Source organism: Zeimonas sediminis, from assembly GCF_023721795.1.
Classification (GTDB): Bacteria; Pseudomonadota; Gammaproteobacteria; order Burkholderiales; family Burkholderiaceae_E; genus Zeimonas; species Zeimonas sediminis.
The window spans coordinates 2,455,745-3,251,603 of record NZ_JAMQYE010000001.1; the positions used below are offsets into that span (position 1 = coordinate 2,455,745).

Below are 795,859 nucleotides of genomic sequence, written 5' to 3' on the forward strand. Positions count from 1 at the left end.
GACAGTCCGGGTGCGCCGCTTGCGTCGCGCGGTTGTCCGGAATGTAGGGTGAAAGGTGATGCACACATAGCTAGTTTTTTTTATTGGGCGATGCCAATATCTGATCGCCATGAAGACGCCCCTGCCGGCTTCCGACCCCGCTCCCGACGCCACCGGCGCCAGCGTTCTGGTGCGGCGGCTTCGCATGCGCCACCTGGAGCTGCTGGAAATTCTTGCGGACGCCGGCACCGTCCGGGCGGCCGCGGGACGAATGCGGCTGACTCAACCGGCCGTGACGCGCATGCTGAAGGAAATAGAGGAGCTGTTCTGCGGCCAGATGTTCGAGCGCAGCGCGCGCGGCGTCTCGCCGAATGCACTGGGCATGCTGCTGGTGGAACGGGCGCAGGTGCTGATGCAGGAGGTCAGGGCCACGGAACGGGAGGTCGTTCTTGCACGGCAGGGCCAGGTCGGCCTGTTGCGCATAGGAACCTATTCCGGTTCCCGCGCCGTCCTGGAGGCGGTGGCCAGGCTGACGCGCGAGGATCCGAGACTCACCGTCGAGCTTCGAGAAGCGCAGATCAACGCGCTGCTCGACGCGCTGCTGCGCGGCGATCTCGATTGCGTGGTGGGTGCGGTGCCGCCCGACGAACTTCGCAGTGCACGCATCGACCAACTGCGGATGGAGCGCCTCAGGGACGATCAGATCTCGGTCGTGACGCCGAGGGACAGCCCTTGGGCGCGCAGGCGGCGAGTGGGCTGGCTGGATCTGGCCGGTGAGCGCTGGGTGCTGCCGCCGAGGGATTCCCTTCTCAGGCGGGCCTTCGTACAGGTCTATCTGGAGTTGGGCACCGTGCCACCGGCTGCGGCGGTCGAGTCAATGTCGCCGCTGAACGTGCGCACTCTGGTGGCGCTGCACGCGGGCAATCTGGGCCTGATGCGTTCCGAACACGCGAAGGAAGAACAAGACCTGGGCGCGCTTCGCATCGTACCGGTGACGCCGCCACTGACGCTGCCCCCGCTCGTGGTCTTCACGCGTCACCGGCCCCGCGTGCGGCAGGCCCTGGTGGACCGGTTCGTCGCTGCCGTGCGAGCGGCCCAGGTAGGCGGAAGGATCCGGACGCATCCGAAATAGGGGCAGCGCGAGGGGCGGCCAGGGTGTCCGTCGCGGGTCGGACCGCGCTGACTCCTAGCGCCTCGCCCCGTCCGCGGCGGAAGCAGCCACCTCAGCGTTCGCCGAGGAGATTTCAGGGTACTGCTCCAGCTTCAGGTACAGCGTGGCCCTTGCAATGCCCAGCCGCCTGGCCGCCTGCAGCCGGTTGCCGCCGGTGGCGCGCAGCGCGTCGCGGATCGCGGCGCGCTCGAGCTGCGCGATGCGCTCGGCCAGCGACGCGTGGGGCGCGGCGGGTTCGGGCGGAGGGTCGTCGGCCCCCGCGTGGACCGCGACGGGGGACGGCGCGGCATTCGCCGGCCGATCGCGTGGATCCCCGGCGACCGGCCCACCCCTCGCGACAGCGTGCGCGATGCCCGCCCGCTCGGTCGTGGCGGCCGGTGCCGCGATGCCCGGCTCCGCGCCCGCCGGCTCCGCGCCGATCTCCGGCAGGACATCCCGGAACGCATCCAGCGTGAGCCGGATCCCGTCCCACAGCGAGCAGGCCCGCTCGAGCACGTTGCGCAGCTCTCGCACGTTGCCCTTCCAGGGCAGCCGGGCGAGCGCGTCGATCGCGTCGCGGTCGATCTCCTTGGGCTGCATCTCGTTGTCGAGCGCGATCTGCTCGAGCAGGTGCTCGCACAAGGGCTCGAGGTCCTCGACGCGCTCGCGCAGCGGCGGCAGGCGGATAGGCAGCACGTTGAGCCGGTAGTACAGGTCGGCGCGAAAGCGCCCCTGCTCGACCAGCTGGCCCAGGTCGATGCTGCTGGCGGCGATCACCCGGGCGTCGAAGCGCACGACCGCGTTCGAGCCCAGCGGCTCGAACTCGCGCTCCTGCAGCGCGCGCAGCAGCTTGGCCTGCAGGCCCAGCGGCATGTCGCCGATCTCGTCGAGGAACAGCGTGCCGCCGTCGGCCAGCCTGAACTTGCCGTCGCGGCCGCGCTTGTCGGCGCCGGTGTAGGCGCCGGGCGCCACGCCGAAGAACTCGGCCTCGAGCAGCGTGTCGGGGATCGCGGCCACGTTGACCGCGATGAACGGATGGCGCGCGCGCGACGAGGCCGAGTGGATCGCCTGCGCGAGCAGCTCCTTGCCGGTGCCGGTCTCGCCGAGCAGCAGCACGGTGGTGTTGAGCACCGCGGCCCGGCGCGCGCGGCTCTTCACGTCGAGCGCGCGCTCGCTGTTGCCGACGAAGTTGGAGAAGGTGTAGCGGGTGCGGCGCTGGCGGGCCAGCTCGCTCTGCGCCTGTGCGAGCTCGGCCTGCAGGCGGGAAAGCTTGCCCATCAGCGGCTTGAGCGACTCGACCCGGTCGTACAGGATCAGACCCACGGCGCCGATCACCTCGCCGGCCTCGTCGTGCACCGGAAAACGCGAAACGATGTAGGTTCCGGCCTTGTTCTCGAGGATGTCGAGCAGGATCGGCTTGCCGGTCTCGACCACGTGCCGCATCAGCGTATTCGGCACGATCTCCTCGACCGGCCGGCCGATGACGTCGCCCGGGTCGTTGAAGCCCAGGCTCTGGATGTTGCGCTGCCAGCGCTCGTCGATCCAGACGATGCGCGCGGCCTTGTCGACGACCAGGATGCCCTCGCACATCTCCGACAGCTGGTCGAAGAAGGTCTGCGCCGCCAGCCTCAGCAGGCGGTCGGAGTCGTGCCAGGCTTCGAGCGTTCGGGGCATCGAACGATCATAGCGGAACGGGCGCGGCCGCCGACGCCCGCATCGGCGCCGGGCCGCGCGGCGCGCGCCCGCGCCACGGCTATCATGCCGGGCAACGAGTCGGGAGGCGGCAAGGTGAAGGACATCGCGAACTGGATAGACGGCGCGCCGGCCCCCGGCATCGCCTGGTTCGACAAGCGCACGCCGGTCGACGGCAGCGTAGTGGCCCGGGTGGCCGAGGCCGGCCAGGCCGAGCTCGACCGGGCGGTGGCGGCGGCGCGCAGGGCGCTCGCCGGGCCCTGGGGCAGGCTGCCGCTGGCCGAGCGCTGCGCAGTGCTGCACAAGGTGGCGGCAGGTATCGAGGCGCGCTTCGACGAGTTCCTCGCCGCCGAGATCCAGGACACCGGCAAGCCGCGCAGCCTGGCCAGCCACATCGACATTCCGCGCGGCGCGGCCAACTTCCGCGTGTTCGCCGACACGGTGCGCAACGTGGCCACCGAGTGCTTCGAGACCGACACGCCCGACGGCCGCGGCGCGCTGAACTACGCGCTGCGCCGGCCGGTCGGCGTGGTCGGCGTGATCTCGCCGTGGAACCTGCCGCTGCTGCTGCTGACCTGGAAAGTGGCGCCGGCGCTGGCCTGCGGCAACACGGTGGTCTGCAAGCCGTCCGAGGAGACGCCGCAGACCGCCACGCTGCTCGGCGAGGTGATGAAGGAGGCCGGCGTGCCCGACGGCGTGTACAACGTGGTGCACGGCTACGGACCGGGCTCGGCCGGCGAGATGCTGACCCGCCACCGCGACGTGGACGCGATCACCTTCACCGGCGAGACCCGCACCGGCACCGCGATCATGAAGGCGGCGGCGGAGGGGGTGCGCGCGGTGTCCTTCGAGCTGGGCGGCAAGAACCCGGCGATCGTGTTCGCCGACTGCGACTTCGACGCCGCGATCGAGGGCACGATGCGCTCGGTGTTCGCGAACTGCGGCCAGGTCTGCCTGGGCACCGAGCGCGTCTACGTGGAGCGGCCGATCTTCGAGCGCTTCGTCGGCGCGCTGGCCCGCGCGGCGCGCGGCCTGAAGCTGGGCCCGCCGGAAGACGCCGCCACCGGCATGGGGCCGCTGATCTCCGAGGAGCACCGGCGCAAGGTGCTCGCCTACTACGAGCGGGCCCGGCTCGAGGGCGCGACCGTGGTCACCGGCGGCGGCGTGCCGTCAATGCCCGGCGCGCTGGCCGGCGGCGCCTGGGTCGAGCCGACGATCTGGACCGGGCTGGCCGACGACTCGCCGGTGAACCGCGAGGAGATCTTCGGCCCCTGCTGCCACGTGGCGCCCTTCGACACCGAGGACGAAGCGATCGCGCGCGCCAACGACACCGAGTACGGGCTGGCCGCGGCGGTGTGGACGACGAACCTGTCGCGCGCGCACCGCGTGTCGGCGCGGCTCGAGGCCGGCATCGTCTGGGTGAACTCGTGGTTCCTGCGCGACCTGCGCACGCCCTTCGGCGGCTCGAAGCACTCGGGCATCGGCCGCGAGGGCGGCGTGCACTCGCTAGAGTTCTACACCGAACTGAAGAACGTCTGCATCAAGCTCTAAAGGAGCGCCCCCTTCCATGGACAGCCTTCGAATCCCGGGCCAGCGGCTGCTGCACTCGCCCGGCCCTACGCCTATCCCCGACGAGGTGCTGTCGGCGATGCACCGGCAGTCGATGGACCTGGCCGACGCGCGGCTGGACCGGATCATCGAGGCCTGCGAGCAGGGGCTGCTGGCGCTGCTCGACGCGCCAGGCTGCGATCTGTACATGTACGCGGCCAACGGCCACGGCGCCTGGGAGGCCGCGATCGCGAACCTGGTCGCGCCGGACAAGGCGGTGCTGGTGCCGGGCACCGGGCACTTCTCCGAGTCGTGGGCGATCCAGACCGAGGCGCTGGGCCGCAAGGTGGTGCGCGTGCCCTGGCGGCCGGGCTACCCGATCGATCCGCAGGCGGTCGAGGACGCGCTGCGTGCGGACGCGGCCGGCGAGATCGCGGCGGTGTTCGTGGTGCACACCGACACGGCCAGCGGCGTGAGCAACGACCTGGCGGCGATCCGCGCCGCGATCGACGCGAGCGGCCACCCGGCGCTGATGGTGGTCGACGTGGTCGCCTCGCTGGCGGCCGCGCCGTACTCGATGTCGAAGCTGCCGGCCGACGTGACGATCGGCGCCTCGCAGAAGGGGCTGATGCTGCCGGCCGGACTGGGCTTCGTCGCGGCGAACGCGAAGGCTGACGCGCTCGCGCGGGCCAATCCCACGCCGCGCTTCTACTGGGACTGGCGGCGCCGCAAGGACGCACTCGGCTACCGGAAATTCTGCGGCACGCCGCCGCAGCAGTTGCTGATGGGGCTCGAGGCCTCGCTCGCGCTGCTGTCGCGCGAGGGCATGGACCGGGTCTTCGCGCGGCACGCGCGACTGGCCGGCGCGGTGCACGCGGCCGTGTCGGCCTGGCGGGAGGGCGGCGCGATCGACTTCTTCTGCAGGGTGCCCGCGGCGCGATCGGTGTCGGTGACCACGATCGCGGTGGCCGAGGGGGTGGACCCCGATGCGATCCGGAGCCTGGCGCGCGAGCGCTTCCAGGTGGCCGCCGCCGGCGGCCTGGGGCCGCTCGCAGGCAAGGCCTTCCGCATCGGGCACCTGGGCGACCAGAACGAGGCGACGATCCTCGGCGCGATCGGCGGCATCGAGGCCGCGCTCAGGACGCTCGGGATCCCGGTGGGCGACGGCGCGGCCGCGGCGGTCGCCGCCCTCAGCGAGCCGGATCAGCGCACGTAGAGAACCCGCATGCCGAGCTGCCGGCCGCCCACGCGGTCGAGCACGCGCACGGTGACCTGCCGGCCCTCGAAGCCCTCGGGCAGCGGCAGCTTGCCGCGCATGTGCCGGTAGCTGGCGAAGGACGCCGGCACCGGGTCCAGCGCCACCGTGTCGTTGCGGCCGCCGCGGCTGCCGGCCACGATCAGCTCCATCACGCCCTCGAAGGGCTTGCCCTCCTTCTGGTCGCGGGTCAGCAGCACGTGGTAGTCGAGCTGGCCGGCGACGTTGGAGAAGTTGGCCGCGCGAATCGCGATCGCGCCGCCGCGCGGATCGGGCGGCAGCACCTCGGCGAACATCTCGATGTCCGCCTTCAGCGGCGCCACCGACTCGCGGGCCGCGGCGAGCTCGGTCTTCAGCTTCTCGTTCTCGGTGCGGGTCGACTCGATCTGGCGCGCGGCCGCTGTCGCCGCCGACTTCGCCTCGGCAGTCGTGCGGTCGAGCTCGCCCTGCAGGCGCTGGCGCTCGGACTCGAGCTCCGCGAGCCGGTTCTGCAGCCGCTGCGACTCGGCCGGGGTGAGCCGTGGCGGCAGGTAGTTCTCCTCGGCATAGAACAGGCCGCCCGCGCCCAGCACGATGCCCAGCATCAGGATGATCAGCCAGCGCGGGATCGGGAAGCCCGAGCGGCGGCTGGAGCCGTAGGGGTCGAAGACGACCGGTTTGTTTCTGCCGAACAATGCCATCGTGCGTGGTTTCCTTCTTGTCGGGGCGCGCCAAGCCTTTGCAGAGGGCGAGCGCGTCCCCGAGGCGAGCCCTTGTCGGGCTCCGATCGTGGCGGAAGGCCGAGTTTAGACGCGCGGGCGGCGAAAGGCCAACGCCCCGGCGGCGAGGGGGCTCAGCCCGCCACCGCGCCCCGCGACTGCCCGAGCATCGCCCGCAGCCCCGCCAGCTTCGCCTTCGCGGCGTCGGCGCTGACCGTGGCGCCGGCCTTCGGCCGCGCGTCGAGCTCCATCTCGGCCAGGAAGCGCGACGGCACCTGCGGGTACTTCTCGCGGCCGCGCTTGCGCTCGCGGCACCACGTGAGCGTGAGGCTGCGCTGCGCGCGGGTCACGGCCACGTACATCAGCCTGCGCTCTTCCTCGATGCGGGCGGCCTCGCGGACGGCGGCCGGGCGCGCCGCCCCCATGGCGCCTTCCGCGCCCGACGACGCTGCGCGCGTTCCGGCCCGTCCCTTCGCACCGTCGCCCGCCGCATCGGAACCCTCGGCCTCGTCCGCCTCGTCGCGCGCGAGCCCGCCGTGGTGCGGCAGCAGCCCCTCCTCGCAACCGACGATGAACACGTGCGGGTACTCCAGGCCCTTGGACGCGTGGATCGTGGTGAGCCGCACCGCATCCGCGTCGGCGTCCTTGCGGTCGAGCTGCGACAGCAGCGACACGGTCTGCGCCAGCTGCAGCAGCGTGGAACCGTCTTCCTCGGCCCGCTTCTTCAGCCAGTCGACGAAGTCGCTGACGTTCTGCCAGCGCGCGGCGGCGACCTTGTCGTCGGCGGTGGCGAACAGGTGGCCGCGGTAGTCGATCGCGGCCAGCAGGTCGTCGAGCACCTCGGCCGCCGGCTCGCGCTGCGCGCGCCAGGCGATGCGGTTGACGAACTGGCCGAACTCGCGAAGCGGCTCGAGCTGGCGCGGCGCGATGCGGTGCTCGCAGCCGGTCTCGAACAGCGCGGCGAACATCGACACGTGGCGCTCGCCGGCGTAGGTGCCGAGCGCCTCGAGCGTGCCGGTGCCCACGCCGCGCTTGGGCGTGGTGACCGCTCGGATGAAGGCCGGGTCGTCGTCGTCGTTGGCGAGCAGCCGCAGGTAGGCGAGCAGGTCGCGGATCTCGGCCCGCTCGAAGAAGGACTGTCCGCCCGACAGCACGTAGGGGATCTTCTCCTTGCGCAGCGCCTGCTCGAAGATCCGCGCCTGGTGGTTGCCGCGATACAGGATCGCGTAGTCGGAGAACTTGCCGCGCCGCTCGAAGCGGTGGGCCTGCAGCCGCGAGACCACCGACTCGGCCTCGGCCTCGTCGCTGTCGCAGGGCACCACGATCACCGGGTCGCCGGGGCCGTGCTCGGACCACAGCTTCTTGTCGTGCAGCTTCGGGTTGTTCGCGATCAGCCGGTTGGCCGCGGTCAGGATGTTCACGCTGGAGCGGTAGTTCTGCTCGAGCTTGATCACCTTCAGGTTCGGGAAATCGGTGGACAGCCGGTTCAGGTTCTCCAGCGTGGCGCCGCGCCAGCCGTAGATCGACTGGTCGTCGTCGCCGACCGCGGTGAAGGCCGCGCGCGGGCCCACCAGCAGCTTGAGCAGCTCGTACTGGCAGGCGTTGGTGTCCTGGTACTCGTCGACCAGCAGGTAGCGCAGCTTCTCGCGCCAGGCCTTCGCCACTTGGTCGTGCTCGCGCAGCAGCTTCACCGGCAGGCCGATCAGGTCGTCGAAGTCGACCGCCTGGTAGGCGACAAGCGTGGCCGCGTAGTCGCGGTAGGCGCGCGCCACCTGGTGCTCGAGCTCGTCGGCGGCGTTGGCCGCCGCGGTGTCCGGGTCGACCAGCGCGTTCTTCCAAAGCGAGATCCGGTGCTGGGCGTTGCGCGCGACCTTGCGGTCGGTGGTGCCGAGCGCGGTCTGCAGGATGCCGGCCGCGTCGTCCGAGTCGAGGATCGAGAAATTGCGCTTGAGCCCGAGCGCGGCACCGTCGCGCCGCAGCATCTGCACGCCGAGCGAGTGGAAGGTGCTGACCAGCGGCCGCTCGGCCTCGGGCAGCCTCACCATCTTGCCCAGGCGCTCGGCCATCTCCTGCGCGGCCTTGTTCGTGAAGGTGATCGCGCCGATCGCACGCGACGGGAAGCCCGCCTCGATCAGCCGCACGATCTTCTGCGTGATCACGCGCGTCTTGCCGCTGCCCGCGCCCGCGATCACCAGGCAGGGACCGTCGAGGTAGCGGATCGCTTCGCGCTGGGCTGGGTTGAGCTGGGCGGACATCGAGACTGCGGCACGCCGGGACTGCTGGCAGGGGCCCGGATTCTAACCCGCCGGTTTCGCCGCAGCCCGGCCGGATTCGCCGACCCCGTCGCTACGGTGATGCCCCGGGCGACGCGCGACCGCGGTTAATGTAGCGGCAGCCGAAAGGATCCGACCAACGCCCCGGACGCACGGACCATGAATCGACAGGAGACCCGACCCTCGGGCCGCTCGGCGCGGCAGACGCTCGCGGCGGCCTTGCTGCTGGCCGCCTACGTGGCGATCACCGCCCTGCCGGTGCTGCTCGCCTGGGGGCAGGGATTCCCGGCCCGCCCCTGGCCCGACGAGCTGTCGTCGGCGCTCGCGATGACCAGCCTGATGGTGCTGGCCGTGGAGTTCGCGCTGTCGGGGCGCTTCCGCGGCGCCTCGTCGCCGGTGGGCATCGACGCGGTGATGCGGATGCACCAGCTCATCGCCCGGCCGGCGCTCGTCTACCTGCTGGTCCATCCGATGATGTACACGCTGCCGCTCGCCGTGCAGCCCTGGGACGACACCCGCGCCGCGACGCTCGCGCTGACGCCGGCGGCCACGGTCACCGGCATGGCCGCGTGGGTGCTGATGGCGCTGCTGGTGCCGGCGGCGATCTTCCGCGACCGCATCCCGTACCGCTACGAGACCTGGCGGCTCGCGCACGCGCTGGGCGCGGCCGCGCTGATGGCGCTCGCGATCCACCACGCGCTCGATGCCGGCCGCTACTCGGGCGCGGCGCCGCTCGGCTGGATGTGGTGGCTGGCCGCGGCGCTTTGCGCGCTGGCGCTCGTCCACGTGTGGGTGCTGCGACCCTGGGCGATGTCGCGAAAGCCCTACCTGGTGACCCGGTTGGAGCGGATCGCGCCGCGAACCTGGACGCTGGCGCTGCGGGCCGAGGGCCACCCGGGTTGCGCGTTCCGCGCCGGGCAGTTCGCGTGGATCAAGGCGGGCAGCGCCTGGCGCTTCGGCGACCATCCGTTCTCGATCGCGTCGGCGCCGGCGCAGCGGCCCGAGATCGAGTTCCTGATCAAGGAGGCCGGCGACTTCACCGGCTCGCTGCCCGACTCGGTGCCGCCCGGCTCGCGTGTCTTCCTCGACGCGCCCTACGGCCACTTCACGCTCGAGGGCCGCGACGGCGAGGGCATCATGCTGATCGCCGGCGGCGTGGGTTTCGCGCCGGTGCTTTCGCTGCTGCGCGAGCTCGCCGCGCGCGGCGAGCGGCGGCCGGTGATCCTTGTGTTCGGCAACCGGATCGCCGAGCAGATCGTGTTCGAGCGGGAGCTTCGCGACATCGCCGCGAAGATCGACCTGCGCACCCACTTCGTGCTCGGCGAGCCGCCGGCCGGCTGGACCGGCATCAGCGGCCAGCTCGACCCCGACACGCTGCGCCCGCTGCTGCCCGCCCGTCCCGAGGGCTGGCTGTACTTCGTGTGCGGGCCCACGCCGATGATCGACGCGGTCGAGCACGCGCTCGATCGCGCCGGCGTGCCGCTCGCGCAGATCGTGGCCGAGCGCTTCCGCTACGACAGCGGCAGCCCGGGGCGGCGCGAGCGCCGGATGCTCGCGGCCTTCGCCGCGGTGGCGGCGGCCAACCTGGCGGTGGCACTCGCCTTCGCGCTCAGGAGTTGACGATGACCGAACTCGAAGCGCTGCAGAAGCGGCTGGAACCGCTCTTCCCCGGCCTGATGGGCGTGAAGCTGGTGGAGGTTTCTCCCGATCGGGTCGTCGCCACGATGGAGGTCCGCCCCGACCTGTGCACCTCCGGCGGCATCCTGCACGGCGGCGCGTACATGGCCTTCGCCGACACGCTGGGCGCGGTCGGCACGGTGATCAACCTGCCGCCCGGCGCGCGGACCACGACCACCGACTCGAGCACCAAGTTCATCGCCGGCGCGCCGGTGGGCAGCAAGGTGACCGGCGAATCGACCGCTTTCCACAAGGGCCGCAGCACGATGGTCTGGCAGACGCTGGTCCGCAACGAGGCGGGCAAGGTCTGCGCGGTGGTCACGCAGACGCAGCTGGTGATGGTGGACCGCTGACCGGCCCCGCAACCGCGGCTGGGCGGCGGGAGCCCGGCCGCGCAGGGCCGGCGCGTCAGCGCCCGGTGAAGCGCGGCGCCCGCTTCTCCAGGTAGTGCGCGACGCCCTCCTTGAAGTCGTCGCTCGCGAAGCTCTTCTGCATCTCGTCGTTGCCGACCTCGATCGCCTCGCCCAGAGTCTGGAACATGGCTTCCCAGATCTGGCGCTTCATGACCGCCACCGAGCGCGGCGACACGCCGTCGACGATGCCGCGCAGGTACTCGCGGGTGGCGGGGATCAGCTCCGCGTCGGGCACGACCCGCTGCACCAGGCCCAGCTTCAGCGCCTCGTCAGCGCCGACCTTGCGCGCCGAGTACAGCAGGTCCGCGGCCTCGGGCAGGCCGATCAGCCGCGGCAGCAGCCAGCTGATGCCGTGCTCGGCGATCAGGCCGCGCTGCGCGAAGGCGGTGGTGAACATCGCGCCCTGCGCGGCGAAGCGCATGTCGCAGTACAGCGCGATCACCAGGCCGAGTCCGGCGCACGGCCCGTTGATCGCGCCGACGATCGGCTTTGGGATCGTCGGGAACCAGCTGTAGGTCTTGCGGAAGTCGGCGAGCGCGCTGCCCATCGGCGGCACCGGGCTCGTGGTCGGGTCGGCCGAGACGCGCGCTTCGCCTTCGCGAACCGCCGACAGCAGGCCCATGTCGGCGCCGGCGCAGAAGCCGCGGCCGGCCCCGGTGAGCACGATCGCGCGCACCGCGTCGTCGGCGGCCGCCCGGTGCATCGCGTCGTGCACCTCGGCCTGCATGCCGCGGGTCCAGGCGTTGAGCTTGTCGGGGCGGTTCAGCGTGACCGTGGCGATGCCGTCGGCGACGTCGTACAGGATGGCTTCGTAGCTCATGGCGCGGGCTCTCGTTGGCAGGGCTACTATATTGCACGACCGCCGGCGCGCCGCGACGCCCGCGCGGATCGACCGAGAACCGGAACGACCCGAAGCATCCCGAGGAGACACGATCCCATGAACGCCCCCGCCCCCAGGCGCCTGCACGACAAGGTCTGGCCGCATCGCGTACCGCGCGAGATCCCGCGGCTCGAGACGACGCTCTGGGAGAACCTCGAGATCTCGGCACGCCGCTACCCGGACAAGCCGGCGGTGATCTTCTTCGGGCGCAGGATCTCCTACGCCGAGCTGAAGGCGCTGGTCGACCGGCTCGCCGGCTGGCTGCAGCGCGACGCCGGCGTGAAGCACGGCGACCGCGTCGTGCTGATGATGCAGAACTCGCCGCAGTTCGTGATCGCGTTCTACGCGGCGATGCGCGCCGGCGCCGCGGTGGTGCCGGCCAACCCGATGAGCCGGGCAGACGAGCTTTCGCACTACATCGCCGACTCGGGCGCGAAGGTGGCGATATGCGCCGGCGACCTGGCTCCGCAAGTGATCCGCGGCAGCGAACAGCTCGAGGAGACGCAGCGGCTGCGCCACCTGCTCGTGGCGCGCTACACCGACCTGATGCCGGACGATCCCGAGCCCGAGGACCGGCCGCCCGAGGCCTGGAACGAGTGGCTGGCCGCCGACCCGCAGCCGCCCGCCGGCGGCGCGCGCTGGCGCGACGCGATCGCGCTGGGCCGCGAGCCGCTGCCCTACGCCGGCAAGCCCGACGACCTGGTCGCGCTCGGCTACACCTCGGGCACCACCGGGCGGCCCAAGGGCTGCATGCACACGCATCGCACGATCGGCCACAACACGGTGTCCGGCGCGCTGTGGGGCCACGCGAGCTCGGCCGACGTGGGCTTCGGCGTGGTGCCGATGTTCCACATCACCGGCATGCAGTACGCAATGCACGTGCCGATCTGGCTCGGCTCGACCAACGTGGTGCTGCCGCGCTGGGACCGCGAGCTCGCCGGCCGCATCATCTCGCGCTACCGGGTCACGACCTGGACCAACATCCCGACGATGATCATCGACCTGCTGGGCAGCCCGAACATCGCGAGCTTCGACCTGAGCAGCCTGGAGCAGATCGGCGGCGGCGGCGCGGCGATGCCGCAGGCGGTGGCCGAGAAGCTCGAGAAGCAGTTCGGCCTGCGCTACATGGAGGGCTACGGCCTGACCGAGACCGCGGCGCCCACCCACTCGAACCCGTCGCACGCGCCCAAGCTCCAGTGCCTGGGCATTCCCTTCGTGGGCGTGGACTCGCGCATCGTGGATCCCACGACCCTGGAGGAGCTGCCACAGGGCGAGACCGGCGAGATCGTCGTGAACGGCCCGCAGGTGTTCGTCGGCTACTGGGAAAGGCCGGCCGAGACCGAGGCCGCGTTCTTCGAGCTCGACGGCAAGCGGTTCTTCCGCACCGGCGACCTGGGCCGGGTCGACGAGGACGGCTACTTCTTCATCACCGACCGGCTCAAGCGGATGATCAACGCGAGCGGCTTCAAGGTCTGGCCGGCCGAGGTCGAGACCATGCTGTTCAGGCACCCGGCGGTGCAGGAGGCCTGCGTGATCTCGGCCCGCGACCCGTATCGCGGCGAGACGGTCAAGGCGGTGATCGTGCTGCGCCACGAGGCGCGCGACCGCACGAGCGCCGACGACATCCGCAGCTGGGCGCGCGAGCACATGGCCGCCTACAAGGTGCCGCAGATCGTCGAGTTCGTCGACGCGCTGCCCAAGTCGGGCTCGGGCAAGGTGATGTGGCGGCTGCTGCAGGAGAAGGAGCAGGCATGACGCAGCGCGCGGGAAGACCATGACGAAACGCACGGAGAGACCATGACGAAGCGCAGCGCCCCGCGCGGCCAGGTTGCCGAGGCAGGCCCCTCGGCGGAAGGCGAGCAGGACCGGCTCGCGGTGTTGATCGACGCCGACAACGCGCACGCCGCGGTGATCGACGGCCTGCTCGCCGAGATCGCCCGCTACGGCATCGCCAGCGTCAAGCGGATCTACGGCGACTGGACGCAGCCGCAGCTTGGCAGCTGGAAGAAGGTGCTGCTCGAGCACTCGATCGTGCCGGTCCAGCAGTTCGCGTACACCAAGGGCAAGAACGCGACCGACAGCGCGCTGATCATCGACGCGATGGACCTGATGTACACGCGGCGCTTCGACGGCTTCTGCCTGGTGTCGAGCGACAGCGACTTCACGCGGCTCGCCTCGCGGCTGCGCGAGGAAGGCCTGCTGGTCTACGGCTTCGGCGAGCGCAAGACGCCGTCGCCCTTCGTGTCGGCCTGCGACCGCTTCGTGTACACCGAGGTGCTGCGCCCGACCGGCGCTGCGGGCAAACCGGGCGCAAGCGAAAAGCGTCCCGCGAAGGCCGGCACGTCCGAGGTCGCCGCCGCGCCGCCTGCCGCGGTCGCGGTTCCGGCCCCCGGCGAGCAGCCGGCCGCCGAACCGGCGCCGATCGCCGGCGAGGATCCCGGCGCACTGCTCGACACGATCGCCAACGCGATCGACGCGGTGTCCGACGAGACCGGCTGGGCCGGGCTGGGCGCGGTCGGCCGCACGATCACCAAGCTGCGCCCCGACTTCGACTCGCGGCTCTACGGCCACCGGAAGTTCAGCGACCTGGTCCGCGCGATGCCCGAACGCTTCGAGCTCGAGGAGCGCGGCACCGGCGCCGGCAAGTCGCTGTTCGTGCGGCTCGCGCCGCGGCCGGCCAAGGGCGGGCGCGGCCGGGCAGGCGGCCGCAAGCGCAAGGCGGCCGCCTGAAGCGAAGGCCTGCCGCCCGAAGCGCAAGCCCGCCGCCTCGACCGCCCCCTTTCGCCGGATCGCGCCGCGGTTCGGCACGAGGCATACCGCGTTCATCGCATCGCAACGCCACAACCAGAAGGAGCACACCATGTCCAGCTACGGATTCAGCGCCATCGTCGACCTCGGCTTCGACGAGGCCGTGCAGAAAGTGACCGAGCTGCTGAAGACCGAGGGCTTCGGCGTGCTGTCCGACATCGACGTCAGCGCCACGCTGAAGGCGAAGATCGGCGTCGACACGCCGGCCTACCGGATCCTCGGCGCCTGCAACCCGCAATTCGCGCACCGCGCGCTGTCGGCCGAGCCTGACATCGGCCTGCTGCTGCCCTGCAACGTGATCGTGCGCGCCGAGGCCGACGGCCGGGTCACGATCGGCTTCATGGACCCCGAGGCGGTGCTCGGCATGGTCGACAAGCCCGAGGTGCACGCGCTCGGCAAGGAGGTGCGCGAGCGGCTGATGCGGGTCTGCAAGGCGCTCGGCTGAGGCGACGATGAAGACCGAGCTCTGGCGCCTCGACGCCACCGAAATCGCTCACGGCGTGCGCACCCGCCGCTTCTCCAGCCGCGAGGCGACCGCCGCCTGCCTGGCGCGGCTCGACGCGGTGAACCCGAAGATCAACGCGGTCGTCGACGTGCTCGCCGAGCAGGCGCTCGTCGCGGCCGACGCGGCCGACCGCGCGGTCGCCGAGGGCCGCGCGCTCGGCCCGCTGCACGGCGTGCCGGTCACGATCAAGATCAACGTGGACATGGCCGGCCGGCCGACCAGCAACGGCATCGTCGCGCTGCGCGACGCGATCGCCGCCGACAACGCGCCGGTGGTCGACAACTTCCTGCGGGCCGGCGCGGTGGTGATCGGCCGCACCAACACGCCGGCCTTCTCGATGCGCTGGTTCACCGACAATGCGCTGCACGGCCGCACGCTGAACCCCTGGAACCCGACGGTCACGCCCGGCGGCTCCAGCGGCGGCGCGTCGGCCGCGGTGGCCGCCGGCATCGGCCCGATCGCGCACGGCAACGACTTCGGCGGCTCGGTCCGCTACCCGGCCTATTGCACCGGCGTGTACGGCCTGCGGCCCTCGTTCGGCCGGGTGCCGGCCTTCCTGCCCAGCGCGAAGGAAGAGCGGGCGCTCAGCGCGCAGCTGATGTCGGTGCAGGGTCCGCTCACTCGCAGCGTGCGCGACCTGCGGCTCGCGCTCGCCGCGATGGCCGAGGGCGACGCGCGCGACCCCTGGTGGGTGCCGGCGCCGCTCGAAGGCCCCGCGCCGCAGCGCCCGATCCGGGTCGCGTTCACGGTTTCGTCGGCGGGCGTGCCGGCCGATCCTGCGGTGGTCGACGCGGTGCGCCGCGCGGCCGGCTGGCTGGCCGACGCCGGCTACGCGGTCGAGGAGGTCGACCCGCCCGACATGGCCGAGGCCGCGCAGCTGTGGGACACGATCGCCCAGGGCGAGGCGCTGCACTTCCTGTCCGACGCGATGGAGAAGATGGCCGACGAGGGCATGCTGACCGCCTGGCGCTACATGTGCGCGAACACGCCGCGCAACGACGCCTTCGGCCACATGAAGGCGCTCGCGCGCCGCAGCACGCTGTTGCGCCGCTGGCAGCTGTTCATGCAGCAGTACCCGCTGGTGCTGACGCCGGTCTCGGCCGAGGCGCCCTTCCCGCAGGGACTCGACGTGTCCAGCCAGGCCGGCATGGACCGGGTGCTGCGCGCGCAGGGCCCGCAGTTCTTCGTGCCACTGCTCGGGCTTCCTGCCGCCGCGGCGCCGACCGGCATCGTCGACGGCCTGCCGATGGGCGTTCAGCTGATCGGCCGGCGCTTCCGCGAGGACATGGTGCTCGATGCGCTCGAGGTGCTCGAGGGCCGGTTCGCGTCGCCGACGCCGATCGATCCGGCCTGAGGTCGCGCAGTGAGCCTCGACCTGTGGCTGGTCTACTGCGCCGCCGCGGTGGGCCTGTCGCTGACGCCCGGCCCCAACGGCCTGCTGTCCCTGACCCACGGCGTGCGCTTCGGCTTGCGCCGTACCGTGTTCACCGCGCTGGGCGGCGTGACCGGGTTCACCGTGCTGATCGCCGCGTCGCTCGCCGGGCTCGGGGCGCTGCTCGCGGCCTCCGAGCAGGCCTTCACTGTCGCGAAGTGGGCGGGGGCCGGGTACCTGGTCTACCTGGGCATCCGCACCTGGCGCTCGCCCGCGGCCGCCTTCACACCGGGCGACGGGCGCGGCGCGCCGGGCGACTTCGGCCCCGCCCGGCTGTTCAACGAGGGCTTCCTGGTCGCGGTGTCGAATCCGAAGGCGCTGATCTTCTTCGCGGCCTTCCTGCCGCAGTTCATGCAGCCCGGCGCCTCGTACCTGGCGCAACTGGCGGTGCTGGGCGGCACCTTCGCGGTGGTCGAGTTCGTCTACGAGCTGATGCTGGCGGGCCTTGCGCAGCGGATCGCCCCCTGGCTCGCGCGCAACGGCCGCTGGTTCAACCGGATCACCGGCGCGACCTTCGTCGGCATCGGCGGCATGCTCGCGGCGACCCAGCGAAGCTGAAAGCCCGGTTCAGATCTCGGCCGGGTCCACGTCGAGCGCCCAGCGGGCGTTGCCGGGCAGTTCGCGCAGCCTGGGCAGCCAGGCCGCGAGGAAGCGGTGCAGGGCCGGGCGGCTGTCGCTCTCGACCAGCAGCTGCGCGCGCTCCCGGCCGGCGAGCCGGCTCATCGCCATCGGCACCGGGTCGAGCAGGGTCACCGCCGGGGAAGCCTGGCCGGCGCCTCGCTCGCCCGCCTCGTCCAGCACCGCCTGGCCGGCCGCGCGCGCGTCCGCCAGGAAGGCCAGCGCCTGCGCCTGCCCGGCGGCCTCGGCGCGCAGCAGCGCCTGGAAGCGCCAGGGTGGCAGTCCCACCTCGCGCCGCTCGGCCAGCTGCGCGTCGGCGAAGCCCTCGTAGTCGTGACGCTCCAGGTAGCCGAACAGCGGGTGCTCGGGGAAGCGCGTCTGCAGCAGCACCCGGCTGGCGCGGGCGTCGCGCCCGGCCCGCCCCGACACCTGCATCAGCGTCGCGAACAGGCGCTCGGGCGCGCGGTAGTCGGCCGCGTAGAGGCCGCCGTCGCAATCGACCGCCACGACGAGCGACAGGCGCCGGAAGTCGTGCCCCTTGGCCAGCATCTGGGTGCCGACCAGGATGTCGACCTCGCCGGCGTGCGCCGCGTCGAGCACCTGCCTGGCGGCCCCGCGCCGGCTGGCGACGTCGCGGTCCAGCCGCGCGATCCGGGCCCCCGGGAACAGCTCGGCCAGCCCCTCTTCCAGGCGCTGGGTGCCCTGGCCAAGGCCCTTCAGGTCGATGTTGCCGCATTCCGGGCAGGCGCGCGGCACCGGCTGCTCGGCACCGCAGTGATGACAGACGAGGCGATAGCGGCTCGCGCCGCGTGCCGGCGGCCCGTCGTTCGGCGCGCCGGTGGAGCCGCGGGCCGCGGCGGTTTGCCGGCCCGCGGCCGCGGACGCCGACAGCCGGTGCATCACCCGGTAGGCGGAGCAGTCCGCGCAGCGGCTCAGCCAGCCGCACTGGTCGCAGCTCAGCACCGGCGCGTAGCCGCGCCGGTTGATGAAGACCAGCGCCTGCTCGCCGCGGCCGATCGCCTCGCCGATCGCCTCCACCGCCGCCGGGGCGAGATCGTGGCGCAAGGTCTTGCCGCGCAGGTCCAGGACCTGCAGCCGCGGCAGCGCGGCGCCGCCGATGCGCTCCGGCAGGGCCAGGCGCCGGTAGCGCCCGCGTCGCACCGCCAGCCAGGTCTCGAGCGACGGCGTGGCCGAGCCGAGCACGATCGGCAGGCCTCGCTGCGAGGCGGCCACGATCGCCAGGTCGCGCGCCGAATAGCGGACCCCCTCCTGCTGCTTGTACGACGGGTCGTGCTCCTCGTCGACCACGATCGCGGCCAGGCCCGGCATCGGGGCCAGCACCGCGAGGCGGGTGCCGATCACGACGCGGGCCCTGCCCTCGGCCGCGGCCAGCCAGTCGGCCGCGCGGTCTCCGTCGGGCAGGTCGCTGTGCAGCACCGCCATCGGCTCGCCGGGGAACCGGGCCGCGACCTGGGCGGCGAGCTGCGGCGTCAGCGCGATCTCGGGGACCAACAGCAGCACCTGCGCGGCGGGATCGCGGGCGAGCACGGTCGCGAGCCAGCGCAGGTAGACCTCGGTCTTGCCGCTGCCGGTGACGCCGTGCACCAGCGCGACCGCGAAGCCCTCGAGCGACTCGAGTTCGGCCAGTGCCGCGCGCTGGGCTTCGTTCGGCTCGGGCGACGCCGGCAGCGCGCCGGCGTCCGGCGCCGATCCGGGGCGCGAGCCCGCGCGATCGCCGAAGCGGATCCGGGCGCGGTCGAACACCGAGCCGCGCGCCTTCGGCGCGGGCGGGGTCCTCAGCAGCTTGGGAACCGCCGGCAAGGCCACCTCGCCGAGCCCGCGGTGGTAGTAGTCGGCCGCGAAGCGCACCAGCCTGAGCCAGGACTCCGGTGCGCGCGGGGCGCCCGGCAGCAAGCCGATCAGCGGGCGGATCTTGGCCGGGTCGACCTCGCTGTCGTGCGCGAGCCCGACCACCAGCCCTACCCGACGGCCATTGCCCCAGGGCACGAGCACCCAGCAGCCGGGCTCGATGCCGGGCGTGCTCGCCGCGTCGAGCGCGTAGTCGAACCAGGACGCGCCGAGTTGCGCGGCCGGGAGATCCAGCGCGACGCGGGCGTAACGGATCGGGCGGTCCGCGGTCATCGAGCTAGGCGCGCTCGCCGACCCGTCGGCCAGCTTTCGGAACGTGCTTCGACCGACCCATTTGGCCTATTACATGAGACAGTACTTTAAGTTCGGACATCAAATGCACGCGCCCAAAACGGTTTTCCGGGTCATGCACAAAAGCTGTGGATAAAACTGTGGGAAATCCCCGGGGATCGGCCGCAAATCCTTGATCGGCCGTGGCCTGCGGTGGTTTGCCTTTTTTTTGGTCAAGTCGAAGGCCTTATGAATCAATGGCTTAGAAAAGACTTGACGACTTGCGCCAGATTCGGGCGGCATTCCACGCATGTGCGCCGCGACTGTGCATAAGTCGGCCGCCAGCCGCGCCGATCGTCGGCGTCGATCGGCGTCCGGAGGCCGCGAGACTAGGCCGAAAGGCTCAAAGTGAGGGCGCGCTAACGCCACGGCGACGCTGCTCGCGGCTGTAGGCGTGGACGGTCTCGACGAGCACCGAAACGTTGTCCGGCGGCGTGAACTGGGAGATGCCGTGGCCCAGGTTGAAGACGTGCCCGGCGCCGGGCGCCGGCGCGCCGAAGCTGTCGAGCACCGCCCGCGCCTCGGCGGCCACCTGCTCGGGCCCGGCCATCAGCACCATCGGGTCGAGGTTGCCCTGGATCGCGCAGCGCGCGCCGACCCGGGCCCGGGCCTGGCCCATGTTCACGGTCCAGTCGACGCCGACCGCGTCGCAGCCGATGTCGGCGATCTGCTCGAGCCACAGCCCGCCGCCCTTCGTGAAGACGATCGCCGGCACCGGCACCTTGCGGATGCCGGTCGCGCGGCCGTCGGCATCGACGACCGGCTCGTCGCGCTCGCGCACCAGCGCCTCGACGACCTTGCGCGTCCAGGCCAGCGAGAAGCGCTGGAAGGCGCCGTCGGCCAGCGCGCCGCCCCAGGAATCGAAGATCATGACCGCCTGCGCGCCGGCCTCGATCTGGGCGTTCAGGTAGGCGGCCACCGCCGCCGCGTTCACCGCCAGGATCCGCTCCAGCAGGTCCGGCCGCTTGTACAGCAGCGTCTTGATCTGGCGAAAGTCGGAGCTGCCGCCCCCCTCGACCATGTAGCAGGCCAGCGTCCAGGGGCTGCCCGAGAAGCCGATCAGCGGCACCCGGCCGTCGAGCGCCTTGCGGATCGTTCGCACCGCATCGGTCACGTAGCGCAGCTCGGCGTTCGGGTCGGGCACCGCCAGCCGCGCGACCGCGTCTTCGTCGCGCACGGTGCGCTCGAACTTCGGTCCCTCGCCTTCGGCGAAGTACAGGCCGAGCCCCATCGCGTCGGGCACGGTCAGGATGTCGGAGAACAGGATCGCGGCGTCGAGCGGATAGCGCTCGAGCGGCTGCAGCGTGACCTCGCAGGCCATTTCGGGCGACTTGCAGAGGTTCAGGAAGCTGCCGGCCCGCTTGCGGGTGGCGTTGTACTCGGGCAGGTAGCGACCGGCCTGGCGCATCAGCCAGACGGGGGTGTAGTCGGTCGCTTCGCGCCGGAGCGCGCGCAGGAAGGTGTCGTTGGCGAGCGGTTTCACGCGCGGATTCTACTCCGGTCGGCAGCCAGCGCCCTGACCGTGGCCGAGCGGAATTCCATGTAGTAGAGCACCAGGGTGGTGACCGCGGTGCCGGCCACCAGCGGCACCGGGCCGATAAGCCACAGCAGCAGCGGCATCGCGTAGTAGTAGGCGCGCAGGCCCTGGGTGAAGTTCAGCCCGGCCAGCTCGTTCAGGCGCCCGGCGGTCAGGATCAGCGGATCCTCCGGCAGCTGGTCCTCGCGGCGGGCCGGGAAGGCGCCCACCATGATGTTGACCAGGTTGAACTGGCGCAGCGACCAGGTGAAACGGAAGAACGCGTAGACGAAGACGAAGATCAGCACGAGCAGCTTCGACTCGAGCATCTCCTGCGTGAGGCGCTGTGCGAACGGGAGATTGCGCATCACCTCGACCACCTCGGCGCCGCGCTCGACGGTGCCGAGCACGGCCAGCGTGGCGCCGAGCACCAGAAGCGTGGTCGACGAGAAGAAGGTCGCGCTCTGCATCAGGTTGCCGATCAGCCCCACGTCGGTGATGCGCGGGTCGCGGTAGTAGGCCTCGCGCATCCAGGTGCGCCTGAACCCGGCGACCGAGGCCATCAGGTTGGGCCGCCGGTCGCCGACCCGTTCCGCGTAGAAGCCGTAGCCGAGCCAGGCGCAGAGCCAGAGCCCGAGCGCCGCCCAGTCGAAGGCGGTGAACGCGTACAAGGCGCCTTCAGTGGTCGTGGTGCGTGTCGTCGAGGAAGCTCTTCGTGGTGAAGAGGTAGTCCCTGAGCTCCTTGTCCATGACCTTGTCCCGGCGGCGGATCCACTCGAGCACCATGGCCGCGTGCTCCTTCTCCTCGTCGCGGTTGTGCTCGAGGATCTTCTTGAGTTCCGGGTCCTTGCAGGCGTCGACCCGCTGGTTGTACCAGTCGACCGCCTCGAGCTCTTCCATCAGCGAGGTGATCGCCCGATGCATGTCGCGGGTCTCGTCGCTGAGCTCGTTCACCGGCTCGTGGTAGCCCTCGTTGGCCATCGCGTGTGCTCCTTGTCGTTGAGTGAAACTCGGGAGGGGTCGATCCGGCGGCGCGCTTTCAGCGGTGCAGCTCGCCGGCGCGTTCCGGCTGGTAGACGATGTCGAAGATCCGCACCGTGAGCGGCTTGCCGCCGGGGCCCGGCCAGTCGATCCGGTCGCCGGCCTTCAGGCCGAGCAGCGCGCTGCCGACCGGGGCCAGGATCGAGATGCGCCCCGGGCTGCCGTCGGCGTCCTTCGGGTAGACCAGCGTCTGGTCGAAGCTCTCCCCGCTGTCCTGCAACGCGAAGCGGACGGTGGAGTTCATCGTGACGACGTCCGGCGGCATCTCTCCGGGCTCGAGCACGTCGGCGCGGTCCAGCTCGGCCTGCAGCGCGGCCTTCCCCGGGAAGTCGCGCTCCGGGAGGGTGGCGAGAAGGTCCTCGAGCCGGTCGAGGTCGAGCGAGGAGACGACGATGTTCGGTTTGCTGTTCATGACGACGATGATACCGGCGATGAGCCGGCGAGGAAGACGGGGGCGGGCGGCGCGCGGGCGCCGGCGCACGGCGAGCCCGCGCGGGGCCGCTGGCCGCGTCGGAAAAAAAGAAGCCCGCGCTGTGGCGGGCTTCGCTGAGCGGCGTCGCCGGGCGGGGGCCCGGCCCGCTCGGTCACTTCTTGCTGCGGAACTTGCGCAGCGCGGCGATCTGGGCGATGGCAGCGGCCAGTTCGGCCTGGGCCTTCGCGTAGTCGATGTCGCCGGTCTTGTTGGCCAGCGCCTCTTCGGCGGCCTTGCGGGCCTCGACGGCCTTGGCCTCGTCGAGGTCGTGACCGCGAATCGCGGTGTCGGCCAGGACGGTGACCCGGTTCGGTTGCACCTCGAGGATGCCGCCAGCCACGAAGACGAACTCCTCTTCGGCCTGGTTGGGCACCTTGATGCGCACCGCGCCCGGGCGAATGCGGGTGATCAGCGGCGTGTGCTGGGGATAGATGCCCAGCTCGCCCGCCTCGCCCGGCAGGACGACGAACTCGGCCTTGCCCTCGAAGATCGAGGCCTCGGCACTGACGACGTCAACGTGAATCGTGCTCATGCTTTCCCCTGGGAGAGATCGGTGTCAGAACGAAGGAGGGAGAAACCGGTGCGGCCTGCCCTTCCCCCTTCTCCCTTCTCCCTTCCCTTACTGGAGGGTCTTCGCCTTCTCGAAGGCCTCTTCGATCGTGCCGACCATGTAGAAGGCCTGCTCGGGCAGCGCGTCGCACTCGCCGTTGACGATCATCTGGAAGCCGCGGATCGTGTCCTTCAGCGCGACGATCTTGCCGGGCGAGCCGGTGAAGACTTCCGCCACGTTGAACGGCTGCGACAGGAAGCGCTGGATCTTCCGCGCGCGGGCCACCGCCAGCTTGTCCTCGGGCGACAGCTCGTCCATGCCGAGAATCGCGATGATGTCGCGCAGCTCCTTGTAGCGCTGCAGCGTGGCCTGGACCTTGCGGGTCGTGTTGTAGTGCTCTTCGCCGATGATGTGCGGGTCGAGCTGGCGCGACGTGGAGTCGAGCGGGTCGACCGCCGGGTAGATGCCCAGCGCGGCGATGTCACGCGACAGAACGACCGTGGCGTCGAGGTGGCCGAAGGTGGTGGCCGGCGACGGGTCGGTCAGGTCGTCCGCGGGAACGTACACGGCCTGGATCGAGGTGATCGAGCCGGTCTTCGTGGAGGTGATCCGCTCCTGCAGGCGGCCCATCTCCTCGGCCAGCGTCGGCTGGTAACCCACCGCCGACGGCATCCGGCCGAGCAGCGCCGAGACCTCGGTACCGGCCAGCGTGTAGCGGTAGATGTTGTCGATGAAGAACAGGATGTCGCGGCCCTCGTCGCGGAACTTCTCGGCCATCGACAGGCCGGTCAGCGCGACGCGCAGGCGGTTGCCCGGGGGCTCGTTCATCTGGCCGAAGACCATCGCGACCTTGTCGAGAACCTTCGACTCTTCCATCTCGTGGTAGAAGTCGTTGCCCTCGCGGGTGCGCTCGCCGACGCCGGCGAACACCGAGTAGCCGCCGTAGCTCTTCGCGATGTTGTTGATCAGCTCCATCATGTTGACGGTCTTGCCGACGCCGGCGCCGCCGAACAGGCCGATCTTGCCGCCCTTGGCGAACGGGCAGATCAGGTCGATGACCTTGATGCCGGTGGGCAGCAGCTCGACTGAGGGCTTCAGCTCCTCGAAGCTCGGGGCGGGCTGGTGGATCGCGCGACGCTCGTCGGTGGCGATCGGGCCGGCCTCGTCGATCGGGCGGCCCAGCACGTCCATGATGCGGCCCAGCGTGGCCGAGCCGACCGGCACGGAGATCGGGGCGCCGGTGCTGGCGACCTTCATGCCGCGACGCAGGCCGTCGGAGGAACCCATCGCGATCGTGCGCACGACGCCGTCGCCGATCTGCTGCTGAACCTCGAAGGTCAGGCCCTTCTCGGCCAGGCTGTTTTCAGCGCTGTCTTCCAGCACCAGTGCGTCGTAGACCTTGGGCATCGCCTCGCGCGGAAACTGAATGTCCACCACGGCGCCGATGCACTGAACGATTTGACCCTGTGCCATCTTTTGCTCGCCTTGAAAATGTCTGTAATGCGTTCGTGTTCGCGAAAATTAGGTCGGGATGCCGGGAGCGGCCAGCGGATCAGACCGCCGCCGCGCCGCCGACGATCTCGGACAGCTCCTTGGTGATCGCCGCCTGCCGTGCCTTGTTGTAGGACAGCTGGAGATCGTCGATCACCTTCTTGGCGTTGTCCGAGGCGGCCTTCATCGCGACCATCCGGGCGCTCTGCTCGGAGGCCATGTTCTCGGCCACCGCCTGGTAGACCAGCGACTCGACGTAGCGCAGCAGCAGCTCGTCGAGCACGGTCTGCGCGTCGGGCTCGTAGATGTAGTCCCACGCGTACTCGGGCGACTCTTCCTGCAGGCGGTCGGCCGACAGCGGCAGCAGCTGCTCGAGCACCGGCTCCTGCTTCATCGTGTTGATGAAGCGGGTGTAGCCGATGTAGACCACGTCGATCTCGCCGGCCGCGTACGCGTCGAGCAGGACCTTGACCGGGCCGATCAGCTTGTCGAGGTGCGGCGTGTCGCCGAGCTGCACCACGTGCGAGACGATCTTCGCGCCGATCCGCGACAGGAAGCCGAAACCCTTGTTGCCGATCGCCGAGGCGTCGACCTTGACGCCCTGGCGCTCGAAATCGCGCAGCTGGTTGGTGACCAGCCGGAGCACGTTGGTGTTCAGGCCGCCGCACAGGCCCTTGTCGGTGGTCACGACGATGATGCCGGCCTTCTTCACCGTGTCGCGGCGCGCGAGGAAGGGGTGCTGGTAGTCCGGGTTGGCGCCGGCCAGGTGCGCAGCGATGTTGCGCACCTTGTCGGCATACGGCCGCGACTGCCGCATCCGCTCCTGCGCCTTGCGCATCTTGGATGCGGCGACCATTTCCATCGCCTTCGTGATCTTGCGCGTGTTCTGGACGCTCTTGATCTTCGTCCGGATCTCTTTACTGCCGGCCATCTCGATTCCTCGGAAGGACGCTGCGGTTCAACGTGTCCTGGGCGCCAGGCGCTCAGTACGCGCCGTTCTTCTTGAAGTCCTTGACGACTTCGTGAAGCTGCGCCTCGACTTCCTTCGTGAGCTTGGGCGTGTCCTCGATGGTCTTGACCAGCGACGCGAACTTCGAGCGCATGTGCTCGCGCAGCGCGCGCTCGGCGTCCAGCGCCTTGGCCACGTCGATGTCGTCGAAGTAGCCGTTGTTCACCGCGAACAGCGTCAGCGCCATCTCCCAGACCTGGAGCGGCTGGTACTGCGGCTGCTTCATCAGCTCGGTGACCAGGCGGCCGCGCTCGAGCTGCCGGCGAGTCGCGTCGTCGAGGTCGGAGGCGAACTGCGCGAAGGCCGCCAGCTCGCGGAACTGCGCCAGCGCCAGACGCACGCCGCCGCCGAGCTTCTTGATGATGTCGGTCTGCGCGGCGCCGCCGACTCGCGACACCGAGATACCGGCGTTGATCGCGGGACGGATGCCCGCGTTGAACAGGTCGGTCTCCAGGAAGATCTGGCCGTCGGTGATCGAGATGACGTTCGTCGGGACGAAGGCGGACACGTCGCCGGCCTGCGTCTCGATGATCGGCAGCGCGGTCAGCGAGCCGGTCTTGCCCTTGACTTCACCGTTCGTGAACTTCTCGACGTACTCCTCGTTCACGCGCGCGGCGCGCTCGAGCAGGCGGCTGTGGAGATAGAACACGTCGCCGGGGAAGGCTTCGCGGCCCGGCGGGCGGCGCAGCAGCAGCGAGACCTGGCGGTAGGCCACGGCCTGCTTGGAGAGGTCGTCGTAGACGATCAGAGCGTCCTCGCCGCGGTCGCGGAAGTACTCGCCCATCGTGCAGCCCGAGTAGGCGGCGATGTACTGCATCGCGGCCGATTCGGAGGCGGTGGACGCGACCACGATGGTGTACTCCATCGCGCCGGTTTCCTCGAGCTTGCGCACGACGTTGGCGACGGTGGAGGCCTTCTGGCCGATCGCGACGTAGACGCAGTAGACGCCCTTGCCCTTCTGGTTGATGATCGTGTCGACGGCCACCGCGGTCTTGCCGGTCTGGCGGTCGCCGATGATCAGCTCGCGCTGGCCGCGGCCGATCGGCACCATCGAGTCGATCGCCTTCAGGCCGGTCTGCACCGGCTGCGACACCGATTTACGCGCGATGACGCCGGGCGCCACCTTCTCGATGACGTCGGTCATCTTCGCGTTGACCGGGCCCTTGCCGTCGATCGGCTGGCCCAGCGAGTTCACCACGCGGCCGAGCAGCTCGGGGCCGACCGGCACCTCGAGGATGCGGCCGGTGGCCTTGACGGTCATGCCCTCGGAGATGTGCTCGTAGGAGCCGAGCACCACCGCGCCGACCGAGTCGCGCTCGAGGTTCAGCGCCAGGCCGTAGCTGGCCACGCCGCCCGGGCCCGCCGGGAACTCGATCATCTCGCCCTGCATCACGTCGGAAAGGCCGTGGATGCGGCAGATGCCGTCGGTGACGGACACGACCGACCCCTGGTTGCGGGTATCGGCACCGACTTCCAGGTTCTGGATCTTGCTCTTCAGCAGTTCGCTGATCTCGGCCGGATTCAGTTGCATGAGGTTCCCCTGTATTCCTTAAAGCTTCATCGCGCTGGCCATCTGGGCCAGCTTGCCCCTGACCGAGGCGTCGATCACTTCGTCGCCGATGCGGATCGAGACGCCGCCGATCAGGTCGGGCTCGACGTGCACCGTGGCCTTCACCTTGCTGGCGTACTTCTGCTCGAGCGTCGCGACGATCTCGGCGAGCTGGTCGTCGGCGAGCGGGTAGGCCGACGACACCTGCGCGTCGACGACACCTTCGTGCGCGTTGCGCAGCGCCTCGAACGCGTTGGCGATCTCGGGGAGGACCGTGAGCCGCTCGTTCTCGGCCAGCACGCGCACGAAGTTGACCTGCTCGGCGGACAGCCTGCCCGCGGAGTCGGCGATCAGGCCGGCCACCTGGTCGGTGGTTAGCCTGGGATTGCCGACCAGGTCACGGGCGACCTCGGTGCCCGCCACGACGGCCAGGCGACCGAGCGCTTCGGACCACGACGGCAGCGCGTTCAGCTCGCGCGCCAGCTTGAAGGCTGCCTCGGCGTAGGGCCGGGCGATCGTCAGCGACTCGGCCATGTCAGCGCAGCTCGTTCTTCAGGTTGTTCAGAAGCTCGGCATGCCGGGCGGCGTCGATTTCCTTGCGCAGGATGCGCTCGGCACCGGCAACCGCCAGTTGCGCGACCTGTTCGCGCAACTGCTCGCGGGCCTTCTGGGCAGCCAGGGCGGCTTCTTCCTCGGCCGACTTGCGGGCGGCCGCGATGATCGCGTTGGCTTCCTCGCGGGCCTTCTCGACGATGCCGGCGGCCTGCTTCTCGGCCGTGCCCCGCACCTCGGCGGCGCCCGCCCGGGCCTGCTTGAGCTCCTGCTCGACCCGCTTCTCGGCGGCGGCCAGGTCGGCACGCGCCTTGTCCGCAGCCGCAAGACCCTCGGCGATCCGCTTGGAGCGCTCGTCGAGCGTCTTGGTGATCGGCGGCCACACGAACTTGGCAGTGAACCACCAGAGCGCGAGGAAGACGACGATCTGGACGATGAGCGTCGCGTTCAGATTCACGACGGTCCTCCTTCAGTCGGTTGACGGGATCTGTGCGTGCTTCAGCCGACGAACGGGTTGGCGAAGGCGAACAGCATCGCGATACCGACACCGATCAGGAAGGCGGCGTCGATCAGGCCGGCCAGCAGGAACATCTTGGTCTGCAGCTTGTCCATCAGTTCGGGCTGGCGGGCAGCCGCTTCGATGTACTTGCCACCCATCATGCCGATGCCGAGGCAGGCGCCGAGCGCGCCGAGGCTGATGATCAAACCGCAAGCGAGGGCGACGAGAGCAACGTTGGTCATGATTACTCCTGAGTAGGTAAGTGCGTGGTTTGTTGATGAAACTGGATCAGTGGCCTTCGTGAGCCTGCCCGATGTAGACGAGCGTGAGCATCATGAAGATGAAGCCCTGAAGCGTGATGATCAGGATGTGGAAGATCGCCCAGCCGAGGCCGGTCAGGAAATGCAGCCCGAAGGTCCACCAGGTGGCGGCGCCGCCGAGCAGTGCGATCAGCATGAACACCAGCTCGCCGGCGAACATGTTCCCGAACAGTCGCATCCCCAGCGAGACCGTCTTGGCCGCGTACTCGATCAGGTTGAGGATGAAGTTGAACGGCGCCACGAACACGTTCGCGCCGAAGGGTGCCGAGAACAGCTCCTTGACGAAGCCGCCCGGGTGCTTGACCTTGATGCCGTAGTAGATCGACGCGCCGAGCACGACGATGGACATCGACAGCGTGCCGTTCAGGTCGGCGGTGGGCACGACCCGCATGTAGTGCAGGCCGACCAGCTCGCCGAGGCGCGGCAGCAGGTCGACCGGCAGCAGGTCCATCGCGTTCATCAGGACGATCCAGACGAAGGCGGTGAGCGCCAGCGGCGCGATCATCCGGATGTCGCCGTGCACGATGCTGCGGGCCTGCTCGTGGACGAACTCGACCAGCGACTCGACCGCGCCGACGAAGCGGCCCGGCGCGCCGACCTGCACCATGCGCGCGGCGCGATACATGAAGAAACACATCAGCGCACCGAGGACCACCGAATAGAAGACGGTGTCGATGTTGATGATCGAGAAGTCGACGATGTTCTTCTGGGCCGAACCGGAAGTGTTCAGGTGCGCCAGGTGATGGACGATGTATTCGGACGCGGTCGGTGCGTTGGAGCCTGCAGCCATGTCGGTTACCGGATCTCTGTTGTTGGCGGTTGAGGCCTGGTTGCGTCGGGTGCCTGTCCGTGCCGGGAACCATCGCCAGTGCCTTCGGCTGGTTTCCGGCGCGCCAGCAAGGGCAGCAGGAAAGGCGCCTTCAGCGCCGCGATCAGCCCGGCGATCAGCGGCGGCCAGCGCAGCTGCGGCAGGGATGTCGCGGCCCAGACGAGCAGCGCGACGGTCAGGCCGATCTTGACGATCTCGCCGAGGAAGAACACCACCGGATAGGATTCCGATGAGCGCCCCCGGTTCATGGCCAGACGCATCGCGAACAGCGCGTTCGGGACGATGGCCGCGGCACCGCCGAACGCCAGGGACAGGGCGACTTCCATCCCCCAGACCCCGCCGGCGAATACGGCCAGCGCGGCGACGACAGCGACTTGCAGACCGACCGCGGTGAACATGATGAGCAGTTGCAGCGGTTTGCAGCGGACAAAGACTGTCGATTCTAGCCTGCGGCGAGAAATCGGGTCAAGCCGGAATGCCGCGGCGCAACAACACCGGCGGCGTGAAAGAATGGGGCGCGAGCCCCGACGAGGTTCGAAACCGGGATTTTCGACATGCTCCGCTTCGTGCTCTCCTGCCGCGCCACGCTGCCCCGGCCCACTCTACGGCGCCGCGCCGGGTCCACACCCGCCCTGCGGTCCGGGCCGGCCGGCGCGCTTGCGTCGGCCGGGCGCCGCTTCGCGGTCGCGCTCGCGGCCGGCATGGCCACGGCATGGCTCGCGGGTGCCGGGCTCGCGCCGCTCGCCGTCGCCGGCGAGCTCGGGGCGGATCCGCTGGCGCTGCCCGACGCCTTTCGCGACTCGCCCGATGCGCAGCGATCGCCGGACCTGCCGGCGGATCCGGTCGCCCCGGCGGATCCGGTTTCGCCCGCGGCGCCCTCGGGCCCGTCGGCGCCTCGGTCAGCCCCGCCCTCGGCGCTTCCCTCCGCACCTTCCGGCGCGGCCGGCGGCTCCGGCTCCGCCCAGACGGCCGAGGCCGCGGTGGATCCGCGCCGGTTCGTCGGCAGCGTCGTCCAGATCCGTACCCGGGCGGTCGCAGACGGCCAGACGGTGGCCACGCTCGGCGCGCGCCGCAGCGGCTCGGGTGTGATCATCGGGCCCTCGACCGTACTGACCATCGGCTATCTGCTGCTCGAGGCCGACCAGGTCGAAGTGATCACCGACTCCGGACGGCGGATTCCCGCCAGCGTGGCCGGCCAAGACCCGGACAGCGGCCTGGGCCTGGTGCGCACCGCGATCCCGCTCGACGGCCGGCCGATCGAGCTCGGCGACTCGGAGAAGGTCGCGGTGGGCGACCGGGTGCTCACGCTCGGGCACGGCGAGCCGGAAGCCACCGAGCTGGCCGTGCTGTCGCGCAAGCCCTTCTCCGGCAGCTGGGAGTACCTGCTGGAGCGGCCGCTGTTCACCTTTCCGCCGGTCAACAACTGGAGCGGCGCGGCCCTGTTCTCCGGCGACGGCAAGCTGGTCGGGATCGGCTCGCTGATCGTGAACGACGCGGCGCCGCCGGGGCGGCCCGCGGTGCCCGGCAACCTGTTCGTGCCGGTCGGGCTGTTGCGGCCTGTCCTCGACGAGCTGCTCGCCAGCGGCAGGCGCGCGGGTCCAGCCCGGCCCTGGCTGGGCGTCTCGACCGAGTCGGTGCGCGGCAACCTGATGGTGGCGAGGGTCACCCGGGGCGGTCCGGCCGAGAAGGCGGGGCTCGCGCCCGGCGACATCATCCTGGGGGTCGGCGAGGCCTCGATCGACGACCAGGCCGACTTCTACCGGCAGGTCTGGAAGCTGGGCCCGGCGGGGGCGGAAATTCCGCTCCGGGTGCTCAAGGACGGCGAGATCCGCCTGCTGAAGGTGCCGTCGGTCGAGCGCGAGGCCTTCCTGCGCAAGCCGCAGGGCATCTGATCTCGGGCCGTCAGTCCTCTTCCGCCACGCCCAGCCGCTCGAGCAGCCCCTGGAACTGCTCGAGGCTCCCGAAGCCGATCGTGAGGCTGCCGCGGCCGCGCGCGTTGGCCCGGATCGTGACCGGCGCGGCCAGCGCATCGGCCAGGCGCTCCTGCAGCCGCGCGAGGTCGCGCCCGCCCTCGGCCTGCGCGCGCCGGCCCGGCCGCTCGGTCTCGCCCGACAGCTTCTTCTGGACAAGGCGCTCGGTGTCGCGCACCGACAGGCGGCGCTCGGCGACCTCGTGCGCGACCATGATCTGCTGCGCGCGGTCCAGGGCCAGCAGCGCGCGTGCGTGACCCATGTCCACGTCGCCGGCCAGCAGCATCGTCTGCACCGGCTCGGCCAGGTTCAGCAGCCGAAGCAGGTTCGAGGTGGCGCTGCGCGAGCGGCCGATCGCGTCGGCCGCCTGCTCGTGCGAGAAGCCGAACTCGTCGATCAGCCTGCGGATCGCCTGCGCCTCCTCGAGCGGATTCAGGTCCTCGCGCTGGATGTTCTCGATCAGCGCGAGCTGCAGCGCATGCTCGTCGGACACCTCGCGCACGACGACCGGCACCTCGGCGAGGCCGGCCAGGCCGGCCGCTCTGAAGCGCCGCTCGCCGGCGATGATCTCCCAGCGGCCCCCGGCGATCGGGCGCACGACGATCGGCTGCATCAGGCCGTGAGTGCGGATCGACGCGGCGAGCTCCTGCAGCGCCGATTCGTCCATCCGGGTGCGCGGCTGATAGCGGCCCGCCTGCAGCTGCTCGAGCCGCAGGGTCGTGATCGCCTCGCCTTCGGTCCGGGCGCGCTCGGGCGTGGTGTCGGCGCCGAGCAGCGCCTCGAGGCCACGGCCGAGGCCTTTCTGTTTCCTGATCATTGCGAAGCTCCGGGAGCGCGGGGTTGGCTGGATGGGTCGGGCGACTCGGGGGAGCCGGCCGGGCCCGGCGGACTGGCGTTCCGGTCGGCGGGGCCGGGCCCGCGGTCGGTCGAGGTCGGCAGCGCGGCCATCCGCTCGATCAGCTCCGCCCCGAAGGCCAGGTAGGCCTTCGCGCCCTTGGACTGCGGATCGAAGACGACCCCCGGCAGGCCGTAGCTCGGCGCCTCGGCGAGCCGCACGTTGCGCGGGATGATCGTCCGGAAGACCTTGTCGCCGAAGTGCTGCTCGAGCTGCGCCGAGACCTGCTGCGACAGCGTGACCCGCGGGTCGAACATGACCCGCAGCAGGCCGATGATCTGCAGCCGCGTATTGAAGTTCGCGTGGACCTTGCGGATCGTGTTGACCAGGTCGGACAGGCCCTCGAGCGCGAAGTACTCGCACTGCATCGGGATGATCACGCCGTGGGCCGCGCAGAAGCCGTTCAGCGTCAGCAGGGACAGCGACGGCGGGCAGTCGATCAGCACGAAGTCGTACAGGTCGTCGACCGCGGCCAGCGCGTCCTTGAGCCGGGTTTCGCGCTCGTCGAAGTCGACAAGCTCGACCTCGGCGCCGGCCAGCTCGCGGTTGGCGGGCAGCAGCGAGTAGCCGGCGTCGGCGGCCTGGCAGGTGGCCTCGACGACGTCGGACAGTCCGATCAGCACCTGGTAGACCGAGCGCTTCAGGCTGCGCTTGTCGACGCCGCTGCCCATCGTGGCGTTGCCCTGCGGATCGAGGTCGACGAGCAGCGTGCGCTGGCCGTGCCGGGCCAGCGCCGCGGCGAGGTTCACCGAGGTGGTGGTCTTGCCGACGCCGCCTTTCTGGTTGGCGATCACGAATATCTTGGCCATGGGCGCGGTGCTCGGTCGAATCGGGGTCGGTGCGGGCGGAGGATCGGGGCGGTGCGGAATTTCAGGGCGGTTCGAAGGCTAGGCGTAGGGGTCGCGGTCGGGGCGCGGAATCCTGGCTGGGCTTGGCGGGAGAGATGTCGGACGACGTTGCGTCAGGCCCCGGCCGGCCCGCAAGCGGTCGCCCCGCGCCGGTCCAGCAACAACAGGTGGCGCTCGGCGTCGAGCCGTGGCACGTCCAGCGGCACGACCTCGGCCACCGACCAGCCCTCGGGAAGCGCCGCGATCTCGTCGTGCGGCACCACCCCCTTCATTGCGGCGACGATTGTAGTCGGGCCCGCAAGCCGCTCGATGCCGGCGGCGAAGTCGGCCAGCGACGCGAAGGCGCGGCACACGATCAGGTCGGGGTCGAGCGATGGGCCGGGCTCCAGCGACTCCACATGCGTGGCGTGCACTTCCACGTGTGCAAGCGCTAACTCCACAGCGCACTGACGCAGGAAGGCGGCCTTCTTGCCGACCGGCTCGACCAGGTGAATCCTGGTATCCGGCCACACGATCGCCAGCACGATTCCCGGGAGACCTCCGCCGCTGCCGACGTCGACGACACAGCGGAAGGGGCCCTTCCGGGACAGCGGCCCGACAATCGCGAGGCTGTCGAGAAGGTGCTGGACCAGCATCGACCGAGGGTCGCGAACCGCGGTCAGGTTGTAGACCGCGTTCCACTTGGCCAGCAGCGCCAGGTAGTCCAGCAGCGCGCCGATCGCCGGCTGGGGCAGCACGAGGCCCAGGCTGGCGACGCCCGCCTTCAGCTCGGCTTCGAGCGCGTCGCGATCGCAAACCGAAGGCGCTTGCCGGCGGGCGCGCCCGGGGCGGTGCGACGACAACTCAGGCCGCCTTCTCGCCGTGCGCCGCCTGGCGACGCTTCTTCAGGTGAACCAGCAGCAGCGAGATCGCCGCCGGCGTGACTCCGGATACGCGGGCGGCCTGGCCCACGGTCTCGGGCCGGTGCTGGCTCAGCTTCTGGCGCACCTCGACCGAGAGGCCCCGCACCTGCGAGTAGTCGAAATCGGCCGGCAGGGGCAACTGCTCGTTGTGCGCGTGTCGGGCGATCTCCGCCTGCTGCCGCTGGATGTAGCCCGCATACTTGAGCTGGATCTCGACCTGCTCGGCGACCTGCGGGTCGGCAGCGCCGGGCCCGCCCAGCGCGACGATCGCCTCATAGGACACGTCGGGGCGACGCAGCAGGTCGGCGAGCGAGTGCTCGCGCTCGATCGGCTGGCCGATGGTCTCGACCGCGCGCTCCGGCGGCAGGCTGCGCGGGTTCACCCAGGTGCCGCGCAGGCGTTGCAGCTCGGCCTCGATCGCGTCGCGCTTGCGGGCGAAGGCCTCCCATCGCCTGTCGTCGACGCAGCCGAGATCGCGGCCCACCGGCGTCAGCCGCAGGTCGGCATTGTCCTCGCGCAGGCTCAGCCGGTACTCGGCGCGACTCGTGAACATCCGGTACGGCTCGGAAACGCCCCGGGTGACCAGGTCGTCGACCAGCACGCCGAGATAGGCCTCGTCGCGGCGCGGCGCCCAGGCCTCCCTGCCCTGCACCTTCAGGCTGGCGTTGATGCCGGCCAGCAGGCCCTGGGCTGCCGCCTCCTCGTAGCCGGTCGTGCCGTTGATCTGGCCCGCGAAGAAGAGTCCCTCGATCGCCCTCGTTTCCAGCGAGCGCTTCAGCCCGCGCGGATCGAAATAGTCGTACTCGATCGCGTAGCCCGGCCGAAGGATGTGGGCTCGCTCGAGGCCCGGAATCGAGTGGACCAGCTCGAGCTGCACGTCGAAGGGCAGGCTGGTCGAGATGCCGTTCGGGTAGAACTCGTTGGTCGTCAGCCCCTCGGGCTCGAGGAAGATCTGGTGCGACGACTTGGACGCGAAGCGATGGATCTTGTCCTCGATCGACGGGCAGTAACGGGGGCCGACTCCCTCGATCACGCCGGTGTACATCGGGCTGCGATCCAGCCCGCCGCGAATGATCTCGTGCGTGGCCTCGGTCGTGTGGGTGATCCAGCAGGGCAGCTGCTCGGGGTGGCTCGCCGGATCGCCGAGGAAGGAGAAGACCGGCACCGGATCGAGATCGCCGGGCTGCTCCTCGCAACGGGCGAAGTCGATGCTGCGGCCGTCGATCCGCGGCGGCGTGCCTGTCTTCAGCCGTCCCTGCGGCAGCTTCAGCTCCTTCAAGCGCTCGGCAAGCGAGATCGACGGCGGATCCCCTGCCCTGCCCGCCGAGTGATGGGCAAGGCCTACATGGATCAGGCCGTTGAGGAAGGTGCCGGTCGTCAGCACGACGGTCGGCGCACGAAAGCGCAAGCCGAGTTGGGTAACCGCGCCGGCGACCCGGTCGCCGTCGACGATCAGGTCGTCGACCGCCTGCTGGAAGAGCCAGAGGTTCGGCTGGTTCTCGAGACGGCGGCGGATCGCCTGCCGGTACAGGACCCGGTCTGCCTGGGCGCGGGTGGCCCGCACCGCAGGCCCCTTGCTCGAATTCAGGATCCGGAACTGGATCCCGGCCTCGTCGGTGGCCTCGGCCATCGCGCCGCCGAGCGCATCGATCTCCTTGACAAGGTGCCCCTTCCCGATGCCGCCGATCGACGGATTGCAGGACATCTGGCCGAGCGTTTCGATGCTGTGCGTCAGCAGCAGGGTGCGGCTGCCCATGCGGGCAGCCGCGAGCGCGGCCTCGGTGCCGGCGTGGCCACCGCCAACGACGATGACGTCGAAATGCTCAGGAAAGTCCATGATCAAGGGTTGTTGCACGGGATCCAGAAGGGAACCGCGAGGGCGCGATTATAGGCCGCCGCTGCTGGTAACAGAAGCGCTGCGAAGGGATCGGCCGTTTGGCCGAGGAGAAAGCTCTGCATCGATTCTCGCGCTGCGCGAGGGTTTCACGTGGAACCGCGGGGCCGTGGCGCCGGGGGACGCCCCCTGTTTCACGTGAAACCACCGGCTCGAGCCCATCAAGGGGGTGAACTCCGACCCGAAGCGGCCAGATCGGCGCTCGATCGAGTTACAGCCTCCGAGCCAAAGCTTTGGCCGGAACGCACGATCGAACCAGCGCCTCGGAGCCAAAGCGTTTGCTGGACGCCCCGATCGAGCGAGCGCCGCCGCGCCAGGCTTTGGCCGGCCCCCGATCGAGCACTTGCCTCTGAGCCAAGGCTTTGGCTCTGCACTCCGATCGAGATATAGCTCTCAGGTGAGGCGGCGGGTGGATGCCGATGTCGGGCGCTCCGGGCGGATGCCGACATCCGGCGCTCCGGCCAGGCCCCCTGCCCGGCACGCCGGCTCGGCACCCCGCCCGCCACTCCGAGGGCATCGACGAGCGCAGCACCGGAGATGAGCCGATGCGCCTCCGGCGCACCGGCTTGCCTCGAGCGCCACCCGGCGCCCTTGCCCCAAGGTCGAGAAGACTGCAAGCTACAGGCGAGTTTCGTCGATCGACCCACCGAATGGACTTCACGCTACCAGTGGCCTCCGACCCCGGATCCGTCTCCCCCAAGCACCTCGCGATCGCCGAGCATCTCGTCAAGAGCTACCCTGCCCTCGACCGGGTCGGCACTGCTGCGCTCGCCGCCGATATGGCCGCCCTGCCCTGCCTGGATGCGCCAGAAGATGCGACGCTTTTCTCGGAGGGCGATGCCTGCAAGGGCTTGCCGCTGCTGCTACTGGGAGAGGTCAGGGTCGCCCGCGCGACCGCCAGCGGTCGCGAGATCGAGCTGTACCGTGTGCGGCCCGGCGAATTCTGCATCGCGTCCGCTGCATGCCTGTTCGGGGGCCAGCGGCTTTCCGCGCACGGAGCCACGACTTGCCCGAGCCGCCTGCTGATCGTTCCACGTGAAACATTCCTGCGCTGGACCGACCATCGTGACGTTCGCGCGCAGTTCGTCGCCGCCGTCGCCACGCGCGTCGGCGAACTGATGAGCTTGATCGATGCGGTGATTTCCCAACGCCTGGATAGCCGTCTCGCGCACACCCTGCTCGGCCACGGCGCGGTCCTGCACACGACCCACCAGCGCCTCGCAGACGACCTCGGCACATCCCGGGAGATGGTGTCGCGCCTGCTGGGGCGCTTCGAGTCGGAAGGTCTCGTTGCCCTCGGGCGCGAGCGAATAGAGATCCTTGCCCCGGAAGCGCTTCGCGCGATCGTCGACGGAACGTATCCGCGGTCACAGACAGAGAGTGTCACTCCGTCCTAGATTTCCCATGTCGGGCCGCAGGCCCACTTTCAAGGAGAGAGGCGAATGAAAATCAATGTCGGCGGAATCGACCGGATCCTGAGGATCGTGGTCGGCATCGTGCTGATCGCGCTCGCGCTGATGGGAACGATCGGAGCCTGGGGCTGGATCGGGATCGTCCCGCTTGCCACGGGGCTGCTGAAGACCTGCCCGCTCTACTCGATCCTCGGGATCAATACCTGCCCGAGCAAGGGCAGCGCGGCCTGACCGGTTGGCGCCGAGCGCAGGCGCGCCGGGCAGCCCGGCCGCCGCTCGGCGGGAGCAGCAAACGCAACCTACCTACGGGCCTGCAAGCGTCAGCTCGCCGAAAGGGCTCCGTCAGCGCGCCGTGTCGAGCGCCCGCAGCACGCGCTCGGCTATCGCCATCGAGGCGGTCAGCCCCGGCGACTCGATGCCGAACAGATTGACCAGGCCGTCTACTCGATGGGCCTCGGGTCCGTCGATCCGGAAGTCGGCGGCGGCCTTGCCGGCGGGCACAAGCTTCGGGCGGATGCCGGCGTACGAGGCGTGCAGCGCGCCGTCGGGCACGCCCGGCCAGTAAGTCCGGATCTCTTCGTAGAAGCCGGCGCAACGCGCGGGATCGACGTCGTAGTCGATCTGCTCGATCCATTCCACGTCGGGACCGAAGCGCCCCTGTCCGCCCAGGTCTATCGTCAGGTGCACCCCCAGCCCGGCCTCGTTTGGGATGGGGTAAATCAGGCGGCTGAATGGACACTTCGCGGCCAGCGCGAAGTAGTTGCCTTTCGCGAGGTAGAGCGGCGGAACCCATGACGGATCCAGACCCTCCAGGACCGAGGCGACCGCGTTCGCGCCCAGGCCGGCCGCATTGACCAGCTCCCGGCAGCCGAGCTGCATCAGCTCCCCGCCCGCGTCGACCTCCAGCTCGAAACCACCGGGCACGACGCGCCCCCTGCGCACCCTGCTGCAGCGGGCCAGCATCGCGCCGTGGTCCTCGGCCTCTCCCTGTAGCGCGAGCATGAAGCCGTGGCTGTCGACGATACCGGTGCTCGGCGACAACAGCGCATGTGCGCACTGGAGCGACGGCTCCATCGCGATCGCCTCGGCCCCGCTCAGCCATTGCAGGTTCTCGACCCCCGCAGCCCTTGCGCGCTTGTCGATACGCTCGAGCCCGTCGCGCTGGGCATCGGTCGCCGCGACGATCAGCTTCCCGCAGTTCCGGTAGGCAACGCCACGCTCCTCGCAGTAGGCATAGAGTCGCTCCCGCCCTTCCACGCAGAGTTGCGCCTTCAGCGAACCCGGCTCGTAGTAGATGCCGGCGTGAATGACTTCGCTGTTGCGGGAACTGGTCTCGGTGCCGATCGCGTCGGCCGCCTCGAGGATCACCACTTCCCTGCCGCTGCGCGCGAGCGCGCGGGCGATCGCGAGGCCGACCACCCCGGCGCCCACCACTACCGTTTGTACCGTGTCCATCGAGTCGTCCGGGCACCGACGATCATCGTCGGCGCTTCATGCATGTTTCACGTGGAACTTCGGCCGTCATCATAGCGGCTGCGGATCGATTCCGACCGGATAGACTCGGTCGGGCGGACGACGGCGCGGACCGAGGGTTCCGCTTATTCGCGAGCGCTTGGCCAGTGCCGCCCCTTTCGCCCCGACTGCTGCGCGCCGATCCTCGAGGCGACCGGACCTCGCCCGGTCCTTCGCTCAGCCCCGGCGGTCCTCGAGCATCATCGCCGCCGCCTTCTCGGCGATCATCAGCGTCGGGGAGTTCGTGTTGCCCGACGTGATCGTCGGCATCACCGACGCATCGGCAATGCGCAGTCCAGGCACCTTGTGGCAGCGCAGGCGATGGTCGACGACCGCGCTCGGGTCGCTCGCCGGGCCCATCTTGCAGGTACCCACCGGGTGGAAGATCGTCGTGCCCACCTTCCCTGCCGCCTCGGCGAGTTCCTCGTCGGTCCGGTAGTCCGGCCCAGGCAGGTACTCGACCGGCGCGTAAGGCTTCAGCGCGTCGGCTGCGACGATCCGGCGGGTGAGCCGGATCGAGTCGGCCGCGACCTTCCGGTCCTCCTCGGTCGCCAGATAGTTCGGCATGATCCGCGGCGCGGCGAAGGGGTCGGCCGACGCCAGTCGCACCTGGCCCCGCGAGCTCGGACGCAGGTTGCAGACCGACGCGGTGAACGCCGGGAAGCGGTGCAAGGGCTCGCCGAACTTGTCGAGCGACAGCGGCTGCACGTGATACTCGACGTTCGCGCTCGCCTGCGCCGGATCCGACTTCGCGAAGGCTCCGAGCTGGCTCGGCGACATCGTCATTGGCCCGCGCCGGAACAGAAGGTACTGCAGGCCCATCTGCGCCTTGCCGATCAGGCTGTTCGCCTGACGGTTCAGCGTGTGCGCATTGCTGACCCGGTAGATCAGGCGCAGCTGCAGGTGATCCTGCAGGTTCTCTCCCACGCCGGGCAGCTCGACGACCGGTTCGATCCCGGCCTGGGCCAGCACCTCGGCCGGGCCGATGCCCGACAGCTGGAGGATCTGCGCCGTGCCGATCGCGCCGGCCGCCATCACGACCTCGTTCGAACAAAGGAAGGACTTACTTTCTCCGGAGGCGCCGCCAACGCGGCACTCCACCCCTTCGACCCGACCCGAGCCATCGGTCCTGCGCAACAGCCGCATTACCTGGGCGCCGGTCACCACCTTCAGGTTGGGGCGGGCGCTGACCGGGTGCAGGAAGGCCTTGGCCGCGTTCCAGCGGACCCCCTTGCGCTGGTTCACCTCGAAGTAGCCGCAGCCGAAGTTGTCGCCCCGGTTGAAGTCCTCGGTGGACGGGATGCCCGACTCGGCCGCGGCCTGCTGGAAGGCGTCCAGCAGCTCCCAGGCGAGCCGCTGACGCTCGACCCGCCACTCGCCGCCGTGGCCGTGCAGCGGGTCGTTGCCGCCGCCGTCGAGACCGTGCCAGTTCTCGTGCTTCAGGAAGTAGGGCAGCACCTCGTCCCAGGACCAGCCGGGATTGCCGGCGGCGGCCCACCCGTCGTAGTCGCCGCGCTGCCCGCGCATGTAGATCATCCCATTGATCGACGAGCAGCCCCCGAGCACCTTGCCGCGCGGATAGCCGATGCTGCGGCCACCCAGGCCCGCCTCGGGCTCGGTCTTGAACAGCCAGTCGGTGCGCGGATTGCCGATGCAGTACAGGTAGCCGACCGGGATGTGGATCCACAGGTAGTCGTCGCGCCCCCCCGCCTCGAGCAGCAGGACCCGCACCGAAGGATCGGCCGAGAGCCGGTTGGCCAGCAGGCAGCCAGCGGTGCCGGCGCCGACGATGATGTAGTCGAACTGTTCGCTCATTCTGCCGAGTTCCTTCGAGACGGCTTCGCCGGGATGACCGCCGGCGCGCGGCGTGCGCGCCGGGCATCCGCTGCGCCGGCGCCGGCAAGGGTATCGGCGCGCCGCCCGCCGAGTCGCCCGGCCCGACGCACCAATGACGCAAGCCGCGTCAATCCATCATGATCACCTGCCGGATCGACTCGCCGCGCGCCAGCCTGTCGAGCGCCGCGTTGATGTCGTCGAGGCGGATCCGCTCGGAAAGCAGCTTGTCGACCGGCAGCAGCCCGGCCTTGTACATCGCGATGAAGCGCGGGATGTCGCGCGAGGGCACGCAGGACCCAACGTAGCTGCCCTTCATCGTGCGCTCCTCGGCGATCAGCGTCACCGCCTGCATCTCCCACTTGTGCGCGGGATTCGGCAAGCCGGCGGTCACCGTGGTGCCGCCGCGCGCGGTGATCCGGTAGGCCAGTTCGAGCGCCTTCACGCTGCCGGCCATCTCGAACGCGTAATCGACACCGCCGCCGGTGGCGGCCTTGATCTTGTCGATCACCGCCGGGTCGGCCGCGTTGAAGCACTGCGTCGCGCCCAGCTCCCGCGCCTTCTCCAGCTTGGCGTCGAGCATGTCGACCGCGATCACCTCGACCGCGCCCACCGCCTTGGCCGCCAGCAGCGACGAAAAGCCCACGCCGCCCAGCCCCACGACCGCGACCTTGGTGCCTGCCTCGACCCTGGCGGTGTTGACCACCGCCCCGGCGCCGGTGATCACCGCGCAGCCGAACAGCGCGGCCTCGTCCCAGGGCAGCGTGGGATCGATCTTCACCGCGGAGCGCCGCGACACCACCGCGTACTCGGCGAACGCGGCGCAGCCGAGATGGTGGTTCAGCGCGCTGCCGGGCGTGCCGTCCACGCCCGGGCCGGCCACCGAGCGAAGCCGCTTGTAGCCGCCGAGCAACGACCCGGTGGCGTTCGACTCGCCGCCCGGCACGCACAGCGCGGGCCGGCCGCTCGCGCAGCTCGGGCAGGTGCCGCAGTTCGGCCTGAAGATCAGCGCCACGTGGTCGCCGACCGCCAGGTCGGTGACACCGTCGCCGAGCTCGAGCACCTCGGCCGCCGCCTCGTGGCCGACCACGATCGGCATCGGCCAGGGCCGGTCGCCGTTGATCGCCGACAGGTCCGAGTGGCAGAGGCCCGCCGCGCGGATCTTCACCAGGATCTCGCCGCGGCCGGGCGGCGCCGCCTCGACCTCCTCGATCGACAGCGGACGACTGTCCGCGTAGGGCGTCGGCAGGCACATCTCACGCAGCACGGCGGCGCGGAACTTCATCGTCTTCTCCCCCAAACTCGTTTTCGGAAATCGCCCTTTCGAGACCGGACCGCGCGGTAGATCTACCCGCGCGTTCTCAGATTCCCGCCAGGCACAGGTACTTGATCTCGAGATACTCGTCCAGACCGTACTTCGAGCCCTCGCGACCCAGCCCCGACTGCTTCACCCCGCCGAAGGGCGACACCTCGTTCGACAGGATGCCGCTGTTCACGCAGACCATGCCGGACTCGAGCGCCTCGGCCACGCGGAACACGCGGCCCACGTCGCGCGAGTAGAAGTACGAGGCCAGGCCGAACTCGGTGTCGTTGGCCATCGCGATCGCCTCGTCCTCGGTCTTGAACCGGAACAGCGGCGCCACCGGGCCGAAGGTCTCCTCGCGCGCCACGCGCATCTCGGGGGTCACGCCGGCCAGCACGGTGGGCTCGAAGAACAGCCCCCCCAGCGCGTGCCGCTTGCCGCCGGTGACCACCTTCGCGCCCTTCGAGACCGCGTCGGCGATGTGCGCCTCGACCTTGTCGATCGCGGCCGCCTCGATCAGCGGCCCCACGGTCACGCCCGGCTCGGTGCCGGCGCCGACCTTGAACTGAGCGACCTTCTCGGCGAGCTTCGCCGCGAACGCGTCGTAGACGCCGTCCTGCACGATCAGCCGGTTCGCGCACACGCAGGTCTGGCCGGCGTTGCGGTACTTGGACGCGATCGCGCCGTCGACCGCCGCGTCGAGATCGGCGTCGTCGAACACGATGAAGGGCGCGTTGCCGCCCAGCTCGAGCGACAGCTTCTTGATCGTGTCGGCCGACTGGCGCAGCAGGATGCGGCCCACTTCGGTGGAGCCGGTGAACGAGACCTTGCGCACGATCGGGCTGGTGCACAGCTCCACGCCGATCTCGGGCGCCTTGCCGGCGTCCCCGATCACGACGTTGAACACGCCGGGCGGAAAGCCCGCCTGCTCGGCCAGCTCGACCAGCGCCAGCGCCGACAGCGGCGTGGCCTCGGCCGGCTTGGCGACCACGGTGCAGCCCGCCGCGAAGGCCGGCGCGCACTTGCGGGTGATCATCGCGATCGGGAAGTTCCACGGCGTGATCGCCGCGCACACGCCGATGCCCTGCTTCAGCGCGAACAGCCGGCGATCTGCCTGCGTGGTCGGGATCACGTCGCCGTAGGCGCGCTTGCCCTCCTCGGCGAACCACTCGATGAACGAGGCGCCGTAGGCGACCTCGCCGCGCGACTCGGCGAGCGGCTTGCCCTGCTCGGCGGTCATCAGCATCGCCAGGTCCTCGGTGTGCGCGAGGATCAGGTCGAACCAGCGGCGCATGATCGCCGCCCGCTCCTTCGCGGTCTTCGCCCGCCAGGCGGGCAGCGCGCGGGCGGCCGCGTCGATCGCGCGGCGGGTCTCGGCCGCGCCCATGTCGGCCACTTCGACGATCGTCGCGCCGGTGGCCGGGTTGGTGACCGCGAAGCGGCCGCCGGCGTCGGCGTCGACCCACTTGCCGTCGATGTAGCCCTTCGCCTTGAGCAGCGACATCTCTTTCAACTGCAGCGTCATCTGTGCATCTCCCTCGTTGCCCGCGGGCACCGCCGCGCCGTCGGCGCCAGCCGCGGCCCGCGCGGCATCATGAAAAACGGCGGCCACCGGCCGCCGTCGCGATCACTTCATCGTCGGCATCACGAACTCGGCGCCGGCACGAATGCCGGCCGGCCAGCGCTGCGTGACCGCCTTGTAGCGGGTGTAGAAGCGCACGCCCTCGGGCCCGTGCATGTGGTGGTCGCCAAACAGCGAGGCCTTCCAGCCGCCGAACGAGTGGAAGGCCATCGGCACCGGGATCGGCACGTTCACGCCGACCATGCCGATCTGCACGCGGGTCGCGAACTCGCGGGCGGCGTCGCCGTCGCGGGTGAAGATCGCGCAACCGTTGCCGAACTCGTGGTCGTTGATCAGCTTCAGCGCCTCCTCGAAACTGGCCGCGCGCACGATGCCGAGCACCGGCCCGAAGATCTCCTCGTTGTAGATCTTCATGCCGGGCTTCACGTGGTCGAACAGGCAGCCGCCCAGGAAGAAGCCCTTCTCGTGGCCGGCCACCTTCAGGTCGCGGCCGTCCACGACCAGCTTCGCGCCCTCCGCCACGCCCGCATCGACGTAGCCGCGAACCTTGGCCAGGTGCGCGCCGGTGACCAGCGGGCCCATCTCGGCCGTCTGGTCCATGCCGGGCGCGACCTTGATCTGCGGCACCCGCTCGGCGAGCCGGGCCACCAGCTTGTCGGCCACGTCGCCGACCGCCACCGCGATCGACACCGCCATGCAGCGCTCGCCGGCCGAACCATAGGCCGCGCCGATCAGCGCATCGACCGCCTGGTCGAGGTCGGCATCGGGCATCACCACCATGTGGTTCTTGGCGCCGCCGAGCGCCTGCACCCGCTTGCCGTTGGCGCTGGCGGTGTCGTGGATGTACTTCGCGATCGGAGTGGAGCCCACGAAGCTGACCGCCGCCACCTGCGGATGGCCGAGCAGCGCGTCGACCGCTTCCTTGTCGCCGTTGACCACGTTGAACACGCCGTCGGGCAGGCCCGCTTCCTTGAGCAGCCGCGCCATGACGTGCGAGGCCGACGGGTCGCGCTCCGACGGCTTCAGCACGAAGGTGTTGCCGCAGGCGATCGCCACCGGGAACATCCACATCGGGACCATCGTCGGGAAGTTGAACGGCGTGATGCCGGCGCACACGCCCAGCGGCTGGCGGATCGAGTACATGTCGACGCCGGTGCCGACCTGCTCGCTGTATTCGCCCTTGAGCAGCTGCGGAATGCCGCATGCGAACTCGACGACCTCGAGGCCGCGGGTGATCTCGCCGAGCGCGTCGCTGTACACCTTGCCGTGCTCGGCCACGATGCAGCGGGCCAGCTCGTCGACGTTGCGCTCGACCAGCTCCTTGAACTTGAACATCACGCGGGCCCGGCGCAGCGGCGGCGTGGCGGCCCAGCCCGGGAAGGCGGCGGCGGCGGATTTCACCGCGGCGTCGACCTGGGCGGCCGAGGCCAGCGCGACCTCGCGCGCGACCTGGCCGGTGGCCGGGTCGTAGACCGGCGCGCTGCGCGAGCCCGCTTCGGGGGGAACGGCCTGGCCGTCGATCCAGTGCCCCACCATGGTGGCGCTGGTCAAGGTGCTGTCGGAGCTGCCCATTTTCTCTGGTCCTCTGGGTTCGGTTCGTGGCTTGGCGGGCGAATCGTCGCTTCGCGCGGCATTCGGGGCCGGAAAGGCCGGAACGAGGGCCGGAAAGCCGGAAGGCCGGTTGACAGGCCCCGTCTGCAGTCGCTATCGTTCAACATATTGAACGCGCGTTCAGTTTCAGGAACACCGCGAGTTTAGCGCTCGCCGACACGATGTCAACCCGAATCCTCGCCAGACCCGATCGCGATCAAGCCGGCGAAGCCTCGCTGGTGCCCGCGGTCGAGCGCGCCACCCGCCTGCTCGATCACCTGGCCACCGTGAGCCGCCCGCAGGCGCTGGCCGAGCTCGCGAAAGCGCTCGCGCTGCCCAAGAGCAGCCTGCACGGCCTGTTGCACACGCTGACCGCGCTCGGGCTGGCTATGCGCGACGCCCGCGGCGAGTACGCGCTCGGCCCCAAGGCGCTGCACTGGGCGCAGGCCTTCGAGCGGCAGTCCAGCGTGATCGCCGCCTTCAACCAGGCCTCGCAGGCCTTCGATGCGCTGCGCGAGGAAACGATCATGCTGGCGGTGCTCGACGGCGGCGACGTGCTGTACCTGGCCTGCCGGCCCGGCAACCGCGCGCTGGGCGTCAACTTCCGGGTAGGCGGCCGCTTCCCGGCCTGCTTCACCTCGTCGGGCAAGGCGATGCTGGCCACGCTGCCGGCCGAGCGGGTCGATGCGCTGGTCGAGCCCGAGTTGCCCGGGCGGCTGACCCGCCACAGCGTGGCAAGCCGCGACCAGCTCGAGGGCCAGCTGCAGGCGGTGCGCGCCAGCGGCTACGCGATCGACGACGAGGAGACCGCCGAGGGCATGCACTGCTTCGGCGCGCCGGTCTTCGCCGCCGGGCGCACCGAGGCGGTCGCCGCGGTCGCGGTCAGCCTGATCAAGGCGTCCACCACCCCCGAGCGCGAGGCCGAGGTGGTCGCCGCGATCACCGCGCTGGCTGCCGACGTGTCGCGCCGGCTGGGCGCCTCCCAGCGGACCCGTCCCCGCCCCCCACTTTCCCCGGTCGCCGCTTCGGCGGCATGATCACCCTTCGCCCCGCTCACCCAACCCCGACAGGTCAGACCATGGATCTCGGCACTTCCCCCGCGCAAACCCCGGCTTCGCTCGCGATCGACGGCGACCGGCTCTGGAACAGCCTGATGGAGCTCGCGAAGATCGGCGCCACGCCCAAGGGCGGCGTCGCGCGCCTCGCGCTGACCGACCTCGACCGCCAGGGCCGCGACCTGGTCTGCGGCTGGCTGCGCGAGGCCGGCTGCACGCTGCGGGTCGACGGCATCGGCAACGTCTTCGCGATCCGCCCCGACCGCAACGGCAGCGTCGACGCGCCGGCGGTTGCCGTGGGCAGCCACATCGACACCCAGCCCAACGGCGGCAAGTTCGACGGCAACTACGGCGTGCTGGCCGGTCTCGAGGTGCTGCGCACGCTGAACGACCACGGCGTGAAGACCGACAGGCCCTTCGCGGTCGCGATCTGGACCAACGAGGAGGGCAGCCGCTTCACCCCGGTGATGATGGGCTCGGGCGTGTTCGCCGAGGCCTTCACGCTCGACTCCTGCCTGGCCCAGCGCGACCGCGACGGCGCCAGCGTCGCCGAGGCCCTGGCCGCGATCGGCTACGCCGGCAAGGACCAGCCGCCCGCGCTCGCCGCCTACCTCGAGCCGCACATCGAGCAGGGCCCGGTGCTCGAGCGCGAGGGCATCACGATCGGTGCGGTCGAGACCGCGCTCGGCCAGCGCTGGTTCGACGTCACCGTCACCGGCCAGGACGCGCACGCCGGCCCGACCCCGATCGAGATGCGCCGCGACGCGCTGCTGGCCGCCTCGAAGCTGGTCATCGAGGTGCGCCGGATCGCCTCGCAGTACCCGGACTACGCGCGCGGCACCGTCGGCCAGATGCAGGTGATCCCGAACTCGCGCAACGTGATCCCGGGCAAGGTCGTGTTCAGCGTCGACTTCCGCAACGCGAGCGAGGACACGCTGGCCGCGATGGCCGAGGACCTGCGCGCCTGCGCGGCGCGGGTCGCGGCCGAGGACGGCGTCGAGGTCGACGTGCAGCAGGTCGTGCACTTCCCGCCCTGCGCCTTCGACCCGGCGCTGGTCGCGTCGATCGAGCAGGGCGCCCGGCGCGCCGGCCTGAGCGTTCGCCGGATCGCAAGCGGCGCCGGCCACGACGCGGTCTACGTGGCGCGCAAGTGCCCGACCGCGATGATCTTCGTGCCCTGCGAGGGCGGCATCAGCCACAACGAGATCGAGAACGCCGTGCCCTCGGACCTGGCCGCCGGCTGCCAGGTGCTGCTCGGCGCGGTGCTCGAGCAGGCGGGCGCCGCCTGAGGCCTTTCGGGAATCGCGGCTCGCGAGCGGCAGCCGCTGCCGCGAACGGCCGCGAGCCTCGCAAGCACCGAACGAGCGCAGCGCAACCGATGTCGATCGCAAACGAGCGCCGCCTGCCGATCGCGCTCACCTTGGGCGACCCCTGCGGCATCGGCCCGGAGGTCGTGCTGAAGGCCTGCGCCGACCCCGGCCTGGAGCCCGCCCTGCGCGAGCGCCTGCTGGTGGTAGGCGACCCGGCCCTGATCGAGCGCGAGGCCGCCCGGCTCGGCCTGCCGGTGCCGGCACGGATCGAGCCGGTCGACCGGCTGCCGGCCGACCTGGTTCCAGGCCGCATCGACCCGCGCGCAGGCCACGCCGCCTGGCGCTTCGTCGTGCACGCGGCCCGGCTGGCACTCGCCGGCCGGGTGGCGGCCGTCGTGACCGCGCCGCTGTCCAAGGAAGCGATGCACTTGGCCGGGCACGACTATCCGGGCCACACCGAGTTGCTGGCGGAGTTGGCCGGCGGCACCGAGGTCCGGATGATGCTGGCCAACGCCGATCTGCGGACAGTGCTGGTCTCGATCCATGTTTCGCTGCGCGATGCGATCGAGCGCGTAACCCGTGAAAACGTGCTGTCCACGATAGTCATCACTCACACCGCATTGGTGCGCGCCGGCATCGCCGAGCCGAGGATCGCGGTCGCGGGCCTGAACCCCCATGCCGGAGAATCCGGCGCCTTCGGCCACGAGGAGATCGCCGAGATCGCGCCGGCGATCGCCGATGCCCGCGCCCGAGGCATCGCGGCGAGCGGCCCGTGGCCGCCCGATACCGTCTTCATGCGGGCGCGCGGCTTTCGCGAGTTCGACGCGGTGGTCGCGATGTACCACGACCAGGGCCTGATCCCGGTGAAGTACCTGGGGCTGGAGGACGGCGTCAACATCACGATCGGCCTGCCCTTCGTGCGCACCAGCCCGGACCACGGCACCGCCTTCGACATCGCCGGCAAGCCCGGCCCCGACGGGCGCGGGCTCGCCGATCCGCGCAGCATGGTCGCCGCGATCCGCCGGGCGGCCGAGCTGGCAGGCGCGGCGCCCGTGGCAGGCGCGGCACTCCCGACCGGTGGGCCGGCCCCCGCCACGCCCGCGCGCCCCCCGGAGCCGGACGCCGGACGGGCCTGAGACCATGCCCTTCCCCGAATGGCCGGGCCAGGCGCTGGCCGCCGCCGCCCTGCTGGCCGGACTGCTGCTGCTCGACGCGATCCGCCGCGCCGACTGGCAGGCGCCGATGGGCCAGCACCTGTACTGGGCCAGCGCCACAGCGCTGCTCTGGGCCGCCCGCCACATGACGGTCACGCTGCCCGGCGGCCTCACGCTGCAGTACATGGGCGCCGCCTGGCTGACCCTGCTGCTCGGCTATCCGCGCGCGGTCGTGTCGATGGCGCTGGTCTTCGGCGCCGAAGCGCTGGCCGGCGACGACCCGATGCTCGCCGCGGCGCCGTCGCTGCTGCTGCTGGGCATCCTGCCCGCCTGGCTGATCTGGCAGGTCGCGACGCAATGCCGGCGAAGGCTGCCCGCCAACCTGTTCGTGTTCCTGCTCGGGGTCGGCTTCCTGGGCCTGTTCGCGACCTACGCGCTGTCCCTGCTGCTCGCCGCAGGCCTCACCGCGCTGATCGGCGGGCCGAGCGCGCCGGCCTACTGGGAAACGATGCTGCCCTACGCGCTGCTGCTGGCCACCGGCGAGACCTGGCTCGAAGGCATGATGACGACGCTGCTGGTCGTGTTCGCGCCGGGCGCGGTCAGGCTGTTCGACGAGCGCTTCTACCTGTCGCGCCCGCCGCAGGGATGACCGCGCCGGCCGCGGCCCCTTCCGGGGCCGGGCCGCGTGCAACGCTCAGGCGAGACCGCTGGCCTTCGCCCACTGCCAGGTGTCGTCGAGCGCAGCCGTTGCGTGGGCGAGCAGCTCGCGCAGCTCGTGCTCCTCGATGACCAGCGGCGGCGAGAACGCGATGATGTCGCCCGGCAGCACGCGCACGATCGCGCCGCGGCGCTGCGCGTTCTTCACGAGCTGCGCGCCCACCGCGGCCTTCGGGTCGAAGCCGGCCTTGGTCGCCTTGTCGCGCACCAGTTCCCAGGCGCCGATCAGGCCCACCCCGCGCGCCTCGCCCACCATCGGGTGGTCGGCCATCGCGCGCAAGCCGTCCTGCAGCACCGGCGCCACCCGGCGCACGTGCGCGAGCAGGTCGCGCTCCTCGTAGATCGCCAGCGTCTCGAGCGCAACCGCCGCGGGCACAGGATGGCCTGAGTAGGTGAAGCCGTGGCCGAACACGCCGAGCTTGCGCGACTGGTCCTCCAGCACCGAGTAGATGCGCTGCGAGACCATCATCGCGGACATCGGCTGGTAGCCGCTGGTCATCATCTTCGCGCAGGTCAGCACGTCGGGCCGGATGCCGAAGGTCTGCGAGCCGAACATGTTGCCGGTGCGCCCGAAGCCGCAGATCACCTCGTCGGCGATCATCAGCACGTCGTACTTCGCGAGCACCTGCTGCACCCGCTCGAAGTAGGTGGCCGGCGGCACGAGTACGCCGCCGGCGCCCATCACCGGCTCGGCGAAGAAGGCCGCGACCGTGTCCGGGCCTTCGGCGAGGATCAGCCGCTCGAGCTCGTCGGCCAGGCGCTGCGCGTACGCCTCCTCGCTCTCGCCGGGCAGCGCGGCCCGCCAGTGGTGCGGCGTCTCGGTGTGCAGGAAGCGCGGCGCGGGCAGGTCCCAGTCGCTGTGCGCGAAGGCCAGCCCGGTGAGGCTCGCCGACGCCACGGTCACGCCGTGGTAGGCCTTGCGACGCGAGATCAGCTTCTTCTTTTCCGGGCGCCCCAGCGCGTTGTTGTAGTACCAGGCGAGCTTCACCGCCGAGTCGTTCGCCTCCGAGCCCGAGTTCGCGAAGAACACGCGCGCCATGCCCTCGGGCGCCACGCCGATCAGCTTCTCGGCGAGCTCGGTGGCGATCGCCGGCACCTTGCCGGAGAACGAGTGGTAGAAGGGCAGACTGAGCATCTGCCGGTAGGCGGCCTCGGCCAGGCGCTTCTCCGAGAAGCCCAGGCCCGCGCACCACAGGCCCGCCATGCCCTCGATGTAGCGCCGGCCCGCCTCGTCGTAGACGTACACGCCCTCGCCGCGCGAGATCACGAGCGGCCCTTCGGCCTGCACCAGCGCCAGGTTGGTCGACGGGTGAAGGTGGAACGCGAGGTCGCGGCGCGCGGCCGCGCTGTCTGACAGGTCCATCGGGCGTATCCTCAGAGATTCGCCATCATCAGGCGGCGAGCCGCGCCTCGAGCTTCGCCTTGACCTCGAGCAGGTCCTCGGGCAGCCGCTGCGCGAGCTTCTCGAACAGCTCCGCGTGCAGCGCGAACTCCTGCTCCCAGGCGGCCTTGTCGATCGAGGTGATCTTCGCGAAGGACTCGGCCGGGAAGCCCAGGCCGTCCCAGTGCAGGTCCTCGTAGCGCGGCGTGAAGCCGAACACGTGCTCGACGCCGCCGGCACGCGCCTCGATCCGGTCGATCATCCACTTCAGCACGCGCATGTTCTCGCCGAAGCCCGGCCACACGAACTTGCCGTTCTCGTCGGTGCGGAACCAGTTCACGCAGAAGATCGCCGGCAGCTTCGCGCCGCCCGCCTGCATCCGGTTGCCCAGGTCGAGCCAGTGCGAGAAGTAGTCGGCCATGTTGTAGCCGCAGAAGGGCAGCATCGCGAACGGGTCGCGGCGCACGACGCCGGTGGCCCCGGCCTGCGCGGCGGTCGTTTCCGAGCCCATCGTGGCGGCCATGTACACGCCCTCGACCCAGTCCCGGGCCTGCGTGACCAGCGGCACCGTGGTCGAGCGGCGGCCGCCGAAGATGAAGGCGTCGATCGCCACGCCGTCGACGCTGTCCCAGTCAGCGTCGATCGCAGGGTTCTGGGTGGCGGCCACGGTGAAGCGCGCGTTCGGGTGCGCGGCCTTGCGGCCGGCCTTGCCGTCCTCGGGCGTCCAGTCGCGGCCCTGCCAGTCGATCAGGTGCGCCGGCGGCTCGGACATGCCCTCCCACCAGACGTCGCCGTCGTCGGTCAGCGCCACGTTCGTGAAGATCGTGTTCGCATGCAGCGAGGCCATGCAGTTGCGGTTCGTCTTCTCGTTCGTGCCCGGCGCCACCCCGAAGTAGCCGGCCTCGGGGTTGATCGCGTAGAGCCGGCCGTCGGAGTGCGGCTTGATCCAGGCGATGTCGTCGCCGATCGTGGTGACCTTCCAGCCCTCGAAGCCCTTGGGCGGGATCAGCATCGCGAAGTTGGTCTTGCCGCAGGCCGACGGGAAGGCGGCGGCCACGTGGTATTTCCTGCCCTCGGGCGAGGTCACGCCGAGGATCAGCATGTGCTCGGCAAGCCAGCCGATGCCGCCGGCCTGCACGTCCTGCCGGCCCATGTTCGACGCGATGCGCAGCGCGAAGCACTTCTTGCCGAGCAGCGCGTTGCCGCCGTAGCCGGAGCCGAAGGACCAGATCTCGCGGGTCTCGGGATAGTGGACGATGTACTTGGTCGGATTGCAGGGCCAGGGGACGTCCTTCTCGCCGGCGGCCAGCGGCTTGCCGACCGAGTGCACGCAGGGCACGAAGCCGCCGTCGTGGCCGAGCACGTCGTAGACGGCCTTGCCCATCCGGGTCATCAGCTTCATGCTGACCGCCACGTAGGGGCTGTCGGACAGCTCCACGCCGACGTGCGAGATGTGGCTGCCGATCGGGCCCATCGAGAACGGGATCACGTACAACGTGCGGCCGGCCATGCAGCCGTCGAACAGCCCGTCCAGCGTCGCGCGCATCTCGGCCGGGTCGACCCAGTTGTTGGTCGGGCCGGCGTCGTCGCGGTTCTCCGAGCAGATGTAGGTGCGGTCCTCGACCCGGGCCACGTCGCCCGGATCGGACCAGGCCAGGTAGGAATTCGGGCGCTTCTCCGGGTTCAGCCGGCGCAGCGTGCCGGCGGCGACCATCTGCTCGCAGAGCCGGTCGTACTCGGCCTCGGAACCGTCGCACCAGTGGATGCGCGCCGGACGGGTCAGGCTGGCGATCGAGTCGACCCACTCGAGCAGCCGGCGGTGGCGCACCCAGGCCGGGGCCCCCAGGCGCGACACCAGCGCATTGATCTCTTCGGCTCGCGCCTGCAGCGCGCCGGAAGCGGGATGGTTCATCGGTGAATCTCCGTGATGTGAAAGCTTTCGGCGCGGCGCGCGCGGCGAACCCTGCACTGGGCGCGCGCGGCAGGCGGCAGCGGAGCGGGCGAAGGGCGGCAAGCCGGGCTCTGCTGCAGCAACCCGGTTCGGCGGCCGCCGCGCCCGCACTCGGGGGGCGCGCACGGCCGCGATCGACGGGCCATCGGGTTCGTGTCTCTGGGTCGCGTCGTCATGCCTCTTCGGCAGGTTCGGGCGAGCGGCCGTAAAGCCTTCGATATTACACCGGGCACCTGTCGGCTCCGTGATAATTGCCCGCATGACGCCCGAAACCTCGCCCGCCCCTGCCGACAGCGCCCGTTCGGCGCCGGGCAGCGCCGCCGCCGCCCCGATCGACCGCAGCCGGATCCGCCACGCCTGGCGGCGGATCGCCGGCCGCATCCGCCAGACGCCCACGATCGACGTCGAGGTCGACGGCCGCAGCGTGAACCTGAAGCTCGAGTGCCTGCAGCGCGCCGGCTCGTTCAAGGCGCGCGGGGCCTTCAACCGCCTGCTCGCCGCGCTCGAAGGCCCCGAGTCGGCCGAGGCGCTGCGCGGCGCCGGCGTGGTCGCGGCCTCGGGCGGCAACCACGGCATCGCGGTCGCGCTCGCGGCGGCCGACCTCGGCGTGCCGGCCCACATCTTCCTTCCGGCGAACGCGCCGGCCGCGAAGAAGGCGCGGCTGCGCGCGCTGGGCGCCGCGCTGCACCTGCACGGCGAGCGATACGCCGACGCCTTCGCGGCCAGCCAGGCCTTCGCCGCCGAGACCGGCGCGATCGTCGCCCATGCCTACGACCAGGACGAGATCCTGGCCGGCCAGGGCACGGTCGCGCTCGAATGGGCGCTGCAGCGCCCCGACCTCGACACCCTGCTGATCGCGGTGGGCGGCGGCGGCCTGATCGGCGGCATCGCCGCGTGGCACGGCGATGCCGGCCACGGCTCGCCCGGCGGGGACCCGGTCCCGGGCGGCACGGCGCCGGCCGCCCGGATCGTCGCGGTCGAGCCGCGCGCCTGCCCGACGCTGCACGAAGCGCTGGCGGCCGGCCGCATCGTCGACGTGTCGCCCGGCGGGCTCGCCGCCGACTCGCTTGGCGCCTCGCGCGTCGGCGAGCGGATGTTCCCGATCGCGCAGCGCCACGTCGCGGCGTCGGTGCTGGTCGAGGACGATGCGATCCGCGATGCCCAGCGCTGGCTCTGGCAACACCTGCGGCTCGCCGTCGAGCCGGGCGGCGCCGCCGCCTTCGCCGCCCTGCGCAGCGGCGCCTGGCAGCCGCCGCCGGGCGCGCGGATCGGCGTGCTGGCCTGCGGCGCGAACGTCGACCCGGCCACGCTGGCCGATTCCCAACCAGGAGAAGCCGAGTGAGTTCGATGCCCCGCCCGCCGGCCGACCCGGCCGACAACTTCCAGCCCTCGTACCGGGTCTCGCGCGAGCGACTGCTCGAGAAGCTGCACGGCATTTCGCGGCGACTGCCGGTGCTGGTCGACTCGCGCTCGATCGCACCGCGCGGCCCCGAAGGGGAGACCCTGGCGCTCGACTTCGCGATCGTCGGCGCGCGCAGGCCGAAGCACGTGCTCGTGCTCTCGAGCGGCACCCACGGCGTCGAGGGCTACACCGGCAGCGCGATCCAGCACTGGGCGCTCGACGCGCTGCTGCCCCGGCTCTCGCTCGGGCGCGACACCGCGGTCGTGCTGCAGCACGCGAACAATCCCTACGGCTTCGCCTGGCACCGCCGGGTCAACGAAGACAACGTCGACCCGAACCGAAACTTCCGCGACGCCTTCGACCCGAACCAGTGCTCGCCCGACTACGAGGCGCTCTACGAGTGCCTGAACCCGGCCGACCTCGACCCGGCCAACGAGCAACGGCGCTGGGCCGAGATCCAGGCCTACGTGGACCGCGAGGGCCTGCGCCGCTTCCAGCAGGTGGCGGTCGAGGGGCAGTACAAGTTCCCGCAGGGGATGCAGTTCGGCGGCCACCGGCGCAGCGCCGGCACGCAGCACCTGATCGACCTCGCCCGCGAGCACCTGTGCGCCGCGCAGACGGTGATCTGGATCGACTTCCACACCGGGCTCGGCGAGTCCGGCGCCTGCGAGCTGATCTGCGGCGCGGCGCTCGACAGCCCCGCCTACGCCTTCGCGCAGCAGGTCTGGGCCGGCGAGGTGCGCTCGTCGCAGGCGGGCGAATCGATCTCCACGCCGCTCAACGGCCTGCTCGACCTGGGCATCCAGGCGGTGCTGCCTGCCGACGCCCGCTTCGCCTTCGCCTTTCCCGAGTACGGCACCTGGCCGCCCGAACGGGTGATCCGGGCGATGCGCGCCGACAACTGGCTGCACCACCACGGCGACCTGACCGACGCGACCGGGCTCGCGATCAAGGCCGAAATGCTCGAGGCCTTCCGCCCGGCCAGCCGCGACTGGATGCGGACCATCGTCGCGCACGGCAGCGCGCTGGTCGAGCGCACCGTGGGCCATCTGCCCGGCGCCGGGCTCGCGGCCGCCTGAGGGCCGGGCCCGGACAGGACTGGGGCCGCGAAGACCGAGGGCCTGGACGCGAAGAAAATCACCGCCCGCGACGCGGTATCCGTGCATCGCCGCGCGCGCGGGACTAAGATGCGCCAGGAAGGGAGCGTCGGGTCGCTCCCGATTCGGGAATTCGAAGTCATGCCACAGCTCAGCCCCGCCCAGCGCACCGCCGGCACCGCCCGCATCGTGATGGCGGCCGGCTTCCTGTTCGCGGTCGAGGCGGTCTGGCGCGGGTCGGTCGCGCGCACGATGGTCGCCGCCGCGGTGCTCGCGCTCGGGGCAGGGCTGCTGGTCTTCGCCAAGCGCGCCGACTGATCCGGCGCCTCGTCCTGCTGTCGCGCGCTTGACCGTCCACGAATCCCTGCACGTCGACGCCTACCCGATCGACGACGAACTGCGCGACGACGGCACCGCCGGCCCCGAGCTCGCGTGGCTGGCCCGCAGCTACTGCGACAGCCCGCGCGCGCTGGTCTTCCGCAACCCTTCGCCCGACTGGCGGCTGTTCGTGGTCACGCTGCCGCTGGCTTCCCGGTTGTCGCTGATGGCGAACCCGGTCTTCGCCCAGCTGACCCGGGCCTGGGGCATGAACGTGCGCTTCGTCGGCGTGGACCGCGACGGGCTGGTCCACGACTTCCGCGCGCTGCTCACCGACCGCACGCTGGCGCTGCTGGTCGAGCTGCTCGCCCGGCGCGAGTCGGGCGAGGCCGCGGGCGGCCCGGGCGCCGATCCCGGATCGCGGGGCGATCGCGCGCTCGACCTGCTGTTCGACGCGCTGGCCCGCGAGATGCTCACCGTGCTCGAGCGCCGGCACGACGACTGGCCGAAGCACCTGGCCCGCGACCTGCGCCTGGAGTCCGGGCTGGCCGGCAACCTGTTCGACCACGCGGGCCGCCATCCGGACTTCCTCGCCGGCCTTCGCGGCGCGCTGCGCAAGGGGCTGGTCGACGTCGAGTTCTACGGCCGGGCGCTGCGCTCGATCGACCTGCGCGAGGCCGCGGTCGACGCCCGGATCGCGGCAATGATCGAGTCGGCGCTGGACCCGGCCACGCTGGCCAAGCTGGCCCGCACCGGCGCCGGCAGGCACCTGGGCTGCTACAACTGGCTGCGGATCGAACCGGCCCGGGCTGCCTCGCGCGCCTACATCCTGGCGCGCCTGCCGTCGTTCGCGAACTTCTTCGCCGAGGCGCTGCTGGCGCCGGAAGCCCCCGGCGCCGACTTCGACCTGCGGCCGCTTGCCGCGCGCAGCCTCAGCGCGCACAGCCTGCACTGGGCGGGCATGCTGCGGCGGGCGGTCGACGCCGGCCAGGACCGCGCCGCGATCGAGGCGATCGCCCAGCGCTTCGCGGTCGGCGACAACGTGATCCGCCGGATCTGGCGCGAGCAGCCCGCCGCGCTCGGCCAGCCGCCGACCTGGCACCTGGCGCAGATCCTGCGCAGGCTGCACGCGCTGGGCGAGCGCGACTGGCCGGCCACCGACGCCGCCTGGCGCGCGCTGATCTCGCACGCGGTGCCGGCGGAAGCGCTGTAGCCGCGCGCGCCGGCGCCGGCCTCGAGAACCCGCCAGCCGGCCGCCGAACGGGCCGGCCGCTGCGCCGGCCCCGGCTCAGCGCCGCCTCAGGTCCTCGGCCCCGCGGTAGATCCGGTTCCAGGTCGGGCCGATCACGATCTCGTTCAGGCAGACGTGCGCCGGCGCGTTGACCGCGTAGGCGATCGCGTCGCCCACGTCCTCGGGCTTGAGCATCCGCGCGATGTCCTCCTCGGGCGGGGGCACCGGCCGCGAGCGCAGGATCGGCGTGGCGACCTCGCCGGGGCAGACGTGGGTGGCGCGAATGCCGTTGCCGCCCTCCTGGTCGTTGATGCTCTCGACCAGCGGCGACAGGCCCTGCTTGGTCGCGCCGTAGGCCGCACCGGTGAACGGCAGGTAGCGCCAGCCGGCCCACGAGGACACGACGACGATCGTGCCGCCGCCGGCCGCGCGCATCGTCGGCAGCACCGAGCCCACGCAGAAGGCCACGCCGTTCAGGTTGATCGCGCTGACCTTCGCGAAGGCCTCGGGCGTGAGGTCCTTCCAGTAGCGGTTCGGCACGTTGGTGCCGGCCGAGCAGACCAGCGCGTCGATCCGGCCGTTGCGGGCCAGGATGCCCTCCGCCGCCTTCGACACGGCGGCCGCATCGGACACGTCGAGCGGCACCGCCTCGGCCGTGCCGCCGGCGGCGGCGATCGCGTCGCAGGCGGCCTTCAGCTCGGCCTCGCGCCGGCCGCTGACCGCCACGTGCCAACCCTGCCCGGCGAGCCGCTGCGCGGTCGCCAGGCCGATGCCGGTGCCGCCGCCGGTGATCCAGGCGACCTTCTTCGAATTCGTTGCCATCGTCTCCTCCTCCGTCTTCAGAGCATCGCGTAAGTGGTCGTCACCTGCGCGGCCAGCTTGCCGTCGGCCGCCGAGAACATCGAAACCTCGCCGAAAGTGAGCGTTCGGCCCGGCTTGAGCACCCTGGCCACGATTCGCACGTCGGAGTCGGCGATCGCGCGCAGGAAGCCGGTAGTCTGGTTGACCGTCGTCATCGGCCGGAACCCGCCGAGCCCCGATGCGATCGCGAACACCATCGCGGTGTCGGCCGCCGCCATCAGCGACTGGCCGCACACGGTGCCGCCGACCCGGCACAACTGAGGCGAGAACGGCATCAGCAGCTCCGCCTCGCCCGGCTCGATGCGGGTCACCCGCAGGCCGAGCGCCTGCACCCACGGGGCGAACAGCTCGCCCAGCCACTGCTGCGCCTGCTCGATCGTCACGCGCGGCGCATCGCCGCGCCCCTGCTCGCCCATGTCGTCCTCCTTCCCGGCCCCGAAGACCGCCAACCGGCGCGCCGGCCCCGCTTCGTCGACGCCCGTCCCGCCCGCTGCCGGCCCGGCCGGGCGATGTCGCTCAGCCCCGGTCCAGCAACTCGCGGGCCCGCTGCGCGATCGCCTGCGGCGTCAGCCGCGCCTGCGCCTCGAGCCCGGGCGAGTAGCCGACCGGGATCCGCAGGCCGCCGCAGCGCGCGACTCGCGCCCCGCTCTCCTCGGCCAGCGTGGCGGCGATCTCGGCACCGAAACCCGCCACCTGGATCGCCTCGTGCGCGATCAGGACCCGCCCGGTGCGCGCCGCCGACTCGAGCACCGCGTCGCGGTCCCAGGGCCAGATCGTGCGCAGGTCGATCAGGTCGACGCCGATGCCCTCCGCGGCCAGCAGCTCGGCCGCCTCGGCGCTCCAGTGCACCGCCTTGCTCCAGCTGACGATGGTCAGGTCGCCGCCCTCGCGCACCCGGCGCGCCTTGCCGATCGGCACGTCGAGCGACCCGTCGACCTCGCCCTCGAGCGGCCAGAGTTCCTTGTGCTCGAAGTAGGCCACCGGGTCGCCGCAGGCCAGCGCAGCGCGCAGCAGCGAGTGGTTGTCCTGTGGCGTGGCAGGCGCCAGCACGACCAGCCCGGGCACGTGCGCGAACCAGGCCTCGAGCGACTGCGAGTGCTGCGCCGCCGACGAGCTCCAGATGCCGTTGGGCATCCGGATCACCGCCGGCACCCGGCCCTGGCCGCCGAACATGAAGCGGTTCTTCGCGGCCTGGTTCACGATCTCGTCCATCGCGCACATCGCGAAGTCGATCACCCGCATCTCGACCACCGGCTTCAGGCCGGTCAGCGCCATGCCGACCGCCGCGCCCACGATCGTGGCCTCCGAGATCGGCGTGTCGATCACCCGGCGCTCGCCGAAGCGCTCGAGCAGCCCGCGGTACTGGCCGAAGATGCCGCCTCGGCCGATGTCCTCGCCGAGCGCCACCACCGACGCGTCCTCGTCCATCGCCTTCGCGAGCCCGGCCACCGCCGCGCCCGCGTACGTCATCAGCTGCGCCACCGGCCGCTCCCCGTGTCCTGGATGTCCTCGAAGGCCGCCGAAGCGTCGGGCCAGGGCGCGGCATCGGCCGTGGCCACCGCGGCGGCCACCTCCTGGCGCGCCTCGCGCATCACCGCGTCGATGTCGGCGTCGGGCACGCCGGCCGCCCGCAGCGGCTCGCGGGCCCGGGCGATCGGGTCGCCCTGCATCGCGGCTGCCAGCTCGGCCGGATCGCGGTAGGCGGCCGGGTCGACCGACACGTGCCCCTTGAACCGGTAGGTCTTCGCGTGCAGAAGCCGCGGGCCGTGGCCGGCGCGGATTTCCTGCACCAGCTCGCCGGCCGCCTGCCAGACCGCGACCACGTCCATGCCGTCGACCGCCACCGCCGGCACGCCGTAGCCGACGGCGCGCGCGGCCGCGCCCTCGCCGGCGGACATGGCCGCGGTCTTGGTCGTGGCCGACCACTGGTTGTCCTCGCAGACGAACAGCACCGGGAGCCTGAACGCGGCGGCCCAGTTCAGCGCCTCGGCCAGCGGGCCGCGGTTCAGCGCGCCGTCGCCGAAGAAGGTGACCGCGATCGCGTCGCGGCCCTGGATCGCCATCGAGTGCGCGGCGCCCACGGCGATCGGGATGCCGGCCGCCACGACGCCGTTGGCGCCCAGCATGCCCACCGAGAAGTCGGCAATGTGCATCGAGCCGCCCTTGCCGCCGCAGAAGCCGGTGGCCTTGCCGAACAGCTCGTGCATCATCCCCTCGAGGCTCGCGCCCTTGGCCAGCGTGTGACCGTGGCCGCGATGGGTCGAGGTGAGCCAGTCGGCCGGCGTCAGGTGCGCGCAGACGCCGGCGGGAACCGCTTCCTGCCCGGTGGACAGGTGCAGCGGGCCGCGCACCTGAGCGCTGCCGCCTGCCGCCTGGCCGAATGCGGCGACGCCGCCCCGGCTGGCTTCCTCGGCCGCGTCCTCGAAGGCGCGGATCCGGCACATCGTGCGGTACAGGGCCAGCAGCTGGCCGGCGTCGGGCTCGGGCACGCCGGGCCGGTGGCCGTCGTGCAGTTGCCCGGAGGCGATGATCTCCATCGTGGTTCCAGTCTCCAGTCGATCGGCAACGCACGGTCGCTCGAGGGCCGGTCCGCGCTCGTGGCGGCGGGCCGCGCGGAGGCGGGCGTCGATCGGAAAGCGACGATGCTAGCAGCTTCGCGAAGCCGCGCCCCCGCGAGCGTTCCGGGGATCGCCGCCCGGGAGCTGCCGGCGCGCCGAGCCCGTCGCCGGGGGCGTTAACATTCGTCGATGACCCGCCCTGCCGCGCCCTCTCACGCGCCCACCGATGCGCACGCTCGTGCGCCCTCTCCCGCTCCCTCCCGGCGCAGCGTGCTGATCGTCGCCGACGACCTCAGCGGCGCGGCCGACTGCGCGGCGGCCTTCGCCAGCGCCGGCGCGCGGGCCTTCGTTTCGCTGGAGGCGCTGGCATCCGGCACGCTACCCGCCGGCTCCGTCGTCGCGGTCGATACCGATTCGCGGGCGCTGCCCCGCGACGAGGCGGTCGATCGCGTGCGCTCGGCGCTCGAGCGCCGACCGGCCGGCGCCCTGGTCTACAAGAAGATCGACTCGACGCTGCGCGGCCACCTGGCGGCCGAGCTGGCCGCCGCGCTGGCCGCGATGCCCGAGGCCCCCGGCGCGGTGCTCGCGCCCGCCTTCCCGCAGCAGGGTCGCACGGTGGCCGGTGGCCGCTGCTTCGTGAACGGCGAGCCGCTCGAGCGCACCGCCCTGTGGCGCAACGCAGGCATCGACGAGCCCGCCGACCCGGTCGCCCGGCTCGCGGCCGCGGGCCTGCCGGCGATCGCGCTGGCGCCCGCCGCGCCCGGCGGCGAGGCCGGGCTGGCGGAGCGGATCGCCGGCGCCTTCGCGCAGGGCGCGCGCGTGGCCGTCTGCGACGCGGCGAGCCCCGAGGACCTGCTGCGGCTCGCCCGCTCGATCGCGCTGCTCGACGCCGCGCCGCTGCTGGCCGGCTCGGCCGGCTTCGCCCGGGGGCTCGCGCAATCGGGGCTTGCCGAGGCGCGAGGCGAACGCGCGCCCGCCGCCGCGAACCGGACGACCGGACCCGCAGCGCCGGCCGCCGCGGACTCGCCGGGCGAAGCCGCGGCGCACCGGGGCCCGGTGCTGACGGTCATCGGCAGCCGCGCACCGATCGCGCGCGCGCAGGCGGCGGCGATCGTCGCGGCCACCGCCGCGCTGCAACTCGACACGCCGGTCGAGCGATTGCGCGCCGAGTCGCCCGCGACCGACGCCGACGACGCCGAGCGCGCCGCGGCGATCGCGGCCGCGCTGGCCGCCGGCCGCGACGTCGTGCTCGGCGTCGGCGAAGGCCAGGTCGACCTTCGCCACAGCCTGGCGATCGCCCGCGGCCTCGCGCGGCTCGCGGCGCCCGCGGCGCGCCGGGCCGCCGGCCTGGTGCTCACCGGCGGCGACACCGCCCGCGCCGTGCTCGACGCGCTCGGCGTCACCGCGATCGAGGTGTTCGGCGAAGTCGAGCCGGGCGTGCCGATCGCACGGGCGGCGAACGAGGCCGGCTTGCCGCTGCTGTGCCTGAAGGCGGGCGGCTTCGGTAGCGAGAACACCCTGCTCGACGCGGTCCGCGCGTTGGCCGCGCGTCCCTTCCGAACATAGAGTCACCCAGCCCGACGACCAGACATGAAGCTCCCAATCATTGCGATCACCATGGGCGACGCCGCCGGCGTCGGCCCCGAAATCATCATGAAGGCCCTCGCGCGGCCCGAGGTGCACGCCAGGCTGCGGCCGGTCGTCGTCGGCGACGCGCGCCGGCTCGAGGCCGCCGGCAGGCTGGTCGGCAGCACGCTGCGCGTGCGCCGGATCGACGACTCGAACGGCATCGCGGTGCCCCCCGAGCCGGACACGGTCGACTGCATCGACCTCGGCCTGATCCCCGAGGACCTGCCCTTCGGCAAGCTGTCGGCGATCGCCGGCGAGGGCGCGTTCCGCTTCATCGAGCGCGCGGTCAAGCTGGCCTCGGCCGGCCAGGTGTCGGCGATCTGCACCGCGCCGCTGAACAAGGAGGCGCTGCACGCGGCCGGCCGCAAGTACCCCGGCCACACCGAGCTGCTCGCCGAGCTCACCGGCACGAAGGAAGTGTCGATGCTGCTGATGGCGCCGAAGCTGCGCGTGATCCACGTGACCACCCACATCGGCCTGCTCGACGCGGTGGAGCGGATCGAGCCGGGCCTGGTCGAGCGCACGATCGCGCGCGGGCGCGAGCTGCTGGTGCGCGCCGGCATCGCCGACCCGCGCATCGCGGTTTGCGGCATCAACCCGCACGCCGGCGAGCACGGCCTGTTCGGCCGCGGCGAGGAGGAGGCGAAGATCGAACCGGCGGTCGCGGCCTGCCAGGCCCGCGGCTGGGCTGTCGAGGGCCCGCTGCCGGCCGACACGCTGTTCTACCGCGCCACCCGCGGCGACTTCGACCTGGTGGTCGCGATGTACCACGACCAGGGCCACGGGCCGGTCAAGGTGCTCGGGCTCGAGGCCGGCGTCAACGTGACCGTGGGCCTGCCCTTCGTGCGCACCTCGGTCGACCACGGCACCGCCTTCGACATCGCCGGCACCGGCCGGGCGGACGACCAGAGCCTGGTCGAGGCGCTGATGCAGGCGGTGGAGCTGGCGCCGCGCCAATCCTGAACAAACCCCGGAGACGCCGATGCAGACCGCAGGTCCCCAGAAACAGTACTTCGACGCGCTGGCCGCCGGCGCGCTGAAGATCCAGCGCTGCGAGGCCTGCTCGCGGCACGTGTTCTACCCGCGGGTGCAGTGCCCGCACTGCGGAGCCGATCGTCTCGCCTGGGTCCAGCCGACGGGCCTGGGCACGGTCTACTCGACGACGGTGTTCCGCCGCAAGCCGGCCGACGGCGGCGACCAGCAGATCGCGCTGATCGACCTCGACGAAGGCGTGCGGATGATGAGCCGCGTCGAGAACGTCGACCCGGCCGCGGTGCGGATCGGCATGCGGGTCAAGGCCCGCGTCGCGCAGCAGGACGGTGCCCCGGTGCTGGTCTTCGACCCGGTGGAGGGCTGAGCCATGGCGCACCCCCTGCGCGGAAAGACCGCGATCGTCGGCGTGGGCCACGCCGGCTTCGGCGACGCCTCGGGCTTCACCGAGATGGAGATCCTCACCCAGGCCGCGCTGGCCGCCTGCGCCGACGCGGGCATCAGCCTGCGAGACATCGACGGCCTGGCCACCTGCAGCGTCACCTCGGGCATGTGGGCGATGAACGCAGCCGAAAGCCTGGGCATCAGGCCGAAGTTCATCGACAGCACGATGATCGGCGGCTCGAGCTTCGTCGAGCACCTGCTGCCCGCGATGCTCGCGCTCGACGCCGGCATCTGCAACGCGGTGCTGGTCTGCTACGGCAGCACGCAGCGCAGCGGCACCGTGAACCGCGCGGCGATCGCGTCGGCGCGCCGGCTGCTCGACGCGCAGCCCTACGAGCACCCGTACGGCCCGGCCGCGCCGGCGCCCTCTTACGCGCTGGCCGCCGCCCGCCACATGCACCAGTACGGCACCACCCGCGAGCAGCTCGCCGAGGTGGCGGTGGCCGCGCGCAAGTGGGCGCAGCTCAACCCCGAGGCGCAGATGCGCGACCCGCTCACGATCGAGGACGTGATCGGCGCGCGAATGGTGGCCGATCCGCTCACCGTGCGCGACTGCTGCCTGGTCACCGACGGCGCCGGCGCCTTCGTGCTCACGCGCGCCGACCGCGCGCGCGACCTGGCGAAGCCGCCGGTCCACGTGCTCGGCAACGCCACCGCGGTCTGGCACCGGCAGATCTCGTCGCTGCCCGACCTCACGGTGACCGCCGCCAGCGAGTCGGGCGCGCGCGCCTTCGAGATGGCCGGCATCACCGCGAAGGACGCCGACGTGGTCGAGCTCTACGACGCGTTCACGATCAACACGATCCTGTTCCTCGAGGACCTCGGCTTCTGCCCGAAGGGCGAGGGGGGGCGCTTCGTGGCCGACGGCGCGATCGCGCCGGGCGGCCGGCTGCCGGTCAACACCAACGGCGGCGGGCTGTCGTGCGTGCACCCGGGCATGTACGGCATCTTCATCATGATCGAGGCGGTGCGGCAGCTGCGCGGCGAGTGCGGAGAGCGCCAGGTGAACGGGGCGCGGATCGCGGTGGTCAACGGCAACGGCGGCGTGCTGTCCAGCCAGTCGACCGCGGTGCTCGGCACGGCGGACACGCTCTGAAGAACGAAAGGCCCGCGGCGGGCGGGGCGCACGCGAGGCGCGAACGCGGGCCGGAACACGGAGGAAGACAATGGGCATGATGGAAGGCAAGGTCGTCGTCGTCACCGGCGCGGGCGGCGGCATCGGGCGCGGCATCGCGCTGGCCATGGCGGCGGCCGGCGCGCGGGTCGTCGCCAACGATCTCGGCGTGAGCCTGTCGGGCGAAGGCGCCGACGCCGGCCCCGCGCAGCGCGTGGCGAACGAGATCGTCGCGGCCGGCGGCCAGGCGGTGGCGAACACCGACAGCGTGTCCACCTGGGCCGGCGCGCACAAGATCGTGCAGTGCGCGCTCGACCAGTTCGGCCGCATCGACGCGGTGGTCAACAACGCCGGCAACCTGCGCGACCGGATGTTCCACAAGATGAACGAGGAGGAGTGGCGCAGCGTCATCGACGTGCACCTGAACGGCTCCTTCTTCGTGAGCCGCGCCGCGGCCAACCACTTCCGCGACCAGGAAGGCGGCGCCTACGTGCACATGACCTCCACCTCGGGGCTGATCGGCAACTTCGGCCAGGCCAACTACTCGGCGGCCAAGCTCGGCATCGTCGGCCTGTCCAAGTCGATCGCGCTCGACATGGGCCGCTACAAGGTCCGCTCGAACTGCATCGCGCCCTTCGCCTGGAGCCGCATGACCGACTCTATCCCGGCCACCACGCCCGACGAGGTCGCGCGCGTCGAGCGCATGAAGAAGATGGAAGCCGGCAAGATCGCGCCGATGGCGGTGTTCCTCGCCAGCGACGCGGCAGCCGACGTGACCGCGCAGATCTTCGCGGTGCGCGCCAACGAGATCATGCTGATGGGCCAGTCGCGGCCGGTCCGCTCGGTGCACATGAGCGAAGGCTGGACGCCCGAGACCATCGCCGCCACCGCGATCCCGGCGATGCGCGGCAGCTTCTACGCGCTCGAGCGCTCGCCCGACGTGATCAACTGGGACCCGATCTGAGGCCCGCCCCCGCGACCACCCTGGCGGCCCGGGCCGCCGCGAACCCCCGCAACGGAACCGACCGATGACGACTCCGCCCGTTTCGCCGACCGCCCTCGAAGGCGTGCGCGTGCTCGACTTCTCCCGCGTGCTCGCCGGCCCCTGGTGCGCGCAGAACCTGGCCGACCTGGGCGCCGACGTGATCAAGGTCGAGCGCGCCGGGGTGGGCGACGACACCCGCGGCTGGGGCCCGCCCTTCCTGCGCGACGGCGAGGGGCACGACTCGCGCGACTCCACCTACTACGCGTCGACCAACCGCGGCAAGCGCTCGATCACGCTGGACATCTCGAAGCCCGAGGGCCGCGAGATCGCGATCGAGCTGGCCAGGCACTCGCAGATCTTCCTGGAGAACTACAAGGTCGGCGACCTGGCCCGCTACGGCCTCGACTACGAGAGCCTGCGCAAGGTGAACCCGGCGCTCGTCTACTGCTCGATCACCGGCTACGGCCAGGACGGCCCCGACGCGCACAAGCCCGGCTACGACTTCGTGTTCCAGGGCATGGGCGGGCTGATGAGCATCACCGGCGAGCGCGACGACAAGCCGGGCGGCGGCCCGCAGAAGGTCGGCGTGGCGCTGGTGGACATCCTCACCGGCATGTACGCGACCGTGGCGGTGCTCGGCGCGCTGCGCCACGCCGAGCGCACCGGCGAAGGCCAGTACATCGACCTGGCCCTGCTCGACACGATCGTGGCCTTCGGCTCGAACCAGATCATTTCCTACCTGACGAGCGGCCGCGTGCCGAAGCGCTACGGCAACGCGCACGCCAACGTGGTGCCCTACAACGTGTTCGAGACCGCCGACGGCCACATGATCCTCGCGGTCGGCAACGATTCGCAGTGGCTCGGCACCTGCCGCGCGATCGGCCGTCCCGACCTGGAAGCCGACGCGCGCTTCCGCAAGATGAGCGGCCGCATCACGAACCGCGACGAGCTGCTCGCCGACCTGGAGGCCCACCTGCGCACGCAGCCCTCGGACCACTGGATCGCCGCGCTCGAGCGCGAGGGCGTGCCATGCGGGCGGATCAACGACTATGCGCAGGTGCTCGAGGAGCCGCAGGTGAAGCACCGCGGCCTGAAGATCGAGCTGCCGCGCGCCGACGGCGGCAAGAGCCCCGGCATCCGCAGCCCGCTGCGCATGTCCGGCACGCCGGTCCGGCACGAGAACGCGCCGCCGCTGCTCGGGCAGCACACCGACGCGGTGCTCGGCGAGATGCTCGGAATGGACGCGGCTCGCATCGCGGAACTGCGGGCCAAGAGCGTGCTGTAGGAAGCGCCATGACCGCAAGCAGCTCCGTCGAACGTGTCCGGCAGTGGATCGACGCCGCCGAGCGCGTCGTCGCGCTGACCGGCGCCGGCATCTCCACCGACTCGGGCATCCCCGACTTCCGGGGCCCGCAGGGGGTGTGGACCCGCAACCCGGCCGCCGAGAAGCTGTCCACGATCCAGAACTACCTGGCCGACGCCGAAGTGCGCAAGGCCGCCTGGCGAAGCCGGCTCGACAACCCCGCCTGGACCGCGCAGCCCAACCGCGGCCACCGGGCGCTGGTCGAGCTCGAGCGCCGCGGCAAGCTGCACGCGCTGGTCACGCAGAACATCGACGAGCTGCACCAGCGCGCCGGCAACTCGCCCGAGCGGGTGATCGAGGTGCACGGCACGATCCGCCGCACGATGTGCTGGCGCTGCGGCGAGCGCCGGCCGATGGAAGAGACGCTCGCCCGGCTGCGCGCCGGCGAGGAGGACCCGGCCTGCCTGGCCTGCGGCGGCATCCTGAAGAGCGACACGATCTCCTTCGGCCAGCAGCTGGTGCCCGAGGTGATCGACCGCGCGATGCGCGCGGCCGCCGAGGCCGACCTGCTGCTCGCGATCGGCTCCACTCTGCAGGTCTACCCGGTGGCCGGCGCGGTGCCGCTCGCGAAGCAGGCCGGCGCGAAGGTGGTCATCGTGAACGCCGAGCCGACCGCGATGGACGAGCTGGCCGATGAACTGCTGACCGGCGCGATCGGGGAGCTGCTGCCGGCGGTGTGCGTGGGCTGACGAACCCGCTGCGCCGGCCAGCGAGCCGCGGCGCAGCTCGCGCGCGGCCGGCGGGCCTCACGGCATCCGGCCGTGCTCGGAAAGGACGTCCTCGGCGATGCGCAAGGCATCGATCGCCGCCGGAAACCCGCAGTAGGCCACCGAGTGGGTGAATACCTCGCGGATCTCCTCGGGGCTGCACCCGTTGTTCAGCGCGCCCACCAGGTGGATGCGCAACTCGTGGGGCCGGTTCAGCGCGCACAGCATGCCGAGGGTCACCAGGCTGCGCACGCGCCGGTCGAGGTCCGGGCGCGTCCACAGCGTCGCGTACGCGAACTCTTCGCTCAGCCCCCGGACAGCGGCGTTGAGCGCCGTGGTGCTCCCATCGCGGCGCTCAACGTAGTCCGCCCCCAGCACTTCGCGCATCACCGCCCGGCCCGTCTCGCGCAGCACCTCGTGTGCAGCCTGCTCGCGCTCGCCCATTCCCTGTACCTCCCGATCGCTGCGTCGAAAGAGAAACGGGCAGGCGACCGCCTGCCCGCCGCCCCTCCCGGGGCTCCCCGGCCCCGCTGCTACTTCCGCGCCGAGAACGGCGGCACCGGATACACCGGCTTGGCGGTCGCCACCGCCGGCGGATACACGACCTCCAGCCCGTTCGGCAGCGTCTGCATGATCGAGAACTCGTTCTTGTACTGCTTGCCGGTCTCGTCGATCTCGTACTCGCCGCACGCGGTGACGATCTTGCCGCTCAGCGACAGCGCCGCCGCCTTCAGCTTCGCCGCGTCGAGCGACTGCGCGGTACGGATCATCTCTTCGGTGACCACGCCAGCGCCGTAGGCGAGGATGGTCTGGAAGTCGGCCGGGTACTGTGCGTTGGGGAAGAGCTTCGCGTAGCGCTCCACCATCTGCGCCCGGTTCAGGCCGTGGGTCACCTTCCAGTTGATCTTCTCGTGCAGCAGCGTCTGGCTGAACACGTAGTGCCCGTCCTTGCCGGCCTGCTGGAGGAACTGGGGCTGCGAGGCGTAGACCAAGTACACCGCCTTGAAGTCGGCGTTGACCTCTCGGATCTGCCGGGCGATCGTCATCTGGTCGCCTTCGTACGCGGTCGGGTAGAACGCCTCGGCGCCGCTCGCCCTGGCCTTCTGGATCAGGATGTTGAAGTCCTTGGTGCCCTTGGCGAACTTCTCCTCCATCGTGACCTGCATGCCGAGCTTCTTGGCGAGCTCGATCGCACCCTGCGTGAGCGCAGCCGGGAACGGTTCGTCCAGGTACGCGAACGCGATCTTCTTCACGCCCATCGCGTGCAGCGCGCGCACCGCCGGCTGGCCAAGCAGCGTGCCGGCGATCTGGGTGGCCGACACGATGTACTTGTAGCCCTGCTTGTAGATCGAGTCGGCCGACGCGGACCAGATGACCATGAACTTTTCGTTGGTCTCGGTCGCGTTGGCCGCCGCCGCGGTCAGCGTGCTGCCGAACGGCCCGAACACCAGGTCCACCTTCTCGTCCTTGATCAGCGTCTCGTAGACCCGCGGCACCAGCGTCTTGTCGCTGCGGTCGTCGAGCTTGACCAGCTCCACCTTGCGCTTCTTGCCGCCGATGTCGATGCCGCCGCGGCTGTTGACGTCGTCCAGCCAGATCCGGACACCGCGCTCCCCGGACTGCGCCGCGAGCGCGAAGGTTCCTGCCGAGGAAACGGTCATGCCGATCCGGATCGGCGGCTCGGACTGCGCGATCGCCCTTCCGGGCATGGCGGCCGCGAGCGCGGGTGCGCCGACGGCAATCAGGAAAGGTCTGCGTTGCATGGCGTTCTCCTCCAGGGCCGTTTCTGGGTCCGCGGACGCCGGCCCCCTAGGCGTCGATGCGGTAGTCGATCCACTCCGCGATCATCTCGCGCAGGCTGTCGTCCTCGGCGAAGTCCCGCGCCGAGCCGTCGACCTTGTTGCGACCGAGCTCCAGCACGTAGACGTGATCGGAAATCCGGACGCACTGGCGCACGTTCTGGTCGACCAGAAGAACCGTGATGCCGCGCTCCGGAAGCCCGCGCACGAACTCGTAGATCTCCGAGGCGGCCTTCGGCGCGATCATCGCGGTCGGTTCGTCGAGCAGCACCGCGCGCGGCTGCAGCGCCAGCGCGCGGCCCAGTTCGAGAAAGCGTTGCTGGCCGCCGCTCATCGCGCCGGCGGGCTGCTTGCGCCGCTCCTTGAGCATCGGGAACTGCTCGTAGGTCCGATCGAGAACCTCGGCCACCCGGGCCTTGTCCCTTCGGAAGGTCCAGCAGGCGAGCCGCAGGTTGTCCTCGACGCTCAGCTCGTTGAACAGGCTGCGGCCCTGCGGCACCAGCGCGATGCCGCGCTCGATGAAGCGCCACGGCGGCATGCCCGTGACCACCTCGCCGTCCACCACGACGTCGCCGGCAACCGGCCGGAGCAGCCCGTAGAAGGTCCGCAGCGCGGTGGACTTGCCCGCGCCGTTGGGCCCGATCACGCCCGTGATGCAGCCGGGGCGCACCGCCATCGACAGCCCCTGGAGAATCCGGATGTCCCCGTGATAGGCGACGTCGACCTCGCGCAGCTCGAGCACCGGGCGCTCGTCGGGCGTCGTCGCGTCGGTCGTGCCCTGTCGCTGGCCATCCATCCGTTCAGGCTCCGAGATAGGCCTCGACCACGGCCGGGTTGCCGCGGATCTCGTCGACACTGCCCTCCGCGATCACCCGCCCCTCGTTGAGCGCCGCGACCCGGTGGGACAGCCGGTAGATCGAGGTCAGGTCGTGGCTGATCAGCAGCACGGTCTTGCCGGCGGCTGCGATCGCCTCGATCTGCTCGATCATGAACTTGCACAACGTAGGATGCACGCCGGCGAACGGCTCGTCGAGCATCACCACCCGGGGCTCCGGCATCAGCATCCGCGCCATCTCGAGCAGCTTCTGCTGCCCGCCCGACAGCTCCTCGGAGAAATTGTGGCGCAGGTCGATCAGCCGCATCCGCTCGAGCATCGCCTCGGCCCGCTCGATCAGCGCCTTGTCGGGCTCGTGGCGGTCGAGGACGGGGACCAGCAGGTTGTCGACCAGCGACATTCGCCGGAACACGCGCGGGATCTGGAAGGTCCTGCCCACGCCGAGCCTCGCGATCTCGTGCGGCGTCAGCCCGGTGGCCTTGCGACCGCCGATCAGGACCTCGCCGCCATCGGGCCTGTAGATGCCGCAGATGCAGTTCATCAGCGTGGTCTTGCCGGCGCCGTTCACGCCGATGATGCCCAGCACCTCGCCCTCGCGAGCCTCGAGCTGGACGCCGTCCAGGGCGGTCAGGCCGCCGAAGCGCTTGACCAGGCCGCGAACCTCGATCGCCGCCGTCATCGCTGCGCCCGCCATCCGAGGATGCCGGTCGGCCGGATCAGGATCACCGCGACCAGGATCGCGAAACCGACGATCTGGGCCATGGCCTGGGGCAGGAAGACGGTCGACATCTGCTCGGCCAGCCCGTACAGGATGCCTGCCAGCAGCGCGCCCACCGGGTTGCCGAGCCCGCCCATCACCACCACGATGAAGCCGATGATCGCGTACTCGGCCCCGGAGAAGGGATTGAAGGCCGGGAACACCAGCGCCACCAGGACGCCGGTCACGCCGGCGATCGCGGTCGCCAGCGCGAAGGCGAACGCCGACAGCTTCACCACGTCGACCCCGATGATCTGGATCGCCTCGCGGTTCATGATCGCCGCCCGCAGCGCCTTGCCCGGCAAGGTGCCGAACAGGAACCAGGTCAGCGCGGCCGCGATCGCGACCGCGATGCCGAATGCCACGAGCCGCGCCGTCGACACGTAGACCAGGCCGACCTGCATCGAGATCGGTTCGAAGGCATAGTCGATCGACCGGGAGTCCGCCTCGAAGACCAGCAGCATCACGGCTGCGAGCGCGATCGACATGCCGTACATCATCAGGAACGACATGATCTCGGGATCGTCGCTGCGCGACAGCCGCGGCATCAGCAGGTAATACCCGATCCAGCCGAGCGCGAAGAACACCGCGGCGGCCACCGGCAAGGCGAGCAGCGGCGGAACGCCCAGGGCGTTGAAGAGCACGTAGGCGACGAAGGCGCCGCCGATCACGAACTCGCCGTGCGCGAAGTTGACGATGCGCAGCACGCCGTAGAGCAGCGTGAGGCTCAGCCCGATCAGCGCGTAGACGCCGCCCACGATCAGGCCGTTGATCAGGCCGTTGAGGATCAGGATCTCCATGCGGCCCTCATGGAATGTACCGGCGCCACTGCGGCCTGCGCCGCAGCAGCGTGCCGACCAGGCCGCGGGGCAGGAACAGCACCAGCAGGACGGTGGCCACGCCGAGGATCAGCAGGTTCAGCAGCGGGAACTGGCGCCAGATCAGCTCGTCGAGCCAGACCATCACCACCGAGCCCACGATCGGCCCCGTGACCGTGCCGAGCCCGCCCGCCACCGCGTAGATCACCGTCTTGGCCGTGATCAGCGTGTTGAAGGCGGTCTCGGTGTCGACGACGTTCGTGTACCAGGCCTCGACCCCGCCGCACAGCGCCGGGAAGACCGCGGCGATCAGCCAGCCATAGAGCCGGACCCGGGTCACGTTGACGCCCATCATGTCGGCGGCCTCGGCGTCGTCGCGCACCGCTCGCAAGGCCTTGCCCAGCCGGGAGCGCGACAGCCACAGGATGCTGCCCAGCGCGACCAGCATCACGCCCATCATCACGTAGAACGAGAGCACCGGCTCCGCCCGGCTACCCAGCTGCAGGCCGAAGGAACCGCCGGTGATTTCCTCGGGCATGTTCGTGATGACCAGCCGGCAGATGCTCGCAAGCGCCAGGCTCACGATCGCGAAATAGATGCCCGACAGCCTCAGCGTCGGCGCGAAGAGCAGGCCCAGCACGACGCCGGCAGCCCCGGAGAACGGCAACGCGACCAGCACCGGAAACCCGAGGTTCTTCACCAGGATCGCGGTCGTGAACGCGCCCACGCCGTAGAACGCGACGAAACCGAAGGGCATGTAGCCGGAGAAGCCGGCGGCCACGTTGAACGCCGATGCCATGGTGATCCACAGCATCAGGTAGAAGTGGAAGGCCAGGTTCAGGTCGAGGACCGGAACCAGCAGGAAATAGACGCTCACCACCCCGCCGATCAGCGCGGCGAGCGTGAAGTACACGCGATCCGCGGCCTCGCGTTCGGCCGCGCGCGGGGCCGTCGTCCTTGCGTCAGCCTGCATGCCTTGCCGCTCCAGGGCGTCGGTTCTCGGGATGGGTCATGGTCCGGCCCCTCAGCCCGACTCGTGGGAGGGCGGCCGGAGCCGGTGAAAACCGGTCGCGTCCTGGTAGGCCTTCCCGATCTCCAGGATCGTCCGTTCCGCGAAGGGCTTGCCCACGATCTGCACGCCGAGCGGCAGCCCGTCGTGCAGGCCGGCGGGCATCGACAGGCCGCACAGGCCCAGGTAGTTCGCGGGCCGGGTCAGGTAGCCCGGCAGCGGTGAGAACTCGTCGATCTCGTCGACCGGGGGCGCCGGCACCGCCATCGTGGGAAGCAGGACCGCGTCGTAGCGACGGAACCACTCGGCGAACTCCGCCCGCTTCTGCCCCATCATCCTGAGGGTTTCCGCATACTCGCCGGGCTTCTGCTGGCGCGCCCCCAGCACGCGGGCGCGCACCGCGTCGCCGATCGCCTGCGACGGATCCTCCACCCGGTCGCGCACCATCGAATAGCATTCCGCCGCGATGATCGTGCCCGCCGCCTTCGACAGCTCGAAGTACCACTCGGGAAGGCGCGCCGGCACCACGTCGGCGCCCAGCTTCTCGAGCTGCCGCGCGGCATCGGTCCACGCGGCGACGGCCGCCGGATGCATGAAGTCGGGAAGCTGTCCGGCGTCGGGCAGGGCGATCCGCACGCCCGCCAGCGAATCGACCCGCAAGGCGTCCGGGAGCTCGAGCGGCGGCTGCGACAGGGTCGCCGGATCGCGAGGATCCGGCCCGGCCAGCACGCGCAACAACTGTGCGCAGTCCTCGACGCTGCGGCACAGGGGCCCGATCGAGTCCAGCGTCCAGCTCAACAGGCCGGTGCCGTGCAGGCTGATGCGGCCGTAGGTGACCTTCAAGCCGACGAGCCCGTTGAAGCCCGAGGGAATCCGCACCGAGCCGCCGGTGTCGCTGCCTATGCCCGCCGGCGCCAATCCCGCCGCGACGGCGACGGCCGTGCCGCTCGACGATCCGCCGGGCACACGATGGCGCTTCGGATCCCAGGGATTCCAGGGCGTGCCCATCAGGGGATTCGTTCCCCAGCCGCCGAAGGCGAACTCGACCATGTGGAGCTTGCCCAACGGGATCATGCCGGCCGCGAGCAGTCGCTCGACGGTTGCCGAGGTCGTGTCGGCCCGCCGCCCGGACCACATCTTCGAGCCGATCGTGCCGACCCGGCCGGCGATGTCGCAGAGGTCCTTGATCCCGATCGGAAGCCCGTGCAGCGGGCCGAGCGGCATGCCGGCGGCACGCGCGCGATCGGCGGCATCGGCGAGCTGGCGCGCCTCGTCGCGATAGACCTCGACGTAGGCGCTCAGCTTGCCGTTCAGGCGATCGATGCGATCGAGATGGGCTTCGACGATCTCGCGACTCGAGCAGCGGGCGCTGCGCAGCGCCTCGCCCTGCTCGGCGAGCGTCATGTCGGCGATGTCGATGGTCGTCCTCCGGCGAATGGCTCTGTCGGCCACGGCGGGTCGGCGAATCGCCGCCCTCCTCGTTCCGGCCGATCATCGGGAACCCGGACGGGACTGTCAACCTCTGGCGGACCATTCCGGAACGAGGTCGGCATGGGCCCCTCGAGCGCGGTCGGCCCTGACGCTCGGTCGTTCGGCTGATGGACACTCGATCCCGGATCGGGGACTCTCGGTCGTCGAAAAACCCGGAAGTCGCGAGTCATGGTATATACCGTATACACAAGCCACGGTCTTCTGGAGCTAACCATGCTGAGCCGGGTCTTCAGGAGCGGCAACTCGCAGGCCGTTCGCATCCCGAAGGATCTCGCCTTCGATCCCGGAGTGCATGAAGTCGAGATCGAACGGCATGGCGATGGGTTGCTCATCCGCCCGGCCAAGCGCGAATCCTTCGAGGGCCTCGCTGCAGCGCTTGCCGCCTTCCCGTCCGGATTCATGACCGACGGCCGCGCCCCCCAGGACCAGGCCGAACGCGAATGGCCGGACATTCCGAGCGACAGCCGCTGATGCCTCGCGCCTTCATGTCCCCGCAACCATGCGCTACCTGCTCGACACCAACATCTGCATCTACCTGATCCGGCGCCATCCGCCGGCCGTGCTCGAGCGGTTCGAGGCCCTGGCACGCGGCGAAGTCGGCATGTCGGTCGTCACCCTGGCCGAACTCCGGCACGGCGTCGAGGCAATGGGTGCCGAACGCGACCGGGCCGCTCGAGCCCTGACCGGGCTGCTCGCCTACATCCCCGCCCAGGCCTTCGATGTCGAAGCCGCCGGGTGCTATGGTGTTCTCGCTGCGGCAGTTCGCGAGCGCCGCCGCGACGCGCTCGACCGGCTCATCGCTGCCCATGCGATACGTCTGGACGCCACGCTGGTCACGAACAACGAAGCGGACTTCGCCGGCTACCCCCGGCTGCGCATCGAGAACTGGGTCCGGGGACCTGTCTGAAAGCGAGTCAGCCCCGCCTGGCCACGATCCGCCGCCCGTCCGCCGCGACCAGCACCAACGCCCCGTCCGCGCCGATCTCGAAGCGCCGCACCTGCGCCAGCAGCCCAAGGAAGCGCTGCTCCTGCTGCATCAGCGCCGGCGCGCAGGCCATCTTCGTGACGGCCATCTTGCTGCCCACGACCAGCCCCTCGCCGCTCAGCTCGTAGCCGCCCGTGTAGCGGTTGCACGAGGCCCGGCCGGCGACCCGCCCGTCGTCGCCGAAGCGCAGCGTGACCCGCGAGCCGTCGACGACGCCGCCGCCGCCGATGTCCTCGACCACCCACTCGGCGCCCTGCAGCAGCGAGGCAGGCTCGCCGCCGCAGCCCACGAAGACCTTGCCCCGGTACTCGATCCGCACCGACTTCGGGTAGGGCATGCCGGTCATCGTGTCGGCGCAGCGAAGGTCAGCGGCAGTCGCGGTCAGCGGCCCGTCGGCGGCCTGCACGGTCCAGGTGGTCTTGCCGGCCGCGAGCACCGGCTCGCCGGCCCGGCGAAAGACACGGACGTCGCCGTCGGCGGTCTCGAAGCGAAGGCCCGGCCCATAGATCTCGAGCCGCCAGCCGGGCTCGTTGCCCGAGGCCCGGAAGGCCTGCGAGCCGTGCGCGACCACGCGGCACTCCGGCCAGGCCTCGCCGCGCAGCGTGACCATGGCTCGCTGGCCGCGGCTCCAGAACACGGTCGTCGCATCGCCCTGCGCCTCGAACTTCGCGCCCGACGCGGCCGGCACCGGGCGCAGCGCGAAGCGCTCGCCGCCCACGCGCATCTCCATCTGCTCGCCGGCGTAGCCGATCGTGAGCTCGCGGTTGGCGCAACGCAGCTTCACCGCGAAGGCCTCCGCGCGCGCGCTTCGTTCGCCCGCCGGCGCGGGCCTCGTCGAAGGCGCATCCGGCGCCACCGCACAGGCCGACAGCGCGAGGCCGAGCGGCAGCACCACGGAGCGGGACACGGAGGCGGAAGGGCGGCGGGTCACTTGCTGTCTCCTCTCGTGAATCGGCCCTCGGCGAAGACTGGATCGGCCCTCGGCGAGGACGACGGCGAAATCCCCCGCCCCTGCCGATGCAGGATGTAGAGAACGGCCGGAAAACCGCATGAATGCCGGTGCGGCGCTCTGACCAGCGCGTGGTCGCCGTCGCCACCGTGCCCGCTCACCGCGTACGCGACTCTGCGACCCGAGCTGGTCGGCGCGAAGCGGATCTCCTGGCGCAGCGTGCTCATGCGGCAAGTCTCGGCGACGAGGGTTCCGCTGTCCATTCACTCACATCCGGCCTGGGCCGCACTTTCGACGCATGCCTCGCAGGCGAACCACCGATGTGGTCGACAACTGCGCCATCGTCAGCACGCTGGGGCGCCCGTGAACTCACGCGGCGGGCCATGAAGGAGCGCTCAATGGGCCGAGCGCGGCCCCCGCGGCCGAGCAGCGGCACGCGGGGCCGGAGCACCCCACGCCATCGGCGGCGTTCCCGCGCGGCATGACTGACGTCGGCGCCACGCGGCCGGTGGCATGCCGAACTCGCGCCGGAACGCCCGGCTGAACGCGGTATCGGTCATGTAGCCGACCTCCTCGGCGATACGCGCAAGTGGCGCATTGCTGCGCACGAGCAGGTTGGACGCCAGCAGCATGCGCCACTGCGACAAGTACTGAATCGGTGCCTGGCCGACAAGCAGCGAGAAGCGTTCGGCGAGCACCGATCGCGAGGTGCCTGCGATGCGTGCAAGTTCCTCCAGCGTCCAGGGGCGCGCAGGCTCGGCGTGCAGTGCGCGCAGCGCCGCGCCGACGATGCGGTCGTTCACACCGGCCAGCCAGCCCGTGCGCCCCTCGGCCTGCTCGTTCATGTAGATGCGCAGCACTTCGATGAACAGGACCTCGGCCAGCTTGGCCAGCACACCCTGGCCGCCGGGCCGAGGCGAGCGTGCCTCGGCAAGCGCATACCGCAGCGAGGTCTCCAGCCACTCGCCTGCGTTCGAGCCTCGCACACCGACCTTGACGACTGGGGGCAGCCCGGCCAGCAGCATGCGCGCCAGGCGTGCGTCGCAGGCCAGGTAGCCGCAGACCAGCTTCGTCGTGGCACCGCCACCACCATACGCTAGCAGCCGGGGGCGGCGAGCCAGCACCTCGTGCAGCCGCGCACCGGACGCTGGAGGCAGCCCCGGCTGCGAACCCATGCGGTGGGCATCGCCGTGCGGGAAGACGACCGCGTCGCCTGCCGCCAGCCGCAGCGGCGGCGCGTCGCCGAGTTCGAGCCAGCATTCACCCTCGGTGATCAGATGGAAGATGACCACTCGCTCTGCGGTTGGCTCCAAGTACGGCGCGGCCTCGTCGGCCGCCGGTGACTGGTAGCACCACGGCGCCGTGAACCGGCCGTGCAGGAAGATCGCGCCGACCAGACGCACCACATGCAGCGTCTGCGACAGGGCATCCATCAGGCCGCTACGTCGACCGGCCGCGCGGCTGACCCCGGTCCTGTATATGCGATCTGCTCGATCCTCACGGGTGTTGCTCCGATCGAAGGTGTGTGTCGATTCTGACGGAGTGACGCCCGGCTGGGAAGCGCCAGAGCCCGCAGACCGGCGCGCATCGGATGTTCGGCCAGGCAAGGCGGACGCCCGGGCAGTCCGGCCGGACGTCGCGGACGTGTGGACAGGACGCACCGACGCGCGAGCAGGATCTCAGGCCTCGTTGCGGCGACACTGCCCCGACGCATCGAGGCCTCAGTGACCACCACGAGAGTCATCCATGTACGCCCCCGCCGACCTCGCCGCCCCCAAAGCACGACAGCAGCCCGTCACGGCCACCGGGGAACACGCGGTCAACACCTCCACGCTGCAATCCATCGGAGCGCTGGCCGCACTGCGCGATGGCGTGAGCCGCTCCGGCCCAAGATCCCGGGTCGTGCCGAACGAGTACCTCGAGTCGGCCATCGACCGGGCATAGGAGGACACCTCATGGAAGCCCGACTGCAGAGACGCGTCCAGCGCTACGGCTGGGACCGAGCCGCAGCCCACTACGACGCGCACTGGCGGCACCAACTGCGCCCCTGCCACGATCGAACACTGGCGATGGCTGCGCTGCGACCAAGGGAGTCGGTCATCGAACTGGCCTGTGGAACGGGGCAGGTCACCTTCGCGGCAGCCGCCGCCGTGGGTCCGACGGGGCGCGTGTGCGCGACCGACATCTCGGAGGCGATGATCGCGACCGCGAGGGAGCAGGCGGCTGCCAGGGGAATCGCAAACGTCGAGTTCGAGCGGATCGATGCGGAGCAGGTGGCGGCCACGGCGCGTCGGTTCGACGCCGGCCTGTGCGCGCTCGGTCTGATGTACTTCCCTGACCCCGAGGGCGCGCTGGCACGATTGGGCCGCGTGTTGCGCCCCGGGGGACGGGTGACGGTGTCCGTGTGGGGGCGCCGCGAATGTTGCGGCTGGGCCGATCTGTTCCCGATCGTCGATGCCCGTGTCGAGTCCGAGGTCTGCCCGCTGTTCTTCCGCCTGGGCACGGAAGGCGCCCTTGACAGGGCATTCGAGGCGGCCGGGTTCACTGGCTTTCGGGCCGAGCGCATCGGTGCCGAGCTCCGCTACCGCGACGACCACGATGCCTGCGCGGCGGCGTTCCTGGGCGGACCGGTGGCGCTCGCCTATGGTCGCTTCGACGCGGCGACGCGTGCCGACGTCGATGCGGAGTACCTTGCTTCCATCGCCCGATATCGTGGTGGGTGCGGGTATGCGATACCGGGCGAGTTCGTCATCGCGACCGCCCGCGTGCCGGATTGAGCGGCCCGGATGTTCACCCAAGCTTCAGACAAAGGAGCACGACCATGTCCATTCAGGACTTGAAGGCATTGATCGAACGCGCCGAGCGCGTGTTCGTCGCGAAGCCCGAGGCAGCCGTGAAGCAGAATCCGCACGCCGTTGCGCGCATCGTCGATGGGGTGCGATGCGAGATCACCGGCCCCGAGGGCGAGCGCGCGACCAGCGACATGCCGCAAGCCCTGGGCGGCACCGGAAGTGCGCCAGTGCCAGGCTGGTACCTGCGCGCCGCGATGGCCGCGTGCAATGCGACTGCCATCCAGATGCGCGCCGCGCGCATGGGCGTCGCGCTGGAGCGGCTCGAGGTGAGCGTGCACAGCCGCTCCGATGCCCGTGGGCTGCTCGGGATGAACGACGTCTCAGCCGCCCTCTCGGACCTGCAGATGACCGTGACGATGGCCGCGCGCGAAGCGAGCCCCGAGCAGTTGCGCGAGTTGGCGCGCTGGGGTGACGACCACTCTCCTGTCGGCTCCACCCTGCGCGCCGGGCCAGCCTACGAGGTCGTGGTCGAGATCGCCCCGCCGTCGGGACAGCCGAACTGGGAGGCCTGAACGAGACCTTGGCAACACCACCGCGGCGGCGCCAAGTTCGATGGCGCCCCCAGCTCTTCGTCATCCTGATGTGGCTGCATGTGCGAGGGGGAGCGGCACTCTGCACAGCGTGGTGTCGAGCCAGTCGAATGCCGCATTCCATTAGACGATGGGCGCCCTGCCCCCCGCAGTGGCCTTCGGCGCCTTCGGCGCGGGTGAACCTGCGGAAGGTGTTCAGGTTCTGCGAAACGATGTACCGGCACCCCTCGAAGGTCGCCGATGGTTCTCGCCATTCCATTTCACCTTGCGCCAAAGCGGTCGGTCATTGACGAGCGGCCGGCGCACATCGCCCAGTACCCGGCGGTCTTGAAGGTGAAGCGGTCGTAAGCGGGGTCAATCGTCAAGTGGCCGGCGACGGCGGCGGCCGCCGCCGTCGCCAGTTGTTTCTGCTCGGAAGGGGGCGTGCCCATCGCCGCCGCCTGCGCGGCTTCGTCGCGCTTGATGCGGGCGTTCTTCAGCGCAAGGGCCGGGTACTCTTGCCGAAGGTCAGCTTCTCGGCCTTGCCGTTCAGCCGGCAGCGGTAGCGCCAGGCGACGACGCCGGTCGAAAACCCCTCCACCTACAGCCCCCGGTCGTCGGCCACTGTGTAGGGCCGATCTCTACACTTCAACGCCTTCAACGCGGTGTCAATCAATGCCATGTCCGCCCTCCGTGTGTCCAAGTGGACCCTGTCCTATGTGTCCAAGTGACTGCTTGGACAGATACTCGGACACACCGGCTCTCGGCTTTCCGTGTCCCAGCTTGGACATTGCAGGAATGAAACCTTCATCTGCGACAATGGCCTGGAGGTGTTCTCTAGATTCCGTCGGACGGTCTGGGAACCCAGGTCATTTCCCGATGCAGAACCTGCTGAAGATCACCCCCAGCAGGTCGTCGGCGGTGAACTCGCCGGTGATCTCGTTCAGGCGCTCCTGGGCGAGTCGCAGCTCCTCGGCGAACAGGTCGAGCCGCCGGTTGCCGTGCTCGGCGTGGCCCGCAGCGTTGGCCGCGTGCGCGGCCGCCGCGCGCAGCGCCACCAGGTGACGCTCGCGCGCGATGAAGGCCGACTCGCCGGCGCCCTGCCAGCCGGCGAGCGCCAGCAGCTCGCGGCGCAGCAGGTCGACACCCTCGCCGGTACGCGCCGACAGCCAGAGCCGCTCGGGCAGCCCGCCCTCGGCGGCCTCGACCCGCGCGGCGTCGCCGGACAGGTCGATCTTGTTGAACACCCGCAGCACCGGCACGCCGGGCCGCAGGCGCCGCGCCAGCTCTTCCTCGATCGTGGCCGCCGAACGGGCCACCGGAAGCGCCGAGGGCTCGGGCGCGATCGCTGCCGCCGCGGCGGCGGCCGCATCGCCCTCGCCGGCGGCGTCCCGGTCGGCCATCGCGTCGAGAAGGTGCAGCACCACGTCGGCCTTCTCGGCCTCGGCCCAGGTGCGGGCGATGCCGATCCGCTCGACCTCGTCCTGCGTGTCGCGCAGCCCCGCGGTGTCGATCACGTTGACCGGCACGCCCTCGATCTGGATCGCCTGCGCGACCCGGTCGCGGGTGGTGCCGGCGATCGGCGTGACGATCGCCACCTCGGCCCCGGCCAGCGCGTTCAGCAGCGAGCTCTTGCCCACGTTGGGCTCGCCGACCAGCACCACGTTCAGGCCCTCGCGCAGCAGCGCGCCCTGCCTGGCTTCGGCCAGCACTTCGGCGAGCCGCTCGCGCACGCGCGCGAGCCGGCCCAGCGCATCGGCCGCCTCGAGGAAGTCGATCTCCTCCTCGGGAAAGTCGAGCGTGGCCTCGACCAGCATCCGCAGCTCGACCAGCTCGTCGACCAGCGCGTGGATCCGCTTCGAGAACTCGCCCGACAGCGAGCGGGTCGCCGAGCGCGCCGCCTGCTCGGTGCTCGCGTCGATCAGGTCGGCCACCGCCTCGGCCTGCCCCAGGTCGAGCTTGTCGTTCAGGTAGGCGCGCTGCGTGAACTCGCCGGGCTGCGCGAGCCGCAAGCCGATCGGCTCGCCGGCCTCCAGCACCCGGCGCAGCAAAAGCTGCATCACCACCGGTCCGCCGTGGCCCTGCAGTTCGAGCACGTCCTCGCCGGTGTAGGAATGCGGCGCGGGAAAGTGGATCGCGATCCCCTGGTCGATCGCGCTGCCGTCGGCCGCGAGAAAGGGCCCGTAGGTCGCGTGCCGCGGGGAAAGCGGGCGCCCGAGCACCGCGTCGATCACGCAGCGCAGGTCCGCCCCCGACACGCGCACGACGCCGATCCCGCCGCGCCCCGGCGCGGTCGCGATCGCAGCGATCGGTGCGTTGTCGGTCATCTTGAACCTTTGCGACGAGACCTCGATGCGGACAGTATCGCGCGCAAACCCGACTCCCCGAAAGAAGAGCGGCGCCCGAAGGCGCCGCCAGGATCAGGATCCTTCCTTCCCTAACCCTTGATCTTCGCCGCCACCGTGGCCTTCTCGATCTGCTTGGTGATGTACCACTGCTGGACGATCGAGTACACGTTGTTGACCAGCCAGTACAGCACCAGGCCCGCCGGGAAGAAGAAGAACATCACCGAGAACACCAGCGGCATGATCATCATGATCTTCGCCTGCATCGGGTCCGGCGGCGTCGGGTTCAGCTTGACCTGGATGAACATCGTGCCGGCCATGATCAGCGGCAGGATGAAGAACGGATCGGGGTTCGACAGGTCCTTGATCCAGCCGATCCAGGGCGCGTCGCGCATCTCCACCGAGGCGAGCAGCACCCAGTACAGCGCGATGAACACCGGGATCTGCACCACGATCGGCAGGCAGCCGCCGAGCGGGTTGATCTTCTCGGTCTTGTAAAGCTCCATCATCGCCTGGTTCATCTTCACGCGATCGTTGGCGTAGCGCTCGCGGATCTGCACGAGCCTCGGCGTGACCGCCTTCATCCGGGCCATCGAACGATAGCTGGCCGCCTGCAGCGGGAAGAAGAGCGTCTTGATGACGATGGTCAGCAGCACGATCGCCCAGCCCCAGTTGCCGACGAAGCCGTGCAGGAACTCGAGCAGCCAGTGGATCGGCTTGGCGATCGCGGTGAGCCATCCGTAGTCGACGGCCAGGTCCAGCCCGGGCGCGGTTTCCTTCAGCATCTGCTGGTCCTGCGGTCCGACCAGCAGGCGCGTCTCGACGCTCGCGGAGGCGCCGGGCGCGATCTCGGCCAGCGGCTGCTTGGCGCCCACCGAGAAAAGGTTGTCGCCGACCTTGCGGGTGTAGAACTCGCGCGCCGCCTTGTCGGCCGGGATCCAGGCCGACACGAAATAGTGCTCGATGATGCCGGCCCAGCCGTCGGTGGCCGTGGTCGAATGCTTGGGCTTGTCCTTCGCGATGTCGTCGAAGGCGACCTTCTGGAACTTGTCGGCGTCGGTGTAGATCACCGGGCCGGTGTAGGTGCTGTAGAACTTGGAGCCGCCCGCCGGCGCGTTGCCGTCGCGGGTCAGCTGCATGTACAGCGTGGGCCGCAGCGGCACGCCCGACAGGTTGGCCACCTCGTCCTTCACCTGGATCACGTAGGCGCCGCGCTTCAGCGTGTAGGTGCGGGTCAGCCTCAGGCCGCCGCTCTCGCCGACGAGCGTCAGCGAAACCGCGTCGCCGCTGCCGATCTCGCGCGCGCCGGCATTGCCGTCGGCCGGCTGCATCGGCGTGCGGTGCGTCGGGAAGGACTCTCCGTTCGGCGCGCCGATCAGGCCGCTCTGCGCGACGTAGACGCCGCTTCCGTCGTCCTTCAGCAGCACGAAATGGCTGCCGTCACGGGCGATCAGGTCGCGGTGCTTCAGCAGCTCGGCGCGGCGGACCACGCCGCCCACCGGATCGATCTCGAGCGACAGCACGTCGTTGACCAGCCGGATGCGCTGGCCGGACGACGCCGCCTGGCCGGCGGGCGCGTCACCGGAGGCCGGCGCCACGCTTGCGCTCGCGGCGGCCGAAGTCGGGGCTGGCGGAATCGTCGCGTCGACCGGCTTGCCGCCGTCTCCAGACCCGGCCGCCTGCTGCTGCGCGGTCGGCGCGCCGCCGAACAGCGACGGCTGGCCGTTGTGCTTCTGCCAGGCATCCCAGAGGAAGAGCAGGGACATCGAGAACACGATCCACAGGATCATTCGCTGGGTCTGCATGGTTCGGCGATCGGTGGACTAGCGGTTTTCGGAGGATGCGGAAGGGGATTCGACCGGCTCGCCGCCGCGCAGCGAGAGCGGGCGATGACACAGGCAACCGAGGCGGCCTTCCAGCCGCTCGGGAACCTCGTCGATCCCTCCGGGATTGAACGGATGGCAACGGACGAAGCGCCGCAACGCGAGCCAGCCGCCGGCCAGCGCGTCGTGCCGTTCGAGGGCCTGCATCGCGTAGTCGGAGCAACTCGGCAGGAACCTGCACCGCGGCGGAAACAGCGGGCTGATCGCGAGCCGATAGGCCCGCACCAGCAACAGCAACACCGCCTTCACGATGCCGGATCCTGACGTGCGACGCCGGCCGCGAGAACCCCGTCGGGCCCGCCTTCGCGGCCAGGACCTTCGTGGCGCCGCAGCGTATCAGAGATTCGCTGCACGGCCCGGTCGGAAAAAAGCGAATCGAGCTCCTGCCGCAGGCCCTGGCGGCGGCGCCTCACCCCTGCCTCGGCGAACCAGTCGGGCCGGCGGCGCAACCTTACCAGCACAGCCAGCGGCAACGCCGAAAGCCCGGCCGCCCGCCACGCTTCGCGAGCGATGCGACGCACCAGGTTGCGGTCGACCGCGCGGGCAAGCTGGCGCTTGGGAACCGCGAGGAAAAGCACACCGGCGCAAGCGGCGCCGGCGTGTGACGCTGGCAACGGCTTCCAGTGCATGACGAAGTGCTCGCCGACGGCCCCGGGGCGGCTGCGGAGCAGCCGCGCGACGAAGTCCGGCGAAGGCGCTGGAGAGGGAGCGGTCAGTGGCTCAGGCGACGCCGAGACGCTTGCGGCCCTTGGCGCGGCGCGAGTTCAGGACTTTGCGCCCGCCGCGGGTTTTCATGCGGACGAGGAAACCGTGGGTGCGCTTGCGGCGCGTGACCGAAGGCTGGAAAGTACGTTTCATGTTCGGGTCCCGAATGGGAAAAGCCTTTCATTACAGCCTATAGGGGGCCGGCCTGTCAATCCGGGCTCGGCAAGATATCCACAGGCAGGGTAAAATGTCGTGTTTCGGTGACCGCCCTTGCGACCACCCTTTCCCCTTTCCCAGGACCCCGTCCCCCAGATGCTCGACCGCTGGCTCGCCTGCGTGGCGCAACTCGAAAGCGAGATCCCCGCGCAGCAGTTCAAACCATGGATCAAGCCACTGGTTTACCTGGGCTACGACGAAAGTGAGCGCGTGCTCAGGCTTGGCGTGCCGAATCACTTCAAGCTGAACTGGGTCAAGTCGCAGTTCGAGTCCCGGATCGAGGCGATCGCCCGCAACGCGATCGACGAGCAGCTCAGCGTTCGCTTCGAGATCCACCGCCCCGATCAGGAACCGGTTCCGGCGCGCCACCCTGCCGCCAACGGCACCGAGATCGAGCCGACGCCCGACGAGACCGACGAATTCGGCCTGGAGAGCCTCCCGGCCGGTTCGCAGAACCCGGCGACGCCAAGGTTCCCGCAGCCGTCTTCGGCGCCCGACAACGATCCCTTCGTGGCCGATCCGTTCACGCCCGACTTCGCCGCCCCCGACACCCAGACCCGGCTGCGCCCCGAGCTCACCTTCGACTCCTTCGTGCACGGCAAGGCCAACCAGATGGCCTGGTCGGCGGCGTTGCAGGTCGTCGAGCGGCCCGGCACCTCGTACAACCCGCTGTTCCTGTACGGCGGCGTGGGTCTCGGCAAGACCCACCTGCTGCACGCGGTCGGCAATTCCATCCTCGAGCGGTCGAAGCGCGCGCGGGTGCGCTACATCCACGCGCAGGACTACTTCGACGAGATGGTCCGCGCGATCCAGCGCAAGTCGATCCAGGACTTCAAGCGCAAGTACCAGCAGCTCGACCTTCTGCTGGTCGACGACATCCAGTTCCTGGGCGGCAAGGAGCGCACGCAGGAGGAGTTCTTCTACACCTTCGAAGCGCTGCTGTCGGCCCGCAAGCAGCTGATCATCACCAGCGACACCTACCCGAAGGAGCTGTCGGCCTTCGAGGACCGGCTGGTGTCGCGCTTCGGTTCGGGCCTGATCGTCGAGATCGAGCCGCCCGAGCTGGAGATGCGGGTGGCCATCCTGCTGAAGAAGGCCGAGCAGTCCGGCGAGAAGCTGCCTGAAGAAGTCGCCTACTTCATCGCCAAGAACCTGCGCTCGAACGTGCGCGAGCTCGAAGGCGCGCTGCTGCGGGTGATCGCCTTCGCCCGCTTCCGCGGCCGGCAACTGTCGGTCGACCTCGCCCGCGAGGCGCTGAAGGACCTGCTCGAGCTGTCGCGCCCGCCCATCTCGATCGAGTCGATCCAGAAGACCGTGGCCGACTTTTTCAAGATCAAGACGGCCGACATGTACAGCAAGCGCCGGCCCGCGCACATCGCCCGCGCGCGGCAGGTTGCCATGTACTTCGCCAAGGAGCTCACCCAGAAGAGCTTCCCCGAGATCGGCGAGGCCTTCGGCGGCCGCGACCACACCACGGTGATGCACGCGGTCAAGCGGATCGCCGAGCTGCGCCAGCACGACCAGGAGTGGAACCGCCAGCTCCACGTGCTCGAACAGACGCTCAGGGGATGACCGGTGAACAAGTTCGCGAACATCGGTCGGACAACTGCGGGAGCCAATGTGGACAAGCTGCCTGTTTTCCGGGCAGCGCCCACTTGTTCGAATCGCTCCCCAGCATCGGGCACGCGTTCTCCCGACGCCGAAACCCGCCGCAAACCCAGCACTGGCGCGGCCCGGCCCGCCTTGTCCACAGACTAGTTCTTCGTACAGCAAACAACAGCAACAGGAATCAAGAGCAATGCTTTTCATCAAAGCCGACCGCGACGCGATCCTGAAACCGCTGCAGACGGTGGCCGGCATCGTCGAGCGACGCCACACGCTGCCGATCCTGGCCAACGTGCTGTTGCGCAAGCACGGACCCGTCGTGTCCTTCCTCGCGAGCGACGTCGAGATCCAGGTTCAGACCACGGCCGAGCTCGGCGCCGGCCCCGAAGAGGCCGCGACCACCGTGTCGGCCAAGAAGCTGATCGACATCCTTCGCGCGCTGCCCGAAGGCGTCGAGGTCTCGATCCGGCTGGCCGACAAGCGCGCCACGATCCAGGCCGGCAAGAGCCGCTTCGCGCTGCAGACGCTGGGCGCCGAGGACTTTCCCACTGTGGCGGTCAACGAGCAGTTCAGCGCATCGTTCTCGCTGCCGCAGAAGCAGCTCAAGCACCTGTTCCAGATGGTGCACTTCGCGATGGCCCAGGCGGACATCCGCTACTACCTGAACGGCCTGCTGCTGGTCACCGACGGCGAGTTCGTGCGCGTGGTGGCCACCGACGGCCACCGCCTCGCCTACTGCCAGGCGCGCATCGAGGGCGCGGCGCTCGCCAAGCAGGAAGTGATCATTCCCCGCAAGACCGTGCTGGAGCTGCAGCGCCTGCTCGCCGACAGCGACGAGCCGGTCGCGATCGACGTGTCGGGCAACCAGGTGCGGCTGCGCTTCGGCGAGGTCGAGATGGTCTCCAAGCTGGTCGAAGGGAAGTTCCCCGACTACCAGCGGGTGATCCCCAGCGGCTACAGCAAGCACATGATCTGCAGCCGCGACGTGATCGCCAGCTCGCTCGCGCGCGCGTCCATCCTGACCTCCGACAAGTTCAAGGGCGTGCGGCTGAGCCTCGCCCCCGGCCTGCTCAAGGTGCAGACCAGCAATGCCGAGCAGGAAGAGGCGGTCGACGAGATCGAGGTCGACTACACCGCCGACCCGATCGAGATCGGCTTCAACGTGAGCTACCTGCAGGACGTGCTCGGCAACCTGAAGACCGAGCAGGTCCAGATCGATTTCGGCGACGCCAACACCAGCGCGCTGCTCACCGTTCCCGACGACGGGGACTTCAAGTACGTCGTGATGCCGATGCGCATCTGAGCCCAGGCATCCGAGGCAAGCAATGACCGAAGCACAGAACAGTTACGACTCCTCCGCGATCCAGATCCTCGAAGGCCTCGAGGCGGTCCGCAAGCGGCCGGGCATGTACATCGGGGACACCTCCGACGGCACCGGCCTGCACCACCTGGTCTTCGAGGTGGTCGACAACTCGATCGACGAGGCGCTGGCCGGCTACTGCGACGAGATCGTCGTCACGATCCACACCGACAACTCGATCTCGGTGCTCGACAACGGCCGCGGCATCCCCACCGGCATCAAGTGGGACGACAAGCACGAGCCCAGGCGCAGCGCCGCCGAGATCGCGATGACCGAGCTGCACGCCGGCGGCAAGTTCAACCAGAACAGCTACAAGGTGTCGGGCGGCCTGCACGGGGTGGGCGTGTCCTGCGTGAACGCGCTGTCGAAGTGGCTGCGGCTCACGGTGCGGCGCGACGGCAAGGTGCACTTCATCGAGTTCGAGCGCGGCTTCGTGAAGAACCGCATCGTCGAGGAGCAGGACGGCGTCCAGGTCTCCCCGATGGCGGTCACCGGCGACACCAGCCTGCGCGGCACCGAGGTGCACTTCCTGGCCGACGACGAGATCTTCACCAACGTCGACTACCACTACGAGATCCTGTCCAAGCGGCTGCGCGAGCTCTCGTTCCTGAACAACGGCGTGCGCATCAAGCTGGTCGACCAGCGCAACGGCAAGGAAGAGGACTTCGCCTTCGCCGGCGGAGTGCGCGGCTTCGTCGAGTTCATCAACAAGAACAAGACCGCGCTGCACCCCACGGTCTTCCACGCCACCGGCAGCAAGGACCTCGACAACGGCCTGGCCATCTCGGTCGAAGTGGCCATGCAGTGGAACGACAGCTACAGCGAGCAGGTGCTCTGCTTCACGAACAACATCCCGCAGCGCGACGGCGGCACGCACCTGACCGGCCTGCGCGCGGCGATGACCCGCGTGATCAACAAGTACATCGAAGAGAACGAGTTCGCGAAGAAGGCCAAGGTCGAGACCAGCGGCGACGACATGCGCGAGGGCCTGACCTGCGTGCTGTCGGTCAAGGTGCCCGAGCCGAAGTTCAGCTCTCAGACCAAGGACAAGCTGGTGTCCTCCGAGGTGCGTGGCCCGGTCGAGGAGATCGTGGCCAAGGCGCTGGAAGACTTCCTGCTGGAAAAGCCGATCGACGCGAAGACCATCTGCGGCAAGATCGTCGACGCGGCGCGCGCCCGCGAGGCCGCCCGCAAGGCCCGCGACATGACCCGCCGAAAGGGGCTTCTCGACGGCGTGGGCCTGCCCGGCAAGCTGGCGGACTGCCAGGAGAAGGACCCGGCCAAGTCCGAGCTCTTCATCGTGGAGGGCGACTCGGCCGGCGGCTCGGCCAAGCAGGGCCGCGACCGCAAGTTCCAGGCGATCCTGCCGCTGCGCGGCAAGGTGCTCAACGTCGAGAAGGCGCGCTTCGACAAGCTGATCTCGTCGGAGCAGATCGCCACGCTGATCACCGCGCTGGGCACCGGCATCGGTCCCGAGTACGACGTGGCCAAGCTGCGCTACCACCGCATCATCATCATGACCGACGCGGACGTGGACGGCAGCCACATCCGCACCCTGCTGCTCACCTTCTTCTACCGGCAGATGCCGGACCTGGTCGAGCGCGGCCACATCTACATCGCGCAGCCGCCGCTGTACAAGGTCAAGCACGGCCGCGACGAGCGCTACCTGAAGGACGACCACGAGCTCAACCAGTACATGCTGCGCCACGCGCTAGACGGCGCCAGCCTGGTGCCTGGCGCCGGCGCCGAGCCGATCAGCGGCGACGCGCTGGGCGAGCTGGCCCGCAAGTACCTGGTGGCCGAGGCGGTCATCGACCGGCTGGCCCGGATCATCGACGCCGACGCGCTGCGCGCGATCCTGGACGGCTGCGAAATCGACCTGTCGGGCGAGACCGCCGCGCGCACCTCGGCCGAGAAGCTGGCCAAGGGCATGCTGCGCTACATGCCGCCCACCTCGTCGGACGCGCCCACGGTGCGCGCCAGCTACGACGACCGCCACGAGAAGTGGATGCTGGTCATCGAGCGCAAGCACCACGGCAACATCAAGGCCAGCGTCATCGACGCCGACTTCCTGGTGTCCGCCGACTACCGGGCGCTGACCGACTGCGCGATCACGCTCGCCGGGCTGATCGGCCAGGGCGCCGAGATCCGCCGCGGCGAGGGCGACAAGCAGAAGGTGCAGCCGGTCGCGGACTTCCGCGCCGCGATGCGCTGGCTGCTCGCCGAGGCCGAGCGCGGCGTGAGCCGCCAGCGCTACAAGGGCCTGGGCGAGATGAACGCCGAGCAGCTCTGGGAGACCACGATGGACGCCAGCGCCCGCCGCCTGCTGAAGGTGCAGATCGAGGACGCGATCGCCGCGGACCAGATCTTCACCACGCTGATGGGCGACGAGGTCGAGCCGAGAAGGGCGTTCATCGAGCAGAACGCGCTGGTGGCTAGGAACATCGACGTCTGACGGGCGTGCCGGTTCGCCAGCCTCCCCCGATGCGCGTTAGCGAGCCGGCCACCCTGCACTTCACCTGCGGCAAGATGGCCGCCGGCAAGACAACGCTCGCCCGCCGCCTTGCCGCGGAGCTCGGCGCAGTCCTCGTCTCCTGGGACATCTGGCTGCAGCGCCTGTATCCGGACGAGATCGCGGGCTTCGACGACTTCCTCAAGTACTCGGCCCGGCTTCGCGCTGCGATGGGTCCGCACATCTCGGACCTGCTCGCTCGCGGGCAAGACGTGGTGCTCGACTACCCGGCCAACGTGCCGGCGAGCCGTGCGTGGGTGCGCTCGGTGTTCGAGTCCGCCGGGGCGCGCCATGTTCTCCATCTCGTCGACACGCCCGACGAACAGTGCCTCGCGCAGCTGGCGCAGCGCAACCGCGAGTTGCCCGAAGGCTCGGTGCACATGAGCGCCGACCAGTTCGCGGCGATCACCGCACTGTTCGTGCCGCCGGATCCCTCCGAGGGCTTCACGATGCAGGTGCACGGCGTTCCCGGCGCCTGATCCAACCTCTACTGGAGCCGCCATGCTCATCGACTTCTCCCCCCGAGTCCAGGACCTGCAGCGCCGTCTCGGCGAGTTCATGCAGGAGCACGTCTACCCGAACGAGCAGCGCTACTACCGCGAGGCCGAGGAGCTCGGGCCCTGGTCGGTCTACCCGGTGGTCGAGGAGCTCAAGCCCAAGGCCCGCGCGGCCGGGCTGTGGAACCTGTTCCTGCCCGCCAGCGAGCACGGCGCGGGGCTGTCCAACTTCGACTACGCGCCGCTGTGCGAGATCATGGGACGCTCGCACCTGGCGCCCGAGGTGTTCAACTGCTCGGCGCCCGACACCGGCAACATGGAGGTGCTGGCGCGCTACGGCACGCCCGAGCAGCAGGAAAAGTGGCTCAAGCCCCTGCTGGCCGGCGAGATCCGCTCCTGCTTCGCGATGACCGAGCCGAAGGTGGCCTCGAGCGACGCCACGAACATCGAGTCGTCGATCGTGCGCGACGGCGACGAGTACGTGATCAACGGCCACAAGTGGTACACGACCAACGCCACCGACCCGCGCTGCCGGATCGCGATCTTCATGGGCAAGTCGGACCCCGACAACCCGGACCGCTACAGGCAGCAATCGATGATCCTGGTGCCGATGGACACGCCCGGGGTCAGGGTCGTCCGCCCGATCGGCGTGTTCGGCTTCTATGGCGTCCCGGACCGCGCCTCCGAGGTCGTCTTCGAGAACGTCCGCGTGCCGGCCAGCAACATGCTGCTGGGCGAGGGCCGCGGCTTCGAGATCGCGCAGGGGCGCCTGGGCCCCGGGCGTATCCACCACTGCATGCGGCTGATCGGCCTGGCCGAGCGCATGCTCGAGATCATGTGCCGGCGCACGCTGTCGCGCACCGCCTTCGGCAAGAAGATCGCCGAGCAGGGCGTCACGGTGGAGCGGATCGCCGAGTCGCGCATCCTGATCGACCAGGCGCGGCTGCTCACGCTGAACGCGGCGCGCAAGATGGACCTGGTCGGCAACAAGGCCGCGAAGGCCGAGATCGCGATGATCAAGGTGGCGGCGCCGAACATGGCCTGCAAGGTGATCGACTGGGCGATCCAGGCCTACGGCGGCGGCGGCACGAACAACGACGTGGGGCTGGCCTCGGCCTACGCAACCGCGCGCCTGCTGCGCCTGGCCGACGGCCCCGACGAGGTTCACCGCCAGCAGATCGGCAGGCTGGAGCTGGCGAAGTACAGGTGAGGGGCCGGATCGGGCAAACTCTCGCTCCATGAGCGAACCGATCCTGCCGATCCGCCGCGTCGGCATCGACACCTGGCGCGAGAGCGTCGTCTTCCTGCACCGCGACTGCCCGGTCGTTCGCGCGGCCGGCTTTCAGGCGCTGGCCAAGGTGCGGGTGCAGGCCAACGGCAAGTCGCTGATCGGCGTGCTGAACGTGGTCGACGACGAGTGCATCTGCGCGCCGCGCGAGCTGGGCCTCAGCGAGGACGCCTTCCGGCGACTGGGCGTCGAGCCCGGCCACCCGGCCCGCATCGAGCAGGCCGAGCCGGCGCCGTCGATCGCCGCGCTGCACCGCAAGATCACCGGCGAGCGCCTCGAGTCGCACGACCTGCGCGCGATCGTGCAGGACATCGCGGCCGCCCGCTACTCGAAGATCGAGCTTGCCGCCTTCGTGGTGGCCACGAACCAGTTCGAGCTGGACCGCGACGAGGTCTTCCACCTGACCGAGGCGATGATCGCCACCGGCCAGCGAATCGACTGGCAGCGCGAGGTCGGCAGCGGGCCGATCGTGGACAAGCACTGCATCGGGGGCATTCCGGGCAACCGCACCTCGATGCTGATCGTGCCGATCGTGGCCGCGCATGGCATGCTGTGCCCGAAGACCTCGTCGCGCGCGATCACCTCGCCGGCGGGCACCGCCGACACGATGGAGGTGCTCGCCGACGTGGAGCTGCCGCTCGAGCGCCTGAAGGAGATCGTCCGCGCCACGCACGGCTGCCTCGCCTGGGGCGGCACCGCCGACCTGAGCCCGGCCGACGACATCCTGATCTCGGTCGAGCGGCCGCTGGCGATCGACTCGCCCGGGCAGATGGTGGCCTCGATCCTGTCGAAGAAGGTGGCGGCCGGTGCGACCCACCTGGTGCTCGACATTCCGGTGGGCCCGACTGCCAAGGTGCGCAGCATGCCCGCCGCGCAGCGCCTGAAGCGGCTGTTCGAGTACGTGGCCGGCCGGTTGCGGCTGGAGCTCGACGCGGTGATCACCGACGGCCGGCAGCCGATCGGCCGCGGCATCGGCCCGGTGCTCGAGGCGCGCGACGTGATGCAGGTGCTGTCCAACGATCCGGAGGCGCCGCAGGACCTGCGCCAGAAGGCGCTGCGGCTGGCCGGCCGGGTGATCGAGTTCGATCCCGACGTGCGCGGCGGCGACGGCTACCGGATCGCGCGCGACATCCTCGACTCGGGCCGCGCGCTGGCGAAGATGAACGCGATCATCGACGCGCAGGGGCGCCGGCCCGAGCCGCTCGAGCCGGGCACGCTCGGCTTCGAGGTGACCGCGCCGACCGACGGCACGGTGATCGGTGTCGACAACCTTCGTCTCGCGCGCATCGCGCGGCTGAGCGGCGCGCCGCAGGTGCGCGGCGCCGGCGTCGACCTGTTCGTGAAGCTCGGCGACACGGTCCGGGCCGGGCAGCCGCTGTACCGGGTGCACGCGCAGTTCGACGCCGACCTCGCGTTCGCGCGGCGAATGGTTTCGGAGGGCAGCGGCTTCCGGATCGGCGCGGCGGACCTGGTGCCGCGCGAGTTCGCAACGGCTCCCGGCGACGTGCAGTGAGCCTGCTGCTGGCCTTCGACGACGAGGCGGCGCTCGCGCAGCGGCTGGCCCGGGAGAGCGGCTGGCGGCTCGCCTTCGTCGACCGGCATCGCTTTCCCGACGGCGAGACCCGGCTGCGGCTCCCGCCTTCCCTGCCCGAGCGCGTGGCGCTGCTGCGCGGCCTGCAGCAGCCGAACGAGAAGCTCGCCGAGCTGATGCTGGCCGCGGGCGGCGCGCGCGAGCTCGGCGCGCGGCATCTCGTTCTGGCGAGCCCCTATCTCGCCTACATGCGGCAGGACATCGCCTTCGTGCCGGGCGAGGTGGTCAGCCAGCGCCACCTGGGCCGCGCGCTGGCCGCCTGGTTCGACGCGGTCGTCACGGTCGATCCTCACCTGCACCGCGTGTCGTCGATGGACCAGGTGGTGCCCGGCAGCCGGGGCATCGCGCTGTCGGCCGCGCCGCTGCTCGGCGAATGGGTGGCCGGGCAGGTGCCCGGCGCGCTGCTGCTCGGGCCGGACGAGGAGTCGCTGCAGTGGGTGCGCGCGGCGGCCGAGGCGCACGGTCTGGCGTTCGCGGTGTGCCGAAAGCGGCGCCATGCCGATCGCGAGGTCGAGGTCGAACTGCCAGGGGTCGATCTGCGCGGCCGCGCGGTCGTGCTTCTGGACGACGTGGCCAGCACCGGTCGAACGCTGGTCGAGGCGGCGCGCGGCGCGCTGGCGCGCGGCGCGGCCAGCGTGGACGTGGCGGTGACCCACGCGTTGATGGTCGGCGATGCGATGGCCGAACTGAAAGCGGCCGGCGTGCGACACGTGTGGAGCACCGACAGCGTGCCGCACGAAAGCAACGCGGTGTCGATCGCGCCGATGCTGGCGCGGGCGCTGTCGGCGCCGGGCTAGTCGCCTTCGCTGGGCGCGGCGGGGGCTTGGCCCCGGACTGCCTGCCTCACTCCTCTTCGAACCGGCTTGCCCGCCAGGCGAGCGCCGCCTGCAGGCTCTCGGCGCGCGCGATGTCCATGAAGCGCGCCTTGTCGGGCGAGCCGTGCGACTCGATCGCGTGGTCGATGTCGAGCGCGGCGGCCAGCGCGGCTTCGATGCCCTGCACGTCGTAGGTTCGCTGGATCGCCTTCTTGGTCTGCACGACCAGGTCGGGGTCCATCTTCGCCAGGTTGCGCGCGATCCGCATCGCGGTCTCCAGGTGCCGGCCTGGCGGCACCACCTCGCTGACCAGGCCCATCTGCATCGCGAGGCTCGCGCCGACCCGGTCCTGGCCGCTCAGGATGATCCGCTTGGCATGCTTGGGCGAGGCCATCCAGGGCAGCAGCATCGTCACGATGCCGGCGCCGAACTTCAGCTCGGGCTCGCCGAACACCGCGTCCTCGGCGGCGATCGTGATGTCGCAGGCCAGCGCCATCTCGAAGGCGCCGGCCACGCAGGGGCCGTGCACCGCGGCGATCGTGGGCTTGGGCGAGCGCCAGAAGCGCATCGTGGTCGAGAAGTCGAGGTCGAGGATCTCGCGCCACACCTGCGCGCCTTTCGGCGCGCGCTGCATCTGCTCCTTCAGGTCGAAGCCCGACGAGAAGCCCTTGCCGGCGCCGCTCAGCACGATCGCGCGCACGTCGGCGTCCGACTCGGCCGCGTCCATCGCCCGGTTGATCTCGAGCAGCATCGCCTTGTTCAGCGCGTTGAGCCGCTCGGGGCGCGACAGCTCGATGTGCGCGACGCCGTCGGCGACGCTGCAGTTCAGGGTTTCGTAGGACGCTGCGTCGGGCATGTCGGGCTCCCCGGTGCTTGGGTGGGCGGGCAAGGTGGGTGTCTCGGGCATGGCGGGCTCAGGCCTGGCGCGTCCAGGACGGCAGCGGCGCGAGCTCGCCCGCCTCGATCATCGCGCGCAGCCGGCCCCGGTCGATCTTGCCGGTGCGGCCGGTGGGCAGGTCGGCGGCGACCCAGCAGGCGTCGGGCTGCTTGAACCTCTCGAGGCGGTCGGCAAGCGCGGCCCGGATCGCGGCGGCGTCGAGCGCTTCGCCTTGCGCCGGCACCAGCAGCGCGTGGATGCGCTGGCCGAGCACCGGGTCGGGCAGGCCCGCGACCAGCGCCGCCGCCACGCCCGGGCAGGCGCACAGCGCGCGCTCGATCTCGGGCGGCGTGACCTTGTTGCCGCCGCGCACGACCACGTCCTTGAGCCGGCCAACGATCGACACGAAGCCGCCGCCGTCGTGCGAGGCGAGGTCGCCGGTGCGGAACCATTCGCCGGCGAAGGCCTCGCGCGTGATCGCCTCGTCGTCGAGGTAGCCGTTCATGACGAAGGGCGTGGCCAGCTGCAGCTCGCCGGGGGCGCCCGGCGCGCACTCGGCCCCTTGCTCGTCCACGATGCGGTGGCGCACGCCGGCAGCGGGGCGGCCGATCGAGCCCGGGTGGGCCGCGTAGTCCTCGGGGCGCAGCACGAAGTCGCTGGTGGAGGTCTCGGTCAGGCCGTACACGTCCCACAGACGCGCTGGCGCGATCAGCGCGCGCAGGCGCGCCGACAGCTCCTCGCCCAGCGGCTCGCCGCCGATCACCATGTCGCGCAGCGCGCCCACGGCCAGCAGTCGCGCACGAGCGTCCGCGAGCGCGCCGGCGTCGAGCGCGGCGAAGGTCGCACGGATCATCGTCGGCACCACGCCGACCCGCGTGATGCGCTCTTCGGCCAGCGTGGCGAGAAAGCCGGCCGCGTCGAAGCGCGAGCGGGTGACGAGCCCGGCGCCGTGGTTCAGCGCCACCAGCGCGAACCAGATGCCGAAGCTGAAGGTGTCGTTCAGCACCAGCAGCGCGGTGTCGTCGGGCGTGAAGCCGAACAGCCGCTGGTTCTCGGCGAGCTTGCCCGCGAACGCCCGGTGCGACAGCACGACGCCCTTGGGCAGGCCGGTGGAGCCCGAAGTGAAGATCACAAGCGCGGCGTCGCGCAGCATGTCGCGGCGGGCCGGCGCGCCGTCGGCGGGCGCGTGCGGTGCCGCTGCCGCTGGGGTGTGCTGGCCGGGCGTCGCGGCCAGCGCGTCGAGCGCGAGGCGCGCCCGCGCCTTCTGCTGGATCGCCGCGATGCTGCCGTCGGGCGCCGTGCGGTGCACCGGCACCGCGACCGCGCCGGCGGCCCACACGGCGGCGAAGGCGGCGAAATCGAGCGGATGGTTCGACACGCGGACCAGCACGGTCTCGTCGGGCTCGCAGCCCGCCGCGCGCAGCGCGGCGGCGAGCGCGTCGATGCGCTCGAGCAACTGCGCGTAGCTCAGCCGGGTGCCGTCGTCGCCGCGCACCGCCGGGCGGGCGGCGTGCGCGCGCGCGGATTCGCGCAGCGCGGCAAGCAGTGGAAGGTCGCTCACTTCGCGCGCGTCTGCAGCGCGTGGTAGCCGAGCTGCGCGCGCGCTTCCTTCAGCGACAGCCCCTTCTCGACCAGCTTCATGATCTTCTGCTCGACCGCCTCGATGTCGGTGGCGATCGCCAGGATCTCCTCGGCGCGAGAGGCCGGGATCACGATCACGCCCGAGTCGTCGGCCAGGATGATGTCGCCGGGGCGCACCTGCCGGCCCGATATCGACACCGGCACGTTGATGCCGTCGACCTCGACCCGGTCCTTGCCGGTCATCATGTAGCGGCCGCGCGAGAACAGCGGGTAGCCGAGCTCGCGGATCTTCGGCACGTCGCGGCACACGCCGTCGATCACGGTGCCGGCGATCCCGCGGCGATCGGCGATCACGGTCATGATGTCGCCCCACACGGTGCAGTCCATGCGCCCCGCGTTGTCGAGCACCACCACCTGGCCCGGCTCGACGTCGTCCAGGAAGTCGCCCACCGTGCCGCGCTCGACCTCGCCGGTGACCCGGTACTTGACCGTGAACGCCCTGCCCGCGGTCTTCGCGCCGGGCACGACGGCGGACAGGCCGAGGCAGCCTGCGGCGATGCCCAGGCGGTCCATCGCGTCGGACACGCTGCAGGTGTCGAGCTTGCGGAACTTCTCGACGATCGGGTCGGCGGCCGGTGCGCCGGACTTCCTCGTGGCGGCCTTCTTCGCGCCCTCGGCCTTCTTCGTTGCCATGTGCTCCATTCTCCTCGGTGACTGGTCGCCGGGGCTTGCCCGGGTCGGCTCACCCGGCAGCGGCTCGATCAGCGCTCGAGCATCCGCTCGTAGTTGAATTCGCGGTCGACTTCGACGATCGGCCGACCCGCGCGCAGCGCCTCGACCATCCGCATCTCCTTGTCGAAGATCGCCTCGGCGGCCTCGAGCACCCGGTCGAGCTGCTCGATCGCGATCGCGACGACGCCGTTGACGTCGGCCACGACGACGTCACCCGGCCGCACCGCCACGTCGCCCAGGCGCACCGGCACGTTCCAGGCCTCCTGCACGATGCGGCCGCGCGCGGTGATCGGCACCGTGCCGCGGGCGTGCACCGGGAAGCCGAACGCCTCGCAGGCGTCGACGTCGCGCACCGCGCCGTCGACGACCACGCCCGCCACCCCCTGCTTCAGCGCGCCCATCGACAGGATCTCGCCCCAGCAGTTGTTGTGCAGGTCGCCGCGGTTGTCGATCACGATCACGTCGCCCGGCGCGCTGGCGGCGATCGCGTCCACGCCCAGGTGGGCCTTGCTCTGGACCGCGCCGGCCGCGGTCATCCGGATCGTGACCGCGCGGCCGATCACCTTGGTGCGGCCCCACTGCGGCACGATGCCGATCACCGCGCCGCGCAGGCCCAGCTTGTCGAGCGCGTCGCTCAGGTTCGAGGTGGCGAGCTTCTCCAGGCGGCCCCGGTAGCGGGCGTCGAAGTCGGCGGCTCCTTGCTCGTTCGACGACATTGCTGTCTCCTGAGGCGGGCTCACACGCCCTTCTGCTTCAGCGCCGCGTCGACCCAGGCCGACGAATAGGCGCCGCTCTCGATCTCGGCGATCGTCTTCGCCTCGGCGGCGGCCTTCTCGCGCGCCAGACCGGCGATCCGCAGCGCGTCGGCCGGGGCGATCGCCACCAGCCCGTCGGAATCGCCGACGATCACGTCGCCCGGGTTGACGACCATGCCGCCCACGCAGATCGGCGCGTTGACGATGCCGGGCCCGTCCTTCATCGGGCCGCGCAGGTTCACGCCGCGCGCCCAGCACGGGAAGCCTTGCTCCTCGAAGGCGTCGACGTCGCGCACCGCGCCGTCGATCACGAAACCCACGGCGCCCTTGGCGCGGCCGTGGCGCATCATGATCTCGCCGACCAGCGCGCGCGAGACGTCGCCCTCGCCGTCGACCACCAGCACGTCGCCCGGCCGCAGCATGTCCAGCGCCTTGTGGATCAGCAGGTTGTCGCCGGCCCGGACCTTCACCGTGAAGGCGTTGCCGCAGACGGCGACCGGCGACCGGTTGACCGGCAGCAGGCCGACCGTGCCGAGCAGCCGGCCGGTGACGTCGCTGATCACCGAGGTGGCGAGGCCCTGCAGGGCCCGGATGCCGTCGGCGTGGGGTTCGACTCGGGGGTGGATCGCGATTCCGTGGGTCATGTTCTTCCGGCGGGTGCGGCGCGGTTGCAGGGGTGGCTCGGCGCCCGTGCGCCGCTCGAAGGGAGCAATCTAAAGCAAGTCGGCCGGCCCCGGGACCTCCGGCGGGTTCCGCTTTCGATGCGAGTGCCGAGGCGGCCCGGCAGGCGCGCGCTGTACGATCTCTGGCAACGGGGCAAGGCCCGCAACCCCGAGGCCGCCCGCCGAAGCGAGGAGAACCATGAGCACCCCGATGAAAGCCGCCATCCGAGACGACCACGGCCTCGCCTTCGTCGAGCGCCCCCGCCCAGCCCCGGGCCCCGACGACGTGCTGGTCCGCGTGCGCGCGATCGCGCTGAACCGCGCGGACCTGGGCGTGCTCGCCGGGCACATGCACGGCAGCATCGGCGGCAGCGGCACCGTGCTGTGCATGGAGTGGGCCGGCGAGGCGGTCGAGGTCGGCGCCAACGTGAGGAACGTGAAGGCCGGCGACCGGATCATGGGCTCCAGCGCGGCGGCGGCCGCCGAGTACACGACCGCCGACCACGGGCGCGTCTACCCGATCCCGGAGGGCATGGATTTCGAGCGGGCCGTCACGCTGCCGGTCGCGCTGCAGACGATGCACGACGCGGTGGTGGTCAACGGCCGGCTGAAACCGGGCGAGTCGGTGCTGGTGATGGGCGCGTCGTCGGGCGTGGGCCTGATGGCGATGCTGATCGCGAAGAAGATGGGCGCCGGCTTCGTCGTCGGCACCTCGACTCACGCCGGGCGGCGCGCGCGGCTGGGCGAGTTCGGCGCCGACCTGGCGGTCGACACCTCGGACCCGGCCTGGCCCGAGCAGGTGCTGAAGGCCACCGGCGGCAAGGGCGTGGACCTGGTGATCGACCAGCTGTCGGGCGACACGGTGAACGCCAGCATGAAGGCCGCTGCGGTGCTCGGCAGGATCGTCAACGTGGGCCGGCTGGCCGGCTCTCGCGCCGAGTTCGACTTCGACCTGCACGCGCTCAAGCGGATCGACTACATCGGCGTGACCCACCGCACCCGCAGCGTGCAGGAGATCCGCGAGGAGTGCCGCAAGACCTGGGCCGACCTGGCGCAGGGCGCGGCCGACGGTTCGCTCGCGCTGCCGATCTCGGCGAGCTTCCCGTTCGAGCGGCTCGGCGACGCGTTCGCGATGATGCGGGCGAACGAGCACTTCGGGAAGATCGTGGTCACGATGCCCTGATCTCCGCGGGTGCGCAGGCCACCCCGCGGTTCACTCCGCGGGCAGCGTCTGCAGGAAGCGCAGCAGGTCGAACTGCTGGTCGACGGAGAGCACCATTCGCATCGGCGGCATCGGCTGCCCGGCGATCATGTGGTGATGCATGCGGATGCGCGCCTCGCGCATCCGCTCCCGGTCCATGACCGCGCCGGGGTGGCCGTTGCGCAACTTGTGCAGCGCCTCCCACGGGTTCTCCGAGGCCACCGTCCCGAGGTACTCGGGCTCGCTCGCGCTGCCGAAGTTCATCGCCTGGCCGTCGGCCCCGTGGCAGGCGATGCAGTTGTGCCCGTAGAGCCACCTGCCGCCGACCGGGTCGCCGAGCACCTGCTTCGTGGCCGGGTCGATCCGCCCGCGGCTGTCGATCATGCCGCCGCTGACGAACCAGGCGAGCCGCAGGAGCGCCTCGTCGGGCAGTCGCTCGCCGTAGCGGTGGGTCGGGTCCTTCAGGATCGACACGATCCCGGCCGGATCGGTGCCGGCACGTCGCTCCAGGCCCGCGATGCCGGTGTAGTGCGAGCCCTTGCGGTAGGCGCCGTCCTTGCCGAGGTAATCCCAGCCATGGCACTCCTTGCAGCGCCAGGTGACTGCGCCCTTCTGCTTGCCCGCCGCGGGGTAGGACGGGTGGGTATCGGCGGGCTCGTCGAGCCCGCAGACCGTCCACCACTTGTCGTAGAGCCGGCCTCCCTGCGCGACCGGGTCGACTTGCCGGCCCTGCCAGCCGGCTTCGCTGCAGGCCTGTGCGTGAACGCCCGCGGGTGCGGCCGCGGCGAGCGCCGCGCACAGCGCGAGAACCATCTTCATGCTGCTCATGATGGTCGCCTCCTTGCCGTCGATTGCTCACCTTAGACCTGCGGGCGCCCCCTGTCCACGCCGCGGGGGGGGGCGCACGGCGACGCGCGGGGCGCGCCGATGCCGCCCGCCGGTCGCGCTTCCAGGTTGATGGGCCGCCGTCCGTCCCTTACGATCTCCTGGCCATGATTCCCCTTCCTCTTCCCCCCGGCATCCGCTCCCGCCATCTCCCCGGCATCAACGGGCTCGACATGCACGTGCTCGAGGCCGGCCACGAGACGCCCGGCCGCCCGCTGCTGTTGCTGCTGCACGGCTTCCCCGAGCTCGCGTACAGCTGGCGCAAGGTGATGCCGGCGCTCGCCCAGGCGGGCTATCACGTTGTGGCGCCCGACCAGCGCGGTTACGGTCGCACCACCGGCTGGGATCCGGACTACGACGGCGACCTGGCGCCGTTCTCGATGCCTTCGCTGGTGCGCGACGCGCTGGCGCTGGTCTTCGCGCTCGGGTATCGCTCGGTGGCCGCGGTGATCGGCCACGACTTCGGCTCGCCGGTGGCGGCCTGGTGCGCGCTGATCCGGCCCGACGTCTTTCCCGCGGTCGCGATGATGAGCGCGCCCTTCTCCGGCCCGCCCGCCCTGCCCTTCGTGCCGGCCGGCAACGCGATCCACGAGGCGCTCGCCGCGCTCGACCCGCCGCGCCGGCACTACCAGTGGTACTACTCCACGCGCGAGGCCAACGACGACATGTGGCGCTGCCCGCAGGGGGTGCACGACTTCCTGCGCGCCTACTACCACTTCAAGAGCGCCGACTGGCCCGGCAACCGGCCCCATCCGCTCGCGGCCTGGACCGCCGAGGAGCTCGCGAAGCTGCCCGACTACTACGTGATGCCGCTCGACCGGGGCATGGCCGAGACCGTGGCCCCGGAGATGCCGTCGCCCGCGGCGATCGCCGCCTGCCGCTGGCTGCCCGACGACGAGCTTCGCGTCTACAGCGGCGAGTACGCGCGCACCGGCTTCCAGGGCGGGCTGCAGTGGTACCGCTGCGGCACGTCGGACCGCTTCAACGCCGAGCTCTCGCTGTTCGCCGGCCGCACGATCGACGTGCCTTCGTGTTTCATCGCCGGGGCGGCCGACTGGGGCATCCACCAGCGGCCCGGCGCGCTCGAGGCGATGCAGCGCAAGGCTTGCACCCGGATGCTCGGCTGCCATCTGGTCGACGGCGCCGGCCACTGGGTGCAGCAGGAGCAGCCGGAGGAGACGGCGCGGCTGCTGCTCGGGTTCCTGGCCTCTGCCACGGCGGGCTGAGCGCCCGGGACGCAGCGCTCGACCGCGAGAAACCATGTCCCGACAGCCGATCGCCAACCTGCTGTTCGTTCTCGCGCTGTCGGCCGGCCTGGCCGGCTGCGCCCACCGGCTTCCCGCCGCGGAGCGGGTGCCGAGCTTCGCGGTCGCAGCCACGGACGACACGCCGCTGGCGAGGATAGCCTCGCGCGAGCTGGCGGGAAGCCCGGCCGATCACTCGGCCCTGCACCTGCTGCGGGGCGGCAAGGAGGCGCTGGCGGCGCGCCTGGCCCTGATCGAGCGCGCGCAGCGCAGCGTCGACGTCCAGTACTACATCTGGCGTGCCGATGCCAGCGGCCAGCTGATGGCGACTGCGCTGAGGCGGGCGGCGGAGCGGGGCGTGCGTGTTCGCCTCCTGCTCGACGACTGGGGCTCGCGTCCCACCGAGGCGGAACTCGGCCTGCTGGCCGCGCACCCGAACGTCGAGGTTCGCCTGTTCAATCCGTTGCCGCTGCGCTGGGCGCTCACGCTCGGGATGCTGCTCGACTTCGAGCGCGGCAACCGCCGCATGCACAACAAGGCGCTGGTCGCCGACAACCAGGCGGCGATCGTCGGCGGCCGCAACGTCGGCGACGAGTACTTCGAGTCGCGCCGCGAGTTCGTGTTCAGCGACGTGGACGCGCTTGCGCTCGGGCCGGTCGTGCGCCAGGTCTCGAAGGGCTTCGACGCCTACTGGAACAGCGTCGATGCGGTCCCGGTCGCTCCCGGCGACGCGACGGCCCCCGCGCCGGAACGGCAGATCGACGAAGCGCTGCACGAGTCCGTCGCGAGCACCGGCTTCGCGCAGCGCCTGGACGGCGGAACCCTTCCCTTCCAGGCCGGTCGCGCGCTCGCGCTGTACGACTTCCCCGAGAAGGTGGATCCGACGGCCAGCCGCGACGCCCGACCGGGCCTGGGCCGGCAGATCGCGGCGGTGGTCGCCGAGCCCGGGTCGGAGCTCCTGCTTGTGTCGGCCTATTTCGTGCCGGGAGCGGGTGGGGTGGAGCAGCTCCGTGGCTTCCGCTCGCGCGGTGTACGGGTCGTGGCCGTGACCAACTCCCTGGCGGCAACCGACGTGCCGGCGGTGCATGGCGGCTACGCCCGCTACCGGAAGCCGCTGCTCGAGGGCGGCGTCGAACTGTACGAGATCCGTGCGGATGCGCAGGAGACCGCGGCCCGCAACCCGCGGCGACCTGGCTCTTCGAGGGTCAGCCTCCACGCAAAGTTGATGGTCATCGATCGCCGCGTCACGTTCATCGGCTCCATGAACATCGATCCGCGCTCGGTGGCGCTCAATACCGAGAACGGCATCGTGTTCGAGAGCGCGGAGATGGGCGAGGCCATCGCGTCCGGGATCCGGCGCGCGCTGGGCGAGTCGGCCTATCGGCTGGAGATCGACGGTGGCGCGCTGCGCTGGCGCGGCGGCGCCGACGGCAGGGAAGTGCTCGAATCCGAGCCCGGCGCCAGCCTGTGGCTTCGGCTGAAGACCCGTTTCATGTCCTGGCTGGCGATCGAGGAGCTTCTATGAGGCCTGGTACCCGGCAAATCGCATTCTCGAGGCTGGTGATCGCGATGTCCTGCGCGGGCTTGATGTCGGGGGCGGCGGCGGCGGGCTACTGGGGCGGCGAGCCCGGTGGCGAGCCGGGCGGGGCCTGGCAGCACGTTCCGCTGAACGCGCGCAAGACCCCAACCCGCTACGAGGTCGCCCGCCACGAGGGCGAGATCGTGCTGGCGGCAGACGCGCGGGGCGCGGTGAGCCTGGTCATGCGCGCGGCCGATGTCGATCTCGAACGGGCTCCCGTCGTGACCTGGCGGTGGCGGCTCGACGAGCACCCGACCGGCGCGGACAATTCGATCGCCGCCAGGGAGGACGCCGCCGCGCGGGTCGTCTTCGTGTTCGACGGCGACAGGTCGCGGCTGCCGTTCCAGGATCGCGCCGTCATGCGGGTGGCGCGATCGCTATCGGGTCGCGACCTGCCCTACGCGACGCTGATGTACGTGTCCTCGCCACAGGCGGCCGTTGGAACCATCGTGCCCAATCCCCACACCCGTCGCGTTCAGATGATCGTCGCCTCGACCGACCCCGGCGGCCCGGGCGGCTGGCATTCGCTGCGGCGGGACCTGGTGCGCGACTTCGAGCGAGCCTTCGGCGAGTTGCCCGGCCGGTTGATCGCCTACGGGGTCATGACCGACAGCGACAACACGGCCAGCCGGGCCCGCGCGCGCTACGGGCCGATCCGTTTCGTCCCGCGCTGACCGGGGTCGAGCGCGGACGCGAGGTCAGCGGGGCGTGCCCATCAGGTGCCTGGCCAGCGCGTGGAAGGCGGGCAGCGAGGTCGGGTCGTTGGCCGCATTGCCCGCGACCGGGTGCGAGGCGTAGCGCGCGATCACCATCTCGGCCGTCGGGTCGATGTAGAGGGCCTGCCCGTGCACGCCGCGCGCCGCGAAGGCGCCGTGCTCGTTGTGCGTGATCCACCACATGTTGCGGTAGGTCCAGCCGGGAAGCAGCCGGTAGCCGGCCTTGGCGAAGTCCTCCTCCCGGCCACCGCGCCGGATGTCACCGACGGCCGAGGCGGGGATGATCTGCTGGCCGTTGAAGCGCCCGTTGTTCCGGATCATCTCGCCGAAGCGGGCCAGGTCGCGCAAGCCGGTATTGAGCCCGCCGCCGGCGAAGGGCGTGCCTATCGAGTCCACCGTCATGTAGGCGTCCTGCTCGGCGCCCAGCTTGCTCCAGATTCGCTCGGAGAGCAGGTGCGCCACCGAGCGCCCGCTGGCGCGCGCGACGATCCAGCCCAGCGCATCGGTGTTGGCCGTTCGATAGGCGAAGGCCTCGCCGTGCGCGCCTTGCGGCTGCACGGTCTGCAGGAACTCGTAGTAGCTGCGTGGCCCGGTGTAGCCCTTGGGCTTCGGGAGCGGGCTGCCGGCCGCCGCATGGGCCCAGACCTCGGCCTTCGGATCGGCGTAGTCCTCGCTGAACCGGATCCCTGTGGTCATGTCCATCACCTGCCTGACCGTCGCGCTGCCGAACGCCGATCTGGCGAGCTCGGGCACGTAGTCGGCCACCCGACGCTCCGGGTCGAGCTTGCCCTCGGCGACGAGCATCGCCGCGAGCGTGCCGACGAAGGACTTGGTCACCGACATCGCGCCGTGCTGGCCGTCGGGCTTCAGCACGCCGAAGTAGCGCTCGTAGACGATGCGCCCGCGGTGCAGCACGACGACGCCGTCGGTGTAGTTGGCCAGCAGCGATTCCGCCCAGCTCATCGTGCGGTCCGACCCGAGCGGCGTGAAGCGCAGGCCGTCGATCTCGTCGCGCAGCGCTCGGGGCAGTGGCGCCGCGGGTCCGAGCCCGCGCGACACGTTCACCGTGGGCATCAGCTGCCGGAAGTTCGACACGCTCCAGCGCATCGCCGGAAAGTGGAAATAGGAGCCGTCCTCGAATCGCACCGTGCGGTCCGGCGGCGGCGGCGAGCCGACCATCCAGCCCATTTCGGCCGGGTCGCTGGCCCGGGCGTCCGGAAACTGCGACGCGCTGGCGCCGCCCGCAAGGCCGCCAAGGCTCGCGCAGGACGCGAACGCGATCGAGCTCGCGACCGACCGCCAGGTTCTCGGCATTCCAATCATCAGCATTTCGGCCTCCGTCCAATCGATTCCCGGATCCGTCGCCGGCCGGGGTCAGTGCCTGACGCCGAGCCTGCCAGCGTCGACCAGCTTCGCCAGGTCGGCGCCGGCGAGCATCCGGATGCCGTTGCCGCGCGCGAACTGCGCCGCCCGCTCGGTGACCTCGCCGATCGTCACGAACACCGCATCGTGCGTATCGCGCTTCTGGCGCGCGGCCTCGAGCTCGCGCAGCGGCTCGAGCCCCAGCTTGGCGCCCTTCCAGCGGCGCGCCGCCACCACCGCGGTGCGGCCGGCCTTCACGGTCAGGAAGTCGGCGCCGCCGTCGATCTTCTCGACCGTGTAGCCGTCGCTTCGCAGGCCGGCCTCGAGCACCGACGAGAACTCGGCCCAGGACATCGCGCCGGCCGCCTCGAGCGCCTGCGCCACCTTCTTCGGGCTGGGCGCCTTGAACTGCCGCCAGCCGGCGATGCCGGCGATCAAGAAGAAGGGCAGGGCGCCGAATGCGCCGACGATGAAGTACTTCGCCGGCAGGATCGCCTGGGCCGCCAGCACGAAGGCAACGCCGACCGCCGCGCTGATCCACCACGACGAGCGCAGCAGGATCGCGAACAGCGAGTTCTCGGCCATCTTCCACTTCATCGCGCCGGTCCTTCGATGTTTCCGGGTTTCATTGTCGCGGTCCGTCAGTCGTTCGGGCCGTCGCGTCGCAGCACCGTCTCGATGTCGCGGATGCGCAGGTAGTACGCGCGACCGAGGCGGCCGACCGGGCGCAGCGACTCGATCTTCATCGGGTCGACCCGGTGGTTCATTCCCTTGTACTCGCCCAGGTAGAGGCGCTCGTCGACGTGTGTGCGCACCACGCGGCCCATCACCCAGTGGTGGTTGCCCACCTCGACGATCTGGTGCAGCACGCACTCGAAGGCCACCGGCGAGCCGAGCACCCGGGGCGGGCGCACCGATTCGCCGGCGACGGCCTGGAGGCCCGCGTGGGCGAACTCGTCCTCGCCCGGCGGCAGGTTGTCCGAGGTCTTGACCATTTCGTGCAGCAGCGCCTCGGGAACCATGTTGACCACCAGCTCGCCGGTGTCCCGGATGTTCTGCAGCGTGTCCTTGTACTCGGCGCCCGCGGTCTTCGGCCGCGGGCCGACCGCGAAGCCGATCACCGGCGGCTGGGCGCTGCACACGTTGAAGAAGCTGTAGGGCGCGAGGTTGGCGCGGCCCTGCGTGTCGACCGTGGACACCCAGGCGATCGGCCGCGGCGTGATGGAGTCGCGCAGCAGCAGGTACATCTCGTCGTGCTTGAGGTCGTCGGTGGCGAGGCTGATCGTCTTCGGGGTGTCGGTCATGGTCGGGTGGGTGTGTTGTGGGATCCGCGAAGTTACCAAGAAATCTCGGGCCTTCGTCCCGCGACCATGTCGGCAACCACCCGCCCCGATCCGCAGGCCAGCGTCCAGCCAAGCGTGCCGTGGCCGGTGTTCAGGTGCAGGTTCGGATAGCGGGTCGGGCCGAGATACGGCAGGTTCGACGGCGTGGCCGGCCGCAGTCCGCTCCAGAACTCGGCCCGGCCGGCCTCGCCGGCGCGCGGGAACAGCTGCCGGACGCGGGCGAGGATCGCCTCGCAGCGCCGGCGGTTCAGCGATCGGTCCCAGCCCGACAGCTCGGCGGTGCCGGCGATGCGCAGCCGTTCGCCCAGCCGCGAGAACACCAGCTTGTGCGAGTCGTCGGTCAGCGAGGCCTGCCAGGCCGCTTCGGGGTCGGCGACCGGCATCGTGACCGAGTAGCCCTTGGCCGGGTACAGGTTGAGCCGGATGCCGAGCGGCGCGGCGAGCAGGGCGCTCCAGCTGCCGGCGGCAAGCAGCCAGCGGTCCGAATCCAGCCGCACGAAGCCGCCGCCGGCGTCGATCGCCTCGGCATGGTCGATGCCGCCGGCCGCGGCGCGCAGTGCGGTGACGTGGTGGCCGTACAGGAAGCGCACGCCTAGCGCCTCGCAGCGACGCGCGAGCTCGCGGGTGAACACCCGCGCGTCGCCGGACTCGTCCCCCGGCGAGAACGTCGCGCCGACCAGCGAGGGCCCGATCGAGGCGAGCGCCGGCTCGATCGTCACGGCCTCGGCGGCCGACACGACGCGCCGCTCGCAGCCCAGCTCGGTCATCAGCCGGGCCGGCTCGCGGGCGGCCTCGAACTCGGCCGGGTCGGTGTAGAAGTGCACGATGCCGCGGACCTGCGCGTGGTAGTCGATGCCGGTCTCTTCGCGCAGCGCCCGCAGCGCCTCGCGGCTGTAGAGGCCCAGCGCGACCAGCCGCCGGATGTTCTCGCGCGTGCGCGCCGCGGTGCACTCGCGCAGGAAGCCGGCCAGCCACCACCACTGGCGCCAGTCGGCGCGCGGGCGGAAAAGCAGCGGGGCGTCCGACCGGGCGAGCCACTTCAGCACCTTCAGCGGCGCCTGCGGATTGGCCCAGGGCTCGGCGTGGCTGACCGAGATCTGGCCGCCGTTGGCGAAGCTCGTCTCGGCCGCCGGCTGCGACTGCCGGTCGACGACGGTCACCTCGAAACCGGCGCGCGCCAGGTACCAGGCCGAGGCCACGCCGACCACGCCGGCGCCCAGGACGGTCACCCGCATCGCGGCTCCAGGCGGACGGGCAAGGCCGGCAGCGAGCGACGCCGCTTCATTCGAGCGCCCTGAGCGCCGCCTCGTAGGTCTCGTCGGCCTCGCGGGGCGAGGCGGCAGTCACCCCGAGGTCGCGAAGCAGGCCGTCCTTCAGGCCGTACACCCATCCGTGCACGGTGAGCGACTGGCCGCGCTCCCAGGCATCGCGCACGATCGTGGTCCGGCACACGTTGCGCACCTGCTCGATCACGTTCAGCTCGCAGAGCCGGTCGACCTGGTGCGACTCGTGGTACAGCGGACGGATCCGCCCCGGATGCCGCTCGCGCACGTCCTGCACGTGGCGCAGCCAGTTGTCGGACAGGCCGACGCGATCCTGGCGGATCACGGCCCGCACGCCGCCGCAGCCGTAGTGGCCCACGACCATGATGTGCTCGACCTTCAGCACCTCGATCGCGAATTGCATCACCGACAGGCAGTTCAGGTCGGTGTGCGCGACCACGTTGGCGATGTTGCGGTGGACGAAGACCTCGCCCGGCGGCAGGCCGACGATCTCGTTGGCCGGCACCCGGCTGTCGGAGCAGCCAATCCACAGGTAGCGGGGCGACTGCTGGCGCGACAGCTTCGCGAAGAACTCGGGGTCCTGCTCGGTGATCCGCGCGGCCCAGGACCGGTTCTTTCGGAAGAGTTCTTGCAGGACGCGCACGGCAGGCTCGGATGGGTCGTTCGGGATTTTGTATCACAATCCCGGCCGATGAACTTCGCGCACGAAATCCTGGTAGAGACCACCCGCGGCGGCCTGCCCGGGCAGGGCGAGCACGTCGAGAACCGGCACGCCGGATCGGTGGCCGTCGTCGACGCGTCGGGGCGGCTGGTGGCCAGCGCCGGCGACCCCGACTTCCTGTCCTTCACCCGCTCCACGATCAAGCCCTTCCAGGCGCTGCCCTTCGTGCTGGACGGCGGGCCCGGACGCTTCGGCTTCGGCGCGCGCGAGCTGGCGCTGATGTGCTCGAGCCACTCGGCCGAGCCGATGCACGTGGAAACGGTGCGGCGCATCCTGGATCGCGCCGGCGTCGAGCCCGGCCGCCTTCGCTGCGGCTGCCACGTGCCGCTGCGTTTCGCGGCGAGCGGCGCCACGCCGGCGCCGGACGAACGCTTCACCGAGATCGACAACAACTGCTCGGGCAAGCACGCCGGCTTCCTGGCCTGGTGCGCGATGCACGGCGCGCCGATGGAGGACTACCTCGATTTCGACCACCCGCTGCAACGCGCGATCCGGCAGCGGCTCGCCGAGGCCTGCGACGTGCCGGCGGGCGCGATGCGTTCGGGCATCGACGGTTGCTCGGCGCCCAACCACGCGATCCCGCTGCGCTCGCTGGCGCTGGGCTACGCGCGCCTGGGGCAGGGCGCGCGGGGCGAGGGCGAGCTGGCGCCGGCGCTCGGCCAGCTGGCCGACGCGATGCTCGCGCACCCGGAGCTCGTGTCCGGCACCGGGCGGCAGGACCTCGCGATCATGCGCGCCGCGCCGGGCGACTGGATCGCAAAGGCCGGCGCCGACGGCGTGCAGGCGATCGCGGTGCGATCGGCGGGCATCGGCATCGCGGTCAAGATCATGGACGGCAACGGGCGCGCCGCGGTGGCCGCGGCGATCGCCGTGCTCGACCGGCTGGGCCTGATGGACGACGCCCGGCGCGCGGCGCTCGCCGCGATCGCGCGGCCGGAGATCCGCAACGCGCGCGGGCTGCTGGTGGGCGAGGTGCGGCCGGTGGTGGCCCTGCGCCGTCCGTAGCGCGACGGCGCGCCATCTCGAATCGGCATCGCGGCTGCTTGACTCGGCAGCTGGCCGGGGAATACGATCTCCGACAGTTTCCTGGGAAACTTTATAGGGGCTCTACCGCCGCCCCGATGCAAGGAGAGTCCGACAATGCCGCTCGACGACCTGCCCTTCGCCAACATCACCGAGCTCGCGAGCGCGTATCGTGCCCGCAAGCTGTCGCCGGTCGAGGTCACGCGGGCCATGCTGGAGCGCATCGAACGCCTCGAGCCGACGCTTCACAGCTACGTCAGGGTCACTGCGGACATCGCGCTCGAGCAGGCGCGCAAGGCGGAGGCCGAGTTCGGACGCGGCGAGTTCAAGGGCCCTATGCACGGCGTGCCGGTCGGCCTGAAGGACCTCTGCGAAACGAAGGGCGTGCCGACGACCTGGGGAACCAGGATCCTGAAGGACTACGTTCCGAAGGAAGACGGCACGGTCGTGCGCAAGCTGTTCGATGCTGGCGCGATCATGCTCGGCAAGCTCCAGATGACCGAGGGCGCGTTCTCGGTGCACCATCCGGAGGTCGTCGCGCCGGTCAACCCCTGGCACCCCGACCACTGGCCCGGCGTGTCCTCGAGCGGCTCGGGCGTTTCGGTCGCGGCGGGCCTCTGCTATGGCGCGATCGGCACCGATACGGGCGGCTCGATCCGCTTTCCATCCGGGGCCAACGGGCTCACTGGCCTCAAGCCCACATGGGGCCGGGTAAGCCGCCACGGCGTGCAGGCGCTGGCCGACAGCCTCGATCACCTCGGCCCGATGACTCGCTCGGCCGCCGACGCGGGCGCGATGTTCGCCGCGATGGCTGGCTCGGATCCGAATGATCCGACTTCTCTCGACGAGCCGGTGCCGGACTGCCTCGCCGGCATCGAACAGGGAATCCGGGGGCTGCGCGTCGGCCTCGATTCGCGCTACGTCTACGACGTCTGCGAGCGGGACACGGCAAAGGTCATCGACGACGCGCGAAAGGTCCTCGCCGATCTCGGTGCGAAGCTCGTCGAGATCTCGATGCCCGACAAGACGGTTCCGATGTACAAGGACTGGGCGAAGTTCTGTGCCGTCGAAACGGCGGTCGCTCACGAGAAGTACTACCCGGCCCGAAAGGCCGAGTACGGGCCGGTGCTTGCCGACCTCATCGAGCAGGGGCGTGCGCTCGGCGTGCTCGACCTGATGCACGTCTATCACGATCGCCTGGTGTTCAAGGGCCAGTTGCGAAAGCTGTTCGCCCAGGTCGACGTGCTGCTGGTGCCGGTCCATCCGTTCGGCAACCCGTCTGCCGATCAACTCGACGCCGTGTTCAAGCGGCCGAACGGCATCGACGACGTGCTGCGCTTCACGGCGCCCTTCGACATGTCGGGAAGCCCCACGATCACGATCCCGGGCGGCTTCGACCCGAAGGGGCTCCCGATCGGCTTCCAGCTCGTGGGCCGGCATCTCGACGAAGCCTTGCTCGTGCGGGCCGCGCACGCCTATCAGGGCGCGACCGACTGGCACCGTCGCCACCCGTCGCTCTGAACGGCTCGCGCGGTCAGGGCGACAGGTATCGGATCAGCTCCGGGTCGTCGCGGACCTGCGCGACCGGCCCCTGCAGCGCGATGCGGCCGCGGTCCATCACATAGGCGGTGCGGGCGACCCGCAGCGCGAGCTCGACATGCTGCTCGACCAGGATGACCGACATGGTCTTCGCCAGCCTTTCGAGCTGCTCGGCGATCTCCTCGATCACGCCGATCCAGACGCCCTCCGTGGGTTCGTCGAGCATCAGCAACCGCGGGCGACCGAGCATCGCGCGGCCGATCGCGAGCATCTTGCGCTCGCCGCCGGACAGCGTGCCGGCAGGCTGGTGCAGCCGCTTGCCGAGCTTGGGAAACACGGCGAGGACCTCGTCGATGCCGGACTTGTCCTTCTGCCGGATCGCGCCCAGCTGCAGGTTCTCCTTCACCGTAAGGCCCGAGAAGGCCGCGTTCTCCTGGGGCACGTAGCCGACGCCCGCTCGCGCGCGGGACTCCATCGCGGTGCCGTCGATTCGCCGGCCATCGAACTCGATCGAGCCGGACATCGTCGGCAGGTCGCCCGCTAGCGTCTTCAGCAGCGTGGTCTTGCCGGCGCCGTTTCGGCCCAGCACGCAGATCGCGCCCTGAGCGGGAACGTCGATCGAGACCCCGAACAGTACCTGGCTGCGGCCGTAGCCGGAGCACAGGGCGTCGGTCTTCAGGATTGGGGCTTCGGGCATCGTGATCAGACGCGAGTCGTGTAGACCTGCTGGACCTTCTGCGAATGCTGGATCTCGTCGACCGTTCCGGTGTCGAGGACCCGTCCCTGGTCGAGGACAGTGAGCACGTCGCAGATGTCGCGTATGAAGTCGAGGTCGTGCTCGACGATGACGAGCGCGCACTCGGACTTGATCGGCGCGAGCAGCTCGCCGGTGACGCGGCGCTCCTCGGGGCTCATGCCCCCGGTCGGCTCGTCCAGCAGCAGCAGCCTTGGGCGCGGCGCGAGCGCCATCGCGATCTCGAGCCACTGCTGCTCGCCGTGGCTGAGCGACCCGGCGAGCTCGTCGGCGCGGTCGGCGAGCCGGAACCGCTCGAGGGAGTGCATCACCTCGTCGCGCATGGCGCGGCGGGTGCGCGAGCGGATCAGCGACCAGATGCTCTCGCCGGCCTGCAGCGCGAGCAGCACGTTGTCGTACACCGAGAGCTCGCCGAGCACGGCGGTGATCTGGAACTTCAGGCTCATGCCCAGCCGCGAGCGCTCGTAAGGCGTCGCGGCGGTGATGTCGTGGCCCGCGAAGGTGATGGAACCCGAGGTCGGGAAATGCGCGCCGGCGATCGCCTTCAGCAGCGTGCTCTTGCCCGAGCCGTTGGGTCCGATCAGTCCGTGGAAGGTGCCTGCGCGCACTGTCACGTCGACGCCGTCCAGGGCCTGCAGCGTGCCGAACCTCTTGCGAACGTCGCTGACGACCAGAAGCTCGCTCACCTCGGACCCCCCTTCGCGGAGCGACCGCCATAAGAGCCGATCCGTTCGCGGCGCGATACGAAGAAGCCGAGGATGCCACTCGGCTTGAAGACCACCACCACCAGCAGCACGACACCGAGGATCACCGGCCAGTACTGCTTGATCGCGTCCTGGTCGGCGAGCACGTAACTGATCGTCTCGATCAGGAATGTCCCGACGACGGGCCCTATCAGTGTCCCGCTGCCGCCGAACAGGGCGTACAGGACGGCGGTCGTCGACAGCCCCGGGCCCATGTTCCCCGGGCCGATGAAGCCTTGGTGGTACGAGAACAGCGCGCCGGCGAGGCCCGCCAGCAGGCCGGCCAGCGAAAAGATCAGTGCCTTGAAAACCTGGACGCGGTAGCCGAAGAACGCGAGCCTCTCCTCGTTCTGCCGCATCCCGGCCAGCACCAGCCCGAACTGCGAGCGAACGATGTAGCGCGCCGCGAGGTAGCAGACGAGCAACAGCGCCAGGGCCAGGTAATAGAAGGCGGGCCCTTCGACCAGCTCGATCTCGCCGAATTGCAGCAGCTTGATCGACGACAGGCCGTTGCCGGCCCCGACGTACTGCCAGCCGGAAACCAGGCGCTCGGCCGCGTAGGCGCCTGTCAGGGTGCCGAGCGCGACGAAGATGACCGTTGGCGTGCGCCGGCCCAGCAGCAGGAACGCGGCGAACAGGAAGGAAAGGAGGAGCCCGACGGCCATTGCGAGCGGCAGCGTGCCCCAGGCGTGGCTGAACTCGAGGTCGCGGCCCACCAGCGCGATCACGTAGCCCGCGACGCCGAAGAACAATGCCTGCCCGAAGCTCATGATTCCAGAGTAGCCCCAGCAGAGATCGAAGCTGATCGCGAGCAGGGACAGGATCAGGATGTTGGTGGCGAGCGTGATCAGCTCAGGGCTCTCGCCGAGCAGCAAGGGCGCTACCAGCGCGGCCAGCAGCGCCAGTGTCTCGATTGTCGGCAGGGCGCGGCCGATGCGGGCGGGGGATGATGAGGCGGGCGTCGTCATGGGGCGTGGCCTGGCCGGGTCTGCGCGGGCAGGCGGGCGGCCGCTGGCCGACCGCCTGCCTCGCCGGTCAGGAGTGCGTCAGCATTCCTTGGGGTCGACCATGTTGAACTTGGAGATCACGTCCCAGCGCAGCTTGTCGCCGTCGATCTTCTTGCACTGCGCGATGTACATGTTCATCTTCGCGTGCATCTTGCCGGGCACCATCTCCGCGCCCCCGCCCGGGCCCTTGTCGATCTTCGCCTTGTCCAGAGCCGCCGAGACCGCGTCGCGAGCGGTGTCGCCCTTGGTAGCGATGACCGCTGCCTCGTACAGGCGGATGCCGCGGTACATGCCGGTCGAGGCGCTGCCCGCCGTGAACTGGTACTTCGTGTCGGGAAACTTCTTCGCGTAGGCGGCGAGGAGCTCCTTGCTGTAGGCGTCGTCCACCGTGTGGAAGAAGTCGAGGCACGAGTACAGCCCCTCGAGCTCGCGCGCCGGGACGTAGTTCAGCGAGTTCTCGTCGAAGTACACGCAGGCCTGGACGCCGCCGTTCTGCGGGAAGCCGGACTCGTACAGCTGCTTCATGAACGGCTGCAGGCCGGGCGGAATGACCGTGTTGAACACGCAGTCGACCTTGCCGTCGCGGATCTTGTTGATCGTCGCCGAGTACTCGGGCTGGTCGAGGGGGTAGTACTCCTCGAAGATCACTTCGCCGCCGTTCGCCTCGATGACCCTGCGCGCGTACTTGTTGAGAAGCTGTGGCCAGACGTAGTTGGCCGACGGCATCGCGAAGCGCTTCTTGCCGAGGGTCTTGATGATGTAGGGGATCAGCTCGTCGATCTGCTGCGCGGGCGTCGGACCGGTGTTGAACAGGTGCCGCGTGCATTCCTGTCCTTCGTAGAGCTGCGGGTAGATGTACAGCGTCTTGCCGCGGTTGACGATCGGATCCTTGATCGCCTGCCGCATGGCCGAGGTGATCCCGCCCAGAACGACGTCGACCTTGTCTCGCTGGATCAACTTGCGGACATTGGCCACGGCGGCCTTCGGGTCGGAAGCGGTGTCTTCGAGAAACAGCTCTACCGGCCGGCCGGCGATGCCGCCCGCAGCGTTGATCTGCTCGACCGCCAGTTGCGCCACCTGCCAGTTCGAGTTGCCGGACGGCGCGATCGGGCCCGTGATGTCCGTCGCGATGCCCATCTTGATCGCCTTCTTGCCTTGGCCCCAGGCTGCGGGCAGGAACCAGCTGCCGGTGCCGCCGGCGGTCCAGCCTGCCGCGGCCAGAGCCGAGGCGCCGACCAGGAATCCGCGGCGGCTGCGGGGAGTCGGGCCGGCGGCGTCGCCGACCACCTTTTCGTGCGTCATTTTCTTGCTCCTGCGATGAAGCCCTGTGGGCGTAGCTTGACGATCACCAGTGCGATCACGAACACGAGCGGGTCGGCCAGCACCGGCAGCACCGCCCAGGGAAGCCCTGCCGCGAGCGCGCCGATCGCTGCCGCGCCGAGAACAGGTCCTTCGAAGGTGCCGACACCGCCCAGCATCACCGACAGGAAGCCCTGTACGAGGAAGCGCAGGCCCATGTCGGCCGACAACTGGTAGAGCGGCACGATCAACGCGCCCGCGAGCCCCGCCAGGGCTGCACCGAACGCGAAGGTCGCCGTGTAGAGCCGGTCGGTGGAGATGCCGCAGGCCCGCGCGAGCATTGCGTTCTCCAGGGACCCCCGGATGCGAAGACCGAACGAGGTGCGTGTCAGGAACAGCCAGCTGCCGACGATGACGGCGATCGTCGTTCCGATGATGAAAGTCCGCCAGATCGAGAACGAGAGCCCCATCGCGGTCCAGGCGCCGGGCCACGGTTCGGACACCGAGCGGTAGTGGCCGCCCAGCAGGCCACGGATGACCTCACGGATGATCAGCCCGATCGCATAGGTGCCGAGCATCGCGATGACCGGCGACTCATAGAAGTGGCGAATGATCGTTCGCTCGAGGAGCACGCCGAACAGGCCGACGACGAGCGGCGCGGCCAGGATGCCCAGCCAGATGTTCGCGCCGCTCTGCTCGACGACGAAGACCGTATACGCGCCGAGCAACACCAGTTCGCCGTGCGCGAAGTTGAAGATGCCCATCATGCTCGCGATGACCCCGAGCCCGAGCACGATCAGCACCATCACCGACGTGAACGCCAGGATGTCGAAGGAGAAGCGGACGATGAACTCGATCATGGCGCCTGGGATCAGCAAGTTCCGTGCCGCACCAACGGAGGGCGCTCGGGATGGGGCATGCGCATTCGGCTAGCGGGTCGGCAGCGGTCGCAGCGGCGTTTCAGAACCAGCCGGGTTGGACGCCCGAGCCGAGCATCGCGTCGTAGCAGTCGGTGCGGCGGTCCCGCAGGATCTGGTTGAAGTCGTTCCAGTTGCGTTTGCGACGGGCTTCCGACAGGTTCAGGTCGGCGACGATCGTTTCCGGCGCCGTGTCGCTGGCGGGGCCCGCGACCGGCCATCCGGTGTAGGAGACGATCAGCGAACGGCCGAGGAACGGCTGGTTCCGCTCGGTGCCGACCCTGTCCGCCGCCGCGATGAAGATCGAGTTGCTGTGCGCGGCCGCCATTGCCAGCACGTTGGCCATCGCGGGCTGGTCGGGGGCCTGGCCCGGAATCGGCACCCAGTTGGTCGGCACGCAGACGATGTCGGCGCCCTGCAGCGCGCACAGCCGGTAGGCTTCGGGGAACCAGCCGTCGTAGCAGATCAGCATGCCGATGCGGCCGATCGGCGTCGCGAACACGGGGAAGCCGAGGTCGCCCGGCTCGAAGAACAGGTTCTCGGCGGCCCACAGGTGCATCTTGCGGAAAGTGCCCACATGGCCGTCAGGCCCGATCAGCACTGCCGAGTTGAAGAGCTTCTGGTCGACCCGCTCCGCGATGCCCGCGACGATCCAGCAGCCGTGCCGCTTGGCGGCGTCGATCCACGCCCGGCTGGCGGGTCCGTTCGGGATCTCCTCGGCCAGCGAGAACGCCTCCGCGCGCGTTTCGAACACGTAGCCCGAATTGCACAGTTCCGGCAGGACCATCAGTCGGGCGCCTTGCGCGGCCGCTGCGTCTATCCGCGCGATGCTGTCGGCGATGTTCGACTGAAGGTCGCCGACCTTCGGCTCCATCTGGATGCAGGCGACGCGTACGGCGCTTTCGGCGGGCGTGTGGGTCATGTCGATCATCTCAGAGTGAGGGCTCGCGTCGAGCCCAGTCTGCGGTGCGCTCGTAGGCGCGGGCGATCCGGAGGATTCGCGCTTCCTGGAAGGGGCGACCGATGACCTGGAAGGCTGTGGGCAGGCCGTTCCCGCTGAAGCCGCAAGGCACGGCCACCGAGGGCAGGCCGACCACGTTGGCCGGGGCCGACAACCGGATGAACACCGGTGCAACGGGCTCCTCGGTGCCGTCCGGCCACCGAACGGTCAGCTGGTCGCGTCGAGTGGCTGGGGACGGCACGGCCGGACCGATGATCGCGTCGAGGCCCTCGAACATCCGCCGCCAGGCCGCCTGCATCTGCGTGCGCATGCGAAGGGCGGCGATGTAGTCGGTGGCGGGGATCATCTCGCCGGTCTCGAGGAAGGTGCGAACGTCCTCCTCGTAAAGGTCGCGCCGCTCTCGCAGCATCTTGTGGTGGTAGGCCGACGCCTCGGGCATGCACAGCCCGAACTCGACGGACATGATGAGGTCGGCCATCGGGATGTCGACCTCGACGATCTCCGCGCCTTCGGCCTTCAACCGGGCAATCGCGTCGCGCACGTTGCGCTCGACGTCGGCGTCGACGTGGTCGAAGAAATAGTTGCGCGGCACGCCGATCCGCAACCCCCGGACTCCGAGCTCGAGTTCAGCGAGGTAGTCGCTGACCGGCACGTCGGCGCTGCCCGGGTCGCGCGGGTCGAAGCCGGCCAGGGCGGCGAGGGTGACCGCCGCGTCGCCGACGGTTCGGGTCAGTGGCCCGGCGTGGTCCAGAGACCAGCTCAGCGACGCGATGCCGAAGCGGCTGACGCGGCCGTACGTGGGCTTGAGCCCGACGGTGCCGCATACGGCAGCCGGGATCCGGATCGAGCCGCCGGTGTCGGTGCCCATCGCCATGAAGCAGCCGCGTGCCGCGACGGTGGCGCCGGAGCCGCCGCTGGAACCGCCCGGGATGTGGGCCGGGTTCCAGGGATTGCCGGTGGTGGGCGTGACGATGCCGTACGCGAACTCGTGCGTGTGCGTCTTGCCGACGATGACGGCGCCTGCGCGCTCGAGGCGCTCGACGCAGGCGGAGTCGGCGTCGGCGACATGGTCGTGCCGCACCTTCGAACTGCAGGTGGTGGGCAGGCCGGCCATGTCGTAAAGGTCCTTGACTGCGACCGGTACGCCATGCAACTCGCCGCGCCAGTTCCCGGCCTGGATCTCGCGTTCGGCCTGGCGGGCGGCAGCCATCGCGCGATCCTCGGTCAGGCGAACGTAGGCGTTCAGCTTCGGTTCGTCGATGGCGATTCGATCGAGAGCCATCCGGGTCAATTCGACCGGCGACAGCCGGCGCTCGCGCAGGGCCGACGCGGCCTCGCGCAGCGACAGGCGGAGTGCGTCGCTCATCTCAGCCCTCCCACTTCGCCCGGTAGGCGAAGGCCGGAGCCGTCTCGCCCAGCGCGCCCTGATCCAGGGCGTCGAGCATCCGGAACACGCCGTCCATGGCTGGCACGAGTTGTGCTGCGCGTTCCGGGGTCAAAGGCAGGTTCGCGAGGCGAGCGGCGTCTTCGAGCAATTCGGCGTCGGGAGGGACTCGGGTCTTCATGGCTTCATGTTTCCCAGGAAACTAATGAGATCATCGTACGTCACCGGATCGAAGAGCGTCAACTGCAACGGGCCCCGGTTTCGCGCTTTCGTTCTTTGGCGCTATGCTGATTTCATCAGGGCACAAAGCGGGGTCGGGGAGCACCGATCCGGTGCGGGCGCACCGAACGCGTCGTATCGATGCGCCGCGCGAGGAGACATCGAGTTGAAGACTGCTTGCGGGCGGGGTCCGAAATGAAGCCGAGCGAAGCATTCGGCCGCCGGGCCTTGCGGAGCGCGCTCGCACGACGCGGCAGGGAATTCAACGTCGGCGTGGCCATCCCGATGTCGGGGACGATGGGCCTGCTCGGCCCGGCGGCCTACGCGTGCGCGCGACTCGCCCGCGATCTATGGAATGCGCAGGGCGGGCTCGAGGGTCGCGAGATCCGGCTGTCGATCCTGAATTCGAGTGAATCGTCCGCATCCCTCTACGAGGACCTGCAGGCGCTTCTCGACGAGCAGCAACTCGATGCGCTGGTCGCGCTCAGCAATACGGAAGTGTGCCGGCGAATGGCCGGGATCGTCGACGAGCGGGTCCCGCTGATCTACACGCCTCTCTACGAGGGCGACGGCCTGCCGGAGTGGGTCCACGCGATCGGTGAAACGCCGGGGCGGCAATTGCTCCCGGCCATCGACTGGATCGCCGAACGGCATCGGGTCCGCCGCTGGTACCTGCTCGGCAACGACTACAGCTGGCCGCGTCGCACGCACCAGATCGCGATCCCTCGGATCCGCTCGAACCGCGGAGAGGTGGTACGTGAGCGCTACGTGCCGCTGGGCGAGCGCGACTACGGGCCTCTCGTCGAGGACATCGCGGCGAGTCGCGCCGAAGTGGTGCTCGTGTCCCTGCTCGCCGGCGATGCCGTCCACATGTGTCGCCAGTTCGAACAGGCAGGGCTGGGGGACAGGATCCTGCGGCTGTCCACCTGCGTCGAGGAGAATGCCGTGCTCGGCATCGGCTCCGGCAGTTCCGCCGGCATGTACGTGGCTGCCGGCTATTTCGCTGCGCTCGACTCCGACCCGAATGGCGCGTTCAAGGAGCGCTACCGGGCGATGTTCGGCGAGCGGGCGCCGGCCCTGAACTCGGCGTCGCAGTCGGTCTACGAGGGATTCGTGCACCTGCAACGGCAGGCGAGCGCCGCCGCCCCGCGGAGGGCGGCAGCGGCGCTTGCGGGAGTCAGGGACGACCGTCGCGGAGCTTACGAGGCCGACCGCAATCCGATCTTCCTGGGGATGGTGGAGGGGCTCGGGATCAGGCCGATCTGCAGTCTCAGCGGTGCGCCTCGATGAATTCGCGCAACAGCGTCCGCAGGAGCGCTTCCTGGTCGGGGCTGAACGAGCGCTCGAGGCGGACCCGATGCTCGCGCACGTCGTCGCGCAGAGCCTGAACCTTCTGAAGCCCGAAGTCCGAAATGTGCAGGATGACCCGACGCTGGTCGGAGGGATCCGCCGAGCGCTGGATCAGTGCTGCGTCGGTCATCCGGTCGACCAGCTTGCTCATCGCCGGCATCTGCATGCCGGCCGCCTGCGCAAGGTCGGACATCGAACGCCCGCGCTCGTCGGCAAGCACCTCGAGCACGCGCCAGAACTCGACGGGCAGGCCCTCGGCGCTCACCACTCGGCGCAGCTCGGAGGTGGCCTGCCTGGCAGCCTGGCTCAGCAGGCTGTGCAGCGAGGGGCCGTCCTGGGCTTTCGTTTTCCGTCGTCGGGACATGATAGGGTCGTACAGGGTCGCAGCCGCGCTATTGCGGTGCAATAGTTGAAAGTATAACTAGTTGCCCGTCCGTTCTGGTGCAATTCCCGAGGTCCTTGCACCTCCCCGAGGGCGTCCGTTGCGATCGCGCGGCGAATCCCCAGCCGCCACGGCCCTTTTCGAGGCCCGGCTCTCGCATTGGGCATCATTGCGGTCGCGTTTCACTTCATCAGGCGGCACTCATGGCTCTGCTCGTCCTCGGCCTCATCCTCTTCCTCGTCCCCCACTCGGTGCGAATCGTCGCCGACGACTGGCGCACCGCGCAGGTTGCGCGGCTGGGGCTGCCCGCCTGGAAGGGGCTCTACTCGCTGGTGTCGATCGCCGGCCTCGCGCTGATCGTCTGGGGCTACGGCCTCGCGCGCACCGCGCCGATCGAGATCTGGAGCCCGCCGGTGTTCACCCGGCACCTGGCCTCGCTGTTCACGCTGGCGGCCTTCGTGCTGCTGGTCGCTGCCTACGTGCCGGGCAACCGGATCAAGGCGGCGATCGGGCATCCGATGGTCGCCGGGGTCAAGCTCTGGGCTTTCGCCCACCTGCTGGCCAACGGCACGGTGGCCGACGTGCTGCTGTTCGGCTCTTTCCTGCTCTGGGCGATCTTCGACTTCCGTGCCGCCAGGCGGCGCGACCGGGCCGGCGGCGGCAAGCCCGCGGGTCCGGGGGCGGCGAGCTTCGCGTCCGACGTGATCGTGGTGCTCGCAGGCTTCGGCGCGTGGGCGCTGTTCGCCTTCCAGCTGCACGGCTGGCTGTTCGGGGTGCGGCCCTTCGGCTGAGCGAGCGCCGGGGCGCCCGGCTACGTCGCGCTGTACCGCGCGCAGCCGGCCGGCAGGGTCGAGGTGCTGGCGGCGCACCACCAGAAGGAAGCCGGCTTCGGATGAGACCTGCGATGAGCGAATCCCTGATCGAGCGCCCGGCCCGCCCCGCGACCACGCTGGCGCGGCTGCGCGCCGACTTCGGCGCCACCTACGCGGCCAACGGCCTGATCGGCTTCATCTTCGCGGCCACCGGGCCGGTCGCGGTGATCCTGTCGGTCGGCACACGCGGGGGCCTGTCGCAGGCCGAGCTCGCGTCGTGGATCTTCGGCGCCTTCTTCGTCAACGGCTTCCTCACGCTGGCCGCCTGCTGGCTGTACCGCCAGCCGCTGGCCTTCTTCTGGACGATCCCGGGAACGGTGCTGGTCGGCCCGGCGCTGCAGCACCTGAGCTTCCAGCAGGTGGTCGGCGCCTTCCTGGCCACCGGCCTGCTGATGGTGCTGCTGGGCCTTTCCGGCTGGGTGCGGCGCGCGATGGCACTGGTGCCGATGCCGATCGTGATGGGCATGGTCGCGGGCGTGTTCCTTCGCTTCGGCATCGACCTGGTCCATGCCTTGCGGGACGACCCGTGGGTCGCGCTGCCGATGGTTGCGCTGTTCCTGGCGCTCAGCGCGCGGCCGGCGCTCGGCAGGCGGCTGCCGCCGATGATCGGGGCGCTGCTGGTCGGCGCGCTGGCGGTCGCGCTGTCGGGCCGCTTCGATCCGGGTTCGACCGGCGCGCAGTGGATCGCGGCGCCGGTGCTGCAGATGCCGCAGTGGTCCTGGCGGGCGATGGTCGAGCTGGTCGTGCCGCTCGCGATCACGGTGCTGGTCGTGCAGAACGGGCAGGGCGTGGCGGTGCTGAAATCGGCCGGCCACGCGGCGCCGGTCAACGCGATCACCGTGGCCTGCGGCGCCTGGTCGATGCTGACCGCCTTCGCCGGCACCGTGTCGACCTGCCTCACCGGCCCGACCAACGCGATCCTGTCTTCTTCGGGCGAGCGCGAGCGGCACTACGTGGCCGGCATCGTGGTGGCGCTGCTCGCTATCCTGTTCGGCCTCTTCGCACCCTTGTTCGCAAAGCTGATGCTGGCCTCGCCGCCGGCCTTCATCGCCACGCTCGCGGGCCTGGCGATGCTGCGCGTGCTGCAGGCTTCGTTCGTGACCGCCTTCGGCAGCCGCTTCACGCTCGGCGCGCTCGTCACCTTCGTGGTCACGGTGGCCGACTTCTCGATGCTGAACATCGGCGCCGCCTTCTGGGGGCTGGTCGCGGGCTTCGCGGTGTCCTGGTGGCTCGAGCGGGCGGACTTCGAGGCGATTCGCGCCGCCGCGCGGCAGGCCTGATCGCAAGGCAGCCGTCGCGACGCGCCGGTCGGGCCCCCCGGTTCCGGCCGGCCCCGCGGACCTCGCACCTTCGCCGGCCTTCGGCCGCGCCTTGATCCGGGACAAGGCGGGTCCCGCCGCTTCCGGACTAGTCTGCCCGGATGCTGGAGACACGGATGGATGCGATTCGCAAGGACGTCGCGGCGTTCGCCGTGCGCCCGAACCTGACCGACTACGAGGCCGAGCGCAAGCGCTTCTCCTGGGACGCCGCGCGCGCTGTGCTGGATGGCCTGCCGGGCGGCCAGGGGCTCAACATCGCGCACGAGGCGGTCGATCGTCACGCGAGCGGGCCGCGGGCCGGCAAGCTCGCGCTTCGCTGGCTTGGCCGCAATGGCGAGACCCGCGACGTCAGCTACGCGCAACTGGGCGAACTGACGAGCCGCTTCGCGAATGCGCTGGCCGGGCTCGGCCTCGGCCAGGGCGACCGCGTCTACCTGCTCGCCGGGCGCATCCCGGAGCTCTACGTGGCGCTGCTCGGCGCGCTGAAGCACCGCTGCGTGGTCACGCCGATGTTCTCGGCCTTCGGACCCGAGCCGATCGCGACCCGGATGAACCTCGGCGGCGCGAAGCTGCTGGTCACCACCGCCAGCCTGTACCGCCGCAAGGTCGAGGCGATCCGCGCCGAGATCCCCACGCTCGAGCACGTGCTGCTGGTGCGCGACGAGCCGTCCGAGCTGCCCGCGGGCACCCTCGACCTGGCCGCGCTGCTCGCCGCGGCCGACCCGGGCTACACGATCGGGCCCACCGATCCGCAGGCGCCGGCGCTGCTGCACTTCACCAGCGGCACCACCGGCAAGCCGAAGGGCGCGCTGCACGTGCACGAGGCGGTGGTGGCCCACCACGCCACCGGGCGGCTCGCGCTCGACTTCCACGACGACGACGTCTTCTGGTGCACCGCCGACCCGGGCTGGGTCACCGGCACCTCGTACGGCATCATCGCGCCGCTGTCGAACGGCATCACCCAGATCGTCGACGAGGCCGACTTCGACGCCGAGCGCTGGTACGGCATCCTGGCGAACGAAAGGATCAGCGTCTGGTACACCGCGCCGACCGCGGTGCGGATGATGATGCGCGCCGGGGCCGAAGCCGCGCGCCGCCACGATTTCCCGGCCTTGCGATTCATCGCCAGCGTGGGCGAGCCGCTGAACCCGCAGGCGGTCACCTGGGGCGTCGAGGCCTTCGGCCTGCCGATCCACGACAACTGGTGGCAGACCGAGACCGGCGGCATCATGATCGCCAACTTCGCGGCGCTGGACATCCGGCCGGGCTCGATGGGCAAGCCGCTCCCGGGCATCGACGCGGCGATCGTGCGGCGCCTGCCGGCGGGCGAGGGCGAGGCAGGCGCCGGGGAGGCGGCAGGCGCCGTGGCCCGGGCGGGGGGCGCGTCCCAGCCCGGTCCGCGCGTCGAAGTGCTGACCGAGCCCGGCGTCGAGGGAGAGCTGGCCCTGCGGCGCGGCTGGCCGTCGATGTTCCGCGCCTACCTGAACCAGGACGAGCGCTACGCCCGCTGCTTCGCCGGCGACTGGTACCTGACCGGCGACCTGGCCCGGCGCGACGAGGACGGCTACTTCTGGTTCGTCGGCCGGGCCGACGACATGATCAAGTCCTCCGGCCACCTGATCGGCCCCTTCGAGGTGGAATCGGCGCTGATGGAGCACCCGGCGGTGCACGAGGCCGGCGTGATCGGCAAGCCCGAGCCCACGGTCGGCGAGATCGTCAAGGCCTTCGTCGCGCTGAAGGCGGGCTTCGAGGCCGGCGAGCCGCTGCGTCGCGAGCTGCTCGGCTTCGCGCGCAAGCGGCTCGGCTCGGCAGTGGCGCCCAAGGAGATCGACTTCGTCGCCTCGCTGCCCAAGACCCGCAGCGGGAAGATCATGCGCCGGCTGCTGAAGGCGCGCGAGCTGGGACTGCCCGAAGGCGACACCTCGACGCTGGAGTCGACATGAGCATCGACCGCGACGAGGCCCGCCTGCTGCTGCGGCAGATGATCCGGATCCGGCGCTTCGAGGAGAAGTGCGCCGAGCTCTACAGCGCCGGCAGCATCCGCGGCTTCCTGCACCTGTACATCGGCGAGGAGGCGATCGCGTCGGCGGCGATGCCCGAGCTGCGCGACGACGACAGCGTGCTGGCCACCTATCGCGAGCACGGCCATGCGCTCGCGCGCGGTGTCCCTGCCGGCGCGATCATGGCCGAGATGTTCGGCAAGCAGGAGGGCTGCAGCCGGGGCCGCGGCGGCTCGATGCACCTGTTCGACGCGTCGCGGCGCTTCTTCGGCGGCAGCGCGATCGTCGGCGGCGCGCTGCCGATGACCGTGGGCTTCGCCCTGGCCGAGAAGATGCGCGGCACTGACCGGATCGCCGCCTGCTTCTTCGGCGAGGGCGCCATGGCCGAGGGCGAGTTCCACGAGTCGATGAACCTCGCGGCGCTGTGGAAGCTGCCCGCGCTGTTCCTGTGCGAGAACAACCTGTACGCGATGGGCACCGCGCTGGCGCGCTCCGAGTCGAACACCGACCTGTGCGCCAAGGCGCGCAGCTACGGCCTCGAGGCGGTGTCGGTCGACGGCATGGATCCGCTCGCGGTCCGCGACGCGATGCGCTCGGTCGTGGCGCGCATGCGCGCCGATCGCCTGCCCGCCTTCGTCGAGTTCCGCACCTACCGCTTCCGCGCGCACTCGATGTTCGACGCGGAGCTCTATCGCGACAAGGCCGAGGTCGAGCAGTGGAAGGAGCGCGGCCCGATAGTGAGCTTCACGCGCCAGATGCTCGAGCACGGCGTGCTGGAGCAGGCCGACGTCGACGCGATCGAGCGCGCGGTCGCCGACGAAGTCGCCGACGCGGTCGCGTTCGCCGAGGCCGGAACCTGGGAGCCGATCGAGGACCTGGCGAAGGACGTCTACGCGCGGCCGCCCGGTTCCGCTCCGGTGGTCGCACGCGTCGATGCGGCCAGGGACGAGGCGGCGCCGGCTGCGCCGGCGACCGACGAAGCGCCGCCGCCAGGGCAGCCGAGGAGCGCGCCGAAGACCGTCCGCACCACCTACCGCGATGCGCTGCGCGCCGGCCTGCGCGAGGCGCTCGCGCGCGACCCTCGCGTGTTCCTGATGGGCGAGGACGTCGGCCGCTACGGCGGCAGCTACGCGGTCAGCAAGGGCCTGCTCGAGGAGTTCGGCGAGGACCGGATCCGCGACACGCCGCTGTCCGAGTCGGGCTTCGTCGGCGCCGGCATCGGCGCGGCGCTGAACGGCATGCGCCCGATCGTCGAGGTCATGACGGTGAACTTCAGCCTGCTGGCCGCCGACCAGATCGTGAACAACGCGGCCACGCTGCGCCACATGTCGGGCGGCCAGCTGAACGTGCCGGTCGTGATCCGGATGAGCACCGGCGGCGGGCGGCAACTCGCGGCCCAGCACTCGCACAGCTTCGAGGGCCAGTACGCGCACGTGCCGGGCCTGCGGGTGATCGCGCCGGCCACGCTGGAGGACGCGCGCGGCATGCTGCTGGCCGCGCTGCAGGAGCCGGATCCGGTGCTGGTGTTCGAGCACGCGATGCTGCTCGGCATGGAGGGCGAGCTGGCCGAGGACGCGGGCGCGGTCGACATCGACCATGCGGCGGTGCGGCGCGAGGGCCGCGACCTGAGCCTGATCACCTACGGCGGGTCGCTGCACAAGTGCATGGCCGCTGCCGAGCAGCTCGCGGGCGAGGGCATCGAGGCCGAGGTGCTCGACCTTCGCACGCTGCGCCCGCTCGACGCCGACGCGATCGTGGCCACGGTGAGCAAGACCCGTCGCGCGGTGATCGTCGACGAGGGCTGGAAGACCGGCAGCCTGGCGGGCGAGATCGTGGCGCTGCTGGTCGAGCGCGCCTTCTACGAGCTCGACGCGCCTATCGCCCGGGTGTGTACCGCGGAAGTGCCGATCCCGTATCCGAAGCATCTCGAGGACGCGGCGCTGCCGCAGGTCGAGCGCATCGTGGCGGCCGCGCGCGAGGCGGTGGGACGATGAGCGAGGCGCCCATGCCGTTGAACGAGGCGATGCCCCGATGATCGAGTTCCGCATGCCCTCGCTGGGCGCCGACATGGAGGACGGCACGCTGGTCGAGTGGCGCGTGTCGCCGGGCGACGCGGTCGAGCGCGGCCAGGTCGTTTGCGTGGTCGACACGCAGAAGGGCGCGATCGACGTCGAGACCTGGGAGGCCGGCACGGTGGCCCGGCTGGTGGCCGCGCCCGGCGAAAAGCTGCCCGTCGGCGCGCCGCTGGCCCTGCTCGCCGAGGGCGGCGAGGACTGGCAGGCGGTGGCCGCGGCCACGAGCGGTCAGGCCGCCGCGAAGGCGGCGCAGGCCGAGGTGCAGCGAATGCCGGCGGCAGGCGCCCCGCCCGCCGACGCCGGGCGGCCGCAGGCCCGGCCGGACCTTGGCGCCTCCCCGCCGCCCGGGCTGCCGCCGCGCGCCTCGCCCGCCGCGCGCCGGCGCGCGGCCGAACTCGGCGTGGACCTCGCTGCGCTGGCCGCGAACCTGGCCGGCGCGCCGATAAGGATCGAGGACGTCGAGCGCGCGGCCGGCGAGGCGGCCGGCCCGACCTCGGCGAGCGCTCCGACCGGGGGGCCGGTCGAGGGGCCGCCCGAAGCGCCGTCCGCGCCTTCGCCGGCCCGCGCGCCGCAGCAGGCGATGCGCGACGCGATCGCCGCCGCGATGGCGCGCTCCAATCGGGAGATCCCGCACTACTACCTCGGCGCCGAGATCGACGTCGAGGCCTCGCTCGCCTGGCTCGAGGCCTTCAACGCCGGCCGTCCGCCCGCGGAGCGGGTGCTGTTCGTGGCGCTGGTGCTGCGCGCGATCGCGCAGGCGCTGCGCGAGGTGCCGGACCTGAACGGCAGCTACGTCGACGGGCACTTCCGGCGCTCCGAGGCGATCCACATCGGCGTGGTGACCGCGCTGCGAGGCGGCGGGCTCGTGGTGCCGGCGGTCCACGACGTCGACCGGCTCGAGCCGCCGGCGCTGATGGCGGTGCTGCGCGACGTGCTGTCGCGCGCGCGAAGCGGTCAGCTGCGCAGCTCCGACCTGGCCGACTCCACGATCACCGTGTCGAACATGGGCGACCTGGGCGTCGAGACCGTGTACGGCGTGATCTATCCGCCGCAGGTCGCGCTGGTCGGGCTCGGCCGCGTCGCGGCGCGGCCGGTGGTGCGCGACGGCGCGGTCGTCGCTGCCCGCACGATGCACGTCACGCTGTCGGGCGACCACCGGGTGACCGACGGCCTGGTCGGCGCGCGATTCCTGTCGGCGCTGCGCGAGCGCCTGGAAAGGCCGGAGGCCGCATGAACACCCGCGACGAGATCCGGCAGGTCGTCGTCGACAGCATCCTCGCGTTCGCGCCCGAGGCCGACTTCGACGCGCTCGATCCGGGCCGCCCCTTCCGCGACGAGCTCGACATCGACTCCTTCGACTTCCTGAACCTGATCGTCGCGTTGCACGAGAAGCTGGGCGTCGACATTCCCGAGGCCGACTACGGCAAGGTGCTCACGCTCGATGCGATGCTCGACTACCTCGAGGCGCGGCTCGGCGCGCGCTGAGCGCGCGCCCTCGCCCAGTTTCACGCCGACACCGCTGCGCTCCAACGACCGGCCACCCGACGCATGCCCGCCCTGCTGACCGACCTCTACCAGCTCACCATGATGCAGGCCTACCTCGAGGAGGGGATGGCCGACACCGCGGTCTTCGAGCTGTTCGTCCGGAAGCTGCCGCCCGAGCGCAACTTCCTGGTCGCGGCGGGCCTCGAGCAGGCTCTGGACTTCCTCGAGACGCTGTCCTTCTCGGAGCAGGACCTCGAATGGCTTGCCGGGCAGGGCTTCCCGAAGCGCTTCGTCGACAGCCTTCGCGAATTCCGCTTCACCGGCGACGTCGACGCGATGCCCGAGGGCACGGTGTTCTTCCCCGACGAGCCGGTGCTGCGGGTGACCGCGCCGCTGCCGCAGGCGCAGTACGTGGAGAGCCGGCTGCTGAACATCGTCCACTTCCAGACGCTGATCGCGTCGAAGGCCGCGCGCGTGGTGCTCGCTGCGCGGGGCCGGCAGCTGGTCGACTTCGGCATGCGCCGCGCGCACGGCGCCGAGGCCGCCTTGTTCGCGGCGCGCGCCGCCTGGCTGGCAGGCTTCGACGCGACCGCCACCGCCGAGGCCGGCCGTCTGTGGGGCATTCCGGTGCGCGGCACGATGGCCCACTCCTTCGTGCAGGCGCACCCGAGCGAGGCCGGCGCCTTCGAGGCCTTCGCGCGGGCGCGGCCCCAGCGGCCGGTGCTGCTGGTCGACACCTGGGACACCGAGGCGGCGGTCGCGAAGGCGATCGCGCTGGCGCCGAAGCTGGCCGCCGACGGCATCGCGATCGGCGGCGTGCGGCTCGACAGCGGCGACCTGGCCGCGCACGCGCGGGCGGTGCGGGCGATGCTCGACGATGCCGGCCTGCGCGAAACGATCGTGTTCGCCAGCGGCAACCTCGACGAGTACCGGATCGCGCGGCTGCTCGCCGACGCGGCGCCGATCGACGGCTTCGGCGTCGGCACCGCACTCGACGTGTCGGCCGACGCGCCGGCACTCGACGCGGTCTACAAGCTGCAGGCCTACGCCGGCGTCGCGCGCCGCAAGCGCTCCGAGGGCAAGGCGACCTGGCCGGGCGCGAAGCAGGTGTGGCGAAGCTTCGACGCGAACGGCACGGCGGTCGGCGACACGGTCAGGTTGATCCACGAGACGGCGGGCCAGGCGGCCGAGGCGAGGCCGGCGGCCGGCCCGGGAGCCGGAGAACCGGACGCGGGAGCGGCCGGCGGAAGCGCTGCCGACTGGCCGCTGTTGCAGCCGGCAATGCGCGGCGGCAGGCGGGTCGGGTCCGCGCCCACGCTGCAGGCGGCGCGCGAGCGCTGCGCCAGCCAGCTGGCCAGCTTGCCGGCCGCGACCCGTTCCCTGGAGAAGGCCGAGGTCCCCTATCCGGTCGAGATCTCCGAGGCACTTCGCGCGCTCGCGCGCGAGATCGACGCCAGCCCCCACTGAGGCGATGCGATCGTGACGGCCCGCTGGGAGCACTACGAGCATGGCGCCGACATCGGCGTGCGCGGCTACGGCGAGACGCTGGCCGCCGCGTTCGAGCAGGCCGCGCTCGCGATGACCGCGGTGATCGCCGACCCTGCGGGCATCGACCCGCGCGAGGCGGTCGACATCGAATGCGAGGCGCCCGACCCCGAGCTGCTGCTGGCCGAATGGCTGAACGCGATCGTCTACGAGATGGCGGTGCGCAGGATGCTGTTCGGTCGGTTCGAGGTGAGCATCGACGGCCCGCGGCTGAAGGCCCGCGCCTTCGGCGAGCCCACTTCGGTTGCCCGCCATGGCCCGGCGGTCGAGGTCAAGGGCGCCACCTACACGAGCCTGCGCGTGACGCGCACCGACGACGGCGGATGGCTCGCGCAGACCGTCGTGGACGTATGACATGAACGCAAAGGACCTGATCCAGCGCGGCCCCTGCGAATGGGAGCTGCCGATGAGCGGAAAGATGCGGGTGCCCGGGCTGATCTACGGCAGCCGGGCGCTCGTCGAGGCGATGGACGACAAGGTGTTCGAGCAGACGGCCAACGTGGCCACGCTGCCCGGCATCGTCAAGGCCGCCTTCGCGATGCCCGACGCCCACTGGGGCTACGGCTTCCCGATCGGCGGCGTGGCCGCCTTCGACCCGGCGCAGGGCGGCGTGGTGTCGGCCGGCGGCGTGGGCTTCGATGTTTCCTGCGGCGTGCGATGCCTGCTGACCGGCCTGCGCCGCGAGGACGTGATGGCGGTGCAGAAGCCGCTGGCCGACGCGCTGTTCGAGCGGATTCCGGCCGGCGTGGGCAGCACCGGCGCGATCCGGCTCAGCGCCGAGCGTATGGACGCGATGCTGGCCGGCGGCGCGAAGTGGGCGGTGGCGCAGGGCTGGGGCAGCGAGGCCGACCTCGACCGGATCGAGGAGCACGGCCAGATGCTGCACGCGAAGCCCGGCAACGTTTCCGATTTCGCCAAGCGCCGCCAGCGCGACGAGATGGGCACGCTGGGCAGCGGCAACCACTACCTGGAGGTGCAGGAGGTCGCCGAGATCCACGACGCGGCGATCGCCGACGCCTACGGCCTGAAGGCCGGCGAGGTCGTCGTGATGATCCACTGCGGCTCGCGCGGGCTGGGCCACCAGATCGGCACCGAGTTCCTGAAGAAGATGGCGATCGCAGCCCCAGGCTTCGGCCTGACGCTGCCCGATCGCGAACTGGCCTGCGCGCCGATCGAGTCCGACCTCGGGCAGGAGTACCTGGGCGCGATGCGCGCCGCGATCAACTGCGCGCTGGCCAATCGGCAGATCCTGACGCACCTGGTGCGCGAGGTGTTCGCGGAGATCCTGCCGGCCGCCCGGATGCCGCTGCTGTACGACGTTTCGCACAACACCTGCAAGACCGAGACCCACCGGATCGACGGCAAGGAGAAGACCCTCCACGTGCACCGCAAGGGCGCGACGCGCGCCTTCGGGCCCGGCCATCCGGAACTGCCCGAGCCGCTGCGCAAGGTCGGCCAGCCGGTGCTGATCGGCGGCTCGATGGGCACCGGCTCCTGGGTGCTGGCCGGCACCACGGCGTCCGAGTCGCTGGCCTTCTCGTCGGCCTGCCACGGCGCTGGCCGGGCGATGAGCCGCAACAAGGCCGCCTCGCAGTGGCGCGGCCGACAGGTGGTCGACGAGCTCGCGGGGCGCGGCATCCTGATCCGCAGCCCGTCGCAGCGCGGCATCGCCGAGGAGGCGCCGGGGGCCTACAAGGACGTGGTCGAGGTGGTCGACGCGGCCGACGAGGCCGGCCTCGCGCGCAAGGTGGCGCGGATGCTGCCGCTGGTCTGCGTCAAGGGCTGAGCCTGCGCCGCTTCTGCAAATGGATCGCTCGGCGACAGTGAGCGCTCACGACGAACTCCTCGTCGTGCTGGCCGGCGACGTGATGACCGGCCGGGGCATCGACCAGGCCTTCGCCCGGCACGACTCGCCGGAGCTCTACGAGCCCTGGGTGCGCGACGCGCGCGAGTACCTGCGGCTGGCCGAGGAGGCCAACGGCCCGTTGCCCAGGCCGATCGATCACGACTGGGTCTGGGGCGACGCGCTGGCCGAGCTCGCGCGCGTGCGCCCCGACGTCCGGATCGTGAACCTGGAGACCGCGATCACCACGGCCGACCGGCCCTGGCCGGGCAAGGGCATCCATTACCGGATGCACCCGGCCAACGTGGGTCTGCTGGCACGGGCCGGCATCGACGCGTGCGTGCTCGCGAACAATCACGTGATGGACTGGGGGCGCGAAGGGCTCTCGGAAACGCTGGCCGTGCTGGCCGGGGCCGGCGTGCGCACGGCCGGGGCCGGGGCCGACGCGGATGCGGCGAACGCGCCGGCGGTCCATCCGCTGCCCGGCGGCGGGCGGCTGCTGGTCTTCGCGGCGGCCACCCGCAGCAGCGGTGTTCCGGCGGACTGGGCGGCGACAGCCGCCGGCCCAGGCGTGGCGCTGGTGACGCTCGACGACCGATCGGCCGACGCGCTCGCCGCCCGGATCGCGGGGCACCGCCGCGCGGGCGATCGGGTCGTCGTGTCGCTGCACTGGGGCGAGAACTGGGTGGCCAGGGTTCCCGACGCGCATCGCGCCTTCGCGCGGCGGCTGGTCGACGCCGGCGCCGCCGACGTCGTTCACGGCCACTCCTCCCATCACCCGCTGCCGATCGAGGTGCATCGCGGCAAGCCGATCCTGTACGGCTGCGGCGACCTGATCAACGACTACGAGGGCATCGGGCCGCGTGGCGAGCTGCGCTCGGATGTCGGCTGCCTCTATTTCGCCAGGCTCGCGCGGCAGGACGGCATGCTGCTGGACCTGCGGATCGTTCCGTACCGGCTGCGCCGCTTCCGGCTGTCGACGCCCGATGCGGACGCGACCGGCTGGCTCGAGCGCCTGCTGACCGATGGCGGTCGCGAGTTGGGTACCTCGCTGCTACGCGATCCCGACGGAGGCTGGCGGCTGGCCTGGCAGTCGTGAACCGGCCGCGCCTCCGGGCCGGCCTGCCGGCGCGCAGCCGGTGGCCTCGAAGCGAGGCCCGTTTCCGCGCTCAGCCCGGCGAGTGCTTGCCGACCGACACCCGCTTGGCCTGCACACCCTCGGCGTCGTAGTCCTCGATGAACTGGACCTCCATGCCGGGCTCGAGCGCCTCGAAGGCGGGCGTGACGACGTTGAACGACGAGAAGTACAGCTCGCTGCCGTCGGCCTTCTCGATGAAGCCGAAGCCCTCTGCCGCCACCAGGCGCGCGATCCGGCCGAGTTGCGGCTGGTCGTGCTGCTTCACGTCTCCGCGGACCTGCCGGGTCTGTTCCTCGAGCCAGCGCTGCGCCGCGTCGAAGGCGTCGCGCAGCGCCACGTAGACATCCTCGTGGTGCTCGCGGGTGGTGGCGAATTCGTGCCCCGGCACGTGAAGGTCGATGCGCACGTTGAAGTGCCTGCCCTGCTGGTGGTGCAGCCGCTCCTCCTCGAGCACGACCCGGCAGCTGATCAGTGCCTGGTAGAAGGCCTCGAGCTTGTCGACCCGGTCGCGGATCGCGGCTTCGACCGCGTCGGACGAGGCCATGTGTCGGAAGGTGATCTGAAGCGGAACCTGTGGCATGCGAATGCTCCTGTGCGATGAGTCGGGGCGCTCAGCGGTCCCGGCGCCAGCGCGCGCGGAACAGGTCCTGGGCCTTGTTGTAGTGGAGGTCCAGCGTGCCCTTCCAGGCGTCGTGCAGCGCGTCGGCGATGCGCCGGGCGACGTGCGCCGAGGTCGTCGTCACGGTCGTGGTGCCGCCCTCGTCCTCGATCGCCATGATCCGCTCGAGCGGGTGCTCGGCCTTCTCGGCGGCTTCGCGGTTCTTCACCAGGTTCAGGATCTCTTCGCGGTGCTTCGCGTAGAAGTCGCCTTCGATCGTGAGGTAGCCGGCCGGGAAGCGATCGTGGATGCGCTGGCAGGCCGGGCAGCGCGTCTTGTGCGCGGACGCGTCGGCCGCGCCCCAGGTCCAGCGGCCGCCGTGCCAGACTGCGCCGCAGTCGGAACAGACGGTGGGCTCGGGAAGCTTGCCCTTCGTGCGGTAGGCGTCGTGGACGCGCTCCGGGCGGAGCTGGTCGTGGCGCTGCGAGGCGGGAGGATTGGTCGATTCGTTCATGGTCGTCTTCCGGTGCTCGGCCCCGCGTCAGGGCCAGATCGAGTAATGGTGCGCGCCCGGCGCGAGCCGGTCGAGCCGGCGGGCCGCGTCGAGCATGACCCGCGCGGCGAAGGTCGCCGGGTCGAAGCGCGCCTCGAGGAGAAGCGCCTGGTGGCCGCCGCTGCGCGCGCTGCCGATCCGCTCGAGCACGACGCCGTGAGAGGCCTTGTCCACCTCGGCCAGGTCGTCGACCTCGAAGACCTCGGTTTCTTCCCCGGCGAACAGCGGGTCGGCTGCGAAGGCCTCGCGCACCGCGTCGATCGAGGCGCCCTTGCGCAGCTGCACGTACACGTAGCGCTTGAGGTTGCCGGCGGCGTCGCGCTGTTCGGTGCCCAGCGCGTCGGCCACCCCGGGCACCAGCCGCGCGGCCTCGGTGTGGTGAAGGCTCGTTGCGGGCCGGTCGCGCGACTCCGTGTTGCCGTCGGGGATCAGGGTCTCGAAGGCGCCGCGCAGCAGCGGCAGCACGCCCGGGTCCCAGCCGGCGCCGACCACCGCTGGCACCCGGTGGCGGTGGGCGGCCTCGCCGACCGTCTCGTAGTGGTCCTGCAGCGCGCGGCCTTCGAGCCCCGCGCATTCGACGATCGGCAGGCCCTGCTGCAGCAGGTCGCGCGCCACGTCGGTGGCGACGCCCGGGGGCACGCAGAGCAACGCGGCATCGGGCCGCTGCGGCAGGTCGCGCGGATGGGCGACGACGGGGTGACGCCGCGACTCGGCGGGCGGGCGGCCGGCCTCGACGACGATCCCGACGACCCGCAGGTCCTCGGCCCCCTCCGCCTGCGCGACGCAGGCGCGACCGAGGCGGCCGTATCCGACGATGGCGATGCCGATCTTCTTCATGCCTGCGAATCTGCTCGCGAGCGGTCAGGCTCGCGTTGACGGGCATCAACGCTCGCGTTGACAGGCATCAACGCTTGCGCCGAAAGGCATCGACAGCAGGTTCAGGCATCCTGGTTCCGGGCTCTCGCGGGTCGCGCGATCCCCCTGCGGCGGCTAAGATGGGCCTGCGATCTGGAGGAAGCACGACATGACGCAAAACAACCCGACCACGCCAGCCGAGTACGACGAGACCCGGATCATCAAGCGCCCGGACGGCTTCTGGTGGCAGGCGCGCGACGGCGGCCGCGATTACGGCCCCTTCCCCAGCCTGATGGAGGCGGTCGCCGACATGCAGGCGGCCGATGACCTGGAGGGCGGCGACGACGTCGCCGACGTTGCCGACGCGGTCCACGAGGCCGAGGACGTGCTGGGCGTGCCCGACTGGATCGACCCCGAGACCGGCCAGCTGGCCGACGACGAGCGCACGCGCACCGAGGACCACTGAACGTGCAGGGGCCGATCCCGTACATGCAGCGCACGCGCGACTGGTACCTCGCGCTCGGCTACGGCAATCCCTACGAGTGGGCGCATCACGACGACGCGCCCTACCGGCCGCTGCGAAAGCCGCTGGCCGAATGCCGGGTCGCTCTGGTGACCACCGCGGCGCCCTACCAGCCGGACAAGGGGCCGCAGGGCCCCGGCGCGCCCTACAACGCCGCCGCCAAGTTCTACCAGGTCTATTCGGGCGACACCTCGCGCGATCACGACCTGCGGATCGCGCACGTGGGCATCGACCGCAAGAACGCGAACATGGAGGACGCCGGCTGCTGGTTCCCGCTGAAGGCGCTGCGCGACGCCGCGCGCGCCGGGCGGATCGGCGGGCTCGCGCCGCGCTTCCACGGCGCGCCGACCAACCGCAGCCAGCGGCACACGATCGAGGTCGACGCGCCCGAGATCGTCGCGCGCTGCCTGGAAGACGGCGCCGACGCGGCGATCCTGGTGCCGAACTGCCCGGTCTGCCACCAGACGGTATCGCTCGTGGCGCGGCAACTCGAGGCCGCCGGCATCGCCACCGTCGTGATGGGGACCGCGAAGGACATCGTCGAGCACTGCGGCGTGCCGCGCCTGTTGTTCAGCGACTTCCCGCTCGGGAACGCGGCGGGGCGGCCGAACGACCCCGCTTCGCAGGCGCTCACGCTGGAGTTGGCGCTCGGGCTGCTGGAGTCGGCACCGGGGCCCCGCACGACCCTGCAGTCGCCGCTGCGCTGGAGCGACGATGCCGACTGGAAGCTCGACTACTGCAACGTCGACCGGGTGCCGGCCGACGAGATCGCCCGCCTGCGGGCCGAGAACGAGCGCGCCAGGGAGATCGCGCGCTCCATCCGGGAGACGCCGCAGGCGGCCGAAAGCTGACGAACGGCAGGAACCGGGGTGTCGGTCGGCGACCTCCGCGGCTCCCGAGGGGCTGACGCCGGCCGTTCTCCGGCAGTACACTCCGGGCTGTCGAGGGGTCCGCCGCACACAGGGTCCCGGAGGAGTCGACCATGCGTCCCATCAGTTTCGCGATTCTCGCCGCCGGCCTCGCACTCGCCGCCGTCCAGGCGCCGGCGTTCGCCGCCGACGAGGAGCCGGTCCAGATCGCCAGCTTCAACCCGCACAACTTCAAGTTCCCGGCGGGCACGTATCGCTGCGATTTGAACCGCCAGGTTCTCGTCCGCGAGGTTTCGCCCGACATGCAGTCGGCGGTGGTCAACTGGAACAAGCGCGACTACACGCTGCGCGCGGTGAACGCCCGCAGCGGCGCATTGCGCTACGAAGATACCGTGTCGGGCCTGACCTGGCTGGTGATCGTCGGCAAGTCGATGCTGCTCGACACCAAGCAGGGCAAGCAGCTGGCCAACGACTGCAAGGTCTGATCGGCCGCGGCGGGCTTCGTTCGCGAGGCCCTGCCGCTCACTTCCCGCTGCTGCCCGGCGGCAGCAGCGTCCGGGTTTCACGGTAGATCCCGCCGGACTCCACGCTGCCTTCCACCGTTCCCTCGCCTCGCACCCGCGCCTCGCAGTCGGCGCGGTCGGCCTCGGGCAGCGCCGCGCAGCGCCGCAGCGCATTCTCCAGGTACTCCGATGGCGGCGTCGGGTCGGCGAGCAGCCCCCGGCGGGCCTCGGCGCGGGCGGCCGCCGCCTCGCGCAGGCAGTCGGCCCGGTCCTGGTGGGTCAGGCCGGCCAGGCAGAAGGTGCGCTCGCGCTGGTAGCGGGCCTCGATCTCGGCGGCCCGCGCGTCGGGGGCAGCGGCGGACGGCCCGGCGGCGGCGAGGTTCGCCGCCAGGCCGGCGGCGAGCGCGAACGAGGCCACCGCGAGCCCGTTCTGCCGGTTTCGGAACGCAATCATCTTCCATCGCTCCCGTCGGTCTCGTTGGCCGCGCGCGTTGCGGGCCCCACGGGTTAGTCTCGCTGATCGGCGCGCACGCGCAAAGCCCGGCGCGGACATTCCCCCGACGACGACCCCGATGATTCGCCAGCTACGCGATCTGTTCCCGGCCGCGGCCGTTCCCGGCGTGCTGACCGCCGTCACCATCGCGCTGGCCGCGAGCTTCCTGGCCGAGCGTTACGACGGCCCTCAGTTGTTGTTCGCCCTGCTCTTCGGGATGGCGTTCAACTTCGCCGCCGAAGGCCCGCGCGTGAAGGCGGGCATCGATTTCGCCTCGAAGAAGATCCTGCGCTTCGGCGTGGCCCTGCTCGGCGCGCGCATCGGCCTCGAGCAGATCGCCGCGCTCGGCGCCGCGCCGGCGGCCATCGTCGTCGTCGCGGTCGTCGGCACGATCCTGTTCGGCTGGCTGCTGGCGCGGCTGCTGCGCCGGCAGGCCGCCGACGGCCTGCTGACCGGCGGCGCGGTCGCGATCTGCGGGGCCTCGGCCGCGCTGGCCATCTCGGCGGTGCTGCCGCAGGGCAAGGACCAGCAGCGGTTCACGCTGCTCACGGTGGTCGGGGTGACCACGCTGTCCACCGTGGCGATGGTGCTGTACCCGCTGATCGCCGAGTCGCTCGGGCTCGATGCGCGCGGGGCGGCGGTGTTCCTCGGCGGCTCGATCCACGACGTCGCGCAGGTCGTGGGCGCCGGCTTCATGATCTCGCCGGAGGTCGGCGACGGTGCCACGCTGGTCAAGCTGCTGCGGGTCGCGATGCTGGTGCCGGTCGTGGTGATCTTCGCGCAGCTCTATCGTGGCGCGGGCGGCGCCGAAGGCGCGGCGCGGCCGCCGCTGCTGCCCGGCTTCCTTTTGGCCTTCATCGCGCTGGTGGTGCTGAACAGCCTGGGCGTGGTGCCGAAGCCGGCGGCTGCATGGCTGGGCGACCTGTCCCGCTGGTGCCTGGTGGTGGCGATCGCCGCCCTCGGCGTGAAGACCTCGTTCCGGCAGCTCGCCGAGCTGGGCTGGCAGCCGGTCGTGATGATCGTCGGCGAGACGCTGTTCATCGCGGCGGTCGTGCTGGGCGGCGTGCTGCTGATCCGCTGAGTCGTCGCGTCCTTGCGCGCCGGACCCGTCGAAGGCGGCCCGCGGCTCGCGGGCTGTTTAGACTTGCGATTCCACCCCGGCCACCCGTCGGGGCACGCAGAACGAAGGCACAGGAGAGCGAGATGAACGACAAGACTGCCCCGGCGACCGCCCCCGCCGTCGCCGCGGCCCCGGATACCATCGCGCCGCTGCGAGAGTTCGTGATCGCGATGACCCGGCTCGTCGAGCGCACCCGAGACGAGCCCGCGCTGCTGGCCCAGGGGCGCGCGCTCCTGGAGAAACTGATCGCGCGCGACGACTGGCTGCCGGAGTTCTGTGCGCAGCCCGATCCGCAGTTCTACCGGCAGTACCTGCTGCACGCCGATCCGCTGGAGCGCTTCTCGGTGGTCAGCTTCGTGTGGGGGCCCGGCCAGCGCACGCCGGTGCACGACCACACGGTCTGGGGCCTGGTCGGCATGCTGCGCGGCGCCGAGCTGTGCCAGCGCTGGAAGCGCGAGCCCGACGGCCGACTGGTGCCGGACGGCCCCGAGCTCACACTGAGCCCGGGCGAGGTCGACGCGGTGTCGCCGACGGTCGGCGATGTCCATGTGGTGGCCAACGCGCTGGCCGACCGGCCGTCGATCAGCATCCATGTGTATGGCGCGAACATCGGCGCGGTGCGCCGCCACGTCTTCGACCCGGCCACCGGGAGCCCGAAGGACTTCGTGTCGGGCTACTCCTCGGACCGGGTGCCGAACCTGTGGGATCGGTCGGCGGCCGTGCGCGCCGCTGCGGCTGGCCGATGAGCGCGGGCGCGTCCGGCGGCGCGACGGCCGTGGTGGCCGGCGCGCCGTCCTCCGTCCAGGACCGCGTCGCGCCGGGACCGGTCTCGGTGGATGCCGCCGGTCCGGGCATCGCGGCGCTCACCCTCGAGCGCGCGGACAAGGGCAACGCGCTCTCGGCCGAGCTCGTCGAGGGACTGATCGACGCGTTCGATCGCGTGGCCGCCGACGAGTCGGTTCACACGGCCGTCTTGCGCGCGCGCGGGCGCCACTTCTGCACCGGCTTCGACCTGACCGGGCTTGAGGGCGAGACCGACGCTTCGCTGCTGGCCCGCTTCGTGCGGATCGAGATCCTTCTCGACCAGCTGTGGCGCGCGCCGGTGCGCACCGTGGCGATCGGCCAGGGCCGGATCATGGGCGCGGGCGCCGACCTGTTCGCGGCCTGCGACCTTCGGCTGCTGGCTCCCGGCGCCAGCCTGCGCTTTCCTGGCGCAGGCTTCGGGATCGTGCTCGGCACGCGCCGGCTCGCGCAGCGGGTCGGGGAGCCCACTGCGTTGCGGTGGGTGAGCGAGGGCACGACCATCGGCGCCGACGAAGCCCTTTCGTCGGGGCTCGCCACCTCGGTGCTTGGCGAAGATGCGGGATCGGGCGATCTCGCTCCGGATGCCGCGCCGCCCGATGCCGGAGCGGCCCTGTCGGGCATGTTCGAACCGCTGTCGGTGGATCGCGCCACCTGGGCCGCGCTGCGCGCCGCGGTGCGCGACGGCGCAGCGGACGCGGACCTCGCTGCCCTGGTCAGGTCGGCGGCCCGGCCGGGCCTGAAGGCGCGGATCGAGGCCTATCGCGCGCGGCAGCTCGGCGCGCGGGCGCGCTGAAGGCCGCTCACCCCGCGCGCCCGGTCTGCAACGAATAGATCGACGAGTACCCCGCACTGAAATCGGGCGGCAGCTCGATCACGCCCGCTTCCACGCGGGCGTGGCGCGCGGGCTCGCCGCGCACCATCCGGTTGCGGTGCCGGCTGTCGATCACCGGCGCGGTGTAGGCGAAAGCGTCGGCCGCCGCGTACTGGATGATCCAGGTGGTGCGGATGTCGGGCGAGGGATTCGGCGCCGATCCGTGCACGACCAGGCCATGGTGGGCGACCACGTCGCCCGGGTCCACTTCGCTGTCCTCGGCGGCGGCGAGCTCCTCGTCGGTCATGCTTTCGTTGCAGTTCAGGACGTAGCGCCCGCCGGCCCAGTGGCTGCGGGCGCCGCCCAGGTGGCTGCCCGGGATCGTGCGCAGGCAGCCGTTGGCCCTGCGCGAGGGCGTGAGCGGCACGCTGAGCGCGACGAGATTCGCGTTGGTGTGCGGGAACACCGGCCAGTCCTGGTGCCAGCCGATCTCCTCGCCGCCGCCGGGCAGCTTGAAGTTGATCTTCGAGTGGTAGAACTTGACCGGCCCGCCGATCAGGTCGGCCGCGATGTCGCCGAGCACCGAGTCGAACGCGGCCTGCTCGAAGACCGGGTCGAGCTCGGTCGGGCTCGACACGCGGCGGATCCGGGGATTGCCCGCATGGTGCCCCGCCGACAGGTCGTAGTGGCGGGTCTTCTCGGCCAGGCCGCGGCCCGCTTCCCACAGGCGATCGGTCGCCTGCTTCAGAGCCGAGACCAGCGCCGGCTCGAGGATGCCGGGAACCGTGACGAAGCCGCGCGCGCGGTACTCGTCGAGCAGTGCGGGCGCGACCACCGGCCGGTGCGCGGGGCGACCTTGGGGCAGCGTGTCAGGCATGCGAGGCTTCCCCCATGGTAGCGAGCAGGTCGTCGCTGCCGATACGCAGCGGGGCCCAGTTCGTCGAACGCACGTAGTCGGGACGCGGGCTCGGCACGTCGATCGGCCGGTTGCTCACCCGGTTGTAGACGAAGTAGACCTGCCAGCGATCGAAGCGCGACAGGTTGTGTCCCGACGCGTGCAGGATCAACGGGTGGAAGAAGACCACCGTGCCCGGCCGGCCGACGATCGGCACCGGCTCGGGGCTCTTCTCCATGATCTCGACCAGTCGCTGCTTCGGCACCACCCACAGCTTGTACGAGGTGGTGCGGTCGTCGAACTCGGGCTCGACCAGGCCGACCTTGTGGCTGCCGGGGATGAAGTACAGGCAGCCGTTGGCCTCGGTCGGCTCGTCGAGCATCAGCAGCGCGGTGCTCATCGGGTCGGCCTCGGGCACGCCGTCGTTTCGCCAGGTGCCGTAGTCCTGGTGCCATTGCCAGACCGAACCGTCGATCGCGGTCTTCAGGTTGCACTTCGTGTGATAGACGTACAGCGCCTCGTCGCCGAGGAGCTGCCTGGCAGGCGGCAGCAGGCGCGGGCTGCGTGCCGCCGCGTGGAAGATCGGCGATGCGGTCGGCCCGTCGGCCTCGTGCACGCGGTAGATCGTCTTGGCGACACCGCCGCTGCGCTCGCGGACCAGGTGGTCGGTGTCGATCGCCTGGATGCGCGCCAGCTCGCCCTTCATCGATGCGACTTCGTCGGGCGTGAACAGGTCGGGAAGCACGACGAAACCGTCGCGTTCGTATTGCGCGAGTTGCTCGGCGGTGAGTCGCATGGCGGGCCTCCGGTGACTTTGCCTGGCGTCATGGTATAGCACTGGCATGCCAGATGCAACACGCGCCGGCGGTCGGAGCGGGTCGGGGCGACGGCTCAGGCTGCCGGCAGCGTGCCGCGCGCAAACTCGAACAAGTGGTCGATCAGTGCGTCGGAGGCCGCGGCCGCGCGGTCGTCGTCGCCGCTGCCGATCGCCTCGGCCACGCCCGCGTGCAGCGCGACCGTCTCGGCCGACAGCGGGCTGTCGGACTGGTGATGGAACCAGAAGCGGCGCGAGACCGCATGCAGCGCAGCGACCGCGTTCGCGGCGACGTCGTTGCGAGCGGCGCGCGCGGCCAGGTGATTCAGCTCGTCGTCGAGCCGCAGGAAGCCGTGCAGGTCGCCCCTTCTCCCGGCGCGCAGCATCCGCCCCGCGAGCCCGGCGATCGCCTTGCGCTCGCGCTCGCCGGCGCGCCGCGCCGCCGAGCGCGCGATCAGCCGGTCCAGCTCGCGCCGCGTCTCGAGCACCTGCAGCTGCAGGCGAACGTCGATGCCGGTGACGACAACCCCCCGCCGAGGAAGGATCTGCACCAGGTACTCGCGCGCGAGGCGCTGCAGCGCCTCGCGGATCGGCGTCGTGCCGATCCCGATCCGCTCGCTCAGCACCGCCTCGGACACGACGCAGCCGGGCTCGAGCTCGAGCGTGACGATCATCTCCTCCAGCCGTCTGTACGCCTCTTCGTTGAGCGTCGGACCGGGAGCGGCGGGCCTGCGGGACTTGGCGGTGGGGCTCATGGGGGCGCAGATTACCAGCGCCGCAAACCGGTGCGGCGCGCCCGGGCGGCAAGGCGCCGGGCGGACCGCGGGCGCAATCGCTCAGGCGTCCGGATCCCGCGGCGCCCGGCTCAGCGCGTTGTTCGCCTCGACGAGCGTGCGAAGCGCGGCCACGAAACGTTCGCGTTCGGCGGCGGGCAGCGGCGCCAGGATCCGGCGCTGCGCCGCCCTGACCCTGGGCAGCACTTCGGCGAGCAGCCGCTCGCCGTCGGAGGTGAGCGTCACCAGCCGGACGCGCCGGTCGGTCGGCGAGGCACGACGCGCGACCAGGCCGCGCTTCTCCAGCCGCCCGATCACGCCGCCGATCGTGGACGGGTCGAAGCCGATGACGCCGGCCAGCGTGCGCTGGTCGATGCCGGGCCGCTCGCGCGCCGCGGTCAGCGCCGCGTACTGCACCGGGGTGATGCCGAAGTCGGCAGCTTCCTCGAGGAAGATCGCCACGGCGATCTGCTGCAGCCGGCGTATGTGGTAGCCGGGCATCGCGTCCAGCGGCGGCGCCGCCGCGGGGCGGTTCGTGCGGCGGCTCGTGTCTCGGCTCATCGATCGACCGTCGATTGACATATCCGGGTGGGGCGCCCAGAATGGGCACATATCGTGAGTATACTCACGATCTCCCCGGAACGGAGCCCGCAGGCATGGCAACGACGAACGGCGAATCGGACCGCGTCCTGATCGTGGGCGGCGGCATCGGTGGCCTGGCCGCGGCGCTGGCGCTGTCGCGCCAGGGGCGCCGCGCAACCGTCCTCGAGCAGGCCGAGCACATCGGCGAGATCGGCGCGGGCATCCAGCTCGGACCGAACGCCTTCGCGGCCTTCGACGCGCTCGGCGTGGGCGAGCGCGCCAGGGCGCGCGCGGTGTTCACCGACCGCATGGTCATGATGGACGCGGTCGACGGCAGCGAGGTCGCATCGGTGCCGGTCGGCGAGGCCTTTCGCAAGCGCTTCGGCAACCCGTACGCGGTGATCCATCGCGCCGACGTGCACCAGTCCCTGCTCGAGGGCGTACAGGAATCCGACCTGATCGACTTCCGCACCTCGACCCGGATCGAGTCGATCGCCCACGATGCGCACGGCGTGACGGTGCGCGACCAGCGCGGCAACGAGTTCCGCGGCGCCGCGCTGATCGGCTGCGACGGGGTGCGCTCGGTGGTGCGCCAGCACCTGGTCGGCGACGACGTGCGGGTGTCCGGCCACGTGGTCTACCGCGCGGTGGTCGACGCCGACGACTTCCCCGAGGACCTGCGCTGGAACGCGCCGGCGATCTGGGTCGGGCCGAACTGCCACCTGGTCCACTATCCGCTGCGTGGCGGCGAGCAGTACAACCTGGTGGTGACCTTCCACAGCCGCCAGCCGGAGACCTGGGGCGTGACCGACGGCAGCCCCGAGGAGGTCAACTCCTACTTCGACGGCATCTGCGAGCGGCCGCGCCGCCTGCTCAAGCTGCCGAAGAGCTGGAAGCGCTGGGCGACCGCCGATCGCGAGCCGATCGCGCGATGGTCCTACGGCCGCGCCACGCTGCTGGGCGACGCGGCCCATCCGCTGCTGCAGTACCTCGCTCAGGGCGCCTGCATGGCGCTGGAGGACGCGGTCACGCTGGGCGAGGCGCTGCGCGCGCAGGGCGGCGACTTCGTCACCGCCTTCGGCCGCTACGAGCGCTCGCGCGTCACCCGCACCGCGCGCGTCGTGTTGTCCACTCGCGAGATGGGCCGGATCTACCACGCGAAGGGGGTCGAGCGCCTGGTTCGCAACGACCTGTGGAAGGGCCGCACGCCCGAGCGCTTCTACGACGCGCTGGAGTGGCTGTACGGCTGGCGGGTCGAGACCTGCCTGGCCGATTGAGCGACCGGGAGACGACGATGAACGAAGCATCCGCGAGCGGGCGCGAGGCCTTCTACGAGCGGCTCGACGCGCGCAGCATGGCGCCGCTGTGGACCCGCCTGAAGGCGCTGGTGCCGAAGGATCCCACTCCGGTCGGCGTGCCCTGCCTGTGGCGCTACGACGAGGTGCGGCCCTACGTGATGGAGTCGGCCGAGCACATCTCGGCCCGCGAGGCCGAGCGCCGCGTGCTGATCCTCGAGAACCCGGCGCTCCGCGGCAGCTCGCAGGTCACCGGCACGCTGTACGCCGGCCTGCAGCTGATCATGCCGGGCGAGATCGCGCCGGCGCACCGGCACACGCAGTCGGCGCTGCGCTTCGTGATTGAGGGCAGCGGCGCCTACACCGCGGTCGACGGCGAGAAGACGCTGATGCAGCCCGGCGACTTCGTGATCACCCCCGGCTGGACCTGGCACCACCACGGCAACGACGGCAACGGACCGATGGTCTGGCTCGACGGCCTCGACATTCCGATGGTCGCGCACTACAACGCGACCTTCCGCGAGGACCACCACGAGGAGGCCGCCGAGATCACCCGGCCCACCGGCGACGCGCTGGCCCGCTACGGCGCCGGCCTGCTGCCGGTCGGCTATCGGGCGGCTTCGCAGAACTCGCCGATCTTCAACTATCCGTACGCGCGCACCCGCGAGGCGTTGCACGCGCTGACCCGCGCCGGCGATCCCGACCCGCACGTCGGCCACCTGATGCGCTACGTGAACCCGGTCGACGGCGGCTGGGCGATGCCTACGATGGCGCCGATGATCCGGCTGCTGCCGAAGGGCTTCGACGGGCTGCCCTTCCGCTCCACCGACGGCATGGTCTTCGTGTGCGTCGAAGGCGGGGGTTCGGTCGAGGTCGGCGGCGAGCGGCTCACCTTCGGGCCCCGCGACGTGTTCGTGGTGCCGGGCTGGATGGCCTACCGGCTGCGCGCCGGCGCGGACACGGTGCTGTTCTCGTTCTCCGACCGGGTGGCGCAGGAGAAGCTCGGGTTCTACCGCGAGGAAAGACTGGAGGCCTGAACCCGCCGGCGTCCCGCCGCGTCGACGCCCCACAGCAGCAGCGCGCCGACCACCAGCACGCCCACGCCGACCAGCGCGCCGACCTGCACATAGGCCAGCGACGACCACAGCATGTAGGCGCAGACCGCCGCGAAGGCCAGCGGCAGCACCGGGTACAGCGGCACTCTGAACGGGCGCTCGGCATGCGGCTCTCGCACTCGCAGCACGATCAGCGCCACCGTGCAAAGCAGGAAGAAGGTCCAGAACACCGGCGCGGTGTAGTCGACCATCGTCTGGAAGCCGCCGCGGGTGCCGCTGCCGAGCAGCACCAGCGCCAGCGCGAACGCCGACTGCGCGAGCAGCGCGTTGAGCGGCACGCCGCGCCCGGCGTCCCAGCGACCGAGCGCGGACAGCGCCGGCCAGTCGCGGCCCACCGCGAAGTTGGTGCGCGCGCCGACGATCATCGTGGCGTTGATCGACGTGAGCGCGGCCACCGCGACCATCACCGCGATCAGCGTCTCGCCTGCCCGCCCGAATGCGACGCCGAGCAGGTCGGCCGCGACCGCCTTGCTCCTGGCCATGCCCTCGATGCCCAGCCCGTGCAGGTAGGCCCAGTTCACCAGCAGGTAGAGCACCGCGATGATCGCGATGCTGCCGACCAGCGCGCGTAGCATGTTGCGGCGCGAGTCCTTCAGCTCGGCGCTCAGGTAGGCGGCCTCGTTCCAGCCGCCGTAGGTGAGCAGCACGAACACCATCGCAAGGCCGAATGCCGACCAGCCCGGCGCGCCGCCGGATCCGCCCTGCCCGCCGGCGCCGGCCTGCGCCGACGCGGCCGCCGCCCCGCCGGTCGATGCGTCGCCGCCGACCAGCAGCCACAGGCCGGCCACGACGACCAGCACCAGCCCGACGATCTCGGCCAGCGTCAGCCAGGCCTGCGTGCCCGCGCCGGCGCGGATGCCGCGCAGGTTGATCCAGGTGAGCGCGACGATCGCGAGCGCCGCCCAGATTGCAGCGCTGTGCGGGCCCAGGCGCAGGATCTCGCTCATGTAGTCGCCGAACACGAAGGCGAGCAGCGCGATCGAGCCGGTGGTGATCACCGAGAAGCGCGCCCACGCGAACAGGAAGGCGACGCGCCGGCCGTAGGCGCGGAACAGGAAGTGGTAGTCGCCGCCGGCGTGCGGCCAGGTGGCGGCCAGCTCGGCGTAGCACAGCGCGCCGACCAGCGAGATCAGCGCGCCGGCCGCCCAGGCCGCGAACATCCATTCCGGCGAGCCGGTGAACTGCGCGACCAGCGAGGGCGCCTTGAAGATGCCGGCGCCGATGACGATGCCGACGATGATCGCGATCGCGTGCCGCAGCGACAGTGTCTGCTGCGGGGCAGGGTTGTCGGGCGCCATCAGTTCTCGAAGATCTCGGTGTCGAGCACCGGCGCCGAACCGGCGATCGCGGGCGCCCTGCCGATCCGGGTGGCGACGAAGGTCGACGAGGCGTCGCCGTCGTAGGCCGTGCCGGTGACGCTGCTGTCGCCGTCGAACCTGCCCTCGAAGCGGCGCAGCCGGCCCTCCTCGTCGGTGAAGGCGAAGCTCACCCGGTCGCCGTGCACCTTGGGCTCGCGGAACGAGGTCTCGAAGTCCTCGAAGACGACGCGCCCCCGGAAGTTCTGGAAGGTCTGCTCGACCGCCAGCGTGGCCACGGCCGGGCCCTTGCGCTGCATGAAGCGCAGCTGCCAGTCTCCGCCGAAGTTTCCGGGCACCAGCCAAAGGTGGACCGAGGCGCTCCCGATCCGCGAGGTCTCGTCGGGCGTCCAGTTGCCGAGGCGGAACTCGTGCGACACGACACGGGTGCCCGGCTTCAGCGCCATCAGCCGGTGGCGCAGCCGCATGTTCAGGTGCGGCAGCAGGTACATCGTGACCACCGTGGCCGGCGAGAAGTCGGACTCGAAGATGTCGGCCTTCTCGAAGCGCGCCCGCTCGGCCACCCCGGCCGCCTGCGCATTTCGCCGGGCGTGCTCGACCATGTCGGGGTTGTATTCGATACCCAGCCCCCGGGCGCCGAATTCGCGCGCCGCTGCGATGACGATCTTGCCGTCGCCCGCGCCCAGGTCTATGACGAAATCGGACGGCCCGAGCTGTGCCAGCGACAGCATCCGGGTGACCAGCTTGTCGGGCGTCGGGATCCAGATGACGTCCTTGCCGGACTGGCCGCGCTGCGGCTGGTAGTCCCGGGTCGCCTGGGCCAGCAGGGTACTCGCGAGCGCGGCAGGCGGCGCGGCCAGTCCGCCCAGCAGCAGCGAGGCGCCCGACAGGGCGAGGAAGTCGCGTCGGCGTTTCATGCGTTCCAGTCTAGGAAGCGCCGGGGCGGGCGACCCGAATGTCCCACTTCCATGGGAGGGAAATCAGCCCCGCGCGAAGCCCGGCATCGGCACCCCGCCGGAGCACCGGCGCCGACACCGGCGGGCTGTTTCAGCCCTTCGCCAGCTTGTGCTCGACCGCCCGCACGAAGAAGCCCACGCCGAGCGGGATCGCCTCGTCGTTGAAGTCGTAGGCCGGGTTGTGCACCTCGCAGGAGCCTTCGATATCGCCGTTGCCGATGTTCAGGTAGCAGCCGGGCACCCGCTCGAGCATGAAGGAGAAGTCCTCGCTGGCCATGATCAGCGGCGGGTCGCGCTCCACGTTGTGGGCGCCCACCAGCTCGGCGCACACGGCCGCGGCGAACTCGGCCTGCGCCGGGTCGTTGATCGTGGGCGCGAAGTTGACCCGGAAGTCGACCTTCGCGGTCGCGCCCATCGCCTGGGCGATGCCTTCGGCGGTGCGCGTCATGTGCTCGCCGATCATGTTCATCGTGGCGTTCGAGAAGGCCCGCACCGTGCCCGACAGCCGGGCGGTCTGGGGAATGACGTTGTACGCGTCGCCGGCGTGGAACTGGGTGATCGACAGCACCGCGGTGTCCACCGGCGCGACGTTGCGCGACACGATCGTCTGCAGCGCCGACGCGATCTGCGTGCCGATCACGATCGGGTCGACCCCGGACTCGGGCCGCGCGCCGTGCGCGCCCACGCCGGTGATGTCGATGTCGAAGAAGGCGCCGCCGGCCATCATCGGCCCGGCGCGCACCGCGAAGCGGCCGACCGCCAGCTTCGGGCGGTTGTGCATGCCGAAGATCGACTCGCAGGGAAAGCGCTCGAACAGTCCGTCGTCGATCATCGCCTTCGCGCCGCCCAGGCCTTCCTCGGCCGGCTGGAAGATGAAGTGCACGGTGCCGTCGAAGTTGCGGGTCGCCGCGAGCACCTTGGCCGCGCCGAGCAGCATCGCGGTGTGGCCGTCGTGGCCGCAGGCGTGCATGCGCCCCTCGTGGCGCGAACGGTGCTCGAAGGTGTTGGCTTCCTGGATCGGCAGGGCGTCCATGTCGGCGCGCAGCCCGATCGTGCGTGGCGACGAGCCGCTGCGCAGCACGCCGACCACGCCGGTGCGGCCGACGCCGCGGTGCACCTCGATGCCGAAGGACTCGAGCCGCGTGGCGACCAGCTCGGCGGTGCGGCTCTCGGCGAAGCCGAGCTCCGGATGCGCGTGGATGTCGCGCCGCCAGGCGGTGACCTCGGCGTGGCTTTCCTCTATCAGGGGGGGCAGGGTCGTCATTTCCTCTCCTCGACGCCGCACCAGTCGGCGATGAACAGCGCGGTGGCCTGGGTGACGCGGCGCACCGACTCGAGCTCGACGCGCTCGTCGAAGCCGTGGATGAATTCGGCGCGCGGGCCGTAGACCAGCGCGGGGGTGTCGGCGTACAGGCCGAAGAAGCGCGCATCGGTGGTGCCGGTGCTCGCGAAGGGCTGCAGCGGCTGGCCGGTGACCGCCTGGTGCGCGGCGGCCAGCGTGCGCTGCGCGTCGGTGTCCTCGGGCAGCACCCAGCCCTCGGCCATGAAGCCGTGGTAGACGACCTCGGGCGGGTGCTTGGCCAGGAAGGGGTCCTTCGCCGCGGCCTTCGCGATCGTGGCCTCGACCTCGGCGCGGGCCGCCGTCAGGTCCTGGCCCGGGAACAGTCCGATCCGCATGTCGAAGGTGCACCAGGCCGGCACGCTGGAGGTCCAGTCGCCGCCCTCGATCTTCGCGAGCACGAAGTTGATCGGGTGCGCGTGTCCGGCGAAGGCCGGGTGGCCGCGCTCGTTCCACGCGTGCTCGAGCTCGTGCAGCGCCGACACCAGCGGGAAGCAGGCCTCGATCGCATTGGCGCCCGAGCCCGCGGTCATCACGTGCACCGGCCGGCCGCGCACCTTGACCTGGAACCAGATCACGCCGACCTGCGCGCTCATCAGCGTCTCGCCGAAGGGCTCGGGGATCAGCGCCGCGTCGCCGCGGTAGCCGCGCTGCAGGCAGGCCAGCGCGCCGTTGCCGGTGCATTCCTCCTCGACCACCGACTGCAGGTAGACCTCGCCCGCCGGGGCCAGGCCGACGCGGGCCAGCGCGTCGAGCGCGAACATGTTGCCGACGAGGCCGGCCTTCATGTCGCCGCCGCCGCGGCCGTACAGCCAGCCGTCCTTCACCTTCGGGGCGAAGGGCGGGTCGGTCCACATGTCGAGCGGGCCGGTGGGCACCACGTCGATGTGGCCGTTCAGGATCAGCGAGCGGCCGCCGCCGCGTGCCGGCCGGTGCGTGCCGACGACGTTGATCGCGTTGTCGTAGGACACCGCGACCGGCGAGAAGCCGGGCAGGTGGCGGATGTCGTCGACCTCGATCCTCCAGCGGTCCACGGCCAGGCCGCGCTCGCGCATCGCGCGGGCCATCATGTCCTGGGCCGGGGCCTCCTGGCCGCGCAGCGAGGGGCTGGCGACCAGCTCGGTCGTGAAGCGGATCTGCTCGTCGAAGCCGGCGTCCACGGCGTCGAGGATCTTGCGGGTGAGTGCTGGATCGGGCATGGGTCTCGGGCTGGGTGCTGGCTGCTGGAAGGCGCCCGGCGCCGGACCGAATGCGTGCGGCGCGCGGGCTCAGGGCACGCCGAGCACCTTCTGCACGAGTGCCGCGGCGTTCGGCGCATGGTACTTCGCCATCAGTCGGGCGCGGTACTTCTCCACCGTGCGGGGGCTGATTCCGAGACGCCGGGCGCTCTCCTTGCTGGTTTCGCCGCGCACCAGGCCGGCCAGCGCCTCGCGCTCGCGCGGGGTCAGCGCGCCCGGATCGGCGTGGCCGGGCAGCGGCTCGAAGGTCCAGGCCGCGAGCGCGAACGGCTCGGCGGGGGCGGGGCTGCGGCCGTGGACCCGGCACCAGATCAGGCGCCCGCTGCGGTGGCGCATCAGGCGCTCGTCGCCGTACTGGCCGCCGGCCTGCATGACCCGCAGGCCGCGCTCGCCGATCCGGGCGAACTCCTCGCTGCTCGGGTAGAGGCGCTCCAGGCTCGTGCCCTCGAGCTCGCCGCGCTCGTAGCCGAACATGCGCGCGAAGGCATCGTTGCACCAGGCGATCGCGCGCTCGCGGGACAGGCACATGCCGAGCGGCGCGAGCGCGGCGCACAGGGCGGCGTCGGCGCCCGATGGCGTAGTTTCACGACTTTTCGATGCGGCCACGGAAGGCTACCGTTCGGATCCTGGTCCCCGGATCCCGATGGTATGACAGCGGGCCGGGACGCGATCCCGGGCGCACCGCCCCGGGGCGCAACCAACGACAGGAGGAAGGCCGATGCCGGCAGTGGATCTGATCGGGTTCGCCCACACCCGCTTCGGGAAGTTCCCCGAGCGCGACGTGGAATCGCTGATGCGCGAGGTCGCGCAACAGGCGCTCGACGACGCCGGGCTCGATGCCTCGGAGATCGACGCGGTCTTCGTCGGCCACTTCAATCACGGGCTGTCTCGCCAGGGCTTCACCGCCGGCCTGGCCGGCGGGCTGTTGCCGGGGCTGCGCTTCAGGCCGGCCACTCGGGTCGAGAACGCCTGCGCGACCGGCACCGCCGCGGTCCACCAGGGCGCGCAGGCGATCCGCGCCGGCGACGCGCGGCGGGTGCTGGCGATCGGCGTGGAGAGCATGTCCCGGCTGCCGACCCGCGAGGTGGGCCAGGCGCTGCTCGCAGCCGGTTACGTGGCCGAGGAGGCCGACACGCCGGCGGGCTTCGCCGGCATGTTCGCCAGGATCGCCGATGCCTACGCCGCGCGCTTCGGCGCGCCCGAGCCGGCAATGGCGAAGATCGCCGCGAAGAACCATGCCAACGGCGCCGAGAATCCCTACGCGCAGTTGCGCCAGGCGCTCGACGAATCCTTCTGCGCGACCGAATCGCCCGGCAACCCGCGGGTGGCGGGCCGGCTGCTGCGCACCGACTGCTCGCCGATCTCGGACGGCGCGGCGGCGGTGGTGCTCGCGGCATCGGACGCGCGGCCGACCGGCGCGCCCGCGGTCAGGCTTCGCGCAAGCGCGCAGGTCACCGACCTGATGCCGATGTCGGCGCGCGACATGAGCGAGCTGGCCGGCTGCCGCGAGGCCTGGCGCCTGGCGCTCGACCGCGCCGGCGTGTCGCTCGGCGACCTGGACTGCGTCGAGACGCACGACTGCTTCACGATCGCCGAGCTGATGCAGTACGAAGCGATGGGGCTGGCCGGCCCGGGCCAGGGCGCCCGGGTGCTCGCCGAGGGCATCGTGCATCCGGGCGGCCGGCTGCCGGTGAACCTGTCGGGCGGCCTGAAGGCCAAGGGCCATCCGATCGGGGCCACCGGCGTGTCGATGCACGTGCTGGCCTCGTGGCTGCTGCTCGGGCGCTTCGGCGCCGACCGCCTGCCGCCGGCCCGGCTCGCCGGCGTCTTCAACATGGGCGGTGCCGGTGTTTCCAATTGCGTGAGCATCCTGGAGCGAGTCGAATGAACCTCGCCCACTGGCTGGCGCGCAGCGCGGCCGTTTTCGGAGACCGGCCGGCGCTCGCGCACGGCGAGACGGTGGTGTGCGGCTACCGCGAGTTCGCCGGCCGTGCCGCACGCGGCGCGCGCTGGCTGCTCGATGCGGGCCTGGCGCCCGGCGACCGCGTCGGCATCTTCCGCGGCAACGATCCGGACTACCTGGTCTGGCTCTGGAGCATCTGGTGGGCGGGTCTCGCGGCCGTGCCGATCAACGCGAAGCTGCACGGCCGAGAGGCCGCCTACATCCTGTCGCACAGCGGCGCGAAGCTGTGCCTGGTCGACGCCGAGCGCGGCGCTGCGCTGTCCGGGCACGCGCCCGAGGGCTGCGAGCTGGTGGGCGGTGGCGCCCTGTCCGGCACGGGGGGTTCCGGGGTCGGTGTGCCGGCCGCCGGCGGGCTCCCCGACGTTTCCTCGCTCGAGCCGGCGCCGATCGCCGATCGCGGCGAGGAAGACGAGGCCTGGCTGTTCTACACCAGCGGCACCACCGGACGTCCGAAGGGCGTGCAGCTGACCGCGCGCAACCTGCGCTGGTGCACGATGGCCTACCTGGCCGAGGTCCAGTCGGTGTCGCCGGGCGACACGATGCTGCACCCCGCGCCGCTGTCGCACGGCGGCGGCCTGTATCACCTGCCCTACGTGGTCAACGGCGGGCTGAACGTGGTGCCGGCCTCGGGCGGCTTCGACGGCGCCGAGATCGCCGCGCTGGCGGGGCACTGGCGCAACGCCTCGTTCTTCGCGGCGCCGACGATGGTGCACCGGCTGGTCGAGTGGGCGGCGGCGCGACTGCGCGAGGGCGCGGGCACGGGCACGGGCACCGGAGAGCAGGGCGCCGAGGGCCGTCGGCCGATCGAGGGGCTCGCCACGATCTGCTACGGCGGCGGCCCGATGTACCTGGCCGACATCGAGCGCGCGCTGGAGGTGATCGGCCCGCACTTCGCGCAGATCTACGGCCAGGGCGAGAGCCCGATGACGATCACGGTGCTGCCGAAGCACGTGATCCTGGACCGCGAGCACCCTCGCCATCGCGAGCGGCTCGCCTCGGTCGGCTATCCGCAGCCGATGGTCGAGGTGTCGGTGCGCGGCGAGGACGGCCGCGAATTGCCCCCGGGCGAGCCCGGCGAGGTCTGCGTGCGCGGCGAGGTCGTGATGAAGGGCTACCTCGACGACCCGAAGGCGACCGCCGCCGCGATCCGCGACGGCTGGTTGCACACCGGCGACGTCGGCGCGCTGGATGCCGACGGCTTCCTCACGCTGCTCGACCGCAGCAAGGACCTGATCATCAGCGGCGGCACCAACATCTATCCGCGCGAGGTCGAGGAGGCGCTGCTCACGCACCCGGCGGTGGCCGAGGTCAGCGTGGTCGGCGCGCCCGATCCGGACTGGGGCGAGATCGTCGTGGCCTGGGTCGTGCTGCGCGAGCCGGCCACCGAGGCCGAGCTCGACGCACACTGCCTGGACCGGATCGCGCGCTTCAAGCGCCCCAAGCGCTGGCGCTTCGCGGAGTCGCTGCCGAAGAACAACTACGGCAAGGTGCTGAAGACCGAGCTGCGCGAGCGCGAGCGCGCGCAGGCCGCGGGCGACGGGACGGGCGGGGACCGGACGAAGGAGGGGGCCTGAACATGGCGGGGAAGATGCTGGAGGGACGGACCGCGCTGGTCACCGGCGCGACGCAAGGGATCGGCGAGGCCATCGCGCAGGCGCTGGCCGCGGCCGGCGCGGACGTGGCGGTGCACGGCATCGAGCCGCAGGCGCGCGGCGACGGGATCGCCGCGGCGCTGGCGCGGGCGCACGGGGTTCGCGCGGCCTACGTTCAGGCCGACCTGGCGAGCGCCGACCAGGCCGCGGCGCTGGTGGCGAGCGCCGCGCGGGCGCTGGCCTCGCCCGACATCCTGGTCAACAACGCCGGCATCCAGCACACCAGTCCGATCGAGTCGTTCCCGGCCGATCGCTGGGACGCGATCATCGCGATCAACCTGAGCGCGGCCTTCCACGCGATGCGCGCGGCGGTGCCGGCGATGCGCGAGCGGCGCTGGGGCCGCATCGTGAACATCGCGTCGGTGCACGGGCTGGTGGCCTCGGTGAACAAGACCGCTTACCTGGCGTCGAAGCACGGGCTGGTGGGCATGTCCAAGGGCGTCGCGCTGGAAACCGCGACCGACGGCATCACGGTCAACTGCATCTGCCCGGGCTGGACCGAGACGCCGATCCTGGGCCCGCAGATCGCGGCGCGCGCCGCGCAGTTCGGCGGCGACCGCGATGCGGCGATCCGCGATCTGCTGAAGGAGAAGCAGCCGAACCTGACGCTGCTGCCGCCGTCGCGGATCGGCGAGGTCGCCGCCTTCCTGTGCAGCGACGCCGCCGAGGGGATCACCGGCGTGGCGCTGCCGGTGGACGGGGGGTGGACGGCGCAGTAGCGCCGCTCAGCCCACGTGCTTGCCCAGGAACTCGAGCGTGCGGCTGCGCGCCAGCTTCGACGACGCGGCATCGTAGGAGCCGCGCTGGTCGCAGTTGAAGCCGTGGCCCGCTTCGTAGAAGTGCGCGATCGCCGACGGATTGGCGGCGGCCACCTTGCGGGCCTGCTCGGGGGTCGGGGACTGGTCCTTCTCGCCGAAGTGGAACATCACCGGGCACTTCGGCTGCTCGCTCGCGAAGCTGGGGATGCCGCCGCCGTAGTACGGAATCGCGCAGGCCAGGCCGTCGACCCGCGCCGCCGCGACCCAGGCCACCGTGCCGCCCCAGCAGTAGCCGACGATCGCGACCTTGCCGGCCGCCTTCGCGTGGGCCACGCAGGCGGCGACGTCCTTCATCGCGTCGGCCATGTCGACCTTCTGCATCACCGCGATGCCGGCCTGGATCTCGTCGGGCGAGTAGCCGGTTTCGTAGCCGCGCTGGGCGCGGTCGAACAGCGCCGGCGCGATCGCCAGGTAGCCGTCGGCCGCGTAGCCGTCGGCCACCGAGCGGATGTGCGAGTTGATGCCGAAGATCTCGGGCGCGATCACGATCGCGCCGCGGGCCTTGCCCTCGGGCTCGGCCACGTAGGCCGCGAAGCGATGGCCGTCGGCGGCGGTCAGTTCGATGGTGCTGCTGCGCGTCATGTCGGTCTCCTCCGTGGATTGTCCCTGCCGGTTCTCAGATCGTGCCGACCAGGCCGAGCCGCTCGATCGTCTTCTTCTCGGCTTCGTAGGTCCTCTTCGCCCAGGCCGTGTAGTCGGCCGAGTTCATGTAGACCACCGGCTGGTCGAAGCGGTCGACGATCTGGCGCACCTTCGGGTCGTCGAGCGCGGCCTTGAAGGCGGCGTCGAGCTTCTGCACGACGGCAGGATCCATGCCCTTCGGGCCGATCAGGCCGAAGGGCGAGTCCGAAACCGTGTCGTAGCCGAGCTCGGTCAGCGTGGGGATGTCCGGCCAGCGCTTGGTCCGCTTGCTGCCGTAGGTCGCCAGGAGCCTCACCTTGCCCGACTCGACGTGCGGCGCCCAGCCGGTGGAGTCGCTGACCGACATGATGTGCCCGCCCAGCAGCGCGACCATCGCCTCGGCGTTGCCCTTGAAGGGCACGTGGTTCAGCTTGATGCCGGCGCGCTCGGAGAACTCCTCCATCGCCAGGTGCGGCGAGGTGTTCGCGCCCGGGCTGCCGTAGGTGAACTGGCCCGGGTTGGCCTTCGCGTAGGCGATCAGGTCCTTGATCGACTTGATCGGCGAATCGGCCGGCACGACCAGGCCGAAGGTGTAGCCGGTCAGGCAGCTGATGTAGGTGAAGTCGGCGATCGGGTCGAAGGACTGCTTCTTCTGCATGTGCGGGATCCGGAACAGGCCCATCGGCGCCTGCGCCAGCGTGTAGCCGTCGGGGCGCGCGTTGCGCAGCGACAGCGCCGCCAGCGTGCCGCCGGCGCCCGGCTTGTTCTCGACCACGACCTGTCCGCCCAGCGTCGCGGTCGCCGCTTCGGCGAACACGCGGAAGACCTGGTCGGTCGGGCCGCCGGCCGAGAAGGCGCAGTACAGCGTGACGGGTCGGCTGGGGAAGCCCTGGGCGAGGGCGGGCATCGCGCCGGCAGCGGCGAGCGCGCCGGTGCCGATCAGGAAATCGCGGCGTTGCATGGTGCTTCTTCTTTCTCCGGGGGTGGCGCGGTTTCGCGCGGTTCGGGCCGTGGGGCCCGGGTGAATGCGTCGATGGGGCGTGCGCTGGGTTCCGGGGCGCTTGCTCAGAAAAGCACCGAGCTGAGCCGCCGGCGCCATTCCGACACCAGCTGCGGCTGGGCCGAGGCCTTGCCGAAGACATCGATCATCGTCCTGCGGCCGACGTCGTCGCCAAAGGCGCGGTCGCGCCGGACGATCTCGAGCAGCTGCTCGAGCGCCGGCGCCCAGGCCTTCTGCTCGATGTAGTGGTGCGCGAGGTCGAGCCGCGCCTGCAGGTCGCCGTCGTTCTCGGCGATCCGGGTGACCAGCTCGAGCGGGGGCGGCACGTGCGCTTCCTCGGCGAGCTGGCGGGCGCGGGCGATCAGCGCCGCGACCTGCGGGTCGGCCTTCGCCTCGTCGCCCAGCGCGTCGAGCATTGCCAGCGCGGCGGCCGGGTCGCCCTCGAGCAGCAACTGGGCGTACAGCAGGCGCGCGGTCTCGTGCTCGGGCACCGCGGCGAGCACCTTCTTCAGCAGCTCGGTGGCGCCGTCGCGGTCGCCGCGCTCGAGCGCCTGCATCGCCTGCTCGATCTCGGCCTCGGTCGGGTCCGGCAGCAGCCTGTCGATGAACTCGCGCAGCTGGCCTTCGGGCAGGGCGCCCTGGAACTGGTCGACCGGCTGGCCGCCGACGATCGCGAACACGGTCGGGATCGAGCGGATCCGGAAGTGCTGCGCGAGCTGCTGCTGCTCGTCGGTGTTGACCTTGACCAGCAGGAAGCGGCCGCCGTACTGCGACTCGAGCTTCTCGAGCAACGGGCCGAGCGACTTGCAGGGGCCGCACCAGGGTGCCCAGAAATCGAGCAGCACCGGCTTTTCCATCGACGCGTCGATGACGTCGGCCTGGAAGCGTTCGAGAGTGGTTTCGATCATGGCAGTTCGAGTCGTGAGAGGCGCGACGGGTTCGCGAGAGGCGCGCCGGGCCAGCCGGCGATGTTAGCGCAGCGAAGTCGGGCGGATCGCATTCGCCCGGCGCCGGTCCGCCGCAATCGGGGCGGGATCAATACGAGACGCGCGTCGTGCCGCGGGAGTCGGTCAGGATGCGCACGCGCTGGCCGGGCGCGAACTGTTCGCCGCCCGCCTCCTGCACGACGGCGAACACCCGACCGGAGTCGGTGCGCACCGTGATCTCGAGCGCGGGCCGGTCGGTCGCGGACTTCTCGATGTAGCTGCCGGCGACGCCGCCGGCCACCGCGCCGAGCACCGAGCCGACGATCCGGCCGCTCCCGCCGCCGATGTTGGAGCCGGCCACGCCGCCGACCACGGCGCCGGCCGCGGTGCCGACGCCGTCGGGCCGGCTGCGCTCGAGACGGACCTCGCGGATCGCCTCGATCACCGCCATCTCGACCTGCATCGGCCGGCGCGCCTCGCGTTCGGTGTAGGTGTAGCCGCTCTTGGACGGGGCGGCGCAGCCGGCCGCCAGCAGGAGGGTGCCGGCGACGAGCGCCAGCTTTCGGAGGAGGGTCGGAATCATCTTGTGGCTCCTGTGCAGCCGGGCCTGCCACCCGCCGGACGGGCCGGTTCCCGGGCGGCCGGCGCGGGATTCGATCGACACTTCGATTATCGCAGGCCGCCCGCCCGGGGCGCGGAATATCGCCCAGCCGGCGTCCGCTCGGAATATCGCCCAGCTGGCCCCTGCTGGTGCAGAATGGCGGGAACGGTTCTTGCTGTCCGGCGGCCGGCTTGCGGCTGGCGGCGCCACCGGAGGGTTTCGTGACGGCTCTCGCTTCATCGGTCAGCATTCTCGTGCTCGACGCCGGAGGCACCCCGCGCCGCTGGATCGGGGTCGAGGAAGCCGTTGCCTACTACTGCAAGGACCAGGTCGCCTGGGACTACGGCGAGCACTCGTTCACGCTGAGGGGCGGCGTCAACCGTGCGTCGGGCCTGCGCTCCTCGCTGACCTTGCGGTCGATCGTGGCCGTGCGCGGCGACCGTGCCGGCCGGGCACCGCTGGCGATCGTGCCGGCGCTGACCCGGGAAATGCTCTTCGCCCGGGATTGCCATGTGTGCGCTTACTGCGGTCGCAGGTTGCGGCCGAACGAGCTCACGACCGAGCACGTCCAGCCTCGCAGCCGCGGCGGGAAGACCTCCTGGACCAACCTGGTCAGCGCCTGCAAGCCCTGCAACCTGAGGAAGGGCGACCGCACGCCGGAGCAGGCCCGGATGCCCCTGCTCTACGTCCCGTACGTGCCCAGCCTGTGCGAGGCGTTCATCCTGCGAAACCGGCGCATCCTCGCCGACCAGATGGCCTTCCTGATGGCCGGCGTGCCCTCGGGGTCCCGCCTGCGGGACCCGTTTCAGGCCTGAGCGAGCGGGGTCCGTTCCGGGCCGTTCTCGTCGTCGATCGATGGCCGAGGCTGCGGTGCGTCGGCGTTGTCGATCGAGGGTGAACGGTTCGATGCCTCGGCATCGTCGAGCAATTGACGGACGTATCGCAGCAACCGGGCGTCGTGCACGCCCCGCTGGCGCAGCGCATGCCAGGTGTTGATCGCGTATTCGCGGTTCGGCCCACGCTGGCCGTGGCAGGCGTGCAGGCGTTCGAGGATCTCGGAGTCGCTCAGGCGCTGGTATGAACCCCTGCTGCGGTCAGCTATGAAAGTAAGCGCCTGCACACGTTCGCCGTCGGGAAGTTCGACCACGATCTGGCGCGCCAGGTAGATGCTGGCGGCCGGATCGGGGATCTCTCGGTCGAACAAGCGTTCGATCGCCGCCGAGCGGCTGCGCGACTCGAGTCGATAGGCCACGCCGATGCAGCTGCCGCCCCGGTCGAGCCCGAGCACCAGTCCGGGACGCTCCGGGGTGCCCCGGTAGCGGGTCGAGCGAACGCAGAAGGCGCGGTGGTATCCCCAGGCCCGCGCCAGGTGGGCCTGCTCGAAATCGAAGTCGGGATTCCAGATCAGCGAGCCGTAGCCGAATACCCAGTCGGCATCGACCTCGCCGGGATGACTGCACTTCATGACATCCGGAGGCTGTGGACCACCCCGGGATATTAGGGCATGCGGCGCTCGCGCGGCGCGACGGCCCCAGGGTCGCACGCGGGGCCCCGCCGCGGCAGGGCTCAGGCCGTCTTGCGCGCGGTCGTCCGGGCCTTGGCGGCAGGCGACTTTGCGCCGGCCTTGGCCGCGCCCGCCTTCGAGCCGGCCTTCGAGCCGGTCTTCGAGCCGGCCTTGGTCGCGGTCGACCTGGCGCCGCCCCGGGTCGCGCCCGGCTTGGCCGTCTCCGCCTTGGCCGAAGCCTTCGCTGAGGGCGATTTCCCGGCCGGCTTCGCCGCGCTCGGCTTCACGCCCGCGCCGGCCTCCGCGCCTTCCGCTTCGGCCCCGGCCGCTCCGGTCCGCGCTGCGCCGCCCTTGGCCGGCCGGGGCTCGAACTCGAACCCGACCTTGCCGTTCGCGCCGCGCACCAGGTAGGCCTTGAACTTGCGCCGGGTGCGCTGCGACACGAAGCCGGTCAGCAGGTCGGTGCGGCCCTCGGCGAGCAGCTTGGACATCTGGGCCGGCTCGACCTCTTGCTGCAGGATGATCTTGCCGCTGCGGAAATCGCAACTGCGCTCGGGGCCGACCGACTTCTCGCAGACGTAGGCCATGCCGTGCTCGTAGACGCCGGCGCCGCACTTGGGGCAGTCGCCGAGCCGCGGCTGGCCGCCGAAGTCGACCGGCTCGGAGGCCTCGGCGTCGGCATCGGACTGGCCGAAGTCGAACTCGAGCTTGTTGTCGGCGGTGAGCTTCAGGATGGCCGCGAAGGGGCGGCCCATCTTGCTGCGGAAACCCTGCAGCGGGCCGATCGTGCGATCGCTCAGCAGCGCGTCGGCCTCGGACGGCGCGAGCAGGCGTCCGCCCGGAATCTTGGTGATCGAGAACTCGCACTTCGTGCACGCGAAGCGCTTGTAATTCTCCTTGACCACGCCCCCGCAGGCCGGGCAAGGCGTCTCGAGGGTCGCGTAGTCGCCGGGGACCGTGTCGGAGCCGAAGTTCTTGGCCCGCTCGACGATGCGCTCGGTCATCTCGGCGATCTCGCGCATGAAGACCTCGCGCGACAGCCGGCCCCGCTCCATCTGGGCGAGCTTGTACTCCCACTCGCCGGTCAGCTCGGGCGCGGTCAGCTCGCTGACCTGCAGGCCGCGCAGCAGGGTCAGCAGCTGGAAGGCCTTGGGCGTGGGGATCAGGTCCTTGCCGTCGCGCACAAGGTAGTTCTCGGCGATCAGGCCCTCGATGATCGCGGCGCGGGTGGCCGGCGTGCCCAGCCCCTTCTCGGCCATCGCCTCGCGCAGCTCGTCGTCCTCGACCAGCTTGCCGGCGCCTTCCATCGCCGACAGCAGCGTGCCCTCGTTGTAGCGCGCCGGCGGGCGGGTGGCCAGCCCGACCACGTCGACCGACTCGGCCTGCACCCGCTCGTCGGGACCGACAGGCACCAGCGTGTCGTCGCGGCCCCCCTCGCGGCCGTAGATCGCCAGCCAGCCGGGGTTGACCAGCACCCGGCCGTCGGTCCGGAAGCTGTGCTCGCCGACCGTGGTGATCCGGGTGGTCACCAGGAACTCGGCAGGCGGGAAGAAGACGGCCAGGAAGCGCCTGACCACCAGGTCGTAGATCTTCTGCTCGGCGTCGGACAGGCCGCCCGGCTTGGGCGCCTGCAGCGTCGGGATGATCGCGAAGTGGTCGGAAACCTTCGTGTTGTCGAAGATCCGCTTGTTCGGCCGGATCCAGCCGCGCTCGAGCGCCTGCCGGGCGAAGGGCGCGTACTGGCTCGCCGCGCCCGTCGACTCGCCGCCCCGCAGCATCTCCATCGTGGACACGACGGTGCCGAGGTAGTCCTCGGGCAGCGCGCGCGAGTCGGTACGCGGGTAGGTCAGCACCTTGTGCCGCTCGTAGAGCGCCTGCGCCAGCGCAAGCGTGGTGCGGGCCGAGAAGCCGAAGCGGCCGTTGGCCTCGCGCTGCAGGCTGGTCAGGTCGAACAGCGCCGGCGACTGCTGGGTCGTCGGCTTCGACTCCTCGGTGACCGTGCCCTGCTTGCCCTGGCAGGCCGCGGCGATCGCGTCCGCCCCGGCGCGGTCCCAGATCCGCTCGGCGCGGGCCTCGGGATCGTCGGACTTTCGGAAGCCGGGGTCGAACCAGCGGCCGGCGTAGGCGCCGGCCTGCGCCGCGAACTGGGCGTGGACCTCGAAGTAGTCGCGCGGCACGAAACGCCGGATCTTCTCCTCGCGCTCGACGACGATCGCGAGCGACGGCGTCTGGACGCGCCCGACCGTGGTCAGGAAGAAGCCGCCCTCGCGCGAGTTGAATGCGGTCATCGCGCGGGTGCCGTTGATGCCGACCAGCCAGTCGGCCTCGGAACGGCAGCGGGCGGCGTCGGCCAGCGGCAGCATCTGCTCGTCTTCGCGCAGGTGGGCGAACGCGTCGCGGATCGCCGCCGGCGTCATCGACTGCAGCCACAGCCGCTTGACCGGCTGCTTCGCCTTCGCGTACTGCGCGATCAGCCGGAAGATCAGCTCGCCCTCGCGCCCGGCGTCGCAGGCGTTGATCAGCAGGTCGACGTCCTTGCGGCGGATCAGCCTCGCGAGCAGCTTCAGCCGTTCCTCGTTCTTGGCGATCGGCTGGATGTCGAAATGCGGCGGGATCACCGGCAGGTGCGCGAATGACCACTTGCCCCGCTTGACCTCGTACTGCTCGGGGGCGGCGATCTCGACCAGGTGGCCGACCGCCGACGAGATCAGGTAGTCGTCGCTCTCGAAGTAGTCGCCCTGCCGCGAGAAGCCGCCCAGCGCCCGCGCGATGTCGGCGGCCACCGAGGGCTTTTCGGCAATGATCAGGGCTTTGCTCATTCGGAGTCCGTGGGTGGATTGCTGTTCGCCGGCAGCGCCGGCGGGCTGCCCGGATCCCGGGCCGGGGGGCCCGGCGCCGGCGAGGCGGCAAGGGGCGCCAATCATAAGTGGCCGGCGCAACCCGGTGCAAGCCGGCCGCCCGGCCGGTCGGACGACCGGACGATGCGGGCCGGACCCGGGCCGCGCCAGGGCGCCGCCCCGCGGCCTTCGGCCGAATTCCCTAGTTCAGCCGGACGAAGCGGCCGTCGACCAGACGCTCGACCCTGTTCGCGAGCTCGAGCTCGAGCAGCCGCGCGCCGATCTCGCCGGCCGGCCGCCCGGTGCGCTCGACCAGGGTGTCCAGGTCTGCCGGATCGAAGCCGAGGGCGCCCAGCAGGAGCCCGTCGCCGTCCGGATCGGCCGCGCGGGGTGCTTCGCCAGCCCCGGCGGCCCGGTCACGGCCGGGTTCGCTACCCTGGCCCAGCACGCCCCGCAGCTCCACGAGAACGTCCTCGGCCGATTCGACCAGCTTCGCGCCCTCGCGGATCAGCTGGTGGCAGCCCTTGGACAGCGGCGAGTGGATCGAGCCGGGGATCGCCATGACCTCGCGCCCGGACTCGGCGGCCTGACGCGCGGTGATCAGGGAGCCGGACTGGCGCGCCGCCTCGACCACCAGCGTGGCGAGCGCGAGCCCCGCGATCAGCCGGTTGCGCCGCGGAAAGTTCGAGCGCTGCACCTCGGTGCCCAGCGGCAGCTCGGTCAGCACGGCGCCGTTGGCAGCGATCGCGTCGGCCAGCGGGCCGTGCCGCGGCGGGTAGACCCGGTCGATGCCGGTGCCGGTGACGGCCAGCGTGCCGGCGCGGGTCGCCAGCGCGCCCTGGTGCGCGGCGGCGTCGATGCCCTGCGCCAGTCCGCTGACCACGGTGAGCCCGGCCTCGCCGAGCGTCCGGGCGAAGTCCCGGGCGTGGCCCAGCCCGGCCTGGGTGGCGTGGCGGCTGCCCACGATCGCGATCGACGGCCGGCCGAGCGACTCGGGGTCGCCGCGCACGAACAGCACCGGCGGCGGGTCGGCGATCTGGAGCAGCCTGGGCGGGTAGCGGGGGTCGTCGAGGCAAACGAGATGGTGGTCGTCGGCCTGCGCCCAGCGGAGCGCGGCCTCGATCGCCGCGTCGCGCGCCGTGTCGCCGGCGAGCAGCGCCTGGGCGCGCGGGGCGCCGATCGCGGCGGAGAGCTTGGCGTGACCGGCCGCGAGCACGTCCTCGGGCAGCCCGAAGGCCTCGAGCAGGCGGCGCACCGCCGCCGGCCCGATGCCGGGAGTGAGGATCAGCCGCAGCCACGGCGCGCTGGCATCGCGCGCCCCGGCGGGAAGTGGCATTCGAACCTACGGATTGGTGACCACGTCGCCGACCGAGATCGACTGCGACGCTTCCATGACCAGACCGTAGGAGATGTTATCGAATACGCGGAATACGAGAAGATGACCGACGGCCTCGTCCGGAAGTCTGATCTTCTCCTTCGTTTCCCGATCGACGACCGTGCGGCCGCGCTGGTGGATCGCCAGCACGTGGCCTTCCTCGAGGCCCTTGTCGGTGCCGGCGCTCAAGGCCACGACGTTGTTGCGGCCGACCTGGGTGACCCCGCGATGCACCGACAGGATCCGGCCCGCGACCTGCGCCGACGGCGGGCGCGGGACGTAGCTGAACACCTTGGGCGGCACCGACGGCATCAGCCTGTCGCCGACCCCGATTTCCTCGGCGGTCGCCGTCACGCGCAGCGAGGCCGGGTCGCCCACCTTCTCGAGGCGCGCCGAGCCGACGAACTGCGCTTCCCAGGCGAGCGGCTTGCGGGTGTCCGGGTCGAGCAGCGGCTTGGCCTGGCGATAGACATGCCACTCCTTTACGGAATCGTCAGAAATTCCCCGCACGTAGGCGATGTCGCCGCGGCCGAGGTAGACCCTTCCGTCCTGAGTGGCGACGACCCGCGGGTTGGTCGCGAGTTCCTTCTCGCCGACGATCAGCGGGCGGGTCAGGAAAGGTTCGATCGCGGTGGAGTCGATCGTCCAGACCGGGTCGCGGTCGAGCGCCTCGACGCGCACCCGCGGCTGCCTCTTCTCTATCGGCAGGCCGGACGGGTCGACGCCCGAACCGCCCGATCCCACCAGGCGGGCGAGCCTGAGCCTGGGCGTGGCGCCCGAGCGGTCGAGGATGACGATGTCGCCCGGATAGATCAGGTGCGGATTGCGGATCTGCTCCCGGTTGAGGTCCCAGATCTCCGGCCAGCGCCACGGCTTGCTCAGGAAGCGGCCCGAGATGTCCCAGAGCGTGTCGCCCTTGACCACCGTGTAGCGCTCGGGCGCATCCGGTGCAAGCTCGATCGGCTGGGCCCGTAAGGCCACGCAGGCCGTGAGAGCAAAGGCGAGCGCGAAACCGCGCGTGATAAGATTTTTCATTGAATCTGGGCCCCCGTGCGGCGGATTCTGCCGACATCGTGGGGGTGTCGCAAGCCAACCCGTCAGGCGCATCCTACCGACGGCGGTTATTTCCCGATGGCCGTACTTCCGATCCTCAAATATCCGGATTCCCGCCTGCATCGCGTCGCCAAACCGGTGCGCGAGGTCGACGACCGGATCCGCCAGCTCGTTCGCGACATGGCCGAGACCATGTACGCGGCGCCCGGCATCGGCCTGGCCGCCACCCAGGTCGACGTCCACGAGCGGGTGATCGTCATCGACGTGTCCGAGGCCCACGATCAGCTGCAGGTCTTCATCAACCCCGAGATCGTCGGCGAGAGCCTCGAGCGCAAGGTCTACGAGGAGGGCTGCCTGTCGGTGCCGGGGGTCTACGACGAGGTCGAGCGGCCCGACCGGGTCACGGTCCGCGCGCTGAACGAGCGCGGCGAGCCCTTCGAGCTTCGCTGCGAGGGGCTGCTTGCCGTCTGCATCCAGCACGAGATCGACCACCTGAACGGCCGGGTCTTCGTGCAGCACCTGTCCAGGCTCAAGCAGAACCGCATCCGCATCCGCATGCTGAAGGCCGAGCGGGTCGTCGCCTGACGGCGCACGGATGAATCTGCTGCGCGGGCCGATCTCGCGCCTGCGATGCTCGCCGTACTCCTCTTACGGCTGCGCTTCTCGGCGCGACCTCGGCCCGCTCGCCACGATTTCTCCGCGCGCCGTCCTTGTATCTACTGGACTCTCACTGACCCGATGCTTCGAATCGCCTTTGCCGGAACGCCGGAGTTCGCCGCGACCGCGCTCGACGCGCTCGCCCGCGCCGGCCACCAGATCGCGCTGGTGCTGACCCAGCCCGACCGGCCGGCCGGCCGCGGCAAGGCGCTGCAGCAGAGCCCGGTCAAGCGGCTCGCGCTGTCGCTCGGCCTGCAGGTCTGGCAGCCGGCCACCTTGCGCGACCCCGATGCCTGGCAGCGGCTGGCCGACGCCCGGCTCGACGCGATGGTCGTGGCCGCCTACGGGCTGATCCTGCCCGCGCAGGTGCTCGCGATCCCGAGGCTCGGCTGCCTGAACATCCACGCGTCGCTGCTGCCGAGATGGCGCGGGGCGGCGCCGATCCAGCGGGCGATCGAGGCCGGGGACACCGAAACCGGCATCACGATCATGCAGATGGACGAGGGGCTGGACACCGGTCCGATGCTGTCGATGGTGAGCACGCCGATCCTGCCAGGGGACAGCGGCGGCAGCCTGCACGACCGGCTCGCGGCGCTGGGCGCGGCGGCGATCGTCGACGCGCTGGCCGGCCTCGAGGCCGGCCGCCTGCAGGCGGTGCCGCAACCGGCCGAGGGCGCCACCTACGCCCGCAAGCTGGGCAAGGCCGACGGCGCGCTCGACTTCGCACTCGACGCCGCGGCGCTGGTCGACCGGATTCGCGCCTTCGACCCGGTGCCCGGGTCGGTCGCGATGCTGGCGCGCGACGAGCCGGTGCCGGTCAAGTTCTGGCGCGCGCGGGTCGCGGCGCCGGATGCGGCCGCGGCGGCACCGCACCCGGCTGCGCCTGGCACGGTCCTGGCGGCCGACGCGAACGGCCTGGTCGTGGCCTGCGGCCGCGGAGCGATCGCGGCCACCGAGCTGCAGAAGCCGGGCGGCAAGCGGCTCGGCTGCGCCGATTTCCTGCGGGGCTTTCCGATCAGCCCCGGCGAAAGGTTCGTGCCCCCTGCAACGACCTGAGCGTGTCGATGCTTGCAGGATCGCGCCCCGGCCCCGATATTCGGGATTGACGAGGTCGGTCGGCCACGAGCGGCGACGTCGACCTGACATCCTGAAAGGAGATTCGATCACCATGTTCAACTGGGTCAAGACTGCGGTCCTGATGGCCGGCATCATGGCGCTGTTCGGCGCCGTCGGTTCAGCGATCGGCGGGCAGCAGGGCATGCTGCTGGCGCTCGGTTTCGGCCTGCTCAGCAACTTCTTCGCGTACTGGTTCTCGGACAAGATGGTCCTGAAGATGTACCGCGCGAAGGAAGTCGACGAGACGACCGCGCCTCAGTTCTACCGGATGGTCGCCGAGCTCGCCCAGCGCGCCGAGCTGCCCATGCCGCGCGTGTACCTGATCGACGAGGCAGCGCCGAATGCCTTCGCCACCGGCCGCAACCCGCAGAACGCGGCGGTGGCCGCCACCACCGGCATCCTGCGCGTGCTGAGCGAGCGCGAGCTGCGCGGCGTCATGGCCCACGAGCTGGCGCACGTCAAGCATCGCGACATCCTGATCTCGACGATCTCCGCCACGATGGCCGGGGCGATCTCGGCGCTCGCCAACTTCGCGATGTTCTTCGGCGGCCGCGACAGCGAGGGCAGGCCGGCCAACCCGATCGCATCGATCGCGGTCATGCTGCTCGCGCCGCTGGCGGCGATGATGATCCAGATGGCGATCTCGCGGGCCCGCGAGTTCGAGGCCGACCGCGGCGGCGCCGAGATCTCGGGCGATCCGGCCGCGCTGGCCTCGGCGCTGGAGAAGATCCACCGCTACGCGCAGGGCATCCCGCTCGAGGCGGCGGAGCGGCATCCCGAGACGGCGCAGATGATGATCATGAACCCGCTCGCGGGCGGCGGACTGCGCGGGCTGTTCTCGACCCACCCCGACACCGCCGAGCGGATCGCCCGCCTGATGGCGATGGCCGGCCGCGGCGGCTACTGACCGGCCGGCGCGGTCCGGTCCGCGCCCGCCGTCGGTTCTCGCTTCCCGCGACTTTCCCGATCCGATGTCAGACCGCGCGCCGCTGTCTCGCGAGATCGCCCTGGCGGCCGCGGCGGTCGAGGCGCTCAAGGCGGGCCGCGCCCTGCCCGCAGCGCTCGACGCCGCGCTGGCGGCGGCCGAGCGCAGCGGCCGCCTGCCGGAGGCCTCGCGCGCGGCGGTGCGCGACATGGCCCACGAGGCGGCGCGCCGCCTCGGTCTGGTCGATGCGCTCGCCGCGGCGCTGAACCGGCGCCCGCCGGCGCCCAGGCTGGCCGCGCTGCAGGCGGTCGCGCTCTCCCAGCTGGTCGAGCCGATCCGCGCCGAGGCGGTGATCGTCGACCAGGCGGTCGAGGCTGCCCGGGCGGCGCCCGACACCGCGCCGGCGGCGGGCTTCCTGAACGCCACGCTGCGCCGCTTCCTGCGCGAGCGCGAGGGCCTGCTCGCGGCGGCGCGCGAGGATCCGGTCGCTCGCTGGAACCATCCCCGATGGTGGATCGAGCAGCTGCGCCGCGACCACCCTGCCGACTGGCAGGCGGTGCTGGCCGCCGCCGACCGGCCGCCGCCGATGGTGCTGCGGGTCAACCTTCGGCACGGCAGCGTGCCGGCCTACCTCGACCGCCTCGAGCGGGCCGGTCTCGCCGCGGCTCGCGTCGGCGAGCAGGCGCTCAGGCTCGAGCGGGCGGTGCCGGTCGACGCGCTTCCCGGCTGGTCCGACGGCGACGTGTCGGTCCAGGACGCCGGCGCGCAGCTCGCGGCGCCGTTGCTCGCCCCGCGCGACGGCGAGCGCGTGCTCGACGCCTGCGCCGGGCCCGGCGGCAAGACCACGCACCTTCTCGAGCTGGCCGATTGCGAGCTGACCGCGCTCGACGTCGACGAGTCGCGGCTCGCGCCGGTCCGGGAGAACCTCGCCCGGCTGGGCCAGCGCGCGCGGGTCGTCGAGGGCGACGCCCGCCGCCCGGAAGGCTGGTGGGACGGCCGCCCCTTCGACCGGATCCTGGTGGACGCGCCATGCACGGCCTCGGGCATCGTTCGCCGGCATCCCGACATCCGCTGGCTGCGGCGGCGTCGCGATCTCGCGACACTTTCGGCGCGCCAGTCGGAGATCCTGGCGGCCCTTTGGCCGCTGCTGAGGCCGGGTGGTAAATTGCTCTACGCGACCTGCTCCGTGTTTGCGGTCGAGAACGAGTCGGTCGTGGCCAGCTTCCTCGCGTCGCACGCCGACGCCGGGCGCTTGCCGCTCGCGGCCCGGATCGGCGATGCCGACGAGGCGATCGCACAGCTGCTGCCCGTTTCCACGTCGCTTCGCGATCACGACGGTTTCTTCTACGCCTTGCTGGAAAAGCGCTCGTGACCCTCCGATCCGCCCTCGCGCTAGCCCTGGTGGCAGCGCTGCTGGGCGCCTCCGGCGCGCCGGCCGTGCAGGCCCGGCCCGATGCCGCCGATCCGACGGTCGAGGCGGCCGATGCGCGTCCCGATGCGATCGACGCGCCGCGGCTCGAGCGGGGCGCCGGGGGCGGCTACGTCCTGTCGGCCGATTTCGAGGTCCCGCTCACGCCCTCGCTTCGCGACGCCCTAGAGCGGGGCGTGCCGCTCTATTTCTCCGCCGATTTCGAGCTGACGCGCCCGCGCTGGTGGTGGCTCGACGCGGTCGTGGTCGAGCGCTCGCTGAGCTGGCGGCTGGCCTACCACGCGCTGACCCGGCAGTACCGGCTCTCGCAGGACGGCATCATCCAGCCCTTCGACTCGGTCGACGAGGCGCTGCGCACGATGGCGCGGCTGCGCGGCTGGCGCGTCGCCGACGACGGCGAGCTCGATCCCGACGTGACCTACGACGCCCGGGTCCGGCTGAAGCTGGACACGACGCGACTCCCCAAGCCCTTCCAGATCGGCGGCCTGGCCAGCCGCGACTGGACCCCGCAGGCCGAATGGAAGCAATTCAAGTTCAAGCCGACGCCGAGAAGCGCGCAGTAGGGCGGATCCTGCGCTTCGCGCTGATCGGGGCGGTCGCGCTGGCGCTGGTGCTGCTCGTGCTGCTGGCCGGCGCGACCGCGAACACGCGGATGTTCGAGCGCTACTACGCGGGGCTGCTCTGGCTCACCGTGGGCGTGGCGGCGGGCCTGTTCCTGCTGGTGCTCGAACTGGTGCGCCGGCTGGTGCTGCGCTATCGGCGGCGCCTGTTCGGCACGAGGCTGATGGCGCGAATGGCGGTGTCGTTCACGCTGATGACGATCGTGCCGGTCGCCCTGATCTACCTGGTCGCGGTGCAGTTCGTCGGCAGGTCGGTCGAGTCCTGGTTCGCGGTGCCGGTCGAGCGGGCGCTCGACTCGGGCCTCGCGCTGGGCCGGTCCACGCTCGACGCGATGCTGACCGACCTCTCGCAGCGGGCGCGATCGATCAGTGCCGAACTCGTCGAGGCGCCCGAGCGCGACTGGGCCAATGCGCTGAACCGGCTGCGCGAGCAGAGCGGCGTGCAGGACGCGCTGATCGTGTCGGGCACCGGCCGCATCGTCGCCGCCAGCGGCAACCGGCTGGCGAGCCTGGTGCCCGACCTGCCGCCGGCCAATGCGCTGAGGCAGGCCCGTCTGACCCGCCAGTACGCCGCGGTCGAGCCGGGCGAGGAGGGCAAGCCGGAATCGCTGAAGCTCCGGGTGATCCTGGTCATCGGTGCCGACCGGCAGCTGCTCGACGACAGCCGCTACCTGCAGCTGGTGCAGGCCGTCCCGCCGGCGCTGGCCGAGAACGCCGAGGCGGTCGATCGCGGCCGCCGCGACTTCCAGGCCCTGCAGCTGTCGCGCGACGCGCTGCTGCGGCTGTACCGGGTCACGCTGACGCTGATCTTCCTGCTGACCGCCTTCGCCGCGATCGCCGCGTCCTTCCTGCTGGCGGGCTGGCTGACCGGCCCGCTGTCGATGCTGGCCGCCGGCACCCGGGCCGTGGCCGAGGGCGACTTCCGGCCGGTCAAGGACTACTCGGGCCGCGACGAGCTCGGGATGCTGACCCAGTCGTTCAACGTGATGACCCGGCAGCTCGAGGAAGCGAGGCTCCAGGTCGATCGCAACCAGCGCGAGCTCGAACGGGCCAACGCCCGCCTCGAGAGCGTGCTGGCCAACCTGACCGCCGGCGTGCTGGTGCTCGACTCCGACTTCCGGCTGGTGCTGGCCAACGCCGGCGCCGAGCGCATCCTCGGGTTGTCGATGCTCGAGTACCTCGACCTGCCGCTGGCCGAGGTGCCGCGGCTCGGCGCCCTGGCCGGCCAGGTTCGCGCCGCCTTCGACGAGCAGGTCGCGGCCGGCGACCCCAGCTGGCAGCGACAGTTCGTGCTGCCGCTGGCGGCGACCGTCGCGCGCGAGGCGGGCGGCGAGCCGGCGCCGGACGCGGCGGGCGGGCAGGCTCCCGCGCCGGCACCCGACGAGCAGACGATCCTGGCGCGCGGCTCGATCCTGCCGGAGCGGCGAGTCGGCTACGTGATCGTCTTCGACGACATCAGCGGCGTGATCTCGGCCCAGCGCGCGGTGGCCTGGGCCGAGGTCGCGCGGCGCCTGGCCCACGAGATCAAGAACCCGCTGACGCCGATCCAGCTCGCGGCAGAGCGGCTGCAGCGCAAGCTGGCCGACCGGTTGCCGCCGGCCGACGCGGAATTGCTCGCCAAGAATTCGCAGACGATCGTCAACCAGGTGGCGGCGCTCAAGCACATGGTCGACGAGTTCCGCGACTACGCGCGGCTGCCGGCCGCGCGCCTCGCGCCGCTCGACCTGAATGCGCTGATCGAGGACGTGCTCCGCCTCTACCCCGGCGGCGAGGGGCGGGCGATCGTCGAGGCGCGGCTCGCCGAAGGGCTGCCCAGGGTCATGGGCGACACGACCCAGCTGCGCCAGGTGATCCACAACCTGTTGAAGAATGCGCAGGAGGCGACCGAGCGCGTCGACGGTGCGCGTATCCTGGTCGAGACGGGAATGCTCGCACGCGCCGACGGCGGCACGATCGTGCGCGTCTGCGTCAGCGACAACGGCAGCGGCTTCCCGGCCGCGGTGCTCGCGCGGGTGTTCGAACCCTACGTGACCAGCAAGGCGCGCGGCACCGGCCTGGGCCTGGCGATCGTCCGCAAGATCGCAGACGAGCACGGCGCGCGGGTCGAGGTCGGCAACCTGAAGAACGAGGCCGGCGAGACCGCCGGCGCGCGCATTGCCGTGCTATTTACGAAACTGGCCAAAAACGGGGAGAATCCCGGGCTGTCCGAGAAGCAACACGACTAGCGAACGCAGGGCTCATGGCGGAAATCCTCGTAGTGGATGACGAAATCGGCATCCGCGAACTGCTCTCCGAGATCCTCGGCGACGAAGGCCATTCGGTGCACTCTGCCGAGAACGCCGGCCAGGCCCGGCAGTTGCGCGAGGAGAACCGCCTCGACCTGGTGCTGCTCGACATCTGGATGCCCGACACCGACGGCATCACGCTGCTCAAGGAGTGGGCCGCCGCCGGCAAGCTGACCATGCCGGTCATCATGATGTCCGGTCACGCGACGATCGACACCGCGGTCGAGGCCACGCGGATCGGCGCGCTCGATTTCCTCGAGAAACCGATCACCATGCAGAAGCTGCTGCGGGCGGTGGAAACCGGCCTGCAGCGCGGCCGCGCCGCGGCGCAGCCGTCCGTGCCTCCGGCGGCCGCCGGCGAGCCCTCGCGGCAACCGGCAGTCACCGCCTTCGTGCCGGCGGCGCCGGTCGGCGAAGCCGTCGTGGCCGAGGCGCCGCAGCAGGCGGGCGCCGAGCGCCCGGCCGGTTTCGTGCCGGCGGCCGGCGCGCAGGCCGAGGCCGGCCGGACGCAGGCGGCCGGGGCCTCGATCCTGCTGCGCGAGCTGCCGCTGGACCTGCCGCTGCGCGAGGCCCGCGACGCCTTCGAGCGCGCCTATTTCGAATACCACCTCGGCCGCGAGCAGGGCAGCATGACCCGGGTCGCCGAGCGCACCGGCCTCGAGCGGACCCACCTGTACCGCAAGCTCAAGCAGCTGGGCATCGACCTGTCGCGCGGGCTCTGGCGCCGGCAGGGCGGCTGAGCGAGCGCCGCCCGCAGCGGGATTCCCCAGGCAACCGATCCGGGCAGCCCCTTGAAGATCGTCATCCTCGGCGCCGGCAGGGTCGGCGCCTCAGTCGCCGAGAGCCTCGTCTCCGAGCGCAACGACATCACCGTCGTCGACACCGACGTCGCGCAGCTTCGCCAGCTCCAGGATCGCCTCGACCTTCGCACGGTGGCCGGCAACGGCACGCATCCGCCGGTGCTCGAGCAGGCCGGCATCGAGGACGCCGACATGCTGATCGCCACCGCGGCGCGCGACGAGACCAACCTCGTGGCCTGCCAGATCGCGGCCCGGCTGTTCAACGTGCCGACCCGCATCGCGCGCATTCGCGCGCCCGAATTCCAGGCCCACTCCGAGATCACCGGCGAGGGCGGCTTCTACGTCGACCACCTGATCTGCCCGGAGCAGACGGTCACCGACTACGTGCGCAAGCTGATCGAGTTCCCGGAGGCGCTCCAGGTGCTCGAGTTCGCCGACGGCCGGGCCAGCCTGATCGCGGTGCGCGCCTACGCCGGCGGCCCGCTGGTCTCGCATCCGATCAGCGACCTGCGCGCGCACCACCCCGACATCGACATGCGGGTCGTGGCGATGTTCCGTAACGACCGCTCGATCCGGCCCGAGGGCAACACGATGATCGAGCCGGGCGACGAGGTCTTCCTGCTCGCGCCTTCCGAGCACATCCGCACCGCGCTGTCCGACCTGCGCCGGATGGACAAGCCGGTGCGGCGGGTCATGATCGCCGGCGGCGGCAACATCGGCCTGCGACTCGCGCGCAGCCTGGGCAGCGACTACCAGGTCAAGATCGTCGAGACCAACCGCAATCGCTGCAACTACCTGGTCACCCAGCTGCCGGCCTCGACGCTGGTGCTGAACGGCGACTCCACCGACGAGGACCTGCTCTCCGACGAGGGCGTGTCGGACAGCGACCTGTTCATCGCGGTCACCTCCGACGACGAGAACAACATCATGTCGTGCATGCTCGCCAAGCGGATGGGCGCGCGGCGCACGATCGCGCTGATCAACCGGCAGGCCTACGCCGACCTGGTCGAGGGCAACCGGATCGACATCGCGATCGTTCCCTCGCAGACGACCATAGGCCAGCTGCTCGCGCACGTGCGGCGCGGCGACGTGGTCGCGGTGCATTCGCTGCGCCGCGGCGCGGCCGAGGCGCTCGAGGCGGTCGCCCACGGCGACGCGAAGTCCTCGAAGGTCGTCGGCCGCCGGATCGAGGAGATCGACCTGCCGCGCGGCGCCACGATAGGCGCCATCGTGCGGCCGGTGGCCGATGCCGGCGTCGCCGGCCGGCGCGGCGAGCGCCGCGAGGCGGCCGAGGTGATCATGGCGCATCACGACACGGTCATCGAGTCCGGCGACCACGTGATCGTGTTCGTCGAGAACCGGCGCATGATTCCGAAGGTCGAGCGCCTGTTCCAGGTGAGCGTCGGGTTCTTCTAGGGGGCGGGCAACGCAGCGGGGGTAATTGCTGGCGTGCCCGTCAGTTCTATTCCTAATTCGCACCGATCTTGCGCCAACTTGTCCCGATCCCGTGAGATAGTTACACTGCGCGCCTGGATTGAAAACGCGCCTGGCTTCGCCTGGCCGGCGTCAGCCGTCGTCGGATGGCGCGACCGAGTTCAACGATAGCCCACAGGGTATTCCCGAGAGGAGACACGACATGACCGAAAAATCCGTACGGCCTTCGAACGAAGCAGCAACGGAAAGCAAGCCCGCGCGCCGCCGCTTCCTCGGCACTGCCGCCACTGGTGCTGCCGGTGCCGCCGCGCTCGCCACGCCGATGATCTCGGTCGCGCAGTCGCCGGTCGTCATGAAGATGCAGGGCGCCTGGGGCGCCAACGACATCTTCACCGAGATGGCGCAGCAGTACGTGACCCGGGTCAACGAGATGGCGGGCGGCCGCCTGCGCCTCGAGTACCTGCCGGCCGGCGCCGTCGTGAAGCCCTTCGAGCTGATGGACGCGGTCAGCAAGGGCGTTCTCGATGCCGGCCACCACGTGTCCGGCTACTGGTACGGCAAGTCGAAGGTCGCTTCGCTGTTCGGCACGGGTCCGGTCAGCGGCGCCACCCCCGAGATCGGCCTGACCTGGATCTACCAGGGCGGCGGCCAGCAGCTCTGGGACAAGCTCGTCGCCAAGCTGAACCTGAACGTCGTGGGCTTCTTCGCCTTCCCGATGCCCTCGCAGCCGCTGGGCTGGTTCAAGAACCCCCCGCCCAAGACCGCTGCCGCGCTCAAGGGCTTCAAGTACCGCACGATCGGCCTGGCGGCCGACATGCTGCAGGAGATGGGCATGGCCGTCGCCCAGCTGCCGGGCGGCGAGATCGTTCCCGCCATGCAGCGCGGCGTCATCGACGCGTTCGAGTTCAACAACCCGACCTCCGACATGCGCTTCGGCGCCCAGGACGTCGCCAAGTACTACTCGATGGGCTCCTACCACCAGGCGCAGGAGTTCTTCGAGATCATCTTCAACAAGGACAAGTACAACGCGCTTGCTCCCGAGCTGAAGGCGATCCTGAAGTACGCGGCCGAGGCCACGTCGCTGGCGAACACCTCGCTGGCGCACGACAGCTACTCGAAGGACCTCCAGGAGCTGATCGTCAAGCACAAGGTGCAGGTCTCGCGCACCCCGCAAGACGTCTACAAGGGCCAGCTCGCGGCCTGGGACAAGGTCACGGCGAAGCTCGAGAAGGAAGTCGACATGTTCAAGGAAGTGAACGACTCCTTCAAGGCGTGGTCGCGCCGCGTGGGCTTCTATCACTTCACGAACGAGGCCGACTACAAGATGGCCTTCGAGCACGTGCAGAAGATCAAGCTGCCCACCTGATCTTCATGCAGTAGGCAAAGCTGCCGAGGATCCTCGGCAGCTTTTTTGTTTTCGCAGACGGCATGGGTTTCGACGAATGGAAAACCTGATCCGGATCATCGACATCTTCAGCAAGGCCATCGGCCACGCGTTCGCATGGTGCGTGCTCGTCCTCACGGCCAGCACCTGCTTCGAAGTGTTCATGCGCTACGTGCTCCACGCCCCCACCGCGTGGGCGTTCGACATGAGCTACATGCTGTACGGGGCGCTGTTCATGATGTCGGGTGCGTACGCGCTGTCGCGCGGCTCGCACGTGCGGGGCGACTTCCTCTACCGGAAGTGGGCGCCGCGCACGCAGGCGAAGGTGGACCTCGTCCTCTATTTCGTCTTCTATTTCCCGGCCATCTTCGCGATGGTGTACACGGGCGCCAGCTACTCGTTCGAGTCGACGCGCATCCTCGAGGCCAGCGTCAACAGCCCGGCCGGCGTGCCGGTCTGGCCGCTGAAGCTGATCATCTTCGTCGGGGGCATCACGCTGCTGCTGGCGGGCATCGCCGAGGTCATGCGATGCCTGGTCTGCATCCGCCAGGGCAGCTGGCTGCCGCGCGGCGGCGACGTCGAGGAACTTGAAGTGATCCTGCAGCAGCAGCACGGCGGAGCGTCCAAGCAATGAGTGATCCGATCATCGCCCTGCTGATGCTGGGCGTCTTCATCGTCTTCATCTTCCTGGGTTTCCCTATCGCCTTCACGCTGATGGCGATGGGCATCAGCTTCGGCTACTACGCGTACTACGTGCCGGGGCAGGAGTTCTGGGACAACCGGATCTTCTACCTGTTCACGCAGAACACCTTCAGCGTGATGAACAACGACACGCTGATCTCGATACCCCTGTTCCTGTTCATGGGGTACATCATCGAGCGCGCCAACATCCTCGACCGGCTGTTCCACAGCCTGCAGGTCGGGCTGCGCTTCCTGCCGGGCTCGATGGCGGTGGCCGCGCTGGTCACCTGCGCGCTGTTCGCGACCGCAACCGGCATCGTCGGCGCGGTGGTCACGCTGATGGGCCTGATCGCGCTGCCGCCGATGCTGAAGGCGGGCTACGACCAGAAGATCTCCAGCGGCGTCATCACGGCCGGCGGCACGCTCGGGATCCTGATTCCGCCGTCGATCCTGCTGATCGTGTACGCCGCCACGGCGAGCGTCTCGGTGGTCAAGCTGTATGCGGCGGCGCTGATCCCCGGCTTCGTGCTGGCCGGCCTCTACGTGATCTACGTGATCACCCGCGCGACCCTCAACCCCGCCCTGTGTCCCAGGCCAAAGGAGCTCGACCAGTACAGCTTCGCGGAGAGCGCGATGCTGGTGCTGACCGCCTTCGTGCCGCTGGCGGCGCTGATCGTGGCCGTGCTCGGCTCGATCCTGTTCGGCCTGGCCACGCCCAGCGAGGCCGCCGCGATGGGCGCGCTGGGCGGCATCATCCTGGCCGTCGTCTACCGGGCCTTCACCTGGGAGCGGCTGCGCGAGGCGGTCTACCTGACGGCCCGCACCTCGGCGATGGTGTGCTTCCTGTTCGTCGGCGCGGCGACCTTCTCGTCGGTGTTCTCGTACCTCGGCGGCGAGCACGTGGTGAAGGACTTCATGCTCGCGCTCGACCTGAGCACGGTGCAGTTCCTGCTGCTCACCCAGCTGATCATCTTCATCCTGGGCTGGCCGCTGGAGTGGAGCGAGATCATCATCATCTTCGTGCCGATCTTCCTGCCGCTGCTGCCGGTGTTCGGCGTCGACCCGATCCTTTTCGGCATCCTGATCGCGATCAACCTCCAGACCTCCTTCCTCACCCCGCCGATGGCGATGTCCGCCTACTACCTGAAGGGCGTGGCGCCAAAGGGCGTGGAGCTGTGGACGATCTTCAGGGGCTGCTTCCCGTTCGTGGGGATGGTGATCCTGACCCTGGCGCTGACCTACATCTACCCGTCGATGGTCACCTACCTGCCCGACCATTTCTTCAGCCAGCCGACCGAGGTTCCCTTCGACCCGAACGACCCGTCGGTGGTGAACCCGGACATCTTCAAGGTGCAGTGACGGGCATGTCGGCAGAGAGATCCGTTCAGTCGTTCGGCGCCGGGGATTACCGGGAGCTGCTGGCTTCGGGGCAGGCCGACGTCGTCGAGTTCTACGATCGGCACCTGGCGAGCGCGAAGGCGGCGGACGAGCAGGTCCGCGCCTTCGCCAGCCTCGACGACCGGGTGATCAGGCTGCAGGCCGAGCACCTGAAGGCCCAGCGGGCCCGCGGAGATTCCCTGCCCGCGCTGTACGGCGTGCCGATTGCGGTCAAGGACATCATCGACACGATCGATTTCCCGACCGCCTACGGCAGCCCGATCCACGAGGGCCGCTACGCGGTGGCCGATGCGACGGTGGTCCGCCGGCTGCGCGACGCCGGCGCGGTGATCTACGGCAAGACCGTGACCACCGAGTTCGCCACCTTCCATCCCGGGCCCACGCGCAATCCGCACGACCTGGCGCACACCCCGGGCGGTTCGTCCAGCGGCTCCGCGGCCGCCGTGGCTGCCGGCATCGTGCCGGTGGCGCTCGGCAGCCAGACCAACGGCTCGGTCGTCCGGCCGGCCTCGTTCTGCGGCGTCTACGGCTTCAAGCCGTCGGCCGGCGTCCTGCCGCGCACCGGTTCCTTCGAGCAATCGCCGTCGCTCGACCAGCTCGGCGTGTTCGCCCGCTCGATCGAGGGCCTGGCGCTGGTCGCCGAGATCATGGCCGGCGACGACGGCCACGATGCCGCGACTCGCGGCATCCCGCCCAGGCGGATGCACGACATCGCGCGCTCCGAGCCGCCGCTCGACCCGAAGTTCTGCTTCGTCCGGACACCCTGGTGGGACCGGATCGACGAGGAAGCGCGGCTCGCCTGCGAGGAGTTCCTCGAGGCGATGGACGGCTCCGTGAGCGTCGTCGAGCTGCCGTCGATCGTCGAACAGGCGGTGCAGTGGCACCGGCAGGTCCACGAGCCGGAGCTGGCCTTCGCCTTGCAGCGCGAGTACCGGCACCACCCCGACAAGCTCAGCGACAAGCTGCGTGAGCAGATCGAGCGGGGCATCGCGGTGCCGGTCGTCGACTACCTGGCGGCCAGGGAGCGGATGCCGCACGTGTCCTGCGCCTTCGACGAGTTCTTCGAGCATTTCGACGCCATCCTGACGCCTGCCACCCTGGGCGCGGCGCCGAAGGGCCTGGCTTCGACCGGCAACCCGATCATGCAGACGGTCTGGACCTTCGCCGGGCTGCCCAGCCTGAACCTGCCGCTGTTCAGGCTGTCCGGCGGCCTGCCTTTCGGCATCCAGGCGGTGGGCCGCCTGCACGACGACGCGCGCATGCTGCGGGCGTGCAGGTGGCTCGTCAACGAGGTGAACAAACGGAGTGCTTCATGAAGAGGTTCGAGAGACTGTCCGCGCTGGTGGGCCTGCTGTTGCTCGCGGCCTTCTTCGCGCCCTACGTGTTCAAGCTTCCCCAGCTGGACATCACGATCATCCTGCTCGGCGGGCTGGCGCTCGCCGCCTACGACTACTGGACCTCGAGCTGACGCGACGGGCCCCGGCTCGCGGCGGTATGATCGCGCCGCCATGCCCCGAAACCTGTCCTGAGCGGCGGGAGCGCGCTTGATCCGGCTCCTGGTCATCGCCCACGTGCTGGGCGGCCTGCTGACGGTGTTCGCCGCCACCTTCCTGCTGCCGCTCGCGTGGTCGCTCGCGGTCGACGACGGCGCCCACGTCAGCTTCTTCACGTCGGCCACCGCCTGCCTGGCGGCCGGCGCCCTGCTCTGGGCCTTCACGCGCCGCTATCGCCGCGAGCTCGAGCCGCGCGACGGGCCGCTGCTGGTCGTGCTCGGCTGGGTCACGATGGCGGTCGCGGCCTCGGTCCCGTTGAAGCTCGAGATTCCCGGTCTTTCGCTCACTCACGCCTTCTTCGAGGCAGTCGCCGGGCTCACGACCACCGGCGCCACCGTGCTGACCGGCCTCGAGCACCTGCCGCAGTCGGTCAACATCTGGCGCCACGCGATGCAGTGGTACGGCGGCATGGGCATCATCGTGATGGCGGTCGCGATCCTGCCGATGCTGGGCGTGGGCGGCATGCAGCTGTTCAAGGCCGAGATGGCCGGGCCGATGAAGGAGAGCAAGCTGACGCCGCGGATCACCGAGACCGCGAAGGCGCTCTGGCTGATCTACATCTCGCTCACCGCCGCGTGCGCGCTGAGCCTGCGCTACATCGCCGAGGAGTCGTGGTTCGACGCGGTCTGCCACGCCTTCTCGGCGCTGGCGCTGGGCGGGTTCTCGAACCGCGACGCCAGCGTCGGCGGCTTCGAGTCGCCGGCGGTCGAGGCGATCCTGCTCGTCTTCATGCTGATCGCGGTGCTGAACTTCGCGACCCACTTCAGGGCGGTTCGCGCCCGCTCGATCGGCCCCTACCTGCGGGACCCCGAGGCCCGGGCGGTGCTCGTGCTGCTGCTGGGCAGCGGCCTGGCGCTCGGGCTCTACCTGCACTGGCAGGGGCAATACGACTCGCTGGCCGAGTCCCTGCGCCATGCGCTGTTCAACACCGTGTCGCTGGGCACCTCCACCGGCTACATGAGCCAGGACTACGCCGGCTGGCCGGTCTTCGCGCCGATGTGGATGCTGTTCCTGGCCTGCGTAGGCTCGTCGGCGGGCTCGACCGGCGGCGGCATCAAGATGATCCGCTCGCTGATCCTGGTCCGCCAGACGGCCCGCGAGCTCGGCCGGATCGTGCACCCCAGGGCGATCTCGCCGCTCACGATCAACGGCCAGATCGTCGAGAACCGGATCATCTTCGCGGTGCTCGGCTTCATGCTGCTGTGGGGCGCCACCCAGGTCGTGGTGACCTTCCTGCTGCTGGCCACCGGGCTCGACTTCCTGACCGCCTTTTCCGCTGCGGTCGCGATGGTGAACAACCTCGGCCCCGCGCTGGGCGAGTTCGGGCCGACCGCGAACTACGCGAGCCTGAGCGCGGTCCAGGCCTGGCTGCTCACGCTGGCCATGCTGGCCGGGCGGCTCGAGCTGCTGACCTTCTTCGTGGTGCTCACCGGCGCCTTCTGGCGGCGCTAGGCGGGACTGGTCGGGCGCGACGATGACCGCCGGCAGCGCGACAGGGAACGATGGAGGGGCCGTCGACGGCCGTTCAGATCCGCGCCTGCCTGTCACCGTGGTCGTCGGCCTGCCCGGAGCCGGCAAGTCGGCCCTGATTTCGCGCTGGATCGAGGCGGCCCCGGCCGGCGCCCGCTGGGCGCTGATGGCCGGCGAGGCCGCCGGCCGCGGCCTGTTGCGCGCCCCGGCCGGCGCCTTCGTTTCGGTCGGGGGCTGCCCATGCTGCAGCGGGCGTGCGGCCTTCGAGGCCGCGCTCGTCAGGCTGTTGCGCCAGGGGCCGTGGGACAGGTTGCTCGTCGAACTCGACGGCAGCGGCGAGCCGGCGAGCTTCCTCGACCAGCTGAGATCGGGCGCCGGCGCCCGCCACCTGCGGGTCGACGAGGTGGTGGCGGTCGTCGACGCGGGGTGTGCCGAAACCACGGCGCTCGTGGACGGGCGGCGCGCCGGGGCCGGCTCGAGCGGAAGGGCCGCATGGCTGCTGGCCGCCCAGCTGGAAGCCGCGAACCGCGTGGTGCTGACCGGTTGCGGCCCGGTCGGAGAGGGGCGGCCCAGCGGGGAGACGCCGACCGGTTCCGCCGCGGCAGGCGTCGGTGCCGCGCGCGGCCGCGTCGATTGCGCCGCGCTGGCCGCCCGCCTGCGCGGCCGCCCGCCCTTTCGCCGGAGCGTCCAGGTCTGGGCCGACGCAGGCCCGCCGGCCGCGGGTGGCGAGTCGGACGGTTCCACCGCAGCTCCGGAAGATGCGCCCGAACATGGTGAGTGGGTGCCTGCTCACCGCGAAGGTCAGGTGCAGCAATGCATCGCCATCGGCAAGGCCGGGTCGCCGACGGTGATCGCCTGGCGCTGGCCGGCCGATGCGGTCTTCGATCGCGCCAGCCTCGTGCGACTGAGCGAGGGCTGGATGCACCTTCCCGGCCTGCTCGGCGCCGAGGCGGCGTTCAGGACGGCCCGCGACTGGTACCTGTGGCGATTCGACGGCCGGGAAGCCGCCTGGGCGCCGACCGGCTGGCGGCGCGACAGCCGGATCGAGCTGCGGCTCGATGTCGCCGCCGAAACCGTCGAGCCGCTGGCCGCCCGTCTGCAGGCCGAGCTGGCCGGCTTGAAATCTCCCGACCCGCCGTCATCTTCATGACAGTCGTCGAGAGGTGCCGAGATGAACACGATCTACAACAGTGCCAGCTATTGCGTCGTGGAGTTCCGCGACCCCGCCGGTGAGATCGGCGGCTACGAGATCATGGACAAGCTGGGCCGCCGCGAGATCTACCTGGGCGGCGACCTGGCGATCCGGTTCCGCGAGGGCGTCCAGCGGCTGATCGAGGCCGAGCCCTCGACCGAGGACGTCGACGAATTCCTCAGCGGTTTCCAGGGCCTGATGCAGACCCCGGTCGCCCTGCACTGACGCGCGCCTCGCCGGCGCGGCCGGCGCTCCCGGGCGCCGCTCGACCGGCGCACGCGGGCCTCGCTAGAACTGCTCCCAGGGCAGGCCGTCGTGCCGCCAGCCGTTCAGCTTGCCGCGCTGCCGCTCGGCGTTCAGGTCGCCTTCGAAGCCGTGCAGCACGTTGCTCACGTTGTTGAAGCCGGCCTGCTCGAGCGCCTCGGCGGCCTCCACCGAGCGCTTGCCGCTGCGGCAGATCAGCACGATCGGCCGGTCCATCGAGTGTCCGGCCAGCTTCTTCACGTCGGTGACGAATTCGGGGTTCAGGTCCCAGTCCGGCGCGTCGTACCAGGCCACGTGCATCGCGCCGAGCGCGTGGCCGACGAAGAAGTACTCGGCGTCGCTGCGGCAGTCGATGAACAGCGCGTCGGGCGTGCTCTGCACGAAATCGTAGGCCTCGCGGGGAAGAAGGTGCTTCATCTCAATCCATGAATCCGACCAGGAACAGCGACAAGGATGGCACGAACAGCAGCAGCAGGGTCCGCAGCAGGTCGCTGACCAGGAAGGGCACGACGCCGCGGTAGCTCTCGCCGATCGGCACGCCCTTCGCCAGGCCGTTGACGATGTACACGTTCAGGCCGACCGGCGGCGCGATCAGTCCGATGCCGACGACCATCAGGATCAGCACGCCGAACCAGATCGCCTTGCCGGTCGGGTCCAGCCCCCACAGCTCGAGCCCCATGACCATCGGGAAGAAGATCGGCACGGTCAGCAGGATCATCGACAGCTCGTCCATCACGCAGCCGAGCACGATGTAGAAGACCAGGATCGCGCCGACGATCGCCAGCGGGGGCAGGCCCGACTCGCCGACCGCCTGCGCCAGCTGCGTCGGCACCTGCGTGAGCGCCAGCGCCGAGTTCATCAGGTCGGCGCCGATGAAGATCAGGAAGATCATCGCCGAGCTCTCGGCGGCCTGGTAGAAGCTCGCCGCGAGCTTGTGCCGGGTCAGCTCGCCGCGCGCGAAGGCGAGCAGCAGCGTGGAGACCGCGCCGACCGCCGCGCCCTCGGTCGGCGTGAACACGCCGCCGTAGATGCCGCCGAACACCAGCAGGAAGATCACGCCGATCGGCAGCAGCCCGGCCACCGCGTCGCGCATGTCGACCTTCTCGATCTCGTCGCGCTCGGGCGCCTGGCCGGGCACCAGCCTGACGTAGATCGCGATCGCGACCAGGTAGCCGAGCATCGCGATCAGCCCCGGGATCATCGCCGCGGCGAACAGCTTGGCGATGTTCTGCTCGGTGAGGATCGCGTAGATCACCAGGATCACCGACGGCGGGATCATGATGCCCAGCGTGCCGCCGGCGGCCAGCGTGGCGGTGGTGAGCCGGCCCGAGTAGCCGTGGCGCGTCATCTCGGGCAGCGCCACCGTGCCGACGGTCGCCGCGGTGGCGACCGACGAGCCGCAGACCGCGCCGAACGCGGCGCACGCGATCACGGCCGCCATTGCCATGCCGCCGCGCACCCGCGACATCAGGCTGTTGGTGAACGCGAACAGCGCGCGCGACAGGCCGCCGTGGGTCGCGAACTGCCCCATCAGCAGGAACAGCGGAATCACCGACAGGTCGTAGTTCGAGAAGCGCGAGTAGGTCTGCGTCTTGAGGAAGTTCGCATAGGGCAGCCAGCCCGCCTGCATCAGGTAGCCGGTGGTGCCGGCGACGAACATCGCGACCGCGATCGGCACCCGCACGACCATCAGCGCGATCATGATCCCGAAGATCAGCAGCGAAAGGGTGATCGGTTCCATCGGCTGTTCCGGTCCTGGGGCCGCGCGTCAGCGGGCCGGCTGCGCGAGCTCGTCCTCGTCGCCGGACGGCATCGGCCCGACCGCCTGCGCCAGCGCGATGATCGCGGTCAGGGCCAGCGGCGGGACCATCGCGAGGAAGGCGATCCACTCCGGGAACTGCAGCAGCATCGTCACCGAGCCCGACTCCTTCGCGCTGATGCCGCCCAGCAGCGTGCGCCAGGCCAGCAGCCCGCACATCGCCGCCAGCAGCAGGCAGCCGATCCGGTCGAGCAGCGTACGGGTGCGGGCGCTGGCGCGGGTGGTGAAGAAGTCGACGATGATGTTGCCGCGGCGAAGCTGGCACAGCGGCATGAAGGCCGCTACCGAGAAGGCCATGCCGACCTGAACCAGCTCGAAGTCGCCGAGCAGGGCCGAGCCGAAGAACTGCCGGGACACGATGCTGCCGCAGGTCACCACGGCCACGCCCATCATCACGATGCCGGCGAACAACGCGCACAGGCGCGCCGGCCACTCGAAGATGCGAAGGCCGGTCATCGGGCCGGCCTCAGCCGCGCACCGGGCGGGTGTTGCGCAGCACCGCCTGCGCGCGATGGAAGGCGGTGTTGGCCGCCGGCACGCCGCAGTAGATCGCGCATTGCAGCAGCAACTCCTCGAGCTCCATGGTCTCGAGCTCGTTCTGCAGTCCCGCGCGCAGGTGCAGGTCGAACTCCTCCCAGCGGCCCATCGCGATCGTCGCGGCCAGCACGATGATGCGGCGCGTGCGATCGTCGAACACCGGACGGGTCCAGATCTCGCCCCACGCGTAGCGGGTGATCATCTTCTGGAAGCCGGCGTTCAGCGGATTGAGCGCCTTCAGCCGCGCGTCGACGTAGTCGTGGCCCAGCGCCTCGCGGCGGCGCTCCAGGCCCAGCTCGAAGCGCGCGGCCTCGTCCATCGGCGCCGCGGCCGGTGGCCACTGCGGCCCCGGGCCGGGCTCGGCGAGCGGCGCGTCGCCGCAGAATCGCGCGACCAGGTCCACGAAGCGCGCCGGTGCCTCGACGTGCGGAATGTGCGCGAGCGGCAGCTGGACATGGCGCGCGCCGGGCACCGCGGCCACGATCGCCTCGCCCATCGCCGGCGGCGTGGACTGGTCGTCGGGGCAGGTGACCACCAGCACCGGCGCCGCGATGCGCGGCAGCTCGGGGCGCAGGTCCATGTCGCGGATCGCCGCGCAGCAGCCGGCGTAGCCGGTCGGGTCGACCTGCAGCAGCGTGCGGCGAACCGAGTGGAAGCGCTCGTCGGCGCGCGCCACGAAATGCGGCGTGAAGAAGCGCCCGAGCGCCATGTCGGCGATCGCGGCCATGCCGCCCTCGCGGACCTTCGCGATGCGCTCGGCGAAGCCTTCGGGCGCGGTCTTCGCGGAGGTGTTCGACAGCACGAAGCGCTCGAAGCGCTGCGGCGCGTTGGCAGCCAGCCACATGCCGATCATGCCGCCGATCGACACGCCGCAGTAGTGCGCGCGCTCGATGCCGGCCGCGTCCATCGCGGCCAGCACGTCGCCGGCCAGCATCGCGATCGTGTAGTCGCCGGCGCTCGCCTCGGAAGCCCCGTGGCCGCGCTTGTCGATCCGCAGCACCTTGAAGCGGCGCAGCAGGCCGGGCATCACCGGCTCCCACAGCGTGAGGTCGGTGCCCAGCGAGTTCCCCAGGACCAGCGCCGGCCGGTCGGGATGGCCGTCGAGCCGCCAGTGGATGCGCGCGCCGTCGCGTTCGATGAAGGGCATCTTGTCTCCGTCCTGCTCTCTCGTTGCGCCCGCGAGTATGCCTGCGCTCGCCCGTGAACGAAAATCCCGTTCGCCGGGAAGCGCTCAGTCGCCCGCGCGCTGCGCGCGCCAGTCGGCGAGCACCGCCTCGAGCATCGCGGTGGCGCCGGTCAGCTGCGCGGCCGGGTCGAAGAGCGCGTCGAGCGTGCCGGGCGCCAGCGCGGCAGCCGCCTCGGGGTCGGCCTCCAGCGCTTCGCGAAGCGGCGTGCCGGTGTCGATCGCCCGGTTGCATATCCGCTCGACCAGTGCCGCCGCGGCCGGCCTGCCGAGCGCGCCGGCCAGCTCGATCGTGACCGCTTCGGCGAACACGAAGCCGCCGGTGCGGTCGAGGTTCTCGCGCATCCGGGCCGGATCGACCCTCAGGCCGGCGGCCACTTCGATCATCGCCTCGACCGCGCTGCCGGCCGCTTCGAACAAGTCGGCCAGCACGAAGCTCGCGTTCTGCCAGCTCCCCAGCCCGCGCTCGTGCTCGGAAACCAGCTCCGCGAGCAGGGTGCCGGCCAGCGCCGGCGCGCGGAACGCGGCTTCGAGGGCCAGCATCGCGCCGACCGGGTTGCGCTTGTGCGGCATCGCCGACGAGCCGCCGCGTCCCTCGCCGGCCGGCTCGAAGGCCTCGCCGACCTCGGGCTGCATCAGCAGCGACACGTCGCGTCCGATCCGGGCGGCGGCGCCGCAGACCATCGCGAGCTCGGCGCCGATGCGCGCCACGCGATCGCGCGCGCCGTGCCAGCTCGTGGCCGGCCCGGGCAGCCCGAGCGCCTCGGCCAGCGCCCGCGCGAGCTGCGGCGCCGCGTCGCCCAGCGAGGCCAGCGTGCCGGCGGCGCCGCCGAACTGCAGCACCGCCTGCTCGTTCACGGCGCGGGCGAGAAGCGTCCTGGCGCGGGCGACCTGGTCCAGCCAGCCGGCCGCCTTCCAGCCGAAGCTGACCGGCAGCGCCGCCTGCAGCAGGGTGCGGCCGGTGATCACGGTGTCGCGATGTTCCTGCGCGAGCGCGGCCAGCGAGTCGCCCAGCTCGACCAGCATCGCGTCGAGCTCGCGCGCGGCGTCGCGGGCCAGCAGCATCGTCGCGGTCTCGATCACGTCCTGGCTGGTGGAGCCCAGGTGGACGTAGCGCGCGGCCTGCGGCGAGCTCGCCGCGACCTCGGCGGTCAGCCGCTTCACGAAGGGGATCGCCAGCGTGCTCGCGCGCCGCGCCTGGGGAGCGAGCGTGGCCGGGTCGAAGACGGACTGCAGCAACGCGGGGTCGGCCGCCAGCCGCGCGCAGGCGTGGCCGATGGCGTCGGCCGCCTCGCGCGGCACCAGCCCGCAGTCGGCCTGGGCGCGGGCCAGCGCGGCCTCGAAGCGCAGCATCGCGGCGAGCAGCGCCGCGTCGGAGAGCAGCGGCCCCAGGCGGGCGCCGGCCAGCATCGCGCGCAGGCCGGCCATCGATCTCACGGCGGTCATCGGGGTGTCGTCGCGGAACAGGGTCCGGTCGAGTCTACACGAGGGTTTCGCGCCGGATGCCGTGCTAGAGTCGCCGCATCGATCGTGGAACAGGAGGCAGCGCCATGGTGTCGCGCAGGCAGCCCCATGACGTCGCGGCAGGCAAGGCCATGACGTCGCGGAGGGCCGCGCCATGATGTCGCGCGAGCAGAACGACCGGATCTCGCGGGTCGGCCCCGGCACGCCGGGCGGGCGGCTGTTGCGCCACTACTGGCAGCCGGTGGCGCTGCTCGACGAGTTCGACACCGCGCGCGTCGGCCCGCGCCCGGTGAAGGCGGTCCGGGTGCTAGGCCAGGACTTCGTCCTGTTCCGCGACGAGCAGGACCGCTGGGGCCTGCTCGATCGCGACTGCCCGCACCGCGGCGCCGACCTTGCCTACGGCCGGCGCGAGGACGGCGGCCTGCGCTGTCCCTTCCACGGCTGGCTGTTCGACGTCGACGGCCGCTGTCTCGAGACGCCGGCCGAGCCCGAGGGCAGCAGGCTGTGCGACCGGATCCGCCAGCGCGCCTATCCGGTCCGGGTGATGGCGGGGGCGGTCTGGGCCTGGCTCGGCGAAGGCGAGCCGCCGGCCTTCCCGGCGCTCGACTGCTTCGTGGCGCCCGACTCGCACGTGTTCGCGTTCAAGGGGCTGTGGGACTGCAACTGGCTGCAGTCTCTCGAGGTCGGCATCGACCCGGCCCACGCCTCGTTCCTGCACCGCTTCTTCGAGGACGAGCAGCCCGGCGAGCAGAGTTACGGCCGGCAGTTCCGCAGCGCGTCGAGCGACTCCGACCTGCCGATGACCAAGGTGATGCGCGAGCACTATCGGCCCGAGATCTTCGTGGAGCCGGCGCCGCACGGGCTGCAGCTCACCGCGCTGCGGCGGATCAGCGACACCGCGACCCACGTGCGGATCACCAACCAGGTCTTTCCGCAGGCCTTCGCGATCCCGCTGTCCGACGAGATGACGATCACCCAGTTCCACGTGCCGGTCGACGACTACAGCAACTACTGGTTCGCGTTCTTCACCAGCTTCGGGGCGCCGGTCGACAAGGCGCTGATGCGCGAGCAGCGGCTGAAGATGCACGAGCTTCCCGAGTACCGGCCGCGCGCCGGCCGCGACAACCAGTACGGCTTCGACCCGCGCGAGCAGCTGACCCAGACCTACACCGGCATGGGCGCCGACATCAACGTGCACGACCAGTGGGCCTGCGAGTCGCAGGGCCCGATCCAGGACCGCACCCGCGAGCACCTCGGCACCACCGACAAGGCGATCATGGCCTACCGGCGGATGCTGCTGAAGGCGATCGAGACGGTCGAGCAGGGCGGCATGCCGCCGGCGTGCGGCGACGCGGCGCAGGCGGAGGGCCTGCGCGGCCCGGTCACGATGGACGCGATCGGGCCCGGCGGCAGCGTCGAGGCGCTGCGCGAGTTCGGGCGGGGCATCGATTCGCGCCGCCGCGCGCGGGCCAGCTGGGGCGCTCGCCTATGAGCTTCGTCGAACGCCACGGCCTGCGCGACCAGGCCGGGCAGGCCGCGGCGGCGCAGGTCGCCGAGCGGATCCGCGCCGAGGGGCTGGAAGTCGTGCGCGTCGTCTTCGCCGACCAGCACGGGCTGCTGCGCGGCAAGACGCTGGTGGCCGCCGAGGCGATCGGCGCGCTGCAGGCCGGCGTCGGCCTGGTCGGCACCAACCTGCTGAAGGACAGTTCCGACCGGACCGCCTGGCCGGTGTTCACGCCGGGCGCCGGCATGGGCAGTCCGGAGTTCGAGGGCGCTTCGGACGTCGTCATCGTTCCCGACCCGCTCACCTTCCGGGTGCTGCCGTGGAGCCCGCGCAGCGGCTGGATCCAGTGCGACGCCTGGTTCACCGACGGCCGGCCGGTGCCCTTCGACACGCGCCGGGTCTACCGCGACGCGCTCGCCCGGCTGGCGCAGGCCGGTTACGACTACAAGGTCGGCCTCGAGGTCGAGTTCCACGTCTACCGGATCGACGATGCGCGCATCGCGCCCGAGCGCAGCGGCTGGCCCGGCGAGCCGCCGCAGGTCAGCCTGCTCAACACCGGGTATCGCCTGCTCGCCGAGCAGCGCTACGACCAGCTCGAGCCGGTCGTCGAGCTGCTGCGCGGCCCGCTGCTGGAGCTCGGCCTGCCGCTTCGATCGATGGAAGTCGAGCTCGGCCCCAGCCAGATCGAGTTCGTGTTCGGCGCGATGACCGGCATGGACCCGGCCGACGCGATGGTGCTGTTTCGCAGCGCGACCAAGCAGGTCCTGCGCAGGCACGGCTATCACGCGACCTTCATGTGCCGGCCCAGGCTGCCGAACGTGATGTCCTCGGGCTGGCATCTTCACCAGTCGCTGGTCTCGCGCACCGACGGCGGCAACGCCTTCGCCGGGGCCGGCCGCACCCCCGACGATTGCCTGACGCCGACCGGCCGCCATTTCCTCGGCGGCCTGCTCGCCCACGCGCGCGGGGCCTCGGTGTTCGCGACCCCCACGATCAACGGCTACCGGCGCTTTCGCGCGAATTCGCTGGCGCCGGACCGCGCCACCTGGGGCTGCGACAACCGCGGCGCGATGGTCCGGGTGATCGGCGGCGGCGGCGATGCGGGCACCCGGCTCGAGAACCGGGCCGGCGAGCCGGCCGCCAATCCCTACCTGTTCATGGCCGCGCAGGTCCACGCCGGCCTCGACGGCATCGCGCGCCGGCTCGACCCCGGGCCGTCGGCCGACACGCCCTACGAGGCGAACGCGCCCCTGCTGCCGCGCAGCCTCGAGGAGGCGCTCGCCGCGCTGCGCGAGGACCGGGTCATGGTCGAGGCCTTCGGCCAGCCGGTCGTCGACTGGTACACCCGCATCAAGCGCGCCGAGATCGCACGCTTCGAGGCGGAAGTCACCGACTGGGAACACCGCGAATACTTCGAGATGTTCTGATGCCCGACGTTCACTTCATCGCCGACGACGGGACCGAGACCGTGCTCGACGTCTACCCCGGCAACAACCTGATGATGGCCGCGGTCTTCGACGGCATCCGCCAGATCGAGGGGATCTGCGGCGGCTGCCTGTCCTGCGCGACCTGCCACGTGTACGTCGACGAGGCCTGGCTCGGCCGCCTGCCGCCGCCGTCGTCCGACGAGCTGCGGATGCTCGACGAGGTCGCTGCCGAGCGCAGGCCGAACAGCCGTCTTTCCTGCCAGATCGAAATGCGCGAAGATCTCGCGGGGATTGTCGTCCGGATGCCAGACCGGCAGTCCTAGCCGACTAGAATCGACCGTGCCCGGCACCGAACGGGCTCGCGCGGCATCGCCGCCACGACGACCCGGGGCAGCAAGCCCGCGGGCAAACACCGAAGGAGACAGATCGATGAAGCTTCGCCGCACCCTGTTCCGGACTGCCCTGGCCGCCGGACTGGCCGCCGCCGTGGCCATGCCTGCCATGGCCCAGCAGGTCACGCTGAAGTTCCACACCTTCATGCCGCCGCAGTCGAACGTCTGGCTCGACATGCACGTGCCGTGGATGGACAAGATCGAGAAGGAGTCGGGCGGCAAGATCAAGTTCGAGCGCTATCCGGCGATGCAGCTCGGCGGCACGCCGCGCGACCTCTACGACCAGGCCAAGGACGGCGTCGTCGACATCGTCTGGACCCTGCCCGGCAACACGCCGGGCCGCTTCCCGCGCATCGAGGTGTTCGAGCTGCCCTTCATGATGACGAACGCCGAGGCCACGTCCAAGGCCTACTGGGAGTACGTGCAGACCTACGCGAAGGACGAGTTCAAGGATGTCCAGCTGCTCGCGGTCAACGTGCACGGCCCGGGCGTGATCCACACGAAGAGCAAGCAGGTGAAGACGGTCGAAGACCTGAAGGGCCTTAAGGTCCGCGGCCCGACGCGCTTCATCACCAAGATGCTCGGCGAGCTCGGCGCGACGCCGGTCGGCATGCCGCTGCCGCAGATCCCCGACGCGATGTCCAAGGGCGTGATCGACGGCGCGGTCATCCCCTGGGAGGTCGTGCCGGCGGTCAAGGTCAACGAGCTGGCGAAGTTCCACGCCGAGTTCGACCCGGCCGGCGGGGCGCTCTACACGACGACCTTCGTCGTGGCGATGAACAAGAAGAAGTACGACTCGCTGCCGCCCGACCTGAAGAAGGTCATCGACGACAACTCCGGCATCGAGGCCTCGGGCTGGCTCGGCAAGGTCCAGCAGGGCAACGACCCGAAGGGCCGCAAGACCGCCGAGACGCCGCGCAACACGATCTACACGCTGTCGCCCGAGGCCGCCAAGGCCTTCCAGACGGCCGCCGCCGACGTGGCCGACGCCTGGGTCAAGGAGATGGACAGCAAGGGCTTCAAGGGCAAGGAGCTGCTCGAAGGCGCCAAGACGCTGATCAAGAAGCACACGAAGTAAGCCGGCTCGCCCGGCCCGGTTCGCGGGGCGCCCTGGGGCGCCCCGTTTTCGCTCCAGGGCCGGATCCGGGCGGCCGCCGCCTCGCCGGCGCTCCATCGGCTAAGCTAGGCGCACATTCTCGGCCCGGCAGACTCGAACGTGAAAGTCCTGATCGTCGGAGGCGGCATCGGCGGCCTCACCCTTGCGCTGATGCTGCACGCCCGCGGCATCCGGCCGCGCATCGTCGAGGCGGCCGTCGAGGTCAAGCCGCTCGGCGTCGGCATCAACGTGCAGCCGAGCGCAGTGGCCGAGCTCGCGATGCTCGACCTGCTCGATCGGCTCGACGCGACCGGCGTGCGCACCGCCGAGGTCGGCTACTACAACAAGTTCGGCCAGCACATCTGGACCGAGCCGCGCGGCGTGGACGCCGGCTACGCGGTGCCGCAGTTCTCGATCCACCGCGGCCGGCTGCAGATGCTGCTGTTCGATGCGGTGCGCGAGCGGCTCGGCGAAGCCGCCGTCGCGGCCGGCGTCGAGGCGGTCTCGGTCGAGCCCGATGCGGGCAGGGTGGTGCTGCGCGACCGGCGCGACGGCGGCACGCGCATCGAGCAGGCCGATGCGATCGTCGCGGCCGACGGCATCCACTCGGCGGTGCGCCGCCAGTTCTATCCCGACGAGGGCCTGCCCCGGTACTCGGGACGCATCCTCTGGCGCGCCACCAGCTACGACAGGCCCTGGCTGACCGGTCGCACGATGGTCATGGTCGGCCACGCCGACCAGAAGCTGGTCGCCTATCCGATCACGATGCCCGACGCCGAGGGCCGCTCGCTGCTGAACTGGATCGCCGAGCTGCGTGTGCCCGGCGACACGCCGCCCAAGGACGACTGGAATCGCGAGGTGCCCAAGAGCGTGTTCGCGCCGGCCTTCGCCGAGTGGAAGTTTCCCTGGCTCGACGTGCCGAAGCTCTTCGACGGCGCGGAGCGGGTGTTCGAGTTCCCGATGGTCGACCGCGACCCGCTGCCCCGCTGGAGCTTCGGGCGCGTCACGCTGCTCGGCGACGCCGCGCACCCGATGTACCCGATCGGCTCGAACGGCGCCTCGCAGGCGATCCTCGATGCGCGGGTGCTGGCCGACGAGCTCGAGAAGGCGGCCGCCGACCTGGCGGCCGGCGCTGCGGGCGGGGCGGCGGCCGGCGAGGCGCAAGGGCAGGCGCCGGCGGCACCGATCGAGCGGGCGCTGAAGGCCTACGAGGCCGACCGCCTGCCGAAGACCGCCCGGATCGTTCTGGCCAACCGGGGCCATGGGCCCGACCACGTGATGCAGATCGTCGAGGAGCGGGCGCCGAACGGCTTTCGCCACGTGCACGACGTCGCCTCGCACGATGAGCTGGTCGCGATCGCCGCGCAGTACAAGGCGATCGTCGGCCTCGAGATCGAGACGGTCAACGCCAGGATGAAGGCCTGGCAGCAGGCGCGCGAGCGCGGCTGAGCCGCCGCGCCAGACCGCCTCCTTCGCCCGGGACCCTTCGCGATGCCCGCCACCGCGCTCGCGCTGGTCGTGGCGGCCGCGTTCCTGCACGCCGGCTGGAACCTGTGGATGAAGCGCTCGGGCACCGGCGGCGGCATGGCCTTCGTCTGGGGCACAACGGTCGTCGCCACGATCGCCTTCGCGCCATTCGTCTGGCTGGCGGGGGCCTTCGGCGCGGGGCCGGCCGGGGCTGGCACGGGCGCCGCGGCCGCGTCGATGGCGCCGGCGAACGGGGCCGCCGTCGCGCGGCTCGCCGACTGGGGGGGCGGCGTGTGGTTCGCGGTGGCCGCGAGCGTCGTCGTCCACACGCTGTACATGCGGGTGCTGCAGCGGGCGTATGCCGCCGGCGACCTGTCGATCGTCTACCCGGTGGCCCGCGGCACCGGCCCGCTGCTCGCCTCGGTGGCCGCGATCCTGCTGCTCGACGAGCCGGCGCGGCTCGCCTCGTTCGCCGGCCTGGCGCTGGTGGTGGCGGGCACCTTCACGATCGCCGGGGGCGGTGCGATCCTGCGCGCGGGCGCCTCGCCGGCGGTCGGACACGGCCTGCGCTGGGGCCTGGCCACCGGCGTGCTGATCGCGACCTACACGGTCAACGACGGCCGCGCGGTGGCGGCGCTGGGCGCCGATCCGCTCGTCTACTACTGGGCCGTCTGCGTGGGGCAGGCCGTGCTGCTCGCGCCCTGGATCGTGTGGTCCGTTCCCGGCTGGCGGGCGCTGCTCGCCCGGTCGTGGCGGGTGGTGCTGGGCGTCGGCGTGCTGTCGCCGCTCAGCTACCTGCTGGTGCTCGAGGCGATGCGGCTGGCGCCGGTCAGCGTGGTGGCGCCGGCGCGCGAGCTGTCGATGCTGGTGGCGGCGCTTGCTGGCGCGATCCTGTTGCGCGAGGGGCAGCTCGCCCGCCGGCTCTCGGGATCGGCGCTGATCGCATCGGGGGTGGCGCTGCTCGCCGCCGGCGCCTGAGAACGTGTGAATGAATCTACTGCGCCGTTCGCTAGCGCCGGGCGAGCTCGCGCTCGATCGCGGCGACCAGCGCCGGGTCGTTCGGCTCGACCGCGCTGCGGAAGCTGGCCACCGGCCGGCCCTGGCGGTCGACCAGGTACTTGTGGAAGTTCCAGCGAGGCGCCTCGCCGGTGGCCTTCGCCAGCGCGGCGTGCAAGGGGTTCGCCTGCGGGCCGGTGACCTGCGACTTCACGAACATCGGGAAGCGCACGCCGTAGGTGTCGAAGCACAGCTGGGCGATCTGCTCGCGGCTGCCGGCTTCCTGGCGGAAGTCGTTCGACGGGAAGCCCATGATCACGAGCCCTCGCGACGCGTACTTCGCGTGCAGCGCCTCGAGCCCCTCGTACTGCGGGGTGTAGCCGCACCGGCTGGCGGTGTTCACGACCAGCAGCACCTTGCCGGCGTACTGGCACAGCGACTGCGGCTTCTCGTCCTGCAGCCGGTCGAAGCTGTGGCGCAGCAGGGGCGGACAGGCGGCGTCGGCGGGTGCGGTGGGCGCGGTGGCTGGCGCGACACCCGCTCCCGCGCCGGCAGCCTGGGCCGATGCGGCAGCCGGGACGGCCAGCGCGACGAGCAGGCCGGCGAACACGCGGGCTAGCGGGTGTGCGAGGGGGCGGGCAAGCGGGTGAGCGAGCGCGCGCAGCAGGGACGGGGTCGGCGTCATTGGGGGCGGGCTCCGTTCTTCGGGCGGTCGTTTCCATATTGTCGCCCGGCGAAGCGGTCCCTTTCGGCACGGGCCTCAGCCGGCCTGTCCGCTGCGGTAGCATCGCGCGCACGATGAGCGACTTCGCATGAACCCCGCCTTGCCGGACGAACGTTCGCTGCGCGCCGCGATCCGGGCGCTCACCTTCGGCAACTTCGCGATCGGCACCGGCGTGATGGTCGTCGTCGGCATGCTCGACCTGATCGCCGAGGGCCTGCGGACCTCGGTGCCCACGGCCGGCCAGCTGGTCACGATCGGCGCGCTGGTCACCTGCATCGGCGCGCCGCTGACCGCGGCGCTGACCTCCCGGATCGACCGGCGCAGCCTGCTGGTCGGCAGCCTCGCGCTGAGCGGCCTCGGGCACCTGCTGTCGGCGCTCGCGCCGGGTTTCGGGCTGCTCGCCGCGGTGCGGGCGGCGACGATGGTGCAGGCGGCGATCTTCACGCCGCAGGCCGCCGCCACGATCGGCTCGATGGTGCCGCCCGAGGGCCGGGCGCGCGCGGTGACCGGCATCTTCATCGGCTGGTCGATCGCATCGGTGATCGGCATGCCACTGGGGAACCTTGTGGGCACCCACTTCGGCTGGCGGGCCGGATTCGGCGTGGCGGCGCTGCTGAACCTGGCTGCTTGCGCCTGGGTCTTCGCGACGATCCCTCGCGGCCTCAGGACGCCGGCGCTGTCGCTGTCTTCGTGGGGCGACGTGGTGCGCAATCCGCTGCTGACCGGGGCGCTGGCGGTCACCCTGCTCGGCGGCGCCGGCCAGTTCACGCTGTCGGCCTACATCGCGCCGGCGCTGAAGCTCGCGACGCAGGCTTCGGCCGAGGCCGTGGCTGCGGTGATGGGGCTGTTCGGCCTCTTCGGTGTCGCCGGCAACCTGTGGATGATCCGGCAGATCGGCCGCCGTGGCCCGGATCGCAGCGTCGACACCGCGATTCTCGCGATCGTCGTCGGCCTCGGCCTGGCGGCGCTGCTCACGCTGGCCGTGGCCTGGCTGCCTGCCGCGACCTGGCCGCTGCTGCTGGCCAGCGGCGTGTTCTGGGGGCTGGGCTGCTTCGCGATGAACTCCGCGCAGCAGGCGCGGCTGGCCGCCTTCGCGCCGGCGCTCGCGTCGGCGTCGATCGCGCTGAACACCTCGATGATCTACGGGGGGCAGGCGATCGGCGCTGCCGCCGGCGGCGCGGTGATCGCGGTCGCGGGCATCGGCCCGCTGCCCTGGGCGGCGGTCGCGCTGATGCTGGCCACGCTGTGGCTGTCCAGGCGGGTCGGCGCGCGGGCGGCCGTCGCGCGGATGCAGCCCCGCGCATAGGGCGGGCCAACCGCGGCGCGCTTGCGCGGTGGCCTACCGCGCCGCCGGCGCCTGCGCGTCGTCGCCGGCCAGGTCCGCGTCGGGCGCCACGCCGAGCAGGGCCACGGCCTCGCGCACGCTCATCCCGATCGACAGCCCCGCCGCTTGCGCCCGCGGGTTCAGGTGGCTGAGCACGCCGCGCTCGTAGCCGTCGCGGGCCTCGCCGATCCGGGCCGACTCGTGCGCGTAGCAGCCGCAGGCCACGCCGATCTCCTCGAGCAGGTCGAGCGCCACGATGCCGGCCTTGTCGCGACCCACGCCGGCGTCGTTCAGGAAGACCGCGCGCGGCCGGACCGGCGCGCGCAACACGAAGCCGGTCGAGGACAGCCCGCCATGGGAGCCGGACACGATGATGCCGTCCCGGCAGCTCTCGTCGATCGACGTGATCGTGTCCAGCAAGTGAAGGCGCCTCTCGCCTCCGGCCGGCTCGCGCGACGCGCTTGCGTCCGCCGAGCCCGGTGCGGGGGGGGCGGCGGCCGACATGGCAGCGTCCGCCGACTGGGGGGCGTCGTCGTCGAACAGCGCCCGGAACCAGCCGGGGATGGCCAGCGCGCGCAGCCGCCGCGGGTCGTCCGGATGCGGCACCCCGATGAATCGGACCTCCCAGCCCTCGGCGAGCAGCGTGCCGTCGCGCATCGCCCGGTGGGAGATCCGGAAGGTCTTCGCGCTCCATCGCTCGATCGCCGAGTGGATCTCGATCCGCTCGTTGTAGCGGGCCGGCGCCCGGAACGCGGCGCCGGCGTCGACCAGGGGCCCGAGCACCCAGCCGTGCTCGCGCTGCATCGCGTCGTGGCTCTGGCCTGCCGCGTTCAGCAGCGCGTGCGTGGACGCGTCGAACCAGCGGAAGAAGTTCGGGTAGAACACGATGCCGGCCGGGTCGCAGTCGCCGAACCCGACCAGCACCGGGAACACCAGGGTCTTCATCGGCGGTGCCTCGCGCAGCCCGTCCGGATCCGGGCTCAGGCCCCGCCTGCCTCGAGGTCCAGCGCCGACAGCGGCCCGGGCGAGCGGCCCTTCGCCGCCTCGACCAGCCGGGCGGATTCGTCGAGCTGGGCCATCGTGCCGGCGTCGATCGGCACCGCCGCGGCGCGCTCGCGCCTGGCGATGCGCTCCGGGTCGCCGGGCATCAGGATCGCCTCGCTGCCGTCGGCCAGCGGCGCCGACTCGACCCACTCGACGAAGTCGCGCACCTCGCGCTCGAAGTGCGCGCCGGTGCCCATGCGGGCCGGGTCGAACACGATCGCGAGCATGTTGTTCCAGATCGCGTGGCGGGGCGGGAAGTTGGCCGGCACCGCGGTCTCGCCGCCGGTCAGCGCGCCGCCCAGCACCTCGCAGACCATCGCCAGCGCGTAGCCCTTGTGGGCGGCGAAGGTGCGCAGCGCGCCGAGCCGGCCTTCCTCGCCTTCCTGCGGCTCGAACATCACCGCCGGATCGTTGGTCGGACGGCCCTGGGCGTCGATCAGGCAGCCGTCGGGAACCGGGACCCGCTTGTTGTAGGCCACCCGCACCTTGCCGTGCGCGATCGCGCTGGTCGCGAAGTCGAGCACCAGCGGCTCGCCGCTCGCGCGCGGGATGCCGACCGTGAACGGGTTGGTCAGGAAGCGTGCCTGCGCGCCGCCGTGCGGCGCGACCATCGCGCCGTTGGACACCGCGTTGGTGAAGTGCACCGACACCAGCCCGGCGGCCACCGCCTGCTCGGCCCAGTGGCCGACCCGGCCCAGGTGGTGGGAGTTCTTCAGGCCGAGCACGCAGGTGCCGTGCTGCCGCGCCCGCTCGATCGCCAGCGCCATCGCCTGGTGGGTCACCGACTGGCCCATGCCGCGCCGGCCGTCGACCGTGACGATGCCGCCGCCGTCGGTGACGACGGCGATCTCGCGGTTCAGCTGCAGCTCGTCGTTCAGGAACGAGTTCACGTAGCGCGGCACCATGCCCACGCCGTGCGAGTCGTGCCCGCTCAGGTTGGCCGCGACCAGGTGGTCGGCGGTCAGCCGGGCCTCGCGTTCGGACGACCCGGCCGCCAGCCACAGGTCGACGACCCACCGATGCAGCGCATCGGGAGCGATCCGGTGCTCGGCCATCGTCAGACCAGCCGGATCTTCAGCCCGCCGACGCCCTGGACCTCGCCCTCGAGCAGGTCGCCGGCCACGACCGCGGCGACGCCCTCGGGCGTGCCGGTGAAGATCAGGTCGCCGGGCTTCAGCTCCCAGTACTTGGACAGGTGCTCGATCGTCTCGGCGATGTTCCAGATCAGCTTCGACACGTCGCTGGACTGGCGGGTGGCGCCGTTGACCTTCAGCGAGATGCCCGCCTGCGACAGCGGCTGCCCGCCGGCCGCGACCTCGGCCGCCTTGCGGATCGGGCCGATCGGCGCCGAGTGGTCGAAGGCCTTGCCGATCTCCCACGGCCGGCCCAGCTTCTTGGCCTCGCCCTGCAGGTCGCGGCGGGTCAGGTCGAGCCCGACCGCGTAGCCGTAGATGTGCTTGCCCGCGTCGGCCGCGGCGATGTTCCGGCCGCCGGTGCCGATCGCGACGACCAGCTCGATCTCGTGGTGCAGGTCGCTGGTGCCCGGCGGGTAGGGAACGTCGGCGGTGCTGCCTTCGGCGACGACGACCAGCGCGTCGGCCGGCTTCATGAAGAAGAAGGGCGGCTCGCGGCCGGTGAAGCCCATCTCCTTGGCGTGCTCGACGTAGTTGCGGCCGACGCAGTAGACGCGATTGACCGGGAAGAGGTTGCTGGTGCCGGCGACCGGCACTGCCGCCTGCTCGGGCGGCGTGATGACGTAGGACATCGGGGCTCCGCTGCTTGTCCGGGGGTTGCGGGAAGAAGCCGATAGGTTATCAGCCGCAGGGGGCGCCCCGGGAGCGCGAAAAGACCGGATCGGGCGCCGGAAGGGGGCGCAGACCCGGGGTCGGACGGTAAAATGGAAGGTTCCCTCGAAGGAACCCGCGATGAACCCGACCGAAGCCCGCCTGCGCGAACTGCTCGAGCGCCGCATCCTGATCCTCGACGGCGCGATGGGCACCATGATCCAGCGCTACCGGCTCGACGAGGCGGCCTACCGGGGCGAGCGCTTCGCCGACCTCGCGCAGGACGTGAAGGGCAACAACGAGCTGCTGTCGCTGACCCAGCCGCAGGTCATCCGCGAGATCCACGAGCAGTACCTGGCCGCCGGCGCCGACATCGTCGAGACGAATACCTTCGGCGCGACCTCGATCGCCCAGTCCGACTACCGGCTGGCCCACCTGGCGGCCGAGATGAACCTCGCTTCGGCCCGGTTGGCCCGCGAGGCCTGCGACCGCTACTCGACCCCCGACAAGCCCCGCTTCGTGGCCGGCGCGATCGGCCCGCAGCCCAAGACCGCGTCGATCTCGCCCGACGTCAACGACCCGGGCGCGCGCAACGTGAGCTTCGACGAGCTGCGCGAGGCCTACGCCGAGCAGGTGCGGGCGCTGATCGACGGCGGCGTCGACATCCTGCTGGTCGAGACGATCTTCGACACGCTGAACGCGAAGGCCGCGGTGTTCGCGATCGACGAGATCCTGTCCGAGCGCGAGGCCCGGGGCCTGCCGCGCCTGCCGATCATGATCTCGGGCACGGTCACCGACGCCTCGGGCCGCATCCTGTCGGGCCAGACGGTCGAGGCCTTCTGGAACTCGCTGCGCCACGCCCGGCCGCTGACCATCGGCCTGAACTGCGCGCTCGGCGCGGCGCTGATGCGCCCCTACGTGCAGGAAATCTCGGAGAAGTGCGACACCTTCGTCTGCGTGTACCCGAACGCCGGCCTGCCCAACCCGATGTCCGAGACCGGCTTCGACGAGACGCCCGAGATCACCGCCGGGCTGCTGCGCGAGTTCGCGCAGGCCGGCTTCGTCAACGTGGCGGGCGGCTGCTGCGGCACCACGCCCGAGCACATCGCCGCGATCGCGAAGGCGATCGACGGCCTGCCGCCGCGCCGCGTGCCGGCGCGCCCGCCGGCGCTGCGGCTGTCGGGGCTCGAGGCCTTCAACGTCGACGAGTCCTCGCTGTTCGTGAACGTGGGCGAGCGCACCAACGTCACCGGCTCGAAGGCCTTCGCGCGGATGATCCTGGCCGGCCAGTTCGACGAGGCGCTGGCGGTCGCGCGCCAGCAGGTCGAGAACGGCGCCCAGGTCATCGACGTGAACATGGACGAGGCGATGCTCGACTCGGCCGCCGCGATGACCCGCTTCCTGAACCTGATCGCTTCCGAGCCCGACATCGCGCGCGTACCGATCATGATCGACAGCTCGAAGTGGAGCGTGATCGAGGCCGGCCTGAAGTGCGTGCAGGGCAAGGCGATCGTGAACTCCATCTCGCTGAAGGAAGGCGAGGAGGAGTTCGTTCGCCAGGCCACGCTGTGCCGCCGCTACGGCGCCGCGGTGATCGTGATGGCCTTCGACGAGCAGGGGCAGGCCGACAGCTTCGCGCGCAAGACCGAGATCTGCGCGCGCGCCTACCGGGTGCTCACCGAGAAGGTCGGCTTCCCGGCCGAGGACATCGTCTTCGACCCGAACATCTTCGCGATCGCGACCGGCATCGAGGAGCACGACCACTACGCGGTCGACTTCATCGAGGCCACCCGCTGGATCCGCGAGAACCTGCCGCACGCCAAGGTGTCGGGCGGCGTGTCGAACGTGTCGTTCAGCTTCCGCGGCAACGACCCGGCGCGCGAGGCGATCCACACCGTGTTCCTGTACCACGCGATCCGCAACGGGCTCACGATGGGCATCGTCAACGCCGGCATGGTCGGCGTGTACGACGACATCGAGCCGGAGCTGCGCGAGCGGGTCGAGGACATCGTGCTCGACCGCATGCCGGCGCTCACCGCCGAGCGCGCGCGCTTGCAGGCCGCCGTCGACTCCGGCGACGCGGCGGCGCGCGAGGCCGCGCAGGCGGCGCTCGACGCCGAGGCCGCCAAGAGCGCCACCGAGCGGATGATCGAGTTCGCCGCCACGCTGAAGGCCGGCGGCGCCAGGAAGGAAGAGGACCTCGCCTGGCGCGCCGAGCCGGTCGAGAAGCGGCTGGCGCACGCGCTGGTCCACGGCATCACGACCTTCATCGTCGAGGACACCGAGGAGGCGCGCGCCGCGATCGCAGCGCGCGGCGGCCGGCCGATCGAGGTGATCGAGGGCCCGCTGATGGACGGCATGAACGTCGTCGGCGACCTGTTCGGCGCCGGCAAGATGTTCCTGCCCCAGGTGGTGAAGTCGGCGCGCGTGATGAAGCAGGCGGTCGCCCACCTGATCCCTTTCATCGAGGAAGAGAAGCAGCGGCTGGCCGAGGCCGGCGCGGACATCTCGTCGAAGGGCCGCATCGTGGTCGCCACCGTGAAGGGCGACGTGCACGACATCGGCAAGAACATCGTGTCGGTCGTGCTCCAGTGCAACAACTTCGACGTGGTCAACATGGGCGTGATGGTCCCGTGCTCGGAGATCCTCGCGAAGGCCAAGGAGGAGAACGCCGACATCGTCGGGCTGTCCGGGCTGATCACGCCCTCGCTCGAGGAGATGGCGCACGTCGCGAAGGAGATGGAGCGCGACCCCTGGTTCCGCGACCGCAAGATCCCGTTGCTGATCGGCGGCGCGACCACCTCGCGGGTGCACACCGCGGTGAAGATCGCGCCGCACTACTCGGGGCCGGTCGTCTACGTGCCCGACGCCTCGCGCTCGGTGCCGGTCGCGCAGAACCTGATGTCGCCCGAGCACCGCGAGGGCTGGCTCGCGAGCCTGCTGGCCGAGTACGAGCGGGTGCGCGAGCAGCACGCGGCGAAGAAGGGGCCGGCGCTGGTCACGATCGAGCAGGCGCGCGCCAACCGCGAGCCGATCGACTGGCTGCACGGCGGCGCCGGCGGCGGCCGGTACGCGCCGCCGAAGCCGAAGTTCGTCGGCCGGCGCGAGTTCCGCAACTTCGACCTGGGCGAGCTCGCGCAGTACATCGACTGGGGCCCCTTCTTCCAGACCTGGGACCTGCACGGCGCCTTCCCGGGCATCCTGAACGACGACACGGTCGGCGAGTCGGCGCGGCGCGTGTTCTCCGACGGCAAGACGATGCTCGAGCGCATCGTGGCCGGGCGCTGGCTGACCGCCAACGGCGTGGTCATGTTCCTGCCGGCCAACTCGGTGGGCGACGACATCGAGCTCTACACCGACGAGCGCCGCACTCAGGTCGCCCTCACCTGGCACAACCTGCGCCAGCAGACCGCCAAGCGCGAGGGCGTGGCCAACAAGTGCCTGGCCGACTACGTGGCGCCGAAGGAGATCGACGGCAGGCCCTCGGGCATCGCCGACTGGGTCGGCATGTTCGCGGTGACCGCCGGCATCGGCGCGCAGAAGAAGGAGAAGGAGTTCCTCGCGCTGCTCGACGACTATTCGGCGATCATGTTCAAGGCGATCGCCGACCGGCTGGCCGAGGCCTTCGCCGAGTGCCTGCACGCCCGGGTGCGCCGCGACCTGTGGGGCTACGCGGCCGACGAGCAGCTGTCCAGCGAGGACCTGATCCGCGAGCGCTACCAGGGCATCCGGCCGGCGCCCGGCTACCCGGCCTGCCCCGAGCACACGGTCAAGCGCGCGATGTTCGACGCGATGCGCTGCGAGGAGATCGGCATCACGCTGACCGAGAGCCTGGCGATGGATCCGGCCGCCAGCGTCAGCGGCTTCTACCTGTCGCACCCGCGCGCCGAGTACTTCAACGTGGGTCCGATCGGGGAGGACCAGCTCAGGGACTACGCGGCGCGCTCTGGTCGGCGCGAGGACGAGCTGCGCGGCGCGCTGGCCAGCTTGCTCTGAGCATCACCGCGCCCGACACCAGCGGCAGCGCGGCCAGCGCCAGGTAGGCGCCGCCGTAGGAGCCGCCCAGGCGGATGATCTCGGCGAATGCGACCGGGCCGCTCATGCTGCCCGCGAAGGTGATGAACTGCGAGGCGCCGGCCAGCGTGGCCATGTCCTTGCCCCCGGCCTGGCGCGCGAGCTCGGCGAAGAACACGCCGTTCCAGCCCATGATCGTGGCGGCGCAGGCGACCGCCGCCAGGATCGCCAGGCCGGTGCCGGCCGATTCGCCCAGCAGCGCCAGGCCGGCGCAGGCCAGGCCCATGGCCACGCCCAGCACCCCGAGCAGCAGGCCGGAGCCGACCCAGCGATCGGCCACGTGGCCCCAGCCGATGCGCGACAGGGTGCTAACCACCTGCGAGCCGGCGAGGATCGCGGCAGCGGTGGCGAGCGACTGCCCGAGCTCGAGCTTCAGGTAGGACACCAGGAAGGTGGTGAAGCAAAGCTGCGTGAACGCGAACGAGAACGAGGCCAGGCTCAGCCGGCGCAGCGCCGGGTCGCGCAGCACCGTTGCCAGGCCGGCGAGCCAGGAGCCGGTCGCGGCGGCCCCGCCGGCGCGCGGCGCCACGGCCCCGGCCGGCGGCTCGAGCTTCGCCACCAGCGGCCGCAGCGCGAGCGCCAGCGCTACGCAGGCGGCGGCGGCCAGCGCCATGGCCGGGCGCCAGCCGAGGGCCGCGAAGCCCAGCGGCATCAGCAGCCCGGCGCCCGCCACGCCCAGCGGCACGCCGGTCTGCTTGATCGAGAAGAACAGGCCCCTCCTGTTCGCGGGCGCGTGCCGCGCGAGCAGGCTCGAGGTGGCCGGGTTGATCATGCCGTAGCCGATGCCGACGGTGACGGCGGCCAGCAGCAGCGCCGCCGGCTGCCCGAGCGTGACGGCCAGCGCGCCGAGCGCGCACGACGCCATCGCGACCTGCGACAGGCGCACCGCGCCGATCCGCGCGGCCCAGCCGCCGCTGCCCAGGCCGGACAGCATGGCCGCCAGGTACGCCACGCCGACGAAGACGCCGACCCGGTCGGCGCCGTAGCCCAGCGTGGGTGCCACCGCGGGCGCCAGCACCGACGGCGCGGTCAGCACCAGCGTGGCGAGGGTCTGGACCGCGAGCGTGCCGGCCAGCGTGGCGAGCGCAGGGCTCATGCCCTGGTCCGGCGCCAATGCCGGCCGGCCGGCGCTGCGCAGGCGCGCCGCTCGCCGATCGCCGGCTGGCGCGGCATCAGTAGAGGATCCGGCAGCGGATCGTGCCCTCGATCGCGCTCAGCTCGTCGAGCGCGACCTGGCTCGCGTGGCCGTCGATGTCGATGACCACGTAGCCGACCAGCGCGTTCGTCTGCAGGTACTGCGCCGACACGTTGATGCCGGCGCGCGAGAAGCGCTCGTTGATGTTCGCGATGATGCCGGGCACGTTTCGGTGGATGTGCAGCAAGCGGCACTTGCCGGTGTGCTCGGGCAGCGACACCTCGGGGAAGTTCACCGCCGACACGGTGGAACCGTTGTTGCTGTAGCGGATCAGCTTCTCGGCGACCTCGCCGCCTATGTTGGCCTGCGCCTCGGCGGTCGAGCCGCCGATGTGCGGCGTGAGGATCACGTTGTCGAAGCGGGCGAGCGGGGACTCGAAGCGCGAGTCGTTCCCCTTGGGCTCCACCGGGAACACGTCGATCGCCGCGCCGGCGAGGTGGCCGCTCTCCAGCGCCGCGGCCAGCGCGTCGATGTCCACGACGGTGCCGCGCGAGGCGTTGATCAGCAGGCCGCCGCGCTTCATGCGCGCGAGCTGCGGCGCGGCGATCATGTTCATCGTGGCCGGCGTCTCGGGCACGTGCAGCGTGACCGCGTCGGCCTCGGCGAGCAGCGCGTCGAGCCCCGGCGCCTGCCGCGCGTTGCCCAGCGGCAGCTTCTTCTCGACGTCGTGGAAGAGGATCCGCATGCCGAGCTGCTCGGCGAGGATGCCGATCTGCGTGCCGATGTGCCCGTAGCCGACGATGCCCAGCGTCTTGCCGCGCACCTCGAAGGAGCCGGCCGCGCTCTTGTCCCAGCCGCCGCGGTGCAGCGTGGCGTTCTTCGCCGGGATGCCGCGCATCAGCATGATGATCTCGCCGAGCACCAGTTCGGCCACGCTGCGGGTGTTCGAGAACGGCGCGTTGAACACCGGGATGCCGCGCCGGGCGGCGGCGTCGAGGTCGACCTGGTTGGTGCCGATGCAGAAGCAGCCGATCGCGCTCAGTTTCGGCGCCTGCGCGAGCACCTCGGCGGTCAGCTGCGTGCGCGAGCGGATGCCCAGGAAGTGCGCGCCCTCGATCGCCGCGGCCAGCTCGGCGCCCGACAGCGCCTTTGCGTGGGTCTCGACGCTCGTGTAGCCGTCGGAGCGCAGCGCCTCGACGGCCGACGGATGGATGCCTTCCAGCAGCACGAACTTGAGCCGGTCCTTGGGGACGGACAGGCGGGGCGGCGCAGCGTTCATCTCGCGGGCTCGCGGTCGAGGGGAAACCCATGATGATACCCAGCCGGGGGCGCCCCTCCGGGCGTCGTGGAATGCGCGGGGCCGCGGACCAGCCTGTCTCCTTGCGCGCAGCCGACCGCACTGCAGCATGCATGCCTTGCCCCAAATTCATTAGAATGGCCTCGCGCCGGGAAACCCCAGGAATAGGGAAAGCCACGGCGCCCCCATCAACTGGAGGAGGAGACATTCCCATGAAGCTCGTCGCAGCAATCCTGTCCGGCGCATTCGCGCTCGGCCTGTCGGCATCGGCCCTCGCGCAGCCGATGGTGATCAAGTTCAGCCACGTGGTGGCCGAGTCCACGCCCAAGGGGCAGGGCGCTCTGAAGTTCAAGGAAGTGGCCGAGAAGCTGCTCCCCGGCAAGGTCGAGGTGCAGGTCTTCCCGAGCTCGCAGCTGTTCGGCGACGGCAAGGAGATGGAGGCGCTGCTGCTCGGCGACGTGCAGTTCATCGCGCCCTCGCTGTCGAAGTTCGACCGCTACACGAAGAAGATCCAGGTCTTCGACCTGCCCTTCCTGTTCCAGGACCTCGCAGCCGTCGACAGCTTCCAGCAGAGCGCCGAGGGCAAGGCGCTGCTCGACGTGATGCGCAACCGCGGGCTGCAGGGCCTGGCCTACTGGCACAACGGCATGAAGCAGCTGTCCACGAACAAGGACAAGCTGCAGCGCCCCGAAGACGTGAAGGGCCTGAAGTTCCGCATCCAGGCCTCGGACGTGCTCGAGGCGCAGTTCCGGGCGCTGGGCGCCAATCCGCAGAAGATGGCCTTCGCCGAGGTCTACCAGGCGCTGCAGACCGGCGTGGTCGACGGCCAGGAGAACACCTGGTCGAACATCTACTCGCAGAAGTTCCACGAGGTCCAGAAGACGATCGCCAACACCAACCACGGCATCATCGACTACATGGTGGTCACCAACGCCAAGTGGTGGGACGGCCTGCCGGCCGACGTGCGCGACGGCCTCAAGAAGGCGATGGCCGAGGCCACCGCCCACGCCAACAAGCTGGCCAACGAGCTGAACGAGCGCGACCTCAAGCGCATCCAGGAGGCCGGCAAGGCGAAGATCCAGACGCTGTCGAAGGAAGACCTCGCGGCCTGGCAGAAGGCGATGGAGCCGGTCTGGAAGAAGTTCGAAGGCGGCATCGGCGCCGACCTGATCCAGGCCGCGCTCAAGCACAACAAGTAAGCCGCGCATCGTGGCTCGCGAGGAGGGCGCCGGGTCCCCGATCCGGCGCTGGGTGGATCGCTGCGAGAGCTTCCTGCTCGCGGCGCTGCTGTCGCTGATGACACTGATCACCTTCGCCCAGGTGGTCGCGCGCTACGTCTTCAACTACAGCTTCGTCTGGGCCCTGGAGCTCACGACCTTCCTGTTCGGGGGGCTGATCTTCTTCGGCATCTCCTACGGGGTGCGGGTGGGCGCGCACATCGGCGTCGACGCGCTGGTCCGGCTGCTCTCCGAGCGGGCGGCCCGGCGCGTGGCGCTGGTGGCCGCGGCCCTCTGCGTGGTCTACGCAGGCATCGTCTTCGTCGGCGGCTGGATCTACGTCGGCAAGATGTACGACATCGGCATCCTCGCGCAGGACCTGCCGATCCCGCAGTGGGTGCCCAAGCTGGTGCTGCCGGTCGGCTTCGCGATGCTGTTGCTGCGCTTCGGCGAGGTGCTCTGGCGCATCGCGACCGGCCGCTCGAGCAGCCTGCTGGGCAACGAGGCCGAGGACGCGCTTCGGCTTCGCGCGGACGCCGACGGCGAGCCCGAGCCCGAGGCCGGGGCCGAAGGTGCGCGGCAAGACGCCGGATCGGGAGACCGCGCATGACGACCGCCGCCCTGTTCGCGATGCTGTTCGTGTTCATGCTGATCGGCATGCCGGTCGCGGTCGCGCTCGGCCTGTCGTCGCTGCTCACGATCCTGCTGTTCGGGCAGGACTCGCTCGCCTCGCTCGCGCTGAAGCTCTACGAGACCTCCGAGCACTTCACGCTGCTGGCGATCCCGTTCTTCATCCTGTCGGGCGCCTTCATGACCACCGGCGGCGTCGCGCGCCGGATGATCCGCTTCGCGATCGCCTGCGTGGGCCACCTGCGCGGCGGCCTGGCGATCGCGGCGGTGCTCGCCTGCATGCTGTTCGCCGCGGTGTCGGGCTCGTCGCCGGCCACCGTGGTGGCGGTCGGCTCGATCGTGATCGCCGGCATGGTGCGGGCCGGCTACCCGCAGCCCTTCGCGGCCGGCGTGGTCTGCAACGCCGGCACGCTGGGCATCCTGATTCCGCCGTCGATCGTGATGGTGGTCTACGGCGCGGCCACCGAGACCTCGGTCGGCAAGCTGTTCATGGCCGGGGTGGTGCCGGGCATCCTGCTGGGCCTGCTGCTGGCCGGCGCGATCTATTTCCGGGCGCGCATGCTCGGCCTGCCGCGCCAGCCGAAGGCCAGCCTGGGCGAGATCCTCGAATCGGCGCGCGACTCGATCTGGGGGCTTCTGCTGATCGTGATCATCCTGGGCGGGATCTACGGCGGCCTGTTCACGCCGACCGAGGCGGCCGCGGTCGCGGCGGTCTACGCCTTCCTGATCGCGGTGTTCGTGTACCGCGACCTGCGCTGGCCGCAGGTGCCGGCCGTGCTGGTCGACGCGTCGAAGGTCACGGTGATGCTGATGTTCATCATCGCCAACGCGCTGCTGTTCGCGCACGTGCTGACCACCGAGCGCATCCCGCAGGCGATCGCCGAGCAGATCCTCGCCTGGGGCATGCCGCCCTGGGCCTTCCTGATCGTCGTGAACATCCTGCTGCTGGTGGCCGGCGCCTTCATGGAGCCGACCGGCATCATCCTGATCCTGGCGCCGATCCTGTTCCCGATCGCCACGCAGCTGGGCATCGACCCGGTCCACCTCGGCATCATCATGGTGGTGAACCTGGAGATCGGCATGGTCACGCCGCCGGTAGGGCTGAACCTGTTCGTGACCGCCGGCATCACGAAGATGCCGATCGGCGCGGTGATCCGCGCCGCGCTGCCCTGGCTGATGGTGCTGTTCGCCTTCCTGGCGCTGGTCACCTACGTGCCGCAGATCTCGCTGGCGCTGCCGAACATGTTGTTCTGAACCCCACGGCGGCCGTTGCCGGGCCGCCGTCGACGCGCGCCGCGCGCCGATTCGGCAGGCGGCGCCGCCTCGCGCTCCGGACGGTCAGATCGCGCCGTCCGCGCGCAGGCGCTCCATCGCCGCCGCGTCGAGGCCCAGCTCCGAGAGGATCGCGCCGGTGTGCGCGCCCAGCGCCGGCACCTCGTCGATCCGCGGCGGGTCGGACGCGCTGGTGCCGGGCGGCAGCAGCGCCGCGACCGGGCCGGCCGGCGTGCCGACCTGGGTCCAGCGGTCGCGGGCCGCGAGCTGCGGGTGCGCCCAGACGTCGGCCATCGTGTTGACCCGCGCGTTGGCGATGCCGGCGGCCTCGAGCCTGGCCACCAGCGCCTCGGCGTCCAGCCCGGCGAAGGCCGCCACGATGATCGCGCGCAGCTCGGCCCGTGCCGCGTTGCGCCGGGCGTTCGTGTCGAAGCGGGGGTCCGAGGCCAGCGCCGGCTGGCCGAGCACCTTGTCGCAGAACACCTGCCACTCGCGCTCGTTCTGCAGCCCCAGCATCACCGAGCGGCCGTCCCCGGTCGGGAAGGGGCCGTACGGATAGATCGTGGCGTGCGCTGCGCCGGCGCGCGGCGGCGGCTCGGCGCTGTCGAAGGCGTAGTAGAGCGGAAAGCCCATCCATTCGACCATCGCCTCGAGCATCGAGATGTCGATGCGCTTGCCCAGGCCGGTGCGGCCGCGCTCGATCAGCGCGGCGAGGATGCTGCTGTACGCGTACATGCCGGCGGCGATGTCGGCCACCGAGCAGCCGGCCTTCGCCGGCTCGTCGGCCGTGCCGGTCACCGACAGGAAGCCGGACTCGCTCTGGATCAGCAGGTCGTAGGCCTTCTTGTCGCGGTAGGGCCCGTCGGCGCCGTAGCCCGAGATGTCGCAGACGATCAGCCGCGGGTGCTTCGGGTGCAGCGCCTCGAAGGACAGGCCCATGCGCGCGGCAGCGCCCGGCGCGAGGTTCTGCACCAGCACGTCGGCGCGCTCGAGCAGCCTCGCGAGGACCGACGCCGCTTCCGGGTGCTTCAGGTCGAGCGCGAGGCTCTCCTTCGAGCGGTTCGTCCAGACGAAGTGCGAGGACAGGCCGCGCACCCGCTGGTCGTAGGCCCGCGCGAAGTCGCCGGTGCCCGGTCTCTCGACCTTGACGACCCGGGCGCCGAGCTCGGCGAGCTGGCGGGTGCAGAACGGCGCCGCGATCGCGTGCTCGAGCGCGACGACGGTGATGCCTTCGAGCGGGCGCGCCATGTCAGAACGAGCGCGGCATGCCCAGCACGTGCTCGGCCACGTAGCTGAGGATCAGGTTCGTGGAGATCGGCGCGACCTGGTAGAGCCGGGTCTCGCGGAACTTGCGCTCGACGTCGTACTCGCAGGCGAAGCCGAAGCCGCCGTGGAACTGGATGCAGGCGTTGGCCGCTTCCCACGAGGCCTTGGCCGCCAGGTACTTGGCCATGTTGGCCTCGGCGCCGCAGGGCTGGTGCGCGTCGAACAGCTGGCAGGCCTTCCAGCGCATCAGGTTGGCGGCCTCGACCTCGATGTAGGCCTCGGCGATCGGGAACTGCACGCCCTGGTTCTGCCCGATCGGCCGCCCGAACACCACCCGCTCGCTCGCGTACTTCGACACCTTGTCGATGAACCAGTAGCCGTCGCCGATGCACTCGGCGGCGATCAGCGTGCGCTCGGCGTTCAGGCCGTCGAGGATGTACTTGAAGCCCTTGCCCTCCTCGCCGATCAGGTTCTCGGCCGGGATCTCGAGGTTGTCGAAGAACAGCTCGTTGGTCTCGTGGTTGACCATGTTCAGGATGGGCCTGACCTCGAGCCCCTTGCCGATCGCCTCGCGCAGGTCGACGATGAAGATCGACATGCCCTCGGACTTCTTCTTCACCTCGGCGATCGGCGTGGTGCGCGCGAGCAGGATCATCAGGTCGGAGTGCTGGATGCGCGAGATCCAGACCTTCTGGCCGTTGACCAGGTAGCGGTCGCCCTTGCGCACCGCGGTGGTCTTGATCTTGGTCGTGTCGGTGCCGGTGGTCGGCTCGGTCACGCCCATCGACTGCAGGCGCAGCTCGCCGCTGGCGATCTTCGGCAGGTACTCGCGCTTCTGCGCCTCGGAGCCGTGGCGCAGCAGCGTGCCCATGTTGTACATCTGGCCGTGGCAGGCGCCGGAGTTGCCGCCGGCGCGGTTGATCTCCTCCATGATCACCGAGGCCTCGGTCAGGCCCAGGCCCGAGCCGCCGTATTCCTGCGGGATCAGCGCGGCCATCCAGCCGGCCTTGGTCAGCGCGTCGACGAACGCCTCGGGGTAGCCGCGCTTCTCGTCGACCTTGCGGTGGTACTCGGGCGGGAACTCGGCGCACAGCGCGCGGACCGCGTCGCGGATGTCCTGGTAGGGGTCTGCGTGGGTGTGGGTCATGACGGTCTCGTATTGCTGAAGACGGATGGCGGGCTCGGCGGCCTCAGAGCTCGGCGCTGGCCTGCATCGCGACGAAGCCCTCGTGGTCGCGCGCCCACAGGGCGACGCGCCGGTCGGACTCGAAGCGGCCGCAGACCTGGAAGCGATGGATGTCGAACAGCGGCCGCTTCGCACGGAACTCGAAGCGGCGCACCCGGGCATCGGGCGCCTCGCGGCGCAGCAGGTCGAGCAGCAGCGTGGCGATCAGCGGGCCGTGCACCACCAGGCCCGGATAGCCCTCGACGCCGGTGGCGTAGGGCCGATCGTAGTGGATCCGGTGGCCGTTGAAGGTGAGCGCCGAGTAGCGGAACAGCAGCACCGGGTCGGGCGCGATCTCGCGCGAGAAGCCGGCATCGGCCGGCGCCGGCTCGGGGACCGGCTGCGGCGCGCCGGGCGACGGATGGTCCCGGTAGACGACGTCGTGCTCCTCGCGGATCGCCACACCCTGCGAATCGGCGATCTCGTGGCTGAGCGTGACGAACACCAGCGTGCCGCTGCGCCCCTGCTTGCCGGTCACGTCGACGATGCGCGAGGTGCGGTCGATCGCCTCGCCGACCCGCAAGGGGCGCTCGAACTCGAAGCGGCCGCCGGCGAACATGCGGCGCGGCAGCTCCACTGGCGGCAGGAAGCCGCCGCGGCGCTCGTGGCCGTCGGGGCCGATGTCGCGGGCCAGCGCGCGCGGCGTGAAGTAGAGCCACTGCCACAGCGGCGGCACCTCGGTTCCGGCGGCCGGTTCCGGGTCGTCCCGGTCGAGCGTGGCCGACATCGCGGCCAGCGGCGCGGCGGCGACGAAATCGGTGCGGCGCTCGACGCGACCGATCCACTGCCGGTAGGTGTCCAGGTCCATGGCCTTCGCCTCAGATCGTGCGGCCGCCGTCGACCGGGAACTCGACCCCGGTCACGAAATCCGCGTCGTCGCTCGCGAGGAACACCGCCGCCCGGGCGATGTCGCGAGGCTCGGACAGCCGCCCCATCGGGATCGTGGCGATGAACCGCTTCCGGTTCTCCGGCGTGTCGGGCATGCCCATGAAGGCCTCGAGCATGCCGGTGGCGCCCATCACCGGGCAGATCGCGTTGACCCGGATGTTGTCCGGCGCGAGCTCGACGGCCAGCGACTTCGACATCAGGTTCACCGCGCCCTTCGACGCGTTGTACCAGGTCAGGCCGGGCCTCGGCCGGATGCCGGCGGTGGAGCCCACGTTCAGGATCACGCCGCCCTTGCGCCTGCGCATCACCGGAACGACGGCGTGGACCATGTGGAAGATCGCCTTCACGTTGACGTCGAAGACGCGGTCGAAGGTCGCTTCGTCGACGTCGAGCAGCGGCTGGTTGCGGTGCGTGAAGCCGGCGTTGTTCACCACGATGTCGATCCTGCCGCCGAAGCGCTCCAGCGCGGCGGCGACGGCCGCGTCGATGTCGGTGCGCTTCGAGACGTCGCAGGCGACTGCGATCGCGCTGTCGCCCAGCGGCCCGGCGACCGCCTTCGCGCCCTCGGCGTCGATGTCGGCGATCGCGACCTTCGCGCCCTCGGCCACGTACTGGCGCGCGATCTCGGCGCCGAAGCCGCTGGCCGCGCCGGTGACGATGGCGACCCTGTCCTTCAGTTTCATTCGCTCCCCCTTGCGCTGGCGTCGGTCACGAAGTCTATGTCACCGTAGCACCTGAGCGGGCGCCCGGCGGCCGGCTGCCGTTCAGCTTATCGGGTTCCCGGCCCGCTGCCGGGCCCCTTGCGGAGTCGAGAGCATGGATTTCCACGGCGTCCATCCCTACCTGGTTTCGCCGGTCGCGGCCGACGGCAGCATCGACGCGCCGGTTCTGGCGCGCCTGGTCGACGACCTGGTCGTCGCGGGCGTGCACGGCCTGGCGCCGCTGGGCTCGACCGGCGAGTTCGCCTACCTGGACTGGCCGCAGCGGCGGCGGGTGGTCGAGGTGGTGGTCGAGGCGGCGCGGGGCCGCGTGCCGGTGGTGGCCGGCGTGGCCGCGACCACGATCGCGGAAGCGGTCCGGCAGGCACGCGAGATGCAGGCGCTGGGCGCCGACGCCATCCTGGCGATCCTGGAGGCCTACTTCCCGGTGCCCGACGACGGCGTGTACGCCTACTTCAGCTCGATCGCGCAGGCTACGCCGCTGCCGGTCGTGCTGTACACGAACCCGAACTTCCAGCGCTCCGACCTGTCGTTGCCGGTGATCGACCGGCTGAGCCGGATCGACAACGTCCGCGCGATCAAGGACGCGTCGAACAACACCGGCCGGCTGCTGTCGATCATCGAGCGGGTCGAGGGACGCATGCAGGTCTGCGCGGCCTCGGCGCACATCCCGGCCTGCGTGATGCTGATCGGCGGTGTCGGCTGGATGGCCGGTCCCGCCTGCCTGGTGCCGCGGCAGAGCGTGGAGCTCTACGAGCTTTGTCGCGCGGGCCGCTGGCCCGAGGCGATGGCGCTGCAGGCGCGGCTGTGGAAGCTGAACGAGGCCTTCGCGCGGCACAACCTGGCTGCCTGCATCAAGGGCGGGCTGGTCATGCAGGGCTACCCGGTCGGGGAGCCGCTGCCGCCGCAGTCGCCGCTGTCCGCCGAGGGCCGGGCCGAGGTGCGCGCCGCGCTCGAGGCGGTCGGGGCGCTGTAGCGCGCCCGGCCACCTCGGCCCTCGCGCGGGCCCGGCCCGCGCCCACCGGCGGCAGCACCCCGCTCCGCGCCGTGGGTACTCGGGCGCCGGTCTTCCGTCGGCGTTTCAATCGTCCTGCGGCCCCTGACGGGCCGAAGGAGGACCTGATGAAGAAGACGCTGGCGGCACTTCTGTTCGCCGCATCGGGCCTGGCGATGGCCAGCAGCTGTCCGAAGGAGATGGCCGCGATCGACGCGGCAGTCGCGAAGGGAACGAGCCTCTCGGCCTCGCAGATGGAAGAGGTCAGGAAGCTGCGCGCCGAGGGCGAGCGCCTGCACAAGGAAGGCAAGCACGCCGAGTCGGTGGCGGCGCTCGGGCAGGCGAAGCGCTTGCTCGGGATCTGAACGGAGCCGTTCCTCGGGGCATCGCCCGAGCGGCTATCATCGCCGGTTCCCATGGCGGGGCCCGCGCGCCTGACCGGCGCCCGGGCCCCCGCCCGTTCCTGTCCCGAACCGCCCGAGCGATGACCCCTCTGGAAGCCTTCATCGAGCAGCCTTTCGGCGTCATGACCGACGCCCTGAGGCTGCACGCCGCCGACGCGCCGGAGCGCACGGCCCTGATCCTCGACGACCGCCGGGTCGGCTACCGCGAGCTCGACGCGCTGGTCGACCGGGTCGCGGCCGCGCTGCAGCGCGACGGCTGCCGCAAGCGCGACGCGATCGCGATCTGCGCGGCGACCTCGATCGAGTACCTGCTCGTCTATCTCGGCGCGGTGCGCGCCGGCGTGGCGGTGGCGCCGATGTCGCCGTCGCTGAAGCCCGAGACGCTCGCGGCGATGCTGAGGGACGCCGAGGCGCGGATCCTGTTCCTGGACGACTCGACCGCGGCCCTGGTGGCGGGCGGCACGGAGGCCCCTCGGGTGGCCCTGGACGGCTCGGCCGTCGGTCGGGCCCTGGCGGACTGGCTCGAACCCGAGGGCGCGAAGCCGGCGCCGGTCGACATCGAGCCGGAAGACCCGTTCAACATCATCTATTCGTCGGGCACCACCGGCACGCCGAAGGGCATCGTGCAGCCGCACTCGATGCGCTGGATGCACTCGAAGCGCGGCCCGTTCTACGGCTACACCAAGGACTCGGTCGGCATCCTGACCACGCCGCTGTACTCGAACACCACGCTGGTCCACGTGTTCCCGGCGCTGACCATGGGCGGCGCGCTGGTGCTGCAGAAGAAGTTCGACGTGCGCGGTTTCTTCGAGCTGGTGCAGAGGCACCGCGTGACCCATGCGATCCTGGTGCCGGTGCAGTACCAGCGGATCATGGACCACCCGGACTTCGACCGCTACGACCTGTCCTCGCTGGTGAACCGCTTCGCGACCAGCTCGCCCTTCCCGCCCGAGCTGAAGGCCGAGGTGCTGCGCCGCTGGCCCGGCAAGCTGGTCGACACCTACGGGATGACCGAGGGCGGTGGCGCCTGCATGCTGCACGCGCACGAATTCCCGGACAAGCTGCACACGGTGGGCCGGCCGGCCAACGGCCACACGATCCTGCTGATCGACGACGAGGGCCGCGAGGTCGGGCCCGGAGAGACCGGCGAGATCGTCGGCCACTCGCCCGGCATCATGACCGGCTACCGCAACCAGCCGGCGCTGACCGCCGAGGCCGAGTGGATCGCCCCCGACGGCCGGCGCTTCATCCGCACCGGCGACGTCGGCCGCTTCGACGAGGACGGCTTCCTGGTGCTGATGGGCCGCAAGAAGGACATGATCATCTCCGGCGGCTTCAACATCTACCCGGTCGACCTCGAGGCCGAGCTGCGCCAGCACCCCGACGTGGCCGACTGCGCGGTGGTCGGCGTGCCCTCGCGCGAGTGGGGCGAGACGCCGGTCGCCTTCGTCGTGTCGCGCTCGGGCGGCCAGGCGATCGCCGCCGACGCGCTGCGCGCCTGGGTCAACGAACGGCTCGGCCGCATGCAGCGGATCGCCGACCTGCGCTTCGTGGACCTGCTGCCGCGCAGCTCGATCGGGAAGGTGCTGAAGCGGGAACTGCGGGAGGCCTACGCGGCGGGCTGATGATGGATCGCCTCAAGTGCCTCCAGGTCTTTGCCGAGGTCGCCCGGGGCGGCAGCTTCGTGGGCGCTTCGGTGAGGCTGGGCATGTCGCGCGCCAGCGTGACCAAGCACATCGCCTGGCTCGAGCAGTCGCTGCAGGCCCGGCTCTTCAACCGCTCGACCAAGCGGGTCGGGCTCACCGAGGCCGGCCTGCGGCTGCTCGACAATGCCGGTCCGCTGCTTCGGCAGTTCGAGGAGGTCGAGGCTTCGGTTCGGGATGCGGTCAATCTTCCGCGCGGCGTGATCCGGGTCGGCACACCGCCCTCGTTCGGCTCTCATCACCTGACGCCGATCGTGGCACGCTTCGCCGAGTCGCACCCGGACATCCAGATCGCGCTGACGCTCGACGACGGCCGCGCCGACCTGATTGCCGAGGGCCTCGACCTGTCGATCCGGATCGCTCCGGGCATGCAGGATGCAAGCCACGTCGCGCAGCCGCTGACCAAGGCGCCGCAGGTGCTGGTGGCCGCCCCGGCCTATCTCGCGGCGCGAGGCAGCCCGGCCGCGCCGCAGGAGCTCGCCCGCCACAACTGCCTAGTGCACACGCTGAAATCGCCGACCCACATCTGGCGCTTCGGGGGGCCGGGCGGCCCGTATGCCGTCAGGGTCCGGGGGTCGATCAGCGCCAACTTCGGCGAGGCGCTGAGGCAGGCCGCGCTGGAGGGCCACGGCATCGCGATGCATCCGCACTACATGGTGTCCGACGATCTCGACGCGGGCCGCCTGGTCGTGGTCCTGCCGGAGCACGAGCCGATCGCGCTGGACATCTACGTGATCTACTCGACCCGGCACAACGTGCCTGCCCGGGTTCGGGCCTTCCTCGAATTCCTCAAGCGGTGGTTCCAGACGCCGCCGGTCTGGGCCTCGACCGTCTACCCGGTGAAGGACGATTCGCGCTGAGCGCCCAGGGGGCCGCGGAAGATCAGGTCGGGCCCGATCTCGGCGGTCGACCTGATGCCGCACAGGCGCATGGTGCGCAGCAGCTCGTCGGACAGGATCTCGAGCGCCCTGACCGCCCCTGCCTCGCCCGCCGCGCAAGCGCCGTACAGGGTGGCGCGCCCGACCAGCACGCCGGCCGCGCCCATCGCCAGCGCCTTCACGACGTCGGATCCGCGCCGGACGCCGCCGTCGACGAGCACGCTCGCGCGGGAGCCGACGGCGTCGATGACCTCGGGCATGGCATCCAGCGTCGCAACGCCGCCGTCGAGCTGCCGTCCGCCATGGTTCGAGACCACGATCGCGTCGCACCCGAGGCGCGCCGCCCGCTCGGCGTCGTCGCCGCGCACGATTCCCTTGACGATGAACTTGCCTGCCCAGGCGTCGCGAAGACGCCGCAGCGCGTCCCAGTCGAACGAGGGGTCGTAGTTGCGCCCGACGCTGGAGGCGATCGCCTGCGTGGAGGTCGATGCCGCCGACAGCCCGATCAGGTTCTCCATGACCGGCAGCCCGCTCGCGAACTGCCTGGCGACCCAGGCCGGGCGCAGCGCGAAGTCGCGCAGGTTGCGAGGCGTCCAGCGGAACGGTATCGAGAAGTCGTTGCGGAAGTCGCGCTCGCGCTTGCCGCCGACCGGCAGGTCGACCGTGATCATCAAGCCTTCGAAGCCGGCGGCGCGCGCCCGTTCGACGAGCTTCATCGTGAAGTCGCGGTCCTTCAGGATGTAGGCCTGGAACCAGAGGCGATGGCCGGGGACCGCCGCTGCGATGCGCTCGATCGAGGAGGTGGCCGAGGTCGACAGGGCGAACGGGATGCCGAAGGCCTGCGCGGCGCGGGCCAGCGCCACCTCGCCGTGCGGCCAGCCGAAGCCCACCGCGCCGGTCGGCGCGATCGCCATCGGAAGCGCCGAAGGGCCGCCGAGCAGCTGCGTCGACGCGTCCGCCCTGCTGACGTCGACCAGCACCTTCGGCCGAAGGCGAACCCGCTGGAAGGCGGCCCGGTTGTCGGCAAGCGTCAGCTCATCCTCGGCGCCCCCGTCGAAAAGGTCGAACACCCCGCGCGGCAGCCTGCGGCGCGCGAGGGCGCGGAGATCCTCGATACGAAAGGCGCGGCGAAGCGCTCGATTTCCGGACATCGCTGGCCTCGCCGTTGCCGGACGGGTCCTCGCGTCACTCGACCTTCACGTTCGCCGCGCGGATGACCCGGTCCCAGCGCTCGGCGTCCTTCGCCAGCCAGTTGCGGAAATCCTCGGGCGCGCCGCCGACGACGATCGCGCCGAGCTGGCGAAGTTTCTCGGCGGTGGCCGGACGCTTCAGCGACTCGTTGAGCGCCTTGTTCAGCTTGGCCACGACGTCGGCCGGCGTGCCGGCGGGAGCCAGGACACCGATCCCCTGCGTGTACTCCTCGAATCCCTTCAGGCCCTGCTCGGCGGTCGTCGGCGTGTCGGGATAGTCGGGGTGGCGCGCGGCGGTCGTCACGGCCAGCGGCTTGATCTTCTTCTGCTCGATGTGCTGCTTGATGCCGACCATCGGGTAGAACATGAAGTCCACGCGACCGGCCATGACCTCGATCAGGGCGGGGCCGTTGCCCTTGAAGGGCACGTGGTTCATCTTGGTCTCCGACAGCGTCTCGAGCAGCGCGGCGGCGAGGTGCGCGGACCCGCCGTTGCCCGACGAGCCGTAGGTCACCGCGCCCGGGTTGGCGCGGGCGCGCTTGACGATGTCTTCCAGCGAGTTGGCCGGAGACTCGTAGGCGGTGACCGCCACCATCGGCAGCAGCGAGGTCAGGACGACCGGCGAGAAGTCCTTCAGCGGGTGGTACTTGACCGACTTCGGAAAGAGCAGCGGATTGACGTTGTGGGCCAGCGTGCTCACGGTCAGCGTGTAACCGTCCGGAGCCGACTGGGCGACGTACTCGGTGCCGATCCGCCCGGCCGCGCCCGGCTTGTTCTCGACGATCACGCTCTGGCCCAGGATCTCGGTCAGGTCGGCTGCGAGCAGCCGCGCGAGCACGTCGGTGGGGCCGCCGGCGGAATAGCCGACGACGAGCTTCACCGGCTTGCTGGGGAAGTCCTGGGCCGCGGCGGGCGCGACCGCGAACGGCACTGCGCAGGCCAGGGCCGCCGCGAGCATTCCTTTCAGGCTTTTCATCGTGAGTCTCCTCGTTGCTGTCGTGGTTCTCGATCGTCTCGCCCGCCTCGCCGGAGCGCGGGCGCCTGGGTCAGGCAATCGTGTGCTCGAGCACGCCGATGCCGGAAACCTCCAGCCGGAGCCGGTCGCCGGGCTTCAGCCAGACGGGCGGCTTGCGAAATGCGCCCACGCCGGACGGCGTGCCGGTCGCGATGACGTCGCCGGGCAGCAGCGTCACGAATCCGGTGATGTACTCGATCAGGCGCGCGACCGGGAAGATCATCTGCGCCGTGGACGCGTGCTGCATCTCCTGGCCGTTGACCGCGCAGCGCAGCTCCAGTGCCTGCGGGTCCGCCACCTCGTCCGCCGTGACCAGCCACGGGCCCATCGGGCAGAAGCCGTCCATGCTCTTGGCGAAGGTGGTCTGCGGCGGCGAGACGTCGAACTGGAACTCTCTCGCGCTGAGGTCGTTCAGCACCGTGTAGCCGGCGACGTGGGCCAGGGCCTCGTCCGCGCGAACCTTGTGTGCCGGGCGCCCGATGACCACGCCGAGTTCGACCTCGAAATCGAGCTTCTCGACGCCGGCGGGAATCGCCACCTGCGCGCCGGGACCGACCACCGAGTTCGGGAGCTTGGCGATGATCCGGGGCTTCTCGAACGCTGCGACGCCGGTCTCGGCCGCGTGGTCTGCGTAGTTGCGGCCGATCGCGACGATCTTCCGGGGATTCGGGATCGGGGCGAGCAACTCGACCGCCGCAAGGGGCACGAGCCGCGGCTCCGTCGATCCGGGTTGCCGCACCCGCTCCGCGAGCGCGCGGAGCGCCTCCGGCCCACTCTCGAGCAGCCGCAGCATCCCGGACGAGGGCGAGCCGGTCGAGCCCGGAACTCGCGGATTGCGCGGGGCGCACGGCAGCGCGTCGACCCAGTCGGTCACGTCGAGCAGGCCGTCCGCGAGCAGGACGCCCACTCGCGGGGCGCCGGGCGCGCCGTCGCGGGGGAGGTAGCTGGCAAGTCTCATCGAAGTTCGGTCTCGCGGATGCCGATCGACGCGCTCAGTGCGCGAAGTAGCGGGTTGCCATGACCTGGCAGCGCTTGATCAGGCGAGGCTCGTCGGCAGTGTAGTCGGCGATCGCGCGATGGATCGTTCGCAGGTTGTCCCACATCAGCACGTCGCCCTCGGTCCACTCGTGCAGGTACAGGAAGCGTTCCTGCAGCTGGTGCTCGAACAGGAATGCCAGCAGCGCATCGCTCTCGTCGACGGACATGCCGTCGATCCGGATCGTGTAGCCGGGATTCGCGTACAGGACCCTGCGCCCGGAGATCGGGTGGACCAGCACCAGCGGATGCGAGACAGGGGGCTTGGCCTTGCGCTGCGCCTCGGTGAGCGGAGGGCGCGTGCTGCCGGGCGCCGCGCGCATCATGTCCCAGAATTTCGCGAAGTCGTGCGTGGCGGTGCGGCCCTCGATCCTGCCCTTGACGTCGTCGGGCAGCGCATCGTAGGCCGCCGCCATGTCGGCGAACTGCGTGCCGCCCAGCGGGCGGCCGTCGCGCCGCGGTATCGTGATGCCGTACAGCACGTTGGCGAAGGCGACCATGCTGCTGTAGGACATGTCGGTGTGCCAGCCCTGGCCCGCGTCGCCCAGCCCGATCGGCTTGCCGTCGACCTTGATGTTCGACAGCGTCATGACCTCCGGCGCGTCGGCTTCCTGGTGCACGTTGGCGACGTTGATTTCCAGCTCGCCGAAGTTGGCGCTGAACGTCTTCAGCTGCAGCGGGGTAAGCCGCTGGCCGACGAAGCGGATCACGCCGTGGTCGCCGAGCGCCCGCTCGATCGCCTGCAGCGTGCCCTCGTCGAGCGGGACCGAGAGGTCCACGCCCTCGATAGACGCCCCGAGCGGGCCCTTCGTCGGAACGATTCGCATCCTTGCCTCCTGAGTGCCCGGCCCGAGCCGGGTCGCATCCGTGTTCGTGACCTCGCCTCTCACCAGGCGGCCTCCAGCAATTCCAGGATCCGCCCGGCATCCGCGACCGGCTTCGGGTTGAAGTACAGGCCGCGCTCGCCCATCACCTTTTCGGCGATCCGCGCGAGCAGCCCGCGATCGACGCCGATGTCGCGCAGGCGCCTGGGTACGCCGATCTCGGCCTGCAGGGACTCGATCGCCTCGATCAGCGCCGCGGGACTCGCAGCCGGAGCGCCCAGGGCGCGGGCGCCCTCTGCCAGTTCCGCCTGCGCCGCATCGGCGTTGAAGCGAAGCGCGTGCGGCAGGATCACCGAGTTGGCGTCGCCGTGCGCGGCGCCGGATGCCGCGCCGATCGCGTGGCAGATCGCGTGGTGCAGGCAGGTTCGCGCATTGAGCAGCACGAGCCCGGACAAGTGGGCCGCGGCCATCAGCGCGGAGCGCGCAGCCAGCGAACCCGGCTGGCGGGCCACCGCGGGCAGCGCGTCGCTGAACAGGCTCGTGCCGTGCAGCGCGAGCGCGGTCGTGACCGGCGTGCGAGTCTTCGAGTAGAGGCCTTCCAGGCAGTGGGCGAGGCCGTTCATGCCGGTCGACAGCAGGATCGCGCCGGGCACGCAGAGCGCGGCCTCCGGGTCGACCACGATCAGCCGGCTCGCCAGGCGCGGGTCCGAGAACAGCAGCTTTCGGCCGTCCTCGGCCCGGATGCCGAGGCTCGGGGTCACCTCGGCGGCCGAGGCGGTCGAGGGGACCGATGCGATCGGCAGCTTCGGGCGCGAAAGGACGGGAATGTGGAGGCGGTCCGGCGGCGTGAAGCGGCTCGCATGATCTTCCAGCTCCCCGCCCTCGGCGAGCCACAGCGAGGCCGCCTTGGCCGTGTCGGAAGCGCTGCCGCCACCGACCGCGACGAAGCCGTCGGCCGAGTGGGACCGCCCGAGCGCGCAGACTTCCCGCACGGTCGCGACCGATGAGTGGGCCGGTACCTCGGCGTATATCGCCGCCGGTAGATTTCCGAGTCCGCGCAGGACCTTCTCGAAGAGCGGCGAGGCGGCAGTGCGCCGGCCGCCGATAACGACCGGCCGCGACACCCCGATCGCAGCGAGTTCCGCCTGAAGCGTCGCCGCCGACCCGTTGCCGAAGACCAGCTTCGACTCGGGACTGCGGTGAACGAAGGTCGTAGTGTCGGGCAGCTTCATTGACGAATGGCAAACAGTCGGAAGATTTTTCCGGCCTCGAAGCATAGTCGTCTGCCGTATCGTGGTGAGCATGACTGGCGAAACCCATTGTTTCCGGCTTGGAAACTTTCCCGCGGAGGCTGCTCGTCTGGCGGGATCGAGCGCGGTCCCGCCGTGCTAGCGTTCCGTCGGTATCGCTACTCGCGTTTGCCCCCATTCCCTGAATCGAGAATTCGAATGTCCCAGTCCACGGATTCCCTGGCTGCGGCGCTCGCCGCCGCCCGCCGAGAGCATCGGCCCCTGTCGCCGGCCGACTGGCTTGCGGCAGTCCCCGACGCCGACGCCGCCTACGCGGTCCAGGCCGCGGTCGCCGAGGCCCTCGGCTGGTTTCCCGGCGGCGTCGCCAGCGCCTGGAAGTCGGGCGGCCCCTCTCGCGAGCAGGCGCTCACCCACGCGCCGCTGCCGCCGGAGGGCGTGAAGGCGAGCCCGGCCGACTTCTCGACCTGGCGCTTCTTCGCGCCGCTGATCGAGATCGAGGTCGCGTTGCGGCTCGGTCGCGAGGTCACGCCCGATGCCGCGGCCCGGATGTCCGAGGCCGCGACCGCGGCTGCGCGCGAGTCGGCCGCCGCGCGGGTGGCCGAGGCCGACCGGATCGCCGACGAGCTCGTCGACGCGATGTGCGTGTCGATCGAGATCGTCGACAGCCGCTGGACCGATGCGGCGCAGGCCAGCGCGCCGCAGAAGCTCGCCGACCTGCAGTCGCACGGCGCGCTCGCGCTGGCCGACTGGGTACCGTACGCGCGGCGCGATTGGTCCGCGCAGCGCTGCTCGGTCACGATCGGCGAGGCCGCGCCGGTCGAGCGCACCGGCACGCATCCGCTCGGCTCGCCGACCTGGCTGCTGCCGGTCTGGCTGCGCCACGCGGCGCGCGAAGGCCGCGCGCTGCCTGCCGGCACGGTGGTCACCACCGGCGCCTGGGCGGGCATGCTGCCGGCGCGAGCGGGCGACCGGGTCGAGGCGGCGTTCGACGGGATCGGGCGCGCGGTCGTGCAGCTGTAGTCGCCAGCCGATGATCGAGGCGCTGACCGCGCTCCTGCTGTTCCAGCTCGTCGGCGAGCTCGCGGCGCGCGCCGCGCAGCTGCCGGTGCCGGGGCCGGTCGTCGGGCTCGCGCTGCTGTTCCTCTACCTGCGCTGGCGCGGTGAGGCTTCCGAAGGCCTGCGCCAGGCTGCGGCGATGCTGCACGGGCACATGTCCCTGCTGTTCGTGCCGGCCGGCGTGGGCGTGATGCTGTACTACCCGCAGCTGGCCCGCGAGTGGCTGGTGATCCTCGCGTCGGTGCTGGTCAGCACGCTGGTCGGCATCGGCGTCACCGCCTGGGTGCTCGGCCGGCTGGTCGATCGCCGGCCGCCGGCGGGCGACCGGCAGGGATCCGAGGGGCCGGCGCCATGAAGCCCGAGTTCTTCCAGCTCTGGGTCTACCTGTCGGCCACTCCCTTGTTCGGGCTGGCCGCCACGTTGGCCGCCTACTGCGTCGGGCTCTGGGTGGCGCGGCGCGCCGGCCTGCATCCGCTGGCCAATCCGGTGGCGATCGCGGTGCTGGTCCTGGTCGCGGTGTTCGCGCTCACTGGCGTGCCCTATCCGCAGTACTTCGAGGGCGCGCAGTTCGTGCACTTCCTGCTGGGGCCCGCAACGGTCGCGCTGGCCGTGCCGCTGTTCGCGCAGTTGCCCGCCCTGCGCCGTCACCGCTGGCCGCTGTTGCTGGCGCTGGTCTGCGGCGGCGTGGCCAGCGCGCTGACCGCGGTCGGCGTCGCATGGCTGCTCGGCGCGAGCGAGGAGACGATGCTGTCGCTGCTGCCGAAGTCGGTGACCGCGCCGATCGCGATGGGCATCGCCGAGCAGATCGGGGGCAACCCGGCGCTGACCGCGGTGTACTGCGTGACGACCGGGATCCTGGGCGCGGTGCTGAGCCGATACGTGTTCTCGGCCTGCGGCGTTCGCAGCCCGATCGCGCGCGGCTTCTCGCTGGGCACGGCCGCGCACGGCATCGGCACCGCTCGGGCCTTCCAGGAGAGCGACGAGGCCGGCGCCTTCGCCGGGCTCGCGCTGGGCCTGCACGGCCTGATCGCCGCGCTGGTGGTGCCGGCGGCGGTGGCGCTGTTCAGGGGCCTGTAGCGGCCGCCCTTACGCCCAGGGGCTCAGACGCCCCAGGTGATCTCCCGGCCGCCCTTGTGTGCCTCGACCAGCATCTCGATGAACGGCCAGGCGCGCTGGGCGTGGGTCACCACCGCCGCCGCGGCTTCCTCTTCCTCGGCGCCTTCCGCCTCGGCTTCGCGGTGGGCGCTCTCTCGGCGGGCTTCGCGTACCGCCCGCTTGTCTTCCTCGACCGCCTTGCGCAGCGCCTCGATCGCGGCCGGCATCTGCTCGACCGTGATGATGCCTTGCGGGCCCGGCTGCTTGCCGATCACGCCGAGGATCCATTCGGCGGCGCCCTTGTTCATGACGACCGTTCCGGTTACCCGCGACTTGAACTCGTAGATCATTCCCACCTCCCTGGATCGTTGACGGCTGGTTGCTAACATTAGCCGATGCAAGCCCCTGTCGCACGGTCGCCGCGCCTGCCGATCCCCTTTACGCTGATCGCGATCATCCTCGCGGCATTCGTCGCCCTCTCCGGCTGTTCGCCCCGCTACGACTGGCGGGAGATCCGCGCCGACGAGGACGGCTACCTGGCGATGATGCCCGATCGCCCCGACCGCTTGACCCTCCCGATCGACCTCGACGGCATGGCGGTGCAGATGGCGATGCAGGGCGCGCGGATCGACGGCGTGGCCTTCGTCGTCGGTGCGGTGAGGCTCCCGGACGCGTCGGTGGCGGTGAGGGAGCGCGCGCTGGCCGCGATGCGCTCCGCGATGGTGCGCAACATCGGCGGACGCGAGGCCGGCGCCGAGGCGATCGCGGTGCCGGTCGTCGACCCGTCGGGCCGGGCCACCGGCTCGGCGCCGGGGTGGCGGATCCGGGCTTCCGGCCGTGCCGGCGATCGCGAGGTGGCGATGCACGCGGTGTTCGCTTCGCGCGAGGGCCGCGCCTGGCAGGCCGTCGTGCTGGGCCCCGATCCGGATCCCGAGCAGGCGCGCACCTTCCTCGACGGCTTCCGGATCCTCGAATGAGCACTGCGAGCACCCCGACGAGCGGGCGGGCGGCCGGCACGGGCCCGGCTGCCGCCGCCGCCCTGCTGCCGGCCGGCGCGGCGATCCGGGTCTTCCTGGCCTTCGCCGGCGGCTACTTCATGTCGTACGCGTTGCGATCGGTCAACGCGATGATCTCGCCCGGCCTGACCGAGGAGTTCGGGCTCACCAATGCCCAGCTCGGCTCGCTGTCGGCAGCCTATTTCTTCGCCTTCGCCGCGCTACAGCTGCCGCTCGGCATCTGGCTCGACCGGTTCGGCTCGCGCCGTGTCGACGCGTCGCTGCTGCTGGTCGCGGCGGCGGGCTGCGCGGTGTTCGCGCTGGCCACCGGGCCGGCGATGCTGTGGGCGGGCCGCGCGCTGATCGGCGCGGGCGTCTCGGGCGCGCTGATGTGCTCGCTGCGCGCCTTCCGCTTCTGGTACGCCGCCGAGCGGCAGCAGCAGCTCGCGGCCTGGATGCTGGTCGCGGGCACGCTCGGGGCGCTGGTCACCACCGTACCGGTCCAGATGGCGCTGCCGCTGCTGGGCTGGCGTGGCGTGTTCTGGGTCGCGGCGCTGCTGCTCGCGGTGGCCAGCGCCGCGATCTTCTTCCTGCTGCCGCACGAGCCGATGCAGTCGCCGAAGAAGGGCGAGTCGCCGTGGGCCGGCTACCTGACCGTGTTCTCGACGCCCTATTTCTGGCGCTTCGTGATCCCGGCGATGATGATCCAGTCGAGCTTCATCGCCTTCCAGAGCCTGTGGATCGGCCCCTGGTTCAGGCAGGTGCTGGGCATGGGGCTCGACGAATCGGCTCGCGCGCTGTTCGCCTTCAACATGGTGCTGATGTTCGGCTACCTGGCGCTGGGCTGGGCCGCGCCGCGGCTGGCCCGGCGCGGCTGGTCGACGCTCAGCCTGGTGGTGATGGGTTCGGTGCTGTTGCTCGCCACCCAGCTGGCGATCGCCTTCGCCGGCGGGCCGCTCGCCTGGCTGCTGTGGCTCGGCGTGGCGATCCTGGTGACCGTGCACACGCTGACCCAGACGCACGTGAGCCTGGTGTTCCCGGAGCAGCTGACCGGCCGCGCGTTCACCGCCTTCAACCTGCTGATCTTCTCGGGGATGTTCCTCGCGCAGTGGCTGTTCGGCGTGCTGGTCGACGCGCTGGGCGGCTCGGCCGGCGGCGGCGAGGGCTTTCGCGGCGCGATGATGGTGTGGGTGGCACTGCAGGGGCTTTCGCTGCTCGTGCTGGTGCTCTGGCGCGTCAGCCCGCCCCGGCACGAGGGCTGAAGGCCCGCACGCCGAGCACCACGCCGGCGACCAGCAGCGCGATGCCCAGCCAGGTGCCCGGGGCCGGCCACTGGCCGCGCCAAGCGAAGCCCATCGCGAGCGCGGACAGCGTCTCGAACACGATCAGCTGACCGGCCAGCGAGGTCGGCAGCAGCTGGCTCGCCCGGTTCCAGCACAGCGTGCCCAGCCACGAGGCCAACAGCGCGATCGCGAGCATCAGGCCCAGGAAGGTCGCCGGCTGAGGACCGAGCGGCCAGTCGAAGCCGGCCGCCAGCGCTCCGGTCGCCCCGCTCGCCACGGGGCTCGCCTCGCCCGGGGAGGCCGATCGACCCAGGGCCTCCACCGCGCCCAGCGCCAGCCAGCCGGCCAGCGCCAGCGGCAAGGTCGTGAGCCCCTGGGCGGTCGCCCAGGTGTCCGAGCGCAGGCCGGGCCGCGCCCGCAGCCAGCGGGCGTTGCGGATCGGGTACCAGGTCCAGCAGGCGACCGCGGCCAGCGCGAGCGCGGCGCCGGGCAGCAGCGCGGCAGACCCTGAGGGCCCCGACGAGACCCGCGCGAGCTCGTCGCGGTTGACCAGCAGGATGCCTGCGGCGATCACCAGCAGCGAACCCGCCAGCTTGCGCCAGGGCAGCGTGCGCTCGCCGAGGTTCGAGGCGATCGCGATCACGACCGGCAGGCTGCCGATGATCATCGTGGGCAGCGGCGGGCCGGCCAGCTGGATCGCGGCCGCCAGGAAGCCGTAGTAGAGCAGGTTGCCGACCAGCGACAGCTTCGCGGCCTCGACCCAGTCGGCTCGCTCGAGCGCGCCGATCCGGCGCCGGCTCGCCAGCGCCAGCGGCAGCGCGATCAGGCCGAAGGCCAGGTAGCGGCTGACCGACAGGATCGCCGGCGGGTAGTCGTGCAGGATCGCCGGGGCCACGAACACCAGCCCCCACATCAGCCCGGCGGCGAAGGCCCAGGCGATGCCCAGCGGCAGGTTCACGATCGCCGCGCCGGGCCACGCCCGCCCTTGCCCGGCCGGCGACACTGACGCGCGCCGGGCCGGCTCCTGCCGGATCGGCGCTGCCGACGGGGGCTCACTGCGGGAAGCGCAGCACCGACCCGGGCTGCGGGAAGGGATCGTCCAGGTAGAGCCCGTTGGCGAGGTTGTGCGGATGCCGGGCCGCCTCGAGGAAGTCGAGCACCGGCGACAGGCAGGCGTCGGCGGTTTCGGCGAGCGCGGCCCAGTGGTCGCGGTCGTGCTCGGCGAAGCGGCGGGCGAGCCGCTCGGCGGTAGCCGGCCAGGACCCGGGCCGGTACTGGTCGGCCGGATCGATCTCGCCGTCCAGATCGAGCAACTGGAGCAGCTGCCGCCAGAACTTCGGCTCCAGCGCGCCGACCGCCACGAACCGCAGGTCGGCGCAGCGGTAGGCGCGGTAGAAGGGTGCGGCGCCGTCGAGCAGGTTCGCCTCGCGCGCCAGGCCCCAGCCGCCGCCGGCCAGCAGGCCGTAGAACATGCCGGTGAGGCCCACGGTGCCGGCCAGGATGCTGGTCTCGGCCACGCCGCCGCGCCCGGAGATTCCCCGCCGGACCAGCTTCGCCAGCACGCCGACCAGCAGGTGCATCGCGCCGCCGCCGAAGTCGGCGACCAGGTTCAGCGGCGGCACCGGCTGCGCGGCCGCACCGATCGCGTGCAGCACGCCCGCGAGCGCCAGGTAGTTGATGTCGTGCCCGGCGCGCGGCGCCAGCGATCCGCTGCTGCCCCAGCCGGACAGGCGCCCGACGACCAGCCGGGGGTGCCGCGCGAGCAGCGCGTCGGGCGCCAGCCCGAGGCGCTCCAGTACGCCAGGCCTGAAGCCCTCGAGCAGAACGTCGGCGCCCGCCAGCTGGGCGTGCAGCGCCTCGAGCGCCTCGGGTCGCTTCAGGTCGAGGCGCAGGGCGGTCTTGCCGATATTGAGCACGTCGTGCTCGGGAAGCATGTCGACCCCGAGCCCCGGATCGCTGGGCGGCGAAACGCGGACCACCTCGGCGCCGAGCCCTCGCAGCAGCTGGCCGGCGAAGGGCACCGGGCCGATCGCGTGCAGCTCGACGACCTTCAGGCCTGCGAGCGGCAACTCTCCGCCGGCGGCGATCCCGGGGGCCGCCTCGGCTGGGCCGGATCCGGCGGCGCCGGAAGACGACGGCCCGGGCTTCGGGGGAGGGGCGGACGATGTCATGGCGGACCGGCGGCTGGGATCGAAGGGTGCCCCGATGATAGCCCCCGGCCGGGCTGTCGGCCCGGATCCGGCGTCGGCCCGGCGCCCGCGATCGGGCCGACGCCCGCTGTCGGCTCGGGGCCGGTCAGCAGGCCGCGCCGGTAGCCGATGGCCTCGCCGACGTCGGTCGCGCCTATCCGGTCTCGACCGGCCAGGTCGGCGATCGTGCGCGCGAGCCGGATCGCCCGGTGCAGCGCGCGCGAGGACCAGCGCAGCCGGCGGGCGGCGGCGTGCAGCAGCGACAGGGCGTCGGGATCGAGCGGGCAGTGGCGATCGATGCCGGCCGGCCCCAGCGCGGCGTTGGCGATGCCCTGCCGCGCGAGCTGCCTGGCCTGCGCCGCCGTCACCCGCGCGAGAATGGTTTCGGTGGCCTCGCCGTTGGCGGGGGAAGTGAGCACCTGCTCGTCGACCGGGCGCACGCGGATCTGGATGTCGATCCTGTCGAGAAGCGGGCCGGAGAGGCGGCCCTGGTAGCGCAGCACCTGCTCGGGCGTGCAGCGACAGCGATCTTCGCCGAGATAGCCGCAGGGGCAGGGATTCATCGCCCCGACCAGCTGGAAGTCGGCCGGCAGCTCCACTTGGCGCGCGGCGCGCGACAGCGCGATGCGGCCGGTTTCGAGGGGCTCGCGAAGCGCCTCCAGCGCCCCGCGCCCGAATTCGGGCAGTTCGTCGAGGAACAGCACGCCGTGGTGGGCGAGGCTGATCTCGCCGGGGCGGGGATTAGGCCCGCCGCCCACCAGCGCCGCGGTCGACGCGCTGTGGTGCGGCGCGCGGAAGGGGCGCCGCCCCCAGTCCTCGGGGCGAAAGCGCCCGGCCAGGCTGGCGACCGACGCGGCCTGCAGCGCATCGTCGTCGTCCATCGGCGGGAGGATTGCCGGCAGGCAGGCGGCGAGCAGCGACTTGCCCGCCCCGGGCGGGCCGAGCATCAGCACGCTGTGCCGGCCCGCGGCGGCGATCTCGAGCGCGCGTTTGGCCGCGCGGTGACCCTTGACCGCGCCGAATTCGGCGGCCGGCGCGCCATCGGCGCCGAGGCCGGCGCGGCGGCGCTCGGGCTCGACCCGTTCGAACGGAAGCTCGCCGCGCAGCTGCGCCACCAGCCGGGGCAGCGTGTCGGCCGCGACGATGCGCAGGCCATCGACCAGCGCGGCCTCGCCGGCGTTCGCGGCGGGCAGGGCCAGCCCGCGGGTGCCTGCGGTCCGCGCCACGGCGGCCGCCAGCGCGATCGCGCCGCGGATCGGCCGGACCTGCCCGGTGAGCGACAGCTCGCCGACGAACTCGACGCCGTCCAGCGACGCGGCCGGCAACTGGCCGCTGGCGGCCAGGATGCCGAGCGCGATCGGCAGGTCGAAGCGGCCGGAGTCCTTCGGCAGGTCGGCCGGCGCCAGGTTGACCGTGAGCCGGCGGTTGGGGAAGTCGAAGCCGGCGTGCAACAGGGCCGCGCGAACCCGCTCGCGGCTCTCGCGCACCTCGGTTTCGGGCAATCCGACGACGTGAAAGGCGGGCAGGCCGAGCCCGAGATGGACTTCGACGCTGACCGGCGGGGCGGCCACGCCCACCAGCGCCCTGCTCTGCACCACTGCCAGCGACATCCGGACCTCCGGCCGGCGCGCCGGCCGGCGAATCAGGCTTGCCGGCGCTCCTGCTCGTCGAGCGCCTGCTCGAGGCGCGCGATGCGTTCCTGCAGCCGGGCCATGCGCTCGAGCTGCGCGTCGAACTCGTCGCGCGTGACCAGGTCGAGGCGCTGGAAGGTCTGGCCGAGGACGGCCCGCAGATTGCGCTCGAGGTCGCCGGCGGGGCTGTTGCGCAGCAAGCCGGCGAGGCGCTCCTGGAGATCGGCGATCAACGCCTGCGGAGTGGGCTTCGACATGGTGAAACGAGTCTAGCACGCGGTCCCGGCCCGGTTCCCCGCGGGCGCTCGACCCGATGGCCTAGGCCCGGCGGCGGGCCGGCTCGCCGCGCCGGCGTCCGGCCATTTCGCATCGATCGGGTGCGCGAGCCCTTTGCGCACGACAATGGTGCAACTTCGGAATCCCGGGGCATCATGGTGATGCACCAATATCGTGCACAACAGCCCGTCGATCGCGCGGCAAGGGGCGGCGGCGGCCACGTCGCCGGTCTCCAACGGAGCTGGCACGGGAAATGCATGAGGGCTCCCGAGTCGTCTCGATACGACCCGAAACCCTTACGGAGCGTCCAATCATGAAGAAAACCCTCATCGCCGTCGCGCTGGCCGCTTCCGCGGTCGGCATCCCTGCCGTCGCCACCGCCCAGTCGGCCGCGGCCGCCTCGCCGCACACGGTGACCGCGAACATGACCGTCGCCAGCGACTACCGCTTCCGCGGCATCAGCCAGACCAACGGCAAGCCCGCGATCCAGGGCGGCATCGACTACGGCCACGCCAGCGGCATCTATCTCGGCTTGTGGGCCTCGAACGTGAGCTGGCTGTCCGACGCCGGCGCAGGCTCGATCAGCAACAGCATCGAGATGGACTTCTACGGCGGCTACAAGGGCAGCTTCGGCGACATCGGCTACGACGTCGGCATCCTGCGTTACTACTACCCGGGCACCTATCCGACCGGCTTCACCTCGCCGAACACGACCGAGCTGTACGTGGCCGGCAGCTGGAAGAACTACACGCTGAAGTACTCGCACGCGGTCACCAACCTGTTCGGCTTCGACGACAGCAAGGGCGCAGGCTACCTGGACCTGACCGGCACCTTCGAGCTGCCGGCCGGCTTCGGCCTGGTCGCGCACGTCGGCTACCAGCGGATCCCGGCGGGCAGCGTGGGCGGCGTGCAGGTGCGCGCCAAGGACGACTGCTCGTACACCGACTGGAAGCTGGGCGTGACGAAGGAGTACGCGGGCCTCGGCTTCGGGCTGGCCTACGTCGACACGAACGCCAAGGGCGACACCGGCGAGTGCTACCGCAACGCCTTCAACCGCGACCTGGGCAAGGGCACGGTGGTGCTCTCGGTCAGCAAGTCGTTCTGAACCGGACAGCGGCGGCCGGCGAGCGCCGGCCGCCCGGGAGATACAGATGAAACTCATCACGGCCATCATCAAGCCTTTCAAGCTCGACGAAGTGCGCGAGGCGCTGTCGGCGATCGGCGTGCAGGGCATCACCGTCACCGAGGTCAAGGGCTTCGGCCGGCAGAAGGGCCACACCGAGCTGTACCGGGGCGCCGAGTACGTCGTCGACTTCCTGCCGAAAGTGAAGATCGAGGCGGCGGTCGCCGACAACCTGGTCGAGCAGGCGATCGAGGCGATCGAAAGCTCGGCCCGCACCGGAAAGATCGGTGACGGAAAGATCTTCGTCTACGACGTCGAGCAGGTCGTCCGGATCCGCACCGGCGAGACCGGCAACGAGGCGCTCTGAGCGCCCTTCGAGACCCTGGAGAACATGATGAAATCGCTGACTCGAGTGCCGGCAGCCCTGCTGGCGACGATAGGGGGCCTGATGCTGTCCCCGGCGGCCCTTGCGGCCGAAGCCACGGTGAACAAGGGCGACGTGGCCTGGATGATGACCGCGACCGTGCTGGTCATCGCGATGACGATCCCCGGCCTGGCGCTGTTCTACGGCGGCCTGGTCCGCGCGAAGAACATGCTGTCGGTGCTGATGCAGGTCTTCGTCGTCTTCTCGATGATCGTCGTGCTGTGGGCGATCTACGGCTACAGCATCGCCTTCACCGGCACCGGCCAGTTCTTCGGCTCGTTCGAGAAGATCTTCCTGAAGGGCGTGGGCGTGGACTCGCTCGCCGACACGTTCAGTGAAGGGATCAAGATCCCCGAGTACGTGTTCATCGCCTTCCAGGCCACCTTCGCGGCCATCACCTGCGGCCTGATCGTCGGCTCCTTCGCCGAGCGGATCAAGTTCTCCGCGGTGCTGTTGTTCGCGGCGATCTGGTTCACCTTCAGCTACCTGCCGGTCGCGCACATGGTGTGGTACGGCGAGGGCCTGCTGTTCAAGGACGGCGCGCTCGACTTCGCCGGCGGCACGGTCGTGCACATCAACGCCGGCATCGCCGGCCTGGTGGGCGCCTACCTGGTCGGCAAGCGCATCGGCTACGGCAAGGAGGCGATGCCCCCGCACTCGCTGACGCTCACGATGGTCGGCGCCTCGATGCTGTGGGTGGGCTGGTTCGGCTTCAACGCCGGCTCGGCGCTGGAGTCGAACGCCACCGCCGCGCTCGCGCTGATCAACACGCTGCTGGCCACCGGCGCCGCCACGCTGTCCTGGATCGCCGGCGAGGCGATGTCCAAGGGCAAGGCCTCGATGCTGGGCGCGGCCTCGGGCGCGGTCGGCGGTCTCGTCGCGATCACCCCGGCCGCCGGCTCCGTCGGCCCGATGGGCGCGATCCTGATCGGCCTGATCGCCGGCCTGGTCTGCCTGTGGGGCGTGGGCGGCCTGAAGCGGATGCTGGGCGCCGACGACGCGCTGGACGTGTTCGGCGTGCACGGCGTGGGCGGCATCGTGGGGGCGCTGCTGACCGGCGTGTTCACCGCGCCCTGGCTGGGCGGCACCGGCGCCGAGGACTTCTCGATCGCCAGCCAGGTCGTCATCCAGGCCAAGGGCGTGATCATCACGATCGTCTGGTCCGGCGTGGTGTCGCTGATCGCCTACAAGCTGGTCGACATGATGATCGGGCTGCGCGTGACCGAAGAGGAAGAGCGCGAGGGCCTGGACATCGTCTCGCACGGCGAGTCGGCCTACACCCGGTGACCGGTGCGGCCGGACGGGCGGCAGGCGCCGCCCGGCCCGCCGCGCGACCGGCCGGAAACCTCCCCGGGCGCGCAGCCCGGGGGCAGGACGAGAAAGGGGCCTTCGGGCCCCTTTTTCCGTGGCGCGGCGCCCGGCCCTCGCAAGGCGCGGCGCGTCGCCCCCGAGGCGCCGCGCCTCGCTTCGAAGGGCCCGGCGCTACAATCGGGCGCGAACCCCGCCGGATCCTCGATCCTTCACCGACGCCATGGCCGACCCGGGCCGGGAATCCCATCGATGCGCATCCTGATCATCCTCGACCCGCTCGAGAAAATCACCACGTACAAGGACTCGACCTTCGCGATGATGGTCGAGGCCGACCGGCGCGGCCACGCGGTCTTCGTCTGCGAGCAGCACGAGCTTTCGCTGGCTGGCGGGCGCACCGTCGCCCACGCGCGGCTGCTGCGCCTGCTCGACCCGACCGGCAAGGACAAGGCCTGGTACGCGCTCGGCGAGCCCTCCGAGGAGCCGGTGGCCGCCTTCGACGCCACGCTGATGCGCAAGGACCCGCCCTTCGACATGGAGTACGTGTACTCCACCTACCTGCTCGAGCACGCGGTGCGCGAGGGCGCGCGCGTCTACAACGACCCCACCGCGATCCGCGGCCACAACGAGAAGCTGGCGATCGCCGAGTTCCCGGAGTTCTCCGCGCCGATGCTGGTGACCCGCAGCGCGGCGGCGCTGCGCGCCTTCGTCGACGAGCACGGCATCGCGGTCTTCAAGCTGCTCGACGGCATGGGCGGCACCTCGATCTTCCGCGCCGAGCGCGGCGACCCCAACCTGTCGGTGATCATCGAGACGCTGAACCAGTTCGGCAACCGATCGGTGATGGCGCAGCGCTTCCTGCCCGAGATCGCCGACGGCGACAAGCGGGTGCTGCTGATCGGCGGCAAGGTGGTGCCCTTCTGCCTGGCACGCATTCCCAAGACCGGCGAGTTCCGCGGCAACCTTGCCGCCGGCGGGCGCGGCGTGGCGCGCGAACTTTCGGCGAAGGACCGGGAGATCGGCGAGGCGGTCGCGAAGGTGCTCGCGCCGCGCGGCCTGCTGCTGGTTGGCCTGGACCTGATCGGCGAGTGCATCACCGAGATCAACGTGACCAGCCCGACCTGCTTCCAGGAGATCCGCGACCAGACCGGCTTCGACGTGGCCGCGATGTTCGTCGACGCGCTCGAGGAGGCGGCGGGCCCGCGATGATCGGCATCATGGTGGTTTCGCACGAACCGCTCGGCACCGCGCTGATCCGCTGCACGCGCCACGTGTTCGGCAGGCTGCCGCCGCAGCTGGCGGCGCTCGACGTGATTCCCGACGAGGATCCCGAGGCGGCGATCGGCGCGGCGCGCGAGCTGCTCGCGCGGATCAACGACGGCAGCGGCGTGATCGTGTTCACCGACTGCTTCGGCGCCACGCCGTCGCGGATCGCGATGGAGCTGGCCGAGCCGCTGCGCGTGTACGTGGTGGCCGGCGTCAACCTGCCGATGCTGCTGAAGGCGATCACGCAGCGCCGGCGTCCGGTCGAGGAAGTCGTCGACGAGCTGGTCGCGGCCGGGCAGGGCGCGATCCGCCCGATGCGCCCCGAGGACAGGGAGGCCGCGCGATGACCGGGGCCGACGTCGTCGTCGTCAACCGGCTGGGCCTGCACGCGCGGCCCTCGGCGAAGCTCAGCGCGCTGGCCGGGAAGTTCGCGGCCGAGGTCTGGCTCACCAAGAACGGCCGGCGGGTCAACGCCAAGAGCATCATGGGGGTGATGATGCTGGCGGCCGCGCGCGGCAGCACGCTGAAGATCGAGGCCGAGGGCCCCGACGAAGGCGAGGCGGTGGCCGCGCTGCGCGAACTGATCGAAGCCGGCTTCGACGAGGAGTGACGCGGCCATGTTCAGCCTGCACGGCACCGGGATAGGCGGCGGCATCGTCATCGGCCGCGCGCGCGTCGTCGAGTCGCGCCAGCGCGACGTGGTGCGCTACCGGGTCCAGCCGGCGCAGGCCTGGAGCGAGGTCGAGCGGCTCGAGGTCGCGATCGCGGTCGTGAAGTCCGAGCTCAGGGAGCTCGCCGAGCACCTGCCCGAGGACGCGCCGGCCGAGGCCCGCGCGCTGCTCGACGTGCACGCGATGATCCTCGACGACCCGGCGCTGTCCGAGGCCGCGCGCGCCGCGATCCGCGAGCACCTGTGGAACGCCGAGTGGGCGATCTCGGCGCAGGCCGGCCACCTTGCCGCCCAGTTCGCCGAGCTCGAGGACGAGTACCTGAGCGAGCGCGGCCGCGACGTCGAGCAGGTCGCCGACCGGGTGATCCGCGCGCTGTCCGGCTCGCGGGCCCGCGGCATGCAGGCCTCGGAGCCGGCGATCTTCGTCGCCGAGGACATCGCGCCGGCCGACATGCTGTCGCTGCGCTCGGCGCTGGGCTTCGCGATCGACCTGGGCGGCGCGACCTCGCACATGGCGATCCTGGCGCGCAGCATGAACGTGCCGGCGGTGCTCGGGCTGGGCAGCGCCGGCCAGCTGATCCGGGACGACGACTGGCTGATCCTCGACGGCGACGCAGGCATCGTCGTCGTGGCGCCCGACGAGGCGGTGCTGGCCGAGTACCGCCACCGGCAGGCCGAGGGCCAGCTCGAGCGCGAGAGGCTGCGCCGGCTGATCCGGGTGCCCGCGGCCACGCTCGACGGCCAGCCGATACAGCTGCACGCGAACATCGAGCTGCCCGGCGAGGCCGCGCAGGCGCTGGAGGCGGGCGCCGAGGGCGTCGGCCTGTTCCGCTCCGAGTTCCTGTTCCTGAACCGGCGCGAGCTGCCCGGCGAGGACGAGCAGTACGAGGCCTACCGCGAGGCGGTGCTCGGCATGAAGGGCCGCCCGGTCACGATCCGCACGATCGACGTGGGCGCCGACAAGGAGCTGCCGAGCGAGCATCCGGGCGCCGCGCCGAACCCGGCGCTGGGGCGCCGCGCGATCCGCTATTGCCTGGCGGCGCCGGCGGTGTTCCTCACGCAGCTGCGCGCGATCCTGCGCGCCTCGGTCCACGGGCCGGTGCGCCTGCTGATCCCGATGCTCGCGCACGGCCACGAGATCGAGCAGGCGCTGCAGCTGATCGACCAGGCGCGCGCGCAGCTCGCCGAGCGCGGCATTCCGTTCGACCGCGGCATGCAGGTCGGCGGCATGGTGGAGGTGCCGGCCGCCGCGCTGACCGCGGGCCTGTTCGTGCGCCGGCTCGACTTCCTGTCGATCGGCACCAACGACCTGATCCAGTACACGCTGGCGATCGACCGCGCCGACCACGAGGTGGCGGCGCTGTACGACCCGTTCCACCCGGCGGTGCTCAGGCTGGTCGCGATGACGATCCGCGCCGGCCGCAAGGCGGGCAAGCCGGTGGCGGTCTGCGGCGAAATGGCCGGCGACTGGGCGGCCACGCGGCTGCTGCTAGGCATGGGGCTCACGCAGTTCTCGATGCACCAGGCGAGCCTGCTTCGCGTCAAGCAGGAGATCCTGCGGGCCGACGCGTCGAAGCTCGCGCCGAAGGTGTCGCGGCTGCTCGCCTCCGACGAGCCGGTGCGGGTGCGCTCGATGCTGGCCAAGCTGCGGTCCGACGCGCCCGCCGCAACGATTTGACATCGGCGCGCCCCGTCGGTAACTTCCCTTCCCCTGTCGCGCCGATTTGAGGACCAGCTTGCGGGCGCGTTAAAAATGCGGCTAAAGCGGCGGGGTCCGTTGCCCCGAAGCCCGATCCGCCTCGCAAGCCGGTCGGGCTTTTTCGTTTCTGGCTCGAGAAGGATTCCTTTCCCAATGTCGGCACCCGGTTCGGTCGGTCAGGTCGCGCCCCGGCGCATGCGCTTCGACGCGCCGCTGGCGCTTCGAAGCGGCGCGGCCATCGCCGGCTACGAGCTCGTCTACGAGACCTACGGCGAGCTGAACGCCGATCGCTCCAACGCGGTGCTGATCTGCCACGCGCTGAACGCCTCGCACCACGTGGCCGGCACCTACGGCGACGATCCCAGGACGGCCGGCTGGTGGGACAACATGGTCGGTCCGGGCAAACCGGTGGACACGAACCGCTTCTTCGTCGTCGGCGTGAACAACCTGGGCAGCTGCTTCGGCTCCACCGGACCGATGAGCACGAACCCGGCCACCGGCGAGCCCTACGGCCCGGACTTCCCAGTGGTCACCGTCGAGGACTGGGTGCACGCGCAGGCGCGGCTGGCCGACGAGCTGGGCATCGCGCGCTTTGCCGCGGTGATGGGCGGCAGCCTGGGCGGCATGCAGGCGCTGGCCTGGGCGATCCTGTACCCGGAGCGGATCGCGCACTGCGTGGCGATCGCCACCGCGCCCAAGCTGTCGGCGCAGAACATCGCCTTCAACGAAGTGGCGCGACGGGCGATCATCACCGACCCCGACTTCCACGGCGGGCGCTTCTACGCGCACGGCGTGGTGCCGGCGCGCGGGCTGCAGGTCGCGCGGATGATCGGCCACATCACCTACCTGTCCGACGACTCGATGGCCGAGAAGTTCGGCCGCGCGCTGCGCCCCTCGCCCGAGGCGCTGGCCGCGCAGCTGGCGGCCGACGGCGCGGCCGAGACCGAGGCGCTGCCGCGCAGCGACTACCGCTTCACCTTCGACGTCGAGTTCGAGATCGAGTCCTACCTTCGCTACCAGGGCGAGAAGTTCTCGAAGTACTTCGACGCGAACACCTACCTGCTGATCACCCGCGCGCTCGACTACTTCGATCCGGCGCTGGCGCACGGCGGCGATCTGGCGGCCGCGCTGGCGCCGGCCACCGCCGACTTCCTGGTGGCCTCGTTCACCACCGACTGGCGCTTCGCGCCCGAGCGCAGCCGCGAGATCGTGCAGGCGCTGCTGGCCGCCCGCAAGCGCGTCACCTACGCCGAGATCGACGCGCCGCACGGCCACGACGCCTTCCTGCTGGAAGACCCGCAGTACATGGCGGTGGTGGCGGCCTACTTCGACCGGATCCACGCGCGCAGCGCGGCGGGCGCCGGGGTCGCAGCTCCCGCGCCGCCGCAACAGGAGGCCGCGGCATGAAGCCGGCATCGAGGATTCCGGGCGCGGCGCCGATCGCGCCGGCGCTTTCGGCCGCCTCGGCCGGACTCATTCCGTCGGGCGCCGGCCCGGTCGACCGTGCGCTGCGGCCCGACCTCGCGGTGATCGGCCGCTGGATCGCGCCCGGCTCGCGGGTGCTCGACCTGGGCTGCGGCGACGGCTCGCTGATGGCCTGGCTGCAGGCCTCGCGCGGCTGCACCGGCTACGGCGTGGAGATCGACCACGAGGCGGTGCTGTCCTGCGTGCGCCGGGGCGTGGACGTGGTCCAGCGCGACATCGAGGCCGGGCTCGGCATGTTCGGCCACGACCAGTTCGACGTGGTGGTGCTGTCGATGGCGATCCAGGCCACGCACCAGACCGAGAAGGTGCTGCGCGAGATGAGCCAGGTCGGCAGCGAGGGCATCGTGTCCTTCCCCAACTTCGGCCACTGGTACCACGCGTGGTCGATCCTGCGCGGCCGCATGCCGGTGTCTCGAGAGATGCCCTATGAGTGGTTCAACACGCCGAACCTGCACCTGGCCACGGTGCGCGACTTCGAGGACTTCCTGCGCCGGCTCGGGCTGGTGATCACCGGCCGCGCCTTCCTGGCCGACGGCCAGCCGGTGGGCTGGCTGCCGGCGCTGCGGGCCACGCAGGCGATCTACCGGTTCAGGCGCTCGCGCTGAGGGGCGCCTTGGCAGGGTCGACGCCAGGCGCGTACCGGGCGAGCCACGGCAGCGCTGCCGATCGGGGCGACGGCTTTGCGCCGACGATTGCCGCGGCGCTGGCCAGGCTCGACGCGGCCGATCCGGCCGCCTACGCGCGCACCCGCAACGCGCTCGACGGCGCGGTACTGCGCGTGTCGCCTTGGGTGACGCACGGCTTCGTCGACGTGCCCGACGCGATCGAGCGGATCGCCGCGCGCTCCACGCTGCGCGACGACGACCGCCTGGTGTTCGAGTTCGCCTGGCGGGAGTTCTTCCACCATGTGTGGCGGCACCTCGGCGACGCGATCCTCGACGACCTCGGCCGGCCGGCATGGCCGGGCCCGCGCGACGCGCGCGTGCCCGGCGACGTGCTGGCCGCCGCCACCGGCGTGCCGGCGATCGACCAGGCGGTGCGCGCGCTCTATCGCGACGGCTGGCTGCACAACCACGCGCGGATGTGGCTCGCCTCCTACCTGGTCCACCTGCGCAAGCTTCACTGGCGCGCCGGGGCTGACTGGATGTACGGCCTGCTGCTCGACGGCGACCTGGCCAGCAACCACCTGAGCTGGCAATGGGTGGCTGGCACCTTCTCGAGCAAGCCCTACCTTTTCGACGCGGCCAATGTCGAGCGCTGGGCGCCGCAGGCCTGGCACAGCCGCGGCACCTCGATCGACCGCGGCTACGACGCGCTGGAGCGTATCGCGCGCGATGGCGGCGACGTGGGGCCGGAGGCCGCGGCTGCGAGGCCGGCGCCGGCCGCGCCCGTTCCGCTGCGCGAGCGGCCTGCACCGGAACTGCTCGAAGGCTGGAGGCCCGCGGACCCGGCGGCGCTGCGCGCGGCCGGGGTCGAAACGGTCCGGCTGGTGCATCCCTGGGACCTGGGCGAAGAAGAAGGCCCGGGCGCTCGCGCCGAAGCGCCGGCCACCCCGGTGGCCTGGCTGCACCCCGGCTTCCATCGCGCTTTCCCGTGGTCGGACGCTCGCTGGCGCTTCGTGCTCGCGCGTCTCCGGCAGAAGTGCCCGATGCTGCACCAGGGCGACGCGTCGGCCTGGCGCGCCGCAGGCATCGCGCTGCACGGCCGTGAGACCCGCAATCCCGGCTATCGCGAGGCGACGGCCGGCTTCGCGAAGCTGTCGCCGGTGCCGCGCCGCTTCGAGGATCCGGCGGAGCTCTGCCGCTCCTTCTCGCGGTTCTGGAAGCGGGTGGGCCCGGCCGGCGGCGAACGGGGCCAGGGCAGCCGTGCCGGGGAGCCGCCGAGGATGAAAGCCCGCCGGGCAGCCGGCGACCGTTCAGCAGGAGATCGCGGATGAACCTCGAACAGACCAACGACGCCCTTCGCACCTGGGCCTGGCGACTGGGGCTGGGCGGCCTCGCGCCCTTCGTGGCGCTCGCGCTGGCCAGCTGGCTGACCGGCGCCGACCTCGGTTCGCGGCTGGTGGCGGCGCAGCTCGGCTACGGCGCGGTGATCCTCAGCTTCATCGGCGCGCTGCACTGGGGCGCGGTGCTCGCAGCGCCCGCGGTCGCGCCGCGCGCCGCGACGATCGCGCTGGGCTGGAGCGTGGTGCCGGCACTGGTGGGCTGGGTCGCGCTGCTGGTGGGGCCGGGCTGGGGGCTGCAGTTGCTCACCGGCGCCTTCGTCGTCGCGCTGGCGGTCGACTGGATGCTGTACCGTCAGTACGAGTTCGCCGGCTGGTTCCTGGGGCTGCGGGCGCTGCTGACCGCGATCGTCTCGGTGTCGCTGCTGGCCACGCGGCAGCTGTAGACGCCTTACACCCGGCTCGCCTGGCGCGAACCGGTGGCTCAGCCGAGCGGATCGAGCCGCACCAGCTGGCCGTCGTCGGCATCGGTGAGCAGGTACAGCAGCCCGTCGGGCCCCTGCCGCACGTCGCGGATCCGCTGCGAGAAGTCGGTGAGCAGCCGCTCCTCGCGCGCGACCCGCGCGCCGTCGAGCTCGAGCCGGGCCAGCATCCGGAACTTCAGCGAGCCGACGAACAGGTTGCCGCGCCAGCCCGGATAGCGGTCGCTGGTCAGGAAGGCCATGCCCGACGGCGCGATCGACGGCGTCCACTGCACGAGCGGCGGCTCGACGTCGGCGCGCTCGGTGCCCTCGCCGATCCGGAAGCCGGTCACGTACTGCCGGCCGAAGGTGATCACCGGCCAGCCGTAGTTGGCGCCGGCCTTCTCCACGTTGACTTCGTCGCCGCCCTGCGGGCCGTGCTCATGCGTCCACAGCGCGCCGGTGTCCGGGTGCAGCGCCGCGCCCTGCACGTTGCGGTGCCCGTACGAGTGGATCTCGGGCAGCGCGCCGGCGCGGTTCACGAAGGGATTGTCCGGCGGCACGCTGCCGTCGGGACGGATGCGCAGGATCTTGCCGAAGTGGTTGTCCAGCGTCTGCGCGCGCTCGCTCTCCGACCAGCGATCGCCGGTGGTCACGAACAGGTTGCCGTCGCGCGCGAACGCCAGCCGCGAGCCGAAGTGGTTGCCCCCCGACGTGGCGTGCTTCTGCGCGAAGATCACCGACACGTCGCGCAGCGACGCGCCGTCGGCCGACAGCGTGCCGCGGGCCACCGCGGTGCGCGCGCCGTCCTTCGTCGGCTGCGAGAAGGACAGGAACACGCTGCGGTCGGCGGCGAAGCCGGGGCCGAGGACCACGTCGAGCAGTCCGCCCTGGCCGCGTGCGGCGACTTCGGGCACGCCCTTCAGCGGATCGGACAGGCGGCCGTCCGGGAATACCCGCCGGAGCCGGCCGGGGCGCTCGGTGACCAGCATCGTGGCGTCGGGCAGGAAGGCCAGCGACCAGGGGTGCTCCAGACCGGCGGCGATCTTCGCCGGGCGGATCGGCGCGGCCGACGCGACCTGGCTGCGCGCGACGGAAGGGATCGCCGCTGCGGTCAGCAGGGCAGGGGCGGACTGGATGAAACGGCGTCGGGCGGAAAGGGACATGGCAGTGGAGCGCTCGAAGCGTCGAACCCGGGAAGGAAGCATTGTGCCGTCGTTCGCCGGGCAGGCGGATTACGTCGAGCCGGCTGCCTTCTTCGCGGCCAGCATCGCCTCGAGTCGCCCGCGCAACTCCTCCGACTCCACGCTCGCCCGATAGTCGGCCTCGATCCGCTCCATCAGCCCGGCCGGGATGCCCGCGTGCGCCAGCTCGTGCATGTGCCGCTTCATCTGCGCGACCACGCGCGGCTCGTTGCGGCCGATCTGCTCGAGCAGCGCGTGAACGCGCGCGGCCAGCGCGTCGCGCTCGTGCATCTCGGTCAGGAAGCCGATGCGCAGCATCTCGTCGGACTCGATCGTGGACGCGGTCAGCATCAGCTTGGTTGCGGCGGGCAGGCCCAGCCGGCTCACGTAGCGGCGCAGGCCGCCCGGGTAGTAGTGCAGGCCGATCTTCGCGGCCGGCATGAACATCTTCAGGCCCGGCGTGCCCAGGCGCAGGTCGCAGCACAGCGACATGTCGGTGGCGCCGCCGTACACGCTGCCGTTGAGCTGCGCGATGGTCACGAAGGGCAGCGCCTCGAGCGCGTCGAGCATCCGTTCGAAGCGCGCGTCGAGCTCGTCGACCAGCGCCTGCAGCGTGTAGCCGGAGCTGAAGGTCTTTTCGCCGGCGCCGGTGATGACCAGCGCGCGCATCCCGGGGTCGGCGGCGAGTTCGGCGAACAGCGCGGACAGCGCGTCGACGTCGGCCGGATCGAGGCGGTTGTGCTCGGCGGGGCGGTTCAGCGTGAGCTTCACGAGGCCGCCGGCGCGCTGGATCAGCGGGGCGCCTTCGTGGGCGGCGAGGGGTACGGGCGCGACTGCGGCGAAAGGGTCGGTCATCGTGGAATCGGGTGCGGCAGCATGGGGCCGGCGAGAGCGCCGGGGTTCCTGCGATTCAGGCGCGGATGAAGTCGGCCACCTCGGACACGGCCCTCAGCAGCGCCAGGTCCTCGGGCCCGGGCAGACGCGGCCGGTCGCGCTCCCGGTTGACCAGGCACAGGAAGCCGAGCGGCGCATCGTCGGCGGCGCGGAACTGGTGCCAGGTTTCGGGCGGCACCGTGACCAGGTCGCGCTCGGCCACGTCGAACACGCGGTCGCCGACCAGGCAGCGGCCGCGGCCGCGCAGGATCATCACCGCGTGCGCGTGCTCGTGGCACTCCAGCGTGGAGTGCCCGGCCGGCGCCACCTCGAAGTAGCGCCACTCGCAGTGCAGCTCGGGCAGCTGGAACAGCACCTGCCGGGTCACGTCGCGGAACGGGGCGCCGCCGTCTTCCTTGTAGCGCAGCAGCTCCACGCCTTCCCAGCGGCAGTCGGGCAGCGCGCGGCGCACCGGCGCGCCGTGCCCGGCGATCGCAGGGTCGTTCGCCGCGGGAGTGGGGTTCGGGTTCTTCATGTCCATCTTCGTGATCCGGTTCAGGCGGCGGCGCTGCCGCGGTCGGCCGGGAATGCGCCGCCGGCGGTCCGCGCCGCGCGCAGCGCGCTCGCGAAGGCGGCGGCGCGCGCCGGCATCGCCGGCCCGGCGGCCAGCAGGTCGCCGCCGATCAGCAGCATCGTGGCGGGGCCGAAGGCGTCGAGCATCTCGCCGCAGCGCTCGACGCGCATCCCGCCGGCGGGCACCGGCAGTGCCGGCAGGTGGCGGCCGAGCGGCTCGCGCGCCGCATCGGCGATCGCCAGGCACTCGTCGCGGCCGAACGCGAAGCGGCCGCCCCAGTTCGGGAAGATCGTCGCGTCGGCGCCGAACAGCCGCCAGAGCCGGCCCAGGAGCAGCGCCGGCGAGATGCGCCCGCCGGCGAAGGCCGGGTGGGCCATCACCGGCACGCCGGCGCGCTCGCGCACCAGCCCGGCGAAGGCGCCGGCGCCGATCAGCATCGGGCAGGCCAGCACCGCGCCCACGCCTTCGTCGCGCACCAGCGCGAGCTGCCGCTCGAGGCGGGCCGGGGCGCCGTTCACGTGCGGCGCGTAGACCGTGCGGTGGCCGGCGAGCGCCGGGTCGCCGAGCCCGGCCTTCTCCCGGTTGGCCCGCTCGACGGCTGCCTGGACCGCCGGCACGCGTCGATCGAAGGGCGCGGCGGGCTGGTCGGCGATGCCGTGGTCGTCCTTGATCACGTCGATGCCGGCGCGGGCGAAGGCGTAGGCGAGCCGCGCGAGGTCTTCGGGCGGCATGCCCTGCGGCTTCAGCGCGGTGCACGACAGCGGCCGGCCCGCGGCCGTCGGCCCGATCGCGGCGCGCCAGCCGTCGATGCCGAAGCGCGGGCCGGGCAGCGCGTCGACCAGCGTGTCAGGCAGGTGCGCGTCGACCAGCGCGACGTCGGGTTGCAGCGCGCAGTTGCCGAACAGCATGTTCAGCAGTTGTGCCGGGTCGTCGCCGACGGTGTTCGCGGACAGCGAAAGCGTGGCGCGTTGCAGGCCCGGGCCCTGCGGATCGGGTTCGATGGACTCGACCCGGCCCAGCACGCGCGCGCGCAGCGCGTCGTCGGCGATCGCCTCGGGCGGCATCTCGACCGACTGTTCCACCGCCAGCGCGCGGGCGCGCGCCGGCGCCTCGGCGGCGGTGCAACGGAGTTGATATGTGACAAGCAGGCGTCCGGTCATCCGCCAAGGATACCGCGCGTGCCTGAGCGTTCGCGGCGATACTGGCCCGGTGATGGACGCCCTGATGCTGCCGCTCACGCGGATCCCGCCCGCCGACGAGGCCTTGCGCGCCGGGATTCGCGAGTTCGTCGAATCGGCGCTGGCCGGCGTGCCGGCCGACGTTCGCGCGCGCTCGTGGATGGGCTACGACCCGGCCTTCAGCCGGGCGCTGGCCGAGCGCGGCTGGGTCGGGCTGGCGCTGCCGCCCGAGCATGGCGGCGGCGGGCGCGGCGTGTTCGCCCGCTTCGTGCTGGTCGAGGAATTGCTGTCGCGCGGCGCGCCGGTGCTGATGCACTGGATCGCCGACCGGCAGAGTGGCCCGATGATCGCGCGCTTCGGCAGCGAGGCGCAGAAGCGCTTCTACCTTCCGCGCATCTGCCGCGCCGAGATCGGCTTCTGCATCGGGCTCAGCGAGCCGAACGCAGGCTCCGACCTCGCTTCGGTTCGCACGCGGGCCGAGCGCACTGCCGACGGGTGGCGGCTGAACGGCCGCAAGATCTGGACGACCAACGCGCACCGCGCGAACTACATGATTGCGCTGGTGCGCACCTCGGGCAGCGCGGCCGACCGGCACGCGGGCCTGTCGCAGGTGATCGTCGACCTGTCGGCGCCCGGCGTGTCGGTGCGGCCGATCCGCGACCTGACCGGCGACACGCACTTCAACGAGGTGGCCTTCGACGACGTGCGCCTGCCCGACGACGCGCTGATCGGCGACGAGGGGCAGGGCTGGGCGCAGGCCAACGCCGAGCTGGCCTTCGAGCGCAGCGGCCCCGAGCGGCTGCTGTCGAGCCAGGTGCTGGTCGACGAGTGGTTCGGCTGGCTGCGGACCCTGGCCGACCCGCCGGCCGCGCAGGTCGCCGCGCTGGGCGCGATCTTCGCGCGGCTGGTCACGCTGCGCGCGATGTCGCTGGCGGTCGCCGCGCGGATCGACGCCGGCGAGTCGCCGATGCTGGCCGCGGCGCTGGTCAAGGACCTCGGCACGCTGGTCGAGCAGGACATCCCGGCCACGCTCAGCGACATGCTCGCCGACCTGCCCGATGCGGATCGCGCGCCGCCGCCGGCGGTGCTGATGCGCACGCTCGCCTACGTGTCACAGATGGCGCCGACCTTCTCGCTGCGCGGCGGCACGCGAGAGATCCTGCGCGGCGTCATCGCCAGGGGGCTGTCGCTGCGATGAGCCTGCGCGACCAGCTGTCGGAAGCGGTGACGCGGATCGCCGCCGATCGCTGCGGCACCGCCGTCGTCCGCGGCGACGAGGCCGGCGAGCGACCCGACGCGCTGTGGCGCGAGCTGGCCGCGGCCGGGCTCGATCGCGCGACCGCGTCCGAGGCGGCGGGCGGGTCGGGCCTGGGCTGGCGCGATGCGCAGGCGCTGGTCGCGGCGGCAGGCGAGTTCGCGATGCCGGTGCCGCTCGTCGAGACGCTGGGCGCGCACGCTCTGGCTCGCGCCGCCGGATGCGAGCTCGGCGCGGTTTCCGCTCCGGCCGGATTCGACGGCGCGGCGAGCTTCGCGCGGCTGGTGCGGGAGGGCGACTCGCTGGTGGCCGGCGCGGTGCCCTGGGGCGACCGGGTCGGCATCGTGGTCGGCGTGGCGGCCGACGGCGGCGTGTGGCTGCTCGACGCGGGGCGCGCCGAGCGCGGGGACCGCCGCAACCAGGCCGGGGAGGTCCGCACGCGGATGGCCTGGCGGGCGGGCGATGAGGGTGCCCGGCGCTTCGAGCGGCCGCCCGGCGGCGCGGCATCCGCCGACACGCTCGCCGCAGACTCGCTGGCCTGCCTGGCGGCCGCGCTGCGCGCGGGCCAGCTTGCCGGCGCGATGCGCCGCGTGCTGGCGATGACGGTGCGATACGCCGGCGAGCGCGAGCAGTTCGGCCGGCCGATCGGGCGCTTCCAGGCGATCCAGCAACAGCTGGCGCTGATGGCCGAACTGGTCGCGCAGGCCGCGATCGGCGTGGAGCTCGCATTCGACACCGACGGCCCACTGCCCGATCCGTTGCGGGCGGCCTGCGCCAAGCAGGTCGCGAGCGCCAACGCGCTGCAGTGCGCTGCGATCGCCCACGCGGTGCACGGCGCGATCGGCGTCACCGGCGAGTACGACCTGCAGTTGTTCACCCGCCGGCTGCGCGCCTGGGCCGCAGAGTGGGGCGGCGCACATGCCTGGGCGGCGGCGCTGGGGCGCGGGTTGCTCGGCGCCGGGCACGCTTCGGTCTGGCATGCGGTGATCGCGGCGAGCGACGGAGACGGGGGAGGCCGGACGGCCTAGTCCGCAGGTTCGATTGCGACGACGAGGGGCGGCGCCTAGCTTGGCGGCATGAAAGCCGCTGCCCTCCGCCTGCTCGCCTGCCTGTTCTGCCTGGCCGTTTCGCCGGCGCACGCTTCGTCCTGCCTGCCGGCCGGCGGGGCGCCCGGCCCGATCCTCGCGATCGGCGACTCTGGCCTGGGCGGCATCGGGCTGGTCCACAGCCCTTCGATCAGCCCGATCCCGGGACAGTCGAGCGGGGGCCTGGTGGCGAACCTGGTGGGCGCGGCCCCGGCGCCCGCCTGCGGCCCCGCCGCATCGCCAGAGCCGGCGAGCCTGCCCGCCCCCTCGCCAGGGCGCGCGGCCGGCAATCCGGTCGATCTGGTCAGCGGCAACAAGTACGCGCTGGCGGTCGACGCGCTGCTGCCCGACCCCGAATCCGGCCTGGGCGCTGCGCTGCGCGAGGCGCTCGGCGACGACGCCGCGCACGCGCTGGGCGAGGCCTGGACGCCGTTCGCACCGCTGCGCTTCGCCTTCACCCGCCACTACAACAGCCGCTTCGAGGCGTCCGGTCCCATGGGCCCCGGCTGGCGGCACGGCTTCGAGACCGCGCTCGCCCGACTGCGCGGCCGGCACGGCATCGAGCTGCAGGTGGTGCAGGCCGACGGCCGTCGACTGGTCTTTCGCCGCGATGCGGGCGGCGGCTTCGGCGGCCTCGAACCGGGCAGCGGCCGGATCGACGAGCACCTCGGCGCCGGCCTGCCGTGGGCCTGGCGCTGGCCCGACGGGCGGATCCTGCGCTTCGACCGGCAGGGCCGCCTGGCGCGGATCGAGGCGCCCGATCGCGAGCGGCTGGCCCTCGAACGCGATGCCGGCGGGCGGCTGGCCAGCGTCGGCGACGCGTCGGGCCGGGCGATTCGGTTCGAGTATTCGGGCGACCGGCTGGCCGCGCTGGTCCTGCCGGACGGGCTGCGCGTCCGCTACGAATACGACGTTCACGGCGTGCTGGCCGCGGTCCGCTATCCGGACGGGCGAAGCGTCCGGCACCACTACGAGGACCTGCGCGCCTTCCACTGGCTCACCGGCGTCGAGCGGCCCGATGGCCGTCGCAGCCGTTACCGCTACGACGACACCGGCCGGGTCGTCGAGTCCGTTCCGGTCGAAGGCGAGGCTCTCGGGGCGCTGGCCTTCGGCTGGCGGGTGCCGTCCGAGCCCGGAGGCGTCGGCAGCACCACGGTGACCGAGGGGGATCGCACGTCGACCTGGCAATGGCGAATCGATCCCGCCACCGGCGAGGCCGGGCTGCTCGCGATGGAGGGACTTCCCTGCAGCGTCTGCCCGACGCTTCGGTCGAGCTCCGACAGCAAGAAAATCTCGAATTCAGGGCCGCAGCGGTCACTCACTTACGACACCTTCGGCCTGCCTGCCGAAGCCCGGCTCTCGGGTCGCGCCAGGCGTTCGGACGAGCCTCTGGCACCGATCGCCATGCACCTGCGCTGGCAGCGCCATGCCGACGGCCCGCTGGCCGGCAAGCTGGCCTGGGTCGAGCGAGTCGCGCCCGACGGTCGGGCCGCGCGCACCGCGTTTCGTCACGACTCGCGCAGGCAGCTTGTCGCGATCGAGCGGCCGGAGGGCCTGGTCGAACGGATCGAGCGCGACCGTCTTGGCAGGCCTGCGGTCCGGCACGGATCCGACCGCGCGCGTCGCGTCGCGAGCTTCGACCGGCTGTGGCGGCTCGTGGCGTGGCGCGTGCGCGACGCGGTCACCACGGTGGAGTGGGACGAGCGCGGCTTGCCCGTGGCGATCGCCTGGCCTGCCGGCGATCGCTGGTCCCTGGCCTGGCGGGCGGACGCGGTCGAGATTCGCTCGGACCGGGGTTGGGTGGCCGGCAGCGAGCGTGCGTCCTCGCGCTCCGGCGGACCGCGCGGCGCGGCCGTGGCGCTCGCGCTCGCCGCGCCCGATCCGGTCGTCGTCGATGCGGCCGGCCGCCGCACCGAGATCCGCCACGACGATTTCGGCCGACTGGTCGAGTCCCGCTCGACCGATGCAGGGTGGCGCCGTTACCGCCACGACGCCTGGGGCCGGATCGCCCGGATCGACTCGGCCGACGGCGTCGTCGAGACCCGGCGCCACGATGCGGCCGGCCGGCTGCTCGAGCGCGAGCAGGCGGGGGCCGGCGAGCGGATCCTGACCCGGTTCGAATGGCGGGGCGGCTTGCTGATCGGAATCGAGCACCCGGCCCAGCAGACGCGAATCGAGCACGATGCCGCGGGGCGGGTGACCGCGGTCGTCGACCGGGTCGCGGGCGCCGAGCACCGATTCGGTTTCGAGCGCGACGGGCGCGAGCGCATCGTTGCCCGAGAGCTGCCCGGCGGCGCCCGAATCGAGTATCGCAACGACCGGCAAGGCCGGCCGGTCGCAATGCGCTACCGCGAGCCGGACGGGCCGCCGGTCGCGATCGTCGAAGACGTCGTCTACCGGAATGGCCGTGCGGTGGCCTGGCGCTTCGGCAACGGCACCGGCTTCGAGCGCCGCGACGACGACGCGGGCAGGCCGATCGACTGGCGATGGAAAGGCCGGCGCGGCACGCCTGCGGGGACAGGCACGCGCATCGGACATCGCGATTCGCCGGGACACGGCGATGCGCTGCCCGCCTGGCGCTATCGCTGGCGGCACGACGGCCTGCCGGCCAGCATCGCCGACGCGCGCGTCGAGCGCCGCCTGGGCTGGGACATGCTCGGCAGGCTGATCGTCGACGAGCGCCATCCGGTCGCGGGCGCGCAGGGGCTGGGCGCAGGCGGGCCAGGCGGGGGCGGGCCGGCCGGCGCCGAGTACTTCGCCTGGGACCTCGCCGGCGACCTGCGCTTCGCCAGGGCTCCCGACGGCGGCGGCTGGCGTGCCGCCGACGACCCGCCTCGCGATCCGGCGGGCCGGCCGATGCGTCACGGCGACCGCGAACTGCGCTACGGCCCGCAAGGCCGGATCGTCGAGGTGCGCGACGCCGGGCGCCTGGTGGCCGCCTATGCCTACAACGCAGCCGGCGAGCGGATCGGCAAGCGTGTCGGGGCGGTCGAGACCGGCTTCCTGTACCGCGGCCGGCGTCTTGCGGCCGAGCTCGGCGCCGACGGCCGACCGACGCGCCACTACCTGCGCTGGCTCGGCATGCCGGTGGCGATCGTCGATCGCACTCCGGGCGGCACGCGGATCGCCTGGCTGCACGGCGATCACCTCGGCACGCCGCACGCGGCCAGCGATGCGAGCGGCCGGCTCGTGTGGCAGGCCGACTACCGGGCCTTCGGCGCGGTGGCCGCGCAGCGCGGCCCCCTTCGCCAGCCGCTGCGACTGGACGGCCAGTACCACGATCCCGAAACCGGCCTGCACGACAACTACCTGCGCAGCTACGACCCGGCCACCGGCCGCTACCTCGAGCCCGACCCGCTCGGCCTGGCCGGCGGCCTGAACCGGCACGCCTACGCCGAAGGCAACCCGCTGATGGCCACCGACCCGCTGGGCCTGATCCTGTTCGCCTTCGACGGCACGAACAACGGGGCCGATCCGCCCGGCGTCGACGACGTCTCCAACGTCAGGAAGTTCTTCGAGCTGTACGACGCCGGCGCGAAGTGGTACATGACCGGCGTCGGCCTCGACGACCCGGGCAGCGGCATCCGGACGAACGCGCTCGACCCGCTCGACGCGAACACCGCGCGCGCCCGTGTCGACTACATGCTCGGCGCGCTCGACGGCTACATGGACGACGGCCGGATCGGGCAGACCGTCGACATCGACGTGGTCGGCTTCTCGCGCGGCGCGGCCATGGCGCGCGACTTCGCCAACCGGGTGGCCGGGCTGGATGCCGAGCGCTACTGGTGGGCCAAGGGCTTCTGCGTGAACCTGCGCTTCCTGGGCCTGTGGGACACGGTCGCGCAGTTCGGCCCCAACGGCAGCGACAACCACCGCTGGCAGCTCGGCATCCCGTCGGCGGTCGGCGCAGCCTTTCACGCGGTGGCGCTGAATGAGCACCGCTCGCTGTTCCCGCTCGAGGGCGCCAGCGGCGCCGCGGTCATCGAGCGCGGCTTCATCGGCAGCCACGCCGATGTCGGCGGCGGCAATGCCGAGGGCGACCTGTCCGACGTGTCGCTCGCCTGGATGGCGCAGATGGCGGCGCGATCGGGCGTGGCGCTCAAGCCGCTGCCGGAGCGTTACCTGAGCGTCGAGTCGCCGGTTCTGCACGACCGCAACTACGACCGCGCCGGCGACCGCCGGGTGGCGACCCGGGACGCGACCGGCGCCGTCGTCGCCGGCGGCGCCCAGCGCGCCGCGCCGATCGCCGGCATGGACTGGTCCGGCTCGAGGCCCTTCCTGATCGTGTCGCCGCGGCGCGAGCGCGACGCCTACGGCCGGCTGTCGATCGTCGGCAGCGTCGATATCGAGGCCTATGCGAACTGGCTCGCCGATCACTATGGCATCCGGGTCGCGGTCCGGTGAACCGGCGCCGGCGCCTCCTTCTCGCCACGCCTGGCCTCGCGGTTCTGGCGGGTTGTCTGCGGCGAGATCCGCGGATCGGCCTCGAACTGGTCTACGAGGCCGCCGCGCCGGTCGTCGTCGGGCAGTTGTGGTTCGACGACGCGCCGATGCTCGCCAGCCGGGGTGCGGAGCTCCACGTATCGCCCCACTCGACCGCCCACGAAGCGCGTTTCACCCCGTCCGGCGCGGTGGTCCCCGCCATCGTCGGCGCCCGCTGGCGCTACGAGGCGACCGACCCGGTCGACGAGGCCGCGTTCCAGTCGCTGCCCGACGACCGCCTGCCCTGGCGCGAGGCCGAGGACAGCGCGGCCCTGCGCGCCGCCATGACCCCCGAGGCGCTCGTGCTGCTGCGCGACGACCCCGACCGTCACCGCCTGCGCCTGGTGTTGCGATTCGACCGGGCGCGGCTCTGGCTGAAATGGCAGGTGAGGCAATGGCGTTGACGTTAACGTTAACGTCATGTAGCGTGCCGAGTCCGGGCCGGACGGGGGGCGCGGCGAGCCGCCGCGGCATTCGCTTCCCCGCCGACGCCGCTCCGGATTCCTCGCGCGCGCCGCCGCGTCGCGCGATACTGCCGTCATCGACCGAAAGCCTCGCGGCCCCGGGCCGCTCGCGCGATCTCCGCGGTCGCCGCGGGCCGCCCGTCCAGGGCCGTCTTCCGCGCAGGACCCCGACCATGACCGACCTGTCCGACCAGAAGCAGCTCGCCGACTACCGGATGAAGAACCGGGTGCGTTTCGTGACCGCCGCCTCGCTGTTCGACGGCCACGACGCCTCGATCAACATCATGCGGCGCATCCTCCAGAGCAAGGGCGCCGAGGTCATCCACCTGGGCCACAACCGGTCGGTTCGCGAGATCGTCGACTGCGCGCTGCAGGAAGACGCGCACGCGATCGCGATCTCGTCCTACCAGGGCGGCCACGTCGAGTACTTCAAGTACATGATCGACCTGTTGCGCGAGGCCGGCGCCGGCCACGTCAAGGTGTTCGGCGGCGGCGGCGGGGTGATCGTGCCGTCCGAGATCCGCGAACTGCACGAGTACGGCGTCGAACGCATCTACAGTCCCGAAGACGGCCAGCGCATGGGCCTGCAGGGCATGATCGCCGACATGATCCGGCGCTGCGACGTCGACCTGTCGCAGTACGCGCCGGCCAGTCTCGACGAGATCGTGGCGCCGGCCGGCGATGCCGACGTCGACGCGGCGGCGCGTGCCAGGCTCGCGAAGTCGCGCCGCGCGCTCGCCCAGGCGATCACCGCGCTCGAGCTCGGTCACGTCGACGGTCGCATGGACGAAGCGCAATTCGCTGCCTGGCGCGCCGAGCTGCACAAGCGCGCCGAAACGATCGCGACGCCCACGCTGGGCATCACCGGCACCGGTGGCGCCGGCAAGTCCAGCCTCACCGACGAGCTGATCCGTCGCTTCCGGCTCGACCAGGACGACCGGATGCGGCTGGCGGTGATCTCGGTCGATCCCACCCGACGCAAGAGCGGCGGCGCGCTGCTCGGCGACCGGATCCGGATGAACGCGATCGACCATCCGAACGTGTTCATGCGCTCGCTGGCCACCCGCGAAGCCGGCAGCGAGATCAGCCAGGCCCTGCCCGACGCGATCGCCGCCTGCAAGCTCGCCGGCTTCGACCTGATCGTCGTCGAGACCTCGGGCATCGGCCAGGGCGACGCCGCGATCGTGCCGCTGGTCGACGCCACGCTCTACGTGATGACGCCCGAGTTCGGCGCTGCCAGCCAGCTCGAGAAGATCGACATGCTCGACTTCGCCGACTTCGTCGCGATCAACAAGTTCGACCGCAAGGGCGCGATGGACGCGCTGCGCGACGTCTCCAAGCAGTACCAGCGCAACCGCGAGCTGTTCACGAAGCGCCCCGAGGAGATGCCGGTATTCGGCACCCAGGCCTCGCGCTTCAACGACGACGGCGTCACCGCGCTGTACCAGGGCATGCTGCCGCGGCTGGTAGAGCTCGGGCTGAAGCTGCCGCTGGCCGGCACGCCCGAGGCCGCCGGCGCTGGCCGCGCGGACGCGACGCTCGGCGGCCGCCTGCCGAGGGTCGAGGGCCGGCATTCGTCGAGCCAGGTGGTGATCGTGCCGCCCGCCCGCATCCGCTACCTGGCCGACGTGGCCGACACGGTCCGCGGCTACAAGCGGCGCGCCCGCGAGCAGGCGCGGCTCGCTCGCCAGGTGCAGCAGCTGCGCGAATCCGCCCGGATGCTGCTGGAGGAAGACGCCGAGAAGAGCGGCGCGCGCAAGACCGTCGAGGCGCTGGCCGACAAGCGCGAGGCGATGCTCGACCCGGCCGCGAAGAAGCTGCTGGCGATGTGGCCCGACATGCAGAAGGCCTACGCCGGCGACGAATACGTGGTGAAGATCCGCGACCGCGAGATCCGCACGAAGCTCACCTACACCTCGCTGTCGGGCACGAAGATCCGCAAGGTCGTGCTGCCGGGCTACGAGGACCACGGCGAGCTGCTGAAGTGGCTGATGCTCGAGAACGTGCCCGGCTCCTTCCCGTACACCGGCGGCGTGTTCGCGTTCAAGCGCGAGAACGAGGACCCGACCCGCATGTTCGCCGGCGAGGGCGACCCCTTCCGCACCAACCGGCGCTTCAAGCTGCTGTCCGAGGGCATGCCGGCCAAGCGCCTGTCCACCGCCTTCGACTCGGTCACGCTGTACGGCCACGACCCCGACCTGCGGCCCGACATCTACGGCAAGGTCGGCAACTCGGGCGTGAGCATCGCCACGCTCGACGACATGAAGGTGCTGTACTCGGGCTTCGACCTGTGCGATCCGGCCACCAGCGTCAGCATGACGATCAACGGCCCGGCGCCGACGATCCTCGCGATGTTCATGAACACCGCGATCGACCAGCAGGTCGAGAAGTTCGAGCGCGACAACGGCCGCCAGCCGACCGACGACGAGCACCAGAAGATCCGCGAGTGGACGCTGTCCACGGTGCGCGGCACGGTGCAGGCCGACATCCTGAAGGAAGACCAGGGCCAGAACACCTGCATCTTCAGCACCGAGTTCTCGCTCAAGGTCATGGGCGACATCCAGGAGTACTTCGTCCACCACGACGTGCGCAACTTCTATTCGGTCAGCATCAGCGGCTACCACATCGCCGAGGCCGGCGCGAACCCGATCAGCCAGCTCGCCTTCACGCTGTCCAACGGCTTCACCTTCGTCGAGGCCTATCTCGCGCGCGGCATGCACATCGACGACTTCGCGCCGAACCTGAGCTTCTTCTTCTCCAACGGCATGGACCCCGAGTACACGGTGCTCGGCCGCGTGGCGCGGCGGATCTGGGCGGTCGCGATGAAGGAGCGCTACGGCGCCAACGAGCGCAGCCAGAAGCTCAAGTACCACTGCCAGACCAGCGGCCGCAGCCTGCACGCGCAGGAGATCGACTTCAACGACATCCGCACCACGCTGCAGGCGCTGATCGCCACCTACGACAACGCCAACTCGCTGCACACCAACGCCTACGACGAGGCGATCACCACGCCCACCGAGGAGAGCGTGCGGCGCGCGATGGCAATCCAGCTGATCATCAACCGCGAGTGGGGGCTGGCGAAGAACGAGAACCCGAACCAGGGCGCCTTCGTGATCGACGAGCTGACCGAGCTGGTCGAGGAGGCAGTGCTGGCCGAGTTCGAGCGGATCGCCGAGCGCGGCGGCGTGCTCGGCGCGATGGAAACCGGCTACCAGCGCGGCAAGATCCAGGACGAGTCGATGCACTACGAGATGCTCAAGCACACCGGCGAGCATCCGATCATCGGCGTCAACACCTTCCGCAATCCGCACGGCGATCCGATCCCGCAGACGCTCGAGCTGGCCCGCTCCACCGAGGAAGAAAAGCAGAGCCAGCTGAAGCGCCTGGCCGACTTCCACGCGCGCAACGCGAGCCAGGCGCCGGCGATGCTGCAGCGCCTCAAGGACACGGTGATCGCCAACGGCAACGTGTTCGAGGTGTTGATGGACGCGGTGCGGGTCTGCTCGCTGGGCCAGATCACCGGCGCGCTTTTCGAGGTCGGCGGGCAGTACCGGCGCAGCATGTAGCGCCCGGGGTGGCACTGCGGGCGTCGCCCGTCGGGAACCGGGCCGCCAGCCGGCAGCGGCGTGCCGGCGGCGGCCGCGGCACGCCGGCCGGCTAGCGCAGGAAGTCCAGCCTTCGCGCGATCGCCTGGGCGCTGCGCTCGTTCTCGCGCAGGGCCCGCGCCCGCTCGATCAGTCGCTCCGGCGCGCCGATGTCGCGCAGGATCCTTTCGTCGAACCCGAGCAGGTCGTGCTCGTGACGGGCGCGGCGCCATCCGGCGAGCGCGCGGCCCGGACTCGGCAGGTCCGCACTGGGCAGGCCCGGACTCGGCAGCCGCAGCGCGCCGAACAGGGCCCGCGCGAGCTCGGCGATCCGCTGCGGGCGCAGCCCCGAGGGCGTCCGCGCCAGGACGCTTGCGCTCAGCCCTGTCATGACTGTCTCCCGGCCAGGTGCCGGCCGAGCCACCACGCCGCCCGTTCCGGGACGCATGCGCGGCCGTCCGATGCCGGCGCCGATGCGGCGAACCTGAGCAGGGTCGCGCCCGGCGCGTCGCCGCTCGCGTGCAGCAGGCAGCCCGGCGCGACGGCGAGCGACTCGCCGCGGCCGAGGAAGTGGTCGGCCGACTCGCCGTCGATCGTGAGCCAGGCGCGGCCGCGCAGCACCTCGAGCCGGCCGGTCGGCCCGACGAGCAGGGCCGCCTGCTCGTCCCGGCCGAGGCGCATCAGCATGTCGGGTTCGGCCCTGCGCGGGGCCGGACCGGTCCGCGGGCGGAAGAACTTGCGAAGAATGGGCAACGGGTCGCGAAGGATGCTGGCCACGGCGTCGCTCCTGGAGGGGAAGTTGCGATGCAGCCATGGTCGGCTTCGCGCCGGTCCGCGCCCAGCCCCAGGACGCCCCCAACTGCGGCGGCACAGCCCCCGCCGCGCCGCGTCTGTACCTGCCGGATCGGCCGCCATCTGTCATTGCCGTGGCACCTTCGACCGGTACAGAATGGTGTGTCTGGAGGTGCGACGGACATGGAAAGCGTCATCGACGATTCGCGGGCCGCGAGCCGGCCCGGGCCGGGGCCGGCCGAGCGCTTCGCGGCCGGGCGCGACGGCGGCGTGCTCTACCTGAGCATCGCCGAGACGCTGGCGCGCTCGATCCGCAGCGGGGCGATGAGGCGCGGCGAGCGCGTGCCCTCGGTGCGAGAGCTCGCCCGGCAGCATGGCGTCTCGCTGTCGACCGCCACGCAGGCCTATCGCTCGCTGGAAGACGCCCGGCTGATCGAGGCGCGCCCCCGCTCCGGGTATTTCGTGGCCGCCAGGCCGCCCTCGCTGCCCGAGCCCGACACCTCGCGGCCGCCGCAGGTTTCGAAGCGGGTCGACCGCTCGGCGCTGACCGCCGAGGTGATGCGGATCGCCGAGGACCCCGATTACGTATCCTTCGGGGCCGCCTGCCCGGCCGCCTCGCTGTTCGACGAGACGAAGATCCGGCGCGCGGTCGCGCGCTCGGTCCAGCGCCACCGGCGCACGCTGGCCGAATATCGCGTCGGACCCGGCCACGAGGCGGTGCGCCGCGCGATCGCGCGCCACGCGCTGCGGCTCGGGTCGGTGATCGATCCGCAGCAGCTGCTGGTGACCAACGGCTGCCTCGAGGCGATCGTGCTGTGCCTGCGCGCGGTCACCCGGCCCGGGGACGTCGTGGCGCTCGAGTCGCCGACCTACTTCGGCTTCTTCGAGATCCTCGAGCAGCTGCACCTGCGCGCGCTGGAGATCCCGACCCATCCGCGCACCGGCATGGCGCTCGACGCGCTGCAGCTGGCCTTCGAGACGCAGCCGGTCAAGGCGGTGCTGACCGTGCCGACGCTGTCGAACCCGCTCGGCGCCAGCATGCCGCTGGCCGAACGCAGGCGGCTCGCGCGGATGGCGGGCGAGCGCGGCATTCCGGTGATCGAGGACGTGATCTACAACGACCTGTCCGAGCAGGACGACCGCCGGCGCAGCGTGCACTCGTTCGACGACGGCGGCAACGTGATGCTGTGCGGCTCGTTCACGAAGACGCTGGCGCCCGGCATCCGGCTCGGCTGGGTCGCCGCGGGCCGCTGGCACGCCCAGGTCCAGCGGATGAAGGCGGCCACCAGCGGCGGGCAGTCCACAGTGCTGGAATTGGCGGTGGCCGAGCTGCTCGGACAGACCGGCATCGAGTCCGGCTACCGCCGCCTGCGCACGACGATCGCGGCCCGTGTCGACGAGGCGCGCGAGATCATCGCGCAGAGCTTTCCGCGCGGCACCCGGGTCACCGATCCGCCGGGCGGCTTCATCCTGTGGGTGGAGTTCCCGCACGGCGTCGACACGCTCGAGCTTTGGCGCAGCTGCCTCGACGAGCGGATCTGCTTCGCGCCGGGCAACATGTTCAGCGCCAGCGACCGTTTCGGCCGCTTCGCCCGCTTCGGCGTCGGCGGCCGCTGGGACGACGCGCAGCGTGCCGCGCTGCGCAGGATCGGCGAGCTCGCGACGCGAATGCTGGCGGACGGCGGCTGAGCGGGCTCGGCCCTTGCGCACGAAACGGTGGACCCGACCGGAGGCGATCGGGCGCTTGCCGCCCTGCGCGAAGGCGTGGCCGATGCGGCGCGGGCTGGCTCGACGGGAGGACTCTCGATGACGGCGTTCTGGGCAATCGGGATCGGCATCGCCTGCCTGATGCTGGCCGGCCTCGTCTGGTGGGTCATCAGGAACTGGTGCGACTGAGACCGGCCGGCCGGGGCCCCGACGCTGCGCCCGGCCGGGCGCGGAGCGCGGTCAGGCGCCGAGCACGAGCCCGGCCGCGACAAGCAGCCCCTGCAGGTGCGCTGCCGCGATCGTCGACCGGATGGCGGGCAGGAGCGCGGCCACCGGATCGTCGTCGCGATGCCGGCGCAGCGCCCGGGCCGCCCCGAGGGACAGCGGAAGCGACAACAGCCCTGCGAGCGTCCACGCCGGCATCGCGCCGACCGCCATGGCGCCGACCAGCCACAGGGCGGCGGCCGTGACGAGCCCCAGGTAGGCCCAGGCGCCTCGTCGCGCGCCGAGTCGCACGACGATCGTGCGCTTTTGCGCGGCTTCATCCGCCTTCCGGTCCGGGTAGCCGTTTGCGAGAAGGATGGCCGCGACCAGCAGCGCGAGCGGCATGCCGGCCAGCACCGGCGTTGCCGACCAGCCGCTGCGCTGGACAGCGTCCGCACCCAGCACGACCAGCAGCCAGGCCGCCCCGATCACCGGTTCGCCGAGCCCTCGCGCCGACAGCCGCAGCGGTGGCGCCGAATAGGCGATCGCCAGCAGCAGCCCCGACATGCCGATGCCCCAGAGCTGCGGCCTGTCGGCCAGCGCGAGCGCTGTCCCGGCCAGTGCGACCGCCGCCAGCAGGCCATACCCGTAGAGGGCGACCGTGCGCGCGCCGATCCGGCCTTCCTGGATCAGTCGGCTGCCTCCGGTGAAGGGCCTCAGGCCGTCGGTGTTCAAGGCGTCGGCATCGCGGTCGTGATAGTCGTTGACCAGGTTCGCGCCGGCGTGAGCGAGGAGCGCGCCAAACAGCGTCGCCAGGGCTTTCGGCAGGTCCAGGGGCACGCCGTCGGCGCGAGCGCCGGCCAGGCCGAGCACCACCGCGACGGCGGTGATCGTGAGGAACTGCGGCCGCGTTGCTGCCAGCCACACCGGGCGCGATCCGTGCATCGTTTGGGCCCTAGCCGAAGGTGTAGCCATCGGCCGGGACCAGTTGCCAGCCGCCGTTGCCGGTCAGCTCCAGCACCTGGTGATGGCGCGCCAGCAGCGCCGGTCGGTGGCTCACGCTGACCGGCGTGGTCCGGGTCGCTTCCAGCTGGCGATACAGGTTCTCCTCGTTGTCGGCGTCGAGCGCGCTGGTGGCCTCGTCGAGCATCACGTAGGCGGGCTCGTGGAGCAGCACGCGCGCGAAGGCCAGCCGCTGCTGCTCGCCGATCGACAGGAGCTTTCCCCAGTCGAGCTCCGCGTCGAGGCCGCCGACGCGCCCGGCCAGGTCGCCCAGGTTCACCCGCTGCAGCAGGGTCAGCAGGAAATCGTCGTTCACCGGCCGGCTGCCGTCCGGGTAGAGGATCTGGGCGCGCAGGCTTCCCAGCACCATGTACGGTTGCTGCGGCAGGAACATCAGGCGTTCGTCCGGAGGGCGCAGGATCCGGCCGTCGCCCGCGTCCCAGAGGCCGGCGATCGCGCGCAGCAGCGAGCTCTTGCCGCAGCCGCTGTCGCCCACGATCAGCAGGCCCTTCGCAGGCTCGACCGACAGCGACAGGTCGCGGATCAGGGTCCGCTCCCGGTTCGGCGTCGTGACGGTGACCCGCTCGAGTGCGAGGGTCGGCGCGAGCACCGTCTCGATCCGCCGGTCGGCCTGCGCCGGGCCCTCGCCCGGCGCGGCCAGCGTCCGCGCGAACGCGTGCAGCCGGTCGACGCCCGCGGCGAAGCGGCTCAGGCCCTCGAAGTGCTCGACCACCACGGTCATCGCGCTGAGGATCGCGGCGAAGGCGCCGCCGGCCTGGACCGCGCGGCCGACCTCGAGCTCCCCGGAGATCACCCGCGACGCGAGGATCGCACTGGGCAGCACGACCGTCATCATGCTGAACCCGTACTGGCACAGGTTCAGCAGGAACTGCCTGCGGATCAGCTTGCGGTAGTTCTCGAAGACCGCGTCGAAGAACTTCCTGGCCCGGGATGCCTCGCGAGCCTCGCCCCGGTGGAAGGCGATCGGCTCGGCGTTCTCGCGGATGCGGACGAGGCTGAAGCGGAAATCGGCCTCGTGCCGGATCTGGAAGTAGTTGAGCCCGATCAGCGCCTTGCCGAAGACGACCGTGGTGAGCAGGTTGCCGGCGATCGCGTAGACGATCAGGAACAGGACCAGCTCCCTCGAGATCGACCACAGCACGCCGGTGAACGCGACCAGCTGGATCAGCGCGCCTAGCGCGATCGCCAGGAAGTACAGCGACTCCTGCGTGAAGGACCGGATGTCCTCGGAGATGCGCTGGTCGGGGTTGTCGATGCCGCCTCGCGCGTTCAGCTCGTAGTAGGCGCGATCGCCGAGATAGCGGTCGAGGAAGCGGTTCGTCAGCCAGCGGCGCCAGTGATTGCCGAGGCTGTCGCGCACCCAGTAGTAGAGCGCGTAGATCGGCACCGCGACGATCAGGATGACCACGCACTGCCGGATGGACAGCCAGAAGCGGTCCGCGTCGCGGGCGGCGAGCGCCGAAGTGAATTCGCCGGTCTGCTCGATCAGCAGCACATTGAAGCCGGTCTGCCCGAGCAGCAGCAGGACCAGCATCGCGAGGAAGCCCAGCGCGCGCGGCCGCTCCTGCGACTGCCAGTAGGGCCGGGCGACCTCGCAGAAGCGCAGCAGCAGCCGCCTGTTCAGGCCGCTCGCGAGGGGTTCTGCGGGGGTTTCCATCATGTGGGCGGGTGCGCGGGCAATCATACTGCCGGCGCCCCGCGAGCGGGCGTTCAGGCATCATTGGCTCACCGTCGCGGCGGCGCGATCCGCGCCGGGGGCGCGGCGGGCGAGGCGCCGGAGTGCGGACATGAGAGACCGTTTCACCGATCGACTGTCGAACCGCCTGGTCGTGGGCATCCTGCTCGGCGGGCTGCTGCTGCTGACCTGGAGCGTCGTGCAGCCCTTCGTCGTGCCGGTGGTCTGGGCCGCCATCCTGGCCTACGTCACCTGGCCGGTGCTCGAGCGGATCCGTCGCCTCTTTCGCGGCCGCCGCACGCTGGCCGCCGCGGCGATGACGCTGCTGCTGGCCGCCGCCTTCGTGCTGCCCACGCTGTGGCTCGCGCTGCTGCTCAGGGCCGAGATGGCCAACGCCTATGCGGCGGTGGCCGGCGTGCTCGCCAAGGGTCCCTACACGCTGCCCGACTTCGTGGCCGGCATTCCGCTCCTGGGCAGCTGGCTGCAGGAGATGCTCGACGAGCTCACCCGCGACCCGGCCGGCATCCGGGCCAAGCTCGCGCACCTGGTCGAGTCGAGCGCTGCCGAGTCGCTGAAGGTGATCGGCGGCGTCGGCCGCAATGCCGCCAAGCTCGGGTTCGCGCTGATCACGGTCTTCTTCCTGTACCGCGACGGCGAGAAGGTGCTTGCGCAGGCGCAGCTGGTGCTGCACCGCTTTCTCGGCGCGCGCGTCGACCCTTACCTCAGCGCGGCCGGCACCATGACCCAGGCGGTCGTCTGGGGCCTGGTGGCCACCGCGCTGGCCCAGGGCGTGGTGGCCGGCATCGGCTACTGGTGGTTCGACGTGGCGGCGCCGGTGATGATGGGCGCGATCACCGCGGTCGTCGCGCTGATCCCGTTCGGCACGCCTTTCGTGTGGGGCGGGATCGGCGCCTGGCTGATCGCCGACGGCCGGCTCTTCGACGGCATCGGTCTGCTTCTCTGGGGCGGCTTCGTCGTCAGCTGGGTCGACAACCTGGTGCGGCCGCTGGTGATCAGCAACGCCACCCGCATTCCCTTCCTGCTGGTGATGTTCGGCGTGCTCGGCGGGCTCGCGGCCTTCGGCCTGGTGGGCCTGTTCCTGGGCCCGGTGATCCTCGCGGTGGTCATGGCTGTCTGGCGCGAGTGGATCGAGGAGTCGGCGCGGGAGGACTGAAGGCGAGCACCCGGCCCGGCGGCGGAGGCGGCGCGCTGCCCCCGCTGCTGGTGCGCACGCTCTCGCCGCTGGCCACCACGGTGGCCGGCGCGGCGGACGCGGCGTCGGCGCCCGGCGGCACCGCGCCGATCGACCAGGCCACGGCCGTGGTCATCAGCATCGCGCGGATCACCGGGCGGGCGTTTCGCGCGGCCCGGGGCATCCGGTTCCGGATTGTGTTGCGGTTCGGCTGTTCGGTCTGCATGGGGGATCTCCTCGCTCGTCGCTCTTCGGATCTCGTGGTCGGCGGGGCGCCGCGGCCGGCCGATCGCCGGCGGGCCGGGCCCCGTGTCAGCCGATCTTCACCGGCACGAAGATCCGGGCCCCCGCACGTTGCACCAGCAGCGCCAGCCGATGCCTGTCGCCGCCGACCGCGGCGCGCAGTTGCTCGACCGTCTCGACCGGCTTGCCGTTGACCGCGAGGATCACGTCACCGGGCTCGATGCCGGCCTGCTCGGCTGCACCCGACACGTCTTCGACCACCAGTCCGGCGCGCAGCTGGGTCGCCTGGCGCTCTTCCGGCGCCAGCGGCCTGACCGCCACGCCCAGCTTCGCCTCGCCGCTGTCGCCCGCGCCCGGGGCGTCCGCCGCGGCCAGGTTGGCCGGGCTCTCGCCCAGCACCGCCGACACCAGCTTGCGCGCGCCGCCGCGCAGGTACTCGATCGACACCTGCTCGCCGGGGCTGGCCATCCCGACCAGCGCCGACAGCTCGGTCGAGTGCTCGATCGCCTTGCCGTTCATCGACAGGACGATGTCGCCGGCCTTGAGGCCCGCCTTGTCGGCGGCGCTGCCCGGCAGCACGCTCGCGATCAGAGCGCCCTTCGGCGCATCGAGCCCGAACGAATCGGCCAGGTCCTGGTTCAGTTCCTGGACCGTGACGCCCAGCCGCGCGTGCCGCACGGTGCCGGTCGCGAGGACCTGGTCGCGCACGCGGGTCGCCACGTCGATCGGGATCGCGAAGGACAGGCCCTGGTAGCCGCCGGTTCGCGACCAGATCTGCGAATTGATGCCGACGACCCGGCCCTGCGCGTCGAACAGCGGGCCGCCCGAGTTGCCGGGGTTGACCGCGACGTCGGTCTGGATGAAGGGCACGTAGGCGTCGCCGGGCAGCGCGCGTCCCTTCGCGCTGACGATCCCCGAGGTCGCGCTCTGCTCGAATCCGAACGGCGACCCGATCGCGAGCACGTAGTCGCCGACCGCGAGCTGGCGCGGGTCGCCGAGCCGCACCGTCGGCAGCCCGCTGGCCTGGATCTTCAGCACGGCCACGTCGGTCGCCTGGTCGATGCCCAGCACCTTCGCCTCGAACTCGCGCCGGTCGGCGAGCTTGACGGTGACGGTCGCCGCGTCGCGGACCACGTGCGCGTTGGTGAGGATCACCCCGTCGGCGCCGACGATGAACCCCGACCCCTGTCCGCGCATCGGCGTCCGGCCGCGCGGCATCGGCAGCCCGCGGAAGAATCGGTAGAACGGATCGTTCTCGAGCTCGGGGTCCTCGTTGCGCGACGCGGGCACCGGGCCCTCGACCTGGATGCCGACCACCGCCGGGCCGTAGCGCTCGACGATCCCGCGATAGTCGGGCGCCATCTTCAGCGGCACCGGCGCGGCATCCGCCCCGGGGGCCGCCTGCGCCGGCGCCACGGGGCTTGCCTGGGCGACCGCCGCGGCGGCTGTCTTGTGCAGCCCGTGTCCGGGGAACAGGTCCCATGCCGAGGCGGTTCCCGTTCCGATCGTGCCGGCTGCAGCCAGCGCAAGGAGCAGGGCTTTGCGTTTCATGTTCGGCCTCCTGTCTTCAGTGCGGGCATTGCCCGATGCACGCACGATAGGAGCCGATTCTTAGGCCAGACTTAAGGTGCCTCGCGAGGCTCGACGCGCGGCCCGGCGCGGCCGGCTGGCAGTCGCACCGTCACGCGCAGCCCGCCTTGCGGGGAATCGCCGAGCGCAATGTCGCCGCCGTGGCGCTCGACGATCGCGCGCACGATCGACAGGCCCAGCCCGCTGCCGGCGCGCTCGCCCGAGCCGCGGCTGTAGAAGCGGTCGAACACGCGCTCGCGCTCGTCGGCCGGGATCCCGGGGCCCTCGTCGTCGACCTGCAGCACTGCCCGGCCGGCGTCGACGGCGAGCGACACCAGGACCCGGCTGCCGCCCGGCGCGTGGCGGATCGCGTTGTCGACCAGGTTGCGCACCAGCCCGTGCAGCGCGTCGGGATTGCCGGGCACCGGCAGGCTCGCGGGCCCGGCCAGCTCGATGCGCGCGCCTTGCGCCTCGGCGAGCGCGCGCAGGCCGGCGACCGCTTCGCGCGCCGCCGAGGCCAGGTCGACTTCGGCGGGCTGGCCGGCGCTCGCCTGTGCCGCGATCGCCTCGGGGTCGCTGCGGGCGAGCATCAGCAGCTGGTCGATCAGGTGCGCGGACCGGTCGATGCCGGCTTGCAGCTCGCGCAGCGCCTCGGCGCGCGAGGCGTCGTCGCGGGCGCGGCCGAGCAGCCCCGCCTGCAGCTTGAGCGCGGCGAGCGGCGTGCGCAGTTCGTGGGCGGCGTCGGCCACGAAGGCGCGCTGCGCCGCGAAGGCACCGCGCAAGCGTTCCAGCAGGCGGTTCAGCTGCAGCACCATCGGCTCGATCTCGGCCGGGAGCCCCTGGTCCGGCACCGGGTCGAGGCGGTTGGCATCGCGGCGCCTGATTTCGCGGGTCACGCCGACCACCGGCCTCAGCGCGAGCCCGACCAGCCACCAGATCGCCAGCGCCACGATCGGCGCCACCGCCAGCAGCGGGGTCAGGCTGCGCATCGCGGCGGCGGCGGCGATGCGCTCGCGCACCAGGTAGGGCTGGCCGACCTGGATCACCCGGCCGCGGGCCAGCAGGCTGTAGACGCGCCAGCGCTCGCCTTCGGTGAGCACGTCGGAGAAGCCCAGCGTCGCACGGTCGGGCAGCCTCGCCTTCGAGCGGGTCTGCGAGATGTAGACCTTCGATCCGTCGGCGTTCCAGATCTGCACCACGAAGTCGAACTGCTCGCGCTCCTCGGGCGGCACCGGGGGCGGCGGCACCGCGCCCTGGTCGCGCAGCGACAGCGCCATCTGCTCGAGGTGGTAGTCGAACAGCGCGTGGCTCTCGTCGAGCACGTAGCGGTAGGTGATCGTGCCGATCACCGCCTCGGCCAGCACGAACAGCGGCAGCAGCGACAGCAGCAGCCGCGCGCGCAGCGACCGTCCGCTCATGGCTCGTCTCCCGTTTCGCCGGCCGGCACGTACCAGCCGACGCCGCGCCGGTTGCGGATGAAGTCCCGGCCGAGCTTGCGGCGCAGGCCGTGGATGTAGACCTCGACCGCGTTGCTGTCGATCGCGTCGTCCCAGCCGTACAGGCGATCCTCCAGCTGCGCGCGCGACAGCACCGCGCCCGGGCGCAGCAGCAGCGCCTCGAGCACCGCGTACTCGCGCGGCGACAGCGCCAGCGGATCGCCGTCGCGGCTCGCGGTCCGCGCGGCCGGGTCCAGCCTCACGCCGCGGTGCTCGACGACGGCCTCGGCGCGTCCGGCGCTGCGGCGAAGCAGCGCGCGCATCCGGGCAGCCAGTTCCTCCAGGTCGAAGGGCTTGACCAGGTAGTCGTCGGCGCCCGCGTCGAGCCCGGCGATCCGGTTCCCGACCGCGTCGCGCGCGGTGATCACCAGCACCGGCGTCGCGTCCCTGCGCCCGCGCACCTGGCGCAGCAGCGACAGGCCGTCGCGGCCCGGCAGGCCGAGGTCGAGCAGGACCAGGTCGAAGCTGCCCGCGGCCAGCGCGGCGTCGGCGGCGTCGGCGTCGCGCACCCAGTCGACCGCGTAGCCGTCCTGCCGCAGCGCGGTCTGCACCGCCTGGCCGATCATCCGGTCGTCCTCGACGAGCAGCACCCTCATCGCGCCCGGTCGCCCCCGCGATTCTTCGACATCGGTTTCCGCACTGGCCAGCATCCCTCCGGTCTTGCAAATCCGTTCGGCACGACGAAACATTATGGTGCCTCGGGCCGGGGGTGCCCGGCCCCGCCCCGCTCACCCCGACACCGGAGCCCGCGATGAAGCTGATCACCTGGAACATCCAGTGGTGCCGCGGCGTGGACGGCCGCGTCGACCCGCGCCGCATCGTCGAGCACGCGCGCGCGCTCGCCGACTTCGACGTGCTGTGCCTGCAGGAGGTCGCGGCGAACTTCCCGGCGCTCGCCGGCAGCAGCGGCGAGAACCAGTTCGCGCTGCTCGCCGAGCTGCTGCCCGACCACACCGCGGTGCCTGGCCCGGCGGTCGACGCGCCCGCGCCCGGCGGCGGCCGTCGCGTGTTCGGCAACATGATCCTGAGCCGCTTGCCGGTGCGCCAGGTGCTGCGGATCCAGCTGCCCTGGCCGGCCGATCCCGACAACAACGGCATGGCCCGCCTGCTGCTCGAGGCGAGCGTCGAGGCGCCCTTCGGGCCGCTGCGGGTGATGACCACGCACCTCGAGTACTACTCGCCGCTGCAGCGCGCGGCGCAGGTCGAGGCGGTCCGCGCGCGGCACGCCGAGGCCTTCGCGCATGCGCGGCTCGACCGCCGTCGCGACGGCTCGCACGGGCCCTTCCACACCTTCGAGCAGCCGGTCTCGGCGGTCCTGACCGGCGACTTCAACTACCTGCCGGAAGATCCCTGCCACGCGCGGATGCAGGCGCCGTTCGAGACGCTCGCGCGGATCGCGCCCGACGTCGCAGGCGCGCGGGGCGAGGAGCGGCCGCCGGCGCTCGTCGACGCCTGGCGGCACGCGCATCCGGGGCTGCCTCACGCGCACACGAACGGCGTGCACGACCGGGTCCAGTGGCCCGCCCCCTACGCCTGCGACTTCGTCTACGTCAGCGAGGACCTGCTGCCGCGGCTCCGCGAGGCGCGGGTCGACGGCGACACGCAGGCCTCGGACCACCAGCCGGTGTTGATCGTGCTCGAGTAGCGCGAAAGGCTCAGGCCGCGCGGGCGCCATTCGCTCGGGCCGGCGGTTACCGGGCCGGGCCGGTGCTCACTCGGGCCGCGCCAGGATCCCGCGCAGCGCGCCGACCAGCGCCTCGCACTCCGCCGGCGTGCCGACCGTGATGCGCAGCCACTGCGCGATGCGCTGCGCCGAGAAGTGCCGCACGATGATCGCCCGCTCGCGCAGCGCGCGCGACAGCGCCGCGGCGTCGTGCCCCGGATGCCGCGCGAACACGAAGTTGGCCTTCGACGGCAGCACGTCGAAGCCGAGCGCCGCCAGCTCGCGCGACAGCTGGTCGCGGCTCTCGATGACCGCTGCGCTCGCGCGCGCCAGCCAGTCGGTGTCGCGGATCGCCGCGGTGGCGGCGGCCAGCGCCAGACGATCGAGCGGATACGAGTTGAAGCTGTCCTTGACCCGCACCAGCGCCTCGATCAGCGACCGATGGCCGAGCGCGTAGCCGACCCGCATGCCGGCCAGCGCGTGCGACTTCGACAGCGTTCGCACGACCAGCAGGTTGTCGTGCGCGGCGATCAGCGGCGCCGCGCTCTCGGCGCCGAAGGTCACGTAAGCCTCGTCGATCACGACCGGCGAATCCGCGTTCGCGGCCAGCAGCCGCGCGACGTCGGCGCGCGCGATCGCGCGGCCGGTCGGCGCGTTCGGGTTCGGCAGGATCACCGGGCCGCCGGCGGGATAGTCGGCCACGTCGAGCGCGAAGCCGTGGTCGCGAAGCGGCACCGCCTGCCACGCGATCCGGTACAGCCGGCAATACGATGGATAGAAGCTGTAGCTGATGTCCGGGAAGCGCAGCGGCCGCGCCTGCGCCAGCAGCGCCTGGAACGCGAAGGCGAGCACCTCGTCGGAGCCGTTGCCGACGAACACCTGGTCGGCCGACAGCCCTTCCTGTTCCGCGATCGCCTCGCGCAGCGCCGTGCCCTGCGGGTCGGGATACAGGCGCAGCCGGCCGGCGTCGGCGCCGAGCTCGGCCCGGATCGCGTCGAGCACCGCCGGCGACGGCGGGTAGGGGTTCTCGTTGGTGTTCAGCTTGATCAGGTCCGCCTGCTTCGGCTGCTCGCCTGGCACGTAAGGCGTGAGGTCGCGGACGATCTCGCTCCAGAATCGGCTCATCGGAAGGGTTCGCGGTCGTGACGGTGGGTGCGCCCCGCCGCTCGCCCGGGCGGCGCGGGCCCGGGGCGGCGCGGGGAGCGCGCGCAATTCGCTAGCGTAGCGCATCGCGGCGCGCCCCCCGGGGCCGAGGTCCGGAACGCGGGGCTTCTATACTCGGGGCTGCGCGCCGATGCGCCGGCCCCGGCCGCAGGCGCGCGCAGCAGCAAGGGAATCGATCGATGCGCTACGTGGTGTTCAACCAGAAGGGCGGCGTGGGCAAGTCCACGATCGCCTGCAACCTCGCGGCGATCGGCGCGCAGCAGGGGCTTCGCACGCTGGTCGTCGACCTCGATCCGCAGGGCAACGCCACGCGCTACCTGCTCGGCGGGGCGGCAGACGAGCCGGGCGAAGGCGCGGCGGACTTCTTCGAGCATGCGCTGAAGTTCGCGCTTCGCCCGCGCGATGCCGGCGAGTTCGTGACGGCCACGCCCTGGGAGAACCTCGCGCTGATGCGCGCCGACCCCCGGCTCGAGGAGCTGCAGGGCAAGCTCGAGTCGCGCTACAAGATCTACAAGCTGCGCGAGGCGCTCGACGCGCTCGCCGGCGACTACGACCGGGTCTGGATCGACACGCCGCCCGCGCTGAACTTCTACACCCGTTCGGCGCTGATCGCCGGGCAGCGCTGCCTGATCCCCTTCGACTGCGACGAGTTCTCGCGGCGCGCGCTGTACGGCCTGCTCGAGGGCGTCGGCGAGATCCAGGCCGATCACAACGAGGCGCTCGAGGTCGCCGGCATCGTCGTCAACCAGTTCCAGCCGCGCGCGAACCTGCCGCAGCGCACCGTGCAGGAGCTGGTCGACGAGGGCTTGCCGGTCCTGAGGCCCTACCTGAGCGCGAGCGTGAAGATCCGCGAGTCGCACGAGCGCGCCACGCCGATGATCCACCTCGACCCGCGCCACAAGCTCACGCAGGAGTTCGTGGCGCTGCACGAGGCGCTGGCCTAGGGGCTACGCAAGCGCGCGGCGGGCCGCGCCGCCGGGTCGGGCGTCGGGTCAGGCGCCGCGCGCGGGCGCCCGGCCGGGCATCGCGCGGGCGAGGGCCGCGCCGGGACGGAACGGTTCGGCGGCAAGCGCGATCGCCGCGAGCGACAGCAGGAAGACCGGGCGATAGCTGTCGAAGGCGTCGTGCAGGATGCCGCCCAGCAGCGAGCCTGCCGCCCCGCCGATGGCCATGCTGCAGTAGATCGTGCCGTAGATCGTGGCGGCGCTGCGCCCGGTGAAGATCCGGCTGGACATCGTCGACACGATCGGCCCGCGCGAGCCCTGCGCGATGCCGAAGAACAGCACGTAGCCGGCCAGCAGCGCGAACGAGGCGGCGTACGAGATCGCGAGCAGCCCGATCACGCCGGTCGCGGTCAGCGCGAAGCTGAGCAGCGCGGCACGGCCGAAGCCGAGGCGGTCGGCGAGCCGGCCGGTGGCGATCATGCCGGCGGTGGAAAGCGCGCCGGCGAACCCGAAGGCGCTGGCAGCCGAGATCGGCGTGAAGCCCGACTCGATCAGGAAGGCGACGATCTGCGGCGACACGCAGTAGATCGCCACCGAGGTGAAGAAGAACACCTGGATCAGTCGCCAGTAGGGCGCCGCGCGCACGGCGCCGGCGAGCGTCCACTCGCCGGCCGCCGGCCCCGTGTCGCCGCGTGCCGGCGCGCGCGGCCTTCCCGCCAGCCGCTTCCAGGGCAGCGCGAGGCACAGCGGCAGCAGTGCGAGCACGAACAGGCCGACCGCACGGTAGGCGGGGCGCCAGCCCAGCGTTTCGATCAGGTACTGGACCAGCGGCAGCGTGATCAGGATCCCGCAGCCGAATCCGGAGTAGGCGACCGCGATCGCGGTCGCCAGGTTGCGCGTGTACCAGCGGCCGATCAGCGCAGCCGCGCAGACCATGCCGAGCGCCGCGACGCCGGTGCCGATCATCAACCCGGCGGTCACGTAGAGCTGCCAGAGCGTCTCGATCGAGCCCGACAGCCAGGCGCCGCCGCCCAGCAGCGCGATGCCGGCCCCGTAGACGACCCGAGGGCCGAAGCGGTCGAACAACATGCCGGCCGCCGGCGCGGCGAGCCCGGCCATCAGCATGTAGGTCGCGAACACGCCGGTCATCGACTGGCGCGACCAGCCGAACTCGGTCTCGAGCGGCAGGATGAAGGCGGCGAAGGCGTCGGCGATGCCGCGGCCAAGGAAGTTGAACAGGAAGGCGAGGCCGACGACCGCGATCGCCGTGGGCGTGGCCTCGCGGGCGAGGGCGGGCGGCGCGGCCGGCTCCAGCGCGGCCGGGTCGTGAGCGGAGGGCATCGGCGGCTTCGCGGCGCCGTCAGCCCGCTTCGGGCCGATCGGCGGCCACGCAGGCGCCCGCCTCGAGCAGCGCGGCGATCCGCGCCTCGTCGTATCCGGCCTCGCGCAGCACCTCGATCGTGTGCTCGCCCAGGCGCGGCGCCGGGCGCGACGCGTCGGCCGGGGTCGCCGAATAGCTGTCCGGCACCGCCATCTCGCGGATCGGGCCCTCGCTCGGGTGCTGCCGGATCGTGAAGAAGCCGGTGGCCGCCAGGTGCGGATCGTCGAAGATCGTGTCGGGATCGTTCAGCGGCGCGAACGGAATGTCGCCCCGGTCGAGCAGTCGCATCCACTCCGCGGTCGTGCGGCCGCGCATCTCCTGCGACACGAAACCGTACACCGCGTCGATGTTCGCGGCGCGCGCGGTCACGCTGCGAAAGCGCGGGTCGTTCTCCCAGACGTCGTCGCGACCGATCAGCCCGAGGAAAGACCGCCACTGCTTGTCGTTGTAGATCAGCGCGCACACGTGCCCGTCGAGCGTGCGGTAGGGCCGGCGTTCGCGCGCGAGCTGGCGCTGGTAGCCGGCCGGGCCGAGCGCCGGCTCGAAGGTCCGGCCCTGCATGTGGTCGCCCATCAGGAAATCGACCATCGTCTCGAACATCGGCACCTCGATCGCCTGGCCCTCGCCCGAGCGCTCCCGGGCGAACAGCGCCGAGGCGATCGCGATCGCCGCGCGCATGCCCACGGTGCGGTCGGCCATCGCGCTGGGCACGTAGCGCGGGCCGTCGTCGCCCGATCGGTCGAGCAGCGCGGCGAGCCCGGCGGCGCCCTGGATCAGGTCGTCGTAGGCCGGCCGCGCCGCGTAGGGGCCTCGCTGTCCGTAGCCGACCAGCCCCGCGTAGACGAGGCGCGGATTGACCTCGCGCACCGTCTCCCAGGACAGGCCGAGGCGCGCCATCGCCCGGGGCCGGATCGAGTAGACAAGCACGTCGGCGGCCCTGCACAGGTCCAGCAGCAGCTCGCGCCCGGCCTCGCGCTTGAGGTCGATCGCGATGCTGCGCTTGGACCGGTTCGCGTGCAGGAAGATCGCGCCCATGCCCGGGTTGCGCATCGGCCCGATGCCGCGCACCAGGTCGCCCTCGGGCGACTCCACCTTCACCACGTCGGCGCCCAGGTCGCCGAGGATGCGCGTGGCGTAGGGGCCCATCAGCACGCTCGTCATGTCGACGATGCGCGCGCCCGAAAGCGGTCCTGTCATCGCTGGCCGTTCCTTGCCCGCGGCGGGCGGCGTGCCGCCCGCCTGCCGGCTCACTTGACGATCGCCTCCTGGAAGGCCTTCAGCACTTCCGACCCCTTGCGGCCGCGCTGGTCCAGTCCGGCGGCCCACTCCTTGCTGACCTCGGCCATCAGCGCCTGCAGCTTCTTGCTGTCGGCCTCGGGCAGCGGCTGCATCTTCACGCCGGCCGCCCGGATCTTCTCGATGTCGGTCGCCTCCATCGAGTCGGTCGCCTCGCAGCCGCGGGTGACCATGTCGTTGCCGACCTCGTCGATCACCTTGCGGATGTCGGCGGGCAGCGCGTTCCACTTCTGGCGCGACATCATGTAGGTGACGACGAAGCTGCCGAAGTTCTCGCCGACGGTCGCGGTGGACGCGTGGCGTGCCAGGTCGTAGGGCGGGATCGACGAGTGCGGGAACAGGAAGCCGTCGATCGTGCCGCGCGAGGCGGCCTCGCGAACCTCGGGGGTCGGGATCTGCACCGGCGTGGCGCCGAGCTTGCGGATCGCGATCTCCTTGGCCCCGCCGGTGGTGCGGATCTTCTTGCCCTTGAACGACTCCAGCGCGCTCGCCTCGTTGCCCTTGGTCATGTAGACCTGGTAGGGCGACAGCACCAGCACGAACAGCGCGCGCACGCCGTTGGGCTCGAACTCGAGCTTGTCGAGCAGGCCGCCTTCGCGGGCGAGCTTCCAGTAGGCCTTGGTGCCCTGGCAGGAGTTCGTGAAGCTCTCGGGCAGCTCGGCCACGACCGACAGCGGCAGCTTGTCGGACACGAAGGACGGCGCCACGTAGCCGATGTCGGCGACGCCCGACAGCGTCAGCGCCATCAGGTCCTTGGCCTTGCCGAGCTGCTGGGCCGGGAAGTACTGGAACCTGACCTTGCCGTTGGTCCGCTTCTCGATCTCGGCCATGAAGGGCTTGGTCTGGTTCTCGGGGATGTAGTGCCCGACGGGGAAGGAGTCGCCGACGCGCAGCGTCATCTCCTGGGCCGCGGCCGGTGCCGTTGCGGCCAGCGTGACGGCCAGGCCGAGGGCGCCCCTGAGGGCGGTCGATGTCTTCATGGTCTTTCCTCCGGAATGTGTCCTCTCGGGGACGTTGTCAACGACCCATGGTCGATGGAAGCCAGGTGACGATCGCGGGGAAGGCCGCGATCAGCGCGATGACGATCAGGTGGGCCCAGAAGTGGGGCAGGATCCCGCCGAAGATCTCGCCCAGCGGTCTTCGCGTGTAGCGGGCCACGACGAAGGCGTTCAGGCCCAGCGGCGGCGTGACCATGCCGACCTCGGCGGTCACGACCACCAGCACGCCGAACCAGACCGGGTCGAAGCCGAGCGACTGGATCACCGGCAGCACGATCGGCACCGTCAGGATCAGGATCGCGATCTGGTCCATGAAGCAGCCCAGGATCAGGTAGCCGACCATGATGATCGCCAGGATCGCCCAGCGCGACACCTCGAGCGTGCCGATCAGCGCGACCAGGTCGTTGGTGGTGCGGGTCAGCGTGAAGAAGTAGCCGAAGATGTGCGCGCCCAGCACGATGAACAGGATCATGCAGGTGGCCTCGGCGGAGCGCAGCAGCGAGGCGCGCACCGCCCCGAAGCTCAGCCTGCGCGCGAGCGCCACCAGCACCAGCGCGCCGAAGGCGCCGATGCCCGAGGCCTCGGTCGGCGTGGCGATGCCGCTGTAGATCGTGCCGGTCACCAGCAGGAACAGCAGCAGCAGCGGGGCGACCACCCTGAGCTTCGAGAGCTTCTCGCGCAGCGTGTAGCTGCGGCCGGCCGGCGCGCGCGCCGGGTCCTGCCAGACCAGGAAGGCCACGGTCAGGATGATGGTCAGCGTGACCAGCAGGCCCGGGATCACGCCGCCGATCAGCAGGTCGCCGATGTTGACGTCGGCGATGATGCCGTAGAGGATCAGCGCGATGCTGGGCGGGATCAGCATCGCCAGCGTGCCCGAGATCGCGACCACGCCGGTGGCGAGCTTCGGTTCGTAGCCCTGGCGCAGCATCGCGGGGATCGTCGTCGACGACAGCGTGGCCGCCGACGCGGTGCTCGAGCCCGAGATCGCGCCGAAGCCCGCGCCGGCCAGCGCGGTGGCCATCGCGAGCCCGCCGCGCAGCCGGCCGATCCATGCGGCGGCCGCGTCGAACAGGTCGTCGGCCACGCCGCTCAGCACCACGAACTCCGCCATCAGGATGAACATCGGGATCGTGATCAGCTCGTAGGAGCTGGCGGTGGACAGCGGCGTGGTCTCCAGGATGCCCATCAGCATCGGCGTGCCGCCCATCATGTAAAGGCCCAGCGAGCCCGACACCGCGAGCGCGAGCGCGACCGGCGTGCCGATGACCAGCATCGCGAACAGCAGGGCGACGACGATCGCGGTGATCACGACGCGGCCTCCTCGGTGGTCGAGGTCAGCGGCGGCGGGGGCAGCTCGACCAGCGGCCGGCCGGCGAAGGCCGACGCGAGGTGCGCCGCGCTGCGATAGAGCGCGCGCAGCGTGAAGAGCCAGCAGCCGATCGCGGCAGGCAGGTAGGACAGCCATATCGGCCACGGGATCGTGGTGGCGGTGACCTCGTCCTTCGACCACGCGACGAAGGCGCGCTCGCCGAGCTTCCAGGAGATCAGCGCCATGACCAGCGCGCCGGCAGCGTAGGCGATGCACTCGGCGGCGAAGCGCAGCCGGGCCGGCAGCATCGGCTGGAACACGTCGATCGCGATGTGGCCGTGCCGGTGCAGCGTATCGGGCAGCGCGAAGAAGAAGACCACGACGATCAGGTACATCGAGATCAGGTCGTACGAGAAGATCAGCGGCTTCGAGAAGAAGTAGCGCATCACGACGTCGGCCACGACGACCAGCATGATCGCGAACATCGCGATCGCCGCGAGCTGCGCGATCGCGTTCTCCAGCTTCCCGAGCAGCCGGGACGTCGTTGTCAGCGCACTCATTGCCTGCCCTTCTCCTCCTGCCCCGTCACCGGGTCGTCTTCGTTGGGGCCAGCCGCTCGCGGGCCCGGCAATCCTCAGGCGTCGAGCGCCTCGATCTCTCGCGCCGCCTGCACCAGCGCCGCCGCGAACTCCTCCAGACGCGGCCGCATCCGGTGGATCGGCCCGACCAGCGCCATGCCGAACAGCTCGTCGCGGATCCGGACCGCGCGGCCGACCGCCATCACGTCGGGCACGCTCTCCCCGTCGTTCAGGAACCAGCCGCGCGCGCGGCCCTGCTCCAGGTCGGCCTCGAGCGCGGCGGGGTCGACGATCGTCGTGCCGGTCAGCGCGACCATCGGCGCGTCGGCGAGGATCCGGCTGCGCGTCTCGGGCGCGAGCTCGGCCAGGATCGCCTTGCCGGCGGTGTTCGCGTGCAGCGGGCGGAACTCGCCGGGCTGCGCCGAAAAGCGGATCGGGTGCGGGGACTCGAGGATGTCCAGGTAGACCAGCCGGCTGCCCTCGCGGGTCGAGAAGGTCACGGTCTCGCCCATGCGGTCGCGCAGCCGTTCCAGGACCGGCCGGACGCGCTCGAGCACCGGGTCGCTCGCGGCGATGACCCGCGCGATCTCCAGCATGCGCCGGGTCGGGTAGAGCTCGCCGCGCCGGCCGATCGAGTACACGTAGCCGCGCGCCACCAGGGTCTGCAGCAGCATCGAGGTGCTGGACATCGGGGCGTCGATCCGCCCGGCGATCTCCTTGACGGACTGCGGCTGGCGGACGCGGGCGAAGGCCTCGAACACGTCGAGTGCCCGGGCGGCGCTCTTCACCAGTCCATCCGTCAATGCCTGTCCCCCTGGTCCTTCTTGTCGTTTCCCGCCGGCGCGGCGTGCCGGTTTCGGCGGCGCCGCGGTTGACCGGATCCGGGTGCTGTGGAACGATTCACCCATGATTCACAGGAGTGAATCGCAATTCACATACAAGAATCATCGGCGGCGATCCGGATCGTGTCAAGCCGCGGGAGGGGAAAAATGGCAGGGCTCTATTTCGAGCAGTTCACCGTGGGCCAGGTGTTCCGGCACGCGGTGACGAAGACCGTCACCGAGATGGACAACACCTTGTTCTCGGTGATGACGCTCAACGTGCAACCCCTGCACCTCGACGCGCATTTCTCCGAGCGGACCGAGTTCGGCCAGCGCCTGGTGAACAGCCTGTTCACGCTGGGCCTGGTGATCGGCATCAGCGTCAGCGACACCACGCTGGGCACCACGATCGGCAATCTCGGCATGACCGACGTGCGCTTTCCCAAGCCGGTCTTCCACGGCGACACGCTGCGGGTGGAGACCGAGATCGTGTCGGCGCGCGCCAGCCGCTCGCGGCCCGACGCCGGGATCGTCGAGTTCGAGCACCGCGGCATCAACCAGCGCGGCGAGCTGGTCTGCATCTGCCGGCGCTCGGGGCTGATGAGGCGCATGCCCGAGGCCGTCTTCCAGGGCCATGCCGCCGCGCAGGGCCCGTCCGCCGCGGAGGGCCGGTCATGAACCGCTCCTGGCTCTTCGTTCCCGGCGACAGCCTGCGCAAGTTCGAGCGCGCCACGTCGGGCGACGCCGACGCGCTGATCCTCGACCTGGAAGACTCGGTCGCGCCGCAGAACAAGGCGCAGGCGCGAGGCCTGACCCGCGAGATGCTCGAGCGGCCGCGCGCCGGCAAGCAGCGCTTCGTGCGGGTCAACGCGCTCGACACCGGCCTCACGCTCGACGACCTCGCGGCGGTGGTCCCGGCCGGGCCCGACGGCATCGTGCTGCCCAAGTGCTCGGGCCGCGACGAGCTTCGACGGCTGGCTCAGTACCTCGACGCCTTCGAGACCGCCGCCGGGCTGCCGCTCGGCAGCATCCGCATCCTGGCGATCGCCACCGAAACCGCGCAGTCGCTGTTCCGGCTCGGCGACTACGCCGGCGCCACGCCGCGCCTGTGCGGGCTGATGTGGGGCGCCGAGGACCTGTCGGCCTCGCTCGGCGCGAGCGGCAACCGCGAGGCGGGCCGCTATCACGAGCCCTACCGGCTCGCGCGCAACCTGTGCCTGGCCGGCGCCGCGGCTGCCGGGGTCGACGCGGTCGACACGGTCCACGTGGACATCGACGACCTGGACGGCCTGCGGGCCGACGCGCTGGCCGCCCGGCGCGACGGCTTCGCCGGCAAGGCGGTCATCCATCCGAAGCACGTCGACGTGGTCAACCAGGCCTTCCTGCCGGGCGACGACGAGGTCGCGCACGCGCGCCGCGTGGTGGCCGCCTTCGAGGAGAGCGCGGGCACCGGCGTCGCGAAGCTCGACGGAAAGATGATCGACCAGCCGCACCTGGTCGCCGCGAGGAAGATCCTCGCGCTGGCGGCCCGCCTGCCGGCGCGCGGCCAATAGCCGGCACACGAGGAAACCGCGAATGGACTTCTCCCTGAGCGCCGAGCAGGAAAGCATCCGCGACTCGATCGAACGGATCTGCCGCGATTTCGACGACGCGTACTGGCTGAGGAAGGACCGCGAGGGCGGCTTTCCCTTCGACTTCTTCGATGCGATGGCCGAGAACGGCTGGCTCGGCATCTGCATACCCGAGGCCTACGGCGGCTCGGGCCTGGGCGTGACCGAGGCGGCGATCATGGCGCAGGCGATCGCCGAGTCGGGCGCCGGCATGTCGGGCGCCTCGGCGGTGCACATCAACATCTTCGGGCTGAACCCGGTGGTGGTGTTCGGCACCGAAGAGCAGAAGCGGCGCATGCTGCCGCCGATGGCCGCCGGCAAGGTCAAGGCCTGCTTCGCGGTCACCGAGCCGAACACCGGCCTGAACACCACGCAGCTGAAGCTGCGCGCGGCCCGCAAGGGCGATCGCTACGTCGTCGACGGGCAGAAGGTCTGGATCTCGACCGCGCAGGTGGCCGACAAGATCCTGCTTCTCGCGCGCACCACGCCGCTCGAGGAGGTGCGCAAGCCGACCGAAGGCCTGAGCCTGTTCTACACCGACTTCGATCGCAGCCGCATCCGGGTGCACGAGATCGAGAAGATGGGCCGCAAGGTCGTCGACTCGAACGAGCTGTTCTTCGAGGGCTTCGAGATCCCGGTCGAGGACCGGATCGGCGAGGAGGGCAAGGGCTTCGAGTACATCCTGCACGGCATGAACCCGGAGCGGATCCTGATCGCCGCCGAGGCGGTCGGCCTGGGCAAGTGCGCGCTGGCCAGGGCCACCGCCTACGCGAAGGAGCGCGTGGTGTTCAACCGGCCGATCGGCCAGAACCAGGCGATCCAGCATCCGCTCGCGAAGAACTGGATGGCGCTCGAGGCCGCGTGGCTGATGACGATGTCGGCGGCCTGGCAGTACGACAAGGGCCTGCCCTGCGGCGCGGCGGCCAACGCGGCCAAGTACCTGGCCGGTGAGGCCGGGTTCGACGCCTGCCAGCAGGCGGTGATGACGCACGGCGGCTTCGGCTACGCGAAGGAGTACCACGTGGAGCGCTACCTGCGCGAGATCATGATCCCGCGCATCGCGCCGGTCAGCCCGCAGCTTGTGCTGTGCTTCATCGCCGAGCGGGTGCTGGGCCTGCCCAAGTCGTACTGAGGCCCGCGCAGGTCGTGCCGATCTCCCGCGTCGGCGAGAATGATGGCCTTCGCCGATGATGGAGCCGTACCGATGAAGGATTCGACCCGGTGAGCCGACTTTCGGATCTCGCCGTCCGGCGCGACCTGCCGGACCTGTCGCAGTGGATACGCCCGGGCGACCGCGTCGTCTGCGGCCAGGTCGCCGCCGAGCCGCTCACGCTGACGCGCGCGCTGGTCGAGCAGCGCGCGCGTCTGGGCGGCGTCGACGTCTTCGTCGGCACGCTGTTCTCCGACACCTTCTCGCCGTCGAAGGCCGACGGCCTGGACTTCTTCTCCTACGGCGCGATGGGCCGCGCCGCCTCGCTCGCCTCCGCCGGCCTTCTGCGGATCGTGCCGATCCACTACAGCGAGCTCGAGCCCGCCTTCGCCTCGGGCGCGCTGCCGGCCGACGTGGCGCTGATCCAGCTCGCGCCGCCGCGCCACGGCAGGGGCCATAGCTTCGGGCTCGCCAACGACTACCTGGTGGCGGCCGCCCGCCGCGCGCGCGTCGTGGTGGCCGAGATCAATCCCGATGCGCCGTGGACGCACGGCGCCGAGGTGCCCGCCGACTTCCGGATCGACCTGGCGATCGAGGCGGCCTGCCCGCCTATCGAGATCCGCTCCGACGCGGCCGCGGGCGAGGTCGAGACCCGGATCGCCGGCCATCTCGCCGCGCTGATCCCCGACGGCGCCACGCTGCAGACCGGCATCGGCAACCTGCCCGATGCGCTGCTCGCGGGCCTGTCCGGCCATCGCGACCTGGGGCTGCACTCCGGCCTGCTCGGCGACCGGGCGATCGAGCTGATCGAGGCGGGAGTGGTCACCAACGCGCGCAAGACGATCGACGCAGGCATCACGGTGACCAACCTCGTCGGCGGCTCGGCGCGTGCGCGCAAGCACGTGGACGACAACCCGGCCTTCGAGGTGCGGCCGGCGGTCTACACCCACGGCGCGGACACGCTCGCGCGCATCGACCGGCTGTACGCGATCAATTCGGTGCTCGAGGTCGACCTGAGCGGCCAGGCCAACGCGGAGACCCTGGGCGGCGCGGCGCGCGGCGGGGTCGGCGGTCTCAACGACTTCGTGCGCGGCGCGCGGCGCTCGGCGCAGGGGCGATCGATCCTGGCGCTGCCGGCCACCACCGGCGACGGCCGTCGCAGCCGGATCGTGCCCCGGCTCGCCTCGGGCACGGCCACCGTCACCCGCAGCGACGTCGATCTGGTCGCCACCGAGTGGGGCGTCGCCGACCTCAGGCATCGCGACCTCGAGGAACGGGCGCGGCGGCTGATCGCGATCGCGGCGCCGCAGTTCCGCGACGCGCTGGAGCGGGCGCTGCGCGAACCGGATTCATGGATGGAGCAGACACGATGAGCAAGGGACCCCTGGCCGGCATCCGGGTGCTGGAGTTCGCCGGCATCGGCCCGGCGCCGCTGTGCGGCATGCTGTTCGCCGACATGGGCGCCGAGGTGCTGCGGCTCGACCGGCTCGAGCCGATCGACCTCGGCGTGCCCCGCACCTGGGACCTGGAGCTGGCCAACCGCGGCAAGCGCACGCTGGCGGTGGACCTGAAGAAGCCCGAGGGCATCGCGCTCGCCGGCGAGCTGGTCGAGCGGGCCGACGTGCTGATCGAGGGCTTCCGGCCGGGCACGATGGAACGGCTGGGCCTGGGCCCCGACGTGTGCCTGGCGCGCAACCCGAAGCTGGTCTACGGCCGCGTGACCGGCTTCGGGCAGGACGGCCCGCTGGCCAGGGCGGCCGGCCACGACCTGAACTACATCGCGCTGGCCGGCGCGCTGCACTCGATCGGCCGCGAAGGCGCCGCGCCCACGCCGCCCTTGAACCTGCTCGGCGACTACGCGGGCGGCACCATGTTCCTGGCCTGGGGCATCGCCTGCGCGCTGCTCGAGGCCCGCCAGTCGGGCAAGGGGCAGGTGGTCGACGCGGCGATGGTCGACGGGGTGTCGGTGCTGATGACCGCGATCTATGGCCTGATGGGGGGCGGCCTGCACAACGGCCCGCGCGGCACGAACACGCTCGACTCGGGCGCGCCGTACTACGAGGTCTACGAATGCGCCGACGGCCGCTACGTGTCGGTGGCGCCGATCGAGCGGCGCTTCCGCGCGCTGCTGCTCGAGAAGCTGGGCCCGGAGGCGCCCCCGCTCGAGGACCTCGACGATCGCGCGAAGTGGCCCGAGGCCAGGGCGAAGCTCGCAGCGGTCTTTCGCACCCGCAGCCGCGACGAGTGGTGCGCTTTGCTCGAAGGCAGCGACGCCTGCTTCGCGCCGGTGCTCCCGCCGCTCGAGGCGCACGCCCATCCGCACCTGAAGGCGCGCGGCACCTTCACCGAGATCGCCGGCGTCCTGCAGCCGGCGCCCGCGCCGCGCTTCAGCCGCAGCAGCCCGGACGCCCCGACGCCGCCCGAGCGGCCGGGTTCGAGCGGCGCCGGCCGCGCGGTCGACTGGGGCATCGCGCAGGCGCGCATCGACGGCCTGATCCGCGACGGCGTCGTCGGCAAGGGCGATCGCGCGTGACCCGCGCAACGAGCACCGCAGGCGCGACATGCTGAACCCGGACCTGTGCACCGAGGACGAGATCCGCTGGCTGGTCCACGCGTTCTACGCGAAGGTGCGCGAGGACGAGCGGCTCGGGCCGATCTTCGCCGCGCGCGTCGTCGACTGGGACCATCACCTCGGCAAGATGGTCGACTTCTGGTCGTCCACGCTGCGCGGCACGGCCCGCTACCGTGGCACGCCGATGCCGAAGCACGCGGCGCTGCCGGACCTGGAGCCGGCATTGTTCCACCGCTGGCTCGCGCTGTTCCGCGAGACCACGGCCGAGCTGGAGAACGCCGCGATGCGCGAGCGCGCGAACGAGCTGGCGCAGCGGATCGCCGAGAGCCTGTGGTTCGGCTGGCAGATGGCGCGCGACCCGGAACGGATCGCGGCGAAGCTGGAGGCGCGCGCCGCGCACGCGCGGACGCGCTAGTTCAGCGCCGTGCCGGCGCCGGCTCGTGAAGCGGCCCGGTCGGCGCCCCCGGCCTCATCGGCCCCGCATCGCGTCGTAGACCGCCTTCTCGAAGGCCAGGAAGCGCGGCAGCGCGAGGCGGTCCGCGAAGGGCAGCAGTTGCGACACGAACACGCCTGCGATCCCGTTGGCCGGGTCGATCCAGTAGTAGCAGTTGCTCAGGCCCGCCCAGGCCAGGCTGCCGGCCGGGCGGCCGGTGGGCGCTTGCGCGCGGTTGATCATGAAGCTGAGGCCCCAGCCCTTGGACAGGCCGGGGAAGAACTCGGCGTCGTTCGACAGCGAAGGCACGCGAGTGAGCAGCGGCTGCACCTCGAGCGACGGGATCTGGTCGGTCGACATCTGCGCCACGGTTTCCGCGCGCAGCACCCGCCGGCCGTCCAGCTCGCCGCGGTTCAGGATCATCCGCAGGAAGCGCGCGTAGTCGGCCGCGGTCGAGTACAGCCCGCCGCCGCCCATCTCGAACTCGGGCTCCTGCGGGATCTCGAAGTCCGGCAGCGGGGCGATCGCGCCGGTCGCGTCGCGCTGGTGCATCTTCGCGAGCCGCGCGCGCATCGCGTCGCCGATCCGGAACGCGGTGTCGTCCATGCCGAGCGGCGCCAGGATCTCGTCGCGCATCCAATCGCCGAGCTTGCGGCCGCTCGCGATCTCCAGCAGCCGGCCGGCCCAGTCGATGCCGATGCCGTATTCCCAGCGCTCGCCCGGGTCGAACATCAGCGGCGAGCGAAGCGTGGCCAGCTTGCAGGTGCTGTTGGCGGGGATGCCGAGCGCCTGGTGACAGCGCCAGACATCGTCGCTCCAGCGCTCGTAGCTGAAGCCAGAGGTGTGGGTCAGCAGGTCGCGCAGCGTGACCGGTCGCTTCGGCGGGCGGAAGCGCGGCGTGCCCTCGGGGTCGAAGCCGTCGAGCACGCCGATCGTGTCGATCTCGGGCGCAACGCTGCCGGCGGGCGCGTCGAGATCGAGCAGCCCGCGCTCGACCGCCTGCATCACCGCCGCGCCGGTGATCGCCTTGGTCATCGAGGCGATCCAGCCGACGGTGTCGGTGCCCATCGGCGCCTGCCCGCCCATCGTTCGCACGCCGAAGGCATTCTCGTAGACGGTGCCGCCGCGGTCGACGACCAGTGCCGCGATGCCGGGCACCTCGCCGGCGGAGACCGATTCGGACAGGACGGGATCGAGGGCGGCGCGCAGCGCGGCCGGTTCCGGAAGAGTCATGGCGTGAGGACGGTGGTCGTTGCGGGAAGGCGAAGGGGGCTGTCGCCGGTCGACCGGCATCGGCGCGCGCTTCGCCCGGAGTCAGTCGCCCGGTGAATCGCCGGCCTCGCGCGCGCGTCGCTGCGCGTGCACGAAGTCGGCGTGCGGCACGTGGATCAGGTCGGCGATGCGCCGGATCAGGTGGCGCTCGTGCGCGTCGATCTCGTCGTCGGCCAGCGCGACGCGCCACATCAGCTCGATCACCCGCATCTTCTGGCCGGCGTCGAAGTGCCGGTTGATCAGCGAGGTGAACTGGAAATAGTCGGTGGCCTGCCGGGCCTCGGCCTCGGCCAGCTCGAACAGCCGGTCGGCCTCGGCGGGGTCCAGGCCCAGCTTCTCGCGCACCGCGCGCAGCGCCGCCTCGCGCTCGGCCGGCGCGATCTCGCCGTCGACCCGGGCCATCTCGGCGAGCAGCGCGGCGGTGGCCAGCTCGATCGTGTGCGCGTCGCGCGGCCGCGCGCCGCCGCCGCCGAGCTGGCGCTCGAAGAAGTCGGCGATCGCCTTGAGCATCGGCAGCCGCCTCAGCCGGAGCGGCCGCCGCCCCTGGCCGCCTCGCCGCTCGCCTGCAGGAAGATCGCGCTGACGTCGAGCCCGCCCAGGCCCGCCCGGCGGGCCGCCTGGAACTGGCTTCGCACGATCGAGGTGATCGGCACCGGGCGGTCCACCTGCTGGGCCAGCGCGAGGAAGTAGCGCAGGTCCTTCTCCATCAGGCCGAGCTGGAACTGCGGCGAGAAGTCGCCGCCGAGCATCTTCGGGATCTTGGTCTTCATCAGCCGGCAGGCGGCCGCGCCCTCGGCCAGCACCTTCTGGGCCGCCTCGGTGTCGACGCCGGCCGCGGTGGCCACCGAGATCGCCTCGCCGATCGCGGCGTTCATCGCGCCCGACAGCATGTTGTTGATCAGCTTGATCGTGGCGCCGGCGCCGCTGGCGCCGCAGTGCACGGTCATCCGGCCCATCGCCTCGAGCAGCGGCTTCGCCTTCTCCAGCGTGGCCGCGTCGCCGCCGACCATGAACACCAGCTCGCGGTTGCGCGACTGCGGCACGCTGCCCGAGACCGGCGCGTCGAGGTGAGCGAGGCCCCGCGCGCGGGCCGCGTCGGCGACCTCGCGGGCCATTGCCGGCGTGTTGGTGCTCGAGTCGACGATCACGGTGCCGGGGGCCGCGCTGGCCACGACGCCGTTCGCGCCGAGCATCACTTCGCGCGTGGCCTCGTCGTCGGACACGATCGACACGACGAAGCTCGCGCCCTTCACCGCCTCGGCGATCGAGCCGCAGACCGTGGCGCCCTTCTCCGCCAGCGGCTTCGCCTTGTCGGGGTTGCGATTGAAGGCGCGCACCGCGAAGCCGGCGTCGAGCAGGTTGGCGGCCATCGGCGCGCCCATGGCGCCCAGGCCGATGAAGGCGATCGTGTCGGACATCGTGGGTCTCCTTGTGTTCTGGCGATGTGCTCGGGTCGATTCTAAGGCGAGGCCGCTCGCGCCGTCCGGCAAGACGGGCGCGGCGCCGGGGCGCTTCGTGCCGGTATCCGGGCATCGGACATTCGCCGTGCGGCAAACGAACCGCCGGTCATCGATCCATAACCGATGCGGTCTTCCTCGACGCCGGCAGGGGATCTAGCTTGGATCCGACACGATGTCACGCAGCCGACGGGAAGCCGGAGAAGAACGTGAACGACCTGCCCCGAACCCTTGCGACCACCGCGCGCGCCGTCCCCGAAGCCGCTAGCTTCTGGCTGCCCGGCGCTGACGCGCAGGGCCTGCCCGGGCTCGCGGCCGACGCGCTGGCCGACACGCTCGGGCAGGCGCTGATCGTTTTCGACGAGACCGGCGCGGTGAGCTGGGCCAGCCGGTCGGCGCTCTGGCTGATCGCCGGGGCGCGCCTTGTCCACCTGGATCGGCGCCCGCCCGGTCCGCGCCGTCTGGTATGCCTGGCGCGGGAGCCGGCGGAGCGCCTGCAGTTTGCGCTGCGGGTGCGAGTCGGCGACGACGTCGGCATCCTGATCGACCCCGAATCGCGCCTGCTGCTCAATCTTCGGCCGGCCGGGGACACCGCGAGGGTGGGCCGGCTGCTCTGCCTGGCCGAGCGGCCGGCGCCAGTGCCGAGCGCGGGCTGGCTCGCCGAAGCCTTCGGGCTGACGGCCGCCGAGACCCGAGTGCTCGATGCGCTGGCCAGCTTCGACCGGGGGCGCGATGCGGCGTCGCACCTGGGAATCAGCCAGCACACGCTGAAGGACCACCTGGCGTCGATCTACGCCAAGACCGGCTGCAACCGGAAGGCGCAACTCTTCCGCCTGCTCGGCCTGGCTTCCGCGTGTTCGGCCTGGCACATGGATGAATCCACAGTGGTCGCGATAGACTCGCGGGCATGTCCGTCGATGTCATCGCCCCCGCCGCCGCGGGCGTCTTCCCCGATTCGCCCGCCGATTCGCTGACCGAGGCCCAGCGCCGCGCCGCCTGCTGGGGCGCGGTCGGGCCCGATGGCCGCTTCCGCTCGCCGCCGCTGCTGGTCGTCGCCGGGGCCGGAACCGGCAAGACGGCCACGATCGCCCATCGGGTCGCGCACCTGGTGCTCGCGGGGGTCGACCCGCAGCGGATCCTGTTGCTGACCTTCAGCCGGCGCGCCGCCACCGAGATGACCCGGCGCGCCGGGCGGCTGGTGGCCCGGGCGCTGTCGGCACGCGCGGGCCGGCCGTTGCCCGCCGCGGCGGCCGCGGTGCGCCTGCCCTGGGCGGGGACCTTCCACTCGGTCGGCGCGCGTCTGCTGCGCGAGCATGCGCCGGCGATCGGGCTCGATCCGTCCTTCGGCATCCTCGATCGCGGCGACGCGGCCGACCTGATCGACGCGATCCGCCACGAGCTCGGCTTCTCGGCCACGAAGAAGCGCTTCCCGCGCAAGGAGGCCTGTCTGGCGATCCACTCGCTGCAGGCCAACACCGCCTGGCCGCTCGACCGGGTGCTGCAGGGCTGGCCCTGGTGCGCCGACTGGCGCGCCGAGCTCGAGGCGCTGTTCGCGCATTACGCCGCCCGAAAGCGGGCCAACGCGGTGCTCGACTACGACGACCTGCTGCTCGAGTGGGAGCGCGCGATGGGCGTGCACGAAGTCAGCGCTCGCTTGCGCGCGAGGTTCGACCAGGTGCTGGTCGACGAATTCCAGGACACCAATGCGCTGCAGGCGCGGATCCTGCGCGCGCTGAAGCCCGACGGCCAGGGCCTGACCGTGGTCGGCGACGACGCGCAGTCGATCTACGCGTTCCGCGGCGCCGACGTCGGCAACATCCTCGACTTCCCGGCCAGCTTCGAGCCGCCCGCCGAGCGGGTCACGCTCGAGGAGAATTTCCGCTCGGTCCAGCCGGTGCTCGACCTGGCCAACGCGCTGCTCTCGGAAGCGGCGCGCAAGTTCCCGAAGACGCTGTCGGCCGCTCGCGGCGGTGGCGCCCGGCCGCAGCTGGTCACGGTGGCCGACGAGCGCGCGCAGGCCGACTGGGTGATCGATGCGGTGCTGCGCCATCGCGAGGAAGGCGTGCCGCTGAAGCGCCAGGCGGTGCTGTTCCGCAGCGCCCACCACAGCGACCTGCTCGAGGTCGAGCTGGTCCGGCGCAACGTGCCCTACGTGAAGCACGGCGGGCTGCGCTTCCTCGACGCCGCGCACGTGAAGGACCTGCTGGCGGTGCTGCGCTGGGCCGAGCATCCGCGCAACCTGCTGGCCGGCTTCCGCGTGCTGCAGCTGCTGCCGGGCTTCGGGCCGGCGAACGCGCAGCGCTGCCTGGAGCGGGTGAAGGAGGCCGGCATTGCCGACGCGCTGCGCGGCTTCGAGCCGCCGGCCGCTGCCCGCGAAGCCTGGTCCGGCTTCGTCGAGCTGATGGCCGCGCTGGCCGACTCCGCGGCCCGCTGGCCCTCGGAGCAGTTCGACCCGCTGCTCGCCTGGTACCGGCCCTTGCTGGAGCGCCGTCACGACGATGCCACGGTGCGCGCCAACGACCTGGAGCAGCTCGCGGTCATCGCGACCCGCTTCGGCAGCCGCGAGCGCTTCCTGACCGAGCTGGCCCTCGATCCCCCGCAGGCCGCCGGCGACCTGGCCGGCGAGCCGCTGCGCGACGAGGACTGGCTGAACCTGTCCACCGTGCACTCGGCAAAGGGCCAGGAGTGGGACGCGGTCTGCGTGCTGAACGTGACCGACGGCAACTTCCCGAACGAGTACGCGACCGGCGACGCCGCCGCGATCGAGGAGGAGCGCAGGCTGCTCTACGTGGCGGTCACCCGCGCGCGCGACGCGCTGTACCTGCTCGAGCCGAAGGCCTTCTACGTGACCGGCCAGCAGCGCTGGGGCGACCGGCACGTCTGGGGCGCGCGCAGCCGCTTCCTGACCGAACCCGTGCTGGCGCAGCTCGACTGGGTGGCCCCGGCGGCGGGAAACGCGCTGCCCTGACCGGCGTCCCGGCCGGCAACGATCGCGGGGCGATTCGCGGAACGCGCGGCCGAGCGGCACCCGGCGCGCCGGACTAGACTGCCGGATCGGCCGGCGCGGCGCGTGCCCGCGCGCCGGCGACAGGAGACAGCCGCCGATGCTCCACGAAGTCGATTCCCGCTATGCCTGGTTCCGCCTGGGCATCAACCTCGCGTTGATGACGATCGGCGCTTCCGGCATGTACGTCGTCGTCGTCGTGCTGCCCTCGGTGCAGGCCGAATTCGGGGTCGCACGCGGCGAGGCTTCGCTGCCCTACACGCTCACGATGATCGGCTTCGGCCTGGGCGGGATCGTCATGGGCCGCCTGGCCGACCGCTTCGGCATCCTCGTGCCCTCGGTGCTCGGCGCGGTGGCGCTGTCGATCGGCTTCGTCGCGGCGGCCTTCTCGCCGAGCCTGCTGGTGTTCGCGATCCTGCAGGGCGCGGTGATCGGCTTCCTGGGCAGCTCGTCGACTTTCTCGCCGCTGATGGCCGACACCTCGTTCTGGTTCCTGCGCCGGCGCGGCATCGCGGTGGCCATCTGCGCGGCCGGCAACTACCTGGGCGGCGCGATCTGGCCGACGGTGGTGCAGGCCTTCGTCGAGGACTACGGCTGGCGCAACACCTACGTCGGCATCGGCATCTTCTGCCTGGCCACGATGCTGCCGCTCGCGCTGATGCTGCGCGCGCCGCGCCCGCAGGCGACCGCCCTGCCGCTCACCGAAGGCGAGGCGGCGAAGGCCGCGGCGCAGGCGGCCGTGCAGCCTGCGGGCATCGGGCATTCGGCCGAGCGGCCGCTCGGCATGACGCCGCGCGCGCTGCTGACCCTGCTGTGCATCGCCGGCGTCGCCTGCTGCGTGGCGATGTCGATGCCTCAGGTGCACATCGTGGCCTATTGCGCCGACCTCGGCTACGGCCCCGCCCGCGGCGCCGAGATGCTGTCGCTGATGCTCGGCTTCGGCATCGTCAGCCGCCTGATCTCGGGAATGATCTGCGACCGGATCGGCGGCCTGCGCACGCTGCTGCTGGGCTCGGTGATGCAGACGATCGCCCTGGTCCTGTTCCTGCCCTTCGACTCGCTCGCGTCGCTGTACGTGATCTCGATCCTGTTCGGCCTGTTCCAGGGCGGCATCGTGCCGTCCTACGCGATCGTCGTGCGCGAGTACTTCTCCCCGCGCCTCGCCGGCACCTGGGTCGGCCTGGTCATCACCTCGACGATGGTCGGCATGGCGCTCGGCGGCTGGCTGTCCGGCGCGATCTTCGACCTGACCGGCTCCTACGACGCGGCCTTCGTCAACGGCATCGCGTGGAACGTCGTGAACGCCGCGATCGTGCTCTGGCTGCTCAGGCGCGCGGGCGGCGCGGGCCTGCTGAGGCCCCTTCGGGCCCCGAAACCGGCGATCGCCTGATCGAGGCCCGGCGCTTCGCGGCGGCCCGCCGGCGCCAGGCTGGCCACCACATCCAGGGCCGGCAGGCGGCCAGTCCCTATCCGGGGATTGTGCAAGCCGAGCGCCACCGAAAGAAATTTCGCGGGACCCGCTCGCCGCGGGGCGAAGCCCCCTGCGAGGCGGGTGCGAAATTTCGAGGTGGGCGAGGGAAGCCCCGCCAAAGGCGGGGCCGCAGCACTTGCCCGGATAGGGACTGGCCGCCTGCCGGCCCGGGCGCACGCCACGAACCGGCGCCGGCGCGCCGCCCCGAAGCGCCGGGCCTCGCGGTCAGTCGATCGCCACCAGGACCTTGCCGACGTTGGCCATCGCCTCGGTCGCCTCGTGCGCGGCCGCGATCTCGTCGAGCGAGAACGTCTTGAAGAACTGGTGCCTGAGCCGACCCTCCGCGAGCACCTCGCTGATCCAACCCGCAGCCTCGTCGTGCGCGGCCTGCGGCATCGCGTAGACGAGCACGAAGCGCACGGTCAGGTCCTTGGCCAGCATCGGCCAGAAGGGCACGGCAGGCTCGGGCACCGCGTCAGACGCATAGGTGGCGATCACGCCGGTCGGCTTCAGCAGCGCGATGTCGTCGGCCAGGTTGGCGCCGAAGGCCACCTCGATCACCCGGTCGAGCGGCGTGTCGGCGCCGCAGATCCGGCGCACCGCCTCGACGACGTTCTCGGTCTTGCGGTTCACGACCGCGTCCGCGCCCGCCTCGCGCGCTCGCCCGGCCTGCTCGTCGCGGCTCACCGTGGCGATCACGCGGGCCGCGCCGCCCAGCTTCGCGACCTGGATCGCGTAGTAGCCGACCGCGCCGGCGCCGCCCTGCACCAGCACCGTCTTGCCGGCGATCGGGCCGTCGGCGAACACGCAGCGATGCGCGGTCATCACCGGGATGCCCATGCACGCGCCGACGTCGAAACCGACGCCGTCGGGCAGCCGCACCGCCTTGTGCGCCGGCACGCAGCAGTACTGCGCGGCGGTGCCGAAGGGACGGCCGAGGTTGGCCTCGTAGACCCAGACACGCTCGCCGATCCGTGCCGGATCGACGCCCTCGCCGACCGCGTCGATCTCGCCGGCGCCGTCCTGGTGCGGGATCACGACCGGAAACGGCATCTCCTTCACGCGAAGGCCGCTGCGGCTCTTCGTGTCCGAAGGATTGACGGCCGACATGCGCACGCGCACGCGCACCTCGCCGGCGGCGGGCTGCAGATCGGGGCGCTCGCCGACGCGCAGCACCTCGCGCGCGGCGCCCTTGGTTTCGTACCAGGCTGCTTTCATCTTCGATGCTTCCTCGCGGGGACAGGAAAGCCTGCGAGGATAGTGCGAAGCGCGCTCAGGGGGAAAGTCGAGGCAGGGTCATCGTCATGGTCAAGCCGCCGCCGTCGCGGCTCGCCGCGACGATCGTGCCGCCGTGGGCCGCCAGCGCGCGGCGGGCGATCGCGAGCCCCAGGCCGTGGCCGTCGCCGCCAGCGGCCGGGCCGCGATGGAAGGGCTCGAACACCGCTTCGAGCTGGTCGGCGGGCAGCCCCGGGCCGCGATCCGAGACCGTGACCGAGACCGCATCGCCGGCCGTGCGCAGCCCGACCTCGACCGCTGTGCCTTCGGCGGTGTGCCGCAGCGCGTTGCGTATCACGTTCTCGAAGGCGCGCTGCAGCCAGCCGGGATGCCCCTTTGGCACCAGGATCGCCTCTCCGGGCGCCGCGAGGCGCACCTCGCGGCCCGCGGCCTGCGCCTCGAAGCGCGCGTCGTCGACGATCTCGCGAAGCAGCTCTCCCAGGTCGACCGTCTGGCGCGGCGCATCGGCCGCGTTCGCCTCGAGCCGGGCCAGGGTAAGCAGCTCGCCGACCAGCGCGTCGAGCCGCTGGGTGTCGCGCTCGATCCGGTCGAGCATCGCGGCGGTACGCGCCGGGTTCTGCCGGGCGAGGCCGATCGCCGCCTGCAGCCGGGCGAGCGGGGAGCGCAGCTCGTGCGACACGTCGTGCAGCAGCCGGCGCTGCGACACGATCAGCTTCTGCAGCCGCTCGGCCATCCGGTCGAAGTCCTCGCCCAGGCCGGCGATCTCGTCGCGTCGCCTGCCCATCAGCCCCGCCACGCGGGTCTCCAGGCGGCCGTCGGCCGCGTCGGCGAAGGCGCGCCGAAGGTGCCTGATCGGCCGCACCAGGTAGGCCGCCAGCATCGCGCTGAACGCCAGGCTCGCGAGCAGGCCGATCGCGATGCCCAGGCCGGGCGGCGGCGGGGCGCGACGGCCCTGGCGAGGCGCTTCGCCTCCGGGGCCGGCGACGGCCTCCGCCGCAGGCACGAACAGCAGCAGGCGGCGCCCTTCCGGCGACACGACCAGCCGCACGCCGCGCGCCGGATGCCGCATCGGCCTCGCATCGTCCGGGCGCGACAGCCTCGCGCGGGCACGGGCGAGGGCCTCGGGCGACACGGCGCGGCCCAGCAGCTCCCGGCCCTCGTCGTCGACCGCGTGGACCCTCGCTGCGGGAGAGTCCTCGCTCGCGCCTTCGAGCAGCGCGCGCAGCGCGGGCTCTCCGCCGTGCCTGAGCGTGGCCGCCGCCGAGCGCACCAGGAACTCTGCCCGCGGCCCGGCCGCGAGCGCCGCGTCCGCGTCGGGCGCGCGCTGCTGGTAGTAGAGCCACACGGCAGTGCCGACCGCGAGGCCGGCCGCGATCAGCGTGAGCCAGAAGCCGGCGAACAGCTTCCAGAACAGGCCGGAAAGCCGCGGCCGGGCGGGCAGTCTCATTCCGGGTCCCGCACGAACTGGTAGCCGCGGCCGCGCACGGTCTCGATCCAGGGGCCGCCGTCGTCGCGCGGCCCGAGCTTCTGGCGCAGGCTGCTCAGGTGCACGTCGATGCTGCGGTCGAAGCGCCCGAGCGGCCGGCCCAGGGCGGCCTCGGACAGCTCGGCCTTGTCGACGACGCGGCCCGCATGGCGGGCCAGCACCTCGAGCAGGCTGAACTCGGTGCCGGTCAGCGCGAGCGGGGCGTCGCGCCAGGTCGCGCGGCGCGCGGCCGGCCACATCCGCAGAGGCCCGGTCGCGACCGGACCGTCGGCCGACTCGGCGCGCGGTGCGCTGCGGCGCAGGATCGCGCGCAGCCGGGCGGCCAGTTCGCGCGGCGTGCAGGGCTTCGGAACGTAGTCGTCGGCGCCGAGCTCCAGGCCCACGATCCGGTCGACGTCGTCGCCGCGGGCGGTGAGCATCAGCACGGGCACCGCGCTGCGCGCGCGGATCCGCTTCAGAGTCTCGACGCCGTCGATGCCCGGCATCATCACGTCGAGCACGACGATGTCGAAGCCGCCCTCGAGCGCGCGGCGCGCGCCGGTCTCGCCGTCGCCGGCGGTCTCGGCATCGAAGCCTTCGCTGCCGAGGTACTCGGCGAGCAGGGCGGAAAGATCGGCGTCGTCGTCGACGAGCAGGACTCGGGGCATGGTCGTGAGGCTGCCAACGGGCCAACGGGCCAACGGGCCAACGGGCGAGCGGGCGAACCGAACGCCGGCGGCCGGCGCGCTCGCCTTTCGCGGCCGATGATAGTCCCGGCCACGCGAGGGCCGGGCGCTTCGAGACGAACTTTACGATCGTTTACACGAGACGAACCGCGGTTAACGGAGCCGAGGCCCACGATGCGTCCGTGGCCTGAGGGGAACGATCCGGTTCCCGCCAGGCGCGGGCGATGCGACATAGGTCCTCGCCCTTCGATTCCATCGACAGGAGATTCGACGATGAAGAAGCGATTCGTTGCAGGTCTTGCTCTGGCCGGTTCCCTCGCGGTCGCGGTGCCGGTGTTCGCCCACGCCTGGGGCGGCGGCGAGCGTTGCGCCGACGGTCCGGCCGCGGAGGCGATGCGCGGGCACGGTTATCACGGCAAGCACGGCGGCCGGGGCGAGCACGGCATGGGCGGCGACCGGATGGGCGGTCCCGGCCGGGCGATGATGCGCGAGCTGGATCTCAGCGACGCGCAACGCGACAAGCTGGCCGAGCTGCGCAATGCCCGGTCCGAGACGATGCGCGCCCAGGCGCAGGCGATGCGCGAGGCCCGCCGCGAGCTCAGGGCGCTCGGCTTCTCGGCCGAGTACGACGAGGCGAAGGCCCGCGAGCTGGCCGAGCGTGCCGCGAAGGCTTCGGCGGAGATGGCGGCGCTGCGCGCCAAGGCCGCCAACGACTTCTACCAGTTGCTCACGCCCGAGCAGCGCCAGAAGTTCGGCGAGCGGATGGCGCGCTTCGAGCAGCGCCGGGAGCACCGGCACGGCACGCCCGGCGAGCGCGGCATGAAGCGGGAAGGCGGCACGACCGACGGCCAGCAGGCCGGTCCGCGCAGCTGATCCCGGCCCCGGGGCCGGAGCGAGTCCCGCACGCTGCATCGAAGCGAGCCCAGCTCGGGGCCGGAGCGAGTCCGGTCCCCGGGTCGGGCACGCGAGGGCCGTTGCGGTAAATTCCGCCGATGGCCCTTCGCTCCACGATCCACAAGGCCGCGTTGTCCATCGCCGACATGGACCGCGGCCATTATTCCGACCACGACCTGACGATCGCGCTGCATCCGTCCGAAACCGAGGAGCGGATGATGGTGCGGCTGCTGGCGTTCGCGCTGCACGCCGACGAGGGCCTCGCCTTCGGGCGCGGGCTGTCCACCGACGACGATCCAGACCTATGGCTGCGCGACGACACCGGCGCGATCGTGCACTGGATCGACGTCGGCTGGCCCGACGAGCGCAGGATCCGCCGGGCCTGCGGGCGCGCGGACAGGGTCTCGGTGCTCGCCTACGGCGGCAACAAGACCGATGTCTGGTGGGCGCAGAACGCGTCGGCGCTGGCCCGCAACGCGAACCTGGACGTGGCGGCCGTGCCTCGCGAGGCCTCGGCCGCGCTGGGCGCGCTCGCGAAGCGATCGATGCGCCTGAGCGTCAGCATCCAGGACGGCAGGATCTGGTTCGGCGACGAATCCGGCGGCGTCGACTTCGAGCTGCAACGCCTGAAGCCGGCTGCCTGAGCCGGCCAGGGCCCCGCCTCGCCGCTCAGCGAAGTCGCTTCGCGAAAGGCAGCGTGCTGGTCAGTCCGCCGTCGACCGCGACCGCCTGGCCGTTCACGTACGACGCCTCGTCGCTCGCCAGGAAGGCCGCCATCGCGGCGATCTCGTGCGGCAGGCCGTAGCGGCGCAGCGGGTTGAGCTGGCCGAGCTTGTCCTCGCTGCCGCGCGAGCGCGCGTACTCGAACACCGGCTTCGTCATGCCGGTCTCGATCAGGCCCGGACAGACCGCGTTGACCCGCACGCCGGTGCCCCACATCGAATTGGCCGCCGTCTGCACCAGGCTGATCACGCCGGCCTTGCTGGCGCTGTACGGGCTGCCGCCGGCATTCGAGCGCAGGCCCGCCACCGAGGCGGTGCAGACGATGGCGCCGCGGCCCTGCTCGACCATCAGCCGGCCCGCATGCTTGATCGCCAGGAAGGGGCCGATCAGGTTCACGCGCAGGATCTCGGTCCACAGCGACACGTCCTGCTCGAACAGCGGGACGTCGCCGCCGCTGATCCCCGCGTTGGCGTAGACGACGTCGAGCCCGCCGAACGCCGCCACGGCCTTCGCGACATAGGCCTGCACCGATGCCTCGTCGCCTGCGTCGGCGGCCATCGCGATCGCGTCGCCGCCTTCGGCGCGCACCATCGCCGCGGTCTCCTCGACCGCCTCGGCCGCGCGGTCCACCGCCAGCACGCGCGCGCCCTCGCGCGCGAACAGCAGCGCGCTCGCCCTGCCGATGCCGCTTCCCGCGCCGGTCACGATCGCGCGCTTGCCTTCGAGCCTGCCCATTCCTGCCTCCCTGTTCGCGTTGTCCGTCCCCTGCATTCTGACCGACGCCGCGTCCGGCCGACCGGCTCCGCCTCGCCCGGCGCGGCGCGCGCAGTGGCACTTGCCCGCGGCGCGCGTAAGATTGGCGAATGCAGAAGCACACCACCCCCGAACAGGCGCCGCTCGCCGACGCCGACTACGATCGCCTCGACGCGCTGCTCGATTCGCTCGGCAACGGCGACGCGATGATCGTCGAGGAACTCGACGGCTTCCTGGCCGCGCTCGCCTGCGGCGCCGAGATCGTGCCGCCCGAGGAGTACCTGCCCGAGATCCTCGGCCTGCCCGAGGACGCCGAAGGGGCCGGCGACGCCCCCGCCGAGCTGCTCGAGCTGGTCGAGCGGCATCGCCGGCACGTCGAGGCGGCGCTGGCCGCGCAGCGATTCGCGCCTGTGCTCGCCTACGACGAGCACGGCCAGCCCGATGGCGTGGCCTGGGCGGTCGGTTTCCTGCGCGGCGTCGAGATGCGCCCCGAAGGCTGGGAAGCGATGCTCGAGGAAGACGAGTTCGCCGACGCGCTCGATGCGGTCGAGGCGCTTGCCGCCACGCTCGACGACGAGGCCCCGGAAAAGGCCCGCAAGCTCGGCCGCCGCGAGCGCGATGCGTTGATCGACCAGATGATCGCCGACGTCGCGGACATCCACGAGTTCTTCCGGCCTTACCGCAAGGCCGGGACCACGCCGCAGGCGATGCGGGTCGAAACCGTGCGCCGCGAGGGGCCCAAGGTCGGCCGCAACGATCCCTGCCCCTGCGGCAGCGGCAAGAAGTACAAGCTCTGCTGCGGCCGCCAGGCCGCCTGAGCCGGGGGCCGGATCGGCGGCCCCCGCGCGCGCCGCGCTCAGCCGGGCAGTCCGCGCTCCGTGCCCGCCCGCTCCCGCCCGGGAGCCGCCTGCTCCGGCCCGGCCTCCGCCCGCGCGCGCACCAGCCGGATGTGGCCGCGCAGCGCGTACAGCGCGTCGGTGTGCGACAGCGGCACCGCCAGTCGCTCGACCCGCGCGTCGAGCGCGTCGAGCTGCCCGACCAGGTCGCGCCGGTCCTGCGCCGGATCGGACAGCGCGTCCTCGATCCGGCGAAGCTGCCCGTACCAGCGGAAGATCCGCGAGCGCACCCTGAACTCGTACAGCGGCGGCACGATCCGCGACAGCGGGATCAGCACCGCGACGATCGACAGCAGGGCCAGCCACATCCGGTCGACCAGGTTGGCGAGCCAGAACGGCAGGTAGCGCTGCAGCCACGGCGTGCCGGAGCGGAAATAGCGCTCGGCCTCGCCGGCGAGCGGCCACTCGAGCGAACGTTCCGAAGGGAACTCGCCGCGCCGCTGGAACCAGCCGGATTCGCCGTGGATCGCCCGGGCGGCCTGCACGAACAGCTGTGCCAGCGCGGGATGAAGGTCCTCGTGCGCGACCAGCATCGCAGTGGGCGCCACCAGCCGCACGTCGGCGGGCGGGACGTCCTGCGCAAGGTCGACGACGCCGCGCGGCAGCACCACCGGGCTCAGGAACTGGAAGCGCCGCGAGTAGGCCTCCGCCTGCGGCACGTCGAGCAGGCGCACGCCCGGTGTCTGCAGCAGCATCCGGATGATCGGCGCCTCGGGCGCCGACGCGAACGCGACCGCGTCTATCCGGCCCGCGAGCAGCTCGACCACCGCCGGCGTCTGGCCCAGGCGGTGCAGCGACAGGTCTCCGTCGCGCAGGCCGTTGGCCTCGAACAGTCTCGCGATCAGGTTCGGCACGCCGCTGCCCGGCGGCCCGATGTTCAGGCGCCAGCCGCGAAGCTCGCCCAGCGAGTCGAGCGTGTCCCGCCGCAGCAGGCGGCGGGCCGAGTCCTCGCGGTAGAACAGCCAGAGCGGCTCGAAGAACAGGCTGCCCAGCGCCACCAGGCCGTCGCCCTTCGAATCGCCGGGCGGCGGCTCGCGGGTGTCGGCCCCGCCCTGCACGAAAGCCACCGACACGCCCGAAGCGGGGTCGCGCAGCAACTCGAGGTTCTCGGTGGCGCCCTGCGTCTGCCGCAAGCGCACCTCGATGCCGTGCCGGCCCAGCCATTCCGCGTAGCGCCGGCCGAACTCGGCGTAGGCGCCCTGCGGTTGCCCGGTGGCCAGCGTGACCGAGCCGGGCGGCGTCGGCTGCAGGAACCAGAAGGCCGCCCACAGCAGCGCGACGGCGAGCAGCGCGAACGGGCCGAAGGTCAGCGCGAAGTCGCGCGCGTTGAGGATCGCGTTGCGCAGGAAGCGGGGCATTCGCCGATTATCGCGCCCGCCGCGCGGTTAGGCCCGATCGGGCGAGCGGCCCGGCGGGCGGCCAGGGCTGGCCAGGTGAGCGGCCGGATCAGGCGGCCGGTCGGCTCAGGAGTGGCGACCGGACTCGACGAGGCGGCGCAGCGCGCGCCAGCCGTGGCGCAGGTCGATGCTGCGGTCGATCAGCCAGAGCCGGACGAACCAGATCATTGCGCGGCTCCGGTCGGTGCCGCCGACGGGGTCGGTTCGGCAGTCGTTGCCTGGGGGGCGGGCTGCGCCGGCCTGATCGGCTCCTCGGATCGCAGGGTCTCGGAGGTGATCTGCGCGCTGGCGGGCAATGCGGCCGGCGGGGCGCCAGGGGCCGCCGGCGCCGTCTGGGGCGCGGCCTGCCGGGGGGCGAGCGTGTCGACCCGCGCGGTCGCGGATGCGCCCGAACCCGAGGCCGGCGCGGCCTCGAGCGGGGGGCGGGGCGGCGCCGGGATCTCGCTCCCGGAGCGGGTCATCGGCGCGGCCTCGACCGCCAGGCGCGGGGCCGTCGCAGGCTCGGGCCGCGCGGCCGGCTGAACGCGCGCGGCGGCGGCCGCTGGCGCGACTGCGGCAGGCGGCGCGGGCGGCGCGGCGACCCGGGCGGGTGCGTCGCCCGGGCGGGCCGGCGCGCGCGCGCTCGCGGGCTCGGCCGGCTCGCCGGCCTGCATCGAGATGACCAGCACGACCGAAGCCAGGACGACCGACACCACGACCGCGGTGGCGAGCACGTAGCCGATGAAGGCTGCCCATTCGCGCCAGTCGATGGTCGGTCGAGCGGTTCCGTCGGTCGTGTGCATGGAGACTCCTGTCGCCGGGGTGGCTGTCCTGATCGACAGTGATTGAACCCTTCGGCTGCGTCAGCTGGCAGGCGCGAACAGGATCGAATCCGAACCGATTAGGGCAAAGCGGAGGCAGTCGGTCCGGCGCGCGCGCGCTGCCCGCCGTAGGCCTCGGCGACGTCCCCGTTTGCGCTAGAGTTCCGGACATGGCACGCCGCATTGCAGTCATCGAAGACGAACCCGCGATCCGCGACAACCTGCGCGACGCGCTGGCCCGCCAGGGGTTCGAAGTGTCCACCTTCGCCTCGCGCAACGAGGCGCAGCAGGCGATGCAGATCCGCCTGCCCGACATGGCGATCATCGACATCGGGTTGGGCGACGAGCCGGACGGCGGTTTCGAGCTCTGCCGCTGGCTGCGCGAGAAGGCGCCGGCTCTGCCGATCCTGATGCTGTCGGCGCGCGATTCCGAGATCGACATCGTGTCCGGCCTGAGGCTGGGCGCTGACGACTACGTGACCAAGAACGTCAGCCTGCCGCACCTGCTGGCGCGCGTGACCGCGCTGTTCCGCAGGGCCGACGCGGTCGCCCAGCCCTCGCAGCAGGGCGAGCCGATGATCCGCGGGCCGCTGCGGCTCGACGTCGCGCGATTCGAGGCGACCTGGCGCGGCCAGCCGGTCGCGCTCACGGTGACCGAGTTCTGGATGCTTCACGCGCTGGCCATGCACCCCGGCCACGTCCGCGACCGCGAGGCGCTGATGCGCGAGGCCAACCTGGTCGTCGACGACCAGACGGTCACCTCCTACGTCAAGCGCCTGCGCCGCAAGTTCGAGGCGATCGACAAGGATTTCGACGCGATCGAGACGGTCTACGGCCTCGGCTATCGCTTCCTGGTCCGCGAGTAGGAAAGGCGCGCCTTGAGGACGCGAGGCGGCGAGCCGGTCACCGCGGCATTGCGCCCTCGCCGCTGGCGCCTGCCGCTGGGCCTGCGCTTCACACTGGTCCTGTCGCTGATCCCCCTGCTGGTGCTGCCGCTGATCGGGCTGCGTTTCGTCGAGGTGATGACCGAGCTGGCGCGCAACGAGCGGCTCGAGAACCTCGCGCTGGCCGCGCGCAACCTGGCCGCGTCGCTGCACGAGCGGCCCGAGCTGTTCGAGTCGCTCGAGGCGGTGCGGCGGACCGACGCGGTGCGGCTGCTGGCGGTCGGTTTCCTCGCCGACGTGCGGATCGACCAACGGGACCGGGAATGGGCGGGCATGCCGAGCCGGCTGCTGACCGAGCCGGGCGCCGGCAGCGGGCGTGCGCCCACGCTGCGCGTGCGCCTGTCGGCCGCGCGCGCCCAGGAGCGCCCGGGCAAGCTGTTCCTGCTGGTCGACGCCGACGACGAGCGACTGGTGCTGCCAGAGGTCCGGGAAGGCGTGGCCCAGCCCGGCGACGAGGTGACGATCTCGGTCGGCCAGCGCGCCGACCAGATGCGCGAGATCCGGGTGCAGCCGGTCGAGCGCCCCGGGGGTTGGCACGCCGAGATCGAGCTCGAGCCCGAGCCGGCGCTGCTTCGGATCCGGGTCGTGGACGTCGATTACCTGGGCTCCCGGAAGGTCGAGGGCACGCTCGATTCGGGCCTGCTCGCGCCCGCGCGGGCGCTGGGCGACGTGCTGCCCGACGATCCGCGAGTGCCGCTGTGGAGCTCCGCGATCCGCTCGCTGGCCCGCGCCTCGGGCAGGGTCTCGGTTTACGACGTGTCCGGCGAGCTGCTGGCGCAGACCGGGCAGCTGACCGCCGGCGAATTGCCCGACCGGGGCTGGCAGGCGCGGCTCGCGCGGACCCTGCTCGGCGCGGCCGACATGCTGCGTCCCGCGATCTCGCAGCTCGCTTCCGAGGACGAGGCCGATCCCGCGAAGGCGATCGCCGAGGCCGGCAGCATCGCGGCCACCGACACGCCGGCGCTCACGCGGGCGCTGACCGGCCTGCCCGCGCACCAGGCCGAGCGCCTCGCGGGCGCTTCGGGCGTGCCGGCCTGGCTGCTGACCAGCGCGCACCCGGTCTGGGTCGGCGACCGGGTCGTCGGCGCGTTGGTCATCGAGGAGAACACCGCGTCGCGACTGTCCCCGGGGCAGGCCGCGATCGAGCGGCTCACGCTGCTCACCGCGCTCGCGCTGGCCGCCAGCACCGCGGCGCTGCTGCTGGTCGCATCGGTGACGGTCGGGCGGATCGTCCGCCTGCGCCGCCAGGCCGAGCGCGCGATCGACTCGCGCGGCCGCGTGGTCGGCCGCATCGAGCCCGGCCTGATCCGTGACGAGATCGGCGCGCTGGCCGAGAGCCACGCCCAGGTGCTCGAGCGCCTGGGACAGCACCAGCAGTACCTGGGCAACCTGCGCAGCCGCCTCGTCCACGAGCTGCGCACGCCGATCATGGTCGTGCGGTCCTCGCTCGACAACCTGGCCGCCGAGACCGACGAGGCGCGCCGCGCGGCCTACCTGGAGCGGGTGCGGGAAGGGGCCCAGCGGCTCGAGCGGATCGTGGCCAGCATGGGCGAGGCTTCCAGCCTGGAGTCGATGCTTGCGCAGAGCGAGCTCGAGCAGGTCGACCTGGGCGCGCTGGTGCGAAGCTGCGCCGACGGCTACCGGATCGCGTTCCGGCTGCCGATCGAGGTCGAGTGCGACGAGGGCGACACCGCTTGCGCGGTGGTGCCGGAGGCGATCGCCCAGGCGCTCGACAAGCTGGTGTCGAACGCCGCCGACTTCGCGGTCCAGGGCACGCCGGTCCGGATCTCGCTGCGCCGCGAGGGCGGGCGCGAGCCGGCCTGGCGGATCGCGGTGCGCAACCAGGGGCCGGCGCTGCCGGCCACGATGCGCGACAGCCTGTTCGACTCGATGGTCTCGGTGCGCGCGGGCGCCGCGCGCGGCGGCGCCCACCTGGGCATGGGGCTCTACCTGGTCAGGCTGGTCGCCGAGTTCCACGGCGGGCGCGCGTTCGCCCGCGACGTCGAAGGCGGCGTCGAGGTCGGCTTCACGATCGCGGCAGGGCGCTGAGCCCGGCCCCGGCCGTTCAGCGCCCGAGCGCGGCCGCGACCCGCCCGACGAAGCCGTCGATCTTCGCGCCGTCGATCCAGCGCACCACGGCCACCAGCCTGCGCTCGGGATCGATCCAGTTGACCGAGGCCCCCGCGCCGATCGCGAAGTAGCCCTTGCCGCCGGCGGACGGGAAGACGTCCTGCGTGCCGTTCAGCCACACCAGCATGCCGTAGAAGGGCGCGAGCGCGCAGGGCGTGCGCATCCGCGCGATCCACTCGGACGACAGCACCCGCCGGCCGTTCGCCACGCCGTCGTCGGCCAGCATCTGCCCGATCAGCCCCTGGTCACGGGCGCTGATCGACACGCCGCCGCCCCAGTGGCTGCCGCCCGGCACCGACTGGATCCGCCTGCCGTCGATCTCGACCCAGGAATCGTCGTAGCCGACCCAGCGCCACGGGTCGCTGGCGCCCGAAGGCTTGCGGATCGCCTCGTCGAAGACCTCGGGCAGCGGTGCGCGGAACAGGTGCAGCAGCGCCAGCGACAGCTGGTTGATGCGCACGTCGTTGTATTCCCAGAAGCTGCCTGGCGCCTGCAGCGGCCGCGCGTCGCCCTTTCGGCCGGCCGCGGGCGTCTTCTGGTACTGGACCGTGCGGTAGCGGTCGACCTGGTCCGGCACGCCGAAGCACTCGCCCTCCCACTCGCTGGTCTGCTGCAGCAGGTGGGTCCAGGTGATCTCCCGGTTGCGGCCCTCGTCGAAGCCGATTCCGCGCGCGCGGGCGCGCACCGGCTCGTCGGGGTCGGGCAGCAGCCCGCGGTCGAAGGCCACGCCGGCGAGCAGCGCCAGGTAGGTCTTGGCCACGCTGAAGGTCAGGTCGGCGCGGTGCGGCTCGCCCCAGCTCGCGACCTCGCGGCCGTCGACGCGGATCACGCCGGACACGGGACCCCGGTCGTGCAGCGGCCCGAGCGTGCGGTTCCACGGCGCGGGGTCGAGCTGGTGGATGCCGAAGTCGCCGTCGGCGTTGCGGCTCCACGGGGTCTCGCTCGCGATCGCGAAGGCGATCGCCTCGTCGAAGGGCGAGCTGGCGCGGGGCGTTTCGGCGTCTTTCATCGGGTTTCCTCCGGGCGTGATCGCGCATGCGGGCGGGGGCGCGATCGCGGCATCGTGGCCGCCGCGATCGCCGGGCGCGAGATCAGGGCAAGACGTTAGCAGCTAGGGGCATCCGCAATTGACAAGGCATTCCGATCCTGACAATGTCCGCGCCTCGCGGCGCCGCCCGCGGGGTCGAGCCCCGGGAAGGATGCGCCATGCGCTAAGATTGCCCGCCTAACGATGGGGAGGAGAACCCGATGAAATCGCTCAAGCTGCTCGCCGGCGCGCTCGCGCTGGCCGTCCTGCCGGCCATGCCGGTCGCCGCCCAGGAAATCAAGATTTCCCACCAGTGGAAGGCCAATGTCGACGGTCGCGACCGCGCGACCCGGGTCTTCGTGGACGAGGTCCGCAAGAAGGACCCGAACATCAAGTTCCGCATCTACCCGGCCCAGTCGCTCGGCATCAAGCCGGTCGCGCAGTTCGAGGCGCTGCAGAACGGCACGCTCGAGATGGCCGTGTTCCCGATGTCCTACGCGGTCGGCAAGGCGCAGGAGTTCTCGATCGTGATCATGCCCGGCACGATCTCGAACCTCGACCACGCGATGCGCCTGAAGGGCACGCCCTTCCACCAGAAGCTGCAGGCGCTGGCCGAGAAGAACGGCGTCCGCATCATCACCTGGTGGTGGACCCCGGGCGGCTTCGCGTCGAAGGACCGCGCGATCGGCGGCCCGGACTCGGTTTCCGGCCTGAAGATGCGCGCGGCCGACCCGACCTTCGAGCTGATGCTGAAAGAGGCCGGCTCGTCGGTGGTCAACATGCCGTCGAGCGAGATCTACCCGGCGCTTCAGTCGGGCGTGCTGAACGCCACGCTGACCTCGGCCGAGACCTTCGTCAGCATGCGGCTCTACGAGCAGACCAACAACGCGACCGTCGGCGGCGACTACAACCTGTGGATGCTGCTGCAGCCGCTGGTCATGTCCAAGCAGCACTGGGACAAGCTCACGCCGGAGCAGAAGAAGATCTTCGAGGAGGCGGCGAACAAGAGCGACGAGTTCTTCCTCGGGCTGCAGCGCGAGGCCACCGACAAGATGGCCGAGGCCTACCGGAAGGCCGGCGCGAAGGTGCACGAGATGACCAAGGCCGAGTTCGAAGCCTGGCTGGAGCTCGCCAAGAAGACCTCGTGGGCCGAGTTCGCCAAGAAGTCGCCCGAGGCCAAGGAGCTGCTCGACGCGCTCCAGGCGGTGAAGTGAGGCCCCGAGCGGACTGACCAAAGGGAAGGGCGGCGCCATGCAGGGCTTCGTCAGAACCATGGACCGGATCGCGATCGCCACGGCGGCGGTCGCATCCGTGCTCCTCGCGGCAGCGGCGCTGCTGATCACCTGGATGGTGATCTGGCGCGCGATGGGCAACTCCGCCTGGTGGGAGATCGAGGCTGCGGTCTACCTGATGGTGATGGGGCTGTTCCTCGCGTCGCCGTACACGCTCAAGACCAACGGCCACGTCGGCGTCGACCTGCTGGCCCACTACCTGCCGGCAGGCAAGGCTCGCAGCCTGCAGATCGCGGTGGCCTGGGTGGGCCTCGTGATCTGCATCTACCTGGCCTGGGCCACCGGCGTGTTCACGCTCGAGGCCTTCGAGCGCGGCGACCGCACCGAGAGCACCTGGGCGCCGCTCAAGTGGCCGCTCTACCTCGCGATGCCGGTCGGCTTCGCGCTGACTGCCCTGCAGTACCTGGCCGAGATCTTCCGGCCCGTGCCCGTTCCTGCCCCGGAGTCCGCAGCATGAGCGAAGTCCAGATCGGGCTTGCAATCGTCGTCGTCACGCTGCTGGTCCTCTTCTCGGGGCTGCCGATCGCGTGGGGCCTGATCCTCGTTGCGGTGGGCTTCATGCTCGTCTTCGAGGGCCCGGGCAGCCTGGCCAACCTGCCGGTGCTGATGATCGACGAGCTGGCGTCCTTCGCGCTGCTCACGATCCCCCTGTTCATCCTGCTCGGCGCCGCGGTAGGCGGCACGGCGGCGGGGCGCGACCTGTACGAGTCGGTCCACCGCTGGCTCGACCGGGTTCCGGGCGGGCTGGTGATCGCGAACATCCTGTCCTGCGGCGTGTTCTCGGCGATCTGCGGGTCGAGCCCGGCCACGGCCGCCGCGATCGGCAAGGCGGGCGTGCCCGAGATGATCCGGCGCGGCGTGCCGCCGGGGCTGGCTGCCGGCTCGGTGTGCGCCGGCGGCACGCTGGGCATCCTGATCCCGCCGTCGATCACGATGATCCTGTACGGGATCGCGACCGAGACCTCGATCGGCCGGCTGTTCCTGGCTGGCGTGGTGCCGGGCATCATGCTGGTGGTGATGTTCTCGATCTACGCCTGGCTGGTCACGCTGCGCGAGCAGCGGCAGATCGCGGTCGGCGACATCCCGCGCTACACGCTGGCCCAGAAGATGGAAGGCCTGGGCCGGGTCGCGCCGTTCATCGGCATCGTCATCGCGATCGGCTACGCGATGTACGGCGGGCTGGCCACGCCGTCCGAGGTGGCCGCGATCGCGGCGGTGCTCGCGATGGCGCTGGTGATGATCATCTACCGCGCCTGGAGGATGGGCGACCTGTGGTCGATCTTCCGCGAAACGGTTCGCGAGTCGACGATGATCCTGATGATCATCGGCGCGGCGGCGGTGTTCTCGTACATGATGTCGCTGCTGTACGTGACGCAGACCGCGGCGCAGTGGCTGGTCGACCTCGGCCTGAACCGGTGGGTGCTGCTGGCCGCGATCAACGTGTTCCTGCTGGTGGCCGGATGCTTCCTGCCGCCGGTGGCGATCATCCTGATGGTCATGCCGATCCTCACGCCGGTGCTCGAGGCCAACGGCTTCGACCTGATCTGGTTCGCGGTGATCATGACGATCAACCTCGAGGTGGGCCTGATCACGCCGCCGGTGGGGCTGAACCTGTACGTGCTCAAGGGCGTGGCGCCCAGCCTCTCGCTGCCGACGATCCTCTGGGGCTCGATGCCCTTCGTGATCCTGATGCTGATGTCGATCGTGCTGCTGTCGATCGTGCCCGAGATCGCGCTCTGGTTGCCGAACAAGATGATGGGGGCGGGCTGAGCGCGCCGGTTATGCTGGCGGTTTCGCAACCGCCAGCCGTCCTCCGATGAACGAGATCGTCGCCCTCGACGCCCTGAGCCTGTCGCGCCGCATCCGTGCGCGCGAGGTTTCCTGCCGCGAGGTGATGCGCGCCTACCTGGACCGCATCGCCCGGCTCAACCCGCTGCTGAACGCGATCGTCTCGCTCGAGCCCGAGGAGTCGTTGCTCGCCCAGGCCGACGCCTGCGACGCGATGCTCTCGCGCGGGCAGTGGCTGGGCTGGATGCACGGCATGCCGCAGGCGCCCAAGGACCTCGCCCAGACCCGCGGCATGCGGACCACCTGGGGCTCGCCGATCTTTCGCGACTTCGTTCCGGACCAGGACGCCGCGATCGTCGAGCGGGTGCGCTCGGCCGGCGCGATCCTGGTCGGCAAGACCAACGTGCCCGAGTTCGGGCTGGGCTCGCAGACCTTCAACGAAGTGTTCGGTCCCACGCGAAACCCCTGGGACCCGTCGCGCACCGCCGGCGGCTCGAGCGGCGGCGCGGCCGCGGCGCTGGCGGCCCGCATGCTGCCGGTGGCCGACGGCAGCGACATGATGGGCTCGCTGCGCAACCCGGCGGCGTTCTGCAACGTCTACGGATTCCGGCCCTCGCGCGGGCGGGTGCCGAACACGCTGGCGCCCGATGCGTTCAGCCAGCAGCTCTCCACCGACGGCCCGATGGGACGCAGCGTGGCCGACGTCGCGATGCTTCTCGCCACGCAGGCCGGCTACGACGCCCGCGCGCCGCTGTCGCTCGACAACGACCCGGCGGTGTACGCGCAGCCGCTCGAGCGCGACTTCGCCGGCGCGCGGATCGGCTGGCTGGGCGACCTCGGCGGCCACCTTCCCTTCGAGCCCGGCGTGCTCGAGCTCTGCCGCGACGCGCTGAAGGCCTTCGAGACGATCGGCTGCACGGTCGACGAGGCTCGCGTGGACTTCGACCCCGCGCGCATGTGGCAGACCTGGCTCACCTGGCGCCGATTCCTGGTCAGCGGCTCGCTTGCGGTCCACTACCGGGATCCGCAGCGCCGCGCCTTGCTCAAGCCCGAGGCGGTGTGGGAGATCGAGCAGGGCCTGGGCACCGCGGCGATCGACGTGCACGACGCGTCGGTCGCGCGCACCGCGCTGTACCGCGCCGTGCTGGCCGCATTCGAGCGCTTCGATTTTCTGGTGCTGCCGACCGCGCAGGTCTTCCCCTTCGACGTGAACCAGCGCTGGCCCAGGCAGATCGCGGGCCGCGAGATGGACACCTACCACCGCTGGATGGAGGTGGTGATCCTGCCGACGCTGACCGGCTGCCCGGCGCTGTCGGTGCCCGCCGGCTTCGGCGCGTCGGGCGATTCGGCCGGGCTGCCGATGGGCATCCAGATCGTCGGCAGGCCGCGCGACGACCTGTCGGTGCTGCAACTGGGCCACGCCTGGGAGCGGGCGACCGAATGGGGACGGCGCGAGCCGGCCGGCCTGCGCGAGGTCGCCTGAGCCATGAACGCTCCCGAGCGCCGGGTGCTGATCGTCGACGACGACGAACTCAACCGCCTGCTGCTCGAGCACATGGTCCGCCAGCTCGGTCTGGTCCCGCTCTCGGCGAGCGACGGCGAGACCGCGGTCCAGGCCTGCGCCGCGCAGCGCTTCGCGCTGGTGCTGATGGACCGCCGGCTGAGCGGCATCGACGGCTTCGAGGCGATCGCCCGGATCCGCGCCGACGAGGCCGCCGCCGGGCACGACCCGGTGCCGGCGATCCTGCTGTCGGGCGACATCGACCGGCCCGGCGATCCGGCCCCGGCCGATGCCGGTTTCGTCGGCGCGCTGGTCAAGCCGTTCCGGCTCGACGACCTGGCGGCGCTGGTCCAGCGGGCGCTGGGCGGCTGAGCCGGCGTCCTCAGGCGGCCAGCGGCTTGTAGCGGATCCGCTCGGGTTTGTCCGCGTCGTCGCCCAGCCGGCGCCGGCGGTCGGCCAGGTAGTCGGCGTAGTTGCCCTCGAACCAGACGACCTGGCTGTTCCCTTCGAAGGCCAGGATGTGCGTGGCCACCCGGTCGAGGAACCAGCGGTCGTGCGAGATCACGACCGCGCAGCCCGGGAAGTCCAGCAGCGCCTGCTCGAGCGCGCGCAGCGTCTCCACGTCGAGGTCGTTGGTCGGCTCGTCGAGCAGCAGCAGGTTTCCGCCGGCGCGCAGCGTCTTGGCCAGGTGCAGGCGGTTGCGCTCGCCGCCCGACAGTTCGCCGATGATCTTCTGCTGGTCCGCCCCCTTGAAGTTGAAGCGGGCCGCATAGGCGCGCGCCGGCGTCGAATAGCTGCCGACCTGGATGATGTCCTGGCCTTCGGAGATCTCTTCGAACACGGTCTTCTTCGGGTCCAGCGCGTCGCGGCTCTGGTCGACCCAGGCCGGCTTGACCGTGTCGCCGATCCGCAGCGTGCCGGCATCCGGCTGCTCGCGGCCCATCAGCATCCGGAACATCGTGGTCTTGCCGGCGCCGTTCGGCCCGATCACCCCGACGATGCCTCCGGGCGGCAGCTTGAACGACAGGTTGTCGAACAGCAGCTTGTCGCCGAAGCCCTTGCGCAGGCCCTCGGCCTCGACGACCAGGCCCCCCAGGCGCGGGCCGGGCGGGATGTAGATCTCGTTGGTCTCGTTGCGCTTCTGCGTCTCGGCCGACGCCAGCTCGTCGAAGCGCGCGAGCCTGGCCTTGCTCTTGGCCTGGCGCCCCTTCGGATTGGCGCGCACCCAGTCGAGCTCCTCCTTCATGGCCTTGATCCGGGCGGCCTCCTGCTTCGCCTCGAGCTCGAGCCGCTGCTCCTTCTGCTCGAGCCACGACGAGTAGTTGCCCTGCCACGGGATGCCGTGGCCGCGGTCGAGCTCGAGGATCCAGCCCGCGACGTTGTCGAGGAAGTAGCGGTCGTGGGTCACCGCGATGACGGTGCCCGGGAAGCGCTCGAGGAACTGCTCCAGCCACTGCACCGACAGCGCGTCGAGGTGGTTGGTCGGCTCGTCGAGCAGCAGCATGTCGGGCTCGGACAGCAGCAGCCGGCACAGCGCGACGCGGCGGCGCTCGCCGCCCGAGAGCTTGGTGACGTCGGCCTCCCAGGGCGGCAGGCGCAGCGCGTCGGCGGCGACCTCGAGCTTGCGCTCGATCTCCCAGCCGCCGACCGCGTCGATCTTCGACTGAAGCTCGCCCTGCCGCTCGAGCAGCCGGTTCATCTCGTCGTCGTCCATCGGCTCGGCGAAGCGCTCGCTGATGTCGTTGAACTCCTTGACCAGCGCGATCGTCTCGCCGAGGCCTTCCTCGACGTTGCCGCGCACGTCCTTGGCCGGATCGAGCTGCGGCTCCTGCGGCAGGTAGCCGATGCGGATGCCGGGCATCGGCACCGCCTCGCCCTCGTACTCGCGGTCGACGCCGGCCATGATCCGCAGCAGCGTCGACTTGCCCGAGCCGTTCAGGCCGAGCACGCCGATCTTGGCGCCGGGGAAGAAGGACAGCGAGATGTCCTTGAGGATCTGTCGCTTGGGGGGCACGATCTTGCCCACCCGGTTCATCGTGTAGACGTACTGGGCCATTCTGGTGTTCGGGGTTCGTGTATCAGGATTCGTCGAGGAGGAACTGCGCGGTGCGCCGGAACTCCATCCGGGACAGCATCCGGGAGCGCATGTTGGCGCCGAACTGCAGCGCGAACCAGCGCTCGCGAGGGTGCAGCCAGACCACGGTGCCGCAGATGCCGAACCAGGTCAGCTCGCCGGCGGTCGAAGGGGTGGCGCTCGCGCCCCACTGGAGCCGCACCGCCAGCCCCAGGCCGAAGCCGAAGCCCGGCCCGGTGTAGCCGACCGGCCCGGGGTTCATCGGGTCGAGCTGGTTGGCGAACATCTGGCGAAGGCTGTCCTCGGACAGGAAGCGCCGGCCGCCGGCCTGGCCGCCCGCGAGCAGCATCCGCGCGAAGCGGGCGTAGTCGTCGATCGTGGAGACCAGGCCGCCGCCGCCGCTGTGCATCGGCACGCCCATTTGCTGGGCCAGCGCGTACTTGTCGGAGAAGCCGTGCCAGAGCCGGTCCTCGGCATGGGCCCGCGCGAAGCGGCCCGCGGCGGCGTCCGGGACCGCGAAGCCGGTGTCGTTCATCCCGAGGGGTTCGAACAGCGCCTCGCGCAGCGCGTCGCCCAGGCGCACGCCGGTGATGCGCTCGACGACGAGCCCCAGAACGTCGGTGGAGAAGCCGTAGAGGAACTGCGTGCCCGGCTCGCAGGCCAGCGGCAGGGCCGCGAGGGTGGCCAGCACCTGGTCGGGCGAGAGCGTGGGCAGCCTGCCGTCGAGATCGACCTGCGTGGCGAGCCCGCGCAGCGCGGGGTCGCGGATCTCGCCGACATAGGCGAAGCCCGAGGTGTGCCGCATCAGGTCGCGCACCGTCGGCTGGCGCGCCGGCGCCTTGCCCGAGGCGAGCTTCAGGCCGGCGAGCTCGGGCAGCCAGCGCGACACCGGCTCGTCGAGCGCGAGCCGGCCCTGCTCGACCAGCATCAGCGCCAGCGCGCTGACGACCGGCTTGGTCATCGACGCGATCCGGAAGACCGCGTCCTCGCCCATCGGCGTGCCGGTCTCCGGATCGAGGACGCCGGCCGCGCGGCGCGCGAGCACCTCGCCGTCGCGCTCGACGTGGACCACGGCGCCGGGGTAGTGCCGGGCGGCGATCTGCCAGTCGAGGAATCGGTCGAGAAGGGCGGTGCCCTGGCGGTGTCGGTTCGCGGTGTTCATGGCTTCGATTATGCCCGGCGCTTCGCCGCGGCCGCGGCTCAACGCTTCGCGAACTTCAGCGTGAAGCGGTCGCTCTCGCCGATCGCCAGGTACTTCTGGCGGTCCCTGTCGCCGAGGCGAAGCGCCGGCGGGAGCGTCCAGACGCCCTCGGGGTGGTCCTTCGTGTCGCGCGGATTCGCGTTGGCTTCGGACCTGCCGGCGAGGCGGAACCCGGCGCGCTCGATCAGTGCGATCGCATGGTCCTCGCGGACGTAGCCCGACTTCATCTGCGCAGCCTGGTCCAGGTCGGTGCGGCCGCGGTGGTCGACCACGCCGAGGATGCCGCCCGGCTTGAGCGCCCGGTGGAAGGCCCGCAGCGCGCCTTCGGCCTCGCCGCGCTCGATCCAGTTGTGCAGGTTGCGGAAGGTCAGCACGAAGTCGGCGCTGCCGGCCGGGGCGATCTCGTGCCGGTCCGCGTTGAACTTCGTGACGAGCACCTCGCCGTACAGCTGCGGCTCGGCCGCGAGGCGATCGAGCAGCTTGCGGTGATCGGCCAGGTAGCGCGCCGGGGCGGTCTCGTCGCGGCTGGCGGCGATGTAGCGGCCTCGCCCGCGCAGCCAGGGGGCGAGGATCTCCATGTAGTAGCCGGCGCTTCCGGGAAGGACCTCGACGACCGTGCTGTCGCGTGCCACGCCGAAGAAGGCGAGCACCTCGGCCGGATGCCGGTGGCGGTCGCGCGCCACGTTGCGCGGGCTGCGGTGCGGCGCCGCGAGCAGGGCCTCGAAGACGGCCGGGTCGCCGCCGGCGGGATCGCTCGCGGCCCCATCGCCGCCGGCCGGGCGCGTCGCGCAGGCGCCGAGCGCGGAGACGGCCGACGCGAGCGGCAGCGCGCAGAGCGCGCGGCGCGCCGGGCAGGCAAGGGAAGAACGGGGATCGGTCATGTCGGGCTCGCAAAACCCCGATCCTATTGCGAACCGGCCGCGGCGCAAACCGGGTCGCCGGCGGTATCCTTGGCCCGATCGACCCAAGGGAGGCGCCAGGTGAAGAAGTTGAAGAACGGCGACTACAAGGACCTCCTCGAGCCGATGGAGCTCGAGCTGAACAACGTGGCGCGCTGGCTGCAGCACACCGGCAAGCGGATGCTGGTGGTGTTCGAGGGTCGCGACACCGCCGGCAAGGGCGGCGTGATCAACACGATCGCCGAGCGCCTCAACCCGCGGCAGGTGCGCATCGTCGCGCTGCCCAAGCCGAGCGATCGCGAGCGCACCCAGTGGTACTTCCAGCGCTACGTCGAGCACCTGCCAGCCGCGGGCGAGATGGTGCTGTTCGACCGGAGCTGGTACAACCGCGCCGGCGTCGAGAAGGTCATGGGCTTCTGCACCGACGCCGAGTACCAGCTGTTCCTGAAGCAGGCGCCGGTGTTCGAGAAGATGCTGGTCGACGACGGGATCCTGCTCTTCAAGTACTGGCTGTCGGTCGACCAGCAGTACCAGGAGGAGCGCTTCGCCGAGCGCGCCGAGGACCCGCTCAAGCGCTGGAAGCTGTCGCCGATCGACCTGAAGTCGCGCGAGGCCTACGAGGAGTACGGCCGGGCCCGCGACGCGATGTTCGAGGCCACGCACACGAAGCACGCGCCCTGGCACGTGGTGAGATTCGACGACCAGAAGCGCGGCCGCCTGAACCTGATCCGCCACCTGCTCGACCACGTCCCGGACTGCCGCCTGCCGATCGAGCCCTTCGAGCTGCCGCCGCTGCCGAACGAGCCGCTGAAGGAGAAGTTCCGCGGGCCGGTCAAGCCGATCGCCGAGAAGTTCTGAACCGCCGGGGCTGCGCCGGCGTCCTTCGTTCAGGCGCTTCCAAGGCCCGCCAGCGCCCGCTCCGGCGCGATGAACTCGCGGCCCAGCGCGGCCGCGACTGCGGGGTGGGTGACCTGCCCTGCCAGCACGTTCAGGCCGGCGCGCAATGCCGGGTCGTCGCGCAGCGCGTCGAGGCCGCGATCGGCCAGCGCGAGCGCGAGCGGTCGGGTGGCGAGGTTCAGCGCGTGGCTCGAGGTGCGCGGCACCGCGCCCGGCATGTTGGCCACGCAGTAGTGCACGATGCCGTCGACCTCGAAGGTCGGCTCGGCGTGGGTGGTCGGCCGGGATGTCTCGAAGCAGCCGCCCTGGTCGATCGAGATGTCGACCAGCACCGAGCCGGGCTTCATCGCGGCGAGGTCGGCCCGCTTCACGAGCCGTGGCGTGGCCGCGCCGGCCACCAGAACCGCGCCGATCACCACGTCCGCCAGCCTCAGTTCCTCCTCGATCGCCGCGCGGGTCGAGGGCCGGGTCCGGATGCGGCCCGGCAGCTGGGCCTCGAGCGCGCGAAGCTTCGGCAACCCGCGGTTGACCACGGTGACCTCGGCGCCGGCGCCGGCGGCCATGCGCGCGGCCTGCGCGCCGGCCACGCCAGCGCCGAGCACGAGCACCCGCGCCGGCGGCACGCCGGTCACGCCGCCCAGTAGCAGGCCGCTGCCGCCGGCGGGGCGCATCAGCAGGTTGCCGGCGATCGTGATCGACATGCGGCCCGCGACCTCGCTCATCGGCGCGAGCAGCGGCAGCGAGCCGTCGGCGTCGACGACCGTCTCGTAGGCGATCGCGGCGCAGCCCGATGCGACCAGGCCTTCGGCCTGCCGCGGGTCCGGCGCGAGATGCAGGTAGGTGAACAGGACGTGCCGCGGCCGCAGCATCGCGAGCTCGGAGGCCTGCGGCTCCTTCACCTTCACGATCAGCTCGGCCTGCTCGTAGACCGAGGCGGCATCGGGCAGCGCGGTGGCGCCGGCCTGTCGGTAGGCGTCGTCGCCGGCGCCGATGCCGTCGCCCGCCCGCGCTTGCACGAACACCTCGTGACCGCGCGCCACGAACTCGCGCACCGATTCGGGGGTGAGGCCCACCCGGTACTCGTGGGTCTTGATCTCTTTCGGGACACCGACTTTCATCGCTCGCCTCTCGTGGGTCGCCCGGCGGCCGGCCGCGCCATCGGGATCGTAGGGGATCGGCGCCCCGGGCGAAAGCGGTCGCGCCGCCGGGCGCACGTAGAATCCGGCGATGACTTCCACCGATCCCGGCCTTCCCGGCGACGATGCCGAGGCGCCCTACGCCCGGCTCACGCCGGACCTGATGCTCGACGCGCTCGATGCGGTGGCCTTGCGCGGCGACGGCCGCTTCCTCGCGCTGAACAGCTACGAGAACCGCGTCTACCAGGTGAGCCTGGAGGACGGCCGGACGGTCGTCGCCAAGTTCTACCGGCCGGGCCGCTGGAGCGACGCGCAGATCTTCGAGGAGCACGCGTTCGCCTGCGAGCTCGCCGGCCGCGAGATCCCGGTCGTGGCGCCGATGGCGCTCGAGGCGCCCGCCGAGGGCGGTGCGCTCGTGCTGCCGGCCGGTGGCGGTGCGGCGCCCACGCTGGCGAGCTTCCAGGGCTATCGCTTCGCGGTCTACCCGAGGCGCGGCGGCCGCGCGCCGGAGCTCGACGATCCCGACACGCTCGAGCGGATCGGCCGCTTCATCGGCCGCATCCACGCGGTCGGCGCGATCGCGCCGTTCGCGCACCGGCCCGTGCTCGACATCGCGAGCTTCGGCGAGGAGCCGCGCGATTGGCTGCTCGCGCACGGCTTCGTGCCCGCCGACCTGCTGCCCGCCTGGCGCGGCATCGTCGAGCAGGCGCTCGATGCGGTGCGCGGGGCCTTCGACCGCGCGGGCCCGGTGCGCGGAATCCGGCTGCACGGCGACTGCCACGCCGGGAACGTGCTGTGGACCGACGACGGCCCGCATTTCGTCGATTTCGACGACGCGCGCACTGGCCCGGCGGTCCAGGACCTCTGGATGCTGCTGTCGGGCGACCGCGCCTCGATGACGCGCCAGTTGTCGGACGTGCTGGCGGGCTACGAGGATTTCGCCGACTTCGATCGCCGCGAGCTGCAGCTGGTCGAGGCCTTGCGCACGCTGCGGCTGATCCACTATTCGGCGTGGATCGCGCGGCGCTGGCACGATCCCGCCTTCCCGGCTGCGTTCCCGTGGTTCGGCACGCAGCGCTACTGGCAGGACCGGATCCTGGAACTGCGCGAGCAGGTGGCGGCGATGCAGGAGCCGGCGATCGAGTGCGGCTGAAATCGGCCGGCGCCGGCTGGCCCGTTACGCCTGCCTGCCGCGGGCTTCAGGACTTGAAGGAAACCTTCATCGCCTGAAGCCGCGTGCCGTCGGCGGCAAGGGTCGCCTGGACTTCGACCTCGCGGCCCGCCGCCAGGTCGCCGACTGCGCCCCCCTCAAACACCACCGCGTCGTCGTAGCCGATCGTCACGCCGCGCACGACGAAGGTGCGCGCGGTCGCGTCGAGGGCGTCGATCGTGCCGTGGAGCTCGAAGGACGAGTCCTCGCTGTCGTCGTCCTCGACCTCCACCACGGTGGCGCGCAGCACGCCGCCCTGCGCGCTGCCCTCGACCTCGACCCGGGCCGAGAGGATCACGGCCGCTTCGCCGTCCGGGAAGGCGGCTGCGCTGGCGTCGACCGGAATGCCGTCGACGCTGAATTGCCGGCTGGAGACGTAGGCGGTGACCCTGCCTTCGACCTTTGCCTGTTCGCGGTCGGGGAGCTCGGTCTCCGCCGGGGCGATCGAGACGGCGGGCCATCTGCCGCTCTCGCTGGCAGTGCGCAGCTTCGCGCGCACGATCAGGCCGGGCGCGAAGCCGGACAGCGCGTCGTCGGACAAGCCTCCGAGGTCGATGAGCAGTCCGCCGATCGACATCGTTTCCGCCGCCGGATCGATCGCGTCGATCGCGGCGCGCACCTTGAAGAGGGCGGATCCGGCGGCAGGCTCGATGCGGGTGGCCACATGGCGCCGGGCCGCGGGATCGTACTGGCCGTACACCTCGACGACCGCGCCGACCTGAAGGCCGGCGAGTCCGCCGACGAGGCTTTCTTCGAAGACGGTGGTGGCGCCGACGCGAACCGCCTGGCCGAACACGGTCAGGGTTCCCGCCGCGGCGTCGACCGCGTCGACCGGGCCCACCAGCTCGCTGCCGATCCGGATCGAGGTCGCCGTGCCGCTCAGTCCGCCGGCATCCGGGGTCAGCGCCGACGCGTCGACCGAGGTCGTCACGCCGAGCTTCAGGTCGGCGCGGCTGCGAGGCAGGCCGTCGTCGTCGGTGATCGTGGCGGCGCTGTCGTCGAGCCGGACGCCATTGACGATGATCGAGCCGAAGCCGGTGATCGGGCCGACCACGATGGCCGATCCGGTGCCGCCGCTGTCGACGCCGCCGGCCAGGCCGGCCAGGTCGATCCCGCCGCTGCAGCCGGCCAGCAGCGCGAGCGCGAGGGCTGTCGACGCGAAGAGCCGGCGCGGTCGGGCGGTGGGTTTCCGCTGCATGTCAGTCGTCCTCGGGTTCGTTGTCGGGGGCGACATGGCCCGCCGAGTCGTTTCGCTCGTCCATGTCGGCCTGATGGCTGTACAGCCCGATCCGGATGCGCTTGCGCGCGGGTCGACCGGCGTCGCGGTCCGCGTCGATCAGCGCCTGAAGCTGGGGCACCAATGCGGCGAGCATCGTCTTCCACTGTGTGGCGACCAGCTGCCTCGCCCTCTCGAGCGACTCGTCGGAGAGCTCGTCGGCGAAGATGGCCTGCTCGAGCTGCGAGGCCTCCCGGCCCAGCACATTGCCGACCGCAGTCGCAAGGTGGTCGCCGACGTTGCTGCCCAGGAAGTCCAGCATCCGGGCCTGGTCCTCGCTGGGCACGAAGCTGTCGCGCAGCAGCCGGACCGTGTCCGTGCCCTCGTCGAGCGCGGCGAGGCCGAGTCGGCAGAGCTCGTCGAGCAGGCTGCGCGGATGCACGTCGCGGGTCACCGATTGTGCGAGCGCCTCGAAGCTCGGCGCGGGCCCCTGCCGTTTAAGCGGCAGGGGTTCGCCGCGCGCGTCGCGCAGTAGCGGACTGCCGACCCAGCGCGTGAACACCTGCGTCGCCGGCGATCGCCTCGGCGCCGGCGGGGCGCCGGCCTGGTTGCTGATGCGGGTGACCTCGCGCCGGTTCAGGCCGGTGGCGGTGCTCACCCGGCTGATGTCTCGCGCGCCGGCGCCGGGGGGCAGTGCAGCGCGGGCCGCGCCCACATAGGCGCGCTTGAGCAGTTCCTCGGCGTCGGCGAAGGCCATGCCGCGCGCGAGGCACAGCCTGGCGATTTCCGCCATCAGCCGCTCGAGCGCGCGGTGCAGGGCCGAGTCGGCATTGCCCTCCGGATGCCCGCCCCCTGGAGTGCTCATCCGATCTGCCCCCCCGTGGGGCATGGCGAGGCCGGCCAGCGACGGGCGGCAGCTTTTCGGCGACGAACGGTTGGCGGCAGCGAAGGCATGGGCGTACTATAAATGTGCAAATTGCACATTTCAACTTCGAGCGTCGCTCGTGTGCCGCTCGACAACAGGGAGACGCAGATGTCCCATTCATCGACTCCGGTTCGCAGGCACGGATTCAGGCTGTGCGTGATGGCGCTCGCGGTCGGGGCCCTTGCCGCGTGCGGCGGCGGCGGCGACTCCACCAGCACCGGCACTTCGCCGACGCAGTTCAAGTCGGTCTACGCCGCGGGTCCGATCTCGGGTTTCGGCTCGATCGTGGTCAACGGCGTGCATTACGACGAGAGCTCCGCGTCGGTGCGCGACGACGACGACGCCGCGCGCTCGAGCAGCGAGCTCAAGCTGGGGATGATCGCCGAGATCGTGGCCAGCGACTACCGCGTCGCCGACGGCGTGCAAGTGGCGAGCGCCAGCGAGATCGTGTTCCGGAGCCGGATCCGAGGCCCGGTCGAGTCCACGGCCGCCGACTCGATCGTGGTGCTCGGGCAGACGATCCGGGTGAGCGCCGACACGGTGTTCGAGGAAGAGCTGGCCGGCGGGCTCGCGGCCGTCGCACCGGGCGATGTGGTCAAGGTCTACGGCATGCTCGATGCCTCGACCGGCGAGTACACCGCCACCCGTGTCGAGCGGGAGGACGATGGCGGGTACTACGCGCTGCGCAGCGTCGTCGACTCGTACGACACCGCGTCCGGACTGCTGGTGATCGGCGGGGCCACGATCGACGTGTCGGGCGCCGAGGTGCCTGCGGGGCTGCAGGCCGGCAGTCTGGTGCGCGTGAAGCTCGAGACGACGAAGGCCGGCGCGGTATGGGTCGCGACCGAAGTCGAGTTCGACCGGCACATGGCGCGCGACAGCGATCACTCCGAAGTCGAGGGCACGATCACCGAGTTCACCTCGCCCGAGTCCTTCAGCGTGGACGGCATCCCGGTCGACGCGAGCGCCGCCAGCTTCCCGGACGGCACCGACGCGCTGGCCCGGGGGGTCCGGGTCGAGGTCGAGGGCGCGATCGTGCAGGGCGTTCTGGTGGCGACCAAGGTCGAACTCGAGGGGGACGACGATCACGACGGTGACGGCGAAGACGACAATGGCTTCGAGGTCGAGGGTGCGGTCGAGAGCGCCGACGCCGGCAGCTTCGTGGTGCGCGGCGTGACGGTCCGCCACGACGGTGCGACGCGCTTCTCCGGCGGCACCGCCGAAGCGCTGGTTGCCGGCGTGCGGGTCGAGGTCCACGCCGAGCTCGCGGCCGACGGCGTGGCCCTGATGGCCACCGAGGTCGAGTTCAAGAACTGATCAGCGGCAGCGAGCGGGCCGGCCAGGACTTCCGGGTCTGGTCGGCCCGGCAGTTTCCCTTGGTTCGGCGCGCCGCGCCACCGAGCCTCTGACGGCCGCACTGCCGCAGCCCGTAGCCTAGCACCGCCACGGCGTCGAAAGCCCCGGCGCGCGGGGCGGACTTCGCTCCTCGGCGAGACGCATCGAATTCTGGCAAATACAATCGGGCATTGCCCGTCCGAGACGGGTCGCCACAGATCCAGCCAGAAGGAACCGATGTCCAGGACGCGAACCCTGTCCCTCACCCTCGCTCTCGCCGCCTCGCTCTTCACGCCCGCGGCGCACGCCGTCGAGATGGTCACCGTCGACCGCGACGTGATCAACATGCGCGCGGGCCCCGGCACCGGCCACCAGGCCACCTGGCGGCTGAATCGAGGCTATCCGCTGATCGTGACCGCTCGCAAGAACGGTTGGCTCGCGGTGCGCGACTTCGAGGACGACACCGGATGGGTGCTCGGCCGCCTCACGGCCAAGAAGCCGCACTTCATCGTCAAGAAACAGGACGTCAACATCCGCAGCGGCCCCGGCACCCGCTACAAGGTGGTCGGCAAGGCCAAGTACGGCGAGGTGCTGCGCACGCTCGAGCGGCGCAGCGGCTGGGCCAAGGTGCGCAATGCCGACGGCCTGACCGGCTGGGTCTCCCGCAAGCTGCTCTGGGGCTGGTAGCCGCCCGCCGGTCGGCCATGCGCCGGCAGGCCCCGCCGGCCGGCGCCGCGGCGCACCGGGGCGCCGCGGCCTCCCGGCACCCTCAGCGCCCGTAGACCAGGTCGCGCAGCATCAGCGACAGGTCGGGCACGTAGGTGATCACCATCAGGCAGCCGATGACCACCGCCACGAAGGGCAGCAGGTCGCGGATGATCTGGTCGAGAGATATTCGCGCCACCGTGCATGCCGCGAACAGGTTGACCCCGAACGGCGGCGTGATCATGCCGAGCGCCAGGTTCACCACCATCACGATCCCGAAGTGCACCGGGTCCACGCCGAAGTGCGCGGCCACCGGCGCAAGGATCGGCCCCAGCACGATGATCGCGGCGCTGGTCTCGATGAACATGCCGATGAAGAACAGCGCCAGGTTCACGCCGAGCAGGAACAGCGCGGGCGACTGCAGCACGGCCTCGAGCCAGTGGCCGATCGCCTCGGGCACGCCCGCGCGGGTCAGCAGGAAGGCGAACATCCCGGCGTTGGCGATGATGAACATGATCACCGCCGACGAGATCACCGACTTGCGCAGCACCCGGTACAGGTCGCTCGGCTTGATCTCGCGGTAGATGACCATGCCGACGATCAGCGCATAGAAGACCGCGACCGCGGAGGCCTCGGTCGGCGTGAAGATGCCGCCGTAGATGCCGCCCAGGATGATCACCGGCATCAGCAGCGCCCATCCGGCCTGCCAGGTGGCCGGGATCACGCCCAGCCGGCCCTCGCCGTCGTTCTTGCCCCAGCCCTTGATCTTGCACCACACCCAGACGAAGAGCATCAGCGTGGCGGCGATGAACATGCCCGGGACGATGCCGGCGATGAACAGTTCGCCGATCGAGATCTCGGCGCTGACGCCGTAGAGGATCATCGGGATCGACGGCGGGATCACCACGCCGAGCTCGGCGCTGGTGGCCTGCAGCGAGGCCGCGTAGGTGGGCGGGTAGCCGTGGCTCTTGAGGGCCGGGATCAGGATCGCGCCGATCGCGAAGGTGGTCGCCACCGACGAGCCCGACACCGCCGCGAAGATCATGCAGGTCAGCACGCAGGTCATCGGCAGGCCGCCCTGGATGCCGCCGACCAGGCTCTTGGCGAACTCGACCAGGCGCCGCGAGATGCCGCCCGCTTCCATCAGGTTGCCGGCCAGGATGAAGAACGGGATCGCGGCGAGCGGGAACTTGTTGATCGAGTTGAACATCTCCTTCACGGAGATGAGCATGTGGGCATTCGAGATCTGCAGCCCGACGATCGCGGAAAGGCCGATCGAGACAGCGACGGAGATGGTCAGCGCAAAGGCGAGGACCATCGTGACGATCATCGCGAGGGTCATTGCGCGGTCTCCAGCTCGAGCCTGTGGGGGTCGACCAGCGCGCCGATCAGCCCGATGATCGAGAACACCGCGCCGACCGGCAAGGCCAGGTAGGCCCAGAACATCGACAGGCTCTCGAGCCCGGCGATGGTCTGCATGCCGCCGCGCTGGGCGTAGTCCCAGCCCCACCACAGGACGATCGCCATCAGCAGGACGCTGGCGGCGAACACGAGCCATTCGAGCATGCGACGCACCGACGGCCGGCTCCAGCGATACAGCGCGTCGACGCAGACCATCGCGCCCTGCCGGAACGCTGCGGGAATCGCGAGGAAGACCATCCAGATCAGGCTGAACCGGATCAGCACCTCGGTCCATTCGGCGGGGCTCTCGAGCACGAATCGGGTGATGATCTGGTACATGCCGAGCGAGGCGGCGACGACCATCATCGCGCAGGCCCCGAGCATGGCCAGCCCGGTGCTCAGGCGCTCGAAGCTGAGGAATGCCTGTTTCATCGGTGAGTCACGAAAAAAACGCCCGCCGGCAGGGAGCTGGCGGGCGTGGATTGCGCCGCGAGGCGACGGATCACTTCACGTTGCGGATCTTGTCCAGCGCTTCCTTGCCGAATTCCTTCTCGAACTGGGCCATGACCGGCGCGAGCGTGGCCACGAACTTGGCCTTGTCGACGTTCTCGATCACTTCCATGCCGCGCTTGCGCAGCTCGGCCACGCCGTTGGCGTCGTCCTTGTCGACCCGGGCGCGGTTGGCCTCGACCGCCACCTTGGCGGCGTCGAGGAAGGCCTGCTTGTCGGCTGCCGAGAGCTTGTCGAAGGCGCCCTTGTTCATCAGCATGATGGCCGGCGAGTACACGTGGCCGGTCAGCGACAGGTGCTTCTGGACCTGGTCGAACTTGGCGGCCATGATGACCGACAGCGGGTTTTCCTGGCCGTCCACGGTGCCCTGCTGCAGCGCGGTGAACACCTCGGGGAAGGCCATCGGCGTGGTCACGATGCCCAGGCCCTTGTAGGCGGCGATGTGCACCGGGTTCTCCATCGTGCGCATCTTCAGGCCCTTCAGGTCGTCGGGCGCGTTGACCGGGCGCTTGCTGTTGGTCATGTGGCGAACGCCGTTCTCGCCCCAGGCCAGCGCCTTGAAGCCCTTGGACTCGAACTTCTTCAGCAGCTCCTGGCCGATCTCGCCGTCGAGCACCTTGCGGGCGTGGGCCTTGTCGCGGAACAGGAAGGGCACGTCGAGGATCTTGGTCTCGGGCACGAAGTTCGGCACCGGGCCGGTCGAGCTGAACGCCAGCTCCTGCGTGCCGAGCTGCACCGCCTCGATGTACTCGCGCTCGCCGCCGAGAGCGCCGCTGTAGAAGGTCTGGATCTTGTAGCGGCCGTTGGTGCGCTTCTCGACTTCCTGGGCGAAGGTGTCGATCGCGACGCCCTGGTGCGAGTCCTTCGTGGTGGCGATGCTGATCCGCATCGTGGTCTGCGCCGACGCGGCAGCCATGAAGCCCATGGCGACCGCGAGGCCGAGGGTCAGTTTCGTCAGTTTCATAGATGTCTCCCGAGACGTGGAGGATTTTCGGACGGTCGCGCCGACCGGCCGGGTTGTTGGCAGACCGCGATTGTAGGGAATTCCGGCGTGCGTCGTCAGAAGACCCGACGGAACCAGAGCATCGACAGCAGCGCCGACAGCACCGCGAGCGCTGCGCCGGCTGCGGAGAATAGCGCCGTGACCTCGGTTTCGCGCGTTTCCAGCACGACGCGCGTGGTCAGCGACTCGTAGACCTTCTTCAGGTCCTCGGCGGTGCCGGCGTAGAAATACTCGCCGCGCGTGATGTCGGCGATGCCCTTGAGCGTCTCCTCGTCGAGTCGCACCCGCATCGACCAGCCCTCGCCGATCAGGATCTCGCCGTTGGGCGTGCCGATGCCGACCGTGTAGACGCGCACGCCGCGCTCGGCGGTCATCCAGGCCGACGCGATCGGGTCCGGACCGGTCGTGGTCTGGCCGTCGGTGAGCAGGATGATCACCGCGGACTGGTAGGAGCCGGCCGGGACCGGCTGGGGCGGCGACTTCGCGGTTTCGGCGGCACCGGGCGCGCCCAGCGGCCGTCCGCGATCGAGCGGGGCCGCGCGCGCCGCCGGCCCGGAGGCCGACGGCCGCGGGTCCTGCTTGCGCAGGTCGAACTCGACGTCCGGGAAGATCGTCTTCAGCGACACGAGCAGGCCGCTGCCGACCGCCGTGCCGCGCTGGTACTCGAAGCGCTCCAGGGCGGCGAGCAGGTCCTCGCGGCTCTGCGTGGGCGGTTGCACCAGCGCGGCCGCGCCACCGAAGGTCACGATCCCGATCCGCGTGCTGCGGGGCTGCTCGTCGATGAAGGCGCGCGCGGCCGCCTGCGCGGCGGCCATCCGGGTCGGCTCGACATCGTCGGCGCGCATGCTGCCGGACACGTCCATCGCCAGGATCACGGTCTCGTGGGCCGACGGCAGCGTGAGGACCGCGGTCGGCCTCGCGACGGCGACCAGCATCGCGGCGATCGCGAGCAGGAACAGCGCCGGCGGCAGGTGCCGGCGGATCGCCTGGCCGCCGGACATCGCCTCGCGCACCAGGCCCAGCCCCGCATAGCGGATCGCGGCGCGGCTGCGCCGGCGCAACAGCCAGACGTAGAGCGCCACCAGCAGCGGCAGCACTGCGAGCGCGGGCAGCAGCTCGGGCCACAGGAACTTCATCGCGCGCCCCCCGCAGCCAGCCGGTTGCGCAGCCGCCGCAACCGAACGAAGCGCAGCACCGACCCCGCCAGGTCGTCGTCGGTCGCCAGCTCGAGCACGTCGGTGCCCGCGCGCGCGAAGGCCTCCTCGAGCGCCGCCTCGCGCCGGGCGGCCGCCTCGGCGAAGCGCATGCGAAAGCCGCGGTCGTGCGTGTCGACCAGCAACTGCTCGCCGGTCTCGGCGTCCTGGATGGTGACGATGCCGAGGTCGGGCAGCTCGCGTTCGAGCGGGTCGACGAGCCGCACCGCCACGGTTTCGTGCCGGATCGACAGCCTGCCCAGCGCGGCTTCCCAGCCGGGCAGGCTCTGGAAATCGGAAACGACGAACACGAGCGAGCGGCGCCGCATCGCGTCGGCGGCGCGGCCGAGGAGCTCGGCGAGGTCGGTCGGGTGCGGCCGCGAAGGCGGCGGTCGGGTCGCGATCCGGTGCAGCAGGGCGAGCACCTGCTGCCTGCCGCCGCGCGCCGGCAGCACCGCCTCGACGCCGGCGCCGTAGAGCACCGCGCCGATGCGGTTGCCCTGGCGGGCCAGCAGCCGCGCGAGCACCGCGGTGAAGTCGCGCGCGACCGCGAGCTTGCTGGTCGGTCCGGAGCCGAAGTCGATCGACGCGCTCAGGTCGACCAGGAACCAGGCGTCGATCTCGCGCGATTCGATGAACTGCCGCACGTAGGGGGTGTCGAGCCGCGCGGTCACGTTCCAGTCGATGTGCCGCACGTCGTCGTGGTGCTGGTACTCGCGCAAGTCTGCCAGGTCCATGCCGGCGCCGCGGAACAGCGTCCGGTAATCGCCCTGCAACTGGCCGTCGAGCCGGCGCATCACGGTCCACTCGAGGCGGCGCAGGATCGCCTCGGCCTCGCCGCGCGGGGCGGCGGGGCGCGGGGCAGGGCCACCCATGGGCACGGCGGGGCGGCCCGCCGGTTCAGGCTTGCGCGGCGAGGTCCACATGGGCTTCGAGCGGCTTCTCGGGGGCCGGAATCTGCTTCATGATGCGGCGGACCAGCGCGTCGGCGTCTACCCCTTCGGCGAGCGCCTCGTACGACAGCACGACCCGGTGGCGCAGCACGTCGGGCACCAGGTCGGCGACGTCCTCGGGCAGCACGTAGCGGCGCCCGCGCAGGCAGGCCAGCGCGCGGGCGCCCTCGATCAGCGCGATCGTGGCGCGCGGGCTGGCGCCGAAGGTCACGAAGCGGGCCTGTTCCGCCAGGCCGAAGCGCGCCGGCTCGCGGGTGGCGGCGACGATGCGGACCGCGTACTGCACCAGCGACGGATCGACGTAGACGCGCCGGCACTCGCGCTGCAGCGCTCCGAGCTGCTCGGTCGTGCAGACCGACGCCACCGGGATCTCGGGCCCGGTCACGCGCTGCACGATGACGAACTCCTCCTCGTCGGTCGGGTAGCCGACCAGCACCTTCATCATGAAGCGGTCGACCTGCGCCTCGGGAAGCGGGTAGGTGCCCTCGGTCTCGATCGGGTTCTGGGTGGCCATCACGAGGAAGGGCTCGGGCACCTTGTGCGTCTGGCCCGCGATCGTGACCTGGCGTTCCTGCATCACCTCGAGCAGCGCGCTCTGCACCTTGGCCGGCGCCCGGTTGATCTCGTCGGCCAGCAGCAGGTTGGTGAAGACCGGCCCGAGCGAGGTCGCGAACTCGCCGGTGCGCTGGTTCCAGATCCGCGTGCCGACCAGGTCGGCCGGCACCAAGTCGGGCGTGAACTGGATCCGCTTGAAGCTGCCGTGGATCGTGCGCGCCAGCGTCTTCACGGTGAGCGTCTTGGCCAGGCCCGGCACGCCCTCCACCAGCAGGTGGCCCTGGGCGAGCATCGCCACCATGACCCGTTCGAGGAAGTGGTCCTGCCCGACCACGACGCGCTTGACCTCGAACAGCACGCGTCGCATCAGCTCGGCGATCGCCTCGCCGTCGCGGTCGATGTCCATCGGTGTCGAATCCATGCGGGGCGCTGCCTCCATCGCGGTTCAGAATGGCGACATGCCGACCGACATCGCGGCCGTCTCGATCGGCACCGCGAAGCCGATGCCGACGAAGACCCGCTGCTCGGTGGGGTTCATGATCGCGGTGACGATGCCGACGACTTCGCCGTCGGCGGTGACCAGCGGTCCGCCCGAGTTGCCGGGATTGGCGGCGGCGTCGAACTGGATCAGGTTGGTCAGCAAGCGCTTGCCCTCCGGCGAGCGGAACTCCCGGCGCAGGCCGGACACGACGCCGGCGGTGACCGTGGGGCCGATCCCGAACGGGAAGCCGACCGCCACGACGTGCGCGCCGACCGCGAGGTCGCGGGTCGAGGTCATCGTGGCGGGCTTGAGGTCGTCGGGGATCGAGACCGCGCGCAGCACGGCGAGGTCCTGCTCGGGCTCGAGCGCGATCACCCGCGCGTCGGACGAGTGACCGTCGAAGAACTCGACCCGGATCCGCTCGGCGCCCGCCACCACGTGGAGGTTGGTCAGGATCGTGCCGTTGTCGACGATCACGACGCCGCTGCCGACGTTGCCCTCCGCTTCGTCGTTGCCGGCCGATTCGGCGTCGAGCGCGCGCACGCGCACGACCGACGGCGCGATGATCTCCCATGCCCTGGCGGCGGGCGGGACCGGCGGCCGGCTCTCGAGCGCGTGGGTCACCGCGGCGTCGATGTCGCGCTGGGTGAGCGGCGGCGCCACCAGCGCGCGCACGGTCAGCGCGGCGACTGCGACGACCAGCGCGCCCGTGGCGAGCATGCGCAGCGAGGCGGCGTGGCGGGCGATTCTCGCCCGCAGGCGCGAAGGCGCGGCTTGGCTGGCGTCGGCTTCCGCGGGCCGGACGCTGGCGTCGGCGGGACGAGGGCCCGCCGGGCCCTGCAGGGAAGCGGGCGCCGGCCGGCCTGGCGTGGCTCGCGGGGGCGCCGGGTTCCCGGACGCGCGACCGGGCGCGTCCTGCGGGCGGGCCCCGACAGGATGGACGCGGCTCGAGCGGCTGTAGAGAGGGACCCTGCGCATGCGCGGACGACTCCGTTTGTCCGGCGATCGCGTTCAACTTAGCACGGAGTGCCGTCGCCGGCGAGGGTGGCCCGGCGCCGCCGCGGGTCGCTCCCGGCACCCGGCCCCTCGCCTACAATCGAGAGTTTGACGAGCCACCGGGGAAGCCAGCGATGAGTGCCATGCCGAACGACGAGAAACGGGTCGCCTACCGTCACCCGCAGCCGGCGGAATCGCCGCCCGAGCTGGTCGTGCCCGACGCGATCCCGAAGGACGAGCGGATCTGGGTGCCGGTCGACGACAACGTCTGGTTCCGGCCGCTGTGCATGTCGGCCTCGAGGGGCTACTGGATGAACCTGCTGCGGGTGCGCAAGGCCGGCGTGCTGTCGCGCCACCGGCATCCGCAGCCGGTCCACGGCTTCGTGCTGAAGGGCGAGTGGCGCTACCTCGAGCACGACTGGGTCGCCCGGGAGGGCGGCTACGTCTACGAGGCGCCCGGCGAGACCCACACGCTGGTGGTCGAGCCGCACGTCGAGGAGATGATCACCTTCTTCCAGGTCAACGGCGCGATGATCTACTTGGACCCCGACGGCAACACGACCGGCTACGACGACGTCTTCACCCGGATCGCGAAGTGCAGGGCCCACTACGAGAAGGTCGGCCTGGGCGCCGGCTACATCGACCAGTTCATCCGCTGAGCGAGCCGGCATGGAAGCGCTTTTCCCCCTGGGCGTCGGCCACTACCTGGCCGGCGGCCTGATCATCGGCCTGGGCGTGTCGCTGCTGTTCCTGACCACCGGCCTGATCGGCGGCATGAGCACCGTGTTCACGTCGACCTGGTCCTTCGTGTCCAGGCTGCCGTTCTTTTCGCAGCCGCGCTTCGTCGACAGCCGCGCCTGGCGGCTGGTCTACGCGGCCGGCCTGGTCCTCGGCGCGGCCGCCTGGTTCCTGCTTGCCGGCCACGACGACGGCTATCGCGTCTCGATCCCCTGGTGGCAGCTCGCGGTGGGCGGCTTCGTCGCCGGATTCGGCGCGCGGATGTCCAATGGCTGCACCTCGGGCCACGGCATCTGCGGCATGGGCTCGCTTCAGCTGCCCTCGATGCTGGCGGTGCTGACCTTCCTCGCCACCGCGATGGTCACCGCGCGGCTGGTGCTGATGTTCGGCGGGCGTTGAGCGCCGCGACGACCATGAGGAGAACCCTGTGAAACCGATGGGATGGCTGATGGTGCTGGCGAGCGGCGCGCTGTTCGGCTTCGGCCTCGCGCTCGCCACGATGATCCGGCCCGAGGTCGTGCTTTCCTTCCTGCGCTTCCAGGACTTCGGCCTGCTGCTCGTGCTGGGCGGGGCGGTCGTGGTGACCTTCCTGGCCTATCGATTCGGGCCCAGGCTGCTTGCCAGGCCGCTGTTCGGCGCGTCGTTCGGCAAGCATCCGTCCGAGCTGAACCGCAACACGATAGTCGGGGCGGCGATCTTCGGCGTGGGCTGGGGAATCTCTGGGGTCTGCCCGGGCCCGGCGATCGCCGGGCTGGGCGCGGGGCAATGGGAGCTGCTGATCGCGGTCGCCGCCATGCTGGCCGGCGCCTGGGTGCACGGCCGGCTCGCCGGCGGGAAGTGACGAGGAGCCCGGCAGCGGGCCCGAGCGCTCCGCGGCCGGGTCGCGCCTACCGGATCAGCGCGCGGTAGGCGTGCCAGGTAGCGTGCCCGATCAGCGGGGCGGTGACGATCAGCAGCCAGTACCAGAACACCAGGCTCACGCCGATGATCGCGACGATCAGCAGGGCCCACAGGTAGACCGGGCCCGGGTTGGTGGCGAGCGCGCGCGCGCTCGAGAAGATCGACATCATCGTGTCGGTCCGGCGGTCGAGCATCAGCGGCACCGACACCACCGAGATAGCGAAGACCAGCGACGCGAACACGAAGCCGACCGCGGTCCACAGCAGCACGAACTCGATGTTGGTCGGCGACACGATCTGCGCGATCATGCTCTTCATCGTCGGGAACTCGGTGGTCGAGGCGAGCGCGAACAGCACCACCGACACGCGCGCCCAGACGATCATCAGGAAGGTGAGGATCGCCGCGAAAAAGCCGATCGCCCCGACGTTGCGCTTCCAGCAGGTCAGCGACCCGAGCAGGTCGAGCCGCTCGCCGCGCTCGTTCTGGCGGGAGAGTTCGTACAGCCCGGCGCAGACGAAGGGGCCTAGCAGGAAGAAGCCCGCGGTCAGGCCCATCGTCATCTGCCAGCGAGTCTCGTAGATCGTGGCGATCGCCGCGCCCATCAACGCGAAGACCAGGCCGTAGAAGGCGCCGCGAAAGCGGGTGTCGACGAAGTCGCGCCAGCCGGCGGCGAGCCACTGCAGCGGCGCGCCGAGCGGCACGCCGGAGGCGACCGGGATCGGCGGCGGGGGCGCAGCGGAAGACTGCCCGCTGGCCGCGGGCTCGACGGCGCGCATCGACGGATCGTTCAAGTCGGTCATGGTCGGTCTCCTCTCGCTGGGCTGCCGATTCGGGACTGCAGTCGCTTCGGCTATCGGCATATCTTCGCACCGGCGCGCCGGGCATGGAAGCCGGACCGCCTGCATCGCCTGTATCGTATGCACCCGGGACGTCCGGAATGGGGAGGCGCCGATGGCGCGGATCGCGTCGCGCTGGCAATGGCTGCTCGAGACGATGGTCCGCAAGCTGTGGTTCCGGGCCTCGCTGTTCTCGGTGTTCGCGGTGGCGACCGCGCTGATCGCGCCCTTCGCGGGCGCGCGCATCCCGGCGCGCTGGTCGTCCCTGATCGGCGCCGATGCGATCGACAACGTGCTCGGGATCATCGCGTCGAGCATGCTCACGGTGACGATCTTCTCGCTGACGACGATGGTCTCGGCCTACGCGTCGGCCGCGTCGACCGTGACGCCGCGGGCCACCCGGCTGCTGGTCGAGGACTCGACCTCGCAGAACGCGATGTCGACCTTCCTCGGCGCCTTCCTCTTCAGCCTGGTCGGCATCATCGCGCTGAGCACGGGGGTCTACGGCGACAGCGGCCGGGTCGTGCTGTTCGGCGCGACGATCGTCGTCATCGCGCTGATCGTGCTCACGCTGTTGCGCTGGATCTCCCACCTTTCCACGCTGGGCCGGATGGGCGACACGATCGACCGGGTCGAGCGCGCGGCGCGCAGTGCGCTCGCCGACCGGATCGCCCTGCCGTGCCTGGGCGGCACGCCGTTCGTCGAGCGGCCCGCGTCGGCCAAGCCGGTGCGCGGCCACGCGATCGGCTACGTGCAGCACGTCGACATGAACGCGCTGCAGGCCGCGGCGGGCGACGGCGGCGTCTGGCTCGCGGCCCTGCCCGGGGCGTTCGTGCACCCGTCGCGCCCGCTGGCATGGACCGACTTCGACGACGACGCGCGGCGCGAGGCGGTTCGGGCGGCCTTCACCGTGGGCGACGCCCGGACCTTCGACCAGGATCCGCGCTTCGGCCTGATCGTGCTCTCCGAGATCGCCTCGCGCGCGCTGTCGCCGGCGGTCAACGACCCCGGCACCGCGATCGACGTCCTCGGCACCGGGGTGAGGGTCCTGCACGGCTGGTGCGAGGAGCGGGGGCGCGGCGACGAAGGCGATCGCGGCGGCGCCGCCTCGCCGCCCTACCCGAGCGTCCGCGTTCCGCGCCTCTCGACCGACGACCTGTTCGAGGACCTGTTCGCTCCGATCGCGCGCGAGGGGGCCGGCGTGATCGAGGTCGGCATCCGGCTGCAGAAGTCGCTGGCGCTGCTGGCCGACTCCGGGGGCAAGGACGTCCGCCGCGCGGCGAGCAGGATGTCGGCGATCGCGCTCGATCACGCGAACCGGGCGCTCGCGCGCGAGGCCGACCGGCAGCGGCTGGCCGAGCTGGCGGACCGGACCGGGCTCTCCCGGGCGGAGCACCTGCGCGGATAGTTTTACTTGTTGAAACAACCTGTCCGGTCACGCCTGGCGACCGGCGGCGCGGGCGGCCCGACCTGCTTGACATGGGCGGGTACCGGGTGAAAGGATCGGGCATCCGCGCCGGCCCGGCAGCCGGGCGCCCGGCGCGGTCCGCCACAGTTTCCAGGAACGAAACAAGATCGGCGCCGAAGGCGGCGCGCCGGCGCGAGGATCGACATGAGCACCAGTCCGCGATGGAAGCAGCGCCCCCCGGGATCCAACTGGGGCGACTTCGGGCCCGACGACCAGCGGGGCCGCCTCAACCTGATCACGCCCGAGAAGGTGCGCCAGGGGGTGGCGGAGGTCCGCGAGGGGCTCAGCTTCTGCCTGAGCCTGCCGCTGGACTACCCCGGCGGCAACGTGCTGAACCCGCGGCGCCATCCGCCCACGATCCGGCCCACGCTGCGCAACGGCCGGCCGAACATGAACTACCGCCTCTTCGTGGACAACGAGGCGCAGACCGACGTCGTCAGCGACGACCTCGCGATCCTGCACCTGCAGTACTCGACGCAGTGGGACAGCCTCGCGCACGTCGGCCAGATGTTCGACGCCGACGGCGACGGCGTGCCCGAGGCGGTCTACTACAACGGCTACCGCGCCGGGCAGGACATCGTGGGTCCGGAATCGGCGGAGGACGCCGGGATCGGCGAAGGGCGCGCGGCGCGCTCCACCTCGTCGGCCAACGCGCTGGGCATCGAGAACATGGCCGCGAGCTGCGTGCAGGGCAGGGCCGTGATGATCGACCTGCGCGCGCACTACGGCGACGAGCGCACGCTGGTCGGCTACGAGCAGCTGATGCGAGTGATCGAGGCGGACCGGATCGAGGTCGAGAGCGGCGACATGGTCTGCCTGCACACCGGATTCGCGGACCGGCTGCTGCAGATGGACCGCAAGCCCGACGCCGCCGTGACGGACCGGCTGTGCGCGGTGCTCGACGGCCGCGACGCCCGGCTTCTGCAGTGGATCACCGATTCCGGGCTGTCGGTGCTGGTCGCGGACAACTACGCGGTCGAGGCGCATCCGGCGGCCTCGCACATGGGCTGCTGCTCGACGCTGCCGCTGCACGAGCACTGCCTGTTCAAGCTCGGCATCCATCTCGGCGAGATCTGGCACCTCACGCCCCTGGCCGACTGGCTGCGGGCCAATGGCCGCTCGCGCTTCCTGCTGACCGCGCCGCCGCTGCGGCTGCCAGGGGCGGTCGGCTCGCCGGCGACGCCGGTCGCCACGGTCTGATGAGCTTCCTGGTCGGCTCGGGGCTGACCCGATACGGCCGGCACGACGGCCGCAGCACGCTCGACCTGATGTCCGAGGCGGCCGCGCTCGCGCTGGCCGACGCGGAGCTGGAGCGGGGCGACGTCGACGCGCTGGTCTGCGGCTATTCCACGACGATGCCGCACATCATGCTGGCGACCGTGTTCGCCGAGCATTTCGGGCTGCGGCCGTCCTACGCGCACGCGATGCAGATGGGCGGCGCGACCGGCTTCGGCCTGGTCATGCTGGCGCACCTGCTGGTGGAGTCGGGCGCGGCGCGCCGCGTGCTCGTGGTGGGCGGCGAGAACCGGATGACCGGGCAGAGCCGCGACTCGGCGATCCAGGTGCTCGCGCAGACCGGACACCCGGTGTACGAGGTGCCGCTGGGGCCGACGATCCCGGCCTACTACGGCCTGGTCGCCTCCCGCTACATGCACGAGTTCGGCACCGACGAGGCAGGCCTGGCCGAGCTGGCGGTGCTGATGCGGCGCAACGCCGGCCGCCACGCCGGCGCGCAGTTCCGCGATCCGATCACCGTGCGCGAGGTGCTCGATTCCCGGCCGATCGCCTCGCCGCTGAAGATGCTGGACTGCTGCCCGGTGTCGGACGGCGGCTGCGCCGTCGTCGTCGCCGGCGAGCCGGTCGGCGGCAAGCCGGTGCGGATCGCCGCGGCCGCCCAGCACCACGGCGCGCAACACGTCAGCGCCGCACCTTCGCTGATCGGGTTCGGCGCCGGGCGCTGCGCGCATCGCGCGCTGGGCCAGGCCGGGCGCGAGCTGGCCGACGTCGAGCTGGCTGCGATCTACGACAGCTTCACGATCACGCTGACGATCCTGCTCGAGGAGATCGGCCTGGCGCCGCGCGGGGCCGCCGGGCGGCTGGCCGCGGACGGGCACTTCGATCGCGACGGCCCGATGCCGCTCAACCTGCACGGCGGGCTGCTGTCCTACGGCCACTGCGGCGTCGCCGGCGCGATGGCGCACCTGGCCGAGGCCCACCTGCAGATGACCGGCCGCGCGTCCGAGCGGCAGGTGCGGCGGGCCGGCACCGCGCTGCTGCACGGCGACGGCGGCGTGATGTCCTCGCACGTGAGCCTGGTCATGGAGGCACTCCAGTGAGCGGGCAGCCGGGCGCGCCGGCCGACTGGACCCGCGGCGGCGAGGGCATCGCCTTCCAGCAGTGCGGCGACTGCGAAAGCGTGTGGTACTTCAGGCGCGACTTCTGCCCCGCCTGCGGCGCGAGCCGGCTGCGCGAGCGCGCGTCGCGGGGCCACGGCACGGTGCACGCTGTCACGCTGGTGCATCGCGCGCCCAGCGACGAGTTCCGCGCGCTCGCGCCGTACCTGGTGGTGCTGGTCGACGTCGACGAGGGATTCCGGATGATGGCCCACGGCGAGCCCGGGCTGGCGATCGGCGATCGGGTGCGATGCGGGCTCCGGCAGTTGGCAGGGCGCGTGCTGCCGTATTTCGGGAAGGCAGCCTGACGAAGTGCGTGCCGCGCCCGCTGTGCGGGCGGGAGTCGGGGCGATCGATCCAGGAGGAACGGCATGAGCAAGACGCTTCGTATAGGTTCCGGTTCCGCCTGGTGGGGCGACCGAATCGAGCCGGCCGCGCTGAACGCCGAGCAGGGCGACCTCGACTACCTTTGCTTCGAGACGATGGCCGAGGCCACCGTGTCGGCGGCGCAGGTGAGGGCCCGCCGGGACCCCTCTTTCCCGGGCTACGACACCTGGCTCGACGACCGGATGCGCGCCGTGCTGCCCGCGTGCATGCGGCGCGGCACGCGGATCGTGTCCAACCAGGGATGGATCAACCCGGACGGCGCCGCGCAGCGCATCGTCCACTGGCTGCGCGAGCTCGGGTTCAGGGGTGTCCGGGTGGCGGCGGTCAACGGCAGCCTGATCACCGACCGGGTGCTCCAGCTCGCCGACCGGATCCTGGAGAACGGCGAGCCCACGTCGACGCTCGCGCCGACGCTGATCTCGGCCGAGGCCTATCTCGGCGCCGAGCCGATCGTCGAGGCCTTGCGTGCCGGCGCGCAGATCGTGGTGACCGGTCGCGTCGCCGATCCGTCGATCTTCATGGCGCCGATGATGCACGAGTTCGGCTGGGATCCGCTCGACCACGTGAAGCTCGGCGCCGGCAGCGGGATCGGCCACCTGCTGGAGTGCGGCGCCCAGGTGACCGGCGGCTATTTCGCCGATCCGGGCTTCAAGGAGGTGCCAGAGCCGTGGAACTTCGCGTTCCCGATCGCCGAGGTGGCGCCCGACGGAAGCGCGGTCATCAGCAAGGTCGCCGGCACCGGCGGGGCGGTCACGCTGCAGACGGTCAAGGAACAGATGCTCTACGAGGTGCACGACCCGGCCGGCTACATCACGCCCGACGTGATCGTCGACTTCACGACCGCCCGGCTCGAGCAGCTCGGCCCGGATCGCGTGCGCGTGTCCGGCATCGGCGGCAAGCCGCGCACGCCGACGCTGAAGGTGTCGATCGGCTGCACCGAGGGCTTCATCGGCGAGGACATGTTCTTCTACGCGGGGCCTGGCGCAATGCGCCGCGCCAGGCTTGCGAAGCGGATCCTCGAGGAGCGCTTCAGGATCGTGAACCTTCGGGCCGACGAGATCCGCATCGACTTCCTGGGCCTGAACGCGATCCACGGCGAGGCGACCCCGGCCGACGCGCCGGAGCCCTACGAGGTTGCCGTGCGGGTGGCCGCGCGCACGCGGACCCGCGAGGAAGCCAACAAGGTGGGCCGCGAGGTCGACGGGATGGCGGTGTCGGGCGTGGCGCACACCGGGAAGCGGGTGCCCCACCAGGACCGCGTCCGCGAAGTGATCGGCGTCTGGTCTTCGCTGGCGCCGCGCGAGGCGGTGCCCGCCTCGGTCAACTACTTCGAGAGCTGATCATGCGAGTGCAGCTTCAACGCGTGGCCCACGCGCGCTCGGGCGACAAGGGAAACACGTCGAACATCTCGGTGTTCGCCTATGCGCCCGAGTTCTACCCGTTGCTGAAGGAGCAGCTGACCGCCGAGCGCTTCAAGGCCTTCTACCGGGGCGCGATCAAGGGGGAGGTGCTGCGCTACGAGGTCGACAACCTGGAAGCGCTGAACTTCGTGGCCCACGGCGCGCTGGGCGGCGGCGTTTCGCGCAGCCTGTGCCTGGACAACTACGGCAAGGCGCTGTCGGCGGCGATCCTCGGCTTCGAGATCGACGTGCCCGACTCGCTGGCGGACCGTCTCCGCGGCGCCTGACCGGCCTCGCGACCGCTCAGCTGCCGCCTCCCAGCGGCAGCGCCGTCTTGTAGCGCACCTGCTTCAGCGCGAAGCTCGACCGGATGCTGGCCACGCCCGGGATCTTTGCCAGGTGGTCGACGATGAAGCGCTCGAGCGACTGCATGTCCGGAACGACCACCCGCAGCAGGTAGTCCGAGTCGCCGGTCATCAGGTAGCACTCCATCACCTCCGGGTGCTCGCTGACCCGCTGCTCGAAGGTCTCGAGCGCGTCCTTGCGCTGCCGCTCGAGGCTCACCGAGATGAACACGTTGACCGACAGCCCGAGCGCCAGTGGGTCGCACAGCGCCACGTAGCCGCGGATCAGCCCGCGCTTCTCGAGCGCCTTGACGCGGGCCAGGCAGGGCGAGGGCGAAAGGTTGACCCGGCGCGCCAGTTCGACGTTGGTCAGGCGGCCGTCTTCCTGCAGCGCGGCCAGGATGCGGAGGTCGATCGCATCGAGCGAGGCGGTCTGGGATCGATTCGGCATTTCATTCCGGAAAGGTCGTCGTTGCCGGAATTCTATGCCGCGACAACCCGAATGCGGACGGATATTCGGCATCCGATTCGGCCGAATCTGCAATACAGTGTGCTTCGATACGCCGCTAGAGCCGCCTCGCCCCGCCAGGCTCGCGGCGAGCGCCGGCCCCACGCACCGGCGGCACCGGAGCACGACCATGACCGACCTTTCCGCCCAGAACTGGCTGCCGCAGACCCAGGGCGTTTCCGAACCGCCCCGCGTCGACGAGCCGGCTGTCGACGTCGACCCCACCGAGACCTCCGAGTGGATCGAGGCGCTCGACACGCTGATCGCCACGCAGGGCCCCGAGCGCGCGAAGTACCTGCTCGACCGCCTTGCGCAGCACGCGCGCGCGCAGCAGGTCGGCTGGAAGCCGTCACTGGTCACGCCCTACCGGAACACGATCCCGGTCGGCGAGCAGCCGCGCTTTCCCGGCGATCTCGACATCGAGCAGCGGATCGCGGCGATCGTGCGCTGGAACGCGCTGGCGATGGTGGTGCGGGCCAACAAGGCGTACGGCGAGCTGGGCGGCCACATCTCGAGCTACGCGTCGGCGGCCGACCTGTTCGAGGTGGGCTTCAATCACTTCTTCCGCGCGCGCGGCGAGCAGCACGGCGGCGATCTCGTCTTCTTCCAGCCGCACTCCGCGCCGGGCGTCTACGCCCGCGCCTACCTGGAGGGCCGGCTGCCCGAGTCGGCGCTCGAGCACTACCGACAGGAAGTCAGCGCCGCGAAGAAGGGCCTGCAGGGGCTGTCCTCGTACCCGCACCCGTGGCTGATGCCGGACTTCTGGCAGTTCCCGACCGGATCGATGGGCATCGGCCCGATCTCGGCGATCTACCAGGCGCGCTTCATGCGCTACATGGAGCATCGCGGGCTGCTCGCCGCCAGCGACCGCAAGGTTTGGGGCTTCTTCGGCGACGGCGAGATGGACGAGCCCGAGTCGATCGGCGCGCTGGCGCTTGCCGCGCGCGAGCGGCTCGACAACCTGGTCTTCGTCATCAACTGCAACCTGCAGCGGCTCGACGGGCCGGTCCGCGGCAATGGCCGGATCATCGACGAGCTGGAAGGCGTGTTCACCGGCGCCGGCTGGAACGTGGTCAAGGTGGTCTGGGGCTCGGACTGGGACGCGCTGTTCGAGCGCGACCGCGCGCAGGCGCTGCTGCGCGCCTTCGCCGACACCGTCGACGGCGAGTTCCAGACGCTTTCGTCGAAGGACGGCCGCTACAACCGCGAGCGTTTCTTCGGGCAGTCGCCCGAGCTGGCCGCGCTGGTCGAGGCGATGACCGACGCCGAGATCGACCGGCTGCACCGCGGCGGCCACGACATCGTCAAGGTTCACGCGGCCTTCCGCGCGGCGGTCGCGCATCGCGGCCAGCCGACCGTGATCCTGGCCAAGACGATGAAGGGCTACGGCATGGGCTCGGCCGGCCAGGGCCGGATGACCACGCACCAGCAGAAGAAGCTCGACCCCGACGCGGTGCTCGCCTACCGCGACCGCTTCTCGCTGCCCCTGACCGACGAGCAGGCGTTGTCGCTGGCCTTCTACCGGCCCGGCGACGACAGCGACGAGATGCGCTACCTGCAGAAGCAGCGCGCCAGGCTCGGCGGCTACCTGCCGGCGCGGCGCAGTGACTGCGCCCAGGTGCCGGTGCCGCCGGTCGGCCGTTACGCCGGCTTCGCGCTGGCCGCCGACGGCAAGGAGATGTCGACGACGATGGCCTTCGTGCGGATGCTCGGCCAGTTGCTGAAGGACCCGGCGCTGGGCCCCCGCATCGTGCCGATCGTGGCCGACGAGGCGCGCACCTTCGGCATGGCCAACCTGTTCCGGCAGGTCGGCATCTATTCGCCGCACGGCCAGCGCTACGAGCCCGAGGACGCCGGCTCGATGCTCTACTACCGCGAGGACGTCTGCGGCCAGATCCTCGAGGAGGGCATCACCGAGGCCGGCGCGCTGTCCTCGTGGACCGCCGCCGCCACCTCGTACTCGACGCACGGGCAGCCGATGCTGCCCTTCTACATCTACTACTCGATCTTCGGCTTCCAGCGGGTCGGCGACCTGATCTGGGCCGCCGCCGACCAGCGCCCGCGCGGCTTCCTGATCGGGGCGACCTCGGGCCGCACCACGCTGGCCGGCGAGGGCCTGCAGCACCAGGACGGCTCCAGCCACCTGCACGCGATGACGGTGCCCAACTGCAAGGCCTGGGATCCGGCCTTCGCCGGCGAACTGGCGGTCATCGTCGACGCCGGCATGCGCGAGATGCTGGTCGAGCAGCGCGACGTGTTCCACTACGTCACGGTTGGCAACGAGAACTACGCGCAGCCGAGCCTGCCGGGCCTGTCGCAGGGCGGCGACGGGACTGGCATCGAGGTCGATCCGGTGGTGCGCGAGGGCATCCTGCGCGGCATGTACCGCTTCCGGGCGGCCGGTGCCGGCGGGGAGGCCGGGACTGGCGCCGCCGGCGCCGCAGCGGCTCCCGCCGGCGGCGGTCGCCGCCGCTCTAAGCCCGCGGCGCCGCGGGTCCAGCTGCTCGGCGCCGGCGCGATCCTGCGCGAGGCGATCGGGGCCGCCGAGCTGCTCGAAGCGATCGGCATCGCGGCCGACATCTGGAGCGTGACCAGCTTCTCCGAGCTCGCGCGCGACGGCATGAGCGCCGAGCGGAGGCATCGGCTGGCCCTCGCGGGAAGTGCGTCCGGCGATGTCGGCGCGGCACGGCCGGCCGACGCAGCAGCCGCCGCCGCCGCCGCGGGCGGCGCCTGCTGGGTGCAGCACTGCCTCGCCGGTACCGACGGGCCGATCGTCGCCGCCACCGACTACGTGCGGCTGGTTCCCGAGAGCATCCGGGCCTGGCTGCCGGAAGGCCGCCGCTACGTCACCCTGGGCACCGACGGCTTCGGGCGCAGCGACGCCCGGGCGCGGCTGCGGGAATTCTTCGAGGTCGACGCGAAGGCGATCGCGTGGGCGGCCGTGGTCGCGCTGTGCGACGAGGGTGTCCTGACCCGCGAGCAGGCGGCCGAGGCGGCGAGTCGCTGGAACGTGGCCGGCGAGGCGGCCGACCCCTGGACTGTGTGAATCCGCCTCGGCGGACGGCGGCCTTGCTTTCGCCGATACCGGCGCCCGGCGGCTCCCGTTCCCGGTAGCCAGCCGCGGCGGTCCGCGCCAGAATGTCCCGATGATCGATTTCGCCGACATCGAAGCCGCCGCCGGCCGCATCCGCGGCCAGGTGGTCGAGACCCCCTGCCTGCTGTCGCGGATCCTGTCCGACATCACCGGCGCGCAGGTCTTCCTGAAGTTCGAGAACCTGCAGTTCACCGCGTCCTTCAAGGAGCGCGGCGCGTTGAACCGGCTGTCGCAGCTCGACGAAGCGCAGCGCCTCCGCGGCGTGATCGCGGTGTCGGCCGGCAACCACGCGCAGGGCGTGGCCTGGCACGCGAAGCGGCTCGGCATTCCCGCCACGATCGTGATGCCGCGCTTCACGCCCGGCGTCAAGGTGATGCGCACCCGCGAGTTCGGCGCCGAGGTGGTGCTGCACGGCGAGCGCTTCGACGACGCGCGCGAGCAGGGCCTGAGGCTGGCCGCCGAGCGCGGGCTCACGATGATCGACCCCTTCGACGACGACCTGATCATCGCCGGGCAGGGCACGATAGGCATCGAGATGCTGCGCGCCCAGCCGGAACTCGACGAACTGGTCGTGCCGATCGGTGGGGGCGGGCTGATCGGCGGGATCGCCACCGCCGCCAGGCACCTGAAGCCGGGCATCCGGGTCACCGGCGTGCAGACCGAGCGCTTCGCGCTGGTCTACGACGCGATAAAGGGCACTCGCCACGAGGTCGGCGCCGGTTCGATCGCCGAGGGCATCGCGGTCAACCGGCTCGGCGAGCGCACGCTGCCGATCATCCGCGAGCGGGTCGACGACGTCGTGCTGGTCGGCGAAGGCGACATCGAGCAGGCGATCCTGCTGTTGCTGGAGGTCGAGAAGACGGTCGTCGAAGGCGCGGGCGCCGCTGGCCTGGCGGCCCTGCTGCGGCACCCGGACCGCTTCCGCGGCCGGCGCGTGGGCCTGGTGCTGTGCGGCGGCAACATCGATCCGCTGCTGCTCGCGTCGATCATCGAGCGCGGCATGGTGCGCACCGGTCGGCTCGCCAGGCTCTACGTGGACATCCGCGACGTGCCCGGCGCGTTGTCCCACGTCACCGGCATCCTCGCCGAGGAGCAGGCCAACATCGAGCAGATCCGGCACGAGCGGGCCTTCGGCAGCGTGGGCTCGCAACGCGTCGAGGTGGAGATCGTGGTGCAGACGCGCGGGCCGGAGCACGTGCAGGCGCTGCTGGCGCGGCTGGCGGAGGCGGGGTTCGCGGCGCGGACCGGGTAGCGCGCTCTCGCGCTCGGCGCTCGGCGCTCGGCGCTCGGCGCCCGCGGCTGTGCCGGGAGGCGGGGACCCGGGTGCGGGTGCGCTGTCGCCTTCGGCGAAACGCTTGGTCGCGCGGGCGTTCAGCCCCGTCGCGGACCCCAACTCGCCGGCCCTTCGGGCCGGCTCAGACAAGGGTCCGCTCTCGCTGCGCTCGCCGGGTCTTCACTGCGCTCCCGCGCCAGCGCACAAGCACCCGGGCCCCCGCCTCCCGGCGCAGCCGCTGGATTCGGTGGCGTTCGGGAGCCGGAACGGCTCGGACGGCACGACGTCGCTGGGTCTCGAGTCGCTCGCCGCGCTTTCGCGTCCGCTTATGCTCTCGCCGTCGCCATTCCCGTCGCCTTCGGCCCAGTCACGATTCGTCGCGGCCTCGAGGGTGGTCTGCGGCCTCGTCGCGCTCCAGTCTCCAGCGACCGGGGCGGGGCTCGGCTTTCCGGGCGCGTGTGCGCTGGCGCGGGAGCGCAGTGAAGACCCGGCGAGCGCAGCGAGAGCCGGCCCACTGTTCGAGGGAGCGAAGCGACCGAGTTTGGGCCGGCGACGGGGCCGAACGCCCGCGCGACCAAGCGTTTCGCCGAAGGCGACAGCGCGCCCGCGCCCGGAAAGCCGAGCCCCGCCCCGGTCGCGGGCGCAAGCCGCCACCGAAGAACCACTCTCGAGGCCCGATAGAATCCCCCCATCTCCAACGCAACGACATGAAGGACCCCGAAATGAGCATCCAGACCGTCGGCATCATCGGCGCCGGCACCATGGGCAACGGCATCGCGCAGGCCTGCGCGGTGGCCGGCATCGACGCGATCATGCAGGACATCAGCGACGCGGCGATCGAGAAAGGCCTGAAGACCGTGTCCGGCTCGCTCGACCGACTGGTCAAGAAGGGCTCGATCGACGAGGTCCGCAAGCTCGAGGTGCTGTCGCGGATCAGGGCCACGACCAATCCCGAGGACCTGGGCGCGGCCGACCTGATCATCGAGGCGGCCACCGAGAACGAGGCGCTCAAGGTCAAGATCCTGCAGAACGTCTCGGGCATCGCGAAGCCCGGGGCGATCGTGGCCACCAACACCTCGTCGATCTCGATCACCCGGCTGGCCAATGCCACCCACCATCCGGACCGCTTCGTCGGGATGCACTTCTTCAACCCGGTGCCGGTGATGGCGCTGGTGGAGATCATCCGCGGGCTGCGCACCTCCGAGGAGACGGTGGCCACGGTCACCGAGCTGGCCGAGCGGCTCGGCAAGACCCCGATCGGCGTGAAGAATAGCGCCGGCTTCGTGGTCAACCGGATCCTGTGCCCGATGATCAACGAGGCGATCTTCGCGCTGCAGGAGGGGCTGGCCAGCGCAGAGGAGATCGATGCCGGCATGAAGCTGGGCTGCAATCACCCGATCGGCCCGCTCGCGCTGTGCGACCTGATCGGACTCGACGTCGAGCTGGCGGTCATGGAAGTGCTGTACGACAACTTCAACGACCCGAAGTACCGGCCTGCGCCGCTGCTGCGCGAGATGGTCGATGCCGGGATGCTGGGCCGAAAGACCGGCCGCGGCTTCTACGACTACTCGAAGTGACACGCCCGGGCCCGACCCTTGCGGCGGGCCCCGGCTCGATCACCGGCGCGGGGCGGCGACCCCGCTGCTCATTCCTCGAAGGTGCGCAGCTCGTCCAGGGACAGGACGGTGACCGACCCGTACTCCACGGTCAGCAGGCCGCGCCGCGATAGCAGCTGCAGCGCCTGGTTCACCCGCTGGCGCGACAGCCCGGTCAGGAAGCCCAACTCGCCCTGCGAGATCTCCAGCCTGGGCCCCAGTTCCGGGTAGAGCAGTGGGTTGAACATCTGCGCCAGGCAGCGGGCGACGCGCGCGTCGGGGCCGAGCAGCCGGTCGGACTCCAGCGTTGCGATCAGCTGGCCGAGCCGCTCGTTCAGCTGCATCAGCAGGTAGCGGTTGAACGGGATGCTGGAGTCCAGCAGCCACTGGAAGGTGGCGCGCGGCATCAGCGCGATCCGGCTGTCGCGCAGCGCGATCGCGTCGTAGCGGCGGGGCTCGTCCTTCAGCAGCGAGCCCTCGCCGAACCAGCCCCCGGGCGGCACGCCGATGAAGGTCACCGACTTGCCGTCGGCGGACACGCTGCTGATCTTGACCAGGCCGTCGACCACGCCGAACCAGTGCTCGATCGGCTCGCCCTTGCGGCAGACGAAGGCGCCGGCCGGCACGGTCCGCTCGATCAGGTCGCGGCGAACCCGTTCCTGCTGCGGCGCGTCGAGCTGCCGCATCCACGGCGACAGGCCGAGCAGGTCGTCGAGCGATCGTGCCACCGGCGGATTTCCTTTGCCCCGAAGTTTGTCAAACGGACGACAACTATACCGGCTGGGCTGGCTTAGACTAAGCTAGTGCCGGGGCCGCCGCGGGCGGCTCCAGACCTCGATCACGAGGCGGAGGAGGAGACATTGGCTAGCGAATCGGCGCCGATCCTGCAGGCGCGCGACATCTCGCTCAGGTTCGGCGGCGTGCAGGCCCTGACCGAGGTCGGCTTCGAAGTCCGGCCCGGCGAGTTGTTCTCGATCATCGGGCCCAACGGCGCCGGCAAGACCTCGATGCTCAACTGCATCTCGGGGCGCTATTCGCCGACCAGCGGAAGCGTGTGGTTCAAGGGGCAGGACATCACCCGCCTCACGCCCAACCAGCGGGCCACGCTGGGGCTCGGGCGCACCTTCCAGAACCTGGCGCTGTTCAGTCACATGACCGTGCTCGACAACATCATGGTCGGGCGCCATCACCTGCTCAAGAACAACTTCCTGACCGGCGGCCTCTACTGGTTCGGCGGCGCGCAGCGCGAGGAGCTCGAGCATCGCCGGCACGTCGAGGACATCATCGACTTCCTCGAGATCAGCCACATCCGCAAGGCGGTCGCCGGCACGCTGTCCTACGGCCTGCGCAAGCGGGTCGAACTGGCGCGCGCGGTCGCGGTCAAGCCGGACCTGATCCTGCTCGACGAGCCGATGGCCGGCATGAACCTCGAGGAAAAGGAGGACATGGCCCGCTACATCGTCGACCTCAACGAGGAGTGGGGGATGACGGTCATCATGATCGAGCACGACATGGGCGTGGTCATGGACATCTCCCACCGGGTCATCGTGCTGGACTTCGGCCGGAAGATCGCCGACGGCCTGCCCGACGAGATCATGAACAACGAGCACGTCAAGCGCGCCTACCTGGGCGTGGAAGACGACGAGGCCGCCTGATGCAAGCCGAGCACGGCGACGTCGCCCGTCACGACACCCTTCCGAAGCTGCTGCTGAACAACGCCGAGCGGTGGCCCGGCGAGGTCGCGATGCGCGAGAAGGAATTCGGCATCTGGAACGAGTTCACCTGGGCCGACTACCGCGACCGGGTCAAGGAGATCGCGCTCGGATTGATCGCGCTGGGCGTCAGGCGCGGCGAGGTCGTCAGCTACATCGGCAAGAACCGGCCCGAGATGGTCTGGAGCGAGGTCGCGATCCACGCGGTCGGCTGCATGTCGCTCGGCGTCTACCACGATGCGATGCCCCAGGAGGTCGCCTACCTGGTCGACTACGCCGAGGTGCGGGTCGTGCTTGCCGAGGACGAGGAGCAGGTCGACAAGCTGCTCGAGGTCGCCGAGAACTCGAAGAGCATCGAGAAGATCGTCTACTTCGACCCGCGGGGCATGCGCAAGTACAGCGACCCGCGCCTGGTGGGCTGGGACGAGCTCAAGGCGATGGCCGCCGCGCTGGAGGCCCGCGAGCCCTCGCGCTTCGCCGATGAGGTCGCGCTCGGCAAGGCCGAGGACGTCGCCATTCTCTGCACCACCTCGGGCACCACCTCCAATCCCAAGCTGGCGATGCTGCAGGCGGGGCCCTTCCTCGGCCACTGCGCGGCCTACCTCGAGGTCGACCCGAAGCTGCCCACCGACAACTACGTGTCGGTGCTGCCGCTGCCCTGGATCATGGAGCAGATCTACGCGGTGGCCCAGCCGCTGATCTCGCGGATCACGGTCAACTTCGTCGAGGAGCCCGAGACGATGATGGCCGACCTGCGCGAGATCGGGCCCACCTTCGTGCTGCTCGCGCCTCGCGTCTGGGAGCAGATCGCGGCCGACGTGCGCGCCCGCATGATGGACGCCACGCGCTTCAAGCAGAAGATGTTCGAGCTGGGCATGAAGCTCGGCCTGCAGGCGCTGGACCAGAAGCGCCGCTCCTGGCTCGCCGAGCTGATCCTGTTCCGGCCGCTGCGCGACCGGCTCGGCTTCACCTTCCTGAAGTCGGCCGCCACCGGCGGAGCGGCGCTCGGCCCCGAGACCTTCCGCTTCTTCCAGGCGATGGGCGTGCCGCTGCGCCAGATCTACGGCCAGACCGAGCTCGCCGGCGCCTACACGATCCACCGGCCCGACGACGTCGACTTCGACACCGTGGGCCTGCCCTTCGGCAACACCGAGCTTCGCATCGACCAGCCCGACCGGAACGGCGTGGGCGAGATCGTCGCGCGCACCTCGGGCATGTTCCTCGGCTTCTACCGCAACGAGGAGGCCACGAAGGCCGACGTCCGCGAGGGCTGGATGTACACCGGCGACGCCGGCTACATCAAGAAGGAGAACGGCCACCTGGTCGTGATCGACCGGGTCAAGGACCTCGCCACGACGTCCACCGGCACCCGCTTCTCGCCACAGTTCATCGAGAACAAGCTGAAGTTCTCGCCGTTCATCGCCGAGGCGGTCATCCTCGGCCACGACCGGCCGTACCTGGCCGCGATCGTCTGCATCCGCTACTCGATCGTTTCGAAGTGGGCCGAGCAGCGCAGCATCGCGTTCACCAACTACACCAGCCTGTCGTCGAGGCCCGAGGTCTACCGGCTGCTGCGCGAAGAGGTCGAGAAGGTCAACGCCACGCTGCCGGAGCCGCAGCGGGTGCGCAAGTTCGTGCTTCTCTACAAGGAGCTCGACGCCGACGACGGCGAGCTCACCCGCACCCGCAAGGTCCGGCGCAACGTGATCGCCGACAAGTACGCGGACATCATCGACGCGATCTACGGCGACACGCCGATGGTGCACGTCGACACGGTCATCCGTTTCCAGGACGGCACCACGTCGCGGATCCAGACCGACCTGGTGGTCGAGAAGCTGCTCGAAACCGGCGCCGCCGGACCCGCGGCCGCGCAGGCCGGGCCCGCCGAGCGGGCCGCGTAGGAAGGGAAACCATGAACACCGATCTCCTGCTCCAGCTGATCGTCAACGGCGTGATCATCGGCACGCTGTACGGCGTGGTGGCGATGTGCTTCGTGCTGATCTACAAGTCGACGCAGATCGTGAACTTCGCACAGGGCGAGTTCCTGCTGGTCGGCGCGTGGACCTGCTGGTGGCTGCTCACCAGCATGGAGGTGCCGTTCTGGCTGGGCTTCCCGATCACGCTGGCCTTCATGGCCGTGTTCGGCGTGCTGCTGCAGGTGATCGTGCTCAGGCCGCTGATCGGCGAGCCGATCATCTCGGTGATCATGGTCACGATCGGCCTGTCGATCTTCTTCCAGGCGATGATGAAGTGGATGTTCGGCGTGTGGGCGAAGCCCTTCCCCGAGGTCTTCGCGGCCAAGTCGGTGAACGTGCTCGGCCTGAACGTGCAGACGCCCTACATCATGTCGATGGCGATCTCGCTGGTGATCATGGCCGGCTTCGCCTGGTTCTTCAAGTTCTCGCGCATGGGGCTGGCGATGCGCGCCACCGCCTTCAACCAGCAGGTCGCGCAGAGCCTCGGCATCTCGGTCAAGACGGTGTTCGCGGCGGCCTGGGCGATCTCGGCGGTCGTCTCGGCGCTGGCCGGCGTGGTCGTCGGCATGGTCAACGGAGTGTCCTCGGCGCTGTCCTTCTTCGGGATCAAGGTCTTCCCGGCGGTGATCCTCGGCGGGCTGGACTCGATCGTCGGCGCGATCGTCGGCGGGCTGATCATCGGCGTGCTCGAGAACCTGGCCGAGTTCGTCGACAGCCAGTACCTGAACCTCGGCAACCTGTACACGGTGGCGCCCTTCTACGCGCTGATCGTGATCCTGATGATCAAGCCCTACGGCCTGTTCGGCACGAAGCAGATCGAGAGGATCTGAAGGCATGGCGACCACCTCTTCCGCGCTGATCCCCTGCGGGCAGTTCAAGACCAGCTACCGCAAGGACACGACGATCTTCCCGACGCCGGCCTCGCGCGCCTTCGCGATCGCGGCGGTGATCCTGCTGTGCATCGCGCCGCTGAAGATCGGCGGCACCGAGCTGCTGAGCCCATACCAGCTGAACCTGCTGATCCAGATCGGCTACTACGGCATCGCGGCGCTGGGCCTGAACATCCTGGTCGGCTTCACCGGCCAGATCTCGCTGGGCCATGCCGCCTTCTTCGGCTTCGGCGCCTTCGCCTCGGCGTGGCTCAACAACAAGTGGGGCGTGCCGGTGTTCTGGGCGATCCCGCTAGCCGGCGTGATGACCACGCTCGTCGGCATGCTGTTCGGCATCCCGGCCGCCCGGATCAAGGGTCTCTACCTGGCGATCGCCACCTTTGCCGCCCAGTTCATTCTCGAGGACTTCTTCGCCCGGGCCGACTGGTTCACCGGCGGCTCCTCGGGCACGATCGCGCAGTCGTTCAGCATCTTCGGCTACGAGATCACCGGCGACCGCCACTACTTCTACGTGGTGCTGACCTACGTCGTCGTGCTCTACCTGGTCGGTGCGAACCTGCTGCGCAGCCGCGACGGGCGCGCCTTCGTGGCGGTGCGCGACCACTACCTGTCGGCCGAGATCATGGGCATCAACCTGACCAAGTACAGGGTGCTGTCCTTCGGTATCGCGGCCTTCTATGCCGGCGTCGGCGGCGCGCTGTTCGGGCACTACCTGAGCTTCGTTTCTGCCGAGTCGTTCACGATCCTGCTGTCGATCCAGTTCCTGGGGATGATCATCATCGGCGGCATGGGCAGCGTGATGGGCACGCTGATGGGCACCGCCTTCATGGTGCTGCTGCCCGAGACGATCCAGGCCGTGTCCCAGTCGGCCGGCGCCTTCTTCCCGGCGCTCACCGACGGCATCGCCTTCCTCAAGGAGGGCGCGATCGGACTGGCCATCGTGCTGTTCCTGATCTTCGAGCCCGACGGGCTGGCCCACCGCTGGAAGATGATCAAGGCCTACTGGAAGCTCTACCCGTTCTCGTACTAGCCGGGCTCCGCCCACGCAGGCGGCGGCGAAAAGGAGGAAGCAGTCCATGAAATCCGGTCCCACCACCGACACAGCGACCTACAAGAGGAGACACACCATGAAGACCACCGTTTTCGCCGCCGCGGCCGCCGCGCTGGCGCTCGGCGCCGGCGGCGCCTCGGCCGCCGACCCGCTCTTCGTCGGCGCCCTCGTCGACTACACCGGGCCCACCTCCGACGTGGGCAAGGTCTACGGGCAGGGCGTGGCCGACGCGCTCGCCTGGATCAACAAGCAGGGCGGCGTGGCCGGTCGCCAGCTGAAGTTCGAGGTCGTCGACTACAGCTACAACGCGCCGCGCGCGATCGCCACCTACAAGAAGTGGGTGGGCACCGACAAGGCGATCGCGATCCAGGGCTGGGGCACGGCCGACACCGAGGCGCTGGTCGGCTTCCTCGCCAACGACAAGGTGCCCTACTACTCGGCCTCGTATTCGGGCCACCTGACCGACCCGACCGGCAAGGGCCCGAAGGGCGCCAAGCCCGCTCCGTACAACTTCTTCTACGGCCCCTCGTACACCGACGGCTGCCGCGCGCTGGTGCAGTGGGCGGCCGGCGACGCCAAGCAGAAGGGCATCGCCAAGCCCAAGTTCGTGCACATGGGCGACAACCATCCGTTCCCGAACGCGCCCAAGGCGGCCTGCGGCGAGTACGCGCAGGAGCTCGGCTTCGAGGTGATGCCGGCGATCCAGTATTCGCTGCGCCCCGGCGACTTCAAGGCCCAGTGCCTGAGCCTCAAGGATTCCGGCGCGCAGTACGCGTTCCTGGCCAACACCGGCGGCTCGACGATCTCCCTGCTGAAGTCCTGCGAGACGGTCGGCGTGAAGACGCAGTTCCTCGGCAACGTCTGGGCGATGGACGAGAACGCGCTGAAGACCGCGGGCGACGCGGCCGACGGCGTGATGTTCGTGGTCGGCGGCGCCGACTGGAAGTCCGACGCGCCGGGCATGAAGACCGTGCGCGAGATCTCGAAGATCTCCGATGCGTCGGGCAACGAGTACCGGGCCGTCCACTACATGCGCGGCATCTGCTCGGTCTTCTACATGCGCGACGCGATGGCGGCCTCGGCCAAGATGAACGGCGGCATCACCGGCCCGAACATCAAGGCGGCCATGGAGCAGATGAAGGACCACGTGCCGGCCGAGCTGCAGGGCGTGTGCATCCCGTCGACCTGGACTGCCGAGGACCACCGCGGCACCACCAAGGTCTTCATCTACCGCGCCAACTCGAAGGGCGGCCAGCAGTCGATCTCGAAGGCCGGCGAGGCGGACATCCCGCGCAAGCCCGAGTGGCTCGGGTGGTAAGCAGCCGGCGCGCCCCCTCTTCCCGCGCGGAAGAGGGGGTCTTGCGGACAGCAGCGGAGTAGCACGCATGGCGCAAGCCGAATCCGCCGTGGCCGACGCGGCCCCGGCAGAAGCCGTGGCGGCCGGGAAGAAGGCCGCCGCGAAGCCCCCTATCCTGACGGTCAACAACATCGAGGTCGTCTACGACGAGGTGATCCTCGTGCTGCGCGGCGTCAGCCTGGAGGTGCCCGAGGGCGAGATCGTCGCGCTGCTCGGGCCCAACGGCGCCGGCAAGTCGACCACGCTGAAGGCGATCTCGGGGCTGCTGCGCACCGAGGACGGCGAGGTCACCCGCGGCAACGTCAGCTTCATGGGCGAGGACATCGCCAACATGGCGCCCGAGGACATCGTGCGCAAGGGCATCTTCCAGGTCATGGAGGGGCGCCGGATCGTCGAGGACATGACGGTCGTCGAGAACCTGCGGCTCGGCGCGTACACGCGCCGCGACAACGGGATCAAGCGCGACCTCGACATGGTGTTCGACTTCTTCCCGAGGCTGCGCGAGCGCACCGGCCTGGCCGGCTACCTGTCGGGCGGCGAGCAGCAGATGCTCGCGATCAGCCGCGCGCTGATGGCCAGGCCGAAGATGATTCTGCTCGATGAGCCGTCGATGGGCCTGTCGCCGCTGCTGGTCAAGGAGGTCTTCGACATCATCCGGCAGCTGAACAAGGAGCTCGGGATCACGATCCTGCTTGTCGAGCAGAACGCGCGGATGGCGCTGAAGGCGGCCAGCTATGGCTACATCATGGAGTCCGGGAAGATCGTCCTGGACGGCCCGCAGGAAGACCTGATCAACAACGAGGACGTCAAGGAATTCTACCTGGGCGGCGGCGAGCACGAGCGCAAGTCGTTCAAGAACCTGAAGTCCTACAAGCGGCGCAAGCGCTGGCTTTGAGCGCCGTGCGCGAGCGGATCACGTGATGACCCAGCACTACGACGAACTCGAGACCCGTTCGGCCGAGGCGCGCGAAGGCGCATTGATGGCGCGGCTGCCGGGCCTGGTCGCGCACGCCACGGCCAGGGCGCGAGGCTGGCGCGAGCGGCTCGCCGGCGTGGACCCGCGCGAGATCGATTCGCGCAAGGCGCTGGCGCGCCTGCCTGTGCTGCGCAAGGGCGACCTGAAGGCGCTGCAGGAGGCCGACCCGCCCTTCGGCGGCTTCGTCACCCTGGAGCCGGGGCGGCTCGGGCGCCTGTTCATGTCGCCGGGGCCGATCTTCGACCCAGAGGGGGCGGGCGACGACCCGTGGCGGGTCGCGCGCGCGCTGCACGCCGCCGGCATCCGCGCCGGCCACGTGGTGCAGAACTGTTTCGGCTACCACCTGACGCCTGGCGCCTGGATGGTCGACGGCGGCGCCCGCAAGCTGGGCTGCGCGGTGATCCCGGCCGGCATCGGCAACACCGAGCAGCAGATCGACCTGATCCGCACGCTCAGGCCCGATGCCTACGTCGGCACGCCTTCGTTCCTGAGGATCATCGTCGAGAAGGCGCGCGAGCTGGGCCTCGACATCTCGAACCTGAAGCGCGCGCTGGTCGCGGCCGAGGCGCTGCCGCCGAGCCTGCGCGGCTGGTTCCGCGAGCAGGGCATCGAGACCGTGCTGCAGTGGTACGGCACGGCAGACCTCGGCATGGTGGCCTACGAGTCCGAGGCGATGGAGGGCATGATCCTCGACGAGGACCTGATCCTCGAGATCGTGCGGCCCGGCACCGGCGATCCGGTGCCCGACGGCGAGGTCGGCGAGATCGTCGTCACCAGCTTCAACCCGGTCTACCCGATGATCCGCTTCGGAACCGGCGACCTGTCGGCCGTGATGCGCGGACCTTCGCCCTGCGGCCGCACCAACGTGCGCATTCGCGGCTGGCTCGGCCGCGCCGACCAGACCACCAAGGTGCGCGGCATGTTCGTTCACCCCGGCCAGGTCCAGCAGATCGTGCAGCGCCATCCGGGCGTGGCGCGCGCGCGGCTGGTCGTCGAGGGCGAGATGGCCAACGACCGGATGACGCTCAGGTGCGAAGCCGACGACGCTGCGGTGGCCGCGGCCGGCGGCGGCGACGCGCTGGCGGCGGCGCTCGCCGAGTCGGTGCGCGAGGTGACCAAGCTGCGCGGCGAGGTCGCGCTGGTGGCTCCCGGCAGCCTGCCCAACGACGGCAAGGTGATCGAGGACGCGCGCAAGTACGATTGACCGGCCGGGGCAGCCCTGCCGGCGCGCCGGCGCCGCCATCGCGCGGCGGCGCCGGCTTCTCTCCGATTCCAGCGAGGCAGCGATGTTCGAGAAGGATCTCCTGAACGGCCACCGGATCCTGGTGACCGGCGGCGGCACCGGCCTGGGCCGGGCGATGAGCGAGCGCTTCCTGCAACTGGGCGCGAACGTCGTCATCTGCGGCCGCCGCAAGGCGGTGCTCGACGAGGCCGCCGCGCAGATGATGCGCGAGCACGGCGGCGAGGTCCGGACCTTCGGCCTCGACATCCGCGACGCGCAGGCGGTCGAGGCGATGGTCGACGAGATCTTCGCCGAGCGCCCGCTGACCGGCCTGGTCAACAACGCGGCCGGCAACTTCATCAGCCCGACCGAGGCGCTTTCCTCGCGCGCCTTCGACGCGATCGCGAACATCGTCTTCCACGGCACCTTCTACGTGACCAACGCGGTGGGCCGGCACTGGATCGACGAGGCGCGGCGCGCCGGCGGCTGGAAGCCGGGCATGCCGATGAACTCGGTGATGTCGATCATCGTCACCTGGGTCGAGAACGGCGGGCCCTTCGTCGTGCCGTCCGCGATGAGCAAGGCCGGCATCGCGGCGATGACCCGCTCGCTCGCAACCGAGTGGGCGCGCTACGGCATCCGGCTCAACGCGGTCGGCCCCGGGGAGATCCCGACCGAGGGCATGAGCAAGCGGCTGAACCCGGGAGAGGAGCCGGGCGCGCGCTCGCGAGCGATGAACCCGATGCGCAGGCCGGGCAGCATGGCCGAGCTGCAGAACCTGGCCGCCTTCCTGATGTCGGGCGGCTGCGACTGGCTGACCGGCCAACTGATCTTCATGGACGGCGGCAACTACCTGGCCAACGGCGGCAACTTCTACCCGCTGCGCGACTGGACGGAGGACCAGTGGCGCGAGGCGCGCGAGCGGATCGAGGCGCAGAACGCGAGGGACCGCTCGCAGCGGGGCTAGCGCAAGTCAGCGCCCCGGATCGGCCGGCGTGCGGTCGCCCGGGCCGAGGTCGCGCTGCATCATCACCGTGTCCAGCCAGCGGTCGAACTTCCAGCCGGTGCTGCGCAGCACGCCCGCGAAGCGGAAGCCGCAGGCGGCGTGCAGGCCGATCGAGCCGGTGTTCCGGCTGTCGCCGATCACCGCGACCATCTGCCGCAGGCCGGCCGCCTCGCAGCGCGCGACCAGCTCGCCGAGCAGGCGCTTGCCGGCCCCGCGGCGCTGTGCGCCCGGATCGATGTAGATCGAGTTCTCCACCGTGAAGCGATAGGCGGGGCGCAGCCGGAAGTAGTTCGCGTAGGCATAGCCGACGACCCGCTCGCGGCCCGCCTCGGTGCTGACCGCCACCAGGTACGGGAAACCGTTGCGCAGCACGTCGGCGCGGCGGCGCATCATCTCGACCAGGTCGGGCGGTTCCAGCTCGAAGGAGCCGCCGCCGTGGCGCACGTGGTGGGCGTAGATCGCCTGGATCGCGCCGAGGTCGTCGTCGTGGCTGTCGCGTATCTCGAGGCTGACGAACTGGTTCATCGTGGTCTCGCGGGAAGACGGCTCAGGCGGCGCTCGCGTCGATCAGCCAGCCGGCATCCTCGGCCAGCTGCCCTTGCGCCACCAGTTGGGAGATCGTGTCGCGGATCGCGCGGTCGGGGCTCAGCCCGAGCCGGTGCGCCGCGTGCCGCGGGATCGACGCGACCCGGAAGCGCTCGACGAAGCGCTCGGTCTCGATCCGCTCCAGGTCCAGCATCAGGTACTTGATCAGCACCTTCAGGCCGTGCCTCGGCTGCCGCGTGGGGTCCTCGCGCAGCGCCTCCAGCCGGGAGAAGGCGGTCCGCAGCGCGGCGCCGACGTCGCCGAAGGCAGGGCCGTGGCCGGGCAGCACCAGGTCCACGTCGAGCGTCGCGATCAGTTCCAGGATCGCCTGCTGCTCGTCGAAGCCCGACTCGCCTTCGAGTTCGGGGAAGATCACGCCGAAGCCGTTCTCCCACAGCGCATCGGCCGAGATCAGCAGCCGTGCCTCCGGGCAGTGGAAGACCAGGCTTTTCGGGTCGTGGCCGGGGGCGGCGTGCGCGCGCCAGCGCAGCCCGCCCATGACCAGCTCGTCGCCGGGCGAGATGCCGCCCTGCGCCTGGAAGCGGTCGCATCGCTGGCCTGTTGCGGCGAATGTAAGCGCCTGCTCATCCCACTGTGCCACGTCTTCGACGCTGGCCTCGGGCACCAGGATCCGGGCGCCGAAGGTTTCGGCCAGAAGCCGGTTGCCGCCGCAGTGGTCCGAGTGCAGGTGGGTGTTGACGATCGTCGCGAGCCGGCTGCCGGTCTGCTCGAGCAGGCGCCCGACGATCGCCGCGGTCATCGGCGCGTGCTTGACGTAGCCGGTGTCGACGACGGTGGCCTCCCCGCCGTCGACCAGGAAGACCTGGTTCGACGACAGCCAGTCGCGCTCGACGAAGCGCACCGTGTCCGGAAGGCCGGCGATCATCGTCGCTCGCGCTCCGAGGCGGACTCGCGCGCCGCGGCGCTCGTCTTCGCGGTCCCGGCCTCGGCCGCCTTCGCCTCGCGGCGCTCGGCGATCAGCCGCCAGACCTCGACCCGCTGCTCGGGCGTCATCGCTCCCCAGCTCGCGATCTCGTCGATCGTGCGCTGGCAACCGACGCACAGGCCGTCGTCGGGGTCGATCCGGCACACCGAGATGCAGGGCGAGCGGGTGCGCCCGGCGAAGGCCGGGCGCGGCGCCGCCGGGTTCGCTTCGGCCGTCTCGTTCGACCGGTGCTTCCGGCTCATTGCGCCCCGGCTTCTTCTTGCGCGGCCCGCTTCGCCGCCAGCGCGTTGCCCGCGCGCGAGTTGCTGCGCCGGCCGAGTTGCGCCGAGATCCACTGCCCGGCGTCGACCAGCGCGCCGAGATCGAGCCCGGTCTCGATGCCGAGCCCGTGCAGCAGGTAGACGACGTCCTCGGTCGCCACGTTGCCGGTGGCGCCGCGCGCGAACGGGCAGCCGCCGAGGCCGGCGATCGAGGTGTCGAAGCGGTGGATGCCGACCTGCAGGCTGGCGAGCACGTTCGCAACGGCCTGGCCGTAGGTGTCGTGGTAGTGACCCGAGATCGCGTCGGCCGGGACCTCGCGCAGCACCGCCTCGAGCACCCGCTGCACCTGGGCGGCGTTGGCCACACCGATCGTGTCGGCGATGCCGATCTCGTGGCAGCCGAGGTCGCGGAAGCGCCGGGTGACGTCGACGACCGACTCGACCGGCACCTCGCCCTGGTAGGGGCAGCCGTAGGCGACCGACACCGCGGCGCGCAGGCGGATCCCGTTGGCGAGCGCCGCCTCGGCCACCGGCCGGAACCGCTCGATGCTCTCGGCGATCGAGCAGTTGATGTTGCGCTGGGAGAAGGCCTCGCTGGCGGCGCCGAAGATGACGACCTCCTGGGCGCCGGCGGCGAGCGCGCCCTCGAAGCCCTTCATGTTGGGGGTGAGCACCGAGATCAGGCTGCCGGCGGGCCGGGAGATCCGCGCCATCACGTCGGCCGCGTCGGCCATCTGCGGCACCCACTTCGGCGACACGAAGGAGGTCGCCTCGAGTTGGCGAACGCCGGCGGTGAGCAGGCGCTCACACAGTTCGACCTTCACGTCGGTCGACACCGGCTGCTTTTCGTTTTGCAGCCCGTCGCGCGGGCCGACTTCGGTGATCAGGACTTTCGCGGGCAGCTTCATCGGTTCTCGGATCCCGGGTCGTCAGTGTTCGATATACGCATTGTGCCGGCAGCCGGGCGGCTCGGCCGCCTTGCCCATGCCTTCAGTATCCGCGGCGCCTGTCGACGAGGCCGCTGACCGGCTCGCCGCGCTCGAGCGCCTCGATCTTGGCGGCGACCTGCCGGGCCGAGACCTCGGGCAGGGTGACCGCCGAGACGTGCGGCGTCATCCGGATCCGGGGATGGCCCCAGAACGGATGCGCGGCCGGCAGCGGCTCCTCGCGGAACACGTCGAGGGTGGCGCCGGCCAGCCGCCCGGAGTCGGCGGCCGCGAGCAGGGCCTCGTCGACGACCAGTCCGCCGCGCGCGACGTTGACCAGCCAGGCGCCCTGCGGCAGCCAACCCAGTCGCTCGGCATCGAACAGGTCGCGGGTGTCGGGGGTGAGCGGGGCGAGCAGCACCAGCACCCGGCATCCTTCGAGGAAGGCGCGCAGCCCGTGCCGGTCGTCGAAGCACTCGACGCCGTCGATCGCCTTCGGCGAGCGGGAAAAGCCGCGTACCGGGTAGCCGAGCGCCGCGAAGGCCCGCGCGACCTGCTCGCCGAGCACGCCCAGGCCGAACACGCCGATCGGCAGTTCCTCGCGTCGCAGCGACCGGAGTTCCTCCCACCGGCGCTCGCGCTGCAGGGCTTCGTAGTCGTTCACGCGGCGCTGCACGCGCAGCACCTCGTGCAGGCAGTACTCGACCATCTGCTCGGCCATGCCGGCGTCCTCGAGCCGCACGATCGGCAGCGCGGACGGCAGGTCCGGATGGCGAAGCAGGTGATCGACGCCGGCGCCGGCGCTGAACAGCGCCCTGAGCCTGGTCTGGCCGCCGAAGAAGCCGGGCTCCGGGTACCAGCTCACCGCGTAGTCGGCCGGCTCGGCGCCGGGGCGCCAGCCTTCGACGCTGGCCGCGGGCAGCAGCTGCGACAGCGCGGCGCACCAGCGCTCGCGCGCCTCGGCTTCGGGGTGGGCGATCGAGATGCGGAGCATCGTGCTCAGGCCGGCTCGAAGCCGATCAGCGCGGCGCCCTCGGCCACCTGGTCGCCGACCCGGTAGCGAAGCTCGGTCACCTTGCCGGCCGACGGCGCGGCGATCGTGTGCTCCATCTTCATCGCCTCGATGACGACGACGGGTTGGCCGCGCGACACGGTGGCGCCGGCATCGACCAGGACCGCGACCACCTTGCCGGGCATCGGCGCGGCCAGGCCGCCGCCTTCGAGCGCGTCGTCGCCGGCATGGGCCAGCGGGCTCGCCCAGTGCAGCGCGACCGGGCCGTCGGGACCGAACAGGTGCAGGGTCTCGCCGTCGAGCGCCACGCCGACCTCGAAGGCGGTGTCGCCGGCCAGGCCGCGCAGCGTGCCGCTCGCGGCATCGTGACGCAGCGCCGCCAGGCACACGGCTTCGTCGCCGGCGCGCACGGTCCAGCCGCCGGCAGCGTACTCGAGCGTGACATCGTGTTCGGCGCCGGCGTGGCCGAAGCGCATCGGCCGTGCGAGCCACGCCGCGCCGTGGCGCCAGCCGTCGCCGGCGGACCAGGGATCGCGCCATCCGGCCGCGCCGGAAGCGCTCGCGCCCCCGGGCCCGCCGGCTCCCGCGCGCGCCGCCGGAGCGTCCGCCGCGCGCTCGAGCGCCACGACCGCGGCGGCGGCGAGCGCCAGCGTGCGAAGCGAAGGCGCCTGCGGCGCCGGCAGCAGCGAGGCCTTGCGATGCTCGATCAGGCCGGTGTCGAGCTCGGCCGCCGCGAAGGCCGCGTCGCGCATCAGCCGGGACAGGAAGGACGCGTTCGTCTGCACGCCGACCGCCTGCACCCGTGCCAGCGCGCCGGCCATCCGCTGCCGGGCCTCGTTCCGGTCGCGGCCGTGGCAGATCAGCTTGGCGATCATCGGGTCGTAGAAGGGCGTGATCGGATCGCCCTCGCGCACGCCGCTGTCCACGCGCACGCCGGCGCTCGCGCCGCCCGCGCTCGCCGCGCCGCCGATCGCGAAGGCCTCGCCCTCGGGCAGTCGCAGCCTCTTCAGCGTGCCGATCGAAGGCAGGAAGCCCTTGTCGGGGTTCTCGGCGTACAGCCTGACCTCGATCGCGTGGCCGTGGATCGAGAGTTCGGCCTGCGTGCGCGGCAGCGGCTCGCCGGCCGCCACCCGCAACTGCCACTCGACCAGGTCCTGGCCGGTGATCATCTCGGTGACCGGGTGCTCGACCTGCAGCCGGGTGTTCATCTCCATGAACCAGAAGTTGCCGGCCTGGTCGGCGATGAACTCGACGGTGCCGGCGCCGACGTAGCCGACCGCCCGGGCGGCGGCCACCGCCGCCTCGCCCATCGCCGCGCGGCGCTCGGGCGTCATGCCCGGGGCGGGCGCTTCCTCGATCACCTTCTGGTGGCGGCGCTGCACCGAGCAGTCGCGCTCGAACAGGTGAACGCAGTTGCCGTGCCGGTCGGCGAAGACCTGGATCTCGATGTGGCGGGGCCGCAGCACGTAGCGCTCGATCAGCACGTGCTCGTCGCCGAATGCGTTGCGCGCCTCGCGCTGGCACGAGGCCAGCGCGGCCGCGAACTGGTCGGCGCGCTCGACGATCCGCATGCCCTTGCCGCCGCCGCCGGCGCTGGCCTTGATCAGCACCGGGAAGCCGATCCGCTCGGCCTCGCCGGCCAGGAAGGCGGGATCCTGCTCGCTGCCGTGATAACCCGGGACCAGCGGCACGCCCGCCTTCTCCATCAGCGCCTTGGCGGCAGACTTGCTGCCCATCGCGGCGATCGCGCCGGCCGGCGGGCCGATGAAGACGAGGCCGGCGGCCTCGACCGCGCGGGCGAAGCCCTCGTTCTCGGACAGGAAGCCGTAGCCCGGGTGGATCGCCTGCGCGCCGCACTGCTTCGCGATTTCCAGGATGCGCTCGCCGCGCAGGTAGGACTCCCGCGCCGGGGCCGGGCCCAACCGGTAGGCCTCGTCGCACGCGGCGACGTGCTTCGCGCCGGCATCGGCGTCGGAGTAGACGGCCACGGTGCGGATGCCGAGGCGGCGCGCGGTGGCGGCGACGCGGCAGGCGATCTCGCCGCGATTGGCGATCAGGATCTTGTCGAACATGTCACTGCGTCTCCCGGCCCGTGGCCCACGACGGCTTGCGTTTCTCGAAGAAGGCGGCGATGCCCTCCTGACCCTCGGCCGAGGCGCGCACCGCGGCGATGCGGCGGGCGGTCTCGTCGGTCAGGGCGTCGTCGACCGGACGGCCCGTCACGTCGCGGATCAGCCGCTTGGCTTCCCGCAGCGCCGAAGGCCCGGCCTGCAACAGGTTGGCGAGCAGCGCATCGATCGCGGCGTCGAGCTCCTCGGCAGGGTGGACGTCGTGCAGCATGCCGATCCGAGCGGCGCGCTCCGCGTCGAACACCTCCGCGGTCAGGAACCAGCGGCGCGCCTGCGGTTCGCCGATCCGCGCGATCACGAAGGGGCTGATCATCGCCGGGATCAGCCCGAGCTTGACCTCCGACAGGCAGAACTTCGCGCCCGGGCTGCCGATCGCAATGTCGCAGGCGGCGACCAGCCCCATCGCGCCGGCGAATGCCGGGCCGTGGACCCGGGCGACGACCGGCTTGGGGCTCTCGTGGATCGTGCGGAACAGGCGGGCGAGCCTGCGCGAGTCCTCGAAGGCCTCTTCCGGGCTCATCTCGCGCGCGCGCTTCATCCAGTTCAGGTCGCCGCCTGCGCAGAAGGCGCTGCCGCGACCGCCCAGCACGATCGCGCGGACCGCGTCGTCGTCGATCGCCTGCGCGAACGCTGCGGTCAGCTCGCCGATCAGCGTGTCGTTCATCGCGTTGCGCAGGTCGGGCCGGTTCAGCCAGATGCGGGCGACGCCGCCGGCGTTCTCGGTCTCGATGGTCTCGTAGCTCATGGTCGGTCCGGGTCGTTCGGTGCGCGGCGCGCCGGGAGATGGGCGGCGCGCCGCGGGCCGCTCAGATGCGGAACACGCCGAAGCGCGTTTCCGGGATCGGCGCGTTCAGCGCGGCCGACAGGCCCAGCGCCAGCACGCGGCGCGTGTCGGCCGGGTCGATGACGCCATCGTCCCACAGGCGCGCGGTGGCGTAGTAGGGATGCCCCTGGCGCTCGTACTGGTCGCGGATCGGCGCCTTGAAGGCTTCTTCCTCCTCGGGGCTCCAGCTGCCGCCGCGCGCCTCGATGCCGTCGCGCCGCACCGTGGCCAGCACCGAAGCGGCCTGCTCGCCGCCCATCACGCTGATCCGCGCGTTGGGCCACATCCACAGGAAGCGCGGCGAGTAGGCGCGGCCGCACATGCCGTAGTTGCCGGCGCCGAAGGAGCCGCCGATGATCACGGTGAACTTCGGCACCTGCGCGCAGGCCACCGCGGTGACCAGCTTCGCGCCGGCGCGCGCAATGCCCTCGTTCTCGTACTTGCGGCCCACCATGAAGCCGGTGATGTTCTGCAGGAAGACGAGCGGGATCTTCCGTTGCGCGCACAGTTCGATGAAGTGCGCGCCCTTGTTGGCCGATTCCGAGAACAGGATGCCGTTGTTCGCCACGATGCCCACCGGCATGCCGTGGATCCGCGCGAAGCCGGTGACCAGCGTGGTGCCGTAGCGGGCCTTGAACTCGTCGAACTCGGAGCCGTCGACGATGCGCGCGATCACCTCGCGCACGTCCCAGGGCTTGCGGGTGTCGGTGGGAATGACGCCGTAGAGCTCCTCGGCCGCGTAGGCCGGCTCGACCGGGTCGCGCAGGTCGAGCTGCTCCGGCTTGCGGCGATTGAGGTTGGCGACCACGCGGCGGGCCAGCGCCAGCGCGTGCGCGTCGTTCTGCGCGAGGTGATCGGCCACCCCGGAGAGCCGCGTGTGGACGTCGCCGCCGCCGAGGTCCTCGGCGCTGACCACCTCGCCGGTGGCCGCCTTCACCAGCGGCGGGCCGCCGAGGAAGATCGTGCCCTGCTCCTTCACGATGATCGCCTCGTCGCTCATCGCCGGCACGTAGGCGCCGCCCGCGGTGCACGAGCCCATCACCACCGCGATCTGCGGGATGCCCTGGGCCGACATCGTGGCCTGGTTGTAGAAGATGCGGCCGAAGTGCTCGCGGTCGGGGAACACCTCGTCCTGGTTGGGCAGGTTGGCGCCGCCCGAGTCGACCAGGTAGATGCAGGGCAGCCTGTTCTCGCGGGCCACTTCCTGCGCGCGCAGGTGCTTCTTGACGGTCATCGGGTAGTAGGTCCCGCCCTTGACCGTGGCGTCGTTGCACACGACCAGGCACTCGGTGCCCGACACCCGGCCGATGCCGGTGATGATCCCCGCCGCCGGCGCGTCGCCGTCGTACATGCCGTGGGCGGCCATCGGCGAGAGCTCGAGGAAGGGCGAGCCGGGATCGAGCAGCAGCTGCACCCGGTCGCGCGGCAGCAGCTTGCCGCGCGCCACGTGCTTCGCGCGGGCCGCCTCGCCGCCGCCCTCGGCGGTCCTGGCGAGCCGGACGTGAAGGTCGCCGACCAGCACGCGCATCGCCTGCGCGTTGGACTGGAACTGCTCGTCGCGGGGATTCAGCTTGGTCTCGATCTTGGCCATCTGGCTTCCGTTCGTGTCTGGGTCGGTGTCGGGGCTGCCGGGCGGGGTCAGCCGCCCTGGTTCGCCAGCGCCCGCCCGATCAGGATGCGCTGGATGTCGCTGGTGCCCTCGTAGATCTGGCACACGCGCACGTCGCGCCAGATCCGCTCCACCGGGTAGTCGCTCACGTAGCCGTAGCCGCCGTGGATCTGGATCGCGTCGGAGCAGACCTTCTCGGCCATCTCCGAGGCGAACAGCTTGGCCATCGCGGCCTCCTTCAGGCAGGGCCTGCCGGCGTCCTTCAGCGAGGCCGCGTGCAGGATCAGCTGGCGGGCCGCCTCGATGCGGGTGGCCATGTCGGCCAGTCGGAAGTTCACCGCCTGGTGGTCGAAGATCGGCTGGCCGAACGCGATGCGCTCCTTCGAATAGGCCAGCGCCGCCTCGAAGGCCGCGCGGGCCATGCCGACCGACTGCGACGCGATGCCGATGCGCCCGCCCTCGAGCCCCGACAGCGCGATCCGGTAGCCCTGGCCCTCGTCGCCGATCATGTTCGCGGCCGGCACCCGGCAGTTCTCGAACACGATCTGCGCGGTGTCCGACGCATGCTGGCCGACCTTGTCCTCGAGCCGCGCCACGACGTAGCCCGGCGCATCGGTCGGCACCAGGAAGGCCGAGATGCCGCGCTTGCCGGCCTCGCGGTCGGTGACCGCCATCACGATCGCCACGTTCGCGTGCTTGCCCGAGGTGATGAACTGCTTGACGCCGTTCAGAACCCAGTGGTCGCCGTCGCGCACGGCGGTGGTCCTCAGGCCCGAGGCCTCGGAACCGACCTGCGGCTCGGTAAGGCAGAAGGCGCCGAGCATTTCGCCCGATGCGAGCGGCCGCAGCCACTGGTCCTTCTGCGCGTCGCTGCCGAAGGCCATCAGGATCGAGCACACCGGGCAGTTGTTGACCGACACGACCGTGCTGGTCGCGCCGTCGCCGGCGGCGATCTCCTCGAGCACGATCGCGAGCGACCGGTAGTCGAGGCCCGCGCCGCCCCACTGCTCGGGCACCGCCACGCCGTAGCAGCCGAGCGCCGCCAGGCCCTTCAGCGCGTCGGCCGGGAAGGTGCAATCGCGGTCCCAGGCGGCCGCGTGCGGCGCGACCTGCTCGCGCACGAACTCGCGAACCGCGTCGCGGATCATCGTCTGGTCTTCGTTCAGGATCATCGCAAGTGCAAGCTCAAGCTATGGCCGCGCAGTGGATTCATTCACACGTTCACCAGGCGAGCGACTGGCCGCGGTAGTCGAGGAAGCTGCCGCCCGGCCAGGCCATCGGGTCGCCGATGACCCGCCGCATGCCGGCCACGCTGTCCTCGACCGCCACGTCGGCGTTCGGCCCGCCCATGTCGGTTCGCACCCAGCCCGGGTGCAGCGCCAGCACGCGCACGCCGGTGGGCGAGAGCTCGGCGTGCGCGAGCTTGGCCACCATGTTCTCGGCGGCCTTCGACACCCTGTACAGCATGCCGTAGCTGGCGCCGGCCTCGGAGATCGAGCCCATGCGGCTCGACAGGATGGCCAGCGTGCCGCGCGCCGGCGCCAGAAGCGGCCCCACGATCGGGATGAAGCGCATCGGCGCGAGCACGTTGGTCCGCATCACCAGCTCGAACTCCTCGTCGGTCGGCGGCTTCTGCAGGCTGCTGGTGCGCGGGCCGTAGACGCCCGCGTTGACCACCACCACGTCGAGCCGCTCGCCGTCGAGCTGCCAGGCCACGCCGGCCAGCTCGCTCGCGTCGAGCACGTCGAGCTTCAGCGTGTTGGCGCCCATGTCGCGCAGCTTCAGGCGATCGGGCTCGCTGCGGTGCGTGGCGTGCACCGTCCAGCCGGCCGCCAGGTATTGCCTGGCGAACTCCAGCCCGATGCCGCGCGAGGCGCCGAGGATCAGGGCCGAGGGCATGCGCGCGCGCCCCCTCAGACCAGCTCGACGGCCAGCGCGGTGGCCTCGCCGCCGCCGATGCACAGCGACGCGATGCCGCGCTTGCCGCCTCGCTTGCGCAGCGCGCCGATCAGCGTGACGATCAGCCGCGCGCCGGACGCGCCGATCGGGTGGCCCAGCGCGACCGCGCCGCCGTTCACGTTCACCTTGTCGTGCGGCAGGCCGTGCTCCTTCATTGCCGCCATCGCCACGACCGCGAAGGCTTCGTTGATCTCGTACAGGTCGACGTCCTTCGTGGACCAGCCGGTCTTCGCGTAAAGCTTCTGGATCGCGCCGACCGGGGCGGTGGTGAACCACTGCGGCTCTTGCGAATGCGTGGCGTGGCCGACGACCTTCGCGATCGGCTTCAGTCCGAGCTTCTTGGCGGTGGACTCGCGCATCATGACCATGGCCGCCGCGCCGTCGGAGATCGACGAAGAGGTCGCTGCGGTCACCGTGCCGTCCTTGCGGAAGGCCGGCTTGAGCTGCGGGATCTTGTCCGGGTTGGCCTTGAACGGCGACTCGTCCTTGTCGATGACCACGTCGCCCTTGCGACCCGACACGGTCACTGGCGCGATCTCCCACGAGAAGGAGCCGTCGCTGTTGGCGGCCACCGCGCGGCGGGTCGACTCGATCGCGTAGGCGTCCTGCTCCTCGCGGGAGAACGTGTACTTGCCCGCGCAGTCCTCGGCGAACTGGCCCATCGACTTGCCGCCGCCGTTGGGCGTCTTCTCGTAGGCGTCTTCCAGTCCGTCGTAGGCCATGTGGTCGAACAGCGTGCCGTGGCCGTAGCGGTAGCCGCCGCGGCCCTTGAGCATCATGTAGGGCGCGTTGCTCATGCTCTCCATGCCGCCGGCCACGACGATGTCCTGGCTGCCGGCCATCAGCAGGTCGTGCGCGAACATCGCGGCCTTCATGCCGGAGCCGCACACCTTGTTGATGGTCGTCGCGCCGGTGGCCATCGGCAGCCCGGCGCCGAGCGTGGCCTGGCGCGCCGGGGCCTGGCCCTGGCCGGCGGGGAGCACGCAGCCCATGATCACTTCCTGGACCTGCTCGGGCTTCAGGCCGGCGCGCTCGACCGCCGCCTTGATCGCGATGCTGCCGAGCTGGTGGCCGGCCAGGCCGGACAACTCGCCCATCATGGCGCCGATCGGCGTGCGGGCGACGGAAACGATGACGACGGGATCGCTCATGTGAGACTCCTGGAAACGGGTTCGGTTGAGGGTTCGGCGGAGGGCGTCGACCCGGGGTCGACGCTCGCGCCGGCTTCGGCCAGCCGATGCCTGAAGCGCAGCGCATCGGGATAGGGAAACACGTCTTCGAGCAGGCCCGCCCGCACCCGCCGCTGCCGCAGCTGCCAGTACTCCGGCTCGAGCAGGTCGGCGTGGTGGGCCATGAACGCCTTGCGCACCCGCGGATCGCCCAGCAGGAAGGTGCCGAACTCCTCGGGGAACACGTCGTTGGCGGCGACCGGGTACCAGGGTTCGGAGGCCATCTCGTCCTCGGGGGTGCGCGGCTCGGGGATCCGGCGGAAGTTGCAGTCGGTCAGGTAGGCGACCTCGTCGTAATCGTAGAACACGACGCGGCCCTGGCGGGTGACGCCGAAGTTCTTGTACAGCATGTCGCCGGGGAAGATGTTCGCGGCGACCATTTCCTTGATCGCCTGCCCGTACTCGACGACCGAGCGCTCGCGCTCGGCGTCGTCGGCGCGCTCGAGGTGCAGGTTCAGCGGCACCATCCGCCGCTCGATGTAGAGGTGGCGTATCACGATCGCGTCGCCGTCGTCCTCGATCAGCGAGGGCGCGCTGTCGAGCAGCTCCCGCATCAGCTGCGGGTCGATGCGCGACTTCGGGAAGGGCACGTCCGAGTATTCCCAGGTGTCGGCCATGCGGCCCACGCGGTCGTGGAACTTGACCAGCTGGTAGCGCTGCTGGATGTACTCCCGGCTCATGTCCTTCTTGCGCTTGTCCCGGATCAGCTTGAACACGTACGGGAAGGAGGGCAGCGTGAACACCAGCATCACCAGGCCCTTGATGCCGGGCGCTAGCACGAAGCGGTCGTGCGAATTGTGCAGGTGCTGCAGCAGGTCGCGGTAGAAGAGGGTCTTGCCCTGCTTGGCGAGCCCGAGCATCGTGTACAGCTCCGACTCGGGCTTGGTCGGCATCAGCGTCTTCAGGAAGCGCACCCAGGCCGACGGCACGTCCATGTCGACCATGAAGTAGGCGCGCGAGAAGTTGAACAGCGCCTCGATGCGGTCGCTGCCGGTCAGCAGCGCGTCGAGATAGAGCCGGCCCTGCGAATCGCGCAGGATCGGGATCGCGAAGGGCTCGATCTCGCCGTCGTTGACGAAGCGGCCGATCAGGTAGGCGCCCTTGTTGCGGAAGAACAGGCCGCGCAGCACCTGCAGCTGGCAGTCGGCGACCGGTTCGGCGCTGCCCGGCAGGCGGGCGCGCAGCGCCTGCAGCACCAGTTGCAGGTCGCGGCCGATGTCCACGAAGGGGCAGGCGAAGCCGAGGTCGACGATCATCCTGCGCAGCGCGGCCTCCCAGCCCTCGGTGAGCGGGTAGTAGACCCGGTACGAGGGCGGCTCGGAGTCCAGGTAGTCGGTCGCCACCGCCGGGCGCACGAAGATGTACGCGTTGTGGAAGTAGGCGCGGTGCAGCAGCTTCGCGCAGACCGAGTTGAAGAAGGTCTCGGCGAGCTCGGGCTGGCGGTGCTCGGCGAGCAGCGCCACGTACTCGCGCCTGACCCGCTGCCAGAGCGGCTCCTGCGCCGCGGCCGGGCCGTGGCCGGCGCGCGCGGGTGCCTGGCCGGACGCGGCTTCGTCGGCGCCCGACACCGCGCCGAACTCGTTCTCGATCCGCGCCGCCGCCTCGCGCACCCTCAGGTCGTAGAACGCGATCCGCTCGCTCGCGAGCCGGCGGATGCCGTGCCAGTCGCCGCGTTCGAACCGGGCCTTGGCCTGCTGGGCGTTGTAGCGGAACAGCCCGTAGTGGCGGTCGAAGCCGGCCAGGATCGCCCGCGCGATCGCGGCCGGCAGCGCGGCGTCGGGCGCGGCGTCTGGCGCGCCCGGGGCTTCGACGACGGCGTTCATCTCGGCGTGCTCGCGGCGGCTACGGCGGTGGCGTGCGGGACGGCGCGCGACCGGCCGTTCAGCGGGTCTCGCCGAACAGCTCGCGGCCGATCAGCATCCGGCGGATCTCCGAGGTGCCCGCGCCGATCTCGTAGAGCTTGGCGTCGCGCCACAGCCTGCCGGTCGGGTAGTCGTTGATGTAGCCGTTGCCGCCCAGGCACTGGATCGCCTCGCCGGCCATCCAGGTGGCCTTCTCGGCAGCGAACAGGATCGCGCCGGCGGCGTCCTTGCGCAGGCTGCGCACGTCGACCTTGCCCTCGCGCGAGCGGTCGCACTGCTTGCCCACCTCGTAGACGTAGGCGCGGGTGGCCATCATCGTGCTGTACATGTCGGCGAGCTTGCCCTGCATCAGCTGGAACTCGCCGATCGGCTGGCCGAACTGCTTGCGCTCGTGCACGTAGGGCACGACGACGTCCATGCAGGCCGACATGATCCCGAGCGGGCCGCCCGACAGCACCGCGCGCTCGAAGTCCAGCCCGCTCATCAGCACGTTGACGCCGCGGCCCACGCCGGTCAGCGGGTCCTCGCCGAAGCCGCCCAGCACGTTCTCGGCCGGCACCTCGCAGTCCTGGAACACCAGCTCGCCGGTGTGGCTGCCGCGCATGCCGAGCTTGTCGAGCTTCTGCGCCACCGAGAAGCCCTTGAAGCCCTTCTCGATCAGGAAGGCGGTGATGCCGCGCGGGCCGGCCTCGATGTCGTTCTTCGCGTAGACCACCAGCACGTCGGCGTCCGGGCCGTTGGTGATCCACATCTTCGAGCCGTTGAGGATCCAGCGGTCGCCGCGGAAGTCGGCGCGCAGCTTCATCGACACCACGTCCGAGCCGGCATTGGGCTCGGACATCGCGAGCGCGCCGACCCACTCGCCCGACACCAGCTTCGGCAGGTACTTGCTCTTCTGCTCGGCGGTGCCGTTGCGGTTGATCTGGTTCACGCACAGGTTGGAGTGCGCGCCGTAAGACAGTCCGACCGAGGCCGAGCCGCGCGAGATCTCCTCCATGGCCACGATGTGCGCCAGGTAGCCCATGTCGGTGCCGCCGTACTCCTCGGGCACCGTCATGCCGAGCACGCCGAGCTCGCCGAACTTGCGCCACAGGTCCATCGGGAACTGGTCGCTGCGGTCGATCTCGTTGGCGCGCGGCGTGATCTCGTTCGCCGTGAACTGCTGCAGCGAGTCGCGCAGCATCGCGATGTCCTCGCCGAGATCGAACTGCAGTCCGGGTATCGTCACCATGGGGTCGTTCTCCTTGCCTGTTCCTGGTCGGTTCGCGTCATCCCTGGATGCCGTCGCGGTCGCGCACGGTCATCAGCGTTCCGGTCATCGTCGCGATCAGCTTGCGGGTCCCGTCGTCCCGGATCGCCCAGGCCTCGCCCTCCGCAACCGTGATCGTACGCCCGGCCTTGCGGACGCGGCCGATCAGCCTGAACTCGCGACCGGCGCCCGGGGCGAGCAGGTTGAGCTTGTATTCGACGGTCAGCACGCCGGCGTCCTGCGGCATCAGCGAATACGCCGCGAAGCCGCAGGCCGAATCGAGCGCGGCCCCGACGATGCCCGCGTGAGCGAAGCCGTGCTGCTGCGCGATGTCGGGGCGGAACGGCAGCGCGATCTCCGCGCGACCGGGCTCTATCCGTTCCAGCCGGGCGCCGATCAGGCGCATCGCCGCCTGCCGGTCGAAGCTTGTCCGGACCCGGGCGGCGGCGGCGGCGAAATCGGCGGCGGGCGGGATGTCGGCCTGCCCGGCGAAGGCTTGCTGCATCGGGACGTTCCTCCTGACTCGCAATAGTTTACGTTAACGTAAACGTCATTTGCGAAGTTCGGCGAGCAATCCGCGGGCGCGGGCCTCGTGCGTCTCGATTTCGGCCAGGGTTTCCTCGAGGTCGCGAAGTTGCTGCTCGAGGGTGCGGCGGTGGCGGGCCAGCACCGCCAGGAAGCGTTCGAGCTGCGCGACCGTGTCCGACGGCGAGTCGTACATGTCGATCAGGTCGCGGATCTCGGACAGCGACAGGCCGAGCCGCTTGCCTCGCAGCGTGAGCTTCAGCCGGGTGCGGTCGCGCTGCGAGTAGACCCGCTGGCGTCCGCCGGTGCCGGCGCGCTCGGGGGCGAGCAGCCCCTGGTCCTCGTAGAACCGGATCGTCCTGGGGGTGACGTCGAACTCCCGGGCCAGCTCGCTGATCGTGTAGGTCGCCATCCGCGGATCATCGTCGACACTTTACGTAAACGTCAACTCGACCTTGGGGCGCCGCAGGGTGCGTGCGATCGGTGCGGCGGGCCGCCGTGGCGGCGCGGTCAGGCGCGGACCGGCGTGATCGCCACCTGCTCCCGCAGCCGGCGCACCTCGGCCGGGTCGCACAGTGCGGTGCCCGGGTTCAGCAGGGCGGCGGCGCCGGCGGCCATGCCGGTCCGGAAGGCATCGTCGAGGGGCTCGCCGCCCGCCATGCCGAACACGAGGCCGGCCAGGAAGGCGTCGCCCGCGCCCACCGTGGTGGCCACCTGCACCGCCAGCGGCGCGGCACGCAGGACCGCGCCAGCGGTCACGAGCAGCGCGCCCTCCGGGCCCATCGACAGCGCGACGATCTCCGCCTGGCCCTCGGCCACGATCCGGCGCGCGGCCGCGACCCGCTCGGCCTCGGTGCCGAGGGGCTGGCCGCTCAGCTCGCGAAGCTCGCGCAGGCTGGGCTTGACGAGGTGCACGCCCCCGCGCAGCGCCTCGGCGAGCGGCGCGCCCGAGGCATCGACCACCGCCCGGCTTCCCGCGTCGCGTGCCCGTCGCGCGACCTGCGCATGCAGGTCGACCGGCGCACCGGGCGGAAGGCTGCCGCTGGCCACCACGTAGCCGCCGGGCACGGCGAACCGGTCGACCGCGTCCAGGCAGGCCCGCCACTCCCGTGCGGCCAGCTCCGGGCCGGGCAGCACGAAGCGGAACTCGCGGCCGGTGGCGTTCTCCAGGACGGAGAAGCTCTCGCGCGTTTCGCCGGCGATGTCGATCCGCTCGCCGGGCACGCCCTCCTGCTCGAGCAGGCGCGCGAGGCGCTCGCCGGTCGCGCCGCCGGCCGGGTAGAGGGCGAGGCAGTCGGCGCCCAGCCGATGGAGCACGCGCGCCACGTTGATGCCGCCGCCGCCCGGGTCGAAGCGGGCGGCGCTGCATCGCAGCTTGTGGGTGTCCCGGACGACGTCGGTCGACGTCGACAGGTCGAGCGCCGGGTTCGGCGTGACGGTGAGGATCCGGGTCATCGGCGCGAGCCGCCTGCCTGTCGGGGGCCGCGCGTCAGCCGAACACGCCGAGTTCGCCGAGCCGCCGGTCGACCGCCGGGGCCCATCCGCGGTTGGCGGCCGGCGAGGCCGGGCTCGGGTGCAGGATCGTGTCGATGCGTGGCGGGTGCGCCGGTGCCGGAGGTCCGTTCCCCGCATCCGTGTCCACTGGTGCGTCGGCGAGCGCCGCACCGGCCCGCTTCATCGCCCAGCCGCCGATGCCGATCAGCCAGTCGGGCCGCAGCGCCGCGAGCGCGGCGCGCAGGTGGGCATCGCAGGCGCGCAGCAGCGGGGCGAGTTCGGCGGCGGGCAGCTTGTCGGGCGTCAGGTTGCGGCCCGATTCCTCGAGGAACACCAGCGGGCAGTAGTTCAGCACGAAGCAATCGGCGAAGAAGCGCTCGGCGCTGCCGAAGCGCTCGGCCGCCCAGCCCCACAGCCGCCGGCCGCTGACCTCGGACCGCTGGCAGCCGAAGCCCTCGATCGGGCGCTTCGGGTGCTCGGCCGCGGGCCTCGCGATCGGCGCCTCGATGCCCATCCAGTCGCGGACCGCCGCCACCTCGCCGAAGGGCACGCCGGTCTGCATCATGCCGAAGGGCCCGGGGTTCATGCCGAGGAAGACCACGCGCCGGCGGCCGTCGCCGTATCGGCGCAGGTAAGCCTCGTGGCCGGCCCACGCATAGTCGAGCGGGTCGTAGACGTGGTTGACCGGCGCCGAGAAGCGCATCGCGTCGACCTCGGCCCGCAAGGCCAGCGCCGCCTCGACCAGGCGATCGGCGGTGGACGATGGCGCCCCCGAAGCTGGCGCCGAGGCGCAGGGTGCCGGGGTGGAAACGGAAACGGAGCAGGCGCGGGACATGGCGGAGGGGATCGGGCGGCGAGCGCAAAAGAAAGGGGCGCGGATGTCGACCGCGCCCCCGTGAGCCGCGAGTGGCGGCTGCCTCTCCTCGAGCGATGCCGGCTGCCGATGCCGGGTCGTTTCGGCCCGGTGGTGGTCGGTCATGCGCGAACCGCTGTCGGAATCGGCGGCGCCGGACGGGCCGGCGCCTCGGGGAAAGACTAATCCCGTCGGGCGGGCCCGGTCAAGGCGTGACGGGCCCGACCGGCATGACGCGCGCGAGCGGGCGCGATCAGTCGATGACCAGTTCGCGCCGAACGCAGCGCGCGTCGATCTCGAACTCGAGCTCCTGCACCGGCGGCCGGCACGGGTGCCAGTGCAGGCCCAGCGAAAGCAACCCGCGCGGCGCGAACTGGCTGGCGAGCAGCGGCCCGATCTCGTGCTCGGTGTAGACCTGGAACGCGGTCAGCGCGCGCCAGTCGCCGCCCAGCAGGCCGCAGCGACGCTGCAGCACGTCGAGCACGAAGGCGGCCTTCTTTTCGAGGCCTTCCCGCGAGCGGTCGCCGCGGGCCACGATGCCGTCGGGAAAGGCGGTGCCCTCGGCCCACTCGGCGTAGCCGGCCAGCACGAAGTTGCGCGGCCCCGGCGCGCGTTCGGAGTGGTCGGAGGTGGTCAGCAGGCCCGCCTGAGCCGCGGACGTGGGCACCGTGTAGCAGAAGGCGTGGAACACCGGCTCGGCCGGCGGCTCGTGCACCGGGCAGACGTTGCTGCGCGCGACCGGATTGCCGTCCTGGCGCACCAGGCCCCAGCGCCGCAGCGTGCCGACCCAGGCCGCGTTGAAGTCGGCGAAGCCGGCGAAGGACCAGGGCTCGGGCGACCTGAGTTCGGCGGCGCACAGCGCGGTCTGCGGGCGTCCGTGCTCGCGGAGGTGGGCGGCGACGGCCTCGAATCCTGCCGCGACCGGCAGGGGCCTGGCGAAGCGCGCGCGAACGATCTCGAAGCCCGGCAGGGCGACCACGCCCGACGAGAAGGGCATCCCGCCGGGAAGGTATGCGTAGTCGCTTCCGGTGGAATTGTGTAAGGTTGCCAACTTCTTTCTCCCGGCCGTTGTCGGCGCCGCTCCGCAAGAGCGTCCCGCTCCCACTATGAGCGAGCGGGTGAGCAGCCGCAAGCCCGAACGAACAGGAACGAGACGCGAATGACCGACCTTCCCCAGACCATGCGTTACATCGACCACGGCGCCGGCGGCGAGCCGGAGGTCCTGAAGCCGGCCCAGGGGCCGGTGCCGTCGCCGCAAGCAGGCGAGGTGCTGATCCGTGTGGCCTATGCCGGCGTCAACCGGCCCGACGTGCTGCAGCGGCAGGCGAAGTACCCGCCGCCGCCGGGCGCGTCGCCCTACATCGGCCTGGAGGTCTCGGGCGAGGTGGTGGCGCTGGGCCAGGGCGTCACGAAGTGGCGGGTCGGCGACCGGCTGTGCGCGCTGGTGAACGGCGGCGGCTACGCCGAGTACGTGACCGCGCCCGAGGGCCAGGCCCTGCCGGTCCCGAAGGGCCTGTCGATGCTGCAGGCGGCCGCGATCCCGGAGAACTACTTCACCGTGTGGACCAACGTCTTCGAGCGCGGGCGCCTGGCCGCCGGCGAGACCTTCCTGGTGCACGGCGGGTCCTCGGGCATCGGCCTGACCGCGATCCAGCTGGCGCACGCGCGCGGCGCCACCGTCTACACCACGGTCGGCAACCAGGAGAAGGCGAAGGTCTGCCGCGAGCTGGGCGCGGCCGCCGCGATCAACTACCGCGAGCAGGACTTCGTCGAGGAGATCGCCCGGCTGACCGACGGCCGGGGCGTGGACCTGATCCTGGACATGGTGGGCGGCGACTACATCGGCCGGAACCTGAAGTGCCTGGCGCTCGACGGCCGCCTGGTGCAGATCGCCTACCTGCAGTCGCCGAAGGTCGAGGTCGACTGGACGACGCTGATGACCCGCCGCCTGACCTTCACCGGCTCCACGCTGCGCCCCCGCAGCGCCGCCGACAAGGCCGCGATCGCCGATGCGCTGAAGGCCGAGGTCTGGCCACTGCTCGAGCAGGGCCGCGCGCTGCCGGTGATCCACAAGGTGTTTCCGCTCGCCGAGGCCGCTGCCGCCCACGCGCTGATGGAGTCGTCGGTTCACATCGGCAAGATCATGCTCGAGGTGACCGGCGGCTGACGCCGTCGCGCGGCGGCCGCGGGCTGCGGCTGCCGCTCAGGACTGCACCAGCCGGCGCTGCCGGCTGATGCTCATCAGCATGCCGAGCCCGAGGCCGAGCGTGACCATGGCCGTGCCGCCGTACGACATCATGGGCAGCGGCACGCCGACCACCGGAAGGACCCCGATCACCATGCCGATGTTCACGAAGGCGTAGGTGAAGAAGATCAGCGTGAGCGCGCCGGCCAGCAGCCGCGCGAACAGCGTCGCGCCATTGGCCGCGATGACCAGGCCGCGGCCGATCACGATCAGGTAGACCAGCATCAGTACCAGGTTCCCGACCAGGCCGAACTCCTCGGCGTAGACCGCCAGGATGAAGTCGGTCGTGCGCTCGGGCACGAACTCGAGATGGGCCTGGGTGCCGTCCATCCATCCCTTGCCCCAGGTGCCGCCCGAGCCCACCGCGATCGTCGACTGGATGATGTGGAAGCCCTTGCCCAGCGGGTCCGAGGTCGGGTCGAGCAGCATCATCACCCGCTGCCTCTGGTAGTCGTGCATGACCATCCAGAGCAGGGGCAGGGCCGCGATCCCGGCGACGAGCCCGCCGCCGATCACCCGCCAGGGCAGGCCGGCGAAGAAGATCACGTAGGCGCCTGCCGCGGCCACCAGCAGCGAGGTGCCGAGGTCGGGCTGGCGGGCGATCAGCAGCACCGGCGCGAGCAGCAGCACCGCGGCGATCGCGAAGTCGTACCAGCGTCGGGCGCCTTCGCGCTTCTGGAACCACCAGGCGAGCATCAGCGGCATCGCGATCTTCATCAGCTCGGACGGCTGTATCCGGGTGACGCCCAGGTCCAGCCAGCGGCGCGCCCCCTTGGCCACGTCGCCGAACAGCGCCACCGCGATCAGCAGCGCGACGGCCGCGACGTACAGCGGGACCGCGGCGCGCATGATCCAGGACAGCGGCAGGCAGGCCGCGGCCCACATCACGACGAAGGCGAGCGACAGGTTGCGCGCGTGCGCGAGCATCCGGCCGTCGTAGTCGATCGCCGCCGAGTACATCGTCACCAGGCTAATGCCGACGAGCAGCGCGAGCCCGACCAGCAGCGGCCCGTCGAAGACCAGCACCCACGGCTTGATCCGGGCGGTCAGCGGCGTGTTCTCGTGGATCATCGGGGTTCTGCCTCGGCGGGGTCCACGGTCTCGGGCTCCAGGCTGACCGGCACGTCGCGGATCTCGGCCTCGTCGGGGAGCGGCGGCAGCGCGCCGGGCGGGAAGTCCTGCGGCAACTGGCCCAGCAGGTAGTAGTCGAGCACCCTGCGCACGAGCGGTGCGGCGGCCTGCGCGCCGAAGCCGCCGTTCTCGACGATCGCCGCCACCGCGATCCGCGGCGCGTCGGCGGGCGCGAACGCGACGAACAGCGAGTGGTCGCGGTGCCGCTCGTCGATCTTCTTCGCGTCGTAGCGCTCGCCCTGCTTGATGCCGATCACCTGCGACGTGCCGGTCTTGCCGGCGACCGGATAGGGGGCGTTGCCGAACACGTGGCGCCCGGTGCCCGAGCGGTTCACCTCGATCATCGCCGAGCGGACCAGCTCGAGGTGCGCCGGGCGGACCGGGATCCGGTGCTTCTCGACGGCGCCCGGCTGCCGGCGCTCGCGCGTGTTCGGATTCTCGATCGTTCGCACCACGTGGGGCCGCATCACGACGCCGCCGCCGGCCAGCGTGGCGGTGGCGTGCGCGAGCTGCAGGATCGTGAACGCGTTGTAGCCCTGGCCGATGCCGATCGACGGCGTCTCGCCGGGATGCCAGCGCTGCTTGTAGCGGCGCATCTTCCAGTCGGTGGAAGGCAGGATGCCGGCGGTTTCGTGCTCCAGGTCGATGCCGGTCAGCTGGCCGAAGCCCCAGGGCTTCATCAGGTCGTGCAGCTTGTCGACGCCGATCTCGTAGGCGAGCTTGTAGTAGTAGGTGTCGCTCGACACCACGATCGACTTGCGCAGGTCGACGATGCCATGCCCGCCGGGCCGGGAGTCGCGGAAGCGGTGGTTGCCCAGCTGGAAGTAGCCGGGGTCGACGATCGTGTCGCCCGGCTTGCGAAGTCCTTCGCCCAGGGTCGCCAGCGCGATGAAGGGCTTGTAGGTCGATCCCGGCGGGTAGGCGCCGCGCAGCGGCCGGTTCAGCAGCGGCAGGTCGGGGTTCTCGTTCAGCGACTGCCAGGTCTGGGTGTCGATGCCGTCGATGAACAGGTTGGGATCGAACGAGGGGCTGGAGACGAGCGCGAGCACGTCGCCGGTGGCCGGCTCGATCGCCACCATTGCGCCGCGACGGCCTGCGTAAAGGTCCTCGGCCAGCTTCTGCAGGCGGATGTCGATCGACAGGTACAGGTTCGAGCCCGGCGTCGGCGGCGTCTGCGACAGGGTCCGCACCACCCGGCCGCCGGCCGAGACCTCGACCTCCTCGGTGCCCGGCTTGCCGTGCAGCTCGCGCTCGTAGGACAGCTCGACACCGACCTTGCCGATGTGCGTCGAGCCGGAGTACACCGAGGCGAGTTCCTTCTCCTCCAGCTTGCGCTTGTCGTCGGGCGAGATCCGGCCGATGTAGCCGAGCACGTGGGCAGCGGTCTCGCCGAGCGGATAGTGCCGGAACAGCCGGGCGCGGATCTCGACGCCCGGGAAGCGGTAGCGCTGCACCGCCAGCCGCGCGACCTCGTCGTCGGTGAGGCGCGTCTTCAGCGGCAGGCTGTCGGCCCTGCGGTTCTCGTCGGCCAGCCGCTTGAAGCGCTTGCGCTCGAGCGGCGTGATCTCGACGATCTCGGTCAGCGCGTCGATCGTCGCGTCGAGTTTCGCGTAGCCGATCTGCTTGGGCGAGAGCTCCAGCGTGTAGGCCGACACGTTCTCGGCCAGCAACACCCCGTTGCGGTCGTAGATCAGCCCGCGCGAGGGCGCCACCGGAAGCAGCGCGATCCGGTTCTCCTCGGCCTGCGCGTGGAAGTCCTCGTAGCGATGCACCTGCAGCCAGGCCAGGCGGGCCGCCAGCAGGCCGAAGCAGGCGATCGCGAACAGCATCGCGAAGACGAGCCGCAGCCTGAGCCGCTGCAGCTCGCGTTCGGGATTGCGGACTTCCACCATAGCCGGGCGCGCCTCAGATCGGCCGGTTCTCGTCGCGATCGACGGCGCGGCGCTGGGGCGCCAGCAGGAGCAGGTCGGCCAGCGGCCAGAGCAGCGTCGTGGCGATGCCCTGCAGGAACCAGGACCAGCCGGGGAAATCGCCGCCCACCGCGACGCGCACCACCAGCGTCACCGCCTGCGCGAGCAGGAACAGCGGCAGCACGTGCAGCATCTGCGCCGGCATTCCGAACCAGGGCACGCGCCGGTGAAGGCTCATCGCGCCGTAGGAGAGCAGCGTGTAGGCCAGCGCGTGCTGGCCGAACAGCGACGCGTCGTGGACGTCGAGCAGCAGCCCGAACAGGAAGGCGATGCCGATCCCGACCATGCGCGGCTGGTGGATGTTCCAGAACACCAGGGCCAGCGCCATGAAGTCGGGCACGCCGGGCAGCCTCCCCCACGGAAGCAGGTTCAGCAGGAAGGCAGCGATCAACGAGAAGGTGATGAAGGCGCGGCTGGCGGGCAGCAGCAGGTACTGGGGCGGCATCGGCATGGCTTCAGCTCCTGCGCCCGCGGCGAGCGCCCGGGTCGGCGGGCTCGGCGGTGGGCGGCGCCGGGACCGGCGGCTCGGCCAGCAGGATCAGCAGCAGCCGCGTGCGCTCCACGTGCGCGGCGGGCGCGGCGCGAACGTGCAGGAAGGCCGAGGTCGCGCCGGGAGAGACCTCGGAGACGCGCGCCACCGGCAGGCCGCCCGGGAACAGCCCGTCCAGCCCGGAAGTGACCAGCTCGTCGCCCTCGCGGATGTCGGTGACCACCGGCAGGAAGCGCAGCTCGATCGTGCCCGGGACGGTGCCGCCCCACGCGAGCGTGCGGGCGCCGGTGCGGCGCACCTCGACCGGAACGGTGGAGTTGCGGTCGGTGACCAGCGTCACCTCGCTGGACAGGGCATGGGCCCGGGTGACCTGGCCGACCACGCCGTGCGCGTCGATCACCGGCTGCCCCGCCTGCACGCCGTGCTGCATGCCGCGGTCGACGACGAGCCGGCGCGAGAAGTTGTCGCGGGCGTCGTACAGCACCTCGGCCACGGTGGAGCGAAGCGCGGTCCGGTCGCGCATGCCGAGCAGCTGGCGCAGGCGCGCGTTCTCGGCGGCCAGTTGCTCGGTCTGGAGCAGCGCACGGGCGTTCGCAGCCTCGAGGCGGCGCATCTCGGCGTTCTCCTCGCGCAGCCGGTCGATCTCGACGAAATAGCCGGTCATCGAGCCGGCCAGGTCGCGCGGCACGAGCAGGGTGCGCTGCACCGGGTAGAGCACGGTCGCGATCCCCTGGCGCAGCCTGGACAGCGTGTCGAAGCGCGCGTCGACGATCAGCAGCGCGACCGCCAGCAGCGAGAAGAACGCGAGACGAACGTTGGCGGACGGGCCCTGCTTGAAGAACGGCGGCGGGCTGCGATCCACACTACTCGTTGGTGAAGATGGTGACCAGCTTGTCCATCCGCTCGAGCGCCATGCCGCAGCCGCGCACCACGCAGGTGAGCGGGTCTTCGGCGACCAGCACCGGCAGGCCGGTCTCCTCGATCAGCAGCCGGTCGAGGTCGCGCAGCAGCGCGCCGCCGCCGGTCAGCATGATCCCGCGTTCGGTGATGTCCGCGCCCAGTTCGGGCGGGGTCTGCTCGAGGCCGATCTTGACCGCCGACACGATCTGGTTCAGCGGGTCGGTGAGCGCCTCGAGGATCTCGTTCGAGGTGATCGTGAAGCTGCGCGGGATGCCTTCGGACAGGTTGCGTCCCTTGACTTCCATCTCGCGGATCTCGGAGCCGGGGAAGGCCGAGCCGATGTTGTTCTTGATCGCCTCGGCGGTGGGTTCGCCGATCATCATGCCGTAGTTGCGGCGGATGTAGTTGATGATCGCCTCGTCGAACTTGTCGCCGCCGACGCGCACCGAGCCCTTGTAGACCATGCCGCCGAGCGAGATGACGCCGACTTCGGTCGTGCCGCCGCCGATGTCCACGACCATCGAGCCCGCGGCTTCCGACACCGGAAGGCCGGCGCCGATCGCGGCGGCCATCGGCTCCTCGATCAGGAAGACCTGCGAGGCCCCGGCGCCGAGCGCGGACTCGCGAATCGCGCGCCGCTCGACCTGGGTCGAGCCGCAGGGCACGCAGATGATGATGCGCGGGCTGGGCGACAGCAGCCGCGACTCGTGCACCATCTTGATGAACTGCTTGAGCATCTGCTCGGTGACGGTGAAGTCGGCGATCACGCCGTCCTTCATCGGCCGGATGGCCTCGATGTTGCCGGGCACCCGGCCGAGCATCTGCTTGGCCTCGGAACCCACGGCCGCGATCGTGCGCTTGCCGTTGGGGCCGCCTTCCTGGCGGATCGCAACGACCGAGGGCTCGTTCAGCACGATGCCCTTGCCGCGGACGTAGATCAGCGTGTTGGCCGTGCCGAGGTCGATCGCGAGGTCGTTGGAGAAATACTTGCGGAGAAACCCGAGCATGTTGCTTCCGTTCTGGGTTCGAAGGTCGGTATTGTCGCACCCGGGCGCACGGGTCGGCCGCGCGACGGCGCGCTCGCCTGCGCCCCGACGGCGGTCACGGGCACGCGCGGCACTGCGCGCCTGTTGAAAATGCGCTTGAATGATACCGTATAATCCGTTGGGAAATCAGCGGTTTTCAGGCCGGATTTGCGGCCGAAACCGGCAAGTTCGGGCGCGTTCCGCGCAGCAGGCCGCGACCGCCGGCGCCTGCGGCCCGCCCCCGGCTCCCCGGCCATCCTCCGGTCATTCCCGGACCTTCCTGCACCAGCCATGTCGCTCACATCGTCCGACGTCCAGCGCATCGCGACGCTCGCCCGCATCGAACTCGATGCCGACGAGGCCGCCCGCACGCTCGAGCAGCTCAACGCCGTGTTCGGCCTGATCGAGAAGCTCCAGTCGGTCGACACGACCGGCGTCGAGCCGATGACCCATGCGCGGGAACTCGCGCTGCGGCTTCGCGACGATGCGGTCACCGAGCCGGACCGCCGCGACGACTACCAGGCGGTGGCCCCGGCGGTCGAGCGCGGCCTCTACCTGGTCCCCCGGGTCATCGAATGATTCGACCGGTGCCCGCGCGGGCGCCGGCTGCCGACGACATGAACCTAGAAACCGCCTCCCTCCGGCAACTTCGCGCGGCCCTCGATGCCGGCGAAACGACCGCCGAAGCGCTCGCCAGGGCCTTCCTCGATCGCATCGCGGCCAGCGACCTTAACGCCTTCATCGACGTGCGGCCCGAGCTCACGCTCGCGCAGGCCCGCGAGGCCGACGCCCGGCTCGCGCGCGGCGAGCGCGGCCCGCTGCTCGGCATCCCGGTCGCGCACAAGGACATATTCGTGACCCGCGGCTGGCGATCGACCGCCGGCTCGCGGATGCTCGCCGACTACGTGAGCCCCTTCGACGCCGCCGTCGTCGAGCGGCTGGCCGCCGCCGGCGCGGTCTGCCTGGGCAAGACCAACTGCGACGAGTTCGCGATGGGCGGCGCGAACGAGAACTCGTGGTTCGGCCCGGTCCGCAACCCCTGGGACCGCAACGCGATCGCCGGGGGATCCTCCGGCGGCGCGGCGGCGGCGGTGGCCGCGGGGCTGGCGCCGCTGGCCACCGGCACCGACACCGGCGGCTCGGTGCGCCAGCCGGCCGCGATGTGCGGCGTCACCGGCATCAAGCCGACCTACGGCCGCGTGTCGCGCTACGGCATGATCGCTTTCGCGTCGAGCCTCGACCAGGGCGGTGCGATGGCGCGCAGCGCAGAGGACTGCGCCGCGCTGCTCACCGCGATGGCCGGCTTCGATCCGCGCGACTCGACCAGCGTCGAGGAGGCCGCCGAGGACTTCTCCCGGAACCTGGACCGGCCGCTCGACGGCCTGCGCATCGGCGTGCCGCGCGAGTTCATGGGCGAGGGCCTGGCCGACGATGTGCGGGCCGCGGTCGAGCGCGGCCTGGACACGCTGCGCGGGCTCGGCGCCGCGATCGTCGAAGTCTCGCTGCCCAAGACCGAGCTGGCGATCCCGGCCTACTACGTGATCGCGCCGGCCGAGGCGTCGAGCAACCTGAGCCGCTTCGACGGCGTGCGCTACGGTCACCGCGCCGCGCAGTACGCCGACCTGAACGACATGTACCGGCGCACCCGGGCCGAGGGCTTCGGTGCCGAGGTCAAGCGCCGGGTCCTGATCGGCACCTACGTGCTCTCGCACGGTTACTACGACGCCTACTACCTGCAGGCCCAGAAGCTGCGCAGGCTGATCGCCGACGACTTCCGCGCCGCCTTCGGGTCGGTGGACCTGATCGCCGGCCCGGTGTCGCCCACCGTGGCGTGGAACCTCGGCGAGCGCACCGACGACCCGGTGCGCAACTACCTGGCCGACGTCTATACGCTGCCCGCCTCGCTCGCCGGCCTTCCGGGCCTGTCGATGCCGGCCGGCTTCGGCGAGCAGGGCCGCCCCGTGGGGCTGCAGCTGGTCGGCAGCTGGTTCGACGAAGCGCGGCTGCTCAACGTGGCGCATCGCTTCCAGCAGGCCACCGACTGGCACCTGAAGGTGCCGGCGTGAGCGAGCGCCTGCCGTCGGCGCCGGCCGCGGCTCGCGCGACCCGCCTCGCGCCGGGCGCGGCCTGCTTCGCGGCGCGCGTCGCCCGCGGCGCGGCGATCGCGCTCGCCGGCGCGCTGCTCGCGTCCTGCGGCCTGATGCCCGACTTCCGGCCCGCGCCGCCCACCCCGATCGCCGACCGGGGGATCGACCTGGACGGCTATTGCGCCCAGACCGAGGAAGACGGCTTTCGCGAGCGTGCCCGGCTGCTGGTGCGCGACAACCGCGTGCAGGCGCTGTCCTGGGAGATCACGATCGGCCGCAAGGGCAGCTGCCGCTTCGAGCTCGCCGAGTTCTCTCAGACGAAGACCCGCCCCCACATCGAGCTGCTCGCGCGCGACGGCAGCGGCTGCCGGCTGATGGTCTGGCAGGAGCCGCGCCGGATCACGCTGGCCCACTCGAACTGCGCGAACCGCTGCGTGCCGCGCGGCATCGACGACCAGGCCTGGCCTGCGATGTTCGATCCGCGCACCGGCGGCTGCGCGCGCAATCTCTGATTCGCACGGACACATCGCCATGCAGTGGGAAATCGTCATCGGGCTGGAGACCCACGTCCAGCTCGCAACCCGCTCGAAGATCTTCTCCGGGGCTTCCACCGCGTTCGGCGCCGAGCCGAACACGCAGGCCTGCCCGGTCGACCTGGCGCTGCCCGGCGTGCTGCCGGTGGCCAACCGGGCGGCCGTCGATTGCGCGATCCGCTTCGGGCTGGCCGTCGGCGCCGCGATCGCGCCGCGCTCGGTCTTCGCGCGCAAGAACTACTTCTATCCCGACCTGCCCAAGGGTTACCAGATCAGCCAGTACGAGATCCCGGTCGTGTCCGGGGGCGGCCTGGCGATCGCCTGGAAGACCGAGGGCAAGGGCGGCGAGGGCCAAGTCCACGAGAAGTTCGTCAACCTGACTCGCGCCCATCTCGAGGAGGACGCCGGCAAGTCGCTGCACGAGGACTTCCACGGCATGTCCGGCATCGACCTGAATCGCGCCGGCACGCCGCTGCTCGAGATCGTCACCGAGCCCGACATGCGCTCGGCGAAGGAGGCGGTCGCCTACGCCAAGGCGCTGCACGGGCTGGTCGTCTGGCTCGGCATCTGCGACGGCAACATGCAGGAAGGCTCGTTCCGCTGCGACGCGAACGTGTCGGTGCGGCCGGTCGGCCAGGCCGAGTACGGCACGCGCTGCGAGATCAAGAACCTGAACTCCTTCCGCTTCCTGGAGCGGGCGATCGATTTCGAGGTTCGCCGCCAGATCGAGCTGATCGAGGACGGCGGGCGCGTCGTGCAGGAAACCCGGCTCTACGACCCGGATCGCGACGAGACGCGGTCGATGCGCAGCAAGGAAGAGGCGCACGACTACCGCTACTTCCCCGACCCCGACCTGCCGCCGCTGGTGATCGAGCCCGAGTGGATCGAGCGGGTGCGCGCCTCGCTGCCCGAGCTGCCGGCCGGCATGCGCAGGCGTTTCGTCGAGGCCTACGGGCTGGGCGGCTACGACGCGACCACGCTGACCGCGACCCGCGACACCGCCGCCTACTTCGACGCGGTCGTGGCGGCGCTGGTCGCTGCGGCCGGCGACAAGGCCGACGTGGCGGCGCTGGCCAAGGCCGCGGCCAACTGGGTGATGGTCGACGTCGCCGCGGCGCTGAACCGCGACGACCTCGAGATCGGCGCCTGCCCGGTCGCGCCCGCGCAGCTCGCCGGCCTGCTGCGCCGGATCCAGGACGGCACGATCTCCGGCAAGATCGCCCGCGACGTGTTCGCGGCAATGTGGGCCGAGCCCGCCGAGGGCGACGACCTCGCCGACCGGATCATCGAGTCGCGTGGCCTGAAGCAGATCAGCGACGCCGGCGCGATCGAGAAGATCGTCGACGAGGTGCTGGCCGCCAACCCGAAGTCGGTCGAGGAGTTCCGCGCCGGCAAGGAGAAGGCCTTCAACGCTCTGGTCGGCCAGGTGATGAAGGCCACGAAGGGCAAGGCGAATCCGCAGCAGGTCAACGAGCTGCTGAAGGCCCGGCTGGGCTGAGCAGCCGCGCCGGCCGGCCCCGCACTCGCCGGACCGGAGGCACTTCGCCGCCGAGCGCCGCACGCACTTCGCCTGCCGCCGCCCGCAGCGCTTCGCCGATCAGCGCGATGCGCTCTTGCGGCATTCGCTCGTTCAGTGCGGCGACGCTAATCGCTGCGAACGGCCTGCCCATCGAATCGTTCACGCATACCCCGACGGCCGTGATGCCGAGCGTGACCCGGTTGCGGATGATGGCGAGCCCGGTCTCGCGCGTCGCGGAGATCGCGCGCTGCAGCGCCTCTCGCGACAGTCCGGCGGACGCGAGTTGTCGCTCGACGCGCGCGATGACCTCGGCGATCTCCGCGTCGGGCAGTGCGGCCATGACTGCCAGGCCGCCCGCGCCCAGCCCGAGGGGCCGGCGGCTGCCGACGTCGAGCGTGAGCGCGCGAATCGGAAACGCGCCTTCCCTGCGATGCATGCAGACGGCTTCGTCGCCGCTACGAACGACCAGGTACACCGTGTCCTCGGTTTCGTCGGCCAGCCTGGCCATCGCGCCGTCGAACAGGTCGCGGACGTCGAACTGCGCGGCGCCCGCCAGCCCCAGTTCGAAGGCGAGCGGGCCGAGCGCATAGCGGCGGCTCTCGGCATCGCGCACCGCGAGCCGCTCGTCGACGAGCTGCGCCAGCAGGCGATGAACCGACGGGTGCGGCAGGCCCGCACGCGAGGCCAGCTCGGTCAGGGCCAGGCCACGGCGACCGGCCGCCGCGAGCAACCTGAGCAGCGCAACGCCGCGTCGCAGCGATCCGGATTCGGTGGACATCGGAACTTGTGTTCGTTTATCGGACAAACAGCTGGGGTCGCGAGCCAATGAAACTTAACATCCTCTCAAGACTCTCGTGGAAAATTGTTCGATGAGCGGAAACTGTGGTTCCTTGGCGGGCAAGGTCGCGGTCGTTACCGGCGGCAGCAGCGGAATCGGCGCGGCGTCCGTGCGGCAGCTCGCCGAGGCTGGCGCGCGCGTGGTGATCGGATACAACCTTGGGGCCGAACGCGCCGAGGCGCTGCGCGCGGCGCTACCGGGCAGCGGCCATCGCTGCGCCCGAATTCCGCTCGAGGACCCGCAGGCGATCGCGGTCCTGGCGGCCGAACTGGGCCGTGACGACACGCGCGTCGACATCCTGGTCAACTCCGCGGGCTTCACCCGGCCGATCCCGCACGCGGATCTCGAGACCCTCGACGACGCGCTCTTCGGCGAGATCCTGCTGGCCAACGCCCGCGGCCCCTACTCGGTGATACGCGCCCTGCTGCCGCTGCTGAAGGCCTCGGGCGACGCGGTAGTGGTCAACGTGTCTTCGATCTCCGCCTTCACCGGATCGGGCAGCAACATCGCCTACTGCGCGGCCAAGGCAGCGCTGGACACGATGACGATGTCGCTTGCCCGGGTGTTCGGGCCGGAAGTTCGCTTCCTGTGCGTGTCGCCGGGCGCGGTCGCCACCGATTTCGTTGCCGGACGCGACCGCTCTGCGCTCGAGAAGCAGGCGGTGAACACGCCGCTCAAGCGCGTCGTCGAGGCCGAGGACGTGGCGGCGGCGGTCATGGCCTGCGTGACCCATCTTCGCGCGGCCACCGGAACGCGTATTGTCGTCGACGGCGGCCGCCATCTCTGACCGCGGCGGGCACGCCTGGCGCGAACGATTCAAGGAGGAAATCCGATGCTCTGCAAGAAGCTGCATCACGCGGCATTCCGCTGCACGGACGCGCGCGCGACCGTCGACTTCTACACGAAGGTGCTGGGCCTCAAGTTCTCGCACGCGATGGGGGAGGACCACGTGCCGTCCACCGGCCAGTACAGCCCGCACATCCACATCTTCCTGGAGATGGAAGATGGCAGCTCGATCGCCTTCTTCGAGTGCCCGAACGATCCCGGGGACATCAAGGACCGCGAGTCGCCCGGGTGGATCCAGCACTTCGCTTTCGAGGTCGAGAACGTCGAGACCCTGCTGCGCGCCAAGCAGGATCTCGAGAGCAAGGGCATCGAGGTCGTCGGCCCCACCAACCACGACGACTTCATCCTGTCGATCTATTTCTTCGACCCGTCGGGGCATCGCCTCGAGTTGACCGCCCGAACCTGCCACGACTCCGCGCGGATGCAGGCCTTCGTCGACGAGGCCCCGAAGGTGCTCGAGCTCTGGGAGAAGACGCACGACTGGTCGCAGCGCGAGACGCTGTTCGGCGCCCGCAGCGGATACGCGCGCGATGCCCGCTGAGCGTGGATGCGTGGCCGACGCGCGCCTGGCGTCCTGCAATAACGAAACGCACAAGAGGAGAAGACAGATGTTCCGACGCACGATCGCGGCGATCGCCGCAACCTGCCTTGCCCTGGCCTTCGGGTCCGCCGCGGCCGACGACTACCCGTCGCGCCCGATCTCGCTGGTGCATGGATTCGGAGCCGGCGGCAACGCCGATGTACTGTCCCGGCTGATCGGCGAGCGCCTGCAGGCCTCGATGGGCCAGCCTGTCGTCGTGGAGGCCAAGACGGGCGCCGGCGGGACGATCGCGTCGAACCTCGTCGCCAAGGCGAAGCCCGACGGCTACACGCTGATCATGCAGACCGGCGGCCACGCGGTGTCCGGGGCGCTGTACAAGGCCCTTCCCTATGACACCGTCGAGGATTTCGACTGGGTGTCCACCGTGACCACGTTTCCGTTCGTGATCGGGGTGCGCGCCGAGAATCCCGTGCAGACGCTCGCCGAGCTGCTCGAGCGTGCGAAGCGCGAGCCGGGCAAGGTCACCTTCACCTCGGTCGGTGTCGGCTCGACCCAGCACCTGACCGGCGAACTGCTCGCCTCGACCGCCGGTGTGCAGATGCTGCACATTCCCTATCGGGGCGGCGGCGCGACCATCGCTGCAGTGCTGGCAGGAGACGTGGAGGTGCTGGTGGACACGATCACCGTCGCCGGGCCGCACATCAAGGCCGGAAAGATCCGCCCGCTCGCGGTCACGAGCGCCCAGCCGTGGCCGGCGCTTCAGGGGGTTCCGACGGTGGCGTCCGCGCTGCCCGGATTCGAGGTGCGCTCCTGGCTCGGGATTGCTGCGCCGAAGGGCCTGCCCGCGCCAGTGCTAGCGAGGCTCAATGCGGAGATCCGGAAGGCGCTCGAGCATCCGGAAACCAAGGCACGTATCGAGGCTGCCGGCAGCGAGGCGCGCGGCAACGCGCCCGAAGAGATGAAGAAGATGGTCGCCAGCGAGGTCGCACGCTGGCAGAAGGTGGTGGCGGACGCGGGAATCGAGCGTCGCTGAATCTGCCTTCTCGCAACCGACGGTCAGCCGGCTCTGCCGCGTGACCGTGCAGCGGGTCGACGGCTCGGTGCGGACCTTCGATTACGTCGAGCAGCCGAACGGGAGTGTCGGCGATCGGGTGCGCATCGAGAGCGACCAGTTGTGCCGCCAGGCCGGGCAGTCGAGCCGGCGCCCGGGTCGCTCAGACCCCGTAGCGCTCCCGGTACGCCTGTACCTGCGGCCGGTACTCGGCCAGCGCTTGCGCCTCCGCGCCCCCCGACTCCAGGAAGGCGAGCAGGTCGGCCAGCGATGCGATCGCGATCACCGGGATGCCGTACAGCCTGGCCACGTCCTGAGTGGCCGAGTGCTCGGAAGGCTTGACCGCGTCGCCGCCGCGCTCCTGTCGGTCGAGCGCGATCAGCACGCCCGAGGGCTCGGCGCCGGCCGCGCGGATCAGCTCCACCGATTCGCGCACCGAGGTGCCGGCCGAGATCACGTCGTCGATGATCACCACCTTGCCCTTCATCGGCGCGCCGATCAGCGACCCGCCCTCGCCGTGGTCCTTCGCTTCCTTTCGATTGAAGGCGAAGGGCAGGTTGCGGCCCATGCCGGCCAGCGCCACCGCGGTGGCCGACGCCAGCGTGATGCCCTTGTAGGCGGGGCCGAACAGCATGTCGCAGGACAGCCTGCCCGCGGCCTCGGCCTCGAGCAGCGTGCGCGCATAGAACTCGCCGAGCCTGCCGAGCAGCGCGCCGTCGTTGAAGAGGCCCGCGTTGAAGAAGTAGGGCGACAGCCGCCCGGCCTTGGTCTTGAACTCGCCGAAGCGCAGCACGCCGGCCGCGAGGGCGAAGCGAATAAACTCTTGCCTGGTATCCATCTCGATAGTGTAGCGGCCCGATGCTCCGTGTGATCTCGCTGAACCTGAACGGCATCCGCTCGGCCGCCCGCAAGGGCTGGCTCGAGTGGGCGGCGGCCCAGCAGGCCGACGTGATGTGCGTGCAGGAACTGAAGGCCCAGGAGGCCGACCTGGACGACTCGCTGCGCGAGGTCGGCGGCATGCAAGGCCATTTCCACTTCGCCGAGAAGAAGGGCTACAGCGGTGTGGGCATCTACTCGAAAAAGGCGCCGCGGGCGGTGCGGATCGGCTTCGGCAACGACGAGTTCGACGCCGAGGGCCGCTATGTCGAGGCCGACTTCGGCGCCTTCACCGCGGTGTCGATCTACCTGCCCTCGGGTTCGAGCTCGGAAGAGCGCCAGCAGGCGAAGTTCCGCTTCATGGACTGCTTCCTGCCCCACTTGGTCGAGCTGGCCGCCAGCGGCCGCGAGATCGTCCTGTGCGGCGACTGGAACATTGCGCACATGGAGAAGGACCTGAAGAACTGGCGCAGCAACCAGAAGAACTCGGGCTTCCTGCCCGAAGAGCGGGCCTGGCTCACCCGCGTGTTCGACGAGGTCGGCTGGATCGACGTCTATCGCCGGTTGCATCCGGAGGCCACCGACGAGAGCTACACTTGGTGGAGCAACCGTGGCCAGGCCTGGGCGAAGAACGTGGGCTGGCGGCTCGACTACCAGATCGCCACGCCGGGGCTGGCGGCCACTGCGAAGCGCGCCGCGGTCTACAAGGACCAGCGCTTCAGCGACCATGCGCCACTGACGATCGATTACGACTTGCGGTCCTGAGCGTTCGGGATCCGCGCAGGTCCGCCGCTCTCCCTTCCACGACGTCACGACCCGATCCCTTCAACGACAGGAGAAAAGCATGGGGTTCTTCAGCAAGATTCTCGAGAAGCTCGGCTTCGGTGAGGCCAAGGCCGCCCAGGCTCAGCCCGCGCCGGGCGCCACTGCGGGTGCCGCGCCGGCCGCCGCCCCCAAACCGATGGCGATGGTCGACGTGGTCGCGCAGCTCGAGCAGAAGGCCGCGGCCAACCCGCAGAAGCTCAACTGGCGAACGTCGATCGTCGACCTGCTGAAGCTGCTCGATCTCGACAGCAGCTTCGCCGCCCGCAAGGAGCTGGCGGCCGAGCTCGGCTGCCCGGCCGACAAGATGGGCGACTCGGCGCAGATGAACATGTGGCTGCACAAGACCGTGCTGCAGAAGATCGCCGACAACGGCGGCAACGTGCCGAAGGAACTGCTCGACTGACGCGGCCGCGGCGGGCCGGCAGGCCCGCCGACGCAGGCCCTCAGCGCACGGCCTGTCCGGTGTTCGATCGGTAGGGTGGCAAGGCCGCGACGGCCACGCCCCGCGTGCGCGCGTAGACCGGCAGCGTGGCCTGCAGGTTCCGGCGGATCTCCTCGATCCGTGTCTCGTGCGACGGATGCGTGGACAGCCACTGCGGCGGCTGCCCCTTCGAGGCTGCCGCCATCTTCTGCCACAGCACGATGCCGGCGCGCGGGTCGAAGCCGGCGCGCGCGGCGATGTCCATGCCGACCAGGTCGGCCTCGACCTCGTCGTCGCGTCCGAACTTCAGCATCGTGAGGCGCGCGGCGCCCGAGGCGAGCTGCCCGCCGATGTCGCCGAAGCCGAAGAGCTGCGACAGGATCGACGCGCCGACGGTCAGGCCCTGGGCAAGCGCGCCCTTGCCGGCCCGTTCGCGGCCGTGCTCGCGCAGCGCGTGCGCGATCTCGTGGCCCATGACGATCGCGACCTCGTCGTCGGTGAGTTTCAGCGTGTCGAGGATGCCGGTGTAGAAGACGATCTTTCCGCCCGGCATGCACAGCGCGTTGACCTGCTTCGACGCGATCAGGTTGACTTCCCAGTTCCAGTGCACCGCGCGCTCGTTGAAGCGGACCGCGTGCGGGATCAGCCGGCCGGCGATGCGGTGCAGCCGCTGCAACTGCGGATGGTTCTCCGGCGCCAGCGCCTTAGCCGACCGGGCCTGCTTCAGCAGCTCGCGGTACTGGCTCGCGGCCTGGGCCTCGACCTGTTCGGCGGGCACCAGTTCGGCGATCCGGCTGCGCGGCGCGACGGCGATGCCGTCGGCCTGGGCGGGCGCCGCCTGGCCGGCGGCCGGCTCCGGGCGCTGCTGGGCGAGCGCAGGCGGTGTCGCCGCGGCGAGCGCCAGGGAGAGCGAGAGCGCCTGGAAGAACCGCCTGTCCATCGCACACAAGATCGGGTCTCTGCGGTCCTGAGTCAAGCGCCGGCCTGACGACGCGGACATGGCCCTGGCCTCGGGGGCGTTGCCCGGTCGCCCCCTGGGAGCGTGGCCGGGTCGCGGAGCGTTGTTGCACGTGGACGACAGTCCTCTGCAGCCGGACATTGCCGCGCGGCGCATCGCGATGGTCCGGCGGTAGAGTGCTTCCTTCTGCCGTGTCCACGGGTCGGGTCCGCGCGTGGCCGCGCCGCCTGCCCGCTTCCGAACGGGGCCACCTTCTTCCAGCCGATGTCCGCAGGAGCCTCCAGCTCGCGCCTTTCAGCGCTGGCGCCACCTCGGTTTGCAGCGCTGTCGACAATGCCTCGTGCGCGCGGGCGACCGGCCGCGCGTTTCCAGGGGGGCCTGGCGGTGGCGGGACCCGGCGGGGCGACCGCCGAGCGCCGGGCGCGTGCCCGATGACGAGGACGGATCCCTACAGCGGCTCGCGCATCGCGCGGGGCGTGATCCACCTCCTGGGAGGCAAGGCGCTCGTCTCGGTCGCCGGGATCGGGACTTTCCTGGTCCTCGTGCAGGCCCTGCCGGTCGAGCAGTTCGCGGCCTACACGGTGCTCTTCGCGCTCGTGGAGCTCGTCGATGCCCTCAGCGGGGTCGGCGTGCCGCACGTCCTGGCGCGCTATGTGCCGGAGCTGTACGCCGCGCACAGGAGAAGAACGGTGCGACACCTGGTCGTCGTCGCGCTGGCGTTGCGCGGCGCACTGCTCTTCGCCTTCGCCGGCGTGGCCTACCTGCTGGTGCCGGTCGTCGCGCCCATGGTCGGGCTGACGGGTTGGGAGCCCGCCTTCCGGCTCTATCTGGTCGTCGTCGTCTTGCGCGTGTTCGCGCAGGCCGTGTTCGGAGTCCTCGAGTCGATGCTGCACCAGAGCCTTGCCCAGCTCGGGGCCGGAAGCGTCACGCTGTCGCGCTTCGTCCTTCTCTGGGGGGCCGCTGCGCAGGCGAAGCTCGACCTGCATCTCGTGATCCTGATCGAGCTTGCAACCGAAGCTGTCGGCGTTCTGCTGCTGTGCGGCGGACTTGCGCGAACCCTCTCGCTCCGGGCCGATGATGGAGGCGAAGACGGAGCCGGCTGGGTGCGGGCCAACTTGCGGCGGATGCTCGACTTCGGATTCAAGGGATACCTGCAGCACCTGCTGATCATGCCTTTCGGCGGCGCCGTCCAGCGCCTGATCGTCGGCGCATCGCTATCGACCGCCGATGTCGCGCTGTTCGGCTTCGCCCGCTCCGTGGCGGACCTCGCTAGGCGCTACCTGCCGGCAACCATGCTGGCGGGCGTGATCAGGCCCGTCCTCACCGCCCGCTACGTGAGCGATCGGCGGTTCGAGGACCTCGTGAGAGCCGCGAATCTGGTCTTCAAGGTCAACGCGATCGGGATCTGCCTAGGCATCGTGGTGCTGCACGCCGGCGGCAGGGGGCTGGTCGACGCGGTCACGTCGGCCAAGTACGGGGAGGGCGCCGTCATCCTGCTGCTGCTGATGCTGGCAGTGCTCCTCGTCTCGTCATTGCGCCTGATGCTGGACCACGTCAGCCACGCCGTCGAGCGAAACGGCCCTCTCGTCGTTTCCAACGCAGTGATCACGCTCTCGATCCTGCCCGGCATCGCGATCCTGCCCGTGGCTGGCGTCTACGCCCTGCCGCTCAGCAATCTCCTGGGATTGGGCTTCGGTTGCTTCGTGCTCGTCCGGTGGCTGCGGGCTGGGGGCTTCGACTACCGCTACGATGCAGCGGGGGCGGGAAAGATGTTGCTGGCCTCGGCGGGTGGCATGGCGGCCGGCCAGGTTTCCACCGCTCTGCAGGCGAACTGGATGCTGTCCGTCGCTTGCGCCGTCCTCGGCTTCGCGGTGGTGGCATTCGCATCTCGGCCGTTCGACACCGCGGATCGGGCGCTCATGGCGGCGATGTTCAGGCGCCGATAGCCCGCCACGACCGGACTCCCGCCACCGCCGGATCGGGGGCGGCCCTTGCGGCGGCAGGGTACTCGGCCCTCAAGCCGCCGAGGACTCCGCTTCCGCCGGTTCCAGGTCGGCCTGGAAAAGCGGGCGGCCGTCCAGGTGCGCCGGCAGTCTGCAGCCCATCAACTGCAGGATGGTCGGAGCGAAATCAACGGCCGCGGCGGTGGGCAGGCTGGTGCCGGCCGCGATGCCTGGACCGGCTGCCGCGACGAATCCGCGGTTCCAGTGGGTGCCCGCCCGGAAGTGAGGAAAGGGGCCGATGCGCCCGAAGTCGGGGCTGTCGACGACGTCGGTGATCCGCTCGTGCCAGAGCACGTCGAGGTCGAACTCGGGCAGTTTCGGGTCGTCGGCGAGGCTGTCGCGGCGGGTCCGGTAGACCGCCTTGACCAGGGGCTCGCCCGAGCGGGCGTCGCGCAGGCGGCGGAGGTGGCCCTCGATCTCGGTGCACAGCGCATCGTAGTCGCCGGGTTCGACGATGCCGTGCGGGTCGCGCCCGCGCAGGTTGATGCGGATGCGTCCCTTGGTGAAGCCGGGCAGCGCGAAGGCCTTCATCTTCGGCCACATCGGGCGATACCACATCGCCGGATGCCAGAGCATCTCTTCGTCCCTGGCCTGGTCGGTGAAGGGGGAGGCGAGGTCGTGGTACGAGCCCTTCAGGAGCGAGCCGGGCAGCCTGGAGCGCACGAACCGGGCGATCGGGCTGGTGCCGTTGTAGCGGGTCCAGAGTTCGCCGATCCAGGACTTGCGGCGCGGGTGGGTGATCAGGGGGCCCGGCGGGGAGTCGCTGCCGGCGGCGCCGAGGGCGGCCGAGCCCGGGAAGTTGAAGCGGTAGAGCAGCTCCGAGATCACGACGGAGCTGAGCAGGTCGCTGTAGTTGGGTCCCATGCCGTGCAGGGAGAAGCACATCAGCACGGCGTCCGAGGGCGCCTTGGCGGCGATTTCGCCGATCGCCCGGTCGACGTCCTGGTAGGTGCGAAGCAGCAAGTCCTCGGCCGGGCGCTCCGAAGCGAGGGCCGAGTACAGGGGGTGGTCGGGCTGGCTGAAGCAGTAGACGTCATGGCCGGCGGTGTGGGGCTCGGCGAAGACCGCCAGGAACAGGTCCCAGTCGTCGCGCTCCATGAGGTCCAGGCAGATCGCGGTGCGCGCGCGCACGCTCGAGGCCAGCGCGCCGTCGAGCCACTTCAGGTAGTCCTTGTCCCACCAGATGCCGTTGTCCTTGAAGACCACGGCGTTCTCGCCGTGGCGCCGGCTCAGCTCGTCGAACAGGCCCGCGGGATTCGAGTGGCGGCCGGTCAGCGGATGGTGGCCGCCCCATCCCAGGACCTGGACGCCGTCGACGCGATCGGACAGGCGGGTGATGGGCAGGTCGAACACCGCGACCTTCCGCTTCTCGCCCAGCGCGTAGAAGGGCTCGAAGGCGTCGAAGGCCGGCAACCCCTCGTCGATCGTCGAGATTCCGTACTCGCCGGGCGTGTACCGGAAGGCGGACCACGCGCCGGTCTTGTTCTGGCGGCACCCGGTCGCGAACTCGACCCAGAGCGGCTCGGTCTCGAAGGCCTCGACTCGCTCCCCGTGCAACTCGGCGCTTCCCCGCACCCGTCCGTATGCGCCTTCCGTTCGGAGCCTGGCGATGTTCGGCAGATGGCCCTCGGCCATCCACTTCTCGATCAGGACGGGATCGGCAGCATCCAGGCCGATCGCAATCACGCGCCGTGCGGGCGGCCGACTGTCGTCGTGCTGGGCAGGTCCTTCGACGCTGGGGCGCGAACGGGGATCGGATCGCATTGGCTTCCCGAGCGCGCCGCTACAAGGCGCGCAGATGATTTCGGCGGGGCGGATATGTCCACGATCATGATCGCATACCCTTGCCGTCCCGCCCGTGACGGACGTCACTCCGGGGGGCGCCTAGCGATCTCAGGCCGATTGGCAGACCGGCCCGGTGGATGGTGTTTCCGCGGGCGAAAGCCCTCCAGACGGCACTTTCCTGGGGAAGAGGGGTACGCCATCCATGTGGCCGGGGACCGGGCATCCCAGGAACTGAAGAATGGTGGCCGGCAGGTCGACCGCCGCGGCGGTGGGCAGGCTGGTGCCGGCCGCGATGCCCGGACCGGCTGCGGCCACGAATCCGCGGTTCCAGTGTCCGCCCGCCCGGAAGTGAGGAAAGGGGCCGATGCGCCCGAAGTCGGGGCTGTCGACGACGTCGGTGATCCGCTCGTGCCAGAGCACGTCGAGGTCGAACTCGGGCAGTTTCGGGTCGTCGGCGAGGCTGTCGCGGCGGGTCCGGTAGACCGCCTTGACCAGGGGCTCGCCCGAGCGGGCGTCGCGCAGGCGGCGGAGGTGGCCCTCGATCTCGGTGCACAGCGCATCGTAGTCGCCGGGTTCGACGATGCCGTGCGGGTCGCGCCCGCGCAGGTTGATGCGGATGCGTCCCTTGGTGAAGCCGGGCAGCGCGAAGGCCTTCATCTTCGGCCACATCGGGCGATACCACATCGCCGGATGCCAGAGCATCTCTTCGTCCCTGGCCTGGTCGGTGAAGGGGGAGGCGAGGTCGTGGTACGAGCCCTTCAGGAGCGAGCCGGGCAGCCTGGAGCGCACGAACCGGGCGATCGGGCTGGTGCCGTTGTAGCGGGTCCAGAGTTCGCCGATCCAGGACTTGCGGCGCGGGTGGGTGATCAGGGGGCCCGGCGGGGAGTCGCTGCCGGCGGCGCCGAGGGCGGCCGAGCCCGGGAAGTTGAAGCGGTAGAGCAGCTCCGAGATCACGACGGAGCTGAGCAGGTCGCTGTAGTTGGGTCCCATGCCGTGCAGGGAGAAGCACATCAGCACGGCGTCCGAGGGCGCCTTGGCGGCGATTTCGCCGATCGCCCGGTCGACGTCCTGGTAGGTGCGAAGCAGCAAGTCCTCGGCCGGGCGCTCCGAAGCGAGGGCCGAGTACAGGGGGTGGTCGGGCTGGCTGAAGCAGTAGACGTCATGGCCGGCGGTGTGGGGCTCGGCGAAGACCGCCAGGAACAGGTCCCAGTCGTCGCGCTCCATGAGGTCCAGGCAGATCGCGGTGCGCGCGCGCACGCTCGAGGCCAGCGCGCCGTCGAGCCACTTCAGGTACTCCTTGTCCCACCAGATGCCCGTGTCCTTATGGAAGATCGCGTTCCGGCCGTGGCGCTCCGTCAATTCGGAAAGCAGCGCCCGCGGTACGGAGTGCCTTTCGGTGTGAGGGAAGTGCCCGCCCCATCCCAGGACCTGGATTCCGTTGACGCGATCGGACAAGCGGGTGATGGGCAGGTCGAACACCGCGACCTTCCGCTGCTCGCCCAGCGCGTAGAAGGGCTCGAAGGCGTCGAAGGCGGGCAGTTCCTCGTCGATTCGCCTGACCCGGCCGGTGGCGGGGGAGAAGCTCGTCGAGTCCCAGGCTCCCGAACTCGTCGGGTTGCAGCCCGTCACGAAATCGACCCAGAGAGGCTCCGTGGCGAACAATTCCATCTGCTCGCCACGGAACTCGACGGTGCTCTTCAGGCGTCCGTAGGCACCGGCATTCCGGATCCTGGCGAGGTTGGGCAGATGGCCCCCATCCATCCATCTCTCTACGAGGACGGGGTCGGCGGCATCCAGGCCGATCGCGATCACGGGCTGAGACATTTCGAGGCTGCGCTCTTCGATGCAGAAACGGGGGGGGGAGTTTCGCACGGTGGATGCACGTACCGCCTGTGACCAGGCGCACGATTGCTGCGCTTTCTCAACTCCCGGCGATTCGGCTACGGCCGTTGCCGCACATCGGGGCGCCATCCGTTCACGCCCGATCGGGTCGGCTCCGCTCCGCCCCGCCCGGAGGAGTTCCCGGATTCCCGTGTCGTCCGTTGCGGAGCGGCGACAGTCCGCTCGCGCCGGCAGCGCGCGTGCGGTCGCTCTGCGCTGACCGACGGTAAAGTCCCCCTTTCGTCGGCCCCGACGGTCGGGCCGTCGCGCCGGCCTTCCGCTCCCCTGCTAGCCTCCGGCGAGAGCCATTCCCGTCCGATCGATGTTCCCCAGACCTTCGAGCTTGCGTTTCACGGCGCTGGCGGCCGCAGTCTGCGTCGCGCTGGGTGCCGATGCGGCCTTCGCGCAGGCGTCGGATCAGCACGCCGCTGCCGTCGCCCGCGCCCGCGCGGGCGACCACGCCGGCGCGCTGGCCGAACTCGATGCGCTGGCCGCGCAACGCCCCGGCGATCGCGCGGTCCTGTTCGACCGGATCGTCGTGCTGGGCTGGGCCGGCCGCGACGCCGAGGCGCTCGCCCGCGCTTCCGGCCTGGACCTGGCCGGCGCGCCCGCCTACGTCTACGAGGCGCTCGGCCGCTCCGCCCGAAACCTGAAACGCTACGAACTGGCGCAGTCGTTGTATCGCCGCTCGATGGCGCTGCATCCGGATCGCGCCGACAGCCGGATCGGGCTCGCGATGACCTTGTCCGACCTGGGCGACCACGCCGCCGCGGCCAGGCTGCTCGACGAGGCGCTCGCCGCCGCGCCGGGCTCGGCGGACCTGCTCGAGGCTCGCGGGCTGGCCGCCGAGTATTCCGGCGACTGGCTCGGCGCGCTGGCCTTCCACCAGAGGGCGCTCAGGGCCGATCCGGCGCGCCGCGACGCGCTGCGCGGCGTCGTCCGCGCGGCCGGCCGGCTCGGCGCGCCGCAGCTGGCCGCCGACCTGGCCGGGCGCCACCCGGGCCTGATCGACGCGGCCGAAGCGCGCGCGCTCGCCGACGATGCCTCGGCCCTGCAGATCCGCTGGGGGCGCATCGAGGAGCGCGTCGAGACCGGCGATGCGCGTTTTGCGTGGATCGACCGCGCGCTGCGGCACAGCGAGCCGGTCGCGCAGAGGCTGGCCGGCGCCGGTGAAGCCGCCGCGGCGACCGCCGCCGGCTTCGACGAGGCCGATCGCCGGCTGCTCGCCGATCGACTGGTGGCGCTCGGGCTGCGCAAGCGCCACGAGGAGGCGGTCGGGCTGCACGACGAGATGGTCGCCGCCGGCATGCAGGTGCCGGCCTACGCGCGCGGGTCGGTCGCGGATTCGCTGCTGGCGCTGCGCCGCCCGGAGCAGGCGATCGTTCTCTTCCGCGAGGCGCTCGCGGCGCAGCCCGACGATTTCGGCCTCTCCCTCGCGCTCTTCTTCGCGCTGGTCGAAGCCGAGCGGATCGACGAGGCGACCGATCACATCGACGCGCTGGCCGCCCGCACCCCGAAGTGGCTGCGCGGCCGGGCGAACCACGATGCGGTGACCGCGCGCACCGCGCAGGCGCTCGCCAGGCTCTACGGCGACCGGCTCGATCAGGCCGAATCGCGAAGCCGGGGGCTGTCGACCGAGCTGCCCTACAACGCGCAGGTCCGCGAGGCCTTCGCTGCGACCGCGCTGGCCCGCGGCTGGCCGAGGCTGGCCGACGAGGAGTTCCGCCGCGCGATGGCGGTGGACCCGACCAGCGCCGGCCTGCGGGCGCAGCGCGTCGCGCCGCTGCTCGACGTGCACGCCTGGGACGAGGCGCGCGCCGAGCTCGAGGCGGCGAGCGCGATGCGGCCCGACGATCATCGCGTGCGCCGGGCGGCCGACCTGTGGGCGGTGCACGGCCTGCGCGAGATCGAGGCATCCGCCGCCTGGGGCACCTCGGGCGGCGCGACGCCCACCGGCACCGACGACTGGCGCGCCGAGGCGAGGCTCTACACGAGGCCGCTGGCGACGAACTGGCGGGTCTTCGGCCAGGCGCTGCGCGCGCGCGCCGAATTCGACGACGGCGTGGCCCGCTGGCATCGCGAGGGCGCCGGGCTGGAGTACCGGGCCCGCGACCTGCGCCTGGCCGGCGCGGTCACCGACGGCTCGGCCGACCGGATCGGGATCGAGGCCTCGGCGGCCTGGCAGCTCGACGATCGCTGGTCGCTGGACGCGCAGGCCGCGAGCGTCAGCAGCAACCTGCCGCTGCAGGCATGGAAGGCGGGCGTGCGCGCGAGCGAGGCCGCGCTGGGTGCGCGCTACGCGGTCAACGAATCGCGCGGCTTCGGCGTCGGACTGTCACGCATGGACTTCAGCGACGACAACCAGCGCGACCGCTGGTGGGCGTCGTGGTTCGAGCGCTGGGTGTCCGAGCCGCGCTGGCGGCTCGAGTCGACCGCCGCGATCGGCGGGTCGAGCAACTCGCTGGCCGGCGCGCCCTACTTCAATCCCGGCAGCGACCTGACCGCGAGCGTCGAGGTGGCCGGCGAATGGCTGAACTGGCGTCGCTACGAGCGGCAGTTCAGCCAGCGCTTCGCGGTCACGCTGGGCAGCTACGCGCAGGAGGGCTACGGCAGCGGCTCGATCGTCGGCGCGACGTACGAGCACGTGTGGGAGCTCGATCGGCGGCTCTACCTGAGGTACGGGATCGGGCGGGTGCTGCGCCCCTACGACGGCGAGCGCTCGGGCCGCAGCCATGCCCACGTCGTGCTGGACGGGAGGTTCTGAGATGTTCGCGAGAGCCCTGTCCCGGTTCGCGGCGATGCTGGCGCTCGCGCTGCTGGCTGCGGCGCCCCTGACGTCCGCGGCGCGCGCGCCCGGCATCCCGCCCGGAGCCTTCGTCGCGCTGTCCTATCACGAGGTGCCCGAGGACGGCCCGCGCGAGGCGGCGCCCGGCGCCGGCCGCTACGGCGTCGAAGTGTCGGCGCTGGTCGCGCAGTTCTCATGGCTGCGCGAGAACGGCTACCGTCCGGTCAGCCTGTCCGAGATCGCCGAGGCCCGCGCCGGCGGCAAGCCGCTGCCGCCGAAGGCGGTGCTGCTGAGCTTCGACGACGGCTACGCCGACTTCTACCACCGCGTCTACCCGCTGCTGCAGCTGTTCCGCTATCCGGCGGTGATCGCGCTGGTCGGCAAGTGGATGGACGCGCCGGCCGGCACGCAGGTCGACTACGACGGCAGGCCGATGCCGCGCGAGGCCTTCCTGAGCTGGGCGCAGGTGCGCGAGATGGCCGGCTCCGGCCTGGTGGAAGTCGCCTCGCATTCGTACGACCTGCACCGCGGCGTTCGCGGCAATCCTCAGGGCAACCTGCAGCCGGCGGCCACGACGCGCATCTTCGACCCCGCCAGCGCCCGCTACGAAACCGACGAAGCCTGGCTCGGCCGCGTGCGTGCGGACCTCGAGCGCAACAGCGCGCTGATCGAGCGCGAGACCGGCAAGCGGCCGCGCGCCGTCGTCTGGCCCTACGGTCGCTACAACGGCGCGCTGCAGCAGGTCGCGCGCGAGCTCGGCATGCCGATGATGCTGACGCTGGAGGGCGGGCCGAACCTTGCCGGCGCGCCGCTGGACCGGATCCGGCGGATCATCGTCGAGTTCAACCCGGAGCTCGGCGCCTTCGTCGACGAGATCGAGCAGGTCTGGCCCGAGGACCCGCAGCGCGTGGTCCACGTCGATCTCGACTACGTCCACGATCCGGACCCCGAGGCCCAGGAGCGCAACCTGTCCGCCCTGCTCGACCGGATCCAGGCGATCCGCCCGACGACCGTCTACCTGCAGGCCTTCGCCGACCCCGACGGCGACGGCGAGGCCGACGCGCTGTACTTCCCGAACCGGCACCTGCCGATGCGCGCCGACCTGTTCAACCGGGTCGCCTGGCAGCTCGAGACCCGGGTCGGCGTGCGGGTCTACGCGTGGATGCCGATGCTGGCCTTCCGGCTGCCCGACGGCCATCCGGCGCGCGACGACCTGGTGCAGGCGGTGCGCGGCGAGGCGGGCTCGAGCTACCGCAGGTTGTCGCCGTTCTCCGCCCGGGCCCGCGCCACGATCCGGGACATCTACGAGGACCTCGGCCGGCACGCCCATTTCGCCGGCCTGCTGTTCCACGACGACGGCCTGCTCGGCGACCGCGAGGACGCGAGCGACGCGGCGCTGGCCGTCTATCGCGAGCGCTGGGGCCTGCCGGCCTCGGTCGACGCGATCCGCGCGGATGCCGGCCTGGCGGGCCGCTGGGCGGACCTGAAGACGGACTGGCTGGTCGACTTCAGCCGCGAGCTCGCCGACGCCGCCGGGCGCTTCACCGCGCCGCTCAAGACAGCTCGCAACCTGTACGCGGCGCCGGTCCTCGACGCCGACGCCAAGGCCTGGTTCGCGCAGTCGCTGCCGGCCTTCCTGCGCGGATACGACCACGTGGCGCTGATGGCGATGCCGTACATGGAGGGCGCCGCCGAGCCCCGCCGCTTCCTGTCCTCGCTGGTCGAGGCCGTCGCGGCGCAGCCCGAGGGCCTGAAGCGGACCGTGTTCGAGCTGCAGGCGCGCGACTGGCGCGGCCGGCGCGAGGTGCCCGCGGCCGAGCTGGCCGCCTGGATCCGCCAGCTGGAGCTCGCCGGCGCCACGAACGTCGGCTACTACCCCGACGATCCCCATGCCGGCGTGCCCGCGCTGGGCGCGCTGGTGCCGGCCTTCTCCGTCCGCTCCCTGCCGCAGCCGTAGGTGAACATGAGCACGACCATCGCATCGATCGGCGAAGCGCTCGCGGACTTCGCGTTCTACTACCCGCTGTTCATGGCCTGGCTGTGGATGGCGGGCGCGCTGTTCTACTGGTTCCACTACGAGCGTCGCGGCGGCAAGCCGCACGAGCCGCCCCCGCTCGACGAGTTCCCGAGCGTCGCCGTGGTCGTGCCGTGCTTCAACGAGGAGGCGCACGCCGACGAGACGATCGGGTGGCTGATGAAGTCGAGGTACCCCAACCTCGAGGTGATCGCGGTGGACGACGGCAGCACCGACGACACCGGCGCGGTGCTCGAGCGGCTCGCGGCGCGCTACCCCTCGCTCAGGGTGGTGCGCCTGCTGCGCAACCAGGGCAAGGCGGCCGCGCTGAACACCGCGGCCACGATGACCCATGCCGAGATCCTCGTCTGCATCGACGGCGATGCGCTGCTCGATCCGTGGGCGATCCACTGGATGGTCTGGCACTTCCGCTGGCCGCGGGTCGGCGCGGTCACCGGCAACCCGCGTGTGCGCACCCGCTCGACGCTGCTCGGCCGGCTGCAGATCGGCGAGTTCTCGTCGACGATCGGCCTGATCAAGCGCGCCCAGCGCACCTACGGCCGGGTGTTCACCGTGTCGGGCGTCGTCGCGGCCTTCCGCCGCAGCGCGCTGCACGACGTCGGCTACTGGAGCACCGACATGCTGACCGAGGACGTCGACATCTCGTGGAAGCTGCAGGCGCGCCACTGGGACGTGCGCTTCGAGCCGAACGCGCTGTGCTGGATCCTGATGCCCGAGACGTTGCGCGGCCTGTGGAAGCAGCGGCTGCGCTGGGCGGCGGGCGGCATGCAGGTGCTGAAGAAGAACCTGCTGCCGATGCGGGCCTGGCGGCAGCGGCGGATGTGGCCGGTTTTCCTCGAGTACCTGCTGAGCGCCTTCTGGGCCTACACGATGCTCGGCCTGTTCCTGGCGTGGACGCTGCGGGTCGTGTTCGGCATTCCCACGCCGATCGAGGGCGCCTCGCTGATCCCGAGGTGGCCGGGAGTGGTCATCGGCACGACCTGCCTGCTGCAGATCGGAATCGGCATGCTGCTCGACCACCGGATCGAGAAGGGCCTTTTCCGCTACTACTTCTGGATGATCTGGTATCCGCTGGCCTTCTGGCTGCTGAGCGCGCTGACGACGGTCGTCGGCGTGCCGAAGGCCCTCTTCCGCACGACAGGGAAACGCGCAAGATGGAAAAGCCCCGACCGGGGACTGCTTCCCCAAGACCGCTGATCATCGAGCGGCCCGACCTGCAGTCGCGGCCGCAGCGGGTGGCGTCGGCGACGCTGACGGCGTTCTTCTGGGCGCTGTGGGTCTACCTGTGGCTGCCGGTGCTGGCGCTGGTCGGCTGGTGGTTCGGCGCGACTCGTTTCTACGACGAGATGGTGCGCCAGGAGGGCTACCGCCCGCTGGTCGAGATGCTCGGCTGGTACGCGATCTGCATCGGCCTGCTGGCCGGCTCGCTGATCCTCTGGGCGCTGTACAACCTCGGCCGCTTCCGCGGCCGCGAGCGCCGCAAGGCGAGGCCGGTCGTGCTCGTGTCGCAGGTGGCGGCGCGGGCGGGTCTCGACGCCGACCAACTGCTCGCCTGGCACAGGGCGCGGATCCTGCACGTGACGCACGACGACGACGGGCGGATCGTGTCGGTGACGCCGGTGCCGGTCCCGGACGCCGGCGGCACGGGCGAGAACGCGGGTGCCGGTACGGTGTCCCGGAGCCGGACGCTGGCCTGAGCCAGGGCGGGCGGCGACCCGGGGCCGACGATTCCCCGGCGGACCAGTGGGCAAGCAGGCCCGCCTCCCGGGAACCGGTAGACTTCGCGCGCCCCGTCGAGCGCTTACGCACATGACCTCCACCACGAACTCCTCCGCCAGTCCCGGCGCGGGCTGGCGACGCCGGCTCGCCGCGCGCCTCGAGGCCCCGCGCGTGCAGGGCGCGCTGATCGCGCTGATCCTGTTCAATGCCGCGGTGCTCGGTCTAGAGACCAGCGCGTCGGTGATGGCGCGCTGGGGCGAGTTGCTGCAGCGGATCGACGCGGCGATCCTCGCCGTGTTCGTCGTCGAGATCGCGCTGCGGCTCGTCGCGCACGGCGCGCGCTTCTTCCGCGACCCGTGGGCCGTCTTCGACTTCATCGTGGTCGGGATCGCGCTGCTGCCGGCATCGGGGCCGTTCGCGGTGCTGCGCGCGCTGCGGGTGCTGCGCGTGCTGCGGCTGCTGACCTTCGTGCCGAGCATGCGCCGGGTGGTCGGCGGCCTGCTGGCGGCGATTCCCGGCCTGAGTTCGGTCTTCGCGGTGATCCTGCTGATCTTCTACGTGGGCTCGGTCATGGCGACCAAGCTGTTCGGCGGGCAGTTCCCCGAGTGGTTCGGCTCGATCGGCGCCAGCGCCTACACGCTGTTCCAGGTGATGACGCTGGAGAGCTGGTCGATGGGGATCGCGCGGCCGGTCATGGAGGCCTTTCCGTTCGCCTGGGCCTTCTTCGTGCCCTTCATCCTGATCGCCACCTTCACGATGCTGAACCTGTTCATCGCGGTGATCGTCAACGCGATCCAGGCCGAGCACGCCGCGGAGCACGACGCGGAGGTGAAGGAGATCGAGTCGGTGGTTTCGGCGCACGCCGACGAGCGCGCCGATGCGCTGCATGCCGAGATCCGTGCGCTGCGCGGCGAGGTCGCGCGGTTGGCGGCGCTGCTGGAGAAGCGCTGAGCCCCTGACCGCGCTTGCGGGGCGGCCGGCGCCCGCGGGTAAACTGCGGCGACCGTGACCAGCCCGCGCCCCGTCCTGCAGGTCTTCGCCAGCCGCCGCATCGCGGCGATGCTGCTGCTGGGCTTCGCCAGCGGACTGCCGCTCGCGCTGTCGTCGGGCACGCTGCAGGCCTGGCTGACGGTCGAGGGCGTCGACATCACCACGATCGGCTTCTTCGCGCTGGCCGGCCTGCCCTACACCTTCAAGTTCGTCTGGGCGCCGCTCGCCGATCGCTTCGAGCCGCCGATGCTGCCCGGCAGGCGCCGCAGCTGGCTGCTGGTCACCCAGCTCGGGCTGGCGGTGCTGTGCTTCGCGATGGCCACGCTCGACCCGAAGACCTCGGTGCTCGCGGTGGCCGCCTGCGCGGTCGCGATCGCCTTCCTGTCGGCCTCTCAGGACATCGTGTTCGACGCCTACCGCACCGACCTTCTCGACGATGCCGAGCGCGGTGCCGGCGCCGCGGTGTCGGTGCTCGGTTACCGGATCGCGATGCTGGTGTCGGGCGGGCTGGCGCTGATCATCGCCGACCAGTGGCTGGGCTGGCCCAACATGTTCCGGGTGATGGGCGCGCTGTTCGGGCTGATGGCGCTGGTCACCCTGTGGTCCCCGAAACCCCCGGAGGTCGACGCGCTGCGCAGCGACGTCAGGCGCGAGCTGGTCGGTTTCGTGGCGATGCTGGCCGCCGGCGCCGGCAGTTTCTGGCTGTTGCGCCAGCTCCCGTGGGACTGGCTGGGCGAGGGCCGCTTCGCCCGTCTCGCCGCCGACACGCTGATGCTGTTGCTGGCCTGCCTCGCCGCGCTGCGCGCCGCGCGGGCCGCCGGTTTCCCGTCCTTCCTGGCGCCATGGGACGCGTTCTTCTCGCGCGAGCGCGCCGCCTGGCTGCTGGGGCTGATCGTGCTCTACAAGCTCGGCGACGCCTTCGCCGGCAGCCTGTCGACCAGCTTCCTGATCCGGGGCGCGGGCTTCACGCCGACCGAGGTCGGGGCGGTCAACAAGGTGCTCGGGCTTCTCGCCACGATCGTCGGCGCGCTGGCCGGCGGCGCCTGGCTGGCGAAGCGGCCGCTCTACGCGTCGCTGATGCTGTTCGGCGTGCTTCAGGCGGTGTCGAACTTCGGGTACTGGCTGATCTCGGTGCTGCCCAAGAGCTACACGCTGATGGCCGCCGCGATCGGCTTCGAGAACCTGTGCGGCGGCATGGGCACGGCCGCCTTCGTGGCCTTCCTGATGGCGCTGACCGACCGGCGCTTCTCGGCGGCCCAGTACGCGCTGCTGTCGGCGCTCGCGGCCGTGGGCCGGGTCTACGTCGGGCCGGCCTCGGGAGTGATGGTCGCCGCGTTCGGCTGGCCGACCTTCTTCGTGTTCACCGTTCTCGCGGCGCTGCCGGGCCTGGCGCTGCTCGCGTGGCTCAGGCCGCAGGTGCTCGCGCTGGATCCCGCGCGCCCAGCGCGGTAGAGATCTGCGCGGCGGTCCTCAGCATTTCCGGCAGCACCTTCTGCTTCATCGCGTCGAGCGTGAAGCGCGAGGCCTGCAGGCCCGCGTTGAGGGCGGCCACGACCCGGTTGCCGGGGCCGTGCAGCGGCACTGCGATCGAGCGCAGTCCCAGCTCGAGCTCCTGGTCGAGGATGCACCAGCCGTCGCGGCGCACCTGCGCGACCCGGCGCTTCAGCTCGGCCGGGTCGGTGATCGTGCGCTCGGTGTAGGCGGGCAGCGGCGCGCTGTCCGCCAGCAGCGCGTCGAGCTCGGCCTCGGGCAGCGCGGCCAGCAGCACGCGGCCCAGCGAGGTCGCGTGCGCGGGCAGCCGCGAGCCGATGCCCAGGTTGATCGACATGATCCGCGTGCGGGTCGGCACCCGCGCCACGTAGACGATGTCGCGGCGGTCGAGCACCGCGATCGAGCAGCTCTCGTGGATGCGCTCGACCAGTTCCACCAGGTAGGGCTGGGCAAGGTCCCAGATGCCCTGCGCGTGCAGGAAGGCGAAGCCCAGGTTCAGCACCTTGGGCCGCAGCGAGAAGAGCCGGCCGTCGGACTCGGCGTAGCCGAGCTCGCACAGGGTCAGCAGCAGCCGGCGCGCGGCCGCCCGGGTCAGGCCGGCGCGCCGCGCGACCTCGGAGAGCGTCATCGCAGCGTGCTCGCGGTCGAAGGTCTCGATCACCGCCAGGCCGCGCGCGAAGGACTGGACGAAATCGGGATGTTCCGTGGTTGACAGGCCGGGGTCGCGGGCCTCTAATGGCGGCTTCATGTGCGCTATTGGAACATGTGTGCGCCAAGCGCACAATGCCCGAAGCGGCCGACAGGAGAGGATTTCCCGATGATCGACAAGACCGTGGCCTCGCTGCAGGAGGCCGTCGCCGGCGTTCACGACGGCGCCACCGTGCTGATCGGCGGCTTCGGCGGGGCCGGCCAGCCGACCGAGCTGATCGAGGCCCTGATCGCGCAGGGCGCGAAGGACCTGACGGTCGTATCCAACAACGCCGGCAACGGCGAGGTCGGCCTGGCCGGTCTGCTGAAGGCGGGCCGGGTGCGCAAGCTGATGTGCTCGTTTCCGCGCGCCGTCGACTCCTACGTGTTCGACGGCCTGTATCGCGCAGGCAAGATCGAGCTGGAACTGATCCCGCAGGGCAACCTGGCCGAGCGGATCCGTGCGGCCGGCGCGGGCATCGGCGCCTTCTACACCCCGACCGGCTTCGGCACGCTGCTGGCCGAAGGCAAGGAGACCCGCCGGATCGGCGACCGTGATTACGTGCTCGAGTACCCGATCCACGCCGACTTCGCGCTGATCAAGGCGCGCAAGGGCGACCGCTGGGGCAATCTCGTGTACCGCAAGACCGCGCGCAACTTCGGCCCGATCATGGCGAGCGCCGCGAAGTGTGCGATCGCCCAGGTCGACGAGATCGTCGAGCTCGGCGCGCTCGACCCCGAGGCGGTCGTCACCCCCGGCATCTTCGTCAAGCGGGTCGTGCAAGTGGGCGCGGCCCCGGCTGGCGCGCAGGGCGCCACGGCCTGACCCGAACCGGAGAACCCGAATGAACAAGTGGACCCGTGACCAGATCGCCGCCAACGTGGCGCGCGACATTCCCGACGGCGCCTACGTGAACCTCGGCATCGGGCTGCCCACGCTGGTGGCCAACCACCTGCCCGAGGGGCGCGAGATCGTATTGCACAGCGAGAACGGCATCCTCGGCATGGGGCCGGCGCCGGCCGCCGGCCAGGAGGACTGGGACCTGATCAACGCCGGCAAGCAGGCGGTCACCGAACTGCCCGGTGTGTCCTACTTCCACCACGCCGACTCGTTCGCGATGATGCGCGGCGGACATCTCGACTTCTGCGTGCTCGGCGCCTTCCAGGTGTCGGCCGCGGGCGACCTCGCCAACTGGCACACCGACGCGCCCGACGCGATTCCGGCCGTCGGCGGCGCGATGGACCTCGCGATCGGCGCCAAGCAGGTGTTCGTGATGATGGAGCACCTGACCAAGTCCGGCGAGAGCAAGCTGGTCGAGCGCTGCAGCTATCCGCTGACCGGGATCGCCTGCGTGTCCCGCGTCTACACCGACCTGGCCGTCATCGACATCGGCCCCGAGGGCTTCGTCGCGACCGCCTGGGTCGACGGCCTGTCCTTCGAGGAGCTCGCGAAGCTGACCGCTGCGCCGCTCAGGCGCGGCGACCGCGGGCAGCGGGCAGCCTGATCCGCGGGGCCCGCAGATGTCGCGCTCCCCGGAGATGCAGCGTTCGCCGCAGGCTGACGGCGCAGACGCGGGCCCGGCCGCCGCGCTGGCCTTCGACGGCCGCACGAGGTTCACCTACACCGGCTTCGCGGCGCGGGTGCTGTTCGGTGACGGCTCGCTGGCTGCCCTGCCCGACGAAGTCGAGCGGCTCGGCGCGCGCCGCGCGCTGGTGCTGTGCACGCCCGAGCAGCGAGAGGCCGCCGAGCGCGCGGCGGCGCAGCTCGGCGATCGCGCCGCCGGCATCCACGACCGCGCGGCGATGCACGTGCCGCTCGAGACCGCGATCGCGGCGCGCGACGAGGCCGCGCGGCTCGGCGCCGACTGCTGCGTCGCGGTCGGCGGCGGCTCCACCGTCGGCCTGGGCAAGGCGATCGCGCTGACCTCGGGCCTGCCGATCGTCGCGGTGCCGAGCACCTTCGCCGGCTCGGAGATGACAGCGATCTGGGGGCTCACCGAAGGCGGCGTCAAGAAGACCGGCCGCGACCCGAAGGTGCTGCCCCGGACCGTGATCTACGATCCGGTCATGCTCGAGACGCTTCCGGCGAAGATCGCCGGCCCGTCCGGCATGAACGCGATCGCGCACTGCGTAGAGGCCCTGTACGCGGTCGACGCGAACCCGATCGTGTCGATGATCGCCGAGGAGGGCATTCGCGCGCTGGCCGAGAGCCTGCCGACGGTGATCGACACGGCCGTGACCGGCGAGCAGCGCCGCGCCGCGCTGGGCCTCGCGCAGTACGGCGCATGGCTGGCCGGCACCGCGCTGAACGGCGTGTCGATGGCGATCCACCACAAGTTGTGCCACACGCTCGGCGGCAGCTTCAACCTGGGGCACGCCGAGACGCACACCGTGGTGCTGCCCTACGCCACCGCCTACAACCGCGAGGCCGCGCCGCAGGCGATGCAGCGGATCCGCCGCGCGCTCGGCCGCTTCGGCGACGGCGACGCCGCCACCGGCCTGCAGGCGCTCGCGCGCGCGCTCGGCGCGCCCACCTCGCTGCGCGAGATCGGCATGCCGGCCGACGGCCTCGACCGGGCCGCCGACCTGGCGGTGCAGAATCCGTACTGGAACCCCCGTCCGATCGAGCGCGACGCGATCCGCTCGATGCTCGACGACGCCTGGCACGGTCGCGCCCCGCGATGAGCGGCGGCGCGCCGGCCGCCGCAGCGGGCAGGCCACCATCCACTTCCATTCCCGAGGGAACCGAACCATGAGAGAAGTCTTCATCTGCGACGCGGTCCGCACGCCGATCGGCCGCTACGGCGGCGCGCTGTCCACGGTGCGCACCGACGACCTCGGCGCGATCCCGCTGCGCGCGCTGCTGGAGCGCAACCCGAAGCTCGACCCGGCCGCGATCGAGGAGGTGATCTTCGGCTGCGCGAACCAGGCCGGCGAGGACAACCGCAACGTGGCCCGGATGGCCGCGCTGCTGGCGGGTCTTCCGGTCGAGGTGCCGGGCGCCACGGTCAACCGGCTGTGCGGCTCGGGCATGGACGCGGTCGGCACGGTCGCGCGCGCGATCCGCTGCGGCGAGATGGACCTGGCGATCGCCGGCGGCGTCGAGAGCATGTCCCGCGCGCCCTTCGTGATGCCGAAGGCCGACACCGCGTTCTCGCGCAGCAACGCGGTCTACGACACGACGATCGGCTGGCGGTTCGTGAACCCGCTGATGAAGAAGCAGTACGGCATCGACTCGATGCCCGAGACCGCCGAGAACGTGGCCGACGACTTCAAGGTCTCGCGCGAGGACCAGGACGCGATGGCCTTCCGCAGCCAGCAGCGCGCGGCGGCCGCCCAGAAGAACGGCTTCTTCGACGGCGAGATCGTCCCGGTCTCGATCCCGCAGAGGAAGGGCGACCCGGTCGTCGTGAACCGCGACGAGCATCCGCGCGAGACGACGATCGAGGCGCTGGGCAAGCTCAAGCCGATCGTGCGCCCGGACGGCACGATCACCGCCGGCAACGCCTCGGGCGTCAACGACGGCGCGGCGGCGATGATCCTCGCCACCGAAGAGGCCGCGAAGCGCCACGGCCTGACGCCGCGCGCGCGGCTGGTGTCGATGGCCACCGCCGGCGTCGCGCCGCGGATCATGGGCATCGGCCCGGCGCCGGCCACGAAGAAGCTGCTCGAGCGCAACGGCCGCAAGATCGGCAACATCGACGTGATCGAGCTCAACGAGGCCTTCGCCGCGCAGGGCATCGCGGTGCTGCGCGAGCTCGGCGTGCCCGACGACGCGCCGCACGTGAACCCGAACGGCGGCGCGATCGCGCTCGGCCACCCGCTGGGCATGTCGGGCGCACGCCTGGTGCTGACCGCGGTCAACCAGCTGCACCGCGGCGGCGGCAGGCTCGCGGTGGCCACGATGTGCATCGGCGTGGGCCAGGGCATCGCCACGCTGATCGAGCGCGTCTGAGCAGGCAGGGGGAGGAGACACTCATGAACTTCGACGAGTCGAACCTGACCGATGCGGTGATCGCGCGGATGGAAGGCTGCGAGAGCCCGCGCTTCAGGCAGATCATGACCAGCCTGATCCGGCACCTGCACGACTTCGCGCGCGAGGTCGAGCTGACCGAGGAAGAGTGGTTCGAGGGCATCCGCTTCCTGACCGCCACCGGGCAGATGTGCGACGACAAGCGCCAGGAGTTCATCCTGCTGTCGGACACGCTGGGCCTGTCGATGCTGGTCGACGCGATCAACCATCGCTACCCGGCCGGCGCGACCGACACCACCGTCTTCGGGCCCTTCTTCGTCGAAGGGGCGCCGGCCTTGCCGCACTGGGCGAACGTGTCCGAGGGCATGCCGGGCAAGCCCTGCTTCGTGTCGGGCACGGTGCGCGACACCGCGGGCCGGCCCGTCGAGGGCGCGGTGATCGACGTCTGGCAGACCGACGGCGTCGAGGGCCTGTACGACGTGCAGAAGCGCGAGGGCGGCATGTACGGCCGCGGCCGGATCACGACCGATGCCGAGGGCCGCTACGCGTTTCGCACGGTGCAGCCGGTGAGCTACCCGATCCCCGACGACGGCCCGGTCGGCAAGATGCTGCGCAAGATGGGCAGGCACCCGTGGCGGCCGGCGCACATCCACACGATGATCTCGCACCCGGGCCACAAGACGCTGACCACGCACATCTTCGTGAAGGGCGATGCCTATCTCGACTCGGATGCGGTGTTCGGCGTCAAGGACTCGCTGGTGGTGGACTTCGTCGACCATCCGCCCGGCGCCACGCCGGACGGCGGCCGCAGCGAGGTGGCGTTCTCCACGGCCCGCTACGACTTCGCGCTGGCCCCGGCCTGAGCGGCGCCGCAGCGCCGGCGCTGGCTCACAGCAGCCAGCGCCGCTCGTACTCGTTCTTCCTGAAGTCCTCGACCAGGAAGTCGATGAACGCGCGAACCTTCGCCGGCAGGTGCCGGCGGCTCGGGTAGGCGATGTTCATCATCAGCCGCGGCAGCTCGTAGTCGCCCAGCACCGGCACCAGCCGGCCCGCGACGACGTCGTCGTGAACGATGTAGCTGGGCTGGATCAGGATGCCGAGCCCGTCGAGCGCCGCGTTGCGCAGGATCTGCCCGTCGTTGGCCTCCAGGAAGGGCTGGATCCTCACCGACTGCGTGCGGCCCCGGCGCGTGAAGCGCAGCTCGTCGGGCCGGTTCGCGTAGGTGTAGACCAGCATGCGGTGGTCGGCCAGGTCTTCGGGCGCGGCCGGCACGCCGTTGCGGGCCAGGTATTCGGGCGAGGCCGCGAGGATCCGCCGCATCTCGGCCAGGCGCCGGATCGTGATGTTCGAGTCGGCCTCGTACTCGCGGGTGCGGATCGCGAGGTCGACGTTGTTGTCGATGATGTCGTAGTAGCGGTTGGCCGCGACGATCTGCACCGTGATGTCCGGATAGCGGCGGTGGAACTCGGGCAGCAGCGGCACCACGTGCTCCAGGCAGCAGGACAGCGACGCGGTGACCGTCAGCGTGCCCGACGGGTTGACCGAGGCGGCGTTGACCGCCGCCTCCGCCTCCGCCATGTCGCCGGCGATCGCCTTGCAGCGGCGGTAGAAGTCCTGGCCGATGTCGGTCAGGTAGAGCCGGCGCGTATTGCGCTGCACAAGCCGCGCGGCCAGCCGTTCCTCGAGCCCGGCGAGCAGCCGGCTGGCGGTCGCGTTCGACACGCCGACGGCCTCGGCGGCGCGCGACAGGCTGCCCTGTTCGGCGATCTGGATGAACAGTTCGACTTCGGTCCAGCGGTCCATCGCGAGGCGTCGAGTCTTTCCGTCGTGAAAAGGTGATTTCGGCCCGGGCGGTTCTTCGCGGCCGGCTTTCGAGTCTACATTGCATGCGATGAAAGGCCGCCGCATCCTGCTCAAGTGCGCAACGCTCGTCACGATGGACGAGCGGCTCGGCGTCATCGACAACGCCGACCTGCTGGTTCATGGCGACCGGATCGCCGCGATCGCGCACCGCATCGACGAGCCCGACGCGCAGGTCGTCGACTGCGCCGGCCGCATCGTGATCCCGGGCCTGATCAACGCCCACCTCCACACCTGGCAGACCGGGCTGCGCGGCGCGGCCGCCAACTGGACCCTGCCCGAGTACTTTCGCAGCATGCACGCCGGGCTGGCGACCTTCTTCGGGCCCGAGGACATCAACGTCGCCACGCTGGCCGGCGCGCTGAACCAGATCAACTGCGGCACGACCACGCTGGTCGACTGGTGTCACAACAACCCCACGCCCGAGCACACCGACGCGGCGATCGAGGGGCTGGCCGAGTCGGGGATAAGAGCGGTGTTCATGCACGGCTCGCCCAAGCCCGATCCGAAACCGGGCCAGCGGCCGTTCTGGGAGCTGCCGCACCCGCGCGCCGAGATCGAGCGGCTGCGCGCCGGCCGGCTGTCCGGCGACGACGCGCTCGTCACCCTCGGCATGGCGATCCTCGGTCCGCATTACTCCACCTGGGAAGTGACCCGTGCCGACTTCGAGCTGGCCCGCGAGTACGACCTGCTGAAGTCGATGCACTGCGCGGGCCTCGCGCCGCGCTGCCCCGACGGCTGGGACCGGCTCGCCGACGCCGGCCTGCTCGACGCCCGGACCAACGTGGTCCACGGCAACGACCTTGGCGACGCGCAGCTTCGGCGCATGGTCGAGGCCGGCGTCAGCTTCTCGGTCACGCCCGAGGGCGAGGCGACGCAGGGCCACGGCTTCCCGATCATCGGCCGCCTGCGCGAGCTCGGCGCGCGGCCCTCGCTCGGCAGCGACCTGGAGTCGGTGTTCGGCGGCGACATGCTCGGCGCGGCGCGCGTGGCGCTCGCGCTGCAGCGGGCGCGCGACAACGAGGCCGCGCGCGCGCGCACCGGAGAATTGCCCGCCACCAGCACGGTGCCGGTGTCCGAGGCGCTCGCCTGGATCACGATCGAGGGGGCGCGGATGCTGGGTCAGCAGCACCGGCTGGGCTCGCTGACCGTCGGCAAGCAGGCCGACCTGGTGGTCGTCGATGCCCGCTCGATCGGCATGCAGCCGGTGCACGACCCCGTGGCCAGCGTGGTGCTGCAGGCCGGCCCCGGCGACGTCGAGGCGGTGATGATCGCCGGGCACTGGGCCAAGCGCGACCACCGGCTGGCCTATCCGGGGGTCCGGGCCCGGCTCGCCGAGCTGGCAGCCTCCGGGGAGCGCATCCTCGGCCGGCTGTCGGGCGCGGGCGCGAGACAGGCCGAGGCGGCACACTGATGCAGCTCACGGGGAAGACGACGATGCGGGTCGGCTGGATAGGGATCGGAAAGATGGGGCTGCCGATGGCCTCGCACCTGGTGCGCGCCGGCCACGCGGTCCGCGGCTTCGATCCGGCGCCGGCGGCCGTGGCCGCGCTGGCGGCGGCCGGCGGCGCGGGCGCGGCTTCGGTGGCCGATGCCGCCCGCGAGGCCGAGGTCGTCGTCAGCTGCCTGCCCAACGATGCGGCGCTGCGCGAGGTCGCGACCGGCGCCGGCGCCCTGCTGGCGGCGATGGCGCCCGGCGCGGTCTTCGTCGACACCAGCACCGTGTCGCCCGGCGTGTCGGCCGAGGTGGCGCAGGCGGCCGCCGCGCGCGGGATCGAATACGTCCGATCGGCCGTGTCGGGCAACCCGGTGGTCGCGCAGGCGGCTGGCCTGACCGTGTTCATGTCGGGCGCGCCCGCGGCATGCGCGCGCGTCGAGCCTCTGCTGGGCTGCTTCGGCAGCCGCGTGTTCCGCGTCGGCGACGCCGAGCAGGCGCGCACGATGAAGCTGGTGCTCAACCTGATGATCGCGGTGTCGGCCGGCATGATGGCCGAAGCGCTGGTGCTCGGCGAGAAGGGCGGGCTCGACTGGTCGCAGATGCTCGATGTGGTCGGCCAGAGCGCGGTCGGCTCGCCGATGGTCAACTACAAGGTCCCGCCGCTGAAGAACCGCGACTACTCGTCGACCTTCTCCTGCCGGCAGATGGTCAAGGACCTCGACCTGATCCTCGGCGCCTGCGCGCAGTACGGCGTGCCGGCGCCGCTGGCCGCGCAGATGCGGCAGCTCTACGAGGCGCTGGTGGCCACCGGGGCGGGCGACGACGACTACATCGCCACGGTGAAGTTGGCGGAGCGGATGGCGGGGCTGGATGGCGGCCCCGGCGCCGCGACACTTTCCTGAAGCAGAAGGGCGACTGCCCGACAACGAACCCAAGGAGACATCATGAAACGCAGGGAATTCATCGGGAATGCCACTCGTGTCGGCGGCGCGGCCGCCCTGGTCGGCGCAGGCGTCCGTCCGGCCCACGCGCAGAAGGTCATCAAGCTCACCCTCGCGTCGAGCCACCCGGCCACGCTGCCCTGGGTGGGCTTCATGTCGAGCGTGATGAGGCCCGAGATCGACAAGCGGCTCGAGGCCGCGCTCGGCAACAAGGTCAAGATCGAGTGGAAGGAGGCCTTCGGCGGCCAGCTCTACAAGATGAACGCCACGCTCAGCTCGATCGGCGAGGGCGTGGCCGAGATCGGCTGGGTGTTCGCGAACCTCGAGACCGCCAAGATGCCGCTCGCGCAGTTCGCCACGGTGATGCCCTTCACCACCGACGACCTGCCGCTCATGCTGAAGCTCGCCAACGAGATGAACGAGGGCATCCCCGCGCTGAAGGCCGAGTGGGAGCGCAACGGCGTGGTCTACCTCGGCGCGAGCGGCGTCGACACCTACGACCTGTTCACCCGCTTCCCGATCGCGAAGCTTTCCGACCTCGAGGGCAAGAAGATCTCCGCGCCCGGCGCGCTGGCCAACTTCCTGCGCGGCACCGGCGCCACGCCGGTGGGCGGCTCGCTGACCAGCTACTACACCGACATCCAGACCGGCGTGTCGGACGGCACGATCTCGATCGCCACCGGCATCCTGCCGAACAAGATCTACGAGGTGGCGCCGTACATCACCAAGGTCAATGCCGGGGCGGTCTACAACGGCGGCATCGCGGTCAACAAGGACGTCTTCCAGGGCCTGCCGCCCGAGCTGCAGAAGATCCTGAAGGACGTCGGCAAGGAGTATTCGAAGGCGCTGGGCGCGGAGCTGATGAAGCGCCACCAGGCGGCCATCCAGAAGATGGTCGAGGTCGGCGCCTCGCAGTCCACGCCGGTCAAGCTCACCGTGCTGCCCGACGCGGAACGCCAGAAGTGGGTCGACGGCCTGCCCGACCTGGCGGCCGACTGGGCGAAGCAGATGGAGGGCCGCAAGCTCCCGGGCAAGCAGATCGTCAAGACCTGGATGGACGGGTTGAAGGCCGGCGGAGTCAAGCCCGCGCGCGACTGGTCCAAGGGCATCTGAGGCGCCGGTGGCGGGCGATTCCCTGCGGCCGGACCCGGACGACGATTTCGCGCCCCGTCCGGCGGCGCCGGCCACGGCCTTCGGCCGCGTCGTCGACGGCTTCAACGCCGTCGGCGGCGTGCTGATCTTCCTGGTCATGCTGCTGGTCGTGGCCGACGTGGCCTCGCGCAACCTGCTCGACCATCCGATCGACGGCGTGTCGGAGATGGTCGGCGCGTCGGTGATCATGATCGTGTTCACGCAGCTCGCGAGCACGCTGCGGCACGGCCGGATGTCGCGCGCCGACCTGTTCATCGGCCCGTTCACCGAGCGCCGACCGGCGGCCGGCCATGCGCTGCACGCGGTCTTCGGACTCGTCGGCGCCTTCGTCTGCGGCGTGCTGGTCTACGCGGCCTGGCCCAAGCTGGTCTACGCCTGGACCACCGACGAGTTCATGGGCGTGGAGGGGATCTTCACCGCGCCGATGTGGCCGATGCGGCTGTGCATCGTGCTGGGCGCGGGCCTCACCTTGCTGCAGTACCTGGTCGTGGTGGTCGAGGACGCCCGCATCGCGCTCGGCCACGAGGCCGGGAGGGCGCGCCGATGACCGGCATCGAGATCGGCGCGGTCGCGATCGTGCTGATGCTGCTCGCCGTCTACTTCGGCATGCACATCGGCATCGCGCTGATGGCGGTGTCCTTCGTCGGGATCTGGCTGCTCAAGAGCCCGGAGCTTGCGGCCAGGATGATCGGCGCGGCGGCGAGCGACTCGATCCGCGAGCACCTGTTCGGCGTGGTGCCGCTGTTCGTGCTGATGGGCATCCTGGTCTCGGTCTCGCAGCTCGGCCGCGACACCTTCGACGTCGCCCAGCGGGTCTTCGCCCGCCTGCGCGGCGGGCTCGGCGTGGCCACGGTGGCCGCCAACGCGGTGTTCGCCGCGATCACCGGCATCTCGATCGCGTCGGCCTCGGTGTTCACCAAGGTGGCGGTGCCGGAGATGGTCCGGCACGGCTACACCGGCCGCTTCGCGGTGGGCACGGTCACCGGCAGCTCGGTGCTCGGCATGCTGATCCCGCCATCGCTGCTGTTCATCGTCTACGGCGTGCTCGCCGAGGAGTCGGTGGGCCGGATGTTCATGGCCGGCGTCGTGCCGGGGCTGATCCTGGGCCTCGCGTTCTCGCTGATGATCGTGCTGATGGCGATCTTCACCCCGGGTTTCGTCGGCCGCACCGACGCGGTCGCGATCGAGCCCGAGCCGCTGGCGCGCACGCTCGCGAAGGGCGCGCCGGTGGTCGGGCTGGTCGTGCTGGTGCTCGGCGGCCTGTACGGCGGCATCTTCACGCCGACCGAGGCGGGCGCCGTCGGCGCGCTCGGCGCGCTGCTGATCGCGGTGGCCAGGCGGCGGCTCGACGGTCGCAAGCTCTGGCAGACGCTGATCGAGACCGGCCATGTGTCGGTGTCGGTGCTGTTCCTGATCGTGGCGGCGAGCCTGTACTCGCGGATGCTGGCGCTGAGCGGCATCCCGGCGGCGATCGGCACCTCGATCGTCGACCTGGGCCTGGGGCCCACCGGCTTCGTGATCGCCTACATCGGCGTCGTGCTGCTGCTCGGCTGCATCATCGACTCGATCTCGATCATGCTGATCGTGCTGCCGATCGTGCTTCCGATCGCGCGCGACTTCGGCATGGACATCATCTGGTTCGGCGTCATCACCGTGGTGGCGGTCGAGATCGGCCTGCTCACGCCACCCTTCGGGCTGTCGGCCTACACGGTGCAGGCCACGCTGAGGGGCTCGAGCATCGGCATCCGCGACATCTTCATCGGGACCGCGCCCTTCGTGCTGTGCATGCTCGCGGTGCTCGGCCTGATCGTGGCGTTTCCGTCGCTGGCCACCTGGCTGGCCTACCTGTAGAGAATTTCCCCAACCTTTCCGAGAGAGAACCATGGACGACAAGACCGTCATCGCCGAGATCGAAGCGCGGGAGGCCCGCCGGTCGGCGGCGCTGGTGTCGGGCGACTTCGACGCGATCGAGGACCTGATCGGCGACGACCTGCTCTACGTGCACTCGAGCGCGACCGAGGAAGACCGCAAGTTGTACATGGAGCGGCTGCGCAACGGTCACTACGTCTACAAGGGCCTCACCGGCATCAAGCGCGAGCACCGGGTGCTCGGCGACGTGGTGCTGGTGAACGGCGAGATCCGCATCGACGTGGTGGTCAAGGGCAATCCGAAGCAGGTCAACGCCCGCTACCTGCAGGTCTGGGCGCGCCGCCCGAAGGGCTGGCAGATGGTGTCGTGGCAATCGACGCCGGTGCCGGCCTGAGCAACGCGGAGCGCAGCGTGGAAACCCGGGCCGGCCGGCGCTACGACGGGCCGATCGTCGACGCCCACCATCACGTGTGGCTGCGCGAGCGGGTGCCGTGGCTCAACGGCCCGATGCAGCCGCGCATCTTCGGTCACTACGAGGCGATCCGGCGCGACTACACGATCGGCGAGTTCCGCGTCGACTCCGCGCCGAGCGGGGTCGTGGCCTCGGTCTACGTGCAGGTCAACGTGGCGCCGGGCGAAGAGGTCGGCGAGGTCGAGTGGGTCGAGTCGCTGTCCCGGGCCGGCGGCCATCCGTCGGCGATCGTGGCCTTTGCCGACCTCGCGCGACCGGATCTCGACGACCTGCTCGACCGGCATCTCGCCGCGGGCAGGGTGCGCGGCATCCGCCAGCAACTGCACTGGCACGAGAACCCGCTCTACCGTTTCGCCGCCCGGCCGGACATCATGAACGACCCAGCGTGGCGGCGCGGCCTGGCGCGGGTGGCCGCCCGCGGCCTGTTGTTCGAGTTGCAGGTGTTCGAGTCGCAGTTCGCCGACTGCGTCGCGCTGGCCAGGGCGGTGCCCGAGGCCACGCTGGTGCTGATGCACGCCGGCATGCCAGAGGACCTGTCCGACGAGGGCTTCGCGCGCTGGCGCGACGGCATGCAGCGGCTCGCCGCCGAGCCGAACGTGCACGTGAAGCTGTCCGGGCTCGGCACCTTCGTGCACCGCCTCGACCCGGTTCTGATCGAGTCGGTGTCCGCGGCCACGATCGACGCCTTCGGCCCGGAGCGCTGCCTGTTCGGCAGCAACTTCCCGATCGAGAAGCTCTGGACCGGCTACGCGGAGCTGGTCGATGCCTGGCGCGATGCGCTGAGCGGCCTGGACGCCGCGGCGCAGCACGCGATCTTCCACGACAACGCGGTGCGCCTGTATCGCCTGACCCAGAGCTAGCTGTGACCCGACCCGCCGGCGTGGTTCGCGCCGTCGCGGCGGCCAGCGCACCGGTGCGCATACCCTTTCCCCTTCTCCCTTCTCCCTTCTCCCTTCCCTCCCCCCAAAATGATCGACGACAAGTCCCTCGACACCCTGTTCCGCGAAGCCCGCACCCAGAACGGCTGGCTCGACCGGCCGGTCTCGGACGAGCAGCTGCGGGCGATCTACGACCTGCTGAAGATGGCGCCCACGTCGGCGAACAGCCAGCCCGGCCGCTTCGTGTTCCTGCGCTCGGCGCAGGCCAAGGCGCGGCTGCGCCCCGCGCTGTCGCCCGGCAACCTGGACAAGACGATGGCAGCGCCGGTGGTGGCGATCGTCGCCCATGACACGCATTTCCACGAGCACCTGCCGAAGCTCTTTCCGCACAACCCCGATGCGGTGAACTGGTTCGCCGGCGAGGCCAACCGCGCGGCGCGCGAGACGGCGGCATTCCGCAACGGCACGCTGCAGGGCGCCTACCTGCTGATGGCCGCGCGGGCGGTCGGGCTGGACGTCGGGCCGATGTCGGGCTTCGACAACGCGAAGGTCGACGCCGAGTTCTTCCCCGACGGCCGCTTCCGCTCGAACTTCCTCTGCAGCATTGGCCATGGCGACCCGGCGAAGCTGTTCGCCCGCAGCCCGCGCTTCGACTTCGACGAAGCCTGCCGGATTCTCTGAGCGCGCGGCGGCGGCGCCGCTCGCCGCCGCCGGGGCCGCGCGAGCCGGTCGACCGAGCGGCCGGCTGGTGGCAGCGCCGGGCGATTGAGGTGGATCAAGTCATGGCCGGCGCCTGCGGGCGCAAGATTGCGGCTTCCGGCAGCCGGCTTGAAATCCGCCGCGCGCGGACGCATCTGATCGCTGCCGGACGATGCGGACCGGGGTCTTGAAAAACCCGGCGATCGCCCGAACCTCCCAGGCATCAGAGCATTCGCAAGGAGAAAGGACATGGCTCGTCTTTCCGTTTACGACCCGTTCGCCGAAGTGTTCCCGGAACTCTTCCGCGGCATGCTGCAGCCGATCCGCACGCCGGGCGGCGAGGCGCTCGAGATCAAGGTCGAGGTCAAGGAGTCCAACGGCGACTACAGCGTCCAGGCCGAGATGCCCGGCGTGAAGAAGGAAGACATCAACGTCCAGATCGACGGCAACCGCGTGTCGATCTCGGCCGAGGTCAAGCGCGAGTCCGAGCAGAAGGAAGGCGAGCGCGTGCTGCGCAGCGAGCGCTACTACGGCGCGGTGGCCCGCAGTTTCACGCTGGCTTCCGAGGTCGACGAGTCGCGCGCCAGCGCCAACTTCGAGAACGGCGTGCTGAAGCTCACGCTGCCGAAGAAGGCGGCGCCCGCCGCCAAGCGGCTCGAGATCAAGTAAGAAGCCCACAGGGCTTGTCAGGCGGGGGCTTTTCTGCTGACCATGGAGCATGAGCAGAAAGTCCACCGCCCCGATGCTTTTCCGGGGCGTCGCGCCCGCGCGGCCTGACGCCCGCCTCGCCGAGCGCCCGCTCGGCGAGCATTCGATTTCTTCGCAGCCGCCCTCCGCCGGCCCGCTCGCCGCACGTCGGCAACTGGTCGGCGGCCTGGGCGCGGCAGTGATCGTCGGCGCGGCGGCCGGGACGCCGTTGCGCGCCCTGGCTTCCGGTGCAGACGGGCAGCGGATCGTGACGCCGCGCCAGAGCCTCGGGCCCTTCTACCCGGTCGACTGGTCCGGCGATGCCGACAACGATCTGGTGATCGTGCGCGGCGAAGCGGCCCGCGCGCTGGGGCAGGTGGCGCACGTCCGCGGCCGCGTCGTCGACCGCGACGGCACGCCCTTGCCGGACGCGATCGTCGAGATCTGGCAGTGCGACGCCAAGGGCGTGTATCGGCATCCGCGCGACCGCGGCGGGCGCGACCCCGGCTTCCAGGGGCGCGGCAGCACCCGGACCGGCGACGACGGCGGCTGGACCTTCCGCACGATCCGGCCGGCGCCCTATCCGGGCCGCACGCCGCACATCCATTTCTTCGTCCGCACGCCCGACGGCCGGGAGCTCGTCACCCAGCTCTACGTGGCGGGCGACCCGGGCAACGCGGGCGACTTCCTGCTGAACTCGGTGCGCGACCCCCGGCAGCGCGAGCGCCTGATCGCGCGCTTCGACCCGGCTGACCGGATCGAGCCCGGAGCGCTGCTGGCGAACTACGAGATCGTGCTGGCTTGAAGCGCCGCCGGGCTCAGCCCGGCCGGCCGTCGAGCCGGGGTGCCATCAGCCTCGGTCCGTAAGTGACCAGGTAGATCGCGAAGCAGGCCGACCAGCACAAGGCCGCCGCCGTGACGAAGGCCATCCACGGCAGCCCGTCGAACAGGACCGGCGCGAGCCGCAGGATCACGGCCAGCTGCACCAGTACGTACATCGCGGTCTCGGGTCGACCTGCCGCCAGCATCCGGCCGGTGTGGCCCAGCGCGGTGCGGGTAATCATGCCGACGATCAGGCCGCCCATCGATCCGATCGTCAGCGCATGCAGCCCGGCGCTCTCCGGAACGCGGCCGAGCGCGGCGAAGGCCAGCAGAACCAGGCCGACCGGAATCCACGCGTAGGACGCGTGCAGGATCCACAGCAGCGGAGTGCGGCGCGTGGCCCAGGGGTTCCAGCCGGCCAGCCGCGCGGCTTGCAGCACCGCGGCGATCGCGCAGGCAGCGGCGGTCAGGCCGGCGCCCGCCTTGCCGAGCACGAGCAGCAGCGCCGCGCCGGTGGCGCCGATCGCGAGCGCGTCGAGCTGCTCGTTGCGCCACTGCCTGACGCCGGGCAGCGCGTTGGCGGTGAACATCGGCACCACGCGGCCGGCGATCACCGATTCGAGCATCACGACGACGAAGATCGCGAAGTGCAGCGGCACCAGCGGGTCGAAGGGCAGGCGGCCGGGCAGCGACAGGTGGAACAGCGTGTTGGCGACCAGGAAGGCGGTGAGCACGGCGAGCACGAACAGGTTGCGCGTGTTGCCGCTGCGCCAGAGCACCGAGGCCAGCGCCCCCATCACCGACAGCAGGAAAGCGGCGTCGAGCGCCATCGCGACCAGTGGCGGCGCGGCGTAGTTGGCCACGCGGGCGGCCACCCACAGCAGGCAGATCGCCGCGAGCTTCCAGCCCTTGGGCGTCGGCAGGCCGGTCCAGTTCTGCCCGGCGGTGAACAGGAAGCCGGCGATCACCGCGATCGCGAAGCCGAAGACCATCTCGTGGCCGTGCCAGAGCATTGCCGGCAGCCAGGCCGGCCCGGGCAGCAGGCCGGCGAACTGCGCGATCCACAGCGGAACGCCGAGCGCCGCGAACAGCGCCGCCAGCAGGTACAGTGGGCGGAATCCGAGGGCGAAGAGCGCGAAGCCCTGGGGCGCTTCGGGGCGACTCCCGGAGCGCGCGCCGGGGCGGCGTGCCTCGATTTCGGAGATCGTGACGAGGGTGGTCGGGGGCGGCATCGTGGGCGTCGGGGCTTTAAGATAAATATGCAATGAATCTTATGACCCCGGCACGCCGGCAGCAAGCGCCAACCCTTGCGCTGGCGCAGGCTCTGTGCAGAAAGACCGCGTAAGGGCGGGAAGGAGCGATCGATGTACCGTCTCGCGGCGCTCTGGGCGGCGCTGGCCGTGCCGCTGTGGGCGGGGATCGTGTGGTTCCGGCCCGATGCCGCGGGCTGGCCCGACGCTGCCCGCACGATCGAATGGCACGCCCGCGCGATGGTCTCGGGCTTCGCGGGGGCGGTGATCGTCGCCTTCCTGGTCGCTCAGCTCAGGCGCTGGCCCGCCGACCGCGGTCCGCTCGCCTGGTCGCTGCTCGCGGCCTGGCTGGCCGCCCGGGCGCTGTCGCTGTCGCCGCCCGACCTCGCACGCTACGCGCAGTTCGCGGACCTGCTCTTCTTCGGCATCGCGGCGATCGTGCTGGGCCGCCGGGCGATGCGCGCGCCCGCGCCCAGCAACCTGCTGTTCGCGGCGGCGCCGCTGGTGCTGATGCTGTCGGTGGCCGCGCCGCTGCAGGTGCTCGAGATGGTGTCGATCCTGATCGCCGTGCTGGCCGGGCGGGTCGTTCCCGGACTGGTCAATGCGCGGGTGCCGGGGCGCCCGGCGCGGATCCGGCCCGATCTCGAACGGATCGCGCTCGGTTCGCTGGTCGCGGCGATCGGCCTGCGCGCCGCGATGCCCGATTCCGCGGTCGCCGACCTGGCCGCAGCCTTCGCGGCGCTCGCCAACCTGTACCGGTGGTGGAGCTGGCGGCCGCTGGCCGGGATGCGCGCCGACCTTCGGCTCGCCGCGATGCTGTTCGCCTATGCCTGGCTGCCGGTGTGGCTGCTGGTCGACGCGGCAGGGGAGTGGGCGCCTCCCGCAGCGGGCACGCACGCGCTGGCAGCCGGCCTGGTCGGCGGGATGACCTGGGCGATGATGAACCGGATGCTCGCCGAGCCGCTCGGCCCGCCGGCATGGCCGGAACGCGTCGGCGCGGCGGCCCTGGTCGTGGCGGTCGTCGCGCGCTTCGCGCTCGCCTTCGCCCCGCCCGGCGCGTTCGCCACGCTCGCCTGGCTCGCGGTGGGCGGCTGGAGCCTGGCTTTCGCCGGCCTCGCCGCGCGCGGACTGGGCGGCGCCGCGCTTCGGTGACAATGACGGTTTTCGCCAGACAGGGAGACTGCGCAATGATCGTTCGCGACACGCTGTACATCGACGGCAAATGGGTGCGGCCCCACGGACAGGGCCGTCTCGAGGTCACCGATTCGAGCACCGGCAAGCCCTGGGCCTCCATTCCCGAGGGCGACGCCGAGGACGCCAAGGCCGCGGTCGCAGCCGCGCGTCGCGCCTTCGAGGGCTGGGCGGCCACCGCGCCGGCCGAGCGCAGCGAGATCATCGGCCGGGTCGCGGCCGAGCTGAAGGCGCGCGCCGACGAGCTGGCGCGCGCGATCGCCACCGAGGTCGGCATGCCGCTGAAAATGGCCTCGCGGGTGCAGGTCGCGGGCCCGCTGGCCGCCTGGTCGGCCTACGCGAAGATGGCCGCAAGCTTCGAGTTCGAGCAGCGGGTCGGCAATTCGCTGGTGGTTCGCGAGCCGGTCGGCGTGGTCGGTGCGATCACGCCGTGGAACTTCCCGCTGAACCAGATCACGCTGAAGGTCGCCGCGGCGATGGCTGCCGGCTGCACGGTCGTGCTGAAGCCTTCCGAGGTGGCCCCGATCAACGCCTTCATCCTGGCCGAGGCGATCGAGGCGGCCGGGGTGCCGGCCGGCGTCTTCAACCTGGTGACCGGCTTCGGGCCGGTGGTCGGCGAGGTGATCGCCGGGCATCCCGACGTCGACATGGTTTCGTTCACCGGCTCCACCCGGGCCGGCCGCCGGGTCGGCGAGCTGGCCGCGCAGGGCATCCGCAAGGTCGCGCTCGAGCTCGGCGGCAAGTCGGCCGCGGTGGTGCTCGACGACGCCGACCTCGCCCGGGCGGTCAAGGCGACCGTCGGGAACTGCTACCTGAATTCCGGCCAGACCTGCTCGGCCCACACCCGGCTGGTCGTGCCGCGCGCGAAGTTCGCCGAAGCGCTGGCGCTCGCGAAGGAGGCGGCCGAGCGCTTCACGGTCGGCCCGGCGCTGGCCGAGGGCTCGATGCTCGGGCCCCTGGTGTCGGCCGCACAGAAACAGCGAGTGCTCGCTTACATTCAGCGAGGCATCGACGAAGGCGGCACGCTGGTCACCGGCGGCACCGAGCCGCCGGAGCTTCCCGAAGGCTACGAGGGCGGCTACTACGTGCGTCCGACCGTCTTTGGCGTCAACGACTCGCGGGCCACGATCGCCCAGGAGGAGATCTTCGGCCCGGTGCTCACGGTGATTCCGCACGACGGCGACGACGACGCGGTCCGCATCGCCAACGACACGGCCTACGGGCTGGGTGGCGGCGTGTGGGCCGGCAGCGACGAGCGGGCGACCGCGGTCGCCCGCCGGATCCGCACCGGCCAGGTCGACGTCAACGGCGGCGTCTGGAACCCGGCCGCGCCCTTCGGCGGCTTCAAGCAGTCGGGCATCGGCCGCGAGAACGGCGTCTACGGCCTCGAGGAGTTCCTCGAGTACAAGTCGCTGCAGTACCGGCCTGCTCCGGCCGCTTGAGCGCCGGGCCTGCGGTCCCCGAGCCGGTCCGGCTCGGGGACTTCCTGCGCCTGTTCTCGGCGGTCATGCTGCCGATGTTCCTGGCGGCAGTCGACCAGACCCTGCTGGCCACCGCGCTGCCCACGATCGCCGGCGAGCTGGGCGGCTGGCGCGACGCCTCGTGGATCGCCGTCGGCTACCTGCTGGCCGCGACGATCATGGTGCCCTTCTACGGCCGGCTGGGCGACCGGATCGGCCGGCGCAAGGTGCTGCTGGGCGCGCTCGCCGTGTTCGCCGCGGGCTCGCTTGCCGGGGCGCTGGCGCCCACGATGGGGATGCTGATCGCTGCCCGGATCGTGCAGGGGCTGGGCGGCGGCGGGCTGATGGTCAGCTCGCAGGCGTTGATCGGCGAGCTGGTGCCACCTCGGCAGCGCGCCCGCTTCCAGGGCTGGTTCGCCGCGCTGTTCTCGCTCGCCAGCATCGGCGGTCCGGTCTTCGGCAGCTACGTGACCGAGCATGCCGACTGGCGCTGGCTGTTCTGGATGAACCTGCCGCTCGCGCTGCTCGCGCTGTGGCGCATCCGCCTGCTGCCGGCGGCGCACCCGGCGCCCGCGAAGCCGCCATCGCCAGACGTCGCCGGCATGCTTCTGTTCTCCTCCGCGGTCTGCGGCACGCTGGTCTGGGTGAGCTTCGCCGGTCACCGCTTCGCCTGGCTGTCGGCCACGAGCCTCGGGCTGCTCGCGGCGAGCGCCGGCTGCTGGCTCGCGCTGGTCGTCGTCGAGCGCCGCCGGCCCGCGCCTTTCCTGCCGGTGGAGCTGATGCGACGGCCGGGCGTGCCCTGGCTGGTCACCACCGTCGTCTGCTTCGCGTCCTGCCTGTTCGCGATGGTCTTCTACCTGCCGGTCTACCTGCAGATGGGGCTGGGCTCCTCTGTCACCGGCTCGGGCCTGATGATCCTTCCGCTCACCGCAGGCATGGTGACCGGGTCCACGCTGACCGGACGCATCGTGGCCGCGACCGGCAGGCCGCAGCCGATCCCGATCGCCGGTCTGTCGGTCTCGTGCGCCGCGCTGGCCATTCTGGCCCTGCTGCCCCCGCGGGCCGACTGGATCGTTCCGCTGGGCCTGGCCTGCGGCATGGGCTTCGGCACGGTGATGCCGACCACGCAGTTGACGCTGCAGGAGATCGCCGGCCGCCAGAGCCTCGGCGCCGCCACCGCGACCGCCTCGCTGTCGCGCTCGATCGGTTCGGTCACCGGCACCGCGGTATTCGGCGCGATGCTGTTCGCCTCGTTCGGTTCCAGCGACCTGCGCGGCGTGGTCGCCGAGCACGATCCGCAGCTCGTGCTGGCGGCCTTCCGCAGGGTGTTCCTGGCCTGCGCGCTGCTCGCCGGCTTCGGCGCCTTCTGCGCGACGCGGGTCAGGCCGGTCCGTTTCTGAGCTACTCGCAGCGCGCCCGGATGTCCTCGGGCACCGGGACCGCGCGCAGGCGCTGCGGATCCTGCGGGTCGCGTATCACGAATGCGCGCGTCTCGACGCTCTCGCAGATCAGGTCCTCGCCGCGCGTGATGCGGTGCTTCTGAAGGAAGACCTTGTTCCGCCACTCCTCGATCGAGGTGTGGATCGTGATCCGCTGGCCGTAGGTCACCGACTTGACGAAGCGGGTGTGGTGCTCGAGCAGCGGCGTGCCGACGATGCCGTTGATCGCGGTCATCTCGCGCCAGGGCGGCACGCCGCACTGCATGAAGAAGTGCAGCGAGGCGGCGTCCATCCAGCGATGGAAGTTCGGGAAGAAGACGATGCCAGCCGGGTCGCAGTGGCCGAAGCGGACGTCGATCTCCAGCACGGTGGTCTTGCTCATCGGGTGGTCCTGCGAAGGTCGAAAGCCCGGGATTATCGCGGAATCAGCCGATCAGCCAGCCGCCCGCGGCGGCCAGCGCGACGACGAGCAGCGGCGAGGCCTTCGCCCACACCAGCAGCCCGAACGCGGCGAGCGCCAGCGCGAAGTCCTCGCGCGAGCGGATCGCCGAGGTCCAGACCGGGTCGTACAGGGCAGCGAGCAGGATGCCGACCACGCCCGCGTTGATGCCGGCCATCGTCGACTGGATCCCCGGGCGGCGGCGCATCGCCTCCCAGAACGGCAGGGCGCCCACCACCAGCAGGAAGGCCGGCACGAAGATCGCGACCAGCATCGCGAGGCCGCCGCGCCAGCCGCCGATCCATCCTGCGCCCCAGCCGGCCGAAGCGGCGTCCGGCGCCTGGGCCACGGTGCCGAGGAAGGCGGCGAAGGTGAACAGCGGACCGGGCACCGCCTGTGCGGCGCCGTAGCCGGCGATGAAGGTCTCCGCGTCGGCGAAACCGGCCGGTACGACGGCCGACTGCAGCAGCGGCAGCACGACGTGGCCGCCGCCGAACACCAGCGCGCCGGCCCGGTAGAACCCATCGAGCAGCGCGACGAAGGCCGAGCCCGAGGCGGCCGCCCAGACCGGCAGCGCGACGAGCAGCGCCAGGAAGATCGCGATCGCGATCGCTCCGGCGCGCGCCGACACGCCGTAGCCGCGATGCCCGGCCGGCGCGGCCGCCGGCAGCGCCAGCCAGCGCCAGCCGACGAGGCCGGCCACGACGATCGCCCCTACCTGCGCGAGCGCGGTCGGCAGCAGCAGCGTCAGCAGCGCCGCGCCGATCGCGATCGCGGCACGCGGCCTGTCCGGACACAGCGAGCGCGACATGCCCCAGACCGCCTGCGCGACGACGGCGACCGCCACCACCTTCAGACCGTGCACCGCCCCGGAGGCCGCGAGCCCGGCGTAGTGGCCGATCCCCCAGGCGAACAGGACCAACGCGAAGGCCGACGGCAAGGTGAAGCCGCACCAGGCCGCGAGCGCGCCGGCCCAGCCCGCCCGCGACAGGCCGAGCCCGATGCCGACCTGGCTGCTCGCCGGGCCGGGCAGGAACTGGCACAGCGCGACCAGGTCCGAGTAGTCCCGGTCGTCGAGCCAGCGCCGGCGCTCGACGAACTCGGTGCGGAAATAGCCGAGGTGCGCGACCGGCCCGCCGAATGAGCTCAGCCCGAGGCGCAGGAAGGCGAGGAAGACCTCGACGGCGCGCCGGCCGGCGCCGTGTGGGCGGGGCTGCCCGGCATCGTCGCGACGGGACTGCCCGGCATCTTCCCGGCGGGACTGTCCGGCGTCGGGTGCGGGCGGCATCGGCGGGGATTGCATCGGTGCTGGCCTCGGTAACCGGTGGGCGTGGCGGCCGATCGCCGCCGCGGTCAGCCGCGAGTGTAAGGCGTCGCGGGCGGATCGACGCTGCGATAGAGTGCACCCGTCGACGAGCCCCAGCCCGTCGGCGACCGCCAATCCCGACGACTACCGAGAAACGGATGCAAGAGCCTGGCCTCGCCCCCGATCCCGAAGACGTGCTCGGGCACCTGCTGAGTCGCCATTCGATCGGCCCGAAGCACCTCGTCGCGCCGGGCCCCGGCGCGGCGCAGCTGCGGCTCGCCGCGCGGGCGGCGTTGCGCGCGCCCGACCACAGGCAACTCGCGCCGGCGCGATTCATCGTGGTGCCCGACGCCCGTCGCGACGAGCTCGCGGCGCTGTTCGAGGATTTCGCGCGCCGCAGCGGCAAGTCTCCGGCGGAGCTGCGCGAAGAGTCCGGGCGGGCCTACAACGGCCCGGTGCTGGTCGCGCTGGCGGCGAGGATCGACCCCGGGCTGCCCGAGGTGCCGCCCCACGAACAGTGGATCGCGGTGGGCGGCGCGCTCGCGAACTTCATGAACGCGCTGCACCTGATGGGCTTCGGCGCCAAGATGCTGAGCGGCCGCAAGGCCTCCGATCCCGCGATCGCCGCGGCGCTGTGCGAACCCGGCGAGACGCTGGTCGGATGGATCGCGATCGGCACGCCCGCAGCGGCGGCGAAGCCGCGAGGCGACGACGAGCCCGAGCGGGTGCTGCGGGACTGGGATCGCCGCGGCTGATCCGGGCTTCAGAGCGCCCGGGCGTTGAAGGTGTCGCACTGGCGGAAGTCGCCGCTCTCCAGCCCGCGCCGGAACCACTGCACCCGCTGCCGGCTCGTGCCGTGAGTGAAGCTGTCGGGCACGACGTAGCCTTGCGAGCGTTTCTGCAGCGCGTCGTCGCCGATCTGCGCGGCGGCGTTCATCGCTTCCTCGACGTCGCCCTTCTCGAGGATCTGCCGCGCAGCGTGGGCACGGTTCGCCCACACGCCCGCGAAGCAGTCGGCCTGCAGTTCGGTGCGAACGCTCAGCTCGTTGCCGTCGGCCTGGCTCATCCTCGCCCGGGCCGACTGGACCTTCTCGCTGACGCCTAGCAGGTTCTGCACGTGGTGGCCGACCTCGTGCGCGATCACGTAGGCCTGGGCGAAGTCGCCGGGCGCGCCGAGCCGCGAGCGCATCGTCTCGTAGAAGCCCAGGTCGATGTAGACCTTGCGGTCGGCCGGGCAGTAGAAGGGCCCCATCGCCGCCTGCCCGACGCCGCAGGCAGTGCGCGTTGCGCCGCGGAACAGCACCAGCGTGGGTTCCTGGTAGCGGCCGCCGTTCTCGGCGAAGATCTCCTTCCAGACGTCCTCGGTGTCGGCCAGCACCACCGACACGAAGCGCCCCAGCTCGTCGTCGATCGGCCCGCGCTGCGCGGGCGCCTGCTCCGTCGGCGCCGGCGCCATCGGGTCGCCGGCCAGGATGCCCAGCAGCGTCAGCGGGTTCACGCCCAGCAGCCAGCCGGCGACCAGCGCGATCGCGATCGTGCCCAGGCCCAGGCCGCGGCCGCCGCCGATCCGGATGCCGCGCCCGCCGTAGCTCCCGATGCCGCCACCGGAACGGCGGTCCTCGACGTTGCTGCTCTCCCGGTTGCCGCGCCACTTCATCGCTGGCCCTTCCTCCAGACCCGATAGCGGATTCTCAGGTCGTCGATGAAGGGGCGCAAGGAGATCGGGACCAGGATCGCGGCCAGGCCGATCGTCATCGAGTAGCCGACGTGCTTGAAGCCGAGCGCGCCGACCACGCCGCCGACGAAGAAGCTGCCGATCAGCAGCCCGTGCAGGCGAAGCTTGCGGCGGTCGGCGATCACGCGCGAGCTCTCGCCCGGGAAGCGGTTCACGTAGACCAGCTTGCCGAGCTCGATCCCCAGGTCGGTGACCAGCCCGGTCACGTGCGTGGTGCGGATGACCGCGCGCGAGATCTTGGTGATCACCGCGTTCTGCAGGCCCATGATGAAGCACAGCACCAGCACGGTGACCGGCAGCAGCAGCGCCACGTGCATCGCCATGCCGGCGCCGAGCAGGCCGAACACCAGCAGCAGCGCGGCCTCGAGCAGCAAGGGCAGCGCGTACTGGCTGCGCAGCCGCATCCGGCGGCCCCAGTTCACCAGCACGGCGGTGGTCATCGCGCCGGCCAGGAAGCTCGCCAGCGCGGCCAGGCCGGCCAGCGCCATCGTGACCTGGCCGAGCGCCAGGTTGTCGGCCATCGACGAGACGATGCCGGTCATGTGCGAGGTGTACTGGCCGACAGCGAGGAAGCCGCCGGCGTTGGCCGCGCCGGCCACGAAGGCGAGCGCCGCGCCGAGGCGCACGTTGGCCTGCGGCGTGCGGTCGACCGAGGCGAGCTTGCAGACGCCGGGAAGCATCGGAGGCGGGTCGGGCGGTGCCGGCGGCTGCGCTGTCGGGCTTGCGCTTCGCTGGGCCTGCCGCTCAGGTCGCCGAGTAGCGCCCGGCCTCGTCGCGGGCCACGCGGCCCGCGGCGACCAGCTCGTCGAGGTGCTGCGAGATGGTGCGGCGCTCGACGTCGTCGACCCAGAGCTCTTCGTAGTCGGCCGGATAGAGCAGCCGGATCCGCACCAGCTCGTCGAGCGTGCGGGGTGACTCGCGAAGCAGCTCGAGCAGTCGCTCGCTGCGCTCGTCGATCTTTCCGGCGAAGGCGGCCAGCGCCTCCAGGAAGGCGCCGCGGTCGGTGTAGATGCCGCGGTGGTGCGAGGTCACCCAGGTGCGGGCCGGCACCTCGGGCAGGCGGGCCAGCGTGCGCCGGAACTGCGCCAGGCTGGACGTGGCGTCGCCGTAGTACGGGCCGAAGCCGCTCAGGTCGATGTCGCCGATGAAGGCGACGCCCTCGGGTTCGACCAGCAGCACGCAGTGGCCGGAGGTGTGGCCAGGCATGTGGATCGCGCGCACCGTGGAGCCGCCGAGCTGCCAGGTGGCGCCGTCGGCATAGGCGATCGCGTCGGGGCGCGGCGCGTAGTGGAACTCCTTGCGCGCCTTCTCGAGCATCTTGCGCGCGGCGTCGGGCGACAGCCCGAAGTGCCGCGACAGGCCTTCCCAGCTGCGCGCGGCCGCCACGTCGAGCTCGTGCACGTGCACCGCCGCCTTCGGCACCCGGTGCAGGCCTGCCATGTGGTCCTCGTGCACGTGGCCGAGGATCACCAGCTCGGCGTCGTCGACCTCGGCGCCGATCCGGTTGGCGACCAGCGGCGTGTCGAAGATCGCGTGCGTGTCGGTGCCGTGCACGACCACCTGGTTGCCGTCGGGATACTTGCCGGACTTCTCGCCGAAGAAGACCGAAACCCTGCCGAAGTCGGCGCGGCGGACTGGCTCGCTCATCGGATGTCGCAGCCTCGGTGCTGGTTTCGCGGCCTCAGCGGCGGCCGCCGCCGAAGAAGAGCAGCCCGGCGCCGACCGCGATCAGGCCGACGCCGGCCCAGATCGGCACGTTGACGGTCTCCTGCTCCTCGACCTTCAGCTCGATCGGGCCGAGCTTGGCCACGTCGGTCTTCTTCGTGTAGCTGAAGCCGCCGTAGGCGAGGCCGAGCGCGCCGGCCACGATAAGGATCAGTGCGAGGAAGCGGATGCCGTTCATTCGGGTGCCCCGTTGGATGCGTGCTTCGCCCAATGCTAGCCCGAACGCCGGCTCGCCGCAGCGGGCCGGTTCCGCGAACGCGCGCCGGGCCCCGGCCGCACGGCCCCGGTGGCACGCTGTCCGGCCACGCGGGATCAGCGCGCGCGCATGCTGGCCGGCAGCCAGAGCGCGATCTCCGGCCAGACCATGACCAGCGCCATCACGCCGATCATCAGCAGCACGTAGGGCGCGGCGCCACGCACGATCTCGGCCATCGGCGCCTGGGTGATCGCCTTGATCGTGAACAGGTTCATGCCGACCGGCGGCGTGATCTGGGCGAGCTCGAGGTTGATGACCAGCAGCACGCCGTACCAGATCGGGTTGATGCCCAGGTGCATCATCGCCGGCAGGATCACCGGCGTGGTGATCAGGATGATCGCGATCGACTCGAGGAACATGCCGAGCACGAAGATCAGCGCCATCATCACGATCAGGAAGCCCGCCACGCCGATGTCGGCCGCGATGATCGCCTCGACGATCTGCTGCGGGATCCGCATCTTGGTCAGCACGTGCCCGAACACCGAGGCGCCGGCCAGGATCATGAACAGCATCGCCGACACGCGGCAGGCGTCGACCGCCGAGTCCCAGACGTCGCGCAGGCCGATCGTGCGGTAGGCGAAGGCCGCGATCGCGAGCGCCAGCCACGCGCCAGCGGCGGCCGCCTCGGTGGCGGTGAAGATCCCTGCGTACATGCCGCCCAGCACGAAGACCGGCAGCGAGATCGCCCAGAGCGCCTTGCGGATCGCGGCGAGCGCCTCGCGCAGGCTCGCGCGCGGCTCGCGCTGCACGTGCCGGTGGGCGATCGCGGTGCGCAGCATGCTCCAGGCGACGAACACGCCGGCCATCAGCAGGCCCGGCACGATGCCGGCCATGAACAGACCGCCGATCGAGGTGTCGGTGGTCACGCCATAGAGCACCATCGGCCCCGACGGCGGGATCAGGATGCCCAGCGTGCCGCCGGCGGCCACCAGGCCGTAGGCCACCTTCGGCTCGTAGCCGAAGCGGATCATCTGCGGAATCGCGACCGCGCCGATCGTCAGCGCGGTGGCCACGCTCGAGCCCGAGATCGCCGCGAAGATCGTGCATGCGGCGATCGTGGCGATGCCCAGCCCGCCCGGCAGGTGGCGGGTCAGCGTGTAGGCGGTGTTGTACAGGTCGTCGACGATCCTGCCTCGGATCATCACGTGCGCCATGAACGCGAACAGCGGGATCGCGACCAGCAGGTAGCGGTTGATCTCGCCGAAGATCACCTCGGTCACCGAGCCGATCTCGCCCTGCGTGGCGAGCAGCAGCGCGCCGCCGTACAGCGCCAGCCCGGCGAAGATCGGCAGGCCGGTGAACAGCAACAGCAGCAGGCCGGCGAAGAGCAGCGCGATCGTCATCGGGCGTCGGGGCGGGCGTCGGCCTTGCCGGGCGCGGCGGGTGCCGCATGTGCCGGCTGGTGCGCCGGCGGCAGGCCGGCCAGCGCGCGCCACAGCGCTTCGATCGCGGCGAGCAGCAGCAGCACGCCGCCGACCGGCATCAGCAGCATCAGCTGCCAGGTCGGCCACTCGAGCCAGCCCTCGGTGACCAGGCCGAGCATCTGCGCCAGCATCGCGGTGTCCCAGCCGTTGAAGATCAGCACCAGCGCGATCGCGGCGGTGGCCAGCCCGCCCCAGGCACGGATCCAGCGACGGCCGCTCTCGGGAAGGCGTTCGACCAGCAGGTCCACGCCGATGTGCTCGCCGCGTCGCAGCGCGTTGGCCGCCGCCAGCATCACGACCGCCACCAGCGCGAAGCCGACGACCTCGTCGACCCAGACCGGCGCGGCGTTGAACACGTAGCGCATGATGACGGCCCAGCCGATCAGCGCGAGGGACACGAGCAGCGCCGCGGCGGCGACCGCCATTGCGGCGCCGGCCAGCGCGGCCACGACGCGGCCGAAGGCGCGCAGTGCCGGGCCTTCGGCAGGCGCTGCGCGTTGCTGGTCCGGGGTCACTCGCGCGCCCGGATCAGAGCCGGTCGATCAGCTCGAGCAGCCGCACGCCGTCGGGCGCGGTGGCGCGCAGGAACTCCTTCTTGACCGCCGGCTGCATCGCGTCGGCCATCGCCTGCTCCTGGGCCTTGGTCAGCGAGATCGTCTGCATGCCCTTCTCGTTGAGCACGCGGACGTCCTCGGCCGGCACGCCGTCGGCGTTGCGGATCGAGCGCTGCACCGCCTTGTCGGCGGCCGACTGGATCGCGTTGCGCACGTCGGCGGGCAGGCCGTTCCACCAGGCCGGGTTCACGACCAGGTTGTCGAAGGCGAGGATGATGTTCGACGCGACGCCGTACTTCTGGATCTCGTAGAACTTGCGGCTGTAGGCGGCCTTCACGCCGGTGAAGCCGGCGTCGAGCACGCCGGTCTGCAGCGCCTGGTAGACCTCGGTGCCGGGCATCGCCGACGGCGACGCGCCCATCGCCTCCAGGCCGGCGTCGAACAGCCGGTTCAGGCCGCGGATCTTCAGGCCGGAGAAGTCGGCCGGCGAGACCAGCGGCTTCTTCGCCGAGGTGAAGATGCCGTCGTTGGTGTCGACGATCCACGCGATGTTCTTCACGCCGCGCGCGGCCATCTTCGCGTCGAGCAGCTTCGAGGCCTCCGAGCCGATGAAGGCCTTCTGCTTGGCGACCGAGGTCATCAGGTAGGGGATCACCGTGACGCTCATCTCGGGGATCGTGCCGCCCCACTGGAAGCTCAGGATCGCGGCCGCCTCGACCTTGCCGCTGGCCACGGCCGGGTGGTTCTGGTTGGGCTTGAAGAGCTGCGCGGCGCCGAACAGCTGCACGTCGACCCGCCCCTTGGTGGCGGCCTCGACCTCTTTCTCGAACTGCTGCAGGTTCAGCGCGGTGTGATGCGTCGGCGGGAACTGGTGGCTGATGCGCATCGTGAAGTCGGCGGCCAGCGCGCTCGCGCACAGGCCGAAGGATGCGACGGCGCCGGCGGCGAGGCGCAGCGTCGAGCGACGGGTCGGGGTCATCGTTGTCTCCTCGGTGATTCGGGTTTGGGTCGGGAAGCGGGCCGCCGTGCTCAGGCCACGGCGTGACTCGTGCGAAGCGCCTCGATCTCGTCGGCAGCGTAACCGAGGCCGGTCAGCAGCTCCAGCGTGTGCTCGCCGAAGCGCGGCGGGTCCATCCGCACCGGCAGGCGGGCGCCGGCCAGCGTGATCGGGAACAGCGTGGTGCGCACCGTCTGGCCTGCCTTCTCGCCGTCGGAAAGCACGATGTCGGCGAGCCCGCCGGTGGCGTTCAGGTGCGGGTCGTCGTACAGGTCCTCGGGCCGGCGGATCGGCGCGAAGGGCAGGCCCGCCTTCTCGAAGAGCGCTGCCAGCTCGGCCGCGGAGTGCCTGGCGAGCCGCTCGCGCAGCAGCGGCATCAGCGTGGGGCGGGCGCGCACCCGGTCGTTGTTGGTGGCGAGCGCCGGGTCGGCCTTCAGGTCGTCGAAACCGAGCACGTCGCAGAAGGTCGAGAACTGCCCATCGCTGACCGCCGCCAGGAAGATCTGCTCGCCGTCCTTCACTGTGAACACGTCGTAGATCGCCCACGGGCTCTCGCGCGCAGGCATCGGCGCCGGATGCCGGCCGGTCATCGCATACTGCAGCATGTGCTGGCCCATCAGGAACACGTTGTTCTCGAACAGCGCCGACTGGACCTCCATGCCCTTGCCGGTGATGCCGCGCTGGATCAGCGCGCCCATCGCGCCGATCGCGCCGAACAGCCCGCCCATGATGTCGTTGACGCTCGAGCCCGCGCGCAGCGGGTCGCCCGGCCGGCCGGTCATGTAGGCCAGCCCGCCCATCATCTGCACGACCTCGTCGAGCGCGGTGCGGTGCTCGTAGGGGCCGGGCAGGAAGCCCTTGTGGCTCACGTAGATCAGCCGCTCGTTGAGCCTGGACAGCGACGCGTAGTCCAGGCCGAACTTGGCGAGCGCGCCGGGCTTGAAGTTCTCGGCGACGACGTCCGCGCCGGCCGCGAGCCGGCGCGCCACCTCGGCGCCCTCGGGCTTGCGCAGGTCGATGCCGATGCTCTTCTTGTTGCGGTTGAACATCGGGAAGAAGCCGGTGCCGGCACCGAGCAGGCGGCGGGTCGCCTCCCCGTCGATCGGCTCGACCTTGATCACCTCGGCGCCCAGGTCGGCCAGCACCATGCCGCAGGTCGGGCCCATCACCATGTGGGTGAACTCGACGACACGCAGGCCTTGCAGCGGCTGCGGCGCGGAGCGGGCGGCGTCGGTTGCGGTCATTCGGGCGTGCTCGCGGGTCGGGGTGCGGGTGGGGTGTCGGCGTCGTGGCAGGGCGCTCGCGAGCTCAGGCGGCTTCGCGCATCGTCTTGGGCAGGCCCGCGCGCCAGATCGAGCCGTGCAGCGGCACGTCCTCGAGCCAGCCCGCGACCTTGCCGCGCAGCGCGATCAGCGCGTCGAAGTCCAGGCCGGTCTCCTCGTCCATGCTGGCGAACAGGTAGGCGAGGTCCTCGGTGGCCACGTTGCCGCTCGCCCCTGGCGCGTGCGGGCAGCCGCCGAGGCCGCCCAGCGAGGCATCGAAGCGGCGGATGCCGACCTGCCAGGCGGCGAACGCATTGGCCATGCCCAGCCCGCGCGTGTCGTGGAAGTGGCCGCAGCCGAGCCGGTTGCCGGCGATCTCGAGGCCGCTGGCGAACAGGCTGCTCACCGCCTTCGGATCGGCGTAGCCGACCGTGTCGGCAAGCCCGATCGCGTCGACGCCCAGGTCGCTCACCGCGCGCAGCAGGTGCAGCACTTCCTCCGGTTCGACCCTGCCCTGGAGCGTGCAGCCGAACGCGGTGCTGATGCCGATCTCGACATGGCACGAAGCTCCGGCGGCGTCGCGCAGGGCCACGATGGCCGCGATCTCGCGCAGCACTTCCTCCGGCGTCTTGCGAAGGTTGGCCAGGCTGTGCGCCTGGCTGGCCGACAGCGGCAGCAGCATCGCGTGGGCGCCGCTCTCGAGCGCTCGTTCGGCGCCCTTCAGGTTGGGCACGAGCACCGACACGGTCAGCCCGGGCAGCGTCTTCGCGAAGGCGACGAGCTCGGCCGTGTCGGCGAGCTGCGGCAACAGGCGGGCCGGCACGAAGGAACCGACCTCGATCTCCCGCAGGCCGGCGGCGTGCGCGTCGCGAAGCCATTCGAGCTTGAGCTCGGTCGGGAGCGTGCGGGCGATGCTCTGCAAGCCGTCACGCAGGCCGACTTCGCGGATGGACACGGGATCGGGCGAGAGGTTCATGGCGCGCGATTCTAGACTTTCCCGTGCGGATCGATCACGCTTTATTGGAAGCTTTGGCGTTCCGGTTCGGCATGGCACACTGCCGGGCACGCGCCAAGAGACGGGCGGGCGACGACCCGGCCCGTCTCGCAAGGATCTCCCGTCATGACCCGAGGCATCGACCCCCTGACCCTTCGCCTGTTCGTCGCCGTGTGCGAGGAGCGCAACATCGCCCGGGCCGCGGCGCGCGAGGCGCTGGTCGCATCCGCGGTCAGCAAGCGGATCGCGGCGGTCGAGCGGGAGATCGGCGCGTCGCTGCTGGTGCGCGGGCGGCGCGGCGTCGCGCCCACCGCTGCCGGCGAGGCCTTGCTGCGGCGGGCCCGCGAGATCCTGGGCGCGATGGACCGGCTGCAGGCCGAGCTCGACGAGTTCGCCAGCGGGGTGCAGGGCAACGTGCGCGTGATCGCCAGCGTGACGGCGCTGGCGGAACGCTTGCCCGAGGACATCGCGAGCTTCCTCGCTCGCTACCAATCGGTGCGGGTGAGCCTCGACGAGGGCGTCAGCACCGCGATCGTGCGCGCGGTCCGAGAGGGGGCCGCTGACCTCGGCGTCCTGTGGGATGTCGCCGATCTCGAGGGGCTCCAGGCGGTGCCTTACCGCAGCGACCGGCTGTGCGTGGTGATGCAGGCCGGGCATCCGCTGTCCGGCCTGCCGGCGGTGCGCTTCGAGCAGACGCTGGCCTACCCGTCGATCGGCGTCACGCCGGGCGGCAGGATGGAGGTGATCCTGCGCCGCCAGGCGGCCCTGCTGGGTCACGTCCTGACCCCGAGGATCGTGGTGTCGAGCCTCGACGCCGCGCGGCGGATCGCCGCGGCGGGGCTGGGGCTGGCGATCCTGCCGGAGGAGGTGACTGCGCCGCACGCGGGTGCGGGAGGGTTGGCGCTCGTGCCCTTGTCCGATTCCTGGGCTCGCCGGCAGTTCGTCGTGTGCTCGCGGCCCGACTCGCTGCTGTCGGCCGCCGCGCGGCTGTTGAACGAGCACCTGAAGCGGGAAGCGCTGCACGGCTAGGCCGTCCGCGGTTCTCCTGCCGGCGCTTCAGGGCGCGGGCTTCACCAGCGGCCAACCGCGGCGCGCCCACTCGCTCATGCCGCCCTGCACATAGCGCACGTGCGAGTAGCCGTGCTCGCGCAGCGCTTCCAGCACCGCGCTCGAGCGGTTCTGCGTGCGGCAGATCAACAGCACCGGCTTGCCCGGGTCGACCGGGATCTCGCCGGCGCGCGTGGGAAGCTGGCTCATCGGCAGCAGGCGCGCCCCGGGCGCCACCCCGGTCGCGTGCTCGTCGGGCTCGCGGATGTCGATCAGGATCGCGCGGCCGGCCTCGAGTTCCGCCCGGGCGAAGTCCAGGCTCACCGCCCGGTCGGCCGTGTCTTCCTTGCAGCCGGCGGCCAGCAGCGCCAGCGCAATCGCCGACGCGGCCAGGCGGCGCCGGCGCGGGTCGAAGCGCGCGGGGGCTGCCGGGGTGCCGGCGAGGGACGGGAAATACGGGTTCATGACAGAGGGCAATTCTGTCATCTTCGCGCGCCTCGCGGCGACATCCGTCGCGCCGCCGGCGGGTTAACCTGTCGCGCAAACCTCCAAGGAGAAGGAAGCTCTCATGAACGACCGCTCCACTCGCGTCGCCATCCTCGGCGCGGGTTTCGCAGGCCTGTCGACGATCCGGGAGATCCGCAAGCGGGACTCGCAGGTCGAGCTCACGCTGGTCGCGCCGCGCGCCGAGCTGCACTACCTGCCCGGCATGGTGTGGATCCCGAGCGGGCTGCGCAAGCGCGAGGACCTCGTCGTGCCGCTCGACGGTTTTCTCGAGCGGCAGCGGGTGAAGTTCCTTGCCGCCGAGGTCACCGGGCTGGCCGACGGCGGGCGCGCCGTGAAGACGAGCGCCGGCGACCTGGCCAACGACGCGCTCGTCATCGCCACCGGCGGCCGCTTCATCAGGAAGCTGCCCGGCATCGAGCACGCGATCACGCCTTGCGAGGGCATCGCGGCCGCCGAGAAGATCCGCGACCGGCTTCGCGAGCTGCAGGGCGGCACGATCGCGGTCGGCTTCGCCGGCAACCCGAACGAGCCCAGCGCGATGCGCGGCGGCCCGATGTTCGAGTTCCTGTTCGGCATCGACCAGCAGCTGCGCCGCGAAGGCCGGCGCGAGCGCTTCGAGCTGGTGTTCTTCAACCCGTCGAAAGAGCCGGGCAACCGGCTGGGCCCGAAGGCCGTCGGCTTCCTGCTGGCCGAGATGGCGCGGCGCGGCATCCGCACCCACCTCGGCCACAAGATGCAGCGCTTCGAGAAGGACAAGGTGGTGACCGAGGGCGGCGAGTTCGCCGCCGACCTGATCCTGTTCCAGCCGGGCATGACCGGCAACGCCTGGTTCGACGCGACCGAACTGCCGCGCTCGCCCGGCGGGCTGATCCAGGCCGACGCGCACTGCCGCGTGCCCGGCTTCGAGCGCGTCTACGTGGCCGGCGACTCGGGCAGCTTCCCGGGCCCCGACTGGATGCCCAAGCAGGCGCACATGGCCGACCTGCAGGCTGCTGCGGCCGCGGCGAACCTGCTCGGCGACCTGGCCGGGCGGCCGTCGAACGAGACCTTCAAGGTCGAGCTCGCCTGCATCGTCGATGCGGTCGACCGCGGCACGCTGATCTGGCGCACGCCGGAGAAGAACCTGCTTGTTCCGACCACCCGGCTGTTCCACTGGGCCAAGCGCGGCTTCGAGTGGAACTACCTGCGGCAGTACCGCTGACGCGGTAGCGGCCGGGCGCTCGTGCTGGCTCGGCTGCGCGCGTTCGCGCTCGCGCTGCTGCTCGCCGCGGCGGGCTTCGCGCCGGGCGCGGCTGTGGCGGCTGGCCCCGGCGAGGGCGCCCGATACGCGGCCAGCGCCGGCGCGGAATCCGCCTCGACGGTTGCGCGTGCCGTCGCGGTCGTCGACGTCTTCGTCCGCGACGGCTGTCCGCACTGCGCCGACGCCAAGGTCTTCCTGTCGCGCCTCGCCGAGCAACGACCGGGGCTTCGCGTCGAGTACCACCCGGTCGACACCGACCCGCAGGCGCTCGAGGAGCTGGTCGCGATCTCGCGCGCGGCGGGGGCCTGGCCGCCCGGCGTGCCGACCTTCGTCGTCGACGGCCGGGTGATGGTCGGTTTCGACGATGCCGAGCACGCCGGCCGCGAGCTGGTCGCGCTGATCGACCGGGCCAGTGCGCCCAGGGACAGCGTGGAGACCCGGCTGTTCGGCACCCTCAGCGCGTCGCGGCTCGGCCTGCCGGCGTTCACGCTGGCACTCGGGCTGCTCGACGGCTTCAATCCCTGCGCGATGTGGGTGCTGCTGTTCCTGCTGTCGCTGCTGGTGCGGATGCGCGATCGAAGGCGCATGGCGATCGTGGCCGGCACCTTCGTGCTGGTCAGCGGGCTCGTCTACTACGCGTTCATGGCAGCCTGGCTGAACCTGTTCCTCGCGATCGGCATGTCGGACGGGATTCGCGTGGTGCTGGCGGCCACCGCACTGGTGATCGGCGCGGTGAACCTGAAGGACTTCGTGGCCTTTCGGCAAGGGCCTTCGCTGTCGATTCCCGAGTCGGCGAAGCCGGGCCTCTACGCGCGGATGCGTCGCGTGATGAAGGCGAAGGCGCTGCCGGCCGCGCTGCTCGGCGTGGCCGCGCTGGCGGTGATGGTCAATTTCGTCGAACTGCTGTGCACGGCCGGCCTGCCGGCGATCTACAGCGCGGTGCTGGCCCAGCAGCAGCTCGAGGCGGCGGTCCACTACGCCTACCTGGGCCTGTACATCGTCGGCTACATCGCCGACGACTCGCTGATGGTCGGCGCCGCGGTGTTCGCGCTGGGCAGCGGCAAGCTGACCGAGCGCGGCGGCCGCTGGCTGAAGCTCGCCAGCGGCGCGGTGATGCTGGCGCTCGGGCTGGTGATGCTGCTGCGGCCGCAGTGGCTCAGCTGACGCCCTGGCTGGCGTCCTCCAGCACGATATCCGCGGCCTTCTCGGCCACCATCATCACCGCCGCCTGGGTGTTGCCCGACACCATCTTAGGCATCACCGAAGCGTCGACCACCCGCAGGCCTGCCAGCCCGCGCAGCTTCAGCCTCGGGTCGACCACCGCCATGTTGTCCTCGCCCATCCGGCAGGTGCCGATCGGGTGGTAGATCGTCTGGCCGTTGATGCGGCCGAACTCGAGCCACTCGTCGTCGGTGTTCACCTGCGGCCCGGGGGCGGTCTCGGTCACCACGAATCGCTGCATCGCGGGCTGGCCGACGATTCGCCGCGCGATCTTCATCGCCTCGACCAGGCACTGGCGATCGACCTCGGTGGCGAGGAAGTTCGGCCGGATCGAAGGACCCTCGAACGGATTGGTCGAGCGAACGTGGATGCTGCCGACGGACTCGGGCCGCAGCTGGGCGACGCCGATCGTCATGCCCGGCTCGCGATCGAGGATGCGCTCGGCCGCGTTCGCATAGCTGGCGTGCACGAAGAAGTATTGCGCGTCGGGCGTGGGCAGCTCGGGCCGGGTGCGCACGAAGCCGTGGACCAGGCCGGTGCCGAGCGTCAGGATGCCGGTGCGCGTGGCGAAGTACTGCGCCACGGCGCGCGCGAGCCGCCAGCCGCGCGCCAGTTCGTTCAGCGTGATCGTGTCCTTCAGCCGCCAGTTCATGCGCGTGCAGAAGTGGTCGATGTAGTTTTCGCCGACCCCCTGCAGCGCGTGCCGCACCCGGATGCCGAGCGGCTCGAGCACCGACGGCCGGCCGATGCCCGACAGCTCCAGGATCTGCGGCGTCTGCACGCTGCCGGCCGCCATGATCACCTCGATGCCGGCGTTCACGGTCACGTCCTGTCCGGCCTGCCGGAAGGTCACGCCGGTGCAGCGGGCGCCATCGAGCTCGAGCTTCAGCACGTGCGCGCCGGTCTCGATGCGCAGATTGGGCCGGCCGCGCGCGGGCTTCAGGTAGCCGTCGTAGGTGCTCCAGCGCCGGCCGCGGTGCTGCAGCGCCTGGTACCAGCCGAAGCCGTCCTGCCGCTCGTCGTTGTAGTCGTCGTTCATCGGCTGGCCGTCTTCCGCGGCCGCCTTCAGGAAGGCATCAGCGATCTGGAATCGCTCGCTGACCCGGTGCAGCCGCATCGGTCCGCCGTGGCCGCGCCTGGGGCCGCCCGGCGCGTAGTCCTCGAGCTTCCTGAAATACGGCTCGACGTCGGCGGAGCCCCAGCCGCGCGCGCCGGCACGCTCCCAGGCGTCGTAGTCGCCGGGCTGGCCGCGCACGTAGATCATGCCGTTGATCAGCGTCGATCCGCCGAGTCCCTTGCCGCGCGGCACCGCGATCACCCGGTTGCGGGTGTTCTCCTCGGGCTCGGTCTGGAAGCCCCAGTTGAACTCGCGTCCGCGCATCAGGTTCGCGAAGCCGGCCGGGATCGGGATCCAGAAGTTCTTCGGCTCGCCGCCGGCCTCGAGCAGCAGCACGCTGTGGCGGCCCGACTCGGTCAGGCGGTTGGCGAGGATGCAGCCGGCGGCGCCGCCGCCGACGATCACGTAGTCGTAGCTGTCCATGGGGTCTCGTTGCGGTGTGCGTGCGGCGGTTCCGGGCGGCGTGCGGCTCGCGTACGGCTCAGGACAGGCGCGGCACGATCGGGGCGCCCATGAAGGCCGCCATCAGCTCGATCTGGCAGGCGAGCATCGGCTTGCCGTAGTGCACCCTGCAGCCGCGCGCCTTCGCCGCCTTCAGCAGCGCGGTTTCCTCGGGCTGCATGATGATCTCGGCCACCAGTTGCCCGGGCTGCAGCCGCGCCGCGTCGAGCGGCAGCGGATCGTCTTCGCGCAGGCCCAGCGAGGTCGCGTTGACGACCAGGTCGTGGCCATAGGGGTCGGGCGTGCCGACCGCCATGTGGACGCCGGGCCCGGCCTTCGCCACCCGGTCGACCAGCTGGCGCGCCTTGTCGGCGGTGCGGTTGTAGACGGTGAGCCGCGACACGCCGGCCTCGGCCAGCGCCCAGGCGATCGCGCTGGCCGCGCCGCCGGCGCCGGCGAGGTAGACGCTCAGGCCCGCCGGCTCGATGCCGTGGCTGCGCAGGCCGGCCACGAAGCCGTCGCCGTCGAGCATGCCGCCGCGCAGCCGGCCGTCGGGCAGCCGGCGCACGATGTTGACCGCGCCGATCGCGCGCGCGGCGTCGGTCAGCTCGTCGCAGTGCGCGAGCATCGCGGTCTTGTGCGGCACCGTGGCCACGAAGCCGCCGAAGTTCTGCTGCGCGCGCAGGCCGGCGAGCACGGTGCCGAGGTCCTCGGGCCTAACGTGGATCGGCACCATCACGCCGTCGAAGCCCTGCGCCTCGAACACCGGGTTCATCAGCTGCGGCGCCTTCACGTGATGGATCGGGTCGGCGAGGATGCCGTAGATGCGTGTGTGGCCGGTGATCTCGCGCACGGTCGGGGCTCTCGGTTCGGAAGTCGACCCGTCATTTTGCATCGGTTCGGCCGGCCGCATCGGTTCGGCGCAGCGTCCGGGCTGCCAGCAGCGCCAGCGCCGCCACGCAGAATCCCGCCCCGGCCACGAAGGTGAGGCTCGCGCCGAAGCGGTCCCACAGCAGGCCGGCCAGCGCGCTGGCCAGCAGCATCGCGATGCCGCTCACAAGGTTGAACAGGCCGTAGGCGGTGCCGAGCAGGTCGCGCGGCGCGGCATTCGCGACCATCGTGGCGAGCAGGCCCTGCGTGATGCCCAGGTGCAGGCCCCACAGCGACACGCCGACCCACACCCAGCTCCAGTGGCTGCTCCAGGCCAGCGCCAGGTCGGCGGCGATCAGCACCGCGAGCCCGAGCGCGAGCAGCTTGCCGTGGTCGACCCGGTCGGACAGCTTGCCGAACGGATAGGCCGACAGCGAATAGACCACGTTCATGCCGATCAGCACCAGCGGCACCAGCGCGAGCGGCAGACCGCCCTGTTCGGCGCGCAGCACCAGGAAGGCCTCGCTGAAGCGGGCCAGCGTGAACACCGCGCCGAAGGCCACTACCCACCAGTACGCGCGCGGCAGCCGCGCGAGGCTTTCGCGGCGGATCGGGTTCCTCGGAACGTGGCCTTCCGGCCGGCCCGGCTCGCGAATGCCGAGGAACAGCAAGGCCACGGCGAGGAAACCGGGAATCGCCGCCACCCAGAACACCGCGCGGAAGTCGTCGGCCCAGGCGAGCATCAGGCCCATCGCGATCAGCGGGCCGAGGAAGGCACCCACCGTGTCGAGCGACTGGCGCAGGCCGAATGCGGCGCCGCGCAGCTCACGCGGGGCGATCTCGGCGACCAGTGCGTCGCGGGGCGCGCCGCGGATGCCCTTGCCGATCCGGTCGATCACGCGCGCCGCCAGCACGAAGCCCGCGGCGGGCGCCACCGCGAACAGCGGCTTGGACAGCGCGCCGAGACCGTAGCCCAGCACCGCCAGCGGCTTGCGCCGGCCCCAGTAGTCGGACAGCGCGCCGGAGAACACCTTGACGATCAGCGCGGTGGCCTCGGCGGCGCCCTCGATCAGGCCGACCGCGAACGCGCTCGCGCCGAGCCCCGTGACCAGGAACACCGGCAGCAGGCTGTGGATCATCTCCGACGAGACGTCCATCAGCAGGCTCACGAAGCCGAGTGTCCAGATGGCGGCGGGCAGGCGCCGCCCTGGCTCGCCTGGCACGTTCACGGTTCGCCCAATGGCTTCATGGCCCCGACCGGCCCGTCGAGCGGCGGTCCGGCGACCTGCCGACGGGCGCTGCTCACTCGTAGACCAACGGGGCGGGCACCAGGCCCCCGTTCTGGTCCTCGCCTCCCAGGACCAGCAGGCGACCGTCGGGCAGGCGGTTCAGCGTGTGCCATCGCCTCGGCGTCGGCATCTCGGCCAGCGCGCGCTGCGTGTCGGCGCGCCAGGCCACGCAGCTGCCGGTGGCGGGCTCTCCAGGGAGCTGGCCTCCGAACAGCAGCACCGAGCCGTCGGCCCGCGCATGGCCGCTTGCCAGGGTGCGGGCGCTGCCGAGCGCCGCCGCGCCGGAGAAGCCGTTCGTCGACGCATCGAAGCGCAGCACGCTCGACAGCAGCGTCAGGCCCTGCCCGTCGAGGATCTCGCCGCCGAGCAAGAGCACGCTCCCGTCGGACAGTCGCTCGGCGACGTGAAGCAGGCGCCGCTCGGTCACGTTCGAAGCCAGCGGCGTGAAGGTCTCGGTCGACGGGTCGAAGATCTCCGCGAAGACGAAGTCCGTGCCGGAGAAGTGGCCGCCGGCGATCAGCACCCTGCCGTCGTCGAGCAGCGTGGCGGAATGCCCTTCCCGGGGGTGGCTCATCCTGGAAGCGAGCAGGCGCCAGCTTCCGGTGGTCGGTTCCCACAGCTCCGCAGTGTCGTCGTTGGTGCCGCCCACCACGAGCGCCCGGCCGTCCGCGAGCAGTGTTGCCGCGTGGGCGCCTCGCGACCGTGCCAGCGATCCGGCGTCGCTCACCGTCCCGTCGACCGGGTTCACCAGCTCGGTCAGGCGATCCACCCCCAGGCCGGTGTTGCCTCCGAACACGAGGATGCGGCCGTCGGCGAGCCGCAGCGCCGAGTGTTCCGACCGGCCGGTGGCCAGGCTGCCGATCCGCGTGAAGCTGCGCGTGACCGGGTCGAAGCGGTCGACGTCGGCCGACAGCGTGCTGCCGCCGCGGTCGCCGCCGATGACGATCACGCTGCCGTCGGCTGCCTCGACCGCCGCGTGGTAGGCGACCGGGAACGGGGTCGGCAGCTCGACGAAGCGTTCGCGGAACGCGACCGGCAGGAGCAGTTCGCGAACCTGCGGCGCTTCGCCGGCCTTCTCGACGATCAGGCGGTAGACGACCGAGTCGGCCAGCGCCGGGGTCTGCACGACGGCGCCATTGGCAACCGGCCCGATGCCGGGCTCGATGCGGGCGCTGTCGCCGTCGAAGCGGACGCTGAGCAGCGCCTTCTCGCCGACCAGGTAGCTGCTGCGGTCCGAGGACAGCTGGATGGCGGGTGTCGAGGAATCGCCGCCGCCGCCGCAGGCGGCGAGCGTTGCGCAGGCCGCTGCGCCGAGCAGCAGCGTTCGCCGGCGGATCTCGAACGGCGATCGGGGGCGGGCAGGAGAAGGCATGGGGGCGGGAGATGAACGCATGGAGTTCGGGGCCGGGCGTGTGGGCGCTCGGTCAGTTGACGGTTTCCGCGACCTGGAGCAGGTCCAGCGGCGGAAACGCCTTGAGCCTGCGCGCGACCTGCATGTTGATCACCACCGCGAAGCGGCTCATCCGGGCGACAGGAAGGTCGCCGGGCTTGCGCTTGCCGACGAGGATCTTCTCGGCCTGCATGCCGGCGAGCCGGCCGACCTCGGCGTAGCGGGCCGCGACCGAAATGAGCGCCTGCGAATCGCGAACCAGGGACTCGTAGGGGCTCAGCACCGGGATGCCGAGGCCGTTGGCCGCCTTCGTGAGGGCGTCGGCATGCTCGCGCAGGAAGGACGAGGACCCCAGGTACAGGAAGTCGACGCCCGCGGTCTTCATCTCGGCGAGCTTGAGGCCGATGTCCTCGGTGCGCGGCTGCCGGTCCTCGCCGAGGGGCAGTTCGCGGGCCACCAGTTCGAAGCCCAGCGGCGCGGTCAGCGCGGCCAGTTCATCGCGCTTCAGGACGGAGTTGCGCTCGTCGGCGTGATAGAGCAGGCCCAGGCGCCTGAAGCCGGGCCGGTAGGCGCGCAGCGTCTCGATGTTCACCTGCTCGGGCAGCCGGTTGTAGGTGCCAGTCAGGTCGGGCCGGCCCGGCGCGTCGAGGCCGCGGATCAGCCCGACGCCGACCGGGTCCGCGACGATCATGAAGACCTTGGGGATGTCGTGCGCGAACCCCGGCTTGCCGGCGTCGGAGAGTCGGCCGGCGATGCCCAGCGTGACGCTCGTGCCGTAGGTGAGGATCAGGTCGACGCGCTCGGCGCGCGCCTCGGCCACGAAGCCCGGCAGCCGCTCCTTGCGGCGGTCGGCGTCGCGCACCAGGAAGTCGGCCTCGACCGCCTTCTCCCTGAGGTAGGCCTGGAAGCCCTCGCAGGCTTCCTCGCAACCGTTCCAGGTCACGATCATCACCTTGAAACGCGCCTCGGCGGCCGGGCTCGCCACGCCGAGGCAGAACGCGATCGCGGCGAGCAACAGTCTGGTCATGTCGATCCTTCTTCCCCTTGGCCCGTGTGCGCGCGCCCGGCGATCTCCGCCAGCGCATAGGCGCCGATGCCGGCCAGCACCACGACGCCCATCGCACCGATGCTGCGCTGGGGGCCGGCCAGCGGCAGGAACCAGGCGCTGGCCGACAGGCCGGCGATCGCCCCGGCGCGTTCGAACAGCCGCAGCGCCGAGCGCGCCCCGGGCGAGCCTCCGGCCAGCCGGTCGGCCAGCGTGTAGAGCGGCGCCCTCATCAGCGTGTGGCAGATGCCGAAGGCGCAGACCGCCAGCACCGTTGGCCAGAAACCATGCCACGCGGTCAGCGACAGCATCGCGACGCCCGATCCGCCGGCGCCCGCGAGCACCAGCGGCTTCGGTCCGATCCGGCCGTCGGCCCAGCGGGTCACGATCGCGCCGAGCAACACCACCGGAAGGTAATAGAGCATCACGACGCGTGCAATCTCGGCGGGCCCCGAGCCGGCGCCCGCGAGCATCAGCGGGGTCAGGTACCAGACGAACACCGCGGTAGCCGTGCTCATCGGCACGGCGGCGCCGAGCAGCAGCGCGACGAAGCGCGGGTCGAAGCGGAATGCGGCTGCGCCGCCGGCCCCCGCACGCATCTGGCCGGCCGCGGTGAGCATGGCTCCGGCCGCGGGTGCCTCGTCTCCCTCGCCGCGGGCGGCGGCTACCGCCGGGTCGCCGGCGCTGCCGCGCATCGTGACGACGCCGATCGCTCCGGCGATACCTGCGAGCAGCGCACCCGTCAAGAAGGCCGCGCCGAAGCCGAAGCGCCCGGCGATCACGCCGCCGAGTGCCGAGCCGCAGAAGACCCCGGCGTAGACGACCGCCAGGAAGGTGCCGATCGAGCGCGTCGCGCCGCGGCCCGCGTCGGCTCGCAGCGCGTACTCCTGGCAGGCGATCGTCGCCAGCGCGTAGAAGCTCGCCATCACGACGCGCCAGAACACGATCTCGGGGACGCTGTCGCTGAAGCCGAGCGCGGCCAGCGCGAGCGCCGCAGGCGGCACCGAAGCCAGGAACAGGCGCCGCGGGCCGTGGCGCCGGGCCAGCGCGCCGGCGAACGGCGCCAGCACGGCGAGCGCCACGAGGTAGGCCATCAATGGCGCCGCCGCCGCGAACTCCAGCGGCAGCCACGCCGGCCGCTCGGCCGCCCGGGCGAAGACCGGCAGGAAGGACACGGACACCTCGGTGGCCACCGAGAACATGAACAGCGCCGGCCGGATGTCGCCGACGTCCGACAGCCGAAGCATCGCCGGCCTGCCGGTGGCGATCCTGAACTCGCGGCTCGCCAGCACATCGTCGCGCACCCGCGCCGGCAGCGCGGCCAGGCGCTCCGCGAGGTCCTGGGCGCGATCGTTCAGCCGCTGCGCCGTGCGGCCCAGGCTGCCGATGCCGCCGGAGCCGATCCGGTGCAGGAAGTCGCCCACGGCCTGCCGCTCGAGCAGGCGCTGGATGCGCTCGAGCGGCTTGCCGACCGACAGCACGGCGATCGCCACCGCGAGCTCGACCGCCATCAGCACGGCGACCATCGCCAGCACGACGATGTCGAGGAACACGTCGGCCAGGCGCGACTCGACGAAGCCGGCGCGTGTGTCGATCCTGATCTCGCCGACCAGCCGGTTGCCGTCGACGATCGGGAACGCCTGTGCGTTCTGGCGTCGCGACAGCAGCATCGAGATGCCGGCTGCGTGCAGTCGCGCCGGCGCCGGCGCGCGCTGAGCCTCGGAGATCGTCCGGCCGGCGGCGTCGACGACGGCGATTCGCTCGACCTCGCCGAAGCGCGAGAGCGTCTCGGCCAGGTAGGCGTCGAGCCCGGCCATCGCGTCGAGCTGTACGCCGACGTCGAGCGCGCGCTGCAGCTCGGTTCGCACGACCGATCCGATCAGGCGGGTGCGCTTGGCGAGCTCGGGCTCGACCGCCTGGTTGAAGGTGACGACGGCGATCGCTCCGGCCGCCAGGACCGCCGCGGCCAGCAGCGCGACGAGCATCGCGACCAGCCGTGCGCGCAGCCCTTCGCCGGGCCCGGGGCCGCGCGCCTCGGTCATCCGGGCGACCCGTCTCGCGCGGCCAGCGCGCGGCCTGCGGCGCGGTACTTCCGCTCGGCCAGTTCGAGCCGCTCGTGCAGTCCGGTCGCGCCCGCGGGCGGCGGCGGCGCGCGCCCCCCGGCCGCGCTGCGCCAGGCGGCCTGTTCGAAGGCCAGCACCTCGCCGTCGATCGCCGCGAAGTGGCGGATCTGGCGCGCGAGCCCCCAGCGCAGCAGCAGCGCGGCCAGCGTGGAGACCGCGACCAGCACCGCGATCGCCGCCAGGGACAGGTTCGCCAGCATCGCACGGGTTCGCGTGAGGCCGTCGCCACCGGGATAGACGATGAGGATGCCGCCTGCGCTGGCACCGTCGCGCCCGGGAATGTCGACGCTGCCGAGGAATTCGTCGCCGGTTTCGCGGAACCAGCCGGCACCCGCTTCCACCGACCGGGCCCGCGATGCCTCGGGCGGTATCGCGAACGGCGGCTGCGGCGACGTCGAATGGACGATCCTGCCCGAAGCGTCGAACACGTGGATCGCGAGGATCGCGTCGTCGGTCTGGCGCGCGCGTTCGAGCAGCGCGGTCGCGTTGCGAACCGTCGACAGCGGCAGGCCGAGCCGCACCGCCGACGCGAAGGGCGCCACCGTCCGGTCTGCCAGGACCAGCAGGCGCTCGCCGACAAGCCCCGCGTTGATGCTGGCGAAGCGGACCGTGGCCAGTGCCACGAAAACGCCGAGCACCACCAGCATGACCACGGTTACCGCCGCCCAGATGCGCCAGTACAGCGCCATGTCTCTCCCCGGATGTCCGGCTCGCGGGCCGGAGCGGGCCGTCATCGAACCGCCGCCTGACCTGCAGCCAGTCTACGTTACCGAAAATGCCCGAAATGCGCGACCATGCGGATACGGCAGGCGCGGCTGGCAGGTCGGCTCCCGGTGAGCAACGCAGGCCGTGCAGGCTCAACGAGGACGAACGATGGAACAGGACACGAGCAGGATCGAGAACGAAGTGAAGGCCGCGGTCGACAGCGACCCGGGCGAGATCGCGGACAAGGTGCGCTCGGTGACCCTGCACGCCCTGTCGGGCGGCGCGCTGGACACGGCGAGCCTTCGCGCCGTGATCACGGCGGTGCTGAAGGGCGCGCAGGAAGGCGTCGAGCGCCCTGGCGAGCAGCGGGCCGCGGCGCTGCGCGAAGCGGTGCGCGGGCTCGACGAAGCGCTCGCCGCCGCCGCCCAGGCGACCCAGCTGGCGATCCAGGAAGCCGCCGGCCGGACCGGCGAGTTCTCGCGGCAGGGCCTGAAGACCCGCCTGGACGAGCTCGGCTCGGTCGAGTCGCTGTTCGTCGATACGCTCGCCGAGGCCGCGCGCAGCGCCACCGGCCATGCCCGCGAAACGCTGCGGGCGCTGGCCGAGCATTCGCGCGCCAGCGGCACCGCGGTGGGCGGCCGAGTGCAGGCCGCCGTGGGCCAGCTCGCCGGCGCCCTGGCGGGCGCGGCGCAGGAAGGCCTCGAGGCAGGCGCCCGCACGCTGCGCAACGAGGCGGAGTTGTTTGCCGGGCTCGCGGCCGGCGTGCTGCGCGGCATTGCCGACCGTCTGCACTCGCCGGGCGACAAGACGGGCGGCTCCAGCGAAGACTGCGCCTGATGCTCTGGCAGGCCCTCGGCGCCGCCCGCGACCTGTCGCGGGCCAACGACATCGCGTCGGTCCTGATCCGCTACGGCTTCGGCGACCTGGTCCGCCGGATCGGCATGGCCGCGGTGCTCGAGCGCGCCGGCCGGGCGCTGCACTGGCAGTCCGCGCAGGAGCTGGCCCACCTGGAGCCGCCGGCGCGCGTGCGGCGCGTGCTCGAGGAGCTCGGCCCCACCTTCGTGAAGCTGGGCCAGATCCTCGCCACCCGGGTCGACCTGTTCCCGCCCGAGTGGATCGAGGAGTTCGGCAAGCTGCAGGACGAAGCGCCGGCGGTGCCCTTCGACCGGATTCGCGAGCAGCTCGTCGAGGATCTCGGCGAGGCGCCCGAGACCGCCTTCGCGCGGCTCGACACCGAGCCGCTGGCGGCCGCCTCGCTCGCCCAGGTCCATGCGGCCACGCTGCAGGACGGTCGCGAGGTCGTGCTGAAGATCCGGCGCCCCGGCATCCGGCCGGTGGTCGAGGCCGACCTGCGGCTGCTGGCCCGGCTGGCCGAGGTCATGGAAGCCGAGGCGCCCGACCTGCGGCGCTATCACCCGCGCGAGGTGGTGCGCGAGTTCACGCTGTCTCTGCGCCGCGAGCTCGACTTCGCCGCCGAATGCCGGATCGCCGAGCGCGTGGCCGCCAACTTCGCCGACCACCCCGAGATCGTGGTGCCGGGCATTCACTGGCAGTGGTCTGGCGAGCGGCTGAACGTGCAGGACCGGGTCGACGGCATCCCGGGGCGGGACCTGGCCGCGGCCGACGCGGCGGGGCTCGATCGCAAGCTGCTCGCGCGCCGCGGGGCCGAGGCGGTGCTGAAGATGATGCTCGAGGACGGCCTGTTCCACGCCGATCCGCACCCGGGCAACGTGTTCTTCCTGCCCGGCGACCGGCTCGCCTTCATCGACTTCGGCATGGTGGGCCGCCTGTCCGAGGACAGGCGCTGGCAGGTCGCGATGCTGCTGCACGGCCTGGTCACCGGCGACTCGGCCACCGTGGCCGAGGTGCTGCTCGACTGGCGCACCGACGCCGAGGGCGAGGCCGACGCCGCGCGCCTGCGCCACGAGATCGACGCCTTCGTCGACCAGTACAAGGGCGTGCCGCTGAAGCAGCTCGACCTGGCGGCCATGCTCTCCGACCTGCTCGCGATCCTGCGCGAGCACGGACTGTCCCTGCCTTCCGACCTGTCGCTGATGATCAAGGCCTTCATCACGCTCGAGGGCATGGGGCGCCAGCTCGACCCCGACTTCGACATGGCCGCGCAGGCCCAGCCCTTCCTGCAGCGGGTGCTGATCGAGCACAACTCGCCGGCGGCGATCGCACGGCGCGGCTGGCGGGCCGCCAGCGGCGCGCTGAGCCTTGTCGCGAGCCTGCCTCAGGACCTGCGCGAGCTGCTGCGCGCGGCCCGGCGCGGCCGGCTGAACCTGCAGGTGGACATCGCGTCGGTGGAGCGGCTCGGCGAGAAGCTCGACCGAGCCGCGAGCCGGATCACGATCGGCATCGTGACCGCCGCGCTGATCATGGGCACCGCCACGCTGCTGACCGTGGTCCAGGACCCGGCGCTGGTCGGCCTGCGCACCTTCGGCCTGCTCGGCTTCATCGGCGCGGTGGCGGGCGGCGTGTGGGTCGTGGTGTCGATCTGGCGCGGGCGGCGCGGTTGAGGGCGCGGCCCTCCGCGGCGTCCGGCTGCCGGGCCGCGATCTCGCGCGCCAGCGCCACGAAGGTGCCCAGAGGGCCGGCGAGATCGTCGTCACGGTAGGCGAGGGTGAGCGGCGCGTCGAGCGGGGCCGGCGAGGCGAGCGGCCGATAGCGGATCGCGTGGGCGTGCGCGCCGCGCATCGACGCGGGCACTACGGTGATCCCGATGCCCGCGGCCACCAGGTTCAGGTTGGTCATCATCCGGTCGACCTCGGCGACGATTCTCGGCTGCACGCGATGGCGCGCGCAGAGCGCCAGCAGGTTGCCGTACAACCCGGGCGCGCCGGGGCGCCGGGCCAGGATCGTGTCCTGGCCGTCGAAGTCCTTCAGCCGGAACGGCGTGTCGTCGCTGGCGCGCTCGGCCAGCGGATGATGCAGCGGCAGTGCGACGATCGCCGGCTCGGTCAGCAGCGTCTCCATCCGGACGCCCGTCGGGCGCGACACCGGCACCCGCAGGAACGCGCAATCCAGCCGCTTTTCGGCGACCGCCTCGGTCAGCTCCGACGCGTTGTTCTCGCTGATCGCGAGCGCGATCTCGGGGAAGCGGCTGCGGCACTCGCGCAGCACCTCGGGCGTGAAGGCGTGCGCGGCGGCCGAGCTGGTGAACCCGATCGCCAGGCTGCCCAGCTCGCCGCGGGCGATCCGCACCAGGCGGTCCTCCATCGCATCCATTGCCTCGAGCACGCGACGCGCCTCGGCGAGGAACAGGCTGCCGGCGCGGGTCGGCTCGACCCCCTTCGGGTGGCGCAGGAACAGCGGCGTGCCGACCCGCTCTTCGAGTTCGCGGATCTGCCGGCTGAGCGGAGGCTGCTGGATGCCGAGGCGGCCCGCGGCGCGGGTCATGTGGCCTTCCTCGGCCACGGCGACGAAATAGCGCAGGTGTCGGATGTCCATACCGCGAAGATATCGGAAGGAGGGCTGCAGGATATTTGAAGTCTTGCCTGCACGCCGATACGATCCGCCGACCGACGACGAACCGGACCCCCGAGGAGACTTTCCGATGCGCACGCCGTTCCCGCCCGATGCACGCCGCGCCGCCCGGCGGACACTGCCGGTCATCGCATCCGCGGCGCGGCGGGTGTCCGCGCCTGTTGCGCTCGCCGTCTTGCTGTCGGCCTGCGCGCAGCTGCCGGTGCCGAGCGGCGAGAAGGCGCCCGCTGCGGCGGCCTGCCCCGAAGGCGTGCCCGCCGGCGCGCGCTGCCTGCGCGGGCAGGATTCGGCCGGCGCCCACTACCTGATCGTGGTGCCCGCGAACTGGAACCGGATGCTGGTCGTGCACGCGCACGGCGGCCCCACGCTCGGCGAGCCCAAGGCAAGCCGCGCCGACGCCGACATCAAGCGCTGGGCGATCACGGTGAAGGCGGGCTACGCGTGGGCCGGCTCGGTGTTCCGGCAGGGCGGGGTCGAAGTGCGCGCCGCGGCCGAGGACACCGAACGGGTGCGGCGGATCTTCGTCGAGCACGTGGGCAAGCCGACGCGCACGATTCTGCACGGCCAGTCGTGGGGCGCCAACGTGGCGGCCAAGGGGGCCGAGATGTATTCGGCCGATGCGGCGCGCTCGCCCTACGACGCGGTGCTGCTGACCAGCGGCGTGCTGGCCGGCGGCACCCGCGCCTACGATTTCCGGCTCGATCTGCGGGTCGTCTACCAGTACCTGTGCGGCAACCATCCGCGCGCCGACGAGCCGCAGTACCCGCTGTGGATGGGGCTGCCGGCCGACAGCAAGCTGACCCGACCCGAGCTCGCCGCGCGGATCGACGAGTGCCTGGGCGTTCGCAAGCCGGCCGCGCAGCGCAGCCCCGAGCAGGCGCGCAGGCTGAAGACGATCGTCGACGTGATCCGGATTCCCGAGTCGTCGGTCATCGGGCACATGAACTGGGCGACCTGGCACATGCAGGACATCGCGCTGAACCGCACCGGCGGGCGCAGCCCGTTCGGCAACGAGAGCGTGAAGTACCGCGGCTCGGACGACGACGCGAAGCTCAACGCCGGCGTGCTGCGCTACCGCGCCGACCCGCAGGCGGTGGCGAAGCTGGCGGCCGACACCGACCTGAGCGGGCGCATCGGCGTGCCGGTGCTCAGCGTGCACGGCATCGGCGACCCGACGATCTTCGTCGAGAACCAGTCGGCCTTCCGCGAGACGATGGAGCGCGCCGGCGCCGCGTCGCGGCTGGTGCAGGTGTACAGCGACCACGCCGCGCACAGCTACCTGAGCGACCCGACCTACGTGGCGGCCTTCGACGCGCTGGTGAAATGGGTCGAGAAGGGCGAGAAGCCCACGCCCGCCGGCATCGCGGAGAGCTGCAAGCGCTTCGAGTCCGAGTACGGCAAGGGCTGCAAGATCGACCCCGCTTACCGCCCGGCGCCGCTGCACGAGCGGATCGCGCCGCGGAAATAGCGGGGCCTGCGGCGCTCGGCGTGGCGGCGCCCTTCGGGGCGCACCGGGTTTAGGATCGGGGCGTCGAACGCGCCCCGAATCCATGGCACCGCCCCGCGAACCGCGTCATCACCACCACGTCTACGTCGTCGAGCTGTCGGCGCGCGTCTGGAGCGAGCCGCGCTTCCGTCGGGCCAATCCGGGCTGCCTGCCCGGGAAGCCCTTCGTCTACGTCGGCATGACCGGGCTCGATCCCGACCTGCGCTTCGACCGCCACAAGGCCGGCATCAAGGCGAACCGCTTCGTGAAGGACTACGGCCTGCGGCTGATGCCCGAGCTGTACGAGGTCTACAACCCGATGCCCTACGATGCTGCCTGCGAGATGGAAGTCGAATTGGCGGTGGCGCTGCGCGAGGCGGGGTATGGAGTGTGGCAGGCTTGATTGAGAGAGAAGCCATGAGGAAACGCGAGGGAGCCTTTCGAGGCGTCGGGTCGTTGCGTTCCGCGCTGGCCGCAGCGGGGCTCTTCCTGGCTGTGCTGGCGACAGTCGGTCACGCGAGCGAGCCCCGGAAGGGGCGTGCGAGCGCGCCGGAGCCCGGCGTGGTGTCGGCGAAGGCTGGGCTCGGCAGGCTGCTGTTCGAGGACACGAACCTGTCGAACCCGCCCGGCCAGTCCTGCGCGACCTGCCACGCGGCGGGGGCGGGCTTCGCCGATCCCGACCGCAGCGCGCCGACGTCGAAGGGCGTTCTCCCGGGGCGCTTCGGCGACCGCAATACGCCGACCGCGGCCTACATGGCTTTCAGCCCGGCGTTCCACTACGACGAGGCCGAAGGGCACTACGTGGGTGGCCAGTTCTGGGACGGTCGCGCCGCCACGCTCGAGGCGCAGGCGAAGGAGCCCTTCCTGAATCCGCTGGAGATGGCCAACGAGAGCGCCGCCCAGGTGGTGGAGAAGGTGCGCGCGGCCTCCTATGCGCCGCTGTTCGTCGAAGTCTTCGGGCGCGATGCCCTCGCCGATCCCGGCAAGGCCTACGAGCGCGTCGCGGAGGCGATCGCGGCGTGGCAGAGAACCGCCGCGTTCAGTCCGTTCTCCTCGAAGTACGACGCCTTCCTGGCCGGTCGCGCCCGGCTGTCGGCGCAGGAGCTGCGCGGCCTGCGGCTCTTCGAGCGGGAAGACAAGGGCAACTGCGCCGCATGTCACCCGGTGGCCAGGGGCGAAGACGGCCGGGGCGGGCTCGGCACCGACTTCACTTACGACAATCTGGGCGTGCCGAAGAACCCGGCCAATCCGTTCTACCGCCTGGCGGCCGAGCACAACCCGGCGGGGCAGGCCTACGTGGACCGCGGTCTCGGCGGCGTCGTCGGCAAGGCGGGCGAATACGGCAAGTTCAAGGTCCCGACCGTTCGCAATGTGGCGCTGACCGCGCCTTACATGCACAACGGCTACTTCGAGTCGCTGCGCGCCGTGGTCGACTTCTACAACACGCGCGACGTCAAGCCGCGCTGTGCGCAGGAGTTCGTCCCCGAGCGCGAGGCCCTGCGTCTGGGCTGCTGGCCGCGTCCCGAGATGGTGGCCAACGTGAACTCCGACGAACTGGGCAAGCTTGGGCTGAGCGCGCGGGAGGTCGACGACATCGTGGCTTTCCTGCACACGCTGACCGACGGCTGGAAGCCGGCCGATCGCCGCCGCGATCGTGCTTCCGCCAGTCGCTGAGCTCGTCGATGAAGCCCGCTCAACACCCGACCGCCCTGCGCACCGCGCAGCTGCTGCGCGACGCCGGCATCGAAGCCCGCGTCGTCGAGTTCGAGCAACCCACCCGAACCAGCGCCGAGGCCGCCGCCGCGATCGGCTGCTCGGTGGCAGAGATCGCGAAGTCGATCGTGTTCCGGGGCAAGGAGAGCGGGCAGGCGATCGTGGTGGTGGCGAGCGGCGACAACCGGGTCAGCGAGGCCAAGGTCGCCTCGCTGGTCGGCGAGCCTCTGGGGCGGGCGGACGCCGACTTCGTGCGCGAAGCGACCGGCTACGCGATCGGCGGCGTGGCGCCGCTCGGGCATGCCCGGGCGGTCAGGCTGCTGCTCGACCGGGACCTGCAGCGATTCGAGACGGTGTGGGCCGCGGCCGGGACACCGTACTCGGTGTTTCCGCTGACCCCGGCGCAATTGCGCGGCCTGACCGGCGCGGACTGGGCCGATGTGAGGCAGTGATGCTCGGCACGACGCGCGCGGCGGCGGGCGCTCGCGGCGCGGACGGCGGGGCCGCCCGGGCCTCGCGGCTCAGGCGTCGAACTCGAAGCCGCCCGCAGCGCGCAGCTCGCGCGACGCGTCGCCGGCGAGCATGTCGAGGAAGAGCGCCGCGAGCGCCGGGTCCTTCGCGGTCGCGGACACCGCCGCCGAGTAGACCGTGGCCAGCTCGAAGCGTTGCGGCAGCGCCCCGACCAGGTCCACGCCCTCGGTGTAGTTGATCTCTGTGATCTGGGTGCAGCCGATCAGCCGCGGCGCCGCCTGCGCGGCCAGCTCGCGCATCGCGGTGGCGCCGTTCGGGAACGCGCGGAAACGCGGCGCGAGCTGCTCGTGGATGCCCAGCTCGCGCATCACGTTGGCGAAGTGGATGCCGGCGGTCGCGCGCTCGGGGTCCGGGAAGTAGATCGCGTCGGCCGAGAGCAGGGCCGCGCGCAGGGCCTCGGGCGTGGACACGTCGGGCCGCGGCTCGCCGCTGCGCACCGCGATGCCGGTGCGCACCCGGCCGAGCGGGCGCCGGGTATCGCCGATCAGCGCGCCGGCCGCCGCCAGCTCGCCGATCATCTTGTCGGTGACCACCATCAGGTCGCAGGGCTCGCCGGCGAGCAGGGCTTCCTTCATCGCGCCGACCGCGCCGAAACGGCCCGCGATCGTCGCATCGGCCTGCGCGGCGAGCTTGGGCTGCAGTGCCTTCACGAGGCCCTGGGCGGCGCCCGCGCAGAGGATGTTCAGGGTCTTGGTGGTCATGGTGTCGGTCGTCCCTGTCGGATGATGCTCGAGTCAGTCGGATGAAGCGTGGATCGCGGCGACGATGTTCTCCGGGCTCAGCGGCAGCTCGCGCACCCGCACGCCGAGCGCGTCGAACAGCGCGTTGGCGATCGCCGCGACGGTCGGGCCGAGCGAGGCTTCGCCGGCGCCGAGCGAAGGCGCCTCCGAAGGCAGGACGTGCACGTCGATCTCCGGCACCTCGGAGAACTTCAGGATCGGGTAGTCGTCCCAGCGCTTCACGGCCATGCCGTCGGCGCCGAAGCGCACCGCTTCCTTCAGCGCCCAGCTGGTGGCCTGGATCGCGCCGCCCTCGATCTGCGCGACGACGCCGTCGGGGTTGACCGCCAGGCCGACGTCGACCGCGATGTCTAGCCGGCGTACCCGCAGCCGCTCGGCGGCCTCGACCTCGGCGACCACCGCGCACCAGGCGCCGGTGTTCTTGTAACGCGCATAGCCGATGCCGCGGCCGAGGCCTTCGGCGCCGAGCGGCGCGCCCCAGCCGGCGCGCGCCGCCGCGGCCTCCAGCACGGCGAGACCGCGCGGGTCGTGGCCGAGATGCCTGCGCCGCCACCCGAGCGGATCGTCGCCGGTGGCGTGCGCCAGCTCGTCGACGAAACTCTCGAGCGCGAAGACGTTGCCGAAGGCGCCGAGCGAGCGCAGCGCCGAGCTTCGCGGCGCGGGCAGCTCGACCAGGTGGCTGACGATGCGCCAGGCCGGCAGCGCGTAGCCCGGCACCGCGTTGCGCTCGGCGCCGCCGCCGACCGCGAGCGGCATGTTGATCGAGGCGGGCCGCTCGAAGGGCCGGCCGGTCTGCCAGCTGCCCAGCAGCGCCGGCGTCGGGCTGCGCCCGGGCCGGTTGCTGTGCCCCTGGCTCCACACGGCGTGCCGCCAGTGGCGCACCGCGCCGTCGTCGTCGAGGTCGGCCTCGAGCTCCACGACCATGCCGGGGCCGAGCGGCGCGCGGCTCAGCTCGTCTTCGCGTCGCCACAGCATGCGCACCGGCCGGCCCTGCGCCGCCCGCGCGAGCCAGGCCGCGTCGAAGGCGACGTCGTCGGCACCGTTGTGGCCGTAGCAGCCCGCGCCCTGCGCGTGGCGCACCCGGACCGCGTCGGGGTCCAGGCAGAAGGCCTGCGCCAGGTCGCGGCGCAGATTGAAGATGCCCTGGCTGTGCGTCCAGACCTCGAGCGCGTCGCCATGCCACTGCGCGAGCGCGCAGCATGGCGCGATCGACGCATGCGCGATCCAGGGCTTGCGATAGCGCGCGCGCAGGGTGCGCGCCGGCGTCGAGGAATCGACGCGAAGGCCGCCTCCATCGACGTGAAGCCCGTGCCCATCGGCATGGGCGCCGCCGCCTGCGGCGGCAGGTGTGCCGCGCTCGTCGACGACCGTGGTCCGCGCAGGCCAACGCTGCATCGCGTCGAGCGCCGTGCGCTCGTCGAGCCAGGGCTCGTCGTTCGCCCAGCGGGCGCTGTCGGCCAGTCGCGCGATCGCCTTGTCGGCCGCGGCGCTGTTCTCTGCGAGCAGGCCCAGCAGGTTGCCGTCGCGGTGCACCAGCACCACGCCGGCTACTGCGCGGGCCGCGTCCAGGTCGGCATCGACCAGCCGGCCGTCGGGGCGCGGCGGATGCAGCACGCGGCCGTGCAGCATGCCGGGCGAGGCCAGGTCGTGGATGAAGGCGGGCCGCCCGCGGAACTTCCCGGGCAGGTCGAGGCGGGGCACCGAGCGGCCCATCGCGGCGGGCGGGGCGGCCGCCTGCAGGCCGCGCGCTTCGCGGGCCTGCGCGCATTCGGCGCGCAGCGCGGCGCCGGCGTCCTGCACCGACAGGCTGCCCGAGGTCACGCCTTCGTCGGGCCCGTGCCGGGTGTCGGCTTCGACGATGCGGACGCGCTCGAGCGGCAGGCCGAGCTCGTCGGCCGCGATCTGCGCGAGCGCGGTCAGGATGCCCTGGCCCAGCTCGACCTTGCCGAGCCGCACCTGCACGGCGCCGTCTTCCAGGAACTCGAGTCTCATCGGTGTGCCTTCCGTGCCGGCGCGCCTCAGCCGGTCGCGCCGGCCGCCCTGAGCACGGCGCGGACGATGCGGGGGTGCGCGCCGCAGCGGCACAGGTGGTCGTCGAGCGCGGCGATCACCTGTCCGGCATCGGGCCGCGGCGTCTCGCGAAGCAAGGCCGCGGCGCCGATCAGCATGCCGGCGCTGCAGTAGCCGCACTGCGCGGCCTGCTCGGCCTCGAAGGCCTCGGCGAGCGCCGGGTCGAGTCCTTCGACGGTCGTGATCTCCCTGCCCTCGACCGCCCACAGCGGCAGGTCGCAGGCGGTCTGCGAGCGGCCGTCGACCAGTACCCGGCAAGCGCCGCAGGCGCCCTCGCCGCAGCCGAAACGAGCGCCGACCAGGCCGAGCGACTCGCGCAGAACGTGCAGCAGCGGCGTGTCGGCCGCCGCATCGACCTGGACGGTCCGGCCGTTGACCCGAAGCGAAACGCGCTCGCTCACCCGATCACTTCGCCCGGGCGCCGGAGATCTCGACCACCTTCGCCCACTTCGCGATGTCGTCGTTCAGGTAGCGGTCGAACTCGTCGACGCCCATCGTCATCGCGACCGCACCGCGCGAGGCCCAGGCCTTGCGGGTTTCCTCGCTCGAGGTGATCTTCGCGATCTCGGCGTTGAGCCGCTTGACGATCGCCTCGGGCGTGCCCTTCGGCGCCATCACGCCCAGCCAGATCGTGGCCTCGTAGCCCGGCACGCCGGCCTCGGACACGGTGGGCACGTCGGGCAGGATCGGCGAGCGCGTCTTGCCGCTCACCGCCAGCGCCTTCACCTTGCCGCTCTTCGCGTGCTCGCTCATGGTCGGGATCGCGTCGAACATCATGTCGACCTGCCCGCCCAGCACATCGGTGCGCGCGTTGCTGCTGCCCTTGTACGGCACGTGCACGATCTTCACGCTGGCCATCGCCTTGAAGAGCTCGCCGGCCATGTGGTACGGCGTGCCCGGGCCCGACGAGGCGTAGGTCATGCCGTCTGGCTTGGCCTTGGCGTCCTTGATCAGGTCGGCAAGTGTGTTGTGCGGCAACCCGGCGCGCGCCACGAGCACCAGGTCGGAGGCGTTGAGCGGGGCGATGCCGGTGAAGTCGCGCATCAGCTGATACGGCTTGTTCTGCAGCAGCGACTCGTTGACAGTGTGGGTGTTCGACATCACCAGCAGCGTGTACCCGTCGGGATCGCTCTTGGCGACCAGGTCGGTGCCGATGACCGCGCCGCCGCCCGGCTTGTTCTCGACCACGAAGGACTGCCCGAGCGCTTCCTGCAGCTTCTGCGCGACGTAGCGGCCGTAGACGTCGGCCGGGCCGCCGGCCGCGAAGGGAACGACGACCTTGACGGGGCGGCTGGGCCATTCCTGCGCCTGCGCGGGAAGCGCGGAGCAGGCCAGCACGGCGGCGCCGACGGCGCACAGCACGGAACGACGGGTGAGGGTTGCGGTCATGCCGGTCTCCAGAAGCTGATTGGTATGAATTGGTTCAATGTGGCTTGCTTCGGGGGCCAATTTAGCGACCATGCCGCCTGCGGTCAATCGCGGGCAGCCTCGCTGGCCGCGGGACGCTCAGTCGCCGAGCATGTTGGCCCGCACCCGACGCAGATGCGCGAGGCACAGTTCGCGCGCCTTCTCGGCATCGCGCCGCTTGAGCGCGGCCACCAGCGCGCGGTGCTCGCGCTGGTATTCGGCCCGCCGCTCCGGCGTGGCGCTGCGGCGCTTCAGCACGCCCCACTCCCCCTGCGCGCGGACCTGGTTCATCAGCCTGAACACGCTGGCGATGAAGCTGTTGTGGGCGGCGTCGGCGATCGCTTCGTGCAACGCGCCGTCCCAGCGCTCGAACTCCTCGAGCGAGGCGGCCGCCTCGGCCTTCGCGTTGCATTCGTCCATCCGGGCGAAGTCGGCGGCCGTGGCGTTGCCGATCACCATCTCGACGATCGCCGGCTCGAGCACGAGTCGCGCGGCCATCAGTTCGGCGGGGCTGGTCGTATGCGCCGCGGCCTTTCGCTGCAGCGCCGACAGCAGTTGCGGCGCCTCGTCGGTCACGTAGGTGCCGCTGCCGACCGTCTGGGTGATCAGGCGCTGGCGCTTCAATTCCAGCAGCACCCGTCGGACCGTGGAACGGCCGATCCCGAACTGCTCGCCGAGCGCGCGCTCGGTGGGCAGCCGCTGGCCGGCTCGCCACGTGCCGCTGGCGAGCTTCTCGAGGATCGAATCCCTCAGGGCGGCGGCGGGGTCCATCGTGGCCGGATCGGTTGCTGGATTGGTTGCGAATGGTACCATTTGGGCTCGAATTCGTGCAGAACCGGGAGTCCATCTTGCGCATCGCCACCTACCTCCACCAGGGCCGCCGCCAGGTCGGCCTGGTCTCCGCCGACGGCAAGTCCGTCACCGCCTTCGAACTCGCCGACGCCGAGCGCGGCGCGCTGCCGCTGATCGAGCGCGCCGCCGGCGGGGACGGCCTGCCCGAGGCGACCGGCGCCACCGTTGCGCTGGCCGACGTGAAGCTCGAGGCGCCGCTGCCGCGCCCGCGTCGCAACCTGTGGTGCGTGGGCCGCAACTACCACGCGCACGCGAAGGAGCTGCGCGAGACCGTGTTCAAGGACAGCGCCAAGGCCGTCGACCAGTGGCCGATCGTGTTCACCAAGGTGCCCGAGTGCGTGATCGGCCCGGACGACACGGTGCGGCTGCCCGGCGCCGCGGTGTCCTCCCAGATCGACTACGAGGCCGAGCTCGCCGTGGTGATCGGCAAGGGCGGCAAGAACATCTCGCGCGCCGACGCGCTGTCGCACGTGTTCGGCTGGACGATCGTCAACGACGTGACGGCGCGCGACGTGCAGATGCGCCACCAGCAGTGGGACATGGGCAAGAGCTTCGACACCTTTTGCCCGATGGGCCCGTGGATCGTGACCGCCGACGAGCTCGACGGCACCGACACGCGGGTGCGCTGCTGGGTCAACGACGAGCTGCGCCAGGACGGCCGCACCGTCGACCTGATCTTCAACATCCCGACCCTGATCGAGACGGTGTCGCGGGGCATCACGCTGTATCCGGGCGACGTGATCGCCACCGGCACGCCGGCCGGCGTCGGCATGGGCCTGACCCCGCCGCGCTGGCTGCAGACCGGCGACGTGGTGCGCATCGAGATCGACGGCATCGGGACGCTGAGCAACCGGTTCGAGTGAGCGACCTGCCGAGCGGGAACAGTCAGAGGTGGCGACGATGGACCGAGCAGTGAAGCGAGTCGTCCGGTTCGACCTCTGGATCGATCCCGTCTTCGACGAACGGCTCGCGCGCGAGCCCGACGTCGCGCTGGAGGTCGCGGCGCTGAATGGGGACGCGTCGGCCGCCTGGGCGGCGCTCGAACGCGCCCACGTCTACCAGGTGTCGGCCGCCCGCAACGAGCTGCCCGCGCAGTGGCAGGTCGGCGAGGCCCTCCTCGCCCGCTGCCCGCGGCTGCTCGCGGTGTCCTCGGGCGGCGCCGGCTACGACACGGTGGACGTCGATGCCTGCACCCGGGCGGGCGTGGCGGTGGTCAACCAGGCGGGCGGCAACGCCGCCGCGGTGGCCGAGATGACGATCGGCCTGATGCTCGCGGTGTCGCGCCGCATCGCCGAGTCCGACCGCAAGCTGCGCAGCGAGCGCGGCTTCTCGCGCGAGTCGCTGATGGGCCACGACATCGGCGGCAAGACGCTCGGGCTGGTCGGCATCGGCCACATCGGCCGCAGGGTGGCGGCGCTGGCGCGGGCCTTCGGCATGCGGGTGCTGGCGGTCGATCCGCTGCTGCCGGCCGACGAGATCCGCGCGCGCGGCGCCGAGCCGGCGGACCTCGACACGCTGGTGAAGCAGGCCGACGTCGTGTCGGTGCACTGCCCGCTCGACGAGGCCACCCGCGGCATGATGGACGCGAGGCGCTTCGCGGCAATGAAGCCCGGCGCGATCTTCGTGAGCACCGCACGCGGCGGCATCCACGACGAGGCCGCGCTCGCCGACTCGTTGCGCTCGGGGCATCTCGCCGGCGCGGGGCTCGACGTGTGGGACGAGGAGCCGCCGCCGCTCGAGCACCCGCTGCTGGCGCTGCCGAAAGTGGTGGCCACCTTCCACACGGCCGGCGTGTCGCACGAGGGCAGGCGAAACGTGGCCGCGATGGCTGCGGACCAGGTCGTCGAGCTGCTCGCCGGCCTGCGCCCGCCGCGACTGGTCAATCCGGAGGTGTGGGAGCGCTTCCGGGAGCGGTATGCGCAGGCCTTCGGCCGCAGGCCCGGGGCCTGAGCCTCCCGCAACCGGAGCCCCCTGCAGCCGGAGCCGGGGATTGTTGCGGCTGCGTGCCTGTGCTCTACTGGTCGGCGCGGCTCGACTCTCCGGGAGACCGACATGCCCCAGATCGCCGGCGCCTGCCTGTGCGGCGCAGTCAGGTACACGTCCAGTGCGTCGCCGGTCATGGCGGCAATCTGCAACTGCACGCACTGCCAGCGGCAGTCAGGGAGCGCGTTCTCGATCAACATCGCGATCCCCAAGGGTTCCCTCGAGTTCACCGGCGCCAAGCCGGCGATCTTCGAGGACCGGGGCAGCAGCGGCTTGCCGGTCTACCGGCATTTCTGCTCGACCTGCGGCTCGCCGATCTTTTCCGATGTCACGGCCACGCCCCAGCTGGACTGGCTCAAGGCCGGCACGCTCGACGACGCCTCGTGGGTGAAGCCGGTCGCGAGCATCTGGTGCGAGTCGGCCCAGTCCTGGGTCGCGCAACCGGAAGGCATCCCGCACTTTCCGCAGAATCCGCCGCCGTCGGCCTAGGCTCCGGCTAGCTCGCGCCGCGCACCGCGCACCGCGCGCCGCGCGCCGCCCGGCGTGCCGGGCTATAAGGCGCGCCGATAGGCGCAGTCGGAATCTCCTAGTGTTGCCCGGAACAGGGCGGCCCTAGACTGTCCGCTGCCGGCCGGTCGCGAGCCTGCGCGCCGCAGCGGCCCCGATAAAAATGCACCGGATGAGCACGGAGACCTTCGACATCGTCGTCATCGGCGCCGGCGCCGCCGGCATGACCGCTGCCGCCGTCGCCGCGGCCGAAGGCCGGCGCGTGCTGCTGGTCGAGCACGCCAGGCAGGTCGGCGGCACCACCGCGATCTCGGGCGGCATGGTGTGGGTGCCCGCCAACCCCATCATGACCGAGGCCGGCATGCCGGACAGCCTCGACGAAGCGCGCGCGTACCTGCGCAGCACGATGCCGCCGCTCGACGACACGCGCACGCTCGAGGCCTTCCTCGAACGCGGGCCCGAGGCGATCCGCTACCTGGAGGCGAAGACCTCGGTCCGGCTGCAGCCGGTGAAGACCTATCCGGACTACTACCCCGACCAGCCCGGCGCGACCGCCGGCGGCAGGGTGCTCGAGCCGGTGCCTTTCGACGCGTCGGAGCTGGGCCCGGCCTTCGCGCTGCTGCGCCCGCCGCTGCCCGAGTTCATGCTGTTCGGCGGCATGATGATCAGCCGCAGCGACATCCCGCATCTCAGGCGGATGGGGCGCTCGGCGGCCTCGGCCTGGCACGTCGCGAAGCTGGTCGGGCGCTACGCGCTGCAGCGGCTGCGCGCGCCGCGAGGCACGACGCTGTACCTCGGCAACGCGCTGGCCGCCCGCCTGCTGAAATCGGTGCGCGAGCTCGGCGTGGAGCTGCGCATCGGCACCTCGGTCACGCGGCTGCTGACGAGCGAGGGGGGCGTGACCGGCGTCGAGATCGAGCACGGCGGCCGGCGCGACCAGGTGCGGGCGCGGGCGGTGATCCTCGCCTGCGGCGGCATCTCGCACGACGCGTCGCTGCGCCCCCGGTACATGCCGGCCGGCATCGACGCGCTGTCGGCCACCGTGCGATCGGGCGCGGCGTCGAGCGGCGCGGCCCTCGCGCAGGCGGCGGGCGCGCGGCTGAGCGCCGCCGCCGGCGCGCGCCAGGGATTCTGGGTGCCGGCCTCGACCTTCAGCCGGCCCGACGGCTCGCCCGCCGTGTTCCCGCACACGGTCACCGACCGCGGCAAGCCTGGCGTCATCGCGGTGGACAAGCGGGGGCGACGCTTCGTCAACGAGGCGGTGTCCTATCACGAGTTCGTGCTGCGCCAGCTGAAGGCGGGGCCCGATGCCTTGCCCGCCTGGCTGGTCTGCGACCGACGCTTCCTGTGGAAGTACGGCCTGGGCAGCGTGAAGCCCTTCTCGCTGTCGACCTGGGGCGCCGTGCGCAGCGGCTACCTGAAGCGGGCCGGCACGCTGGCCGAACTGGCCCGCGAGATCGGCGTGCCGCCCGATGCGCTCGAGGAGACGGTGCAGGGCTTCAACGCGGACGCCCGCGAGGGCCTGGACACCGAGTTCGGCCGCGGGTCCGACATCTACCAGCGCCACCTGGGCGACGGCGACCGGCGGCCGAATCCCTGCGTCGCGCCGATCGAGCAGGCGCCGTTCTACGCGGTGGCGGTGCGGCCTGCCGACCTCGGCATGGCGGCCGGCGTGGTGGCCGACGCGTCGGCGCGGGCGCTGGCGGCCGACGGCACGCCAATCCCCGGCCTTTACGTGTGCGGCAACGACATGGAGTCGGTGATGAACGGCGCCTATCCGGGCCCGGGCATCACGCTGGGGCCGGCGCTGGTGTTCGGGTACGTCGCGGGGCGGCACGCGGCCGCCCCGGGGTAGGGCCTTCAGTTCCCGCCGGTCGCCTTGTGGACGAACTCGGCGACCGCCTGGATCTGCTCCTCGGTCAGCAGACCGGTGTAGCGCGGCATCACGCCGACGCCGGTCCTGACCGCCTCGAGGATCTGCGTCTTCGAGGGCTTGAGCTCGTCCAGCGAAGGGCCGACCTCGCCGGTGGCGCCGGCAGCCGCCAGCGTGTGGCACACCGCGCAAGGCGGCGTGGCCTTGGCGGTGAACACTTCCTTGCCCAGGTCGTTCGCGCCGGCGAGGACCGGAAGGGCCAGCAGCACTGCCGGCAGGATCCCCGTCACCGACTTCATGCCACGGTCACCGTCAGGGCGTGATCGCGCCAGCCGTTGTGCGCGTAGCCGCGCTCGTTCTCGACCCGCAGCTCGGGCTGCGTGCTGCCGTCGGCGGCGATCGCCCGGCTGGTGATCGTGTACTGGCCGGCCGGCAGGTTCACCTGCGCCACGAACTGGCGCCACGCGTAGCGACCCATGTGCGGGCCGACGAACTGCGCGGCCAGCCAGGTCTTGCCGCCGTCGACCGAAACCTCGACGTTCCTGACCGGGCTGCCTCCGGAGAAGGCCACGCCTGTCACCTGCACCAGGCCGGCGCGCAGCTTTTCGCCGTTCGCCGACGGATGGGTGACGAAGGACTTGAGGTTCATCTCCCACATCGACGGCTGCGTGGGGTCGCCCTTCTTGCCGATGTCGCGGACGCGATAGCCCGACTTCTGGATGTTCGCCGACGTTTCGTCGACGGTGAACGCCAGCCGGTTCACGTACTTGACGTTGTTCACGCCGTAGTAGCCGGGAATGATCACCCGCAGCGGGCCGCCGTGCGCCAGCGGCAGCGGCGCACCGTTCAACTCCCACGCCAGGATCGCGTCTTCCATCGCGGTCCAGGGAACCGAGCGCTCGACGATGACGCGGTTCCGGTCCAGGCCGGGCGGGATCGTTTCGCCGCCGGTGCTGGTCATGTAGCGCATGCCTTCGCGCACGCCGCCCAGCGCCGCGACGACGTCCTTGACCGGCACGCCGCTCCACAGCACGTTGCCGGCCGCGCCGACCGCCCACTGCGAGCCCGAGGCCTTGTGCTTGAAGAAGGCCCGGCCGTTGCCGGAGCACTGCAGCACCATCGCCACGGTGGCCAGGCCCATCCGCTTGAGGTCTTCCACCGTGAGCGTGGCAGGGCTGGTGACGCCTTCGATCTGGATCTTCCAGGCGTCGGGGTTCTCGACGATCGAAGCGTTCGGCGCGGCGAGGTTGTTGCGAAGGAACAGCCGGTCGGTGTCGGTGATGCCGCTCGTGCCGAACGCGTCGCGCCGGGTCTCCACGCCGTTCGCGCTGTGCACGATCATCGCGTCGGCCTTCTTGAACGACGCAACGGGCGGCAACGGCTTGGCGGCCTGGCCCTGCGCCAGGCTGGCAGGGGCCCAGCCGCTCAGGCCGGCTGCGGCGCCGGCCGCGCCGGCCGCCAACCAGTGGCGACGTACGATGTTCACCGGTCCGTCTTCGGTCGGCACGATCCTGTCTTCGGTGCTCATGTGTCTCCTCCTTGGTCTTCAACAGCGTGGGCGGGCACGGTCGTGGAAGCGAGCCGGCGCCGGTCGTAGAGCGGGTCGAGGGCGACTCGCCGGCCCGGGTCGAGAAACACGGCGAAGAAGCGCTCGCCGCGAAGGCGGTGCTGCGCGGCCGCCGAGTCCAGTGCGGCCACCAACGGCTCGAGCGAACCGGCACCGTCGTCGAGCAGTTCCTCGAAGCCTTCGATCAGCAGGACGCGCCCCGGCGGCGGCGTCCAGGCCGGATCCGCCAGCGCGGCGGCGACGGCGTCCCAGCCGGCCAGCGGGCGCGCGACCGCCGCCTGCGCGCAATCGGCCAGCAGACGGTCCGCGGAGCTGTCACGCAGGTCGACGCGCACGATCGGCAGACCGACGATCCCGGCCGCCTCCTCGAGCGCCTCGGTCACCTCGGTTCGGTAGACGCCCGTGCGCTTCTCGTCTGCCAGGCGTTCGGCAAGTTTTCCCATGAAGACGATAGTTGCCTTCAAATTGATTCGTGTCAAACATTTCCCGGAATGCAAGCCGAATCCGCTCCGGGCGGCAATCGGACTGGATCAATGCTCGGGCGGTGCGCGCCGTGCGTCGCGCACCATGGGCATCACGCCGCGGTCACCCGCCGCCGGTCACGAATCGGCGCGCCCCGAGGCGAGCCGCTCGCAGCGCTCGGCGTCGAGCCGATGGCCGGCGGCACGGAAGCCGCGGGCAGCGGCCGCGAAGCGTCCGGCGGCGGCCGATCGCCTTTCGCCGCGTGCTTCCGACAGGTGCCCCCGCACCTCCTCGAGCGCGGCATGCCATGCGGGCAGCCGCATCACCACGTTGGCCAGGTACTCGCAGGACTCGCCGTAGCGCTCGGCGAGGTCCAGTTCGCGGGCCCGCGCCGCTGCGATCGCTGCCGGCACCGCGAAGGTGATCCGGCAACCGGGGCAGGTCTCCAGCAGGCCGCGCACCGACTGCTGCGCGTCCTCCAGCGCGGCCAGGCCGGCCTCGGGGTCGGTGGCGAGGCGCAGGCGGGTGCCGTAGATCCGGTCGAACAGGTGGAAGCCGATGTCGGTCTGCCTGGCCAGGTCGAGCGCCTCGTCGAGCAGGTCGGCGGCTTCGCCGCGCCGGCCGCGCTCGAGCGCGAGCTCCGCGCGCCGCTGCAGCGACAGGGCCTCGCCGACCGCGCCGCCGAAGCGCCGGTGCAGGGCGCCGCCGATCTTCAGGTGCTCGTCGGCGGCGTCGAGGTCGCCGGCCAGCAGCTCCGCCTCGCCGCGAAGCGTGACGCCGAAGGCCTGGCCGCGCGCCGCGCCGAGCCTGCGCGCCTCGTCGGCGATCGAGTCGGCGAACTCGATCACCTGCGGGTACGGGCGCGCGCCGTACAGGAACCGCTGCGTCATGCACAGGTGGCCGTCGAACACGCGCACCGCAAGGCCCGGCACGTCGCGGGTCTCCAGCAGGTCGGCCCAGACGCTGCCGTGCAGCTCGCCGCGGGCGTGCGCGGCGGCGGCCTGAGCCCAGGAGGCCACCACGATCGACGCGGTGTCGCCGCTCTGCAGTGCCAGCCTGCGCGCGGCGGCGGCCTTGCGGGTGCCGACGGCCGGGTCGCCGAAGCCCAGGGCCGCTGCGCCGCTGTACGCCAGGGCCTCGCACAGCCGGCCTTCGACGGTGACCGGATGCACGCCTTCCAGTGAGGCCAGCCCGCCGGCCGGGTCGCCCTGCTTGACCTGGGCGAGCGCGCCCTTGGCGCGAAGCTCGTGCCAGTCCTGTCCGCCGGCCGCGTCGGCGGCGGCCCGGTAGGCGGCCACGGCGGCCGGGTCGCCGATCGCCTCGAGCGCCTCGGCCCGCAGCCTGAGAGCCTCGGCATGGCCGGGCTCGAACTCGAGCAGCGGCCCGAGATGCTTCAGCACATCGCCGTAGGCGGCGAGCCGGACCGCGTCGCGCGCCGCGGCGAGCAGCCAGCGGGCGGCCTCGGCGGGGCTGCCCCCCGCGAGCCACTGCTGCGCGACGAGCGGCGGCGGCGCGCCGTGGTCGGACAGCTGCCGGGCCGCATCCCGGTGGATGCGAAGGCGCCGGTGCGGCGCCACCCGTTCGACCAGCGCCTGGCGAACCAGCTCCTGCCGGAAGCGGTACTGCATGCCGGACACGACCAGCACGCCGGCGTCGAGCGCGGAATCGAGCAGCGAGCCGGCGCGCGAATCGTCGCCGTCGGCCAGCGCCGCTGCCGTGGGCGCGTCGAAGGCGTCGGCGACCAGCGCGAGCCGCTCGAGAAGCGGCATCGCCGCCTCGTCGACGTCGCACAGGCGCTCGGCGATCGCGTCGCGGGTGCTATCGGGCAGCCCTGCGCCGGCGTCGGCGCAGCGCGCCAGCTCGATCGCCGCGAACGGATTGCCCTCGGCCAGCCCGAGCACACGCTGCGCCAGCTCGCCGGCCAGCGACCCGCGGGTCGCCTGCGCGACCAGTTCGGCCGCGTCGTCGTCGGGCAATGGGCCGAGGTCGATCGCTTCGAGGTGTCGGCTCCTTAGCAGCCGGGTCAGGCCGGCCGCCAGCGCGGGGGCCGGCGCGGGCTGGCGCAGGCCGAGCACCAGGTGAACCGGGCGGCCGGTCACCGCCAACTGCAGCAGCAGATCGGCGTCGGCCTCGTCGACCTGCTGGGCATCGTCGACGACCAGCGCGACGGGCCTGCCGCCGGAAGCGGCCAGCAGAAGCCTCCGGAACGCGCCGATCACCTGGTGCCGCCCGAGCGGCCCCGGCAGGGCGGCGGCGGGCGCGGCGAGGTCGGAGAGCATCGCCAGCACCGAGCGGGCCGGCGCGCCGATCCGGTCGAGCAGCGAGCGGTCGTCGAGCAGCAGGCGCTCGACCGTCGCGACCGTCACCGCGTAGGGCGCCCGGGCCTGGGCAGCGTCGGCCTCGACCACCGTCCAGCCCCGCTCGCGCGCGAGGCCGGCCAGCTGCGCGCAGAAGGCCGACTTGCCGATGCCGCCGGGGCCGCGCACGACCAGGCCGCCGGCGCGCTCGCGGTCGGGCGCGGCCAGCCATGCGGTGGCGCGCACCAGCTCGGCCTGCCGGCCGACGAAGGCCGGTCCGGGCGGGTGCAGGCCGGCCACGCACTCCTCGTAGAGCGCCTCGGTGTCGCGGTCCGGTGGCACGCCGAGCGAGCGCTGCAGCGCCCGGCGCAGGCGGAAGTACCAGCGGATCGCGGCCGGCCGGTTGCCGGCGGCCAGTTCGCGGTGCATCAGCGCCCGGTGAGCCGGCTCGTCGGTGGGCTCGACTTCGGCCAGCCGTTCCCACTGCCCGCTCGCGCGCAGCAGTTCCAGGTAGCGCGCCCGCAGGCGAACGCGCGCGGCTTCGGCCCAGGGCTCATAGGGCGAATCCGGCAGCAGCTCGCCGGACCAGGCGTCGGCGGCCGCGGCGCATGCGACGGGATCGGCCGCCGCGAGCGCGGCGTCGGCCAGCGCCTCGAAGCGCGCGGCGTCGACCTCGACCGACGACGACGGGCACAGGCTCACCTGCCCGCCCTGCAGCACGACCGCATCCGCGCGGCCGATCGCCTGGCGCGCGTGGTGGGCCGCCTTGCGCAGGTTGGCGCCGCCCGCCTCGGCGTCGAGCTGCGGCCACAGCGCGTCGATCGCCTGCTCGCGGGGCAGGCGCCTGCCGGGAGCCAGGCTCAGCAGCTGCACGAGCTGCGCGGCCCGGCGGTTGGGCCATCGCTGCGGCGGCAACTCGGCGCCATCGATCGCCAGCCGGAAGTCTCCGAGCAAGCGGATCCGGATCCCGTCGTCACGGCCGTCCATGCCGCCCTCCCTGATTGAGGGGGTAGGGCGACAGTTTCCTCCCCGCGTGGCCGGGCGACAAGGGGCGAGCCGGCCGCGATCGAGCGAGCGCGCGAGCGGACGGAGACGCTGGCGAGATCGGCGGGAACGATTCGGGAACGGTGCCCCGAGCATGCTTTTTCCAGGGCAGGCCGCCAACGCCTTCGCGCAGCGTGGCCGCCCAGGGCCAACCAAAGGAGATGATCATGAGCCATCGACAGATCACTTTCTCGACCCCGCGAGGGCGGGGGGCGACGCTGACCCTCGCCGAGCCGGTCACGCCGGAGCTCGTCGACGCGATGGGCGCCGCCTCGGCGCTGATCCTGCGGGCGCTTCACGACGGTGGCCCGACCCTGCACGCGGGGAGCGCTGGCGAGGCAGAGTACGCCTCGTGGTTCCGGGACCGCGCCGGCGACGCGGAGTACGCCTCGTGGCTCTCCCACCTGCGTCACTGAAGCACGGAGGCCGAAATGGGAGACACCCTCTACCAGCGCCTGGGCGGCGCCGAGCGGATCGGCGCGATCGTCGACGAATCGATCGACCGCCATGCTGTGAACCCGGTGCTCGCCCCCCGTTTTCGGGGCAAGGACCTGCCCCGCCTGAAGAAGATCGGCACCCAGTTCTTCTGCGCGGGGATCGGCGGGCCCCAGGAATACGAGGGCCGGGACTTGCGGACCGCGCACGCCGGCATGAACGTCAGCGAGCAGGAGTTCGTCGCGACGATCGACGACATCGTCGCCGCCCTCGCCTCGCACGGCGTGGCGCGGCCCGAGACGGACGAGGTCGTCGCGATCCTGTACTCGCTCAAGGACGAAGTGCTCAGACAGTGAGCGATCCGTGCGCCGCGGCTTCAGCGGAAGCGAACCCGGACGGCCGGGTCACCCGGCAGGTCACGGTGATCGTGCGCCCCGCCCGGTGGCGCCGTCAGCATAGGTGGAGGCGGCCGGCACGGAGGCGGACCTGCTTGCTCGCAGCGTGTCGGGGACCACCGACTCGCCGAAGCGACCGACGAACAGCCGCAATGGCGCGCGCAAGACGTTCTCGCGGTGCTCGGGCTGCCGGAACAGCCGCGCCGACACGTAGTGGTAGTGCATCAGCGCGGCGCGCGCCCGCGCCCGCGACAGCGCGAGCGTCAGCGCCCGCGCCTTGAGCGACGGCCGCTGCGGATCGGTGAACAGCGGCTCGAAGACGATCGTGGTGGCCGGGCGCACTGCGTAGAGTTCCTTGCGCGCCCGGGCCAGTTCGGCCCAGTCGCCCGCGCCGGCCAGGGCCTGGCACTTCATGACCAGCGTGTAGACGTGGAACTCGGAGCCATAGTCGCTGAGCGCGATCGCCTGCGACAGGCTGCGCAGCGCGTCCTCGGTCCGGCCCGCGAAGGCGCGCATCTGCCCCACGATGGCGAGCGACGAGGCGATCTCGGTGCTCCCGCGCAGGCCTTCCTCGGCCATCCGCATCGCGAGATCGCCGTAGCCGCGGTCCAGGAAGAAGAGCAGCTTCGCCGCCATGATCGTGTGCGCGGGGCTGCGCTGCGCGAAGGGCAGCGCGTCCAGCACCAGCCGTTCGATCTCGTCCTCGTCCGGCCGGGTGTCGTGCCCGTCGTCGAGGAAGATCTGCATGCCGCGAAGGATGTACTTCGCGTGCAGGTGCGTCGCGTAGAGGAGCTTCAACGCGTCGTCGTCCGGGTCTTCCTCGCGCAGCGCCTTCAGGCGCCGATCGTTGCGCTCCCAGGATCCGGGCGCGCCGGCCGGCAGGCCGGCCGCCTCGTGCATCGCGACCGGCAAGGGCGCGGCGGTGTCGAGCGAGACGAGCGATCGCCAGATCCGGGCCACCAGACGGGGCGCCAGTTCGCTTGCGGCGCGGCGCAGCCCTGCGTGGCCGTCGCTTCCGTCCACCGCCTGCCGGAACACCGCCAGCAGCGCGCCGCCGGGCTGCGCCCGGGCGGCAAGGATGCACTCGACCGCGCCGGCCTCGCTGAAGAAGGTCAGCTCGATCGCCGCACGGGCCGATTGCAGTCCGGCGGGGGGCAGCCCCGCTTCCGGCGCGAAGGCCACGGTCTGCTCGGGACCGAGCTCCTGTTGCACGTCGCGGAAGATCTCGTACGCGAACTCGCGCGCCGGCCCGGCGTGCTCGCCGATGTTGTCGAGCCCGCGCAGCGGGCCGACCACGAAGTCGGCGGCGGGTACCTCGTCGGCGGGCGCGTCGCCCAGCCACAGGTAGCCCTCGCCGTACCGGGTCGCGATGAACCGCGGGTCCTGCGAATCGTCGGCGAGCTTGCGCCGTATCCGGCTCACCAGATAGTCGATGACCCGGTCGCCCTTGTCCGACCCCGCCTCCGAAACGGCGTCGAGCAGCTGGTCGCGGCTGACCAGGCGGCCGGGTTGCCTGGCGAGCCGCTGCAGGATCCGCGCCTCGGACCGGGTGAAGCGGATCGTCGTGCCGTCGGCCTGCTGCGCGCCGGCGAAGTCGGGGCTGAAGACGATCTGGCGTGGGTTGCGCGGCGCGTTCATCGGGATCCGGTGTCGTGTCGTCGTGCGCGTCGGAATGAAGGAAGGTGGCCGGATCAGAACCGCAGGGCGGTGCGCAGCCAGATCCGGGTCCTGTCGACGCCGGACGCCGACCGGGGCGCTTCGAGCACGCGGGTCGCGGAGATCTCGCCTATCCAGTGCGCCCCCAGCGCGCGCACGCCGATCGACGCGCTGGACCATCCGTCGGAGGACGACGGCAAGAGCGGATTGCGGTTCATCCGGAAGCGTCCCGCGTCGACCCCGCCGAAGGCCTGCACCCACGCGCGGCCGGCGCCGGGCCGCGGCAGGCTCAGGTTCGAGGCCAGTTCCGCGCGCGCGGCCAGGCATTCGTCGCCGAGGATCTTCGACTGGTCGAAGCCCCGGCTGTAGGCGTTCGTGCCGAATCCGCACTGCTGCGACACCGGCAGCGAGTCTCCGCTGAACTGCCCGACCACGCCGAGGTTCGTCAGCCATGCGCCCGACAAGGGGATCGAGGCCTCCGCGCTGAACGACGCGCGGAAGAAGTCGGTCTCGGCGCCGGGGTTGCTGCCGAGCAGGCTGCCGCTGGGCGAGCTGCCGAGCGCGTCCAGCCCCTTGCTGAGCGCGAAGGCCAGGCGCGTCTGCAGGCCGAAGGGCGCGCCTTCGTCGCGGCGCGCGCCGGCGAACAGCGCCCGCAGGCTCTCGTCGACCACCGTGGCGTCGAGCGCCGTGCCCCGGGCTTCGCGGGCGCGGAACTCGGCGACCCAGGTCGTCTTCACCGCTTGGGATGCCTGGCGCTGCCGGCGCAGGCCCAGCGCGAGATCGGTGCGCTCGCCGCGTATCCGGAAGAACGCAGTGTCCGGGCCGTCGGCCGCGACCTCCGCATGGCTGGTGTTCAGGTAGAGGGTCGTGCCGCCGCCCCAGGGCGCGGCGCGGTAGCCCAGGCCGTAGGCACGCAGCTCGGCGCCCACGTCCTGGCCGGGTCCGGCGATCACCGCGGTCGCGTCGAGCTGGTCAGTGGGCGCGAGCAGGCGTGGGCGGGAGACGGACAGCGACGAGACCCAGGGCCCGACGTCCTCGGAGCCGAAGCTGTCCAGCGTGAAGTAGAAGGTCGTGCGGTCGACCGCGTCGAGCAGCGCGGTGGAGCCTCTCTCGACGCCCACCGCGTTCTCGACGCCGACCGTCCCGAAGAAGGACTGCGCCGCGGCAGCGCCGGCAAGGCAATGCGAGAGCGCCGCGGCAAGGGCCGCGTGGCGGATCTTCAAGTGTTCCTCTCCTCATGGCGCGGCGCGGTTGCTGCCTGCGCACGGGCCGTTCGCGGCGGCCCTTCGCGATCAGGATCATTTGAATCAAAAATTTCTGCAACATTTTCCAGAGACCCTCCAGGGGTGTGCGGAATGCGCGCCGGCCAGGCCGGCATCGGGTGGCCGCGTCATCGGGGGGAGAAGGAAATGAGATGGAGGCGCGCGCTTCGAGCGAAGCGTCACGTCGGGCCGCCGGTCGCCTGCCCGCCTGCGGACCCCCGGAAGGCAGTCCGGGCGACGCTGACCGCCGTGGGCTGCCTGCTGGTTCTCGTGGCAGCCTGCGAGGCGGCAGTCGCGATGGTGGGCTTGCCCGTGCCAGGTTCGCTGGTGGCGCTGGCGATCCTGTTCCTGCGTTTCCATCGGCGCGGCGGGCCCGACGAGCACCTCGCCCGCGTCTTCGACGGGACCATCCAGTACCTGCCGCTGCTCTTCGTTCCGGCAGGAGTGGGGATCCTGGCCGAGGGTCACCTGATGATAGGGGCCGCGCTGTCCTACGGCGTGGCGATCCTGGGCGGTACCGTGCTGACGATGGTCGCGGTCGGGCACGCGATCCAGGGGGCGATGCGGCTTCTCGACAGGCCCCGTTCGCGGACGAGGAGCGCGTGAGCCCCTTTTCCGACGGCGGGGTCCTGGACCTGCTGGCGCGGGGCGCCCCGACCGATCAGCTGGCCGCGGTCGCGGTCACGGTGCTCGCCTACGCGGCGATGCTCGGCCTGGCCCGCCGCCTGCCCGTGTCCGGCATGCATCCGGTGCTGTGCACGATCGCGCTGCTCGCGGGCGGACTCGCGCTGGCAGGCATCGACTACCAGGACTACTACGAGGCGTCGGCGCCGCTTCATCTCTGGCTGTCGCCGCTGTTCGCCCTGTTCGCGGTGCCGCTCTGGCGGCAAGCGCCCCGGGTCGGAAGCGCATGGCCGGCGCTGCTGCCGGCGCTTGCGGTCGGCGCCTTCCTGTCCGTGTCGAGCGGCGTCGGCGCTGCCGTGCTGTTCGGCCACGACGAGGTCGCGGCCGTGCTCGCGGTCCGCTCGGCGACGACGGTCGCCGCGCTCGACTTCGTTCGGCTCGTGCAAGGGCCGGGCGGCCTGACCGTGGTCACCGTGGTGCTGACCGCGATCTTCGGCGCCTGCGTCGGCCCCGCGGTGATGCGCCGCACGGGCATCCACGACGAACGCGCCGTGGGCTTCTCGCTGGGCCTCGCGGCGAACGCGATCGGCACCGCGCGCGCCTTCGCGATCTCGGACACCGCCGGCAGCTTCGCCTGCATCGGCATGATCCTGAACGCCTTCGTCACGATCGGCGCGGCCTGGCTGCTCATGAGCTGGGGCGGGCTGACGCCCTGAGCGGCTTCGCCGGTCAGCGCGACGCGCTCTTCAACGGCGCGGCCGCCGTCTCGTCGTCCACCGCCTTCTGCACCGCGCGATAGAAGGCCTCGCGCGCCGCCTTCGCCGCCGGGTCGGACGCGCCGCCGCCCCAGTTCGCGTTCACCGCGACCACCAGCCTGCGCTTTGGGTCGATGAAGATCCCCTGCCCGAAGATGCCGCGCGCCGAGAAGCTGCCGTCGGCATAGGTCCACCACTGGTAGCCGTAACCGTGGCCCGGCTGGCCGATGCCGGCGCGCTCGGTGGTCGCCTCGGCAAGCCAGCCGTCGGGCACGATGCTCTGCCCGTTCACGCGGGCGCCGTCCAGGATGAACTGGCCGAAGCGCGCGAAGTCGCGCGTGGCGGCCTGGATGCAGCAGCCGCTGATCTCGCGGCCGGTGCGGCTCAGGATCCAGGTGGCCTGCCCCGCCATGCCGGCCGGTTTCCAGATCTTCTCGGACAGGTAGTCGGCGAGCGGCCGCTTCGTCGCCTCGCTGACCAGGATGCCGACCAGGTTGGTCTCGCCGGTGCTGTAGTGCCAGCGCGTGCCGGCCGGCGCCTCTCGCGGCAGCTTGCGCAGGTAGCTGACCAGCGCGTCCACGCCCTCCTCGGGCTGGTGGTTGTTGAAGCGCGCGACGTCGGAATTCGGGTCGCCGTAGTCCTCGTTCCAGCGCACGCCCGAGGTCATCGTCAGCAACTGCCGGATGCTCACGTCGTCGTAGGCCGAGCCCTTCATCTGCGGAATGTAGTCGCTGACCTTGTCGTCCATGCTGCGGATGTAGCCGTCGCGGATCGCGGCGCCCACCAGCGTGGCGGTGATCGACTTGGCCACCGAGAAGCTGGTCCAGCGGCCGTTCTCGTCGAAGCCCAGGCCGTGGCGCTCGAGCCGCAGCTTGCCGTCGTGCAGCACGACCACTGCCGCGCTGCGCTGACCGGTCATCCAGGCATCGACGTCGAGCGGCAGATTCAGCGGCGGGCCGGGCGGCAGCGGCGTCGGCGCGTCGCCGGTCGGCACCGGTCGCGCCTTCGCAAGCACCGGCAGGCGATCCAGAGCGCGAAACGCCGCGTCGCGCTGCGGCTCGCTCCAGAACAGCAGATCGCGGTTGGTCGGCAGCGTGGCGAGCAGGCCGCGGGTTTCCTTGTCGAGGCTGAACCAGCCGGCGGTGCCGAGCAGCGCCAGCGCGGCGAGCAGCCAGACGGCGATCTTCCTGAACTTCATCGAGGCGTTCCAGTAGCGGGGAATCGATAGCCGGATCGAGGTCGTCCGGTCGTGGTCAGCGTCCGATGCGCCATGCTCGCCCGGCCAACCCGAGCACGACCGTGAGCACGACGCTCCAGAATGCCGCCGTCGCGAGAACCTGGACGAGGGCCCCGGCGAGCCCCGACGGGCACCCCGAGACTGCGCCGCCGAGACCCGACCGGCAGATGAGCTCGCCCGGCCAGGCGAACGATCCGGCCACCGTCCGAAGTTCCGGCGGCAAGCTCAGGCCGAACGGAGAATCGGCGGCGACCGCCAGGATGCTCACCAGCATCGAGAAGAAGGCGACGGGCAACCAGCGTGCGCGCATTCCGGCCTCCATGGCCTGACACTCGGCGTCGGTCCGAGACCGACTATCGTAGCGCCTGGCGGACCGGTGCGCAGCCCGCGCCCCCGGTGCTAAGTCCCTGCGGGTCGCTGCGGCGCGGGCCGGGGCGTTTCGCCGTTCGCCGTCCCCCACGCGTAAGACTCCATCGACAGCATCCCGTAGCGGATCTCGTCGTCGAGCAGTTCCGGCCGCTCCTCGTCGCCGCAAGTGCCGACCGCCACCAGCAGGGGCAGGAAGTGCTCGTCGGTCGGATGCGCTCGCACGGCCTCCGGGGCGACGCGCCGGTAGTCGGCGAGCGACCGGAAGTCGTGCCGCTGCACCGCGTCCCTGACCCATTCGGTGAAGCGGGCGACGTAGGCCTCGGGTCGCGCGGCACCGCCGCGGAACTCGTGAAGGTTGTGGGTCATGCTCCCCGAGGCGAGGATCGCGATGCCCTTGGCGCGCAGCGGCGCCAGCGCGCGGCCCAGATCGAGCGCCCGCGCCGCGTCGAGCGAGCGGGGCATCGACAGCTGGAATACCGGCACCTGCGCGGCCGGCAGCAGGTGCATCAGCGGCACCCAGGCGCCGTGGTCCAGGCCGCGCCGGTCGTCCTCGGCGACCTGCCAGCCGGCTTCGCGCAATCTCGCCGCCGCGTCGAGGGCAGCCTGGGGCGCCCCCGGAGCCGGGTAGGCGAGACGGTACAACTCGGGCGGGAAGCCGCCGAAGTCGTGGATCGTGTCCGGCCGTTCGGTGGTGGTGACTTCCAGGCCGCGCGTCTGCCAGTGCGGCGACACGACGAGCACGGCGCGCAGGCTCGCGAGCCCAGCGCCGAGCTCGCGCAGCCGCGCGCCCAGTGCGCCGGGCTCGAGCGCGAAGGTGGGCGCGCCGTGCGACACGAAGAGCACCGGGGCGAGCGTCCGGGCCGGTGCGGGCATCGGGGCGGTCATGGTTCCCTCCATCCCTTGCGTGGCCGGGGCTCAGGCACGCTGCCGGCCGTCGAGGCTGAACGCGCCCGCGCCATGGGCCGCCAGCACCAGCAGGCCGCCCGCAACCGCGACGTTCTTCCAGAACATCAGTTGCTGCACGAAGGCCTGCTCAGGGGCGACCGACCAGAAGGCGTGGAAGAAGAAGCTGGCGACCAGCGTGAACACGGCCAGGGCCAGCGCCGCGGCACGGGTCCGGTAGCCAAGGAGCAGCGCGAGGCCGCCGGCGACTTCGACCACCACGGCCAGGATCGCGCCCAGCGTGGCGAGCGGCAGGCCCACCGAAGCGATATAGCCGACCGTACCCGAGAAGCCGGTGATCTTGCCGATGCCGGCGGGCAGGAACAGGGCCGCCAGGCCGAGCCGGCCGGCGAGGTTCAGGGTGTTGACCGCAGTGGCGTTCATCAGGATTCCTTCGAGCGTTGAATGAGCGAAAGCCCGGTGCTTCGTTCGGTGCCGGGCATGCGAGCACTCTATTGATTCATCGGGACGAGATAAACGTCTGATAGATTGATAGATTGTTCCGAAGATCGAGACAGTCATGGACCGGTTCCAGGAAATGACCGTGTTCGCCGCCGTCGTCGATGCGGGCAGCTTCGTCGGCGCCTCCGAGGCGCTCGGGTTGTCCCGCGCGGCGGTATCGCGGCTCGTCGGCGACCTGGAGTCGCGCCTCGGCGTTCGCCTGCTCCACCGCACCACGCGCCGGCTGTCGCTGACCGACGAGGGCCGGATCTTCCATCTGCGCTGCAAGGCCGTGCTGGCCGACGTCGAGGAGGCCGAAGCCGAGGTCGGCGCGCGCGCGGGCGAGGCGCGCGGGCTGTTGAAGGTGAACGTGCCGGTGACCTTCGGCCTGCTGCACCTGGCGCCCTTGTGGAGCGAGTTCATGGCGCGAAACCCGGGCGTCACGCTGGACATCACGCTGTCGGACCGCGTGGTCGACCTGGTCGAAGAAGGTTTCGACCTGGCGGTGCGGATCGGCCGGCTCAGGAGCTCCTCGCTGATCGGCCGCCGGCTGTCTTCGACCCGGATGGTGCTGTGCGCGTCGCCGGGCTACCTGAAGGCGCACGGAACCCCTCGCCATCCGCACGACCTGGCCGGCCACTCGGTGCTCTCGTACAGCCTGTTCTCGATGGGCGAGCAGTGGGAGTTCACCGGCCCCGACGGCCCGGTGACCGTGAAGGTCGAGCCGCGGATGCGCACCAACAGCGGCGACACCTGCCGCCAGGCGGCCTTGCAGGACAGCGGCATCGTGCTGCAGCCTTGCTTCCTGGTCGGCGACGATCTGCGGCGCGGCAGCCTCGTGGAGATCCTGCCCGAGTACCGGACGATCGAACTGGGCATTCATGCGGTCTACCCGAGCCGGCAGCACGTGTCGCCGAAGGTTCGCGTGCTGATCGATTACCTGCAGCGGGCGCTGGCCGAGCGGACCTGGTAGGCGACCCCAGCCGACCGGTCCGTTGCGAGGCCAGGCGAGAAGAGACCGGCAAGGAATGCCGGCCCAGGCTCGACGACCCGGTGGACGGCTTTCTGCCGGAACTGGCGAACCGGCGATCGAACCCGGGGCCGGCGGCGGTCCCGGCGGCGCCACCGGAGCCGGTTGTGCGGGGCCCTGTGGCGATGTAGGCTCCAGCGAACTCCCCCAGCCCTGCCCTGCGGAGGGCCCCCTCGATGGACGACCGCTGGCGATGGCGATCTTCGTCGACGCCTTTCCGGCCGGTGTCGGCTTGGCGCCGCTGCGTTGACCGTCGCCATCTCCGAGGAGGCTCCCGATGCCCACCGCTCCCGCAGGAAGTTTCCGGGTCGACTACATCGACGCAGGCTCCGGGCCCGGCGTCCTGCTGGTGCCCAGCACGGCCAGCGGCAACCGGCAGTGGCGCGCGCTGATCGAGGCCGGCAGCGACCGCTTCCGCTTCCTCGCTATGAACATGTTCGGCTATGGCGAGACCAGCCCGTGGCCCGCCGACCAGCGGCAGACGCTCGCGGACCAGGCGGCGCTAGGGCTCGCGGTCGCACGCCTCGCGGACGGACCGGTCACCATCGTCGGCCACTCCTTCGGCGGGTCGGTGGCCACGCAGATGGCGCTCGAGCTCGGCAACCGGGTTCGCGGCCTGGCGCTGTTCGAGCCGAACCCGTTTCACCTGCTTCGCGCAGCCGGCGATCGAGCGGGGTACGACGAGGGGCGCCGGATCCGGGACATCGTGAAGCGAGGCGGCGGCGCGGGCGACTGGATGGGCGTGGCCGAAGCCTTCGCCGACTACTGGGTCGGCGACGGCGCCTGGGCGGCCATGTCCGAGGGGCGCAGACAGGCCTTCGCAGCCGCGCTCGCGCCGAACTTCCACGAGTGGGACACGTTGTACGCGGACGAGCCCGACGACGATGTGGTCGCGTTCGATCTCGCGCAATTGCGGACGCTGAGTTGTCCGGTCCTGGTGCTGCGCTCCGGGAGCCCGAGGCCGGGTATCGCCGCGATCGACGCGCTGCTGCGGCGCAGCCTGCCCGAGTGGCAGTTCGGCGAGGTGGCGGCCGGTGGGCACATGGCGCCGCTGGCGCGGCCGGACCTGGTGAACCCGGTCCTGCTGGAGTTCCTCGAGCGAGTGAACTGATAGGCGCGCGATGCCCGGACAGGATCCCGCAGGACCGAGGCGAGCCGGAATGAGCGCATCCCGAGAGAGCGGCATGCACGATGCCGACGTCCTGATCGCCGGCTACGGCCCCACCGGCGCCACGCTCGCTGCGCTGCTGGGCCGCCGCGGCTGGCGCGTCACGATCGTCGACAAGGCCGCGGCCATCTACGACAAGCCGCGCGCGATCACCGCGGACCACGAGGCGCTGCGCGTGTTCCAGGAGATCGGCGTGGCCGACGAGATCGCCGCGGCGGCGATCCCCCACCCGGGCACGGATTACCTGGGCGTCGACGGCCAGGTGATCAAGCGCTTCTATCCGGCGCCGCCACCCGAGCCGCTGGGCTGGATGCCCAACTTCATGTTCGTGCAGCCCGAGCTCGAGGCGGTGCTGCGCCGCGCGGTCGATCGCATGGGTTCGGTGCGCACGCTGCTCGAGCACGCACTGCTCGACTTCGCGCAGGACGAGCAGGGCGTCGAGGCGCGGGTGCGTCGCGCGGCCGACGGCGCGGTCGTCACGCTGCGCGCGCGTTATCTCGTGGCCGCCGACGGCGCGAGCAGTGTCGTGCGCAAGCAGCTAGACCCCGCGATCGAGGACCTGGCCTTCGACGAGTGGTGGCTGATCGTCGATGCCTGGCTTCGAGGACCGGTGCCGCTGCCGCAGCGCGCGGTGCAGTACTGCCGGCCGTCACGGCCGGGCACCTACATGGTGGGGCCCGGCGCGCTGCGGCGCTGGGAGATCAAGATGCTGCCGCACGAGACGCCGCAGATGTTCGCCGATCACGACGCGGTGTGGCGCGTGCTCGGCGAGTTCGTCGACACCTCGGGGCTCGAGCACTGCCGCACCGCGGTCTACCGCTTCCACGCGCTGGTAGTCGAGCAGTGGCGGCACGGTCGCGTGTTCCTGGCGGGCGATGCCGCGCACCAGATGCCGCCCTTCCTGGGCCAGGGCATGTGCGCGGGCGTGCGCGACGCCTTCAACCTGGCCTGGAAGCTCGATGCGGTGATGCGCGGGAAGGCCGCGCCGCGGCTGCTCGACACCTACACCGAGGAGCGCAAGCCGCACGTGCGCACGGTGGTCGGGCATGCGAAGGACTTCGGCCTGATCATCGGCGAGCTGGACCCCGAGGCCGCTCGGGAGTGCGACCGGCGGCTGGGCGAGGAGCTGGCGTCGGGCCGCGCCGTTACGGTGAGGCAGCGGTTCATTCCGGGGCTGGAGGCAGGGCTGATCGACCGCGATGCGCAGGGCAGGCCGGTGCCGGGGGCTGGCGAGTTGCTGGTTCAGCCTTGGGTGCGCGAGGGCGGCGGGCCCTGGCGGCGGCTGGACGATGTCGTCGGGCCGAGCTTGCTGATCGCGGTGAGTTCGCCGGATGTTCTCGAGGACGTCGACGACGCGTTGCGCGCGGACTGGGCGGCGCTGGGCGGGCGGTGGGTCGCGCTGGGGGCGGCCGATGCGGACGCGGCGGCTGCGCCAGAGGTCCCGCTGCTCGAGGAGCGCGACGGTCTGCTCGCTGGCTGGCTGCGCCAGCGAGGCGCGGTGGCGCTCATCGCGCGACCGGATCGTTACGTGTATGGCGTTGCGCGGTCGGGCGAGGATCTGGGGCGCTTGGCGCGGGAGCTCCGAGGCGCGATGTGAGTGCAGCTCGGCCGGTGTCCTGAGGGCCAGTCACGGCCCCCGATATCAACCCGCCACCATGACCGCAGGCTTCAGGCCGAGTTTCTGCGCCCGCCGGGCGAAGCGCTTGTCGTCGAAGGTGACCAGCGCTTCGCAGTGTCGGCTCGAGAATAGGTGAAGCGCGTCGGCAAAGTCGAGGCCAGAGACATGTGCATCGAGTGCGTCGATCACGCTGGCGCGCGATTCGACGGCAACGTTCGGCAGGCCGAGCAAATGGTTGACCACGGCCGCGTAGTCGGCGGCGTCGAATTCATAGAACGCACGCAAGACCCACTCGAGTTCCAGCAGGACCGAGGCGGGAACGAAGACCGACGGCGACTCCATTGCCCGCCGGGCCAGCGGTCTCTGCTTGCGTGCCTCGGGGTCGCTCGGGTCGTCGACGTAGAAGCGGGCAAGGATGTTGGTGTCTACGGCGATCACTTGGTTTGCTTCCGCATGGCCTCGGCTACGTCGAATTCGGATAGCCGGCGTTTCCCCGGCTTCCTGCAGACCAGAAGGCCGTAACCATCCTCGAGGCGAGTAGGCGCGGCGCGCCGTGAGACCTCGACGCGCAGGCTCTGCCCCTCGATCGTGAAATCGAGCTGCGTACCGGGCGCAATGCCGAGCAACTTCCGGATTTCGGCCGGAATCACGACCTGACCCTTCTCGGATACGGTGACGGTTGACATGCGCGACCTCTTACTAAGTAAGAGGAAGTATACCGTCTCAAAGAGAAACCGCCAGCCGAGTAGCCTGGTCGATCGCCCGGTACGCATCGAGCTCGGCGGCCTCGTCGGCGCCGCCGATCAGGTGCACGGGAACGCCGCGCTGCGCGAGCGCGTCGTGCAGCGAGCGCTCGGGCTCCTGCCCGGCGCACACGATCAGGTTGTCGACTTCGAGCAGGTGCCTCTCGCCGTTCACCGAGTAGTGCAGTCCGCGGTCGTCAATCAGCTCGTAGCTGGCGCCGGCGATCGTCTCGACCCCGGCCCTGCGCAGCTTCGCCTTCAGGATCCAGCCGGTGGACTTGCCGAGGGTCTTGCCGAGCGAGCCGGGCTTGCGCTGGAGCATGTGCACCCGGCGGCGGGGCCGGTGCGGGCCGGCGGGGGCGAGCCCGCCGGGGCTGGCGATCGCCGCATCCACGCCCCAGGCTTTCCGGAAGGCTTCCGGGTTCGTGGACTCCTCCGGGTCGCCGACCAGGAACTCGGCCACGTCGAAGCCGATGCCGCCCGCGCCGATGATCGCCACGCGCTCGCCGACCTCGGCGCGCCCGGACAGCACCTCGGTGTAGCCGAGCACCTTCGGGTGGTCGATGCCCGGGATGTCGGGCCTGCGCGGCAGCACGCCGGTGGCGAGCACCACCTCGTCGAAGTCCCCGCCCGCAAGGTCCTCGACGCTCGCCCGCGTACCGGTCCTCACCTCGACGCTTGCGCGTTGCAGAGACACGGCGAAGTAGCGCAGCAGCTCGTCGAACTCGCTCTTGCCCGGCACCCGCCGGGCCAGGTTCAGCAGGCCGCCGAGCTCGGGCGCCGCCTCGAACAGCGTGACGCGGTGGCCGCGCCGGGCCGCCTCGATCGCGAAGCTCATGCCGGCCGGCCCCGCGCCCACGACCGCGAAGCGGCGCGGAGAGGCAGAGCGCCCATCGGTGAACTCGACCTCGCGCGCCGCACGCGGGTTCACCAGGCAGGTGGCCACGCGCTCGGTGAAGATGTGGTCCAGGCAGGCCTGGTTGCAGGCGATGCAGGGGGCGATCTCGTCCACGCGCCCCTGGCGGGTCTTCAGCGCGAACTCGGGGTCGGCCAGCAGCGGTCGCGCCATCGACACCAGGTCGGCGGCGCCCGAGGCGATCAGTGCCTCGGCCACTTCGGGCGTGTTGATCCGGTTCGACGCCATCACCGGAATCGACACCGCCTGCTTCACGTTGCGCACCGCGGCGGCCCAGGCCGCGCGTGGCACCGAAGCCGCGATGGTCGGCACCGCGGACTCGTGCCAGCCGACGCCCACGTTGATCATGTCCGCGCCCGCCTGCTCGATGCGGCGGGCGAATTCGGCGATCTCGGCGGCGGTCATGCCGCCCTCCATCAGGTCGATCGACGAGATCCGGTACACGAGCATGAAGTCGGGACCCACGCGCGCGCGCGCCGCCTTCACGATCTCCAGCGGAAAGCGGATGCGCCGATCGAAGGAGCCGCCGAATTCGTCGTCGCGCCGGTTGGTGATCGCGGCGGTGAACTCGTTGATCAGGTAGCCCTCGGAGCCCATGATCTCCACGCCGGCGTAGCCCGCCTCGGCCGCCAGCGCGGCGGTGACGGCATAGCTCTCGATGGTGGCCCAGACCTCGTCGGTGGCGAGCGCCCGCGGCGCGTACGCGTTGATCCGCGCCTTGCCGGGCGAGGGGGCCACGCACTCGGGCACCCGCGCGTAGCGCCCCGCGTGCAGGATCTGCAGCACGATGCGGCCGCCCGCCTCGCGCACCGCCGAGGTGATCGGCACGTGATCGGCCAGCTGCTCGCGGCTGTTCAGCACGAGGCCGCCCTCGTCCATCACCCCTTCGGGCACCGGCGCGTAGCCGCCGGTGAGGATCATCGCGATCTCGCCGCGGGCGCGCGTGGCGTAGAAAGCGGCCAGCCGCTCGATCGGCCAGTCCATCGTCTCCAGGCGCGTGTGCATCGCGCCCATGACCATGCGGTTCGGCAGGGTGGTGGTGCCGATGCGGATCGGGGACAGGAGGTTCGGGTAGGGGGTCATGGTCGGCGCGCCGGGAAGGTCGTGGTGGCACCGGGAATGTCTACCAGCGCTGTCGCTCTTGTCCAATCGATGAGCATACGCTCGGGATCTCGAAGTCCGCGCCCGACGTGGCGAGCAGACCGGCGATCTTGCCGCGCCCGGCGTCCTGGTCGAATTCCTGGCTAGTCAGGGCCGTGATGGCGAGGGCGAAGCGCCGCCGACGATTCGGATCTCACACGACGGTAACGGACTTCGCTCCCGGCTCGGCTTGTAGCTCCGGCCGACGCTTCGCGCCTTAACCTGCGCCTGCGGCGCAGGTTAGCCTCCGCTGTAAACCTCGCGCAAAGAGCGCGCCGGTCATTCGACCGTCAAACCAAGTCCGTGGCGTGCGCGGTTTGTGGCTCCGGCCGGGCCTTCGGCCCTTAACTTGCCTTCGGCAAGTTAGCCTGCGCCGCAAGCCAAGAAACCTGGCGCCACCTTGGTCACTCTACGGTGACGGATTTCGCCAGGTTTCTTGGCTTGTCCACATCCGTCCCCCGCGCCAGCGCGGCGTGATACGCAAGCAACTGCAGCGGCACCACGTGCAGGATCGGCGACAGCGGCCCGGCGTGGTCGATCAGGTTGATCACGTTAAGCCCGTCCGCCGGCTCGATGTGCGTGTCGCGGTCGGCGAACACGAAGAGTTCGCCCCCGCGGGCGCGCACTTCCTGCAGGTTGGACTTCAGCTTTTCGATCAGCGCGTCGTTCGGGGCCACCACGACCACCGGCATCTCGCGGTCGACCAGGGCCAGGGGGCCGTGCTTGAGCTCGCCGGCGGCGTAGGCCTCGGCGTGGATGTAGGTGATCTCCTTGAGCTTCAGCGCGCCTTCCTGGGCGATCGGGAAGTGCACGCCGCGGCCCAGGAACAGCGCGTGCTGCTTGACCGCGAAGCGGTTGGCCCAGTGGCGCACCGCGGGCTCGCACTCGAGCACCCGGTTCATCGCAGCGGGCAGGTGGCGCAGTTGTTCGATCAGTTCCTTCTCGCGCTCGGGCAGCAGGCGCTTGCGCTGCTTGGCCAGCACCAGCGTGAGCACGAACAGCGAGGCCAGCTGCGTCGTGAAGGCCTTGGTCGAGGCCACGCCGATCTCGGGGCCGGCGCGGGTCAGGAAGCGCAGCTTCGACTGCCGGATCAGCGCGCTCTCGGGCACGTTGCAGATGGTCAGCGTGTCGCGCAGGCCCAGGCCTTGCGCGTGCTGCAGGGCTGCGATCGTGTCGGCGGTCTCGCCGGACTGCGAGATCGTCAGCACCAGGGTGCCGGGCAGGGCCACCGACTCGCGGTAGCGGTACTCGCTGGCGATCTCGACGCTGGTCGGGATGCCGGCGATCGCCTCGAGCCAGTACTTGGCCACCGAGCCTGCGTGCCAGCTGGTGCCGCAGGCGAGGATCAGGATCTGTTTGGTGCGGGCGAAGATCGCCTCGGCGTCGGCGCCGAACAGGCCGGCCGACAAGGACGACGCGTTGGCCACCATCTCGAGCGTGTTGGCGATCGCGCCCGGCTGCTCGAAGATCTCCTTCTGCATGTAGTGGTCGTAGTTGCCCAGCTCGATCGCGTCGGCCGACAGCTGGCTCTCCACGATCGGGCGCTCGGCGGGCTTGCCGTCGGCGTCGACGATCGAATAGCCGTCGAGCCGGATCTCGACCACGTCGCCTTCTTCCAGGTAGGCCACGTACTTGGTGACCTGCAGCAGCGCCGAGGTGTCCGAGGCCAGGAAGTTCTCGCCCCGGCCCGAGCCGGAGTTGCCCACGCCCAGCAGCAGCGGCGAGCCGCGCCGCGAGCCGACCACGGTGTTCGGCTCGGCCTTGCTGATCGCGGCGATCGCGTAGGCGCCTTGCAGCTCGCGCACCGCCTGCTGCACGGCCTGGAACAGCGCGAGGCCCGAAGCGACCAGGCTGTGCACCAGGTGCGCGATCACCTCGGTGTCGGTGTCGCTGTGGAATTCGTAGCCCTGCGCCTTCAGCCGCGCGCGCAGCGCCTCGTGGTTCTCGATGATGCCGTTGTGGACCACCGACACCTCGATGCCGTCGCGGTTCGAGATGTGCGGATGCGCGTTGTTCTCGGTGACGCCGCCGTGCGTGGCCCAGCGGGTGTGGGCGATGCCGGTGGGCGCGTCGGCGTGGGCTTCCTTCGCGCGGTGCTCGAGCTCGGCCACCCGGCCCACCGCGCGCACGCGAGACATCTGGCCGTTCATGATCGCGATGCCGGCCGAGTCGTAGCCGCGGTACTCGAGCTTGCGCAACCCTTCGATCAGGATCGGTACGACGTTGCGCTGGGCCACTGCCCCGACGATTCCACACATGTTGCCGATTCCTCGTTGGCCAGTGCCTGGCCGGTATTGGTCGCTCCGGGCCGGCACGCCGGCCCGGAACCAGTCACTTCGTCGCCTTGGCGGCCTTCTGCGGTCGCTTCCAGCTCTCCACGGTGAGCTGCCTCGCGCGCGACACGGTGAGCCGCTCGGGCGGCGCGTCGCGGGTCAGCGTAGTGCCGGCGCCCAGCGTGGCGCCGCGGCCCACGGTCACCGGCGCGACCAGCTGGCTGTCGCTGCCGATGAAGGCGTCGTCCTCGATGACGGTGCGGTGCTTGTTCACGCCGTCGTAGTTGCAGGTGATGGTGCCCGCGCCGATGTTGACCCGCCGGCCCACGGTGGCGTCGCCCAGGTAGGCCAGGTGGTTGGCCTTGGAGCCGGCGTCCATTTGCACGTTCTTCATCTCCACGAAGTTGCCCACGTGGGTGCCGTCTCCGAGCCGATTGCCCGGCCGCAGCCGCGAGTAGGGGCCGATTCGCGCGCCGGCGCCTACCGTGGAGTCCTCGATGTGGGTGAACGGGAGGATCTGGGTCCCGGCGCCGATGCTCGCGTTGCGGATCACGCAGTTGGCTCCGATCGACGCACCGTCGCCGAGCGAGACCTCGCCCTCGAACACGCAGTTCACGTCGATGCTGACGTCGCGGCCGCAGGCGAGCGTGCCGCGTACGTCGATCCGCGCCGGGTCGGCCAGCGTGACGCCGTCGTCGAGCAGGCGCTCGGCCACGTTGCGCTGGTGGATGCGCTCGAGCTCCGCCAATTGTGTCTTGCTGTTCACGCCCAGGGTTTCCCACACCGCGCCCGGCTGTACCGAGTCGACAGGAATGCCATCATGCACCGCCATCCCGACGATGTCGGTGAGGTAGTACTCCTTCTGCGCGTTGTCGTCGGACAGTCCGGCCAGCCAGCGCTTGAGCGCCGGCGTGGGCGCGACCAGGATGCCGGTGTTGACCTCGCGGATGCCGCGGGTGGGCTCGTCGGCGTCCTTGTGCTCGACGACGCCCACGATCCGGCCTTCGTGGCGCACGATCCGGCCGTAGCCGGTCGGGTCGTCCAGCACGACGGTGAGCAGCGCAAGCCTGTCAGGACCGGCGGCGTCGATCAGACGCAGGAGCGTGTCGCGAGTGGTCAGCGGCACGTCGCCGTACAGCACCAGCGTGGGCGCCGCGTCGTCGAGCTGGTCGACCGCCTGCATCACCGCATGGCCGGTGCCGAGCTGCGGCGACTGCAGCGCCCAGCCCAGGTCGTTGCCGGGCAGCGCCGCGTCGATCGCGTTGCGAACCGCATCGCCGCCGTGGCCGTGCACCACGACCAGCCGCTGCGGGGCAAGGCTGCTCGCGCAGTCGATCACGTGGCGCAGCAGCGGCTTGCCGGCCAGCGGATGCAATACTTTCGGAAGGTCCGAACGCATCCGCTTGCCTTGTCCGGCGGCAAGGATGACGATGTTCATGTTTTCTTTATGAATCAGGAGCTTGGCTGCTCCTGCGAAGAAGAGTTGTCGGAAATCCTAACATGCGCTCCTGGCTTTCGCGGGTGACGATCGTCACGCTGGTCCTGCTGCTCGTCGGCTGCTCGTCGGCGCAGTTCGGCTATTCCACGCTGCCCTGGTTGCTGACCTGGCGGTTCGAGCGCGACCTGGGGCTGGACGAGGACCAGCGCTGGCTGGTCAAGGAGCGCATCGACGCGCTGCAGCGCTGGCACCGGGCCAGCGAGCTGCCGCGCTATGCGGAGTTCCTGCGCCGGGTGGCAGCCGAGCCGGCGCCGGTGTCGGAGACGACCGTGGCGGGCTGGCGGGCCGAACTGGCCCGCGCCTGGGAGCCGATCGCCCGGCGCGCCGCGCCGGACCTCGCCGCGCTCGCGCTGACCCTTCGCCCCGAGCAGATCGACCGTCTCGCGCGGCGCTTCGCCGAGCGCAACGACGAGCTCAGGCGCGAGTGGGGGCTGCCGGCGAACGGGCTGTCGCCAGTGGCCGCGAGCAGGGTGGCCAAGGGTGTCGACCCGCTGGTCGAGGCGCGGATCGAGCGCTTCCGCGAGCGGGCCGAGTTCTTCATGGGCAGCCTGGACGAGAAGCAGCGCGCCGCGCTCGCCCGGCTGGCCGCCGCACACCCGGCCAGCGAGGCCGACTGGATGGCCGAGCGCGAGGCGCGTCAGCGGAAGGTGCTGGCGCTTTTGCGGGGCATTGCCCGCGACCGGCCTGCGCCGGAGGTCGCCGAGGCGCGGGTGCGCGAAGCACTGCTCGCGGCGTGGGAGGGCGGCGATCCGGCGACGGCGGACCGGCTGGCCGAGGCCGCGTCGGCCACGGACCGGATCGCGGCCACCTTGCTGAACGGCGCGAGCCCCGGGCAGCGGGCCCGCGTGGCGGACCGGCTGCTCGGCTGGGCTCAGGACTTCGCGGTGATCGCGGGCCGCTGATCGGCCGGTGCGGTCAGGCTGCCGATGACCATGCCGATCGCGCTGGCGACCAGGCCGATCAGTTGCGGCTCGACCGGGTCGTCGATCCCCAGCACCTCCAGCATGATCCAGGTGCCCAGGCCCAGGATCACGGCCAGCAGGGCGCCGAAGCTGTTGGCGCGCTTCCAGAACAGGCCGGCGGCCAGCGGCACGAAGGCGCCCGCGAGCGTGATCCGGTAGGCGTTCTCGACCATGGTGTGGATCGTCGCGTCGGTGGCCACGGCATACGTGGTGACCAGCAGCGTGAAACCGGCCACCGTGTAGCGGGTCGTCCACAGGAACTGCTTGTCGGTCATCCGCGGGAAGTAGGGCTTGATCACGTTTTCGGCGAAGGTGACCGACGGGGCCAGCAGCGTGCCCGAGGCGGTGCTCATGATCACCGACAGCAGCGCGCCGAAGAACACCACCTGCAGCCAGAACGGCATGTGGTTCAGGATCATCGTGGGCAGGATCAGCTGCGTGTCGACCTCGCTCAGCTTCGTGACCATGTCCGGGTCGATAAGCTTGGCCGAGTAGGCGAGGAACAGCGGCACCGCCGCGAAGAAGAAGTAGGAGATGCCGCCCAGCGTGGTGCCCCAGACCGCCACCGTCTCGTTCTTCGACGAGTTGACCCGCTGGAAGACGTCCTGCTGCGGAATCGAGCCGAGCGCCATCGTGAGCAGCGCGGCGATCCAGCCGAGCATGTCGACCGCGTCGAGCGTGGGCAGGAAGGAGAACTTGCCCTCGGCGTGCGCCTTGGCGATCACCGTGGCCACGCCGCCCGCCTGCTCGGCGGCGTTGCCCGAGACCAGCAGCAGGCCGATCACGATCACGATCATCTGCACGAAGGTGGTCATCGCGACCGACCACATGCCGCCGAACAGCGTGTAGATCAGCACCACGCCGGCGCCGATCATCATGCCCTGGCTCATCGAGATGCTGTCTTCCGACAGCACGTTGAAGACCAGCCCCAGCGCGGTGACCTGGGCGGCCACCCAGCCCAGGTAGGAGATCACGATGCACAGCGACAGCACCAGCTCGATCGGCCGGGTGTAGCGGATCCGGAAGAAGTCGCCCAGCGTGAGCAGGTTCATCCGGTACAGGGGCCGGGCGAACACCAGACCGAACAGGATCAGGCACAGCGAGGCCCCGAGCGGGTCGGAGATCAGGCCGCGGAAGCCCTCGTCGAGGAAGGTGGCCGAGATGCCGAGCACGGTCTCGGCGCCGAACCAGGTGGCGAAGACCATGGCCAGGACGACCGGCATCGGCAGGTTCCGGCCGGCGGTGATGTAGTCGCGGGCGTTGTGGACGCGGGTGGCGGCGAAGAGGCCGATCGCGATCGACAGCACCAGGTAGGCGATGACCAGCTGCAGCAGCATGAACGTGCTCTCCCGGGGGCGGGCAGGTGGACGGAAGACAGCGTTGGAAACCGCCGGAGCCGGAACCGGCGCCGGATCGGCGCGCGATTATAGAACCGCCAGCCAGGCCAGCGCGCAGAACCCCGCGATCGTCGTGGCCATGACGGCGGCGAGCCAGCGGCGGGTGCGCCGCTGCTCGGCCACCAGCCGGCGCAGCAGCTCCTGGACCGCCGGGTCGGGCTGCGGGCGGGCCTGGCGGGCCAGCGCATCGTGGGCCAGGCGGGGCAGCTCGGGCAGCAGCCGGGCCCACTGCCGGGATTCGAGCTTCATTCGCTCGACGAGGCCCTCGAACCCGATCTGCTCGCGCATCCACTTCTCGAGGATCGGCTTGGCGGTGACCCACAGGTCCAGGTCGGGGTCGAGCTGGCGGCCCAGCCCTTCGATGTTCAGCAGCGTCTTCTGCAGCAGAACCAGCTGCGGCTGGATCTCGACGTTGAAGCGGCGCGAGGCCTGGAACAGCCGCATCAGCACCAGGCCGAGCGAGATCTCGCGCAGCGGCCGGTCGAACACCGGCTCGCAGCAGGCGCGCACCGCGCCCTCCAGCTCCTCGACCCGGGTGCTGGCCGGCACCCAGCCCGACTCCACGTGCAGCTCGGCCACCCGGCGGTAGTCGCGCCGGAAGAAGGCCAGGAAGTTCTGCGCCAGGTAGTTCTTGTCGAAGTCGGACAGCGTGCCGACGATGCCGAAGTCCAGCGCGATGTAGCGGTTGAAGTCCGGCCCGGCGTCGCCGACCAGGATGTTGCCCGGGTGCATGTCGGCGTGGAAGAAGCCGTGCCGGAACACCTGCGTGAAGAAGATCTCGACGCCGTCGCGCGACAGCTTCTTCAGGTCGATGCCGGCCGCTCGCATCCGCTCGATCTGTCCGATCGGGATGCCGCGCATCCGCTCCATCGTCAGCACGCCGGTCGAGCACCAGTCCCAGAACATCTCGGGCACCCGCAGCAGCGGCGAGTTCTCGAAGTTGCGGCGCAGCTGGGTGGCGTTGGAGGCCTCACGGATCAGGTCGAGCTCGTCGTGCAGGTACTTGTCGAACTCGTCGATCACGTCGAGCGGGCGCAGCCGGCGGGCGTCGGCCGACACCTTGACCAGCAGGCTGCCGGCGGTGCGCAGCAGTTCCAGGTCGCGCTCGATCACCGGCGCCATGTTCGGGCGCAGCACCTTGACCGCCACTTCGCGGCCGTCCTTGAGCCGGGCGAAGTGCACCTGCGCGATCGAGGCCGACGCGACCGGCTTGCGGTCGAACGCGTCGAACAGCTCGTCGATCGGCTTGCCCAGGCCCTTCTCGATCGCGCGCACCGCCAGCTCGCCGGGGAAGGGCGGCACCCGGTCCTGCAGCATCGCCAGCTCGTCGGCGATGTCGGGCGGCAGCAGGTCGCGGCGGGTGGACAGCACCTGCCCGAACTTCACGAAGATCGGGCCCAGGCCTTCCAGCGCCTCGCGCAGCCGCTGGCCGCGCGGCGCCTCGAGCTTGCGGCCGAGGTGAAGCAGCCGCACCATCCGCAACAGCCACGGCGAGCGCAGCGTGGCCGCCGCCCCGGAAGCGGCGATTTCGTCGAGGCCGTAGCGCCAGGCGACGAAGAGGATCTTGACGAGTCGAACGATGCGCACCGGCGGATTGTAGCGACCGGCCGGCCGCGTGCTAGATTGGCCTTCGACGGGCGCGGCGCTTCCGGACGACGCGACGCCAGGCCCGGCCCCGGACAGCGAGGAGACGACGATGGACGCGACCGCGCCGCGCGCGAGCTTCACCGACATGGCCGACAGCACGGCCGATGACTGGAAGGTCATCGCCGGCCAGTTCATGCCCTACGCCGCGCAGCTGGCCGACCGGGTGCTCGATCACCTGAGGCTGCTCGACGGCGACTTCGGCGGCTTTCCGGTCGACCGGCTGACCCACAGCCTGCAGACCGCCACCCGTGCCGAGCGGGACGGCCGCGACGAGGAATACGTGGTCTGCGCGCTGCTGCACGACATCGGCGACACGCTCGGCTCCTGGAACCATCCGGACATCGCGGCGGCGATCCTGAAGCCCTTCGTTCGCCCCGAGTACCACTTCATGGTGGAAAAGCACGGGATCTTCCAGGGCTATTATTTCTTCCACCACCTGGGCATGGACCGCAACGCGCGCGACGCTTTCCGCGACGATCCGCGCTACGGCCTGGTCGAGGAGTTCTGCGCGAAGTACGACGCGCCGGCCTTCGACCCCGGCTACGACACGCTTCCGCTGTCGCACTTCGAGCCGATGGTGCGGCGCCTGTTCGCGGCGCCGCGCCAGTCGGTCTACAAGGACGCGGCGCCGGAGTGAGCGCGGCGGCCCGGGAGCGCGCCGGGCTGGGCCGGCGCGGGCCCCGGATCCCGAGTCAGAACTTCCAGGCCACCTCGGCGAAGACCGTGCGGCCCGGCTGCTTCGCGAACACGAAGTAGTCCCGGTCGAACAGGTTGTCGATCGACAGGCTCGCGCTGAACTGCGGGCTGAAGCGGTAGCCGATCTTCGCGCTGGCCACGCCGTGCCGGTCGTAGGCGCCGTACACGCCCTCGACCGTGTCCTCGTTCAGGTCGTCGCCCGAGCCGAACACGTGGCCCACGTGCCGGTAGACCAGCAGGCCGGTCCACGGGCCGCCCGCGTACTCGGCGCCCAGCGACCACATCGTGCGCGGCACGTCCGTCAGGTTCTTGCCGACCATGTCGGGCTCGGCGTCGTTGCGGGTGACCTCGTAGCGGAAGTTGTGGGTCCACGAACCGATCAGCCGCAGCCCGCGCAGGCCGGTGGGCGCCCGGAAGCTCGCCTCGATGCCGTCCACGCGCGCCTCACCGGTGTTGTCGGCCTGCACGGTGAACGGGTCGACCGAGCGCCGGTAGATCAGGTCGCGCAGCTGCTGGGCGAACACGGTGAACGAGCCCCGGAAGCCGCCGGGCAGCGCCAGGTCGGCGCCGGCGTCCAGCGACACCACCCGCTCGGGCTTCAGAAAGGGCGAAGCGTCGTAGGTGATGAACTGGCCGGCGATCGGGCTCGGCACCTGGAAGCGCGAATACAGGTCGAGCAGCGCCGGCGGCCGGAATCCGGCGCCCAGCGAGGTGCGCAGCGTGAGCTGATCGGAGGCCTGCCAGGCGAAGGCGGCCTTCGGGCTGAGCCGGCTGAAGGTATTGGTCGGGTAGGTCTCGCTGCCGGACGCGTCGACGATCGAACCGGAGGTCCGGAAGCGATCGTAGCGGGCGCCCAGCATCAGCCGGCCCTTCTCGCCGACGAAGGTCTCGGTCTGGGCGAACAGCGCGGCGCTGTCCGACTCGCCGGTGCTGCGGCCGGTCTCGGCGACGGCCGAGTCCTCGTCGCGCCAGTAGGCCAGCGACTGCGTGCTCCGATCGAGCGTGGAGTGGTTCAGCGAGAAGCCGGCGGTGAGGATCGTGGACGCGCCGAGGCGGTCGCGCCAGGAGACGTCCAGGTCGGTCCGGTCGTTGGGCTGGTCGGTGAAGGTGCCGGGGCCGGACTCGTAGCCGGCGCCGCGGCTCGCCTGCGAGAAGCCGAAACGGTGCTCGAGCCGGCCCAGGTTCACCTTCAGGATCGAGCCGCCCTCGAAGCGGTGCTCGATGCCGGCGAACACGCGCAGGTCGCGCTCGCCCGACGGGGTCGGGGTCAGGAAGTCGGTTTCGGCCAGCGTCATCCGCAAGGGCGTGGCCGCGTCGGCGAGCCCGACGCTGCCGGAGAACACCGGCGCGCCGCTCGGGTCGAGCAGGAAGCTCGACGGCCGGCTGTAGCCGACCCGGTACTCGCCCCATGACACGCCAGCGTTCATCCTGGTGGCGGCGCCGAGCTTCCAGTCGAAGCGGGTCGACACGTTGCTCTGCGTCCACGGGCGCGCGCCTTTCAGGCCGACCCACCAGCCCGGCTGGCCGTCGACCGTGCTGGTGGGGATCGCGCCGGTGACCGGGATCGCGCCGGTGCCGGGCAGCGCGCGCTTGACCACGTAGTCGCTGTCGTCGTAGCCGTCGGTTTCGCGGTAGGCGAAGGACAGCGACACCCCGAGCCCGCCCTCGAATCGCTTGCGGAAGACGCCGCTGCCGGCCCGCAGGCCGTTGCTGCCCAGCCCGGCCTTGACCTCGGCGAGCGGCTGGTCGGGCGAGGCCGAGATGAAGTTGATGACGCCGCCCATCGCGTTGCCGCCCCAGAGGGCGGAATGCGGACCGCGCAGGATCTCGACCCGCTCGAGGTTCTCCAGCGCGATGCCCGAGACGTTCACGCCGCCGGACAGCGCGTTGTTGATCGGCAGGCCGTCGATCATCACCAGCGTGCGCGGCGTGCGCGGAATGCCGCGCAGCGACAGCACCGCCTGGCCCGACCCGGGGAATGCCTGGCCGAGGGCTGCGCCGCGAACGTACAGGCCGGGAACCTCGACGACCGCGTCGCCGAAGCGGGCGACGTTGCGCTGCTGCAGGTCGGCCTGCTCGACGACGCTGGCGCTGGCGGGCACCTCGAGCAGCGGGGTCTCGCTGCGGGTCGCGGTGACGACGACGGTGCCGAGCGCTGGCTCGGCGGCGGGCTGCTCGGCGGTCTGGGCCTGGGCCATCGATGCGGCGAGCAGCGAGCAGGATGCCGCCAGCAGGCGTGGCCAGTCGGTGCGATCTTCCTTTCTTTTCACGGCTTCACCGTCTTCGTTCTTGCGGGGGACGGCCTCACTGTAAGTGCCGCGAAGCAAAGCGGTACTTGCGCTGAATCAATGTCCCGAAGTCACGCCGGATTAACAATTGCCACATTGATGCAGCGCAAAAGCATATTTAAGGACCCACGTGTGCAAGGGCCAACAAGGAGAAGCCAAATGAAGGCAGGGATCAAGTGGTTGCCGGTGGCGGCCGTCGTCGCCGGCGTGTTCGCCGCGGCGCCGTCGATCGGCTCGGCGCAGGACAAGAAGGGCGTGACCGAGCCCGAGATCCGCTACCAGGCGGGCAGCTCGCCGCTGGCCGGCGAGGAGATGCACCAGAACATCAATCCGAAGGCTCCGCCGATGACCAAGGCGGAATTCGACAAGGCGCGCCAGATCTACTTCGAGCGCTGCGCCGGCTGTCACGGCGTGCTGCGCAAGGGCGCGACCGGCAAGCCGCTCACGCCCGACATCACGCTCGAGCGCGGCACCGAGATCCTGAAGACCTTCATCAAGTACGGCTCGCCGGCCGGCATGCCCAACTGGGGCACCTCGGGCGACCTGACCGATGCCGAGGTCGACCTGATGGCGCGCTACATCCAGCAGGAGCCGCCGACGCCGCCCGAGTTCGGCATGGCCGACATGAAGAAGACCTGGAAGGTCATCGTGCCTCCGGACAAGCGTCCGAAGAAGAAGATGAACGACTGGGACATCAGCAACCTGTTCTCGGTCACGCTGCGCGACACCGGCGAGGTGGCGCTGATCGACGGCGCGTCGAAGAAGATCATCAACATCGTCAAGACCGGCTACGCGGTGCACATCTCGCGCACCTCGGCATCGGGCCGCTACCTGTACGTGATCGGCCGCGACGCGAAGATCAACCTGATCGACCTGTGGATGGAGACGCCCGACAACGTCGCGGAGATCCGCATCGGCCTCGAGGCGCGCTCGGTCGAGACGTCGAAGAACAAGAAGTTCTCCGACGTCTACGCGGTCGCGGGGTCCTACTGGCCGCCGCAGTACGTGATCATGAAGGGCGAGACCCTCGAGCCGCTGAAGATCCAGAGCACCCGCGGCACTACGGTCGACGCGCAGGAGTATCACCCCGAGCCGCGCGTAGCGTCGATCGTGGCCACGCACGACAAGCCCGAGTTCATCATCAACGTGAAGGAGACCGGCAAGATCCTGGTCGTCGACTACAGCGACATCGACAACCTGAAGACGACCGAGATCGGCGCCGCGCGCTTCCTGCACGACGGCGGATGGGACGCCAGCAAGCGCTACTTCCTGGTGGCGGCCAACCAGTCGAACAAGATCGCGGTGGTCGACAGCAAGAAGAACAAGCTCGCTGCCCTGGTCGACGTAGGCAAGATCCCGCACCCCGGGCGCGGCGCGAACTTCGTGCATCCGAAGTTCGGTCCGGTCTGGGCCACCGGCCACCTGGGCGACGAGACGATCGCGCTGATCGGCACCGACCCCGAGAAGCACAAGGGCAACGCGTGGAAGGTGGTCCAGTCGCTGAAGGCGCAGGGCGGCGGCAACCTGTTCATCAAGACCCATCCGAAGTCGAGCAACCTGTGGGTCGACACGCCGCTGAACCCCGATCCGAAGATCTCGCAGTCGGTCGCGGTGTTCGACCTGAAGAACCTCGACAAGCCCTTCCAAGTGCTCCCGATCGGCGACTGGGCCGGAATCGGCGAGGGCGCGAAGCGGATCACCCAGCCCGAGTACAACAAGGCGGGCGACGAGGTCTGGTTCTCGGTGTGGAGCGCGAAGAACCAGGAGTCCGCGATCGTGGTGGTCGACGACAAGACCCGCAAGCTGAAGGCGGTGATCAAGGATCCGAAACTGATCACGCCCACCGGCAAGTTCAACGTGTACAACACGCAGAACGACGTGTACTGATGCGCGCTGCGTGACACAGTCTCCTCGTGAGCTTCGGGCGGCCTGCTGTGGTCGCCCTTTTTTCTTTCGGCGCGTCCGCCGCGGGGCGGTCGCGCTTTTCTCGCTCGGCGCTGCCGCGCTCTGCTCGATCGGGCCCGCCGCGGCTGCGGGAGCCGCGGCCGTGGAAGCCGCGGGTGCCGGCGCCGACTGGATCCTGGCGGCCGGCGACGATGGACGCCGGCTCGCGCTGCTCGAGTGCTCGAGCGGCCGCAGCCTGGGCAGCCTGGAGCTTCCCGACGCACTGGCGGGCGCGCCGGCGATGGCCCGGCTGGGCGGCGAGGGCCCGTCCGGATGGCGCGCGTTCGCGATCGTCGGCGGGCGGCTGGCGGCCTTCGACTTGCCGTCGTTCCGGCACGCGGGCTCGGCGGCGACGGTTCCTGGGGCAAGCAGGCTGGCGGCTTCCGGGCCGGGTGCGGACCTCGTCGCGGTCGGCGGTGCCGGCGCCGAGCCGCTGCGGATCCACGACGCTCGCACGCTGGCCACCGTGCACCGCTATCTGCCAGATTCGCCGGCGCGCGTCGGCGCCCTGGCGAGCGTGCCGGGCCGCGCGAGCTTCCTGGCCGGCTTCGCCGAGCAGGCCGCGGCGCCCGAGACCTGGGAGCTCGCCTTGGCGAGCGACGCGCCGCCGGTGCTGAAAGGGCTGGTGCACGACTACCGGATGGGCGAGGCGGTGGCCCTGCCCGGTCGCTTCACGCCGCGCGTGGCCCCGGTGGCCTCGCACACGGCAGGGCTGCTCGCCGGGCCGGCTCCCTACGAGTGGCTGCGGATCGACACGGCCGGCAGGGTGTCGGTGCTGCACCTCGAGGTCCGCCGGGAGATCGCCCGCCTGCCCGAGCCACGGGAGCCCTGGCTGGCAGCGGCCTGGCGCGGCGAGACCGCTCGCGGCTGGCTGGTCGGCGTGCGGGACGACGCGCAGCTGATGCGCTTCGAGTCCGGCAGCTGGCGGCTCACGCCGCCCGCGCAGCTGCCGGGCAGTTTGCTCGCGCTGCTGCCGCTGGGCGCGGGCGTGGTGTCGACCGCGGGGTCGAGCGCGGGGTCGAGCGCGGGGTCGAGCGCGCGGGCGGCCGCGGCGCTGAGGGTCGACGGCGGCGTGGCGCTGGCGGTGGTGGACGGCGCCAGCCTCGCGGCGAAAGCGCGGCCGCGGGTCGAGGCAGCGCCCGAGGGCGTGGCGCTGCGCGCGTCGGCCGACGGGCGTTGCGTGGCGATGATCGACGGTTCGGGACGCTGGCTCGACGCGGTGCGCGCCGCCGAGTGAGCCGACGCGGGCGCGGCCCCGGACCTGGGGCCACGGGACGTGGAGCCCCGCCGAGGCGCGGCGCGCCGGCTCAGAGCGGGCCGATCAGCGGCAGCGACTTGTAGCGGGCCGCCCAGACGATCGCCGCGAACACCGCGATCGCGGCCGCGCCGGCGCCGATCCGCACACCGCGGGTGCGGCCGCGCTTGAGCGCCACGGTGCCGAGCACGATGTAGGCGAGCAGCGCGACGACCTTGAACCCGAGCCAGCCGGCCGACCACGGCGCGACACCGGCCTGCACCGCCAGCAGGATCGCACTGGCCAGCAGCACCGTATCGACGATGTGAGGAAGCACTTTCGCGGCACGCGCCTGCAGCAGCGGCGAGCCGCGGATCATCCACGCGTAACGCAGCACGAAGCCGGCGATGCTGAGCGTGGCCGCGGTGGCGTGGATGTGCTTGAGGATCAGGTAGTCGGGCATCAGTGGCGATGGGGCGTGTCGGCGATGCTTCGCGTGATCACCGGCGGCTGCTCGCCGATGTGGAAGGAGTGCCTGAGGTCGCGCAGCGCCTCGTCGGCCGCGGTGAGCCGGTCGAAGTGCCGCAGGTGCTCGAGCCAGGACTCGTCGACCATGTACTCGACGAAGCGACCCGGGTCGGACACGTCGCGGAACAGTTCCCAGGACAGCGCGCCGCGGCTGAGCCGGCGCCGGCCGGTCTCCTGCATCAGCTCGCGGAACTCGGCGGCGCGGGCCGGGTCGATCCGGTACTCGATCGTGACCAGCACCGGGCCGTCGCGCGGATCGAACTGCCAGGCCGGCACCGGCGCCTTGATCCGGTGCGTGGGGGTCAGGTCCTCGACCGCGGTGCCTTCCAGCGTGCGGCCCCGGGTCAGCCACAGCGCGGCCACGCCGGCGGCAGCCGCCGCCACGATGCTGGTGCGCAGGTCGGTCAGCGTGGCCACTTGCCCCCAGAGCGCCGCGCCGATCGCGCTGCCGCCCATGATCGCCATCTGGTAGGTGGCCATGCCGCGCGCCCGCACCCAGTCGGGCAGCGACAGCTGGGCGGCCACCGACAGCGTGTTGGCCACGGTCAGCCAGGCGATGCCGCCCACGACCATGCCCGGCAGCGCGATCCAGACGTTCGGCGCGAACACGACGACGACCATCGAGCCGGCCTGGATCCAGCTGCCGTAACGGACGATGTCGTCGGGCCCGTAACGCCTGCGAAAGCGCGGGATCAGCATGGCCGAGACGATCGCTCCGGCGCCCATCGAGGCGAGCAGCAGCGTGTAGGTGCCCGCCGAGCCGCCGGGCATCTGCTTCGCGACCAGCGGCAGCAGCGCGAGGATCGCGGTCGACTGCGCGAAGAAGGTGAAGATGCGCAGCAGCGCGGTGCGCATCCGCGGCGACTGGCGCACGAACTGCAGGCCGACCCGCATCGCGCCGAGGAAGCGCTCCCCGGGCAGCGAGCTCGGCTTGCTCTCGCTGCGCCAGCTCAGGATCAGCAGCCCGGCGAGCACCGACAGCACCGCGTTCAGCACGAAGACCCAGGCCGTGCCCGCGCCGGCGATCAGCATGCCGGCGACGATCGGGCCGACGATCCGCGACGCGTTCATCCCCACGCCGTTCAGCGCCAGCGCCGACGGCAGCTGCGACCTGGGCACCAGGCCCGGCACGATCGCCGAGTAGACCGGCCAGCGCAGCGCCAGGCCGATGCCGTTGGCGAAGACGAGCAGCAGCAGCAGCACCGGGTTGATGATGTCCGAGACGATCGCCAGGCACAGCAGGGTGGCCGAGATCGCGACCCAGAACTGGGTGATCATGAAATAGCGGCGCCGGTCGACGATGTCGGCCAGGGCCCCGCTGGGCAGGCCGAGCAGGAAGACCGGCAGCGTGGACGCGGTCTGCACCAGCGCGACCATCACCGGCGAGGTGGTCAGCGACGTCATCAGCCAGGCGGCGGCGACATCGTTCATCCACATGCAGACGTTGGCGATCAGCCAGACGCCCCACAGCTTGCGGAAGACCGGCTCGAACAGCGGCGCCCACGGCGACGAGGAGGACGTCGCCGATTCCGGGGGCATGGCGGGGGCGGGCACTTGGGCTGGAGGCGAAGGGCGGTCGCCTCAGGATACGACGAAACCGCCGCCGCCGGGCCGCGCCCGGTGCCGATCCCGGATCGCCGGGGCGCCTTCGGCGCCGGCCGTCGCCCGCGGCGGCGGAGAACTCAGCGGCCGACCATCGCCTGAGGCAGCGCCAGCACGATCTCGGGGAAGACGCTGATCAGCACGACAGCGATCACCATCAGCATGAAGAAGGGCAGGCTGTGGCGGGCCACCGTGAAGATGTCCTTGCCGGTCAGGTTCTGCACGACGAACAGGTTGAACCCGACCGGCGGCGTGATCTGGGCCATCTCGATGACCAGGATCGCGTAGATCCCGAACCAGAGCAGGTCGATGCCGGCGGCCTGCACCGCCGGCAGGATCACCGAGGTGGTCAGCAGCACGATCGAGATGCCGTCGAGGAAGCAGCCGAGGATCACGAAGAACAGCGTGAGCGCCACCAGCAGCATCCAGGGCTCGAGCTTCATGGCCACGATCCAGTCGGCCAGCGCGGCCGGCAGGCCGGTGAAGCTCATCGCGGACGTGAGGTAGGCGGCGCCCAGCAGGATGAAGAAGATCATGCACGAGGTGCGCACCGCGCCGAGCAGGCTGTCCATCAGCGTGGCGCGGGTCAGGGCCCCGGAGAACAGCGCGATCAGCAGCGCGCCGACCACGCCGACGGCGGCGGCCTCGGTGGCGGTGGCGAAGCCCGCGTAGATCGAGCCGATCACGCCGGCGATCAGCAGGATCACCGGGATCAGCCGCGCCGACGCCCGCAGCTTCTGGGTGAAACTGGTGGGCGGGTCGGCGGGCGGGATCTGGCCGCGGTTCAGCGCCGACCACAGCATGATGTAGCCGGAGAACAGCGCGAGCAGCAGCAGGCCGGGCAGCACGCCGGCGATGAACAGGCGCGCGACCGAAACCTGCGCCGCCACGCCGTAGACGATCATGATGATCGACGGCGGGATCAGCAGGCCCAGCGTGCCGGAGCCGGCCAGCGAGCCGAGCGACACCGACTCGGGGTAGCCGCGCGACTTCAGCTCGGGCAGCGAGATGCGCCCGATCGTGGCGGCGGTGGCCGCCGACGATCCGCTGACCGCCGCGAAGATGCCGCAGCCGAGCACGTTCACGTGCATCAGGCGGCCGGGAAGCTTGCCGACCCAGGGCGACAGGCCGGCGAACATGTCGTCGGACAGCCGGGTGCGGTAGAGGATCTCGCCCATCCAGATGAACAGCGGCAGCGCGGTCATCGTCCAGCTGGCCCCGGAGGTCCAGCTGTTGGTGGCGAGGATCGAGCCGGCGGGCGCCCCGGCGAAGAATTCCATCGCGAGGATGCCGACCCCGATCAGCGCGGGGGCGACCCAGACGCCCAGCCCCAGGAACAGGAACAGCGCCGCGAGCAGGACCAGGCCGACCCAGAGAAGGTCCATCATTCCCCCGTGCTGCCTTCGCCGGTCTCGAAGCCCCGGCCGCGCAGCACGCACAGCAGGCGCTCGGCGAAGGCCAGCGCGAGCAGCACCGTGCCGACGACCATCGAGACCTGGGGGATCCACATGGGCAGCGCGAGCAGCCCCGGCGAGACTTCCTTGAAGGTGTAGCTCTCGATGACGAAGAAGGTGCAGTACCAGGCCAGGTAGGCGGCCACCGCCAGGCCCAGGGCGGTGGCGATGACCTCGGCGAAGTGGCGAAGACGCTCCGGCAGGAAGCGCACGGCCGACGTGATCCGGATGTGCGCGCCGGCGTGCAGCGCGTACGGCAGGCCGAAGAAGCCGGAGGCCGCCATGGCCCAGGCAGCGAACTCGTCGGCGTCCGGGACCATGTGGCCGAGGCTGCGCGCCACGATCTGCGCCAGGATCAGCGCGCAGATCGCGACCAGGCTCGCGGCCGACAGGTAGCCGGAGAGCCTGTAGAGCCGGTGCAGCAGCGTCATCGCGGGCGCGGCGTGCGGATCAGCGCTTGGCCGCGTCGAGCACCGCCTTGCCGTCGGCGCCGGCCTTCTTCAGCCACTCGTCGGCCATGATGCCGCCGATCTTGCCCAGCTCGGCCTCGATCGCGGCCGGGGCCGGGCCGACCTCCATGCCGTTCTTCTTCAGCGTGGCGACCAGGTCGTCGGTCTTGGTGCGGGCCAGCTCCCAGCCGCGCTTCTCGGCGCGCTCGGCGGCGGCCATCACCGCCTTCTGCGCGTCGGGCGACAGCTTGGCGAAGGCGCGCGCGTTGACCATGGCGACGTTCTTCGGGATGAAGGCCTTCACGTCGTAGTAGTACTTGGAGAAGTCCCAGGCCTGGGTGTCGACGCCGGTGGCCGGCGAGGTGATCATCGCCTCGATCAGGCCGGTGCCGAAGGCCTGCGGGACGTCGCCCGAGTTCACGGTGGCGGGCACCGCGCCCATCAGTTCGGCCAGGCGCGCGGTGGCGGCGTTGTAGGCGCGGAACTTCATGCCCTTGAAGTCGGCGATCGTGCTGACCGGCTTCTTGGTGTAGATGCTCTGCGGCGGCCAGGGCACGCTGTACAGCAGCTTGATGCCCTGCTTCTCGAGGCGGGCGGCGAGCTTCTCGCGGCTGGCCTGCCAGAGTTTCCAGGCGGCGTCGAAGTCGCGGGCCAGCAGCGGCACCGCGTCGACCTCGAAGATCGGGTCCTCGTTGCCCAGGAAGGAGATCAGCATGTCGCCGACCTGCACCTGGCCGGTCTGGACCGCGCGCTTGACCTCCTGCCGCTTGAACAGCACCGAGTTCGAGTGGACCTTGATCTCGACCTCGCCCTTGGTCGCCTTGTTCACGTCTTCGGCGAACTCGCGCGCGGTCACGGTGATGTAGTTGCCGTCGGGCTGTTCGGCCGACATGTTCCAGCGCTCGGCAGCCTGGGCGGTGGTGGCGCCCAGCGCCAGGGCGGCCACTGCGGGCAGCGTGTAACGGCGGATCGGATTCATCTGCGAAGCTCCTTCGGTTCTCGGTTCAACGGACGGGGCGAATCAGGCGCCGAGGCGCCAGAGCAGCCGGAAAGCATAGACGCCTCCGGGCGCGAGTTCGAGCGATTTTGCCAGCGCGCTCGCCTGGTCGAACGCGACTTCGGACTGGGTGGCCTCGATCGTGACCATCCAGTCGGCCGGCACCGGCGGGGTGTTCGGCGTGACCGGCGCCGACAGCGCCGGGTCGGTGCGCAGCATCGAGGCCCGGATCACGTGGTCCGCGCCGGCCACCTTCGCCAGTGCCTCGCGAAGGCGCTCTAAGGCCACGCGGCCCTCGGGCACCACGAAGGCGGCCAGCGAGCCGCCTTCGCCGCCGGCCTGGCCGAGCTCGAGCGCCAGCTCGCCGACCCGTCGCTGCGTGCCGCGCATCCGCTCGAAATTGCGCAGCGACCACTGCGTCTGGTTCGCGAACGCGTTGCGGTAGGCGTCGCTGCGGAACACGGCGATGTCGTCGGTGTAGTAGAGCGCGAGATACGGGCGCGGGCAGCTGCCGATCGCCTGGAAGCGGCGGGCCGACTGGAAGCCGGGGATCGCCACGCGCTCCTGCATGTGCTCGCGGTCGTACCAGCGATTGAAGTCGAGCTCGTGGGCCGGGTCGACGTCGGTCCAGATGCAGAGCTGTCCGCGCGGTGGGCGGTGGGTGTTCATGACGGGTGTCGCTGCATGCGTTTGCCAGGTCGGAGAGTCTCCGAGCGGCGCGGGTTCATGTCCAACAATAAAAACTGTGCCTGGGCGATAAGATTCTCTTATCTCGTGGCGCGCCCTGCAGACCGCTTCGGCGGGACGGCTGCTGCCGGCCCGCGCCCCTGGTCGATCCTGCCACGATCGCGCGGCCCGAGGCCAGCCGCCCTCGATGCGATCCGGGTCAGCTCGGCCACCACCGCGTCCTGCCCGAGACGGCCGTCGGGGCGGTACCAGGTGTAGAGGAAGCCCGGAATGCTGGCCACCGCCAGCGCGGTCACCTTGGCGTCGCCGAAGTCGGCCATGCCGTCGCGCCGCGCCTGCTCGAGCAGCTCGACCGTGCGCGAGTAGAAGCGGTCGGCGAGCCGGCGCAGCGCCTCGCGGTAGCGCTCGCCGTAGACCTGGGGCTCGCGGTAGGGCAGCGTCGCGGCGGGATGGTGGAGCACGGTGGCGCGGATCAGCTTCTCCAGGCCCTCGGCGAGCTTCAGGTGGGCGGGGCGGGGGTCGTCGGCGCCGAAGTCCATAGCGGTCAGGCACTCGACGGTCGGCCGCCACGAGATCGCCTCGAACAGCTCGAGCTTGTCGCGGAAGTAGTAGTAGACGTAGGGCTTGGTCACGCCGAGCTCGCGGGCGATCGATGCGATCGTGGTGTTCGCGTAGCCGTGCTCGAAGAACAGGCGGGCGGCCACCGCCATGATCCGCTCGCGCTTCTCGTCGGTGGCCGCGGTGGCGCTCGCCTGGCGGCCGGTGGCGCGGCCCGGCAAGCTTCCGGAATCGGCTCGAGGCTTCCTACCCATCGGTAGAATTGTGGCATCCTTGCCCGGCGGGCCACAAGCGCGATCGGGCCCGGCGCGACGACGGAGGCAGCGGCGATGAGCACACCGGACCGGGGCGGGAGGCCCCTGCACGAGATCCTGCGCGGCCATGCCCGCGAGCGACCCGGGCACCCGGCCTACATCTGGTACGGCGCCGAGCTGAGCTACGGCGATCTCGACCGCTTCAGCGACGCGTTCGCCGCGCGGCTCGCCAGGCTCGGCGTGCGCAAGGGCGAGCCGGTGGCGCTGTTCATGCAGAACTGCCCGCAGTACGCGATCGCGCACTACGGCATCCAGAAGCTCGGCGCGATCGTCTGCCCCTGCGGGCCGCTGAACAAGGAGCACGAGCTGCAGTACCAGCTCGACGATCTCGGCGCGCGGGTGATCGTGGCGGCCGCGCCGCTGCTGCCGGTGGTCGACAAGGTGCGGGCGAGCACCCGGCTCGAGCACGTGTTCGTCGTGCACTACGCCGACATGCTGCCGGCCGCGCCGTCCATCGACCTGCCCGAGGAGCTGGCGGCGATGCGCGCGGCGCCGCGGCAGGCGCCCGAGGGCGCCGAGGACTTCCTCGCGGCGGCGCGCAGCGGCGAGCGGCCGCCGGCGGTCGAGGTGGCGATGGACGACGTCGCGCTGATGACCTACACCTCGGGCACCACCGGGCTGCCCAAGGGGGCGATGCTGAGCTTCGACAACGCGCTGTACAAGACCGCGGTGTCGGTGGACGTGTACCGCGTCGGCCCCGGCGACGTGATGCTGGCGATCGCGCCGCTCTACCACATCGCCGGCATGCTGATGGGCGTGGACATGAGCGTGTACGCCGGCGCAACCTCGGTGCTGCTGTACCGCTTCGACCCGAAGGCCGCGCTGCAGGCGATCGAGCGGCACCGGGTCAGCTGGTGGTACAGCATCGCGCCGATGAACGTGGCCGCGATGCAGGTTCCCGGCGCGAGCGGCTTCGACCTGTCCAGCCTGCGGATGAACCCGGTCACCAGCTTCGGCATCACCTTCACCGAGGCGCTGGCCAAGCAGTGGCAGGGCTTCGCGCCGAACTGCGCGAGCTTCGAGGCGGCCTACGGGCTTTCCGAGACCCACACGATGGACACCGCGATGCCCTGCGACGCGGTCCGCTGGGGCACGCACGGCAGGCCGGTGCCGGGCAACGAGGTGCGCATCGTCGACCCCGACACCGGCCGCGAGATGCCGGTCGGCGAGCCGGGCGAGATCACGATCCGCGGCCGCGGCGTGTTCAAGGGCTACTGGAAGAAGCCCGAGGCCACCGCGAAGACGCTGCGCGACGGCTGGGTCCACACCGGCGACATGGGCCGGGTGGACGCCGACGGCTACCTGAGCTTCATGGGCCGCTTCAAGGAGATGATCAAGGTCTCCGGCTACAGCGTGTTCCCCGAGGAGGTCGAGAGCATCCTGACCCGCCATCCGGCGATCGCGCAGGCCGGCGTGATCGGCGTGCCCGATCCGGAGAAGGGCGAGGTGGTCAGGGCCTTCGTGGTGCTGAAGCCCGGGCTGGCCGAGGCCGACAAGCCGAGCGAGGCGGAAGTGGTGGCCTGGGCGCGCGAGAACATGGCGGTGTACAAGGCGCCGCGCCAGGTGGTGTTCCGCGATGCGCTGCCGGCGACCGGCGCCGGCAAGATGCTGCGCAGGCTGCTGAAGGACGACTGACGCGCCCCGGCCCGGAAGGGGCGGGGCGCGAGGCAAAGACGGCGCGGGCCGCGAGGATGGGCCGGCGCGAGGAGGCCGGGGAAAAGTGAACAAGCTTCTGATCGCCAACCGCGGCGAGATCGCGCTGCGGATCCTGCGCGCGGCGCGCGACCTGGGCATCGCCACCGTGGCGGTGCACTCGCGCGACGACGCCGCGCTGCCGCACCTTGCGCTCGCCGACGACTGCGTGCCGCTCGATGCGACCGGGGCAGCGGCCTACCTGGACATCGAGGCGATCGTCGCCGCCGGGCTGCGCGCCGGCTGCGATGCGGTGCATCCGGGATATGGCTTCCTGAGCGAGCGCCCGGAGTTCGCGGCGGCCTGCGCCAAGGCGGGGCTGGTTTTCGTGGGGCCGACCGTCGCGCAGCTCGAGCTGTTCGGCGACAAGGCGATCGCGATCGACCACGCGCGCCAGTGCGGCGTGCCGGTCATGCCCTCGACCCGCGGCGGTGCGACGCTGGCCGAGATCGAGGAGTTCTACGACGCGCACGGGTGCTCGGTCGACGCGCAGCTGGGCGGCGAGGCTCCGCCGAGCGTGACCGCCGGCGCGGGGCGCGGCATCGTGATCAAGGCGGTCGGCGGCGGCGGCGGGCGCGGGATGCGCGCTGTCACTTCCCGCGACGCGCTCGCCGAGGCCTTTGCCCGCTGCACCTCGGAGGCGCGCGCGGCCTTCGGCGTCGCCGACGTCTACGCCGAGCGGCTGATCGCGCGGGCGCGCCACATCGAGGTGCAAGTGGTCGGCGACGGCCGCGAGGTCGTCGCGCTGGGCGAACGCGACTGCACGCTGCAGCGGCGTTTCCAGAAGCTGGTCGAGGTCGCGCCCAGCCCGGCGCTGGCGCCGGCGCTGCGCGAACGGATCGTCGAGGCGGCGCTGGTCATGGCCCGCGAGGCCGGCTACCGGGGCCTGGGCACCTTCGAGTTCCTGGTCGACGAGGGCGACGCGCCGGACCTGCCCTTCGTGTTCATCGAGGCCAACCCGCGCCTGCAGGTCGAGCACACGATCACCGAGGCGGTCACCGGCGTGGACCTGGTGGCCGTGCAGCTCCGGATCGCGGCGGGCGCCTCGCTGCGCGAGGCGGGCCTCGACCCGCTGCGCCCGCCGAAGCCGCAGGGCTTCGCGATCCAGTTCCGGATCAATGCCGAGTCGCTGGACGCGCAGGGGCTCGCCCGGCCGGCTTCGGGCCGGCTCGATCGCTTCGACCTGCCGGCCGGCCCCGGCGTGCGGGTGGACACGCACGGCCGCCCCGGATACGCGCCGTCGCCGCACTACGACACGCTGCTCGCCAAGCTCGTGGTGTCGTCGCCGGGCGAGTTCGCGCAGGCGGTGCGCCGCGGCCAGCGCGCGCTGCGCGAGACCCGGATCGAGGGCATCGCGACGAACCTGTGGCTGCTGCGCGCGCTGGCAGAGCGAGAGGAGTTCGCGACGCAGGCGGTGCACACCCGGCACTTCGAGGCGATCCTCGGGCCGCTGCTGGCCCGCGCGGCCGAACTCGAGGCGGAGGGCGCCGAGCTTGCGGCGAGGGCCGCCGCGGGCGATGCGCAGGCCGGACTCGACGCGGCGGCCCCCGGCGGCGCCCCGGGTGGCGCGCATCCGCCCCTGCCCCCGCCGCACGCCGGCCCGGCCGAAGCGCTGCCCGAGGGCCTCGCCGCGATCCGCGCGCCGATGGCGGGCCGTCTCGCCGAGCTGTCGGTGGCGGCGGGCGACCTGGTGCGCGCCGGGCAGACGGTGGCGGTGCTCGAGGCGATGAAGATGGAGCACACGGTGACCGCCGGCACGGCCGGGCGCGTCGTCGAGGCCAGGGCCGCGGCCGGCGACCAGGTGGCCGAGGCGCAGGCGCTGGTCCTGGTCGAGCCGCTCGAGCTCGACGAGGCGGGGGGCGAGGCCGGCGGCGGCACCGACCCGCGCGCGATCCGCGCCGACCTGCGGCGGATCCTCGACCGCCACGCCTTCACGCTCGACGCGGCGCGGACCGAGGCGGTCGCGAAGCGCCACGCCCGCGGGCTGCGCACCGCGCGCGAGAACATCGCCGACCTGTGCGACGAGGGCTCCTTCGTCGAGTACGGCGCGCTGACCGTGGCCGCGCAGAGCCGGCGCCGCTCTATGGACGACCTGGTCGCGAACACGCCGGGCGACGGCATGGTGACCGGAATCGGCAGCGTGAACCGCGAGCGCTTCGGCGCCGAGCGCTCGCGCTGCGTGGTGATGGCCTACGACTTCACCGTGCTGGCAGGCACGCAGGGCTTCCGCAACCACGCCAAGACCGACCGGATGCTCGAGCTGGCGGCCCGCCAGCGCCTGCCGGTCGTCCTGTTCGCCGAGGGTGGCGGCGGGCGGCCCGGCGACGTCGACATGCCGGTGGTGGCCGGGCTCGACCTGACGACCTTCGCGTCCTTCGCCGCGCTGAGCGGCCGGGTGCCGGTGGTCGGCATCGTGGCCGGCCGCTGCTTCGCCGGCAACGCCGCGCTGGTCGGCTGCGCCGACGTGATCGTCGCGACCCGCGACAGCAACCTGGGCATGGGCGGCCCGGCGATGATCGAGGGGGGTGGCCTGGGCGTGTTCCGGCCCGAGGAGATCGGGCCGAGTTCGGTCCAGCACGCCAACGGCGTCATCGACATCCTGGTCGATGACGAGGCGCAGGCGGTCGCGGCCGCGAAGCACTACCTGTCGATGTTCCAGGGGCGCACCGACGCCTGGCGCTCGCCCGATCCGGAGCTGCTGCGCGGCGTGGTGCCCGAGAACCGTCTGCGGGTATACGACACCCGCGCGGCGATCGAGGGCCTGGTCGACACCGGTTCGCTGCTGTGGCTGCGTACCGGCTTCGGCGCTGGCATCCACACCGCGCTGGCGCGGATCGCGGGACGGCCGGTGGGCCTGCTCGCCAACAACCCGTTCCACCTGTCGGGCGCGATCGACGCCGACGCGGCCGACAAGGCGGCGCGATTCATGCAGCTGTGCGACGCGCACGGCCTGCCGATCGTGTCGCTGATCGACACGCCGGGCTTCATGGTCGGGCCCGAGATCGAGACCCGCGCGCAGGTCAGGCACGTGAGCCGGATGTTCGTGGCGGCCGCGAAGCTGCGGGTGCCCTTCTTCGCGGTCGTGCTGCGCAAGGGCTACGGGCTGGGCGCGATGGCGATGGCCGCGGGCGGCTTCCATGCGCCGGCCTTCACCGTGAGCTGGCCGACCGGCGAGTTCGGCGGCATGGGGCTGGAAGGCGCGGTGAGGCTGGGCTTTCGCAAGGAGCTCGAGGCGGCGCCCGAGGGGCCGGAGCGCGACGCGCTGTACCGCGAGCTGGTCGCGCGGCAATACGAGAAGGGCTCGGCGATCAATACCGCGGTCCACCTCGAGATCGACGCGGTGATCGACCCGGCGAGCACCCGCGACTGGCTGTTTCGGGGGCTCGAGTCGGCGGCGCTGGCGCCGCTGCGCGAGGCCGGGCGCTTCGTCGATACCTGGTGAGGCCGGCGGCAGCCCGGGCGGAAGCAGGCCCCGGGCCGGGCGGCCGCCCGGGCGCGATGCGGCGAGGCCTGTTTGGTCCCCCGACCGGGAAGGCTTCACGACTGTGGAAGAAGAGGGTTTGACGAGCAAGGCGCCCGCGGTTTAAAAGGGAGCGAATTCCCGACGTGGCATCGAGCAGCGCCCCACGCCAGGATTCCACCCTCCGGGACATTCCGGCCAGAAGAAGAAAAACGCTGGCGAAGACCCCCGGGACACCGAGCGCCAGGGAGGCAGGATGAGCACGGTCGATGCCGCCCGGACCGGGGCGCGGCAGCCACCGCAGGCGGCGCGCCGCAAGGTGCACCCGATCGTCGAGCTCGACTATCCGGTGCGGGTCATGGCGCACCTGGCGATGTTCGTCGTCGTGGGCTCCGTCTACGTCGGCCGGCCGACGCCCGCCTGGGTCTGGGCGCTGACCAGCTTCTACCTGCTCGCCTGGTCGCACATCGGTTACCAGATCGCGCGCCGCAGCCGGGATTCGAAGGGCGCCGAGCTGCGCAATCTGCTGATCGACTCGCTGATGACCGGGCTCGTCACCGCGCTGAGCGGATTCAGCATCTGGGCCGGCGTCACGATGTTCGCGTCGGTCAACGCCACGAACCTGAGCGTCGGCGGCGCGCGGCACGCGGTCAACGGCCTCGGCTGGTCGGTGGTCGGGATGATGCTCGGCGCGCTGGCGACCGGCTTCAGCTTCGAGCCCGAATCGTCGATGCTGACGACCTCGGTGTCGGGCATCGGCGTCGTGCTGTTCACCGCGGTGTTCGGCTGGCGCTCCTACGTCGAGGCGCGCGGCGCGCAGCGCTCGAAGCGCGAGGCGCTGGAGCGCCGCACCGAGCTCGAGGAGCAGAAGCGGGTGCTCGAGGCCACCTACGACCTGGCCGAGACCGAGCGGGTCGAGGCCGAGCGCGCGCGCGAGCTCGCCGAGTCGGCCAACCGCGCCAAGAGCGCCTTCCTGGCCAACATGAGCCACGAGCTGCGCACGCCGCTGAACGCGATCATCGGCTACAGCGAGATGCTGCAGGAAGACCTCGGCGACCAGGCCGACGCCGCGCTGCTCGACGACCTGAAGAAGATCCAGGGCGCCGGCAAGCACCTGCTCGGGCTGATCAACGACGTGCTGGACCTCGCCAAGATCGAGGCCGGCAAGATCGACCTGGTGGTGGACCGGTTCAGCCCCGGGCTGGTGATCGAGGAGGTCTGCGCGACCGCGCTGCCGCTGGTCCGCAAGCAGGGCAACCAGCTCGAGAAGCGGGTGCCGGCGGATCTCGGCACGATCACCGGCGACAGCATCCGGCTCCGGCAGGTGCTGCTCAACCTGCTGTCGAACGCGGGCAAGTTCACTCACGACGGAAGCGTCACGGTGAGCGCGTCCCGGGCGGCCGGCGACGACGGCGCCGAGTGCCTGCGGCTCGAGGTCGCCGACACCGGCATCGGCATGTCCGACGAGCAGCGCGCCAAGCTCTTTCGCCCCTTCACGCAGGCCGACTCCACGACCACGCGCAAGTACGGCGGCACCGGCCTGGGGCTGGCGATCAGCAAGCGGCTCGTCGAGCTGATGGGCGGGCGGATCGAGGTGCGGAGCGCGCTCGGCCGCGGCACGAGCTTCATCGTGACCCTGCCGGTCTCGGCGACGCGTGCGGATGCTGCGGCCGGTGAGCGGGCGGCCCGCGTCGCATCGGGCGTGGCGAGCCGCGCGGCTTCCTCGGCCTCGGCGCCGGTGGCCGGCGCGCCCGCCGCCCAGCGCCCGACGACCGACGGCTGGCGCTTCACCGAGGAGGGCTACCGGATCCTCTCCGGGAGCGCGAGCGCCCCGCTCGTGTTCCGCCTGCCGGCGCACGGCTCGCATCCCGAGGTCAACCTGGCGACCGCCCGCATCCTCGGCTACGACTCGCCCGAGGACATGCGCGAGCACGTCACCGACCTGTCGCGCCAGCTGTTCGCCGACCCGGCCCAGCTCGCCGACCTGCGATCGCGGCTGATGCGCGACGGATCGGTCGCCGACTTCGAGTGCCAGGCGCGGCGCAAGGACGGCGAGCTGATCTGGCTGTCGCTCGACGCCTGCGCGGTGCGCGATCCGCAGGGCCGCGTCACCCACTTCGAGGGCTTCGCGAAGGAAGTCACCCGGATGAAGGAGTCCGAGATGGAGCTGCTGAGGGCGCGCCGCTCGGCCGAGCAGAGCGCCGCGGCGGTGCGCGGCCTGATCGACAACGCCCCGGTGTTCCTGCTGATCGTGCGCATCTCCGACGGCGTGATCCTCGAGTGCAACCCGCGCTGCGAGGAGCTGTTCCGCTGCACGGTCGCGTCGCTGGCCGGCAAGTCGGTCCATCACCTGTACTACGCCGAGGCGGTCGATCGGGAGCGCTTCCTCGGCACGCTGTCGCGGGACGGCCGCGTGCGCAGGCTCCAGATCGAGTTCCAGCGCGCCGACGGCACGCGCTTTCCCGGCTGGATCTCGGCCGAGTACCTCGGCTACGGCGGCGAGAAGACGGTCATCGCCTGCATCGAGGACCTGAGCGCGCTGGTCGACGTCGCCGCTGCCGCCGAGGGAACGGTCGACGCGCGCCTCGCGTTCCTGTCGAAGACCGGCTACGAGCTGCGCACGCCGCTGAACGCGATCATCGGCTACAGCGAGCTGCTGACCGAGGAGCTCGACCAGGCTTCGGGGGAACAGCGCAGGCACGACCTGTCGGCGATCCGGGCGGCGGGGCTGCAGATGCGCGACACGCTCGACACGATGATCGCGCTGGCCCGTTTCCACGACGTGCGCGACGAGCGGGCCGCGCTCGACCGGCTGGATCTCGGCCGGATCCTGCGCGACCTCGCCGCGCTCGCCAGGCCGGTCGTCGAGCGCAACGGCGGCGTGCTCGAGGTCTCCACCGAGATCGGCGAGGGCGCGTGGCTGGGCGACGCGCCCCGCCTCAAGCAGGTGCTGGTGAACCTGCTGCTGAACGCGGGCAGGCGCTCGCGCAACGGGCGCGTGACGCTGTCGACGACGGTCGACGACAAGTGGCTGGTCTTCCAGGTCGCGGATTCCGGCCCCGGGCTGGCCGACGAGCAGCTCGCGATGCTGGCCAGGCCGCTGGACGTGGCCCAGGAGCTCGCCTCGCTCGATCCGGCGGCGCCCAGCCTGGGCCTTCGGGTCAGCCGCCGGCTCTGCGCGATGATGGGCGGCGAGCTGAAGGCCGAGAGCGTGCCGGGGGCCGGGGCGAGCTTCACCGTGCGGATCCCGGCCCGCACGCCCAGCGGGGTGCCGATGCCGCTTGCCGCGGCAGGAGATCCGAGATCATGACGACGATCCTGCTCGTCGAGGACAACGAACTGAACCGCGACATGCTGTCGCGCCGGCTGACGCGACAGGGCTACCAGGTCGTGACCGCGGCGGACGGCGGCGAGGCGCTGGCGCGAGCCAGCGATTCGGCGCCCGACCTGATCCTGATGGACCTGAGCCTGCCGGTGATCGACGGCTGGGAGGCGACCCGCCGGCTGAAGGCCGACGACGCGACCCGGCGCATCCCGGTCATCGCGCTGACCGCGCACGCGATGTCGGGCGATCGCGAGCAGGCGATGGCCGCCGGCTGCGACGACTTCGACACGAAGCCGGTCGAGCTGCCCCGCCTGCTGCAGAAGATCGCCGCCCTGCTCGGCGAGCAAGGGGGAGGGCAGTGAGCGCGGCGACGGCGCGGGTCCGGATCGAGCGGCGCATCACCCGCGAGGCGGTGCGCGCCAGCCTGCCCGAGCTGCTCGGCTTCGCTATCGAGGTGGCCCGGGAGGCCGGCTTCGACGAGCAGACCGCGCACGCGGTGCGGCTCGCGGTCGAGGAGGCCTGCGTCAACGTGATCGACCACGGCTACGCGGGCGCGCCGCCGGGGCCGATCGAGCTCACGATCGCGGACGAGGCGTCGCAGGTGCGAATCGAGGTCGCGGACCGCGCCCGGCCCTTCGCGCCCGAGGCGATCCGGGCCCCGGAGCTCGAGGCCGCCGTCGAGGACAGGCCGATCGGCGGGCTCGGATGGTTCCTGATCGGCGAACTGATGGACGAAGTGCGGCACGCCCCCAGGGAGGGCGGCGGCAACCGGCTGACGATGATCCGCCGCCTCGAGCGGGCGGCCCCGAATTGACGAGAAACCAGTACCGAGGAAACTCCAGATGCAGATCCAGATGAGGACCGTGGAGCAGGTGACGGTCGTGGAGATTGCGGGCAGCGTCGACAGCCTGACCGCCGAAACGCTGACCGGCGCGATGCTCGATGCGCTCGGCAGCGACCGCTACAGGCTGGTGGCCGACCTGACGCAGGTCGAGTACATCAGCAGCGCGGGCCTCAGGGCCCTGCTCGCCACGGTGAAGGACGCGCGCCGGCGCGGCGGCGACCTGCGGCTGGCGGGCGTATCGCCGCCGGTGCTGCGGGTGCTCGAGATCTCGGGCTTCACAAGCATCCTGAACCTGTTCCCCGACGTCGACGACGCGGTCGTCAGCTTCGACGGCGCCTGATCCCACACGACCCGGAGTCGCACATGACCGTCAATCGGAAGCGCGTCGCGCTGGTCATCGGTTCGGGCAGCGTCAAGTGCGCGGCCGCGATCGGCATCCAGAAGGTGCTCGCGCGCGAGGGCATCGCGGTCGACATGCTGGTCGGCTGCAGCGCGGGATCGATCTACGCCGCGCTGATCGCGGCGGGCCACACCGGCGACGACGCCGCGCGCATGACCTCCGAGCTGTGGACGAAGGAGATCACCGGCAAGCGGAACACGATGGCGATGCTGCGCGCGATCGCGCCGCGCATGCTCGGCTTTCGCACCGAGGGCTTCGGGCTGCGCGACGACGCGCTGATCATGCAGCGGCTGAAGCGGGCGTTCGGCGACGCCCGGATCGAGGACCTGCAGGTGCCGCTGCACGTGACCGCCACCGACTTCGCCAACGGCGAGCTGGTCGTGCTGTCGAAAGGCAGCCTGGTCGACGCGATCCGCGCCAGCGTGGCCCTGCCCTTCGCCTTCACGCCGTGGCGCATCGGCGACCGGCTGCTTGTTGACGGCTACCTGGCCGACCCGCTGCCGATCAGCGTCGCGATGAAGAACGGCGCCGACGTGATCATCGCGCTGGGCTTCGAGAGCCCCTTCCAGGAATCGGTGAAGTCGGCCGGGCGCTTCGCGTTCCAGCTCAGCGCGATCATGTCGAACAACCTGCTCAAGTCGCGCTTCGCGTTCCACAGCCTGGCGCATCACAGCGAGGTGATCGCGATCCTCCCGGAGTTCCGCGAGCGCGTCCGCCTGTTCGACACCGGCAAGATCGGCTACGTCATCGACGAGGGCCAGCGCGCCGCCGAGGAGCAGCTGCCCTACCTGCGCCAGTTGCTGGGCAGCACGGCTGCGGCGGGAACGGCGCCGTGACCGTGACGCCTCCTTCCGGGGCCGGCGCCCGCCGGCCCCGGGTCGCCGTCGTGGTCGGCTCCGGCGGCCTGAAGTGCGCGGCGGCGCTCGGCTCGATCCGCGCGCTGCGCGATGCCGGCGTGCCGATCGACCTGACGGTCGGCTGCAGCGGCGGCAGCCTGTGCGCAGTCTGGCTCGCGCGCGGCGCCGAGGCCGCCGATCGCCAGGCCGAGCGCTTCGTCGCGAGCCTGCACGGCATGTTCCAGTCGCTCGATTACCGGGCGGTGCCGCGCGCGCTGCTGCCTCGCGCCTTCGGCTTCGGGCCCGAATTCGCGCTGCTCGACGATCGCAAGGTCAACGCGGCGATCCGCGACTTCGTCGGCGACGGCGAGTTCGGCGACCTGGGCATGCCGCTGCGGATCGTGGCCACCGACTTCCACAGCGGCGACCAGGTGGTGCTGGCCAGCGGCAGCCTGGCCGACGCGCTGCGCGCCAGCATCGCGATCCCGATGGTGCTGCCGCCCTGGCGCGTGGCGGGCCGCCTGCTGATCGACGGCGGCGCCTCCGATCCGCTGCCGGTCGACGTGGCGATGCGCGAGGGCGCCGACGTGATCGTCGCGATCGGCTTCGAGGAGTCGCTGCAGACCGAGGTGGACAACCTGATGCAGCTGGTGCTGCACCTGAAGACCGCCACGGTCAACAACCTGCTTCGCTCGCAGCTCGCCTTCTACAGCGTGGCCCACCATGCCGAGGTGATCCCGATGATCCCCGACCTGGACAGGCGGATCCGGCTCGCCGACGTCGACCAGATCGGCTACCTGATCGAGCAGGGCGAGATCGCCACGAAGCGCGAGCTGCCCTACCTCAAGCGGCTGCTTGGCCTGTCTGACGCGGGCGGTCGGGATGGCGCCGGTGACCAGGGCCGGCAGACCCGCCAGGGCGGCGCGGGCGTGCAAGCGGAGGCGACATGAACGGATTCGCGCCCGACGCGCCGGCCCGCCTGCTCGTCGTCGACGACGTTCCGGCGAACTGCGAGCTGCTCGCGCGCCGCCTGAAGCGGCTCGGCCACGAGGTGGCGATCGCCGAGGACGGCATCCGGGCCCTGGAGTCGCTGCGCGGAGGCGAGTTCGACCTCGTGCTGCTCGACATCACGATGCCGGGCATGGACGGCTACCAGGTGCTCGAGACGATGAAGACCGACGAGGCGCTTCGCCACGTGCCGGTCGTGATGGTCTCGGCGATCGACGAGAGCGAGAGCGTCGTGCGCTGCCTGGAACTCGGCGCCGACGACTACCTGCCCAAGCCCTTCGACCCGGCGGTGCTGCGCGCGCGGGTCGAGTCCTCGCTGGCCCGCAAGCGACTGCGCGACGCCGAGCGCAGGCAACTGCAGGCGATCGCGCGCGAGCTGGAGATCGGCAGGCGGATACAGTCGGGATTCCTGCCCGAGTCGCTGCCCCGGCTCGACGGCTGGGACATCGGCGCGCGCTTCCTGCCGGCCCGGCAGGTGGCCGGCGACTTCTACGACGTCTTCCCGGTCGGCGACGGCATCGCACTGGTGGTGGCCGACGTCTGCGACAAGGGGGTCGGCGCCGCGCTGTACATGGCGCTGTTCCGCAGCCTGATCCGCGCGATCGCGACCCAGCAGCCCGATGCCGACGCGCACGCCACGCTGGCGCGTACGGCGCGCGCGACCAGCGACTACATCGCGACGGTTCACGGCAGCTCGAACATGTTCGCCACCGCCTTCGTGGCGGTGCTCGACCCCCGCAGCGGCGAGCTCGCCTACGTGAACGCCGGGCACGACGCGCCGCTGCACGCGCGCGCAGGCGGCGCGGTCGAGAGGCTGGGCACGACCGGCCCGGCGCTGGGAATCCTGCCGGGCCAGCGCTTCGGAATCGGCGCCACCCGCATCGAGCCCGGCGACCTGCTGCTGGCCTTCACCGACGGCGTGACCGACGCCGGCACGCCCGCCGCGCCGTTCGGCGAGGCCGGGATCCTCGCCCGGATCGCGCAGCGGCAGGGCGCGGTGGACGGGCTGCTCGACCAGGTCGTGGCGGGCATCGAGGCGTTCGGCGACGAGCTGCCGGACGACGTGACGATGCTGGCGATCGGGCGCGCGGTGGCCGCCTGATCCGCGCGCGCCGCGGCGCCGTGCGTGCCTCGAGCCGCGCGCCGCGGCGCGTCAGGCCGGCTTGCGGCGGACCAGTTCTACGACCGGCAGCGCGGCGTCGGCGCCTGCCGCCGGCGCGGCCTCGAATTCCGGGCTCACGTCGAAGGCGATGTCGCCGTCCTCGACCGGCGCGCCGGTGGCGGCCAGCCCGGTGAAGTCGAACAGCGAGCGGTCCATCAGGTGCGAGGGCGTGACCCGCGACAGCGCGGCGAAGATGTTGTCGACCCGGCCGGGGAAGCGCTTCTCCCACTCGCGCATCAGTTGCTTGATCTCGCGCCGCTTCAGGTTCTCCTGCGAGCCGCACAGGTTGCAGGGGATGATCGGGAACTCGCGCCACTCGGCGTAGGCCTCGAGGTCTCTCTCCTCGACGTAGGCGAGCGGCCGGATCACGATGTGGCGGCCGTCGTCGGACACCAGCTTGGGCGGCATGCCCTTGAGCTTGCCGCCGAAGAACATGTTCAGGAAGAAGGTCTCGAGGATGTCGTCGCGGTGGTGGCCCAGCGCGATCTTCGTGGCGCCGAGTTCGTCGGCCACCCGGTACAGGATGCCGCGGCGCAGCCGCGAGCACAGCGAGCACATCGTGCGTCCCTCGGGAATCACCCGGGTGACGATCGAGTAGGTGTCCTGGTTCTCGATGTGGAATGGCACGCCGAGCTTGCCCAGGTAGTCGGGGAGCACGTGCTCCGGAAAGCCCGGCTGCTTCTGGTCGAGGTTGACCGCGACGACGTCGAACGAGATCGGCGCGCGGCTGCGCAGCGTGAGCAGCAGGTCGAGCAGGCCGTAGCTGTCCTTGCCGCCGGACAGGCAGACCATGACGCGGTCGCCGTCCTCGATCATGCCGAAGTCGCCGATCGCCTGGCCGGTGAGCCGCAGCAGCCGCTTGAGCAGCTTGTTGCGCTCGTAGGCGAGCTTCTCGAGCTTGCGCGCGGACGGTTCCAGGATCGTGCTCACGGATGCCTCCAGACTTCGACGCGAACCGCCTTCGCGCGCGGCAGCGGCTGCGGCTTGGTGACCGACACCTTCAGCGCGCGCAGGCCGGGCAGGCGCGCGATCTCGTCCGCCAGTTCGGCGCACAGGGTCTCGACGAGCCGGAACCGGCGGTCGCCGACGACCCGCTCGATCGTCTCGACGACGCGCTCGTAGTTGACCGTTTCGGCCAGCTCGTCGCGGCGCGAGATCTTCGTGGCGTGCGGCACGTACATCTCGACCTCGACTACGATCGGCCGCTTGCGGGCCTGCTCGTGCTCGTAGACGCCGAGGAAGCAGTCGATCTCGACGTCCTGCACCAGCAGGCGATAGCAGTCGTGGAAGCTGTCTTGCATCGTGTATCCGGTCTGGTGGGCCCGCGAGTCCGGGATCGTGGCGCGGCCGGTCAGCGCGAGACCAGGCTCGCGCCGCCGTCGACGGCCAGCACGTGCCCGGTGACGTACCGGTTGCCGCGCAGCAGGAACTCGACCGCCTGCGCGATGTCCCGGCCGTTGCCCAGCCGAGCGAGGGGGATCGCCGCCTCGGTGGCCGCGCGCTCGGCGTCGGTGAAGATGCCTTCCTCGGGCCAGTCGAGCGAGCCGGGCGACACCGCGTTCACGCGGACCGCCGGAGCCAGCTCCAGCGCGAGCGCGCGGGTCAGCGCGACGATGCCGGCCTTGGCCGCCGAGTAGACCGAGAACTCGCGCAAGGGCCGCTCGGTGTGGACGTCGCACAGGTTCACGATCGCGCCGCCCGAAGCGCGCAGCCACGGGGCGGCCGCCTGGCTGCAGAACAGCGCGGCCTTCAGGTTGCCGTCGACCAGCTCGTGCCAGGCCGCGTCGTCGATCGTGCCCAGCGGCGTGCGGCGGAAGCTCGACGCGTTGTTGACCAGCGCATCGAGCCGGCCGCCGCGCCAGGCGGCCGCCCGCTCGACCAGCGCCTCGCAGCCGGCCGGGTCGGCCAGGTCGGCTGCCGCCGCGAGCGCCGAGCCGGGCCGATCGGCGTTCAGTCGCTCGACCAGACGCTCGGCGTCGTGGGCCGATCGGCGATAGTGAACGATCACGTCGTAGCCGCAGGCGTGCAGGTGCGACGCGATCGCCGCGCCGATCCGGCGGGCGGCGCCGGTGACCAGGGCCACGGGGCGGGAGGGGCTGTCCGTCATGCTCGAGCGCTTCGATGAACAGGCCAGTTTAAATCATCTAGACTGCCGGCCCATGCCCTCGCCCGCGAACCTGCCTGCTCCCGACGACGACCAGCTCGAGGCCTCGCGCCGGCTGTCGGCGTCGATCGCCGACGCGATCCGCGCGGCCGGCGGCTGGATCGGCTTCGACGACTGGATGGCCCGCGCGCTGTACACGCCGGGCCTCGGCTACTACGCCGGCGGCAGCCGAAAGTTCGGCGCGGCCGGCGATTTCGTGACCGCCCCGGAGATCTCGCCGCTGTTCGGCCGCTGCGTGGCGGCCCAGCTCGGGCAGTGGTTCGAGCAGGGCGCGCCCGAAACGATCTGGGAGTTCGGCGCCGGCACCGGCGCGCTGGCCGCGACGCTGCTCGAGGCGCTGGCCGAGGCGGGCCGGGACCGGGTCGCCTACCGGATCGTCGAGCTGTCGGGCGAGCTGCGCGAGCGCCAGCGCGAGACGCTGGCGCGGCAGGTGCCCGAGGCGCTCGACCGCGTCGAATGGCTGTCCGGGCTGCCCGACCGGATCGAGGGCGTGGTGCTGGGCAACGAGCTGCTCGACGCGATGCCGGTGCGGCTGTTCCGCCTGTCCGGCGACGAGGTGCTGGAGCGCGGCGTGGCGCTGGAACACGCAGCGGCGCCCGAGCGCCGAGCGGCCTCTGGCCGCGGCGAGCAAGCGGAGGCCGGCGCCGCGCCCGCCGGCGAGCCGGCCCGCTTCGCCTTTTCCGACCGGCCCGCGGACGCCGCGTTCGCGCGGGCGGTGCGCGCGGCGCTCGACGAGTCCGGTTGGGCGGGCCAGGGGGGCTGGCCCGACGGCTATGCGTCGGAACTGGGAGAGCAGGCCGCCGCGTGGGTCGCGTCGGTGGCGGTGCGGCTCGAGCGCGGCGCCTTGCTGCTGATCGACTACGGCTTTCCGCGGCCGGAGTTCTACCACCCGCAGCGCGCGCGGGGGACGCTGATCTGTCACTACCGGCACCGCGCGCACGATGACCCGCTGTGGCTGCCCGGCCTGCAGGACATCACCGCGCACGTCGACTTTTCCGCCGCGCACGCCGCCGCCCTGGCGGCGGGACTGCAGCCGCTCGGCTACGCCTCGCAGGCCAGCTTCCTGATCGGCTGCGGCCTGCCCGAGCTGGCGATGCGGATCCGGCCCGAGGCGGCGGGCGACTGGGCACGCCAGGCGGCCGCGCTGCAGAAGCTGGTGTCCGAGGCGGAGATGGGCGAGCTGTTCAAGGCGATCGCCTGGGCGCGCGGCCTGCCCGACGAGGCGATCGGCTTCGCGCGCGGCGACCGGCGCGCGGCGCTGCTCGCGCCCGGTGGAAGCGATCTCGGCGGGCAGGGTCTCGATTGAAGCCGGCGCGAGTTCGCGCGAGACTCGCAATCGGGCGGTCACCGCGGAGGGAAGAAGCTTGTCGAACTCGTTGCCTGGCCTCCGGGCCCTGCGGCTTGCGCACGCGGCGCTGATCGCGGCCTGCGCCGCGGGTTTCGCTGGCGCGCAACCGGCCGTCGCGCAACCCGGTCCGGCGGCGCCGCCCGGAGCGGTCGCGCAGCCCGGAGCGCCCGCGCGGTCGTCGTCCGCCCTGCCGTCGCCGGTCGAACTGGACCGCCTCGCGGCCGACTCGGTCCGCCGCTGGGAGTCGAGCGAGCACGGCCAGATGCTGGTGCGGATCCTGCCCCGCCGGCTAGAACCATCGGGCCTGCCCGAGCCCGAGTCCGAGGGCGCGCGGCTGACCGCGCTCTACTGCGTGCAGTGCCATCACCTGCCGAGCCCCGCGATGCACGACGCGGCGAGCTGGCCGAAAATCGTCGACAGGATGCTTCCGCGGATGCGTGGTGAGGGCAACCTGGGCCAGCTGATGGCGCGGATGATGGTCGGGCCGTCGGCTGCCGCGCCGGCGCCGGCCGAGGTCGAGGCGATCGTCGCCTACCTGGCCCGGCATGCGCTCGAGCCGCTCGGCGCGAGCGCTTCGCCGGCGCTGCGGCAGGAGCTCGCCGTCGGCGACGGCCGGATGTTCGCGCAGGCCTGCAGCCAGTGCCACGCGCTGCCCGATCCGGCGCGCCACCGGGCCGACGACTGGCCCGAGGTCGTGCGCCGGATGGAAGGCTACATGCAGTGGCTGAACCGGGTGGCCAGCGGCACCGATCCGCGCGAGCCTAAACTGCGGCCCGCGGCGATCACCGCCTTCCTGCAGCGCCACGCGCGCCCGAGCGCATCGCGCTGATGCCGGCGCCCGCGATCAGCATGCTGCCGGCGATGGTGCTCCAGCCGGGCACCTCGCTCCAGAACAGCCAGCCAAGCAACGCTGCCCAGACGAGCACCGTGTAGTCGAGCGTGCCGGCGTGCGCGACCTCGACTCCGCGAAGGGCCTGGGTGTGCAGCAGGTTCGAGACCGCCGCCGCGACGCCCAGGCCGGCGAGCGTCGCCCATTGCAGCGCGGTGGGCGGCGTCCAGCCCTGCACCGCCAGCACCGCCGCGCAGAGCAGCGTGACGACCGCGTTGCCGTACCAGGCGGTCGTCGTGGCCTGGCTGTTCGCGCCGAGCACCCGCGTGACCAGCACCAGGGCCACGTAGAGCACCGCCGACGCCAGCGCCAGCCAGGCGCCGAGGCCCAGGCCGATGCCGCCGGGCCGGACGATCAGCAGCATGCCGGCGAAGCCCGCGGCGCAGGCCGCCAGCTGCAGGGGGTGCAGCCGCTCCTTCAGCACGAAGCGGCCGGCCAGCACCAGCAGCAGCGGCGCGATCATCGCGATCGCGGTCGCGTCGGCCAGCGGCAGGTGGCGCAGGCTCAGGAAGAAGGTCGCGACCGTGCCGGCCACGAGCAGGCCGCGCAGCGTCTGCAGCCCTGGCCGGGCCGGGATCCGGATCGGCGACTCCATGCCCGCCGAGCGCGCGACGAACACGATCACGGTGCAGGCGATCAGCCCGCGCACCAGCAGCGTCTGCGCGATCGGCACCGCCGACGCGCCCTTCGCGAAGGCGTCCATCACCGCCATCGCCAGCACCGACGCGGCGTAGAGCCACGAATGGGATAATCGACCGATGCTGAAGTGGCTGATCACGGTGGTGCTGGCGCTGGCGCTGTTCTCGGGGCTGATGCCGGTGCTGCGCCGCCTCGGCCTGGGCAGGTTGCCGGGCGACTTCGATTTCAGTCTGTTCGGCCGGCGCTGGTCGATCCCGCTGATGTCGACGATCCTGCTGTCGCTGCTCGCGATGGGGCTGGCTCGCCTGCTCTGAGCAGGGCCTGCTCGACCGCGTCCACGCGCGCCGCGTGCAGCCTGTCGCGGATCGTGGCCGGCGGCCCGGCCTTCGCGATCGCCCCGGCGTCGAGCGCCCGCATCGCGTCGGCCGCGAGCCGCACCCGGTCCAGCGCCGGATTCGCGTGGACGATCTCGCAGGCCTGCAGCACCTGCTCCATCCGCTCCGGGCGGCGCAGGCCGTCGATCCGCTCGACCAGCCTGACAAGGCCTTCGACGTCGAGCACGCCGGCGAGCTCGAGCACCGGCAGCTCGCCGGCCACCAGCCTGGCCAGGTCGCGGCAGTCGGTCGGCGCGCGCAGTCGCTCGGCGATCGCGTCGGCGCGCGCGCCGGCGTCGCGGCGCTGCCCGGGATGTCCGGGGTCGACGCCGGCGGCGACGCCGTGCAGCAGCACCGCGAAGCGCACCGGCAGGGGCGCGCCCGCCTCGGCGGCGGCGTCGAGCGTGCCGGCCATCGCGTCGTTCCACACCGCGTCGAGCTCGGGCGCGATCCTGTCGAGCGCGCCGCACTCGCGCAGCACCGCGATCATCCGCGACGGATGCGTTTCCATCAGGCCACGCGACAGCTCCTGCCAGACGCGCTCGGGCACCAGGTGGTCGGCCTCGCCGTGCTCGACCATCGCGCGCATCAGCGCGCGGGTCTCGGCGGCGATCGAAAAGTCGTGAAAGCGCGCGGCGAAGCGCGCCACGCGGAGGATGCGGACCGGGTCTTCGCCGAAGGCCTCGCTGACGTGGCGCAGCACGCGGTCGCGCAGGTCGCGCAGGCCGTTCCACGGGTCGATCAGCGTGCCGTCGGCGTCGCGCGCCATCGCGTTGATCGTCAGGTCGCGCCGCCGCAGGTCGTCTTCCAGCGTGACGTCGGGCGAGAAGTGCACGACGAAGCCGCGGTAGCCGCGGCCCGACTTGCGCTCGGTGCGCGCCAGCGCGTATTCCTCGCGGGTCTCGGGGTGCAGGAAGACGGGGAAGTCCCGGCCGACCGGCTGGAAGCCACGGCCCTCGAGCACGGCCGGCGTCGCGCCGACCACGACCCAGTCGCGGTCGCGCACCGGCAGGCCGAGCAGCTCGTCGCGGACCGCGCCCCCCACGCAGTAGACGCGCATCGGGCCTCAGCGATGGGCGCGCGTGCGCACCGCCCCGATCCGCCGGTTGCGCTCGGCGGTCCAGCGCGGCGCCAGCGCCGCGAGCGAGGCAGGCTGCACGCCGAGCTCGGGCGCGATCGGGCCGCTGGCAACGTTGTCGATGCTCATCGAGTCGTAGTTGTCGCGCGACATCAGCGTGGGGCCCGGCGCGAGTTCGAGAAGCAGCGCCTGGGTGCGGCCGAGCTCCTCGTTCAGGCCGATCACCGGCCGGCGCGCGCCGGCCAGCTCGCCCGCGAAGCGCACCAGCTCGCGCAGCGTGTAGACGTCGGGCCCGGCCAGCTCGTAGCAGTGCCGGAAGGTCGCGGGTTCGTCGAGCGCGTTGGCGAAGGCGCGGGCGACGTCGCCGACGTAGACCGGCTGGAACTTCGCATCGGCCCTGCCTAGCGCCATGAACGGCAGCCACTTCTGGAGCCGGGCGAACAGGTTCAGGAAGCGATCGTCCGGGCCGAACACCACCGACGGCCGGAAGATCGTCCAGTCGCGCACGCCGCTCTCGCGGACCGCCCGCTCGCCGGCGGCCTTCGAGCGCAGGTACATCGACGGCGCCGACGCCTCGCCGCCCTCGACCACGCCGAGCGCCGACATGTGCAACAGCCGGTGCACGCCGGCGGCCACGCAGGCCGCCGCGATGCGGGCAGGCAGCCGCACGTGGGCGGCCTCGAAGCCCGGCCCCCAGGGCTTGCCGCGCCGGTCGTGCAGCAGGCCCACCAGGTTGACCACGGCGTCGGCCCGGGCGACCAGCGAGGCGAGCTCGTCGTCGCGGTTCACGTTCGCCTCGACCACGTCGACCGTGGGCAGCGACAGCAGGCGGCGCGCCGCCATCCGGTTGCGGGTCGGGACCACGACCCGCTTGCCTCGCGCGGCGAGCTCGGCGACCAGGTGGCCGCCGATGAAACCGGATCCGCCGATCACCAGTACCTGCGAATGACGCATGGGGAAATCCTCGGGAAGCAGGGAAGAAGAATCGGGTGCGGGCAGGGCCGCAGCGGGCCGCCGGGCGCGGCCGCGCTCACGGCACGTCGTCGGCGCCGCCTGCGGCCTGCGGCCAGACCGTGCCGAGCCGGGTCTTCAGCGACTGCGGCTGCCCGCTGAACAGCTCGGCGTAGATGACCGCGTTGGACAGCACCTTCTTGACGTAGTCCCGCGTCTCGGAGAACGGGATGATCTCGGCGAAGATCGCCCCCTCGACCGGTCCCGGCAGCGTCGAGCGCCAGTTCAGCGGCCTGCCGGGGCCGGCATTGTAGGCGGCCGACGCGAGCACCGGCGAGCCGTCGAGCTTGTCGAGCACGGTGCGCAGGTAGAAGGTGCCGAACTGCAGGTTGGTCTGCAGGTCGTCGAGCTGCGAAACGCGGAAGCCCTCGACCCCCAGCTTGCGGGCGATCCAGCGGCCGGTCGCCGGCATGATCTGCATCAGCCCCTTGGCGCCGGCCGACGAGCGGGCGTCCATGATGAAGCGCGATTCCTGGCGGATCAGGCCGTAGATCCATGCCGGGTCGAGTTCGCGCGCCGCGGCCACAGGCTTGAGGTCGTCGACGAACGGAGCCACGAATCGCAGCGCGAAATCGTGCTGGTCCCGGGTGCGGTCGGCGGTGTTGACGCAGCGGTCGAGCACCTGCCGGCGGCAGGCGAACTCGGCCGCGGCCAGCAGCTGCCGGTCGTCCATGCCGCGCAGCTGGAAGTTCCACTCCCGGTTGCCCTCCAGCCGCAGGCCGATCTCGTAGAAGCGCAGCGCACGGGAGAAGCCGGGGTTGGCCGCCGCCGCCGCGATCTCGGCTTCGCCCGGGCGTTCGGCGCGCGGCGGCGTGCGGACGAGGTCGCCGAGCTCCTCGGCCGCGAGCTGGCCATAGAAGTGGAAGCCTCCGGCGACCCCGCGCAGGCGCTCGCGGCCGGCTGCCGGCTCGCCGCCCGCGAGCAGCGCGCGGCCGTGCCAGTAGGCCCAGGCGGGGTCGCTGCGACCTTCGTCGCTCATTCGCTCGACGATCCGGCGCAGCGTCGGCCACTGCTGCTCGCGCAGCGCCGCGCGGGCCATCCAGGCCAGCGTGTCGTCGCCGACCCGCGCATCGAGCGCGTTCAGCGTCCACGCATAGGCCTGCGGCGCCAGCCGCCGCATGCCGGCCGCCGCGACCTGCGACCAGGCGAAGTCCAGGTCGGCACCCCGCAGCCCGTGCCGCATCTCCTCGAGCCAGCGGGCGGCCTCCTGCGGATTGCTGCGGGCGTAGCGGCTCAGCGCGATCATCGTGATGTCGCGGCCGCCGTCCTTGGCCAGCGCCGCCAGCGGCCGGGTCCAGGCTCGCGCCACGGCCGACTGGTCCAGGCCGAGGAGCTCCGCGGCGCGCTCGACGCTGTCGCGGGAATCCGCCTCGAGCCCGGCGAGCAGGCGCCGGTGCAGGCGCTCGCGGTCGGCCAGTCGGGCCTTGCTCATCGCCGCCAGCAGGTCGCCGCAGCCGTCGCCGAGGTGGCGCGGCGCATCGACCGCGGCGTGCGCGCCGTCGGCAGGCAGGCCGCGCTCGACGCGGCCCAGCCAGTGATAGCAGTGGACCTGGTCGTCGTCGCGCAGCACCCAGGCGGCGTACTGCGCGTCGAAGAGCTCCCAGTTGCGCCGCTTGCCGAGATCGAGGAGCCAGTCGCGCCGCATCAGGTCGGCCACGACGGTGTCCTGGTGCTCGTTCAGGAAGCGGCGGATCAGGCGGTCGGCGGAGGCGGTCCCGGGCACCTCGGCGGACTGCTGCTCGCGCAGGCTCATCCGCAGGCGCCAGAACTCGAGGTACTTGGCGAGCGGGTGATCGCGATCGACGCGGCGGGCGGCGGCCTCGAATCGTGCCGGGTCGTTGCGAACGAAGGCCTGGCGCGCCTCGACGATCGCCTCGTCGGGCGTCTGCGACGCAGCCGCGGGAGGCCCGCCGGCCGCCTGCTTGGCGGGCGAATTCGTGCGCCCCTGGGCCTGGGCGAGGACGGAGGAGAGGGCGAAGGAGAGGGCGATCGTGCCTACAATCGCAAGCTTCGCGATCCGGTTTTTCATCGCCTTGTTCCGGGAACCACTCACGTGCGATCGAGCATAACACGCAGGGTCGGGGGGCAGCAGGCGCCCGACGGCGAGCGGCGCGAATTGCGCGGTGCGCTGCTCGCGGCGCGCCGCGCAATTCCCGAAGCCGAGCGTCGGCGGCTCGATGCCGCGATCGCCCGGCGGTTGGTCGACTGGCTGTCCGAACGCGAGCCGGGCGTCGTGGGCCTGTGGTGGCCGCTTGCCGGCGAGCCCGATGCGCGCCCGGTCTTCGGCGAGCTGATCGACGCCGGCTGGACGATCGCGCTGCCGCGGGTCTCTGCCCCCGGCCAGCCGCTCGCGTTCGGCCTCTGGCGGCCCGGCATCGGGATGGCCGAGGAGGCCCACCGGGTGATGGTGCCCGCGCCCTTCGAACTGGTCGCGCCCTCGCTGATCGTGGCGCCCTGCGTGGGCTTCGACCCGCGCGGCTGGCGGCTCGGCTACGGCGGCGGCTACTACGACCGCACGCTCGCCGCGCTCGACGTGCCGGCCGCGGGCGCGGCCTACGACCGTTGCGAGGTGGTGCTGGAGCCCGAGGCCCACGACCGCCGCCTGCAGGCGATCTTCACCGAATCCCGGCTTCTTCGCTGCGGCTGAGCAGCCCCGCCTCCTCGTGGCGCCGGCACCAGTCGGCGACCGAGGCGGCCGGCAGCGCCGGCGAGAAGGCGTAGCCCTGCGCGCGGTCGCAGCCGGCCGCGGCGAGCATCTCGGCGACCTGCGGCGACTCCACGGCCTCGGCCAGCGCGCGCAGCCGGAACGCGTGGGCAAGGTCGATCAGCGCGCGGACCGTTCCGTCGGCCGGTTCGCGCTCCGCCCCTTCGAGCTCGCGCACGAAGCTGCGGTCGATCTTCAGCTCGTTCAGCGGCAGCTTTCGGAACCACTCGATCGACGAATAGCCTGTGCCGAAGTCGTCCATCGACAGGTGGCAGCCGAGCTCGCGCAGCTGCTTCATGAAGTCGATCGCCGACTGCTCGTTCTGGGCGATCGCCGACTCGGTCAGCTCGAGCGTCAGCCGGTCGCCCGGAACGTTCCAGGTCGACAGCGCGTGCGACACCAGGATCGGGAAGGCAGCGTCGGCGAGGATCGTCGGCGAAAGGTTGATCGAGACCGCCAGGTCCAGGCCCTGCCCGGCCCAGAGTCTCTGGTTGCGCAACGCGCTGTTCAGCACGAACTGGGTCAGCGCCCCCATCATGCCGCGCTCCTCGCAGACCGACGCGATCAGCGACGGGCTCACCGAGGTGCCGTCGGTGCGGTTCCATCGGATCAGTGCCTCGAGGGCGACGCAGCGGCCGCTCGCGAGGTCGATCTGCGGCTGGAAGTGGACGTCGAGCGCGTTGGCGTGAAGCGCGGCGCGGATCTCGCGCTCGAGCTCGTCACGCCGCACGCGGGCCGTGTCGTCGTCGAGGCGCGAGATAAGTACCCGGGTCTCCTGCGAGCGCGCCTTCACGCAGGCCTGCGACGCGGCGCCGACCATGGACATCGGGTCGGCGAGCTTGCGCAACGAGGTCCAGGCGCCGCCGACCACCGGGCGCACCATCACGAAGGCGTGCCCGCCCTCGGGCCGGGCCACGCGGATCGGCCGCTGCAGCGTGTCGCGCAGCGTGCGGCCGGCGAGCTCGGCCAGCGAGCCGTCGGGCAGGCCGGCGAGCAGCAGCCACAGCTCGTCGTTCGCGACGAAGGCGTACCGGTCGGCCGGGCGAAGCATCGATTGCACGCGCCGCGCGATCTCGGCGAGCACGTACTGGTTCGACGGGTCCTGGGCGAGCGCGTTCAGCCGGTCGGAGCGGTGCAGGGACACGACCAGCAGCGCGGTCCGCTCGGTCGCCCCGCCGCCGCTTCCCGCGGTCAGCGCGGCGAGCAGGGCGGGCGGCGTGACCCGCTGCGAGCCGTTGCGCTTCGCGGCGGGGTCGCTGCGCCCGCCGGCTCCGGCGGGTTTGGCGTCAAGCGCCATCGGCGAGCCCCAGCACCGCGTCGAGCAGCGTCGGGTCCGGCGCGAAGGCGCCGACCGGGAGCCCCCGCGCGATGCGCAGCGCGTCGGCCGGCGCGCCCCGGCCCAGCGCGGGCAGCTCCCTGATCTCGGGGCGCGGCAGCGGCTGGCGAGCGGCGTCGGAGACGACGATCACGAACGGCTCGAGCCGGCGGATCCGGTTGTGGCCGGCGACGATCGCGATCTCGGCGCTCGACAGCTCGACCAGGCTGCCCACCGGGAAGATGCCGACGGCCTGCACGAACTGCTCGACCAGGGCTTCGTCGAACGAGCTGCCGGCCCACTCGAAGAGGCTCATCATCGCGTCCTGCGGCGCCAGCGCCTCGGCGTAGGGGCGCGGCGACACCAGCGCGGCGAAACTGTCGGCGATCGCGGCCATCCGGCCCCACACGCTTATCTCGTCGCCCTGCAGCCCCTTCGGGTAGCCCGAACCGTCGAGCCGCTCGTGGTGCTGCGCGATGCCGGCCCTGACCTCGGGCGCGAGCGACTCGGCGCGCTCGATCGCCTCCAGGCCCAGGCGCACGTGCTCCTTGACGATCGTGTGCTCGCTCGCCGACAGCATGCCGGGCTTCTCGAGCAGCGCGCGCGGCAGCCGCGCCTTGCCGGCGTCGGAAAGAAGCCCGATCAGCGCGAGCGACACGAGCGCCTCGCGGTCGAGGCCGATCGAGCGGCCCAGGGCCAGCAGGTGGATGGCCACCGCGAGCGCGTGCCGCGCCTCCCGGCTGGCCGGGCCGTGCAAGCGCGCGGCCCAGGGCGGCGCGTCGGGGTTCGCGATCATCGCGTCGACGAGGCTGGCGACGGCGGCGCCCAAGCCTGCCGGCAACGTCGCCTCGCCCGCGCGGATCGAGTCGAAGAGTTCCTCGGCCGCGCGGCTGGCGGCGGCGGTCGCCTGTCGCGCCGCGGGCAGCGCAGCCTCGAGCGCCTGCGGCTCGGGGTGGCGAACCAGGCGCGTGCCGGGCGGCAGCAGGTCGCGGGCGGCCTGCAGCGAGCGTTGCTGCCAGGCGGCGGGGTCGTCGTCGCCGGCCGAGATCCAGCGGCGCAGCCAGCCTGCCGTCAGCCCCAGCACGCCGCGCGGCGCGCCCGGCGGGGCGCCGGCCACCGCCGTGGCCCGCACGAAACGGCGGAAGCGCTCGCGGGTGTGGCTGCTGACCCGGGTGTCGACGCGGGCCCGGGCCGCGGATGCGGCGGTTCGCGCGCGGGGTGCGCCGGCGGCGGCGCGCGGGTCGCGACGGTCGCGCGGCTCCACGTGCCCGGGCTGCGCCACGAGCGGCGGCTCGGCGAGCTCCGCCTCGTGGATCCGCGCCGCCAGCCTCGGGTCGGAGCGGTCCGGGTCCACGTAGACGTAGCGGCAGTAGCGGCGCAGCGTCTCGAGCTCGATCTGGCTGTCGACGAGGAAGCCCTCGAGCAGGAAGGGCGTGTCGAGCCAGGGCCGGTCGAGCTCCACGACGTACATGCCGGAGGCGAGCTGCGACACGCCGACCCGCAGCTTGCGGGCGGTCGCCGTGGACTGCGCGACGGACGAGGGATTCATGCGGCCGATGGTAGCCAAGCGCGAATGCGGCCGGGAGGCGGCCGAGGCGGCCGCCGGGTCGGCGGCAATCCCGACCGACGAACGGTGGCGACGGTGTTGCGGCCGCGTCAGGCCGGGCCGGTGCCGGCGGCCCTGGCCGCTCGGCCCGGTCGCGGCGGCTCAGGCCGGCCCGCGCCCGCGCAGGCCCAGCGCCGCCATGATCCGCTCGCTCGCCTCGGCCTGGTTCAGCGTGTAGACGTGAAGGCCGGGCGCGCCGCCCTCGAGCAGCCGGCTGCACAGTCCGCAGACCACGTCGAGCCCGAAGGCGCGGATCGACGCGAGGTCGTCGCCGAAGCCGGCAAGCCGGGTGCGGATCCAGCGCGGGATCTCGGCGCCGCAGGCGTCGGAGAAGCGCGCGAGCTGCACGAAGTTGTTGATCGGCATGATGCCGGGAAAGATCGGCGCGAGAACGCCGGCGCGCGCCGCCTCGTCGCGAAAGCGGAAGTAGGCGTCGGCGTTGTAGAAGTACTGCGTGATCGCCGAGTCGGCGCCCGCCTTCATCTTGGTCACGAAGGCGCTCAGGTCGTCCCCGGCCGAGCGCGCCTGCGGGTGGACCTCCGGATAGGCCGCCACCTCGATGTGGAACCAGTCGCCGCAGTGCTCGCGCACGAACGCGACCAGGTCGCTCGCGTAACGGAAGTCGCCGGTGTCGACCATGCCCGAGGGCAGGTCGCCGCGCAGCGCCACCAGCCTGCGGATGCCGCGCGCCCGATAGACGTCGAGCAGCTCGGCGACCGAGGCGCGGGTGGCGCCGATGCACGACAGGTGCGGCGCGACCCGGTGGCCCTCGGCCGCGATCTCGTCGACGATGGCCATCGTCTTGTCGCGGGTCGAGCCGCCGGCGCCGTAGGTGACGCTGAAGAAGCTCGGTCCGAGCGCCGCGAGCCGCGCGCGGACCTCGCGCAGCTTGCGCGCGCCCTCTGGGGTGTTGGGCGGGAAGAACTCGAAGCTGAGGTCGATCGCCGCTTTCTGGGTAGGGGTATGGGTCATTTCACTGCGTGAAGGAAGAATTCGCGGTTGCCGTCGCCGCCGCGGATCGGGCTGTCGTGCCAGCTGCGCGGCGACAGGCCCGCCTCGCGGGCGGCCGCCTCGATCCGCGCGCGCACCTCGGCGTAGCGCCGCTCGTCGCGGACGATGCCGCGCGAGTCGACGCCGCCGGGCCCCACCTCGAACTGCGGCTTGACCAGCGCGAGCAGCGTGCCGCCCGGGCGCAGCAGCGCCGCGGCCGGGGCGAGCGCGTGGGCGAGCGAGATGAAGCTCAGGTCGGCCACCGCCAGGTCGAAACCCCCGGGCGGCCTTGCCGCGGCGAAGGCGGCCGGCGCGTCCGCGCCGGCCAGCGCCCTGACGTTGACGCCCTCGAGCGCGACGACCCGGGGATCGTCGCGCAGCGACGGATGCAACTGGCCGTGGCCCACGTCGATGCCGACGACGCGCGCGGCGCCGGCCTGCAGCAGGCAGTCGGTGAAGCCGCCGGTGCTCTGGCCGAGGTCCAGGCAGGCCATGCCGCGCGGATCGACGCCGGCGGCGGCCAGCGCGCCCTCGAGCTTCAGGCCGCCGCGCGACACGAAGCGCGGCCGGGCGGCGTCGTCCACCAGCAGCTCGGCGTCGTCGGCCAGCGCGGCCGAGGGCTTGCGCAGCGGCTCGAGCCCGGCCGCCGTGCGCAGCCGCACAGCGCCCGCCTCGATCAGCTCGCGGGCGCGGGTGCGCGAGGCCGCCAGGCCCCGCGCCACCAGCAACTGGTCGGCGCGCACGACGCGGTCGCCGCGGTCAGGGGCCTGCCGCCGGGCCGCGATCAGTAGCGGTAGCTGTCGGGCTTGTACGGACCCTCGACCGGCACGCCGATGTAGCCGGCCTGCTCGGGAGTGAGCTCGGTGAGCATCGCGCCGAGCTTCTTCAGCTGCAGCCGGGCGACCTTCTCGTCGAGGTGCTTGGGCAGCACGTACACCTTGCCGCGCTCGTAGTAGTCGCGGTGGCCCCACAGCTCGATCTGCGCGATCACCTGGTTGGCGAAGGACGAGCTCATCACGTACGACGGGTGCCCGGTCGCGCAGCCCAGGTTCACCAGCCGGCCCTCGGCCAGCAGGATGATCCGCTTCTCGGGGCGGTCGCCCTCGGCGGGGAAGATCACGTGGTCGACCTGCGGCTTGATCTCCTCCCAGCGGCAGTTCTTCTTCAGCCCGGCGACGTCGATCTCGTTGTCGAAGTGGCCGATGTTGCAGACGATCGCCTGGTCCTTCATCCGCGCCATGTGCTCGTAGGTGATCACGTCGCGGTTGCCGGTGGCGGTCACGAAGATGTCGGCCTTGTCGGCGGCGTAGTCCATCGTGACCACGCGATAGCCTTCCATGGCCGCCTGCAGCGCGCAGATCGGGTCGCACTCGGTGATCCACACCTGCGCCGACAGCGCGCGCAGCGCCTGCGCCGAGCCCTTGCCCACGTCGCCGTAGCCGCAGACCACCGCGACCTTGCCGGCGATCATCACGTCGGTGGCGCGCTTGATGCCGTCGACCAGCGATTCGCGGCAGCCGTACAGGTTGTCGAACTTGCTCTTGGTGACCGAGTCGTTGACGTTGATCGCGCGGAAGGCCAGCTCGCCCTTCGCGGACATCTGGTACAGGCGCTTGACGCCGGTGGTGGTCTCCTCGGTGACGCCGACGATCGCGTTCAGCTGGCGCTCGTACCAGCCGGCATCCTTCGCGAGCTGGCGGCGGATCGACTCGAACAGCTCGACCTCTTCCTCGCTGCCCGGGTTCGAGAGGATCGACGGGTCCTTCGCGGCCTTCGAGCCGAGGTGGATCAGCAGCGTGGCGTCGCCGCCGTCGTCGAGGATCATGTTCGAGGGCTGGCCGTCTGCCCAGTCGAAGATCCGGTGGGTGTAGTCCCAGTACTCGGCGAGCGTCTCGCCCTTGTGCGCGAACACCGGGATGCCCGCGGCGGCGATCGCGGCGGCGGCGTGGTCCTGCGTGGAGAAGATGTTGCACGAGGCCCAGCGCACCTGCGCGCCGAGCGCGGTCAGCGTCTCGATCAGCACGGCGGTCTGGATCGTCATGTGCAGCGAGCCGGTGATGCGCGCGCCTTTCAGCGGCTGGCTGGCGGCGTATTCCTCGCGGATCGCCATCAGGCCGGGCATCTCGGTCTCGGCGATGCGGATTTCCTTGCGGCCCCAGTCGGCCAGGGACAGGTCGGCGACCCGGAAGTCGTTGCCGGCGGCAGCGCCGGCTTTCGTTTGGAGAACGGCGGACATGATCACTCCATCTGGGTGATCCGTGTCGCGGGCGGGGGGATGGGGCCGGAAGCTTCCGGGCCGGGCCCGTCTGCCCGTGACGGATCACGGTTAGACGAGCGCCGTTGCGGGAACGATCCCGAGCCTGGCGGCGGCCGGAATGCCGGCCGCCGTTGCAGCGCTCCTCGGGAAGCGAAAATTATATCGCGAGCAGGTGATAGTCGCGCAGCTGCAGGCCGTAGGCGCCGGCCGGCAGGCCGCGCGAGATCCGTACCCGCAGGCCGCGATAGATCTCGTCGGGGCCGCGCTCGCCCGTCGGGTCGCCGCGAAGTGGCCCCTTGTCGGGGCCGGTCAGGACGACGAGCCTCGGGCGCATGAACGCTCCGGGACTGCGGTCCACGACGGCCGCGACCTCACCGGACGAGAGCTCCACCAGCGAGCCGACCGGGAAGGGGCCCACCATGGCGACGAAGCGCTCGACGAGTTCGCGGCAGAAGAGCCTGCCGGACCAGCCGAGCAGCGCGGCCAGCGCATCCTCGGCGGACAAGGCGTTCGCATAGGGCCGCGACGTGGTCAGTGCCGCGTAGGTGTCGACGATGGCCGCCATCCGGCCGAACTGGCCGATCGCGCTGCCTTCGAGCCCGGCCGGATAGCCGGTGCCGTCGAGCCGCTCGTGGTGCTCCGCGATCCCGCGCATCGCGTTCGGGGGCACGCCGCCGGCGCGTTCGAGCAGGTCGAGCGCGATCGACACGTGCTGCTTGACCAGCGCGAAGTCGACCGCGTTCAGGACGCCGGGGTGCTCGAGCAGGTCGCGCGGCAGCAGCGACTTGCCGATGTCCGCCAGCAGACCGATCGTCGCGAGTTCCAGCAGGGACTCGCGCGGCATGCCCAGGTGCCGGCCGAATTCCGCCAGCAGCAGCGCGTCGACGATCGCCGGCTCCCAGCGGCCGGCGCGGCTCGAGTGGACGGCGGCCAGCCAGCGCCCCGCGTCCGGGCAGGCGATCACGATCGACACGACCGCGTCGGCAGCGGCGAGGATCGCCGCGACGTCGAGGGTGCGCCCCTGTCGGGGCGCCGCGAGCACTGTCGACAGGTCCTGCGCCACGCGCAGGAAGGCCGGCCGGATGGCGGGCAGCGAATCGCCGAGCGTCGACGGATCGGGCCAGCGGAACGCGGCGGCCGACGGATCGCCGGCGTCGTGGCGATCGCCCGGGGCGAGCCGTGCCGGCACGGCCGGCCTGCCCGCGATCCGCGACAGCCACCGCTGCAGCAAGCGTTCGCCGCCGGCGGGAGACGCCCCGGCGAGCGAGCCCGGCCCTCCGCCGGGCAGGCGTCCGTCCTCGAGGAGCCCGGCGATCTGCCTGACACGATCGCGGCCGCCCAGGGGCAGCCTGACATCGTTCCGGGCCGGGCTGCCGCGCCTCCGCCAGCCCGCTTCGATGCCGGCGGGGACGTTGCCGGTCGGAGCGCCGGCGGCCGGGCCATCATCGCCTGCCGAGGCAGCAGCGAGAATCTGCCCGACAGCCCTGATGTCGGAGAGTCGCGCGTCGACAAGGACTTCGCGGCAATGCTCGCGCAGCGCCTCGAGGTGCGCGTCGCTTTCGATCAGCAGGCCGGCGTCGGGCAAGGGCGTGTCGGTCCAGGGGCGATCGAGTTCGGCCACGAACATGCCGATCGCGAGCCGGCGCGCCGGAATCCAGGCGAGGCTGCCGATCGAGTCGGGCACGGCCAACTCGATGGGTTCCTGGGCGGCATCGAGCGTGGGAGCAGGCATTGCGGGGGCGCTCAGGGAGCCGGTGGACTGACTTGCCCCGAGCCTATCCCGCCTGCGCCCCGCGATCGGCGTGGCCGGGCCGGCGACCCGCCGAGCGGCGGCAAGGCCGGGGCCGAATGGTCTGCCGGCCGTTGTCGTCGGGCGACTGCCGCGACGATGCCGCCGGCCCGCGGCGCGAAGCCGGGTCCTTACTTCTGCCGCGCGATGATCCGGTCGGTGATCTCGTCGTAGACCGACTGCGGAACGATGCCGCGCCGGACCAGTTCGTCCTTGCCGCGGTAGGGGCGGCCCTTGACGATCGCGGCTGCGCGCACCGGCCCGATGCCCTTCAGCGTCTGCAGTTCCTCGACGCTCGCGCTGTTCAGGTCGATCTTCGAGGCGGCGGGCGCCTGCGCCGCGGCCGGCTTCGGGTCGGCGGCCTTGCCGGTGCCCTGGGCGAGGGCGAGGCCGGAGGACAGCAGCAGTCCGGCGAAGGTCGCGGCCAGCATCCGCGACAGCGCTTTCTTCATTCGAGTTCTCCTGGAGGGATCGGGCGTTCCGCCCGCCATGTCTTCCGGGCGGAACGCCCTGACCGACCGGCACGCAGCGCTCGGCGCTACACTCGCAACATGAAGCGAATCTCCGATCTGCGCAAGAGCTACGAGCGCGGCGAGCTCGACGAGGCGCACGCGGCCGACGACCCGCTGCGGCAGTTCCAGGCCTGGCTGCACGAGGCGATCGAGGCGGGCGTGCCGGAGCCGAACGCGATGACGGTCGCCACGGTCGGCCCCGACGGCCGGCCGTCCACCCGCGTCGTGCTGATCAAGCAGGCCGACGAGCAGGGCATCGTCTGGTACACGAACTACGAGAGCCGCAAGGGGCGCGAGCTGGCCGGCAACCCGTTCGCCGCGCTGCAGTTCCACTGGGTCGAGCTCGAGCGCGTGGTGCGCATCGAGGGGCCGGTCACGAAGGTCGAGGGTCCCGAGGCCGACGAGTACTTCGCGTCGCGCCCGCTCGCGTCGCGCATCGGCGCCTGGGCCTCGGAGCAGAGCCGGCCGATCTCGTCGCGCGCGGTGCTGGTCAAGCGTGCGGCGGAGTTCGGCCTCAAGTTCGGCACGCATCCGCCGCGTCCGCCGCACTGGGGCGGCTTCAGGCTGGCGCCCGATCGCTGGGAGTTCTGGCAGGGCCGGCCGTCCCGGCTTCACGACCGGCTGGTCTATCGCCGCGCCGACGGCGGCGGCTGGCTCAAGGAGCGGCTGGCGCCCTGACCTGCAAGGCGGGGTCGCGGCTGGAAGGCGGCTGTCGCTGCGTGCGCCGGCCGTCGCCCGGCGGTTTTCAGTGCAGTCGGGCCCGCAGCAACTCCAGCAGGGCCTGCGGCAGGATCACCAACGGATTGTTCTCGCGCCGCATGTCGGTGACCAGGTCCCGAAGCTGGGGCGCGAGGTCGACGAGGCCGGCCATGGCCTCTTCGTCGCTGGCCGCGGCGAGCCGCTCGAGCCGCCGCGCGATCAGCGGCGCGCAGAGGGTGCAGGCATCCCGCGGCGGGCTCGTCGGTTCCGGCTGCGAGCAGCGGGTGGCCAGCCCGACCAGCGCGAGTCGCGTCGCAATCTTGATTCTCGGCTCGTCGGCCAGCGTTTCGGTGAGCTCGTCCGCCGGCAGCACTTCGGGCAGGCCGGGACAGCGCTCGAGCAGGCGGGACACCGCGAGGAGAACGGGATTCATCGCCGCATTGAACCCCGGCGATCCGCTCCGGGGTTTGATCGTCATCATCCCGGGCGGCAAATGCCCACGAAATCTGGGGGAATCCTTGATCCGGCGCGTTCGCGCCCGGATGATCCGCGCTTTCCCTCAAGGGGAGTAGCTACGGACCGGAGTTCACCGGTCCGCGGTCGATCCGGTCAATCCGGGCGGAGCCCTCCGCCCTCGGATCGCACCCGGTGAAACGCGTTCCGCCGCAGGAGCGCGTCCCGCTGGCAAGACCTTGAAGACGTGGGTCGGCTTCGGCCGGCTGCGGGCCATCGCGTGGGGGCCCGGCGTCTTTACGGGTCGGCTTGCCCGCGCTGGTTCCTGTCGATGCCAACTCCCGATCCCGCTTTCGGGCCGGCCAGTGCGTGTGTGCGCTCCGGTCTCCCTTCTTCGCGAAGCCCGCGGCGCCTCGGCTTCCGCCTTTCCCTGGTCCTGTTCGCCGGCGCGCTCGGCTGGGGCGGCGCGCAGGCCCAGGAAGCCCGCTTCGGCCTCGACCAGCTGATCGAGCGCGCGCGGGCCGAGAGCCCGACGATGGCGGCGGTGCGCGCCGAAGCGCTCGCCGCGCGCGCCGGGGTGGCCACTGCGCGCGCCTATCCGAATCCGGAGCTGCAGGCGGGCGGGTCGAACTCGAGCGCGCGGATCGCCGGCGCGCCCGCCGGCAGCGGCAATTCGATCGCGATCACGCAGCGCATCGAATCCCCGACTCTTCGCGAGGCCCGGGGCCGCGGCTCGGAGGCGGCGGCGCAGGCCGCCGGGCACGCGGTGCAGGCCACCGAGCAGGCGCTGGTGGCCAACGTGCGCATCCGCTTCTTCGACCTGCTGCGAGCCCGCGAGCTGGTGACGGCCGCGCGCCAGGACCTCGGCCTCGCCGAGCTGATCCGCGATCGCGTGGCCGTGCGGGTCTCGACCGGCGAGGCGCCGCGCTTCGACCTGATCCGGGCGGAGACCGAAGCGGCCCGAGCGCGAACCGCGCTGGCGCAGCGCCAGGGCGAGCTCGCCGCCGCGCGCGCCCGGCTGCGCGAGCTGGTCGCGCCCTCCCTGCCCGAGTCCTTCGACGTGGACGGCGACTTCCAGGCTTCGCTGCCGCCCGCCGATCCGGGGCTGCTCGGAGACGGCGTGATTGCGGTCCACCCCGAGCTTCGGCTCGCCGAGGCGGAGCGCGAGCGGGCGCGCTGGCAGGTGCAGGTCGAGCGCGCGAACCTGATGCCCGGCGTCGATCTCTTCCTCGCCCGCGAGCGGACCCCGGACCTCGACACGACGCGCGCCGGGATCGGCGTCCGGATCCCGCTGTTCGACCGGCGCGCCGGCCCGATCGAGGAGGCGCGACAGCGCCAGGCCCGGGCCGACGCGATCGCCGAGCAGCGGGCCTTCGAACTGCGCCAGCGCCTGGAGGCGGCCTGGCATCGCTACGAGGCGGCCCGTTCCACCGTGGCCGCGCTCGAGAACGGCGTGCTCGAGAAGGCGGAGGCGGCGCTCGGCGTCGCCGAGGCCGCCTATCGCTTCGGCGAGCGCGGGATCCTCGATTACCTCGACGCGCAGCGGCAGTACCGCCAGCTGCGGATCGAACTCATCGGCAGCCGCTTCGAGGCCTTCGCCGCCCAGGCGGAGCTCGAGCAACTCGCTTCTTCCTTCTTCCGTGGGAACTGACATGAACAAGCGCTTTCTCGTTCGTTCCGGGGGCTCGATCCTCGCCGCGCTGGCGATTGCCGGCTGCACCGGGGGCGAGCCCGCCACCGACGCCAGGTCCCAGGCAGCGGATCCGGCGCCACCGGTCGCCTCGACGCCCGACCTGGTCCGCCCCTCGGAGGGCGCGGCGCGCTATCTCGAGACCGGGCAGCCCGACGAGCGGGTGGTCCGCGAAATGCTGCGCATTCCCGGCCGGATCGAGGCCAACGAGGACCGCACCGCCAGGATCGGCGCGCCGATCACCGGCCGGGTGACCGCGATCCACGCGGTGGTCGGACAGCAGGTCCGCAAGGGCGACCTGCTGGCGGAAATCAGCAGCCCCGAGCTGTCGACCGCTCAGCTCGCCTTCCTGAAGGCGCACTCCGCCGAGAACCTCGCGCAGCGCGCCGCCGAGCGCGCCCGCCTGCTGCTCGACGCCGGCGTGATCGGCTCGGCCGAGCTGCAGCGGCGCGAGAGCGAGCTCGCGATCTCGCGCGCCGAGACCCGCGCGGCCCGCGACCAGCTGCGAACGCTCGGCCTGTCGGCCGGCGCGATCGACCGGCTGCAGGGCACCGGCCAGATCCTCGCGGCCGCGCCGATCACCGCGACCAAGAGCGGCACGGTGATCGCGCGCCGGGCCGCGCTGGGCCAGGTCGCGGAACCCGCCGACGAGCTCTTCACGATCACCGACCTGCGCGCGCTGTGGGCGGTCGCCGACGTGCCCGAGAAGGACGTCCGGTACGTGGGCCTCGGCCAGCGGGTCGTGCTGGAGGTGCCGGCGCTCGGCGAGCGCGAGATCGAGGGAGACGTGTCGCACGTGGCCGACCTGGTCGACCCGCAGACGCGGACGGTCAGGGTCCGCATGGAGCTGGCCAATCCGTCCGGCGAGTTCAAGCCGGCGATGCTCGCGTCGATGCGGCTGGCGGGCGAGGCGCGTCGCCAGGTCGTCGTGCCGAAGGCGGCGCTGGTCAGGGACGGCAATCGCGATCACGTCTTCGTGGCGGACGAGGCCGGCGCGTTCCGGCTGCGGTCGGTCACGATCGGGCCCGAGGACGGCGACAACCGGGTCGTGCTCGACGGGCTGAAGGCGGGGGAGACGATCGCGATCGCGGGCGCCTTCCACCTGAACAACGAGCGCCGCCAGCTCGCGAACGGGGGGCGCTGACCGATGCTCGCTTCCCTTGTGCGCGCCGCGATCCGGCAGCGCATGATCGTCGTCGTCGTCGCGATGGTGCTGCTGGCCTTCGGGGTCGACGCCGCCCGCAGGCTGTCGGTCGACGCCTTCCCCGACGTGACCAACGTGCAGGTCCAGATCGCGACCGAGGCGCACGGCCGCTCGCCCGAGGAGGTCGAGCGCTTCGTGACCGTGCCGCTGGAGATCGCGATGACCGGCCTCCCCGGCCTCGAGGAGATGCGCTCGCTGAACAAGCCCGGCCTGTCTCTGATCACGCTGGTCTTCACCGACGACACCGACGTCTACTTCGCCCGCCAGCTGGTCATGGAGCGGATGATGGAGGTCGGGTCCCGGCTGCCGCCCGGCGTGATGCCGGTGCTGGGCCCGGTGTCCACCGCGCTCGGCGAGGTCTACCAGTACACGCTCGAGCGTCCCGACGACGGCGAGCGGGCGCTCACGCAGGAGGAGCTGACCGAGCGACGGACCGCGCAGGACTGGGTGGTCCGTCCGCTGCTGCGGTCGATCCCGGGCGTGGCCGAGATCAACTCGACCGGCGGCTTCGTGCGGCAGTACCAGGTGCTCGCCGACCCGGACCGGCTGCGCTATTACGGCCTGGACCTGAAGGACGTGCACCGCGCGCTGGCCAGCAACAACGCCAACTCGGGCGGCGGGATCCTGGTGCAGGGCGCCGAGCAGTACCTGGTGCGCGGCGTCGGCCTGATCGGCGGCCTGCAGGACATCGAGGCGATCGTCATCAAGGAGTCGGGCGGGACGCCGGTCTACCTGCGCGACGTGGCGCAGGTCCGCTTCGGCGAAGAGGTCCGCTACGGCGCGATGATCAAGGACGGCTACACCGAGGCGGTCGGCGGCATCGTGATGATGATTCGCGGGGGCAACGCCAAGGACGTCGTCGAGCGCGTCAAGCAGCGGGTCGCCGAGATCAACGACCGCGGCATGCTGCCCGGCGGGCTCAAGATCGTCCCGTACTACGACCGATCCGAGCTGGTCGACGCCGCGCTGTGGACCGTCACCAAGGTGCTGCTCGAGGGCGTCGTGTTCGTCACGATCGTGCTGTTCCTGTTCCTCGGCGACCTGCGCTCCAGCCTGATCGTTATCGCAACGCTGGCGCTGGTGCCGCTTGCCACCTTCATCGTGATGAACCAGGTCGGGCTGTCGGCCAACCTGATGTCGCTGGGAGGCATGGCGATCGCGATCGGCCTGATGATCGACGGCTCGGTGGTCGTGGTCGAGAACGCGCACGCGAGGATGGCGATGCGCCCGGGCGAGAACCGCGCGCGCGTGGTGCTGGACGCGGTGCGCGAGGTGGCGACGCCGGTCGTCTTCGGCATCGGCATCATCATCCTGGTATTCCTGCCGCTGATGACGCTGCAGGGCATGGAAGGCAAGATGTTCGCGCCGCTCGCCTACACGATCGCTATCGCGCTGGGCATCTCGCTGCTGGTCGCGCTCACGCTGACGCCGGCGCTCTCCTCCTACCTGCTGCGCGCGCCCGCCGGTCACGGCGACCACGACACCTGGCTGGTCGCCTTCCTGAAGCGCCGCTACCTGCGCCTGCTCGACCGGGCTCTCTCGCGCCAGCGCACCACGCTGGCGCTGGCGGTCGCCGCCTTCGCCGGCGCCCTCGCCCTGCTGCCGATGCTGGGCACCTCGTTCATCCCGGAGATGAAGGAAGGCTCGGTCTCGCCGAACATGGACCGGGTGCCGAACATCTCGCTGAACGAGTCGCTCGCGATGGAGATGGAGGCCATGCGGATGATCCGCGAGGTGCCGGGCGTGAAGACGGTCGTGTCGCGGCTGGGCCGCGGCGACAGCCCGGCCGATCCGGCCGGCCCGAACGAGGCCGACGTGATCGCCACGCTGCTGCCGAGGGACCAGTGGCCCGATGGCTGGACGCAGGACGACATCGCGAACGAGATGCGCGAGCGACTGATCGGCTTCCCCGGCGTGCAGGTCGCGATGGCCCAGCCGATTTCGGACCGGGTCGACGAGATGGTCACCGGCGTGCGCTCCGACGTCGCGGTGAAGATCTTCGGCGACGACATGGACGCGCTGCTGGAGAAGGCCGAGGAGATCGCCCGGATCGCCGCGACCGTGCCGGGCATGCGCGACCAGCGCGTCGAGCGGGTCGGCGGCCAGCAGTACCTGACGCTGGCGATCGACCGGCAGGCGATCGCGCGCGCCGGGCTCAACGCCTCGGACGTGCACGAGGTGATCGAGATGGCGATCGGCGGCAAGGTGGCCACCGAAGTCTACGAGGGCGAGCGCCGCTTCCAGGCGATCGTGCGCCTGCCCGAGGCGGTGCGCGACTCGGTCGACGACATCCGCCGGATCACGCTGGCGGCCCCCAACGGCGCGCTGGTCCGGCTCGACAGCCTTGCCCGGATCGAGGTGGTGGACGGCCCGGCGCAGGTCAGCCGGGAAGGGGGCAAGCGGCGTATCGTGGTCGCGATCAACGTGCAGGACCGCGACCTGGGCGGCTTCGTCGCCGACCTGCGCGAGCGCGTCGAGAGCGAGGTCGAGCTGCCGGAGGGCTACTACTTCGAGTGGGGCGGCACCTTCCAGAACATGGAGCGCGCGCTCGGCCACCTGACGATCATCGTGCCGGTCACGGTCGCGGCGATCTTCTTCCTGCTGTTCGTGCTGTTCGACTCGGTGCGTTTCGCGGCGCTGATCATCACGGTGCTGCCGTTCGCGTCGATCGGCGGCGTGGTGGGGCTCTACCTGACCGGCGAGTACCTGTCGGTGCCGGCCTCGGTGGGCTTCATCGCGCTGTGGGGCATCGCGGTGCTCAACGGCGTGGTGCTGGTGAGCTTCATCCGCAAGCTCAGGGCCGAGGGCCGCAGCGTGGCGCAGGCGGTCACCGAAGGCGCCGCCGCGCGGTTCAGGCCGGTGATGATGACCGCGATCGTCGCGATGCTGGGCCTGGTGCCCTTCCTGTTCGCGACCGGGCCCGGCTCCGAGGTGCAGCGGCCGCTCGCGATCGTCGTGATCGGCGGCCTGATCACGTCGACGCTGCTGACGCTGGTGGTGCTGCCGCTGCTCTACCGTTGGGTGGACCGGCAGCGCGCGGTGGAGGTCTGAGGCCGGGCGGGCGCCGGCAAGCTGCTCGGGCGGGCCGGCGGGCCCGCCCGTCAAGGGGGAGCCGGGGCGGCCACCGGGAGCCTCGCGCCCCGGTCGTCCGCCCCGCGCGACTTGCTCAGATGCCGGCCTTCGCCCTCAGCTCGGCGACCTTGTCGGTGCGCTCCCAGCTGAACTCGGGCTCGTCGCGGCCGAAGTGCCCGTAGGCGGCGGTCTTCTCGTAGACCGGACGCAGCAGGTCGAGCATCTTCACGATGCCCTTGGGCCGCAGGTCGAAGACCTCCTGGACGATCCGCGAGATCGTCGCGTCGTCGACCTTGCCGGTGCCCTGCGTGGTCACCATCACCGACGTGGGCCGCGCGATGCCGATCGCGTACGAGACCTGCACCAGGCACTTGCTGGCAAGGCCGGCGGCCACGACGTTCTTCGCCACGTAGCGGGCGGCGTAGGCGGCCGAGCGGTCCACCTTCGACGGGTCCTTGCCGGAGAACGCGCCGCCGCCGTGCGGCGCCGCGCCGCCGTAGGTGTCGACGATGATCTTGCGGCCGGTCAGGCCGCAGTCGCCCTGCGGGCCGCCGATGACGAAGCGGCCGGTCGGGTTGATCAGGTAGCGGACCTCGCCCTTCAGCAGTTCCTTCGGGATGACCGGCTTGATGATCTCCTCGATCACCGCCTCGCGGATCATCGCCTGGCTGATGTCGGGCGAGTGCTGGGTCGACAGCACGACCGTGTCGACCGCCGCCGGCCGGCCGTCGACGTAGCGCAGCGTGACCTGCGACTTCGCGTCCGGGCGCAGCCAGGCTAGCTTGCCGCTGTTGCGAAGCTGCGACTGGCGCTCGACCAGCCGGTGCGAGTAGTAGATCGCCGCCGGCATCAGCTCGGGGGTCTCGTCGCAGGCGTAGCCGAACATCAGGCCCTGGTCGCCGGCGCCCTGGTCGAGGTTGTCGTCGCCGGCCTTGTCGACGCCCTGCGCGATGTCGGGAGACTGCTTGTCGTAGGCCACGAGCACCGCGCAGCCCTTGTAGTCGATGCCGTACTCGGTGTTGTCGTAGCCGATGCGCTTGAGCGTGTCGCGCGCGACCTTGATGTAGTCGACGTTGCCCTGGCTGGTGATCTCGCCGGCGAGCACGACCAGGCCGGTGTTGCACAGGGTTTCGGCGGCGACGCGCGAGTGCGGATCCTGCGCGAGCAGCGCGTCGAGGATCGCGTCGGAAATCTGGTCGGCGACCTTGTCCGGATGGCCTTCGGAAACCGACTCGGAGGTGAACAGGAACTCGTTTGCCAAGACACTTCTCCAGAGGGACTCGGACGGTGGGCCCTCGCCCGGCGGGCGCGGCCCGCTCGGCGTAGCCGACTTGCGGAGAAGCGGCGACGCTTTAGCGGTATTTCCCCGGAGCCTCAGGCCCCGGGCGTCGCCCCGCAAGTTGTCCATTAAACCGGCGACGCGCGGATTATATAGGCGCAGGGATAATCGCGGTGTGAACGAATCCCAGACTTCGCCGATCCGCAAGCCGACGATGCCGCCGCCCGACGACGGTGCGCCGGCCGCCGACGGGGCCGCCGCCCGACTGCTGGCCGCCGGCTTCGGGCTGCTCGGGCGCCTGCCGCTCGGAGCGCTGCGCGCGCTGGGCGCGGTCGCGGGCCTGCTCGTGTTCGCGGCTTCGGGCGCCTACCGGCGCAAGCTCGTCGCCAACCTGCGGCGGGCCGGTTACCCGGGCTCGGGGCCGGCGCTGCGCGCCGCGGCGGGCGCGGGCCGGATGGCCCTCGAACTGCCGTGGATATGGCGCCGTCCGCCGGCCGCGCTCGCCGGCCGGGTGGCCTGCGCCGATCTCGCGGTCCTGGACGCGGTCGAGGCCGAGGGGCGCGGCGTCCTGTTCCTGACGCCGCACCTGGGCGCCTTCGAGGTGACCGCGCGCTGGTACGCGCTGCGCGCGCCGATCACCGTGCTGTTCAGGGAACCGCACAAGGCGCTGATGCGCCCGCTGGTGCGGCAGGCGCGCAACACTTCGTCGATCCGCGCGGTGCCCGCGGCGATGGCCGGGGTGCGATCGCTGCTGCGCGCGCTGCGCGCGGGCGAGGCGGTGGGTATCCTTCCGGACCAGGTTCCGGGGCAAGGCGAGGGCGAGTGGGCGCCCTTCTTCGGCGAGCCGGCGTGGACGATGACGCTGCCGCTGCGGCTCGCCGAGGCGACCGGCGCCGCCGTGGTGCTCGCGGTCGGGGAGCGGGTGCCGGGCGGTTGGCGGCTGCACCTGGAGCGGATGGCCGAGGCTCCGACCCCGGAAGCGCTGAACGCGCGGATGGAGGGACTGGTCCGGCGCTGGCCCGACCAGTACCTGTGGGGTTACAACCGCTACAAGGCGCCCGGCCAGGGCGCCGGGAAGGCGCGCCAGTCAGCGCGCCGGTGAACGGCGCCAGTGAACGGCGCCAGGAAAGGAAACGGCAAGGATGGGGGAAAGACTCGAACGATTCGGTCTCGCGGCGCTGCGCGCGGTTTCGCGCCTGCCGTATCCGGTGCTGCGCCGGATCGGGGAAGCCGTCGGCACGGCGGCGTGGTGGCTGGCGGCGCCGCGCCGGCGCGTCGCGCTGACCAACCTCCGGCTGTGCTTTCCCGACTGGACCGAGGCGAAGCGCAGGCAGGTGGCCCGCGAGCACTTCCGCTTCTTCGTGCGCAGCTTCCTCGAGCGCTTCGTGTTCTGGTACGGATCGCCCGAGCGGATCCGGGCGCTGTGCCGCGTGGAAGGCATCGAGAATCTCGAGGCGCATCACGGCAAGCCGATGATCCTGCTGGCGCCGCACTTCGTGGGGCTGGACGCCGGCGGCACCCGGCTGCAGGCCGACCGGCCGGTCGCGTCGATGTACGCGGCGCAGAAGAGCCGGGTGCTGACCGAGGCGATGACCCAGGGCCGCTCGCGCTTCCACCCGGAGGCCTCGACGATGATCCTGCGCACCGAGGGGCTGCGGGCCGCGCTGCGGCCGATCCGCGACGGCGTGCCCTTCTATTTCCTGCCCGACATGGACCTCGGGCCGCGCGACGCGGTCTTCGTGCCCTTCTTCGGCGTGCCCGCCGCCACGGTCACCTCGATGGCCCGACTGGCGAAGATCACCGGCGCCGTCGTCGTGCCCTGCGTGACCCGGATGACGCCCGACGGTTACGTGGTGCGCGTGCATCCGGCGTGGGACGGCTATCCGTCGGGCGATGCCGAGGCCGACGCGCGCAGGATGAACGCCTTCATCGAGGAGCGGGTGCTCGAGATGCCCGCGCAGTACCTGTGGACGCACAAGCGCTTCAAGACCCGGCCGCCCGGCGAGCCGGGTTTCTACGGCCGCCGGAACTGAGCCGGCGATCGGCGATAATCGGGCGATGAAGCTGCGGTTCACCAAGATGCATGGCGCGGGCAACGATTTCGTCGTGGTCGACGGCGTTCGCCAGCGCGTCGAGCTGCGCCCGGAACAGTGGCGGGCGCTGGCCGACCGGCATTTCGGCGTCGGCGCCGACCAGATACTTCTAGTCGAGCCCGCGCCCGACCTGCCGGACGTCGACTTCCGCTACCGGATCTTCAACGCCGACGGCGGCGAGGTCGAGCAGTGCGGCAACGGCGCGCGCTGCTTCGTGCGCTTCGTCGTCGACCACGGGCTCACCGACAAGCGGGCGATCCGGGTGGCCACGATGTCGGGCGTGATCGAGCCCAGGCTCGAGGACGACGGCCGGGTCACGGTCGACATGGGGCCCCCGGCCTTCGAGCCCGACCGGATCCCGTTCGACGCGTCGGGGCTCGCGCCGCGCGCCGAGGGCCGCGACACGGTCTGGCCGCTCGACGTGGACGGCGCCACGCGCTGGATCTCGGTGGTCTCGATGGGCAATCCGCACGCGGTGCAGTTCGTCGACGACGTCGACGCCGCGCCGGTCGCGCTCGAGGGGCAGCGCATCGAGAATTCGCCGCGCTTTCCGGCCCGGGTGAACGCCGGCTTCGCGCAGCCGGTGCCGGGCGGCCTGAAGCTGCGGGTCTGGGAGCGGGGCGCCGGTGAGACCCTCGCCTGCGGCACCGGCGCCTGCGCGGCCGCGGTGGCCGCGATCCGGCGCGGCCTGGCCGCTTCGCCGGTCGCGGTGCACACGCGCGGCGGCCTGCTGACCATCGCCTGGGAGGGCGGCAACGTGCTGATGACCGGGCCGGCCGCCACCGTTTTCGAGGGCGAGATCGATCTCGCCGCCATCCTTCCATCGGACACCGAATGACCGACACTGCCATCGGCGCCGACGAGGTCGCGCGCTACCTGCACGACCACCCCGAGTTCTTCGAGCAGCACGCCGAGCTGCTCGGCACGATCACGCTGCCGCATCCGCACGGCGGCCGCGCGATCTCGCTGCAGGAGCGCCAGCTCGAGGTGCTGCGCGAGCGGCACCGGCTGCTCGAGCTCAAGCTCGCCGAGCTGATCCGCATCGGCGAGGAGAACGACGCGATCGGCGCCAGGCTGCAGAAGTGGACGCGCCAGCTGCTGCTCGCCGGCGATCCGGACCAGCTGCCCGATCTCGTCGTCGACGGACTCGGCACGATCTTCTCGGTGCCCCAGGTGGCGCTTCGGCTCTGGGGCCTGCGCGACCAATGGGCCGGGCTAGAGTGCGCGCAGCCGGTGCCGGTCGACGTGATCACGCTGACCAACAGCATGACGCAGCCCTTCTGCGGCCCGAACTCCGATTTCCAGGCGGCCACCTGGCTGCCCGATGGCGGGCGCGAGACCCGCTCGATCGCGCTGCTGCCGCTGCGCAAGGGAGTCGACCCGAAGGCCTTCGGCCTGCTGGTGCTCGGCTCGGCCGATCCCGATCGCTTCCGCAGCGGCATGGGCACCGCCTATCTCGAGCGGATCGGCGAGATGGCGAGCGCGGCCCTCTCCCGGCTGGCCGACTGAGGCCGCAGCGGCGACCGGTGGCGCCGTGAGCCAGGTCGAGCGCTACCTGCAGCGCCTGGCCACGCAGCGCGGCTGCTCGCCGCGCACGATCGCCGGCTACCGGGCCGACCTGGGCATCCTCGCGCGGCTGGCCGGCGGCGGCGAGGCGCCGGACTGGGCCGCGCTGACCGAGCATGCGGTCAGGCGCTGGGTCGCGGCCGAGTCGCGCGCCGGGCGGGCGCCGAAGTCGATCGCGCGCAGGCTCTCGGCCTGGCGGGGCTTCTACGACTGGCTGTCCGACGAAGGCCTGGCCGTCGCCAATCCCGCCCGCGGGGTGCGCGCGCCGCGCGCGTCGAAGCGCTTGCCCAAGGCCCTGTCGCCGGACCAGGCCGCGAGCCTGATGGCGGGCGGCGACGACGGCGGCTTCGAATCGCTGCGCGACGCGGCGATGCTCGAGCTGTTCTATTCGTCGGGCCTGCGGCTGTCGGAGCTGACCTCGCTCGACGTCCGCTATTTCGACGCAAGCTCCGGCGACGGCGGGGCGCCGGCCTCGGCCAGCTGGTATTCGGCGGGCGAATCCGAGGTGACCGTCACCGGCAAGGGCGGCCGGCGCCGCACGGTGCCGGTCGGCGGGCCGGCGCGCGAGGCGCTGTCGCGCTGGCTCTCGGCGCGGGACGGCTTCCTGGCCGCGCATCCCGGCGCGGATTCCCGGCCGCTGTTCCTGGCCGCCAGCGGGCGGCGGCTCGCGAACCGGACGGTGCAGGCGCGGCTTCGCCGGCTCGCGATCGAGCGGGGCATCCCGGCGAACGTGCATCCGCACGTGCTGAGGCACTCGTTCGCCAGCCACCTGCTGCAGTCCAGCGGCGACCTGCGCGCCGTCCAGGAGCTGCTCGGGCATGCCAGCATCGCGACCACCCAGATCTACACCTCGCTCGATTTCCAGCGGCTGGCCGCTGTGTACGACGCCGCGCACCCGAGGGCCAAGAGACGCTGATCCGCCGGGCGGCTGTAAACTTCGCCAGGGCTTTCGGACAAATGCAATCGAATGTCATGAAAAGGGCGGCGAGCGACCGATGAGCCAGGCGATCGAGCAGGCGCCCGAGGAGCGCGCCCGCCGGATGATCCGGCGAGTCGGCGCGCGGCTGACCGGCCCTCGGCTCAGGGTGCTCAGCGAGCTGCTGCGTGCCGACCAGGCGCTCACGCACCTGGACCTGCAGCGCCGGGTCGAGGACGGCGCCGAGGCGATCGACCGGGTCACGCTGTACCGGGTGCTCGACTGGCTCGCGGACAGCGGGCTCGCCCACCGGGTGGCGGGACCGGACCGGGTCTTCCGGTTCTCGGCCCAGTCGACCGAAACGCCGCACGGGCACTTCCGTTGCGTGCGTTGCGGCCGCATGTATTGCCTGGGCGGCTCGGCCGAGCTCGAGCGCAGCGTGCGCGCCACGCTGCCCGAGGGCTTCACCGAGGAGCGGGTCGAAGTGACGGTATCGGGCCAGTGCGCGGAGTGCGCGGCGGCCGACTGAAGTAACGGAGCAGGAAAGAAATGGCGGGTACTCAGGTTCCGGTGACCATCCTCACCGGGTTTCTCGGGAGCGGCAAGACCACGCTGCTCAACCGGATCCTCAAGGAAGACCACGGCCACCGCATCGCGGTGATCGAGAACGAATTCGGCGAGGAAGGGGTCGACAACGACCTGCTGCTGCAGGAACGCGACGAGCAGATCGTCGAGATGAACAACGGCTGCATCTGCTGCACGGTGCGGGGCGACCTGATCCGGATCCTCGGCGACCTGGCCGAGCGGCGCGAGGCGGGCGAGATCTCTTTCGACCGGGTGATCATCGAGACCACCGGCATGGCCGACCCGGGCCCGGTGGCCCAGACCTTCTTCATCGACGACGAGATCGCCGACCGCTACCTGCTCGACGCGGTGATCACCGTGGTCGACGCGGTGCACGGCGACAAGCAACTCGACGAGCACACCGAGGCGCAGGAGCAGGTCGGTTTCGCCGACCGGATCCTGATGTCCAAGGTCGACCTGGCCGATCAGGCGAGCCAGGAACGGTTGCGCGAGCGGCTGATGCGCATCAACCCGCGCGCGCCGATCAAGCCCGTGAATTTCGGCAATGCGCCGATCGCCGAGATCCTGGACATTCGGGGTTTCAACCTGAACGCGATCCTGGAGATCGATCCGGAGTTCCTGACCAGCGACGAGCACGAGCACAACGACGCGGTCAAGTCCTTCGTCTTCCGCTCGAAGAAGCCTTTCGACCCCGTCAAGCTGGAGGACTTCCTGTCCGGCGTGATCCAGGTTTACGGCCCAGACCTCTTGCGGTATAAAGGCGTGCTTTTCATGAAGGGGTCCGACCGCCAGACCGTCTTCCAGGGCGTTCACATGATGATGGGCGCGGACACCGGGCGCCGCTGGCAGCCGGGCGAGAAGCCGTCGAGCAAGATGGTCTTCATCGGCCGGAACCTTCCCCGGGAAATGATCGTGAAGGGTCTGGAGCAGTGCCTGGCCTGACCGGCCGGCGCGATCGAGCCCCTGTGGGCTTCCCTTTATCCGTAGTCAGTCACCGGTAACTCAGATGGCCGCAACGAAAGAACAGAAGATGCTGACCGAGGCAGAGCTGCTGAAGATGCCCGAGTCGGCCTACATGAACGAGGCCCAGCTGGCCTTCTTCCGTGCGCGCCTGCAGCAGATGGAGAAGGAGATCCTCGCCAATGCCGGCGAGACCACCGAGCACCTGCGCGAGACCGTCATCGTTCCCGATCCTGCCGACCGGGCCACGATCGAGGAAGAGCACGCGCTCGAGCTGCGCACCCGCGATCGCGAGCGCAAGCTGCTGAAGAAGATCCAGCAGGCGCTGGCCAGCATCGAGTCAGGCGACTACGGCTACTGTGAAGAAACCGGCGAGCCGATCGGCATTCCGCGCCTGCTCGCCCGGCCGACCGCCACGCTGTCGCTCGAGGCCCAGCAGCGGCGCGAGCTGCGCCAGAAGCTGTACGGCGACTGAACGGCGACCTGGGCGCCGACGACAGGCGCCCCGGGACGGATCCACGGTCGCCCCGGCAGGGCTGCCCCTTAGGGGTACGTGCTAGACTGGCCCGCTCCGAGCCATCGCGAGCAGCGCGCCCGATCCGTGGTCTTCTCGATCTTCAGCCGGAAGGACAAGTCCCCGTCGCGACGCGACAAGCCGGACGCTGCGCGCGCGCCGGACGGGGCTGCCGCTCCCGCAGGCGGCCGGCAGTCGGCGCCCGACACGCTGGCGGCCCGGCGCGAGGCCGCGAGGCTGACCGCCGAGAAGATCGACCGGATCGAGTCCGAGATGATCGCCGACGGCTCCAGGCCGGCGCCCGCTTCCACGATGCGCCTGCGGGCCGACACGGTTCCCGCGGCCGTCGTGGCGCCGCCGTCGCGGCCGGTCACCGACCTGCTGCAGGGCTCGACCTCGCTCGCGCTCGGCGACCCGTCGATGGCCATGGCGATCGACATCAACGCGTCGTCGCTGCCCGGCGCCCTGGAAGAGGGCGCGATCCTCTACGCGAACGGTCAGCCCGATGCGGCCGCGGCCGCGCTGAAGCAGGCCCTGTCCGAGTTCGACCTCGGGGGGTACCAGCAGCTCGGCTGGCTGATGCTGCTCGACCTGCACCAGCTCTCCGGCGACAAGGCGGCCTTCGAGTCGCTGGCGCTCGACTACGCGGCTCGCTTCGAATCGTCGCCGCCGGCCTGGACCGAATCCGAGGACCCGGCAGCCGACGCGCGCCAGCCCGCCGGCTCGGTGGTGGCGTTGCCCGCGAATCTCGACGCATCGGTCGGCGGGCGCGTCGACCTGATCGTTCGCGGCATGGACCGCCGGCGCGAGACAGTGATCGACTGCGGCCCGCTGCAATCCGCCGACGCCGCCGGCGCCGCGCGGCTGATGGCGCTGTTCGGCCAGGTCGGCAAAGTGCCGGCGAGCCGGCACCAGCTGGTGGTGCGCGGCGCGCAGCGGCTGTTCGACGTGGCGCGCGCCGCGATCGAGCCGGGCCGGCGCGACGACAGCGACGCCTGCTGGATGCTTGCGCTGTTCGCGCTGCGGCTGCTCGGCGACCAGCAGGCCTTCGAGGACCTCGGCATCGAGTACTGCGTGACCTTCGAGGTGTCGCCGCCTTCCTGGGAGCCGCTGCCGGCGTCGATCCGCAACGCGTCCGCCGCCGGAGCCGCGGCGGCGCCCGGCGCCGCGCAGGCCGCAGGCTCTCCGCCCGCCGAACCGAATGCCTTCGTTCTCTCGGGCGAGGTCACCGGCCGCGCGGCCGCAGAGATCCGCGCCCTGCGGGCCTTCGCCACCGGGCGCGCCGATGTCGTCATCGATTGCCGGAAGCTGCGCCGGCTCGAGTTCGTGGCGGTCGGTGAACTGCTCAACGAGATCGTCAATCTGCGCTCGGCCGGCAAGCAGGTGCTGTTCGCCGAGCCCAACCGGCTCGTCTACGCGCTGATGCTGGTGATGGGGCTGCAGGAACTGGCCGAGATCCGCAAGCGACGGATCTGAGTCCTCGCGGATCCCGCGCCGCGCCGACGGCCGCCCGGGCCTGCCGATCGCGCTTGGTGACAATCGTCAGCAATCGCGGTGAATCCGCTTGATCCGCCTCAAGCGCATTTCCTGGGCGTCCCCTAGGATTTTTCCTGGAATGACCCAGGTTTTCCGAAAATTCTCACGTTCCGAGGCAAGGAGTCCGGCAATGCAGGCATGGTGGGCGGCGCACGCGAGGCGCCTTTCGATCTGGAGCGTCGTCACCGCGACGACGCTTGGCTTCCTGGCCGCCTGCGGCGGCGGCGACGACGCCGCCATCGTGGTACCGGTCGTGCCGACCGAGCCCCAGTCGGTCGCGGCCGTGGCGACGCCCACGACGGTGAAGTCGGTCACGGTCAGCTGGACCGCGCCGGCGGCCGGCCAGCCGATCACGTCGTACAACCTGTATCGGAGCATCACGCCGGACATCGCTTCCGACCCGACCGCCGCGCAGAAGTTCGAGAACGTCACCTCGCCGTACGTCGACAGCGTGCCCGCCGGCGGCGTTCCCTTCTACTACGTGGTGCAGGCGGTCAACGCGGTCGGCGAGGGCCCCCTGTCGGCCGAGGCCTCGGCCACGCCGACGGTTCCCGCGAGCGGCGACAGCGGCTTCGGCAACAACCTGTCGGTGCCGCTCGTCTTCGCCGACGGACTGGGGCTGTTCGGCGACGCGATCACCGGCGCGGACAGCGACTACCTTGACCGGGCGACCGGCCTGCGGCCGACGCTGACCGACACGGTCGATCCGTTCCCGTTCCTGAGGGTGGAAGACGTGCTGAAGTCCGGGGGCGTCGACTACTACGTGCAGAAGAACCCGAGCTCCTGGCAGGCGAGCTGGAAGAACGGGGCCGCGACACCGCAGAGCGTCGTCGTCGACTGGGGCGACAACCTCACCAGCGCGAGCATCACGACCGACCTGTCCATCATCCGCGTGGAGACCAACCTGCTTCAGGACAAGGGCGTGCCGGCGGCCGAAGGTCTCGAGCCGGCCTGGCCCGACACCGAGAGCATGCTGCGCTACCCGATGAAGCTGCTCGCCGGCCAGGGCGCCACCGAAGTCCAGGGCACGACCGGGGTGGCCGAGGAGGCCACGCAGCGCCGCGTGTTCACGGTCAACGCGCGGCTGACGATCCAGCGGCTCGACGATGCGGGCCAGGTCGATCCGGCCTTCCCGAACGGCTGCCTGTTCGACAAGTCGATCGCCGAGAGCTACGCGCTGCCCGACAACCAGCAGGCGCTGAAGTACTCGACGGAGATCAACGTGGCCGGCGCGATCACCTACGGCTACAACTGGCGGCTGAACTCCTGCGGCTTGCCGCCGGAACAGAGGGCAGGCAAGTACCGGATCACCTTCTCGCTGGACACCAGTTCGAACATCGGCGGCGTCGACTATCCGAACAATGTGTCGCTGGATGCGCTCGACGCGGGCGACCTGGCCGGTGGCAAGGCGGTCCTGGTGGACAGCCAGACCAGCTACATCGACGTGGTGGTGACCCAGCCGTAAGCAAGTGGCCGGCTTCGGTCGGGCTCACGAGCCCGGCCGCGAACGGCAGTCTGAAAAGCCCGGCCCCGTGCCGGGCTTTTCGCTTGGCGGGCGGGCGTAGAATCCGGACATCCGGCGCGTGGCGTGCCCGCGCCGCCTTCCGACCCGCGCGCCGCGCCCCGCGGCGCCCTTGCGCCAGCGATAACCGGCCTCATATCCCGACCATGGAACAGTTTCACGGAACCACGATCGTGTCGGTCCGGCGCGGCGATTCGGTCGCGCTCGGCGGCGACGGCCAGGTGACCCTCGGCTCGATCGTCATCAAGGCGGGCGCGCGCAAGGTGCGCAGGCTCTATCACGACCGGGTGCTGGCCGGCTTCGCCGGCGGCACCGCGGATGCCTTCACGCTGTTCGAGCGCTTCGAGGCCAAGCTCGACAAGCACTCGGGCCACCTGGTGCGCGCGGCGGTCGAGCTCGCGAAGGACTGGCGCACCGACCGGATGCTGCGCCGGCTCGAGGCGATGCTCGCGGTGGCCGACCGCGAGGCCTCGCTGGTGATCACCGGCAACGGCGACGTGCTCGAGCCCGAGCACGGGCTGATCGCGATCGGCAGCGGCGGCGCCTACGCGCAGGCGGCGGCGCGCGCGCTGCTCGACAATACCGATCTCGACGCGCAGACCATCGTTCGCAAGTCGCTGGCGATCGCCGGCGACATCTGCATCTACACCAACCACCAGCACACGGTCGAGACCCTCTGAGCGCCGCGGCCCTGGCCCGGCGCCGGCGAGCGGCGGCCGCAGGACGAACATGACCTGGATGACCCCCGAAGAGATCGTCTCCGAGCTCGACAAGCACATCGTCGGCCAGGAGGCGGCCAAGCGCGCGGTGGCGATCGCGCTGCGCAACCGCTGGCGCCGCCAGCAGGTGGCCGAGCCGCTGCGCAACGAGATCACCCCGAAGAACATCCTGATGATCGGGCCGACCGGCGTCGGCAAGACCGAGATCGCGCGCCGGCTGGCGCGGCTCGCCAACGCGCCCTTCATCAAGGTGGAGGCGACCAAGTTCACCGAGGTCGGCTACGTCGGCCGCGACGTGGACACGATCGTCCGCGACCTGGCCGAGGTGGCGGTCAAGCAGACCCGCGAGCAGGAGAAGAAGAAGGTCGAGCAGCGCGCGCTCGACGCGGCCGAGGACCGCGTGCTCGACGCGCTGCTGCCGCCGCCGCGCAACGTCGGCTTCTCCGACGCCGGCGGCGAGAGCGCCGATTCGGCCACCCGCCAGAAGTTCCGCAAGAAGCTGCGCGAGGGCGAGCTCGACGACAAGGAGATCGAGATCGAAATCGCTTCGCCGATGCCGGCCATGGAGCTGGCGGGCCCGGCCGGCATGGAGGAGATGACGCAGCAGCTGCAGTCGCTGTTCTCGAACATGCCGGGCCGCAAGCGCGAGCGCAAGCTGAAGATACGCGACGCGATGAAGCTGCTGACCGACGAGGAGGCGGCGAAGCTGGTCAACGACGAGGAGATCAAGGCGAAGGCGCTCGCCTCGGTCGAGCAGAACGGCATCGTGTTCATCGACGAGATCGACAAGGTCGCCACGCGCAGCGACAGCCACGGCGCCGACGTGTCCCGGCAGGGCGTGCAGCGCGACCTGCTGCCGCTGGTCGAGGGCACTACTGTCAATACCCGCTATGGCGTGGTGCGCACCGACCACATCCTGTTCGTCGCGTCGGGCGCCTTCCACCTGTCGCGCCCGTCGGACCTGATCCCGGAGCTGCAGGGCCGCCTGCCGATCCGGGTCGAGCTCGACTCGCTGACGGCCGACGACTTCGTGCGCATCCTGTCCGACACCGACGCGAGCCTGGTCAAGCAGTACCAGGCGCTGTTCGCCACCGAAGGGGTCGGGCTCGAGTTCACCGAGGACGGCATCCGCAGGCTCGCCGAGACGGCCTTCTCGGTCAACGAGAAGACCGAGAACATCGGGGCGAGGCGCCTGTCCACCGTGATGGAGCGGCTGCTCGAGGAGGTCTCATTCGGCGCCTCGCGCCGCTCGGGGCAGACGGTGCGCGTCGACGCGGCCTTCGTCGACGAGCGGCTGGGCACGCTGGCGCGCAGCGAGGACCTGTCGCGCTACATCCTCTGACGCGGGGCCGCTGCCGCTTTTCGGCGGCCCTGCGGGCATTCTGCGGCGGCCTTCCGGGCATTCGATAGAATGCCCGCTTTGGCAGCCAGCCTCCCCGCCCCCGATGCCAGCCGACACGCCTGCCCGTTCGCGCGCGAGCTTCGATTTCAAGCGCACGACATTCCCGCTGATCTCGCTCGTGCTGCGCACGCCGGACCTGGACGAGCTGCAGCGCGACCTGCAGGCGCGCCTCGGCGAGTCGCCGGACTTCTTCGACCAGGACCTGCTGGTCGTGAACCTCTCCGCGCTGCGCGACGAGGAGTCGCCGATCGATTTTCGCGCGCTCGCGGGCTTGCTCAGGAAGTACCGGGTGCAGCCGATCGGCGTGCACGGCGGAAGCCCCGCGCAGATGCAGGCGGCCTTCGAGGCGGGCTTGGTGGCCACGCCGGAAGTGTCGGCGGCGAGTTCGATGGCGAAGGCCGCGCCGCCGCCCAGGCCGGCGGCCGCGCAGTCGGCGCCGCCCCCGGCCGCAACCGCGACGAAGTCGGTCGTCATCGACAAGCCGTTGCGCTCCGGCCAGCGGGTCTACGCGAAGGGCGCCGACCTGATCGTGCTGGAGCTGGTCAGCTTCGGCGCAGAGGTCTTCGCCGACGGCAACATTCACGTCTACGCGCCGCTGCGCGGCCGGGCGGTGGCCGGCGCGCGCGGCAACGCCGACGCCCGCATCTTCAGCACCTGCCTGGAGCCCCAGCTGGTCGCGATCGCCGGCGTCTACCGCACGATCGAGACCCCGCTGCCGGCCGACGTGGCAGGCAAGCCCGCGCAGGTGCGCCGAGTCGGCGACAGCCTGCTCATCGAACCCCTCTGAAACTCCGGTGACCGAAGGAAACCCCATGACAAGAATCGTCGTCGTGACGTCCGGCAAGGGCGGCGTCGGCAAGACCACGACCAGCGCCAGCTTCGCCTCGGGCCTCGCGCTGCGCGGCTTCAAGACCGCCGTGATCGACTTCGACGTCGGCCTGCGCAACCTCGACCTGATCATGGGCTGCGAGCGCCGCGTGGTCTACGACCTGATCAACGTGATCCACAAGGAAGCCACGCTGAACCAGGCGCTGATCCGCGACAAGCAGTGCGAGAACCTGTTCGTGCTGGCCGCGTCGCAGACCCGCGACAAGGAGGCGCTCACGATGGAGGGCGTCGAGCGGGTGCTCAAGGAGCTCTCCGAGATGGGCTTCGAGTACATCGTGTGCGACTCGCCGGCCGGCATCGAGACCGGCGCGCTCACCGCGATGCACTTCGCCGACGAGGCGCTGGTCGTCACCAACCCCGAGGTCTCCTCGGTGCGCGACTCCGACCGGATCCTCGGCATGCTCGGCTCGAAGACCAAGCGCGCGATCGAGGGCGGCGAGCCGATCAAGGAGCACCTGCTGATCACCCGCTACAACCCGAACCGGGTCGAGGACGGGCAGATGCTGTCGCTCAAGGACATCCAGGACATCCTGCGGATCAAGCTGATCGGCGTGATCCCGGAGTCCGAGACGGTGCTGCAGGCCTCGAACCAGGGCGTGCCGGCGATCCACATGAAGGGCACCGACGTGGCCGAGGCCTACGCCGACGTGATCGCGCGCTTCCTCGGCGAGGACCGCCCGCTGCGCTTCACCGACGCGCAAAAGCCGGGCTTCTTCAAGCGCCTGTTCGGCGGGAGATGACGCGATGTCCTTGCTGTCGTTCTTTCTCGGCGAGAAGAAGAAGTCGGCCCACGTCGCCAAGGAGCGGCTCCAGATCATCCTGGCGCACGAGCGCGCCGGGCGCGGCGAGGGCAGGCCCGACTACCTGCCCCAGCTGCAGCGCGAGCTGGTCGCGGTGATCTCGAAGTACGTGTCGGTGCGTCCCGACGACATCAAGGTCAACTTCGAGCGCCAGGACGACCTGGAGGTTCTCGAGGTGAAGATCGAGCTGCCGGAGCGCGCCGCGGCGCGCTGAGGTCAGAGGGGCGCGGAGTCGGTCGGCTTCGCGTCCTTCTCGAACGGGTACAGCGGCTTCGGCCTGCGCTTGTAGTCGAACAGCGCGATGTCCGAGGCGGTCACGCCCAGCCCCTGGCACTCGACGATCTGCCGGGCGATCGGCTCGAAGCCGGCGCGGAAGTGCTGGCGCGACTTGATCAGCACGTAGCGCTTCTGGCGCGGGTCGATCCCGCAGTGGGTGAACACGCCGAGGTCGAAGGGCTCGGCGCGGCCTTCCGACACCACCACCTGGACCCGGCCGGTGTCCAGCACCGCGGTGCGCCCCATCCGGATTCGCGCGCCGGTGGCCATCGGTCCGGTCACGACGAACTCGCCGTCGGTGATCGCGCGCACCTTGCCCTGCAGCTGCATCGGCCTGCCCTTCAGGTTCAGCGCCGGCATGTCGACGCGCCCGCCGACCTCGATGTTCACGTTCGCGCCGATGCCCGCGTCGATCATCCGGGCCACGGCCTGCGGATCGCAGAAGGGCCCGGCGACCACGTCGTCGAGCTGCTGCCTGACCACCTCCTCGAGCACGCTCATCACGTCCTGCGTGCCGCCCGACGCGGTGTTGTCGCCGTGGTCGACCAGGATGACCGGGCCCTCGGTCATCTGGCGGGCGCGCGCGATCGAGTCGGCCAGCGGCTCGCCGCGGTACATGAAGTCCTCGCGGCGCTCCCAGGCCTGGTCGAGCAGCGCGTCGCGCAGCGCCCGGCCCGCGGCCTCGCCGCCCTCCTTGGCGACGTCGACGACGATGACCGCCGACAGGCCGAGGTGCGGAATGTCGGCCTGCGGGAAGCCCCCGAACACCGAGGCGTTGAGCACCTCGGCGGCGGCTTCGGCGGCGATCGCCCGGTCCATCACGTCCTTCATCGGGTTGCGCGACGGCGTGTGCGACAGCGTGCTGCTCAGGATCGGCCGGCGCCCCCACAGGATGCGCGGCTTCACCTCGCCGGCCATCGCCCGGAGCAGCGTGCGGCCGGCGCGCTCGCCGGTGAGCCGCATGTCCACGTGCGGGTAGGTGCGGTAGCCGGTGATCACGGTGGCGTTGTCGACCATCCGGTTCGTCATCTGCGCGTGGAAGTCGAGCGCGACCGCGATCGGCATGCCGGGCGCGATCGCCCGGATCCGCGCCAGCAGCTCGCCCTCGCCGTCGTCGAGGTGCTCGCAGACCATCGCGCCGTGCAGGTCCAGCATCACCGCGTCGCAGCCCTTGCGGACCGCGTCGAGGATCGCCGCGCTCATCTCCTCGTAGGCGTCGCGGGTCACCAGTCCCGACGGATTGGCGCTGGCGGCCAGCGGCACCGCGAACTCGGCGCCCGCCTCGCGCGCCAGGCCGATGAAGCCGCCGATCGCGTAGTTGGTGTCGGCCAGCTCGGCGATCGCCTGCTCGCCGCGCAGCGGGCCGCCCGGGCCGAAGGAGCCGATCGGCGTGGGCAGCGGCGAGAAGGTGTTGGTCTCGTGAAGCATCGAGGCGATGACGAACTTGCGGGCCATGCGGGGGGTCTCCGGGGGGATTTCGGGTCAGGATGCGGTGTCGGGGCGCGCGGCGATCGCGTCGCCGACGGCGGCGAGGCAGGCCGGGCACAGGCATGACGCGGGCAGCTCCCCGTTCGGCAGGCCGAGCGCCTCGCGCGCGGCGCCCGAAAGGCCGGCGAGCCGCGCCGGGTCGAGCGACGGCAGCGCGGTGCACCAGCATCGGTCGGTGCCGGCGCCGCAGCCGAAGCGCGCGCCGCATCGGAAGCAGCGGGTGTCGGCGTCTGTCGGCTCGGGCATCGTTTCGCGGCGAAGCGGGGGCAGGGAACGGGAGGGGCTCGGTTAAAATCGCGCCCAGAGCCGCAAGCTTAGTCCAATCAACCGCCCGCGCGCGCGGCGCGCCGGCCCGAGGGTTCCAATGAGCGCAGCTTCCGCCGAAACGACCGTCCGGATCTCCCCCGCCCAGCAGGCCGCGATCCTCGCGGAGGCGATGCCCTACATCCGCCGGTTCCACGGCAAGATCGTCGTCGTCAAGTACGGCGGCAACGCGATGACCGACGAGAAGCTCAAGCAGAGCTTCGCGCGCGACGTGGTGCTGCTCAAGCTGGTCGGCCTGAAGCCGGTCGTCGTGCACGGCGGCGGGCCCCAGATCGAGCAGCTGCTCGCCAAGGTCGGCAAGAAGGGCGAGTTCATCCAGGGCATGAGGGTGACTGACGCCGAGACGATGGACATCGTCGAGATGGTGCTGGCGGGGCAGGTCAACAAGGAGATCGTCGAGCTGATCAACACCGCCGGCGGCCGCGCGGTGGGCCTCACCGGGCAGGACGGCGGGCTGATCCGCGCGCGCCGGCTCCGGATCTCGTCGAAGGACAAGCCCGACGAGCAGATCGACATCGGCCAGGTCGGCGAGATCGAGTCGATCGACCCGTCGATCATCGAGACCCTCACCTCCAGCGGCTTCATCCCGGTGATCGCGCCGATCGGCTCGGGCGCCGAGGGCGAGACCTACAACATCAATGCCGACGTGGTGGCCGGCAAGGTCGCCGAGGTGCTGAAGGCCGAAAAGCTGGTGCTGCTGACCAACACGCCCGGCGTGCTCGACAAGAGCGGCAAGCTGCTGACCGGCCTGTCGGCGCGCGAGATCGACGAGCTGTTCGCCGACGGCACGATCTCCGGCGGCATGCTGCCGAAGATCTCGTCGGCGCTCGATGCAGCGCGAGGCGGCGTCAATGCGGTGCACATCATCGACGGCCGCGTCGACCACTGCCTGCTGCTGGAGATCATGACCGACCACGGGGTCGGCACGATGATCCGGAGCCACTAGGCCTCGCGGCAACCGGCTACCAGGGCCGCTCGAAATGTCGGCGCGGGGCGAGGGCGGGGCGGCCGCGTGCCGGCACCCGGTGCTGCGGCCCCGCCTTCGGTGGGGCTTCCCTCGCCCACCTCGGAATTTCGCACCCGCCTCGCAGGGGGCTTCGCCCCGCGGCGAGCGGGTCCCGCGAAATTCCTTTCGGTGGCGCTCGGCTTGCACAGGGCGCCGGCACGCGGCCGCCCCGCCCTCGCCCAGTGGGCGGTCGTGGCCGGCCCTGCCAGCCGGCTGCCGCGAAGCGTGCCGCAGCACCGCGTGCCGAATCCGGGCACTCGGTCCTCGCCCCGTGCCGAAGCATCGACGGTCGCGGACCGTCGGAAGCCGCCAAGCGCGATGAGCACCGTCTGGCTCCTCGACCTCGACAACACGCTGCACGACGCGATGCCGGTCGTGTTTCCGCGCATCAACCTCGCGATGACCGAGTACGTGGCGCGGACGCTGAACCTGCCGCACGAGGAAGCCAGCGAGCTGCGCGTGCACTACTGGCGGCGCTACGGCGCCACGCTGCTCGGCATGGTGCGGCATCACGGCGTGGACCCGCACGACTTCCTGCGCGAGACGCATCCGTTCCCGGACATCCACCGGATCGTGAGGCGCGACCACCGGCTGATGGCGGCGGTGAAGCGGCTCAAGGGGCAGCGGGTGATCGTGACCAACGCGCCGATGCACTATGCGGCGCGGGTGGTCGATGCGCTCGGCATCGGTCCGCTGGTCGACGGCATCGTGACGATCGAGTCGATGAAGTTCGCGGGCCGGATCCAGCCCAAGCCCTCGAAGGCGATGCTGCGGCGGCTGGCCGCGAAGCTCCGGGTGCCGGCGCACCGCTGCGTGCTGGTCGAGGATTCGGTCGAGAACCTCGACAGCGCGCGCGCGGTCGGGATGCGCACCGTGCTGGTCACCGGCATCGGCCACGGGCACCGGCATCCGGCCGCGCGGCCGCGGGCCGGGCTCGGCCGGCGCGTCGACGTTCAAGTACAATCGTTCGAGCACCTGCCGCGCAAGGCTGTCCGGACGCCGCACCGAGCCCGATGAACGATCCGACGACTCCCGAAGCATCGATGCCCGCAGCCCACGCGCAGGACGACGCGCCCGCGCGCCGGCCGCCCCGCCCCAAGCCGGGCGAGCGGCGCCTGCAGATCCTGCAGACCCTCGCCTCGATGCTCCAGGAGCCCGACGGCGAACGGGTGACCACCGCCGCGCTGGCCGGCCGGCTGCAGGTTTCCGAGGCCGCGCTTTACCGGCATTTCGCGAGCAAGGCCCAGATGTTCGAGGGCCTGATCGAGTTCATCGAGTCCACCGTCTTCGGCCTGATCAACCAGATCACCAGCCAGCACGACGACGGCCTGCGCCAGCTGCGCGGCATCCTCGCGATGCTGCTGTCCTTCGCGGAGAAGAATCCCGGCATGACGCGGGTGCTGATCGGCGATGCGCTGGTCACCGAGGACGACCGCCTGCAGGCGCGCATCAACCAGCTGGTCGACCGGATCGAGGCGTCGGTCCGCCAGGCCTTCCGCACGGCGGTCGCGCAGGGTTCGCTGCCTGCCGACACCGATTCGTCGGCACGGGCCGGCATCGTGCTCGCCTACGTGCAGGGCCGCTGGTTGCGGTTCGCGAAGAGCGGTTTCCGCAGGTCCCCCAGCGAGATGTTCGACCAGCAGATCGCGCTGCTGATCGCCTGAGGGCGGGGCGCGCGAACGGGATCGACAGCGGGGGCCGGCTCGCGTATCATTGTGCAATGCATCAAGCGAGGCGATCGAAGCCTCGAGTGCATGGCGGCGTCGACAGCCAGTCTCTGCGTCGCATCTTCCCGGCATCCGCCGGTCTCGAAGTCAATCCCCTGATTCGTCTGCCCGCGACTGGCGTCGCAACCGGATGCGCAAGCGCGCCCCGGTGACCGAGGCCGATGTCGCTGGAGTTCCATGTCCTTTGCTTCCCTTGGCCTTTCCGAGGCCATCGTCCGTGCCGTTTCCGAGCGCGGCTATTCCGAACCCACCCCGATCCAGTTGCAGGCCATCCCGGCGGTGCTGTCCGGCGGCGACCTGCTCGCCGGCGCGCAGACCGGCACCGGCAAGACCGCCGGCTTCGTGCTGCCGATCCTGCAGCGCCTGTCGACCACGCAGCCCCAGCGCCCCGCGCAGGCCGGCAAGCGCCCGATCCGCACGCTGATCCTGACGCCCACCCGCGAGCTCGCGGCGCAGGTCGAGGAGAGCGTGCGCGACTACTCGAAGCACCTGAAGGTCTCGTCGACCACGATCTTCGGCGGCGTCAACATCAATCCGCAGATCGAGCGCCTGCGCCGCGGCGTCGACATCCTGGTCGCCACGCCGGGCCGCCTGCTCGACCACGCGCAGCAGCGCACCGTGGACCTGTCGACGGTCGAGGTCCTGGTCCTCGACGAGGCCGACCGGATGCTCGACATGGGCTTCATCCACGACATCAAGCGCGTGCTGAAGCTGCTGCCACAGAAGCGCCAGAACCTGCTGTTCTCGGCGACCTTCTCCGACGAGATCAAGGCGCTGGCCGACGGCCTGCTCGACAACCCGAAGCTGATCGAGGTTGCCCGGCGCAACACCACGGCCGAGCTCGTCGCGCAGCGCGTGATCGAGGTCGATCGCGGCCGCAAGCGCGAGCTGCTGTCGAAACTGATCCGCGACAACGCGTGGTTCCAGGTGCTGGTGTTCACCCGCACCAAGCACGGCGCGAACCGGCTCGCCGAGCAGCTGGTCAAGGACGGCATCCCGGCGCTCGCGATCCACGGCAACAAGAGCCAGAACGCGCGCACCCGCGCGCTGGCCGAGTTCAAGAGCGGCGAGCTGCAGGCGCTGGTGGCCACCGACATCGCGGCCCGCGGGCTGGACATCGTCGAGCTGCCGCACGTGGTCAACTTCGACCTGCCGAACGTGCCCGAGGACTACGTGCACCGGATCGGCCGCACCGGCCGGGCAGGCGCCACCGGCGAGGCGCTGTCGCTGCTGTCCGCGGACGAGCGGGGCCTGATGCGCGACATCGAGCGGCTGATCAGGAAGCAGCTGCCGCGCGAGCGGATCCCCGGCTTCGAGCCGGATCCGAACGCGCGCAACGAGCCCGAGGTCGACGACCGTCCGCCGCGCCAGCCGCGCGGTGGGCGCGGCGGTGCCAGGCAGGGACAGGGCGGTGCCCGTTCCGGTCAGCCCGTGGCGCGCGGAGCGTCTTCCGGCGCCCGTCCGGCCCAACCCGCGGCGCGCTCGCCGCAGCCGGCCGCCCGTCCGGCCCAGCAGCCCGCCGGCGCCACGCAGGGGCGCACCGGCTTCGGCCCGTCGCCGGCCGGCCGGACCAGCGCGACCTCGCGCGGCTTCGGCGGCAGCAATGCCGCCGGCTTCAGGAGCCGGGCGCCGCGATCAGGTCGATGATCGCCTGACCCCAGGCCTCGAGCTTGCGCTGGCCGACGCCCGACACGGCGGCCAGCGCATCGAGCGAGCCGGGCCGCGCCAGCGCGATCTCGCGCAGCGTGGCGTCGTGGAAGATCACGTAGGGCGGCAACTGGCGCTCCGACGCGACGGTGCGCCGCCATGCCCGCAGCCGCTCGAACAGCGCCTCGGCTGCCGGGTCGAGGCTGGTGTCGCCGCCGGCGGCGCTGCCGCGTTCGCGTTCGAGTCCCGCCGCGCCCGTCCCGCTGGTCGCCTTTCCTTTCGCGCCGCGCCCGCGTCTCGCCGCACGGGCAGCTGGTCGCGGGCGCCGCATTCGCAGCGAGCGCTCGCCGCGCAGCAGCGCCCGGCTCTCGGGCGCGAGCGCCAGGACCTGGTGCCGCGCGTGGTCGACCACGACCAGCCCCTGCGCGATCAGCTGGCGAAGCACCGCGCGCCACTCGGCCTCGCCCAGGTCGGCGCCGATCCCGAAAGTGCTGAGCTTCTCGTGGCCGTACTGCCGGATCTTCGGCCCGTCCTGGCCGCGCAGCACCGCGATCACGTGCTGCGAGCCGAAGCCGAAGCCGGTCGATTCGCGGATCCGCCAGATGCAGGAGAGCAGCTTGCGCGCCGCCTCGGTGGCGTCCCAGGGCTCGGGCGGCTCCAGGCAGTTGTCGCAGTTGCCGCAGGCGGTGCTGGCCTCGCCGAAATAGGCGAGCAGCCGCACGCGCCGGCACTCGATCGTTTCGGCCAGCCCCAGCATCGCGTCGAGCTTGGCGGTCGAGACGCGCTTGTGCGCCTCGTCGCCTTCCGACTGCTCGATGAAGCGGCGCTGCTGCACGACGTCGGCCAGGCCGTAGGCCATCCAGGCCTCGGCGGGCAGGCCGTCGCGGCCGGCGCGGCCGGTCTCCTGGTAGTAGCCCTCGACGCTGCGCGGCATGTCCAGGTGCGCGACGAAGCGCACGTCGGGCTTGTCGATGCCCATGCCGAAGGCGATCGTTGCCACCATCACCAGGCCGTCCTCGCGCAGGAAGCGCGCCTGGTTGGCGGCCCGCGTCGCCGCGTCCATGCCGGCGTGGTAGGGCAGCGCGGGCACGCCGTGGGCCGCCAGCCACTCGGCGGTCTCCTCGACCTTCGCGCGCGAGGCGCAGTAGACGATGCCGGCCTCGCCGGCGTGCGCGCCCTCGACGAACTCGAGCAGCTGCCGGCGCGGCTCGGTCTTTTCGACGATCCGGTAGCGTATGTTCGGGCGATCGAAGCTCGACACGAAGCGGCGCGCGTCGCGCAGCGCCAGCCGCTCGACGATCTCCTCGCGGGTCTGCGCGTCGGCGGTCGCGGTGAGCGCGATCCTCGGCACGCGGGGAAAGCGCTCGTGGAGGATCGCCAGCTGCAGGTACTCGGGGCGGAAATCGTGGCCCCACTGCGACACGCAGTGCGCCTCGTCGATCGCGAACAGCGCGATCCGCGCGCGCTCGAGCAGGGCCAGGCAGCGCTCGGTGACCAGCCGCTCGGGCGCCACGTACAGCAGGTCGAGCTCGCCGGCGGCCACCTGCCGCTCGACCTCGCGCGCTTGGCGCGCGTCGAGCGTGGAGTTCAGGAAGGCCGCGCGCACGCCGAGCTCGCGCAGCGCGTCGACCTGGTCCTGCATCAGCGCGATCAGCGGCGAGACGACGACGCCCACGCCCTCGCGAAGCAGCGCGGGCACCTGGTAGCAGAGGGACTTGCCCGCGCCGGTGGGCATCAGCACCAGCGCGTCGCCGCCGGCGGCGACTTGCTCGACGACGCCGGCCTGCAGCCCGCGGAACGCGTCGTAGCCGAAGACGCGCCCCAGGACCTCGAGCGCACGCTCGGCGAGCGTGCCCTCCGGCGCCTCGCTGCCGGTCGCGGCCAGGCCCACGGTCACCGGCGGTGGCCGCAGACCGGGCAGTCGGGGTCGCGCGGCACGCTGATCGAGTGCCACTGCATCTCGCGCGCGTCGAGCAGCAGCAGCTTGCCGACGAGCGGCGTGCCGAAGCCGCCGGCCAGCTTCAGCGCCTCGGCCGCCTGCATCGTGCCGATGATGCCTGTCAGCGGCGCGAACACGCCCATCGTGGCGCAGCGGACCTCCTCGACGTCCTGGCCCTCGGGAAAGAGGCAGTGATAGCAGGGCGACTCGGGCCGGCGCGGATCGAAGGCCGCGAGCTGACCGTCGAAGCGGATCGCGGCGCCCGACACCAGCGGGACGCCCGCCTCGAAGCAGGCGCGGTTGACCGCATGGCGGGTCGCGAAGTTGTCGCAGCAGTCGAGCACCACCTGCGAGGCGGCCACCGCCTCGCGCAGCGCGTCGCCCTCGAGCCGCTGGCGCAGCGCGACCACCTCGATGCCCGGGTTGATCTCGAGCAGGCTGCGCCGGCCGGACTCGGCCTTGGGCTCGCCGATGCGGTCCTGCCGGTGCAGGATCTGGCGCTGCAGGTTGGTCAGGTCGACCGCGTCGTCGTCGGCCAGCACGATCCGGCCGACCCCGGCCGCGGCCAGGTACATCGACGCCGGCGAGCCGAGACCGCCAGCCCCGACGACCAGCATCGACGACGCGAGCAGGCGCTCCTGCGCCTCGACGCCCATCTCGTCGAGCAGCAGGTGCCGGCTGTAGCGAAGGAGCTGTTCGTCGTTCAAAGGCTTACTTGGCGGCCTTGTCCTGACCGTTCTTCGCGTCGCCGGCCGCCTCGTCCTTCGCCTTGGCGACGACCACCGGCTGGCCCTTCAGGAAGTTCAGCGCCTGCTGCAGCTGGTGGTCCTCGGCCGAGCCGAACTCGACCGGCTTGCGGTCGCGCAGCTTCGGGTCGAGCTCGTCCTGCACGCGCGGCGCGGCGGGCTTCGGCTGCTCGGCCTCGCGGCCGTTGCTCAGGTGCCGGCTCAGGTCGGCCTCGCGCACGCGGAACGCGTTCAGGTCGCCCTCGGGCGTCTCCTCGACCAGGTAGTCGGGCGTGATGCCCTTGGCCTGGATCGAGCGTCCGCTCGGCGTGTAGTAACGGGCCGTGGTCAGCTTGATCGCGGTCGTGTTCGACAGCGGCAGGATCGACTGCACCGAGCCCTTGCCGAAGGTCTGCGTGCCGATCACCACCGCGCGCTTGTGGTCCTGCAGCGCCCCGGCGACGATCTCGGAGGCCGAGGCCGAGCCGCCGTTGACCAGCACCACCATGGGCACCGTGCGGATGGCCGCGGGAAGCCGCTGCAGGACGTCGTCGCGGGTGCCGCGCAGGTAGTCCTCGGGGCTCGCGTAGTACTTTCGGCTCGCGTCCTCGGTTCGCCCGTCGGTGCTGACGACCAGGGTGCGCGGCGGCAGGAAGGCCGCGGACACGCCGACTGCGCCGTGCAGCAGGCCGCCCGGGTCGTTGCGCAGGTCGAGCACGAAGCCCTTGACCGGGCCTTGCTGCCACAGCCTCTCGATGTGGCGCGCCAGGTTCTCGACCGTGTGCTCCTGGAACTGCGTGATCCGGACCCAGGCGTAGCCGGGCTCGACCATCTTCGACTTGACCGACTGAACCCGGATCACGTCGCGGACGATCGGGATCACCAGCGGCTGGGCCTCCCCCTTGCGCGAGATGGTGAGGACGATCTTCGTCTTGGGCTTGCCGCGCATCAGCTTGACCGCCTCGCTGAGCGACATGCCCTTCGTGGGCTTCTCGTCGATCTTGATGATCAGGTCGCCGGCCTTCACGCCGGCGCGGGCGGCGGGCGTGTCCTCGATCGGGGACACCACCTTGACGAAGCCGTCCTCGGTGCCGACCTCGATGCCGAGGCCGCCGAACTCGCCCTGGGTGCCGACCTGCAGTTCCCTGAACGCGTCGGCGTCGAGATAGGCGGAGTGCGGGTCGAGGCCCGACAGCATCCCGCTGATCGCCTCGGTGATCAGCTTCTTGTCCTCGACCGGCTCGACGTAGTTTGCCTTGATCGCGCCGAACACGTCGGTGAACTGGCGCAGTTCGTCGAGCGGCAGCGTGGAGCGCGTCTCGCGCTGGGCGACCGCCGTCAGCCCGAGGCTGACCAGGATGCCTGCGATCGCGCCTGCCGACACCAGGCCGAATGATTTGAGCTTGCCCATCTTCGAGAAATCCTGTGGGGAGCCAGCAGCCCACACGGACGATCCGTGGGGCTCAACCCCTGTCGGGCCAGTATAAACCGCGGCCGTGCCGGAAACGGTGCGAAAACTCGCGCCCCTGCCGGACATTGAGACGGGCGGCGGCGCCACGGCGGCTGGCCGGCCCGGCGCCCGGCCTTCAGCGGGCGCGACCCTGGGCGGCCACCGCGGCCTTGGCGGCCTCGATCTCGGCGGCGTCGCCGAGGTAGTAGTTGCGGATCGGCTTCAGCGAGTCGTCGAGCTCGTAGACGAGCGGCCGGGCGGTGGGGATGTTCAGGTGCACGATCTCGTCGTCGCCGATGCCGTCGAGGTGCTTGACCAGCGCCCTCAGCGAGTTGCCGTGGGCGGCCACGACGACCCGCCGGCCCGAGCGGATCGCCGGCGCGATCGCGTCGTTCCAGAACGGCACCACCCGGGCGACGGTGTCCTTCAGGCACTCGGTGCGCGGGATTTCGTTCGGGGCCAGGCCGGCGTAGCGCGGGTCGCCGTTCGCCTCGCGCGGGTCTCCCGGCGGGAGCGGATCGGGGGCGATCGCGTAGGCCCGGCGCCAGACCAGCACCTGGTCGTCGCCGAACCTGCGCGCGGTCTCGGCCTTGTCCAGCCCCTGCAGCGCGCCGTAGTGGCGCTCGTTGAGGCGCCACGAGTGGACGACCGGCAGCCACATCCGGTCCATCTCGTCGAGCACCGTCCAGAGCGTGCGGATCGCGCGCTTGAGCACCGAGGTGAAGGCCAGGTCGAAGTCGAAGCCCTCGGCCTTCAGCAGCTCGCCGGCGCGCCGCGCCTCGACGAGCCCGTTGGGCGTCAGGTCGACGTCGGTCCAGCCGGTGAACCGGTTCTCGAGGTTCCACTGGCTTTCGCCGTGGCGCAGCAGTACGAGCTTGTGGGTCATGTCCGAGGGGGCAAGGCCGCGGGGGAAAGGGGAAGGCCGCTATTCTATAATTCTGCGTTTCCCAGACGGATCCTGCCGTGGATTTCATCACCGAGAACATCGTCCTGATCGCGATCGCGTTCGCCTCCGGCGCGATGCTGCTGTGGCCGCTGGTCGCCCGCACCACGTCGGGGCCCGCGCTGGACACGCTGGGCGCCACCCGGCTGATCAACGATGCCGACGCGCTCGTCGTCGACGTCCGCACGACGGCGGAGTTCGCGGCGGGGCACCTGCCGCGCGCGGTCAACATCCCGCTGGCCGAGCTGGACAAGCGGGTCGGCGAGCTGCCGGCCGGCAAGCCGGTCATCGTCTGCTGCAACAGCGGCGGCACCTCGGGCCGGGCCACCTCGCTGCTGCGCCGCGCCGGCAGGCAGGACGTCTTCAACCTCGCCGGCGGCCTCCAGGCCTGGCTGCAGGCCGGCCTGCCGGTCGTCAAGTGAACGCAGGGCCGGGCCGATGCGTTCGGCCGGCCGCAAAGGAGCCTGAATGAGCACCAACGTCGTCATGTACACCACCGCGGTGTGCCCGTACTGCCAGCGCGCGGAAATGCTGCTCAAGGCGCGCGGCGTCGACGCGATCGAGAAGATCCGCATCGACCTCGACCCGGCGCGCCGCGACGAGATGATCGAGAAGACCGGCCGGCGCACCGTGCCGCAGATCTTCATCGGCGAGCGCCACGTCGGCGGATTCGACGACCTGGCCGCGCTCGACCGCGAAGGCGGACTGGTTCCGCTGCTGAACAACTGATCCCACGTTCCAAGGACATTTCATGGCCGAGCAGGCGCAAGCCCCCGTCTTCGCGATCCAGCGCATGTACCTGAAGGATCTCTCGCTCGAGATCCCCCACGCGCCGCAGATCTTCCTCGAGTCCAAGCAGCCGACCGTCGAGGTCGGGCTGGACGTGACCGGCCAGCAGGTGGCCGACGGCATCTTCGAGAGCACCGTCACGATCACGGTCACGACCAAGATCGAGGAGAAGGTCGCGTTCCTGGTCGAGGCCAAGCAGGCAGGCATCTTCGAGATCCGCAACCTGCCCGACGACCAGATGCATCTGCTGATGAACGTCGTCTGCCCGAACATCATCTATCCCTACCTGCGCGCGAACATCGCCGACGCGGTCCAGCGCACCGGCTTCCCGCCGATCCACCTCGCAGAGATCAACTTCGAGGCGCTGTACCAGCAGCGGCTGGCGCAGCAGCAGGAAGAAGCGCAGCAGCAGCAGGGCTCCGGCATCATCGTGCCGGGCGCGCACTGACGATGCGCGCGCTGGCGCCCTTCGCCCTGGCGGCGCTGCTGGCGCCGGCGCAGCTCGCGCTGGCGCAGGAATTCCGCGAGGTCGGCGCCGGCGCGGCGGTGTTGTACGACGGCCCCTCGGAGAGGGCCGCCAAGCGCTTCATCGTCGTGCGCGGCACGCCGCTCGAGGTGGTTTCCCAGCTCGGCGCGTGGGTCAAGGTGCGCGACTACGCCGGCGACGTCCTCTGGATCGCTCAGGCCGACCTCGCCGCGCAGTCGCGCAGCGTGGTCGTTTCGCGGGCGCTCGCCTCGGTGCGCCGCTCGCCGCGCGACGTCGGCGAGCTGCTGTTCCAGGCCGAGCGCGGCGTGCTGCTCGAGGTCGTCGACGACTCGGCCCCGGAGGGCTGGCTCAGGGTGCGGCATCGCGACGGCACCGCCGGCTTCGTGAGCGCCGGCGAGGTCTGGGGCCGCTGAGCGCCGCGATGCGGATCGCGGTCTTCGGCGCCGGCGCCTGGGGCACCGCGCTGGCGATACACGCCGCGCGCCGGCACTCGGTCACGCTCTGGACGCGCGACCCGGCGCATGCGCAGGCGATGCTCGCGCAGCGCGCCAACGAACGCTACCTTCCCGGAGCCGCGCTGCCGCCGGCGATCGACGCGACCGCCGACCTCGACCGGGCCTGCGACTGGCTCGGCGAGGGCCCCGACGCGCTCGCGGTGCTCGCCACCTCGGTGGCCGGCATGCGGCCAGTGCTGGGCGCGCTGTCGGGCCGGCTGCGCCCCGGTTCGGCCGGGCTCGTGTGGCTGTGCAAGGGCATCGAGCGCGACACCGGCGCGTTGCCCCACATGATCGCGGCCGAGGCGCTTCCGGGCCACGGCCACGCGGTGCTCTCCGGCCCTTCCTTCGCGCAGGAGGTGGCCGCCGGGCTGCCGGTAGCGCTGACCGTGGCATCGCGGGTCGACTTCCTTCGCCGCGCGGTGCAGCAGGCCCTCCATCATGGCGCGGCGCGCATCTACGGCAGCGACGACGTGGTCGGCGTCGAGCTCGGCGGGGCGCTGAAGAACGTGATGGCGATCGCCGCCGGCGCCTGCGACGGCCTGAAGCTCGGGCACAACGCTCGCGCGGCGCTGATCACGCGCGGGCTCGCCGAGACCGCGCGGCTCGGCGTGGCGCTGGGCGCGCGGGCGAGCACGTTCACCGGGCTGACCGGCCTGGGCGATCTGGTCCTCACCTGCACCGGCGACCTGTCGCGCAACCGCCGGGTCGGCCTGGCGCTCGCCGAGGGCCGTCCGCTGCAGGACATCGTGACGCAACTCGGCCACGTGGCCGAGGGCGTGCCCTGCGCGGCCGCCGCGCTGATGCTGGCCGAGCGCCACCGGGTCGAACTGCCGATCGTGGCCGCGGTGCAGGCGGTGCTCGATGGCCGCCGCACGCCGGCCGACGCGGTGCGCGAGCTGCTGTCGCGCGAGCCCCGCGACGAGGACGAGAATGCCTGAGCCCACAGCGCCGGAAACGGTCCGACCCGCGATCTGCGTCTTCTGCGGAGCCAAGCCCGGCTTCGACCAGAAGTGGGTCGCCGGCGCCCGCGCGACGGGTCGGGCGATCGCCGAGCGCGGCTGGCGGCTCGTCTACGGCGGCGGCCGGGTCGGCCTGATGGGCGAGCTGGCCGACGCGGCGCTCGCGGCCGGCGGCGAGGTGGTCGGCATCATCCCGCAGGCCCTGCTGGCGCGCGAGGTCGGCCATCGCGGCCTGACCCGGCTCGAGGTGGTGCCCGACATGGCGGTGCGAAAGGTCCGGATGGTCGAGATCTCGGACGCCTTCGTGGCGCTGCCCGGCGGGCTCGGCACCCTCGACGAGCTGTTCGAGGTGCTCACGCTGCGCCAGACCCGGTATCACGACAAGCCGATGGGCCTGCTGAACCAGGACGACTACTGGATGCCGCTGCTCGACGCCTGCCGGCGCATGGTCGATGCGGGCTTCGTCGCGGCGCCCGACCTCGACTGCCTGAAGGTCGACGGCCGGATCGACGGCCTGCTCGACTCGCTGCTGGAGTGAGGCTCAGCCCGGCGCCGGCGCGGCGCCTTCGAAGCCGAACTGCCGCCAGGCCTCGAACACGGTGACCGCCACCGCGTTCGAAAGGTTCAGGCTGCGGTTGCCAGGCCGCATCGGCAGCCGCAGCCGGCTTTCAGGCGCGAACCCGGCGAGAAGCGCCTCGGGCAGGCCGCGGGTCTCGCATCCGAAGACCAGCCAGTCGCCGCGCTCGAAGCGGGTCTCGTAGGGGCTGGCCCGGCCGCCGGTCGTCAGAGCGAACATCCGCCCCGGGGCTTCCGAGGCGAGCAGCGCCTCCCACGACGCATGCACCCGGACCCGCGCGTACTCGTGGTAGTCGAGGCCGGCGCGGCGCAGCTTCGCGGCGTCGAGCGAGAAGCCCAGCGGCTCGACCAGGTGCAGCGCCGCGCCGGTGTTGGCGCACAGGCGGATCACGTTGCCGGTGTTCGGCGGGATCTCGGGATTCACCAGGACGACGTTCAGCATGCTCGGGGCCGGTTGGCACTACGATCGTCCCCGCGCCGAGGCGGGGCGGGTCCGCGCCGCGTCGTCGGGGGCGACAGTGTCGCGCAGATCGGCGCCGGGCGCCGGCGTGCGCGCGGCCACGCAGGCGACCACTTGGGTGGCGCCGGCCGCCTTCAGCGCCAGCGCCGCGGCCTGCAGCGTGGCGCCGGTGGTCATCACGTCGTCGACGACGAGCACCGCGGCGCCGGCCGGCAGGCCGCGTGCCGCGAAGGCGTGGGCCAGCGCGCCGCGACGCTGCGAGGCGCCCAGCGACGAGGCCGGCGCGCCCTGGCGCACGCGTTCGAGCAGGCCGCGGCGGGGCCGGGTGCCGAACGCCGCGGCCACCGGCCGCGCCAGCAACAGCGCCTGGTTGAAGCCGCGGCCGGCGAGCCGCGCCGGCGCCATCGGGACCGCGACGATCGCGTCGGGCGGCCGGTCGGAGAACTCGGGCCAGCGCAGGGCGGCGGCGCGGGCCAGCAGGCGGCCGAGCGGCTCCGCCAGCGCGGACCTGCCGCCGAACTTGATCGCCTGGATCAGGTGGTCGAGCGGCGGCGCGTAGTCGGCGAGCACGATCGCGTGCTCGAAGGCAGGCGGTGCGGCGCGGCAGCGCGCGCAGGCCGGGTCCGGGCCGGGACCGCTCGCGCGCTCGCCGCAGGTCGGGCAGCGCGGCACGGCGGTCCCGGGAAGCGCCGCCACGCAGGCCGCGCACCAGCCCCTCGGCGAGGCCTGCCCGGGCGCCGGCAGGCCGGCGGGCAGCGGTCTCTCGCAGGCCGCGCAGATCGCCGGCAGGAGCCAGTCGAGAACGAGCGTGGAGCCGCGGCGCAGCGCGTCGGCGGCGCCCGCGAGCCGGCCGGAGGGCGGCGGGCGGTGGGCAAACGGGCGGGCCGGGGGGCTGCGGGTCGGTCCTTCCATGACCCGCATTGAACCGCAGTCGCGGCATATACTGCGCCGCGATGGCCCATCCCGACGACCTAGACCCGAAGGCCGTGCGGCGGCAGTTCGCGCGCCGCGCCGGCAACCTGCACCGCGCGGATTTCCTGCTGCGCGAAGCCGAGCGGCGCCTGCTCGACAGGCTCGAGATCGTCCGCCTGCGCCCCGCCTCGATCCTCGATGTCGGCTGCGGGCTCGGTCACGGTCTCGCGGCGCTCTCGCAGCGCTACCCCGAGGCCGCGGTGCGCGGCTGCGACCTGGCCTGGCAGGTCGCCGCGCAGGCCCGGCGCAGGCTGGTGCCCGAGGCGCGCGGCCTGCTCGCCCGGCTGCGGCGCGGTGCGGCCAGGCCGGTCGCCTCGGTCTTCGCGGCCGATGCCCAGGCGCTGCCGCTGCCCGACTCGAGCGTCGACCTGATCTGGTCGAACCTGGCCTTCCACTGGTTCGCCGAGCCGGCGCGGGCGGTCGACGAATGGCACCGCGTGATCCGTCCCGAGGGCCTGCTCACCTTCACCGTGCTGGGCGTCGACAGCCTGGCTGAGCTGCGGGCCGCCGGCGCGCGGATGATGCGATTTCCGGACATGCACGATATCGGCGACCTGCTGGCCGGCGCCGGCTTCGCCGAGCCGGTGATGGACGTGGAGCGCATCGCGCTGACCTACCGCGATCCGGCCGCGATGCTCGCCGACGCGCGCGCGCTCGGCGGCAACGCGCTGACCGGGCGATTCCGCGGCCTGCTCGGGCGGGGCCATCGGCGCGAGTGGCTCGCGGCGCTGGAGCGCGGCCGCGGCGCCGACGGCATGCTGCGGCTGACCGTGGAACTGATCTTCGGCCATGCCTGGTGCCCGGCGAAGAAGAGGCTGCCGCGCGGGCTCGCGCGGGTCGAGTTCCTGCCGAAGCGCAAGCATTGAATTCCCGGTCGATTTGCTGGCTCGCGCCGGCGCCGCCTATAATCGTTGAGTTGAAGCAAATCCGCTTCGGAAAGACGCCGGTCCGCTACGAACGGCGCCAGTTCGCATGCAGTACCGGTGGAGCTACGCGGCAGACGATGACCGACACCAATGGGTGATGAAGCGCAATTGCGCGCTGTCGCCCGGGCAGCTCGGTTGCTGGTTCGGTTCGCTGGCGGCGGTCTCATTGCTGCTGGCAACGTTCTTCGCGGCCAAGGGTGCCTGGCTGGTCGTCCCGTTCACGCTGATCGAGATCGCCGCGCTGGGAGCGGCTTTCGTCTGGTGGAGCAGGCACGCGACCGACTACGAGCGCATCGTCGTCGGGGCGGACATGCTGTGCATCGAGACTTCGAGCGGGGAGCGCCTGCGCAGGGTCGAGCGTCGGCCGGCGTGGGTGAGGGTGGAATACGGCGGTGCGCGGCGCGATCCGATCCGGATCGTGTCGTCGGGCGAGGCGATCGAGATCGGGGGGCTGGTTCCCGAGGATCGCCGCGCTGCACTGGCGAGGGAGTTGAGAGGCGCGCTCGCGTCGCATCGCGCGGCCGGCGGCGTCCAGGGTTGACGAAGAACGACTACGGATGGGCAGCATGAAACTGAAGCGTGCGGCGGGCGCACTGGCGGCGGCGGTTCTGGGCGGGTGGCTCTCGGTGGCCAACGCGGTGGGCGACATGCCGGGCGGGCCCAAGGTCAACGGCCTCAACCTGCAGGATCCGGTCACCAAGATCGCCGCGGACCAGCACTGGATCCACTGGTTCCTGATCTGGATCTGCGTCGGCATCTTCATCGTCGTGTTCGGCGTGATGTTCTACTCGGTGTGGGCGCACCGGAAGTCCAAGGGCCACAAGCCCGCGAGCTTCCACGAGAGCACCGCGGTCGAGGTCGCCTGGACCATCGTTCCCTTCCTGATCGTGGTCGCGATGGCGATCCCGGCCACCCGCATGGTCGTCGAGCAGAAGGACACCTCGAACGCCGACATCACGGTCAAGGTCACCGGGTACCAGTGGAAGTGGGGTTACGACTACCTGAAGGGCGAGGGCGAGGGCATCTCGTTCCTGTCCACGCTGTCCACGCCGCGCGCCCAGATCGAGGGCCGCGAGGAGAAGTCGGTCACCTACCTGATGGAGGTCGACAACCCGATGGTCGTGCCGGTCGGCCAGAAGGTCCGGGTCGTGCTCACCGCCAACGACGTCATCCACTCCTGGATGGTCCCGGCCTTCGGCGTCAAGCAGGACGCGATCCCCGGCTTCGTGCGCGATACCTGGTTCCGGGCCGAGAAGGTCGGCGTGTACCGTGGCCAGTGCGCCGAGCTCTGCGGAAAGGACCACGCCTTCATGCCGATCGTCGTCGAGGTCAAGTCGAAGGAAGACTACGCGAAGTGGGTCGACGAGCAGAAGAAGGCGATGCTCGCGAAGATGGACGACCCGAACAAGGAGTGGGCCCAGCCCGACCTGATGGCCCGAGGCGAGAAGGTCTACCAGGCCAACTGCGTGGCCTGCCACCAAGCCAACGGCAAGGGCGTGCCGCCCGCGTTCCCGGCGCTCGAGGGCTCCAAGCTGGTGCTCGGCCCGCAGGCGCCGCAGGTCGACATCGTGCTGAACGGCAAGCAGGGCACCGCGATGGCCTCGTTCAAGCAGCTGTCCGACGTCGAGATCGCGGCGGTCATCACCTACACCCGCAACGCCTGGGGCAACAAGGCCGAGGACGGCATCGTGCAGCCGTCGGAAGTGAAGGCCGCCCGCAAGTGATCCGGATGCAACGCAAGTCCGGACAGCACACCGAAGGAATGCAGAGAGTTCGCAGGAGCCAAGGCAAATGAGCGCAGTACTCGACCATCACGGCGACCACGCCCACGACCACGCGCACGACCACCCCACGGGCTGGCGCCGCTGGGTCTTCGCCACCAACCACAAGGACATCGGCACGCTGTACCTGTGGTTCTCGCTCGCGATGTTCTTCGTGGGCGGCATCAACGCGCTGCTGCTGCGCTCCGAGCTGTTCCAGCCGGGCCTCCAGGTCATGCAGCCGGAGTTCTTCAATCAGCTCACCACGATGCACGGGCTGATCATGGTGTTCGGCGCGATCATGCCGGCCTTCGTCGGTTTCGCGAACTGGCAGCTGCCGATGATGGTCGGCGCTTCCGACATGGCCTTCGCGCGGATGAACAACTTCAGCTTCTGGCTGCTGCCGCCGGCGGCGCTGTTGCTGGTGGTCTCGTACTTCGTGCCGGGCGGCGCCACCGCCGCCGGCTGGACCCTGTACGCGCCGCTGTCCACCCAGATGGGCCCGGGCATGGACCTCGCGATCTTCGCGGTCCACATCCTCGGCGCCTCGTCGATCATGGGCTCGATCAACATCATCACGACCATCCTGAACATGCGCGCGCCGGGCATGTCGCTGATGAAGATGCCGATGTTCGCCTGGACCTGGCTGATCACCGCCTACCTGCTGATCGCGGTCATGCCGGTGCTCGCGGGCGCGATCACGATGCTGCTCACCGATCGGCATTTCGGCACCGCGTTCTTCAACGCGGCCGCCGGCGGCGACCCGGTCATGTACCAGCACATCTTCTGGTTCTTCGGGCACCCCGAGGTCTACATCATGATCCTGCCGGCCTTCGGCATCGTGAGCGAGATCATCCCGGCCTTCGCCCGCAAGAAGCTGTTCGGCTACAGCTCGATGGTCTACGCGACCGCGTCGATCGCCATCCTGTCCTTCATCGTGTGGGCGCACCACATGTTCACCACCGGCATGCCGGTGACCGGCCAGCTGTTCTTCATGTACGCGACGATGCTGATCGCGGTGCCCACGGGCGTGAAGATCTTCAACTGGGTGGCCACGATGTGGAAGGGCTCGATGACCTTCGAGACCCCGATGCTGTTCGCGATCGGCTTCATCTTCGTGTTCACGATGGGCGGCTTCACCGGCGTGATCCTGGCCGTGGCCCCGCTCGACATCCAGCTGCACGACACCTACTACGTGGTGGCCCACTTCCACTACGTGCTGGTCGCGGGCTCGCTGTTCGCGCTGTTCGCCGGCGCCTATTACTGGCTGCCCAAGTGGACCGGCCACATGTACGACGAGAAGCTCGGCAAGGCGCACTTCTGGCTGTCGCTGATCACCTTCAACATCACCTTCTTCCCGATGCACTTCCTCGGTCTGGCCGGCATGCCGCGCCGCTATGCCGACTACCCGATGCAGTTCGCCGACTTCAACGCGCTGGTCACCGTGGGGGCCTTCGGCTTCGGCCTCTCGCAGCTGATCTTCGTGTGGGCCGTCGTCAAGTGCATCAAGGGCGGCGAGAAGGCGGCCGACAAGCCCTGGGAGGGCGCCGAGGGCCTCGAGTGGACGCTGCCGTCGCCCGCGCCGTGGCACTCGTTCGAGACGCCGCCGGTCGTCAAGTGACGCTTGCCCGCTGACAGGAGCGAGAGGAACACGATGAGCGGCCCGGACAAGTCCAGGAACCTGCGCACCGCGCTGATCCTGCTGTCGATCGCCCTCGTGTTCTTCCTCGGCGTCATCGTCAATCGCTGGCTGTTCGGAAACGGCTGACATGTCGGAATCGCCCCGAGAGCAAGAGCCCGGACACCTGCAGAACCTGCGGATGTTCGGCAAGCTGATCGTCGTCACCGCGGTGATGTTCGGGTTCGGCTTCGCGCTCGTGCCGCTTTACGAGAAGATCTGCGAGGTCACCGGGATCAACCAGCTGACCAAGCGCGACCGCGGCGCGGCGGAATTCGCCCGCAACACCCAGGTCGACACGAGCCGGAAGATCTCGGTGGTCTTCGACGCGAACGGACGGGGCGCCTGGCAGTTCCGCCCCGAGACCAATGCGCTCGAGGTCCATCCCGGCGAGCTGGTCACGGTGGTCTACGACCTGGTCAACACCAAGGACGTGCCGACGGCCGGCCAGGCGATCCCGAGCTACCTGCCGCAGGTTTCGGCGCAGTACTTCCACAAGCTGGAATGCTTCTGCTTCGAGCAGCAGGAGCTCGCAAGCGGCGAGACCCGCAAGTTCCCGGTCGTGTTCGTCGTCGATCCCAAGCTTCCGAAAGACGTGCACACGATCACGCTGTCGTACACGTTCTTCGAGGTCGCCGGCAAGGGCGCGTCTGCCGCGCCGGCGGCCAGCGGCGAGCGAGGGAGCTGATGGCCGGGCTTCAGGAAGCCAGTCGCCGCAGGGGGTCCTTCCTGGACACCGTCAAGGCGATCGGCTGGGCGTTCTTCGGAGTGCGCGGCGGGCGCGAGCACGAACGGGACATCTCCCGGCTCAACCCGCTGCATGTCATCATCGTTGGGGTGGTCCTGGCAGCGATCTTCGTGGTCTCGCTGGTGCTGATCGCCAACTGGGTCGTGGGCTGACGCACGAAAATATCTTAGGGAGAGAGAAAAACATGGCTTCGGGTGCGCGCGCTCATGCGCCTTACTACTTCGTGCCGGGTCCGTCGAAGTGGCCGCTGGTCGGAGGGATCGCGCTGACCTTCTTCGGCTTCGGCATGGCGAGCTGGTTCAACGGCGCCGCCTTCGGCCCGTGGCTGTTCGCGATCTTCCTCGCGATCCTCGTCTACATGATGGTCGGCTGGTTCTCCGAGGTGGCCCGCGAGTCCGAGGGGGGCCTATACAGCGAGCGGGTGGACGTGTCCTTCCGCTGGTCGATGGGCTGGTTCATCTTCTCCGAGGTGATGTTCTTCGCGGCCTTCTTCGGTGCGCTGTTCTACGCGCGCACGATCACGATGCCGTGGCTGGGCGACCTCGACCACCGCAGCATCCTGTGGCCCGACTTCCAGGCGGTCTGGCCGCACTCGGGTCCGGCCGGCGTCGTCGACGAGTTCCAGACGATCGGTCCGTGGCCGATCCCGACGATCAACACGCTTCTGCTGCTGACCTCGGGCGTCACCCTCACGATCGCGCACCACGCGCTGAAGGACAACAAGCGCGGCCCGCTCACGTTCTGGCTGTTCGCCACCGTGCTGCTCGGCGCGATCTTCCTCGGGTTCCAGGCCTACGAGTACCTGCACGCCTACAGGGACCTGAACCTGCGGCTCGACTCGGGCATCTTCGGCTCGACCTTCTTCATGCTGACCGGCTTCCACGGCTTCCACGTCTGCGTGGGCGCGATCATGCTGTCGGTCGTGCTGTTCAGGATCCTGAAAGGGCACTTCAACGCGGAGAACCACTTCGCGTTCGAGGCGGCGGCCTGGTACTGGCACTTCGTCGACGTGGTCTGGCTGGGCCTGTACGTCGTCGTCTACTGGCTGTGATTCGGGCGTGCCGCCGGCCCCGGTGGCCGGCGGCGGCCGGGGCCCGTGAACAGGCCCCAACGCAAAGGGGCCGCGCAACCGCGCGGCCCCTTTGCGTTGTCGAGCGCCCGCTGCCGTGGTGGGCGGGTGGCCGCGCCCGTCAGCGCGGCGCGGTCCGGCTCATCGGCACGCCGGTGCTCTGGATCCAGCCCATCTGGTGGGCGAACAGGATCAGCAGGAACAGGGCGATCGAGAAGCCCACCCGGAAGCCCAGCGCCCGGGCGGTGTTGCGGGTGCGGCCGCGATCGCGGATCAGGAAGAACAGCGCCGAGGCGAGACTTCCGATGATCAGCACGAAGGCGACGAGAATGATCCACTTCAAGGGCTTCTCCGGCGACGGGGCGCGACGAGACGAGGCCCGGATTGTATTCCTCGTCGCCGCCGACCGGGCGCGCGGACGATGAGGCCACTGCTTCGCACGGCGTTGCCGACGGTGGCCGCGCTGGCGGTCCTCGTCCTCACCGTGTCGCTCGGCAACTGGCAGCTGCGGCGCGCCGACGAGAAGCTCGCCCTGCACGCGCAAAGCGAAGCGGCCGACCGGCAGCCGCCGGTGGCGATCGCGCAGCAGGCGCTCGCCGAAGCCGATGCGCGGGGGCTGGAAGGGCGCAGGGTCGAGGCCTCCGGCCGCCTGCTGCCGGAGCGCAGCATCTTCATCGACAATCGCACGCACAAGGGCATTGCCGGGTTCCACGTCGTCACACCGCTTAGAATCGAGGGTTCGGAACGAAACGGCGCTCAGCCGCTGCACGTGCTGGTCCTCAGGGGCTGGGCTCCCCGCGATCCCCGCGAGCGAACCCGTCTGCCCGAGGTGCCGGCGCCCGAAGGGCCGGTCACGGTGACCGGCTACGCGCAGCGGGAGCTGGCGCAGACGCTGGAGCTGGCCGAGTCGGCGCCGCCGGGGCCGGACGACCGGATCTGGCAGAACCTGCGGCTCGATGCCTATCGCCAATGGTCGGGCCTGGCGCTGCAGCCACTGCTGATCCGGCAGATCGGCCCGGTCGGCGGGGCCGGGCCGGGCTTCGACGACCGACTCGTTCGGGAGTGGCCGCAGCCGGGTTCCGATGTCGACAAGCACCGGGGCTATGCCTTCCAGTGGTATTCGCTGGCGGCGGCAACCGCGGCCTTGTGGTTCTGGTTCGTCGTCTGGCGACCGCTGAAGCGGCGTGGCGGCAGGCCTGTTGAGTGAACGGAAGATGAGCGCCTCGATCGTGTCAGAAAGCCTTTCGCCGGACGAGCTTCGGCAGCGCACCCGCCGCGGCCGGCTCAAGATGCTGGCCATCCTGCTGGTCTGCGCCGCGCCGGTGATCGCCTCGTATTTCACCTATTACGTGATCCGGCCCGAGGGGCGGACCAACTACGGGACCCTGCTGCAGCCGATGCCCGACGTGACCGGCCTGTCGGGCAGCGGCGCGGACGGCGCGCCCGCCGCGCTGTCTCAGTTCCGGGGCAAGTGGCTGCTGCTCACCGGCGCCGGCGCGAGTTGCGACGCCGCCTGCGAGCGTCGCCTGTACGTGATCCGGCAGCTTCGGCTGATCGCCGGCAAGGATCGCGACCGGGTCGAGCGCGCGTGGATCGTCGGGCCGGGTACCGAGCTGCCGGCGCCGCTGCTCGCCGAGCACGATGGGCTGGTCGTGATCCGCGCTGCGGCCGGTGCCATGCTGGCGGCCGGTTTCCCGGTCGAGGCCGGTGGCCGGCCCGAGGATCACATCTGGATCGTCGATCCGCTCGGCAATCTCGTCCTCCGTTATCCGCTCGACGCGGATCCGAGCCGGATGAAGAAGGATCTGCTCAAACTGCTGAAAGCCTCGAGGATCGGCTGACATGCCCAGCGACTTCCCCGCCCCCACCCCGATTCCCGCACGCTCGCCGCTCTGGTTCCGCCGGCTCGTCGGCTTCACCGTCGTGCTCACGCTGTGCCTGATCATGCTCGGCGCCTACGTGCGACTCACCGACGCGGGGCTCGGCTGCCCGGACTGGCCGGGCTGCTACGGCAAGCTGTTCCCGACCCAGGCCAAGGAGCAGATCGCGCAGGCGGTCGCCGAGCAGGGCGGTGAGCACGGCCCGGTGTCCATGGGCAAGGCCTGGCGGGAGATGATCCACCGCTACATCGCCAAGATCCTCGGCCTGCTGATCATCGCGATCGCCGTCATCGCCTGGCGCAAGCGCGAGGCCTTCGGGCAGTCGCCTGCGCTGCCGATCTGGCTGGTCGGCGTCGTTATCCTGCAGGGCCTGTTCGGCATGTGGACCGTGACCCTGCTGCTCAAGCCCGCCATCGTCACCGGGCACCTGCTGGGCGGCCTGATCACCTTCTCTCTGCTGTTGTGGCTCTGGTTGCGCCAGTTGCCGCAACCCCGCTACCCCGATCCCGAGCAGGTGGCGGCCATGGCGGGGCCGGCACTGCTAGGGCTGGCGCTGCTGGCGGGCCAGATCTTCCTCGGCGGCTGGACCAGCACCAACTACGCGGCGCTGGCGTGCACCGACCTGCCGACCTGCCAGGGCAAGTGGTGGCCCGACGCGAACTTCGCCGACGCCTTCCACATCTTCAGGGAGCTGGGCAAGACCGGCGACGGCGAGAACCTGCCGATGCAGGCGCTGACGGCGATCCACCTGATGCACCGGATCGGCGCGGTCGTCGTGCTGCTGTTTCTCGGCTGGCTCGGGCTCAAGCTGACCAAGGTCGAGGGCCTGGGCGGCCTGGGCGCCGCGATCCTGGGGGCGCTCGCCGTGCAGTGGGCGCTCGGCCTGTCGAACGTCTACTGGAGCCTGCCGCTGTCGGTGGCCGTCGCGCACAACGGCGGCGCCGCGGTTCTGCTGGCGCTGCTCGTGGTGCTAAACTTCCGCGCTCGTCGCGCCCGACTGCAGATCTGAGGGCATGCAAGCTTCCCGTCTCGAATCGCCCGCTACGGGCTGGCGGCACCTGGCCGCCCAGTACCTCGCGCTGACCAAGCCGAGGATCGTCCTGCTGGCCGCTTTCTGCGCGCTGATCGGCATGCTGCTGGCATCCGATGGCTGGGTGTCGCCGGTCACGATGGTCGCGGGGCTCTCCGGCATCTCGCTGCTCGCGGCTGCCGGGTTCGCGTTCAACTGCCTGATCGAGCGCGGCATCGACTCGCGCATGGCGCGCACCCGCGCCCGGCCGCTGGCACGCGGCGAGATCGGCGCCACCGGCACGATCGTCTTCGCCGGGCTGCTGGGCGGCGCGGGCGCCGCGCTGCTCTATGCCTTCGTCAATCCGCTCACCATGTGGCTGACGCTGGCGACCTTCGTCGGCTACGCGGTGGTCTACACGGTGCTGCTCAAGCCGGCCACGCCGCAGAACATCGTGATCGGCGGTGCGACCGGCGCGATGCCGCCGGTGCTCGGCTGGACCGCGGTCGCCGGCGAGGTGAGCCCCGAGGCGCTGGTGCTGTTCCTGATCATCTTCGTCTGGACGCCGCCGCATTTCTGGGCGCTCGCGCTCTACCGGATCGAGGACTATCGCCGCTCCGGCCTGCCGATGCTGCCGGTCACCCACGGCCCCGAGTTCACCCGCCTCAACGTGTTCCTGTACACGCTGCTGCTGGTCGCCACGTCGCTGCTGCCCTTCCTGATCCGGATGAGCGGCTGGATCTACCTGGTCGGCGCCGTCGTGCTGGGCGGGGTGTTCCTCGGCTATGCGTGGCGGCTGTGGCGCAACTACTCCGACGCGCTCGCGCGCCGCACCTTCGGGTACTCGATCTTCTACCTCGCGGCGCTCTTTGGCGCGCTGCTGGTCGATCACTACCTGGGCTGAGGGTCCGATGCCAGCGAAGACGCCAGTGGCGTCCGCCGGCCGGCGCCGGGCAATGCGCTCGGTCGGCGCGCTGGCCGCCGCGGCCCTGCTGGTCGCCGGCCTGGCCGGCTGCGACCGGGGCGGTCCCAAGTTCCACAATACCGACGTCACCGGCTCCGGCATCGCGAAGGACGGCTTCACGCTGACCGACCACACCGGCGCCACGCGCACGCTTGCCGACTACCGCGGCAAGGTCGTAGTGATGTTCTTCGGCTTCACGCACTGCCCCGACGTCTGCCCGACCACGATGGTCGAGACCGCCGAGGCGATGAAGCTTCTCGGGCCGAAGGCCGAGCGCGTGCAGGTGCTGTTCGTGACCGTGGATCCCGAGCGGGACACGCCCGAGATGCTGGCGAAGTACGTGCCCGCCTTCCACCCGCGCTTCGTCGGCCTGTGGGGCGATCCGGAGACGATCGCCCGCACCGCGAAGGACTTCAAGGTGTTCTACCAGAAGGGCCAGCAGTCCTCGAGCGGCTCTTATTCGATCGACCACACGGCCGGCAGCTACGTGTTCGACACCGAGGGCAGGCTCAGGCTGTTCACCCGCTACGGCGTCGGCGCCCAGGCGCTCGCCGACGACATCAGCCAGCTGCTGGACTGATCCGCCGGCGGCGCGGCATCGCGGCAAGCGCCGCTGCCACCACGATCAGCGTGCCGCCGGCCAGCGTGCGCGCGGTCAGGGACTCGCCGCCGAGCCACACCGAGGTCAGCGCGGCGAACACGATCTCCGAAAGCATCACCAGCGCCGTCACCGAGGCGGGCAGCCGGGCCGCCGCGTATTGCAGCGCCAGGTTGCCGGCCAGCAGCGCGAGGGCCAGCCCGACGGTGCCTGCGATCCACAACGGCGCGGGCGCCGGCGGGGCGGCGATCGTGCCGGCGCCGGCCAGCAGGGCCGCCAGGCCGAGCGCGACCACCCCGCCGCCCACGAAGAGCGCCAGCGCGCGGGCCTCGTCGGTCGAGTCGGCATTTCGGCGCAGCAGCACGTTGACTGCCGCGAAGGCGACGCCGCCGGCCAGGCCGAGCCAGTCGGCCAGGCTCGCGGGCACCGGCACGCCGATGCCGGGCTGGTACAGCACGATCGCCGCGCCGGCGAGCGCCAGGGCCATCCGCGCCATGATCGCCGCGGTGATCCGTTCGCCGAGCAGCCAGCGCGCCAGCAGGGCCGCCCAGACCGGCATCAGGTAGAAGAGCAGGACCACCCGGACCACCTCGCCGATCATCACGCCCCAGTTGAACGCGACGTTGGTCGCGCCCGAGGCGAGCACCAGCCACACCAGCGCGGGCCTGGTCGCCAGCGCCCGCCAGGCCCGCGGCCGCCAGAGCGTGATCAGCGCCGTGGCGAGCGCGAAGGACAGGCCGGTCGCCCACAGGCTGTGCAGGCCCAGGGCGTTCAGCTGCCTGAACGGCCACCAGGACACGCCCCAGACGAAGGCGTTGAAGAGCAGCAGGGCGACGGGCAAAAAGAATGCCGCCTCGGGTTTCCCGTCGGCGGCCAAGAGGAGGGAGGAAAGGGGGATCGAGATTCGGGGGCGCCGAAGCGCCGCCCGAGTCCCTTAGGCGTAAGACGCGAGCAGACCTTTCATCTTCTGCAGCGCTTTCGCCTCGATCTGCCGGATCCGCTCCGCCGAGACGCCGAACTCGGCGGCCAGCTCGTGCAGGGTCAGGGTGCCGCCCTCGGATTCGTCGCGCAGCCAGCGCGCCTCGACGATCCGGCGGCTGCGCGGGTCGAGCTCCTCGAGCGCCTGGGCCAGCCCTTCGCCTTGCAGCCGGTCGCGCTGCCGGGCCTCGAGGACCTGGGTCGGATCGGCCTGCGGCGCGGCGAGCCAGGCGATCGGCGAATACTGCTCCTCGCCGTCGTCCGACTGCAGGTCGAGCGCCATGTCCTGGCCCGACAGCCGGGTTTCCATCTCGACGACGTCCTTTTCGCGAACGTTCAGCTCGCGGGCGATCGCGTCCACCTCGCCGGCGCTGAGCGTGCCCGGGCCCGATTTCATCGAGCGCAGGTTGAAGAAGAGCTTGCGCTGGGCCTTGGTGGTGCCCACCTTGACCATCCGCCAGTTCTTCAGGATGTACTCGTGGATCTCGGCCTTGATCCAGTGAAGCGCGAAGGAAACGAGCCGCACGCCCCGCTCGGGATCGAAGCGCTTGACCGCCTTCATCAGGCCGATGTTGCCTTCCTGGATCAGGTCGGCGTGGGGCAGGCCGTAGCCGAGGTACTGTCGGGAGATCGAAACGACCAGCCTCAGGTGCGAGAGCACCAGCTCCTTTGCGGCGTCCAGGTCCTGGCGCTCACGAAAGTTTCTTGCGAGCTCGGTTTCGCGCTCGGCCGACAGCATCGGCAGGCGGTTGACGGCCGAGATGTACGCATCGATGTTTCCGACGGCAGGCACCGCCAGCATCGACATCGAGGCGGTGGCAGGAACGATCGCGGTCGAAATCTGCTTGGACATTGGCGTTCGTTTCTCCAGATGTCCGGGGAGGCTGCCGCGTCTAAATGACCGATCGGTCAGTTCCGGACTTTTCATAAGATTAGCACTCTCGGGCCGAGAGTGCCAGACCCGGTCGTCGGGGCCGACTGATGCTAGATTCCCGGCGATCGGCCGCGGACCCCCACACACCCTGCCCGGGAGAAGACGATGCTGAAGCTCTATACCTATTTCCGCAGCTCGGCCGCGTTCCGCGTCCGGATCGCGCTGAACCTCAAGGGACTGCCGTGGGAGCCGGAGGTGATCTGGCTCCCCGAGGGCCAGCACAAGGGCGAGCCGTACATCGGGGTGAACCCGCAGGCCCTGGTCCCCACGCTGGTCGACGGGCCGCTGCACCTGAACCAGTCGCTCGCGATCATGGAGTACCTCGACGAGACCAAGCCCGGCCCGAAGCTGCTGCCCACCGACCCGGTCGACAGGGCGAGGGTACGATCGCTGTCGCTGCTGATCGCCGCCGAGATCCACCCGCTGAACAACCTGCGGGTGCTCAAGTACCTCAAGCGCGAGCTCGGCCGGGACGACGACCAGATCGGCGTCTGGTACCGGCACTGGTGCGACGAAGGCCTGGCCGCCTTCGAGCGCCAGCTCGCCGACGGCGGCGCGGGCCGCTTCTGTCACGGCGACTCGGTCACGATGGCCGACGTCTGCCTGGTGCCCCAGATCTTCAACGCGCGGCGCTACGAGACGAAGCTGGAGCGCTATCCGCGCACGATGCGGATCTTCGACGAGTGCATGACGCTCGACGCCTTCAAGCGGGCCGAGCCCGCGGCCCAGGCCGAGGCCGCGCGCGCGGGCTGACCGCGGCCTGCGCGCCCGCGCCGGTCACGCCCGGCCCGGCCACGCAGTTCCTGCCCCGGGCCTTGGCCTGGTAGACCGCGTCGTCGGCGATCGCCAGCAGTTCGTCGAAACGCAGGTCGCCGCGCTGCACCGCCAGACCGATGCTGACGGTCAGCCTGATCTGGCGCTTGCCGACCGTGACCGGCTGTGCCGACAGCGCAAGGCGGACCCGTTCCGCCGCCGCCGCGGCATCGGCCTCGCTGTGCACCGGCACGACTGCGCAGAACTCCTCGCCGCCGTAGCGCGCCAGCAGGGAGTCCGCGCGCAGGGCCCTGCGCATCGTCAGCGCCGCGCGCCGCAGTACCAGGTCGCCGGCGCGATGGCCGTGGTCGTCGTTGATGCGCTTGAAGTGGTCGAGGTCGAGCATCATCACCGCGCCGCGACGCCGCTGCGCGCGCTGGCGCGCCAGCATGCGCGGCGCTTCGTCGAGCAGGTGCCGGCGGGTGTGGACCCCGGTAAGTTCGTCGGTGAGCGCTTGCTCCAGGAGCTTTCTCGACATCCGGGCGTTCAGCATGCCTAGAACCGTCAGGGCGGTCAGCAGCGGCGACAGGGCCCAGACCAGCGCCGCGGCTTCGTGCAGGGGCGTCTCGGTGTAGACGCCGCGGGGCGCGCCCTCGATGCCGCCCGCGAGCACGTCCGCGACCCGCGCCACGGTCAGCAGCGCGAGCAGGCCGTACAGCGAGCCGAAGCCGATGCGGAAGCTTCGGCCGGTCCGCTCGCGGGCGCGCAGCGCGTGGAAGGCCGCCAGGCCGCAAAAGCCGGCGTGCAGGCCGGCGATCAGCAGGAAGCTCGCGGGCGGCGGCCAGGCCAGCAGGGTGGCCGCGTAGGCGGGCGCCGCTGCGGCAAGCAGGATCGGCGTCAGCCAGGCCGGCTGACGGCCGCCGAACAGGCCGAGGCAGCCCTGCAGCAGCAGCGCCGCCTGGCCCAGGGCCAGGATGCCCGCAACCGGCACCGGACCGGCGGCGGCATCCCTGCTCTCGAGCCACAGGACGAACATCGACGCGGCGCCGAGCGCCATCGACCAGCCGATCGGCCTGACGCCGGGCTGCTCGCGGCCGGCGGCGCTGCCCGGGACCAGCAGGATCAGCGCCGCAAGCAGGCCGGCCATCGAACCGGCGAAGAAGAGGGTAGGGAGCGCGAGGCTCAGCGGATCGGGCATGCTCGGCGACGGGCGGTCTTTGGGGGATTTCCCGAGGGATGTCGCCGCAAAGAGTAGGGGCCGCACCCTTCCGGGGCAGCGAACCGGGAACCGAAGGGGCCGGCCGGCCGACGAAAGGCGAGGGGCCCGTGATGCCGTTCACGGCGGCTGCGCCGCCGCTCGTCAGTCGAGCAGCGCCGAGGCGAACTCGTCGGCGGAGAAGCCCTGCAGGTCGTCGATGCCCTCGCCGACGCCGATGAAGCAGACCGGGATCGGCTTGTCGCGGCGCGTCCAGGCCAGCGCCGCCAGCGTGCCGCCCTTGGCCGTGCCGTCGAGCTTGGTGACGATCAGTCCGGTCACGCCGATCGCCTCGTCGAAGGCCCGCACCTGCGCGAGCATGTTCTGGCCGGTGTTCCCGTCGAGCACCACCAGCACCTCGTGCGGCGCGCCCGGCATCGCCTTGCCGATCACCCGGTGGATCTTCTTCAGCTCGTCCATCAGGTGGAGCTGGGTCGGCAGGCGGCCGGCGGTGTCGATCATCACGACGCCGGCGCCGCGGGCCCGCCCGGCGTTGACCGCATCGAAGGCGACGGCCGCGGGGTCGCCGCCCTGCTGCGAGATGACCTGCACGCCGTTGCGCGAGCCCCATTCGACCAGCTGCTCGCGCGCCGCCGCGCGGAAGGTGTCGCCGGCGGCGAGCAGGACGGTCTTGCCCTCGCGCTGCAAGTGCCGGGCGAGCTTGCCGATCGAGGTCGTCTTGCCCGCCCCGTTGACGCCGGCGATCATCATCACCAGCGGTTCGGCGGCGTCGATGTCGATCGGGCGCTCGAGCGGGCGCAGCAGGTCGGCCAGCAGCCCGCGCAGCGCCTTGCGCACGCCTTCGGCATCCTCGATCCGCTCGCGACGCACCTTCTGCCGCAGCGATTCGAGCAGGTGCTGGGTGGTCTCGACCCCGGCGTCGCTCATCAGCAGCGCGGTCTCGAGCTCCTCGTAGAGCGCTTCGTCGATCCTCGCGCCGCTGAAGATGCCGGCCAGGTTGCCGCGGGTCTTCGACAGGCCCTGCTTGAGCCGCGAAAGCCAGCCGGCGCGGGCGGGCGCCGCGGTCGCCGACGACGGCTCCTCGGCGGCGGGGGCTTCCACACCGGGGAGCGGCCTTCCGCCGACGGACGGCTCGGCGCCGGCCAGCGCGGGTTCCGGCGGAGAAGCCGACGCGGCCGGCGATACCGGGACGGACGACGACCCCGGGGCCTTCGCCTCCGGGACGCGCGACGGCGCGGCGGCAAGCGGCGACGCCTCTGCAGGCTGCGCCGGCTCGGGCGCCGATCGCTCCGCCTGCCCGGCGAACGGCGGCTGCTCCGCCGCGGTCTCGGGGACCCCGGTCGGCTGGGCGGGTTTTTTTCGACGAAGGAATCCGAACATGGCTACACTCAGCGCCCCGGATTCTACCTGTGCACACGATGCCCCATCGGATCGCTCGCCCGCTCGTCGCCGCGGCGATGCTGGCACTGTCCCCGCTGCTGCCGGCCAGGGAGGTCGTGGCGCCGGCCGTCGCGCCGACGCCCGCGGCATCTTCGACGACGGCCGCCGCCGTCACGTTCGAGCGCACGCTGCCCAACGGCATGAAGGTGCTGGTGCGCGAGGACCGCCGCGCGCCGACCGTCGTGCACCTGGTGCTCTACCGGATCGGCTCGATCGACGAGCTCAACGGGCTCACCGGCATCTCGCACGTGCTCGAGCACATGATGTTCAAGGGCACGAAGTCGCTCGCGGTCGGCGAGTTCTCGCGGCGGGTGGCCGAGCGCGGCGGGCGGGAGAACGCCTTCACCTCGCGCGACTACACCGGCTATTTCCAGCAGATCCACCGCTCGCACCTGGCCGAGATGATGCGGCTCGAGGCCGACCGGATGGCGAACCTGGTCGTCGACGACGAGGAGTTCGCCCGCGAGATCAGGGTGGTGATGGAAGAGCGCCGCTGGCGCACCGAGGACCGCGCCTCCGCGCTGGTCTACGAGCAACTGATGGCCGGCGCGTTCGTGGCCTCGCCCTACCGCAAGCCGGTCGTCGGCTGGATGAGCGACCTCGAGTCGATGACCGCCGCCGACGTGCGCGACTGGTACGCGCAGTGGTACACGCCCTCGAACGCGGTGCTGGTGGTCGCCGGCGACGTCTCGGCCGACGAGGTCTGGGCGCTCGCCGAGCAGACCTACGGCCGCATCGACGCGAAGCCGGTGCCGCCGCGCAAGCCGCAGGACGAGCCCGCCCAGCGCGGGATCCGGCGGCTCGCGGTCGAGGCGCCGGCAGAGAACCCCTACCTGATGATGGGCTACAAGGTTCCGCGCCTGGCCGACGTGGAGAACGAGGCCGAGCCCTATGCGCTGGAGATGCTGGCCGCAGTGCTCGACGGCGACGAGAACGGCCGGCTCACGCGCAACCTGGTGCGCGGCTCCCGCGTGGCCAGCGAGGTCGGCGCGAGCTACGGCCTGACCGGCCGCGGGCCGGCGCTGTTCCTGCTCGACGGCACGCCGTCCGAGGGCCAGGACACCGCGTCGCTCGAGCGCGCGCTGCGGGCCGAGATCGCCCGGATCGCGGACGAGGGCGTACGCGAGGACGAGCTGCAGCGGATCCGCGCGCAGTACGTCGCCGGCCAGATCTACAAGCGCGATTCGGTGATGGCCCAGGCGATGGAGATCGGCGGCCTCGAGGTTTCCGGCTATTCGCATCGCGACGCCGACCGGATTCTCGACAAGGTCCGCGCGGTGACCGCTGCCGACGTTCAGGCCGTCGCGCGGAAGTATTTCGGCGACGACGCGCTCACCGTGGTCACGCTGAAGCCGCAGCCGATCGATCCGAAGGCGCAGCGCAGGCCGCCGCCGGCCGGGCGGCACTGAGCGAGGGGCGACGATGCTGAAGACGATTCTGCGCATGCGCGCGCGGGTGCTGGCGGCGCTGGCGCTGGCGCTGCTGGCCGGCGCCGCCCAGGCGGCCCTGCCGATCCAGCACTGGACCGCCTCGTCGGGAGCGCGGGTCTATTTCGTGCGGGCAGACGCGATCCCGATGCTCGACCTGAGCGTCGAGTTCGACGCCGGCGGCCGCTACGACCCGGCCGGCAAGACCGGCCTCGCGTCGCTGACCAACGCGATGCTGGCGCGCGGCACCGACGGCGACCGGCCGATGGGCGAGGCCGAGATCGCCGAGCGCTTCGCGCGGATCGGCGCCCAGCGCGGCGGGGGGGCCGGCGACGACCGGGCAGGCGTGAGCCTGCGCACGCTGACCGGCAAGGCCGAGCTCGACGAGTCCGTGTCGCTGCTCGCCCGGATCCTGGCCGCGCCGAGCTTTCCCGAAGCGGTGCTCGAGCGCGAGCGCCAGCGCTGGATCCTGTCGATCCGCGAGGCGGGCACCAAGCCCGAGACGATCGCGCGTCGCAGCTTCGGCGAACTGCTCTACGGCGATCACCCCTACGGCCGCGAGGCCGCCGAAGCCACCGTCGCGGCGATCGCCCGCGAAGACCTGGTCCGCTTCCACCGCGACCACTACGACGCGCGCCGCGCGGTCGTCGCGATGATCGGCGCGATCACCCGCGAGCAGGCCGAGGCGATCGCCGAGCGGCTCACGAAGGACCTGCCGGCGGGCGCGGACCGGCCCGGGCTGCCCAAGGTCCGGCGGCTCGGCGAGGCGGTCGAGCGCCGGATCGCACACCCCGCCTCCCAGAGCCACATCCTGATCGGCGCGCCGGCGATCGAGCGGGGCCACCCGGACTTCTTCCCGCTGTTCGTCGGCAACTACGTGCTGGGCGGCGGCGGCTTCGTGTCGCGCCTGTACAGCGAGGTGCGCGAGAAGCGCGGGCTGGCCTACAGCGTGTACTCGTATTTTTCGCCGCAACTGCAGCCCGGGCCCTTCACGATCGGCCTGCAGACGCAGAAGGCCCAGACCGGCGAGGCGCTGAAGGTGGTCCGCGAGACCCTCGAGCGCTTCGTGCGCGAAGGGCCGACCGAAAAGGAGCTCGCCGCGGCCAAGGACAACCTGGTCGGCGGCTTCGCGCTGCGGATCGACTCCAACCGCAAGATCCTCGACAACCTCGCGATGATCGGCTTCTACCGGCTGCCGCTCGACTACCTCGAGCGCTGGACCGACCGCGTGTCGGCGGTCACGCTCGAGCAGGTTCGCGATGCCTTCGCGCGCAACGTGGACCCCGCGGCGCTGGCGACGGTCGTGGTCGGCGACGGTGAGCCGGGGCCGCGCTGACGCGGCCGGCGCGCGGCGCGCCGGCGGCCACCGGCCGCGGGGGGCCGAGGCCCCGCATCGCGTGCGGATCGTCGGCGGCGACTGGAAGCGCACGCCCTTGCGGGTGCCCGACGTGCCGGGCCTGCGGCCGACGCCGGACCGGGTGCGCGAGACGCTTTTCAACTGGCTGGGCCAGTCTCTGGCGGGACTGCGCTGCCTCGACGCCTTCGCGGGCAGCGGCGCGCTGGGGCTGGAGGCCGCATCGCGCGGGGCGTCCCGCGTGCTGATGATCGAGCGTGATAGGGCCGCGCTCGCGGCGATCCGCGACACGATCGCCCGGCTCGGCGCGGGCGATCGCATCGAGCTGGTCGCGGGCGATGCCCTCGCCGAGATCGACCGGCGAGCGGCCGCAGGCGAGCGCTTCGACCTGGTCTTCCTCGATCCGCCCTTCGGCGGCGGCCTGGCGGCCAGGGCGCTGGCCCGGCTGGCCCCGCTGCTGGCGCCCGGCGCCAGCGTCTACGTGGAGAGCGAGGCGCCGGTCGAGCCGCCCGAGGGCATGGCGCTCGCGCGCTCGGGCCGCGCGGGTCAAGTCCATTATCATCTGTTCGTCGAGGCGGCCGGCGAGGGCCGCGCCGGCCCCGAGGCCGGCGAACAGGGAGAGAACGAATGACCAGGGCGATCTATCCGGGCACCTTCGACCCGCTCACGCGCGGGCACGAGGACCTGGTCCGGCGAGCGTCGAAGCTCTTCGACACGGTCGTCGTGGCCGTGGCCGACAGCCGCGGCAAGCGGCCGATCTTCACGCTCGAGGAGCGGATCGCGATCGCGCGCGAGGTGCTCGCGCCGTATCCGAACGTGGAGGTCGTCGGCTTCTCGGGCCTGCTGGTCAAGTTCGTCAAGGCCCAGAACGGCGACGTGGTGCTGCGCGGCCTGCGCGCGCTCAGCGACTTCGAGTACGAGTTCCAGCTGGCCGGCATGAACCGCCACCTGATGCCCGAGGTCGAGACGATCTTCATGACGCCCACCGACCAGTACCAGTTCATCTCTGGCACGCTGGTGCGCGAGATCGCGCTGATGGGCGGCGAGGTCGAGAAGTTCGTCGCGCCGCAGGTGCAGGCCTGGCTGCGCCGCAAGCTGGTCCAGCTCGGCGCCGCCGAGGCCGGCGACGAAGCGGCGTCATGACCGGCTCGTCGGCGCGACGAACCTTCCTGCGGAGCGAGCGGAGGCCGACCACATGGCCTTGATGATCACCGACGAGTGCATCAACTGCGACGTTTGCGAGCCCGAGTGCCCGAACGACGCGATCTTCATGGGCCCGGAGATCTACCAGATCGATCCGGACAAGTGCACCGAGTGCGTCGGCCACCACGACGAGCCGCAGTGCGTGCAGGTCTGTCCGGTGTCCTGCATTCCGAAGGACCCGTCGCGTCCCGAGACGCACGACCAGCTGTTCGCGAAGTACCTGCGGCTGCAGGCGCAGGAGAAGGCGGCCTCGAAGGCCTGAGCGGCCGGCGCGCGGGGCCATCGGACCGGGCGCGGCCGGCGGCCGTCATCGAACCGTCACCGCCCGGCGCGACTATCCCGGTTTTCCGGAGCCCGAAATGGACCTGATCCTCTGGCGGCATGCCGATGCCGGCGACGCGGTCGACGATCCGAAGGTCGACCTCGAGCGACGCCTGACCGACCGCGGCCGAAAGCAGGCCGACCGGGTGGCGCGCTGGCTGCTCGCGCGGCTGCCCGAGCGCTACCTGGTGCTGGCCAGCCCGGCGGCGCGGGCCCGCGAGACCGCCGCGGCGCTCGGCGTGAAGGCCCGCACCGAGCCGAGGATCGCGCCCGGGCTGGACGTGGCCGATCACCTGGCCGCGCTGAACTGGCCCGAGGGGCCCGAGGGCCGGACCCGCTACGTCGTCCTCGTCGGCCACCAGCCGGCGCTCGGGCGCCTGGCCAGCCTGCTGCTGTCCGGCGCCGAGGCCGACTGGAGCGTGAAGAAGGGCGCGGCCTGGTGGCTGTCGACCCGCGAGCGCGAGGGCAGGGCGCAGATCGTGCTGCGCGCGGTGATCGGGCCCGACCTGGTCTGACGCCTTCCCGCGTGGCCGCCGGCTCCAACCGCAGTCCGGCGATCGCTCGCCGTCCGCCGGCCGGCGGGCTTCACCGAAGCTTCATCGATCCGTCACGCGGCTGCAAAGCCGGCCGGTCAGGCTGTTCTCCGAACAGGCAACGGAGAACAGCCTTGTCGGCAATACTCGAAAGACCGGATGCACAGGCGCGCGCCGTCCGCCCCTTCGGCGGTGTCGCGGACGCGCATCGCGCGCGCGCCGGCGCGGCGCGGGCCCCGCTCGCCGTCGCGGGAAACCTCGAAGTGCGGCTCGCCCGCGACCAGGCGGAAGTCGAGCGCGCGATGCGGCTGCGCTGGCAGGTCTTCGCGGGCGAGATGGGCGCCGCGCTGCAGTCGCCCGAGGGCATCGACCGCGACGTCTTCGACCCCTTCTGCGAGCACCTCGTCGTCGTCGAGCGCGACACCGGCGACGTGGTCGGCACCTACCGCCTGCTGATGCCGGGCGCCGCCCGCCGGCTCGGCTGCCTGTACGCCGACGGCGAGTTCTGGCTGACGCGGCTCGCGCCGCTGCGCGAGCGGATGGTCGAGCTCGGTCGCAGTTGCGTGCGCGCCGACCATCGCTCCGGCGGCGTGATGATGCTGCTCTGGTCGGGGCTGGGCGCGCTGCTCGCGCGTTCCGAGGTCCGCTACCTGATCGGTTGCGTCAGCGTGCCGATGGACGACGGCGGCGGCTTCGCGGCGAACCTGTACCGCGAGCTGGCGGCGCGCCACCTGGCCGACGACACGCTGCGCGTCTGGCCGCGCAAGCGGCTGGAGGCCGAGCGCCATGCGCCGCTCGCCGGCGTGGTGCCGCCGCCGCTGGTCAAGGGCTACCTGCGCGCCGGCGCCTGCCTGCTCGGCGAGCCGCACGTGGACGCGCAGTTCAATTGCGCAGACTTTCCGATGATGCTCGACCTGGACGGGCTGAAGGCGCGCTACCGGAGCCGCTTCGTCGGCGGGCGGGGCTGAGGGGAGCGGTGTCGCGCAGGCGGCTGGCCGGAGATCCGGTGCCGCGGCGCGTTCAGATCGTCTGGTAGGCGAAGCGCCCGAACACCTTCGCCTCGTTCCACAGCGCCGCTTCGTCGACCAGGCTCGCGTGGGCCAGCGGCTGGCGCGCGGCCCAGTCGCGCGGCACTTCGAGGCGCAGCCCGCCCCGCTTGAAGAAGAGCGCGGGCAGCGGCACCTCGTCGCCGTCGCGCGCCCGGTGCAGGATGCGCGCGACCCGCAGCGCCACCACCATCAGCCAGCCCAGCTCGTCCTCGATCCGGCCGCGCAGCTTGCGCAGCCCGCCGACCTGCGCGAGCGCGAGCAGGGCCAGCGTCTCCTGCTCGGGGCGCGAGAAGCCGGGCATGTCGGCCCAGCTGAGGATGTAGGCCGAATGCTTGTGGAAGCCCTCGTGCGAGATGCTCATTCCGCACTCGGCGAGCAGCGCGGCCCACTCGAGCAGCCTGCGGCGGGCCTGGAGTTCCTCCTTCGACGCGCGGGCCCCCTGGTCGAACAGCGCGAGCGCGGTGTCGCGCACGCGGGCCGCGTGGCGCGCGTCGATTCCGTGCCGCTCGATCATCCGCCTGACCGTCAGCACGCGCGGGTCGGCGCCCTCGGCGCGGCCCACCAGGTCGTGCAGCACCCCGTGGCGCAGGGCGCCGCCGCAGTAGTCGAGCGACTCGATGCCGAACTCGTCGAAGGCGGCCAGCATCACGGCCAGGCCCCCTGCCAGCACCGGCCTGCGATCCGTCTTCAGGCCCTGCAATTCGAGCGCGTCGGCGCTGCCGGCCTGGAGCAGCGCGTCCCGGATCAGGGCGAGCCCCTCGCGATCGAGCGCGGGCCGGCCGAACTCGAGACGGGCGATCTGCACGAGCGCCTTGGCCGTCCCGGAAGTGCCGACCGCGTAATCCCAGCCCGCTTCCAGGAAGGGTTGCGAGAGTTCCTCGAAGCGCGCCCTCGCCACCGCGTAGGCGTGGCCGAAGCTCTCCTCGCCGACCGTCGCGTCGGCGAAGAAGCGGCGCGTCAGCGCCACGCAGCCGACGCCGGCCGAGTCGAGGATCCCGGGCTCGAAATCGCTGCCCACGATGCACTCGGTCGAGCCGCCGCCGATGTCGATCACCAGCCGGTTCAGGCCGTCGCGAGGCAGCGCGTGCGCCGCGCCCAGGTAGATCAGGCGGGCCTCCTCGTGGCCGGAGATCACCTCGATCGGGAAGCCGAGCGCCGCCTCGGCGGTGGCCAGGAAGTGCGCGGCGTTGCTCGCCACGCGCAAGGTGTTGGTGGCCACCGCGCGCACCGCGTGAGGCGCGAACGAGCGCAGCCGCTCGCCGAAGCGCGCCAGCGCCTCGACGCCGCGGGTCTGCGCGTCGGCGTCGAGCGAGCCGTCGTCGCGCAGGCCGGCCGCCAGCCGCACGGTCCGCTTCAGGTTGTCGATCGGGTCGATCCGGTGGGCGCCGGCCTCGGGCGCGACGCGCCCGATCATCAGCCTGAAGCTGTTCGACCCGAGGTCGACTGCGGCGAGCAACTGTTCTTCCGGCATGCGTGGGCTTGTGGCATCTTCGAATCTGGCTCGACAGTATGGCAAATCCGTGTCACCTCGCCCTTCCGTAACCAGATCGTCACGAAAGCGGGGCAAGATTCGCGCGATGAACGACGCGGCCTCCGCAGGCCCCCACCTGCTCAATCGGGAGCTCGGCATCCTCGCCTTCAACGAGCGGGTGCTCGCGCAGGCCGAGGACCCGGCGATGCCGCTGCTCGAGCGGCTGCGATTCCTCACGATCGTCAGCAACAACCTCGACGAGTTCTTCGAGATCCGGATCGCCGAGCTCAAGCAGCTCAGGCTGCGCGGGCGCGAGCCGGCGGATGCCCGGGCGGCGCGCGACGAGATCGTCGACCGGGCGCGCAAGCTGGTCGAGCGCCAGTACGCGCTGCTCAACGGCACGATCCTGCCGGCGCTCGCCGCGCACGGCGTGGTCATCCACCTGAGCGGCACCTGGACCGAGGCGCAGCGCGCCTGGGCCGAGCGCTACTTCGATTCCGAGGTCGAGCCGCTGCTCACGCCGATCGCGCTCGACCCCTCGCACCCGTTCCCGCGCATCCTGAACAAGAGCCTGAACTTCATCGTCGAGCTGCAGGGCCAGGACGCCTTCGGCCGCCGGGCAGGCGTGGCCGTCGTGCAGGCGCCGCGCGTGCTGCCCCGGGTGCTGAAGGTGCCGCCCGAGGTCTCGGGGGCGCCGCACGGCGTGATGCTGCTGTCCTCGATCGTGCAGGGCTTCGTCGACCGGCTCTTCCCCGGCATGACGGTGCGTTCGGTGCACCAGTTCCGGCTCACCCGCGACAGCGACCTGTTCGTCGACGACGAGGAGGTCACCGACCTGCGCGAGGCGCTGCAGGGCGAGCTGTCGCAGCGCCACTACGGCGACGAGGTGCGGCTCGAGGTGTCGGCCGGCATCCCCGATTCGCTGGTAGCGCTGCTGCTGCGCGAGTTCGAGCTCGACGAGCACGACTGCTACCGGGTGGCGGGGCCGGTCAACCTGGTCCGCCTGCAGCAGGTGATCGACCTGGTCGACCTGCCCGAGCTCAAGTTCCCGCCCTTCGAGCCGGCGGTGCCGGCGCCGCTTCGCAACAAGGACCTGTTCGCGGCGATCCGCAAGCACGACATCCTGCTGCACCACCCCTACGAGTCGTTCGCGCCGGTGATGGAGTTCCTGGTCAGCGCCGCGCGCGACCCGAAGGTGGTGGCGATCAAGCAGACCGTGTACCGCACCGGCGCCGACTCGGCGCTGATGCAGGCGCTGATCGACGCGGCCCAGTCGGGCAAGGAGGTCACCGTCGTCGTCGAGCTGATGGCCCGCTTCGACGAGGAGACCAACATCAACTGGGCCGACAAGCTCGAGCGGGCCGGCGCGCACGTGGTGTACGGAGTGGTCGGCCACAAGACCCACGCGAAGATGGCGATGGTGCTGCGTCGCGAAGAAGGGAAGGGCGGCACCCGGCTGCGCCGCTACGCGCACCTGGGCACCGGCAACTACCACCCGAAGACCGCCAGGCTCTACGAGGACTTCGGCCTGTTCACCGCGAACGAGGACATCTGCAGCGACGTGCACGAGGTGTTCCGGCGGCTCACCGGGCTCGGCCAGCGCGGCACGCTCAGGCAGCTCGCGCAGGCGCCTTTCACGCTGCACGAGATGCTGATCGCATCGATCCGGCGCGAGGCCGCCAACGCCCGGGCGGGGCGCAAGGCGCGGATCGCCGCCAAGGTCAACGCGCTGCTCGAGCCCACGGTGATCGAGGCGCTCTACGACGCCAGCAATGCCGGCGTGAAGGTCGACCTGATCGTTCGCGGCGTGTGCGCGCTGCGACCCGGCGTGCCCGGGCTGTCGGAGAACATCCGGGTGCGCTCGATCGTGGGCCGCTTCCTCGAGCACAGCCGCGTCTACTACTTCTGGAACGGCGGCAAGAAGGACGTCTGGCTGTCGTCGGCCGACTGGATGGACCGCAACCTGTTCAGGCGGGTCGAGGTGGCCTTCCCGGTGCGCGACCGCAAGCTGCGCGACCGGGTGATCGAGGAGGCAATCGAGGTCCACCTGGCCGACAACCTGAACGCCTGGGTGATGGACTCCGACGGGCGCTATGCGCAGCGCAAGGCGCGCAGGGGTGCGAAGCGGCGGCAGGCGCAGGTGGAGTTGCTGGGGGGGTTGGCGGGGGGGTGAGTCGCACCAGAAGCAGGGCGCAGGCCACGGCGCTCGCCGCATGCCGGATTCCCCTGCCGGGTTTGCCGCACCCCTGCCGTCGGGGCCTTCGGGCGTGGTCGGGGGCAGGCTATCCGGGGGGCCGCGTGTCGAACAGCGGCCGCCCGTCGTAGTGCCCGGGTAGCGGGTGGTCCATCATCCGCAGGATCGTCGCCGCGAGATCCGCGGCCTCGGACTCCGGGAGGCGCATGCCCGCCGGGATCCCGCGTCCAGTGGCAGCGACGAAGCCCCGATTCCAGTGGCCGCCGGCCCGGAAATGCGGAACAGGGCCGATCCGGCCTATGTCCGGGCTGTCGACGACATCGGTGATGTGCTCCTCCCACAGAACGTCGAGGTCGAACGCGGGCAACCCAGGCAAGTCCCCCAGGTCGTCCGCACGGGTCCTGTAGACCTCCTTGACGAGCGGACGGCCGGACCGGCCATCCGTCAAGCGGCGGAGAATCCGCGTGACTTCGTCGCACACGCGGTGATACTCGCCCGGCGCAACGATGCCATCGCGATCGCGCCCCTGGAGATTGATCCGGATCCGTCCCTTCGTGAACCCGGGCAGGGCAAAGGCCTTCATCCGCGGCCAGAGCGGGCGATACCACATCGACGGATGCCACAGCATGGCATTGGCCTGCGCTTCGCCCGAGAACGGCGACGCCAGGCCGTTGAACGATGCCTTCAGGAGCCGGCCCGGCAGGCACGACCGGACGAAGCGGATCGGCCAGGGGGCGTTGTTGTACCGCGACCATAGCTCCCCGACCCACGAGTCTCGCCGGGCGGACGTGAGGATCTCGCCGGGCGGGCTCCCCTCCTTCCCGGGGCCCAGCGCGATCGATCCGGGAAAGCACCACCTGTACAAGGTCTCCGACAGGACGACCGAACTCAGCAGGTCGCTGTAGTTGGGACCCATGCCGTGGAGGGAGAAGCACACGAAGAACGCGTCGGCCGGTGCCGCGGCCATGAGCTTGCCGATCGCGCGGTCCACGTCCTCGTAGACCTTTCGCAGCGGGTCCCCGGCGCCCTCTCCCCCTGTCAGGGGGGCGTTGAGGGGATGGTCCGGCTGGCTGTAGCAGTAGACGTCGTGGCCGGCGCTGTGGGTTTCGGAGAAGACCGCGAGGAAGAGGTCCCACTCGTCTCGCGCGAGCAGATCCTCGCAAACACCGACTCGCGCGTCGACGCTCTCCGCGAGTGCCTCGTCCAGCCACTTCACGTAGCGCCGGTCCCACCAGATGCCCGTGTCGTTGTGGAGGACCGGGTTGCGGCCGTGCCTTGCGACGATCTCGCCGAGGAGCCCGTCGGGGAGGGACCTGCTCTCCGTGTGAGGGAAGTGCCCGCCCCAGCCGAGGACCTGGAGGCCCTTCACGCGGTCGGAAAGCCGCGCCATCGGGACGTCGAGCACGGCGACCTTCTTCGACTCGCCCAAAGCGTAGAACGGATCGAAGTCATCGAAGGCGGGAGATCCTTCGTCCAGATTCCGGATCTGGTACCGGTCTGGAAAGTACTCCATCGAGTCCCACGCGCCCGTCTTGGTCGGCTTGCAGCCGGTGGCGAACTCAACCCACAGCGGCTCGGTGGAGAAGGCCTCCATGCGCTGCCCGTGCAGCTCGACCGTGCTCCGCAGCCGGCCGTATGCACCCTCGGCCTGCATTCGAGCGAGGTTCGGAAGGCGCCCCTCGGCGATCCACTTCTCCACGAGCACGGGATCGGCGCCGTCGAGCCCTATGGCCATCACCCTGCTGCCCTTCTTCTGCATCTCGGGGTCCGTCACGATATCTGACAATTCTTTCATGACAGGCGTCGCGGGCGGGTGACCGTTTTCACGGCTCTGCGTGAGGCCGGCCATCGGGATCGGAGATACCCGCGAGAACGCGCGCGCTGCCCGCCCGAAGGCGACCGCGACAGCGTAACCCGCCCGGGACGCGCGGCCTTCGAAAGTGCGGTTCGCTGGCGGGGCTTGCGGCCGTGAATGCGGTCACTGCGGCATTCCTGGCCGTGTCGCTGTGGCGATCCCGGTGCGCGTGCGCGATGTCCCGGCCCGTCCGCCCCGGGGCGGGGCCGGCCGCGAAGCCGGGTATGATCGGGTTTCACGGCCGCGCGGGGCGCAGGCCGTACGGCCGTCGGCCAGCCCCCGCCGGGGGCGCTCCGCGGGACATGTTGCGCGCGCGAGGCCACCGGTTCCGGGTGAGTCCTCCATCGGATGCCGAATTCCGCACGGTCCCGCCCGCGGTATCGTGGAAGACTTGCGCCGGTGCAACATTCGGCAGGGAGCGGTAGATCCATATGCTCAAGACTGGCAAGTCCGGCCCCGGCTCGGCGGCGCCGGCGTTGGCGGCCGGCCAGCTGGACGCCGAGACTGCGCCCAGGCAGGGCGCCCGGCTGCGGGTGCTCTTCGCGCCCGCCGAGGCGCATCCGACCTACCGCCCCGATGTGAGCCTCCTGTTCGGCCGCTTCCTGCCGGCGCAGGGCGTGGATGTCGACCTCGTGGCAGTTTCTCCCGCTTCTGCAAGCGATGCCCCGTGGGAGGGAGGTGCCGCCCACATCAGACGCTTCGGCGGAAAGCTGTCCTTCGCGTGGAGCGACCTGCTGCAGCAGCTTTCCCTGCTTCGCCTGGCGCGCATGGGCTACGACGCGCTGGTCGTGAGGGACAAGCCGCTGCTGGGCCTGGTCGGGCTGGTCGCGGCAAAGCTGGCCGGGATTCCGTTCGTCTACTGGATGTCGTTTCCGATGGCCGAGACGTACATCGTGATCGCGAGGAACGACGACGGCGGAGAGAGCTTCGTCCGCCGGGCCTACGCCTGGCTTCGCGGGCACGCCAGTTCGGTCGCTCTGTACCGGGTGATGCTTCCGCTTGCGGAGTACGTCTTCGTGCAGTCGCCGGCGATGCTGGAGTACGTTCGCGCCCGGGGGCTCCGACACGAGAGGGTTTCCGCGGTGCCGATGGGGGTGGACACGTCGCGCATGCCGGACGCCTCGAAGGCCGGAGACATCGCCTCCCGGCCGGGCGGGCGCGCGGCCGTCTACCTCGGAACGCTCGAACGTCTCCGGCGCCGCGAACTCGAGGCGATGGTCGACGCCGCTCGGGAGGTTGCGGAATCGGTGCCCGATTTCACGCTGCTGGTGATCGGGGAGGCGGAGTCGCCGGACGAACGGGGCTGGCTGAAGGCTTACGCCGAGGCGCAGGGCGCGTCGCATTGCACGCGCTTCTTCGGCTGGCTGCCCCATCAGGAAGGGCTTGCGATCGCGGCGACCGCCACGTTAGGCTTGTCACCGATTCCCCGCGACGAGCTCTTCGACATGGGATCGCCGACCAAGGCCGTGGAGTACCTGGCCCTGGGACTTCCCGTGGTCTGCAACGACCAGCCGGACCAGGACCAGGTCGTCCGGGAGAGCGGTGGCGGATACTCGGTTCCGATGACCTCCGGCGCCTTCGCCGGGGCCATCCTCAGCGTGTTGCGGGACCAGGCGCGGGCCGCGGAGATGGGGCGGCAGGGCAGGGCCTGGGTGGCGAGGCATCGTGACTACCGCTGGATCGCGGCCGACGTGGCCAGGGCGCTCAAGGGCGCGTGCGGAGGGCGGTCCTTCGCGGAAGACCCTGCCGCCGCAAGGGACTCGCAGCGGGTGGAAGGCGAGGGCCGGCGCCGTGATTAAATGCCTTCCCTCTGGGCAAGGTCCGGTCAGAATCGCGGCTGCGGCCGGCAGTTCGACCTCGTGCGCAAAGCGGACATCAACATGAATCTCGGGCTCCTCCTTCGAATCCTGAAATCGCGGCTCGGCCTGATCGCGCTGATCCTCGCGGTCACCCTCGGTGCAGTGGGCACGGCAAGTTTCCTGATGCCGAAGGTCTACAGTTCCTCCACGGTGGTCTTCGTCGACGTCAAGTCCCTCGACCCCGTCCTCGGAAGCACGGTGCCGTCGCCGCAGACCGTTCGGGGCCTGCTGGCCACGCAAAGGGAGATCGTCGAGAGCGACCGGGTGGTGCACGCCGTCATCCGCGAGATCGGCCTCGACAAGGATCCGGAGACCGTCGCAGCGTGGCAGCAGGACACCGGCGGCACCGGCGACATCCTGACCTGGCTCAGCACCGGGATGCTCAAGAGCCTCAGCGTCACACCGTCGAACGAAGGCACGACGCTGACCATCACCTACGAAGCCAGGAATCCCAAGACCGCCGCCGACCTGGCCAACGCATTCGCCCGACAGTACGTGCAGGCTATCCTGGCTCTGCGGGCCGAGCCCGCCAAGCAGAGCGCGGACTACTTCGAGGAGCAGGTCGCCGCCTACCGCAAGAGGCTGCGCGAGGCGCAGGCGAAGATGTCCGCCTTCCAGCAGTCCAGCGGCATCGTCGCCACCGACGAGCGCCTGGACATCGAGAACCAGCGCCTTCAGGAGCTCTCGACCCAACTGGTGGCCGTCCAGGGGATGGCGGCCGAAAGCCGTGCGCGGCGTGCAGCGATCGATCGAGACGGCCGGGAAGCGCTGCCGGAAGTCGTGAGCAGCCCGCTGGTCCAGGCGCTCAAGACGGAGCTCGGGCGCGCCGAGGCAAGGCTCCAGGAGATGTCCGCGCGCCTGGGCGTGAATCACCCCCAGTACGTCAGCACCAGGGCCGAGGTTGCGGCGCTGTCTTCCAGGCTGAACGCCGAGATCGAGAAAGTCTCGCGGAGCGTCGCCGCTGCTGCATCGACGAACGTGCAGCGCGAGGCGGAGATACGAGCAGCCCTCGACGCGCAGAGAGAGAAGGTGCTTCGCCTCAGGAAGGACCGAGACCAGTTGCTCGCCATGGAACGCGAGGTCGCGGATGCCCAGCGGGCTCTCGATCTCGTTGCGCAGCGGTTGACGCAGACGAACCTCGAGAGCCTGTCGCCGCAGTCCAACCTCAGCATCCTTTCGCCGGCCCTGGTGCCCGCGGAACCCGCCCGGCCGCAGCCCTTGCTCAACATGATCGTGGGCGCGTTCGTGGGTCTCCTGCTGGGCCTGCTGGCGGCGCTTTCCATCGAGGCGCTCAAACGGCCGGTGCGGACCGCCGAGGACCTGCTCCAGGCCGTGGAGATCCCCGTGCTCGCCGTGCTTCCGCCGTCCAGTACACGCCGCGCTCAGCGACTGATCGGAAGCACGGGGCCGTCCGTGGCGCCGCCGAGCCTGCGGCTGGGCAACTGAGCGGCAGGCTTCGATTTCGGGGTTTCAGATGAAAGAGATGGGCAAGCTTCAGCAGGTTGTTCCGCTGTCCGACAATGCGGGCGGCGCGTCGGCAGCGCCGTCCACTGCGATCGCGACGGCGACGACGACGCTCAAGATCGGTGAGATCCTGGTCTCGTGGGGGCGGCTCACCAGGGAGCAGGTCGAGAAGGTGCTTCAGGCCCAGCGATCCAGCAACCTCAGGTTCGGCGAGCAGGCGATCAAGCTCGGCTTCGCCAAGCGAGCCGATGTCGATCGCGCGCTGGCCTTGCAGTTCGGCTATGCCGTGGGCGACGAGTCGGGCGCGAAGGCGTCGACGGGCCTCGTGACCGCGGACAACCCCGCTTCGCCCTTCGCCGAAGCGCTTCGCGGCCTGCGAAGTCAGTTGATGCTTCGCTGGTTCGACGGAACGCCCGGGCAGACCACGCTGGCCGTGACCAGCGTCGACCGCGGCGACGGCAAGAGCTTCGTCACGGCGAACCTCGGGGTGGTGTTCGCCCAATTGGGCGAGCGCACGCTGATCATAGACGCCGACCTGCGCCACTCCTCGCAGTACGCGCTCTTCGGCCTGCAGAACAGGATGGGCTTGTCGGGCATCCTGAGCGGGCGTGCCGGCCTCGAGGAGATCATCGAGATCGAGCGCGTCCAGAATCTCGCGGTGCTGCCCTCCGGGCCGCAGCCGCCGAACCCCCTCGAACTGCTTGGTCGCGCGGAGTTCGGCATGCTGTTGAACGAGTTGTCGAGGCAGTTCGATGCGATCCTGATCGATACGCCCTCGGCCCAGCAGGCGGCCGATGCGCAAGTCATCGCGCAACGCGCCCGCGGCGCCGTGATCGTCGGCCGCAAGGACCACACGAAGAGTTCCGAGATCGGCCAGCTCGCCTCGATTCTCGCCAGTTCGGGCGTCACGCTGCTTGGCACCATGCTGAACGACTACTGAGCCGGTGCAGTGGCGATGTCGTACCGGTTCGTAGATCGGCGCCTCGAGCGCCTGCACCCGGACAGCCTCGCCGCCGCGGCGATCGTCGCCGGCTTCGCGCTCGCCGCAGTCCTCATCGGCTACATCGTGGCGATGGGCCGCCCGGTGCCGATCGCCCTGGCGCTCGGAGCGGTGCTGGGTCTGGCGCTCCTCGCGGCCATTCCGTTCGTCGTCTGGACGATCCTGGTCGGGGTGCTCCTGATCAGCGGTCCGCTGTTCATGTTCGTGCCAGCGCTGGAGAAGGCGGGCTGGCTCTTCTCGCTGCTCGGCTTTTTCCTGTCCGGCGCGGCCTTCCTGTACGCCTCGATCGGCAAGCTGCGCTTCAAGGCGCCCGCGCCGGCCTTCGTGCTGGTGGCCGTCGCGTTCGCGGTGTTCGGCGTGCTCTCCCTGCTCTATTCCGACGGCCCGCTCGCCGAGGGGGTCCGCGCGTCGAAGCGTTATTTCCAGTTCATGGGGCTTCTCTTCATCCTTGCGGTCGTCCCCTTCCCGCCGACGCTGGTCAGGCGGTGGTGGACGTTCCTGGTGGGGCTCGCGGCCGTGCAGCTTCCGTTCGCGGCCTTCCAGCGGGTGGCGCTCGTTCCCACCCTCGAGGGCAGGCCGGGCGTGATCCCGATCGACATCGTGGTCGGCACGATGGAGGGTTCGCTGTTCGGCGGCGGAAGCAGCGCGGTCATGGCCCTCTTGCTGATCTTCGTCCTCGCCTACCTGCTCGCCGCGCTCCGCGACGGGGCGATAGCTCCCAGGAACTTCTTCGTCCTGGCGCTGCTGGCGATCACGCCGCTGACGCTCGGGGACGTCACGCTGATCCTGGTGCTGATGCCGCTGGCCCTGCTTGCGACCTACGCCGACGTGATCGTCAGGCACCCGGTCCGCTTCGTGCTCGGGCTGTTGCTCGCCGCTCCCGTTGCCGCGCTCGCCGGCTGGGTGTACCTGCTGCTCAACGCCGAGCCCGGGCAGACGGTCGCAACCATGATCGAGGGCGTGATCGAGTACAACTTCGGGGACCGCCCGTACTACAGCCACGGCCTGAACCGGCTCACCGCCCACACGTACTGGTTCGAGAACCACGGCCTTGCCGACCCGGTGAGCCTGCTCTTCGGCCACGGCCTGGGCAGCTCGTTCGGCGGGCTGGGCGAGCCGGAGCCCGGCCACATGGAGCAGCTGCACGGGCGGATCTACCTCGGCCTGACGGCAACGTCGTCGATACTCTGGGATCTCGGGCTCGTCGGGACCGCCCTGTTCATGGGGATCTTCGTGCTCGCGGCCGCGGAGGCGACCCGCCTGATCCGGATCGCGCACCCGGGTTTCGACAGGGCCTTCTGCCGCTCGCTGCGCGCGATGGCCGTGATGCTCGCGGTGATGCCGCTGTATTCCGGCGCGCCGATCTCGGTGCCGAGCCTGCAGGTCCTGTCGGCGGTCACGCTGGGCCTCATTGCCTGGCGACGTCGGATGGAACGGGGAGGGACCGCGCCGTCCGATGCCCAGCGTGGGCGATAGCCGGCTGACGCGCCCACCGGTGTCGGGCGATCCCGCGTCCAGCAGCGACGCGGACGATCCGTACAGCGCCTCGCGGATCGTCCGCGGCCTCGCCTACCTCGTCGGCGGGAAGGCGCTGACGTCGGTGGCCGGGATCGGCACCTTCGTGCTCCTCGTGCGCGAGTTGCCGGTCGCGCAGTTCGCCGCCTATTCGATCCTGTTCGCGCTGGTCCAGCTGGCCGATGCGACGACCGATATCGGGATCGGCCAGGTCCTGTCCCGATTCGTCCCGGTGCTGCACGTCGGGCACCGCGCCCGCGAGTTGCGGCGCCTCGTCGCGATCGGGCTTTGCTGCCGCGTCGCGGTGCTCTCCACCTTCCTCGCCCTGATCTGGCTGCTCACCCCGCTGATCGCGCCACTCGTGAGCCTCGAGAGCTGGGAGTGGGCGCTGAAGCTGTACCTGCTGGTGATCCTGTTCCGGGTGATGGCGATGGCGCTCTTCACCGTGCTTGAGTCGATGCTCCACCAGCCGATCGCGCAGCTCGGCTTCGGCGCGGTCACCGTCGTGCGGTTCCTGCTGCTCTCGACGGTCGCATGGCGGGGCGAACTGGACCTCGAAGCGGTGATCCTCATCGAGCTGGCCACCGACGCGATAGGGTGCGTCATCATGCTGGCCGGCCTGTACGGCAGGGCCCTGCGCGACGGCCGGACCGGCGAGGAAGGCGGCGCCGACTGGATACGCGACAACGCCAGGCGGATGATCCGGTTCGGCCTGAAGGGCTATGTCCAGCACATGCTCATCATGCCGTACGGCGGCGGCACCAATCGCCTGCTTGTGGGCGGGACGCTGTCGGGGATGGAGATGGCGCTGTTCGGCTTCGCACAGTCCGTCGCCGATCTCATGCAGCGATACCTGCCTGTCCAGTTGCTCGCGGGCGTGATCCGGCCGGTGCTCACCGCTCGCTACGTTCGCGACAACCGCTTCGAGGACCTCGCTTTCGCGGCCAACGTGATCTTCAAGACCAACGCGGTCGCGGTGTGCCTCGCGGCTGCCGTCGTTGCCGGTGGCGGCGGCGAGATGCTCGCGTTCGTGAGCGCCGGCAAGTACGGCGACGGCGCGGTGGGCCTGCTGCTGCTCATGTGCGCGCTCGTGCTGCTCTCTTCCCTGAGGCACATGCTCGATCACGTCAGCCACGCCGTCGAGCGAAACGGACCGCTGATCTGGTCCAACGCGTTGATCGCCCTGTCGATGCTGCCGGGCATTGCGCTGCTGCCCGCGCTCGGCGTCTATGCGCTCCCGGCCGCGAACCTGGTCGGCCTGGCGGCGGGGTGCGTGCTGCTCGGCCTTCTGCTGCGCCGGGACGGCTTCGACTACCGTCACGACCTGCTCGGTCTCGCCTGGATTGTCGCCGCGGCGGCGATGGGCGCCGCGGCAGGCAGGGGCCTCGCGCTGCTCCATGCCCACTGGGCCGTCTGTGCGGGGGCGAGCATCGCGGCATTCCTGCTGGCGGTCGTCGCATCCCGCGCCTGGAGTGCTCGCGAGCGGGCTCTCCTGGCCGATCTGGTGCGGAAGCTCAGGCGCCGGGGCTAGGCCGGGCAGCTCGGCCGGCAGGGGCGCCAGCCCGCCGCTTCCCGTGAACCGCATCGTTCGCCGACCCGTTCCGGCACCGCGACCGGCGCAAGCCTGCCGCTCGTCCGCCGAAAGCCGCCGCTCGATTCTGTCCGTCGGCCTCAGCCCCCCGGCGATCGGCCGCGAATTCCGCGCGAATCCCACCCTCGCCACCCTTGTGCGTGAAAAAAGTCACGCACTCCGGGCGCGTGGCTGTTCCCGGGGCGCCTGGCTCCGGGGTGGCGTGGATCGATCGAGGAGTTCGCGATGCTGTGCTGGACAGACTCTCAGGACGCAAGGCGTGGGTACAATTCCGCTGGGTCCCGGATTCGAGGAAAGCTGACGATGTTCGCCGCGTGCATGCTTGCTTTGGGGCTCTCCGCCTGTGGCTCCGGTGGCGACCCGGGCATGGGAGACCTTGCCTACGATTCCGTTGCGGACGTGTCGCTGAGCCGGTCCCCGCAGAGCCGGGGAAAGAATCCGGTCAAGACGTCGAGCACGGAAACGGTCGTGATCACCGGGAGCGCCGACCCGGTCTCCACGATGACCACCTCGGACACGAGCGGTACCACGAGCACGAGCGGTACCACGAGCACGAGCGGGACTACGAGCACGAGCGGGACCACGCAGGACGGCACGACCGTCCTGCTGGCAGCGAGCAGCCAGACCTCGTCGACCAGCAGCGCATCGACCCCCGCCCCGGCGGCCTCGGCCTGGCTGGACGTCGCGGTGCGGGACATGCGCGCGGCCGACGGCTCCTACGCGGCCAACGACGACCGCCTCCTGCATCGCAGCGCGGCCTCCTACTCGTCGCAGGCTGACCGCGCCGTGCTCGCCATGGGCCGCTACGCGACCTCCGCCGCCTTCACGACCGAGAACCCGGACTACCAGGCCCAGTTGTCCTATCTGAGCATGTCCGATCCGATGCGCTACATCCAGAGCTGGCCCCGGGTCCATCTCTGGGACCAGGTCTACCTGGGCGAGCGCTACGGCGCGAACCACGCGCCCGGCTACACCGGCAACTCGCGGGTGCGCACCTGGGGCTACGAACTGTGGATCAAGTCCAAGTCCGGCGTCTGGCGCAGGCTGTTCCAGCGCGACGACAAGTCCGCCGAGGCCTGGCGGCCCACCTTCCGCGGCTCGGCGAACTTCGAGTCCTACGCTCTGGACCTGCGCAAGGAGTCCGACGGCTCGACCTCGGTCAGGCCCATGCCGGTGCGCGGGCTGGATTCCTCGGGCACTTACTGGGTGCCGCACGGCTACACCGGCGGGGTGATCGACATCGATCCCTACGACGTCGCCGAAGTGCTGGTGCTGTGCTACTCGCAGCTGGTGCTCAACGACCCCAACGGGGTGGACGACCGGCAGTACGCGCGCTTCCTGCTGGGCATCGGCGCCGACTGGTACCCGCCCAAGGGCGTGTCGGTGTCCTACTACCCGGGCATCGGCACCTCGCGGCACAAGTACGTGACCGTCGAGCCGCAGCTGCACGTCATGCACACCATGAGCGAGGCCGTGCTGCGCGCCAATCCGCCGCCCCGCTGAGTCCGGACGGCCGGCTTGCGCCGGCCGCCCCGCCCGGCGCCCGTCGGCGACGGGCGCCAGACAGGGCGTTCGTGCGATCGTTCCGCGTCGGCCGGAATTCCTTTCGCGTAGACTTCCGCGCACTCTCCTCTCGAATGCAGGCCGTATTCCCGCCCGATGCCAGAATCGCCACATCGCCCCAACGATGCGGAAAATCCGGTGCGACTTCGCATCGGCCTGGTCGTCGATTCGGCGCTGCAGGGCTGGAACGTTCACGCACTGCTCGACTGGGCGGCCGCGCGGGATGACCTGGCCATCACGCACCTGCTCGTCGATCGCGGACGCGACACCGGCGGCAGCGCGAGCGGCGAAGGGCCCGGGCGGCTAGCCGCCGCTTCCGGAGGCGGTTTCCCGAGCGTCCTGAGCAAGAGGACCTTTCCGTTCCTGGCGAAGGCGGAATCGCTGCTGGCCGGCCGCGCGGCCCGCGAGAGCCTCGAGAAGCGCGACGTGAGCGGGAAGGTGCCCGCCGTGATCGACCTGGATTCCGGCAGCTCCGCGGCACGGCTGAGCGAGTCAGGCGTGGACCTGCTGGTCGTGTTCGGGTCGTGGCGTCCCCGCGCCGAGGCGCTGGCGTCGACGAGGCTCGGCCTGGTTTCGGTCGAGCACGAGGGCGAGATCGCCGGATCGCCCGAGACCGCAGGCTTCTGGCAGACCTTTTTCGGCCGCGACTCGACCGGCTACGCGATCCTCGCGCGGGGGCGCGAGTCCGGGGGGGAGGCGGTCCTGGCGAGCGGCCGCGTGTGGAACCGCGTCTCTTTCGTATCGAATCGGCTCGTCGCGCAGCGCAAGAGCCTTCACCGGTTGCGCGTCGTGCTCGCCGGGATCGCGGCAACGCGCCGCATGCCGGAGGCGCCTGCCCGAGCGCATTGGTCGAATCCGCCGCAGGGGGGGCCCGGCATCGGCGCGCAGGCCGCCTATCTCGGTGTCCTCCTGCGCAGACTGGCCGGGAAGGCGATTCGCAGGCACGTGTCGGGAAGGGCGCCCCGCTGGAGCGTCTTCCTGGCCCGTGGCGACTGGCCGCGGCTCGACGCGCGCGCGGCGACCAGGATCGAGAACCCGAAGGGCGGATTCCTGGCGGATCCGTTCCTGCTCGACGAGGGCGGGCGCACATACTGCTTCGTGGAGGAGCTCCACTTCAGCGACCAGCGCGGGTTCATCTCGGCGTACGAGATCGGCGAGTCCGGTGCCACCCGCATCGGGAAGGTCATCGCCGAGCCGTTCCACATGTCCTTTCCGTACGTCTTCCGGCATGGATCGAGGATCTTCATGGTTCCGGAGACCAGCGAGAACCGGGACGTCCGCCTGTACGAATGCGTGCGCGTGCCCGACCGCTGGGAGCTGAGGAAGATCCTGATGAGCGGCGTGTCGACCGTCGACACGATGATCTTCGAGCGCGGCGGCCGCTGGTGGATGTTCACGAACCTCGATGAGCCGGACGCGGGCGACCTCTGCTCCGAGCTGCACATTTTCTACGCGGACGATCCGCTGTCGGACCGCTGGATTCCCCACCGCATGAACCCGGTCTCGCTGGATGCCTCGAGGGCGCGGAACGGCGGGATCCTCCTGCGCGAGGGCGCGATCTACCGCGTATCCCAGCGGCAGGGCTTCGACACTCATGGCTACGGCGAGGATTTCTCGATCAACCGGATCGACGTCCTGACGCCCGATGACTACGCGGAAACGGAAGTCCTCGACGTTCGCCCCACGGGCCTCGAGAACCCCGCCCGGATCCATCACATTCAGAGCAATGGCCGGTTCTCGGTGTTCGATCGGTGCCGGATGGAGAGCGTCAGGACATGAAGCGAGGCGACGGCGAACGCATCACGGTGATGGTGCTCGGGCTTCGGGCGGTGCCCGGCGTACCCGGCGGCATCGAGACTCACTGCGAGCATCTCTATCCGCGCATCGTCGAGTCGGGAATCGAGGTCGAGATGGTCGTCCGAAGCCCGTACGCGAATCCGGCGTCGGGGCGCCGCTGGCAGGGCATCACGCTGCATCGCCTGTGGTCGCCGCGAAGCACCGGCATCGAGACGATCGTGCACACGCTGTTCGGGATCGCCTACGCGGCAGTGCGGCGCCCAGATGTGCTGCACCTGCACGCCATCGGCCCGGCGATCTACACCCCGCTGGCCAGGCTCCTGGGCCTGCGCGTGGTGGTGACGCACCACGGCTCCGACTACGAGCGCGAGAAATGGGGCGCCGCCGGCAAGTGGATCCTCAGGACCGGCGAGCGCATGGCCATGCGATTCGCGAACGCCGTCGTCAGCGTTTCCCGCTCCAAGGCGGCGCAGCTCGCGGGGCAATACGGACGCGAGCCGATCGCGATCCCCAATGGGGTGCCCGCGATCGACCCTCCCGAAGACCGGAGCGTGCTCGGCGAGCTGGGGCTGGAGCCGGGCCGCTACGTGGTGCACATTGGCCGCTCGGCGCCGGAGAAGAAGCAGGACGACCTCGTGCTGGCGTTCGCGAAGGCCGATCTGCCGGGCTGGAAACTGGCCATCGTGGGAGACATGTCGGGCAGCGACAGGCACAGCGCCCGGGTGCGCGCCCTCGCGGACGGCAACCCTGCGGTCGTGCTCGCAGGCCCTCGCACCGGCAAGGCGCTTCATTCGCTGCTGTGCAATGCGGGCCTGTTCGCCCTGCCATCGACGATCGAGGGCTTCTCGATCGCGCTGCTCGAGGCGCTGAGCGCCGGCTGCGCGGTGGTGGCGAGCGACATTCCCGCGAACCACGAGGTCGAGCTGCCGGCCGGCTGCTACGTGAAGGTGGGCGACATCGACGGCCTTGCCGCAGCGATGTCCGCGGTGCCGGCCTCGGTGCCCCGCGAGACCTGGGCGGATCTCCAGCAGCAGATCCGCAGGCAGTACGACTGGGGCGCGATCGCCGAGCGCACCGCGCAACTTTACCGCTCGGTCTGCCGCGGCGCTTGAAGCCGGGCCGCGGCGCCGGCACCACGCCAGCGCCCTCGCGTCAGCGGGCCAGCGACTCGTGCACGCACCGCTCGATGGCGTGCAGGCGCGCGGCAGATCCCGGATCGTCGGGGAACTTCCTCGCGAAGAAGCGTCCGCTCGCGACCAGCCGCTCGCACGACCTCTCGTCGATCCAGCAGGGGTGCCCGTCCTCGTCGAACGGGCTGATGACGTGATTCGACGGGCCGAGCCTGAAGCCCGAGTTCGCGAGCAACGTGGGAAAGATCGCCTCGTCGACGTTGTTGAGGCCGCTGAAGAACTCGATGAGCCGCCCATCGCGGCCGGCTTCCACCAGGTACTCGCAGACGCGCCGGCGAGATCCGAACCAGACGCTGCCCACGACAGGCCGGAAGGCGGCCGAAAACGGGTGGGGCCCGAGGCGCCCCGCGGCGGCCAGCCGGGTGAGCGCGAGCGCGAGGCGGCCCTTGACCGGCAATCGCCTGTCGGCGGCGCGCGGGCCGCTCCTGAAGATCGACAGGGAGCGGGTCTGCACCAGTTCCGGCTCGCTTCCGAAATACCAGCGGCGGGCCCTGCGCAGCAGCCTGTATCGCAGCGTGTCGCCGGCCAGGTAGCTGCGGTAGCCGAAGGTCATCAGCACGTCCTCGTCGCTCTCAACGTCGATCAGGTCGACATGGGCGTCGGCCGGATCCGAGGCGACGAAGTCCTCGAACTCCTCGATCGGGCGAATCGGCAGGCAGGTGGGGCTGAGCAGCTGGAAGTACTCGAAGTCGTGGCGCTCCAGCGCCGAGCGCATCGTGTGCAGGATCGCGTCGGCGAATCCCCAGGTGCCCCAGCCGGTCGGTCGCGGGTCCTCGATCAGCTCGATGTTCGGGCCCGACAGCCCGAAATCCGCCCGCTTCGTGAAATCGTGGTGAACGAGCACCTTGTGCGGCTCCAGCAAGCCGGCGAGCTGGCGCACTACGGATGCCGACTGGGTGGCCGACATCACCGCAAACAGAATCCGCCCACTGGAAGGCCGCATCCTCGTCCTCGTCCCCGCTGCTCGCCCTTGCGCCGTCAACCCTTCGCGTCCGCCGTCCGCCGTCGACCGCCTTCCGTCTCGATGACGGCGGCAGCCTCGCTCGCGGCCGGATCGAAAGCAGTGTACGACGGGCGACGGCGGCGTCGTGTGAAGAAAGCCACTCGGCGAACGCTGACGGCTGCCGGGGCCGTGCGCTGACGGCTGCCGGGTGCCGTGCGCTGGCGGCTAGCGCGAGGACACGCGCTCTATCGCCGACAGGCGGGACGGCGCGGCCGGGTCGTCGGGAAACTTGCGGGCGAAGAAGCGGCCGGAGGCGAACATCCGCTCGAGCTCGTCGGGGCGGATCAGTTGGGTGTGGCCCGACCGGCTGAATCGGCTGATCGCGTGATTCGACCTGCCGAGCCGGAAGTGCGAATTGCGCAGGATGGTCTGCAGGAACTGTTCGTCGGGTATCGCCTGGCGCGCGAAGAACGCGCGCAGGCTCGGCTCGTGCGCACGGGCGACGAGGTGCTCGCAGACCTCGCGCCTGGCGCCGAACCAGGTGCTGCCCACCGCGGGCCGGAAGTCGGCCGAGTAGACGTGCGCGCAGAACGGCCTTGCGCACATCGCGCGGGTGATCGCCAGCGCGGCCTTGCGCCGCAGGGACGAGAACACCTTGCCGCCGCTCGTCGGCCGAAGCACGACGAGAGACTGGCGCTCGACCCACTGCGCGTCGTCGCCGAAGTACCACGACCGGAGCTTCTGGGCGACCCTGTAGCGGAGGCTGCCGGCGGGCAAGTACGCGCGGGACGCATACGTCATCCAGGTGTCGGGATCGGATTCGATGTCGATGATGTCCGCGTTCGCATCGGCGTTGCCGCCGGCGACATGCTCTTCGAATTCGCGCAATGGACGAATCGGGAGACAGGCCTCGCTGAGAAGCTGCAGGTAGTCGAACTCGCAGTTGTCCAGACCGAACCTGATGGAGTGGACGATCGCCTCGCAGAGCCCCCAGGTGCCCCAGCCGGTCAGGCAGGGGTCGGGTATCAGCCGGGCGTTCGGGCGGTCGACCCGGAAATCCGCCGCCTTGCTGAAATCGTGATGTATCACGACCTGGTGCGGAGAAAGCATGTCCACGAGTTGTTCGACGGCTCCCGTCGCGCGCCTCGAGGACAAGATCACGAAGAGGATTCTGGGCGCCATTCGCGGCATGCTATCGCGGCGGCAGGTTTCGCGCTGGCACCGGCGCGCCCCAAGGCGCCGCTGTCCTCACTGCGCAACGGCCCCGGGACACTCGACCAGGGGGCGGTCGGTCGAGTAGCTGCGCCGGCCGTAGAGGGCCGCCCCGTTATCCGGCCGGCGCGGAGCGTGAAGCAGCCACTCCTTGAGACGATGGCGCAGGCCGTACGGAACCAGGGCCGGTCCGTCGCCGGCGGCGTTCCCTTCGATGACCAGTTCTATGCGACCCGTCTCCCGGGTGCCGGACACCGTCCATCCGATCGCATCGTTGGTCAGCCTGAAATCGCCTCGCTCCACCGGCAGCGGCTCGCGCTCCGCGGCAAACAGGCCCAGCTCGCGGTCGAGGGCGAAAGCGACGACGAGCGACCGGAGGGACCAAAGGCAGCTGGCCGGGCCCGAATACTGCGCGAGCGTGGAGAGGTCGGGCCCGCAGAATCCCTGCGTCACGTTCCCGTCGGCGAGGGCGCCGCGGGAAATGAACACGGACCACGTCAGGTCCAGAGCGCGCATGGCCTGTCCGCGCGATATCGCGCCCGGCGCCAGCGCCAGCGACGTCAGCAGGGGGGCCGGCGCCGCCATCCTGTAGCAGACGCTGCGCCCCATCAGCGGTTGCCCCTGCGGACCGAACAGGTGGCTGTAGAAACGGACGAAGTCGTGCTGCGCGCTCCGGAGGAAATCCGGCTCGAAGGTCGGGTCGATGCGGTTCAGCCAGAACAGCGAATAGTGGACCGACCAGGCGTTGTAGTAGTCGAAGCCGCGGTGGGGCTCGAAGAACCAGCCTTCGCCCCGGTGAGAGCTCTTGAAGTACTCCCAGTTGCTCTCGATGCGGGCGTCCCAGCGGCTCACGTCTATCCCCAGCCCCTTCAGCACCCGGTGCACCACCATAGGGAACATCTGCCAGTTGCCGTCGTAGGTCTGGCTCTCGAGCGCCCCCCGCAGCCACTCGATCACCCGCTGCTTCGTCGCCGCATCGAGCCGCGACCAGACCGATTCCCGCGAAAGCCACAGGCCGAGCGCGACGTCCGCCGACTCGACGAGTTGGGGGCTGTAATCGCCGATCGCTCCCCAGTACGCGTGCCCATCCGGATCCGTGCCGTTGGCCAGCCCTTCGGAGAAGGCCTTTGCCAGGTCGAGGGTGCCCGACGCAGTGTCGATCGTCGCCGGCCTCCCGCTCGCGAGCCAGGCCGCCGCCAAGGGGAATACGCGGGAAAAGCCTTCGACGCCGTCGGCGAGCCGGCCCGAGAAGCTGGGTTCGCCGGGGTAGTAAGCCCGCTCGCTGCCGGGCGTGCGATACGAGGCCCAGCCCTCGAGGAAGTACCTCGCCAGGGAGTCGTAGGCCTGCGGTCCCGGAGCCGGCCCCGAACGCGGGAACAGGCCGCGCACCAGCGCATCCGTCGTCACGGTGTTGGGCCGGGCCACCGCGCGCTCGTTCCAGCCTTCGACGCCCGTGCGCAGCGGCAACAGGAGCACCGCCGCGGCGGCGGCCAGCGCGGCCAGGCCGAGCGCGACCCAAGCGACAAGGGTCCAGGCCGAGCGGGATCGCTGCTTCATCGCCGCGTCAGGCGCCGATGCCGGCGGCAAGAGGGCGGTCTCGCCGGGCCACTGCGGCAGGCGGCCTTTCCGCGAGGTGGTCCGCCAGCCGGAGCGCGAGCTGCAGGATGGTGAACGTAGGGTTCGACGCCCCGGCGCTCGGGAACACCGACGACCCGGCGACGTAGAGATTCGACAGGCCGTGGACGCGGCAGTCGGCGTCCACGACGCCGTGCGCCGGGTCCCGGCTCATCCGCGTCCCTCCCATGTGGTGGTTGCCCTTGACCTCGTCGTCGGCCGGGAAGGTGCCGTTCCCGAGCACCCACGGATCCAGCCGTACCCGCCCGTAGTTCCGCCGCAGGACTTCTTCGGCGAAGAGGGTCGCTGCTGACAGGACGGTCCTGCGATCGAAATCGCTCAAGCGCCAGTGCAGTTCGGCGCGCGGCACGCCGTGGCGGTCCCGATCCTTCGAGAGCACGACGCGGTTCCAGGGCTGCGGGGCCTGTTCCCACGAAGCCCGCAGCATGACACCGCAGACGAGCCGGCGGCGGAACTTCGCAAGGGCCCAGCGACCGAGCTCCGGCGCCAGGCAGGCGAGATCGGCGATGATCTGGCGCGTCGCTTCCCGGTTCCGGCGGGTGAGGCGCAGGCCCACGTTGAGCATGCCCAGCCGGCGCATGGCCGCGGCGGTCGGCGCCGCCCAGGCGATGGACCACCGGTCGTAGACGAAGGGGGCGGAATCGTCGAGCAGGGCCTCCCCGATCGTGAAGTGCGGATGCTCCATCCAATAGCGTCCGAGCGTGCGCGCGTCGCGGACGATCCGGCCGCCGTTGCGGTGATTGGCCCAGAGAAGAAGGCGGCTGTTCTCGATGCCGCCCGCGCAGAGAACGAAGCGCCGGGCGCGCACGAGGTGCCTGTTGCCGTCGGGCTGGCTGACCTCGAGCGACACGATCTCGCCTCCTCGCTCCTGCATGTCGACCACGCAGGCATCGAGCGCCACGGCCACGTTCGGGAGCCGCTCGAGCGCCGGCCGGAACTTGATCCCGAAGTTCACCGGCGGCGAGTAGCGCATGTGGGTCAGCCGAAGGTCGGCCCCGAACGGCGTTTCCGGTTGCGCCGCAGGCAGCTCGGCGATCTCGGCGGCGCGCGCCAGGTAGGGGTCGAGGTCCGTTCGCCTTATCGGCCACTCGGTGTCGAGGCCGGGAACCTTGGTTTCGAAGTCGACTTCGTCGAGCGGCTGGCAGAAACCTCCCCAGTGATTCGAGCTTCCCCCGAAATACCGGAGCCGGCTCGTTTCCAGGGAAAACTTGAGCGGACCGACGACCTCGCCTTCGAACATCGCCTGGGACGATTCGTCGTACTGCCCGCCGCCCGCCTCCAGCAGCAACACCGACAAGCCGCGCCCGCCGAGCTCGTTCGCGAGCGTGATGCCGGCCGGCCCGGAACCGACCAGGCAGACGTCGAAGACCCGCCCCCCGGACGAGACGGCCTCGAGATTCTCGGCGAACATCAGCGATCGAGGGCGTCGAGCAGCCAGCCGCCGCGCTCGATCATGCGGGGTGGGCCGAGCTGCGGCTGACCGGGGCCCAGCAGCAGAGGCGACAGTGCTGCAAGGGGGAGCGGCGACAGCGCTGCAAGGAATCTCCTGCGCGGGCCAGCCGCCTCGGGCCGAGGCGTCCCGCCGGGCGCGTGCCCTTCGACACGCCGTCGTGGCGCTCTGGTCGGGCGATCAATCATCTGCATGCTACACGTGTGGTCGAAACGGCAACGCGCGCCCTCTCGCCGGGCGATGAGCCCGACCGATGCCCCGGGCGCAGTGCCCGGGACAGCCTGCGGCGAGGGCGCACGACCCCCGCCCTTCGTCAGAACAGGCTCTCGCGCACGAAGATCAGGTCGCCCGGCATGACGGGATCGTCGAGCTTGGGCTCCAGGACCTGTACCGTGCGATCGCCGTAGCGGCGGTGGACGCGCACGTTCTTGTCCGTGCCTCGCAAGGTGAGGCCGCCGCCCTTGGCGATGGCCTGGGCAACCGTCAGGCCTCGGTCGACCGCGTACATTCCGGGCCTCTGGACCTGCCCGTACACGTAGTACTGGGCAGCACGGTTGACGTAGATGACGTCGCCGGCCACGAGCGTCATGTCGTTCTCGAGGTTGCCGGAAGCGAACATCTCGACCAGATCGATCTCGTATCGCTGCATCCGGCCGTTGCGCGAGCTCATGAGGATCACCTGGTCGGCGCCTTCGACCGTGACGCCGCCGGCCTGAGCCAGCACCTCGGACAGTCGCATCCCCGTGGTTTCCAGCGGGTATCGTCCCGGCGTGCGCACGTTGCCGAGCACCGACACCTGCTGGCTGCGGAACTGCAGGACGTTCAGGGTCACCTGCGGGTTCTGCAGGAAGCCGCCTTCGCGCAGCCGGCGGGCGATCAACTGCTCCACCGCCGTGGGCGCCATCCCGGCGACCTTGACGACGCCGGCCAGCGGAAAAGAGATGACCCCGCTCTCGGAAACCCTCGCTTCGGTGGTCAGCTCCGGGTTCTGGAAGACCTGGATCCGGATGACGTCGCCCGCCCCCAGGAGATAGTCGCCGCTGGATCCCGCTCCGCCCTGGGCGTGAGCGCCGGCCATCAACAGCGTCGACCACAGGACCAGCGCGAAACGAAGTAGGGACTTGTAGGTCATCGGGCTAGCGTTCGTTCGGGTTGAGGTACGCAATAATCATAGACCGCGCAGCTGCGTCACGCCGTGACGGATTGCGCGGCCGTGATCCGGGGGGTCACCCCCCGCAATCGAGCGTCGGCCGCCAGGCGCACGCCTGACAGGCCGAGCGCGGCCCGTTCAGAATCGCGCCAGCACGTTGGCCAGCAGCATCGTGTCGGAGTACTCGTAGGTCGAGTAGTTGGAGTCGCGGTTGGTCTGGCGCGCCTCCAGGTTGACCGTGATGTTGCGTGCGTACTCGTAGCCCAGGCCGATCCCGAAGATCCTGATGTCGTCCTTGCGCGGGCTGCCGGCAAGCACGAACCCGGGGTCGCCTTCGTAGGAGGCGCGGGAGAGGATCGCCCTGCCGAAGAGGGTCACCTTGCCGGTCAGCCGCAGCGACGGCGTGAGCCTCAGCGAGGTCAGGTCCACGTAGCTGGCCGTGAGCAGTTCCTCCGACTGGATGTCGCGAATCAGCTCGACGCGCATCGTGAAGGCCCCGCTCGGCATCCAGTCGAGGTTCAGCCCCGCCGTGACGCCGCTGAAGTCGCGCTGCGACAGGTTCTCGAACTCGCGGCTGGTGAAGCCTATGCGACCGGCGATGCGACTGTCGTCGGAAGGCCTGACCTGCAGTCGGGCAAGCAGAGAATTCTGCGTGAACTCGTTGTCGACCGCGCCGGGCAGCAGGTTGCCCAGTTCGTCGACGACCTGCCGGTTCGGATACTCCCCGCTGGTCCGGCGCCAGACGAAGTCGACCTCGGTGCCCGTGCCCGGGGCGTAGCGCAGGCCGGTCTCCGTGCTGACGAACCGAAAGTCGGCCGCGTCCACGCCGCTGAAGGAGTTGTCGAGGGTCTCGGTATCGAGCCCCACGAACGCCGCCCAGCGCGGCGTGAAGCGGAAGCCGGCGCTCCCGTACACCCTCGCGCGCCGTTCGAGGTTCTTGCTGGACACGAAATAGGTGCCGAAGGGCGTGAGCGTGCTGGTCAGCCGCGCACCGAGCGTTCCGAACCACGGGCGCCCGACCGCCCAGTCCCAGTGCCCGCCCAGCGAGTAGCCGACGTTGTCGAAGTTCGAATACTCGACGAACTTGACCGGCAGGGCGTAAGCGTCGAGCCTGAAGCGCTGGAGGCTGACCTGGCGGTCGAAGGAGATCCCGACGAGGCCGCGGAAGACGGTGTCCGAGCGGCTCGTGTTGCCATAGGACGACAGCGGGCTCACGCCGTCAGGCAGCGCGAAGACGTTGCTGTGCCTCTCGACCTCCGCGCCCGCGAACAGCTGAAGGACGTCACGATCGGAAGCGTAAACCTCGAGCGGGGCGATGCCGTACCCTGGCACGTATGGCCGACTGAACTCGGTCAGAGTCACCTGGGCAGATGCCGCAACGGGCACGGATCCCAGCAGGCAGGCTGCCAGGCAAGCCCCGGCCTTCTTCGTGACGATCCGCATCTCCACCCCTCTGACTTTGAGAAATAATGCCTTCCAGCGACCGCCCGGAAACCGTGACCATCGAGGTGCCGTCGACCACGAAAGTTCACGGAACGGCTCTAGAGTCCGGTACCGGCCCTTTCTCGGGACGGTCGCGCGGGCAGCCGCCGGAGCAGTCAGAAATTATCAGCTTTGGGCGGATTTTTCCATCGACGACGGCTACCGCTCGAAGCTCGGGATGAATTCATGGTGGACCCACAATCCGGGCTCATGATCTCGGCCAGACCACTCGTTCGTACCGGCAGCCGCAGCTTGCTGACCTTCGGCGGCTCTCTCGTGGATCCGGCGCTCGCGGTGGTTTGTCTGCTGGGCGCCTCCGCCGCATGGGGGCAGCCGATCGGGCCGGCCGAGAGCCTGCTCTCGGTGATCGCCTTCCTGCTCGTCTATCCGTTCGAGATACCCTTCCGTCAGCGGGTGCCGGCCCTCATCCGCCAGATCGCGGCCCGCTGGGGGCTGATACTGGCGGTCATGCTGACTCTCGGGCTGTCGCTCGACATGCTCCGGCTCTTCGATCACAACGTTCTCGCGACCTGGGCGATCGCCACGCCGCTGTCGCAGGTTGCGGTGCACTGGTTCAGCCCCATCGTCCTGCCCAGGCTGGTCGCCATGCGCGGCGAGCAGGTGGCGATCGTGATCGGCGCGAACAAACTGGGCCGGACGCTGGCGCGCCGGTTGTCGGACGACCCCTTCGCCCAGACTCGGGTCGCGGCCTTCTTCGATGACCGCGGCCTGGACCGGCTCGGCGAGGTGCCCGAGGCGCCGATCAGTGGCAGGATCGACCGGGTCGCGGACTACGTGAGGTCCAACCGCATCCACCAGATCTACATCGCGCTGCCCATGGCCTCGCAGCCCCGGATCCTGCAACTGCTGGACTCGCTGCGCGACACCACGGCCTCGATCTACTTCGTGCCCGACGTCTTCATGCTCGACATCATCCAGGGGCGGGTCGACACGGTCGAGGGGTTGCCGGTCGTGGCGGTCTGCGAGACACCCTTCCACGGCACGACCGGTGTCATCAAACGGCTGTCCGACCTGTGCATCGCTTCGGCCGCCCTTCTGCTCACCGCGCCGGTCATGTTGGCCGTGGCGGTCGCGATCAAGGTCACGATGCCGGGGCCGGTGATGTTCAAGCAGCGCCGCTACGGTCTGGACGGACACGAGATCATCGTCTGGAAGTTCCGGACGATGAAGGTCCAGGAGGACGGCGCCGTCGTGAGGCAGGCCACGAAGGACGACGACCGGATCACGCCGCTCGGGCGCTTCCTGCGCCGCACCTCTCTCGACGAGCTGCCGCAGTTCTTCAACGTGCTGCAGGGGAGCATGAGCGTGGTCGGGCCGCGGCCGCACGCCGTTTCGCACAACGAGATGTACCGCAAGCTGATCAAGGGCTACATGGTCCGCCACAAGGTCAAGCCGGGTATCACCGGGCTCGCGCAGATCAGCGGCGCCCGGGGAGAGACCGATACCCTCGACAAGATGGAGATGCGAATCCGGTACGATCTGGAGTACCTTCGCAACTGGTCCCTGCGTCTCGACCTGTGGATCATCTACCGGACTGTCATGCAGGCATTCCGGGACCCGAACGCCTACTGATCGATCGTCCAGATGCCCATCGTCCTCGAAGCCACCGGCGCCAGCGGCGACGTACAGCGAATCCCACTCTCTGGCGGCGCCAACAGCGTGCGGGCGCTGCCGGGCCTGAAGTACAGGCTCGTGGACAGCGAGGGCGGGCGCGTTGCGGAAACCGCACTCGTCAAGCGCATCGGCGACGACCTGGTCATCGAAGGCCTGGCCGACGGCGCGAGCGTTTCGCTGGAGGGCTTCTTCACCCGATGCGCGCCCGGCGACGCCTGCTCGCTGTCGATGGAGAACATCGGGGGTTCCGCGGCCGAAGCCATCCTTCCTTCCACCCAGCCGGTCGCTGCGCTGTCGGAGGGCGGCTTCCTGATGTACGCATCGGGGGCGGCCGCGCCGCCGCTGCCGACGGCACCCGAGGCGGAGACCGACTACAAGCCCGCCCTTGCCGGTCTCGCAGGCCTCGCCGTGGTGGGGGCCGGGGGCGGCGGTGGCGGAGACACTTCCTCGGACACTACGCCGCCGCCGGCGCCGGTCATCACGTCGGGCACGTACACGAACAAGACCAAGCCGGTCATCGCCGGCACTGCCGAGGCCGGGTCGACGGTGACCGTGACGCTCGACGCGGGCAGCGACGGCACGAGCGACGTCAGCTATTCGGTGGTGACCGATTCGAGCGGCCTCTGGTCGGTCGACACCGCCACCGCCGCCCCCATCTCCGGGGCGCTGCCCGCGCTGGCCGAAGGGGTGCCCACGGAGATCCGCGCGCTTGCCAGGGATGCGGCGGGCAACGCGAGTGGCGTCACGGTCGGCTCGCTGATTCTCGACACGATCCCCCCCGGCCAGCCGACCATCACCAGCGCCCTCCTCACCAACGATCCGACTCCGCGAATCGGCGGCGCCGCCGATGCCGGCTCGATCGTCACGGTCGGCGTGGACCTCGATCGGAACGGCTCGATCGATGTCAGTTGGAGGACTGCGGCCACGGCCCTCGGAACGTATTTCGTGGACCTGGGAAACACGCCGGCCAGCGGCACCCTGCCTGGCGGCGCGCTCGGCGACGTCAGCACGACGAACCTCGTCGTCGTCGCGTCCGACCTGGCCGGCAACGTCAGCCCGCCGGCGACCGCCGTGCTCAACGTCGACACGCGACTGCCCGACGCGCCGCTGATCAACACGATTGCCGGCGACAACGCGGTCAACGCGCTCGAGGCGGCCTCTTCGATCACGATCAGCGGCACGATCTCCGAGGCGGATCGACCGGTCACGCTGCAGTGGGGATCGCTGACCCGCACGTTCACGTCCACCGGCACGACCTGGTCGGTCACGCTGTCGTCGGCCGAGATTCCGGCAGACGGCCTGCAGACCGTCACGGTCACCTACGTGGGCGCGGCGGGCTCGACCAGCGTTGCCGGAACGCAGGACGTGCTCATCGACCGGGTGGCGCCGGGGGCGCCTGCGGTGGCGCTCAACCCGATCAGCGACACGGGCGCGCTCGGCGACGGGATCACCAGCGACGACACGCCGACGATCCGGGTTACGCTGACTGCCACGGGCGCCGCCGCTGGTGACACGGTCATCCTGTTCTCGGGCGGGACTGCGGTCGGCTCGGCGCCGCTGGACGACTCGGACATCTCGGCCGGTTTCGTCGACGTCGTCCCCGCCTCGCTCGGCGCGGACGGCGTCAAGACGCTGACCGCCACGATCACCGACGCGGTCGGGAACGTCTCGGGCGCATCCGCGCCGCTGCCGGTGACGATCGACCGCACCGCGCCGACGCTCGCGATCACCGACGACGCGCCCGGCACGGCGACCGGCCCGGTCACCTTCACCTTCACCTTCAGCGAGCCGGTGTCCGGGTTCGATGCGAGCGACGTCGTGGTGGGCGGCGGCACCAAGGGCGCCTTCACCGCCGTCAGTGCCACGGTCTACCGCCTCGTCGTCACGCCGACACCCGACACCGACGGGCAGATCACCGTCGACGTGCCGGCCGGCGCAGCGATCGACGTGGCGGGCACGCCGAACGTGGCCGCACCGCAGGCGGTGCAGCCCTACACGCTGGCCGTCGCGCCGGCGCTCACGATCACGGACAATGTTCCCGGCACGGCCACCGGCCCGATCACCTACACCTTCACCTTCAGCGAGCCGGTCACCGGCTTCGACGCCAACGACGTCGCCGTCAGCACCGGAACCAAGGGCGCGTTCACCGCGGTCAGCACTTCCGTCTACACGCTGGTCGTCAACCCGCCCTTGAACAGCACCGGCACGATCGACGTCTCGGTCGCCGCCGGCGCGGCCAACGACCTGTCGGGCAACGCGAGCCTTGCTGCCAGCGCCTCGGCGCAGCCGTTCGACACCGCGGCGCCTGCGCTGGCGATCACCGACAACGTGGCCGGCACCGCCACCGGCCCGGTCACCTACACTTTCAGCTTCAGCGAGCCGGTCACCGGCTTCACCGCCGACGACGTCACCGTCACCGGCGGCACGAAGGGCGCCTTCGGCGGCAGCGGCGCGACCTACACACTGGTCGTCAACCCGCCGGCCGACACCACCGGCACGATCGGCGTGTCGGTCGCCGCCGGCGTGGCCGCCGACCTCGCGGGCAACCCCAACACCGCCGCGGTCGCTGATCCGCAGGCCTTCGACACGGCCGTCGCGCCCTCGCTGGCGATCACCGACAACGTCCCCGGCACCGCGACCGGCGCGATCACGTACACCTTCACCTTCAGCGAACCGGTCACCGGCTTCGACGCCAACGACGTCGCCATCAGCGCCGGGACCAAGGGCGCGTTCACGGCTGTCAGCACCTCCGTGTACACGCTGGTCGTCAACCCGCCGGCCGACACCACCGGCACGATCGGCGTGTCGGTCGCCGCCGGCGTGGCCGCCGACCTCTCGGGCAACCTCAACACCGCCGCGGTCGCTGATCCGCAGGCCTTCGACACGGCCGTCGCGCCCTCGCTTGCGATCACCGACGACGTTCCCGGCACCGCCGCCGGCCCGGTCACCTACACCTTCAGCTTCAGCGAGCCGGTCACCGGCTTCACCGCCGACGACGTCACCGTTACCGGCGGCACGAAGGGCGCCTTCGGCGGCAGCGGCGCGACCTACACGCTGGTCGTCAACCCGCCGGCCGACACCACCGGCACGATCGGCGTGTCGGTCGCCGCCGGCGTGGCCGCCGACCTCTCGGGCAACCTCAATACCGCCGCGGTCGCTGATCCGCAGCCCTTCAACACGGCCGTCGCGCCCTCGCTTGCGATCACCGACGACGTTCCCGGCACCGCCGCCGGCCCGGTCACCTACACCTTCAGCTTCAGCGAGCCGGTCACCGGCTTCACCGTCGACGACGTCACCGTCACCGGCGGCACGAAAGGCACCCTCAGCGGCAGCGGCTCGACCTACACGCTCGTCGTCACCCCGCCGGCCGACACCACCGGCACGATCGCCGTTTCGGTCGCCGCCGGCGTGGCCGCCGACCTCTCGGGCAACCCCAACACCGCCGCCAGCGCCAATCCGCAGGCCTTCGACACCGCGGCCCCGACGGTCGCGATCACCGACGTCGTCGATGATTTCGGGATCGATACCGGTTCGCTCGCAAGCGGCGGCACGACCGACGACAGCACGCCGACGCTCACGATCGGTTTCGGGGAGGTGTTCGACGCGAATCACACCGTCGAGATCCTGCGAAACGGCAGCGTGATCCAGACGCTTGCGCCCACCGGCACGACGTCGGCCCAGTTTTCCGACCAGCTTCTCGTCGACGACTCCTACACCTACACGGCCCGGATGACCGATGCGGCAGGGAACGTCGGGACCAGCGGTTCGTTCCTGCTGATCTTCGAGTCCCCGCCGCTGCCCTGAGTTCGCCATGACGGCGATCCTCGAAGTCGTTTCGGCGGCCGGCGGCATCGAGAGCCTTCCACTCACCGATCGAGCGCCGGCACTGCAGGCGCAGCCCGGGGCCCGCTATCGGATCGCGCTGGAGGCCGACGCGTCCCTTCCGGTGGCCCCGACGGTCAAGCGCCTCGGCGACGACCTGGTCGTCGAGGGCCTTCCCGAGGGCCGCAGCCTCACCCTCGAGGGCTTCTTCGTTCGCTGCCCGCCCGACGCCCCCTGCTCGATGTCGCTCGAAAACCTCGGCGGCACCGCGGCCGACGCGATCACCCCGACGACCCGGCCTGTGGCCGCGATGGCAGACGGCAGTTTCCTGATGTACGCGTCCGGGCCCCTGGCCGCGGCCGTGCCCGCGCCGCCCGAGGCCGAAGCCTCCTACAAGCCCGCGCTGGCCGGCTTCGCGGGCCTGGCCGTGGTGGGCGGAGGGGGAGGCGGCAGCAGCGGGGCGGCGGACACGACGCCGCCGGCCGCCCCGACGGTCGACCTGGCCGCTTTCACGAACAAGGCCCGCCCGGTGTTCGGCGGATCCGCCGAGCCGGGCGCGCTAGTCACCCTGACCGTCTTCTCCGACGCCACCGCCACCTGGGAGACCCGGGCCGGCGCTGACGGCGCCTGGCGGGTCGATACCGCGACGGACGCCCCTCGCCTCGGCCAGGCCTTCGACCTGGTCGAGGGCATCCCGGTCCGCTACTCGGTCGTCGCCGCCGACGATGCCGGCAACCGCAGCGCGCTCGCCACCGGCAGCCTCACGCTCGATACGCTGGCCCTGCCCGCGCCGGTGATCACCAGCCCCCTGGTCACCAGCGACACGACCCCCACGGTGCGAGGCGTGGCGGAACCGGGCTCGCGGGTGCGGCTCACGGTCGACGTCGACGGCGACGGCGGTTTCGAGGCCGCGTGGGAAACCATCGCCGCCGGCTCGGGCGCGTGGGCGATCGACCTGGGAAGCGCGCCCGCCTCGGGCGCGTTGCCGGGCGGCGCGCTGGCCGCGGGCAGCATCGTGGCGCTGGTCGCAGTGGCGTCCGACGGCGCCGGCAACACCAGCCCTGCCACGACCGCCACCCTGCGCGTGGACCCCGGCCTGGCGCCGCCGCCGACGATCGACCCGGTGGCCGGCGACGACGCGGTCAACGCGCTGGAGGCCGGCGGGTCGATCGCGGTCACCGGCACGCTGCCCGTCGCCGACCGGCCGGTGCTCGTCAGCTGGGGAAGCGCGACGCTGGCCGCCACGGTCAGCGGCAACCGGTGGAGCGTCGTGTTCGACGCCTCGCAGGTCCCGCCCGACGGCACGCAGCCGATCCGGGCGAGCTACACCACATCCGCCGGAGTCGGGAGCGACGAGGCCTCGCGCGACGTGCTGGTCGACCGGCTGGCGCCCGAGGCGCCGCAGATCGCGTCGGTGCCCGACAACGACGGCGGCGGCATAAACGCAAGTGAGGCGGCCGACGGTGCCACGGTCCGGGTCGACCTGGCGGGCACCGGCGCCGCGGCGGGCGACCGGGTACTGGTGCGGGCCGGCGACACGCTGATCGCCGAGCACCTGATCTCCGGCGCCGAGATCGGCGGCAGCGTGGCCTCGGTGGAAATCTCCGCCGCGGCGCTCGCAGCGCTGGGCGACGGCAGCTTCGCGCTCAGCGCCTCTGTCGTCGACTACTCGGGGAACCAGGGTGCGGCGAGCGGCCCGTTCGCCCTCACGATCGACACCGCGCCGCCCGTTGCCGCGCTGCTGTCGGCGACGATCGTCGACGACCGGCGCCCCGGCACCGGCACCGTGGAAGACGGCGGGCAGACGAACGACCGCACGCCGACGCTGCTGCTGACGCTGGACAGCGTGCTGGCCGACGGGGAAACGCTTCAGGTCCTGCGCGACTCGGGCGACGGCCCGGTGCTAGCCGGCGAGGCCAGCCCGCTGACTGATTCGGTCTACGAGTTCACCGATTCGGTGGACGGGCGGGAAACCTATGCCTACTCGGCCCGGGTGGTCGACGCGGCCGGCAACGCGACGCTGCTGCCGCTTGAGTACACGATCAGGGTGACGTGAACCGGCCGGAGCGTGCAGCCGGAACGGTGGCTCGACCGGGTGGGCGCGCCTGGCGCGCCGGCACGACCTGTTACCATCTCCGCGACCGGACATCGGCCGTCGACGGCCGTGCGAACGAGGCAGGCTGCGGGGGACCCGGGCCGCGAGCATGCTCCGCTCGATGAGCACCGCGACCCGCCCACCCGAGGCGCCGCCCGCCCCAGGAGCAGATGCGCATTTCCTTTCGTTGGCCCCCGTCGGTCGTGAAGGCCGTTGCCGCGGTTTCAGCGTCCTGCCTTGCCGTGCCGTGGGGCGCGGCATCGGCGGCCTCCATCGCTGACGTCGTGCGAACAGCGCTCGACTCGTACCCGGCCGTTCTCTTCGCACGGGCCAACCGAAGCGTCGCCCAGTACGACGTCAACCGCGCACGGTCGCTGCACTACCCCACCGTCGACCTGCTCGGCACCCGCAGGCTCGCCGGCAGCGCCAGCAACCTCGCCCAGCCGAGATTGCGCCTGAACGTCTGGGCTTCGGGCGGCATCGACGCCACGATCGAGCGAGAAACGCTGCGAGAGAGCGCGCTGGCCAGCCGCGAGCTGGAGACGCGCGAGGACGTCGCCTTCGAGGCCGCGCAGGCCTACCTGCGGTTGCTGCGCGGCGTTCGCACGCTCGAAGCCACCCGGCGCAACCTGCAGCGGCACGAGGCGCTGGTCGCCGACTTCGAGGCGATCGCCGCGATCGACGTCGGCCGGCGCTACGACCTGGTGCAGGCGCGCACGCGACTCGAGCAGGTGCGCCTGCAGATCGCCGAGCGCGAAGCCGAGATCGCGTCGGCCCGGGAGGTGCTCGCCCGCTATTACCCGAGGCCGGTGCCCGTCGACACGCTGAAGATGCCGCCGACCCTTTCCGAGCCCTCTCGGGAAGCGATGCAGGCGGCGCTGGAGGGCCATCCGTCGATCGAGGCCGCGCGCCGCACGGTGGAGGTGGCCGAGGCGGACACCAGGGTTGCCCGGGCGGAGCGCATGCCACGCGTCGACATCGAGTCCACCGTCGGCAAGGAGAGCGCCACGCAGCTGATCGTGTCGCTGCCCGTCTTCGACCTGGGCCGCGAGGCAGCGGAGCAAGCCGCGCAGGCCGCCGTCATCGGCGCCCGCGCCCAGCTCGAGGAGCGCGAGCGCATCATCGAAGAGCGGCGGCGCTCGGCGTTCCAGGACTACCTCGCCGCGCAGCGCCGCGAGAGCGTGTCGCGGGGACAGATCGGCATGGCCGAGGAGCTCGTCTCGGTCTATCGCGAGCAGTTCCGGATCGGTCGGCGCAACCTGCTCGACCTGCTCAACGCCTTCACCGAGCTGTCCAGCGCCGAGGTGACCTACGAAGCCTCGCGGGTCGATCGGACACTCGCACGCTACCGAATCGAGTACGCCGCCGGCAGGCTGGCTCTCCTGTTCGATCGGGGGCCCCGATGAACGCGCCGGAGCCTCTCCGCGCCGATGCGCCTCAGGCGGACGACCTGCTGGATTCGCTCGCCCGGCTCGCCCGGCTCAAGGGCAAGCCGCTGTCGCCGACGGCCCTGCGTGCGCAGTGCACGCGGGACCGGGCCGGCCGGCTGAACCAGGAATCCGTGCGCGCCACGCTGGCCGCCGCAGGCCTCGACATGCAGCGGATGCAGGGAAGCCTTCGCCAGCTCGAGCGCGCCGGGCTCCCGGCGCTGGTGACGACGCGGGACGGGCACCGGTTGCTGATCGATCGGGCCGAGCTGCGCTCGCCCGAGCTGCAGGCAGCCTTCGCGGGCCACTGGTACACGCTGACGCCGCGGCCCGACCCCGACATGCGCTCCGAGATCCCGGCCAGGCGCAACGCCCGCGCCTGGTTCTGGCGCGTGCTGTGGGGCCTGCGCGCCTACTACGCACACGTGGCGCTGGCCACGCTGTTGGTCAACCTGCTGTCGATCGCGGTGTCGCTTTACGTTATGAACGTGTACGACCGCGTGGTGCCCAACCGCACCTACGAGACCTTGTGGGTGCTCACGATCGGCACCGCGGGCGCGCTGCTGTTCGACTTCGCGGCGCGAATGCTGCGCGGCTGGCTGGTCGACACCGCCGGCAAGCGCGCCGACATGGAGATCAGCGCCGGGCTGTTCGAGCGCCTGCTGGGCATCCAGCTGATCCAGAAGCCGGCCTCGTCGGGCGCCTTCGTCAGCAACCTGCGCGACTTCGAGGCGATCCGCGAGGTGCTCACCTCGGCCACCCTCACCGCGCTGATCGACCTGCCCTTCTTCCTGCTGTTCGTGGCGGTCATCGCATCGATCGCGCCGCCGCTGGCGATCGTGCCGCTCATCGCGATCGTGCTGGTGGTGGTGGTGGGAGCGCTGGTGCAGGCGCCGCTGGCGCGCAGCATCCGCGACTCGATGAAGGAGGCGTCGCAGCGCCAGGGGCTGGCGGTGGAAACCGTGGAGGGCCTCGAGACGCTGAAGGTCAACAACGCCCAGGCCCACGCGCAGCAGCGCTGGGAGTGGTACACGGAGACGGTGGCGCTGGCCTCGATGAAGGCGCGCAACCTGTCCAACCTGGTGATCAACGCCACCGCCACGCTGCAGCAGCTGGCCACGGTGGCCACCGTGGTCGTCGGCGTCTACCTGATCCACGACGCGAAGCTCTCGATGGGCGGCCTGATCGGGGCGGTGATCCTGTGCGGCAGGGCGATCGCGCCGCTGGCGCAGGTGGCCGGCCTCGCGGTGCGGATCCAGCAGGCGCGCACCGCCTTCGACGGCCTGCAGGCGCTGGTCGACAAGACCAGCGAGCGCGACCCGGAGCGCAGCTACCTGAGCCTGCAGAACGTGCGCGGCGACCTCGCCCTGTCGGGCGTGGACTTCAGCCACGACCCGCAGGGCCCCACCTTGTTCCGCGGCCTGAACCTGTCGATCCGCGCCGGCGAGCGGGTGGCGATCCTGGGGCGCACCGGCAGCGGCAAGTCCACGCTGCTGCGGCTGGCCGCGGGCCTGTACGCGCCGAACGCCGGCCTGGTCACGCTGGACGGCGTCGACCTTCGGCAGATCGATCCGGCCGACCTGCGCGCGGCGATCGGGCTGCTGCCGCAGGACGCCCGCCTGTTCCTCGGCACGCTGCGCGAGAACCTCGACATGGCCCGCAGCGACCGCGAGCGCGACGACGACCGCCTGGTGGCGGTGCTGCGGCAGTTCGGCCTGGACCAGTTCATCGCGCGCCACCCGCGCGGTCTCGACATGCCGCTGGGCGAGGACGGCCTCGGCCTGTCGGGCGGCCAGAAGCGTCTCGCCTGCCTGGCGCGGCTCGCGCTGCGCGACCCGGCCGTCGCGCTGCTGGACGAGCCGACCAGCGGGCTGGACCCCGGCACCGAGAAGCAGATCCTGCAGGCGATCGGCCAGTGGGCCAGCGCCGGCCGCCAGCGAACGCTGGTCGTCGTGACGCACCGGCCGCAGGTACTCGAGATCGTCGACCGGGTCGTCGTCCTGGAGGCCGGCAGGGTCGTGGTCGACGGGCCGCGCGCCGAGGTGGTCGAGCGCCTGCAGAAGGGGATCGCGGTGCCGGCACGGGGAGGCGGATCGTGAGCCGCGGCGCGCTAGGGGGGCACCCCCGCCTGGCCTTCGCGTCGATCGCGCTGATGCTCGCGGCGATCGGCGCCTTCCTGTGGTGGGCCGCCACCTCGGAGCTGGAGGAGGTGACCCGCGGGCAGGGGCGCGTGGTGCCGTCCAGCAAGGAGCAGGTGATACAGAGCCTTGACCCCGGCGTGCTCACCGAAATGCTGGTGCGCGAGGGCGACGCCGTTGCCAAGGACCAGGTGCTGCTGCGGATCGACGACACCCGCGCCACCGCGTTGCTGCGCGAACTCGAGGCCAAGACCCACGCGCTGTCGGCCTCGGCCGCGCGCGCCCGCGCCGAGGCCTACGGCGGCGGGCTGGAGTTCCCCGCCGAGCTGAAGGCGTCCCCGGAGCTGATCCGACGGGAGACCCGGGCATACAACGCGCGCAGGCGCGCGCTCGACGAGAGCGTGGCCGCGCTGCGCAACGGCATGGCGCTGCTCGACCGCGAGATCGAGATAACCGAGCCGCTGGTGGGCCGGGGACTGGTGTCCGAGGTCGAGCTGCTGCGGCTCAAGCGCCAGCGCAACGACCTTTCGCTGCAGGTCGCCGACCGGCAGAACAAGTTCGCGACCGAGGCCGCCGCCGACCTTGTCAAGTTCGAGGCCGAGCTGGCGCAGGCGCGCGAAACGCTGGTCGCCCGGGCCGACGCCGCCCGCCGAACCGAGATCCGCTCGCCGATGAAGGGCACGGTCAAGAGCATCCGGGTCAGCACGATCGGCGGGGTGATCCAGGCCGGCCAGGAGATCATGACGATCGTGCCGACCGAGGACACGCTGGTCGTGGAGGCCTACGTGCGGCCGGCCGACGTGGCCTTCCTGCACCCGGGCCAGAAGGCGGTGGTGAAGATCAGCGCCTACGACTACGCGATCTACGGCGGCCTGGACGGCGTGGTGGAGAACATCAGTCCCGACACCTTGCGCGACGAGCGTCGCGCAGGCACGCCGGTGGCCGACGTGGCGGACGAGGCCAATGCCTACTACCGGGTGCTGGTCCGAACGAAGGCCGCCGCCCTGACCGCGCCGAACGGCCAGGTGCTGCCGATCATCCCCGGCATGACGGCCAGCGTGGAGATGCTGACCGGGCGGAAGACGGTGCTGCAGTACCTGGTGAAGCCGCTGAACCGGGCGGGGGAGGCAATGAGGGAGCGGTGATGTGCCACCGAGGCGGCCGGCGCAAGCCGGCCGTCCGGACTCAGCGGGGCGGCGGATTGGCGCGCAGCACGGCCTCGCTCATGGTGTGCATGACGTGCAGCTGCGGCTCGACGGTCACGTACTTGTGCCGCGAGGTGCCGATGCCCGGGTAGTAGGACACCGACACGCCCTTGGGCGGGTACCAGTCGGCGCCGATACCCAGCAGGAAGCGCGCGTACTGCCGGTCGTCCACCCCGTTGGGGTCGTTGAGCACCAGCTGCGAGTAGCACAGCACCAGCACTTCGGCGACGTCGTAGGGATCGATGTCGATCACCCCGCCGGTGTAGCCGTGCGGCACCCAGTAAGTGCCCGAGGAATCCAGCCCGCGCACCGGCATGGGCCTGACCGAGGTCGAGCCGTCGGACTCCTTGCGCAGGTCCAGAGCGTAGGACTCGAAGTTCGCCGAGCCGCGGAAGGTGGGCCGCCAGGCCTCGGCGGACTTGTCGTCGCGCTGGAACAGCCTGCGCCAGACGCCGGACTTGGACTTGATCCACAGCTCGTAGCCCCAGGTGCGCACCCGCGAGTTGCCGGTGTAGCCGGGCGCGTGGTTCGCGCCGTAGCGCTCGCCCAGGTAGACCTGGTCCCAGAGGTTGATCCGAGGCCAGCTCTGGATGTAGCGCATCGGATCGGACGAGCTCAGGTAGGCGAGTTGCTCCTGATAATCGGGGTTCTGTGTGGTGAAGGCGGCCGAAGTCGCGTACCGGCCCATGATGAGCACCGCGCGATCGGTCTGGGTCGAATACGAGACGGCACTGCGATGCAGGAGGCGGTCGTCGTTGGCTGCGTAGGAGCCGTCGGCCGCGCGCATGTCTCGCACCGCGACTTCTACCCACGAGGCGGCGGTCGAGGGCTTGGTCGCCGTCTTGACGGGCGTCGCGGTGGTCGAATCGGTCGCGGACGGACTCCTCACATCGCTCTCGGTCGGGCTCTTGAGGTCCGTGCTGGTCACCGTGGAACTCTGGGCGCTCTCGCCGGCGGTGGTCTGATCCGGAAGCGCTTGACCGTCCTGCGCGGTCGCGACGTTCGCCTCGGCGACGAGCGATTCGTCGAGCGTGCCGCCGCCGCTGCAGGCGGCGAGCATCAAGGATACGACCGCGGCGGCCAATCCGGTCCAGAGGCGACGCGAACCGGCGTTGGGTGAAACTCGGTCTGTCTGAAAGGGTTGGTGCTTCATATGGTGCTCTTGGAACGAACTTCGATGGGCCCAGGCTGCGGCCGGATGCCGAACGGCGACGCATCGTCTCGTCGGACGACGAAATCAGTCATCTGCCTGGTAATGCGTCGGATCGCCGGAAGGGCCGGCCCGTCACCGCCAGTGTCTGTTCCCGACGTTTGGCGGCGACCTGGGAACGGGGGAACTCTAGGTGCGGATTCGGGTCAGAATGTGGCGGCCGTGCGATAGTTCCAAGGCGGGAACGGCCGATCGCATGACTGCTTCCCAGCGGTCGTTCGGCGCACTCCAGCGGCGCCGGGGTGGTATAAGGATTCTTCTCGTCGTCGGGCAGAAAGTGCCTGACAAGGCCGGCGCGATGACTTGACCGTCAGCTTCCTGGCGATAGCTCTGCTGGACCCTACCGATGCCGAAAATCCTTCTCGTCAACAACTATCACTATCGGCGCGGCGGGGCCGACGTCGTGTACCTCGAGCAGGGACGACTCCTCCGAAAGATGGGGTGGAGCGTCGTCGAGCTCGCGATGAACCACCCGAAGAATGATCCGTCCGACTTCTCCCCGTACTTCACCGAGGAGATCGAGTTCGGCCACGACTACAGCGCGCTGACGAAGCTCCGGCACGCGGCCAAGATCATCTACTCGGCCGAAGCCGCGAAGAAGGTCAAGGAACTGATACGGGCCGAGCGCCCGGATCTCGTGCACGCGCACAACGTGTACCACCATCTGTCGCCGTCGGTGCTGCGGGCCGCCAGGCAGTGCGGCGTCCCCGTGTTCCTGACGACGCACGACCTGAAGCTGCTATGCCCGGCGTTCAGCATGCTCTCCGATGGACAGGTCTGCGAGGAGTGCCGGACGCGCGGCCGGTTCTCGGTCGTCCGCAAGCGTTGCCTGAAGGACTCGCTCGCGCTGAGCTCCCTCGTGTTCGTCGAGTCGGGGCTGCACGCGCTCTCGGGCATCTACCGCGACTCGATCGACCGGATGATCTCGCCGAGTCGTTTCTTCATCGACAAGTTCGGCGAGTGGGGCTGGGGCGGCGCGCCGTTCAGCTACGTGCCGAACTTCGTCGACGTCGAGGCGCTCCGGCCCTCGTACCCGCCGGGCGGCTACTTCCTGTACTTCGGGCGCTTGAGCAAGGAGAAGGGCCTGCATACCCTGGTTTCGGCAGCGGCGCTGGCCGGCGTCGAGCTCTGGCTCGTGGGAACCGGGCCGCTGGAAGCCGAACTGCGAGCGAGCGTCGAGATCTCGGGAGCGAACGTCAGGTTCTGCGGATTCCAGAGCGGCGAGGCGCTGTGGGACATCGTGCGGGGGAGCCGCGCAACGGTGCTGGCGTCGGAGTGCTACGAGAACGCTCCGCTATCGGTGCTCGAGGCCTATGCGTGCGGCAAGCCGGTCCTGGGCGCGCGAATCGGGGGCATACCCGAGCTGATCAGGCCCGGGCAGACCGGTGACCTGTTCGCGAGCGGCGACAGCGAGGGGCTTGCCGCACTCATGCGGCGATACGCCGAGATGTCGGCGGCCGAGATCGAAACGCAGGGCAGGGAAGCTCGCTCGTGGGTCGAGCAGGACTTCACGATCGAGCGGCACATCGCCAACGTGACCGGAGTCTACAGGCTGGCAGGCGCGGCGGTCTGAGCGACTCCCGGATGGCCCGCGCCGAGGGGCGCTCTCCGGGCGGGATGCGCGGCCAAGAAGAAGAACGGGGCCCTCGCAGGGCCCCGTAGCCACCGGTTCGCATCGCCCTGACGGACGATGCGGTGGTCGGATCAGGAGTCCGAGGTGTGGAACTCCCAGGTTCGGCTGACCGGGCGTCCGTTGACCGTCGCCTGGAAGGTCGCCCGGTACACCTTGTTCTCGCCCAGCGGCGCATTCGGGATCAGCGCCATCGAGGTCGGGAAGCGGAACACGTCGGATTCCTGCGCGGTCACGCCGCTCGCCAGCTGCATGCCGGCCGGCACCAGGATCGTGCCGGCGACGGGGCCCACGACGCTGCCGCCCGCGCCGTCGACCTCCTCGAGCCTGAACTGCTGGATCGTGATCGCGGAGGTCGCTATCGGAGCACCAGTGCCGGCGCCGGGAACCGCGTACGGCAGCGCATCGACGCTGGCCACGCTCACGAAGACCACGTGGCCGGGCTGATCGACGAAGCCGAGCGCCTCGTGGTCGCCCCAGTATCGGGTGAGAGTCTGGATCTTGCCGGGGTACGGATAGACCGAAGACGAGCCCGTCGGCGGCAGCTGCCAGATTCCGTCATCCTTCAGCGCGCCGATCATCACGCAGGAGTTCGTCGAGGTGTCGGGAACCAGCAGGCCCAGATCGCGCATGCCCGACGAGGCGAGTTCGACGCCGGGCAGCGAGCTGAAGATCGCCTTTGCGCAGAACTGGCCGGAAGGGATGTACGCGTAGGGGTTCGCGGCGAGGTCCGCCGAGATCGCCACCGAAACCTCGTAGCCGGCCTGGAGCAACTGCGAGGCGGCGTCGTCCTGCCACGCCTGGCGTTGCTGCGTCCGCTCGCCGGGATCGGTGCTCGGGGTGGGCAGCGAGTTGGCGAAGGAGCTCGCGAAGGCGTCGAGCGTGGTGTCCTGTGTCAGCAGTCCGACGCCGAAGGCGCCTTCCTCCTCGGTGCGCATCTGGCTGCGCCAGCTCTGGATCAGCTGGTAAGCGGTCAGGGCTGCGTTGGTGTAGGTCGAGCCCTCGTCCACGTTGTCGACGAGATTGGCGGCGGGAACCAGAGGCGCTGCCGGCAGCCCCGGGGTGATCGTTCCCACCTCATCGCTGTTGGTGCCGCTGCTGGTGCCGGGGGCCGCAGTCGGCGTGGAGGGGGTGGTCGGCGTGGTGGGGGCGACAGGGGTCGTCGTCGAATCGCCGCCGCCACCGCCGCAGCCGGCGAAGGCGGCCGAGATGGCGATGACGAGCAAACCGAGCTTGAACGAGGGCATTGGGTGCTTCTCCAAATTGAGTGGCGAGGAGTCTCTCGGGACTCTGGCCGAATCATATTTCATGGACTGCTTGGCCGAAGAGGCAATTCCGCACATTGGATGCGCGCGGCCCGAGGCGGCTTCGGCTGGCAGCCCGCCTTAAGAGGATCGCCTGCACTTGGAACTCGGTCGATCCGTGGTGTCCGCGCATCGTTCAGGGGGTATTCCCACTTGTCACTCCCCCCGTTCGAGGGGTAGGTTTCGCATCAGGAAATAGCCATCAGGCCATTTCAGAAGAATCAAGGGCTTGGGAGGGGACGTGATGGAATGGCTTCAGGTTGGAGCCACGTTCGCGCTCGTCGCAGTCTGGATCTCGGCCGTCGTCGCGGTGCTGGCGCTGTTGTCCGGCGGGAGGCGCGACGACGAAGAGGATCCCTTCGCCTCGACGCCTCCGGGAGGCCATCGAGCGTTGTCTGCGAACTTGCAGCCGCAGGCCGGGGAGCCCGGCGAGTGAGCGCCGCAACGGGCTAGTGCGCTGTACCGGTGGAGACGTGCTCGCCCCGCTCGAGCGCCCTTGCCGCTGCCGCCGCCGCGAGCCGGTGGCCGGTCGCGTTCCAGTGCCAGTCTTCGGGGGAGTGGTCGACCCGCTCCCGGGTCCTGGCGAAGTGCTCGGCAAACACATCGGCCATTCGCACCGTCTTCATGCCCGATGCGCGCGCCTCGCGGGCGAGCAGTTCGAGGGCCAGGCCATCCCGCGTTCGGCAGCTTCGCGGGCCCTCGCGTCCGGGGCCGGCGTAGATCGCCCGGCGTGCGGACTGCGAGTCGAACACGAGCACGATTCTTTCTGGCGACAGCCCTAACGCCTCCGGGAGCTTGTCCGAGAAGGCGCGAACCACGGCCTCGTCTCCGCTGGAGAGCCGATCGTCCGCGCATCCGACGCTCTCGTCGTGCAGGTGCGACTTGAACAGTGTGTTCAGGTTCAGCTTGAGATTGCCCCGCGCGTAACGAAAGAGCGCCAGCTCCCGCAGGGTCTTCTTGAGCGGGCTGCGCAACTCGTCGGGCTGGAGCGCCACGGCCTCATCGGCCCTATCGGGCGTCCAGAAGAAGTGGCCCGGATGCCCGAAGAAGCCCTCGACGAAGTCCCCCTCGCTGACGACGACCACGGCCCCTTCCACCTTGTAGCGGTCGGCAACCAGCCTGGCCACGCCGAGGTAGTCGGGCAACGCGGAACTCCCGATCCCGAAGTTGTAGACGGCGACGCCTTCGCGCACGCGCTTCGCGAGCTGGGCCTGGATCGTCGCCGGGTAGGGATTCATCAGCGACTCGACGTAGCTGTCGCCGAGCACGGCGACGATCGGCGTGCCGGCCACGTAGTCGAAGGGCGCCACATAGCCGGAGGAGTTCGTGTGGCTGTACGTCCGGTGGGTCATGTCCCAGCCGGCGGACCATGTCAGGTCGGTGTTGGGAACGAGGTGATGCACCGGCCAGGCTTCGTCGGGATCGGCCGCGCGAATCCCGTTCTGGATCGGCAGGATCCGCAGAACGGCCTCGAGCACGGCCAGTGCCGCGACGAAGCCGATCGCCGTGCCGGCGAGCATGCGGAAGTATCGACGCAGCTTCATCAGAAGTTGAAGTAGATGAACTCGGTGACGTCGCGCGACGCCGAGATCAGCGCGAGCATCACGATCGCCACGGTCGATGCACCCACGGTTGCGCCGAACGCGAGGTCGCCGACGCGAGACGCCGCGAGCCGCTCGACGTGCGGGCGGAGCCGTCGATCGACCAGCTCCTGCGAATTCGGCGCGATCAGGGTCGCCGCAAGGGCCGCCAGGAGCAGGAACCACGTCGAAGCGACGGGCGGGGGAATCGCCGGCGACTGCGCGGCTTCCTGAAGGCCGCCCATCGCGAGGAGGACGTTCGTGGCGTCGGCAAAGCTGGATGCCCGGAAGAAGACCCACGCGATCATCACGCAGAGCAGCGTGAGTGCCGTCGATGCGACTGCGCCGCACCGCCTGGCCGCAGGCGACGCGGCGAAGCGGGCCCGCGGCAGGAAGCGCTCGCTCGCGTGGCGCCATCCGTGATTGAGGACCAGGAACGCCCCGTGCAAGGCGCCCCACGCCACGAAGGTCCAGGAAGCGCCGTGCCACAGGCCGCCCAGAAGCATCGTGATGGCCAGGTTCACGTAGCGGCGCACGACGCCCCGCCGGTTTCCGCCCAGGGCCACGTACAGGTAGTCGCGCAGGAACCGCGAGAGCGTCATGTGCCAGCGCCGCCAGAAGTCGACGATGCTGCGCGCCTTGTAAGGGGAATTGAAGTTGTAGGGGAGCCTGACGCCGAAGAGCAGCGACAGGCCGATTGCCATGTCCGAGTAGCCGGAGAAGTCGTAGTAGATCTGGACCGTGTAAGCCAGGATGCCCTCCCACGCGGTCGCGAAGCCCAGGGGCCCCGCATTCGCCGCGTCGAAGACGCCGTTCGCTATCGGCGCCGCGCTGTCCGCGACGAGGACCTTCTTGGCGAGCCCTATGCCGAGGAAGGCGAGCCCGAGCACGATGTTGGTCACGTCGGGCCGGTAGGTCTCCCTTCGCGCGAACTGCGGCATCATCTCCGCGTGGTGCAGGACCGGGCCTGCGATAAGGTGCGGAAAGTAGGTCACGAACAGCGCGTAATGGAGCGGATTGCGCTCACGGACCTTGCCGGCGTAGGAGTCGACCAGGTAGGCGATCTGGGTGAACGTGAAAAACGAGATCCCGATCGGCAGGGCGACGTCGACGGGTTGGATCGACAGATTGGCGATCGCGGAAACGGTCCCGAGCAGGAAGTTCGCGTACTTGTAGTACGCGAGCAGGCCGAGGTTGACTGCAACCGCCCCGGCCAGCAGGCGCTTCCTGGTCAGGACGGAGTCGTCGGTCGCGCTTTGGATTGCGCGTCCGGCAATGTAGTTGAACGTGATCGACCCCATCAGCAGGGGCAGGTCCTGAAGCCTCCAGAAGCCGTAGAAGAAGAGTGAGGCCAGGGTCAGCCACGCCGCCGCGAACCCGGCCCCAAGGAAGCGGGCGACCAGGAAGAAGCCGGCCAGCACGATCGGCAGGTACAGGAAGAGGAACTCGCCTGAAGAGAAGAGCATTCTTTAGCGGGGCCGGCCGTTGTCCGAAGCCTCGAGGGTGGCGTGGGGGTTGCCTGTGCAGACTCACGCTCATTCTAGGGTCGCCGCCGCCCGCCGCGTGTGCGAAATCTCAATGATCGGCCTGGCGAGCAGGGGCGCGCCGCCGGGCCGGCCGCAATCCTTCCGTAACCGATCGGAAACCGATTCTTCGCGGAACCGTCATCGCCGCTCCCTAGCATCCGTGCAGGTTCATCCAACCGGCCACGGAGCAGGAACATGCACTTCGACAACGACGACATCCCGAGCAACCCGTCCTCCAACCCCAGCCTGCAACAACTCGTCCAGCGCGCGATCTCGCGCCGGACGGTCCTGAAGTCCGGCCTCGGCATCGCGGCGCTGCCCTTCTTCGGCGGCCTGGCGGCCTGCGGCAGCGGCGGCGATTCCGGCACGCCGGCCGCCGTCGTCGAGCAGCTCAAGCCGCTGAAGAACGCGTTCGTGCCGCTGCCCGCGTCCAGCGGCCACGAGGTCGTCGTACCCGAGGGCTACGTGGCCGACGTGCTCTATCGCTGGGGCGATCCGCTGAAGAGCTCGGCCGCCTACACGTGGCGGGGCGACGCCACGGAGGGCTGGATCGAGCAGGAAAACCAGGCGGGCGACAACCACGACGGGATGAGCTACTTCCCGCTAGCGAAGAACGCCGACGGGGCCAGCGAGTCGGGACTGCTGGTCATGAACCACGAGTACGTCAACTACGAGTACTTCTTCGCGCCCGACACCGATCCGGCCAACTGGCTCGAGCCCTGGAACGCAGACAAGGCGAAGAAGGCGCAGGCCGCCCACGGCGTCTCGGTCGTCGAGGTGCGCCGTGCCCGGGACGGCCGCATGTCGTACGTGCCCGACTCGCAGTACAACCGCCGGATCACCGGCTACACCGAGATCGACATCACCGGACCCGCGGCAGGTGCCGACGCGCTGCGCACCTCGGCCGACCCGACCGGCACTCGGGTGCTCGGCACGCTGAACAACTGCGCCAACGGCAAGACGCCTTGGGGCACCTACCTGACCTGCGAGGAGAACTTCAACGGCTACTTCGGCTCGACCGATCCGGCCTACGCGCGGACCGACCTCGAGAGGCGCTACGGCGTGAGCACGTCGAGCGGCTATCGCTGGCACGAGGTCGACGAGCGCTTCGACATCAGCAAGAACCCGAACGAGCCGAACCGCTTCGGCTGGATCGTCGAGATCGACCCCTACGACCCGGAGAGCAAGCCGCGCAAGCGCACCGCGCTGGGCCGCTTCAAGCACGAGAACGCCGAGGTCGTCGTCGCGAAGGACGGGCGCGTCGTCGTGTACATGGGCGACGACCAGGCGAACGACTACATCTACAAGTTCGTCTCGGACGGCAAGTACGACCCGTCGGGCACGAGCTTCGACAGCAACCTGCTCGACTCCGGAACGCTGTACGTGGCCAGGTTCGACGCAGGCGATGTGACCGGCGACTTCAAGGGGACAGGCGAGTGGCTTCCCCTGGTCCAGGGCCGGGGCCCGCTGACCGACGCCAACGGCTTCGCGACCCAGGCCGACGTGCTGATCAACGCCCGCGGGGCCGCGGACCTGCTCGGCGCGACCAAGATGGACCGGCCGGAGTGGATCGCGGCGAACCCGAGGTCGCTCGGCGAGGTCTTCTGCACGCTGACCAACAACAGCGGCCGCACCGCCACCGACGACGCCAACCCGCGCGCGGCCAACCGCTTCGGCCAGATCGTCCGCTGGAACGAGGCGGGCGGCGATCCGACCGCCACGAGCTTCGAGTGGGACCTGTTCCTGATCGCTGGCAACCCGATCGCATTCCCCGACCGCAGCGACCTGAACTCGGGCTCTGCGATCATCACCGCCGAGAACACGTTCAACAGCCCCGACGGGCTGGCCTTCGACTACGACGGCAGGCTGTGGATCCAGACCGACGGGAATTTCTCGAACACCGGTCGCCACGAGGGGCAGGGCAACAACCAGATGCTGGTCGCCGACCTGAAGACCGGGGAGCTCCAGCGCTTCCTGGTCGGTCCCAGCGGCTGCGAGGTGACTGGCCTGGCATTCACGCCCGACATGCGGACGATGTTCGTGAACATCCAGCACCCGGGCGAGATCGGCAGCCATCCGGATGCGCCGAAGAAGCCGGACGGCAGCGTCTACGGCGACAACGACATCGCGCGCGACCCGACGGCGTTCACCAGATGGCCGGACGGCGCCACGGCAGGCCGGCCGCGCTCGGCGACGGTGGTCGTTCGCCGCGCGGATGGTCGGAAGCTGCTGGGCTGAGCGCCTGCGGGCCCCGGCGCCCCGGGGCATTCGCCCGGGGCAGCTCGGGGAACCGCATTGTCGTGACGCGGGCTGCGGGCCTTCGGGCCTTGCCGCCCGTCTTCGTCTGCGCGCGGCCTCAGCGGGCGGGACGGTTGGCCTGCAGCCAGTCCTCGATTCTCGCGAGTTCGGCCGGCGCCAGCCGCAAGCCGAGCTTCGTCCGCCTCCAGGCGACGTCCTCGGCGCTGCGGGCCCACTCCTCGCGCACCAGGTAGCGAAGCTCGACTTCGTAGAGGCCGGGCGCGACCTCGCTGCCCAGGCCTTCGAGCGACCTCGCGTCGCCGACGATCCGGTCGAGCCGCGAGCCGTACAGCCGCGCCCAGCGCTGCAGCAAGGGCGCGGGCAGCCACGGCAGTAGCGCGGCCTTCGCCAGCGCGAAGCTCGCGAAGTCGCGCTCCGGCTGCCCGGTCTCGCGGATCGAACCCGATAGGTCGCCGCCCGGAAGCTTCGCGCCGCCGGTCCACCCCGGCGCGTGCGTGCCGAGTTCCGGCGCCAGCAGGTCGACCGCTTCCTCGGCCAGCTTGCGGAAGGTCGTGATCTTGCCGCCCCACACGGTCAGCAGCGGCGCGGGCACGCGTTCGAGCTCGAGCAGGTAGTCTCGGGTCACCGCCGACGGGTCGCCCGCCTCGTCGTCGAGCAGCGGGCGCACGCCCGAGTAGCTCCAGACCACGTCCGACGGGGAGACTTCTGCCTTGAAGCAGCGCCCGGCGAGCTCGCAGAGATAGGCGACCTCGGCCTGGTCGGCGCGAACGCGTCCCGGGTCTTCGTGATGCTCGACGTCGGTCGTGCCGATCAGCGTGAAGTCCTGCTCGTAGGGGATCGCGAACACGATCCGCTTGTCGGCGTTCTGGAAGATGTAGGCCATGTCGTGGTCGAACAGCCTCGGGACCACGATGTGGCTGCCGCGAATCAGGCGCAGGCCGCGCTTGCTGCGCCGGCCCAGGCCTTCGCTCAGGAACTGCATCGCCCACGGGCCGGCGGCGTTGACCAGCGCGCGCGCGTGGACCGTGCGCTCGACAGAGCCGCCGGCGCTCTTTCCCGCAGAGGGGCCGTCGGCTTCCTCGCGCCCGATCGGGGCGGCCGCGCTGTCGTCGCGCAGCCGAACCCGCCACCCCCCGGCGGCCGGCTCCGCGCCGGTCACCCGGGTTCGGGTCAGCACGGTGGCGCCGCGGTCGGCCGCGTCGCGCGCGGCGAGCACCACCAGCCGCGCGTCGTCAACCCAGCCGTCGGAATAGACGAAGGCCCTGGAGAAGCGCGGCTTCAGCGGCTCGCCGGCCGGGTGGCCGGCCAGGCGGATCGCCTCGGAGGCCGGCAGCACCTCCCGGCGCGCCAGATGGTCGTAGAGCCAGATACCCAGCCGGATCATCGAGGCCGGTCGCATCGACGGATCGTGCGGCATCACGAAGCGCAGCGGCCACATGATGTGCGGGGCCGAGCGCAGCAGCACCTCGCGCTCGGCCAGCGCCTTGCGGACCAGGCCGAACTCGTAGTGCTCGAGGTAGCGCAGCCCGCCGTGGATCAGCTTGGTCGAGGCCGACGAGGTGTGCGCGGCGAGGTCGTCCTTCTCGGCCAGCACGACCGACAGCCCGCGGCCGGCCGCGTCGCGCGCGATGCCGGCGCCGTTCACGCCGCCGCCCACGACCAGCAGGTCGCAGCGCTGGGGCACATCGGAGGATGGAAGGGCGCTCGGCGGGGTGGCAGGCATGCAGGCTCGGCGGGTTCCGCGATTCGCTGGGCGGCGGTCCTGGCGGGTCCAGGGATTCTAGCCAGCGCCCGCGGGCGGCGCGAGTCGGTTCCTGGCCTGCGCGAAGCGAATTAAGATCGCGCGACGACGGCCGGCGGAAGCGGCCCGGGCGGCATCCGCCCGCGGCCTGACGCGCGCCCGTCGCGGGAGACCCTCGATGAGATACCTGCTCGCCCTCGACCAGGGCACCTCCAGTTCGCGCAGCATCGTCTTCGACGAGACCGGGCGGATCGTTTCGCAGGCGCAGCGCGAGTTCCGCCAGCACTATCCGCGGCCGGGCTGGGTCGAGCACGATCCGCTCGAGATCTGGACCACGCAGCTAGAGACCGCGCGCGAGGCGCTGGCGGCGGCGAAGCTGCGGGCCGGCGACGTGGCGGCGATGGGCATCGCCAACCAGCGCGAGACCACCGTTGTCTGGGAGCGCGCGACCGGCCGCCCGGTGCACCCGGCGATCGTCTGGCAGGACCGGCGCGGCGAGCCGGCCTGCGAGAGGCTCAGGCAGGCCGGGCTGGCACCGCTGATCGCCGAGCGCACCGGCCTGATCGTCGACTCCTATTTCTCCGGCACCAAGATCCAGTGGATCCTCGACGAGGTGCCCGGCGCGCGCGATGCCGCCGGGCGCGGCGAGCTGGCCTTCGGCACGATCGACAGCTGGCTGGTCTGGCAGCTCACCGGCGGGCGGCTGCACGTGACCGACGTCAGCAACGCATCGCGCACGATGCTCTACGACATCCGCCGCGGCGCCTGGGATGACGAGCTGCTCGCCGCGATGCGGGTGCCGCGCCAGATGCTGCCCGAGGTGCTGCCGTCGAGCCACGCGTTCGGCGAGACCGACGCCACGCTGCTCGGCGCGCCGGTGGCGATCGGCGGCATCGCCGGCGACCAGCAGGCGGCGCTGTTCGGCCAGGCTTGCTTCGAGGCCGGCATGGCCAAGAACACCTACGGCACCGGCTGCTTCATGCTGATGCACACCGGCGAGCGCTTCGAACCCTCGCGCAACGGCCTGGTCGCCACCGCGGCCGCGCAGCCCGCCGCGCAAAGGCAGTACGCGCTCGAGGGCAGCGTGTTCGTCGCCGGCGCCGTGGTCCAGTGGCTGCGCGACGGCCTGAAGGCGATCCAGAGCTCGTCCGACGTCGAGGCGCTGGCCGCCTCGGTGCCCGATTCCGGCGGCGTGGTGCTGGTGCCGGCCTTCACCGGCCTGGGCGCGCCCTACTGGCGCCCCGACGCCAGGGGGGCGATCACCGGGCTCACCCGCGGCAGCACGATCGCGCACGTGGCGCGCGCGGCGCTGGAGTCGATCGCCTTCCAGAGCGCCGCGCTGCTGCAGGCGATGCAGCGCGACAGCGGCGCGCCGATCACCGAGCTGCGGGTGGACGGCGGCGCCTGCGTCAACAACCTGCTGATGCAGTTCCAGGCCGACCTGCTCGGCATCCCGGTGGTGCGCCCCGGCGTGGTGGAAACGACCGCGCTGGGGGCCGCCTACCTCGCAGGGCTCGCGGCCGGCGTCTGGAGCGGATTGCCCGAGCTGTCGAGGCAGTGGCGCGAGGACCGGCGCTTCGTCCCGACGATGGACCGCGGGCGGGCCGCCGGGCTGATGCAGGCCTGGGAGCACGCGGTGCGGCAGGCCACCGCGGATTGAGCGATTCCGCCCGAGGCGGATAATGGCGGCCGACCAGAACAACGCACCCGCGGAGGACACGAATGAGCGCCGACATCGTCACCCTGACCCCTGCCGAGATCCTGCCCGACGACGGTTGCGCGGGCACGCTGGTCGGCCGCGCCTGGCTGCCGGCGGACCCGGCGGCGGGCGCGTCCCGGGCGGCGGCCGGGCCGGCGGTCGTCGCGATTCGCGCCGACGGCGTCTACGACCTGAGCGACACGGCGGCCACGATGTCCGGCCTGCTCGAGCGCGAGGACCCCGCGGCCGTCGTGCGGGCAGCGGCCGGCCGGCGCGTCGGCGGCCTGGACGAGATCCTCGCCAACACCGCGAAGGCCGCACCCGACCCGGCGCTGCCGCGCCTGCTCGCGCCCTGCGACCTGCAGGTGGTCAAGGCCGCCGGCGTCACCTTCGTCGACAGCATGCTCGAGCGCGTCATCGAGGAGCAGGCGCGCGGCGACGCGGCCCGCGCCGAGGCGGTCCGCGCCCGGGTGCGCTCGGTGATCGGCGACAACCTGTCGGCGGTGCGGCCCGGATCGGAGCAGGCCGCGAAGCTCAAGGCGGTGCTGATCGAGCAGGGCATGTGGTCGCAGTACCTGGAGGTGGGCATCGGCCCCGACGCCGAGGTCTTCACCAAGGCGCCGGTGCTGTCGGCGGTCGGGACCGGCGCCGAGATCGGCATCCACCCGAAGTCGGAGTGGAACAACCCGGAGCCCGAGGTGGTGCTGGCGGTGAACAGCCGCGGCCGCATCGTCGGCGCCTCGCTGGGCAACGACGTGAACCTGCGCGACTTCGAGGGCCGCAGCGCGCTGCTGCTCAGCAAGGCCAAGGACAACAACGCGTCCTGCGCGATCGGGCCCTTCATCCGCTTGTTCGACCAGACCTTCTCGCTCGACGACGTCCGGCGCGAGGACCTGGACCTGCGCGTCGAGGGCACCGACGGCTTCGTGCTGAGCGGCGCGAGCACGATGAAGCGGATCAGCCGCGACCCGGCCGACATCGCCGGCCAGACGCTGAACGAGAACCACCAGTACCCGGACGGCTTCATGCTGTTCCTGGGCACGCTGTTCGCGCCGACCGAGGACCGCGATGCGCCGGGCGCCGGCTTCACACACCACGTGGGCGACGTGGTCACGATCCGCAGCGCGCGGCTGGGCGCGCTGCGCAACCGGGTCACCACGTCGGATCGCGCGAGGCCCTGGGAGTTCGGGCTGCGCGCGCTGATCGCGAACCTGGCCGCGCGCGGGATGCTGGGCGAAGGGCGGGCCTGAGCGGCGGCGGCCGGACGGGATCGCCGGGCCGCCGCGGCGTTCAGCGCTCGAGCAGCACCGAGCCGCTGACGCCGACGCTGACCGTGGTGCGGCCCTCTGCCATCGGCATCGGTGCCGACTCTGCCACCTGGGCGCGCGCCATCGCCACGCGGGGAATCGGCTCGGGCCGCCCCGGCCCCGAGTCGCTGACCGACACCGCGCGCACCGCAAAGCCCTTGTAGCCGAGCGCCTGCGACGCGGCCTGCGCCTTGGCGCGGAAGGCTGCGACCGCGTCGGCGATCAGCTCTCGCTCGACCGCCTCGCGCGCCTCGCGGCTCAGGAAGTGGACGACCGACTCCACGTTCAGCGTGCCCGCCAGCTCTCCGACCAGCCGGTTGAAGTCCTCGGACGGCGCTGCGGTGACGCGGATCGCGCCGCGCGCGCGCCAGGCGACGATGCGCGAGTCCTTCCAGACCGGGTCGGTGCGGTAGCCGGCGCTCTGCACCTCGAGGTCCTTGCGGCCCTTCAGGCGCTCGAGCGCCGGGTTCAGCTGCTCGTTGACCCTGGCCTGCGCCTGGGCGGGCTGCGGCGCCTCGTGGTTCGCGTACAGCGTGACCGCCACGCGGTCCTGCGCGACCTCGCGCCAGGCTTCGGCGGACAGCGTGAGCTGCGGGAACTCGGGCATCGACGGCGCAGGCACGACGGCCACCGTCGGGGGCGAGGCGGCCTGCGCCGTGGCCGTCAGCGGCGCCCCGAGGGGCACGAGCAGGGCGGTAAGGGCGATTGCCCCCGCCAAGGATCCTCTTTGCATGTTCGGGCTCCGGTTCGATCCAGTTCGACGGTCCATTTCGATTCTCGGCGCAGTCCGTCGCCGGCGCTGGGCCGGCCTGCTCAGGATCCGCGGGTCAGCGTCACGCCGCCGTCGACGACCAGCGTCTCGCCGACCACGTAATCGCCGGCCCGCGAGGCCAGGTAGATCGCGGCGCCGGCCATGTCCTCGTCCTCGCCGACCCGGCGGGCGGGCACGCGCTTGGCGACGTCGTCGGCGTGGTCGCGCGCCTCGCGGTTCATCTCCGAGCGGAAGGGCCCCGGCGCGATCGCCGACATCACGATGTTGTCCTGCGCGAGCCGCAGCGACATCCGCTTGGTCAGGTGGATCAGGCCGGCCTTGCTGGCGGCGTACGAGTAGGTCTCCCAGGGGTTCACCGAGATGCCGTCGATCGAGGCGATGTTGATCACCTTGGCCGGGCGGGACTTCGCCGCGGCGCGCAGCTGCGGCGCGAGCGCCTGGGTCAGGAAGAAGGGCGACTTCAGGTTCAGGTCGACCACCTTGTCCCAGCCGCTCTCGGGGAACTCGTCGAAGGGCGCGCCCCAGGCGGCGCCGGCGTTGTTGACCAGCACGTCGAGCGCGGGCTCGCGCTTCGCGATTTCGGCGGCCAGCGCCTTGGCGCCTTCGACCGTGGACACGTCGGCCGGGATCGACACGCACTCGCCGAGCTTCGACAGCTCGGCAGCGGTGGCGTCGCAGGCCTCGGCCTTGCGCGACGAGATGTACACGCGCTTCGCGCCGGCGGCCAGGAAGCCGGTCGCGATCATCTTGCCGATGCCGCGCGAGCCGCCGGTGACCAGCGCGACGCGGCCGGCGAGGGAGAAAAGTTCGTGGGTGTTCATCGTGGTCTCCTTGGAGTCGTGGGATCGGAAAGCACCGTGCGGCGGTCGCGATGCGCGTCAGCCGCGATAGACCTCCCGGCGATGGCCGACGCGAATCACCTCGACCACGATCCGCTCGTCGTCGATCGAGTAGACGATCCGGTAGATGCCTTGCCGGACGCGGAAGAGCTCTGTGCCGCCGAGCCCCTGGCAGCCAGGCGGGCGCGGGTCGTCGCGCAGCGCCTCGATCCGGTCGAGGATTCGCCGGACGTCGGCCGCCGGCACGCCTCGCAGGTCCTTGCTGACCGACGCCTTGAACCGCAGTTCAAAGCGTGCCATCGGCCTTCAGTTTCTTCAGGAAGGCTTCGTAGGTGATCGTGGGCTCGGCCGCTCGGAGCTCGACGGCGGCCAGGTCCTCCTGGTCTTCGCGAAGCGATTCGCGCACCGCTTCGTTGACGAGTTCCGAGATCGAGCGGCCGGTGCTGGCCGCCTTCAGGCGGACGGCGCGATGCAGCTCCGAGTCGAGGTAGATCGTGGCCCGGGTGGTCGAGGTTTCCATCTGCATGGCCTGTCGGGTTCGATCGACCATTTTCGGTCGGCGGCGCTTTGACGTCAAGTCGTCATGACGCCTTGCCGTCGAGCGCAGGGCCGGTCGTCAGACGTTGAACCTGAAGTGCATCACGTCGCCGTCCTTGACGACGTAGTCCTTGCCCTCGAGCCGCATCTTGCCTTTCTCCTTCGCGCCGGACTCGCCGCCGCAGGCGACGAAGTCGTCGTAGGCGATGGTTTCGGCGCGGATGAAACCGCGCTCGAAGTCGGTGTGGATCACGCCGGCGGCCTGTGGGGCGGTGGCGCCGACCGGCACGGTCCAGGCGCGGACTTCCTTCTCGCCGGCGGTGAAGTAGGTCTGCAGGCCGAGCAGCGCGAAGGCCGCGCGGATCACCCGGTTCAGGCCCGGCTCGTCCATGCCCATGTCTTCCAGGAACACCGCCTTGTCCTCGTCGGACATGTCGGCGATCTCGGCCTCGATCGCCGCGCACACCGGCACCACGATCGAGTTCTCGGCCTCGGCGTGCTTGCGCACCGCATCCAGGTACGGGTTGTCCTCGAAGCCGCCCTCGCGCACGTTGGCCACGTACATCGTGGGCTTGGCGGTGATCAGGCAAAGCGGCCTGAGCACCGCCTTCTCTTCCTCGTACAGGTCGAGCGAGCGCACCGGCTTCGCCTCGTTGAGCACCGTCATGCACTTCTCGAGCACCGCCACCAGACGCTGCGCTTCCTTGTCGCCGCCGGCGCGCGCCTGCTTGCCGTAGCGGAGCAGCGCCTTCTCGACCGTGGCCATGTCGGCCAGCGCGAGCTCGGTGTTGATCACCTCGATGTCTGACAGCGGATCGATCTTCCCGCTCACGTGGACCACGTTCTCGTCCTCGAAGCAGCGAACCACGTGCACGATCGCGTCGGTCTCGCGGATGTTGGCCAGGAACTGGTTGCCCAGGCCCTCGCCCTTCGACGCGCCGGCCACCAGGCCCGCGATGTCGACGAATTCCACGGTGGCCGGCAGCACCCGCTGCGGCTTCACGATCCCGGCCAGCTTGTCGAGCCGCGGATCCGGCACCTCGACGATGCCCACGTTGGGCTCGATCGTGCAGAACGGATAGTTCTCGGCCGCGATGCCGGCCTTGGTCAGCGCATTGAACAGGGTCGACTTGCCGACGTTGGGCAGGCCGACGATGCCGCATTTCAGGGACATTGGGAAAGGCTCCAGGCGGGCCGCGAGCCGGCGCGCGGTCGTGCTGCGCGCCGAGCGGCCGAAATCGTCGAAACCGCGATTGTCTCAGGTTCGCGCAATGTGCCGGGTCGCGGGGGCGGGGCGGGCGGACCGACCCGCGCCGTGTCGGGTTTGAAGAGCTCGTCGGGCGGCGGTCGCGGCTTCCCGCGCCGTGTGCAAGCCGAGCGCCACCGAAAGAAATTTCGCGGGACCCGCTCGCCGCGGGGCGAAGCCCCCTGCGAGGCGGGTGCGAAATTTCGAGGTGGGCGAGGGAAGCCCCGCCGAAGGCGGGGCCGCAGCACCCGGCGCGGGAAGCCGCGACCGCCGCCCGACGAGCCCGCCCCGGCAGGTCGAGGCGCGGCTCAGTCCGCCCGCCCCGCTCCCGCGACCCGGCTGGCCCCATGCGCGCGCCACCAGTCGTGCAGCTGCGCCAGCGCGCAAGACACCAGCCGCGACCGTGCGTCGTCCGCCCGGCTGGTCAGCATCACCGGCACCTGCGCGCCGAGCACCAGCCCCGCCGCCTCGGCATGCGCGAGGAACACCAGCTCCTTGGCCAGCATGTTCCCGGATTCGAGGTTCGGCACGATCAGCACCTGCGCGCGGCCGGCCACCAGCGAGGCGATGCCCTTGGTGCGCGCGGCCCGCAGGTCAACCGCGTTGTCCATCGCCAGCGGGCCGTCGACAAGGCCGCCGGTGATCTGGCCGCGCTCGGCCATCTTCGACAGCACCGCCGCGTCGATCGTCGAAGGGATCGCCGGCGTGACCGTCTCGACCGCCGACAGCACGCCGACCCGCGGCTCGGCCAGGCCGCAGGCGCGCGCCAGGTCGATCGCGTTCTGCACGATGTCGACCTTCTCCTCGAGGCCGGGGGCGATGTTGATCGCCGCGTCGGAAACGAACAGCGGGTCGGCCATGCCGGGCAAGTCCAGCACGTAGACGTGGCTGATCCGGCGGTTGGTCCGCAGGCCGCCGGTGCGGCGTACCACCGCGGAGAGCAGCGCGTCGGTGTGCAGGTGCCCCTTCATCAGCGCGCGCACCCGGCCCTCGTGGACCAGCGCCACCGCGCGGGCGGCGGCCTCGTCGTCGTGCGCGACGTCGATGATGTCCACGCCTTCGAGATCGCGCCCAAGTCCAGCCGCGACTTCGCGGATCGCCGAAGCAGGGCCGACCAGCACTGGCGCGATCAGGCCGGCGTCGCGCGCCTGCAGCGCGCCCTCGAGCGAATCCGGATCGTCGGGACTCACGACCGCGGTCGGCAGCGCGGGCAGCCCCGCGCAGGCGGCGAGCAGCCGGTCGAAATGCTCGTGCCGGCGAACCAGCACGTCGGGCAGCTCGGCGTTCGCGATCTCGATCCGGCGTGCCGGCGCGAACACCTCGGCCTGCCCCTCGGCGATCGACTGCCCGCCGGAGGCGCCGCCCAGCCGTTCGATCCGGGTGTCGAGCAGCAGCAGCCGCGGCTCGCGCTTGTCGACCACGGTGACCGTGACCTGCAGCTCGTCGCCGACCCGCGCGCGATCGCGGAACACCAGGGTCTGGGCACGGTAGAGCGCGCCGGGGCCCGGCAGCCGCGTGCCGATCACGTTGCCGATCAGCGAGGCGAGCCACATCGACGGCGCGACCGCGCCGGTGCCAGGGTCGCCGTCGGTGTCGAAGCGCGCTTCCAGGTCGGGCAGGTTGGCCGGGTTCAGGTTGCCCGACACGTTGGCGAAGACGTACAGGTCGGACTCGGTGCAGACGCGGCGGATGCTCGCGCTGTCGCCGATCGCGATCTCGTCGAACAGGCGGTTGGTCAGCTTCATGGCGGCAATGCTACGCTTTCCGGATGCCCGCAAGCCTTGACGGAAAACTGGTCGTCGCGATCTCGTCGCGCGCTGTCTTCGACTTCGAGGAGGAGAACCGCGTCTTCGAGCGGGACGACGACGCCGCGTACATGGCGCTGCAGCGCGAGCGGCTCGACCTGCCGGCGCAGCCCGGCGTGGCCTGGGCGCTCGTGCGCAAGCTGCTGCAGTTCGACCCGCCCGACCGGCTCGAGCGCGACCGACGGGTCGAGGTGGTGGTCGTCTCTCGCAACGATCCGGTCAGCGGGCTGCGGGTGTTCCGCTCGGCGGCCAGCGCCGGGCTTCGGCTCGAACGGGGCGTGTTCACCCGCGGGCGCGCGCCCTGGCGCTACCTGGCGCCGCTGAAGGCCAACCTGTTCCTGTCGGCCAACTCCGACGACGTGCGCGCCGCGCTGGCCGCGGGGATCCCGGCCGCGCGGGTGTTCCCGGAGTCGGTGAAGGCGTCCGAGTCGCATCCCGACGAGATCCGGATCGCCTTCGACGGCGACGCGGTGCTGTTCTCCGACGAGTCCGAGCGCGTGTTCCAGGCAGGCGGGCTCGACGCCTTCCAGCGCCACGAGGCGGCGCACGCCGAGCTGCCGCTGCCGCCGGGTCCCTTCAAGCCGCTGCTCGAGGCGCTGCACAGGCTGCAGCGCGAGAGCGAGGTCGCGGACCCCGGCGTGGGCGCCGAGATGGCGGTGGTGGTGCCGATGCGCATTCGCACCGCGCTGGTCACCGCGCGCAGCGCGCCGGCGCACGAGCGCGCGATCCGCACACTGATGCACTGGGGCATCGAGGTCGACGAGGCGCTGTTCCTCGGCGGGCTGGCCAAGGGCCCGTTCCTGAAGGAGTTCGAGCCCGACTTCTTCTTCGACGACCAGACCGGCCACTGCGAGTCGGCGGCGCAGGTGGCGCCCGCGGGGCACGTGCCGGCGGGCGTGGCGAACGAGGGCCGAGAAGGCCAAGGCTGAAGCGTCGCGGACTTCAGTCCAGGCCGAAACCCTTCGCCCTCACGAACGCTCCCCAGTCCGCGCGCTGCGCAACCGAGTACTGCTTCGCCTTCTCGTCGGACCAGCGCGGGCCGACGGCCGGGACCGGGGCAGGCGGCGGCGCACTCGCAGGGCCCCCGCGCTGCGCGCGGGCCAGGGCCCAGCGCTCGTCGAACTCGTCGAGCAGCGCGTCGGTGTCCTCGTCGTCGAACCGGTCGATGTGGAAGCTCGCCTTCAGCGATAGCCGCGGGTTGACCGACAGCGCCGCCGCCGGGTAGCCGGCGCAAAGGCCAGCGACCGGAAATACGTGCTCGGGCAGTTCGAGGATCGCGGACAGCTCGGTAGCGCGGTCCCGCAGCACGCTGATCGGGCAGCAGGCCAGCCCCGCTGCCTCCGCGGCCCGGATGAAGTTCATCAGCACCAGAGCCGCGTCCACCGCCGGGTTGAAGAAGGCGTCGAGGTGCTCGTTCACGAAGGGCTGGCCGCGCCGCGCGAAGATCCGCCGGAAGCGCCGGCCGTCGCCGCAGAACACCAGGAAGGCTGGCGCGCCGCGGACCCACGGCATCTGCGGCACGAGCGCCGCGATCGCATCGAGCCGGGCCGGGTCGCGCACCTGGACGATGTCGGCCTGCTGCAGGTCGCTCTTGGACGGCGCGCTCAGCGCGCAGGCCGCCAGCAGCCGGACCAGGTCGTCGGGCACCGGACGATCGGCCCAGCGGCGGTGGGTGACGTGGGTCGCGATCCGGAGCAACTCGTCGAGTCCCGCGGTGGACGGGGGCACGTTGACGGTTTCGCCGAAGCGGCGGGCCAGCGCCCCAGCAACAGCGGATGCCGCGTCCGTCATCGCTGGCCCCGGAAATGCATGCGGCGCTGGCTCACTGCTTCTGCGCCCCGGAGAGCTCGAATGCCTTGGCCCACTTGTCGATTTCGCTCGTGATGCGCCGCGCGGTGCTCTCGGGGCTCGACTCGGCTATCGGCGTGATGCCGAGCTCGGTCAATCTCTTCTGGATGCCCGCCTCGCCGAGCACCGTGTTCACGGCGCGATTGAGCTTTTCCACGATCGGCTTCGGCGTTCCGGCGGGAGCCATCACGACGTTCCAGGTGCCTACCTCCAGGTTCGGAAGGCCCGCTTCGGCGAAGGTGGGGACGTCAGGCGCTGCGGCCAACCGGTTGACTCCCATCACCGCGATCGCTCGGAGCTTGCCCGCCTTCAGCAGGGGGGCTCCGGCTCCGATCGACGCCCCGGCGAACTGGACCTGTCCCGCGGCCAGATCTTGCAGGGCAGGTCCGGTTCCCTTGTAGGGGACGTGAACCGCGTTCACTGCGGCGACGTTCTTGTAGAGCTCGATGCCGAGATGGCTCGTGCTTGCTCCAGCCGCGCCGTAGGAGAACTTGCCCGGGTTCGCCTTGAGCATGGCCGTAAAGTCGCCGAGCTTCTCCGGCATGGACGGGTGAGTGAACAGCACGAGCGGCACGGAGCCGACGAAGGCGACCGGCTCGAAATCCTTCAGCGGGTGGTACGGCAGCGACTTGAAGACGGACATGTTCAGGGCATGTGTAGCCGCGGTGCCGAAAATCAGGGTGTAGCCATCGGGCGCGCTTCGCGCGACGAGTTCGCTGGCGACGATGCCGGTCGCGCCTGGCCTGTTCTCGACCACGACCGATTGGCCGAGCACCTCGCCAAGCCGTCCGGATATCGCCCGCGCGAAGATGTCGGTCTCGCCGCCCGGCGCGAAGGGGATGACCAGCCGGATCGGTCGGTTCGGGTAGTCGGCCTCGGCCGCGGCGGGCATCGCCATGGTGGCCGCAAGCGAGGCAGCAACGACGAGGAGTGCGCGGCGCGCAATCGCGAGACGGTGTTTCGTGGGTTGCATCTGGTCCTCCGGGTGTGGCGGCTATCGGGCGTTGCGGGCCTCAGTGGGCGAGTTCGGCGACGATCTCGTCGATGTCGAAGACGGGGGGGCGCGGGTTGCGCTGCCAGGCGATCATGTCCTCGTTCCGATCGGCGAAGGCCGGCGGCAGCGATGAAAAGCCAGGGGTTCGGAGCCAAAGGCGAAGCAGGTGCCTCTTGCGCTCCGGTTCGGGCCAGTCCTCGTAGTCGGCGCGCGAGTGCAGCGTCACGTAGTTGCAGATGAACTGCATGTCCCCAGGCTCGAATGCCATGTCCAGGTAGAACTCGGGGTCGTTGCAGAGGCTGTCCATCAGGTCGAGCGCCTCCACCTGGGCCGGAGTCAGGCGAGGCACCTCCGGAAAACGCTGCGCCGACTCGATGAAGGTCCGGTTGTAGCGGACGAACAGTCGCCCTTCGTGCCGAACGAAGCAGGGCGTCACGTACCAGGGCTTTTGCCCCGGGCTCTCTTCGCCCCTCCGGTCCACGCAGAAGGGCTCGTGCATGACCTGCCACAAGTCCGGGCGCCGCGCCAGGAACTCGTTGTGAATTGCCGTGGAGCTTACGATCCTGGATTGGCCTCCGGACTTGGCCTTCTGAAGGCAAAGCAGGCCCACGACGTCCGTCGAATCGTTGTGGAATGGCAGGTGCATGCGGGTCTGGTAGCCGCGTGCCTTCATGTCGGTCTTCCAGTCCGCGCCGAGGTCCCTGACGTGGCCCAGCATGTCTCCCTGGGCGTTCTGCGCGAAGGCCGGACCGAGGTGGGCGCCGATTCCCCAGTAGACGAGCGCAGCGTCGGCCTTGGAGTAGCGATCGATGGGGAGACCTCGCAGCAGCACGAAGCCGCGGCCGTCTTCGAGCTCGCTTCGAATCGCCGACAGTTTCGGGGCCAGGCGATCGAGCGGGAAATCGCCGCGGGATGTGCCGGGGATCCCGAGGCCGCGCTGCTTGGCGTGTCTCAGTGCCGCTTCCAGTTCCTCGACGTCTCCTTCATCGAGGCGAACCATCCAGTCATCTCGCAGCCGCATGTCCTCGCCTTTCCACGCGGACGGGCGCTGGCAGGCTCGTGGGTCCCTTTCCATGTTGGTCTCCTCCGTATTGGGTGCTGCGTTCAGCGCTTCGGGCGCCGCGCCTATCGCTTCGACTTGCCCATCGCCTCGATGAACTTCGTGGCCCGCGCGACCTCGTCGTCGAGGAAGGCCTGGAAAGCGGGGGTGTCGAGATAGGCGAGTTCCGCTCCGAGGGCGGCGATGCGTGCCTGTATCCGGGGATCGGCGGCGGCTTCGCTCACCGCCCGGGCCAGCTTCTGGATGACCGGTTTCGGCGTGCCGGCGGGAGCGTGGAACCCGAACCAGCTCACCGATGTCGCCTCGGGGAATCCGGATTCGGACATCGTGGGTACATCGGGCAACAGCGGCGATCGCTGAGGACCCGTATTCCCGATGGCGACGAGCTGGCCGTCCTTGACCAGCCGAAGAACGACGTTCATCGGCGACACCGACATCGCGAGCGTTCCGCTGAGCAGGTCGGGGATGAAGCTGACGCCGCCCTTGTATGCGACACCCAGCAGCTCGATGCCGGCTGCCTTCGCGAAGCTCTCGCGTGCGACCGACTGCGAGGAGCCGAGGCCGGTGACCGGGGTCGTGAGGCCGGGCTTGCTCCTGGCCAGGACGATGAAGTCCTGAAGGGTGTTCACCTTCATCGCGGGCGAGACCACGATCAGGTTCGGGGACTGCACCATCCTCGCGATCGGCGTGAAGCTGCTGGCGCTCCAGTCGATGTTCCTCTCGGTGAGCGGGTTGAACACCGTCGCGGTCGAACTGGCGAGCAGCGTGTAGCCGTCGGGAGATGCCTTGGCGACCAGCGAGGGTCCGATGTTGGCATTCGCACCGGGGCGGTTCTGGATCACGATCGGCTGGCCGAGGGTCTGCGACATGTGCTCGGCGAACACCCTGCCGATCACGTCGACCGCTCCGCCGGGTCCATATGGGACGACGACCTGTATTGGCCGGCTGGGGTAGTCAGGCGGTGCGGCGGCGACGTTGGCCGCCAGACAGACGAGCATGACTGCCAGCGTTCGAAGAGCTTTCATTCGAGTCTCCTGCGTTCCCGGTCATTGCCCCTTGATCATGCGCGCGAAACGCTCGGCCTTGCTCGTTTCGCCGGCGAGGAACTCGCCGAAGGCAGGCGTATCCAGGTAGGCGATCTCGGCGCCAGCGGCGGCGATGCGGGCCTGCACCTGGGGATCCTCGAGCGCGGCGCGAACCGCCTTCGAGAGCTGCTGGATCACCTCGGGCGGCGTTCCGGCGCGAGCGTGCAGGCCGTACCAGCTGACGGAGGTGGCGTCCGGATAGCCCGCCTCGGCGATCGTCGGCAGATCGGGGAGCATCGAAGAGCGGCGCTTGCTCGTGATCGCCAGCGCGTTCAGCTTCTGCTCCCGGACCAGGGTGAGCGCGACGTTCAACGGGGCAACCGACAAGGACAGCGTGCCGCTGATCAGGTCCGGGATGTAGCTGGTTCCTCCCTTGTACGCGACGTTCGTGAACTTGATGCCGGCCGCGTGGGCGAAGTACTCCCTTGCGATCGCCTGGCTGTTTCCGGCGCCCGAGACGTTGGTCGTGAGGCCCGGATTCGCGCGAGCGTGGGCGACGAAGTCGGCGAGGGTCGCGAACTTCGACGACGCCGGGACCACCAGAACGTTCGGCGCCTGGACGTAGCGAGCAACGGGTACGAAGTCGCTTACATTCCACTTGATGTTCGTGTCGAGGAACGGGTTGACGATCAAGGCGGCGGAACTCGCCAGCAGCGTGTAGCCGTCGGGCTGTGCTTCGGCAACGATGCCGGGGCCGATGTTCGCGTTGCCGCCCGGTCGGTTCAGGATCACGATCGGCTGGCCGAGCGTCTGGGCCATGTGCTCACCGATGATCCGGCCGAGAACGTCGACGGCGCCACCAGGGCCGTAGGGCACGACGACCTGGATCGGCCTGGCAGGGTAGCCGGAGGCGTGCGTCGCCGGCGAGAGCGCGCAGGCGATGACTGCGAGAAGGGATTTCAGGAACCTCATCCTCGGAGTCCTCCTCAGGCCGCGACGAGCGGCGCGACGAAGGGCACGCCCGGCACGCAGATCCCGTTTGGCCTGCCGCGAGCCGTCACGCCAAGCCGGGAAACCATGGAGGGCGGTAGCTCGGGCCCGTCGTCGCAGGCCAGCCAGAGGCGCAGCAGGTGTCTGCGCTTCTCGACCTCGGGCCAGTCCTCGTAGGCGGTCCGGGAGTGGAACACGAAGTGATTCGACAGAAGCTGGATGTCGCCGGGCTCGAAGCTCATGTCGAGGTGCAGCGTCGGGTCGGCAGCCAGGGCGTCCACGTGATCGAGCGCCTCGATCTGCTCGGCGCTCAGGCGGGGGACCTCGGGCATCGCCTGGGCCTTCATGATCGCGCTGCGCACGTACGAAGCGAACATCCGGCCCTTGTAGGGCGCGAAGATCGGGTTGGAGCCGTAGCCCTTCTTGTTCTCGGGAATCTCGCCCCAGCGTGTGCGATGGAATTCCCCGAGCAGGGTGCGCGCGTGGTCCGGGCGTCGACGCACCAGTTCGTTCCAGATGGTCGTTGAGCTGACGATGGACGAAAGGCCGCCGGCTTTCGCCGTGCGCAGGCACAGCAGGGCCACGATGTCCGAGGAATCGGTGTGGTAGTTCAGGCGGGCCGAGGTCTGGTAGCCGCGCACCTCGGGATCGGCATAGTTCAGGCCGAGATTCGTGACGTGGCCCAGAACGTGGCCCTTGCCGTTTTGCGAGACCGGCTCGCCGAGATGCAGTCCCAATCCCCAGTAGGCGATCGCGGATTGCCTGATCGTGAAGCGCTCGACCGGGATTCCGCGCAGCAGATGGAAGCCGCGCCCGTGCAGTACCTGCTTTCGCACTTCATCCAGCAGCGGCTGCAGGCCTGGCAACGGGAAGTCTGCGCGGCGCAGTTCCAGGATGTCCTTGCCGGTGGCGTCGGCAGCCCGGACCACCGCTTCGATCTCGGCAATCTCGGCCTCGGTGAGCCGGTGGACCCAGTCGATTCGTGCGGCCATCTCCGGCCCATACCAGGCCTGGGCGTTCTCGAAGATTGGCAGGTCGGTGCTGGCGACACCGACGGCAGGTTGCGCGGACATCTTCTCCTCCTCGTTTGCTTTTTGTTGATGAAAGTCAATCTAGAACTAGAATCGGGCAATGTCTATTCGATTATTTATCAACTTTATTCGATTGAATTCATGAATGTGACTCTGCGTCAGATGCGGCTGTTCTGCTCCGTGGCCCAGGAACTCAGTTTCACGGCCGCGGCGCAGCGGGCGAACATCACCCAGTCCGCGCTGACATCGGCGATCCGTTCGCTCGAGGCCGAGTTGGGCCTCAAGCTGTTCGACCGAACGACGCGGCGGGTCAGCCTCACGGTCGAGGGCGAGCACTTCCTGGCAACGGCCGAAAGGCTTCTCGGCGACATCGACGCGTCGCTCGAGAACGTACGGTCGGTCGCTGCGCGAACCCGGGGGCACGTCACGCTTTCATCCGCGTACTCGTTCCTCGGCTACGTTGCCTGCCCCGCCGTCGTGATCCTGTCGAAGACGCATCCCGGCGTCACGGTTCGGCTCGTGGAGAAGCGGGTCGACGAGGCGATCGCGGCCGTGCTCGGTGGCGAGCTCGACTTCGCGGTCTGTGGACTGGTTTCGCCGAACCCGGAGATTGCGAGCGTCACCGTCGTCCGAGACCGTTTCGGCATCGTGGCCACGCCGGAGGTCATGGCGCGTCATGGTGCCCGTCGATGGGCCGACCTCGATCCCGCGCACTACGTGGCGCTGGCCAGCACTTTCGGGATTCGCCAGCTGATCGACCGCCATCGCCCGCTGGGTGAGTATTTGCGCCAGCCCCATTACGAGGTCGCCTCCACGATCTCGCTGGGATTGCTGCTCAAGGAGGGGATCGGCTACGGCCTCGTTCCGGCGATGACCGCGCAGCCCTTTGTCGACCAGGGCCTCGTCTTCCAGCCCCTCGACGAGCCAGCGCTGTTTCGGGAACTGCACATCATCAAGCGAAGGAACCGCGGGCTCTCCCCGGCGGCGGCCGCGCTGGTCGAGCGATTCGCGCCGATCATGGCGTCGATTCCCAGGATCGACGGCGCGGAGATCATGCTCGACGAGGCTTCTTCGAAACGGTTCGTCGAGAGCTGAATGGCTTCGCCCGAGTGCGTCTGATAGCCTGATTCCGACTTCGCCGAAGCGGGGCAAATCAACAGGAGACGAGCGGAAGGGGTTGTCCGGCGGACGCGAGTGCCCGACGCACGAGCCTTCGCGGTCGCGGAATCCCTCGAGCACCGCGATGAATCTGCACAGCCACTTCTCGCGCATTGCGCAAAGGGTAGAAACCTGCCTCGTCGGCGCCGGCAGCTTCGGCCGCAGCTTCGTCGCCCAGGGCATGAAGACCCCGAAGATGTGCGCCCGGGTGGCGGTCGATGTCCGCATCGAGACTGTCGAGGCCTTGTACCGCGACCTCGGCGCGCCGGCCGACCGCATTCGCGCCTGCCGCACGGCGGACGAGGCGCGGGCGGCCTGGGAACAGGGCGCCTGGATCGCAGCCGAGGACCTGGCCGTGGTGCTGCCGCTGCCGATCGACGTTGTGGTCGAGGCGACCGGTCATCCCGAGGCGGGCGCGCGGCATTCGGAAATGGCGGTGCAGGCCGGCAAGCACCTGGTGCTCGTCAGCAAGGAGGTCGACAGCGTCGTCGGGCCGATCCTGTTCCATCTTGCCCGCGAGCGCGGTCGCACGGTCACGCCGGTCGACGGCGACCAGCCCAGCCTGCTGATCGGCCTGGTCACCTGGGCCGAGACCCTGGGCTTCGAGATCGTCGCGGCCGGCAAGTCGAGCGAATACGACTTCGTCTTCGATTCGGCCACCGGGATGCTGGAGAGCAACGGCCGCGAGATCCACGCGCCGGGCTTCGCGGGCCTGATGGCCGCCGGCGAGCGCGACATGGCGACGTTGCTGGCCGAGCGCTCGCGACTGGCGGCCGAACTTCCCCAGCGCACGGTGCCCGACCTGTGCGAGATGCTGGTGGTGGGCAACGCCACCGGCCTGGTCCCCGACACGCCGGCCTTCCACTCGCCCATCCTGCGCATCGACGAGGCGCCCACCGTCTTCACCACCCGCGACGACGGCGGCCTGCTCTCCGGCACGCGGCGGCTGGACGTCTTCAACTGCCTGCGAACGCCGGGCGAGCTCAGCTTCGCCGGCGGGGTGTTCGTGGTCGTGCGCTGCGACGACCCGGTCACCTGGCAGATGCTCGCCGAGAAGGGCCACGTGCTCGGCCGCAATCGCAACACGGCCCTGCTCTGGCTGCCGCGCCACCTGCTGGGGCTCGAGGCCGCCACCAGCGTGCTGGGCGCGGCGATCGGCGAGCCGACCGGCGGCGTGGAGCCGGCGCACCGGCTCGACCTGGTGGCGGTCGCAAGCCGCGACCTGGACGAAGGCACGATGCTCGACGCGGTCGGCCACCATCACTCGATAGCCGGCGTGGGGGCCGAGCTGCGGCGCGCCGGCCCGCTGGCGCCCGGCGCGCCGATGCCGTACTACCTGGTGGCGAATCGCAGGCTGCTGCGGCCGGTTGCCCGCGGACAGGCGATCTCGGTCGGCGACGTCGAGCTCGATCCGGGCTCGCGCCTGGTCGCGCTGCGGGCCTTGCAGGACGAGATCTTCTTCGGCAAGGACGAGCCCGCAAGGAAGGCATGAGCATGGACCGACCCACGATCGCCGGACGCTGGAACGACGACCCCGAGGCCGTCACCCTGATCGACGCCCACCACCACATCTGGGACCTGAAGGCCAACCGCTATCCGTGGCTGGCCGACGAGCCCGAGCACCACTTCTTCATGGGCGACTACTCGCCGCTCAAGCGCGACTACCTGCCCGACGACTACAAGCGCGACGCGCAGGGGCACAACGTGCTGGCCACGGTGCACGTCGAGGCCGAGATGGACCGCAGCCGCCAGGTCGACGAGACCCGCTGGCTGACCGAGATGAACCGGCTGCACGGGATGCCGAACGCGATCGTCGCGCACGCCTGGTTCCACAAGGGCGACACCGACGAGATTCTCGCCCGGCACGCGGCCTTCCCGCTGGTGCGCGGCATCCGCTCCAAACCGGTGACCTCGCTTTCGCCGGACGTGTCGGTGGCCGGCCAGCCCGGCACGATGCAGGACCCGGCCTGGCTGCGCGGCTTCGCGCTGCTGGAGAAGCACGGCCTGTCGTGGGACCTGCGGGTGCCGTTCTGGCACCTGCCCGAGGCGGCCGAGGTGGCGCGCAGTTTCCCGCGGGTGCCGATCGTGCTGAACCACACCGGCTTTCCGTGGGACCGCAGCGAGGAAGGGCTGCGCGCCTGGCGCAAGGCGATGGAAGCGATCGCGCAGTGCCCGAACGTGCACCTGAAGGTGTCCGAGTTCGGGCTCAAGGACAAGCCGTGGGACTACGACTCCAACGCGCGGGTAGTGGCGGATGCGATCTCGATCTTCGGGATCGAACGCTGCATGTTCGCCAGCAACTTCCCGGTGGCGGGCCTGCGGATCGGCTACGACGCGCTGGTCCGCGCGATGAAGCGGATGCTCGCCGGCTTCTCGCCCGGGGACCAGGAGCGCTTCTTCTGGAGGAATGCGAAGGCGTTCTACCGGCTCTGATCGGCTGGCGCGATCGCGCTGGCGGCAAAGGGCACGGGCCGGCGACGAGGCGGGCAGCGCCGGCGGCCCTAGGCCCCGAGCCGCTCCCAGGCCGCGCGCACCGCGTCGGCCCCGTACGCCCGCTCCAGCCGCCGCACCGCGAAGTGCCCGCGGCTCATGTCCTGGAAGTGGTCGATGAACAGGTAGTTGACCGCAGCGCCGCCGGCCGCGCCGATCAGCGGCACGGCCCCGGCGGCCGCCTTCTGCGACACCTGCACCTTGAAGCGGGCCGCGACCAGCCCGATCAGGCGCACAAGCGCCGGGGCGCTCTCGCTGGCGACCGCCTGCGTCGCCACGTATTCCGCCGCCTCCGACACTGCCCGGGCGAGGGCCGCGCGGATCGCGAAGTAGGCGGTCTCGCTCGCGTCGTCGGCGCTCGAGGCGCCGCCCAGTGCGAACACCTCGATGCAGGCCATCCGGGCCTCGGCCGATGAGAGATCCTCGCCATTGGCGCGCGCGATGTCGGCGATCGAGCGGCAGATGATCGTGGTCGAGACCGGCAGCTCGATCGCGAGCGCCGGCAGGCCGAAGGCGCCGCCGGCCGCGCCGCTGGCGGTGGCGGCCAGCTTGTGCCAGAGCGGGCGAGAGGTCGCCTTCTCGACGTCCATCGAGGACAGGGCAAGCCTGAGCGCCAGGCCCAGCGCGTCGCGCGTGGCGACCATCACCTGCGTGCGCACCCGCTCGGGCAGCAGGTCGAAGCTCTTCTCGATCGGCTTGCCGAGAAGATTGGTCAGCTTGGCGGCCAGACCGGGGTTCTCGAGCAGCCGTTTCGCCTCGGCGAGCGCGGCGAGGTCTTCGTCACGTAGTGGCATGTCGCGGGCGGAGAACGTGTGCTTTCACGATTACACACGATTTCCACCCGGCGGTCCCTGCCTGGGCCGGGGCAGGCGGCGTCAGAGTTGCCTGCCCCCGAGGCCCACCTTGGCGTAGATCTCGTTGACGTGCCGCTTCACGTCTTCGGGGGTCGTGTCGTTCTCGGCCATGTGGGCCCAGCCGACCTTCTCGCGGGCGTAGCGGCCGATCACCTCGTCCTGGTCGCCCGTGGCGCCGCTGATGCCATAGGCGCCCACCATCTCGTCGCCCTTGAACACCGGCGCGCAGCCTCCCGACGCCACGATCTGGCCACCGGTGAAGACCGATGCGTTGATCAGCATCTGGGGGTTGCGCTCGCGGAACCACTGCTGGATGACGAGACCGTCCGGAAACCTCGGGCTCATGGACCGGAAGGCGGCCACCGTGTAGGCCTTCGCCTTCGCTGTGTCGGGCGTGATGAACCCCGCTTCGTCCATGCGCTCGAGCGCGATCAGGTGACCTTCGGCACTGACGATCGCCACCGAGACGGGCACGCCCATCTCAGCGGCCTTCTCGATGGCGGCGGCGATGAACGCCCTGCACTCGGCGAGGTAGAGCTTGGCCATGCGAACCCTCATTCTTGGCTTGCGTTGATCACTGCGGCTTGATGCCGGCGTCCTTCACCACCTGCGCCCACTTCCGCGTCTCGCTGGCGATGTAGCGGGAGAAGTCGCCCGGCCCGGCCTTCACCGTGTCGATGGCCTGGGCGGCGAACTGCTGGCGGATCTGCGGATCGTCGAGCGCCGCGCCCAGCAGCTCGGAGAGCCGCCTTACGACGTCGGCCGGCGTGTTCGCGGGGGCAACGAGACCGAACCAGACGGAGGTCTCGAAACCGGCGAGACCGAGCTCGGAAACGGTCGCAAGATCGGGAGCCGCCGCGCTGCGGCTCGCGCCGGTGGTCGCAAGCGCCCGAAGCTTGCCCGACCGGATGTGCGGCAGCACGGTCGAGGCAGGCGAGAACATTGCCTGGACCTGCCCGGCGAGCAGGTCGGTCACGGCGGGCGAGCTGCCGCGGTACGGCACGTGGACGAGCTTGATCCCCGCCATGGAGGCGAAGAGCTCGCCCGAAAGGTGCGGGGCGGTTCCGTTGCCCGACGATGCGTAGGTGATCTGTCCCGGCCGAGACTTCGCCTCGGCGATGAGCTCGGCCATCGACGAGGCCTTCATCGAAGGGTGGACGACCAGGAAATTGGGCACGCTGCCGATCATCCCGACCGGGGCGAAGTCCTTCGTGAAGTCGAAGGGGAGGCTTGCCTGGAAGCTCGGATTGATCGTGTTGGCGATCGTGCCAACCAGCAGGGTGTAGCCGTCGGCGGGCGCGCGGGCGACCTGCTCGGTTGCGATGTTGCTGCTCGCGCCGGGCCGGTTCTCGACGACGAACTGCTGTCCGGCGATGTCCGACATCTTCTGCGCCACCGCCCGGGCGGCGACGTCGGTCGAGGCTCCCGCGGGGAAGCCGACCACTATCCGGACCGGCCGCTCCGGGTAGGAGCCCTGGGCGGAGGCGGCGCACTGGAGGCCGGCCATGCCGAGCGAAATCAGACCGGCCGCGATGATGGATCTCGTCTTCATGGGTCTCCTCTGGTATTTCGGGGAATCTAGCCAATCGGCGATCCATCATGCAAACATATTATTTAAATACGTCCATCAGGAAATCTCATGAGCGTCACCTTCCGCCAGCTGCGGGCCTTCGTCCTGGTGGCCGAGTGGGGCAGCTTCACGAAGGCGGCCGCGGAGATGAACGTCACGCAGTCGGCACTCAGCCTGCTGGTCCGCAGCCTCGAGGACGCGATCGGGGTCCGCCTGATCGACCGGACGAGCCGGAGCGTCGCCCTGACCGCCGTGGGGCGGGAATTCCTCGCCAGTTCCGAACGAGTGCTGGGGGAGCTCGAGCAGTCGCTGAAGAGCGTGAACGAACTGGTCTCGAAGCGGCGTGGCCGGCTTGTCATCGCCGCACCGCTCGTTCTCGCGGGCACCTTCCTGCCGCCGGTCCTGGCGGAGTTCCGGGCGATGTACCCCGAGGTCGACCTGGTCCTGAAGGACACGCTCCCCGACCAGGTCCTGCCGCTCGTTCGAGGCGCGGCGGCCGACCTGGGGATCGGAACCTTCCACCGGAACGCCGACGACGTGCACTACCGGCTTCTGTTCCGGGAGTCCCTGGTGGCGGTCCTGCCCAGGTCGGATCCTCTCGCTTCGCGCAGCAAGGTCTCCTGGCGACAGGTCGCTTCCCGCCCGATCATGCTGCTGCCGCGCGGCAGCGTCTTCCGAACCCTGGCCGAGAGCGGCTTCGCGCAGGCAGGGGTTCAGGTCGAGCCGGCCTTCGAGGCCACCTACGTGGGGACCCTGATCGGCCTCGTCAGGGCAGGGCTCGGCGTGGCCGTCGTGCCGGGGTATGCGACGGCCCTCCTCGATCGCGACGCGGCGGTCGCCCGCAGGCTGGAGCGGCCGGCCGTGGACAGGGAGGTTTCGATGGTCTACCGAATCGGGGCCTCGATGTCGCCGGCGGCGATCGCGTTCTCCGAGCTGCTCGAGAAGGCGGCGCGGCGGGTCCGCCCGAGTTGAGCGAGGCCGGCCCAGGCAGGCGCGTCGGAGACCGGACCCGCAACTCGCCTCACTCCGCCTCGCCGCCCCCGGCGGCGACCTTCCCGCCTCGCGCCTCGTCGTACGCCGCCCCCTGCGCGAGCATCGACGCGATGTCGGCGTCGCCGAAACCGATCTCCGCGAGCACCTCGGCTGTGTGCTGGCCGAGCAGCGGCGCCGGCTTGCGGATCTCGGTGAGCTCGCCGGTCGACTTGATCGGAAGGCCGAGCGTCTTCATCCGGCCGATCCGTGGATGGTCGACTTCGACGACCATCTTGCGCGCCGCCACCTGCGGGTCGGCCAGCGTCTGCTCGAAGCTGTAGACCGGGCCGCCGGGCACGCCGGCAGCGTCCATCTTCTCGACCCAGTGCGCGGTGGGCGCGGTGGCGAACACCGCCTCGATGTCGCGCTCGAGCTCGTCGGCGTTCTTCAGCCGGTCGGCCGGCTTCGCGTAGCGCGGGTCGGTCAGCCACTCGGGCCTGTCGCAGACCAGCTTGCAGAAGTTCTGCCAGAGCTTCTCGTTGCCCGCGCCCACCGTGGCGTAGCCGTCCTGCGTGCGGTAGGCCTGGTAGGGCGCCGAGCGGCGGTGCCGCGTGCCGGTGGGCGTGGGGATCTCGCCGGCGCCGGCCCAGGCGCCGAACTCCCAGATGCTCCAGGCAAGCCCGGCCTCGAGCAGCGAGGTCTCCAGGTACTGGCCCTTGCCGCTGCGCAGCCTGCCGATGTAGGCGCCCAGGATGCCGTACAGCGCGGTGACGCCGCTGGCGATGTCGTTCATCGCGATGCCGACCTTGGCCGGCCGGCCGCCGGGGTAGCCGGTCATCATCATGATGCCCGACATGCCCTGCGCGATGATGTCGTAGCCGCCGCGCTTGCCGTACGGTCCGGTCTGGCCGAAGCCCGACATCGACGCGTAGACCAGGCCCGGGTTCGTCTTCGACAGGCTGTCGTAGTCGATGCCCAGCCGCTTGACCACGCCTGGGCGGAAGTTCTCCATGACGATGTCGGCGCCCGCGGCCAGCTTCAGGAAGGCCTCCTTGCCGCGCGGGTCCTTCAGGTCGAGCGCAACGCTGCGCTTGTTGCGGTTGAGCACCGCGAAGCAGTACGACTCGTCGTTCACCTTCGGGTCGAAGCGGCGCGAGGCGTCGCCGTCTGGAAAGCTCTCGACCTTGATGACATCGGCGCCGAGGTCCCCCAGCACCATCGCGCAGTAGGGGCCGGCCATCACGCTGGTCAGGTCGACCACGCGCACGCCTTCGAGCGGCAGCGACATTTCGGTGTTCTCCATTCAAGGGGGCGCCGCGCGGGCGGCCCCGTCTTCGTTCAAGGGCTTGCGGGCCTCACTCGATGACCGTGACCTGGGTCGCGTCGATCTCGGCGATCACGTCCTCGTGCATGTCGAAGACCTCCTGCGGGCGAGCGGTCACCCGCAGCGGCTCGGCCAGGCCCGGGATCCGGATCTGGTAGTCCCACGACTCGCCGAGGTAGGCGCGCTGGTCGATCTTCGCCGCCACGCAGTAGCGGCCGTCGCCGGCGGGCGGGGCGCTGCGGTGCAGGTGGATGCACTGCGGACGCACCGACACCTTGACCTGCTCGGACAGGCCCTCGCCGAGGGCCGCGGCCGGCAGCCCGAAGCCGCCGAAGTCGACCTGCCCGCCGTCCAGGCGCCCCTCGAGGAAGTTCGTCCGGCCGATGAAGCCGGCCACGAAGGCGGTCTTCGGCCTGCAGTAGAGCTCGAAGGGCTTGTCGATCTGCTCGATCTTCCCCTTGTTCATCACCGCGATCCGGTCCGAGGTGACCATCGCCTCGGCCTGGTCGTGGGTGACGTAGACCATCGTGATGTTGAACTCGTCGTGCAGCCGGCGGATCTCGAAGCGCATCTCCTCGCGCAGGTTCGCGTCGAGGTTCGACAGCGGCTCGTCGAGCAGCAGCACCGCGGGCTTCACGACGATCGAGCGGGCCAGCGACACGCGCTGCTGCTGGCCGCCGCTCAGCTCGGCCGGGTAGCGGTCGCGCAGGTGGCGCAGCTTGACAACGTCGAGGATCTCGTCGACCCGACGGGCGATCTCCGAAGACTCGATCTTGCGGATCTTCAGGCCGAAGCCGACGTTCTCGGCCACGGTCATGTTCGGCCAGATCGCGTAGCTCTGGAAGATCATCGACATGTTGCGCTTCTCGGGCGGCAGGCTGGAGCCCGGCGACGACACCACCTTGTCCGCGACCTCGATCGTGCCGCCGGTGGGCGACAGGAAGCCCGCCATCATCCGCAGCGTGGTCGTCTTGCCGCATCCCGACGGGCCGAGCAGCGAGACCAGCTCGCCCTCCTCGATCGTGAGGTTCAGGTTGTCGACGGCGACGTAGTCGCCGAAGGCGCGGGAAACGTTGCGAAGCACGAGCTTGCTCATGCGGAGGTTCTCCTGAGCATGAAGTCGCGGCCCATCAGGCGGAAGCCGATCAGGATCAGCGCGACGGTGATGAAGACGAGGATCAGGCCGATCGACGCGAGCATCTCGAAGTTTCCTTCGTCACTCTTGTCGAACAGCAGCACCGACAGCACCTGCGTGTCGATCGAGTACAGGAAGATCGCGGCGCTGAGCTCGCGCGTGGCCGGGATGAACACCAGGATGAAGGCGCCGGCCAGGCTGCGCTTGAGCAGCGGCATCACCACCCGCCAGATCGCGGTGAAGCGGCTGCCGCCGAGGATCCGCACCGCGTCCTCGAGCTCGGGGTTGATGCTGCGTATCGCCGCGCTGCTGTTCGTGTACGCGATCGGCAGGAAGCGGGTCGCGAACGCGAGGACCAGGATCCATGCGGTGCCGTACAGAGCGAACGGCGGGTTCGCGTAGGCCGCGTAGAAGCCGATCGCCAGCACGATGCCGGGGATCACGAAGGGCGCCATCGTGAGGAAGGACAGCGTGTTGCCCAGGCGCTTTCCGACCAGGTTGCGGTTGACCGCATAGGCGATGCACAGCGACAGCACGATCGCGATGATCGAGGCGCCGCCCGCGTACGTGAAGGTGTTGATCGTCGCGTCGCGGGTCAGGTTGTTCTCGAACATCGTGAAGTACAGGTTCTCGAGCGTGAAGTTGTCGAGCGAGAACCCGCGCCCCCACGCCTTCGCGGTGGCGGCCTGCACGATCACGACCATCGGCATGAAGAAGGACAGCGTGCAGACGGCCAGGCAGAAGCCCAGCATCGGCCAGCGCCACTTGCCGAGCGCCACCGGCCGGCGCTCGCCGCCCTTGCCGGTCAGCGACACGTAGCCCTTGCGGCTGATGATCCGGCGCTGCAGCCAGAACAGCAGGATCGTGATGCCGAGCAGAGGCATCGCGTAGGCCGAGGCCACCCCCACCCTGGGCGGGAACTCGAAGAACTGCCAGAGCTGGGTCGTCACCACGTGGAAGCGCCCGGGCAGCGCCAGCAGCGCGGGCGAGCCGAACAGCGCGATCGCCTCGAGGAACACCAGGATGAACGCGCCGATGATCGCCGGCAGCGCCAGCGGCAGCGTGATCGAGAACGTGGTCCGCAGGTTGCCGGCGCCGAGGATGTTCGCCGCGTCTTCCATCTCGGAGGACACCAGGTCGAGCGCGGACTTGGTGAACACGAACACGTAGGGGAAGCTGTAGCAGGCGATGACCAGCACCAGCCCGGTCATGCTGTAGATGTTGAACGGCCCGGAATCCGCCCCGGTCAGCGCCATGAAGGCCCGGTTCAGCCACCCCGCGTTGGGGCCGGCGAGCAGGATCCAGCCGACCGCGCCCAGGTAGGGCGGGATGATGAAGGTGCCCAGGATCGAGATCCAGATCAGCCCCTTGAACGGCATGTCGGTGCGCGACAGCGCCCAGGCCATCGGCACGCCGAAGATCACGCACAGCGTCGCCGAGGCCAGGCCCAGGGTCAGCGAGTTGAGCAGCGCGTCGATGTGGCGCGAGCGGCCGTAGGCCGACACGTAGTTGGCCAGCGTGAAGGCGCCGTCGGCGTCCTGGAAGCTGACCAGCAGCAGGCGGACGAGCGGGTTCACGACCAGCACGACCAGCACGGCGATCGCCAGCAGCCAGACCCAGTACGAGCGGTCGATGTGACGCAGTCGCTCGCCGAGCGAGGCGGGCCGGCCCGCCGCCGAGGCGGGTGGGTTTACGGTACTCATGTCGGGTGTCCCGGGCAGTCGAGGAAGGCCCGGGCGGGCCCTTGCAGGGCCCGCCGCGGGCGTGCGGAACCGGGTGTGCGGAGCCCGGTCCCGGCTCAGGCGGGAGTCGCGATCCGGGTCAGATCCCGAAGGTGTCGCGGAACTTCTCCTTCACCTCGGGGATGCCCTTGGCGATCTCGTCGGCGGTCGGGCGAGCGACCTTGATCTCCTCGAGCGGCTTCTTGCCCGGGCCCACCGCGACGCCCTTGACCACCGACAGCGCGTGGTTCTTGACCTGGGTCTCGGCGGCTTCCTTGCTGAGCAGGAACTCGATGTACAGCTTGCCGGCGTTCGGCGACGGGGCGTTCGCCAGCACCGAGCTCGGCGACACCATCAGCAGCGCGCCGTCGGTCGGGTAGATGACCGCCAGCGGGTTGCCCTTGTCGCGGCTCATCAGGGTGGTCGCCTCGGGGCCCGCGGCGACCCAGCGCTCCTTGGCGTTGAGCATCGTGACCGTGTCGTTGACCGAGCGGCCGATCTGCGGGTTGTTCTTCTCGAGCTTCTCGAAGTACTCCCAGCCGTACAGCTTGCGCATCAGCACGACCCAGGTGCCCACGTAGCCGCTGAAGGCCGGGTGCCCGATCGAGACCTTGTCCTTCCACTTCGGGTCGAGCAGGTCGGGCCAGTTCTTCGGCGCATCGGCTTCCGAGACCAGGCTGGTGTTGTAGGTGATCAGCATCAGCGCCGCGGCGGTGGTCACCGAGTAGTGCTCGGGGTCGCTGTACTCCTTCAGCGAATCGACCATCTTGTCCCAGTTGTTGGGCTTGTACTGCATCAGCGCGCCCATCTTGCGCAGCGCCGGGTAGTGGCTGACGTCGGTGCTGCTGAACACCGAGGCGACCGGCCGCTTGGCCTGCAGGTCCTGGTTCAGGCGCTGGAAGGCCACCTGCGCGGTGGTGCGAACGAAGTTGCACTTCACGCCCGGGTACTTCTTCTCGAAGGCGGCGCAGATGTTGGCCGCCTCCTCGGTGTTGTAGTGGGCCGTGTAGACGGTGAATTCCTTCTCCTTCTTGGCGGCCTCGTAGAGCTTGGCCTCCCACTCGGGCATCTGCGCGCTGGCGGTGCCGGCGGCAAGGCCGAAGGCCGCGCAGACCGACGCGAAAACGGTGCGGATTCGCAGTTTCATCGTGACTCCTCCAACTTGAAGTGGTGGGCGAAGCTCTGTGCGGCTTCTTCTCGCCCGGGTTTGCCCGGTATCGAATGCGCCGGCGGCTGGGCAGGCCGCCGGCGCGTGAGCACTTCAGCGGCCCCGGAACACCGGCGCGCGCTTCTCCATGAAGGCGCGGCGGCCTTCGACGTAGTCCTCGCTGTCGAAGCACTGGTCGACGACGCGGTCGCACAGCGCCTCGTCGCGCTTCGATTCGTCCTTCAGCGCCTCGCCGACGATCGTCTTGATCGACGCGACGGTCAAGGGCGCGTTGGCGGCGATCATCCGCGCGTAGTCGGCGACGTAGGCCTCGAGCTGGTCGTCGGCCACCATCCGGTTGATCAGGCCCATCTGAAGCGCCTCGGCCGCGCTGAACTGGCGGGCCGTGTAGAAGATCTCCTTGGCAAAGGCCGGGCCGACCACGTCGACCAGCTTGCGCACGCCGGGCAGCTCGTAACCGAGGCCGAGCTTCGCGGCCGGCACGCCGAAGCGCGAGCTCTCGCCGGCGATGCGCAGGTCGCAGGACAGCGCGAGCGAAACGCCGCCGCCGATGCAGAAGCCCTCGATCATCGCGATCGTCGGCTTGCCGACCAGGCGAAGCGCCTCGCCGCCGCGCTCGGAGATCCGGCGATAGGCCTCGGTGCTCTCGGGGGTGGAGCGCTTCTGCTCGAACTCGGAAATGTCGGCGCCCGACACGAAGGCCTTGCCGCCGGCGCCGCGCGCGACGATGACGCGGATCGCGTCGTCCTTCGCGTAGTCGTCGACGATCTCGGCGAGCGCCTCCCACATCTCGACCGACACCGCGTTGCGGCGAGCCGGGTTGTTGAAGACGATCCAGCCGACCGGACCGTCCTTGCGGGCGATCATCTTCTCGGTGCGTGACGGCGTCGCGGTGCCCATCGTTCGTGTCTCCCCTCTCGTTCGCTTCTTGTCTTCGCTCAGTCGAGCAGTTCCCTGGGCAGCTTCATCAGCAGGTCGGTGATCCACGGCGCGCCGCCCGGGTTCAGGTGGGCGAAGGCCGCCCTGCCTGCCGCCTCGCGGTCGTTGGCCAGGATGGCCGCGACGATCCCGGCGTGCCCGTCGAAGGACACCCGCAGCCGGACCACCGCGCTGAACGCGTGCTTCCGATAGGCCTGGGTGCGGGTGCGCATCCGCAGGATCTCCTGCCGCAGGTAGGGATTGCGCGCGCCGGCGTAGAGGATCTCGTGGAAGGCCTTGTTCGCGCGTTCCCAGCCGGCTTCGTCCTCGCGCTCGACCACGGCCTCGGACTCGCGGTGGGCGTCGGCCAGCGCCTGGCGTTCCGTTTTCGACATTCGCTCGCACGCATAACGCGCGGCGAGGCCCTCCAGCTCGGCGAGCAGTTCCCACATCGCGAACAGCTCGGGCACGTCCAGCTTGGAGACGACCATCCCGCCGCGCGGCAGGCTGGTCAGCAGCCCTTCGGCCTTCAGCTGCAGCATCGCTTCGCGAACCGGCGTGCGCGACACGCCGAAGTGCGCCATCAGCCGCTCCTCGTCGATCGGGTCGCCGGGCAACAGCGCGCCGTCGCGGATCTGCGATTCGATGCTGCCGTGGATGCGCTCGCTGGCTTTCACGCGAATTTTTTATTGGATCGAGCGCATATTGTCAATGCTCGAAAATATATTTATAAGTCGAGTGTGAATAAAAACGGAAGCGAGGAGACGATGCCGAAGATCACCGCGTCGGGCGCGCTGGCAGGGCTCAGGGTGCTCGACCTGTCGCGCGTTCGCGCTGGCCCGACCTGCGTGCGGATGCTCGCCGACTTCGGCGCCGACGTCGTCCGGATCGAGCCCCCGCCCGGCGTGGACCCTAACGAGGGCATGTTCGCCGGCAACCGTCTGGGCGGCGATTTCCAGAACCTGAACCGCAACAAGCGCGCGCTGACGCTGAACCTGAAGAAGCCCGAGGGGCTCGAAGTGTTCAAGAGGTTGGTGAAGGATGCCGACATCGTCGTCGAGAACTGGCGGCCCGACGTCAAGGCCAGGCTGGGCGTCGACTACGAGTCGCTGAAGGCGATCAATCCGCGGATCATCCTCGCCAGCATCTCCGGTTTCGGCCAGGACGGCCCGTACGCGAAGCGGCCCGGTTTCGACCAGATCGTGCAGGGCATGGGCGGGCTGATGTCGGTGACCGGGTTTCCCGAAACCGGACCGATCCGCGCCGGCATCGCGGTGGCCGACTCGAGCACCGGCCTGTACGCGGCGATCGGCATCCTGGTCGCGCTGCGCGAGCGGGAGAAGTCGGGCGAGGGCCAATGGGTCCACGCCTCGCTGCTCCACTCGCAGGTCGCGATGATGGACTTCCAGGTGGCGCGCTACCTGAACGAGGGCGAGGTGCCGGTGCCGGCCGGCAACGATCATCCGACCAGCTCGCCGATGGGCATGTTCCACGCCGCCGACGGCGCGCTGAACCTCGGCGCTTCGGGGCAGGGCACCTGGGTGCGGCTGTGCAAGGTGATCGGCCGCGAGGACTGGACAGCCGATCCCGACTGGGCGAACGAGAAGCTGCGCACGAAGAACCGGGCGCGGCTGAACGCCGCGCTCGAGGAGGTCTTCGCGACGAACACTGTGGCCCACTGGGTCGACACGCTGAACGCCGCCGGCGTGCCCTGCGGGCCGGTGTACACGGTGCCGCAGATGGTCGAGGACCCGCAGATCAGGCACCTGGGCGTGGTGAAGGAGACGCACACCACCGACGGCAAGCCGATCCGCGTGATCAGCCAGCCGGTGACGCTGTCGCGCACGCCCGCCGAGGTGGTGACCGCGGCGCCCTACTGGGGCGAGCAGACCGACGAGATCCTGCGCGAGGCCGGCTACGCCGATGCCGAGATCGCGAGGATGCGCGCCGACGGGATCGTCTGAACCCTTCCGAATCGAATCGACAACAGGAGAACACCATGCCCGAGATCATCGTACGGCGCGACGGCCCGATCGGCCGCATCATCATTTCGAATCCGGCCAAGTACAACGCGATGTCCAACGCCATGTGGGCGGCGCTGCCGCCCGCCCTGGAGCAGCACGACGCCGACCCCGAGGTCCGGCTGGTCGTGATCGAGGGCGAGGGCGACAAGGCCTTCGTGTCCGGCGCCGACATCTCGCAGTTCGAGACCGAGCGCACCGGCGCCGGCCGGCAGGACAAGTACGGCGATTCGGTCGAGGCCGCCTACGTGGCGCCGACCCGCTGCAGCAAGCCGGTGGTGGCGAAGATCCGCGGGATCTGCTTCGGCGGCGGCCTCGGGCTGGCCGCGGCCTGCGACATCCGCTTCGCGCGCGCCGACGCTCGCTTCCGGATGCCGGCCGGGCGGCTCGGCCTCGGCTACAACGCGATCGGCGTGCGCCGCTTCCTCCAGGTGTTCGGCGTGCAGAACACGATGGACATCTTCTTCTCGGCGCGCATCTTCGGCGCCGAGGAAGCTGCGCGGATGGGCTTCGTGAGCAAGGTGGCCGCGGCCGAGGACTTCGAGAAGATGGTCGACGACTGGTGCGCCACCGTTGCCGAGAACGCGCCGCTGACGCTGCGCGCGCTCAAGAAGACGGTCAACCAGCTGGTCCGCGATCCCGGCGACCGCGACATGGCCTCTGCCGAGGCGGCGATCCAGGCCTGCTTCGACAGCGACGACTATCGCGAGGGCGCCCGCGCGTTCATGGAGAAGCGCCCGCCCGTCTTCAAGGGGGCTTGACCGGATGAAGACCGCTTGCGTGCGGATCACCCGCTTCGGCCCGCCCGAGGTGCTCGAGCCCGGCGAGGTCGAGATCGCTGCGCCGGGGCCGGGCGAGGTGCTGGTTCGCCACACCGGCATCGGCGTGAACTTCGTCGACGTGTACCACCGGATCGGTCAGCTGCACGGCGACGGCCCGTTTCCGCCCTTCATACCCGGCGTGCAGGCCAATGGCGTGGTCGAGGCGATCGGTCCGGGCGTGCAGGGATTCGCGGTCGGCGACCGGGTCACGCACGCCAATGTCGGGATCGGCAGTTACGTCGCTCACCGCGTGCTGCCGGCCGACCGGCTGGTGCGGGTGCCCGACGCGCTCGACGACGACCTGGTCGCCGCGTCCTACCTGCGCGGGCTGACCTGCCACTACCTGCTCAAGCGGCTCTACGTGGTGAAGCCCGGCGACACGGTGCTCGTGCATGCCGCGGCCGGCGGCGTGGGCCAGCTGATGGTGCAGTGGGCCAGGCGGCTCGGCGCCACGGTGATCGGCACCGTGGGCAGCGAGGCGAAGGCCGAGTACGTGCGCGGCCTGGGCTGCGACCACCCGATCGTCTACACCCGCCAGGACTTCGTGAAGGAGACGATGCGCATCACCGGCGGCGAGGGCGTGCCGGTCGTCTACGACTCGGTGGGCCGCGACACCTTCATGGGCTCGCTCGATTGCCTGCGGCCGATGGGCATCGCGATCAATTACGGCACCGCGTCGGGGCAGGTCGAGCCCTTCCCGCTGCAGCGCCTGCACAGCAAGTCGCTGTCGGTGTGCCGCCCCACGCTGCGCACCTGGATCGCGAAGCGAGAGGACCTGGACCGCGCCTCGACCGAGTTCTTCGAGCTGCTCGCCGACCGGTCGCTGAAGATCGACATCGCGGCGAAGCTGCCGCTGAGCGAAGCCGCCCGCGCCCACGAGCTGATCGAAGGCCGGTCGATCAGCGGCGCGGTGCTCCTGCAACCCTGATCCCCGGTCCGTGGCGGCCGCCGGCCGCTACGCACCGCGGGGCAATCCCGTGAAACCTCCAAGGAGACAGAAGATGACCCAAACCTCGGGCGCCAACCGCCGGCGAGTGCTCGCCGCGGCGCTCGGCCTGCCGCTGGCAGGCGCGATCGGCCGGGCCTTTGCGCAGTCGCAGGGCTGGCCCGACAAGCCGGTCAGGATCGTGCTCGGCTACCCGCCCGGCGGCGCTGCCGACGGCACCGCCCGCCCGCTCGAGCCGAAGATGCAGGCGATGCTCGGCCAGCCGCTGCTGTTCGACTACAAGCCGGGGGCGGGTGCGACGATCGCCGCCGACTTCACCGCGAAGGCGCCGGCGGACGGCTACACGCTGCACTTCATCGACTCCGGGCCGATGACGATCCTGCCCAACGGCAAGAAGCTCGGCTACGACCCCTTCGCGAGCTTCACGCCGATCGGCATGGCCTGCGACGGCGGCACCTTGCTGGTCGCGCATCCGTCGGTGAAGGCGAGCACCGTGCAGGAGCTGATCGCCGAGGCGAAGGCCCGCCCAGGGTCCCTCAGCTACGGGACCTCGGGCATCGGTGGGGCGGGCCACCTTGCGGCCGAGCTGTTCCAGTCGATGACCGGCACGCAGATGACGCACGTGCCCTACAAGGGCGGCAGCCAGGCGGTGGCAGACCTGGTCGGCGGGCAGGTGCCCCTGCTGTTCTCGTCGATGGCCACCGCGATCCCGCACGTGAAGACCGGCAAGATCAAGGCGATCGCTGTCACGTCCACCGCGCGGGCCTCGGCCCTGCCGGAGGTGCCGACGGTGGCCGAGCAGGGCCTTGCAGGCTTCGAGGCGAGCGTGTGGTTCGCGCTGGTCGGGCCGGCGAAGCTGCCTGCCGAGATCGTCGCGAAGGCCAATGCGGCGCTGAACGCGGCGCTGGCCGAGCCGGCGGTGCAGGAGGCGATCCGCAAGCAGGGCTACGAGCCGGCCCCGGGCAGCGCGGAGGCCTTCGCCGCGCGGATCCGCGCCGACCACGAGAAGTGGGGGAAGGTGATACGCGACGCGAAGATCAGCTTCGCCTGATCACGGTTCGCCGAGCGCGGGCCGGGGCGGCGCTCCGGCCCGCGCGCCGTTCTTCCGCAAGGTGCCCACGCCGCCCGGCAGCGATCAGCCGCGCGTGTGCAGCTTCATCGTCGCGGCCTCGAAATGCCCGGCCACCGCGTCGGGCAGGCAGGCGAGGCCGCGGTCGATCTCGCCTTCGATCGCCTGCAGGTCCTCCCGGCTCGGCCGGTGCAGCACGAAGTCGGCGACCTGCTGGTTCAGCTGCAGCGTGCGCGGATGACCGATGCCCAGCCGCAGTCGCCAGAACCCCGGCCCGCCCAGCCTGGCCGTGATGTCCTTCAGTCCGTTGTGGCCGGCGCTGCCCCCGCCCTTCTTCAGCTTCGCCTGGCCCGGCAGAAGGTCGAGCTCGTCGTGCGCGACGAGGACCTGGTCGGGCGCGACGCGGTAGAAACCTGCCAGGGCGGCCACTGCCAGCCCCGAGCGGTTCATGTAGGTCGTGGGCTTGAGCAGCCAGACCTGCGCGTGCCCGATGCGAACCCGGGCGACCTCGCCGAAGAACTTCGCCTCCTTCGCGAAGCTTCCGCCGTGCGCGCGCGCGACGGCGTCGACGAACCAGAAACCGGCATTGTGCCGGTCGTGCTCGTGCTCGGGGCCCGGGTTGCCGAGGCCGACGATCAGTCCGATGCCATTCATCTGCGGTCGAAGACTAGTCCAGTCAAATCGAGGAAACGGCCGTTCGCAGGCTCCTGCCGGGATCGCGCGGCGCAGCGATCAGCCGTCGAAGCGTATCGTGTCGGGCCAGCGGTGGCGCAGCCACAGCCAGGCGCCGAGCCCCACGCCCAGCATCGCGAGAGACATCGCGGCCATCGCGACCGTGGACTGCATGACCAGCGGTGCGACGACGCCCGCCACGATACCGTTGGCGACGCTCGCCACGAAGGACTGCAGCGACGAGGCCATGCCCCGGCGCGCCGGATACAGGTCGAGCACCATCAGCGTGACCACCGGCACGTTCAGCGACCATCCGAACGCGAACAGCGCGATCGGGACCAGCGCCCACGAGGCGTGCGCGTCGAACAGGACGTTCGCCGCCAGGTTCACCGCGGCCATCGCGAACATGATCACGAAGCCATGGCGCACCTGCCGGCGGCGCGGGATCCGGCCCGCCATCCGGCCGCTGGTCCAGGCGCCCGCCATGATCCCGCCGATCGTCAGCACGAAGAACCAGAAGAACTGGGTCGGACCCAGCCCGAGGTGGCCGCCCAGGAAGGCGGGCGCCGACAGCACGTACAGGAACAGGCCGTTGAAGGGCACGCCGCTGGCCAGCGCCAGCAGCAGGAAGCGCGGATCGGCGCCGAGCTGCAGGTAGCCGCGGAACAGGTGCCCGGCCTCGAAGGGCTGCTTCTGAGTGACGTGCAGCGTCTCGGGCAGGAAGCGCCAGACCGACAGCCAGAGCGCAGCGGCGATCGCGGCCAGGAACCAGAAGATAGCGTGCCAGTCGGCGTGAACGAACAGCCAGCCGCCGATCATCGGCGCGACCGCGGGCGCGACCCCGAACCAGATCGTGACCTGCGACATCACGCGCTGCGCGTCGGCGGGCGGGAACATGTCGCGGATCACCGCGCGCGAAACCACCATTCCGGCGCCGGCGGACAGGCCCTGCAGCGTGCGGAACAGCACCAGTTGGCCGATCCCCTGGGCCAGCGCGCATCCGACCGACGCGGCAGCGAACACCGCCACCGCGACGAGAACCACCGGGCGCCGGCCGAAGCTGTCGGACAGCGCGCCGTGGAACAGGTTCATGAAGGCGAAGCCGAACAGGTAGGCCGACAGCGTCTGCTGCATCTCGACCGGCGTGGCGCCGATCGATGCGGCGATGCCGGAGAAGGCCGGCAGGTAGGTGTCGATCGAGAAAGGGCCGAGCATGCCCAGCGTGGCCAGCAGGGCAGCCAGCGCCCAACGGGGGCCGGGCCAGAGTCGATCGGCGTCGGGATTCATCGCGGCTCGGGTGCGCGCCCGGCTTTCGGTCCGGGAAAAAGGAAGGGCCCGGCGCTGGCCGGGCCCCGCGGCGCCGTCCCGTGCGGGACGCGGCGCTCGCCCGGGCGGGCCGGCACTTTCGCTGCCGACCCGCCGCGGGAGATCACTTCGCTTCGCCTTCCTCGCCGGCTTCCTCGCCCTTGCCGGCGGGCACCGTGACGGTCACGATCACCGGGTTCTCGGTGCCGTGCGCGGGCAGGCTGACGCCGGCCGGCAGCTTCAGGTCGTTCGCGTGGATCGTCTGGCTGGTCTCGAGATTGGCCAGGTCGACCTCGATGAAGCTCGGCAGGTCCTTCGGCAGGCAGCTGATCTCGATCTCGTTGACCACGTGACCGACGATCGCCGCGGAAAGCTTCACCGCCGGCGAGATTTCCTGGTTCACGAAGTGCAGCGGCACCTTGACGGTGATCTTCTCGTCGGCGGCGACGCGCTGGAAATCGATGTGCAGGACCTGCGGCTTGTACGGATGCCACTGGACGTCGCGCAGCAGGACCTGTTCGGTCTTGCCGTCGAGCTCCATGTCGAGGATCGACGAGTGGAAGGCCTCGACGCGCAGCGCGTGGTACAGCGGGTTGTGCTCGATCGCCACCGGAGTCGGCTCGACGCTTCCGCCGTATACGATTCCGGGGACCTGACCGGCACGGCGCAGGCGGCGGCTCGCACTCGAACCCTGCTCCTTGCGGGACATAGCAACGACTTTCATCGTCATTTCCTTTCAACGTTTGCCCCGGGTCCGCGACCAGAACGGCGGGGCGTCTTCAAATGTCCGGCAGCCGGCAGGCCCCGGACCCCAAAAAATCGAGAGATCGCCCGGCAGGCGGGCCGCCCTGCGACCCGTCGCGCGGACGTTTCGTCAGTCGACGAACAGCGACGAGACGGAGTCGGCGCGGTTGATCCGAAGGATCGTCTCGGCCATCAGCTGCGCGCACGAAAGCTGGCGGATCTTGCCGCACTCGCGAGCGGCCTCGGAAAGCGGGATCGTGTCGACGACGACCAGCTCGTCGAGCGCCGGATCGCCGATCCGGGCGATCGCGCCGCCGGACAGCACCGCGTGCGTGCAGTAGGCGATCACGCGCTTGGCGCCGTGCGCCTTGAGCGCGGCCGCGCCCTTGACCAGCGTGTTCGCGGTGTCGACGATGTCGTCCATGATCACGCAGGTGCGGCCCGAAACGTCGCCGATGATGTTCATCACCTCGGCCACATTCGCCTTCGGGCGGCGCTTGTCGATGATCGCGAGGTCGCAGTCGAGCCGCTTGGCCAGGGCCCGGGCCCGCACCACGCCGCCCACGTCGGGCGACACGACCAGCAGGTCGTCGAACTGCTGCTGGTGGACGTCGGCCAGCAGCAGCGGCGCCGCGTAGATGTTGTCGACCGGGATGTCGAAGAAACCCTGGATCTGGTCCGCGTGCAGGTCCATCGTGAGCACACGATCGACGCCGGCGGTTTCCAGCATGTTCGCGACGACCTTGGCGCTGATCGCCACCCGCATCGAGCGAACCCGGCGGTCCTGGCGGGCGTAGCCGAAGTAGGGCACCGCCGCGGTGATGCGCCCGGCCGACGAGCGCTTCAGCGCGTCGACCATCAGCATCAGTTCCATCAGGTTGTCGTTGGTCGGCGCGCAGGTGGGTTGCAGCACGAAGACGTCTTTGCCGCGAACGTTCTCGAGGATCTCGACGTTGACCTCGCCGTCGGAGAAGCGGGCGACCGTGGCGCGGCCGAGCTGCAGCTGCAGATGCTTCGCGACCTCGGCCGCCAGTTTCGGGTTGGCGTTGCCGGTGAAGATCATCAGACCTTCCGGACTCACGACGTCGGCGTTACGACGGTAACCGTGAAGCATGGTCGACTCGAGATTGGAAAAGGTGGCTGGGGAGGAAGGATTCGAACCCTCGCATGCCGGAATCAAAATCCGGTGCCTTAACCAACTTGGCTACTCCCCAGCATTCTGACCGCGCTCGCCCGACCAGACCGCAACCGGCCGGAATCAGGCGCCCGGGACAAAAGCCCAGTCGGAGAGAGGATGCCTGGCCAGCGACCGGGCGACGAAGACCTCGCCGACGGTTTCGGCCGAGCCGTTCCGGCGCCGCGACAGATCCTGCTGGATCGAGGTCGCGACCGATTCGTCGGGAACCGGAAGAAAGACACATGAACCCGAGCCTGTCATTCGCGCCGAATCGGCGTTCAGACCGGCCTGCCTGGCAGCCGATTTCAGGGCCGCAAGCGCCGACGCGACGGCCGGGTAGGCAGCGCAGACGACGGGTTCCAGGTCGTTTCTCCCGCGACGAGCGGAACTCTCTCGCGAAAGACCTGAGATTGTGAGTGGTTTCGTGTCCCTTGTCAAACCGGTTGAGGAGAAGACGACAGCGGTCGAGACCGGCACCGGCGGCGCCACCACGACGTAGGTCGCCGGCGGCAGGGGCAGGGCCTGCAGCTTCTCGCCGATGCCGGTGGCGTAGGCGGTGCGGCCGAACACGAAGAAGGGGACGTCGGCACCGAGCCGAAGCGCGAACCGCATCAGCTGGCGACGGGTCAGGCGCAGGTCCCACAGGCGGTTCAGGCCCAGCAGCATCGTCGCCGCGTCGGAGCTGCCGCCGCCCAGGCCTGCGCCCATCGGGATCCGCTTGTCGATCGCGATGTCCACCCCGAGCCGGCAGCCGGTCTCCTCGGCGAGCAAGCGGGCAGCGCGCACGGTGAGGTCCTGTTCGGGCGTGACGCCGGGCAGCGAGTCGCGCCGGATCAGCGCGCCGTCGTTGCGCACGCGCAGCGTGAGCCGGTCGCCGACGTCGATCAGGTCGAACACGGTTTCCAGCAGGTGATAGCCGTCGTTGCGGCGCCCGGTGACGTGCAGGAACAGGTTCAGCTTGGCCGGGGCAGGCAGGTTGCGGAGTTCTTCGATCATGGAAGGCCGCGTTCAGGAGACGTCGTCGACGATCAGCTTCAGCCTGACCTTGCGGTCGGTCGCCGCGGGGCGGTCAGGCCAGGCGAGGCTCAGCCGGACCGGGCCGTGGGAGCCCCAGTCCTCGAAGCGGATGGCCCAGCCGTGCTCGTTGCCGGCGACCGGCCTGCCGTCGCTGGACTCGGTCGGGCGCTCGAGGCGCCCGCGCAGCCAGCGCGGCAGGTCGCCGACCGGCATCGGCCAGCCGAGGACCTGCTCGGTGAGCGCCTCGGCCGAGTCGGCCTCGAAGCGCCGGCCCTCGGCGGTCAGCAGCTCGGCGCGCCCCGCCTGAAGCGACGCGGTGGCGACCGTCTGGCCGAACGGGGAGCGCAGTTCCAGAAGCGTCCCGCCGGGCACGGACTCGAGCACGAAACGCCCGCTGGTCCGCTCCTCGCGGGCCCCGGCGCCGGTGTCGATCATCGTGACCGCGAAGCGGCCGGCCCAGCGGCTCGGTTCGGCCCCGGCCGGCAGCGGCGCCGACGGCGCCCCGGGCGTCGCGCAGCCGGCCGCGATCAGCGGCAGCGCGGCGATCCCGAGCAGGGCAAGCCGCCGGCCGGTCATCGCGGGCCGCCGCTCACAGGTCCACCCCGAAACGCTCCAGCGTCTTGCGCAGCGTCTCGCTGCCCGGCTCCAGCCTGCGCGCCTCCCGCCACATGCGCCTGGCCTCGTCTCGCTCGCCGCTGGCCCAGAGCACCTCGCCCAGGTGGGTCGCGACCTCGGCCTCGGGGGTGGCCTTCCAGGCCTTGCGCAGATAGTCGAGGGCGCCGCGCAGGTCGCCGCGCCGATAGAGCACCCAGCCCATGCTGTCGAGGATGTGCCCGTCGTCGGGCCTGAGTTCGAGCGCCTTCGCGATCAGCTGCTGGGCTTCCTCGAGCCGGATGTTGCGGTCGGCGAAGGTGTAGCCGAGCGCGTTGTAGGCGTGCGCGTTGTCGGGGCGAAGCGAGATCAGCTTGCGCAGGCTCGCTTCCATCAGGTCGAGGCGGTCGACCCGCTCGGCCGCCATCGCGTGGTCGTAGAGCAGCTCCGGATTCTCGGGCAGGCGCTCGAGCGAGCGGGCGAGGAAGTCGAGGGCCTCGTCGAAGCGGCCGGCCTCGCGCAGGACCTGCGCCTCGACCGCGATCAGCTGCACGCGCTCGCGGTTGGTGGACACCGGCGTGTCGTGCAGGACCTTGCGCGCCTCGTCGACCCTGCCTTGCCTGGCGATCAGCAGGGCGCGGCGGCTCAGCGCGGGCAGGAACTGGTCCCCTCGCCCGACCTTGCCGTATCGCTCGATCGCCTCGTCGATCCGGCCGTCGGTTTCGGCGATCTGGCCGAGGAACAGCCAGGCCGGGCTGTCGTTGCGCTGAACGCTCGCCGGCAGCTCGACGTAGCGCCGCAGGTAGCCTTCGGCGGCCCGCGAGTCCTTGGCCTGCCAGGCGAGCTGCGCGAGCGAGAACAGGATCGTCGGGTCGTCGGGCCGCGCCTTGCGCGCGATCTCGAATTGGGCGCGCGCCTCGTCGATCCGCTCGGCCGAAGCGAGCAGCCGCGCCATCGCCAGGCGCGCCTCGATCGCGTCGGGCTGCCCGGCGAGGAAACGCTCGAGCAGCGCGATCGCTCCGTCGGGGCGGTCCTGGGCCGCCGCCACGTGCTGGGCGGCGGCCACGGCGACCTCCTCGTCGCCGGGCGCGAGCTCGATCGCGGCCGCCGCTTCGCGCGCCGCGCGCTCGCCGTCGCCCGCCGCAGCGGCTTGCGCGGCGAGCGCCAGTCGCGCCTGCGCCACCGCGGCGTCCGGGCCGGATATTCGCTCGAGCAGCGCGAGCGCGGCGGTCTTGTCGCTCGCCCGCGCAAGCATCCGCTGCAGGCCCGCGTAGGCCTCGGGCAGCTCGCCCTCGGCGCGCGCGCGCTCGAGCCGGGCGCGAAGCAGCGGCTCGGCCTCCTCGAGCTGGCCGGCGCTCAGCAGCAAGGCCTCCAGGGTCTGGGCAGCCAGTCCAGAGCGCGGCGCCAGCTCGTGCCACAGCCGGGCGGCCGGGAGCGCCCGCTCGAGCGAGCGTTCGGCCAGCGCGAGCTCGGCGGCCCGGCGCGCCAGCCGGGGGTCCCGCGTCTGGCGCGCCATCGACAGGTAGGTGCTCGACGCGCTCGCCAGTTCGCCGCGCTGGGCGGCGATCTCGGAGGCCAGCAGCTGGAACATCAACTGCGAGCTGAGCTCCACTTCCGGGAGCGGGCCGGTGTCGTCGTGGGTGCGGGCGGCCCGCGCGGCGCGGCGAGGCGGCTCCGGGGGCTCGTCGGTCGCAGCTTGCGAAGCCGGCGCGGCGGCCGGCGCCTGGGCCGGATCCGGCGCGGGCGTGCCCGCCGCCGGGGCGCCCGGCGCGGCCGGGGACGCGGCGCCAGGGGGGGCCTGCCGGGCGTCCGGCGAAGCGCTGGGAGACTGGGCCGCGCAGCCCGAGAGCAGAACGGCGAAGGGCAGCGCGAGCAGCGCGGCCGGGAGGCGCGGCACGAGCCGACAGAACAGGTTGCCGGAGCGAGCCGGAGCCAACGATTTCATGGGGCGATGTTAGGTTCAATTACACTGCCGGGCAAGGTTACCCGAGACTCAGCGACGCGCCGCCAGATGCCCGAATTGCCCGAGGTAGAAGTCGTCCGCCGCGGCCTGCAGGCCGGACTGACGCGCCGCACGGTCCGCCGGGTGGAGGTTCGCGATCACCGGCTGCGCTGGCCGGTGCCTGCCACGCTGGGCAGCGAGCTCGCCGGGCGTCGGCTCGAGTCGGTCGGCCGGCGCGGCAAGTACCTGCTGATGGACTTCGGCGGCGACACGCTGATCGTGCACCTGGGCATGTCCGGGAACCTGCGCATCCTCGATTCGGCGCCGCTGCCCGCCAGGCACGACCACGTCGACATCGACTTCGGCGGTCGCCTGCTGCGCTACCACGATCCGCGGCGCTTCGGCGCGATGCTCTGGCACCGGGCGGCCGACGGCCCGCTCGAGGCCCATTCGCTGCTCGCCGGGCTGGGCGTCGAGCCCTTCTCCGACGACTTCGATGGCGCCATGCTGTACCGCGCCACGCGCGGGCGGGCCCTGTCGATCAAGCAGTTGCTGCTTTCCGGAACGGTCGTGGTCGGCGTCGGCAACATCTACGCGTCCGAGAGCCTTTTCCGGGCCGGGATCCGACCGTCCACGCCGGCGCGGCGGGTCGGGCGCGAGCGCTGCGAGCGGCTGGCCCGGGCGATCCGCGAGACCCTGTCCGATGCGATAGGCCGCGGCGGCAGCTCGCTGAAGGACTTCGTCGGCAGCGACGGGCAGGGCGGCTACTTCCAGCTCGAATGCTTCGTCTACGGCCGCGCGGGCCTGCCCTGCCGGGTCTGCGGCACGCCGGTCGCGATGCGGCGAGACCAGGCGCGCGCGACCTTCTGGTGCCCGCGCTGCCAGAGCTAGCACGGGCAGCGCACGCTCGGGGAGGCCGGATGGAATCGCTCGAAAGGCAGATGGCGGACTTCGGTGGCTGGCGCGCCGAGCTGCGCGGCGCGATCGAGGTCTACGGCCGGCGGCTGGCCGCTGCCCGGCTGGTCGACGCCGACGTCCGCGAGCGCCTCGACGCGATGCTCGCGCGGCTCGCGGCCGAGCGCCTGTCCGTCGCGTTCGTGGCCGAGTTCTCGCGCGGGAAGTCCGAGCTGATCAACGCCCTGTTCTTCGGCGACGCCGGCCGTCGCATCGTTCCGTCGTCGGCAGGCCGGACCACGATGTGCCCGACCGAACTGCTCTGGGATCCGGCCCGTCCGCCGTCGGTGCGCCTGTTGCCGATCGAGACCCGGGCCGCCGACACGCCCTTGTCGGCGCTGCGCGACGACGCGTCGGCCTGGCACGAGATCGGCTTCGATCCGTCGGATCCGGCTTCGCTCGAGCGCGCGATCGCCAGCGTTTCCGAGACGATCGAGATGCCGGCCGCGCAGGCGGCCGAGCTGGGCTTTGCCGACGACGAGGCGGTCGCTGCCGCGTCGGCGTTCCGGGCCGCCGACGGCCGGCCGGCCGTCGGCGACGACGGCGCCCGGGCGCAGGCAGCCGGTGGACCGCAGCCGCACGCAGGCGGCGGCTCGCGGGAAGTCCTGGTCGAGGTGCCCCGCTGGCGCCACGCGATCGTCAACCATCCGCATCCGCTGCTGGCGCGCGGGCTGGTCATCATCGACACGCCGGGGCTCAATGCGATCGGCGCCGAGCCCGAGCTCACGCTGCGGCTGATTCCCGAGGCCGACGCGGTGCTGTTTCTGCTCGCCGCCGACGCCGGCGTGACGCGTTCGGACGTCGAGATCTGGCGGCGGCACGTCGACGGCAGCCACGGGCGCGGCCGCTTCGCGGTGTTGAACAAGATCGACGGGCTTTGGGACGGCCTGCGCGACGACGTCGAGATCGAGCTGGAGATCGCGCGCCAGGTCGGCAGCGTCTCGCGCACGCTCGACCTGCCGCCCGAGCGGATCTTCCCGGTGTCGGCCCAGAAGGCGCTGGTCGCGCGGCTGCGCGGGGACGCCGCGCTGCTGCGGCGCAGCCGCCTGCCCGAGCTCGAGCGCGCGCTCGGCGGCGAGCTGGTCGGCCAGCGCCGCGAGATCGTCCGCGAGCGGCTGCGGCGCGACTTCGACGCGCTGCATCGCAGGGCGTCGGCCGCGCTGGGCGCCCGCCGCCGGGCGCAGATCGAGCAGCAGATGGAGCTCGCATCGCTGCGCGGGCGCAACCGCGAGGCGATCGCCCGGATGGCCGCGCAGGTCCAGCGAGACCGGGAGGACTTCGCGCGCAGCCTTCGCCAGTTGCAGGCGCTGCGCGCGGTGCTCGGCAGGCACGCGCAGGCGGTCGGCGACGCGATCGGTCCGGACGTCGCCAGGCGCAACCTGCGCGACGTGCGCGACGCGATGCGCGGCAGCTACCTCTCCACCGGCCTGCGCGACGGCATGGTCTCGCTGGTCCGGGCGGCCCGCGCCGATTTCGACGAGGCGGCCCGTCACCTGGCCGAGATCTCCACGTTGATGAACGCGATGTACCGCAGCTTCAGCGCCGAGCACGGGCTGTCGCTGGGCAATCCCGCGCGCTTCTCGATGCGACGCCATCTCGCGGCCCTCGAGCGGATCGAGCAGCTCCAGCGGCGGCAATTCGGCGCGATGTCGCTGGTCGCCAACGAGAAGTACGCGCTGATGCGGAAGTTCTTCGAATCGGTCGCGCTGCGGACGTGCGAGCTCTACGAGCGGCTCGCGCGCGACTTCGCGAGCTGGCAGCGGGCGGTCATGGCGCCGATCGAGTCGCAGGTGCGCGAGCATCAGGCGCAGCTGCGCCGCCGCGCCGATTCGGTCCAGCGGGTGCTCGAGGCCAGCGACGGCCTGGAGGCCCGGATCGCCGAGGTCGAGTCGGCGCGCGCGGCGGTCGAGGAGCGCATCGCGGTCGTCGAGGCGGCCGCGCGCGAGGTGCGCGCGCTGCTGGAGGGGCTGGGGGCCGGCGAGGCGCTGGCGCCGTCGCCGTGAGCCGGGCGACGGGCAGCGCCGGCGGCGGCGCGGCGGGCAGGGGCGCGGCGGGCAGCGGGGCGAGCGGGGTGGGCGCCGCGAAGCCGGGTTTCGCCGAGGCGATCGTCGAGTGGCAGCGTCGCGCGGGGCGTCACGACCTGCCCTGGCAGGGCACCCGCGACGCCTACCGGATCTGGCTCTCCGAGGTCATGCTGCAGCAGACGCAGGTCTCGACCGTCGTGCCGTACTACCTGGGCTTCCTCGAGGCCTTTCCCGACGTGTCGGCGCTGGCCGGGGCGACACTTGACCGGGTGATGCAGCTGTGGAGCGGGCTCGGCTACTACAGCCGCGCGCGCAACCTGCACCGCTGCGCTCAGCAGGTGGTCGAGCGCCACGGTGGCCGCTTTCCGCGCGACGCCGCAACGCTGTCGACGCTGCCCGGCATCGGGCGCTCGACCGCGGCGGCGATAGCGGTATTCGCCGAAGGCGAGCGCGCCGCGATCCTGGACGGCAACGTGCGCCGGGTGCTTTGCCGCGTGTTCGGCGTCGAGGGCTGGCCGGGCGAGCGCGCGGTCGAGGCCAGGCTCTGGGCGCTCGCCGAGCGCGAGTTGCCGGCGCGCGGCGTCGAGTCCTACACGCAGGGGCTGATGGACCTCGGGGCCACGGTCTGCACGCGGGCTCGACCCGCTTGCGGCAGTTGCCCGGTGGCGGATCGCTGCGTCGCGCTCCGGGAGCAGCGCATCGCCGCGCTTCCTTCGCCACGCCCGGCGAGGGCGGTGCCGCTCAGGGCGTGCCGGATGCTGGCGGTTCGCCACGAGGGCGCCTGGCTGGTCGAGCGCCGGCCGGCCGCCGGAATATGGGGCGGCTTGTGGAGCCTGCCGCAGGAAGACCTGGCCGCAGCCGGCCCGCCGGCCGCCTTCGTCGACGAGGTCGGGCGCCGGCACGGGCTTGCGCTGGGCGCCCCGGTTGCTGCCGAGCCTTTCGTGCACGCGTTCACGCACTTCAGGTTGCGGATCGAGCCCTTCGTCTGCGAGGCGCGGTCGGCGCGCGGTGCGGCGGCGCCCGGCGCCGTCTGGCTGCCGGCTGCCGACGTGGCGGGCGCCGCGCTGCCCAGGCCGGTCAAGCGGCTGCTGCTCGCCCTGGCCTGACGGCGCCTTCCGGGTCTTCCATCCCGGGCGATAAAGATGTACGGTAAATACATCTTGCAATGCCCCGCGCGTCGCGCATTCGAACCGGAGGAGGCCATGTTCATCGTGGATGCCTGGAAGGGGAGCAAGCCGCTCTGGACCGTGTTCTGGCTGTACGGGGTACTGCCCAGCACGATCGCGACCGGCATCTTCCTCTGGCTCGTTTCGCAGGGCGCGCCGGGGTCCGGCCTGCGCCAGTTGCTGCTAGCCGCCTTCGCCCCGTACACGATCTGGGTGCTCGTGGCGATCTGGCGGGCCGCGGCGCATGCGCCGGACCCTCTGATGGGCGGGATGGCCCGCGGCCTGACCGTCGCCTGGGCGATCAACGCGACGATGCTGGTCGTTTTCGCCGAGATGGACTTCCCGATCTGAACTGCCCTCGGTGAACGGCCCTCAGATCACCCGGTGCTGCTCCAGGTAGCGGTGGATGACCGAGAGGCGGGTGAGCGGGTCGTCCAGTTCCATCAGCCGCTGCCTGGCCTTCGGCGAGATCGGCAGGAACTCGCACAGCCTGTTGCTTACCCAGGCGGCCGATTCGAGTCGATAGGGCGGCTCGATCATCCGCTTCATCGGGTCCGCCTCGCGCTCGACCAGGTCGTCGATCACGCGCGCGAGCAGGCCGACGCAGGCCGAGAATTCGCTCGGGATCTGCAGGTCGGGATCGTCGGCGATCGGCTCGACCCCGGCGCGGACCAGGCCGTCGGCCTGCACCCGGCGCGACTTCACGCGAAAGCGCTGTCCGCCGATCGCACGGACCTGCAGCAGGCCCAGTTGCTGCATGTCCCAGTCGGCGATCCGGGCCAGGCAGCCGACCGGCTCGTGCTCGGCCGCTTCGCCGACCTCGCCGCCCGAGGTGATCAGGCAGACCCCGAACGGCTCTTCGCGGGCCATGCAGTCGCGCGCCATGTCCATGTAGCGCGCCTCGAAGATACGCAGCGGCAACACGCCGCCGGGGAACAGGACGGTGTTCAGCGGAAAGATCGCGAGCTCGGTCCGCAATCTCGGCCTCAGGACCCGCCGGCCATCCGGCTGGCCAGCGATCGGTGCCTGACCAGCACGTGCTCGATGCGGCGGAACTCGCGCGCGAGCTCCTCGACGCAATAGACCGAGCGGTGCTGGCCGCCGGTGCAGCCGATCGCGACGGTAAGGTAGCTCCGGTTCTCGTGCAGATAGTGCGGCAACCAGGCGTGCAGGAAGCCGGAGATGTGCTCGATCAGCCTCTGGACCGAGGGAATGGCGCGCAGGTATTCGGCCACCGGCGGGTCGAGGCCGGTCATCGGCTTGAGCTCCGGCGTGTAGTAGGGGTTGGGCAGGCAGCGCGCGTCGAACACCAGGTCGGCGTCGAGCGGCACGCCGTGCTTGAACGCGAAGGACTCGAAGAGAAGCGTGATCGGCGCGCGCTCGGCGCCGATCACGTCGCGCACCCAGCCGCGCAGCACGTTCGGCGGCAGGTCGCTGGTGTCGATCGACACGCCGAGGTCCTCGATCACCGACATCAGCTCGCGTTCCAGCGCGATCGCCTCGATCAGCGTCGGCGCCTCGCCCTCGCGCGACAGGCGCAGCGACAGCGGGTGCCGGCGCCGGGTCTCCGAATAGCGCTGGACCAGGGCCTCGGTGCGCGCGTTCAGGAACAGCAGCTTGATGTCGTGGCAGCGCCTGGCGAGATGCCCCATCGACTCGCGCAGCCCCTCGACCGAGTCGCCGCTGCGCGCGTCGATCGCCACCGCGATCCGCTCGTGGCCGGCCTCGGCCAGCGCGCCGATCACGTCGTCGAGGAAGCGAACCGGCAGGTTGTCGATGCAGAAGAAGCCGTCGTCCTCGAGCACGTTGAGGGCGATCGACTTGCCCGAGCCGGAAATGCCTGTGATCAGGACCAGACGCATGCGGACATGGTAAGGCCGATCGCGTGCCGGCGGCGAACCCGGCCGTGCTTCCGGGCGGGAATTCGTTCCGCGCGCCGGCTCAGCCCTGCGATTCGATCAGCGCGCGCTGCCGCGCGACGAACTCGCCGGTCGTGTCGAAGCCGCGCAGCTGGAGGATCGTGCTTCGCACGGCGGCTTCGGTCAGCACGGCGAGGTTGCGCCCGGCGGCCACCGGGATCACCACCTTGCGGATCGGCAGGCCGAGCACGTCCTGGGTGAGCGCCTCGAGCGGCATCCGCTGGTATTCGTCTTCCATGGTGCGGGTGCGGACCAGGTGGACGATCAGGTTCAGCTTCATCTTCCGGCGCACCGCGGTCTCGCCGAAGATCGTGCGGATGTCGAGCAGCCCCAGGCCGCGCACCTCGAGGAGGTTCTGCAACAGCGGAGGGCAGCGTCCCTCGACGACGTGCGGGGCGATCCGGCTGAACTCGACGACGTCGTCGGCGACCAGGCCGTGCCCCCGGCTGATCAGCTCCAGCGCAAGCTCGCTCTTGCCGAGCCCGGACTCGCCGGAGATCAGCACGCCCATCCCGAGCACGTCCATGCAGACGCCGTGCATCGAGGTGGTGGGCGCGACCGCCTTGGCCAGCGAGACCCGCAGCGTCTCGATCACGCGGGCCGCGGACATCGGTGTCGTCATCAGCGGCAGGCCCGCGGCCTGCGCGCGCTCGGCCAGGTCGGGCAGGGGGTCGAGGCCGTCCGCGACGATGATCGCAGGCGGGCGGCCCGCGACCAGCTCGTCGAGGACGGCCTTGCCTCGCGCGGCGTCCAGGCGCAGCGTGTAAGCGCGCTCGGCCGCGCCGACGACGTGGATCCGGTTCGGGTGGATCAGGTTCAGGTAACCGATCAGGTCGGCGGGCTCGCTCGAGCCGTCGGCCGCAGGCCGGTCCGCGCCCTCCTGGCCGGCGGCCCAGGCGAGGTGCAGCTCCTCGCGATGCTGCTCGAACAGGGCGCGGATCGTGACCGTCATGCGCGCCCCTTGCGCTGGCTCGCGCCCGGCCTCAGGCCGCCGGGCGGCAGGGCTCCCAGCCCGAAAGGATCCGGTGCACTTCGGCCGGGTCGTCGGCGGTCGCCAGCGAGCCGCGGATCGATTCGTCGGACAGCAGCTCCGCCAGCTCCGACAGCAGCTCGAGGTGTTCCTCGGTCGCGTGCTCGGGAACCAGCAGGAAGACCAGCAGCTGGACCGGCTTGCCGTCGGGCGCGTCGAACGGGAGCGGCTCGGCGACGCGAACCACGGCCGCCACCGCTTCCTTCAGGCCCTTGATCCGGCCGTGGGGGATCGCGACGCCCTCGCCGAGGCCGGTGGAGCCGAGGCGTTCGCGGGCGAAGAGCGAATCGAACACCTTGCTGCGCTCGATTCCCTGGTTGTTCTCGAACAGGAGTCCGACCTGCTCGAACAACCGCTTCTTGCTGGTGACCGACAGGCCGATGACGACGTTGGTCGGGGCCAGCAATCTGGAGAGACGATTCATGGCACTGGCGCCCCAGGGGCTCGCCTTGACGCTTTGCAGCATCCGAAATCACCTCAGGGGCAGGTTCCGAGAATGCTGGATTATAAAGGCCGGTCCACGGAAGGGAATGAGGAATTTCCGCATTGCAACATCGAAAAGGCTCTCATTTCCCCCGGGCCGGCCGCGGGTCCCAACAGGCTCGTCAGGCTTCGACGACGCGGTACTTCAGCGCATCATGCTCGAAGCCGATGCGCTTGTCCTTGTATTTGATCACCTGCCTGTCCAGCTTGTCGACAAGCAGGTCGATCGCCGCGTACAGGTCCTGGTCGGTCGCCTCGGCGTACAGATCCTTGCCCCGCACCCGCAGCGTGATCTCGGCTTTCTGGATCAGCTTGTCCACCGACAGGCAGACGTTGACGTCGATGACCTTGTCGAAGTGCCGGCGTATCCGGTCGAGCTTGTCGACGACGTACTGGCGCAGGGCTGGGCTGATGCTGACGTGGTGACCGCTGATCGCGAGGTTCATGCGTCCTCCTTGAGCGACGCCGGCAGGCCGGCGTCGGTTCGACGGGGTGGGTTCGACCCGGCGAGGACCCCGCCCCGGGAGGCTGCGCGCTACAGCGCGCGGCGCTGGGCCACGGCAGGGATCCTGAGGGCTTCCCGGTACTTCGCGACCGTGCGCCGCGCGACCACGAAGCCCTGCTCGCCGAGCAGATCGGCTATCCGGTTGTCCGAAAGTGGCCTGGTGGGGTCCTCCGCTGCGACGAGTTGCTTGATCAGCGCGCGAATCGCCGTGCTCGACGCAGCGCCTCCGGAGTCGGTCGCCACGTGGCTGCCGAAGAAGTACTTGAGCTCGAAAGTCCCCAGCGGGGTGAGCATGTACTTCTGCGTCGTGACCCTGGAGACGGTCGATTCGTGCAAGCCCAAGGTGTCAGCGATTTCCCGCAGGACCAGCGGGCGCATGGCGACTTCGCCGTGCGAAAAGAACGCTCGCTGGCGGTTGACGATCGCCTGCGACACGCGCAGGATCGTGTCGAACCGCTGCTGGACATTCTTCACCAGCCAGCGGGCCTCCTGCAAGCGACCCGACAATTCCGAATGGCTTCCCCTGTTGCGGCGGAGGATGTCGGCGTACATTTCGTTGATTCGGAGCTTGGGCATCACGTCCGGGTTCAGCGCGGCGGTCCACCCTCCGCGCGTGCGTCGAACGATGACGTCCGGCACCACGTAGGCGGGCGCTTCCGCGGTGTAGTTCGCGGCCGGCCGGGGATTCAGCTGCCGGATCAGCGCCTGCGCGTCGCGCAGGGTCGGCTCGTCGCAGCGCAGCGCCCGTTTCAGGCGCGGATAGTCGCGGGCCGCGAGCGCTTCCAGGTGGCTGGACACGATCTCGCGGGCCGCCTTCCGCACCGCCGGCGGGCAGTGGCCCCCTGCGCCAGCGTCGATCTGCAGCAGCAGGCACTCGCGCAGGTCGCGGGCGCCGACCCCGGTCGGCTCGAAGCTCTGCAGCAGGCGAAGCGCGGCCGAGAGCTCCTCGGGCTCGATCTCGAGCTCGGCCGGCAGCGAGGCGGCGATCTCCTCCAGGCTCGCGTCGAGCAGGCCGTCGTCGTTCAGCTCGCCGATCAGCAGGTTCACCAGCGCGCGGTCCCGCGCCGACACGCGGGTCGCGGCCAGCTGCGAGGCCAGGTGCTCGCTCAGGTTCGTCTCGACGGCGGCTAGCTGCGGCCAGTCGCGCTCGTCGTTGTCGTCGTCGTTGCGGGTGCGCGGGCCGGCGTCGCCGCCCCAGTCGGCCGACGAGTCGCCGGAGCCGTCGTCCCAGTTGTCGGAGGACGATCCCTCGGCGGCTTCGGAGCCGCCGGGCGTGTCCTGGCCCGCGGGGGGCTCGCCATCCGCCTGGCGCGGGTCGGCCGCGGGCGCGGGGCCCGCCGCGCTGTCGAGACCGCCGTTCGGCGCGATCGACACGCAGGACTGCAGCGGATCGTCGAGACGCTCGAGCAGTGGGTTCTCGGAGAGGATCTGCTCGAGCTCCTGGTTCAGCTCCAGCGTCGAGAGCTGCAGCAGGCGGATCGACTGCTGCAGCTGGGGGGTCAGCGCCAGGTGCTGGGAGAGTCTGAGCTGGAGAGAGGGTTTCATCTGCCCGGGGGAAGCGGCCGCCTGCCCGGGCGGAACACCGGGGCGGATGCCCCCGGTCACATCGAGAAGTGCTCGCCCAGGTAGTAACGTCGGACGTCCTCGTTCTGGACGACCTCGTCGGGCCGGCCATAAGCAAGAACGGTACCAGCCCTGATGATATACGCCCGGTCGCAGATGCCAAGCGTCTCGCGGACGTTGTGGTCCGTAATCAGCACCCCGATCCGGCGCTCCTTGAGAAATCTCACGATCCGCTGGATCTCGATGACCGCGATAGGGTCCACGCCGGCGAACGGCTCGTCGAGCAGGATGAAGCGCGGCGAGCCCGCCAGCGCCCGGGCGATCTCGACCCGCCGCCGCTCGCCGCCGGACAGCGACTGCGCCGGGTTGGAGCGGATGTGCAGGATCTGCAGCTCGGTGAGCAGCGACTCGAGTCGTTCGCCGATCTCGGCGCGCGACAGCGGCCGGCCGCCGGGGCCTTGCTGCAGCTCGAGGACCGCGATGATGTTCTCCTCGACGGTCATCTTGCGGAAGACGGAGGCTTCCTGCGGGAGGTAGGACAGGCCGAGGCGGGCGCGACGGTGGATCGGCAGGCGGCCGATCGGCCGGTCGTCGAGCTCGATGACGCCGCCGTCGGAGGGCACCAGCCCGACGATCATGTAGAAGGTCGTGGTCTTGCCGGCGCCGTTCGGGCCCAGCAGGCCGACCACCTCGCCGCTGCGCACGTCGATGGAGACGTCCTGGACGACCTTGCGCCCGTGGTAGGCCTTCATCAGGTTGCGCACGACCAGGTGGCTGGCCGGCTGCGCTGCCGCCCCCGCGGGCGATGCCGTCGTGGAAGCCTCGGGCATCAGCGCGCGCCCGGCGAGAGCCGCTCGGCAGGCTTCAGCGGGGCCGGCTCGGACTTCGCCGGGCCGTCCGCGGCTCGCGGCTGGATCACCATCCGGACGCGGCCGGACGGATTCTCGGGCGTGGCCTCCTTGCCGGCGCCCCCCTGCACCGAGAAGACCTCGGTGCCGCTCTCGTAAAGGATGTCGCTGCCGTGGATCTCGTCGAGCACGCGGCTGCCGTCGGTGCGCTGCATCGTGGCCTGTTGCTGCAGCCGGACGGTTTCGCGCCGGCCGTCGTAGTCGATCCGGCGGCCGCGGCCCTCGATCCACTCGTCGACGCCCTCGCGCTTCTGCCGGAAGGTCGCCGGATCGCCCCAGGCCGTGCCGTACTGCCAGCCGGCGTCGTCCTGGCGGATCGTGAGCCGGTCGGCGCGGATCAGGATGGTCCCCTTGGTCAGCACGACGCGGCCGGTGAAGGTGCCGACCTGCTTGAGGTCGTCGTACTGCATCTGGTCGGACTCGACGGTCAGCGGCTGGTCGCGGTCCGCCTTCTCGGCAAGCGCCGCGACCGGCCAGCCCGACAGTGCGATCGCCACGACGCAGGCCGCCTGCGCGACCAGCGCGCCGACCGGCCGGGCGAGGATGCCCGCAGACCGGGCGCGGCCGCCGAGCGACCGGGACGGCAAAGAGGGGAGAGGGCGGGAATAGATCGCGGGCATCGCGGGTCCGATCAGCGGGTTTTCGGCGCAGGCTGCCAGGTGCCGCGCACCCGCGAGTCGACCGTCAGCGAGCGCGCCGAATTATCGAATTCCATGCCGACGCCGGTCAAGGTCGAGCCGCCGCGCTCGATGACGACCGGCCGATCCGTGCGCGCGATCTCGGTGTCGCTGTAGATGACGACGTGATCGGTGCGCACGGTCATCGCGGGGTCGCCGCCGCCCGCCGCGCGGGTCATGACCACGTTGCCTCGCAGGTGCGTCTCGACGCCGTCGGCGCTCGAGGTGCCGGTGTCGCCGACCAGTCGCAGCAGCGGCTTGGCCGGGTCGAGGCTGACCACCTCGGGGTTGCGGTACTCGGTCGACCGGTCGTCCGGGTAGTGCACCATGCGCTCGGCCGACAGCCGGAAGGCCGGGTCGCCCTCGGCGTTGACCCGCGTGAACACGAGCCGCTCGACGAAGTAGTCGGGCTCGTGCCGGAGCTCGGCGGGCGCAGGGCCGGTCGCGAGCCGGCGGGACATCTCGGCCAGGTAGTAGCTGCCGCCGGCGAGCACGGCCAGCAGCAGCAGCGAGAGCAGCGCGGCGAAGCGGTCCCAGGCGCGCGCGTTCACGACGCGCCGCCCTCGGCCGCCGGCGTGGAGGGGCGCGGCGCGAGCCGCCTGGCCAGCGCGGCGTCGAATTCGCCCCGAGCCCGCAGGATGAATTCGGCGAGCTCGCGGATCGCGCCGCTGCCGGCCGGGGCGGTGGAAACCCAGTGCGCCCGCGCCCGGACCTCCGCGGCGGCGTCGGCCACCGAGGCCGCGAAGCCGGCCGACAGCATCGCCGGCAGGTCCGGCCAGTCGTCGCCGACGAAGCCCGCCTCGGCCAGGCCCAGGCCGCGGTCGGCGCACAGCGCGGCCAGCGCCGCGGCCTTGTCGCCTACGCCCTGCCGAACCTCGTCGAACTTCAGCTCGCGGGCCCGGTGCTCGACGATCGCCGACTGGCGCGCGGTGATCACCGCGAGCCGGATGCCGGCCTCGCGCAGCAGCGTGAGGCCGAAGCCGTCGCGCACCGAGAAGGACTTCATCGCCTCGCCCTGCGGGCCGATATTGATGCGCCCGTCGGTCAGCGTGCCGTCGACGTCGAGCGCGAGCAGCCGGATCGCGGCGGCCCGGCGGCTTGCGTCGCCTGCGTCGGGCCGGGCCCCGTCGGTCGAGGTCATTGTCCGGGCCCCGCGCTCAGACGACCCGGGCGGCCAGCAGGTCGTGGATGCCGATGGCGCCGACGAGCCTGTCGTCGTCGACGACCAGCAGCTGGCTGATCCGGTGCTCTTCCATCAGGCGCACCGCTTCGGCCGCCAGCGCCTGGCTGCCGATCGTGCGCGGCGAGCGCGTCATGACTTCGTCGACCGTCAGGCCCTGGACCTCGCGGCCCTGCTCGAGCAGCCGCCTCAGGTCGCCGTCGGTGAAGATGCCGGCCATCCGCCCGTCGGCGCCGACCACTGCGGTCATTCCCATGCGCTTGCGGGTGATCTCGAGGATCGCGTCGACCAGCCGCGAGCCGGTCGGCACCTGCGGCAGCGCGGCGCCGGTGCGCATCACGTCGGCCACGCGCGTGAGCAGCCGGCGGCCGAGCGAGCCGCCCGGGTGCGAGCGCGCGAAGTCCATCGGGCCGAAGCCGCGCGCGTCGAGCAGGGCCACGGCCAGCGCGTCGCCGAGCGCCAGCGCCGCGGTCGTGCTGGCGGTCGGCGCCAGGTTCAGCGGGCAGGCCTCGCGCTCGACGCCGGCGTCGAGGTGGACGTCGGCCAGCCTCGCCAGCGCGGAATCGGGGTTGCCGGTGATCGCGACCAGCTTCGCGCCCTGCCGCTTGACGATCGGCACGATCGTCAGCAATTCCTCGGTGGCGCCGGAATTCGACATCGCGATGAAGACGTCGTCGCGGGTGACCATGCCGAGGTCGCCGTGGCTGGCCTCGGCAGGGTGCACGAAGAAGGCCGGGGTGCCGGTCGAGGCCAGCGTGGCCGCGGTCTTGCGGGCCACGTGGCCGGACTTGCCCATGCCGCTGACGACGACCCGGCCGGGGCAGGCCAGGATCAATGCGCAGGCCCGGGCGAACGGCTCGCCGACGCGCTCGGCGAGCCGCGCAACGGCCTCGGCCTCGATCCGCAGCACCTCGCGGGCCTGCGCGACCAGCCGCTGCGGGCTCGCTACGATCTCGTTCATGGGGCCGAGTATATGACGAGCGGCCCGCGGCAAACCGGGCGCCGCGTGGCGAGCGAGCCGCGGGAAAGCGGGCGGCGCGCCGCCGGGAAGCGACGGGCGCGCCGTCCCGGGCCCCCGTGCGGAGCGGTCCGCAGGGACCGCTCGTCGGGGTTGTCGGCGGCACTCCCTGACCGACCGTTTAGAATGTCGGGTTCGACTCTTCCTGGATTCCCCGTCTTGGACCGCGATTTCCTCGTTCTCGACCGGATCCGCTTCGGTTACCGCGAACGCGAGATCATCAAGGACGTCTCGCTGCGCTTCCAGCGCGGCAAGGTCGTCGCGATGATCGGCGGATCGGGCTGCGGAAAGACCACGATCCTGCGGCTGATCGGCGGCCAGTTGCGCCCGCAGCAGGGCAGCGTTCTGTTCGACGGCCAGGACGTCCACAAGCTCGACCGCGACGGCCTGTTCGCGCTCCGGCGGCGCATGGGCATGCTCTACCAGTTCGGCGCGCTGTTCACCGACCTCAACGCGTTCGACAACGTCGCCTTCCCGCTGCGCGAGCACACCGACCTGCCCGAGAGCATGATCCACGACCTGGTGCTGATGAAGCTCGAGGCGGTCGGGCTGCGCGGCGCGGCGCAGTTCGGGATATCGCAGCTGTCGGGCGGCATGGCGCGCCGGGTCGCGCTGGCGCGCGCGATCGCGCTGGACCCGCCGCTGATCATGTACGACGAGCCCTTCGCCGGCCTCGACCCGGTCGCGCTGGCCACCGTCGCCAACCTGATCCGCAGGCTCGGCGAGTCGCTGAACTGCGCGTCCATCCTGGTGTCGCACGACATCAAGGACGTCTTCGCGATCGCCGACTACGTGTACCTGCTGGCCGCGGGCCGCGTGGCCGCCGAGGGCACGCCGGACGAGCTGCGGGTTTCCGACGACCCGAACGTGCGGCAGTTCCTCGAGGGCGACATCGACGGGCCGATCGCCTTCCACTACCAGGCGCCGCCGCTCGCCGAGGACCTGGGGCTGAAGCGATGACGCGATCGATCCTCTCCCCGCTGCGCATGCTGGTCGACTTCGTCGTCGCGGTCGGGCAGGGAACCCGTTTCTTCCTGCGGCTTTGCGGGCTCGGCCTGCTCTCGCTGCGCCGCGCGCGGCTGGTGGTCGACCAGGTCCACTTCATCGGCAACTACTCGCTGTCGATCATCCTGGTGTCCGGCCTGCTGATCGGTTTCGTGCTGGGCCTGCAGGGCTATTACACGCTGCGCCGCTACGGCTCGGAAGAGGCGCTGGGCCTGCTGGTCACGCTGTCGCTGGTGCGCGAGCTCGGCCCGGTCGTGACCGCGCTGCTCTTCGCGGGACGCGCGGGCACCTCGCTGACCGCCGAGGTCGGGCTGATGAAGGCCGGCGAGCAACTCGACGCGATGGAGATGATGGCCGTCGATCCGGTCGCCCGGGTGCTCGCCCCGCGTTTCCTGGCCGCGGTGTTCTGCATGCCGCTGCTCGCGGCGCTGTTCTCGGCGCTGGGCGTGCTCGGCGGCTACCTAGTCGGCGTCGAGATGATCGGCGTCGATGCCGGCGCCTTCTGGTCGCAGATGCAGGACGGCGTCGACTGGCTCGACGATGTCGGCAACGGCGTGGTCAAGAGCGTCGTGTTCGGGTTCACCGTGGCCTTCGTCGCGCTGTTCGTCGGTTACAAGGCGCAGGCCACCCCGGAAGGCGTCGCGAGGGCCACCACGACGACCGTGGTCGCGGCGTCGCTCGCCATTCTCGCGCTCGACTTCATCATGACCGCGCTGATGTTCAACACCAACTGAGGCGCGACACGGTTGCCGCTCTGGAGATGATGCTATGAAACGCTCGGGAGTCGACCTGCTGGTCGGCCTGTTCGTGCTGCTGGGTTTCGCGGCGCTGGTCTTCCTGGCCCTGCGCGCGGGCAACATGAGCAGCGCGGTGGGGCTGGGGCCGACCTACGAGGCCACCGCCCAGTTCGACAACATCGGCGGGCTCAAGCCGCGGGCCGCGGTGCGCAGCGCCGGCGTCGTCGTCGGGCGGGTCGCGTCGATCCGTTTCGACGACCAGTCCTACCGGGCGACCGTGGTGCTCGCGCTCGACAGCCGCTACCAGTTCCCGAAGGACAGCTCGGTGAAGATCCTCACCTCGGGCCTGCTGGGCGAGCAGTACATCGGGCTCGAGCCCGGCGGCGACACCGAGATGCTGGCGGCCGGCGACACGATCAAGCTGACCCAGTCCGCCGTGGTGCTCGAGAACCTGATCGGCCAGTTCCTGTACGGCAAGGCCGCGGAGGGCGGCAAGTGATCCTGCCCCGGCGCGGACCGGCCGCCGGCCTGCGCGCGCTCGCGCTGGCCGCGGCGCTGTCGGCGCTGGCCGGCTGCGCGTCGGCGCCGGCCGGGGGCGGAACGGGCGGCGAGGCTGGCGCGGCCGCGCGGCCGGCCGACCCGGTCGCCAGGATCGATCCGCTCGAGCCGCTGAACCGGTCGATTTATGCGTTCAACGACGCGGTCGATCGCGCGGTGCTCAAGCCGGCCGCCAAGGGCTACGAGGCCGCGGTGCCGCGCACCTTCCGCGACATGACCGGCAACTTCTTCGGCAACCTGGCCGACCTCTGGACGGCGGTCAACCAGCTGCTGCAGGGCAAGCCCGCCGAGGCCTTCTCCGATCTGTCGCGCGTGGCGATCAACACCACCTTCGGATTCGGCGGGCTGGCCGACGTCGCCAGCGAGATGGGGCTCGAGAAGCACGACGAGGACCTCGGCCAGACGCTCGGCGCCTGGGGCGTGCCGCCGGGCCCCTACCTGGTACTGCCCTTCCTCGGCCCGTCGAGCTTTCGCGACGCGCCGGCGCGGGCGGTCGACATGGTGGCCGACCCGCTCGACGAACTGGGATCGCGCGGCCAGGCCAACAATCTCTGGCTGACCCGCCTGATCGACGGCCGCGCCCGGCTTTTCCCGGCAGAGCGCGTGCTCGAGGGCGCGGCGCTCGACAAGTACAGCTTCACCCGCGACGCCTGGCTTCAGCGCAGGCGCAACCAGGTCTACGACGGCAACCCGCCCCTCGAAGAAGAGGAAGAGCTGCCGCAGTGAGGCACGACAAGGAGCAAAGAACCATGCTGTACCGCAAATTCCTCTCCCTGCTGGCCATCGTCGCGACCGCCTTCGCGGGGTTCGGCGCCGCCCCGGCGCTCGCGTCCGGCACGCCCGACGCGCTGATCCAGAAGCTGGGCACCGAGATGATCGAGCGCATCAAGGCCGACAAGGCGATCCAGGGCGGCGACTTCGACAAGCTGTCCGCGCTGGTCGACGAGCTGGTGATGCCGCACGTGAACTTCCAGCGCATGACGGCGCTCGCCGCCGGCCGCTGGTGGCGGCAGGCCACGCCCGAGCAGCAGCAGCAGCTGATGACCGAGTTCCGCACGATGCTGCTGCGCACCTACTCGGGCGCGCTGGCCGCGGTCGAGGACCAGTCGATCCGGATGAAGCCGATGCGGGCGGCGGCCGACGCGAGCGACGTGATCGTGCGCAGCGAGATCGTCCAGCCGCGCGGCGAGCCGATCCAGCTCGACTACCGGATGCACAAGGTCGACGCCGCCTGGAAGATCTACGACGTCAACGTGCTTGGCGTCTGGCTGGTCGAGACCTACCGCACGCAGTTCGGCCAGGAGGCCTCGCGCTCGGGCGTCGACGGCCTGATCAAGAGCCTCGCCGACAAGAACCGCGAGTTCGCGCCGGGCAAGAAGTCCTGATGCCGGCCTACCGCTTCCCCGTCGAAGTCGACCACCGGGTCGCCAACGAGGTGCTGGCCGCCGCGCAGGGGCAGGCGGGGCCCGAGCGCGTCTACGACCTGTCGGGCTGCGAGCGCTTCGACTCTTCGCTGGTCGCGGTGCTGCTCGAGCTCGCGCGCCAGGCGCAGCGCTCGGGCGATTCGTTCCGCTTCGACGGCGCCAGCGAGAAGATGCTCAGGCTCGCCGGTCTGTACGGCGTCGGGACCATCCTCTTCGGTGACCGGGCGCTCAGGAACGTTCGCCCCGTCGTGCCGCACCCGCCTCCCTCGACCCCGGGGGCCGCGGCATGAGCGCCGCCATCGAGATCTCCTCGGTCGTCAAGCGCTACGGCAGCTTCGAGGCGCTGCGCGGTGTCTCGCTGTCGATCGGCCAGGGCGAGTTCTTCGGCCTGCTAGGCCCGAACGGCGCCGGCAAGACGACCCTGATCTCGATCGTGGCGGGCCTGAGCCGCCCCGATTCGGGCGAGGTGCGGATCATGGGCCACGACGTGTCGGGCGACTTCCGCGCCGCCAGGCGCGCGCTCGGCGTGGTGCCGCAGGAGCTCGTCTTCGATCCGTTCTTCACCGTCCGCGAGACGCTGCGCATCACGTCGGGCTACTACGGCATCCGCCGCAACGACGACTGGATCGACGAGATCCTCGCCCACCTCGACCTGAGCGCGAAGGCCGACTCCAACATGCGGGCGCTGTCGGGCGGCATGAAGCGCCGGGTGCTGGTCGCGCAGGCGCTGGTGCACCGGCCGCCGGTCATCGTGCTCGACGAGCCGACCGCCGGCGTCGACGTCGAGCTGCGCCAGACGCTGTGGCAGTTCATCAGGCGCCTGAACCGCGAGGGCCACACGATCGTGCTGACCACGCACTACCTCGAGGAGGCGCAGGAGCTCTGCGGGCGGATCGCGATGCTCAAGCAGGGGCAGGTGGTCGCGCTCGACGAGACCAGCGCGCTGCTGCGCCGCTTCGCCGGCGGCCGGCTCCGGCTCGCGCTGTCGGGCGCGCCGCTGCCGGTTGCGCTCGAGCCGCTGCGCCTCGACGAGTCCGCCGAGGGCGCGGCGCCTGCCGCCGCGCAGGCCGCGCCGGGCGCGGCGCAGCGCGCGGCGCTGCGGGTCGACGACTACGCCGCGATCGAGGGCATCCTCGCCGCGCTGCGCGAGGGCGGCTGCCGGATCGACGAGATGGAGCTGCAGCACGCCGACCTGGAAGACGTCTTCGTCCAGATCATGAAAGACAACCGCTGAAGGCCCGCGCCCGATGTCCACGGAACGCTTCTCCCTGGCCGGCTTCGCGACGCTGTTCCGCAAGGAGCTGCTTCGCTTCGTCAAGGTCAGCTTCCAGACGATCGCCTCGCCGGTCCTCACCTCGATGCTGTACCTGCTGATCTTCGGCCACGTGCTCGAGGACCGGGTGCAGGTATTCGACGGCGTCGGCTACACCTCGTTCCTGATCCCCGGCCTGGTGATGATGTCGGTGCTGCAGAACTCCTTCGCCAACACCTCGTCGTCGCTGATCCAGAGCAAGATCACCGGCAACATCGTGTTCGTGCTGCTGCCTCCGCTGTCGCACCTGGAGATCTTCTCGGCCTACGTGCTGGCCGCGATGGTGCGCGGCATGGTCGTCGGGCTCGGCGTGTTCGTCATCACCGCATGGTTCGCCGACCTGAGCTTCGCCGCGCCCGGCTGGATCCTGCTGTTCGCGCTGCTGGGCAGCGCGATCCTCGGTACAATGGGCCTGGTGGGCGGCATATGGGCCGACAAGTTCGACCAGATCGCCGCCTTCCAGAACTTCATCGTGATGCCGCTCACCTTCCTGGCCGGCGTCTTCTACTCGGTGAAGTCGCTGCCCGGGTTCTGGCAGACGGTCTCGCACCTGAACCCCTTCTTCTACATGGTCGACGGCTTTCGCTACGGTTTCTTCGGCGTGTCCGACGTGCCGCCCGGCGTCAGCTTCGCGATCGTGGCCGTCACGTTCGCAGCGGTGGCGGCGCTGGCGCTGCACCTGCTGCGCTCGGGCTACAAGCTGCGGCACTGAACGCTGATCACGGAACCGGACATGCCGACTCCCGAAGACATCCGCGGCTGGATCGCCGCCGGACTCGACTGCGAACGACTCGAAGTCAGCGGCGACGGCCGCCACTTCGAGGCGCTCATCGTCTCGCCCCTCTTCGAGGGCAAGCGGCCGGTGCAGCGCCACCAGCTCGTCTATCGCGCGCTGGGCGACCGGATGCGCGAGGAGGTCCACGCGCTGTCGATGAAGACGCTGACCCCCGAAGAGTACGCGCGGGGCGGCTGAAGATGGACCGCCTGCGAATCACCGGCGGCCTGCCGCTGCGCGGCGAGGTGCCGGTGTCCGGCGCCAAGAACGCCGCGCTGCCGATCCTGTGCTCGGCGCTGCTGGTCGCCGACACGCTCGAGCTCGGCAACGTGCCGCGCCTGCACGACGTGGCCACCACGCTGAAGCTGCTGGGCCTGATGGGCGCCCGCTGCGAGCGCGACGGCGACCGGGTGGCGATCGACGCGTCTGCGGTGGCCACGCCCGAGGCGCCCTACGAGCTGGTGCGCACGATGCGCGCGTCGATCCTGGTGCTGGGCCCGCTGCTGGCCCGGTTCGGCGAGGCCAGGGTGGCGCTGCCCGGCGGCTGCGCGATCGGCCAGCGGCCGGTGGACCAGCACATCAAGGGCCTGCAGGCGATGGGCGCGCAGATCGCGATCGAGCACGGCGACGTCGTCGCGCGGGCCCCGCGGCTGAAGGGCGCGCGGATCGTCACCGACATGGTCACGGTCACCGGCACCGAGAACCTGATGATGGCCGCCACGCTGGCCGACGGCGAGACGGTCATCGAGAACGCGGCGCGCGAGCCCGAGGTCGTCGACCTTGCCAATGCGCTGGTCGCGATGGGCGCGCGGATCGACGGGGCCGGCACCGACCGGATCGCGATCCGCGGCGTCGAGAAGCTGCACGGCGGCTCGCACCGCGTCATGGCCGACCGGATCGAGGCCGGGACCTTCCTGTGCGCGGCGGCCGCGACCGGTGGCGAGATCGTGCTGACCGGCGCCGAGCCAGACACGATGGACGCGACGCTCGAGAAGCTTCGCGAAGCCGGCGCGCGGGTCGAGTGCGGGCCCGGCACGATCCGGCTGCGAATGGACCGCCGCCCGCGCGCGGTCAACCTGCGCACCGCGCCGTATCCGGGCTTCGCCACCGACATGCAGGCGCAGTTCATGGCGGTGAACTGCATCGCCGAGGGAACCGGGGTCGTCACCGAGACGATCTTCGAGAACCGCTTCATGCACGTGCTGGAGCTGCAGCGCCTGGGCGCCGACATCACGATCGAGGGCAACACCGCGGTCGTTCGCGGCGTTCGCGGCCTGTCGGGCGCCTCGGTCATGGCGACCGACCTGCGCGCGTCGGCCGGCCTGGTGATCGCCGGGCTGGTGGCCGACGGCGAGACGATCGTCGACCGGATCTACCACCTCGATCGCGGCTACGAGCGGATGGAAGACAAGCTCGTGGCGCTCGGCGCGCGCATCGAGCGACTGAAATGAACCCCGCTGCCGGACTCGCCGCGACCCGCGCGGGCCGGGGGCGCAACGGAGAGCTGTCGTGATCACGCTGGCCTTGTCCAAGGGACGCATCTTCGACGAGACGCTGCCGCTGCTGGCCGCGGCCGGCATCGCGGTCGACCCGGCGATCATCGAGTCGCGCAAGCTGATCCTGCCCACCGGCGACCCTGGGCTGCGCCTGATCATCGTCCGCGCGACCGACGTGCCGACCTACGTCCAGTACGGCGCGGCCGACATCGGCGTGGCCGGCCGCGACGTGCTGCTCGAGCACGGCGGCGAGGGGCTCTACCAGCCGGTCGACCTGGGCATCGCCCGCTGCCGGCTCAGCGTGGCCGCGCCGGTGGGCTTCGACTACGCGGCGGCCGTGCGGCGCGGCTCGCGGCTGCGCGTGGCGACCAAGTACGTCGACTGCGCCCGCCAGCACTTCGCGGCCAAGGGCGTGCACGTAGACCTGATCAAGCTCTACGGCTCGATGGAGCTCGCGCCGCTGGTGGGCCTGGCCGACGCGATCGTCGACCTGGTCAGCACCGGCAGCACGCTGCGCGCCAACAACCTGATCGAGGTCGAGAAGATCATGAACATCTCGTCGCGCCTGATCGTGAACCAGGCCTCGATGAAGACCCGCTCCGAGCGGCTCGAGCCGCTGATCGCGGCGATGGCCGCGGCGGTGGCGGGCGAGGGCGTGGTCGCCCCCGCCGCGGGAGCCGCGAAATGAGCGAGGCCGCGATCAAGGCCGCCGCGATCCGCCGGCTCGACAGCGCCGACGAAGGCTTCCTCGAGGCGCTCGACGCGCTGCTCGCCTGGGAGGCGTCGCAGGACGCCGCGATCGAGCGGGCGGTCGCCGACATCCTGGCCGACGTGCGCCGGCGCGGAGACGAGGCGGTGCTCGAGTACACGCGCCGCTTCGACCGGGTCGGAGCCGCGTCGATGGCCGAGCTCGAGATCGGGCAGGCCGAGCTGCAGGCCGCGCTCGACGGGCTCGAGCCGGGCATCCGCGGGGCGCTCGAGGCCGCGGCCGGGCGGGTTCGCGCCTACCACGAGCGCCAGCTGGCGGAGTCCTGGTCGTACACCGAGGCCGACGGCACCCGGCTCGGCCAGGCGGTGCGCCCGCTCGACCGGGCGGGCCTGTACGTGCCGGGCGGCAAGGCCGCCTACCCGTCGTCGGTGCTGATGAACGCGATCCCGGCCAAGGTCGCCGGCGTGGGCGAACTGATCATGGTCGTGCCCACGCCCGACGGCGTGCGCAATCCGCTGGTGCTGGCCGCCGCCCGCATCGCCGGCGTCGACCGGGTCTTCGCGATCGGCGGCGCCCAGGCGGTCGGCGCGCTCGCGTACGGTACCGCCACGATCCCTCGGGTCGACAAGATCGTCGGCCCGGGCAACGCCTACGTGGCCGAGGCCAAGCGGCGGGTCTTCGGCACGGTGGGCATCGACATGATCGCCGGCCCGTCCGAGATCCTCGTGATCTGCGACGGCAAGACCGATCCCGACTGGATCGCGATGGACCTTTTCTCGCAGGCCGAGCACGACGAGATGGCGCAGGCGATCCTGCTCACTCCCGACGCCGGCTTCGTCGAGAAGGTCGCGCAGTCGATCGATCGGCTGCTTCCGGCCATGCCTCGCGCGGCGGTGATCGCGAGGTCGCTGGCCGATCGCGGCGCGCTGGTCCGGGTCCGGGACCTCGACGAGGCCTGCGAGATCGCCAACCGGATCGCGCCCGAGCACCTCGAGATCTCCACCGATAACCCGCAGCGCTGGGCCGACCGGATCCGCCACGCCGGCGCGATCTTCATGGGGCGCTACGCGTCCGAGTCGCTCGGCGATTACTGCGCCGGTCCGAACCACGTGCTGCCCACGATGCGCACCGCGCGCTTCTCGTCGCCGCTCGGGGTCTACGACTTCCAGAAGCGCTCGAGCCTGATCGAAGTGTCCGCCGAAGGAGCGCAGGCGCTGGGCCGGATCGCATCGGCCCTCGCGCACGGCGAGGGGCTGCAGGCGCACGCGCGCAGCGCCGAGCTGAGGCTGCAATCCGGGGGCGGGGCGCCCGACCGGTAGAATCACGGTTTCGTCTTCGAGTTTCCGGTCCGCGCCAGGCGGGCCGGCCCAGGGGCATCCGCAGATGCGCAGCGCCGAAATTTCCCGCAATACCGCCGAGACCCGGATCCGGGTCTCGGTCGGCCTAGACGGCACCGGCCGCCAGAAGCTGGCGACCGGCGTGCCCTTCCTCGACCACATGCTCGACCAGATCGCCCGCCACGGCCTGATCGACCTCGAGATCGAGGCCCAGGGCGACCTGCACATCGACGCCCACCACACGGTCGAGGACGTCGGCATCACGCTCGGGCAGGCCTTCGCCAAGGCGATCGGCGACAAGAAGGGCATCCGCCGCTACGGCCATGCCTACGTGCCGCTCGACGAGGCGCTGTCGCGGGTCGTCGTCGACCTGTCGGGCCGTCCGGGCCTGCACTGGAACGTTCCGTTTACCCGCGCGATGATCGGCCAGTTCGACGTGGACCTCGCCCGCGAGTTCTTCCAGGGCTTCGTCAATCACGCGCTGGTCACGCTGCACGTCGACAACCTGAAGGGCGACAACGCGCATCACCAGTGCGAGACCGTGTTCAAGGCCTTCGCCCGGGCGCTGCGGATGGCCGTCGAGTTCGACGAGCGAGCCGCGGGCCGCCTGCCGTCGACCAAGGAAATGCTCTGAGCCGGGCCTTCGCATGACTGTCATCGCGGTCGTCGATTTCGGCATGGGCAACCTGCGCTCGGTCGCCAAGGCGCTCGAGCACGTGGCGCCCAGGGCCCGGGTGATCGTCGCGGGCACCGCGGCCGAGATCGACTCGGCCGACCGGGTCGTGTTTCCCGGGCAGGGCGCGATGCCCGACTGCATGCGCCAGCTCGACGAAGCCGGCCTGCGCGACGCGATCCTGCGCGCGGCGGCCGGCAAGCCGCTGTTCGGCGTGTGCGTCGGCGAGCAGATGCTGTTCGATCGCAGCGAGGAGGGCGACACCCCGGGCCTCGGGATCATGCCGGGCAGGGTGATCCGGTTCCCGCACGACATGGTCGCTGCCGACGGCGCGCGGCTGAAGGTGCCGCACATCGGCTGGAACCGGGTCCGGCAGGTGCGGCCCCACCCGATCTGGGCCGGCGTGCCCGACGGCGGTTACTTCTACTTCGTGCACAGCTACCACGTCGTGCCCGCCGACCCCGCGCTGGTGGCCGGCGAGAGCGACTACGGGGTCGGCTTTACCTGTGCGGTGGCGCGGGATAACATTTTCGCCACGCAGTTCCATCCCGAGAAAAGCGCGGCCAACGGCCTGAAGCTTTACGAGAATTTCGTCCACTGGAATCCCTGAGGCGCGCGCGGCGCGGGGCCGTGAGGCTCCGCCGCCGGGGCGCCCTTCGCGGCGCTAGGCGCCCGCCCCTCCTCCCGAACCCGCACTCGATAGCCCGATGCTGCTCATTCCCGCCATCGACCTGAAGGACGGCCGCTGCGTGCGGCTCAAGCAAGGTGACATGGACGACGTCACCGTGTTCTCCGACGACCCGGCCGCGATGGCCGCCAGGTGGCTCGAACAGGGCGCCCGCCGCCTGCACCTGGTCGACCTGAACGGCGCCGTGGCCGGCAAGCCGAAGAACGAGCCGGCGATCCGGGCGATCGTCGACGCGGTCGGCGACGAGATCCCGGTGCAGCTCGGCGGCGGCATCCGCGACCTCGACACGATCGAGCGCTACCTCGACAGCGGCATCTCCTACGTGATCATCGGCACCGCCGCGGTCAAGAACCCGGGCCTGCTGCACGACGCCTGCACCGCCTTCCCCGGGCACATCATCGTCGGGCTCGACGCCAAGGACGGCAAGGTCGCCACCGACGGCTGGAGCAAGCTGACCGGCCACGACGTCGTCGACCTGGCGAGGAAGTTCGAGGATTACGGCGTCGAGGCGGTCATCTACACCGACATCGGCCGCGACGGCATGCTGAGCGGCGTGAACATCGAGGCCACGGTCCGGCTGGCGCAGGCCCTGCGGATCCCGGTCTTCGCGTCCGGCGGCGTGGCCAGCCTGGCCGACGTCGACGCGCTGTGCGCGGTCGAGCGCGAGGGCGTCGAGGGCGCGATCCTCGGCCGGGCGCTCTACGAGGGCCGGCTCGATTTCCGCGCGGCCCAGGCGCGCGCCGACGAGCTGAGCGGCGGGCCGGCCGGGGCCGAAGGCGAGGCCGGCGCCTGACGATGCTCACCAAGCGCATCATCCCCTGCCTCGACGTGACCGCTGGCCGCGTGGTCAAGGGCGTCAACTTCGTCGAGCTGCGCGATGCCGGCGACCCGGTCGAGATCGCCCGGCGCTACGACGAGCAAGGCGCCGACGAGCTGACCTTCCTCGACATCACCGCGTCGAGCGACGACCGCGACCTGATCCTGCACGTGATCGAGGCGGTCGCCGAGCAGGTCTTCATCCCGCTGACCGTCGGCGGCGGCGTGCGCGAGGTTTCCGACGTGCGGCGCCTGCTGAACGCGGGCGCCGACAAGATCTCGATCAACACCGCCGCGATCCTGCGCCCCGAGCTCGTCGCCGAGGCCAGCGCGCGCTACGGCGCCCAGTGCATCGTGGTGGCGATCGACGCCAAGGCCGCCGGCGCGGGCCGCTGGGAGGTCTTCACCCACGGCGGGCGCAAGCCGACCGGGCTCGACGCGGTCGAGTGGGCGCGCCGCGTCGAGGCGCTGGGCGCGGGCGAGATCCTGCTGACCAGCATGGACCGCGACGGAACGAAACAGGGTTTCGACCTGGCGCTCACGCGGGCGGTGGCCGACGCGGTCGGCATCCCGGTCATCGCGTCGGGCGGGGTCGGCAACCTGCAGCACCTCGCCGACGGGGTCACGGTCGGCCGCGCCGACGCGGTGCTCGCCGCGAGCATCTTCCACTTCGGCGAGTACACGGTCGCGCAGGCCAAGCGCTACATGGCCGAGCGCGGCATCCCGATGCGGATCGAGTGACATGGGCTGGCTCGACGAGGTCCGCTTCGACGCCGACGGCCTGGTGCCGGCGATCGCCCAGGAGGCCGGCTCCGGCCGGATCCTGATGGTCGCCTGGATGAACCGCGAGGCGCTGGCCGAGACCGAGGCCAGCGGTCGCGCCGTCTACTGGTCGCGTTCGCGCAATCGGCTCTGGCGCAAGGGCGAGGAATCCGGCCACGTGCAGACGGTCAAGGAGCTGAGGCTCGACTGCGACGGCGACGTCGTGCTGCTCACCGTCGAGCAGCTCGGCGGAATCGCCTGCCACACCGGCCGCCACTCGTGCTTCTACCGCCGCCTCGACGACGGCGAGTGGCGCGCGGTGGACCCGGTGCTGAAGGATCCCGAGGTGATCTACCGATGAGCGAATCCCCGAAGTCCGCGGCCGCGTCGCCCGGCGCGGTCCTGCCCAGGCTGGCCGACGTGATCGCGTCGCGGCGCGACGGCGACCCCGACCGTTCCTACGTGGCCCGGCTGTTCGCGAAGGGCAACGACGCGATCCTGAAGAAGATAGGCGAGGAGGCCACCGAGACGGTCATGGCCGCCAAGGACGGCGAGCCCGACCGGATCGTCGCCGAAACGGCCGACCTGTGGTTCCACTGCCTGGTCATGCTCGAGTTCCATGGCCTGCGTCCCGAGCGGGTGCTCGAGGAGCTCGCCCGCCGCGAGGGCATGTCGGGGCTCGAGGAAAAGGCGTCGCGCAAGGCGGCGGCGCGGGAGGAAAGAGGCGAATGAGCACCAGGCACGACTGCATCTTCTGCCGGATCGTCCGCGGGGAGATCCCGGCCCGCAAGGTCCACGAGGACGACGAGATCCTCGTGTTCCACGACATCAACCCGCATGCCCCCGTGCATTTCCTGATGATTCCCAAGGTCCACATCGACAACCTGTACGATGCGGGGCCCGATCATCACCCGGTGCTCGGCCGGATGCTGGGCATGGCCGGGGAACTCGCGCGTCGCGAAGGGGCCGAAGACGGCTTTCGCGTCGTCATCAACAACGGAAGGGTGGGCAGGCAGGAGGTGTATCATCTCCATGTCCACGTGCTGGGCGGACCGGAGCCTCTCGGCCCGGGCATGAACCGCCGCTGACCGGCACAGCCGGAAAAGGAGTAGTCAATGGGAGCGATGAGCATTTGGCACTGGCTGATCGTGCTGGTGATCATCATGCTGGTGTTCGGCACGAAGAAGCTGCGGAACATCGGGTCCGACCTGGGCGGCGCGGTGCGCGGCTTCAAGGAAGGCGTCAAGGAAGGCGAGAAGGCGGCTTCGGCCGAGTCCCAGCAGAAGGCCGACAGCGGCCGCACGATCGACGTCGAGACCCGGGAGAAGAGCTGATTCCGCAGGGTCGAGCGGCTTTTCGACAGCGAGCGGCCGCCCTCGGCCGCTCGCGTCGTTTGGGGCCCGCCGCATCGGATCGCTGATCGCCACAGATGTTCGACTTCGGCTTCACCGAGCTCTTCGTCATCGGCCTGGTCGCGCTGGTCGTGCTCGGGCCCGAGCGCCTGCCGCGCGTCGCGCGCCAGGCCGGCCAGTGGATGGGCAAGCTCCAGCGCTACGTGTCCGACGTCAAGTCGGACATCAATCGCCAGATGGAGCTCGACGAGCTGCGCAACCTGCAGAAGGAAGTGACCGATGCGGCGCGCAACATCGAGGGCTCCTTCAAGTCGGCGGTCGACGAGACCCAGTCCGAGCTGAACACGATCGCCAAGAGCTTCGACGACCTGTCGGACTCTTCTCAGCAGAGCTCCGGCGGCGTGCCGCCGCAGACCGACTGGGACAAGATTTACTCGGTGCGCCGCACCCGCGACCGGATCGTCGAGCGCCGCGTCGAGCGCGAAAAATCGCTGGGCGTCAAGCGCCCGAAGCGCCGGGCCTGACCCGGACTCCCCGACGCGACCCATGAGCCAGGAAGAAAGCTTCGTTTCGCATCTCGTCGAGCTCCGCGACCGGATCATCCGCTCGCTGGTGGTCGTGCTGCTGATGTTCGGCGTCTGCTTCTACTTCTCCGGCGAGATCATGAAGTTCCTGTCGCAGCCGCTCTACCAGGCGCTGCCGCCGGGCACCAAGCCGATCTTCACCGACCAGGCCGGCGCCTTCTTCACGCTGACCAAGGTCGCCTTCCTCACCGCGGTGCTGGCCTCGCTGCCCTGGATCCTGTACCAGGCCTGGGCCTTCGTCGCGCCGGGCCTGTACGAGCACGAGAAGAAGTTCGCGCTGCCGCTGATCGTGTCCAGCGTGTTCTTCCTTCTGGTCGGCATCGGCTTTGCCTACACCTTCGTGCTGCCCGCCGCCTACAAGTTCTTCTTCGCGTTCGCGTCGCAGACCGGCGCGGACATCATGCAGGACCTGCAGAAGTACTGGGACTTCACGCTGGCGATCTTCTTCGGCTTCGGCCTCACCTTCGAGGTGCCGGTCGTCGAGATGCTGTTGGTCAAGCTGGGCATGGTCACCCCCCAGCAGCTGCGCGAGGCGCGGCGCTACGTGATCGTCGGCGCCTTCGTCGTGGCCGCGGTGCTCACGCCGCCCGACGTGATCAGCCAGTTCATGCTGGCGGTGCCGCTGATCCTGCTCTACGAGCTGGGCATCTGGCTGGCCGGCTTCCTGAAGGCGCGCAGTCGCAATCCCGAGGCCGACGCCGACGAGGACGAAGGCGGTCCTTCGTCGGGCTCGCCGGTCAGCACCGAGAAGCCCTGAGGGGCGCGCTCGCCGTCGGCGCTTCGCGCCGCGAATCCGCCGCGCTCCGGGGGCCGCCGCTTCGCCGGCCCGGCCCGTCCGGCGTCGGTCACTCCCTAAGCCGCTGCCCCGGCGCCGGCCGCTTCCCGATCCTGATCGGTATCTCGACCGGCTTCGCGTCGCGCAGGAAGTGAAAGCGCACGGTGGTGCCCGGCTGGAGCTGGGCGATCAGGTTGAGCATCGACGCGGTGTCGGCCACCGGCTTTCCGTCGACGTCCACCAGGATGTCCCCCACCCGCACGCCGGCCCGGTCGGCCGGCCCGCCGCGCATCACGCCGGCGATGATCGCCCCCTCCCGGCGGGGCAGGCGGAAGGCCTCGGCCAGCTCGGGCGTGAGGTCCTGCGGCTCGACGCCGATGTAGCCGCGGGTGACCGAGCCGGTGGCCACGATCTGTTCCATCACGTGCCGCACCGTGCTGACCGGGATCGCGAAGCCGATCCCGAGCGAGCCGCCGGTGCGGGAATAGATCGCGGTATTGATCCCCAGCAGCCGGCCCTCGCTGTCCACCAGCGCGCCGCCGGAGTTGCCGGGGTTGATCGCCGCGTCGGTCTGGATGAAGTTCTCGAAGGTGTTGATGCCGAGCTGGGTGCGGCCGAGCGCGCTGATGATGCCCATGGTCACCGTCTGCCCGACGCCGAACGGATTGCCGATCGCCAGCACCACGTCGCCTATCCGGGCGGCCTCGGCATCGCCGAACTCGATCGCCGGCAGGTTCTTCAGGTCGACGCGCAGCACTGCCAGGTCGGTCTCGGGGTCGGCGCCGACCAGCCGCGCCTGCGCGCGCGTGCCATCGGCCAGCAGCACTTCGATCTCGTCGGCCGACTCGATCACGTGCTCGTTGGTGAGCACGTAGCCGTCGGCCGTGGCGATCACCCCGGAGCCGAGGCTGTTCGTCTGCTGGCGCTGGTCGAACTGGTCGCCGAAGAAGCGCCGGAACAGCGGGTCGCCGAACAGCGGGTGTTCCTGCTGCCGTACCGTCTTGGAGGTGAAGATGTTGACGACGGCGGGGGTGGCCCGGCCGGCCGCCTCGCTGTATGACAGAATCGCCCGGTCACGCTGGATTCCCGGCTGTTCGGCGGGCGCCGCTCGGGGCGGCGAGACCGGGACCTGAGCCGTGGGCGCAGGCGCCGACAGGCGCGACGGCAGCCACTCGGGGCGCAGCGTCGCGAACGTGAACAGCAAGGCCAGCACGACCGTGACGGCCTGCGCGAAGACCAGCCAGAGCTTCTTGAGCATGAAACGGGAAAACGTCGGGAAACGGGTCGGAGGAGGCGGCGGCGCCGTGTCGGCCGCCGAGCTGTCGGCCTTCTTCGAGGCCACGCTCGGTGCGAGCGGCTTTGCCGATTATTGCCCAAACGGCCTGCAGGTGGAAGGCGAGCGGCCGGTCGGGGTCCTGGTCAGTGGGGTCACCGCGAGCGCAGCGCTGCTGCGGGCCGCCGCGTCGCTTCGCGCCGACGCGATCCTGGTGCACCACGGCTGGTACTGGCGCGGCGAGGATCCGCGGCTGGTCGGGGTGCGGCGCGAACGGGCCATGCTGGCGCTGAAGTCGGGCGTGCACCTGTTCGCCTACCACCTGCCGCTCGACGTGCACCCGGAACTGGGCAACAACGCGCAACTCGCGCTGCGCATGGGCTGGCGCACCGACATGCGCACCGGCGAGCACGGGCTGGTCTGCCTGCACGACCTGCCGGCCGCCACCACGGTGCGCGCCCTGTCGGCGGGCCTGCGCCGGCGGCTGGGCCGGGCGCCGCTGGCGGTGGGCGCGCTGGAAAGGCCGATCCGGCGCGTCGCCTGGTGCACCGGCGCCGCGCAGGACATGCTGCAACAGGCGATCGACGCCGGCGCCGACGCCTTCGTCAGCGGCGAGATCTCCGAGCGCACCACCCACCTCGCCCGCGAGGCAGGGGTGGTCTACCTGGCGGCCGGCCACCACGCCACCGAACGCTACGGCGTGCAGGCGCTCGGCGAGCACGCCGCGCAGCGCTTCGGCATCGTCCACCGCTACGTGGACGACGACAATCCGGTCTGAGCGCTTGCGGGGCCCCGCGGGGCGGGTTTCCCGGCGCGCCCCGGGGAACCCGGCTTCAGCGCGCCTTCAGCAGGTCGCGGATCTCGCCCAGCAGCTTCTCCTCGGCCGACGGTTCCGGCGGCGGCGGCGGGGCTGCCGGGGCGGCGTCGGGCTGGCGACGCCAGGCGTTCAGCGCCTTGACCAGCATGAAGATCACGAAGGCCAGCAGGATGAAGTTGATGACGATCGTGATGAAGTTGCCGTAGGCGAACACCGGCACGCCCGCCTTCTTCAGCGCGTCGAGCGTCATCGCGGTGCCCTCGGGCACCGGCCCCAGCGCGACCAGCATGCTGCTGAAGTCGATCCTTCCACCCAGGATGGCCGCGATGACCGGCATGATCACGTCGTTGACCATCGAGTCGACGATCTTGCCGAAGGCAGCGCCGATGATCACGCCGACGGCGAGATCCATCACGTTGCCTTTCAGTGCGAATTCCTTGAACTCCGACATCATGCTCATTTCTTGTCATCCTCGTGTGGATCGGTCGGGATTTCACGATATCACCGGCCCCGCCGGGAATGCCACGCGCGCGCTTCATTCCGGCACGGCCGGCCCGCGACCGGCGTTGCGGGAATGCCGCTCCCGGCGCCGGCGCTGCGCGCCTGCGGCGCAATAGGCTAAAATCAAGAGTTTCCTCGATCTGCGCTTCCCCTGGCGGACGCGCAATCCGGCCCATTCTGGTTCATCTGGCAGAAACGTCATGACCGACTCATCCAAGCCCGCGGACAGTTCCCGCCGGACCGCGATCGGACTCACCTGTGCCGCCGGCGCAGTGGGTGGCGTCGCGGTCGCGATCCCCTTCGTCAGCAGCTTCGCGCCCTCCGAGAGGGCCAAGGCGGCCGGTGCCCCGGTCGAGGTCGACATCGGCGGCATGCAGCCCGGCGAACTGAAGCGCGTCGAGTGGCGCGGCAAGCCGGTCTGGGTCGTGCGTCGCACCAAGGAGATGCTCGACACGCTCGAGAAGACCGAGCCGAAGGTGGCCGACCCGAATTCGGTCCGCACCGCCTACCCCACGCCCGAGTACGCGAAGAACCAGTACCGCTCGATTAAGCCCGAGTACCTGGTCGTGGTCGGCATCTGCTCGCACCTGGGCTGCTCGCCGGTCGAGAAGTTCAAGGCCGAAGGCGATCCGTCGCTGCCCGGCGACTGGGAAGGCGGCTTCCTGTGCCCCTGCCATGGCTCGACCTTCGACCTCGCAGGCCGCGTCTTCAAGAACAAGCCGGCGCCGGACAACCTCGAGGTGCCGCCGCACATGTACCTGTCCGATTCGAAGATCCTCATCGGCGAAGACAACAAGGCCTGACGGAGCACCGAGAACATGGCGCAGGAAAAACAAATCGAAACCACCGGCCTGCTCGGCTGGATCGATCAGCGCTTTCCGCTGACGGCCACCTGGAAGGCTCATCTGTCCGAGTACTACGCCCCGAAGAACTTCAACTTCTGGTACTTCTTCGGGTCGCTGGCGATGCTGGTGCTGGTGCTCCAGATCGTCACCGGCATCTTCCTGGTCATGCACTACAAGCCCGACGCGTCGCTGAACGCCGCGGGCGTGCCGGTGGCCTTCGCGTCGGTCGAGTACATCATGCGCGACGTGCCCTGGGGCTGGCTGATCCGGTACATGCACTCCACCGGGGCCTCGGCCTTCTTCGTGGTCGTGTACCTGCACATGTTCCGCGGCCTGATCTACGGCTCGTACCGCAAGCCGCGCGAGCTGGTCTGGATCTTCGGCTGCCTGATCTTCCTGTGCCTGATGGCCGAGGCCTTCTTCGGCTACCTGCTCCCGTGGGGCCAGATGTCCTACTGGGGTGCCCAGGTGATCGTGAACCTGTTCGCGGCCATCCCCTTCATCGGCCCCGAGCTCGCGATCTGGATCCGCGGCGACTTCGTGGTGTCCGACGCCACGCTTAACCGCTTCTTCTCGTTCCACGTGATCGCGATCCCGCTGGTGCTGCTGGGCCTGGTCGCCGCGCACATCGTGGCGCTGCACGAGGTCGGCTCCAACAATCCCGACGGCATCGAGATCAAGGCCAAGAAGGACGCCAACGGCGTGCCGCTCGACGGCATCCCCTTCCACCCCTACTACTCGGTGCACGACATCCTCGGGGTGGCGGTGTTCCTGATCGCCTTCTCGGCGGTCATGTTCTTCGCGCCCGAGTTCGGCGGCTACTTCCTCGAGTACAACAACTTCATCCCGGCCGATCCGCTGGTCACGCCGCCGCACATCGCGCCGGTCTGGTACTTCACGCCGTTCTACTCGATCCTGCGAGCGACCACCGAGGACTTCCTGCTGTACTGGATGATCCCCTTCCTCGCGGCCTTCGCGCTGCTCGCGCTGGTCAGTGCCCGCAACAACGTCACCCGGCTGATCACCGTCGGCGCCTGCGGCGCGCTGATCCTCGGCTTCCTGGTGATCGACGCCAAGTTCTGGGGCGTCGTGGCGATGGGCGGCGCGGTCATGATCCTGTTCGCGCTTCCCTGGATCGACAACAGCCCGGTCAAGTCGATCCGCTATCGCCCGGGCTGGCACTGGTACCTGTACGGCATCTTCGTCGTGGTCTTCCTGGTGCTCGGCTACTTCGGCACCAAGGCCCCGTCTCCGATGAACGAGCTGTTCTCCAAGATCGGCACGCTGATCTACTTCTCGTTCTTCATGCTGATGCCGTGGTGGAGCAAGATGGGTCAATTCAAGCCGGTGCCCGACCGGGTCACCTTCGCCGCGCACTGAGCACAGGGAAGCCTCGAAGATGAATCGAATCGTCAAGTCGCTGGCCGCGCTTGCTGCGGCCTGCATCGTCGGCACCGCGTCGGCGGCCGGTGGCGGCTATCCGCTGGATCCGTTCCCCACCGAAAAGCTCACCCAGCAGGGCTCGCTGCAGAACGGCGCGCGGCTGTTCGTCAACTACTGCCTGAACTGCCACGGCGCCTCGCTGATGCGCTACAACCGGCTCGCCGACATCGGCCTGACCGACGAGCAGATCAAGAAGAGCCTGCTGTTCACCGCCGACAAGGTCGGCGACCCGATGAAGATCGCGATGCGCCCGGCCGACGCCAAGGAGTGGTTCGGCGCGCTGCCGGCCGACCTGTCGGTGATCGCGCGCGCGCGCTCGTCGGCGACCGGCACCGGCTCCGACTGGCTCTACACCTACCTGCGCTCGTACTTCCGCGACTCGACCCGCGCCACCGGCTGGAACAACGCGCTGTTCGAGAACGTCGGCATGCCGCACGTCTTCTGGGAGCTCCAGGGCACGCGGGGCGCCACGCTCGAGGAGGTCAAGGAGGTCCGCGACGAGAGCACCGGCAAGCTGACCGGATTCGTCCGGAGCGTGGTCACCTTCGACGCCGCCGGCGTGCGCACCGAGAAGACCGACAAGCTCGAGGGGCTGAATCATCACGCCTCGCGCGCCTGGACCCTCGGCAAGCCCGAAGGCGGCACGATGCCGCAGTCGGCCTTCGACAACGCGGTCGGCGACCTGGTCGCCTTCGTCACCTACATGTCGGACCCGACGGCGCAGAAGCGCCAGCGGCTCGGGGTCTGGGTGCTGCTGTTCCTCGGCGTGTTCACCGTGTTCGCCTGGATGCTGAACCGCGCCTTCTGGAAAGACATCAAGTAGGCCCCCGTTCCGCGGCCGATCGCAGGGTGGGTCCGCCGGACTCACCCTGATGTTTTTTCAGACTGTCCGAACCGAACGTTCTTCAGGAATCTCGATCATGATGGTGTTGTATTCCGGCACGACCTGCCCGTTTTCCCAGCGCTGCCGATTCGTGCTGTTCGAGAAGGGCATGGACTTCGAGATCCGCGATGTCGACCTGTACAACAAGCCCGAGGACATCTCGATCATGAATCCGTACGGCCAGGTGCCCATCCTGGTCGAGCGCGACCTGATCCTGTACGAGTCGAACATCATCAACGAGTACATCGACGAGCGCTTCCCGCATCCGCAGCTGATGCCGGCCGACCCGGTCATGCGCGCGCGCGCGCGGCTCTTCCTGTTCAACTTCGAGCGCGAGCTGTTCGTGCACGTGCAGCAGCTCGAGCGGCGCGACCAGCCCAAGGACGCCGCCAAGCTGATGGAGAAGGCCCGCCAGCAGATTCGCGACCGGCTCACCCAGCTCACGCCGATCTTCATCAAGAACAAGTACATGCTCGGCGAGGACTTCTCGATGCTCGACGTCGCGATCGCGCCGCTGCTCTGGCGCCTCGACCACTACGGCATCGAGATGCCGAAGTCGGCCGCGCCGCTGCTGCGCTACGCCGAGCGGATCTTCTCGCGCCCGGCATACATCGAGGCGCTCACGCCCTCCGAGAAGGTGATGCGCCGCTGATGTCCGGGATTTCCACCAAGCCCTACCTGATCCGCGCGATCCACGAATGGTGCACCGATAGCGGGTACCGGCCCTACATCGCGGTGGCGGTCGACGAGCACACGATCGTGCCGCGCGAGTTCGTCCGCGCCGGGGAGATCGTGCTGAACGTGTCGGTGGCGGCCACGAACCGGCTCCGGATCGGCAACGACCTGATCGAGTTCGAGGCCCGCTTCGGCGGCGTCGCGCGCACGGTGTCCATCCCGATCGACAACGTCTCGGCGATCTACGCGCAGGAAACCGGGCAGGGCATGGCCTTCGAGGTGCCCAAGCCGCTGGCGCTGGTGCCCGAGCCTTCGGTGGAGGGCGGGGCCGGCGAAGGCCCTGCCGAGGCCGAGTCCCCGTCCGAGGCGCAGCCGGAAGCCGGCGCGGAGCCGCAACGCCCGCGCCGCCGACCGAAACTCGCCGCAGTGCCTTCGCCGTCGTCCGGGCCCGGCGAACTGCCCGCCTCCGCGGCCGTCGAAGACGCCGCGCCCGCCAAGGCCCCCCGGCGCAGGCGCAAGCCAGCCTCCAAGGGGGGCGAAGCGGGCGCCGAGGTTTCCACCGGCGCAGCCGATGCCGGTGTCGACGCCGAGCCTGCCCGTCCGGCCGAAGGCGCGCCCACCGCGCCTGCCGGTCAGCCGGGCGACGACGGCGACAAGCCCCGGCCGCCTTCGGGACGGCCGACGCTGACCCGCGTCAAGTAGCCGAGGCGGCGGCCGCCGCCGACGCGATCCGGATCGCCTCGCCGAGCACGGCACGGTCGCCTACATGGTTGGCAAGCAGCAGCACCAGGCGCGCGTTCATCGCGGCCGCCTGCGCCTCGTCCATCTCGCGCTGGCTGTCCATGAGCTCCTTGTAGAAGCCGTCCGGGTCGGGGATGTTCGGCGTGCGGATCAGGGGCATGTCGTTCTTCCGGTGTTCGGGCCGGCGGACAGGGGCTACCGGCCTGGGAGGGCCAGCGCGCGCGTCAGCGCGGCACGGACCTTGCCCGCGTCGAAGCCTCGCCAGCGCGCCGCCACGTACTGGTCGGGGCGGATCAGGTAGCAGGTGCCGGGCTTCGCGTCGTAGCGCGCGGCCAGCAGGCCTTCGCTGTCGCGGAAGTCGCGGCCCTCGCATAGCAGCCGCGGCCGGATCGCGCCCACCGCGAGCGCGTCCACGGCGCCCGGGTCGGCCGGCGGCTCGCCGAAGCACAACAAGGTGAATCGGTCGCCCAGCATGTCGAGCAGCCAGGCCGGCTTGCCGTCGCGCTCGATCGGCGCGTCGGCGCAGTTCGTGCCGGGGCGCATCGCGCCTTCGAAGGCGGCCTCGTCGGGCGTGTTGAGCGGCGAATCGGGGTAGGGCGTGGGCGTCGACAGCCGGCCGCTGTTGACCAGCCCGCGCGCGAACGGTTCGCTGCGTGCAAGGTCCAGCACCGCGTTGCGATAGACCAGACTCGCCGCGTTCTTCGGCGAGATGAAGTCGGTGGCCCGGGTCGAGTTCAGGATGTTGTCGTCGGCGGCCAGCGCGCGCTCGACATGGTAGCTGTCGAGCAAGGCCTCCGGGGCCTGGCCCTGGATGACCAGGGCGAGTTTCCAGGCCAGGTTGTCGGTGTCCTGCACGCCGCTGTTCGCACCGCGCGCGCCGAAAGGCGAGACCTGGTGGGCGGCGTCGCCGGCGAACAGCACTCGGCCATGGCGGAAGCGGTCGATCCGGCGGCACGCGAACTGGTAGATCGACACCCACTCGAGCTCGAACTCGGCCTCGGGGCCCAGCATCGCGCGGATGCGCGGGATCACGTTCTCGGGCTTCTTCTCCTCGACGGGGTCCGCGTCGGGCCCCAGCTGGAAGTCGATGCGCCAGACGTCGTCGGCCTGCTTGTGCAGCAGCACCGACTGGCCCCGATGGAAGGGCGGGTCGAACCAGAACCAGCGCTCCGGTGGGAAGCCGGCCTTCATGATCACGTCGGCGATCAGGAAGCGGTCGTGGAAGACCTGGCCGCTGAAGGCCGCGCCGACCATGCCGCGCAGGCTGCTGTTGGCGCCGTCGCAGGCGACGAGCCATTCGGCCTGCATCGCGAAGTCGCCGTCGGGCGTTTCCACGGTGAGCGCCACGTGGTCGGGCCTGGGCTCCAGCGCGGTGACCTTGTGCTTCCAGCGCAGCTCGATGTCGGGATGCGACTCGCAGGCCTCGACCAGGTATTGCTCCAGGTAGTACTGCTGCAGGTTGATCATCGCCGGCAGCTTGTGCCCGGACTCCGGGAGCAGGTCGAAGGAGTAGACCGGGTCGTCGCGGAAGAACACCCGGCCCACCTTCCAGTTCACCCCCTTGTCGACCATGCGCGACGCGCAGCCGAGCCGGTCCCAGATCTCGAGCGGGCGCTTGGCGAAGCAGATCGCCCGCGAGCCGACGCTGACCGTATTGTTGTCGTCGAGCACGACGACCTTGAGTCCGCGCGCCGCCAGGTCGAGCGCGCCGGTCAGCCCGACCGGGCCCGCGCCCACCACGACGACCGGGTGGCGTTGCGGCTCGCCGGAGGCCTGCTCGCCGGATCGGCGGTAGGCGAACTCCGGATAGGTGAATGTCTGCTGCATGCCTGTCTCTCTCCTCTGCGGCCGGGTCGCCCGGTGCGCAGCCGGGGCGGGGCCGTGTCCCGCGGTCCGTGGCGCGGCGCGCTTGCGCCAGCCACGGCCTGCCGCGTTCAGCTCGCGAATTCCTTCTCGTGCATCCAGGCGGCGTGCTTGGGCGCGCGCTTGGTCCGCGTCCACTCCTCGAGCATCGCCCACTTCACTTCGTCGAGTTTCGCATGCATCTCGGGCGTACCGACATCTGCGGCCAGTTCCAGGCGGTGGCCGTTCGGGTCGAAGAAATAGATCGACTTGAAGATCGTGTGGTCGGTCGGGCCGATCACGTTCACGCCGTTGGCCTCGAGCCGGGCCTTCGCCTGGAGCAGGTCCTGCTCGCTGTCGACCTTGAACGCGATGTGCTGCACCCAGGCGGGCGTGTTCGGGTCGCGGCCCATCGGCGGCGAGTTCGGGATCTCGAAGAAGGCGAGGACGTTGCCGCCGCCCGCGTCCAGGAACAGGTGCATGTAGGGGTCGGGTTCGTGGGTCGACGGCACCTGGTCCTCGGCGATCGCGAGGATGAAGTCCATGCCCAGGTTCTTCGTGTACCAGTCGACGGTTTCCTTCGCGTCGCGGCACCGGTAGGCGACGTGGTGTATCCGGTTCAGCTTCATCGTGGTCTCCTCGCGGTTCGTGGCGGATGGCGCACCCGCAGCGGACCAAATGGTAACGGACGTTACGAATAGCGGTCAAGCCCGCCGCGAAGCGAAGGGCGCGCGATTCGTCTGGAGATATATCGATTCAAAGAAATCCATCCGGAGATTGCCTCTCCCGGCCTGTCGCGCTTATATTGAAGAAATGTCACGAAAGTTACCAAAAGGCGAGGCCGCGCTTCCGCTCGTCCTGCAGGACTTCCTGCCCTACCGTCTGGCCGTGCTGGCCGAGGCGGTCAGCAGGTCGATCGCGCAGGTCTACACCGCGCGATTCGACCTGAGCCGCGACGAGTGGCGCGTGCTGGCCGCGCTGGCCGAGACCGGCACGATGAAGACCCGCGACGCGGCGCTCTACGCCACGCTGGACAAGATGCAGGTCAGCCGGGCAGTCGCCGGCCTGGAGCGCGCCGGGCTGATCGACCGCGAGGAGGACGCCGGGGACCGGCGCAACCGGATCCTGACCCTGACCCCGGCCGGCCGCGCGCTGCTGCGCAGGCTCACCCCGATGGTGCAGGCGCGCGAGGACTTCCTGCTGGAGGCGCTCGAGCCGGAAGAGCTAGCGGTGCTCGACCGGGCGATCGACCGGCTGCTCGAACGCGCGCGGCAGCTGGAGCGGCAGGGCTGACTGGATGATGGGGAAGGGAGAAGGGGGGAAGGGAGCGAGGAGCGGCGTTGCGCGGGCGGTCGAGAGGGTCCGCGCCGGGCGTGCCGTAGAATCGAGGGCTGCTTTCCTTCGCCGCTTTAGCTCAGTTGGTAGAGCAACCGCCTTGTAAGCGGTAGGTCGTCAGTTCGAATCCGACAAGCGGCACCAGTTTCCCCACCGCCCGCGGGCGCCACGCTCGGATCGGCCGGCGGCGATCGCCGATCCGACGAAGTCCCTCCGGGCTCGCGACCGAGGAACCGACATGACCGCGAATTCCGATCCTTCCGGCGGCTATCCCGAAGGCCTGATCGAATCCCGGATGCTGATCGGCGGCAAGTGGGTCGACGCCGCCGACGGCCGCGCCATCGACATCGAGGCGCCCGCCCGCAAGCAGCCGATCGGGCGCGTGCCGCGCGGCGCGGCCGAGGACGTCGACCGTGCGGTCCGCGCGGCGGCCGCGGCCTTCGACGACTGGCGGCGCCGGCCCGCGCGCGAGCGCGGCGCGCTGGTGCTGAAGATCGCGGAAGGGCTCGCCGCCCGCGCAGAGCGCATCGCCCGCACCCAGGCGCTGGAGACCGGCAACGCGCTGCGCACGCAGACCCGTCCCGAGGCGCTGCTGGCGGCCGATGCCTTCCGCTACTTCGGCGGCCTGGCCGGCGAGACCAAGGGCGAGACGATCCCGTTGGGCGAGCACACGCTCAGCTACACCCGGCGCGAGCCGATCGGCGTGGTCGGCGCGATCGTTCCCTGGAACGCGCCGGTCTCGCTGTCGGCGATGAAGATCGCGCCGGCGATCGCCGCCGGCAACACGATCGTGCTGAAGGCCGCCGAGGACGCGCCGCTCGCGGTGCTGCTGATCGCCGAGGTCTGCGCCGAGCACCTGCCGCCCGGCGTGGTCAACGTGATCACCGGCTACGGCCCCGAGGCCGGCGCTGCGCTGGCCGAGCACCCGCTGGTGGGCAAGCTGTCCTTCACCGGCTCCACCCAGGTGGGCAAGCTGGTCATGCACGCTGCGGCGGAGCGGATCGTGCCGGTGTCGCTCGAGCTGGGCGGCAAGAGCCCGAGCATCGTCTATCCCGACGTGATGGACGATGGCGGCGACTGGGCGGTCGACTGCGTGATGGCCTCGATGCGCTTCACGCGGCAGAGCCAGTCGTGCACCGCCGGCTCGCGGCTGTTCCTGCACGAGTCGATCTACGACCGCTTCCTCGAGAAGCTCGCCGCGAAGGCGCAGGCCCTGAAGATCGGCGACCCGCTCGACGAGGCCAGCGACGTCGGCGCCCTGATCAACGGCAAGCAGTTCCGCCGCGTGTGCGATTACATCGAGGACGGCATCGAGCGCAACCCCGGCCGGCTGGTCTGCGGGGGCCTGCCGCCCACCGAAGGCCCGCTGGCGCGCGGCTGGTTCACGATCCCCACGGTCATCGCCGGCGTGTCCAACGAATGGCGGCTCGCGCGCGAGGAGATCTTCGGCCCGGTGCTGGTCGCGATCCCCTGGAAGGACGAGGAAGACGCGATCCGGATGGCCAACGATTCGCACTACGGGCTGGCCGGCTACGTGTTCAGCCGCGACCTGGCCCGCGGCCTGCGCGCCGCGCACCGGATCGAATCGGGCTGGGTCCAGGTGAACCAGGGCGGCGGCCAGTCGCTCGGCCAGCCCTACGGCGGTTTCAAGCAGAGCGGCCTGGGTCGCGAGTTCTCGCTCGACGGCATGCTCGAGAGCTTCACGCACCGCAAGGCCGTCACCGTCAACCTGGCGACCTGAGGGGCAAGGGCTGGACGGGGCCGCTCAGGACTGCCGGATCGAGGCCGGCGACGGCGGGCCGCTGCTGCGCCTGTCGGGCGCGTGGCGCCTGGCGCGGCTGACGGAGCTCGACGCGGCGCTGCAGGCGCTTGATCGAAGCGATCGGGCCGCCGGCTCCGTGGCCGCGATCGACGGCTCGGCGCTCGAGGCGCTGGACACCGCGGCTGCGCTGCTGCTGTGCCGCTGGCTCCGGTCGGCGGGCGTCGATCCGCAGGCCGTTCCGCTGCGGGCCTTCGATCCGCGTCACGAGCGGGTGCTGCGCATGGTCGCGGGCACTGCCGGCGTCGCCGTGCCGCGCCCGCACCGCCGGCCGCCGGCGCTCGCGCGCCTCGGCGCGATCGCGCATGCGTTCTGGCTTCAGCTGTCGGGGCATGTTTCCTTCCTCGGCTTCGTGCTCGTCGAACTGGGCCGGGCGCTCGCCGATCCGCGGCGCCTGCGCTGGCGCGAGCTGCTCACGCAGATGTCGCGGGTCTGCGTGAGCGCGGTGCCGGTGATCGCGCTGGTCACCGCGCTGATAGGGCTGGTCTTCGCCTACCTGCTGGGGCTGCAGGCCGAGCAGTACGGCGCCAACATCTTCGTCGTGGACGGTGTCGCGCTCGGCATGACGCGCGAGTTCTCGCCGCTGATCGTGGCAACGATCGTGGCCGGCCGATCGGGCGCCTCGTTCGCCGCCCAGCTCGGCACGATGCGGCTGAACGAGGAGACCGACGCGATCCGGGTGCTCGGCCTGTCGATCGCGCAGGTGCTCGTGGTTCCGCGGGTGCTGGCGCTGGTGCTTTCGCTGCCGCTGCTGGTCTTCGTCGGCGACATCGCGGGCCTGGCCGGCGCCGCGCTGATCGCCGACACGATGCTCGACGTGACGCCGGCGACCTTCGTCGCGCGGCTGCAGGAGGCGCTGGCGCCGCGCCACGCGGTCATCGGCCTGGTCAAGGCGCCGGTGTTCGCGCTGCTGATCGCGGTCATCGGCTGCCGGATGGGCATGACCGGCCCGCGCGACACCCGCACGATCGGCATCAATACGACCTCGACGGTCGTGCAGTCGATCGTCGGCGTGATCCTGATCGACGCGCTGTTCGCGGTGGTGCTGCAGGAGATGGGGCTGTGAGCGCCGCGCCGGTCATCGAGCTTCGCGGCATCGGGACCCGGTTCGGGAGGCAGGTCGTGCACGACGGGCTCGACCTGTCGATCGGCGCCGGCGAGCTGGTGGCGATCATCGGCGGCAGCGGCACCGGCAAGTCGGTGCTCTTGCGCGAGATCGTCGGCCTGCACAGGCCAGACGCGGGCTCGGTTCGCCTGCTCGGCGTCGACGTCTGGCAGGCCTCCGAGCCGGAGCTCGCGGCGGTGCGGCGGCGATTCGGCATGATGTTCCAGGACGGCGCGCTCTTCTCTTCGCTGACCGTGGCAGCCAACGTGGCGGTGCCGCTTCGCGAGTCCGGCCTGGTGCCCGAATCGATGATCGAGCCGCTGGTCGCGCTGCGGCTCGCGCAGGCCGGCCTGCCGCCGGACGCCGGCGCGAAGATGCCCTCGCAGCTGTCGGGCGGCATGCGCAAGCGCGCGGCGATCGCCCGCGCGCTCGCGCTCGAGCCCGAGGTGCTGTTCCTCGACGAGCCGACCTCGGGCCTGGACCCGATCACCGCGCGCGCGTTCGACCGGCTGCTCGAGTCGCTGTGCGAGGATCTCGGCATCACCGTGGTCGTGGTCACCCACGACCTGGACACGCTCACCACGATCGCCCGCCGGATCGTCGTGCTGGGCGGCGGCCGGGTCGCGGGCGACGGCACGCTCGAGGAGGTGAGCGCGAGCGACGACCCCTGGATACGCGAATACTTCTCCAGCCGTAAGATGCCGGCTGGGGAAGAATCCGACGGACGCTGAGGATGGAACCGGAAGCCCGATACACGCTGGTCGGCGCCGCGGTGCTCGCGATCGCGGCGATGCTGGTCGCCGCGCTGGTCTGGCTGTCGGGCGAGGGCGGCAGCGACTACCGCTTCTACACGATCCACTTCGAGAAGCAGTCGCTCGACGGGCTGCAGCTCGGCAGCGACGTGAACATGCGCGGCGTCAAGGTGGGCAGGGTGCAGTCCTACGCGCTGTCGCCGCAGAACATCAATCGCGTCGACGTGACGATCCGGGTGAGCCGCGACACGCCGGTCAGCCAGAACACCACCGCGGTGGTCACGCGCAACCTGGTCACCGGGCTCGCGCGGATCGACCTGGTCACGCCGGGCACGCCCGGCCCCGAACTCGTGCAGGTCCTGCCGGGCGAGGAGCACCCGGTGATCCCGGAGGGCACCTCCGGCCTCAGCCGGATCGCCGATGCGCTGGGCGAGCTCGCGGCCACCGGCGAATCGGCGCTCGGCAACCTCGACAAGCTGCTCAGCGCGGAGAACCGCGAAACGGTGATGCAGACGGTGGTGGCGGCGCGGGACCTGATCGCCGGACTGGACAAGCGGCTCGCCCGCCTCGACGGCGTCGCCGACGGCGTCCAGCAGGCGACCGCCGCCTTTCGCGACACGGCGGTGGCCTTCCGGGACACCGCGCGCGCCCTCGAGCAGTCCGGGCGGGAGGTCTCCGCGGCAGTCGCCTCGGCCAGCGCGCAGATCGACCCGCTGACCGCCCAGACGAAGTCGGTGCTGGCAGACCTGTCCGCCGCGGCCCGTGCGCTCGAGCGCGAGTCGGCCGCCGTGGTGCAGCGGCTCGAGACCGCCACCGATGCGGGCGCGATGGAGCTCAGGGTGACCGCGCGCGAGCTGCGCGGCAGCGCCGAGTCGCTGGCGCGGGCCGCCGAGCGCCTGGGCGATCCGGCCGCAGCGATCCTCGGGCCGTCGCAGCAGCAACTCGGGCCGGGGGAGGGCAAACGATGAAGCGTCGAATCGCCGCCACGGCCGCTTCGGGGCCGGCCGCAGCTGGCGCATCGGCGCCGACCGCCGCAAGCGCATCCGCGCCGGCTGCCCCGCGCCGGCGCTCGCTGGTTCGCGCCCTGCCCGTGGCGGCCCTGTCTGCGCTGGCGGGGCCCGGCTTGTCCGGTTGCATCGGCGGGTCGCGGCCGGCGCATGCCTGGTGGGAGCTGGAGGACGCCGGCGCCGGGGCGCCCGGCGCGGCCCGGCCCGATCCGGCGCGCCAGGCGCTGTCGCTGCTGGTCGAGGGCACGGCGGCCGGAGCGCTCTACGAGGGAACGGCCCTGCTCTACGGCCGCGCGGCCGGCATGCGGGCGCCCTACCAGTACGCGAGCTGGACCGAACGGCCCGCCGGGCGGATCGCGAGGCTCGCGCAGCGCAGGCTGGCCGCGCGCGGCGGCTTTCGCGACGTCTCGCTCGCCGAGGCGGGCACCGCGACCGACCTGCTGCTGTCGCTGACGCTCGAGTCGCTGTACCACGACCTGGACGACGGGAGCGGGACGCTGAGGCTGGAAATGGCCGCGCAGCTGGTCGACTGGCGGGCGCGCCGTCCGTTGGCCTCGCGCCGCTTTGCGGTCGACGAAGCGGTGGCGAGCGCGGATGCGGCCGGCGCGGCGCAGGCGGCCGGGCGCGCGGTCGGACGCCTGCTCGACGCGCTGGCCCCGTGGGTCGAGGCCGGTGCCGCCGAGCTTCGCGCTGCCGGCCTCAGCCGCGCCGGCCGAACAGCGCCGCGCTGACCGCCCAGCTGATCAGGCTGTACACGAAGGCGGCGAGCACCGCCCAGCCGAAGCCGGCGACCGCGAATCCCTCCAGGATGCGCGCGGCTAACCAGAACAGGAAGCCGTTGATCACGAAGGTGAACAGGCCCAGCGTGAGCAGGTTCACCGGCAGCGTCAGCACGATCAGCACCGGCCTGATCACCGTGTTGAGCAGCCCGAGCACGAGCGCCACGACCAGCGCGGTGCCGAAGCCCGCGACCTGCACCGCGGGGATCAGCCAGGCCAGCAGCAGCAGGCTGGCCGCGTTGATCGCCCAGCCGACGAGGATTCCCATCGCGCGCCTCCGTTGTCTGTTGCGGGCGCGGGGGCTCGCTCAGCGAACCAGCAGCACCGGCACCTTCGAGAGCTCGATCACCCGCTTGGCCACCGAGCCGATCACCAGGTCCTTCAGCGCGCTGCGGCCCTTGGAGCCGAGCACGATCATGTCGAATCCGCCGGTGGAGCCCGCGTCGGCGATCTCGGTGGCCACGTGACCGGTGCGGATGATGTTGTCGTGCCTGACCTCGGCCTCGTCGAGCACCTTGCGCGCTTCGGTCAGGTCGGCGTCGCTGAGCTCGCGCAGGTATTCGTCGACCGCTTCCTTGCCGACGAAGCGGCGCGCATGCCGCAGCGCCACGTCGTCGTGCACGCTGATCAGCGTGATCGAGCCCGGCTCGGAGAGCCGGCCGAGCAGGTCGATCGCGTACCGGACCGCGCGCAGCGCGTTATCCGAGCCGTCGGTGGCAACCAGCAGTTTCATGTCTTCGGGACTCCTCAGGTTTCACGGTTCTGGCCGCGCATGCCCGGCCATTCGGGCATGCCGTCGACCCGCAGGCCGAACAGGGCCAGCGCGCGGGCGCAGCTGTGCTCGACCAGTTCGGCGATCGTTGCAGGCCGGTGGTAGAAGGCGGGGACGGGCGGGAACACGATCGCGCCCATCTCGGTGACCGCGGTCATGTTGCGCAGGTGCGCGAGGTTCAGCGGGGTTTCGCGGACCATCAGCACGAGGCGGCGGCGCTCCTTCAGGCAGACGTCGGCGGCGCGGGTCACCAGGCTGTCCGCCATGCCCAGCGCAACGCCGGCGAGCGTCTTCATCGAGCAGGGCGCCACGATCATGCCGAGGGTCTCGAAGGAGCCCGAGGCGATCGTCGCGCCGATCTCGCGCGCGCCGTGGGCGACGTCGGCCAGCGACTCGATCTCGCGGCGCGGCCGCTGCAGCTCCTGCTCGATCGTGAGCCAGCCGGCCGGCGACACGACCAGGTGGGTCTCGACGTCGCAGCCTCGCAGCAACTCGAGCAGGCGAACGCCGTAGACGGCGCCGCTCGCTCCGGTGATCGCGACGATCAGGCGCCGAGGGTTCATGGGCCGCATTCTAGCCGACGGCCGCAGCGCATCAGGCGCGCGCACCAACGACAACGCCGCCCCTTGCGGGGGCGGCGTTCGAAGAGGCGCGCCGGAGGCCGGGCGCCTGCGGGCGTGCTTGCCGAAGCGCGCGCCGCGCGCCGCGGCAGTCAGGCGACCGCTTGCTGGGGAATCAGCTTCTGGAGCTCGCCCGACTGGTACATCTCGTACATGATGTCGGCGCCGCCGACGAACTCGCCGTTGATGTAGAGCTGGGGGATGGTCGGCCAGCTCGAGTAGTCCTTGATGCCCTGGCGGACCTCGTCGTCGTCGAGCACGTTGACGGTGACCAGGTTCTTCACGCCGCAGGCCTTCAGGATCTGCACCGCGCGGCCCGAGAAGCCGCATTGCGGGAACTGGGCCGTGCCCTTCATGAACAGGACCACCGGGTTCTCGGTGACGGTCTTGGCAATGAACTCTTTCGCTTCCATGGTGCCCTACGAGGCAAGGTGAGCTCTGCATTTTAAGCGACGCCGCGATCCAGTGTCGGGCGCATGGGATTTCCGGGCGGCCGGCTCGCGGCAACGCTAGCCGGCCGCCGCGCTAGCCGCCAGGCCTGCGGCCCGCGGTGACCCGTTCCCGGCCTTCGGCGTCGCGGTGCGTGGCCACTTCGCGCAATCCGGCAGCCTCGAACAGCGCGCGGACCGCGGCGCCCTGGTCGAAGCCGTGCTCTACGAGCAGCCATCCACCGGGCAGGAGCCGCGCTGACGCGCCGGCGGCGATTTCGCGCAGTGCGTCGAGGCCGTCGGGCCCGCTGGCGAGCGCCTGCGCGGGCTCGTGCGGCAGGTCGCCGCGGGCGAGGTGCGGGTCGCCCGCGGCAATGTAGGGCGGGTTCGACACGATCAGCTCGAAGCGGGGCTCGTCCGCCGGCAGGGCCGCCCACCAGTTGCCGGCCATCCAGCGGATCGCGCCGCCCGCGCGGCCCGCGGGCAGGACGGCGGCTTCGTTGGCGGCCGCGATCGCGAGCGCCGCTTCGGAGAGATCGCTGGCGCTCACCCGGAGGTCCGGTCGCGCCGCCGCGACCGCGACCGCGATCGCGCCGCTGCCGGTGCCCAGGTCGAGCAAGCGCGCCCCGGGCGGCGCCAGCCGGATCGCCAGTTCCACCAGCAGTTCGGTGTCGGCACGCGGGATCAGCACCGCCGGCGAGACCCGCAGCCGCAGGCCGTGGAACTCGCGAAAGCCGGTCAGGTAGGCGAGCGGCTCGCCGGCGCGGCGGCGCTGCGCGAGTGTCGCGAAGCGAGCCGCAGCGTCCGGCGGTGCGGCTTCTTCACCGTGCGCGATCAGCCAGCTGCGGCCGCGCCCGCAGGCATGCTCGAGCAGCGCGCGGGCCTCGAGCCTGGGCAGGCCGCTGGCCGCCAGCAGGGCGTCGAAGCTCGCGGCGCGCGACGAAGGATCCGGGCCGCCCTCGGCGCCGGGGTGACGGTCGCCGCCGGGGCAGCTCCCGGATCCGCTCAAGACTCGGCCTCGGCGAGCTCGGCGAGCAGCCGCGCCTGGTTCTCGGCGACCAGCGCGCCGACCAGCTCGTCGAGGTCGCCGTCGAGGACCTGCTGGAGCTTGTACAGGGTCAGGTTGATCCGGTGGTCGGTGACCCGGCCCTGCGGGAAATTGTAGGTGCGGATCCGCTCGGAGCGGTCGCCCGAGCCGATCAGGGAGCGGCGAGTCGCCGCCTCCTTCGCGTGCTGCTCGCGCTGGCGCTGGTCCTTGAGCCGCGCCGCCAGCACCCGCATCGCGCGATCCTTGTTGCGGTGCTGCGAGCGGTCGTCCTGGCACTCGACGACGATGCCGGTCGGCAGGTGGGTGATCCGGACCGCGGACTCGGTCCGGTTCACGTGCTGGCCGCCCGCGCCCGAGGCGCGGAACACGTCGATGCGAAGCTCGTCCGGGTCGATGTCGACGTCGCCGACCTCGTCGGGTTCGGCCATCACGGCCACGGTGCAGGCAGAGGTGTGGATGCGCCCCTGCGCCTCGGTCTCTGGCACCCGCTGCACGCGGTGCCCGCCCGATTCGAACTTCAATCGCGAGTAGACCGCCTCGCCGGCGATCCGCACGATCGCCTCCTTGAATCCGCCGAGCTCGGACGGGCTCTCGGACAGGATCTCGGTCTGCCAGCGCTGGCGCTCGGCGTAGCGCAGGTACATGCGCAGCAGGTCGCCCGCGAACAGCGCGCTCTCGTCGCCGCCGGTGCCGGCCCGGATCTCGAGGATCACGCTGCGCTCGTCGTCGGGGTCCTTCGGCAGCAGCAGGCGCTGCAGCGCTGCCTCCTCGTCGGCGAGCCTTGCCTGCGCGGCGGCGATCTCCTCGTCGGCGAAGGCGCGCATCGCCGGGTCGGCCCGCATCTGCTCCGCGGTGTCGAGGTCGCGACCGGCCTGCTTCCAGGCCACGAAGTGGGCGACAAGGTCGGACAGTTCGACGTGCTCGCGGTTCAGCCGCCGGAACGTGGCCATGTCCCGCGCCGCCTCCTCGCTGGCGAGGAGGCGCTCGAGTTCGGCCAGGCGGTGCTCGAGCTGCTCGAGCCTGGCCAGCATCGACGCCCGCATCAGTGCGCTTGCGCGAGCGGCGGGTCGTCGTCGGGGCGAGCCGGCGAGTCGTCGGTGCGATGCCCGAGCTCGGCGCCGGCCGCACGGTCGGGCAGCAGGTGCTCGAGCAGCGGCAGCAGCTTCTCGCGCTGTTCGGCGGGACCGTGCAGCAGCGTGGTCGGGCCGTGCAGGAACTTGCCGGTCAGGCCGTGCGCGAGCGCCTCGAGCACCTGCGCCGGGTCGTCGCCGGCCGCCAGCGCCCGGCGCGCGCGATCGAGCTCGATCCTGCGCAAAGCGTCGGCCCGGTCGTGCAGCGAGCGGATGGCCGGCACGGCCTCGCGGGCGGACAGCCACTGCATGAAGGCGCTGACCCGGGTCTCGATGATCGCCTCGGCCTGGGCGACCGCGGCGCGGCGGTTCTCCTGGCCGGCAGCCACCTGGCGCCCGAGGTCGTCGACCGTGTACAGGAACACGTCGTCGAGCCGGGAGACCTCGGGCTCGATGTCGCGCGGCACCGCCAGGTCGACCATGAAGATCGGCCGGCGACGGCGCGCCCGCGTGGCGCGCTCGACCATGCCCAGCCCGATGATCGGCAGCGAGCTGGCCGTACAGGACACGACGATGTCGAACTCGTCGAGACGGTCGCTCAGCTCGGCCAGGCGCATCGTGGCCGCGCCGAATCGCTGGGCGAGCTTCTGCGCGCGCTCGGCCGTGCGGTTCGCGACGACCATCTGCTTCGGGTGCTGCGCGGCGAAGTGCGTGGCGCACAGCTCGATCATCTCGCCGGCGCCGACGAACAGCACGCGGGTCTCGCGCAGGTCCTCGAAGATGCGCCGGGCGAGCCGCACCGACGCGGCCGCCATCGACACGGACTGCGAGCCGATCGCCGTGGTGCTGCGGATCTCCTTGGCCACCGCGAACGAGCGCTGGAACAGCTGGTGCAGATGGGTGCCGAGCGCGCCGGCCTGTTGCGCGGCGCGCGCCGCGTCCTTCATCTGCCCGAGGATCTGCGGCTCGCCGAGCACCATGGAATCGAGGCCGGCCGCCACGCGGAACGCGTGCCGGACCGCCTGGCCGTCGGGCAGCGAATACAGGTGGTTCTGCAGCGGCTGCGGATCGACGCGCCGCTCGCCGCCCAGCCAGTGGGTGATCGCGTCGCGAGCGTCGCCGGGGGCCGGCGTGGCGCAGTAGATCTCGGTGCGGTTGCAGGTGGACAGGATCGCCGACTCGGCCACCACCGGCGACAGGCGCGCGCGCAGGTCGGCGATCGCCGCGCGCAGCGCGTCGCCCGGGAACGACACCTTCTCGCGCAGCGCGAGCGGCGCGGTCTGGTGGTTCAGTCCGAGGGTCAGCAGGTACATAACGCGTTGAATTCTATGAGATTTGCGGGACGCTCGCTTGATCGCCGTCAGCCTTTCGACAGGCGTCAGCTTCGCGCAACGCCTGTCGAAGCCGGATCGGACACCGCGTGGGCGCCGAGAAAGAGCCGGTAGGCAGGGTGCTGCGTCTCCTCGCGGTGCGGGTAGCCGAGCGTGGCCAGGAACTCGCGGAACATGCGCTTCTCGCCGCTCGGCACCTGGATGCCGACAAGGATCTGGCTGTAGTCGGCGCCGTGATTGCGGTAGTGGAACAGCGAAATGTTCCAGTTCGGGCTCATGCTCGACAGGAAGCGCATCAGCGCGCCGGGACGCTCCGGGAACTCGAAGCTGTAGAGAAGCTCGTTCTTCGCGAGCGCCGAATGCCCGCCGACCATGTGCCGCAGGTGCAGCTTGGCGAGCTCGTCGTCGGTCAGGTCGAGCGTCGGGAAGCCGGCCGCCACGAAGGCCTCGGCGATGCGGGTGGCCTCGCCGGGCTGAGAGATCTGGATGCCGACGAAGACGTGCGCCCGCGCCGAATCCGCGATCCGGTAGTTGAACTCGGTGACGCTGCGCGGGCCGACCAGCTCGCAGAAGCGCCGGAAGCTGCCGCGCTCCTCGGGGATCGTGACCGCGAACACCGCCTCGCGCTGCTCGCCGATCTCTGCGCGCTCGGACACGAAGCGCAGGCGGTCGAAGTTCATGTTCGCGCCGCAGGCGATCGCCACCAGCGTGCGATCGCGCACGCCCTCGCGCGCGGCCCAGGCCTTCAGGCCGGCGATCGCCAGCGCGCCGGCCGGCTCGAGGATCGAGCGGGTGTCCTGGAAGACGTCCTTGATCGCCGCGCAGATCGCGTCGGTGTCGACCAGCACGATCTCGTCGACCAGCTGGCGGCACAAGCGGAAGGTTTCCTCGCCCACCTTCTTGACCGCGGTGCCGTCGGAAAAGAGGCCGACGTCGTGCAGCTCGACCCGCCGGCCCGCCTTCAGCGAGCGCGCCATCGCGTCGGAGTCGGTCGTCTGCACCCCGATCACCCGGATCTCGGGGCGGATCTGCTTGACGTAGGCGGCGACCCCCGAGATCAGGCCGCCGCCGCCGATCGCGACGAAGATCGCGTCGATCGGGCCGGTGTTCTGGCGCAGGATCTCCATCGCGATCGTGCCCTGGCCGGCGATCACGTCGGGATCGTCGAAGGGGTGGACGAAGGTGAGGCCGTGCTCGGCCTGCAGCGCCTGCGCGTGCGCGGCGGCGTCGCTGTACGAGTCGCCGTGCAGCACGACCTCGCCGCCGAGCGCCCGGACCGCGTCGATCTTGACCTGCGGCGTGGTGACCGGCATCACGATGACCGCGCGGCAGCCGAGCTTGCGCGCCGACAGCGCGACGCCCTGGGCGTGGTTGCCGGCCGAGGCCGCGATCACGCCGCGGCCGAGCTGCTCGGCAGGCAGGTTGGCCATCCGGTTGTAGGCGCCGCGCAGCTTGAACGAGAACACCGGTTGCATGTCCTCGCGCTTGAGCAGCACCCGGTTGCCCAGCCGCTCGCTCAGGTTGTCGGCGAGTTCGAGCGGGGTCTCCTCGGCCACCTCGTAGACGCGGGCGGTGAGGATCCGTTTCAGGTAGTCGATGGGCATGGACGGGTTTTTCGACGGCGAACCCGCCATTTTACCGGGCCGCCGCACCGTCGCGCCGGCGGCTCGGATAGACTTGCGCGCCCATGGACGCCCTCGCCGACGCGCTGATCCGCTGGTTCTCGCTGCCCGAGGCCGGCCTGTCGACGATCTTCGTGGTCGCCTTCGTGTCGGCCACGCTGCTGCCGATGGGTTCCGAGCCGGTGGTCTTCGGCTTCGTCAAGCTCAATCCGGACCAGTTCTGGGTCGCGGTGGCGGTGGCGACGGCCGGCAACACGCTGGGCGGCGTGCTCGACTACTGGCTCGGCTACGGCGCGCACGAAGCCGTGGCGAAGGGCAAGCGCACCCGCTACCTCGGCTGGTTCGAGCGTCTCGGCCCGAAAGCCCTGTTCTTCTCGTGGCTTCCCGCCGTCGGCGACCCGCTGTGCGCGGTGGCGGGCTGGCTGAAGCTGCCTTTCTGGCGAAGCGTGTTCTGGATGGCGCTGGGGAAGGCACTGCGCTACGCGATCATGACCGCGATCCTGATGGGGGTGCCCGACGCCTGGTGGCGGGCGCTCGGCGGGCTGGTTCGCTGACCGGGAGCGGCCGGGACCGATAAAATCCGGTGCAATGAACGCACCTACCCCACTCCAGGTCCTCGAACCGCAGGCCGACGCGCCCGTCCGCCTGCGCGAGATCCCGTACAACTACACCTCGTTCTCCGACCGCGAGATCGTGCTCAGGCTGCTCGGCGCCGAGGCTTGGGCGATCGTCGAGGAGCTGCGCACCGAGCGGCGCACCGGCCGCTCGGCGAAGATGCTCTACGAGGTGCTCGGCGACATCTGGGTGGTCCGGCGCAACCCGTACCTGCAGGACGACCTGCTCGACGACCCGAAGCGCCGCCGCCAGCTGGTCGAGGCGCTGCACCACCGGCTCGGCGAGGTCGACCGGCGGCGGGTCGTGGACCTGACGGGCCGGGCAGCGCAGGGGGGCGCCGATCCGGCGGCCGACGCGGTCGCCAGCCGCAGCGCGCGGGTGGCCCGCCTGCTGGAGCTCGCCCGCGATGCGGTGGCCCGCTTCGAGCGCGAGTTCGACGAGGCGGGCGCGCTGCGGCAGCGCGCGCAGCGCCGGCTGGCGAAATGCACCGCGCGCGACAACGTCCGCTTCGACGCGTTGAGCCGCGTGTCGCACGTCACCGACGCGACCGACTGGCGGGTCGAGTACCCGTTCGTCGTGCTCACCCCCGACACCGAGGCCGAGATCGCCGGGCTGGTCGCCGGCTGCATCGAGCTCGGGCTCACGATCATCCCGCGCGGCGGCGGCACCGGCTACACCGGCGGCGCGGTGCCGCTCACGCCGATGTCGGCGGTCATCAACACCGAGAAGCTCGAGAAGCTCGGGCCGGTCGAGATGCTGCGCCTGCCGGGCCTCGATCGCGAGGTGCCGACCATCCTGTCCGAGGCGGGCGTCGTCACCAAGCGGGTCACCGAGGCTGCCGAGCGTGCCGGCCTGGTGTTCGCGGTCGACCCGACCTCGCTGGAAGCTTCCTGCGTGGGCGGCAACGTCGCGATGAATGCCGGCGGCAAGAAGGCGGTGCTGTGGGGCACCGCGCTCGACAACCTCGCCTGGTGGCGGATGGTCGACCCCGACGGCAACTGGCTCGAGGTCACCCGCGTCGGCCACAACCTCGGCAAGATCCACGACGTGGCCGTGGCGAGCTTCGAGCTTGCCTGGTATGCGCCCGCGCAGCTGGGGGCCGACGGCGCCATGCGCGGCGAGCCGATCCGGCGCGAGCGGCTCGACGTCGACGGCCGGCGCTTCCGCAAGGTGGGCCTGGGCAAGGACGTCACCGACAAGTTCCTGGCCGGCCTGCCCGGCGTTCAGAAGGAGGGCTGCGACGGCCTGATCACGTCGGCGCGCTGGGTGCTGCACCGGATGCCGAAGCACGTGCGCACCGTCTGCCTCGAGTTCTTCGGCCAGCCGAAGGACGCGGTGCCTTCGATCGTCGAGATCAAGAACTACCTGGACCGGCGGCCGCACGGCGCGACCCTCGCCGGCCTCGAGCACCTCGACGAGCGCTACCTGAGGGCGGTCGGCTACACCACCAAGTCGCGTCGCGGCGGCCTGCCCAAGATGGTGCTGATCGGCGACATCGTCGGCGACGACGACGAGGGCGTGGCCAAGGCCACCTCCGAGGTCGTGCGGATGGCCAACGGCCGGTCCGGCGAGGGCTTCGTCGCGGTGTCGCCCGATGCGCGCAAGACCTTCTGGCTCGACCGCGCGCGCACCGCCGCGATCGCGCGCCACACGAACGCGTTCAAGATCAACGAGGACGTCGTCATCCCGCTCGAGCGGATGGGCGAGTACACCGACGGCATCGAGCGGATCAACATCGAGCTGTCGATCCGCAACAAGCTGAAGGTGCTCGACGCGCTCGACGAGCTGCTCGCCGGGCCGCTGTCGCTCGGCAAGCCCGACGACGTCGACCTGGAAAGGCTGTCGGCCGACGAGCTGCTCGCCGACCGTCGCCGCCAGTCGCGCGAGCTGCTGGCCGCGACCCGCGAGCGCTGGCGCTGGCTGCTCGACAACATCGACGGCCCGCTCGCCCCGCTGCGCGAGGCGCTGGCAGGCGTCGGCCTCGGCCACCTGCGCGACAAGCTGGACGTGCGCCTGGAAGAGCAGCCGCAGGCGCTGCTCTTCCACCTGCTGCAGGACCGCACGATCCGGGTGTCGTGGAAGATCGAGGTGCGCGAGCCGCTGCGCCAGATCTTCTCGGGGCTGGCCTTCTCGCCGGTGCTCGAGGCGGTCGAGGCCACGCAGCAGCGGGTGCTGCGCGGCCGGGTGTGGGTCGCGCTGCACATGCATGCCGGCGACGGCAACGTGCACACCAACATCCCGGTCAATTCCGACGACTACGAGATGCTGAAGGAGGCCGAGTCGGCGGTTGCGCGCATCATGAGGCTGGCCCGTTCGCTGGGCGGCGTGATCTCGGGCGAGCACGGCATCGGCATCACCAAGCTCGAGTTCCTGACCGACGAGGAGCTCGCGGACTTCCGCGCCTGGAAGCGCCGCATCGACCCGACCGGCCGCTTCAACCGCGGCAAGCTGCTCGACGACCCGGAGATCCCCGGCGACCTGCGAAACGCCTACACGCCGAGCTTCGGCCTGATGGGCGTCGAGTCGCTGATCATGCAGCAGTCGGACATCGGCTCGATCGCCGACTCGGTCAAGGACTGCCTGCGCTGCGGCAAGTGCAAGCCGGTCTGCGCCACGCACGTGCCGCGCGCGAACCTGCTCTATTCGCCGCGCAACAAGATCCTCGCGACCTCGCTGCTGGTCGAGGCCTTCCTGTACGAGGAGCAGACCCGGCGCGGCGTGTCGATCCGGCACTGGGACGAGTTCTCCGACGTGGCCGACCACTGCACCGTCTGCCACAAGTGCGCGACGCCCTGCCCGGTGGACATCGACTTCGGCGACGTGTCGATGAACATGCGCAACCTGCTTCGCAAGATGGGGAAGAAGAAGTTCAACCCCGGCAGCGCGGCGGCGATGTTCTTCCTGAACGCGACAGACCCGGACACGATCAAGGCCACGCGCGCGGCGATGGTCGGCGTCGGCTACAAGGCGCAGCGCTTCGCGAGCGACCTGCTCAAGAAGTTCGGGCGCGAGCAGGCCGCGAAGCCGCCGTCCACGGTCGGCAAGCCGCCGGTTCGCGAGCAGGTGATCCACTTCGTGAACCGGAAGATGCCGGGCAACCTGCCGAAGAAGACGGCGCGGGCGCTGCTCGACATCGAGGACAGCCGCTACGTGCCGATCATCCGCGACCCGAAGGCCACTTCGATCGACAGCGAGGCGGTGTTCTACTTCCCCGGCTGCGGCTCCGAGCGCCTGTTCTCGCAGGTCGGGCTGGCCACTCAGGCGATGCTCTGGCACGTGGGCGTGCAGACCGTGCTGCCGCCGGGCTACCTGTGCTGCGGCTATCCGCAGCGCGGCTCGGGCCAGTTCGACAAGGCCGAGAAGATCATCACCGACAACCGGGTGCTGTTCCACCGCGTGGCCAACACGCTGAACTACCTCGACATCCGCACCGTGGTCGTCAGCTGCGGCACCTGCTACGACCAGTTGCAGGGCTACGAGTTCGAGAAGATCTTCCCCGGCTGCCGGATCGTCGACATCCACGAGTTCCTGATGGAGAAGGGCGTGAAGCTCGAGGGCGTGACCGGCGCGCGCTACATGTACCACGACCCCTGCCACAGCCCGATCAAGAGCTACCAGCCGCTCAAGGTGGTCAACGCGCTGATCGACGAGAGCCTGAACGGCCACGTCGAGAAGAACGACCGCTGCTGCGGCGAGTCCGGCACGCTGGCGGTCACGCGCCCCGACATCAGCACGCAGGTGCGCTTCCGCAAGGCCGAGGAGATGCGCAAGGGTGTCGAGGCCCTGCGCGCGATCCCGGTGAACGCGGCGCGGGCGGGCGCCGCCGCCGGCGCGCCCGGGGCGGGCGGCTTCGACGGCCCGGTCAAGGTGCTGACCTCCTGCCCGTCGTGCCTGCAGGGCCTGTCGCGCTACACCGACGAGACCGGCGTCGACGCCGACTACATCGTCGTGGAGCTCGCGCGGCACCTGCTCGGCGAGCAGTGGCTGCCCGAGTTCGTGGCGCGGGCCAACGACGGCGGCATCGAGCGGGTGCTCGTCTGACCGCGACCACGACCACCAGAGTGAGGGGACGAACGTGTACAAGGCATTCGACCTGAGCGGCCGCACCGCGGTCGTCACCGGCGGCAACGGCGGCATCGGACTCGGCATGGCGCGCGGCCTGCTGGCGGCGGGCGCGCGGGTCGCGATCTGGGGCTCGAACTCCGAGAAGACCGAGCGAGCGCGCGAGGCGCTGGCGGCCGAGGGCGGCCGGGTCGAGGCGATCGTCTGCGACGTCGGCGATGAACGCCAGGTCGACGAGGCCTTCGCCGAATCGGTGCACCGGCTCGGCCACGTCGATGCCTGCTTCGCGAACGCGGGCGTGATCGGCAAGCCGACCCCGCTGGTCGAGATGAGCCACGAGGAGTTCCGGCGCGTGATGCGGGTCAACGTCGACGGCGTGTTCTTCACGTTCCGCGCGGCGGCCCGGCACATGGTCGATCGCGGGGATGGCGGCGTGCTGGTCGCCACCGCGAGCACCGCGGCCGTCGAGGGCGCCGCCCGCAACAGCCACTACGGCGCGTCGAAGGGGGCGGTGGCTTCTTATGTGCGCGCGCTGGCCGTCGAGCTGGCCCGCTACCGGATCCGGGTCAACTCGATCCTGCCCGGCTGGATCGAGAGCGACATGACCGCCGGCTCGATCGCGAACGAGCGCTTCGCGGCGGCGGTGCTGCCGCGGATCCCGGCGCGCCGCTGGGGCACGGCCGAGGATTTCGGCGGCATCGCGGTCTACCTGATGAGCGACGCCTCGTCGTACATGACCGGCGAACAGGTGCTGATCGATGGCGGCTACACGAAGTTCTGACCCGGTCGTGCCGGCGGCGGGCTGCCCGCTCTGCGCCGGCGATGGTGGCGAGCTCGTGTGGCGCGACGCCCGGTTGCGTGTGATCCTGGCCGGCGACGCCGACTATCCTGCGTTCACGCGCGTCGTCTGGCAGGCTCACGTCGCCGAGATGACCGATCTCGCCGACGACGAGCGCGCGGCGATCATGCGCGCGGTCTGGCAGGTCGAGGCGGCCCAGCGCGAGGTGTTCGCGCCGGACAAGGTCAACCTGGCCAGTTTCGGCAACATGGTTCCCCACCTGCACTGGCACGTGGTCCCCCGCTGGCGCGACGACCGCCATTTCCCGGAGCCGGTCTGGGGCACCGCCGCGCAGGGGCGGGACGACGCGGTCCGGTCGCGCGCCGCCGCAGTCTCGGCGCGCCTCCAGGATTACCGGGCCGCGCTGCTTCGGCGACTCGCCGCTCGGGCCTGACCGGCGCCGCTCGTCGGGCCGCCGGCGCCGGGCGTCGCCCGATTGCGACTGGCGCGGCGCATTCGTGCCGGGCCCGCCGCACACTTTCCGGGAAGCCGCCGCGCACTTGCCGGCAAGCATTACCCGGGGCATCACCGGTTCGCACGATGAGCAGCATCGAGGTCATCGATTCGACGGACGCGAACGATCCGGACACCGGCGCGCGGCGCCCCGCCGGCCTGCCTTCGGACGTGCCGGAGCGGATCGCGGCGATCGTCGGCCTGCTGGCCCGGCTGGGCCGGTCGGCGGTGCCCCCAGAGGTGCTCGCCGCGCAGCTCGAGACGCTGAGGTCGGCCCTGCTGCCGGCCGTCGACGCGACGCTCGAGCGGGTCGAGGTGCGGCAGATGCCCTACGGCGCCGAGGCCTGGCGCCTGTTCACCGACGCGACCAGCGCGCTCAGGGCGCTGCGCACGCTGTACCGGCTCGCCGACTCGCGGATGGGCCGGGAGGCGAGGCAAGTGCCGGGCGACGCCGACGCCAAGGCGGCGCCGGCGGGCGCCCGAACGCTGCCTGTCGCGGCCCCCGAGCTACCTGCCGCCTCGCTGCCCCTGCTCAGGGCGCTGGACCTGCAGTCCCGCGTGCTGGCCGCGCTGCTCGTTCATCGCATCGACCCGCTCGCAGCCGACTGGAACGAACTCTGCGTGCTCGGCCGCCGGGCGCGGTCTGCCGGGCTGCTGGACTTCGCTGTCCCGGATCCGCTGCCGCCGTTCCGGCCGGTGACCGCGCGCGCCCTGTTCACGTACCCGTTGCTGCTGCGCCTGGCAGACCTGCCGGCTCGTTCGCGCGACGAGATCCGGCTCGTCGCGCGGCTGGCGGCACCTGTCTCCCGCCAGCTCGGATTCCGCGTCGACGCCGGCACATCGAAGCCCAATCCGCTCGGCCCGATCGTCGCGCTGACGCCGGCCTGGAGCGTGCGGCTGGACTCGCATCGTGTGCCGGGAGTGCTTGCCGGGCAGCTTGAAGCCGCGCGCGGCGATGCCGCAGGCGCCGCGGTTCCGGCCGCCCTGAAGGCCGAGCTGCAGGCTTGCTGGGGCCCGGGTCGCGACTGGCCTAGCGACGGCAGCGCGCCGGCGAGCGATGCCGTCCATGCCGACCCCGACGCCCGTGCTGACTCCGGCGCCTGCGCCGACGCCGCCGACGCGCCCCGGATCTCGATGCGCTTCGGGTTGCCGCGCCGCGATGCGCCGGCGGCGCCCGGCGGCGCGCCGAACGACCGGCGCGAATCCGGGCCGCGCGCCGGCGCCGCCTACGTGTTCGGGCAATGGGAGCGGAACACGATCGTCCGGCTGTCGATGACGACCGACCAGGAAACCGCGGCCCCGCCCGAGTCGGATCCGCTGGCCGGGGCGGAGCCGGTGCGTTGCCTGGCCAGGCGCCCCGGCCGGATCGAGATCGAGCGCCTGGCGATGCTGCCACCCGCGCCACCGGGCGGCCTCGTCGCCTTGCAGGTCGAGGAGGCGACCGGGTGGCCGTCGCTGCTGCTGGGCCGGGTCGCCGCGATCGAGCAGCTGCCCGACCCCGCCTACGCGCGGCTGCGGGCCCACCGACTGGCGGTCGAGCCCTGGCCCGGCACTGCCTCGCTGGTCGGGCTCCGGTTCGGATCGGCCCGCTTCTTCGAGGACGCCTGGCTGCTTCGCGGCGGCGCCGGCGCGCGCGACGAGCTGGTCACCGCGCCCGGGCTCGCCGCCCCGGGCGGGCGCGCCGTGCTGCGAGACGGCGAACGCGAGGTGCCGATCCGCTTCACGCGGGCGATCGGGAGCGGCCCCGGCTACGAGCGGATCGGTTTCGCCGTCGACGACAGGGTCTGAGGCCGGCATCGCATCGAATTCGGCTACCATGGCCGCTCGAATTCCAGTGTGGCTTCACCCGTCCTCATCGCCATGGCAGGTCCGGATCCCCAGCACATTCCGGTGCGCATCGTCGTGCACCAGGCTTCGCGCGTTCTCGAGATCGAATACGCCGACGGGCGCGGCTTCCGCCTGCCCTTCGAGTTCCTGCGCGTGTACTCGCCGTCGGCCGAGGTGCGCGGGCACGGGCCGGGGCAGGAAGTGCTGCAGGTCGGCAAGGCCGAGGTCGGCATCGACTCGGTCGAGGCGGTCGGCAACTACGCGATCCAGCCGCGATTCAGCGACGGCCACGCCACCGGCATCTACTCGTGGGACTACCTGTACCGGCTCGGCGAGAACCACGACGCGATGTGGCAGGACTACCTCGATCGGCTCGAGAAGGCCGGCGAGAGCCGCCACGCCGCCGGGTCGGCAGCGGCGGGCGCCGAGGCGGCGGCCCCGGCCGATGCGCCCGAGGGCGCCCGCGCCGTGAGCCGTCCCCGCTGAGGCGGCGCGGACCCTCCCGATGAGCGACCAGCGCTCCACGCACTTCGGCTTCCAGACCGTCGACGAGGCCGACAAGGCCGCCCGGGTGGCCGGGGTCTTCCACTCGGTCGCGGGTCGCTACGACCTGATGAACGACCTGATGTCGGCCGGTCTGCACCGGGCCTGGAAGGCGTTCACGGTCGCGCAGGCGGCCGTGCGCCCGGGCATGAGGGTGCTCGACGTGGCCGGCGGCACCGGCGACCTCGCCCGCGCCTTCGCCCGCCGCGTCGGCCCGACCGGCGAGGTCTGGCTCACCGACATCAACGCGTCGATGCTGTCGGTCGGTCGCGACCGGATGGTCGACGACGGCCTGCTGCAACCGGCGGTCCTGTGCGACGCCGAGAAACTGCCTTTCCCCGACGCCTATTTCGACCGGGTCTCGGTGGCCTTCGGCCTCCGGAACATGACCCACAAGGACCTCGCGCTTTCCGAAATGACGCGGGTCCTCAGGCCGGGCGGGCGGCTCTACGTGCTCGAGTTCTCGAAGGTCTGGCAGCCGCTCGCGCCGCTCTACGACCTGTACTCGTTCCAGGTGCTGCCCAGGCTCGGCGCCAGGGTGGCCGGCGACGAGCAGAGCTACCGCTACCTGGCCGAGTCGATCCGCATGCACCCGGACCAGGAAACGCTGAAGTCGATGATGCAGGAAGCCGGGCTGGTCCGGGTTCGCTACTACAATCTGACTGCAGGCGTGGTCGCGCTGCACGAGGGCTGGAAGCCGTAGTAATTTCGGCCGCCCTCGCGCGACGCAGTTCCCGCCACTATTCCCTTCAGGAGACGGACAAAGATGAAATCCTCGTTTTCGCGCCTGCTCGGCATCGCGCTGGTGGTCTTCGCGTCGATGGCCTGGGTCGTGGATGCCGAGGCAAGGCGGCTCGGCGGCGGCAAGACCTTCGGGCGCCAATCCAACGTGACCCAGCGCGAGGCCACTGCCCCGGCCGCCGCGCCGACCCAGGCCGCGCGTCCGGCCGCCGCCGCCGGCGCCACCGGCAGCCGCTGGATGGGTCCGATCGCTGGCTTGGCCGCCGGCCTCGGACTGGTCGCGCTGGCCAGCTGGCTGGGCTTCGGCGAGGAACTCGCCTCGTTCATGCTGATCGCGCTGCTGGTGGTCGCCGCGGTGGTCGCCTTCCGCCTGATCGCGGCGCGGCGCCAGGCGGGCGGTCCGCAGCCGGCCTTCCAGGGCGCGGGCGCGGGCCAGGACAACTCGGTTCGCTATTCGCCGATGAACGACCTGAGCGGCGGCTCGCCGTCGGCAGCGGCGCCCGCTGCCGGGGCCGCGGTCCCGGCCGGCATCCCCGGCGTGCCTGCGGGCTTCGACGTCGAGGGTTTCCTGCGCACCGCCAAGGTGCAGTTCGTGCGGCTGCAGGCGGCCAACGACGCCGGCGACCTGAACGACCTTCGCGAGTTCACCTCGCCGGAGATGTTCGCCGAGCTCAAGCTCGACATCGACGAGCGGGGCGCCTCGCCGAATCGCACCGACGTGGTCACGCTCGACGCGGAGCTGCTCGGCATCGAGACGACCGCGACCGACTACCTGGCCAACGTCCGCTTCACCGGCATGATCCGCGAGGAAGAGGGCGGCGAGGCAAAGTCGTTCGACGAAGCCTGGGTGCTGGCCAAGCCGGTGTCCGGCGGCGGGTGGGTGCTGGCCGGCATCCGCCAGCTGGGCTGATGGAAATCCCGTCCGGCGGGTCCGCGGGCCTGCCCGGGCGGCTGGCGCGGCAGGGCGCGGCGGCGCTCGTCGCCGCGCTCGATCACCTGCTCGAGCAGAACGAGTGGGCGCGTGCCCGGCTGGCGATGCACGCCGGCAGGCGAGTGCTGATCGGCGTCGATCTCCCTGCGCTGCCCGGCCTGCCTGAGCCGCGCATCCTCGCCGCGATCGCCGATGGCGGGAGGCTGCAGCCGGCGAGCGGCGAGGGCTCCGAGCCGGCCGTCACGATGATGCTGCGGCCGTCGGTAGACGCCGCCTTCGACTTTGCGCGGGGCGGCCCGCGCGAGCTGTCCCGGCACCTTCGCATAGAGGGCGACGTGATGCTCGCCGCCGCGCTCGGCGAGCTCGCCCAGCACCTGCGCTGGGATGCCGCGGAAGACCTGAGCCGCGTGACCGGCGACGTCGCCGCCCAACGCATCGTCGGCGCCGCCGAAGGCGCCTTCGGCGCGCTGCGCGATGCGGGCGATCGCCTGCAGTCCAACCTGCTCCGCTACCTGTCGGTGGAGTCCGGCCAGCTGGTCGACCGCTCGGCGCTCGACGCCTTCGCTTCGCAGCTCGACGGCCTCGAGCGGCGGCTGCAGGCGCTGTCGTCCAGGGGCCGGTCGCCACGGTGAGCGTCGCCTCGTTCCGGCGCCTGGCCACGGCGGTCCTGGCGATCGGCGTCACGGCTTCCGCCGTCGCCGACGACGGCGTCCGGGCCGTCGCCGCCGATGCCGGCGCGCGGGTCGAGGCCGCCGATGCCGGCACGCGGATCGAAGCCGCCGATGCCGGCGGAAGGGCGGCGCCCGAGTCGCGATCGCCCCGGATTCCGGGCGAACTGCTCCCGGCGCCTTCGCTGATCGAGGCGCTTCGCCGGGCAGGGCTGATCGGCGAGGGCGTGGACCCGGTTCCGCGTTTCGCCTGGACGCTCGAGACCAAGCGCCCGCTGCGCGACCCGAAGCTGGTCTCCGAGCGTTTCCTCGGCTCGCCGTCCGGCGGCCTGTCCGGGCTGAGCCCGATGATGCGCAGCTACAGCCCCCAGCCACCTGCCGTCGGTTCCGGGGAGCGCACCGTGCTCAGCGTGCGCGGGCTCGCGACGGTCCATCCGGGCGAAAGCGAGCTCGGGGTGTCGATCGAGGGCCTGCAGCTGCCGCTGCGCGACGGCGCCGGTTTCCGGCTCGACTGGAGCGACGACGGCGGCAGGCTCGAACAGCGCTGCCGGGCGGGCGCCCGCGAGCCCGCCGCCGCGCTGAATCCCGCGCTGCCGGGCGAGGCGCGCCGGATCGACTGCGAGGGCGAGGGCCGCTACAAGGGCATCCCGGTCGGCGTCTCGACAACCGTGTACTACCTGGAGCGCCTGGGCGTGTTCCTGCAGGCCGAGAACACGATCCGCAGCCCCTTGGGGCCCTTGCGTTCGTGGACCCGGGTCAGGGGCTTCTCCATGCCCTGAGCGAACGCCGGTCGCCGCCGGGTACAGTCGCGACCGGGCACGTTCCCCCGCTCGCGCGCCTGACACGGATTTCCGCAACAAGAGAGCCACGGACAAACGCAGGAGGAGACCCAGGATGCACATCTCTTTCACCGGCCGGCGCGTGCTGATCGCCGGCGGCAGCCGCGGCATCGGCCGCTCGATCGCCCTCGGATTCGCAGCGGCCGGGGCCCACGTCTCGATCTGCGCGCGCGGCGAGAGCCGGCTTCGCCAGACCGCCGACGAGCTTCGCAACCTGGGCAGCACGGTCCACGAAGCGGTCTGCGACCTGTCCGACGGCGGCGCGGTCGTCGACTGGGTCGAGGCTGCCGCCGACGCGCTGGGCGGCATCGACGTGCTCGTCAACAACGCCTCGGGCTTCGGGCGCTCCGACGACGAGGCGGGCTGGGCGGCGAGCATCGACGTCGACCTGCTGGCCACGGTGCGCGCCTCGCGCACCGCGCTGCCGCACCTGGAGCGCTCGCGCGGCTCGATCGTCCACATCTCGTCGATCTCGGGGCTGGCGCCGAGCGTGCGCACGCCGCCCTACGGCGCGATCAAGGCCGCGCTGATCCAGTACACGATGACGCAGGCGGCGGCACTGGCGAGCAAGGGCGTGCGGGTGAACTGCGTGGCGCCGGGCTCGGTGGAGTTCCCGGGCGGCGTGTGGGACGACGCGAAGCGCAACAACCCGGCGCTCTACGATCGGATCCTGAAGGGCATCCCGTCGGGCCGCATGGGGCGGCCCGAGGAGGTCGCCAACGTGGTGATGTTCCTCGCCAGCGACCTCGCGAGCTGGGTGACCGGCCAGACGATCGCGGTCGACGGCGGCCAGATGTTCGGCTGAAGAGCGCGGCGCCGGGGCCGCGCAGCAGGTTTACCGCCGGACTTCAGCCGCGGCCCACGAAGGGCATCTTGGTGGCCATCACGGTCACGAACTGCACGTTCGACTCGAGCGGCAGGCTGGCCATGTGCACGATCGTCTGGGCCACGTGGCGCACGTCCATCAGCGGCTCGGGCGCGATGCGGCCGTCGGCCTGCGGCACGCCGTTTGCCATTCGCGACGCCATCTCGGTGGCCGCGTTGCCGATGTCGATCTGGCCGCAGGCGATGTCGTACTTGCGGCCGTCGAGCGAGGTGGATTTAGTGAGGCCGGTGATCGCGTGCTTGGTCGCCGTGTAGGGCGCCGAGTTCGGGCGCGGCGCGTGCGCCGAGATCGAGCCGTTGTTGATGATCCGGCCGCCGCGCGGCGCCTGGTCCTTCATGACCCGGATCGCTTCCTGAGTGCACAGGAAGGGCCCGGTCAGGTTGATGTCGACCACGTTCTTCCACTGCTCGACAGTCAGCTCCTCGAGCGGGATTCCCGGGGCGTTCACGCCGGCGTTGTTGAACAGCAGGTCGACGCGTCCGAAGGCCTCGACCGTCTTCTCGAAGAGCCTGCGCACCGAGCCCGGATCGGAAACGTCGGTCGGCACCGCGAGCGCCCGATCGGCGCCCCCGGGGGCCGACGCGATCGCCTGCTCGAGCGCGTCGGCGCGGCGACCGGCGAAGGCCACGTGCCAGCCCGCCTCGAGCAGCGCCAGCGCGCTCGCCTTGCCGATGCCGGAACCGGCGCCGGTGACGATCGCGACCTTCTTCGTCGGTGCAGTCATTCTCGAATCTCCTCGTTCGGTTGGGGTCGTTTCCGGGGTCCTTCCCGGCCTGCCCGCAAGCGTACACCGCCGGCGATCCGGCGCGGGGAACGCACGGCGGGAAAAACCCGGGGGAGGGATCCGGAAAACGCACCGATTGCGCGGGATTAATATTGGGAATTAATATCCGGAAAATGATTCCGGGATCGGGCCGCAATTTGTTCCGGATATTCGAAACCACCACCAACGATAATCGGACGACCGCGGGTCGAAATAGGGAACCGGAGACAATGGCGACGTCGCTCAAATCGATCGAGGCGCAGATCAAGAAACTCCAGGCGCGCGCGCAGGCGCTGCGCGACAGGGACCGCAAGCCGGTCATCGCCGCGATCGTCCGGCAGATGAAGGCCCACGAAATATCGGTCGCCGAGATCGCCGAGGCGCTCGGCAAGCCGCGCGCCCCGCGCGGCGCCGGCCGCAAGGCGGCTGCCCCGGGCAGGCCGCGCAAGGCGGTGCCGGTCAAGTACAAGCATCCCGAGACCGGCGAAACCTGGACCGGCCGCGGCCGCACGCCGCGCTGGATCGTCGAGGCCGAGAAGGCGGGCACCGACCGCTCGAGCTTCGCGGTCTGAACGCGCGGCGCGGCCGGGCTTCCCGAGGCCTCGGTCGAGTTGCCTGACGCCTCGACGATCGCCAGGCTCATCCGGTGAGCCCGGGGCCCGCGAAAATTGCCGGATGCTGAACGCAATCGCGGATCTCGCCTCCTCGTCGCCCCGGGCCGTGCTGGCCGTGCTGGCCGGCATCGGCGTTCTCCTCTTCGCGCTGGGCTGGGCCTTCGGGGCCTTGCCGGGGCGCGGGCGGATCGCCGCCAGCCGCGCAACGCTCGACGAACGCAGCGGCTCGCTCGAGCGCGCGCTCGAGCAGCGCGACGCGGCGCTGGCCGATGCGCGCGGGCTGGCCGAGCGGGTCGCCGGCCTGCGCGCCGCCCTCGACGCAGAACGCCGCCAGTCGGGCGAGAAGCTCAGGCTTCTCGCCGACGCCAGGCAGCAGCTGGCCGACCAGTTCCGCGCGCTGGCTGCCGAGGTGCTCGACGAAAAGGCGCGCGCGGTCGGCGAGCGGCACCGCGAGCAGCTCGGCCAGCTTCTCGAGCCGCTGCAGCAGCGGCTGGCCGAGTTCCGCAGCCGGGTCGACGAGGTCTACGAGCGCGAGGGCCGCGAGCGGGCCGCGCTCGGCGAGCAGGTGCGCCAGCTGATGTCGCTGAACCGGCAGCTGTCCGACGACGCCCACGCGCTGACCCGGGCCCTGAAGGGCCAGGTGAAGACCCAGGGCGCCTGGGGCGAGCTGATCCTGGAGCGGGTGCTCGAGGCGGCGGGCTTGCGACGCGGCAGCGAGTACGAGCTGCAGGTGTCGCTGGCCGACGACGCGGGCCGCCGCCTTCAGCCCGACGCGGTCGTGCGCCTGCCCGAGGAGCGCGTGCTCGTCATCGACGCCAAGGTGTCGCTGCTGGCCTGGAGCGAGCACGTGAACGCAGCCGATGACGCGGTGCGCGCCGATTCGATGCGCCGTCACGTCGACTCGATCCGCGGCCACGTGAAGGGCCTCGCCGGTCGCGGATACGAGCAGCTGCACGGGGCGCGCTCGCCCGATTTCGTCGTGATGTTCGTGCCGGTCGAGGCCGCGTTTTCCGCCGCGCTCGCTCACGACGATGCCCTGTGGCACGAGGCATGGCAGCGCAACGTGCTGATCGTGGGGCCGGCCTCGCTGCTCTTCGTCGTTCGCACCGTCGCGCAGCTCTGGCGGCAGGCCCGCCAGGACCGCAACGCGCGCGAGATCGCCGAGCGCGGCGCCGAGCTCTACGACCGCTTCGTGGCCTTCGCCGGCGACCTCGAGAAGCTCGGCGAGAGGCTTCGCCAGGCCCGCGAGAGCTACGACAGCGCCTGGTCCCGGCTCGCCACCGGCCGCGGCAACCTGGTCCGCCAGGCCGAGATGCTGCGCGAGCTGGGGGTCAAGCCGTCGAAGACGCTGTCCGTCGAGACGCTGGAGCGGGCGGCTGCGGAGGACAGCGACGGCGGCGCGGCGCCCGCCGCCAGCGGGCTGCCTGCCAACGAGGCGCGGCCCGCGGCCGCCGAGAACGAGGCGCGGCCCGCGGCCGCTCAGGGATAGAGCCCGCGCTCCTGCCGCGCGGTCAGGATCCGCTCGCAGGCCACCGCGAAGGTCGCGGTCCGCAGCGATATCCGGTGCTGGTCGGCGGTGTCCCAGATCCGCTTCAGGGCGTCGACGATGATCTTGTCCATGCGCAGGTTGATCTCGTCCTCGGTCCAGAAGAAGCTCGAGAAGTCCTGCACCCACTCGAAGTAGCTGACCGTCACGCCGCCGGCGTTGCAGATCACGTCGGGCACCACCAGGATGCCGCGATCGGCCAGCACGTCGTCGGCGTCGGGCAGCGTCGGGCCGTTGGCGCCTTCGAGCACCAGTCGCGACTTCAGGCGCTGCGCGCGCGCCGCCGTGATCTGGCCCTCGAGCGCCGCCGGCACCAGGATGTCGCAGTCGATGTCCCAGAAGGATTCGTCGTCGATCCGCCCGCCGCCGCGGAACTCGCCGACGCCGCCGTGCAGCCGCGCCGACGCGATCAGCGGGCCCATTTCCAGCCCGGCCGGGTTGGCGATCGTGCCGGTGTGGTCCTGCACCGCCACGATCTTCGCGCCCGCCCCGACGAACAGCTCGGCCGCCGCCGAGCCCACGTTGCCGAAGCCCTGGACCGCGACCCGCGCGCCGTCGAGATCCATCCCGAGCCGGCGCGCCGCCTCGCGACCGGTCACGAACACGCCGCGGCCGGTCGCCTTGACCCGCCCCAGCGAGCCGCCCAGGTGCACCGGCTTGCCGGTGACGACGCCGGTGATCGTGGCGCCGGCGTTGGCCGAGTACGTGTCCATCATCCAGGCCATGATCTGGGCGTTGGTGTTCATGTCGGGCGCCGGGATGTCCTGCTGCGGGCCGATCACGATGCCGATCTCGCTGGTGTAGCGCCGGGTCAGCTTCTCGAGCTCCTTCAGCGAGAGCTTCTTCGGGTCGACGCGAATGCCGCCCTTGGCGCCGCCGAAGGGCAGGTTCACCGCCGCGTTCTTGATCGTCATCCACGCAGCCAGGGCCATCACTTCCTCGAGCGTCACGTCGGGGTGATAGCGCAGGCCGCCCTTGCCGGGCCCGCGCGACAGGTTGTGCTGCACCCGGTAACCCTCGAAGTGCCGAACCGTGCCGTCGTCCATCTCGATCGGCACGTCGACGATCAGCGAGCGCTTGGGCCGCCGAAGGGTCTCCGCCCAGCGGGCCAGCGGACCGAGGTAGGGCAGCACCCGCTCGATCTGCGCGAGGTAGGTGCCCCAGGGGCTGGTCGCCGTCGGCGCCACGTAGGAAAGGCCGTGGGCCGGGCGGGATGAAACCGGGGATCGCGTGTCCATCGGGGCGTCTCCTGGGTCGTTTCGTTCGTGCCGGTTCGGCTCAACTCTAGCCGGTATCGACGGCCGGTTGTCGCGGACCCGGCCGGCATGTACGCTTTCGGCGGTTCGGTTCTGGAACTGCCATGCCTCCTCCTCGCAGACCTGCTCGCGCCACGGCCGGATTTCCGTGGTGGATCCTCATCCTGCTCATCGCCCTGGTCGCGGCGGGCGGCTACTACTGGCTGCAGCGAGGCGGCGGTCCGGCGCCGGGCGCGGGCGAGGCTCCGGCCACGGTCACCGCCCCCGCCTCGCCCGGGCCCCAGGCAGGCGCCGAGGCGCCGGCCCAGGCGCCGGTCGAACAGGCGAAGCCCGAGGAGCCAGCGGTTCAGGAGCGCCCCGCCGGCGGCCCGAAGTACCCGTTGCCGGCGGGTGTGGCGCAGGAGGGCGACCCGTCGCTGCCCGAGCTCGCGCGCAGCGACGAGCCCATCCTCGAGGCGCTGACCGGCATCGCCCCGCGCGTCGAGCTCGGCCGCTTCGGAAACATCGGCGACTTCACCCGCAGGGTGGTGATCACGGTCGACAACCTGCCGCGCGAACTGATCCCGGCGCAGTACAGCGTCGTGCAGCGGATTCCCGGCGCGCTGGCGGTCACCCGCGAGGGCGACGCGATGACGCTGAGCCAGGCCAACTACCGGCGCTACGACGCCTTCGTGAACTTCGCCGAATCGGTCGGGGCCAAGCGCCTGGTGTCGGTCTACCTGCGCTTCTATCCGCTGTTCCAGCAGGAGTACCGCGGAATGGGTTACCCGAAGGGCCACTTCAACGACCGGGTGATCGAGGCGATCGACGACATGCTTGCGGCACGGCAGGTGGACGGCCCGATCCGGCTGGTGCAGCCCAAGGTCCACTACCGCTTCGAGGATCCGGCGCTCGAGTCGCTGTCGGCAGGGCAGAAGATCATGATCCGGGTCGGCCCGGAGAACGCGGCAAGGCTCAAGCGGCTGCTGCGGGCGATCCGGGCGGAACTGGTCGGCTGACAGTCGTTGCCGGGCGGCGGCCGTCAGCCGCCGCTGCAGGCTGGCTCACTACTGGCCGGTCAGCATGCCCTTGCGCTCGATGAAGGACACCACCTCGGCGAGCCCGTCCAGGGTCTTGAGGTTCGTCATCACGAAGGGCCGCTCCGGCCGCATCCTGCGCGTGTCGGAGTCCATCACTTCCAGGCTGGCGCCCACGTGGGGCGCCAGGTCCGTCTTGTTGATCACGAACAGGTCGCTCTTGGTGATGCCCGGACCGCCCTTGCGCGGGATCTTCTCGCCGGCGGCCACGTCGATCACGTAGATCGTCAGGTCGGAGAGCTCCGGGCTGAATGTAGCGGCCAGGTTGTCGCCCCCGGACTCGATGAAGACGATGTCGGCATCGGGAAAGCGCTCCAGCATCCGGTCGACCGCCTCGAGGTTGATCGAGGCGTCCTCGCGGATCGCGGTGTGGGGGCAGCCGCCCGTTTCCACGCCCATGATGCGCTCCGGCTCGAGCGCGCCCGCCACGGTCAGCAGCCTCTGGTCTTCCTTCGTGTAGATGTCGTTCGTGATGACGACCAGGTCGTAGCGCTCGCGCATCGTCTTGCAGAGCATCTCCACCAGCGTGGTCTTGCCGGAGCCGACGGGCCCGCCTACACCTACGCGCAGCGGCGGCAGCTTGCGGGTGCGGCCGGGAATCGAATGCAGGGAGGTCATGAGCGGAATAGCCTCGAGTATTGGGTTTCGTGGCGTGCGGACAGGATCGCGAGCATCGGCGTGAACGACTGCCTGCCATCGTCGTCGAGCGCGAGCGCGTGAGCCGCGACGGCGGGGATCGAATCGGCGAGCATGGCGAGAATCCGCTGGCCCGCGCTCTGCCCGAGCGGGACTGCCTTCAGTGCGGCCTGGACCATGTTCTCGGCCCAGCCGAACGCGAAGGATAGAAGGGCCTGCTCGGGCGCGGCGCCCGCCTGCTGGGCCGCCAGCGCGAACGCAACCGGAAAGGAGGGCGCGGGCCGAAGAGCCGCGAGCGTGACGAGCCGGGGATCGTCGGGGCGATTCCTGAGCCATTCGAGCAAGGAGCGGCCCATCTGTTCGGTCTGGCGACGCAGCTCGGCGCTTTCGCGGGTCGTCAATGTCCACGCGTTCAGTTCCGCGATCCGCTGCGCGTCGTGCGCCTGCCAGGCCGGGATCGCCTGGGCCAGCACCGGAAGGTCCGCGAGCCCCGGCCCGAGCCTCAGCTGGTCGAGGAGCCACGCGGCTGCCGACGCCTCGTCGCGTACGCGTCCCGCCTCGATCGCCGCTTCGAGGCCCTCGGAGTAGCTGAATCCGCCGACCGGCAGTGCCGGCGACGCGAGCCAGATCAGCTGCAGCAGCGTCGGCGCGGCCGGCGACGCGGGCCCGGGGCAGGCGCTCATGCGTGCGAGTGCCCGCAGCCGGGGCCGTGTACATGGCCGCCGCCGCGGGCATCATCGTGGTCGTGGTCGTGGTCGTGGTCGTGGTCGTGCGAGTGCGAGTGCGAGTGCGAGTGCGAGTGCCCGTGGTCGTGGTCGTGGTCGTGGTCGTGGTCGTGCGAGTGCCCGTGCCCGTGCCCGTGCGAGTGGCTGTGGCTGCCTTGCGTCGCGTAGGCACCCGACTCGGGCTCGAAGGGCTCGCGGGCCTCGCGCACAGACAGGCGCATCTGCCGCAGCATCTGCGCCAGGACGTGGTCCGGCTCGAGCTTCAGGCAGTCCGGGCGCAGCTCCAGCTGCACGTGACGATTGCCGAGGTGATAGGCCGCGCGCAGCAGGTCGAACGGCGAACCGTGCCGGCGATCGGCTTCCACGATCATCACCGGCTGGGCTGCGGCCTGCACGCGCACCAGCGAGCCGTCCTCGGCGACCAGGACATCGCCGCCGCGCACCGAGGTGCCGCGCGGCAGGAACACGCCCAGCCGGCGACCGGCGGAGTCGATTGCATCGAAGCGGCTCTTCTGCCGGACGTCCCAGTCGAGCTCGACCCGGGCGGCTCTCGCGAGCAGCGGCGCGGCCAGGCCGGTGCCTCCGGGGATCAGCTTGTCGACCGTCAACATCGGCCCTCCGGTTCGCACGAAGATTCCCGTTCGTTCAGAACAGGAAGTAGCGCTGCGCCATCGGCAGCACCGTGGCGGGTTCGCAGGTCAGCAGCTGGCCGTCGGCGCGGACCTCGTAGGTCTGCGCGTCGACCTGCATCCGGGGCGCATAGGCGTTGTGGACCATGTCGGCCTTCCTGACGCTGCGGCAGCCGCTCACCGCAGACACCTGCTTGCGCAGGCCGAGACGGCCGTGCAGGCCCGCGTCCACGGCCGCGCGGCTCAGGAAGGTGAGCGAGGTCGCGGTCCGTGCCCCGCCGAAGCTTCCGAACATCGGCCGGTAGTGAACCGGCTGCGGCGTCGGGATCGAGGCATTGGGATCGCCCATCACCGAGGCGGCGATGAAGCCGCCCTTGAGGACCAGCGAGGGCTTCACGCCGAAGAAGGCCGGCTTCCAGAGGACCAGGTCGGCCCACTTGCCGGCCTCGACGCTGCCGACCTCGTGGGCGATGCCGTGGGTCAGCGCCGGATTGATCGACAGCTTGGCCACGTAGCGCTTGACGCGGAAATTGTCGTTGCGCGCGCCGTCGCCCGGCAAGGGGCCGCGCTGCTGCTTCATCTTGTGGGCGGTCTGCCAGCAGCGCAGGATCACCTCGCCGACCCGTCCCATCGCCTGGCTGTCGGAGCTGAAGATGCTGATCGCTCCCAGGTCGTGCAGGATGTCCTCGGCGGCGATCGTCTCGCGACGGATCCGGCTCTCCGCGAAGGCGAGGTCCTCGGCGATTCCCGCGTCCAGGTGATGGCAGACCATCAGCATGTCGAGGTGTTCGTCGATCGTGTTGATCGTGTAGGGCCGCGTGGGATTGGTCGAGCTCGGCAGCACGTTGGGCTCGCCGACCACCTTGAGGATGTCAGGCGCATGGCCGCCGCCGGCGCCTTCGGTGTGGAAGGTGTGGATCGTTCGTCCCTTGAACGCGGCGATCGTGTCCTCGACGAAGCCGCTCTCGTTCAGCGTGTCGGTGTGGATCGCGACCTGCACGTCGTGTTCCTCGGCCACGCCCAGGCAGCAGTCGATCGCGGACGGCGTCGTTCCCCAGTCCTCGTGCAGCTTCAGGCCGATCGCCCCGGCCTCGACCTGCTGGCGCAGCGGGTCCGGGTCGCTCGCGTTGCCCTTGCCGAGGAACCCCAGGTTCATCGGGAAGGCGTCGGCGGCCATCAGCATCCGGGCGATGTTCTCCGGCCCCGGCGTGCAGGTCGTGGCGAAGGTGCCGGTGGCAGGCCCGGTGCCGCCGCCGAGCATCGTCGTGATGCCGCTTGCGAGCGCTTCCTCGATCTGCTGCGGACAGATCCAGTGGATGTGCGTGTCGATGCCGCCGGCCGTGACGATCATCCCTTCGCCGGCGATGATCTCGGTGCCCGGGCCGATGACGATGTCCACGCCGGGCTGCACGTCGGGATTGCCGGCCTTGCCGATCGCGGCGATGCGCGAGCCGCGGATGCCGATGTCGGCCTTCACGATGCCCCAGTAGTCGACGATGACGGCATTGGTGATCACGCAGTCCACCGCGTCCATCGCCCCCGGGCCGTTCGGACGCTGGCCCTGGCCCATGCCGTCGCGGATCGTCTTGCCGCCGCCGAACTTCACCTCCTCGCCGTAGCCGCCGGCGCGCAGCGTCAGGTCGTCCTCGACCTCGACGATCAGGTCGGTGTCGGCGAGCCGCAGGCGGTCGCCGACGGTCGGGCCGAACATCTCGGCATAGGCGCGCCGGGAGATCGTGGTCATAGCGCCCCCTGGACGAGGCCGCGAAAGCCGCGCGCCACCCGTTCGCCCGAATAGTCGACGAGCTCCACTGTGCGCTGCTGGCCGGGCTCGAAGCGCACCGCGGTGCCCGAAGCGATGTCCAGCCGCATGCCGCGCGCGGCCGCCCTGTCGAAGCGCAGCGCCGCATTGGTCTCCGCGAAGTGATAGTGCGAGCCGACCTGGATCGGCCGGTCGCCGGTGTTCTCGACGACCAGCGAGATCCTGCGGCGGCCGGGGTTCAGCTCGAGCTCGCCCTCCGCGGTGAGCAGCTCGCCGGGAATGACCGCCATCGCGTCACCTGCCGCGAAGCAGGCGGGCGACCCCGATCACGACCCCGATCGCGGCCGCCGCGATCAGGCCGGACACCAGCAGCGGATCGAGCGACTCGAGCCCGTGGGCCAGCTCCTGGAACACGCCGTGGTGCGCGCCGCCGTCGTGCCCAGGATGCGCGGCCGCGGCGCCCGCCGATGCCAGCGCGATCGTCGCGATGATGCTTCGAAGGCTCGTGTTGCTCATGGTTCGCTCTCCTGGAGGGCGTTGCGTGATCGTCGGGACTTCGCGCGATTTTGGTGCGCGCTCAGGGAATGGGTTGGTGCACGGTCACCAGTTTGGTGCCGTCGGGGAAGGTCGCCTCGACCTGGATCTCGGGGATCATCTCGGCAACGCCGTCCATCACCTCGCTGCGAGCCAGCAGCGTCTTGCCCTCGCTCATAAGCTGGGCCACCGTCTTGCCGTCGCGGGCGCCTTCCATGATGGCCGCGCTGATCAGCGCGACGGCCTCGGGGTAGTTGAGCCTGACGCCCCGGGCCCTTCGCCGCTCGGCGACCAGCGCGGCGGTGAAGATCAGCAGCTTGTCCTTTTCGCGGGGCGTGAGTTCCATGGCGCTGCGCCGCCGGTCGGCGACGTCCTCGTGCGGGCGCAGCGGCTTGCCGCGCCGATACCCCAAGGCCAGCAAGAAGCGGGCCTGTCCGGATCCCGCGTCGATCGGATGCGTCCGAACCGGTCCTCAGGTGCGCCAGATCCGCGGCGAGACAGCGGCCGAGTTCCAGAGCAGCCGCCGCCAGTCGTCCCGGATCGCCCGAAGCGTCGACCAGAGCGGCTCGACCCGGTTTCCAAGTGCCCGCACGACGACTGCCCGCGGGTGCGGCGCCGTGGCGCCGGCGCGATCGGGGTCGGGCCCTGCCGCCAGCCGCTCGCGCGCGGCGTGCAGCAGGGACTCGAGGCCTGCCGGCGCCCAGTTGTCGCCGCTTGCGCACCACATCGTGCACAGGGTCGTCCGGCCGTCCCAGCCGAGCGGGCTGTCGAGCAGCAGGCGGCCGATGCGCTCGCCCGGCGCCACCGTGCCCCGATCCAGCCAGACACCCGGCAGCTCGACATGCTGCTCGAAGCGCCCTGCGTCGAAGGGCTCGCCGGCGGCCGGCAGCCCCAGCGCGAGGATCTCCCAGCCGATCATCGTCGCGCCGGGCGCGAGCGCGAAACGCATCCGGTTGGCGGCGATGGCGCCCCGATAGGCGATCGTCTCGAGCGGGAGCCACTCGAGCCGCGCTCCGGCGGCGACACGGGCGGACACGTGTTGCGCGGCGGCCGGGCCCTTGCTTCGATAGAAGCGGGTCGCGCCGGGCGTCGTGATCAGCGCGTGCGCGCCTTCCTGCAGGTCGATGTCGATGTCCAGGCGATCACCGCCGACGATTCCGCCGGGCGGGTGCACGAGCACGTGATGGCAGGTGCCGGGTCCCTCCGGGTGCAGGGTCTTGAGCACGCGCAGCGGGCCGTCGTGACGATCGCTGCCGATCGTTCGCTCGCCGTCGCGGCGGTAGCGCAGCGAGAGGCTCCCGTGCCAGTGCGGGCCGGGTTCGGGAGCGTTCGCGGGAACCGCGACTTCGGGCAGCGTGCGCGGGGATTGCGTCGTCATCGCAGGGCCCTCGATGCGAGCGCCGCTGCCGCCGCGCGGGTCTCGACGCCGAGCTTCTCGAAGACATGTTCCAGATGCTTGTTCACGGTGCGGGGGCTCATGCCGAGGATCTCCGCGATGTCCCGGTTCGTCTTGCCCTTGGCCACCCACGACAGGACCTCGGTCTCGCGCGGCGTGAGCGCCGCGCTCTCGAGCCGGGACTCGGCCGCCGAGCTCGCCTCGCGCCTCTGCAGCAGCAGCATCGTTTCGTCGACGCCGGCGGCGCCCAGGCTGCGTGCCACCATCTGCGTGCCGTCGCCGGCGATCCAGGAGCTCGCCTCGCCCGGCCCGAGGGCCAGGACCTCGGCGACCCAGTCGTCCGGCGGAATCGCATCCGCCCCGGCGAAGCGGTCCCGCAGCCATGCCTCGGCATGCGGGGATCGCCACGCGATCCTGCCGCGAGTGTCGATCAGCAGCACGCCGATGCCGCCGACGTCGACCGCGTCGCGGGCCATCCGCGCCACGCGCGCGTTGCGGACGTGCGCGCCGAGCCTGGCCAGCACCTCCTCGGCGCGGACCGGCTTGACCACGTAGTCGACGCCGCCGCTGTCGAAGCCTTGCACGATCGATTCCGTCTCGGCGAGGCCGGTCATGAAGATGACGGGCACGTGCGACCAGGCCGGGTTGGCCTTGATGCGACGACAGGTCTCGAAGCCGGAGAGGCCAGGCATAACCGCGTCGAGCAGGATCGCGTCCGGGACCGCGTACTCGAGTCGGTCGAGAGCCTCCTCCCCGCTTCGCGCCACCAGCACCCGGTACGCCTCCGCTTCCAGCGTCGCGCACAGCCAGCGCAGCGTCTCCGGCGCATCGTCGACGACGAGCACGGTGCCGTGGGTGGGAACTTCCGCCTCAGCTGTCATTGCATTTCCGCAATTGCTCGTTCAGTGCCTCGAAGTCGAATTCGTCCGCCAATCGTCGCCACTGCTCGCACAGCGGCGCGAGGTCGGGGCGCTCCCGCGCGAGTTCGCCGAGCCGCTCGCGAAGGGCGCGCGGCTGCCCGCTGAGCGCGAAACGGCGCAACCCGGCCAGCGCCTCGGCCGGCACGGCGAAGGCGGCAGCGTCGAGCGCGGGATGAGTCACGGCGGGGGTTTCCAGCGGAAATTCGGTGATCCATTCGAGCTGCAGGTGGCGCCCGAGCGCCTCGAGGAGCTCGGACTCGATGACCGGTTTGGCCACGAAGGCCTGCGCGCCGACGGCCTCGAGGTTCTCCGGGCGGTTCTCGAAGACGTCGGCCGAAACCATGATGATCGGCAGGTCCTCGAAACCGTCTTCGCGCAGCATCCGGGCGGCCTGCCAGCCGTCGAGGTCGTCCATGCTGATGTCGAGCAGGACCGCGTCCGGGCGGCTCTCGCGAACGCTCTCCAGGCACTCGCGGGCGCTCGCCGACTCCCGGATCGTGAAGCCCAGCGGCGCGAGCATGCCGGCGATCATCTGCCGCTGGATCGGTTGGTCGTCCACGACGAGCAGGGCGCGCCGCGGACCTTCGTAGCCGATGACCGGGCGGTGACGCGGCGGCTGCGGCAGCGATCCCGGGCCCGACGCCGCGAGTTCGCGCAGGTAGATCCGGACAGCGAACACGCTCCCCTTGCCGAGCTCGCTGCGCACGGTGAGCTCCCCGCCCATCAGCTCGGTCAGCAGGTTGGTGATCGTCAGGCCGAGCCCGGTTCCGGGCTCGGCTGTACGCCGGCCGGCGCTGCCGCGCTCGAAGGGCAGGAAGATCCGCTCGAGGTCCTGCGGCGCGATGCCGATCCCGGTGTCGGCGACCTCGAAGGACAGGACCGCGCGTCGCGCGTCGACGCGAAGCAGGACGCGTCCCGACCGGGTGAAGCGCACCGCGTTGCCGAGCAGGTTCAGCAGGATCTGGCGCAGCCGCTTCGCGTCGGTGTGCACCAGCGCCGGGACCCTGCCGGCAGTCTCGAAGTCGAAGGCGAGCCCCTTCGCGCGGGCCTGGGGCTCGACCATGCGGACCACGTCGTCGAGCAGCTCGCGCAAGGGCACCGGCCCGTTGTCGAGCCTGAGCCTGCCCGCTTCGATGCGGGCGAGGTCGAGCAGGCCGTCGACCAGGGCGTGCAGGTGCTCGCCGCTTCGCTGGATGGTGAACACGGCCTCGTGCTGGGCGCCTGCGATCTGCGGGTTCTTCAGCAGGATCTGCGCGTAGCCGAGGATGCTGTTGAGCGGCGTGCGCAGCTCGTGGGTGATGCCTGCCACGTAGCGGGTCTTGGCGCGACTGGCCGATTCGGCGAGGTCCTTCGCGGCCTGCAGGGCGGCATCGGTTCGGCGGTGCGCGTCCACCTCGCGCCGCAGCAGCTGGTTCTGCCTGGCCGATTCGTCCTCGGCCATCCGGCGGCTCTCGCTGGCCAGCACCACCCACCACGAGCAGACCGCGATGATCAGCTCGAGCAGGGCGTACGCCTTCACGAAGGGCAGGCGCAGGGCCTCGGAACCCGTCACCAGAGTCTCCTGGAAGTACACGACGCCCAGCACCAGCGCCAGCATCGTGCTGAGCGACGCGAACACCACCAGGTAGTGCCCCAGCCTGACGTTGAACCTTCCGGAGAGCGGCGAGGGGAGGATCGCAGCCACCGCGTCCAGCGCCTGCTCGGAAGCGCGGGACCGGGTCTTGCAGCGGTCTCGGCAGCGCGACTCGAGCGTGCAGCACAGCGAGCAGATCGGCGCCCCGTAGGCGGGGCAGCTCGCGATGTCCTCGGATTCGAAACTGTTCTCGCAAACGGCGCAGCGCACCAACCGGCCCGGTTCCCAGGCGTTCGACGGCGAGCGGGCGAGATAGTAGCGGCCGCGGGTCAGCCACGCGATCGCCGGCGCCGTCACCAGCGAGGTCCCGAGCGCGATCAGCGGCGAGAAGGCTTCGGCGAACGGGCCCAGCGCGCCGGTGTAGGCGACGATCGCGATCGCCGCCGCGAGCGACATCGAGCCGAGGCCGACCGGGTTCAGGTCGAACAGGTTGGCGCGCTTGAACTCGATGTGGCGCGGGCTCAGGCCGAGCGGCTTGTTGACGACCAGGTCGGCCACCAGGGCGCCGACCCAGGCGATCGCGACGTTCGCGTAGAGGCCGAGCACCCGTTCCAGCGCGCCGAAGACCCCCAGCGTCATCAGCAGCAGGGCGATCGCCACGTTGAACACCAGCCAGACCACGCGACCCGGGTGGCTGTGCGTCAGCCGGGCGAAGAAGTTCGACCAGGCGAGCGACCCGGCGTAGGCGTTCGTCAGGTTGATCTTCATCTGCGACACGACCACGAAGATCACCGTCGCCGCGATGGCCCAGCCCGAGGGGCCGAACACCTGCTCGAAGGCGACCCGGTACATCTCGGTGGGCTGCACTGCCTCCTCGGCGGCGACGCCGTGGAGCATCGCGAGATGGGCGAGAAAGGCGCCGGCCAGCATCTTCAGCATGCCCGGGACGATCCAGCCCGGCCCGGCGATCACGACGGCGCTCCACCAGCGCCAGGCGTTCTCCGGGGTCTTCTCGGGAAGAAATCGCAGATAGTCCACCTGCTCGCCGATCTGGACGACCAGGGCGAACGCCACCGTGGCGGCCATGCCGAACATCAGCGGATCGAACGAGGCGCTGCCCGACTCGCTTCCGCTCAGGTTCGCGAGCGTCGCGAAGGATTCCGGGTTGCGGAAGGCGATGAACAGGAAGGGCAGGGCGAAGAGGAACAGCCACAGGGGCTGCGACCATAGCTGCAGCCTGGAGATCAGCGTGATGCCGTAGGCGACCAGCGGGATGACGACGATGGCCGAGATCGCGTAGCACCAGGCGATCGGCAGGCCGGTCACCATCTGCAGCGCCAGCGCCATGATCGCCGCCTCGAGCGCGAAGAAGATGAAGGTGAAGCTGGCGTAGATCAGCGAGGTGATCGTCGAGCCGAGGTACCCGAACCCGGCCCCTCGCGTGAGCAGGTCCATGTCGAGGCCGTGGCGGGCCGCGTAGACGCTGATCGGCAAACCGGTCAGGAAGGTGATCAGGCCGACCAGCAGGATCGCCCAGAGCGCATTCGCGAAGCCGTACTTCAGCGCGATCGTCCCGCCGATCGCCTCCAGCGCGAGAAAGGACACCGCGCCGAAGGCGGTGTTGGCGACCCGGAACTCGGACCACTTGCGGAAGCTGCGCGGGGTGTAGCGCAGCGAGTAGTCCTCGAGCGTCTCGTTGGCCACCCAGGCGTTGTAGTCGCGCCGGATGCGAAGGATCTGCTGGGGGGCGGTCGACACGCTGCAGCATCCGAAGAAGGGAATAACGCGATCCTGCAAGAACCGAGCCAGTCGATGCGTACGTCGATCGACGTATTCAGGTTCCTTGCTGCACAGCACAAAGTGGCGTCCAGCACGCACGCCTTCGACCCCGCAGCGGCGTGCCCCGGATTCACCCCTTCTTGTGCAAGGAGCCTCGACATGTCGCACGACCACGACGAAAACGCCTCCAAATCGGGCATGCCGCCCCTCGCCGGAGCGACCCGCCGCCGCCTGCTGCAGGGCATGAGCGCGATCCCGCTCGCCGGCGTGCCCGGCCTGGTGCGGGCCCAGCAGTACCCGACCTCGAAGGTGATGACCACCGGCAAGGCGGTCACCGACACCGAGGTGACGGTCGGCCAGCTGCACTCGTCGTCGGGCACGATGGCGATCTCCGAGACCGGCTCGATCCAGGCCGAGCAGCTGGCCATCGACCAGATCAACGCGATGGGCGGCATCCTGGGCCGCAAGATCAAGGTGATCAAGGAAGACGGCGCGTCCGACTGGCCGACCTTCGCCGAGAAGTCCCGCAAGCTGATCATCAACGACAAGGTCGCCTGCGTGTTCGGCTGCTGGACCTCGGCCTCGCGCAAGGCGGTGCTGCCGATCTTCGAGAAGGAGAACAACCTCCTCTACTACCCGACCTTCTACGAAGGCCTCGAGCAGTCGAAGAACGTGATCTACACCGGCCAGGAGGCCACGCAGCAGATCATCTGGGGCCTGGACTGGGCCAAGAACGAGAAGAAGGCGGCCAAGTTCTTCCTGGTCGGCTCCGACTACATCTGGCCGCGCACCTCGATGAAGATCGCGCGCAAGCACATCGAGGCCTTCCAGAAGGGCAAGGTCGTCGGCGAGGAGTACTACGCGCTGGGCAGCACGAACTTCCAGTCGCTGATCAACAAGATCAAGCTTGCGAAGCCGGACTGCATCTTCGCCGCGGTGGTCGGCGGCTCGAACGTCGCCTTCTACAAGCAGCTGAAGGCGGCCGGCATCACCGGCGACAAGCAGTTCCTGCTGACGCTGTCGGTCACCGAGGACGAGATGCTCGGCGTGGGCGGCGAGAACTTCGCCGGCTTCTACTCGTCGATGAAGTACTTCCAGTCGCTCGACAACGAGAACAACAAGAAGTTCGTCGAGGCCTTCAAGGCGGCCTACGGGCCGAAGGCGGTGATCGGCGACGTGACGCAGGCCGCCTACCTGGGCCCGTGGCTCTGGAAGGCGGCCGTCGAGAAGGCGGGCAGCTTCGACGTCGACGCGGTGGTCAAGGCCTCGCCGGGCATCGAGCTGAAGACCGCGCCCGAGGGCTACGTGAAGGTGCACGAGAACCACCACCTGTGGAGCAAGGCCCGGATCGCCCAGGGCATGCCCGACGGCACCTTCAAGGTCGTCGCCGAGTCGAAGGACCTGATCGAGCCGAACCCCTTCCCGAAGGGCTACCAGTAACCGCGACAGGCGCGGGGGGCGCCCCCGCAGCGGAGCGGCCGCGCCACCCGGCGCGGCCGCGCGAGATTCGAGCGAATAGGAGAGGGCGATGTCCTTCAACGACATCCTGAACATCACGCTGATGCAGGGCTTCGCGGGCCTGAGCCTGTTCTCGGTGCTTCTGCTGATGGGGCTCGGGCTGGCCGTGATCTTCGGCCAGATGGGCGTCATCAACATGGCGCACGGCGAGTTCATGACGATCGGCGCCTACACGGTGTTCCTCGGCTCGACGCTGACCGAGACCTTCGCGCCGGGCCTGATGCAGGCGTACTTCCCGGTCGCGATCGTCGCCGCCTTCCTGTTCGCCTTCGCTGCCGGATGGCTGGCCGAATGGGCGCTGATCCGGCACCTCTACAAGCGTCCGCTGGACACGCTGCTGGCCACCTGGGGGCTGAGCCTGGCGATCCAGCAGATGTTCCGGACCTTCGTCGGGCCGAAGGAGGTCAGCCCGACGCTGCCCGACTGGCTGATGGGCTCGTGGGCGCCGGTCGAGGGCCTGGACATCCCGATCAACGGCATGTTCGTCATGGCGCTGACCCTGCTGGTCACCGGCGGGCTGCTGCTCGCGATGTACCGCTCGCGCTGGGGCCTTCGCGTGCGCGCCACGGTGAGCAACCGGACGATGGCCAACGCCACCGGCATCAACACCCGCATGACCGACCGGATGACCTTCGCGATCGGCTGCGGCATCGCCGGCGTGGCGGGGGCCGCCTTCACCACGATCGGCTCGACCGGGCCCACCAGCGGGTCGCTCTACATCGTCGACGCCTTCCTGGTGGTGACCTTCGGCGGCGCGGCGAGCCTGCTCGGGACCGTGGCCTCGGCCTTCGGCATCGCCCAGACCCAGTCGATCTCCGAATTCTTCCTGACCGGCTCGATGGCCAAGGTGCTCACGCTGCTGCTGGTCGTGACCATCCTGATGATCCGCCCGCAGGGCCTCTTCGCGGCCAAGGTGCGTCGCTGATCCGGAAACGAGGACGAACGATGAACAGCCTCAAATCCCTGTTGCTGCGCCCGAGCACCGGCAGCATCGTGGTCCTGGCGGCGATCCTGCTGGTGGTCTTCCCGCTGACCCTCGACATCTTCCGCCTGAACCTGGTCGGCAAGTACCTGACCTACGGCTTCGTGGCGATCGGGCTGGTCATGCTCTGGGGGCACGCCGGCATCCTGAGCCTCGGCCAGGGGGTGTTCTTCGGCCTGGGCGGCTACATGATGGCCATGTTCCTGAAGCTCGAGGCTTCCGATCCGGAGAGCACGAAGATCCAGTCGACGCCGGGCATCCCCGACTTCATGGACTGGAACCAGCTGACCGAGCTGCCCTTCTGGTGGGAGCCCTTCAGGAACCTGCCCTTCGCGCTGGCCGCGGTGATCCTGGTGCCGGCGCTCCTCGCCTTCGTGATCGGCTTCGCGATGTTCAAGCGCCGGGTGGGCGGCGTCTACTTCGCGATCATCACGCAGGCGGTCGCGCTGATCCTCACGGTGCTGATCATCGGCCAGCAGGGCTACACCGGCGGCGTGAACGGCATGACCGACCTGAAGACGATGCTGGGCTGGGACATCCGGGAAGACAGCTCCAAGCTGATCCTCTACTTCGTCTGCGTGGGCCTGCTCCTGGGCAGCATCCTGGTCTGCCGCTGGATCCAGTCGAGCAAGCTGGGCACCCTGCTGCTCGCGATGCGCGACAAGGAAGATCGCGTCCGCTTCTCGGGCTACGACGTCGCGATGTTCAAGGTCTTCGCCTTCGTGCTGGCGGCGATCCTCGCCGCGATCGGAGGTGCGATGTTCACGCTGCAGGTCGGCTTCATGTCGCCGTCCTTCGTCGGCATCGTGCCGTCGATCGAGATGGTGATCTTCGCCGCGGTCGGCGGGCGGATGAGCCTGGTCGGCGCCGTCTACGGCGCGCTGCTGGTGAACTTCGGCAAGACGTACTTCTCCGAGACCTTCCCCGACCTCTGGCTGTTCCTGATGGCCGCCCTGTTCATCGGCGTGACGATGGCCTTCCCGAACGGTCTGGCGGGCCTGGTCGACAGCCACCTGAAGCCCTGGTGGCAGCGCCTGAGGGCCGGGCGCGCCGGGCAGGTCGGTAGCCCGGCAGCCGTGCCTGCCGACGCGGCAGCGACCCGCAGCGGGGCCCCCGAGACCGTGAAGGGCGCCGACTCGAAGCTGCCCGGCGCGATCAGCGGCCAGCGCGCCTGACCCCGAAACGCCACCGGAGCGACACAGATGAGCCCGAAGGAGTTCGTGCTTTACATCGAGGACCTGACGGTCTCGTTCGACGGTTTCAAGGCGATCGACAGCCTGAACCTGTACATCGACAAGGACGAGCTGCGAGTGATCATCGGCCCGAACGGGGCCGGCAAGACCACTCTGCTCGACCTGATCTGCGGCAAGACGCGGGCGAGCGCCGGCAGCATCAAGTTCAAGGACGAGGAGCTCACGAAGAAGCCCGAGCACGAGATCGTCCGGGCAGGGGTCGGCCGAAAGTTCCAGACCCCGTCGATCTACGAGAACCTGAGCGTGTACCACAACCTCGAGGTCTCCTTTCCGCGCGGCCGCTCGGTGTTCGGCGCCCTCGCCTTCAAGAGCACGGACGAGGTGAAGGAGCGGATCGAGGCGGTCGCCGAGGAGATCGGCCTTGCCGACAAGCTCGAGACCGAGGCCGGGCTGCTGTCGCACGGCCAGAAGCAGTGGCTGGAGATCGGGATGCTGCTGATGCAGGAGCCCGAGCTGCTGATGCTCGACGAACCGATTGCCGGCATGAGCGCGCGCGAACGCGAGGTCACCGCCGAGCTGCTCAAGCGGATCTGCAGGAACCGCTCGATGATCGTCATCGAGCACGACATGGACTTCGTCAAGCAGATCGCCTCGAAGGTCACCGTGATGCACCAGGGAAAGATCCTCGCCGAGGGAACGATGGACGCGGTGCAGGCGGATCCGAAGGTCATCGACGTCTATCTCGGGCATTGACCCGAACGCGCAGCAAGGAGCCAGTCATGCTCGAAGTGAAGGACCTGTTCGTCGCCTACGGTCAGAGCCAGGCGCTGCACGGCATCTCGTTCGACGCGAAGCAGAACGAGACGATCGCGATCATGGGGCGCAACGGCATGGGCAAGACCACGCTGTTCAAGAGCCTGATGGGCGTGCTGCCGCTCAAGTCCGGCCAGATCAGCGTCGCGGGCCAGGACGTGTCGAGTGACGAGAGCTACCGGAGGGTGGCCAAGGGCATCGCCTACGTTCCGCAGGGCCGGATGATCTTCCCGACGCTCACGGTGGAGGAGAACATCCAGACCGGGCTGGAGAACAGCCGCAGCAAGCGGATCCCGGACGAGATCTACGCGCTCTTCCCGGTGCTGTTCGAGATGCGCCGGCGCAAGGGCGGCAACCTGTCGGGCGGGCAGCAGCAACAGCTCGCGATCGCCCGCGCCCTGGTCACCGAGCCGAAGGTGCTGCTGCTCGACGAGCCGACCGAGGGCATCCAGCCGTCGATCATCAAGGACATCGCGCGTGCGCTCAACGAGATCAGGAAGATTCGCCAGATCTCGATCGTCGTCTCCGAACAGGTCCTGTCCTTCGCGATGGAAGTCGCGGACCGCCTCTTCGTGATCGAGGGCGGCAGGCTCGTTCACGAAACCCCTCGCGCCAGCACCGACGTGGCGCGAATCAAGCAGTACCTGTCGGTCTGACCGAGCTTCATCCACGACATCACCAGGAGGCATGCCATGCCTGACACGCTGATCAAGGTCGATCTCGCGCAATCGCCGTACGAGAACGAGAACATCCACAACCGCTGGCACCCGGACATTCCGATGGCTTGCTGGGTCAATCCGGGCGACGACTTCGTCCTGGAGACCTACGACTGGACCGGCGGCTACATCAAGAACAACGACAGCGCCGACGACGTGCGCGACGTCGACCTGAGCACCGTGCACTTCCTGTCGGGCCCGGTCGGGGTCAAGGGCGCCGAGCCGGGCGACCTGCTCGTGGTCGACCTGCTCGACATCGGCGCGAAGCCGGACAGCCTGTGGGGCTTCAACGGCTTCTTCTCGAAGAAGAACGGCGGCGGCTTCCTGACCGAGCACTTCCCGCTGGCCCAGAAGTCGATCTGGGACTTCGAGGGCATGTTCACGACGAGCCGGCACGTTCCCGGCGTGCGCTTCGCCGGCCTGATCCACCCCGGTCTGATCGGCTGCCTGCCCGACCGGAAGATGCTCGACACCTGGAACGAGCGCGAGGTCGACTTCATCGCCACCCAGCCCGACCGGGTGCCGCCGCTCGCCAACCCGCCGTTCGCGCAGACGGCCCATATGGGCAAGATGAAGGGCGACGCCGCCGCCAAGGCGGCTGCCGAGGGCGCGCGCACCGTGCCGCCGCGCGAGCACGGCGGCAACTGCGACATCAAGGACCTGTCGCGCGGCTCGCGGGTCTTCTTCCCGGTGTACGTGGACGGCGCCGGCCTGTCGGTGGGCGACCTGCACTTCAGCCAGGGCGACGGCGAGATCACCTTCTGCGGCGCGATCGAGATGGCCGGCTGGGTGCACATGCGGGTGTCGCTGATCAAGGGCGGCATGGCCAAGTACGGCATCAAGAACCCGATCTTCAAGCCCAGCCCGATCACGCCGAACTACAAGGACTACCTGATCTTCGAGGGCATCTCGGTCGACGAGCAGGGCAAGCAGCACTACCTCGACGTCCACGTCGCCTACCGTCAGGCCTGCCTGAACGCGATCGAATACCTGAAGAAGTTCGGCTATTCCGGCGCGCAGGCCTATTCGATCCTCGGCACCGCACCGGTGCAAGGGCACATCAGCGGCGTGGTCGACATCCCCAACGCCTGCGCCACGCTGTGGCTGCCCACCGAGATCTTCGAGTTCGACATCAACCCGGGCGTCAACGGCCCGGTCAAGGCGATCACCGGCGGCGTCGACATGCCGCTGTCGCCGGACCTGTGAGGGCGCGGGCATGCCGACCTACGACTACGAGTGCGCGGACTGCGGCGGCTTCGACGCCTTTCGCAGCATCGCGCAGCGCAACGATCCGGCGGCATGCCCGCAGTGCGGGGCGGACTCGCCCCGCGTGCTGGCCAGCGCGCCGCGGCTCTCCTGCGTGGCCACCGGCACGCGGCTGGCGATCGAGGCCAACGAGCGTTCGGCCAACGCGCCGATCTCGTCGCGCGACTACGCGGCCGGCCAGGCAGGCCGCTACGGCCGGATGAAGCACCCGGCGGGCTGCGGCTGCTGCAGCCCGGGCATCCGCAGCGCGACGGTGCGCTCGCCCTCGGGCGCCAAGGCCTTTCCGACCAAGCGACCCTGGATGATCAGCCACTGAGCGGCGGGCCGCCGCCTCCAACTCTTCGAACCGAACAGGAAACTTCCATGCATCACGGGGATATCTCGAGCAGCCACGACACCGTCGGCGTGGCGGTCGTCAACTACAAGATGCCGCGCCTGCACACGAAGGCGGAGGTGCTCGCCAACGCCCGCAAGATCGCCGAGATGATCGAGGGCATGAAGGTCGGGCTGCCCGGCCTCGACCTGGTGATCTTTCCCGAGTACAGCACGCACGGGATCATGTACGACCCGAAGGAGATGTACGAGACCGCCTCGGCGGTGCCGGGCGAGGAGACCGAGATCTTCGCGCAGGCCTGCCGCAAGGCGAAGGTGTGGGGCGTGTTCTCGCTGACCGGCGAGCGGCACGAGGAGCATCCGAACAAGGCGCCCTACAACACGCTGATCCTGATGAACGACAAGGGCGAGATCGTCCAGAAGTACCGGAAGATCATGCCCTGGGTGCCGATCGAGGGCTGGTACCCCGGCAACTGCACCTACGTGTCCGAGGGCCCGAAGGGCCTGAAGGTCAGCCTGATCATCTGCGACGACGGCAACTATCCCGAGATCTGGCGCGACTGCGCGATGAAGGGCGCCGAGCTGATCGTGCGCTGCCAGGGCTACATGTACCCGGCCAAGGACCAGCAGGTGCTGATGGCCAAGGCGATGGCGTGGGCGAACAACAGCTACGTGGCGGTGGCCAACGCGTCGGGCTTCGACGGCGTGTACTCCTACTTCGGCCACTCGGCGATCATCGGCTTCGACGGCCGCACGCTCGGCGAGTGCGGCGAGGAGGACTACGGCATCCAGTACGCGGCGCTGTCCAAGAGCCTGATCCGCGACTTCCGCAAGAACGGCCAGTCGGAGAACCACCTGTTCAAGCTGCTGCACCGCGGCTACACCGGCAAGATCAATTCGCGCGAGGGCGACAAGGGCGAGGCCGTCTGCCCGTACGACTTCTACGCGAAGTGGGTCAACGATCCGGAAGGCACGCGCGCGATGGTCGAGTCGATCACGCGCTCCACGGTGGGCACCGAGGAGTGCCCGATCGAGGGCATTCCTAACCCGGCGACGGTCGGGCATCGTTGAGCCTGCGCGAGGATCCCCCGATGTCGATCGCCGACCTGCGGCCGGCCGCATCGCGGGATCCGCTCGCCGACTGGCGCGCGGCCCGCGAGCCCTTCTACATGCCGGTCGGCGACGAGGTCGCCGCGTTCGAGGCGGCGCACGCGCTGCGCCTGCCGGTGCTTTTGAAGGGGCCCACCGGCTGCGGCAAGACGCGCTTCGTCGAGCACATGGCGTGGCGGCTCGGCAAGCCGCTGGTCACGGTCGCCTGCCACGAGGACCTGACCGCGGGCGATCTCGTCGGACGCTGGCTGCTCGACGCCGAGGGCACGCGCTGGCACGACGGCCCGTTGACGATGGCGGCGCGCCATGGGGCGATCTGCTATCTCGACGAGATCGTCGAGGCGCGCTCAGACACCACCGTGGTGCTGCACCCGCTCAGCGATTCGCGGCGGATGCTGCCGCTGGACCGTCGAAGCGAGGTGCTGCGCGCGCATCCCGATTTCCATCTGGTCGTGTCCTACAACCCCGGTTACCAGGGCGCGAACAAGACGATGAAGCCGTCGACTCGGCAGCGCTTCGTGGCGATCGAGTTCGGCTACCCGCCGCCCGACGAGGAGGCGGAGATCGTCGCGCGCGAGAGCGGTCTCGGGCGGGACACCGCGCGCAGCCTGGTCGCGCTCGCCGAGCGCACGCGCCGGCTGGAGGCCGACGGCCTGGAGCAGGGGGCCTCCACCCGAATGCTGGTACACGCCGGCGTCCTGCTGATGCAGGGGCTCGGCCTTCGCGAGGCCTGCCTGCAGGCCGTGCTGCTGCCCCTGACCGACGACCCGGATCTATCGGCGGCCCTGCGGGCAGCGCTCGACGCAACGCTGGGCTGAGGGGCCATGCAGGCCGCTCCGGGCCACCTCAGGCCCTACCTCCGGGCCCTGTGGGGCCGGTCGACGACGGTCGCGACCTTGCCGGCGGCGGCGGCGCGATCGGTGCTCGACGCCGACACGCTGCGGGTTCCCCTCGACGTCGCGCGCGACCGCAGGCTCGCGCTGGCGGCTGCCGCGCATGCCGGTGCCCACCGGGCGCACGGCGGGCCGCCCTTCGAGCGGGGCGCGCTCAAGCCGGTTCAACAGGCCCTCGTGGGCCTGCTGGAGGACGCGCGCGTCGAGTGGCTCGCCGCGCGCGAGCTGCCCGGCCTGCGTCGCCTGTGGCTGGGCTTCCATTCCGCGGGGCCCGACAGCGGCAACGGCTTCGAGACGCTGCTGCAGCGCCTGGCTCGCAGCCTGCTGGATCCCGCCTATGTCGATCCGCATCCGTGGGTGCGCAAGGGACGAGCGATGTTCTTCGCCGACGCCGACGGCCGTGCGCTCGCGCTGCCCGACGCGACGGCGCTGCGGCGGGCCGCGTCGCTGCTGGGCAACGACATCGGCCAGATGCGCCTGCAGTTCAATGCCCGGCTCTACCTGGTCGAGCCGGGGTACCGGGACGACAACCGTCATCTTTGGATCGACGAGGCGGAGGACGCCGAGCTCCGCGCGCCGCGTCAGGAGCAGGCCGCGGACGGGGAGCCGCATCGGCCGGATTCGCCGGAGCCTTCGCAGGACGAGGCCTCGGTGCGGTATCCGGAGTGGGATCGCCTGATCGCCCGCCACCGTCGTCGATGGGCGAGAGTCGTCGAGCGGACGGCCGCCGAGGCCACGGATAGCCCGGCGGCCGGCGGCCTTCAGGCGGAGCTCGGCCGGCAGGCGTCGCTCGCCAGGCGGCTCACGGCGAGGCTCGTGGCCCGGCGAGTCGCGCCGGCGAGCGGCGCCCGCGAGCGGGTGTTCGAAGGCGACGAATTCGATCCCGCGGCGCTGGTCGACGCGCAGGTCGCCCGGCGAATGCGCCGGGTACCGGATTCGCGCGTCTACATGCGCCAGTCCTGCGCCGACGCGCCCATCGCCTTCGCGATCCTGCTCGACGCTTCGGCGTCGACCGCCCGCCCTGCCGGAACCGGCCACGGCGACGCCTCCGTGCTGGAGGTGGCGCGCGTTGCCGCGCTGCTGTGCGCCGCCGCGGTCGAGGCGGCAGGGCATCGCTGCGAAGTGTCGGCCTTCCGCTCCTGCGGACGCGACGAGGTCGAGGTGCTGCGGATCAAGGCGTCCGGAGAGCGGGCCGGCGCCCCCGTGGTGGTCGCCAGGGCGGCGGGGCTGGACAGCCGTTGGTCCACGCGCACCGGCGCCGCGGTGAGGCACATGGCCGCCGCGCTGGCGCGCCGGCCCGCCGGCCAGCGGCGGCTGATCCTGCTGACCGACGGAGAGCCCTGGGACATCGACGTCCACGATCCCCGCTACCTGACGGACGACCTGCGCATGGCGGTGCGCGAGGCCGCAGGGGCGGGCGTCGGCGTCGCCTGCCTGGACTTCGGCGCCGCGGCGGCCGAGCGCGCGACGTCCGGGCTCGATCCCGAGCCCGCGCGGGCCGATTCTCCGCGCCGTGCCTTCGCGCCGGGCGCCTGGCGCGAAGTGCGCAGGCTCGACATGCTGCCGGCCGCCTTCGCAGCCCTGGTCGAAAACGGAGTTCAGTGAGCCAGGGCCTGGGCCAGCGCGCGATCGAAGGCCGGCGCATCCTCGAACTGCACCCAGTGACCTGCGCCGGAGATCATCGCGAGGCCCCGGAAATCGGGCGCTGCCGACAGCGCGGGCGCGAGCAGGTGCTGAACGCCGCGATACAGCACGTCTTCCTCGCCCCAGATGCCGTGGACCGGGCAGCGGACTTCCGGCAGGGTGCGCAGCAGGATGTCGGTTCGGGAGATGCGGCGCATCCGCATCCGGTCGCGCGACAGGTTCGCCGCGTAGATCGCGAGCGCGAGTGCGTCGATCGAATCGGGCCTGGCGAGCATCAGCCGCGCCAGGTTCTCGCGGTGCGCCGCGTCGAGCTCGGGCCCGGGCGGCAGGTGGCCCCAGGCCTTCAGCACCAGCGGCTCGACCGGGCGCACGCCGAGCGCCGGCGCGCCGCTCAGCACCAGCCGGCGCACGCGCGACGGGTGCTGCGCCGCGATGAAGGCGGCGACCATCGAGCCGAACGAGAAGCCGACCAGGTCGACCGGCGCGTCTCCGAGCAGCGCGGCCATCGCCGCCTCGAGCGGTCCGGGCAGCGCGTCGGCGTCGCCGCCGACCGGCGGGCGAGCCGAGTCGCCGAAGCCGGGCAGGTCAGGGATCCAGACGCTGCGGCCGGCCGCGACCAGCGCCGCGATGTTGCGGACCCAGTGGGTCCAGCTTCCGGAGCCGCCGTGCAGCAGCACGATCGGGCTGCCTTCCCCCCAGCTGTGCCAGACCATCGTGCCGTCGCCGCACGGGACCTGGTGGCGGCGCGACGCGGCCTCGACCAGGGCCAGGTCTGAAACGGAGCGAATCGCGGCGGGCAGGACGGGCCGGGTGTTCATGGCTCCGGAATTGTCGTGATTCCCGGCGCGCCGGCCTGCGTGCCGGGTCGATTTTCGGACCTGCGCGGCCTCGCGGCTCGCCCGCCCGGTCCCAAGGACTGATCCGATCGCCGCGCGCCGCGGCGCTCACCGGCTTCGCCGAAGCACCGCGAAGGCGAAGTTGCGTCCGTACCCCTGCCGGATCGCCAGGTGGATCCAGGTCATCGCGAACGGCTCCAGGTAGCGGGCGGCCGCCAGCGGGCCCATGTCCACGGCATCGAAGCCGATCAGCGTGGCGAGCGCCATCACCCGCTGGCGCGCTTCGGCGTCGTCTGCGCAGACCGGCATGAACGGCGCGCCGCCGGGATAGCGCGAGTCGGCCATGTTCTCCGCGCCGGTCGTGTTGAAGGCCTTGACCACGCGCGCGCCCCTGGCAAGCCTGGCCAGCTCTTCGGCGCCAGAGGTCGTCGTGCCAACGGAAAGGCCGCTGAGCCCGGGGGCAAGGGGATTGGTGGCGTCGACGAGGATCTTGCCCTGCCAGTCGGGAACGCTCTGCGCGATCGCGGGCAGCGCGCCATGGGGCACGGCCAGGATGACGACCTCGCTGGCGACGATCGCGTCCGCGGTGGTGCCCACGCGCGCCTTGTCGCCGAGCGATTCGACCGTGCGGCGGTACTTGTCGGGATCGGGAACACCGAAGACCACCGATTCGCCCCGCCGGGTGAACGCGCTGCCCAGCGCCATGCCGACGCTGCCGGCGCCAATGATGGAAATGCTCATTCGGCTCTCCCTCAACGGCCCAGCGCGTCGACCACCAGGCGCGCCGTTTCCTCGCCCGAGAAGTTCTGCTGTCCGGTGATCAGGTTGCCGTCGCGCACCGCGAAGCCGCGCCAGAGACCCGCCTGCACGTAGTTGGCGCCGATCTCCCTCATCCGGTCCTCGATGCGCCAGGGCATCACGTGCTTGTCGCGCGTCAGCAGCCCGTAGGACCACATGGCGTTGTCGGCGAAGTCCTCTTCGACGTTCGCGAAGCCGGTCACGGTCTTCCCCTTGGCGATCAGTTCGCCGTCGCTGCCCCGGGCGTGGGCCAGGATGGCCACCCCGTGGCACAGCGCCGCGGCGATCTTGCCCGCCTCGTGGAAGGCCGCGAACTTGCGGTGCAGGTCGACGGCATGCTCGAACGTGAACATCGGGGCCTGGCCGCCCGCGACGACGATCGCATCGAAGGCCTCGACGTCGATGTCGGCCACCTTGCCGGTGCCGTCGACCAGGGCCCTGAGCTCGGGCGTGTGAATGAAGCCCTGGCTGATCAGGTCGGTCCTGCTGTAGCCGCTCGCGTCGTTGGGGTCGCTCATTGAATCCGCTTCGCACTTTCCGCCTGCCGGGCTGAACACCTCCACTTCGTAGCCGGTTTCGGTGAACACCTGGTACGGGTGCGTCAGCTCGCTCCACCAGAAGCCCGCCGGCCAGCCGGTGGTGGTGGAAACGGCGGGGTTGGCGATGACGATGGCCACGCGCTTCCGGGCCTTGGGGTGGCGGACGTTGTGATCCTTGAGGCTCATGACGGACTCCGGGGGTTCGGGAACGGGAGGTGCAGGGAGAAATTTGCCGTTTGCCCGGAAATGGATAAATAGCGTTAAATGAGACTTTCTGTTGCCTACATTGTTAACAATGGAGCTTCAGTCCCTCCAGGCCTTCGTCAAGGTCGTGCAGACTGGCAGCTTTACCCGTGCGGCCGACGCGCTCGACACGCAGAAGGCTCACCTGTCGCGGGTCGTCAGCCAGCTCGAAAGGGAACTCGGCGTGCGCCTCCTCGAGCGAACCACCCGCGCGCTGTCGCTGACCGAGGTCGGCCGCGAGTTCTTCGAACGCGCGGTGGGCATCCTCGCGTCGGTAGAGGATGCGCAGCGCGTCGTGCAGAAGGCGCAGGGTGAGCCGCGCGGCACGCTGAAGCTGACCTGCGGCGTGGAGTTCGGGATGATCGCTGTCAGCGGCTGGATCGACCGCTACCTCCAGCGCTTTCCCCAGGTCCGTGTCGAGGCGGACTTCACCGGCCGAATCGTGGACATCGTGCACGAGGGCTTCGACCTCGCGATCCGGGTCGGCCCGCTTGCCGATTCCGCGCTGGCGGCGCGCAGGCTCGGCGAGCTGGACTACGGGCTGTTCGCGTCGCCGGAGTACCTGGCGCGCCGCGGTCCGCCCGTGCATCCGGCGGACCTGCCGGGTCACGAGGTCCTCGCCTTCGCCGGTGGCAGCCACCAGGCCAGCTGGACGCTGTCCCGCGCGGGATCGCAGGACCGCGTGGCGCTGCAGCCCCGACTGAAGGCCAACAACGTGTTCGTGGTCCGCGATGCCGCGGTCGCAGGCCTGGGCGTGGCGCAGTTGCCGCTGATCGTGGCCGGGCCGCCGCTGCGCGACGGCTTGCTCCGGCCGGTTCTCGAGGACTGGTCGCCGCCCGGCGTGCCGGTGCACGCGGTGTTCGCCAGCGCGCGCTATCTGACGCCGAAGGTGCGCAGCTTCATCGACCTGGCGGCCGAGGCGATGCGATCCCCGAGCCGATAGCGGGTGCCCGGTGGGGCTGGGCGCCCCAAATGAAAACGCCCGACCGGTATGGGTCGGGCGCAGGATTCTGGTGGCCAAGGGCGGAATCGAACCACCGACACAAGGATTTTCAGTCCTCTGCTCTACCAACTGAGCTACTTGGCCGTTCGCCGTTGCGGGGCGCGCCCGCTCGCGAGCCGCGAATGATAGCAGAAACCGGCGGGCGGTCTTCCGGGCACTGCAGCGGGTATGCCGACAGCCCCGACCCGGGCTCCGCGGGCCGCACCGGCGGCGGCACCTATAATCCCCGCATGAACGGCTCGCGCTACGCCTCGGTGTTCGACGTCGCGGTGGTCGGCCGCGCGGCGGTCGGCCTGGCCGCGTCGCTGGCGCTCGCTCGCGTCGGCCTGCGCGTGGCCGTGGTCGGACCCGACGCGCCGGGCGCCGAGAGCGCTGGTTCCGTGCCCGGGCAGCCCGGTGCGGCCGGCTTCGTCGCCGCTTCGCCGCACCACGCCGGCGGCTGGGACAACCGGGTCTTCGCGCTGTCGCCGGCTTCGCGCGCGCTGCTCGAGTCGATCGGCTCCTGGCAGGCGATGGACACCGAGCGGATCGCGCCGGTGCACGACATGCGGATCTGGCCCGAGCCGCCGGGATCGGGCGCCGCGCATGAGGACGGGCACGGGGCGTTCGCCGGCCTGGGGGCGCCGAAAGCGCTGCACTTCAGCGCCTGGCAGGCGCAGGTCGACGCGCTCGCCTGGATCGTCGAGAACCGCAACCTGACCCGCGCGCTGTCGCAGGCCTCCCGCTTCGCCGGCTTCGCGGCCTTCGATTCGCCGCTGGTTTCCCTGGACACCGAGAGCGACGCGTCGGCCGCGCAACTGGGCCTCGCCGACGGCCGCAAGCTGAAGGCGCGCCTGGTGGTCGGCGCCGACGGCGCGAATTCGCGCGTGCGCGAGCTGGCGGGCATCGGCGGGTCGCTCGTCGACTACCCGCAGCGCGCGGTCGTGGCCAACTTCGACACCGAGCTGCCGCACCGCGACTGCGCGTACCAGTGGTTCGGCGAGCACGGGATTCTCGCGCTCCTGCCGCTGCCCGCCGCGCCCGGCGGGGTGCAGGGCGCCGGGGAGCCGCCGGCCGCGCGTCCGGCAGGCCGCTGCAGCATCGTCTGGTCGGCTCCGCACGCACTGGCCGACGAGCTGCTGGCGCTCGAGCCGCAAGCGCTCGCCGAGCGGGTCGAGGCGACCTGCGGCGCGATGCTCGGCCGGATGGTGCCGATCGGCCCGGCCGCCGGGTGGCCGCTGCGGCTCGGCAAGGTCGACGCGCTGGTCGCGCGTCGGGTCGCGCTGGTCGGCGATGCGGCGCACGTGGTGCACCCGCTGGCCGGACAGGGCATGAACCTCGGCTTCGGCGACGTGCAGGCGCTGGCCGACACGCTGCGCGAGCGCGAGGTGCCGCGCGATCCCGGCGAGCGGGGTCTCTTGCGCCGCTACGAGCGCGCCCGTGCCGAGCCGGTGCTCGCGATGCGGCTTGCCACCGATGGCCTTCAGAAGTTGTTCGACCCCGAGTCGTCGCTGTCCCGGGGGCCGTTCGGCGCCCCGCTGGCCGCGTTGCGCGGCCTGGGCTTTCGCGCGGTGGCAAGGTCCGGTCTGCTGCGGCGACTGCTTGTTTCCCATGCGATCCGCTGAGGGCGGACGCGTTCCTTCGAGGATTTCGTTCATGTCGTTCGTCCCAGTTCCCGCCCGCGCCGCCTCTGCCGCTGCCTCGATGCCGCGGCGCCAAGGGCTCTTCCTGTCCTTGCTCGCGCCCTTGCTGGCCTTGGGCCTGGCGGCCGCGTCCGCCGCCTTCCCCGGCGATGCGCGCGCGCAGGCGGCCCAGCCGAACTTCGCCCCGGCGCCGGAGTCGGTCGCGGAGCCCGTCCGCAAGGCCCTCGAGCCGATCCTCCGCGGCCGCAAGGTCGACGAGGTCAGGCGCACCCCGCTGCCCGGCATCGTCGAGGCCCGCATCGGCAACGACCTGATCTACGTCGACGAGAAGGGCCAGTACCTGTTCTGGGAGGGCGACCTGATCGACATCAAGGCGCAGCGCAACCTGACCCAGGAGCGGGTCGAGGCGCTGATGGCGATCAAGTTCGACGACCTGCCCCTGGACCTGGCGATCAAGCAGGTGGCGGGCAAGGGCACCCGGCGCATCGCGGTGTTCGAGGATCCGAACTGCGGCTTCTGCAAGCGGCTGCGCGCCGACCTGATGAAGCTCGACGACGTCACGATCTACACCTTCCCGATGGCCTTCCTGGCGGCCGATTCCGATTCGAAGGCGCGCAAGGCGCTGTGCGCGGCCGACCCGGTCAAGGCCTGGAACGAGCTGCTGCTGCAGAACAAGGTGCCGGGCAACGCGGGCACCTGCGAAACCTCGATCGAGAAGGTCGCCGAGCTGAGTCGCAAGCTCGGCATCACCGGCACGCCGGTCGTGTTCTTCGAGAACGGAAAGCGGCTTTCGGGCTACGAGCCGCCCGAGCGCTTCAACCAGCGGCTGAAGGCGAACTCAAAGACCTGAGCGACGCCGGCGGTTCGCGGCCGAGGCCGGCCTCGGCGCGCGGCCGTCAGCGCGCTTGGCGCGGCCCGCAGCGCGTCTGGCGCGGCCCTCAGCGCGTCTGGCGCGGCCGCAGCAGCCAGATCCGGCCGGGCTCCTTCATCAGGCCGGCCAGCCTCTCGGCCTCGGCCCCTGCGCCGAAGAAGATGTCGGCGCGCACGCCGCCCAGGATCGCGGCGCCGCGGTCCTGGCTCAGCACCGCCCTTGCGAGCGGCCGCCCGTCGTCGGGATAACGGGTCTCCAGGTAGAGCAGCGCGCCGGGCGGCACGAAGGCCGGGTCGGTGGCGACCGATCGCATCGGCGTCAGCGGCACCGCAAGCGAGCCCGGCGGCCCGGCATCGGCCGGCGTGGGCAGCTCCCTGAAGAACACGTAGCGCGGGTTGCTGAGCATGACCTCGCGCGCCTGCGCCGGATGGCCCCGCAGCCAGGCCTTGATCGCCGGCGCGTCGACCTCTTCGCGCTTCAGCGCCCCGCGCGCGATCAGCTCGGCGCCGATCGCGCGATAAGGCTGGCCGTTGTGGTCGGCGAAGCCCACCCGCATCGTGCTGCCGTCTCGCAGCCGGATGCGCCCGGAGCCCTGGATCTGCAGGAAGAAGGCCTCGACCGGGTCGTCCAGCCAGACCAGTTCGAGCCCGTCGAGCAGGCGCGAGCGCTCGAGTTCGGCGCGGGCCGGGAAGGGCTGCGTCGCGCCGTCCACGGTCCGGAAGCGCGCGTTTCCGTCGGCCCGCATGTCCGGGGGGCGCCGGTGCAGCGGCACCTGGGCCGGCGACTCGCGGACCCGGCTGCCGGTCAGGATCGGCTCGTGGTAGCCGGTGATCAGGCCGATCTCGCTGCCGTCCGCCGAGCGGAGCGGCCAGGCCTCGAAGCGCGCTTCGATCCAGCCGCGCAGTGCCGCGGTGCTCGCCGAGGCAGTCGGCAGTTGCGGGCAGAGCGCCGGCCAGGGCGGCGGCGGCGAACGCAGCGCGCACTGTCGTGCCAGCGCATCGGCCAGCCCGTCGAGGCCGTCGCGATGCCAGCCGGGCAGCGACTCGACCGGCAGGGCGCCGGCGGACGGCGCCGGCAGGCTCGCCCGCGGCCGGGTCGCCTCCTGGGTGGCGGCCGGCGCCCGCGCGCTCGCGCCGGCTGCCGCCCCCTGCGCCACGGCGCCTGCGGGCGCGGCCAGCAGGCAGGCGGCGAATCCCCATGCGGCGACGAGGTCTGCCGACCGTCGCCGGCTAGAATCGGCCGACGACGATCGCGCGGAGATTGCACCTTGGCAGACAGCTGGATCCTGTTCCTCGAGGCCGGCGGCGTGCTGGCGCTGATGCTGTTCTTCGTCTGGTGGACGATGCGCGGCAAGAAGTGAGCGCCGCGCGCGCGGCATGGGTCCCATGAGCTGCCGCGGTCCTCAGTGAAGCGTGCGCGGCATGCTCAGCACGAACTCGGGAATGTCGGCGTCGAAGCGGTGGCCGTCCTCGGCCACGAAGAAGTAGCTGCCGCGCATCGAGCCGCTCGGCGTGCCGATCTGGCTGCCGCTCGTGTACTCGAAGCTCTGGCCGGGCTGCAGCAGCGGCTGGTGGCCGACCACGCCCAGGCCCTTTACCTCGACCAGCCTGCCGCCGTCGTCGCGGATCAGCCAGTGGCGCGAGATCAGCTGCGAGGTCACGCTGCCCACGTTGGTGATCCTGACCGTGTAGGCGAACGCGTAGCGGCCTTCGTCGGCATCGGATTGCTCGGGAAGGTAGCGGCTCTGGACGTCGATGCGGATCTGGTAGCGCTTGTCCGACACGGGGCTCCGGTGGGGCGGTCGCTAGAATGCCGACGATTGTAGACGCACGCCCGCCGCGCGCGGGCGGACAACCCGCGCCCCGAGAGCGGATAAGCCCCGCCCGGAAGCGAACACCAATCGAGCCGAAGATGAAACCGCAGACATTCCGCATCGCCCCGAGCATCCTGTCCGCCGACTTCTCGCGCCTCGGCGACGAGGTACGCGCGATCGAGGCTGCGGGCGCGGACCTGGTCCATTTCGACGTGATGGACAACCACTACGTGCCGAACCTGACGGTCGGCCCGATGGTCTGCGAGGCGGTCCGCCGCTGCGTGGGCATCCCGATCGACGTGCACCTGATGGTGAGGCCGGTCGATCGCCTCGTCGGCGACTTCGCGAAGGCCGGCGCCAACCTGATCACCTTCCATCCCGAGGCTTCGGACCACATCGACCGCACGCTGTCGCTGATCCGCGAGGCCGGCTGCAAGGCCGGGCTGGTGTTCAACCCGGCCACGCCGCTGCACTACCTCGATCACGTGATGGACCGGCTCGACATGGTCCTGCTGATGTCGGTCAACCCCGGCTTCGGCGGGCAGTCCTTCATCGCCTCGACGCTGCCGAAGATCCGCGCGGTGCGCCAGCGGATCGACGCCCACGCGGCGGCCGGCGGCCAGCCGATCTGGCTCGAGGTCGACGGCGGGATCAAGATCGACAACGTCGCCGAGGTCGCGCGCGCAGGCGCCGACACCTTCGTCGCGGGCTCGGCGGTGTTCGGCGCGCCCGATCCCGACGGCGGCTATCGCGGCGTGATCTCGCGTTTCCGCAAGGCGCTCGAGAGCAGGGAAGGGGGAGGGGGGAAGGGGAAAGGGTAGGCGACGCAGGGTCGGCCCGAACACGTCGAGCCGGGATGTCCCACCCCAGGGTGTGGACTTGAAGTTCTTTTAGTGACTGAACGGTCATACTGAGGATGCCTGGTCATTCAGGCGTCCTCTCGTTCCTCGTACCCTCGCAAGGAGACCGTTCATGAAGCTCTCGAAATTCGTCGCCGCGGCCCTGATGGCCGGCGCCGCCACGATCGCTCACGCCAAGGACATCGTCGACACGGCCGTCGGCGCCGGTTCCTTCAACACGCTGGTCAAGGCGGTGCAGGCCGCGGGCCTGGTCGACACGCTGAAGGGCCCGGGCCCGTTCACCGTGTTCGCGCCCACCGACGAGGCCTTCGCCAAGCTGCCCGCCGGCACGCTGGAGAACCTGCTGAAGGACAAGGAGGCGCTCGCCAAGGTGCTGACCTATCACGTGGTTCCGGGCAAGGTCATGGCCGCCGACGTGAAGCCCGGCGAGGCCAAGACCGTGCAGGGCCAGTCCGTGAAGCTGTCCGCGATGGGCGGCAAGGTGATGGTCGACGACGCGAACGTGGTCGCGACCGACGTGGTCGCCTCGAACGGCGTGATCCACGTGATCGACAAGGTGATCCTGCCCAACTGATCCGCGGGCAGACCTCGCGCGCCGGCCGCCGGCCGGCGCGTTCCCCCCGAGCAGCTCCCGGTTCCGGCCGATCGCATCCTGCGGCGTCCGGGCTCTGACACCCATTCCCTCGAGGAATCCCAGCCATGCGCTTCTCACTCTTCGACCGCATCCGCGCGATCGGCGTCGCCGCCTTCGTCGCCTTCGGCCTCGCCGCCTGCGGCAGCGGCGACGACGATCCGGTTCCCGTCGCCCAGCCCAAGGACATCGTCGACGTTGCCCAGGAGAACGCCGACTTCAGCATCCTGGTCGAGGCGGTCGTCGCCGCCGACCTGGTCGCCACGCTGAAATCCGACGGCCCCTTCACCGTCTTCGCCCCGACCAACGACGCCTTCGCCGCGCTGCTCACCGAGCTCGGCGTGACCAAGGACCAGCTGCTGGCCGACAAGGCCCTGCTGACCCAGGTGCTCACCTACCACGTGCTCGGCGCGAAGGTCGAGGCCGCCGACGTGGCCGGCGTGCTCGGCAAGGCCGTGGGCACGGTCGAGGGCGGCATCTTCAAGATCGAGGACCCGGCCGGCGAGCTGACCATCACCGACGAGCGCAACCGCAGCGCGAGGATCGTCGCCACCGACGTCGCCGCCTCGAACGGCGTGATCCACGTGATCGACCGGGTGATCCTGCCCGGCGACAAGACCGTGGTCGACACGGCGATCGCCGCCTCCACGTCGGCCTCGCCCGAGTTCACGATCCTGGTGGAAGCCCTGCTCGCCTCGGATCCTTCGGCCGATCTCGTCAACCTGCTGTCAGGCGACGGTCCGTTCACCGTGTTCGCGCCGACCGATGCCGCCTTCGCCGCGCTGCTGACCGAACTGGGCGTGTCCAAGGCCGAGCTGCTGGCCGACACCGCGCTGCTGACCGAGGTTCTGAAGTACCACGTGGTGCCCGGCCGCGTGCTGAAGGCCGAGGTGCCTGTCGGCACGCCGATCGCCACCGCGCAGGGGCAGAGCTTCGAGGTCAACGGCTCGCAGCAGATCATCGACGCGCGCGGCCGCTCCAGCGGCATCGCGGCGACCGACGTGCTGGCCCGCAACGGCGTGATCCACGTGATCGACACGGTGATCCTGCCCGCGCCCTGATCCGACGGGCGCGTCGCTTGCCGGGCCGCGATGGGTGCGGCCCGGCGGGTGAGACAATCTCGCCCATGAACAGGCGATTTCCCGCGCTCGGCGCGATCATCGATCTCGACGGCACGCTGCTCGACACGGCTGCCGATCTCGCGGCGGGCACCAACGCGATGCTGGCCGAGCTCGGCAGGGAGCCCCTTCCGGTCGACGAGGTCGCCCGCTACGTCGGCAAGGGCGGCGAGGTCCTGGTCCACCGGGCGCTCACACGTTCGCTCGACGGGCGGGTCGACGCAGCCCTGGCCGCGCGCGCGATGGAGGCCTTCCTGCGCCACTACGCGCGCGAGAACGGGATTCACTCCCGCGTCTACCCGGGCGTCGTCGAAGGCCTCGAGGCGATGCGCGCGCGGGGCCTGAAGCTCGCGTGCGTGACCAACAAGCCGCAGGGTTTCTCCGAGGTCCTGCTGGCGGAGAAGGGCCTGGCCCCGTACTTCGACCTGGTCGTGGGCGGCGACCTGCTGCCGCGCCGGAAGCCCGACCCGCTGCCTATGCTGCACGTCTGCGAGCGCTTCGGCCTCGCTCCCGACCGGATCATCGCGATCGGCGACTCGGACAACGATGCGGCCGCCGCGCGGGCCGCCGGCATGCCGGTGCTGGTCGTGCCCTACGGCTACAACGAAGGACGGCCGGCCGAGTCGATCGACGCCGACGGCGTCGTGTCCACGCTGGCCGACGTCGTGCCGCTGCTCGACGGCTTGCCCGCGCCCGGCGCGGTGGTATAGTCACGCCGTCCCGAACAATCGACTCCGACATCCCGGACTCCCGATGCGTTCCCTTCCGGTCTGGCAAGTTTCGCGTTCCACGGCCCCCTGCTGGCGGTCGTGGCGCTGGTGGTGCTGGCGCTGATTGCCCGCACCCCGGGCCGGCTCGCGCCGGTCCTGCCGCCGGCCAGCTAGGCCGGCACCCCGGCGGGGCCGCGCCCCGCCACCGGAACGAAAAACCCGAATCCAGTATCCGCGCCGTGCCACGGCGGCCCGTTCGAGCGAAACGGCCGCGTGCGGCGGCGAGCCTCCGCAGAGGGACGACATGACCGAACTCGAATTCAAGGCGATCGCAGCCCAGGGCTACAACCGCATTCCGCTGCTGCTCGAGTGCTTCGCCGACCTCGACACGCCGCTGTCTCTGTACCTGAAGCTCGCGCACAAGCCCTACAGCTTCCTGCTCGAGTCGGTGGTCGGCGGCGAGCGCTTCGGCCGCTACTCGTTCATCGGCCTGCCGGCCAGCACGATCATCCGCTCCACCGAAAAGGGCGCCGAGGTGGTCCGCAACGGCCAGGTGATCGAGAGCTTCGAGGGCAACCCGCTGGACTTCGTCGACGCCTACCAGAAGCGATTCAAGGTCGCTGTGCGGCCGGGGCTGCCTCGTTTCTGCGGCGGGCTGGCCGGCTACTTCGCCTACGACACGGTGCGCTGCATCGAGCCGAGGCTGGCTGGCGTGAAGAAGCCCGACCCGATCGGCGTGCCGGACATCTTCCTGCTGGTCACCGAAGAGCTGGCGATCATCGACAACGTGACCGGCAAGATCTACCTGATGGTCTACGCCGACCCGGCCGAGCCCGAGGCCTACCAGCGCGCGCGCAAGCGGCTGCGCGAGCTCTACGTGCAGCTGTCGCGCCCGATCGACGTGCCCTCGTTCAAGCCGAGCTACGAGACCGACACGCAGCGAAACTTCGCGAAGGACGACTACCTGGCCGCGGTGGCGAAGGCCAAGGAATACATCATGGCCGGCGACGCGATGCAGATCCAGGTCGGCCAGCTGATCCAGAAGCCGTTCCGCGATTCGCCGCTCACGCTGTACCGCGCGCTGCGCTCGATCAATCCGTCGCCGTACATGTACTTCTACAACCTCGGCGGCTTCCACATCGTCGGCGCCTCGCCCGAGATCCTGGTGCGCCAGGAGCGCCAGCCCGACGGCGACCGGATCACGATCCGCCCGCTGGCCGGCACCCGCAAGCGCGGCGGCACGCCGGCGCAGGACGAGGCGCTCGCGCGCGAGCTGCTTTCGGACCCGAAGGAGATCGCCGAGCACGTGATGCTGATCGACCTGGCGCGCAACGACATCGGCCGCATCGCCGAGACCGGCAGCGTCAAGGTGACCGACCAGCTGGTCATCGAGAAGTACTCGCACGTGATGCACATCGTGTCCAACGTCGAGGGCAAGCTCAAGCGCGGCATGGGCCCGATCGACGTGCTGCGCGCGACCTTCCCGGCCGGCACGCTGACCGGCGCGCCGAAGATCCGCGCGATGGAGATCATCGACGAGCTCGAGCCGACCAAGCGCGGCATCTACGGCGGCGCCTGCGGCTACATCTCCTTCGTGGGCGACCTGGACCTGGCGATCGCGATCCGCACCGCGGTGATCAAGGACGGCACGCTGTACGTGCAGGCCGCGGCCGGCGTGGTCGCCGACTCGGTGCCCGAGAGCGAGTGGCAGGAGACGGAGAACAAGGCCCGCGCGGTGCTGCGCGCGGCCGAGCTGGTGCAGGCGGGCCTCGACGGCCAGATCTGAACGGGTGCGAGCGGAGCGCGACGAACATGCTGCTGATGATCGACAACTACGACAGCTTCACCTACAACCTGGTCCAGTACCTCGGCGAGCTCGGCGAAGAGGTGCTCACCGTGCGCAACGACGCGATCGACCTCGACGGCATCGAGAAGCTCGCGCCGGCGCGCATCGTGATCTCGCCGGGGCCCTGCACCCCCAACGAAGCCGGCGTCTCGGTGCCGCTGATCCGGCGTTTCGAGGGCCGCATCCCGATCCTCGGCGTGTGCCTCGGCCACCAGGCCATCGGCGCGGCCTACGGCGGGCGGATCGTCCGCGCCAGGCAGGTGATGCACGGCAAGACCTCGCCGGTCACGCACACCGGCGTCGGCGTGTTCCGCGGGCTGCCCAGCCCCTTCACCGTGATTCGCTACCATTCGCTGGCGATCGAGCGCGAGAGCCTGCCCGACTGCCTCGAGGTCACCGCCTGGACCGACGACGGCGAGATCATGGGCGTGCGCCACCGCGAGCACAAGGTCGAGGGCGTGCAGTTCCACCCCGAGTCGATCCTGACCGAGCACGGCCACGCGCTGCTCAAGAACTTCCTGGAGACCTGACATGACGATCACCGCGCAGGAAGCGCTGGTGCGCTGCATCGAGCACCGCGAGATCTTCCACGACGAGATGCTCAAGCTGATGCGGATGATCATGAACGGCGAGATGTCGCCCACGATGACCGCCGCGATCCTGATGGGCTTGCGGGTCAAGAAGGAGACGATCGGCGAGATCACCGCGGCGGCGCAGGTGATGCGCGAGTTCTCGAACAAGGTCCAGGTCGACGGCGGCCCGCATTTCGTCGACATCGTCGGCACCGGCGGCGACGGCTCGCACACCTTCAACATCTCGACCGCGTCGATGTTCGTGGTGGCCTCGGCCGGTGGCACCGTGGCCAAGCACGGCAACCGCGGCGTGTCGTCGAAGTCGGGCAGCGCCGACGTGCTCGAGGCGCTCGGCGCCAACATCATGCTGGGCTCGCCGCAGGTCGCCGAGTGCATCCGCGAGACCGGCATCGGCTTCATGTTCGCGCCCAATCACCATCCGGCGATGAAGAACGTCGCGCCGGTGCGCCGAGAGCTCGGCGTGCGCACGATCTTCAACATCCTGGGGCCGCTGACCAACCCCGCAGGCGCGCCGAACATCCTGATGGGCGTGTTCCACCCCGACCTGGTCGGCATCCAGGTGCGGGTGATGGAGCGCCTCGGCGCGAAGCACGCGATGGTCGTCTGGGGCAAGGACGGCATGGACGAGGTCTCGCTCGGCGCGGCCACGATGGTCGGCGAGCTGAAGGACGGCGAGGTCCACGAGTACGAGATCCACCCCGAGGACTTCGGGCTGTCGATGATCAGCAACCGCGGGCTTCGGGTCGTCGACGCCGAGGAGTCGAAGGAGATGGTGCTCGAGGCGCTGGGCAACAGGCCCGGCACGCCGCGCGAGATCGTCACGCTGAACGCCGGCGTGGCGCTCTACGCGGCCGACGTCGTCGACTCGATCGGCGCCGGCATCGACCGCGCGCGCGAGGCGATCGCTTCGGGCGCCGCGCGCGAGCGGCTCGATCGCTTCGTGGCCTTCACCCAGCGCTTCGCGCACTGAGGCGCGCATGGCAGCCGACATCCTAGAGAAGATCGTCGCGGTCAAGCGCGACGAAGTGGCCGCCGCCTCGCGCGTGCGCCCGCTGGCCGGGATCCGCGCAGCGGCCGAGGCGGCCGGCGCTGCGCTGCCGGTGCGCGGCTTCGAGCGGGCGCTGCGCGCGAAGATCGCGGCCGGCCGCGCCGCGGTGATCGCCGAGATCAAGAAGGCCAGCCCCAGCAAGGGCGTGCTGCGCGAGGACTTCGATCCGCCGGCGATCGCCGCGAGCTACGAGCGCGGCGGCGCGGCCTGTCTGTCGGTGCTGACCGACGAGCAGTTCTTCAAGGGCTCGATGGCCTACCTGCGCGCGGCGCGCGCCGCCTGCTCGCTGCCGGTGCTGCGCAAGGACTTCATCGTCGACGCCTACCAGGTGTGGGAGGCGCGGGCCAACGGCGCGGACTGCATCCTGCTGATCGCGGCCTGCTTGTCCGACGCGCAGATGGCCGAGTTCGAGGCGATCGCGCAGGCGCTCGAGATGGACGTGCTGGTCGAGGTGCACGACGGTGCCGAGCTGGACCGGGCGCTCGCGCTGAAGACGCCGCTCGTCGGCATCAACAACCGGAACCTGCGCAGCTTCGAGGTCTCGCTCGACACCACGGTCGGCCTGCTCGACCGGATCCCGGCCGACCGGCTGGTGGTGACCGAGAGCGGCATCCTGGCGCCGGCCGACGTCGCGCGGATGCGCAGCGCCGGCGTGAACGCCTTCCTGGTCGGCGAGGCCTTCATGCGCGCCCCCGAGCCGGGGCAGGCGCTGGCCGGGCTGTTCGCCTGACCGCCTCCTGCCCTACCGCTGGCGCCGGCGGCTCGTGCCGCTAGGCTCGCCGGCCAGCCAGCCCGACAGCAGCCGGCGGGCAGCCGCGCCGGCCTTCGGGTCGGCGCTGAGCACCGCCTCGGTCGGCGCGGCAGGCGCAGGGCGCAACTCGAACTCGCGCAGCTCGTCGCGCCGGAAGGCGTGCACCCTGAGCGGCGCGCCGGCCTCGCGGCGCTCGAACAGCGCCTTCAGCGCGCGCTCGTCGGCGATCCGCAGGCCGTCGAGCGCCACCAGCGTGTCGCCGGCAGACAGGCCGGCCCGGTGCGCGGGGCCGCCGAGCAGCACCTGCGAGAGCTGCACCGCGCCGTCGCGCATCGCGAGCTTGGCGCCGATCGTCGCGCCGGCGTGGTCGGCGGCGCGCATCGCCACGCCGATGCCCAGCTTCTTCAGCAGCGACGAGATCGGCAACTCGGCCGTGTCCTCGGTCCAGGCGCGGATCTCGCGGTCGAGCCTGAGCCCCGTCGCCTCGGCGAGCAGCGCTGGAAAGCCGTCCTCGGGCAGGCCGCTTCGCTCGCCCGGCGGTTTCGAGAAGAAGTCCCGTCCGTAGCGCTGCCAGAGCAGCCGCATCACGTCGTCGAGCGAGCGGCGGCCGTTCGTGCGCGCACGGATCGCGAGGTCCAGGCACAGCGCGACCAGCGCGCCCTTGGCGTAGTAGCTGACGATCGCGTTCGGCGAATTCTCGTCCTGCCGGTAGTACTTGGTCCAGGCGTCGAAGCTGGACTCCGCCACGCTCTGAGCCAGTCGGCCCGGCCCGCGCATCACCGACGAGATCGTGCCGGAGAGCAGCTTCAGGTAGGCGGCCGAGTCGATCGCGCCCGATCGCGCCAGCATCAGGTCGTCGTAGTACGAGGTGAAGCCCTCGAAGATCCACAGCAGCCGGGTGTAGTTCTCGCGCTCCAGGTCGTACCCGGCGAAGGCCTGCGGCTTGATCCGCTTGACGTGCCAGGTGTGGAAGTACTCGTGGCTGCACAGCCCGAGGAAGGACCGGTAGCCGTCGGGCACGCCCGCCATGCCGGTGTGGGGCAGGTCGGCGCGGCGGCAGATCAGCGCGGTGCTCGACCGGTGCTCGAGCCCGCCGTAGCCGTCGCCGACCGCCATGACCTGGAACAGGTAGCGATCGACCGGCGCGCGGCGGCGCCCGGGGTCGAACAGCGCGATCTGCGCGCTGCAGATCGCTTTCAGGTCGCGCGCGAGCCGCCCCGTGTCGGTGTCGTGCAGGCCGGTGATCGCGACGTCGTGCGCGGCGCCGCCCGCTTCGAAGGAGGCGATGTCGAAGCGCCCCATCTCGACCGGGTGGTCGATCAGCTCGTCGTAGTCGGCGGCCAGGTAGCGGCCGAAGCCCCAGCGCTTCGCGCCCGCCTCGGGCAGGGTGGTGGCCACCCGCCAGCCGGCGAAAGCGCGGCCCTGCGGCGGGTCGATCACCACCTCGCAGGGCTCGTGCTCGCGGCCGGCCACGCGCAGGAACACGCTCGTGCCGTTGAAGAAGCCGTGCGTGCGGTCCAGGTGCGCGCCGCGCACCGAGAGATCCCACGCGTAGACCAGGTAGCGCACGGTGAGCGGGCCGCCGCAGCGCGCCGCCTGCCAGGTGTGCTTGTCGAGCTTGCCCAGGCCCACCGGCCGGCCCCGGCACTGCGCCTCGATCCGCACGACGTGCCGGGCGAACTCGCGGATCATGTAGCTGCCCGGGATCCAGGCGGGCAGCGCCAGCCGCTGCCCGTCGGGGTCGGGGTCGGCGATCGTCAGCTCCACGCCGAACAGGTGGGCGTCGGGGTCGGAAGGCCGGATCCGGTAGGCGATCCCGGGCCGCGCCGGCGCGCGCGAGGCGCGCGGCGCTCCCGCCCGCCGGGCGGCGTTCTTGCTCTGGGGCATCGTGGCTCCGGGGCTCGCGGGCTCAGCGGTTCACGTCGACGACGATCCGGCCGCGCACCTTGCCGGCCAGCACGTCGCCGGCCGCGCCGAGCGCGTCGGCCAGCCCGATCGTCGTGGTCATCGCGGCAAGACGGTCGCGGTCGAGTTCGCGCGCCAGGTTCGCCCAGGCGGTCTCGCGTTCCCCGCGCGGGCACATCACCGAGTCGACACCGATCAGCCTGACGCCGCGCAGGATGAACGGTGCGACCGAGGCGGGGAAATCCATGCCCTGAGCCAGCCCGCAGGCCGCGACCGTGCCGCGGTAGCGGGTCTGGGCGCAGGCATTGGCGAGCGTGTGCGAGCCCACCGCGTCGACGACGCCCGCCCAGCGCTCGCGCTGCAGCGGCTTGCCGGGCTCGGACAGCGCCTTGCGCTCGACGATGTCGGCGGCCCCGAGCGACTTCAGGTAGTCGGCCTCCTCGGGGCGGCCGGTCGAGGCCACCACCCTGAAGCCGCGCGCGGCCAGGATCGCGATCGCCACGCTGCCCACGCCGCCGGCCGCGCCGGTGACCAGCACCTCGCCCTGATCGGGCTTCACGCCTTCGCGCTCGAGCGCCATCGCGCACAGCATCGCGGTGTAGCCGGCGGTGCCGATCGCCATCGCCTGGGCAGGGCCCAGGCCGTCGGGCAGGCGCACCAGCCAGTCGCCCTTCAGCCTCGCTTTCTGCGACAGGCAGCCCCAGTGGGTCTCGCCGACACCCCAGCCGTTCAGGATCACCGCGTCGCCGGCCTTCCAGCGCGGGTCGTCGCTGGACTCGACGATGCCGGCGCCATCGATCCCGGGCACCATCGGCCACTTCCTGACGACCGGCGATCGGTTCGTGATTGCCAGGCCGTCCTTGTAGTTCAGAGTGGAGTGGGAGATCCGGACGACGACGTTGCCGTCGGCCGCGTGCTCGCCGAGCGCCGCGTCGTCGAGCTCGCGCAGGCTGGCTCGAAAGCCGGGCGCGTCGTTTTCGAGGAACAGGGATCGATGCATCGAGGGCTCCTTGCTTGGGATGCTGCGCGTTCGGGCTAGATCTTAACGGCGCAGCGGCCGATGCAGCGGGCGCATCCGTTTCCGCGCCCCGCCTGTTCTCTAGGATATGTTCTGTTCGGCAATCCCGACCCGAGGTGAAGATGAGTTTCCTGCCACGATTCCGGCATCGCGCGACCGGGCCGTCCGAGCGAGCGGCAGGTCGGCCCGCGCTCGCGGCGTGCGCCGCGGCCGCGCTCATGCTGGCCGGCTGCGGCGGCTCCACGTCGGGGGACTATCAGCCGCCCCCGCCGCCCGTCGTCTGCAGCGCCACCGGCGGCGGCGGCGGCGGCTTCGCGCTGGGCGTTTGCGCGAAAGACGTCGCATCGGTTTTCCAGCCGGTCGAGACCGTGGTCGCGCCGAGCGACGCGCCGTCGTACGCGCTCGCGCTGACCTTCCCGCCTACGCTGCCGGCAGGGCTGACCATCTCGGTGGACTTCACCTCGGCCGACCAGACACCGCTCGGCACGCGCGACACCGTCGGCGAGCTGCGCGGCGTGGCCTACGAGGACGACGCAGATGCGGCGACGGATCCCGACAACCTGGCGCTGACTGCACCCTACACCGCGCTGATCGACTTCCGCAGGGCGTGGCTGTACGACCAGGCCCTGCCCGATGGCACGAACGCGCAACAGACGATGAGCTACGCCGGCTTCGGCGTCTGGGAGCGCTTCGGCACCGCGAGCTCCGACGACGGCTATTTCGGGAGTTGGTACGCGGGCGGGTCGTCGGCAATCCTGACGACCAACTGGCCGATCGGCGCCCGCAGCTACACCGGCCTGGCGGTCGGCGTGATCAGCCCGTCGAACGCGGCGAGCGCCGGGGCGCTGCCCCAGCCTCGCAGCTACGGCTTCAGCGCCACGGTCGCGATCGACGTCGACGCCACCGGCAAGATCCTCGAGAGCAGTCGCATTTTCGACCTGAAGATCGCGACCGGCGGTACCGGAACCAATCTGACGATCGCAGGCGTGCCGCTCGACCCTATCGCCTTCGTATGGGGGGCATCGAATTTCCAGGGCCAGCCTGTGAGCGGCACGCTGCTCGGCACCGGTGGCACGGACCCCGACTCCAACGGCCTGTTCGAGGCGAGCTACTACGGCTCGAGCGAAGCCTCGGGCGAGGCGGGATCGGAAGTGGCCGGCCGCTTCCGCTTCGAAACCGGCAACGGTCTGCGCGCGGTCGGCGCGTTCGGCGCGGTGCGCGTGCCGGGGCCCTGAATCGCCTTCGTGAGGGCTTCGGCCGAAGCTAGCGCTGGCCCGTCGCCGAGCGGGCGTCCTGCACGCGCTCGCGAAGCGCCTCGATGAAGGCTTCGCGCTTGCGCGGCGAGACCAGCTGGACGCGCCCCGCGTGGACGATCCTGACCCTGCGCAGCGACAGGGCAGGGGCCGCCCAGGCGCTGCGGCTGGGCTCGACCGACGTGACGTCGGCATAGGCGATCCGCTGGCGGAAGGCCCCGCTGCGGATCAGCAGGTGGGTCGAGGCGAGCGTGTAGGTGCAGGGGTAGCCGAAGATCGCGCCCAACGCGGCAAGCAGGGCCAGCATCGCCAGGCCGGACAGGGTCTCGCGCGGCGATTCCGGGTACGCGGAGATCGCGTCGACGAGCAGGAATCCCGGCGCGAGCGCCACCGCGGCGACGAGCCAGGCGTCGACCCGCGACCGGTAGACGACGTCGGCCAAGGGAGCTCCCGCCAGCCGCCGCGTCAGCCCTTCGGTCGCTTGTCGATCACCCGCTTGGCCTTGCCGATCGATCGTTCGACCGCGCCCGGCGGCTCGACGATCACCTTCACCGACACGCCGATGTAGGACTTGATCGCGTGCTCGAGCGCGGCGGCAGCCCCGACGGCCGCCGAGCGGTCGTGGTGCTCGCCGGCCTTGAGCTCGACCCGCACCGTCAGCGTGTCCATCGGGCCTTCCCGGTTCAGCTCGCACACGTAGTGCGGCGCCAGGTTCGGCCGCTGCAGGATCAGCTCCTCGATCTGCGACGGGAACACGTTGACGCCGCGGATGATCATCATGTCGTCGGAACGGCCGGTGATCTTCTGCATCCGCCGCATCGTGCGCGCGGTGCCCGGCAGCAGCCGGGTCAGGTCGCGCGTGCGGTAGCGGACGATCGGCAGCGCCTCCTTGGTCAGCGAGGTGAAGACGAGCTCGCCGAACTCGCCGTCGGGCAGCACGCGGCCGGTCTCCGGATCGATCACCTCTGGATAGAAATGGTCCTCCCAGATCGTCGGGCCGTCCTTGGTCTCCACGCACTCGTTGGCCACACCCGGGCCCATCACCTCGGACAGCCCGTAGATGTCGACCGCGTCGATCGCGAGCCGCTTCTCGATCTCGGCCCGCATCTCGTTGGTCCAGGGCTCGGCGCCGAAGATGCCGATGCGCAGGCTCGCCTCGCGCGGATCCAGACCTTGCCGCTCGAACTCGTCGGCGATCGCCAGCATGTAGCTCGGCGTGACCATGATGACGTCGGGCCGGAAGTCGGCGATCAGCTGCACCTGCCGCTCGGTCTGCCCGCCTCCGAAGGGCACCACGGTGAGGCCCAGGCGCTCGGCGCCGTAGTGCGCGCCCAGCCCGCCGGTGAACAGGCCGTAGCCGTAGCTGACGTGCACCATGTCGCCCGGGCGCGCGCCGGCCGCGCGGATCGACCTTGCGACCAGGTTCGCCCAGGTGTCGATGTCCTTCTGCGTGTAGCCGACCACGGTCGGCTTGCCTGTCGTGCCGCTCGACGCGTGGATCCGGACCACCTTGTCGCGCGGCACCGCGAACATCCCGAACGGGTAGGTGTCGCGCAGGTCGCCCTTCGTGGTGAACGGGAAGCGGCCCAGGTCGTCCAGGGTCTTCAGGTCGTCCGGGTGCACGCCGGCCGCCTCGAAACGGGCGCGGTAGTGCGGGACGCTGTCCCAGGCGTGGCGAAGCGTCTGGCGCAGCCGCTCGAGCTGAAGCGCCCTCAGCTCGTCGATGCTCGCGTTCTCGATCGGCTCGAGAGGAAAGCCGCCGGCCGACAGTCGAACGCTCGATCCGGGGGAAGCCTGCTTCGTCATTTCGTCTCCTCGAAGAACTGGCCTTTGATCGTGGCCGACTTGCCGCGAAAGAGCGCGATCAGCTTGCCGTCCTGGTCGCGAACGCTGATGTCGTAGACGCCGTGTCGACCGGCGAGGTGCCGTTCGACGCCCTCGGCGGTCAGCACGTCGCCGTCGTGCGCGGGTGCCAGGAAGTCGATCGAACAGCCGGCGGCCACCGCGCGCTGGTTGTGGCTGTTGCAGGCGAAGGCGAAAGTGGTGTCTGCCAGCAGGAAGATGTAGCCGCCGTGGCAGATCCCGTGGCCGTTTGTGAGTTCGGGGCGTACCTTCAGCCGCATTCGCGCCCGGCCCGGCCCGATTTCGAGCAGCTCGATGCCGAGGTGTCGCGAAGCGCGGTCGTCGGCCATCATCAGGCGGCCGACCTCGCGGGCGCGGGCTTCGGCGCCCGGGCCCGCGTCGGCGCGCTCGCGCGCCCCTGGGTCGGCGCCCTCGGCCCGGCCGGCTTCGGAAGCGTTCATTCGGGTCTCCTCGTGTTGCAGGGGGCCGACCGTCTCCCGGCGGTTCAGCGCCCGGTGAAGACCGGCTTGCGCTTCTGCAGGAAGGCGTTCACGCCCTCGGCGTAGTCCTGCGAGGCGCCGAGTTCCCGTTGCAGGTCGCGTTCCAGGTCCAGCGCCTGGTCCAGCGTGTTCGTCTGCGCGGCGCCGATCGTGCGCTTGATCGCCGCCAGTGCGCGGGTCGGCATCGCGGCGAGCCGGGCCGCCAGTCCCTCGACTTCGGCGTCGAGCGCCTCGTCGTCGACGCATTTCCAGATCAGCCCCCACTGCTCGGCGCGCTCGGCGCTCAGCCGTTCGCCCAGCATCGCCAGTGCCATCGCGCGAGCGTGCCCCACCCGCTGCGGCAGCAGCCAGGTGCTGCCCGAATCGGGCACCAGTCCGATGTTCACGAAGGCCTGCAGGAAGGAGGCGCTGCGCCCGGCCACGACGATGTCGCAGGCCAGCGCCAGGCTCGCGCCCGCGCCGGCCGCGATGCCGGAGACCCGCGCGACGATCGGCTTGGGCAGCGCCCGCAGGCGCCGGATCAGCGGGTTGAAGTTCTGCTCGATCAGCTCGCCCAGATCGGTCATGTTCCCCGGCTCGAAGGACAGGTCGGCCAGGTCCTGGCCCGCGCAGAAGGCGCGCCCGGCGCCGGTCAGCAGCACTGCCCGGATCGCGTCGTCGCTCTCCACGCGGTCCATCGCGTCGCGCAGGTGCGCGTGCATCGTGCGCGAGAAGGCATTGAGCTTGTCGGGCCGGTCGAGCGTGATCCGCGCGATGCCGGCATCGACGTCCAGGCGTACGGTCCTGGCTTCCATGGTGTCTCCTTCGGGGTCTCTGTATGTCTTGCGTCGCGGCGCGCGGGCGCCCGCGCGGCGCCGCGCGGGCCGCATCGGTGCCGCACGGTTCGAACCGGTGCCGCCATGGACGCAGTTTAGCCGGACTCGGCATGGCAGAATCGATCCGACACCTTCCAGGAGACAAGCGAATGTCCGACCCGATGATCCTCGTCGAGACCCGCGATCGCGTGGGCCTGATCCGACTGAACCGCCCCAAGCAGCTCAACGCGCTGAACGACGCGCTGATGGACGAACTGGGCGCCGCGCTGCTCGCCTTCGACGCCGACGACGGCATCGGCTGCATCGTGATCACCGGCAACGAGAAGGCCTTCGCCGCCGGCGCCGACATCGGCGCGATGGCGAAATGGGACTACATGGACGTCTACCGCACCGAGTACATCACCCGGAACTGGGAGACGATTCGCCGGATCCGCAAGCCGGTGGTGGCCGCAGTGGCCGGCTACGCGCTGGGCGGCGGGTGCGAACTGGCGATGATGTGCGACATCGTGATCGCGGCCGACACGGCCAAGTTCGGCCAGCCCGAAATCAAGCTCGGGGTGATCCCCGGCGCCGGCGGCACGCAGCGCCTGCCGCGTGCCGTTTCCAAGGCCAAGGCGATGGACCTCTGCCTGACGGGCCGCATGATGGACGCCGCCGAGGCCGAGCGTGCCGGCCTGGTCTCGCGGGTCGTGCCGGCCGAGCGGCTGCTCGACGAAGCGATCGAGGCCGCCACGATCATCGCGTCGTACTCTCTGCCCTCGGTGATGATCGCCAAGGAGGCGATCAACCGGGCCTGGGAGACCACGCTGTCCGAAGGCATCCTGTTCGAGCGGCGGGTCTTCCACTCGCTGTTCGCGACCGAGGACCAGAAGGAGGGCATGGCGGCCTTCGTCGAGAAGCGCAAGCCGGCGTTCCGGCATCGCTGACCCGGCCGGGCTCAGCCCGGCCCTGCCCGGCGCAGCTCCCCGGGCCGGCTCGCGCGGCTTCCGGCGGCTCGCTACGGCCCGGCGGGAACCGGCAGGCCGGCGCTTCGCGGTGGCCCGATTTGCACCGAAGCAATCGCTCTGCTAGAGTTCGCCCCCTTTCGGCACCCCGGCAGCTCGAACGGCCGGCGGGGAGACGAAAGCGAAGCAGCCCGAAAGGGCTGCGGGAAGCGGGCAGAAGGGCCCGCGGGACGCCCAGGCCGAAAGGCCCGGCGGCCGCGGATCCGGTGGGTCGTTCCGATGCGGCGCAGCAGGCGCCGGCAAGAAATCGAAACGATCCGCTTGACGGGTGAAAATTCCCCCGTCATAATCTCGCTTCTCTGCTGATCGCGACCTTCTGCAAATGCAGCGCGATCGAGTTCTTTAACAATCCAGCAGTCGATAAGTGTGGGCGTCTGGGCGAGAGCGCCAAGC

Annotated in this window: 752 protein-coding genes, 3 tRNA genes, 3 pseudogenes and 2 riboswitches; of the genes and pseudogenes, 397 read left to right on the plus strand and 361 right to left on the minus strand. The window is 71.0% G+C overall.

All coding sequences use genetic code 11. From position 1 onward, the window contains the following. The first annotated feature begins 109 nt into the window (after positions 1-109). Positions 110-1,111, plus strand: a complete 1,002-nt coding sequence (locus M6I34_RS11620) for a LysR family transcriptional regulator (RefSeq protein WP_272485836.1) — start codon at positions 110-112, stop codon at positions 1,109-1,111. Positions 1,112-1,165: 54 nt separating this feature from the next. Here M6I34_RS11620 and M6I34_RS11625 read toward each other — a convergent pair whose 3' ends face one another. Beyond that, the gene (locus M6I34_RS11625; protein ID WP_272485837.1) at positions 1,166-2,803 is read right to left on the minus strand and encodes a sigma-54 interaction domain-containing protein; all 1,638 of its coding nucleotides are present in this window, start codon (positions 2,801-2,803) and stop codon (positions 1,166-1,168) included. Between the two features lie 84 nt (positions 2,804-2,887). Here M6I34_RS11625 and M6I34_RS11630 point away from each other — a divergent pair, with 84 nt between their 5' ends. Both M6I34_RS11630 and M6I34_RS11635 read left to right on the plus strand, forming a co-directional pair. Further along, positions 2,888-4,372, plus strand: a complete 1,485-nt coding sequence (locus tag M6I34_RS11630; RefSeq protein WP_272485838.1) for a 2-hydroxymuconic semialdehyde dehydrogenase — start codon at positions 2,888-2,890, stop codon at positions 4,370-4,372. 16 nt (positions 4,373-4,388) lie between these two features. Beyond that, positions 4,389-5,585 (plus strand): pyridoxal-phosphate-dependent aminotransferase family protein, encoded by a 1,197-nt coding sequence (locus M6I34_RS11635; RefSeq protein ID WP_272485839.1) that lies wholly within the window; start codon positions 4,389-4,391, stop codon positions 5,583-5,585. On the opposite strand, the gene M6I34_RS11640 is transcribed toward M6I34_RS11635, so the two are convergent. Next, positions 5,573-6,304 carry a DUF6776 family protein gene (locus M6I34_RS11640; RefSeq protein WP_272485840.1) on the minus strand — a complete coding sequence of 244 codons (732 nt, stop codon included), beginning with the start codon at positions 6,302-6,304 and terminating at the stop codon, positions 5,573-5,575. The genes M6I34_RS11635 and M6I34_RS11640 overlap by 13 nt on opposite strands. A 152-nt stretch (positions 6,305-6,456) precedes the next feature. Beyond that, positions 6,457-8,577: a UvrD-helicase domain-containing protein gene (locus M6I34_RS11645; protein ID WP_272485841.1), complete on the minus strand. Its 2,121-nt coding sequence runs from the start codon at positions 8,575-8,577 to the stop codon at positions 6,457-6,459. 177 nt (positions 8,578-8,754) lie between these two features. Between M6I34_RS11645 and M6I34_RS11650 the strand changes: the two genes are divergently transcribed. Together M6I34_RS11650 and M6I34_RS11655 are read left to right on the plus strand one after the other, a co-directional pair. After that, on the plus strand, positions 8,755-10,215 hold the full coding sequence (locus M6I34_RS11650) for a ferredoxin reductase family protein (protein ID WP_272485842.1): 1,461 nt from the start codon (positions 8,755-8,757) through the stop codon (positions 10,213-10,215). Between the two features lie 2 nt (positions 10,216-10,217). Beyond that, positions 10,218-10,625 carry a PaaI family thioesterase gene (locus tag M6I34_RS11655; protein ID WP_272485843.1) on the plus strand — a complete coding sequence of 136 codons (408 nt, stop codon included), beginning with the start codon at positions 10,218-10,220 and terminating at the stop codon, positions 10,623-10,625. 55 nt (positions 10,626-10,680) lie between these two features. Here M6I34_RS11655 and M6I34_RS11660 read toward each other — a convergent pair whose 3' ends face one another. Then, positions 10,681-11,505, minus strand: a complete 825-nt coding sequence (locus M6I34_RS11660; RefSeq protein WP_272485844.1) for an enoyl-CoA hydratase — start codon at positions 11,503-11,505, stop codon at positions 10,681-10,683. 117 nt (positions 11,506-11,622) lie between these two features. Between M6I34_RS11660 and M6I34_RS11665 the strand changes: the two genes are divergently transcribed. From M6I34_RS11665 to M6I34_RS11685, 5 genes are all read left to right on the plus strand, one after another. After that, on the plus strand, positions 11,623-13,320 hold the full coding sequence (locus M6I34_RS11665; protein WP_272485845.1) for a long-chain fatty acid--CoA ligase: 1,698 nt from the start codon (positions 11,623-11,625) through the stop codon (positions 13,318-13,320). Between the two features lie 42 nt (positions 13,321-13,362). After that, positions 13,363-14,295 (plus strand): NYN domain-containing protein, encoded by a 933-nt coding sequence (locus tag M6I34_RS11670; RefSeq protein ID WP_272485846.1) that lies wholly within the window; start codon positions 13,363-13,365, stop codon positions 14,293-14,295. A 130-nt stretch (positions 14,296-14,425) separates the two neighbouring features. Continuing rightward, complete coding sequence (locus M6I34_RS11675; protein WP_272485847.1) at positions 14,426-14,818, plus strand: DUF302 domain-containing protein; 393 nt, start codon at positions 14,426-14,428, stop codon at positions 14,816-14,818. 7 nt (positions 14,819-14,825) lie between these two features. Next, positions 14,826-16,232: an amidase family protein gene (locus tag M6I34_RS11680; RefSeq protein ID WP_272485848.1), complete on the plus strand. Its 1,407-nt coding sequence runs from the start codon at positions 14,826-14,828 to the stop codon at positions 16,230-16,232. Positions 16,233-16,241: 9 nt separating this feature from the next. Beyond that, entirely contained in the window at positions 16,242-16,868 is a 627-nt protein-coding gene (locus M6I34_RS11685) for a LysE family translocator (protein WP_272485849.1), read from the plus strand. 9 nt (positions 16,869-16,877) lie between these two features. On the opposite strand, the gene priA is transcribed toward M6I34_RS11685, so the two are convergent. The 14 genes from priA to M6I34_RS11755 all read right to left on the minus strand — a co-directional run bounded on the left by priA (position 16,878) and on the right by M6I34_RS11755 (position 29,353). Next, complete coding sequence (gene priA, locus M6I34_RS11690) at positions 16,878-19,070, minus strand: replication restart helicase PriA (RefSeq protein ID WP_272485850.1); 2,193 nt, start codon at positions 19,068-19,070, stop codon at positions 16,878-16,880. A gap of 400 nt (positions 19,071-19,470) precedes the next feature. Continuing rightward, positions 19,471-20,610: a uroporphyrinogen decarboxylase gene (gene hemE / locus M6I34_RS11695; RefSeq protein ID WP_272485851.1), complete on the minus strand. Its 1,140-nt coding sequence runs from the start codon at positions 20,608-20,610 to the stop codon at positions 19,471-19,473. Next, a complete protein-coding gene (locus tag M6I34_RS11700) occupies positions 20,607-21,314 on the minus strand; it encodes a DUF599 domain-containing protein (RefSeq protein ID WP_272485852.1) in 708 nt (235 codons plus the stop codon). Before M6I34_RS11700 ends, hemE begins: the two co-directional genes overlap by 4 nt. Before the next feature lie 7 nt (positions 21,315-21,321). Then, on the minus strand, positions 21,322-21,624 hold the full coding sequence (locus tag M6I34_RS11705) for a ferritin-like domain-containing protein (RefSeq protein WP_272485853.1): 303 nt from the start codon (positions 21,622-21,624) through the stop codon (positions 21,322-21,324). A 58-nt stretch (positions 21,625-21,682) separates the two neighbouring features. Then, positions 21,683-22,096, minus strand: coding sequence for a nucleoside diphosphate kinase regulator (rnk, locus tag M6I34_RS11710; RefSeq protein WP_272485854.1), 414 nt, complete (start codon positions 22,094-22,096; stop codon positions 21,683-21,685). A 172-nt stretch (positions 22,097-22,268) separates the two neighbouring features. Then, positions 22,269-22,688, minus strand: coding sequence for a F0F1 ATP synthase subunit epsilon (locus M6I34_RS11715; protein ID WP_272485855.1), 420 nt, complete (start codon positions 22,686-22,688; stop codon positions 22,269-22,271). An 87-nt stretch (positions 22,689-22,775) separates the two neighbouring features. Then, complete coding sequence (gene atpD / locus M6I34_RS11720; RefSeq protein WP_272485856.1) at positions 22,776-24,179, minus strand: F0F1 ATP synthase subunit beta; 1,404 nt, start codon at positions 24,177-24,179, stop codon at positions 22,776-22,778. A gap of 79 nt (positions 24,180-24,258) precedes the next feature. Then, a complete protein-coding gene (atpG, locus tag M6I34_RS11725; protein WP_272485857.1) occupies positions 24,259-25,128 on the minus strand; it encodes a F0F1 ATP synthase subunit gamma in 870 nt (289 codons plus the stop codon). Between the two features lie 52 nt (positions 25,129-25,180). Further along, positions 25,181-26,737, minus strand: coding sequence for a F0F1 ATP synthase subunit alpha (gene atpA / locus M6I34_RS11730; protein ID WP_272485858.1), 1,557 nt, complete (start codon positions 26,735-26,737; stop codon positions 25,181-25,183). A gap of 18 nt (positions 26,738-26,755) precedes the next feature. Continuing rightward, complete coding sequence (locus tag M6I34_RS11735) at positions 26,756-27,289, minus strand: F0F1 ATP synthase subunit delta (RefSeq protein WP_272485859.1); 534 nt, start codon at positions 27,287-27,289, stop codon at positions 26,756-26,758. 1 nt (position 27,290) lies between these two features. Continuing rightward, positions 27,291-27,764 carry a F0F1 ATP synthase subunit B gene (locus M6I34_RS11740; protein WP_272485860.1) on the minus strand — a complete coding sequence of 158 codons (474 nt, stop codon included), beginning with the start codon at positions 27,762-27,764 and terminating at the stop codon, positions 27,291-27,293. A gap of 41 nt (positions 27,765-27,805) precedes the next feature. Beyond that, complete coding sequence (gene atpE, locus M6I34_RS11745) at positions 27,806-28,048, minus strand: F0F1 ATP synthase subunit C (protein ID WP_147705056.1); 243 nt, start codon at positions 28,046-28,048, stop codon at positions 27,806-27,808. A 46-nt stretch (positions 28,049-28,094) separates the two neighbouring features. Beyond that, positions 28,095-28,916, minus strand: coding sequence for a F0F1 ATP synthase subunit A (atpB, locus tag M6I34_RS11750; protein WP_272485861.1), 822 nt, complete (start codon positions 28,914-28,916; stop codon positions 28,095-28,097). Between the two features lie 5 nt (positions 28,917-28,921). Then, entirely contained in the window at positions 28,922-29,353 is a 432-nt protein-coding gene (locus M6I34_RS11755) for an ATP synthase subunit I (RefSeq protein ID WP_272485862.1), read from the minus strand. A gap of 156 nt (positions 29,354-29,509) precedes the next feature. Here M6I34_RS11755 and M6I34_RS11760 point away from each other — a divergent pair, with 156 nt between their 5' ends. Continuing rightward, positions 29,510-30,847 (plus strand): S1C family serine protease, encoded by a 1,338-nt coding sequence (locus M6I34_RS11760; RefSeq protein ID WP_272485863.1) that lies wholly within the window; start codon positions 29,510-29,512, stop codon positions 30,845-30,847. A 10-nt stretch (positions 30,848-30,857) separates the two neighbouring features. Here the strand turns inward: M6I34_RS11760 and M6I34_RS11765 are convergent, their stop codons facing one another. The 4 genes from M6I34_RS11765 to mnmG all read right to left on the minus strand — a co-directional run bounded on the left by M6I34_RS11765 (position 30,858) and on the right by mnmG (position 35,407). After that, positions 30,858-31,742, minus strand: a complete 885-nt coding sequence (locus M6I34_RS11765) for a ParB/RepB/Spo0J family partition protein (RefSeq protein ID WP_272485864.1) — start codon at positions 31,740-31,742, stop codon at positions 30,858-30,860. Beyond that, positions 31,739-32,629, minus strand: a complete 891-nt coding sequence (locus M6I34_RS11770) for a ParA family protein (protein WP_272485865.1) — start codon at positions 32,627-32,629, stop codon at positions 31,739-31,741. The genes M6I34_RS11765 and M6I34_RS11770 overlap by 4 nt, the downstream gene beginning before the upstream one ends. Positions 32,630-32,781: 152 nt before the next feature. Then, positions 32,782-33,510, minus strand: a complete 729-nt coding sequence (rsmG, locus tag M6I34_RS11775) for a 16S rRNA (guanine(527)-N(7))-methyltransferase RsmG (RefSeq protein ID WP_272485866.1) — start codon at positions 33,508-33,510, stop codon at positions 32,782-32,784. 1 nt (position 33,511) lies between these two features. Then, positions 33,512-35,407: a tRNA uridine-5-carboxymethylaminomethyl(34) synthesis enzyme MnmG gene (gene mnmG / locus M6I34_RS11780; protein ID WP_272485867.1), complete on the minus strand. Its 1,896-nt coding sequence runs from the start codon at positions 35,405-35,407 to the stop codon at positions 33,512-33,514. 707 nt (positions 35,408-36,114) lie between these two features. Between mnmG and M6I34_RS11785 the strand changes: the two genes are divergently transcribed. Continuing rightward, on the plus strand, positions 36,115-36,861 hold the full coding sequence (locus M6I34_RS11785; protein WP_272485868.1) for a Crp/Fnr family transcriptional regulator: 747 nt from the start codon (positions 36,115-36,117) through the stop codon (positions 36,859-36,861). Between the two features lie 45 nt (positions 36,862-36,906). Beyond that, positions 36,907-37,107 (plus strand): YgaP family membrane protein, encoded by a 201-nt coding sequence (locus tag M6I34_RS11790; protein ID WP_272485869.1) that lies wholly within the window; start codon positions 36,907-36,909, stop codon positions 37,105-37,107. Positions 37,108-37,218: 111 nt separating this feature from the next. On the opposite strand, the gene M6I34_RS11795 is transcribed toward M6I34_RS11790, so the two are convergent. The 5 genes from M6I34_RS11795 to M6I34_RS11815 all read right to left on the minus strand — a co-directional run bounded on the left by M6I34_RS11795 (position 37,219) and on the right by M6I34_RS11815 (position 44,678). Further along, entirely contained in the window at positions 37,219-38,331 is a 1,113-nt protein-coding gene (locus M6I34_RS11795; RefSeq protein ID WP_272485870.1) for an NAD(P)/FAD-dependent oxidoreductase, read from the minus strand. Between the two features lie 234 nt (positions 38,332-38,565). After that, positions 38,566-40,203: a GMC family oxidoreductase gene (locus tag M6I34_RS11800; protein ID WP_272485871.1), complete on the minus strand. Its 1,638-nt coding sequence runs from the start codon at positions 40,201-40,203 to the stop codon at positions 38,566-38,568. Between the two features lie 148 nt (positions 40,204-40,351). Continuing rightward, positions 40,352-41,506 (minus strand): zinc-dependent alcohol dehydrogenase family protein, encoded by a 1,155-nt coding sequence (locus M6I34_RS11805; protein ID WP_272485872.1) that lies wholly within the window; start codon positions 41,504-41,506, stop codon positions 40,352-40,354. Between the two features lie 76 nt (positions 41,507-41,582). After that, a complete protein-coding gene (locus M6I34_RS11810) occupies positions 41,583-43,049 on the minus strand; it encodes an NAD-dependent succinate-semialdehyde dehydrogenase (RefSeq protein ID WP_272485873.1) in 1,467 nt (488 codons plus the stop codon). Positions 43,050-43,151: 102 nt separating this feature from the next. After that, positions 43,152-44,678 (minus strand): CoA-acylating methylmalonate-semialdehyde dehydrogenase, encoded by a 1,527-nt coding sequence (locus tag M6I34_RS11815; protein ID WP_272485874.1) that lies wholly within the window; start codon positions 44,676-44,678, stop codon positions 43,152-43,154. A 200-nt stretch (positions 44,679-44,878) separates the two neighbouring features. On the opposite strand from M6I34_RS11815, the gene M6I34_RS11820 reads away from it, so the two are divergent. From M6I34_RS11820 to M6I34_RS11835, 4 genes are all read left to right on the plus strand, one after another. Beyond that, positions 44,879-45,733, plus strand: coding sequence for an IclR family transcriptional regulator (locus M6I34_RS11820; RefSeq protein ID WP_272485875.1), 855 nt, complete (start codon positions 44,879-44,881; stop codon positions 45,731-45,733). A 41-nt stretch (positions 45,734-45,774) separates the two neighbouring features. Next, entirely contained in the window at positions 45,775-47,040 is a 1,266-nt protein-coding gene (locus M6I34_RS11825) for a Zn-dependent hydrolase (protein WP_272485876.1), read from the plus strand. An 89-nt stretch (positions 47,041-47,129) separates the two neighbouring features. Continuing rightward, entirely contained in the window at positions 47,130-48,197 is a 1,068-nt protein-coding gene (pdxA, locus tag M6I34_RS11830; RefSeq protein WP_272485877.1) for a 4-hydroxythreonine-4-phosphate dehydrogenase PdxA, read from the plus strand. A gap of 4 nt (positions 48,198-48,201) precedes the next feature. Then, positions 48,202-48,864, plus strand: coding sequence for an energy-coupling factor ABC transporter permease (locus M6I34_RS11835; protein WP_272485878.1), 663 nt, complete (start codon positions 48,202-48,204; stop codon positions 48,862-48,864). A gap of 45 nt (positions 48,865-48,909) precedes the next feature. On the opposite strand, the gene M6I34_RS11840 is transcribed toward M6I34_RS11835, so the two are convergent. Together M6I34_RS11840 and M6I34_RS11845 are read right to left on the minus strand one after the other, a co-directional pair. Continuing rightward, positions 48,910-50,295 carry an aspartate aminotransferase family protein gene (locus M6I34_RS11840; protein ID WP_272485879.1) on the minus strand — a complete coding sequence of 462 codons (1,386 nt, stop codon included), beginning with the start codon at positions 50,293-50,295 and terminating at the stop codon, positions 48,910-48,912. A gap of 28 nt (positions 50,296-50,323) precedes the next feature. Beyond that, on the minus strand, positions 50,324-52,225 hold the full coding sequence (locus M6I34_RS11845) for a phosphoenolpyruvate carboxykinase (GTP) (protein WP_272485880.1): 1,902 nt from the start codon (positions 52,223-52,225) through the stop codon (positions 50,324-50,326). A gap of 298 nt (positions 52,226-52,523) precedes the next feature. On the opposite strand from M6I34_RS11845, the gene M6I34_RS11850 reads away from it, so the two are divergent. From M6I34_RS11850 to M6I34_RS11865, 4 genes are all read left to right on the plus strand, one after another. Then, the gene (locus M6I34_RS11850; RefSeq protein WP_272485881.1) at positions 52,524-53,606 is read left to right on the plus strand and encodes a serine/threonine dehydratase; all 1,083 of its coding nucleotides are present in this window, start codon (positions 52,524-52,526) and stop codon (positions 53,604-53,606) included. Between the two features lie 5 nt (positions 53,607-53,611). After that, positions 53,612-54,745, plus strand: a complete 1,134-nt coding sequence (locus tag M6I34_RS11855; protein WP_272486671.1) for a DUF2817 domain-containing protein — start codon at positions 53,612-53,614, stop codon at positions 54,743-54,745. 159 nt (positions 54,746-54,904) lie between these two features. Continuing rightward, positions 54,905-55,081 carry a hypothetical protein gene (locus tag M6I34_RS11860; RefSeq protein ID WP_272485882.1) on the plus strand — a complete coding sequence of 59 codons (177 nt, stop codon included), beginning with the start codon at positions 54,905-54,907 and terminating at the stop codon, positions 55,079-55,081. A 28-nt stretch (positions 55,082-55,109) separates the two neighbouring features. Continuing rightward, on the plus strand, positions 55,110-56,294 hold the full coding sequence (locus tag M6I34_RS11865; RefSeq protein ID WP_272485883.1) for a hypothetical protein: 1,185 nt from the start codon (positions 55,110-55,112) through the stop codon (positions 56,292-56,294). A 75-nt stretch (positions 56,295-56,369) separates the two neighbouring features. Here M6I34_RS11865 and M6I34_RS11870 read toward each other — a convergent pair whose 3' ends face one another. The 4 genes from M6I34_RS11870 to M6I34_RS11885 form a co-directional block, all read right to left on the minus strand. Further along, positions 56,370-57,134 carry an SDR family oxidoreductase gene (locus tag M6I34_RS11870; RefSeq protein ID WP_272485884.1) on the minus strand — a complete coding sequence of 255 codons (765 nt, stop codon included), beginning with the start codon at positions 57,132-57,134 and terminating at the stop codon, positions 56,370-56,372. Between the two features lie 17 nt (positions 57,135-57,151). Next, the gene (locus M6I34_RS11875) at positions 57,152-57,589 is read right to left on the minus strand and encodes a PaaI family thioesterase (protein ID WP_272485885.1); all 438 of its coding nucleotides are present in this window, start codon (positions 57,587-57,589) and stop codon (positions 57,152-57,154) included. A 100-nt stretch (positions 57,590-57,689) separates the two neighbouring features. Beyond that, on the minus strand, positions 57,690-58,643 hold the full coding sequence (locus tag M6I34_RS11880) for an alpha-ketoacid dehydrogenase subunit beta (protein WP_272486672.1): 954 nt from the start codon (positions 58,641-58,643) through the stop codon (positions 57,690-57,692). Beyond that, on the minus strand, positions 58,643-59,617 hold the full coding sequence (locus M6I34_RS11885; protein WP_272486673.1) for a thiamine pyrophosphate-dependent dehydrogenase E1 component subunit alpha: 975 nt from the start codon (positions 59,615-59,617) through the stop codon (positions 58,643-58,645). The genes M6I34_RS11880 and M6I34_RS11885 overlap by 1 nt, the downstream gene beginning before the upstream one ends. A 384-nt stretch (positions 59,618-60,001) precedes the next feature. Here M6I34_RS11885 and M6I34_RS11890 point away from each other — a divergent pair, with 384 nt between their 5' ends. From M6I34_RS11890 to M6I34_RS11920, 7 genes are all read left to right on the plus strand, one after another. Further along, positions 60,002-61,297, plus strand: coding sequence for a four-carbon acid sugar kinase family protein (locus tag M6I34_RS11890; RefSeq protein WP_272485886.1), 1,296 nt, complete (start codon positions 60,002-60,004; stop codon positions 61,295-61,297). A 24-nt stretch (positions 61,298-61,321) separates the two neighbouring features. Then, positions 61,322-62,323, plus strand: a complete 1,002-nt coding sequence (pdxA, locus tag M6I34_RS11895; protein WP_272485887.1) for a 4-hydroxythreonine-4-phosphate dehydrogenase PdxA — start codon at positions 61,322-61,324, stop codon at positions 62,321-62,323. A gap of 19 nt (positions 62,324-62,342) precedes the next feature. Then, positions 62,343-62,717, plus strand: a complete 375-nt coding sequence (locus M6I34_RS11900; RefSeq protein ID WP_272485888.1) for a Zn-ribbon domain-containing OB-fold protein — start codon at positions 62,343-62,345, stop codon at positions 62,715-62,717. Positions 62,718-62,720: 3 nt separating this feature from the next. Beyond that, positions 62,721-63,890, plus strand: coding sequence for a thiolase (locus M6I34_RS11905; protein WP_272485889.1), 1,170 nt, complete (start codon positions 62,721-62,723; stop codon positions 63,888-63,890). A gap of 70 nt (positions 63,891-63,960) precedes the next feature. Next, positions 63,961-64,872, plus strand: a complete 912-nt coding sequence (locus M6I34_RS11910; protein WP_272485890.1) for an SDR family NAD(P)-dependent oxidoreductase — start codon at positions 63,961-63,963, stop codon at positions 64,870-64,872. A 64-nt stretch (positions 64,873-64,936) separates the two neighbouring features. Next, a complete protein-coding gene (locus M6I34_RS11915) occupies positions 64,937-66,178 on the plus strand; it encodes a CaiB/BaiF CoA transferase family protein (protein ID WP_272485891.1) in 1,242 nt (413 codons plus the stop codon). 8 nt (positions 66,179-66,186) lie between these two features. Beyond that, entirely contained in the window at positions 66,187-66,945 is a 759-nt protein-coding gene (locus tag M6I34_RS11920) for an SIR2 family NAD-dependent protein deacylase (protein ID WP_272485892.1), read from the plus strand. Positions 66,946-67,002: 57 nt separating this feature from the next. Here M6I34_RS11920 and M6I34_RS11925 read toward each other — a convergent pair whose 3' ends face one another. The 7 genes from M6I34_RS11925 to M6I34_RS11955 form a co-directional block, all read right to left on the minus strand. After that, entirely contained in the window at positions 67,003-67,407 is a 405-nt protein-coding gene (locus M6I34_RS11925; RefSeq protein ID WP_272485893.1) for a carboxymuconolactone decarboxylase family protein, read from the minus strand. A gap of 89 nt (positions 67,408-67,496) precedes the next feature. Continuing rightward, complete coding sequence (locus tag M6I34_RS11930) at positions 67,497-68,726, minus strand: amino acid ABC transporter substrate-binding protein (protein ID WP_272485894.1); 1,230 nt, start codon at positions 68,724-68,726, stop codon at positions 67,497-67,499. 46 nt (positions 68,727-68,772) lie between these two features. Continuing rightward, positions 68,773-69,558, minus strand: coding sequence for an ABC transporter ATP-binding protein (locus M6I34_RS11935; RefSeq protein ID WP_272485895.1), 786 nt, complete (start codon positions 69,556-69,558; stop codon positions 68,773-68,775). Between the two features lie 4 nt (positions 69,559-69,562). Next, the gene (locus tag M6I34_RS11940; RefSeq protein WP_272485896.1) at positions 69,563-70,276 is read right to left on the minus strand and encodes an ABC transporter ATP-binding protein; all 714 of its coding nucleotides are present in this window, start codon (positions 70,274-70,276) and stop codon (positions 69,563-69,565) included. Further along, entirely contained in the window at positions 70,273-71,154 is an 882-nt protein-coding gene (locus M6I34_RS11945) for a branched-chain amino acid ABC transporter permease (protein ID WP_272485897.1), read from the minus strand. Before M6I34_RS11945 ends, M6I34_RS11940 begins: the two co-directional genes overlap by 4 nt. A gap of 7 nt (positions 71,155-71,161) precedes the next feature. Next, positions 71,162-72,145: a branched-chain amino acid ABC transporter permease gene (locus M6I34_RS11950; RefSeq protein ID WP_272485898.1), complete on the minus strand. Its 984-nt coding sequence runs from the start codon at positions 72,143-72,145 to the stop codon at positions 71,162-71,164. Between the two features lie 51 nt (positions 72,146-72,196). After that, the gene (locus M6I34_RS11955; RefSeq protein WP_272485899.1) at positions 72,197-73,585 is read right to left on the minus strand and encodes an amidase; all 1,389 of its coding nucleotides are present in this window, start codon (positions 73,583-73,585) and stop codon (positions 72,197-72,199) included. A 300-nt stretch (positions 73,586-73,885) separates the two neighbouring features. On the opposite strand from M6I34_RS11955, the gene M6I34_RS11960 reads away from it, so the two are divergent. Then, entirely contained in the window at positions 73,886-74,143 is a 258-nt protein-coding gene (locus M6I34_RS11960; RefSeq protein ID WP_272485900.1) for an antitoxin, read from the plus strand. A gap of 28 nt (positions 74,144-74,171) precedes the next feature. Then, a complete protein-coding gene (locus tag M6I34_RS11965; protein WP_272485901.1) occupies positions 74,172-74,579 on the plus strand; it encodes a type II toxin-antitoxin system VapC family toxin in 408 nt (135 codons plus the stop codon). A gap of 7 nt (positions 74,580-74,586) precedes the next feature. On the opposite strand, the gene M6I34_RS11970 is transcribed toward M6I34_RS11965, so the two are convergent. The 3 genes from M6I34_RS11970 to M6I34_RS11980 all read right to left on the minus strand — a co-directional run bounded on the left by M6I34_RS11970 (position 74,587) and on the right by M6I34_RS11980 (position 77,039). Continuing rightward, a complete protein-coding gene (locus M6I34_RS11970; protein ID WP_272485902.1) occupies positions 74,587-75,588 on the minus strand; it encodes an META domain-containing protein in 1,002 nt (333 codons plus the stop codon). Then, complete coding sequence (locus M6I34_RS11975; RefSeq protein ID WP_272485903.1) at positions 75,585-75,833, minus strand: hypothetical protein; 249 nt, start codon at positions 75,831-75,833, stop codon at positions 75,585-75,587. Before M6I34_RS11975 ends, M6I34_RS11970 begins: the two co-directional genes overlap by 4 nt. A 168-nt stretch (positions 75,834-76,001) precedes the next feature. Further along, complete coding sequence (locus tag M6I34_RS11980; RefSeq protein ID WP_272485904.1) at positions 76,002-77,039, minus strand: AraC family transcriptional regulator; 1,038 nt, start codon at positions 77,037-77,039, stop codon at positions 76,002-76,004. A gap of 313 nt (positions 77,040-77,352) precedes the next feature. Here M6I34_RS11980 and M6I34_RS11985 point away from each other — a divergent pair, with 313 nt between their 5' ends. The 3 genes from M6I34_RS11985 to M6I34_RS11995 are packed head-to-tail and all read left to right on the plus strand — an operon-like array spanning position 77,353 to position 78,970. After that, positions 77,353-77,550 carry a hypothetical protein gene (locus M6I34_RS11985; RefSeq protein WP_272485905.1) on the plus strand — a complete coding sequence of 66 codons (198 nt, stop codon included), beginning with the start codon at positions 77,353-77,355 and terminating at the stop codon, positions 77,548-77,550. A gap of 11 nt (positions 77,551-77,561) precedes the next feature. Beyond that, the gene (locus tag M6I34_RS11990; RefSeq protein WP_272485906.1) at positions 77,562-78,383 is read left to right on the plus strand and encodes a class I SAM-dependent methyltransferase; all 822 of its coding nucleotides are present in this window, start codon (positions 77,562-77,564) and stop codon (positions 78,381-78,383) included. A gap of 44 nt (positions 78,384-78,427) precedes the next feature. After that, positions 78,428-78,970 (plus strand): OsmC family protein, encoded by a 543-nt coding sequence (locus tag M6I34_RS11995; RefSeq protein ID WP_272485907.1) that lies wholly within the window; start codon positions 78,428-78,430, stop codon positions 78,968-78,970. Positions 78,971-79,248: 278 nt separating this feature from the next. Here M6I34_RS11995 and M6I34_RS12000 read toward each other — a convergent pair whose 3' ends face one another. The 6 genes from M6I34_RS12000 to rpmH all read right to left on the minus strand — a co-directional run bounded on the left by M6I34_RS12000 (position 79,249) and on the right by rpmH (position 84,053). Beyond that, the gene (locus tag M6I34_RS12000; protein ID WP_272485908.1) at positions 79,249-79,419 is read right to left on the minus strand and encodes a hypothetical protein; all 171 of its coding nucleotides are present in this window, start codon (positions 79,417-79,419) and stop codon (positions 79,249-79,251) included. A gap of 417 nt (positions 79,420-79,836) precedes the next feature. After that, positions 79,837-81,294 carry a tRNA uridine-5-carboxymethylaminomethyl(34) synthesis GTPase MnmE gene (gene mnmE / locus M6I34_RS12005; protein ID WP_272485909.1) on the minus strand — a complete coding sequence of 486 codons (1,458 nt, stop codon included), beginning with the start codon at positions 81,292-81,294 and terminating at the stop codon, positions 79,837-79,839. Positions 81,295-81,404: 110 nt separating this feature from the next. Next, complete coding sequence (yidC, locus tag M6I34_RS12010; RefSeq protein WP_272485910.1) at positions 81,405-83,117, minus strand: membrane protein insertase YidC; 1,713 nt, start codon at positions 83,115-83,117, stop codon at positions 81,405-81,407. An 18-nt stretch (positions 83,118-83,135) separates the two neighbouring features. Further along, complete coding sequence (gene yidD, locus M6I34_RS12015) at positions 83,136-83,444, minus strand: membrane protein insertion efficiency factor YidD (protein ID WP_272485911.1); 309 nt, start codon at positions 83,442-83,444, stop codon at positions 83,136-83,138. Further along, the gene (locus tag M6I34_RS12020; RefSeq protein WP_336254656.1) at positions 83,441-83,911 is read right to left on the minus strand and encodes a ribonuclease P protein component; all 471 of its coding nucleotides are present in this window, start codon (positions 83,909-83,911) and stop codon (positions 83,441-83,443) included. The genes yidD and M6I34_RS12020 overlap by 4 nt, the downstream gene beginning before the upstream one ends. Before the next feature lie 4 nt (positions 83,912-83,915). Further along, the gene (gene rpmH, locus M6I34_RS12025; protein WP_272485912.1) at positions 83,916-84,053 is read right to left on the minus strand and encodes a 50S ribosomal protein L34; all 138 of its coding nucleotides are present in this window, start codon (positions 84,051-84,053) and stop codon (positions 83,916-83,918) included. 159 nt (positions 84,054-84,212) lie between these two features. Between rpmH and dnaA the strand changes: the two genes are divergently transcribed. The 7 genes from dnaA (at position 84,213) to M6I34_RS12060 (ending at position 93,766) form a co-directional block, all read left to right on the plus strand. Continuing rightward, positions 84,213-85,688, plus strand: coding sequence for a chromosomal replication initiator protein DnaA (dnaA, locus tag M6I34_RS12030; protein WP_272485913.1), 1,476 nt, complete (start codon positions 84,213-84,215; stop codon positions 85,686-85,688). Between the two features lie 226 nt (positions 85,689-85,914). Continuing rightward, positions 85,915-87,024, plus strand: a complete 1,110-nt coding sequence (gene dnaN, locus M6I34_RS12035) for a DNA polymerase III subunit beta (RefSeq protein WP_272485914.1) — start codon at positions 85,915-85,917, stop codon at positions 87,022-87,024. 22 nt (positions 87,025-87,046) lie between these two features. After that, on the plus strand, positions 87,047-89,536 hold the full coding sequence (gene gyrB / locus M6I34_RS12040; protein WP_272485915.1) for a DNA topoisomerase (ATP-hydrolyzing) subunit B: 2,490 nt from the start codon (positions 87,047-87,049) through the stop codon (positions 89,534-89,536). A 29-nt stretch (positions 89,537-89,565) separates the two neighbouring features. Beyond that, positions 89,566-90,072: a P-loop nucleotide/nucleoside kinase family protein gene (locus M6I34_RS12045; RefSeq protein WP_272485916.1), complete on the plus strand. Its 507-nt coding sequence runs from the start codon at positions 89,566-89,568 to the stop codon at positions 90,070-90,072. Positions 90,073-90,094: 22 nt separating this feature from the next. Then, positions 90,095-91,300 (plus strand): acyl-CoA dehydrogenase family protein, encoded by a 1,206-nt coding sequence (locus M6I34_RS12050; protein ID WP_272485917.1) that lies wholly within the window; start codon positions 90,095-90,097, stop codon positions 91,298-91,300. Between the two features lie 28 nt (positions 91,301-91,328). After that, positions 91,329-92,891 carry a thymidine phosphorylase family protein gene (locus tag M6I34_RS12055; RefSeq protein WP_272485918.1) on the plus strand — a complete coding sequence of 521 codons (1,563 nt, stop codon included), beginning with the start codon at positions 91,329-91,331 and terminating at the stop codon, positions 92,889-92,891. Further along, entirely contained in the window at positions 92,888-93,766 is an 879-nt protein-coding gene (locus M6I34_RS12060) for a ribose-phosphate diphosphokinase (protein ID WP_272485919.1), read from the plus strand. Before M6I34_RS12055 ends, M6I34_RS12060 begins: the two co-directional genes overlap by 4 nt. Positions 93,767-93,812: 46 nt before the next feature. Here M6I34_RS12060 and M6I34_RS12065 read toward each other — a convergent pair whose 3' ends face one another. The 5 genes from M6I34_RS12065 to M6I34_RS12085 all read right to left on the minus strand — a co-directional run bounded on the left by M6I34_RS12065 (position 93,813) and on the right by M6I34_RS12085 (position 98,373). Beyond that, positions 93,813-94,640: an enoyl-CoA hydratase/isomerase family protein gene (locus M6I34_RS12065; RefSeq protein ID WP_272485920.1), complete on the minus strand. Its 828-nt coding sequence runs from the start codon at positions 94,638-94,640 to the stop codon at positions 93,813-93,815. A gap of 58 nt (positions 94,641-94,698) precedes the next feature. Next, the gene (locus M6I34_RS12070) at positions 94,699-96,222 is read right to left on the minus strand and encodes a class I adenylate-forming enzyme family protein (protein WP_272485921.1); all 1,524 of its coding nucleotides are present in this window, start codon (positions 96,220-96,222) and stop codon (positions 94,699-94,701) included. Continuing rightward, positions 96,219-96,935, minus strand: coding sequence for an RraA family protein (locus tag M6I34_RS12075; protein ID WP_272485922.1), 717 nt, complete (start codon positions 96,933-96,935; stop codon positions 96,219-96,221). Before M6I34_RS12075 ends, M6I34_RS12070 begins: the two co-directional genes overlap by 4 nt. 68 nt (positions 96,936-97,003) lie before the next feature. After that, positions 97,004-97,690: an RraA family protein gene (locus M6I34_RS12080; protein ID WP_272485923.1), complete on the minus strand. Its 687-nt coding sequence runs from the start codon at positions 97,688-97,690 to the stop codon at positions 97,004-97,006. Positions 97,691-97,710: 20 nt separating this feature from the next. Beyond that, positions 97,711-98,373, minus strand: coding sequence for an RraA family protein (locus M6I34_RS12085; protein ID WP_272485924.1), 663 nt, complete (start codon positions 98,371-98,373; stop codon positions 97,711-97,713). 229 nt (positions 98,374-98,602) lie between these two features. On the opposite strand from M6I34_RS12085, the gene M6I34_RS12090 reads away from it, so the two are divergent. After that, a complete protein-coding gene (locus M6I34_RS12090; RefSeq protein WP_272485925.1) occupies positions 98,603-99,574 on the plus strand; it encodes a quinone oxidoreductase family protein in 972 nt (323 codons plus the stop codon). Between the two features lie 30 nt (positions 99,575-99,604). On the opposite strand, the gene M6I34_RS12095 is transcribed toward M6I34_RS12090, so the two are convergent. Continuing rightward, positions 99,605-100,420, minus strand: coding sequence for a c-type cytochrome (locus tag M6I34_RS12095; RefSeq protein WP_272485926.1), 816 nt, complete (start codon positions 100,418-100,420; stop codon positions 99,605-99,607). Positions 100,421-100,584: 164 nt separating this feature from the next. Here M6I34_RS12095 and M6I34_RS12100 point away from each other — a divergent pair, with 164 nt between their 5' ends. Genes M6I34_RS12100 through M6I34_RS12110 form a run of 3 tightly spaced genes read left to right on the plus strand, consistent with a single transcriptional unit; the run spans position 100,585 to position 103,974 of the window. Further along, on the plus strand, positions 100,585-101,703 hold the full coding sequence (locus tag M6I34_RS12100) for an alpha/beta hydrolase (protein ID WP_272485927.1): 1,119 nt from the start codon (positions 100,585-100,587) through the stop codon (positions 101,701-101,703). Between the two features lie 34 nt (positions 101,704-101,737). Beyond that, positions 101,738-103,246, plus strand: a complete 1,509-nt coding sequence (locus tag M6I34_RS12105; protein WP_272485928.1) for a phospholipase D family protein — start codon at positions 101,738-101,740, stop codon at positions 103,244-103,246. Next, positions 103,243-103,974: a DUF3047 domain-containing protein gene (locus M6I34_RS12110; RefSeq protein ID WP_272485929.1), complete on the plus strand. Its 732-nt coding sequence runs from the start codon at positions 103,243-103,245 to the stop codon at positions 103,972-103,974. Before M6I34_RS12105 ends, M6I34_RS12110 begins: the two co-directional genes overlap by 4 nt. Positions 103,975-103,998: 24 nt before the next feature. Here M6I34_RS12110 and M6I34_RS12115 read toward each other — a convergent pair whose 3' ends face one another. From M6I34_RS12115 to can, 5 genes are read right to left on the minus strand one after another with little or no spacing between them, the layout of a single operon-like run. Continuing rightward, positions 103,999-105,339, minus strand: coding sequence for a serine hydrolase domain-containing protein (locus M6I34_RS12115; protein ID WP_272486675.1), 1,341 nt, complete (start codon positions 105,337-105,339; stop codon positions 103,999-104,001). A gap of 51 nt (positions 105,340-105,390) precedes the next feature. Further along, on the minus strand, positions 105,391-105,975 hold the full coding sequence (locus M6I34_RS12120) for a restriction endonuclease (protein ID WP_272485930.1): 585 nt from the start codon (positions 105,973-105,975) through the stop codon (positions 105,391-105,393). 44 nt (positions 105,976-106,019) lie between these two features. Then, complete coding sequence (locus tag M6I34_RS12125) at positions 106,020-106,682, minus strand: flavin reductase family protein (RefSeq protein ID WP_272485931.1); 663 nt, start codon at positions 106,680-106,682, stop codon at positions 106,020-106,022. A gap of 32 nt (positions 106,683-106,714) precedes the next feature. Further along, positions 106,715-107,956, minus strand: coding sequence for a D-amino acid dehydrogenase (locus M6I34_RS12130; RefSeq protein WP_272485932.1), 1,242 nt, complete (start codon positions 107,954-107,956; stop codon positions 106,715-106,717). A gap of 46 nt (positions 107,957-108,002) precedes the next feature. After that, positions 108,003-108,647, minus strand: a complete 645-nt coding sequence (gene can / locus M6I34_RS12135) for a carbonate dehydratase (protein ID WP_272485933.1) — start codon at positions 108,645-108,647, stop codon at positions 108,003-108,005. Between the two features lie 48 nt (positions 108,648-108,695). Here can and M6I34_RS12140 point away from each other — a divergent pair, with 48 nt between their 5' ends. Both M6I34_RS12140 and M6I34_RS12145 read left to right on the plus strand, forming a co-directional pair. Beyond that, a complete protein-coding gene (locus M6I34_RS12140) occupies positions 108,696-109,730 on the plus strand; it encodes an asparaginase (RefSeq protein WP_272485934.1) in 1,035 nt (344 codons plus the stop codon). Between the two features lie 135 nt (positions 109,731-109,865). Continuing rightward, the gene (locus M6I34_RS12145; RefSeq protein ID WP_272485935.1) at positions 109,866-111,269 is read left to right on the plus strand and encodes an amidase; all 1,404 of its coding nucleotides are present in this window, start codon (positions 109,866-109,868) and stop codon (positions 111,267-111,269) included. A 13-nt stretch (positions 111,270-111,282) separates the two neighbouring features. On the opposite strand, the gene M6I34_RS12150 is transcribed toward M6I34_RS12145, so the two are convergent. The 8 genes from M6I34_RS12150 to M6I34_RS12185 all read right to left on the minus strand — a co-directional run bounded on the left by M6I34_RS12150 (position 111,283) and on the right by M6I34_RS12185 (position 118,533). Beyond that, positions 111,283-111,984 (minus strand): ABC transporter ATP-binding protein, encoded by a 702-nt coding sequence (locus M6I34_RS12150; RefSeq protein ID WP_272485936.1) that lies wholly within the window; start codon positions 111,982-111,984, stop codon positions 111,283-111,285. Positions 111,985-111,989: 5 nt separating this feature from the next. Next, positions 111,990-112,727 (minus strand): ABC transporter ATP-binding protein, encoded by a 738-nt coding sequence (locus M6I34_RS12155; protein ID WP_272485937.1) that lies wholly within the window; start codon positions 112,725-112,727, stop codon positions 111,990-111,992. Continuing rightward, positions 112,724-113,752: a branched-chain amino acid ABC transporter permease gene (locus M6I34_RS12160; RefSeq protein ID WP_272485938.1), complete on the minus strand. Its 1,029-nt coding sequence runs from the start codon at positions 113,750-113,752 to the stop codon at positions 112,724-112,726. Before M6I34_RS12160 ends, M6I34_RS12155 begins: the two co-directional genes overlap by 4 nt. 78 nt (positions 113,753-113,830) lie before the next feature. Beyond that, entirely contained in the window at positions 113,831-115,093 is a 1,263-nt protein-coding gene (locus tag M6I34_RS12165; protein WP_272485939.1) for a substrate-binding protein, read from the minus strand. Further along, the gene (locus M6I34_RS12170) at positions 115,090-115,950 is read right to left on the minus strand and encodes a branched-chain amino acid ABC transporter permease (protein ID WP_272485940.1); all 861 of its coding nucleotides are present in this window, start codon (positions 115,948-115,950) and stop codon (positions 115,090-115,092) included. Before M6I34_RS12170 ends, M6I34_RS12165 begins: the two co-directional genes overlap by 4 nt. Before the next feature lie 100 nt (positions 115,951-116,050). Next, entirely contained in the window at positions 116,051-116,929 is an 879-nt protein-coding gene (locus M6I34_RS12175) for a nitrilase family protein (protein ID WP_272485941.1), read from the minus strand. 10 nt (positions 116,930-116,939) lie between these two features. Further along, a complete protein-coding gene (locus M6I34_RS12180) occupies positions 116,940-118,334 on the minus strand; it encodes an amidase (protein WP_272485942.1) in 1,395 nt (464 codons plus the stop codon). Between the two features lies 1 nt (position 118,335). Then, complete coding sequence (locus M6I34_RS12185) at positions 118,336-118,533, minus strand: hypothetical protein (protein WP_272485943.1); 198 nt, start codon at positions 118,531-118,533, stop codon at positions 118,336-118,338. 179 nt (positions 118,534-118,712) lie between these two features. Between M6I34_RS12185 and M6I34_RS12190 the strand changes: the two genes are divergently transcribed. Beyond that, positions 118,713-119,861 (plus strand): substrate-binding domain-containing protein, encoded by a 1,149-nt coding sequence (locus M6I34_RS12190; RefSeq protein WP_272485944.1) that lies wholly within the window; start codon positions 118,713-118,715, stop codon positions 119,859-119,861. On the opposite strand, the gene M6I34_RS12195 is transcribed toward M6I34_RS12190, so the two are convergent. Next, positions 119,842-120,285 (minus strand): MarR family winged helix-turn-helix transcriptional regulator, encoded by a 444-nt coding sequence (locus M6I34_RS12195; RefSeq protein WP_272485945.1) that lies wholly within the window; start codon positions 120,283-120,285, stop codon positions 119,842-119,844. The genes M6I34_RS12190 and M6I34_RS12195 overlap by 20 nt on opposite strands. A gap of 221 nt (positions 120,286-120,506) precedes the next feature. Between M6I34_RS12195 and M6I34_RS12200 the strand changes: the two genes are divergently transcribed. The 11 genes and pseudogenes from M6I34_RS12200 (at position 120,507) to M6I34_RS12245 (ending at position 132,541) form a co-directional block, all read left to right on the plus strand. After that, on the plus strand, positions 120,507-121,094 hold the full coding sequence (locus M6I34_RS12200) for an NnrU family protein (protein WP_272485946.1): 588 nt from the start codon (positions 120,507-120,509) through the stop codon (positions 121,092-121,094). A 113-nt stretch (positions 121,095-121,207) separates the two neighbouring features. After that, positions 121,208-122,455 (plus strand): benzoate/H(+) symporter BenE family transporter, encoded by a 1,248-nt coding sequence (locus M6I34_RS12205; RefSeq protein ID WP_272485947.1) that lies wholly within the window; start codon positions 121,208-121,210, stop codon positions 122,453-122,455. A 155-nt stretch (positions 122,456-122,610) separates the two neighbouring features. Then, positions 122,611-124,437 (plus strand): acetate--CoA ligase, encoded by a 1,827-nt coding sequence (acsA, locus tag M6I34_RS12210; protein WP_272485948.1) that lies wholly within the window; start codon positions 122,611-122,613, stop codon positions 124,435-124,437. Further along, positions 124,434-125,402: pseudogene (pdhA, locus tag M6I34_RS18275) on the plus strand (pyruvate dehydrogenase (acetyl-transferring) E1 component subunit alpha); the annotation flags it as partial. The gene acsA and the pseudogene pdhA, both read left to right, overlap by 4 nt. A 129-nt stretch (positions 125,403-125,531) precedes the next feature. Next, positions 125,532-126,488, plus strand: a pseudogene (locus M6I34_RS18280) (alpha-ketoacid dehydrogenase subunit beta); the annotation flags it as partial. A gap of 37 nt (positions 126,489-126,525) precedes the next feature. Next, positions 126,526-127,803: a dihydrolipoamide acetyltransferase family protein gene (locus M6I34_RS12220; RefSeq protein ID WP_272485950.1), complete on the plus strand. Its 1,278-nt coding sequence runs from the start codon at positions 126,526-126,528 to the stop codon at positions 127,801-127,803. Further along, positions 127,800-128,054 carry an acyl carrier protein gene (locus M6I34_RS12225; protein ID WP_272485951.1) on the plus strand — a complete coding sequence of 85 codons (255 nt, stop codon included), beginning with the start codon at positions 127,800-127,802 and terminating at the stop codon, positions 128,052-128,054. The genes M6I34_RS12220 and M6I34_RS12225 overlap by 4 nt, the downstream gene beginning before the upstream one ends. A gap of 63 nt (positions 128,055-128,117) precedes the next feature. Continuing rightward, the gene (locus tag M6I34_RS12230; RefSeq protein ID WP_272485952.1) at positions 128,118-129,521 is read left to right on the plus strand and encodes a nicotinate phosphoribosyltransferase; all 1,404 of its coding nucleotides are present in this window, start codon (positions 128,118-128,120) and stop codon (positions 129,519-129,521) included. Between the two features lie 12 nt (positions 129,522-129,533). After that, positions 129,534-129,953: an archease gene (locus M6I34_RS12235; RefSeq protein WP_272485953.1), complete on the plus strand. Its 420-nt coding sequence runs from the start codon at positions 129,534-129,536 to the stop codon at positions 129,951-129,953. A gap of 1 nt (position 129,954) precedes the next feature. Beyond that, positions 129,955-131,385, plus strand: a complete 1,431-nt coding sequence (locus M6I34_RS12240) for an RtcB family protein (protein ID WP_272485954.1) — start codon at positions 129,955-129,957, stop codon at positions 131,383-131,385. Positions 131,386-131,422: 37 nt separating this feature from the next. Beyond that, the gene (locus M6I34_RS12245) at positions 131,423-132,541 is read left to right on the plus strand and encodes a CapA family protein (protein ID WP_272485955.1); all 1,119 of its coding nucleotides are present in this window, start codon (positions 131,423-131,425) and stop codon (positions 132,539-132,541) included. Between the two features lie 70 nt (positions 132,542-132,611). Here M6I34_RS12245 and M6I34_RS12250 read toward each other — a convergent pair whose 3' ends face one another. The 3 genes from M6I34_RS12250 to M6I34_RS12260 are packed head-to-tail and all read right to left on the minus strand — an operon-like array spanning position 132,612 to position 134,568. Beyond that, complete coding sequence (locus tag M6I34_RS12250; protein WP_272485956.1) at positions 132,612-133,160, minus strand: HPF/RaiA family ribosome-associated protein; 549 nt, start codon at positions 133,158-133,160, stop codon at positions 132,612-132,614. Positions 133,161-133,191: 31 nt separating this feature from the next. After that, positions 133,192-133,692 carry a BCAM0308 family protein gene (locus M6I34_RS12255; RefSeq protein WP_272485957.1) on the minus strand — a complete coding sequence of 167 codons (501 nt, stop codon included), beginning with the start codon at positions 133,690-133,692 and terminating at the stop codon, positions 133,192-133,194. Between the two features lie 27 nt (positions 133,693-133,719). Then, positions 133,720-134,568, minus strand: a complete 849-nt coding sequence (locus M6I34_RS12260) for a Gfo/Idh/MocA family oxidoreductase (RefSeq protein WP_272485958.1) — start codon at positions 134,566-134,568, stop codon at positions 133,720-133,722. A 187-nt stretch (positions 134,569-134,755) separates the two neighbouring features. On the opposite strand from M6I34_RS12260, the gene M6I34_RS12265 reads away from it, so the two are divergent. The 3 genes from M6I34_RS12265 (at position 134,756) to M6I34_RS12275 (ending at position 136,463) form a co-directional block, all read left to right on the plus strand. Continuing rightward, positions 134,756-135,052: a hypothetical protein gene (locus tag M6I34_RS12265; RefSeq protein WP_272485959.1), complete on the plus strand. Its 297-nt coding sequence runs from the start codon at positions 134,756-134,758 to the stop codon at positions 135,050-135,052. A gap of 2 nt (positions 135,053-135,054) precedes the next feature. Beyond that, positions 135,055-135,960, plus strand: coding sequence for a glycine/sarcosine/betaine reductase selenoprotein B family protein (locus M6I34_RS12270; RefSeq protein ID WP_272485960.1), 906 nt, complete (start codon positions 135,055-135,057; stop codon positions 135,958-135,960). Between the two features lie 131 nt (positions 135,961-136,091). Beyond that, positions 136,092-136,463 (plus strand): MliC family protein, encoded by a 372-nt coding sequence (locus tag M6I34_RS12275; protein WP_272485961.1) that lies wholly within the window; start codon positions 136,092-136,094, stop codon positions 136,461-136,463. 37 nt (positions 136,464-136,500) lie between these two features. Here the strand turns inward: M6I34_RS12275 and M6I34_RS12280 are convergent, their stop codons facing one another. Further along, positions 136,501-136,935, minus strand: a complete 435-nt coding sequence (locus M6I34_RS12280; protein ID WP_272485962.1) for a hypothetical protein — start codon at positions 136,933-136,935, stop codon at positions 136,501-136,503. 118 nt (positions 136,936-137,053) lie between these two features. Here M6I34_RS12280 and M6I34_RS12285 point away from each other — a divergent pair, with 118 nt between their 5' ends. The 3 genes from M6I34_RS12285 (at position 137,054) to M6I34_RS12295 (ending at position 139,691) form a co-directional block, all read left to right on the plus strand. Continuing rightward, the gene (locus M6I34_RS12285; RefSeq protein WP_272485963.1) at positions 137,054-138,055 is read left to right on the plus strand and encodes a YeiH family protein; all 1,002 of its coding nucleotides are present in this window, start codon (positions 137,054-137,056) and stop codon (positions 138,053-138,055) included. A 122-nt stretch (positions 138,056-138,177) separates the two neighbouring features. Further along, a complete protein-coding gene (locus M6I34_RS12290) occupies positions 138,178-138,840 on the plus strand; it encodes a cysteine dioxygenase family protein (RefSeq protein WP_272485964.1) in 663 nt (220 codons plus the stop codon). After that, positions 138,837-139,691 (plus strand): enoyl-CoA hydratase/isomerase family protein, encoded by an 855-nt coding sequence (locus M6I34_RS12295; RefSeq protein ID WP_272485965.1) that lies wholly within the window; start codon positions 138,837-138,839, stop codon positions 139,689-139,691. Before M6I34_RS12290 ends, M6I34_RS12295 begins: the two co-directional genes overlap by 4 nt. A 7-nt stretch (positions 139,692-139,698) precedes the next feature. On the opposite strand, the gene M6I34_RS12300 is transcribed toward M6I34_RS12295, so the two are convergent. From M6I34_RS12300 to M6I34_RS12315, 4 genes are all read right to left on the minus strand, one after another. Further along, positions 139,699-140,586: a phytanoyl-CoA dioxygenase family protein gene (locus M6I34_RS12300; RefSeq protein ID WP_272485966.1), complete on the minus strand. Its 888-nt coding sequence runs from the start codon at positions 140,584-140,586 to the stop codon at positions 139,699-139,701. Next, positions 140,579-141,400 carry a phytanoyl-CoA dioxygenase family protein gene (locus M6I34_RS12305; protein WP_272485967.1) on the minus strand — a complete coding sequence of 274 codons (822 nt, stop codon included), beginning with the start codon at positions 141,398-141,400 and terminating at the stop codon, positions 140,579-140,581. Before M6I34_RS12305 ends, M6I34_RS12300 begins: the two co-directional genes overlap by 8 nt. 95 nt (positions 141,401-141,495) lie before the next feature. After that, a complete protein-coding gene (locus tag M6I34_RS12310) occupies positions 141,496-142,173 on the minus strand; it encodes a GntR family transcriptional regulator (protein WP_272485968.1) in 678 nt (225 codons plus the stop codon). Between the two features lie 81 nt (positions 142,174-142,254). Beyond that, the gene (locus M6I34_RS12315; RefSeq protein ID WP_272485969.1) at positions 142,255-142,752 is read right to left on the minus strand and encodes a MarR family winged helix-turn-helix transcriptional regulator; all 498 of its coding nucleotides are present in this window, start codon (positions 142,750-142,752) and stop codon (positions 142,255-142,257) included. A gap of 95 nt (positions 142,753-142,847) precedes the next feature. Here M6I34_RS12315 and M6I34_RS12320 point away from each other — a divergent pair, with 95 nt between their 5' ends. Both M6I34_RS12320 and gtdA read left to right on the plus strand, forming a co-directional pair. Then, positions 142,848-144,050, plus strand: a complete 1,203-nt coding sequence (locus M6I34_RS12320) for a 3-hydroxybenzoate 6-monooxygenase (protein ID WP_272485970.1) — start codon at positions 142,848-142,850, stop codon at positions 144,048-144,050. A 17-nt stretch (positions 144,051-144,067) separates the two neighbouring features. Next, positions 144,068-145,105: a gentisate 1,2-dioxygenase gene (gene gtdA / locus M6I34_RS12325; RefSeq protein WP_272485971.1), complete on the plus strand. Its 1,038-nt coding sequence runs from the start codon at positions 144,068-144,070 to the stop codon at positions 145,103-145,105. Here gtdA and M6I34_RS12330 read toward each other — a convergent pair. The 5 genes from M6I34_RS12330 to M6I34_RS12350 all read right to left on the minus strand — a co-directional run bounded on the left by M6I34_RS12330 (position 145,078) and on the right by M6I34_RS12350 (position 150,638). Further along, complete coding sequence (locus tag M6I34_RS12330) at positions 145,078-146,481, minus strand: APC family permease (RefSeq protein ID WP_272485972.1); 1,404 nt, start codon at positions 146,479-146,481, stop codon at positions 145,078-145,080. The genes gtdA and M6I34_RS12330 overlap by 28 nt on opposite strands. Then, the gene (locus M6I34_RS12335) at positions 146,481-147,416 is read right to left on the minus strand and encodes a class I SAM-dependent methyltransferase (protein ID WP_272485973.1); all 936 of its coding nucleotides are present in this window, start codon (positions 147,414-147,416) and stop codon (positions 146,481-146,483) included. Before M6I34_RS12335 ends, M6I34_RS12330 begins: the two co-directional genes overlap by 1 nt. A 130-nt stretch (positions 147,417-147,546) precedes the next feature. Then, on the minus strand, positions 147,547-148,719 hold the full coding sequence (locus M6I34_RS12340) for a M20 aminoacylase family protein (RefSeq protein ID WP_272485974.1): 1,173 nt from the start codon (positions 148,717-148,719) through the stop codon (positions 147,547-147,549). After that, on the minus strand, positions 148,716-149,993 hold the full coding sequence (locus M6I34_RS12345) for an ArgE/DapE family deacylase (RefSeq protein ID WP_272485975.1): 1,278 nt from the start codon (positions 149,991-149,993) through the stop codon (positions 148,716-148,718). Before M6I34_RS12345 ends, M6I34_RS12340 begins: the two co-directional genes overlap by 4 nt. A gap of 69 nt (positions 149,994-150,062) precedes the next feature. Next, positions 150,063-150,638, minus strand: a complete 576-nt coding sequence (locus M6I34_RS12350) for a LuxR C-terminal-related transcriptional regulator (RefSeq protein WP_272485976.1) — start codon at positions 150,636-150,638, stop codon at positions 150,063-150,065. Between the two features lie 112 nt (positions 150,639-150,750). On the opposite strand from M6I34_RS12350, the gene M6I34_RS12355 reads away from it, so the two are divergent. The 3 genes from M6I34_RS12355 to M6I34_RS12365 are packed head-to-tail and all read left to right on the plus strand — an operon-like array spanning position 150,751 to position 154,366. Next, positions 150,751-151,920, plus strand: coding sequence for a thiolase domain-containing protein (locus M6I34_RS12355; protein WP_272485977.1), 1,170 nt, complete (start codon positions 150,751-150,753; stop codon positions 151,918-151,920). Then, positions 151,917-153,569, plus strand: coding sequence for an AMP-binding protein (locus M6I34_RS12360; RefSeq protein ID WP_272485978.1), 1,653 nt, complete (start codon positions 151,917-151,919; stop codon positions 153,567-153,569). The genes M6I34_RS12355 and M6I34_RS12360 overlap by 4 nt, the downstream gene beginning before the upstream one ends. Before the next feature lie 14 nt (positions 153,570-153,583). Beyond that, positions 153,584-154,366: a 3-hydroxybutyrate dehydrogenase gene (locus M6I34_RS12365; RefSeq protein ID WP_272486676.1), complete on the plus strand. Its 783-nt coding sequence runs from the start codon at positions 153,584-153,586 to the stop codon at positions 154,364-154,366. 6 nt (positions 154,367-154,372) lie between these two features. Here the strand turns inward: M6I34_RS12365 and M6I34_RS12370 are convergent, their stop codons facing one another. The 4 genes from M6I34_RS12370 to M6I34_RS12385 form a co-directional block, all read right to left on the minus strand. Continuing rightward, the gene (locus M6I34_RS12370; protein ID WP_272485979.1) at positions 154,373-155,047 is read right to left on the minus strand and encodes a dienelactone hydrolase family protein; all 675 of its coding nucleotides are present in this window, start codon (positions 155,045-155,047) and stop codon (positions 154,373-154,375) included. 34 nt (positions 155,048-155,081) lie between these two features. Beyond that, positions 155,082-156,047 carry a tripartite tricarboxylate transporter substrate binding protein gene (locus M6I34_RS12375; protein ID WP_272485980.1) on the minus strand — a complete coding sequence of 322 codons (966 nt, stop codon included), beginning with the start codon at positions 156,045-156,047 and terminating at the stop codon, positions 155,082-155,084. A 104-nt stretch (positions 156,048-156,151) separates the two neighbouring features. Continuing rightward, positions 156,152-156,991 carry a thioredoxin gene (gene trxA, locus M6I34_RS12380; RefSeq protein ID WP_272486677.1) on the minus strand — a complete coding sequence of 280 codons (840 nt, stop codon included), beginning with the start codon at positions 156,989-156,991 and terminating at the stop codon, positions 156,152-156,154. 130 nt (positions 156,992-157,121) lie between these two features. Continuing rightward, positions 157,122-157,595 (minus strand): outer membrane lipoprotein, encoded by a 474-nt coding sequence (locus M6I34_RS12385; RefSeq protein ID WP_272485981.1) that lies wholly within the window; start codon positions 157,593-157,595, stop codon positions 157,122-157,124. 239 nt (positions 157,596-157,834) lie between these two features. On the opposite strand from M6I34_RS12385, the gene M6I34_RS12390 reads away from it, so the two are divergent. Then, positions 157,835-158,428, plus strand: coding sequence for an HNH endonuclease (locus M6I34_RS12390; protein WP_272485982.1), 594 nt, complete (start codon positions 157,835-157,837; stop codon positions 158,426-158,428). On the opposite strand, the gene M6I34_RS12395 is transcribed toward M6I34_RS12390, so the two are convergent. The 4 genes from M6I34_RS12395 to M6I34_RS12410 all read right to left on the minus strand — a co-directional run bounded on the left by M6I34_RS12395 (position 158,419) and on the right by M6I34_RS12410 (position 164,364). After that, positions 158,419-159,078 carry a gamma-glutamylcyclotransferase gene (locus M6I34_RS12395; protein WP_272485983.1) on the minus strand — a complete coding sequence of 220 codons (660 nt, stop codon included), beginning with the start codon at positions 159,076-159,078 and terminating at the stop codon, positions 158,419-158,421. The two genes, M6I34_RS12390 and M6I34_RS12395, sit on opposite strands and share 10 nt — an antisense overlap. A gap of 101 nt (positions 159,079-159,179) precedes the next feature. Continuing rightward, on the minus strand, positions 159,180-161,936 hold the full coding sequence (locus M6I34_RS12400; protein WP_272485984.1) for a DNA topoisomerase III: 2,757 nt from the start codon (positions 161,934-161,936) through the stop codon (positions 159,180-159,182). Positions 161,937-162,156: 220 nt separating this feature from the next. After that, complete coding sequence (gene dprA, locus M6I34_RS12405) at positions 162,157-163,290, minus strand: DNA-processing protein DprA (protein ID WP_272485985.1); 1,134 nt, start codon at positions 163,288-163,290, stop codon at positions 162,157-162,159. 6 nt (positions 163,291-163,296) lie between these two features. Continuing rightward, entirely contained in the window at positions 163,297-164,364 is a 1,068-nt protein-coding gene (locus M6I34_RS12410) for a LysM peptidoglycan-binding domain-containing protein (RefSeq protein WP_272485986.1), read from the minus strand. Between the two features lie 96 nt (positions 164,365-164,460). On the opposite strand from M6I34_RS12410, the gene def reads away from it, so the two are divergent. From def to M6I34_RS12490, 16 genes are all read left to right on the plus strand, one after another. After that, positions 164,461-164,967, plus strand: coding sequence for a peptide deformylase (gene def, locus M6I34_RS12415; protein WP_272485987.1), 507 nt, complete (start codon positions 164,461-164,463; stop codon positions 164,965-164,967). 153 nt (positions 164,968-165,120) lie between these two features. After that, positions 165,121-166,095 (plus strand): methionyl-tRNA formyltransferase, encoded by a 975-nt coding sequence (fmt, locus tag M6I34_RS12420; RefSeq protein WP_272485988.1) that lies wholly within the window; start codon positions 165,121-165,123, stop codon positions 166,093-166,095. Positions 166,096-166,207: 112 nt separating this feature from the next. Next, complete coding sequence (gene htpX / locus M6I34_RS12425; RefSeq protein WP_272485989.1) at positions 166,208-167,062, plus strand: zinc metalloprotease HtpX; 855 nt, start codon at positions 166,208-166,210, stop codon at positions 167,060-167,062. 64 nt (positions 167,063-167,126) lie between these two features. After that, positions 167,127-168,452, plus strand: a complete 1,326-nt coding sequence (gene rsmB, locus M6I34_RS12430) for a 16S rRNA (cytosine(967)-C(5))-methyltransferase RsmB (protein ID WP_272485990.1) — start codon at positions 167,127-167,129, stop codon at positions 168,450-168,452. After that, positions 168,449-169,072, plus strand: a complete 624-nt coding sequence (locus tag M6I34_RS12435; protein ID WP_272485991.1) for a DUF4390 domain-containing protein — start codon at positions 168,449-168,451, stop codon at positions 169,070-169,072. The genes rsmB and M6I34_RS12435 overlap by 4 nt, the downstream gene beginning before the upstream one ends. Further along, positions 169,027-171,354, plus strand: a complete 2,328-nt coding sequence (locus M6I34_RS12440) for a sensor histidine kinase (protein ID WP_272485992.1) — start codon at positions 169,027-169,029, stop codon at positions 171,352-171,354. Before M6I34_RS12435 ends, M6I34_RS12440 begins: the two co-directional genes overlap by 46 nt. A 14-nt stretch (positions 171,355-171,368) precedes the next feature. Then, complete coding sequence (locus M6I34_RS12445; RefSeq protein WP_272485993.1) at positions 171,369-172,154, plus strand: response regulator; 786 nt, start codon at positions 171,369-171,371, stop codon at positions 172,152-172,154. A gap of 51 nt (positions 172,155-172,205) precedes the next feature. After that, complete coding sequence (trkA, locus tag M6I34_RS12450; protein WP_272485994.1) at positions 172,206-173,630, plus strand: Trk system potassium transporter TrkA; 1,425 nt, start codon at positions 172,206-172,208, stop codon at positions 173,628-173,630. 220 nt (positions 173,631-173,850) lie between these two features. After that, positions 173,851-175,014 (plus strand): TRAP transporter substrate-binding protein, encoded by a 1,164-nt coding sequence (locus M6I34_RS12455; RefSeq protein WP_272485995.1) that lies wholly within the window; start codon positions 173,851-173,853, stop codon positions 175,012-175,014. 76 nt (positions 175,015-175,090) lie between these two features. Next, positions 175,091-175,666: a TRAP transporter small permease subunit gene (locus M6I34_RS12460; protein WP_272485996.1), complete on the plus strand. Its 576-nt coding sequence runs from the start codon at positions 175,091-175,093 to the stop codon at positions 175,664-175,666. Further along, positions 175,663-177,072 carry a TRAP transporter large permease gene (locus M6I34_RS12465; protein WP_272485997.1) on the plus strand — a complete coding sequence of 470 codons (1,410 nt, stop codon included), beginning with the start codon at positions 175,663-175,665 and terminating at the stop codon, positions 177,070-177,072. The genes M6I34_RS12460 and M6I34_RS12465 overlap by 4 nt, the downstream gene beginning before the upstream one ends. A gap of 5 nt (positions 177,073-177,077) precedes the next feature. Further along, complete coding sequence (locus M6I34_RS12470) at positions 177,078-178,427, plus strand: amidase (RefSeq protein ID WP_272485998.1); 1,350 nt, start codon at positions 177,078-177,080, stop codon at positions 178,425-178,427. After that, positions 178,424-178,579: a hypothetical protein gene (locus M6I34_RS12475; protein ID WP_272485999.1), complete on the plus strand. Its 156-nt coding sequence runs from the start codon at positions 178,424-178,426 to the stop codon at positions 178,577-178,579. Before M6I34_RS12470 ends, M6I34_RS12475 begins: the two co-directional genes overlap by 4 nt. Before the next feature lie 76 nt (positions 178,580-178,655). Continuing rightward, the gene (locus M6I34_RS12480) at positions 178,656-180,116 is read left to right on the plus strand and encodes a TrkH family potassium uptake protein (protein ID WP_272486000.1); all 1,461 of its coding nucleotides are present in this window, start codon (positions 178,656-178,658) and stop codon (positions 180,114-180,116) included. A 22-nt stretch (positions 180,117-180,138) separates the two neighbouring features. Next, on the plus strand, positions 180,139-181,284 hold the full coding sequence (locus tag M6I34_RS12485) for a GTP-binding protein (RefSeq protein ID WP_272486001.1): 1,146 nt from the start codon (positions 180,139-180,141) through the stop codon (positions 181,282-181,284). 21 nt (positions 181,285-181,305) lie between these two features. Then, positions 181,306-181,551 (plus strand): BTH_I0359 family protein, encoded by a 246-nt coding sequence (locus tag M6I34_RS12490; RefSeq protein ID WP_272486002.1) that lies wholly within the window; start codon positions 181,306-181,308, stop codon positions 181,549-181,551. 63 nt (positions 181,552-181,614) lie between these two features. On the opposite strand, the gene M6I34_RS12495 is transcribed toward M6I34_RS12490, so the two are convergent. The 5 genes from M6I34_RS12495 to pcaB form a co-directional block, all read right to left on the minus strand. Next, complete coding sequence (locus M6I34_RS12495; RefSeq protein WP_272486003.1) at positions 181,615-182,007, minus strand: rhodanese-like domain-containing protein; 393 nt, start codon at positions 182,005-182,007, stop codon at positions 181,615-181,617. A gap of 1 nt (position 182,008) precedes the next feature. Continuing rightward, entirely contained in the window at positions 182,009-183,331 is a 1,323-nt protein-coding gene (locus M6I34_RS12500; protein ID WP_272486004.1) for a TRAP transporter large permease, read from the minus strand. A gap of 27 nt (positions 183,332-183,358) precedes the next feature. Beyond that, on the minus strand, positions 183,359-183,865 hold the full coding sequence (locus tag M6I34_RS12505; protein WP_272486005.1) for a TRAP transporter small permease: 507 nt from the start codon (positions 183,863-183,865) through the stop codon (positions 183,359-183,361). Positions 183,866-183,875: 10 nt separating this feature from the next. Next, on the minus strand, positions 183,876-185,093 hold the full coding sequence (pcaDC, locus tag M6I34_RS12510) for a bifunctional 3-oxoadipate enol-lactonase/4-carboxymuconolactone decarboxylase PcaDC (protein ID WP_272486006.1): 1,218 nt from the start codon (positions 185,091-185,093) through the stop codon (positions 183,876-183,878). A gap of 84 nt (positions 185,094-185,177) precedes the next feature. Next, on the minus strand, positions 185,178-186,575 hold the full coding sequence (pcaB, locus tag M6I34_RS12515) for a 3-carboxy-cis,cis-muconate cycloisomerase (protein ID WP_272486007.1): 1,398 nt from the start codon (positions 186,573-186,575) through the stop codon (positions 185,178-185,180). A gap of 172 nt (positions 186,576-186,747) precedes the next feature. Between pcaB and M6I34_RS12520 the strand changes: the two genes are divergently transcribed. From M6I34_RS12520 to M6I34_RS12545, 6 genes are all read left to right on the plus strand, one after another. After that, positions 186,748-188,085 carry an aromatic ring-hydroxylating oxygenase subunit alpha gene (locus tag M6I34_RS12520; protein ID WP_272486008.1) on the plus strand — a complete coding sequence of 446 codons (1,338 nt, stop codon included), beginning with the start codon at positions 186,748-186,750 and terminating at the stop codon, positions 188,083-188,085. Then, the gene (locus tag M6I34_RS12525) at positions 188,082-189,524 is read left to right on the plus strand and encodes a glutamine synthetase family protein (RefSeq protein WP_272486009.1); all 1,443 of its coding nucleotides are present in this window, start codon (positions 188,082-188,084) and stop codon (positions 189,522-189,524) included. Before M6I34_RS12520 ends, M6I34_RS12525 begins: the two co-directional genes overlap by 4 nt. Further along, positions 189,524-189,847, plus strand: a complete 324-nt coding sequence (locus M6I34_RS12530) for a 2Fe-2S iron-sulfur cluster-binding protein (RefSeq protein WP_272486010.1) — start codon at positions 189,524-189,526, stop codon at positions 189,845-189,847. The genes M6I34_RS12525 and M6I34_RS12530 overlap by 1 nt, the downstream gene beginning before the upstream one ends. A gap of 106 nt (positions 189,848-189,953) precedes the next feature. Further along, positions 189,954-190,994 carry a TRAP transporter substrate-binding protein gene (locus M6I34_RS12535; RefSeq protein WP_272486011.1) on the plus strand — a complete coding sequence of 347 codons (1,041 nt, stop codon included), beginning with the start codon at positions 189,954-189,956 and terminating at the stop codon, positions 190,992-190,994. A 138-nt stretch (positions 190,995-191,132) separates the two neighbouring features. Next, positions 191,133-192,461: a flavin-dependent oxidoreductase gene (locus tag M6I34_RS12540; RefSeq protein ID WP_272486012.1), complete on the plus strand. Its 1,329-nt coding sequence runs from the start codon at positions 191,133-191,135 to the stop codon at positions 192,459-192,461. A 42-nt stretch (positions 192,462-192,503) separates the two neighbouring features. Continuing rightward, positions 192,504-193,457, plus strand: a complete 954-nt coding sequence (locus M6I34_RS12545) for an EamA family transporter (protein ID WP_272486013.1) — start codon at positions 192,504-192,506, stop codon at positions 193,455-193,457. 31 nt (positions 193,458-193,488) lie between these two features. On the opposite strand, the gene M6I34_RS12550 is transcribed toward M6I34_RS12545, so the two are convergent. Continuing rightward, positions 193,489-194,160 (minus strand): glutathione peroxidase, encoded by a 672-nt coding sequence (locus tag M6I34_RS12550; RefSeq protein WP_272486014.1) that lies wholly within the window; start codon positions 194,158-194,160, stop codon positions 193,489-193,491. A gap of 127 nt (positions 194,161-194,287) precedes the next feature. Between M6I34_RS12550 and M6I34_RS12555 the strand changes: the two genes are divergently transcribed. Further along, a complete protein-coding gene (locus M6I34_RS12555) occupies positions 194,288-195,505 on the plus strand; it encodes an MFS transporter (protein ID WP_272486015.1) in 1,218 nt (405 codons plus the stop codon). A 33-nt stretch (positions 195,506-195,538) separates the two neighbouring features. Here the strand turns inward: M6I34_RS12555 and M6I34_RS12560 are convergent, their stop codons facing one another. From M6I34_RS12560 to M6I34_RS12570, 3 genes are read right to left on the minus strand one after another with little or no spacing between them, the layout of a single operon-like run. Next, positions 195,539-196,468: an acyl-CoA thioesterase gene (locus tag M6I34_RS12560; RefSeq protein ID WP_272486016.1), complete on the minus strand. Its 930-nt coding sequence runs from the start codon at positions 196,466-196,468 to the stop codon at positions 195,539-195,541. 35 nt (positions 196,469-196,503) lie between these two features. Then, the gene (locus tag M6I34_RS12565; RefSeq protein WP_272486017.1) at positions 196,504-197,622 is read right to left on the minus strand and encodes a malate/lactate/ureidoglycolate dehydrogenase; all 1,119 of its coding nucleotides are present in this window, start codon (positions 197,620-197,622) and stop codon (positions 196,504-196,506) included. Positions 197,623-197,624: 2 nt separating this feature from the next. Continuing rightward, complete coding sequence (locus M6I34_RS12570) at positions 197,625-198,332, minus strand: fumarylacetoacetate hydrolase family protein (RefSeq protein ID WP_272486018.1); 708 nt, start codon at positions 198,330-198,332, stop codon at positions 197,625-197,627. A gap of 160 nt (positions 198,333-198,492) precedes the next feature. Between M6I34_RS12570 and metH the strand changes: the two genes are divergently transcribed. Beyond that, positions 198,493-202,347: a methionine synthase gene (gene metH, locus M6I34_RS12575; protein ID WP_272486019.1), complete on the plus strand. Its 3,855-nt coding sequence runs from the start codon at positions 198,493-198,495 to the stop codon at positions 202,345-202,347. Here the strand turns inward: metH and M6I34_RS12580 are convergent. Next, positions 202,277-203,521, minus strand: a complete 1,245-nt coding sequence (locus tag M6I34_RS12580) for an MFS transporter (protein ID WP_272486020.1) — start codon at positions 203,519-203,521, stop codon at positions 202,277-202,279. The genes metH and M6I34_RS12580 overlap by 71 nt on opposite strands. 76 nt (positions 203,522-203,597) lie before the next feature. Then, a complete protein-coding gene (gene serA / locus M6I34_RS12585) occupies positions 203,598-204,839 on the minus strand; it encodes a phosphoglycerate dehydrogenase (protein WP_272486021.1) in 1,242 nt (413 codons plus the stop codon). A gap of 230 nt (positions 204,840-205,069) precedes the next feature. Here serA and M6I34_RS12590 point away from each other — a divergent pair, with 230 nt between their 5' ends. Genes M6I34_RS12590 through M6I34_RS12600 form a run of 3 tightly spaced genes read left to right on the plus strand, consistent with a single transcriptional unit; the run spans position 205,070 to position 207,958 of the window. Then, positions 205,070-206,056 (plus strand): TRAP transporter substrate-binding protein, encoded by a 987-nt coding sequence (locus M6I34_RS12590; RefSeq protein WP_272486022.1) that lies wholly within the window; start codon positions 205,070-205,072, stop codon positions 206,054-206,056. 52 nt (positions 206,057-206,108) lie between these two features. Continuing rightward, complete coding sequence (locus M6I34_RS12595; protein WP_272486023.1) at positions 206,109-206,684, plus strand: TRAP transporter small permease; 576 nt, start codon at positions 206,109-206,111, stop codon at positions 206,682-206,684. After that, positions 206,681-207,958 carry a TRAP transporter large permease gene (locus tag M6I34_RS12600; protein WP_272486024.1) on the plus strand — a complete coding sequence of 426 codons (1,278 nt, stop codon included), beginning with the start codon at positions 206,681-206,683 and terminating at the stop codon, positions 207,956-207,958. Before M6I34_RS12595 ends, M6I34_RS12600 begins: the two co-directional genes overlap by 4 nt. A gap of 84 nt (positions 207,959-208,042) precedes the next feature. Here the strand turns inward: M6I34_RS12600 and M6I34_RS12605 are convergent, their stop codons facing one another. The 4 genes from M6I34_RS12605 to M6I34_RS12620 are packed head-to-tail and all read right to left on the minus strand — an operon-like array spanning position 208,043 to position 212,038. Next, entirely contained in the window at positions 208,043-209,224 is a 1,182-nt protein-coding gene (locus M6I34_RS12605; RefSeq protein WP_272486025.1) for a CaiB/BaiF CoA transferase family protein, read from the minus strand. Between the two features lies 1 nt (position 209,225). Next, the gene (locus M6I34_RS12610; protein ID WP_272486026.1) at positions 209,226-210,389 is read right to left on the minus strand and encodes an acyl-CoA dehydrogenase family protein; all 1,164 of its coding nucleotides are present in this window, start codon (positions 210,387-210,389) and stop codon (positions 209,226-209,228) included. A 43-nt stretch (positions 210,390-210,432) separates the two neighbouring features. Next, on the minus strand, positions 210,433-211,275 hold the full coding sequence (locus M6I34_RS12615; RefSeq protein ID WP_272486027.1) for an HTD2 family dehydratase: 843 nt from the start codon (positions 211,273-211,275) through the stop codon (positions 210,433-210,435). 10 nt (positions 211,276-211,285) lie between these two features. Further along, entirely contained in the window at positions 211,286-212,038 is a 753-nt protein-coding gene (locus tag M6I34_RS12620) for a glucose 1-dehydrogenase (RefSeq protein WP_272486028.1), read from the minus strand. Between the two features lie 133 nt (positions 212,039-212,171). Here M6I34_RS12620 and M6I34_RS12625 point away from each other — a divergent pair, with 133 nt between their 5' ends. The 4 genes from M6I34_RS12625 (at position 212,172) to M6I34_RS12640 (ending at position 216,035) form a co-directional block, all read left to right on the plus strand. Next, positions 212,172-213,050 carry a dihydrodipicolinate synthase family protein gene (locus M6I34_RS12625; RefSeq protein ID WP_272486029.1) on the plus strand — a complete coding sequence of 293 codons (879 nt, stop codon included), beginning with the start codon at positions 212,172-212,174 and terminating at the stop codon, positions 213,048-213,050. Between the two features lie 146 nt (positions 213,051-213,196). After that, positions 213,197-213,433, plus strand: a complete 237-nt coding sequence (locus tag M6I34_RS12630; RefSeq protein ID WP_272486030.1) for a hypothetical protein — start codon at positions 213,197-213,199, stop codon at positions 213,431-213,433. A gap of 119 nt (positions 213,434-213,552) precedes the next feature. Beyond that, positions 213,553-215,097 (plus strand): class I adenylate-forming enzyme family protein, encoded by a 1,545-nt coding sequence (locus M6I34_RS12635; RefSeq protein ID WP_272486031.1) that lies wholly within the window; start codon positions 213,553-213,555, stop codon positions 215,095-215,097. Then, positions 215,097-216,035 (plus strand): LysR family transcriptional regulator, encoded by a 939-nt coding sequence (locus M6I34_RS12640; protein ID WP_272486032.1) that lies wholly within the window; start codon positions 215,097-215,099, stop codon positions 216,033-216,035. The genes M6I34_RS12635 and M6I34_RS12640 overlap by 1 nt, the downstream gene beginning before the upstream one ends. Here M6I34_RS12640 and M6I34_RS12645 read toward each other — a convergent pair. From M6I34_RS12645 to M6I34_RS12665, 5 genes are all read right to left on the minus strand, one after another. Then, positions 216,008-217,204, minus strand: coding sequence for an alpha-hydroxy acid oxidase (locus M6I34_RS12645; protein ID WP_272486033.1), 1,197 nt, complete (start codon positions 217,202-217,204; stop codon positions 216,008-216,010). The genes M6I34_RS12640 and M6I34_RS12645 overlap by 28 nt on opposite strands. A gap of 34 nt (positions 217,205-217,238) precedes the next feature. Beyond that, positions 217,239-218,219, minus strand: a complete 981-nt coding sequence (locus M6I34_RS12650; protein ID WP_272486034.1) for a Bug family tripartite tricarboxylate transporter substrate binding protein — start codon at positions 218,217-218,219, stop codon at positions 217,239-217,241. A gap of 70 nt (positions 218,220-218,289) precedes the next feature. Then, positions 218,290-219,216: a fumarylacetoacetate hydrolase family protein gene (locus tag M6I34_RS12655; protein ID WP_272486035.1), complete on the minus strand. Its 927-nt coding sequence runs from the start codon at positions 219,214-219,216 to the stop codon at positions 218,290-218,292. Positions 219,217-219,250: 34 nt separating this feature from the next. Next, positions 219,251-220,120, minus strand: coding sequence for a TauD/TfdA dioxygenase family protein (locus M6I34_RS12660; protein WP_272486036.1), 870 nt, complete (start codon positions 220,118-220,120; stop codon positions 219,251-219,253). Between the two features lie 59 nt (positions 220,121-220,179). Further along, positions 220,180-221,349, minus strand: a complete 1,170-nt coding sequence (locus M6I34_RS12665; protein ID WP_272486037.1) for an iron-containing alcohol dehydrogenase family protein — start codon at positions 221,347-221,349, stop codon at positions 220,180-220,182. Between the two features lie 216 nt (positions 221,350-221,565). On the opposite strand from M6I34_RS12665, the gene M6I34_RS12670 reads away from it, so the two are divergent. From M6I34_RS12670 to M6I34_RS12680, 3 genes are read left to right on the plus strand one after another with little or no spacing between them, the layout of a single operon-like run. Then, the gene (locus tag M6I34_RS12670; protein ID WP_272486038.1) at positions 221,566-222,387 is read left to right on the plus strand and encodes a fumarylacetoacetate hydrolase family protein; all 822 of its coding nucleotides are present in this window, start codon (positions 221,566-221,568) and stop codon (positions 222,385-222,387) included. 10 nt (positions 222,388-222,397) lie between these two features. Further along, complete coding sequence (locus tag M6I34_RS12675; RefSeq protein WP_272486039.1) at positions 222,398-222,778, plus strand: CidA/LrgA family protein; 381 nt, start codon at positions 222,398-222,400, stop codon at positions 222,776-222,778. Further along, complete coding sequence (locus M6I34_RS12680) at positions 222,775-223,500, plus strand: LrgB family protein (protein ID WP_272486040.1); 726 nt, start codon at positions 222,775-222,777, stop codon at positions 223,498-223,500. The genes M6I34_RS12675 and M6I34_RS12680 overlap by 4 nt, the downstream gene beginning before the upstream one ends. Positions 223,501-223,523: 23 nt before the next feature. Here the strand turns inward: M6I34_RS12680 and M6I34_RS12685 are convergent, their stop codons facing one another. After that, positions 223,524-223,868 carry a DUF1840 domain-containing protein gene (locus tag M6I34_RS12685; RefSeq protein ID WP_272486041.1) on the minus strand — a complete coding sequence of 115 codons (345 nt, stop codon included), beginning with the start codon at positions 223,866-223,868 and terminating at the stop codon, positions 223,524-223,526. A gap of 45 nt (positions 223,869-223,913) precedes the next feature. Here M6I34_RS12685 and M6I34_RS12690 point away from each other — a divergent pair, with 45 nt between their 5' ends. Both M6I34_RS12690 and M6I34_RS12695 read left to right on the plus strand, forming a co-directional pair. Continuing rightward, positions 223,914-224,495 (plus strand): hypothetical protein, encoded by a 582-nt coding sequence (locus tag M6I34_RS12690; protein ID WP_272486042.1) that lies wholly within the window; start codon positions 223,914-223,916, stop codon positions 224,493-224,495. Further along, on the plus strand, positions 224,492-225,775 hold the full coding sequence (locus M6I34_RS12695; RefSeq protein WP_272486043.1) for an MFS transporter: 1,284 nt from the start codon (positions 224,492-224,494) through the stop codon (positions 225,773-225,775). The genes M6I34_RS12690 and M6I34_RS12695 overlap by 4 nt, the downstream gene beginning before the upstream one ends. Here the strand turns inward: M6I34_RS12695 and M6I34_RS12700 are convergent. The 4 genes from M6I34_RS12700 to M6I34_RS12715 all read right to left on the minus strand — a co-directional run bounded on the left by M6I34_RS12700 (position 225,750) and on the right by M6I34_RS12715 (position 229,873). Further along, positions 225,750-226,748: a DMT family transporter gene (locus M6I34_RS12700; protein WP_418953555.1), complete on the minus strand. Its 999-nt coding sequence runs from the start codon at positions 226,746-226,748 to the stop codon at positions 225,750-225,752. The two genes, M6I34_RS12695 and M6I34_RS12700, sit on opposite strands and share 26 nt — an antisense overlap. A 100-nt stretch (positions 226,749-226,848) precedes the next feature. Beyond that, the gene (locus M6I34_RS12705) at positions 226,849-227,865 is read right to left on the minus strand and encodes a CaiB/BaiF CoA transferase family protein (RefSeq protein ID WP_272486044.1); all 1,017 of its coding nucleotides are present in this window, start codon (positions 227,863-227,865) and stop codon (positions 226,849-226,851) included. 98 nt (positions 227,866-227,963) lie between these two features. After that, positions 227,964-229,595 carry a YifB family Mg chelatase-like AAA ATPase gene (locus tag M6I34_RS12710; RefSeq protein WP_272486045.1) on the minus strand — a complete coding sequence of 544 codons (1,632 nt, stop codon included), beginning with the start codon at positions 229,593-229,595 and terminating at the stop codon, positions 227,964-227,966. 32 nt (positions 229,596-229,627) lie between these two features. Beyond that, the gene (locus tag M6I34_RS12715) at positions 229,628-229,873 is read right to left on the minus strand and encodes an accessory factor UbiK family protein (RefSeq protein WP_272486046.1); all 246 of its coding nucleotides are present in this window, start codon (positions 229,871-229,873) and stop codon (positions 229,628-229,630) included. Positions 229,874-230,205: 332 nt separating this feature from the next. Here M6I34_RS12715 and M6I34_RS12720 point away from each other — a divergent pair, with 332 nt between their 5' ends. The 11 genes from M6I34_RS12720 to M6I34_RS12770 all read left to right on the plus strand — a co-directional run bounded on the left by M6I34_RS12720 (position 230,206) and on the right by M6I34_RS12770 (position 240,255). Beyond that, a complete protein-coding gene (locus M6I34_RS12720) occupies positions 230,206-230,997 on the plus strand; it encodes a TorF family putative porin (RefSeq protein ID WP_272486047.1) in 792 nt (263 codons plus the stop codon). A 46-nt stretch (positions 230,998-231,043) separates the two neighbouring features. Further along, entirely contained in the window at positions 231,044-231,382 is a 339-nt protein-coding gene (glnK, locus tag M6I34_RS12725) for a P-II family nitrogen regulator (RefSeq protein WP_272486048.1), read from the plus strand. Between the two features lie 27 nt (positions 231,383-231,409). Continuing rightward, the gene (locus tag M6I34_RS12730) at positions 231,410-232,726 is read left to right on the plus strand and encodes an ammonium transporter (protein WP_272486049.1); all 1,317 of its coding nucleotides are present in this window, start codon (positions 231,410-231,412) and stop codon (positions 232,724-232,726) included. A gap of 273 nt (positions 232,727-232,999) precedes the next feature. Continuing rightward, positions 233,000-233,956, plus strand: coding sequence for a glutathione synthase (gene gshB, locus M6I34_RS12735; protein WP_272486050.1), 957 nt, complete (start codon positions 233,000-233,002; stop codon positions 233,954-233,956). Beyond that, positions 233,953-234,360, plus strand: a complete 408-nt coding sequence (locus M6I34_RS12740; protein WP_272486051.1) for a PTS sugar transporter subunit IIA — start codon at positions 233,953-233,955, stop codon at positions 234,358-234,360. Before gshB ends, M6I34_RS12740 begins: the two co-directional genes overlap by 4 nt. Continuing rightward, a complete protein-coding gene (locus M6I34_RS12745; protein WP_272486052.1) occupies positions 234,357-234,623 on the plus strand; it encodes an HPr family phosphocarrier protein in 267 nt (88 codons plus the stop codon). Before M6I34_RS12740 ends, M6I34_RS12745 begins: the two co-directional genes overlap by 4 nt. A 7-nt stretch (positions 234,624-234,630) precedes the next feature. After that, positions 234,631-236,361 (plus strand): phosphoenolpyruvate--protein phosphotransferase, encoded by a 1,731-nt coding sequence (gene ptsP / locus M6I34_RS12750; RefSeq protein ID WP_272486053.1) that lies wholly within the window; start codon positions 234,631-234,633, stop codon positions 236,359-236,361. Between the two features lie 28 nt (positions 236,362-236,389). After that, positions 236,390-236,467: riboswitch (SAM riboswitch) on the plus strand. Positions 236,468-236,535: 68 nt separating this feature from the next. After that, positions 236,536-237,789 (plus strand): homoserine O-succinyltransferase MetX, encoded by a 1,254-nt coding sequence (gene metX / locus M6I34_RS12755; RefSeq protein WP_272486054.1) that lies wholly within the window; start codon positions 236,536-236,538, stop codon positions 237,787-237,789. Then, the gene (metW, locus tag M6I34_RS12760; protein WP_272486055.1) at positions 237,786-238,472 is read left to right on the plus strand and encodes a methionine biosynthesis protein MetW; all 687 of its coding nucleotides are present in this window, start codon (positions 237,786-237,788) and stop codon (positions 238,470-238,472) included. The genes metX and metW overlap by 4 nt, the downstream gene beginning before the upstream one ends. 8 nt (positions 238,473-238,480) lie before the next feature. Continuing rightward, positions 238,481-239,803 carry an FAD-binding domain-containing protein gene (locus M6I34_RS12765; RefSeq protein ID WP_272486056.1) on the plus strand — a complete coding sequence of 441 codons (1,323 nt, stop codon included), beginning with the start codon at positions 238,481-238,483 and terminating at the stop codon, positions 239,801-239,803. Beyond that, positions 239,800-240,255, plus strand: coding sequence for a DUF3429 domain-containing protein (locus M6I34_RS12770; RefSeq protein WP_272486057.1), 456 nt, complete (start codon positions 239,800-239,802; stop codon positions 240,253-240,255). The genes M6I34_RS12765 and M6I34_RS12770 overlap by 4 nt, the downstream gene beginning before the upstream one ends. A 38-nt stretch (positions 240,256-240,293) precedes the next feature. Here the strand turns inward: M6I34_RS12770 and M6I34_RS12775 are convergent, their stop codons facing one another. The 4 genes from M6I34_RS12775 to M6I34_RS12790 all read right to left on the minus strand — a co-directional run bounded on the left by M6I34_RS12775 (position 240,294) and on the right by M6I34_RS12790 (position 244,061). Then, positions 240,294-241,436: a PQQ-dependent sugar dehydrogenase gene (locus M6I34_RS12775; protein ID WP_272486058.1), complete on the minus strand. Its 1,143-nt coding sequence runs from the start codon at positions 241,434-241,436 to the stop codon at positions 240,294-240,296. Between the two features lie 69 nt (positions 241,437-241,505). Further along, positions 241,506-242,309 (minus strand): enoyl-CoA hydratase/isomerase family protein, encoded by an 804-nt coding sequence (locus M6I34_RS12780; RefSeq protein WP_272486059.1) that lies wholly within the window; start codon positions 242,307-242,309, stop codon positions 241,506-241,508. A 55-nt stretch (positions 242,310-242,364) separates the two neighbouring features. After that, the gene (locus M6I34_RS12785; RefSeq protein WP_272486060.1) at positions 242,365-242,862 is read right to left on the minus strand and encodes a cupin domain-containing protein; all 498 of its coding nucleotides are present in this window, start codon (positions 242,860-242,862) and stop codon (positions 242,365-242,367) included. A gap of 20 nt (positions 242,863-242,882) precedes the next feature. Continuing rightward, on the minus strand, positions 242,883-244,061 hold the full coding sequence (locus M6I34_RS12790; protein WP_272486061.1) for a RuBisCO large subunit C-terminal-like domain-containing protein: 1,179 nt from the start codon (positions 244,059-244,061) through the stop codon (positions 242,883-242,885). A 52-nt stretch (positions 244,062-244,113) separates the two neighbouring features. Between M6I34_RS12790 and M6I34_RS12795 the strand changes: the two genes are divergently transcribed. The 5 genes from M6I34_RS12795 to icmF all read left to right on the plus strand — a co-directional run bounded on the left by M6I34_RS12795 (position 244,114) and on the right by icmF (position 254,931). After that, on the plus strand, positions 244,114-245,277 hold the full coding sequence (locus M6I34_RS12795) for an acyl-CoA dehydrogenase family protein (RefSeq protein ID WP_272486062.1): 1,164 nt from the start codon (positions 244,114-244,116) through the stop codon (positions 245,275-245,277). Then, positions 245,274-246,362 (plus strand): acyl-CoA dehydrogenase family protein, encoded by a 1,089-nt coding sequence (locus M6I34_RS12800; RefSeq protein ID WP_272486063.1) that lies wholly within the window; start codon positions 245,274-245,276, stop codon positions 246,360-246,362. The genes M6I34_RS12795 and M6I34_RS12800 overlap by 4 nt, the downstream gene beginning before the upstream one ends. A gap of 48 nt (positions 246,363-246,410) precedes the next feature. Further along, positions 246,411-250,823, plus strand: a complete 4,413-nt coding sequence (locus M6I34_RS12805) for an RHS repeat-associated core domain-containing protein (protein ID WP_272486064.1) — start codon at positions 246,411-246,413, stop codon at positions 250,821-250,823. Further along, entirely contained in the window at positions 250,820-251,305 is a 486-nt protein-coding gene (locus M6I34_RS12810; RefSeq protein WP_272486065.1) for a hypothetical protein, read from the plus strand. The genes M6I34_RS12805 and M6I34_RS12810 overlap by 4 nt, the downstream gene beginning before the upstream one ends. Before the next feature lie 233 nt (positions 251,306-251,538). Continuing rightward, positions 251,539-254,931 (plus strand): fused isobutyryl-CoA mutase/GTPase IcmF, encoded by a 3,393-nt coding sequence (gene icmF / locus M6I34_RS12815; RefSeq protein WP_272486066.1) that lies wholly within the window; start codon positions 251,539-251,541, stop codon positions 254,929-254,931. Between the two features lie 91 nt (positions 254,932-255,022). On the opposite strand, the gene M6I34_RS12820 is transcribed toward icmF, so the two are convergent. Both M6I34_RS12820 and M6I34_RS12825 read right to left on the minus strand, forming a co-directional pair. Beyond that, positions 255,023-255,340, minus strand: a complete 318-nt coding sequence (locus tag M6I34_RS12820) for a hypothetical protein (protein ID WP_272486067.1) — start codon at positions 255,338-255,340, stop codon at positions 255,023-255,025. Beyond that, positions 255,337-255,636, minus strand: coding sequence for a DUF2917 domain-containing protein (locus M6I34_RS12825; protein ID WP_272486068.1), 300 nt, complete (start codon positions 255,634-255,636; stop codon positions 255,337-255,339). The genes M6I34_RS12820 and M6I34_RS12825 overlap by 4 nt, the downstream gene beginning before the upstream one ends. Positions 255,637-255,924: 288 nt before the next feature. On the opposite strand from M6I34_RS12825, the gene M6I34_RS12830 reads away from it, so the two are divergent. After that, positions 255,925-257,430 (plus strand): aminotransferase-like domain-containing protein, encoded by a 1,506-nt coding sequence (locus M6I34_RS12830; protein WP_272486069.1) that lies wholly within the window; start codon positions 255,925-255,927, stop codon positions 257,428-257,430. 258 nt (positions 257,431-257,688) lie between these two features. Here the strand turns inward: M6I34_RS12830 and M6I34_RS12835 are convergent, their stop codons facing one another. Together M6I34_RS12835 and M6I34_RS12840 are read right to left on the minus strand one after the other, a co-directional pair. Then, a complete protein-coding gene (locus M6I34_RS12835; RefSeq protein WP_272486070.1) occupies positions 257,689-258,579 on the minus strand; it encodes a prenyltransferase in 891 nt (296 codons plus the stop codon). Positions 258,580-258,607: 28 nt separating this feature from the next. Next, entirely contained in the window at positions 258,608-260,332 is a 1,725-nt protein-coding gene (locus tag M6I34_RS12840; protein WP_272486071.1) for an ABC transporter ATP-binding protein/permease, read from the minus strand. A gap of 130 nt (positions 260,333-260,462) precedes the next feature. Here M6I34_RS12840 and M6I34_RS12845 point away from each other — a divergent pair, with 130 nt between their 5' ends. Continuing rightward, complete coding sequence (locus M6I34_RS12845) at positions 260,463-261,524, plus strand: AI-2E family transporter (protein ID WP_272486072.1); 1,062 nt, start codon at positions 260,463-260,465, stop codon at positions 261,522-261,524. On the opposite strand, the gene M6I34_RS12850 is transcribed toward M6I34_RS12845, so the two are convergent. From M6I34_RS12850 to M6I34_RS12865, 4 genes are all read right to left on the minus strand, one after another. Continuing rightward, positions 261,475-261,768, minus strand: coding sequence for a hypothetical protein (locus M6I34_RS12850; protein WP_272486073.1), 294 nt, complete (start codon positions 261,766-261,768; stop codon positions 261,475-261,477). The genes M6I34_RS12845 and M6I34_RS12850 overlap by 50 nt on opposite strands. 86 nt (positions 261,769-261,854) lie before the next feature. Beyond that, complete coding sequence (locus tag M6I34_RS12855) at positions 261,855-263,336, minus strand: Do family serine endopeptidase (RefSeq protein WP_272486074.1); 1,482 nt, start codon at positions 263,334-263,336, stop codon at positions 261,855-261,857. A 71-nt stretch (positions 263,337-263,407) separates the two neighbouring features. Continuing rightward, a complete protein-coding gene (locus M6I34_RS12860) occupies positions 263,408-264,772 on the minus strand; it encodes an ATP-binding protein (protein ID WP_272486075.1) in 1,365 nt (454 codons plus the stop codon). After that, positions 264,769-265,446: a response regulator gene (locus tag M6I34_RS12865; RefSeq protein ID WP_272486076.1), complete on the minus strand. Its 678-nt coding sequence runs from the start codon at positions 265,444-265,446 to the stop codon at positions 264,769-264,771. Before M6I34_RS12865 ends, M6I34_RS12860 begins: the two co-directional genes overlap by 4 nt. 155 nt (positions 265,447-265,601) lie before the next feature. Between M6I34_RS12865 and M6I34_RS12870 the strand changes: the two genes are divergently transcribed. Then, positions 265,602-266,495 carry an endonuclease/exonuclease/phosphatase family protein gene (locus tag M6I34_RS12870; RefSeq protein WP_272486077.1) on the plus strand — a complete coding sequence of 298 codons (894 nt, stop codon included), beginning with the start codon at positions 265,602-265,604 and terminating at the stop codon, positions 266,493-266,495. Positions 266,496-266,561: 66 nt separating this feature from the next. Here the strand turns inward: M6I34_RS12870 and hisC are convergent, their stop codons facing one another. Next, a complete protein-coding gene (gene hisC, locus M6I34_RS12875; protein WP_272486078.1) occupies positions 266,562-267,638 on the minus strand; it encodes a histidinol-phosphate transaminase in 1,077 nt (358 codons plus the stop codon). A 218-nt stretch (positions 267,639-267,856) separates the two neighbouring features. Between hisC and M6I34_RS12880 the strand changes: the two genes are divergently transcribed. Next, a complete protein-coding gene (locus tag M6I34_RS12880; protein ID WP_272486079.1) occupies positions 267,857-268,621 on the plus strand; it encodes a ParA family protein in 765 nt (254 codons plus the stop codon). Positions 268,622-268,669: 48 nt separating this feature from the next. Here M6I34_RS12880 and M6I34_RS12885 read toward each other — a convergent pair whose 3' ends face one another. The 6 genes from M6I34_RS12885 to M6I34_RS12910 form a co-directional block, all read right to left on the minus strand. Further along, positions 268,670-269,962 (minus strand): MFS transporter, encoded by a 1,293-nt coding sequence (locus tag M6I34_RS12885; protein ID WP_272486080.1) that lies wholly within the window; start codon positions 269,960-269,962, stop codon positions 268,670-268,672. Positions 269,963-269,981: 19 nt separating this feature from the next. Beyond that, on the minus strand, positions 269,982-271,199 hold the full coding sequence (locus tag M6I34_RS12890) for a CaiB/BaiF CoA transferase family protein (protein ID WP_272486081.1): 1,218 nt from the start codon (positions 271,197-271,199) through the stop codon (positions 269,982-269,984). Positions 271,200-271,249: 50 nt separating this feature from the next. Further along, complete coding sequence (locus M6I34_RS12895; protein ID WP_272486082.1) at positions 271,250-272,278, minus strand: TRAP transporter substrate-binding protein; 1,029 nt, start codon at positions 272,276-272,278, stop codon at positions 271,250-271,252. 37 nt (positions 272,279-272,315) lie between these two features. Further along, a complete protein-coding gene (locus tag M6I34_RS12900; protein ID WP_272486083.1) occupies positions 272,316-273,605 on the minus strand; it encodes a TRAP transporter large permease in 1,290 nt (429 codons plus the stop codon). Further along, a complete protein-coding gene (locus M6I34_RS12905; protein WP_272486084.1) occupies positions 273,602-274,165 on the minus strand; it encodes a TRAP transporter small permease in 564 nt (187 codons plus the stop codon). The genes M6I34_RS12900 and M6I34_RS12905 overlap by 4 nt, the downstream gene beginning before the upstream one ends. A gap of 74 nt (positions 274,166-274,239) precedes the next feature. After that, positions 274,240-274,971, minus strand: a complete 732-nt coding sequence (locus M6I34_RS12910) for an IclR family transcriptional regulator (protein WP_272486085.1) — start codon at positions 274,969-274,971, stop codon at positions 274,240-274,242. A gap of 177 nt (positions 274,972-275,148) precedes the next feature. Between M6I34_RS12910 and M6I34_RS12915 the strand changes: the two genes are divergently transcribed. The 6 genes from M6I34_RS12915 (at position 275,149) to M6I34_RS12940 (ending at position 280,751) form a co-directional block, all read left to right on the plus strand. Beyond that, a complete protein-coding gene (locus M6I34_RS12915) occupies positions 275,149-275,682 on the plus strand; it encodes a MaoC family dehydratase (RefSeq protein WP_336254582.1) in 534 nt (177 codons plus the stop codon). Next, on the plus strand, positions 275,679-276,557 hold the full coding sequence (locus M6I34_RS12920; protein WP_272486087.1) for an HpcH/HpaI aldolase/citrate lyase family protein: 879 nt from the start codon (positions 275,679-275,681) through the stop codon (positions 276,555-276,557). The genes M6I34_RS12915 and M6I34_RS12920 overlap by 4 nt, the downstream gene beginning before the upstream one ends. A 22-nt stretch (positions 276,558-276,579) precedes the next feature. Continuing rightward, positions 276,580-277,746 carry an acyl-CoA dehydrogenase family protein gene (locus M6I34_RS12925; RefSeq protein ID WP_272486088.1) on the plus strand — a complete coding sequence of 389 codons (1,167 nt, stop codon included), beginning with the start codon at positions 276,580-276,582 and terminating at the stop codon, positions 277,744-277,746. 89 nt (positions 277,747-277,835) lie between these two features. Further along, positions 277,836-279,137 carry an acetyl-CoA hydrolase/transferase family protein gene (locus M6I34_RS12930; RefSeq protein ID WP_272486089.1) on the plus strand — a complete coding sequence of 434 codons (1,302 nt, stop codon included), beginning with the start codon at positions 277,836-277,838 and terminating at the stop codon, positions 279,135-279,137. Next, entirely contained in the window at positions 279,134-280,297 is a 1,164-nt protein-coding gene (locus M6I34_RS12935) for a CaiB/BaiF CoA transferase family protein (RefSeq protein ID WP_272486090.1), read from the plus strand. The genes M6I34_RS12930 and M6I34_RS12935 overlap by 4 nt, the downstream gene beginning before the upstream one ends. Before the next feature lie 28 nt (positions 280,298-280,325). Beyond that, positions 280,326-280,751, plus strand: coding sequence for a group III truncated hemoglobin (locus M6I34_RS12940; protein ID WP_272486091.1), 426 nt, complete (start codon positions 280,326-280,328; stop codon positions 280,749-280,751). A gap of 54 nt (positions 280,752-280,805) precedes the next feature. Here the strand turns inward: M6I34_RS12940 and M6I34_RS12945 are convergent, their stop codons facing one another. The 3 genes from M6I34_RS12945 to M6I34_RS12955 all read right to left on the minus strand — a co-directional run bounded on the left by M6I34_RS12945 (position 280,806) and on the right by M6I34_RS12955 (position 283,531). Beyond that, positions 280,806-282,002 (minus strand): serine hydrolase domain-containing protein, encoded by a 1,197-nt coding sequence (locus M6I34_RS12945; RefSeq protein WP_272486092.1) that lies wholly within the window; start codon positions 282,000-282,002, stop codon positions 280,806-280,808. 81 nt (positions 282,003-282,083) lie between these two features. Further along, positions 282,084-282,551: a tellurite resistance TerB family protein gene (locus tag M6I34_RS12950; RefSeq protein ID WP_272486093.1), complete on the minus strand. Its 468-nt coding sequence runs from the start codon at positions 282,549-282,551 to the stop codon at positions 282,084-282,086. Positions 282,552-282,562: 11 nt separating this feature from the next. Further along, entirely contained in the window at positions 282,563-283,531 is a 969-nt protein-coding gene (locus M6I34_RS12955; protein WP_336254585.1) for an NAD(P)-dependent oxidoreductase, read from the minus strand. 176 nt (positions 283,532-283,707) lie between these two features. Here M6I34_RS12955 and M6I34_RS12960 point away from each other — a divergent pair, with 176 nt between their 5' ends. The 3 genes from M6I34_RS12960 (at position 283,708) to M6I34_RS12970 (ending at position 287,892) form a co-directional block, all read left to right on the plus strand. Further along, the gene (locus tag M6I34_RS12960; protein WP_272486095.1) at positions 283,708-284,472 is read left to right on the plus strand and encodes a helix-turn-helix transcriptional regulator; all 765 of its coding nucleotides are present in this window, start codon (positions 283,708-283,710) and stop codon (positions 284,470-284,472) included. Continuing rightward, positions 284,406-286,466, plus strand: a complete 2,061-nt coding sequence (locus M6I34_RS12965) for an ATP-dependent helicase (RefSeq protein WP_272486096.1) — start codon at positions 284,406-284,408, stop codon at positions 286,464-286,466. Before M6I34_RS12960 ends, M6I34_RS12965 begins: the two co-directional genes overlap by 67 nt. 136 nt (positions 286,467-286,602) lie before the next feature. Next, entirely contained in the window at positions 286,603-287,892 is a 1,290-nt protein-coding gene (locus tag M6I34_RS12970) for an MFS transporter (RefSeq protein ID WP_272486097.1), read from the plus strand. 306 nt (positions 287,893-288,198) lie between these two features. Here the strand turns inward: M6I34_RS12970 and M6I34_RS12975 are convergent, their stop codons facing one another. Genes M6I34_RS12975 through M6I34_RS12985 form a run of 3 tightly spaced genes read right to left on the minus strand, consistent with a single transcriptional unit; the run spans position 288,199 to position 291,342 of the window. Then, entirely contained in the window at positions 288,199-289,191 is a 993-nt protein-coding gene (locus tag M6I34_RS12975) for an NADPH:quinone reductase (protein ID WP_272486098.1), read from the minus strand. 55 nt (positions 289,192-289,246) lie between these two features. Next, a complete protein-coding gene (locus M6I34_RS12980) occupies positions 289,247-290,656 on the minus strand; it encodes an ATP-binding protein (RefSeq protein WP_272486099.1) in 1,410 nt (469 codons plus the stop codon). Further along, the gene (locus M6I34_RS12985; RefSeq protein WP_272486100.1) at positions 290,653-291,342 is read right to left on the minus strand and encodes a response regulator transcription factor; all 690 of its coding nucleotides are present in this window, start codon (positions 291,340-291,342) and stop codon (positions 290,653-290,655) included. Before M6I34_RS12985 ends, M6I34_RS12980 begins: the two co-directional genes overlap by 4 nt. Positions 291,343-291,633: 291 nt before the next feature. Between M6I34_RS12985 and M6I34_RS12990 the strand changes: the two genes are divergently transcribed. Both M6I34_RS12990 and M6I34_RS12995 read left to right on the plus strand, forming a co-directional pair. Then, positions 291,634-292,233: a Spy/CpxP family protein refolding chaperone gene (locus M6I34_RS12990; protein WP_272486101.1), complete on the plus strand. Its 600-nt coding sequence runs from the start codon at positions 291,634-291,636 to the stop codon at positions 292,231-292,233. Positions 292,234-292,352: 119 nt separating this feature from the next. After that, a complete protein-coding gene (locus tag M6I34_RS12995) occupies positions 292,353-292,898 on the plus strand; it encodes a YaeQ family protein (RefSeq protein ID WP_272486102.1) in 546 nt (181 codons plus the stop codon). Positions 292,899-292,923: 25 nt separating this feature from the next. Here M6I34_RS12995 and M6I34_RS13000 read toward each other — a convergent pair whose 3' ends face one another. After that, the gene (locus tag M6I34_RS13000; protein WP_272486103.1) at positions 292,924-293,712 is read right to left on the minus strand and encodes an SDR family NAD(P)-dependent oxidoreductase; all 789 of its coding nucleotides are present in this window, start codon (positions 293,710-293,712) and stop codon (positions 292,924-292,926) included. 128 nt (positions 293,713-293,840) lie between these two features. Here M6I34_RS13000 and M6I34_RS13005 point away from each other — a divergent pair, with 128 nt between their 5' ends. Next, entirely contained in the window at positions 293,841-294,548 is a 708-nt protein-coding gene (locus tag M6I34_RS13005) for a UPF0149 family protein (protein WP_272486104.1), read from the plus strand. Positions 294,549-294,586: 38 nt separating this feature from the next. Here M6I34_RS13005 and M6I34_RS13010 read toward each other — a convergent pair whose 3' ends face one another. Beyond that, the gene (locus M6I34_RS13010) at positions 294,587-295,984 is read right to left on the minus strand and encodes a TAXI family TRAP transporter solute-binding subunit (RefSeq protein WP_272486105.1); all 1,398 of its coding nucleotides are present in this window, start codon (positions 295,982-295,984) and stop codon (positions 294,587-294,589) included. Positions 295,985-296,187: 203 nt separating this feature from the next. Beyond that, positions 296,188-296,805 carry a hypothetical protein gene (locus M6I34_RS13015; RefSeq protein ID WP_272486106.1) on the minus strand — a complete coding sequence of 206 codons (618 nt, stop codon included), beginning with the start codon at positions 296,803-296,805 and terminating at the stop codon, positions 296,188-296,190. Between the two features lie 188 nt (positions 296,806-296,993). Between M6I34_RS13015 and pdsR the strand changes: the two genes are divergently transcribed. Continuing rightward, positions 296,994-297,689, plus strand: coding sequence for a proteobacterial dedicated sortase system response regulator (pdsR, locus tag M6I34_RS13020; protein ID WP_272486107.1), 696 nt, complete (start codon positions 296,994-296,996; stop codon positions 297,687-297,689). A gap of 12 nt (positions 297,690-297,701) precedes the next feature. After that, on the plus strand, positions 297,702-299,816 hold the full coding sequence (locus M6I34_RS13025; RefSeq protein ID WP_272486108.1) for an ATP-binding protein: 2,115 nt from the start codon (positions 297,702-297,704) through the stop codon (positions 299,814-299,816). Positions 299,817-299,832: 16 nt separating this feature from the next. Here M6I34_RS13025 and M6I34_RS13030 read toward each other — a convergent pair whose 3' ends face one another. Beyond that, entirely contained in the window at positions 299,833-300,906 is a 1,074-nt protein-coding gene (locus tag M6I34_RS13030; protein ID WP_272486109.1) for a serine hydrolase domain-containing protein, read from the minus strand. Between the two features lie 239 nt (positions 300,907-301,145). Here M6I34_RS13030 and dctP point away from each other — a divergent pair, with 239 nt between their 5' ends. From dctP to M6I34_RS13055, 5 genes are read left to right on the plus strand one after another with little or no spacing between them, the layout of a single operon-like run. Further along, positions 301,146-302,138: a TRAP transporter substrate-binding protein DctP gene (gene dctP, locus M6I34_RS13035; protein ID WP_272486110.1), complete on the plus strand. Its 993-nt coding sequence runs from the start codon at positions 301,146-301,148 to the stop codon at positions 302,136-302,138. A 37-nt stretch (positions 302,139-302,175) separates the two neighbouring features. Then, positions 302,176-302,673 carry a TRAP transporter small permease subunit gene (locus M6I34_RS13040; RefSeq protein ID WP_272486111.1) on the plus strand — a complete coding sequence of 166 codons (498 nt, stop codon included), beginning with the start codon at positions 302,176-302,178 and terminating at the stop codon, positions 302,671-302,673. Continuing rightward, on the plus strand, positions 302,670-303,986 hold the full coding sequence (locus tag M6I34_RS13045; protein ID WP_272486112.1) for a TRAP transporter large permease: 1,317 nt from the start codon (positions 302,670-302,672) through the stop codon (positions 303,984-303,986). Before M6I34_RS13040 ends, M6I34_RS13045 begins: the two co-directional genes overlap by 4 nt. A gap of 46 nt (positions 303,987-304,032) precedes the next feature. Then, complete coding sequence (locus tag M6I34_RS13050) at positions 304,033-305,487, plus strand: amidase (RefSeq protein ID WP_272486113.1); 1,455 nt, start codon at positions 304,033-304,035, stop codon at positions 305,485-305,487. A 3-nt stretch (positions 305,488-305,490) separates the two neighbouring features. Next, the gene (locus tag M6I34_RS13055) at positions 305,491-305,877 is read left to right on the plus strand and encodes a response regulator (protein ID WP_272486114.1); all 387 of its coding nucleotides are present in this window, start codon (positions 305,491-305,493) and stop codon (positions 305,875-305,877) included. A gap of 10 nt (positions 305,878-305,887) precedes the next feature. Here M6I34_RS13055 and ettA read toward each other — a convergent pair whose 3' ends face one another. The 3 genes from ettA to M6I34_RS13070 are packed head-to-tail and all read right to left on the minus strand — an operon-like array spanning position 305,888 to position 309,661. Next, entirely contained in the window at positions 305,888-307,561 is a 1,674-nt protein-coding gene (gene ettA, locus M6I34_RS13060) for an energy-dependent translational throttle protein EttA (protein WP_272486115.1), read from the minus strand. Positions 307,562-307,583: 22 nt separating this feature from the next. Beyond that, entirely contained in the window at positions 307,584-308,741 is a 1,158-nt protein-coding gene (locus tag M6I34_RS13065; RefSeq protein WP_272486116.1) for a serine hydrolase domain-containing protein, read from the minus strand. Between the two features lie 38 nt (positions 308,742-308,779). Continuing rightward, entirely contained in the window at positions 308,780-309,661 is an 882-nt protein-coding gene (locus tag M6I34_RS13070; RefSeq protein WP_272486117.1) for a class I SAM-dependent methyltransferase, read from the minus strand. A 99-nt stretch (positions 309,662-309,760) separates the two neighbouring features. On the opposite strand from M6I34_RS13070, the gene ppk2 reads away from it, so the two are divergent. After that, a complete protein-coding gene (gene ppk2 / locus M6I34_RS13075) occupies positions 309,761-310,537 on the plus strand; it encodes a polyphosphate kinase 2 (RefSeq protein WP_272486118.1) in 777 nt (258 codons plus the stop codon). A gap of 29 nt (positions 310,538-310,566) precedes the next feature. On the opposite strand, the gene ald is transcribed toward ppk2, so the two are convergent. Further along, complete coding sequence (gene ald, locus M6I34_RS13080) at positions 310,567-311,694, minus strand: alanine dehydrogenase (protein ID WP_272486119.1); 1,128 nt, start codon at positions 311,692-311,694, stop codon at positions 310,567-310,569. 109 nt (positions 311,695-311,803) lie between these two features. On the opposite strand from ald, the gene M6I34_RS13085 reads away from it, so the two are divergent. Then, positions 311,804-312,865: a serine/threonine protein kinase gene (locus tag M6I34_RS13085; protein WP_272486120.1), complete on the plus strand. Its 1,062-nt coding sequence runs from the start codon at positions 311,804-311,806 to the stop codon at positions 312,863-312,865. A gap of 46 nt (positions 312,866-312,911) precedes the next feature. Here the strand turns inward: M6I34_RS13085 and M6I34_RS13090 are convergent, their stop codons facing one another. Both M6I34_RS13090 and M6I34_RS13095 read right to left on the minus strand, forming a co-directional pair. Next, positions 312,912-314,120: a DUF5666 domain-containing protein gene (locus M6I34_RS13090; RefSeq protein ID WP_272486121.1), complete on the minus strand. Its 1,209-nt coding sequence runs from the start codon at positions 314,118-314,120 to the stop codon at positions 312,912-312,914. Position 314,121: 1 nt separating this feature from the next. After that, a complete protein-coding gene (locus tag M6I34_RS13095; protein ID WP_272486122.1) occupies positions 314,122-315,003 on the minus strand; it encodes a DUF6502 family protein in 882 nt (293 codons plus the stop codon). A gap of 168 nt (positions 315,004-315,171) precedes the next feature. On the opposite strand from M6I34_RS13095, the gene M6I34_RS13100 reads away from it, so the two are divergent. Together M6I34_RS13100 and M6I34_RS13105 are read left to right on the plus strand one after the other, a co-directional pair. Further along, positions 315,172-316,380 (plus strand): DUF5666 domain-containing protein, encoded by a 1,209-nt coding sequence (locus M6I34_RS13100; RefSeq protein ID WP_272486123.1) that lies wholly within the window; start codon positions 315,172-315,174, stop codon positions 316,378-316,380. 255 nt (positions 316,381-316,635) lie between these two features. Continuing rightward, the gene (locus M6I34_RS13105) at positions 316,636-317,085 is read left to right on the plus strand and encodes an SH3 domain-containing protein (protein WP_272486124.1); all 450 of its coding nucleotides are present in this window, start codon (positions 316,636-316,638) and stop codon (positions 317,083-317,085) included. An 82-nt stretch (positions 317,086-317,167) separates the two neighbouring features. On the opposite strand, the gene M6I34_RS13110 is transcribed toward M6I34_RS13105, so the two are convergent. The 7 genes from M6I34_RS13110 to M6I34_RS13140 form a co-directional block, all read right to left on the minus strand. Further along, complete coding sequence (locus M6I34_RS13110; protein ID WP_272486125.1) at positions 317,168-318,445, minus strand: TRAP transporter large permease; 1,278 nt, start codon at positions 318,443-318,445, stop codon at positions 317,168-317,170. Then, a complete protein-coding gene (locus M6I34_RS13115; protein ID WP_272486126.1) occupies positions 318,442-318,936 on the minus strand; it encodes a TRAP transporter small permease in 495 nt (164 codons plus the stop codon). Before M6I34_RS13115 ends, M6I34_RS13110 begins: the two co-directional genes overlap by 4 nt. 70 nt (positions 318,937-319,006) lie before the next feature. Then, a complete protein-coding gene (locus M6I34_RS13120) occupies positions 319,007-319,978 on the minus strand; it encodes a TRAP transporter substrate-binding protein (RefSeq protein WP_272486127.1) in 972 nt (323 codons plus the stop codon). A gap of 95 nt (positions 319,979-320,073) precedes the next feature. Continuing rightward, positions 320,074-321,153 (minus strand): VWA domain-containing protein, encoded by a 1,080-nt coding sequence (locus tag M6I34_RS13125; RefSeq protein WP_272486128.1) that lies wholly within the window; start codon positions 321,151-321,153, stop codon positions 320,074-320,076. Beyond that, a complete protein-coding gene (locus tag M6I34_RS13130) occupies positions 321,150-322,085 on the minus strand; it encodes a DUF58 domain-containing protein (RefSeq protein WP_272486129.1) in 936 nt (311 codons plus the stop codon). The genes M6I34_RS13125 and M6I34_RS13130 overlap by 4 nt, the downstream gene beginning before the upstream one ends. A gap of 25 nt (positions 322,086-322,110) precedes the next feature. Next, positions 322,111-323,124 carry an AAA family ATPase gene (locus tag M6I34_RS13135; RefSeq protein WP_272486130.1) on the minus strand — a complete coding sequence of 338 codons (1,014 nt, stop codon included), beginning with the start codon at positions 323,122-323,124 and terminating at the stop codon, positions 322,111-322,113. A 39-nt stretch (positions 323,125-323,163) separates the two neighbouring features. After that, the gene (locus M6I34_RS13140) at positions 323,164-323,919 is read right to left on the minus strand and encodes a S1C family serine protease (protein WP_418953515.1); all 756 of its coding nucleotides are present in this window, start codon (positions 323,917-323,919) and stop codon (positions 323,164-323,166) included. 419 nt (positions 323,920-324,338) lie between these two features. Between M6I34_RS13140 and M6I34_RS13145 the strand changes: the two genes are divergently transcribed. From M6I34_RS13145 to M6I34_RS13155, 3 genes are read left to right on the plus strand one after another with little or no spacing between them, the layout of a single operon-like run. After that, positions 324,339-324,854 carry a 2,4'-dihydroxyacetophenone dioxygenase family protein gene (locus tag M6I34_RS13145; protein ID WP_418953556.1) on the plus strand — a complete coding sequence of 172 codons (516 nt, stop codon included), beginning with the start codon at positions 324,339-324,341 and terminating at the stop codon, positions 324,852-324,854. Between the two features lie 10 nt (positions 324,855-324,864). Beyond that, a complete protein-coding gene (locus M6I34_RS13150; RefSeq protein WP_272486133.1) occupies positions 324,865-325,332 on the plus strand; it encodes a YeeE/YedE family protein in 468 nt (155 codons plus the stop codon). Between the two features lie 37 nt (positions 325,333-325,369). After that, positions 325,370-325,774, plus strand: a complete 405-nt coding sequence (locus M6I34_RS13155; protein ID WP_272486679.1) for a DUF6691 family protein — start codon at positions 325,370-325,372, stop codon at positions 325,772-325,774. Positions 325,775-325,820: 46 nt separating this feature from the next. Here M6I34_RS13155 and M6I34_RS13160 read toward each other — a convergent pair whose 3' ends face one another. Next, positions 325,821-326,633: a DUF2189 domain-containing protein gene (locus M6I34_RS13160; protein ID WP_272486134.1), complete on the minus strand. Its 813-nt coding sequence runs from the start codon at positions 326,631-326,633 to the stop codon at positions 325,821-325,823. Positions 326,634-326,784: 151 nt separating this feature from the next. Between M6I34_RS13160 and M6I34_RS13165 the strand changes: the two genes are divergently transcribed. The 6 genes from M6I34_RS13165 (at position 326,785) to M6I34_RS13190 (ending at position 332,604) form a co-directional block, all read left to right on the plus strand. Further along, positions 326,785-328,077: a DUF2254 domain-containing protein gene (locus M6I34_RS13165; protein WP_272486135.1), complete on the plus strand. Its 1,293-nt coding sequence runs from the start codon at positions 326,785-326,787 to the stop codon at positions 328,075-328,077. A 204-nt stretch (positions 328,078-328,281) separates the two neighbouring features. Beyond that, the gene (locus M6I34_RS13170) at positions 328,282-329,337 is read left to right on the plus strand and encodes a cyclase family protein (RefSeq protein WP_272486136.1); all 1,056 of its coding nucleotides are present in this window, start codon (positions 328,282-328,284) and stop codon (positions 329,335-329,337) included. Next, a complete protein-coding gene (locus M6I34_RS13175; RefSeq protein WP_272486137.1) occupies positions 329,337-330,473 on the plus strand; it encodes a thiolase family protein in 1,137 nt (378 codons plus the stop codon). The genes M6I34_RS13170 and M6I34_RS13175 overlap by 1 nt, the downstream gene beginning before the upstream one ends. Beyond that, positions 330,470-330,838: a Zn-ribbon domain-containing OB-fold protein gene (locus tag M6I34_RS13180; protein ID WP_272486138.1), complete on the plus strand. Its 369-nt coding sequence runs from the start codon at positions 330,470-330,472 to the stop codon at positions 330,836-330,838. Before M6I34_RS13175 ends, M6I34_RS13180 begins: the two co-directional genes overlap by 4 nt. Before the next feature lie 63 nt (positions 330,839-330,901). Next, entirely contained in the window at positions 330,902-332,257 is a 1,356-nt protein-coding gene (locus M6I34_RS13185; RefSeq protein WP_272486139.1) for an acyclic terpene utilization AtuA family protein, read from the plus strand. Between the two features lie 2 nt (positions 332,258-332,259). Next, positions 332,260-332,604 carry an AtuA-related protein gene (locus M6I34_RS13190; RefSeq protein WP_272486140.1) on the plus strand — a complete coding sequence of 115 codons (345 nt, stop codon included), beginning with the start codon at positions 332,260-332,262 and terminating at the stop codon, positions 332,602-332,604. A gap of 16 nt (positions 332,605-332,620) precedes the next feature. Here M6I34_RS13190 and M6I34_RS13195 read toward each other — a convergent pair whose 3' ends face one another. After that, positions 332,621-333,112, minus strand: coding sequence for an Lrp/AsnC family transcriptional regulator (locus tag M6I34_RS13195; RefSeq protein ID WP_272486141.1), 492 nt, complete (start codon positions 333,110-333,112; stop codon positions 332,621-332,623). Positions 333,113-333,299: 187 nt separating this feature from the next. Here M6I34_RS13195 and aceE point away from each other — a divergent pair, with 187 nt between their 5' ends. The 3 genes from aceE to M6I34_RS13210 all read left to right on the plus strand — a co-directional run bounded on the left by aceE (position 333,300) and on the right by M6I34_RS13210 (position 339,113). Further along, entirely contained in the window at positions 333,300-336,215 is a 2,916-nt protein-coding gene (aceE, locus tag M6I34_RS13200) for a pyruvate dehydrogenase (acetyl-transferring), homodimeric type (RefSeq protein WP_272486142.1), read from the plus strand. Between the two features lie 100 nt (positions 336,216-336,315). After that, entirely contained in the window at positions 336,316-337,515 is a 1,200-nt protein-coding gene (locus M6I34_RS13205) for a threonine ammonia-lyase (RefSeq protein ID WP_272486143.1), read from the plus strand. 743 nt (positions 337,516-338,258) lie between these two features. After that, entirely contained in the window at positions 338,259-339,113 is an 855-nt protein-coding gene (locus M6I34_RS13210; RefSeq protein WP_272486144.1) for a 3-hydroxybutyryl-CoA dehydrogenase, read from the plus strand. A gap of 68 nt (positions 339,114-339,181) precedes the next feature. Here the strand turns inward: M6I34_RS13210 and M6I34_RS13215 are convergent, their stop codons facing one another. Continuing rightward, on the minus strand, positions 339,182-339,817 hold the full coding sequence (locus M6I34_RS13215; protein WP_272486680.1) for a Crp/Fnr family transcriptional regulator: 636 nt from the start codon (positions 339,815-339,817) through the stop codon (positions 339,182-339,184). Positions 339,818-339,991: 174 nt separating this feature from the next. Here M6I34_RS13215 and M6I34_RS13220 point away from each other — a divergent pair, with 174 nt between their 5' ends. The 8 genes from M6I34_RS13220 to M6I34_RS13255 all read left to right on the plus strand — a co-directional run bounded on the left by M6I34_RS13220 (position 339,992) and on the right by M6I34_RS13255 (position 349,282). Continuing rightward, positions 339,992-340,786, plus strand: coding sequence for an ABC transporter ATP-binding protein (locus M6I34_RS13220; RefSeq protein WP_272486145.1), 795 nt, complete (start codon positions 339,992-339,994; stop codon positions 340,784-340,786). Then, a complete protein-coding gene (locus tag M6I34_RS13225; RefSeq protein WP_272486146.1) occupies positions 340,786-342,744 on the plus strand; it encodes a long-chain fatty acid--CoA ligase in 1,959 nt (652 codons plus the stop codon). Before M6I34_RS13220 ends, M6I34_RS13225 begins: the two co-directional genes overlap by 1 nt. Before the next feature lie 11 nt (positions 342,745-342,755). After that, on the plus strand, positions 342,756-343,649 hold the full coding sequence (locus M6I34_RS13230; RefSeq protein ID WP_272486147.1) for a branched-chain amino acid ABC transporter permease: 894 nt from the start codon (positions 342,756-342,758) through the stop codon (positions 343,647-343,649). 4 nt (positions 343,650-343,653) lie between these two features. Beyond that, positions 343,654-344,739 carry a branched-chain amino acid ABC transporter permease gene (locus M6I34_RS13235; protein ID WP_272486148.1) on the plus strand — a complete coding sequence of 362 codons (1,086 nt, stop codon included), beginning with the start codon at positions 343,654-343,656 and terminating at the stop codon, positions 344,737-344,739. 97 nt (positions 344,740-344,836) lie between these two features. Further along, complete coding sequence (locus tag M6I34_RS13240) at positions 344,837-346,078, plus strand: ABC transporter substrate-binding protein (RefSeq protein ID WP_272486149.1); 1,242 nt, start codon at positions 344,837-344,839, stop codon at positions 346,076-346,078. 67 nt (positions 346,079-346,145) lie between these two features. Next, the gene (locus M6I34_RS13245) at positions 346,146-347,012 is read left to right on the plus strand and encodes an ABC transporter ATP-binding protein (RefSeq protein ID WP_272486150.1); all 867 of its coding nucleotides are present in this window, start codon (positions 346,146-346,148) and stop codon (positions 347,010-347,012) included. 25 nt (positions 347,013-347,037) lie between these two features. After that, on the plus strand, positions 347,038-348,297 hold the full coding sequence (locus M6I34_RS13250; protein ID WP_272486151.1) for a phenylacetate--CoA ligase family protein: 1,260 nt from the start codon (positions 347,038-347,040) through the stop codon (positions 348,295-348,297). 82 nt (positions 348,298-348,379) lie between these two features. Further along, entirely contained in the window at positions 348,380-349,282 is a 903-nt protein-coding gene (locus M6I34_RS13255; protein ID WP_272486152.1) for an SDR family oxidoreductase, read from the plus strand. Positions 349,283-349,288: 6 nt separating this feature from the next. Here the strand turns inward: M6I34_RS13255 and M6I34_RS13260 are convergent, their stop codons facing one another. The 18 genes from M6I34_RS13260 to cnbZ all read right to left on the minus strand — a co-directional run bounded on the left by M6I34_RS13260 (position 349,289) and on the right by cnbZ (position 367,833). Further along, positions 349,289-349,846 carry a GNAT family N-acetyltransferase gene (locus M6I34_RS13260; protein ID WP_272486153.1) on the minus strand — a complete coding sequence of 186 codons (558 nt, stop codon included), beginning with the start codon at positions 349,844-349,846 and terminating at the stop codon, positions 349,289-349,291. Positions 349,847-349,868: 22 nt separating this feature from the next. Then, positions 349,869-350,792 carry an MBL fold metallo-hydrolase gene (locus tag M6I34_RS13265; protein ID WP_272486154.1) on the minus strand — a complete coding sequence of 308 codons (924 nt, stop codon included), beginning with the start codon at positions 350,790-350,792 and terminating at the stop codon, positions 349,869-349,871. After that, positions 350,789-351,094 carry a DUF1289 domain-containing protein gene (locus M6I34_RS13270; protein ID WP_272486155.1) on the minus strand — a complete coding sequence of 102 codons (306 nt, stop codon included), beginning with the start codon at positions 351,092-351,094 and terminating at the stop codon, positions 350,789-350,791. Before M6I34_RS13270 ends, M6I34_RS13265 begins: the two co-directional genes overlap by 4 nt. Further along, complete coding sequence (locus M6I34_RS13275) at positions 351,091-352,020, minus strand: hydroxymethylglutaryl-CoA lyase (protein ID WP_272486156.1); 930 nt, start codon at positions 352,018-352,020, stop codon at positions 351,091-351,093. Before M6I34_RS13275 ends, M6I34_RS13270 begins: the two co-directional genes overlap by 4 nt. An 82-nt stretch (positions 352,021-352,102) precedes the next feature. Beyond that, entirely contained in the window at positions 352,103-353,032 is a 930-nt protein-coding gene (locus tag M6I34_RS13280; RefSeq protein ID WP_272486157.1) for a 2-hydroxyacid dehydrogenase, read from the minus strand. Positions 353,033-353,037: 5 nt separating this feature from the next. Continuing rightward, positions 353,038-355,122 carry an acetyl-CoA carboxylase biotin carboxylase subunit gene (locus tag M6I34_RS13285; RefSeq protein WP_272486158.1) on the minus strand — a complete coding sequence of 695 codons (2,085 nt, stop codon included), beginning with the start codon at positions 355,120-355,122 and terminating at the stop codon, positions 353,038-353,040. A gap of 1 nt (position 355,123) precedes the next feature. Further along, positions 355,124-355,924, minus strand: a complete 801-nt coding sequence (locus M6I34_RS13290) for an enoyl-CoA hydratase/isomerase family protein (RefSeq protein ID WP_272486159.1) — start codon at positions 355,922-355,924, stop codon at positions 355,124-355,126. A gap of 61 nt (positions 355,925-355,985) precedes the next feature. Next, positions 355,986-357,593 carry a carboxyl transferase domain-containing protein gene (locus tag M6I34_RS13295; RefSeq protein WP_272486160.1) on the minus strand — a complete coding sequence of 536 codons (1,608 nt, stop codon included), beginning with the start codon at positions 357,591-357,593 and terminating at the stop codon, positions 355,986-355,988. A 47-nt stretch (positions 357,594-357,640) separates the two neighbouring features. Then, positions 357,641-358,783, minus strand: a complete 1,143-nt coding sequence (locus M6I34_RS13300) for an acyl-CoA dehydrogenase family protein (protein ID WP_272486161.1) — start codon at positions 358,781-358,783, stop codon at positions 357,641-357,643. Between the two features lie 49 nt (positions 358,784-358,832). Continuing rightward, complete coding sequence (locus M6I34_RS13305) at positions 358,833-359,510, minus strand: SDR family oxidoreductase (protein ID WP_272486162.1); 678 nt, start codon at positions 359,508-359,510, stop codon at positions 358,833-358,835. A 14-nt stretch (positions 359,511-359,524) separates the two neighbouring features. Further along, a complete protein-coding gene (locus M6I34_RS13310; protein ID WP_272486163.1) occupies positions 359,525-360,721 on the minus strand; it encodes an acetyl-CoA C-acetyltransferase in 1,197 nt (398 codons plus the stop codon). Further along, positions 360,718-362,622 (minus strand): bifunctional isocitrate dehydrogenase kinase/phosphatase, encoded by a 1,905-nt coding sequence (aceK, locus tag M6I34_RS13315; protein WP_272486164.1) that lies wholly within the window; start codon positions 362,620-362,622, stop codon positions 360,718-360,720. Before aceK ends, M6I34_RS13310 begins: the two co-directional genes overlap by 4 nt. Positions 362,623-362,680: 58 nt before the next feature. Then, entirely contained in the window at positions 362,681-363,892 is a 1,212-nt protein-coding gene (locus M6I34_RS13320) for an isovaleryl-CoA dehydrogenase (protein WP_272486165.1), read from the minus strand. 37 nt (positions 363,893-363,929) lie between these two features. Further along, complete coding sequence (locus M6I34_RS13325; RefSeq protein WP_272486166.1) at positions 363,930-364,415, minus strand: PaaI family thioesterase; 486 nt, start codon at positions 364,413-364,415, stop codon at positions 363,930-363,932. 45 nt (positions 364,416-364,460) lie between these two features. Continuing rightward, positions 364,461-364,847 carry a MerR family transcriptional regulator gene (locus M6I34_RS13330; RefSeq protein ID WP_272486167.1) on the minus strand — a complete coding sequence of 129 codons (387 nt, stop codon included), beginning with the start codon at positions 364,845-364,847 and terminating at the stop codon, positions 364,461-364,463. 98 nt (positions 364,848-364,945) lie between these two features. Beyond that, the gene (locus M6I34_RS13335; protein WP_272486168.1) at positions 364,946-365,890 is read right to left on the minus strand and encodes a 1-phosphofructokinase family hexose kinase; all 945 of its coding nucleotides are present in this window, start codon (positions 365,888-365,890) and stop codon (positions 364,946-364,948) included. Positions 365,891-365,924: 34 nt separating this feature from the next. After that, positions 365,925-366,764, minus strand: coding sequence for a uracil-DNA glycosylase family protein (locus tag M6I34_RS13340; protein ID WP_272486169.1), 840 nt, complete (start codon positions 366,762-366,764; stop codon positions 365,925-365,927). A 271-nt stretch (positions 366,765-367,035) separates the two neighbouring features. Beyond that, positions 367,036-367,833 (minus strand): 2-amino-5-chloromuconate deaminase CnbZ, encoded by a 798-nt coding sequence (gene cnbZ / locus M6I34_RS13345; protein WP_272486170.1) that lies wholly within the window; start codon positions 367,831-367,833, stop codon positions 367,036-367,038. 129 nt (positions 367,834-367,962) lie between these two features. Here cnbZ and M6I34_RS13350 point away from each other — a divergent pair, with 129 nt between their 5' ends. Further along, positions 367,963-368,949, plus strand: coding sequence for an NAD(P)H-quinone oxidoreductase (locus M6I34_RS13350; protein ID WP_272486681.1), 987 nt, complete (start codon positions 367,963-367,965; stop codon positions 368,947-368,949). Between the two features lie 36 nt (positions 368,950-368,985). Here the strand turns inward: M6I34_RS13350 and rodA are convergent, their stop codons facing one another. Genes rodA through M6I34_RS13375 form a run of 5 tightly spaced genes read right to left on the minus strand, consistent with a single transcriptional unit; the run spans position 368,986 to position 374,525 of the window. Further along, positions 368,986-370,098 (minus strand): rod shape-determining protein RodA, encoded by a 1,113-nt coding sequence (gene rodA / locus M6I34_RS13355; RefSeq protein WP_272486171.1) that lies wholly within the window; start codon positions 370,096-370,098, stop codon positions 368,986-368,988. Next, a complete protein-coding gene (gene mrdA / locus M6I34_RS13360) occupies positions 370,095-372,050 on the minus strand; it encodes a penicillin-binding protein 2 (RefSeq protein WP_272486172.1) in 1,956 nt (651 codons plus the stop codon). The genes rodA and mrdA overlap by 4 nt, the downstream gene beginning before the upstream one ends. A 13-nt stretch (positions 372,051-372,063) precedes the next feature. After that, complete coding sequence (gene mreD, locus M6I34_RS13365) at positions 372,064-372,573, minus strand: rod shape-determining protein MreD (RefSeq protein ID WP_272486682.1); 510 nt, start codon at positions 372,571-372,573, stop codon at positions 372,064-372,066. Positions 372,574-372,583: 10 nt separating this feature from the next. Continuing rightward, complete coding sequence (mreC, locus tag M6I34_RS13370; RefSeq protein WP_272486173.1) at positions 372,584-373,480, minus strand: rod shape-determining protein MreC; 897 nt, start codon at positions 373,478-373,480, stop codon at positions 372,584-372,586. A 1-nt stretch (position 373,481) separates the two neighbouring features. Continuing rightward, positions 373,482-374,525: a rod shape-determining protein gene (locus M6I34_RS13375; RefSeq protein ID WP_272486174.1), complete on the minus strand. Its 1,044-nt coding sequence runs from the start codon at positions 374,523-374,525 to the stop codon at positions 373,482-373,484. Between the two features lie 309 nt (positions 374,526-374,834). Between M6I34_RS13375 and gatC the strand changes: the two genes are divergently transcribed. From gatC to gatB, 4 genes are all read left to right on the plus strand, one after another. Then, positions 374,835-375,122: an Asp-tRNA(Asn)/Glu-tRNA(Gln) amidotransferase subunit GatC gene (gene gatC / locus M6I34_RS13380; protein WP_272486175.1), complete on the plus strand. Its 288-nt coding sequence runs from the start codon at positions 374,835-374,837 to the stop codon at positions 375,120-375,122. A 38-nt stretch (positions 375,123-375,160) separates the two neighbouring features. After that, entirely contained in the window at positions 375,161-376,609 is a 1,449-nt protein-coding gene (gene gatA / locus M6I34_RS13385; RefSeq protein WP_272486176.1) for an Asp-tRNA(Asn)/Glu-tRNA(Gln) amidotransferase subunit GatA, read from the plus strand. Between the two features lie 95 nt (positions 376,610-376,704). Continuing rightward, positions 376,705-377,142: a hypothetical protein gene (locus M6I34_RS13390; protein ID WP_418953557.1), complete on the plus strand. Its 438-nt coding sequence runs from the start codon at positions 376,705-376,707 to the stop codon at positions 377,140-377,142. A 19-nt stretch (positions 377,143-377,161) separates the two neighbouring features. Continuing rightward, complete coding sequence (gene gatB, locus M6I34_RS13395; protein ID WP_272486177.1) at positions 377,162-378,661, plus strand: Asp-tRNA(Asn)/Glu-tRNA(Gln) amidotransferase subunit GatB; 1,500 nt, start codon at positions 377,162-377,164, stop codon at positions 378,659-378,661. Here gatB and M6I34_RS13400 read toward each other — a convergent pair. Continuing rightward, positions 378,630-379,460, minus strand: coding sequence for an IclR family transcriptional regulator (locus tag M6I34_RS13400; RefSeq protein ID WP_272486178.1), 831 nt, complete (start codon positions 379,458-379,460; stop codon positions 378,630-378,632). The two genes, gatB and M6I34_RS13400, sit on opposite strands and share 32 nt — an antisense overlap. 91 nt (positions 379,461-379,551) lie before the next feature. On the opposite strand from M6I34_RS13400, the gene M6I34_RS13405 reads away from it, so the two are divergent. The 3 genes from M6I34_RS13405 to M6I34_RS13415 are packed head-to-tail and all read left to right on the plus strand — an operon-like array spanning position 379,552 to position 381,940. After that, positions 379,552-380,307: an SDR family NAD(P)-dependent oxidoreductase gene (locus M6I34_RS13405; protein WP_272486179.1), complete on the plus strand. Its 756-nt coding sequence runs from the start codon at positions 379,552-379,554 to the stop codon at positions 380,305-380,307. Between the two features lie 45 nt (positions 380,308-380,352). Beyond that, positions 380,353-380,907: a VOC family protein gene (locus M6I34_RS13410; RefSeq protein ID WP_272486180.1), complete on the plus strand. Its 555-nt coding sequence runs from the start codon at positions 380,353-380,355 to the stop codon at positions 380,905-380,907. Positions 380,908-380,917: 10 nt separating this feature from the next. After that, positions 380,918-381,940: a Bug family tripartite tricarboxylate transporter substrate binding protein gene (locus M6I34_RS13415; RefSeq protein ID WP_272486181.1), complete on the plus strand. Its 1,023-nt coding sequence runs from the start codon at positions 380,918-380,920 to the stop codon at positions 381,938-381,940. A 181-nt stretch (positions 381,941-382,121) separates the two neighbouring features. Here M6I34_RS13415 and pyrE read toward each other — a convergent pair whose 3' ends face one another. Further along, positions 382,122-382,796: an orotate phosphoribosyltransferase gene (gene pyrE / locus M6I34_RS13420; protein WP_272486182.1), complete on the minus strand. Its 675-nt coding sequence runs from the start codon at positions 382,794-382,796 to the stop codon at positions 382,122-382,124. Positions 382,797-382,816: 20 nt separating this feature from the next. Here pyrE and M6I34_RS13425 point away from each other — a divergent pair, with 20 nt between their 5' ends. Continuing rightward, positions 382,817-383,599, plus strand: a complete 783-nt coding sequence (locus M6I34_RS13425) for an exodeoxyribonuclease III (RefSeq protein ID WP_272486183.1) — start codon at positions 382,817-382,819, stop codon at positions 383,597-383,599. Between the two features lie 79 nt (positions 383,600-383,678). Further along, the gene (locus M6I34_RS13430) at positions 383,679-384,062 is read left to right on the plus strand and encodes a DUF3597 domain-containing protein (RefSeq protein WP_272486184.1); all 384 of its coding nucleotides are present in this window, start codon (positions 383,679-383,681) and stop codon (positions 384,060-384,062) included. Between the two features lie 40 nt (positions 384,063-384,102). Here M6I34_RS13430 and M6I34_RS13435 read toward each other — a convergent pair whose 3' ends face one another. Then, the gene (locus tag M6I34_RS13435; protein ID WP_272486185.1) at positions 384,103-385,020 is read right to left on the minus strand and encodes a M48 family metallopeptidase; all 918 of its coding nucleotides are present in this window, start codon (positions 385,018-385,020) and stop codon (positions 384,103-384,105) included. A gap of 449 nt (positions 385,021-385,469) precedes the next feature. Between M6I34_RS13435 and M6I34_RS13440 the strand changes: the two genes are divergently transcribed. Continuing rightward, positions 385,470-386,984, plus strand: a complete 1,515-nt coding sequence (locus tag M6I34_RS13440; RefSeq protein WP_272486186.1) for a lipopolysaccharide biosynthesis protein — start codon at positions 385,470-385,472, stop codon at positions 386,982-386,984. A gap of 69 nt (positions 386,985-387,053) precedes the next feature. Here M6I34_RS13440 and M6I34_RS13445 read toward each other — a convergent pair whose 3' ends face one another. Beyond that, on the minus strand, positions 387,054-388,727 hold the full coding sequence (locus tag M6I34_RS13445) for an alkaline phosphatase family protein (protein ID WP_272486187.1): 1,674 nt from the start codon (positions 388,725-388,727) through the stop codon (positions 387,054-387,056). A 207-nt stretch (positions 388,728-388,934) separates the two neighbouring features. Continuing rightward, the gene (locus M6I34_RS13450) at positions 388,935-390,650 is read right to left on the minus strand and encodes an alkaline phosphatase family protein (protein WP_272486188.1); all 1,716 of its coding nucleotides are present in this window, start codon (positions 390,648-390,650) and stop codon (positions 388,935-388,937) included. 379 nt (positions 390,651-391,029) lie between these two features. On the opposite strand from M6I34_RS13450, the gene pgaA reads away from it, so the two are divergent. The 6 genes from pgaA to M6I34_RS13480 all read left to right on the plus strand — a co-directional run bounded on the left by pgaA (position 391,030) and on the right by M6I34_RS13480 (position 399,688). Continuing rightward, positions 391,030-393,471 carry a poly-beta-1,6 N-acetyl-D-glucosamine export porin PgaA gene (gene pgaA, locus M6I34_RS13455; RefSeq protein ID WP_272486189.1) on the plus strand — a complete coding sequence of 814 codons (2,442 nt, stop codon included), beginning with the start codon at positions 391,030-391,032 and terminating at the stop codon, positions 393,469-393,471. Position 393,472: 1 nt separating this feature from the next. Then, the gene (pgaB, locus tag M6I34_RS13460) at positions 393,473-395,449 is read left to right on the plus strand and encodes a poly-beta-1,6-N-acetyl-D-glucosamine N-deacetylase PgaB (protein WP_272486190.1); all 1,977 of its coding nucleotides are present in this window, start codon (positions 393,473-393,475) and stop codon (positions 395,447-395,449) included. A gap of 6 nt (positions 395,450-395,455) precedes the next feature. Continuing rightward, positions 395,456-396,724 (plus strand): poly-beta-1,6-N-acetyl-D-glucosamine synthase, encoded by a 1,269-nt coding sequence (gene pgaC / locus M6I34_RS13465; RefSeq protein WP_272486191.1) that lies wholly within the window; start codon positions 395,456-395,458, stop codon positions 396,722-396,724. Beyond that, complete coding sequence (pgaD, locus tag M6I34_RS13470) at positions 396,682-397,224, plus strand: poly-beta-1,6-N-acetyl-D-glucosamine biosynthesis protein PgaD (RefSeq protein WP_272486192.1); 543 nt, start codon at positions 396,682-396,684, stop codon at positions 397,222-397,224. The genes pgaC and pgaD overlap by 43 nt, the downstream gene beginning before the upstream one ends. Before the next feature lie 112 nt (positions 397,225-397,336). Beyond that, positions 397,337-398,197, plus strand: coding sequence for an ion transporter (locus M6I34_RS13475; RefSeq protein WP_272486193.1), 861 nt, complete (start codon positions 397,337-397,339; stop codon positions 398,195-398,197). 54 nt (positions 398,198-398,251) lie between these two features. Then, a complete protein-coding gene (locus M6I34_RS13480; RefSeq protein WP_418953516.1) occupies positions 398,252-399,688 on the plus strand; it encodes an AmpG family muropeptide MFS transporter in 1,437 nt (478 codons plus the stop codon). On the opposite strand, the gene M6I34_RS13485 is transcribed toward M6I34_RS13480, so the two are convergent. Continuing rightward, on the minus strand, positions 399,642-400,475 hold the full coding sequence (locus tag M6I34_RS13485; protein WP_272486194.1) for an IclR family transcriptional regulator domain-containing protein: 834 nt from the start codon (positions 400,473-400,475) through the stop codon (positions 399,642-399,644). The two genes, M6I34_RS13480 and M6I34_RS13485, sit on opposite strands and share 47 nt — an antisense overlap. Before the next feature lie 69 nt (positions 400,476-400,544). Here M6I34_RS13485 and M6I34_RS13490 point away from each other — a divergent pair, with 69 nt between their 5' ends. The 5 genes from M6I34_RS13490 (at position 400,545) to M6I34_RS13510 (ending at position 405,250) form a co-directional block, all read left to right on the plus strand. Further along, entirely contained in the window at positions 400,545-401,240 is a 696-nt protein-coding gene (locus M6I34_RS13490) for a 3-oxoacid CoA-transferase subunit A (RefSeq protein ID WP_272486195.1), read from the plus strand. A gap of 19 nt (positions 401,241-401,259) precedes the next feature. After that, a complete protein-coding gene (locus M6I34_RS13495; protein ID WP_272486196.1) occupies positions 401,260-401,919 on the plus strand; it encodes a 3-oxoacid CoA-transferase subunit B in 660 nt (219 codons plus the stop codon). Positions 401,920-401,935: 16 nt separating this feature from the next. Beyond that, the gene (locus M6I34_RS13500) at positions 401,936-403,099 is read left to right on the plus strand and encodes a maleylacetate reductase (protein ID WP_272486197.1); all 1,164 of its coding nucleotides are present in this window, start codon (positions 401,936-401,938) and stop codon (positions 403,097-403,099) included. Between the two features lie 67 nt (positions 403,100-403,166). Beyond that, entirely contained in the window at positions 403,167-404,369 is a 1,203-nt protein-coding gene (gene pcaF, locus M6I34_RS13505) for a 3-oxoadipyl-CoA thiolase (RefSeq protein ID WP_272486198.1), read from the plus strand. A 23-nt stretch (positions 404,370-404,392) separates the two neighbouring features. Continuing rightward, positions 404,393-405,250, plus strand: coding sequence for an intradiol ring-cleavage dioxygenase (locus M6I34_RS13510; protein WP_272486199.1), 858 nt, complete (start codon positions 404,393-404,395; stop codon positions 405,248-405,250). 25 nt (positions 405,251-405,275) lie between these two features. Here M6I34_RS13510 and M6I34_RS13515 read toward each other — a convergent pair whose 3' ends face one another. Further along, entirely contained in the window at positions 405,276-406,190 is a 915-nt protein-coding gene (locus M6I34_RS13515; protein WP_272486200.1) for a LysR family transcriptional regulator, read from the minus strand. 88 nt (positions 406,191-406,278) lie between these two features. On the opposite strand from M6I34_RS13515, the gene M6I34_RS13520 reads away from it, so the two are divergent. The 10 genes from M6I34_RS13520 (at position 406,279) to M6I34_RS13565 (ending at position 415,188) form a co-directional block, all read left to right on the plus strand. Next, complete coding sequence (locus M6I34_RS13520; protein ID WP_272486201.1) at positions 406,279-407,661, plus strand: amidohydrolase family protein; 1,383 nt, start codon at positions 406,279-406,281, stop codon at positions 407,659-407,661. Beyond that, complete coding sequence (locus M6I34_RS13525) at positions 407,661-408,587, plus strand: NAD(P)-dependent oxidoreductase (protein WP_272486202.1); 927 nt, start codon at positions 407,661-407,663, stop codon at positions 408,585-408,587. The genes M6I34_RS13520 and M6I34_RS13525 overlap by 1 nt, the downstream gene beginning before the upstream one ends. Positions 408,588-408,629: 42 nt before the next feature. After that, positions 408,630-409,739, plus strand: coding sequence for a C4-dicarboxylate TRAP transporter substrate-binding protein (locus tag M6I34_RS13530; RefSeq protein ID WP_272486203.1), 1,110 nt, complete (start codon positions 408,630-408,632; stop codon positions 409,737-409,739). Positions 409,740-409,746: 7 nt separating this feature from the next. Then, the gene (locus tag M6I34_RS13535) at positions 409,747-410,325 is read left to right on the plus strand and encodes a TRAP transporter small permease subunit (protein WP_272486204.1); all 579 of its coding nucleotides are present in this window, start codon (positions 409,747-409,749) and stop codon (positions 410,323-410,325) included. After that, positions 410,322-411,629, plus strand: coding sequence for a TRAP transporter large permease (locus M6I34_RS13540; RefSeq protein WP_272486205.1), 1,308 nt, complete (start codon positions 410,322-410,324; stop codon positions 411,627-411,629). The genes M6I34_RS13535 and M6I34_RS13540 overlap by 4 nt, the downstream gene beginning before the upstream one ends. Before the next feature lie 31 nt (positions 411,630-411,660). Then, positions 411,661-412,041, plus strand: a complete 381-nt coding sequence (locus tag M6I34_RS13545) for a nuclear transport factor 2 family protein (RefSeq protein WP_272486206.1) — start codon at positions 411,661-411,663, stop codon at positions 412,039-412,041. Further along, positions 412,014-412,979 (plus strand): amidohydrolase family protein, encoded by a 966-nt coding sequence (locus M6I34_RS13550; RefSeq protein ID WP_272486207.1) that lies wholly within the window; start codon positions 412,014-412,016, stop codon positions 412,977-412,979. The genes M6I34_RS13545 and M6I34_RS13550 overlap by 28 nt, the downstream gene beginning before the upstream one ends. A 108-nt stretch (positions 412,980-413,087) precedes the next feature. Then, a complete protein-coding gene (locus M6I34_RS13555; RefSeq protein ID WP_272486208.1) occupies positions 413,088-413,678 on the plus strand; it encodes a malonic semialdehyde reductase in 591 nt (196 codons plus the stop codon). Positions 413,679-413,945: 267 nt separating this feature from the next. Next, positions 413,946-414,365: an Hsp20/alpha crystallin family protein gene (locus M6I34_RS13560; RefSeq protein ID WP_272486209.1), complete on the plus strand. Its 420-nt coding sequence runs from the start codon at positions 413,946-413,948 to the stop codon at positions 414,363-414,365. A gap of 49 nt (positions 414,366-414,414) precedes the next feature. Then, positions 414,415-415,188: a dioxygenase family protein gene (locus tag M6I34_RS13565; RefSeq protein ID WP_272486210.1), complete on the plus strand. Its 774-nt coding sequence runs from the start codon at positions 414,415-414,417 to the stop codon at positions 415,186-415,188. Positions 415,189-415,201: 13 nt separating this feature from the next. Here M6I34_RS13565 and M6I34_RS13570 read toward each other — a convergent pair whose 3' ends face one another. Then, the gene (locus M6I34_RS13570) at positions 415,202-416,437 is read right to left on the minus strand and encodes an NnrS family protein (RefSeq protein WP_272486211.1); all 1,236 of its coding nucleotides are present in this window, start codon (positions 416,435-416,437) and stop codon (positions 415,202-415,204) included. 132 nt (positions 416,438-416,569) lie between these two features. Between M6I34_RS13570 and M6I34_RS13575 the strand changes: the two genes are divergently transcribed. Genes M6I34_RS13575 through M6I34_RS13585 form a run of 3 tightly spaced genes read left to right on the plus strand, consistent with a single transcriptional unit; the run spans position 416,570 to position 420,506 of the window. Further along, on the plus strand, positions 416,570-417,607 hold the full coding sequence (locus M6I34_RS13575) for an NnrS family protein (RefSeq protein ID WP_272486212.1): 1,038 nt from the start codon (positions 416,570-416,572) through the stop codon (positions 417,605-417,607). Between the two features lie 35 nt (positions 417,608-417,642). Further along, on the plus strand, positions 417,643-419,088 hold the full coding sequence (locus M6I34_RS13580; protein ID WP_272486213.1) for an aldehyde dehydrogenase family protein: 1,446 nt from the start codon (positions 417,643-417,645) through the stop codon (positions 419,086-419,088). Next, entirely contained in the window at positions 419,085-420,506 is a 1,422-nt protein-coding gene (locus tag M6I34_RS13585) for an MFS transporter (protein WP_272486214.1), read from the plus strand. Before M6I34_RS13580 ends, M6I34_RS13585 begins: the two co-directional genes overlap by 4 nt. Before the next feature lies 1 nt (position 420,507). On the opposite strand, the gene M6I34_RS13590 is transcribed toward M6I34_RS13585, so the two are convergent. Both M6I34_RS13590 and chrA read right to left on the minus strand, forming a co-directional pair. Further along, the gene (locus M6I34_RS13590) at positions 420,508-420,927 is read right to left on the minus strand and encodes an acyl-CoA thioesterase (protein ID WP_272486215.1); all 420 of its coding nucleotides are present in this window, start codon (positions 420,925-420,927) and stop codon (positions 420,508-420,510) included. Positions 420,928-420,970: 43 nt separating this feature from the next. Continuing rightward, positions 420,971-422,272 (minus strand): chromate efflux transporter, encoded by a 1,302-nt coding sequence (chrA, locus tag M6I34_RS13595; protein WP_418953558.1) that lies wholly within the window; start codon positions 422,270-422,272, stop codon positions 420,971-420,973. A gap of 176 nt (positions 422,273-422,448) precedes the next feature. Here chrA and M6I34_RS13600 point away from each other — a divergent pair, with 176 nt between their 5' ends. Further along, positions 422,449-423,045 carry a nitroreductase family protein gene (locus tag M6I34_RS13600; RefSeq protein WP_272486217.1) on the plus strand — a complete coding sequence of 199 codons (597 nt, stop codon included), beginning with the start codon at positions 422,449-422,451 and terminating at the stop codon, positions 423,043-423,045. An 8-nt stretch (positions 423,046-423,053) separates the two neighbouring features. Here M6I34_RS13600 and ypfJ read toward each other — a convergent pair whose 3' ends face one another. The 9 genes from ypfJ to M6I34_RS13645 form a co-directional block, all read right to left on the minus strand. Then, positions 423,054-423,947 (minus strand): KPN_02809 family neutral zinc metallopeptidase, encoded by an 894-nt coding sequence (gene ypfJ, locus M6I34_RS13605; RefSeq protein WP_272486218.1) that lies wholly within the window; start codon positions 423,945-423,947, stop codon positions 423,054-423,056. Further along, complete coding sequence (locus M6I34_RS13610; RefSeq protein ID WP_272486219.1) at positions 423,944-424,705, minus strand: YoaK family protein; 762 nt, start codon at positions 424,703-424,705, stop codon at positions 423,944-423,946. Before M6I34_RS13610 ends, ypfJ begins: the two co-directional genes overlap by 4 nt. A 64-nt stretch (positions 424,706-424,769) precedes the next feature. After that, positions 424,770-425,672, minus strand: coding sequence for an MBL fold metallo-hydrolase (locus M6I34_RS13615; RefSeq protein WP_272486220.1), 903 nt, complete (start codon positions 425,670-425,672; stop codon positions 424,770-424,772). A 34-nt stretch (positions 425,673-425,706) separates the two neighbouring features. After that, the gene (locus M6I34_RS13620; RefSeq protein WP_272486221.1) at positions 425,707-425,928 is read right to left on the minus strand and encodes a hypothetical protein; all 222 of its coding nucleotides are present in this window, start codon (positions 425,926-425,928) and stop codon (positions 425,707-425,709) included. Positions 425,929-426,062: 134 nt separating this feature from the next. Further along, positions 426,063-427,349 carry a TRAP transporter large permease gene (locus M6I34_RS13625; protein WP_272486222.1) on the minus strand — a complete coding sequence of 429 codons (1,287 nt, stop codon included), beginning with the start codon at positions 427,347-427,349 and terminating at the stop codon, positions 426,063-426,065. Then, entirely contained in the window at positions 427,346-427,945 is a 600-nt protein-coding gene (locus tag M6I34_RS13630; RefSeq protein ID WP_272486223.1) for a TRAP transporter small permease, read from the minus strand. The genes M6I34_RS13625 and M6I34_RS13630 overlap by 4 nt, the downstream gene beginning before the upstream one ends. Before the next feature lie 13 nt (positions 427,946-427,958). Beyond that, on the minus strand, positions 427,959-428,963 hold the full coding sequence (locus tag M6I34_RS13635; protein ID WP_272486224.1) for a TRAP transporter substrate-binding protein: 1,005 nt from the start codon (positions 428,961-428,963) through the stop codon (positions 427,959-427,961). Positions 428,964-429,013: 50 nt separating this feature from the next. Beyond that, positions 429,014-430,225, minus strand: coding sequence for a CaiB/BaiF CoA transferase family protein (locus M6I34_RS13640; protein WP_272486225.1), 1,212 nt, complete (start codon positions 430,223-430,225; stop codon positions 429,014-429,016). Positions 430,226-430,289: 64 nt separating this feature from the next. Next, complete coding sequence (locus M6I34_RS13645) at positions 430,290-431,219, minus strand: hydroxymethylglutaryl-CoA lyase (RefSeq protein ID WP_272486226.1); 930 nt, start codon at positions 431,217-431,219, stop codon at positions 430,290-430,292. A 144-nt stretch (positions 431,220-431,363) separates the two neighbouring features. Here M6I34_RS13645 and M6I34_RS13650 point away from each other — a divergent pair, with 144 nt between their 5' ends. Then, positions 431,364-432,266, plus strand: a complete 903-nt coding sequence (locus tag M6I34_RS13650; RefSeq protein ID WP_272486227.1) for a LysR family transcriptional regulator — start codon at positions 431,364-431,366, stop codon at positions 432,264-432,266. Between the two features lie 27 nt (positions 432,267-432,293). On the opposite strand, the gene M6I34_RS13655 is transcribed toward M6I34_RS13650, so the two are convergent. Beyond that, the gene (locus M6I34_RS13655) at positions 432,294-432,770 is read right to left on the minus strand and encodes a rhodanese-like domain-containing protein (protein ID WP_272486228.1); all 477 of its coding nucleotides are present in this window, start codon (positions 432,768-432,770) and stop codon (positions 432,294-432,296) included. Positions 432,771-432,852: 82 nt separating this feature from the next. On the opposite strand from M6I34_RS13655, the gene M6I34_RS13660 reads away from it, so the two are divergent. Both M6I34_RS13660 and M6I34_RS13665 read left to right on the plus strand, forming a co-directional pair. Continuing rightward, positions 432,853-433,992, plus strand: a complete 1,140-nt coding sequence (locus tag M6I34_RS13660) for an NAD(P)/FAD-dependent oxidoreductase (RefSeq protein WP_272486229.1) — start codon at positions 432,853-432,855, stop codon at positions 433,990-433,992. 21 nt (positions 433,993-434,013) lie between these two features. Next, positions 434,014-435,195 (plus strand): glutaredoxin family protein, encoded by a 1,182-nt coding sequence (locus M6I34_RS13665; RefSeq protein ID WP_272486230.1) that lies wholly within the window; start codon positions 434,014-434,016, stop codon positions 435,193-435,195. On the opposite strand, the gene M6I34_RS13670 is transcribed toward M6I34_RS13665, so the two are convergent. The 7 genes from M6I34_RS13670 to M6I34_RS13700 all read right to left on the minus strand — a co-directional run bounded on the left by M6I34_RS13670 (position 435,188) and on the right by M6I34_RS13700 (position 444,216). Continuing rightward, the gene (locus tag M6I34_RS13670) at positions 435,188-436,792 is read right to left on the minus strand and encodes a GMC family oxidoreductase (protein WP_272486231.1); all 1,605 of its coding nucleotides are present in this window, start codon (positions 436,790-436,792) and stop codon (positions 435,188-435,190) included. The genes M6I34_RS13665 and M6I34_RS13670 overlap by 8 nt on opposite strands. A gap of 58 nt (positions 436,793-436,850) precedes the next feature. After that, positions 436,851-437,663: a shikimate dehydrogenase family protein gene (locus M6I34_RS13675; RefSeq protein WP_272486232.1), complete on the minus strand. Its 813-nt coding sequence runs from the start codon at positions 437,661-437,663 to the stop codon at positions 436,851-436,853. A 31-nt stretch (positions 437,664-437,694) separates the two neighbouring features. Further along, entirely contained in the window at positions 437,695-438,909 is a 1,215-nt protein-coding gene (locus M6I34_RS13680; RefSeq protein WP_418953517.1) for an MFS transporter, read from the minus strand. Between the two features lie 73 nt (positions 438,910-438,982). Then, positions 438,983-440,341 carry a Kelch repeat-containing protein gene (locus M6I34_RS13685; RefSeq protein WP_272486234.1) on the minus strand — a complete coding sequence of 453 codons (1,359 nt, stop codon included), beginning with the start codon at positions 440,339-440,341 and terminating at the stop codon, positions 438,983-438,985. Positions 440,342-440,393: 52 nt separating this feature from the next. Next, a complete protein-coding gene (locus tag M6I34_RS13690; RefSeq protein WP_272486235.1) occupies positions 440,394-441,386 on the minus strand; it encodes an ABC transporter substrate-binding protein in 993 nt (330 codons plus the stop codon). Next, positions 441,383-443,446: an MFS transporter gene (locus M6I34_RS13695; protein WP_272486236.1), complete on the minus strand. Its 2,064-nt coding sequence runs from the start codon at positions 443,444-443,446 to the stop codon at positions 441,383-441,385. Before M6I34_RS13695 ends, M6I34_RS13690 begins: the two co-directional genes overlap by 4 nt. After that, positions 443,443-444,216, minus strand: coding sequence for a hypothetical protein (locus tag M6I34_RS13700; protein WP_272486237.1), 774 nt, complete (start codon positions 444,214-444,216; stop codon positions 443,443-443,445). Before M6I34_RS13700 ends, M6I34_RS13695 begins: the two co-directional genes overlap by 4 nt. A gap of 184 nt (positions 444,217-444,400) precedes the next feature. On the opposite strand from M6I34_RS13700, the gene M6I34_RS13705 reads away from it, so the two are divergent. Both M6I34_RS13705 and M6I34_RS13710 read left to right on the plus strand, forming a co-directional pair. Further along, the gene (locus M6I34_RS13705; RefSeq protein WP_272486238.1) at positions 444,401-445,069 is read left to right on the plus strand and encodes a DUF6781 family protein; all 669 of its coding nucleotides are present in this window, start codon (positions 444,401-444,403) and stop codon (positions 445,067-445,069) included. Then, positions 445,069-446,754 carry an ABC1 kinase family protein gene (locus M6I34_RS13710; protein ID WP_272486239.1) on the plus strand — a complete coding sequence of 562 codons (1,686 nt, stop codon included), beginning with the start codon at positions 445,069-445,071 and terminating at the stop codon, positions 446,752-446,754. Before M6I34_RS13705 ends, M6I34_RS13710 begins: the two co-directional genes overlap by 1 nt. Here the strand turns inward: M6I34_RS13710 and M6I34_RS13715 are convergent. Continuing rightward, complete coding sequence (locus tag M6I34_RS13715; protein ID WP_272486240.1) at positions 446,690-447,685, minus strand: LysR family transcriptional regulator; 996 nt, start codon at positions 447,683-447,685, stop codon at positions 446,690-446,692. The genes M6I34_RS13710 and M6I34_RS13715 overlap by 65 nt on opposite strands. 106 nt (positions 447,686-447,791) lie before the next feature. Here M6I34_RS13715 and M6I34_RS13720 point away from each other — a divergent pair, with 106 nt between their 5' ends. The 4 genes from M6I34_RS13720 (at position 447,792) to M6I34_RS13735 (ending at position 451,372) form a co-directional block, all read left to right on the plus strand. Next, positions 447,792-449,189: an alpha/beta fold hydrolase gene (locus tag M6I34_RS13720; protein WP_272486241.1), complete on the plus strand. Its 1,398-nt coding sequence runs from the start codon at positions 447,792-447,794 to the stop codon at positions 449,187-449,189. A gap of 82 nt (positions 449,190-449,271) precedes the next feature. Then, a complete protein-coding gene (locus M6I34_RS13725; RefSeq protein WP_272486242.1) occupies positions 449,272-449,610 on the plus strand; it encodes a hypothetical protein in 339 nt (112 codons plus the stop codon). 161 nt (positions 449,611-449,771) lie between these two features. After that, complete coding sequence (locus M6I34_RS13730; RefSeq protein ID WP_272486243.1) at positions 449,772-450,881, plus strand: cytochrome-c peroxidase; 1,110 nt, start codon at positions 449,772-449,774, stop codon at positions 450,879-450,881. An 8-nt stretch (positions 450,882-450,889) separates the two neighbouring features. Beyond that, the gene (locus M6I34_RS13735) at positions 450,890-451,372 is read left to right on the plus strand and encodes a YbaK/EbsC family protein (RefSeq protein WP_272486244.1); all 483 of its coding nucleotides are present in this window, start codon (positions 450,890-450,892) and stop codon (positions 451,370-451,372) included. Between the two features lie 69 nt (positions 451,373-451,441). Here the strand turns inward: M6I34_RS13735 and M6I34_RS13740 are convergent, their stop codons facing one another. From M6I34_RS13740 to M6I34_RS13760, 5 genes are all read right to left on the minus strand, one after another. Then, positions 451,442-452,152 carry a molybdate ABC transporter substrate-binding protein gene (locus M6I34_RS13740; protein ID WP_272486245.1) on the minus strand — a complete coding sequence of 237 codons (711 nt, stop codon included), beginning with the start codon at positions 452,150-452,152 and terminating at the stop codon, positions 451,442-451,444. A 33-nt stretch (positions 452,153-452,185) separates the two neighbouring features. Then, a complete protein-coding gene (locus M6I34_RS13745) occupies positions 452,186-454,183 on the minus strand; it encodes a xanthine dehydrogenase family protein molybdopterin-binding subunit (RefSeq protein ID WP_272486246.1) in 1,998 nt (665 codons plus the stop codon). Positions 454,184-454,209: 26 nt separating this feature from the next. Then, positions 454,210-454,662 carry a (2Fe-2S)-binding protein gene (locus M6I34_RS13750; RefSeq protein WP_272486247.1) on the minus strand — a complete coding sequence of 151 codons (453 nt, stop codon included), beginning with the start codon at positions 454,660-454,662 and terminating at the stop codon, positions 454,210-454,212. A gap of 4 nt (positions 454,663-454,666) precedes the next feature. Further along, complete coding sequence (locus M6I34_RS13755; RefSeq protein WP_272486248.1) at positions 454,667-455,650, minus strand: Bug family tripartite tricarboxylate transporter substrate binding protein; 984 nt, start codon at positions 455,648-455,650, stop codon at positions 454,667-454,669. 117 nt (positions 455,651-455,767) lie between these two features. Beyond that, complete coding sequence (locus tag M6I34_RS13760) at positions 455,768-456,481, minus strand: FadR/GntR family transcriptional regulator (RefSeq protein ID WP_272486249.1); 714 nt, start codon at positions 456,479-456,481, stop codon at positions 455,768-455,770. A gap of 35 nt (positions 456,482-456,516) precedes the next feature. Between M6I34_RS13760 and M6I34_RS13765 the strand changes: the two genes are divergently transcribed. The 4 genes from M6I34_RS13765 (at position 456,517) to M6I34_RS13780 (ending at position 460,865) form a co-directional block, all read left to right on the plus strand. After that, positions 456,517-457,383: a fumarylacetoacetate hydrolase family protein gene (locus M6I34_RS13765; protein WP_272486250.1), complete on the plus strand. Its 867-nt coding sequence runs from the start codon at positions 456,517-456,519 to the stop codon at positions 457,381-457,383. Positions 457,384-457,420: 37 nt separating this feature from the next. Then, positions 457,421-458,470 (plus strand): hydroxyacid dehydrogenase, encoded by a 1,050-nt coding sequence (locus M6I34_RS13770; RefSeq protein ID WP_272486251.1) that lies wholly within the window; start codon positions 457,421-457,423, stop codon positions 458,468-458,470. 102 nt (positions 458,471-458,572) lie between these two features. Further along, positions 458,573-458,992 carry a GFA family protein gene (locus M6I34_RS13775; RefSeq protein WP_272486252.1) on the plus strand — a complete coding sequence of 140 codons (420 nt, stop codon included), beginning with the start codon at positions 458,573-458,575 and terminating at the stop codon, positions 458,990-458,992. Between the two features lie 190 nt (positions 458,993-459,182). Next, positions 459,183-460,865: an FAD-dependent oxidoreductase gene (locus M6I34_RS13780; RefSeq protein WP_272486253.1), complete on the plus strand. Its 1,683-nt coding sequence runs from the start codon at positions 459,183-459,185 to the stop codon at positions 460,863-460,865. A gap of 5 nt (positions 460,866-460,870) precedes the next feature. On the opposite strand, the gene sorU is transcribed toward M6I34_RS13780, so the two are convergent. The 4 genes from sorU to M6I34_RS13800 all read right to left on the minus strand — a co-directional run bounded on the left by sorU (position 460,871) and on the right by M6I34_RS13800 (position 466,196). Then, positions 460,871-461,182 carry a SorU family sulfite dehydrogenase c-type cytochrome subunit gene (gene sorU, locus M6I34_RS13785; protein ID WP_272486254.1) on the minus strand — a complete coding sequence of 104 codons (312 nt, stop codon included), beginning with the start codon at positions 461,180-461,182 and terminating at the stop codon, positions 460,871-460,873. Beyond that, the gene (gene sorT / locus M6I34_RS13790) at positions 461,179-462,411 is read right to left on the minus strand and encodes a SorT family sulfite dehydrogenase catalytic subunit (protein ID WP_272486255.1); all 1,233 of its coding nucleotides are present in this window, start codon (positions 462,409-462,411) and stop codon (positions 461,179-461,181) included. The genes sorU and sorT overlap by 4 nt, the downstream gene beginning before the upstream one ends. Continuing rightward, the gene (locus M6I34_RS13795) at positions 462,408-462,929 is read right to left on the minus strand and encodes a barstar family protein (protein WP_272486256.1); all 522 of its coding nucleotides are present in this window, start codon (positions 462,927-462,929) and stop codon (positions 462,408-462,410) included. The genes sorT and M6I34_RS13795 overlap by 4 nt, the downstream gene beginning before the upstream one ends. Before the next feature lie 120 nt (positions 462,930-463,049). Next, a complete protein-coding gene (locus M6I34_RS13800) occupies positions 463,050-466,196 on the minus strand; it encodes an ATP-binding protein (RefSeq protein WP_272486257.1) in 3,147 nt (1,048 codons plus the stop codon). 224 nt (positions 466,197-466,420) lie between these two features. On the opposite strand from M6I34_RS13800, the gene M6I34_RS13805 reads away from it, so the two are divergent. Beyond that, positions 466,421-466,669, plus strand: coding sequence for a hypothetical protein (locus tag M6I34_RS13805; protein WP_272486258.1), 249 nt, complete (start codon positions 466,421-466,423; stop codon positions 466,667-466,669). A gap of 15 nt (positions 466,670-466,684) precedes the next feature. Beyond that, complete coding sequence (locus tag M6I34_RS13810; protein WP_272486259.1) at positions 466,685-467,044, plus strand: group I truncated hemoglobin; 360 nt, start codon at positions 466,685-466,687, stop codon at positions 467,042-467,044. A gap of 60 nt (positions 467,045-467,104) precedes the next feature. Here the strand turns inward: M6I34_RS13810 and M6I34_RS13815 are convergent, their stop codons facing one another. Together M6I34_RS13815 and M6I34_RS13820 are read right to left on the minus strand one after the other, a co-directional pair. Beyond that, positions 467,105-468,721, minus strand: coding sequence for a winged helix-turn-helix domain-containing protein (locus tag M6I34_RS13815; protein WP_272486260.1), 1,617 nt, complete (start codon positions 468,719-468,721; stop codon positions 467,105-467,107). 53 nt (positions 468,722-468,774) lie between these two features. After that, entirely contained in the window at positions 468,775-469,962 is a 1,188-nt protein-coding gene (locus M6I34_RS13820; RefSeq protein WP_272486261.1) for a ShlB/FhaC/HecB family hemolysin secretion/activation protein, read from the minus strand. Positions 469,963-470,148: 186 nt separating this feature from the next. On the opposite strand from M6I34_RS13820, the gene M6I34_RS13825 reads away from it, so the two are divergent. Both M6I34_RS13825 and M6I34_RS13830 read left to right on the plus strand, forming a co-directional pair. Further along, positions 470,149-470,607 (plus strand): CidA/LrgA family protein, encoded by a 459-nt coding sequence (locus M6I34_RS13825; protein WP_272486262.1) that lies wholly within the window; start codon positions 470,149-470,151, stop codon positions 470,605-470,607. After that, entirely contained in the window at positions 470,604-471,341 is a 738-nt protein-coding gene (locus tag M6I34_RS13830; RefSeq protein WP_272486263.1) for an LrgB family protein, read from the plus strand. Before M6I34_RS13825 ends, M6I34_RS13830 begins: the two co-directional genes overlap by 4 nt. Positions 471,342-471,354: 13 nt before the next feature. On the opposite strand, the gene M6I34_RS13835 is transcribed toward M6I34_RS13830, so the two are convergent. The 4 genes from M6I34_RS13835 to M6I34_RS13850 form a co-directional block, all read right to left on the minus strand. Next, positions 471,355-472,578, minus strand: a complete 1,224-nt coding sequence (locus M6I34_RS13835) for a serine hydrolase domain-containing protein (protein WP_272486264.1) — start codon at positions 472,576-472,578, stop codon at positions 471,355-471,357. Positions 472,579-472,633: 55 nt separating this feature from the next. Then, a complete protein-coding gene (locus M6I34_RS13840) occupies positions 472,634-472,927 on the minus strand; it encodes a hypothetical protein (RefSeq protein ID WP_272486265.1) in 294 nt (97 codons plus the stop codon). Positions 472,928-473,016: 89 nt separating this feature from the next. Next, on the minus strand, positions 473,017-473,871 hold the full coding sequence (locus M6I34_RS13845; RefSeq protein ID WP_272486266.1) for a DODA-type extradiol aromatic ring-opening family dioxygenase: 855 nt from the start codon (positions 473,869-473,871) through the stop codon (positions 473,017-473,019). A gap of 30 nt (positions 473,872-473,901) precedes the next feature. Then, positions 473,902-474,312: a DoxX family protein gene (locus M6I34_RS13850; protein ID WP_272486267.1), complete on the minus strand. Its 411-nt coding sequence runs from the start codon at positions 474,310-474,312 to the stop codon at positions 473,902-473,904. Positions 474,313-474,448: 136 nt separating this feature from the next. Between M6I34_RS13850 and M6I34_RS13855 the strand changes: the two genes are divergently transcribed. The 3 genes from M6I34_RS13855 (at position 474,449) to mhpA (ending at position 478,164) form a co-directional block, all read left to right on the plus strand. Beyond that, on the plus strand, positions 474,449-475,342 hold the full coding sequence (locus M6I34_RS13855; protein ID WP_272486268.1) for a LysR family transcriptional regulator: 894 nt from the start codon (positions 474,449-474,451) through the stop codon (positions 475,340-475,342). 334 nt (positions 475,343-475,676) lie between these two features. Further along, entirely contained in the window at positions 475,677-476,510 is an 834-nt protein-coding gene (locus M6I34_RS13860; protein WP_272486269.1) for an alpha/beta fold hydrolase, read from the plus strand. Between the two features lie 49 nt (positions 476,511-476,559). Continuing rightward, a complete protein-coding gene (mhpA, locus tag M6I34_RS13865; RefSeq protein WP_272486270.1) occupies positions 476,560-478,164 on the plus strand; it encodes a bifunctional 3-(3-hydroxy-phenyl)propionate/3-hydroxycinnamic acid hydroxylase MhpA in 1,605 nt (534 codons plus the stop codon). Positions 478,165-478,209: 45 nt separating this feature from the next. Here mhpA and M6I34_RS13870 read toward each other — a convergent pair whose 3' ends face one another. The 5 genes from M6I34_RS13870 to glmU all read right to left on the minus strand — a co-directional run bounded on the left by M6I34_RS13870 (position 478,210) and on the right by glmU (position 484,695). Beyond that, positions 478,210-478,623 (minus strand): type II toxin-antitoxin system VapC family toxin, encoded by a 414-nt coding sequence (locus tag M6I34_RS13870; RefSeq protein ID WP_272486271.1) that lies wholly within the window; start codon positions 478,621-478,623, stop codon positions 478,210-478,212. Further along, positions 478,620-478,871: an AbrB/MazE/SpoVT family DNA-binding domain-containing protein gene (locus M6I34_RS13875; protein WP_272486272.1), complete on the minus strand. Its 252-nt coding sequence runs from the start codon at positions 478,869-478,871 to the stop codon at positions 478,620-478,622. Before M6I34_RS13875 ends, M6I34_RS13870 begins: the two co-directional genes overlap by 4 nt. A 37-nt stretch (positions 478,872-478,908) precedes the next feature. Beyond that, positions 478,909-480,927, minus strand: coding sequence for an NADPH-dependent 2,4-dienoyl-CoA reductase (locus tag M6I34_RS13880; RefSeq protein ID WP_272486273.1), 2,019 nt, complete (start codon positions 480,925-480,927; stop codon positions 478,909-478,911). Between the two features lie 461 nt (positions 480,928-481,388). Continuing rightward, positions 481,389-483,242, minus strand: coding sequence for a glutamine--fructose-6-phosphate transaminase (isomerizing) (gene glmS / locus M6I34_RS13885; RefSeq protein ID WP_272486274.1), 1,854 nt, complete (start codon positions 483,240-483,242; stop codon positions 481,389-481,391). A 73-nt stretch (positions 483,243-483,315) separates the two neighbouring features. Then, positions 483,316-484,695, minus strand: coding sequence for a bifunctional UDP-N-acetylglucosamine diphosphorylase/glucosamine-1-phosphate N-acetyltransferase GlmU (gene glmU, locus M6I34_RS13890; RefSeq protein WP_272486275.1), 1,380 nt, complete (start codon positions 484,693-484,695; stop codon positions 483,316-483,318). Between the two features lie 62 nt (positions 484,696-484,757). Between glmU and M6I34_RS13895 the strand changes: the two genes are divergently transcribed. Continuing rightward, a complete protein-coding gene (locus M6I34_RS13895; protein WP_272486276.1) occupies positions 484,758-485,657 on the plus strand; it encodes a DUF6279 family lipoprotein in 900 nt (299 codons plus the stop codon). Here M6I34_RS13895 and M6I34_RS13900 read toward each other — a convergent pair. Both M6I34_RS13900 and ubiB read right to left on the minus strand, forming a co-directional pair. Then, positions 485,627-487,054 (minus strand): high affinity choline transporter 1, encoded by a 1,428-nt coding sequence (locus tag M6I34_RS13900; protein WP_272486277.1) that lies wholly within the window; start codon positions 487,052-487,054, stop codon positions 485,627-485,629. The genes M6I34_RS13895 and M6I34_RS13900 overlap by 31 nt on opposite strands. 87 nt (positions 487,055-487,141) lie before the next feature. Then, positions 487,142-488,701 carry a ubiquinone biosynthesis regulatory protein kinase UbiB gene (gene ubiB, locus M6I34_RS13905; protein WP_272486278.1) on the minus strand — a complete coding sequence of 520 codons (1,560 nt, stop codon included), beginning with the start codon at positions 488,699-488,701 and terminating at the stop codon, positions 487,142-487,144. Between the two features lie 109 nt (positions 488,702-488,810). Here ubiB and M6I34_RS13910 point away from each other — a divergent pair, with 109 nt between their 5' ends. Then, positions 488,811-489,398 (plus strand): HD domain-containing protein, encoded by a 588-nt coding sequence (locus M6I34_RS13910; RefSeq protein ID WP_272486279.1) that lies wholly within the window; start codon positions 488,811-488,813, stop codon positions 489,396-489,398. Between the two features lie 55 nt (positions 489,399-489,453). Here M6I34_RS13910 and M6I34_RS13915 read toward each other — a convergent pair whose 3' ends face one another. Beyond that, the gene (locus M6I34_RS13915) at positions 489,454-491,727 is read right to left on the minus strand and encodes a TonB-dependent receptor (protein ID WP_272486280.1); all 2,274 of its coding nucleotides are present in this window, start codon (positions 491,725-491,727) and stop codon (positions 489,454-489,456) included. Between the two features lie 177 nt (positions 491,728-491,904). On the opposite strand from M6I34_RS13915, the gene M6I34_RS13920 reads away from it, so the two are divergent. Both M6I34_RS13920 and M6I34_RS13925 read left to right on the plus strand, forming a co-directional pair. Further along, a complete protein-coding gene (locus tag M6I34_RS13920; RefSeq protein WP_272486281.1) occupies positions 491,905-493,632 on the plus strand; it encodes a nitrite reductase in 1,728 nt (575 codons plus the stop codon). A 160-nt stretch (positions 493,633-493,792) separates the two neighbouring features. Next, positions 493,793-494,926 carry a hypothetical protein gene (locus M6I34_RS13925; protein WP_272486282.1) on the plus strand — a complete coding sequence of 378 codons (1,134 nt, stop codon included), beginning with the start codon at positions 493,793-493,795 and terminating at the stop codon, positions 494,924-494,926. A gap of 70 nt (positions 494,927-494,996) precedes the next feature. On the opposite strand, the gene M6I34_RS13930 is transcribed toward M6I34_RS13925, so the two are convergent. The 7 genes from M6I34_RS13930 to M6I34_RS13960 all read right to left on the minus strand — a co-directional run bounded on the left by M6I34_RS13930 (position 494,997) and on the right by M6I34_RS13960 (position 501,452). Further along, complete coding sequence (locus tag M6I34_RS13930) at positions 494,997-495,386, minus strand: SirB2 family protein (RefSeq protein WP_272486283.1); 390 nt, start codon at positions 495,384-495,386, stop codon at positions 494,997-494,999. Next, positions 495,386-496,990 (minus strand): MFS transporter, encoded by a 1,605-nt coding sequence (locus M6I34_RS13935; RefSeq protein WP_272486284.1) that lies wholly within the window; start codon positions 496,988-496,990, stop codon positions 495,386-495,388. Before M6I34_RS13935 ends, M6I34_RS13930 begins: the two co-directional genes overlap by 1 nt. Positions 496,991-497,133: 143 nt before the next feature. After that, positions 497,134-498,441 carry a TRAP transporter large permease gene (locus M6I34_RS13940; protein ID WP_418953518.1) on the minus strand — a complete coding sequence of 436 codons (1,308 nt, stop codon included), beginning with the start codon at positions 498,439-498,441 and terminating at the stop codon, positions 497,134-497,136. Further along, positions 498,438-498,938, minus strand: a complete 501-nt coding sequence (locus M6I34_RS13945; protein WP_272486285.1) for a TRAP transporter small permease — start codon at positions 498,936-498,938, stop codon at positions 498,438-498,440. Before M6I34_RS13945 ends, M6I34_RS13940 begins: the two co-directional genes overlap by 4 nt. 19 nt (positions 498,939-498,957) lie before the next feature. Next, positions 498,958-499,935 (minus strand): TRAP transporter substrate-binding protein, encoded by a 978-nt coding sequence (locus tag M6I34_RS13950; protein WP_272486286.1) that lies wholly within the window; start codon positions 499,933-499,935, stop codon positions 498,958-498,960. Between the two features lie 42 nt (positions 499,936-499,977). After that, the gene (locus tag M6I34_RS13955) at positions 499,978-500,622 is read right to left on the minus strand and encodes a DUF4286 family protein (protein WP_272486287.1); all 645 of its coding nucleotides are present in this window, start codon (positions 500,620-500,622) and stop codon (positions 499,978-499,980) included. 98 nt (positions 500,623-500,720) lie between these two features. Continuing rightward, a complete protein-coding gene (locus M6I34_RS13960; RefSeq protein ID WP_418953519.1) occupies positions 500,721-501,452 on the minus strand; it encodes a TetR/AcrR family transcriptional regulator in 732 nt (243 codons plus the stop codon). Positions 501,453-501,527: 75 nt separating this feature from the next. Here M6I34_RS13960 and M6I34_RS13965 point away from each other — a divergent pair, with 75 nt between their 5' ends. The 9 genes from M6I34_RS13965 to M6I34_RS14005 all read left to right on the plus strand — a co-directional run bounded on the left by M6I34_RS13965 (position 501,528) and on the right by M6I34_RS14005 (position 514,179). Beyond that, positions 501,528-503,147: an AMP-binding protein gene (locus tag M6I34_RS13965; RefSeq protein ID WP_272486289.1), complete on the plus strand. Its 1,620-nt coding sequence runs from the start codon at positions 501,528-501,530 to the stop codon at positions 503,145-503,147. An 85-nt stretch (positions 503,148-503,232) separates the two neighbouring features. Further along, positions 503,233-506,646, plus strand: coding sequence for an acetyl-CoA carboxylase family protein (locus M6I34_RS13970; RefSeq protein ID WP_272486290.1), 3,414 nt, complete (start codon positions 503,233-503,235; stop codon positions 506,644-506,646). Positions 506,647-506,920: 274 nt separating this feature from the next. After that, entirely contained in the window at positions 506,921-509,974 is a 3,054-nt protein-coding gene (locus tag M6I34_RS13975; protein ID WP_272486291.1) for an ATP-binding protein, read from the plus strand. Beyond that, on the plus strand, positions 509,971-510,351 hold the full coding sequence (locus M6I34_RS13980) for a response regulator (RefSeq protein ID WP_272486292.1): 381 nt from the start codon (positions 509,971-509,973) through the stop codon (positions 510,349-510,351). The genes M6I34_RS13975 and M6I34_RS13980 overlap by 4 nt, the downstream gene beginning before the upstream one ends. Next, positions 510,348-510,803, plus strand: a complete 456-nt coding sequence (locus tag M6I34_RS13985) for an ATP-binding protein (RefSeq protein WP_272486293.1) — start codon at positions 510,348-510,350, stop codon at positions 510,801-510,803. Before M6I34_RS13980 ends, M6I34_RS13985 begins: the two co-directional genes overlap by 4 nt. 28 nt (positions 510,804-510,831) lie before the next feature. After that, positions 510,832-511,173: an STAS domain-containing protein gene (locus M6I34_RS13990; protein ID WP_272486294.1), complete on the plus strand. Its 342-nt coding sequence runs from the start codon at positions 510,832-510,834 to the stop codon at positions 511,171-511,173. Positions 511,174-511,196: 23 nt separating this feature from the next. After that, complete coding sequence (locus M6I34_RS13995; RefSeq protein ID WP_272486295.1) at positions 511,197-512,069, plus strand: patatin-like phospholipase family protein; 873 nt, start codon at positions 511,197-511,199, stop codon at positions 512,067-512,069. Then, a complete protein-coding gene (locus tag M6I34_RS14000) occupies positions 512,066-513,019 on the plus strand; it encodes a patatin-like phospholipase family protein (protein WP_272486296.1) in 954 nt (317 codons plus the stop codon). Before M6I34_RS13995 ends, M6I34_RS14000 begins: the two co-directional genes overlap by 4 nt. Beyond that, on the plus strand, positions 513,016-514,179 hold the full coding sequence (locus tag M6I34_RS14005; protein ID WP_272486297.1) for a PP2C family protein-serine/threonine phosphatase: 1,164 nt from the start codon (positions 513,016-513,018) through the stop codon (positions 514,177-514,179). Before M6I34_RS14000 ends, M6I34_RS14005 begins: the two co-directional genes overlap by 4 nt. A 51-nt stretch (positions 514,180-514,230) precedes the next feature. Here M6I34_RS14005 and ttcA read toward each other — a convergent pair whose 3' ends face one another. The 3 genes from ttcA to M6I34_RS14020 are packed head-to-tail and all read right to left on the minus strand — an operon-like array spanning position 514,231 to position 516,346. Continuing rightward, a complete protein-coding gene (gene ttcA, locus M6I34_RS14010) occupies positions 514,231-515,169 on the minus strand; it encodes a tRNA 2-thiocytidine(32) synthetase TtcA (RefSeq protein WP_418953520.1) in 939 nt (312 codons plus the stop codon). Next, entirely contained in the window at positions 515,166-515,540 is a 375-nt protein-coding gene (folB, locus tag M6I34_RS14015) for a dihydroneopterin aldolase (RefSeq protein ID WP_272486298.1), read from the minus strand. The genes ttcA and folB overlap by 4 nt, the downstream gene beginning before the upstream one ends. 50 nt (positions 515,541-515,590) lie before the next feature. Beyond that, a complete protein-coding gene (locus M6I34_RS14020) occupies positions 515,591-516,346 on the minus strand; it encodes a pteridine reductase (protein ID WP_272486299.1) in 756 nt (251 codons plus the stop codon). A 52-nt stretch (positions 516,347-516,398) separates the two neighbouring features. Here M6I34_RS14020 and M6I34_RS14025 point away from each other — a divergent pair, with 52 nt between their 5' ends. Next, the gene (locus M6I34_RS14025; protein ID WP_272486300.1) at positions 516,399-517,709 is read left to right on the plus strand and encodes a class I SAM-dependent methyltransferase; all 1,311 of its coding nucleotides are present in this window, start codon (positions 516,399-516,401) and stop codon (positions 517,707-517,709) included. 58 nt (positions 517,710-517,767) lie between these two features. Further along, positions 517,768-518,580, plus strand: coding sequence for a hypothetical protein (locus M6I34_RS14030; RefSeq protein WP_272486301.1), 813 nt, complete (start codon positions 517,768-517,770; stop codon positions 518,578-518,580). On the opposite strand, the gene M6I34_RS14035 is transcribed toward M6I34_RS14030, so the two are convergent. Then, a complete protein-coding gene (locus M6I34_RS14035; protein WP_272486302.1) occupies positions 518,534-519,418 on the minus strand; it encodes a DMT family transporter in 885 nt (294 codons plus the stop codon). The genes M6I34_RS14030 and M6I34_RS14035 overlap by 47 nt on opposite strands. Here M6I34_RS14035 and M6I34_RS14040 point away from each other — a divergent pair. Next, positions 519,399-519,593 (plus strand): DUF2905 domain-containing protein, encoded by a 195-nt coding sequence (locus M6I34_RS14040; protein WP_272486303.1) that lies wholly within the window; start codon positions 519,399-519,401, stop codon positions 519,591-519,593. The genes M6I34_RS14035 and M6I34_RS14040 overlap by 20 nt on opposite strands. On the opposite strand, the gene M6I34_RS14045 is transcribed toward M6I34_RS14040, so the two are convergent. The 3 genes from M6I34_RS14045 to M6I34_RS14055 all read right to left on the minus strand — a co-directional run bounded on the left by M6I34_RS14045 (position 519,505) and on the right by M6I34_RS14055 (position 523,771). Beyond that, the gene (locus tag M6I34_RS14045; RefSeq protein ID WP_272486304.1) at positions 519,505-520,713 is read right to left on the minus strand and encodes a multifunctional CCA addition/repair protein; all 1,209 of its coding nucleotides are present in this window, start codon (positions 520,711-520,713) and stop codon (positions 519,505-519,507) included. The genes M6I34_RS14040 and M6I34_RS14045 overlap by 89 nt on opposite strands. A gap of 6 nt (positions 520,714-520,719) precedes the next feature. Beyond that, positions 520,720-521,685, minus strand: coding sequence for a complex I NDUFA9 subunit family protein (locus tag M6I34_RS14050; protein WP_272486305.1), 966 nt, complete (start codon positions 521,683-521,685; stop codon positions 520,720-520,722). Between the two features lie 76 nt (positions 521,686-521,761). Then, complete coding sequence (locus M6I34_RS14055; protein WP_272486306.1) at positions 521,762-523,771, minus strand: lytic transglycosylase domain-containing protein; 2,010 nt, start codon at positions 523,769-523,771, stop codon at positions 521,762-521,764. A 24-nt stretch (positions 523,772-523,795) separates the two neighbouring features. Between M6I34_RS14055 and M6I34_RS14060 the strand changes: the two genes are divergently transcribed. Then, the gene (locus M6I34_RS14060; protein ID WP_272486307.1) at positions 523,796-524,389 is read left to right on the plus strand and encodes a 5-formyltetrahydrofolate cyclo-ligase; all 594 of its coding nucleotides are present in this window, start codon (positions 523,796-523,798) and stop codon (positions 524,387-524,389) included. On the opposite strand, the gene M6I34_RS14065 is transcribed toward M6I34_RS14060, so the two are convergent. The 7 genes from M6I34_RS14065 to M6I34_RS14095 all read right to left on the minus strand — a co-directional run bounded on the left by M6I34_RS14065 (position 524,358) and on the right by M6I34_RS14095 (position 532,855). Next, a complete protein-coding gene (locus M6I34_RS14065; protein ID WP_272486308.1) occupies positions 524,358-525,743 on the minus strand; it encodes an EAL domain-containing protein in 1,386 nt (461 codons plus the stop codon). The two genes, M6I34_RS14060 and M6I34_RS14065, sit on opposite strands and share 32 nt — an antisense overlap. Continuing rightward, positions 525,733-527,310, minus strand: coding sequence for a cyclic di-GMP phosphodiesterase (locus tag M6I34_RS14070; protein WP_272486309.1), 1,578 nt, complete (start codon positions 527,308-527,310; stop codon positions 525,733-525,735). Before M6I34_RS14070 ends, M6I34_RS14065 begins: the two co-directional genes overlap by 11 nt. Before the next feature lie 159 nt (positions 527,311-527,469). Continuing rightward, positions 527,470-528,339, minus strand: coding sequence for a methylenetetrahydrofolate reductase [NAD(P)H] (gene metF / locus M6I34_RS14075; protein WP_272486310.1), 870 nt, complete (start codon positions 528,337-528,339; stop codon positions 527,470-527,472). Further along, complete coding sequence (locus M6I34_RS14080; protein WP_272486311.1) at positions 528,336-529,100, minus strand: TlyA family RNA methyltransferase; 765 nt, start codon at positions 529,098-529,100, stop codon at positions 528,336-528,338. The genes metF and M6I34_RS14080 overlap by 4 nt, the downstream gene beginning before the upstream one ends. A 41-nt stretch (positions 529,101-529,141) precedes the next feature. Next, positions 529,142-530,593: an adenosylhomocysteinase gene (ahcY, locus tag M6I34_RS14085; RefSeq protein ID WP_272486312.1), complete on the minus strand. Its 1,452-nt coding sequence runs from the start codon at positions 530,591-530,593 to the stop codon at positions 529,142-529,144. An 89-nt stretch (positions 530,594-530,682) separates the two neighbouring features. Next, a riboswitch (S-adenosyl-L-homocysteine riboswitch) is annotated at positions 530,683-530,765 on the minus strand. 6 nt (positions 530,766-530,771) lie between these two features. After that, positions 530,772-532,346: a cyclic di-GMP phosphodiesterase gene (locus M6I34_RS14090; RefSeq protein ID WP_272486313.1), complete on the minus strand. Its 1,575-nt coding sequence runs from the start codon at positions 532,344-532,346 to the stop codon at positions 530,772-530,774. Positions 532,347-532,534: 188 nt separating this feature from the next. Further along, positions 532,535-532,855 carry a ComEA family DNA-binding protein gene (locus M6I34_RS14095; protein WP_272486314.1) on the minus strand — a complete coding sequence of 107 codons (321 nt, stop codon included), beginning with the start codon at positions 532,853-532,855 and terminating at the stop codon, positions 532,535-532,537. A gap of 99 nt (positions 532,856-532,954) precedes the next feature. Between M6I34_RS14095 and pdxH the strand changes: the two genes are divergently transcribed. Continuing rightward, on the plus strand, positions 532,955-533,593 hold the full coding sequence (gene pdxH, locus M6I34_RS14100; RefSeq protein ID WP_272486315.1) for a pyridoxamine 5'-phosphate oxidase: 639 nt from the start codon (positions 532,955-532,957) through the stop codon (positions 533,591-533,593). A 67-nt stretch (positions 533,594-533,660) separates the two neighbouring features. On the opposite strand, the gene M6I34_RS14105 is transcribed toward pdxH, so the two are convergent. Further along, entirely contained in the window at positions 533,661-534,047 is a 387-nt protein-coding gene (locus M6I34_RS14105) for a hypothetical protein (protein ID WP_272486316.1), read from the minus strand. A gap of 393 nt (positions 534,048-534,440) precedes the next feature. On the opposite strand from M6I34_RS14105, the gene M6I34_RS14110 reads away from it, so the two are divergent. From M6I34_RS14110 to M6I34_RS14120, 3 genes are read left to right on the plus strand one after another with little or no spacing between them, the layout of a single operon-like run. Beyond that, entirely contained in the window at positions 534,441-535,718 is a 1,278-nt protein-coding gene (locus tag M6I34_RS14110) for a TolC family protein (protein ID WP_272486317.1), read from the plus strand. Between the two features lies 1 nt (position 535,719). After that, on the plus strand, positions 535,720-536,901 hold the full coding sequence (locus M6I34_RS14115; RefSeq protein WP_272486318.1) for an efflux RND transporter periplasmic adaptor subunit: 1,182 nt from the start codon (positions 535,720-535,722) through the stop codon (positions 536,899-536,901). Positions 536,902-536,904: 3 nt separating this feature from the next. After that, positions 536,905-540,012, plus strand: a complete 3,108-nt coding sequence (locus M6I34_RS14120; RefSeq protein WP_272486319.1) for an efflux RND transporter permease subunit — start codon at positions 536,905-536,907, stop codon at positions 540,010-540,012. A gap of 115 nt (positions 540,013-540,127) precedes the next feature. Here M6I34_RS14120 and metK read toward each other — a convergent pair whose 3' ends face one another. Beyond that, positions 540,128-541,294 carry a methionine adenosyltransferase gene (gene metK / locus M6I34_RS14125; RefSeq protein WP_272486320.1) on the minus strand — a complete coding sequence of 389 codons (1,167 nt, stop codon included), beginning with the start codon at positions 541,292-541,294 and terminating at the stop codon, positions 540,128-540,130. Positions 541,295-541,577: 283 nt separating this feature from the next. On the opposite strand from metK, the gene M6I34_RS14130 reads away from it, so the two are divergent. The 15 genes from M6I34_RS14130 to minE all read left to right on the plus strand — a co-directional run bounded on the left by M6I34_RS14130 (position 541,578) and on the right by minE (position 555,027). Continuing rightward, complete coding sequence (locus tag M6I34_RS14130) at positions 541,578-542,414, plus strand: lysophospholipid acyltransferase family protein (RefSeq protein ID WP_418953559.1); 837 nt, start codon at positions 541,578-541,580, stop codon at positions 542,412-542,414. A gap of 40 nt (positions 542,415-542,454) precedes the next feature. Then, positions 542,455-543,345, plus strand: a complete 891-nt coding sequence (locus tag M6I34_RS14135; protein WP_272486322.1) for an LpxL/LpxP family acyltransferase — start codon at positions 542,455-542,457, stop codon at positions 543,343-543,345. Between the two features lie 25 nt (positions 543,346-543,370). Continuing rightward, on the plus strand, positions 543,371-544,243 hold the full coding sequence (gene dapF, locus M6I34_RS14140; protein WP_272486323.1) for a diaminopimelate epimerase: 873 nt from the start codon (positions 543,371-543,373) through the stop codon (positions 544,241-544,243). Then, positions 544,240-544,914 (plus strand): DUF484 family protein, encoded by a 675-nt coding sequence (locus tag M6I34_RS14145; RefSeq protein ID WP_272486324.1) that lies wholly within the window; start codon positions 544,240-544,242, stop codon positions 544,912-544,914. Before dapF ends, M6I34_RS14145 begins: the two co-directional genes overlap by 4 nt. A gap of 25 nt (positions 544,915-544,939) precedes the next feature. After that, the gene (locus M6I34_RS14150; RefSeq protein WP_272486325.1) at positions 544,940-545,887 is read left to right on the plus strand and encodes a tyrosine recombinase XerC; all 948 of its coding nucleotides are present in this window, start codon (positions 544,940-544,942) and stop codon (positions 545,885-545,887) included. Positions 545,888-545,966: 79 nt separating this feature from the next. Then, the gene (locus tag M6I34_RS14155) at positions 545,967-546,416 is read left to right on the plus strand and encodes a Fur family transcriptional regulator (protein ID WP_272486326.1); all 450 of its coding nucleotides are present in this window, start codon (positions 545,967-545,969) and stop codon (positions 546,414-546,416) included. Positions 546,417-546,436: 20 nt separating this feature from the next. Further along, positions 546,437-547,414 (plus strand): CobW family GTP-binding protein, encoded by a 978-nt coding sequence (locus tag M6I34_RS14160; protein WP_272486327.1) that lies wholly within the window; start codon positions 546,437-546,439, stop codon positions 547,412-547,414. Positions 547,415-547,502: 88 nt separating this feature from the next. Then, positions 547,503-547,907, plus strand: coding sequence for an RNA polymerase-binding protein DksA (gene dksA, locus M6I34_RS14165; RefSeq protein ID WP_272486687.1), 405 nt, complete (start codon positions 547,503-547,505; stop codon positions 547,905-547,907). A gap of 126 nt (positions 547,908-548,033) precedes the next feature. Beyond that, positions 548,034-549,422, plus strand: coding sequence for an STAS domain-containing protein (locus M6I34_RS14170; RefSeq protein ID WP_272486328.1), 1,389 nt, complete (start codon positions 548,034-548,036; stop codon positions 549,420-549,422). 190 nt (positions 549,423-549,612) lie between these two features. Beyond that, positions 549,613-550,947: a fibronectin type III domain-containing protein gene (locus M6I34_RS14175; protein ID WP_272486329.1), complete on the plus strand. Its 1,335-nt coding sequence runs from the start codon at positions 549,613-549,615 to the stop codon at positions 550,945-550,947. 203 nt (positions 550,948-551,150) lie between these two features. Continuing rightward, on the plus strand, positions 551,151-551,684 hold the full coding sequence (gene hslV / locus M6I34_RS14180) for an ATP-dependent protease subunit HslV (protein WP_272486330.1): 534 nt from the start codon (positions 551,151-551,153) through the stop codon (positions 551,682-551,684). Positions 551,685-551,733: 49 nt separating this feature from the next. Then, positions 551,734-553,065 carry an ATP-dependent protease ATPase subunit HslU gene (gene hslU / locus M6I34_RS14185; protein ID WP_272486331.1) on the plus strand — a complete coding sequence of 444 codons (1,332 nt, stop codon included), beginning with the start codon at positions 551,734-551,736 and terminating at the stop codon, positions 553,063-553,065. A 103-nt stretch (positions 553,066-553,168) separates the two neighbouring features. After that, the gene (gene minC, locus M6I34_RS14190) at positions 553,169-553,912 is read left to right on the plus strand and encodes a septum site-determining protein MinC (protein ID WP_272486332.1); all 744 of its coding nucleotides are present in this window, start codon (positions 553,169-553,171) and stop codon (positions 553,910-553,912) included. A gap of 25 nt (positions 553,913-553,937) precedes the next feature. After that, positions 553,938-554,753, plus strand: a complete 816-nt coding sequence (minD, locus tag M6I34_RS14195) for a septum site-determining protein MinD (RefSeq protein WP_272486333.1) — start codon at positions 553,938-553,940, stop codon at positions 554,751-554,753. A 4-nt stretch (positions 554,754-554,757) separates the two neighbouring features. Beyond that, on the plus strand, positions 554,758-555,027 hold the full coding sequence (gene minE / locus M6I34_RS14200) for a cell division topological specificity factor MinE (protein WP_272486334.1): 270 nt from the start codon (positions 554,758-554,760) through the stop codon (positions 555,025-555,027). A gap of 2 nt (positions 555,028-555,029) precedes the next feature. On the opposite strand, the gene M6I34_RS14205 is transcribed toward minE, so the two are convergent. Together M6I34_RS14205 and M6I34_RS14210 are read right to left on the minus strand one after the other, a co-directional pair. Then, entirely contained in the window at positions 555,030-556,544 is a 1,515-nt protein-coding gene (locus M6I34_RS14205) for a M81 family metallopeptidase (RefSeq protein ID WP_272486335.1), read from the minus strand. Between the two features lie 27 nt (positions 556,545-556,571). After that, the gene (locus M6I34_RS14210; RefSeq protein ID WP_272486336.1) at positions 556,572-556,823 is read right to left on the minus strand and encodes a cysteine-rich CWC family protein; all 252 of its coding nucleotides are present in this window, start codon (positions 556,821-556,823) and stop codon (positions 556,572-556,574) included. A 118-nt stretch (positions 556,824-556,941) separates the two neighbouring features. Between M6I34_RS14210 and argB the strand changes: the two genes are divergently transcribed. The 4 genes from argB (at position 556,942) to M6I34_RS14230 (ending at position 561,281) form a co-directional block, all read left to right on the plus strand. Further along, positions 556,942-557,847, plus strand: coding sequence for an acetylglutamate kinase (gene argB / locus M6I34_RS14215; RefSeq protein WP_272486337.1), 906 nt, complete (start codon positions 556,942-556,944; stop codon positions 557,845-557,847). Positions 557,848-558,225: 378 nt separating this feature from the next. Continuing rightward, entirely contained in the window at positions 558,226-558,924 is a 699-nt protein-coding gene (locus tag M6I34_RS14220; RefSeq protein ID WP_272486338.1) for a pyrimidine 5'-nucleotidase, read from the plus strand. A gap of 26 nt (positions 558,925-558,950) precedes the next feature. After that, positions 558,951-559,571 carry a nucleoid occlusion factor SlmA gene (slmA, locus tag M6I34_RS14225; protein WP_272486339.1) on the plus strand — a complete coding sequence of 207 codons (621 nt, stop codon included), beginning with the start codon at positions 558,951-558,953 and terminating at the stop codon, positions 559,569-559,571. A 240-nt stretch (positions 559,572-559,811) separates the two neighbouring features. Next, on the plus strand, positions 559,812-561,281 hold the full coding sequence (locus M6I34_RS14230; RefSeq protein WP_272486340.1) for a DEAD/DEAH box helicase: 1,470 nt from the start codon (positions 559,812-559,814) through the stop codon (positions 561,279-561,281). On the opposite strand, the gene recQ is transcribed toward M6I34_RS14230, so the two are convergent. The 4 genes from recQ to gpmA form a co-directional block, all read right to left on the minus strand. Continuing rightward, positions 561,250-563,172 carry a DNA helicase RecQ gene (gene recQ / locus M6I34_RS14235; RefSeq protein ID WP_272486688.1) on the minus strand — a complete coding sequence of 641 codons (1,923 nt, stop codon included), beginning with the start codon at positions 563,170-563,172 and terminating at the stop codon, positions 561,250-561,252. The genes M6I34_RS14230 and recQ overlap by 32 nt on opposite strands. A gap of 2 nt (positions 563,173-563,174) precedes the next feature. Then, a complete protein-coding gene (locus M6I34_RS14240) occupies positions 563,175-563,927 on the minus strand; it encodes a HesA/MoeB/ThiF family protein (protein WP_272486341.1) in 753 nt (250 codons plus the stop codon). A gap of 4 nt (positions 563,928-563,931) precedes the next feature. Continuing rightward, positions 563,932-565,356, minus strand: a complete 1,425-nt coding sequence (locus tag M6I34_RS14245; protein ID WP_272486342.1) for a S41 family peptidase — start codon at positions 565,354-565,356, stop codon at positions 563,932-563,934. 175 nt (positions 565,357-565,531) lie between these two features. After that, positions 565,532-566,281: a 2,3-diphosphoglycerate-dependent phosphoglycerate mutase gene (gpmA, locus tag M6I34_RS14250; RefSeq protein ID WP_272486343.1), complete on the minus strand. Its 750-nt coding sequence runs from the start codon at positions 566,279-566,281 to the stop codon at positions 565,532-565,534. Between the two features lie 77 nt (positions 566,282-566,358). On the opposite strand from gpmA, the gene M6I34_RS14255 reads away from it, so the two are divergent. The 6 genes from M6I34_RS14255 to M6I34_RS14280 are packed head-to-tail and all read left to right on the plus strand — an operon-like array spanning position 566,359 to position 569,608. After that, on the plus strand, positions 566,359-566,760 hold the full coding sequence (locus M6I34_RS14255) for a rhodanese-like domain-containing protein (protein ID WP_272486344.1): 402 nt from the start codon (positions 566,359-566,361) through the stop codon (positions 566,758-566,760). A 46-nt stretch (positions 566,761-566,806) separates the two neighbouring features. Continuing rightward, entirely contained in the window at positions 566,807-567,067 is a 261-nt protein-coding gene (gene grxC / locus M6I34_RS14260) for a glutaredoxin 3 (RefSeq protein ID WP_272486345.1), read from the plus strand. Positions 567,068-567,089: 22 nt separating this feature from the next. Next, positions 567,090-567,575, plus strand: a complete 486-nt coding sequence (gene secB / locus M6I34_RS14265; protein ID WP_272486346.1) for a protein-export chaperone SecB — start codon at positions 567,090-567,092, stop codon at positions 567,573-567,575. A gap of 2 nt (positions 567,576-567,577) precedes the next feature. Beyond that, entirely contained in the window at positions 567,578-568,027 is a 450-nt protein-coding gene (locus M6I34_RS14270) for an SH3 domain-containing protein (RefSeq protein ID WP_272486347.1), read from the plus strand. Positions 568,028-568,035: 8 nt separating this feature from the next. Beyond that, complete coding sequence (locus tag M6I34_RS14275; protein WP_272486348.1) at positions 568,036-569,049, plus strand: NAD(P)H-dependent glycerol-3-phosphate dehydrogenase; 1,014 nt, start codon at positions 568,036-568,038, stop codon at positions 569,047-569,049. After that, positions 569,042-569,608: an LOG family protein gene (locus M6I34_RS14280; protein WP_272486349.1), complete on the plus strand. Its 567-nt coding sequence runs from the start codon at positions 569,042-569,044 to the stop codon at positions 569,606-569,608. Before M6I34_RS14275 ends, M6I34_RS14280 begins: the two co-directional genes overlap by 8 nt. 3 nt (positions 569,609-569,611) lie before the next feature. Here M6I34_RS14280 and M6I34_RS14285 read toward each other — a convergent pair whose 3' ends face one another. Together M6I34_RS14285 and M6I34_RS14290 are read right to left on the minus strand one after the other, a co-directional pair. Continuing rightward, positions 569,612-570,088, minus strand: a complete 477-nt coding sequence (locus tag M6I34_RS14285) for a tRNA (cytidine(34)-2'-O)-methyltransferase (RefSeq protein WP_272486350.1) — start codon at positions 570,086-570,088, stop codon at positions 569,612-569,614. 18 nt (positions 570,089-570,106) lie between these two features. Further along, complete coding sequence (locus M6I34_RS14290) at positions 570,107-571,018, minus strand: ComF family protein (protein WP_272486351.1); 912 nt, start codon at positions 571,016-571,018, stop codon at positions 570,107-570,109. Positions 571,019-571,059: 41 nt separating this feature from the next. On the opposite strand from M6I34_RS14290, the gene M6I34_RS14295 reads away from it, so the two are divergent. The 8 genes from M6I34_RS14295 (at position 571,060) to M6I34_RS14330 (ending at position 577,241) form a co-directional block, all read left to right on the plus strand. Further along, complete coding sequence (locus tag M6I34_RS14295) at positions 571,060-571,944, plus strand: methyltransferase domain-containing protein (RefSeq protein WP_272486352.1); 885 nt, start codon at positions 571,060-571,062, stop codon at positions 571,942-571,944. A gap of 157 nt (positions 571,945-572,101) precedes the next feature. After that, a complete protein-coding gene (locus M6I34_RS14300; protein WP_272486353.1) occupies positions 572,102-572,545 on the plus strand; it encodes a DUF2244 domain-containing protein in 444 nt (147 codons plus the stop codon). Between the two features lie 25 nt (positions 572,546-572,570). After that, positions 572,571-573,728, plus strand: coding sequence for a cytochrome c oxidase subunit II (gene coxB, locus M6I34_RS14305; protein ID WP_418953521.1), 1,158 nt, complete (start codon positions 572,571-572,573; stop codon positions 573,726-573,728). Between the two features lie 67 nt (positions 573,729-573,795). After that, positions 573,796-575,385 carry a cytochrome c oxidase subunit I gene (gene ctaD / locus M6I34_RS14310; protein WP_272486354.1) on the plus strand — a complete coding sequence of 530 codons (1,590 nt, stop codon included), beginning with the start codon at positions 573,796-573,798 and terminating at the stop codon, positions 575,383-575,385. 33 nt (positions 575,386-575,418) lie between these two features. Continuing rightward, a complete protein-coding gene (locus tag M6I34_RS14315; protein ID WP_272486355.1) occupies positions 575,419-575,532 on the plus strand; it encodes a cytochrome oxidase small assembly protein in 114 nt (37 codons plus the stop codon). A 1-nt stretch (position 575,533) separates the two neighbouring features. After that, a complete protein-coding gene (locus tag M6I34_RS14320; RefSeq protein WP_272486356.1) occupies positions 575,534-576,130 on the plus strand; it encodes a cytochrome c oxidase assembly protein in 597 nt (198 codons plus the stop codon). Beyond that, entirely contained in the window at positions 576,130-576,342 is a 213-nt protein-coding gene (locus M6I34_RS14325) for a DUF2970 domain-containing protein (RefSeq protein ID WP_272486357.1), read from the plus strand. Before M6I34_RS14320 ends, M6I34_RS14325 begins: the two co-directional genes overlap by 1 nt. A gap of 32 nt (positions 576,343-576,374) precedes the next feature. Then, positions 576,375-577,241: a cytochrome c oxidase subunit 3 gene (locus M6I34_RS14330; RefSeq protein ID WP_272486358.1), complete on the plus strand. Its 867-nt coding sequence runs from the start codon at positions 576,375-576,377 to the stop codon at positions 577,239-577,241. Positions 577,242-577,380: 139 nt separating this feature from the next. Here M6I34_RS14330 and M6I34_RS14335 read toward each other — a convergent pair whose 3' ends face one another. Further along, the gene (locus M6I34_RS14335; protein ID WP_272486359.1) at positions 577,381-577,602 is read right to left on the minus strand and encodes a twin transmembrane helix small protein; all 222 of its coding nucleotides are present in this window, start codon (positions 577,600-577,602) and stop codon (positions 577,381-577,383) included. Positions 577,603-577,680: 78 nt separating this feature from the next. Here M6I34_RS14335 and M6I34_RS14340 point away from each other — a divergent pair, with 78 nt between their 5' ends. Genes M6I34_RS14340 through M6I34_RS14360 form a run of 5 tightly spaced genes read left to right on the plus strand, consistent with a single transcriptional unit; the run spans position 577,681 to position 581,692 of the window. Further along, a complete protein-coding gene (locus M6I34_RS14340) occupies positions 577,681-578,466 on the plus strand; it encodes an SURF1 family protein (RefSeq protein ID WP_272486360.1) in 786 nt (261 codons plus the stop codon). A gap of 7 nt (positions 578,467-578,473) precedes the next feature. Next, positions 578,474-579,100, plus strand: coding sequence for a cytochrome C oxidase subunit I (locus M6I34_RS14345; protein ID WP_272486361.1), 627 nt, complete (start codon positions 578,474-578,476; stop codon positions 579,098-579,100). A gap of 1 nt (position 579,101) precedes the next feature. Then, positions 579,102-580,148, plus strand: a complete 1,047-nt coding sequence (locus M6I34_RS14350; protein WP_272486362.1) for a COX15/CtaA family protein — start codon at positions 579,102-579,104, stop codon at positions 580,146-580,148. A gap of 4 nt (positions 580,149-580,152) precedes the next feature. Then, positions 580,153-581,052, plus strand: a complete 900-nt coding sequence (gene cyoE / locus M6I34_RS14355; RefSeq protein WP_272486363.1) for a heme o synthase — start codon at positions 580,153-580,155, stop codon at positions 581,050-581,052. Between the two features lie 52 nt (positions 581,053-581,104). Further along, positions 581,105-581,692 (plus strand): SCO family protein, encoded by a 588-nt coding sequence (locus M6I34_RS14360; protein WP_272486364.1) that lies wholly within the window; start codon positions 581,105-581,107, stop codon positions 581,690-581,692. Here the strand turns inward: M6I34_RS14360 and M6I34_RS14365 are convergent. Beyond that, positions 581,673-582,551: a DMT family transporter gene (locus tag M6I34_RS14365; RefSeq protein WP_272486365.1), complete on the minus strand. Its 879-nt coding sequence runs from the start codon at positions 582,549-582,551 to the stop codon at positions 581,673-581,675. The two genes, M6I34_RS14360 and M6I34_RS14365, sit on opposite strands and share 20 nt — an antisense overlap. Positions 582,552-582,644: 93 nt before the next feature. Further along, positions 582,645-583,541, minus strand: a complete 897-nt coding sequence (rpoH, locus tag M6I34_RS14370) for an RNA polymerase sigma factor RpoH (protein ID WP_418953522.1) — start codon at positions 583,539-583,541, stop codon at positions 582,645-582,647. Between the two features lie 189 nt (positions 583,542-583,730). Here rpoH and maiA point away from each other — a divergent pair, with 189 nt between their 5' ends. Continuing rightward, positions 583,731-584,375 carry a maleylacetoacetate isomerase gene (gene maiA / locus M6I34_RS14375; RefSeq protein ID WP_272486691.1) on the plus strand — a complete coding sequence of 215 codons (645 nt, stop codon included), beginning with the start codon at positions 583,731-583,733 and terminating at the stop codon, positions 584,373-584,375. On the opposite strand, the gene M6I34_RS14380 is transcribed toward maiA, so the two are convergent. After that, positions 584,326-585,573 carry a GGDEF domain-containing protein gene (locus M6I34_RS14380; protein ID WP_272486366.1) on the minus strand — a complete coding sequence of 416 codons (1,248 nt, stop codon included), beginning with the start codon at positions 585,571-585,573 and terminating at the stop codon, positions 584,326-584,328. The genes maiA and M6I34_RS14380 overlap by 50 nt on opposite strands. Before the next feature lie 162 nt (positions 585,574-585,735). Next, a complete protein-coding gene (gene ftsY / locus M6I34_RS14385; protein WP_272486367.1) occupies positions 585,736-586,971 on the minus strand; it encodes a signal recognition particle-docking protein FtsY in 1,236 nt (411 codons plus the stop codon). A gap of 38 nt (positions 586,972-587,009) precedes the next feature. On the opposite strand from ftsY, the gene M6I34_RS14390 reads away from it, so the two are divergent. From M6I34_RS14390 to M6I34_RS14420, 7 genes and pseudogenes are all read left to right on the plus strand, one after another. Continuing rightward, the gene (locus tag M6I34_RS14390; RefSeq protein ID WP_272486368.1) at positions 587,010-588,440 is read left to right on the plus strand and encodes a M16 family metallopeptidase; all 1,431 of its coding nucleotides are present in this window, start codon (positions 587,010-587,012) and stop codon (positions 588,438-588,440) included. A 13-nt stretch (positions 588,441-588,453) separates the two neighbouring features. Continuing rightward, positions 588,454-589,794, plus strand: coding sequence for a M16 family metallopeptidase (locus tag M6I34_RS14395; protein WP_272486369.1), 1,341 nt, complete (start codon positions 588,454-588,456; stop codon positions 589,792-589,794). Beyond that, positions 589,718-590,443: a 16S rRNA (guanine(966)-N(2))-methyltransferase RsmD gene (gene rsmD, locus M6I34_RS14400; RefSeq protein ID WP_418953523.1), complete on the plus strand. Its 726-nt coding sequence runs from the start codon at positions 589,718-589,720 to the stop codon at positions 590,441-590,443. Before M6I34_RS14395 ends, rsmD begins: the two co-directional genes overlap by 77 nt. Continuing rightward, positions 590,440-590,955, plus strand: coding sequence for a pantetheine-phosphate adenylyltransferase (coaD, locus tag M6I34_RS14405; RefSeq protein WP_272486371.1), 516 nt, complete (start codon positions 590,440-590,442; stop codon positions 590,953-590,955). The genes rsmD and coaD overlap by 4 nt, the downstream gene beginning before the upstream one ends. Next, positions 590,942-591,277, plus strand: a pseudogene (locus tag M6I34_RS14410) (YfhL family 4Fe-4S dicluster ferredoxin); the annotation flags it as partial. The gene coaD and the pseudogene M6I34_RS14410, both read left to right, overlap by 14 nt. 97 nt (positions 591,278-591,374) lie before the next feature. Beyond that, positions 591,375-591,851, plus strand: a complete 477-nt coding sequence (locus M6I34_RS14415) for a SixA phosphatase family protein (RefSeq protein ID WP_272486373.1) — start codon at positions 591,375-591,377, stop codon at positions 591,849-591,851. Between the two features lie 281 nt (positions 591,852-592,132). Beyond that, positions 592,133-592,837 (plus strand): GNAT family N-acetyltransferase, encoded by a 705-nt coding sequence (locus tag M6I34_RS14420; RefSeq protein ID WP_272486374.1) that lies wholly within the window; start codon positions 592,133-592,135, stop codon positions 592,835-592,837. A gap of 52 nt (positions 592,838-592,889) precedes the next feature. Here M6I34_RS14420 and M6I34_RS14425 read toward each other — a convergent pair whose 3' ends face one another. Then, entirely contained in the window at positions 592,890-594,389 is a 1,500-nt protein-coding gene (locus tag M6I34_RS14425) for a Ppx/GppA phosphatase family protein (protein ID WP_272486375.1), read from the minus strand. A 106-nt stretch (positions 594,390-594,495) separates the two neighbouring features. Here M6I34_RS14425 and ppk1 point away from each other — a divergent pair, with 106 nt between their 5' ends. Beyond that, complete coding sequence (gene ppk1 / locus M6I34_RS14430; protein WP_272486376.1) at positions 594,496-596,562, plus strand: polyphosphate kinase 1; 2,067 nt, start codon at positions 594,496-594,498, stop codon at positions 596,560-596,562. 109 nt (positions 596,563-596,671) lie between these two features. Here ppk1 and M6I34_RS14435 read toward each other — a convergent pair whose 3' ends face one another. After that, positions 596,672-598,432: an alkaline phosphatase family protein gene (locus M6I34_RS14435; protein WP_272486377.1), complete on the minus strand. Its 1,761-nt coding sequence runs from the start codon at positions 598,430-598,432 to the stop codon at positions 596,672-596,674. Between the two features lie 482 nt (positions 598,433-598,914). On the opposite strand from M6I34_RS14435, the gene M6I34_RS14440 reads away from it, so the two are divergent. Genes M6I34_RS14440 through M6I34_RS14460 form a run of 5 tightly spaced genes read left to right on the plus strand, consistent with a single transcriptional unit; the run spans position 598,915 to position 605,807 of the window. Then, entirely contained in the window at positions 598,915-600,237 is a 1,323-nt protein-coding gene (locus M6I34_RS14440; RefSeq protein ID WP_272486378.1) for a glycosyltransferase, read from the plus strand. Then, positions 600,238-601,743 carry a chain length determinant protein EpsF gene (gene epsF / locus M6I34_RS14445; RefSeq protein WP_272486379.1) on the plus strand — a complete coding sequence of 502 codons (1,506 nt, stop codon included), beginning with the start codon at positions 600,238-600,240 and terminating at the stop codon, positions 601,741-601,743. It abuts the gene before it with no gap. A 37-nt stretch (positions 601,744-601,780) separates the two neighbouring features. Beyond that, on the plus strand, positions 601,781-602,701 hold the full coding sequence (locus M6I34_RS14450; RefSeq protein WP_272486380.1) for a polysaccharide biosynthesis tyrosine autokinase: 921 nt from the start codon (positions 601,781-601,783) through the stop codon (positions 602,699-602,701). Between the two features lie 15 nt (positions 602,702-602,716). After that, positions 602,717-604,237: a hypothetical protein gene (locus M6I34_RS14455; RefSeq protein WP_272486381.1), complete on the plus strand. Its 1,521-nt coding sequence runs from the start codon at positions 602,717-602,719 to the stop codon at positions 604,235-604,237. Next, positions 604,173-605,807, plus strand: coding sequence for a lipopolysaccharide biosynthesis protein (locus M6I34_RS14460; protein WP_272486382.1), 1,635 nt, complete (start codon positions 604,173-604,175; stop codon positions 605,805-605,807). The genes M6I34_RS14455 and M6I34_RS14460 overlap by 65 nt, the downstream gene beginning before the upstream one ends. A 440-nt stretch (positions 605,808-606,247) precedes the next feature. On the opposite strand, the gene M6I34_RS14465 is transcribed toward M6I34_RS14460, so the two are convergent. Next, positions 606,248-606,565, minus strand: coding sequence for a hypothetical protein (locus M6I34_RS14465; RefSeq protein ID WP_272486383.1), 318 nt, complete (start codon positions 606,563-606,565; stop codon positions 606,248-606,250). Here M6I34_RS14465 and M6I34_RS14470 point away from each other — a divergent pair. The 3 genes from M6I34_RS14470 (at position 606,564) to M6I34_RS14480 (ending at position 610,339) form a co-directional block, all read left to right on the plus strand. After that, positions 606,564-607,370 carry a hypothetical protein gene (locus tag M6I34_RS14470; protein WP_272486384.1) on the plus strand — a complete coding sequence of 269 codons (807 nt, stop codon included), beginning with the start codon at positions 606,564-606,566 and terminating at the stop codon, positions 607,368-607,370. The genes M6I34_RS14465 and M6I34_RS14470 overlap by 2 nt on opposite strands. Before the next feature lie 198 nt (positions 607,371-607,568). Beyond that, a complete protein-coding gene (locus tag M6I34_RS14475; protein WP_272486385.1) occupies positions 607,569-609,209 on the plus strand; it encodes a glucosamine inositolphosphorylceramide transferase family protein in 1,641 nt (546 codons plus the stop codon). Next, complete coding sequence (locus tag M6I34_RS14480) at positions 609,206-610,339, plus strand: glycosyltransferase family 4 protein (RefSeq protein ID WP_272486386.1); 1,134 nt, start codon at positions 609,206-609,208, stop codon at positions 610,337-610,339. The genes M6I34_RS14475 and M6I34_RS14480 overlap by 4 nt, the downstream gene beginning before the upstream one ends. Before the next feature lie 40 nt (positions 610,340-610,379). Here the strand turns inward: M6I34_RS14480 and M6I34_RS14485 are convergent, their stop codons facing one another. From M6I34_RS14485 to epsL, 6 genes are all read right to left on the minus strand, one after another. After that, positions 610,380-611,324 (minus strand): beta-1,6-N-acetylglucosaminyltransferase, encoded by a 945-nt coding sequence (locus M6I34_RS14485; protein ID WP_272486387.1) that lies wholly within the window; start codon positions 611,322-611,324, stop codon positions 610,380-610,382. Positions 611,325-611,585: 261 nt separating this feature from the next. Beyond that, complete coding sequence (locus tag M6I34_RS14490; protein WP_336254613.1) at positions 611,586-612,476, minus strand: beta-1,6-N-acetylglucosaminyltransferase; 891 nt, start codon at positions 612,474-612,476, stop codon at positions 611,586-611,588. Positions 612,477-612,608: 132 nt separating this feature from the next. Beyond that, positions 612,609-614,129, minus strand: a complete 1,521-nt coding sequence (locus M6I34_RS14495) for a DUF2264 domain-containing protein (RefSeq protein ID WP_272486388.1) — start codon at positions 614,127-614,129, stop codon at positions 612,609-612,611. Positions 614,130-614,136: 7 nt separating this feature from the next. Then, positions 614,137-615,618: a GMC oxidoreductase gene (locus M6I34_RS14500; RefSeq protein WP_272486389.1), complete on the minus strand. Its 1,482-nt coding sequence runs from the start codon at positions 615,616-615,618 to the stop codon at positions 614,137-614,139. A 352-nt stretch (positions 615,619-615,970) separates the two neighbouring features. Continuing rightward, positions 615,971-616,789 (minus strand): polysaccharide export protein EpsE, encoded by an 819-nt coding sequence (epsE, locus tag M6I34_RS14505; RefSeq protein ID WP_272486390.1) that lies wholly within the window; start codon positions 616,787-616,789, stop codon positions 615,971-615,973. A 156-nt stretch (positions 616,790-616,945) separates the two neighbouring features. Next, a complete protein-coding gene (epsL, locus tag M6I34_RS14510) occupies positions 616,946-618,139 on the minus strand; it encodes an XrtB/PEP-CTERM-associated polysaccharide biosynthesis outer membrane protein EpsL (protein ID WP_272486391.1) in 1,194 nt (397 codons plus the stop codon). Between the two features lie 360 nt (positions 618,140-618,499). Between epsL and M6I34_RS14515 the strand changes: the two genes are divergently transcribed. The 6 genes from M6I34_RS14515 (at position 618,500) to M6I34_RS14540 (ending at position 630,551) form a co-directional block, all read left to right on the plus strand. Further along, complete coding sequence (locus tag M6I34_RS14515) at positions 618,500-619,882, plus strand: undecaprenyl-phosphate glucose phosphotransferase (RefSeq protein WP_272486392.1); 1,383 nt, start codon at positions 618,500-618,502, stop codon at positions 619,880-619,882. A 12-nt stretch (positions 619,883-619,894) separates the two neighbouring features. Beyond that, positions 619,895-623,728, plus strand: a complete 3,834-nt coding sequence (locus tag M6I34_RS14520; RefSeq protein WP_272486393.1) for a beta strand repeat-containing protein — start codon at positions 619,895-619,897, stop codon at positions 623,726-623,728. Positions 623,729-623,735: 7 nt separating this feature from the next. After that, entirely contained in the window at positions 623,736-625,802 is a 2,067-nt protein-coding gene (locus M6I34_RS14525; RefSeq protein WP_272486394.1) for an Ig-like domain-containing protein, read from the plus strand. Between the two features lie 323 nt (positions 625,803-626,125). Further along, entirely contained in the window at positions 626,126-627,247 is a 1,122-nt protein-coding gene (locus M6I34_RS14530) for a TolC family protein (RefSeq protein WP_272486395.1), read from the plus strand. Continuing rightward, positions 627,244-629,367, plus strand: coding sequence for a type I secretion system permease/ATPase (locus M6I34_RS14535; RefSeq protein WP_272486396.1), 2,124 nt, complete (start codon positions 627,244-627,246; stop codon positions 629,365-629,367). Before M6I34_RS14530 ends, M6I34_RS14535 begins: the two co-directional genes overlap by 4 nt. Further along, the gene (locus M6I34_RS14540; RefSeq protein WP_272486397.1) at positions 629,364-630,551 is read left to right on the plus strand and encodes a beta-barrel domain-containing protein; all 1,188 of its coding nucleotides are present in this window, start codon (positions 629,364-629,366) and stop codon (positions 630,549-630,551) included. The genes M6I34_RS14535 and M6I34_RS14540 overlap by 4 nt, the downstream gene beginning before the upstream one ends. Before the next feature lie 40 nt (positions 630,552-630,591). Here the strand turns inward: M6I34_RS14540 and M6I34_RS14545 are convergent, their stop codons facing one another. Then, entirely contained in the window at positions 630,592-631,671 is a 1,080-nt protein-coding gene (locus M6I34_RS14545; protein WP_272486398.1) for a hypothetical protein, read from the minus strand. A 496-nt stretch (positions 631,672-632,167) separates the two neighbouring features. On the opposite strand from M6I34_RS14545, the gene M6I34_RS14550 reads away from it, so the two are divergent. Further along, positions 632,168-633,394 (plus strand): glycosyltransferase family 4 protein, encoded by a 1,227-nt coding sequence (locus tag M6I34_RS14550; RefSeq protein WP_272486399.1) that lies wholly within the window; start codon positions 632,168-632,170, stop codon positions 633,392-633,394. 131 nt (positions 633,395-633,525) lie between these two features. Here the strand turns inward: M6I34_RS14550 and M6I34_RS14555 are convergent, their stop codons facing one another. Then, the gene (locus tag M6I34_RS14555) at positions 633,526-634,698 is read right to left on the minus strand and encodes a hypothetical protein (RefSeq protein WP_272486400.1); all 1,173 of its coding nucleotides are present in this window, start codon (positions 634,696-634,698) and stop codon (positions 633,526-633,528) included. A gap of 301 nt (positions 634,699-634,999) precedes the next feature. On the opposite strand from M6I34_RS14555, the gene M6I34_RS14560 reads away from it, so the two are divergent. Further along, complete coding sequence (locus tag M6I34_RS14560; protein WP_272486401.1) at positions 635,000-635,191, plus strand: hypothetical protein; 192 nt, start codon at positions 635,000-635,002, stop codon at positions 635,189-635,191. 13 nt (positions 635,192-635,204) lie between these two features. Here M6I34_RS14560 and M6I34_RS14565 read toward each other — a convergent pair whose 3' ends face one another. Next, positions 635,205-636,299: a hypothetical protein gene (locus tag M6I34_RS14565; RefSeq protein WP_272486402.1), complete on the minus strand. Its 1,095-nt coding sequence runs from the start codon at positions 636,297-636,299 to the stop codon at positions 635,205-635,207. Next, positions 636,299-637,801, minus strand: a complete 1,503-nt coding sequence (locus M6I34_RS14570) for an MBOAT family O-acyltransferase (RefSeq protein ID WP_272486403.1) — start codon at positions 637,799-637,801, stop codon at positions 636,299-636,301. Before M6I34_RS14570 ends, M6I34_RS14565 begins: the two co-directional genes overlap by 1 nt. Before the next feature lie 255 nt (positions 637,802-638,056). Between M6I34_RS14570 and M6I34_RS14575 the strand changes: the two genes are divergently transcribed. After that, positions 638,057-640,099, plus strand: coding sequence for a PhoX family protein (locus M6I34_RS14575; protein ID WP_272486404.1), 2,043 nt, complete (start codon positions 638,057-638,059; stop codon positions 640,097-640,099). Positions 640,100-640,217: 118 nt separating this feature from the next. On the opposite strand, the gene glpD is transcribed toward M6I34_RS14575, so the two are convergent. Next, positions 640,218-641,843: a glycerol-3-phosphate dehydrogenase gene (gene glpD, locus M6I34_RS14580; RefSeq protein ID WP_272486405.1), complete on the minus strand. Its 1,626-nt coding sequence runs from the start codon at positions 641,841-641,843 to the stop codon at positions 640,218-640,220. A gap of 196 nt (positions 641,844-642,039) precedes the next feature. On the opposite strand from glpD, the gene glpK reads away from it, so the two are divergent. Together glpK and M6I34_RS14590 are read left to right on the plus strand one after the other, a co-directional pair. Beyond that, on the plus strand, positions 642,040-643,521 hold the full coding sequence (glpK, locus tag M6I34_RS14585; protein ID WP_272486406.1) for a glycerol kinase GlpK: 1,482 nt from the start codon (positions 642,040-642,042) through the stop codon (positions 643,519-643,521). Between the two features lie 62 nt (positions 643,522-643,583). Beyond that, a complete protein-coding gene (locus M6I34_RS14590; protein WP_272486407.1) occupies positions 643,584-644,810 on the plus strand; it encodes a fumarylacetoacetate hydrolase family protein in 1,227 nt (408 codons plus the stop codon). Between the two features lie 40 nt (positions 644,811-644,850). Here M6I34_RS14590 and M6I34_RS14595 read toward each other — a convergent pair whose 3' ends face one another. The 6 genes from M6I34_RS14595 to M6I34_RS14620 all read right to left on the minus strand — a co-directional run bounded on the left by M6I34_RS14595 (position 644,851) and on the right by M6I34_RS14620 (position 650,006). Then, complete coding sequence (locus tag M6I34_RS14595; protein WP_272486408.1) at positions 644,851-645,600, minus strand: SIMPL domain-containing protein; 750 nt, start codon at positions 645,598-645,600, stop codon at positions 644,851-644,853. An 80-nt stretch (positions 645,601-645,680) separates the two neighbouring features. After that, positions 645,681-646,460, minus strand: coding sequence for an SDR family oxidoreductase (locus M6I34_RS14600; protein ID WP_272486409.1), 780 nt, complete (start codon positions 646,458-646,460; stop codon positions 645,681-645,683). Positions 646,461-646,517: 57 nt separating this feature from the next. After that, on the minus strand, positions 646,518-646,778 hold the full coding sequence (locus tag M6I34_RS14605; RefSeq protein WP_272486410.1) for a type II toxin-antitoxin system RelE family toxin: 261 nt from the start codon (positions 646,776-646,778) through the stop codon (positions 646,518-646,520). After that, positions 646,765-647,004 (minus strand): ribbon-helix-helix protein, CopG family, encoded by a 240-nt coding sequence (locus M6I34_RS14610; protein ID WP_272486411.1) that lies wholly within the window; start codon positions 647,002-647,004, stop codon positions 646,765-646,767. The genes M6I34_RS14605 and M6I34_RS14610 overlap by 14 nt, the downstream gene beginning before the upstream one ends. 90 nt (positions 647,005-647,094) lie before the next feature. Beyond that, entirely contained in the window at positions 647,095-648,189 is a 1,095-nt protein-coding gene (gene ychF, locus M6I34_RS14615) for a redox-regulated ATPase YchF (RefSeq protein WP_272486412.1), read from the minus strand. A 380-nt stretch (positions 648,190-648,569) separates the two neighbouring features. Further along, positions 648,570-650,006 (minus strand): bifunctional enoyl-CoA hydratase/phosphate acetyltransferase, encoded by a 1,437-nt coding sequence (locus tag M6I34_RS14620; protein ID WP_272486413.1) that lies wholly within the window; start codon positions 650,004-650,006, stop codon positions 648,570-648,572. Between the two features lie 23 nt (positions 650,007-650,029). Between M6I34_RS14620 and M6I34_RS14625 the strand changes: the two genes are divergently transcribed. Beyond that, positions 650,030-650,995 carry a 5'-nucleotidase gene (locus M6I34_RS14625; RefSeq protein ID WP_272486414.1) on the plus strand — a complete coding sequence of 322 codons (966 nt, stop codon included), beginning with the start codon at positions 650,030-650,032 and terminating at the stop codon, positions 650,993-650,995. Positions 650,996-651,008: 13 nt separating this feature from the next. Here M6I34_RS14625 and M6I34_RS14630 read toward each other — a convergent pair whose 3' ends face one another. The 6 genes from M6I34_RS14630 to M6I34_RS14655 form a co-directional block, all read right to left on the minus strand. Next, entirely contained in the window at positions 651,009-651,857 is an 849-nt protein-coding gene (locus M6I34_RS14630) for a nitroreductase family protein (protein ID WP_272486415.1), read from the minus strand. A 31-nt stretch (positions 651,858-651,888) separates the two neighbouring features. After that, the gene (locus M6I34_RS14635; RefSeq protein ID WP_272486416.1) at positions 651,889-652,887 is read right to left on the minus strand and encodes a Bug family tripartite tricarboxylate transporter substrate binding protein; all 999 of its coding nucleotides are present in this window, start codon (positions 652,885-652,887) and stop codon (positions 651,889-651,891) included. Positions 652,888-652,927: 40 nt separating this feature from the next. Next, positions 652,928-653,929 carry a TauD/TfdA family dioxygenase gene (locus M6I34_RS14640; protein ID WP_272486417.1) on the minus strand — a complete coding sequence of 334 codons (1,002 nt, stop codon included), beginning with the start codon at positions 653,927-653,929 and terminating at the stop codon, positions 652,928-652,930. A 104-nt stretch (positions 653,930-654,033) separates the two neighbouring features. Continuing rightward, a complete protein-coding gene (locus tag M6I34_RS14645) occupies positions 654,034-654,993 on the minus strand; it encodes a Bug family tripartite tricarboxylate transporter substrate binding protein (RefSeq protein WP_272486418.1) in 960 nt (319 codons plus the stop codon). 21 nt (positions 654,994-655,014) lie between these two features. After that, positions 655,015-655,965: a tripartite tricarboxylate transporter substrate binding protein gene (locus tag M6I34_RS14650; RefSeq protein WP_272486419.1), complete on the minus strand. Its 951-nt coding sequence runs from the start codon at positions 655,963-655,965 to the stop codon at positions 655,015-655,017. Between the two features lie 14 nt (positions 655,966-655,979). Beyond that, the gene (locus M6I34_RS14655; protein ID WP_272486420.1) at positions 655,980-657,056 is read right to left on the minus strand and encodes a TauD/TfdA family dioxygenase; all 1,077 of its coding nucleotides are present in this window, start codon (positions 657,054-657,056) and stop codon (positions 655,980-655,982) included. Between the two features lie 27 nt (positions 657,057-657,083). Here M6I34_RS14655 and M6I34_RS14660 point away from each other — a divergent pair, with 27 nt between their 5' ends. The 3 genes from M6I34_RS14660 (at position 657,084) to M6I34_RS14670 (ending at position 660,605) form a co-directional block, all read left to right on the plus strand. Continuing rightward, a complete protein-coding gene (locus M6I34_RS14660; RefSeq protein WP_272486421.1) occupies positions 657,084-658,109 on the plus strand; it encodes a LysR family transcriptional regulator in 1,026 nt (341 codons plus the stop codon). A 148-nt stretch (positions 658,110-658,257) separates the two neighbouring features. Beyond that, positions 658,258-659,664: an NAD(P)H-dependent oxidoreductase gene (locus M6I34_RS14665; protein WP_272486422.1), complete on the plus strand. Its 1,407-nt coding sequence runs from the start codon at positions 658,258-658,260 to the stop codon at positions 659,662-659,664. A 2-nt stretch (positions 659,665-659,666) separates the two neighbouring features. Further along, on the plus strand, positions 659,667-660,605 hold the full coding sequence (locus M6I34_RS14670; protein WP_272486423.1) for an amidohydrolase family protein: 939 nt from the start codon (positions 659,667-659,669) through the stop codon (positions 660,603-660,605). Positions 660,606-660,673: 68 nt separating this feature from the next. Here M6I34_RS14670 and M6I34_RS14675 read toward each other — a convergent pair whose 3' ends face one another. The 3 genes from M6I34_RS14675 to M6I34_RS14685 all read right to left on the minus strand — a co-directional run bounded on the left by M6I34_RS14675 (position 660,674) and on the right by M6I34_RS14685 (position 663,068). Continuing rightward, the gene (locus M6I34_RS14675; protein ID WP_272486424.1) at positions 660,674-661,456 is read right to left on the minus strand and encodes an EcsC family protein; all 783 of its coding nucleotides are present in this window, start codon (positions 661,454-661,456) and stop codon (positions 660,674-660,676) included. Positions 661,457-661,537: 81 nt separating this feature from the next. After that, positions 661,538-662,062, minus strand: a complete 525-nt coding sequence (locus M6I34_RS14680; protein ID WP_272486425.1) for a GlcG/HbpS family heme-binding protein — start codon at positions 662,060-662,062, stop codon at positions 661,538-661,540. Between the two features lie 28 nt (positions 662,063-662,090). After that, complete coding sequence (locus tag M6I34_RS14685; protein WP_272486426.1) at positions 662,091-663,068, minus strand: tripartite tricarboxylate transporter substrate binding protein; 978 nt, start codon at positions 663,066-663,068, stop codon at positions 662,091-662,093. Between the two features lie 87 nt (positions 663,069-663,155). On the opposite strand from M6I34_RS14685, the gene M6I34_RS14690 reads away from it, so the two are divergent. After that, positions 663,156-664,058, plus strand: a complete 903-nt coding sequence (locus M6I34_RS14690) for a LysR family transcriptional regulator (RefSeq protein WP_272486427.1) — start codon at positions 663,156-663,158, stop codon at positions 664,056-664,058. 49 nt (positions 664,059-664,107) lie between these two features. On the opposite strand, the gene M6I34_RS14695 is transcribed toward M6I34_RS14690, so the two are convergent. From M6I34_RS14695 to M6I34_RS14720, 6 genes are all read right to left on the minus strand, one after another. Continuing rightward, positions 664,108-665,361 (minus strand): CaiB/BaiF CoA transferase family protein, encoded by a 1,254-nt coding sequence (locus M6I34_RS14695; protein ID WP_272486428.1) that lies wholly within the window; start codon positions 665,359-665,361, stop codon positions 664,108-664,110. A gap of 52 nt (positions 665,362-665,413) precedes the next feature. After that, complete coding sequence (locus tag M6I34_RS14700) at positions 665,414-666,478, minus strand: ABC transporter ATP-binding protein (RefSeq protein WP_272486429.1); 1,065 nt, start codon at positions 666,476-666,478, stop codon at positions 665,414-665,416. Continuing rightward, positions 666,475-668,220, minus strand: a complete 1,746-nt coding sequence (locus M6I34_RS14705; RefSeq protein WP_272486430.1) for an ABC transporter permease — start codon at positions 668,218-668,220, stop codon at positions 666,475-666,477. Before M6I34_RS14705 ends, M6I34_RS14700 begins: the two co-directional genes overlap by 4 nt. A 118-nt stretch (positions 668,221-668,338) precedes the next feature. Next, positions 668,339-669,385: an ABC transporter substrate-binding protein gene (locus M6I34_RS14710; protein ID WP_272486431.1), complete on the minus strand. Its 1,047-nt coding sequence runs from the start codon at positions 669,383-669,385 to the stop codon at positions 668,339-668,341. Positions 669,386-669,499: 114 nt separating this feature from the next. Next, positions 669,500-670,306 (minus strand): enoyl-CoA hydratase, encoded by an 807-nt coding sequence (locus M6I34_RS14715; RefSeq protein WP_272486432.1) that lies wholly within the window; start codon positions 670,304-670,306, stop codon positions 669,500-669,502. Between the two features lie 38 nt (positions 670,307-670,344). Then, a complete protein-coding gene (locus M6I34_RS14720; protein ID WP_272486433.1) occupies positions 670,345-671,001 on the minus strand; it encodes a GntR family transcriptional regulator in 657 nt (218 codons plus the stop codon). Between the two features lie 90 nt (positions 671,002-671,091). Here M6I34_RS14720 and M6I34_RS14725 point away from each other — a divergent pair, with 90 nt between their 5' ends. From M6I34_RS14725 to M6I34_RS14740, 4 genes are all read left to right on the plus strand, one after another. After that, positions 671,092-672,288, plus strand: coding sequence for a CaiB/BaiF CoA transferase family protein (locus M6I34_RS14725; RefSeq protein WP_272486434.1), 1,197 nt, complete (start codon positions 671,092-671,094; stop codon positions 672,286-672,288). A gap of 35 nt (positions 672,289-672,323) precedes the next feature. Beyond that, complete coding sequence (locus M6I34_RS14730; protein ID WP_272486435.1) at positions 672,324-673,106, plus strand: enoyl-CoA hydratase; 783 nt, start codon at positions 672,324-672,326, stop codon at positions 673,104-673,106. A gap of 4 nt (positions 673,107-673,110) precedes the next feature. Next, positions 673,111-674,094: a quinone oxidoreductase family protein gene (locus tag M6I34_RS14735; protein ID WP_272486436.1), complete on the plus strand. Its 984-nt coding sequence runs from the start codon at positions 673,111-673,113 to the stop codon at positions 674,092-674,094. A 73-nt stretch (positions 674,095-674,167) separates the two neighbouring features. Then, positions 674,168-675,163, plus strand: coding sequence for a Bug family tripartite tricarboxylate transporter substrate binding protein (locus M6I34_RS14740; RefSeq protein WP_272486437.1), 996 nt, complete (start codon positions 674,168-674,170; stop codon positions 675,161-675,163). A gap of 84 nt (positions 675,164-675,247) precedes the next feature. Here M6I34_RS14740 and pth read toward each other — a convergent pair whose 3' ends face one another. The 8 genes from pth to M6I34_RS14780 form a co-directional block, all read right to left on the minus strand. Then, on the minus strand, positions 675,248-675,835 hold the full coding sequence (gene pth, locus M6I34_RS14745) for an aminoacyl-tRNA hydrolase (protein WP_272486438.1): 588 nt from the start codon (positions 675,833-675,835) through the stop codon (positions 675,248-675,250). A 78-nt stretch (positions 675,836-675,913) separates the two neighbouring features. After that, a complete protein-coding gene (locus M6I34_RS14750; RefSeq protein ID WP_272486439.1) occupies positions 675,914-677,140 on the minus strand; it encodes a multidrug effflux MFS transporter in 1,227 nt (408 codons plus the stop codon). 142 nt (positions 677,141-677,282) lie between these two features. Next, positions 677,283-677,882, minus strand: a complete 600-nt coding sequence (locus tag M6I34_RS14755) for a 50S ribosomal protein L25/general stress protein Ctc (protein ID WP_272486440.1) — start codon at positions 677,880-677,882, stop codon at positions 677,283-677,285. A gap of 150 nt (positions 677,883-678,032) precedes the next feature. Then, entirely contained in the window at positions 678,033-678,965 is a 933-nt protein-coding gene (locus M6I34_RS14760) for a ribose-phosphate pyrophosphokinase (protein ID WP_272486441.1), read from the minus strand. A gap of 74 nt (positions 678,966-679,039) precedes the next feature. Next, positions 679,040-679,116: transfer RNA gene (locus M6I34_RS14765), tRNA-Gln, on the minus strand. Positions 679,117-679,160: 44 nt separating this feature from the next. After that, positions 679,161-680,075: a 4-(cytidine 5'-diphospho)-2-C-methyl-D-erythritol kinase gene (gene ispE, locus M6I34_RS14770; RefSeq protein WP_272486442.1), complete on the minus strand. Its 915-nt coding sequence runs from the start codon at positions 680,073-680,075 to the stop codon at positions 679,161-679,163. Between the two features lie 12 nt (positions 680,076-680,087). Next, positions 680,088-680,672, minus strand: a complete 585-nt coding sequence (locus M6I34_RS14775; RefSeq protein WP_272486443.1) for an outer membrane lipoprotein LolB — start codon at positions 680,670-680,672, stop codon at positions 680,088-680,090. A 13-nt stretch (positions 680,673-680,685) separates the two neighbouring features. After that, positions 680,686-682,632 carry a tetratricopeptide repeat protein gene (locus M6I34_RS14780; RefSeq protein WP_272486444.1) on the minus strand — a complete coding sequence of 649 codons (1,947 nt, stop codon included), beginning with the start codon at positions 682,630-682,632 and terminating at the stop codon, positions 680,686-680,688. Between the two features lie 66 nt (positions 682,633-682,698). On the opposite strand from M6I34_RS14780, the gene mutM reads away from it, so the two are divergent. The 4 genes from mutM to M6I34_RS14800 all read left to right on the plus strand — a co-directional run bounded on the left by mutM (position 682,699) and on the right by M6I34_RS14800 (position 687,124). Continuing rightward, positions 682,699-683,520 carry a bifunctional DNA-formamidopyrimidine glycosylase/DNA-(apurinic or apyrimidinic site) lyase gene (gene mutM / locus M6I34_RS14785; RefSeq protein WP_272486445.1) on the plus strand — a complete coding sequence of 274 codons (822 nt, stop codon included), beginning with the start codon at positions 682,699-682,701 and terminating at the stop codon, positions 683,518-683,520. Between the two features lie 29 nt (positions 683,521-683,549). Then, positions 683,550-685,586, plus strand: coding sequence for a dynamin family protein (locus M6I34_RS14790; RefSeq protein WP_272486446.1), 2,037 nt, complete (start codon positions 683,550-683,552; stop codon positions 685,584-685,586). 68 nt (positions 685,587-685,654) lie between these two features. Further along, on the plus strand, positions 685,655-686,713 hold the full coding sequence (gene mutY, locus M6I34_RS14795; RefSeq protein WP_272486693.1) for an A/G-specific adenine glycosylase: 1,059 nt from the start codon (positions 685,655-685,657) through the stop codon (positions 686,711-686,713). Positions 686,714-686,809: 96 nt separating this feature from the next. Beyond that, positions 686,810-687,124, plus strand: a complete 315-nt coding sequence (locus tag M6I34_RS14800) for a hypothetical protein (RefSeq protein WP_272486447.1) — start codon at positions 686,810-686,812, stop codon at positions 687,122-687,124. A 21-nt stretch (positions 687,125-687,145) separates the two neighbouring features. On the opposite strand, the gene M6I34_RS14805 is transcribed toward M6I34_RS14800, so the two are convergent. The 11 genes from M6I34_RS14805 to M6I34_RS14855 all read right to left on the minus strand — a co-directional run bounded on the left by M6I34_RS14805 (position 687,146) and on the right by M6I34_RS14855 (position 695,999). Continuing rightward, a complete protein-coding gene (locus tag M6I34_RS14805) occupies positions 687,146-687,751 on the minus strand; it encodes an LON peptidase substrate-binding domain-containing protein (RefSeq protein ID WP_272486448.1) in 606 nt (201 codons plus the stop codon). 8 nt (positions 687,752-687,759) lie between these two features. After that, positions 687,760-688,635, minus strand: coding sequence for an RNase adapter RapZ (gene rapZ, locus M6I34_RS14810; RefSeq protein ID WP_272486449.1), 876 nt, complete (start codon positions 688,633-688,635; stop codon positions 687,760-687,762). Between the two features lie 79 nt (positions 688,636-688,714). Further along, a complete protein-coding gene (hprK, locus tag M6I34_RS14815; RefSeq protein WP_272486450.1) occupies positions 688,715-689,644 on the minus strand; it encodes an HPr(Ser) kinase/phosphatase in 930 nt (309 codons plus the stop codon). A 31-nt stretch (positions 689,645-689,675) separates the two neighbouring features. After that, positions 689,676-690,146, minus strand: a complete 471-nt coding sequence (gene ptsN / locus M6I34_RS14820) for a PTS IIA-like nitrogen regulatory protein PtsN (protein ID WP_272486451.1) — start codon at positions 690,144-690,146, stop codon at positions 689,676-689,678. 181 nt (positions 690,147-690,327) lie between these two features. Then, positions 690,328-690,651, minus strand: a complete 324-nt coding sequence (gene hpf, locus M6I34_RS14825) for a ribosome hibernation-promoting factor, HPF/YfiA family (protein WP_272486452.1) — start codon at positions 690,649-690,651, stop codon at positions 690,328-690,330. 89 nt (positions 690,652-690,740) lie between these two features. Further along, positions 690,741-692,255: an RNA polymerase factor sigma-54 gene (locus M6I34_RS14830; RefSeq protein WP_272486453.1), complete on the minus strand. Its 1,515-nt coding sequence runs from the start codon at positions 692,253-692,255 to the stop codon at positions 690,741-690,743. Between the two features lie 56 nt (positions 692,256-692,311). Further along, entirely contained in the window at positions 692,312-693,103 is a 792-nt protein-coding gene (gene lptB, locus M6I34_RS14835; protein ID WP_272486454.1) for an LPS export ABC transporter ATP-binding protein, read from the minus strand. After that, positions 693,103-693,801: a lipopolysaccharide transport periplasmic protein LptA gene (gene lptA / locus M6I34_RS14840; RefSeq protein ID WP_272486455.1), complete on the minus strand. Its 699-nt coding sequence runs from the start codon at positions 693,799-693,801 to the stop codon at positions 693,103-693,105. Before lptA ends, lptB begins: the two co-directional genes overlap by 1 nt. Positions 693,802-693,812: 11 nt before the next feature. Beyond that, positions 693,813-694,409, minus strand: a complete 597-nt coding sequence (gene lptC / locus M6I34_RS14845; RefSeq protein WP_272486456.1) for an LPS export ABC transporter periplasmic protein LptC — start codon at positions 694,407-694,409, stop codon at positions 693,813-693,815. Continuing rightward, positions 694,406-694,999 carry a KdsC family phosphatase gene (locus M6I34_RS14850; protein ID WP_272486457.1) on the minus strand — a complete coding sequence of 198 codons (594 nt, stop codon included), beginning with the start codon at positions 694,997-694,999 and terminating at the stop codon, positions 694,406-694,408. The genes lptC and M6I34_RS14850 overlap by 4 nt, the downstream gene beginning before the upstream one ends. A 16-nt stretch (positions 695,000-695,015) precedes the next feature. Further along, entirely contained in the window at positions 695,016-695,999 is a 984-nt protein-coding gene (locus tag M6I34_RS14855) for a KpsF/GutQ family sugar-phosphate isomerase (RefSeq protein ID WP_272486458.1), read from the minus strand. Between the two features lie 183 nt (positions 696,000-696,182). Here M6I34_RS14855 and M6I34_RS14860 point away from each other — a divergent pair, with 183 nt between their 5' ends. From M6I34_RS14860 to tatC, 22 genes are all read left to right on the plus strand, one after another. Next, positions 696,183-697,016: an ABC transporter ATP-binding protein gene (locus tag M6I34_RS14860; RefSeq protein WP_418953524.1), complete on the plus strand. Its 834-nt coding sequence runs from the start codon at positions 696,183-696,185 to the stop codon at positions 697,014-697,016. After that, complete coding sequence (gene mlaE, locus M6I34_RS14865; RefSeq protein WP_272486460.1) at positions 697,013-697,795, plus strand: lipid asymmetry maintenance ABC transporter permease subunit MlaE; 783 nt, start codon at positions 697,013-697,015, stop codon at positions 697,793-697,795. Before M6I34_RS14860 ends, mlaE begins: the two co-directional genes overlap by 4 nt. A 34-nt stretch (positions 697,796-697,829) precedes the next feature. Continuing rightward, positions 697,830-698,297, plus strand: coding sequence for an outer membrane lipid asymmetry maintenance protein MlaD (mlaD, locus tag M6I34_RS14870; protein WP_272486461.1), 468 nt, complete (start codon positions 697,830-697,832; stop codon positions 698,295-698,297). Continuing rightward, positions 698,294-699,082: an MlaA family lipoprotein gene (locus M6I34_RS14875; RefSeq protein WP_272486462.1), complete on the plus strand. Its 789-nt coding sequence runs from the start codon at positions 698,294-698,296 to the stop codon at positions 699,080-699,082. Before mlaD ends, M6I34_RS14875 begins: the two co-directional genes overlap by 4 nt. 23 nt (positions 699,083-699,105) lie before the next feature. Further along, positions 699,106-699,741, plus strand: a complete 636-nt coding sequence (locus M6I34_RS14880) for an MlaC/ttg2D family ABC transporter substrate-binding protein (protein ID WP_272486463.1) — start codon at positions 699,106-699,108, stop codon at positions 699,739-699,741. Further along, positions 699,741-700,070 (plus strand): STAS domain-containing protein, encoded by a 330-nt coding sequence (locus tag M6I34_RS14885; protein WP_272486464.1) that lies wholly within the window; start codon positions 699,741-699,743, stop codon positions 700,068-700,070. The genes M6I34_RS14880 and M6I34_RS14885 overlap by 1 nt, the downstream gene beginning before the upstream one ends. After that, positions 700,067-701,014 carry an ABC transporter ATP-binding protein gene (locus M6I34_RS14890; RefSeq protein ID WP_272486465.1) on the plus strand — a complete coding sequence of 316 codons (948 nt, stop codon included), beginning with the start codon at positions 700,067-700,069 and terminating at the stop codon, positions 701,012-701,014. The genes M6I34_RS14885 and M6I34_RS14890 overlap by 4 nt, the downstream gene beginning before the upstream one ends. A gap of 13 nt (positions 701,015-701,027) precedes the next feature. Further along, a complete protein-coding gene (locus tag M6I34_RS14895; protein WP_272486466.1) occupies positions 701,028-701,804 on the plus strand; it encodes an ABC transporter permease in 777 nt (258 codons plus the stop codon). Positions 701,805-701,825: 21 nt separating this feature from the next. Continuing rightward, entirely contained in the window at positions 701,826-702,065 is a 240-nt protein-coding gene (locus M6I34_RS14900) for a BolA family protein (protein ID WP_272486467.1), read from the plus strand. 2 nt (positions 702,066-702,067) lie between these two features. Further along, positions 702,068-703,318 carry a UDP-N-acetylglucosamine 1-carboxyvinyltransferase gene (gene murA, locus M6I34_RS14905; RefSeq protein WP_272486468.1) on the plus strand — a complete coding sequence of 417 codons (1,251 nt, stop codon included), beginning with the start codon at positions 702,068-702,070 and terminating at the stop codon, positions 703,316-703,318. A gap of 58 nt (positions 703,319-703,376) precedes the next feature. Beyond that, positions 703,377-704,051 (plus strand): ATP phosphoribosyltransferase, encoded by a 675-nt coding sequence (gene hisG / locus M6I34_RS14910; RefSeq protein WP_272486469.1) that lies wholly within the window; start codon positions 703,377-703,379, stop codon positions 704,049-704,051. Next, entirely contained in the window at positions 704,048-705,391 is a 1,344-nt protein-coding gene (gene hisD / locus M6I34_RS14915) for a histidinol dehydrogenase (RefSeq protein ID WP_272486470.1), read from the plus strand. Before hisG ends, hisD begins: the two co-directional genes overlap by 4 nt. A 64-nt stretch (positions 705,392-705,455) precedes the next feature. Continuing rightward, positions 705,456-706,043: an imidazoleglycerol-phosphate dehydratase HisB gene (hisB, locus tag M6I34_RS14920; protein ID WP_272486471.1), complete on the plus strand. Its 588-nt coding sequence runs from the start codon at positions 705,456-705,458 to the stop codon at positions 706,041-706,043. A 13-nt stretch (positions 706,044-706,056) separates the two neighbouring features. Continuing rightward, a complete protein-coding gene (gene hisH / locus M6I34_RS14925) occupies positions 706,057-706,692 on the plus strand; it encodes an imidazole glycerol phosphate synthase subunit HisH (RefSeq protein WP_272486472.1) in 636 nt (211 codons plus the stop codon). Between the two features lie 97 nt (positions 706,693-706,789). After that, complete coding sequence (gene hisA / locus M6I34_RS14930) at positions 706,790-707,563, plus strand: 1-(5-phosphoribosyl)-5-[(5-phosphoribosylamino)methylideneamino]imidazole-4-carboxamide isomerase (protein WP_272486473.1); 774 nt, start codon at positions 706,790-706,792, stop codon at positions 707,561-707,563. Positions 707,564-707,565: 2 nt separating this feature from the next. After that, entirely contained in the window at positions 707,566-708,327 is a 762-nt protein-coding gene (gene hisF / locus M6I34_RS14935) for an imidazole glycerol phosphate synthase subunit HisF (RefSeq protein WP_272486474.1), read from the plus strand. A 1-nt stretch (position 708,328) separates the two neighbouring features. Beyond that, the gene (gene hisI / locus M6I34_RS14940; RefSeq protein WP_272486475.1) at positions 708,329-708,709 is read left to right on the plus strand and encodes a phosphoribosyl-AMP cyclohydrolase; all 381 of its coding nucleotides are present in this window, start codon (positions 708,329-708,331) and stop codon (positions 708,707-708,709) included. Then, positions 708,706-709,080, plus strand: coding sequence for a phosphoribosyl-ATP diphosphatase (locus tag M6I34_RS14945; RefSeq protein ID WP_272486476.1), 375 nt, complete (start codon positions 708,706-708,708; stop codon positions 709,078-709,080). Before hisI ends, M6I34_RS14945 begins: the two co-directional genes overlap by 4 nt. Then, complete coding sequence (locus tag M6I34_RS14950; RefSeq protein WP_272486477.1) at positions 709,077-709,436, plus strand: histidine triad nucleotide-binding protein; 360 nt, start codon at positions 709,077-709,079, stop codon at positions 709,434-709,436. Before M6I34_RS14945 ends, M6I34_RS14950 begins: the two co-directional genes overlap by 4 nt. A gap of 27 nt (positions 709,437-709,463) precedes the next feature. Beyond that, complete coding sequence (gene tatA, locus M6I34_RS14955; protein WP_272486478.1) at positions 709,464-709,682, plus strand: Sec-independent protein translocase subunit TatA; 219 nt, start codon at positions 709,464-709,466, stop codon at positions 709,680-709,682. A gap of 95 nt (positions 709,683-709,777) precedes the next feature. Continuing rightward, positions 709,778-710,224 carry a Sec-independent protein translocase protein TatB gene (gene tatB, locus M6I34_RS14960; protein WP_272486479.1) on the plus strand — a complete coding sequence of 149 codons (447 nt, stop codon included), beginning with the start codon at positions 709,778-709,780 and terminating at the stop codon, positions 710,222-710,224. A gap of 22 nt (positions 710,225-710,246) precedes the next feature. Further along, on the plus strand, positions 710,247-711,041 hold the full coding sequence (tatC, locus tag M6I34_RS14965; RefSeq protein WP_272486480.1) for a twin-arginine translocase subunit TatC: 795 nt from the start codon (positions 710,247-710,249) through the stop codon (positions 711,039-711,041). An 88-nt stretch (positions 711,042-711,129) separates the two neighbouring features. On the opposite strand, the gene M6I34_RS14970 is transcribed toward tatC, so the two are convergent. Then, positions 711,130-712,317 (minus strand): Do family serine endopeptidase, encoded by a 1,188-nt coding sequence (locus tag M6I34_RS14970; RefSeq protein WP_272486481.1) that lies wholly within the window; start codon positions 712,315-712,317, stop codon positions 711,130-711,132. Between M6I34_RS14970 and M6I34_RS14975 the strand changes: the two genes are divergently transcribed. Continuing rightward, positions 712,316-713,110 (plus strand): Nif3-like dinuclear metal center hexameric protein, encoded by a 795-nt coding sequence (locus tag M6I34_RS14975; protein ID WP_272486482.1) that lies wholly within the window; start codon positions 712,316-712,318, stop codon positions 713,108-713,110. The genes M6I34_RS14970 and M6I34_RS14975 overlap by 2 nt on opposite strands. Positions 713,111-713,165: 55 nt before the next feature. Here the strand turns inward: M6I34_RS14975 and mscL are convergent, their stop codons facing one another. Next, positions 713,166-713,609 (minus strand): large conductance mechanosensitive channel protein MscL, encoded by a 444-nt coding sequence (mscL, locus tag M6I34_RS14980; RefSeq protein WP_272486483.1) that lies wholly within the window; start codon positions 713,607-713,609, stop codon positions 713,166-713,168. Positions 713,610-713,850: 241 nt separating this feature from the next. On the opposite strand from mscL, the gene petA reads away from it, so the two are divergent. The 5 genes from petA (at position 713,851) to M6I34_RS18230 (ending at position 718,198) form a co-directional block, all read left to right on the plus strand. Further along, positions 713,851-714,453 (plus strand): ubiquinol-cytochrome c reductase iron-sulfur subunit, encoded by a 603-nt coding sequence (gene petA, locus M6I34_RS14985; RefSeq protein ID WP_272486484.1) that lies wholly within the window; start codon positions 713,851-713,853, stop codon positions 714,451-714,453. Between the two features lie 162 nt (positions 714,454-714,615). Next, the gene (locus tag M6I34_RS14990) at positions 714,616-715,875 is read left to right on the plus strand and encodes a cytochrome b (RefSeq protein ID WP_418953560.1); all 1,260 of its coding nucleotides are present in this window, start codon (positions 714,616-714,618) and stop codon (positions 715,873-715,875) included. A gap of 19 nt (positions 715,876-715,894) precedes the next feature. Continuing rightward, the gene (locus tag M6I34_RS14995) at positions 715,895-716,761 is read left to right on the plus strand and encodes a cytochrome c1 (RefSeq protein ID WP_272486486.1); all 867 of its coding nucleotides are present in this window, start codon (positions 715,895-715,897) and stop codon (positions 716,759-716,761) included. A gap of 97 nt (positions 716,762-716,858) precedes the next feature. Beyond that, a complete protein-coding gene (locus M6I34_RS15000) occupies positions 716,859-717,473 on the plus strand; it encodes a glutathione S-transferase N-terminal domain-containing protein (protein WP_272486487.1) in 615 nt (204 codons plus the stop codon). Then, entirely contained in the window at positions 717,473-718,198 is a 726-nt protein-coding gene (locus M6I34_RS18230) for a ClpXP protease specificity-enhancing factor (protein WP_336254626.1), read from the plus strand. The genes M6I34_RS15000 and M6I34_RS18230 overlap by 1 nt, the downstream gene beginning before the upstream one ends. On the opposite strand, the gene M6I34_RS15010 is transcribed toward M6I34_RS18230, so the two are convergent. The 3 genes from M6I34_RS15010 to M6I34_RS15020 all read right to left on the minus strand — a co-directional run bounded on the left by M6I34_RS15010 (position 718,191) and on the right by M6I34_RS15020 (position 720,708). After that, a complete protein-coding gene (locus M6I34_RS15010) occupies positions 718,191-718,397 on the minus strand; it encodes a DUF2783 domain-containing protein (RefSeq protein ID WP_272486488.1) in 207 nt (68 codons plus the stop codon). The genes M6I34_RS18230 and M6I34_RS15010 overlap by 8 nt on opposite strands. 35 nt (positions 718,398-718,432) lie before the next feature. Then, positions 718,433-720,064, minus strand: a complete 1,632-nt coding sequence (locus tag M6I34_RS15015; protein WP_272486489.1) for an FAD-dependent oxidoreductase — start codon at positions 720,062-720,064, stop codon at positions 718,433-718,435. Positions 720,065-720,171: 107 nt separating this feature from the next. Beyond that, positions 720,172-720,708, minus strand: a complete 537-nt coding sequence (locus tag M6I34_RS15020; protein WP_272486490.1) for a VOC family protein — start codon at positions 720,706-720,708, stop codon at positions 720,172-720,174. 184 nt (positions 720,709-720,892) lie between these two features. On the opposite strand from M6I34_RS15020, the gene M6I34_RS15025 reads away from it, so the two are divergent. The 7 genes from M6I34_RS15025 (at position 720,893) to M6I34_RS15055 (ending at position 726,828) form a co-directional block, all read left to right on the plus strand. Further along, positions 720,893-721,372, plus strand: coding sequence for a MarR family winged helix-turn-helix transcriptional regulator (locus tag M6I34_RS15025; RefSeq protein WP_272486491.1), 480 nt, complete (start codon positions 720,893-720,895; stop codon positions 721,370-721,372). A 110-nt stretch (positions 721,373-721,482) separates the two neighbouring features. After that, a tRNA-Thr gene (locus tag M6I34_RS15030) sits at positions 721,483-721,558 on the plus strand. Positions 721,559-721,652: 94 nt separating this feature from the next. Continuing rightward, a complete protein-coding gene (locus tag M6I34_RS15035; RefSeq protein WP_272486492.1) occupies positions 721,653-723,155 on the plus strand; it encodes an aldehyde dehydrogenase family protein in 1,503 nt (500 codons plus the stop codon). A gap of 157 nt (positions 723,156-723,312) precedes the next feature. After that, on the plus strand, positions 723,313-724,299 hold the full coding sequence (locus M6I34_RS15040) for an MlaE family ABC transporter permease (protein WP_272486493.1): 987 nt from the start codon (positions 723,313-723,315) through the stop codon (positions 724,297-724,299). Further along, a complete protein-coding gene (locus tag M6I34_RS15045; protein ID WP_272486494.1) occupies positions 724,296-725,069 on the plus strand; it encodes an ABC transporter ATP-binding protein in 774 nt (257 codons plus the stop codon). The genes M6I34_RS15040 and M6I34_RS15045 overlap by 4 nt, the downstream gene beginning before the upstream one ends. A 2-nt stretch (positions 725,070-725,071) precedes the next feature. After that, a complete protein-coding gene (locus tag M6I34_RS15050) occupies positions 725,072-726,058 on the plus strand; it encodes an MlaD family protein (protein WP_272486495.1) in 987 nt (328 codons plus the stop codon). Then, entirely contained in the window at positions 726,055-726,828 is a 774-nt protein-coding gene (locus M6I34_RS15055; RefSeq protein WP_272486496.1) for an ABC-type transport auxiliary lipoprotein family protein, read from the plus strand. Before M6I34_RS15050 ends, M6I34_RS15055 begins: the two co-directional genes overlap by 4 nt. On the opposite strand, the gene M6I34_RS15060 is transcribed toward M6I34_RS15055, so the two are convergent. The 8 genes from M6I34_RS15060 to ilvA all read right to left on the minus strand — a co-directional run bounded on the left by M6I34_RS15060 (position 726,797) and on the right by ilvA (position 733,749). After that, positions 726,797-727,144 carry a phage holin family protein gene (locus M6I34_RS15060; RefSeq protein WP_272486497.1) on the minus strand — a complete coding sequence of 116 codons (348 nt, stop codon included), beginning with the start codon at positions 727,142-727,144 and terminating at the stop codon, positions 726,797-726,799. The two genes, M6I34_RS15055 and M6I34_RS15060, sit on opposite strands and share 32 nt — an antisense overlap. A gap of 39 nt (positions 727,145-727,183) precedes the next feature. Continuing rightward, positions 727,184-727,609, minus strand: a complete 426-nt coding sequence (locus tag M6I34_RS15065) for a universal stress protein (protein ID WP_272486498.1) — start codon at positions 727,607-727,609, stop codon at positions 727,184-727,186. A 14-nt stretch (positions 727,610-727,623) separates the two neighbouring features. Next, positions 727,624-728,211, minus strand: coding sequence for a UbiX family flavin prenyltransferase (locus M6I34_RS15070; protein WP_272486499.1), 588 nt, complete (start codon positions 728,209-728,211; stop codon positions 727,624-727,626). A 149-nt stretch (positions 728,212-728,360) separates the two neighbouring features. Then, positions 728,361-728,681: a Grx4 family monothiol glutaredoxin gene (gene grxD / locus M6I34_RS15075; RefSeq protein ID WP_272486500.1), complete on the minus strand. Its 321-nt coding sequence runs from the start codon at positions 728,679-728,681 to the stop codon at positions 728,361-728,363. 112 nt (positions 728,682-728,793) lie between these two features. After that, positions 728,794-729,612 carry a peptide chain release factor N(5)-glutamine methyltransferase gene (prmC, locus tag M6I34_RS15080; RefSeq protein WP_272486694.1) on the minus strand — a complete coding sequence of 273 codons (819 nt, stop codon included), beginning with the start codon at positions 729,610-729,612 and terminating at the stop codon, positions 728,794-728,796. A gap of 89 nt (positions 729,613-729,701) precedes the next feature. Next, a complete protein-coding gene (prfA, locus tag M6I34_RS15085) occupies positions 729,702-730,787 on the minus strand; it encodes a peptide chain release factor 1 (RefSeq protein WP_272486501.1) in 1,086 nt (361 codons plus the stop codon). Next, positions 730,787-732,127, minus strand: a complete 1,341-nt coding sequence (gene hemA / locus M6I34_RS15090) for a glutamyl-tRNA reductase (protein ID WP_272486502.1) — start codon at positions 732,125-732,127, stop codon at positions 730,787-730,789. The genes prfA and hemA overlap by 1 nt, the downstream gene beginning before the upstream one ends. Positions 732,128-732,192: 65 nt before the next feature. Continuing rightward, a complete protein-coding gene (ilvA, locus tag M6I34_RS15095) occupies positions 732,193-733,749 on the minus strand; it encodes a threonine ammonia-lyase, biosynthetic (protein ID WP_272486503.1) in 1,557 nt (518 codons plus the stop codon). Positions 733,750-733,832: 83 nt separating this feature from the next. On the opposite strand from ilvA, the gene M6I34_RS15100 reads away from it, so the two are divergent. From M6I34_RS15100 to M6I34_RS15150, 11 genes are all read left to right on the plus strand, one after another. After that, positions 733,833-734,321 (plus strand): YqaA family protein, encoded by a 489-nt coding sequence (locus tag M6I34_RS15100; protein WP_272486504.1) that lies wholly within the window; start codon positions 733,833-733,835, stop codon positions 734,319-734,321. Positions 734,322-734,355: 34 nt separating this feature from the next. After that, positions 734,356-738,423 carry an FAD/FMN-binding oxidoreductase gene (locus M6I34_RS15105; RefSeq protein WP_272486505.1) on the plus strand — a complete coding sequence of 1,356 codons (4,068 nt, stop codon included), beginning with the start codon at positions 734,356-734,358 and terminating at the stop codon, positions 738,421-738,423. Between the two features lie 34 nt (positions 738,424-738,457). Further along, entirely contained in the window at positions 738,458-739,225 is a 768-nt protein-coding gene (locus tag M6I34_RS15110; RefSeq protein WP_272486506.1) for an SDR family NAD(P)-dependent oxidoreductase, read from the plus strand. Beyond that, positions 739,203-739,676: an HIT family protein gene (locus tag M6I34_RS15115; protein WP_272486507.1), complete on the plus strand. Its 474-nt coding sequence runs from the start codon at positions 739,203-739,205 to the stop codon at positions 739,674-739,676. Before M6I34_RS15110 ends, M6I34_RS15115 begins: the two co-directional genes overlap by 23 nt. Before the next feature lie 146 nt (positions 739,677-739,822). Then, entirely contained in the window at positions 739,823-741,523 is a 1,701-nt protein-coding gene (locus M6I34_RS15120; RefSeq protein ID WP_272486508.1) for a hypothetical protein, read from the plus strand. A gap of 72 nt (positions 741,524-741,595) precedes the next feature. After that, positions 741,596-742,048, plus strand: a complete 453-nt coding sequence (locus M6I34_RS15125; RefSeq protein WP_272486695.1) for a gamma-butyrobetaine hydroxylase family protein — start codon at positions 741,596-741,598, stop codon at positions 742,046-742,048. A gap of 19 nt (positions 742,049-742,067) precedes the next feature. Continuing rightward, the gene (gene ubiE, locus M6I34_RS15130) at positions 742,068-742,808 is read left to right on the plus strand and encodes a bifunctional demethylmenaquinone methyltransferase/2-methoxy-6-polyprenyl-1,4-benzoquinol methylase UbiE (protein ID WP_272486509.1); all 741 of its coding nucleotides are present in this window, start codon (positions 742,068-742,070) and stop codon (positions 742,806-742,808) included. Positions 742,809-742,871: 63 nt separating this feature from the next. After that, on the plus strand, positions 742,872-743,756 hold the full coding sequence (locus M6I34_RS15135) for a Tim44 domain-containing protein (protein ID WP_272486510.1): 885 nt from the start codon (positions 742,872-742,874) through the stop codon (positions 743,754-743,756). Then, on the plus strand, positions 743,756-744,409 hold the full coding sequence (locus M6I34_RS15140) for a ubiquinone biosynthesis accessory factor UbiJ (RefSeq protein ID WP_272486511.1): 654 nt from the start codon (positions 743,756-743,758) through the stop codon (positions 744,407-744,409). Before M6I34_RS15135 ends, M6I34_RS15140 begins: the two co-directional genes overlap by 1 nt. Further along, the gene (locus tag M6I34_RS15145) at positions 744,406-745,224 is read left to right on the plus strand and encodes a hypothetical protein (protein WP_272486512.1); all 819 of its coding nucleotides are present in this window, start codon (positions 744,406-744,408) and stop codon (positions 745,222-745,224) included. Before M6I34_RS15140 ends, M6I34_RS15145 begins: the two co-directional genes overlap by 4 nt. Before the next feature lie 115 nt (positions 745,225-745,339). Then, the gene (locus M6I34_RS15150) at positions 745,340-746,089 is read left to right on the plus strand and encodes an SDR family NAD(P)-dependent oxidoreductase (protein WP_272486513.1); all 750 of its coding nucleotides are present in this window, start codon (positions 745,340-745,342) and stop codon (positions 746,087-746,089) included. Between the two features lie 43 nt (positions 746,090-746,132). On the opposite strand, the gene M6I34_RS15155 is transcribed toward M6I34_RS15150, so the two are convergent. Then, entirely contained in the window at positions 746,133-746,894 is a 762-nt protein-coding gene (locus M6I34_RS15155; RefSeq protein WP_272486514.1) for an SDR family oxidoreductase, read from the minus strand. Positions 746,895-747,163: 269 nt separating this feature from the next. Between M6I34_RS15155 and M6I34_RS15160 the strand changes: the two genes are divergently transcribed. Next, positions 747,164-747,505 (plus strand): H-NS histone family protein, encoded by a 342-nt coding sequence (locus M6I34_RS15160; protein WP_272486515.1) that lies wholly within the window; start codon positions 747,164-747,166, stop codon positions 747,503-747,505. A 103-nt stretch (positions 747,506-747,608) separates the two neighbouring features. Next, positions 747,609-749,036, plus strand: a complete 1,428-nt coding sequence (locus M6I34_RS15165; protein WP_272486516.1) for a DNA recombination protein RmuC — start codon at positions 747,609-747,611, stop codon at positions 749,034-749,036. Here M6I34_RS15165 and M6I34_RS15170 read toward each other — a convergent pair. Then, the gene (locus M6I34_RS15170) at positions 749,027-750,331 is read right to left on the minus strand and encodes a Glu/Leu/Phe/Val family dehydrogenase (RefSeq protein ID WP_272486517.1); all 1,305 of its coding nucleotides are present in this window, start codon (positions 750,329-750,331) and stop codon (positions 749,027-749,029) included. The genes M6I34_RS15165 and M6I34_RS15170 overlap by 10 nt on opposite strands. Positions 750,332-750,453: 122 nt before the next feature. Between M6I34_RS15170 and M6I34_RS15175 the strand changes: the two genes are divergently transcribed. Continuing rightward, complete coding sequence (locus M6I34_RS15175; RefSeq protein WP_272486518.1) at positions 750,454-751,347, plus strand: DUF3014 domain-containing protein; 894 nt, start codon at positions 750,454-750,456, stop codon at positions 751,345-751,347. A 48-nt stretch (positions 751,348-751,395) separates the two neighbouring features. Here the strand turns inward: M6I34_RS15175 and ureG are convergent, their stop codons facing one another. The 10 genes from ureG to M6I34_RS15225 all read right to left on the minus strand — a co-directional run bounded on the left by ureG (position 751,396) and on the right by M6I34_RS15225 (position 761,358). After that, on the minus strand, positions 751,396-752,043 hold the full coding sequence (gene ureG / locus M6I34_RS15180) for an urease accessory protein UreG (protein ID WP_272486519.1): 648 nt from the start codon (positions 752,041-752,043) through the stop codon (positions 751,396-751,398). Next, on the minus strand, positions 752,040-752,744 hold the full coding sequence (locus tag M6I34_RS15185; RefSeq protein ID WP_272486520.1) for an urease accessory protein UreF: 705 nt from the start codon (positions 752,742-752,744) through the stop codon (positions 752,040-752,042). Before M6I34_RS15185 ends, ureG begins: the two co-directional genes overlap by 4 nt. Beyond that, positions 752,741-753,397, minus strand: coding sequence for an urease accessory protein UreE (gene ureE, locus M6I34_RS15190; protein WP_272486521.1), 657 nt, complete (start codon positions 753,395-753,397; stop codon positions 752,741-752,743). The genes M6I34_RS15185 and ureE overlap by 4 nt, the downstream gene beginning before the upstream one ends. A gap of 34 nt (positions 753,398-753,431) precedes the next feature. Continuing rightward, positions 753,432-755,159, minus strand: coding sequence for an urease subunit alpha (gene ureC / locus M6I34_RS15195; protein WP_272486522.1), 1,728 nt, complete (start codon positions 755,157-755,159; stop codon positions 753,432-753,434). Further along, positions 755,156-755,467 (minus strand): urease subunit beta, encoded by a 312-nt coding sequence (locus tag M6I34_RS15200; protein ID WP_272486523.1) that lies wholly within the window; start codon positions 755,465-755,467, stop codon positions 755,156-755,158. The genes ureC and M6I34_RS15200 overlap by 4 nt, the downstream gene beginning before the upstream one ends. Positions 755,468-755,471: 4 nt before the next feature. After that, positions 755,472-755,693 carry a hypothetical protein gene (locus tag M6I34_RS15205; RefSeq protein ID WP_272486524.1) on the minus strand — a complete coding sequence of 74 codons (222 nt, stop codon included), beginning with the start codon at positions 755,691-755,693 and terminating at the stop codon, positions 755,472-755,474. A gap of 61 nt (positions 755,694-755,754) precedes the next feature. Further along, entirely contained in the window at positions 755,755-756,057 is a 303-nt protein-coding gene (locus M6I34_RS15210) for an urease subunit gamma (protein ID WP_272486525.1), read from the minus strand. 126 nt (positions 756,058-756,183) lie between these two features. After that, positions 756,184-757,089 carry an urease accessory protein UreD gene (locus M6I34_RS15215; protein ID WP_272486526.1) on the minus strand — a complete coding sequence of 302 codons (906 nt, stop codon included), beginning with the start codon at positions 757,087-757,089 and terminating at the stop codon, positions 756,184-756,186. Continuing rightward, positions 757,086-757,988, minus strand: a complete 903-nt coding sequence (locus M6I34_RS15220) for a response regulator transcription factor (RefSeq protein ID WP_272486527.1) — start codon at positions 757,986-757,988, stop codon at positions 757,086-757,088. Before M6I34_RS15220 ends, M6I34_RS15215 begins: the two co-directional genes overlap by 4 nt. Further along, entirely contained in the window at positions 757,978-761,358 is a 3,381-nt protein-coding gene (locus tag M6I34_RS15225) for a hybrid sensor histidine kinase/response regulator (protein ID WP_272486528.1), read from the minus strand. Before M6I34_RS15225 ends, M6I34_RS15220 begins: the two co-directional genes overlap by 11 nt. Positions 761,359-761,577: 219 nt before the next feature. On the opposite strand from M6I34_RS15225, the gene urtA reads away from it, so the two are divergent. The 10 genes from urtA (at position 761,578) to M6I34_RS15275 (ending at position 771,808) form a co-directional block, all read left to right on the plus strand. Beyond that, entirely contained in the window at positions 761,578-762,819 is a 1,242-nt protein-coding gene (gene urtA / locus M6I34_RS15230; RefSeq protein WP_272486696.1) for an urea ABC transporter substrate-binding protein, read from the plus strand. A gap of 88 nt (positions 762,820-762,907) precedes the next feature. Continuing rightward, entirely contained in the window at positions 762,908-763,822 is a 915-nt protein-coding gene (gene urtB, locus M6I34_RS15235; RefSeq protein WP_272486529.1) for an urea ABC transporter permease subunit UrtB, read from the plus strand. Between the two features lie 20 nt (positions 763,823-763,842). Then, positions 763,843-765,054: an urea ABC transporter permease subunit UrtC gene (gene urtC, locus M6I34_RS15240; RefSeq protein ID WP_272486530.1), complete on the plus strand. Its 1,212-nt coding sequence runs from the start codon at positions 763,843-763,845 to the stop codon at positions 765,052-765,054. A 27-nt stretch (positions 765,055-765,081) separates the two neighbouring features. Next, on the plus strand, positions 765,082-765,825 hold the full coding sequence (gene urtD, locus M6I34_RS15245) for an urea ABC transporter ATP-binding protein UrtD (protein WP_272486531.1): 744 nt from the start codon (positions 765,082-765,084) through the stop codon (positions 765,823-765,825). Between the two features lie 26 nt (positions 765,826-765,851). Next, positions 765,852-766,541: an urea ABC transporter ATP-binding subunit UrtE gene (urtE, locus tag M6I34_RS15250; protein ID WP_272486532.1), complete on the plus strand. Its 690-nt coding sequence runs from the start codon at positions 765,852-765,854 to the stop codon at positions 766,539-766,541. Positions 766,542-766,577: 36 nt separating this feature from the next. Next, on the plus strand, positions 766,578-767,807 hold the full coding sequence (gene fmdA, locus M6I34_RS15255) for a formamidase (protein WP_272486533.1): 1,230 nt from the start codon (positions 766,578-766,580) through the stop codon (positions 767,805-767,807). 10 nt (positions 767,808-767,817) lie between these two features. Then, positions 767,818-768,183, plus strand: coding sequence for an FmdB family zinc ribbon protein (locus M6I34_RS15260; protein ID WP_272486534.1), 366 nt, complete (start codon positions 767,818-767,820; stop codon positions 768,181-768,183). 47 nt (positions 768,184-768,230) lie between these two features. Beyond that, a complete protein-coding gene (locus M6I34_RS15265; protein ID WP_272486535.1) occupies positions 768,231-769,271 on the plus strand; it encodes an aliphatic amidase in 1,041 nt (346 codons plus the stop codon). Positions 769,272-769,291: 20 nt separating this feature from the next. Next, positions 769,292-770,128 carry a CbbQ/NirQ/NorQ/GpvN family protein gene (locus tag M6I34_RS15270; RefSeq protein ID WP_272486536.1) on the plus strand — a complete coding sequence of 279 codons (837 nt, stop codon included), beginning with the start codon at positions 769,292-769,294 and terminating at the stop codon, positions 770,126-770,128. A gap of 6 nt (positions 770,129-770,134) precedes the next feature. Further along, positions 770,135-771,808 carry a nitric oxide reductase activation protein NorD gene (locus tag M6I34_RS15275; protein ID WP_272486537.1) on the plus strand — a complete coding sequence of 558 codons (1,674 nt, stop codon included), beginning with the start codon at positions 770,135-770,137 and terminating at the stop codon, positions 771,806-771,808. On the opposite strand, the gene M6I34_RS15280 is transcribed toward M6I34_RS15275, so the two are convergent. The 3 genes from M6I34_RS15280 to M6I34_RS15290 form a co-directional block, all read right to left on the minus strand. Then, on the minus strand, positions 771,802-772,665 hold the full coding sequence (locus M6I34_RS15280; protein WP_272486538.1) for an alpha/beta fold hydrolase: 864 nt from the start codon (positions 772,663-772,665) through the stop codon (positions 771,802-771,804). The two genes, M6I34_RS15275 and M6I34_RS15280, sit on opposite strands and share 7 nt — an antisense overlap. 126 nt (positions 772,666-772,791) lie before the next feature. Beyond that, the gene (locus tag M6I34_RS15285) at positions 772,792-773,424 is read right to left on the minus strand and encodes an NADPH-dependent F420 reductase (RefSeq protein ID WP_272486539.1); all 633 of its coding nucleotides are present in this window, start codon (positions 773,422-773,424) and stop codon (positions 772,792-772,794) included. 11 nt (positions 773,425-773,435) lie between these two features. Next, positions 773,436-774,206 (minus strand): type 1 glutamine amidotransferase domain-containing protein, encoded by a 771-nt coding sequence (locus M6I34_RS15290; RefSeq protein ID WP_272486540.1) that lies wholly within the window; start codon positions 774,204-774,206, stop codon positions 773,436-773,438. A 109-nt stretch (positions 774,207-774,315) separates the two neighbouring features. Between M6I34_RS15290 and M6I34_RS15295 the strand changes: the two genes are divergently transcribed. Next, positions 774,316-775,206 (plus strand): LysR family transcriptional regulator, encoded by an 891-nt coding sequence (locus M6I34_RS15295; RefSeq protein WP_272486541.1) that lies wholly within the window; start codon positions 774,316-774,318, stop codon positions 775,204-775,206. A gap of 68 nt (positions 775,207-775,274) precedes the next feature. On the opposite strand, the gene M6I34_RS15300 is transcribed toward M6I34_RS15295, so the two are convergent. Beyond that, a tRNA-Phe gene (locus M6I34_RS15300) sits at positions 775,275-775,350 on the minus strand. 38 nt (positions 775,351-775,388) lie between these two features. On the opposite strand from M6I34_RS15300, the gene M6I34_RS15305 reads away from it, so the two are divergent. Then, positions 775,389-776,870 carry an FAD-dependent monooxygenase gene (locus tag M6I34_RS15305; protein ID WP_272486542.1) on the plus strand — a complete coding sequence of 494 codons (1,482 nt, stop codon included), beginning with the start codon at positions 775,389-775,391 and terminating at the stop codon, positions 776,868-776,870. 31 nt (positions 776,871-776,901) lie between these two features. Then, on the plus strand, positions 776,902-777,738 hold the full coding sequence (locus tag M6I34_RS15310) for a DsbC family protein (RefSeq protein WP_272486543.1): 837 nt from the start codon (positions 776,902-776,904) through the stop codon (positions 777,736-777,738). A gap of 88 nt (positions 777,739-777,826) precedes the next feature. Here M6I34_RS15310 and mltA read toward each other — a convergent pair whose 3' ends face one another. Beyond that, positions 777,827-778,915 carry a murein transglycosylase A gene (gene mltA, locus M6I34_RS15315; protein ID WP_272486544.1) on the minus strand — a complete coding sequence of 363 codons (1,089 nt, stop codon included), beginning with the start codon at positions 778,913-778,915 and terminating at the stop codon, positions 777,827-777,829. Between the two features lie 246 nt (positions 778,916-779,161). Next, positions 779,162-779,542, minus strand: coding sequence for a Co2+/Mg2+ efflux protein ApaG (apaG, locus tag M6I34_RS15320; RefSeq protein ID WP_272486545.1), 381 nt, complete (start codon positions 779,540-779,542; stop codon positions 779,162-779,164). 128 nt (positions 779,543-779,670) lie between these two features. On the opposite strand from apaG, the gene rpe reads away from it, so the two are divergent. From rpe to trpC, 8 genes are all read left to right on the plus strand, one after another. After that, positions 779,671-780,393 (plus strand): ribulose-phosphate 3-epimerase, encoded by a 723-nt coding sequence (rpe, locus tag M6I34_RS15325; RefSeq protein ID WP_272486546.1) that lies wholly within the window; start codon positions 779,671-779,673, stop codon positions 780,391-780,393. Between the two features lie 151 nt (positions 780,394-780,544). Then, positions 780,545-781,006 (plus strand): fasciclin domain-containing protein, encoded by a 462-nt coding sequence (locus tag M6I34_RS15330; RefSeq protein WP_272486547.1) that lies wholly within the window; start codon positions 780,545-780,547, stop codon positions 781,004-781,006. Positions 781,007-781,131: 125 nt separating this feature from the next. Then, positions 781,132-782,124: a fasciclin domain-containing protein gene (locus tag M6I34_RS15335; RefSeq protein ID WP_272486548.1), complete on the plus strand. Its 993-nt coding sequence runs from the start codon at positions 781,132-781,134 to the stop codon at positions 782,122-782,124. A gap of 65 nt (positions 782,125-782,189) precedes the next feature. Continuing rightward, complete coding sequence (locus tag M6I34_RS15340) at positions 782,190-782,891, plus strand: phosphoglycolate phosphatase (RefSeq protein ID WP_272486549.1); 702 nt, start codon at positions 782,190-782,192, stop codon at positions 782,889-782,891. A 304-nt stretch (positions 782,892-783,195) separates the two neighbouring features. After that, complete coding sequence (trpE, locus tag M6I34_RS15345; RefSeq protein ID WP_272486550.1) at positions 783,196-784,677, plus strand: anthranilate synthase component I; 1,482 nt, start codon at positions 783,196-783,198, stop codon at positions 784,675-784,677. Between the two features lie 26 nt (positions 784,678-784,703). Further along, entirely contained in the window at positions 784,704-785,267 is a 564-nt protein-coding gene (locus M6I34_RS15350) for an aminodeoxychorismate/anthranilate synthase component II (RefSeq protein WP_272486551.1), read from the plus strand. A 1-nt stretch (position 785,268) separates the two neighbouring features. After that, complete coding sequence (gene trpD, locus M6I34_RS15355; protein ID WP_272486552.1) at positions 785,269-786,300, plus strand: anthranilate phosphoribosyltransferase; 1,032 nt, start codon at positions 785,269-785,271, stop codon at positions 786,298-786,300. 7 nt (positions 786,301-786,307) lie between these two features. Further along, positions 786,308-787,108, plus strand: coding sequence for an indole-3-glycerol phosphate synthase TrpC (gene trpC / locus M6I34_RS15360; RefSeq protein ID WP_272486553.1), 801 nt, complete (start codon positions 786,308-786,310; stop codon positions 787,106-787,108). Positions 787,109-787,120: 12 nt separating this feature from the next. Here the strand turns inward: trpC and M6I34_RS15365 are convergent, their stop codons facing one another. Together M6I34_RS15365 and acuI are read right to left on the minus strand one after the other, a co-directional pair. Next, entirely contained in the window at positions 787,121-789,016 is a 1,896-nt protein-coding gene (locus M6I34_RS15365; protein WP_272486554.1) for a M61 family metallopeptidase, read from the minus strand. Between the two features lie 22 nt (positions 789,017-789,038). Next, entirely contained in the window at positions 789,039-790,034 is a 996-nt protein-coding gene (acuI, locus tag M6I34_RS15370) for an acrylyl-CoA reductase (NADPH) (protein WP_272486555.1), read from the minus strand. A 14-nt stretch (positions 790,035-790,048) separates the two neighbouring features. On the opposite strand from acuI, the gene M6I34_RS15375 reads away from it, so the two are divergent. Further along, positions 790,049-791,287, plus strand: a complete 1,239-nt coding sequence (locus M6I34_RS15375) for a hypothetical protein (protein WP_272486556.1) — start codon at positions 790,049-790,051, stop codon at positions 791,285-791,287. Positions 791,288-791,315: 28 nt separating this feature from the next. On the opposite strand, the gene M6I34_RS15380 is transcribed toward M6I34_RS15375, so the two are convergent. The 4 genes from M6I34_RS15380 to paaG all read right to left on the minus strand — a co-directional run bounded on the left by M6I34_RS15380 (position 791,316) and on the right by paaG (position 794,441). Continuing rightward, complete coding sequence (locus tag M6I34_RS15380) at positions 791,316-791,747, minus strand: PH domain-containing protein (RefSeq protein ID WP_272486557.1); 432 nt, start codon at positions 791,745-791,747, stop codon at positions 791,316-791,318. A 23-nt stretch (positions 791,748-791,770) separates the two neighbouring features. Further along, a complete protein-coding gene (gene paaK / locus M6I34_RS15385) occupies positions 791,771-793,111 on the minus strand; it encodes a phenylacetate--CoA ligase PaaK (protein ID WP_272486558.1) in 1,341 nt (446 codons plus the stop codon). After that, positions 793,108-793,500, minus strand: coding sequence for a hydroxyphenylacetyl-CoA thioesterase PaaI (paaI, locus tag M6I34_RS15390; RefSeq protein WP_272486697.1), 393 nt, complete (start codon positions 793,498-793,500; stop codon positions 793,108-793,110). Before paaI ends, paaK begins: the two co-directional genes overlap by 4 nt. Positions 793,501-793,652: 152 nt before the next feature. Further along, positions 793,653-794,441 (minus strand): 2-(1,2-epoxy-1,2-dihydrophenyl)acetyl-CoA isomerase PaaG, encoded by a 789-nt coding sequence (gene paaG, locus M6I34_RS15395; protein ID WP_272486559.1) that lies wholly within the window; start codon positions 794,439-794,441, stop codon positions 793,653-793,655. A gap of 170 nt (positions 794,442-794,611) precedes the next feature. Here paaG and M6I34_RS15400 point away from each other — a divergent pair, with 170 nt between their 5' ends. Continuing rightward, positions 794,612-795,388, plus strand: coding sequence for an enoyl-CoA hydratase (locus M6I34_RS15400; protein ID WP_272486560.1), 777 nt, complete (start codon positions 794,612-794,614; stop codon positions 795,386-795,388). Positions 795,389-795,859 lie beyond the last annotated feature (471 nt).

Bases quoted from the DNA above. Each gene is read 5' to 3' on its own strand.
- M6I34_RS11620 (WP_272485836.1), top strand. From the start codon at position 110: ATGAAGACGCCCCTGCCGGCTTCCGACCCCGCTCCCGACGCCACCGGC.
- M6I34_RS11625 (WP_272485837.1), bottom strand. From the start codon at position 2,803: ATGCCCCGAACGCTCGAAGCCTGGCACGACTCCGACCGCCTGCTGAGG.
- M6I34_RS11630 (WP_272485838.1), top strand. From the start codon at position 2,888: ATGCCGGGCAACGAGTCGGGAGGCGGCAAGGTGAAGGACATCGCGAAC.
- M6I34_RS11635 (WP_272485839.1), top strand. From the start codon at position 4,389: ATGGACAGCCTTCGAATCCCGGGCCAGCGGCTGCTGCACTCGCCCGGC.
- M6I34_RS11640 (WP_272485840.1), bottom strand. From the start codon at position 6,304: ATGGCATTGTTCGGCAGAAACAAACCGGTCGTCTTCGACCCCTACGGC.
- M6I34_RS11645 (WP_272485841.1), bottom strand. From the start codon at position 8,577: ATGTCCGCCCAGCTCAACCCAGCCCAGCGCGAAGCGATCCGCTACCTC.
- M6I34_RS11650 (WP_272485842.1), top strand. From the start codon at position 8,755: ATGAATCGACAGGAGACCCGACCCTCGGGCCGCTCGGCGCGGCAGACG.
- M6I34_RS11655 (WP_272485843.1), top strand. From the start codon at position 10,218: ATGACCGAACTCGAAGCGCTGCAGAAGCGGCTGGAACCGCTCTTCCCC.
- M6I34_RS11660 (WP_272485844.1), bottom strand. From the start codon at position 11,505: ATGAGCTACGAAGCCATCCTGTACGACGTCGCCGACGGCATCGCCACG.
- M6I34_RS11665 (WP_272485845.1), top strand. From the start codon at position 11,623: ATGAACGCCCCCGCCCCCAGGCGCCTGCACGACAAGGTCTGGCCGCAT.
- M6I34_RS11670 (WP_272485846.1), top strand. From the start codon at position 13,363: ATGACGAAGCGCAGCGCCCCGCGCGGCCAGGTTGCCGAGGCAGGCCCC.
- M6I34_RS11675 (WP_272485847.1), top strand. From the start codon at position 14,426: ATGTCCAGCTACGGATTCAGCGCCATCGTCGACCTCGGCTTCGACGAG.
- M6I34_RS11680 (WP_272485848.1), top strand. From the start codon at position 14,826: ATGAAGACCGAGCTCTGGCGCCTCGACGCCACCGAAATCGCTCACGGC.
- priA (WP_272485850.1), bottom strand. From the start codon at position 19,070: ATGACCGCGGACCGCCCGATCCGTTACGCCCGCGTCGCGCTGGATCTC.
- M6I34_RS11705 (WP_272485853.1), bottom strand. From the start codon at position 21,624: ATGGCCAACGAGGGCTACCACGAGCCGGTGAACGAGCTCAGCGACGAG.
- rnk (WP_272485854.1), bottom strand. From the start codon at position 22,096: ATGAACAGCAAACCGAACATCGTCGTCTCCTCGCTCGACCTCGACCGG.
- M6I34_RS11715 (WP_272485855.1), bottom strand. From the start codon at position 22,688: ATGAGCACGATTCACGTTGACGTCGTCAGTGCCGAGGCCTCGATCTTC.
- atpD (WP_272485856.1), bottom strand. From the start codon at position 24,179: ATGGCACAGGGTCAAATCGTTCAGTGCATCGGCGCCGTGGTGGACATT.
- atpG (WP_272485857.1), bottom strand. From the start codon at position 25,128: ATGGCCGGCAGTAAAGAGATCCGGACGAAGATCAAGAGCGTCCAGAAC.
- atpA (WP_272485858.1), bottom strand. From the start codon at position 26,737: ATGCAACTGAATCCGGCCGAGATCAGCGAACTGCTGAAGAGCAAGATC.
- M6I34_RS11735 (WP_272485859.1), bottom strand. From the start codon at position 27,289: ATGGCCGAGTCGCTGACGATCGCCCGGCCCTACGCCGAGGCAGCCTTC.
- atpE (WP_147705056.1), bottom strand. From the start codon at position 28,048: ATGACCAACGTTGCTCTCGTCGCCCTCGCTTGCGGTTTGATCATCAGC.
- atpB (WP_272485861.1), bottom strand. From the start codon at position 28,916: ATGGCTGCAGGCTCCAACGCACCGACCGCGTCCGAATACATCGTCCAT.
- M6I34_RS11755 (WP_272485862.1), bottom strand. From the start codon at position 29,353: ATGTTCACCGCGGTCGGTCTGCAAGTCGCTGTCGTCGCCGCGCTGGCC.
- M6I34_RS11760 (WP_272485863.1), top strand. From the start codon at position 29,510: ATGCTCCGCTTCGTGCTCTCCTGCCGCGCCACGCTGCCCCGGCCCACT.
- M6I34_RS11765 (WP_272485864.1), bottom strand. From the start codon at position 31,742: ATGATCAGGAAACAGAAAGGCCTCGGCCGTGGCCTCGAGGCGCTGCTC.
- M6I34_RS11770 (WP_272485865.1), bottom strand. From the start codon at position 32,629: ATGGCCAAGATATTCGTGATCGCCAACCAGAAAGGCGGCGTCGGCAAG.
- mnmG (WP_272485867.1), bottom strand. From the start codon at position 35,407: ATGGACTTTCCTGAGCATTTCGACGTCATCGTCGTTGGCGGTGGCCAC.
- M6I34_RS11785 (WP_272485868.1), top strand. From the start codon at position 36,115: ATGGACTTCACGCTACCAGTGGCCTCCGACCCCGGATCCGTCTCCCCC.
- M6I34_RS11790 (WP_272485869.1), top strand. From the start codon at position 36,907: ATGAAAATCAATGTCGGCGGAATCGACCGGATCCTGAGGATCGTGGTC.
- M6I34_RS11795 (WP_272485870.1), bottom strand. From the start codon at position 38,331: ATGGACACGGTACAAACGGTAGTGGTGGGCGCCGGGGTGGTCGGCCTC.
- M6I34_RS11800 (WP_272485871.1), bottom strand. From the start codon at position 40,203: ATGAGCGAACAGTTCGACTACATCATCGTCGGCGCCGGCACCGCTGGC.
- M6I34_RS11805 (WP_272485872.1), bottom strand. From the start codon at position 41,506: ATGAAGTTCCGCGCCGCCGTGCTGCGTGAGATGTGCCTGCCGACGCCC.
- M6I34_RS11810 (WP_272485873.1), bottom strand. From the start codon at position 43,049: ATGACGCTGCAGTTGAAAGAGATGTCGCTGCTCAAGGCGAAGGGCTAC.
- M6I34_RS11815 (WP_272485874.1), bottom strand. From the start codon at position 44,678: ATGGGCAGCTCCGACAGCACCTTGACCAGCGCCACCATGGTGGGGCAC.
- M6I34_RS11820 (WP_272485875.1), top strand. From the start codon at position 44,879: ATGTCAACCCGAATCCTCGCCAGACCCGATCGCGATCAAGCCGGCGAA.
- M6I34_RS11825 (WP_272485876.1), top strand. From the start codon at position 45,775: ATGGATCTCGGCACTTCCCCCGCGCAAACCCCGGCTTCGCTCGCGATC.
- pdxA (WP_272485877.1), top strand. From the start codon at position 47,130: ATGTCGATCGCAAACGAGCGCCGCCTGCCGATCGCGCTCACCTTGGGC.
- M6I34_RS11835 (WP_272485878.1), top strand. From the start codon at position 48,202: ATGCCCTTCCCCGAATGGCCGGGCCAGGCGCTGGCCGCCGCCGCCCTG.
- M6I34_RS11840 (WP_272485879.1), bottom strand. From the start codon at position 50,295: ATGGACCTGTCAGACAGCGCGGCCGCGCGCCGCGACCTCGCGTTCCAC.
- M6I34_RS11845 (WP_272485880.1), bottom strand. From the start codon at position 52,225: ATGAACCATCCCGCTTCCGGCGCGCTGCAGGCGCGAGCCGAAGAGATC.
- M6I34_RS11850 (WP_272485881.1), top strand. From the start codon at position 52,524: ATGACGCCCGAAACCTCGCCCGCCCCTGCCGACAGCGCCCGTTCGGCG.
- M6I34_RS11855 (WP_272486671.1), top strand. From the start codon at position 53,612: ATGCCCCGCCCGCCGGCCGACCCGGCCGACAACTTCCAGCCCTCGTAC.
- M6I34_RS11860 (WP_272485882.1), top strand. From the start codon at position 54,905: ATGCCACAGCTCAGCCCCGCCCAGCGCACCGCCGGCACCGCCCGCATC.
- M6I34_RS11870 (WP_272485884.1), bottom strand. From the start codon at position 57,134: ATGGCAACGAATTCGAAGAAGGTCGCCTGGATCACCGGCGGCGGCACC.
- M6I34_RS11875 (WP_272485885.1), bottom strand. From the start codon at position 57,589: ATGGGCGAGCAGGGGCGCGGCGATGCGCCGCGCGTGACGATCGAGCAG.
- M6I34_RS11880 (WP_272486672.1), bottom strand. From the start codon at position 58,643: ATGACGTACGCGGGCGCGGCGGTGGCCGGGCTCGCGAAGGCGATGGAC.
- M6I34_RS11885 (WP_272486673.1), bottom strand. From the start codon at position 59,617: ATGTGCCGGATCCGCGCCTTCGAGGACGCGGCCGAGGAAGCCAGCCGG.
- pdxA (WP_272485887.1), top strand. From the start codon at position 61,322: ATGAAGCTCCCAATCATTGCGATCACCATGGGCGACGCCGCCGGCGTC.
- M6I34_RS11900 (WP_272485888.1), top strand. From the start codon at position 62,343: ATGCAGACCGCAGGTCCCCAGAAACAGTACTTCGACGCGCTGGCCGCC.
- M6I34_RS11905 (WP_272485889.1), top strand. From the start codon at position 62,721: ATGGCGCACCCCCTGCGCGGAAAGACCGCGATCGTCGGCGTGGGCCAC.
- M6I34_RS11910 (WP_272485890.1), top strand. From the start codon at position 63,961: ATGGGCATGATGGAAGGCAAGGTCGTCGTCGTCACCGGCGCGGGCGGC.
- M6I34_RS11915 (WP_272485891.1), top strand. From the start codon at position 64,937: ATGACGACTCCGCCCGTTTCGCCGACCGCCCTCGAAGGCGTGCGCGTG.
- M6I34_RS11920 (WP_272485892.1), top strand. From the start codon at position 66,187: ATGACCGCAAGCAGCTCCGTCGAACGTGTCCGGCAGTGGATCGACGCC.
- M6I34_RS11925 (WP_272485893.1), bottom strand. From the start codon at position 67,407: ATGGGCGAGCGCGAGCAGGCTGCACACGAGGTGCTGCGCGAGACGGGC.
- M6I34_RS11930 (WP_272485894.1), bottom strand. From the start codon at position 68,726: ATGCAACGCAGACCTTTCCTGATTGCCGTCGGCGCACCCGCGCTCGCG.
- M6I34_RS11935 (WP_272485895.1), bottom strand. From the start codon at position 69,558: ATGGATGGCCAGCGACAGGGCACGACCGACGCGACGACGCCCGACGAG.
- M6I34_RS11940 (WP_272485896.1), bottom strand. From the start codon at position 70,276: ATGACGGCGGCGATCGAGGTTCGCGGCCTGGTCAAGCGCTTCGGCGGC.
- M6I34_RS11945 (WP_272485897.1), bottom strand. From the start codon at position 71,154: ATGGAGATCCTGATCCTCAACGGCCTGATCAACGGCCTGATCGTGGGC.
- M6I34_RS11950 (WP_272485898.1), bottom strand. From the start codon at position 72,145: ATGCAGGCTGACGCAAGGACGACGGCCCCGCGCGCGGCCGAACGCGAG.
- M6I34_RS11955 (WP_272485899.1), bottom strand. From the start codon at position 73,585: ATGACGCTCGCCGAGCAGGGCGAGGCGCTGCGCAGCGCCCGCTGCTCG.
- M6I34_RS11960 (WP_272485900.1), top strand. From the start codon at position 73,886: ATGCTGAGCCGGGTCTTCAGGAGCGGCAACTCGCAGGCCGTTCGCATC.
- M6I34_RS11965 (WP_272485901.1), top strand. From the start codon at position 74,172: ATGCGCTACCTGCTCGACACCAACATCTGCATCTACCTGATCCGGCGC.
- M6I34_RS11975 (WP_272485903.1), bottom strand. From the start codon at position 75,833: ATGAGCACGCTGCGCCAGGAGATCCGCTTCGCGCCGACCAGCTCGGGT.
- M6I34_RS11980 (WP_272485904.1), bottom strand. From the start codon at position 77,039: ATGGATGCCCTGTCGCAGACGCTGCATGTGGTGCGTCTGGTCGGCGCG.
- M6I34_RS11985 (WP_272485905.1), top strand. From the start codon at position 77,353: ATGTACGCCCCCGCCGACCTCGCCGCCCCCAAAGCACGACAGCAGCCC.
- M6I34_RS11990 (WP_272485906.1), top strand. From the start codon at position 77,562: ATGGAAGCCCGACTGCAGAGACGCGTCCAGCGCTACGGCTGGGACCGA.
- M6I34_RS11995 (WP_272485907.1), top strand. From the start codon at position 78,428: ATGTCCATTCAGGACTTGAAGGCATTGATCGAACGCGCCGAGCGCGTG.
- M6I34_RS12000 (WP_272485908.1), bottom strand. From the start codon at position 79,419: ATGGGCACGCCCCCTTCCGAGCAGAAACAACTGGCGACGGCGGCGGCC.
- mnmE (WP_272485909.1), bottom strand. From the start codon at position 81,294: ATGACCGACAACGCACCGATCGCTGCGATCGCGACCGCGCCGGGGCGC.
- yidC (WP_272485910.1), bottom strand. From the start codon at position 83,117: ATGCAGACCCAGCGAATGATCCTGTGGATCGTGTTCTCGATGTCCCTG.
- rpmH (WP_272485912.1), bottom strand. From the start codon at position 84,053: ATGAAACGTACTTTCCAGCCTTCGGTCACGCGCCGCAAGCGCACCCAC.
- dnaA (WP_272485913.1), top strand. From the start codon at position 84,213: ATGCTCGACCGCTGGCTCGCCTGCGTGGCGCAACTCGAAAGCGAGATC.
- dnaN (WP_272485914.1), top strand. From the start codon at position 85,915: ATGCTTTTCATCAAAGCCGACCGCGACGCGATCCTGAAACCGCTGCAG.
- gyrB (WP_272485915.1), top strand. From the start codon at position 87,047: ATGACCGAAGCACAGAACAGTTACGACTCCTCCGCGATCCAGATCCTC.
- M6I34_RS12045 (WP_272485916.1), top strand. From the start codon at position 89,566: ATGCGCGTTAGCGAGCCGGCCACCCTGCACTTCACCTGCGGCAAGATG.
- M6I34_RS12050 (WP_272485917.1), top strand. From the start codon at position 90,095: ATGCTCATCGACTTCTCCCCCCGAGTCCAGGACCTGCAGCGCCGTCTC.
- M6I34_RS12055 (WP_272485918.1), top strand. From the start codon at position 91,329: ATGAGCGAACCGATCCTGCCGATCCGCCGCGTCGGCATCGACACCTGG.
- M6I34_RS12065 (WP_272485920.1), bottom strand. From the start codon at position 94,640: ATGCCCGACGCAGCGTCCTACGAAACCCTGAACTGCAGCGTCGCCGAC.
- M6I34_RS12075 (WP_272485922.1), bottom strand. From the start codon at position 96,935: ATGGCAACGAAGAAGGCCGAGGGCGCGAAGAAGGCCGCCACGAGGAAG.
- M6I34_RS12080 (WP_272485923.1), bottom strand. From the start codon at position 97,690: ATGTCGTCGAACGAGCAAGGAGCCGCCGACTTCGACGCCCGCTACCGG.
- M6I34_RS12085 (WP_272485924.1), bottom strand. From the start codon at position 98,373: ATGACCCACGGAATCGCGATCCACCCCCGAGTCGAACCCCACGCCGAC.
- M6I34_RS12090 (WP_272485925.1), top strand. From the start codon at position 98,603: ATGAAAGCCGCCATCCGAGACGACCACGGCCTCGCCTTCGTCGAGCGC.
- M6I34_RS12095 (WP_272485926.1), bottom strand. From the start codon at position 100,420: ATGAGCAGCATGAAGATGGTTCTCGCGCTGTGCGCGGCGCTCGCCGCG.
- M6I34_RS12100 (WP_272485927.1), top strand. From the start codon at position 100,585: ATGATTCCCCTTCCTCTTCCCCCCGGCATCCGCTCCCGCCATCTCCCC.
- M6I34_RS12105 (WP_272485928.1), top strand. From the start codon at position 101,738: ATGTCCCGACAGCCGATCGCCAACCTGCTGTTCGTTCTCGCGCTGTCG.
- M6I34_RS12110 (WP_272485929.1), top strand. From the start codon at position 103,243: ATGAGGCCTGGTACCCGGCAAATCGCATTCTCGAGGCTGGTGATCGCG.
- M6I34_RS12115 (WP_272486675.1), bottom strand. From the start codon at position 105,339: ATGATTGGAATGCCGAGAACCTGGCGGTCGGTCGCGAGCTCGATCGCG.
- M6I34_RS12120 (WP_272485930.1), bottom strand. From the start codon at position 105,975: ATGAAGTGGAAGATGGCCGAGAACTCGCTGTTCGCGATCCTGCTGCGC.
- M6I34_RS12125 (WP_272485931.1), bottom strand. From the start codon at position 106,682: ATGACCGACACCCCGAAGACGATCAGCCTCGCCACCGACGACCTCAAG.
- M6I34_RS12130 (WP_272485932.1), bottom strand. From the start codon at position 107,956: ATGCGGGTGACCGTCCTGGGCGCCGGCGTGGTCGGCGTGGCCTCGGCC.
- M6I34_RS12140 (WP_272485934.1), top strand. From the start codon at position 108,696: ATGAACTTCGCGCACGAAATCCTGGTAGAGACCACCCGCGGCGGCCTG.
- M6I34_RS12145 (WP_272485935.1), top strand. From the start codon at position 109,866: ATGCCGCTCGACGACCTGCCCTTCGCCAACATCACCGAGCTCGCGAGC.
- M6I34_RS12150 (WP_272485936.1), bottom strand. From the start codon at position 111,984: ATGCCCGAAGCCCCAATCCTGAAGACCGACGCCCTGTGCTCCGGCTAC.
- M6I34_RS12160 (WP_272485938.1), bottom strand. From the start codon at position 113,752: ATGACGACGCCCGCCTCATCATCCCCCGCCCGCATCGGCCGCGCCCTG.
- M6I34_RS12165 (WP_272485939.1), bottom strand. From the start codon at position 115,093: ATGACGCACGAAAAGGTGGTCGGCGACGCCGCCGGCCCGACTCCCCGC.
- M6I34_RS12170 (WP_272485940.1), bottom strand. From the start codon at position 115,950: ATGATCGAGTTCATCGTCCGCTTCTCCTTCGACATCCTGGCGTTCACG.
- M6I34_RS12175 (WP_272485941.1), bottom strand. From the start codon at position 116,929: ATGACCCACACGCCCGCCGAAAGCGCCGTACGCGTCGCCTGCATCCAG.
- M6I34_RS12180 (WP_272485942.1), bottom strand. From the start codon at position 118,334: ATGAGCGACGCACTCCGCCTGTCGCTGCGCGAGGCCGCGTCGGCCCTG.
- M6I34_RS12185 (WP_272485943.1), bottom strand. From the start codon at position 118,533: ATGAAGACCCGAGTCCCTCCCGACGCCGAATTGCTCGAAGACGCCGCT.
- M6I34_RS12190 (WP_272485944.1), top strand. From the start codon at position 118,713: ATGCGCCGCGCGAGGAGACATCGAGTTGAAGACTGCTTGCGGGCGGGG.
- M6I34_RS12195 (WP_272485945.1), bottom strand. From the start codon at position 120,285: ATGTCCCGACGACGGAAAACGAAAGCCCAGGACGGCCCCTCGCTGCAC.
- M6I34_RS12200 (WP_272485946.1), top strand. From the start codon at position 120,507: ATGGCTCTGCTCGTCCTCGGCCTCATCCTCTTCCTCGTCCCCCACTCG.
- M6I34_RS12205 (WP_272485947.1), top strand. From the start codon at position 121,208: ATGAGCGAATCCCTGATCGAGCGCCCGGCCCGCCCCGCGACCACGCTG.
- acsA (WP_272485948.1), top strand. From the start codon at position 122,611: ATGGATGCGATTCGCAAGGACGTCGCGGCGTTCGCCGTGCGCCCGAAC.
- M6I34_RS12220 (WP_272485950.1), top strand. From the start codon at position 126,526: ATGATCGAGTTCCGCATGCCCTCGCTGGGCGCCGACATGGAGGACGGC.
- M6I34_RS12225 (WP_272485951.1), top strand. From the start codon at position 127,800: ATGAACACCCGCGACGAGATCCGGCAGGTCGTCGTCGACAGCATCCTC.
- M6I34_RS12230 (WP_272485952.1), top strand. From the start codon at position 128,118: ATGCCCGCCCTGCTGACCGACCTCTACCAGCTCACCATGATGCAGGCC.
- M6I34_RS12240 (WP_272485954.1), top strand. From the start codon at position 129,955: ATGAACGCAAAGGACCTGATCCAGCGCGGCCCCTGCGAATGGGAGCTG.
- M6I34_RS12250 (WP_272485956.1), bottom strand. From the start codon at position 133,160: ATGCCACAGGTTCCGCTTCAGATCACCTTCCGACACATGGCCTCGTCC.
- M6I34_RS12255 (WP_272485957.1), bottom strand. From the start codon at position 133,692: ATGAACGAATCGACCAATCCTCCCGCCTCGCAGCGCCACGACCAGCTC.
- M6I34_RS12260 (WP_272485958.1), bottom strand. From the start codon at position 134,568: ATGAAGAAGATCGGCATCGCCATCGTCGGATACGGCCGCCTCGGTCGC.
- M6I34_RS12265 (WP_272485959.1), top strand. From the start codon at position 134,756: ATGACGCAAAACAACCCGACCACGCCAGCCGAGTACGACGAGACCCGG.
- M6I34_RS12275 (WP_272485961.1), top strand. From the start codon at position 136,092: ATGCGTCCCATCAGTTTCGCGATTCTCGCCGCCGGCCTCGCACTCGCC.
- M6I34_RS12280 (WP_272485962.1), bottom strand. From the start codon at position 136,935: ATGATTGCGTTCCGAAACCGGCAGAACGGGCTCGCGGTGGCCTCGTTC.
- M6I34_RS12285 (WP_272485963.1), top strand. From the start codon at position 137,054: ATGATTCGCCAGCTACGCGATCTGTTCCCGGCCGCGGCCGTTCCCGGC.
- M6I34_RS12290 (WP_272485964.1), top strand. From the start codon at position 138,178: ATGAACGACAAGACTGCCCCGGCGACCGCCCCCGCCGTCGCCGCGGCC.
- M6I34_RS12295 (WP_272485965.1), top strand. From the start codon at position 138,837: ATGAGCGCGGGCGCGTCCGGCGGCGCGACGGCCGTGGTGGCCGGCGCG.
- M6I34_RS12300 (WP_272485966.1), bottom strand. From the start codon at position 140,586: ATGCCTGACACGCTGCCCCAAGGTCGCCCCGCGCACCGGCCGGTGGTC.
- M6I34_RS12305 (WP_272485967.1), bottom strand. From the start codon at position 141,400: ATGCGACTCACCGCCGAGCAACTCGCGCAATACGAACGCGACGGTTTC.
- M6I34_RS12310 (WP_272485968.1), bottom strand. From the start codon at position 142,173: ATGAGCCCCACCGCCAAGTCCCGCAGGCCCGCCGCTCCCGGTCCGACG.
- M6I34_RS12315 (WP_272485969.1), bottom strand. From the start codon at position 142,752: ATGAGCCGAGACACGAGCCGCCGCACGAACCGCCCCGCGGCGGCGCCG.
- M6I34_RS12320 (WP_272485970.1), top strand. From the start codon at position 142,848: ATGGCAACGACGAACGGCGAATCGGACCGCGTCCTGATCGTGGGCGGC.
- gtdA (WP_272485971.1), top strand. From the start codon at position 144,068: ATGAACGAAGCATCCGCGAGCGGGCGCGAGGCCTTCTACGAGCGGCTC.
- M6I34_RS12330 (WP_272485972.1), bottom strand. From the start codon at position 146,481: ATGGCGCCCGACAACCCTGCCCCGCAGCAGACACTGTCGCTGCGGCAC.
- M6I34_RS12335 (WP_272485973.1), bottom strand. From the start codon at position 147,416: ATGAAACGCCGACGCGACTTCCTCGCCCTGTCGGGCGCCTCGCTGCTG.
- M6I34_RS12340 (WP_272485974.1), bottom strand. From the start codon at position 148,719: ATGACGACCCTGCCCCCCCTGATAGAGGAAAGCCACGCCGAGGTCACC.
- M6I34_RS12345 (WP_272485975.1), bottom strand. From the start codon at position 149,993: ATGCCCGATCCAGCACTCACCCGCAAGATCCTCGACGCCGTGGACGCC.
- M6I34_RS12355 (WP_272485977.1), top strand. From the start codon at position 150,751: ATGCCGGCAGTGGATCTGATCGGGTTCGCCCACACCCGCTTCGGGAAG.
- M6I34_RS12360 (WP_272485978.1), top strand. From the start codon at position 151,917: ATGAACCTCGCCCACTGGCTGGCGCGCAGCGCGGCCGTTTTCGGAGAC.
- M6I34_RS12365 (WP_272486676.1), top strand. From the start codon at position 153,584: ATGCTGGAGGGACGGACCGCGCTGGTCACCGGCGCGACGCAAGGGATC.
- M6I34_RS12370 (WP_272485979.1), bottom strand. From the start codon at position 155,047: ATGACGCGCAGCAGCACCATCGAACTGACCGCCGCCGACGGCCATCGC.
- M6I34_RS12375 (WP_272485980.1), bottom strand. From the start codon at position 156,047: ATGCAACGCCGCGATTTCCTGATCGGCACCGGCGCGCTCGCCGCTGCC.
- M6I34_RS12385 (WP_272485981.1), bottom strand. From the start codon at position 157,595: ATGATTCCGACCCTCCTCCGAAAGCTGGCGCTCGTCGCCGGCACCCTC.
- M6I34_RS12395 (WP_272485983.1), bottom strand. From the start codon at position 159,078: ATGAAGTGCAGTCATCCCGGCGAGGTCGATGCCGACTGGGTATTCGGC.
- M6I34_RS12400 (WP_272485984.1), bottom strand. From the start codon at position 161,936: ATGAGCAAAGCCCTGATCATTGCCGAAAAGCCCTCGGTGGCCGCCGAC.
- dprA (WP_272485985.1), bottom strand. From the start codon at position 163,290: ATGCCACTTCCCGCCGGGGCGCGCGATGCCAGCGCGCCGTGGCTGCGG.
- M6I34_RS12410 (WP_272485986.1), bottom strand. From the start codon at position 164,364: ATGAAAAATCTTATCACGCGCGGTTTCGCGCTCGCCTTTGCTCTCACG.
- def (WP_272485987.1), top strand. From the start codon at position 164,461: ATGGCCGTACTTCCGATCCTCAAATATCCGGATTCCCGCCTGCATCGC.
- fmt (WP_272485988.1), top strand. From the start codon at position 165,121: ATGCTTCGAATCGCCTTTGCCGGAACGCCGGAGTTCGCCGCGACCGCG.
- htpX (WP_272485989.1), top strand. From the start codon at position 166,208: ATGTTCAACTGGGTCAAGACTGCGGTCCTGATGGCCGGCATCATGGCG.
- rsmB (WP_272485990.1), top strand. From the start codon at position 167,127: ATGTCAGACCGCGCGCCGCTGTCTCGCGAGATCGCCCTGGCGGCCGCG.
- M6I34_RS12440 (WP_272485992.1), top strand. From the start codon at position 169,027: ATGGAAGCAATTCAAGTTCAAGCCGACGCCGAGAAGCGCGCAGTAGGG.
- M6I34_RS12445 (WP_272485993.1), top strand. From the start codon at position 171,369: ATGGCGGAAATCCTCGTAGTGGATGACGAAATCGGCATCCGCGAACTG.
- M6I34_RS12455 (WP_272485995.1), top strand. From the start codon at position 173,851: ATGACCGAAAAATCCGTACGGCCTTCGAACGAAGCAGCAACGGAAAGC.
- M6I34_RS12460 (WP_272485996.1), top strand. From the start codon at position 175,091: ATGGAAAACCTGATCCGGATCATCGACATCTTCAGCAAGGCCATCGGC.
- M6I34_RS12465 (WP_272485997.1), top strand. From the start codon at position 175,663: ATGAGTGATCCGATCATCGCCCTGCTGATGCTGGGCGTCTTCATCGTC.
- M6I34_RS12470 (WP_272485998.1), top strand. From the start codon at position 177,078: ATGTCGGCAGAGAGATCCGTTCAGTCGTTCGGCGCCGGGGATTACCGG.
- M6I34_RS12475 (WP_272485999.1), top strand. From the start codon at position 178,424: ATGAAGAGGTTCGAGAGACTGTCCGCGCTGGTGGGCCTGCTGTTGCTC.
- M6I34_RS12485 (WP_272486001.1), top strand. From the start codon at position 180,139: ATGACCGCCGGCAGCGCGACAGGGAACGATGGAGGGGCCGTCGACGGC.
- M6I34_RS12490 (WP_272486002.1), top strand. From the start codon at position 181,306: ATGAACACGATCTACAACAGTGCCAGCTATTGCGTCGTGGAGTTCCGC.
- M6I34_RS12495 (WP_272486003.1), bottom strand. From the start codon at position 182,007: ATGAAGCACCTTCTTCCCCGCGAGGCCTACGATTTCGTGCAGAGCACG.
- M6I34_RS12500 (WP_272486004.1), bottom strand. From the start codon at position 183,331: ATGGAACCGATCACCCTTTCGCTGCTGATCTTCGGGATCATGATCGCG.
- M6I34_RS12505 (WP_272486005.1), bottom strand. From the start codon at position 183,865: ATGACCGGCCTTCGCATCTTCGAGTGGCCGGCGCGCCTGTGCGCGTTG.
- pcaDC (WP_272486006.1), bottom strand. From the start codon at position 185,093: ATGCCCTTCATCGAACGCGACGGCGCGCGCATCCACTGGCGGCTCGAC.
- pcaB (WP_272486007.1), bottom strand. From the start codon at position 186,575: ATGACCGCCGTGAGATCGATGGCCGGCCTGCGCGCGATGCTGGCCGGC.
- M6I34_RS12520 (WP_272486008.1), top strand. From the start codon at position 186,748: ATGATGTCGCGCGAGCAGAACGACCGGATCTCGCGGGTCGGCCCCGGC.
- M6I34_RS12525 (WP_272486009.1), top strand. From the start codon at position 188,082: ATGAGCTTCGTCGAACGCCACGGCCTGCGCGACCAGGCCGGGCAGGCC.
- M6I34_RS12530 (WP_272486010.1), top strand. From the start codon at position 189,524: ATGCCCGACGTTCACTTCATCGCCGACGACGGGACCGAGACCGTGCTC.
- M6I34_RS12535 (WP_272486011.1), top strand. From the start codon at position 189,954: ATGAAGCTTCGCCGCACCCTGTTCCGGACTGCCCTGGCCGCCGGACTG.
- M6I34_RS12545 (WP_272486013.1), top strand. From the start codon at position 192,504: ATGCCCGCCACCGCGCTCGCGCTGGTCGTGGCGGCCGCGTTCCTGCAC.
- M6I34_RS12550 (WP_272486014.1), bottom strand. From the start codon at position 194,160: ATGACGCCGACCCCGTCCCTGCTGCGCGCGCTCGCTCACCCGCTTGCC.
- M6I34_RS12555 (WP_272486015.1), top strand. From the start codon at position 194,288: ATGAACCCCGCCTTGCCGGACGAACGTTCGCTGCGCGCCGCGATCCGG.
- M6I34_RS12560 (WP_272486016.1), bottom strand. From the start codon at position 196,468: ATGAAGACCCTGGTGTTCCCGGTGCTGGTCGGGTTCGGCGACTGCGAC.
- M6I34_RS12565 (WP_272486017.1), bottom strand. From the start codon at position 197,622: ATGGCCGAGCACCGGATCGCTCCCGATGCGCTGCATCGGTGGGTCGTC.
- M6I34_RS12570 (WP_272486018.1), bottom strand. From the start codon at position 198,332: ATGTCCTACGTCATCACGCCGCCCGAGCAGGCGGCAGTGCCGGTCGCC.
- metH (WP_272486019.1), top strand. From the start codon at position 198,493: ATGAACCCGACCGAAGCCCGCCTGCGCGAACTGCTCGAGCGCCGCATC.
- M6I34_RS12580 (WP_272486020.1), bottom strand. From the start codon at position 203,521: ATGAGCCCTGCGCTCGCCACGCTGGCCGGCACGCTCGCGGTCCAGACC.
- serA (WP_272486021.1), bottom strand. From the start codon at position 204,839: ATGAACGCTGCGCCGCCCCGCCTGTCCGTCCCCAAGGACCGGCTCAAG.
- M6I34_RS12590 (WP_272486022.1), top strand. From the start codon at position 205,070: ATGAAGCTCGTCGCAGCAATCCTGTCCGGCGCATTCGCGCTCGGCCTG.
- M6I34_RS12600 (WP_272486024.1), top strand. From the start codon at position 206,681: ATGACGACCGCCGCCCTGTTCGCGATGCTGTTCGTGTTCATGCTGATC.
- M6I34_RS12605 (WP_272486025.1), bottom strand. From the start codon at position 209,224: ATGGCGCGCCCGCTCGAAGGCATCACCGTCGTCGCGCTCGAGCACGCG.
- M6I34_RS12610 (WP_272486026.1), bottom strand. From the start codon at position 210,389: ATGACCCACACCCACGCAGACCCCTACCAGGACATCCGCGACGCGGTC.
- M6I34_RS12615 (WP_272486027.1), bottom strand. From the start codon at position 211,275: ATGGACCTGGACACCTACCGGCAGTGGATCGGTCGCGTCGAGCGCCGC.
- M6I34_RS12620 (WP_272486028.1), bottom strand. From the start codon at position 212,038: ATGAAACTGAAGGACAGGGTCGCCATCGTCACCGGCGCGGCCAGCGGC.
- M6I34_RS12625 (WP_272486029.1), top strand. From the start codon at position 212,172: ATGGATTTCCACGGCGTCCATCCCTACCTGGTTTCGCCGGTCGCGGCC.
- M6I34_RS12630 (WP_272486030.1), top strand. From the start codon at position 213,197: ATGAAGAAGACGCTGGCGGCACTTCTGTTCGCCGCATCGGGCCTGGCG.
- M6I34_RS12635 (WP_272486031.1), top strand. From the start codon at position 213,553: ATGACCCCTCTGGAAGCCTTCATCGAGCAGCCTTTCGGCGTCATGACC.
- M6I34_RS12640 (WP_272486032.1), top strand. From the start codon at position 215,097: ATGATGGATCGCCTCAAGTGCCTCCAGGTCTTTGCCGAGGTCGCCCGG.
- M6I34_RS12645 (WP_272486033.1), bottom strand. From the start codon at position 217,204: ATGTCCGGAAATCGAGCGCTTCGCCGCGCCTTTCGTATCGAGGATCTC.
- M6I34_RS12650 (WP_272486034.1), bottom strand. From the start codon at position 218,219: ATGAAAAGCCTGAAAGGAATGCTCGCGGCGGCCCTGGCCTGCGCAGTG.
- M6I34_RS12655 (WP_272486035.1), bottom strand. From the start codon at position 219,216: ATGAGACTTGCCAGCTACCTCCCCCGCGACGGCGCGCCCGGCGCCCCG.
- M6I34_RS12660 (WP_272486036.1), bottom strand. From the start codon at position 220,120: ATGCGAATCGTTCCGACGAAGGGCCCGCTCGGGGCGTCTATCGAGGGC.
- M6I34_RS12665 (WP_272486037.1), bottom strand. From the start codon at position 221,349: ATGAAGCTGCCCGACACTACGACCTTCGTTCACCGCAGTCCCGAGTCG.
- M6I34_RS12670 (WP_272486038.1), top strand. From the start codon at position 221,566: ATGTCCCAGTCCACGGATTCCCTGGCTGCGGCGCTCGCCGCCGCCCGC.
- M6I34_RS12675 (WP_272486039.1), top strand. From the start codon at position 222,398: ATGATCGAGGCGCTGACCGCGCTCCTGCTGTTCCAGCTCGTCGGCGAG.
- M6I34_RS12680 (WP_272486040.1), top strand. From the start codon at position 222,775: ATGAAGCCCGAGTTCTTCCAGCTCTGGGTCTACCTGTCGGCCACTCCC.
- M6I34_RS12685 (WP_272486041.1), bottom strand. From the start codon at position 223,868: ATGATCTACGAGTTCAAGTCGCGGGTAACCGGAACGGTCGTCATGAAC.
- M6I34_RS12690 (WP_272486042.1), top strand. From the start codon at position 223,914: ATGCAAGCCCCTGTCGCACGGTCGCCGCGCCTGCCGATCCCCTTTACG.
- M6I34_RS12695 (WP_272486043.1), top strand. From the start codon at position 224,492: ATGAGCACTGCGAGCACCCCGACGAGCGGGCGGGCGGCCGGCACGGGC.
- M6I34_RS12710 (WP_272486045.1), bottom strand. From the start codon at position 229,595: ATGTCGCTGGCAGTGGTGCAGAGCAGGGCGCTGGTGGGCGTGGCCGCC.
- M6I34_RS12715 (WP_272486046.1), bottom strand. From the start codon at position 229,873: ATGTCGAAGCCCACTCCGCAGGCGTTGATCGCCGATCTCCAGGAGCGC.
- M6I34_RS12720 (WP_272486047.1), top strand. From the start codon at position 230,206: ATGAAGAAAACCCTCATCGCCGTCGCGCTGGCCGCTTCCGCGGTCGGC.
- glnK (WP_272486048.1), top strand. From the start codon at position 231,044: ATGAAACTCATCACGGCCATCATCAAGCCTTTCAAGCTCGACGAAGTG.
- M6I34_RS12730 (WP_272486049.1), top strand. From the start codon at position 231,410: ATGAAATCGCTGACTCGAGTGCCGGCAGCCCTGCTGGCGACGATAGGG.
- gshB (WP_272486050.1), top strand. From the start codon at position 233,000: ATGCGCATCCTGATCATCCTCGACCCGCTCGAGAAAATCACCACGTAC.
- M6I34_RS12740 (WP_272486051.1), top strand. From the start codon at position 233,953: ATGATCGGCATCATGGTGGTTTCGCACGAACCGCTCGGCACCGCGCTG.
- M6I34_RS12745 (WP_272486052.1), top strand. From the start codon at position 234,357: ATGACCGGGGCCGACGTCGTCGTCGTCAACCGGCTGGGCCTGCACGCG.
- ptsP (WP_272486053.1), top strand. From the start codon at position 234,631: ATGTTCAGCCTGCACGGCACCGGGATAGGCGGCGGCATCGTCATCGGC.
- metX (WP_272486054.1), top strand. From the start codon at position 236,536: ATGTCGGCACCCGGTTCGGTCGGTCAGGTCGCGCCCCGGCGCATGCGC.
- metW (WP_272486055.1), top strand. From the start codon at position 237,786: ATGAAGCCGGCATCGAGGATTCCGGGCGCGGCGCCGATCGCGCCGGCG.
- M6I34_RS12770 (WP_272486057.1), top strand. From the start codon at position 239,800: ATGAACCTCGAACAGACCAACGACGCCCTTCGCACCTGGGCCTGGCGA.
- M6I34_RS12775 (WP_272486058.1), bottom strand. From the start codon at position 241,436: ATGTCCCTTTCCGCCCGACGCCGTTTCATCCAGTCCGCCCCTGCCCTG.
- M6I34_RS12780 (WP_272486059.1), bottom strand. From the start codon at position 242,309: ATGACCGACCCTTTCGCCGCAGTCGCGCCCGTACCCCTCGCCGCCCAC.
- M6I34_RS12785 (WP_272486060.1), bottom strand. From the start codon at position 242,862: ATGAAGAACCCGAACCCCACTCCCGCGGCGAACGACCCTGCGATCGCC.
- M6I34_RS12790 (WP_272486061.1), bottom strand. From the start codon at position 244,061: ATGACCGGACGCCTGCTTGTCACATATCAACTCCGTTGCACCGCCGCC.
- M6I34_RS12795 (WP_272486062.1), top strand. From the start codon at position 244,114: ATGGACGCCCTGATGCTGCCGCTCACGCGGATCCCGCCCGCCGACGAG.
- M6I34_RS12800 (WP_272486063.1), top strand. From the start codon at position 245,274: ATGAGCCTGCGCGACCAGCTGTCGGAAGCGGTGACGCGGATCGCCGCC.
- M6I34_RS12805 (WP_272486064.1), top strand. From the start codon at position 246,411: ATGAAAGCCGCTGCCCTCCGCCTGCTCGCCTGCCTGTTCTGCCTGGCC.
- icmF (WP_272486066.1), top strand. From the start codon at position 251,539: ATGACCGACCTGTCCGACCAGAAGCAGCTCGCCGACTACCGGATGAAG.
- M6I34_RS12820 (WP_272486067.1), bottom strand. From the start codon at position 255,340: ATGACAGGGCTGAGCGCAAGCGTCCTGGCGCGGACGCCCTCGGGGCTG.
- M6I34_RS12825 (WP_272486068.1), bottom strand. From the start codon at position 255,636: ATGCTGATGCGCCTCGGCCGGGACGAGCAGGCGGCCCTGCTCGTCGGG.
- M6I34_RS12830 (WP_272486069.1), top strand. From the start codon at position 255,925: ATGGAAAGCGTCATCGACGATTCGCGGGCCGCGAGCCGGCCCGGGCCG.
- M6I34_RS12840 (WP_272486071.1), bottom strand. From the start codon at position 260,332: ATGGAAACCCCCGCAGAACCCCTCGCGAGCGGCCTGAACAGGCGGCTG.
- M6I34_RS12845 (WP_272486072.1), top strand. From the start codon at position 260,463: ATGAGAGACCGTTTCACCGATCGACTGTCGAACCGCCTGGTCGTGGGC.
- M6I34_RS12850 (WP_272486073.1), bottom strand. From the start codon at position 261,768: ATGCAGACCGAACAGCCGAACCGCAACACAATCCGGAACCGGATGCCC.
- M6I34_RS12855 (WP_272486074.1), bottom strand. From the start codon at position 263,336: ATGAAACGCAAAGCCCTGCTCCTTGCGCTGGCTGCAGCCGGCACGATC.
- M6I34_RS12860 (WP_272486075.1), bottom strand. From the start codon at position 264,772: ATGAGCGGACGGTCGCTGCGCGCGCGGCTGCTGCTGTCGCTGCTGCCG.
- M6I34_RS12865 (WP_272486076.1), bottom strand. From the start codon at position 265,446: ATGAGGGTGCTGCTCGTCGAGGACGACCGGATGATCGGCCAGGCGGTG.
- M6I34_RS12870 (WP_272486077.1), top strand. From the start codon at position 265,602: ATGAAGCTGATCACCTGGAACATCCAGTGGTGCCGCGGCGTGGACGGC.
- hisC (WP_272486078.1), bottom strand. From the start codon at position 267,638: ATGAGCCGATTCTGGAGCGAGATCGTCCGCGACCTCACGCCTTACGTG.
- M6I34_RS12880 (WP_272486079.1), top strand. From the start codon at position 267,857: ATGCGCTACGTGGTGTTCAACCAGAAGGGCGGCGTGGGCAAGTCCACG.
- M6I34_RS12885 (WP_272486080.1), bottom strand. From the start codon at position 269,962: ATGCCCTCCGCTCACGACCCGGCCGCGCTGGAGCCGGCCGCGCCGCCC.
- M6I34_RS12890 (WP_272486081.1), bottom strand. From the start codon at position 271,199: ATGACAGGACCGCTTTCGGGCGCGCGCATCGTCGACATGACGAGCGTG.
- M6I34_RS12895 (WP_272486082.1), bottom strand. From the start codon at position 272,278: ATGAAGACATCGACCGCCCTCAGGGGCGCCCTCGGCCTGGCCGTCACG.
- M6I34_RS12905 (WP_272486084.1), bottom strand. From the start codon at position 274,165: ATGAGTGCGCTGACAACGACGTCCCGGCTGCTCGGGAAGCTGGAGAAC.
- M6I34_RS12920 (WP_272486087.1), top strand. From the start codon at position 275,679: ATGAACCGCTCCTGGCTCTTCGTTCCCGGCGACAGCCTGCGCAAGTTC.
- M6I34_RS12925 (WP_272486088.1), top strand. From the start codon at position 276,580: ATGGACTTCTCCCTGAGCGCCGAGCAGGAAAGCATCCGCGACTCGATC.
- M6I34_RS12935 (WP_272486090.1), top strand. From the start codon at position 279,134: ATGAGCAAGGGACCCCTGGCCGGCATCCGGGTGCTGGAGTTCGCCGGC.
- M6I34_RS12940 (WP_272486091.1), top strand. From the start codon at position 280,326: ATGCTGAACCCGGACCTGTGCACCGAGGACGAGATCCGCTGGCTGGTC.
- M6I34_RS12945 (WP_272486092.1), bottom strand. From the start codon at position 282,002: ATGACTCTTCCGGAACCGGCCGCGCTGCGCGCCGCCCTCGATCCCGTC.
- M6I34_RS12950 (WP_272486093.1), bottom strand. From the start codon at position 282,551: ATGCTCAAGGCGATCGCCGACTTCTTCGAGCGCCAGCTCGGCGGCGGC.
- M6I34_RS12965 (WP_272486096.1), top strand. From the start codon at position 284,406: ATGTCCGTCGATGTCATCGCCCCCGCCGCCGCGGGCGTCTTCCCCGAT.
- M6I34_RS12970 (WP_272486097.1), top strand. From the start codon at position 286,603: ATGCTCCACGAAGTCGATTCCCGCTATGCCTGGTTCCGCCTGGGCATC.
- M6I34_RS12975 (WP_272486098.1), bottom strand. From the start codon at position 289,191: ATGAAAGCAGCCTGGTACGAAACCAAGGGCGCCGCGCGCGAGGTGCTG.
- M6I34_RS12980 (WP_272486099.1), bottom strand. From the start codon at position 290,656: ATGAGACTGCCCGCCCGGCCGCGGCTTTCCGGCCTGTTCTGGAAGCTG.
- M6I34_RS12985 (WP_272486100.1), bottom strand. From the start codon at position 291,342: ATGCCCCGAGTCCTGCTCGTCGACGACGACGCCGATCTTTCCGCCCTG.
- M6I34_RS12990 (WP_272486101.1), top strand. From the start codon at position 291,634: ATGAAGAAGCGATTCGTTGCAGGTCTTGCTCTGGCCGGTTCCCTCGCG.
- M6I34_RS12995 (WP_272486102.1), top strand. From the start codon at position 292,353: ATGGCCCTTCGCTCCACGATCCACAAGGCCGCGTTGTCCATCGCCGAC.
- M6I34_RS13000 (WP_272486103.1), bottom strand. From the start codon at position 293,712: ATGGGCAGGCTCGAAGGCAAGCGCGCGATCGTGACCGGCGCGGGAAGC.
- M6I34_RS13005 (WP_272486104.1), top strand. From the start codon at position 293,841: ATGCAGAAGCACACCACCCCCGAACAGGCGCCGCTCGCCGACGCCGAC.
- M6I34_RS13010 (WP_272486105.1), bottom strand. From the start codon at position 295,984: ATGCCCCGCTTCCTGCGCAACGCGATCCTCAACGCGCGCGACTTCGCG.
- M6I34_RS13015 (WP_272486106.1), bottom strand. From the start codon at position 296,805: ATGCACACGACCGACGGAACCGCTCGACCGACCATCGACTGGCGCGAA.
- pdsR (WP_272486107.1), top strand. From the start codon at position 296,994: ATGGCACGCCGCATTGCAGTCATCGAAGACGAACCCGCGATCCGCGAC.
- M6I34_RS13030 (WP_272486109.1), bottom strand. From the start codon at position 300,906: ATGAAAGACGCCGAAACGCCCCGCGCCAGCTCGCCCTTCGACGAGGCG.
- dctP (WP_272486110.1), top strand. From the start codon at position 301,146: ATGAAATCGCTCAAGCTGCTCGCCGGCGCGCTCGCGCTGGCCGTCCTG.
- M6I34_RS13040 (WP_272486111.1), top strand. From the start codon at position 302,176: ATGCAGGGCTTCGTCAGAACCATGGACCGGATCGCGATCGCCACGGCG.
- M6I34_RS13045 (WP_272486112.1), top strand. From the start codon at position 302,670: ATGAGCGAAGTCCAGATCGGGCTTGCAATCGTCGTCGTCACGCTGCTG.
- M6I34_RS13050 (WP_272486113.1), top strand. From the start codon at position 304,033: ATGAACGAGATCGTCGCCCTCGACGCCCTGAGCCTGTCGCGCCGCATC.
- M6I34_RS13055 (WP_272486114.1), top strand. From the start codon at position 305,491: ATGAACGCTCCCGAGCGCCGGGTGCTGATCGTCGACGACGACGAACTC.
- ettA (WP_272486115.1), bottom strand. From the start codon at position 307,561: ATGGCCCAGTACGTCTACACGATGAACCGGGTGGGCAAGATCGTGCCC.
- M6I34_RS13065 (WP_272486116.1), bottom strand. From the start codon at position 308,741: ATGAACACCGCGAACCGACACCGCCAGGGCACCGCCCTTCTCGACCGA.
- M6I34_RS13070 (WP_272486117.1), bottom strand. From the start codon at position 309,661: ATGACCGATCCCCGTTCTTCCCTTGCCTGCCCGGCGCGCCGCGCGCTC.
- ald (WP_272486119.1), bottom strand. From the start codon at position 311,694: ATGAAAGTCGGTGTCCCGAAAGAGATCAAGACCCACGAGTACCGGGTG.
- M6I34_RS13085 (WP_272486120.1), top strand. From the start codon at position 311,804: ATGACTTCCACCGATCCCGGCCTTCCCGGCGACGATGCCGAGGCGCCC.
- M6I34_RS13090 (WP_272486121.1), bottom strand. From the start codon at position 314,120: ATGCAGCGGAAACCCACCGCCCGACCGCGCCGGCTCTTCGCGTCGACA.
- M6I34_RS13095 (WP_272486122.1), bottom strand. From the start codon at position 315,003: ATGAGCACTCCAGGGGGCGGGCATCCGGAGGGCAATGCCGACTCGGCC.
- M6I34_RS13100 (WP_272486123.1), top strand. From the start codon at position 315,172: ATGTCCCATTCATCGACTCCGGTTCGCAGGCACGGATTCAGGCTGTGC.
- M6I34_RS13105 (WP_272486124.1), top strand. From the start codon at position 316,636: ATGTCCAGGACGCGAACCCTGTCCCTCACCCTCGCTCTCGCCGCCTCG.
- M6I34_RS13110 (WP_272486125.1), bottom strand. From the start codon at position 318,445: ATGACCCTCGCGATGATCGTCACGATGGTCCTCGCCTTTGCGCTGACC.
- M6I34_RS13115 (WP_272486126.1), bottom strand. From the start codon at position 318,936: ATGAAACAGGCATTCCTCAGCTTCGAGCGCCTGAGCACCGGGCTGGCC.
- M6I34_RS13120 (WP_272486127.1), bottom strand. From the start codon at position 319,978: ATGAAACTGACGAAACTGACCCTCGGCCTCGCGGTCGCCATGGGCTTC.
- M6I34_RS13125 (WP_272486128.1), bottom strand. From the start codon at position 321,153: ATGAAGTTCCTGTGGCCCGAGCTGCTGCCCGCGCTCGCAGTGCTGCCG.
- M6I34_RS13130 (WP_272486129.1), bottom strand. From the start codon at position 322,085: ATGGGTGGCCCTGCCCCGCGCCCCGCCGCCCCGCGCGGCGAGGCCGAG.
- M6I34_RS13135 (WP_272486130.1), bottom strand. From the start codon at position 323,124: ATGGACATCGACCGCGACGGCGAGGCGATCGCCGAGCTGATGCGACGC.
- M6I34_RS13140 (WP_418953515.1), bottom strand. From the start codon at position 323,919: ATGCTCGCCACGGGCGCGCTGGTCGTCGCAGTCGCCGCGCTGACCGTG.
- M6I34_RS13145 (WP_418953556.1), top strand. From the start codon at position 324,339: ATGCCGAACGACGAGAAACGGGTCGCCTACCGTCACCCGCAGCCGGCG.
- M6I34_RS13150 (WP_272486133.1), top strand. From the start codon at position 324,865: ATGGAAGCGCTTTTCCCCCTGGGCGTCGGCCACTACCTGGCCGGCGGC.
- M6I34_RS13155 (WP_272486679.1), top strand. From the start codon at position 325,370: ATGGGATGGCTGATGGTGCTGGCGAGCGGCGCGCTGTTCGGCTTCGGC.
- M6I34_RS13160 (WP_272486134.1), bottom strand. From the start codon at position 326,633: ATGACCGACTTGAACGATCCGTCGATGCGCGCCGTCGAGCCCGCGGCC.
- M6I34_RS13165 (WP_272486135.1), top strand. From the start codon at position 326,785: ATGGCGCGGATCGCGTCGCGCTGGCAATGGCTGCTCGAGACGATGGTC.
- M6I34_RS13170 (WP_272486136.1), top strand. From the start codon at position 328,282: ATGAGCACCAGTCCGCGATGGAAGCAGCGCCCCCCGGGATCCAACTGG.
- M6I34_RS13175 (WP_272486137.1), top strand. From the start codon at position 329,337: ATGAGCTTCCTGGTCGGCTCGGGGCTGACCCGATACGGCCGGCACGAC.
- M6I34_RS13185 (WP_272486139.1), top strand. From the start codon at position 330,902: ATGAGCAAGACGCTTCGTATAGGTTCCGGTTCCGCCTGGTGGGGCGAC.
- M6I34_RS13190 (WP_272486140.1), top strand. From the start codon at position 332,260: ATGCGAGTGCAGCTTCAACGCGTGGCCCACGCGCGCTCGGGCGACAAG.
- M6I34_RS13195 (WP_272486141.1), bottom strand. From the start codon at position 333,112: ATGCCGAATCGATCCCAGACCGCCTCGCTCGATGCGATCGACCTCCGC.
- aceE (WP_272486142.1), top strand. From the start codon at position 333,300: ATGACCGACCTTTCCGCCCAGAACTGGCTGCCGCAGACCCAGGGCGTT.
- M6I34_RS13205 (WP_272486143.1), top strand. From the start codon at position 336,316: ATGATCGATTTCGCCGACATCGAAGCCGCCGCCGGCCGCATCCGCGGC.
- M6I34_RS13210 (WP_272486144.1), top strand. From the start codon at position 338,259: ATGAGCATCCAGACCGTCGGCATCATCGGCGCCGGCACCATGGGCAAC.
- M6I34_RS13215 (WP_272486680.1), bottom strand. From the start codon at position 339,817: ATGCGGCAGCTCGACGCGCCGCAGCAGGAACGGGTTCGCCGCGACCTG.
- M6I34_RS13225 (WP_272486146.1), top strand. From the start codon at position 340,786: ATGCAAGCCGAGCACGGCGACGTCGCCCGTCACGACACCCTTCCGAAG.
- M6I34_RS13230 (WP_272486147.1), top strand. From the start codon at position 342,756: ATGAACACCGATCTCCTGCTCCAGCTGATCGTCAACGGCGTGATCATC.
- M6I34_RS13235 (WP_272486148.1), top strand. From the start codon at position 343,654: ATGGCGACCACCTCTTCCGCGCTGATCCCCTGCGGGCAGTTCAAGACC.
- M6I34_RS13240 (WP_272486149.1), top strand. From the start codon at position 344,837: ATGAAGACCACCGTTTTCGCCGCCGCGGCCGCCGCGCTGGCGCTCGGC.
- M6I34_RS13245 (WP_272486150.1), top strand. From the start codon at position 346,146: ATGGCGCAAGCCGAATCCGCCGTGGCCGACGCGGCCCCGGCAGAAGCC.
- M6I34_RS13250 (WP_272486151.1), top strand. From the start codon at position 347,038: ATGACCCAGCACTACGACGAACTCGAGACCCGTTCGGCCGAGGCGCGC.
- M6I34_RS13255 (WP_272486152.1), top strand. From the start codon at position 348,380: ATGTTCGAGAAGGATCTCCTGAACGGCCACCGGATCCTGGTGACCGGC.
- M6I34_RS13260 (WP_272486153.1), bottom strand. From the start codon at position 349,846: ATGAACCAGTTCGTCAGCCTCGAGATACGCGACAGCCACGACGACGAC.
- M6I34_RS13265 (WP_272486154.1), bottom strand. From the start codon at position 350,792: ATGATCGCCGGCCTTCCGGACACGGTGCGCTTCGTCGAGCGCGACTGG.
- M6I34_RS13270 (WP_272486155.1), bottom strand. From the start codon at position 351,094: ATGAGCCGGAAGCACCGGTCGAACGAGACGGCCGAAGCGAACCCGGCG.
- M6I34_RS13275 (WP_272486156.1), bottom strand. From the start codon at position 352,020: ATGAAGCTGCCCGCGAAAGTCCTGATCACCGAAGTCGGCCCGCGCGAC.
- M6I34_RS13280 (WP_272486157.1), bottom strand. From the start codon at position 353,032: ATGCTCCGCATCTCGATCGCCCACCCCGAAGCCGAGGCGCGCGAGCGC.
- M6I34_RS13285 (WP_272486158.1), bottom strand. From the start codon at position 355,122: ATGTTCGACAAGATCCTGATCGCCAATCGCGGCGAGATCGCCTGCCGC.
- M6I34_RS13290 (WP_272486159.1), bottom strand. From the start codon at position 355,924: ATGAGCTACGAGACCATCGAGACCGAGAACGCCGGCGGCGTCGCCCGC.
- M6I34_RS13295 (WP_272486160.1), bottom strand. From the start codon at position 357,593: ATGGCCAAGATCGAGACCAAGCTGAATCCCCGCGACGAGCAGTTCCAG.
- M6I34_RS13300 (WP_272486161.1), bottom strand. From the start codon at position 358,783: ATGATCCTGAACGAAGACCAGACGATGATCCGCGACGCGGTTCGCGAG.
- M6I34_RS13305 (WP_272486162.1), bottom strand. From the start codon at position 359,510: ATGCCCTCGGCCCTGATCCTCGGCGCCTCGCGCGGCATCGGGCTGGAG.
- M6I34_RS13310 (WP_272486163.1), bottom strand. From the start codon at position 360,721: ATGAGCGATCCCGTCGTCATCGTTTCCGTCGCCCGCACGCCGATCGGC.
- aceK (WP_272486164.1), bottom strand. From the start codon at position 362,622: ATGAACGCCGTCGTCGAAGCCCCGGGCGCGCCAGACGCCGCGCCCGAC.
- M6I34_RS13320 (WP_272486165.1), bottom strand. From the start codon at position 363,892: ATGGTGACGATACCCGGACTGCAGTTCGATCTCGGCGAGGACATCGCG.
- M6I34_RS13325 (WP_272486166.1), bottom strand. From the start codon at position 364,415: ATGCAGCAAGCCTTCGCCGGGCAGGCCGACATCCCGCCCGCCGCCGAT.
- M6I34_RS13330 (WP_272486167.1), bottom strand. From the start codon at position 364,847: ATGGCGACCTACACGATCAGCGAGCTGGCCCGGGAGTTCGACGTCACC.
- M6I34_RS13335 (WP_272486168.1), bottom strand. From the start codon at position 365,890: ATGACCCGGATCCTCACCGTCACGCCGAACCCGGCGCTCGACCTGTCG.
- M6I34_RS13340 (WP_272486169.1), bottom strand. From the start codon at position 366,764: ATGTCCCGCGCCTGCTCCGTTTCCGTTTCCACCCCGGCACCCTGCGCC.
- M6I34_RS13350 (WP_272486681.1), top strand. From the start codon at position 367,963: ATGCGTTACATCGACCACGGCGCCGGCGGCGAGCCGGAGGTCCTGAAG.
- rodA (WP_272486171.1), bottom strand. From the start codon at position 370,098: ATGATCCACGAGAACACGCCGCTGACCGCCCGGATCAAGCCGTGGGTG.
- mrdA (WP_272486172.1), bottom strand. From the start codon at position 372,050: ATGGTGGAAGTCCGCAATCCCGAACGCGAGCTGCAGCGGCTCAGGCTG.
- mreD (WP_272486682.1), bottom strand. From the start codon at position 372,573: ATGCCGCCCCAGTACCTGCTGCTGCCCGCCAGCCGCGCCTTCATCACC.
- M6I34_RS13375 (WP_272486174.1), bottom strand. From the start codon at position 374,525: ATGCTCGGGTTTCTCCGCAAGTATTTCTCCAACGACCTCGCGATCGAC.
- gatC (WP_272486175.1), top strand. From the start codon at position 374,835: ATGTCGCTCACATCGTCCGACGTCCAGCGCATCGCGACGCTCGCCCGC.
- gatA (WP_272486176.1), top strand. From the start codon at position 375,161: ATGAACCTAGAAACCGCCTCCCTCCGGCAACTTCGCGCGGCCCTCGAT.
- gatB (WP_272486177.1), top strand. From the start codon at position 377,162: ATGCAGTGGGAAATCGTCATCGGGCTGGAGACCCACGTCCAGCTCGCA.
- M6I34_RS13400 (WP_272486178.1), bottom strand. From the start codon at position 379,460: ATGTCCACCGAATCCGGATCGCTGCGACGCGGCGTTGCGCTGCTCAGG.
- M6I34_RS13405 (WP_272486179.1), top strand. From the start codon at position 379,552: ATGAGCGGAAACTGTGGTTCCTTGGCGGGCAAGGTCGCGGTCGTTACC.
- M6I34_RS13410 (WP_272486180.1), top strand. From the start codon at position 380,353: ATGCTCTGCAAGAAGCTGCATCACGCGGCATTCCGCTGCACGGACGCG.
- pyrE (WP_272486182.1), bottom strand. From the start codon at position 382,796: ATGGATACCAGGCAAGAGTTTATTCGCTTCGCCCTCGCGGCCGGCGTG.
- M6I34_RS13425 (WP_272486183.1), top strand. From the start codon at position 382,817: ATGCTCCGTGTGATCTCGCTGAACCTGAACGGCATCCGCTCGGCCGCC.
- M6I34_RS13430 (WP_272486184.1), top strand. From the start codon at position 383,679: ATGGGGTTCTTCAGCAAGATTCTCGAGAAGCTCGGCTTCGGTGAGGCC.
- M6I34_RS13435 (WP_272486185.1), bottom strand. From the start codon at position 385,020: ATGGACAGGCGGTTCTTCCAGGCGCTCTCGCTCTCCCTGGCGCTCGCC.
- M6I34_RS13440 (WP_272486186.1), top strand. From the start codon at position 385,470: ATGACGAGGACGGATCCCTACAGCGGCTCGCGCATCGCGCGGGGCGTG.
- M6I34_RS13450 (WP_272486188.1), bottom strand. From the start codon at position 390,650: ATGTCTCAGCCCGTGATCGCGATCGGCCTGGATGCCGCCGACCCCGTC.
- pgaA (WP_272486189.1), top strand. From the start codon at position 391,030: ATGTTCCCCAGACCTTCGAGCTTGCGTTTCACGGCGCTGGCGGCCGCA.
- pgaB (WP_272486190.1), top strand. From the start codon at position 393,473: ATGTTCGCGAGAGCCCTGTCCCGGTTCGCGGCGATGCTGGCGCTCGCG.
- pgaC (WP_272486191.1), top strand. From the start codon at position 395,456: ATGAGCACGACCATCGCATCGATCGGCGAAGCGCTCGCGGACTTCGCG.
- pgaD (WP_272486192.1), top strand. From the start codon at position 396,682: ATGGAAAAGCCCCGACCGGGGACTGCTTCCCCAAGACCGCTGATCATC.
- M6I34_RS13475 (WP_272486193.1), top strand. From the start codon at position 397,337: ATGACCTCCACCACGAACTCCTCCGCCAGTCCCGGCGCGGGCTGGCGA.
- M6I34_RS13485 (WP_272486194.1), bottom strand. From the start codon at position 400,475: ATGAAGCCGCCATTAGAGGCCCGCGACCCCGGCCTGTCAACCACGGAA.
- M6I34_RS13490 (WP_272486195.1), top strand. From the start codon at position 400,545: ATGATCGACAAGACCGTGGCCTCGCTGCAGGAGGCCGTCGCCGGCGTT.
- M6I34_RS13495 (WP_272486196.1), top strand. From the start codon at position 401,260: ATGAACAAGTGGACCCGTGACCAGATCGCCGCCAACGTGGCGCGCGAC.
- M6I34_RS13500 (WP_272486197.1), top strand. From the start codon at position 401,936: ATGTCGCGCTCCCCGGAGATGCAGCGTTCGCCGCAGGCTGACGGCGCA.
- pcaF (WP_272486198.1), top strand. From the start codon at position 403,167: ATGAGAGAAGTCTTCATCTGCGACGCGGTCCGCACGCCGATCGGCCGC.
- M6I34_RS13510 (WP_272486199.1), top strand. From the start codon at position 404,393: ATGAACTTCGACGAGTCGAACCTGACCGATGCGGTGATCGCGCGGATG.
- M6I34_RS13515 (WP_272486200.1), bottom strand. From the start codon at position 406,190: ATGGACCGCTGGACCGAAGTCGAACTGTTCATCCAGATCGCCGAACAG.
- M6I34_RS13520 (WP_272486201.1), top strand. From the start codon at position 406,279: ATGAAAGGCCGCCGCATCCTGCTCAAGTGCGCAACGCTCGTCACGATG.
- M6I34_RS13525 (WP_272486202.1), top strand. From the start codon at position 407,661: ATGCAGCTCACGGGGAAGACGACGATGCGGGTCGGCTGGATAGGGATC.
- M6I34_RS13530 (WP_272486203.1), top strand. From the start codon at position 408,630: ATGAAACGCAGGGAATTCATCGGGAATGCCACTCGTGTCGGCGGCGCG.
- M6I34_RS13540 (WP_272486205.1), top strand. From the start codon at position 410,322: ATGACCGGCATCGAGATCGGCGCGGTCGCGATCGTGCTGATGCTGCTC.
- M6I34_RS13545 (WP_272486206.1), top strand. From the start codon at position 411,661: ATGGACGACAAGACCGTCATCGCCGAGATCGAAGCGCGGGAGGCCCGC.
- M6I34_RS13555 (WP_272486208.1), top strand. From the start codon at position 413,088: ATGATCGACGACAAGTCCCTCGACACCCTGTTCCGCGAAGCCCGCACC.
- M6I34_RS13560 (WP_272486209.1), top strand. From the start codon at position 413,946: ATGGCTCGTCTTTCCGTTTACGACCCGTTCGCCGAAGTGTTCCCGGAA.
- M6I34_RS13565 (WP_272486210.1), top strand. From the start codon at position 414,415: ATGAGCAGAAAGTCCACCGCCCCGATGCTTTTCCGGGGCGTCGCGCCC.
- M6I34_RS13570 (WP_272486211.1), bottom strand. From the start codon at position 416,437: ATGCCGCCCCCGACCACCCTCGTCACGATCTCCGAAATCGAGGCACGC.
- M6I34_RS13575 (WP_272486212.1), top strand. From the start codon at position 416,570: ATGTACCGTCTCGCGGCGCTCTGGGCGGCGCTGGCCGTGCCGCTGTGG.
- M6I34_RS13580 (WP_272486213.1), top strand. From the start codon at position 417,643: ATGATCGTTCGCGACACGCTGTACATCGACGGCAAATGGGTGCGGCCC.
- M6I34_RS13590 (WP_272486215.1), bottom strand. From the start codon at position 420,927: ATGAGCAAGACCACCGTGCTGGAGATCGACGTCCGCTTCGGCCACTGC.
- chrA (WP_418953558.1), bottom strand. From the start codon at position 422,272: ATGCCGCCCGCACCCGACGCCGGACAGTCCCGCCGGGAAGATGCCGGG.
- M6I34_RS13600 (WP_272486217.1), top strand. From the start codon at position 422,449: ATGCAAGAGCCTGGCCTCGCCCCCGATCCCGAAGACGTGCTCGGGCAC.
- ypfJ (WP_272486218.1), bottom strand. From the start codon at position 423,947: ATGAAGTGGCGCGGCAACCGGGAGAGCAGCAACGTCGAGGACCGCCGT.
- M6I34_RS13610 (WP_272486219.1), bottom strand. From the start codon at position 424,705: ATGCTTCCCGGCGTCTGCAAGCTCGCCTCGGTCGACCGCACGCCGCAG.
- M6I34_RS13615 (WP_272486220.1), bottom strand. From the start codon at position 425,672: ATGAGCGAGCCAGTCCGCCGCGCCGACTTCGGCAGGGTTTCGGTCTTC.
- M6I34_RS13620 (WP_272486221.1), bottom strand. From the start codon at position 425,928: ATGAACGGCATCCGCTTCCTCGCACTGATCCTTATCGTGGCCGGCGCG.
- M6I34_RS13625 (WP_272486222.1), bottom strand. From the start codon at position 427,349: ATGACGATCGCGCTGCTCTTCGCCGGCCTGCTGCTGTTGCTGTTCACC.
- M6I34_RS13635 (WP_272486224.1), bottom strand. From the start codon at position 428,963: ATGACCCCGACCCGTCGCTCGACGCTGCGCCTCGCCGCCGGCGCCGTC.
- M6I34_RS13640 (WP_272486225.1), bottom strand. From the start codon at position 430,225: ATGACCGCAACCGACGCCGCCCGCTCCGCGCCGCAGCCGCTGCAAGGC.
- M6I34_RS13645 (WP_272486226.1), bottom strand. From the start codon at position 431,219: ATGAACCTCTCGCCCGATCCCGTGTCCATCCGCGAAGTCGGCCTGCGT.
- M6I34_RS13650 (WP_272486227.1), top strand. From the start codon at position 431,364: ATGACCCGAGGCATCGACCCCCTGACCCTTCGCCTGTTCGTCGCCGTG.
- M6I34_RS13655 (WP_272486228.1), bottom strand. From the start codon at position 432,770: ATGACAGAATTGCCCTCTGTCATGAACCCGTATTTCCCGTCCCTCGCC.
- M6I34_RS13660 (WP_272486229.1), top strand. From the start codon at position 432,853: ATGAACGACCGCTCCACTCGCGTCGCCATCCTCGGCGCGGGTTTCGCA.
- M6I34_RS13670 (WP_272486231.1), bottom strand. From the start codon at position 436,792: ATGGACAGCTACGACTACGTGATCGTCGGCGGCGGCGCCGCCGGCTGC.
- M6I34_RS13685 (WP_272486234.1), bottom strand. From the start codon at position 440,341: ATGCCTTCTCCTGCCCGCCCCCGATCGCCGTTCGAGATCCGCCGGCGA.
- M6I34_RS13690 (WP_272486235.1), bottom strand. From the start codon at position 441,386: ATGACCAGACTGTTGCTCGCCGCGATCGCGTTCTGCCTCGGCGTGGCG.
- M6I34_RS13695 (WP_272486236.1), bottom strand. From the start codon at position 443,446: ATGACCGAGGCGCGCGGCCCCGGGCCCGGCGAAGGGCTGCGCGCACGG.
- M6I34_RS13700 (WP_272486237.1), bottom strand. From the start codon at position 444,216: ATGGCGCTGTACTGGCGCATCTGGGCGGCGGTAACCGTGGTCATGCTG.
- M6I34_RS13705 (WP_272486238.1), top strand. From the start codon at position 444,401: ATGGAACAGGACACGAGCAGGATCGAGAACGAAGTGAAGGCCGCGGTC.
- M6I34_RS13710 (WP_272486239.1), top strand. From the start codon at position 445,069: ATGCTCTGGCAGGCCCTCGGCGCCGCCCGCGACCTGTCGCGGGCCAAC.
- M6I34_RS13715 (WP_272486240.1), bottom strand. From the start codon at position 447,685: ATGGACATCCGACACCTGCGCTATTTCGTCGCCGTGGCCGAGGAAGGC.
- M6I34_RS13720 (WP_272486241.1), top strand. From the start codon at position 447,792: ATGCGCACGCCGTTCCCGCCCGATGCACGCCGCGCCGCCCGGCGGACA.
- M6I34_RS13725 (WP_272486242.1), top strand. From the start codon at position 449,272: ATGGCACCGCCCCGCGAACCGCGTCATCACCACCACGTCTACGTCGTC.
- M6I34_RS13735 (WP_272486244.1), top strand. From the start codon at position 450,890: ATGAAGCCCGCTCAACACCCGACCGCCCTGCGCACCGCGCAGCTGCTG.
- M6I34_RS13740 (WP_272486245.1), bottom strand. From the start codon at position 452,152: ATGACCACCAAGACCCTGAACATCCTCTGCGCGGGCGCCGCCCAGGGC.
- M6I34_RS13745 (WP_272486246.1), bottom strand. From the start codon at position 454,183: ATGAGACTCGAGTTCCTGGAAGACGGCGCCGTGCAGGTGCGGCTCGGC.
- M6I34_RS13755 (WP_272486248.1), bottom strand. From the start codon at position 455,650: ATGACCGCAACCCTCACCCGTCGTTCCGTGCTGTGCGCCGTCGGCGCC.
- M6I34_RS13760 (WP_272486249.1), bottom strand. From the start codon at position 456,481: ATGGTACCATTCGCAACCAATCCAGCAACCGATCCGGCCACGATGGAC.
- M6I34_RS13770 (WP_272486251.1), top strand. From the start codon at position 457,421: ATGGACCGAGCAGTGAAGCGAGTCGTCCGGTTCGACCTCTGGATCGAT.
- M6I34_RS13775 (WP_272486252.1), top strand. From the start codon at position 458,573: ATGCCCCAGATCGCCGGCGCCTGCCTGTGCGGCGCAGTCAGGTACACG.
- M6I34_RS13780 (WP_272486253.1), top strand. From the start codon at position 459,183: ATGAGCACGGAGACCTTCGACATCGTCGTCATCGGCGCCGGCGCCGCC.
- sorU (WP_272486254.1), bottom strand. From the start codon at position 461,182: ATGAAGTCGGTGACGGGGATCCTGCCGGCAGTGCTGCTGGCCCTTCCG.
- sorT (WP_272486255.1), bottom strand. From the start codon at position 462,411: ATGAGCACCGAAGACAGGATCGTGCCGACCGAAGACGGACCGGTGAAC.
- M6I34_RS13800 (WP_272486257.1), bottom strand. From the start codon at position 466,196: ATGGACGGCCGTGACGACGGGATCCGGATCCGCTTGCTCGGAGACTTC.
- M6I34_RS13805 (WP_272486258.1), top strand. From the start codon at position 466,421: ATGAGCCATCGACAGATCACTTTCTCGACCCCGCGAGGGCGGGGGGCG.
- M6I34_RS13810 (WP_272486259.1), top strand. From the start codon at position 466,685: ATGGGAGACACCCTCTACCAGCGCCTGGGCGGCGCCGAGCGGATCGGC.
- M6I34_RS13815 (WP_272486260.1), bottom strand. From the start codon at position 468,721: ATGAACGCGCCGCGCAACCCACGCCAGATCGTCTTCAGCCCCGACTTC.
- M6I34_RS13825 (WP_272486262.1), top strand. From the start codon at position 470,149: ATGAGATGGAGGCGCGCGCTTCGAGCGAAGCGTCACGTCGGGCCGCCG.
- M6I34_RS13835 (WP_272486264.1), bottom strand. From the start codon at position 472,578: ATGAAGTTCAGGAAGATCGCCGTCTGGCTGCTCGCCGCGCTGGCGCTG.
- M6I34_RS13840 (WP_272486265.1), bottom strand. From the start codon at position 472,927: ATGCGCGCACGCTGGTTGCCCGTCGCCTTCTTCTCGATGCTGGTGAGC.
- M6I34_RS13845 (WP_272486266.1), bottom strand. From the start codon at position 473,871: ATGACCGCCCCGATGCCCGCACCGGCCCGGACGCTCGCCCCGGTGCTC.
- M6I34_RS13850 (WP_272486267.1), bottom strand. From the start codon at position 474,312: ATGAACGCCACTGCGGTCAACACCCTGAACCTCGCCGGCCGGCTCGGC.
- M6I34_RS13855 (WP_272486268.1), top strand. From the start codon at position 474,449: ATGGACCGGTTCCAGGAAATGACCGTGTTCGCCGCCGTCGTCGATGCG.
- M6I34_RS13860 (WP_272486269.1), top strand. From the start codon at position 475,677: ATGCCCACCGCTCCCGCAGGAAGTTTCCGGGTCGACTACATCGACGCA.
- mhpA (WP_272486270.1), top strand. From the start codon at position 476,560: ATGAGCGCATCCCGAGAGAGCGGCATGCACGATGCCGACGTCCTGATC.
- M6I34_RS13875 (WP_272486272.1), bottom strand. From the start codon at position 478,871: ATGTCAACCGTCACCGTATCCGAGAAGGGTCAGGTCGTGATTCCGGCC.
- M6I34_RS13880 (WP_272486273.1), bottom strand. From the start codon at position 480,927: ATGACCCCCTACCCGAACCTCCTGTCCCCGATCCGCATCGGCACCACC.
- glmS (WP_272486274.1), bottom strand. From the start codon at position 483,242: ATGTGTGGAATCGTCGGGGCAGTGGCCCAGCGCAACGTCGTACCGATC.
- glmU (WP_272486275.1), bottom strand. From the start codon at position 484,695: ATGAACATCGTCATCCTTGCCGCCGGACAAGGCAAGCGGATGCGTTCG.
- M6I34_RS13895 (WP_272486276.1), top strand. From the start codon at position 484,758: ATGCGCTCCTGGCTTTCGCGGGTGACGATCGTCACGCTGGTCCTGCTG.
- M6I34_RS13900 (WP_272486277.1), bottom strand. From the start codon at position 487,054: ATGCTGCTGCAGCTGGTCATCGCCTACCTGGTGCTGTCGATCGCGATC.
- M6I34_RS13910 (WP_272486279.1), top strand. From the start codon at position 488,811: ATGGACGCGACCGCGCCGCGCGCGAGCTTCACCGACATGGCCGACAGC.
- M6I34_RS13920 (WP_272486281.1), top strand. From the start codon at position 491,905: ATGAAGGCAGGGATCAAGTGGTTGCCGGTGGCGGCCGTCGTCGCCGGC.
- M6I34_RS13930 (WP_272486283.1), bottom strand. From the start codon at position 495,386: ATGCCCGACTACCTGATCCTCAAGCACATCCACGCCACCGCGGCCACG.
- M6I34_RS13935 (WP_272486284.1), bottom strand. From the start codon at position 496,990: ATGCCCCCGGAATCGGCGACGTCCTCCTCGTCGCCGTGGGCGCCGCTG.
- M6I34_RS13940 (WP_418953518.1), bottom strand. From the start codon at position 498,441: ATGATGGACCTTCTCTGGGTCGGCCTGGTCCTGCTCGCGGCGCTGTTC.
- M6I34_RS13945 (WP_272486285.1), bottom strand. From the start codon at position 498,938: ATGACGCTGCTGCACCGGCTCTACAGGCTCTCCGGCTACCTGTCGGCC.
- M6I34_RS13950 (WP_272486286.1), bottom strand. From the start codon at position 499,935: ATGAATCCGATCCGCCGTTACACGCTGCCCGCAGTGGCCGCCCTGGCG.
- M6I34_RS13955 (WP_272486287.1), bottom strand. From the start codon at position 500,622: ATGAACACCCACCGCCCACCGCGCGGACAGCTCTGCATCTGGACCGAC.
- M6I34_RS13960 (WP_418953519.1), bottom strand. From the start codon at position 501,452: ATGGGTAGGAAGCCTCGAGCCGATTCCGGAAGCTTGCCGGGCCGCGCC.
- M6I34_RS13965 (WP_272486289.1), top strand. From the start codon at position 501,528: ATGAGCACACCGGACCGGGGCGGGAGGCCCCTGCACGAGATCCTGCGC.
- M6I34_RS13975 (WP_272486291.1), top strand. From the start codon at position 506,921: ATGAGCACGGTCGATGCCGCCCGGACCGGGGCGCGGCAGCCACCGCAG.
- M6I34_RS13980 (WP_272486292.1), top strand. From the start codon at position 509,971: ATGACGACGATCCTGCTCGTCGAGGACAACGAACTGAACCGCGACATG.
- M6I34_RS13990 (WP_272486294.1), top strand. From the start codon at position 510,832: ATGCAGATCCAGATGAGGACCGTGGAGCAGGTGACGGTCGTGGAGATT.
- M6I34_RS13995 (WP_272486295.1), top strand. From the start codon at position 511,197: ATGACCGTCAATCGGAAGCGCGTCGCGCTGGTCATCGGTTCGGGCAGC.
- M6I34_RS14005 (WP_272486297.1), top strand. From the start codon at position 513,016: ATGAACGGATTCGCGCCCGACGCGCCGGCCCGCCTGCTCGTCGTCGAC.
- folB (WP_272486298.1), bottom strand. From the start codon at position 515,540: ATGCAAGACAGCTTCCACGACTGCTATCGCCTGCTGGTGCAGGACGTC.
- M6I34_RS14020 (WP_272486299.1), bottom strand. From the start codon at position 516,346: ATGACGGACAGCCCCTCCCGCCCCGTGGCCCTGGTCACCGGCGCCGCC.
- M6I34_RS14025 (WP_272486300.1), top strand. From the start codon at position 516,399: ATGCCCTCGCCCGCGAACCTGCCTGCTCCCGACGACGACCAGCTCGAG.
- M6I34_RS14040 (WP_272486303.1), top strand. From the start codon at position 519,399: ATGCTGAAGTGGCTGATCACGGTGGTGCTGGCGCTGGCGCTGTTCTCG.
- M6I34_RS14045 (WP_272486304.1), bottom strand. From the start codon at position 520,713: ATGCGCGTCTACTGCGTGGGGGGCGCGGTCCGCGACGAGCTGCTCGGC.
- M6I34_RS14050 (WP_272486305.1), bottom strand. From the start codon at position 521,685: ATGCGTCATTCGCAGGTACTGGTGATCGGCGGATCCGGTTTCATCGGC.
- M6I34_RS14055 (WP_272486306.1), bottom strand. From the start codon at position 523,771: ATGAAAAACCGGATCGCGAAGCTTGCGATTGTAGGCACGATCGCCCTC.
- M6I34_RS14065 (WP_272486308.1), bottom strand. From the start codon at position 525,743: ATGGCGCTTGACGCCAAACCCGCCGGAGCCGGCGGGCGCAGCGACCCC.
- M6I34_RS14070 (WP_272486309.1), bottom strand. From the start codon at position 527,310: ATGAATCCCTCGTCCGTCGCGCAGTCCACGGCGACCGCCCGCAAGCTG.
- metF (WP_272486310.1), bottom strand. From the start codon at position 528,339: ATGACCCATACCCCTACCCAGAAAGCGGCGATCGACCTCAGCTTCGAG.
- ahcY (WP_272486312.1), bottom strand. From the start codon at position 530,593: ATGTCCGCCGTTCTCCAAACGAAAGCCGGCGCTGCCGCCGGCAACGAC.
- M6I34_RS14090 (WP_272486313.1), bottom strand. From the start codon at position 532,346: ATGCCTGCTCCCACGCTCGATGCCGCCCAGGAACCCATCGAGTTGGCC.
- M6I34_RS14095 (WP_272486314.1), bottom strand. From the start codon at position 532,855: ATGAAGAAAGCGCTGTCGCGGATGCTGGCCGCGACCTTCGCCGGACTG.
- pdxH (WP_272486315.1), top strand. From the start codon at position 532,955: ATGAAGCGAATCTCCGATCTGCGCAAGAGCTACGAGCGCGGCGAGCTC.
- M6I34_RS14105 (WP_272486316.1), bottom strand. From the start codon at position 534,047: ATGAATCCCGTTCTCCTCGCGGTGTCCCGCCTGCTCGAGCGCTGTCCC.
- M6I34_RS14115 (WP_272486318.1), top strand. From the start codon at position 535,720: ATGAACAAGCGCTTTCTCGTTCGTTCCGGGGGCTCGATCCTCGCCGCG.
- M6I34_RS14120 (WP_272486319.1), top strand. From the start codon at position 536,905: ATGCTCGCTTCCCTTGTGCGCGCCGCGATCCGGCAGCGCATGATCGTC.
- M6I34_RS14135 (WP_272486322.1), top strand. From the start codon at position 542,455: ATGGGGGAAAGACTCGAACGATTCGGTCTCGCGGCGCTGCGCGCGGTT.
- dapF (WP_272486323.1), top strand. From the start codon at position 543,371: ATGAAGCTGCGGTTCACCAAGATGCATGGCGCGGGCAACGATTTCGTC.
- M6I34_RS14145 (WP_272486324.1), top strand. From the start codon at position 544,240: ATGACCGACACTGCCATCGGCGCCGACGAGGTCGCGCGCTACCTGCAC.
- M6I34_RS14155 (WP_272486326.1), top strand. From the start codon at position 545,967: ATGAGCCAGGCGATCGAGCAGGCGCCCGAGGAGCGCGCCCGCCGGATG.
- M6I34_RS14160 (WP_272486327.1), top strand. From the start codon at position 546,437: ATGGCGGGTACTCAGGTTCCGGTGACCATCCTCACCGGGTTTCTCGGG.
- dksA (WP_272486687.1), top strand. From the start codon at position 547,503: ATGCTGACCGAGGCAGAGCTGCTGAAGATGCCCGAGTCGGCCTACATG.
- M6I34_RS14175 (WP_272486329.1), top strand. From the start codon at position 549,613: ATGCAGGCATGGTGGGCGGCGCACGCGAGGCGCCTTTCGATCTGGAGC.
- hslV (WP_272486330.1), top strand. From the start codon at position 551,151: ATGGAACAGTTTCACGGAACCACGATCGTGTCGGTCCGGCGCGGCGAT.
- hslU (WP_272486331.1), top strand. From the start codon at position 551,734: ATGACCTGGATGACCCCCGAAGAGATCGTCTCCGAGCTCGACAAGCAC.
- minC (WP_272486332.1), top strand. From the start codon at position 553,169: ATGCCAGCCGACACGCCTGCCCGTTCGCGCGCGAGCTTCGATTTCAAG.
- minD (WP_272486333.1), top strand. From the start codon at position 553,938: ATGACAAGAATCGTCGTCGTGACGTCCGGCAAGGGCGGCGTCGGCAAG.
- minE (WP_272486334.1), top strand. From the start codon at position 554,758: ATGTCCTTGCTGTCGTTCTTTCTCGGCGAGAAGAAGAAGTCGGCCCAC.
- M6I34_RS14205 (WP_272486335.1), bottom strand. From the start codon at position 556,544: ATGGCCCGCAAGTTCGTCATCGCCTCGATGCTTCACGAGACCAACACC.
- M6I34_RS14210 (WP_272486336.1), bottom strand. From the start codon at position 556,823: ATGCCCGAGCCGACAGACGCCGACACCCGCTGCTTCCGATGCGGCGCG.
- argB (WP_272486337.1), top strand. From the start codon at position 556,942: ATGAGCGCAGCTTCCGCCGAAACGACCGTCCGGATCTCCCCCGCCCAG.
- M6I34_RS14220 (WP_272486338.1), top strand. From the start codon at position 558,226: ATGAGCACCGTCTGGCTCCTCGACCTCGACAACACGCTGCACGACGCG.
- slmA (WP_272486339.1), top strand. From the start codon at position 558,951: ATGCCCGCAGCCCACGCGCAGGACGACGCGCCCGCGCGCCGGCCGCCC.
- M6I34_RS14230 (WP_272486340.1), top strand. From the start codon at position 559,812: ATGTCCTTTGCTTCCCTTGGCCTTTCCGAGGCCATCGTCCGTGCCGTT.
- M6I34_RS14245 (WP_272486342.1), bottom strand. From the start codon at position 565,356: ATGGGCAAGCTCAAATCATTCGGCCTGGTGTCGGCAGGCGCGATCGCA.
- gpmA (WP_272486343.1), bottom strand. From the start codon at position 566,281: ATGACCCACAAGCTCGTACTGCTGCGCCACGGCGAAAGCCAGTGGAAC.
- grxC (WP_272486345.1), top strand. From the start codon at position 566,807: ATGAGCACCAACGTCGTCATGTACACCACCGCGGTGTGCCCGTACTGC.
- secB (WP_272486346.1), top strand. From the start codon at position 567,090: ATGGCCGAGCAGGCGCAAGCCCCCGTCTTCGCGATCCAGCGCATGTAC.
- M6I34_RS14270 (WP_272486347.1), top strand. From the start codon at position 567,578: ATGCGCGCGCTGGCGCCCTTCGCCCTGGCGGCGCTGCTGGCGCCGGCG.
- M6I34_RS14275 (WP_272486348.1), top strand. From the start codon at position 568,036: ATGCGGATCGCGGTCTTCGGCGCCGGCGCCTGGGGCACCGCGCTGGCG.
- M6I34_RS14280 (WP_272486349.1), top strand. From the start codon at position 569,042: ATGCCTGAGCCCACAGCGCCGGAAACGGTCCGACCCGCGATCTGCGTC.
- M6I34_RS14285 (WP_272486350.1), bottom strand. From the start codon at position 570,088: ATGCTGAACGTCGTCCTGGTGAATCCCGAGATCCCGCCGAACACCGGC.
- M6I34_RS14290 (WP_272486351.1), bottom strand. From the start codon at position 571,018: ATGGAAGGACCGACCCGCAGCCCCCCGGCCCGCCCGTTTGCCCACCGC.
- M6I34_RS14295 (WP_272486352.1), top strand. From the start codon at position 571,060: ATGGCCCATCCCGACGACCTAGACCCGAAGGCCGTGCGGCGGCAGTTC.
- M6I34_RS14300 (WP_272486353.1), top strand. From the start codon at position 572,102: ATGAAGCGCAATTGCGCGCTGTCGCCCGGGCAGCTCGGTTGCTGGTTC.
- coxB (WP_418953521.1), top strand. From the start codon at position 572,571: ATGAAACTGAAGCGTGCGGCGGGCGCACTGGCGGCGGCGGTTCTGGGC.
- ctaD (WP_272486354.1), top strand. From the start codon at position 573,796: ATGAGCGCAGTACTCGACCATCACGGCGACCACGCCCACGACCACGCG.
- M6I34_RS14315 (WP_272486355.1), top strand. From the start codon at position 575,419: ATGAGCGGCCCGGACAAGTCCAGGAACCTGCGCACCGCGCTGATCCTG.
- M6I34_RS14320 (WP_272486356.1), top strand. From the start codon at position 575,534: ATGTCGGAATCGCCCCGAGAGCAAGAGCCCGGACACCTGCAGAACCTG.
- M6I34_RS14325 (WP_272486357.1), top strand. From the start codon at position 576,130: ATGGCCGGGCTTCAGGAAGCCAGTCGCCGCAGGGGGTCCTTCCTGGAC.
- M6I34_RS14330 (WP_272486358.1), top strand. From the start codon at position 576,375: ATGGCTTCGGGTGCGCGCGCTCATGCGCCTTACTACTTCGTGCCGGGT.
- M6I34_RS14340 (WP_272486360.1), top strand. From the start codon at position 577,681: ATGAGGCCACTGCTTCGCACGGCGTTGCCGACGGTGGCCGCGCTGGCG.
- M6I34_RS14345 (WP_272486361.1), top strand. From the start codon at position 578,474: ATGAGCGCCTCGATCGTGTCAGAAAGCCTTTCGCCGGACGAGCTTCGG.
- M6I34_RS14350 (WP_272486362.1), top strand. From the start codon at position 579,102: ATGCCCAGCGACTTCCCCGCCCCCACCCCGATTCCCGCACGCTCGCCG.
- cyoE (WP_272486363.1), top strand. From the start codon at position 580,153: ATGCAAGCTTCCCGTCTCGAATCGCCCGCTACGGGCTGGCGGCACCTG.
- M6I34_RS14360 (WP_272486364.1), top strand. From the start codon at position 581,105: ATGCGCTCGGTCGGCGCGCTGGCCGCCGCGGCCCTGCTGGTCGCCGGC.
- rpoH (WP_418953522.1), bottom strand. From the start codon at position 583,541: ATGTCCAAGCAGATTTCGACCGCGATCGTTCCTGCCACCGCCTCGATG.
- M6I34_RS14380 (WP_272486366.1), bottom strand. From the start codon at position 585,573: ATGCCCGATCCGCTGAGCCTCGCGCTCCCTACCCTCTTCTTCGCCGGT.
- ftsY (WP_272486367.1), bottom strand. From the start codon at position 586,971: ATGTTCGGATTCCTTCGTCGAAAAAAACCCGCCCAGCCGACCGGGGTC.
- M6I34_RS14390 (WP_272486368.1), top strand. From the start codon at position 587,010: ATGCCCCATCGGATCGCTCGCCCGCTCGTCGCCGCGGCGATGCTGGCA.
- M6I34_RS14395 (WP_272486369.1), top strand. From the start codon at position 588,454: ATGCTGAAGACGATTCTGCGCATGCGCGCGCGGGTGCTGGCGGCGCTG.
- rsmD (WP_418953523.1), top strand. From the start codon at position 589,718: ATGCCTTCGCGCGCAACGTGGACCCCGCGGCGCTGGCGACGGTCGTGG.
- coaD (WP_272486371.1), top strand. From the start codon at position 590,440: ATGACCAGGGCGATCTATCCGGGCACCTTCGACCCGCTCACGCGCGGG.
- M6I34_RS14415 (WP_272486373.1), top strand. From the start codon at position 591,375: ATGGACCTGATCCTCTGGCGGCATGCCGATGCCGGCGACGCGGTCGAC.
- M6I34_RS14425 (WP_272486375.1), bottom strand. From the start codon at position 594,389: ATGCCGGAAGAACAGTTGCTCGCCGCAGTCGACCTCGGGTCGAACAGC.
- ppk1 (WP_272486376.1), top strand. From the start codon at position 594,496: ATGAACGACGCGGCCTCCGCAGGCCCCCACCTGCTCAATCGGGAGCTC.
- M6I34_RS14435 (WP_272486377.1), bottom strand. From the start codon at position 598,432: ATGGCCGGCCTCACGCAGAGCCGTGAAAACGGTCACCCGCCCGCGACG.
- epsF (WP_272486379.1), top strand. From the start codon at position 600,238: ATGCCTTCCCTCTGGGCAAGGTCCGGTCAGAATCGCGGCTGCGGCCGG.
- M6I34_RS14450 (WP_272486380.1), top strand. From the start codon at position 601,781: ATGGGCAAGCTTCAGCAGGTTGTTCCGCTGTCCGACAATGCGGGCGGC.
- M6I34_RS14455 (WP_272486381.1), top strand. From the start codon at position 602,717: ATGTCGTACCGGTTCGTAGATCGGCGCCTCGAGCGCCTGCACCCGGAC.
- M6I34_RS14470 (WP_272486384.1), top strand. From the start codon at position 606,564: ATGCGCGCGGCCGACGGCTCCTACGCGGCCAACGACGACCGCCTCCTG.
- M6I34_RS14465 (WP_272486383.1), bottom strand. From the start codon at position 606,565: ATGTCCCGCACCGCGACGTCCAGCCAGGCCGAGGCCGCCGGGGCGGGG.
- M6I34_RS14480 (WP_272486386.1), top strand. From the start codon at position 609,206: ATGAAGCGAGGCGACGGCGAACGCATCACGGTGATGGTGCTCGGGCTT.
- M6I34_RS14485 (WP_272486387.1), bottom strand. From the start codon at position 611,324: ATGTCGGCCACCCAGTCGGCATCCGTAGTGCGCCAGCTCGCCGGCTTG.
- M6I34_RS14495 (WP_272486388.1), bottom strand. From the start codon at position 614,129: ATGAAGCAGCGATCCCGCTCGGCCTGGACCCTTGTCGCTTGGGTCGCG.
- M6I34_RS14500 (WP_272486389.1), bottom strand. From the start codon at position 615,618: ATGTTCGCCGAGAATCTCGAGGCCGTCTCGTCCGGGGGGCGGGTCTTC.
- epsE (WP_272486390.1), bottom strand. From the start codon at position 616,789: ATGACCTACAAGTCCCTACTTCGTTTCGCGCTGGTCCTGTGGTCGACG.
- M6I34_RS14515 (WP_272486392.1), top strand. From the start codon at position 618,500: ATGATCTCGGCCAGACCACTCGTTCGTACCGGCAGCCGCAGCTTGCTG.
- M6I34_RS14520 (WP_272486393.1), top strand. From the start codon at position 619,895: ATGCCCATCGTCCTCGAAGCCACCGGCGCCAGCGGCGACGTACAGCGA.
- M6I34_RS14525 (WP_272486394.1), top strand. From the start codon at position 623,736: ATGACGGCGATCCTCGAAGTCGTTTCGGCGGCCGGCGGCATCGAGAGC.
- M6I34_RS14535 (WP_272486396.1), top strand. From the start codon at position 627,244: ATGAACGCGCCGGAGCCTCTCCGCGCCGATGCGCCTCAGGCGGACGAC.
- M6I34_RS14545 (WP_272486398.1), bottom strand. From the start codon at position 631,671: ATGCTCGCCGCCTGCAGCGGCGGCGGCACGCTCGACGAATCGCTCGTC.
- M6I34_RS14550 (WP_272486399.1), top strand. From the start codon at position 632,168: ATGCCGAAAATCCTTCTCGTCAACAACTATCACTATCGGCGCGGCGGG.
- M6I34_RS14555 (WP_272486400.1), bottom strand. From the start codon at position 634,698: ATGCCCTCGTTCAAGCTCGGTTTGCTCGTCATCGCCATCTCGGCCGCC.
- M6I34_RS14560 (WP_272486401.1), top strand. From the start codon at position 635,000: ATGGAATGGCTTCAGGTTGGAGCCACGTTCGCGCTCGTCGCAGTCTGG.
- M6I34_RS14565 (WP_272486402.1), bottom strand. From the start codon at position 636,299: ATGAAGCTGCGTCGATACTTCCGCATGCTCGCCGGCACGGCGATCGGC.
- M6I34_RS14570 (WP_272486403.1), bottom strand. From the start codon at position 637,801: ATGCTCTTCTCTTCAGGCGAGTTCCTCTTCCTGTACCTGCCGATCGTG.
- M6I34_RS14575 (WP_272486404.1), top strand. From the start codon at position 638,057: ATGCACTTCGACAACGACGACATCCCGAGCAACCCGTCCTCCAACCCC.
- glpD (WP_272486405.1), bottom strand. From the start codon at position 641,843: ATGCCTGCCACCCCGCCGAGCGCCCTTCCATCCTCCGATGTGCCCCAG.
- glpK (WP_272486406.1), top strand. From the start codon at position 642,040: ATGAGATACCTGCTCGCCCTCGACCAGGGCACCTCCAGTTCGCGCAGC.
- M6I34_RS14590 (WP_272486407.1), top strand. From the start codon at position 643,584: ATGAGCGCCGACATCGTCACCCTGACCCCTGCCGAGATCCTGCCCGAC.
- M6I34_RS14595 (WP_272486408.1), bottom strand. From the start codon at position 645,600: ATGCAAAGAGGATCCTTGGCGGGGGCAATCGCCCTTACCGCCCTGCTC.
- M6I34_RS14600 (WP_272486409.1), bottom strand. From the start codon at position 646,460: ATGAACACCCACGAACTTTTCTCCCTCGCCGGCCGCGTCGCGCTGGTC.
- M6I34_RS14605 (WP_272486410.1), bottom strand. From the start codon at position 646,778: ATGGCACGCTTTGAACTGCGGTTCAAGGCGTCGGTCAGCAAGGACCTG.
- M6I34_RS14610 (WP_272486411.1), bottom strand. From the start codon at position 647,004: ATGCAGATGGAAACCTCGACCACCCGGGCCACGATCTACCTCGACTCG.
- ychF (WP_272486412.1), bottom strand. From the start codon at position 648,189: ATGTCCCTGAAATGCGGCATCGTCGGCCTGCCCAACGTCGGCAAGTCG.
- M6I34_RS14620 (WP_272486413.1), bottom strand. From the start codon at position 650,006: ATGAAGCTGACCAACCGCCTGTTCGACGAGATCGCGATCGGCGACAGC.
- M6I34_RS14625 (WP_272486414.1), top strand. From the start codon at position 650,030: ATGCCCGCAAGCCTTGACGGAAAACTGGTCGTCGCGATCTCGTCGCGC.
- M6I34_RS14630 (WP_272486415.1), bottom strand. From the start codon at position 651,857: ATGACGGACGCGGCATCCGCTGTTGCTGGGGCGCTGGCCCGCCGCTTC.
- M6I34_RS14635 (WP_272486416.1), bottom strand. From the start codon at position 652,887: ATGCAACCCACGAAACACCGTCTCGCGATTGCGCGCCGCGCACTCCTC.
- M6I34_RS14640 (WP_272486417.1), bottom strand. From the start codon at position 653,929: ATGCGGCTGCGAGATGACTGGATGGTTCGCCTCGATGAAGGAGACGTC.
- M6I34_RS14645 (WP_272486418.1), bottom strand. From the start codon at position 654,993: ATGAAAGCTCTTCGAACGCTGGCAGTCATGCTCGTCTGTCTGGCGGCC.
- M6I34_RS14650 (WP_272486419.1), bottom strand. From the start codon at position 655,965: ATGAGGTTCCTGAAATCCCTTCTCGCAGTCATCGCCTGCGCGCTCTCG.
- M6I34_RS14655 (WP_272486420.1), bottom strand. From the start codon at position 657,056: ATGTCCGCGCAACCTGCCGTCGGTGTCGCCAGCACCGACCTGCCAATC.
- M6I34_RS14660 (WP_272486421.1), top strand. From the start codon at position 657,084: ATGAAAGTCAATCTAGAACTAGAATCGGGCAATGTCTATTCGATTATT.
- M6I34_RS14665 (WP_272486422.1), top strand. From the start codon at position 658,258: ATGAATCTGCACAGCCACTTCTCGCGCATTGCGCAAAGGGTAGAAACC.
- M6I34_RS14670 (WP_272486423.1), top strand. From the start codon at position 659,667: ATGGACCGACCCACGATCGCCGGACGCTGGAACGACGACCCCGAGGCC.
- M6I34_RS14675 (WP_272486424.1), bottom strand. From the start codon at position 661,456: ATGCCACTACGTGACGAAGACCTCGCCGCGCTCGCCGAGGCGAAACGG.
- M6I34_RS14680 (WP_272486425.1), bottom strand. From the start codon at position 662,062: ATGGCCAAGCTCTACCTCGCCGAGTGCAGGGCGTTCATCGCCGCCGCC.
- M6I34_RS14685 (WP_272486426.1), bottom strand. From the start codon at position 663,068: ATGAAGACGAGATCCATCATCGCGGCCGGTCTGATTTCGCTCGGCATG.
- M6I34_RS14690 (WP_272486427.1), top strand. From the start codon at position 663,156: ATGAGCGTCACCTTCCGCCAGCTGCGGGCCTTCGTCCTGGTGGCCGAG.
- M6I34_RS14695 (WP_272486428.1), bottom strand. From the start codon at position 665,361: ATGGAGAACACCGAAATGTCGCTGCCGCTCGAAGGCGTGCGCGTGGTC.
- M6I34_RS14700 (WP_272486429.1), bottom strand. From the start codon at position 666,478: ATGAGCAAGCTCGTGCTTCGCAACGTTTCCCGCGCCTTCGGCGACTAC.
- M6I34_RS14705 (WP_272486430.1), bottom strand. From the start codon at position 668,220: ATGAGTACCGTAAACCCACCCGCCTCGGCGGCGGGCCGGCCCGCCTCG.
- M6I34_RS14710 (WP_272486431.1), bottom strand. From the start codon at position 669,385: ATGAAACTGCGAATCCGCACCGTTTTCGCGTCGGTCTGCGCGGCCTTC.
- M6I34_RS14715 (WP_272486432.1), bottom strand. From the start codon at position 670,306: ATGGGCACCGCGACGCCGTCACGCACCGAGAAGATGATCGCCCGCAAG.
- M6I34_RS14725 (WP_272486434.1), top strand. From the start codon at position 671,092: ATGCCGAAGATCACCGCGTCGGGCGCGCTGGCAGGGCTCAGGGTGCTC.
- M6I34_RS14730 (WP_272486435.1), top strand. From the start codon at position 672,324: ATGCCCGAGATCATCGTACGGCGCGACGGCCCGATCGGCCGCATCATC.
- M6I34_RS14735 (WP_272486436.1), top strand. From the start codon at position 673,111: ATGAAGACCGCTTGCGTGCGGATCACCCGCTTCGGCCCGCCCGAGGTG.
- M6I34_RS14740 (WP_272486437.1), top strand. From the start codon at position 674,168: ATGACCCAAACCTCGGGCGCCAACCGCCGGCGAGTGCTCGCCGCGGCG.
- pth (WP_272486438.1), bottom strand. From the start codon at position 675,835: ATGAATGGCATCGGACTGATCGTCGGCCTCGGCAACCCGGGCCCCGAG.
- M6I34_RS14750 (WP_272486439.1), bottom strand. From the start codon at position 677,140: ATGAATCCCGACGCCGATCGACTCTGGCCCGGCCCCCGTTGGGCGCTG.
- M6I34_RS14755 (WP_272486440.1), bottom strand. From the start codon at position 677,882: ATGAAAGTCGTTGCTATGTCCCGCAAGGAGCAGGGTTCGAGTGCGAGC.
- M6I34_RS14760 (WP_272486441.1), bottom strand. From the start codon at position 678,965: ATGATCTTCACCGGCAACGCCAACCCGAAACTGGCGGCCGAGGTCGCG.
- ispE (WP_272486442.1), bottom strand. From the start codon at position 680,075: ATGATCGAAGAACTCCGCAACCTGCCTGCCCCGGCCAAGCTGAACCTG.
- M6I34_RS14775 (WP_272486443.1), bottom strand. From the start codon at position 680,672: ATGACCGGCCGGCGGCTTGCCCTGCTCGGGATCGCCGCGCTGCCGCTG.
- M6I34_RS14780 (WP_272486444.1), bottom strand. From the start codon at position 682,632: ATGAAATCGTTGGCTCCGGCTCGCTCCGGCAACCTGTTCTGTCGGCTC.
- mutM (WP_272486445.1), top strand. From the start codon at position 682,699: ATGCCCGAATTGCCCGAGGTAGAAGTCGTCCGCCGCGGCCTGCAGGCC.
- M6I34_RS14790 (WP_272486446.1), top strand. From the start codon at position 683,550: ATGGAATCGCTCGAAAGGCAGATGGCGGACTTCGGTGGCTGGCGCGCC.
- M6I34_RS14800 (WP_272486447.1), top strand. From the start codon at position 686,810: ATGTTCATCGTGGATGCCTGGAAGGGGAGCAAGCCGCTCTGGACCGTG.
- rapZ (WP_272486449.1), bottom strand. From the start codon at position 688,635: ATGCGTCTGGTCCTGATCACAGGCATTTCCGGCTCGGGCAAGTCGATC.
- hprK (WP_272486450.1), bottom strand. From the start codon at position 689,644: ATGACGGTCACGATCCGCGCCCTGTTCGAGCAGCATCGCGAGGAGCTG.
- ptsN (WP_272486451.1), bottom strand. From the start codon at position 690,146: ATGAATCGTCTCTCCAGATTGCTGGCCCCGACCAACGTCGTCATCGGC.
- hpf (WP_272486452.1), bottom strand. From the start codon at position 690,651: ATGAACCTCGCGATCAGCGGTCACCACGTCAGCATCAGCCCAGCCCTG.
- M6I34_RS14830 (WP_272486453.1), bottom strand. From the start codon at position 692,255: ATGAAACCCTCTCTCCAGCTCAGACTCTCCCAGCACCTGGCGCTGACC.
- lptB (WP_272486454.1), bottom strand. From the start codon at position 693,103: ATGCCCGAGGCTTCCACGACGGCATCGCCCGCGGGGGCGGCAGCGCAG.
- lptA (WP_272486455.1), bottom strand. From the start codon at position 693,801: ATGCCCGCGATCTATTCCCGCCCTCTCCCCTCTTTGCCGTCCCGGTCG.
- M6I34_RS14850 (WP_272486457.1), bottom strand. From the start codon at position 694,999: ATGACCTCGACCGACGGGGCCCGGCCCGACGCAGGCGACGCAAGCCGC.
- M6I34_RS14855 (WP_272486458.1), bottom strand. From the start codon at position 695,999: ATGAACGAGATCGTAGCGAGCCCGCAGCGGCTGGTCGCGCAGGCCCGC.
- M6I34_RS14860 (WP_418953524.1), top strand. From the start codon at position 696,183: ATGTCGGGTTCGACTCTTCCTGGATTCCCCGTCTTGGACCGCGATTTC.
- mlaE (WP_272486460.1), top strand. From the start codon at position 697,013: ATGACGCGATCGATCCTCTCCCCGCTGCGCATGCTGGTCGACTTCGTC.
- mlaD (WP_272486461.1), top strand. From the start codon at position 697,830: ATGAAACGCTCGGGAGTCGACCTGCTGGTCGGCCTGTTCGTGCTGCTG.
- M6I34_RS14880 (WP_272486463.1), top strand. From the start codon at position 699,106: ATGCTGTACCGCAAATTCCTCTCCCTGCTGGCCATCGTCGCGACCGCC.
- M6I34_RS14885 (WP_272486464.1), top strand. From the start codon at position 699,741: ATGCCGGCCTACCGCTTCCCCGTCGAAGTCGACCACCGGGTCGCCAAC.
- M6I34_RS14890 (WP_272486465.1), top strand. From the start codon at position 700,067: ATGAGCGCCGCCATCGAGATCTCCTCGGTCGTCAAGCGCTACGGCAGC.
- M6I34_RS14895 (WP_272486466.1), top strand. From the start codon at position 701,028: ATGTCCACGGAACGCTTCTCCCTGGCCGGCTTCGCGACGCTGTTCCGC.
- M6I34_RS14900 (WP_272486467.1), top strand. From the start codon at position 701,826: ATGCCGACTCCCGAAGACATCCGCGGCTGGATCGCCGCCGGACTCGAC.
- murA (WP_272486468.1), top strand. From the start codon at position 702,068: ATGGACCGCCTGCGAATCACCGGCGGCCTGCCGCTGCGCGGCGAGGTG.
- hisD (WP_272486470.1), top strand. From the start codon at position 704,048: ATGAGCGAGGCCGCGATCAAGGCCGCCGCGATCCGCCGGCTCGACAGC.
- hisB (WP_272486471.1), top strand. From the start codon at position 705,456: ATGCGCAGCGCCGAAATTTCCCGCAATACCGCCGAGACCCGGATCCGG.
- hisH (WP_272486472.1), top strand. From the start codon at position 706,057: ATGACTGTCATCGCGGTCGTCGATTTCGGCATGGGCAACCTGCGCTCG.
- hisA (WP_272486473.1), top strand. From the start codon at position 706,790: ATGCTGCTCATTCCCGCCATCGACCTGAAGGACGGCCGCTGCGTGCGG.
- hisF (WP_272486474.1), top strand. From the start codon at position 707,566: ATGCTCACCAAGCGCATCATCCCCTGCCTCGACGTGACCGCTGGCCGC.
- hisI (WP_272486475.1), top strand. From the start codon at position 708,329: ATGGGCTGGCTCGACGAGGTCCGCTTCGACGCCGACGGCCTGGTGCCG.
- M6I34_RS14945 (WP_272486476.1), top strand. From the start codon at position 708,706: ATGAGCGAATCCCCGAAGTCCGCGGCCGCGTCGCCCGGCGCGGTCCTG.
- M6I34_RS14950 (WP_272486477.1), top strand. From the start codon at position 709,077: ATGAGCACCAGGCACGACTGCATCTTCTGCCGGATCGTCCGCGGGGAG.
- tatA (WP_272486478.1), top strand. From the start codon at position 709,464: ATGGGAGCGATGAGCATTTGGCACTGGCTGATCGTGCTGGTGATCATC.
- tatB (WP_272486479.1), top strand. From the start codon at position 709,778: ATGTTCGACTTCGGCTTCACCGAGCTCTTCGTCATCGGCCTGGTCGCG.
- tatC (WP_272486480.1), top strand. From the start codon at position 710,247: ATGAGCCAGGAAGAAAGCTTCGTTTCGCATCTCGTCGAGCTCCGCGAC.
- M6I34_RS14975 (WP_272486482.1), top strand. From the start codon at position 712,316: ATGAAACGGGAAAACGTCGGGAAACGGGTCGGAGGAGGCGGCGGCGCC.
- M6I34_RS14970 (WP_272486481.1), bottom strand. From the start codon at position 712,317: ATGCTCAAGAAGCTCTGGCTGGTCTTCGCGCAGGCCGTCACGGTCGTG.
- mscL (WP_272486483.1), bottom strand. From the start codon at position 713,609: ATGAGCATGATGTCGGAGTTCAAGGAATTCGCACTGAAAGGCAACGTG.
- petA (WP_272486484.1), top strand. From the start codon at position 713,851: ATGACCGACTCATCCAAGCCCGCGGACAGTTCCCGCCGGACCGCGATC.
- M6I34_RS14990 (WP_418953560.1), top strand. From the start codon at position 714,616: ATGCTGGTGCTGGTGCTCCAGATCGTCACCGGCATCTTCCTGGTCATG.
- M6I34_RS14995 (WP_272486486.1), top strand. From the start codon at position 715,895: ATGAATCGAATCGTCAAGTCGCTGGCCGCGCTTGCTGCGGCCTGCATC.
- M6I34_RS15000 (WP_272486487.1), top strand. From the start codon at position 716,859: ATGATGGTGTTGTATTCCGGCACGACCTGCCCGTTTTCCCAGCGCTGC.
- M6I34_RS18230 (WP_336254626.1), top strand. From the start codon at position 717,473: ATGTCCGGGATTTCCACCAAGCCCTACCTGATCCGCGCGATCCACGAA.
- M6I34_RS15010 (WP_272486488.1), bottom strand. From the start codon at position 718,397: ATGCCCCTGATCCGCACGCCGAACATCCCCGACCCGGACGGCTTCTAC.
- M6I34_RS15015 (WP_272486489.1), bottom strand. From the start codon at position 720,064: ATGCAGCAGACATTCACCTATCCGGAGTTCGCCTACCGCCGATCCGGC.
- M6I34_RS15020 (WP_272486490.1), bottom strand. From the start codon at position 720,708: ATGAAGCTGAACCGGATACACCACGTCGCCTACCGGTGCCGCGACGCG.
- M6I34_RS15025 (WP_272486491.1), top strand. From the start codon at position 720,893: ATGTCACGAAAGTTACCAAAAGGCGAGGCCGCGCTTCCGCTCGTCCTG.
- M6I34_RS15035 (WP_272486492.1), top strand. From the start codon at position 721,653: ATGACCGCGAATTCCGATCCTTCCGGCGGCTATCCCGAAGGCCTGATC.
- M6I34_RS15050 (WP_272486495.1), top strand. From the start codon at position 725,072: ATGGAACCGGAAGCCCGATACACGCTGGTCGGCGCCGCGGTGCTCGCG.
- M6I34_RS15055 (WP_272486496.1), top strand. From the start codon at position 726,055: ATGAAGCGTCGAATCGCCGCCACGGCCGCTTCGGGGCCGGCCGCAGCT.
- M6I34_RS15060 (WP_272486497.1), bottom strand. From the start codon at position 727,144: ATGGGAATCCTCGTCGGCTGGGCGATCAACGCGGCCAGCCTGCTGCTG.
- M6I34_RS15065 (WP_272486498.1), bottom strand. From the start codon at position 727,609: ATGAAACTGCTGGTTGCCACCGACGGCTCGGATAACGCGCTGCGCGCG.
- M6I34_RS15070 (WP_272486499.1), bottom strand. From the start codon at position 728,211: ATGAACCCTCGGCGCCTGATCGTCGCGATCACCGGAGCGAGCGGCGCC.
- grxD (WP_272486500.1), bottom strand. From the start codon at position 728,681: ATGGAAGCGAAAGAGTTCATTGCCAAGACCGTCACCGAGAACCCGGTG.
- prfA (WP_272486501.1), bottom strand. From the start codon at position 730,787: ATGCGGGCGTCGATGCTGGCCAGGCTCGAGCAGCTCGAGCACCGCCTG.
- hemA (WP_272486502.1), bottom strand. From the start codon at position 732,127: ATGTACCTGCTGACCCTCGGACTGAACCACCAGACCGCGCCGCTCGCG.
- ilvA (WP_272486503.1), bottom strand. From the start codon at position 733,749: ATGCCCATCGACTACCTGAAACGGATCCTCACCGCCCGCGTCTACGAG.
- M6I34_RS15100 (WP_272486504.1), top strand. From the start codon at position 733,833: ATGGACGCCCTCGCCGACGCGCTGATCCGCTGGTTCTCGCTGCCCGAG.
- M6I34_RS15105 (WP_272486505.1), top strand. From the start codon at position 734,356: ATGAACGCACCTACCCCACTCCAGGTCCTCGAACCGCAGGCCGACGCG.
- M6I34_RS15115 (WP_272486507.1), top strand. From the start codon at position 739,203: ATGGCGGCTACACGAAGTTCTGACCCGGTCGTGCCGGCGGCGGGCTGC.
- M6I34_RS15120 (WP_272486508.1), top strand. From the start codon at position 739,823: ATGAGCAGCATCGAGGTCATCGATTCGACGGACGCGAACGATCCGGAC.
- M6I34_RS15125 (WP_272486695.1), top strand. From the start codon at position 741,596: ATGGCAGGTCCGGATCCCCAGCACATTCCGGTGCGCATCGTCGTGCAC.
- ubiE (WP_272486509.1), top strand. From the start codon at position 742,068: ATGAGCGACCAGCGCTCCACGCACTTCGGCTTCCAGACCGTCGACGAG.
- M6I34_RS15135 (WP_272486510.1), top strand. From the start codon at position 742,872: ATGAAATCCTCGTTTTCGCGCCTGCTCGGCATCGCGCTGGTGGTCTTC.
- M6I34_RS15140 (WP_272486511.1), top strand. From the start codon at position 743,756: ATGGAAATCCCGTCCGGCGGGTCCGCGGGCCTGCCCGGGCGGCTGGCG.
- M6I34_RS15150 (WP_272486513.1), top strand. From the start codon at position 745,340: ATGCACATCTCTTTCACCGGCCGGCGCGTGCTGATCGCCGGCGGCAGC.
- M6I34_RS15155 (WP_272486514.1), bottom strand. From the start codon at position 746,894: ATGACTGCACCGACGAAGAAGGTCGCGATCGTCACCGGCGCCGGTTCC.
- M6I34_RS15160 (WP_272486515.1), top strand. From the start codon at position 747,164: ATGGCGACGTCGCTCAAATCGATCGAGGCGCAGATCAAGAAACTCCAG.
- M6I34_RS15165 (WP_272486516.1), top strand. From the start codon at position 747,609: ATGCTGAACGCAATCGCGGATCTCGCCTCCTCGTCGCCCCGGGCCGTG.
- M6I34_RS15170 (WP_272486517.1), bottom strand. From the start codon at position 750,331: ATGGACACGCGATCCCCGGTTTCATCCCGCCCGGCCCACGGCCTTTCC.
- M6I34_RS15175 (WP_272486518.1), top strand. From the start codon at position 750,454: ATGCCTCCTCCTCGCAGACCTGCTCGCGCCACGGCCGGATTTCCGTGG.
- ureG (WP_272486519.1), bottom strand. From the start codon at position 752,043: ATGACCTCCCTGCATTCGATTCCCGGCCGCACCCGCAAGCTGCCGCCG.
- M6I34_RS15185 (WP_272486520.1), bottom strand. From the start codon at position 752,744: ATGAGCGCCTGCCCCGGGCCCGCGTCGCCGGCCGCGCCGACGCTGCTG.
- ureE (WP_272486521.1), bottom strand. From the start codon at position 753,397: ATGTTGACGGTCGACAAGCTGATCCCCGGAGGCACCGGCCTGGCCGCG.
- ureC (WP_272486522.1), bottom strand. From the start codon at position 755,159: ATGACCACGATCTCCCGGCGCGCCTATGCCGAGATGTTCGGCCCGACC.
- M6I34_RS15200 (WP_272486523.1), bottom strand. From the start codon at position 755,467: ATGGCGGTCATTCCCGGCGAGCTGCTCACCGCGGAGGGCGAGCTCGAG.
- M6I34_RS15205 (WP_272486524.1), bottom strand. From the start codon at position 755,693: ATGAGCAACACGAGCCTTCGAAGCATCATCGCGACGATCGCGCTGGCA.
- M6I34_RS15210 (WP_272486525.1), bottom strand. From the start codon at position 756,057: ATGGAACTCACGCCCCGCGAAAAGGACAAGCTGCTGATCTTCACCGCC.
- M6I34_RS15215 (WP_272486526.1), bottom strand. From the start codon at position 757,089: ATGACGACGCAATCCCCGCGCACGCTGCCCGAAGTCGCGGTTCCCGCG.
- M6I34_RS15220 (WP_272486527.1), bottom strand. From the start codon at position 757,988: ATGACAGCTGAGGCGGAAGTTCCCACCCACGGCACCGTGCTCGTCGTC.
- urtA (WP_272486696.1), top strand. From the start codon at position 761,578: ATGCCGCCCCTCGCCGGAGCGACCCGCCGCCGCCTGCTGCAGGGCATG.
- urtB (WP_272486529.1), top strand. From the start codon at position 762,908: ATGTCCTTCAACGACATCCTGAACATCACGCTGATGCAGGGCTTCGCG.
- urtC (WP_272486530.1), top strand. From the start codon at position 763,843: ATGAACAGCCTCAAATCCCTGTTGCTGCGCCCGAGCACCGGCAGCATC.
- urtD (WP_272486531.1), top strand. From the start codon at position 765,082: ATGAGCCCGAAGGAGTTCGTGCTTTACATCGAGGACCTGACGGTCTCG.
- urtE (WP_272486532.1), top strand. From the start codon at position 765,852: ATGCTCGAAGTGAAGGACCTGTTCGTCGCCTACGGTCAGAGCCAGGCG.
- fmdA (WP_272486533.1), top strand. From the start codon at position 766,578: ATGCCTGACACGCTGATCAAGGTCGATCTCGCGCAATCGCCGTACGAG.
- M6I34_RS15260 (WP_272486534.1), top strand. From the start codon at position 767,818: ATGCCGACCTACGACTACGAGTGCGCGGACTGCGGCGGCTTCGACGCC.
- M6I34_RS15265 (WP_272486535.1), top strand. From the start codon at position 768,231: ATGCATCACGGGGATATCTCGAGCAGCCACGACACCGTCGGCGTGGCG.
- M6I34_RS15270 (WP_272486536.1), top strand. From the start codon at position 769,292: ATGTCGATCGCCGACCTGCGGCCGGCCGCATCGCGGGATCCGCTCGCC.
- M6I34_RS15275 (WP_272486537.1), top strand. From the start codon at position 770,135: ATGCAGGCCGCTCCGGGCCACCTCAGGCCCTACCTCCGGGCCCTGTGG.
- M6I34_RS15280 (WP_272486538.1), bottom strand. From the start codon at position 772,665: ATGAACACCCGGCCCGTCCTGCCCGCCGCGATTCGCTCCGTTTCAGAC.
- M6I34_RS15285 (WP_272486539.1), bottom strand. From the start codon at position 773,424: ATGAGCATTTCCATCATTGGCGCCGGCAGCGTCGGCATGGCGCTGGGC.
- M6I34_RS15290 (WP_272486540.1), bottom strand. From the start codon at position 774,206: ATGAGCCTCAAGGATCACAACGTCCGCCACCCCAAGGCCCGGAAGCGC.
- M6I34_RS15295 (WP_272486541.1), top strand. From the start codon at position 774,316: ATGGAGCTTCAGTCCCTCCAGGCCTTCGTCAAGGTCGTGCAGACTGGC.
- M6I34_RS15305 (WP_272486542.1), top strand. From the start codon at position 775,389: ATGATAGCAGAAACCGGCGGGCGGTCTTCCGGGCACTGCAGCGGGTAT.
- M6I34_RS15310 (WP_272486543.1), top strand. From the start codon at position 776,902: ATGTCGTTCGTCCCAGTTCCCGCCCGCGCCGCCTCTGCCGCTGCCTCG.
- rpe (WP_272486546.1), top strand. From the start codon at position 779,671: ATGAAACCGCAGACATTCCGCATCGCCCCGAGCATCCTGTCCGCCGAC.
- M6I34_RS15330 (WP_272486547.1), top strand. From the start codon at position 780,545: ATGAAGCTCTCGAAATTCGTCGCCGCGGCCCTGATGGCCGGCGCCGCC.
- M6I34_RS15335 (WP_272486548.1), top strand. From the start codon at position 781,132: ATGCGCTTCTCACTCTTCGACCGCATCCGCGCGATCGGCGTCGCCGCC.
- M6I34_RS15340 (WP_272486549.1), top strand. From the start codon at position 782,190: ATGAACAGGCGATTTCCCGCGCTCGGCGCGATCATCGATCTCGACGGC.
- trpE (WP_272486550.1), top strand. From the start codon at position 783,196: ATGACCGAACTCGAATTCAAGGCGATCGCAGCCCAGGGCTACAACCGC.
- M6I34_RS15350 (WP_272486551.1), top strand. From the start codon at position 784,704: ATGCTGCTGATGATCGACAACTACGACAGCTTCACCTACAACCTGGTC.
- trpD (WP_272486552.1), top strand. From the start codon at position 785,269: ATGACGATCACCGCGCAGGAAGCGCTGGTGCGCTGCATCGAGCACCGC.
- trpC (WP_272486553.1), top strand. From the start codon at position 786,308: ATGGCAGCCGACATCCTAGAGAAGATCGTCGCGGTCAAGCGCGACGAA.
- M6I34_RS15365 (WP_272486554.1), bottom strand. From the start codon at position 789,016: ATGCCCCAGAGCAAGAACGCCGCCCGGCGGGCGGGAGCGCCGCGCGCC.
- acuI (WP_272486555.1), bottom strand. From the start codon at position 790,034: ATGCATCGATCCCTGTTCCTCGAAAACGACGCGCCCGGCTTTCGAGCC.
- paaK (WP_272486558.1), bottom strand. From the start codon at position 793,111: ATGACGAAGCAGGCTTCCCCCGGATCGAGCGTTCGACTGTCGGCCGGC.
- paaI (WP_272486697.1), bottom strand. From the start codon at position 793,500: ATGATGGCCGACGACCGCGCTTCGCGACACCTCGGCATCGAGCTGCTC.
- paaG (WP_272486559.1), bottom strand. From the start codon at position 794,441: ATGGAAGCCAGGACCGTACGCCTGGACGTCGATGCCGGCATCGCGCGG.
- M6I34_RS15400 (WP_272486560.1), top strand. From the start codon at position 794,612: ATGTCCGACCCGATGATCCTCGTCGAGACCCGCGATCGCGTGGGCCTG.